Consider the following 917,879-nt stretch of genomic DNA (forward strand, 5'->3'; position numbering starts at 1 on the left):
CGTGCTCATCGGCGAGGCCCTCGAGGTGTCCCGGGCCAACGGCATGGTCGACCAGACCTTGTACACGCTGCGGGTCTCCGCCAAGCCGGCCGAGATCCCCGACGAGATCGAGGTCGACATCTCGGCGATGGAGCTCGGCGATTCGATCCACGTGAGCGACCTGCCCCTGCCGGCCGGCGTCACCACGCTGGTCGACCCGGAGGACTCCGTCGCCCACTCGATGGTCACCCGCTCGACGCGTGAGGCCATGGCCGAGGAAGAGGCCGCGGAAGCCGAGGCCGAGGCTGCCGAAGGCGAAGAGTCCGGCGACGGCGACGACGCGGGCGACGACGCCGGCGGCGACGACGGCGCCGAGGACTGATCGACGGACGTCGGCCGCCCATGGTCGGTCGTCGCAGGAAAGAACATCGCGGGACCCCCGCGGACCTGCTCGTGGTCGGGCTCGGCAACCCGGGCGAGGACTACGCCCAGACGCGTCACAACGCGGGGGTGTGGGTCGTCGACGAGCTGGTGCGTCGTCACGGCGGCAAGCTCACGCGGGGCAAGCGCGACCATGCTGCGTCCGACCTGCTCCGCGTCGGTGAGCACCGGCTCGCGGTGGCCGTTCCCAGCACCTACATGAACGAGTCGGGCCGCGCCGTGGCTCCGCTCGTGCGCCGGTTCGGCATCGAGGATCTGCGCCGATTGGTGATCGTCCACGACGAGCTCGATCTGCCGGTCGGTCGACTCCGGGTGAAGTCCGGCGGTGGCCTCGCCGGCAACAACGGCCTCAAGAGCGTCCGCGCCCACCTGCGCGCCGACGAGTTCAGCCGGATCCGCATCGGGGTCGGCAAGCCCCCGCCCGGCACCATGAAGGGAGCCGACTATCTGCTGCGCCGGCCGGCCCGCAGCGAGCGCCCGGAGCTGGATCGCATGGTGGGCGTCGCGGCCGATGCGGTCGAGTACCTCCTCGGTTCCGACATCGAAGCGACGATGAACCGCTTCAACGGCGCCTAGAGCGGCCACACTCGTCGCCTGATGTCCCCGTCGCTCACCGATCTCCGCACGCTGCTGCCCCGCCTGGGTGAGGAGCCGGCGCTCGAACGCGTCGTCGGTCGGCGGGAGTCGTCGCTCGCGATTCCGGACGCGGCGCGGGCCTTCGCCCTCGCCGGACTGGCTCAGGCGTCCGAGCGGCGGCCGATGCTCGTCGCCACCGCCACGCAGAACGAGGCCGAACGGCTGGCCCACGACATGGCCGCGCTGCTCGGTGACGACGAGGTCGCGATGTTCCCGGCCTGGGAGACGCTGCCGTTCGAGCGGGTCAGTCCCGCCGTGGAGACCATGGGCACCCGACTCCAGACGTTGCATCGGATGCGGGGCGGGGCGAACGCCCCGGCGGTGGTCGTCGCCAGTGCCCGCGCCCTCGTGCAGCGCCTCGACCCGGGCGCGGCGATCGACCCGATCCGGATCGGCAGCGGCGACGTCGTCGATCCGGTCGAGTTGGTGGAGGAGCTCGTCGGGCTCGGCTACCGCCGCGAGCACCAGGTCGAGCACCGCGGCGAGGTCGCGGTACGGGGCTCGATCGTGGACGTCTTCCCGAGCACCGCCGACGCACCGGTGCGCGTCGACCTGTGGGGTGACGAGGTCGACCGGCTCACCGAGTTCTCCGTTGCCGATCAGCGGGCGACCCTCGCGGTCGCCGAGGTCGAGATCTTTCCGTGTCGGGAGCTGCGGCCCGGTGACGAGGCGCGGGCGCGCGCCGCCGCGCTGGTGGCCGAGGAACCCTGGGGCCGTGAGCAGTGGGACCGCATCACCGACGGTCAGCTCTTCGACGGTATGGAGTCCTGGTTGCCGTGGCTGGTGGACGAGGAGGTCGTCCTGCCGGATCTGTTGCCCGCGGACGCGCTCGTCGTGTTGGTGGAGCCGCGCCGGATCCGTGATCGCGCGGCCGACATCGCGTCGGAGGAGGCCGATCTCGCGAGTTCGCTCGCGAAGACATGGGATGTCGACGCGGACGACGTGCACCGCCTGCATCTGCCGTTCGACCGTCTCCTCGCGAAGTCGGACGCGCCGGCGTGGACCGTGCTGCCCGTATCCGACGGGCCGGACACGCCGGCGGTGGCCGCGTCCGGCTGGGAGCCGGTGGTCGGCGACATGACGTCGACCGTCTCGCAGGTCCAGGGGCTGCTCGCCACCGGCTACACCGTCGTCGTCGCCGCGGATGGCGCGGCGAGCGCCGAACGGCTGGGTGCCCTCCTCCTCGACCACGGCGTCGAGCTCGCGCCGGCGACGCCCTCGACCGATCTCGGGGCCGGCGGCGGACACATCACGACGGTGCCGCTCGAGCGCGGCGCGGTCATGCCGGACATCAAGCTCGCGGTGCTCGCCGAGACGGATCTCACGGGCCGCCGCCGCACCCATCGTCGGGCGAAGACGCGCCGGCGCGACGCCCAGAAGTTCTTCGAGGACCTCCGCGAAGGTTCGTTCGTCGTGCACCAGCAGCACGGCGTCGCCCGATTCGGCGGCATGGTCACCCGCACGATCAACGGCAGCGAGCGTGACTACCTCCTGCTCGAGTACCGGGGCACGGATCGCCTCTACCTGCCGTCGGACCAGATCGAGTCCATCCGCCCCTACACGGGAGGGGAGACACCGACCCTGTCGAAGATGGGCGGCGCCGACTGGCACAGCGCGAAGGCGAAGGTGCGCTCGGCGGTGCAGGAGATCGCCCAGGAACTCGTGGTCCTGTACCAGACCCGGGTCACCTCGGAGGGCCACGCCTACGCGCCCGACACCCCGTGGCAGCGCGAGCTCGAGGACGGCTTCCCGTTCCAGGAGACACCCGATCAGCTGCACGCGATCGTCGACGTCAAGAACGACATGGAGCAGTCCGCACCCATGGACCGGCTCGTCGTCGGCGATGTGGGTTTCGGCAAGACCGAAGTGGCCCTGCGGGCCGCGTTCAAGGCGATCCAGGACGGCAAACAGGTGGCGGTGCTCGTGCCCACCACGCTGCTCGCCCAACAGCACCACGCCACGTTTCGGGAGCGCTACGCCCCCTACCCCGTGCGGGTGGAGGTGCTGAGCCGATTCCTGACGAATGCCCAGGCCAAGGCCGTCGTCGACGGGTTGAAGGACGGCGACGTCGACCTCGTCATCGGCACCCATCGCCTGCTGTCGCAGGACATCGCCTTCAAGGACCTCGGCCTGCTGATCGTGGACGAGGAGCAGCGCTTCGGTGTCTCCCACAAGGAACAGATCAAGCGGCTCCGCACCGACGTCGACGTGTTGACGCTCACGGCGACGCCGATCCCGCGCACGATGGAGATGTCGCTGACCGGCATCCGTGACATGTCCGTGCTCAACACGGCGCCCGCCGACCGGCAACCGATCCTGACCTACGTGGGGGAGTACGAGGAGCGGGCGGTCGCCGAGGCGATCCGGCGGGAGTTGCTGCGCGAGGGGCAGATGTTCTTCGTGCACAATCGCGTGCGCGACATCGAACACGTCGCCGAACGGCTGCGCGGTCTGGTCCCCGAGGCGCGGGTGGCCGTCGCCCACGGCCAGATGGACGAGGGCACGCTCGAACGCGTGGTCGTCGACTTCTGGGAAGGGGAGTTCGACGTGCTGGTGTGCACGACGATCATCGAATCCGGCATCGACATGCCGTCGGTGAACACGCTCGTCGTGGACCGGGCCGATCTGCTCGGGCTCGGGCAGCTCCACCAGTTGCGGGGCCGGGTCGGCCGCGCCGGTCAGCGCGCCTACGCCTATCTCTTCCACCCGGAGGACGTCGTCCTCAGCGAGGAGGCCTACGAGCGGCTCAAGACGATCGGTGAGGCGACCGAGCTCGGCTCGGGCTTCCGGATCGCGATGCGCGATCTGGAGATCCGTGGCGCCGGCAACTTGCTCGGCACCGGCCAGTCCGGCCACATCGCCGCGGTCGGCTACGACCTCTACTGCCAGATGGTCACCGAAGCCGTGGCCGAGCTGAAGGGCGAACGGCCCGAGGAACCGGTCGAGATCTCGATCGAGGTGCCCGGTGACTCCCATCTTCCTGACGACTACGTGACCAGAGAAGCCACGCGGTTGGAGGCGTACCGGCGGCTGGCGAACGTGGACACGGTGCAGGCGCTGGAGGACGTCCGGGCCGAGTGGCTCGACCGTTTCGGGCCGATCCCGGAGCCGGCCGAGGCGCTGTTGCAGGTCGCCCGACTGCGGGTCGAGTGCGTGCGGGCCGGGGTGCGGGAGGTCACGGTGACCAAGGGGCCGGGGTTCGGTGGACCCGACTGGGTCGCCCGGGTGTCGCCGGTCGTGCTGCCGGACAGCCGCCAGGTGCGGCTCGATCGCCTCTACTCGGGGAAGGGCACGGGCAACGCCGCGGTCTACAAGGAGGCCATCGGCGAACTGCAGCTGCCGTTGCGCAAGAAGGGCGGGCCGGTCGTCGAACAGCTGGTCGACATCTTCGCCGATCTCCTGCCGGAGGCCTGACCCGAGATTCGGGGTCGGGGCCGGATAGCCTGCACCCTCCGTGAAGCAGATTTCGCCCCTTCTCCGCCGTGCGTTCGTCGCCGCGGCATTCGTTCTCGTCGTGTCGGCCTGTGGGTCGGACAGTGACGACGCCCTCATCACCGTCAACGGCGTCGAGATGATGAGTGTCGACGAGCTCGGCTCGACCTTCGATCGGTCCCTCGTCGGGCCCGCGCTCGAGTACGGCATCACCACCGAGGTGCTCGTCGCCGAACTCAGCGATCGGGGCTACGAGGCGAGCGACGAGGTCAGGGCCGATGCCCAGACGGAGTTCGACCTCCTCGCCGCCCAGGACCCGACGTTCCCGGCGGCGGACTCGGCCGAAGCGATGTTCGTGCTTCGCCGCTTCGTCGCCCTCTACGCGGTGGCGGACCATCTCGCCGCCGAAGGCGTCGAGCCCTCGCTGCCGGCCGAGCTGTGCTCGTCGCACATCCTCGTCGACACGCTCGAGGAGGCGGAGGCCGTCGTCGTCCGCCTCGACGCCGGAGAGGACTTCGCCGCCGTGGCGATGGAAGTGTCGATCGGCCCGTCCAGCGAGGTCGGCGGCGACATCGGCTGCTACACGACCGACAGCCTCGACCCGGGCTACGTCGCCGGCGCCCGGGCGACCGACATCGGGGACGTCTCCGCCCCGGCTCAGAGCAGTTTCGGCTGGCACGTCATCCACGTCCGCTCGTTCGAGGCCCAGAGCATCGACGATCCGATCGCCGTGCGTGACGCCTATCTGAGCACCCCGGAGTTCGCCGAACTCGAAGCTGCCGCGTTCACCGATGTCGAGATCGAGATCCATCCGGACTTCGGCACCTACGACCCGGTCACGGGCGTCACCCCGGCCGGCTGATCGTCGCGATGGGCACGATCACGATCGTCGGGCTCGGGCCCGCCGACGGATCGCTCGTCACCGCGCAGACCACGGACGCGATCGCCGCGGCCGCCCGCTGCTTCGTCCGCACGACCCGCCACCCGGCGGCGGCCGTGCTGGCCCCCACTGCGGTGTCGTTCGACGACGTCTACGAGACGGCCGCCGACTTCGACGAGGTCTACGAGACCATCGCGGCCCGCCTGATCGACGAGGCGGCGGCCGGCGACCTGCTCTACGCGGTTCCCGGCTCGCCGCTCGTCCTCGAGCGCAGCGTGGCGATCCTGCGGGAGCGAGCCGGGGCCGCCGGGGTCGGACTCGTCGAACTCCCCGCGGTCTCCTTCCTCGATCTCGTCTGGCAGCGGATGGGCGACCCCGTCGAGTCCAACGTGACGCTGATCGACGGCCATCGCTTCGCCGAGCAGGCTGCTGGCCGGGCCGGCCCGTTCCTCGTCGCCCACTGTCACTCGAAGGCCGTGCTGTCGGACATCAAGTTGGCGATCGACGAGCCGCCGTCGGAGGTGATCGTCCTGCGCCACCTCGGGCTCGACAGCGAGACGGTGTCACCCGTCGCGTGGGCCGATCTCGACCGCGACGTCGCTGCCGACCACCTGACCTCGCTCTGGATCGGCCCGCTGACCGAACCCGTCGCCCCCGAGTTCGCCCGGTTCGAGGAGCTCGTGCGGGTGCTGCGCGAACAGTGCCCGTGGGACCGCAAGCAGACCCACGCCAGCCTCCGTCAGCACCTGCTCGAGGAGACGCACGAGACGCTGGAGGCGATCGACGCTCGGGCCGCCCTGGCCGACGACGAGTACGACGCCGATCTCGACGAGCACCTCGCCGAGGAGCTGGGGGACCTGCTCTACCAGATCTTCTTCCACGCCCGGCTGGCCTCCGAGCGCGGCGCCTTCACCGTCGCCGATGTCGCCCGCGGGGTGCACGACAAGCTGGTGGTGCGTCATCCCCACGTCTTCGGCGACGTCAGCGCCGACGACGCCGACACGGTCCTCTCCAACTGGGAGGCGATCAAGCGGGAGGAGAAGGGACGCGAGTCGGCGATGGACGGCATCCCGTCAGCCCTTCCGGCGCTGCTCTTCGCCCTGAAGTCGCAGAAGCGGGCCGCCGGTGTCGGTTTCGACTGGTCCGGTGGGCCGGAGGTCGCCTACGCCGACGTGGAGGACGAGCTCGCCGAAGTGCGTGAGGATCCGTCCGAGCACGAGGTCGGTGACCTGCTCTTCGCCGCCGTGCAGGTCGCCCGCCGGCTCGACATCGACCCCGAGTCCGCCCTGCGGGGCGCCGCCAACCGGTTCATCCGCCGGTTCCGTTCGGTCGAGGCGATGGCGGCGGACGACGGGCTGGACATCGCGGGGGCGTCGGTCCCGGAGTTGGAGTCCCTGTGGCAACGGGCGAAGGCGGCGGACTGAAGACGACTGGATTCCGGCCGGCGCGGACGCGAGACTGAACGGGATCCCGGCGGTCGGAGGATCCTTCGACCGTCGCGCGGATCGCGCGAATACCTCACGCTGCGCGCGATGGTCGGTAACATCCACCCGGGTTCCGACCCAGAACGACCGCACCACAGAGGAAACGCGCAGTGAGCATCATCGAGCGAGTCCACGGCCGAGAGGTCTTCGATTCCCGAGGCAACCCGACCGTCGAGGTCGAGATCGAACTCGACTCGGGCGCGCTCGGCCGCGCCATGGTCCCGTCCGGCGCATCGACCGGCGCCTTCGAGGCGGTCGAGTTGCGCGACGGTGGCGACCGGATGAACGGCAAGGGTGTGCTGACCGCCGTCGGCTTCGTGAACGGTGAGCTCGCCGACGCGGTCGCCGGCCTCGACGCCGTCGACCAGCGGGGCGTCGACGCCGCGATGATCGCGGTCGACGGCACGGACAACAAGGGCCGGGTCGGCGCCAACGCGATCCTCGGCATCAGCCTCGCCGCGGCCCACGCCGCGGCCACCGAACTCCAGATTCCCCTCTGGCGCCACGTGGGTGGCTCGAACGCCCACGTCCTCCCGGTGCCGATGATGAACGTGCTCAACGGCGGCGAGCACGCCGACAACAGTGTCGACTACCAGGAGTTCATGTTCATGCCGGTCGGCGCGGCGTCGTTCTCCGAGGCGATGCGCTGGGGCGTGGAGGCGTACCACGTGCTCAAGGGCGTGCTCCACGAGAAGGGTCTGTCCACCGCGGTCGGCGACGAGGGCGGGTTCGCGCCCGATCTCGGCAGCAACGAGGAAGCCGTCCAGCTGTTGATCGACGCGATCGAACGAACCGGATTGACGCCGGGTGACGACATGGCGATCGCGATGGACGTGGCGTCCACCGAGTTCTTCCGCGACGGGGTCTACGACCTCGCCAGCGAAGGGCGCCGGCTGACGCCCGACGAGATGGTCGCCGAGCTCGCGGGGCTGTGTGACCGCTACCCGATCGTGTCGATCGAGGACGGCATGGCCGAGGACGACTGGGACGGCTGGGCCGCGCTCACCGAAGCCGTCGGTTCGCGGATCCAGCTCGTGGGCGACGACCTGTTCGTCACCAACACCGAGCGGCTCGGTCGGGGCATCGAGTCCGGCACCGCCAACTCGATCCTCATCAAGGTCAACCAGATCGGTTCGCTCACCGAGACGCTCGACGCCGTCGAGATGGCGACCCGCAGCGGCTACACGTCGGTGATGTCGCATCGCTCCGGCGAGACCGAGGACAACACGATCGCCGACCTCGCCGTCGCCACGAACTGCGGTCAGATCAAGACGGGGGCGCCGGCTCGCTCGGACCGTGTCGCCAAGTACAACCAGCTCCTGCGCATCGAGGAGCAGCTCGGTGAAGCTGCCGCGTTCCGCGGGATGGCCGCCCTGGCCGGTGGATCGTGAGCGTCCGTCATGGCTGAAGCCGCCGCGCCGCGTTCCGGCCGCATCGTGCGGGCCGGCCTCGCCGCGATCACGCTGTCCGTCGGCGTCGGGCTCGCCGCGATCCCGGTCGGCAACTGGTTCGACCAGCGAGGTGAACTGGACGACGCCCGGGTCCGCCGCGCCGCGCTCCAGGCCGAGATCGACGCGATCGAGGGCGACATCGAGGGGATTCTCGGGCCCGACGGGTTCGACGTGGCGGCCCGCTGCCGGAGCTTCTACGTGGAACCCGGCGAGGAGCTCTACGCCGTTCCCGGCCTCCAGGGCTGTGTGACACATCCGACACCCTGAACGGCGTTCCAGAGTCGGGCGCGGCCGACGCGCGGCGCTACCGTGAGCCGACACGCGTGCAGGGGGCTCGATGACCGCGAAACCAGTCGAAGCAGTCGGTCTCGTCCGCACGTTCGGAGACCTGCGCGCCGTTGACGGCATCGATCTCTCGGTGGACGCCGGGGAGATCTTCGGCTTTCTCGGCCCGAACGGCGCCGGCAAGTCCACCACCGTGCGCATGCTCGTCACCCTCCTGCGACCGACCGCAGGCACGGCCCGGGTGGCCGGATTCGACGTGGTGAAGGACGCGAACGCGGTGCGGCGCTCGATCGGCGTCGCCCTTCAGGACGCGGCGATCGATCCGCTGATGACGGGCAACGAGTTGCTCCGGCTCCAGGCCGTCCTGCACGGCCTCGGCGGCAAGGTCGGCATCGCCCGTTCCGACGAGCTGCTCGAACGGGTCGGACTCACCGCGGCGGGTGATCGCCGCGTCGGCACCTACTCGGGCGGCATGCGGCGCCGGCTCGACCTCGCCCTGGCCCTCATCCACCGACCCACCGTGCTGTTCCTCGACGAGCCCACGACCGGCCTGGACCCGACGAGCCGCCTGGCCGTGTGGGAAGAGGTGCGCTCGCTGAACGACGAGGGCACGACGGTGTTCCTCACCACCCAGTACCTCGAGGAGGCCGACGAGCTCGCCGGCCGCATCGCGATCATCGACGGCGGCAAGATCGTGCGCGAGGGCGACCCGACCACGCTGAAGGAACAGGTCGGCGATCCCACGCTCCGGATCGAGGTGGGGGATGCCGTGATGATCGACATCGCCCGATCCGTGATGGCGACGTTCGGGGACGAACGTCCGGCCCGGGCCGGACGTGTCGCCATCGGGCTGAAGGACGGCGCGGCCCGACTCGCCGACGTCGTGCGCGCCCTCGACGAGCAGGGTGTGCCGGTCGCCCATGTCGAGCTGGACTCGCCGAGCCTCGACGACGTCTTCGCGGATGCGACCGGACGCCGGCTCGAGGGCGCCGAAACGACATGACGGCCGTCCTCGACGCCCCGCGATCGCGGCTCCTGGTCACGGTCGAACAGGTCTGGTCGCTCTCGGTGCGCGCCACGGTGGCGACGTTTCGGCGGCCGACGGACTTCATCCCGGGCCTCGTGTTCCCCCTGCTCATGGCGGCGGTCTACGCCTCACAGTTCTCGCGGGCCGTCGATCTGCCGGCCTTTCCCGAGGTCGATTCGTTCCTCCAGTTCATCCTGCCGTCGTCGATCCTCCAGGGGATCGCGTTCAACGCGTCCAACGCGGGGAGCGACATGGCGACCGACATCGAGACCGGCTTCTTCGACCGCCTGATCTCCAGCCCCGTCGCCCGCCAGAGCGTCCTGATCGGGCGGGTCGCCGGTGCGGCATCGGCCGCGGCGGTGCAGGCGATGTTCCTGATGGGCGTGTTCCTCGTCTTCGGCGCTCCGGTGAAGAGCGGGCTGGCCGGGGCCGTCGCCCTGGTCATCATCTCGGTCGCCCTCGGCGTCGCCCTGTCGGGCTTCGGGCTCGCGGTGGCGATCCGCACCGGCAGCACCGAGGCCACGCAGGCGATGTTCCCGCTGATCTTCGTCATGATCTTCATCAGCTCCGCCTTCTTCCCGACCGCGCTGATGAAGGGCTGGTACCAGTCGGTCGCCGAGGTCAATCCGTTCACCCTCATCATCAACCCCACCCGCAACCTGGTGATCTCCGGCTGGAGTTGGTCGGACTTCGGGCAGGCGCTGTCGATGACGGCGCTGGTCGCCGTCTTCTCGCTCGGTCTCGCGTATCGGGCCTATCTGCGGCGGTTGCGCGTCTCATGACCACGACCGCGCCGGTGCGCGCCACGACGACCGACGAGTACGTCCCGTTCGTCCCCACCATCGCGGGGATGGCCCGTCGCAACCTGACCCGGCTCGTTCGGCTTCCGTCGATCACGGTGCCGATGGTGGTGATGCCCATGTTCTTCGTCATCGCGTTCACCGGCAGCTTCGACGGCATCACGCGGGTGGAGGGCTACCCGACGCCGAAGATCGTCAACTGGGTCGCCGCCTTCGCGATGCTCCAGGGCGCGTCGTTCGCCGGTGTCGGCACCGCCGGTGCGATGGCGAACGATCTCGAGAGCGGGTTCGTCGACCGCTTGCTGGTCAGCCCGATCCGCCGTTCGGCGATCCTCGTCGCGCCGCTCGTCTACACGCTGGTGCGAGCCATGATGCCGATCACGGTCGTGCTGATCGTCGCCACGTTTCAGGATCTGTCCGCCCCCGGCGGCGTGCTGGGGGTGCTCATGGCGTATGTCGGCGGGATCGGCGGTGCCCTGCTCTTCGGCTCGTTCGCGCTGGCGGTCGTGCTGCGCATCGGCGACGTGAAGGCGATGGCCATCGTGCAGATGGTGTCGTTCTCGCTGATGTTCCCGTCGATCGGTCAGGTGCCGATCACGCTCCTGAGCGGCTGGATGCACGGCGTCGCCCGGGTCAACCCGATCACGAACCTCCTGCGCCTCACCCGGCAGGGCTTCATCGGTGACGTCACCTGGGCGCAGACCTGGCCCGGCCTGCTCGTGCTGGGGATCGGCATTCCGGTGATGTTGGCGTGGGCCCGGCTCGAGCTCGAGCGTCGCGCCCCCTGACACCGGGATTCACTCGAGCGGCACGTCCCGCAGCACCACCGGGGTCGTGGTCACCACGTTCGTGATCGTGTCGCCGTACTCCCAGAAGCGCTCGACCACCTCGTTGAGATGGGCGACGTCACGGACCCGCACCCGGATGACGTGGGACTCGCTGCCGGTCACGCGATGGCACTCGACGACCTCGGGCGTCTCCTGGGCGAGCCGGTCGACCTCGGCCGCGTTGGGGCCGGCCGAGTGCACCCGGACGACCACCAGCATGGGGTAGCCGAAGGCGTCGGGGTCGATGACGGTGCGGTAGCCGCGGATCACGCCGTCGCGCTCGAGGCGACGGACCCGCTCGGTCGTCGCCGGGGCGGAGAGGCCGACCCGCTCGCCGAGCTCACGCATGCTGACCCGACCGTCGGCGGCCAGTTCGCTCAGGATCCGGCGGTTGATCGGGTCGATCGGTTTCGGAGGCGTCCACGGCATGGTGCCGATGATAGCAAGGTGAGTATGACGATCCGGCTTCAAAATCTCAGGTCAGATATCGGTCAGGAGCGAGGATTCCACGGAATCGTCGGCGGCGGCTTCGGTATCATGGCGTCATGAACACCGATCCCCGTGACTTCGAGAACCAGTTCGCCGAGCTGACCTGCCGGTGGAACGCCCATCAGGACCTCCGTCGGAACCATGCGTCCGTCGCCGATCTCGCCGCCAGCCGGCGCGACCTCGACGCGGCACGCGCCCGGGTCCGCGGCCTGAACGTCGCCTGATCGACGCTCCAGCGGGCATGCTGGAGCCGTGAAGGAACTGTTCGCCGACATCGACCGCTGGCGCGCCGCCGGGCAACGAGTCGCCGTCGCGCGCGTCGTGGACCTCGAGGGCTCCGGCCCCCGGCTGCCGGGCGCCGCCATGGTCGTCTCGGAGGCCGGCGATGTCGCCGGTTCGGTCTCCGGCGGCTGTGTCGAGGGCGCCGTCGTCGTCGAGGCGCTCGACGTGCTCGACACCGGCGAGCGCCGGATGGTCACGTTCGGCTACAGCGACGACGAGGCCTTCGCCGTCGGGCTCACGTGCGGCGGCACGATCCATCTGTTCATCGAGCCACTGGACTGGTGACCTGATGGGCGCGGTGTACGACCATCTGCGTGACGCAGTGCAGGCCGAGGATCCCGTCGCGCTGGCGACGATCATCGAGGGCCCCGGTACCGGCGCGAAGCTGCTCGTGCGTCCGAGTGGCGATGCGGAAGGGTCACTGGGGAACGAGGACCTCGACCGGGTCGTGGCCCGAGACGCCATCGGCGAGCTGGCGGCCGGGCGGTCCGGCATCCGCCACTATGGCGAGCACGGCGAGGCCCGCGAGGGCGTGGTGTCCGTGTTCATCGAGAGCTTCGCGGCGCCGCCGAAGATGGTGATCTTCGGAGCGGTCGACTTCACCGCGGCGCTCGCCCGCGTCGGCAAGCTGCTCGGCTACCGGGTGACGGTCTGCGATGCCCGCGAGGTCTTCGCGACGCCGGCACGTTTCCCGATGGCCGACGACGTGGTCGTCGACTGGCCGGACCGGCTGCTCGCCGAGATCGGTGCCGACCTCGGCCCCCGCGACGCCGTCTGCATCCTCACCCACGATGCGAAGTTCGATGTCCCCGCCGTCACCGCCGCGCTCACGACCGACGTGGGCTACATCGGGGTGATGGGCAGCCGTCGGACCCACGACGACCGGACCGCGCGCCTCGTCGACGCCGGCGTGGACCAGGCCGGTCTCGACCGACTGCGGTCACCGATCGGGCTCGACATCGGCGCCCGCACGCCCGAGGAGACGGCGGTGTCGATCGTCGCCGAGATCATCGGCGAACGCACCGGACGCATCGCCCAGGCGCTCTCCGAGACCGAGGGCCCGATCCACGGCTGACGGGCCGGTCAAGCCTTGGGGATCGCGACGAACGCCACGCTCACGTAGTGAAGCGCGGCGCCGCCGATCACGAAGAGATGGAAGATCTCGTGGTAGCCGAAGTGGTGGGGCCACGGGTTGGGGCGTCGGAGGGCGTAGACGGCCGCGCCGAAGGTGTAGAGCAGGCCGCCCACGGCGACGAGGGTGAACCCGGCCACGCCGAGGCTCGACCACATGTCGAACATGACGAAGACCGCCACCCAGCCCACGGCGACGTAGGGCGCGGCGGCGAGGGGCTTGGGCGCGTCGGGCCAGAGGTTGCGCACGACGATGCCGACCAGCGCCCCGATCCACACGACCGGCAGCACGACCCGGGCCACGCCGGGAGACAGCGCGAAGACCGCGATCGGCGTGTAGGTGCCGGCGATCGCGATGAAGATCATCGAGTGGTCGAGCCGCTTCATGCGCGAGCGGGCCTTCGGCGCCCAGTCGACGCGGTGGTAGAGGGCGCTGATCCCGAACAGGCCGGTGATCGCGGCGACGTAGAGGGCGATCACCAGGCGCGGCCTGACGCCCGGGGCGGCGGCGATCATGATCGGCGCCAGCGTGAGCGCGACGAAGAAGGCGTACTCGTGGGAGCGGCCCCGCAGGAGCGGTTTCACGAGATCCGGATCAGTGGTGTCGAGCATCGCAGGATCCTCAATCTTCTCGAAAGACTCTTCGAACTGGTGGGAACTCATCGGGCGAAACCCGATCAGTTTTCACCAGTTCGGGGTTGGGGGGGGTCAGGGCGCAGGGGAGCGGCGGGGGACGCCGAAGCCCCACACGAGTATGGCGACGATCGCGCCGAACGCGGCGAGGATCAACGCACCGAGCGCGATCAGACGGGGACGAGCCCAGGTGTCGGCGGTGGACCAGCCGAGGTCGACACCCGGCCGATCTTCACCGCCGAGCGACCACTCCCAGATGTGGATTCCGTCCTCGACGATGTGGGCATCGGACGACGTGATGTCGCCCTCGACCTGCACGCGAGCTCGGAAGGTCATCGGGAAGAAGTCCGGAGACGTGGTGTCCACGTTCTCGAACGGGGAGCTCTCGAGTGCGAACAGCTCCTGGAGGAAGTGCTCGACCGACGAGCGGCTGTCGGCTCGGAGTCGCCAGTCGTCGCCGTCGTTCTCGAGGGTGAGGTCGGCGAACACCGTTCCTTCATCGACGGCCTGGGTGAGATACGTCGCCAACGAGATCGTGAAGTCGAACACGAGACGTCCGTCGTCCCGTCGGATGTCGAACGAGTCGGCGATCTCGTCCAGGAACGGCTCATTCCCGCGGAGAGCGAGGATCTCAACGATGAACCGACGCCCGTCCGCCCGGTCGTACGCATCCAGATCGACGTCCTCGAACGCCCCGACGATGTCGATCCCGAGGAAGCCCGGATCGTCGGGGTCGACGATCCACTCGACCGAGTAGGTGCCCGTCCCGTCCTCGCCGATGTGGAGCGTCTCCGTCACCTCGCACGCCGAGAGCGCCAGCGCACATCCGAGGACAACGAGGACACGCCGCATGGTCAGTCCAGGCCGGGGAGGCGTCCTGGGTCGTCGGGGTTCGCCTCGGGGGCGGGGGGCGGGCCGGCGGGGGACGCCGGCTTGCCGGCACGGACGTGGAAGCTCTGGCGCCAGTCGACGTGGGTACCGCCGTCGATCGAGAGTTGCCAGGTGTAGCTCTTTCCCGGGGTGACCGGAATCGCCGGGAAATTGATCGCGAGCGGCACCGCGAGCGGCGTGCCGGGTTTCAGGCCGGCTGGCCGTCCGGCTTCGAAGCGGCCGTGGACGACGAGCGGCTTGTCCCGCACGGTGAAGGGGTGGCCGTCCTCGTCGAGGAGATCGATACGCCACTGGTGGGGAACATTGGCCCGGTCCCACGGCACCTCGATGCGGATCGCCACGCCCATCGGCTGGGGGCGGGGGCCGATCGCGGTGATGCCACCACCGAGGATGAACAGCTTGCCGTCCGCCACCTGGGCCGAGTCGGCGAGGAGCATCGTGACGCGCACGGCCGGCGGCCGGTTGGTCGACACGGGCATGGTGGGATCGACGTTCGATTCCATCGGGGCACCCTACGCCGTGACGCTGCCGACGTCGCGGGCGGGCCGGGGCGAGGGAGCCGGGCCGGAAGGCGCCAGACTGTGCCCATGACGACCGACGAGGTGTACCCGGCCAGAGAAGTGGCCCCGACCAGCACGGCCGCCGTGATCCTCGCGGCCGGTGCGGGTACGCGTTTCGCCGGTCCGAAGCACAAGCTCCTGACGGTCGTGCGAGGGAAGCCGATCGTCCGCCACGCCGTCGACAACGCCCGGGCCGCCGGGTTCGACGAAGTGATCGTGGTCGGCGGTTGCGTCGATCTCGTCGACGTGATGCCGGACGACGTCACGATCCTCCACAACGAACGCTGGGAGGACGGTCAGTCCACATCGCTGCGAGCGGCGACGCTCTACGCCGATGCCCGGGGGCACGACGCCGTCGTCGTCGGCCTCGGTGACCAGCCGGGCGTCTCGCCGGACGCGTGGCGCGCGGTGGGCGACGCCACCGGCGACATCGCCGCCGCCGACTTCGGCAAGGGCCCGCGACCTCCGGTGCGCCTCGCGGCTTCGCAATGGGCGTCGTTGCCGGTCTCGGGTGACGAGGGCGCCCGCCGCCTGATGCGCGAGCGGCCGGAGATGGTCGAGGCCGTTCCGTGCGAAGGCGACGACGCCGACGTCGACACCCTCCAGGATCTGCGCCGGTGGACCTGAGCAACAGCTTCGAGGTCGGCCATCCGATCGACCACACCTGGGCGGTGTTGACCGACATCGAACAGATCGCCCGTTGTGTCCCGGGTGCCGAGCTGCGCGAGGTCGACGGCCGCGAGTTCCGTGGCGTCATCCACGTGAAGACGGGGCCGATCACGTCCGAGTACGCCGGTGAGGCGACCGTGGTGTCCCAGAGTCCGGCCGACTACAAGGTCGTGGTCCACGGGCAGGGTCTCGACGCCGATGGCGAGGGCAAGGCGGAGGCCACCCTCACGGCGCATCTCGAGGCCGTTTCGGACACGACGACGCAGGTCAACCTCGACACGGATCTGACGTTCACCGGCCGGGTCGCGGGGCTCGGCAAGGGGGTCATCGCCGACGTCGGGGAGACCCTCGTCGCCCAGTTCGCCGAGAACCTCGACGCGCTGATGGCGGCCGGCGTGGATCGGCCGACCGAGCGGCGGCCGCCCCGCCGCACCGTCGAGATGCCCGAGCCGGAGGCGATCGACCTGATGGACGCGGCGCGCACGCCCATCCTCAAGCGGGTGGTCGCGCTGGCGATCGCCGTGGCTGCCTCGTTCGTGCTGGTCGGCCGGATCCGCCGGCTGCGCCGGATGCGCCGATGAACGCGACTGCCGCGGACCGCGAGCGGGTCGAGGAGCTGCTCGGCCGTCCGCCCGGTGGCGCGTTCGAGGTGGTCGTGCGGGACGAGACCGGCGATCCCGTCGTGCTGCGCAACGCGCCGCTTCTCGACGACGGTCGTCCCATGCCGACGCGCTACTGGCTCGTCGGCGAGAGGGCACGGCGCGACGTGGGACGACTCGAGAGCGAGGGTGGCGTTCGCCGGGCTGAGGACGCCGTGGATCCGGCCGAGCTCGAGGCGGCGCATGCCCGCTACGCCGCCGAGCGCGAGGCCGCCATCCCCGAGGAGCACGAGGGCCCGCGCCCCTCGGCAGGCGTCGGCGGCACCCGCCGGGGCGTGAAGTGCCTGCATGCCCACTACGCCTGGTATCTCGCCGGGGGCGACGATCCGGTCGGCCGGTGGGTCGCCGATCAGCTGACGAACGCGGAGGACGACTGACATGGTGACCGTTGCAGCGATCGACTGCGGCACGAACTCCACCCGCCTGCTCGTCCACGACGGCACGTCCACGGTCGAGCGGTTGATGACCATCACCCGCATGGGTGACGGTGTGGACGCCACCGGTCGGCTCAACGAGGAAGCGATCGCCCGCACGCTGGCGTGCCTGACGGAGTACCGCGGGGTCATGGACCGCCACGGCGTCGAACGGGTGCGGATCACCGCCACCAGCGCCGCCCGTGACGCGGCGAACCGCGACGAGTTCTTCGACGCGGCCGAGGCCGTGGTGGGCGCCCGGCCCGAGCTGCTGAGCGGGCTCGAGGAGGGGCGGCTCTCGTTCCGGGGAGCCACCGCTGAGCTCGATCCGGCGGACGGGCCGTTCCTCGTGTTCGACATCGGTGGCGGCTCCACCGAGTTCGCCTACGGCCTCGAGGAGGCGACCGCCGCGATCTCGCTCGACATCGGCTGCGTGCGCCTCTCCGAGAAGTACATCGAGTCGGACCCGCCGGCGCCCGAGGAGTTGGTGGCCTGCCTCTCGATCACCGAGGCGCATCTCGACGATGTGGCGAGGGAGATCCCGCAGGCCTCCGCGGCACGCACCTTCATCGGGCTGGCGGGCACGGTCTCGTCCGCCGCGATGGTCGAGATCGGGCTTCCCGAATACGACCGCGACCGGGTGCACCACTTCCGGCTGACCAAGGACGCGGCCGAAGACGTCTACCGCACCGTCGCCGTGGAGAACCGGGAGGACCGGGCCCACAATCCCGGACTCGAACCGGGCCGGGTCGACACGATCGTCGCGGGCATGAGCATCCTCGTGCGGATCATGCGCCAGTTCGGGATCGAGGAGGTCCTCGTGAGCGAGGCCGACATCCTCGACGGGCTGGCGTTCTCCCTGTTCGACGACTGATTGCCCTACGATCACCGGCCGTGAGCACGCTGTTCGGTCGACGAGTCCTCCTGCGCCCCCTCGACGCGGCCGACTTCACGAAATGGCAGGAGGTGAGGCGCCGCAACAGCGACTGGCTGACCAAGTGGGAGCCGGCCCGGCTGCCCGGATCGCCGGACGTCGTCGAGGACGCGCAGGCGTTCTCCGTGCGGTGCTCGGCCCGTCAACGGGAACGCCAGCTCGGCACCGGTTACGGGTTCGGGATCTTCGTCGACGGCGTGTTCGGCGGCGAGATCAACCTCAATTCGATCCAGCGGGGACCGTTCCAGAGTTGCTACGTCGGCTACTGGATCGACGAAGCCCTCGCCGGCAACAGCTACACCCCGGAGGCCTTCGTCGTGGCCGCCCGGTTCGCGTTCGAGGAGCTGCACCTGCACCGCGTGCAGGCGGCGATCGTGCCCCGCAACGCCGCCAGCCGCCGGGTCGCCGAGAAGCTCAAGCTGCGCGACGAGGGCACCGCGGAGCGGTATCTGGAGATCAACGGCGTCTGGGAGGACCACATCCGCTACGCCATGACCGCCGAAGAGTGGGACGAACGCCGCGAGGACCTCATCGCCGAATGGATCGGCTTCTAGCCAGCGAAAAGGACCTTTTCCGCGTGAAGGACCTTCCGCGAGAAGGACCTTCCGCGAGAAGGATCTATGGTCATGAAAGGGTCGAAATCTGGGGCCCGAAGCCGTCCAGAACGACCCTTTCGTGACCATAGATCCCCTTAGGGGAGGTCGGTTTTGCGGATCTTGCCCATGGCGTTGCGGGGGAGGGCGGCGACGCGGGTGAAGGCGTCGGGGACCTTGTAGGCGGCGAGTGACGCAGCGCAATGGGCGCGGAGCTCGGCATCGTCCACGTCGGCGGACGTGACGATGGTGGCGTGGACCCGCTCGCCGAGACGGTCGTCGGCGACACCGTGCACCGCCGCCTCGGCCACGGCCGGATGCGCGAGCAGCACCGCTTCGACCTCGACGGGGTAGACGTTGGCGCCGCCCCGCAGGATCAGCTCGGAGCGACGGCCGCTGATGGTGAGCCGGCCGTTCTCGGCGAGCCAGCCGACGTCGCCGGTGTGGAGCACGTCGTCGGCCAACGCCGTCGCGGTGGCCTCCGGGCGCTTCCAGTAGCCGAGCATCGGCGTCCAGCAGCCGGCCCAGTCGCCGGTCGTCGTTGCCCCCACACAGATCTCGCCCTCGTCGCCGGTCGGCACCACAGCGCCCGACTCGTCGACGATCGAGATCTCGAACGGCTCCATCGGATAGCCCGCGGCAGTGTCGCTGATCGGCTCGTCCACCGACTCGCGCACGATGCCCGTGGGTGCCTCGCTGAGCCCGTAGCCGCCGATGGCTCGTGTGCCGAACCGGTCGGCGAAGCGGCGACGCACGTCACCGCTCACCGCGGCGCCGCCGATCACCACGAACTCGAGCGACTCGAGCAGGGCCGGGTCGACCTCGCGGGTGACGAGATCGTGGGCGATCGTCGGCACGATCGTCGAGCGGGTGATCCGGTGGCGAGCGACGTCGGCTGCGTAGTCCTCCGCCCGGGTCGAGTGGAGGACGACACCGGTGCCGCCCCGCACCAGCGCGGCGATGGGCCCGAGCACGAGCATGTTGAGGATCGTGTGGGCGAGGGGAGTGCCCTGGCGCTCGCCGGGGGCGAGCGGGTGGGTGATGAGGGTGACGAGCCCTGGCCACACGAGATTGTGCTGCGAGTGCACGGCGCCCTTCGGCCGGCCGGTCGTGCCGGACGTGTAGGCGAGCGCAGCCGGCCCATGGGGATCGATCTCCACCGCGGGTCGGTCGAGATCGGCCGTCGCAACCCGGTCGACCCACTCGGCCCGGCTGACCCGACGGGCGGCGCCGCTCACCTCCGCGAGGGCGTCGTCGGTCGCGATGTAGTGCGTGACCTCGGCGTCGTCGAGGATGAACTGCTTCTCCGGCCCGGCGAGCGGCGCGTTCACCCCGAGCCACAGGGCGCCGATCCGCTGCGTGGCGAGGAACCCGACGGGGAGCTCGGCGCAGTTCGGCAGCGTCCAGGCAACCCGGCTCCCGGGCCCGGCCCCGATCGCCACCAATGCCGCCGCGGTGCGTTCCACCTCGAGATCGAGCTCGGCGTAGGTCCACGTGCGTTCGTCGTCGATCAGCGCGACCTGGTCGGGAGTGTCGGCCAACGGACCGTCGAGCACCGACGCGATCGACGGCGGCCCGAAGGGATACGGCCGGGGCGGCGGTCGCTCGACCAGACCCGTCACCGGGTCGACCTCGACCGCCATCAGTTCTTCGAGCTGATGTTCTTCTGGAGACGTTCGACGAGGGCCCGGAAGTCGCCCTGCTCCATCGACCACAGCTGCGGCCAGAGCTCGTGGTCGACGGCTGCGTCGGACTCCGAGACCGTGTCGAGCGTGAGAATCGACGCCTTGGTGCGGGCGTTCAGCTCCTTGCCCTGCCCGGCCGCGACGGCGGCGATGGCAACGGCTTCGTCGAGCAGGTCGGCGTCGTCCACGACCTGCCACACCAGCCCGGCTTCGGCGGCCCGCTCGGCGGAGAGCACCTGACCGAAGAGCACCATCGCCATCGTGGTCTGGCGCCCGACGATCGAACGCAGGCGCCAGGTGTGGCCGCCGCCGGGGTGCAGGGCGATCTGCAGGAAGCGCGAGTCGAAGCGGGCCCGCTCACGGGCGGCGATCGCGATGTCGCAGGCGAGCAGCATGTTCATACCCGCACCGACCGCGGCGCCGTTGATCGCGCCCACGATGGGCAGCGAGCTGTGGGCGATGCGGATGAAGCCCTCGTAGATCTTCTTCATGCCCTCCGGCCCCTGATCGGCCAGGAGGTCGTCGAGGTCCGCGCCCGCGCAAAAGCCCTTGCCCGCGCCGGTCAACACGACGGCACCCACCCCATCGTCGGCCTCCCACGCATCGAGGACGGCGAGGATCTCGTCGTTCATCGCGAGTGTGATCGCGTTGCGCTTCTCGGGGTCGTTCAGCGTCAGGATCCCGACGCGGTCGCGGACTTCGGTCTCGATGAGGGCCATGGCGAGCATTCTGGCACCTTCCCCGTACGGTGAGAACGTGAGCGAGGGGCAGGGGAGCGAGGACGAGGGCACCGGCACGCCCGGCCCCTTCGCGGCGTTCGGCTTCGCCAACTTCCGAACGGTCTGGATCGGCGCGGTCATCTCCAACATCGGCCGCTGGTTCCAGTCGGTCGCGATCCCGCTCGTCATCTACGACCTGACGGACGGCAGCGCGGCCTGGGTCGGTCTGGCCGGCTTCGCCCAGCAGATCCCGACCGCCCTGCTCGGCCCGCTCGCCGGCGCGCTGGCGGACCGCTACGCCCGGCGCAACATCCTGATCGTCACCCAGTCGCTCCAGGCGGTCGCCGCGCTCGGCTTCGTCGTCATGTGGTCCGCCGGGATCCGGTCGCCCGGGGCCTACGTGCTGGCCGCGGTCGGCACCGGCGTGGCGGCCGGGCTGAACCTCCCGGCCTGGCAGGCGTTCATCAGCGAGCTCGTGCCCCGTGAGTACCTGATGAGTGCGATCACGCTCAACAGTGCGCAGTTCAACGTCGCCCGCCTCCTCGGTCCGCTGCTCGCCGGCATTGTCGTGCGCGAGTGGGGCGCCGGCTGGGCGTTCACGATCAACACGGTCACGTATCTCGCAGTGATCGTGTCGCTCGTGGCGATCACCATGCCGCGCATTCACGCGGAGCCGACCGATCGCATGCGCCCGATCCGGGAGTTCATCGCCACGATCGGCTACGTCCGTACCCGTCCGGGGATCGTGACCGCGATCGGCACCGTGACGATCATCGGCTTCTTCGGCCTCGCCGGGCAGACGATGTCGGTCACCCTCGCCGAGGACGTCTTCGGTCAGAACGACACCGGGTTCGGCATGATGCTCGCCGCCGCGGGTCTCGGCGCCGTGATCGCGTCGCCCGCGATCGCCTTCATGAGCCATCGCCTCAGTCGTTCGGTCATCCAGCAGAACGCGCTCGTCCTCTACGGCGCCGGCATCGTGCTCGCCGGCGCGGCCCCCTGGTTCGTGCTCTCGCTCGGCGGGATGTTCGTCATGGGCATGGCCCACATCGCCTCGGCCTCCACGCTCAACACGGCCATCCAGCTCCAGGTGGACGAGTCGGTGCGAGCCAAGGTGCTGTCGGTGTACATCACGTCCCTGCTGCTCGCGACGCCGCTCGGCCTACTCGTGCTCGGCCAGGCGATCGACCGCTTCGGGCCCCGGGAGACCTACATCGCGTCGGGCATCGTTCTGGTGCTGGTGGCGATCGGCCTCACGATCACCGGACGGCTCCAGGGCCTCGATGACGAGGTCGGCGTCTACGAGCCGGCGGTCAGTGCAGAGGTGCATCCGACGACGCCCGCGCCGCCCCGCTGACCCTCGGCGAGGCCGGCGGCGCTACCAGGTGTCGTCGTCCTCGGTGCGCAGGTGGCGCTGACCGTCGTCGCAGTCGTTCAGCACCGGGCACCAGCGGCACGCCGGGCCGGGCGCGGTGTTGGGGTCGCGCTGTCCGGTCGCGAGCACGAGCATGCGCTCGGTCGCGTCGACCACACGGGCGACGGTGGAGAACAGCAGGTCCTCGGTGACGTCCTCCACCTGGAAGCGGCCCTGGTCGAGGTAGTACGTCGCGAGCCGGCGGGGCGGGGTGCCGAGACGGATCGCGTCGAGGAGGGCGTAGAAGCGGAGGTCCTCACGGTGCAGGGGCGAGTAGTTGCCGGTCTTGAGATCGATGAGGACCTTGCCGGCGAGCGAGCCGTCGGCCACGCCGAGCGACAGGTCCACCCGGCCGCTCAGGATGAACCGGTCGTGCACCTCGACCCGCAGCGGTGTCTCGGTGCTCGGGTACCAGGCCGGCTTGAGGCGGGGGAAGCACTCGAGGAACTTCACGAGGAGGTCGTTGACGGAGCCCCGCAGCTCCGCCCGCTCCGTCTCGCTGACCGTCTGGAGCCAGTCGGCGAGCGGATCGATGCCCTCGGCTCGACGGCCCAGCGCCTCGTCCACGAGGGTGAGCGGCTCGATCTCGCGGCGCCAATGGATCGACAGCTCGATGGCCTTGTGGGCGATGGTGCCGCGGGCGATGGGCACCTTCCACTCGAACGGCTGGCGCTCCTCGAACTCGTACTTCCGTTCGCAGCCGAGCACTTGGCCGAGGGCGTACTTCGAGACGAACATGTTGTCGCCCGGCTTCGCGTCGGTGCGGGCGTCGAGCAGGGTCAGCATGGGCTCCAGGCCGTCCTCCAACGCCCGTTGCAGCTCGTGGCGCAGCACGGCGTCGAAGCGCGGACGCTCGTCCCGGGTCGCGCCGAGGAGGTCGAGCACCTCCTGCTGGGCCGGGTTCAGCTCGGCTGCGGACTCCGAGATCGACGCCATGGACGAAGAATGTCACACCCCATCGGCAGTATGGGACCCATGGAGGCCAGGAGTACGGGCGCCACGTCCGTCATGTTCGCGAACGCGGCCCGAAGTCTCGGGCAAGCCGCCCGACTTCGGGATCTCGTCGTGCCCGGGTTCCGGTCACCGCCGGGGGTCGAGGGCGTGCACCGCACGCTGCGGCGGCGTCGTGGGGTGCCGTCCGTAGCCGTGCGACTCAAGGGCCGGCCGTGGTCGGCCGTGGTGAGCGACATGATCGAAGGGATCGTGGTCGCCAACGGTCTCAGCGGTGCCCGTGCCGATCGGGTGCGGGCCGCGTTGTGGCTCGCCGTCGATGATCCGGGCGCTCAGACGATGGGTTCGCCGGCGAAGCGCCAGAGGAAGGTGGCCAGCTGACCGCGGGTGACCGCGCTGTCCGGTGAGAAGGTGGTCGGGCTGGTGCCGGTCGTGATCGACTCGGACACGAGATAGTCGACGGCCGCGGCGAAGAAGGCGGTGCGGGCGACGTCGGTGAACGACGCCTCGTCGGCCGCCTCGGGGCTGCCGGCGTAGCGGTGGAGGAAGGCGGCGAGCTGACCGCGGGTGACGGCGTCGTTCGGCGAGAACGTGTTCGGGCCGGTGCCGTTGGTGATGCCCTGTTCGACCATCCAGTTCACGCCGTCGGCGTAGTAGGCGGCCGGATCGGTGTCGGTGAAGGGGGCGGCCGGCGCACCCGTCGGCTCGCCGGCGAAGCGGTGCAGGAAGGTGGCCAGCTGGCCGCGGGTCACGTGGTCGTCCGGCGAGAAGGTGGTGCGGCTCGTGCCGGTCGTGATGCCGTCGGCGACCATCCAGGCCACGGCCTCTTCGTAGAAGGCGTCGCGCTCGACGTCGGTGAAGTCGGTCCGCGGTCCGTCGTCGGCAACCGCGGGGCTCGGGCCGTTCAGCAGCGTCGTCGCGCCGACCGCGCCGGTCTCGACCCAGTCGAGGTCGATGGTGGTGGACTCGAACGCCGACTCGATGGCACCCGGCGACATCGTGCCGTTGGCGTCGAGCAGGAGGGCGGCGGCGCCGGCCGTCCACGGGGTGGCGAAGCTGGTGCCGCAGACCACGCCGGTGCCGGAGGAGGTGACGCTGCGGGCACACCCGGGAGCGGCCATGTCGACCCAGGTGCCGTGGCTGCTCCAGGAGTAGCGGCCGTGGTTCTCGTCGTGGGCACCGACGGAGATGACGTCCTCGTAGGCGGCCGGGTAGATGGGGGAGTCGGTGCCGTAGTTGCCGGCAGCGGCGATCACGATCACGTCGCGGCTGAGGGCGTACTCGATCGCGCTGCGCATGACCGAGGCGTTGCTGGGCGAGCCGAAGCTGAGGTTCAGGATGTCGGCGCCCTGATCGACGGCCCAGACGATGCCCTCGGCCGCGGCGGACCAGGGCACGCTGCCGTTGGACAGCGCCACCTGCACGGGCAGGATGGTGCACTCGGAGCAGACACCGGCGCCGCCGATGTCGTTGTTCGCGGCCGCCGCGGCCACGCCGGCCACCGAGGTGCCGTGTCCGAGCGGGTCGTGGTGCGGGTCGTCGTCGATGAAGCTGACGCCGCCGAGGAGCCGGTCACCGAACTCCGGGCCGGGCACGACACCCGAATCGAGGACGGCGATCACGGTGTCCTCGCTGCCCCGGGTCGTGTCCCAGACGGTCTCGATGCCGGTGACGTGGTGCTCCCACTGGTCGACGTAGTGGGGATCGGTCGGCTCCCACATCAGGCGGGCGAACCCGTCGAGCTCGACCCCGGCGACGTCGGGCGCGGCCATCAGCCCGAGCGCGCCGTCCACGGTCGTCTCCACGACGTCGAAGCTCGGTGCCTCGCCCGGCGCCGTCTCGTGCTCGATGATCCACTGGTAGGTCGGCTCGGGCTCATCCGCCGCGGCCGCCGGAGCGACCGTGGTCGCCATCATCGCCATCCCGGCGACGATCATCGTGGCGAAGCTGCGCCGTGCTCGCGAAAGTCCCTGTCCGTTCGTCACATTCGCTGCAACGGAGGGGCAAACGCCGCTCCTGATGCGGTCGAACCGCCCGGATCACGAATAGGGGGAGGGTGCCGCGGACCCTAGGGCCGGAGGTCCCGACCGGCGCAGGGACCCCTTTCCCGCCGGTACCGTGCTGCCAGGCCCGGGTGGCGGAATCGGTAGACGCAGGGGGCTTAAACCCCCCGGCTCCCTCGGGAGCGTGTGAGTTCAAATCTCACCCCGGGCACTGTTCTGAGCAGGGAGTTCGTGTCGATTCCGGCTCCTGAAAATCGTCGGAGAGTTGCGCTGAAACGCAAATAGTCGCGAGAATAGTCGCGTACCTCACCGACGAAGGGCCGAGGCATGCGAGGGACGGTCGAGCGCTACGGCAAGGGCTGGCGCTATCGAGTCGAGCTGCCGCGAGCCGAGACGGGTCGGCGGCGCTACTCCACCAAGGCTGGCTTCAGCACCGAGGGCGACGCGCGACGCGCGCTCAACCGTGTGCTGGTCGACATCGACGATGGCGTCCACGTCGACCGCAACGACATCACCGTCGGCGAGTACCTCGTCGAGTGGCTCGACCGCGCGGCGGTCGACCTGCGGCCCACGACGATGGTCGGCTACCGGCGTTCGGCCGGACTGATCGCTGGCGAGATCGGGCGGGTGCGCCTGCAGCGTCTTACACCGATGGCAGTCGAGACGGCTTACGTCCGATTGATCGAAGAGGGCCGCGCTCGCAAGACTGTCCGCAACGTCCACGGTGTCCTGCGTCGGGCCCTCGGTGATGCCGAGCGTCTCGGCCTCGTGAACCGCAACGCCGCGGCTGCGGCGAAAGCCCCGGCCGATGAGAAGAAGGAGCGGCCGACGTGGACGCCGGACGAGCTTTCCGCCTTCCTCCGATCCACTGCCGATGATCCGCTATACGCGGCGATGGTGCTCTTCGCCACTACCGGTCTTCGGCGTGGCGAGGTGTGTGGCCTCCGGTGGGACAACGTCGACCTCGAGACCGGCGAGCTGTTCGTCGTGACCACCCGAACGACTGCCGGTCCGGTCGTGATCGATGGAACGACCAAGACGCCGAAGAGCCGTCGGCGGGTATCACTCGACAAGGGGACCGTCGGCGTGCTGCGAGCCCACAAGACCGAGCAGGCAAGGGTGCGCCTGGAACTCGGCCCCGTGTGGGTCGGGGAGGGCCACGTGTTCACGCTCGACGACGGACGGCCGCTGCACCCCGACCAGCTGAGCAAGACCTTCCGTCGCCTCGCCGATCGCTCCGACCTTCCCCGGATCCGGCTGCACGATCTGCGACACACGTACGCGACGCTCGGTCTTCGGGCCGGCGTTCACCCGAAGGTCATGTCCGAGCGACTCGGCCACGCAACCGTCGGCGTGACACTCGATCTCTATTCGCACGTCGCGCCAGCCCTCGATCGTGATGCAGCGGAGGAGGTCGCGTCCCTGCTCGACTACGCACCTATCGACTCGTCGGTCGAGGTGTCGCCAGTCGTCGAAGAGACAGATCGCCTTCGCAGAGATGGCGCAGCGCGGGCCGAGCGGCCTTCGTGATCCGACGACTGTCACCGCGTCCCACGCGAACGGCTGTCGTACAGCTCGCCGACTCGGTGGTTTAGCTCAGTAGAGAGGTATCGGCCGCCAAGGATGAGTGATGACGAGTTCACTGACTTCTTCGCAGACGCTGAGCCGCGGCTTCGGAGGGCGCTTGTCGCCGGGTACGGGCCCGAACGCGGGCGCGAGGCCGCTGCCGAGGCGCTTGCCTATGCGTGGCAGCACTGGGACACGGTCAGGGTCATGACCAATCCTGTCGGCTACCTGTACCGAGTGGGGCAGTCGAAGACCCGGCCGCGTCGCCGAACCGCCGCGTTCCCAACAGTCGTCAGCTCGGATGAGCCCTGGTTCGAGCCGGGCCTTCCCGACGCGCTCAACGGGCTCACCGATCGCGAACGGACTGCCGTCATCCTGATCGAGGGATACGGGTGGACGTATCGAGACGTGGCCGAGACAGCGGGGATCGCTCGTTCGTCCGTCCAGGTCTACTTCGAACGGGGACTGGCCAAGCTACGAACGGCGCTCGGCGTCCGTGAAGGTGAGGTGCGCCATGAGTGAGCTCGGAGATCGGCTCCGCCGGCACGTCGAAGGCAGCGCTCCCGCCATTGGCGCGCAAGAGGTCATGGCGTCGCGCCCCCGCTCCAACTCCTGGACTCGCCGTGTCGCTGTAGCCGCCGCGGTTCTTGCGATCGCGGGCACGGTCGTGGTGGCCGGCTCCCGCATCGGTGGCGACGACCCGCCTGCGGAGGTCGGCGCCGACAATCCGATCGTCCCGGACGGTCAGGCTGACCTGTGGGAGACCCTTGGTCATGGGCAAGAAGCGCCCGATCCAATTGTTCCGGAGGGATGGAAGACGCTGGAGCACGGGCGAAATCGGTTCAGCGTCCCGGCTGACTGGGCTACGCCTGCCGGGCCACACTGTCCGTCGTCTCCTGGTTTCGTGGTTATCGACGGTGTGGAGCCGATCTGCGAGCCGCCGGACACGCTTCCGTCGTCCGCGGTGCGTATTGGCGTCGCTGACGAGTTCTCTGCCACTGGCCCCGAGGCCCAACAGGTCGATGCCACGGTTACCGATTCCGGTCGAGTCCGAGTTCTCCAGGACGGGCCGGTCGCCGACACCGTCGACTGGCAGCAGGTGGACTACGGCGGCCTTGCGTTCCGCGTGCCGCCGTCGTGGCCCGTCGTCGACCTCCCGGCGAGCTTCAGGACGGAGACCCGAGACGATGGCAGCACTTCGGTCTCCGGGCACCTCAACCCCGGGAGCTGTGGAGGTGCGTGGTTCGGGTCAGGCGAGGTCGCGCTCGGCGTGACGCCGTATGCGCCGAGTTGCCCGAGGATCGGAGAATACGACCTGCGGCCAGGGCTGGGTGTCTGGGTCCGCGAGGTCGAGCCCTCGCACGATCTCCGGTCGGTCACGACCTTGAGCGGTACGGTCGACGGGTTGGCAGTGGAAGTCCTTGAAATGGATGTCGGCGGTATCGCCGACCCACTTCACGTTCTCGTTACCGACGGCGAACGCCGGGTCCTTCTTTCGCTGGGCGTCGGCCTCGACACGGTCGTCGCTCGCTCGATTCTTCACTCGATATCGGCGAGCCAGACCGCCGAACCGTCGCCGTCCTCGACACTCGCGACTGTCGCAGACTGCGATGCGTTCGACCGTTTCGCAGTGCCCACAGGCATTGTCTACGACTACGACCCCTCGAAGTCGCCAGAGCATCTGCGGGACTCGGCTGCCGCGGTGATTCGAGCGACTCTGGTGGGACTGCGTGAGGAATCCGAGGGTTCGACTTCGTACGCGGTATTCGCCGCTCGGGTTGATCGCGTCGAGAAGGGGGCCTTCCAGACTGGCGAAGAGATCGAGTTCTCCGTCGCCTTCGCGCCAGCATCTGTCCCGTTCGCTTCGATAGAGGGACAGTTCACTCGCGGTCTCGAGGTCGTCTTGTTTCTCGACGCGGGCCCCTGGCCGGGCGGATGGGGCTTGTTTCTCGAGGGCTTCTGGGCCGGCTGTGACGAAGGGCCTTCGAAGTCGGTGCTGGTAGAACCCGTCATCTGGTCTCATGAGGGAAGCCTCGACCATCTGCTCGAACGGACGAGTGGCCCGATCGAGAACGAGATCGGGATCGATGCTGCCTACCGTGCCGACGACGGGACGATCGTTGTCACCGTTACGGGCTATCGCTGGGGCTACGCCCGATGCCGAGGGGCTTACAGCGCCGCCGCGTCGACGACTGATGGCCAACTGACGATCTCTGCCACCGAGTACCTAACCGGCGACCGGAGCGGAGAGTGCGTCGAGGTGGGCTTCAGTCACGTGCTCGGCGTCACGGGAACGTCGGACACCGAGGCAAGGGAGTTGGTCGATGCCGCAACCGGCGATCTTCTAAGCATCACCGACGGCCTGGACGACGTTCGCCCCAGCTTCTATCGAGATCGGCCCCAGGTTCCCAATTGCGGGTTCCTCGACCGCAGCGGACCCGACGATGAGACCGCGGACATGTCACGGCAGTGCTTTCGTGACGCGTATGACCGTGACGATCCTGCCGAGCTGGCTGTCCTCGAGTTCGGGGACGAGGGAGAGTCAGCAGTTCGTATCTTCCGGGTTCTCGGCAACGGAGACTACGAGGTGCTCGTCGAGCAACGGCCGCCGGTCGACAACCGTGGGACGAGTGACGGAGTATGGCGTTGGCTCCGCCACGAGTGCGACTCGATCTACTTCCGTCAGCCTCCCGAGTCTCTGATCGCAAACCAGCCGGTGTTGAACTACGACGGGGAATGCCGCGAGGTCGAGGTTCGGTGAAGGCTCGACGCGACCCTCGGCTACTGATCCGTCGCGTCGTTCAGCAACGGACCAGCTGCCGGCGACAGCAGCTGATCGATCACCGACGCAGCAACCACAATCCGTGTCCGAACCGAAGACAAGGGATCTGAGTCCATCCGAAGGTGAGGTCCGAGCGCCTCGGTCGCTACTGTCGGCGTGACACTCGCCCTCTACTCCCACGTGGCCCCGTCGCTCGACCGTGATGCAGCCGACGCCGTAGCCTCGCTGATCGACTTCGAGCCCAACTCGTCGGCCGGCACGGTCGACGGGGCGGGAGCCGAGAGGAGCTGATCGATAACCGTGGCGGCGACGACGATCCGTCGGCCGAACCGCAGGCACGGGATCTCGCCGGTCCGGACGCATTCGTATGCGGTCGAGCGGGAGATGCCGAGCTGCTGTGCCGCTTCGGTGACGGTGTAGGTGCGCTTTCGTTGTGGGTCCATGCCGGCCCCAGGGACACCAGCCGGACTTGATCGCGACGACCGGACAGACCGCGGCTCCGATCCGGCGGAATCGGAGATGGAATAGGAGATGAAAGGGGAAATGGGCTGGCCCGCGACGCGGAGAAGGGTGGCTGATGTCGCGACTTGCGCTTGCCCACCTCGGCGGGCGAGCTTGCCACCGCCGAGCATCGTCGCGTTCGGGAGGGTGTCGGCGACCTTCAGAGCGTCGATGCAGCGAGGCTTTGGCACCGGGAGATGCATCTCCCGGAAGGGCAGGTCCCCCGGGACCTGCAGATGTGTCTCAGCTGTTTTCTGGACGGGAGGGAGATGGGAGATCGCTGCCGATTGGTCGACTGAGAGCGTAGGCGCCGACGCGGTTTGTCGGGGTCTATCCGACTCCTCCGCACCGGCGACGATCAGGTGGTGTTGCAGGGTGCGATTGAGTCGTTGTCGGCGCGGGGTGACGGCGCACGGTGGTAGTCGCGTGTGACGTCGATGGCCCCCGGCCAGCGCGGTTCATCCTGCGGCGGACAGGAGCGCACTCGGTTCTCTCGACCGGCCTGGAGCATTCAACTGATCCGGTAACTCCGTACTGCGAATCTTCGCACGGTCGAGGGTCGGGTCGTTATCACGTCCTCGCAATGGGTGAGGTGCTTGAGATTGCCGGATCTGCGAGGCCGCCTGCTTACCGCGTCTCCTTGTGATTCTGGAGCGCCCGTAACGGGCGTTTGGGCGGCAGTCCGACGCGGCATGTTCTGGAGCGACAGGTGGTGGCGCCTTCACCGCTTGAACACGCGCCTGTTGTCATCGGGTGGTGGCGGCTGGTTTCGTCGGCCGATCTTCTGAACGGCACGGTCGATATGTGGTGTCCCCGACCAGCCACTCTGCAACCGCGAGGCGGACCGCCGCGCTGCGTATACCATGGTTGTAGTTTCAGGTGTGGGATTTGGTGCGCTGGCGGGGGACAGCGGGCACGATCCCCAGGGACCGAGGAGAGGCCATGGCGACACTGCCGACCCAGTTCATGAAGGCGAAGAGCAACGTCGAACCCGACAAGGCCGACAAGGACAACGCCGCAGATGCCCACGCCGACGTGCGCGAGCACCTCGAGTCTGACCCGACGCTGAAGGAGTACGGCATCGACACCGTCCTGATCGGCAGCTACAAGCGGCAGGTGTCGATCAAGCGCGTAAAGGACGTCGACGTGCTCTCCAAACTCCCCGACCTACCCGACGGCGAGGATGTCGAAGACCTCATGGACCATCTCATCAGGGTGCTCCGTGCTGCCTACGACGAGGAGGGGGCCGATCCTCGAGTCGAGCCCCAGGACAGCTCCATCAAGGTGAACTTCCCGGACTTCGACATGCATGTCGATGTGGTCCCCGCCCGGCCCGCGGGGGACTGCCTCGAGATTCCGGATCGCGAAGGTGGCTGGATGGAGACCAACCCCGAGGAGCTGACCTCTCTCAGCTCGGAGATGAACGTCCGGTACAACGACGACTACGTTCCCGTCGTCAAGCTGGTCCGCCAGGCCCGGCGCGCTCACCTCGGGAAGCGGCCGGGCGGGCTCTTCTTCGAGATCCTCGCCTACCACGCTTTCGACGAGGGCCTCGACGACTCGAGCCTCGCTGCCCTGTTCACCGGCGCCGTACGCTCCATCGCCACGCAGCTCGCTGATGTGGTCGCCGGCGGGGACGTCGACGACCCCACCCGACCTGGCGAGGTCGTCTCCGTCCGCGTGACCGACGCCCAGATGCAGACCGCCGCTATCACCTTCGCGGAGCTGGCCCAGAAGGCCGAGGCTGCCCTGGCGGACCCGGAGAACTGCCCGGCGGCGAAGGCGTACCGCGAGATCCTCGGCAAGAACGACGACGGGGACTGGGTGTTCGAGATGCCGGCAACGTGCAACGACGACGGAACCCCGAAGCAGGTGGCGCTAATCACCAAGGGTGATCGGCACGTTCCCGCAGGCGACAGCCGGTTCGCATGAGCGCCCTGGGCCTGTCGTTCGCTGCGGCGCGAGAGGCCGTCATCGACGGGCTCTGTTCTGCCGGTTTCAGCCTCCACGACGACGGTGCGACGCTGACCGGGGATATCGACATCGCTGGCACCGACGTCGAACACGAGATCACGTTGCCCGACGACTTTCCCGTGGCCATGCCGAAGGTGAGGACGCCGCTCGGAGAGGGAGGCCTGTCCTGGCATCGGGAGCCTGACGGCCACTTCTGCCTCTGGTCCGAGGATGAGGCGGCGCACCTGCCCTGGCTCGAGGCCGACACCCTCATCGACCGGGTCAAGTCGTGGCACGCGATGGACGCCCAGGGCTGGCCGGACGACCCACCAGATCTCGATCTCGAGCGGTACTGGCCCCGGCAGCTCGTGCTGGTCACCTACCCTGACCTCGACGAGCTGGTCGACCGGCGCTGCAAGGTGGTGAAGGGTCACAATGGCAGCTTCCAGCTCGTACCCGGGAAGGCGGCCCGGAAGAAGCGGTCCCGCGTTCGCGACTGGGCCGCCACGATCGTCGACGTAGGGGAGATCGAACGGCCGATTCACAACTTCGACGAGTTGGCCAACCTGATGAGCGCGGACGAGGCGCTCGCCTTGCGGACCGGTATCGAGGACGGGACGGACAAGTTCGTCGTGGTGCGCTACCAGCGCCATGGACATGAAGCTGTCCTCGTCCTCATCGCCTTCGACCGGAATCCACACGATCTGCGAGCGGCGGAAGCAGCCCATGACGGCGAGTCGACTTTGATGCTGCGGGCCGGCCTCGACGCGTCCGTCCTGGCCGATAAGCGCATCGCGATCGTGGGGGTCGGTGCGGTGGGCTGCCAGGTGGCCGAGATGCTCGTCCGGTCCGGCGCCGGCGAGCTCACGCTCGTCGATGGGGACCTCATCCGCCCGGGCAACTGCATCCGACACGTCGCCACCCTCGGCGACGTCGGTCGCCCGAAGGCCGACGCCGTGCGAGACCACCTTGTTCGCACGAACTTGGTCGATCCGGGCTGCGTCACCACAGATACGAATCCATTGCGCTCAGCGACACGGACCGAGGAGCTACTGGCCAGAAATGACCTCGTCCTCGATTGCACCGCCAACGGGCCGGCGTCCGCACTGCTCCTTACCGCCAGCCGGGTATTGGGCCGCCCGGTGGTCTCCGTGTGCCTCCAACGGAACGGCACCGTGGCCCGGGTCGACCGTAGCCCCCTGCGGGAGGGCGAGAAGCACGACGCCGCTGTCGAGCCGGGGGGCCCGGAGACGGATCTGCGCGAGGGAGGTTGCGGCGACCCGGTGTCCCCCACGCCCCCGTGGGCGTGCTCAGCGGCCGCAGCCCGGGCGGTAGCCATGGCAGCCGACCTGCTCTCGGGCCGAAATGCCTTGCCGCCCAGCGTCGTCGACACCCTCATCGTCTTCCCTTCTGACGGATCGAACGAACGGTGAAGGCCGAGCCCCGGACCATCGACATGACCGACACTGCCTGGGCCGAGGTCGCCCAGTGCGCCGGCGCGGATCCGAGGCGGGAGACGGGCGGAATCTTGCTCGGATGGCGACACCCCGGCGGGATCCATGTCGAGCGGGTACTCGAGATTCCTGACCGACAGGCTGGCCACACGTGGTACCGGCGCCGGCACGCCCCGGCCGAAGCAGCGCTGACTGCAGCTCTCGACCAACTCCCCGAGGACTGCGACCTCGGGTACGTGGGCGAATGGCACAGCCATCCTGCCCCCGTTGGCCCCAGCTTCTGCGACCGGCACGAGCTGCGGCGCATCTCGGGCAAAACCGCCCGCGAGGTCGCGCTTCTCGTCGCTGCACTCGACCCCGGCATGTCGACATGGGTCCCATTCGGGCTGACAGCGTACCGACGGCGCATGCGAGAGGCCGTGGTCGACATCGCTGCTCAGGGACAGGACGCGAAGGTGGATTCATGAGCCAGATTCCCGGGCGCAGCTCAAGCGGGGTACGAATTGCGGGCGACGACTATCAGCATCTCGTCACTTGGAACGAGGTCCTGAACGCCCTCGGCCAGAACAGCGACGTCATGACGATCACCGTCGAGGCGCCGGACGCTGGCAACGTCGACGATGTCGTCATCCGCCGGCGGTCCGGTTCGCACCGGTACATCCAGGTCAAACACGCCGTTGACGCCACAACACCCGTCGGCACCGACTGGCTCATGCACGCTCCGGGCGACTCTCGAAGCCTGTTGCAGAAGTTCCACCGAAGCTGGGTCGCTCTGTCTGGTGACGGGCGGCAACCGGAGCTCGTCCTGGTGACCGACCGCGAGATAGACCCTGTCGACCCGGTTATGCGACTTCTCGACCGGCGCAGCAGCCTACTGGTTCCCGACATTGGACGACCGGCCGCACGTGCCGGCCGAGAAGCATGGGCTGAGCATCTTGCGATCGACGAGACAGAGCTCGTCGCGTTCCTCGGCAGCCTCGAATTCCTAACCGGGCGGTACGGGCAGCTCGAGCTCGAGCGGGCCAGCACGCTCATGTGGGCCCATGGGCTCAACGACGACCAGGCAGCGTTCGACCGGGCCATGGCCTTCGTTCGCGAATGGGTGATGGAACGAGACCGCGAAGTCGATGTCGAGATGCTCCAAGATCAGGTCACCGACCGCATCGGCAAGCGGTCCGATCCGGGCGCCATCGTCGTCATTGAGGCCATCGATGACGACTCGCATCCCGACGACGCAGATCTCCATATCCGGTTCGTCGAACGGTACGACGGCGACGTCGCCGACCGACGCCGCCAGCTCCTCGACCCGACCGAATGGGCTCACATCAGCGCCGAACTCGAGGGAGCGGGCGAGCGCGTCCGGGATCAGGGTCATCGCCGGGTGCTGGTCCGGGGTGCGATGCGGCTCCCGGTGTGGTTCGGCGCCGGGGCTGCCTTCCGGCATGTTCACGGCTTCGAAGTCGCCGGAGAACAGGGCGGGTCGCTGTGGGCGAGCGACGACCTCCAGGGCATCGAGCACCAGCTGAACACCGAAGTGACCGCTGTTGGGCGGGGCGACGAGTTGGCCGTTGCCATCGGGCTGGCCGCCGACCCAGGGCCGGCTGTCCGCCGCTACCTCGAAGAGTCGGCTCTTCCTGTCAGCCGGCTGGCTGTGATGTGCCCTACGGGCGGAGTCCGCCCGAACGCTGTCGAGGGCAGCGCCGCAGCGGCATCGCTCGCGCTCTCCGCCATCAACGAAACCAGAGCGCTGCTCGAATCGGAACCTGCAGGGCGGATCCACCTGTTCCTGGCGACACCGGGGGTGTTCGCGATGCTCCTGGGTCACCGGTGGAATGGGATGCGAGAGACTGTCGTCCATGAGCACCTGGGCATCGGCCGCGGTTACGCACCCTCGATCGCCGTCCACTCATGACAGCAGCCGACAGCGTCGTACCTGGGACCCTCAGAAGCGATGGGATTGTCGGAGGCGTCCGAGGCATCGGAGAACGCTGCTGCGCAGGCGGGGTCGGCCACTGCGAAGATGAACGACGTCCCCAACCATGGTTTCCCGCGTAGGGGATGTTCTGTTCGTCCGTGCCCCAGCGGACCTTCTGGAACGCACGCGCATCGGCAGCAGCTCTTGCAGCGAGCCATACGCGGATATGGACAGATGCGAGCGCCGCGCGCCGGGAACGCGGCTGCGATAGTCGCGCAATAGTCGCGAACGCCGCAGATCTTGACGGATCGCACGACACCAGCCCGACGCCGCAACGCTATGAACAGCACCAACGAGACGACGCCACACGCGCCGGACACCCGTCGGCCTGCTTAAACCCCCCGGCTCCCCAGGGAGCGTGTGAGTTCGAATCTCACCCCGGGCACCGCTCGCAGCGAGTCCCCGCCGAAGCGAGGTGCGACGATTCCCGGCCGAAGCGGTCGCGCCCTATGGTTCACCGAGACGTCGCGGCCGACACGGTGCGGCATGCGAATGGGGGGCGGATCGAACGTGAACGACGCTGAAGCGGTGGAGTGGATCAAGCAAGACGCAACGGAGATGGCGGCGCTGCTGCGAGCCGCCGACCCCACGGTGACCGTCCCCACGTGTCCCGAGTGGACGGCCGCCGACCTCGGTTCTCACATCGCCGGCGGATTCGCCGGGTGGTACTGCTACAACGCCTCGACCCCGGCCGCCGAGTGGAGCCTCGAGGGCCTCATGGATGCGTTCGCAAGCGCAGGTGCCAACGTCGACGACCATCTCGGAAACGTCGAGTTGCTCGAGTCGTCGGTCGAGCGGTTTCTCGAGATCGTCACCGGCCCGGGACGGGAGCTGCCGACCTGGTGCTTCGGCGGCCGCGAGCCGGCCCACTGGTGGCTCAGACGAGCCGGCAGCGAACTGACCGTGCACCTCACGGACGCGGCCGCCGTCCACGGGCGTTGGTCGTCGACGTCTCCTGCGGACAGCTGCGAGGCGATCGACGAGGTGACCGGCGAGATCTTCTCGCGATTCCCCGCCATCCTGGCGACGATGGGCGCGATGCGCGGCGAAGACCCGGCGGAGGCTCCGGCGCTTCCGGTGGATCCGGTGGCGCTGGTTGCCTCGGACGGCGATCGGGCCTGGACCCTGCGCCGGGGCGAGGACGGCAACGCGATCCAGGAGAGGGCGGCGGCGAACGACGCCGCCGCCGTGGCGACCGCCACCAGTGCGGACCTTCTCGCCTGGCTCCACGGTCGCCCGACGCGGGCACCGCTCGATGTCGAGGGACCTCGGGAGCTGGTCGAGCAGTGGAACCTGCACGCGCGGGTGGCGAGCGCCGCCTCGTGAACGGTCGCGCCGCGCTTCCCGCCGATCGATGAGCACCACGCAGTACACCCGTGTCGGCGATGGGCGCGAGATCGCCTACCGGACGATCGTCGTCGCCGACGGCCCGGACTTCGTCTTCGTGCCGAGCGGCACGATGCCGATCGAGGTTCTCGAAGAGGACCCGATGATGGCCCGGTTCCTCCGCACCCTCGGGCGCTACGGGACGGTCCACGCCATCGAGCGGCCGGGAATCGGCGCCTCCGACCCCCTCGACCCGGACGTCGACTACAGCGACCAACTGATCGACGCGTGCGTCGCGATACTCGATGACCTCGAGGTCGGCGCGGCCTGGTTCGTCGGGGGTGTCGGCCACGGTGTCTCCTTCGTGCGGCTCAACGCCCGCCGCGCCGACCGACTCGCCGGCGCCGCCCTGATCAACCCCGTGCGGCACGCGGTCGAACGACACCGAGTCGACGAGGTCCTCGGCAGAGACGAGCAGAGTTTCGGCGACGTGATGCGGGCGCTGGCCCCGAGCCGGTGGGACGATCCCACCTACCAGGCGTGGTACGACCGGGCCGGACGCCTCGGCGCCTCGGCCGCGGCGGCGCGGGCGTTCTACGCAGCGGTCACGGCGAGCGGTGACGCGTATCTCCGCGATCCGGATGTCATCACCGAGGAACGACGCGTGCTGGTGATCCACCGGCAGGACAATCGCCGGGTCAGCGTCGAGGACGCCCAATGGTGGGTCGACCAGTTCCCCGGCGGTGAGCTGCTCCGAGTCGAGGGCGACGACCTGACCATCGAGGCACCGGACAGTGGCGCGCTGGCCGACGCGATCGGCACGTTCGCGACCGGCACCCGGCTCGCCCCGACCGAGGATCGTCCCCTGGTCGGTGTGCTCTTCGCCGATCTCGTGGGATCCACCGTTCGGGCGTCCGAAGCCGGCGACGCGTCATGGCGCGCCGTGCTCGACCGGTTCGAGTCGCGGGCGGCCACAGCCGTGGAGGAGCAGGGCGGGACCGTCATCAAACACACGGGCGACGGCATGCTCGCCACGTGCTCGACGGCGTCCCGTGCGTTGGAGGCCGCGACACAGGTGCGACGCATGGCCGCAGACCTCGGGCTCGAGGTGCGCATCGGCGTCCACGTCGGCGAGGTCGAGGTGCGAGGTGACGACATCGGTGGGATCGCCGTTCATCTCGCCGCCCGCGTCATGGATCGAGCCGGTGCCGGACAGATCGTCATGACCTCGACCGTCGTCCAATCGACGATCGGTGGCCGCTGGCAGGTCCGAGCCATCGGCGCCGCCGACCTCAAGGGCATCCCCGATGTCTGGGAGCTCTACGAGCTCATCTGATCACCGGCCGACGTCGATCGGCTCGGAGATCGGGTCGAACGTCATCGTCTCGAGGTTGTACTCGACGAGGACGAGCTGATCGCGGGCGTCGACCTTGTCCGAGCTGAGCGACGCGAACTGGTAGCCGGGGATGTCGAGGTCGGACAGGTTGTCGAGCGCCGCGACCCACGACTCGTTGGTCAGGTCCGGCCCGGCCGCCGTGGCGATCTGCACGAACAGCGAGACGGTGCGGCACACGCCGACCGAGCCGGAGAAGTAGTTCGGCTCGCCCTCGGGCAGCTGGCTCGTGGCAAGCACCTCGACGTCGAGCGCCTCCTCGACCGCGGTGATGCAGTCGACGAGATCCGGATCGTCGAAGGCGCCCACATCGGGACCATTGTTGTTGGTGATGATCCGGGTTCCCGGCTGGAGCCCCTCCGGCGTGATGCTCTGCCAGTCGGTGATCGCATCGCCGTTGCCGAGGATGTAGGTGAAGTCGGGAGCCTGCATGAAGAACTCCTGGTTGCGGAACTCGCCCTCCCCGAGCAGCACGATGGTGGACAGGCCCGCGTTGCGGGCCTGCTCGATCCAGATCCCGACATTGTTGGCCGTCGCGAACCGGTCGCCGGTGGTGGTGACGAAGTCCGTGAACGGCACGTCGACGCCGACGTCACGCAGCGCATCGGCCATGACGTCCACGAGCGGCGCCTCGTCCTCGTTGGACCCGATCACCATGATCGAGCCGAGTTCGTCGAGCACGCCGGCGTCCGACATGAGTGTCGCGATCGCTTCGTTGCGCCGGTCGAGGCTCATGTCGGTCGACACCCACAGGCCGCCGGCCCGCTCGGCCTGGTCGGACCGCGGCGCCGCGCCGATGACGATCGTGTCGTGCAGTTCGGGGAAGCACTCGTTGACGTCCCCCGCGCCCGGGCCGGCGAAGCCGCCGAGCACGGCGAACACATCCACGTCCTCGGTGAGTTTCACGCACACCTCGTCGGCCGACGTCGGCCCGACCGGCAGATACGACTCGTGGATGAGCTCGATCTCGCGGCCGAGCACCCCGCCCCGCTCGTTGTACATGGCGACGATCGCATCGGCGATGGGCCCGTTGCCCACGAAGGCGAGGTCGAGGTTGAACGTGTTGTTCAGCAGCTCGAAGTCGATGGCGGTGTAGCCGAGGGTGATCGTGTCGGCAGTGACCCCGCGGAAGGAGTCGGTGAGCTCGATCTCGGGCTCGTCGGATGCGCCGCCCGGCGCGGCAGTCGTCGTGGTGCCGCTGCCGTCGACCGTGGTGGTCGACGTGTCGCCCTCGGTGGCATCGACATCACTGTCGTCGCCGCAGGCCGCGGCGAGGAGGCCGAGACAGGCGAACAGGGCGAGCAGACGTCGACCGATCGGCATTGCGCTCTCCTCCTCCACGCGTGGGGCGTGGAGGAAGCAGAGTGGGTGGCGGCCGATCTGTCAATCTGCCTCCAGCCGTTCAGCCGGCGGGCTCGGCCGCCGCGTGCTCGTCGAGAAAGGCGACGCGCGCCGCGTCGTCGGCGAAGCCGACCACCGCCCACGCCTCGGTCTCGCCGGCCTGGCGCAGGCTCTCGACCCGGTGGTTGCCGTCCTTCAGGACGAGCTGGGGCGGTTCGTACACGACGACGACCGGCGGCGGCTCCCAACCCTCCTCCACCTTGTCGCGCATGTCGTAGACGCTGTCGCGCCACTCGTCCTCGTCGACGGCGACGAGCGTCGGGGCGTCCTCGGGGCCGGCGAGCCGGTGGAGCTCGTCGAGCGGCAGTTGCACCGGGCCTCCCCACACCAGCCCCTCCTGCTCGAGCAGCTCGGCGAGGTCGGCGTTGTCGCTGCCGGGACTGGCGAGGAAGTCGCTCACCCACCGATCGAGGTCCTCGGCGCGGGCGGCCGCTCGGGCGGTCGCGAGGCTGTAGTCGTGCTCGTCAGTGGTCATGGATGCTCTCCGGGGGATCGGTCGCCGGGATCGCGTCGATCCCGTCGAGGTGGGTGGTTTCGTTGAAGCTGTGCAGGGTCCACGCCCCGGACGAGGGGTCGTGCTCCCAGCGGGTCAGCCCGGTGTTGCTCGGACGGAGCTGGGCGCCGGTGGCGGAGTGTGCGAACGGGAGCAGGACCCGCAGCGACGCCATGATCACGCCGGCGTGGCAGACGGCCACGACGCGCTCGTGCGGGTAGGTCGCCGCGAGGCGATCGAGGAGGCGGCGGACCCGGTCGTGGAAGCTGTTCCAGCTCTCGCCCTGCGGAGCGAAGAGGCGGTCCGGCTCGAGGGTCATGTCGACCGGGCCGTAGCGCTCGGTGTAGATCGCCCAGTCGAGGCCGTCGGCCTCGCCGGTGTGCACCTCGCAGAGCTCACAGTCGTGGTCGGCGACGTCGACGCCGAGGGCCGGCGCGATGATCTCGGCGGTCTCGATCGCCCGCGGCAGCACGCTGGCGAGGAGCACGTCGGCGGTGACATGTCCGCGGGCCTCGATGTCGTCGCGCAGGGCCGCGGCCTGGTGGCGACCGATCTCGGTCAGCCCCCGGCAGCCCTTGGGGCCGGCGATGATGCCGTGGAGCCCCGCGAAGGCATCGCCATGGCGGATCAGCGTGAGCTGCACGGGCGCCTCGCGGGATTGGACATGACGGGCGTGTACCCGTTTCGCGTCGGGGCGAAACCCCGGGGTCGGCGTTTCGTCCCTCGGCGGAGCGGGTACGTCCTCGACACTGCCGAAAAAAGGAGACGACGATGCCGACCGGACGCGCGGGGGTGCCGGCCTCGACCGATGGACCGGCGACCGCCGAGTCACACCCGTCGCGCATGTGGCCGGTCCCCGCCTGGCTTGCGCGGGCCGCCGGTTGGATCTGGCGCCTTCTCCTGCTCGCCGCCGCCCTCTACGTCCTGCTCTGGACGCTGGGGCGCCTTCGTGTCGTGCTCGTGCCGGTGCTCGTCGCCCTGCTCCTGGCGGCGTTGGCCTCGCCGGTCAGCGAATGGATCGCCCGGCGCGGCGTGCCCCGGATCGTCGGCGCCTGGATCGTCCTCGTCACGTTCGTCGCGCTGGTCGGTGCCGTGGTCTGGATGACGGTCGTCGGTGTCGGCAACCAACTCGGCGACGACGAACAGTGGGCCGATGTGCGAAGTGAGGTGCGCACCTGGTTGAGTGACGGTCCGCTCGGCCTCGACCGCGACGAGATCGACGACCTCGAGGACCGCGTCGTCGGCAGTGTCCGCGATGGGTTCACGACCCTCGACACCGGGCGAGTCCGCCTCGTCGTCGAGATGACCACCGGTGCCCTCCTGGCCGTCGTGCTGTTCTTCTTCTTCGTGAAGGACGGCCCCTCGATGTGGGGTTGGGTCGTCGGCCGGTTCCGCGACGACCGGCGGGGGGTGGTGGATCGTGCCGGACGGAAGGCGTTCAGCGCGTTGGCTGCGTACATGCGCGGTGTGGCGTTCACGGGCATCGTCGACGCCCTCGCCATCGGCCTGGCCCTCTGGATCATCGGCGTGCCGCTGGTGGTGCCGCTCGCGATCCTGACGTTCTTCGGCGCGTTCTTCCCGATCGTCGGGGCGACCGTCGTCGGTGCCCTCGCCACGCTCGTCGCCCTCGTCGTGAACGGACCCACCGATGCGCTACTGGTCGCCGGCGTGACACTCGCCGTCCAACAGATCGAGGGCGACGTCATCATGCCCCTGGTGATGCGGCGTCAGGTGAGCCTGCATCCCGCGGTGGTGCTCGTCGCCCTCGCGGCGGGCGGCGCGCTGGCCGGGATCATGGGTGCGTTCGTCGCCGTGCCGATCACGGCGATGGCCGTCGCCGGAGGCCGCGCCCTGCGCGAACCCCCGAGCGACGACCCCTGACCTCGGTTCAGGCGGCGACGGCCAGCAGCTGCTGACACGCCATCTCGCACCGGCGGCAGGCGTCGGCACAGACGAGGCAGTGCTTCATGCGATCGTGCGTCTCGCACTCGGTCGCGCAGGCGACGCAGGCGCGAACGCAGGTCTCCACGAGTCGCCGCCACACGTCGCCGTTCGGCGCGGGGCGGCTGAGGATCTGGGCCGTCGCGGTGCAGATCGTCGCACAGTCGAGATCCAGGCGGATGCACTGGCGCATCGCCGCGACGTCGTCCTCGGCGAGGCAGGCGTCAGCGCACATCGTGGCCACCGCGGCCGCTTCCAGACAGGCCTCGACGGCCCGGGCGAGCTCGACGGTGTCGAACGTGTCGAGGCTCGGATGGTTGGTGAGTTGATCGGTGATGACCGTCACGGGGGCTCCTTCGTTGCGCCCGCGACGAATTCACGGGACTGGGGAGAGCGTTCCCGATCGTGCGTTGCCCGAAACGTCGTGCGATTAGGGTCTGACGCCATGGCCGACTCCGGAGACCGTGAGGCGAAGCGCCGCGCCCGCCTCGAAACCCTGCTCGACCCCGCCGTGACGGCGGTGGTCACGATGGAGCTCCAGAACGGCGTGGTCGGCGAGCAGGCCCTGCTGCCCGCTCTTGTCGACGCCGTCCGCGACGGGGGCACGATCGAGGCGGCGGCCGCGGTGTGTCGCGCCGGTCGCGCGGTCGGGGCGCGGGTGGTCCACTGCACCGCGGAGCAACGGGCCGACGGCGCCGGGGCCACCGAGAACTGCACGATCTTCGCGATGAACGAGCGCAACCGGCGCCAGGGCGTGATGCCCCTCGAGGTCGGGACGATCGGCGCTCAGGTGGTGGACGAGCTCGGACCGGAGGAGACCGACATCGTCGTCTCCCGAATCCACGGCATGACGCCGTTCACGTCGACGTCGCTCGACCAGATCCTCCGCAACCTCGGCGTCACGACGATCGTTGCGGTCGGCGTCTCGGTCAACCTCGGCATCATCGGTCTGTGTCTCAACGCGGTCGACCTCGGCTACCAGGTCGTGCTGCCCCGCGACGCGGTGGCCGGCGTGCCTGCGGACTACGCCGACGCGATGATCGACAACTCGTTGGCGACGATCACCACGCTCACCACGTCCGCCGAGGTCGCGGCTAACTGGTCCTGAACGGCGGGTAGCGTCGCCGAATGACCGCGATCACCCGACGGACCTTCATCGCCGCTGCCGGAGCCGCTGCGCTCGCCGCTGCATGCAGCGACGACGGCGCGAGCGATGCGGCTCCGGACGCGACGTCGACGTCGACCTCGCCGGCGCCATCGTCCACCACCGCGACGGACTCCACGACGACGACCACCGCGGCGTCCGTGCCCGACCCTGCAGCGGCTGAGCCGACGGCACTCACCGTCGCGGACTTCGCAGGCCTCGGCACCTGCGTCCTGCTGCCCGCGGCCGGCGCTGGTCCGTTCGGGCTGGAGGAGCAGTTCGTCCGCCGTGACATCACGGAGGGCTACCCGGGTCACGCCCTGCGGCTCGGCATCCGGGTGCTCGATGCCGATTGTCTGGCCGTGCCCGGCGCCGCGGTGGAGATCTGGCACACCGACGCCAGCGGTGACTACTCCGCGTTCGAGGACAACGGCAACGGCAAGGACGAGGCGGCCGGCACCACGTTCCTGCGGGGCACCCAGATCGCCGACGAGGACGGCATCGTCGAGTTCCACACCATCTATCCGGGCTGGTACCCGGGGCGTACGGTCCACATCCATGTGCGGGTCCGGGTCGACGAGTCGCTCGTCCTGACCAGCCAGCTCTACCTCGACGACGCGTACACCGCGCAGGTGTTCACGGAGCCGGCCTACGCCGACAACGGGCAGCCTGACACGACGAACGCAACCGACGGCCTGGCCGGCGACGTCGCCACCGACGCGACGCTGGTCGCGCTGACCGCGGAGGGGGACGGCACCCTCGGGCTGATCAACGTCGCCGTCGCCGCGTGATGCCCGTGAAGCGCTGGACCCACGGCGACACGCTCGTCCGGCGGGAGGTCCTCGGCTACGAGCCGACCGGCACCGTGTCGACCGACCACTGGTGGTACGAGCGTTCGTGGCTCGACATGCCGGTGCGGGTGGTGGAGGACAGCGACGAGGCGCTGGCCCTGTACATCCCGCGGGGACAGTGGTTCGACTTTCCGGCCGGTGACTGGCCCGCGGTCGGCGGCGTTCACCCGTGGCACGGGCGGGGCGGCTGGGAGGGCAACGGGTGCCTCATGGTGCAGGTCCCTGGTGAGCACGTCGCGGTCTGGCACTTCTGGGAGGGCGCCGATCGCCGGTTCGCCGCCTGGTATCTCAACATCCAGACCGCGTTCCGGCGGACGCCGGAGGGCGTCGACACGCAGGATCTCGAACTCGACCTGATCGTGTTCGACGACACGACCTGGCAGATGAAGGACTGGGATCTGGTCGACGAGAAGGTCCGCTGGGAAATCCTCACCCCAGAGGCCGCGGCCTGGGTGCGCGACTACGGCACCGCGCTCGGCCGCCGTCTCGACGAGGAGGGGATCTGGTGGGACCGGTCGTGGGCCGACTGGGCGCCGCCGGCCGGCTGGGACGACGCGCCGTAGGGCGGTGCGGCCGCCCCGCCGCGGGCGCCTCGACTCAGACCCGCTCGATGATGATGGCGGGGGCCATGCCGCCGCCGGCGCACATCGTGATGAGGCCGACCTGCTTGTCGGTGCGCTGCGGGCACCGACGTAGCTCTGGACCACGTCCGTCCCGGCGGTGACTTCGAGGTCGTAGAGGAACGGATTGTCGGGCGTCCACCGCCGCAGGTCGGGGACGACGATCGCAAGGCGCGCCGTACCGTCGACGACAGTGCCTTGTCCGACGGCGCTCTCCCGGTCGCCGTCCTCCACGCGGACCGTGAGTGGCGTGGTCGGACCGGGCCCGGACACAGCGACCGAGAAGGTCAACGTCGAAGATGCGAGATCAGTGGTCGCGACGATCGACTCGACCGTGGTCGCCGGGACGGGCTCGAGCCACACGGTCTGCCACACGCCCGCGATCGCGGGGTACCAGATGGCCAGCGGCAGCAACGACTGCTTGCCGAGGGGCTGGGCGCCTTCGTCGGTCGGATCGAGGATGCCGAGCACGATCTCCTGCTCGCCGCTCTCGCTGAGCGCGTCGGTGATGTCGACCCACCACGGTTCATGGGCGCCCCGATGGCGGCCGACCTCGATCCCGTTGCACCAGACCGTGCAGTCCCAGTCGACGCGCCGAAGTGAAGGCGGAGTCGGTCGTCGCCGATCGCTGCAGGGTCGAGGGTGAATGTCCGTCGCATCCAGGCGCGTTCGGTCGGCTGGAGCGTGTGTTCCACGCCGCTCAGCTGGGAGCCGATCGGATAGGGGACGAGGATGGATTGGTCGTAGGTCGACGGCTTCGCTTCCTCTGCAGGACGGATCGCGAGGTCCCAACGGCCGTTGAGGTTCGTCCACGTGTCGCGCCGTAGCTGCGGGCGTGGGTACTCGGGCCACGGGGCGTTGGGGTCGACGTCGGCGGAGAAGCGGGAGCGGCGATCAGACACGCGGCGACGGTACTGGATCGCCGGGCCGAGCTCTCCGACCGGTGCACGCGCTCAACCGCGAACGTGCGCGACCGTTGCGTTCCAACCCGGAGACTTGCTGAGCCTCGACTCGATCTCGACAAACCGTTGGCGCAGCCTCCGCTCGCCCCACCAGCGCACGGGATGACGTAGAGGCCGCCAAGCCCAGAGCGCGGCGCGGATGCCAAGGCTCGTCGGTGGGCCGGATCCCTTCACCCGGATGTCGATGTGGGACGTGACTCGAACGTCCACCTTCACATCGAGGACGTGAAACGGCAGATCGGGACCGCGGAGGTCATCGAGCTCGACGATCAGCCGGCGGTCGCGGAAACGGACGGTCACTTGGTCGACCGTCTGCGGAAGGTTCGTCTCCGTGGTCTCGACGCGGAGGGCGCCGGTGACGGAGCGGGGTTCGACCGTGCCGATCCAGGCGCGGGATCCGTCCGGCGGGTGGGACACGGTCTGGATGTGCCAGGTGGGTGTCGTGAACGGTCCGTCGCGGAGCTCCGCGGTGAACGCACTTTCGGGTGTCGCCGGCGAGTCGCCGCTCGCGGGCTTCGCTGCGTTCGATGCCACCACGCCGGTCCAGGGATCGGCGATCGATCGCCGAGTGAAGGTGAGATGGCCGCCATCGTCGTCGATCCGCATCTCGCGAGGAGACACTTCCTCGACCTCGCCCCGCATCCCGGGAAGGCCGCGATCGATCATCTCGCGCAGCGACGGCTGCTCGGGACTCGTCGGACGGCTGGCTTCGTCCACCGCAGCGATCAGGCTCACCCACGCCGGCTCCGGCCCGCCCAGAATCCAGTCGATGAGATCCTGCGGTGCCGCTGGCGCCAGCGCGAAGAGCCACTCGGCGACGTCGCCGTACTCATCTGCCAGAGAGGTGGCCAGCCGGAGACGTGCCCGAAACCGGGCCACTGACCCGTCAGACCCGCTCGATGATGATGGCGGGGGCCATGCCGCCGCCGGCGCACATCGTGATGAGGCCGACCTGCTTGTCGGTGCGCTCGAGCTCGTCGAGCACGGTGCCGATCAGGATCGCCCCGGTCGCCCCGATCGGATGGCCGAGGGCCATGGCGCCACCGTTGACGTTGACCTTGTCGCGGTCGAGGTCGAGGTCACGCTGGAACTTCTCGGACACGACGGCGAACGCCTCGTTGACTTCGAACAGGTCGATGTCGTCGAGGGTCATGCCCGCGCGCTTGAGGACCTTGTGGGCCGCGGGGACCGGCGCGTTGAGCATCAGGGTCGGGTCGTCGCCCATGTTGGTGGTGGCGACGACGCGGGCCCGCGGCGTGAGGCCGTGGGCCTTGGCGTAGTCCTGACCCGCGATCAGGATCGCAGCCGCGCCGTCGACGACGCCCGACGAGTTGCCGGCGTGGTGCACGTGCTGGATGTCGAGGTCCGGGTACTTCTGGTTGATCAGCTCGCGGAACGTGGGGTTGTCCTCGTGGCGGTAGTCGGCCACCGCGGGGAAGCTCGGCGCCAGCTGGGCGAGCGTCTCCATGGTCGTTTCCGGGCGGGGGAACTCCTCGTGGTCGAGGGCGACGGAGCCGTCGAGGTTCAGCACCGGCACGAGGCTCTTGTCGAAGCGGCCCTCCTCGATCGCGATGTTGGCCCGGCGCTGGGTCTCGACCGCGAGCGCGTCGAGCGCCTCGCGGGGAATGCCTTCGAGCGTGGCGATGGCATCAGCGCACACGCCCTGGTGCGACTGCGGGTGGAGTTCGCGCAGGTGCATGTTGTTCGCGCCCATCGGCAGCAGGCCCTTCTTGGGCAGTGACATCATCTCGGTGCCGCCGGCGACCACGAGGTCCTCCATGCCCGCCATCACGGCATTGGCCGCGAAGTTCGTGGCGGTGATGCCGGAGCCGCAGAAGCGGTCGAGGGTGACGCCGGACGCGGTCACGTCGTAGCCGGCATCGAGCGCTGCCATCCGGCCGAGGTCGCCGGACTGCTCGCTCACCTGGGAGCTGGTGCCCCACACGACGTCGTCCACGTCGGCGGTGTCGAAGCCGTTGCGGTCACGCAGCGCTTCGAGCACGGTGCGCCCGAGGTGCTGCGGGTGGAGGTGGGCGAGGCCGCCCTTCCCCTGCTTGCCGACCCCACGGGGGGTCCGGCAGGCATCGATGATGTAGGCGTCGGGCATGGGTGCTCCTGGTTCTTCTGATCGAGTGGGTTGCGAGGTGAAGCGGGGGTCAGACCCCAGTTGAAGCGCGGGTTAGTCGATTCCTTCGAAATTCGGGGGGCGCTTCTCGGCGAAGGCGGTCATGGCTTCGATGTTGGCGGGGGCGCCCATGAGGACGGCGAACTCGGCGTTCTCGCGCTCGTGGGCCTCGTGCATGGCGGCGCGCATGGGTTCCACGATGGTGCGCTTCGTGGCGACGAGCGAACTGATCGGGCGGGACGCGAGCAGACGGGCGTGTTCCATCGTGACGTCCATCAGATCGTCCGGTTCGCAGACGGCGAAGGCCAGGCCCATGTCCTTGCACTGGTCGGCGCTCAGCCATTCGCTGCTCATCAGCGCCCAGGTGGCGTTCTGACGGCCGATCAGCGCGGGGAACGTGGCGGAGCTGGCCAGCTCGGGCGCCACGCCCAGTGTGGTGAACGGGCACTTGAGACGGGCCTCGGTCGACATGAAGACCAGGTCCGCGACGCCGAGGATCGTCGCCCCGAAACCGAGGCCCATCCCGTTGACCGCGAGGATCAACGGCTTGGGGAAGTCGATCAGGATGCGGGTGAGCCCGGCGAAGCCATGGGTCGACTCGATGGTCTCGCCCATGGCCAGGCGACCCATCTCGATCACGTCCTGGCCCGCGGAGAACGAGTCGCCTGAGCCGGTGAACACGACGACGGCGACCGACGGGTCCGACTCGGCGGCGAGCAGCGCTTCCGCGGCGCCGTCCCACATGGCGATGTTCATCGCGTTCTTGGCCTCGGGCCGCTGCAGGGTGATGGTGCGGACCCGGCCGTCGTTGCTCACGTCGATCATTGATCCGAGCCTACGAGAGTCGCCGCCGATCGCTGAATCCGGCCACGCCGCCGAAGGCGGTCAGCACCAGTCGGCCCGGCGGGGGCACGTCGCGACGACGGTGCAGCCGCAGTCGCTCATCTCGACGAGGAAGGCGATCATCTCGTCGAGCTCGGTCCGGCGCCGTTCGAGTTCGCCGATCTTGGCGTCGACGAGATCGCGCCACGAGCCGTCCGTGTCGTCGAGCATGCGGCGGATCTCGTCGAGCGCCAGCCCGGCCTCCTGACAGCGACGGATGAAGTTGACCCGGCCGACGGTGGCCGGATCGAAGCGGCGCTTGCCGCCCACCCGTTCGGCTGTCTCGATCAGGTCGATCTCGTCGTAGTAGCGGACTGCGGAGACGGCGAGCCCCGTGCGCGCCGCGACCGTGCCGATCGACAGGGTCGTGGTCACGTGATGCCGGACATCGCGCGGATGATCGCGAGCCCGTCGGGGTTGGACGTCGTCAGCTCGAGGGTGAGCACGTCGTCGAGACGGACCTCGATGTCGAGCCAGGAGCCGCAGCACGCCCGTTCGGCGGTGGCCAGCCGTTCGATGGGACCGGCCATGGCGAGCGGGTAGGTGGTGCGCACCCCGTTCTCGAGTTCGGTGCGATCGAGTGCCCGCGGGCCGAGGTCGCCCCACTCGAGCGTGCGCCCGGCGAGCTCCTTGGTCGTGAGGGTGCAGGTGACGGGCGGGGGTGGGGCGTCCATGCCCGCCACCGTACGACCTCAAGTCCACTTGATGTCAACCGATCCGCGCGCTCCCACGGCACGGGTCGGCGACGAACGGGACTGCCCGTTCTCGACAGCGCCGACTACGTTCTTCTCGGAGGCCCCGGTGATCGAACCCTCTGTACTGCGATTCCTGGTGAGCGCGAAGGCGCGGGCGGACCCGTACCCCCTCTACGCCCGGCTGCGGGCCGAGTCGCCGGTGCACCACTCCATCGTCGGCGCCACGCTCGTCACCCGCTACGACGATGTCGTCGACGTGTTCCGCCAGCCCGTCATGTCGAACGTCGACACCAACGCCGACATCCGGTTCCGCGAAGGACGTCATGGCCGCGGCATCGCCGCCGAGTTCCCGGGGCGTCTCGTCTTCCACATCGAGCGGGCCCGCTACCGGCGGGCGGCCGGTGACGGCGGCGTGCTTCCCACGCTCCTCGACCGGTTCCTGATCCTCCTCGACGCGCCGGACCACGGCCGGATCCGCCGTCTCGCGTCGCGTGCCTTCACCCCGAAGGTGGCGGACGCGGCCCGACCGATGATCGAGAAGATCGCCAATGACCTCCTCGACGGCATCGAGTTGCGAGGCGAGGCCGACCTGCTCGCCGAGTACTTCTACCAACTGCCGACCCGGGTCATCTGCGAGCTCCTCGGCGTGCCGCCGGGCGACGTCGCACCATTCCACGAATGGGTGCGCCAGATCGTGCGGGTTCTCGACGTCAACGAGCGCGGGGCGGGCAACATCGACGAGGTCGAGCAGGCGGCGCAGGCCCTCGACGGCTACTTCCGGGGCCTCATCGAGCGTCGGCGCGCGGAGCCGGCCGACGATCTCCTGACCAAGCTCGTGGTCGCCCGCGACGAGGGCGACAAGCTCAGCGAAGAGGAGCTCGTCTCGTTCGCCGTCCTCCTCTTCGCCGCCGGACACGAGACCACCGCGAACCTCATGGGCAACGGGCTCTGGCATCTCCACCGCCATCCCGACCAGCTCGCCCGATTCCGGAGCGAACCGGAGATCCGACCGAACGCCGTCGACGAGCTCCTGCGCTACGACAGTCCGATCCAGCTCACCCAGCGCACACCGCTGGAGGCGACCGAGGTGGCGGGCGTGCCGGTCAGCAGCGGGCGCCCGATCGTCAACATCATGGGGGCCGCGAACCGTGACCCCGATCGGTTCCCGGACCCCGACGTCCTCGACGTCGGCCGTCCGGACTGTCAGCCCCTGTCGTTCGGCTTCGGCGTCCACCACTGCATCGGGGCCGCGCTGGCACGGGTGGAAGCCGAGGTCGGTCTCGGCGCCCTGCTGGATCGTTTCCCCGACCTCCGCCTGGTCCGCGACACGCCGGAGTGGCGCAAGACGATCGTGTTCCGCGGCCTGGTGGACCTGCCGGCCGTGGTCCGATGAGGATCCGGGCGTTTCGCGAAACGGACCGTGGCGCGGTCATCGATCTCTGGGAGCGGTGCGATCTCACGCGACCGTGGAACGACCCGGATCTCGACATCGATCGCAAGGTCGCCCACGATCCGGGTGGCTTCCTCGTGCTCGAGGACGATGACGGCGGGATCGTCGCGTGCGCGATGTTCGGCTACGACGGCCACCGGGGGAGCGTCAACTATCTCGGCGTTGACCCGGATCAGCGCGGCGGCGGCCACGGCCGGCTCCTCATGGCCGAGATCGAGCAGCGGTTGGAATCACTCGGTTGCCCGAAGATCAACCTCATGGTGCGCGCCGGCAACCGCGACGTCGCGGCGTTCTACGAGCGGCTCGGCTACGGCACCGAGGACGTGGTCACGATGGGCAACCGCCTCATCGAGGACGCGCCGCGACCGTGAGTCGGGACTGGTTCGATCCGTTCGGTCTGCGGGGGAGCAAGCTCGACCCGTTCACCTATCTGACCGATGCGCTCATGGGGAAGGGGCTCGCGGCGAACTCGGCGGCCCGGATGTCCACCACGGTCGCGAAGCAGCTCGAGGGTCGACGTCTCGACATCGCGTCGCAGCCGCCGGTCAGCCTCACGGTCGCCCGCCTCGACGAGGTACGGCCCCCGGCCGGCGTCGGCGCGGTGCCCACGAGTGTGCTGGAGGTCCCGATGTTCACTGCGGTGAGCGGGGAACTGGAGGACGTGCACATCGGCGACGTTCGTCTCGAGCGGATCCACCTCGCGGCGCGGTCCATCCAGATGGCGACCAGCGGTGACCGCGTGCGGGTGGGCGGCGCCGACTACGAGGCCCGTGTCACCGGGGACGAAGTGTTGGCCCAGATCGCCGCGCACGCCGCCGACGCGCCGATGATCCGATTCGACCACGGGCGTATCGAAGCGAGCGAGGGCGTGTTCGCCCGGTGGTTCTGGATGGAACTGTCGATCCGGGCCGCGGACGAGCGGGTCGTCGTCGAGCCGGTGGCCCTGCGGTTCCGGGGCCGCCCGGTGCCGGTGCCCCGCCGGCTGCTCCAACGGATCGAGCGCGACCTGCCCGGCCTTCCGGCGCCGTTGACCGTCGACTCGGTCACGCTCGACGGTGACGACGTCATCGTGCAGGGGACCGTCCGCGAGGTCGTCATCCCGGTGGACATGACCCGTCTGATCACCGACCTCGGCACGAAGCGCACGCGCGAGGTGCTGCGGGTGATGGTCGGGGAGTGGTGACCGGGCTCAGCCGTCCGACTCGCTGCCTTCGGCCAGGAACGACTCGTAGACGCGGATCAGGACCTGCTTCTGGTCGGGCGTGAGGTCGGTCTGCGCCCGGATGGTCTCGATCAGGTTGCTCTCGCGGTCCTCGTCGAGGATGCCGGCCCGCACGTAGAGCGACTCCGCGGAGACCTCGAGGGCGCGGGCGAGCTGTTGGAGGATCTCGGCAGACGGGCGCTTGAGGCCCCGCTCGATCTGTGACAGGTACGGATTCGAGACGTTGGCGAGATCGGCGAGCTTGCGGACCGACAGCTCCATCTGACGCCGTTGCTCGCGGATGTACTCGCCCAGATCACCCCAGGCTTCTCGTGGATCCTTGTCGACCATACGACGCACTCCCGTTCAGGGGGTCAACTCTGGCACCCTCGGCGCCCGGACGCAGCGACCGGGCCGCCCCGGAGGGCAGCCCGGTCGCCGGGGGGATTTCATTTGGGGGAAGTGGTGAACCTCAGGGGTTCAGGACTTGGTGGCCTTGGCCTTGGGGGCCGTCTTCTTGGCGGTGCTCTTCTTGGCAGCCGGCTTCTTGGCGGCCGGGGTCTTGGGGGCCTCGATGCCGATGAAGTCCCACGCCTTCTCACGGTTGGTCGAGACGACGGTGGCGACCTGCTCCGGCAGACGGCCGATCAGCTCGGCGGCGCGGGGCTCGGTGCGGGCACGGAACTCGGTGAGCGCCTCGGTCGCCTGCTTGCGAGCGGTGGCGGCGTGCTCCTCGGCGAACTCGGGGGCGGGAACCTCACGGCCGACGATGGCGTCGGTGACGAGAAGGTTGATGCCCACGGAGGCGTAGGCGGCGGTCTTGACCTGATCGAGAACTGCGGTCATTGTTCGGACTCCTGAGAGGGTTGGGGGTGGATCCGACTGCACACTTCGGCGACCGGATGTGCTTACTATAGCTAGCAGTCAGCCCATGTCAACCACTTTTGCTAACAAAAGTACGCAGCCGTGTTGAGCGCCCTTCATGTGCTCGGCGAGTACTGGGAACCCGATGCCGACGAACCGACGGCGCTGGGCGTCCTCGTGGCCGCGGCCAAGGACCAGGCGAGCGTCGCCGCGCTGCGGGAGCTCGAGGGCCTGCTCTCGGTCTTCGTGCTCGGTCTCGACCTCCCGACCGGGCCGCTCGTCGCCGCGGTGCCGCCCGGACCGGGCCGGAGCGCCCACCCGGTGCCGTCGCTGGCCGCGTGTGTCGCCGAGGCCCTCGATGTCGACGCAGTGGGGTCGGTCCTCACCCGATCGGCGGCCACGCCACGATTGCGGGACACGCCGGTCGCCCGCCGTCGCGACGTGGTGGAAGCGGCCGGCTACGCGGTGAACGCGTCGGTCCGGGGCCGGTCGGTCGTGCTCGTGGACGACGTCGTGCTCACCGGCACCACACTCACCTATCTCGCCGAGCTCCTGCGCGAGGCCGGCGCGACCGATGTGGTGGGCGTGGTCGCTGCTCGCACGCGTCGAACCGGCGCCTAGCGAACGGGCCGGCGGTCAGGCGCCGCCGAGTCGACGATCGATGAGGCGCTCGATCCAGCGGCTGATCGTGTCGACCTCCTGGGCGCCCTGGACCGGCAGGACCTCGTCGATCACGAGGGTCGGTACCGCGGTGACGCCGGACTGGATGGCGGCGTTGTGCTCGTCGAGCACCTCTTCGACGAGGGTGCGTTCGCGCTCGGCGGTGAGCGTCATGAACTCGTCGCGGTCGACACCGACGTCACCGGCGAGCTCGGACAGCACTCCCCAGTCGGAGATTGTGCGGTTGTCGGTGAAGTACGCCTCGAGGAGCCGGTGGTGGAAGTCGTCGGCCGCGTCCGGTTCGATCAGGGCCAGGCTCTTCGCGGCCACGTGGGCGGGCACACTCGACACCGGCTGCGGGTTGTCGGTGGCCCACACGTTGAACGTCGCCGCGGGCTCGACCTCGGCCGGCCGGAGCCAGGACTTCGTGTAGGCGACGAACTTCTCCTGATCGGTCGCCTTGTTCTCTGTGCGGAGCAGGAACGCCCGCCACGAGACATCGATCTGATCGCCGAACCGGCGCTTCAACTCATCGAGACGGACCGTCCCGACGTAGCACCAGGGTCAAAGGAAGTCGCTCCAGGCGACGATCTGGACCGGATCGCTCATGCCCCGACAGTACCCCGTCATACTTTCTGGGGTCTGACCCCAGAAAGTATGGTCTCGGCCCTATGGCGAAGGCAGCGTTCATCGGATTGGGGGTCATGGGACACCCCATGGCCGGGCATCTCGTGGCGGCCGGTCACGAGGTGACCGTCTACAACCGCACGGCGGCGAAGGCCGAGCAGTGGGTCGCCGACCACGGGGGCACTGCGGCGCCGACCCCCGCGGGCGCCGCGGCCGATGCCGAGTTCGTGTTCCTGTGCGTGGGCGACGACCCGGACGTGCGCGAGGTCGCGACCGGCGAGGCCGGCGTCCTCGAGAGCATGGCGGCGGGCACCGTGCTCGTCGATCACACGACCGCGTCGGCCGACGTCGCCCGCGAGATCCACGCAGCCGCGGGGGAGCAGGGCGTCGGGTTCGTCGACGCGCCGATCTCCGGCGGTCAGGCGGGCGCGGAGAACGGCACCCTCACGGTCATGTGTGGCGGCGACCAGCCGGACTTCGATCGGGCGGCCCCGATCATCGACGCCTATGCCCGCGCCGTGACCCTGCTCGGTGGGCCGGGTTCGGGTCAGCTGTGCAAGATGGTCAACCAGATCTGCATCGCCGGGCTGCTCCAGGGGCTGGCCGAGGGCGTCGACTTCGCGACCCGGGCCGGGCTGGACATCGACACGGTCGTGGAGACGATCTCGAAGGGGGCGGCGGGCTCGTGGCAGATGGAGAACCGGGCGACGACGATGGCGGCCGACGAGTTCGACTTCGGCTTCGCGCTCGACTGGATGCGCAAGGACCTCGGCATCTGTCTCACCGAGGGCGACCGGGTCGGTGCCTCGCTTCCCGTGACCGCGTTGGTCGACCAGTTCTACGCCCGGCTCCAGCGCCAGGGGCACGGACGCTGGGACACCAGTTCGCTGATCTCGCTCCTGCGGGACTGACCTCGGGGTCGATCCGCAGCGGTCGCGCTAGTCGAGCAGCACCCAGGCGCCGGTCGCCGCGTCGAACTCCGCGAGCCGCAGACCGCGGGCGGCGCCGAGGTCGCCCTCGTGGAGCTCGGCGTCCCAGTAGCCGGCGAGGTCGATCTCGCCGATGGACTCGAGTCCGGCCTGGAACGACTCGTTCGTGAGGTCCGGTCCGGCGGCGAGGAGCCCGGCTTCGACGATGTCGGCGATGGCGCACGCATAGAGCGCGACGGCGAGATCGCTGATCTCGAGTCCGAGCTCGTAGGAGAGTTCCCGGCCGGCCCGGGTCTCGAGGTCGTCGATGCAGGCCGCAACGGCGGGGTCGTCGCCCATCAGCGGCTGCTGGTCGGTGGCCACCGGGCTGTTCACGATGGCGAGCGCGCCGTCGAGGTACTGGTGGTCGACGCCGGCGTCGTCGAGGCTGGAGCCGTTCATGACCACGGTCAGCAGCCACTGGCCGGCGTCGTAGCCCGCCTCCTGGGCGTTGAAGATCTCGAGCGCGACACCCGTCGTGGACACGGTGAAGTCCACGCCGGCATCGCGGAAGCGTTCGTAGGCGAGGGCCATGTCGCGGGCCGTCTCGTTGAGGTCGTCGTCGTTCGCGGCGGTGAGCCCCTCGACGACCTCGTATCCGGCGGCCCGGAACGCGGCGACGATGGTGTCGTACTCGACGACGCCGACATCGGCGGATCCACTGACGCCGATGGTCGCCCCTTCGAGCACGCCGGCCTGCTCGACGAGGGCGACGAGGTTCTCGGCCTGGCGCTCGAACGAGGCCCAGAGGGTCGCGTACGGTGCCCGGGCCCGATCGACGATCGGGTCGCCCATGCCGGCCACGGTGACCGCGGCGGTCTCGTTGAGGTCGATGGCGCAGAGGACGTGGTCCTCGAGGGCCTGACCGACGATGAGGAACACCTCTTCGTCCTGGGTCAGCTTGCTGCAGGCCTCGTCGTAGTCGGCGCTGCCGATGGGGAGGTACTCCTCGACGACGATCTCGAGCATGCGCCCGTGGATGCCACCGCGATCGTTGATCGCCTCGAGGGCGGCGGCCCAGAGATCACCGGAGCTGCTGCGGCCGAAGTGGACGCCGAAGTCCGCGAGGGTGTCCCAGTCGATCGCGGTGACGCCGACCTTGATCGTGTCGGCCGTGACGCCGCGGAAGCTCGCGGTCAACTCGACCGGTTCGGGGGCGTCCGGTTCGGGCGAGTCGGGTTCGGGAGTGTCCGGGGCGACAGCGTCGTCCGGGTCCACGACCCGCTCGGCCTGTTGGTCGGGTTCGGCGCCGCTGCACGCGGAGGCGAGCAGGCCGAGGGCGAGGAGGAGGGCGGTCAGCTGCAGAATGGCGCGACGGATCGTCATGCCCTACCCGTCGGCCGTACCCGGAGATTGCTGAGGGTGACCTTCGGCTCAGCCCGCGACGGGCTCCCAGATGCCGGTGGCGGCGTCGAACTGGATGAGGGTGAGCCCCTTGACCGCGCCATAGTCGCCAGGCCCGAGCGAAGCGTTGGTGTAGCCCGCGAGCTCGATCTCGCCGATCGCCTCGATGCCGGCGAGCAGCGACTCGTTGGTGAGGTCCTGGCCGGCGTTGGTCAGGGCCGCCTCGAGAATCCGGCTCGTCGCGCACACGATCAGCGCGGTGTTGATGTTGTTGACCTCGGCGTCGAGGTCGTAGGGGAGGGGATGGTCGGTCCGGGCCCGCAGGTCGTCGAGACACGCAGCCGCGTCGGGGTCGTCGGCGAGCAGGGGCTGGGCCGAGGTGCCCGTGGGTGAGTTGTTGGTCGAGTACGCCCCGTCGAGGTACTCGAGCGGCACACCGGCGTCGGTGAGGCCCCGGCCCGTCATCGTCGTGTAGAGGAGCCACTGCTCGGTCTCGTAGCCGGCGTCGAGGGCGTTCGCGATCTCGAGCGGCACGCCGGTCGTCGAGATGGTGCGATCGACGCCCGCCTCCTTCATGCGTTCGTAGACCAGCGCCTGCTCCCGTGCCGTCGCTGCGAGGTCGTCCGAGTTGCCGCCGATGAGACCCTGGACCGGGTCGTAGCCGGCATCGCGCAGGGCGCCGACCACCGCCAGGTATGCGGACTCGCTGACGTCCACGAACCCCATGACCCCGAGGGTGCCCTCGAGCAGGCCGGCGGCTTCCATCTGGGCGACCCACTCGGCCGCCCGAACCTCCTGGGCGGCGATCACCGCCGCATACGGCGCCTTCGCCCGGGCGAGACGCTCGTCGTTGAGCCCGCCGGCGACGATGGCGGCGGTCTCGTGGATCTCGGTGAAGCACAGGATCTGTTCGTTCAGGGTGGCACCGACGACGAGGAAGACCTCGTGATCCTCCGTCAACTCGATGCATGCTGCATCCGCCTCGTCCGAACCGACGGGCAGGAACTCGCTGATGTAGGGCTCCAGCGTCCGCCCGTGGATACCGCCCCGTTCGTTGATCTCGTCGAGGGCGGCGACCATCAGATCGCTGTTGTTGGACACGCCGAAGGTCACGCCGAGCGCGGCGAGACGGTCCCAGTCGAACGCGGCGATGCCGATGCGGATGGTGTCCTCGGTGACGCCGCGGTACGAGGCGGTGTTCGGTCCGAGGGTCGTGGTCGTCGTCGACTCCGCGCCGGCGTCGCCTTCGTCGGCGGTCGTCGTGGTCGTTGTACCGTCGTCCGGGTCCGCCACCGGATCGTCCGACGACGAGCCGCAGGCCGCGGCGATCAGGGCGAGAAGGACGACGACCGGTACGACGAGGTGGCGTTTCACCCCCCGATTCGTACCCACCCGGCCCGTTCGCTGTCGAATCGCTAGCTGGCGGCTTCGACCTCGGCGAGCTCCGTCCCGGCCCGGATGCCCTCGACGAAGAGGGCGACCAGATAGTCGAAGCTCGCATCGTGGCGGCCGCGACCGAGCGAGTCAGCGGCCTCCAGCGTGCTGAAGCCGTGGAGGGCGGCGCGCAGCGACCGGCCCGCGGCGGTGGCGTCCGCACCGGACAGCCCGTAGACGGCCAGCACCCGGTCCATGGTCTCGATGGCACCGAGGCCGGCGGTGCGCTTCTCGTCGCCCTCGACCTTGCGCAACGAGAGCTCGTAGCGGCCGGGCCGCTCGGTGGCCCAGCGGCGGTAGGCGCGGGCGAACGCGATGACTGCGTCGTCGCCGGCGACCCCGACCACGGAGTCGCGCAGGGTCTCGCCGAACTCGGCGGTGACGGCGATGGCGAGGGCATCGAGAAGGCCCCCGAGGCCGTCGACATGGCTGTAGAGGGAGGGGGACTGCACGGCCAGGGCATCGGCCACGGCCTTGAGGCTGAGCGCGTCGAGACCGTCGCGGTCCACGATCGCGAGCGCGGCGTCGAGCACGTCGTCTCGATCGAGTCCTCGTCGTCGGGCCATTTCCCCACACTAGCTGTTGAAGTGGGATAGGTCTATGTCTAAGATGGTTAGGTAACCGACCGAGGGACCCAGCATGAGCGAGCGCTACACGATCATCTCCGCCGACAGCCACGCCGGCGGCAACATGGCGATGTACGAGGAGTACCTCGCCGAGGAGTGGAAGGACGCCTTCGCCGAATGGCGAGGTGCCTACTCGAACCCGTATCGGGACCTCCAGGACGACGGCCGCACCCGCAACTGGGACAACGAACGCCGCGTGCAGGAGCAGTACGACGACGGCATCGTGGCCGAGATCACGTTCCCGAACACGGTGCCGCCCTTCTATCCGACCGGCATGCTCATCGCGTACCCGCCGAAGGACCAGGCGGACTACGAGCGGCGCAAGGCCGGCATCGATGCCCACAACCGTTGGTTGAAGGACTGGGCCGACGAATACCCGGCCCAGCGCTGCGGTCTGCCCCAGATCTTCCTCGAGGACATCGACGACGCGATCACCACGCTCGAGTGGGCCGCGGCCGAGGGCTTCCGCTCGTTCATGCTTCCCCACGTCGCCCCCGACGTCGACCTGCCCGGCCTCTGGTCCCCGCACTGGGACCGGCTGTGGGCGGCCGTCCAGGACCTCGATCTCGTGGCCACCCAACACGGCGGCAACGGCACGCCGAACTACGGCAGCGACCCGGCGTCCGGCCTCATCTTCTTGATGGAGGTGCCGTTCTTCGCCCACCGCAACCTGTCGCACCTGATCATGAGCGGTGTCTTCCACCGGTTCCCGAAGCTCAAGTACGTCATGACGGAGCAGGGCACGGCGTGGGCGATCGACGAGCTGCGGCGGATGGACATGTACCACATGCAGATCTCCTCGGGTCGCGTCGGCGAGCTCGGGTTCTCCGCCGACGTCGTGCTCCCGATGAAGCCCAGCGAGTACTTCGACCAGAACGTGTGGATCGGCGCGTCCTTCCCGTCGCCGGGTGAGGCCGAGGCGATCAAGACCCTCGGCGTGCACAAGGTGATGTGGGGTTCGGACTATCCGCACCACGAGGGCACCTACCCGTATTCGGTCGAGTCGCTGCAGCGCGCGTTCCACGAGTGGGACGAGGCGGACATGCGTCGGGTGCTCAGCGAGAACGCGGCCGAGCTGTACCGGTTTGACCTCGACGCGCTGGCGCCACTCGCCGCCGAACACGGCCCGACCGTCGAGCAGGTCGCGACCCCGCTGGCCGAGATCCCGAAGAAGGCGACCAGCCCGGCGTTCTTCAAGAAGTGACTTGACCGCGCAGTGCGGTAAGCTCACCACCGGTGTCCGATTGGGGGATCGGACGTCGATGGCGCTTCCCATGGGAGGCGCCATCGTCGTATCCGGGCCCGGGCCCCGAACCGAGCCCTCGCCGCGGTTGTGTCTCACGTAATGCGACATGCGACAAGACCGGTTGTCGCATGTCGCACTACGTGAGACGACTTTGGTCCGGGCGGGCCCGGCCTCGCGGTTCGTGCGACCGGTGGCGACCGGCTAGAACGGCGCGGTGACGAGCACGCAGGGCCCCGCCGATCCGACCGCGGCGTATGCCGGCTTCGAGGGGGAAGTGGGCCGCATCTTCTCCACGTCGAAGCCCTGGTGGCCGCAGCCGCCGACGGCTCCGGAGAAGGCACCGAACATCATCGTGATGCTGGCCGACGACCTCGGGTTCGCCGACCTCGGGTGCTACGGCAGCGAGATCGACACGCCCGAGCTCGACGGCCTCGCGGCGCACGGCGTGCGCTACACGAACTTCCACGTGAACCCGATGTGTTCGCCGACGAGGGCGTCGATGCTGACCGGCCTCAACCACCATCTCGCCGGCATGGGCCACGTCGCCCACAGCGACCCGGGCTTCCCCGGCTATGCCCACGAGATCCGCGACAACGCCATCACCATGGCCGAGCTCTACCGCGACAACGGGTGGGCGAGCCTGATGGTCGGCAAGTGGCATCTCTGCAAGGACGCCAACCTGAGCGAGGCGGGCCCCAAGCACAGCTGGCCGCTCCAGAAGGGCTTCGACCGCTACTACGGCATCCTCGACGGCTTCACGAACTTCCACCAGCCGCACCGGCTGTACGAGGACAACCACGCGATCACCGTGGACCAGTACCCGGACGACTACTACTTCACCGACGACCTGACCGATCAGGCGATCACGATGATCGACGAGGTCCGGTCGTCGCACCCGACGAAGCCCTTCTTCCTCTACTACGCCCACGGCGCGGTGCACGCCCCGCTCCAGGCGAAGCAGCAGGACATGGACAAGTACCGCGGCATGTACGACGCCGGGTGGGACGCGATCCGCCGTCAGCGCTACGAGCGTCAACTCGAGTTGGGGGTCATCCCCGACGGCACCGTCCTCCCGCCCCGCAACACGGAGGAGAACCACGAGGTCACCGCCTGGGACGATCTCACCGACGTGCAGCGCGAGACCTTCGCCCGCTACATGGAGATCTTCGCCGGCATGGTCGACTCGGTCGATCAGAGCGTCGGCCGGCTCCGTGAGCACCTCGAGGCCATGGGGGAGTGGGACAACACGATCATCGTGTTCACCTCCGACAACGGCGGCTCCCGCGAGGGCCAGTACGACGGCACCTCGCAGTACTTCCGGACGTTGCTGCTCCAGGCGCGTCGCGGCGGGTTCGAGGACATCGAGCTCGACCACTCCCGGCTCGACCTCATGGGCGGCCCCCAGACCCTGCCGCACTACCCGATGGGGTGGGCGATGGTGTCGAACACGCCGCTGCGGATGTACAAGATCAACACCCACCAGGGTGGCCACCAGGTGCCGTTCATCGTGCACTGGCCGGAGGGGCTCGAGGCCAAGGGCGAGATCCGCACCCAGTACCAGCACATCACCGACCTGCTCCCGACCCTGGCCGAGCTGACCGGCGTCACGATCCCGACGATGAAGGACGGCCAGCCGCTTCCCGAGCCGGCGGGCGCGAGCTTCGCCGACAGCCTCGGCGACGGCGCCGCGGTGTCGACCCACCCCGAGCAGTACTACGAGATGATCGGCAATCGCGGCTTCTATCGCGAGGGGTGGTCGGCGGTGACGCTGCGCCAGCCCCGCACCGCCTTCTCGGAGGAGGCGTGGGAGCTGCACAACCTCGCCGAGGATCCGTCCGAGTCGCGTGACCTCGCGGCCGAACACCCGGGGAAGCTCAACGAGCTGGTCGACGCGTGGGAGGACGCGGCGTGGGCGAACCAGGTGTTCCCGCTCGACGAGGGCAACGCCGTGAAGATGATCGAGAAGCCGCCGTGGGACGCCCAGCTCGCCGAGGACACCCGGATCCATCCCGGCACGCCGACGCTCGAACGATGGCGCGCGTTGCAGCTCATCTTCTCCCGGGACTGGGCCGTGGAGGTCGACCTCGACTACGCCGAGGGCGACGAGGGCATGCTGTTCGCCCACGGCGACCAGGGCGGCGGCTACGCCATGTACATCGAGCACGGTCGCCTCGTCTTCGCCTTCAACGGCTACGGGTCGATGACGGTGGTCGACGCCGGCGACGTCCCCGCGGGGACGCGTTCGGTCGGCCTGCGGATGGCGAACGTCGGCGACGGCCTCTGGCGCGCCGAGGTCGTGATCGGCGACGCGGTCGTCGCCACCGCGGACGAGCTGCCGGTGCTCATGGCGATGGCGCCGTTCGAGGGCATCGACGTCGGACTGGATCGTCGGTCGCCGGTCAGCTGGGAGATCTACGAACGGCACGGGCCGTTCCCCTACTCCGGCACGCTGCACGGGGTCACCTATCGCCCCGGCGAGCTCGCGGACGACGCCGGCGTGCGCTGGCTCGACTACCTCAAGGAAGCCGGAACCCGGTTCGAATAAGCGGGAGTTTGAACGGCGTTCATCAAAAAGAATTCGAACGGTAATGTTCGTTCACGCGACGTTTCCGCTGCTCCGGCGGAGGCGGGTTCGAGGCGCCGTTTCCGCTGGTGATGGGCTGATTTTCCGGTCGATGAACCCGCCCGCCTGTGGTCGCTCGTGATGACTTCTCCACCGTCCCCGGGGGTCGATCGTTCGCTGACCGTTCCAACTGGGACATTCCGGCGCTAACTTGCCGCCTCACCCAAGTGATTGAGACTTCGTCGTGCCGTGCCGAGTCAACCTCGTGGAGGTTGTCTGGAGGGGCTCAGCGCAGGAGTCGGAAGGAACAACATGACCAAGAAACTCGCCAGCCTGCTGGCGATCCTGTTGGCGTTCTCGCTCATTGCCGCTGCGTGCGGCGACGACGACACCGACGACGCTGATGTCACCGGTCAGGACGACGGTGGCGACGACAGTGGCGATGACGGTGGAGACGACGGTGACGACGGTGGCGATGACAGCACCGTGACCGACGACCCCACCTGCAACGGCACCGTCAGCTACGGCATCGTCGAGCCCAGCTGGATCGACTCGTTCAACACCCAGGACTCCGAGGGCTTCGAAGTCGCTCGTCTCCTGTTCGACGGTCTGACCGACTACGGCGAGGACCTCTCGCCGGTTCCCGCCGTGGCCACCGACTGGTCGTCCAACGACGACAAGACCGAGTGGACCTTCAACCTGCGTGACGACGTCACCTTCCACGACGGCACGCCCGTCACGGCACAGTCCTTCATCGACGGCTTCAACCGCGTGGCCAACCCGGACAACCTGTCCGACGTGAGCTACCACGGTTCCTACGTCGCCAAGGTCACCGGCTGGGACACCGTCGAGGCCGGCGAAGCGACCGAGATTGCCGGTCTGGCTGCTCCGGACGAGACGACGCTGGTCATCTCGCTCGACGCACCGAACCCGATCATCCCGAAGATCATGGCCCACCCGGTGTTCTCGCCGGTGAACATGGCCGCGGTCGAGGCGGGCGGCGACGGCTACACCGACGCTCCGGTGGGCAACGGCCCCTACCAGATGGACGGTTCGTGGCAGCACGACGTGTCGATCAAGCTCGTTCAGAACGAGGCCTATCACGGCACGCCGGGCAAGCCCTGTGGCGTGGACTTCAACATCTACGACTCGTCGGAGACGATGTACCTGGAGGCCCAGGCGGGCAACCTCGACATCTCCGAGGTGCCGCCGGAGAACATCACGACGGCGTCCGACGACTTCGGTGGCAACTACATCGACGTCGAGACCGGATCGTTCACCTACCTCGGTTTCCCGAACGACACCCCGCCGTTCGACAACGTCGACATCCGTCGCGCGCTGTCGCTGGCGATCGATCGTGAAACGATCATGGAAGAGATCTTCGCAGGGACCCGCGCCCCGGCGACCGGCTTCGTGCCGCCGCTGGCTCCGGGTGCGATCGGTGAGTGCGCCAACGCGACGTACGATCCCGAGCTTGCGAAGGAGCTCTTCGACGGTGCCGGTGGCATCGAGGGCAACAGCGTCACCATCTACTTCAACACCGGTGGTGGCCACGAGGAGTGGACCCAGGCCGTGGCGAACGGCTGGCTCCAGACGCTCGGCATCGAGGCCGAGTTCGTCGGCCAGGAGTTCTCGCCGTACCTCGACGTTCTGCAGAGCGACGAGGGCGTCGACGGTCCGTTCCGTCTCGGCTGGGGCTGGGACGCCCCGTCGGCCTCCAACTTCCTCGGCCCGCTCTACGGCAGCGAGTCGACGGACAACTACACCGGCTACGCCAACGACGCGTTCGACGCCGCGATGGTGGAGTTCAACTCCGCCCCCACGGAAGAGGACGGGTTCCCGGCACTGGCCACCGCGCAGGAGATCCTGTGCGAGGACGTTCCGGTCGCGCCGATCTACTTCGGTCGGGGCCAGAAGGTCTACACCGACAACGTGTCCAACGTGATCTACTCGGTGTTCGGCTTCACCCTGCTCGAGCAGGTGGAAGTCGCGAGCTGACGCTCGATGTGATGTGATTGGCAGCCGGGGCGGCGCGACCGCCCCGGCTGCTCTCACTTTTCCCACATGTTCCGATACTTCGTTCGCCGGGTGCTCCAGCTCATCCCGGTCTTCTTCATCACCACTGCGCTGATCTTCATCGTCGTCCGTCTTATTCCGGGCGACCCGATCCAGGCGCAGTTCGGTGAACGGCGCATCCCCGACACGCTGCGCGCCGCATACGAGGAGCGCTACCACTTCAACGAGCCCCTGTGGAAGCAGTACTTCCTCTACATGGGCGACGTCCTCACCTTCGATCTCGGCGACTCGATCGCCACCCAGCGCCCCATCAACGACATCTTCCGCGAGTCGCTGCCCCGCACCATGCGCCTCGCCGGGTTGGCCGTCGCCTTCCAGGCGATCATCGCGATCCCGCTCGGCATCTGGATGGCCCGCAAGAAGGACAGCTTCTTCGACAACGCATCGCTGGTCGTCACGCTGGTGATGCTGAGCATTCCCCCGTTCGTCCTCGGGTTGCTCGCCCAGATCTACCTCGGCGTGAAATGGAACCTGTTCCCCGTGTCCGGCGTGAACGACGGCTGGTACTCCTACGTGCTGCCCGCGCTGGTGATCGCGACGTCGATCACCGCGGTGACGGCCCGGCTCATGCGCACGACCCTGCTCGACGTGCACCGCGAGGACTACCTCCGCACCGCGCGGGCCAAGGGGCTCAGTGAACGGCGCGTGTTCACGGTCCACGGCCTGCGCAACGCGATGATCCCGGTCGTCACCGTGCTCGCCATCGACCTCGGCGCCCTGCTCGGCGGCACGATCGTCACCGAGTCGGTGTTCAACATTCCCGGGATCGGCTTCCGTATCACCCGCGCTGTGGTCCAGCGGGACAACACGATCATCACGGGCATCTCGATCTTCCTCGTGATGGCGTATCTCGTGATCAACCTGATCGTGGACATGATCTACGCCTGGCTCGATCCGAGGATCCGGTATGACTAGCCCGCTCGACGACCGCAACCTCACGGCCGCCGCGGCATCCATCGCCACCCCGGGTTTCGACGCGGAGGCGGTGGGCGATCCCCGCACGTTCTGGGGCGACGCGTGGCGGATCCTGCGCCGCAAGTGGCTCTTCTGGATCAGCCTGTTCTTCATCGTGGTCTTCGTGACGATGGCCATGTTCCCGGGTGCCTACGTGTGGCCCTCACCGGGACCCGACGACCCGAGCGGCCTCTACTGCTTCCTCAGCGACAACCGCATGCCGCCGTCCGGTGAGCACTGGTACGGCACCGACGTGCAGGGGTGCGACTACTACGCCCAGGTCACCCACGGCGCCCGCATCTCGCTGACCGTCGCCCTGTTCGCCACGATGATCACGGTCGGCGTCGGCATCCTGCTCGGCGGGCTCGCCGGCTACTACGGCGGATTCCTGGACAACCTCATCTCCCGGATGGCGGACGGGTTCTTCGCCCTTCCCTATCTGGTCGGCGCGATCATCGTCCTCAGCGCGCTCACGACCCAGACGGGCCGGCAGACGTGGCACGTCGCCGTGGCGATCGGGTTCCTCGGGTGGCCGGCGGTGGTCCGGCTGTACCGATCCACCGTGCTGCAGGTCAAGAACCTGGAGTACGTGCAGGCGGCACGCGCCCTGGGCGCGTCCGACTTCCGGATCCTGACCCGCCACATCCTCCCGAACGCCGTCGCGCCGACCCTCGTCTACGCCACCATCGGGATGGGCTCGGTCATCTCGGTCGAAGCGACCCTGTCCTTTCTCGGCGCCGGCCTGCCGATCGACTCGATCTCGTGGGGCATCATGATCAGCGAGGCTGGCACCCGCGTCCAGCAGTCGCCCCACCTGTTGCTGTTCCCCGGTGGTTATCTCGTCGTGGCGAGCCTCTCCTTCGTGCTGATGGGTGAGCAACTGCGGGAAGCCTTCGATCCGAGGTTCCGTTGATGACCGAGACCAACGTCGTGTTCGAGCCAGCGGTGCGCACCGGCGAGACCCTGCTCGAGGTCGACGATCTCACGGTCGTCTTCGACACCGAGGACGGCGTCGTCCAGGCCGTGTCGGACATGACGTGGTCGCTCGCGGCCGGCGAGACGTTGGCCATCCTCGGCGAGTCCGGGTCGGGGAAATCCGTGTCCGTCCAGACGCTGATGGGGCTCATCCCGCAACCGCCCGGCCGGGTGGTCAAGGGGAGTATCCGGTATCGGGGCGAGGAGATCATCGATGCGTCGCCGGCCGAGTATCGGCGGATCCGCGGCCCGGAGATCGCCATGATCTTCCAGGACCCGCTCAGCGCGCTGAATCCCGTCTACCGGGTCGGTTGGCAGATCGCCGAGATGTTCCGGGTCCATCGCGGCGCGAGTCGGGCCGACGCGAAACAGCAGGCGATCGCTCTGATGGAGCGCGTCGGCATCCCGAACGCGGCCCGGCGAGCTCGCCAGTACCCGCACGAGTTCTCCGGAGGTATGCGGCAACGGGCGATGATCGCGATGGCCCTCGCGCTCGACCCGAAGGTGCTGATCGCGGACGAACCCACGACCGCCCTCGATGTCACGGTGCAGGCCCAGATCATGGAGCTGCTCCAGGAGATCCAGCGCGACACGGGGATGGGCCTCGTGCTCATCACCCACGATCTGGGCGTGGTCGCGAGCGTGGCCGATCGGGTCGTCGTCATGTACGCCGGGCGGGCGGTCGAGAGCGGTCCCGCCGATCCGTTCTATGCCGCCCCCGCCCACCCCTACTCGCAGGGTCTGATGAACTCGGTGCCCCGATTGCTGGGTGAGCGCGCTCGCCTCGAGTCCATTCCGGGATCGCCGCCGAGTGCCATCGGCATTCCGACGGGCTGCGCCTTCCATCCACGGTGCCCACACGCCCAGGACCAATGCCACGAGACCCGCCCCGAGTTGGTGGAACTCGCTGATCGCCCGGGTTCGGCGGCATGTCTGCGGATCGGAGAGTTCTGATGACCGCGACCGCGCCGACCCCGCCTCCGGCCCCGGCCGCCCACGACCTTTCGGCCCTGTTGTCCGTGCGCGGCCTCGTCAAGGAGTTCCCCCAGCGCGGCGGGCTCCCTGGTCGCCCGTTGCCACCCGTTCAGGCGGTGTCGGGCGTCGACTTCGACGTGCGCCCCGGCGAGACCCACGGCCTGGTGGGTGAGTCGGGATGCGGCAAGTCGACGGTGGCGCGCACGGTGATCCAGCTCGAGAAGCCGACTGCGGGCGTCGCCATGTTCGACGGCACGAATCTGTTCGAGATGAAGGGTCAGGAGCTTCGCCGCGCCCGCCGCAACATCCAGATCGTGTTCCAGGACCCGTTCGCCTCGCTCAACCCCCGCATGACCGTGCAGACGATCATCGAGGAGCCGCTGGTCATCCACGGAATGGACTCCAAGTCGGATCGGGCGGAGCTCGTGGGTGACCTCCTCCAGCGCGTCGGCCTCAGCCCCGAGCACGCGAACCGCTACCCGCACCAGTTCTCGGGCGGTCAACGTCAGCGGGTCGGCATCGCCCGTGCCCTGGCCCTCGAGCCGAGGCTGATCATCGCCGACGAGCCCGTGTCGGCCCTCGACGTGAGCATCCAGGCCCAGGTGGTCAACCTCCTGCGCGACATCCAGGAGGAGAGCGGCGTCGGCTATCTCTTCATCGCCCACGATCTCGCGATCGTGCGCAACATCTCCGATCTCGTGTCGGTCATGTACCTCGGCAAGATCGTCGAGACCGGCACGCGCGACGAGATCTTCGATTCGGCGTCGCACCCCTACACGAAGGCCCTGCTCTCCGCGGTTCCCGAACCCAACCCGGTCACCGAGCGGGTCCGGCGGCGGATCGTGCTCGAAGGCGACGTGCCGTCTCCGGCCGATCCACCGTCGGGTTGCCGCTTCCGCACCCGCTGCTGGAAGGCGCAGGAGCAGTGCATCCACGAGGAGCCGGCGCTGATCGACCGGGGTGCCGGTCATCCGGTCGCCTGCCACTTCCCCGAGTGACGGCGGGCGGGCACGTCACCCGACGTTCTTGAGCGCCTCGCGTTTCGACAACCCGGAGAGTTCCTCGGCCCACCGGTCGACATAGCCCACGACCCACACGGGGTCGGTCTTGGCGTACTGGCGCAGCGCCCAGCCGATCGCCTTGCGCAGGAAGAACTCCGTCGAGTCCATCGACGCTTCGATCGCGTGGGTCAGTAGGTCGAGATCCGTGTCTTGCGCGAACTTCAGCTGGCAGAGGATCGAGGTCCGGCGCCGCCACATGTCTTCGTCCGTCGCCCACTCCCACATCACGGGGCCGACGACCGCGGAATCCCGCCGGAGCATGAGGCCCATGTGGTTCGCGGCGAGCTCGTCGACATGGTCCCACCAGGCGCCGGTGACGATCATCTCCTCGATGACGGGCAGCGCGTCGGCGTCGAGCCATCGCTTGTTCGGCGGGCGGATCGCGATCTCGGTCGCGGCATAGCGCTGCTCCCGATGGGTGGCGCCCCGCCAGATCTCCAGCACCCCCGCGGCCCAATCCTCCCGGTCGCCGAACGGGAACTCCCGGGCAACGGATCTCGCGATCGAGCGGACCTCCGGTGCCCGGACGCCGTGGAACGGCAGGTCCGACTTCATGTACGCCTGCTGTCCGGGAGCCCGCTCCGGGTCGCCGGCGGCGGTCAGTCGCGAGAGGAGCTCGTCGCGACGCCGGCTCACGCCTCGGTGCCGACCACCGTGAGACCGGCGAGCGAGCGCAGGAGGTCGACTTCCTCGAGATGGAGCTCGATGAGGTGCTCGAGGTCCGGCACGAGTTCGCGGCAGGCGACCAGGCCGAGGTCGAGCGTGTCGCAGTAGCTCTGCACCGTGATGTTGAGTCCCTGACCGTCGACGACGGTCGAGACGGGGACGTAGTGACGGACCACGGCGCCGCCCATGGTGAGCGGTTCACGCGGACCCGGCACGTTGGAGATCACGACGTTGGCCGGCTGGGGCGCGTTGTCGGCAACCCGGGGGTTGGTGGCGAGCCGGGCGGCCTGCATCGCGAGACGGCCCGGCGCGAGCGACGCGATGTCGACGAGCAGGTCGGCCGGCAGGAGGTCGTGGACCTTCTTTCCGTCGGCCATCGTGGTGCCGACGGCGGCGATGCGGGCGGCTGGGTCGTCCTCGTTCGTGGGGATCACGGCGAAGATGCTCGACACGCGGTTCGTCCACGGATCCTCTTCCTCACCGGTGCGGATCGAGACCGGCACCATGGCCACGAGAGGATCGTCGGGCAGGGCGTCGTGCTCGAGGAGGTAGCGACGCAGCGCACCGGCGCACATCGCCATCACGACGTCGTTCACGGTGCAGCCGAGCGCGGTCTTGATCGCCTTGATGTCCTCGAGGGGGATCGACCGCCAGGTGAACCGCCGATTGGCGGTGATCGTGTGGTTGAACGGGGTGCGGGGCACGCCGTGCAGTGCGGAGGCGAGCTTGCCCCGGTCCTCCGAACGGCCGGCCTGGATCGCGCTCTTGATGAAGGCGCGCTGCCAGCGCAACATGCGGGCAGGGCGGCGGGCCAGATCGACCATCGCCCGGGCCAGTACCTCGTTCGGCGGCGGGATCCGGTCACCCTTGGGGATCGGCGGCGCCTCCTCACGGAGATCCAGCAGCTCGCCTTCGGTGAACATCTGGTGGGTGAGCATCGCCCCCGCCGCGCCGTCGATGGTGGCGTGGTGCATCTTGGTGAACACGGCGAAGCGGTCGTGCTCGAGGCCCTCGATCACGTAGGCCTCCCACAAGGGCTTTCCCCGGTCGAGGGGGCGGCCGATCAGGCGCGAGACCAGGGCGTCGACCTCGGCCGGGCCGCCGGGGGCGGGGACGGCGACGTGGCGGATGTGGAAATCGAGGTCGAAATCGGGATCCTCGGCCCAGTACGGGTGGTCGATGCCGAACGGCACCTCCACCAGACGGCGGCGCAGCGGCACGAAGTCCACGACAGCCCGCTCCATCCGGGCCCGGTACTCCTCGTAGGCGTTGTACGTCGGATCGTCGGGCCGGTCGAAGATCAGGATGCTGCTGACGTGGCCGAAACTGCGACCCGTCTCCAGGTACAGGAAACTCGCATCGATCCCGGAGAGCTGTGTGAGTCCCATGTCGGCTCCTTGCCGTCGGTCGTCTCGGTTGTCTGATGCGGCGGGTCAGCCGGTGAACGCTGTTATCAGGTCGGTCCACCGTGCCACGTCGTCGTCGGTCTCCGCCACCACGAGCTCGGCGTTCGGTAGGGCATCGGCCACCCGCCGGGCCGTGTGGACCGGTCGGAGCGGATCACCCTTGGACGCCAGGATCAGTGTGGGGATGTCGAGCCGCGCCAGGTCCTCCGGATGGGGCAGATTGCTGCGAGCGGAGCCGACGAGGGCGGCGACATAGCGCTGGCGCGGTGTGTTGACGAGGCGGCGGAAATGGGCCGCGTGGTACGCGGCGAGCGTGCCGGAGCGGTACTGGGGCAGCGGGACGAATCGTCCGGCGGCGCGGATTGGCTCGGTGAGGCCGGTCACGGCGCTGACGCCGAGCAGACCGAGGAGGCCGGCGGCCGGCGCCCGCCACACCCAGCCGTTGGGGAGCCCGGCGAGCACCAGACGATCCACCCGCTCGGGGGCGAGGTGAGCGGCCCACAGCGCCGTCGCCGCGCCGGTCGAGAATCCGCCGAGGGTGGCCGACGCCAGTCCGACCCGCTCGCAGAGTTGGATCAGATCGTCGCCCCGTGACTCCCACGTGTGGTCGCCGGGATCGGCCACCCCGGCGGAGCGGCCATGGCCGACCGCGTCGTAGCGGATCAGGCGGTTGGTGTGGGAGATCTGCTTGAAGTCGACGACGGGGGTCGCGTCGTCGTCGTCGATGCTCGAGAACACGTCGTGGGCCCACACGATCGGATCGCCCCAGCCCTTGGAGACGATGCGGAGCCCGAAGCCGTGGACGAGCTCGACGCGGTCCTCGGCCAGTGCGTCGCCCGGCAGGGCGTGGAGCTCAGGCATCGACGGGGCCCCGGGCCACGACCGAACTCGCCCATCGCTCGACGGCGCGGATCACGTGGGTGGCGCGCACACCGCCGATCACGTCGAACGCGTGGTGGGCATGGGGCAGTTCGACGAAGTGGCTGTCCGGACTGATCTCGACGAGCGCCCGTCCGAAGTCCCGGCTCTCGGCGATCGGCACGAGCGTGTCGTAGGCGCAGCTCACGGCGAACATCGGCGGGCTGTCGGGGTGGAGGCGGGTGATGGGGGACAGGGCGTTCCACCCGACGGGGTCGTCCGCGTGGCGGGTGCTCATCACCATGCGGTCGAGGAAGGGCGTCATCCGGGAGCGGCCCCGATGACCGGCCGCGTCGGTCATGTCGAAGACCCCGTACATGGGCGCGGCCGCAGCCACGGAGCAGTCTGCGTCCTCGAACCCCGGCTGCAACGACCGATCACCGATCGTGAGGGCGGCGAGGGCGGTGAGGTGCCCGCCGGCACTGCCCCCGGTGACGAGGATCTGACCGGCGTCGCCGCCCCACGACGGTGCCTGCTCGCGGATCCAGGCGATCGCCCGTTTGACGTCGTGGACGGCGGCCGGGAGCCGGTGCTTGGGTCCCATGCGGTAGTTGATCGCCACGCCGATCCAGCCCTGCGCGGTGAAGTGCGAGAGAAGAGGCTGTCCCTGCTGCTCCTTCTTGCCGGCGACCCAGCCGCCGCCGTGGATCTGGAGCACGATGGGCGCACCGACGCGTTCGGCCGGCAGGTACACGTCGGCGTGGTTGCGGGCTTCGGGTCCGTAGGTCTCGTTGCGGCGGATCTCCACGCCCTCGAACGACGGACGCAGGGTCGCACGCAAGCGCACCGGCGAGCGATCGACATCGAGCGTGCGCAACACGGGGACCTGAGCGTCGAGCACGTCCGGCACCCGGCGGGATCGGCGGTCGGCGAGAACCAGCAGGAGCCATCCGGCCACGGTGAGACCGAGGCCGACGAACCCGATGGGCTCGTCGAGCGCCCCGACGGCGACCCACACCGCGGTCACGACCATCTGGACGGGAATGAGGGCGCGCCCCAACTCGGCCATGAAGAAGCCCGTGATGGTGCTCGGCAGGCCGATGATCACCGGTGGGCGGCCGTTGGCGACGAGTGCGCCGACGAGTCCGAAGCCCGCGAGGATCGTGAAGATCTCCGGAATCATCGGGCGGCGACCCTCGCCCGGACGTGATCGCGGAGATCGACGACCGCGGTGTCGGGCACGAGTTGTTCGGCCCGCTCGGCGACATCGGTGATGGCTTCGGCCACCAGAGCGCCGAAGCCGTCCTCGACACAGGCGATGTGGCCGCCGTCGTAGCGGTAGATCTTCGTGCCGGGGATCGCGGCGGCGAGCCCGTACTGCGCCTCTGGCGGCACGGCCCGATCCCGCTGGGTGATGACGACGGCGGTCGGCACGTCGATCGATCCGATCCACCCGGACGACGAGTAGGTGCCGATCGCGAATCCGGCCTCGCTCACCATGCGCCACGAGTGACGCTGCATCTCCGCGCGGGCCCACTTCGTGAGCGTCTGCGGTCGGTTGGCTCCGCGCACGTCACGCGTGACTTGGCGGGCGAGGGCGGAGGGGAAGGTCGTCGGCGCGGCACCGGCCCGCAGGCCGGCCGCGAGCATGGCCGCCGCCCCGCCCATGGCGAAGCGGGCGCCGCCGTGTTGCACGAGGTCGAAGCCGGTCGCGGCGAACACCAGGCCGGCGACGCGGTCGGGATGGCGATGCCACAGCTCCTGGCCGATCGGTCCGCCGAGCGAGTAGCCGACGACGATCGCCTCGTCGATGGCGAGGACGTCGAGCAGGGCGGCGAGATCGTCCGCGGCGTCGGCGATCGTGAAGCGCGAGCGGGTGCGTATGCCCCGCCCGTGACCCCGGTTGTCGGCGGCGAGGACGTGGAAGTCGTCCTCGAGTGGCGCGAAGGTCGTGAGCCAGTTCAGGCCGGCCGATGCCATCCAGCCGTGGACGAGCAGCACGGTGGGACCGTGGTCGCGCTGGTTGAGTTCGCGCACGAAGGTGGTGCCCCGCTCGGGCAGCAGCACCCGATGGCCCGCCGGAATCGGCAGTTGTCCGTCGCTCTCGAGCATCGATCTCACCTCGGCGCGCAGCGTACCGGCGCCCGCGGGGCCGGTCGATGGACCATTCGGGCTACTGCGCATCGAGCAGGTCCTGGACACGGTTGCGGCGGATCTTGCCCGTCGCGTTGCGGGGAATGTCGGAGACGACGAGGACCCGCTTGGGGGCCTTGAACGTGGCGAGCGAGGCTTTGACCGCCGTCCGGAGGGCGACGGGGTCGAGCGTGGTGCCCGGGCGGGGGACGACGACGGCGCCGACGACCTGACCGAACTCGTCGTCCGGGATGCCGACGGCGGCGGCATCGATCACGCCGGGGAGCCCGAGGAGGAAGTCCTCGATCTCGCCGGGGAACAGGTTCTCACCGCCGCTGACGATCATGTCGTCGGCCCGACCCGTGACATGGAGCAGCCCGTGTTCGTCGAGGTGGCCGATGTCGCCGGTCTCCATGTAGCCGTCCACGACGCGCTTGGTGCCGCCGCCGGTGTAGCCCTCGAAGTGGGCCCCGTTGCGGGCGACGATGCGGCCGGTCTCGCCATCGGCCACCTCGCGGCCCGCGTCGTCCAGCAGACGGATGTGGGCGCCGATGGGCGGGCGGCCGGCGCATCCCGGTGATCGGCGGAGATCGGCGGGGCCGGCGACGGCGACGTGGCCGACTTCGGTCGACCCGTAGAAGTTGTGCAGGGTGTCGCCGTAGGCGTCCATCCATCGCTGGGCGAGGGGGCCCGACAGGGCGGAACCACTCGTCGCGGTCAGCCGGAGGTTGCCGGCGATGAAGGCGTCGCCTTCGGGGAGCACGTCGAGGATGCGCTGGAGCATGACCGGGACGGCGAACAGCTCCTCGGTGCGTTGGTGGCCCATGTCGGCGATGGTGCGCTCGGCGTCGAAGACCCGGCGCATGCGGATCGCCTGGGCGAACGTCGCCCCCAGGGCCAACTGGCTCAGGCCCCACGCATGGAACAACGGGGCGGCGACATAGCTGCGGGCCCCGCGGTGACGAGGGAGGGCGAACAGGGCGCCGACCGCCGCCGCATCGACGGAGGTGCCCCGGCGGGCGCCCTTCGGCGTGCCGGTGGTGCCGGAGGTGAGCAGGACGCCCGTCGGTGGCGCAGACCGCAGGCGCGGGTTGAAGGCGATGCGGGGCGGCGAGAGGTCCGGCACGCTCCAGGCGGCGTCGCCTTCCGGCGCGACCACGTAGGAGCTGCAACCGACATCGTTCACGATGGACGTGAACTCGTCGTCGTGGAACACCACCACGGCCTTCTCGCGGGCGACGACCGCCTTGAGCTGGTCGACGCCGAAGCCGGTGTTGAGGTAGACGGGGACGGCGCCGATGCGGGCGAGGGCGGCGTTGAGCTCGACGAATCCCCGGTGGTTGCGACACAGAAGACCGACCCGATCGTCCGCCTCGATGCCGGCCGTGCGCAGGGCGACGGCCAGCTTCTCGATGCGCATCACCAGCTGGAGGTAGGTGAGCGAGCCGATGTCGTCGGTGATCGCGACCCGTCTCGGGAAGCGGAGCGCCGCCATCGTGTAGGGCATCGCCAGCGACGGCCCGGTCGCCAGGAAGGCGCCGGTGGCGGCGGCGGGCATGGTCGGGTCGAGTAGGCCGAGATGCCAGCTGCGGCGGGCGAGTTCCACCGGGGAGAGGTCGGTTGCCATCAGGACGAAGTCGCAGTCAGGAGTCGTGCCCGGGACGGCGGTCGTCCTCGGCATCGGGGTCGCCGGTGTAGCCCGGGGGATACGTGCGGGCAAGTTCGGCCGGCGTCGGGGTGTGGGCGAGTCGGGACGCGTCCGGGAGCAGATCGCTGATGGCCTGCATGATCCGCTTGGTGTCGGCGTCCTCACTGCGGTACTTCAGGTCGACGGGTGCGCCGACGGTCGCGGTCACGAGCGGTGGATCGGCGAGGTTGAGCTGGGGGAGCCGGGCACTGCGGGGCCAGACCTGCTCGGTGCCCCAGAGCCCGACCGGGATCACCGGCACGCGGGCTTCCCTGGCCATGCGGGCCGCGCCCCAGCGCCCCTTCAATTCGGGATCGAAGAAGGCGGGACCGCGGGGGATCGTGCCCTGGGGCATGACCATCACGATGTCGCCCGCCCGCAGGGCGCTGATCGCCGCGTCGAGCGGCTCGTCGGATCCGGTGCCCCGGTCGACGCGGATGCCGCCGGCGGCGACGGCGAGGTCGCCGAGCACCGGGACATCGAACACTTCCTTCTTGCCGAGGTAGCGGGCGTTGCGCCCGGCCCGCGCGATCACGAGCGACATCACGGTCGGGTCGAAGTAGCTGCGATGGTTGCCGACGATGATCGCACCGCCCTCGGTCGGGACGTGCTCGAGCCCCGAGAGTTCGATCCGGGCGTTCGGCACGAGTTCGGGTCGGACGAACGGCCGGGTGAGGTCCTGCAGCTCGCGCCCGGCGATCTTGACGACGCCGGGGGGCTTGTCGAAGTGGCGGATCTCCCAGCGTCGGACGGTGGCGAGGGCGGCGAGGCGGAGGTCGGGATTCACGGCGACCGGGTGGCCGACCGCCTGGAGCATCGAGGCGTCGAAGTAGGAGTCCGAGTAGGCGTAGGACTCGTCCAGGTCGAGGTTCTCGGCCTCGGCGAGCGCCCGGACGGCGCGTCCCTTGGCTCGTCCCCAGACCATGGGCCCGTCGGTCTCGCCGGTGAACACCTTGCCGGACACGCCCCACCCGGTGGCGAGGAGATGGTCGAACCCGAGGCGGGCCGCGAGCGGCTCCGCGAGGGGGCGCGGTGTCGCGGTGGCCATCACGATGGTGCGGCCCGCGGCACGATGGCCGGCGATGATCTCGTGGGCGTACGGGAGGATGGCCTCCTCGAGCTCCGCCGCGGCCTTGGCGGCGGCACGGGCGACGGCCTCGACGTTCCAGCCGCGGGCGGTGCGGGCGCCGAGCCGGCCGAACTGCACGAGGACGCCGCTCTCGCCGAGGAGGTCGTAGGACTTGTAGAAGAGGTCCGAGAGTGGCGACGGACGCCGGTCGCTGAGTCCCGCCTCGACGAGGTGGCGCTGGAACACCTGGATCGACGCGAACGGGACGAGCGTGCGATCCAGGTCGAAGATCGCGGCGGGGGTGGACGGGGCCATCGGAGCCTCCTCAGCCCGTCGCGGTGACGGCGTGGTCGGGCGAGTCGCTTCGGGTGGTCCCCGGGTAGGAGTCCACGTAGGCCTGCCCGCTGAGGAGCTGGATGCGGCGCATCAGGTCATCGGTGAGGTGCCGGTGCACGGTGTCCTGACCGAGCATGTCGATGTAGTCGTCGGGGTCGATGGGCTCGCCGAACCGGACGGTCGCCCGGCGGCGGGGCGTGGGCTTCGCCTGGTCGCAGGGCTGGATCCGGTCGGTGCCGATGATCCCCACCGGCACGATCGGGGCACCGGTACGCAGGGCGAGGCGGGCGGCGCCGGTCTTGCCGCGGTGCAGGAAGCCGTCGCGCGACCGCGTCCCCTCGGGATAGATGCCGAGCAGCTCGCCCCGGTCGAGGCGGATGGTGGCGGCGTCGAGCGCGTCCTGGGAGGCCCGACCGCCTCGGCGGTCGATCGGGATCATGCCGATCGCGGGCACGATCCAGCGGGTCGTGAGGTCGTCGAGGTATTCCGCCTTGCCGAGGAACGTGATCTGGCGCGGGAGGACGCCCATCAACAGTGGTGAGTCGAACTCCGAGAGATGGTTCGGCGCGATGATCGCGGGGCCGAGCTCGGGGAGGTGTTCGAGGCCCTCGATCCGGGTCGGCCACACGGAGCGCAACGACGGCGCCATCAGCGAGCGGACCAGCGGGCTCAGACGCCCGATGAGGCGCGGATTCACGGAGCGGGCCATGACGGTTCTCGTTCTGCGGGGGAGAGGGGGAACTCGGTTCGAAATCTAGCGAGCGGATAGATGCGTGCAGCAACCAACGATCCTTTTGTGAACGATTTCACATGGATGAGTATCGCGCCCCGGACGTGACAGGCGACTCGTTCCCATCCCGAGGCGTCGCTCCCCGGAATGCGTACAGTGCCCTGATGGACGCCCCCAGAGACGGCAAGGCCGGTCTCGACCCCCTCGAGGCCGAACTCGACGCCGATCTCTCGGTGAGCGAGATCCACATCCAGATCGGCCAGCTCTGGCGGGAGATCCGCCGCGGCGCCGCGGCCACCCGCCTGAGCGACTACATCTACCGGGAGGGGCCCGACGGCATGGACATCGGGCTGATCCGCGTGATCGAAGCCTGCGTCGCCCTCGGGCCGTGTCGCGTCGTCGACCTCGCCGGGTTCATGGACGTCACCCCGTCGACCGCCTCGCGTGCGATCGCCCGGCTCGAGGGGATGGGCTTCATCGAGCGCCGCGCCGTCGACGGCGACAAGCGCGCCGTCGAGGTCGAGGTCACCGCGGCCGGCCGGGCCCGCCACGAGATCTTCAACCGCCGGACCCAGTTCGCCCTCCAGGGCATCCTGGCCGACTTCGACGACGAGGACCTGCACGCGATGGCCGGTCACTTCCAGGCGCTCGTCGAACGGATCGAGACCTTCCTCGAGGAGCACGAGGGTCAGCGGCTTCCTGATTCCTGACCCTGCGTCCGGTTGCGATAGAACGACCCGCATGTACATCGGGTACGACGAGAAGCAAGAGGCCCTGCGCGCCGAGCTGCGGGCCTACTACACGGATCTGCTCACCGACGACGTGCGTGACGCGCTCGCCGAGGAGCAGGGCTGCGGGCCGGTCCACCGCGAGATCGTGGGCCGGATGGGCCGCGACGGCTGGCTGACCGTCGGCTGGCCCGAGGAGTACGGCGGGCGGGGCTACAGCGCGGTCGAGCAGTTCGTGATGTTCGACGAGTCCGTGGCGATCGGCGCGCCGATCCCGATGCTGACCATCAACACCGTCGGGCCGACGCTGATGCAGTACGGCACGGACGAACAGAAGCAGTTCTTCCTGCCAAAGATCTCGAAGGGCGAGATCACGTTCTGCATCGGCTACTCGGAGCCGGACGCGGGGACCGATCTGGCCGCGCTGACCACGAAGGCCGTCAAGGACGGCGACGAGTACATCATCAACGGCCAGAAGACCTGGACGTCCCTCGCCAAGGACGCCGACTACATCTGGCTCGCCGCCCGCACCAACACCGAGGTGAAGAAGCACAAGGGCATCTCGCTGTTCTGCATCCCGATGGACACGCCGGGCCTGTCCATCGAACCGCTGGACCTGCTGAGCAGCCACGACATCAACCACACGTTCTTCGACGACGTGCGGGTGCCCGCCTCGACGATGATCGGTGAGGAGAACGGTGGCTGGGGGCTGATCACGAGCCAGCTCAACCGCGAGCGGGTCACGATCTGCTCCTCGGGCATGGTGTCCAAGGCGCTCGAGGAGACCATCGACCACGCTCGGAACACGAAGCTGGCCGACGGCTCGCGGCTGATCGACAAGCCGTGGGTGCAGCGCAACCTCGCCGAGGTCACGGCCGGGCTCGAATACCTCCGGCTCGCGAACTGGAAGGTCGCCTGGACCGTCGCCACGAAGATCGACGGCCAGGAAGCGGACATGGACACGATGACCGGGTTCATCGCCGACTCGTCGGGCGTGAAGGTCTACGGCACCGAGTTCTACACCCGGGCCTACCGGCGGCTGATGGAGGTCTACGGACCGCAGGCCGCGATCAGCAAGGGCCAGATCGGCCATCTCACCCGCCTGGAGATGCAGTACCGGTCGACGGTGATCCTCACCTTCGGCGGGGGAACGAACGAGATGCAGCGGGACCTCGTCTCGCAATTCGGTCTCGGCTATCCGAAGGCCGACCGGTAGGAGGCGACATGGACTTTACCCTGAACGACGAAGAGCAGGCGATCCACGATCTCGCCGAGCAGATCCTCGGCGACAAGTCGACCCACGAACGGCTGCGGGCGCTGACCGCCGCGGACGACCGCGTCGACGCCGAAGCCTGGGCTGCGCTGGCCGAGGCCGGCGTGCTCGGCGCCGCCGTCCCGGAGGCGTTCGGCGGGATCGGCCTCGGCTATCTCGCGACGGCGATGGCGCTGCAGCAGGTGGGAGCCACGGCGTCGCCGGTGCCCCTGCTCTCCACCGCCGTGATGGGCGCGATGCCGATCGCCGAGTTCGGCACGGACGCGCAGAAGGCCGACGTCCTTCCCCGGATCGCCGACGGTTCGCTGATCGTGGGGGCCGGCCTCTACGAGGAGGGTACGGTGCCGAGCGAGCCCGAGACCGTCGCGGTCACCGAAGGCGACGGGTGGCGGCTCGACGGCGTGAAGCCGATGGTCGACGCCGGCCTCGACGCCGGACTGTTCCTCATGCCGGCGAAGCTGCCCGACGGCTCGTGTGGCGTCTTTCTCGTCCCGGCCGACGCACCCGGCGTCTCGCTCGAGCGGGTGGAGGTCACGACCCGCCGCCCGGTGGCCCGCGTCACCTTGAACGGCGTGGTGCTCGGCGCCGACGACCTGTTGGGCGACGGCGCCACTTCCGGCACCGACATCGTCCAATGGATCGAGCTGCGTACTCAGGCCGCCATGTGCATGATGATGGCCGGCGCGGCCCGCTCGTCGATCGAGCTCGCCGCCGCCTACACCAAGGAGCGTCAGCAGTTCGACCGACCGATCGCCACGTTCCAGGCGGTCAGCAATCGGGCCGGCGACAGCTACATCGATACCGACGCGATCACGCTGACGGCGTGGCAGGCCGCCTGGCGGATCGACCAGGAGTTGCCCGCCGAGGATGCGGTCAACATCGCCAAGTGGTGGGCCGCGGACGCGGGCTTCCGGGTCGTCCATGCCGCCGTGCACGTCCACGGCGGCGTCGGTGTCGACCGCGATTACCCGCTGCACCGCTACTTCCTCATGGCCCGCCAGATGGAGCTCACGCTCGGCAACGGCGAGGAACATCTCGAGGCGTTGGGCCGTTCCATCGCCGCCGGCTGACGCGAGTTCGGCGGTCGGGGAACCAGATCGGCCGCGGCAACGTCCTAGTCTCATCGCCGCTGGTGGGAAGGGCTGCTCGACCGTGCACAGGAAGATCACGTGGACACTGCTGATCCTGGCCTTGCTGGCCGGATCGTGCGCGGGCGATGACGGGGGAGCGTCCGACCCCGACGACCCCGACGAGCCGGACCCGGTGGACGACCCCGTGCCCACCCCGCCCGGCCGTGCCGATCGGTCGCCCGGTCCGTTGTCCGTGAAGCTCAGCGAGGGCGAGTCCGCAGGTCCCGCGCCGGCCGGGGAGATCACTGCCGTCGCGGGCGATCCGCTCGACCAGCAGGCGATCGCCGACGTCCTGGCTCGGCTTCCCGAATGGGTCGACGATCCTGCCGACCGTGTGGCGTTCAACCGACCGGCCGAGTCCATCCCCCCTCCGATCGTCGGCGACCAGCTCGACCGCCCCTTCCCGGCGGACGGCGGCGATCCGCCGCCACCAGTCGACTCGGGACCCCTGTCGGTGCTCCGGGTCCAGCCCTCGGAGAGCGTCGGACTCGCCCCGTTCGTGAGCCTGACCTTCGACCAGCCGATGATCGCGCTCGGCACCGTGGATCAAACCGACGCAGCCGACGTGCCCGTGCGCATCGAGCCCGCCATTCCCGGGAGCTGGCAGTGGATCGGCACGCGGACCGTGCGCTTCGAACACGACCGCGACATCTTCGACCGTCTCCCGATGGCGACGAACTACACCATCACGGTGCCGGCCGGCACGGAATCCGCGACCGGAGGCGTGCTGGCCGAGGACCATGTCGTCACCTTCGACACGCCGCCGCCCTCCGTACAGCGCCTCTGGCCGAGCCACGACTCGCTCGACCTCGACACGGTGTTTCTCGCCACGTTCGACCAGCGGGTCGATCCCGACGAGGTCCTGTCGGTGACCACCATGGAAGCGGACCAGCAGGCGGTCGAGCTGCGACTGGCGACCGACAACGAGATCGACGGTGACGAGGCGCTCACCCGACGCATCGACCAGGCGACCGAGGGCACGTGGGTCGCGTTCCGTGCCGTGGAGTCACTGCCCACCGACGCCCAGATCCAGATAGCGATCGGGCCGGACGTACCCTCCGCCGAGGGGCCCCGGACTGCCGACGAGGTGTTCCGGGAGTCGGCCCGCACGTACGCCCCGCTGCGGATCCGTGAACACTCCTGCACCGCGAGCGAGCCGTGTCGGCCCGAGCGTTCGGCGTCGATCGTCTTCAACAACTCCCTGGACGCCGGGTCGATCAGCGCCGCCGATGTGGTGATCGAGCCCACGCTCCCCGGGGCGTTCATCACGCTCTCCTCCTCCCGGATGCGCATCGAGGGGCCGTTCGTCGGCGACTCGACCTACGACGTGACGATTCCCGGTGCGCTCACCGACGTCTTCGGTCAGACCCTCGGCGAGGACGAGACGGTCACGCTGCACATCGACGAAGCGCCGCCCTACCTCCGCTCGGAGGGCGACTTCGTGGCGACGCTCGACCCGCTCGCCGACGGCCAGACGCTCCCCGTCCAACTCCGGGGCCACGACGAGGTCCGCGTGCGTGCCTACGCCGTCGATCCGGACGACTGGGATGCCGCTCGGGCGTTCTGGGCGCTCCGCTGGGAGACGGCGACGCTCGGCGACCCGGGGTTCCCCGAGCTCTACGACGAGGTCGTCTCGACCGGTGCCCCCGAAGGAGAGCGGTTCGAGGCCCGCATCGACCTGGAGCCGGTCTTCGGCGGCGAGCCGGGCATGGCGCTCGTCGTCGTCGAGTCCACGACCGTCTTCAGCCGCGACGAGAACTTCTGGGAGAACCGGCCGGTCGTGAACTGGGTGCAGTCCACGACGCTCGGCCCCGATCTGATCGCCGACAACGAGCGGGGCTTCGCCTGGGTCACGGACCTCGCGACCGGTCTGCCCCTCGGCGGCGTCGAGGTCGAGCTGGTCGGCGGGCAGGGCCCGATCCTGACGGGCGACGACGGGCTCGCCGAACTGGTCCTGCCCGGTCCGTCGCTCGAAGGCGGTCCGCTCGTCGCGCGGCACGACGGCGAGGTCGCCATCGCCGACGCCCGCGCGACCGCCTGGACGCGCGACGACCAGGCCGTCTGGTACGTCGTCGACGACCGCGGCATGTATCGCCCGGGTGAGACCGTCAGCGTGAAGGGCTGGGCCCGCACGCTCGACCTGTCCGACGACGCGACGCTCGCGTCGTGGCCCGACGGCGAGCGCATCACCTGGATCGCCCGCGACGCCTTCAACAACGAGATCGCCAGCGGCGAACAGGTGCTCAGCGAACTCGGCGGGTTCGACTTCACCTTCGAGATCCCGCTCGGCGCCAATCTCGGCCAGTCGTGGATCGAGCTGCGCCGACCGGCGACGCCGGGGCGCGACGGCACCCAGCACGCGTACCAGATCGAGGAGTTCCGTCGTCCGGAGTTCGAGGTGACAGCTCGCGCCGAGACGCCGGGACCGTACTTCGTCGACGAGCCCGCCACGGTGGCCGTCGACGCCGCCTACTTCTCGGGTGGGCCGTTGCCGGATGCCCCGGTCGAGTGGTGGGTCACCACCCGGCCGACCTCCTATTCGCCGCCCGGTTGGGACGACTTCACGTTCGGCCCGTGGATCCCGTGGTGGGGTGGACCCTACCGGGGCGGTCTCGACTCGTCCGTCTCGTTCGGGCGGGGGATATCGGCGCCGGTCCCGGGGTTCGGTGTCGAGACCAGCAGCGAGCAGTTCGCGGGGTCGACGAACGGCACCGGCACCCACTTCCTCCAGATGGACTTCGACGGTGACGGCGAGGGTCTGCCGACGACGGTCAGCGCCACGGCGTCGGTCACCGACGTGAACCGCCAGACCTGGTCGTCGACCACCGATGTGCTCGTCCACCCGAGCTCGCTCACGATCGGTCTGCGGGCGACGCGGCCCTTCGTCCGCCAGGGCGACGGTCTCGACGTGGAGTTCATCGTCACCGACATCGACGGCGATGCCGTGGCGGGTCGCGCCGCGACGATCGTCGCCGAGCGGCTGAAGACCCAGTGGGTCGACGGCGAGTGGACCGAGGTCGTGGTCGACGAGGAGACCTGTTCCCCGACATCCGCGGCGGATCCGGGCGTGTGTTCGTTCGTGCTCGAGCACGGCGGCCAGTGGCGGCTCACCGGCACCGTCGTCGACGATCGCGCTCGGGAGAGCCGCAGCGAACTCAGCGTGTGGGTGCAGGGGGGCGACGCGCTGCCCAGCCGGCGCCTCGAGCTCCAGGACGCGACGATCATCCCCGACAAGCAGGAGTACGCCCCGGGCGACACGGCGGAGATCTTCGTGGCCTCGCCGTTCGGTCCCGCCAACGGCCTGTTGACGATCTCCCGCAACGGCATCGAGGAGGTCCGGGCCTTCGAGATGACCGAGGCCGACACGATCCTCGAGGTCGCGATCCTCGACGAACACGTCCCGAATCTCGGGATCAGCGTGGATCTGGTCGGCGTTGCCGATCGCGCCGCGATCGACGGCACGGTGCTGCCCGACCTCCCCGCGCAACCCGCCTACGCATCGGGCTGGGTGCAGGTCCTGGTGCCGCCCGTGACGCGGACCCTGGATGTCGAGATCGCCCCCACGTTCGATGCGATCGAGCCGGGGGGATCGACCGATCTCACGGTGACGGTCACGGACGGGGACGGTGCGCCCGTCGTCGGCGCGGAGGTGCTCGTGGTCGCGGTCGACGAGGCGGTGCTGGCCCTCTCCGGCTACGAGCTGCTCGACCCGCTGGAGATCTTCTACCGACCGGTCGACGACCGCAACGGCCTCCAACGCTCGCGTGACTCGGTGCTGCTCGCCGACCCCGAGGATCTGGTCGAGCTCGCCGCCCGGCTCAACGAGGAGATCGCGACACGGCTCGAGGGAACGACCGATCGCTTCCCGGCGGTCGACACGGCCACCAAAGGTGGTGATGGCCTGCTGGAGGCCGCCGACGAGTCGGGCCGGTCCAGCCGCACATCGGCGAACGCCTACCGCGCCGAGCGGGAGAGCCTCGGCGCCCCTCCGATCGAGGTGCGGGAGAACTTCGATGCGCTCGCCCTCTGGGACCCGGACGTGGCCACGGGCGCCGACGGCACGGCCACGCTCGAGCTCGAACTGCCCGACAGCCTCACCCGCTACCGGCTCATGGCCGTCGCCGCCGACGGCGTCGACCGCTTCGGCTCCGGCGAGGCGAACATCACCGCCCGTTTGCCCCTGCAGGTCCGGCCCTCCGCGCCGCGGTTCCTGAACTTCGGGGACGACTTCGAGTTGCCGATCGTGGTGCAGAACCTGACCGACGCGGCGCTCGACGTCGACGTCGTGCTCCAGACCGCGAATCTGGCGATCGACGGTAGCGCCGGGCGGGCCGTCACGGTGCCGGCGAACGACCGGATCGAGGTGCGGTTCCCGGTCACCACCGAGTCCGCGGGCACGGCTCGGTTCCGGGCGGCGGTGGTCAGTGCGACGCATGCCGACGCGGCGACCGTCTCGCTCCCCATCTACACACCGGCGACCGCCGAGGCGTTCGCCACCTACGGCACGGTCGACGACGGCGCCGTGATCCAGCCGATCCTCGCGCCCGACGGCGTGATCGAGGAGTTCGGCGGGCTCGAGGTCAACACGTCGTCCACGGCCGTGCAGGCGCTGACCGACGCGGTGCTCTACCTGGCCGACTACGAGTACCGCAGCGCCGACGCCCACGCGTCGCGGGTGCTCGCCATCGCGGCCCTCCGCGACGTGCTCGAGGCCTTCGAGGCCGACGGGTTGCCGACGCCGGCGGAGTTCGACAACACGGTGGCGAACGACATCGCCGCCCTCGATGCGCTCCAGAACCGCCAGGGCGCGTGGGGGACGTGGCGGCTCGACGACGAGACGTCGCCGTACCGCACCGTCCACGTGATGCACGCGCTCTTCGAGGCGGCGGACAACGGCTACGACGTCCCGGCGCAGATGCTCACGGACGGGCGCTGGGCGCTGCGCAACATCGAGCAGTTCATCCCCGTGGAGTGGAGCCAGCAGAGTCGCGACACGCTGGTCGCCTACTCGCTCTTCGTGCGCGGACTCGACGGGGACGTGGACGCCGACAAGGCCGTCGCGATCTGGGATCGCCATGGCATCGACTTCGGCCTGGACGCCCTCGGTTGGCTCTGGCCGATCGTCGAGGACGACTCCATCCAGACGGAGATCGCCCGCCACGTCGAGAACCGAGCCGTCGAGACCCCGGGAGCGGCGACCTTCGCGACCGGCTACAGCGAGGACGCCCACCTGCTCCTTCACAGCGATCGGCGAACCGACGGCATCCTCCTCGACGCCCTGATCACGATGGACCCGACCAGCGATCTGATCCCGAAGGTCGTGCAGGGGCTCATCGGCAACCAGCGCAAGGGTCGGTGGAACAACGCCCAGGAGAACGCCTTCATCCTGGTTGCGCTCAATCGCTACTTCGACACGTTCGAGGCCGTCACACCCGACTTCGTGGCGCGGGTCTGGCTCGGCGACCTCTACGCCGCCGAACACGACTTCGCCGGTCGCAGCGTCGACACGCAGGAGACGATGGTGCCGATGGCCGACGTGGTCGGCGCGGGTGACACGGATCTCGTCGTCAGCAAGGAAGGCGACGGTCGCCTCTACTACCGCCTCGGCCTCCGCTACTCCCCGGCCGACTTCGACCTCGAGCCGCTCGACCGCGGGTTCGTCGTCGAGCGGACCTACGAGGCAATCGACGACGCGGGCGACGTGTGGCAGGACGCCGACGGCGCCTGGCACATCGCCGCCGGCGCGCAGGTGCGGGTCCGGCTCACGATGGTGAACGACGCCCGCCGCACGAACATGGCGCTCGTCGATCCGCTGCCCGCGGGACTCGAGGCGGAGAACCCGGCGCTCGCCACCACGTTCGAGGAGCCCGACGTGCACGAGGATCTCGAGCGTGACTCGTTCGGCGACGACTGGCTCTGGTGGCGGCGCCCGTGGTTCGACCACCAGAACCTGCGCGACGACCGGGTCGAGGCCTTCTCCGCCTGGCTGCGGGCCGGGACCCACGACTACTCCTACGTGACCCGGGCGACGACCCCCGGCACGTTCGTCGTGCCCCCCACCCGCGCGGAGGAGATCTACGCCCCCGAGGTCTTCGGCCGCTCGTCCTCCGACATCGTCATCATCGAGGACTGACCCCGCTTCACCTGGGGTCTGACCCCCGCTTCACCTGCCGTTGCGGCGGCGGAACGCGCGGTGGCGGCCGAGGTACTCGGCGGCCTGGTCGGGCGACCAGGCGACATGGCGGCCGCCCGGTCGATCGAGCGTGCGGGTCCGGTGCTCGGCGACCCGATCGGGGATGGGTCGGTCGTAGCCGAGGGCCACCAGGCCGGGCAGGCGGAGGTAGACCGGGACGGCGATCGCCTCGGCGAGGGTCGGCCGGTCGCCGGCGAGCCAGCTGTCATCGCCGAGCCACGCGTCGATCTCGGCGAACGCGTCAGCCAGCCGGGCGACGCCGCGGTCGATCGTGGCCCCGTCGGTGCCGTAGGCGATGGCGCCCATGGCCCGCATCAGGGTCGCGTCGAGGCGATCGACCCGCTCGCGGACCAGACCGTCGTCATCGGGGAGGAGGGCTGGGGCATCGACTCGCTCCTCGAGCCAGTAGAGCAGCGGGATCGAGTCGACCCGGAACTCGCCGCCGATCCGGATCATCGGCACCTCGAGAAGCGGCGAGTGGGCGACGAACTCCTCCGGCAGGACGAAGTCCGCGGGCCGCACCGCAGACGGCGGGACGGACACGAGGTCGTGGGCGATGCCCCGTTCGGCGAGCGCGAAGTCGACCCGGTTGACGAAGGGGCACGTCCAGTGGCCCCACAGCGTCACCGCGTCGGTCATGCGAAGAGGATCTCGCACCCGGTGCCGGCGAGCAGGTCGTCGACGGTGGCCCGGTCCCCGTCGTCGAGTGCGGCGTATTCGTCGCGCAGCCAGTGCAGGCACTTGTGCTGGTACTTGAACGGCGCCTGCGAGTAGGGGTTGCCGTCGATGGTGCACGACATCATCTCGTCGCCGTTCTCGAACGCCGCCGCGTTCGCGACCATGAACGGCGCGTAGGTGCGGCCGGCCTCGTCGAGGAGCGCCCGCGTGGTCGCGGGGATGGCGTCGCGGTCGAGCCAGCCGTCGTCGCCGTCGACCGGCCACCAGGACAGGTCGTCGTTGCGGTCCACCCAGACACAGGTCCGGGCGCTCGACTCGACGGCCACGGCCACGGCCTCCGGATCCCACCAGGTCAGCTGGGTCAGCTGACCGTGGAGCCCCATGTCGGCGCGGCTCGGGCGGGTGCCGAACAGGAAGTGGTGCTCGCGGAGATGGGCGTCCAGGAGCCCGAGGAGCCGCCGGTAGCTGTCCTCGATCGCCGGTCGGTTCTCCTCGGTCGAGCCGACGAGCGCCCGCCGTTCGATCTGGCGATTCGTGATGTAGGCGTTGCCGGCGTCCCACGCGTCGTCGGCGAGGGTGACGTCCGCCTGGAGCGGCAACATCTTGCCGGCCTTGTCGATCGCACCGTCGTAGTACCAGCGGTAGTGGTACATCATCTTCGTGACCCACTCGTCGGCGAAGTCCTCGATCAGGTAGTCGACGAACGCCACGACCGGGTCGGTCGGCACCAGCGAGCGGCCCGCGTACATTCCCTCGAGCCGCATGATCTGGGGACTCGAGTCCGTCATCACCTCCGTGTACGCACCGTCGTCGTCGGGGAACGCGAGGACCGGGATCACCGGGACCGTGGGCCGGGGCAGTTCGGCCGCCGCCGGGGAGTTCTGCGGGACCCACTCGAACGGGATGTGCCGGTAGCGCAGGACGGCGCGCATCTTGCGGGAGTAGGGCGAGGCGTAGGCGCCGATGATCTTGAGCGGGTGCGTCACGGGAACCTCCGGGGCGAAACTTCTGTCACCGTAACCGACACTTGTTCGGCCGTCAGCCTGCGCCCTTTCGGTCCCGGCGAACGCCGGTCGGTAGGTTCTGCGTCATGAGCGACTTCTTCACCGCCGTCCCCGAGCGGATCCCGTTCGAGGGGCCCGACAGCGACAACCCGCTCGCCTTCCGCTGGTACGACCGAGACCGCGTCGTCGGGGACAAGACGCTCGCGGAGCACCTCCGGCTCGCCGTCTGCTACTGGCACTCGTTCAACTGGCCGGGCAACGACGTGTTCGGTGAGGGCACGTTCGATCGGCCGTGGCTCGATCCGTCCCTCGATCCGATGGCGGCGGCGCGGACGAAGATGGCCGCAGCGTTCGAGTTCGTCGAGAAGCTCGGGGTGCCGTTCTTCTCGTTCCACGATCACGACATGGCGCCCTACGGCGGCTCGTTCGCCGAAGAACGGGCAGCCCTCGACACCATCACCGACGAGGCGCTCGGCCACATGGAGCGCACCGGCATCAAGCTGCTGTGGGGCACCGCCCGACTGTTCCATCACCCCCGCTACATGGCCGGCGCGGCGACGAACCCGGACCCCGACGTCTTCGCCCGCGCCGCAGCGCAGGTGGCGAACTGCCTCGACGTCACCCACAAGCTCGGCGGGGCGAACTATGTGATGTGGGGCGGTCGGGAAGGCTACGAGACGCTCCTCAACACCGACATGCCCCGCGAGCTCGACCAGCTCGGTCGCTTCATCCACATGGTCGTGGAGCACAAGCACAAGATCGGGTTCGAGGGCACGCTGCTCATCGAGCCCAAGCCGCAGGAGCCGACCAAGCACCAGTACGACTACGACTCGGCCACCATCTACGGCTTCCTCGAGCGTCACGACCTGGTCGACGAGGTGAAGGTCAACATCGAGGTCAACCACGCCACCCTCTCCGGGCACGACTTCGCCCACGAGATCGCCACCGCGGTGGGTCTGGGGATCTTCGGCTCGGTCGACGCGAATCGGGGCGACGACCGGCTCGGGTGGGACACCGACCAGTTCCCGAACTCCGTCGACGCGATGGCTCCGGCGGTCTACGAGATCATCCGCGGGGGTGGGTTCGACACCGGCGGGTTCATGTTCGACACCAAACTGCGGCGCATGTCGATCGACCGGACGGACCTGTTCCACGGCCACATCGGCGGTATCGACACCCTCGCCCGAGCGTTCCTCGTCGCCCACGCGATGTGGGAGGACCGGGCGCTCGAGTCGCTGCGGGACGACCGCTACGCCGGATGGTCGGGGGCGGAGGGTCAGGCGATCATGCGCGGGGAGCGCTCCCTCGACGACCTGCGCGACCGGGTGACGGCGGAGGACCTCGACCCGGCCCCGGTGTCCGGCGCCCAGGAGGCCCTGGAGACCCTGGTGAACCGCTACATCGAACGGGTGCGGTGATGCCCCTTGTCGCCGGGGTCGACTCGTCCACCCAGTCGACGAAGGTCGAGCTGCGGGATCTGGACTCCGGCGCGCTCGTGGCGTCCGGGAAGGCCGCCCACCCGGCCGCCGAGCCGCCCCGCTCCGAGCAGGACCCGCGAGCTTGGTGGACGGCGATGGTCGAGGCGTTCGCCGCCTGTGGCAAGCAGCGGGCCGATGTGGTGGCGATCGCCGTGGGCGGGCAGCAACACGGGCTGGTCGTGCTCGGCGCCGACGACGAGCCCCTGCGGCCCGCGAAGCTCTGGAACGACACCGAGTCGGCCCCGCAGGCGGCTGCCCTCGTCGACGCGCTCGGCGCCGATGCCTGGGCGAACGCCTGCGGGTCCGTCCCGGTCGCCTCCTTCACGATCACGAAGCTCGCCTGGCTGATCGCCAACGAGCCGGCGCTGGTCGACCGGATCGCGCGGGTGCTGTTGCCCCACGACTACCTGACCCTGCGGTTGACGGGTGAACACGTCACCGATCGCGGCGACGCCTCCGGTGGCGGCTGGTTCGATCGCGCCACGGGCGGCTATCGCGAGGACCTGCTGGCCCTGCTCGGCGGCCGCGACGACTGGGCGGCGCTGCTGCCCCGGATCGCCGGACCGTGGGAGACCGTGGGGACCGTCACCGATTCGGCAGCCGTCGAACTCGGCGTCCCCGCGGGGACGCCGGTCGGCCCCGGCACGGGCGACAACATGGCTGCGGCGCTGGGGCTCGGGCTCGCCCCCGGTGACATCGCGATGTCGCTGGGCACGTCCGGCACCGTCTACGCCGTGTCGCCAACACCCACCGCGGATCCGACCGGCGCCGTCGCCGGATTCTGCGATGCGGCCGGCGGCTACCTCCCGCTCGTGTGCACGCTCAACGCCACGAAGGTCACCGACACGGTCGCCGGATGGCTGGGCCACGACCACGCCGCGTTCGCGGAACTGGCGCTCGCCGCGCCGCCCGGCGCCGACGGGGTGATCCTCACGCCGTATTTCGACGGCGAGCGCACGCCGAACCTGCCGGATGCGACGGGCACGTTCGCGGGGCTGCGCAACTCGACGACGGCGGCCGATCTCGCCCGGGCGGCCCACGAGGGTGTCGTGCGCGGCCTCCTCCACGGCGTCGACGCGCTCCGTGAAGCCGGCGCATCGGTGGACGGCACGCTGCACCTCATCGGCGGCGGGGCCCGCAGCGCGGCCTATCGGGCGATCGTCGCCGACCTGCACGGTTCGGCGATCCGGGTTCCGGACGCGGACGAGACCGTCGCGCTCGGTGCTGCCGTGCAGGCCGCCCGCGTCGTCGGTGGTCCCGATGCGACGACCGACTGGCCGCTCGGCGTCGGCGAGGACGTCATCCCCGGCTGAGATCGGGACCGCCAGGCCCGCTCAGGCGAGCACCTGGTCGGCGATGCGCTCCTCGCACGTGGCGCTGTCCCACCAGTTGAGCTGGAGCTGCTTGGCCCGCCGGAAGTACAGCTGGATGTCGTAGTCCAGCGTGAACCCGACGCCGCCGAAGACCTGCTGGGCCATCGCCGTGATGTCCCGGTACACCTTGCCGGTGAACAGCTTCGCCATCGGCGAGAGGCGAGCGAGGTCGTGGCCCCGGCTGTGGGCCCACGCCGCCTCGTAGACGAGCATCTTGCCGCCGTCGAGCTCGGTCCGGGCGTCGGCGAGATAGTGGGAGATGGCCTGGAACTCGGCGAGCGCCTTGTCGAACTGCTCGCGGTCCTTGCTGTACTCGGCGGTGATGTCGAGCGCGTAGTCCGCGCCGCCCATCGCCTGGGCGGATGCGAGGATGACCGCCTCGAGCATGACCTCGTCCCAGGTGGCCCAGCCGGTCCCGGCCTCACCGAGCCGGTTGGCGACGGGGATTCGCACGCCGGCGAACTCGACGCGGAACTGGGTGTCCGACGCGATCGACATGCGCTGGTCGAGGGTGACCCCGGCGGTGTCGGTCGGCACGAGGAAGAGGTCGATGTCCGTGTCGGCCTCGCCGGTGCGGGCGAGCACGAGCAGCTGGTCGGCGGCCTGCGCGAAGGTGACGTGCATCTTGGTGCCGTCGAGGACGACGTCGTCGCCGTCGACGGTCGCCGTCAGCTGGACACCCTTCGGCGAGTAGCCGTTGCCGGGCTCGAGCCAGGCGGGCGTGATGATCGTGTCGCCGGACGCGATGCCGGGGAGCAGGTCAGCCTGCTGCTGGCCCGACCCCGCCCGGACCAGGGCGCCGGCTGCCAGCACGCAGCTCTCGAAGTGGGGAACCGGGGCCAGGGCCCGACCGAGCTCCTCGTAGATCACGACACCCTCGAGCATCGTCATGCCCGAGCCACCGTGTTCCTCGGGAACCATCAGCCCGTTGACACCGAGTTCGCCGAACTGCTGCCACAGCTCGCGGGCGACGCCGTCGGGATCGTCCTCCAGCTCCCGCACCTTCTCGAGGGGCGCAGCCTGCTGGCACACACCGCGCACCATGTCGCGGAGCATGTCCTGTTCTTCGGTGAAATCGAGGTTCAGCATCAGGGTGTCCAGTTCTGGCCCTTGCGGGCCCACGGGTTGTCGTTCTCGTCGGTCGGCACGGCGACCGAGGCCGTGCAGGTACAGCAGACGCGGTCGCCGGCATCGTCGTCCGGGACCGAGACCGTGATGTCGACGTCGGCCCAGCCGCAACCGGCGTCGTCGGTGCGCACGTCGGTGACCGTGCCGGTGAAGACCATGTGGTCGTCGGGGTACACGGAGTCCCGCATGCGGAACGTCATCCGGCCGATCCGACCCCGAGGGCCGGTCCAGTCGGTGATGAACCGCTCGAACCAGGCGGCCAGGTTCGGCGTGTTCAGGAAGATGTCCTGGGTGCCGTTGCGGACGGTCGCGAACTTGTAGTCGTGGTGCATCGGCCGCCAGTCGCGGCTGGCGAGCGCGCCGAGGACGACCGTGGTGGCGGTCACGTCGTAGCCGAGCTCGGGGAGCGCCTGTCCCGCGTCGATCTGGTCGAGGGTGAGGGTCATGACGCCTCCGTTCCGTCCGGCCGCCGGTAGCCGAAGCCGGTATAGCTCTCGATGCCGACGAGGTCGCCGCGCTGGTTGTGGTACTCGATGTCGATCACCCAGAAGCGGCCGGTGCCGAGCTTGGTGGTCTTCTCGTCGCTGATCGAGCGCAGCACCTGATGGTGTGAGATCACGTCGCCGGGCCGCACGGGCTCGTGCAGGATCAGCGTGTTGTCGCTCATGATCGCCTCGGGGAGGTCGAGCTTCTCCTTGAGGTCGAAGTGGACCTGGAGGGCGACCTGCTCCTCGGTGGCGCCCGGCTCCCAGCGGTGTGGTCGCATCCACAACGACAGGGTCGTCGGCGGGACGGTCATCCCGTCCGTCAACTCGTCGGCGACGGCCTGATCCCAGTACAGCGGATTGCCGTTCTCGGTGGCCGAGAGCGTGTTGTACGAGTAGCTGAGCTCCACGGGGAACGTCGCCGTCTTCGGATACTGGTTCTGTCCGATGAGGGCGGTGATGTCAGCGGGGAGATCGCTCATGCGATCACTCCTTCCTCGGCGAGGGCCGCGATGCGGGCGTCGTCGTAGCCGGCCGCGGCCAGCAGCTCGACGGTGTCGGTGACGCTTCCCTCCCGCACGGGGTAGGGCCCGTCGGGTCGCGTCGTGCCCGCCCAGACGGGCCCGGTCTGGCGGAAGCGACCCTCGGTTTCGTGGTCGGCTTCGACGACCATGCCGCGCGCCACGTACTGCTGGTCGTCGATCGCCTCGGCCACCGTGTTCACGGGGGCCACGCAGCAGTCGGCCGGGCCGAGCCGGGCCGCCCACTCGTCGCGGGTCCTCGTGGCGAGCACGGCCGCGATCGCGGCGCGGATCTCGTCCTGACGGTCGTCGTCCATCTGCGCGTCCACGAACTGCTCGAGGTCGAGCTCGCGGCACAGGTTGCGCCAGAAGGCCGGCTCGATCGCGCCGACCGACAGGTGCCGCCCGTCGGCGCAGGTGTAGATCTCGTAGCAGGCGTACCTGCCGGTGAGGATGTAGTGCCCCGGGCCGGGCTCGGTACCGGTGGCGAGGTACTCGTCGACGTACAACGACATCAGGCCGAACGTGCCGTCGGCGATCGACACGTCGAGATACTCGCCCTCACCGGTGCGCTCGCGGCGCAACAAACCGGCCATGATCGCCATCACCGCGTGCATCCCGCCGGCGGCGATGTCGGCCACCGTTGCGCCGGGGAGCGGCGGAGATCCGTCCGCCCGGCGGCCCGTGCAGTCGAGGTAGCCGGACACGGCCAGATAGTTGACGTCGTGGGCGGCCCAGGCGGACTGGGGTCCGCTCTGGCCGAAGCCGCTGGTCGAGCAGTAGACGATGCGGGGGTTGACGGCGCGCACGGCCTCGTAGCCGATGCCGAGCCGGTCGACGACGCCCGGGCGGAAGCTCTCGAGGACGACGTCGGCGTCGCGGGCGAGGGCGAGGAACGCCTCGCGGCCGTCGTCCGCCTTCAGGTCCAGCAGGGCCCGCTTCATGAGCCGATGCCCCGAGTAGGCGTAGTACGGCGGCGTGATCTGCACGCCCCCGTGCTTCGGTGTGGCGCCGAGCTTCACGACCTCCGCCCCGTAGTCCGACAGCATGCGCGACGCGCGCGCCCCGGGGCCGACCGAGGCGAAGTCGAGGACGCGGATGCCGTCGAGTGCTGGCGTCATGGACTCAGAAGTTCTTCGGAAGCCCCATCGCCCGGCGGGCGATGATGTTCTTCTGGATCTCCGACGAACCGCCGCCGATCGTGTCGATCACGGTGTAGCGGTAGGTCGACTCGGACCGGCCCTTCATCGGGGCGTCCTCGGTGTGGACCCGCAGCTGCGAGCCGGGGCCACCGATGTCCATCGCCGCATCAGCGAGCCGCTTCGACAGCTCGGTGGCGAAGAGCTTGTACTCGGACGCCTCCACGGTCGGCGGCTGGAAGCCCTCCTTGCCGGCCTTCACCGCGTGCTCCACCTTCACCGCCTCGGCCACGAACTTCAGTCCCATGACCCGGGCGACCTCGGCGTCGGTGTGGAGCTTGGCGAGACGGGCCCGGATCCGCGGGTCGTCCTTGAGCGGCACGCCGTCGCGGCTCTCGGTGTTCACATAGTCCGTGAGCACGTCGAGGCGCTGGAGGATCGGCGACATCGTGAACATCGTGAAGCGCTCGAGATCGAGGGCCTGGCTGATGTAGCGAAAGCCGTAGTTGACCTGTCCGACGACATAGTCGTCCGACACGAAGACGTCGTCGAACCACACCTCGTTGGTGCGCTCGTCGCCCATCGTCCAGATGCCGTTGATCGTGATGCCTTCCTGATCGAGGGGCACGAGCATGAGCGTGATGCCCATGTGCTTGTTGTCCGGATCGGTGCGGGCGCCGACCCAGTACCACTCGGCGAAGTGGGCGGAGGTGGTCCAGGTCTTCTGGCCGTTGAGGAGCCAGCCGTCCTCGCCGGCGTCGCTCGTGATGCGCTCGGCCTTGAGCCGCATGGACGCCGCGTCGGACCCGGCGTCGGGCTCCGAGTAGCCGACCGCGAACTCGACGTCGTTCTCGAGGATCTGGGGCAGGAACTCGGCCTTGAGCTTGTCGGAGCCGTGGGCGATCAGCGTCTTGCCGATGATGCCGACGCCCTTGCCGATCTGGGGACCGCCCCGGCCGGCGAGCTGCTCGTTGAGGATGTATTCGTAGACACCCTCGCCGTCGGATCCGCCGTACTCCTCGGGCCAGGTGATGCCGAGCCAGCCCTTGTGGCCCAGCGACTTCATGAACGCCCGTCGCTTCGGCGTGTCCACGATCTGCGCCATGTTCTCGCGGGTGACGTCGAAGACGTCGGGGTCGTCGTTGGCGTCGAGGAACTCCTTCACATCCACCGCGAACTGTTGTTGCTCCGGCGTGAACTCGAAGTCCATACGGCACCCTTCCCAAGAATCTGACGGTCCGTCAGATACTCGCACACCCCGCCCCCGGCTTCTTAACCGAGAAGTGGTTGTCTCACGACCATTTCTCGACGCGGAACGCGGGGCTAGGCGGTCACGCCGGCGGCGCGGAGGGCGGCGAGGCGGTCGGCGTCGAGACCGAGTTCGGCGGCGAGCACCTCGTCAGTGTGTTCGCCGAGCCAGGGGACGCGGGTCTCCGGGCCCTGGGGCGTGCGGCTCATCTTGACCGGGTTGCCGGGGACGAGGATCGGGTCACCACCGTCGGGGCGGGGGAGCTCGACCAGCATGTCGCGCACCGCGACGTGCTCGTCCTCGACGATCTCGCGACTCGAGTTGGATTCGCCGGCGGCGATGCCCTCGCCGGAGAGGATCGCGACGGCTTCGCGATGGGTCTTGTCGGCGGCCCAGGCCTCGATGCCGGGACGGATGATCGTCTCGAAGTGCTCCTGCCAGCCGGCACGGGTGGCGAACCGATCGTCGTCGAGCCACGCCGCGTTGCCGGTGATCTCGGCGACCTTCTCGAAGTGGTGCTCGCGCACGATCTGGAGGACGAAGTTCCCCTCACCCGCCGCGAACGTCTCCACGATGCCGACTCCCGAGCTCGCTTCGTCCGGGATGCCCATCGAGTAGAAGTTCGACACGATGTCCGTCATCGCCATGGTGGCATCGAGCATGGCGATGTCGATGTACTGGCCGAAGCCGGTCGTGTCCCGGTGACGAAGCGCCGCGAGGATGCCGACGACGCCGAAGAGCGCCGAGCTGATGTCGCCGAGGGCGCCGACCGGGTTCGCCATCGGGCGCCGCCCCGGACGCCGCTTGTACTCGTAGATGCCCGACATGCCTTCCACCACGGCGGCGTAGGCGGCGCGGTGCATGTAGGGCGAGGCGGGGTCGTTGCCGAAGCCGGAGACGGACAGGTACACGACGCCGGGGTGGCGGGCCGCCACGGCGTCGTAGCCGATCCCGAGGCGATCGGCGGTCCCGGCCTTGAAGTTCTCGCAGACGACGTCGAACCGTTCGGCGAGATCGAGGAAGAGCTCCACTCCCTCCGGTGCCTTGAGGTCGAGGGCGACACTGCGCTTGTTGAAGTTGTTCCGGAGGAACGTCGCGCCCACGGGACGTCCCTGTGGGTCGGGCATCGCCGGCACGGATCCGCGCCCGCTGTCGCCCATCGTCGGGTGCTCGACCTTCACGACCTCGGCCCCGAGCCGGGCCAGCAACTGGGTCGCGAACGGGAGCGCCGCCATCTGTTCGGCCGCGAGAATCCGCACGCCGGCGAGGGGCATCGGCTGGTCGGCGGGCTGGGGGTTGGCGACATCTCCGAGACGCATTCGCTCAGTGTGGTGCCCCGAGTCGACGTCGTGCACTTCGGGCATCGGGATCGTGCCGCGGGGGATGGCGATGATCCTCACCGGCCGTGGCCGATTCCACTACCCTGCGAAGCATATGGACATCGGGGGACCACAGTACGCGGCGGTCGGCGGTGTGCACGCGGTGCCGGTGGCGAACGTGGCCGGCACGCTCATTCTGTGTGGTCTCGACGCGATCGGGCCCGATCCCGCCGCGCTGGTCGCGGTCGTCGAGGCGACCGCCGTCGTGTGCCTCCAGACCGAGACCGAGATGGCGCGCCGCTATCCGACCTATCTCGACTGGCTGGCCACGCCGGGCTCGACGAGCGTCGTCCATCTCCCGACCGAGGATCACCTGGTCACCGACGACGATGCCGTGGCCGATCTCGTGCTGGACATCCACCGGCGGATGTCGGCGGGCGGTCGGGTGCTCGTGCACTGTGGTGCCGGTTGGGGCCGCGCCGGCGTGATCGCCGTCCTCGTGATGTGCGCAGCGGGCGCCGACATCGACACCGCCCTGCGCGACCTCCGGCTCGCTCGACCCGCGGCCGGGCCGCAGTCCGCGGCCCAGGATCTTCAGGTTGCCCGGATCGCGCCGCGAGTGCGCGAGTCGGTCACTCCTCGCCGTAACGCTTGATGTCGCCGACGATGGCGGTGAAGAGGTCGAGCACCTCGCCCGGCTCCGCGTGGCGACCGGTCTCGGCCTTCGAGTAGATCAGCTCGCCGTCGACCACCACGTCGTAGACGCCCGATCCACCGGTCCTCAGGGTGAGGGACTCGATGACGTGCTGATAGTTGGACAGCAGATCAGCGGTCGCGCTCACGGCGCGACTCGAATAATCTCAAGGGACGCAGTAGGTGATCTCGATCGTGTGGGCCATGGCGTCAGCGTATCCGGCTCACCAACCGGCAATGGGCGCGAATGTCGCGTCGAGCACGTCCGCCATCGCATCCGGCGCGACCGCGACCTCGAGTCCTCGACGACCGGCGCTGCAGTAGAGAACGTCGAGGGTCGTGGCCCACTCGTCGACGAAGGTCGGCACGGTCCGTTTCTGCCCGAACGGGCTGATGCCTCCGACCACATAGCCGGAGCGGCGCTCGGCGACGTCGGGCGCCGCCATGGTCGCCCGCTTGTGCCCGGCGGCCCTCGCGATCGCCTTCAGGTCGAGCATCGCCCCGACGGGAACGACGCCGATCGCGAAACTCGCGTCCTCGAACTCGACCATGAGCGTCTTGAAAACCGACTCGGGATCGACGCCCAGCGCCTCGACGGCCTCCTCGGCGTAGCTCGGGTGAGCGGGGTCGTGCTCGTAGTCGAACACCTCGTGGGCCACGCCGGCGGCCCGGAGCATCTCGATCGCCGGAGTCACCGTGTCATCCTGCCAAGCCGGTGCGCATGCCGGCTCGGGTTTCGTGTAGAAAGCTCCTCGTTCACCTTCCCGACGACAGGACCGCATGGCTGAGATCACCCTCGGAGGCAACCCCATCCACACCAACGGCGAGCTGCCGACGGTCGGATCGGCGGCGCCGGCGTTCACCCTGACGAAGGCCGACTTCAGCTCGGTCTCCAGTGCCGAACTCGCCGGCCAGGCGATCGTGCTGAACATCTTCCCGTCGATCGACACGGGGATCTGTGCCACCAGTGTGCGGACGTTCAACGAGCGCGCCGCTGACCTCGACGCCACCATCCTGTGCGTCTCGGCCGACCTGCCGACGGCGGCGGGTCGGTTCTGCGGGGCCGAGGGAATCGAGAACGTGGCGACGGCCTCCACCTTCAAGAACCCCGAGGTGCTCGACGACTACGGCGTGCGGATGACCGACGGCAAGCTGGAGGGCCTGGCCGCCCGGTCCGTCGTGGTCATCGGCGCGGACGGCTATGTCTCCCACGCCGAGCTCGTCCCCGAGATCGCCCAGGAGCCCGACTACGACGCCGCGATCGCCGCGCTCGGCTGATCCCCCGGGGCCATGACCGACTAACGTCCGGCGCCATGACGACGATTCCGCCGCTCGACGAGATCGACCTCTCCGGCATGGAGTTCTGGGAGCTCTCCCAGGCCGATCGCGCCGAGGTGTTCAAGCAGTTCCGGGCCCAGGACCCGTTCCCGTTCTTCGAGGAACCGGAGAACCCGCTGGGTCCGAACGGGCCCGGCTACTACGTGCTGACCCGCCACGCCGACGTGGTGACCGCCAGCAAGACGCCGGAGCTCTTCTGTTCGGGCCAGGGGGCGACGGGGCCGCTCGACCAGGGCGAGCAGGTGAACGAGTTCTTCGGCTCGATGATCAACATGGACGACCCGAAGCACAAGCGGCTGCGGGGCCTGGTGTCGGCGGGGTTCACGCCGCGTCAGCTGGAGCGGGCGATGGACGCGGTGGAGCAGGCCGGCATCGAGCTGGCATCCCGCCTGCGCGAGAAGGGCGAGTTCGATTTCGTGCAGGACTACGCGGCGCCGCTGCCGCTCAAGATCATCTGCGACATGATGGGCATTCCCGAGAGCCAGTACGGCTTCGTCCTGGAACAGTCGAACATCATCCTGGGGGCGAGCGATCCCGACTTCGCCCAGGAGGGCGACGACCTCCTCGGCATGGTCATGGGGGCCGGAATCGGCCTCGCCCAGCTGATGGGGGAGCTCGGCGCCCAGCGGCTCGAGAACCCAACCGACGACCTCACGACCGCACTCATGACCGCGGAGCTCGACGGCGAACGACTCACCGAGCAGGAGCTCGCCTCGTTCTTCATCCTGCTGCTCGTGGCCGGCAACGAGACCACCCGCAACGCGATCAGCTGGGGTCTGCACTTCCTGACCGAGAACCCCGACCAGCGGGCTCTCTGGGAGGACGACTTCGACGGCCTCGCCCCGACGGCGGTCGAGGAGATCGTGCGGCTCGCGTCGCCGGTGATCTCGATGCGCCGCACGGTGACGACCGATGGTGCCGAGCTCGGTGGCCGCACCTGGAACGCGGGCGACAAGTTGATCCTGAGCTACTGGGCGGCCAACCGTGACGAGGCCGTGTTCGCGGATCCGCTCCGGTTCGACCTCACCCGCAAGGACAACCCGCAGGTCGGCTTCGGCGCTCCCGGGCCTCACTTCTGCCTCGGCGCCCACCTCGCCCGTCGCGAGATCACCGTGGCGTTCCGTGAGCTGTTCAAGCAGGTGCCGACGATCCATGCCACGGGCGATCCCGCAGTGCTGCGCAGCAGCTTCATCAACGGCGTGAAGCGGCTCCCCGCCGCGGTCTAGAGCGAGCCGGCGGTCAGGATCTCGTCGGCCATCTGCACGAGGTTGTCGACGGACGCGCGGGCGTCGTTGTCGCCCGCGCCCTGCTGATCGCCCATCGCGCCGGCCGCGAACCGGACCCGCACGCCCTCGCTGATCGCGGCGAGGCGCCAGTGCTGGAACGCCACGTACCAGGGGAGGTCGGAGATGTCGCGTTCGGAGCTTCGGCCGTAGCGCTCGAGCATCTCGACGCGGCTGCCGAAGCCGTCGGCCTTCGTCGGTACGTCGCCGAGGCGGCCCTGGGCGCGGGGGTCGTCGCCCCACCACATCGCCATGCCGGCGACGTCGGCCAGCACGTCGCCGAGCGTGCACAACTCCCAGTCGAGAACGGCGGCGACGGAACCGTCGTGGCCCATCATGCAGTTGTCCATCCGGTAGTCGCCGTGGACGATGCCGGCGCCCTGCTGGGGAGGGATCGCGGCCGCGAACCGGTCGTGCAGTTCCTGGAACAGCGGCATGTCGCGATCGCTGCCCTCGTCGACCTGACGTTTCCAGCGGCGCAGTTGACGGGCCGAATAGTCCTCCTTGCGCCCGAGGTCGCCGAGACCGACCTCGTCGGGGTCGAGCGCGTGGAGGGCCGAGAGGGTGTCGGTCAGCGAGTTCGTCATCACCGGCCGCAGGGCGGGCTCGATCGCCTCGCCGTCGGCGAGGTCGAAGACGATCTTCCCTTCCACATAGCCCATGACGTAGAAGTCGGCGCCGTTGACGGCGTCGTCCTGACAGAGCCCGACTGCGGGCGGGACCGGCACCGGGGTGTCCTGGAGGGCCGCGATGATCCGGTGCTCGCGCGCCATGTCGTGGGCCGACGCGAGCACATGGCCCGTGGGTGGCCGCCGCAGCACGAGTGCGGTGCCGGATGCGTCGGTGACCCGATACGTCAGGTTGGAGGCGCCGCCGGTGATCAGCTCGAAGGTGAACGGGGCGGCGAGGTCGGGGCGGCGCTCGAGCAGCCACGCGCTCACAGGCCCCGGGTCGATGCCGGTCGGCGCGTCGCTCATGAGGCGTTCGGCGCGAGGGCCTCGAGGAGCGTCCAGTCGGGCTGGCTGCGGTCGGCCGGGTCGATCGGCTGGATGCAGACATGGCTGGCGCCGGCGTCGTAGTGCGCCTGGATCCGTTCGGCGATCGCCGCCTCGTCACCCCAGGCCATCACGGCGTCGAGGAAGCGGGGATCGCGCGACTCGATCTCCTCCTCGCTGAACCCGAGACGGATCCAGTTGTTGCGATAGTTCGGCAGGTCGGCGTACATGCTCAGCTGACTGCGCGTCGTCTCGTGGGCCACGTCGACGTCGGTCGTGAGGACGCACTTCTGTTCGACGCACAACAGCGCATCGGCGCCCATGATCTCGCGGGCCTGCGCCGTGTGCTCGGGCGTCGTCCAGTAGGGGTGGGCGCCCGCGGTCTTCTCGGCGGCCATGGCGAGCATCTTCGGCCCGAGGGCGGCGAGCACCGTCAAGGGCTCCTCGGCGGGGGGCACGCCCATGTACATCGAGGCGTTCATCGCGTCGACGTAGGTCCGCATGGTCGACAGGGGCTTGTCGTACGGGAGTTGGCGCAGCCCCTCCACCATCGGGGCGTGGGAGACGCCGAGCCCGAGCACGAAGCGGCCGCCCGACTGCTCGGCGAGGCTGAACGCGCCCTGCTTCATCATCCCGGGGTGACGCATGTGGATGTTGGCGATGCCGGTCGCGACGATCAGATCGGTGGTCGCATCGAGCAGGGTGGCGGCGTTGACGAACGGGTCGCGGCCCAACGTGTCGGGGATCCACAGCGCCGAGTAGCCCAGCGACTCGATGCGGGCGGCGGTCTCCCGACTCTGCTCGGTGGTGAGCATGTCGGTGAAGAACCACACGCCGGTGGTGGCGAGCGCGTCGGTGACGGAGTTGCGTGATCCGGGGTCGGGCATGGCGTGAGGATCGCAGGCATCCGTGTGAGGTGGCAACATCCCGCCGAAGCCTGCGATCCTGACCGCCATGAACTCCTCCTCCCCGGATCCCGACCCCGACGTCGACCTCGTGATCGTGGGGGCCGGGTTCGCCGGGCTCTACATGCTCCACGCGGCGCGCGGCATCGGCCTGTCCGCCCGGGTCATCGAAGCGGGGAGCGGGGTCGGCGGCACCTGGTACTGGAACCGCTACCCGGGCGCCCGCTGCGACGTCCCGTCCATGGAGTACAGCCTCGGGTTCGACGACGACCTGCAACGCGAGTGGGAGTGGACGGAGCGCTACCCGACCCAGCCCGAGATCCTCCGCTACATCGAACACGTGGCGGACCGCTTCGACCTTCGTGACGGCATCACCTTCGACACGCGGGTGCAGGCGGCCCACTTCGACGACGCGACGTCAACCTGGACGACCATCACCGACGGCGGCGAGTCGATCCGCAGCCGGTTCGTCGTCATGGCCACCGGATGTCTGTCGGCCGCCAACCTGCCGCAGATCCCCGGGCGCGACGACTTCGCCGGTCCGACGTATCACACCGGCCACTGGCCCCACGAGGGTGTTGACTTCACCGGGAAGCGGGTCGCGGTCGTCGGCACCGGATCGTCGGCGATCCAGTCGATCCCGCTGATCGCCGAGCAGGCCGCCCACGTGACGGTCTTCCAGCGGACCCCGGCCTATGCCGTGCCCGCGCACAATCGCCCGCTGGACCCCGACGAGGTCGCCCGGATCAAGGCGGACTATGTCGGGTGGCGGGCGGCGGCTCGCGACACCACGACCGGGTTCGGCGGCCATCTCCGGGCCGACCCCGAGGAGCTGCCCAGCGCCCTCGAGGTCGACGAGGAGACCCGGCGCCGCACGTACGAGGAGCGCTGGGAGGTCGGCGGGCTCACCTTCCTCGGCGCGTTCAACGACCTGCTCTTCTCGCCCGAGGCGAACGACACGGCGGCGGAGTTCGTGCGTTCGAAGATCCGCGACATCGTCGAGGACCCCGCGGTCGCCGACCGCCTGAGCCCCGACACCGTGATCGGCTGCAAGCGGATGTGCGTCGACACCGGCTACTACGCCACGTTCAACCGGGACAACGTCGACCTGGTCGACGTCGGCGCCACCCCGATCGAGCGGATCACGTCGACCGGCGTCGAGGTCGACGGCACCGTCCACGAGGTCGACGCCATCGTGTTCGCGACCGGGTTCGACGCGATGACCGGTGCCCTGGACCGCATCGACATCCGGGGCCGAGGTGGCGTCCCGTTGAAGGAGAAGTGGTCGGCCGGGCCGCTCACCTACCTCGGGTTGCAGGTCAACGGGTTCCCCAACCTGTTCACCATCACCGGCCCGGGCTCGCCGTCCGTGCTCACCAACATGGTCGTGTCGATCGAGCAGCACGTGGAGTGGATCCGCGATCTGCTCGCCCGCATGGACGCCGAGGGCACCACCACGGTGGAGGCCGACGCCGACGCCGAGGCCGAGTGGGTCGCCTACGTGAACGCCGTGGCCGAGCTGACCCTCTTCCACGGGTGCAGCTCGTGGTATCTCGGCGCCAACGTGCCCGGCAAGCCGCGGGTGTTCATGCCCCTGCCCGGCTTCCCCGACTACAAGGCGAAGTGCGACGAGGTGGCCGCCGCCGACTACGAGGGCTTCATCCTTGCTTGAAGCTCAGGCGGAGCTTGGTGCGGAACGCGATGACGGCACCGGCCTCGATGAGGACGTCCATCTCCACGACCTCGGCGACGCGGAGGTCGTCGTAGGTCTTGCTCGCCTCCCGCACCGCGTTCTCCGCGGCCTTCTCCCATGAATCACTGCTCGAGCCGATGAGCTCGATCACTTGGTAGACGCGATCGTCCATTCAGGTACCTCCTCGGAAACGGGTGGAAACGGCGAGCTCGGTGACGAACTCCACCGACTCGCCGCGAACGACGCAGCGCATCGCGCCGACCTGCCCCACGCGGGCGTCGTCGTAGCGGCTGCAGGCCTCGTCCACGGATCGACGGGCGGAGTCGGCGAACGATGCGCCGGCGCTGCGGTACCGGCGAACCATGTAGACGGACTCGGAGCCGCCGCGGATGAGGGGCGGCTCGCTGCTGGCGTACTCGTCCGAGCGATCCTGGGGCGTCATCGTGGCGATCGACGCCATGACGTCGTCGGTCATCTGCTGACGCCGACGCCGCTTGCCGCCGCCGAGGTAGGCGCGAGGGTCGATCGGCTCGCCGAAGCGCACCGTGATCTTGCCGCGGCGCCGGGGGACGTTGCGGCCGATCGGCTGCACTTCGTCGGTGCCGACGAGCCCGACCGGGATGATCGGCGCGCCGGTCTGCAACGCGAGGTGGGCGACGCCGGTGTGGCCCTTGTGGAGACAGCCGTCGCGGCTGCGGGTCCCCTCCGGGTAGATGCCGACGAGCTCACCGTCGTCGAGCAGGGCGGCCGCGGTGTCGAGCGCGGCCATCGACGCCCGGGCCTTCTCGCGCCGGATCGGCACCATGCCGACGGCGGGGAACAGGTACTTCGTCTTCCACGAGTCCATGTACTCGGCCTTGCCGAGGAAGAGCACCCGGCGGGGCGCGCTGAGCATCACCAAGGGCGTGTCGAAGAAGGAGAGGTGATTCGGCGAGATGATCGCCGGCCCGTCGGACGGGATGTGCTCGCTGCCGACGATCTCGGCCTCGTAGAGCCGGTCGATCAGCGGCCGGCCGACGCGGCGCAGCGGCTTCGCCAGCCACCCCACACCGCGCTTGTCGCTCACGGCGACATCATGGCATCAGCCGAACGCGCCGGCCTCCCGGAGTGCGGCGATGTCCTCGGCGGACATGCCCAGCACCTCGGCCATGACGTCGTCGTTGTGTTCGCCGACGGTCGGCGCCATGGTCGGCGTCGGCGGGAGCGAACCGTTCACGTAGACGGGCAACGGGAGCTGCTCGCAGCCGACGGCGTCGGTGGGGTAGAAGCCCATCCGGGCCTGGAACTGGGGGTCGTCGCCGATGTTGGCCGGTGTGTTGACCGGGGCGATGGTGGTGTTGAACTCGTTGGAGAAATCGAGCCACTCGCGGCAGGTCTTCGTCTTGAAGATCGCCTGGAGTTCGCGCTGGAGCTCGAGGTTGCCCTTGGCGTGGTCGGCGTACTTCGAGCCGGGCCATTTCTCGAACAGGTCCATCCGGCCCGCGCCCTCGCAGAAGTTCTTCCAGAACGCCTGCTCGCTCGCCATGAAGAGGACATGGCCGTCGCTGGCCTCGTACATCTGGTAGCGCACGCCCTCCCACATGCCGGCCAGGCCGGCGGGGCGACGTTCGTAGTCGTCGGACGGGTTGCCGGTGACTTCGTCCTCCGGGCGCAGGTAGGCCCGCTCCGACTCGATGCGGTACCAGTCCATGTAGGCGGCGGCGTCGGACTGCGCCATCTCCATCTCGCAACCCTCGCCCGTCTCGCGGGCCTTGATGATGCCGGCGAGGATCGCCATCGCCCCGACCATCGGGCCGACGTTGATACCCACGTTCGGCATCGTCGGCGGGATGCGGGCGAAGCCGTCGTCGTCCACGACCGGCTGCACGATGCCCGCCCACGTGTCGTACGCGATGCCGTGGCTGGGCATGTCCTTGTAGGGCCCGGTCGCCCCGTAGCCCGAGAGCGTGGCGAACACGATCTTCGGGTTGACCGCCTTGAGGTCCTCATAGCCGAGGCCGAGCTTGGCCAGCGCGCCGGGGCGCATCGCCTCCACGACCACGTCGGCGGTGGCGACGAGATCCTTGTAGACCTGCTTGCCCTGCTCCGTCTTCAGGTCGAGGGTGATGCCGCGCTTGCCGCGGTGGGTGTGGAGGTGGAGCAGGGAGACGCCCTGCACGATCGGCCAGGTCATCTCGCGGATGTAGTCACCGGCGGGGGACTCCACCTTGATGACGTCGGCGCCGAGATCGGCGAAGAAGGTGGCGACGTGACCCGGGCCGAGCAGGCTCGACTCGATCACCCGGACACCGGACAGCAGCTGGGAGTTGTCGGACACGTTGCACCTCGGACAGGACCTGACGGACCGTCAGAAACTAGCGGGCGGGAATCCGCGGTGACACATCCCGGTTGCACTGGTCGACGAGCGACAAACTTGTGGTCGTCCGGCCGATTCCGCGGCCCGCTGTGCGAGAATTGGCCAACGGCTGAGTTCGCTGAAGGGGAACGCCATGGAGATCTTCGATTCCGTCCTCGACATGGTCGGGGAGACGCCGCTGGTGCGGCTCCGCCAGGTCGCGGCGGACCTGCCCTGTCCGGTCGTGGTGAAGGCGGAGATGACCAATCCCGGTGGGAGTTCGAAGGACCGTCCCGCGATCGCCATGATCGACGCGGCCGAGCGTGACGGTCTCCTCCAGCCCGGCGGCACGATCGTGGAGCCCACGTCGGGCAACACGGGCGTCGGGCTCGCCATCGTCGCGGCCCAACGGGGGTACCGCTGCGTGTTCGTGATGACCGACAAGGTCGGCACCGAGAAGGTCGACCTGCTTCGGGCCTACGGCGCGGAGGTCGTGGTCTGCCCGGTCGCGGTGGCGCCGGAGGACCCGCAGTCCTACTACTCGACCGCCGAACGTCTGGTGAAGGAGATCCCGGGCGCCTTCCGGCCGAACCAGTACCACAACCAGACCAACCCGCTGGCCCACTACGAGACCACCGGCCCGGAGATCTGGCGCCAGACCGACGGCACCGTCACCCACTTCGTCGCGGGCGCGGGCACCGGCGGCACCCTCAGCGGCGTCGGCCGCTACCTGAAGGAGCAGAACGCGGCGGTGCAGATCATCGCCGCGGACCCCGAGGGGTCCGTCTATTCCGGCGGCTCCGGCCGGCCGTATCTGGTCGAGGGGGTCGGCGAGGACTTCTTCCCGGACACCTACCACGCCGATCTCGTGGACCTCACCATTCCGGTGACCGACCGGGAGTCGTTCCTGACCGCCCGGCGGGTCACCCGGGAGGAGGGCCTGCTCATCGGCGGCTCCGGCGGCACCGCGGTGAACGCGGCCCTGCAGGTCGCCGAGGGAGCGAGTGCCGACGACCTCGTCGTCGTGCTCGTCCCCGACAGCGGCCGGCTCTACCTCTCGACGCTGTTCGATGACGAGTGGATGGCGGGCTTCGGCTTCCTGCGCACGGACGGACCCGTGGTGGCCGACGTGTTGGAGAGTCGCCGCGAGGGCGTTCCCGAGCTCCTCTACGTCCAGCCCCACCAGTCGGTGCGGGAAGCCGCCCAGATGATGAGCGAACACGGGGTGTCCCAGCTGCCCGTCGCCAAGAACGAGATGCCGCTGGCCGCCGCCGAGGTCATGGGTTCGGTCAGTGAGCTGCGACTGATGGACCTCGCCTTCGACACCGATGCCGTGCTCGACAAGACCGTCGAGGACATCATGAGCCCGAAGCTCCGCACGATCGGCTCCGGCCAGCCGGTCGCCCTCGCCGTGGAGATGCTGGAGTCCTGCTCCGCGTTGCTGGTGCTGGACGGTGGCCGCCCGCGGGCCGTGATCTCGAGCAGCGACGTGCTGTCCTTCCTGTCCAAGGCGGCCAACCATGGCTGACGACGTGTTCGCCGACGCGGAGACGTGGGGCTTCGAGACCCGCGCCATCCGGGCCGGCCAACCCCACGACCCGTCGAGTGGTGCGGTCGTCACCCCGATCTCGCTCGCGACCACCTTCGTCCAGGAGGACGTCGGGGTGCACCGCGGCTACGAGTACGCCCGCACCGGCAACCCCACCCGTTCCGCACTCCAGGACTGCCTCGCGTCGTTGGAGGGCGCCGCCCACGGCCTCGCGTTCGGATCCGGCATGGCGGCCGAGGACACCCTGCTGCGCACCCTGTCGCCCGGTGACCACATCGTGCTCGGCAACGACGCCTACGGCGGCACGTTCCGGCTGATCTCCGCGGTCTTCGGTCCCATGGGCGTCGACTGGTCGGCTGCGGACCTCACCGATCCGGCGGCCCTCGCCGCGGCGATGCGGCCCGAGACGAAGGTCGTGTGGGCGGAGACGCCGACCAACCCGCTGCTCACGGTGATCGACCTCGAGGCGATCGCTGCGGTGGCGCACGCCGGCGACGCGCTGTTCGTCGTCGACAACACCTTCGCGACGCCCTACCTCCAGCAACCGTTGGCGCTCGGCGCGGACGTGGTCGTGCACTCGACCACCAAGTACTGCGGGGGACACTCCGACGTCGTCGGCGGTTTCCTCGCCCTCGACGACGACGACCTCGCGGCCCGTCTCGCCTACCTCCAGAACGCCATCGGCGCGGTCGGCTCACCCTTCGACAACTATCTCACCCTGCGGGGGCTCAAGACGTTGGCCGTGCGGATGGACCGGCACTGCGACAACGCCGAGGCGGTCGTGGAGTTCCTCCAGTCCCGCGACGAGGTGATCGAGGTCCGCTATCCCGGGCTCGCCGACCATCCCGGCCACGCCGCCGCCGTCAGGCAGATGAAGAAGTTCGGCGGCATGGTGTCCTTCCGGGTCGCCGGGGGGAAGGACGCGGCCACCCGGCTCGCCGCCAGCACCCAGGTGTTCTCCCTCGCCGAGTCGCTCGGTGCGGTGGAATCGCTCATCGAACATCCCGGCGCGATGACCCATGCGTCGGCTGCGGGGTCACCGCTGGAGGTGCCCGACGACCTGATTCGGCTCAGCGTCGGCATCGAGTCGATCGACGACCTGCTCGGCGACCTCGGCGCCGCATTCGACCGTCTCTGACGAGTCGTTCATGATTTGCTCACATCTGCCGCCGATAGTGCAGATGTGACCACCGACGGCTCCACCCCCCGAGACGAGATCGCCTGGCTGGCCCGCCGTGCCGGCTGGGGCCTGCGACCCGGACAGTTGGACGAACTGGTCGCCCTCGGCACCGATGCGGTCGTCGACCTCCTCGTGGACCCGGGCGGCAGCGGCGTGGCGGAGGAAGCCGGCCCCTGGGCCGATCTCGATCTCGAGTACTACATCGAGGACCCGGGCGACCGCCGCGAGCAGGCACTCGCCGTGCTCAGCAACTGGATGCAGCACCTCGTCGAGACCGAACGGCCCTACGAGAACACGATGGCGTGGTTCTGGCACGACCACTTCGCCGTGTCCTACGCCGTGGTCAACGCCCTGCCGGTCCTGACCGCGCACCTCGAACTGCTGCGGTCCCACGCCTTCGGCGACTTCCGGCAGCTGATCCGCGACGTCACGACGGACGCCGCCATGCTGATCTTCCTCGACGGCACCACCTCCACCGGCGAGTCGCCGAACGAGAACTACGGCCGCGAGCTGCTCGAGCTCTACACGCTCGGCATCGGCAACTACACCGAGGACGACGTGCGAGCCGCCGCCGTCGCCCTCACCGGTTGGATCGCCGCCCGCCGCTTCGAGTTCCGCGTGCTCTTCCGGCCCGAACGTCACGATCCGACCCCGCAGACGTTCCTCGGCCAGACGGGCATCTCCGGCGTCGACGCGGTGGTGGACACCGCCGTCGCCCACGACGCCGTGCCCGGCTTCATCGCCGGGAAGATGGCTCGCCACTTCCTCGGCGGGGTCGAGCAGTCGACGATCGACGGACTGGCGGACGAGTTCGCAACCAGCGGCCTCCAGAACGGCGTCCTCGCCCGTGCCGTTCTGGAGGCCGGACTCGACGGTGCCTCCACGCCGCAGGTGACGCCGCCGGTCCCGTGGGCGATCAGCGCCCTGAAGGCGACCGGAGCCGAGTTGCCCGCTCGTGTGGTGGTGGGCCTTCTCCGCCAGATGGGGCAGATGCCCGGCAACCCGCCGAACGTCGGTGGCTATCCGGGCGAAGCGACCTGGCTCGCCTCCTCGTCCACCGCCGGTCGCTTCACCATGGCCAACGCCATCGCCCGCCTGACCCCCGACGACGCCGAGGTGCTCGCCGCCGCGGCCGCCCGCGACTACGGACTCCTGGCGGACCTGCTCGTGCAGCCCGCGGGATTCTCCCAGCCCACGATCGACGCACTCGACGACCTCTCCCACGGCGCGGCGCCCCGTCCCGGCGAGGCCGTGCTCGCCGTCGCCCTCGCTTCCCCCGACCTGCTGATCCGCTGAGAGGCAGACCATGACCGACCACGACGACCCCCGCCCCCGGCCCCAGAGCGATCCGCCCGCGACGCCCGGCCCCGACGGTCGCATCGACGGCCCGCCCCCGCCGTCGCGTCTCGAGATGCCGGCGGCCCCGCCCACGCCCGGCGCCGCGGAGGTGCCGCCTCCACCGCCGGCGCCGGCCGCGCCGGGCTCGGATGGGGCGCGGCGACGTCCTCTCAGCCGACGCACGTTTCTCGGTGTCGCCGGTGGTGTCGCCGGCACCGCCGCCGTGGGTGGCGGCGTGTGGGCGGTCCTCATGCGCGACAGCGTGGAGAGCGCCGGCGTGGCGTCGACGACGACCACGGTGCCGACGACCACGACCACGCTCGCGGCGGGTGGTGGCGCGGTGCCCTACGGGGACCGCATCCTCGTGGTCCTCGAGATGGCCGGTGGCAACGATGCCCTGAACACGCTGGTCAGCAACGACGGCGCCTACCGATCGGCCCGCCCCCAGCTGGCCCTTCCGGAGAACGAGCTGCTCGCGCTCGCCGGCGCCGACTTCGGCCTGCATCCGTCGCTCGCCGGTCTGGTGCCCTACTGGGACGCCGGCACCATGGCGGCGGTGGCGGGCGCCGGCATGCCCGAGCAGTCACGTTCGCACTTCAAGGCGATGGACACCTGGTGGAGCGGCATCCCCGGGGCCGGTTCGCAGACCGGATGGCTCGGGCGCTGGCTCGACGCAACGCTCGAGGGGGCCAACGATCCACTTCGCGCAATCGCTCTCGGGGGCGGGAGCCCGGCCCTCGTCGGCATGAACACGCTGGCGACGGTCGTCCGTTCACCGGAGACGTTCACGTTGCGCACGATGGAGGGCGCCGACAACGACGCCCTGGTCGCCGCCTTCCTGGCGACCGCGGGACCGCTCTCGGCGAGCCCCGAGATGGCGGCCGCGCAGTATGCGATCCCGTCCACGCTCGATGCCGTCGAGATCCTCGCGTCGGTGTCCGGCGGCGGCGAGGAGTACGACATCAATCCGGCTCCGTCCACCGCGACGTCGCTGCTCCAGACCGCGGCGGGCATCATCGATCTCGGCATCGGCACCCAGGTGATCACCGTGGGCATCAACGGGTTCGACACCCACGCCAACCAGCTCGGCACCCACGCCGGCCTGCTTGCCGACGTCGGTGACGGGCTCGCCGCGTTCTTCGACCGGCTCGAGGCCGACGGACACGCCGACCGGGTGATGGTCGTGACGACGTCCGAGTTCGGCCGGCGCGTCGCCGAGAACGGGTCCGGAGGCACGGACCACGGCAGCGGCGGCTGCCAGTTCCTCATCGGCCCCGACGTCGCCGGTGCGCAGGTGATCGGTGGCTACGACTTCGGCGCCCTGACCCAGGGCGACATCCCTGCGGTCGTCGACACCCGCTCGATCTACTCAGCCGCGCTGGACTGGATGGGTGGCCCCACCGACGAGATCCTCGACGGTCCCCACGACCGTCTCGGGCTGCTCAGCGCCTAGGCGGGATCGCCGCTCTCGTCGACGAATCCGTCGTACTCGTGCCACGAACCGTCGTCCGGCAGGTCCGGGTACGGATCGTGGTCCGCGCCACGACGCATCCGGCTGATCGTGACCCCGGCGAGCGTGACGATCGGGATGACGAGGAGCAGGAACGTCCACGCGGTGACCGGGAGCGTGCGGTTCAGGCCGGTCCACCAGCCCGTGTCGATCAGCGCACCGTCCTCGTGGCGGATGCCGAACTCGCATCCGCAGTCGGAGGCGATCTGCGTCTCCCACTCGACGGCTTCACCGAAGGCGCGGTTCGCGGTCACCGCGTAGGTGGTGCCCTCATCGAGGAAGCGGGCCTTCTCCAGCACGAGGATCTCGACCGACCCGTCCGGCCCGGCGAACGTGGCGATGGAGTCGTCGAGCTCGAGAAGCTCGCCGACGAACTCGAGGGGGACGGCGTCCGTGAAGCAGGTGGTCGCGCACGTGCTGCAGCCCGCCGTCAGCGCCAGCGTGCCGGCGGCGAGGGCCAGGACGAGGGCGAGCCGGCGACGCATGGGACGACGCTAGGCGGTCAGGTCTGCAAGGGCAGCGCGACCTGGGCGAGCGCCTCGAGCTCGGCGGTCCAGTCCTCCGGCTCCGCCGCCGGGAAGAGCACGAACTTCGAGGCCCCGACGGACAGGTACTGGTCGACCAGATCCACGATGCGGGCCCGGCTCGTGGCGACGACGTCGCGGGGATCGGCGTCGGGCTTGCGCATTTTGACCACGGCCTTGATCTGCTCGGGCACCTCGGCCTCGCCGTCGCCCGGCACGTAGGGGATCAGCACGCCATAGTGCTCCGGGTCCATCGTGCGCCCGGCCTCGGCAGCGGCTTCCTCGATGACGGCGATGCTCTCCTGCACGATCTGCGGCGTCGTGAACGACGCGAGCCAGCCGTCGGCGAGCCTGCCGGTGCGCCGCAACTCGGACGGAGCCTGACCGCCCAACCACACCTCGAAGGGGTTTTGGAGCGGCTTGGGCAGCACCCGGGCACCGGTGATCGAGAAGCGGGGGCCCTCGTGGTCCACCTCGTCCTCGGCCCAGAGACGGCGCATGAGCGGCATCGCCTCGTTCAGCCATGGCGCCCGTTCCTTGCGGTCGACCTGGAACGCCTGGTGTTCGGCGGTGTTGGCGATGCCGAGCCCGAGAGCGGGGAGGCAGCGACCGCCGGAGACGACGTCGAGGCTCGCCAGCATCTTCGCCATGAGCACCGGGTTGCGGCCGGGCACGACGGAGACGGCGGGTCCGAACTTGAGGCGCGTGCTGCGGCCGGCCACGTAGGACATCGCGACGATCGGGTCGAGCTGCGGGCTGTTGATCCGCTCCGGGAACCACAGCGAGTCGTAGCGCAGCCGGTCCAGGTCGTCGATGACCCGACCGAACCCGTCGGGGGTGCCCATGAGCTTGGGCACTGCGCCGATGCCGTATCCGATGCGAACCTTCATCCGGTCAGCGTCGCACAACGGTGAGTGTCATACCCCTTCGCTACACTACGAACGTATGTTCGATGGCGATGCGGGTTTGGCACAACTGAACGAGACTCTCGACACTCTCGTCGATGGGGAGTGGGTGTTGGGTTCGGCGCGTGACGCGGCTGTGGTGTTGGCGGGGTTGGAGTCGGTGGCGCGGCGGGTGCGGGCGGTGCAGACGCGGGTGCTCGATGAGGTCGACCGGTCCGGTGTGTATGTGTCCGATGGGCATGGTTCGGCGAAGGTGATGGTGCGTCATTGCGGCCGGTTGTCGCCGGGGGCGGCGGCGGGTCGGGAGCGGGGGGTGCGGATGTCGCGGGCGTTGCCGGAGGTGTTCGACGCCTTGCGGTCGGGGTCGTTGGGGGTCGATCAGTTCGATTTGTTGGGTCGGGTGTGGGCGAACCCGCGGGTGCGTGAGGCGATGGTGGATGCCCAGCGGTGGTTCCTGCGTCTGGCGGGCCGGTTGTCGTATGCCGATTTCGAGGTCGAGGTGCGCACCTGGGAGCGCTACGCGGACGAGGACGGGCCCGAACCGGCCAACAGCCGATCGCACGAGTTGCGGGATTTCTCGTTGGTGCAGGACCCGATCGGGTTGGGGTGGACGTTCGCCGGCGGCTCCGGCGCGATGCAAGGCGCCCAGATCGACGAGATCTTCGAGCACTATGTCTCCGCGGAACGACTCACCGATTGGGAGAAGGCCCGCGCCGAGCATGGCGATGAGGCGAACCTGTCGCATCTGCCCCGCAACGAACGCCAACGCCGCGCCGATGCGTTCTGGCAGATGTGTCACGACGCCGCCGCGAACCCGCACTCGGTCGTGCCCGACATGGTCCACAACATCGTCTGGAACCAAGCCACGTTCGAACACGCCGCGGCCCGTCACGCCGGCACCAACCCGGCCCCGTTGGACCCCTCCGATGTCGAGTGCCGCACCCTCGACGGCGCACCGCTCGACCCGACCGAAGCGTTCGCGACCGTGTTCCTCGACCGGCTGCGCCGCGTCGTCATCGACGCCGCATCCGTCGTCATCGATCTCGGCCGGGCCCGCCGCTTCACCGGCGGCGCCCGCCTCGCCGCCCAACTCGGCGACACCCACTGCCCCTGGCCCGGCTGCACCGTCCCCACCACACAATGCGAAATCGACCACAGCATCGACCACGCCCACGGCGGCGACACCAACCCCACAAACGGCGGCCCCTACTGCGGCAAACACAACCGCTGGAAACAGAAAGGCTACGCCGTCTGGCGCGACCCCCAAGGGGTATGGCACACCTACCGACCCGACGGGACGGAAATCTGAAGGGCACACTGGTCGCCGTGCCTGGTGGGTTCGCGCTGCATGGAGTGACGGTGGACGGGGTCGACCGTCCGCGCCTGGACGATGTCGAGCTCGAGATCGCGGCGGACGGCATCACGGTGCTCGCCGGCGAGTCGGGGTCGGGGAAGTCGACACTGTTGCGGCTGCTGAATCGGCTCGATGTGCCGGACCGGGGCACGGTTACCTGGCAGGGCGAGAACCTCGACGACGTCGACGTGCTGCTGCATCGGCGTCAGGTCGGCATGGTGTTCCAGACGCCGGCGGTCGCGCCCGGCTCCGTGTTCGACAATCTGCGGATCGGAGCGATCGACCTCGACGAGGAGAGCGCCGCCGATCTGGTGCACCTCGTCCATCTCGACCCGGGCTATCTGGATCGCACGGCGAGTGAGCTCTCGGGCGGCGAGAAGCAGCGGGTCTGCCTGGCCCGCACCCTGGCGACCGGGCCGGACGTGATCCTGGCCGATGAACCCACGTCGTCGCTCGATCCGGAAGCGACTGCGGTCATCGAACAGCTCGCCCGTCGCCTGGCCGCCCCGGACAGTCCGCTGCGGGTCGGCTGGGTCTGGGTGTCGCACGATCCCGGCCAAATCGAGCGCATCGCCGACCGCGTCGTGCGAATGCGGGCCGGCCGCGTGGTGTCCTAGCCCCAGCGTTCGACCGCGCAGAGCGTTTTCGGTACCGTTTCCGGTCGTTGGCGAAACGGCGAGGGTGACATGGGGCGAGTACGGGCAGTACTGGTGGTTCTGGCGGTCGGAGCGGCCGGCATCTCGGTCGCGCCGGGTGGCACGTCGCGGGCCGGCGCGACCGAACCCGTGCCCCAGCCCCGACCCGAGTGCGGCGAGGACACCTACACGTGTCCGACCGACCATGCCGAGAACGAGGTCACGGTGTCAGGTCAGGTCATCGACGGTGCCCCTGTGAACGTGGTGATGGACCCGGTCGTGCCCGCCTGCAACCGCAATGTCGGTCCGGTGGCGGGCGGATGGGAGAACGCCCCGTGCTACTCGTCGATCTCGTTCGGCGGGTCGCCCTCGCTGTGCCTGACGATCGACACGTTCGACGACGACAGGATTCGCACCGGGTCGTGCAGCGCCCTGCTCTACGAGGACGGCACGACCGCCCGGTTCGAACTCGCGAGCGAGGATGCACGAAACCACGATTCGGAGACGCCGAGAGCGAGCTGTGGGTACAACTCCGCGTTCGGTGTCTATGTCGAGGGCGGCCCCTCGAACCGCGACTACGGGCCGTGGGCGGCCAAGGCCGCGACCATGCTCGATTGTCGCTACACGCTCACGTCCGGTCGACCGAACGGGCTCTACGGCCCGACCTGGGCGTACTTCCCGGCTTCCGTGTCCGTGCGGGACAACGGCGCGAGCTCGACCTACTCGGGCTACGCCGCCGCCGACGGTGGATGGGCCTATGTCATCGGCGATCTCCGAGACGGCGGTCTCGAAGCCGATCTGGAAGCGATCGAGAACGCCGTCCTCGGGGGCGCCGCCGAGTACACCCTGGACGCGTCCGGGTCGACAGAGCCGACCGACGACCCGATCGTCAGCTACGACTTCGAGGTCACGGCTCCGGACGGCAGCACCGACACGCGTTCCTCGGGTTCGGACACCTGGGACGTCCAACTCCTCCAGGACCCGGAGGGCGGATCGACGTACACCGCGTCCGTGACCGTCACGAGCGAATCCGGGGCGACCGACACGGAGACGGTCGAGATCGAGCTCCCCGCAGGGATCAACATCGAGGAGTTCGCTGCGGTCGTGCATCCCGAGCCCGACGGCGAGGATCCCGGAGGCGAGCACCCCGAACCGGAGGTCTCGACCAAGGTCGACATCAATCTGCTCGGTGTCGACCACGACATCTTCATGGAAGAGGGTGACTACACGATCGAGCTCGAATGGCTCGAACCCGTGCCCGGCGAGGGGCCGGGGATCTCGCTCGGGGCGCCGACGGAGATGTTCCGCACCGCGGAGGGCCCGTACGGCGACGAAGATCCCTTCGACGTCTTCTACATGTGGGAGCCGCCGACCGAAGCCGGCACCTACCGGGTCCGCGTCAACCTCGACCTGACCACCTCGGACGGCACGCATGCCCGGGCATCGCGCACGACGTCGCCGTTCGACGTGATCGGTGGCGAGATCGACGCCCAGCTGTCCGAGGAAGTGTCCGACAGCGACGAGCCTGCGTTCGGCATCGTCGACCAGCTGTTCGAGTTCGACCTGACGCTCCAGAACATCGGGTGGGACGACGCGACGATCGTGTCGGTCGAGTTGACGCGCGAGGTGGAAGGCGTCGACATCGACTTCGAGCCACCGGACGACGAGACGATCGTGCCGGAGGGGGAGACCGTCGTCCCGGTGACCGTGTCGTCCTCACAGCCGGGTGAGGCGGAGATCCCGTTCACGGTCACCTATCAGGACACGGCCGTCGGCGAGGACAGTGAGCGGAAGATCGAGCTCTCCGCCCACCTCAACTTCCTCGGCGACTTCGAATGGCGGGTGCCGGATCGCATCGTGCGTCCGACCGGTGGTGGGTCGCCGGACATCCCCGATTCGGCCGGCGATGTCGACGACGTGCAACACGACAGCTATCCCGTCGACATCACGATCGTCGCCGAGGATTGCCTGACCGACTACGACTGGACGGCGAACGGCGAGGAGATCGACGACCCGGAGCCGACGCCCGACCGGGAGGACCCCTGCCAGTTCCGCTTCGAGTTCGAGGACGAGGGCGAGTACGAGTTGATCGGTTCGGACGGAGCGGCCGAGGTGCTCAAGGGCACCGTGACGGTGGAGGACATCCTCTGGGTGGTCGTCGGCGACTCGGTCGCCTCGGGCGAAGGAAACCCCGACGGCGGGTCCGGCGGCGGGTGGATGGACGCGAAGTGCCACCGGTCGGCGAACTCCGGCGCCGTACAGGCGGCCTTCGACTACGAGGAGGAGTACGAGCTCTCGTCGGTCACCCTCGTCCATGTGGCGTGTTCCGGCGCGACGACGTTCAGTGGCGTCATCGGGCCCCAGCTGCACAACCCGTTCTACGGCGCCGACGCGTCGGCCCATCAACTGGCCGTCGTGGACTCGCTCGTCGGCGACCGGGAGATCGATGCCCTGGTGATGCACGTCGGCGGCAACGACATGTTGTTCGGGCCGGCCGCGAAGTTCTGCTTCGCCAATGGAGCGCCGGGCAATCCGTGCAACAAGATCGGGTTCGCCTCGGAGCTGAGCATCCAGTCGGGCAACGTGACCCAGGTACGGGGCATTCCGGTGCCCGAGGTGCTGGATCCCTTCGTCGGGTCGGTCTGTCGCGACGCGTCCGCCGGTGAGCGCGAGATCAATGCCGCCGGCGACGGAGATATCGAGGCGTCGACGGCGTCGGAGTGGCACATCATCATCAACGACGAGAACATCGACTGGACGGGACGTACCCCAGTCGACATCGATGAACCCGGCGCGCTGCCGACCGACTGGGAGCAGTCCGACATCGAGAGCATCGCGCCGAGGCTGTGTCCGGGGGACTGGGCCGAACGCGTGCTCTCCGGTGGGCACAGCGGAGCGTCCTCGCTCAACTTCGTTCTCGAGGATGAGCTGGAGGAGAACCACTTCTCCGGTTATCTCCCCACCCGGGCGCCGAACCCGCTCAGGGAACCGGAGCCGCTCACCGAGATCGTGAAGGCCACGGGACCCGACCTCGACGACGCGATCGACCGCCGGGTGGAGGCCTTCGAGCAGAATCTCGCCGCGCTCGACAGCCGCGTCGACCTGATGAACGTCGATCCCGCCAACGTCTTCATCGTCGAGTACTACAACCTCACCCGGGGCAGCGACGGGGAGACCTGCGACGCGATCCTGGGTGTCCCGCTCACCGGCCTCGGGATCGACGAGGCCGAGGCAATGTGGGCGGAGGCGAAGATCCTCGACCCGCTGAATCGCGAGATCGCGGCGACCCGGTCGCGCTTCGGATGGACGGTCGTCGGTGGAGTGGCCTCCGCCTTCACCACCCACGGTGCCTGTGCAGACGAGTCGTGGGTCATCGGCCTGGACGACGACACCGGTGCCGGCAACGCGGGACTCCTCCACCCGAACGCGGCGGGCCACGAGGCCATCAAGGACCTGGTGATGGCAGCCGTCGACGGCGTGGTCGAAGATCCGTCGGATGCGCGGGGATCGGACCCGACGGCCTCCGATCGTCTCGCCCAGGCGGCCGCGGAGGGAAGCAACGTGCTCCGGTTGGCCGGCGACGGCGATCTCGCTCCGGCGGCAGCCTCGGCGTCGTTGACCTTGACCGCGGCCGGCGATGAAGCCGAACTCGCAGTCGGCGACTGGCTGCTGGTCGGCGCGGGCAACGAGCGGACCGCCGACTACGCGTTCCCCCTGCCGGCGCCGCAACTCGTCGAAGTGACGGCCATCAACGGTCGGAGGATCACGTTCGAGCCCGCGCTCGACCAACGTCACGGAGCGAGCACGCTGGTGGTCCGGGTGCCGGACGTGAGTCGTCAGCATCTCGAGGATCCGTACGATCCGACGCAGGTGGCGGGGCCGACGAGCGAGCTGTTCTCGTGTGACCCGGATGCGACGGCGCCGTTCGTCGACCTCCCGGGCACGAAGTGGGGCGATCCGGCGATCATCTGTCTCTACGACATCGACGTCACGACCGGCACCTCGCCGACGATGTTCTCACCGGACGACGTGGTCACCCGGATGCAGATGGCCGCCTTCATGGCCCGCCTCTACGAGGTCATGGTGGGCGAGCCGTGTCCGGTCGCAGACACGCCGTTCACGGATCTCCTCGGTAGCCCCTGGGGTGACCCGGCGATCGGCTGCATCTACGGACTCGACGTCACGACGGGCACGTCGCCCACGACCTACTCGCCGAACGATGTCGTCACCCGCATGCAGGTCGCTGCGTTCCTGGACCGCCTGTGGCAGGCGATCCGGGGGGAGAAGGCCCCCAAGGTCCCGACGCCGTTCATCGACCTCCCGGGCAACTACGCCGACAGCTCGATCGCCCGCATCTTCGGTCTCGATCTCACGACCGGCACGTCGCCGACCATGTACTCGCCCTACGACGACGTCACCCGGGTCCAGATGGCGGCCCTGCTGGCCCGCTTCTACGAAGCCGATCCTCCGTAGGACCACGCACCCGGTCGCGAAGCGCGAGATGGTGGAGTCCGCATGAACGACCTCGCAGACATCGGCCTCGACGGCCTCGCCCTGTCGGGCATCCTGATCGCGGTCGCCTTGGTGCTGTCCTTCGTCCGTCGACTCGGGCTCGAGAGGGATCTGCTGATCGCGGCCGTCCGGGCGCTCGTCCAGCTGTTGATCGTCGGCTTCGCGCTCCGGATCGTGGTGGACGGCGACGACCCGCTGATCTTCACCTGGATCTGGGTGGCGGTGATGGTCGTCGTCGCCTCGTGGACGGTGCGACGCCGCGCCCCCGAGGTGCCGAACGTGATTCCACTCGCGTTGGCGTCGTTCGCGGCGGCGGCCGCCGTGACACTCGGCGTGCTGTTCGGGCTTCGCGTGTTCGAGCCGACCGGTCGGGCGATCGTGCCGATGGCGGGGGTGATGGTGGGCAACTCGATGACGGCGACGGTGGTCGTCTCCCGCCGTCTGGTGGCCGAGGCCCGCGATCACCGTGGCTTGATCGAAGCCCGCCTCGCCCTCGGCCTCTCGTCTCAGGACGCGTTCGCGCCACACCTCCGCGAGGCGCTGCGGACCGGCCTGGTTCCTCAGATCGAGACGACCAAGACGGTCGGCCTCATCGCCCTCCCCGGTGCGATGACCGGGCTGATCCTGGCGGGGGTCGAGCCGGTCGAGGCCGTGCGGGTGCAGGTGGCGGTGATGTATCTCGTGCTCGGGTCGGTCTCGACCACGGCCTCGGTGATGGCGCTGGGCCTCACCCGGAGAATGTTCACGAAGGACCACCGGCTCGCGGTGGCGGCTGTGGCACAGTCTCGCCCGTGATCGAAGCGATATTCGTCCCCGAAGGCGACGACCTCATCCCGCAACCGACGGCGTCCGGGCCGTGGTTCCCCGGCGTCCAGCACGGCGGCGCCATCACCGGCCTCATCGCCCGGGCTGTCGAGCAGGTGCCGAGTGCGACGCCGATGATGCTGACCCGGATGTCGGTGGACATGAGTCGGAAGGTGCCGATGGGGCGCACGCGGGTGACGGCGGAGGTGTTGCGCGACGGTCGCCGCGTCCAGTCGCTCGGCGTCCGCTACGAGGTCGACGGCGAGATTGTCGCCCGCTCGACCGCGATGCGGATCCGGATCGACGACTCGGTCGTCGCCGACGAGCAGGTGCCGGACCCGTGGCCGGAGGACGTGCCCCCGGAGGGTCCTGACGGGCTCGACGACCTCGACATCTCGGTGCAGGGAGCCGACTTCATCCACAACTTCACGATGCGGCGTCGCGAGGACGAAGCTCGGCCGGGCCGGACGATCAGCTGGGTCAGGCTGAACGTGCCGTTCGTGCTCGGTGAGGAGACCCGGCCGATGACCTTCGCGGCGGCGGCCGCCGACATGATCCCCAGCGCCGGGTCGATCATGGACTTCGACCGGTACCTCTCGGTCAACCCCGACCTGTCGATGCAGTTCCACCGGATACCCGAGGGTGCCTGGATCGCGAGCGAGGCGCTGGTGCGGGTCAATCGCGCCGGTTTCGGTTCGACCGACGCCCAGCTCTTCGACTCGACCGGCTCGATCGGTCGGTCGATGAAGAGCCTCCTGATCGACCCCCGCTGACCCGCGATCTCGTCAGCCGAGGAACTCGGCGGCGTCGTGGTCCTCGATCGCGGCCATGCAGCGGTTGAACAGGTCGACGACGAGTTGGCGGGCCCGCTCGTCGTCGACCACGAGCGCGCCTCCCGACTGGAGCGGGTAGCAGAGGCAGAACATGACGACCCGGCGGTAGTCCTCCATGAAGGCGTCGCGGTCGTCGGTGCCGCCGGCTGCCTCGAAGCCCTCGAACCAGGCGTCGATGATCGCGTCCTCGTGGGCGCGGCGGTCCTCGACGGTGAGGCTCTGGGAGACGAAGTAGCCGAGGTCGTAGGCGGGCGTGCCCTTGGCGCAGATCTGCCAGTCGATCGCGGTCACGTCGTCGCCGGCGAAGAACAGGTTGTCGAGCCGGTAGTCGCCGTGCATGAGCGTGATCGGACGGCCATCGGCGGGTGTCATCAGCGTGTGGATCGAGTCGAGGTAGCGGGGGACGAGATCGCGGATGCGGTCGTCGATCAGCTCGGGGAACCGCTGCTGGAAGGCTTCCCAGGATCCGCCGACGCCCTGGATCACGCCCTCGGGGAACGGCGTCTCGTGGCCGAACGGCAACCAGGCGAGGGCCGGCTCCTCGAAGGCCGGACTCTCGAGGAACGTCGCAGCGTGGCGCCCGAGGGCGCGAGCGGCGGTGAGGGCGACGTCCGGCGGGCAGCCTTCGGTCTGGGAGTAGACGACGCCGCGGTCGGCGATGTCCTCGAGCAGGAGCGCGAAGTCGTCGGAGTCCGCGTCGTGCTGTGCGGCGTAGACGGCGGGCGTGCCGAGCGACGAGCCCGCCGCGAGGTCGCGGTAGAACCCGACCTCCTTCTCGTAGAAGCGGAAGGTCTTCGCGACGTGGCGGGTCTCGGCGTGGGGAACGGGAAACTTGGCGATCGCGGTCGCCGGGCCCGGTGCGCCGTCGTAGTCGAGGGACAGCCGGTGGAGCAGACCCATCAGGCCGACGCCCACGCCGATCGGCTCGCTGTGGACCGCCCGGACGCGGGCGTCGGCCCCGAGGTCGCCCGAGGCGTGGAGCGCGTCCGTGACCCAGTCGATCGTGACGTCTTCGATAGCCGCCGGGAACGTCGCCATGCGCGGAGATTAGTCTCCTCGGATGTCTGACTGCCCGTGGCTCGGCGATGCGTGCTCCCTGATCGATGCGTTCCGGGCGGGTGAGCGGTCCCCACTCGAGGAGTTGGACGCCGTCATCGGGGCGATCGAAGGCAGCGATCTGAACGCGTTCGCCCACCTCGATCTCGAGGCCGCTCGGACGCTCGCCGCGGCGGCCGACGTGTCGTTGCCGTTCGGCGGGCTGCCCTTCGGGATCAAGGAGCTGGAGCAGGTTGCCGGCTGGCCCTACACGGAAGCGTCGCTGCTCTTCGAGGACCGCGTCGGTGCCTACGACACGACGCACGTGCAGCGCATCAAAGCCAGTGGCGCGGTGCCGGTCGGCGCGACGACGGCGAGCGAGTTCGGCGGGCTCAACGTGAGCGTCACGAAGATCAACGGGGTGACGGGCAATCCCTGGGACACGTCGCGCACGGCCGGCGGCTCGTCGAGCGGCAGCGCGGCGGCGGTCGCCGGCGGGCTCCTCCCACTGGCGAGTGGGGGCGACGGGGGCGGGTCCATCCGCATCCCCGCCGGCTACACCGGCCTGCTCGGCATGAAGGGGACGTACGGACGGATCCCCCGAGGCCCGCACACCGCGCTGAATCCCCACACGGTGGTGCTCGGCTGTCTGGCACGATCGGTGCGCGACGCGGCGCGGTACTACGACGTGTGTGCCGGTCCGGATCCGCGTGACCCGACGAGCCTGCCCGCGGTCGGCGGCTGGGAGGCCGCACTCGGCACCCACGATCTGCGCGGGCGTACCGTGATCATCGATCCGACCTTGGGTGGCGTGGCGATCGACGACGCGGCCCGGGCAGTCGTCGAGGCCGCGGCGGACGAGCTGGTCGCCGAGCTCGGGCTGCGTCGCCTCGATGTGCCGGTGGCGATTCCCCGCATGGGGGGCGAGTGGATGATGGGCAACATCGCGAGCCTCTACGGCGAGATCGAGGACCGGTGGCCGGCCGGAGCCGGCGACATGACGGACGAGATGCGGGTCGCCGTGCAGCTGTCGGAGAATCTGTTCAACTTGCGGGTCGCGGCGGCGGGGGAGATGCTGCGGCGCAGCGCCAACGAGGCGATGGCGGACCTGCTCGAGCAGGCCGACTTCGTCATCACGTCGACCAACCCCGGTCCGGCCTTCGACGCGACCGCCGGGATGAGCAGCGACGCCAAGACGTTCATCGACTACGCCCGGGGCAGCACGGTCGCGCAGCGCATTTTCTCCGGCGTGCTGAAGGCCGCCCGCGCGGTCAGCGGCGTCGCGCCCAAGACGCCGCAGCGACTGCTCGCGGCCGGCACGAAGGGATCGCCCGAGCTGCTCGACATGGGTGCCCTCACGATGCCGGCGAACCTCTGTGGCAATCCGGCCGTCTCGATCCCGGTCGGCGATGTCGGCGGCCTGCCGATCGGTATGCAGGTGATCGGTCGTCACCACGACGATGCGCTGCTGTTCGATGTCGCCGGGCATGTCGAGCGCGAACGGCCGTGGCCGCTCGTGGCACCGGGGGCGCCGATCTAGTGAAGCGGCCATCGGCGCGGGAGCTGGCCCTCGGGTCGGCCGCAGCCGTGGCGCTGTTCGTCGTCGCGGTCCTCGCCATCGTGTGGTGGGAGGAGGACGGCTCCTGGGACGCCCGGCCGGCATCGGGCTACGAGCTGGACGACGAGGGGACGAGGCTCGTCGTGCGGGCCGGCTGCCATCCCGAGATGCGAGCTGAGGTGGTCGCGGCGAACGACGACCGGGTCGAGGTCCTGCTGGAAACGCGCGGGGACGACGTCGGCGGCGATTGCAGCGGTGGGGCTGCGGTCGCGCTGTCATCTCCGCTGGGGACACGGCGGGTGGTCGACGCGGTGAGCGGTGACACCTTGGACCGGATCGGGTAGCGGATCCGGCTAGGGGTGGACGCCGTCCGACGAACTATCCTAAGGTTAGGATAGTTTGAGATCCGAGCAGATCGCCGAGGGGGACCGTCTGCATGCTGGAGGATTCTGTGAACCGGGGACGACGCCTGGAAGCGGTCGTGCCCGCCTACGTCCTCGAACACGATTCACCCGCGGCGCTGTTCACCCGCCTCCAGCGTGTGGTGATCTTCCTCGAGTTCCTGCAGCGCGAGGCCGTCCGCGACTACGACATCACGTTCGCCGACTTCGTTCTCCTCGCAACGCTGCGCAAGGAACCCGAACCCCACGAACTCCTGGTCGGGCGCATCGCCGAATACGTCCTGCGGCCCACGGGCTCCATCACCCACGCCGTGAACCGGGTCGAGCAACGCGGCCTGGTCCGACGGAGGCAGGGCGAGAACGACGGACGCGAAGTCGTCGTGTCGTTGACCCCGACCGGACGGCAGTTCGCCGACGAGGCGCTGGCGTCCTACGACGCCATCCGCGAGCGCATGTTCGGCCGCCTGAGCGGAGACGAACTCGACATGATCGATCGCTCGGTGATGCTGCTGCTCACCGCGCTCGAAGCCGACTACCGGGAGAACGTCGGCGCATGACGTGCTCCCGGTCGACCGCAAGCAACACAACCCAACCAACAGAAGACAACCGAAGGGGAACAACATGAGGCAACGGAGCTGGCTCCGATGGCTGGCCGTGCTCTGCATCGTGGTCGTAGTGGGCGCAGCCTGCTCCGACGACGACAGCGAGAGCTCGGACGGCACCAACGTGGGAGACGACGGGGGAGGTGACGACAGCAGCGGTGACGACGGAACCTCGGACGGCACCAGCGACGACGGCACGAGCGACGACGGCACCGGCGACGACGGCGGCGAGCCCGTCTCGGGGTCGTGTGACGCCACCGTCCCCGACACGCAGATCAACTACGGCACGTTCGCGCCGAGCAGCGTTCTCGATCCGACCCGCGCCAGTGGCGCCCTGGTCGGTGGTACCGAACTCGCTGCGGTCTACGACGTGCTGTTCATCTTCGACCACGAGACCGGCGACTATGTGCCGCACCTCGCCGAGTCGCTCGAGCCGAACGACGACTACACCGAGTGGACGTTGACGCTGCGCGACGACATCACCTACAGCGACGGCACGCCGCTCGACGCGCAGATGGTGTCCGACCACATGGATCGGTTCTTCGACGAGGGCGTTCGCAACACCTCGGCCGGCTTCCTCACACCGATCGTCGAGAAGACGGTCGTCGACGCCACGACGCTCGTCATGACGCTGGATGCCCCGTGGGTGGAGTTCCCGTTCGTCTTCGCCGACGAGCCCGGCATGGTGGTCAACCTGAACGCGATCGGCGACGACATCGACGCCTTCGGTGCCATGCCCTCTGATGCCGCGGGCGTGGGCCCGTACGTGGTGGAGCGCAACGCGCCGGGTGAAGAACTCGTGTTCGTCGCCCGCGACGACTACTGGGGTGGCCCGGTCTGCGTCGAGCGACTCCGCTTCGTGTTCAACCCGGGCACGACCTACGAGTCGTTCCAGGCCGGCGACCTCAACGTGGCCTTCCTGCGCAGCCCGGCGGAGATCTCGCTCGCCCGCGCCAACGGTGAAGAGGAGTTCTTCGCCAAGCAGGACGGCGGCTCCGTGCTGATCATCAACCAGCGTGAGGACCGACCTGGCAACGATCCGCGGGTGCGCGAGGCGATCATCCTCGCGATCGACACCGCAGTCGTGAGCGATCGGGCCTACGCCGGTGACCTCACCGAGGGCAAGTCGCTCATCATCGAGGGATCGCGCTTCTATTCGGACGCGATCGTCGAAGCCGAGACCGACGCGGCGCGAGCCAGCGAACTGCTCGCCGAGGCGATGGCCGACGGCTACGACGGCACCCTCGAGGTGTTGTGCTCGACCACGCCGCCGGCGCCGGACACCGCGCTCGCGGTCGAAGCGCTCCTCGAGGGAGCAGGCTTCGACGTGACCGTGGAGACGATCGGTCAGGGTGACCAGATCGGTGCCGTCGTGCAGGGCAACTACGACACCGCTTGCTGGGGCTTCAACGCCGGTCCGGCCACCGCGACGACGACGTTCGGGCGCAACCTGCGTTCGGACAGCGCGTCGAACCGGATGGGCTACGCCAGCGCCGAGATGGACGCCGCCCTGGACGCGATCCTGGGCGCCGAGAGCGGTCAGGCCCAGCTGGACGCGTTCGCGGAGATGAACCGCATCTTCGTGGAGGACCACGTTGCGGCCGGACTCGGCTCGATCGACGAGGGCATCGTCTTCGCGCCGGAGGTGGACGGCATCGTCCCCACCGTCGCAACGATCTTCCTCTTCCACGACGCCGTCATCGCCGGCTAGTCCCCGCTACGGTCGGTCCGGGCCACTGAGGCCCGGACCGACCGCCGGGTTCCGACCAACGCCGAAGGCACCAACCGCCGTGAACGGAGAACCGCCTCTCCTCGATGTCTCGTCGCTCTCGACGTCGTTTTCGACGCCGCGGGGGCTGTTGCGCGCCGTCGACGGGGTGTCGTTCTCGATCCGCGACGGGGAGACCCTCGGCATCGTGGGCGAATCGGGATCCGGAAAGTCCGTTCTGGTGCGCAGCGTGATGGGTCTGCTCGGACGCAGCGCGACGGTCGACCCCGCGTCACGGGCGTCCTTCGCGGGGCGGGATCTCCTCGCCCTCGATCCGATCAGTGCGACCCGCTTCTGGGGACGCGAGATGGCGATGGTGTTCCAGGACCCGCTCACATCGCTCAACCCCGTGCGCCGCATCGGTCACCAGATCGCCGAACCGCTGCGGCGACATCTCCGGCTCGGTCGAGCCGAGACGCGGCGGCGTTCGCTCGAACTGCTGGACATGGTGGGCATTCCCGACCCGCAGCGCCGCCTCGACGAGTACCCCCATCAGCTGTCCGGGGGCATGCGCCAACGGGTCACCATCGCCATCGCCATCTCGTGTCAGCCGCGGCTGCTCATCGCCGATGAGCCGACGACCGCCCTCGACGTCACGGTGCAGAAGCAGATCCTCGACCTGCTCGCGGACGTCCAGGCCGAACTCGGGATGGCGATGATCCTCATCACCCACGATCTCGGCGTCGTCGCGTCGTACGCCGATCGCGTGGCGGTGATGTATGCAGGGCGGATGGTCGAGGTGGCCGACACGATCCCGGTCTTCGACCGCACCGCCCACCCCTACACCGAAGCACTCCTCGGCTCGATCCCCCGCATGGACGGGCACCAGGGCGGCCGCCTGGATGCGATCTCGGGTCGACCGCCGGACATGACCGACCCGCCCCCCGGATGCTCGTTCGCCCCCCGGTGCCGCCTCGCCCAGCCGGACTGTCTGGAGACCGAACCGACCCTCGTCCCGCTGGGCGGCCTCGACCATTTTCATGCCTGCCACCACCCCGTCGGAACGGACGAGGGTGAACGGGCCCGCGTCCGCAATCGTGAGGCCGGGCGCACCGCCGCCGGCCTCGAACTCCACGAAGGATCGTCGCTCTGATGGCCGGCACCGGAACGAGCCATCTCCGTCCGGCGGACGACGCCCTCCTGCGGGTCGAGGACCTCGTGGTCGAGTTCCCCGTGTCGGGCGGTCGCACGGTGCACGCCGTCTCCGGGATCAGCTTCGACCTCCTGGAGGGCGAGACCCTCGGGCTGGTCGGAGAGTCCGGCTGCGGGAAGTCGTCGAGCGGGCGCGCCATCCTTCAGCTCCGTCCCCCGACATCCGGGTCGGTCCGGCTCGAGGGCGTCGAGCTCACCGACCTCGACCATCGTGAGCTGCGGCGGATGCGCACCCGCCTCCAGATGGTCTTCCAGGATCCGATCTCCTCGCTCAATCCTCGCCGCCGGGTGCGCGACATCGTCGCGGAGGGTCTCGACATCTGGGGTCGCCCCGACGACGCGGACCAGCGGATCGACGACACCCTCCGTGCCGTCGGCCTCGATCCGGACGTCGTCGGCGACCGTCGTCCCCACGAGTTCTCCGGAGGCCAGTGCCAGCGGATCTCGATCGCTCGGGCGCTGATCATGGATCCCCAGGTGCTCGTGTGCGACGAGCCCGTGTCCGCCCTCGACGTGTCGGTCCAGGCGCAGATCCTCAACGTGCTCCACGACATGCGGGGTCAGTTCGGCCTCACCATGATCTTCATCGCCCACGACCTGTCGGTGGTGAACCACATCGCCGACCGCGTCATGGTGATGTATCTCGGGAAAGTCTGCGAGGTGGCGGCCCCTGCGGACCTCTTCCGTAACCCGCATCATCCCTACACACAGCTGCTGATCTCCTCGATCCCGAAGCCCGATCCCCGGGTGGGACGCAGTGATCCGCTTCCCCCGGGCGAGATGCCCTCGCCGACGGACCCTCCCGCCGGTTGCCGCTTCCGCACACGCTGTCCCCGGGCCACCGACCGTTGCGCCGACGAGGAACCCGTGCTCGTCGAGATCTCGACGGGCCGCCATGTCGCGTGCCACCACCCGCTGCCATGACGTTCTTGGCCCGCCTCCGCTCGTCGCTCGTCGCCCGTCGCCTCGCCGCTCGGCTGATCGACGTGTTCACGGTCTTCTTCTGCACGTTCGCGCTCGCCGTCACCGTCCTCGTGCCGGTGACGGCCCCGCTCACCGATCTCCTCGATCGGGGACCCTGGGGAAGGGCGCTCGGTCCGGCGGTGCTCATCGCCGTCGTCGGCATCGTCTACGAGGCGGTGTTCACCGCAGCTCGGGGGCAGACGCCGGCCAAGGACCTGCTGTGCATCAAGGTCGTGGCCCGGTCGACGCCCGACACGCCGACGCCACTGCGGGCGGTTCTGCGGGCCGCCGTGCTGTGGAGCTGGGTCCTGCTCGTGCACCCCGCCCTGATCGCCCTGTTCGCGGTCGGGCTGGCATTTCGCGGGGGGCACGACCGCCTCTTCGACACCGAGGTGATCCCCTACGACGCCGATGCCGTCGAGGGTCCGATCGTCGCTGCGCCCCCGACCCGTGTGATCGAGGCCCGCTACGGCGCCCGTTCGTGGTGGCGCTCTCTGACCGGGACCGTCGGCCGATGATGCGCGTCGTCGGATCCCGGTTGCTCCGGCTCGCGCCGGTGCTGTTCCTCGTGTCCGCGGCCACGTTCCTGCTCGTCGAGTTCGTGCCCGGGGATCCGGCCATCAGGCTCCTCGGCCCCGAGGCGACGCCAGAGGAGATCGTCAGGGTCCGTACCGAGTTGGGCCTCGACCGCCCCTTGTTCGAGCGCTACGTCGACTGGCTGGGTGACGCGCTCCAAGGTGACTTCGGCCAGTCTCTGGTCCAGCCGGCGTTCAGCGTCAACGAGTTGCTCGTGCAGAGCCTGCCGATCACGCTCCAGCTCGCGGCGATGGGGATCGCCATCGCGCTGTTCGTCTCGATCCCGACGGCGTTGGTGGCTGCCTACCGGGAAGGCGGCGCCTTCGACCGGACCAGCAATGCGTTGACGTCGGCGCTCATCTCGGTCCCGAGCTTCGTCGCCGCCCTGCTCCTCGCGTTCTTGTTCGTCTTTCATCCCGACGTGCCCCGCTACTCCCTGCTCGCCGTGGGGCTCGCGACGGGCGCGTGGGCGCTGTGGACGGCGCGTCGAGCCCGCCAGCTCGGTCCTGCTCATGGCGTGCGGTGGGTCGGCATCGGCATCGCGATCGTCGCGCTCACCGTGTTCGCCGTCCTGAAGTTCCCGGACTTCCCCCGCACCGGGTTCTCCCGTCTCACCGCAGACGACGGCATCGCCGAGAACCTCCGGACCGCCTTCCTCCCGGCACTCGCGATCGCCCTCACCGAGATCGCGGTCTTCACCCGGCTCCTGCGCAGCGACCTCATCGCCACGCTGCAGGAGGACTACATCCTCTCGGCCCGGGCCAAGGGCATGTCGGCGGCCGAGATCCTCCGCAAGGAGGCGTTGCGACCGTCGTCGTTCTCGCTCATCACCCTCCTCGGGGTGAGCCTGGGCCGCGCGATCGGCGGCACAGTAATCGTGGAGACGGTCTTCGGCATCCAGGGCGTCGGCCGGCTGGTGGTCGCCGACGGCGTCACCCCGGGCGACTACCCGATCGTGCAGGGTGGCGTGCTCGTGATCGCGGTTTTCTACGTATTGATCAACCTGCTCGTCGACCTGTCCTATGTCTTCCTCGATCCGAGGGTACGAGATGACTGACACCGCGGTTCCCGTCCAACCGGCGACGAAGCCGTCGCTCGTCGCTGGGTTCCTGGCGCTGGTGGGCGGCGTCGCCCTCGTCGTGGTCGCCCTCGAGGTCGACACGTCGATGCTCGCCCGCATCGTCGCCGGGCTCGCCGGTGGGGGACTGGCGTATCGGGGGCTGGATCGTCTCGTCGCGCGACTGGTCGGCCGGCCGGTGGAGACCGATCTCTGGCTGGCGGCGGTGTGGGTCGGCCTCGTCGTCGGGGCGGCGATCTTCGCCGATCTGCTTCCGCTGTCCGAGGCGAGTGACACGTCCAAGACCCTGACCGAGCCGAGCCGGGCCACGCCCGATCTCTGGTCGTCGCACCCGTTCGGCACGGACACCCAGGCCCTCGATGTCCTCGGCGGCGTGATCTACGGCGCCCGGGTGTCGCTGCAGGTGAGCTTCTTCGCGGTGGCGATCGGCACGGTGGTCGGCGGCCTGATCGGCATCTCGGCCGGCTACTTCGGCGGCCGCCTCGACTCGATCATCGGGGTCCTCACCGACTCGATGCTGGCGTTCCCGCCGTTGATCCTGCTGCTGGCCGTGGTGACGGCCGTCGAGCCCAACGTCGTCTCCATCGGCCTCGCCCTGGCCCTGCTGGGCGTGCCGACGTACACCCGACTGGCGCGGGCCAACACCATCTCACTCGTCCACCGGGAGTTCGTCCTCGCCGCGCGGACCCTCGGGGCCGGCCACGGGCGGATCATCCTGCGCGAGCTCGTGCCGAACGTGATCCGACCGCTGCTCTCGTATTCGTTCATCATCGTGGCGGTGCTGATCGTGGCGGAGGCCTCGCTCAGTTTCCTCGGTGTCGGCATCTCCCGACCCACGCCGACGTGGGGCAACATGATCAGCGCCGGCCAGGGCGAGATCCGCACCTCACCGCATCTCGTGTTCATCCCGTCGCTGGTGATGTTCCTCACGGTGTTCGCGCTGAACCGGATCGGCGATGCGGCCCGGCGTCGGTGGGATCCGCGCGAGAGCGCGATCTGACCTAGGACGCCGATCGGCGCGTCTCGACGAGGCGGCCGAACTTCTTCAGCATCCGCTTCACCATGAAGCCCATGACCGGGTTCATCACCTTGCCGCGTAGCGACGACCCGTCATCGCCGCTGTCCATGGCCATCGTCCACTCGACGCGGCTTCGGCCGCCGCCGAGGTCGGTGACCCGGTAGTCCTCGGCGAACGCGTTCAGGCTGTCCTTCGTCGCCGAGTTGAACCGGAACGCCATCCGGGAGCCGTGCTCGTAGGCGAGGAACTCCTCGTCGCCCACGAGGTTGCCCTTCATGTACACCGTTCGCGTCGACCCTGCCTCGAGGGGGAAGTCGGACGTCCACTCGACGCGGGTGATCGGCATGGCCCACTCGGTCCACGCGTCGGCGTCGAGGAACGCCTCGAACACGTCGTCCGGCGTGGCGTCGATCTCGACGCTGGCCCGGTGGATCGTCGGCGCCGATTCGAAGAACGTCAGGTCGACCTTCTCGCACTCAAATGTCTGCTCGCTCACGCTGGGTCCCTCGTCTGGTCGGGATCGGACGCTACCGGAGCTTCACCGGGGTGGTCACCTCGGCGTAGAAGTCGTTGCCCTTGTCGTCGACCACGATGAAGGCGGGGAAGTCCTCCACCTCGATCTTCCACACCGCTTCCATGCCGAGCTCGGGGAACTCGAGCACCTCGACGTTGCGGATGGAGTCCTTGGCGAGGCGGGCGGCCGGGCCGCCGATCGAGCCGAGATAGAACCCGCCGTGGGCGGCACACGACTCGGTGACCTGGCGGGACCGGTTGCCCTTGGCGAGCATGACCATGGAGCCGCCGGCCGCCTGGAACTGTTCGACGTAGGAGTCCATCCGACCCGCCGTGGTGGGGCCGAACGAGCCGGACGCGTAGCCCTCCGGGGTCTTCGCCGGGCCGGCGTAGTAGATCGCGTGGTCGCGCAGGTACTGGGGCATGGGCTCGCCGGCGTCGAGACGCTCCTTGATCTTCGCGTGGGCGATGTCGCGGCCGACCACGAGGGTGCCGGTGAGGCTGAGGCGGGTCTTCACTGGGTACTGCCTGAGCTGGTTGCGGATCGCATCCATCGGCTGGTCGAGGTCCACCTCGATGACCTCGCTGGAGAGGTCGTCCTCGGACTCCTCGGGAAGGAAGCGGGCGGGATCGGTCTCGAGCTGTTCGAGGAACACACCCTCGGCGGTGATCTTGGCCCGGGCCTGCCGGTCCGCCGAGCACGACACCGCGATGCCGACCGGGTTCGAGGCGCCGTGACGGGGGAGGCGGATCACGCGGACGTCGTGACAGAAGTACTTGCCGCCGAACTGGGCGCCGATGCCGAACTCGCGGGTCTGCTCGAGGATCTTCTGTTCCCACTCGAGATCCCGGAAGCCGTGTCCGGTCGCGGCATCGCCGGCGGTGGGCAGGGCGTCGAGATAGTGGGCGGACGCGAGCTTCGCCGTCTTGAGGTTGAACTCGGCGGACGTGCCGCCCACGACGAGGGCGAGGTGGTACGGCGGACACGCCGACGTGCCGATCGCCCGAAGGGACTCGTCGAGGAAGTCGACGAGCGAGGATTCGTTGAGAAGGGCCTTCGTCTTCTGGAACAGGAACGACTTGTTGGCCGAGCCGCCGCCCTTCGCCATGAACAGGAAGTCGTAGGACTGCCCCGGCTTCGTGAACAGCTCGATCTGAGCCGGCAGGTTGTTGCCCGTGTTCTTCTCCTCGAACATCGAGAGCGGCGCCAGCTGCGAGTAGCGCAGGTTGGTCTCGGTGTAGGTGTCGAAGATGCCCTTCGAGATCCACTCGGCGTCGTCGGCGAGGGTGAGGACCTGGTCGCCCTTCTTGCCCATGACGATCGCGGTGCCGGTGTCCTGGCACATCGGGAGCACGCCGGCGGCCGCGATGTTCGCGTTGCGAAGCAGTTCGGTCGCCACGAACCGGTCGTTCGGACTCGCCTCCGGGTCCTCGAGGATCGAGGCGAGCTGGGTGAGATGCTCGGTCCGCAGATAATGCGAGATGTCCCGCATCGCTTCGGCCGTGAGCCGCTGGAGGGCCTCCGGCTCGACCTTCAACAGCGTTGCGCCGTCGATCTCGACGGTGGACACGCCCTCGGTGGTGAGGAGGCGGTACTCGGTGGTGTCGGGCCCGACGGGCAGCAGATCGGAGTAGGCGAACTCGGTCATGGGGGCACGCTACCGGTCGCTAGCCTGACGTCATGAGCCGGGACGTCGAGACGACGATCGAGCGTCTTGCCCACGCCTTCGACCCGTCCTCGTGGAAGCGGCGCTCGCTGCTGGTCGTGAGTGTGGTCTTCGCCCTCGTGGCCACCCTGACGGTCGTGCAGCGGGCTCTCGTCGCTGATTCCACCACGGGCTGGATCATCACCGCCGTCCACGGTGTCATCGTCGTGATCGCGGTGCCGCTGCTGGTGCGCCACGCGTGGCGCGAGTGGGCGAACGCCCAGGCCTAGAGCGGCGTGCCCCCGAACGGCACCGGATCACCGGCGGCCGGGACGACGGGGCGGCTCCAGCTGCTCATCTCGGCGACGGCCTCGGTGACGCCGCGCCACGTGTCGGGGTCCCACCCTTCCGCCTTGGCGGTGACCTGACCGTCCTGGCGCAGCAACAGGATGGCCGGCACCTGCTCGACGCCGAGCGAGGTCGAAATGGCCCGGTCCTCGTCGGCGAAGGTGAGGATCTCGTCGGCGTAGGGGCCGAGGAACCGCTTCGCGTCGTCGGCCGAACAGGTCAGGATCCAGCAGGTACGGCATCCGGCGTCGCGGAAGTGCTCCAGGATCCGCTTGGCGGTGTCGAGGAGCCAGGCGCTCTCGTGGGTGAACGGATCGAGGATCACGGGCACGAGCGGGAACGTCGTCAGCCATTCCCCGAGCGGACGGGCGTCGCCGTCGAGCGGCTGGAGATCGAGGTCGAGAGCAGCGGTCACCACGGGGGAGAAAGCTACCGCACGAGGCGCGTAACGGGTCACATCGGGGGCGATACAGTCGCCCCGTGCATCCGATCGAGCGGCTCCGGTACGTGGCGCGCGCCGGTGACGTGCCGACGGCGCCGCTCGTGCGCGAGGCGGCCATCGCCCTGGCGTCCTTCGCCCATGATCCCGTCGAGCTGCTCACCGCGTGTCGTCAGCTCGTCGAACGGCGCCCGACGAACGGCCCGTTGCTGTGGGTCGCGGCCCGGATGTTGACCGGCACCGACGCGGGCACCGAGGCCTGGGAGGCGGTCGAGGCGTTGGAGCGCGACACCACCGCACGCGAGCTGGCCCACGCATTGCCGCCCGAGAGCAGGGTCCTGGTCATCGGCGCGTCGGAGCTCTGCGGCGACGCCGTGCTGCGCCGACCCGACGTCGAGGTGCTCGTGGCCGACACCGTGGGGGAGGGGTTCGGCCTGGTCCGTCAACTCGATGCCCGGGACCATGTCGCGGTGGACGTGCCGTCCGCCGGCGTCGGTGCCGCCGCGGCGGACGTCGACCTCGTGCTCCTCGAGGCGGAGATCATGCACGAGGACGGTGCGCTGGCCCGCTCCGGTTCCCTCGCCGCCGCAGCCGTGGCCCACCATCACGCCACGCCGGTCTGGCTCGTCGCCGGCGTCGGTCGGGTGGTGCCCACCCGCATGTTCGCCTGGGTCGCCGATCGCGGCGACGACGTGGATCCGTGGGACGACGACGTCGAGCTCGTCCCGCTGTCGCTCGTCGACCGCGTGGTCGGTCCGACCGGGCCCCAGCCTGTGGCCGAGATCCGCTATCGGGTCGACTGTCCGATCGCCCCGGAGCTGTTCCGATGAGTCCGGCCCGGGTGCGGATGTTCGCCGTCGTCGTCCTCGCCGCGGTCTTCGTGGCGGGGATGTTGGTGGCATCGAGCACCGACGTCGGCGTGGACGACCCCGTGGCGTCCGACGGGGGCACCGCCGCGGACCCACCACGGTCCACCACGTCCACCACCAGCACGTCCACCACGACCACGACGACGCTGCCACCTCCGCGAACCGCGACGCTCGCGTTCACCGGCGACCTCCTCCCGCACTCCCCGGTGACGTCGGCGGCCGCCGCGAACGCCGAGACCGGCTGGGACTTCCGGCCGATGTTCGACGAGGTGCGTCCGGTGCTGTCGGCCGCCGACCTGGCGATCTGCCATCTCGAGTCGCCGGTGTCGGTCGACGACACCAACCTCTCCGGGTACCCCGTCTTCAACGCACCCCGGGCACTCGTCGAGGCGGCGGTCGACGCGGGCTACGACGGTTGCAGCACGGCGTCGAACCACTCGTTCGACCGGCGCAGCGACGGGGTGCGCTCGACGTTGCAGGTCTTCGAGGAGCTCGGGTTCCCGCAGGCGGGGATGGCGGCGGACGAAACGGCCGACCTCGCGCCGGTCCTGTACGAGGTGAACGACATCACGATCGCCCACATCTCCGCGACCTACTCGTTGAACGGGTTCGTCATGCCGGCCGACGAGCAGTACCTCGTCGACCTGATCGAGCCGGCGGAGATCGTGGCCGAGGCGGCCCTCGCCAAGGAGGCGGGCGCCGAGTTCGTGGTCGTCAGCCTGCACTGGGGCAACGAGTACCAGCACACGCCCTCGAGCGCCCAGGAGCAGTGGCTCACGGAGATCCTGCCCACCGACGAGGTCGATCTGGTCATCGGCCACCACGCCCATGTCGTGCAGCCCGTCGACCGCGTGGGCGACGAGTGGGTCGTGTACGGGCTCGGCAACTTCCTCTCGAACCAGTCCGCCAACTGCTGTGTGACCGCGTCCCAGGACGGCATGATCGCGACGGTGACCCTCCTCGAAAATGGCGCCGGCGAGATCGAGGCGGTCGGCGTGCACATCACGCCGACCTGGGTCGACCGCCAGAACGGCTACGTGATCCGGCGGGCCGACGAGATCGACCCGGAGGGGGGCCTCGTCGAGACGCTGACCAGCTCGGCGGCCCGCACCTACGAGGTCGTGTCCCGGCGGCTGGGCGACGACCCGGCGCTCACCCTGGGCTGACGCCCGCTCAGAACGACACGCCGCTGCGGGACCCGTCGAGGAAGGCGACCAGCTCGTCGTAGGGGAGCGGTGCCGACAGCAGGAATCCCTGGGCGTGGTCGCAGCCGAGCATCGACAGGCGGGTCAGGGCCGACGGCGTCTCGACGCCCTCCGCGACGACCCGGAGGCCGAGGTTGTGGCCGAGGGCCACGATCGACTTGACGATCGTGGCGGCCGCCTCGTCGCCGTCCCCCATGCCCTGCACGAACGACTTGTCGATCTTGATCTCCGACAGGGGGAGACTCTGGAGGTTGCTGAGGCTCGAGTGGCCCGTGCCGAAGTCGTCGACGGAACCGCGAACGCCGAGACCGCGGAGGCGGTCGAGTACCCCGTGGGCGAGGAGGGGGTCGTCCATCACCTGGGTCTCGGTCAGCTCGAGGATCACCCGGTCGCCGGGGAACTCGGTCCGCTCGAGGGCACCGCGGATGGCGTCGACGAAGGCCGGTTCGTACAGATTGCGCACGGACACGTTCACCGCGAGATCGAGGACATGGCCGGCCCCGCTCAGGCGCTGGGCGTCGCCGGCGGCCTGCTCGAAGACCCAGCGGGTCAGGGGCCGGATGACGCCGGACACCTCGGCGACGTCGACGAACTCCGCCGGACCGATCACGCCCCGCTCGGGATGGTCCCAGCGGACCAACGCCTCGATGCGCACCACCCGGGCGGTCGAGAGCTCCACCACCGGCTGGTAGTGGACGAGCAGCTGGCCGCTGTCGAGGGCGTGGCGGAGCTGGCCGACGAGGGTCAACCGGTCCAGGTTGGGACGATCTCGTTCGGGGTCGTAGACGGCCACGCCGCCGCCTCGGCGTTTCGCGGCGTACATGGCGATGTCGGCGTGCTTGCGCAACGCCTCGGCGTCGTCGCCGTGCTCGGGGTAGATGGCGACGCCCAGGCTGGCGCCGCACTGCAGCGACATGCCGTCGATGTCGTGGGGTTCGTCGAAGCAGGCGAGCACCCGCTCGGCGGCGCGCAGGGTGCGGCGGGGGGAGACGTCGTCGCTCAGCAGCACGGCGAACTCGTCGCCGCCGAGACGCGCCACGGTGTCGACGGCGCGCAGCGCCTCGCGGAGGCGAATGGCGACCATGCGCAGGAGACGATCGCCCTGGTCGTGGCCGAGGGTGTCGTTGACCTCCTTGAACTGGTTGAGATCGAGGAGCAACAGGGCGACCGCGCCATGATCCCGTCGGGCCGCGTCGATGCCGTGGCGGAGGCGATCCTCGAGCAGGGCCCGGTTGGGGAGCCCGGTCAGCTCGTCGTGAAGCGCCTGGTGCCGAAGTACCCGCGCCGTGATCACCCGGTCCGTGACGTCCATGACGTTCAGCCCGATCAGGCTGTCCGAGATCGGGAAGGCCTCGAGCGAGAGGATCCGCTCGCCGTCGCGGCGCAGATCGGCGGCTTCGCTGCGGCGCTGCGCCCGCCCGGTTTCCTGCACGTCGAGGAGGAGGCGGAGCAGCTCACCGGCCCCCGGACCGTCGAGCGGTCCGGTGATCGACGTGTTGACGAGCGAGGTCGCGGGGCGTTGGGTGATGTCCTCGTACGCCGGGTTGACGGTCACCGTCGTGAACTCGCCGCTGCGGGCGCTGCGGACCACGACGAGTCCGACGGGAACCCGCTCGACCAGCTCGGCGAGGTTGCGGTTGGACTCCCGGACCCGCACCTCGTCGGTGATGTCGACCACCACGCCGCGGGTGGTGACCGGTCGTCCGTCCGAGCCGACCTCGACGCGCACGCGATCGCGGACGTGGTGGAGGTCGCCGTTCGCGTCGGTCACCCGGTAGGTGAGTTCGTGGTCCTCGCCGGCCTCGATGTAGGCCTGTGACTCTCGCACGATCGCGGCACGATCGAAGGCGGGGACGTGCGAGAGCCATGCCCCCGGGCCGGACAGGCGGTCGCGGTCGTGGCCGAGCATCGCGCGGGTGTTGCCCGACACCGTCGCGTCGACGAACGGGTAGGGATGGGCCTCCCAGACGACGGCGTCGATGCCGTCGAGCAGCGATTGGTTGCTCCGGCGCCCGGCCCGCTCCGCGCTGGCGATGACCGCGACGAACACCGTCACGCCGATCGACACGGAGAGGTACGCGAGGAGCTGGGTGACGCCATCGGGGACGTCGTAGGTCACGATCGCGACGAAGAGGATCGGCGCGCCGGCGAGGGTGGCCGGGATCGTCGTGCGCCAGCCGGACGTCGCCGCCTGGCTGGTCGAGCCGAGCATCACCAGCAGGGCGATCGGCGCGACCGACGGTTGGATCGCGATCGCAACCGCGCACAGGGCCGCGTCGGCGATCGGCATCCACCACGGAACGAAGCGCCACCGCGTCACGAGCTCTCGCATGACGACGTTGGCCGGCACCGAGAAGCCGAGGATGAAGACCGCGATGACGGGCTCGACGCGGGCCGCGGGTACGAACGCGATCACCCCGAGCACTCCGAGCCCGACGATGCGGATCTCGAAGAACAGGCGCCACAGGCCGATGTCGAAATCGGCCAATCCGCGTTTCTCGGTCCCTGCGCTCACCAACTGCCTTTCCATCGGCCTCCCTCGAGTTGAGCATCGGCGGTTTCGGTGGTCGACCTGAGCGCGTCCTCGTACGATCGCCGGATGCCTCCGCAGTCGCTCGTCGCGACCCTCCTGACCTGGGCGGATGCCTCGCTCCGGGACCTGCCGTGGCGCCGCACGCGAGACCCCTGGGCCGTGTTGGTGGCCGAGACGATGCTCCAGCAGACCCAGGTGTCGCGAGCCGAGCCCAAATGGCGGGCGTTCCTGGACGCGTATGCGGACCCGGCGGCGTGCGCGGCCGCGCCCCGCGCGGACGTGATCCGGCTGTGGGCGGGACTGGGATACAACCGCCGAGCCGTCAACCTGCACCGCGCCGCCGAGGCGATCGTCGCCGACCACGGTGGGCGGGTGCCGCACACCCTCCCGTCGTTGCTCGGACTGCCCGGCGTCGGGCCCTACACGGCCCGCGCCGTGCTCGCCTTCGCCCACGAGCGGCCGGTCGCGCCGGTCGACACGAACATCGGGCGGGTGCTCGCTCGGTTCGCGGGGTCGTCGCTCACCGCCCGGGAGGTCCAGCAGCGCGCCGACGCGCTCGTCCCGCCGTCCGACCCGTGGCTGTGGAACCAGGGGATCATGGAGCTCGGTGCCCTCGTGTGCACCAAGCGGGTGCCCGACTGTGCTCGATGCCCGGTCGTGGACCACTGCGCGTGGCACGGTGAGGGCGACGACCCGGCGACGGGGTCCGCCGCGGTCAGCGCGCCCCAGGCCCGGTTCGAGGGCTCGGACCGTCAGCTCCGGGGCCGGCTGGTCGACGCCGTGCGGGCCGCCGACCTGGCCGTGGCCGACCTCATGACGGTGCTCGGAACCGACGATGCCGAGCGCGCCGAGCGGACCCTCGGCGGGCTCGTGCGTGACGGCTTGCTCGAGGTGGAGGCCGGGACGGTCAGGCTGGGCCGGTGAGGGCGGCGAGGAGGTCGTCGATCGCCTGATCGGCGATCGCGGTCATCTCCTCGTCGGTGCGATCCTGGATCGGGTGCGCGGTGAGGACGTGGGCGACGTCCAGACCGAGGGCCGCGGACTGGGTGGCGGCTGCGTCCTCGAACTCCACGGTGGCCACGAAGACCCCCGGGATGCCACGGCGTTCGAGATCGTTGATGTCGTGCACACTGCACGTCGTGCAGCTGCCTCAATCGGCGAGGGCTTCGATCACCGCATCACAGCTCGTGGCGATCTCGTGGCGGAGGTCGACCGGAGCCGGTTTCGTGAACGTCGGCTTGCTGTAGCGCTTCACCGACGCGCCGAGCGCCGAGAGCTTCTGCTCGACCCGGTCGAGGAACACGTTGCCGCGGGGCTTGGAGATGTCGAGCAGGCCGACGGTGAGCCCGTTCAGGGATTCGGGCCGAGCGACGCGCTCGCGCTGCTCGGGGCGCAGTTCGCCGGTGGGATCCAGGACGGTCGTGGTCATCGGGTGATCTCCTTGGTGACGGTGACACTACCCATCTCGCCGGTGACCCAGCCACCGATGGCCGAGGAGAACAGACCGGCGCCGCTGCCGCCGTGGACGACGTGGATGCCGCCCGGTGGGTACTTCGACAGCTCCATGTCGGCGATGAAGTCGGGCATGCCCTCCTCGATGCCGTCGGCACCGGAGATCACGTCGGCGCCCTTGACCGTGAGATGGCCGTTGAGTTCCTCCAGGAAGCGAGCCCGATCCCAGCCCGCATCGCGATAGCGGGCCATGTGCTCGGGGGAGATCACGACGATCGTTTCGAACTGCATGATCATCCGCGGGCTCGCGTAGGACATGAGCATCTGGGCGAAGTGCTTGGTCAACGACTCGGCCGACCGTGACTTCTGGTCGAACAGGAGCCGCGGCCCCTCGCCGGGGAACAGCGTGACCGTCGAGACGTCGGAGGCGAACCCGCGGGACTCGGCGAAGGTGTCCCACGGAGTTCCTTCCTCGTCCTCGGCGAAGCACAGGCCGTACTTCGACGGGTTGCCCTGGGTGGCGCGGTCGACGCCTCCCGGCTTGCCGCCGCCGACGTTGCGAATGGTGAGCTGCAGAGCCCGGCCGATGGTCGAGTTGGCCCGGTTGCCCTGACCGAGGAGATTCAGCCCGGCGTTCATGCCGATCTCGTTGCGGATCGGTCCGTTGACGATCATCACCGGGCCGACGGGCATCGTGGTGGCGAGCAGGCCGTGCATGTTGAACTCGTCGGTGCAGGCGGCCTCGACCGCGGCGAGCACGACCGGCAGGTACTCCGGCTTGCAACCCGCCATCACCGCGTTCACCGCGACCTTCTCCACGGTGCACTCGACGAGGTCGGGGGGCACGACGGCGACGATGTCGTCCGGCGCCCGGGTCGTGCCCTCGAGCATGCGCAGCACCCGCGCCTCGGTCGGGGGGACGACGGGGAGTCCGTCGCTCCACCCCCGATCCCACATCGCCTCCCACTCGTCCTCGAGGTCCGCGATCTCGATGCGGCGGCTGTGGAGCGTCGATCCGGAGAAGCGGACGGCGAGCTCGTCGGTGAGGGTCGGGTCGACGCTCAAGGACCCACAGCCGGGCCGCATGTCGGGCAGGTCGGCGCCCAGGCCGTCGACGCCGGTGAAGGCCTCCCACTGGTCGCGCGACCACCCGACGGTCGTCTCCACGGCCGAGCCGTCGGTGACCTTCAACAGGGTGGGCACGGTTTCGATGTCGTGGTGCCAGGAGAGCGCGAGGTCCGCGTCGTGGACGACCCAGGGCGCGTCGGCCGGGAACCCGGCGTCGTCCTGGGTGATCACCGTCAGGTCGGCGCGCGAGGCGAGATCCTCGAGCACCGGAGCGACGAGGACGCACGTCGGACAGTCCTTCTTCACGACGGCGACGAGTCCGTCCGGCAGGGGTGGTGCGGTCATGTCGCCATGTTACGTCCACCCGACTGGTGGCAGTCCAAGTGTCAGAAGGCAGAGATATCCGTCACACGCCTCTCGACGCTCGCGGCGCCAGGGTTTAGGTTCGCGATCGTCATGGGGGACAACTACACGTCGGTCGACGTCGCCTTTCACGGTGTCCGCGGGTCAACACCGTGTTCCTGCCCGACCGTCCAGCGCTACGGCGGCAACACGAGTTGCGTCACCATCGAGTCGGAGGGACAGGACCCGATCATCCTCGACCTCGGCACCGGGCTGCGGCCCTGGGGCTGCTCGATGGAAGCCGGGTTGCCGATCACGTTCCACGCCCTCGTCACCCACATGCACTGGGACCACGTCCAGGGATTGCCCTTCTTCACCCCGCTGCAGTGCGCGGGCACGGCGCTCAACATCCACGGGCCGGGCGATGGCGAACGCACGATGGCGTCGACGTTCGAGCGGTTCATGAGCCCGCCCTACTTCCCGATCCGGTCGTGTGACCTGCCGGCGACGGTGCGGTTCCACGACACCCACCACGACGAGTTCGACATCGGGGAGACCCGGGTCATGTCCCGGCCGGTGCCCCACACCGGCAAGACCAACGGGTACCGGATCACCCGCAACGGCGTGTCGGTGGCCTACGTACCGGATCACCAGGAGCCGATCGGTCGGCCGACCGATGTCGACGAGGCGGTGCTCGAACTCTGCGACGGTGTGGACCTGCTCATCCACGACGCCCAGCTGTGGCAGGACGAACTGGCCGCGAAGGCCACGTGGGGGCACTGCACGCCGGAATATGCGGTGGAGGTCGCGGCGCAGGCCGGCGTGCGCACGTTGGCGCTGTTCCACCACGACCCGTCCCACACGGACGAGGATCTCGACGAGATGACCGAGCGCATCGGCGAGCTGGCGGCGGCGCGCGGCGTGCAGACCGTCGTCTGTGCGACCGAGGGCCTGAAGCTCTCCGTCGCCGCCCGAGCCTGACCGGGCGCTACCGTGCGCTGAGCACGTCGGGCGAGTGCCCGGGTCAGGAGGAGACGTGTCCGATTCTGCAGCGATCGACGGCGCCGAGTTCCGTCGTGTTCTCGGTCATTTCCCGACCGGGGTCACGGTGGTCACGGGCGTCGATGCCGACGGCCCCACCGGGATGGCGATCGGGTCGTTCGCGAGCGTGTCGTTGGACCCGCCGCTCGTCATGTTCTGTCCCGGCAACACGTCCGCGACATGGCTGCGCATCAAGGAGACGGGATCGTTCTGCGTGAACGTGCTGGGCGAGGACCAGAAGGACACCTGCGGCATCTTCGCCGGGAAGTCCGACGACAAGTTCGCGGGAATCGAGTGGACGACCCACGCGACGGGGTCGCCGGCGATCCCCGGCTCGCTCGCGGTGATCGACTGTGCGGTCCACGCGATCCTCGACGGCGGCGACCACGACATCGTCGTCGGTCTCGTCAAGTCGCTGTGGACGGCCGACGACGCGGACACGCGTGGTCCGTTGCTCTTCTTCCAGGGCGGCTACGGGCGCTACGAGAGTCTCTGACATGGCGATCTACGCCCTGGGCGACCGGGTTCCCGAGATCCACGAGACGGCCTACGTCCACGAGCAGGCGACCGTCATCGGCAGTGTGACGCTCGGACCCGGCGCATCGGTGTGGCCCCAGGCCGTCATCCGCGCCGACGACAACGTCATCAGCATCGGCGAGGCGACGTCGATCCAGGACGGCGCCGTCCTGCACTGCACGCCGGTCCACGCGACCACGGTGGGCAACTTCGTCACCGTCGGTCACCTCGCCCATCTCGAGGGCTGCACCGTTCTCGATCACGCGCTCATCGGCACGGGATCGATCGTGTTGCACGACGCGCTGATCGGCGAGCACGCGCTCGTCGGTGCCGCCGCGATGGTGCCCGGCAAGGTCGAGGTACCGCCGCGGGCGATGGCGCTCGGCGTGCCGGTCAAGATCCGGGAGGACGCCCTCCCCGAGGGACACGCGCAGATGAACGTCGATGCGTATCTGCGCCGCGGCGAGCAGTTCGCCGCCGAGCTCCGCCGGATCGACTAGAGCCTGCATGGCCCCACCGTTTCGCTTGTTGGTGGTCTGCACCGCCAACATCTGCCGCTCGGTGATGGCCGAGCGGCTGCTGCGCCGGGCGGTGGCCGAGCGCGGTCTCGCCGTGGAGGTCTCGTCGTGCGGGCTCCTGTTCGACGGCGAGCCCGCGTCCGACACGGTCATCGCCGTGTTGGACGAACGGGGCATCGACGCACGGGACCATCGCTCGCGGCGGTTCACGCCCGCCCTGCTGGCGGACATCGATCTCGTCGTCACCATGGAACGGATGCACGCCCGCGAACTGGCCGTCGCCCTGGACGGTGCCTCGCCGCGTATCCACACACTCGGCTCGATCGTCGCGTGGCTCGATCAGCAGGAGGCGGACGATCGTTCACCGGCGGACCTCGTGGCCGCGTTCGCGGCCGAACGGAAGTCGAGCGACCTGCTCGGCGGTGGTCCCGACGAGGTCGATGATCCGCACGGCCGGTCCAAGCGGGTGCACCGCCGGACGGCCGAGCGACTGGAACAACTCACGGGATCACTCGTCGACGGTCTCTTCGGTGCAGCGCCGATGGTCGACTGAGTCGATCGGATCAGGCCCGGCGGCCTGGGTCGAAATGCCTACAGGTCACCCCCTGACCAGCCGAAACACCGGCCGTGGAGCCTCCTCTTCTGCCGCGGCATCGCCCCGCCGATCACGAGATCCCGGACGGGATGCGGTTGTTGTACGCCGACCTCCCCGATCGGCCGGAACCGGCGGCCGACCCGGACCGGGGCCGCGTCGAACTGATGGTCGGCGGGATGGTCGCCGCGGTCGGGGTCGCCGTGGTCGGCAGCGGGATCATCGGCGATCTCCTCGCCCGGTCGGAGCCGGAAGCAGCCGATGGACCGGCGCCGCCTCCGCCCCCGTCGACGGTGCCGGGGACGTTCACCGGGGTGGAGCGCACGGTCGGGCCGGTGGAGACCACGGAGGGGGCGGAAGTGGCGGTCGCCGAGGTCGTGACCGCGCCGGAGCTCGAGTTCGCGCCGCCGCCGGAACCCGTCGTCGATCCTGACGTGCTGTCCGCGCCCGGACCCGAACACCGCCTGGTCGCGCCGCGAACCGAGCCGGCTGTGCCCGCGCCCCCGGCCGCGACCACCACCACCACGGTCCCGCCCTCGACCACCACGGTGCCGCCGACCACCACCACGACGGTGCCCACCACCACGACCCGTCCATCCGACGACACACCGGAGGTCCGGGCCCTTGCGGCCACGACCGGGTTCGTGGCGACGGTGGCGATGCGCGAACAGGTCGCGGCGATCGGGATCGACGGTTGGATCGAGGCCCAGCTCCGTCCCGACGACGTTGCCGACCCCGACGTGACAGCGGCCCTCGAGGGTTTCGACCTCCTCGATGTCGACGCCGCGGCGCTGGCCGACGAAGCGATGACCGCTCGGGCCCACGCCCAGATCAGCTGGGCCGGGTTCACCCGCGCCTATGTGAGCGAGAAGCAGGTGCTGGAGGCGGCCACGGCGACCTGGCGCGAGCACTTCGCCCTCGCCCTCACGTCCGCCGAATCGATCGCGTTCGAGCAGACGATCCGTCGTCACGCGCTGGGCGACTATCGAGACCTGCTCGTCGCGGTCGCCCGCACGCCGGGGGTGCTGCGGGTCGGCCGTGCGGGTTCCGTGGACGGCACGGCGACGCGGCCCCTGTCGACGGCGTACGCCCGGCTGATCGCCGAAGACTTCGGACCGGGCACGCTCACGGTCGAAGAGATCCGGGCCGTCGCGACCGTGCTGAGCGGCTGGGGACTCGACGATCGTGGCCGATTCCGGTTCGACGCGGCGCGTCACGCCGCGGCTCCGGCGCGGGTCGGCGGCTGGATGACACCGGGCCGCGCCGGCGAGGCCGGGCTGGACGACGGGGTCTCGTTGATCCGCCATCTCGCCGCGATGCCGGGTACGGCGCAGCGGGTGGCGACGCTGCTCTGCCGTCGGCTGGCCGGTGACGGTGCCGACCAACGGGTGGTCGACCGTGCTGCGTCGGCGTACGGCGCGGAGCGCACGGGCATCGGCGCCGTGGTCCGGACCGCGCTGCTGCACGCGGGTGACGGGCGGGCGACGGATCGGACGGGCGACGAGTGGCTCCTTGCCGCCTTGCGGGCGCTCGGCGCATCGGTCGACATCGGGATCCCCTGGGACCGGCGGCAGGCCGGATCCGTGCCTCACGAACTCCGCCAGGTCGGGGCGGAGGCCGCGTCGGCCCGGCGCCGCCGCGAGCGGGGGCACCCCGGCGACTGGTGGACGTCGCCGAGCGCGGTGAGCGCCCGGTGGGCGTCGGCGCGGCGCCTCACCGAGGGCGCCGCGGGCGTGCAGGTCGATCTTGGCCGCTTCGCGCCCGGCACGGAGACGGCCGCCCACGCGTTCATCGACGCACTCGCCGCCGGGCTCGACGGCACGTCGCTCACCGTCGACGAACGGGATGCGCTCCTGGCCTACCTCGGGGTGGGGGCCGACGACCTCGTGGGTCCCGAGGACGACCTTCCGCTCGCCGATCTCGTGGCCCTCGTGCTGAGCTTCCCCTCGTTCATGCGCCGTGACCGGGGAGCGACGCGATGACGGGTCCGACCCGCCGCGGCTTCCTTCGTGGGGTCGTCGGGACGGGCGCGCTCGGTGTGGGCACGGCGGCTGCGGGGATTCCCGTGGCGGGCGCCGAGGGCCGGGGCGTCGCCGAGCCCGGCGGTACCGTGGTCGTGATCCATCTCGTGGGCGGGGTCGACGGCCTCAGCGTCCTGGTCCCGTACGGCGACGAGGGTTACCAGCGACGACGACCGTCCGTCGCCGTCGCCGCGCCGGGCGAGCGGTACGGGGCGATCGAGCTCGATCGCGGCCTGGGTCTGCACCCCGCGCTCGCTCCGCTGTGGAACCGGCTCGGACCGACGGACCGGCTGGCGGTGATCTGTGGCGTCGGGGTGCCGGACGGCGACGACGGGAACCGCAACCACCTCCCGTCCCGCGACTTCCTGTATCGGGGCGGGCGCCACGAGCCGGAGGGCTGGGCCGCCAGGCTGCTCCGCTTCGAAGGCCTCGACGGCGCCGCGGTCTGGTCGTTCGGGCCGGGTCCGCATCCGATGTTCGACGGCCTCGCCGGCGCCGTGGCGGCCCCTCGCCCGACGGTGTCGATCGGGCCCCATCGCGATCCGGCCGGGGCATTCTCCGCGGTCGGTCGGGCCCACGGCGGGGGCAGCGCCGTGGGTCGGGCCGGTCAGGCGGCACTCGCGGCATCGGGGCGGTGGTCCGACACGGCTTGGACCTCCGCCGCCGACCGTCTCGCCCGCGGGTATCCCGAGGGACGGCTCGGGCGGTCCCTCGCGGTCACGGCCGACATGATCCGCGAGGAGCGCGGCCTGCGGCTCGTGGCGATCGACCATGGCGGCTACGACACCCACGTCGACCAGGGCGACGGGAAGGGCGGCGTGCTGGCCCACCGGCTGGACCGGCTGGCGCGCGGCGTGTCCGCATTCTGGGACGACCTGGACGGGGTGGACGAGCGACCGCCCGTGACGGTCGTCGTCGTGAGCGAGTTCGGCCGGGCGATCGACGAGAACGGCAGTGGCGGCACCGAGCACGGTCGGGGCGGTGTCGCGCTGGCGCTGGGTGACCGTGTGGTCGGCGGCGTCCACGGCGATCTCCCCGATCTCGACCGCGACGACGTCTGGCCGGTGTCGGTCGATGTCCGGCGTGTGTGCGCCGATGCGGTGTCCAGCCACGGCTTCCGACCGTGGCGCGGTGGGGTGTTTCCGGGCCTCCCGCTGCCGAACCGGTCGCTGGGGTTGTTACTATCTCCATAGGAGAAAGGGCGTTGTCGTCGCTGCATCCGCAGACCGCACGCTCGGTTCGGAGCCTCACGTGACCACCGCAGAGAATCTCGACCTCGGCAAGTACCAACTCGGCTGGGCCGACGAGGAGGACTACGTCTTCAAGCCGAAGCGCGGCCTCAACGAGGAGATCCTGCGCGAGATGTCGTGGATGAAGGGCGAGCCCGACTGGATGCTCGACTTCCGCCTGAAGTCCTACCAGCGCTTCGGCCGCCGCCCGATGCCCAGCTGGGGCGGCGACATGTCGGACATCGACTTCGACAACATCTTCTATTACATCAAGCCCAAGGGTGAGCTGAGCGACGAGTGGGACGAGGTCCCGGAGTCGATCAAGAACACCTACGAGAAGCTCGGCATCCCCGAGGCCGAGCGCAAGTATCTGGCCGGCGTCACGGCCCAGTACGAGTGCCTCCGTGGTGACGTCCGCGTCTACACCGCCGGCAACGGACTCGTCCCGATCAAGAGCATCGTTCCCGGCGACGAGGTGTTCTCGCTCAACGAGGAGACCGGTGAGCTGGAGATCAATCCGGTCAAACATGCGGCCCAGACCGATGTGCGCCAGACCTACGAGGTCACTGTCGGTTCGCGGTTCGCGCGTACGATCGTGGCGACCGACAACCATCCGGTGCTCTGCCTGGTCGACTCCCGCCGCTCCGGCCGTGAGCGGGCGCGCTACGAGCGCCGCTGGAAGACCGTCGGCGAACTCGAGATCGGCGACATCGTGGCGGTCGCGCGCGATCTGCCGGACTACGGGGAGCCGCACGCGCTCATGTCGTGCGACTCCACGCCGCACCACTTTCCCGACGCGACCAGCGTCGACCTCATGTGGCTGCTCGGCCTGTGGCTCGGCGACGGGTCGACGCGGATCGACCCGAAGCACGGGATGTACCGGCTCGAGCTCGCGATTCCCGACACCGAGACCGAGCTGCAGGAGGAGCTGAAGCGAGTCGTCGGCGATCTGTTCGGTCTGACCTCCTGCCGCTCCGACCAGTGGCGGGTGACCTTCAACTCCCTGGCGCTCGTCGATTGGGTCGAGCTGAACGGCTTCCGCGGTTCGAGCCACACGAAGCGCATTCCCGAGTGGGTGTACTCCCTGCCGACGGCGCAGCGCCTGGCCTTCCTGGCGGGCTACGTCGATGCCGACGGGTATGTCTCCCCGGACCGACACGGCAACACCATGTCGATCACGTCGGCCAACGAGTCGCTGCTCGACGACACGGCTGAGCTGGCCCGGCTCTGCGGTCTCCGCCCGACGGCACCATGCCGTTTCGAGTCCGCACATCCGGTTGATCCCGACCGGACCATTGTCGGCTACCGCCTTGGTCTCGGCGGCGACGTCGAGCGTGTGCCGGTGCGCAACCCGCGCCGTCGCGAACGGCTCGGCTCGCGGGCCTACCGTCATTCCGACACGGGGATCCGTGGCACCACGGTCCGCGGCCACTGCACCGACACGCTCGGGTTCGCGCCGGTGACCGAGATCATCGAGGCCGACGTCGCCCCGGTCTACGACATCGAGATCGATGGCCACCACAACTTCGTCGCCGAGGGTGTCATCGTCCACAACTCCGAGGTCGTGTACCACAAGAACCGGGAGGACCTGGAGGCCCAGGGGGTCCTCTTCTCGGACATGGACACCGCACTGCGGGAGTACCCGGAGCTCGTCAAGGAGTACTTCGGCAAGATCATCCCGCCGAACGACAACAAGTTCTCGGCCCTGAACAGCTCGGCGTGGTCCGGCGGTTCGTTCATCTACGTCCCGCCCGGCGTCGAGGTCGAGATGCCGCTGCAGGCCTACTTCCGCATCAACGCGGAGAACATGGGCCAGTTCGAGCGCACCCTGATCATCGCCGACGAGGGCTCGAAGGTGCACTACATCGAGGGCTGCTCCGCCCCGACCTACACCTCGGATTCGCTGCACTCGGCCGTGGTCGAGATCGTCGTGAAGCCGTCTGCCCGGGTCACCTACACGACCATCCAGAACTGGTCCGACAACGTGTTCAACCTGGTCACGAAGCGGGCCTATGTCGAAGCCGAGGGCCACATGGAGTGGATCGACGGCAACATCGGTTCCAAGCTCACGATGAAGTACCCGGCTGTCGTCCTCGCCGGGCCGAAGGCATCCGGCGAGGTCCTCTCGGTCGCCTACGCGGGCCCGAACCAGCATCAGGACACCGGCGCCAAGATGATCCATGCCGCCCCGGAGACCACCTCCAAGATCGTCTCGAAGTCGATCTCGAAGGACGGCGGCCGCACGAGCTATCGCGGACTCGTGCGGGTCGAGGACGACGCCTACGGCTGCAAGAGCCACGTCCAGTGCGACGCGCTCATCCTCGACGAGGACTCCATCTCCGACACCTACCCCTACATGGAGGTCGGATCGGGTGACGCGGTCATCGGCCACGAGGCCACCGTCTCGCGCGTCGCCGACGAGCAGCTGTTCTACCTCCAGAGCCGCGGCCTCACCGAGGAGCAGGCGATGGGCATGATCGTCAACGGCTTCATCGAGCCCGTCACCCGCACGCTGCCGATGGAGTACGCCGTCGAGTGGTCGCGCCTGATCGAACTCCAGATGGAGGGAAGCGTCGGCTAGGGCAGTGTCGGGTAGAAGCGCCCTGGCGTAGTCTCGGCCCATGAGCGACGGCGAGGAATGGGTCGAGGTGATCGTCGAGATCCCCAAGGGCTCGCGGAACAAGTACGAGATCGATCACCACAGTGGTGATCTCTGGCTCGATCGGCATCTCTTCACCGCGACCGTCTACCCGGCGGACTACGGGTTCGTGCCCGACACGTTGGCCGAGGACGGCGACCCGCTCGACGTGCTGGTGCTCCTCGACGAACCCACCGTGCCGGGATGTCACATCAAGGCCCGCCCGATCGGCGTGTTCTGGATGACCGACGAGGCGGGCCCCGACGCCAAGGTGCTCGCGGTGCCGTCGGGTGACCCCCGTTGGGATCACCTCGGTGACCTGGGCGACGCCCCCGAGCACCTGTTGTCGGAGATCCGCCACTTCTTCGAGATCTACAAGGCGCTCGAGCCGGCCAAGGACACCGACGTGGGTCGCTGGTCCGGTCGCGACGAGGCCTGGGCCGAGATCGCGGCCGCGCGGGAACGGTTCGCCGGCGCCTGACCCGGCATGGATTCCGCACTCCGGTGCGGCACAATGGACGCCATGCCGATGCGTCAGGACTGCAAGTTCTTCGAGTCCCGCAGCTACCCGAACGGCGACACGGTTCGGAAGTGCGATCTCGACCTCGCCCCCGAGGCACCGTGGCGGTGCCCGGACGACTGTCCGAAGTACACCCGGCGCATGGCGGACGTGAACTGGGCCCATGGCTCGCTCGTCACCCCGGAGACCCCGGCCGAGCCGGAGAGCCTCGGCGACGACGACAGCATCGCCGCGCTCTTGGACGCAGCGGAGGACATCATCAACGAGGCGGCACCGAGCGTGCTGGCCGATCTCGACGCCGAGCGCCGCAAGCGGGGCGGGCGTCGAGCTCGCCGCGACGCCAAGCGAGCGAAGAAGGACGCGTCCAAGCCGTCGAAGCCGTCGAAGCGGTCCAAGCCGAGCGGCGAGAGCCTGGCCGACAGGCTGCGGCGTCGGTACCGCGAGGGCGGCCGCTGAGGGCGTTGGCGATTTCTCCTACCTCGGTAGGATTTATTCCGCTGTGACCGACTTTTCCCCTGCCTCCGCCCGCGCCCTCGCCGGTCCGTCCTGGCTCGTCGATCGACGAGTCGAGGCGGCCGAAGCCTTCGCGGCGGCGGCCATGCCCGTCGCGAGCGCCGAGGAGTGGCGCTACAGCCCGATCGGCGACCTCGACCTCGCTCGCTACCAGCCCGGCGCCGGGATCGGCGACGCACCCATGCCGCGGCTCGACATCGAGCCGGCGGCCCTGGTGCGCACGGTCAACGGTCGGGTGGTCGCCATCGACGTCGACGACGAACTCGCTGCGGCCGGCGTGCACGTCGGGCCGCTCGTCGACCATCCCGACGGCGCCGAGCGCCTCGGGTCGATCTCGACCGGTGCACCGGATCACTTCACCACCCTCAACGACGCGTTCGCCGGCGACCCGATCCTGGTCTCGGTCCCGCGCGGTGTGGTCGTGGATCGCCCGATCGTGGTCACCCACCACGCGGCGGGTGACGGCACGGCCGCATTCCCCCGCCTGGTCGTGGCGGTCGGCGAGAACGCCTCCGTGGAGGTGCTCGACCACCACACGTCCGACGACGAGGGCGCGATCCTCGTGTGCCCGGTCGTCGAACTCGATGTCGATGCGGCCGGACGGCTCGGCTATCTCAACGTGCAGGAACTCGGCCGGACGACCTGGCAGATCGGGTCGCAGCTCGCCCGCGCCGAGCGCGACGCGACGCTGACCGCGGCCACGGCGGCATTCGGCGGGAGCTACGCCCGCACCCGGGCCGACACCCGCCTCGTCGGCCGGGGCGCCCACGGCGACCTCCTCGCGCTGTACTTCGGCGAACAGGACCAGACGCTCGACTTCCGCACCTATCAGGACCATGTCGCCCCGGACACCACCAGCAACCTGCTCTACAAGGGGGTCGTCGCCGGCGCGTCGCGCAGCGTCTACACCGGCCTGATCCGGGTCCGGCCCGACGCCCGGGGCACCAACGCCTTCCAGACCAACCGCAACCTGAAGCTCGGCGACGACGCCTGGGCCGAATCCGTCCCGAACCTCGAGATCGAGAACAACGACGTGCGCTGCAGCCATGCGTCCACGGTGTCGCCCGTCGACGAGGACCAGCGTTTCTACCTGGAGAGTCGCGGTGTCCCGTCCGCCGAGGCCGAGCGGCTCATCGTCGCCGGTTTCTTCGCCGAGGTGCTGGAGGCGATGCCCGTCGCCGCCGCGGCCCACAAGATCCGCACCGGCATTGCCGCCAAGCTCGCCCGCCAGGTGGCCGCCGACGCCGAGGCCGAGGCGGCGTGATGCCCACCCATCCGCTCTTCGCACTCGACGAGATCGAGGCCGGCACGGCCCGCAAGGTCGTCATCGGGGACCGCGAGATCGCGCTCGTCCGCATCGACGACGACGTCTACGCCATCGGCGACACCTGCAGCCACGACGACGTCTCCCTCGCCGAGGGCTTCGTCGAAGCCGACGACTGCATGATCGAGTGCTTCCGCCACGGCGCCCTGTTCAATCTGAAGACGGGTGAGCCCGAGTCACTTCCGGCGGTCCGTCCGGTGCCCGTCTACGACGTCAGCGTGGTCGACGGCCAGGTCGTTCTCACGATCGACGAACCGGAGGACGACGCATGAGTGAGCTCGTGATCGAAGGGCTCCGGGCCGCCGTGGACGGCCAGGAGATCCTCAAGGGCGTCGACCTGACGGTGCGGTCGGGTGAGGTCCATGCGGTGATGGGCCCGAACGGCTCGGGCAAGTCGACGCTGTCCCACGTGCTCGCCGGTCGACCCGGCTACGAGGTCCTCGGCGGGTCGGCCCGCATCGACGACGTCGAGCTGCTGTCGCTTCCGGCCTGGAAGCGGGCAGAGGCCGGCCTGTTCCTCGCCATGCAGTATCCGACCGAGGTGCCGGGCGTGGCGCTGCGCGATCTGCTGCGGGCCTCGGCTCGCACGTCCGACGATGCCGAGGAGATCGAGGAGGCGATGCTGGCGGAAGCGGCCCGCATCGGTTTCGGGGCGAAGTTCCTCGAACGGCCGCTCAACGTCGATCTCTCGGGCGGCGAGAAGAAGCGCAACGAGACCCTGCAGATGGGTGTGTTGCGTCCCGCGTTCGCCGTGCTCGACGAGTTGGACTCCGGGCTCGACGTCGACGCGCTCCGACTCGTGAGCAGCCGGGTGGAGGAAGCCACCGAGGAGGATGGCCTCGGGGTGCTCGCGATCACCCACTACAGCCGCCTGTTCCAACAGCTGCAGCCCGACCGGGTCCACGTGTTCGCCGGTGGCCGGATCCAGGAGACGGGCGGCCCCGAGCTGGCCGCCGAGCTCGAGAAGACGGGCTACGAGCGCTGGGCCGAACCGGTGGCCGCCAAGGCATCGGCCGCCACGTTGCCGGACGACCCGTTCGCGGATCCGCTGGCGTAGCGACATGGCCGGCACCCTGCTCACGACCGCCGAGATCGACGACTTGCTCGCCGACCACCCGGACTGGCGACGCGACGGAGACGGGCTCGTCCGCTCGCTCGAGTTCGCGGACTTCCCCGCGGCCTTCGGCTTCATGACCAAGGTCGCGATCGTGTCCGAGAAGCTCTTCCATCACCCGGAGTGGAGCAACGTCTACAACCGGGTCGAGCTGCGGATCACGGACCACGACGCCGGCGGCATCTCCACGAACGACCGCGACTGGATCGCCCGCGTCGATCAGCTGGTCTGAACGTCGAGCTCGGGGTCGAGCGGCCCTTCCAGATACTCGTAGAGCGCCACGTTCGTCGCGATCTGGTAGGCGTAGATCGCGAAGGCCATGGCGATCACGACGAACAGACCGAGGATCGGCACCAGGGCGACGATGTTGCTCGCGAAGTTGAGTCCGAAGACGACGAGGTTCACGAGGAGGATGCGCCCGGCGATCCCGGGCCATCGCGGGGTGATGAGGGCCACCGTGCGGCGGAAGGGCCCGCGGTCGCGCGGGGAGAGGATGAGGGTGACACCCGCCATCGCGCCGAACGGCCATGCGTAGATGACCAGTCCGATGTCCACCGGGATCAGCAGGATCAGGAACGCCGGGCTCACCGCGACGAGGAGGATGTGGATGCCGGCGAGCGCGGCGAGCGCCAGTGAGGCGACGAGCGCCCAGAGCAGGGCGATGCCGACCCACCGGGGGACCCGGCGGATCGCGAAGGAGAAGCTCTCGCCGAGCGACCGCTCGGCGCCGCGGTTGTGGGCGCCGACGAAGACCGTGGCCACCGCGAAGCCGATCATCATCACGGCATAGGCGATGAGCGTGCCGACGATCATCAGCACGAGCGGGCCGATCTCCCAGTCGAAGGTGATCGAATCGAGGTAGGCCTGGTCCTCCGGGAAGCGGTCGGGGTCGAACCCGGGTTCCGTGATGCGTTCGAAGATGTCCAACGGATTCGGGTCGAGGCCGGTGACGAAGCCGGCAACGGCCATCGCCCCGCCGGTGACGATGCCGATCGCCGCCAACGCGGCGATGGCCAGCTGGCGGGTCCACGTCTCCTTCAGGAGATCGAAGCCGCGGGACACGACCGCCGTCGCGTCGGCGTTGGCCATGCTGGGCTTGATGGCCTTCGGCGCTCGGTGTTCGGTCCACACCGTGCCGTCCCAGTAGCGGAATTGTGTGGCGTTCTCCGGATCGTCGTACCAACCCGCGGGGATCTCGGTCATCGGCGTCGACCGTACCGCCTCGTAGCCTCAGGGCATGGTCACTGAGCGCTTCGAGGAGTTCGTCGATCCCGTCGACGGCACCCGCTGGACCGTCGATGTCGGCTTCCTCGGGTCCCGCTGGCGTTGCGTCTGGGGCGACGGCTGTCAGGGCATCCTCGACCATCCGGCCGAGGAGCTGAACCACGGCTGCTGCTCCGTCGGCACCGAGTTGCTCGACGAGGACGAGGCGATGGCGATCTCGGCCCACGCAGCCCTGCTCGACGCCGACCTCTTCCAACATCAGGCGTGGGCGCAGGAACACGGGATCTACGAGGACGAGCGGCGGGCCCGCACCGCGACGGTCGACGGGGCGTGCGTGTTCCTCAACCGGCCCGGGTTCGCCGGCGGCGCCGGTTGTGCGTTGCACCTCCAGGCGGTGCGCGACGGCGAGCGTCCGATCGACGTCAAGCCGTCGGTGTGCTGGCAGCTCCCGTTGATCACCGAACACGGGGACGACGGCACGGCCCGTCTGCGGCGGTGGGGCCGAGAGGACCGGGGACCCGACGGCGAGACGATGGCCTGGTGCTGCACCGAAGGCGACAACGCACAGGTCGGGTCGCAGACGACCGCCGACGAATTGGCCGACGAACTCCAGGCGTTGGTGGGTCCCGAGGTCGCGGTGGCGATCCGCGACCGGGTGCGAGATCAGCCGGGCTGAGCCTCGTCGAGCGCCTGGGCGAGGGTGTTCCAACCGAGGGTGGCGCACTTGATGCGCACGGGGAACTTCACAACACCCTTCAACGCCTCGAGATCGCCGAGGCTGACGTCGTCGGTGTTGTCGATGCTGAACGTGTCGTCCTCGAGGGAACGGTCGTCGATGCCCATCTCGGACTCGCTGCCGTCGCCACCGATGTCGCTCTCGTGGATCGACATGAGGCCCTTGAACGCCGCGATCAGGTGGCGGGCCTCGGCCACGGACTTGCCCTTGATCGCGGCGGACATCATGGAGGCCGACGACTGGCTGATCGAGCAGCCCTGACCGCCGATGGCGACGTCGCTGATGGTGCCGTCGTCGGCGACGTCGATGTAGACGATGATCTCGTCGCCGCACAACGGGTTGAAGCCGTCGGCGCGCACGGCCGGGGGCGTCTCGAGCTCGCCCCGGTTCCGGGGGGAGCGGTAGTGGTCGAGGATGATCTCTCGATAGAGGTCTTCGAGGCCGGGCATCTCAGGCTCCTCAGGCGGCTAGAACGAGAACAGGTCGTCGGCGGCGCCGAGGGCGTCCGTCAGCTGATCGATGTCGGCCTCGTCGTTGTAGACGTAGAGCGACACACGGGATGTGGCGTTGGCGCCCAGCACGGTCATCAGCGGCTTGGCGCAGTGGTGACCGGCGCGTACGCAGACGCCGGCCTGGTCGAGGACCTGGGCGATGTCGTGGGGGTGCACCTCGCCGGCTTCGCCCTCGAAGACGAACGACAACACGCCACCCCGCTCGGCGGGTTCGGTCGGTCCGTGGATCGTGATCTTGTCACCGTGGACCTCCTTCAGCTTGCGCATCGCGTAGGCCGTCAGCTCGACTTCGTGTTGGCGGACGTTGTCCATGCCGAGGTCGGTGAGATAGTCGATCGCGGCGCCGAGCCCGACGGCCTCGGCGACCATCGGTGTGCCCGCCTCGAACTTCCACGGGATCTCGGTGGTGGTGAAGCCCTCTTTGGTGACGTTGAGGATCATCTCGCCTCCGCCGAGGAAGGGCGGCATGGCCTCGAGGATCTCGGCGTGGGCCCACAGCACGCCGATGCCCATCGGCCCGAGCATCTTGTGGCCGGTGAACACCACGAAGTCGGCGCCCATCGCCTGCACATCGGTGGCCAGATGGGGCACGTACTGGCTGGCGTCCACCGCCAGCAGGGCGCCGGCGGCGTGGGCGGCCTCGGCGAGCCGGGGGATGTCGTTGAGGGTGCCGAGCACGTTCGACATCGCGGTGATCGACACGAGCTTGGCCCCGTCGAGCAGGCGATCGAGATCGGTGAGGTCGAGGTGGCCGTCGGCGCCGACGGGAATCCAGCGCAGCTCGATGCCCTTGTCCGCGACGAGCATGTGCCAGGGGACGATGTTCGCGTGGTGCTCCATCTCGGAGATGACGACCGCGTCGCCGGCCTGGAGGTTGGCACCGCCCCAGGCCCGGGCGATCAGGTTCATCGACTCCGTCGCATTCTTCGTGAAGACGACTTCGGAGACGGACGGGGCGTTGATGAAGCGGGCGACCTTGGCCCGCGCGCCCTCGAGCGCGTCGGTGGCCCGCACCGCGAGTTCGTAGCTCCCGCGGTGGACGTTGGCGTTCGTGGTCTCGTAGTAGTCCGCCATCGCGTCGATGACCGACTGCGGCTTCTGCGAGGTGTTGCCGGAATCGAGATAGACGAGCCGGGAGCCGTGGAACTCCTGGCGCAGGACGGGGAAGTCGTCCTTGATGTCGGCGGGGAGGGTCATCCGGCGTTCTCGAATCGCTCGTAGCCCTCCGACTCCAGCGTCTTCGCGAGCTCGGGGCCACCCGACTCGACGATGCGGCCGTCGACGATGACGTGGACCCGATCGGGTCGGAGTTCGTCGAGGAGGCGCTGGTAGTGGGTGATGGCGAGGACGCCCAGTTCGGGGCGGTCGGTGCGGACCTCCTGGACACCCGTGGCGACCACGCGCAGCGCGTCGATGTCGAGCCCGGAGTCGGTCTCGTCGAGGATCGCCATCTCGGGTTCGAGGATCGCCATCTGGAGGATCTCGTTGCGCTTCTTCTCGCCTCCGGAGAAGCCTTCGTTCACGTAGCGTTCGGCGAAGGACTCGTCCATGTCGAGGCGCTCCATCCACTCCATGATCGCGAGCCGGAGCTCGAGCACGGACATCTCGATGCCCTTGCGGGCCGAGAGCGACTGACGCAGGAAGTTCAACACCGAGACGCCGGGGATCTCCTGGGGGTACTGGAAGGCCAGGAAGATACCGGCCTTGCCCCGTACGTCGGCCGGCCATTCCGTGATGTCCTCACCACGGAACCGGATGGAACCGGCGGTGACCTCGTACTCCGGGCTGCCGAGCAGCACGTTCGCCAGCGTGCTCTTGCCGGATCCGTTGGGGCCCATGAGTGCGTGGACCTCGCCGGCGCCGACGACCAGGTCGACGCCCTTGAGGATCTCGTCGCCGCCTTCGACGGTGGCGGCGTGGAGTCCGCGGATCTCGAAGAGGGGAGCGGTCGACATGCGCGAAAGTCTACGACTCGCACGGGGTTTGCCCTACCGCCGTAGGAGAAAGGTGGAGCTTCCCCGGTCGCTCTTCATTCGGGCGTGCGTTCGGTGATCGTGCCGTCCGCGGTGCGGACCGCGACACGGATCTCGTTGCCCTGCTCGGCCAGCGCGTCGGCCGGGAGGAGGACCACGAAGTTGTCGGCGGTGTCGCCGCGCCGATACAGCGGCGAGACCCCCACGATCCGGTCGTCGACGGCGACGAGCACCGTGGCGTCGTCGGGTGCGCCCGGCGCGATGCCGGCGACCTCCGCGAACCAGAGCGCCGTTCCCGGGTCGCGGAGGCGGTCGAGTTCGGCGACGACGGCGCGGCCGTCCGCGGGACCGAAGTGGTCGGCGGGGTCGGCACCGAGCAGCTCGGCGCCGGGAAGGCCGACGTAGAGCGCGTCGATGCGGTCGTCCTCGGCGGTGACCGGATCGAAACGGCCCTCGAGGATGCGGGCGAACGCCTCGTCGCCGTCGAACTCCCGCTCACCGAGGAACGTGTAATCGAAGGCGTCGGTGTAGTCGTAGATGTACTTGGCGGTGCCTCTCGCCGCGATCTCCGGGGAACCGACCGGGTGGCCGTCGGCCTCCCAGGGCAGCTCCAGGCCGAGCATCCGGGCGATGGTCGGCGTGACATCCGTGATGTTGACGTTCTGGTCGTCGATGGCGCCGTCGAGTTGACCCGGTGCCTTGATCAGCAGCGGCGCGAGCGCGATGGAGGCCACGTTGTCGTCGGTGAGGGAGCGACTGGACTGGCCGGCCCGAAACGACGCCCCGTGGTCGCTGACCACCACGATCACCGACTCGTCGTAGAGATCGATCTCTTGGAGGCGGGCCAGCACGGCGCCGAGGAGCCGGTCGGCGTACTCCGCCTGGAGCAGGTGGCGCTGGCGGAACACGCGGACCGGCCACTCGTGTCCGGAGTCGTCGGCGTAGTCGGTGCGGCCGGCGGGGAACGCGTAGGGCGTGCCGTCCTCGCGCAGGGTCCACGGCTGGTGGGGCAGGATCAGATGCAGGTAGCCGAAGACGGGGTCGTCGGTGGGTTGGAGGGCATCGAGGAAGAGCTGGTGGCGGCCGGGCTGGCGGTTGACCTGCGTTGCGAAGAACCGTTCGTAGCGACGCTCCTCCTCGGTGAGGCCGTCGTCGACCCGGTCCGGGGGCACCGTGCTTGACGGGACCGAGGTGGTCGTGGACGAGGGAGGCGTCTCCGGCGCGGCCGGCGTCAGGTCCTCCGTGAAGTCGTCGAACGTCTCCGCCGGTTCGCCGGGGGCAGGGCGCACCCGCTCGATCCAGGTGTCCCACGTCGTCGAGAGCAGGTCGCCCCACCGTGGGCCCGTGTCCACGCGGGGCTGATCCGGACGCGGGGTCGTGGTGGTCGTAGGCGTGCCGTCACGCCCGCTCTCATCCAGCCCCGGGGGCGACGGCGGCTGCGGGTCACCGAGGCACGCCTCGAAGCCGCACATGCGGGTCAGCACCTCGGACACGACGAGCTGGTGGCTGCCCGCGAGCAGGCTGAACAGGTTGTCCGGGTGGTCCTGCCAGGTCGCGTCGCCGTAGGGGTTGCGGCCGTCGAGCAGCGCGGGCACGGCGCCCTGGGTGAACGGGTTCACCGTGGAGAACCGGCGGTACCAGGTGGCGTCGTCGGCGAACCCGGCCAGGTTCGGGAAGCGCACCGGGTCGATCTGCCCATCGGCGGTGAGGAGCGACTCGGTCGGCAGCTCGTCGAACACGAGCATGATCACCGACGGTTCGTCGAACTCGGGTCCGTCACCGCCCTCGGCCTCGTCGTCGGGCGTGAGGCGGACCGGCTCGAGTGCGACCGCCCCGGCGCTGCCGCTCGCCATCCAGTCCGCCGCGGGCGACGCGAAGGCGAAGAGGAACAGGAACAGGAGGTTCGCCGCGGCGAGGATCTGGATCCAGCTCCGCGCGCCCTCGAATCGCCGATACGCGGTCGCGGCGCCGATGCCGACGGCGGCGCCGATCAGCAGGTTGAGGGCGCCGGTGTCGGAGAGTTCGCGCGCGAGGAGGACACCGAAGAACACACCCAGGACGGCGATCGTCGCGAGATGGAGGCGATCGCCGATCGACTCGTCGACGCGGCGGACCGCTTCGCCGACCGACCAGAGCACGAGCGGCGGCACGACGACGAGGAGCACGGCGAAGAGCAGGATCGACCGGCCCTCGATCCGGTGCACACCGAACGTCGCCGCCGGCTCGTTGCCGAAGAGGTCGAGGATCGGCTGGGCGACGACCAGCGCGGTCAGGCCGGCAACGGCCAGGAATCGTCGGAGCATCTGGGGCCGGATGCTACTGAGGTCCGCTCAGCCGTCGGCCGCGGCTCGCCCCAACAGGTCCTGCTTCCACGCCCGAAAGCGGGAGTGGCGTGCGCCCGACGGCCCGGTGCCGGTGCCGGTGCCGTCGGCGAAGAGCCGGAACTCGTGGTGCGTCGAGAGGTCGTCGTGGCGGACGGCGACGTAGCGGGCATCGGCGCGCCGGGCCGGGCCCGCCCGCCAGAGCAGCCAGGGGCCGATGCGGCGCTTGTAGGCGACGCGGACGCCGCCGAGGTCGTCGCCGGCACGGCGGACGGACGGCGGCGCCTCGACCCATGCCTCGGCGGAGATGTTGCGGTCGCGCGTGGGGGTCGCCGGGAGGTCCGCGGTGTGGATCGGCGTGTCGTCGAAGGGGCGTTCGTCGGCGGGGAGCGGTGTCACCCGTCGGCCCACAACGCCCCGAAGTAGAGCGTCTCCCAGCGGTCGGCCCGGTACATCGAGACGGATTCCTCGGCGTCGCCGAGGCTCAGCTGCCAGACGATGTCGCCGCCCTCGTCACCACCGTTCTCGGCATCGGGGACGATCTCGACCACGTGCACGTGGCTGTTGAGGAAGTTGTTCGGATCGACGGCTGCGCCCCCGTGGGTGACGAGGATGTTCCCGTTGGCGAGCTCGTCGGCGTCGCTGATGAACGGCGCGTACAGCAGCTCGTCGGTGACGGGATCGATCATCCGGTGGTCCCACACCTGGGTTGCCGTCCACTCCGACGGGTCGTCGCTGCTGTCGTCGACGCGGACGCGGACCGCCCGGCTGTAGTTCGGGTCCGTGCCGCCGGCGGACAGGGTGCCGGGCCGGAAGTTGCCGTTGTCGTAGAAGAGGATGTCGCCGTTGCTCACGGTCTTCACCCCGTGCGTGTGATGGAACGATTCCCCGTCGTACGGCATCGTGGCGTCGTTGCCCAGGATCCAGCGAACGCCGGTCTGCGGGCCGGTCTCGTCCGTCATCGCCAAGGCGACGATCTGGTCGGTGTGGCGGGAGGAGACGAGGATCGCGTCGCGTTCGGCGTCGAACCACATGGCGTTGGCGTGGCTCCAGTCGCGACGTGTCGGGGTGACGCTGAGGCCCTGGACGTTGCACAGGAACTCACCGGGGTGATCGTCGAAGCTGAGGATGTCGTAGAGGTCCCAGGTGCGCAGAACGGTGCCGTCGGGCTCCACGTGCATGATCACATCGGAGAAGATGTTCCACTCCTCGTCGTCGCCGGGACACAGTTCGGCCCGGCGTTCGGCCGGCACCGGGTGTTCGGTCGTCGAGAGCCCGAGCAGCGTGCCGTCGGCCATCGGCACGAGGTCGTGATGGACGGCGCCGAGGTCGACCCAGTCGGCGTAGTACGGGAAGTACTCGACGCCGGCATCATCGGAGGAGGGTTCGTCGGCCCCGGTCGGGTCCGGGTAGTACTCCGCGATTCGGCGGCTCGTGATGTCGTTGACGCTGAAGGCGAAGGGGTCGTGCTGGAACGCCACCCCACCGGCCGGTGTCCGCTGGGCAGCACCGGAGAAGGTGCCCGAGTTGTAGTACCAGACGTATTCGCCGTCCTCGTCCACGCCCACGATCGGGGCACCGAGGCCGTCGAAGATCGACGAGACCGTGTTCAGCTCGAGGATCGTGATGCCCGGCGATGAACGTTCGGGGTCCGACACGATGTCGAGGACCGGCAACATGTCGGGCAGCGGGCCGGTGGTGGCGCTCGCGGTCACGGTGGTCTCGTTGCCCGCGACGTCGGTCAGGGTGAGCGCGAGGACATAGTCGCGATCCGCCCGCATGCCCACGAGCGGTAGGTCGTGGGTCGTCGCCGAGGCCGCGGTGACGGGCGTCGCGACCTCATGGTCGTCCGCGGTCGCGGTGATCTGCACGGTCACGGGCACCGTGCTCTCGATCGTCACCCGAGCCGCCAGCGGGCTCGTGTCGACGCTCTCGACGCCGACCGTCACCGTGATCGCGTCGTCGGGCGGCGTGGCATCGTCGCCCGACGCGGCGGTGGTGGTCGACGTGGTCGTGGATGTGGACGACGGTGGTTCGGTGGACGAGTCGTCGTCGGCACAGCTCGCGGCGACGAGCGCGGCGGCGAGGAGGACGGCGGAAAGGCGGCGGAGCATGCCCGACGTTCTAGCGCGCCAGCGGCGCGACGAGGTCGAATCCGAGCGCGGATGCGGCCGGGATCTGATGACGATCGAGGGTGAGGTAGCGCACCGGCCGGGGAAGTCGGTCGGCGGCGGCGAGGTGAATCGCGTCGACGGTCCGGAGTCCGAACTGCGATCCGAGCTCCGTCGCCCGGGCGATGCATCGGTCGTCGACGGGCACCGTGACGAACGCGTCGAGGTCGGCGCGCGCCGCCGCGCGCAGGTCGTTCGAGAGCACCTCGGCGCCGGCGATGCGGTGCAGCGCGAGCATCAACTCCGTGCGGGCGAGGTCGCTCGCACACCAGGTGTCCTCGGCCGCCATCGTGGTGTTCACCAGGGCGCGGTCGGGGCCGGGCACGTAGCGGGCGATGAGCGCCGACGGATCGATGGCGAGCGTCATCCCGCCTCGCCCCGGAGTTCGGCGATCACGGCGGGGAGACGCACGTCCACCGGCACGGCGAAGGGTTCGGGCGGCCCGGGGCGGTCGGTACGGCCCGGGAGGCGCACGAGACCCGCCGCCGCGAGGTCGTCGAGCGTCGGTTCGCCGGCCGGCTCCAAGGGCCCGAGTTGGGCGACGGGGACCCCGTCGACCGTGATGATCAGCCGTTCGCCGCTCCCGGCCCGCCGCACGACGGCCGCGACCTGGTTGCGGAGTTCCCGCACACCCACTCGATCCATCTCGCCGATCGTAGCAGGACGTGTAGCACACGTGTACACATCCCGAATTGGACGATCGCCACGATCTCGGTAGGTTCTCGGCCATGAACTTTGCATTCTCCGAAGAGCAGGAGCAGCTGCGGGAATTCGTTCGCAGCTTCCTCGAAGACAAGTCCGCTGAAGACGCCGTGCGCGAGCAGATGGACACCGAGCAGGGCTACGACGAAGCCGTCTGGAACCAGATGGCCGAGCAGATGGGCCTTCAGGCGCTGGCGATCCCCGAGGAGTTCGGCGGTCAGGGCTTCGGCTTCGTCGAGCAGGTCGTGGTGCTCGAGGAGATGGGCCGTGCCCTTCTCTGTGCCCCGTACTTCTCGAGCTGTGTGCTCGCCGCGAACGCGATCCTGCACTCCGGCGACGACGACGCGAAGAAGAACATCCTCCCGGGCATCGCGTCCGGTGAGACCCGCGCCGCGCTCGCCTTCACCGAGGAGAGCGGCCGCTGGGACGAGGGTGGCATCACCCTCCAGGCTTCCGGTGGCGGTGACTCCTGGACCCTCGACGGCACGAAGATGTACGTGCTCGACGGCCACACCGCGAACCTGATCATCGTGGCCGCCCGTACCGACGCCGGCGTGTCGCTCTTCAGCGTCGACGCCGATGCCGACGGCCTGACCCGCACCGCCCTGTCCACCATGGATCAGACCCGCAAGCAGGCGAAGCTGGAGTTCTCCGGTGTCTCGGCCTCGCTCATCGGTGACGACGGTGCCGGCTGGTCGACCATGGAGACCGTGCTCGACCTCGCGGCCGTGGCCCTCGCGGCCGAGCAGGTCGGCGGCGCCCAGATGTGCCTCGACATGTCGGTCGAGTACGCGAAGGTGCGCGTCCAGTTCGGGCGCCCGATCGGCTCGTTCCAGGCCATCAAGCACAAGTGCGCCGACATGCTGCTCGAGGTCGAGTCGGCCAAGTCCGCCGCCTACTACGCGGGCTGGTGTGCCGCCGAGATGAACGACGAGCTGCCCCAGGTGGCCTCGCTCGCCAAGAGCTACTGCTCGGAGGCGTACTTCCACGCCGCGGCGGAGAACATCCAGATCCACGGTGGCATCGGCTTCACCTGGGAGCACCCGGCCCACCTGTACTTCAAGCGGGCCAAGAGCTCCGAGCTGCTGTTCGGCGATCCCACCTACCACCGCGAGCTCCTCGCCCAGCGCATCGGCATCTGACTTCCCCACGAGGAATCTTCCCCACGAGGAATCTCTGGTCACGAAAGGGTCGCTTCGGCGGCCCTTTCGTCGCGTTTTGCGACCCTTTCGTGACCAGAGATTGCGGTGGGAGGGGGGAGGCGAAACGGGCGCATAGGGTTGGGGGATGACACTCGTCGTGTTCGTCGTCGGTGCGGTCGTCGTGGTCGCCATCGCGTTCATCGCGATCGGTCGGGTGGTCGGCGACCTTGCGGTCGAACGTCCGCCGGCGGTCTACGACCTGCACGACGCGGCCCACTGGATCGGCGATCGCCTGCCGGACGAGGTCACGGCCCGCCTCAGCTACGAGGACGTGGCGGAGGTGCTCGGGTGGCATCTCGACTGGTTCTCCGAGGTCGGCGCCGCGTCGCGCTACGGCGAGGAGCTCGCCACGGACGCCATTCGAACGGACGGCGCCGTCGCCCCGGACGAGGCGGCGGTCGACGCGGTCGTCGCCCGGTCGCTCGCCACGGGCGGGCCCGACGCCGTCGATGTCGTGTGCGTGCTCGACCTCCAGATGAAGTATCTCGTCGCCATCGGGGCGGTCGGCGAGCAAGCCGACTGAAACGGCTCCCACACCGTTCGCGAATGTGGTTCACTGGGTCCACCAAGGAAAGGAGGTGGTCAGACAGTGAGTAGTAGATCTGTGACCTTGGAGGTGGCTGGCCGCTAGCTACGGCCGCTGGACCACTGGCGCAAACCAAGCCAGCTCCACCCCTGGGACCCGTGGGACGGGACACGTCACGCCTGTCGGCGTGCGGATCGTGAGGTTCGTGCGCGACCACCCCCAGGATCCAGCAACTGTGTATCAACAGGGGTCGTCCCGGGGTCCGTCAGGGCCCCGGGACGGCTCGTTTTCCCGGCTATATTCCGAGGTCATGGAGCGACCCACCCGTTTCGAACACTTCCGGTTCCTCGGCGACAAGCGGACCCAGGTCGTCTACGACGTCGACGACGTGACCGACGAGTCGGTCATCGAGGAGTTGGCCGGCGGCGCCCACGCCCAGACCTTCGGGCCGGATTCGCTCGCCGAGGCGCGCAACCGGGGCTACCGCCTCCGGAAGATCTGACCGGGTGGACCGCCGCTTCACGGTCGACGGCGTGGAGCTCGCCGCGCATCTGGCCCGCCCCGCCCAGCTCCATCCGACCGCTCAACCGGCGCTCGTGATCGCCCACGGGTTCCCGGCCGAGGCCGGCGGTGGAATCAACTCCACCCGCAGTTTCCCCGAGCTCGCCGACCGCGTCGCCACCGAATCCGGGTGGGCGGCGCTCGCCTACGCGAGCCGCGGCGTCGCCGAGTCGGGTGGCAACTTCTCGCTCGGCGGCTGGCTGCGGGATCTGGCGGGCGCGGTCGCGCACCTGCGCGAGTCGGTCCCCTGCGACGGTGTGTGGATCGTCGGATTCGGCACCGGTGGCGCGTTGGCGATCGCCGCGGCGGCGGCCGACCCCGACATCGACGGCGTGGCCGCGGTCGGTTCGCCGGCCGACTTCAAGGACTGGGCGCGCAGCCCCCGCAAGCTGCTCGTGCTCGCCCGCGACATGGGCGTGATCCGCGACGAGACCTTCCCCCGTTCGATGGACGACTGGGCCGGCGAGCTGGGCGAGATCAGCGCCACCCGGGCGGCCGAGCAGATGGCGCCGCGCAGTCTCATGCTCGTGCATGGTTCCGACGACGAGGTGGTGCCGCCGCTCGACGCCCGCGTGGTCGCCGACGCCCACGGCGACGCGGAGTTGCGCATCATCGCCGGCGGGGGGCATCACCTCCGGCACGACCCCCGGGCGATCGCGGTGCTCGGTGGCTGGCTCGATCGCCAGCGCAACGCCCTGCTCGGGGTGGCCTGAGCGTTCAGTCGGTCTTCGTCTTCCCGGCTTCCTTCATGGCCCGCCGCTTGGCCCGCAGCGCGGCGAGCGCCTCGGTGGAGTCGAGGTCGGCCACCGAGCGGAGCTCGTCGTCGGCGAACGCACCTGCCACCGCCTGCCAGCCGGCGGGGCGACGACCGAAGCGCTTCGCCAACACCGCGGTCAGGATCCTGACCTTCTCGGGCCCGAAGCCGGGCACGGCCAGCAGCCGCGACTCGAGCACTTCCGCTCGGCGCACGCGGCGCCAGATCGCGCCGGCGTCGCCGTCGTAGGTGTCGACGATGTGCCGGCACATCTCCTGGATGCGCCCGCCCATGGCGGCCGGGAAGCGGTGCAGGGCGGGCTTGGTCCGGGCGATCTCCGCGAACGTGTCCGGGTCCATCGCCGCGATCGACCCGGCGTCGAGCTCGCCGCCCAGTCGCTCGGCGAGCCGCGCCGGGCCCATGAACGCGAGCTCGATCGCGATCTGCTGGTCGAGCAGCATCGCGATCATGAGCGCCAGCGGGTCGGTGTTGACCAGGTGGTCGGCCGTCGGGTCGCCGGTGACCACGAGGGTTCCCGGCACCGTCAGCTCCCGGTGTCGGGGTGGGCCGGATCCGGTCGGTAGGGGTCGATGCCGTAGGTGCGGATCGCGGCGGCGACCTCGGCCTTGTCGATGGCACCCTCGTCGGCCAGCGCCGACAGGACGGAGATCACCACGTGGAAGGCGTCCACCTCGAAGAACCCACGGAGGTTCTCGCGGGTGTCCGAGCGGCCGAATCCGTCGGTGCCGAGCACGTGCATCGTGCGCGGTGTCCACTTGCTCACCTGGCCGGGCACGAGCCCCATCCAGTCCGACACGGCGATGATGGGCCCCTGGCTGCCCTCGAGCAGGCGGGTGACCCGGGGGACCTCCGGCGTCGACTCCGGCTGCAACCGGTTGCGCCGCTCGATGTCGAGCGCGTCCGTTCGCAGGCGCTTGTAGGAGGTGGCGCTCCACAACTCGGCCGAGACGTCGTGGAACTCGGCGAGGATCTGCTGTGCCTCCCGGGCCGCGAGGTTGGACGGTCCGGAGAAGAGGATCGTGGCCCGATGCGTCTTGTCGTCGGGTCCGTCGTCCCACTTGTAGAGGCCGCCGGTGATGTCACGGTCCTCGACATGATCGGGCCGCGGGGGCTGCTCGTAGTTCTCGTTGTAGATCGCGAGGTAGTAGAAGACGTCCTCGCCGTCGATCGCACTGCCGTTCGGGTACATCCGGTGCAGGCCGTCCCGGACGATCGTGCTGAGCTCGTACGCGAAGGCCGGGTCGTACGCCTCACACGCCGGCACCGTCGCCGCGAGCAGCATGCTGTGGCCGTCCTGGTGCTGGAGCCCCTCGCCCATGAGCGTGGTGCGGCCCGCCGTTGCGCCCATCAGGAATCCACGGGTGCGGGCGTCGGCCGCGAGCCAGATCGAGTCACCGACCCGCTGGAATCCGAACATCGAATAGAACGTGTAGAACGGCACCATCGGCACGCCGTTGTTGGCGTAGGCGGTGCCCGCGGCGATCCACGACGCCGTCGAGCCGCACTCCGTGATGCCCTCCTCGAGGATCTGGCCGTCCTCGCTCTCGGTGTAGGAGAGCAACAGGTCGTGGTCCACCGGCTCGTAGAGCTGACCCATCGGGGCGTAGATGCCGAACTCCCGGAACAGCGAGTCCATGCCGAAGGTGCGGGCCTCGTCGGGGATGATCGGCACGACGCGCTCGCCGAACGCCTCGTCGCGCAGCAGGTCCCGCAGCAGCGAGGTGAAGGCCATCGTCGTCGACACCTCACGGCCCGACGACCCCTTCTGGAGGTCGAGGAACGGCGACTCGCCCGGGAGCTTGAGGGGACGACGGTCGCGAACGATGCGGCTCGGGAGCGGCCCGTCGAGGGCGCGGCGCCGCTCCATCAGGTACTCACGCTCCGGCGAGTCGGGTGATGGCCGGTAGTAGGGCGGGATGCCGTCGGCCAGTGACTCCTCGGGGATCTCGTCCTCCATGTGGAGCCGGGACCGGAGTTCGATGAGCTGCGTGCTCGTCATCTTCTTGATCTGGTGGGTGGCGTTGCGGCCCTCGAACCCCTCGCCGAGGGTCCAGCCCTTGATGGTCTTGGCGAGGATGACGGTGGGTTGATCCGTCGTCTCCGCCGCGGCCTTGAAGGCGGCGTAGACCTTTTGGTAGTCGTGCCCGCCGCGGGGGAGGTCGCGCAACTCGTCGTCGGTGAGGTGCTCCACGAGCTTGCGTAGCCGCGGGTCCGGTCCGAAGAAGTGTTCGCGGATGTAGGCGCCGGTCTCGGTCGCCGCTCGCTGGTACTCGCCGTCGACGGTCTCGCTCATCTTGTTGAGGAGGACGCCGTCCACGTCGCGGTGGAGCAGCTCGTCCCACTTGCTTCCCCAGATGACCTTGATGACGTTCCATCCGGCGCCGCGGAAGACGCCCTCGAGCTCCTGGATGATCTTCCCGTTGCCGCGGACGGGGCCGTCGAGGCGCTGGAGGTTGCAGTTGATGATCCACTTGAGGTTGCCGAGCCCGGACCGGCCGGCGAGCGAGATCGCGCCGAGCGTCTCGGGTTCGTCGCACTCGCCGTCGCCGAGGAAGCTCCACACGTTGCTCGCGGAGGTGTCGTCGATGCGGCGCTGGTGCAGGTACTTGTTGAACCGGGCCTGGTAGATCGAGTTGATCGGGCCGAGGCCCATCGAGACGGTCGGGTACTCCCAGAAGTCGGGCATGAGCCGGGGATGGGGATAGCTCGAGAGCCCCCCGCCGCCGACCTCCATGCGGAAGCGATCGAGCTGGCCTTCGTTCAGTCGCCCTTCGAGGTAGGCGCGGGCGTAGACGCCGGGTGCGGCGTGACCCTGGAAGTAGACGTGATCGCCGGGGAGCCCGTCCTCCTTGCCCTTGAAGAAGTGGTTGAACCCGACCTCGTAGAGCGCGGCGCTCGAGGCGAATGTGGACAGATGCCCGCCGATGCCGTCGGCGGCCTTGTTCGCCCGGATGACCATCGCCGCCGCGTTCCAGCGGATGAACGCGCGGATGCGTCGCTCGACGAGCTCGTCGCCGGGGAAGAACGGCTGCTCCTCGGCCGGGATGGTGTTGATGTAGGGCGTACTCGTGGTGGGCGGAACGCCGAGCTGGAGCTCGTTGGCCCGCTGGAGGAGCCGGGCCACGAGGTAGCGGGCCCGCGCCTGGCCCTGCGCGCCGTGGACGGCATCGAGCGAATCGATCCACTCCTTCGTCTCCACCGGATCGATGTCGGGAAGTTGCCGGCTGAAGTGGTCTGCTGCCATATCTTCCAATCATGGCAGGATCTCGGGTCATGGACGTCTACACCGACGGTGCGTGTCGCGGAAACCCCGGTCCCGGCGGCTGGGGATGGATCGTGCCGGATGGTCCGTGGGCGAACGGTGCGGATCCGGACACCACGAATCAGCGGATGGAGCTCCTGGCGGTGCTCGATGCCCTGCGCTCCCTCGAGGGCGCGGTCGAGGTCGTGTCGGACTCCACCTACGTCGTGAACTGCTTCAACGACGGATGGTGGAAGGGGTGGCTGAAGCGGGGCTGGAAGAATTCGAAGAAGGAGCCGGTCGCCAACCGCGATCTCTGGGAGCCGCTGATCGAGCTCTACCGGTCCCGCGAGGACGAGATCACCTTCCGCTGGGTCAAGGGCCACGCCGGCAACGAGTGGAACGACATCGCCGACCGGCTCGCCGTCGAGGCGTCCCACACCCAGGTCGGTCGAACGGGGACGGGAATCCCCGACGATCTCGGCCCGCCGGACGAGATCACCGCCGGATCGTCGACGGCCGCTCCCGCAGCCGCCGACGCGAACGGACGGTACGGGGCGACGTGGCGACCGTCCGGGCGGGCGGTCGCGGTGCTCGGTCTGCAGCCGCCCGGTCTCGGCGGTTACGACGACAACGCGATCGCGGACGATGCCCGCCGCCGGCTCGCCGAGGTGTTGGCCGCGAAGCGCGAACTCGATCCCGGGCTGGTGGTGCTGTCGGGCCTGCGCCTCGGGGCCGAGACCCTCGGGGCCGAAGCCGCACGCGAGGCGGGCGTGCCGTATGTCGCGGTGCTCCCGTATCCCGATCCCGACGCCAAATGGCCGGCGGAATCCCGGCGCCGCTTCGCCGACCTGGTCGAGGGGGCCGACGCGGTCGTGCAGCTCGAACGCAAGGTGCCCGACAACGCCCAGCGGGCCGGCCAGGCGCTCGACCGTCGCAACGGGTGGCTCCGCAAGGTCGCCGACGAGGCGGTCATCGTGTGGGACGGCCGGGAGCGACGGGTGGGGGAGGTTGTCCGCCGGTTCGAACAGGAGATGCCCGACGACGTCTGGGTCATCGCACCGCCGGAATGACCTCGGCGCGTCAGGCGGGGCGGTCGAGGATCGCCCGCAGCGCCGGCTCGAGCTCGGCGTGGATGAACCGGTAGCCGCCCTCCAGCAGTGCGGTGGGCTTCACCCGTTGGGACGCGAGCAGCACCTCGGCCGTCAGCTCCTTGCCGAGTTTGGCGTGGAGCGCCAGCTTCGGCACCGGGATCACCGTCGGTCGCCGCAGCACGCGTCCGAGGGTGGCGGTGAAGTCGGCGTTGGTCTGCGGGTTCGGTGCGGTCATGTTGACCGGGCCGTGCACCTCGTTCTCGAGGAGCCACACCAGCGCGCCCACCATGTCGTCGATGGAGATCCAGCTCCACCACTGCCGGCCCGAGCCGATGCGTCCGCCGAGTCCGAGTTTGAACAGGGGCAGCTGAGGGCCGAGCGCACCGCCCTTCGGGGCGAGCACGATCCCGGTGCGGAACAGCACCGTGCGGGTCGGCGGCTCGGGAACATCGGCGGCGCCCTCCCAGGCGGCGACGACGTCGGCGAGGAAGCCGTCGCCGCGCTCGCTGACCTCGGTGAGCACCTCGTCGCCGCGGTCGCCGTAGGCGCCGATGGCCGATCCGCTGAGGAACACGGCCGGTGGCGTCGTCGCCCGGGTGATCGCCGACGACAGCAGGGTCGTGCCGTTCACCCGGCTGTCGAGGATGCGTTGCTTCTGCGCGTCCGTCCAACGACGGTCGGCGACACCCTCCCCGGCGAGATGGATCACGGCGTCGATGCCGTCGAGGGCGTCGTCGTCGATCTCGCCGGTCGCCGGGTCCCACCGGCGCGACGGCAGGTCGCCGGGTTCACGACGACGGACCAGGCGTACCGGTTCGTGACCGGCCTCCGGGAGCGCGGCGACGAGCGCCGACCCGATGAGTCCGGTGGAGCCGCTGACGAGAACTCGCATGCCTCATCGTGCCACGCATTCGCGCGCCGTCGGGGTTCAGGACCCGGCGGCGTCGTCTAGAGTCGCGCCATGAGCGAGGAAACCGTATCCGAGGAGTCCAGCGAGTCGACGGGCCTGGCGACGGTGGTGTCGGCGGCCGTGGTGGCCATCGCCCTCATCGCCTTCATCGTGCAGAACCGCTCGGACACCGAAGTCTCCTGGCTCTTCATCGACGGCACATGGCCTTTGTGGGTCGTGATCGTCATCGCCGCGGTCGCCGGCGCGGTGCTCAGTGAAGTCGTCGGCTGGATGTTGCGCCGACGGCGCCGGAACAAGGGCTAGCGAACAGGGGCTAGCGGACCCGGGCGGGTACCGGGTCCGGATCCCGCCGCCGGCGGGCGAGCAGGACGACGAAGCCACCGATCGCCACGAGCGTCGCGCCGAGCTGGGCGGCCTGTTCGACGAAGGTCGCGCCGGTCACGGCGAGATCGGGCGTGTCCCCGCCGCTGCCGTCGCCGCCGGCACTGTTGTCCCCGGTGCCTCCGTTTCCGGAGCCGCCGGTGGTGCCACCGGGCACGGTCGTCGTCGTCGAGGTCGTGGTGGTCGTGGTCGCGTCCGGATCCTCGCCACCGAGCGTCGCCCCGTCGGGGCACTCGCCGTCGACGGGGAGGTCCCCGCCGTTGCACACCGCGGTGATGGTCGTGAAGTGCTCGACGCCGTTGCACGTCGCCCGCACCGTGTAGCCGTCGCCGGCCACGACGCCGTCGGGCAGCCCGACACCGGATCCCGAGTAGGTCGAGTCGTCCCCGGCCGTCGTGCTGTCGAGGGTGTCGGCGAAGCCGTCGATGGTGATCTCGACCGTCGAGCCACCGGCGCAGCCGCTGCCGAGATAGCTGAAGTCGCCGTCGATCTCGACCTCCACGGGGTTCACCGTCAGGTTCGCACCGCCGCCGTACTGGGCGCCGACCGGTGCAGCGAGCGCGAGGACGCCGCTCACCACGACGGTGATGGCGAGGCGCCTCGAGGAGCGCAGGGGGCGGGAATGTGCGGGTGTCATGGGGTCGGTGAAGACACGGGTTCACCCCCACGATCGGCAGCACCGGGTCGCTCTTGAGCCACGCGCGGACCGCGGGTCGGCGTGGGTCAGTCGGTGGTCGCCGTCAGCAGCAGGTCGCGGTCCTGCGTCAGCGGCGTTCCCAGGTCCAGGACCCGTCCGTCGACGGTCGCGCTGACCGAGACGAGGTCCTGGTTCACGAGCGGCTGGTGGGGGATGACCAGGCGGTAGCCGTCCGCATCGGCTGTCACCGTGCCGGCGACCTGCAGCTCGACGACCCGCGTCTCGCCGGCGGGTACCTCGACGATCACGGTGGCGACTTCGCCGCCGAAGGCCGGTTGCCGGTTGAACCCGACCTCGACGCCGTCCACCGACAGCGATCGGCTCGTCAGGCCGGTGTGGATGCCGAGACGCACGACATTCGTTCCTCGTGCGAAGGCCTGGTCGTTGCTCGCCACGATTGCATCCGGCAGGCTCAGATCCGTCAACCGGTTGTGGAGTGTCGCGGTGATGGTCGCCTCGGCCACGCCATCGGTGATCACCACGTCGTACGCGAGCTCTCGCTCGAGATGGGTGTCGAGCTTGTTCTGCCCGGCGTTCTGGTGGACGAGCCCCACGAAATCCGCGCCCACGGTGTCCGGCCAGGCGCCGTCGAGCCCGACGACGTCGATCAGCTCGGTGGGACCGCCACCGTCGCGCCACCACACGCCGAGCCGGTCCTGTTCGACGATCGGCCCGAACTCGCGGGTGACGGCGCGCGGGCCGGGGAGTGCGCCGCGGGTCAACGACTCGAAGGCGCCCTCGACGAGCTCGCCGAGCGCGAGCGCGCGGCCCGCCTCGTCGCCCGCGAACGCCACGTACTGCTCGGTGAGCAGGAACGGGATCAGCGTGTCGGCGGTGAGTCGGCGGTCGCCGGTCTGGACCGGACCACCGAGTTCGAGCACCGCCTGCAGGGCGTAGGGGTCGAGCACGATCACACCGTCGACCGTCTCGTCCATCGCCGCCGCGAACAGGTCAGCGGTCACCGTGGCGACCATCGGGAGATCGGGCGAGAGGGTCACGTCCTGGAAGAACTCGTTCGGTCGGAAGCTTCCCCAGCGCTCGACGTACTGCTCCGGTCCGCTCAGCGCGACGCCCGCGGCGCGCAGCTCGGCGTTCACGTCCTCGTTGCGGCCGTGGCGGACGATCTCGACGGCGCCGGCGTCGGCCCGCACGAGCACCCAGTTGCCGAGGAGGCCGCCGAGACCGCGCGCCTCGGCCGGGGTGGTGAGGGCGACGAGCCAGTGCACCGGACCGTCCGCACCCAGCATCTCGGGGAGATGGGTCACCGTGAGCGACGCGGCTTCGGCGGACGGGCGGGCGTCGTCGAGTTCCGTGAGGAGCCGATCCATCCGATCGGCAAGCGGTGCGACCAACCAGGGGCTCCTGGTCTCCGTGATCCGATCGTGGGCCCGGTCGAGCGCCCGTTCGGCCCGGTCGAGCACCGGCTGGAGGTCGTCGAGCAGCTCCAGGTCGAGGCGGCCGTCCACGAAGCGGACATCATCGGGGTCGACCGACAGGGCGGTGTCCGTTGCCGCCTCGGAGAGCGCGACGCCTTCTGCGGCGGTCACCTGGATGGCGCGCACCTGCTGGGCGACGACGGGCACGAGCCGGGCCGGGAGGGTCCAGAAGCCGCTGACCTTGCCCCGGGCCCGCTCGAATGCCGCGGTAGCGGCGTCGAACGACTGCCCGGCGTCCGTCTGGTTGCCGTCGGACGCATCGTCGAAGCCGCGGTTGGCGGCGTCGACGCCGTCGCCCACGTCGCTGATCGAGAGCAGCGCGGCGAGGCCGAACACCAGCGTCGCCAGCCCGGCGGCGGCGGTCGCGGTGCTCACCGCCAGGACCACCGGCCGCCGCCAGGCCGCCGGCATGCGCCGGGCGCCGCTGATCAGGATCGGGGCGGCGGCGACCGCGGCGTAGAGCATGGTCGCGCCGTGGAACGGTCCGGCGCCGAGATCGCCGAGCACGAGCGCCAGCGCCGCGCCGACCAACGCGCCGACCACCCGTCGCCGTTCGGTCGCCACCGCGTGGATCACGGCCACGATCGCGAGGATCGAGACGATGCGGCCGAGGGTCGACGGGGTGACCCACAGGGCGATGGTGGAGGAGAGGAGCCAGGCCAGTCGGCGCGAACGACCGCCGGCGAAGGCGAGCGCCGCACCGGCGCCCGCCGTGTACACGACATCGATCAGGAGAAGGCCGGTCGGGGAGGCTCCGCCGAGGGTCGCAAGCACGGCGGCCGCGGCCGCGAGGACCAGGATCGCCTGCCGCTCGTCTCGACCGGTTCGCCGAACGCGGGCGGACCGAGTGGTGCTCGCGTCGATGGTCCGGCTCCTTCGCAGCGACCGCGGAATCGCTCATCACCGTACAAATCGTGCCGACGGTGCGGGTGGAGGCTCGCACGGTCTCCGAGGGAGGAAGACGGACGATGTCCATCAACATGCGGGGTGGGGACCGTGAGCTTCGGCTCCGGGGACCCGGCATGGTGCTCATGGCGGTGGATGCACTTGCGTGGGGTGGTGGCGTCTTCGCGGCCATGGCCCTGCGATTCGACTTCGCGTTCGAGGCGTGGTCGCACGCGAACCTCGGCGTCGCGATCGCCCTCGCGGTCGTCTTCCAGATGCTCGGCGGCGTGATCTTCGGTCTGTATCGCGGCCGGTGGCGACGGGGCAGCCTCGACGAGGGCCTGGCCCTGGCCCAGACGATGATGGTCGCGTCGGCCGGACTCTTCGTGCTCAACAATGTCCTGCTCGACAGCCGGCTGGTGCCGACGAGCGTCGTGCTCGCCGCCGCGCCGGCGGCGTTCTGTGGTGCCGGTGCGGCTCGCTTCGTCGAGCGGCTCGTGCAGTTCCACCGCACCCGAGCCAGCCGTGGTGACGGGGTGCCGGTCCTGATCTTCGGCGCCGGTGACGGCGGCTCACGCGTCGTCACCTCGATGCACTCCGACGCCGCATGCCGTTACCGCCCGGTCGGGCTGGTCGACGACGACCCCGCCAAACGCAACCTGCGGGTGAGCGGCGTGCCGGTGCTGGGCAACCGGGACCGGTTGGCGACCATCGCCGCGGCGTCGAAGGCCGAGATGCTGATCGTCGCCGCCCCGTCCATCCCCTCCGACAGCCTGCGGGACCTGTCGACGCGGGCGCTCGCCGCCGACCTCGACATGCGAATCGTGCCCCACGTCTCGGAGCTCATTGACGGGAAGGTCGGCGCCGACGACGTGCGTCCGCTGACCGAGGCCGACCTCCTGGGTCGACACCAGATCGACACCGACATCGCGGCGATCGCCGACTACATCACCGGCCGACGCGTCCTCGTGACCGGTGCCGGCGGGTCGATCGGGTCGGAGCTGTGTCGTCAGCTCCACCGCTTCGGTCCCGACTCGCTGATCATGGTCGACCGCGACGAGTCCGCCCTGCACGCGGTGCAGATGGCGATCGAGGGCCGCGCCCTGCTCGATTCCGAGTGCCTGGTCGTGGCGGACATCCGCGACGGCGAGCGGATGAAGGAGGTGTTCGCCCGGCACCAGCCTGACGTCGTGTTCCACACGGCGGCGCTGAAGCACCTTCCCCTGCTCGAGCTGCACCCCGCCGAGGCGGTCAAGACGAACATCCAGGGCACGCTCAACGTGCTGGAAGCAGCCGCGCTGAGCCGGGTCAGCCGGTTCGTGAACATCTCGACGGACAAGGCCGCCGACCCGACGAGCGTGCTCGGGTACACGAAGCGCATCGCCGAACAGCTCACGTCCTGGTACGCGGCCCGTGAGGACGGTGTCTACCTGTCGGTCCGCTTCGGCAACGTGCTCGGGTCGCGCGGCTCGGTGCTCGGTGCGTTCGAACGACAGGTGCTCAACGGCGGTCCGATCACGGTGACCCACCCCGACGTGACGCGCTACTTCATGACGGTCACGGAGGCGGTCCAGCTCGTCGTGCAGGCCGGCGCCGTCGGACTCGACGGCGAGGCGCTCGTGCTCGACATGGGGGAGCCGGTGAAGATCGTGGATGTCGCCCGGCGGTTGGCCGCCCAGGCGGACCGACCGATCGACATCGTGTTCACGGGCCTCCGTCCCGGCGAGAAGCTCCACGAGGTGCTCCTCGGTCAGGCGGAGGCCGACGACCGGCATGCGCACCCGCTCATCTCGCACTGCCGGGTCCCCGCCCAGTCGCCCCTCGGCCTCAGCCCCCTCGACGTGGACGATGCCGACGAGCTGCGCGACGCCATGATCAGTCTCTGCCGGCCCGGCGTGACGGCCGAGTCCGTCACGCTCTGACCGGTCGCTCGCCCGTGCTCGGTCGACTGATTCCCGACGGTCCCCTCCATCCGGAGGACGCCGTTCTCGCCCTCGTCGCCGGCGTGGCGGTGGGCATCGCCTTCCGCCGTCGCTCGTTCGCGTGGATCGTCGGCGTGCTCGCCGCGGCCTGGTGGCTCCTGCGGTGGCGGTACGGGACGGTGCTCGCCGATGCGGTCGCGGCGCGCGGCCAGCCGTTGGGCGTGATCGCCCTGATCGTCGCTCCCGCGGCGCTGCTCGCGAGTCGCCCGCTGCGCCCGCGGACCGTCGCGGTCCTGACCGTGGGTGCTCTCGCAGGGATCTGGGCGATGGTGCCCGACACCGAGGCCCCGCTCATCGCCGGAGCGGCCGTCGCCGGGGCCACCGTCGTGGCGATGCGGCGCGGCGGCGAACTCCCGGCCCACCGAGCCGCGGGTGCACTCGTGCTCCTACCCCTGTGTGCCGCCCTCGTCGGGTCGGTCGGCCGCCCCGAGCGGCTCGGTCCGGCGCTCGTGGTGGGTCTGCTCGGTGCCGGCCTGGCGGCGAGTTCGATGGGGCTCTGGCGGGTGCTGCGTCAGCGGGCGGGCACGCCGACGACCGTCGCGCCGGCCGCGACGTCGTCCACGACCACCGCCCCGGCGCCGACCACGGCGCCCTGACCGATCCGCCGCCCCGGCAGCACGATCGCGCCGGTGCCGAGGAACGCATCGTCTTCGACGGTGACCGCCCCGTTGAGGAGAACGCCCGGCGACACACTCACGTAGTCGCCGATGCGGCAGTCGTGGCTCACGACGGCCCCACAGTTGAGGTGCGAGTGGCGGCCGATGCGGACGTTCGTCGTGCAGGTCACCCCCGGATGGATCATGACGCCGTCGTCGAGATGGACGTCGTCGCCGATCCACGCGTCGAGCGACACCAGCGGGATCGCCGGAGCATCGCCGTCGATCTCGGCATCGAGACGGCGACGGACGCCCGGATCGCCGATCGCGAGGACATGGTCGTCACCGTTCACCCGCAGTTCGGCGAGACCGCCGATCACCTCGGCGTCGACTCGGTCGAGAAGGTCGGCATCGGTCTCGCCGTCGTCGACGAAGAGGATCTCGTGCCAGTTGTCGGTGAGCCGGTTGATCTCGCGCGCGATGGCGAGGGCCTCGCGCCCGTGGCCACCGGCGCCGACGATCACGAGTCGGTCGCTCATGCCGCGACCTCCGCGAGGGGATCGTCGGCAGCCGTCGCCCCGGTGCCTTCGCCGCCGATCAGGACCGCGACGGTGCGGGCGATGATCGCGAGGTCCCGCCGCAGCGACTGGGTCCGCACGTACTCGAGGTCGAACTCGATCCGTTCGGCCCAACTCAGGTCGTTGCGTCCGTTCACCTGGGCGAGGCCCGTCAGGCCGGGACGCACCGCGAGTCGCCCCTTCTGGCGGTCGCTCCAGCGCTCGACCTGGTAGGCGAGCGTCGGTCGGGGGCCGACCACGCTCATCTCCCCGCGGGCCACGTTCACGAGCTGGGGGAGCTCGTCGAGCGACGTGCGGCGCAGGATGCGTCCGACCGCGGTGATGCGGTCATCGGTCGGGATGATGGGGTTCTCGCCATCGAGCATCGTCCGGAACTTCCAGACGACGAACGGGGTGCCGTCCATCCCGACGCGTTCCTGGAGGAACAGCACGGGCCCGCGGGAGGACAGTCGGACTGCCCCGGCACAGACGAGACCGATCAGGGCGGCCGGCACGGCGACGACCGCCAGGATCGCGAGATCGAGGAGCCGCTTGCCGCGATAGGGACCGGCGGGCGTCATGTCAGACGACCGTTCGCATCCAGTCGACCGTGGCCTTGAGCCCGATCTCGAGCGGCACCGGTTCGATGTCGGGGAACAGGGCGTTCACCCGGGTGTGGTCGGCCTGGGAGTGGGGCACGTCGCCGGCCCGAACGGGGCCGTGCTCGACGCGGAGATCACCGTCGATCAGGTCGCGGATCATGTCGATGACCGTCAGCAGGTCCGTGCGGGTTCCGTAGGCGAGGTTCACGGGGATGTCGCTCGTGACCCGGCGGTTCACCGCGTCCACGATCACCGAGGTGAGCGTGTCGATGTAGGTGAAGTCGCGGCTCTGGGTGCCGTCGCCGTTGACCGGCAGCGGCGCGCCCCGCAGGGCGGCGTCCACGAAGGCGGGGATCACTGCCGCGTAGGCGTGACCGGCGGCCTGGAGCGGACCGAACACGTTGAAGAAGCGGAACGCGAGCGTGGGGAGTCCGTAGGAGTGGGCGTAGGCGATCGTGTACGACTCGGTCGCGAGCTTGCTCGCCGCATAGGGACTCACCGGGCGGCAGGCGAGGCCCTCGTGCTTCGGGAGCTCCGGATTGGCGCCGTACACCGACGACGATCCCGCGCACATGACATGGCGCAGGCGATCCCGGCGGGCGGCCTCCAACACGTTGACCGTGCCGGTGGCGTTGACCAGGTGACTGGCGACGGGGTCCGTGATCGAACGGGGCACCGACGGTCGGGCGGCGAGATGGACGACGGCGTCGGCCGGTCCGACCACCGTGTCGAGCACGTCGGGATCGAGGATCGTGCCGACGACCAGCTCCGTGTCGGTGCCGTCGAGGTTGGCGGAGAAACCCGTGGACAGATCGTCGAGCGCGGTGACCGTGTGCCCGGCGAGTTCGAGCGAGCGGCAGAGGTTGGCGCCGATGAAGCCGGCGCCGCCGGTGACCAGGACGTGCATGAAAGCCCCTTCCAGAGAACGTCACCACTCCATCGGCGCCGTCATCGCGCTCATGAGGATCGTGCTCATGAGGAATGGGCCGAACGACTCATCGCGCCAGTGCGACGGCCGATGGATGCGGGTGACGACCACCTCGTTCCCGGCGCCGGACATCGACGGCCGCGCCGCGCCCGCCCGGCGGCTGCTCTTCGTCTCGTCGGTGACCACCGGAGGCTCGGGACGCAGTCAGCGTGAACTGGCGATGGCGGTGCGCGAGCAGGGACGCACGGTGCAGTTCCTCGTGGAGGATCCGAACGCCACCGGGGTGCGGCGTCGGGCGCTCTCGGAGCTGGCGGACGCGTCGGTGCGCTTCGAGGGCTCGCGGCTCGGTGCCCACGTGCAGTCGCTGCGCCGTCGGATCGGGTCGGGAACCGCCGCCCTCCACGTCGACGGGGTGGAGCATCACGCCGCCCCGGCGCCCGAGCACGCGTTCGAGCCGCTGGTGCGGAGCTGGCGGCCCGACGTGGTCGTGGTGTCGAGTATCAGTCGCGTCTCCTGGCGGGCGATCCGCAGTGTGTGCCGGCGGCGTGGCCTGCCGACCGCCCTGTACCTGCGTGAGGCGACTGCGATCGGCCATCTGCACGCCGGGCTCCAACCGGACCTCCTGCTCGCGAACTCGGGATCACTGGTCGAGGATGCGGAGCGTCTCGGGCATGTGGCCTCGCTCGTACCTTCCCTCGTCGAGGTCGCGCCGATGGCGCAGCCGCCGTCCGGGGAGGTCGTACTGCTCGTCAACCCGCTCCCGTCGCACGGGCTCGACGTCGTCGGTCCGTTGGCCGCGGCGCGACCCGACATCCCGTTCGTCCTCCAGGAGTCGTGGACGCTCGACCGTCCCGCCCGTGCCGCCGTGGACCGCCTCGTGCGCGATCACCCGAACGTGACCCTCCGGGCCTTCGAGCCCCGACCGGGGCGCCTTTTCCGCGATGCCCGGATCCTGCTCGCACCGCACCGCATCGACAACCGACCCCGCACCGCGCTCGAAGCGCAGGCGAACGGCGTGCCGGTGGTGGCCAGCGGACTCCCGGGTCTCGTCGAGGCGGTCGGCGACGGAGGCACGCTCGTCGATCCCGATGCGGGGCCGGATGCCTGGGTCCGCGCGATCAGCCGTCTGTGGGACGACGAACGGCAATGGATGGCGGCCGGCGACCGCGCCCGCATGCACGCCGGACGAGCCGACGTGCGGCCGGCCCGCGTGGCCGAGCGCTTCTGTGAGCTCGTCGACGACCTGGTGCGCGCCGACGCGGTCGATCAGAAGAGCTCGATGTCGCCGAGCGAGAACCGGAACTGATCGAGATCGGGCCCGGTCCCGGCGAGGTCGCGCACGGTCAGCCGCGGTCCGAGCCGGGGGAGGGTGGGCATCCACGGCGCCGGATGCGGAGGCGTCGCCAGCGTGAGGACGTGGTCGACCGGTAGTCGGCGCCGGACCGCTCGCAGGAGGGTGCGGCTGGCCGCGACGTCGGGGCTGAAGAGCTCAGCGAGAACGGCCTCGGTGGCCGCGCCCCGGCGGCGGACGCGCACGACGGCGGCCCCGTCGTCGGTGCGGACGACGCGATAGTGCAGCGGCTCGAAGCCGTAGCGCCACGCGAGATGATCGCGGGTGCGGTCGGTGGCGAGTCCCTCGACCGCCGGCATCGCGTCGGCCAGCGCGACAAGGTCGTCGAGGGCGAGGTCGACCGGCTCGCCGATGTCGATCGGCTCGGACCACTTGTGGGCTGCGGTGCGGGCCCGTGCGAGGCGCGGGATGGCCCGGACGCCGGTGACGGCGAACCGGGTGGGGACGCGGCCGACCTCCCGCCAGCCCATGCGGAGATAGCCGGGGCGGCTGTTGTCGTTGGGGGTGTTGAAGACGAACTCGATCCCCTCGCGCGTCAGCTCGTCGACTGCGGTCGTGGACAGGAGCCGGAAGATGCCGCGTCGCTGGTGGTCCGGGTGGGTCGCCGTGTCGACGGCGCGGACGGCGGCGCGCGGCCCGGCCGAGCCGACGAAGTTCCAACGCATCATCGTGCGGAAGCCGGCGATCTCCGCCCCGTCGAGGGCGAGCCACATGGGTGAGCGCCCCGCCGGGTTGTCGAGGTGTTTCCAGCGGAAGAACGCCTCGTTGGGATCGGCCGGATCCCAACCCAACGCGGCGGCAGCCACGTCGATGGCGTCGGGGATGTCGTCGTCGGTCGCCCGGCGTACGACGAGCTCGGCTCGGTCCACCGCCCGAGGCTACGTGTCCAAAACGCCGCGGTGGTGCCGATAGGGGTCCGTGGCGCTGTTCCCCACCATCGTGAAGACGACGGCCGCGGCCGTCGATGTCATCCGGCGACCGGCGACCGGTCTCGTCGTGCTCGTCTACCACCGCGTCGGCGGCCACACCGCGGTGACGGTGGATCTCCCGACCCCGACCTTCGATGCGCAGATGGCGCAGCTGGCGGCGTCCGGTGCCGTCCTGACGATCGACGACGCCGTCACCGCACTCGCCGCCGGGGAGGACCTGGCCGGCCGGGTCGTCGTGACGTTCGACGACGGCACGGCCGACTTCGTGGACGAGGCGCTCCCCGTGCTCGACCGCCACTCGGTGCCGGCGACGCTCTATGTCGCGACGGGGCACGTCGAGGACGGCATCGACTTCCCCGACGACGGCCGTCCGGCCAGCTGGGGAGGTCTGGCCGACTGCGTGGCCTCCGGGCTCGTCACCATCGGCTCACACACCCACGGCCACATCCTGCTCGATCGACTCGACGTGGCTTCCGTGGCGGACGACCTCGATCGGTCCATCGGGTTGATCGGCGAGCGGCTCGGCACGGTCGCCGAGCACTTCGCCTACCCCAAGGCGCTGTCCCCGACGGCGGAGGCCGAGCGCGAGGTTCGGGCCCGCTTCCGCAGCGCGGCGATCGCCGGCACACGTGCCAATCCGCCGGGTGGCGACGTGCACCGCCTCCACCGCACACCCATCCAGACCACGGACGGGGAGCGGTTCTTCGCCCGCAAGCTCGCGGGCGGTCTCGGGTGGGAGGACGACGTCCGGCGTCTGGTCAATCGGCGCCGCTACGCCGGAGCGACCACATGACCGGTGCCCGTCTGGTCCACGTCACGACGACGGACATGAGCCTCGACTGGCTCCTGCGCCCACAGCTCGAGGCCTTCGGGCGGGCCGGCTACGACGTCATCGGCGTGTCGGCGCCCGGCCCCCACGTGGCATCACTCGAGGCCGCCGGTATCCGCCACGTGGCCGTGCCGTCGCTGACGCGGGCGATGTCCCCGGCGCAGGATCTCCGCGCGCTCAACGACCTCCGGCGTGTGTTCCGCCGGCTCTCGCCCGACATCGTCCACACGCACAACCCGAAGCCGGGGGTCCTCGGTCGCGTCGCTGCGCGGGCGGCCGGCGTGCCCCACGTCGTCAACACCGTCCACGGCCTCTACGCCCTGCCCGAGGACCGGTTCGCCAAGCGGGCCCTGGTCTACGGACTCGAACGCCTGGCGACGACGTGCTCGGACGCCGAACTCCTCCAGAACGAGGAGGACGTGGATGCCCTCCGACACGCCGGCGTGCCCCATCGCAAGATGACGGTGCTCGGTAACGGTGTCGATCTCGCCCGCTTCGATCCGGCCGCCGTCGACCCCGGCACCCGCGACCGGCTTCGGTCCGCATGGGGGATCGGCCCGGACACCACGGTGATCGGCGTCGTCGGCCGCCTCGTGTGGGAGAAGGGCTACCGGACGGTCTTCGCCGCGGCGGAGCGGCTCCGCGATCGTGACTGCCGGTTCGTCGTCGTCGGCCCCGACGAACCGGACAAGGTCGGGGCGGTGGACGCCGAGGCCCGCGCCGCGGCGGAGGCCGCCGGCGTGGTGTTCCTCGGCCGGCGAGACGACATGGTGGACCTCTACGCGGCGTTCGACGTGTTCGCCCTCGCTTCGCACCGGGAGGGATTCCCCCGCTCGGCGATGGAGGCTTCGGCCATGGGACTGCCGGTTGTCGCGTCGGACGTCCGGGGGTGCCGCCAGGTGGTCGCCCACGGCCGCACCGGTGCGCTGTTCGCCGTCGGCGACGTGGACGCGTTCGCTCGCGCTCTCGTCCCGCTCATCGAAAACGACGATCGCCGTCGCCGGACGGGAGCGGCCGCCCGCGAGCGGGCGTGCCGGTACTTCGACGAGCGTGACGTGATCGCCACGACGCTGCGGACCTATGACTGGCTGCTGGCCCGTCAGCGGGCCGGCGTGGCCGTCGCCTCGGCGTAGACTGCCTCGATCTCGCCCACGGCGCGGTCGATGGAGAAATGGGCGGCCCGGGCCGACGCGGCCGCGCCCAGACGGGAGCGGAGTGTTTCGTCGCTCGCCAGCTGCACATGGTTGGCCGCGAGCGCGGCGGCATCGCCCACTGCGCAGATGAGGCCGGCGTCCCCGGCGCCGTCGGCCACGCCGCCGGCATCGGTGGCGGCGACCGGCAGGCCGAGCGCCATCGCTTCCATCATCGCGACGGGCAGACCTTCGTGGGTCGAGGAGAGTGTGAAGATGTCGGCCCCGCTCAGCACCCGCGGGGCGTCGGATCGGTAGCCGAGCGCCCGGAAGCGGTCACCGAGATCGGCCGCGGCGATCCATCCGTCCAGTTCGTCGGCGAGGGGACCCTGACCGATCAGGACGTAGCGCAAACGGTCGTCGTCGCGGCAGGCGAGGCGGGCGGCCTCGACGAGGACGTCGAGTGACTTCTCGCGGCGCAGGTTCGCGACGCAGGCGACGACGACGTCATCGGCGGCGAGGCCGAGCTCGGCGCGCACCCCGTTCCGGTCGGCCGCCGCCATGACCGCCCGCGTGTCGATCCCGTGCTCGATCACCCGGACCTGGCCGGACGACGCACCTCGGATGGTGGACGCGACGTCCGCGCTGACGGCGATGGTCGCGGCCTCGAAACGGATGGTGAGCCGGTTCGCCAGGCGGGTGAGGCGATGATGGCGCGGCCAGCGGTTGTGTTCCGTGCCCACCACCACGGGTCGAGCGGCCCTCGGCACCGTGCGCACCAGGAGCCGGCCGATCGCCGCGAGTGCCGGTGAATGGATGTGGAGCACGTCGACCGGGTCGGTCCGCAGGAGCCGTCGGAGCCGTCCCATCCACCCGAGGCGCGCCGCGCTCGCGGACTCGAGGCAGTCCACCCGCACGCCTGCGGCCTGCAGCTCGGGGACCAGATGGTCCTTGGCGGGCACGAGGTAGGCGACGCGCTGGCGGGTCGACGCCCCATTTGCCGTGGCCTGGGCGACGACCAGGCGTTCGGCCCCGCCGGGGCCCAGTCCTTTGAGCAGGTGGAGTACTCGGACGGGGGAGGTCACGGGAGCGCGGACAGCACGGCATCGACGACGCGATCCACGTCGGCGTCCGTCATCGAGGAACCGCTCGGGAGACACACGCCGGTCGCGAAGGCGGCTTCACACACCGCACCACCGAACATCGGCGCGCCGGTGAACACGGGCTGCAGGTGCATCGGCTTCCACGCCGGGCGCGCCTCGGCATCCACGGCCTCGACCGCGGCGATGACGTCGCCCGGCGTCGTGCCCGAGGTGGCGGCGAAGCAGGCGACGGTGAGCCAGTGGTTCGGCTGCCCGCGGGGGTCCAGCGGGTTGAGTCCCACGCCGGGACGCCCGTCGAGAGCGTCGGCGTAGCGGGTGCGGATCGCGGCTCGGCGAGCGATCATCTCGGGGAGTCGGGAAACCTGCCCCCGGCCGATCGCGGCGAGCACGTTCGAGAGTCGGTAGTTGTAGCCGACCTCGGTGTGCTCGTAGTGCAGGGCGGGCTGGCGGGCCTGCGTCGACAGATGGCGGATGCGGTCGACGACGGCCCGGTCGGGCGCGACGACCATGCCGCCGCCGCCGGTGGTCATCAGCTTGTTGCCGTTGAAGCTGAAGACACCGATGTCGCCGAACGAGCCGGCCGGATCGCCGCCGAAGGTCGCGCCCACCGCTTCAGCGGCGTCCTCGATCAGCGGGATCCCGTGACGGTCACAGAGGCTCCGGATGTCCGCATGGTCCGCGCACTGGCCGTAGAGGTCGACGGTCACGACGGCGCCCACCCGGCGGCCCGCCTCGTGGGCGGCGTCGACGGCCTCGGCGACGAGGGCCGGGTCGAGATTCCACGTCGCCGCCTCACTGTCCACGAACCAGGGCTCGGCGCCGACATAGCGCACGGCGTTGGCGGTGGCCGCGAAGGTGAACGAGGGCACGATCACGACATCGCCCGCCCGGACCTCGCTCACCACCAGGGCGAGATGGAGCCCGGCACTGCCGCTGCTGAGCGCCACGGCGTGGTCGTGGCCGAGCGCGGTGGCGAACTCCTCCTCGAATGCCGTGAGATCCGGACCCACCGGCGCGACCCAGTTCGCGTCGAACGCGCCGAGCAGCAGATCCCGCTCGACATCGGTCATGTGCGGGGGTGACAAATGGATGCGGCCCATTGGGTCCTTCGGCTCATGTAGGCGGATTACGTGCCGACAGGCAAAGCGTCGCACAAGCACAGCCCGTTCTCGCGTCTTCGAGGGAGACGAGAGAGGGGCCCGACGGGTGGGCGAGACCACGAACACATGGAACCCCAGCAGCTGATCCGCACGATTCGACGCCGTTGGCGTCCGCTCGTCCTGCTCGCCGTCGTCGGCGCCTCACTCGGGGCCGCCAGCGCCGCGGTGGCGGAGGACGCCGCCCCGGCACCGGTGCCCACGGTGTACTACGACGCGTGCCACACACTGCTCGTCGATTCGTCGTTGTCGCGGATCCACGAGGTCGTCGACCCGAACCTGGCCCAGACCGCCCAGCGCGTGACCCAGGGCGACATCCCCGCCCAGACGGCCGAGACGTTGGGCGTCGATGCCGGGACCCTCCAGACGCAGGTCCGGGTCGCGGTCCGCAACGACATCCAGAGCCTCACGGTCTGCACGGTCAATCCCACGCCGGCCGGCGCCGAGGCGGGCGCGGATGCGTTCGCCGCGAGCCTGATCGCGTTCCTCGAGGACGGCGCCGACACCATGCACGCGGAGCGGATCGAACGAGCCGCCGGCGAACTCGAGATCGCCACGGCGTGCTTCACCAGTGCCCAGGCCGCGATCGACGCCGCCCTCGCCGCCGGTGGCGACTACGACAGCACCACGAGCCTGCGGATCGATCGCCAGGTCTGCAACAGCGATCTCCAGCGGGCGACGTCGGACCTCACCTCCTACGAACTCGCGGGACCACCGCGCGTCCCGCTCGAGACGCTCGAGACCGGTTCGGCCGTGGAGATCAGCGAATCGCAGTACAACGCCCAGCTCCGCCGCGGCGCGGCAGGGGCCAACGTGGAGATGGGGATCGGCGACTCGATCGGCACGGCCGGCACGACCGCACCCGCCTCCACCGGCGGCATGGAGATTCCCGACGGCCCCGTCCCGCGAGCCGGGGTGGGCGCCCTGCTGGGGGCGGCGATCGGGTTCGGGTTCGTCGTCTTCACCGAACGCCTCGATTCGAGGCTGCGCAGCAAGTCCGACGTCGAGGCGACCCTCGATCTCCCGGTGCTGGCCGAGATCCCGCCGCTGGTCCGGCGGGACCGCAAGTCCACCCGGATCGTCTCGCTCGAGGAGCCGCGCTCGCGCACGGCCGAGTCGTTCCGGGCCCTGCGCAGCGCCCTCGACTACGCCGACCGCATCGACCACGACCACGGCCGCGCCGGTGACGGTGCCCAGGTCGTCCTCGTCACCAGCGCCGGACCGAGCGAGGGCAAGACCACGACCGTCGCCAACCTCGCGACCGTCCTCGCCGAGGGTGACCGGCGGGTCCTCGCCGTCAACTGCGACTTCCGCCGCCCCCGTCTGCACCGCTACCTGGGCGGCACCTCGAACCCCCAGCGCCTCAACGTGACCGACGTGCCCGGCGTGCAACTCGTCACCCAGGTGACCGACAACGACGGCGACGCCACGCCGAGCGACGTGGTCGGCGCCCAGCGGCGACTCGTGGAGCGGGCCCGCGAGCGCTTCGACGTCATCCTCCTGGACACGGCGCCGATCCTCACCACGAACGATGCCGCCGAACTGCTCGGCGTCGCGGACCATGTCGTGCTCGTCGTGAACGCGTCCGAGACGAAGGCCGAATCGGCGGCGCGCGCCTCGGAGTTGCTGGAGCGTCGCGGGCTCGCCCCGCTCGGCGTCGCCCTCGTCGGGGCCCGGGACGTGCCGAACGCGTCCGACTACTACTACAGCGACGGCGACCCGTACCTCGAGCCCTCCGCCCGTCGCCGTCGCCGCTCAACGTCCGACGACGTCGACGACGCCGTGGACGAGGAAGCCCTCAGTCGGTGATCCCGGTGGAACCGGCGATCCCGCGGCCCAGCGCCCGCCAACCGGTTCGTACGGGCAAACGACTCGCGTGGACGGTGCCGCTCGGCTGGGCGGCCTGCGGGTTCGCGCTCGTCGCCTTCGCGGCCGGTCCGGTGTTCGGTCGATCCTCGCTGCTGGGGACCCTCGTCGCCGCGCTCGCCGTGGCCGCACTGTCGCCGCTCTTCGGCCGGATCGGTCGCCGCTTCCCCGATCTGGAGATCGCCGGCCTGCTGCGGCTCTCCCTAGGGGTCAAGCTGCTCGCGACGCTGCCCCGCTTCGAGATGCGGGAGGACAGCGTCGACTACCACCGCATCGGACAGAGGCTCGCGGAGAGCTTCCGCCGCCTCGACTTCACGGTCGACACCGGGCGGGAGGTTCCGGGCACGGGCACGGTTCGCTACGTGACGGGCCTGGTGGAGGTGTTCACCTTCGGCGACGAGTTCTCGACCTTCGTGATCTTCTCGCTGCTCGGGTTCCTCGGGCTGATCGGCTTCCTGCTGGCGTTTCGCGCCGGTCTGCCCGAACTCGACGGGAAGCGGTACGCGATCCTGCTGCTGTTCTGGCCGTCCCTCGTGTACTGGCCGTCCAGCATCGGCAAGGAATCGCTGATGCTTCTCTCCCTCGGTGTCCTCGCCTACGGCGCGGCCCGGTTGATGCAGGGGGAGATGCGCGCCTTCGGCATGGTGGCCGTCGGCCTGCTCGGAGCGGGTCTGATCCGGCCCCACGTCGCGCTCATCGCGGTGACGGCTCTCATCATCGCGTTGGTCATCCGTGCGCCCGGCCGGGGGATGCTCGGCAACTTCGGCCGGTTCTCCCTCATCGGCCTGCTCCTCGTGGGTGGTTCGGTTGCGTCCGACGCCGTCGAATCCCTCCTCGACATCGACGGGCTCAACCCGTCCGGTCTGTCGGCCGCGCTCGATCTCGTGAACAGCCGATCGTCGCAGGGTGGGTCCTTCTTCACGGCCGCCCGCATCGACGGCCCGTCGGAGTACCCGTGGGGGTTCGTGACGGTCCTTTTCCGACCCCTGCCTCATGAGGCATCGTCGATGGCGATGATCGTGACGTCGCTGGAGGCGATGGTGCTGGCCGTGCTCGTGCTCGCGTCCGTGCCCCGACTAATTGCCGCGGCGCGCACCATCCGCGACGAGGCCTACATCGCCTACGCGGTCGGGTTCACGCTGGTCTTCGTCTATCTGTTCTCCGCCATCGGGAACTTCGGCATCCTCGTTCGTCAGCGGGTGATGACGGTGCCGCTCGTGTTGCTCGTCGTTGCGTTGCCGACGGCGAAGGAGCGTGTCCGTGAGCGTCGCCGTCCCGACCACGGGGTGGCGCCAGAGAACGCCCGTCGGCCGACCTCGGAGGTCGTGTCATGAGAGTCGTGTCATGAGAACTGCACCGGTTGCCGCCCCGCAGCCCCACCGTCGTGTCGTCGCGGCCCCGCTCGGTGACCATCTCGCCCTCTTCCACCTCGACACGCGTCGACTGCATCTGCTCAACGGGTCGGCCGCCGCCATCTGGCAGGCCCTCCCGGGGGTGGACACCGTCGGCGAGCTCACGGTGCGCCTCGGCGACGACTTCGGCGTCGATCCGCTCGCGATCCGGCGCGATGTCGAGCACTCGCTCGATCAGCTCCGCGCCGACGGGTTGCTCTGTGTGGACGACCGGTTCGCGCCGGCGCGTCCGACGGCGCCGTCGACGTTCGTGCCCGGCCGGGAAGCCGACGGCGCCCGCGGCTGCTTCGCGGCGCTGGATGCCCGCGTGCGCCTGTGCAGCGACGATGCCGAGATCGGGGCCGTCGTTGCCGCCGTACTCGCACCCCTCGCGTCCGACGACACCCCGACCCACGAGATCTCGATCCGGGCCGGGGAGAACGGTGCGTGGCTCCTGCGGGTCGACGACGGCGCCACGGCCTCGATGGCATCACCGCTGTCGATCGTGCTGCGGGCGGTGGCGGAGATCAACAATCTCGCGGTGGCGTCCGTGCCCGACCATCTGGTGTTCCACGCCGGCGCCGTCGCTCGCGACGGTGCGGCCGTACTGCTCCCCGCAGCCTCCAACCACGGGAAGTCCACGCTGACGACCGCCCTCGTGCGGGCCGGGATGGACTATCTGACCGACGAGGCGGCGGCCGTCGGCCCCGACGAGATGGTGCGACCGTACGCGAAGGCCATCGCCCTCGACCCCGGATCGTTCCCGTTGTTCTCGGACCTGGCCCCCGCGCCCGACAAGGTGGGCCTGGCCCGCGCCATCGCGTGTCGCGAGTGGCACATCGCCCCCGACCGGCTCGGATCGGTCGGGGAGTCGAGTCGGATCACGGCGATCGTCTGTCCCCACTGGCGCGCCGGTGCATCGACGCGGGTCACCGAGATCGCCGCCGACGAGGCGCTGCACCTCCTGCTCGGCGAGACGTTCGACTTCGCGCCCGGCGGACAAGCGGTCTTCGAACGGCTGGTTCGGCTGGTCGACGACGTGCCCGTCTACCGCTTGGGCTACGGCGAGCTCGCCGAGGCCGTCGTCGCGGTCGAGCGCATTCTCGCCGAGTAGGCGTTCAGTCGGCGCCCGGTTCGCGGCGGGTACGGCGTCGTTCGCTCTGCTGGGGGAGTTCCTCGAGCGGGGGCAGCCCCTTGCGCCGGCGCTTCTCCTCGTACTGCATCTCGTCGGCGGCCCGGAGGAGATCGCCGGGGGTCGCCATGTCGGCGGTGGCGAGCGCGATCCCGCACGACAACGATCGGTTGTGGCCGGTGCGGGCGAACAACTTGAGCGCGAGGTCCGTGATCGGCTGTGCACTCAGCATCCCGCCGCCGTCGAGGATCACGCAGAACTCGTCGCCACCGATGCGACACACGCTGGAGTTCTCGACCGTGGACGCGGCTTCCGACAGTGACCGCGCCGCGTCCACGAGGAGGGAGTCGCCGGCCGCGTGACCGTCGGTGTCGTTCACGACCTTGAGCCCGTCCACGTCGCACATGATGACCGCGACGTCCTGGCGGTCGACGGGCGGACGGGCGAAGACGTCGCGTAGACGCTCCTCGAGGACGCGCCGGTTGCCCAACCCCGTCAACGGATCCCGCAGGGCGAGCTCCTCGAACTCCGCGATCCGTTCGGCCTGGGTGACCGCCGCGGCGATGTGGGTGGCGACGAGTCGCAGGGTGGCGAGGTCGTCGTGGTCGAGGATGCCGCCACCGGCGGGGGTGCTCGCGATCACGATTCCCCAGATGGTCTCGCCGATCACGATCGGCCAGGCGGCCTCGGAGCGGAGCCCGCGCTGGTAGAGCGAGACCACGCCGGGATCGTCGGCGCGGCCGTCGTCCGTCGCCCGCACGTAGCCCTGCCCCTCGAAGATCGATTCGAGTCCCGGCAGCTCGTCGGCCCCGCGCCGCTCCTCGGCCGGGAAGCGCTCCTTGCCGTTCAGATCCCCGACGTTGAGCAGGGTCTCGTATTCGCCGGCCTCGTGGTCGAGTCGACCGATCGTCACGCCGCTCGCCTGGAGGGCACGTCGGGCCTGCTCGGCGATCACCAGGAGGACGTCGGGCATCGAGTCGGCGGCCCGGACCGCGGCGCCGATCGACACGAGGGCTTCGACCGGCGAGTCGCGCTCCGGCGGAACGAACCGCTCGAGGCTGTCGAGCACCTCGTCGAGCTCGATGTCGCTCTTGAGTCCCTCGCCCGACATGAGTTCGATGTTGGCGGCGGCGCCGAGATCCGGGTCGAGCGCGGTACCGAGCAGCTCGTCGACCCGACGCTGGCGCGCCGTCCAGTTCGGCGCCGCGCCCGGGTGCGGGTTGCCGACGAGGGTGGCCGCCAGCGCGAGGAGGCGGGCGGCGAGCGGGATGTCCGGGCCCCGCATGCCGTGGGGGCCGCCGCTGCCGTCCCAGCGTTCGTACTGGTGTCGGACGGTGCGGGCCGTGCCGCCGAGGCCCGGCAGACGGGTGAGGACGCTGGCCGACAGCACCGCGGACGCCGGGTCGGGAACGATGTCGACGGTGCCCACGGGGCGGACGTGGGTGAGCACGATGGAGATCTCGGCGACGAGAGCCCCGGTGACGGCGTCGACCCGGTCGGCGATGGGGCTGCCGGCCGCGACCGCGAGCCGGTCGACGAGGTAGGCGCGCAACGCGGCGCGGCGGGCGGCGGGCGGATCGAACACCTCGAGGGCGCGGCACAGCGAGGTGACCGCGGCCCGAGCCGGGCGGCTGAGCGGGCGCGAGCTCGCGTCGGAGGAGCGCTCGGTGGCGTCGGTGAACGACGGCTGCTCCATGTCTGCTCGCTTCGCCCCTTCCTTGCCCGCAGTCCTCATCGATCGGCCCGCAGCGGTTGCTCCCTGTTGTAGCAGAGGACCATGCCACCACGGTGCGTCCGACCGACAACCACTATACGTGGCATCTCGGAGGCGTGGGAACCCTGTCGCTACGCAGCGTCGGCGTCGGTTGCGGCCAACGCCGCGATCCGCTCCCGCAGGCCGGACTCGCCGAGGGCTGCGGTGATCTCCACGCTCCCGTCGTCGTCGATGAACGCGAAGCGGGGCTGGGTGCGGATCTCGTAACGGGCCCACACGTCGTTGCCGAGATCCTGGACGTGGGGGAACCCGCCGACGCCGGTGGTGGAGATGAACTCCTCCATGTGGGGTACGGAATCGCTGGCGCCGGCGACGCCGATGATGTCCACCTGTCCGGCGAACTCCTGCTGCACCGATGCGACCGCACCGGCTTCACGACGACAGGTCGTTCACCAGGGGGCCCAGAACCACAGGACCAGGTCCTGCCCCTCGTAGTCGCCGGCGTCGAAGGTGCCGCCGCCGATGAGCTCGGCCTGGAAGTCGTGGGGCCACGCGTCCGGGCTCGCGCTCGCGTCCTGGCTCTCGCTCCCGGATGCGGCACCGTCGGTGTCTCCACCGCCACAGGCGGCCGCGAGGACGGCAGCGCCGACAACGCCGACGATGGCGACGACCAGGCGGCGGAAGCGACGAGATTGCGGCACGGGGGTCAAGCTTACGCATCGGGGCCCCATACTGGAGTCGCCCCGTCGACGAGACCCGGAACACTGCCATGAGCACCCGCAAGCTGATCATCACTGCGCTCCTCACCGGCTTGCTCATCCTCGTCGCCGGGGCCGTCCAGCTCGTGATGATCATGCGATGATGTCGCCCAGCGAGCTCACCTCAGGAGGTTGGTCCCATCGACGCACAACATGACGTGATCGTGATCGGTGGTGGCCCGGGTGGCTACGCCGCGGCCCTCTACGGCGCCGGCATCGGCCTCGACGTCGGCCTCATCGAGAAGTCGAAGGTCGGCGGCACGTGTCTCCATGTCGGCTGCATCCCGGCGAAGGAGCTGCTCGAGACCGCCCACGTCTTCCGCACGGTGCGTGACGCGGCGGACTTCGGCGTGAACGCATCGGCGCCGACCGTCGACTGGTCGGTCACGATGGACCGCAAGCAGACGATCGTCGATCAGCTGGCCGGTGGGGTCACCAGCCTGCTCAAGGGACGCAAGGTCACCATCTACGACGGCGCCGGTTCCCTCGGCGCGTCGCACGAGGTCCGGGTGACCGGCGGCGAGAGCGGAGACCAGACCCTGACCGCGCCGGCCGTCATCCTCGCGACCGGTTCGCTTCCGCGGACGATCCCGGGCTTCGAGGTGGACGGTCGGTTCGTGCTGACCTCCGACGAGGTGCTCTCGATCGACGAACTGCCGGCGCGGGCCGCCGTGATCGGTGGCGGCGCCATCGGCTGCGAGTTCGCGTCGATGATGGGCGATCTCGGCGTGGACGTCACGATCCTCGAGGCGATGCCGCAGATCCTCACCGGCTGCGACGCCGACGCCACGAAGGTCGTGGAGCGGTCGTTCAAGAAGCGGGGCATCACCGTTCGCACCGGCGTGATGGTGTCGGGCCACACGCCCGACCCGTCCGGTACCCACACGACGGTCGCCTTCGGCGAGGGCGAGTCCGTCGATGTCGAAACGATCGTCATGTCCGTCGGACGCCGCCCCTTCGCCGACCTGCTCGGGCTCGACGGCACCGGCGTGGCCGTCGACGAGCGCGGGTTCGTGGAGGTCGACGACCGGTGTCGCACCGGGGAACCGGGGGTCTGGGCCGTCGGTGACCTGATCAACACCCCGCAGCTCGCCCACGTCGCGTTCGCCGAGGGGATGCTGGCCATCCGTGACATCCTCGGCGAGGCACCGGCTCCGTTGGACCACCACGGCACCCCCTGGTGCATCTACTGCCACCCGGAGGTCGCCTTCGCCGGTCACACCGAGGAGTCGGCGCGGGCCGCCGGGTTCGACGTGGTCACCTCCTCGCACCGGTTCATCGGCAACGGCCGGGCCAAGATCGTCGGCGACACGGACGGCATCGTGAAAGTGATCGCGGAGAAGCGGTCCGACGGCACCGCCGGGCGGATCCTCGGCGTCCACATGGTGGGGCCCTGGGTCACCGAGCAACTCGGGCAGGGCTATCTCGCCGTCAACTGGGAGGCGACGGTGGACGACGTCGCCGCCTTCATCCAGCCCCACCCGACCATGTCGGAGCTCTTCGGGGAGACGGTCCTGTCGCTGACCGGACGTTCACTCCACGGATGAGGTCCGGGCGCTCTACCCTACGAATCATGCTCATCGCGTCCGAACCCGCCGCGTCGCGACGCTCGAGAGAGAGGAACAAATGGCTGACGTGACGATGCCCCAGCTGGGCGAGACGGTCACCGAGGGAACGATCACCCGCTGGTTCAAGCAGGTCGGGGATGAGGTCGCACTCGACGAGATCCTGTTCGAGATCTCGACCGACAAGGTCGACAGCGAGGTGCCGTCTCCCGCCGCGGGCACGCTCACGGAGATCCTCGCCGTCGAGGGTGACCTGGTCGAGGTCGGCCAGGTACTCGCCCGCATCGGCGACGCCGATGCTGCGCCGGCCGCTCCCGCCGCGCCCGAACCAGCGGCCGCGGCGCCTCCGGCCGCCGCCGCGCCGCCGCCACCCCCGCCGCCCCCGCCGCCACCCGCCCCCGAACCGGCACCGGCCCCGGCCCCCGCGCCCGCCCCCGAGCCCGCGGCTGCTCCCGAGGCGGCTCCGGTCGCGTCCGCCGAACCCGGGCTGGTGCTCTCGCCCGTCGTCCGGCGCCTGATCAACGATCACGGGCTCGACCCCGCGGCGATCACCGGCACCGGGATCGGCGGCCGGATCACCCGAGCCGATGTCGAACAGGTCATACGGGACGGCTCGTCCGAGGCCCCCGCCGCGCCGGCTGCGCCCGCCGCGTCGCCGCCCCAACCGGACCCGCAAGCTGAACCCGAGCCGGCCCCCGCCGCGAGCAACGAGCCCGCCCCGGCACCGCCGGCCGAGACCGCGGCGCCGGTGCCCGCGGTGGCCGCGCGCGACGAGGTCGTGCCGCTGAACAACATTCGCACCCGCACCGCCGAGCACATGGTCATGTCGAAGCAGACATCGCCCCACGTGCTCACCGCCATGGAGGTGGACTACGAGCGGGTCGAGCACGTCCGTCGGGCCGTCAAGGCCGGCTGGAAGGCCGAGGAGGGGTTCAGCCTCACCTATCTGCCGTTCATTGCCCGTGCCGTGATCGACGCCCTGCGGGAGTATCCGCACCTCAACGCGAGCTTCGGCGGAGACCATCTGGTCGTGCACGACGACGTCAACCTCGCGATCGCGGTCGACATCGACTTCGAGGGCCTGCTCGCCCCCGTCATCAAGAGCGCCGACGGCAAACGCCTGCGCCAGATCGCCCGCGACATCGTCGATGTCGCGTCCCGCACCCGCACGAAGCAGCTGCGCCCGGACGATCTCTCCGGCGGCACCTTCACGCTGACCAACGCCGGCCAGTACGGCACGATGATGCAGTTCCCGATCATCAACCAGCCGCAGGTCGCGATCCTCTCGACCGACGGCGTGCAGCGCAAGCCGGTCGTCGTCACCGACGAGTACGGCAACGAGTCGATCGCGATCCACTCGGTCGGCGTGCTGGCGATGGCCTGGGATCACCGGGCGTTCGACGGCGCCTACGCGGCGGCCTTCATGCATCGCGTGAAGGAGATCATCGAGACGCGTGACTGGGAGGCGGAGGTCCGCTGACCGCCGCCGCCGTGGCCGAGCGGACCCTGCGGGTCCGGTGGCTCGGACGGGTCGCGTATCGAGATGCGCTGGCCCTGCAACGCGCCCTGTTCGCGGGTGACGGGGATCACCTGCTCCTGCTGGAGCACCCCCACACGATCACCACGAGCAAGCGCACCCCCGATGCCCATCTCCTGCTCGATCGTGACGAGATCGCGGCGCTCGGCGGCGATGTCGTGGCGACCGATCGTGGCGGCGACATCACGTACCACGGGCCGGGCCAGCTCGTCGGGTACCCGATCATCGACCTGCCGGGCCGACGCGGGGGCGGCATGGCCGACACCGCCGCCTACGTCGACGGGCTCGAACAGGTCCTGATCGACGTCCTCGCGGATCTCGGTCTCGCCACGGGCCGCCTGCCCCGGTGTACGGGTGTGTGGGTCGACGTCGACGGCCTGCGGCCGCGCAAGATCGCGGCCATCGGCGTGCGCATCGCCCGGGCCCGCACGATGCACGGCTTCGCCCTCAACGTCGACCCCGATCTGGCGTGGTTCGATCGCATCGTGCCCTGCGGGATCACGGACAAGGGGGTCACCTCGCTGGCCCGCGAGGGCATCGAGATCGACCCGGCCGAACTCGAGCACCGGATCGTCGCGGCGTTCGCGGCGCGGTTCACGCCGGACGCCGCCATCGACCGGGCGGGCGTCGCCCACCGCGTCGCCCCAGCCGACCTCGCGCCGTTCACCCGCGGGGAGGGAGCAGGCACGCCGGTCGGTCGTGACGGCGTCGGATTCGGCGCGGAGGCCGACGGCACCTCCCCCCGGCTGATTGCCCGGCTCGACGATGCCGGTGCCACCTCCCATTCGCCGGTGCGGCTCCGGGCCCGCAAGCCGGAGTGGATGCGGGTGCCGCTCGACACCGGCCCCGAGTACCGACGCATCAAGGCGACCATGCGGGAGCTCGACCTCGTGACGGTCTGTGAGGAAGCCGGCTGCCCCAACATCTCCGAGTGCTGGAACGACGGCACGGCGACCTTCATGGTGCTCGGCGAGCGCTGCACCCGGGCCTGCGGGTTCTGTGTGGTCGACACGAGCAAGCCGGCGCCCCCCGATCCCGGTGAGCCCGGCCGCCTCGCCGACGCCGTCGAACGCATGGGCCTGCGCCACGCGGTCGTCACCATGGTCGCCCGCGACGACCTCGAGGACGGCGGCGCCACTCACGTGGCCGCCGTCGTCGCCGCCATCCGCGACCGGGTGCCGGGCTGCCAGGTCGAGGTGTTGGTGTCCGACGTGAAGGGGGACGACGCCGCGCTGGCCACGCTGTTCGCCGCCGCGCCCGACGTGTTCAACCACAACATCGAGACGGTCGCCCGACTCCAGCGGGCGGTGCGCCCGTCGGCCGGTTACGCCCGGAGCCTCTCGGTGCTGGCGCGGGCCAAGGACGCGGGGTTGACCACGAAGTCGTCGATCATCGTCGGGATGGGGGAGTCGTACGACGAGGTCGTCCAGACGCTCGGCGACCTCGCCGCCGTCGGGGTCGACATCGTCACGATCGGCCAGTACCTGCGGCCGACCTCGCACCACCTGCCCGTCGCCCGCTGGTGGGAGCCGGCGGTGTTCGACGAATGGAAGGCGCTCGGTGAGGCGGTGGGCATCGCCCATGTGGAGTCGTCGCCGCTGACGCGATCCAGCTACCACGCCCGCGACGCGGCGGCCGCGATCTAGCCTCGTCCCCATGTTCGCTGAACGCCTCGACCGAGCCCGAGCCCGCATGGTCGCCGACGATGTCGACGTCATGTTGCTGTCCGTGGGCGCCGATCTTCCCTACTTCTCCGGGTACGAAGCGATGCCTCTGGAGCGGATCACCATGCTCGTGGTCCCCGCGACGGCGGCGCGACGCTGGTGGTTCCCGCCCTCGAGGCCCCACGTGTCGTCGAGCGCGACGGCGTGTTCTCGATCCGCCCGTGGGAGGAGATGCAGGACCCGATCGCGATCATCACGTCGCTGATGGGTTCGGCGTCCACGGCCGCGGTGGGCGACCACATGTGGTCGGGGTTCCTCGTGGACCTGTTGGCGGCGGCGCCGAACGTGTCGTTCCGACGGGCCAGCACGATCACGAGCCCGATCCGCTCCGTGAAGACCGACGAGGAGGTCGAGCGGCTGCGGGCCGCGAGCCAGGCCGTCGACCGGATCGCCGCCCGGCTCCAGGGCGGCGAGATCCCCCTGGTGGGCCGGACCGAGGCGTGGGTGTCGGCCGAGCTCGGTCGGCAGATCGTCGACGAGGGTCACGATCGGGTGAACTTCGCGATCGTGGCGGCGGGTGAGAACGCCGCGTCGCCCCACCACGAAGCCGGCCCACGCGTCATCCAGGAGGGCGAGGCGGTGCTGTGCGACTTCGGCGGCACCATGATCGGCGACGACGGCATCGGGTACTGCTCCGACATCACCCGCTGCGTGTGGGTGGGGGAGCGCCCCGAGCGCGAGTTCATCGAGGCCTACGCCGTGCTGCACGAGGCCCAGGCGGCCTCGGTGCGGGCCGCGACGGTGGGCACTGCGGCGCAGGACGTCGACCGGGCCGGACGCCAGAGAATCGTGGATGCGGGGTTCGGGAGCTATTTCATCCACCGCACCGGACACGGCATCGGCGTCGAGGCCCACGAGGATCCCTACATCGTCGAGGGCAACGCCGAGCCCCTGGTGGCCGGCAACGCGTTCTCGATCGAGCCGGGGATCTACATGCCGGGACGCTGGGGTATGCGCCTCGAGGACATCGTCGTCGCCGCGGACGCGGGTCCCGACTCGCTCAACACGGTGGACCACCATCTGGCGGTCGTGACCGCCTGACCAGGGGCCGTCGGCGTCAGTCGACCCACCCGGTCTGGTAGCGCATTCCCTTGCGGGTCAGGGTGCCGTCCTGGCACAGCAGGTATTGCGTCGGTGCGTTCGGGATCTTCTCGAAGGCGACCATGCCCTGATGGAAGGTCACGCTCGTCGTGGAGCGGGTGAAGTCGCCGGCCTCGATGTCGGGGGTGAAATCGGCGTTGAGTTCGTCGACCTTGCCCTTCGCGTACTCGATGAAGGTCCCGGGTTCGCCGACGCCGCCGGCGAACTCGTCCCAGTAGCTGGTGCAGGTGTCCTCGACGATGTAGACGCCGTTGTCGTTGAGCAGCGGGTACAGCACCTCGAACGAGGTGATCTGCTGGTGCATCTCGTGCCCGCCGTCGTCGATCACGATGTCGAACGGGCCCGATTCCTCCACCATGCGGCGCAGGAACTCGGGGTCGGCCTGGTCGCCGATGTGCACCGTGAAGTCCGGCGCGCTCGCCCTCGCCATCGGGGAGATGTCGGCGCCGACGATCGTCGCGTCGGGGCCGAGGTAGCGCTGCCAGATCTCGAGTGAGCCACCGGCGAGGACGCCGATCTCGAGCATGCGGGCGGCCGAGCCCTGGAACCGGCGCAGATGGTGGTGCTGGGCCGCCGGGAACGAATCGAGCTTCACGCATCCGCGGCCGCTCTGTGACTCCCACGTCTCCCACAGGTCCATTCGGGTGACGATACCGCCCGGCCTGAGGGCCGAACAGGGCCAAACGATACGTTGGCGCCGTGATCCGAATCGACGGTGCGACCGTTCTGCTCCAGTGGGCGGCCGGAGGCTGGCTGTTCCTCTGGGTCACGACCCGCCGTCGCGAGGTCGGGCTCGGCTACGGATGGCTCCAGCGGGCCACGTTCCTCGCCCTGGGGGCCGGGTCACTGGTCGCCGGGTTCGTCGCCGGGGCGACCTGGACCCGCGAGATCGCCACGATCGTGTTCGTGATCGCCGGGGTGGTGACCCTCGTCGTCTCCGTACTGCGCCGGCGCGCCGGGGTGGCGGGCCAGCGGGAGGTGGTCGAACGCCGGAGCGAACGGGTCGCGGCGATGACCGGCATCGATCGGGAGGAGCAGCGCTTCGACAAGGACGCGCCGGAGTTCCCGCCCGAGCTCGACCTCGTCACGGCGGTCATCGGTCTCGTCGCCGTGCTGTTCGGCGCCATCGCGGCCGGCGATCCGGTGCTGCTGTCGATCTTCCGGGGCCTCACCAGTGCGCTCTTCCTCGGCGCGGTCACCGACGCGATGCTCCTCGGCCACTGGTATCTGGTGCAGCCGGGTCTCGCCCGGGCCCCCATCCACGAGCTCGTGCGCTGGACCGGGATTCTCTGGGTGCCCGAGACGATCGCCATGCTGATTCCGACCGGCATGGTGTCCGTCTTCAATGGCACCATCGACGATGCCTACAACGGCCTTCTCGGCTGGTTCTGGGTGGCCTGTGTCGTCACCACCATCGGCCTCGTCTTCGTCACCCGCGCGGCCTTGCGGGAGCGCGAGTACAGCGCGGTCATGGCCGCGACCGGGCTGATGTACCTCGCGATCCTCACCGCGTTCGGGCAGGACCTCGTCGCCCGCATCCTGCTCGACACCGATCTGTGACGACGGCGATCCCGGAAGCGCCTCGGCGAGCGACCTCGTCGTCAGTTTTGCTTGACGCGGGGGACGACGTGTCAACCAAAACTGACGAGGCGGTCGACCTCATCGGCGATCGACCGGTCAAACAGTTGTTCGGTTGAAAAACCGTACCGAACGCGCGAGACTGTGATCTCGTCGACCAGGAGAACCCCGATGGAAGTGCAAGACGCCCTCACCGAGACCGTCTCGATCATGGACGGCCTCGTCGCCGGCCTCACCCCCGAGCACCGCGAGATGACCACGCCGTGCAAGAAGTTCACGGTCCACGACCTGATGAACCACACCGTGAACACGTGCAAGTTCGTGGGCGCGATCGTGTCGGGTCAGCCCGAGAAGATCCCGGCCGACGGCACCGATCATCTGGCCGAGGGCCCGGTGAAGGGATGGCACGACGGCAAGGCCGCGCTCCAGGCGGCGGCGACGGCGGAGAACCTCGGGCTCGTCCGGGAGACGCCGTTCGGCGAGGTGCCGGGCGCCGTCCCGATGTCGGTCGCGGTGTCCGACGTGCTCGTCCACGCCTGGGATCTCGCCCGGGCCACGGGGCAACCGATCACGGCGAGCGATGATCTCGCCGGCTTCGCCCAGGGCACCTGGGAGATGGTGATCCAGCCCGAGGCCCGCAACGGCGACGCCTTCGACGAGGTGCAGCCCTACCCGGAGGACGCGACGGCGCTCGACCGGGTCGCTGCTTTCACCGGACGGAGTGTGTCCTAAGCTCTGGGTCATGCCACGCGCGATATGGAGCGGATCGATCAGCTTCGGCCTGGTCAACATCCCCGTGAAGTTGTACAGCGCCGTCTCCCGCAAGACGGTGCGGTTCAACCAGATCGACTCGTCCACGGGATCTCGGGTCAAGCAGAAGCGCGTCTCCGCGGCCGACGGTGAGGAAGTGCCCTACGAGCGCATCGTGAAGGGCTACGAGCTCCCGAGCGGCGAGTACGTGATGATCTCCGACGAGGAGATGGCCGCGCTCGATCCGGACGCCGTGCGCACGATCGACATCGACGAGTTCGTGGATCTGGCCGACATCGACCCGATCTTCTACGACAACGCCTACCACCTGGTGCCCGACGAGCAGACGGCGAAGCCCTACAAGCTGCTGGCCAACGCGATGGAGGAGGCCGGCAAGGTCGGGATCTGCCACTTCGTGATGCGGTCCAAGCAATACCTGGCCGCCGTACGGCCCGTCGACGGTCGGCTCGTCCTGTCGACGATGGTGTTCCACGACGAGATCGTCGACCACACCGAGATCGGCGGCTTCGACTTCCTCGAGGACGTCGAGATCGACGAGAAGGAACAGGCGATGGCCGAGCAGCTGATCGCCACGCTCGACGCGACGTTCGACCCGTCGCGCCACAAGGACACCTATCGCGAGGCGGTGCTGGAGCTCATCGATCGCAAGGCGGCAGGGGAGAGCGGCGACGACCTGGTGCCCGCCCCGGCCCCGTCGTCGAACAAGGTGATCGACCTCATGGCGGCGCTCGAGGCGTCCGTCAAGGAAGCCAAGAAGGCCCGCGGGCGTCATCCGGCATCGAAGAAGGCGACGAAGAAGAAGGCCAAGAAGAGCACGAAGAAGGCGGCGAAGAAGGCCGCACGGGTCCGCAAGTCGGCCTGAGCGGGCGATGGCCGAGTCCGAACGGGTCCATGTCGAGGTCGACGGCCACAAGCTGGCCGTCAGCAACCTCGAGAAGGTGCTGTACCCCCTGGTCTCGTTCACGAAAGCCCAGGTCATCGACTACTACGTGCGGATTGCGCCGTACATGCTGCCCCACATCGAGGACCGGGGGATCACCCTGCGGCGGTGGCCCGACGGGGTGACGGAGAGCTCGTTCTTCGAGAAGCGGTGTCCGTCGCACCGACCCGGGTGGGTGGGCACCTGCCTCGGCCCCGGCGACCGTCGGGGGGGCATCGAGTACTGCCGCCTCGACTCGATCGCGGCGCTCGCGTGGACCGCGAACCTCGCCGCGCTCGAGATCCATTCGCCCATGGCCCGCTGCGGCCAGATCGACTCGCCGTCGATGCTCGTGTTCGACCTCGACCCGGGCGAACCGGCGACGATCATCGAGTGTTGTCAGATCGCGCTCGAGATCCAGGACGTGCTCGAAACGGTCGGTCTCCGGTCGTTCGGGAAGACCTCGGGCTCCAAGGGGATGCAGCTCTACGTGCCGCTCAACACGCCCCACGAGCACGAGCACGCGTCGGACTTCGCCCTGGCCGTCGCCCAGCTCCTGGAGAAGAAGCTGCCGAAACAGGTGCTGTCGAACATGACGAAGAAGCTCCGCAAGGGGAAGATCTTCATCGACTGGAGCCAGAACTCCCGCCACAAGACCACGATCGCCCCGTACTCGATGCGGGCCAAGGACCGTCCGACGGTGTCCACGCCGATCACCTGGGACGAGGTGGCCGACGGCGCCGACGGCGAACACCTGTCCTTCGAGGTCGCCGACGTGCTCGACCGCGTCGACGAGTTCGGTGACCTCTTCGCCGACACCCTCACCCTCGAACAGGAACTGCCCGTCGGCGGCTCCTGAGATGAGACGCCGGGGTCAGAGTCCCGTCCCTTCTCGACGGCCGCAGCTGCCGCGCCCGGCTGCGGATGTCGCCCGCTGGTAGGTTCGTGGCATGCGGTCGATCCTCGCCTCCATCCGTGGGTTCATCCGGGCCTTTCGGGCCGGCGAAGGCCTCGAACACACGCGTCGTGATCGTTCGAAGGACGACGCCCTCGCCCGCACGCTGAGGGACTCGTCGCACGCCGCGCCGTGGGGCGGTTTCGGGGCCTCCTACCACACCAGCGCCCAGACGATCGCCGAGAGCGGTGCTGATGCGTACGCCAAGTCGTTCGAGAAGCGGGAGCGGTCCCGCTGATGCGGCGCTTCTTCCGGCGGATGCGCCGCGCGTTCTCGAAGTGGTACGGCAGTGCGGCGCCGGGCTCGGCCGGTCCGGCGAACGCGGCCCGCGCCGAAGCCGACCATGCGGTCCACAGCAGCCACTATTGGACGGGGTAGTAGCCGGCGCGGGTTTCGCTGGCTGATGCAGCGGCCGGGCCCGCTGCGCTAGTCGCTCGGCGCGGCCGACGCGCGGCCCGGATCGAGGTGCTGGTGGGCGCCCGAACGGAGATGACAGGCCGCCGCGTGCACGGTGTCACCCTCGACCGCAGCAAGCTCGGGCACCTCGCTGTCACACACACCGGGGACGGCGATCGGGCACCGGGGATGGAAGCTGCAGCCGGACGGCGGGGCGAGGGGGCTCGGCACGTCGCCCTGGAGCACGACCCGCTCACGAGTGAGCGTGGGATCCGGGATCGGGATCGAGGACAGCAACGCCTGCGTGTAGGGGTGCTGGGGGTTCGCGTAGAGCGACTCCTGCTCGGTGATCTCCACGATCCTCCCGAGGTACATGACCGCGACCCGGTCGCTGATGTGCTCGACCACGGCGAGATTGTGGGCGATGAACAGCAGGGTGAGATCGAGCTCCCGCTGGAGCTCCCGCAGCAGGTTCAGCACCTGGGCCTGCACGGAGACATCGAGGGCGGAGACGGGCTCGTCGGCCACCACGAATTTGGGTTCGAGGATGAGGGCCCGGGCGATGCCGATGCGCTGGCGCTGGCCGCCCGAGAACTCGTGGGGGAAGCGATCGGCCTGGTCCCGACGGAGTCCGACCAGCTCCAGCATGTTGCCGACCCGCTCGTGTTGTTCGTCGCGATCGCCGATGCCGTGGATGCGCAGACCCTCGGCGATGCTGAGGCCGACGGGGGCCCGCGGGTCGAGCGACGAGTAGGGGTCCTGGAAGACCATCTGGACGTCGCGTCGGAGGTTCTTGAGGGTGGCTCCCTCGGCCTCGGCGATGTCGGTGCCGTCGACCAAGACCGAGCCCGAGCTGGGCTCGAGCAGGCGGACGAGCAGCCGACCCAGCGTGGACTTGCCGCAGCCGCTCTCGCCGACGAGGCCGACCGTCTCGCCCCGTTGGATCGTCAGGTTCACGTCGTCGACGGCCCGGACGTTGTCGACGGTGCGCCGGAGGATGCCGCCCTTCACCGGGAAGTCCTTGGTCAGACTGCGCACCTCGACGAGTGGCTCGCTCACGACGACACCTCGCTCGCCGCGGGGACGGGTTGGTGCAGCCAGCACCGAACGGCGTGGTCCGGGGTCGGCAGTGCCAGTTCCGGGTCGACTTGGGTGCAGATATCCAGTCCGGCCTCGATGCGGGCATCGCAGCGGCCGGCGAACCGACACCCGGGCTGCAGATCGATCAAGGGCGGCACGGTGCCCCGGATCGTCGTCAGCTCGGCCTGGTTGCGGCCGAGCACCGGGATCGAGCCGATCAGGCCCTGGGTGTAGGGGTGCTGCGGATCGGCGAAGAGCTGGGCGACGTCGGTCTCCTCGACGATCTGGCCGGCATACATCACTGCCACGCGGTCGGCCATCTCCGCGATGACTCCGAGGTCGTGGGTGATGAGCATCACCGCGGTGCCGAAGTCGCGCTGCAAGCCCCGCATCAGATCGAGGATCTGGGCCTGGATGGTGACGTCGAGCGCGGTGGTGGGCTCGTCGGCGATGAGCAGCGCCGGCTCGAGCGCGAGCGCCATGGCGATCATGACCCGTTGGGCCATGCCGCCGGAGAGTTCGTGGGGGTAGGCGTCGGCCCGCTTCTCCGGGTCCGGGATCCCGACCGTGGTGAGGGCCTCGATCGCCAGCTTCGCCGCGTCCTTCTTCGAGGTGCCGCGGTGGATGCGGTAGACCTCGGCGATCTGGTCGCCGGCCCGTTGCACCGGATTGAGCGACGACTGGGGCTGCTGGAAGATCATCGAGACCTCGGCCCCGCGGATCCGTTCGAGCTCCCGGCGAGACATCTCGCGCAGGTTCCGACCCTCGAAGAAGACCTGGCCGGACTCGATCACGCCCGGTTTCGGAACGAGTCCCATCACCGAGAGCGAGGTGACCGACTTGCCGCAGCCGGATTCGCCGACGATGCCCAGCACCTCGCCCCGCCGGATCGAGAAGCTCACGCCGTCGACCGCGTGGGCCACCCCGTCGCGGGTGTGGAAGTAGGTGCGCAGGTCGTCGACGACCAGGACGGCATCCTCGGCGGCCCGTGCGGCCTCGGTCGGTGCGGTGTCGGTCATTCGTTGAGTGACGGGTCGAGGGCGTCGCGCAGGCCATCACCGAGGAGGTTGAAGCCGAGCACGGTGATCATGATGGCGATGCCGGGGAAGAACACGAGGTGGGGCGCCGAGAAGATCTGCTGACGTTCGGCGGCGAGCATGCTTCCCCACTCGGCCGTGGGCGGCTGGGCGCCGAGGCCGAGGAAGCCGAAGGCTGCAGCGTCGAGGATCGCACTCGCCACGCCGAGGGTGCCGATCACCACGAGCGGGGTGAGGGTGTTCGGGACGACCCGCGTCATCAGGATGCGCCAGCCGCCGGCCCCGAGGGCCCGCGACGCCGCCACGAACTCCTCCTCCTTGACCGACAGTACGGACGCGCGCATGACGCGGGCGTACTGGGGGATCGACACGATGGCGATCGCGAGCAGGGTGTTGCGCAGACCCGGACCGAGGGCGGCGACGATGCCGATGGCGAGCAGCAGGGCCGGGAAGCCGAGGATGACGTCCATCACCCGCATGATGATGTTGTCGACCCAGCGGCCCCAGTAGCCGGCGATGGCGCCGAGGGTCGAACCGACGGTGAACGCGATCGCGACCGTCGACAGGCCGACCGACAGGCTCAACCGCGAGCCGTAGACGATGCGGCTGAACTGGTCCCGGGCGTTGCCGTCGAGCCCCATGATGTGCTCGGGCAGTTCCTCGTCGCAGCCGAAGAGGTGCACACACGGGGGGTCACGGCGGGTCGTGTTCGGCTCGCCGATGAAGTCCTCGGTCGGGCTGTAGGGCGCGATCAGCGGGGCGAAGATCGCCACGAGGATGATGAACCCGATGATGATGAGCCCGGCGACGCCGGACTTGCGGCGCAGCAGGCGCGAGAAGGCGCTGCGCCACAGCCCTTTCGAGGGGCCGACGGTGAGGAGCATCTCCTCGATCTCGGGCGGATCCGACGGCTGCGTCATTCGAGTCTGATCCGGGGGTCGAGGTAGGCGTAGAGGATGTCCACGATCAGGTTGATCACGACATAGAGCGTGGCGATCACGACGACGAAGCCCTGGATCACCGGGAAGTCACGGGCGGTGATCGCGTCGAAGATCATCGTGCCCGCGCCGGCGAGGCCGAAGATGGTCTCGGTCAGCACCGCGCCGGACAGCAGGGCGCCGAGCTGGAGACCGATGATCGTGGTGACCGGCAGCAGGGCGTTGCGCAGCCCGTGGCGGATGACGACGCGGCGCTCACGCGATCCCTTGGCCCGGGCGGTGCGGACATAGTCCTTCCCCATCACCTCGAGCAGGCTGGAGCGGGTGATCCGGGCGATGACCGCCATCGGGATCGTGGAGAGGGCGAAGGCGGGGAGGATCAGGTGCTTGAGCGCGTCGCGCAGCACCTCCCAGTCGCCGGTGATGATCGAGTTGAAGATGAAGTGGTTCGAGATGAACTCGACGGTCAGGAACGGGAACGAGCCCTCCTTGAAGTCCCAGCCCCACTTCTCGAAGAAGGGCTCGGACGAGAGGCCCGCCGTGAGGCGGCCGGAGGGAGGCAGCCACCCGAGGGTGGCCGCGAAGAGCCAGATGAGCATCAACCCCAACCAGAAAACGGGCATGGAGACGCCCACGTTGGCGACGACCATGGTGCCCACGTCGACGGCGCTGTTGTGGCGCATCGCCGAGATGACGCCGAGGGTCACGCCGACCACGACGGCGATGATGAGCGCGGCGGTGGCGAGCTCGATGGTCATCGGCAGCCGCTCGACGAGCATCTGCGACACCGGCCGCGAGAAGCGGATCGAGTCGCCGAGGTCGCCGGTGGCGATGTCGCGCATGTAGATGCCGAGCTGGACCGGCAACGGCTCGTCGAGGCCCTTGTTGCGGGCGAATCGTTCGCACGCTTCCTCGGTGGCCTTCTCGCCGAGGATGGATCGACAGGGGTCGCCCGGAATCGCCCGGGCGAGGAAGAACGTGACGAGGAGGATGCCGAAGATCACCGGGATCGCCAGCAGCAGTCGTCGAACGATGAACCTGAGCACGGTGTCCTCCCCCCTCGGTCAGTATCGCGAATGGCCAGTGTCGCAAACGGGGAGGGCCCGTGTGGACCCTCCCCGTGTGCACTCGGTACTGCTACCGGACTACTCGGCCGGCGGTGGGTTGATCAACGAATCCAGCAGGTAGCTGTAGTAGTCGAACGAACCCGTGTTGCCCACGTGCAGCGGGTCGGCGGCATCGAGGCCGACACCCCACGACACGACGACGTCGTTGGCGTCGAAGGACGAACCATCGTGGAACGTGACGCCCTCACGGAGCGAGCAGGTCCACACGGTGGCGTCCTCGTTGCCGACACAGTCGGTGGCGAGGCGGGCTTCCACGGCGCCGGAGTCGATCGCGTAGCCCAGGAGGGGCTCCACGACCTGCTGGCAGGCGGCGAGGGACTCACCGTCGGTCTCGTCGGCGCAGTAGAGGCTGATCGGTTCGGCGTTCTGCATGAACACGAACGTCTCATCGGACGGCGTGGTCCGATGGAACAGCGGCGCACCGAAGGGCCGGAAGTGGGCGTTGTCGACGGAGGCCAGCGCGGCCGACGCCGAAGCGCCGTGCACGATCGGCACCATCGGGACGAGTTCACGGATCGCGTTGTTGGCGTCCGTGTAGACGTCGACGGCGGCGTCGTCGCTCGCGATCTGCGAGCCCTCGACCAGCTTCTCGAAGATCTCCGGATGGGCATCACCAAACTGCGGGTTGCCTTCACCGAAGTGGAAGTCGAGGAAGTTGGTGACGTGCGGGTAGTCCGCACCCCAGCCGAGGAGGTGGAACCCGTCGAGGCGACCGCTGGTCGACTCGTCGATGAACTCACCGGACTCCATCACCACGACCTCGGCGTCGATGCCGAGGTTCTCCGACAGCTGCGTCTGGAACTCGACGGCGACCACACCCGGCTCGGGGAGGTAACCGCGGAAGACGTCGCGGTAGTAGATGCTCGTGCTGAAGCCGTCTTCGTAGCCGGCCTCGGCGAGGAGGGCGCGAGCGCCTTCCAGATCGAACTCGTACCACTCGTCACCGGTGCAGCCATTCGGGATGGAGCACGGCGTGAAGTGCGACGCGACCTCGGACCCCTCGGGGTAGAAGTTGTCGACGATGCGCTGACGGTCGATGCCCATGGCGATGGCCTGACGCACGCGCACGTCCGCGAACGGCTCGAACGTCGTGTTGGTCATGCCCAGGTACATCACGTTCGGGTTCGCGACCGGGATGAACGTCAGATCACCGTTGTTCTTCACGGTGTCGAAGTCGTCCGGGCTCAGGTTGGTGATCTGGTCCACGGTGCCGGACTGCAGCTCCAGCAGACGTGACGCACCCTCGGCGGCCCAGCGGATGATCAGCTGCTCGAACGGTGCCGGGTCGCCCCAGTAGTCGTCGAAGCGGCTGTAGTTCACGCTGTCGCCCCGGTTCCACTCGTCGAGCATGAACGGGCCGGTGCCGATCGGGTTGTCGAGCGGCGCGCCGCCCGTCGCCTCGAGGTGTTCCTCGGGCTGGATGCCGAACGGGGTGAAGGCCGCGATCTGGCGGAACGCCGGGACCGGGCTGCACATCGTGAACACGACCTCGTAGCGGTCGGTCGCCTCGATCGAGCTGACCTTGCCGCCATAGTCGCAGTCGGGGGCAGCGATGGACTTGCCCTCGAACTCACCCATGTCGCCGTCGTCACCGTCATCGCCGGTGCCGTCGTCGCCGGTGCCGTCTCCGGTGCCGTCGTCTCCGGTGCCGTCGTCGGCGCTGTCTGTGCCGCCGTCCGTGCTGCCTTCGTCATCGTCGCTGCACGCGGCAGCGAAGAGTGCGAAGGCGAGCAGCAGAACGAGCAACGTTCTCAGCTTCCTCATTTTTCCCTCCATGGTCGGTCCGACGCCGCCTGCGATCTGCGAGACGGGTCGGCTCAGATCCGCGACCCTAGCCACGTTCGCCACGGCGTGGAGGCGAACGTGCTCCCAAAGGCTCGAGGCCGGGAACGCCGAGTGTCGTCCCTGCGCAGCATCGCCGCGTAAGGTGCCCCGCTATGGCCCTCAGCTTTCACGCCGTCCGATCCGTCCCGAAGACCGCCAAGGCGGCGATCACGCTCGTCACCAGCGATGCCGTCGAGGCCGGTGACACCGGCGTCGACGCGGCGCAACTGAAGGCCGCCGGGTTCGAGGGCAAGGCCGGCCAGACCCACACCTGGCCCGACGGTGACCGTCAACGTGCGCTCGTCGGGGTGGGCGCCGAAGCGGACCTCACGACCGACGGCATCCGCCGAGCCGGGGCGACGATCGGGCGCGGCTTCGGCCGTCACTCCCGCATCGGCGTTGCCCTGCCCGACAGCGAACTGGCGGCGGACGCCGCCCGCCAGGCGTTGGCCGAGGGGGTGCGGCTCGGCTCCTACACCTTCCTCACCTACAAGTCCGAGGGGAAGGCACCGAAGCTCGCCCGGGTTGACGTGGCCGGCGGATCCGGCGCCCGCAACCAGGCCGCCCTCGACCGCGGCGCCGCCGTCGCGGAGGCGCAGGCGCTCGCCCGCGACCTCGTCAACGAACCGGGTGGCGCGCTCACGGCCCCCGAATTCGCGAAGCGGGCGGCGGCGATCGGCCGCAAGGCCGGTCTGACCGTCAAGGTGTGGGACGAGGCCGCGATCAAGAAGGGGAAGCTCGGCGGCATCCTCGGCGTCAACCGGGGATCGGATCTGCCGCCCCGGCTCGTGGAGCTGACCTACAACCCGAAGGGCAAGGCGAAGGGCACGCTCGCCCTCGTCGGCAAGGGCATCGTGTTCGATGCCGGCGGGCTCTCGATCAAGACCGGTCAGGGCATGATGACGATGAAGTGCGACATGGGCGGCGGCGCCGCCGTGATCGGCGCGATGTCCGTCATGCCCACGATCGCGCCGGCGTGCCGCGTCCGTGCGTTCGTGCCGATGACGGACAACATGCTCGGCGGCGACGCCACCCGCCCCGGCGACGTGCTCACGATCCGCAACGGCAAGACCATCGAAGTGCTGAACACCGATGCCGAGGGTCGGCTCATCCTCGCCGACGCGCTCTCCCTCGCCAGCGAGGCCAAACCCGACGCGATCGTGGATCTCGCGACCCTCACGGGTGCGTGCATGGTGGCGCTCGGACCCAAGATCGCGGGCGTGATGGGCAACAACGACGACTGGATCGACCAGATCGAGGCTGCGTCCGAGACCACCGGCGAGCGGGTCTGGCATCTGCCGCTCCCACCCGAGTACAAGAAGCAGGTCGAGTCGACGGTGGCCGACATGAAGAACATCGGCGCTCCCTACGGGGGCGCGCTCACCGCCGGCCTGATCCTCCAGGAGTTCGTCGCCGACGGCATCCCGTGGGCCCACATCGACATCGCGGGCCCGGCGTGGTCCGACGCGGACGACGCCGACATCACCAAGGGCGGCACCGGCTTCGGGGTACGCCTCCTCGCGGACCTCGCCGCCAACTTCTCGAAGCCGGCCTGACGGGCCTCGACCGCGGTCGCCCCAAAACGCCGAACGGCGGGCCCGAAGGCCCGCCGTCCGAACAGATTGTGGCTGGGATCAGCCGATCGCCGAGTCGACCTCGGAGAACTTGCTCGAAGCCGAGGAACCGAGCGCGGTCACGGCGGCGATGCAGACGACAGCGATCAGAGCGACGAGCAGCGCGTACTCGACGAGGCTGGCGCCACGATCGTCGTCGATGTGCGACGTGATCCAAGCGGAAAGGAACTGGTAAGCGGTGGTCATTTGGGTGGACTCCCCTGTGTAGATGTCACCACCACTTCGGCGGTGAACCGTCTCCATTCCTTCGGCACCACCGGCACCGTGCCTTATGCATCTTTTGACCCAATTTGCGGGGTCGTGCGGCTCAGTTGGCGCCGAATCTCCCGCTGCGGGGCGATTCCGGGGCCGATTCACACGCTTCGCGGTGCCGATTCCAGGCCCAGCGGACGGCTTCGGCGGCCACGGAGGGGTGGAATCGCCACTGGGACAGCTGGAGTTCGGCGTCGTCCACGCCATCGCCGCACTCCACGAGCCCGAGGGCAAGGCGTCGGGCTCGGCGGGCCATGACGGTCGGCTCGGTGCTCTGTTCGAGCTCCACGAAGCGCTCGTGGCGGCGCTGGACGAGGTCCGGTAAGCGGTGGAGCTGGCTACGGGTGAGCGGCGGGAGGCGGCGCCGCACCTCGAGTTCGCCGGGGCGGATCGGGCGGGCGGCCGAGAAGTGGCAGGCTCGGGCGATGGTGCGGGCCAGGGCACTGTTGCGGCCCCCGTTGTGGCCGAGGCCGAGTGCGCCGGCGGCGTCTTCGAGTTCGAGGACGAAGCCTCGGGGGGCCCGATCGAGTTCGTGGCTGCAATGGCGCAGGAACCAGATCGTGGACGGCCCGAGGACGCCGAGCCAGAACTGCTCGACATAGCCGGAGCGGGGGTCGTGGCCGATGCCGTCGACGACCGGGTCATCCCAGGCCGTGATGTAGAGCTGCTCGATCGGCCCGTCAGCGAGCGGTGAGGGTGGGGCAGAGGAGGGGAGGGACATGAGAACTTCCGCGTGAGGTGATCAACGGGGAAGTTCTCATGTCATCTCATCTCAACTCATGCTTCCGTGTCAACCTCGGTGCTCTCGTCGGCGGCTTCGTCGGCGGTCTCGTCGGCGGCATCGGCGCCCGGGAGTTCGGCGCCGTCGGTGACGACCGTCATCTCCTCCACGACCACGACCGTGTCCGGCGAGTCGGGGGCGTCGGGCGCGGGATCGGCCTCGGGCTCGGCGGCGGGCGGCGGACCCTTCGGTGCCTTCGCCGGGCCGAACAGGGACCAGGCCACGCTGATCACGAGCCCGATCCCGAAGAAGACGAACGGTCCGTTGGTGCCGATCGCCGCCCACTTCATGCCGACGGCGGTGATCGCCAGGCCGATGCCCATCAGGATGCCCCAGAGGATCCCCCGGATCGGATGGCGCTTGGTCGTCGTGGTGCTCATCAGACACCTCCCCAGGTCTTGGCCGGTCGAGCGTTGAACAACATGCCCACGGTCGCCAGGAAGACGATTGCGGCGCCGGGCGCCGCCAGCGGGAAGCCACCCTGGAAGTCGACGAAGCCGGAGCCGATGCAGAAGAACGGCAGCCCGTTGGGCACGGCGCCACTGGTGCCGTCGTCGGCGCCGGTGCCGCTGGACGGGGCGCTCATCTGACCGTTGATCGACACGAGCATGTTGAGCTTCGCCGGGCCGGGCAGGTCCTCGTTGAGGTTGACCGCACCGAGGTTGCGGTTCTCGCCGGATCGGTTCGGGTCGCCACCGGCGTCGATGTTGCTGCCCGTGCCGAGGAACTCGAGGCGGATGAACCAGTCGTGATCGAGGGGACCCTGGCCGGGGAGGGTGCCGCCGGCGACGCCGGTGTAGATCACGGCGCCGTTCACGTCTACCTCGAACGGGTTGTCCGAGGTGAACGCCTCCTCGACGGCGAGCTCGCCCTCGGGGACCTCGCCGTCCCGGAAGCCGACCGGCGGTCCGTCGAGGTCCCAGTCCCAGGCGATGTCGAGCGGCTGCCCGTCGCTGTCGAACGACCACGCCATGCCCATGCACGGGCCGGTGAGCTCGGAGGCGCTACCGCCGACCAGGCCCTGGTCCTCGCGGGCGAGCTGGATCTGGGTGAGCACCCGCTGGAGCGACTCATCCTCCGCGATGGCGATGAAGCTGCCGGGGTTCAGCGGATCCTCGAACTCGAAGTTGTTGATGTCCTCGTCCTCGAGGCCCTCCTGGTTGATCCGGTCGTCGAGCTCCTGGAGGAGGTCGTCCACGCCCGGCTCGCCCTGGATGTCGTCCAGATGGGTCCAATCGGGACCGGCGTCGGCGCCGTTCTCGATGAGGCGGCGGATGTTCGGCCACCCGTCGGGCTCCTCGCCGGGCTCGGTCACGTCGGGCATCTGGGCGAAGACCTCGCTCAGGATCACCGAGATCTGCTGGAGGGAGAGCTGGTCGGGCAGCCCGCCGCCCTCACCGACACACGGCGGCTCGTTCGCCTCGGGCGGACGCCCCGCCGCATCGGGAATCCCGTCCGGGGTGCCGGTGTTCTCGGCGTTGTCCTTGTCGTCCCATTGGCACGGCAGGTCGTCGTCGTTGTCCGGGAGACCGTCGCCGTCCCAGTCGTCGCGCTGGCCGTCACCATCGGTGTCGACCGGCTCGATCGGATCGTCCTGCGCGCTCGCGCTCGGAGCCAGGAACATCGTCACGAGAAGCGAAACCAGCCCCGCCGCGATCCAGGCTTTCGTCCGACCCTGCGAACCCTGTCGTGTCGGTCTCATTGACCACCCCTTTTTTCCCTGCCGCGACCTTACTTTCTCCGGCCGGGCCGTGGCGGTGACTCAAGCGATCCCGCGTCACCCGGGCGTCATCGCGCCTACAGTTCGGCGCCATGACCGAGACGGCCGTCGCCCTCGCCCGCCAACTCATCGACGATGCCGATGCCGTCGCCGTGCTCACCGGCGCCGGGATCTCGACGGACAGCGGCATCCCCGACTTCCGCGGCCCCAACGGCGTCTGGACGAAGAACCCGGCGGCCGAGAAGGCGTCGAACATCCAGTACTACGTCAACGATCCCGAGGTGCGGAAGGCGAACTGGGCGGCTCGGGCGTCCGGCGCCCTGTGGGCCAACGTGGAGCCCAACATCGGCCACCACGCTCTCGTCCACCTCGAGCAGCGGGGCAAGCTCCACACCCTCATCACCCAGAACGTCGACGAGCTCCACCAGCGGGCCGGCAACAGCCCCGAGCTGGTCGTCGAGGTGCACGGCACGACCCGCAAGGTCCAGTGCCTCGCATGCGAGTACCGCGACAACATGGAGGAGGCGCTCGAACGGGTGCGGGCGGGGGAGGCAGACCCCGACTGTCCGCGCTGCGGCGGCATGCTCAAGTCCGCCACCGTGTCCTTCGGCCAGTCGCTCGATCCCGACGACCTCCGGCGCTCCGAGGAGGCCGCCCTCGCGGCCGACGTCTTCCTCGCGATCGGCACGTCGCTCGCGGTCTACCCGATCAACGAGACCGTGGCCATCGCCAAGCACGCCGGCGCGAAGTTGATCATCGTCAACGCCGAGCCGACGGCCATGGACGGGTTCGCCGACGTGCTCCTGAACGAGCAGATCGGTGACGTCCTGCCCGCGATCGTGGGAATGCCGACCACCTGAGACCGGTTGGGGCTGTCAATTCCCGACTAACTAGGTAGGATTTCGGCCATGGCCAGTTTCCGTGAACTCCTTCAGCAGGCGAAGTCGTCGATCACCGAGGTCGACACCGCCGGTGGCGAAGCACTCCTCGCCGAGGGCTACACCCTCCTCGACGTCCGCGAACCCGACGAGTACGAGCAGGGGGCGATCCCGGGCTCGGTCCACATTCCCCGTGGACAGCTCGAGTCCAACATCGAGAACCGGGTGCCCGATCGTGACGCGAAGATCGTCGTGATGTGTGCCGGTGGTGTGCGCTCCGCGTTCGCCGTGCAGACGCTCGAACAGCTCGGCTACGCCAACACGGTCTCGATGGACGGTGGCTTCAACAAGTGGAAGGACGAGGGCCGCGACTGGAAGCGCCCCCAGACCCTCACGCCGGACCAGCGCAACCGCTACCAGCGGCATCTCCTCGTTCCCGAGATCGGGGAGGAGGGCCAGCTCAAGCTGCTGGAGTCCAAGGTGTTGCTGCTCGGGGCCGGTGGCCTCGGCTCGCCCGCCGCGCTCTATCTCGCGGCGGCCGGGGTCGGCACCCTCGGCATCATCGACATGGACGTGGTGGACGAGTCGAACCTCCAGCGTCAGATCCTCCACAATCTCGATCGCATCGGTGAGCGCAAAGTCGACTCGGCCAAGAAGACGCTCACCCGCCTGAACCCGGACGTCAACGTCGTCACCTACGACGCCCGGCTCGGGGCCGACAACATCATGGACATCATCGAGGGCTACGACGTCGTGATCGACGGCGCCGACAACTTCCCGAGCCGCTACCTCCTGAACGACGCCACGGTGAAGCTCGGCATCCCGGTCGTCCACGGCTCGATCTTCCGGTTCGAGGGTCAGATCACGGTGTTCGATCCGCGGCAGGGCCCGACCTATCGCGACATGCTCCCCGAAGCGCCCCCGGCGGAGTTCGCGCCGTCGTGCGCGGAAGCCGGCGTGCTCGGCGTGCTGCCCGGCATCGTCGGCAGCATCCAAGCGCTCGAAGCGCTCAAGCTCCTGCTCGGTGTGGGGGACCCGCTCCGGGGTCGGCTGATCGCGTTCGACGCGCTCGAGATGAGCATCCGCGAGTTCAAGCTCCGGGTCGACCCGGACAACCAGGTCACCTGGGAGAACCGGGACCGGATCGAGATCACCGAGCTCGACGGACTCTGCATGCCGTCGTTCACTCCGGCGTAGCCCGGGGTCGGCCGCTCCTGCGGGGTGCGCCGATACCCTCCCTGGGTCCCCTCGCGCCCGAGGGGCCCACATCTGGAGAACAGCATCCGCCGCCTTCTCGTCACTCTGCGCGACCGGAGTCCGCTGCCCGAAGGCACCGCCGCCATCGGGACGGGGCTCGTGGTCAACGGCATCACCACGTATGCCTTCCTGGTCGTCGCGCGGCGCGCCCTCGGTGACGAGGCCTACGGCGGGCTCGCGGTCCTGTGGGGGCTCATCTACATCCTCGGTCCCGGCCTGTTCCAGCCGCTCGAACAGGAGATCGCCCGCGCGACGGCGGCGCGTGCCGGGCAGGGTCAGGGCAGCGCCCCCGTCCTGACACAGGCGGCCCGGATCGGGTCGATCCAGCTGGGCGTCGTGATCGTGGGCGTCCTCGCCGCGTGGCGTCTCGGGCTCGACGAGCTCCTCGACCACCGCGTCGAGTTGATGGTCGCTCTCATCCTCGCCCTCGCCGCCTTCATGATCGCCGAGTGTGTGCGCGGCGTGCTCTCGGGTCGCCACGAGTTCGGTCGCTACAGCGCGTACTTCGCGGCGGAGGGTGTCGGGCGGCTCGTGATGGCGGGCATCCTCGCCGCGATCGGTATCCAGGTCGTCGGCTACTACGCGGTGAGTGTCGGCATCGCCTTCCTGATCGCCACGGGCTTCGCGATCGGAGGCCTCCGTCCCTTCGTCAAGCCGGGTCCGCCCGCGCCCCTGTCCGAGCTGACGCCGTCACTCGGCTGGCTCCTGATCGCCTCGCTCGGCGAAGCGTTCATGCTCAACGTCGGGCCGGTCGCCCTGGAGATCGTCGGGACGGATCTGGGCGAGGAGGCTCCGGGCATCTTCCTCAACGGCCTGATCATCTCCCGGGTGCCGCTGTTCTTCTTCCAGGCCGTGAAGGCCTCCCTGCTGCCCAATCTCGCGATCCAGGCCGCCCAGAACGACCTGACCGCGTTTCGCGACATCCAGCTGCGCCTCGTCGCCGCCGTGATCTCGGTCGCCGCCGTCTCGATCGTGGCGATGGCCGCAATCGGGCCGTGGTTGGTCGCGTCGCTGTTCGGCGACGAGATCGGCGCCCGTGACATGGCGCTGCTGTCCGCCAGCGGGGGCGGACTCATGGTGATGCTGTCGCTCTCGCTGGGTCTCGTCGCGCTCGATCACACCCGCCTCGCCGTGGTCGGCTACATCGTCGGGGTGGCCGCGTTCCCTGTCGCGCTGGCGTTCGCCGACGATCCGTTCCTGCGGGTCGAGTCCGCCTTGGTCGCCGCCGTGACCACCGGGTCGCTCGTGACCGCGGCGCTGCTGAAGTACGAGTACTCGGTGCACACACGAAGCGGGCGCCTCCCGACGGAGGCGCCCGCTTCGCGCAGCTGACGGCTGGGGGGTGGCGCCGTCGGGGTGGGGCTCAGCTGCTGTATTCGGTGACCTTCTCCTCGCGCACCGCGTGACCGTCGACGACGGTGTCGTGGCGGGACTCGACGCTCGTGTTGCGGCCGATGAGGGCGACGGCGAGGGTCACGAGTCCGAGGCCGATGCCGACCACGAACAAGATGACGCCGACCTCGTTCAGGTCGATGCCTTCGGCCTCGTGGGTGACGGCCCAGGCCAGGATCGCTCCGGCGGCGATGAGTACGGCACTGAAGCCGAGTCCGGTGGTACGCATGATGGGTCCTCCTTGGATTGGCTGTGGAGGGGTGATACCCGACGGGACCGGATCGAAACATCGGGGTTCGTCGGCAAGTAGGTCGTCCCGCCTAGAGACAGTCATTCGGCTGCTGGGTACCCTTGTGGGCCGTGAAGGGTCTCATTCTCAGCGGCGGTGCCGGAACCCGGCTCCGCCCGATCACCCACACCAGCGCGAAGCAGCTGGTCCCCATCGCCAACAAGCCGATCCTGTTCTACGGGATCGAGGACATGGCGGCCGCCGGCATCACCGAGATCGGGATCATCATCGCGCCCGCGACCGGCGACGAGATCCGCGAACACGTCGGTGACGGTTCCCGGTTCGGAGTCGAGATCACGTGGATCGTGCAGGACGAGCCGCTCGGGCTCGCCCACTGTGTGCTCATCGCCCGTGACTTCCTGGGCGACGACGACTTCGTCATGTACCTGGGCGACAACATGCTCGAGCAGGGCCTCACCGAGTTCGTCGAGCAGTTCGAGAGCGCCCGTGCCGCGGCGGACGCGCCCCAGCTCACGGAGGCCGCCGTCGCCCCCGCCGCCCAGATCCTGCTCGCCAAGGTCGACAACCCGACCGCCTTCGGCGTGGCCGAGATCGGTCCCGACGGCGAGGTTCTCCAGCTCGTCGAGAAGCCCGAGGTGCCACCGTCGGACCTCGCCCTCGTCGGCGTCTACCTGTTCGACCCGACGATTCACGAGGCGGTGGCCGCCATCGAGCCGTCGCCGCGGGGTGAGCTCGAGATCACGGACGCGATCCAGTGGCTCGTCACCAACGGTCACCGCGTCAACCACGAGGTGCTGGTCGGCTGGTGGATCGACACCGGCAAGAAGGACCCGCTGCTCGAGTGCAATCGCCTCGTGCTCGACACCCTCCGTCGATCCGTCGAAGGCGAAGTGGACGACACGTCGTCGATCGACGGCCGCGTCGTGATCGAGGCGGGCGCCAAGATCGTCAACTCGACCGTGCGGGGCCCGGCCATCATCGGCGCCGGCACGATCGTCGAGGACAGCTATGTCGGGCCCTACAGCTCCATCGCGATCGACTGCCGCATCACCCACAGCGAGATCGACAACTCGGTGCTGCTGCGGCGCAGCTCGGTCACCGACATCCCGCGGCTGACCGACTCCCTCGTCGGTCGTGACACCGAGATCAGCAAGGGCGACTCCCGGCCCCGGGCCACCCGGGTCATGCTGGGCGACCATTGCCACCTCGAGATCGAATAACCCGGACCCTCCTCACCTTCTGGAGCTTGCATGGCAACCGTCACGCCCTCTGACGTCATCGACGGCGTCTACATCGTGGAACCCGACATCCATCGGGACGAGCGGGGCTACTTCATCGAGACGTATCGCCGCTCCTGGTTCCCGGGTCAGCGCGAGATGATCCAGGGCAACCGGGGCGACCGCCAGGGCGGCGCCGTGGTGGGCCTCCACTACCACCTGCACCAGAGCGACTACTGGTATTGCCCCTACGGCAAGGTGCGTGTGGTCCTCCACGACCTGCGCGAGGGCGGCCCGACCGACGGCGCCACGATCGTCTACGACCTCGGCGGTGAGGACGCGGACTCCCACGTCCACCACGGCATCTACATCCCGCCGGGGGTCGCCCACGGGTTCGCGGCGCTCACGGACTGCACGCTGACCTATCTCGTCGACGGCTACTACAACCCGGCCGACGAGCTGGGCGTGCTGTGGAACGACCCGGCGATCGGCGCGGACTGGGGCCTCACCGATCCGATCCTGTCCGGGCGCGATCAGGCCAACCCCCTGCGCGACGACATTCCCGCCAACCGTCGTCCCTACCACTCGCTGCGCACCACCTGAGCACGAAAGGCTCTTCGCATGAAGCTGTTCGTCACCGGCGCTGCCGGATTCATCGGAAGCAACTACGTCCGCCACGTCCTCGAGACCAGCGACGACGAAGTGGTCATCTACGACGCGCTCACCTACGCGGGCAACATGGCGTCGATCGAGGACGTCCTCGGCTCGCGTGTCTCGTTCGTGCACGGCGACATCTGCGACCGTGATGATGTCGCCGCCGCGATGCGGGGCTGCGACCAGGTCGTCCACTTCGCGGCGGAGTCCCACGTCGACCGCTCGATCTCCGGGCCGGACGCGTTCGTGCACACGAACTGTGACGGCACGAACGTGATGTGCGACGTCGCCCGCCAGCTCGAGGTCGACCGGTTCCTCCACGTCTCCACCGACGAGGTCTACGGCTCGGTGGAGGAGGGGTCCTCGGTCGAGACCGATCCGCTGGACCCCCGGTCGCCCTACTCCGCGTCGAAGGCCGGGTCCGACCTCATCGCGCTGAGCTACCACACGACCTACGACATGCCCATCATCGTCACCCGGGCATCGAACAACTACGGGCCGTTCCAGTTTCCCGAGAAGGTCATCCCGCTGTTCACCACGAACCTGCTCGACGGGGGCACCGTGCCGCTCTACGGCGACGGCATGAACATCCGCGACTGGTTGTTCGTCGCCGACCACTGCTCCGGCGTGGACGTCGTGCTCCGCAACGCCGAGCCCGGCGAGATCTACAACATCGGCGGCGGCAACGAGATCACCAACCGTGAGCTCACCGACCGGCTGATCGAGTTGTGCGGCCGGGACGAGTCGGCGATCGACTATGTCGAGGACCGCCTCGGGCACGACCGCCGCTACTCGATCGACTGTTCGAAGCTGAAGGCGATCGGTTGGGCGCCGGCCCAGGACTTCGCCGAGGGACTCGAGAAGACGGTCGCCTGGTACCGCGAGAACCGGGCGTGGTGGGAGCCGCTGAAGGCGAACACCCAGGCGGTCCGATGAGGATCCTGCTGACGGGGGCCAACGGCCAGTTGGGCACGGAGATCCAGCCCCTGCTCGAACCCCATGAGGTCACCGCGGTCGACCTTCCCGAACTCGACATCACCGATCGGGCCCTCGTGCTCGGCGCCATGCACGAGCTGCGGCCGGATGTCGTCATCAACTGTGCGGCGATCACCGCGGTGGACGACTGCGAGACGAAGGTCGAACTCGCGTACAACGTCAACGCGATGGCCGTGCGTCATCTCGCTGAGGGCTGTCGTCAGACCGGTGCCCATCTCGCCAGCGTCTCGACGGACTATGTGTTCGACGGCACCAAGGACAGTCCCTACGTCGAGTGGGACACGCCGAATCCCGTGTCGGTCTACGGCCGATCCAAGCTCGCGGGCGAGATCGAGGCGGGCCCAGCGGCCACCGTCGTCCGCACCGCCTGGGTCTGCGGCGAGTACGGCCACAACATGGTGAAGACCATCCTGCGGCTGCTCGGCGAGCACGACCAGCTCACGTTCGTCGACGATCAGGTGGGGCACCCCACCTTCACCTCGGACCTGGCGCCGGTCCTGCGGGACCTGGCGCTGTCGAAGCGGCCGGGACTGTTCCACGTCACCAACCAGGGGGCGGTGAGCTGGTACGAGTTCGCCCGCGAGGTCGCCAAGGCGGCCGGCGCCGACCCCGAACGGGTCAATCCGTGTTCCACCGACGAACTGCCCGGTTCCTACCCGGCCCCTCGTCCGGCGAACTCGGTTCTCGACAACATGGCCCTGCGCCTCTCGGGCCTCCCCGAGACCCGCGACTTCCGCGACCCTCTCGCCGAACTCGTGTCCCGCCTCACCTGACCCGCGCACCGAAGACCCCACCCCCCCCTTCCTTCCGTTCTGGCGTGTGTATCGCCCGAACTCCGGGTGATGTGCACGCCACTTCGGGGGTTTGGGTTTGGGTTCTGGGAGTCAGGCGGTGCGGCGGGAGGCGGCGGCGACGCTGAGAGTGGCGGCGACGGCGAGGAACGTGAGCCAGACGACGCGGTCGAGTGATCCGAGCAACACGCCCGTGTCGAGCTCGAGGCCGATGATCGGCGCGAGGGCGGCGAGGAGCGCCTCGCGCACGCCGAGGCCGCCGGGGAAGAAGCCGATCGCGACGGTGATCGCGCCGGCGACCGAGAGGGCCACCGCCTGGAGCGGGTCGATCGACACGCCGAGGGCGCTGACGGCGAGTCCGAGCCGCAGGGCGCTGACCGCGAGCCAGCCCGCCTCGACGAGGACGATCACGAGCGCGAGGGCTATCCGCTGCTCGGCGGGCGCGGTGCGGGTGAACATGGTGGCCGCGACGATGGCGACGGCGAGGCCCGCGGCCGCGACGGCGAGTCCGAGCCACACGTTGCCCTCGACGGCGATGGCGCCGCCCCCGATCACGCCGGTGATCGAGAGCCACGTCAGGCCGGGAACCGCGCTCGCGTTCACGGCGGTGCCGTAGGTCGTGCCGTCCTCGGCCAGCGACTGCACGGTCACGAGGAGCGAACCGGGGAGCGGGAGCAGGTTCGCCGCCGAGGACAGCACCGCGACGTCGAGGCAACGGGTCAGGCCCGGTCGCTGGTCGGCGATCGCCGCCGCGGCGCGGAACTCGGCCGCCTTCAGCAGCAGGCTCAGCGGTGCCGCGACGGCGAAGAGGACGACGATGGGGAGCCACTCGAGGTCGCCGATCGCGAGCTCGGACGAGCGCCACGCCCAGATCGTCGCGCCGAGCACGCCGGCGGCAGTGATGGCGAGCAGCAGGCCACGCGTCCGGGGCGTGAGCGGTCGGGCGCGCTGGTCGAGGAGGCGGCGCAGCGCGGTCGGCATCCCGCGACGCTACCGTCACGGCCGAGATGAAGGTGTTGATCGACGCGGTGCATCCCGCCGACGTGTGGACGCTCGGCGCCGTCGAGGATCGCCTGCTCGCCGACGGCGCGGAGACGCTGTGGCTCTCGCGCCCCGGCAAGGATTCGGTGGTCGAGCTGATCGAGGCGCGGGACCGTCCGCACGTGCCTGCCTCGACCGCAGGGACGTCGATGCTCTCGTTGGCCCGTGAGCTCCTGGTGCGGGACTGGCGGGCGTGGCGCGAGGTCCGCCGGTTCCGGCCCGATGTGATCCTCACCCGGTCGCCGGCCGGCGTGCACGCGGGCCGCCTCACCCGCACGCCCGTGCTCTATGACACCGACGACGGCCATGTGGCGGGACTCCTGTACTACGTGGCCGGTCCGTTCGCGAACATCATCGCCAGCCCGACCGCCACCGAGAAGAGCTACGGCCGCAACCATCGGCGCTACCAGGGGTACAAGGAGCTCTTCTACCTCCACCCGTCACGGTTCACGCCGGATCCGGACATCCGCGGCGAGCTCGGGCTGGGACCCGACGAGCGGTTCCATGTCCTGCGGCTCACGGCGTTCACCGCCAGCCACGACGTGAGCGAGGCCGGGATGAGCCGCGACCAGATCGATCGTGTGATCGGGCGGTTGGAGACGACCGGCTCGGTGCTCATCTCCTCCGAGGAGCCCCTGCCGCCCGACCTCGCCGACCGCCGGGTGGCCGCCGCCCCCGAGCGCTTCCACCATGTGCTCGCGGCGGCCGACATCGTCGTGGGCGACAGCCAGACGGTCTGCTCGGAGGCGGGCGTGATCGGCACGCCGTCGATCCGGTTCAACACCTGGGCGGGCCGCCACCCGTATCAGGTCGAACTCGAGGAGCGGTGGGGGCTCACCCAGGCGTTCCTGCTCGAGGACGAGGCGGCGTTCTTCGCCGCCCTCGACGAACTGGTGGACGATCTGCCCGCCGCCCAGGCCCGTCACGACGATGGGCGCCGGCGGATGCTCGAGTGGTGTGGCGACCCCGTCGACGATCTGACGGCCTGGACCTGTGAACTCGCCGGCGTCGACGCGCCGACGAGCTGACCGACTCAGCTCACCCGCATGGCGGACGGCAGCTCGACCCCGTCGGCGAACGCCTCGGGCGTGCCCGCGAGTCGCCACAGGAACGTGGCGATCTCGCCCCGGGTGAGCACCTTGTCGGGTTCGAACGTTGTGGATGATGTGCCGGTCGTGATCCCGTGCTCCACCATCCAACGAACCGCCTCGGTGTAGAAGCGGTTGTCGGCCACGTCGACGAAGTCGTGGGGCTCGTCCGACGCCGGCTCGCCGGCGAGGCGCCAGAGGAACGTCGCCGCCTCGGCGCGGGTGACGATCGCGTGGGGCGAGAACGCCGCGTCCGAGGTCCCGGTCGTGATGCCGGTGTACGCCATCCAGGCGACCGCTCCCTCGTAGAACGACTTCGGTTCGACGTCCGCGAAGATCGACGGCTCCGGCGCCGGCGGCTCACCGGCGAAGCGCCACACGAAGGTCGCGATGTGGGCCCGGGTGTTGTCGTCGTGCGGGCCGAAGGTGTCATCGGAGAGGCCGGTCGTGAGTTTCTCGGTGACCATCCACTGCACCGGTTCGTAGAAGAACTCGCCCGGGTCGACGTCGACGAAGTTCACGATCTCGTCGATCTCCATGCGGGCGCCGGCGAAGCGACCCGAGCAATCCGGGTCACGCTTGCAGCCCTCGTTGAGCGCGTACCAGAAGCGGTAGCCGTACGGGGTGGTGCCCCCGGGCGACAGACCTTCGACCGTCACGGTCTTCAACGTGCCGACGATCGTCACTTCGGCGAAGTTGATCCAGCCGGACGCGGGAGCGTCGGTGATCTCGATGTCGCGCACCGTCCCCACGTGGAGCTGGTCGCCCTCCACCGGGTCGCTGTACTCGTTGAGATAGCGCGACACTCGTTCGACGGTCCAGGTGGTCTCCCGCCACCGGTTCGGGTTGCTCGGATGTGCATCGAAGGGATCCGCCTTCGAGGGCAGATAGGCGAGGTCGGTCCCGCCGTTCCAGACATCGCTCGGCTTGGCGGTGTGGCCTCCGTTGGACGACGAGTAGAACGCCTGGGCGATCTTTCCGTCGAAGACGAGGAGCTGATCGTCGGAGATGTCGACGCCGTCGCACCAGTTGCCACAGCCCTGGAGCATGCGGTCGTAGCCGGTGTAGTGCTGGTCCTTCGTCGAGTCGACGATGTCCCACGGGCGACCGAGGTGGGCGCGGTTGATGATCGCGGCGGCGGCGTAGCTCCGGCCCGCGACGGCCTGGGCGGCTTGGGCCTCCGCCGGCCACGACGTCGGGATCTCGGCCAGTCCGACGAGATAGTCCTGGAAGTCGAGGTCCCCGTGGATGACGCAGAACCGCGTGCCGGACCCGCAGTCCGAGTCGTGCTCGCCGGGCACGAGGATGATCCGACCGCCGGCATAGGCGCCGCTGCCGTTGCCGAGGTTCGGGTTCGTGTCCTCCCCGGGTTCGAGGACGACGTGGGTGCCGCCGACGAGCGCGAACTCGAGGGGCCCGGTGCAGGTCTCGTCGCACAGCTCGACCCGGGCGGTGTCCGGGTCGTCGTCGTCATCGATCGTCGCCGACCAGGCCGTTCCGTCGAACGACGCCTCGACGGATTCCGTCGAGGTGGTCAGGAGGTCGCCGCCGACGTGGACCTCGAGCTCCCACCCCTCCTGGTAGTCGCCGTTGATGTACGGCTGGGAGACGCTGACCTTTCCGCCGTGGGTGTTGCCGCCGGAGCCGTTCTCGATGAGGACGTCGAGTCCGTCGCCGTCGTCGAACTCGGGGAAGTCGGACAGCGAGCCGAGCGTTGCGCCCTCGTAGTAGAAGCCGAGGATGTCCTCGTGGCTGTGGCCGGCTTCGGCGCGGGCGAGGGCCCCGTACTGCGACATACCGACCCCGTGGCCGAAGCCGCCGTGGCGGAACGTGATGGTCGGCTCCGCCGGTCCCTCGTCCGCGCTCGCGGGCGCGGCGGTGGCTGCAAGAATCGACGCGACCATGACGGCGCTGAGTACTCGATGGAGAGGCAGACGGCTCATGGGTATCCCATCGGCGGACCGCCCGCTTCAGGACAGGGTTATGTTACGAGATTGTTGCGCTCGAAGGCCATCACCTCGGCCACAGACCGTCAGGTTCGCGCCGCCCCTGCCGATGGACGGAGAGAACCATTTCCCGGCGGGTACCCCTTTGCGACATCGACTTCTCCTCTGTTTCGCCTTCACGATCGCCCTGGTGGTGGGGTTCGGCGTGCCGGCGGGGGCCGACGAACCGGTGGCGAGCGAACCACCGGCGGCCGACGCGACGACGCCGGTGATCGTGGAGCTCGTCGACCTCGGCCTACCGGGCGACGCACCGACCATCGCCGGTCTGCTCGCACTCGACGTGGACGGGCTCGAGGCGACCGGCGCGCTCGACGACCTGGACATCCTCGCGGCGGAGGTGACGCCGGAGGCGTTCGCGGCGCTGGAGGCGTCAGCGATCGTCGAGTCCATCCGGCCGGCCCGGGAGGACCTGCGGCTGCTGCTCGACGTGTCGACCACCACGGTGGGGGCCACGGCCCTCCAGGCGGCGGGCACGACGGGCGACGGCAAGGTCGTCGCCGTGATCGATTCGGGTGTCGACGACGATCATCCCGGTCTGATCGGCTCGGTGATCGACACGGCGTGCTACCTCGACGGCGTGCCGACCTTCGCGTCCAATCCCGGCGTGAGTGTCACCGAACTCTGCAAGAACGGGACCCGCAGCGACACGTCGGCCGAACCCTGCTCGACGATTCCGGCGAGTTGCAGCCACGGCACGGCGGTCGCGGGGGTCATCTCCGGCGACGACGAGACCCTGGCCGGGGTCGCTCCGGACGCCGGCATCATGGCGCTGCGCGTCACCGCGGTGGTCGAAGGGCTCGCCGACGAGAGCGATCCGGAGTACCCATACAGCGCCTACATCCCCGAGGCGGGTGTGCTCGCCGCGCTCGAGCACGTGTACTCGATGCGCAGCACCTACGACATCGCCGCCGTCAACCTCAGCCTCGGCGGCGATCCCGGGTCGTGCACGGACGCCGCGTGGGAGGACGTCATCGGACGCCTCACCGACGCGGGCATCGCGGTCGTGGCCGCGTCGGGCAACTACGGCTGGGAGGACTCCATCACCTTCCCGGCGTGCCTCCCCGACGTGATCTCCGTGGGCGCCACCACCGTGGACGGCGAGGTGGCGTCCTTCACCAGCTCCAGCACCGAGCTCGACCTCCTCGCCCCCGGCAGTCCCGTCGAGACGACCGTGTTGGCCTCCTACGACGCCTCCGGGTTCGCGTCGCAGCAGGGCACGTCGTTCTCCGCGCCCCATGTCGCCGCCGCGTTCGCGCTCGTCGATGACGACCTCCCGGGCAGTTGGTCGGTCGAGCGCCGCCGCAGCCTCCTCCGCGTCGCCGGTGAGATGGTCGAGCGGGTCACCGCGAACCCGTTCGACCGTGATCCCCGGTTCCCGGAGCTGCGGGTCGAGTCGGTCGTCGATTTCGAACCGTTCGACGACGCCGGCTCCGGCTTCTGGGTCATCGCGTCGGACTGGGCGAAGTTCACCGGCGTGAGCACCGGACTCGGGGGCAACGACTTCGGGCCCGACGAGGCCCTCACCCGTGCCCAGGCCGTGACCTTCCTGTGGCGCTTCATGGGTTCGCCCGATCACGGCACCGAGACGTCGTTCGTCGATGTCGACCCCGAGGATTGGCATGCCGCCGCGGTGGCGTGGGCGGCCGACGTGTCGGTCACGACCGGCACGACACCGACGACCTTCGAGCCGGACCTTCCCGTCGACCGGGGCCAGCTCGCGACGTTCATGTGGCGCACGGCGGGCGAGCCGACGCCGTCGTACACCTCCGGGTTCGTCGACGTGGACGGCGGCGACTACTTCGCCGACGCCGTCGACTGGATGGCCGAGCACGACATCACGACGGGCACCACGCCCACGACCTTCTCGCCGCACGACACGGTCACCCGCGCCCAGATGGTGACCTTCGAGTACCGCCTGGCCTCGGCCGACAATGCGTGGGCCGGCAGCGTCGAGCCCCCGGAACTCGCCCTCTTCTGAGCGCGGTAGCGTCCTGCGGGTGACGGATCACCCACCTGCGATCGACGGCCCCCGGCTGCTGATCTGTGGTTGGGCCGGCGCCGGAAACATCGGCGACGAACTGCTCACGGCCGCGATCGTCGCGATGGTGCGGGGGGCCGGTGGTGTTCCCGTCGTGGCTTCGCGCGATCCGGGGACCACGGCTGCTGAGCACGAGGTCGAGTCGGTCCCGTGGGGCATGGGCGCCCGCGGCGCGGTGGCGACCGTCGACGGCGTGATCGTCGGACCCGGCGGGATCCTCCAGGACGGCAGCAGCCTCTGGAACCTGCCCGGCCACCTCGCCGCCGCGCTGGCCGCCCGGCGCCGCGGGGTGCCGGTCGCCGCGTTCGGGGTCGGCGCCGAGCCCCTGCGGCGGCGGTCGTCCGCCCGGCTGTTGCGCCGTGCACTCGCCGACGCGCCCGTCGTGACGCGCGACGAGGGCTCCTCCGACGCGCTCCGCGCCGCGGGACTGCATCCCACGACGGCCGCCGACCTCGCGTTCACGCTCGACCTCCCGGACGCGCCGGCGGAGCCGAACGACGAGATCATCGTGGCTGTCGGGCCGGGAGTGAAACCGGGTCTGGTGCGGCCCGCCGCTCGCCGGTTGGTGGCGCCGCCGGTGGCGCAGATCGCGGCCGCCGTCGAGCGTCTGGCGGTCGAGCAGGGATACCGGGTCGCGCTCGCCGGGTTCCGGGGTCGGCGGGATCGGGACGTCGCCGCCGAGCTCCGAGCCGCGTTGTCGGTGGACGCGCGGCTCGTCGACGACACCGTGGACGCCCACGTCGGCGCGGTCGCCGGCGCCCGGCTCGTGGTCGCCTCGCGCTATCACGCGGTCGTCCTGGCCGCCCGCGCCGGCGTGCCGGCCCATGTGGTGTCGACGGAGCCGAAACTGCGATCGCTGGCCGCCGATCTCGGCCCGGATCGGGCGACGCTCGGCTCCTGGGCGGACCTGGCCGCGCCGACCGGTCAGCCGCGTCCCGCCCCGCTCCGATCGGGCGAGTTCGCCGGCGCGGGGGAGGTGGCGGGGGCCATCGCGGCCTTCGTGGCCGACGTGGGTGCCCGCCGCGGTGACGGGGTCGGCGGTTAGCATCGTTTTCGGCCGCCACTGCGGCCGAGACGCCGATGCAGACTCAGCAACCCCTCCAGCAGCCCACGGTGGACAGCGGCGAGATCCCGGTGATCCGCTCGCTGCGTCGTCGCGGCTTCCGCTACCTCCACGTCATCGACGCCGTGACCATCTACGGGCTGATGGTGGCCATCACCGTCGCCCGCTTCGGGTTCTCGTGGCCCACCTACCCGGTGTCGCACTATCTGATCGGGTTCGCGATCGCGACTGCCGTCCACATGGTCATGTACTACTTCGGCGGGCTGTACGAGTACGAGCAGCGCCTCGGCCTCCCGCCCTGGTTGCCCCGCATCGTCGCGCTGACCGCCGTCTCGGTGCTGATCTCCGCGGCCATCGGGCTCGCCACGAACCGCTACCTGATGCCCCGACTCAACCTCGCCGTCCTCGCCGTGGCCGCGACGGTGTCCGTGGCCCTGGCCCGGGCGATCTCCCGACGGCTGCGGTCCCGCCGCTACGGACACTCACGGGTGCTCCTCGTCGGCACGCCGGACGACATCTCGCTGGCGCGCGCCCATCTCGCGGAGTCCGGGGGCGACACGGAGGTGGTCGGTCAGACCCCGAACGCCCACGCGCTGCTGAGTGAATGCAATCGGGTCGGCGCGACGGACGTGCTGCTGCTCAGCGGTGGCTCGCTCGACAAGATCTATCCCGACCCCCTGGACGACCTCGAGCGCCGTCGTGTCGGCGTCTTCTACCGGATCTCGCCGTCCGACACCCTCCTCGGGCTCCAGCGGAGCCGTCAGATCGCCGGTATGCCGTTCGTCGCCCTCCGCACCCGGGCCGTGCCGAACTATCGCCTGCGGTTGAAGCGGATCTTGGAGCTGGCGGTCATCGCCGTGCTGAGCCCGATCATCGTCCTGGTGGCACTCGGGGCGGCGCTCTACGTCCGCCTGCGGGTCGGCAAGGGGGTGCTCTACCGCCAGGAGCGGGTGGGTCGCGCCGGTACGACGTTCACGATGTTGAAGTTCCGCAGCATGCGTCACGATGCCGAGTCCGCCGGCGCGCCCGTGCTCGCCGACGAGGACGATCCCCGGGTCGTGCCCGGGATGCGCTGGATGCGCGAGAGCCGCCTCGACGAGCTGCCCCAGTTGATCAACGTGCTGCGCGGTGAGATGTCCCTCGTCGGCCCCCGCCCGGAGCGGCCCGAGTTCGTCGCCAACCTCGAGGAGCTGATCCCCGGCTACGGCCGACGCCACGACCTGCCGCCGGGGATCACCGGCCTCGCCCAGATCCGGGGTCACTATCAGACCGACCCGGGCTACAAGCTCGGCCACGACCTCCAGTACGTCGTCAACTGGTCGCCGATCCTCGACCTCCAGATCCTGGCCGAGACGCTGCTCGTGATGCTGCGGCGATCCGCCCGTTGAACCTCGCACCCGTGCCCGACATCGCGCCGGCGGTGGACGTGATCGTCCCCGCCCTCGATGCGGCGTCGACGCTCGACACGTGCCTCGACGCCGTCCTCGACCAGGACTACGCGGGCGCCATCAACGTCATCGTCGCGGTGGGCCCCGGACGCGATGCCACGTGGGAGATCGCCCAACGCCGTGCTGCCGACGACCGTCGGGTCACGGTCGTCGCGAACCCGACGGGGCGGACGCCGACGGGGCTCAACATCGCCACGCGGGCCGGTCGATCGCCCATCGTCGCCCGGGTGGACGCCCAGAGCGTGCTCCCGCCCCGCTATCTCCAGCGAGCGGTCGCCACCCTCCAGCGCACGGGCGCCGCCAATGTCGGCGGTATCCAGCGCCCGGTCGGCGACGACGGGCTGCAGCGGGTCATCGCCGTGGGCATGTGCTCGCCCTTCGGCGCCGGCCCCGCGCGCTTTCGCCGCGACGGCTACGAGGGTCCGACCGACACCGTCTACCTCGGCGTGTTCCGGCGCGACGCGTTGGTCGCGGTCGGAGGATTCGACGAAACGCTCGACCGCAACCAGGACTACGAGCTCAACACCCGCCTGCGGGAAGCCGGCGGCGAGGTCTGGCTCGACCCCGCCCTCGTGGTGACCTACCGGCCCCGTGCGACCTTCTCGCAGCTCGCCTCGCAGTACTTCCAGTACGGCGCGTGGAAGCGCCATGTCCTGCGGCGCAACCCCCGTTCGCTCAAGCCTCGCCAGACCGTGGCACCCCTGCTCGTGATCGGACTGATCGTGAGCGCGGTGGACCTGCTGCGGGGCCGGGCTCGTGGTTGGCTGCTGCCCGCGGCCTACACGGGATCCGCACTCCTCGTCGCCCGCGACAACCGTCCGGAGCTGCCCCGCAAGACGGATCGCTATCTGCTGATGGCGGTGTTCGCCACGATGCACGTCGCCTGGGGCACTGGCTTCCTGTTCGGTCGTCTCCGCCGGGGGAGGCCGTCGACGGGCCTCGTCGTGACGCCGGTCGACGACGAGCCGACCCGCTCCCGCTAGTCGCGGGTGGTCAGCCGGTTGCGGTTGCCGGTGTCGACCGCGGCCAGATAGTGCGCCACGACGTCCTCGGGTTCACCCACGTCCACCAGTCGGCCGTGGTCGAGCCACCCGAGCCGGTCGCAGAGATCCGACATCAGCGAGGTGTTGTGGCTCACCAGGACGATCGTCGTGCCCCGCTCGCGCAGCACGTTCATGTGGTTCATGCACCGGCGCTGGAACTCCTCGTCGCCCACCGCGATCACCTCGTCGACGAGGAGGATCTCCGGGTCGACGTTCACCGAGACCGCGAACCCGAGCCGCACGTACATGCCGCTGGAATAGATCTTCACGGGCTCGTCGATGAAGTCGCCGATGCCGCTGAAGTCGATGATCGAATCCATCGACGCGGCCATCTGCTTGCGGCTGAGGCCGAGCATCGCCCCGTTCAGGTAGACGTTCTCGCGGCCGGTGAGGTCGGGGTGGAACCCCGAACCGAGCTCGAGCAGGGCCGAGAGGCGGCCCTCGGACTCGATCGTGCCGGTGGTCGGCCGGTGGATGCCCGCCATCAGGCGCAGCAGCGTCGACTTGCCGCTCCCGTTGTGGCCGATGAGGCCGAAGAACGATCCGGGCGGGATGTCCAGGTTGATGTCGCGCAACACCCAGAAGTCGTCCGCTTCGGACTTCCGACCGATGCGCAGCATCGCCTCCTTGATGGAGCTCGGCCGGTTCCGTTCGAGCCGGAACTTCTTGGAGACGTCGCGGACGGTGATCGATCCGATGGTCATGGTTCCTCGCTGATGGCCATCGACTGATCGCGGAAGTAGACCCACCCGATCACGAACGTGATGATGCCCCACGCTGCGGCGGCCAGCAGGCGGTTCCACTGGGGCACCTCGAGGAAGTACACCGCATCGCGGGAGATCTCGACGAACAACGCCGGCGGGTTCCAGTCGAGGACCACCCGCAGGAAGCCGTCCACCCCGCCGTCGTCCAGCAGCTTCTGGGTGTAGACGATCGGCACCCCGAAGAACGCCACGTTCAACAGGATGCCGATCAGGTACTGGGTGTCGCGGTAGCGGGCGTTGAAGACGGACACGATGAACCCCACGCCGAGCCCGAACAGCATCGAGAACGCAAGGGCGAGGAACAGGAAGATCACCGTCCACGAGATGTTGGCCAGCACGAGCATGATCGCGATCAGTACGACGGCCTCGAGGAGCGTCTGCACCGCGTTGGCCGCCGCGCCGCCGAGCAGTGCCGTCTCGGTGGGGAAGTAGATCTTCTTGCGCAGATCGCTGACGCCGATCAACCAGCCCATCGACCCGTTGACCACGCCGGTGAACACGCTCCAGACGATGAGTCCGGTGAAGAGGTAGAGGCCGAAGTTCTCGGCGTTGCCGTTGCTCGTCGGGGGCGCCTCGGCCCCGTAGACCACGCCGAACACGAAGCCGTAGACCAGCACCGTGGTGAGGGGATTCATGAACGACCAGAACCAGCCGAGGAGGCTGCGCTTGTAGCGCGCCTTCGACTCGCGCTCGGCGAAGTGGTAGATCAGCGACGCGCTCTTGCGGACGGACGGCGACAGGGTGGGCATGACCGCTCGGATCCTACCGACTCACCGTCACTACGATGGGACGATGCAATCGTCGCGGTCGCGGATCGCCCTCGTCGCCCTCGGTCTGCTCGTGACGATGAACGGTCCTGGGTTCTTCGTCCAGTTCCGCGTGCTCGACCAGCCGTGGGACTGGGACGGCCCGGTCGTGCGCGACCTGTTCGTCGCCCTCTCGGTGGCGTCCGTCGTCACGGTGGTGCTGGCGCGGGCGGCGGGCACGCTCGGGCCGCTGCGCCGTGGTGGCGTCGTCGCGGTCGCGGGGTTCTCGGTGTGGGTCGCGGCGACGAGTCTGTGGAGCGTCGCGCCGGAGATCACCCGGGGCCGGTCACTGATCTACGTCGGACTCGCGTGCTTCGCGGTGGTCATCGCGCGAATGAACGCGGTCGACCGCACCCGGGCGCTCGCGGCGGCCGTCGCCGTGGCGCTCGTGGCGAGCCTCGCCGCGGTGCTGCTGAGCGATTCGATCAGCCTGGACCGCAACGACGACTGGCGGGGCATCTTCACCAACCGGAACTCGCTGGCCCCCGTGGCCGGGGTCGGCATCCTGCTCGGCGTGGGCCTCGCCGCCGAGCGGCGTGGTCGCGCCCGGCTCGCGCCGCTCGCGCTTGCCGGGCTCGGTGGCATCCTCATGCTCGGGAGTGGGAGCCGCACCGCCTGGCTCGCTGTCTTCGCCGCGGCCGGCGCCGCCGTGGTGGTCGTGGCGACCCGCGTCGGCCGCGAGCGCATCGGCGCCCGGGCGATCGCGCTCGGCACGGCAACGGCGGCCGCCGGATTCGCGGCGGTCGCCGTCGTCGTCGGCCTCATGTGGAACGAGGCGACGTTCGCCCAGCGGCGGACGATCTGGCGGCTCGTCTGGGACCAGATCGGCGAACGGCCGATCCACGGCCACGGCTGGTTCACCATGTGGACCCAACCCGAGTTCACGTCCACCCACGAGCTCCTCGGACGGGGGAGCGCCCACGACAGCGTCATGGATGCGTGGCTGGGTGCCGGCGTCATCGGCGCCGCCCTGTTCGTCGCGGTCGTGGTGCTCGCCGTGGGGAACACGGCGCGGGATGCCTGGCGGACCCCGAACGCGGCGACGGCGACATGGCTCGCCCTGATCGTGTTCCTCGTGATCGAGAACATCACGGAGAGCTTCGTGCTCTGGTACTCCTACAACTGGGTGCTGCTCATGGCCGCGGCGCTCTGCGTCGGGCCGCGACCGCGCCGCGGAGGCGACCGAGAAACGCACCGAGCCAGCGAACCGGCGACCGTGTGATCCGCGCGAGTTCGGCGCGGGTCTCCTCGAGCTCGCGTTCGTGGCGGCTGGCGCCACCGAGCTCGAAATGGGTGCGGGCCAGCCGGGCCGCGTCGCCCGCCGGGAGCAGCACGGGTGCGTCGGCGAGTCCGGCGATCACGCGGGCGTGGGTGCTCTCCCAGACGCCGACCGACTCGGCCGCGTCGGCGTTGGCCCCGTCGAGGCGCCGGTACAACGTCGTCACCGTCGGGATGGAGGTGACCCCGAGCAGCATCGCGGCGCGCATCAGGAGATCCCAGTCCTCGTAGACCGGCAGCGTCTCGTCGAACCAGAGGTCGTGGTCGAGCAGTGCCTGCCGGGGATACGCCACGGCGCAGATCGGGGTGAGGTTCACGCTCATGTGGGCGAGGAGATCGAACGTGTCGGGGAACGGATGCTCGACGTCACCCGTGGCCCGAACCGGCTCGTCGCCGCCGTCGGTGGTCCACGCCTGCGAGGCGGTGACCGAACGCACGATGGTGCCGGGCGCGCCGGCGGCTGCGTCCACGACCGCCGCGATCCAGCCCGGCTCGGCGAGATCGTCGTCGTCGAGGAAGGTGACATAGTCGCCCGCGGCCGCCCGCAGGCCCGCGTTGAGTGGCGCGGCCCGGCCTGGGTCGGTGGTCGAGACGACGGACATCTTCGGACGATCCCCGAGGTGTTCGCGCACGGATGCGGCGGCGTCCTCGCCGCCGTGGACGACGACGACGGCATCGACCGCCTCGTGGGTCTGCGCGGCGATCGAGTCGAGCGCCTCGGCGAGGGAGCCGGGGCGACGGCCCTGGGTCCGGACGATGACGCTGACACTCTGTGGGCGGGTGGGCGCGGGCAGGGGAGCGATCGCGTAGGCCTCGAGAAGTCGGTCGATCGGACGGGTCACGGGCGGGCCAACCGGCGTCGGACCGCGTGGACGACACGGGCCACCGGCGTGCGGGCCAGATCCTCGTGGAGTCGCCGGTTCGCCGCGTCGAGTTCCTCCTCGCGGGTCTCGAGTTCGGCGATCCGGTCGCGCAGGACCTCGGTGCGGCCGTTCGCCGCGAGGAGGCTCTCGCGGAGGCGCAGGATCTCCGCCCGCAGCTCGTCGGGATCGGCGCTCTCGACCGGGTCGGGGTCGGCGGCGACGGGAAGATCGTCGTAGGGCACGGGCCGACGATAGGTCAGTCGGGCGGCGAGGGGACGCGGGCGCGATGCACGCGGGACCGCAGCACGGGCTCCCGCAGCCGGAGGGCCGACGCGGGCGGCTCCTCGCCAGGATCGAGATGGTCGGCGTTGTGGTGCAGCGCGTGCGGGTCGTCGGGCCGCCGGAATCCGGGGTGGTACCACGGGTCCTCGATCTCGCCCCAGCGGTCGATCCACCGATCCCACTCCTCGGCGGCGATCACGGGTTCGCGGCTCAGGGTCTCGTGGTGCACGAAGCGTGCCGCCGGCTCGATCACGACCCGACCGACGCTGCGCTGGAGCCGGACGCAGAGGTCGACGTCGTTGAACGACAGCGGAAACCCGGTGGACAGGCCGCCGACCGCCAGGAGGTCCCGGCGCCGGGCGAGCAGGCACGCGCCGGTCACCGCGACGACTTCGCGGGCCAACAGACCCCCGTGCGGCGCCGTGTCCGCGACCTCCCACCCCACGAAGGGGTGGAGGGGACGGGCGTCGTCGATCACGATCCCGTCGTGCTGGACGGTGCCGTCCGGATAGGTGAGGAGGGCGCCGACCGCGGCCACGCCCGGATCCGCCAGCTGGGCGGCCATGCGCGGGATCGATCCGGCCGCCGCCTGCTCTGTGTCGTCGTTGAGCAAGAGCACCAGATCCGCCGACGCCCGCAGCAGCCCGATGTTGATCGCGGCCGAGAAGTTGAACGCGCCGGGCCCGCGCTCGAGGACGGTGACGTCGGGGCGGTCCAACACCGAGCGGTTCGCGGCGAACTCCTCGCCCACGACGAGGAGGAACCGGATGCCGTCGGTCGGCGGAAGGCTCTCCAGCATCGCCGTGACCGCGATCGTGCCGCCCGGAAGCGATTGCCCGGCGCTCGGCACGATGACGTCGACCCGGGGCCGAAGCCCCTCCGCGGCGGGGACGCCGATCCGTTCGCAGTGGGCGGCGACGGCGGCCGGGTCAGGGGCCGTGAGCGGGCCCGGGTGATGGGTGAGCACCGCCGGCAGGTGGGCGACGCGGGCGCCGTCCTCGGCCAGCGTGAACACGAGCGCCGGATCGATGCCGCCCCGGTTGCGGGCCCGCAGCCAGCCGGCCCGCACGGCGATCGGCGAGGCCGCGACCGGGTCGGATCGCAGTCGGGTCGGGCTCCAGGCCGGCCGCCGATGACGCTCGCCGGCGAGGACGACGTCGCCGAAGAACGCGTCGGCGGGGTGGCCGCTCGCGGCTTCCACGAGCGCCGCCGCGCCGGCCCCGTCGAGCGACGCGGCCGGGTCGAGCGCAATGACGAGATCGTCGTCGCGAATCGACGTCGGTAGGCCCGGCGAGCCGAGCGGTATCGTCCTGAGCGCAACCATCGGTGCCAGCGAAGCTAGCGTCCGCAGGCGATGGGTCCCGTCCACGCCTCCCGGCGCCTCCTGTCGGCCGTCGCCCTGGCCGTCGTGGTCTTTGCGTTCTGGCCCGCGTTGATCGGTGGGGGATCGTTGGTGTCCCACGACGTCGTCGCCACGGCTGCGCCGTTCGACAGCTACCAGCCCGACGACTTCTCGCTCGAGAACGGACCAGGCGACCCGATCAACATCCACGCCCACTGGGCGGCGGTCGGCGAGGACCTCCGCCGCGGCGATCTCGGCTGGTGGAACCCCGATCTGGCGGCGGGGCAGCCGACGTTCAAGGGCGGCGTCCCGATCTTCAACCTGCCGTACCTCGTGGCGCCCGACTGGTACTCGCCGGGGCTCGTTGCTGCGATCCGCACGCTGGCGGCCGTCGGCCTCGCGGTCGGCTTTCTCACCGCCGTCGGATCACACCGGGTGTCCGCGCTCGCCGGGGGCGTCGCGTTCGGCCTCTCCGGTTTCATGGTCGGCTGGATGAACTGGCCGCACAGCTCGGTGGCGGCGCTCGCCCCCGGTCTGTTGTGGGCGATCGAGCGGGCCCTCCGTGATCCGCGACCCTGGCGCGTCGCACCGCTCGCCGGTGTCGTGACCCTCATGGTGTGGGCGAACTTCCCGTCCGTGCTGATCTACGTGCTTCTCGGCAGCGGCGTCTACACGCTGGTGCGGGCGGTGTCGGAATGGCGGTCGGCCGCCGAACGGGGCCGCTGGGTCCGCAGCCGCGCCCTGGTGTTCGTCGGGGCGGCCGTGGTGGCCGCGTGCCTCGCCGGTCCCCACGTCATCGGGTTCAGCGAGTACGTGGACTGGGCCGACACGTCGCACCGGATCGGCAATCCCGACGACTCCTCGGCCGGGATGGCGTATCTGCTGACGGCCGTCGCGCCCGCGGTGTGGGGGAGTGATGCCGTCGGCGCGAGCTGGTTCGGCGAAGGGAACTGGGTGGAGTTCAACACCCACGTCGGCTCGTCGGTCGTGGTGCTCGCCCTGCTCGGACTCGTCGCCGGCCTCGTCGGCGGCGACCGGCGTCGCCGGTCGGTGGCCGCCGGGCTCGTCGCAATGGTGGCGATCGGTGTGCTCGTGGCCTACCTCGGCGGACCGCTCGCGGTGGCGCTCGGTGACCTGACGGGATCACGGGGTGGACTCATGACCCGCGCCAAGGTGCTGATCGGCGTCGGCATGGCGCTCGGGGCCGCGTTCGGCGTGGACTGGCTCCTCGGCCCGCAGCAGGACCGGCGTCGGGTGACCCGCGTGGCGGCCGTCGTCGCCGGACTGGCCCTGCTCGCCCTCGCGCCGTCGGCGAAGAACTGGCTCGACGCGGCGCGGGCGAACGGCGCGCTGCGACAGACCGTGGCCGTCTCGTCCACGTCGATCCTCGCCGCCGCCGCCACGATCGGCGTGGTGGCGGCCCGGCTCCGGGGTCGCCTCGGCGCGACGGCTGCCGGCTGGGGGCTGGTGGCCATCGTCGGGGCCGAGCTCCTCACGTTCGCGATGCCCGTACCCACGACCGTCAGCCGCAGTGAACGGCTGGAGGCGACGCCGGCCCACACGGTCGTGCAGGCGACGCTGGAGCCGGGGGAACGGCTGGCGGGCGAGGGCCGCACGTTCTTCCCGGCGACCACGCAGCACTACGACATCGCGGACGCCCGCGGCCAGCTTCTCAAGTCACCCGGCTACCAGGAGCTCCTCCGCGCCATCGATCCGGACATGCTTCGGCGCGACGGCGGCGGCACGCCCACGAATCCGAACATCGCCGACGGCACCGACGTGACGTCGCCGGTGTGGGACGTGATGGCGGTCGGGGTCTGGGCCCAGTTCCCCGACTCGCGTCCGCCGGGAACGGCCACGGCTCCGGCCGGGGTCACCGACGGTGCCGACCCGGCCGTGCAAGCGCTCGCCGGCGCGACCGTCGTACCCGAGGGCGGCCTGCGGGCGGTGCTGGTGGAGGTCGGTCCCGCCGTCGGCGGCTTCGTCGACGTCCGCGTCACGACCGATGACGGCTCGACGACGGAGCGGCGCTGGGTCGAGCCGGTGGAGGCGGGCGCGATGAGCTTCGCCGTGCTCGGCGAGCATCTCCGGGTGGGGTCCGCGGTGGACGTCGAGGTCACGGCACCGGCCCCGACCCTGTTGGTCGGCGTGGACGCTGCAGGTGCACTGGCCGTGGGCACGATCGCGGGCGACGACGATCTGGAGCTCCTGCGGGTCGGCGACGTGATCCTGCTCGAACGGCCCGTGGAGCCGGTCCGCGTCGACACGGCCGTCGTGGTCGAACCCGACCCGCAGGCCGCAGCGGCGCTGATCGCCGACGGCCTCCCGCCCGGCACGGCCGTCGTGGATCGTGACGTGGGGCTCCCATCCGAGCCGACTGGCGCCACGCCCGCCGTGCTGCGTGACGTCGAGTACGGCCGCGGCACGGTCACGGCGACGGTCGACGCGCCGACCGATGTGCTCCTGGTCGTGTCCGAGTCGCACTATCCGGGCTGGGACGTGACGATCGACGGTGCCGCCGCGGAGGTCGTCCTGGCCGATGCGGCCTTCCTCGGCGTGGTCGTGCCCTCGGGCACGCACGACGTCGCGTTCTCGTTCACGCCCGAACACCTCGGACGCAGCATCGTCCTCCTGGCGGTCGGCGGGCTCGGGCTGGCCCTCGTTCTCGGCCACGGCTGGCGGGCCGGTGACCTCCGCTCGCCGTTGCGCCCGCGCGGGTAGCGTCGCCGTCGTGCCCCAGCCATCCGAACCCCCGATCGCCGACGACCAGTTCGCGGCCCGGATCCAAGCCGAGATCGCGGCTGCAGCCGAGGAGCGGCGACGGGAGAGCCCGGAGCTCGCCCGGCTGGAGCGCGAGATCGAACGCCAGTGGGCCGACATCGCCCCGCCGGGCGCCGGCGGCGGGGAGGAACTGCTCCTCGACCGCGTCGAGCGCCTCGCGATGGTGGACGTCGACGCGCCGGTCGGATCCAAACCCGGCATCCGTCAGGTGAAGGGAGCGATCCGCAAGGGGACCTACTGGTACCTGCGTTACGTGACCGATCAGCTCAACGCGTTCCACAACGTCCAGGCGCGCCTGCTGCGGCGCATGGACGAGCGCCTGGCGCGGCTCGAGGACTCGGCCGGTCTGTCGCGCTCGGTGGACGCGCTCGTGGGTGATGCGCCCGTTGCCGGTGCCGGGTGCGGGGCGGCGCTGCTCGAGGCAGCGGGCGGCGACGGCCGCGTCCTGGTCGCGGCGGCCGGGGCCGGTGACAGCCTGGCGCCGTTCGTCGGTCATCGTGTCGCCTACGGTGTCGAGGCCGATGCCCAGGCGGCCCTCAGCGGCATCGACGCCGGCCTCGACCTGCGGGTCGGCGACCCCCTCGATCATCTGCACTCGCTCGAGACCGACACCCTCGGCGCCGTGCTGGCCGGCGGGTCGCTCCAGCGGTGCGCGCCGGCCGCCGCGTTGGCTCTCGTGCAGGCGATGGTCCGGGTGTGCGCGCCGGGAGGCGTGGCGGCGGTCGCCGTCGAGGACCGATCCGGGTGGACCACGGCCGAACGGGAGCTCCTGGCCGGACGCGGACTGGCCCCCGACACCTGGGCCACCCTGCTGGCGCCGCTCGCGGTCGGTGTCGAGTCCGTGGCGGTCGATGACCCGGGAATCGAGCGGTTGGTCATCGCCCGGTTGCCGTGAGCCGTCGACCGGTCGTCCATCAGTTCACCGCCGTCCTCGCCGACCGTGATGCGCTGGGCCAGCACACACTCGCGGTGGACGACCTGCTGCGCGACATGGGCGCCGACACGATGATCTACGCCGCCCACGTCCACCCGGAGGTGAAGGATCGCGGACGTGATTTCCGCCGCCACGAGGACGACCCGGCACCGGACCTCATCGTGTACCAGACATCGATCGGCTCGCCGGTCGCCGAGTACGTGCTGGGCCGCCGTGAACCGCTGGTGCTGAACTACCACAACATGACGCCGGCGTCGTTCTTCGACCCGTGGGAGCCCCACGTGGCCGCCGAGCTGGACGACGGCCGACGCCAGCTCGTGCGCCTCTGCCGCCGCGCCCGCGCCGCGATCGCGGTGAGCGAGTACAACGCGAACGAGCTCCGTGACCTGGGCCTGGATTCAGTGGCGGTGGCCCCGGTGCTGTTCTCTGCTCTTTCGGCGCACGGCGGCGCCGATCCGCACACCGTTGTTTCGGCGCGCGGCGGCGCCGATCCGCACACCGTTGTTTCGGGGCGCGGCGGCGCCGATCCGCACACCGTTGTTTCGGGGCGCGGCGGCGCCGATCCGCACACCGTGTCGGGGTCTGGTTCGGAGGTCGGTGACGGGTCGGGGTCTGGTTCGGAGGTCGGTGACGTGCCGGGGTCTGCGCATGCAGCAACAGCAACGCATGCAGCAACGATGCTGTTTGTGGGGCGGTTGGCGCCGAACAAGTGTCAGCAGGATCTGGTTGGGGTGTTGGCGGGGGTTGTGGCGTTGGGGGTTGATGCGCGTTTGGTGTTGGTGGGTGGGGTGTCGTCGTCGGGGTTTGTGGAGTCGGTGGTGGGGTTGGCGGATCGGTTGGGGGTTGGGGATCGGTTGGTGGTGGCGGGTTCGGTGTCGGAGGCGGAGTTGGTGGGTTGGTATTCGGTGGCGGATGTGTTCGTGTCGGTGTCGGAGCATGAGGGGTTTTGTGTTCCGGTGGTGGAGGCGATGGGGTTCGGGGTGCCGGTGGTGGCGTTCGGGGCGGCGGCGGTGCCGGAGACGGTTGGTGGTGCGGGTGTGGTGTTGGGGGAGAAGTCGGTGGGGGTTGTGGCGGAGGCGGTGGTGCGGGTGTTGTCCGATGGGGTGGTGCGTGAGGGGTTGGTCGAGCGGGGTCGGGTGCGGGCGGCGGCGTTGGGTCCGCCGGTTTCGACGGAGCGGATGCGTGCGGTGTTGCAACCCCTCCTCGACGAGGCCACGTCGTGAGTCGGGTCGATCTCGTACTGTCGGAGCTGCACGAGCGCGACGCGACGTCGACCCATGCGCGGCTGGTCCGCGACCTGCTGGTGCGGGATGGCCATCGGGTGCGGTTCGTCGCCGAGCGGTCGATGGTCGCCGGCGAGGACGTGGTGCGCCTCGACCGGTGGAAGGCCGATGCCGACCTGACGATCCTGCAGCACTCGATCGGCAGCGTGGCCGCGAGCGAGATCGCGAAGCGGGAGGTCCCGGTCGTGGTCAACTACCACAACGTCACGCCGGTGGATTTCGTCGAAGCGTGGGAACCCGAGCATGTCCGCGGATTGCAGTGGGGCCGTGAGCAGCTCTGGGAACTCCGTCCGGTCGCGTACCACGCGATCGCCGTGAGCGACTTCAACGCCCGGGAACTGCGCGAGATCGGCTACGGGTCGGTCGCGGTGGCTCCAGTGCTGTTTGAGCCGTTGTGGTCTGTTTCGGAGGTCGGTGACGGGTCGGGGTCTGGTTCGGAGGTCGGTGACGTGCCGGGGTCTGCGCATGCAGCAACAGCAACGCATGCAGCGACGATGTTGTTTGTGGGGCGGTTGGCGCCGAACAAGTGTCAGCAGGATCTGGTTGGGGTGTTGGCGGGGGTTGTGGCGTTGGGGGTTGATGCGCGTTTGGTGTTGGTGGGTGGGGTGTCGTCGTCGGGGTTTGTGGAGTCGGTGGTGGGGTTGGCGGATCGGTTGGGGGTTGGGGATCGGTTGGTGGTGGCGGGTTCGGTGTCGGAGGCGGAGTTGGTGGGTTGGTATTCGGTGGCGGATGTGTTCGTGTCGGTGTCGGAGCATGAGGGGTTTTGTGTTCCGGTGGTGGAGGCGATGGGGTTCGGGGTGCCGGTGGTGGCGTTCGGGGCGGCGGCGGTGCCGGAGACGGTTGGTGGTGCGGGTGTGGTGTTGGGGGAGAAGTCGGTGGGGGTTGTGGCGGAGGCGGTGGTGCGGGTGTTGTCCGATGGGGTGGTGCGTGAGGGGTTGGTTGAGCGGGGTCGGGTGCGGGCGGCGGCGTTGGGTCCGCCGGTGTCGACGGAGCGGATGCGTGCGGTGTTGCAACCCCTCCTCGACGAGGCCGGCGCCCGATGACCGGGATCACCTTCGTCACCCCGCGCTATGGCGCCGAGGTGTTCGCCGGGGCCGAGGCCGGGGCCCGGCAGTTGGCGATGCGGCTCGCGGCGGACGGGCGCCGGGTGCAGGTGCTCACGACCTGCGCCCTGTCGATGCACACCTGGGAGGACCACTATCCGCCCGGCGCCACGATCGAGGACGGCGTCACCGTGCAGCGGTTCGCGGTGGACCAGCCGCGCACGCCGGACTTCGACAGCCACAGCGACGACCTGCTGCCTCGGGCCGCCGACGCGACCCTCGAGGAGTGCGAGCGGTGGATCCGGGCCCAGGGTCCGACGAGTGCGGGGCTGATCGATGCGATCGGCGCGGTCGACGACGGCGTGATCGTGTTCTACCCCTACCTGTACCACCCGACGGTCGTGGGGCACCGCGCCGCCCGGGTGCCCACGGTCCTCTATCCGGCCGCGCACGACGAGGCGCCGTTGCGGCTGCCGGTCTTCGACGAGGTGTTCGCTGCCGTCGACGGATTCGCCTTCCACACGCGGGCCGAACAGGACCTCGTCCACCGTCGTTTCCCGTCCACGGTCACCGCACCCCAGACGATGCTCGGCCTGCCGGTGGAGATCGACGGGTCGCCTGATGCGGGCGCGGCGCGAGCGGCGCTCGGACTCGGCGACGAACCGTTCTTCCTCTGCCTGGGTCGGATCGACCGGGCCAAAGGGGTCCACGATCTGGTCGAGCGGTTCGGTCGCTATCGAGCCGATGGTGGTCACGGTCGACTCGTGCTCGCCGGCACGGTGGGCGAGAAGCCGCCGTCCGGTCCCGGCGTGGTCTGCCTCGGGCGCATCCCGGAGGAGCACAAGAACGGCCTGGTCGCCGCGGCTGACGTCCTGATCAACCCGAGCTTCTACGAGTCGTTCTCACTCGTGATCCTCGAGGCGTGGCTCGCGGGCACCCCGGTGCTCGTGAACGGGTGGTGCGCGCCGATGGCCGAACACGTCGTGCAGTCCGGCGGCGGGCTGTACTACACCGGCCGGGCCGACTTCGACCTCGCGCTCCGGCGTCTCGCCGGCGATCCCGAGGCCCGCGCGGCCATGGCGTCGGCCGGCCGGGACTATGTCGAGCGGCGCTACTCGTGGGCCGCCGTGCGGACCCGGCTCGACGGACTCCTCGCCGCCGTCAGCTGAGTTCTTCGACCAGATCGCCGGGTGGCACGCGGCGGGGCGGCTTGGTGACCCGTACGACGAGATCGGCCAGCAGCCCCACCACGAGGATCTGCAGCAGGGCGAAGCCGAGCAGCAGCGTGTTGGCCGCCGGGCGGAAGTCCTTGTCCAAGAGGTCGAAGCCGAGCTTGCCCACGAACACGAGTCCGAGCACCGTCGCGATCGGCAGCACGATGCGCAGCGGGTCGTAGCTGAGGATCATGCGGATCACCTGGAGGGCGTAGCGCCGCGTGTCGGCGAGCCAGTGGAACTTGGACTGTCCGGCCCGCGTGGCGTACTCGATCGGCGTGTACTCCACGGAGTAGCCGTTCATCAGGAACGCCATGGTGATCGTGGTGACGCAGGAGAAGCCGGGTGGGAGCTGGTGGGTGTACTGGAGGGCGACGTCGCGACGGAAGGCCCGGAAGCCGCTGTTGAGGTCGGGGATCCTGGTCTTCGTCAGGTAGGAGGCGAGCCGGCGGATGATCCACTTCGCGGGCACGCGGAGCATCTTCAACGTGCCTTCCTCGCTCGTGCGTGCCCCGACGATGTGGTCGCCGTTGCCGAGCTGCTCGACGAGCTCGGGAATGCGGTCGTTGGGGTAGGACATGTCGGCGTCGGACCACACCACGATCCGTCCGCGAGCGGCTTCGGTACCGAGTCGGCGGGCGGTGCCCGCGCCCTGATTGCGGGTGGATCGCAGGACGCGCACATGGGCTCGGCCGACGCCGATCTCGGCCGAGCCGTCGGTCGAGCCGTCGTCCACTAGGACCAACTCCCATGAGTAGGGTGAGGCCTCCATGGAGCTGGTGATGCGATCGATCTCGTCCGCGAGATGGCCGGCCTCGTTGTGAACGGGCAGCACGATGCTGACATCGAGCGTCGATTCGGGGAACGTCACGGCGCGAGCCTAGGCGTGCGACGGCTTCCGCTGTGGGTCCTGCTCGGGCTCGTTCTGCTCCAGCCGACACCGCACCGGGTGAGCCAGACGGTGGCCGGAGATCTCGGCGACTCGATGTTCCTGACCTGGACGTTGTCGTGGGGGGCCCGGGCGTTGCGCACGGATCCGTTCGGTGTGTTCGACGCCAACATCTTCCACCCCGAACCGCAGACCCTGGCGCTCTCGGACCCGATGCTGTCGCTGGCGCCGGTGTTCGGGCTGGTCGAGTGGCTCACGGGCGACTCGATCGTCGCGCTCAACGTGTTGATGTTCGTCCTCTTCGTCGGGGCGCTGGCGTCCGCCCACGCCCTCGCGATGCGCCTCTTCGGGCGGGGGGACGTGGCGCTCGTCGTCGCCGTCGTCGCGTGCTGCAACAGCTACGTGTTCGGCCAGCAGAACCATCCGCAGCTCCAGACGTTCGGGTTCGTGTCGCTGTGCTTCCTGCTCCTGCTCCGCGCGATCGAGCATCGTCGGGCGCGAGACGGTGTCTGGCTCGGCCTCGCCGTCACCGCGATGACCCTGGCCAACGTCTACTACGGGCTGTTCTGGGTCCTGTGCGCGCTCGTCGTCGTGGCGGTTCTGCGGCTGCGGGGCGCCCTCCCGTCGGTGCGCAGCCTCCTGCGCCCCGCGGGGGCGGCGCTCGGGGTGGCGCTCGTCCTGCTGGGTCCGGTCGTGCGCGTCTTCCTCGCGGTGGACGAACGCAACGGGCTGGCCCGCGGGTACGAGCCGGGCAACTCCCTGCTGCCGACGGATTTCCTCACGCCGCAGGTCGACAACTGGTTCTGGGGCTCGGCGCTCGACGGGGTGAGTTCGGCGGGCAAGGCCGGTGAACACCACTACTTCCCGGGGTTCGTCGCGATGATCCTCGGCCTGGTCGGCATCGTCGTGGGGTGGCGGCTGCTCCGCCGGGGGGCCTCGGTGGTCCGCTCGAGCGTGCGGACCGACGAGCTGTTCGCCCTGGTCGTCGCCGGTGTGGTCGCGATCGTCTTCGCGATCGGACCCTCGCCGAACGGGGCGCCGGGCCCGTTCCGGCTGCTGCATCGATTCGTGCCGGGCTTCGACGGTGTCCGGGTGACCGCCCGCTTCACGGTGGTGGCCTTCATCGCGCTCGCGGTCCTCGTCGGGCTCGCCTACCAGGCGATCGCCGACCGAGTGCCGGTCAACCGTCGCCCGTGGTTGGCGGCGACGATCGTCGCGGTCGTGCTGATCGAGGTCGCCGGGCCGATGACCAGGGTCGACGTCCCCGAGGGGGACCGCCTGCTCGTCTACGAGGCGCTCGCCGAGGCGCCCGGCGGACCGGTGGTCGAGCTGCCGATCCGTCAGCCGGACGACGGCGAGACATGGCCGTACGTGGAGGCGCCCCGGATGTACCACGCCACCACGGACTGGAATCCGCGGGTCAACGGCTACTCCGGCAGCGCGCCGCGGGGCTTCCCGACGATCGCCGACCGTCTGAACCAGTGGCCGTCGACGGACGCGGAAGCGCTCGCCGACGACCTCGGCCTTCGCTATGTCGTGCTCCACGGAGGCGTCGAGCAGGGGGTCCCGGCCCTCGACGCGATCGCGCAGGAGAAGATCGTCTCGGCGGCCACCGCGCTCGGCTACGAGGCGACGCCGTTCGGCGAGGACTGGCTGATCGTTCGCTGGTGACGGCCCGGCCGGGCACTTGTCCCTGAGTCGTCCGGCCTATTGTGGTCAGGCGCGGCTCACAGAAATCCGATCGATACCCCATGCTCCTCAAGTCGTTCGCCGCCTCGACCGCGCTCGCGCTCGTGGCTTCCGTGCTGCTCGCCACCGCCGCCACGGCCACCGCCGCCGCCGACCCGTACGAGAAGAACTGGGCGTTGCTCATCGACGGCTGGAACCGGTCCTCCTCCGTCGTGATCGCCGACATCGACGGTGACCCGCAGAACGAGATCGTCGTGGGCCACCAGGACGGTGTCCTGCGCGCCTACGAGGGCGACGGCACGCTGAAGTGGGCCACCGACGCCGTGCCCACGGTGAACACCGGCAACGGGTGCGCCGCCCAGTCCGGCTCGTCGGCGATCGACTCCAGCCCGGCCGTGGCGGACATCGACGAGGACGGCATCCCCGAAGTGATCGTCGGGGTGGGTTCGACCTGGTCGGAGAACGAGAACGGCGGCGTGATCGTCTTCAACGGCGCGACCGGGGACAAGGAGTGGGGGACGAGCCTCGGCCGCGACACCGGCGACGTCTGGGCCAACACGGGCAACCTCGACGGCTGGTGCGAAGGCGTGTTCTCGACCCCCGCGATCGGTGACGTGGACGGCGACGGCCATCTCGACATCGTGTTCGCCAGCTTCGACTTCTACATCTGGGCCGTCGACCGGACCGGCGCACCGCTCCCCGGCTTCCCGTTCAACAACGACGACTCCGTGTGGAGCTCCGCCGCCCTGTTCGACATCGACGGTGACGACGACATGGAGATCTTCATCGGCGGCGACACCACGCCCGGTGGCTACTACGACCATCTCGGCGGCGTGTTCCGGGCCCTCGACTGGACGCCCGGCGGCGTCGTGAACCTCTGGAACGCCGAGGCGAACGAGGTCTTCCATTCGTCGCCGGCGATCGGCGACATCAACGGCGACGGTCGTCCCGAAGCCGTGATCGGCACGGGCGACAACTGGCACACCGAATGCGGGAACGGGCATCACCAGTGTGGGCCCGGCGACGGCGACGACCACTCGAAGGTGTTCGCGTTCCACCTCCAAGACGGCTCGACCGTGCCGGGCTTCCCGGTGTCGGCCGGGGACACGATCATCGCCTCGCCGGCGCTCGGGGACGTCGACAACGACGGGCTGCTCGAGGTCGTGGTCGGCTCGGCGGATCACCACGTGTACGTGTGGAACGGCGACGGCTCCCTCGCCTGGAAGGTGAAGCCCGACTTCGCCCACCTCGGCACCGGCCGGATGAACGCGCCGCCGATCATCGCCGATCTCGACGGCGACGGCGATCAGGACATCGCCGTCGGTGGCGACGACGGACTCGCGCTGCTGAACGGCGCCAACGGCGCCAACCTCGAGGACGGTCTCATCTGGCAGCAGCGGATGGGGTTCTCCTGGTCGATGGAGTCGGCCCCGGCCGTGGGTGAGATCGACGGCAAGCGCCACATCGTGTTCACCGCGTTCGACACGCCGGGGGTGCGGACCCGCCTCGCGGCCTACGAGCTCCCGGGATCCAACGCCGACGACGCGTGGCCGATGTTCCGGCGCGACGCGCTCCGGCAGGGCTCCATCGAGTCGACCCTCTGCGGCTACTCCAACAGCGGCACGTTCTGCGATGTGGTCGACTCCGCCTACTACGCCGATGCCGTCACCTGGATGGTCTCGGCCGGGATCACGAACGGCGTGACCGACCTCCTCTACGGGCCGAACCAGAACCTCACCCGGGCCCAGATGGTCACGTTCCTGTGGCGTGAGGCGGGCGAGCCGACCGGCTACGCCCACCACGGCTTCGCCGACGTCCCGGGGAACGCCTACTACGCCGATGCGGTGTCGTGGGCGAAGGCGACCGGCATCACCACCGGCACCTCGCCGTCGACGTTCGCACCGAACCAGAACGTCACCCGCGGCCAGCTCGTCACCCTCCTGTGGCGCCGAGCCGGCGAACCGAGCGCCAGCGCGCCGCCGGAATTCGGGGACGTGCCGAACGGGCGCTACTACAGCGCCGCGGTGGGCTGGGCCAAGGACAACGGCATCACGAACGGCACCTCGCCGACCACCTTCGCGCCGGACGCGCCGGTCACCCGGGGACAGGCCGCGGCCTTCCTGCACCGCGCCGCGGGCGAGCCCGAGGCCTAGCGCCCGGCGGCTGCCTCGTAGACGGCGACCATCGCGTCAGCCGCACGCGTCCAGGTGAGTTCGGCGATCCGGGCGGTGACTGCCGCGGGCACGGTCGCGTCGTCGGTCACGAGCTGGGTGACGGCTCCGGTGAACGCGTCGTCGTCGCCCGGCGGCACCAGGGCGACCTGATCGCCGACGAGCTCGGGGAGCGCGCCGACGGCCGTCGCCACGATCGGTGTACCGACGCTCAACGCCTCCAGCGGGGGCAGGGCGAAGCCCTCGTAGCGCGACGGCCAGAGCAGGGCCGTGGCGTTGCGCAGGAGGCTGTTGCGGGTCCGGTCGTCGACGGCCGGCAGGCGGTGGATGCGCCGACGGTCGAGACCGTCCAGCGCGGCGTCGAGCTCGGGCTCGGCGTTGCCGGCCGGCCCCGAGATCACGAGATGGACGTCCTCGTCGACATCAGCCATGGCTCGTACCGCGGCGACCACGTTCTTGCGATGTTCGACCGTGCCGAGGACGAGCAGATAGCGATCCGCACCCACGAGCCCGTGGGCGACGGCGGGGTCGGCCTCCGCCACCGGTTCGACGGCGTGGTGCACGAGGTGCACCTGCGCCGGTGCGGCACCCAGCTGCTCGACCGCTTCGGCGCCGACCAGCGCGGAGGACACGTGCACCAGTGCGCCGGCTGCGATCGCGTGGCGGATGGCCGGGGCCTTGGCCGCGACCTCGGGTCGGCACCATTCGGGATGCAGGAGCGGCGTCGTGTCCTGCAGCGAGATCACACTGCGGGCGGTCGGTGGCGCGAGGAAGTTGGGGCCGTGGGCGACGTCCACCGGCCCCGTCACGATCCGGCCGAGCAGGGCCGAACGGGCCCAGACACGCTGGGCGAGCGCGGCCGGCACGCGGGACCGACGCACGGTCACGTCGATCGGTGGGCGGGCCCCGCGAGCGGACAGGAGCCAGCCCGACACGTCGACCCGTTCGTCGTCGGCCAGCGCCGCGATCAGGGATCGGGTCACGCGGTGCACGCCGGTCGGCGGGCCGAGCAGGGCGGTGACGTCGATGCCGACCCGCAGGCCGGTCATGGCACGTAGACGCCGTTGAGGGCGAGCGTCGTGATCGCCGTGAGGCCGACGGCGGAGGCGGCAGGGAGCCAGCGGTCCAGGAGCGGGTGTCGACTCACCATCCCGGCCGCGATGATGAGGGGGAACACGCTCAACGCGTAGCGCTCCATCGAGTTGAGGTTGTCGGCGCTGACCAGCAGCAGCGTGGACAGTGCGGTGTAGACGGCGAGGTCGGTTCGAAGCCGACGGACGACGACCACCGCGAGGCCGATGATGACGATCGCGGCGGCGGTGTGGAACAACTCGCCCTCGTCGCCGCGGAGACCGTCGCCGAGTCCGCGCACGAGGCGGCTGATCGGCTCGGTGATCTCGCCCCGCAGGTCACGTTGGGCGTCGATCGGTGCCCGCCAGCCGTCGTGGTTCCGCTCCGACCAGATGAGGAACGTGAGCGTGCCGAGCGGGGCGGATGCGACGGCGAGCCATGTCGTCGGCGAGCGCCGGTGCCGCCAGCCGTTGACGAGGGTCGGGAAGGCGAGGAGGCCGGCGACGGGGCGGGTCAGACCGGCGAGGAACCCGAGGGCGGCGGTCGTCGTCCACTTCCGGGCCCGGGCGCTGAGGACCATGCCGATCGCGAGGCTGAGATAGAGCGCCTCGCTGTAGCCGAGGATCAGGACGAACGCGGGCGGGAAGAGGGAGAAGAGACGCACGGTGCGACGCGCCAGCGTGTGGTCGTTGGTCTCCTGCACCGTGAGTCGGTACAGGAGCGTGCCGGCGACGAGCGCCAGGAGGTTGGCCAGCACGACGAGGGCGATGTCCGGCCGGTCGCCGATCCAGCCGAAGAAGCGGCCGAGGAGCGGCCACAGGGGAAAGAAGCGGATGCCGCCGCCGAGGCCCGGATCGTCGTAGCCGTTGGCGGCGAGGTCGCGGTACCAGGTGCCGTCCCACGGGATGAGTCCGTCGTCGATGGGCGAGAACGCCGGTGGCGGCTCGAGCCGGTCGATGATCGCCCAGGTGGTGAGATACGCGACCGCGACATAGATCCGGGCCTCGGTCCATGCCGCCAGCGAGGCGAGGAGATCCCGACGCCAGGCCCTCATCCGATCAGCTCGTAGCGGGTGAGGAGCATGCGTTCGAACGCCTCGGACGGGGCGATGAGATGGTTCGGGCGGTGCGTCTGTTCGAGCGCATCGATGAGTGCCTCGCAACGGGTGCCGAGGCTCTTGTATCCGAAGCCGGCGACGAGCCAGATGGTCTGGCGCCCGGCCAGGTTGTCGGCCACGAAGGTGGCGGGGTCCGTGGCTTCGATCACGTCGGCGTAGTCACGCCAGTCGACCAGGCGACCGTCGCCGCGGGGGTAGGCGATCGACTCGATGGTCGCTTCGAGGGAGCGGTGCGTCGCCGGACCCAGTTGGTCCGGGCAGAACACGACCAGGTCACCGATGCGCCCTTCGTTGCCGGCCACGATCGCAGCTGCGACGTCGCCCGCCTGGGTGCGGTCCCGACGACCCTCGTCGACCCCGATCGCGAGACCGAACAGCACGACGCCGGCCAACAGCACCGGTCCGACCGGCGAGGGGAGCACGATCAGACCGCGGGCGGCGAGGAGCAGGATGAACGGCACGGCCACTGCGGCATAGCGGCCTTCGAACGCGCCGGCCGTGAGGAGCGCGACACCGCCGCCGATTCCCAGGGTGACGACGGTCATGAGCGCGGCGGCGGTCAGCGGGCCGCGCCGGAACCGCAGCTCCACGACATCGGCGCGGCGGACCCCTATCGCGCCGAGGATCGCGAGGATCGCCAGCACCACGCCGAGGAGTTCGCCCTCGAAGCGGTTGTTGCCGCCGATCGCCTGCATCGTCTCGACGGCGATCTCGGCGGGGCGGGCTCGGTCGGCCCACGGCGTGCCGGTCGACCCGAGCTGATCCAGGAACACCCCGAGCCAGACGACGAACGTCGCGCCGCCGGCACCGATGGCCAGGATGATCCGGGTGGTGGTCGGCCGGTCCGGCGGCTCGCGGAGCCATCGCAGGCCGAGGAGCAGCAGCGCCGCACCGATCAGCCAGAAGGTCCAGTAGTGGGTGTGGACGAGCGCCGCGGTGGCCAGCGCCACGGCGACGAGCCGGCCGACACGGGGCTCGTCCAGCGCCCGCTCGACCGTCAGCCACGCGAGCGCCACGAACAGTGTGACCAGGGCATACATGCGGGCTTCGGTGCCGTACCGGAGAAGGTACGGCGCGCTGAGCCCGACGAGGCCGGCGGCGACACCGATGTCGACGGACCGGCGGCGCCCGATGCGCCACAGGGTCACCGCGGTGCCGAGGCTCGCCACCGCCGACAGCGAGCGCGCGGCCCAGTCGCTGTCGCCGAGCAGGTCGGTCCACCAGCCGAGCAGCAGGTAGTACAACGCCGGGTGGCCGTCCTGGCGCAGGGCGTCGACCATCGCCGAGAAGTCGCGCGAGGCGATCTCCACCGAGAGCGCCTCGTCGAGCCACATCGGCGACGGGGCGAAGAGGCGCAGCACGATGCCGCCCACGAGGGCGACGACGCCGAGTCCGAGAAGAGGACCCTGCCACCGCCATGGTGGGGTCTCGTCCGTGTGCCCGTCTGTGGGTGGAGCGGCGGTGGCCACGAGGGGCGAATCTAGCCGCGTGGTGGGAATGGACCTGCATGGCCGCACCGGCTGGCGGGTGCGGGTCACTACACTGCGCGCACTGTGCCGAAGCGAATCGTCATCATCGGAGGCGGCCCGGCGGGCAACTCCTGCGCCACCACGGCTGCCCGGTTGGGCGCCAACGTCGTCCTCATCGAGCGCGACGTGATCGGTGGGGCGGCCCATCTCCACGACTGCATCCCGTCCAAGGCGATGATCGCCACCGGCAACGCCCGACAGTTCCTGCGCCGCGCCATGCGCATGGGACTCGCCGAGGTCAGCTCGGACGTGGATCTCGAGAGCCTCGGCGAGCGGCTGCGCACCATCGAGGGCCGTCTCGAGGCGCAGACCCGCACCCTGCTCGCGAGCCAGCGGGTCGACCTCATCCACGGCGACGCCACGATCATCGACGCCAACACGGTCCGGTCGGAGTCCTCCCAGGGCTCGATCGACCATCAGGCGGACGTGATCGTTCTCGCCACCGGAAGTCGCCCGCGGATTCCGGAGTGGGCGGAGATCGACGGCGACCGGATCATGACCACGCGTGACGCGTACCCGCCGAACGAGGTGCCGTCCCACGCGATCGTGATCGGGTCGGGTGTCACCGGGGTGGAGTTCGTGCACCTCTTCGAGTCGATGGGCAGCGAGGTCACCCTCGTCGTCAGCCGCCAGCAGGTGCTGCCCGGCAAGGACGCCGAGGTCGCGGCCGCGCTGGAGGAGGACTTCCTGCGCCGCGGGGTGAAGCTGTTCAAGGGCGCCCGGGCCACGGCGGTCAGTCGCGAGGGCGACGAGGTCACCGTCGAGTGCAACGACGGGCGAATCGCCCGCGGTTCCCATGTCCTGCTCGCGATCGGGTCGATTCCGAACAGTGACGGTCTCGGACTCGAGAACGCGGGTGTGGAGACCGACAGTGGCTACGTGCCGGTCGATGTGAACCTGCGGTCCAACGTGCCCCACATCTACGCCGCGGGCGACCTCTCCGGTCGGCTCCCGCTCTCCTCGGTCGCCACCATGCAGGGCCGCAAGATCGCAGAGCACGCAATGGGCGGCCTGCGGCCCGGGCAGCACCGGCTCATGGACTACGACAAGGCGGCCTCGGCGATCTTCACCGAACCGGAGATCGCCGACGTGGGCCTGGCCGAGGCCGACGCGTTCTCGGAAGGACGCAAGGTCCGGGTCACCAAGGTGCCGTTCGCCGCCGCGGCGAAGGCACTGATCAACGACGACTCACGCGGGTTCGTGAAGATCGTGTCCGATCCGGCGACGGGCGTCGTGCTCGGCGGGTCGATCGTGGGTCGTCACGCCGCCGAGCTGATCTCCGTCCTCGCCATCGCCGTCACCAACGGTCTGACCGTGAGCGACATCCACGAGAGCCTGCTCGTGCACCCGACCCTCGCCGAAGCCCTCAGCGAAGCCGCCGAGTAGCCAGAAAGTACTGGTGAAGCAGGGGTCAGACCCCAGGTGAAGCGCGGTCAGACGGGGGGGACGCCGTGGCGGCGGTGGGAGAAGTGGCGGTCCTTGCTGGCGGCGAGGGCGAGGCGGGTGAGGAGCTCACGGCGGAGGTCCTCGGGTTCGACGATGTCGTCGATGACCAGGTCCGAGGCGAGACGGAGCAGGTCGACGTCCTCGTTGAACTCGTCGCGCTGCGCCTGGATGAACGCCTCGCGCTCGGCTTCGTCCTCGATGGCGGCGATCTGGTTGGCGTAGACGGCGTTCACGGCGGCCTCGGCGCCCATCACGGCGATCTCGGCCGAGGGGAGCGCCAGGCAGGCGTCCGGGCCGAACGCGGGTCCGCACATGGCGTAGAGGCCCGCGCCGTAGGCCTTGCGGAGGATGACGCTCACGGTCGGCACGGTGGCCTCTGCAACCGCGGTGATCATCTTGGCGCCGTGGCGGATGATGCCCTGGCGCTCGACATCGGAGCCGATCATGAAGCCCGGTACGTCGGCGAGATAGATGAGCGGCACGTTGAACGCGTCACACTGCCAGATGAAGCGGGCGGCCTTGTCCGCCGAGTCGACGAAGAGCACGCCGCCGTTCGCCGCGGGGTTGTTGGCGACGAGGCCGACGGTGTTGCCGCCCAGCCGACCGAATCCCACCACGAGCTCGGGGGCGAAGAGCGGCTTCACTTCGAAGAACGTGTCCGCGTCCACGAGACCGCGGATGACGGTGCGGACGTCGTACCCGGTCTTCTCGTCGCGGGGAAGGAGGTCTGCGGTGAACGGGTGGGCCGGCTCCGCCGCGGCGGCCGGTGGCGGCGGCTCGGTCCACGCGGTCGGCAGGTACGAGAAGTACTCGCGGGCCTGCTCGATCGCATCCTCGTCGTCGGCGCACAGGTTGTCGCCGCACCCCGAGACCGTCGCGTGCATGCGGGCCCCGCCCATCTCCTCGAGGGTCACGTGCTCGTTGATGACCTCCTCGGCCATGCGGGGGGAGCCGAGGTACATCGACGCATTGCCCTCGACCATGAAGACGATGTCGCAGAACGACGGGATGTAGGCCCCGCCGGCGGCCGACGGGCCGAAGAGGCAGCAGATCTGGGGGACCCGGCCCGACAGCGCCACCTGATTGTGGAAGATGCGGCCGGCCCCGCGGCGGCCGGGGAACATCTGGACCTGGTCGGTCAGCCGGGCGCCCGCAGAATCCACGAGCCAGAACAGCGGCAGGTCCGTGGACAGGGCTTTCTCCGTGATGCGCACCATCTTCTCGACGGTGCGGGCGCCCCACGAGCCGGCCTTGACGGTCGGGTCGTTCGCCATGACGAGCGCGGGGCGACCGTCGACGAGGCCCTGGCCGGTGACGACCCCGTCAGCCGGTAGGCCGGTGGCCTGGGCGTTCGCCAACGCGCCGTCCTCGACGAAGGTGCCGGGATCGAACAGCAGGTCGAGTCGGGCGCGGACGGGCAGCTTCGCGTCGCGGTCGAGCCGCGCCGCGGCCTTGTCGGTGACCTCCCGGGTCGCCGAGCGGGCGGCATCGAGGCGGTCGCGAAACGAGTTGTCAGGCACGACGCAAGTGTGGCGCACCCGGTGCGGCCGTGGCGACGATTCCTACTCGATCACGGCGACGACGTCGCCGCCGCCGACCGAGTCGCCCTCGCTCACGCGGATCTCGGAGACGGTGCCGGCCTTCTCGGCGTTGACGTTGTTCTCCATCTTCATCGCCTCGAGCACGACGATCGGATCGCCGACCTCGACCTCGTCGCCCACGGCCACGACGACCTTGACGATGGTTCCCTGCATCGGGACGGCGACGTCGCCCGAACCGGCACCACCGCCACCGGAGCCACCACCCGAGCGCCTCGGACGGGCGGGGCCACCGCCGCCCGCGGCCGGCGCGGACTCGGGGACCCACATGGAGACGGAGAAGCGCTTGCCGTTGACCTCCACGTCGAGGTCGCGCTTGACCTTCGGCGTGTCGTCCTCGTCCGCGGACCCGGTGGGCGCCGCGCCCACGCCGGTGAGGTCGAGTGTCTCCTCGACCCACTTCGTGCTGTGTTCATTGGCCGCGAAGTCGGGATGCTCGAGGATCGCGATGTCGGCCGGAATCGTGGTCGCCACGCCTTCGACCTCGAGTTCGCCGAGCGCGCGCAGCGCCCGGGCGATCGCGGTCGGGCGGTCCTTGCCCCACACGATGAGCTTGCCGACGAGATTGTCGTAGTACTGGCTGATCTCGTCGCCGGATTCGTAGCCGGTGTCGAACCGGGTGCCGAAGCCGTCCGGCGTCCGGAGCGAGGTGATGGGGCCGGGCGAGGGCAGGAACGCGCCGCCGGCGGGATCCTCGGCGTTGATCCGCACCTCGATCGCGTGGCCCCGGATCTCGATGTCGTCCTGGGTGAACGGCAGGGCTTCGCCGGATGCGATCCGGAGCTGCTGCTCGACGAGGTCGACGCCGGTGATGAGTTCGGAGGCCGGGTGCTCGACCTGGAGCCGGGTGTTCATCTCGAGATAGTGGAAGCCGCCGTCCTCGTAGAGGAACTCGACGGTGCCGGCGTTGACGTAGTCGCAGCCCTGGGCGACGGCGACCGCGGCCGCGCCCATCTGTTCGATGATGTCGTCGGGGATGCCGGCCGCCGGCGCCTCTTCGATGAGCTTCTGGTGCCGGCGCTGGGCCGAGCAGTCGCGGGTGCCGAGGTAGACGCAGTTGCCGTGGCTGTCGGCGAGGATCTGCACCTCCACGTGGCGCGGCTTGGTGAGATAGCGCTCCATGTAGCACTCGTCGCGGCCGAAGTAGGAGAGCGCCTCGCGCTGGGCCGACGCGAGCTGGTCGGCCGCCTCGTCGGCGTTCTTCACGACCTTCATGCCCCGTCCGCCACCGCCGTAGGCGGCCTTGATGGCGATGGGCCAGCCGTGTTCGTCGCCGAACGCGACGATCTGGGATGCGTCCGTCAGCAGGTCCGTGGTGCCGGGCACGCCCTGCACGCCGACCTTCTCCGCCGCCTCGCGGGCCGAGATCTTGTCGCCCATGACTTCGATGGCTTCGGGGCGCGGGCCGATGAACGCCACGCCGCGATCGGTGATCGCGCGGGCGAAGTCGGCGTTCTCGGAGAAGAACCCGTAGCCCGGGTGGACGGCGTCGGCCCCGCTCTTCTCGATGGCGTCCAGAATCGCTTCGGTGTCGAGGTACGACTCCGCCGCGGTCTGCCCGCCGAGGGCGTAGGCCTCGTCGGCGAGGCGCACGTGGAGCGCGTCTCGATCGAGGTCGGAGTAGACGGCGACCGTCGCAACGCCGAGTTCGCGGCAAGCACGAATGACGCGGACGGCGATTTCGCCGCGGTTGGCGATCAGGACCTTGGTGAACACGTGCTAATGGTTAGTCGAATGGACCCGACCCGTGCGACATGTGCTGACCGGTTTCTCCCGGAGAGCGCGGCCGTCGCGGCGGCGCTGGGGCCGGGTCCGCTGGGTCATGTCGAGGTGACGGGTTCGACCAACGCCGACCTCGCGGCGGAGGCCCGGGCCGGCGACGGGGGTGGGGCGGTGCTCGTGGCCGATCATCAGACCGCCGGTCGGGGTCGCCTCGACCGCACCTGGGTCGACGAACCGGGTTCGGCTCTGCTGGTCAGCCTCCGGGTGCCGACGACACCGGCGGCTGCTGCCGCGGTGGTCGCGGCCGTGGGAGCGGCCGCCCGCGCCGCGGCGGACGGACACTGCCCTGACGCGGTGCGGGCGAAGTGGCCCAACGACCTGGTCGTCGAGGACGGCGCCGCTCCCGGCAAGCTCGCCGGGGTCCTGGCGGAGTTCGTGGACGGTGACCGCCCCTGTGTGATCGTCGGCGTCGGGATCAACGTCGGCCCCGCCGCGCGTCCGCCCGGCGCGACGTCGATCGCCGCCTGCGGGGGCGCGGTCACCCGCGACGCCCTGCTCGCCGACCTCCTGCGGGAGCTGCCCGCGCGCCTGGCCGACCCGATGGCCGTCGCCGCCGAGATGCGGAGCAATTCGGCCACCCTCGGTTCCCGGGTCCGGGTGGAGCTCCCGGACGGCGCGGACCTGGTCGGGTCAGCGACGGACATCACCGCGGAGGGACATCTCGTGGTGCTCGGCGACGACGGCGCGTCCCACACCGTCGCCACGGGCGACGTCATCCATCTCCGACCGGCATAGCGCCGACCCGGCACAGCGAAGTCCGCTTCCCGTCCCGCTCCACTACATTCGGCCCGATGTCCGGAACCGGCACGGTGGTCCTTCGACGGACCTGGCCTCAGCGCATCGTCATCCTCGCCACGCTGGGTGTGATCGGTAGCGCCCTTGCCGCGGCCTGGTTCATCGACGACGTGTACCAATCCGTGTCCGAGATCGGGCGGGTGGAGATCTCCGGTGAGATCCTCCTCACCGACACGGATCCGGGCGAGCCGGTGAACTTCCTGCTGATCGGCACCGACAGCGCCCTCGGTCTCGACCCGGACGATCCGGTCCTGCAGTTCCGCGAGTTCGACGAGCAGGGTCGCTTCTTCGCGGACAGCATCACGATCCTGCGGGTCAACCCCGAGACCGGGCAGGCGTGGGTCGTCTCGCTTCCCCGTGACCTGCTCGTCGAACACAACGGTCAGCGCAAGATCAACTCGGTGTACCTCGTGGAGGGTCCGCCCGGGCTGGTCGAGGCGGTCTCGGACAATTTCGAGATCCCGATCAACCATTTCGTCTCGCTCGACTTCCTCGGGTTCCGCGAGGTGGTCGACCAACTCGACGGCATCCCGGTGTGGTTCGACAATCCCGCCCGGGACTGGAAGCCGGAGGGCGTCCCCGGTAGTGGGTTGAACATCCCCACGGCCGGCTGTCACATGCTCGACGGCGTGCAGGCGCTCCAGTACGTGCGCTCGCGCTGGTATCAGGAGCTGATCGACGGGGAGTGGACCTATCTCGGCAACGCCGACTTCGGGCGCATCGAGCGCCAGCAGGACTTCCTCGTGCTCGCCCTCGACCGGGCGATCGATCGCGGGGCGCGCGACCCGACGTCGCTCTCGGCGATGATCGAGGCGGGAGCGAACAGCATCGTTCTCGACGGCGAGTTGACGGTCGCCGAACTGATCGACCTGGGTGAGGCGTTCAGCGACTTCAACGCCGAGAACCTCGAACGCCTGACCGTCGACGTGGCGACGATCTTCAACGGTGACGTGTACGAGGGCGAGGTGCTCACCGGCGCTCGCAACGACGAGGTGTTCGCGATCTTCCGCGGCGCATCGGACCTCGTCCGGCCCCTCGATGTGATCTTCGATCTCTACGCGGCGACGCCCGAGCAGGCGCTCCAGCTGCAGGTCGAGCTCGAGGCGCAGGACTTCGCGATCGACGATCTGTTCGAACTGGATCCGTCCGAGGACGGGAACATCGTCGTGCACCCGCCCGGCCTGCGGGCCCACGCCGAGACGATCGCCCAGTACCTGCTGCCGATACCCCGGTTGGTCGAGGACCCGGATGCGACCGAGATCTCGGTGGTCATCGGCGCGCAGCACGAGCAGATCCTGTTTCTGTTCCCCCACCCGGCCGTGAAGGTGCAGTCCACCGTCGCGGCGCTGGGCGACGGCCCGATCCCGGACCTCGAGGCGGCATCGGCCGTCGCCGACACGACCTCCACGACCAGTGCGTCGACGACCTCCACGACGTCGACCACGACCACGACGAGCACGACGTCGACCACCACCACCACGACGCCGACGACCACGACGAGAGCCGGCGTGATCGGTCAGGCCCCCGAGGGCGAGTCCTGCGGCTGAACCCGCTACGCGCCGGGCTTCGCGGCCGCCTCGTACACTCATTCTGCGCCCGACGCGGCCGATTCGAGGTGCGTACTCGAAGGAGTGGTCAATGACGAGCAAAATCGCGGTGATCGGCACCGGCTACGTGGGTCTCACGACCGGGGCGTGTTTCGCCCATCTCGGACACGAGGTGATCTGTGCGGACATCGTGCCCGAGAAGGTCGAGATGCTGCGCGAGGGCGAGGTGCCCATCCACGAGGCGGGGCTGCCCGAGCTCGTGCGCGACGGGATCGACTCGGGTCGGCTGTCCTTCGTCCTCGGCGCCGAGCACGCCGTCGGCGACGCCGATTTCGTGTACCTGTGCGTGCCGACGCCCCAGTCCGCCGACGGGTCGGCGGATCTGTCCTATCTCCAGTCGGCCGCCGCCGAGATCAGCCCCCACCTCCAGGTGGGCACGGTCGTCGTGAACAAGTCCACCGTGCCGGTCGGCTCCACCCGTCTCGTCGAGCAGGCGATGCAACGCTCCGACATCCCGGTCGTCTCCAACCCCGAGTTCCTCCGTGAGGGCACGGCGGTGGACGACTTCCTCAACCCCGACCGCGTCGTCATCGGGGCCGACGACCAGGCCGCCGCCGGCCGCGTCGCCTCGCTCTACCTGGGCGTACGGGCGCCCGTGATGGTCACCGACCCCGCATCGGCGGAGACCTGCAAGTACGCCGCCAACGCCTTCCTCGCCACGAAGCTCTCGTTCACCAACGCCATCGCGGCGGTGTGTGAGGCCGTCGGCGCGGACGTCAACGACGTGCTCCTCGGCATGGGCTACGACCACCGGATCGGTCACGAGTTCCTGCGACCCGGGCCCGGCTGGGGCGGGTCGTGCTTCCCGAAGGACTCGCGGGCGATCATCTCGATCGCCGAGGATGCCGGCTACGACTTCGCCCTCATGCGCGGTGTGGTCACCGTCAACGAGGAGCAGTTCGAGCGGATCGTCCGCAAGGTGGGTTCGGTCACGCAGCTCGACGGCGCGACGGTCGCGATGCTCGGTCTGGCGTTCAAGGCCGGCACCGACGACATCCGCGAATCACCCGCCCTCGCGGTTGCCCGCCGGCTGATCGCCGCCGGCGCCACGGTTCGGGGCTACGACCCCGCGGTGAAGTCCGTGGACATCGACGGTCTCGACGTCGTCGACGATGCCTACGCCGCGTGTGAGGGCGCCAACGCGCTCGTCGTCGCCACCGAGTGGGACGACTTCAAGTGGCTCGACCTCGACAAGATCGCCGATTCGATGGCGGAGAAGCACGTGATCGATGCCCGCAACCTGCTCGACCGCGGTGCGGTCCGGCGGCGCGGCTTCACCTACCAGGGCGTCGGGCGCAACTGATGGCCCGAGTGGTCGTCACGGGTGGCGCCGGTTTCCTCGGTTCCCATCTGTGTGATCGCCTGCTCGACCGGGGTGACGAGGTCGTCTGCATCGACAACCTCGTCACCGGCGACCTCGCCAACGTCGCCCACCTTCGGGACAACGAGCGGTTCGGCTTCCGCGAGCACGACGTGTCCAACTACATCGACGTGGAAGGGCATGTGGACGCGGTCCTGCACTTCGCGAGCCCGGCCTCGCCGATCGATTATCTCGAGATGCCGATCCAGACCCTGAAGGTCGGCTCGCTCGGCACCCACAACACGCTCGGGCTCGCCAAGGCGAAGGGGGCGACCTTCTTCCTCGCCTCGACGTCGGAGGTCTACGGCGACCCGCATCAACATCCACAACAGGAGACGTACTGGGGCAACGTGAACCCGGTCGGCCCCCGCGGCGTGTACGACGAGGCGAAGCGGTTCGCCGAGGCGATGACGATGGCGTACCACCGCTACCACGGCCTCGACACGCGGATCGTGCGCATCTTCAACACCTACGGTCCGCGGATGCGTCCCAACGACGGCCGGGTGGTCTCGAACTTCATCGTCCAGGCCCTGCGGGGCGACGACCTCACCGTCTACGGCGACGGCAGCCAGTCCCGCAGCTTCTGCTATGTCGACGACGAGGTCCGTGGCCTGCTGGCCCTGTTGGACAGCGACGAGCACGACCCGGTCAACATCGGCAATCCCCACGAGTTCACCGTCGCCGAGCTCGCCGCCACCGTGGTCGACATCGTGGATTCGCCGTCAGCCATCGTGCACCGGCCGCTCCCGGTCGACGACCCCACGCAGCGGTGCCCCGACATCACGCGGGCCCGCGAGCTCCTCGGGTGGACGCCCGTGGTGCAGCTCCGTGAGGGCATCGAGCGCACGGCCGCCCACATCGAGGGCATCCTCGCCGCGTCCTGACCCGCGAACGCGACCGGCTCAGTTGCGACGGGCTTCGGCCTCGTCGCGGTTGGCCTCGAACCAGGCGATCGTGGCGGCCAACCCGTCGCGGAAGTCGGTGGCGGCCTCGAAGCCGAACAGGTCCCGGGCCCGGGTCGGATCGACGCAGCGGCGGGGCTGGCCGTCCGGGCGCGTCTCGTCCCAGCGGATGCGGCCCTCGAAGCCGCTGAGCTCGGCGATGATCTCGACCAATTCCTTGATGAGCATCTCCCGGTTGGCGCCGAGGTTGACCGGTTCCGCCCCGTCGTAGCGCTCCGCCGCGGTGACGATCCCCTCGGCGGCGTCCTCGACGTAGAGGAACTCGCGGCTGGCCCCGCCCGTACCCCACACTTCGATCTCCTCGGCACCTTCCTCGCGCGCCATGACGCACTTGCGGATCAGCGCCGGGATCACATGGCTCACGTCCGGGTGGAACTTGTCGCCCGGGCCGTAGAGGTTCGTGGGCATGAGGTAGATGCCCCGCTGGCCGTACTGCTCACGGTTCGCCTGCAGATGGGTGAGCTGGGCGAGCTTGGCGACGCCGTAGGGCGCGTTGGTCTCCTCGGGATAGCCCATCCAGAGTGAGGTCTCCTGGAACGGCACCGGCGTGTGTTTCGGGTAGCTGCAGATCGTGCCGACCACGACCGTCTTGTCGACATCGGCGGCGCGGGACGCCTCGATGACGTTGGTGCCGAGCATGAGGTTCTGGAGGTAGAGCGAACCGGGGTTCTCCATGTTGGCGCCGATGCCCCCGACTCGCGCGGCGAGATGGATGACACAATCCGGCGCGGCCTCGGCGATCGCAGCGTCGGCCGCGGCGCGGTCGAGGAGATCGACCTCGCGGCTCGACGGCGCCACCACGTCGGTCACACCCCGGGCGCGCAGCGAGCGTTGGACGGCTTGGCCGAGGAAGCCACCGCCTCCGGTCAGGAAGATGCGCTGGTTCGGGAAGTCGGCGGCCATGCGATGGAGCGTAGTGCGGGTATTGCCGCAGGACTTTCCGCCCGTGCCAGACTCCGGTCCGTGCCTCGCCGTGTCGCAGCCGTCGTCGAACAGAGTTGGCATCGCGTGCCCGGGGGCACCGCGATCTCGACCGTGCGAACGCTCGACGCGATCGCCCGCCGTCCGGACTGGGACGTGGTCGGGCTCGCCGCCTGGCATCGCGGTGCTCCGGACGCGGTGGCCGTGCCGACGGTCCCCGTGGTGCACCACCGGCTTCCCCGTCGTGCCCTCTACGAGGCCTGGCAGCGATGGCGACGGCCCTCCGTGCAGCGGCGGACCGGGCCGGTCGACGTCATCCACGCGACCGGCGGGGTTGTCCCGCCCGCCGGTGGGGCCGCCCTCGTCGTCACCCTCCACGATCTGGCCTTTCTTCGACGTCCCGAGCACTTCACCGCCCACGGCGTGGCGTTCATGATGCGGGCTTTCGCGCTCGCGAAAGCGGAGGCCGACCTGATCATCGTCCCCTCCGAATCGACCGCCGCCGAGTGCCGCGACCACGGCATCGACACCAATCGACTGCGGGTCGTGCCCTGGGGGGTGACGCCTGCGTCGGTCACCCCGATCGATCGGGAACGAGTCGCGGCCCGCCACGGGCTGCCCGAGGACTTCGTGCTGTGGGTCGGCTCGGCGGAGCCCCGCAAGAACCTGCACGGGCTCGTCGCGGCGGCCCGCGACGCCGACTTGGCGCTGCCGCTCGTGCTGGCCGGTCCGCAGGGGTGGGACGTCGACATCGGTGCGCTGCTGGCCGAATCGCCGCCCGGCACCCGCCACCTGGGCGTGGTCGATCCCGCCGACCTTCCCGCGCTCATGGAGATGGCCACGGCGTTCGTGTACCCGAGCTTCCAGGAAGGGTTCGGCATGCCGGTGCTCGAGGCCATGGCGCAGGGGACCGCGGTGATCACCAGCCGGGGGACGGCCACCGAGGAGGTCGCCGGCGACGCGGCGCTGCTCGTCGAACCCGAGGACCGGGCGGCGCTGGGGGACGCACTCCGCGCGATCTCCGAGGACAGTGAACTGCGCGGCCGCCTCGGTGGGGAGGGGCGGGCGCGGGCCGCGGCGTTCTCGTGGGACACCACGGCCGCGGTGACCGAGGCGGTCTACGACGAGGCGTCGACATGATCCGCGTCGTGGCGAATCTGTCGTGGCTCGTGCCCGGCCGCGTCGGCGGCAGCGAGCAGTACACGGTGCGCCTGCTGCGAGCGGTGCGCGACGTCGCGCCGGACGACATCAACCTCGGGGTTGTCGCCTCGTCGCCCTTGCTCGACGCCCACCCGGACCTGCGGGACGTCGCGGTCGCCGAGTTGGGTGGACCGATGCACATCCGCCCGGTCCGGATCCTCGCGGAGTCCACGACGGTTCGCCGGGCGACGGCCCATGCCGACGTGGTGCACCACTTCGGCGGTCGGGTGCCCGCCCGCCGGGCCCCGCGTGCCGCCCACGTCGTCACGGTGCACGACCTGCAACCGATCCACCTGCCCGAGAACTTCTCCGCCGCCAAGCGGGCGTACCTCCGTTGGGCACTGCCCCGCTCGGTCGACCGGGCGACGCTGGTGATGACGCCGTCGATGTGGGTCGCCCGCACGGTCGTGGACGAATACGGCGTGGACCCGGCGCGGGTGCGGGCCGTGTCGTCCACGTGGGACACGGCAACCGACGTCGACGACGGACTCGCCGCGGGACTCGGCGTCGGTCCTGTCGTGCTCTACCCGGCGGTCACCCACCCGCACAAGGAGCACGCGACGCTCATCGCCGCGGTGCGGGCCCTGGCCGAGCGGCGCCCCGATGTGCGCCTCGTCCTCACCGGCGGTGAAGGTCGGGCCGAGGCCGCCGTCACGGCTGCATCGCGCGGTGCGCCCGTGATCCGGCTCGGACGGGTCTCCGCCGCCCAGCTGCGGGCGCTGCTCGGGCGGGCCGATGTGCTGGCCTTTCCCTCGTGCTACGAAGGCTTCGGGCTCCCCGTCATCGAAGCGATGCGCGCCCGCACCCCGGTCGTCGCCCGGACGAACGGCGCCGTGGCCGAGGTGCTGGACGGCTGTGGCACGCTCGTGGAGACGGCCGATCCGGGGGCGTGGGCCGACGCACTCGACGTCGCGCTCGCCGCCGACGAGGCGACGCTGGACGCCGCGGCGACCCGGGCAGAGCACTATGCGCCGGCGGTCGCAGCCGCACGGCTCCTCGACGCGTGGCGCGTCGCCGCAGGGTCGTCGACCTCGCGCTGATCGGTGTGCGAGGCTGCCGCCCGTGCGCATCCTGGTCGTCTGCCCGCACTTCGAGCCCGATGTCGCGCCGACGGGCGTGGTGATCACCGAGATCGTGCACCAGCTCGCCGCGGCCGGCCACGAGCTCGACGTCGTCACGTCGCTGCCCTGGTACGAGTCGCACGCGATCGAGGACGGGTGGGGTGGGCGTCCGGTCCGGCGCGAATCGACGGCGTGGGGTCGCATCACGCGGGTCCACCCGTTTCCGACCGACAAGACGAGCATTCCCGCCCGCGCCGCGGGCTTCGCGGGGTTCACGGTGCTGGCCACGATCGTCGCCGTGCTGCGCCGTCGTCGCCCGGACGTGGTCCTGGCGATGTCGCCGCCACTCACGCTCGGGCTCACCGGCTGGGTCGCGGCCCGGCTTCGCCGCGTGCCCTACGTCTTCAACATCCAGGACGTGTTCCCCGACGTGGCCGTGGAGGTGGGCGCGATCACGAACCCGCGTCTGATCCGCTTCCTCCGGTGGCTCGAACGGTTCACCTACCGCCGCGCCGACGCGGTCACCGTGCTCAGCGACGACCTGCGGGCCAACGTCGAGGAGAAGCTCGCGGGCAGGGGCGGCACCGAGGTGCGGGTCATCCCGAATTTCGTGGACACCGACCGCATCACGCCGGGCCCGCGGGAGAACGGCTATCGCGACGAGTTCGGCCTCGGCGACAGAACCGTGGTCATGTACGCGGGCAACCTCGGGTTCAGCCAGCCGCTCGAACTCATGGTCGAGGCGGCCCGGTCGTTGCAGGAGCGCGACGACCTGGTGTTCGTCGTCAACGGTGGCGGCTCGACCCGACCGGCGCTCGAAGCGGCGGCGCGGGGGCTCACCAACATCCGCTTCGTGGATTTCCAACCCGCCGAACGGCTCCCGGAAGTGTTGGCCGCGGCGGACATCCACGTGATCGCGTTGCGGTCCGGCCTCGGGCGGTCGTCCGTGCCCTCCAAGATGTATTCGATCCTCGCCGCCGGACGCCCCGTGCTCGCCTCGATCGACGCGGGCACCGAGGTCCAGCGGGTGATCGACGCGACGGGCGCGGGCACGACGGTGCCGCCCGACGATGCGGCGGCGTTTCGCCAGGGAGTGCTCGATCTCGTCGATCGGGACCGCGCGACGATGGGGGAGCGGGGACGCGCCTTCGTGGAGGAATGGGTCTCGCCGGCCGGCGTCGCGACCGCCTACGCGGACCTCTTCGAGGAACTGCGGAGGTGAACGCAGGGAAGCGGGTGGCGACCGCTAGCGTGGTCGCTCGTGGGTAAGGCAAGTTCGTCCAAGAAGGTCCAGCGCGCGGCTCGTGCCGCGGCCTCGTCGCGTGGCACCGGCGAGCGCCGGGAACGCACGTTCCCGATGGTGATCGCCGTGATCGTGCTGCTCGGCATCGGTCTCGTCGTCGCGTCCCGAGCGTCACGCGACCCGATCATCGACCCGCTGGTCGGCGATCACTGGCACTCCGCCTACGAGTTCTACGACTGTGGCTCCCTGCTGCCGACGCTCGCCGACGAGTCGGGCCCCGACGGCATCCACAGCCACGGCGACGGCCTGTTCCACATCCACCCGCGCAACAGCTCGGCGACGGGTGTCGACGCCAACCTCGGCGTGTTCTTCGCCGCAGCCAGCCTCTCGGTCGGCACCGACCTCGTCGTGTCGAACAGCCCGGTCGACGTCGGTTTCGCGGGGCTCGATGCCAGTACCGGGTGCGGCGACGACGACAGCCAGATCGTCGTGGGTCGCTGGAACGTCGACGGGAACGAGCCGGAGCTCGAGACCGTGTACACCGACGACTTCGCGGAGATCCGCTTCCTGCACGAGCGGGAGGCGTTCACGATCGCCAAGGTCGTCGTGGGCGAGGACCCGCCGGCTCCGTCCGAGGCCGTCCTGGCCCAACTCGCCAGCACGACGGGCACGACGAACCTCTTCTCCGAGAACCCGATCCTTCCGCCGCTCGAGGGTGAGGACGACGGTACGACCGACGACGGCGCGACCGACGTCGGCGCCACCGATGGCGAGCCGACGGACGACGGCGCGACCGACGACGGCGCCACGACCGATGGCGAGCCGACCGACAGCACCGACGGGGCCGACGATTCGACCACGGACGAGGCACCGGCCACCGACGAGTAGTGGGGTCGCCGACGCCGCGCCGCGGTAGGTTCGCACCCGTCGGCCGGCGAGTCGACATCGTCTCGGAGGTGTCATGAAGGCTGTCGTTCTCGTCGGTGGATTCGGTACGCGTCTGCGGCCGCTCACCCTGACGACACCGAAGCAGATGCTCCCGGTGATCGATCGGCCCATGCTCGAGCACGTCGTCGCCGGCCTCGGCGCTCATGGCGTTGACGAGGTCACCCTGTCGCTCGGCTACAAGGAGGACGTCTTCCGTGACGCGTATCCCGCCGGCGAATGCGCGGGTGTAGCCCTGAACTACGCCGTGGAACCGGAGCCCCTCGACACGGCCGGGGCCGTGCGTTTCGCGGCGGAGGCCGCCGGTATCGACGAGACCTTCATCGTCATCAACGGCGACGTCTTCACGGACCTCGACGTGCGCTCGGTGTGGGACCGTCACCTCGAGGTCGGCGCCGAGGGCACGATCGCACTCACCCCCGTCGACGATCCGTCGCGCTACGGCGTGGTGCCGACCGATGACGATGGCCGCGTCCTCGGGTTCGTCGAGAAGCCGCCCCGTGACGAGGCACCGACCAACTGGATCAATGCCGGAACCTATGTGCTCGAGCCGTCCGTGCTCGCCCGTATCGACACCGGCCGCCGGGTTTCCATCGAGCGGGAGACGTTCCCCGCGATCGTCGCCGACGGCGGGCTGTGGGCCGTGCAGTCGGACGCCTACTGGGTCGACGCGGGCACGCCGGACACCTATCTCCAGATCCAGATGGACCTGCTCGACGGCGTGCGTGGCGATCCGGTCGACGGCATCTCCGCCGACGCGAGGATCGCCGACCACGCCACCGTCGAGCGGTCCGTGGTGATGGCCGGCGCATCGGTGGCCGACGGCGCCGTCGTGCGCGATGCGGTGGTCTCCGTCGGAGCGACGGTGGGCGCCGGCGCAACGGTGGAAGGCTCGGTCGTCGGCCCGAATGCGGTCGTCGGCGAACGGGCGAAGCTGACGGGTATGTCCATGATCGGCGAGGGAGCCGTCGTCGAGGCGGGCCTGGCGCTCGATGGTGCCCGGCTCCCGGCGAGCGACTGATGGCGACGCTGGTCACCGGTGGCGCCGGATACATCGGCTCGCACACGGCCGTGGCGCTCCACGACGCCGGCCGCGACGTCGTGATCGTCGACAACCTCTCGAACTCCTCACCGAAGGCCGTCGACGCCGTACGGGCGCTCACCACGGAGGACCTCGCCTTCGTCGAGGCCGACCTGCTGGACACCGACGCCCTCGTGCGGATCTTCGCGGACCACACGATCGACGAGGTCGTCCACTTCGCCGCCCACAAGGCGGTCGGGGAGTCCGTCGAGAAGCCGCTCACCTACTACCGCAACAACCTCGGGAGCACCATCGGGCTCGTGGAGGCCATGGCCGAACACGGTGTCTCCAAGCTGGTGTTCTCGTCGTCGTGCACCGTCTACGGGGAACCCGACGTCGTCCCGGTGACCGAGTCCGCCCCCACGGGCGCGCAGAGCCCCTACGGCTGGACCAAGTACATGAGCGAGCAGATCCTCCGCGATGCGGCGGGCGCCATGCCGCTCGACGTGGTGCTGCTCCGCTACTTCAACCCCGTCGGCGCCCACCCCAGCGGCACGATCGGCGAGGACCCGAACGGCATCCCGAACAATCTCGTCCCGTTCGTGATGCAGGTGGCGGTCGGCCGACTCGATCAGGTCCGGGTCTTCGGCGACGACTACGACACGCCGGACGGCACCGGGGTGCGTGACTACATCCACGTGATGGATCTCGCGGAGGCACACGTCGCCGCGCTCGAGGCGCTGGCCTCCGGCCGGCTCCGGGGCGCCCATCCCGTGAACGTCGGCACGGGGAACGGCTACAGCGTGCTCGAGGTCATCCGCGCGGCCAGCCAGGCGGTCGGTCGGGATCTTCCCTATGAAGTGGTCGGCCGGCGCCCCGGCGACATCGCCAAGACCTGGGCGGCCACCGACCATGCGGCCGACGTGCTCGACTGGCGGGCCCGCCGCGGCATCGACGAGATGCTCGCGGATCACTGGCGTTGGCAGTCGCAGAACCCCGACGGGTTCGCCCGCACCTAGCGGAAGAGGTCCTCGGCGGGATCCCGCACGATCTCGGCCACGACGCCGCTCGGTCGGAACCACGCGGCCGGGAGCCCGCGCACGATGGCGACGCAGATCCCCTCCGCCTTGCCCATGACGAGATCCGCGGCGGCGGCGATCTCGTCGACCGCGGCGACCTCGGTGACCATCAGCTCGCGACCGAGCGCGTCCGTGGTGCCCCGGAGGTCGACGACCGCGGCGATGCCGGCGCAGCCGATCGCGACGTCCGTGACCCCGCGTCGCCACGGACGGCCGAAGGTGTCGCTGACGACGATCCCGACGTCCAGGCCGGCCCGGGCCTGCAACCGGTCCTTGATGCCGCGGGCCGAGCGGTCGCTGTCGACGGGGAGGAGAGCGGCCTGCCCCCGCTCGACGTTCGACAGATCGATGCCCGCGTTGGCACACACGAACCCGTGTTCCGTCTCGGAGATGATCAGCTCGCCTCGGCGGCGCAGGATGCGCACGGACTCCCGCTCGACGAGCGGCTTGTGGGAGAGCGGGTCCGACGGGTCGATGTCGACCAGGCGGTTCTCGGCCTTCGACACGACCTTCTGGGTGATGACGAGACAGTCGCCGTCGCGGACGTCGGTGTCGGCGCCGATGATGAGATCGGCGAGGTCGTCGCCGGGGCGGACCTCGCCGATGCCGTGCACCGGGATGATCTCGAGTGCGCTCATCGTGGTCCTCCTGCGGCGTGGCACGCGCGGGCGAGTGCTGCCGCGATGCCTGGTTCGGACATGATCGTCGGCATCGCGATGGCGCGCATGCCGGCGTCCTCGATCTCCGGCACGAGATGGGCGTCGACGTCGTCGACGACGAGGGTGGCCGCCAGGTCGCGGTAGCGCCGGGCAACGCCGACGACCGTGGACTCCTCGCCGAGCTCGCGCAACATGCGGTCCGCCGGGCCCTTCAACGCCTTCCCGCCGATGATCGGCGAGACGGCGACGTTGCGGTCGCGGCGGGCCTGGACCCGCTCACGGACGCCGGGGATCGCCAGCACGGGCCCGATCGAGACGATCGGGTTGCTCGGCGCGATCACCAGGGTGTCGGCCTCGTCGATCGCCGCGAGGGTGGCCGCGGTCGGGGTGGCGGCCTCGGCGCCGACGAAGCGCACCGCAGAGACCGCGACGTCGTGCTGGCGTCCGACGAAGTACTCCTGGAAGCCGATCTCGCCGCCCTCGACGAGCGTCACCCGGGTCTCCACCGGGTCATCCGTGACGGGCAGGAGACGGCACCGGAGATCCCAGGCGGCGGTGATCTCCGCGGTGACCTCGGTGAGCGTCGCGCCCTCGGCGAGGCGGTCGGTGCGGTAGAGGTGGGTGCCGAGGTCGCGGTCGCCGAGGCTGAACCAGTTCTCCCCGCCGTAGCGTCCGAGCTCGGCCATCGCCTGCCAGCTCTCGTCGACGAGTCCCCAACCACGATCGGGATCGATCGCCCCGGCGAGGGTGTAGGTGCACGTGTCGAGGTCCGGGCACACCCGCAGCCCGTGCAGGGTGACGTCGTCACCGACGTTCACGATCGCGGTGACCGTCGCCGGGTCGAACGCCTCGAGAGCACCCCGCAGATAGCGGGCTGCGCCGACGCCGCCGGCGAGCACCGTGTGCATCAGGCCAGGCCGCGGAGGCGACCCTCGAGCAGATCGAGGTCGGCGTCGACCATCATCCGGACGAGGTCGGAGAACGGTGTCTGCGGCACCCAACCCAGCTCGTCGGCGGCCTTGCTGGCGTCACCGACCAGCAGATCGACCTCCGCGGGTCGCATGAAGGTCTCGTCGACGACCACGTACTTCTCCCAGTCGAGCCCGACATGGTCGAAGGCGAGTTCGCAGAACTCCCGCACCGAGTGGGTCTCGCCGGTACAGACCACATAGTCCTCCGGAGTGTCGCGTTGGAGCATGCGCCACATCGCGTCGACATAGTCGCCCGCGAATCCCCAGTCCCGTTTGGCGTCGAGGTTGCCGAGGCGGAGTTCGTCGATCTTGCCGAGCTTGATCTGGGCGACGGCGTGGCTGATCTTGCGGGTGACGAACTCGAGGCCACGGCGGGGCGACTCGTGGTTGAAGAGGATGCCGGACGTGCCGTGCAGTCCGTACGACTCGCGATAGTTGACGGTGATCCAGTGGCCGTAGACCTTGGCGACGCCGTAGGGGCTGCGGGGGTGGAACGGGGTGCTCTCGGTCTGGGGGACCTCCTGGACCTTCCCGAACATCTCCGAGGAGCTCGCCTGGTAGAAGCGGATCTCCGGATCGACCAGGCGGATGGCGTCGAGCAGCCGGGTGACCCCGAGGGCGGTGGTCTCGCCGGTGAGCACCGGTTGCCCGAACGAGGTCTGCACGAACGACTGGGCCGCGAGGTTGTAGACCTCGGCCGGTCGGTAGGTGCGCAGGATCTCGATCATGGAGACCTCGTCGAGGAGGTCGCCCGGCACGAACCGGACCTTGTCCTGGATGTGGGCGATGCGTTCGAAGTTCACCGTGCTGGATCGCCGAACCATGCCGATCACCTCGTAGCCCTTGTCGAGCAGCAGTTCGGCGAGGTACGAGCCGTCCTGCCCGGTGATCCCGGTGATGAGTGCGCGCTTGGCCACGGTGTCCTTCTCTCGAGAATTCAGACGATCTCGGGGCTGGTGACACCCTCGGGGTGAGTGCGCCAGTAGTCCAGCAGATCGTGCAGCGTAGTGGCGAGGTCGACCTGCGGCTCCCAGCCGGTCGCCTCGGTGATCTTCTTGTGGTCGCCCCGCAGCACCGGAAGGTCGACGGGGCGGTAGAGCTTGTCGTCGACCTCGAGCGTCATCTCGTGCTCGGCGAGCGAGATGAGCATGTCCGCGAGCTCCCTGATGGGCCGGTCCACGCCCGAGCAGATGTGGTACACCTCGCCGGCCTCGCCCTCGGTCACGAGAAGACGGTACGCCCTTGCCACGTCGCGGACGTCGGTGAAGTCCCGCCGGGCGTCCAGGTTGCCGACCCGCACCGTCGTGGCCCCGCTTCGTTCGTTCGCGACGATCCGGCTCGCGATGGCCGAAGCCACGAACTTGTCGTTCTGGCCCGGGCCGAGATGGTTGAACGCCCGCGCTCGCACGACCTCGAGTCCGTGGGCCAGGCCCGCCGTGACGCACATGATGTCCGCGGCCGCCTTGCTGGCGCCGTAGGGGCTCACCGGGCGCGCGGGCTGCGACTCGGTGAGCGGGAGATCGGCTGCCGTGACGGGGCCGTAGATGTCGGCACTCGTCACCGCGAGGACGCGTTGCACACCGGCGGCCAGCGCCGCGTCGAGCACGTTGACCGTGCCCTCCACGTTGACCCGCAGCGTCGGAATGGGCTGATCCCAGGAACCACCCACGTCGGCCTGGGCCGCGAGGTGGTACACGACGTCGGGAGCGGCGTCGACGAGGTGGGCGCGAAAACGGTCGCGGTCGGTGATGTCCACGGCCGACTCCAGGACCTCGTCGCCGCAGCTGCGGAGGTGCCTGACCAGGTGAATGCCGACGAACCCGTTGGCGCCGGTGACGAGAGCCCGCATGCGGCGATGACTCTACGGCTGCGATGCCGGGCGCTCAACCATGCGCTCCCCACGGTGGCCCCGCCGCCGCCGAGCGGAGCGGTAGCCTCGCACGATCGTGGCCGACCAGACCGACACCTCTCGCGACGCCACGCCGTCGGTACTCGCCGTCGTCGTGGCCCACGAGCCCGGAGCGTGGTTCGAGGAGACGCTCGACAGTCTCGCGACCCAGGACTACGCGCGTCTGTCCGTGGTCGTGATCGATTCCGCCGGCGATCCCACGCTCGGCAGTCGTGTGCACGCCGCCCTCCCGAGCGCGTCGGTCGTGGACGCACCGGACACGGTCGGGTTCTCCGAGGCCGCGAACGCCATTCTCGACACCGGCGTGGCGCCGGCGTTCATCGTCTTCTGCCATGACGACGTGGTGCTCGCCTCCGACGCGATCCGGCAGCTGGTCACCGAGGCGTTGCGCTCCAACGCCGGGATCGCCGGCGCCAAGCTCGTCGACTGGCACGACCCGATGCGGCTCCAGCACGTGTCCTACGTCGTGGATCGGTTCGGTGTCGCGGCGGACATCATCGAGCCCGCCGAGCTCGACCAGGAGCAGTTCGACGCCGTCGCGGACGTGTTCGCCGTGCCGTCGGCCTGCATGCTCGTCAACACCCAGCTGTTCGCCACGCTCGGCGGTTTCGACCCCGGCATCCCGTACCGCGGGGAGGACATCGACCTCTGCTGGCGGGCGCATCTCGCCGGAGCGCGGGTCATGATCGTGCCGGACGCCCGCGTCCGCCATCGCGACGATCTCTACGGCCGCACCGGCGTGGACGACATCCGCCGCACCCGCGCCCGACACCAGTTGCGCACCGTCCTCGTCACCGCGAGTCGGCCGAGTCTGCTCCTCACCCTGCCGTTGCTCGCCCTGCTGACGCTCGGCGAGGCGGCGGTGGCGCTGCTGGCGGGCCGCCTGTCCCACGTGCGTGACGTCTTCGGTGCCTGGTCCTGGAACCTGCGTCGTATCGGGGAGATACGGGCCCGACGCCGCCGGTTGCGGCCGCTCATCCGGGCGCGTCACGCGGACGTGCGAGCCCTCCAGGAGACGGGCAGCGTCCGGATCAACGCGTTCGTGCGGGGCCAGATCGGGCGTCGCCGCGACGATCCCCAGTTCGCTGCGCTCATCCGCACCGGTACGGCGCGGATCGCCGCGATCGTCGCGGCACTGGTCGCCCTTTTCGTCGTCTTCGGCAGCCGTACGCTCGTGACCGACGGGATCCCGGCGATCGGCGAGTTCCCGTCGTTCGGTGACACCGGTGCCCTCGTGGGGGAGTGGTGGGATGCGTGGCGGCACCGTGACCTGGGCAGCCCGGGCACGCCGCGCAGCGGCATCGCCGTGATCGGTGCGCTCTCGTGGCTGCTCGGCGGCGCGGACGGGTTCGTGCGCCTGCTCTGGGTGCTGGGCCCGGTCGTCGCCGGGCTGGCCGGGGCCTGGCGCTTGTTGGGCGTGACGGGTTCGCGCCGGGCGCAGATCGGCTCGCTGGTCACCTACGCGATCGTGCCGTTGCCGTGGGTGTCGATCGAGCTGGCGTCGATCAGCGGGCTCTACGCCTACGCCGCCGCGCCGTGGGTGCTCGGCGCGCTCCTGCACGCGCAGGCGGCATCGCCGTACCGCTCCACCGCCGGCCCCTGGCGGGGCGTGGTGCCGGTCGGGCTCGGGCTCGGGCTGACCCTGGCGCTGACGGCCCTGTTCGCCCCCGTGGCGATCACCATCGTCGTCCCCGTTCTCGGCGGTCTGCTCGTGGCCTCGCTCCTGACCGGCCAGATGCGGGGCACCCTCCGGCTCCTCGCCGTGCTCGGTCTGGGCGCCGCGACGCTGATCCTGCTCGCCCTGCCCGCGTTCCTCGACCAGGTCGCCGCCGGGCTCGCGTGGGCGCCGTTCGTCGGCGGCCGCACCGACGGGCCGACCGACCTCGCGCTGGTCGACATCGTGGGGTTCGGACTCGGCACCGACGGTGTCGCGATTCTGACCCTGGCCCTCGTGGTGCCCATGGCGCTGCCGTTGCTCGTCGGGCGCTCGTGGCGCTTCGCGCTCGCCGTCCGCGGATGGCTCGTCGCCCTCGTCTCCTGGGGGCTGGTGTGGGCGGCGTCGTGGGGCGCGCTGCCGTTCGCGCTGCCGCGACCGGCCGTGCTGCTCGCGCCGGCGGCGGCCGGGGTGGCCCTGCTCGCGGGCGCCGCGGTGGCGGTGGCCGAGAACGACATGCGAGCCGCCGGGTTCGGTTGGCGTCAGGCGCTGCTCCCGTTGGGCGTGGTCGCCGCGATCCTCGCGACGCTCCCGACCCTTGCCCTCGCCGAGTCCGGCCGCTGGGAGATGCCGCGTGGCGACTTCACCGACACGCTCCCCCTCGCCGATCCGGCGACGGACGGCAGCTATCGCGTGTTGTGGCTCGCCGCGCCGGACCATCTCCCGGCGGAGGGCCACGCCCTGGACGACTCCCTGGCCTGGGTGCTCACGCTCGACGGCCTGCCGCTCATCGGCGACGCCGGGCTGCCGGCCGACGAGGGGGCGGTCGATCTCGTCGACGGCGTGATCCGCACCGCGGTCAGCGGCGAGACGATGCGCCTCGGGCGCACGCTCGGCGCGTTCGGCATCCGCTACGTCGTCATCCTCGACCGGCTCGCCCCGGCCCCGTTCAGCGCCACCGGCACGCCGCCCGCGCCAGCCCTCGAGGAGGTGCTCAGTCGGCAACTGGATCTGCAACAGCTCGAGGGCATCAACTCGGCGGTGTCGCTCTACGTCAACACGGAGTGGACGAGCGTGCGGGCAGCTGGCGCTCCGGGCTTCGATGCCGGCCGCGACGATCTCTCGGATCTCGCCGTCGACCCCCTCCAGGGCACGCTCGGCGTCCTCGCTGGTCGCGCGACCGAACTCCAGGGCCGTCTGCCCGAGACCACCGAGCTGTACCTCGCCCAGAGCAACGACACGCGTTGGCGCCTCGTCGTGGACGGGGAGCGCACGGGCCGACGCCATGCGGTCGGCTTCGCCACCGTGTTCCTCGCCGACGTGGAGGGCGAGGGTGACGCCACGCTGTCCTACGACACGCCGCTGTGGCGCCAGGGCGCCGCGGTGGTGCAGGTGCTCGGATTCCTGGTGGCGTTCGGGGCGTTGGCCCGGCGCCGTATCGGTGGTCGCAGTGAGGTCTCGGCGTGAAGACCCTGCGCATCCTCATCGTCACCCTCGTCGTCGGCGCGCTCGCCGGCGCGTTCCTGGTGGATCAGGGAGATCGCCCGGACCCGGATCGGGTGGTGTCCGGCGCCGATCTCGCCGCGTCGGCCGACACGTCGGTGTGGTTCTGTCCCGGGGGATCGGCCCCCGGTGGCGTCGCCGAGGTCGGCATCGACCTCATCAACGTCGGTACGGACACCGCCCGGGCGCAGGTCTTCGGCCTCCGAAACGGAGACGGCGAACCGGGACGGGACCAGATCGACACCCTCGCCCCGGGGGAGCGTCGTCTCGTGCGGCTCGCCGACCTCGTGGACGACTCGGCGTGGATGGGAGCGGTCGTCGAGGTCACCGCGGGATCGATGGTCGTCGAGCAGGCCTACATCGGCGCCAACACCGACTCGGACCGTTCGCCCTGTCACACCCGGACGGGACGGTCCTGGGTGGTCGCGAGCGGTCGCACCCGTGCCGCCGAGCCGTTCGGTGAGTCCGAGACCATCCTCGTGCTCAACCCCTTCCTCGACGATGCGGTCCTCGACGTCCACTTCGACGCTGACGTGGGTCTCGACTCGCTGACCGGTGTCGTCGCCCCGGCCCGCCGGGTGACGGTCATCGAGGTCACCGAGGAGGTCACGGTCGCGAGCCGCGTGAGCGCGGTGATCGACGTCGTCGCCGGTCAGGTCGCGGTGTCTCGTGTCCAGACCATCGGCGGCGAGGAGCAGGTGGGGCTCGCGGTCACCCCCGCGTCGAACGGCCTCGCGCCGGTCTGGGTGCTGCCCGAGGTGAGTCGGGCGAACCGCAACGACATCATCAGCGTCGTGAATCCGTCGCCCGACCAGGAGGCGAAGGTCGACCTGGAGATCGTGGCCGACGGCACGCTCTCGTTCGATCCCATCGAGCTCACCCTGCGACCCGGTCGTACCGTCACGGTGGATCTCGCCGCGGAGACCCGACTCGACGGGGTCGAATCCATGGCGATCGTCGCCCGATCGCTCTCCGGTGTGCCGGTCGCGGTGATGAACGAGAGCCTGCTGCCGTTCGGCGACGGTCGGGTGTCGAACCTGTCCGCGATGGTGGGTACGGACCGCATCGCGACGCGCTGGATCGCACCGATCGAGAACGACGAGGGCGGGGTCATCCTCTACAACCCGACGGACGGCATCGTCACCGCCTCCGTCTACGAGTTGGTCGATGGCGAGCCGACGTTCGTCGTCGACGTCGAACTCGGCGAACTCCGGCGAACGGTCGTGGCCGCTTCGTCGTTCTCGACGGACCGTCCGGTCGTCGTCATCGAGTCCCCCACGCCGATCGCGGTCGGCCGCCTCCTGGCGGGGGTCTCCGTGCACGCCCAACTGATCGCCATCCCGACGGACGGCATCGAGCTGCTCGACTAGATCTCGCCGGTGTGGCAGTCGGGCGGCACCGAGCCCGGCTCCCGGACGTCGGCCATCGCGGCCCAGAGATCGGTGGCGGTCGTCGGGCCGAGGAAGGCTCGTCGCACGGCGCCGGTCTCGTCGGCGATGACGAGGGTCGGCACGCCGTCGATCCGGTACTTCTCGTGGACGTCCTTCGCCGCGCCGACCTCCAGTTCCACGACGGCGACATGGGGACTCTCGAGATGACGGGCCCGGTCCCAGACACCGGCGCAGGTGTTGCACGTGGCCGACGTGAAGACCGCCACGAGCCATGCCGCGTCGGGGCGGGGGAAGTCGGCCCGGTCGAGCTGGCTCGGGATGTGGTGGGTGTTCGCCGCGGGCGCAGCCGTGCGTCGGCCGACGAGTGCTGCCACCAACCCGGCGATCGCCACCCCGCCGAGGACGAGGAGGACGCGATCCATGATCAGGCGTCGTCGACTTCGGCGAGGTCGGCCGGCTCGGCGCTGGCGATCGGGCCGGAGCGGGCGACGTCGATCAGCCGCTTCACCTCGCTGCCGGTGATCGTCTCGTGCTCGAGCAACGCCCGGGCGACCAGGTCGAGACTGGTTCGGTACTCGGTCAGCAGATCGCGGCAGTGCTCCTCCGATTCGAGGAGGATGCGCCGGATCTCGTCGTCCACGAGCTTCTGGGTGGCGGGCGAGTGGTTGCGCGACTGCATCATGTCCTCGCCGAGGAACACCGGATTGTTGTCGGACAGCGACACCGGGCCGACGGCCTCGCTCATGCCCCATTCGGTGACCATGTGGCGGGCGAGATTGGTCGCCTGGCGGAGGTCGTCGGCGGCCCCCGACGAGAACTCGTCGAAGACGAGTGCTTCGGCGACGCGGCCGCCCATGGCCATGATCATGCGCGCTTCGAGCTCCGCCTTGTCCCACCCGTGGCGATCGCCGCTCGGGAGGGTCATCGTGACGCCGAGCGCCATGCCCGACGGGATGATCGTGACCTTGTGGACGGGGTCGTTCGCCTCCATCACGCTGGCGACGAGCGCATGCCCGGCCTCGTGGTAGGCGGTGCGCTCGAGCTCGTCGGGGGTGCGGACCATCGACTGACGCTCGATGCCGAGCAGGGCGCGGTCGCGGGCGAGGTCGAAGTCCTCGGCGGTGACGACGTCGCGCCCGTGGCGCACGGCGAAGAGGGCGGCCTCGTTGACGAGGTTGGCCAGGTCGGCGCCGCTCATGCCCGGGCTGCCCCGGGCGATGACGTTGACGTCGACGTCGTCGGCCGTGCGCTTGCCCTTGAGATGGACGCCGAGGATCTTCACCCGATCCTCGAGCTCGGGGAGCGGCACGATCACCTGGCGGTCGAAGCGACCCGGGCGAAGCAGAGCCGGATCGAGGATGTCCGGCCGGTTCGTGGCCGCCATCATCACGATGCCTTCGGTGGCTTCGAAGCCGTCCATCTCGGCGAGCATCTGGTTGAGGGTCTGCTCGCGTTCGTCGTGGCCACCGCCGAGGCCGGCACCACGTTTGCGACCGATGGAGTCGATCTCGTCGATGAAGATGATCGCCTTGCCCATCTTGCGGGCCGACTCGAACAGGTCGCGGACGCGGCTGGCGCCCACGCCGACGAACATCTCCATGAAGTCGGAGCCGGTGACGCTGAGGAACGGGACGCCGGCCTCGCCGGCGACCGCCTTCGCGATGAGGGTCTTGCCGGTGCCGGGTGGGCCGACGAGCAGGACGCCCTTGGGGATGCGGGCCCCGATCGCGGCGAAGCGGTCGGGGTTCTTCAGGAAATCGACGACCTCGGTGATCTCCTGCTTCACGCCCTCGTAGCCGGCGACGTCCTCGAACGTGGTGCCGGGGCGTTCGGTGGAGTACGTCTTCGCCTTGCTGCGACCGATGGACATGATGTTGCCCATCTGTCCCTGGGCGCGGCGCTGCATCCAGATGAAGAACAGGATGAGCAGGCTGACGGGGATCAGCAGGGGAAGGATCGACGCCCAGAAGCTCGGCTGGGGGGTCTTGAACTCGAGGGTGGTCTCCGCCCGGATGAGGGCGACGTCCTCCTCGGGGAGCGGGGTCGGGCCCACCGTCTTGAACTCACCGGTGATGGTGGTGAAGTCGATGCCACCGTTGGTGTTGTCGTAGGTGGCTTCCTGGACCTCGCCGCGGGTGACCCGCTGCAGGAAGTCGGAGTAGTCGACCGATTCGCGGTCGTCGCCGGGCAGGAACGCGGTGACCGCGAGCACGGCGAAGACCATGCCCAGGAGGATCCAGATGGCGTAGCGCGACCATCCCTGGTTCTCGGTACGCGCGGCTCCTCCCGGTTTCTCGCGGTCGCGAGGCGGCGGGGGAGGGGGAGGGGGAGGGTTTGACGCCATGAAGAGAGGGTAGACCTGCGCGGGGGCTGATCGGTCGCAGTGATCCCCGTGTCGTCCTCCATCGGCCGGTACGGTGCCGATCGTGAACCGTCGCTGTGCTCGTCCCGGCTGTGGCCGCCCGGCCACCACGACCCTCTCCTACGCCTACGCGCAACGCACCGTGTGGCTCGACGATCTCCATCCGGAGGATTCGCCCGCCAACCACGATCTGTGCGGTGACCACGCCGATCGCACCCAGCCCCCGAAGGGCTGGGACATGAGTGATCGACGGGTCGCCGAGCCGGTGCACCGCCTCCGCTACGCGGGCTAGTGGCCGCCTCGTCGGCGCCGCCGTCACCCGTCGCCGACCCCCGTTGGCGCATTGTCCTCGCGCTCGGCGCCCTGTTCGGCGGGATCGCCCTCACGATCCTCGTCGCCGGAACGATCATCGCGGCCGGTGGATGGGACCCCGACGTGTCGTCGAGTGCCGGCGCGGACTTCGGCCGGGTCGTGGGTCAGTGGGGGAGCGGGCTGGATCTCGACCACAACCGGGTGCCCCTCGTCGCGCTCGTTCTCGCCAACCTTCCGCTGTGGGCGACGTTCATCGGCGTGCCGCTGTGGGCGCGCCGCCGGGGCCTCGACTGGCGACGTGATCTCCGCTGGTCGATGCGGCCCGTCGACGTGCCGATCGGCATCGGCCTCGGCGTGCTGACCCAGCTCGTCCTCGTCCCCCTGCTCTACGTCCCGATCCTCCGATCGGTCGACCCCGACGAGCTCGAGCGCCCCGCCCGGGAGCTGATCGCCGGGGCGACCACGCCCATCGCCGTCGTCGCCCTCGTGCTCTTCACGGTGGTCGCCGCCCCCCTCTGCGAGGAGGTGCTCTTCCGGGGCCTGCTCTTCCGCGGGATCCTCGAGATGGAGGCGAACAACCGGTTCGCCCTCGTCCTGGCCGTGCTGGTCTCGTCGGCCATCTTCGCGATCTCGCACCTCCAGGTCCTCCAGTTCCCCGGGTTGCTGCTCATCGGTGCGGTGGCCGCGCTCGCGATGCACCGGACGGGTCGCCTGGCGACGGCCATCTGGACCCACGCCGCGTTCAACGCGACCACCGTCGTGCTCCTGCTGCCAGAGATCTACTGACCGCAGTCGTTTCGACCACTCATCGTGAGTTTTTCGCCCCCGACCCCTCAATCCACCACGCCGTGCGCCGAAGGAGCGGCAGACGACTACGTGGGGAACGAATCAGATGTCGACGTCGGAATGCCCAGCCTGCAGCTCACCGTTGGTGACCATCACGATCAACGTCGGCGCCGGCGAACGGACGCTGTGCAGCTGCGCGAAGTGCGATCGCCGCTGGTGGCAGGTCGACGGCCGGCTGACCACCCTCGACGGCGTGATCCACGAACTCGGCGAGCCCGAGGCGCCGCGCACGCGCTACCGCCGCTGACCCGGCGCCCGCCCCGCCGGGCGTCACCGCCAGCCCGTTGCCGGGTGGCAGCATGGAGGCCGTCATGATGCCGGACCTCCGTCGCCGACTGTTCGCCGATCGGCGACGGATCTTCACCGTCGCCATCGTCGGCCTGTCGACCCTCTTCGTCGTCTGGGTCATGTCGCCGTGGGCGTGGTTCGTCGACTCCACCCCGACCGGCGGCGACATGGGCGCCCACGTCTGGTCACCCAAGTTCCTCCGCGAGGAGCTGCTGCCGAACTTCCGGCTGACCGGCTGGTCGCCGGACTGGTACGCCGGCTTCCCCGCGTTCACCTTCTACATGATCATCCCGTCGCTCGCGATCGTGATGGTGAACATCGGGATCGAGATCGACGCGCTCGGCATCGACAGCGACTTCTACTCCTTCGTGGCGATGGTCCTGGTCGCCCACGAGCTGCCCCGTCGGCTCGGCTACGACGGCCGGATCCGCGCCATCACGATGGTCTTCGCCGCCGCGCTCAACCTGGCGATGTCGTGGCAGTGGTCCGGCCGCACGGTCGACTTCCGCGTGCTCTTCGAGCCGTTCACCTACAACGACGCGTCGGTGGACCTGGCGCTCTCGGCCATCGCGCTGCCGCTCGCGGTGGCGAGTCTCGTGTCCCATGTGGCCCGTCGGTTGCCCGCCCGCCATCGTGCGCTGGTGGTGACCGTCGCGGTCGTCGCGACGATCCTCGTGGTCCCTGTGCCCTACGGCGTGGCGATGAAGCTGATCGCCATCTCGGGGGTCATCACCCTCCCGCTCGCCGCCTTCGCCGCCGGTCGACTCGGGGGGCTCGCCTATCCGGGCCCCGCGCTCATGGCCGTGATGACCCTGCCGTTCCTGTTCGACCGGTCGTTCAACATCTACGGCGGCAACATCATGTCGACGATGGCGGGAGAGTTCGCCTACTCGATGGGCCTCTCGATCGCCGTGCTCTACATCGGCGTCGCCGCCCGCAGCATCGAGACCGGCCGACAGCGCATGCTCGCGGCGTCGCTGCTCGCCTTCGCCGGGCTCACCCACCTGTTCGCCGCGTTCTTCGCGCTGGTGGCGACGGTCGCCTTCGTCCTGCTGCGACCCGGCAAGCGCGAGATCAGCTGGCTCGCCGTGGTCGGTCCCGTCGCCGGCATGCTGGCGGCCTTCTGGGTCCTGCCGTTCTTCTGGAACCGCGCCTATCTCAACGACATGGGGTGGGGCAAGGAACGCGACTATGTCGGGGGTCTCTGGGACCGGGCCGACAACTTCGGCGGCCACCCGTTCCTCACGAACCAGCTGCCCCTCCAGGTGTTCGTCGTCCTGGCCGTGCTCGGCGCGGTGATCTGCGGCATCCGCCGGGTACGTCTCGGCATGGCGCTGGCCCTCACCGCGTCGATGTTCGCCGCCGCATTCATCCTGCTTCCCGAGACCCGCCTCTGGAACGTGCGGATCCTGCCCTTCTACTACCTGTGCGTGTACTTCCTCGCCGGCCTCGCGGTGTCGGAAACCGCTCGCATGGTGGCCGACTTCCTGCGTTCGCCGGACGACGTCCGAGACCGGCGACCGGCATGGACGGCCGGCATACCGGCCGTGGGCGCCACCCTCGTGCTGCTGATCGTCATCGCCTTCCCGGTCCGCTCGGTGCCCGGCGCCGACCTCTACATCACCGACGACGGCATCCAGGAGTACGGGTTCGAGGCGCTCGGCGAGCTCGGCACCTCGCAGCTCAACCTCGGTCCGGGGTGGATGCGCTACAACTTCACCGGCTACGAGGCCCGCACCGCGACGACCGACGGTGGCGGCTATGCCGAGTACAGCCGGCTCGTGGCCACGATGGATCGCATCGGCGAGCAGTTCGGCTGTGGGCAGTCGCTGTGGGAGTACGAGGGTGACCGGCTCAGCAGCTACGGCACGCCCATGGCGCCGATGCTCCTGCCCCACTGGACGGACGGCTGCATCGGGTCGATGGAGGGCCTCTACTTCGAGGCATCGGCCAGCACGCCCTACCACTTCCTGCTCCAATCGGAGTTGTCGCTGGGGCCGTCGCGGGCGATGCGGGACATGCCCTACTCGTCGCTCGACGTCGAGAAGGGGGTCGAGGGACTGCGGACGATGGGCGTGCGCTACTACATGGCGTCCACCGAGGCCGCGATCAGCCAGGCCCGGGAGGTCGACGGACTCACGGAGATCGCGAACAGCGGGCCCTGGGTCGTGTTCCTGGTCGCCGACCAGGCGTTGGTCGAGGGGCTCGACCATCTGCCGGTCGTCGTCGAGGGTGCCGACCTGGGTGGCGAGGAGTGGCTCGTCCCGACGGTCGCGTGGTGGGAGAGCGGCCACGACACACCGCTGGTCGCCGCCGACGGGCCGGATTCCTGGCCGCGGTCGTCCTACGAGGATCTCGTCGACGAGGATCCGGCGCTCGAGGCCGCGGTGATGCTCGACGACCGGGTCGGCGAGATGCGCCGACTCGCGGAGCTGAGCGATCAGTGGTTGGGCCGCGTCGACACCACCGCGGTGGCCCAGGTGACCAACGTCGACACCGACACCGCCCGCATCTCCTTCGACGTCGACCAGATCGGCCTGCCGGTCCTCGTGCGGGCGAGCTACTTCCCCAACTGGGAGGTCAGCGGGGCCGAGGGCCCCTACCGGGTCGCGCCGAACCTCATGGTCGTCGTGCCGACCGACACCTCGGTCGAGCTCACCTATGGGCGCTCGGGGGTCGAGATCGTGTCGATGGGGTTGACCCTCCTCGGCATCGTGATCGCCTTCTCGACGCGCCGGATCGGGCGCAGTCGCGCCTTCCTCGCCGTGCGGGGTCGCATCGGTGCCGTTGCCGGCGCGGTCGCCCGCCTGATCTCACCGCTGCGGGGCCGCGACGCCCTGTGGGACGCGCCCCGTGGGGTGGCATTGCCGGACCGAGACGACGTGCTCGACGACGTGCGCGCCGGGGTGATCGGCGCGAGTGCGATCGCGGAGCTGAGCGACGACGTGGCCGAGCACCGTCGGCGGGGCATCCGCTCGCTCGGTGTCGCGCTGGTCCTCGCCGGCATCGGACTCCTCTACTGGCTGTGGTCGCTGGGCAGCGACGACCGCATCCCGGGCGGCGACAAGCCGTTGGCGTCGCTCCTCCAGTTCACCCCGCTCGCCGTCGCCGTGGTCCTCGTCCTCTTCGGCGCCCTGCCGACCCTGTTCGAGGCGCTGCGCTTCGAGGGCTCCGTCCTGCGGCCTGCCCGGCTGCTGGCCGATGTCGTGAACGCCGACGAGCGCACCCGTCCGCTCTCCGACGAAACGCGGGCGTGAACCAGCAGCCGGCGCGGTTCGCGTTCGTCGGTGCGGTGGCCACCGTGGTCGACGTCGGCTTCGCGGTCAGCCTGACCGAACTGGGACTGGCCCGGGGGCTCGCCGATGTGCTCGCCCTCGCGATCGCGGCGCCGACGTCGTACCTGCTGCACCGGCGCGTCACCCTGCGCGGCGATCTGCTCGACCGCTGGATCCGCCAGCCTCCGGTGTTCGCCTTCATCGCCGTCGTCGCTGGTCTGGTCGACCTCGTCGTCTATGTCTCCCTCGGCGGCGTCTCGCCCCTCCCGGCGAAGGTGATCGCCGTCGTCGTGGCCGCCGTGATCCGATCCGCGGGCCATCGTCTGGTGTTGTTCCGGGCCGTGCGGCGAGAGCAGGACCTGCCGACGAATCGGCCACCGGCGAGCGGCCGACATCGGCTGTCCGTCGTCGTTCCCGCCTATCAGGAGGAGGGCCGCATCGCCGCCACGATCGAGCGGATCCGCCAGGAGCTCGCCGACCTGCACCGGGCCGGCGACCTGGAGATTGTCGTCGTCGACGACGGGTCGTCGGACGGCACGGCAGCCGCGGCCCGCGCCGCCGGGGCCGACCGGGTCGTCGAGCAGCCGGAGAACCGGGGCAAGGGGGCGGCCGTGCGGGCCGGTGTCGCCGTCGCCGACGGTCGCGTGGTCGCGTTCACCGACGCCGACCTCGCCTATGCGCCCCACCAGCTCCTGGCGCTGCTCGACGCCGTCGAGGGCGGCTACGACGTGGTCGTCGGGAATCGACACGACCACGACTCCGAGACGCTCGTCGGCACGTCGGCGCTGCGGTCGTTCGGCAGCCGGGTGGTGAACATGGCCACCTCGATCATGCTGCTCGGCAACTATCGGGACACCCAGTGCGGCTGCAAGGCCTTCCGCAGCGATGTCGCCCGGCTCGTGTTGGGGGCGGGGAGGATCGACGGCTTCGCCTTCGACATCGAGATCCTGCACCTCGTCGAGCGCTACGGACTGTCGCTCAAGGAGGTGCCGGTCGAGGTCGTGAACAGCGAGACCAGCACCGTGCGGGCGCTGCACGACGGCCTGGCGGTCGGTCGCGACATCCTGCGCATCCGCCGCATCGCCCGGCGGGGCGGCTATCCCTCCCTTTCCACCGATGCCCTGCCGACAGATCCCTGAGCAAGCAGATCCCTGAGCAAGCAGATCCTGACCGAGCAGCCCCGAGTACCCGAAAGTAGATTGCTGACGTGACGACCGACTTCGACGCGATTTTCAAGGCCTACGACGTTCGGGGCACCGTTCCCGACCAGTTCGACGTCGACGGCGCCCGAGCGATCGGAGGGGCCTTCGCCCGCTTCGTCGCCTCGAAGGGCGAGACCTCGATCGTCGTCGGTCACGACATGCGGCCGGAGGGCCCGGAGTTCTCCGCCGCGTTCGGCGACGGCGCGATCGACCACGGGGTGGACGTCGTGGACGTCGGTCTGTGCGCGACCGACATGATGTACTACGCGTCCGGTGTCCTCGAGATGCCCGGTGCGGTCTTCACGGCGTCGCACAATCCCGCCGGGTACAACGGCATCAAGATGTGTCTCGCCAAGGCGGCGCCGATCGGATCGGACACCGGCCTCGACACCATCAAGCAGATGGCCGCCGCCGGACCCGACCCCACCGGCACCACGGGGAGTCGCCGCGAACAGGACATGCTCGCGGGCTATGTCGAACACGTGCACGGCTTCGTCGACACGACCGCGCTGAAGCCGCTGAAGGTCGTGGCGGACACCGCGAACGGGATGGGCGGGCTCGTGCTCCCCGCGGTGATGGCCGATCTCCCGTTCACGATCGACCACCTCTACCCCGAGCTCGACGGCACGTTCCCCAACCATCCGGCCGACCCGATCCAACCGGAGAACCAGAAGGACCTGATGGAGCGGGTGCTCGCCACCGGGGCGGACATCGGGCTGGCGTTCGACGGCGACGCCGACCGTGTGTTCCTCGTCGACGAGACGGCCCGGGCCATCTCCGGCTCCCTCACCACCGCGATGGTCGCCCGCTCGATCCTCGAACGTGAGCCTGGCGCGACCGTGATCCACAACCTCATCTGCTCGAAGGCCGTGCCCGAGGTCATCGCCGAGAACGGCGGCACCGCCGTGCGCAGCCGCGTCGGCCACAGCTACATCAAGCAGCTCATGGCGGAGACCGGTGCGGTGTTCGGGGGCGAACACTCCGGCCACTACTACTTCCGCGAGAACTATCGGGCCGACAGCGGTCTGATCGCCGCCCTCGTGGTGCTCGAGGCGCTCAGCAACCACCCCGCCGGCCTCGCCGACCTGGTGTCGTCGCTGGACCGCTACGCGGCCTCGGGCGAGATCAACACGCGCGTCGACGACGCCGCCGCTGTGATCGACCGGGTGGCGTCCCGCTACCCCGACGCCGACCAGGACCGGTTGGACGGGCTCACCGTCGACTTCGGCGACTGGTGGTTCAATCTCCGCGCGTCCAACACCGAGCCGCTGCTGCGGCTGAATCTCGAAGCACCGACCGACGCGGACGTCGAACGACGGGTCGACGAGGTCCGTGGCCATTTCGGCTGAGGCCGCCGTGACGAGCGCGATCACCGCGCGTTCGGGCCCGTAGCTGATTGACTGTCTGGCAGCCGCCCGTCCTGGAGGACCGACATGACCCTCGATTCCCGACTGCTCGAGATCCTGGCCTGCCCGGTCGACAAGGGTCCGCTCTACTACCTCGAGGACGAGGCTGCGCTCTACAACCCCCGCCTGCAGAAGCGCTACCGGATCCACGAGGGCGACATCCCGGTGATGTTGCCCGACGAGGCCGATGACGTCACCGACGACGAGCACGACCGACTGATGGCGAAGATCGAGGCCGACGGCGTCAGCCCGACGTTCGAGGCGTAGCCGCCGGTCCGATGTCCGCCGAAGAGTTGCTCGAAGCGCTGCGCCACCTGCCCGATCTGGTGCGGGACGCGGCCGTGGCGGCGGCCGACGTGGACGACCTGCCCGAACGCGACGGCATCGCCCAGGTGGCGGTCTTCGGCGTGGGTGGCAGCCGGGTCGCCGGCGACGTCATCGAGGCGCTCGGCGAGGTGCGGGGCAGCGTGCCGATCATCGCGACCGGGGCCCGCTGTCCCTCCTGGGTGGGCGAGTCCACGCTCGCGATCGTGTTGTCGCCCTCCGGCGACGACGAAGCGATGCTCGGCGCAGCCAGGGCCGCTCGCGACGCGGGGGCGCGGCTGGTGGCGGTCACCGCCGGCGGCGCGTTGGGCGACATCTGCCGCGAGCGGGGCGTCGCCGTCGTGCCCGTCGACGCCGAAGCCGGTCCGGCGGCCGGGCTCGGCGTCTCGATCGTTCCGGTGCTCGTCCTGCTCGAGCGACTCGGGCTGGCCGCGGGCATGAGCCGGGCGATCTCCGGAGCGGCCGAGCAGCTCGCGATCCGCCACGCCGCGCTGGACGAGGACCTCGGAGCCGTCGAGGCGCTCGCCGCGACGCTCCCGGGCAAGATCGCGATCGTCACCGGCGCCGGCGCCATGGGCAAGCACGCGGCCCGCCGTTGGGTGCAGGAGATCGATCGGGTCGGTGGGGTCGCCGCGGTGCGGCGTCGTCTGCCGACGGGTCCGGTCGACGTGGACACGGGTGTCCGTCTCGCCGACGCCGCTGCCCGCGGTGCCGTGTTGATCGTGCTGCGCCACGATTTCGAGCCGCCTGGTCTCGACGGCGGCGTCGCCCTGCTCGAGGGCAAGTTCGACGAGATCCACACCTTCGTCGCCGGGGGCGACGGGGCGCTCGCCCAGCTCCTGGATCTGGTGCTGGTCGCCGATGCGGTCGCCGCCGCGCTGGTCCGTCAGACCGGAGACTGACATGGAGCTCCTCGAGGGCCGGCTGCGTGACTACGACTGGGGCTCGCCGACGTCGATCCCCGAGTTGTTGGGCCGCCCGGCGTCCGGTGAGCCGGTCGCCGAACTGTGGCTCGGCGCCCATCCCCGCGCGCCGGCCCTCGTGGGTTCCGACCATCGGCCTCTCGACCGCGTCGTCGCCGACGACCCGACTGCCGCCCTCGGGAGCGGCGTGGAGGAGCGCTTCGGTTCGCTTCCGTTCCTGTTGAAGGTGCTCGCCGCCGCGGCGCCGTTGTCGCTGCAGGCCCATCCCTCGATGGAGCAGGCCGAGGCCGGCTACGCCGCCGAGGACGCGGCCGGCATCCCGCTCGACGCCCCCGAACGTGCGTTTCGGGACCGCAGCCACAAGCCGGAGCTGATCTGTGCGCTCACGGAGTTCGATGCCCTGTGCGGTTTCCGGGATCCGGCCCGCACCCTCGAGGTCCTCGCGTCCATCGACGTCGCCGCCCTGGACACCGTGTGCACGATGCTGAGCGACGATCCGTCACCGGCGGGGCTCGCCCGGCTGCTGGAATGGCTGCTGACCCTCGACGCGGCGGATGCCGCCGCCCTCACCGAACCGGTGGTCGAGGCCTGTCGGACCGATCGCGGCGAGCCGTTCTCGCGTGAACGGGCCATGGCGGTGACCCTCGGCGATCGCTATCCGGGCGATGCCGGCGTGATCACCGCCCTGCTGCTCAACTTCGTCACCCTGCAGCCCGGTGAGGCGCTCTTCCTCGGGTCGGGCAACCTCCACGCCTACCTCCGGGGCACCGGCGTGGAGATCATGGCGAGCAGCGACAACGTGTTGCGGGGTGGGCTCACGTCCAAACATGTCGATGTGGCAGCCCTCGTCGAGATCGTCGAGGCGAAACCGATCGTCCCGGACGTGCAGCGTCCCCCGGTGATCGACGGTGTCGCCGCCTACGCCGCCCCGGTACCGGAGTTCTCGCTCCAGCGCATCGAGGTGGACGGCACGATCACGGTGGACGGCGGCCCGGCGATTCTGCTCTGCACGGCCGGTCGTGTGGACGCGGGTGGCCACGTGCTCGATCGCGGCGCTGCTGCGTGGGTACCGGCGTCCGACGGACCGGTCGAACTCAGCGGCCGCGCCACGGTTTTCCGGGCAGGTGTCGGCGGGCTCTGAGGCCCCGGCCGGCAGACGAACCGGTAGGGCCGTCGGCCCATGTGCCGTGTGTCGTCCACGCCGTACACTGCAACGCTGCGGGCTGTTCCGAGATGGCGTCAGTTGACCCCGGCCCCTCCAGAAGCATCAACCAATCTCGAACACAGGAGGGCCCCCGTGGCTCTGACAACTGACGACTACAAGGTCGCGGACATCGATCTGGCCGAGTTCGGCCGCAAGGAGATCCGTCTCGCGGAACACGAGATGCCCGGACTCATGGCACTGCGCGGCAAGTACGCCGACGAGCAGCCGCTCGCCGGGGCCCGCATCGCCGGCTCGCTGCACATGACCGTGCAGACGGCCGTGCTCATCGAGACGCTCGTCGCCCTCGGCGCCGACGTCCGTTGGGTGAGCTGCAACATCTTCTCCACCCAGGACCACGCCGCCGCCGCCGTGGCGGTCGGCCCGAACGGCACGACCGAGCACCCCGACGGCACTCCCGTCTTCGCCTGGAAGGGCGAGACCCTCGAGGAGTACTGGTGGGCCACCGAGCAGCTGTTCCACTGGCCCGACGGCGGCGGCCCCAACCTGATCCTCGACGATGGTGGCGACGCCACGATGCTCGTCCACAAGGGTCTGGAGTACGAGAAGGCCGGCGCCATCCCCGAGACCGAGGAGGACGCCTCCGAGGAGTGGGGCGTGTTCCTCGACCGGGTGCGCGTCATCGCGTCGCGTGACGCGGACTTCTTCAGCCGGATCGCTCCCGGCATCCGGGGCGTCTCCGAGGAGACCACCACCGGTGTCCACCGGCTGTACCAGATGATGGAGACCGGCGAGTTGCTGTTCCCCGCCATCAACGTCAACGACGCCGTCACGAAGTCGAAGTTCGACAACCTCTACGGCTGTCGCCACTCGCTCATCGACGGCATCAACCGCGCCACCGACGTCATGATCGGCGGCAAGGTCGCGGTCGTCTGCGGCTACGGCGATGTCGGCAAGGGCTGCGCCGAATCCCTCCGGGGCCAGGGCGCCCGGGTCATCGTCACCGAGGTCGACCCGATCTGCGCGCTGCAGGCCGCGATGTCGGGCTACGAGGTCAACACGCTCGAGGCCGTCCTCGACATCGCTGACATTTTCATCACCACCACCGGCAACAAGGACATCATCCTCGCCGGCCACATGGCGAAGATGAAGCATCAGGCGATCGTCGGCAACATCGGCCACTTCGACAACGAGCTCGACATGGCCGGTCTGCACCGCATGTCCGACGTGCGCCGGATCAACATCAAGCCGCAGGTCGACGAGTACGTCTTCCCCGACGGGCACTCGATCATCGTGCTGTCCGAGGGTCGTCTGCTGAACCTCGGCAACGCCACGGGTCACCCCAGCTTCGTGATGAGCTGCTCGTTCACGAACCAGGTGCTCGCCCAGATCGAGCTCCACGCCAACGCCGACTCGATCGAGATGGGCGTCCACGTGCTGCCGAAGGAGCTCGACGAGGAAGTGGCCCGTCTGCACCTCGACTCGCTGGGCGTGAAGCTCACCCAGATGAGCCAGGAACAGGCCGACTACCTCGGCGTCCCCGTCGACGGCCCGTACAAGCCGTCGCACTACCGCTACTGAGAAAGTATGGGGGTCTGACCCCTCATACTTTCTCGTCGGAAGTGAACGACCGATAGCGTCCCCTCTGTCGAAGCTGGCAGAGGGGACGTTCGCGTCATGGCAACGGTTGATCGTGGTGTGTGGTTGGCCCCGGAGGGGCTGACGGGGGAACAGGTCGGTGCGCTCGGGCCGCGGCTCGAAGGTCTCGGCTATTCGACGCTGTGGGTCGGTGAGACGATGGGGCGCGACCCGTTCGCCCTGCTGGCCCATGTCGGTGCGCGGACGTCCACCCTTCGCCTGGCCACCGGCATCGCCAACATCTACAACCGGCACCCCGGCGTCATGCTGCAGGGCGCCAACACGGTCGCCGAGCAGACCGGCGGCCGCATGATCCTCGGGCTCGGGGTGTCGAGCCCCGTCATCGTGAACAAGGTCCGCGGCATCGAGTACGACAAGCCGCTGTCGTTCCTGCGGACGTACCTCGACGGCATGGAGGCGTCGCGCTACACCTCCGTCCCGCCGGCCGATCCCGTGCCCGTCTACCTCGCCGCGCTCGGGCCGAAGATGCTCGAACTCGCCGCCGAGCGGGCCACGGGCGCGCATCCGTACAACACGACGCCGGAGCACACGGCGTTCGCCCGCGAGGTCATGGGCCCCGACGCCGGGCTCTGCGTCGAGCAGAAGGTCATGCTCACCACCGACGCGGCCCAGGCCCGGGCCACCGGCGCCGGCGTGCTGAAGTTCTATTCGCGGGCCCCCGGCTATCGGAACGCCTGGATCCGCATGGGCTTCACCGAGGAGGACATCGACGGCATGTCCGACCGGTTCGTCGATGCGCTCGTCGCCTGGGGGGATGTGGACGCCATCGAGGCGCGGCTCGCCGAGCACGCCGAGGCCGGCGCCACCCACGTCTGCATCCAGCCGCTCCACCCCGAGCACGGGGTCGGGGCGATCGACGACGCGGCGCTCGCCGCGCTGGCCCCCGGGGGTGCCGCATGAGCGAACCACGCGTGACCGTGGAGATCGACGACGGCGTGGCCGACGTCCGTCTCAACCGCGGCGACAAGATGAACGCGATGGACGGGCGGATGTTCGCTGCCCTGGTCGAGACGGCCGACGAACTCGCCGCGAACAACGCGGTTCGGGCGGTCGTGATCTCGGGCAACGGCCCTTCGTTCTGCGCCGGCCTCGATTTCTCCGGTTTCCAGGCCATGGCCGGCGGCGTCGGCGGCGACGAGAGCACCAGCACCGGCGCGATCGGCCGCGTCGAGAAGGAACGAGCACACGTGACCCATCACGCCCAGCAGGCGGTCTGGGGATGGCACGAACTGCCGATGCCGGTCATCGCCGCGGTGCACGGCGTGGCCTTCGGAGCCGGCTGCCAACTGGCCGTCGGCGCCGACATCCGCTTCGTGACCCCGGACGTGCGGATGTCGGTCCTCGAGATCCGCTGGGGCATCAGCCCGGACATGACGATCACCTCGCTGCTCCCGAGTCTGATCGGCGCGGACCGGGCGAAGGAGATGATCTGGACCGGCCGTGAGGTCAACGGGCCCGAGGCGGTCGAGATCGGCCTCGCGACCCACATGGCGGACGATCCCCATGTCGGGGCGCTCGAACTGGCCCGGCTGATCGCCACGAAGAGCCCCCACGCCATCCGGGCCGGGAAGCGCCTGATCAACCAGGTCGCCCCGGAGGACTACGACGCCCAGTTCGCCCGCGAGCGCGAGGAGATCGGGGCGCTCATCGGCACGCCGAACCAGGTCGAGTCCGTCGGCGCCTACTTCGAGAAGCGCACGCCCGACTACGCGGATCCGGAGTAGGCCCGTGCCCGAGCACGACACGCCGGACCCCGGCACGCCCGATCCGACCCTTGGCACCGTCAACGTGGCCGTCGTCGACGAGCACATCCTCACGATGGAGATCGACCGCCCGGCGAAGCTCAACGGCTTCACCCCCGAGATGATGGACGCCCTCGTCGACGCGTTCACCCGCCTCGACGAGGACGATGATCTCTGGTGCGGGGTCGTGACCGCCGCCGGCCCCCACTTCACCGCCGGGCTCGACCTGCCCCGGTTCCAGGAACGGATGCAGTCCGGCGAGCGCTCGATGGACCGGCAGGGCCTCGTCGACCCGACCGCGCTGGGCCGGAGCTGTCGAAAGCCCGTGGTGTACGCGGTCAAGGGGATCACCTACACGGTTGGGATCGAGCTGATGCTCGGCGGCGACATCGTGGTCGCGGCGGACGACTGCCGCTTCCGTCAGCACGAGCCGCTGCGGGGCATCCACGCCACCGGTGGCGCCACGATCCGCTTCGTCGAGCGGGGCGGCTGGGGCAACGCGATGTACCACCTGCTCACGAGCGACGAGTTCTCCTCTGACGAGGCGTACCGCATCGGCCTCGTGCAGGAGGTGGTGCCCGCCGGCGAGGAGAGCGACCGTGCGCTCGCGCTCGCCCGCCTCGTCTGTGAGGGTGCGCCGAAGGCCGTCCAGGCCACCAAGGCGTCCTCGCTGCGCTACGTACTGGAGGGTCACGAGGCCGCCCGGGCCCGGTTCAGCGACGTCCAGGCCGAACTCAGCGCGGGGGAGGACTTCCAGGAGGGCCTGCGGTCGTTCATCGAGAAGCGGCCGCCGAAGTTCACCGGTCGCTAGGCGGACCCGTCTCCCCGCGTCGCCGACGCAATCTAGAGTCGGTCCGATCGAGACCGTAAGGGGGAGCCGGTGCAGGACATCACGGGGAAGGTGGCGGTCGTCACGGGCGGCGCCAGCGGCATCGGGCGGGCGACGGCGATCGCCCTCGCGGCCGAGGGCGCACGCGTGGTCGTGGCCGACATCGAGCAGCCGCCCCTCGACGACGTCGTGGCGGAGATCCGGGCCGCAGGCGGTGACGCGATCGGGGTGGTCTGCGATGTCTCCGACTGGTCGTCGGTGGACGCCCTCCGCCAGGCCTGTGTCGAGTCGTTCGGCGACGCGGACATCGTGATGAACAATGCGGGCGTCGCCGGGGGCGGCCCGCTCTCGTCGATCGAGCTGTCGGCCTGGGAATGGACGCTCGGGGTCAACCTGTGGGGTGTCATCCACGGCGTGAAGGCGTTCCTCCCGGCGATGGTCGAACGGGGGAGTGGCCACATCGTGAACACGGCGTCGATCGCCGGGCATCTCACCTCCACCGGCATGGGCGCGTACAACACGACGAAGCACGCCGTCTCGGGTCTCACGGAGACCTTGCAGCAGGAGATGCTCGAAGCCGAGACCGGCGTCGGTGTGACGTGCCTGTGTCCGGGCTTCGTGGCGACGAACATCATCACCAGCGAACGGAACCGGCCCGAGCGCTTCCGTGAGGGCGGCCCGGATCTCGACGATGATCCCGACGCCACGACGCTGAGCGACGCCGGATCGGCGATCGCCGACGCCTACGCGGCCCAACTGAAGCCGGAGGTCGTGGCGGCGCAGGTGCTCGCCGCGATCCGGGAGAACCGCTTCTGGCTGTTCACCGACGATCTCGCCGACGACATGATCCGGGCGCGGCACGCCGACATCGAGGCCCACGGCACGCCGGGGCGGCGGGCTCATCTCGCCGAGCTGATGTTCCCCGGGAGCGCGACGTGAAGATCCTCGTCACCGGGGGCACCGGTTTCGTGGGGTCGCATGCGATCCGCCGCCTGCTGTCGGACGGCCACGAGATCCGGGCTCTCGCTCGCACGCCGGCGAAGGTCGTGCCGTTGATGGAGAAGATGGGTGTCGATCCCGCCGAACTCGAGGTCGTCGAGGGCGACATCACCGACGAGGCCGCCGTCGCCGCGGCGGTGGACGGCTGCGACGCCGTGGTACACGCGGCGGCGATCGTCGCCACGAGCCCCGACATGGAACCCGAGATGGAACGGGTCAACCTCGCGGGCGCCACCAACGTGCTCGGTGCCGCCGTCGAGCGCGGCTGCGACCCGATCATCCACGTGTCGTCCGTCTCGGCGATCTTCCCCAACGAGACCGACCCGATCACCGCCGACCATCCGGTGCGGGGCAAGGGTTCGTACGGGCGCACGAAGGCGGCCTGCGACCGTCTCGCCCGCGGCCTGCAGCGCGATGGGCACCCGGTCATCATCCTCTACCCGTCGGGCATCGTCGGACCGGACGACTGGAACGAGTCCATCAACCTCGCGTCGTACAAGGTCTGGCTGACCCAGGGGATCCCGACCGCGAAGGGCTTCGCCACGAGCTATGTCGACGTCCGCGACCTCGCCGAGATCATGGCCGCGTCCATGGCGCCGGGGGGCGGTCCCCACCGGTTCCTGGCCACGGGTACCCACATCGACGCGCCCGCGCTGGCCGCGCTTCTGGAAGAACTGATCGGCAAGGTGCGCAGGATCCCGCTCCCGAGGGCCGGGTTCTGGGTCTGGGGCAAGCTGGGCGACGTCGCCAAACGCTTCGGGCGTGATCTCGTCGTCACCAGCGAAGGCTACGAGTACATGTTCTTCTCGAACGCCGGCGACGATCGTCCGACGACCGAGACCACCGGGGTGCGGTTCCGGCGGCTCGAGGAGTCGTTCCGGGACACGTTCGTCTGGATGGGCGAGGCCGGGCACATCGAAGCGAAGCACCTCGGGAAGCTGGTCGACGACTGAATGTCGCGACCTTCGGTGTCACAGGGGCGTCGTAGTTTCCGAACATGCGGCGCCGCACCGATCCCTCCCTCGACCTCGACGACCCGCTCGACCGCATCGTGGCCGCCTGGCCCCACAGCGGCCGGCCCGCCGATCTGGTGCGGGAGCTGAAATACGGGCGGGCGACGTCGGTGATCACCGAACTCGCGACTGCGATGGCGGACCTCGCGCCCGCGGCGGATGTCGTCACCTGGATTCCCGCCTCGCCGTCGCGCCGCCGTCAGCGGGGCTTCGACCAGGGCGAGCTGCTCGCCCGTGCCATCGCCCGCCGCCGGCGGCTTCCGGTCAAGCGCCTGCTGCGCCGCACGGACGACACCGCCCAGACGGCGCGTCCACTGGAAGGCCGGCTGCGGGGCCCCGAGTTCGCCCCGGTCGGTCGACGGTTGCGGTTCAAGCCCGCCCTGCTACTCGTCGACGACGTGTACACCACGGGCTCGACACTTCGGGCCGCAGCCACACTGCTGCGCGAACGAGGCGCCGAGTCGGTGCACGGTCTCGTGGCGACGCGAGCCTCGATCCACAACCGGCCTGCGGCGGCTCCGCCCGGAGTCTACGATCTGGCCACCCCCCACAACCCCGGAGGTTGAGCATGGATGTCTCCATCAGTGCACGGCATGTGACCATCACGCCGAGACTGGAGGAGGTGATCCACGAGAAGATCGGCCAACTCGACCGGTACCTCGAAGGACTCGACTATGCGGGCGTCCACTTCGAGGAGGCGCAGAACCCCCGGATCGCGGACAAGGAGTTCTGCGAGGTGCACCTGAAGGGGAACGGGCACCATCTGCGCTGCAAGGTGCACGCCCCGGACCCGTTCACCGCGATCGACCTGGCGGAGGCGAAGCTCGAGCGCCAGATCCGCAAGCTCCGCACGAAGATCCAACGGCGTCAACACGGCACGGGTGAGAGCCTCCGCAACGGGGACGTGTCGCCCGCCGCGATGGCGGACGACGCGGGCGAGCCCGAGATCGACGCCGACGAGATGATGCCGGAGATCGTGCGCACGAAGCGGTTCCATCTCGCGCCGCTGACACCCGTGGAGGCCGTCGAGAAGATGGAGGAGCTCGGTCACGGGTTCTTCTTCTTCATCAACCGAGACACCAGCCGCAGCGCCGTCGTCTACAAGCGAGACGACGGCAATGTCGGCCTCATCGACGAAGCCGACTGAGCCCCCGACCTGACGGTCATCCTTCAGGCCGTGCCCGCGGCGGCCGATTGGAACAGGTGATCGGACCGTCCGACGATCTCCGGGTACTCGTGGTCGACGACCATGCGCTGTACCGACGCGGACTGGTGATGGAGCTCGACGAGGCCGATGACCTCGAGGTGATCGCCGAGGCGTCGGACGGCCCCGAGGCGGTCGACGTCGCGATCGCACTCGCGCCCGATGTCATCCTGATGGATGTCCGGATGCCGCAGATGACCGGCGTCGAGGCGTGCCGCAGGATCATCGAGGCGACACCCACGGCGCGCATCCTCATGTTGACGGTCTCCGACGACGGTGACGATCTCATCGACGCCGTGCGGGCCGGCGCCGCCGGTTACCTGCTGAAGGAGACGTCGATCAACGACATCGCCGAGTCGGTGCGACGCGTCGCGGTCGGTCACAGTTTCGTCTCGCCCTCGTTGGCCGGTCGGCTGCTTCAGGAGTTCGCCGCGATGGCGAACCGCCAGGCACCCGTGCTCGTCGACGGACCGCCCGGGATGCTGACGGATCGCGAGGTCGCCGTGCTCGAGGCGATGGCCGCCGGGCGCGACGACGAGGCCATCGCGGTGGTGACGGGTCTGGCCGCGCCGGCCGTGCGCAACCATGTCCGCAACATCCTGGAGAAACTCCAGCTCGCGACCCGCACGGAGGCCGTGATGTTCGCGGTGCGGGGCCGCATCGTCTCGTGACGGGAGCGCCCCCTGACGCCCCGCACGGCTCGGTAGAGTTGCGTGCGACATGAGCATCTTTGATCGAGTTCTGCGCAGCGGCGAAGGAAGGAAGCTGAAGGCCGTCGAGGCCCTCGTGCCCGACATCAACGCGCTCGAACCCGACATGCAGGCGCTGAGCGACGACGCACTGAAGGCGAAGACCGGCGAGTTCCGCTCCCGCCTGGACAACGGCGAGGAGCCCGACGATCTGCTGATCGAGTCGTTCGCCGTCGTCCGCGAAGCCGCTTCGCGTGTGCTCGGCCAGCGCCACTACGACGTCCAGCTGGTCGGCGGCGCCGCCCTGCACCTCGGCTGGGTCGCCGAGATGAAGACCGGGGAGGGCAAGACCCTCACCTCGACCCTGCCGATCTATCTGAACGGTGTGACCGGCAAGGGTGTCCACGTCGTCACGGTCAACGACTATCTCGCCTCGCGTGACGCCGAATGGATGGGGCAGGTCCATCGCTGGATGGGGCTCGACGTCGGCCTCGTGATTCCCGGCAATCGCGACTCGGCCTACAAGCGGGCCCAGTACGCGTGCGACATCACCTACGGCACGAACAACGAGTTCGGCTTCGACTATCTGCGCGACAACATGGCGATGTCCCGCGAGAAGCAGGTGCAGCGGGGTCACCACTACTGCATCGTCGACGAGATCGACTCGATCCTGATCGACGAGGCCCGCACGCCGCTGATCATCTCCGGTCGAGTGGCCGACGCGGCGAAGCTCTACGTGAAGTTCGCCTCGATCGCCCGTGGCCTCCAGCGCGACGTCCACTACGAGGTGGACGAGGAGAAGCGCACCGTCGCGCCGCTCGAAGAGGGTGTCCATGCCGTGGAGCGGTCGCTCGGCGTGGAGAACCTCTACGACCAGGTGTCCGCCAACCTCGTCCATCAGCTCCAGGCGGCCCTGCGGGCCAAGGAGCTGTACAAGAAGGACAAGGACTACATCATCGAGCAGGGGCAGGTGAAGATCGTCGACGAGTTCACCGGCCGTGTTCTCGACGGTCGTCGCTGGTCCGACGGCCTCCATCAGGCGGTGGAGGCGAAGGAGGGCGTGGCGATCAAGGAGGAGAACCAGACCCTCGCCACGATCACGCTCCAGAACTACTACCGCCTCTACGAGCGCCTCGCCGGCATGACCGGTACCGCGGAGACCGAGGCCGCCGAGTTCGTCAGCACCTACGGCCTCCACGTGATCCCGGTGCCCACCCACCGGCCGCTGGCCCGCCGCGACGAGGGCGACCTCATCTACAAGACCGAGGACGCGAAGTTCACCGCGACGATCGACGATCTCGAGGAACGCCACCGCTCCGGGCAACCGGTGCTGGTCGGCACGGTGTCGGTCGAGAAGTCCGAGAAGCTCTCCCGCGAGATGGAGAAGCGGGGCATCCCCCACGAGGTGCTCAACGCCAAGCAGCACACCCGGGAGGCGGAGGTCGTCGCCCAGGCGGGTCGTCTCGGGTCGATCACGGTCGCGACCAACATGGCCGGGCGTGGCGTCGACATCCTGCTCGGCGGCAATCCCGAGGGCCTCGCCGAGCGCGACGTGCGCGCCGAAGGGCTGGACCTCGACAGCGAGGAGGGCCAGAAGCGCTACGAGGAGCGACTCGCCGCCCACACGCTGACCACGGAGGCCGAGAAGCAGAAGGTCCTGGACCTCGGTGGGCTCTACGTCCTCGGCACCGAGCGTCACGAGAGCCGGCGGATCGACAACCAGCTCCGGGGTCGATCCGGCCGCCAGGGCGATCCCGGCGAGAGCCGGTTCTACCTGTCCCTCGAGGACGATCTCATGCGCCTGTTCGCCACCGGCGCCATGAACTGGGTCATGGACCGGGCGCTGCCCGATGACGTGCCGATCGAGGCGAAGATGGTCACCAAGGCCATCGAACGGGCCCAGAACACCGTCGAGGCACGCAACGCGGAGACCCGCAAGAACGTGCTCAAGTACGACGAGGTGATGAACGAGCAGCGCAAGGTGATCTACAAGCGCCGTTCGCAGATCCTCGACGGCGCCGACCTGCGCGACGAGGCGCTCGAGTACCTGTCCGACGCCATCGAAGGGGCCGTCGGCCGCTACTGCGTCAGCGACATCATCGAGGAATGGGATCTCGAGGGACTCGCCACCGAGGTCAGCACGCTCTGGCCCGGCGAGGTCTCGCCGCTCGAGCTCGGTTCGTGTCGCACGATCGACGAGCTGGAGGACCTCCTGTGGCAGGAGGGTGCCTCGCTCTACGAGGAGCGGGAGAAGGAGCTCGGCGAGGACGTCATGCGTCAGGTCGAGCGTCAGGTGATGTTGCGCATCATCGATCAGCGTTGGCGCGAGCACCTCAAGGAGATGGATCTCCTCCGCGAGGGCATCCACCTGCGCGCCATGGGCCAGCGCGACCCCGCCACCGAATGGCAGCGCGAGGGCTTCGACATGTTCGGTCAGATGATGACCGGCATCGCCCTGGACTTCGTGAAGTACGTCATGCACGTGCAGGTCGCCGTGAAGGACGCGCCGCTCCAGGACGAGCAGGCGCTCGACGGCGTCACCGAGCAGAAGCAGGACGCCGCGGCGGGCACCAAGGCGTCGGCGATTCCCGATGCCGGGGCACCGCCGGTCGTGAAGCCGACCGAGAAGGCGAGCAACACGCCGATCGTGAAGTCGGACCTCGAGAAGGTCGGCCGCAACGAGCCCTGCCCCTGCGGCTCCGGCAAGAAGTACAAGGCCTGTCACGGCCGCCCCGGCGCCGCCGGATAGGTTCCTTCCCGAGATGAGACGCCGGGGTCAGAGCCCCGTCCCATCTCCTTCCGACCATGCAGGATTTCACCGACCAGCTCGCCGCAATCCGTGCCCGTCTCGACGAGGCGGCGGGGTATCTCCGCATCGAGGAACTCGAGATGCGCCAGCCCCAGCTGGAGACCGAGGCGTCGCGCCCGGACCTGTGGGACGACCAGGACAAGGCCCGCGCCGTCACCAGTGAGCTCGCGGCGGTCAACGAGGATCTCGAGCTCTTCGGCCGGCTGACCACCGAGGTCGAGGACGTGGAGACCCTGCACGAGATGGCCCGCGAGGAGGGCGACGAGTCCCTCGAGCCCGAGATCGCCCAGGCGGCGGCGTCGCTCGAGACCCACCTCGACGAGCTGGAGATGCGTTCGCTGTTCACCGGCGAGTTCGACGAGCGCGACGCGGTCTGTCAGATCAAGTCCGGCGAGGGCGGCACCGACGCCCAGGACTGGGCCGAGATGCTGATGCGGATGTACAACCGCTGGGCGGACCGGCGGGGTTTCGCGGTCGAGATCACCGCCGTGTCCGAGGGCACCGAAGCGGGGCTCAGCAGCGTGGAGTTCATCCTCAAGGGGCGCCACGCCTACGGATTGATGCAGGCCGAACACGGCGTGCACCGCCTCGTGCGCATCTCCCCGTTCAACAACGAGGGCAAGCGCCAGACCGCCTTCGCCGCCGTGCAGGTCGCCCCGTTCTTCGAGGAGGTCTCGGATGAGATCGACATCGACGAGAAGGAGCTGCGCATCGACACCTACCGCTCGTCGGGCGCCGGCGGTCAGCACGTCAACGTGACCGACTCCGCCGTGCGGATCACCCATCTGCCCACCGGCCTCGTCACGAGCTGCCAGAACGAGCGCAGCCAGCACCAGAACAAGGACCGCGCCATGCAGATGATGGCCGCCAAACTCCTCGATCTGGAGCGCAAGAAGCGCGAGGACGAGATCGCCGGCATCACCGGTGAACAGCAGAACGTGGGCTTCGGCAGCCAGATCCGCAGCTATGTCATGCAGCCGTACCAGATGGTGAAGGATCTGCGCACCGAACACGAGACCGCCCAGGTCGAGCAGGTGCTCGGCGGCGAGGTCGAGCCCTTCATGGAGGCATGGCTGCGGTGGACCCGCGCCCAGGCCGAAGCCGCGTCCTGACGGTGGCCGCCGTCGCGGGGGGAGTGCCGCTGCATCACCGCCTCGCGCTGCTACCGTTCTGCCTTCGGGCGGCCCGTTTGTCTCAGGATCGTGGATGATCAAACTCGAGAACGTCACGAAGGTGTACAAGGGCGACGTCGTCGCGGTTCGTGATGCCACCGTCGACATCGGCAAGGGGGAGTTCGTCTTCCTCGTCGGTCAGTCCGGCTCCGGCAAGTCGACCTTCATTCGACTGCTGAACCGGGAGGAATCGCCCGAGCACGGCACGATCTTCGTCGCCGGCAAGGACATCAGCAGCCTCGGCGCCTGGAAGGTGCCGTATCTGCGTCGGAACATCGGCTACATCTTCCAGGACTTCAAACTCCTGCCGAAGAAGACCGTCGCCGAGAACGTGGCGTTCGCCCTCGAGGTGATCGGCAAGCCCCGCCACGTCATCCGCAAGCAGGTGCCGGCGATCCTCGAGCTCGTGGGTCTCGCGGCGAAGGTCGACAACTACCCCAGCGAGCTCTCCGGCGGCGAACAGCAGCGGGTGTCGATCGCCCGGGCGTTCGTCAACCGTCCGCTGATCCTCCTGGCCGACGAGCCCACCGGCAACCTCGATCCCCAGACCTCGGTCGGGATCATGAAGTTGCTGGACCGCATCAACCGCACCGGCACGACCGTGGTCATGGCGACTCACGACCGCGGCATCGTCGACACGATGCGCCGCCGTGTCATCGAACTGGACCGGGGTGCGATCGTTCGCGATCAGGCCCGCGGCGTCTACGAGTAGGGCAGCGGCATGGCGATCAGTCCCATCTACGCGCTGCGCGAGACCGGCCAGAACCTCTGGCGCAACTTCATGCTGTCCTTCGCGACGATCATCACGATCGGTGTGTCGCTCTGGCTCTTCGGCGGCTTCTTCCTCTTCAACTACGCGGTCGACAACGCCACCGCCCGCTGGGAGGGTGGCATCGAGTTCGTCGTGTGGATGGATCCCGAAGCGTCCGCGGATCAGGACGCCAACATCCGCAACAGCCTCGACAGTCCGGCGATCGCCAGCTGGACCTACATCGATCAGGAGGAGACGTTCGAGGAGTTCAAGGAGCTCTTCGCCGACACCCCCGAGATGATCGACGTGGTCACCCCCGAGATCCTGCCGCCGTCGTACCGCGTCGTGCCGTCCAATCCCGACGCCGATGTCGTACAGGAGCTGGTCACCCAGTTCGACGACAGACCGGGCGTGCGTGACGTGGTGTCGGCGGACAAGACGATCCGTCAGATCCAGCAACAGGCGGACGAGATCGGCCAGGTGTTCCTGGTCGGCTCGATCATCCTGCTCGTCGCGGCGACGCTGCTGATCCTCACGAACGTGGTGAGCGCGATCCGCAGCCGCGGCGCGGAGATCGAGATCATGAAGGTGGTCGGCGCGACCAACTGGTTCATCCGTATCCCGTTCATGTTGGAGGGATTGGCGCAGGCGGTGTTCGGCGCGCTCGGCGCGTGGGTCGGTCTCTACTTCCTGAACAACAACGTGATCGAAGGGCTCGGCGACGGTGATGCGCTCGAGTTGATGCAGGGGTTCCGCGTGAGCGACAACGAATTCCTGTCGACCAGTCTGCTCGTCCTCGGGATCGCAGTCGTCGTGTCGGGTATCGGCTCGATGGTCGCCGTGACCCGCTACCTCGACGCCTGAGTCCACCATGGACATCTCGATGACCCTTCCGACCATGGCGTCGGGACTCGACCGCGCCCTGACCAACGAGTGGTGCGCGGCCATCGACGAGGGACCGTTCCGCTCGCTGGCGATCGGGGAGCGCATCGCGTTCGACAACCTCGAGCTGCACACGACGCTGTCGTATGCCGCCGCTCGAACCGAACGGGTCCGCCTCGCGCCGACCCTCGTGATCCTGCCGATGCATCCCGTGGCGCTGATGGCGAAGAAGCTCGCGACGCTCGACGTGCTGTCCGGCGGCCGGGTGGATGTGGTGGTCGGGGTCGGAGGTCGCGACCAGGATTATCGGGCGGCCGAACGATCGTTCGCGAAGCGCCATCAACGCCTGGACGATCAGGTCGCCGAGCTCCGGCGGCTCTGGTCCGGCGGCGAGATAGGGGAAGGCGACCCGCCGATCGGGCCGGCGTGTGTCCAGCCGGGCGGGCCCCCGATCCATGCCGGCGCGCTCGGACCGTTGTCGATGGCCCGGGCCGCGCAGTGGGCGGCCGGCAACATGGGTTTCACGCTCGGGCCCAACACCGAGGACCACGCGGCGACCTTCGGCGCCGTGCGCGACGCGTGGACCGCCGCGGGACGCACAGAACCCCCGCGTCTGAGCACGAGCTTCTTCTACAGCCTCGATCCGAACGCCGAGCAGGTGCTGCACGACTACGCCTACCGATACCTGCAGGTCTTCGGCCACGAGGCCGCCGAGATGATGGCGGCGATGACCACGGCGGCCGGCCCGCGTGCCGTGGCGGACGCACTCGACCGGCTCGAAGCAGCCGGCTGCGACGAGGTCTACCTCGTCCCCACCACCACGAATCCGGCCCACGTCGAGCAGGTCGCGAGTCTTCGGGGATGACGGAGGACCGCCCGAACCCCGTCGACCCGAGCGTTGTCGACCCCGACGTCCTCGCCGGATGGATGGACGACCGCGGCCTGGGCGACGGGCCACTGGAGGACCTCACCCCGCTCGCCGGCGGAACCCAGAACCTGCTTCTGCGGTTCGTTCGCGCGGGGCGTACGTTCGTGCTGCGTCGTCCCCCCGAACACAAGCGCAAGAACAGTGACGAGACGATGCGGCGCGAGGCGCGGGTGCTCGCCGCGCTGGCCGGGTCCGACGTGCCGCACCCGGGTCTGATCGCGGCCGAGTCGGATGTCGACGTCCTCGGTGCCGCGTTCTACCTGATGGAGCCGGTGGACGGCTTCACGCCGACGGCCGGCCTGCCCCCGTATCACGCCGGCGATCCGGCGGTCCGGCGGGCGATGGGATTCTCCTTGGCCGACGCAGCCGCCGCGTTGGGGCGCGTCGACCATGCCGCGGTCGGCCTCGACGGGTTCGGCAAGCCCGAGGGCTACCTCGAGCGGCAGGTGCCTCGTTGGCGCTCCCAGCTCGACTCCTACGCCGAGCTGGGCGGCGCCTGGGTGCCCGACATCCCCGGCCTCGACGCGGTCGGGGAGTGGCTCGATGCCAACCGACCGGCGACGTTCGAGCCCGGCGTGATCCACGGCGACTACCACCTCGGCAACGTGATGTACCGCCACGACGCACCGGACCTGGCGGCGGTGGTGGATTGGGAGCTCGCGACGATCGGCGACCCCTTGATCGACCTCGGCCTGATCGTCGCCTTCTGGCCGGAGGAAGGGCGCCCGGCCACGGCGGTGAGCGTGACGCCGTGGGATGGCTTCCCCACCGTCGACGAGATGGTTGCCCGCTACGGGGAGGGATCGTCGCGCGATCTCTCCGCGGTGAACTGGTACGGCGTGCTCGCCTGCTACAAGACGGGCATCATCCTGGAGGGCACCCATGCCCGGGCGATGGCCGGAAAGGCACCTGAGGCCGTCGGCGACATGCTGCACGCGACGACGGTCGGTCTCTTCGAGAAGGCGCAGGTCATCATCGGCCGGAGCTGATCCGCCACGCGGCGCGCCCATGTGTCGCAGCCCGACGACCGCGCGCTAGTGTCGTCAGTGGTTCAGGAGGTGCGATGAGTCCTCGGCGGGAGGTCTCTGCAGCGGACGGAAGCCGAATCTCCTATGAAGTGGCGGGAGTCGGTCCGTATCTGCTGATAGTTCCGGCATTGCTCCAGTCCGCCGCGCTCTGGCGTGAGATGGGCTACGTCGACCGCTTGGCCACCGATCATCGCGTCATCGTCATGGACCCGCTCGGGCACGGCGAGAGCGACCGGCCACACGATCCCGCGGTGTACGGCGTCGAGCAGGCGGTCGGCCACGTCATCGCCGTACTCGAGAACGAGGGCATCGAGCGGGCCACCTTGTGGGGGTTCGGGGCCGGCGCCGAGACGGTCGTCGACACCGCCCGCCGGCGCCCGGATGTCGTCGATGCGGTCGTGATCGGTGGGACGTTTCTCGGCGACTTCGCCGAGGGAATGCGCGAGATCGGCGGCGACCTCACCGAATTGACCGACAAATGTGCGTCCGCACTCGAGGCCGGCGACTGGGATGCCTACTTCGCGCTCATGCAGGATCCGGTGCCCCTCGACGTGCGACGGGACCGTGCGGACGCGAACGACCCCGCCGCGATCGCCGCCGTTCTGCGGAGCGACCTGCGCCGGGCGCGGGGGTTTCTCAAGCCGTCCGTCCCCACGTTCGCCTACTGGGCCGAGGACGCGTTCATCCACCCTCACAACCGGGAGTTGGTCGAGCGCCTGCCGATCGAGTGGATGGTCGTGCCCGGCTTGGTCTCCGACGCACCGGAACTCGTGGACGCCGTGGTCACCCGCGTGCGTCGTTTCCTCGAGTCCGCCGTCAGGTCGTGACCCGCGCGGCGTCCGCCGCGACCACCGTTCCCGCGAAGAAGTCCGGATTGCCGGCGGTGAAGAGGCGGACCGGGTCGTCGAACACGAAGGCGCGGAAGTCGTCGGCGTCGAGAAGACCGTCCTCCACCAACTCGAACGCTTCGGGGAGGACGCCGGTGAAGTCGGGCACGTCCCAATGGCCGATGTCGCTCGCGAAGATCGCCCGCAGCCGAACCCCCGCGGGCACGAGGTGGCGCTGGTAGGCGAGTGCGTTCATCGGGTCGTCCGCCTCACACCCGAAGTAGAACCGGTCGCGGAACAGTTCGATGATGTCGTCCGGTGATCGGATCCCGCTCTCCGCCCACTCGTCGAGCGTGTCCTGGTCCTCGTCCGGATCGGAGAGCATCTGGAGCGCATAGTCCAGCCGCTCGATCCGGCTCGTGACCTCGTCGGCCCCGTGGGCGGCCAGGAGGCGCTCGAGATCCGTTCGGTCGAGGGCGGCGGGGTTGTAGTGCTGGATCGCCTCGCCGTTGCGCTTCTCGTAGTGCCCGAGCGCGTCACCGAGGAAGTTCGCGCCCCAGGCGACGCCACCTTCGAGAAACGCCCACCGCAGGTCCGGAAAGCGCATCGGGGCCCCGCCCAGGAGCAGTGAGCGCAGGGCGGCCTCGCCGGCGGCGGCGAAGTTGCCGATGTGGTTGTGGACGTAGTTGGTCCGTGACATACGAGAGCCCCAGCCCTGGCCGCCGGCGTGAAACGTCGGGCAGACACCGAGCTCCGCACACCGTTTCCACACGGGGTCGTAGTCGTACGCACTGTCGTGGCCGACGCCGTTCATGTAGCGCGCCCCGCGGATGTTCTCGGCTCCCGGCAGCGGGCGCGGGATGACGCCGGCGAGCATCACCGCCTTGAGTCCGAGCTCGCCGACCGCGTGGTCGAGTTCGTCGATGGCCTCCTCCGGGGTGAACATCGGGATCGCGGCGACCGGGATCAGCCGGTCGCCGACATCGGCGTGGGCCTGCGCCATGTAGATGTTGAACGCCCGCGCCATCGCTTGGCGCAGCTCGTCGTCCGCGAACGCCGTCACCGTGAGCCCGTAGGTGGGGTAGAGCACCGCGACGTCGATCCCGAGTTCGTCGAGTCGGGAGCGGAGCAACCGCGGCAGCATCGCCGTCGCCCGATCGAGGGTGTTGCGGGCGGGCACGGCCCACCAGGCGGTCCGGGTCACGCCGGCCTGTCGCCGCAGCTCGGTGGGGACCTGGCGAACGACCGGAGCGGAGCCGACCATCTGGTCGAACCGGCCGGCCACGTCCTCGCCCGCGATGTCGACGACGAGATCGCGGACCCACGGCAGGTACTCGATCACGTGGCCGTCGGTGTCGATGACGGGATGGTCGAGCTGGTCGCGGATCGCCTGCACGGCGTCGCCCGGCGAGGCGGTCATGTGAGCTCGCTCGTGAGGAGCGTGTGAACCCGGATCGGCTCGTCGAATCCCTTGAGCATCCGGCGGCCGGCGGCCTCGCTCGCGACGACCTGGGCGACCGCGTCGTCGACGAGCACCTCGCCCGGCACGGCCGCGTCGGTGAGTCGGGCGGCGAGGTTCACCACGGGGCCGAAGTAGTCGCCATGGATGTTGATCAGCTCGCCGAAGGCCAGGCCGCCACGGGGAACGACGCCGTCGTCGTCGAGTGACGCGATCATGCCGCTCACGAACCGCGCCGCGTCGGCGGGGTCGACGGCGACGATCATGACCTCGTCGCCGATCAGTTTCACGATCCGGGCGCGATGGTCATGGGCGAGCTCATGGGCGCGGGACTCGAATGCCTTCACGAATACGACCAGCTCCTCCACGTCGAGCTCCTGGCTGAGCGAGGTGAAGCCGACGAGGTCGAGGAACCCGACGGCGAGGGTGACCTGCTCTCGGTGCGTTGAGCTCTGGGTCCGCCGTTGGACCTGGGCGGTCTGGCGGAGGTGGTGGCGGAAGGCGGCGGCGAGGAGTTGACTCAGCTCGAGGCCGAGTTCGGCGATGTAGGCGTTGAGGCGGGCGTTCTCGACATAGTTCGCGGTACGCCGCTCCGGGCCCTGCACATGACCGGCAACCGAGGCTTCCGCGATGCTGGACAGCGCGGTACCCGCGACGTGGAGGATCTCGCGGCCTTCCGCTTCGTTGAACACGTCGGCGACTGCGGTCGCCAGGAATCGTGCGAGGTCGACGTCCTCCCTACAGAACATCACGGCGTCGGGGTCGTGGACGATGATGCCGAGGTGACGGAAGCCGTCGGCGACGTCGGCGACCTCCTGGCCGAGCTCGGTGGCGAGCTGGCGGAGGGAGAACTCGTCGTCGCGGGCGATCACGACGTCCGACGCCATCGCGGAGGCATCAGCGAGGCTCTCGGGCACCTCGGCCTCGGGTACGCCCAGCTCGCCGAGTACCTCGATCATCTCCCGGCGTTGGTCGGCCTCGCTCATCGGCACGACGGTACTCGTCCGCCCGGCGCCCCCGCGTACCGACGTTCCCTCAACCTCGCGCCGGGCGCGCCGATGGAGAGGGAACAACCCCTCCAGGTTGACTGCGCCGCCGGATCCGATCTCCTTCGGGCCGGCGGCGCAACGTCGTTCCGGGGACAGGGAACGAGCGCTTGCCCAGCAACCCGGACTCGCTCGGCGGCGACGCATCGGCTGTACTCGCGCCCATGACGTGGAACATCGAAGGCAAGCGGGTGCTGGTCACGGGCGGCACCACCGGCATCGGCCGGGCGACCGTGGCGGCGCTCGCCGCGGGCGGTGCCGAGGTCGTGTTCACCGCCCGCAAGCCCGCGGCCGGCGACGAGGTGGTCGCCGAGGTCGAGGCGGGCTCGCCGGACGCGGTCGTCAGCCATCGTCGGCTCGATCTCGACGATCTGGCCGCGGTCCGTGCCTTCGCCACGCAGTTCGCCGCCGACTTCGATCGGCTGGACGTGCTCATCAACAATGCGGGTGTCGTCCTGACCGAGCGTCGCCTCACCGCCGACGGCCACGAGTTCACGTTCGGGGTGAACCACCTCGGCCACTTCCAGCTCGTGCAGTCGCTGCTCCCGTTGCTGGAGGCCTCGGCGCCGGCGCGGATCGTGATCGTGGCGTCCGACGCGCATCAGTTCACCAAGGGGCTGGACTTCGACGACCTGATGGCTTCCTCGGGCCGGTTCGGTGCCGCCCGGGGGATGGCGGTCTACTCCCGCTCCAAGCTGGCCAACATGCTGCACACCCACGAGCTCGCGAAGCGGTTGCCTGCCGATCGGGTGACCGTGAACTGCGTGCACCCCGGCGCGGTGCGGACGAGGCTGGGACGCGACACCGAGGCATCACGGCTGAGCAATGTCGTGTGGCCGCTGGTGAACCGGTTCTTCCTGACGCCGGAGAAGGGCGCCCGCACGTCCGTCTGGGCGGCGACCGATCCCGAGCTCGAGGGCGTCACCGGCGAGTACTTCGTCAAGTCCCGGATCAAGAAGCCCCGCAAGACCGCGCGAGACGACGCGGCGGCCGCCCGCCTCTGGACGATCTCCGAAGACCTCGTCCGCGCTTCAACTGGGGTCTGACCCCCGCTTCTCCCGAGGCGCTCGGGCTAGTCCGCCGACTTCTGGGTGCCGACCTTCAGGTCCTTGAAGGGCACACCCTTGTCGACGCTGATGTCGCGGGGGAGACCCAGCACGCGGTCACCGATGATGTTCTTCTGGATCTCGTTGGTGCCGCCGGCGATGCCGCCCTGGAGGCCGGTGAGCGCGGCACGTTGCCAACCGCCGCCGTGGTCGCCTTCCCAGGCGACGCCGGATGCGCCGACGATCTCCATCGAGACGTCACGCACCTCGTTCATGATGAGCGTGCTGAAGAGCTTGCCGATCGAACCGCCGGGGCCGGGCGTCTTGCCTGCCTGCATCTCGGCGCGGGTCCGCATGGAGACCATGGAGTGGCAGGTCTCCTTGATGTAGATCTTCATCAGCTTCTGGCGGAGGGTGGGGTTGTCGATGAGGCCACGCTTCTTCGCCTCCTCGATGAGCGAGTCGGCCCGCTCGTGCTTGATGCCGGCGGTCGCGCCCGAGCCGATCGCGACCCGTTCGTACATGAGCATCGCGGTGGCCATGTTCCAGCCGTTGTTGAGATCGCCGAGGAGATTCTCGGCCGGAATGCTCACGTCGGTGAAGAAGATCTCGTTGAAGTGGCTGCCGCCGTCGATCTGGTGGATCGGACGGACCTCGACGCCCTCGGCGTCCATCGGCACGATGAACATCGAGATGCCGGCGTGCTTGGGAACCTCCGGGTCGGTCCGGGCGATGACGACGCCGTAGTCGCTGACGTGCGCGAGGGTGGTCCACACCTTCTGGCCGTTGAGGACCCACGTGTCGCCGTCGCGCACCGCTCTCGTCTGCAGGGAAGCGACGTCGGAGCCCGCGCCCGGCTCGGAGAACATCTGGCACCAGATCTTGTCGCCGGAAATGTTGTCGGCGAGGTAGGCGCGCTTCTGGTCGTCGGTTCCGTACTCGGCGAGCATCGGCAAACACATGCCGTGGGAGATCGTGAACTCGAACGTCATGTTCGGGTAGTTGGCGTATTCCTCACGCCACCAGCGCTCGTGGTCCTTCGTGAGCCCGGCGCCGCCGAACTCCTTCGGGTAGGTGAGGCCGGCGAGCCCGGCCTCGTAGAGCGCGGACTGGAACGCCTTGCCGGCTGCGAGCCGCTTGAGGCCGCCCGAATCGCCGTCGCCGTCGAGCTGGATCCCGGTGGCGTGCTCGTTCAGGAACTCCCGGCATCGGGCACGGAACTCCTCTTCGGTCAGGTCGGCAATGGCGGCGTCGGACATCTCGTCTCCACGGAAGTTAGCGATCGTTCACCACGCTATCCGCAGGTGTCGGAGCGGGGCGAGTCCGCGTCACGGGTGATCCCCGAGTGAAAGACTTCGGTCAGCGACGAAAGGGGATCTCATGGAGATCGTGCTACTACTCGGAAGAATTGTGTTCTCGGTCATCTTCATCGGCAGCGGGATCGGCCAGTTGGCCGACGAGGAGAGCACCACGGCGACAGCCGCGGGGGCCGGCCTCCCCAACGCCAAGCTGATGGGTCAGATCAGTGGGGTCTGCTTCGGGCTCGGCGGCATCGCCATCGCGCTCGGCATCTTCACCGATCTCGCCTTCCTCCTGACGGGCGTGCTGGTGATGATCGCGGCCTTCACGGTCCATCCGTTCTGGAAAATGGAGGGCGAGGCGCAGATGATGCAGATGCCGAACTTCATGAAGAACCTGACGATCTTCGGTGGCTGTCTGATGGGCTTCGCGTTCTACTCGACCTTCGGCGCCTACGAAGGGTTCGCCGACGGATACCAGATCGTCGGCTCGCTCTTCGAGTTCGACTTCAACGACGTCATCAAGGCGCCGTAGCCGGCTCAGCTCTCGGCGCCGTCGCCGCACTCGGTGCAGTGGACGTCGCCGGGGGCGCCACCCTCGACGAACTCGGTGAGCCAGTCGATGAACGCGACGCCTTCCACGGTCTCGGTGTAGACGTCCGGCCGTCCCAGAATCGTGTGGGAGTCGCCCGGCGCGACATAGACCTGGAGGTCGACCCCGTCGTCCTCGACGAGCGCCTCGTTGAAGTCGAGGACCTCCAGGAGGCCCCCTTCGAGTCCCGCCATCGCGGAGAAGCTGACCTGCACGTTGTCGAACGCGTTGTCGAAGCGGGCCATGCGTAGATCCGGATCGTGGACGCCGGCGAACCGGAAGAGATCGGGGATGCCCCACTCCTCGGGCGCGATGTCGGCGACGACCGGCCAGTCTGGGATGTTGTTCGTCGAGCCCCAGAGGTTGCCGATGAACTGATTCTGCAGCGGACTCGTGGCGTAGCCGCCCGACGCATCGGCGAGCACCGCGATGTCCGTCCCCTCACTCATGCGATCCGACGCGAGTCCGCCGAACAGGGGAGCGGGCACACCGCCGGCGCTCGAGCCGGTCACGAGGAGCTGCGACGCGTCGCCGTAGTTCTCGACGACGTGGTCGAGGCCGTGCATCGCATTCTCGAACCCGTTGTGCTCGATTGTGAGCTCGCCGTAGGTGGTGGTCGCGTCGCCCAGGAACACATCGCCCGAGCAGTAGGGCACGAACACGACCGTCCAATCGGCCAGCGGATTGAGGGGGTTGTCGTAGTCGAAGATGCCGTTGCCGTCGTCGCCCGGGTGATCGTCCTCACCGGTGGTCACCTTGTAGGTGCCGTTCTCGAAGTCACACATCTGCTCGGTGAAGCAGGCGCCGCCACCCTGGAAGTAGAGCATCACCTTGTCGGGGTCCGCCGCCCGGGTGTGGATGTAGTACTCGCTGCCGTCGGCACACATGCACTCCGGCCCGGCGAGGTGCGACACCCACTCCGGGGCCGGTGCCTCGGTCGTACTGGTCGTCGCCGGTGCCTCGGTGGTGCTCGTCGTTGCCGGTGCCTCGGTGGTGGTCGTCGTCGGGTCCGCGGCTTCGTTCGCGTCGTCACCGCACGCGGCGGCGAACAGGGCGAGGACTCCGAGCAGGGCAACGATGCGGCGACGGTTCATGGCAGGTCTCCCGGTTGACGGCCTGACCGTAGCGAGCGGCCGCGCGGCGCGTCACGCCGGGAAGACGGGCTCCGGGAACTGGTTCCACCAGTTGAGGACCTGACGCCGCGTGACGTAGCCGATCGGTTCGTAGGGGTTCGGCACGAGGCCGTCGTCGACGAGCACCTCGAGTTCGCCCCGGCTCGCCGTGAGGAGGTCCTGGTCGATCGCGCAGGTGATGCCCTCGGGATCGAGGCCGAACAGTCCGGCCGCGTTGAGTCCGAAGACCTTCGCCTTGAGCTCGTCCGTGAGCGCGGGGTAGTGGTGGGTCTCCTGGAACGCCTCGGTGATCTGGAACGCCCGGAACGCCTCGATCTGACGCTGCGGCGAGCCGAGCCAGATGGCGTCGGTGCCCCACATCACACGGTCGGCGCCGACCCGGGTGAGCAGCTTGCCCAGCAGGTGGGCCGCCTCGGTGGGGTCGCCCATCACCTCTCGCCACGCCGTGCCGAGCTCGCACCACACGTTCGTGTTGGGCTCGATGCCATGGTCGTCCATCGCCTTGACCAGCGAGTTCACCCCGGTGGTGGCCCGGTTCGGGTCATAGGCACGCTCCACCGTCTGGGTTTCGTAGGCCGAGTGGTAGATCACGAAGTTCATGTCCGGATACAGGGAGGCCGCGGCGCAGAGGTCGTCCGGCCCGTTGAACCGGCGATCGAACTCCTGGAGGGGCAGCCCCTTGTGGCCGCACAGGGTGGTGACGCCGAGGTCACGCATGTGATCGATGACCGGGAGCCCGATCTCGGGGTCGACCATCGAGTAGCCCTGGTTCTGCGGACCCCACGCGGTGTACACCTTGAACGCCGCGACCCGGCCGGTGTCGGCCGTGCGGGTCATGCCGTCCAGTCGGCTCGACAGGTCCCCGAAGTTCGGTGCGATCACGTCGTGGATGAGCACGCGGGACTGGCCGGCGACGGTGATGGCTTCCATGAGTTCCGCGGTGCCGACCTTGTCGTCGAAGGGGAGCGGCGCGTCGAGCGGCCCGGAGTTGGGGACGTCGGTGAGCAGGGCGAACGTGGTGTCGCTGCCCAGGAACATGTTCGTGATGTAGCTGACGCGGTTGAGGCATTCGTGGCCGTCGCCCTCACCACAGCCGGACGGCACGAGCCGGTTGATCATCAACTCGATGCGGTCGGCGTTGTCGCGCCACACGCCCTCGGGCATCACGTGGTGGGTGTGGACGTCGAAGATGAACTCGCCGCGATCGCCGAGCTCGATGGCGCAGGCCTCCTCGTCCTCCGGTTCGGGCACGACGTACTCGCCGCCCGGGTCGCCGAGGGTGGTCGGTGGTGCGGTGGTCGAGGTGCTCGTCGTGGACGTGGAGGTGGTGGACGTGGTCGTGGTCGGTCCGGCGGACGCGTCGTCGCCGCTCGCGCAGGCGTTCAGCACGGCGAGGGAGGCCGCCATGGCCCCGGTCGAGCGCAGGAACCGCCGCCGGTCGACGCCCGTGCGGTCCGCGGCCTGCTCGATGCGGCTCAGCATCTGTCGCGCGATGGCCTGCTGGCGCGGCGTGGTGGGCTCGGGGAGGAACTCGCCGTTGGAGAGCGAACCGGGCCAGACCGGGAGGGCGGGGGGCCGATCCGGTTGTCGATCCCGGGCCCGTCGCCACTGGCTCGTCATGGTCGGAGGCTAGGGCACCGGCGCGGTCGCACACCGGCAGCGATGGTCGGGGCCTACGCTGACGCCGTGGCGACCACGGTTCGGGGGCTTCTGGAGCGACGATGGGCTCCCGCGGTCGTGTTCGCGTCCGCGATCGCGGTGCTGCGGCTCCCGAGTTTCGTCAACCAGTTGTTCGACCCGGACGAAGCGGCGATCTCCGCCCAGGCGATCGGTCTGTGGCGGGGCGGCGAGCTGTACGTCGACGGGATCGACCGCAAGCCACCGATCGCCGCGTTCGTCTACGAGTGGAGCCATCGCGTCGTCGGCAGCACCGACCTTCGCCCGCTCCATGCTCTCGCCGCGATCCTGCTCCTCGTCGCTGCCCTCGTGATCGCCCGGGAGGCCCGTCGCCACGGTGGTCGTGAGGCGATGTGGTGGGGAGGCGCGCTGATGATCGGTGGCGCGCTGGCGATGGTGCCGGTCGACGCGCAGGCCGCCAACTACAGCCACCTCGCGATGCCGTTCGGCGCGGTGGCGATCGTCGCGGCCCGACGGGGCACGGACCGCGCCGCGCTCGTCGCGGGACTCGCCCTGGCGGTCGCGACCCTCACGCGACAGACGTGGGCGATCGGCGTGCTCCCCGCGACGGTCGCGATCTGGCGCTTCGGTTCGTGGCGCCGTCACCTGCCGATCGCGTTCGTGGGCGGACTGATCCCGATCGGCCTCGTCGCTCTCGCCGTGCCCTGGGACGACTTCACCTACTGGGCGTTCGAGAGCAACGGGAGCTTCGTGCTGGCCGGCGCCGAGCCGGGCCGGGTGGTCGGTCGCGCCCTGGTGAGCCTCGGCATTTTCGTGGCGTTCCATCTCGTTGCCGTGCTCGTGGCGGGGCGGGCGCCACGGCGGGAGAACGTCGACCTCTGGCTGTGGATCGCCACCGGCCTCGTCGCTGTCGCCGCCGGGTACCGGTTCTACGGGCACTACTGGCTCCAGGTGGTGCCGCCGCTCGCGCTGCTGGCCGCGATCGAGATGCGGACGCTGGCGCCGCGTCGGCAACGACACGCGGGCGTGGTCGTGGGCGCGACCGCGGTCGTCGCGCTCCTCCTCGCCTGGACGCCGTCGACCGTGCGCGACCTGCCCGACCCGGGCCCGCTGTCCGAGTTCGTGGTCGCCCACTCGGGGGAGAACGAGACCGTCCTCGTCTGGGGCAACTTCCCGGAGGTCTACTGGGACGCGGAACGACGGCCGGCCGGTGGCTTCGTGAGCATGGACTTCGTGACCGGTCGCTCCGGGGCGCGCGACAACGGCCCCCACACGATCGTCGACGCGCCCGATCGCGGGTACCCGCATCTCCTGGCCGCACTCGACGCCGAGTTGCCCGCCGTCATCATCGACACGCAGCCGTCGGCCTTTCGGGAGTACGGCGTCTATCCGATGGCGTTGTTCCCCGAACTCGCGGCCCTCGTCGACGACCACTACGACGACCCGGTCGAGGTCGACGGGTTCACCGTCTACGTGCGGCGCCCGTGAGCGGGCCCGTTCGTCAGCAGCAGGGCGCCGGCGTCAGGCGGGGTTGACGGCGCAGTGTCGGCATGAGCCGTCGCATCCTCCACCGGAGCGGCGCACGGCAGCGGGGACTTGCGAGCGCGGCCCGCTGGACACCGCGTTCGACACGGCGACGGTGCTCGTCGAGCACGAACCCGGGATCGTGGTGCGGGAGCATGGTCCCACGATCGCTCGACCGGCTGTACAGTACAAGCGACGAGTTCTGAACATATAACGTAAGCAGGACTTTACAATACATGCCGAAACGCCGTCGCCGAAGGGGGACCCGTGGAACTGACGCTCCAACACCTGCGACTCCTGCGCGAGGTCGCCCGCCGTTCCACCATCACGGCGGCCGCCGACTCGCTCGGGTACACGCGGTCCGCGGTCTCCCAGCAGCTGATGGGGCTGGAGAAGTCGACCGGTGTCGCCGTCCTCGAGCGGGTTGGACGCGGCGTGCGGCTCACCGACGCGGGCCGCGAACTGGTCCGACACGCCGACGAGGTCCTCGACGGTATGGAAGCGGCCCAGGCCGCGTTGGAGGCCGTGGCCACCTCGGTGCGGGGAACGCTCGTCATCGGGATCTACGAATCCGTTGCCGCGACTCTGCTCGCGCCGCTCGTCGAGCGCCTCGCGATCGACCACCCGGACCTGCGCGTGCGCAGCCGCGAGCTCGACCCGGACGACGCGTTCGACGCCGTCGGCCACGGCGACGTCGACCTCGCGTTCACGCTGGACTATCCGCACGACCCGGTCCCGCGCCCCGACGACATCGCGAAGACCAGCATCGCCGAGGAGTCGTTCCTCGCGGTCCTTCCGGCCTCGGTTCGCGCGAAAGACGTGATCGACCTGGCGACGCTCGCCGAATGCCAGTTCGTCGCGCCGAACCCGTCGTCCGCCTGCGGGCGGGCCGTCATGATCGCCTGTCGTGACGCCGGATTCGAACCCGACGTCGCCCACCAGGTCGATGGCTATCCCGCCACACTCGACCTCGTCGCGGCGGGGTGCGGCGTGGCGCTGGTCCCGGAACGGTCGGTCCTGCCTCGCCCGGGCACGCATGCGGCGCGGCTCGCCCGACCGGTCACGAGGACGATCGAGGTGTCGCATCGCGTGTCGAGCGCAGACCGGCCCATGATCCGCGCCGCGATCGACACGCTGCTCGACCTCACCCGCTGACCCCACCCGAACCGACCCCAAAATCCCGAACGGGTGGGAACCGATCGGGCTTGGCCCGATCAGTTCCCACCAGTTCGTCAGTGTGAAGGACGTTCCGCGGGGCGTGGAGCTGGAGGGAATCGAACCCTCGTCCGTCAGGTGGTTACCCGACGCGATACGACCGTTCCCGTGAACGTGGGTTGTGGCTCCCACCCTGCCGGGTCAGGCGGGCCACGAGGGCCCCGCCACCGAGTCTTTCCTCGGGGTCAGCGGTCTTTGCCGGCTGTCAGTGGTCTTTCCCTACCGTCCACCACTGCTTCTGGTGACAGGCTGCAGTGGTCAGGCCCCGCGTGCCATTGCTGGTCGCGATGACTCTCTACCTACTGACTGGGTCAGGCGGCGAGAGCGAGATCGTCCGAATCGGCGTCTCTGTTGGTGCCCCGTTTAGAGAGTCTGAGCAACTCTGGTCGCACGTCGTTGCATCCTGGTCCCAACGTCGAAACCGATCAGCCCCGTGGTGCTGTTCTGATTGTCAAGCAGCACACTCAGGCTACCGTCCCCGGCGGCCGGATGTTTCCCGCCCCGCGGTCGAGGGACGCGGTAACTTCGTCGGCATGGGTACGGCTGACGACGGCGTGGACATGCACAAGAAGGAGCGGATGGAGACGTCCGCGGAGATCTGGGCCCCGGGCGGCCCCGTCGAGGACTGGATGACGGACTACGACATCCGTGACCCGGCCTACGTCGAGGATCCGGTGCCGATCTGGGCCGAGATGCGCGAGAAGTGCCCGATCGCCCACACCGACCGACTCGGGGGCTCGTGGAATCCGACTCGGTTCGACGACGTACGGGCGATGGCGAAGATGGTGCCGGAGCTGTCGTCGCGGCAGATCCTCGTGATGCCGGGTGCGCCGGGCATGCCGGAGATGTCGCGCTACGAACAGCAGATCGCGGCGGCGCCGATCACCGCCGACCCGCCGATCCACGACTGGACGCGCCGCATGCTGCTGCCGGCGTTCGCGCCGAAGGCCGTGCTGAGTTACGAGGCGTACACCGAGGAATTGTGCCACGACCTGATCGACGGGTTCATCGAGCAGGGGCAGTGCGACGGCGCGGTCGACTACTCGCAGCAGATTCCGCCCCGCGTCATCGCCCACATGATCGGGATCGATCCGGGTATGGCCGACCAGTTCGTGATCTGGGTCAACGGCGTCCTCGGTGAGGGGCTGAACGATCCGGAGCTCCGCCTGCGCACCCGCGACGAGCTGCTCGGCTTCATCGGGGAGGAGGTCGCCAAGCGCCAGTCCGACCCGCAGGAGGACCTGCTCACCGAGTTGCTGTTCATGGAGATCGACCACCCCGACGCGAACATCACGCCCGAGGTCGTCGTCGGCATCACCAACCTCCTGATCGTTGCCGGGATCGACACCACGTGGAGCTCGATCGGGTCCGCCCTGTGGCACCTGGGGACGAACCCGAGCGATCTCGAGCGGCTCCGCGACGAGCCGGATCTCCTGCCGATCGCGGTCGAGGAGTTCCTGCGTTACTACGCGCCGGTCACGATGGCGCGGGTGGCGGACGTGGACGTGGAGATCGGCGACGTGTGCATCCACGCGGGCGACAAGGTGCTGATGAACTTCCCGGCGGCGAACCACGATCCGGAGCACTTCGAGAACCCCGACGAGTTCATCATCGACCGGGCCCGCAACCGGCACGTGGCGTTCGGTTCCGGCGTGCACCGGTGTGCCGGCTCGAACCTGGCTCGGCTCGAGATGACCACCGCGCTCGAGGTCTGGATCGAGCGGATTCCGTACTTCCACGTGAGCGACCGCGAGCCCATGAAGTGGGCCGGTGGTCAGGTCCGCGGTCCGCGCGTCATGCCGATGAGCTTCCCCGCCGGGAAGCGCCGGTAGGGCTCAGTACTTGCCGCTGCGGGACCGCGAGATCGCCCGCTGCGCCTCGCGGTCGGCGTCGCGCTTCGCGATGTCGTGGCGCCGGTCGGCCTGCGAGCGGCCCCGGCCCAGCGCGATCTCGAGCTTCGCCCGCCCGTCCTTGAAGTAGAGCGCCAGGGGGACGATCGTGAGCTTCTCGCGATCGACTCGGGCGGCCCAGCGGTCGATCTCGGCTCGGTGGGCGAGCAGCTTGCGTCGACGATCGGGCTCGTGGCCGAACGCGCCGGCGGAGTGGGAGTACGCGCCGATGTGGAGGCCGACCAGCCAGAGCTCGTGCTGGTAGACGATGGCGAACGATTCCGCGAGTTGGACCTTGCTCTCGCGCAGCGACTTCACCTCGCTGCCGCGGAGCTGGATGCCGACCTCGAGCGTGTCGAGGATGTCGTAGTCGCGGCGCGCCGCGCGGTTCGTCGCCACGGCGGTGGCGCCGGCGGGAATGTCGCGCTTCTTCTGTGACTTCGCCATGGTGCTCCTCGGAGACGCAACGGTACCGGTCGGCTGTGCTCGGGCAGCACGGATTGGTACGGTCCGCGGTGGGGGAGAACGACATGACGAAGCGTTTGGCCTGGATCGGAATGGTGCTGGCGTTGGTTGCCGGTGCGTGTGGTGACGACGGCACGGCCACGGCACCGGATGACTCGACGACCACCACGACCGTGCCGTCGACCACGAGCGCGGACGGCGGCGAGCCGGATCCGGCCACGACGGAACCTCCAGCCCTCACCGCGTCGTGGAAGGGCGTCACCGAGGACACCGTGAGCATCGCCGTGTCGGTCCTGGACTTCGACGTGCTGAAGGACCTGGGACTCCAGGACTTCGGCTGGGGCGATCAGCGGCTGATCTGGGAGTTCTACCTCGACCGGCTCAACGAGCGGGGCGGCGTCGCCGGCCGCCAGGTCGACTATGTGCTGGACTTCTACAACCCGGCACTGGCCATCGATGCCGAGGCTTCGTGCCTGCGGATGACCGAGGATCGAGACGTGTTCGCTGTGCTCGGCGCATTTCTCGGCCCCGCCGAGTCGGCGACTCCGTGCCTCACGAACCAGGAGGACCTGGTCGTCTTCGAGGGCACCATGACCGTCGAGCTCCTCGAGGGGGCGAAGTCGGTGTGGGTCATCAGCGGGTCGGCCGGACGCCGGCGCATCCCGATCTTCTTCGAGCTCCTCGATCAGGCCGGCTTCGTCGACGGGCAGCGGGTGGCTGTCGTCAGCGGCAACGAGAACGAGCGAGACAGCGTCGACGTGATCGAGCCGATCCTGCGGGATCTCGGGCTCGACATCGTCGTGACCTCGGTGAACACGTCGTCCACCGACGATGTCGTCGCCGAGGACCAGTACTGGGACCGGACGGCCGAGCTCATCCGAACCGAGAACGCCGACGTCATCGTCATCAACGGTGATACCACCGGCGCGATCCGCGGGATCCATCGCAACGACCTGCAACAGGAGCTCTGGGTGGTGACGGGCGACCAGCTGGCCAACCTGGGCACGACCGTCGACCGCTCCGACGCCGACGGAGCGATCACCCTTGCGGGTGTGAGCTCCGACGAAGCGTGGGAGGAGCCCGGCCGGGTTGCGTGTGCCAAGGAGTTCACCGACGCCTACCCGGATGCCGAGGTCCGCCTCCCGTCCGAAGTAGGGGAGGGGGACGAACGCTGGGACATCGCGATCGCGCAGGCGTGCACCTGGATCGCGGTGTTCGAGACCGTGATGAACGCGGCCGGTCCGGAGCTCACGCCGGACTCGGTGCAAGCCGCCTACGAGGGACTCGGTGACGTCGAACTGCCGGGCTTCACCTACGCGTCGTGGGGTCCGGGCAAGCCGGACGCAAACGACGGGTTCAGACTCTCGGAGTGGGACTCGACTGCCGGTGAGAACGGTTCGCTCGTGCCGATCACCGAGCTTCTCGACGCGACCCCCTGACGGGTCGGGCGGAACCGGTACCCTCGGCGTCGTGCTGGAGATCCCTGCGTCGATCCACGCCGAGATGATCGGCCACGCCATCCTCGGACTTCCCGATGAGGCGTGTGGCCTCTTCGCCGGCGAGTTCGGCGGCGACCGCATCGAGCGGTTCTTCCCGATGGCGAACGCGGCGAAGTCGAGCCAGATCTACGAGCTCGACGCCCAAGAGATGATGGACGTCGAACGCACCGCCGACGACGCCGGGCTGGCCGTCATCGGCGTGATGCACTCCCACACGCACACGACGAACTATCCGTCGCCCACCGATGTGGCTGACGCGGCCCGCTTCGACCCCTTCGGAGCGTGGCGTTTCATCATCGTCTCGCTCAAACACCCCGATCCCAGCCTGCGCAGCTACCGCATCCACGACGGCACCGTCACCGAAGAACCCGTCACCCTCACCTAGCCGTACTTTCCGGGGTCAGACCCCAGTACTTTCTCTAGAACCGGACCTCGCCGGCGGTGATGCGGGCGAACAGCGGGGGGTCGAGGGGGACGTAGGCCCGGTCGTCGGGATCGAAGAACCACAGGGGGTCGTCGATCGCCGTCGGATCGAAGCCCTCTTTGACGCTGTCGATCTTGCGGTGCTTGAACGTGCCGGTGATCTCGACCTCGGTCTGGATCCGGAGGAAGAGCGGCCGAGCGTAGGCGGGCAGGTTCTCGGCGGCGTGGGCCGCGAGCGCCTCGGTGGTGAACGAGTCGTCCACGACGAGCGTGGCCATGCCGGCCCGGCCGTCGGCGCCGGGCACGGTCACGCCGTACACGTTCGCCTCCAACACGCCGGTGGCCTGCCCGAGCACGGCGGCCACCTCCGCGGTCGACACGTTCTCACCCTTCCAACGGAAGGTGTCGCCGATGCGATCGACGAAGTAGTAGTAGCCGTCCTCGTCCTGGCTGAGCAGGTCGCCGGAGCGGAAGTAGGCGTCGCCGTCGCGGAAGGCGTCGCGAAGGATCTTCTTCTCCGTCGCCTCCTCGTCGTGGTAGCCCTCGAACGGGGTGACGTTGCTGATCCGGCTGATGAACTCGCCGGGCTCGTTCGGCTCGACGTCGATCACGTGACCGTTCGCGTCGCGCACGATCTCGTCCGCGTCAACGTCGTACTTCACGATGTGCATTCCGAGTCGCCGAGCGACCGACGGGCGCATGCGGCCGATGGCCCCGACCCGATTGTCGAGATTGATCAACGAGCCGGTGCCCTCGGTCGCACCGTAGAACTCGACGATGTCCGGGATACCGAAGCGCTCCTGGAACTCGGGCCACACGTCGGGGCGCAGCCCGTTGCCGAGGGCGACGCGCAGGCCGTGGGCACGCTCGAGCGGATGGCTCGGGGAGTTGACCAGATAGCGGCACAGCTCGCCGATGTACTGGAACGTCGTGGCGCGGTGTTGCACGCAATCGTCCCAGAAGCGGGAGGCGGAGAACTTGCGGACCGTGACCGCGGTCGCCCCGTTGAGCAGGGCGCCACCGAGCGCCATCACGCCACCGGCCGTGTGATACAGCGGCAGCGTGATGTAGGTGCGGTCGCTCGGGTCGATGTTCGTCATGGCGCCGGCGGCGAGGGACACCGTGAGGTACTTGCTGTGGCTGAAGCTCGCGGCCTTCGGCAGGCCGGTGGTGCCGCTCGTGTAGATGTAGAGCAGGCGGTCGCCGCAGGTCAGGCCGTCGCGCTCGCTCGCCTTGGGGCGCGATGTCGAGTGCTCCGCCATCTCCTCCCAGCCGGGCGCGAAGCCGAGTTCGACCGGATGCTCTGGCCCGCGCGACGTCTGCCACTGATCGGCGAGCTCCTCGTCGACCACGATGTGTCGCGCCCCGGACACCTCGATCGAGTGACGCAACGGTTCACCGGTGAGGTTGGTGTTGATGAGGGCGGACGTGATGCCGAGCTTCGCCAGGCCGAGCCACGTGGCGACGTACTCCGGGCGGTTCATCATCAGCAGGGCGACCACGTCGCCGCGGGCGAGCTCGTTCGCCTTGGCCCAGTGGGCGACCCGGTTCGCCATCTGATCGAGCTGGAGATAGGTGACGGCGCGGCCGTCGTCCGACGCGTCGATCATCGCGACCTTGTGCGGGTGCTTGTCGACCACCGCCTCCCACTTGTCGGGCACGGTGGTCGTGCTCGACGCCCGATGCTTTGCCGCGCCGGCGAGCTTGGTCGACGTGCGCAGCATCCGCAGGTCACTCTCGAGGCGTTCGCGAAGGCTCAGGCGTGGGGGCGACATCACGGCGACGTTACGCGCTGGCCCGATCAGCTGCCGGTTACGCAGCCGCGTCCCGCCCCCGTCCGCCGGGGAATCTCTGGTCACGAAAGGGTCGATCCTCGCCGGGTTTCGGGACCGCCGTCGGAATCTCTGGCCACCAAAGGGTCGTTCGCTACGGCTCGAACCCGACCCTTTCGTGACCAGAGATTGCTTGGGGAGGGGCGTGGGCGTGGGTTCGGCGACCCTTTCGTGACCAGAGATTCTTCGGGACGGGAGGGGAGGGGAGCGCGGGTTGGCAATCGGGGCGGGGGCACTACAATCCCGAGTGAAATGGTCGGAATTAGGGAAGTCCCGTGGTGATCCACAACTCGGTGCTCGACATGATCGGCAACACGCCGATGGTCGACGTCAGCCGCCTGAGCCCCAACCCCAACGTGCGCATCCTCGCCAAGATGGAGGGGCAGAACCCCGGCGGATCGGTGAAGGATCGCATCGCCCGAGCCATGATCCTCGCCGCCGAAGAGGACGGCACGCTCACGCCCGGCAGGACGATCATCGAGCCGAGCTCCGGCAACACCGGCATCGCCCTCGCCATGATCGCCAAGGAGCGCGGCTATCCGATCAAGATCGTGCTCCCGGAGAACGTGTCGATCGAGCGTCGCCAGATGCTGGAGGTGTTCGGCGCCGAGATCATCGACAGCCCCGGCGCGGAGGGCAGTAACGGCGCCGTGCGTCGGGCCCAGGCGCTGGCCGACGAGCATCCGGAGTGGGTGTTCCTCTACCAGTACGCCAACGAGGCCAACCCGCAAGCCCACTACGACACGACCGGCCCGGAGATCTGGGCGGACGTGCCCGAGATCACCCACTTCGTCGCCGGGCTCGGCACGAGCGGCACGCTCATGGGCGTCGGATCGTTCCTCAAGGAACAGAACCCGGACATCAAGATCCTCGCCGTCGAACCGCCGATCGGCGAGCAGGTCGAAGGCCTCCGCAATCTCGAGGAGGGCTACATCCCGCCCGTCTACGAGAAGTGGGGCGGCCCCGACCTGCTCGACGGCAAGCGCATCGTGCGTCCCCGCGAGAGCCTCGAGTGGACCCGCAAACTCGCCGAGATCGGGATCTTCTCCGGCATCAGCGCCGGGGCCGCCCTGGCCGGAGCCATCCGCACCGCGGAGAAGCTCGACGAGGGAACGATCGTGTTCATCCTCAGCGACGGCGGCTGGAAGTACCTGAGCACGGGCGCCTGGACCGACGACATCGACGACGTCGTCGAGCGGGCCAAGAAGATCATCTACTTCTAGGCGACCGCGATCTAGCCTGAGGCCTCGAGCGAAGGGGCGGCGCGGATGCGGCGAAGGTTGATGACGACGACCGTGGCGACGGTGCTGGTGCTGGTGGCATCGGCCTGCGGCGGTGACGAAGCGCCCGACGCGGCGCCCGAGTCCACCACGACCACCACCACGGCCCCCTCCGTTCCGGAGACCACCGCGGCACCGGACATGACCAGCACGACCACGGCGGCACCCACCACCGTCGCCGAGACGACGACGACCGCCGCACCCGTGCCCGACCCGCCGGCGATCGCCAACCCCGACCGACCGTGGCTCGTGGGCCTGCGTGACGACCTGATCGATCGGACGGGCCTCAACATCGAGGCGGCGAACTGCATCGTCGAGCGCTTCGAGCTCGAGGGGTACGACATGCGGCTGCTGCTCTGGACGGAGGGCGGTACGCCCTTCGAGCTCGGGATCGCGTTGGGATTCTGCGGCCCGACGATCACCGGGGCCTTCGACCTCCCGCCGGAGACCCGTTCGGGCGCCGAGGACTATGGCGACGACGCAGGCCTGGACCGGCTCTACGACTGGTGCGAGGCGGGCGACGATGCTGCCTGCGACCAGCTCTGGTGGGACTCGAACATCGACACGGCCTACGAGGCGATGGCGGAGTCGTGTGGTGGGCGCGGCGGGGGCGACGGCGATTGCGTCACCACGGCCGGCACCGCGGCGTATGGCGACAGTCCGCTCCTCGACCTCTACTTCGACTCCTGTGTCGACGGCTACGGGCTCTCCTGTGACTCCCTCCACGAGGTCGACGAGGCCGGCGCCGGGTACCGGGACTTCGGTCGCACCTGCGGTGAGCGGATTCCCGCGGTCGATGATCCCGACTGCACGGTCGAGATCGCCGCAATCGCCTGACCGCCGACGCGTCAGGGCAGGTCGGAGCCGAGAATCGTCGCGCTGCGGGTGCGGCGCAGCGTGACGGAATCCAGGTCGCCGACGGCCGGTGCCATCACGAGGTCCACCGTGAGCTCGAGCGTGACGCTGATGACCGTCCGTCCGTCGCCGTCGACGTCGACCCTCAGGTCGATGAGCTCGGCCTCCGGCAGCGGTCCCGCCGCTATCCCGGCCTCCGCGACGTCGACCGCCCGGTCGACATCGATGCGCACGCCGTCGCCCGACCGCAGCGCCACCACGTCGAGGCCGGCGAGGGCGTCGTTCGCCGCGGAACCGGCGACCGCTTCGAGTTCGTCGCCGCGGACATGGGTGAGGCTCACGTCGATCACGACCGCGCCGAGCACGAACATGATCAGGATCGCCGCGGGAAACAGCAGCAGGACCGTTCCGTGCTCGCGGCGTGAGTACCTCAGCACCGGGCCGGACCGTCCAGCCCGCTGCGGAACGGATCGACGACCTCGCTCGCCGTCGACTCGACGGCGCCGAGCCGGCCGAACCCCCCGATCCAGGGGATGGCGAGTATCGGTACGTCGTAGCTGACGGTGATCGCCACGCGAACGCAACGACCGAACGGAGCATCGAGGACCGGCGTGGACACTGTCGCCCGGTCTCCGTCGCGTCCGTAGGCAGTGAGGGTCTCGGTGGCCCGCTCGAGTGCGGCGACCTCTGCCGCGACGGCATCGCTCGCCTCGACGTACGCCCTGGTCGCCTCGCGCGAGGCAGAGGTTACGGCGAACTTGGCATCGATGATCCCCCACACGTTGAGGATCAACAGGGTGCCGCTGACGAACACGAGGAACCCGAAGGGCAGCACCTCCATGCCGCCCACCTGGCCGTCGTCCCCCCGCAGCCGTCTGGTCATCGGTCGTCCTCGACCCGGACGGTGATCGTGCGATCCATCTGCGAGAGTCCTGCGAGGCCGGCGAGTCGGGTCGGCAGGATGGAGGGGTGCTCCGCCGTGATTCGCACCGTCACGGTGTCGGGGTCCGTGCACGTCCAGTCGAGGGTGGCGTGGCCCGCTGCGCCGTACCGGCCGAGCTGCTCCACGAATGCCGCCTCGGCATCTCGGATCGCGCCGCACCGATCGCCGGCGGCCCGAAAGCCGGCAACGTCGCGCGCCGCGTCGTAGCCGGCCGACGTGACGAGCGACGTCGCGTAGAGATTGAACAGGATCTGGACCGCGGCGAACATGAGGAGCAGGAACACCAGCAGGCCCGCCGACGTCGCGAACAGCCCGGCCCCGCGCTCCCGCGAACCCCTGGCGTCGACCCGGCCGCGGTTCACGACCCGATGTCGTTGACCTGGTTCTGGATGTTGCCCTCGGTGTCGGACCAGATGGCGTTGAACCCGACCCACATGGCCGCGCCGAGGAAGGCGATGATCAGCACGGCGATGGCGGTGCTGATCACGCCCTCGCCGCGGTCGCCGTGGAGCCGGTTCGCGGGTGAGGCCGGTACCGGAGCCTGGATGATCGGTCGATTCATGGTGCTGTTTCCTCTCGTTGGGAACGGGGGACGTCGGTCTCACGACGTCGAGAACAGGGAGAGCGCGTCGACGAAGGGCACGCCCATGAGCAGCACGCCGGGGATGAGTGCCGCGACGGTGACCGGGATCCAGACCTGCTGGTTGCGCTTCTCGATCGCCTCGATGAGGTCTCGCTGGGCCTCGCGTCGCATCGAGCGGGCTTCCTCCGCGATGAGTCCGCCCAGATCCGCCGTCTCCCGGTTGAGCGCGAGAACGGCGACGAAACGGTCGAGCGGCTCGACATCGGCGACGTCGGCCCACTCGCGCAGGGCATCGACCTCGGCGAGCCCCTGACCGATGCGTTGGGCGACGCGACGCAGATCGGCGGAACAGTTGCCGTTGCCGCGACTCGCCACCCGGTCGATCGCGGCGTGCATCGACCAGCCCGCGGACAGCAGCATGCCCATCTGCTCGGCGATCACCGGGAGTTCGAGGACGAGGCGGCGCTGCCATGCATCGGACGCCGCGATCATCTGCTGCTCGAGCAGCAGAAACGCGAGGATCGGTGCGCCGACGACGATGAGGGCGGCAACGGCGGCCGGCGGCCCCGTGGCGACGGCGCCCAGCGCGCCACCGAGGAACGCGACGCCGGTCCAGCCCATCTGACGAACGCGAAACGCCGCGACATCCAGTGGCGAGTGCACCCGCCGTAAGCGGGTGCTGAGTTCCTCGCTCACGCCGAAGAGACGCGCGAGTCGTTCGCCGGTCAGTTGGGCGAGCGGAGCCAGTACGTCTCGAAACGACGCCACCGACAGCAGACCGTTGCGCGTCGACCGGCTCGTCGCCGGGGTGTAGGCCGCGAGCCGGTCGAACAGAGGCGGCCGCCGAAACCACCTGATCTCGGACAGGACGAGCGTGGACCCGGCGAACCCGCCGAGCGCGATGAGAAGGAGCGGGGCGGACATCAGGGGCCGAACACGCGTCGCGGGGGCGGAAGTCGCATCACGCGGCCGGCCCAGAACCAGCACGCCACCACCAGGGCGATCGCGACGAGAACGGTCAGCTGCCCGGCTGACGATCGATACGCGGCCCGGCCGTTGCCGATCGACATCCCGGCGAGGGCCATACCGGCCGGCACCACGAGCACGAAGATGCGGGCGAAGCGGGCGCCGGCCTGGCGACTGCGTGCGTCCTTTCGGCCCTGGACGTCATCTCGGCGGTCGACCGCGAGCGCTTCGAGGCGCCGGTCGAGATCGGTGCCGCCCAGCTCGTGCGCGATGAGCAGGGTCTCGCACGCCATGTCCGCGGTCGGGTCGGCGAGGCCGCGCTTCAGCACGGCGAACGTGCGCTCGAGGTCGGTGGTGAGGAGCCACTGGCGATGGGCCGCGGCGAACGAGGGCCGAAGCTCCTCGGGGCCGCGGCCACCGACCGCGAACAGCGCCTGGGGAATCGACCGCCCCAGCGATGCTGTCTGCAGGCGAATCTCCTCGATCATGCGTGGCCATGCCTCGAGCGCTCGTTCCCGCTGCGTCTGCCGTCGGTGGCGGTGAGCCGCGATCGGGAACGACGCGCTGAACGCGGCGAGCGCGGCAGCCACCGAGGGGGCGCCGAACACCGCGTAGCCGCCGAGAGCGCCCAGTCCGGACAGGACGACGATGACGGCCGCGAACTCGCTGCGGGGGACGTCCTGTAGGCCGATCCGGTGCAACCACCCGTCGAGGTCGGCGCGGGGACGCGAACGGCCGGCGAGCCGCGGCCCGATCCCGAGCCCGGTCCAGCCCATGGCGACGGCCGTGAACAGCCAGAAGGTGCCGAGCCCGGCGAGCAGGGCGACGACGAGCGGGATCACACCTGTACCTCCACGGTCGGCTCGAGGATCGCCCGAAGATCGAGCCCGGCGTCCGAGAAGGCGCGACCGAGGCGGACGGGCAGCGCACCGGACCGGCGCAGCTCGCAACCCGGCTCGCGGACGAAGACGTCCGTCGCGGTGAATGCGCTCCCGTCGGGCGTGGCGGTCATGTCTTCGACGGCGACGATGCCGCCGACGCGCGGCCCGTCTGCCGTGCGCACACAATGGACGACGACGTCCACGGCCTCGCTGACGAGGCTGTTGAGCGCGGTCATCGGCAGGTCGTTGCTGGTGTCCGACAACTGGCAGATGAACCGGAGACGGGTGAGCGCCTGGCGGGCCGAACCGGCGTGGATCGTGGTGAACCCCTTCACCCCCGAGGAGAGCGTCAGCAGCAGGGGGAGCGCCTCACGGTCGCGAACCTCGCCCACGATGGCGACGTCCGGCGCCATCCGCAGGAACCCCGAGACGAGGCGGCGCAGGTCGACCTCCGGCCGGTCGGTGCGGGCAGCCCGCGTCTGCATGCTCGCGACGTTGGGGAGGGGGATGTCGGCCTCGAAGACCTCCTCGGCCACGACGACGCGCAGCGACGGGTCGATAGCGGCCGCGCAACAGTTCATCATCGTGGTCTTCCCGGCCCCGGGAGCTCCGGCGACGACGATGGTCTGGCGCGCCCGCACGCATGCGAGCAGGAACCGCGCGGCGTCGTTGGTGAGCATGCGTCGTTCGACGAGTTCGCCGAGGCTGCGGAAGGCGACGCCGGTGAACTTCCGGATGTTCACCATGACGTGGCCGCCTCGGGAGATGTCGCCATGCACGATGTGGAGGCGGGCGCCGTCGTCGAGCTGGGCATCCTGGAGGCCCTCGCTCGGGTCGAGCTTGCGATGAGCGGTGGACGATTCGTCGAGCACCTTCGTCAACGTGCGGATGACGTGGGCGTCGTCGTGGAAGACTTCGTCGTGGTAGCCGGACGGGCCGCGGTGGCGCTTCACGAAGATGGCGTCCGGCGCGTTGACCATGATCTCCCACACGTCGTCGTCACCCAGCAGGGGACCCAGGGGCCCGTAGCCGGTCAGGTTGCGTACGGCGCGCTCGGCGACGCGCGCCGGATCGCCCAGCGCGAACGTCCGCAGGCCGCGACGGTGATCGTCATTCCAGGCGGTGACCTCGTGGTCGACCATGCGAGCAAGGGCCTCCGTCGAGTCCGTCGCCGCGAGGTCGAGCGCTTCGTGCTTGGCGCGCTCCTGGACGCGGGCCTCGATCTCGGCGAGCGGGCTCGGCTCCGCGAACGCGGTCATCCGACCTGCTCGGACCAGGCGCCGAGCGCACCGGGCGTGATCGCGACCGGGGGTGACACCGCGGTGTCGGGGCTCGCCGACGTGAGCTCCTGCAGCCGGCGGGTGAGCTCTCGGTGCAGCGGGCGGCCGAGCGAGGACGGAAGACGCACTCCATCGCGGATCGCGTCTTCGATGTCGGCCCGCGCCGCGAGGAACACCGGGTTGTCGATCTCGGACGGCGCGCCCTCGCGACCCAGCAGGCCGGCCAGTGCACCGACCGCTTCGGCCCGGCGACGAGGGCTCCGCGGTGCTCGGGCCAGGACGGGAGCGATCCGTTGGGCTTCGACCCCGAAGGCGAGCAGGCCCCGAATGGTGCGGGCGAGCGCGTGGATGCCCTTCGTCGACGGCGTGCCGACGACGACGGTGATGTCGGCTCGCGCGATCGTGGTACGGGCCATCACGTTGCGATCCTCGACGTCGAGCGATCCGGTGAGTGCCTCGCCTTCGACGTCGGCGTCCACATCGGCGACCACGATGCGGTACGCCCGCAGCATCCCGTCGAGGGCGGTGGCGAACGCCCGAGGGCGCAGCGCCGTCCAGTCGCGGTGGCGCCTCAGCCCGAGGAGGAGGTGATAACCGCGTTCGGGGGCGTCGAAGGTCGACCCGCGCACGTCGACGATCGGGAGGCGACCCGCTCGGTGCGCATCGGTCAGTTCCTGGACGCTCGGCACGATGTCGCGGGTGTCGTGGAGCATGGCCTGTTCGGCATCGAGCGCCAGATCGGCGAGGAGAACCATCGCCGCGTTGCTCGGCGCGGCGGCGAACGCCTGGGCAGTCGCGATCGCCGTCACGCTGCTGCCCGTGCCACCCGGTCCTGTGACCGCGATCAGTCGGCCCCGCCAGCCGGCCTCGACCTCCACTTGTTCGTTGGGGGCGGACGCGGACAGCCGAGCAACCGGCTCGGCGTGGTCGTCGAGCACGGTGAGGAGGTGCGCACGGTCGAAGTCGGGAGGGAGCAGGGCGGCGATGCCGAGATCGGCCCAGTCGCGGTCGGTTCGTGGGTCGACCACGACGACCGACACCTCGGCTGCGGTCGCCGCCGCGACGAGATCCCGGTCGAGTCCGCTGACGTCGCCACCGACGAGGAGCGCGGAGAACGTGCGGCCGCTGCGAAGGCGGGCCCGCACCTCGTTCGCCGAGACACACTTGACGAAGTCGACGGGGATGGCCGCGGACGTGGCCCAGCGTGCCACGGCGCTGAACCACGCGGCTCGCGGGTGGGCGAGACCGAGGACCACCCAGCGCTCGTCGGTCATCCGTCCACTGCTTCCTCGGTCCGTGGCTCGAGCTGGAAGCGGTCCGGATAGGTGTCGTCGAGCGCACCGCTCGTGAGCACCACGGTCAACTGGTCAGCGTCGTAGCTGAGCAGGGCCGCCCGGGTGACGAGGCCGCTGTCGGGAAGGGCGAGGGCAAGCACGCTGTCACCGCCGCCGACACCCGACGGGGCGGTGTCGTACGACAGGACGAGAGCGTCCTCGAGGGCGGTGATCAGGACGTCGTCGTCGACGTGGGCGAGGATCGTCACCCGGTCGCCGCGTTCGAGCCGCGTCGGCGTGCGGCTCTGGCGGACGGGGAACGTCAGTTCATGGACGTCCGTGACGGGCTCCCCGTCGACGAACGCCGCGCCGCGCAGCGAACGGGTGTCCACGAGTTCGCCGGCGCGGAGCCAGCGCAGGGCGGTCGCTCCTTCGAGTCCGCTCGTGCTGCGCAGCGCGTTGGCGGCGACGGCGGGGGAGAGCTCCATCGCCTCGAGGTGGACGTCGCCGATGTCGAGGGACTCGCCAGGCTCGACGTCGCGGCCCACGACGAGATATTCGGTGGTCGGTCCTTCGTCGCCGCTCGTGGCCAGTGCGAAGGCACCGACCGTGGCGACCGTGATCAACAGGCCGCCGACGACGGCTCGGCCCGTCGGGAGTCCGCGGCGGGGTCGAAACGACTGCCGGGGGGCGGTCACGTCGTCGGGCCGCTCGGCTCCCGCCTGACCATCGAAAGAACGTGAAACATAGTGAAAAACATTCATCTAGGTCAGAAAGGTATGCAGACGCGCCCGTCAGGCGCAAGCCGAATCCATGCAAATGGCGCGAAAGCATGCGAGAATGCGCCCTATGCCCCCTGACACCGCTCCCGACGAAGCCGACGACGACGTCGTCTGGCTCTCCACTCCTGCGGCCGCCGAACGCCTCGGCGTCACCGCCCGCACCCTCTACCGCTTCATCGACGAGGGCCAGCTCCCGGCCTACAAATTCGGTCGGGTCATCCGGCTCAAGAAGGACGACGTCGACACCTACATCGAGTCATGCCGCGTCGAGCCGGGCTCGATGAGCCACCTCTACCCGGAGACCACCGGTTCCAACGACTGACGCCGTTCAGGGCGCGATCGCGGCCCATGCGGCGGCGACGTCGTCCTCACCGCTGATGGTGACATGCCCGCGGCGGCCCCAGAGCCACAGCAGCAGGTCCTCGGCGTGGCCCTGCACGGTTGCGTCGGCGGACGTGCCGGCGTCGCCGTTGCGGCCCACGAGCAGGGTGCCGTCCATGGCCCGCAGGCGCCAGCGGTCGGTGCCGTCGGTGCGCTCGAGGAGCACGTCGCCGTCGGGATAGTCGAGCGGTGCGCCGTCGCCTCGATAGCGCAGCCCCACGTCCATCAGTTCGTTGACGCCGTCGGTCGCCACCTCGGCGTCGATGGGCGACGGCGTGCCGGCCGCGTCCTGCGCATCCCAGCGGTGCACGACGGTCTCGTGGAGCATGCGCCGGTGGTAGAAGCCGCCGTTCTTGCGGTCGGTCCACGTCCAGACGGACTCTTCCGGGCCGATGTCACGCAGCACGCCGACGACGAGGTCGAGCCCGGCCCGGCACCAGTCCCACGGCGCCGTCGCGTCCGGCGGTTCGTGATCCGGCCAGCGCTCCGGCTTCTGGAGTCGGCCCGCGCACCAGTGGGCGACGCGCCGGTGCACGCCCGTGGTGTGGATCGCCAGTTCGGTCGCGTTCCAGTCGGGACAGGCCCGCACCTGGGCCGTCGGATGGGTCTGCGCGGCGGCGATCAACGCCTCGCCTTCACGCTGGATCATCTGCAGCGTGGTGTCGAGGTCGAGGCTCATCCGGGCTCCTGGAACGTCAGCGGAAATGAGCCGAAGGCCCAGTGGCCCAGACGGTAGCGGCCCCGATACGTTCTGGAGTGCACGGGAGGGAGCGTCTGGTGGCCGACACCTCGAGTGATGAGTTCGCAGCTGATGCCGATCGCTTCGTCGATGACCTCAACGCGGGCATGCCGATCGCGCAGGCGCTCGAGGCCGCCAACGACGTGGTGCATCACCCCGACGTGATCCGGGCCGGCACGACGATGCTCGCGTGCACCGGCATGATCGACATGAAGCAGCTCGCGGCCGATGCCGGAATGAGTCGGGCCACCCTCTACCGCTACTACCCGGACAAGGTGAAGGTGGAAGCCGAGATCGCCGGCGTCTGCCTCGAAGGCATGGTGCACGCGGCCAGCGCCCACAACAGCCCGGCGGGCAAGTTCCGCGCCGCCGCGGAGTACCTGATCGATCATCCCGGCGAAGCCGCCGCGGTGGTGCCGTTCGCCGCGATGGTGTCGGTGCGGGTGCTCGGCGCGGCGGTCGCCACGATCATCGGCGACGAGGGGGCGGCGCCGCTGATCGTCGGCATCGCGGTGATGGCGGCGACCCCGGGACGCCAGGACGGCGACGTCGACGCGATCCGCGAATACGTCGCCCAGAGCGCGGCGCTGCTGCGCTGATCCGGCGTCGGGCCGGTCGGCCCATGTGGCGGGGGAGTGGCCCTCGCTACGGTGGGCAGGGTGCGTTGGCGAGCGGCGATGATCGTGGTCGCGCTGGGTCTCTACGGCCTGGCGACAGATGATGTCGCACCCTCGCGCGTCGCGATGACGATCAGTGCCGACGAGGGCGGCGTTCTCGATCCGTAGTCAGCGGTAGCGGCACTCGCGGCCGGTGGTGACCGACTCCGCGAGATGGATCGCCAGCTCCGGCTGGACCTCACCGATCTTGTTGATCGCGTCGCGCACCCGGGCGGACACGGCCTTGCGGGCCCGCTCGACGTCGTCGCCCATGCGCCGGGTGCGGCCACCGAGCCCGGAGGCGGTCCGTAGCTCGTCGAGCAATGCCGTTCGTTCCGCCTCCAGCCGCTCGCTCGCCGCGCCATCGCCGGCGTCGTCGGCCCGGTCGAGTTCGTCCTCGATCTCGCCGAGTCGCCGTCGGTAGGCGGTGACCGCATCGGGGTCGAGCACCTCGTCGCCACCCGAGCGGGGCGCGGCGTCGGGTCCGTCCATGAGGACGACCGCGGGCACGTCGGTGCCCCGTTGCTCGACGAGCATCGCCAGATCGCCGACCCCCTTCGAGTGACGCACGGCGGCGTCGGTGCCCCGAAACGACACGCGCCAGTTCTGGCCCTCGCGGGTGAAGGTGGGCGCATCGCCGGTCGCGGCGAGCGGTTCCACGTCGTACGACACGACGTCGGCGTCGATGCCCTTGAGCGCGGCGGCGCCGAGGTGGGTCGTGCGGAAGCCTCGGCCGGCGGCGAGATCGACGGCGGTGGAGGAGGCCCGGATCTGGCCCGCCGCCGCGAGGTCGCACAGGCGCGAGGCGATGACGACGGCCCGCCCGGTCACGTCGTCGCCCCGCAACTCCACCTCGCCGGTGTGGAGCCCGATGCGCAACGCCAGGCCGTGTTCGTGCGCGCGCTTACGCACGGCGATGGCCCAGTCGAATGCGTTGCTGGGCAGCTCGAAGGTGACGAGCGCGCCGTCGCCCGTTTCCTTCACCAGCTCGCCACCGCGGGCCGCGGCCTCCTCGGTGAGGAGGGCCGACAGGGCGTCGAGCCGGGCTCGCCAGCGATCGTCGCCGAGCTCGCTCATGGACGAGGTCGAGTCCACGATGTCGGTGAACGCGACGGTGGCGAGCTTGCGGGTGGTCGCACCGGCTGTGGCGCCGTCGGTGAGGAATCGCCGGATCGCCGCGGTGATCTCGTCGCCCTCGACCCACGGGAGGTGGGCGCGGCCCTCGAGTAGCTGGAGCTCGGCATCCGGCAACGCGGCGGCCAGATCCGCGCCGAGCTGGGAGGGGATCGTGCGGTCGCGCTCGCGGTGCAGGACGAGTGAGGGCTGGTGCACTCGCTCGACGCGGTCGGCCACGTCCATCTCGGATGTGAGGCACAGCAACCGGGCCGCGATCTCCGCGCTGGCGGTGTGGCGTTGGGCGGCGGCGACGCGCCGGACGGTCGACGCGTCCGCGTCCGGCACGAAGAGGTTCGACAGCGTCTGGCTGCCGAGGCCCCAGCTCGCCCGCACGAGGGACTCGAGGGCGGTGAGCGTCGCCGGGTCGGAGATGCGGGGCCCTTCGGCGTAGCTCCCGAAGAAGACGATGCGCCGTACCCGCGCCGGGTCATCGGTGGCCACGACGATCGCGGGCGGTCCGCCGCAGGAGATGGCGAGCACGTCGGCGGGGCCGTCGGTGCTCGCGGCGTCCATCACCGCCCGTAGGTAGGCAGCCTCGGTGTGGAGATCGAAGGGTCGGTCGTCGCGACCGCTCATGCCCACTCCGGGCCGGTCGTAGCGCACGACCCGATGGGTCTCGGCGAGATCTAGCACGAAGTCGCGGAACTCCGGGTCCTGCCAGTCCAGCTCGAGATGGCTCGTCCACCAGGCGGACAGCACGAGCACGGGGCCCTCGCCGACGGATGCGTAGGCGATCTCCTCGCCGTTCGGCCCGTGGCAGACCGACACCCGCTGTTCCATCCGGCCAACATAGTGGTCCCCGTGCTCGCCCTCACCAGCCATCATCCGGCCATGGTCGCCGTCACGTGGACGAGTTCGTTGGTGAGGCGGTAGCTCCCGTCGTCCGCCCGGAACGCCGCGATGCTCTCGAGGACCTGCGCCCGGAGCTCGTCCTCGCCGGTGTGGCGGAGCGACGGAACGACGAGCCCGGGTGACCGCAGGACGCGCCAGGCGTGGTCGTCGTCGGTGAACTCGAGGATCGCCTCGGTGACGCCGCGCTCGATGTCGACGAAGCCCGCGTCGGTCAGTACCCGCTCGGCCTCTCCCGGCGCGTTGATCGCGGCGAGGCTGATGATCTCCTCGGTGACACCGGGGCCGGTCTGGCCGACGGTCACGAAGTAGCCGAGGAGATCCATGCGATCGCTCGCCCCCCAGAAGGTGAGGCCGACCCGGCCGCTCGGCCGACAGACGCGGCCGAGCTCTGCGACGGCTTCGTCGCAGCCGCCCCAGATGCCGTTGAAGGCGAGGACGACGTCGAACGAATCGTCGTCCCACGGCAGGTCGAACATGGTGCCGTGCACGAGGTTCGCTCCGGGCGCGCGGCGAGCCGCGATCTCGAGCAGGCCGGCGGCCGCGTCGAGCCCGCTCACGCTGGCGCCGAGCCGCTCCGCCCGAGCGAGGGCGAGCCCCGCCCCGCAGGCGACATCGAGGACGTCGGTCCCAGGCCCGACCGCGGTCTTGGCGAGGACGGTCTCGATGCCGTCGCGGGCGTAGGGCTCGAAGCCGTAGGCCCAATCGGTGGCGGCATGGCTCCAGGCCTCGCCGGCGAGCTGCCAGTCGGGGGTGGTGTCGGTGGTGGTCATGGTTCCTCCTGGAATCGTTGTTCATCCAGGAGGCGCCAGATCGCATGCCAGATCCGCCAGATCCGCGTCTCGCGGGCCTGGGGGCCGGGGACTACTTTGTGGCGATGTCCGAGGCGCCCTTGACCAACGCGGCGGTCGAATGGTTGCGGCGCGCGTACGACGCCCTGAGTAGCATCGTCGAAGTTCCACCTGAGGGAGTTGCGTCGAAGATCGACGTGGAGGCGACGATCGCCGACGACTTCACGTGGGAAGACCGCCGTCGTTTCGTCAACTACGGCCGAGGTGACGATCCGGCCGACTGGTTCCGGCGCATCGAAACCGCGTGGGAATCGGCTGACCAACGCCCCCACTGGTCGATCTCGGAGGTCATCGCCGTGCGTGGCGAACGGATCGCCGCCACCACCATCGAAGTACGCCGGGCCGACTTCGTCACCGACTTCATCACCGTCGACCTCATCTCCGAGGACGCTCGACTGCGCCGCCACGTCGCGTTCGACGTCGAGGACCGCGAGGCCGCGATAGCCGAGGCGGAACGCCTTCACGCCAACGACGGCGAGTGAGAGCGCTCGTTCCCGTCCGCGGAGCACTCGACTGGGCGACGCCCGTCTCAACGCTCGGGACAACCTCCCCGCGATGCAGAGCTAGCGTTCTTCCATGTTGCGAGTCGTGGCGATGCTCCTGACCGTGCTGGCGGTCGCCGTCGGCTGCTCCGACGACGGGCCCGAACAGTCCGAGGCCCCACCGACGACAACACGGGCCGTCACGACGACCGCCGCGCCCACCACGACCGTCTCAACCACGACAGTGCCAGCCACGACAGTGCCGGACTCGGTGGCCACGACGGCTCCACCGTCCACGACGACCGCCGCGGTGGCGGTGACGACCGCGCCGCCGTCCACGACGGTCCTCGCGCCCACCACGACCGCCGCGACCACGACGACCACGACCGCCCCGACGGCTGCCGGTCTCGCCGAGGCCGCCGACCTCGTCGGCACGCTCTCACTCGATGCGGCGACCTTCGAGCCGGGAGCTGAGTTGACCGTCTCTCTCACCGTCACGAACGTGTCCGGCCATCCGGTCGCGCTCGAGGATCGGGGCGAGCTCCGCTTCCTCGCGGTACGGGCGTCGATCGACGGATCGGCTCTCGACACCAGCTACCTGTGGCTCGGAGACACGGACCTCGGCCCGGGCGACGAGCACACGATGTCCCGATCGTGGACCCCAGCGCTGTCGGCGGAGCCCGGCGAGGAGGTCGAGTTCCACGCAGTGATCGCCGAGTCGGTCGACTCCTTCAACCGAGCGCAGAACACCGTCGGTGTCGTGACCGCGGTGCCGAGCGTCGTGCTGGCTGCGAGCGGGTGACGAGAATCGAACTCGCATCATCAGCTTGGAAGGCTGAGGTTCTAGCCGTTGAACTACACCCGCGGGTGCCCGCAGGCTAGCGCCGCCGGAATGTCCCGACTAGCGTTCGTCCATGCGGAATCGATGGGCGCGACCGGCCGCCGCCATCCTGTTGGTCGCCGCCGCGTGCAGCGCCGACGATTCGCCGAGCGACGCGCAGCCGCCAACCGAGTCCGGCGGCATCTGCGCCATCGGGGTCGTCGGGTCGCGATCGCCGACGGGCGACGCCGAGTCGACCCCGGGGCTCCTGGAACGGGCGTTCGAGGGCGGGAGCGGCCTCGTCGACGCGACGTTGACCCTCCGCGAGCGCCTCGCGTCGCCCAGTAGCGACGACGTCCATCTGATCGTGTTCGAGCTGGAGGTGCACGCCGTCCTCGCGCCGCCTCCGGGCGCCGCGCCGTCGGTCGGCGAGCGGGTGGAGACCGTGGAGGTCGTGCCGGCCGACTGGTGCCCGAGCGACCTCGACGACGGCGCGGCGCGGCGATTCGTCACGCTCGCGGAACGCGTCGTCACCCGGCCCCCGGGCGTGCCGTGGCGGACGTTCGCGATCTTCCGCGACGAGGCGGACGGATCCGCAACATTCGATTCCTACCGCGCCCTCGCCCCGACCGAGATCGCCGAGGTGCTCGACGACCGTCGGGATGACGACCCGGCCGACCTGCCGATGTCCGAGCTCCTCCGTCGCCGGATCGCAGGCCGGTCCGGCTGAGATCTGGCTCGTCGCGGCCGGTCGAACCCGCGGACGGCGCCGTTAGGCTTTGCGGCAATGAGTTCCAGCGCAACATCTCCCAGCCGTGTCTCCAGCACGATCGAGACCCTCGACGACAACAAGGTCAAGCTCTCGGTCGAGGTCGACGAGGCCGAATTCGACGCCGCGATCGACGCCGCCTTCAAGCGCATCGCCAAAGAGGTGCGCATGCCCGGCTTCCGGCCCGGCAAGGCGCCCCGCAAGCTGCTCGAGGCCCAGTTCGGCTCCGCCGTCGGCCGCGAGGAGGCGCTGCGTGAGGCGCTGCCCGACTACTACGCCCGCGCCGTCGTCGACCACGACGTCGATGTCATCGCCCCGCCCGAGATCGACATCACCGGCGGCCAGGAGACCGGCGCCGTCACCTTCGACGCCGTCGTCGAGGTCCGGCCCGTCGTCGAAGTCGGCGGCTACAACGGCCTCCGGGTCGAGATCCCGAGCCCCACGCCGAGCGACGAGGAGATCGACGAGCAGATCGATCGCATGCGTCAGCAGTACGCCGAGTTCCAGGCCGTCGAGCGTGCCGCCGAGGACGGCGACCATGTCACGATCGACATCGAGGGGACCCACGACGGCGAGGCCGTCCCGGGGCTCACCACCTCCGACTACGACTACGAGGTCGGCACCGGTGCCGTCGTCGCCGAGATCGACGAGAACCTCCGCGGCGCGTCCGCCGGCGACGAGCTCGAGTTCGACGCCGAGCACCCCGATCCGGACGAAGAGGAGCCCCTCCACTTCAAGGTCACCGTCCAGGAAGTGAAGGAAGCGGTGCTTCCCGAGCTCGACGACGAGTGGGCGGCGGAGGCCTCCGAGTTCGAGACCCTCGACGAGCTCCGCGCCGACCTCGTGTCGCGCATGAGCTCCATGAAGATCGCCCAGGCCCGCATGGCCCTCCAGCAGAACACCGCGGAGGCGCTGGCCGAGCTGGTGACCGCCGACATCCCCGAGGCGATGATCGACAACGAGATCGACGCCCGCCTCCAGGACATGGTCGGCCGGCTCCAGCAGCAGGGCATCGATCCGGGTCAGTACCTCGCCCAGGTCGGCCAGACGCCGGACCAGCTCCGCGCCGAGTTCCGCGAGCCGTCCGAGCAGGCCGTCAAGGTCGACCTCGCGCTGCGCACCGTCGCCGAGGCCGAGGGCCTCGTACCCGACGACGAGTCGCTGCGGGCGTCCGTCGCCGAGATGGCCGAGCAGTCCGGACAGGACGCCGACGAGCTGTGGGAACGGCTCGCCGAGGTCGGACAGCTCAGCGCTCTACGCGCTGACCTGGGAAAACGTGACGCCCTCGAATGGCTCACAGACAATGTCGAGCTCGTGGACGACAATGGTGACCCTGTGGACCGGGACGCCCTGGAGTTCCCGGAAGAATCTGAGGACGAGGACGAGGTCGAGGGAGAAGAGGAATGAGCATCTTCACGAACATGGACGTTGCGCCCCAGAACTATCTGGTGCCGACCGTCGTCGAGCAGACGAACCGCGGCGAGCGGGCCTTCGATCTCTACAGCCGGTTGCTGAAGGAGAACATCATCTTCATCGGCACGCCGATCGACGACACGATCGCCAACCTGATCTGCGCCCAGCTGCTGCACCTCGAGTCGGAGAACCCCGACAAGGACATCAACCTCTACATCAACTCGCCGGGGGGCGACATCAACGCCCTCTTCGCGATCTACGACACGATGTCCTACATCAAGCCGGACATCACCACGATCTGCTTCGGTCAGGCCGCCTCGGCCGCCGCCGTGCTGCTGGCGGCGGGTGCGAAGGGCAAGCGTCTCGCGCTGCCCCACGCCCGCATCCTCATCCACCAGCCCTACGCCGGGGCCCAGGGTCAGGCGAGCGACATCGAGCTGATCGCGGCCGAGATCCAGCGCATGAAAACCTCGCTCGAAGAGGTGCTCGCCTTCCACACGGGTCAGCCCGTCGAGAAGATCTCCAAGGACACCGATCGCGACTTCGTAATGACCGCGCAGGAGGCCAAGGAGTACGGCATCATCGATGAGGTCATCGATACGCGTAATGTGGTGGACAACAGCGGCCCGATCACGGCCATCAGCTGAGGTCCTGAAGCGACCGTCAAGACGCAAGCAGACATCGACACAGACTGAAGGGGAAGCGTGGCCAAGTTCGGCGAAGGGGGAGAACTTCTGAAGTGCTCCTTCTGTGGCAAGTCCCAGAAGCAGGTCAAGAAGTTGATCGCCGGCCCCGGCGTCTACATCTGTGACGAGTGCATCGATCTGTGCAACGAGATCATCGAGGAGGAGCTCGCCGAGACCTCCGAGGTGAGCCTGGGCGAGCTGCCGTCGCCGCGGGAGATCTACCAGTTCCTCAACGACTACATCGTCGGCCAGGACACCGCCAAGCGGATCCTGGCCGTCGCCGTCTACAACCACTACAAGCGGGTGCAGCTCGGCACCACGCTCGACGGTGAGGTCGAGCTCTCGAAGAGCAACATCCTGCTGATCGGCCCGACCGGCTGCGGCAAGACCCTCATGGCGCAGACGCTCGCCCGCATGCTGAACGTGCCGTTCGCGATCGCCGACGCCACCGCGCTCACCGAGGCCGGCTATGTCGGTGAGGACGTCGAGAACATCCTCCTCAAGCTGATCCAGGCTGCGGACTACGACGTCAAGAAGGCCGAGACCGGCATCATCTACATCGACGAGATCGACAAGGTCGCCCGCAAGAGCGAGAACCCGTCGATCACCCGCGACGTCTCCGGTGAGGGTGTGCAGCAGGCGCTGCTCAAGATCCTCGAGGGCACGACCGCGGCGGTGCCGCCCCAGGGCGGGCGCAAGCATCCGCACCAGGAGTTCATCCAGATCGACACCACCAACGTGCTGTTCATCTGTGGTGGTGCCTTCGCCGGCATCGAGAAGATCGTGGAGAACCGCATCGGGGCCAAGGGCGTCGGCTTCGGAGCTGACATCCGTCGTCCGGAGGACAAGGACCTCGGCGCGATCTTCGATGCGGTCCTGCCGGAGGACCTCACCAAGTTCGGTCTCATCCCGGAGTTCATCGGCCGCCTGCCGGTGGTCGGCGCCGTGAGCCATCTGGATTCGGACGCGCTGATCGAGATCCTCACCGAGCCCCGCAACGCCCTGGTCAAGCAGTACCAGAAGATCTTCGAGTTCGAGAACGTCGAGTTGGAGTTCACCGAGGATGCGCTCGTCGCGATCGCCGAAGAGGCCATCAAGCGGGCCACCGGCGCCCGTGGCCTGCGGGCGATCCTCGAGGAATCGTTGCTCGACGTGATGTACGACCTGCCGGGTCGTGACGAGGTGATCAAGGTCATCGTCGACCGCGACACCGTCATCGACAAGGCCGAGCCCACGCTCGTTACCACCGAGGACGAACGCGCCGCGAGCTAGCGGCGCCGCGGCACACTGACCGCGTGGACGAACTCGAAGCGCTCGATCATCTCGATTCGCTGATCAACTACGAGGTGGTGCCGCGGGCCGGCGCGATCGAAGGTCTCTCGCTCGAGCCGATGCAGGCGTTCATGGGCGCCGTGGGTGATCCGCAGCATGCCTATCCGGTCATCCACATCACCGGCACGAACGGCAAGGGCTCCACGAGCCGGATGATCGAACGCATCCTGACCGTCATGGGGCTGCGGGTCGGTCTCTACACGAGCCCCCACCTGCACGACGTCACCGAGCGCATCCGGGTCGGTGGCGAGGACATCAGCGCCGAGGATTTCGGGTTGGCGATCGCCGATGTCGTGCGGGTCGAAGAGGTGCAGGGTCTCGGCCCCCGAACCTGGTTCGACACGGTCACCTCGGCCGCGCTCCTGCACTTCGCCAACGAGGCGGTCGACGTCGCGATCGTCGAGGTGGGCATGCTCGGCCGGTTCGACTCGACGAACGTCGTGCATGCCGACGTTGCCGTGATCACCAACGTCAGCCGGGATCACACGGATGGCGAGGCGGGCTGGCGGGACCGCGTCGCCGCCGAGAAGGCCGGGATCGTCGAAGCGGGCCGCCCGGTCGTGATCGGCGAGGCGGATCTGCGCCCGTTCGTCGAGGCCGAGGAGCCGGGCCCGGTCGTCGCGGTCGGGGAGGAGGTCCGCCTCCGGCGCAACGAGCTGGCGGTCGGCGGACGTCTGATCGAGGTCGAGACGCCGCGGGGAACCCACGAGGACGTGTTCGTCCGACTGCACGGGGAGCACCAGGGCACGAATGCGGCGCTCGCCATCGCTGCCGTCGAGGAGTTCTTCGACGCCGCGCTCGGGGAGGACATCGTGACCGAAGCCTTCGACACGATCGAGGTGCCCGGTCGCCTCCACGTGGTCCACACGGCCCCGACCGTGCTCGTCGATGCCGCACACAATGTCGCCGGCGCGGCCGCCCTCGCCACCGCGGTGCGCGAGGAGTTCGGCAGCGGGTCGCGCCGCGTTCTCGTCCTGGGCATGCAGGACGGCCGTGACCCGGTGCAGGTGTTGACGGCCCTCGATGCCGCGTCGTTCGACGTCGTCGTGGTCTGCACGGCCCCGACCGCGCGGGGCGTCGATGCGGACGCGCTGGCGGCCGCGGCCGACACGGTCGGGGCCCGGGCGGACGTCGTCGTCGACGTCGAGGCCGCGCTCGATCACGCCATGGGACTTGCCGCCGAGGACGACCTCGTGGTCGTGGCCGGCTCGACGACGGTGGTCGCCGCGGCCCTGAGGCTCGCCGACGACTGGTGAGCGCGGCTCACCCGCGGGTGGGGCGATCGGCTCACCCGTGAGGCCCTAGGTCCTGCGCGGAAGCGCCGAAAGCGCCATCAATCGGGGACCCCCGGCGAGCCGATCGTCACCGCATGCCTTTTCTCCGCCGACGTTCTCTCCGGTTCCGCGATGATCGCGGTGCGAGTGGTGTCGAGTACGCGTTGCTGCTCACCCTGATGTTCGCCGGCTCGACGACCACGTTCGAGATGCTCGAAGACAATGTCGGCGAGCACTACGAGGAGTCGGCCCAGGACATCGGGCGTAGCGACCTGGAGCACTTCGACGTCACGACCACGACCTGCGCCGAGTGCGAGCCGACCACGACCACCACCGAGGCGCCGACCACGACGACGACGGTGCCGCCGACGACTGCGCCGCCAACGACGACCACGACGACGACAACCACAACCACGACGACGACCACGACCACGTTGCCGCCCACCACCACGACGACCACGACCACGTTGCCGCCGACCACCACGACCGTTGCGGTGGGGTCGCTGGCCGACGTCACCTACCGCGACATGTCGTTCGAGACCCGTCGCGGCTGGAAGGCGAAGATCAAGGTCGGATTCGAGGACGAGGACGGGGAGGCGCTGAAGGGCGCCCGCGTCGTGGTGACCATGACGACGGCCGACGGCGCGACGAAGGAGTGGTCGTTCACCCTCGGCCGGAGCGGCGAGAAGACACTCACCTGGGGCAACCGGCCGGCGGAGATGTTCCCGATCGAGGTCCGGGTCACATCGATCACGCTGGACGGTGAGGAGCTCACGCCCGACCGAGAGAGCTACAAGCTGCGAGCTCGCTGAGCGAGGGGCTCCGGGTGGGTCGGGGGGCCCACCCACCTGAGTCGATCGGCCCATCCCGGCTGGGCCGACAGGCAGTACGGCCTGTGACGAACCGGTCGAACGGCCCATATCGTTCCTCGGCGCCAACGCCGAACCACCGAACGTGGGACGTATCACTGAGATTCTGAAGCGGCTTGTGAGCCGTGGGGACCGAGGCGCCAGCGGCGTCGAGTACGGACTCGTGCTCGGACTCGTGCTGGTCGGATCGACGGCATCGTTCGAGATGATGGACGAGCGGGTCGAGGCCCACTACTCCGAGTCCGCCGACGACATCGGCCGTGCCGACCTCAGCTACTTCGACGTGACGACGACCGCCTGCCAGGTCGACTGCGCGACGACCACGACGACCACCGAGGCGCCGACCACGACGACGACGCAGGCGCCGACCACGACGACGACCACGACGACCACCACCACGACGACCACGACCACAACCACGACGACGACCACCACGACGACGACCACGACGCTGCCGCCGACCACGACGACGACCGTCGCGGAGAACACGTTCTCGTCGTATCTGACGGACCAGTCGTTCGAGGCGTGGAACGGTTGGAAGGCGAAGACCAAGGTCGAGTTCGACCTGCCCAACGGTGATCCGATGGCCGGCGCAGAGTTCCAGGTGACCTGGACGACGGCCGAGGACAAGACCAAGACCAAGACGTTCACCACGAACGGCAACGGCAAGAAGTACCCGACGTGGTCCAAGCGCGACGAGGACGCCTTCCCGATCGTGATGACGATCGACTGGGTCACCTACGACGACGAGACCTGGATCCCGGACAACGACAGCATCACGCTCAACGCCTGGTGAGTCCTCGCCGACGGCTGGCCCGATCCCGGTAGCCTCCCGGCCATGGATCGCACTCTCGTCATCTGCAAGCCCGACGCCGTCGAACGCGGCCTGGTCGGGGAGATTCTGGGGCGCTTCGAGCGCAAGGGTCTGACCCTCGTGGCCGGCGAGTTGCGGACGCTCGACACCGACACCCTCGCTCGCCACTACGAGGAGCACGTCGGCAAGCCGTTCTACGACGGCCTCGTCGAGTTCATGAGCCGGGGGCCGGTGTTCGTCGCCGTGATCGAGGGTCCCGAGGGCACGGTCGCGAGCGTGCGGGCGATGATGGGGGCCACGAATCCGATGGCGTCCGATCCCGGCACCATCCGCGGCGACCTCGGCACCGAGTTCACGGAGAACCTGATCCACGGCAGCGATTCCGACGAATCCGCCACGCGCGAGATCGGGATCTTCTTCCCCGGAATCTGATGCCCGGCCGACCGTTGGGTCACGGAGAGTAGTTCTCCAGGCACAGTTCGTCTGCTCTGTTGCAATTCAGTGACAGGGCGCGCCTACACTCTCCGCAGCGGAGGAGCGCACCCCACGGGTCGTGTCCATTCGCGTGCTGTCACCCACCCCGTCTCGAGGCACCTGAGCATGGCCGCAGAAGCATTCCTCAACTCGTTCGGAAGCGGATTCCGCGCCGTGATCGGCCGGGACATGGCCGTCGACCTCGGGACCGCCAACACCCTCGTCTACGTGCGCGGTGAAGGCATCGTGCTCGATGAGCCGTCCGTCGTCGCGGTGAACACGCACGACGGCAAGCCCCTCGCCGTCGGCGCCGAGGCGAAGCGGATGATCGGGCGCACGCCCTCCAACATCCAGGCCATCCGCCCGCTCAAGGACGGGGTCATCGCGGACTTCGAGATCTGCGAGAAGATGCTCCGCTACTTCATCCACAAGGTGCATCAGCGCAAGTGGGCGAAGCCTCGCATGGTCATCGCCGTCCCATCGGGCATCACCGGTGTGGAGCAGCGCGCCGTGCAGGAGGCCGCCGAATTCGCCGGCGCCCAGAAGCCGGCCTACATCATCGAAGAGCCGATGGCCGCCGCGATCGGTGCCGGCCTCCCGGTGCAGGAGCCGACCGGCAACATGATCGTCGACATCGGCGGCGGCACCACCGAAGTCGCCGTCATCTCGCTCGGCGGTGTGGTCGCGAGTCAGTCGGCCCGCGTCGGTGGCGACGAGCTCGACGACGCGATCGTGCAGTTCGTCAAGAAGGAGTACAGCCTGGCCCTCGGTGAACGCACCGCCGAAGAGGTCAAGGTGCAGCTCGGCTCGGCCGCCCCGCTCGCGAAGGAGCTGCGCGCCGAGATCCGCGGTCGTGACCTGGTGACCGGCCTTCCCCGCACGATCGTTGTCGGCACCGAGGACATCCGCGAGGCGCTCGAAGAGCCCGTCGCCGCGATCTGCGACGCCGTGAAGTCCACCCTCGACAAGACCCCGCCCGAACTCGCCGCCGACATCATGGAGCGGGGCATCACCCTCGCCGGTGGTGGCGCGCTCCTCCAGGGCATCGATCAGCGCCTGGCCGACGAGACCGGCATGCCCATCCAGCTCGCCCCCGAGCCGCTCTACGCCGTGGCGATCGGGTCCGGTCAGGTCCTCGAGGAGTTCGAGGCGCTGCGTGGCGTCGTCTTCGGCTCCGGCGAGCTCTGAGCATCACGTAGCAGGGCATGGCACAGGCCCAGCGGACTGGGCGGTCCCGGCATCGACTGATCCTTCTCGCGCTGACGGCGATCACCCTGCTGACCGTCGACCTGAACGGCTTCGGTCCGGCCGAGTCGGTCCAACGGGGTGTGCGCGACGTGCTCAATCCGATCACCTCGCTCGCCACCACGGTCCTCTCGCCGATCGGCGACGCCTGGAACTCGGTGTTCAACTATGGCGACCTCGAAGCCGAGAACGAGGCCCTGCGGGCCGAGATCGAGGCGCTGAAGGGGTCGGCGATCCGGGGCGAAGCGGACACGGAGACACTGCGCCGCCTGCTCGCGGCCACGGACCTGCCGTATGTGGGAGACCTCGACACCGTCACGGCGCAGGTGGTGCGGGGCTCGGTCGGCAACTTCGACGACCATGTCGTCACGATCGACAAGGGATCGCGCCACGGGCTCGAAGTCGACATGGCCGTCGTCACCGCGGCCGGGATGGTCGGGCGCGTCTCACAGGTGGACAATTCGACCGCCCAGGTCCAACTCCTGAGCGACGACGACCTCTTCGTCGGCGTCCGCCTGGTCTCGACCGATCAGGTCGGCCTCGGCCACGCCATCGCCGGCCAGGAGGGCATGTTCGTCATCGACCAGGGCATGAACTATCCGGACAGCGATGACCCGACGCTGCTGCCCGAGGTCGGCTCGGCGGTCGTGACGGCCGGCGTGAGCAGCTATCCGGCCGACATCCCGATCGGCGTGATCACCGAGATCGGGCGGGCGGTGGACGAGGTCACGATGCGCGTCGAGGTCGAGCTGGCCAACGACGTGGACGATCTCCAGTTCGTGTCGGTGGTCCTCCAGGTCGCACCGGAGGAGTTCCCGCTCGATCCGACCGTGACCGTGCCGACCGACGGGCTCGCTCCGGACGCCGACGATCCCGACGCGACGGGGGAGGACGGGTGACGTTCCTCAAGCTCGGCATCGTGCTGCTCGTCTCGATCGTGCTCCAACTCTCGGTGTTCGTGGACGTGCGGGTGTTCGACGTGGCCCCCGAGTTGCTCGCGCTCGTCGCGGTGCTCGCCGGGTTCTTCGCCGGCCCGGAGCGGGGCGCCACCGTTGCCTTCGGCGCGGGATTGCTCTGGGACATCTGGCTGCCCACGCCGCTCGGCGTCGCCGCGATGTCCTTCGCCACCGTCGCCTTTGCCGTCGGCTCGCTCGAGGCGGGGCTGTTCCACGACTCGCGGGCCCAGTTGGCCGGGATCGCCTTCGTCGGAACGTTCACCGCGGTGATCGGCTACGCCCTGCTCGGCGAAGTCGTCGGCGCCCGCGGTCTCGTGGACGTCGAGCTCCTCCGTATCTCGATCATCGCCGGTGCGCTCAACGGGATCCTGGCTCCGGTCATGGCCCGTCCGATCCGCTGGGCCCTGCGCGGGCCGGTGCGGTTCCGCAACCCCGCGCTCGTTCGACCATGAGGAGGCACTAGATCTCATGGACGTGGACGACGACGCCGGCCCGTTCCGCCTCCGGATCTTCGCCTTCGTCGCGCTCGTGCTCTTCGGCGCGCTGTTCACCCGTCTCTGGTACCTCCAGGGCATCGAGGCGGAGGCGTTCCAGGCGGAAGCCGAGTCGCTCGTGTTGCGGCAGGTCTTCGAGGAGGCGCCGCGGGGACGGATCCTGGACCGCAACGGCCGGGTGATCGTCGACAACAAGGTGGTCGACGTGGTCACCATCGACAAGGCCGTCCTCGAGGAGATGACCGAGGACGAGCAGCTCGAGATGTTCCGCCGACTGGCCACGGCCATCAGCCGGTCGGGTCGACTCACCAAGCTCGAGTCGATCGTCGACGAGGTCACCCGGGCGCAATACGGCCGGTTCGATGTCGTGCCGGTCGCGGTCGACGTCGATCCCAGCCTGCTCGTGTATCTCGGCGAGCGGCCCGGGGCGTTCCCCGGGGTTGCGGTCGCCAGTCGGACGGTGCGCAGCTACCCGTTCGGCCCGCTCGCCGCCCATCTACTCGGCTACGTGGGGCCGGTGACGCTGGCCGAGCTCCAGTCCGCGAACGCCCGCATCGACGCCGACGACCCGGGTGCGAAGACGTATCAACTCTCCGACGAGATCGGGAAGACCGGCGTCGAACGGGTCTTCGAGGACGTGCTCCGCGGGGTGCCGGGGGTCCGCTATCTGGAGGTCGACAACCGCGGCGAGGTGATCCGTGAACGCTACGAGTACAACTCCGCCCCGATCCCGGGAGCGGACCTCTACCTGACCATCGACGTCGACCTCCAGGCCCTGACGGAGGAACGCCTCGCGGCCCAGCTCGCCACGGTTCGCGGTCGTTCCGCCGACGCCGGCGAGCCGGATTTCGTCGGCGCTGCCGGGTGTGCGATGGCCACCGACCCGCGCAATGGCGATCTGCTCGCCATGGCGAGCTTTCCGACGTATGACCCCCGGGACTTCGTCAACGGGATCTCCTTCGCCGAGTTCGAGTTGCTCACGTCGCCGGACAACAACGCGCCGATCCTCAACCGCTGCATCCAGGGCACCTACGCGCCCGGCTCCACCTTCAAGGTGATCACCGGGCTGGCGGCCGAGGAAGCGGGCCTGCTCGGCCCGGACAGCATCATCCCGGAGGCCGTGAACGCGGCGCCCGGACGTCTGGAGGACACCGGGACCTACTTCTTCTCACGCTGTCGCGACGACTTCGAGGCCGCCGACACGTGCGAGTTCGGCAGCACCTACCGCGGTCCGCCGCGGACGGTCGGACTCGCCGAGGCGATCAGCGTCTCCTCCGACGTGTTCTTCTACAAGCTCGCCGGTGAGGGTTTCTCGCAGTTGCCCCGCGGCCCCGAGGGCGACGAGTGGATCCAGGCGAAGGCCCGCGAGTTCGGGCTGGGCACCGGCACCGGCATCCAGTTGCCCTACGAACGCTCGGGCGCGATTCCCGATCGTGCCTACTTCGACCTCCTCGCCGAGCAGGGGGTCTTCCTGCGTGACGGCTCGCAGTGGTTCCCGGGCGACACGATCAACCTGTCGATCGGACAGGGTGAGCTCCTCGTCACGCCCGCCCAGCTGACCAATGCCTACGCCACCATCGGCAACGGCGGTTTTCTCCACCAGATCAACGTCGCCCACCGCATCGTCCATCCCATGGTCGACGGCGAACGGCCGCCCGACACGACCTTCGGGCCCCGGGTGCTCCGTGACCTGGAGATTCCCGCGGATGATCTCGCCCAGATCGAAGAAGGTCTCGAGGGCGTGCTCACCCACCCCGGCGGCACGGCCCGGACGGTGTTCGCCGGCTTCCCGAACGGCTTGTGGACGGTTGCCGGCAAGACAGGCACGGCGGAGGTCAACGGCAAGGCGGACACCAGCGTCTTCGCCGCGTACGGCCCGACCAATCGTGCCGAACCCGAGATCGCCGTCACCGCCGTGCTCGAGGAGTCGGGGTTCGGCGCGTCCGCCGCGGCGCCGTTGGTGCGCAGCATCCTCGAGCCGATCGCGCTCGACGAGGTGCCCCGGGCCCGGACCTTCGACGAGATCGACCGGCTGGCGTTCGAGCAGGTCTCGGAGACCGCGGAGACCGCGGAGACCGCGGCGGACGGTGGGGGCGACGAGTGACGACCGTGCACACCTTCGACGGCCCGACCGGGGCCCGCATCCGTCAGGACGACGACGAGCGCTGGTGGTTCGTGGTCGACCCGATCCTGATCGCGTGTGCGGCCTTCATCGCCGGCCTCGGCATCCTCCTCGTGTACTCCGCGACGCGCGGACCCGTCAGCCCGGCGCAGCCGGCGGACACCTCGTTCCTCGAGCGCCAGATCTTCTTCGCCGTCGTCGGTGTCGGTTGTGCCTTCGGCGCCGCCATGATCAACGTCCGCCGGCTGCGATCGTTCACCGCGCTCGGCTACGTGGGTCTGGTCGGACTGCTCGCCGGCGTGTTGCTGATCGGCGTCGACGTCAACGGTGCACAGGCCTGGTACTCGGTCGGCGGCTTCACGTTCCAGCCGTCGGAGCCCGGCAAGATCGTCATGATCATCTCGCTCGCGGCCGTTCTCGCCGCGCCTGCGGTCTCGCTGGGCCGGCTGCTCATCACCCTCGGGCTCGCGGCCGTCCCGGTCGGTCTCATCCTCTTGCAGCCGGACATGGGAACGGTGCTCGTCTACGCCGTCGTCGTCGCTGCCATGATCATGCTCAGCGAGATCCGGGGCCGGGTGATCGTCCTGCTGGGCATCGTGGCGCTCACCGCGATCGTGGGCGCGTTCCAGTCGGACGTCCTCGCCGAGTTCCAGCAGGACCGACTGACGGTCTTCCTGCTGAGCGAGGCCGAGATCGATGCGCTCGACAACCCGAACCTCGAACGGGTCGCCTACAACGCCGAACAGTCCCAGATCGCGATCGGCAACGGCGGTCTCGGCGGGCAGGGGCTGTTCCAGGGCACGCAGACCGGCAGCGACCTCGTGCCCTTCCAGGAGACCGACTGGATCTTCTCGGTCGCGGGGGAGGAGCTCGGGTTCCGCGGCGCCGGTCTGCTCCTCGGCGTCTATGCCGTGCTGCTCTTTCGCATGTGGCGCATCGCGTTGCGGGCGACCGACCGCTACGACCGTCTGATCGTGGTCGGCGTGATGGCGATGTTCCTGTTCCAGATCTTCCAGAGCGCCGGCATGGCCATGGGGATGATGCCCGTCACCGGCATCCCCTTGCCGATGGTGTCGTACGGCGGATCGTCGATGATCACCTCGCTCGTCGCCCTCGGCCTCGTCCTCGGCGTGCACCGCCGCCGCTACGACTTCACCGAACGCACCTGACGCCCCGTCCGCCCTCCCCCAAGAGGGATCTCTGGTCAGGAAAGGGTCGTCAGGGTGCCGCCGCAGGCTGTCTCAGCGACCCTTTCCTGACCAGAGATCGCGGGTGGGGGGTTCGGGGGGTTCGGGGCGGCGGGTAGCCTGCACGCATGACGTCTCTGTGGCCGCAGCTCGAACCGCTGTTGCCGCAGGTCCAGAAGCCGGCTCGATACATCGGCTGTGAGGACGGGATGCAGACGCCCGAGCACGGCCCGGGCATCGTCAGCTGGCTGCTGACCTACCCCGACACCTACGAGATCGGCCTGCCCAACCAGGGTCTCCAGATCCTCTACGAGATCATCAACGAACGCCCCGACGGCGCGGCCGAGCGCAGCTATGCGCCGTGGACCGACATGGAGGCGGCGATCCGGGGAAGCCGGATCCCGCTGTTCTCGGTCGACACCCACAAGCCGGCCGGCGAGTTCGACATCATCGCCTTCAACCTGAGCGCCGAGCTGACCTACACGAACCTCGTGAACTGTGTGGACCTGGCCGGCGTGCCGATCCACTCGGCCGCCCGCGCCGATCACGACCCGCTCATCGGCGTCGGCGGGCACTGCACGTACAACCCGGAGCCCATCGCGGACTTCGTGGACTTCGTCGTCCTCGGCGACGGTGAGGAGGCCGTGGGCGACATCACCGAGCTCGTGCGCGAGTGGAAGGTGGCCGGCAAGAACGCGGGCACCCGCGAAGGCATGCTGCGCGAGCTGGCCAAACTCCCGGGCGTCTATGTGCCGTCGATGTACGACGTGGAATACGACGGCGCCTTCCTCGCCGCGGTCACGCCCCGCTATCCGGACGTGCCCGAGACGGTCGAGAAGCGCACGATCGCCGACCTGGGCGACTGGCCGTATCCGAAGAACCAACTCGTCCCGATGACCGAGGTCGTCCACGACCGGCTGTCGGTCGAGGTCTTCCGTGGCTGCACGCGGGGTTGCCGCTTCTGCCAGGCCGGCATGATCACGCGCCCCGTGCGGGAACGCCCGGCCGAGCAGGTCAGCCGCATGATCTCCGAGGGACTCCAGCGCACCGGCTACGACGAGGTCGCGCTCACGAGCCTGAGCACGGCGGACTTCAGCGGCATCGAGCAGGTCATCGGGCAGGCGGTCGTCGACCAGGGCGCCGATCAGGTCAGCGTCGCCCTCCCCAGTCTGCGGGTCGACGCCTTCACCGTCGGGATCGCCGCGGAGATCCAGCGAGCGCGCCGCACGGGTCTCACCTTCGCCCCCGAAGCCGGCTCGTGGCGCATGCGCCAGGTCATCAACAAGCTGATCCGCGAGGAAGACCTCTACGGCGCCGTCGAGTCCGCGTTCTCGCAGGGCTGGCGGCGGATGAAGCTCTACTTCCTCACCGGGCTCCCCACCGAGACCGACGAGGACACGCTCGGGATCGCCGAGCTCGCCCGCAACTGCGTGAAGCTCGGCAAGACCCACAAGAGCAGCGCGTCCGTCACGGTCTCCGTCGGCGGATTCGTGCCCAAGCCGTTCACGCCGTTCCAGTGGTTCGGGCAGAACACCGTTACCGAGCTGAACCGCAAGATCGGCCTGCTGCGCGACGACACCCGCCGGTCCAAGGGCGTGCAGCTCAAGTGGCACGACCCGAAGGCGACGCTCGCCGAGGGCATCACCAGCCGCGGGGATCGCCGCCTCGGACCGGTCATCGAATACGTCTGGCGTCATGGCGGCACGTTCCAGGAGTGGTCCGAGCACTTCAGCTACGACTTGTGGCTCGAGGCGATGGCCGCCAACGACTGCGACGTCGACTGGTACGTCCATCGGCACCGCACCGAGGACGAGCTGCTCCCGTGGGATCACCTCAACGCCGGCCTCCACAAGGACTTCCTGTGGCAGGACTGGCGCGACGCGCTCGACGAGCTCGGGCTCGAGGACTGCCGGTGGACGCCCTGCTACGACTGTGGCGCGTGCACCGGCTACGGCATCGAACACGTCGTGGCCTCGGCCACGCCACCTGCGGGTGGCAGCCAGGGCACCGGCGTGGACCTCGCCTCCGGCGGGGCGGTGCCCGTGGTGCTGCAGCCGCGTGAGGCGACGGTCTCGTGAGCGAGAACCTGAACCGGCGCATACGTATCGCGTTCGACAAGCACGGCAAGATCCGTTTCACCTCGCATCGCGACGTGGCCCGGATCTGGGAGCGCACCCTGCGGCGCGCCTCGCTGCCTGTCGCCTACTCCGAGGGTTTCTCCCCCCGCCCGAAGCTCAGCTTCGGGCTCGCCCTCTCCACCGGACACGAGAGCGACGCCGAATATCTCGACGTCGAGCTCGACCCCGACCGTGTGCCGGAGGATCTCGACCTGGATGCGCTCGCCACTGACCTGAGCGAGCGGCTTCCGGTCGGCATGACCGTCTCCGCGGTGACGTTCATCGAACGGTCCACACCGTCGCTGCAGCAGGCCGTGACCAGCTGTACCTGGCAGATCGACGTGGTGGACGTCGATGCCGACACCGTGGCCGGGGCCGTGGCCCGTGCCCTCGCCGCGGAGGACCTCATCGTGACCCGGGAGCGCAAGGGCAAGGAGGTCACCGACGACCTCCGACCCCTCGTTCTCAGTCTCGACGTCATCGGGCCGACAGGAGATGCCAACGACGCCGATAGCGTTATCGGCGTACGGCTGCTCGCAGAACTCGGAACCCAACCCCGCGCGGTGCGGGTTTCGGAACTGCTCGCAGCCCTCGATCCACCGCTCACCGAGCGACGAGTAGTACGGCTTCACCAATGGATCCAGAGCGACGACACCGACGAGCGCAGCGACCCGCTGAGCGCCGCGGTGTCGCCCGCGCCGGCGGGGGCGTCATGAACGCCCACCGCTGCGGGCCCCGAACGAAGGAACGAACCCATGGCCGACCCGGCCGAGAACCCCACGCCCGCCCCCAAGCCGGAAGCGGGCTCACCTCCCGCTGACCCGCCGAAGATCGGCGACAGCCGGCCAGCCCCCCGCATCGGCGACACCCGTCCCGCTCCCGCCTCCGACAACGGTCGCGACGAACGCGGTGGCAACGGCCAGCAGAACGGTGAGGGCGGTCCCAAGAAGCGTCGTCGCCGGCGTGGTGGCCGGGGTCGTGGCCGCGGAGGCGGCGGTGGTGGCCAGGGTGGCCAGCAGAACCAGGGCCAGAACAAGCAGACCCAGAACAAGCAGGGCCAGAAGGGCGGCCGGGGCAACCGGCCCGTCCCGGTGGAGGCGATCGTCGACGACGCCGCCGTCGAACTCGACGAGGAGACCCTCGAGAAGCGGCGCGGTCGCACCCGCAACGGTCAGGCCATCGGGCGCTACATGATGTGCGTGTCGGTCGGGGAGAAGGCGACCCAGATCGCCACCCTCGAGGGCCGCAAGCTCGTCGAACACCAGGTCTCGCGGCCGGCCGACGACGTCAGCCAGATCCACGGCAACATCTACATCGGCCGGGTCCAGAACGTGCTCCCCGGCATGGAAGCGGCGTTCGTCGACATCGCGACGCCGAAGAACGCCGTCCTCTACGCGGGCGACGTGGCCTACGACCCCGATGACCTCGACAACGGCGGGGGCAAGGGCGGCAAAGGCGGCAAGGGTGGCAAAGGCAAGGGACGCAAACAGCAGCCCCGCATCGAGGACGTGCTGAAGGCCAAGCAGTCGATCCTGTGCCAGGTCACCAAAAACCCGATCGCCCACAAGGGCGCCCGGCTGACCCAGGAAGTGTCGTTGCCGGGCCGCTTCGTCGTGCTCGTGCCGAACAGCACGACCTACGGCATCTCCAAGCGCCTGCCCGACAGCGAGCGCAAGCGGCTGCGCAACATCCTCGACAAGGCGAAGCCGAAGCAGCACGGCGTGATCGTGCGCACCGCCGCCGAGAACGTCACTTCCGAGGAGATCGAGCGGGACGTCAAGCGTCTGCTCGCCCAGTGGGACGAGATCGAGAAGCTCGCGAAGTCCACCAAGGCCCCCGCCCTGCTCTACCGCGAGCCCGAGGCGGCGGTGCGCATCATCCGCGAGGAGTTCACGAAGGACTTCCGGGGTGTGATCATCGACGATCGCGAGCTCTACGAGGAGATCAAGGGATATGTCGGCTCGATCACCCCGGCGCTCGCCGATCGGGTCGAGTTCTACGATCCCGAGGTCGAGAAGCTGCCGCTGTTCGAGCGGCACCATGTCGACGAGCAGCTGCGCAAGGCGCTCGACCGGAAGGTGTGGCTGCCCTCCGGCGGTTCGCTGATCATCGAGTCGACCGAGGCGCTCACCGTCATCGACGTCAACACCGGCAAGAACGTCGGCAAGTCGTCGCTCGAGGAGACGGTGTTCCGCAACAATCTCGAAGCGGCCGAGGAGGTCGCCCACCAGCTGCGCCTGCGCGACATCGGCGGCATCATCGTGATCGACTTCGTCGACATGGAGGTCGCGAAGAACAAGGCCGAGGTCATCAAGACGTTCCGCCAGGCCCTGGCAAGGGACAAGACCCGCACCCAGGTGTTCGACATCTCCGACCTCGGATTGGTGGAGATGACGCGCAAACGCATCGGTGAAGGACTGCTCGAAACGGTCACGGATCTATGCCCGACGTGCGACGGTCGCGGCCATGTTCTGATCGACGGAATGATCGACTGAACCGCTACAATTGCCGACCTATGTACGCAGTAGTGAAGACCGGCGGTAAGCAGTACCGCGTCGAGGAAGGCCAGACCCTCGAGGTCGAGCGCCTCGGCGAGCCCGGCACCGACGTGAGCCTCGACCCCGTGCTGGTCGTCGACGGCGAAACCGTCCTCGCGACCCCTGATCAGCTGAAGGGCGCCTCCGTGTCCGCCACGGTCCTCGAAGAGGTCAAGGGCCCCAAGATCAACGGGTTCGTCTACAAGAACAAGTCGAACAACCGGAAGCGCTACGGCCATCGGCAGACGCTGGCTCGTATCGAGATCACCGGTATCACGAAGGGCTGATCGACCATGTCGAAGACCAAGGGCGGCGGGTCGACCCGCAACGGCCGCGATTCCAACAGCAAGCGCCTCGGCGTGAAGGTCTATGACGGCGGCCAGGTGCTCGCCGGCGCCATCATCGTCCGTCAGCGTGGCACCCGGATCCACCCGGGCGAGAACGTCATGAAGGGCGGCGACGACACCCTGTTCGCCACCGCCGACGGCAAGGTGAAGTTCGGGCAGCGGCGCGGCCGCAAGCTCGTCGACATCATCCCCGGCTGAGCCGGCGCGTCAGTCGACGCCGCGGGGAAGCCGTTCAACCGAGAGACCGAGCCATTCGCCGGCGGCCCGTCGCGCGTAGCGGTCGGTCATGCCCGCGACCCACTCGACGGACGCCCGGCGCCGTCCCGCCTCGCTGTCGTCGACGAGCAGCCGCGCGGGAATGCGGGTGGGATCGGCGGCCAGGAACTCGACGAGGCCCTGGAGCATGTCGACCACCAGGGCGGCCTGCTCGCGTGACTCCGGCCGCAGATAGATGCGCTCGTAGTTGAACGCCCGGAACGCGGCGAGTGCCTCGGCGAGATCGGGGGTCATCCCGATGCGGCCGGTCGCCTCGGTCGCGTCGATCATGGCGCCGATGAACGCGGCGAGCTGGGTGCGCCGACTCGCCCCACAGCGCTCGAGGACCAACTCGGGTAGCTCGTCGGTGCGCACGACGCCGGCCGTGGCCGCGTCCTCGAAATCGTGACAGACGTAGGCGATGCGGTCCGCCCAGCTCACGACCTCGGCTTCGGGCGTGGACGGCGCCGGGCGTGACCAGGAGTGGTTGCGAATCCCGTCGAGGGTCTCCACACAGAGGTTGAGGGGGGTGAGGGTGACGTCGGCCCCCCACACCGCGTGGTCGAAACCGGTGTCGAGGTAGGGCGCGAGGGCGTCCTCGCTGGCATGACCGCCCGGCCCGTGGCCACAGTCGTGGCCGATGGCGATCGCCTCGGTGAGCGGCACGTTGAGCCCGAGGGCCCGGCTCACGCTGCGGGCCACCTGGGCGACCTCGAGGGCATGGGTCAGGCGGGTGCGCTGGTGATCGTCGGGGAAGACGAAGACCTGCGTCTTGCCGGCGAGGCGCCGGAAGGCGGACGCATGGAGGATGCGGTCCCGGTCGCGTTCGAAACACGTGCGGGTGCGATCCGGCGCCTCCTCGATCGCGCGATCTCCGGCGCCACCACTCCGCGTGGCACCGGCGCGCAGCGACTGGTCCTCGATGGCCTCGCGCGCTTCCCGGTCCAGGCCCGGACCGCTCGCCACGACCGCGTGCGAATCGGCGTGCGCCACCTCGACACCATCTTCGTCGTGACCGCGCATCGTGGCGCCCCAGCCGTGTTGTCGCTCGGTGAGATCGTCGGTGGCAGCCATCGGCGGGAGCCTAACCGCCCACCCGGGTGGGTCGTTCGACTCAGTGACCCGGGCCTCTTCGGCCAGAAATTGGGGCCCGTTGGCTCAACCACACGCCGTGAGCTGCCGACACTCTGAAGAGATGGCACGAGCCATCTTTTCTAGTGGTCGAGTGGGAGAGCCGATGCGTTGCCGACGCGGGCGAGGAGAACGAGGAGCGACCCTGGTCGAATCGGCGTTGATCACGCCCGTGCTCCTGCTCTTCGTGTTCGGCATCTTCGAGTTCGGATTCGCCTTCCGCGACTATCTCGCCGTGTCCAACATCGTGCGTGACGCAGCCCGCGAGGCGAGCGTGGCCGGCAACGCCACCGATGCCGACTACCGGATCCTGCGCGCCGTGGATCGAGCTGCTTCGGCGCTGCCCGATGGTTCGATCGACCGCCTGATCGTCTTCGAGGCGACGAGCGCCGAGTCCACCCCGCACGCCGACTGCATCGCCGGCACCTCCCGGGGCCCGACGGGAAGTGAGCGGTGCAACGTCTACGACGCCTCGCACCTCTCGCTTGCGGAGGGCGAGTTCCTGTGCGCACCCCTGCCGGCGCCACCGGACCCGGACTACTACTTCTGCCCGACCGACCGTGACGTCATCGTCGGCAACCTCGACTATGTCGGCATCTGGGTGCAGGTGACGCACGAGTACATCACCGGACTGTTCGGCGACACCGTGACGTTCACCGATCAGATCATCCTCAAGCTCGAGCCCCAGGACCACTCATGATGCGACGGCTGATCAACCGGGCGCGGCAGCGCCGGCTCGACGGCGACAAGGGCGTGGCGATGGTCGAGATGGCCATCGTGGCCCCGTTCCTCGCCCTCATCGTGGCCGGCATCGTCGAGTACGGAACCCTGTGGCGCGACGACCTGACCGTGACGAGCGCGACCCGTTCGGCGGCGCGTGTGATCTCCAACGCCGGTGACACGGAGGGTGCCGACTACGAGGGCATCCAGTCGCTCCGAGCGGCGCTCGAGTCGATCGACGGCGTGACCATCGAGGGAATGCTCGTCTACAACGCCTCGGCGGTCGACGGCGAGCCGAACTCGTCGTGTTTCCTCGGCGACAACCCGGTGAGCAGCACGGGATGGTGCAACTACTACAGCGCCGCCCAGATCCAGTCGTTGACCCCCGCCGACTTCTCGGCGTGCACCGGCCCGGACGCCTCGTGGTGCCCGACCGGACGTGACGACAACCAGACCGGCGGCACCGACAAGGTCGGTGTCTGGGTGCGGATCAACCGCGAGTACTTCACCGGCCTGATCCCGGGCGACGGCGTCACCATCACCGACTTCTCGGTCATGAACATCGAACCGGAGCCATCGTGAACCGTTCCACCCGCACCCCCCGCGAGTTCGCCCGCGATGCCGGCTACGCCGTCGTCATGACGGCGCTCATCCTCGTTCCGTTGCTCGGCTTCGCCGGCTTCGCGGTGGACGTGGGTGCCTGGTACAGCCGGGCCGCGTCCCTCCAGCGTGCCGCGGACGCGGCGGCGCTCGCCGGCGTCGTCTGGCAGCCCGACTTCTCGACCGCCGAGACGGAGGCCCGGGCCGCCGCGGCGCGCAACGGGTTCACCCACGGGGTGGACAACATCGAGGTGCTCGTCACCAATGCCGGTACCCACCAGCTGAAGGTCGAGATCATCGACACCGACGCGGAGATGTTCTTCGCCAGCCTGTTCCTCGACAACGTGACGATCGGGCGCCATGCGATCGCCGAGTACGCGGAGCCCGTCCCCCTCGGATCGCCGGCCAATGTGATGGGGTTCGGGACGGAGTCGATCGGAGGGGAGGCGCCCTCGTACGCCTGGACGGCGATGATGGGTCACTGCACCCACTCCGCCTACGGCGACCTGCTGAGCCTCATCGCCGACGACGACTTCAGCAACAACAACAACGACTGCGGGACCCGGGGGACGAATCCGTACCACGAGGACGCGGGCTACGAATGGATCATCGAGATCCCGACGGCATCCAATGTCGACATCAACATCTGGGATGTCGGCAACTGCAAGAACTCGGATCGTCCGGTCAACGCGGCCCAGAACGACGACTACGACACCGCGATCCAGTTCCGATTGTTCGCCCCCGACAACACACCGTTGACCTTCGCCGACAATCCGCAGTACGGCTCGACCGTCATCGGCGCGGACCAGGTCGGGTGCGGTGTGTGGACGACGCTCTGGACCACGAACGGGACGCCGGGGCAGTGGGTCCTGCGCACGGCGATCCTCGACAGCGACGACGAGCAGCTGTTCGACGACGAGGGGGGACCCGACGAGGGTGGCCAGAACTACTTCTCGATCTGGGCCGACTCGCCGGTGACGACCAACTACTGCCTGACCTTCGCCGACGCGAACTGCCCGGGCGTCTACGCCAACCAGTGGATGCCGGTGCGAACCCAACCGCCGACCGACGGCAGTGCGCCGGCCGAGTTCTACCTGGCCGAGATCGAACCGCAGCACCAGAGCAAGACCCTGATCATCTCGCTGTGGGACCCGGGCGAGGGCATGGAGTCGATGGAGGTGCTGGATCCCAACGGTGATCCCGTGGACTTCACCTACTCGACCGCCTATTCGGTCAAGGGCACGCCGGTCGGCGTGTCGACCCCATCGCTCTGCGGAAACGGCGTCGACCCGTACTGCCTGTGGGTCACCGGCGCCGTCTGGGACGGCCAACTGGTGCGGATCGAAGTGCCACTCGCCGGTCTCGACTGGGGCAGCTACCCGAACGACTGGTTCAAGGTGCGCTACACGCTCATCACCGGGCAGACGTCGGCTGACTGGACCACCTGGGGTGTCGAGGTCGTCGGCGACCCCGTCCGCCTGCTCGAGTAGGCGCCGGAATTACCACGAGACGGCGGCGACATCCCCGTAGCCTTGCGGGGTGTCGTCGTTCGTCGATGAGTGCAACATCAACGTGAAGGCCGGAGACGGGGGCGCGGGTTGCGTCGCGTTCCGGCGCGAGGCCCACGTCGCCAAGGGCGGTCCCGACGGCGGCGACGGCGGCGACGGTGGTTCGATCTGGTTCGTGGCCGACCTCAATGTCGCGTCGCTGTTGGCCTTTCGTGACCACCCGCACCGCAAGGGTGAGAACGGCAAGCACGGGAGCGGTTCGAACCGCCACGGCGCCCGGGGCAAGGACCTCGAGGTGGCGGTGCCCGTGGGCACCGTGGTCCTGGACCACGACACGCGCGAGCCGCTCGCGGACCTCGTGAACCCGGGCGACCGGTGGCTCGCGGCCCGGGCCGGCGAGGGCGGTCGGGGCAACGCCCGCTTCCTGTCGAACAACCGCCGGGCTCCCTCGTTCGCCGAGCAGGGCGAGCACGGCGAGGAACGCTGGCTCCGGCTCGAGTTGAAGCTGCTCGCCGACGTGGCGATCGTCGGCTTCCCGAACGTCGGCAAGTCCACACTGATCAGCCGTCTGTCCGCGGCGAAGCCGAAGATCGCCGACTATCCGTTCACCACGCTCGAGCCGAATCTGGGCGTCGTGCGCACCGATGACGACTTCGAGATGGTCCTCGCTGACATTCCGGGGTTGATCGAAGGGGCGAGCGACGGCAAAGGGCTCGGTCACCGATTCCTGCGCCACGTCGAGCGCGCCCGCGTGCTGCTGCTGCTGTTGGACCTCGCGCCCTACGACGGCGTGTCGCCCGAGGAGCAGGAACGGGTCCTTCTCCAGGAGCTCGGGAACTACCGACCCGATCTGCTCGAGCGACCCCGTCTGGTGGTCGGCAGCCGCGTCGACATGGCTCCCGACCATTCCTTCGACGGACCGACGGTGTCGTCGATGACCGGTGAGGGGCTCCGGGAGCTCGTCGGCCGCCTCCGCCGGCTCGTGGAGGAGGCCCGTCAGGAGGTGCCCGTCGGCGAGGCGATCACGATCCATCATCCGGTGTCGAGCGAGATCGAGTTGACCCGCCACGACGACGGCTCGTGGGAGGTGCTCGGCCGCGCCGCCCGCCGGGCGGTGGCCCTCAGCGACCTCACCGACGACGAGGCACTGGCCTACGCGCAGACCCGACTCCAGCAACTCGGCGTCAACACGGCGTTGGCCCGCGCCGGAGTCCAGACCGGCGACGAGGTTCGCATCGGCGATTTCGCGTTCGAGTACGAAGAGGACGCATGAGCGAGCACCGCACGATCGTCGTCAAGGTGGGCACGTCCTCGATCACCGACGACGACGGGGTGATCGACCGCGCCGCGATCGCGAAGCTGTGTGACGAGGTCGCTGCCGTGCGGGAGGCCGGTCACCGCGTCGTCGTGGTGACCTCCGGGGCCATCGCCGCCGGCCTGCCGGAGATCGGCCTCGGTGGCCCGAACCGGCCGACCGACACGATCACGCTCCAGGCCGTCGCCACCATCGGCCAGGTGGCGCTCATGGGTGTGTACCGGGAGGCGCTCTCGGCCCACGGGCTGATCGCCGGTCAGGTGTTGCTCGTCCCGCTCGACTTCATCGTCCGGACCCAATACGTCCACGCCGGGCAGACGCTCGTACGGCTGCTCGAGTTGGGCGTCGTCCCGGTCGTGAACGAGAACGACGCGATCGCCGACGACGAGATCCGCTGGGGGGACAACGACCGCATCGCCGCCCTCGTGGCCAATCTCGTCGACGCGGATCAGCTGATTCTCCTCACCGACACGCCGGGGGTGTTGACCGCCGATCCGCGGGTCGATTCGACGGCCTCACTCATCGAGGAGATCGTCGAGATCGATCACCAGACCGAGGCACTCGCCGGCGGCGCCGGCTCGGCCCGGGGGAGCGGAGGCATGGCGTCGAAGCTCACCGCCGCGAAGATCGCGGCGTGGTCGGGGGTGTCGTCGGTGATCGCCCACGCAGACCGGGACGGGGTCGTGCAGGACGCCGTGGCCGGTGTCGCGGGTGTCGGTACGGTCGTCCGGGCCCGCGAGAACCGTTTGCCGGCTCGCAAACTGTGGATCGCCTTCGCCGTGATCGCGCGGGGTTCGGTCGTCGTCGACGCCGGGGCGCGGTCCGCGCTCGAGCGGGGCAAGTCCCTGCTGGCCGCCGGTGTGCGGGAGATCATCGGCGACTTCGACGCGGGGGCGCCCGTCGAGGTGATCGACACCGATGGAGAGATCTTCGCCAAGGGCCTCGTCCGCCACACGGCCACCGAGCTCCGTGCTGCCGCCGGTCGACGCAGCGACGACCTCCCGGCCGGCGCGCCGCACATCGTCGTGCACGCGGACGACCTCGTCGCGCTGCCCCGCTGATCCGCCCCGGCGGCGGTACCGGCCGCGGCCTGGCTACTCGGAGGCGGGTTCTTCGGCGGCCTCGGTGGCCGTCTCGCTGATCGCCTCGACCGGGGAGGCCGCGGACTCGATACCGAGCTCTTCCTTGATGCTGGCGAGCCGGCTGTGGGCCTCGACGTTGCGGGCGGCCTTCTCGATCTCGAGCATCTGGGTCTCGACGTTGCCCTCGGTCAGCTCGGCGTGCGCCTTCGCCTTCGCGTAGCGGGCCTCGATCTTCTCGCGGACCTCGTTGAAGGTCGGCACGTCCTCGCCGACGGCCTCGGACAGCGTGTTCATCGCCTGGTTGACGCTCTCCTGCATCTTGGCCTGGTCGAGCTGGCTGAGCAGGGCCTGCTTCTCGGTGAGCTTCTTCTGGAGGAGGTCACTGTTCTGATCGACGGCGTTCTTGGCCTGTTCGGCTGCCTCGGAGGCCTGGAAGTGGAGGCTCTTGAGGCTCTCGATCTCACCCTCGAGAGTGAGGAGGCGGTTGGCGAACTGTTCGGCGGCGTGGGTGTAGTTGTCGCCCTTCTCCTCGTTGCCCGACGAGTAGGCGTCGTCGGCCATCGTGACGGCCTGGCGGGCGTTGCCGTTGACCCGCTCGAGCTCCTCGATGGCCCGGTTGAGGCGAAGCTCGGTCTGCTTCTGGTTCGCGATGACGTTGGCCGCCTGCTGACGCAGCCGCTTGTGCTGGTCCTTCGCCTCCGTGATCGCCTGCTCCAACTGCACTTTCGGGTCGGCGTTCTCCTCGAAATTGCCCGAGAGCCTCGCGACGAGGTACTTCCAACGCTTTTTCAGATACTGGAGCATGGCGTCGATCGTAGTTCGTGAAGCGTAGGACGCACGGTCGTCAGCGCCAGATGAGCCGTCGGGCCGGTCGGAGCAGCAGGTCCGCGTCACGCACGCCCATCCGGAAGCACACGATCGCGTAGGTGGCGACGGCGATCGCCCCGCAGATCACCGCCTCGACGAGCAGCGGCAGCGGGTCGACGCCGAGCTTGACGGCTGCCGTCACGACGAACGCCACCGCGGCGGCGCGCGCCGGGCCGAGGAGCGACGCGCGGGGATCGCCGAGATCGGGAACGGTCCGCCGCACGAGGGTTGCCAGGAGTGTCAGCTCGACCCAGGCCCCGATCGCGGAACCGACCGCGAGGCCGACGGCGCCGAGACGGACCGGACCGCCGAGTGACCGGATGCCCTCGTCGAGCGGCGCGAAGCCGAAGCCATCGCCGACGAGGCCGTCCGGTCCGACCACCACATGGTCGAGCGGGAACATGAACAGGACGCCGATGACCGCGGCGATCGCGACGCGGACCGCGGCGATGCGGGCCGGGCCCCTGGTGTCGCCCACCGCGTAGCAGGTGTTCTGGAGCAGCCGGCTGGCCCCGATCGCGGGGAGTCCGAGGGCGTAGACGCCGAGGATGAACCACACGAGCACGCCGTCGGTGCCGTCGAACTCGCCGCCCTGGAACAGCACCCCGACGAGAAGATCACCGGCTGCGATCATCACGAAGCTCGCCAGCAGCATCCAGAAGGCGATGCGGTCGAGACTGCGTCGGGTGCGAGCGACGAGGGCGGTCGGATCGTCGACGAGCCGCGACATCTCCGGCAGCTCCGCCGCGGCGACGCTCATCGCGAACAGCGAGACCGGCAACGTGTAGAGCATCTGGGCCTTGAACAGGGCCGAGAGGGCGCCCGCCGCGAGGAACGTCGCGAGGATCAGATCGAGATACGCCGAGATCTGCACGACACCGCGGCCGAGAACGGCGGGCGTGAACCGTCGCCGGATCTCGCGGACGTTCGGATGCCAGTTGTCCGGGCGGAACCGCATCCCCCGGGCGAGTCGTTGCACCGTCGGGAGCTGCACGAGCAGCTGGAGCGCGCCGCCGACCGTCACCGCGATCGCCAGGCCTCGGGCCGCGTCCTCCAGCGCCCAGTCCCGCCACCAGATGAAGAGCAGGGCGACCACCTGGGCGAGGTTCCAGATCACCGGCGCGGCGTAGGGGAGGAAGAAGTGACGGTGACTGTTGAGGATGCCGAGGCACCACGCCGACATGACGAGGAAGCCGACGCCGACGGCCATGATCTGGGTGAAGTCGACGGCGAGCTCGAACCGTTCGCCCTGGAGGCCCAGGGCGAGGACCCGGGTGATCGGGCGGGCGGCGAGCACGAGCACGAGGACGGCGATGCCGGTCACGATCAGCAACAGGGCACCGACCGCGCCGGCCACCCGGTTGGCGTCCGCCTCGTCGTCGGCCTCCAGCATCTGGCTGTAGACGGGCACGAAGGATGCGGAGAGGACCCCCTCGCCGAGGAGGTTCTGCAGCAGGTTCGGGATCCGGGCGGCGGCGGCGAACGCATCGGCGGCCAGCGACAGGCCGAGGACCCTGCTCGTGACCATCTCCCGCAGCAGCCCGGCGATGCGGGACAGGCCGATGCCCGACGCGACGAGAAGCGACCCGCCCCGGGCCGATGGTGACTGGGGTTTGCGGTAGCGCCAGCGGGGCTCGCCCGTCATGTGTCGTTCCCGACCTCGTCGAGCGCGATGCGGAGGCTGTCGAGCTCGTCCACCATGCCGCCGACCTGGCCCGCGAGCTGTTCGATCTCGATGGTTCCGCCGGTGCGGGTGGCCAGTTCACCGACCCGGGTGATGGTCTCCTCGAGCCGCGCCGCGATCACTTCCAGGCGTTCACGGGTGTCGTCCTCGCGCCGGCGAAGCCGCTGGTAGGAGTCCTTCTGCGCCTGGGCGGCGCTGTGGCGCGGATCGCCGGAGTCGGTCGAGGCCAGGGTGCGGTCGAGTTTCGCGACCTTGACGCGGTTGCGGGCGTCGGTGAGCTGCTGTCCTCGCTGGGCCACGTCCCAGGTGACGTCGACGGCGTGGGTGAGCTGACCCTCGACGTCGAGTAGTCGGGTGCGCAGCGGCCCGTCCTCGGCCGCAGCGAGCGCGTCCGCGAACTGGCGCTGGGCGGAGAGGGCGTCGCGGACGAAGAAGCGCCAGGGCTCGCGCAGAGCGAACGGGTCGACGCGGGGGACGAGTCCGCCGATGCGGCGAGCGACGACGCGGGCAGCGGCGACCCGGCCGACCCAGGTCGCGACACCGAGCGCCGCGGCGACGACCCAACTCCCCGACAGCAGTCGTCCGCCGGCGACGGCCGCGACGACGAGCCCCACGGTGATCGGTGAGATCGTGGTGAGGAGCACGGTGGGCTCGAGCCGGCGCGACATCGTGGCGAGGCTAGTCCTGCGGGCCGGTAGCCTGGGGTCTCGTGACTGCCACACCGACCCCCATACCCGCCCTGGCGGCCCGGGCCCGGGCCGCATCTCGAGCGCTCGCCATCGCATCGACGGCGCAGAAGGACGCGGCGCTGCACGCGGCGGCGGACCTGCTGGTCGCCAACGCCGAGCCGATCATCGAGGCGAACCGCGTCGACGTCGAGCGGGCCGAGACGGACGGAATGGCCGCGCCGCTGGTCGACCGGCTGCGGTTGGATGTCGGCCGCATCGAGAACATGGCCGGCGGCCTGCGTCAGGTCGCCTCACTGGCGGACCCGGTGGGGGCGATCACCGACGGATGGGTGCGCCCCAACGGCCTGCGCATCGAGAAGGTGCGGGTGCCGCTCGGTGTCGTCGCGATCATCTACGAGAGCCGCCCCAACGTCACCAGCGACGCGTTCGGGCTCTGCCTGAAGTCGGGCAACGCGGCCTTCCTGCGCGGCTCGTCCTCCGCGATCGACTCGAACCTCGCGATCTCCGCCGTGCTGCGCGACGCCATCGCCAAGGCCGGTCTGCCCGAAGACGGCCTGATCGTGGTCGACGACACCCGCCGCGAGGCCGCCATCGAGTTCATGCAGCAGCGAGGGTTCGTCGACTGTCTGATCCCGCGCGGTGGCCCGGCGCTGATCCAGTCGATCCTCGACAACGCGACGGTGCCCTTCGTGATCGACGGTGCCGGCAACTGCCACGTCTACGTGGACGCCGCGGCCGACCTCGACATGGCGCGCGAGATCGTGTTCAACGCCAAGACCCACCGCACCGGCGTCTGCAACGCGGCGGAGTCACTCGTCGTCCACGCCGACGTTGCCGACGCCTTCCTGCCGATGGCGGTCGCCACGCTCGAAGGCGTGGAACTGGTCGGTGACGATGAGGCCCGCGCGATCGCGCTGTCGATCGGCGCGGCGACCGAAGCCGACTTCGCGGCCGAGTTCCTCGACATGAAGATGAGCGTCAAGGTGGTGGCGGATCTCGACGAGGCGATCGCGCATGTCAACGACACGTCGACCGGTCACAGCGAGGCGATCGTCACCGGCGACATCGCAGCCGCCGACCGATTCACCCGCGAGGTCGACGCCGCCGCGGTGTTGGTCAACGCCTCGACCCGCTTCGTCGACGGCGAAGAGTTCGGCTTCGGCGCCGAGATCGGGATCTCCACCCAGAAGCTCCACGCCCGCGGTCCCATGGGCCTCGAGCAGTTGACGACCGAGAAGTTTGTCGTCCGCGGCGACGGCCACGTGCGCGGCTGACCGACTTCGACCCTCGTCGGCCTACGGATCGTCGTCGATGATGCTGCCGATCCCGAGCCCGAAGAAGGTCGGGTCGATGGACGCATTGGCCGATGCGTTCGAGAACGAGACCACGATCCACTCGCCGAACAGCGCGGGTGGCTCGTCCAGGAGGTCCCCGAAGACCTCGATGGTCACGAACTCCTGGGTGTCTCCCGGCACGAAGGTCACCGTGCCCGATGCGGCGGCATAGTCGACTCCTGCGGTCGCAATGCCGTCTCCACCGTTGTCGAATGTCGTCCAATCAACCGTGATCGTCTCGGCCGACGGATTCGACAGCGTGACGGGGATGTCGACGAAGACGGAACCGGCGTCGCCTTCGAGCACGGAGCCGTACCCCGGGGTGATCGTCGGCGGGGGGTCGTCGTCGATGATGCTGGCGATACCCACGCCGAAGAAGCTCGGATCGATCGCCGCATTGGCGGACGGGTTCGAGAATGCGACCGGGATCCATTCGCCGAAGAGTGCGGGCGGTTCGTCGACCAGATCGCCGAAGATCGTGATCTCGACCGTCTCGCTGGTCGATCCCGGCAGGAATGTCACCGTTCCCGACGTGGCGGTGTAGTCGACGCCCGGCGTTGCGATGCCGGGACCGGCGCCGAAGGTGACGAAGTCGACCGTGACCGGCGTCGCCGCCTGATTGGAGAGCGTCACCGGGAGGCTCGCGATCGTGGACCCGGCGTCGCCCTCGGCGATCGTGACGATCCCGGGGGTGATGACCGGCGTCGCGAAGACGGTGACGACGGTCGAGTCGGTGGCGGTGCCGCCGTCGCCGTCGGTGACTCGGACGTTCACGGTGTTCGCCCCGTCGTCAGGGAACGAGCAGGGGCTGGTGTTGCCGGGCTGGGGTCCGACTTCGTAGGTGGCGTCGTTGTCGCAGTCGAATTCGTAGCTGAGGGTGTCGGCGGGGACGTCGGACGCGTTGACGGTGATCGTCGCGGAGGTGCCTTCGTCGACCGGTCCGTCGTTGGTGGTGGAGGAGATGATCGGGTCGAGGTTGGTGACGCTCACGACGGTCGAGTCGGTGGCGGTGCCGCCGTCGCCGTCGGTGACTCGGACGTTGACGGTGTGGCTGCCCTGGTCGGCGAACGAGCAGGGGCTGGTGTTGCCGGGTTGGGGTCCGACTTCGTAGGTGGCGTCGTTGTCGCAGTCGAATTCGTAGCTGAGGGTGTCGGCGGGGACGTCGGACGCGTTGACGGTGATCGTCGCGGAGGTGCCTTCGTCGACCGGTCCGTCGTTCGTCGTCGAGGAGATGATCGGGTCGAGGTTGTTCACCGTGACCACCGTGGTGTCCGTGGCGGTGCCGCCGTCGCCGTCGGTGACTCGGACGTTCACGGTGTTCGCCCCGTCGTCAGGGAACGAGCAGGGGCTGGTGTTGCCGGGCTGGGGTCCGACTTCGTAGGTGGCGTCGTTGTCGCAGTCGAATTCGTAGCTGAGGGTGTCGGCGGGGACGTCGGACGCGTTGACGGTGATCGTCGCGGAGGTGCCTTCGTCGACCGGTCCGTCGTTCGTCGTCGAGGAGATGATCGGGTCGAGGTTGTTCACCGTGACCACCGTGGTGTCCGTGGCGGTGCCGCCGTCGCCGTCGGTGACTCGGACGTTCACGGTGTTCGCCCCGTCGTCAGGGAACGAGCAGGGGCTGGTGTTGCCGGGCTGGGGTCCGACTTCGTAGGTGGCGTCGTTGTCGCAGTCGAATTCGTAGCTGAGGGTGTCGGCGGGGACGTCGGACGCGTTGACGGTGATCGTCGCGGAGGTGCCTTCGTCGACCGGTCCGTCGTTGGTGGTGGAGGAGATGATCGGGTCGAGGTTGGTGACGCTCACGACGGTCGAGTCGGTGGCGGTGCCGCCGTCGCCGTCGGTGACTCGGACGTTCACGGTGTTCGCCCCGTCGTCAGGGAACGAGCAGGGGCTGGTGTTGCCGGGTTGGGGTCCGACTTCGTAGGTGGCGTCGTTGTCGCAGTCGAATTCGTAGCTGAGGGTGTCGGCGGGGACGTCGGACGCGTTGACGGTGATCGTCGCGGAGGTGCCTTCGTCGACCGGTCCGTCGTTCGTCGTCGAGGAGATGATCGGGTCGAGGTTGTTCACCGTGACCACCGTGGTGTCCGTGGCGGTGCCGCCGTCGCCGTCGGTGACTCGGACGTTCACGGTGTTCGCCCCGTCGTCAGGGAACGAGCAGGGGCTGGTGTTGCCGGGCTGGGGTCCGACTTCGTAGGTGGCGTCGTTGTCGCAGTCGAATTCGTAGCTGAGGGTGTCGGCGGGGACGTCGGACGCGTTGACGGTGATCGTCGCGGAGGTGCCTTCGTCGACGGGTCCGTCGTTGGTGGTGGAGGAGATGATCGGGTCGAGGTTGGTGACCGTCACCGTGGAGACGGCGACACCCTCCTTTCCGAAGCTGTCCGTGACCGTGTAGGTCACCGTGTACGTGCCGTTGTCCGCCGGCGTGAACGAGAACGCCTGATTGGTGCCGTTCGGCACGGTGTCGCCGTTGTCGGGGTTCACTTCCCACAGGAAGGTGTGGGTGTCGCCGAAGGCCGCGATGTCGGGGTCGGTGAACGTGCCGGCATAGGAGACCAGGGTGCCCTCGTCCTGGGTCGGATCGCCCAGCGCGTCGGGCACCGGCCAGATCGTCAAGGTGTGGAGCGTGACGTCGACGCCCGGGTTGTACTGCACCTGCCAGGTGTGCGCCGCGCTGTCGATGCTGTGGGGCGGCACCGCGGTCGCCGGGCTGTTCTCCGTGGTGCCGGCGACCGCGTCGGCGAGGGTGGCGAAGTCGCCGCCGGCGACGCCCGCGGAGCTCACGATGACGAAGTCGGTCTGACTCGGCGGGACGTAGCTCCCCGTCGGAACGACGGTCAACGTGCCGGCGAGGCTGACCGTCCCGGTCACCTGACCATGGTCCACCCCGGCCCCGCCGGTACCGACGACTTCGACGCGGAGTTCGCCGGTCGCCGACTGCGTGAAGTTCGTCGCGGTCGTCACCGCGTCGCTGCCGATCGCGAGGGTCCCCTGGTTGACGGAGATGCCTTGGAACGTGACCGTGCCGGTCGTGTCGATGTCGACGGTGCCGTTGGGGCTGATCGTGAGGGTCGGATCGGTGCCGCCGAGGTCCTGGAGGAACGCGTCGAAGGTGATGTCGAGTGTGGTGGGGGTGGTGTCGCCGACGATGAGCTGGGCGCCGGTGCCCATCTGCATGGTTCCGGCGGTCCACGTCGCCGTGCCGCCGTCGAGCGTGAGGATCGCGCTGGACTCGAGTTGGGACGCGGCGCCGTCGAAGGTAACGGCGCCGTTCGCGGTGACAGGCAGGGTGAAGATCTCGCCTTGGGTGAACGTGAACGCCCCATCGAGGGCCAGCGAGCCGCTGCCGTAGAAGCCGGCACTCGTCGTGACGGCGGCGAGGGTGGTGCCCCCGGCGATCGTGGCGTCGTCATTGACGATGATCGCCGAGCCGCTGGTCCCCGTGTGGGAGAGATCGCCGGTGGCGGTGACGGTGCCGTTGAAGGTGAGGTCGCCGGTGCTGGTGACCGTGATGTCGTCGATGGTGATGTCGGCGGCGATCGTGGCGGCGCCCCCGGCGCCGGAGTGGAGGTCGCCGTTGAAGGTGAACTGGGCGGTGGGGGTGTCGATCGTGGTCAGGCCGTAGAACTCGATCGCGCCGGTGCCGGCGATCGTCGATGCCGCGGTGAAGGTGTGGTTTCCGTCGAGTAGGAGCGTCGATGTCGCGGGAATCGTGACGGCCGAGGTGGTGGTGCCGCCGCTCGTCCAGGAGAGGGTGTCGACGTCGGTGAGGGTCAGGGTGCCGTTGTGGTCGATGTCGGCCTGGACGAGGACGTCACCGGTCGTGTCGATGTCGACGGTGCCGTTGGGGCTGATCGTGAGGGTCGGATCGGTGCCGCCGAGGTCCTGGAGGAACGCGTCGAAGGTGATGTCGAGTGTGGTGGGGGTGGTGTCGCCGACGATGAGCTGGGCGCCGGTACGCATCTCGATGTCGCCCGACGTCCAGGTGGCAGTGCCGCCGTCGAGCGTGAGGATCGCGCTGGACTCGAGTTGCGACGAGGTGCCGTCGAAGGTCACCGCGGCATTGGCGGTGACGGGCAGGGTGAAGATCTCGCCTTGGGTGAAGACGAACGGCCCGTTGAGAGCCAGCGTGCCGGCGCCGTAGAAGCCGGCACTCGTGGTGGTCGCGGCGAGGGTGGTCGTGCCGGCGACGGTCGATGCGCCATTGAAGACGATCGACGCGCCGCTCGTGCCGGTGAGGGAGAGATCGCCGGTGGCGGCGACGGTGCCGTTGAAGGTGAGGTCGCCGGTGCTGGTGACCGTGATGTCGTCGATGGTGATGTCGGCGGCGATCGTGGCGGCGCCCCCGGCGCCGGAGTGGAGGTCGCCGTTGAAGGTGAACTGGGCGGTGGGGGTGTCGATCGTGGTCAGGCCGTAGAACTCGATCGCGCCGGTGCCGGCGATCGTCGATGCCGCGGTGAACGTGTGGTTTCCGTCGAGTAGGAGCGTCGATGTCGCGGGAATCGTGACGGCCGAGGTGGTGGTGCCGCCGCTCGTCCAGGAGAGGGTGTCGACGTCGGTGAGGGTCAGGGTGCCGTTGTGGTCGATGTCGGCCTGGACGAGGACGTCACCGGTCGTGTCGATGTCGACGGTGCCGTTGGGGCTGATCGTGAGGATCGGGTCCGTGCCGCCGAGGTCCTGGAGGAACGCGTCGAAGGTGATGTCGAGTGTGGTGGGCGTGGTGTCGCCGACGACGAGCTGCGACCCGGTGCCCATCTCGATGTCGCCGGCGGTCCAGGTGGCAGTGCCGCCGTCGAGCGTGAGGATCGCTCCCTGCTCGAACTGGGACGAGTTGCCGTCGAACGTGACGGTGTCATTGGCGGTGATCGCCAGCGAATGGATCTCCCCGCGCGAGTAGATGAAGGCGCCGTTGAGCGTCAGCGGGCCCGACCCGTAGAACCCCGCACCCGTGGTGGCCGCGGCCAGCGTGGTGGTGCCCGCGATGGTGGATGCGTCGCCGAAGACGATGGCGGCGCTGCTGGTCCCCGTGAGCGACACATCGCCCGTCACGGTGACGGCGCCGTTCAAGATGAGATCACCGTTGCTTGTGACCGTGATGTCGTCGACGGTGATGTCGGCGGCGATCGTTGCCGCGCCCCCGGCGCCGGAGTGGAGGTCACCGGTGAAGGTGAACTGGCCGGTAGGGGTGTCGATGGTGGTGGTTCCGAAGAACTCGATGGTGCCGGTGCCGGCGATCGTCGATGCCGCGGTGAAGGTGTGGGTTCCGTCCAACTCGAGCGTGGAGGTCGCGGGAACGGTGACGGTCGACGTGGTGGTGCCGCCGAGTTCCAAGGAGAGGGTGTCGACGTCGGTGAGCGTGAGGGTGCCGCTCTGATTGACGAAGGCCTGCATGACGACGTCACCGGTGGTGTCGATGTCGATGGTGCCGTTGGGGCTGATCGTGAGGATCGGGTCGGTGCCGCCGATGTCCTGGAGGAAGGCGTCGAAGGTGATGTCGAGGGTGGTGGGGGTGGTGTCGCCGACGATGAGCTGGGCGCCGGTGCCCATCTCGATGTCGCCCGACGTCCAGGTTGCGGTGCCGCCGTCGAGTGTGAGGATCGCGCCCTGCTCGAACTGGGACGAGTTGCCGTCGAAGGTGACGGTGTCGTTGGCGGTGATGGCTGTCGAGAAGATCTCTCCGCGGGAGTAGGTGAAGGGGCCGTTGAGCGTGAGGGGGCCCGGTCCGTAGAAACCGGCACCGGTGGTGGTGGCGGCCAGCGTGGTGGTGCCGGCGACCGATGACGTGTCGCCGAAGACGATGGCGGCGCTGCTGGAGCCCGTGAGCGATACGTCGCCCGTCGCGGTGAGGGCGCCGTTGAAGAAGACGTCGCCGCTTCCCGTGACCGATACGTCGTCGACGGTGATGTCGGCCGCGATGGTGGTGGCGCCGCTGTTTGCGGCGGAGTGAAGGTCGCCGGTGAAGGTGAACTGGGCGGTCGGGGTGTCGATGGTGGTGGTCCCGAAGAAGTCGATGGTGCCGGTGCCGGCGATCGTCGATGCCGCCGTGAAGGTGTGGGTTCCACTCAGCGCCAGGGTCGAGCTCGACGGGATGGTGACAGTGGAGGAGGTGGTGCCGCCGCGGTCCCAGGCGAGGGTGTCGACGTCGGTGAGCGTGAGGGTGCCGTTGTGGTTGACGGCGGCTTCGATGGTGACGTTGCCGGTGGTGTCGATGTCGATCGTGCCGTTGGGGGACGTCTCGAGGATGGGGTCGGTGCCGCCGAAGTCCTGCAGGAGGGCGTCGAAGGTGATGTCGAGGGTGGTGGGGGTGGTGTCGCCGACGATGATCTGCGACCCGCCGGACATGTCGATGGTGCCCGACGTCCACGCGGCGGTGCCGCCGTCGAGGGTCAGGTTTGCACCGGACTCGAGCTGCGACGAGCCGCCGTCGAAGGTCATCGTGTCGTTGGCGGTGATGGCTGTCGAGAAGATCTCTCCGCGGGAGTAGGTGAAGGGGCCGTTGAGCGTGAGGGGGCCCGGTCCGTAGAAACCGGCACCGGTGGTGGTGGCGGCCAGCGTGGTGGTGCCGGCGACCGATGACGTGTCGCCGAAGACGATGGCGGCGCTGCTGGAGCCCGTGAGCGATACGTCGCCCGTCGCGGTGAGGGCGCCGTTGAAGAAGACGTCGCCGCTTCCCGTGACCGATACGTCGTCGACGGTGATGTCGGCCGCGATGGTGGTGGCGCCGCTGTTTGCGGCGGAGTGAAGGTCGCCGGTGAAGGTGAACTGGGCGGTCGGGGTGTCGATGGTGGTGGTCCCGAAGAAGTCGATGGTGCCGGTGCCGGCGATCGTCGATGCCGCCGTGAAGGTGTGGGTTCCACTCAGCGCCAGGGTCGAGCTCGACGGGATGGTGACAGTGGAGGAGGTGGTGCCGCCGCGGTCCCAGGACAGCGTGTCGACGTCGGTGAGCGTGAGGGTGCCGTTGTGGTTGACCGCCGCCTGGATGCTGACATTGCCGGTGGTGTCGATGTCGATCGTGCCGTTGGGGGATGTCTCGAGGATGGGGTCGGTGCCGCCGAAGTCCTGCAGGAGGGCGTCGAAGGTGATGTCGAGGGTGGTGGGGGTGGTGTCGCCGACGATGATCTGCGACCCGCCGGACATGTCGATGGTGCCCGACGTCCACGCGGCGGTGCCGCCGTTGAGCGTGAGAATCGCGCCCTGCTCGAACTGCGACGAGCCGCCGTCGAACGTCACCGTGTCGTTGGCCGTGATCGTCAGGCCGAAGATCTCGCCCTGGGAATACGTGAACGGCACGTTCATCGTCAGCGAGCCGGACCCGTAGAAGCCGGCCCCGGTGCTCGAGGACGCCAACGTCACCGTGTTCGAACCCGAACTGTTCACCGTGGCCGTGTCGCTGAAGACGATCGAGGCACCGGCATTGCCGGTGAGCGACACGTCGCCGCTTGCCTCGACGGCGCCCGCGAAGTGCACGTCGGCGCTCAGCGTGACGACGAGGTCGCCCGCGAGCGTCGACAGATCGGTGGTGCTCGTGGTGGTGAGCGACCCGCCCGAGACGGCCAGGTCGCCGTCGGCGTTGGTCTGGAGACTCAGGATGGACGTGGTGCCGCTGCTGTAGGTGACCGTGACCGGCGCGCCTGGTTCGATGCAGACGTGATCCGCGGCGCCGGGTACCACGTTCGTGTCCCAGTTGTCCGCCGTGTGCCACGAGTCGTCGACGCCGCCGCCGTCCCAGTTGATGGTGCACGCGGCCGCCGATGCCGGCGTGTTCGCGAACGCGAGAACGACGGTGATGACAGCGGTGAGGACGACCGCAACCGCTGCGAACGGCCACCGACCTACCAGTCGAGGGTGAATTCCGCGCATTTCTGCCTCCTCTCGGAGACGAGATCCGTTCGCCGCGCCCGCCCCCGACCGATTTGAGCCGCACTTCGACCGTAGCGAAGGCGTTCCGGACCGGCAATTGCACTGCACCGCCGGTACGCCTTCGGAACAGGCCGCGGAAACGGTTACGGGACTGTGGTTAACGGCCGCTAACCTGGGTCCTCATGTCGTATCGCTTCGAAGACGTCGCCACCGTCAAGGACGACCTGGCCAAGGTCGACTACCTCTCCGACGAGGGGATCGCCGGTGTCGTGTACCTCGCCGACCGGCTCCAGAAGCCGATTCTCGTCGAAGGGCCGGCCGGCACGGGCAAGACCCAGCTCGCGAAGAGCGTCAGCGAGATCCTCGGCGCCCGTCTGATCCGCCTGCAGTGCTACGAGGGGCTCGACGAGGCGAAGGCGCTCTACGAGTGGAACTACAAGAAGCAGCTCCTGCGCATCCAGACCGAGCGCAACGAGGAGAACGCCGACTGGGCCGACATCTCCGACGACATCTTCTCCGACGAGTTCCTGCTCACCCGGCCGCTGCTCGAGGCGATCTCCGCCGATGAGCCCGTCGTGTTGCTGATCGACGAGGTCGACCGAGTGGAGGTGGAGACCGAGGCGCTCCTGCTCGAGATCCTGTCGGACTACCAGGTGTCGATCCCCGAGCTGGGCACGATCGAGGCGAAGCAGATCCCGCTCGTCTTCCTCACGTCCAACAACACCCGCGAGCTCTCCGAGGCGCTCAAGCGCCGGTGCCTCTACCTGCACGTCGACTATCCCGACATGGAGCGTGAGAAGGAGATCGTCCTCACCAAGGTGCCGGACATCACCGAGAACCTCGCCGATCAGGTCGCCCGCGTCGTGCGGTCGATCCGCCAGATCGAGCTGAAGAAGCACCCCTCGGTGTCCGAGACCCTCGACTGGGCCAAGACACTCGTCCTGCTCGGCGTCGAGAAGATCGACGAGCAGACGGCCACCGACACGATCAACATCCTCCTCAAGTACCAGAGCGACATCACCAAGGCCGTGAAGGAACTCTCCACGGCCGACGGCGTCACGGTCTGAGCAGGGAAGGGCCCGCGATGACGGTCACCGACGATTCCGGGGTCTCGCCGCCGCCGGAGCTGGGTGACCCGATCCTCGAGCTGCTCAACGGCTTCATCATCGAGTTGCGCAATGCCGGCCTGCCGGTGTCGCTCACCGAGAACCTCGACGCGATGGAGGCCGTGCGCCACATCCCGATCGGGGAGCGCGAGACGTTCAAGTACGCCCTCGCTGCCACGTTGGTGAAGCACTCGAACCACTGGAAGGCCTTCGAGACGGTCTTCGAGGTCTACTTCTCGTTGCGGGGCCAGGAGTACGCGATCGGCGAGGACGGCGACGAACTCGGCGACCTCGACGACATGGACGACATGGGCGACGCCGACGGCGCCGGCGAGCAGCAGGGCGGCGGCGGTGGGGAGAACCTCACCCCCGAGGAGCTCGCCGAGATGCTGTTCCAGGCGCTCATGCGGGGCGACCAGCAGATGATGCGCGGCGTCGCCCGCCAGGCGGTGCGGCGCTATGCCGGCATGGAGCCGGGCCGTCCCGTGGGCGGCACCTACTACCTGTACCGCACGCTGCGGAACCTCGATCTCGACGGCGTCCTCGAACGCCTGCTCGAACAACAGCAGAACGAGGACGGCGAGGCCTCCGAGTTCGATCAGCGGCTCCAGCGCGACGAGTACCAGACCCGCGTCGACCAGCTCCAGAAGGAGATCGAGGCCGAGATCCGCCGCCGGCTCGTCGCCGATCGCGGTGTCGAGGCGATGGCGAAGACGCTGCGCAAGCCGCTGCCGGAGGACGTCGACTTCATGCACGCCTCCCGCGAGGAGATGGCCTCGCTGCGCAAGGCGATCTATCCGCTCACCCGCAAGCTCGCGTCACGCCTGCAGCGCAAGCGGCGCCACGGCCGCAAGGGGCCGCTGGACTTCCGTCGCACCGTGCGAGCATCCCTGTCCTACGGCGGCGTGCCGGCCGAGCCGAAGTTCCGCAACCCGAAGCCGCACAAGCCGGAGATCTTCGTGATCGCCGATATCTCCGGGTCGGTGGCGGCGTTCGCCCGCTTCACGCTGCATCTCGTCTACGCCATCTCCGGCCAGTTCTCGAAGGTCCGTTCGTTCGTCTTCATCGACGGCCTCGACGAGGTCACCCAGTACTTCGAGGGCGTCGAGGACATCAACGAAGCCGTTCATCGGGTCAACACCGAGGCCGACGTGGTCTGGGTCGACGGCCATTCCGACTATGGCCACGCGCTCGGCGTCTTCTGGGAGAAGTTCGGCAAGGACATCGGGCCGCGGACGTCGATCATGATCCTCGGCGACGCCCGGAACAACTATCACGCGTCCGAGAGCTGGATCATCAAGGAGATGAAGGAGAAGGCCCGCCAGGTCCACTGGCTGAACCCGGAGCCGCAGAGCTACTGGGACACGGGCGACTCCATCGTCGGCGAGTACGCCCAACACGCCGACGGCGTCTTCGAGGTCCGCAACCTCCGCCAGCTCGAAGCCTTCGTCGAAAACCTCGCCTGACCCCCACCCCCTCTGCGTTCTGGGTGAACGGGGGCGCGGTTTTCAGCCCTCCGTTCACCCAGAACGCATGGAGGGGGAGGTCAGAGCTCGACGAGGGGGCCGCGGACGAGCGACATGCCGCTGTGGTCGGGGTCGCCGTCGTGGGGTTCGAGGCTGATGTCGACGGCGACGGCGTCGTAGGCCGAGCGGTCGAAGTCCGCGGGGATGGTGAACGTGCCGGGGGCGGACGGATCCTCGACCAGGCCGATCGGTTGCACGACCTGGATCTCGCCGCCGATGACGCCGATGACCCAGGCCTCGAGGTCGTTGCCCTCGCCGACGGTGGGCAGGTCGGCGGCGTCGAATCTCACGAGCTCGCGGTCACCGTCCTCGACGAGCGTGACGGTCGCGGTGCGGCCGATGCCCTCGTCGATGAATCCGTCGTCGTTCGGGATGTAGCTGAGCTCGGCGGCGGCCAGTTCGACCGGACCGTCGTCGCCGGTGAAGACCACGGCGAGGCCGGCGACGAGCACCAGCGCGGCGGCGACGGCTGCGGCCAGCAGGGCCGGGCGGCGCCGGGACGCGAGCGAGATCACGGGAGCGACCGGAGCCGTCCGGGCGAACTCGGCTTCGATGCCGGCCCAGACGTCGGCCGGCGGCGCCTCGAACTCGAGGTCGTCGATGGTCATGGAGCGCAGGATCCGGTCGACGCGGCTGTCGGCTTCGTCGAGATGGAGAGTGTCGTCAGACATGCTGTTGCTCCAGGTGTTGGCGGATGCGAGCAAGGCCGCGGCGGATATCGGACTTGACGGTGCCCAGCGGGAGGTTCGTCCGCTCGGCGATCTGTGGGTGGGTCAGGTCCTCGAAGTAGTGGAGAGTGAGGATCTGGCGGGGGCGTTCGGGAAGTGAGCGGAGGGCATCGGCGACCAGCATGCGGTCGCCCAGTGATTCGGTGTCGCTCTCGGTCGGGAGTTCGTCGCTCGATTCGGGTGCTCGGCGGTCGGCGTGGCGTTTCTCGGCCCGTATGGCGTCGATGATCCGGTTCTTCGCGATCCCCGTGAGCCAGGCAGCGAGGTTGCCCTTCGACGGATCGAACCGGTCACGAGCCCGCCAGGCGCTGAGGAACACCTCCTGCGTCGCATCGTTGGCCCGTTCGGGGCCGAGCGCTCGGGAGCACAGTGTGTAGACGAGGCTGCCGTGGGCGTCGTAGGCCCGGCGCAGCGCATCATCGCCACCTCTGGCGAAGGCGGCGTCGACCTCGTCGACGACCCTGGTCTCGGCGGGGCTCACGCTGGGAGCGTATCCATCCGGCGGACGGAGTCGAGGTTGGGGGGCGAGAAGGACGGCGGTCATGGTGCACAGGGAGTGAGCGACTGTGCGAGCGGACCGCTCCCGACACCCTGGAGGGGGTGGGGTCAGAGCGGTCCGCCCGCAGGGGAGTGAGCTCGGGCGGTCGAGCTCACTCGGGACGGCGTAGCCGCAGGGACTACGCCGGGGGGAGCAGGACGGCGTCGATGACGTGGATGATGCCGTTGGAGGCGGGCACGTCGGCGGCGATGACCGTGGCGGTGTCGTTGATCACGACGCTGCCGTCGACGACGGAGATGTTGATCTCGGCACCGTTGACGGTGGCGGCGGACTGGCCGTCGAGGCTGATCGCGGTGGCGGCGTCCACTTCACCGGCCACGACGTGGTAGGTGAGGATGGCGGCGAGGTCGTCGCTGGCGAGGAGTTCTTCGGCGGTGAGGCCGAGGTCGGCCAGGGCAGCGGCGAAGGCGTCGTCGGTGGGGGCGAAGACCGTGAACGGGCCCTCGCTGTTCAGGGTGTCGACGAGGTCGGCGGCCTGCACGGCGGCGACGAGGGTGGTGAAGTCGTTGGCGACTGCCACGTCCACGATCGTGCCGGGCATGTCTTCGTCCATGTCACCGTCGTCGTCGGCCGGAGCCTCGGTCGTGGTGGTGGAGCTGGTGTCCGTGTCATCGTCGCCACACGCGGCGGCGAGCAGCGTGAAAGCGAGAAGAGCGGACAGAATGCGCATGAGGCGCTTGGTCATGGTCTGGTTCCTTCCAGGGAGTGTTTGACACCCCTGCTACGGACCAGATGCGGCGTGCGGATGCAGAAAATTCGCGAAATTCCCGGAACTGGTGACCGGTCATCCGCGATGGGTGGGCTACGGTGCGAATCGCATCGGCGGAAGCGGACGACAGGGAGAACTGATGATGAAGATCTTGACGCGCATTCTGGGCATCCTCGCCCTCCTCGCCCTCGTGGCGGCCGGCTGTGGCGACGACAGCGGCGATGACGGAACGAGTGCCGGCGCGGACGACTCGTCCGCTGCTGACGACGGATCGAGCGACGATTCGAGTGCGGACGACAGCAGTGCGGACGACAGCAGCGGTGACGACTCGGGCTCCACCGACGGCAGCGGCGGAGGCGGCACCGGGGGCACGGTCGTGCTCGGCGACGAGACGATCACGCTCGACAGCGCCCGTTGCTTCCTGCAGGAGCAGGACGCAGCGGCCGGCGGCGGGAAGATCCTCTTCAACGCCCAGGGCTACGGCACGAACGCAGCCGGCGACGAACTCGTGGTCGACCTCACCCGGTGGGACGAGGACAGCCAGTTCACCGGCGACGACATCATCGTCGACATCGGTGATCCGTTCTCCGACGACGCCGTCAGCTATTCGGCGACGGGTGAGATCGGCATGATCACCGTCGACGGGTCCAACCTGAGCACCGGCGAGATCCTGTTCACCAACTTCGACCCGTTCGAGGAACTGCCGGGTTCGGTCCAGCTCAGCTGCTGACGGCTACGCCCGTTCGCGCAGGAGCTCGGCGACCCGGAAGGCGAGATCGACCGACTGGCGGCCGTTGAGCCGGGGGTCGCACATCGTCTCGTAGGCGTGCTCGAGGTCGCCGTCGACGAGGTCGTCGCTGCCCCCGAGGCACTCGGTGACGGCGTCGCCGGTGAGTTCGACGTGGACGCCGCCGGGCCAGGTGCCCTCCTGGGCATGGGCGGCGAAGAAGCCCGAGATCTCCTTGAGCACATCGTCGAAGTGGCGGGTCTTCACGCCCACTTCGGACGTGTACGTGTTGCCGTGCATCGGATCACACGCCCAGACGACGGGATGGCCCGAGTCGCGCACGGCCGCCAGCAGCGGCGGCAGGCCTTCGGTCACCACATCGGCGCCCTGGCGCACGATGAGGGTGAGGCGACCGGGGACCCGATCCGGGTTGAGCGCCTCGCACAAGCCGAGGACCTCGTCGGGCGTCGCGGTGGGCCCGACCTTGCAGCCGAGCGGATTCTCCACGCCCCGGAGGAATTCGACGTGGGCGCCGTCGAGCTGGCGGGTGCGTTCGCCGATCCAGAGCATGTGGGCCGAGCAGTCGTACCAGTCGCCGGTCAGCGAATCCTGGCGGGTGAGGGCCTCTTCGTAGTTGAGGAGCAGCGCCTCGTGGGACGTGAAGAAGTCGACCTCGTGCAGGGCCGGCACCGTCTCGCCGGTGACGCCGCAGGCCGCCATGAACGTGAGCGCGCGGTCGATCTCGTCGGCCATCTGGGAGTAACGCTCACCGGCGGGGGAGGAGGCGACGAACTCACGGTTCCAGGTGGACACCTGGCGGAGATCGGCGTAGCCGCCGTGGGTGAAGGCACGGAGAAGGTTGAGCGTGGACGCGGCACGGTTGTAGGCGCCGAGCAGGCGCTGCGGGTCGGGACGACGTTCGGCCGCGGTGAACCCGACGTCGTTGACGCTCTGACCGAGGAAGGACGGCAGCTCTTCGCCGCCCTTGGTCTCGGTCGGGCTCGACCGCGGCTTGGCGAACTGGCCGGCGATGCGACCGATCTTCACGAGGGGGATGCCGCCGGAGTAGGTGAGCACGATGGCCATCTGCAGGATGACCCGGAGGCGGTCACGGATCGAGTCCGCGGAACTCTCGAACGACTCCGCACAGTCGCCGGCCTGGAGCAGGAACGCTTCGCCCTGGGCGACCTTGCCCAGTTTGGCGGTGAGGTCGCGGGCCTCGCCGGCGAAGACGAGCGGCGGTTGGTCACCGAGGGTCTTCAACGCCTGGTCGAGCTCGGCCTGATCCGGCCAGACAGGCTGGTGCTTCGCCTCGAGCGTTCGCCAGCTGTCGGGAGTCCACGTGGTGCTCACCCGACAAGTCTGCTGCCGGAGAGGGGCTTGTTCCAACCAGTTTCCCAAAACGGCCGAAGCCCCCGCCCGGAGGCAGAGGCTTCGGTTCAGCGTTTCTGTTTGTTCTGTGAGTCTGAATCAGCACGAGGTGCTGATTCAGACTCACAGAACCGGAGAGTCAGGCGGCGTCGACGGTGTCGGCGATGCTGGCGGCGTGCTCGCGCACGGAGTTGATGGCTCGCTTGACGAGACGGCGGGCGGCTTCGGCGGTGACGCCGAGGTCTTCGCCGACCTCACGGTAGGAACGCTTGCGCCCGTCACCGAGGCCGAACCGCTGCTCGACGGCGTACTTGGCCCGCTCGTCGAGGATGTCGAGCAGGCCGGTGACCATCTCTTCCTCGGCCCGAGCCATGACCTCGACCTCGGGGCCGGGGTTGGAGTCGGGGAGGAGGTCGACGAGCTCGTTGGAGTCGTCGTCACCGATGGTGCGATCGAGGCTGGTGGGGGTGGTGAGACGGTGGAGGCGAGCATGCTCGTCGTCCAGTTCGTCGCCGTCGCCCGACACGGCCCGCAGCGCGGCCCGCAGCGAAGCGGAACGGTCGCCGGGGAGACGGACCAGCGAGGCCTTCTGATCGAGGGCACGACCGATGGCCTGGCGGATCCAGAAGGTGGCGTACGTGGAGAACTTGAAGCCCTTGCGCCAGTCGAACTTGTCGACCGCGTGCTCGAGGCCCAGGTTGCCTTCCTGGATCAGGTCCAGGAGTTCCATGCCGGGGGGAAGGGGGTAGCGGCGAGCAACGCTCACCACGAGGCGGAGGTTGGCCCGGATGAACCGGTCCTTGGCGGCCGCGGCATCGCGGATCGCCCGGTCGAGTTCACGACCCTTCTCGCCTGCTTCTTTGCGATCTCGGGCTTCGAAGCCCTTCTCGATGACCTGGGAGAGCTCGCGCTCCTCCTGGGCGTTGAGAAGTGCAACCGCACCGATCTCGTTCAGGTACTGTCCAACTGAATCGCTCATGACAACTCGCTCAACGGAAGTCGCAGACGCGATATTCCGAGTTTCGGTTTGGCATCCTCGCTTGTTCGTGAATGCCTTGGGTGGTTTTCGGGGGGAAGCAGGTACCGTGTGCTCGCGACTCAGCGAACGCGCGCCGCACTCCGGTCCAGCGGGAGTATTTAAGCATTGTTGACGCGCCCTTGTCAGCTCTGGCGTTGGTGACTTGTGTCACGTCGGTGACGCAGCGTGGTATTTCGGCCGACATACGCAGGGTTCGGGACGAGTTCTATGCTGCGAGCCGTGCAATCTGAGCGCATCGGGGTCTTCGGCGGCACCTTCGACCCACTCCACAACGGCCACCTCATGATCGCGCTCGAAGTGCGTGAGGCGCTCGACCTCGACCGCATGCTCCTCGTGGTGGCGAACGATCCGTGGCAGAAGACGGGCTCGACCGTCACGCCCGCCGCCATCAGACTCGAGATGGCGATCCACGCGGTGGCCGCGACGAACGACCTGTGCGGCGCCACCCTGCTCGAGGTGTCCGACGTGGAGGTCGCCCGCGGCGGCGAGACCTATTCCGCCGACACGCTGGAGCAGTTGCGGGCCGCTCATCCCTCCGCCGAGCTCTTCCTGGTCGTCGGGTCCGACGCGGCGGTCGGCCTCGACACCTGGAAGCGGCCCGACGACGTCCGTGAGCTCGCGTCCACCGTGGTGGTCGACCGTGGCGGGCGCGAGGGCGGTCGTCCGCCCGAAGGCTGGCCGCACGAGGTGGTGGACGTGCCCGTGATGGAGGTCTCGTCGAGCGACCTGCGGAACCGATTCGCCACGGGTCGCCCGGTTGCCGCGCTCGTTCCGCATACCGTCATCGGCGATGTTGCGATGCTTGGCCTCTACGGGACCGCCTGAATGACCGCGGTCGACGAGGCACCCACGGACGACGACGCGCCGCCGACCCGCCGGCCCCGCCGCCGACCGGCCCCGCCGGCGAACCCGTTCTTCCGCTTCGTCTTCCCCCTCCTGGTCGTGGGGGCCGGGCTCGTCGTCTTCCTGCTGTGGCGGGAGGGGACCAAGGCGGTCCTCGACACGACCGATGGTGAGGACGTCCCCGTCGTCACCGATCCGGATGCGCGTGGGTTCCTCGCGTTCGCCGTGCCCACGCCCACACTGTTGATCGCCCACACCGACGACGCCGACCGACTCGTCGGTGTCTCCGTGCTGGCCCGCACCGCCGGCGACGACGGCGGCAGCCTCAGCATTCTGTCGCCCGACCTGCTCATCGACATCGAGGAGGACGTGATCCTCGACGTCGCCTACGCCGAGGGCGGTGTCGAGAGGCTCGAGGCGGCGGTGGCCGAGTGGATGGGCATGGGTTTCACCGACGATCCGATGGTGATGACGGCGGAGCGACTCACCGGCTTCTTCGAGCTGGTCGAGCCGATCCCGTACGTGCTCGTCGACGACCTGGTGGTGGACGACGGGGCCGGGGGCATCGAGGTGGTCATCGAGTCGGGAGGCCGAGGGTTCGACGCCGCCGAGCTCGCCGCCGTCTACGGCTGGCGCAATCCGGGCGAGCCCGATGCGACGCGCTTCAACCGGCAGCTCGCCGTGTGGGACGCCTGGCTGGGAGAGATCCGGGCCGCGGAGGACCCGATCGCGGCGACCCTGTTCTTCACCGATGGTTTGCCGCCCCACCTGCGGGCGATGGGGACCGGCACGGCCGACATCGAGCTGGCCCCGATGGCGCCGTTCTGGATCGATCCCGACGAACCGATCTACGCGCTCCGCGCCGAGGACAGCACGTGGCCGACCGATCGTCGGGTCGAGACGGTGCCCTTGCCCGTCGGTCACGAGCCGGGAGCCCTGCCGACGGTGCAGCTGCTGGACGGCACCGGCGACGCCGCCAACCGCAACGCCGCCCTTCCCAGAGTCGTCGCGGCCGGCGGTGAGGTGTTCATCATCGGCAACGCCTGGGAGTCCGACGTCGCCGAGACCTTCGTCAGCTATCACCTCGTCGAGAACGAGCCGATCGCCACGGCCTTCGCTGAGCGGATGGGCGTGCCGGTCGTGTTCGACGAGAATCCCAACGAAGTCGTCGACCTGACCGTTACCATCGGCCTCGACGCATGACTGATTCTTCCCCTGCGGCCGAGCCCCTCGCCGCCGACGACATCGAGCGCTGGGCCCGTCTCGCGGCCGACGCGGCGGACGACAAGAAGGCCACCGATCCGCTTATCATCGACGTCGGCGACGTGTTCGCCGTGTCCGACTACTTCGTGATCACCAGCGGCTCGAACCCCCGTCTCGTCCACGCGATCGTGGACGGCATCGAGGAGAAGATCGCCGACGCCGGCGGCCCCAAGCCCGTGCGGGTCGAGGGCAAGGAAGAACGCGAGTGGGTGCTGATGGACTACGGCCCGTTCGTCGTCCACGTGTTCCTCCAGGAACAGCGCGACTTCTACCAACTCGAGAAGCTGTGGGGCGACCGCCCCCGCCTCGACTGGCACCCGAGCGCCCCCGCCACCGAAGCGGGCTGAGACAACGATTTCGTCCGGCAGCCGCCGGTCATGCGATGCTGCCGTCGCAACGGCATGGTGTCGGTGGACGGGGGAGTTGTCGTGAGGAAGTGGGAACGAGCGGCGGAGTCGCTCGACGTCGCCGGCATTGCGCTGGTGTTCGTGGGAACGATCGGCCTGATCTTCGCGGTGGTGGCGGGTATGTCGGTCCTGGCCAGAGCCGGCGAGGAAGGTGGCTTCGAGGGGTTCGCCGAGCACATCGTGCTTCTCAACGGCGGCGTCGGCGCGTTCGCGATCCTTGCCCTACTCGCGATCGGCGCGGGTCTCGCCGCTCGTGGGCTGGCACTCGTGGCCGAGCTCATGATGCTCGAGATCGAGGACGAGGCGTGACGAGGGTGGAGACGAAGGTGTGGAGACGTGTGGGTGTGGTCGCGCTGGTCGCGTTGCTCGCGGCAGGATGCGGCGGAGACGGCAGCGACGCGGAGGCGGGGCCTGACATTGCGCAGGACGATGTCGTCGTGCCAACGGATGCCCAGCGTGATGACGGCGACATCCCTGAGGGATCCTGCCCGTACCTCGAGGATGCAGAGGTCGCCGCCATTGTGGGCGTGTCGAGCTTCGATCGCTCCGACGCGATTCAACTGTCGTCGACGGACGAGTGCTACTGGTATCAGGGCTCCGGATACCTGATGTACTTCGTGGTCAAGCCGATGACACCGGCGGAGCGCCGGTCGGACATCGACGCTCTCACCGGGGGAATCTCGAACGAGGGCTCGACCGGCGGGCTCCAATGGGAAGAGGGCGAGGGCAGCGGCTTCCAGGTCGTCGGCGTGGACCTCGGCGACCGCTCCATGCTCATGGTCGCGGAGGGCCAGTTCCAGCTGCACGAACTCCGTCAACTCGCGCTGACCGCATCGGCGCGGTGGGGTGGGTCAGACGAGATCGCCACGCCGCCGGAGACGAGCGCGAGCGTCATCGTCGATGACGATGACGATGACGATGACAACGACGAAGGCGACGAATACACCGTCTGTGGCGACGGTGAGGCTACGGAGGCTCAGGTCGACGGAGGGCCCGCGCCGGCGACGTATCTCTACGACGGATTGTTCTTCTGCGTGCGGATACCGTCTGCCGGCACCTACACCGCGGTGGCAGAGGCGAGTTTCCCCTTCCTCGGCAAGATTCGATACGACAAGTCCAACGACGAATACTGGCCCGAGAACGACTCGACCTCTGACGAGTTCACCTTCCAGGTCGATGGGCCCCGCATCATCGAGATCAGCCTGAATGACTTCCAGGACATCGGCACCGGCTCGGGAACACTCACGGTCACATCCGGATGACACCCGGCCTCGCGCTCGCGGCTGGGAGATCGGGGTTGTGGAGCTAAGGGGAATTGAACCCCTGACCTCTTCCATGCCATGGAAGCGCTCTACCAACTGAGCTATAGCCCCGAGTTGTTCGGGGCAGAATCGTAGCACCGCGAGGTGAGGCTCCCACCCACGTTCGCGGCCGACGCCTAGCGTCGCAGCGATGTCTCCGACCGGCCGCCTCCTCGCTGCGTTCACGGTGCTCCACGCCGCCGTCGGCGCGTGGATCGCGACCTCCGTCGCGGGGCCGATGCTCGCCATCGACGACATCGCCTTCCTCTCGATGGGCCGCACGCTGGCGGGCGACGGGGCGGCCGCGATCGGGGCCCAACCGCCGTACGGCATCCTCTATCCGTTGCTCCTCGCCCCCGGCTGGTTTGTGGGGCTCGACGAGTCACAGATGGTCGTCTACGCCCAGGTCGGCAACGCGATCCTGGGCGCCCTGCTGATCCCGGTGCTCTACGCGCTGGTTCGCCGGTTGACGAGGGCCGCCCGGTCGACGGCGATCACCGGCGCCCTCGTCGGTGCGTCGTTGCCGGCGGCCCTGCTCACCGGATCGATCGTCTGGACCGAACGCCTCCTGCCCCTGCTGGTCGCGCTGGGCCTGCTCGGCGTGACGCTCCTCCACGAACGGGTGACGGGCGGACGGGTCGCGCTGGTCGTCGTCGTGGCCATCGCCCTGTTCGCCACTCATCCCCGCACCGGAGCCGCGGCGGTCGTCCTCATCGTCGCCGCCGTGGGGTTCGCCTTCCGAGCGGGCCAGATCCCGGCGAGCGTCACGGCCGCGGCGCTGGGGATATCGGGGCTGCGGCTGGCCGAGGTGGCGCGCGCGTGGGTGGCCGACGCCGCGTTCGACAGCACCGGCACGTACGACGCCGGCGATCTGGTGTCCCGTCGCGGGATCGACGACATCCCGCACATGGCGATCCACGCCGGCGGCACGGTCGCCTATCTGGTGCTCGCGACCGCGGGGCTGGCGATCCTCGGCGCGCTGGTGATCACCGCGAAACCCCAGGTGGCGAAGGTTGTCGCGGGGATCGGCGTCGGGATCGTGGTGGTCGCCGGATGGTTCCTCACGGGCGTCGATCGCAGCGACGCGTGGCTCCACGGTCGCTACATCGAGATCCTGGCGCCGCCGCTGGTCGCCCTCGGCATCGTCGGCGCGAAACAGCTGCCGTGGCGGATCAGCGCGACGGTGATCGCCGCCGGGGGAGTGGTCGCCGGGTTCTACGGAGCCTGGGCCGGTCCGGGCAACAACTGGCAGACCCCCCGGTCGCCGGTGATGATGCTCGGCACCGAGGTCAGCGGCGCTCCGTTCGGCGGGAACTTCTTCGAGCCGGGGGCTGCGGCGAGCGCCGGCATCGTCGTCGGGCTGCTCCTGCTCGCCGCCCTCCAGTGGCGGAATCGGGCCGCGTTGGCGGTCGCCGGTACCGCGATCACGCTCGCCGTGTTCTCCGGCCTGGCCGCGCTGGACGATCTCCAGCAGAACTCCGTCGTGGGCCAGGTGCAGGCGTCGCCGGTCGCCGACGCCGACATCGACCTGCTCGTGATCGACGTCGACCGGGTGCCGCGCAACCTCGCCGCAGCCGTGGCCTACGAGGTCGGCCTCGACCGGGCGCAGGCCGACGCCGACCCGACCGCGACCCATCTGCTCCTCGAAGCCGACACCGCACCGCCGCCGGGCGCGACGCTCCTCGCCGAGTTCGAGTTCGGCTCGGTCTGGACGCTCGGCTAGATCGCCCGGATCTCCTCGCCGACCGCGGCCCACTCCTCGTTGCCGCCGTCGTCGTAGGCGAACTGCACCCGGTCCACGAGACCGGCATAGCGCTCGGCCAGCTTCGGGGCGACGTCACCCGGCTCGCCGACGATCGAGAACGCGTCGAGGATCTCGTCGTCGATCACGTCGGCCATCTCGACCCACTTGCCCTCCTTGGACATGCGGTTGAGATCGGTGTGGGCGTCGCCCCAGCCGTGGTGGTCGAGCACCGGCTTGTAGGCCGGGGTCGACCCGTAGAACGCGATCTGCTGCTTGTTGCCCTGCTTGCGGCGCTCGAAGTCCTCCTCGTTGGTGCCGCTGGTGACGAACAGGGGCATCGAGATCTCGATGTCGCTCCGGCTGCGACCCCGCTCGGCGAGCCCCTCCTCGAGCGCGGGCATCGTCACGTCGCGGAAGTAGTCCGGCGTCTGGAACGCGTGGGAGATGAAGCCGTCGGCCACCCGGCCCGCGACCTTGGTCATGAGCGGGCCGACACCGGCGAGCGACACACGCGGGTTGCCGTAGGGGTTCGGGCCCGGGTCGAACATCGGGGTCATGAGCGTGTGGGTGTAGAACTCGCCGCGGTGCTGGAGCCGCTCCCCGTTGTTCCAGCTGTCCCAGATGGCGTGCATCGCCTCGATCATGTCCTGCATGCGGGCGGCCGGCTTCGACCACGGCATCGAGAACCGCTTTGTGATGTGGGGCTTGATCTGGGATCCGAGGCCCATCGTGAACCGGCCCTGGGAGTACGCCTGGAGGTCCCAGCCGATGTTGGCGAGCAGCATCGGGTTGCGCGCGAACGCCACGGCGATCCCGGTCGCGAGCTGGACCGTCTCGGTGCGTCCGGCGGCCGCCACGAGCGGGAAGAACGGATCGTGGTTGATCTCGACCGACAGCAGGCCGTCGTAGCCCACCGCCTCCATCTCGGCGGCGCGATCGCCGATCGTGTCGAGCGAGCCGATGAGCGCGGCGTCGAGTTTCATTCGTCGTCTCCTGATGGTTCGGGGTCGTCGTCCTGGGCCCGCAGGAAGTCCTCGACCTCGGCGGCGAGCTCGTCGGAGGTCGGCAGCGTCTCGCCGTCGTGGGCGAACTGGTCGTGCTGACGTTCGAGCTCGCCGAGCATGGCCTGGTGCGACTCCTCGTCGGACACGAGCTCGTCGAGCCGGTTGCGGGTGCTGAGCGCCTGCTCCCCGAGCGACCCGACACCCACGCTGACCTGGGCGGACTCCGCGAGACCCTCCAGCAGCGCCTGGCTCGCGGCGGGGTACGGGCCGGCCGGGATGTAGTGGGGGACCTGGGCCCACATCGTGAGCGCTTCCATGCCGGCGGCGTCGAACGCCTGCTCGAGCACGGCGGCCATGCCGGCCGGCACGTCGAGCGTGGCCCGCGGCTCGTTGCTACGGGCGAGGTCGACGGTGGGGGACGTGACGGTGAGCCGCGACGGTCGGGTGTGGGGTACCGCCGCCGGGTAGGCACCCAGGGCCACGACCCGACGGACTCCGAAGCCCTCGGCGAGCTCGACCACCGCGTCGACGAAGCTGCGCCAGTTGTGATCCGGCTCGGCGCCACTCAGGACGAGGACGTCGCGGTCGTTCGCATCGCGCCCGCTCGTGATCTCGATCGTCGGCCAGTCGACGCCGGCGTTCACACCGTCGACGATGTGCATGATCGGCCGACGGGCCCGATGGTCGAGCAGGAACTCCGTGTCGAACTCGACGAGCGGCTCCGCGCCGGTGGTTTCGATCAGGTGACGTACCGCCTGACCTGCGGACATGCCCGCGTCGATCCATCCGTCGAAGTGCACGATCAGCACCGGATCGATGAGATCCGGGGTGCGCAGGACGGTGTAGAGATCGCTGGGATCGGCGGGAACAGTCATCTGTTGCGCATCACATCACGTCCGGGGTGGAGGCGTCGACACGGCGGGGACGGGAATGCGGGGTCGGTCCGCTACGTTGCAACGCACGATGGCTGATGTAACCGACGCAACATTCGAGACCGCGGTCGTGGAGCGGTCGAAGACCGTCCCCGTCGTGGTCGACCTGTGGGCCGAGTGGTGCGGGCCGTGCAAGCAGCTCGGCCCGATCCTCGAGAAGGTGATCGCCGAGACGAACGGCCAGGTCGAGCTCGCGAAGGTCGACGTGGACGCCAACCCGGCCGTCTCCCAGGCCTTCAAGGTCCAGTCGATCCCGGCGGTCTACGCCATGAAGGACGGCCAGATCGTCGACGGCTTCATGGGGGCGCAGGGCGAAGCCCAGGTCCGCGAGTTCGTCGAGCGCCTCGTGCCCACCGCCGAACAGAGCGAGGTCGAGCGGCTGTTGGAGATCGGCGACGCCGAGTCGCTCAACGCCGCCTACGCCCTCGAACCGGACAACCCCGAGGTGCTCACCGCGCTCGCCGGCGCACTCATCGACGAGGGTCAGGTCGACGAGGGTCTGGCGTTGCTCGACAAGATCCCCGAGACCGCGGAGTCGCGGCGGCTCCGTGCCATCGCCCGCACCGGCGGCGACACGGACGATGTCGACGCGAAGCTCGCCGCGTTGCTTCCCACCGTGAAGACCGACGACGACGATCGTCAGAAGTTCGTCGACCTGCTCGAGGTGCTGGGTTCGGATGACCCTCGCACCGCCGAGTGGCGCCGCAAGCTCAGCGCCGCGCTCTTCTAGGGCTCCTCGGCTCTAGGGCTCCTCGGCCACATCGATCGACACCGCCCGGCCGAGCGCGTCGGCCAGCAAGGGTGACCGCTCGCGGGCGGCGTAGAGCTCGAGCTCCGCGTCCGCCCCTGGTTCGACGTCGAGCGTGATCCGCACTTGCTCGTCGTCGATGTCGGCGCGGGCAGCCGTGACCGCCCGGCGGTAGCTCCGATCGAGTCCGATTCCCACCCGCAGCAGTCCGGCGAGGACCTTCACCGTCCGCCGGTCGGGGGCCGAGAGTCGTGCGAACTCCGCGTGCGATGATCGAGGCGCCGACTTGCGGTGGTAGCGGGCGACGAGGGCCACCATCTCGAGCTCGTGTTCGGTGAACCCGAGCAGCTGCTCGCTGTGGCGGATCAGGTAGTAGCTGTGCTTGTGGTGCGCGGCGTGGGCGATGAAGCGGCCGACATTGTGGAGCAGGCCGGCCGCCTCCAACACCTGCCGCTCCGCCTCGCCGAGGTCGTGGATGACCGCGGTTCGGTCGAACAGCTGGAGCGCGAGGTCCGTCGCGTGCTCGGCATGGGTCAGGTCCTCCTCGTAGCGCTCGGCCACGCCCATCACACTGCGGTGCCGGAGGTCGCTGAGGTGGTGCAGGGCGCGGGTGTCACCCGCCCGGCGACTGACGTGGTCGAGCACGACGCCCTCGCGGAGCGCGTTGGGTGACACGATCATCTCCGAGATCTCCAGGGACTTGAACAGCTGGCGCAGGAGCACGGCGCCGGCCACGATCACGTCGGCCCGAGCCGGGTCGAGTCCCGGCACCGGCTCCCGGTCGGCGGGACGGTGGCGGCTGACGAGGTCGTCGACCACGGCCTCGAGCCCGTCGCGGGTCAGGACGAGGTTGTCGATCGTCCTGATCTTGTGACCGCCGAGCCGAGCGGCGATCGCGGCCACGTTCTCGATGGTGCCGGAGCAGCCGATCGCGGTGTCGTGGCCGATGGCCACGAACTCGGCCGCGGTGGGCGCGAGGAACGACTTCAGGTACTTGCGGAGCTTCTTGACGGCGCCGTCCTCGATCACGCCGCCCGGCAGGAAGCGGTCCGTGAGACGGACGTGACCGAGCTTCAGGGATCGGGTGAGGATCGGCTCGGTCCCGCTCCCGAGGATCAGCTCGGTCGAACCGCCGCCGATGTCGATGATCAGGTGATTCGTCGGGCCGGCAGGTACGGCGCTGATCGCGCCGAGGTGGATGAGGCGAGCTTCCTCGGCGCCGGGGATGACGTCGACGACGACCCCGGTCGCCTCCCGCACCGCGTCGAGGAACAGGCCCGGGTTCTCCGACTCCCGAACGGCGCTCGTCGCGACGGCCACCGTGTGCGCGCCGTACGCGGCGGCGATTCCCGCGAAGTAGCCGATCGCCTCGACCGCCCGTTCGACCGCGGCGGGGTCGAGTTGCTTCATGTCCGAGCCGCCGGACCCGAGGCGCACGCTCACCTTCTCCCGGGCGAGAATGTCGAGCGGCCCGTGGGGTGTGGGGCGGGCGACGACGAGGTGGACGCTGTTCGTCCCGACGTCGATCGCCGCGATGGTCTGCTCGTTCACGGTTCGGAACCTACCCGGGGGCGGATCACGACAGTGTCACGGCGCCCACTAGGGTCGCCCGGGGCGGGAATCGGATGAAGGACACGGGTTGAGACGATCTCGGCACCTCGTATGGCTGTTCTTCGGGCTGATGCTCGGGGCGGCCGCGTGCAGCGGGGGCGACGGTCTCGACGGGGAGCGGCTGGCCACCGACCCGGCGTCCCTGATCCCGGCCGTCGCCGAGTCGATGGGCGACGTCGAGAGCGTGCGCTTCGACCTCGAGCGCCGGGGCGCGCCGATCTACATCGATCCGGCGGAGAGCATCGCCGTCGATGCGGTCACGGGCACGGTCACCGTTCCCGACCAGGCCGAGGCACTGCTCACGGTCACGATCGACGGATCGATCACCACCCAACTCGGCGCGATCGCCGAGGGCGGCGAGACGCTGCTGAGCAACCCGGTGACCGGTGTCTTCGAGCCGCTGCCCGCCGGCTACGACCTGGATCCGCGGGAGTTCTTCGATCCCGTGGGCGGCTGGATGCCGCTGATCGAGGGGCTCCGGGACGTCACGTTCGTCGACGAGGTGAACCGGGGTGGGCCCCGCTATCTGCTTCGGGCCGTCGCGCCGGCCGCGCGGATCGGGGCCGTCACCGCCGGCCTGATCGACGACGAGGACGTGGCGGTCGATCTCTGGGTCCATCCGGTGTCGGCCCGGGTGACGGCCGTGGAGTTCGACACCGGCCCCGCGTCGGCGCGCACGACGTGGATCGTGGAGTTCAGCGAGTACGACGGCGAGGTCGCGGACACGGGGCGGTCGGCGTGGTCGGTCGCCGGATGGGCGGTTGTCGTCCTTCTCGGCGTCGGCCTGCTCGTCGTGATCGTCCGGCCCCTGATCGGTGCCCGGCCGGCACCATCGGTCGCGTCCCGCGGCCCGGAACCGGACGGGCCGCGGACAGACAACCGGGTTTCGCCTCGAGCCGTGCTGATCACGGTCGCCTTCAGCGTGTTCGTCGCCGCCGACGACCTGACCGTCGTCTCCACGATGCTGCGCCCGATCATCGGGGACCTCGGGCTCGTGCTGCCCGACGGCCTCGACGACGCCGCGTGGATCGTCAACGTCTATCTGATCGCCTTCGTCGCCGTGATGCCGATCGCCGGCCGACTCAGCGACGTGATCGGCCGGCGCAACACCTTCATCGGGGCGTACGCGATCTTCCTCTTGGGCACGACCCTGATCCCGCTGATGGACTCGCTGGGTCCGTTCCTGGCGGCCCGGGTGCTCACCGCGATCGGCGGCGGGGCGATGGTGCCGGTCGCGCTGGCCGTCGTGGGCGACGCGTATCCGGAAGCCAAACGGGCGCGGGCCCTCGGCACCCTTGCCGCGATCGAGACGCTGGGGTGGGTCTGGGGACCGATGTACGGGGCGATCCTCGTGCGGTTCCTGTCGTGGGAGTGGCAGTTCTGGCTCAACATCCCCCTCGCGCTCGGCGGCATGGCGGCGGTCTGGTGGGCGCTGTCCGGCCACGATCAGGGCCGTCGGGCGACGACCGTCGATTGGCGCGGTGCCGTGCTGCTCACGTCGGCCCTCGTGTCGCTCAACCTCGCCCTGCTCGGCGACGCCGAGGTGCAGTCGGTCACCGGGTTCGACCAGCTGACGGGCGGGGACGGTTTCGACTTCCGCTGGCTCTACGCACTCGCGTTGCTGACGGGCGGTCTGTTCGTCTGGCACCAGCGGGTGGTCGCCGATCCGCTCATCGATCGGTCGGTGTTCCGGGGCCGCAGTCTCCGCGTCGCCCTCGGCGTGAACTTCATCGTGGGCGCGGCGCTCGTGATCTCGATGGTCGACGTCCCCATCTTCATCAACGCGGTCGAGATCGACCTGGAGGACTCGGCCGTGGCGGCCGGCTGGGTGCTGTCCGCCCTCACCGCGGCGATGGCCCTGACCTCGTACCTGGGCGGTCGGCTGACCACGGCCTCCGGCTACCGGCTCCCGATCGTGCTGGGGATGGGCGCCGCGGTGCTCGCCTACCTCCTCATGGGGCTGACCTGGGAGGCGGACACGCCGTATTGGGTACTGGGCGCCCAGCTCGGCCTGCTCGGCGCCGGCCTCGGCCTCGTGAGTGCGCCCACGTCGGCTGCCGTGGTCGACACCGCGGCGCCGGACAAGAGAGGCGCGGCGGCGGCGACGTTGATGGTCGTGCGGCTGATGGGCCTCAGCGTCGGCCTGTCCCTGCTCACCGCGTGGGGCCTCGCCCGGTTCAACGCCCTGCGCGACGACATCGACCTTCCCCCCATCGACGACCCGGCGTTCGAGGACGCCGTGATCACCGCCCAGGGCGACCTCACGGCCACGGCCATCGCCGAGACGTTCCTGGCCGCGGCCGTCGTCGCCGCCGTCGGCCTCGGCCTCGCCTTCGTCATGCGCAACCGGGCCGAAACGCCCGACGACGACCCGACCGATCCACCCCCACCCCCAGAGAACACAGATTCCCCGGAGAACACGGAGACAGGAGTCCCCATGCCTGGACTGCAGCGTCATCTCGTCCCCCTCGTCGGTGCCCTCGGCGCCCTCGTGCTGCTCTGTCTCGTCCTGGTCGGCGTGGCCTACGCGCGCCTCGGCGACACGGCGGACGAACTCGCCCAGACCCGCGAAGATCTCGAGCGGGTCGAGGCCGGGGCGGCGCTCTACGCCTCCCAGGTGACCGGTTTCCAGGAGCAGCTCCTCGAACTCGAGCCCACGATCACCGGTGGGCTGGACGAGGCGATCGCCGGACTCGAGGAGTTCGCCGCCTCGTCCATCGACTTCGAGGTCACCATCGACGAGGTGGTGCAGATCGACACCGAGATCGTGCTGGACGAGCAGCTCGAGGTGCCGATCAACGAGTCCCTTCCCATCCAGGAGACGTTCGACACCAGGATCGAGGTGGAGACGCCGCTGGGGTTCAGCGTGCCGCTCGACGTCACAGTGCCGGTCGACATCGAGGTGCCGGTCGAGCTCGACCTCGACATCGACGTGAACCAGACGGTCCCTATCAGCGCGACGGTGCCGGTCCAGCTCGACATCCCGATCGTCATCGACGTGAGCGAGACCCAGCTCGCCGATCTGGCCGAGTCGCTGGCCGCCGGGCTGCGTTCGCTCGAGGGCGTGCTCGCGGGGCTCGGCGGGGAGTAGGGAGCCCGGACTGTCAGCGGCGTTCGGTAGGGTGAGCGCAGCCACCTCCCCGCTGCGCTTCCCCGCGACCCACTTCCCCGTGAGCGTGAGGCGAGAGGCGCGGACGTGGACGTGCGCAGAAGAGTTGGCGAGTGGTTCGACGCGCTCGCGGATCGGCTCGGGATCACCCCGTGGGCGATCGCGGTCGGCTTCGCGGCCGTCGTCGCGGCGGGGCTCGGCGCGTGGTGGGCCTTCGCCCCGCCGGCGCCACCACCGGCCGAGGAGGTCCTGCCCTCGGTCGGTGACATCGCCGTGGTGGTGCCCACCACCGCCTCCGCCGCGCCGACCACGATGCTCGTCCATGTCGACGGCGCGGTCATGCGGCCCGGGGTCCACGAGCTGGATCTCGACAGCCGGGTGGTGGACGCGGTCGACGCCGCCGGTGGGCTTCGGGCCGATGCCGACCGGGCCCGCCTCAATCTGGCCGCGATGCTCAGCGACGGCCAGCGGGTCTGGGTCCCCGTCATCGGCGAGTCCGAACCGGATGTGGTCGGGCCCACCGGCGGCGGTCCGGCCGGGACCGCCGACGGCGCCGGCCCGGCGGGTGGCGTGGTCAACCTCAACACGGCCGATGCCGCCGAGCTCGAGACGCTGCCGGGCGTCGGCCCGAGCATCGCGGCGGCGATCATCCGCCACCGCGAGACCGAGGGCGCGTTCCAACGGGTGGAGGACCTGCTCGAGGTGGCCGGGATCGGGCCGAGCCGGCTCGCCCAGATCGAGGGACTGGTCGCGGTGTGAGAACCCACGCCGCCTTGCTCGGCGCCGCCCTCGGGGCATGGTTCGCCCCGACCGTCGCGTGGCCGGTCGTCGTCCTGGCGCTCACGGTCCTGGCGGCCGGACGACGGCGCTCGCTCCTGGTCGCGGGCGCCGTGTTCCTCGTTGCGTCCGGGGCCGCCACCCACGCCACCCGGGCGATGGACTTTCCCGAGGCGGACACCTTCGACGGTTGGGTGACCCTCGTCGACGACCCGCGGGCGAGCGGGCCGGTCGGCGTGCGGGTCACCGTGCGCAGCGGGCGGCGGCGCCTGGTCGCGTCGGCCCACGGACCGGCGGCGGGCCGGCTGGACGATCGACTGGCGGGGGAGCAGGTACGGCTGCGGGGCACCATCCGGCCGGTGTCGCGGACGGACCGCCGGTCTCTCGACCGCCATGTGGTCGGCCGCATCACGGTGGAGGAGGTCGTCGACGGCCGCGGCGCCCCGCCCCTGCTGGCCGGCACCAACGAGATCCGCCGCCGACTCGCCTCCGGCGCGGAGTCCCTGTCACGCGCCGATCAGGCGCTCTTCCTCGGCATGGTGATCGGTGACGACCGGGACCAGACCGCGGCGACGGCCGACGACTTCCGGGCCGCCGGCCTCGGCCATCTGCTCGTCGTGTCGGGACAGAACGTCGCGTTCGTTCTCGCGATCGCGATGCCCGTGGCGGGCCGACTGCGGCCGGCCGGGCGCGCCGTCGTGCTGTTCGCGGTGCTCGGCGCCTTCGCGACCCTGACGCGCTTCGAGCCCTCGGTCCTGCGGGCGGTGGCGATGGCCGGGGTCGGCATCGGGTCGACAGCGCTCGGCCGGCCCGTCGAGGGGCGCCGCGGTCTGTCGCTCGCCCTCGCCGGGCTCCTGCTGGTCGACCCGTTCCTCATCCAGGTCGTGGCCTTCCAGCTCTCGGCATCGGCGACGGCCGGCATCGTCTGGCTCTCGGCGCCGTTGGGCGACCGGTTGCCGGGCCCGGGATGGTTGACCGTGCCCGTCGCGACGACGGTGTCGGCCCAGCTCGCCGTGGCGCCGGTGCTGGTGGGCATCTTCGGCCCGATGCCGTTGGCCGCGCTGCCCGCCAACGTCCTGGCCGGGCCGGCAAGCGGCGTCGTCATGATCTGGGGATGCACGGGCGGCCTCGTGGCGGGCGTGCTCGGCGGCACCGCGGCGCGGGTGTTGCACCTGCCGACCCGAGCCCTTCTGTGGTGGATCGGCGGCGTCGCCCGCGTGTCGGCCGCGGCACCGCCGGCGATGCTCGGCGCGGCCGCGCTCGCCGTGATCGGGTTCGCGGTGCTCGTCGCGGTCGTCCGGCGGGGGTGGGGAGCGGCGGCGGCGACGGTCGTTGCCCTCGTCTGCCTGCAGTCGGTGCGCTCGGCCGCGGTGCCTGCCCCCGGCATCACCTCGCTCGGCGACGGTGTGATCGTCGCCCACCACGACGGCTCGGTGGTCCTTCTCGACGATCCCGGGTCGCCCCGACGGGTGCTCGAACAGCTGCGCCTGGCCGGCGTGCGGCGACCGGTCCTCATCGTCGCCCGTGACGGTGACCGCGCCGACGCCGACGCGGTGCTGGCGCTGCACGATCGGTTCGGCCCCGTGCCCGTGGCCGCGCCACCGCTCCATCGAGTGCCGGGTGGGCGCACCGTGCAGCCCGAGCAGGCGATCGTGGCCGGTGGGCTCACGGTCATCGTCGTCGAGGTGGAGCCGCGCCTCGAGATCGCGTTCGGGGAGGCGGATCCGTGACGGTAGGGTCGGCGCCGATGTTCCTCGAGCTCGGCGACACCCGCTTCGACATCACCACCCGGGCGCTGGTCATGGGCATTCTCAATCGCACGCCGGACTCCTTCTACGACGGCGGGCAGTACTGGGCCTTCGACGAGTTCCTCCGCAAGGCCGAGCAACTGGTCGACGAAGGGGCCGACTTTCTCGACGTCGGCGGTTCGAAGGCGGGACCCGGCCCCGAGGTCACGCCGGCCGAGGAGATGGAGCGGGTCGTTCCCGCGATCGCGGCGCTGCACGAACGCTTCGACCTCCCGATCTCCGTCGACACGTTCCGGGCGTCGGTGCTCGACGAGGCGTGCAAGGCCGGCGCCTGCATCGGCAACGACATCAGCGGGTTCGCCGATCCGCAGTTCGTCCACGTCGCCGCTGCCCACGGCGCGTCCGTGGTGGCGACCCAGGTGCGCATCGGTCCGCGCATCGCGGACCCCGAGCCGATCTACGACGACGTCCGCACCGACGTCACGGAGTTCCTGCGGGTCCGGGCGGAGATGGCGCTCGCTGCCGGCATCCCCCGCGAACGGATCATGGTCGACGCCGGACTCGACCTCGGCAAGAACCAGGTGATGTCGACCGAACTGCTGCGCCACAGCGACGATCTCGTGGCCCTCGGCTTCCCGGTGTTCCTCTCGGCCAGCAACAAGGGGTTCCTCGGGGAGATCGCGGGCACCGAGGTCGACGACCGGCGCGACGCCACGTTCGGCGCCCACGCGCTCGGCATCGCCCTCGGATGCCGGATCCTGCGGGCCCATGACGTCAAGGGCAATCGCCGTCTCGCGGACACGATGAGCGCCGTCCTCCAGCATCGGCGAAGCTGACGGCGATGGGCATCCACCTCATTCTCGGCGACGATCCCGTACTCATCAGCGAGGCCGTCACCACGACCGTCGACGAACTCGTGGGAGACGGCGACCGCGGCCTGATGCTCGAGACCCTCAGTGAGGCCGAGTACCAGACCGACGATGGTCGCTACGACCCGCTCCGGCTGGTCGATGCTGCCCGGACGCCGCCCTTCCTCACCGACAAGCGGGTGGTCGTCGGCCGCCACGTCTCCCGATTCTCCCGCAAGGACGACTACGGGCCGCTCGTCGCGATGCTCGGCGAGTCCCTCGACACCACCGACCTCGTGCTCGTGTGGGAGAAGGGGGTCGACCCGAAGGTCGACAAGATGCCGACGCTGCCCAAGGCGCTCAAGGAGGCCATCGAGGTCGCCGGCGGCGTCATCGTGAAGACCGCCGCGGGTCGGGGCAAGGACGCCGGCGTGTGGCTGCGTGATCAGATCGGCGCCGCCGACCTCGAGTTCGACCGTGGCGCGGTGCTGGCGCTCGAGGACCTGATCGGTGACGACTCCGGCCGCGTCGTCGGCATCCTGCGCACGCTGGAAGGAGCGCTCGGCGCGGGGTCGCCCGTCACCGCGGATGACATCGCCACCTATGCCGGCTCGGAGAAGGGGGGTACCGTCCCGTGGGCGCTCGACGACGCGATCGACAAGGGCGACGTCGCCGGGAGCCTCGAGGTGCTGACGCGGCTGATTCCCTACGACGGCTCGCCCAACGATCGCAACGGGGCGGCGTTCCGACTCATGGGGTCACTGTCCAAGCGCTACGGCAACATGCTCCGCCTCGACGGGGCCGGCGTCGGTTCCGACAAGCAGGCGGCTGCGCTGCTCGGCATCAAGGGGTCCCCGTACCCCGCCAAGAAGGCGATGCAGCAGAGCCGGGCCCTGGGCACGGACAAGCTGGCCCGCGCGATCGAGCTGCTCGCGGATGCGGACATGCAGCTGCGGGGCACGGTGGACTGGCCACCGGAACTCGTGATGGAGGTGCTGGTCGCGAGACTGGCGAGCCTGAGCGGCCGCCGCTGACGCCAGCGTTCAGCCGGCGTTGAGCTTGCGCTGGAGGCGGCTCTTGCGCCGGGCGGCCGTGTTCTTCTTGATGACGCCCTTCTGGGCGGCCTTGTCGATCCGCTTGATGGCGGCGTCGACGGCCTCTTCGGCACTCTGGCCATCCGCACTGCCACCCTCGTCGAGCGCGGCGAGCGCGTTCCTCGTGCGGGTGTGGAGCTCCGACCGAACCTTGCGGTTGCGGAGATTGCGCTTCTCGGTCTGGCGGTTGCGCTTGATCTGCGACTTGATGTTTGCCACGGAAAACCTTCTCGGTGGTTCGTCGCCCCAGCTGGGGACGACGGGAAAGAACAGTCCACAAGCGTATCGGGAGCGCGGACGGGAACGCACCCACGCATCGGTATCGTCGCGGGTGAGATGGAGCTCGAGCGGATTCGCAACACGTCGATCATCGCCCACATCGATCACGGCAAGTCCACGCTCGCCGATCGCATGCTGGAGCTGACCGGGGCGGTCGACGCCCGGGACATGCGCGCCCAGTATCTCGACTCGATGGACCTCGAGCGCGAGCGGGGCATCACCATCAAGCTCCAGTCGGTCCGGCTCGAGTGGGACGACCACATCATCAACCTGATCGACACCCCCGGCCACGTCGACTTCGGCTACGAGGTCAGCCGCTCGCTGGCCGCGTGCGAGAGCGTGATCCTCGTGGTCGACGCGGCGCAGGGGATCGAGGCCCAGACCCTGGCCAACTGCTATCTCGCGATGGAGAACGAGCTCGAGATCGTCGCCTGTCTGAACAAGATCGACCTCCCGGCCGCCGAGCCGGACCGGTACGCGGCCGAGATCGAGAACGTCCTCGGCATCCCGGCCCAGGACATCCTGCGCATCTCGGCGAAGACCGGGGAGGGCGTCGGCGAACTCCTCGACGCGGTCGTCGCCACGACGCCGGCCCCCGTCGGTGACCCCGACGAGCCCCTCCAGGCGCTGATCTTCGATTCGCACTTCGACCAGTACCGCGGTGTCGTCTCGTCCATCCGGGTCGTCAACGGGGTGATGCGCAGCACCGACAAGCTGCGGTTCCTCCATGCCGGCACGGCCCACGACGTCGACGAGATCGGCGTGCGGACGCCCGACAACATGCCGGTCGACCAGCTCGGACCCGGCGAGACCGGCTACCTGATCGCCGGGATCAAGGACGTGGGCGAAGCCCGTTCCGGTGAGACCGTCACGGTCGACCGCAAGGGTGCGACCGAGCCGCTCGACGGCTACAAGGAACCCAAGCCGATGGTGTTCTCGGGGCTCTACCCGATCGACGGCGACGAGTTCACCGACCTGCGCGAGGCCCTCGAGAAGCTCCGGCTCAACGACTCGTCGTTCACCTTCGAGCCCGAGACCTCCGGCGCCCTCGGCTTCGGCTTCCGCTGCGGCTTCCTCGGGCTGCTGCACATGGAGATCGTGCGCGAGCGACTCGAGCGGGAATTCGACCTCACGCTCATCTCCACCGCCCCGTCGGTGGAGTACCACATCACCAAGGGCGACGGCTCCGAGCACGTCGTGTCGAACCCGTCCGACCTGCCGCCCGCCGCCGAGATCGTCAGCATCGCCGAGCCCTACCTGAAGGCGTCGATCCTGACGCCGACCGACTACACGGGCACGATCATGGATCTCTGCCAGACCCGGCGGGGCGAGATGATCAAGATGGAGTACCTGTCGCCCGAGCGGGTCGAGCTGCACTACCGGCTCCCGCTGGCCGAGGTCGTCATCGACTTCTTCGACCAGCTGAAGAGTCGGACCCAGGGCTACGCGAGCCTCGACTACGAGCCCGCCGACTACGCGGTCGACAGTCTCGTGCGGGTCGACATCCTGCTGCACGGCGATCCGGTCGATGCGTTCAGCGCGATCGTCCACAAGGACAAGGCCTACGACTACGGCAAGAAGATGGCCGACAAGCTGAAGGAACTGATTCCCCGTCAGCAGTTCGAGGTGCCGATCCAGGCTGCGATCGGCGGCAAGATCATCGCCCGCACCACGGTGCGGGCGTTCCGCAAGGACGTCACCGAGAAGCTCTACGGCGGCGACGTCACCCGGAAGAACAAGCTGTTGAAGAAGCAGAAGGAGGGCAAGAAGCGGATGAAGTCGATCGGCCGGGTCGACATCCCGCAGGAAGCCTTCATCTCCGCCCTCCAACTCGATTAATCGCACGGGGTCGGTCCGGATAGCCTGACCCCATGCTCGACGACCGGAAAGCTGCGATCCTCTCGGCTGTCGTCCGGGAGTACATCGAGACGGCCCAACCCGTCGGTTCGGGTCGGATCGCCGACTCACCCACGGTGGCCGTCTCGTCCGCGACCGTGCGCAACGAGATGGCGGCGCTCGAGGAGCTCGGCTATCTCGTGCAGCCCCACACGAGCGCGGGTCGCATACCCACTGACCAGGGCTATCGCTTCTTCGTGGATCGCATCCGCCAGCTCGAACCCGCCCTCGTGCCCCAGGACCGGGGCCGGGTGAAGGACTTCTTCGCGACGGCGAGCGGCGAGATGGAATCAACCCTGGCCCGCACCTCCGAGCTGCTGACCTCGCTCACCGACTGCGCCGCGGTCGTCGTCGGACCGTCCGGGTCGGCGGCGACGATCCGCTCGACCCAGCTCGTCGACCTGTCCACCCACGTCGCGATGGTCGTCGCCGTCATGAGCAACGGGGTGATCGAGAAGCGCACCGTGGAGGTCGCCACCGAGCTGACGCCGGAGATCGTGGCGGACGCCGGACGGCGGCTGGCGGCCGCGGTCGACGGCCGAACGCTCGCCGAGCTCGAGGTCGACATGGTCGGCGACACCGATCCGCTGCTCACGGCCGCGTTGGCGGCGCTCAGCGCGGCGGGCCGCGAAGCCGAGGTGTTCGTCGGGGGCGCCTCGCGGGTCGCTTCGGCGTTCGAGGCCGTCGAGCAGATCCGCGACATCCTGACGATCCTCGAACAGCAGATCGTGGTGGTCTCCCTGATCAGCGATGTCCTGGAGCGGGGCCAGCGGGTCGCGATCGGCGAGGAGACCGGCGTCGAACCGCTCGCGGAGTGCTCCCTGGTCGTGGCGCCGTACACGATCGAGGGGGAGCCGGCCGGCACGATCGGCGTGCTCGGGCCCACCCGCATGAACTACAGCCAGGCCCTCGCGGCTGTCGCGGTTGTGAGTCGACGCCTGGGTAACGTGCTCAGCGAGGGCTGATGGCTGATCATTACGAAACGTTGGGGGTCGAGCGGAACGCGACCCAGGAAGAGATCAAGCGCGCGTACAAGAAGCTCGCGCGCCAGAACCATCCCGACCTGAACCCCGATGATCCGACGGCCGAGAGCCGTTTCAAGGAGGTCACGAACGCCTACGAGGTGCTGTCGGACCCCCAGCGCCGCGACCGTTTCGACCGGTTCGGCACCGATCAGCCGCAGGGCGCCGACTTCGGTGCGGGCCTCGGCGACATCTTCGAGGCGTTCTTCGGCGGCAACATGGGTTTCGGCGGTGGCGGTGGCGGCCGGAGCGGCCCGCCCCGGGGCGAGGACCTCGAAGCCCAGGTCGACCTGGATCTCGAGGACGTCGTGTTCGGCGGCGAACGCGAGGTCACCATCCGCACCGCGGTGCGGTGCGAGCCGTGTGACGGGTCCGGGGCCGCCGTCGGCACCTCGCCGGCGACCTGCGATGAATGCGGGGGCGCCGGCCAGGTCCGCCGGGTCCGCCAGTCCGTGCTCGGCCAGATGGTCACCGCCAGCGCGTGCCCGAGCTGTGGCGGAATCGGGCAGACGATCGAGACGCCGTGCGGCATGTGCGACGGTCAGGGCCGCACGATCGAGAACCGCACGTACAGCGTCGAGGTCCCCGCCGGAGTCGACGATGGCTCCACCCTGCGGCTGACCGGGCGTGGCGCGGCCGGGCCCCGGGGCGGCAGCAACGGCGATCTCTACGTCCACGTCCGGGTGCGACCCCATCCGGTCTTCAAGCGCGACGGCGGCGACCTCGTGCACGACTTCCACATCCCGTTCGTGCAGGCTGCCCTCGGCGCCCACATCGAATACGAGACGCTCGACGGGGTCGAGGATCTGGTGATCCCCCGGGCGACGATGACCGGCACGGTCTTCCGCCTGCGCGGCCGCGGCATCCCCCACGTGCGGGGGAGGGGACGCGGTGACCTGCGGGTCCGTGTCCTGATCGACGTGCCCGACGATCTCACCGACGAGCAGGAGGAGGTCCTGCGCCGCTTCGCCGAGCTCCGGGGCACCGACGTCGCGGAGCCGGGGCAGGGACTGTTCTCCCGGATCAAGTCGGCCTTCTCGTGAGGTCGCGGTCGTGACCGCGACCGACCAGGCGCCCGATGGACGCCACGGCCCGCACGTGCTGGTCACCGACGTCGACACGCCCCGGCTCGCCGACGACGACCGTCACCATCTCGAACGCGTGCTGCGGCTCCGCGCCGGGGACCCGCTCACCGTGGGCGACGGCGCCGGGGCCTGGCGGCCGTGCCGGCTCGGGACCGAGCCGGAGCCGCTCGACCGCGTGCACCACGTCCCCCGGCCGCAACCGGCGATCGGTGTCGGCTTCGCCCTGATCAAGGGCGGACGCCCGGAACTCGTCGTGCAGAAGCTCACCGAGCTCGGGGTCGACCGGATCATGCCGTTCACCGCGGCCCGCTCCGTCGTGCGCTGGGATGCGGCCAAGGCGACGAAGAACGCCGAACGTCTCCGGCGGGTCGCTCGCGAGGCCGTCATGCAGTCCCGCCGGGCGTGGCTGCCGACGGTCGAGGAGATCGTCGACTTCGCGACCATCGCGGCCGGGCCTGTCGCTCTGGCCGAACGCGACGGTGGACAGGTGTCGCTCGCGCAGCCGGTCGTCCTCGTCGGGCCCGAGGGGGGCTGGGCCGACGAGGAACGCGACCGCGGGTTGCCGACGGTCCGTCTCGGGGACGGCGTGCTCCGGGCGGAAACCGCGGCGATCGCCGCCGGGACGCTGCTCGCGGATGCCCGGCTGCGGGCCGCCGCCCCGAACTGAATCCGGTTCGGGGGATGCACGGTTTCGTGCGAACTCACCGAGGATTGCGTGGCATGAGTCGGATGACCTAGTGTCCGAGCACGGTGCGTCACCGCGCGGTCTCTAGACGTGGGATCACCGTCCTTCGGGGAAGGCCTTGCGGGGAAGGGTTGAGGCGAGATGTCGGAATCGAACATGGCGCAGGAATACAGCAAGCGCGTCGGCGACCGCCTACGGGCGATACGTCGCCAGAAGCGGCTGAGCCTCCAGGAGGTCGAGGCGGCGTCGACCCAGGAGTTCAAGGCATCGGTTCTCGGTGCCTATGAACGCGGTGAGCGGGCGATCTCGGTTCCCCGCCTGCAGCGACTGGCGCGCTTCTACAACGTGCCGGTCGACCAGCTGTTGCCCGCCGACATCGGGCCGAGCTTCGGCCTCGCGCCGGCAACCGAGTCCGTCATCGATCTCACGGACCGGCCGACCCGCCGCGAGGGCGAGTCGATCACCATCGACCTCACCCGGCTCGAGAAGCTCTCCGGGCCCGAGGCCGAGATGCTGAACCGCTATCTCACGATGATCCAGGTGCAACGCCAGGACTTCAACGGCCGGGTGCTCACCATCCGGGCGAACGATCTCCAGGCGCTGGCCGCGATCCTCGGCACGGGCATCGACGGCGCCGGTCCCCGCCTCGACGACCTCGGTCTCAGCTACTCGTCCTGACCCGCCGCCGGCTCACGCCGGCAGCACCAGAACGAGCCCGGGATGGACGAGGTCCTCGTCCGCCCCGATCGCGGTGCGGTTCTCGTCGATGAGCCGTCGCCAGTAGCGCGCCACCGCGGAGGTGTCGGTCGTGGCGCCGCGGTCCCGCAGCGTCTGCTCGGCGATCGCCCAGAGATGATCGCCCGGCGCCACCGTCCACACCTCGGCGCCTGATTCGACCCGAGCCGGTGCGGGATCCGGCGCGGTCTCGATGTCGCGGGTCTCGATGTCGCGGGTCTCGATGTCGTGGGTCTCGGTGCCGGCGGGGTCGGCGGCGCCGAGATCGACGAGCGCGGGCGCGGTGTCCGTGGCTGTCGCGGGACCGAGGTCGACGAGGGCGGGACCTGACGGCCCGGTGTCCTGGGCACCGGCGGGCAACGCAGCGGACGCGGCGAGCCCGGCCGTGACACCGACGGCCATGAGGCGTTGCGCGACCCGTGGGGTGACCACGCGCCACAGCCGTCGCACCGGCGTCGATGTGGTGGAGGACGAGAGCAGCCCGAGCGCGGCGACGAATACGAGCGACGCCCCGGCAGTGAGGCCGACGAGGCGGAGCAGCGCCATGACCGCCGCGCCGGGACCGATTGTCTCCCACCAGGGGAGCACGGCGGCGGGATCGAGGGGCGGCGCGGCGACCGGCATCGCCAGGAGCGCAACGGTCGCGCCGGCGCCGACGGTCAGCAGACCGAGCGACGGCAGGGTGCGAGGGGTCGGGGCAGGTGGATTCACGAGTCCTCCGGGAAGAACGAGGATCCGGCGGACCGGATGATACGGAGACGGTCACAGGCGTCACCGTCGACCGACGCACCCGCGACCACCTCCAGGGCGATGGCGTCGGCGTCGGAGATGAGATCGTCGGCGAAGACGGATCCGCCCGGTGCGGGCCAGGAAGCGAAGCGGGCGATCTCGCCGGTGGCGCGTACGAGCACCGCGGGCGTGGGTTCGCCGTCGCAGTCCCAGTCGCCCATCACGACCTGGTCGTCCGCCGAGCCGAGGGCGAATCGGCGGCCGTCGTGCACCAGCACGGTCGGCTCCGCGGCGGGCACCGTGGGCGGGGTTGTCAGGGCGACGGTGGACGTCGTCGCGGGCACGGTGTCGACGGTCGTCGCCGTCGCGACCGGTGGAGGGGCCGCGCCGCTCGGCCACACGGCGACCGCGAGCGCGCCGAGGGCCACCGCGGCGACGCCGAGCCCGGCAGCCACGCGGGTGGTGATACGGGGGCGGCGCGCCAGCGCCCGGACGTTGCCGCCCGGGCGGAGACGATTCAGCTCCGCCGTGAGTCGACGGGCGGAGAGTCCGTTCTGGCGGGCCGCAGCTGCCGCCGCGGTGAGCCCGGACCGCAGCTCGTCCGGCGCCCCGGCGGCGACGGTGTCGATCAGGTCGCCGAGCGCCTCGAGGTCCTCCGACTGCGTGGCCGCGTCGGCCGGTGCGGCGTCGGCGAGCCCGCAGAGCACGGGCCGGCGGTCCGGTCCGACGATCACGTGGTCGGGGACAAGGGCGCGGTGGGCGGTGCCCATCTCGTGGAGGTCGGCGATCGTCGAGGCGAGGGCGGCGAGGCCTTCGACGATCGCATCCGCGGTGGTCGGTGGGGTGCGGGCCCACGTGTCGGTGCCGGCGTAGTCGAGGCGCAGCTCGATCTCCGGATCGTCGACGAGTTCCACGAACTGCACGACGCCCGGATGGTCGAGCCGTTCGAGCAGGGCTGCCTCGTTTCGTCGCCGGTCCTCGTCGCCGGGGGAGGCGCGCTTGACCGCGAGCAGCCGTTCGCCCACGCGCGTGACGGTGATCCCGCTCATGGCGGTCCGCCGGCGCCGGGCCCGGTCGCGTGGTTGCGGAAACAGTCCACAGAGAATGAATTAGCAGGAAAAGACGCGAAACTCAACCACAGACACGGCGAACGGGGGGAGGAAGGCGGACCGGTAGCCTGTGCCGATGTCGTCCCCCCGAATCGTCGCGGTCGAGCCGGGTTCCCCGGCGGCCCGGGCCGGCCTGCTCGCGGGCGACGAGATCCGGGCCATCGACGGGGAGGTCCCGCGGGACGTCATTCGCTGGCAGATCCTGACGAGTGACGCCGAGGTCCATCTCGCGATCGACCGTGACGGCGATCGCTTCGATGCCGTGGTCCACAAGGCCGACGGCGAGCCCCTCGGCGCGGATGTGCACGCCGCGGTCTTCGACAAGGTGCAGACCTGCGACAACCATTGCGAGTTCTGCTTCATCCATCAGCTGCCCAAGGGCATGCGCCGGTCGCTCTACCTGAAGGACGACGACTACCGGCTCTCGTTCCTCTACGGGAACTTCACCACCCTCACGCGGTTCACCGAGCTCGATCTGGAGCGGGTGATCACGGAGCGTCTGTCGCCCCTGCACGTGTCGATCCACGCCACCGACCCGGAGATCCGGGCGGACATCCTGCGCAACCGGCGCGGTGCGGTTTCGCTGCGCTGGCTGCGGGAACTGCTCGATGCCGACATCGAGATCCACGGCCAGGTCGTCGTCTGCCCCGGGCTGAACGACGGTGACGTGCTGGACGACACGCTCGCCGGCGTACTCGAACGCTTCCCGGAGCTCGCCTCCGTGTGCGTCGTCCCGCTCGGGATCTCGCAGTTCAACACCCAGGAGCGGATGCGAGCCCACACGCTGGACGAGGCGCGACGCGTCGTCGACATCGTCGACTCGTGGCAGGAGACCTTCCTGGCCACCGTCGGACACCGGATGGTGTTCGCGGCCGACGAGTACTACCTGCTCGCCGATCGCCCCTTTCCGCCGGCCGAGGTCTACGGCGACTTCCCGATGCACGAGGACGGCATCGGCATGGCCCGCACGCTCGAACTCGAATTCCACGATCCCGCCAGCGAGCCGACCGGCACGCAGTCGGGGTTCTTCGCCTGGGTCGACGGCGCGCCGGCCGACGGCTATCGCGCCCCCCGCCAGGACTCGCCGGCGATGGCGGTCGCCGGGGCCGCCGCGTCGACGCCGGTCTCGCTGTCGCCCCGCCGGAACGCGCCCGTCGGCATCCTGACGGGCACCCTCGGCGCCCCGATCCTCGAACCGCTGGTGGCCGCCTCCGGCAACCCCGACGCCCGGGTGATTCCGGTGCCGAACGACTTCTTCGGCGGCAACATCGGTGTGACCGGCCTGATGGTGGGGGAGGACCTCACCCGGGTGCTCGCCGCCGAGCCGGAGGGCCACCGCTATCTCCTCCCCGACGTGTGCCTCAGCCGAGGCGTGTTCCTGGACGGCACCCGTCCCGAAGACCTGCCTCGCGCCGTCGAGGTCGTTCCCACAGACGGTGCGGCCCTCCGTCGAGCCCTGGAGCCCGCGCGATGAGCCGTCCCACCGTGGCCATCGTCGGCCGGCCCAACGTCGGCAAGTCCACCCTGGTCAACCGCATCCTCGGCCGCCGCGAGGCGATCGTCGAGGAGCGACCCGGCGTCACCCGGGACCGCAAGGAGGTCGACGCCGAATGGCTCGGCCACCACTTCCGGTTGCTCGACACCGGCGGCTGGATGGCGGGCGGCGACGCGCTCGACGGCAAGGTGTCGGCCCAGTCCGAACAGGCGATGGCGGACAGTGACGTGATCCTGCTCGTCCTCGATGCCACGGTCGGGGTGACCCCTGACGACGAACAGGTCGCCCAGCTGCTCCGCCGGGGTGACACGCCGGTCCTCGTCGTCGCCAACAAGGTCGACGACGTCAGCCACGAGGCCGCCGTCTGGGAACTGCTCGGCCTCGGCATGGGCGACCCGTTCCCGGTGAGCGCCCTGCACGGCAAGGGCACGGGTGACCTGCTCGACGCGGTGGTGGCGCTGCTGCCCGAGGGTTCGGACGACCCGATCATCGACGACGAGGAGGCGGAGGACGACGGCATGTTCGCCGTCACCCTTGTCGGCCGCCCCAACGTCGGGAAGTCGACGCTCTTCAACCGGCTCATCGGGGAGGAGCGGGCCGTCGTCCACGACCGCCCGGGTACCACCCGCGACGCGATCGACACGATCGTCGAGACCGCCGACGGTCCGATCAAGTTCATCGACACCGCGGGGATGCGCCGCAAGGCCCGCATCGACGAGGACACCGAGTACTACTCGCTGGTTCGGGCGCTCAAGGCCGTCGACAAATCCGACGTTGCCCTCCTGGTGATCGACGCGACGATCGGCATCACCCATCAGGACCAGCGGCTGGCCGAGCGCGTGGACGGGGCCGGCTGCCCGATCGTCGTCCTGCTCAACAAGTGGGAGCTCCTCGACACCGACGCGCGGGAGAAGATCGGCGAGGACGTCGAACGCAAGCTGGCGTTCCTGGCCGACCCGCCGGTCCTGCGGATCAGCGCGTTGAGCGGCAAGGGCGTCAACCGCCTCTGGCCGGCACTGCAGGCCGCGGTCGGCGCCTATCGCACCCGGATCCCGACGCGTGAGGTGAACAAGGTGATCCGGGCCGCCCAGGCGTCACAACCCGCTCCGCACGGTGCTCGCGTGCTCTACGCGACCCAGGGAGCGACGGACCCGCCGACGTTCACCTTGTTTGCGAACCGTGAAGTGCCGACGACATACCTGCGATACCTCGAACGCTCACTCCGAGAGGCATTTTCGCTCGGATCCACCCCGATCAAGCTGCGCGTCCGGAAGCGCAGTGATTGACCGCTACCATTCTGTGACCCTTCCGTCGTCCCCCGAGGAGGCCCGATGAGCACGATCGTCTTGGGCGCTCTCGCCCTCATCGCACTCGTCACCGCCGCTGCCTACGCCCATTCGGCGCGTCTGCGACTCCGACTCGTCAATCTCGTCGACAACGACCCATCGGTCGACATCGAGGCGCACTCGCTCGCCTTCGCCGCGTTCCGCAAGGAGGCGCACACCTCGATCGTCTACGGCGTCATCGCGGTGGCGGCGGCGATCGTGGCGATCGTGGACACCCCCGACATCGCGGCCGCGTTCGGCGCGCTGGCCGTGCCGGCGATCACCGCGCTCTGGTGGTCCCGTTCCGCCAGCCGTGAGGCCCGGATGGCCCGCAACCGATACGACATCGAGCGCCGCGCCGGCGAGGCACTCGAGCAGGAGCAGCTCGCGCCGAAGGCCTGGGCCGCCCGTCTCGCGCCCGAGGAGGTGCCGGACTTCAGCGGCTTCGAGATCGGGCGCGTCTACCAGGCCGGTTCCGGTCTGATGGCCGGCGACTTCTTCGACGTCCACCGCGTCGGCCCCACCCGCGTCGCCGCGGTCATCGGCGACGTCGCCGGTCACGGTATCGAGTCCTCGATCACCGCGTTCCAGGCGAAGTACCTCCTCCGGGTGTTCCTGCGCCAGTTCCGGGACCCGGCCCAGGCGTTCGAGGAGCTCAACGCCCAGCTCGCGGCGGGCGACCGTCACGAAGAGTTCATCTCCGCCGCGGTCATCGTGTTCGACACCGAGGCCGGCACCCTGCGCTACGCATCCGCGGGTCACCCCGCCGTCTTCCTGTTCCAGGAGGACGGCACGGCGCCGCTGCGTTCGACGGGCCCGTTGCTGATGCTCGACCCGAAAGCGCAGTACTTCTCGCGGGAGATCCCGATGGAGTCGGGCGACCTCGTGGTGATGTACACCGACGGCCTCGCCGAGGCCCGGGCCGGCGTCGGACTGTTCGGTGAGGAACGCATCATCAAGACCGCGGAGCGCGAGCTCAACGCGCCGCCGGACGTGCTCTGCAAGGCGTTGCTCGACGCCGCCAAGGACCATGCCGGTGGGGTCATCGACGACGACACCGCGATCATGGCGATCCGCCGCGACTGACGGCTACACCGACCCCATACCCTCGAACCGATGCCCTGGTGTGACTCGTGCGCGAAGAACTGGACGCCGACGTCGGTCACCACTGACGGCACCTGTCCGGACTGTGGCGAACCGGTCGAGGGCACGCCCGGGGTCAGCCACGAGCCGCACAAGACACCGTGGCACTTCTGGGTCGGCGTCGGCGCCGCGGCCATCTATCTCGGCTGGCGCGCCTTCCAGGGCCTGATGCTGCTCTTCTGATGAAACCGGGTCGCTCGACCCACGCCTCGCGGCCGTGGCTCGCATATCCTCGTCACTCATGAACGCGGACATGCTCCAGAAGATCACGAACGAGAACGGCTTCATCGCCGCCCTCGACCAGAGCGGTGGCAGCAGCCCCAAGGCGCTGAAGCTCTACGGCATCGAGGAGGACGCCTACGACGGCGACGACGAGATGTTCGACCTGATCCATGCGATGCGCACCCGGATCGTCACCAGCCCGAGCTTCGACGGCGACCGCGTCCTCGGCGCGATCCTCTTCGAGATGACGATGGACCGTGAGTTCGCGGGCGTCGGTGCGGCCGAGTACCTGTGGAACGAGAAGCGCGTCGTGCCCTTCCTGAAGGTCGACAAGGGCCTGGCCGACGAGGAGAACGGCGTCCAGATCATGAAGCCGATGCCGGATCTCGACGCGCTGTGTGCGCGTGCGGTTGCCAAGGGCGTGTTCGGCACCAAGATGCGGTCGGTCATCAACGAGGCGAACCCGGCTGGTGTCGACGCCGTGGTGGATCAGCAGTTCGCCGTGGGCAAGCAGATCCTCGGGCATGGCCTCATGCCGATCATCGAGCCCGAGGTGAACATCAACTCCTCGAGCAAGGCCGAGGCAGAAGTGCTGTTGCGTGACTCGATCCTGCGCAATCTCGACGGGCTCCCCGACGGTCAGCAGGTGATGCTGAAGCTCACCCTCCCCGAGGAGGATGGCTTCTACGCCGATGTCATCGTCCACCCGAAGGTGCTGAAGGTCGTGGCCCTGTCCGGCGGCTACAGCCGCGAAGAGTCCAACGCCCGCCTGAGCCGTCAGCCCGGCATGATCGCCAGCTTCTCCCGAGCGCTCACCGAGGGCCTGTCCGCCCAGCAGAGCGACGACGAGTTCAACGCGATGCTGGACGGGGCCGTCGGCTCGATCGCCGCAGCCTCCGCCACCTGAGCCGCACCGCGTCGCGCGAGGTCTCGACCGCGAGGTAGAGCGGCGGGAACGAGACCAGCACGAGCACCGTCGAGCTCACCAGCCCGCCGATCAGCACGAAGCAGAGCGCCTCCCAGAACGGGTCGCTGAGCGCGAGCGGCAGCAGGCCGGCGACCGTCGTCGCCGTCGTCACCACGAGTGGCCGGAACCGCATCTCGATGGCCTGTCCGATCGCCTCGGCTCGCGAGGCGCCGGCCCGCCGGGCCTGGTTGGCCGCGTCGACGAGCAGGATCGTGTTGTTGACCGCCACGCCGACCAGGGCGATGAAGCCGACCATCACGAAGAAGCTCAGCGGGTTGTCGGTGCGTTCGAGGAGCGTGAACACGCCGAAGAACGAGAAGGGGACGGCGAGGAACACCAGCACCGGCTGTATCGCCGAGCGGAACTGGATGACGAGGAACGCGAGCATCAGCACGATCGCGAACAGCAGCGCCACGACCAGGCTGGCGAAGTCATCCTGGTTGTCCGACTCGAACCCGAAGTCGAACGACAACGCGTCGGCGCTGAGACCACGGGCCTCGAGATCGTCCGCCGGCCAGAGCGATGCGACCAGATCCTCGGCGGCCGCGAGGTTGGCGGACGTGTCGTCGTTGTCGAAGTTGGCCCGCACCTCCAGGATTCGCTCGCCGTCGGTGCGGCGCACCTGCCCGTCCGTCGCCACGAACGCGGTGACGAAATGCGTCGTGTCGCCCGTGCTCTTGTCGAGCTCCTGGCCCGGCAGCGTCGCCGCGACGTCGGAGGCGAGCGCCTGGGCCGCGTCCAGATCCTCGGGGGCGAACAACACCTGCACCTGGAACGGGAACTCGTCGGGCGGTGGCCCGATGTCGACCGGGTTGGCCGAGATCCGCGCTCCCGCCATGTCGGCGGTCGCGGCCTCGACCCGGTCGACATAGCCGGGCGAGGTGACCGACCGCCCGTCCATCGGCACGAGATCGATGATCGCGAACGAGCTGCGCTCCGTGCCGAAGACGACCTGGTAGAGGGTGGCGTCCTCGCCGAGGGTAGCGAGAACGATGCGGTCGATCTCGGCCTGGAGCTCCTGCGCCTCGGCGACGCTGGTCCCGGTGTCGAAGTCGACACTGATCTGCATGCCGTTCGAGTCCTTGGTCGGCGGGAAGATGTTGAAACCGACCCGCGCCGCGGTGCCGAACGACATGACCACGAAAACGAGGGCGATCATCCCGACGCCGGCGCCGGCGAGCCAGCCCCGCCACCCCTTGCCCGCGGGATAGGCGGCGAGCCGACCGAGCGCGGCCGCCAGGCGTCGTTGCCCCCGCACGACCGGGCTCCGTGACTCGCCGCCGCGCAGGATGAACACGCGGCCGAGCACGGGGATCAGCGTGACGGAGAGGAGGAACGAGAGCGCGAGCGTGATGATCACCGTGATCGGGATCGGGCGGATGAACTCGCCGAGCACCCCGCCGACGAAGGCCATCGGCGCGAAGACGGTCAGCGTGCTGAGCGTGCCGGCGAACGACGCGGCGCCGACCCGGTCGACGGCGCGGCGGATGATGCCGAGTTCCGAGCCGGCCGCCTCGGGATCGTCGCGGCTCGCATCGATCGATTCGCTGATGACGATCGCGTCGTCGACCAGGAGGCCGAGCGTGAGGATGAGTCCGAACAGGGTGATCGTGTTGAGCGAGTAGCCGATGAGCCACAGGCCCACGAGGGCGGTGAGCATGACGGTGCCCATGAAGACCGCGGTGAGGACGGCGGTTCGCCATCCGATGAGCACCAGGCTGACGACCGCGACGGCGATGAGGCCGAAGAGGAGGTTGCTCGTCAGCGAGCTGAGCTGCGATCGGATGTCGTCCGCGAAGTCGGCGCCGATCAAGGCGACCCAGCCGTCGGGGAGATCGAGGCCGTCGTCGATGCGGCTCTGGATCCGGTCGCTGAACTCGAGGAGGTCGGCGTCGGCGCCGTCGGTCCGAACGACGCCCACGCCGATGGAGCGGACCGATTCGGTGTCGCCGCCCCGGGCGAAACGGGTGAAGCTCGTCTGGCGGGTCTCGGGCTCGCCGGTCGCCGGATCGATCGCCTCGCTGAACAGATTGAGCGGGGCCGCCTCCTCGACTTCGTCCACCTGGGCGAACAGGTCGGCGATGCGGTCGGCCTCGGCCTGCAGTTCCTCGGCCGGGGTGTCGGCCGGCCCGGCGATCGTGACGATCAGGTCGTAGGTGTCGGCGAACTTCGTGAAGTCGACCGGCTCGAACGTGAGGTCGACGATGGCGGGCACGTCGGGCGGGGGAGCGGCCAGCAGAGCATCGAGACCGTCGGCGGAGCTGAACGACGACTCGAACTCGACGACGCCGAAGAAGAAGTTGTTCTGGGCGAAGGTGCGAATCTCCGCGACTCCGTCGAGGTCGGCATAGGCCTCTTGGAACGGGACGGCGACATCGCGGTCGACCACCTCCGGGTCGTCGACGAAGTACGTGGCCTCGCCGATCGCGATCGGCACGTTGACCGGAGGAAACCCTTCACGGGCGAGGGCCCCGGCGTAGGCGTAGATGCCGACCGCGAGCAGCACGCCCCACAGGGCGAGCGACCATCGGGGACGACCGGCGGCGAGGAGGGCAGGGCGGGTGATGAGGCCCGGGCGCGGGCCGGAGGTCGGGGGCTCTGCGGCGGGCACGGCGACGACCGTAGCGGACCGGGAATCAGCTGCCGCTGAGCGGTCGGTCGACGACGATCCAGTGCGTGCTCGACTCGTCATCGACACCGACGAGCACGCCCGGACGCGGTTCGACGATCCGGCCCGACCAGATGCCGGTCCGGAAGACGCCGGCCTCGAGGTCGACGACCACGACCACGCCGTCGGCCGAGTCGCCGTCGATCCGGGCGACGACCGCGAGGATCTTGCCGTCGTCGATCCCGAAGCCCCGGACGGTGTCGACCGCACCATCCGGATGGCGCCCCACCTCGACGCCGTCGAGACCGCTGGTGACCGAGTCGAGATAGCCGATGTCGGTGAGGACGAAGCCCGTGGCGTCGGCGGTCGGCGCCGGCTCGGTCCCGTCGCAGTCGGGGTCGGCCCCGTCGAACCGGCCGTCGAGATCGTCGTCGCGTTCGTCGAAGCAGCGGTCGCCGGCCGCGATCTCGACGTCGGCCGTCGAGGTCGCGCCGGATGAGTCCCTCACGGTCAGGGTGAGCCGGTAGGTGCCGGTGGCGTCGACGTCGAGCACCGGGCGCCACGGATCGGAGGGGTCGAGGGACCACGACGACCCCCGGGGCGCGCTCGTCATCGTCCACTCGGCCGAGAGCGCATCGCCGTCGGGGTCGCAGGACCCGGAGGCGTCGAGCACGAGCGCCGTGCCGAGTTCGGCGCGCTGGTAGCGGTGGACGAGGAGGGCGGACGGGCCGTTGTTTCCGGTCGCGGGACGGAGGCTCACCGTGCCGTTCGTGCCCGGTTCGAGCCGCCGGGTGCCCGCGCCGTCGTCGTCGCTCGCGCAGGCGCCGTCGGCGGTCCAGGCCGGGTCGACGTCGGCGACGACGATCGAGTGGGCAGGCCGGTCGGCCGCGACGGTGCGACGGTCGTCCTGCCCGTCGACGACCAGCTGGCGGGCGCCGGGCGCGCTGACGGATCCGTCGGCCAGCGCGTCGCCCGTGGTCCACGCCACGGCATCGTTGGGGTCCGCGTCGTCGGCGTCGACGAGTCGAAGCCCGTCGTCGTCCCAGACCACGGTGCCGACCCGGCCGGCGGCGGAGTCGTCGATCGTGGCGGTCAGGCCGTCCGGCCCCCAGCTGGTGGTCACCGCGGCCGGCGTCGCCCCGGTCGCCGTCGGCACCAGCACCTGGATGGCCCGCACCGGCTCGGCGGAGTCGACGGTGGCGTGGAGTGTCTCGTGGGTGAGCTCGTTGCGCCGACGGGTCGGGTCCTCGTGCTCCTGGATCTCGGTCGTGAACGCGGGAAGCCCCTGGTCGGTCACGATCGCCGCTTCGAGCGCGGCGTCGGCGCGGCTCCAGATTCCGCCGGTGGCGGTAGGGGTGAACGTTCCGCCGCTCGTGCCGCCGCCGTTGCCCTGCACGACCCACGTCAGGTCGACGGGATCGGCCGGTGTCGTGTCGGCCGGGGTCAGCGGCGTGATCTCGTCCGCGATCACCAGGTAGCGGTCGTCGACGAACAGGAAGCGCCGGTCCAGCTCGATGTCCGTACCCGACTCGTGGGCTCCGTAGCGGGTCGTGACGACCGCGGTGTCGAGCCGCTCGGTGTCGAGGGTCGAGTGGATGGTGGCGAACCCGTCCTGGGGTGGAGTGCCGTAGGGGTCGGTCGAGCCCCACTCAAAGCTCGTGGGCAGCGGCTCCCGCGGCCCTTCGCCGTCGACGAGCACGATGCTGTGGTCGCCCGGCGTGGCCACCCGGCTCCGCTCGAGGAAGCTGAGGTAGCCGGGGTCGAGCACGAGGGTCTCGCCGTGGGCGGCGAGGATGTAGGAGCCGGGTTCGGCGTGTTCGTGGGACTGGGGTGTGCGGCCCAGCCCGCTCGCGTCGCGACCGAACAGTGACGCGGTGGGGCCTTCGCCCTGGGCGATCACGACCATGGCCTCGGGGTCCCAGTCGGACCGGAAGATCGCGTTGCCACCCTCGTACCAGAACGACGTCGGCGACCCGTCGGGCGGTGCCGGCACGATCGCGTCGTCGTAGGCGACGATCGAGTCGAGGGCGAGGTCGGTCGACGACTCGTTGACGTAGGGCGTCGGGGCGTTGGCCCACCGCCACGCGTAGGCGGCCGCGTTGGGCAGCGGCGGGAGGGCGCCGAAGAAGTACGACTCGGCGGTGTTGGCATCGTCGACCGGTGCCTGCGAGCCGTCGGGCAGCGTCATGGCCAGCATCCAGTCGGCGCTGCGGGCGAAGAGTTCGGTGTGGTGCAGCGCCGGGATCTCCCGGCCCGCCGAGTTCGTCCAGGCACCGTCGCCGAGGAGCCGTTCCCACATGCCGACGTAGACGGCGACCGACTCCGTGGTGAACCGGTAGTAGTGGGTCCCCTCCGAGTAGGCCCCGTCGCCGGCGAGGAGCACATGGCGCAACGTGTCGTCCACCAGCGTGACGCCGAGGTCCCACCACTCGACGGGGTCACGGGAGCCGTCCGGGTCGTCGGCCGGGTCCGGCGCGTATTCGGCCAGGGTCGCGGCCGCCATGGCGAAGGCGATCCCCGACTTCGTGCGGTGATTGTTCTGGTGAAGATCGGTGAAGCCGTTGGCGGTCGCCGGGTCGGTGTAGTTGCGGTACAGCTCCGCCGTCAGCTCGGTCAGCCGAGCCGCGATCGTGGCGTCGCTCCCGTCGGCGAACTCGTAGCCGGCACCGAGCATCAGGTCGAAGGCGCTGGTCCACTGGACGATCTCGCCCGCCGTGTCGATGTCGCGGTCCCATCCCCCGAGTGGTGGCGGCACGGCGATACGGGAACGCTCATAGGCACCGAGCAGCAATTCCTCGACGATTGCGCCCGTCGCCTCACGAGCCTCGTCGTCGGGGAACGGCACGATCTCCCCGTCGATCACCGTGCGGTCGAGGGCGTATTCGAAGGCGAACCATCGCGCCGACCGGGCCATGTCCTTCTGGGCGTGCCGATCCGGGTCGCCCGGCGTGCGGGACAGCCGCCTGGCCTCGTGGAGGGCGTGGGCGTCGAGGAAGATCTGCCGGTACGGCTCACGGGTGAGCCGATCCACGAGCATCGCCTCCGTGCCGGGGGTGTACGACGTGCGAGGTCGCTCCACGCCGACCCAGGGCTGCTCCTCGGACGCTTCGGACGCGTCCGCAGTCGCGCTCGCCGCCCCGGTCATCACCGACGCCACGACCGCCAGCCCAACGATGATCACCCACACCCGACGCATCGCACCGATGGTGCCAGGCCCTCTCGGCGCCGTCGAAATCGCCTGGCCGATTCCCGGTGGCGCCGACGGCCACCCGCGGTATCGTCATGCCCTCACGGGCTGTGGCGCAGCTTGGTTAGCGCGTCGGTCTGGGGGACCGAAGGTCGGAGGTTCAAATCCTCTCAGCCCGACCAGACATGGTGAACGACTCCCGCACTCTGGTGCGGGAGTTCGCCGTCCGGCCGCTGCCTACCATGCAGCCATGTCCGTCACCCATCTCCGCCAGGTGGCCCTCCACGTCGACGACATGGAGCGCGCTGTCGCCTTCTACCGGGACGTCGTGGGTCTGGGGCTCATCGCCCGGTTCGATCCGCCCGGTCTCGCCTTCTTCGACATCGGGGGCACTCGGCTGCTTCTCGAGGCCGGCGCGCCCTCGTCCCTGATCTACCTCGGCGTCGACGATGTCGCAGCGACGACGGACCGCCTCCGTGGCGCCGGAGTCACGATCGAGTCGGAACCCCACGTCATCCTCGTGGACGAGGCTGGACAGTTCGGGCCCCCGGGCGAGGCCGAGGAGATGGCCTTCTTCCGAGACTCGGAAGGCAACCTGGTGGGCTTGGCCGGACGCCGGCAACCGAGTTCTGACGCGTGATCGCCAGCCCGATTTCCGTCGCGGCGCGTCGAGCTGATTAGCCTTGCGGGGATGAAGGCGGAGATCGACGGCGTCGACGTGTATCCGATGGAGACCCGACGCGACGAACGAGGGGCGCTCACCGAGGTGTTCCGGCAGACCTGGGCACCCGAGACGACGGCGGTGCAGTGGAACCATGTCGTCTCCGAGCCGAACGTGTTGCGCGGTGTCCACGCCCACCTCGTCCACGACGACATGCTGACCGTCGTCGCCGGCACCATGATCCTCGGCCTGGTCGACCTCCGACCGCACTCGCCGACGCACGGCGTGCGCGCGTGTCTGGAGCTGCGCCAGACCGAGTCGATGGTGCGCATTCCCGTCGGTGTCGGTCACGGCTTCTACTTCCCCGACCACGCCGCCATCCTCTACGCCGTGACGGCGTACTGGGACACGAATGACGAACTCGGCTGTCGATGGGACGATCCCGACCTCGGTATCGACTTCCCCTGCACCGATCCGCTGCTGTCGGACCGCGATGTCCACGCGGGCACCCTCGCCGAACTCCAGTCGGCCGTGGCCGCGCGGTTCGTCACTTTCTGAGGCAGCACTGTCTGACTCTCCAGCCTGGAGACTCAGCGCTGGTCGAGTTCGATCTCGGCCCGATTGCCCCGTTCCCGAGCCGCCGTGAAGATGGCGCGGCGGATCGCCTCCAGTTCGGCCGGGTCGCTGACCCGCCGCCACAGATCGGCGAGTTCGTCGCGGCGGGCGTCCATGGTCACCTCGGCGCGGGCAGTGGAGGGAAGGCGCAGCACCGTCGGCCAGTCGCCGTGCCCGCAGCGGCACCATGACTGCTCGAGGAACTGGAGGATCATGTACTGATCGGTGAAGAAGCCCTCCGGGGTCGTGCGCCAGCCGTGGGGGAGGCGCCGGTACGAGTCCGTGGTGTGACTCATCCCCGACAGGCTGAAGAGCGACGTGCCTTCGAGGGCCCGATCCCGCCAGTGGCGCTGCTCGAACGAATGCAGCAGACACCGGAACCCGCCGTTGCGGGTGATGACGGCCGGAGGCGGAAAGGCGAGATCGGCGTCGGCGAGCGCGGCGAGCATCCGATCGACATGGTCGGGCAGCATCAGGTCGTCGTCGCCGAGGTAGGTGACGATCTGCGCGTCGCTCGCGGAGACGATCGGGTGCCGGTGGGGCTCGCCGGTGCGCCCTGCCTTGGGCACGTCGTGAAACCGCACCCGAGGGTCGTCGTCGATGAGTTCCCGGACCACGCGGCGGGTGTCGTCGCCGACACCGTCGCCGATGATGTGGAGTCGGATGTCGGCCACGGTCTGGGCGAGAACACTGCGGGCGCTGATGGCGAGCAGCGGCGCGTGGTCGTGGGTCGGGATCACGACGTCGGCTCGGGTCATGTCGACGGCAATCCGGCCAGATCACGGGCGGCGGCGATGCAGCCGACGATCGCCGCGCCGGTCGCGGCGCTGCTCAGCGGCGGTGGCCCCCCGGCGAGGTGGTCGACGAAGGTCCGCAGCTCGGCCAGGAGCGGCAGCTCGCCGGCGGCGGGGATCGTGCGCACGTCCGCCTCCGCCCCGCTCGTGCGGGTCAGGACGATCTCCTCGTCCCACCCGCCACCGAGGACGAGCGATCCGTCATCGCCGACCACCTCGATCCGGCGATCGTGCTCCGGTGAGGTGATGCCGACCCGGAAGTGCATCCAGACGCCGTCCGGCAGCTCGGCGGCGCCCTCGAGCCCGAGCGGCCGGTCTGCGGGCCCGAAGGCCCGCGCCCAGACGGGCTCGGGAATCGACCCGAGCACCTCGTAGGCGATCGAGATGTCGTGGGGGAGCAGGATCCAGGTGCAGTCGACGTCGTCGTGCGGCGACCCCCACTGCACTCGCCGGGTGCGGATCGCCTGAGGCGTGCCGATGTCGCCGGCCGCCACCCGGTCGCGGATCGCGAGGACGCCCGCGTGGTAGCGCCACTTGTCCATCACGAAGAGCCGATCCGGGGCGCGGGCGGCGAGATCGGCGGCGCGGGCCGCGTCGCAGGTCATCGGCTTCTCGACGAAAACCGGCACGCCGAAGTCGACCACCGTGTCGAGCACGTCGGCATGGGTCACGGTCGGTGATGCCACCACGATCCCGTCGGCGGTCTGCAGCTCGTCGAGCTTCGTGACGACCCGACTGGCACCGGCGGCGAGCAGCTCCTCGCGATTGCGATCGGACGGCACCATCACGTCGACGCGGGCGCCCAGCGACCGCAGATCCCGCAGGATGAGCGAGCCCCAGCGGCCGCAGCCGACCAGGCCGATCGAGGGGGAGTCGGAGCGGTCGGTCATGGCCCGAAGGTAGTCGGGCGCCCTGTGGCCCACGGGGTATCAGGCCGCGTCGCGGTGGGTGTCCGCCGAAGGGTCGGGCCAGTGGGTGAGGTGATCGGGGACCGGGGAGCCGTCCGGTCGGGAGATGCGCCATTCGCCGGTGGGGGTGCGCCAGGCGTGGAAGCCCTGTTGCTTGATGCGATTGTGCGTGCCGCAAGCGGGTGCCCCGTTGCCGGGGTTGGTTTTCCCCAGGCCCTCCCACGGCACCAGATGGTCGACCTGGCACGAGGAGCTCGGGACCCAACAGCCCGTCCAGTAGCAGGCGAGCTCCGAGAGCAGAGCGGCGTCGCGAGCGTTGCCGGTGAAGAGGCGGGATCGGCGCCCGAGATCGATGACCACGCCCCCCGCGTCGAACACCACGCGTCGCACATTGCTCACCAACGACCGGGCGACGATCTCCGCCGGGTTCACATACGTGCCGTCGGCGGTGCGCGAGAACCGATGCCGGTCGGTCGGCTCTAGCGGCGGCGGCTCGGCCCCGACCAGGAGCGCTGCTTGCTGCTCGTAGGTGTCGCCGTCGATGCAGTAGTCGATCGTGATGTCGAGCTTCTCGCCGTCGGGGCCGACCATCGCGCCCCGGCGGACCAGCTCGACGAACGCGTCGTAGCGGAGCTGGGGAAGGGTGCGGGGAAGGTGTTGGCGCCAGTTGTCGCCGTGCTCGGCCTTCGCGACTTCGATGTCGCCGAGCCGCAGCGCGTCCACCAGTCGATCCAGGACCTCCTTCAGGTCGGCGCCGTCGGCCGACATCAGACGCCCATCGAGCGACCAGAAGCCGTTGAAGTCCGCGCTGAGTTGGATGCGCCGGCGCCGCCAGCGACGGTTGGCCTTCTCGTGGGCGCCTTCCATGTCGACCGCATTGACCCACTGGACGCAGAAGGCATCGAAGTCGACGTATTCCAGCTCACGGGCGGCCAGGAGGAACTCGTCCTCACAGACCGACAGGTACTCGCGGACCCGCGGGTTGGCCCACACTGCGGCGATCCGCCGCACCTGGTCGCTCCCGACGAGCCCGTCGCCGTAGCAGGCGGCCACCGCCGGAAGGTCTCGCAGGGCCTTCATGACCCGATCACGTTGGGCCGCCTCCGACCCGGACAGGTGGCCGTGGAGCCGCATCATGACCCGGGCCGAGAAGTGGCCGTCGGTGCGGAACACGCCGGACCAGTCGATCCGATCGAGCAGGGCGACCGCTTCGGCATCGAGCCGCCGACGCTCTCGTTCGACCCGCGCGATCTCCGCCGCTGCCTCGTCCGCCGTCAGTTGCTCGAACCTCGGATCGCCGTTCATGATCACCCCCACACTACGAAGGGGGTATGACAGCCACGGGCCGGTCGTCGACGGCCCATCGGGGCTTCACGTTTCGCTCACATTCACGCGCCAGGATGGATTCATGCGCGTGATTGCAGGCCTCCTCGTCGGTTCTCTCCTGGTGGCCGCCTGCGCCGACGACAGCACCACGTCGGACACCGCCCCGGTCGTGGACGAGACGACGACCGCCCCGACGACCACCGCCCCGCCGACCACCGCCGCGCCGACGACCACCGCCGCCCCGGCCACGCCGCTCACCCCGGCCCAGTCGGTCGTCGAGCTCGACGGCGAGATCGTCGACGACACCCGGGGCCGCTCCATCCCGTACCGCGCCTACGCCCCGGTCGGCGTGGAGGGCGCGGTTCCCGTCGTGCTCGTGAGCCACGGCGGCTTCGGTTCCGACACCGGCTACACCCGGGGAACCCATCTGGGCGGCACGTTCGCAGCCGACGGCTTCCTGGCGATCCATGTCGGCCACCGGCGTTCGGCGGCGGGGGACCGGCAGGTGTTCGACCGCCCGGCGGACGTGACCGCGCTGCTCGACGCGCTTGGCGCCGGGGAACTGGAGCTGCCACCGGCGTTCACGGGCACGCCGGACCTCGAGCGGGTCGGTCACGTCGGCCACTCGTACGGTGCCTACACGAGCCACGCCGTCGGTGGGGCGGTCTTCGACCGCGACCTGACCGATCCGCGGATCGACGCGATCGTGCCGATCTCGCCGGCCGGTCACGACCAGTTCGGCGCCTTCGACGACGGTGCCGGCAACACGACATGGTCGACGGTGACGATCCCGGCGTTCAACCTGATCGGCGGTGAGGAGATGGACATCAACGCCGTCGGCACGATCGAGCGGCCCGGCTGGCGGCGGGTGCCGTTCGACAACTATCCCGACGAGGGCGACAAGTATCTCGTCGTGATCGACGGCCAGACCCACTCCGACATGTGGCGCACCGGCGCGAGCGAGGTCGCCGGTTTCATCGCCGCTGAGATCAGCGACTTCCTCGCGGTGTACGTCGCCGGCGACACGAGCGTCGACGCGTGTGACATCGGGATCGGGGACCTCGGGTACACGACCCTCGAGCGCTCGCCCGCCGCGGACGCCGATTGCCGCGGTGCTGAATGACGACTGCCCCCGGTATGGTCGAAGGTCGACTCCGGAAGGAACCAATGAGCAGCGATTCCCCGACCGACCTGGGTGAGTACCTGGCCGCTCGAGAGCAGAACGCCGCCGCCGAGATCGACGATTCGCTCGTCGACATCGGCCGCCGCATGGCCGAAGCGCGGGTGAACGCCGGGCTGTCGCAGGCCGAGCTCGGCGCTCAGCTCGGGGTGCTCGAGGACACCGTGGCGGGTTGGGAGGACGGCACCCTCGCCGCCCGCAGCAACATGTTGACCCGCGCCGCCGGGGTGCTCGGCGTGAGCCTGAGCTGGCTCGTGATGAGCCACGGCGTCGGTCCCGCGACCGACGAGCCGTCCCGGCTGGAGGACCTCCGCCAGACGGTGCTCGACGTGCAGGCGCAGATCTCGATCCTGTCGCGTGGCCTCCAGCGGGTGGCCGCCGAGCTCGCGGAGATTGCCAGCTGAGCGAGGCGTTCTCCTAGTCTCCTCCGATGGCTGAGATCGGGCGTCGGGAGTTCATCGTCGGAGCAACGGGGCTGGTGGCGGCCGCGTGCAGCGGAGGCGGCGGTGGCGACGCGGCGCCGACTTCGACCACGACGACTACGACCGCTCCCGGGTCGTCGACGACGACGCTCGCGCCGACCACCGCCGCGCCCGGCGCCGTGGGCGGGCTTCCCGCGCCCGGCGCAACGGGCTTGGTGGACGAGGCGTTCTTCCAGGGCCAGATCGACGCGTACCTCGCCCACGCGGCGCCGAACCTCCGCGCCGGCAGTCCGTCCGGCGTGGCCGTGCAGCTCGCCGCGGCCCGCCGCGACCCCGACTACACGTGGGACATCGACGCGGTCACGGTGGACGCGTTCGAGAGCAGGTGGACCCAGCTCGACGAGTGGCGCGACACCCGCGACTTCGTGTTCATGTACTTCAACTGGATGCTCGCCCACGGCCAGGGCGACACGCCGATGACGGCGCTCGATCCGGGTGTGATCGAGGCGATCACCCAGCGGATGCTCGACAACCGTTACCGCTGGGACGACCCGCTGCCCGAGGGTCGGATCGACCATCTCTGGTACTGGTCGGAGAACCACCGCATCATCACGCTCCACAACGAGTACCTGGCGGGACAGTTCTTTCCCGACGAGACCTTCACGATCACGGGCCTCACCGGCGCCGAGCAGCGGGAGCGGGCCCGGCCCGAGATCCTCGAGTGGATCCACGAGCGGGCGGAGTTCGGCTTCTTCGAGTGGCACAGCAACGTCTACATGGCGAAGAACATCACGCCGCTGCTGTCGCTCGTCGAGCTCACCGAGGACGACGACGAGATCGTGCGGGCCGCCGCGATGGCCCTCGATCTCTGCCTCGTCGACATGGCGACCCACTACCACCAGGGCGCCTATGTCGCCCCCATGGGCCGGACGTACAAGAAGGACAAGATGTCCGCCCTCGACGAAGACGTCTACGACGTCGCCAAGTTCCTGTTCGACGAGACCCCCACGCCGCACCAGTCGGTCGACAGCACGACGACCACGTTCTTCTGCCTGGCCGAGCGGTACCGGCCGCCGGCGGTGATGCTGGAGATCGCCAGGGACGACTCGGTCACGGTCACCCGGGAACGCCACGGCATCCACATCAACACCCAGGAGCCGATCTCCGACTCGCCCGAGGCCCCGTTCGGCTACGACTTCAAGGACAAGAACAACCTCCCGTTCTGGTGGTCCGCCGGTGCGATCGGCGTTTGGCAGATCACCGAGGTCAGCGTGGCGGCCGGCAACGAGCACAACCTCTGGGACGGCGACGTGTTCACCCAGATCAAGCTGCTGGCCGACCTGCACGGGCGCGACGTCGGAGCGATCGAACAGTGGCTCGTCGACAACTGGATGATCCTCAACCTCGGCGGACTCGACGAGGCGAACACCTACGCGTGGCGGAGCCCGGAGGTGAGCCTGGCCAGCGTGCTCGACCACCGCAAGGGCGAGATGCGCGACCAGATCCACGCCTGGCAGGCGACGATCGACCCGTACTGCCGGGTGTTCACCCAGCACCCGATGACCGGGTTGCCGGAGTCGACCGACTGGAGCGACGACGACGCCCCGGGGTACTGGACCGGCGAGGCGTCGATCCCCCGGGCCGCCCAGCACGAGAAGACCGCGATCCTCGTCTACTCGCCGCTCTACGACGAGACGACCGATCCGATCCTGGCCAGCGTGTTCGGCTACCGCGACTACACCCACGCCTTCTTCCCCCAGGAGCACTTCGACGAGGTGCGCCAGGTCGGCAACTGGACGTTCGGGGCCCGCAACGGTGGCTACATCGCCCTGTGGTCCTGGCGGGCGCCCCGCTGGCGCGAGTACGACCCGGACGTCCACGCCACCAACGGCATGACCCAGCCGTTCGATCTCCTGGCCGAGGGCGGGCCGACCAACGTGTGGATCTGCGAGGTGGGTCGCGAAGCCGACGACGGGTCGTTCGACGAGTTCGTCGCGGCAGTCACCGCGAGCGAGCCGGTGGTCGCCGAGGGGAACGAGCTGGCGGTCACGTGGGACTCCCCGTCCTCGGGCGAGGTGGGCTTCGGCTTCGACTCGCCGTTCACGGTTGCGGGCGCCGAGGTCGCGATCGGCGACTTCCCCCGCCACGACTCGCCGTGGGGCACCGTCGACCGCCTGCAGACCCATCACCGCTTCGAGACCGGCGGTGCCGTGCTCGACCTCGACTTCGACAATCTGGAACGGTCCCTCGAGGCCTGATCCCGCGGCGCGCCGCGGCAGTGTCATGCTCTGCCCATGCGATTCGGCGGTACGTGGGTGCGGGGCTCGGCCCTCGTGGTCGGTCTGCTGGCCGCAGTGCCGGCGTCCGGCGGGTGTAGTGACGACGCGTGCGCGTTGAGCTGCGGCGCGCCGGTCAACGTGCAGTGGGAGGCGGGCGCCTTCGAGGAGCCCGACGGGTATCGCCTCTGCACCCAGGACGGGTGCACCGACGTGTCGCCGTACCCCGCGGGCGACGAGGGCCAGCAGGCGGTATCGAGGGGTGGAGCCGGCGAGGTGCGGGTGCGGCTCGATCTCCTCGATGCGAACGGCGAGGTCATCGACTTCTACTGGGGCTCGGGCACCGTCGAAGGGGAGTGCTGCGGCTTCGTGCTCTTCGAGGTGCAGGGCGATGCGCTCGTCGAGGTGGAGCGCTGACCGCCGTCAGCCGAACGTGTTGATCTCCGGCGCGGTCATGATCGCGTAGGTCTCGGCGAGGCCGGCGGTGCGATGGTGCGCGCCCGACTCCCATTGCGGGTCGGACGTGAGCACCTCGAACGCGGCGTGGCTGGGGAACCAGTTGATCCGCACCTCGTCCCACGTGTCGGCCGGTCCGATGATCGTCTGCTCGACCTCGAACCAGGCGAGCGCCCGCACGCCGAGCGGCAGTGCCACCGCGCCGGCGTTGTTCGAGTAGAGATCCACGGCGTCGCGCCCGGAACGGGTGTCGTCGGCGTTCTCGTCGCCGGCCGCGTAGACCGCGGTGTCGCGATAGTCGAGGACGTGGACGAACGCGAACGGGGCGTCGTCCTCGGTCGCCGGGTACGGGTAGGTCTCGAGAACCGGGAGGTCGGGGGCGACCAGGAGGTTCGTCGCCATGACGACGGTGTCGGCGACGCCGGCCTGCTTGTGGACATTCATCTCCTGGAAGTCCGCACTCGTGATCATCGCCTGGAAGGCCGTGCGACTCGGGTAGCGCACGACGCCGACCCGATCGAACTGGGTTCCGCCGATGAGGTCCTGTTCGACGACGGCCGAGTAGACGATCTCGGCGCCGATCTCGGGCAGCTTGGTGTTGCGCATGAACTCGCCGTAGATGGCGTCGGCCTCCTCACCCGTGAGGTCGGTCTCGCGCCCGTCGACGTACTCGGCGTGCTCGCGATAGCGGATGAGGTTCACCATGTAGAACGGCTCGTCCGCCGGTCCCGAGGCGAGGAACGCCTGGAGTGCCTCGACGTCGGCGTCGCCGGCCTCGCCGCCGACGATCGGCGGGGGCGTGGTCGTGCTCGTCGTGGTCTCGGGTGCGCTGGTGGTCGTCGTGGTCTCGGGCGTTGTGGACGTCGGTGATGCCTCGGTCTCGGTGTCGTCGCTGCAGGACGTGGCGATCAGGGCGAGCACGAGGGCGAGGAAGAGGGGTGAGCGGTGGAGCATGCGAGCATCCTCTCGGCGTGGAAATATTCTGTCAAGCGACCTATTATTGCCGGATGACGAATCGACGCCCGGGTCGGCCCCGCGGGGCCGGCGTGTTCGACGAGGAGCAGCTGCTCGACCTGGCGCTGGACGCCCTCGCGAGCGGGGGCTACCGCTCGTTGTCGATGCGAGGGGTCGCCCGCGAGCTGGGGGTGTCGCTCGCCAGTGTCCAGCACCGGCATCCGACGAAGGACCATCTGTGGCGGGCTGCGGTGGACCGCATCCTGGACGGCGCGGCGGTGTCCGTGATCGACGGTCCGTTCGCGGACGTCGTCCGGCGCCGTCTGGCGACGTCGGCCGACCGTCCGAGCCTGCTGTTCGCCCTGCTCACCGATGACGCGCCGGGCGCAGCGGAGCGGCTGGCGTACCTCGCGGACCGACTCCGGCCCGCGGTGGAGGAGGCGCGGTCGACGTTCTCGGACGCGCACGACGCCGGCATCATCCGTCCGATCGACATCGAGGTCTTCGTCGCCCTGATGATGGTGGGGGTCGGCGCGCTGGCCGCGATGCCGAAGGCGGTGACGGACGTGCTCGGGCTTGGCGCGGATCCGCACGGACGCCTCGCCGAGGGATTCGCGGACATCGTGCTCCAGGGCGTCGTGGCTCGCGCCGACTGGTGACGACGAGGCTCAGTGGGCGGGCGTCAGCGGTCCGTCGAGCCCGGGCCGGTCGGGCGCGAGCTCCGCGGGGTCCAACCCCGACTCGCGGAGATCGGCCGGCAACTCGTCGTGCAGCAGCAGACCGGCCGCGGCGCGGGCGAGCCCCGGGCTCATCTGGATCCCGTACCCGCCGTGGCCGGCGACCCAGAAGAAGCCGGGCTGGTCGGGCGCGGAGCCGACGACGGGATTGCGATCGGCCGCGAACGTGCGCAACCCCGCCCACGACCCGCGGACATGGCGTCCTGTCAGCGTCGTCCACGAGGTCAGGCCGTCGAGGGCGCGGGCGATGTCCAGCTCCTCGGGGCGGGCGTCGCACGGCTCGGACGGCGTTTCGTCCGCCGGGGACACCATGAGGCCCCCCGGTTCGGGCTTGCAGTAGGCGTCCATCCCGCCGTCGCCCCGCTCGAAGCCGACGAGGGGCCACTCCCGGGCATCGACGTCGTCCGGCACGCCGACGACCGCGATCGTGCGGCGGAGGGGATGGAGCCCGACGGGACCCACGCCGGCCATGTGCGCGACGTCGTCGGCCCAGGCCCCCGCCGCGTTCACGACGATGTCGGCCTCGTGACGGGTGCCGTCGGCGAGGGTGACGCGCCACGGAGGACCGGGCGTGAGGTCGACGACCGGCGCGGACGGGACGATCGTGCCTCCCGCGGCGCGGATCATGCGGACGTAGGCCTGGTGGATCGCAGCGACGTCGAGCTCCATGGCGGTCGGCTCGTGGAGCGCCGCCACCACGTCCTCCCGCATGACCGGCACCAGATCGCGGATGGCGGGGCCGTCGAGGAACTCGGTCTCGGGCGCGAGTCGTTGCCCCTTCAGGACGTCGGCTCGCAGCGTCGCCTCGTGGTCGGCCCGCCCGACGCGCAGGAACGCACGCGGTGACCACAGGTTCTCGCCTGCTTCGAAGAACGAGTGGCTCGCGGCGGTGAGGAGCCGGACGGGCGGGTCCCCGTAGTTGATCAGGTACTGGGCGGCCGACCGCCCGGTCGTGTGATAGGCGAGCGTCGGTTCGGCCTCGACGACGGTGACGTCGACACCGGCCGCGGCGAGCTCGCCGGCGACGGAGACCCCGGCGATCCCACCCCCGATGACCAGCACGTCGAACATCGCCGGAGACTATGGCGTGCGGCCTCGCGGCCGCAGACTCGGTACTGTGGAGGGCGAGCCGCAGGAGGAACCGCCATGGCCATCACCGAACCGATCGAGACCGACGCCAGCCCCGACAGCTTCCGCCGCATGGACGAGTCCACCGCCGAGCAGTGGGCCGTGATCGGCGAGCGCACCCGCGAGAACCAGGGCCGCGTCGCCGACCGCATGATCATGTTGCTCGAGTCGCTCGCCCACATCAGTGACGGGTTCATCACCGACCAGCTCACCCACTGCCTCCAGACGGCCACGATGGCCGAGCGGGCCGGGGCCGACGACGAGATGATCTTCGGCGCCCTCTGCCACGACATCGGCAAGGCGATCTCGGTGCCGAACCATGGCGCCATCTCCGCCGAGATGATCAAGCCGTACGTGCGAGACGACGTCTACCAGGCGATCCGGAACCACCAGGACTTCCAGGGCAAGCACTACTACCACCACTTCGGTGTGCCCACGGATCTGCGGGATCAGTTCAAGGACGAGTCGTGGTACGCCCTCTGCGAGGAGTTCACCGACGACTGGGACCAGCAGGCGTTCGACCCGGACTACGACACCCTGCCGCTCGAACACTTCGAGCCGCTGATCCGCGAGATCACCGCCGCCGCCAAGTTCTGAGCCGCCCGCGTCCGCGACGTACGGCGAGAAAGTATGGGGGTCTGACCCCAGAAGGTATGGGTCAGACGTTGCGGCGGAGGCGCCACTTGACGAGGGTCTTGACGGCCTGGATGCCGTCGCGCCAGCCGATCTTCTTGCCGTCGTCGTGGGTGCGGGCCTCGTAGGAGATCGGCATCTCGTGGATCTCGACGCCGCGGCGCAGGAGCCGGGCGGTGATCTCGGGCTCGATGTCGAACCGGTTGGCCTCGAGTTCGAGGCCGTCCAGCACCGACAGGCGGATCAGCTTGTAGCACGTCTCCATGTCGGTGATGCCGGTGCCGAAGAGGATCCGGGTCATCGCGGTGAGGCCCTTGTTCGCCCAGCGGTTCTGCCAGCGCATCCCGGCCGCATCCCCGAGGAACCGACTGCCGTAGACCACGTCGGCCTCGCCGGACAGGATCGGCTTCAGGAGGTCGGCCCACTGGGCGGGGTCGTACTCGAGGTCGGCGTCCTGGATGACGACGACCTCACCCTTCGCCGCGTCCAGGCCACTGCGGATCGCGGCGCCCTTGCCCCGGTTCTGCGGGTGGGCGACGACGCGCAGCCGGGGGTCGTCGATCGAGTGGAGGATGGCGACCGAGGTGTCGGCGGACCCGTCGTCGATCGCGATGAGGTCGATCTCGACGCCGAGATCGAGCGAGAGCACGCGGTCGATCACCTCGGCCAGCGTCCCCTCCTCGTTGTACACGGGCATGATCACCGACAGCACCTGGAGCGGGTCGGCAGCGGCGGGGTTCTGGTCGTTCATCGGCTTCTTGCGTCGAGGGATCGTCAGGCGGACCGGAGACGGATCCGACCAGCGCCGGGCACGACGGTACCGATTGCCGCGGCGTGATGGCCGGATGCCACGAGGTTGGCGACGACGGCGTCGGCCTGCGCGGCGTGGACCCCGAACAACAGACCACCGCTCGTCTGCGCATCCGCCAGCACGGTGATGTCGAGCTCGCTCACGCCGTCGCCGATGTCGAGGCGGTCGTGGACCCACCCGAGGTTGCGGCCGGTGCCTCCGGGGACGACTCCGGCCTCGGCCAGGTCACGGGCGCCCGCGATGACCGGCACGGCCGAGGTGACGATGTCGAGGTCGACCGACGACTCCTCGGCCATGCGGCCGCCGTGGCCGAGGAGACCGAACCCGGTGACGTCAGTTGCCCCCGTCGCGCCGGCGTCGACCGCCACGCGGGCTGCCTCGGCGTTGGTGGCGGTCATCGACGCGATCGCCGCGTCGACGGATGCCGCCGGCGACGCGTCGCGCTTGATGCCAGTGGTGATGATGCCGATACCCAGCGGCTTGGTGAGCACGAGGGTCTGGCCCGCCTGCAACCCGGCGTTGGTCAGCATCTTCGCGGGATCGACCTCGCCGACGACCGCCATGCCGTACTTCGGCTCGGGATCGTCCACCGTGTGTCCGCCGGCAACGACGAAACCGCCCTCGGTTGCGATGTCGTGGCCGCCGGCGAGGACCTCGCCGAGCAGCTCGTTGGTCAGCTCCTCGGTGTTCCAACAGACGAGGTTGAGCGCGAGCAGGGGTCGTCCGCCCATGGCGTAGACGTCGGACACGGCGTTCGCCGCCGCGACGCGGCCCCAGGTGCGCGCGTCGTCGACCACCGGCGTGATGAAATCCGCGGTGAAGACGAGGGCCCGATCGTCGTCGAGACGCCAGACGGCGGCGTCGTCGCCCGTGAGGGCACCGACGAGGAGATCGGGGCTGTCGGTGGGTGAGAGGCGGCGCACGACCTGCGCCAGTTCGCCGGGGGCGAGCTTGCAGCCTCAACCAGCGCCGTGGCTGAACTCCGTGAGTCGACGGGTCGTCATGTCTCGCCTCCCTTCCTCGCTGTCTTGGTGTCGAACACTAGGCCGTAGGGTTGGACGATGAGCACGTCCGAGACCGTCGACCGCCGACTCCAGACCAGAGCGACCGAGCTGTTCGGCGTCCGCTATCCGATCGTGCAGACGGGCATGGGATGGGTCGCCGGTCCGTCGCTGGTGAGCGGCACCGCCAACGCCGGGGGACTCGGGATCCTCGCCGCGGCGACGATGACCTACGACGAGATGGTCGCGGCCATCGCCGAGGTCCGCTCCCGCACCGACCAGCCCTTCGGTGTGAACCTCCGCACCGACGCGCCGGACGTCGAACGACGGGTCGACCATCTCATCGCCTCCGGCGTGCGCGTCGCCTCGTTCGCCCAGGCGCCCCGACCTGACATGGTGAAGAAGCTGAAGGACAACGGTCTGGTCGTCGTGCCGACCGTGGGCGCCCGTCGCCACGCCGAGAAGGTCGCCGAATGGGGAGTCGACGCCGTCCTTTGTCAGGGCGGTGAGGGCGGCGGCCACACCGGCACGGTGCCGACATCGCTGCTGCTCCCGGAGGTGATCGACGCCGTCGACATCCCCGTCATCGCGGCCGGCGGATTCCACGACGGTCGCGGCCTCGCCGCGGCGCTGGCGTGGGGGGCCGACGGCATCGCGATGGGGACCCGCTTCCTGCTGACCGCCGACAGCAAGGTGCCCGACGAGGTGAAGGCCGTCTATCTCGACACGCCGGTGACCGGCACGGTGGTCTCCACCGCGATCGACGGCGCGCCCCAGCGGGTCATCCGCACCGAGGTGATCGACAATCTCGAACGCACGGGCATCCTGAGCCTGCCCCGAGCCGGGATCAATGCGCTGAAGTTCCGCAAGCTGACCGACACCTCGCTGCGCGACCTCCTGCGCGAGGGCGTCAACATGAAGAAGAACCAGGACCTCAGCTGGTCGCAGGTCGCGATGGCCGCCAACGCCGCCATGCTCACCCGGGCGACCATGGTCGAGGGCAAGCTCGAGGTCGGCATCCTGCCGACGGGCCAGTGCGTGGGCGTCGTGGACGACCTGCCCACGTGCGAGGAGCTCATCTCCCGCATCGTGGACGAGGCGGTTGCTCGCTTCGACGCCGTTTGCTCCTAGACTCACTCTGTTCGTCAGAGCGAAGTCCGGTGTGATTCCGGCGCTGTCCCGCAACGGTGATGTCCCTCCGCCTCGGTAGGGGGAACAAGTCCGGTCGCCTCCGCCGAACGAACACGAACCGACCCTCGAGGAAGGGGACGGCTCGTGCGACCGGATCACCCTGTCGCTCGTGCCTGACCTCGAGCCACAAGGAGGAATCCGATGAAAAGACTGTTGGCCCTACTGCTGGTGTCCGCGTTGTTCGCGGTCGCCTGCGGCGAAGACGACGCGCCCGTCGAGAACACGACGAGCGAGGCTCCCGAGCGGATCGTCTCGCTCTCACCGACCGCGACGGAGATCCTCTTCGCGATCGGGGCCGGCGATCAGGTGGTCGCCGTGGACCAGTTCTCCAACTACCCCGAGAACGCGCCGTTCTCGGACCTGGACGGGTTCCAGGTGAACGTCGAGGCGGTTGCTGCGTACGACCCGCAGGTCGTCGTGATGCAGTCGACCGGCGGCGAGGAGGGGCTGGAGGCGCTGGGCATCACCGTGCTCGTGCAGGACTCACCCGCCGATCTCGAGGGCATCTACGCCCAGATCGAGGAGATCGGCGCGGCGACCGGGAACGAGGCGGGGGCCGCCGATCTCGTGGCGGAAATGCGTGACCGGATCGACGAACTCGTCGCCGACGCGCCCGACGCGTCCGGCCTGCGCTACTACCACGAGCTCGGTGAGGACTACTACAGCCTCAACAGCGACTCGTTCGTCGCCCAAGTCTACGGCCTGTTCGGTCTCGTGAGCATCGGCGACGACGCAGCCGGCGAGGCCTTCGACGGCTATCTGCCGCTGGCCGAGGAGTTCATCCTGGAGGCCGACCCGGACCTGATCTTCCTGGCCGACACGATCTGGGCCGGCCAGACGGCCGAGACCGTCGCCGCCCGGCCGGGATGGGCCGACCTCACCGCAGTGCAGACTGGCGCCGTCGTCGAACTGAACGACGACGTTGCCTCCCGCTGGGGCCCGCGCGTCGTGGAGTTCGTCGAAGCCATCGCGGCGGTGCTCGACGAGGTTTCCGTCCCGGCCTGACCCATGACCGACGCGCGACCCGTCGAGGCAGGCGCCGAGTCCCTGCGGGGCACTCGACTCGGCTTCGGCGCGGTCGCGGCGGGTCTGTTCGCCGTCGTCGTGGCGGCCTTCGCCGGACTCGTCATCGGCCCGTTCGACATCCCGGTCGGCGACGTCGTGGCGGAGCTGCTCGACGGCATCCCCGGGATCTCCGTCGACTCGGGGCTGTCCCGCACCGAGGAAGCCGTCATCGACGACCTCCGCCTGCCCCGGGTCGCCCTGGGCCTCATGGTCGGCGCAACGCTGTCGCTCAGCGGGGCGGCGTATCAGGGAGCGTTCCGCAATCCGCTGGCCGACCCGTACCTGCTCGGCATCGCCGCGGGGGCCGGTCTCGGCGCGACGATCGCGATCACCGAGGGGCTCGGCGACGGGTCCGGGCTGCTCGACCCGATACCGCTCGCCGCGTTCGCCGGCGGCCTCGGCGCGGTGTGGATCTCGTATCTCGCCGGGCACATCGGCGGCCGCTCGACGGTCACCCTGATCCTGGCCGGCGTCGCCGTCGCGAGCTTCCTGACGGCGTGCCAGACCTACGTGCTGCAGGCCAACAGCGACGTGATCCGGGAGGTCTTCAACTGGATCCTCGGCCGCCTCTCGACGTCTGGTTGGGACGAACCGAAACTGCTGGCTCCCTACTTCGTCATCACGGTCGTCGTCGTGCTGCGCTACGCCCGCGCCCTCGACGTGCTCGCGGTCGGCGACGAGGAGGCCGCATCGCTCGGCGTCAACCCCCAGCGCGTCCGGCTGATCGTGGTGGTCGCGGCATCGCTCGGTGCCGCCGCGGCCGTCTCCGTCTCCGGCCTGATCGGGTTCGTCGGCATCATCGTCCCCCACACCGTGCGGCTGGTCTTCGGAGCGAGCAATCGAGTGGTGCTGCCCCTGTCCGTCCTCTTCGGTGGCGCCTTCATGGTCGCCGCCGACCTCGTGGCGAGGAGCGTGCTCGACGGGGCGGAGCTCCCGATCGGCGTCGTGACGGCGTTCATCGGTGCGCCGTTCTTCGCGGTCGTGCTGCGTTCGAGCCGCCGGGAGGTCTGGTGACCGGTCGCCTGCGCATCCGCGAGGTGAGCGTCGAGTTCGGGGGCGCGCCCGTGCTGCGTGACGTGGACCTCTCGCTCGATCCGGGGTCCTGGGTCAACGTGATCGGACCGAACGGGGCCGGCAAGACCACCCTGCTCCGGGCCATCCTCGGTGCCGTCGAGCACACCGGTGAGATCGAGTTGGACGACGGCACGGATCGGCGGGATGCGATGAGTCGGGCCCGGGCCCTCGCGTATCTGCCCCAGACGCCGGTGATTCCTCCCGGCGTGCCGGTGATCGACTACGTGCTGCTCGGCCGCACGCCCCATCGCGGGATCTTCGCCGCCGATTCGCGCCGCGATCTGACCCTCGCGGCAGACGTGCTCGACCGACTCGACCTGGCGGGTTTCGCCGAGCGCGAGGTCGGCAGTCTCTCCGGGGGTGAGCGTCAGCGGGTCGTCCTCGCCCGCGCCCTCGTGCAGGAGTCGGCGATCCTGCTGCTCGACGAACCGACGACGGCGCTCGATCTCGGCCACCAACAGGACGTGCTCGATCTCGTGGACGAGCTGCGACTCGAGCGCGGGCTCACCGTCCTCGCCACGTTGCACGATCTCACGCTGGCGGCCCGTTATGGCGACCGTGTCGCCGCGCTGTCCGGCGGCCGTATCGTCGCCCACGGCCCGCCCCGTGAGGTGGTGACCGAGGAGTTGATCCTCACCCACTTCAACGCGAGCGTCAGGATCATCGATGATGTGGACGGTCCGGTGATCGTCCCCGTCGCCGGCCGTACCAACCAGGAGCCGACATGACCGAGTCCCAGGAGCCGCCCACGGACGACCCCCGCCCCGACGGACTCCGGGTCGCCAAGAGTCTCGTCCTCGTCCACACGGGCGACGGAAAGGGCAAGTCCTCGGCGGCGTTCGGCGTGGCGCTGCGGGCCCGCGCCCGCGACTGGCCGGTCGCGGTGGTGCAGTTCCTGAAGTCGGACGACTGGGTGACGGGGGAGCAGCTGATGGCCGAACCGCTCGGCATCGACTTCTGGTCCCTCGGCGAGGGGTTCACCTGGGACAGCGACGATCTTTCCAAGGACCAGGCAGAGGCGCAGGAGGCGTGGCGTCACGGGAAGGCGATCGTCGAGGCGGGGGAGCACCGGCTCGTGGTGTTCGACGAGATCACCTACCCGCTGAACTGGGGCTGGATCGACGCCGCGGAGGTGGAGGCGACGTTTCGGAACCGGCCCGCGTCGGTGTCGCTCGTGCTGACCGGTCGGGATGCGCCCCAGTGGATGATCGACATGGCGGACACCGTGACCGAGATGGTCAAGACGAAGCACGCCTACGACGACGGCATCGCCGCCAAGAAGGGCATCGACTTCTAGCCGCCGCTGACGAGCTGCTCCGCGCCCTTCGGCAGCGCCACCGCTCCGTCGCGGTCGTCGAGCCAACCCTCGGGGAGGTGGACGTCCTTCGGGGAGCCGTGGTGGCCCCGCACCATGCGCATGCCGCCTTCCGGGAACGGCAACGTGCGGTCGAGACCGGCGATGACCTCGCGCATCTCGGCGAGCGAGCCGACCCGGTTGAGCACGCGGCGAACCTCGTTGCCGGTCGGGAAGCCCTTCAGGTACCAGCCCGTGTGCTTGCGGAAGTCGCGGATGCCGTGCGGTTCGCCCATCCACTCGCACAACAGTTCGGCGTGTTCGACCATGCCGTCGAGGACCTCGCCGAGGTCCGGGCGCGGGGCGACCGGACGACCGTCGAAGACGTCCGCCAAGTCGCGGAAGATCCACGGGCGACCGAGACAGCCACGACCGACGACGACGCCGTCCGCGCCCGTCTCGCGCATCATCCGGAGCGCGTCGTCGGCCTCCCAGATGTCACCGTTGCCGAGGACGGGTATCGAGGTGACGGCGGCCTTCAGCTCACCGATGCGGCTCCAGTCGGCCGACCCGCTGTAGAGCTGGTTGGCGGTGCGGGCGTGGAGGGCGACGGCGCGGCAGCCCTCGTCCTCGGCGATGCGGCCGGCGTCGAGGAACGTGATGGCGTCGTCATCGATCCCGACGCGGAACTTCACGGTGACGGGCACGTCGCCGGCGGCGGCGACCGCGGCCTGCACGATCGACCGGTAGAGCGACCGCTTCCAGGGGAGTGCCGCCCCGCCGCCGTGGCGGGTGACCTTCTTCATCGGGCAGCCGAAGTTCATGTCGATGTGATCGACCCCCTGCCCGTCGACGAGACGCCGGGTGGCCTCCCCGATCGAGTAGGGCTCGGTGCCGTAGAGCTGGATGCTGCGGGGTGACTCGCCGGGCGCGAACGCCGCCAGCTCGAGGCTCTTGCGGTGGCCCTCGACGATCGCGCGCGCGGTGATCATCTGGTTGACGTAGAGCCCGGCGCCGTATCGGCGACACAGGGTGCGGAAGGGGGCGTTCGTGACGCCGGCCATCGGCGCGAGCACCACCGGCGGCCAGACCTCGAGCGGGCCGATGTCGACGGGTGCGAACTCGCCGGGGCGCGCCGGGGGCTGCGCAGCGGGGGCGAGGGTGTCGGTCACGTCCTCCAGGCTAGGAGGTCGACACCCACCTCCCGGCACAGTCGGTCGAGCAGCGGCAGGGGAAGCCCGATCACGTTGGTCACACTGCCCCGGACGTCGTCGGCGAAGACCGCGGCGGCGCCCTGGAGGCCGTAGCTCCCGGCCTTGTCGTCGGCCTCACCGGTGGCGAGGTACGCGGCGATGCGGTCCTCGGTCAGGTCGGCGAAGCGCACCTCCGTCCGCTCCACCGCCAGAGCCCGGCGAACGTCGTCGTCCCCGCGGTCGGCCGACACCCACACCGCGGTGATGGCCTGGTGGGTCCGCCCGGACAGCCGTCGCAGCATGTCGGCGGCGTCGGCCCGATCGCGTGGCTTGCCGAGAATCTCGTCGTCGAGCACGACGATCGTGTCAGCCGCGATCGTCACGGTGTCGGCCGCGGCCGCGGCGAGTCCCTTCGCGCTGGCGATCCGCTGGACGTAGTCGAGCGGATCCTCGCCCTCGTGCGGCGTCTCGTCGACGTCCTCTGGAACCCGCACCTCGAAGGCATCGGTGAGCCGGCCGAGCAGTTCGCGCCGCCGGGGAGACGAGGAAGCGAGCACGAGCGTCGGGGTGGACATGGCCGGAGTCTGGTGTGTGCGGCGAACCGCCACCAACCAGCGTTTCGATCGGCGTACCCTCTGCGAATCGACGATGACCTCCTGGCCGATGATGGCGACGCGTTCGAAGCGGTGAGTCTGCCTTCCGAGGACACCACGCTCGAGATCCGATCGGATCCGTTCGTGGTGACCTCCGGCTTCCTGCGCGCCGGTGACCAGGCGACGGTGCCGCCGATCGCCGAGGCGGGGCCACCGTGGACGTACGACGAGGCGGACGAGGAGGCGCATCGGTTCCTCGTCCACCTCGCCGGCGAGCGGACGATGCCGGAGTTCCACGACGACCCGGTCGAACACGCCCGGGCCAACGGACTCATGCTCCTCTTCAGCGAGGAGGTGCAGGACTCGTTCCAGACCTATCTCGCCCGGATGCCCGAGCCCCGCGCCGACGCGTGGCGGGATCTGATCGCCGGCGGGGCCAGCTCCGAGGCGTTCGGTCCGCTGACGCTGCAGGAGAAGCTGACGGAGGAACAGGTGGGGGAGGCGCTCGCGGTGGGCCGCCGCCAGCGGATCGTCAATCTGCTCGTCGGCACGGTCGTGATGGTGGTGCTCGTCGTCGGCGGGGTCCTGCTCTACAACACGTTCCTGGTCGAGGACGGCCGGACCGAGGGCTCGTTCCAGTTCGACGACGACAGTGAACCGCCCGCCGTGGCCGCGCTGTCGGGCGGCGCGCCGGTCGCGGCGCCGGAGCTCACCGCCGCGCTCACGGTGACCGTCGCCGTCGAGGCCGGTAGCGGGGCCGAGGCGGACCGCGTGACCGTGGCGCCCTTCTCGGTCTACCCGCATCCCCCCGGCTCGATCCGGGCCTCGCTGTTCCAGTACGCCGGCAGCGGGCACGTCGTGATCGTCGGACCGGACGGGTTCACCGAGGACAGCTGTCTGCGGGCCAGCGTGGTCACGGACCAGTTGCGTCCGCTCGACACCGTCACGTTCGGCCCGTGCGGCCAGCCGGTCGGGCGGATCCCGACGGTCGGCTGTCTCGGCCCGTCGGCCGTGCTGCTCGATCTCGACGTGCCGACCGGCGGCGTCGACCTGCCGGAGGGTGGCACGGGCTTCGCCGATGCCGTTCGCGTCCAGCTCGTCGGCGACGATCCGGCCTACGAGGTGCTCACGATCCGGGGCACCATCGAGGTCGCGGAGGACGACGCCGTCGCAGTTCCCCGCTTCGGCGGCGCCGAGGGGGACGAGCTCACCTTCGACCTCGGCGCCGATCGCATCGGCACGTGTACGTTGACCGGAGACCTGCCGGGAGGGAGCTGAGATGTGCGGACGATTCGCCTCGACGACGCCGCCGGACCAGCTCGCCAACTACTTCGGTGCCTCGCTCGCCGAGCATCTGATCGAGGACGAGGAGGGTCCAAACTTCAACGTGGCGCCGACCCAGGGCGTCTACACGGTGTTCGAGGACGGTGGGGTCCGCCGGCTCGACACGTTCCACTGGGGGCTCGTGCCGTTCTGGGCCAAGGATCCCAAGATCGGCAACCGCATGATCAACGCCCGCGCCGAGACCATCGCGGAGAAGAACTCCTTCAAGCGGCCGTTCGCCCGCAAGCGCTGCATCATCCCCGCCGACGGCTTCTACGAGTGGATGAAGGTCGAGGGCCAGAAGCGAAAGCAGCCGATGTACATGAGCCGTGCCGACGGTGAGCCCTTCGCCTTCGCCGGTCTCTGGGAGGTGTGGAAGGACAAGAACCACACCGACGACGACGGCGATCCGCTGGAGCTCTACAGCTGCACGATCATCACCGGGGAACCGAACGACAAGGTCGCCGAGGTCCACGACCGGATGCCGGTGATGCTTCCGCCCGACGTGTGGGACCAGTGGCTCGACCGCGACAACGACGACGTCGCGTCGCTCCAGACCCTCCTGGTGCCCGCCCCGTCGCAGCTCATCCGCCTCCATCCGGTCTCCACGGACGTCAACAACGTCCGCAACAACGGCCCCGAGCTGATCGAGGAAGCCGAGCCGATCAGCGCCGAGTGAGCTCCGCCTCGAGGTCAGCCTGGAGCTGATCGAGATCGGCCTGGTCGGGGTTCGTGTCGGCCTGACTGAAGTCGAGCGCCGCCATCGAGTTCATCGGTACGACATGGATGTGGACGTGAGGTACCTCGAAGCCGGCGATCATGAGCCCCACGCGGGCCGGCTGGAGCAGCGCCTTCTGCGCTCGACCGACCCGTTGGGCCACGCCCATCAGGTGCGTCGCGGTCTCGGCGGGGAGCTCGGTCCACTGGTCGACCTCGGCGCGCGGGACGACGAGCGCGTGACCGCGGGCGAGCGGTCGGATGTCGAGGAACGACACGCACACGTCGTCCTGCCAGATGAAACGGCCCGGGATGTCGCCGTCGATGATGCGGGTGTAGATGGTTGCCACGAAGCGGATGGTAGGCCGCGCCGGTCGTGGTTCGGTCGACGCCTCGTCGGTCCTATGGTGAACCCATGACCGATGAGGCGACCGCGGGTCGAGAGCGCCAGCTCGGGATCTTCGAGGACCGGATCCTCACCGTCCCGAACGTCATCTCGCTCGTGCGGCTCGGCTGCATCCCGGTGTTCCTCTGGTTGCTGTTCAGCCAGGACGACCGCTACGGCGCGGCGTGGCTGTGGGCCGTCGTCGGCGCGACGGACTGGGTCGACGGCTGGTGGGCCCGCCGGTTCGACGTCGTCAGCGAGTTCGGGAAGGTGATCGATCCCGTCACCGACCGGGCCGTGTTGATCGTGGGTGTCGTCGCCGTGGGTATCGACGGCTCGGTGCCGTGGTGGCTCGTCGGTCTCACCGCGGTGCGCGAGGTCCTGGTGTCCGCCGTCGTGGTCACCATCACCGCGCTGGGGGCGCGGCGCATGGACGTCACCTGGTGGGGCAAGTGCGCGACGTTCGGGCTGTACTTCGCCTTCCCGCTGCTGCTGGCCGGCGCGTCGGACACCGCCGGGGCCGACTGGTACCGATGGGCGGGTTGGGCCTGTGCCATCCCGTCGCTGGTCTACAGCTATCTGTCCGCCGCCCAGTACGTGCCGATGGGGGTGCGGGCGCTGCGCGAGGGGCGCCTGGACCGTCAGGACGCCGCGGCCGACGGCGCGCCGACCCGGTCGCGACGCGGCGAGCGAGAGGACTAGGTTCGCTGCCGTGAAAGCCGTGATCATGGCGGGCGGCGAGGGCACTCGACTCCGACCGCTCACCTCCAACGTCCCGAAACCGATGATGCCGTTGGCCAACCGGCCGATGATGGAGCACATCCTCGACCTGTTGAAGCGCCACGGCTTCGACGAGATCGTGGTCACCGTCGCCTTCATGGCGAACCACATCCGAGACTGGTTCGGCGACGGCTCCGAGTTCGGGGTGCGGATGGTCTACGCGGTGGAGGAGACGCCGCTCGGCACCGCCGGTTCGGTCCGCAACGCGATGGACGAGCTCACCGAGCCGTTCCTCGTGATCTCCGGCGACGTCCTGACCGACATCGACCTGACCAAGATCGTCGAGGAGCACCGGGCCAAGCAGGCGATGGCCACGATCGGGCTCATCCGCGTCGAGAACCCGCTCGAGTTCGGCATCGTGATCACCCGCGAGGACGGATCGGTCGAGCGGTTCCTCGAGAAGCCGGGATGGGGTCAGGTGTTCAGTGACACCGTCAACTCCGGCATCTTCGTGCTCGAACCCGAGATCTTCGACTACATCGACGCCGACGGGCCGGTCGACTTCTCGTCCGAGGTGTTCCCGGCCCTGCTGGCGGACGGCAAGCCGCTCTACGGCGCGGTGGCGGAGGGCTACTGGGAGGACGTCGGCACGCTCGAGAGCTATGTCGCCGCCCACGCCGACATCCTCGACGGCAAGGTGACGGTCGACATCGACGGCTTCGAGCAGGACGAGGGGCTCTTCGTCGGCGAGAACGTGTCGGTGCATCCCGAGGCGGTCCTGTCCGGCCCCGCGGTCATCGGTGACAACTGTCGCATCGAGGCCGGCGCCCACATCGGCCCCTACTCGGTGCTCGGCGCGAACGTGCGCGTGCGGTCGGAGGTGGACATCGAACGGTCGGTGATCGCCGAGAACACCTATCTCGGCGAGGGCGTGAACCTGCGCGGCGCGGTGATCGGTCGTTCGTGCGACCTCCGCGCCGGGGTCAAGGTGGACGAGGGCGCCGTCATCGGCGACGAGTGTTTCGTGGGGGAGTGGGCGACGGTCGGCGCCGACGTGAAGGTCTATCCCTTCAAGACCATCGAGGCCGGGGCGGCGGTCAACGCCTCGATCGTCTGGGAGACCCGCGGCGCCCGCAGCCTCTTCGGACGGGGCGGGGTGAGCGGTCTGGCGAACGTCGACATCACCCCCGAGCTCGTCACGCGGCTCGCCATGGCCTACGGCTCCACGCTCAAGCCGGGCGACGTCGTGATCACGGCCCGGGACTCCTCCCGTTCGGCGCGCATGCTCAAGCGGGCGGTCCACGCGGGGCTGAACGCCACCGGCGTCTCCGTGCAGGATCTCGAGGTGGTCCCGATGCCGGTCACCCGCTTCATCACCCGCCGCCCGGCGATCGTCGGCGCGGTCGACCTGCGCCTCGACGGAACCGATCCGAACCGGATCGTCATCAAGTTCATGGACACCGACGGTGCCGATCTGTCGGAGAACGGGCATCGCAAGATCGAGCGCCTCTTCAACCGGGAGGACTACCGCCGCGTCTTCCCCAGCGAGATCGGCGACATCGACTACGCCCCCCGCGCCCTCGAGCACTACGCGACGGCGATCGAGTCAACCGTCGACCTCGCCGCCGTCCGCGAGTTCGGTCCGAAGGTCGTCACGGACTACGGCCTCGGCGCCGTGTCGTTCATCATGCCGAACCTGCTCGCGAAGCTCGGCGCCGACGTGCTCTCGGTCAACCCGTATGCGTCCACGTCGGGCGCCGCCGCGTTCGACCGGGAACGCAACGCCGCGGTCGTCGCCGACTTCGTCCGTTCGTCGGGCGCGGGTCTCGGCGTGATCTTCAGCCCCGGTGGGCAACAGTTGAGCGTCGTGGACGACAGTGGCCGCCTGCTCGACCACGATCAGTTGCTGCTCGCCCTGATCGCGTTGCGGGGGCCGGCTCTCGACGGGGCGCCGGTGGCGCTGCCGGTGTCCGCCACGAGCCGTGCCGTCGAGCTCGTCGAGTCCCAGGGCGGGTCGGTCGTCCTGACCCCGGCCAGCGGCGCCGCGATCATGGCCGCCGCCTCCGACCCGTTCGTCTGTTTCGCGGCCGACACCGACGGTCGTTTCATCATCCCGGGGTTCATGCCGGCCTTCGACGCGACGGCCACGTTCGTCACGCTCCTCGAGATGCTGGTGACCAGCGGGCGGCCGCTCAGCGCCGTGGTCGACGACCTGCCCGCGGTCCACATGGTGACCCGCGACGTGATCACACCGTGGGAGCAGAAGGGTGCCGTCATGCGGGTGCTCGTCGAGCAGTCGAAGAACCGCGAGATCGATCTCGTCGACGGTGTCCGCATCCATCACGACGACAGCTGGGCCCTCGTCCTGCCCGATCCGGACGATCCGATCACCCGGGTCACGGCCGAGGGACCGGACAAGATGACCGCCGAACGGCTCGCCGACGAGTACGTCCGTCGGATCGAGCAGATGGTTCAGTCGTAGGGTCGCGACTGGTCCGAGGTGATCGGTTAGGTTCTCGCACATGAACGTGCCCGAAGGACTTCGCTACTCGTCGGATCATGAATGGGTCGCCGTGGACGGCGACACGGCCCGCGTCGGGATCACCGACTACGCCCAGGACGCCCTGGGCGACGTCGTCTACGTGGATCTGCCGGCGACCGGATCGTCGATCGGCGCCGCCGAGTCGTTCGGCGAGGTCGAGTCCACCAAGTCGGTCTCGGAGCTCTACGCCCCCGTCTCCGGCGAGATCGCCACCGTGAACGACGCCCTGGTCGACGCGCCGGAGAAGCTCAACGAGGACCCCTACGGCGAGGGTTGGATCATCACGATCACCATGGCCGATGCGGCCGAGCTCGACGGTCTGCTCGACGCCGAGGGCTATCGGGCGCTGATCGAAGGATGACGTCGTGAGTGATCTCGTCTGCCGTGAGTGCGGCCACGACAATCTCGGCAGCGCCAACTTCTGCTCGTCGTGTGGCGCCCCGCTCCCGAAGGACGACGTCACCACCGACCTGCCGGTCGTCGACCTCGAGTCCGACGGCACGGTCGAGATCGACCGGTCGGAGTTCGGGCCCCACGAGGGCCTCTTCGTCGTGCCGCAGGGACCGAAGGCGGGCGCCCGCTACGCCCTGGATGCCGACGTGGTGACCGTCGGGCGTCATCCGGACAGTGACATCTTCCTCGACGACATCACCGTTTCGCGTCGCCATGCGGAGGTGCGCCGTGAGGGTGCCCGGTATTGGGTGCGCGACGTCGGTTCGCTGAACGGCACGTACGTGAACCGCGAGCGCGCCGACGACCGGGAGCTGGCCGACGGCGACGAGTTGCAGGTGGGCAAGTTCAAGCTGGTGTTCGTGCACGGCACCGGAGCCGGCTGAGGAAGGGCACATGGCTGAAGCGTCAAGCGACACGAGTCACCACTCGATCGGTGAGGTGTTGGCGATGCTCAAGGAGGAGCACGCCGATGTCACCATCTCGAAGATCCGCTTCTTCGAGAGTCAGGGTCTGATCGATCCCGAGCGCACGCCGTCCGGGTACCGCAAGTTCTACGACGCGGACATCGAGCGCCTGCGCTGGATCCTGGTGCAGCAGCGCGACAACTTCCTGCCTCTCAAGGTGATCAAGCGTCGGCTCGAGGAGGCGGGGTTCGACCCCGCAGCGGCCGTGAGCGCGCCCGACACCCCGCTGCCCGAACCGACCCTCTTCACGCGGGGCGAGGAGGCCGCTGAGGCGCCCGAACCCGAGCCGGCCGCGGAGCCGGAGCCCGAACCGGCCGCTGCGGACGCGGCGCCCGAGCCGGAGCCGGAGCCCGAGCCGGAGCCCGAACCGGAGCCCGAACCGGAGCCCGAACCCGGTCCGGTGGCCGCGGAGGTGCCACCGCCGCCTCCGGTGGCCGAGGGCGACCCCCTCGACGTGGGGGCCGGATCCGTCAGCCTGTCGGCGCTCGAGCTGGCGGAGTCCGCCGGCGTGGATCTCGGGCTCGTCGCCGATCTCGAGCGGCTCGGGTTGATCGAGACCATCAACGGCGACGGTGCGGCCTACGACCACGAAGCGCTCGTCGTCACCCGGGCCGCCGGGGTGTTCATGGGTCGGGGCGTGGAGCCCCGACATCTGCGGATGTTCAAGGTCGCGGCCGAGCGGGAGGCCGGCGTCCTCGAACAGCTCGTCGGACCGAAGCTCAAGAAGGGCGGCGACGTCCGCGTCGCGGCGCGGGCCGAGCTGAACGAACTCGTGCATCTCGGCGAGACCATCCAACGGTCCATCCTGCGCCGGAGTTTCGGGTCACAGCTCGACTGATCCTGATGCCCGCCGAACGCCCGCCCGGCCTCGACGTCATTCTCGACGAGGCCGGCATCGATGACGTCGTCCGCCGGCTGGCGGCCGAGGTCAGCGCGTCGTGGCACGACGGTGTCGTGCTCGCCGGGGTGCTGCGGGGGAGTGTGCCGTTCCTCTCCGATCTGGCCCGCGCGATGACGGTACGTCCGCTGATCGACTTCATCGCCATCACGCCGTATGCACCGAACACGGGCCGGGTGCGTCTGCTCAAGGACCTCGACATCGACGTGGCCGATCGGGAGGTGCTGATCGTCGAGGACATCGTCGACACCGGCCTGACCACGGCGTTCATCCACGGGGAGCTGGCCCGGCGAAACCCCGCCCGCCTCGGTGTCTGCGCCCTCGTCGACCGCCCCGCCCGCCGGGTCGTGCCGGTGGCCCTGGACCATGTCGGCGTCGAGATCCCGGATCAGTTCGTGATCGGTTACGGGCTCGACCACGAGGGTCGCTACCGCAACGCACGCGTCCTGGCGACGGCGGACCCCGCGGTACTGGCGGCAGATCCGGACGCCTACGTGGAGACCCTCTACCCGGCCTAAGGTGAGGCCATGCAGGAGATGGAGCTCATCGGGGTCCGGGTGGAGATGCCCACCAACGCGCCGATGGTGTTGTTGCGCGAGCGCGACGGCGCCGGCCGCACCGTGCCGATCTACATCGGCGCGCCGGAGGCAACGGCGATCGCCCTCGCACTCGATGGGGTCGACACGCCCCGGCCGATGACCCACGATCTGTTGCGCGACGTGCTCGAGGAGCTCGCGGTGGACGTGGAGCGCATCGTCGTGAGCGATCTCCACGACAAGACGTTCTTCGCCGAGATCCACCTCCGGCGCGACGGCGTGAGCCATGTGGTGTCGAGTCGCCCGTCGGATGCGATCGCCCTCGCGGCCCGCACCGGCACGCCGATCTTCGCGGCCGACGAGGTCGTCGACGACGTGGGCTTCACCGAAGTCGACGACGATGCCGGCGAGGGCGACGACGGGGGCGACTCCGAAGAGGTCGTCGAGGAGTTCAAGGAGTTCCTCGACAACATCAGCCCGGAGGACTTCGAGAGCTGATCGCGGCCGGGCCCGGCGCCGTCCACAGGCCCCTGTGGACAACCCTGTGGATCACTGTCCTCGGTGTCCGGATTCGCGCCCAGCGCGCGCACTTTCGCGCGGGTCGTTGACCTCGGCGCGCGGGCGTCGTATGGTCATCCACACTCACAACGACGTAATTTCGTCCGTGTCGCTCGCGACCGGGGCGTCGTGACAGAATCGTGACCGGGGAGGCTCCATGGCCGAACAAGGATTCAGCGGGAAGCGCACCGCAGAGATCGTCGACATCACCTACCGCCAGCTCGACTACTGGGCTCGCACGGATCTGGTGCGGCCGTCGCTGGCGGACGCGAGCGGCTCCGGTAGTCGACGTCAGTACTCCTACCGGGACCTCCTCGAACTCAAGGTGATCAAGAGCCTGCTCGACTCCGGCATCCGCCTCGAGCAGGTCCGCAAGGTGTTCGCCTACATGCGCAATCACCTCGGCGAGGACGTGGCGTCGGCCAACCTCGTGATCGACGGCTCCAACTCCGTGCTGGTCAACACCGGCGAGGAACTCATCGACCTGCTCCAGAACGGTCAGGGTGTGCTCAACGTCCTGCCCCTCGCCGGGGTCAAGGACGAGGTCGACGCTCGCATCGTGTCGCTGTATCCCGAGATGGTCGACGAGGACGACGGCGTCCGTCGTGCCGCGGGTGACTCCTGAATCCGTGACGGACTTCGCCCACCCGTCCGAACGCGAACTCGCCGCCCTGTTCGACAGCTACGGCATCGAGTGGGAGTACGAGCCGACCACGTTCGTCCTCGACACCGACGACGCGGGAAATCCGACGAGCGCGTTCACGCCGGACTTCTACCTCCCGGCGTTCGACACCTACGTCGAGCTGACCACACTGCGCCAGCCGCTCGTCACCCCGAAACACCGCAAGCTGCGGCGACTGGCCGAGCTGCGGCCCGACGTCACCGTCAAGATCCTGTACCGCAAGGACCTCGAACGGCTCGGCGCGAAGTACGGTCTCGCTGACGCCGCCTGAGCGGCCGAATCGCTACCGCTTCCGGGAGATCCACGTGTCGGACGATCGTCGTTCACCGCTGCACAACGCCCATGTCGAGCTCGGCGCCAAGATGGTGCCGTTCGGCGGCTGGGAGATGCCGCTGAGCTATGGCGACGGCACCCTGGCCGAGCACCTGGCCTGCCGCCGCGACGCGGTCGTGTTCGACGTGTCGCACCTCGGCACCGTCCGGGTCACCGGCGACGGTGCCCTGCCGGCGCTGCAGTGGGCGTTCACCAACGATCTCGGCCGCATCGAGCCCGGCCGGGCCCAGTACACCCATCTCCTGGATCCGTCCGACGCGTCGGTCCTCGACGACATCATCGTGTGGTGGGTCGACGAGGACCGCTTCGACGTCATGCCCAACGCCTCGAACACGATCCGGGTGGAGAAAGCGCTCGCCGACGGACCCACCACGCCCCGGATCGAGGACGTCACCGCCACCCGCGCGGTACTCGCCGTGCAGGGCCCGAACGCGAAGGAACGGCTGGCGGCGGTCGCACCGGAGGCCGCCGCCATCGGTCGCTTCCGGGTGGCCGAGGTCGAAGTGGCCGGCCATCCCGTCGTCGTCGCCGGCACGGGTTACACCGGTGAGCCCGGACTCGAGATCGCCGTGCCGGTCGATGCGGCGCACGACGTGTGGGAGCTCGTGCTCTCCGCCGGCATCGCGCCCGCCGGCCTCGGCGCCCGTGACACGCTCCGGCTTGAAGCGGGTCTGCCGCTGCACGGCCACGAGCTCGGCCCCGGTATCACGCCCCTCCAGGCCGGCCTCGGCTGGGTCGTGCGCTTCGACAAGGACGACTTCCGCGGTCGCGAGCCACTCCTCGCGGAGCAGGAACGCGGCGTCGACCGGCTCCTCACCGGCCTCGTCGTCGACGGTCGCCGTCCGCCCCGCGAGGGCCAGACCGTGCGGCTCGGAAGCGACGAGATCGGCGTGATCTCGAGCGGCAACTTCTCGCCGGTGCTCGAGCAGGGCATCGCCCTGGCCTTCCTCCGCCCCGGTATCGAACCGGGGACGGCGGTCACCATCGACGTTCGCGGCACGGATGTGCCCGCCGTGGTGACCGCCCCGCCCTTCATCTGAGGGCCGTCACGGGGTCCAGCCCCACCGCCAGATGCCGCGGATCACCGGGGCGCCGTCCTCGAAGTCGAAGACGACGGTGTAGCGGCGCCAGTCGAGCGAGACGTCCGGGTTCGGTTCCGGGATGTGGATCGTGCCGGTGACGAAGCGGTCGAAGAACTCGGGGAACTGGCCGACCTCGAAGAAGAAGTTCTGCCAGTCGAGGTCCACGTCCGGTCCGGCGGTGTACTCGGCGAGCTCCCACTTGGCGGTGTCGAAACCGAGGAACTCCTCGACGGTGGCGGTGCACTCGGAGCAGCGATCCTCCGTGCCATCCGGGCTCCAGTCCCGGGGCACGTCGAAGTCGCTCGACGAGACGGTGGTCCACGGCGTCGGCCAGTCGGCGTAGACGCCGATGCCGCCGAACTCGACGACGTCGTCGAACAGCCGGGGGTCGAGCGTGCTCACGTCGTGGAGGATCTCGACGATCCGGTGATCGGCGGCATCGTCGGGCACCGCGACCAGGTATTGGCTGTTGACCCAACCGCGGGCGTCCTCGGTCTCCACCTCGACCCAGCGGGCCGAGCCGACCATCTCCTCGTTGCCGGTGAGGATGATGCCGGTGGCGTCCGGCGGGAAGGACGTGATGATGTCGTTCGACACGCCGGCGCCGCTGCGCACGTTCAGGACGTCGTCGTCGGCCACACCGAACACGCTGTAGGTGGCTGCGGTGGTGGGGATGACTGCGGGGTTGACGGAGTAGCTGGCGATCGACGGGACCGCGCCCTCGAAGCCGGTGGTGCCCTTCAGCGTGATCACACAGGGGCAGTGCTCCCCGATCGGGGCGACCGCGGTGAAGGGGGCGAGCTCGGTGGCGCCGACCGCCACGAGCGTCTGCATGCCCTGGGCTTCGAGGACCGCCGAGCCCTCGAACGCCACACCGCGACCGGTCACGCGGATGCCGCCGGGGACACCCACGGCGCTGTCGATCGCGAACTCGTCGGACAGGACGAAGCGGATCTGGGCCGTGCCGTTCTCGGGCGTGTGGGTCACGACCTTGAAGGCGAACGAGTCGAGCGTCTCGCCGTTCTCGCCGCGGCGGTGGACGCCGAACGCCTCGACACCGGCCGTCGGGATGCCGTCGGCGATGGCGACGGACGTCGGGGTGATCTCGAGGTCGGTCAGGTCGTGGACCTCGGCGAGGAAGGCGGCGACCGCCTGGTCGGCCGGAAGCCCGTCGGCGTTCGTCCAGAGACCGAAGCCGGTCGCCGGATCGATCTGGAGCGGCTCGCCCAGCGCCGTGGACTGCGGCCCGGTCGGCTCCGGGGTCGACGTGCTCGGCGGGGTGGACGTGGTGGACGGCCCGTCCGACGTGGTCGGTGGCGCGGTGCTGTCCGGCGGCACGGTGGTGGAGCCGCCGGCCACGTCGTTGTCGAGACCGCCGTTGTCGTCTCGGGGGCTTGTCAGCAGGGCGACACCGACGAGGAACACCACCACGATGGCGGCCACGGCGGCGTAGGCCGCGGGGCGGGCCCACGGACTGGTCGGTGAAGTGGAACGGATCTTGTCGAATGCGTTGGGGGACACATCGATCTCCTGTGCTCGGGCCGAGAGTGCTCGGCGGATCTGGTCTTCGGTCTGGGGGTCTCGGGGGTCGTTCATCGGACTTCCTCGAGTCGGGAGCGGACTGCCGCGAGGCCGCGGCTGGCATGGGTCTTCACGGAGCCGGGGCTGATGCCCAGCGTGGCGGCGATCTCCGCCTCGTCGAGGTCGGCCTGGTACCGCAGCAGCAGCACTTCGGACTGGCGACGGGGGAGCTCGCGGATGGCGGCGAGGATCTCCTGGTTCTCGACCCGCTGCACCGCGGCCACCTCGGCCGCCTCGGACAGGTCCGGCACGGCATGCAGGTGGCGGCGTCGGACCCGCCGCTTGCGGAGTTGGGAGCGGGCGCCGTTGAGTGCCGCCGAACGCAGATAGGCGGCCTCGCGGCCGGGCTTGGGACGTCGCTCGATTCGAGCGAGCGCCGCGAACGCGTCCTGCACCACCTCCTCGCACGTCTCGTTGTCGTCGAGGAGGCCGGAGACGAGGCGGACCAGGCCGGCGTAGTGCGCGAGGAAGAGCGTCTCCAGCCAGTCGTCGGCGACGGTGAGCGGTGGATCCTGCATGAGTGACGGTGGGGGGATCGGACGTGGATCAGCGCGCATGGCACCTCCTCGCCCCTTACAGACGCCCGAGGTGCCCGTCGCGTTGACACGCCTGGCCCGATTCTTTCGTCTCCCGGTGTCAGAATCGGGGACGTGCACGTCCGATGGGCCCGATTCAGCGTGGTGGCGCTCCTCGTGGCGGCGTGCGGAGAGGGGACGACGAGCGTGGCCGACGGGCAGGAGCCGGTGAGCGACACCACGGCAGAGGCCACGACGACGACGCAGCCGGTGCCGTCCACGACGGACGCGCCGACGCCGACCGCCCTTCCGGCCGAGCCGGCTGCCCCGGTCGCGTTCGTCGCGGTCACCCACACCCTGGACGAGGCCGAGCTGGGCGCCTCGTGGCAACCGGGCTGCCCGGTCGCCGTCGAGGATCTGCGACGAATCGAGATGCCCCATCACGACGACGTCGGTGACGTCGTGATCGGGTCACTCGTCGTGCACCGAGACCATGTGGACGCCGTCATCGACGTGTTCGAGCGCCTGTACGAGGCGGCGTTCCCGATCCACTCGATGGTGCCGATCAGCACGTTCGCGGCCGACGACAATGCGTCGATGGCGGCGAACAACACCTCGGCGTTCAACTGTCGCGAGATCGACGGCCGGCCCGGCGTGTGGAGTCAGCATTCCTTCGGTGGCGCGATCGACATCAATCCGCTGGTCAACCCGTGGGTGCGCAGCGACCGCGTCGACCCGCCGAGTGGCATCGACTATGTGGACCGCGACCAGGACGTCCCCGGCATCATCCGCGCCGGGGATGTCGTGACGGAGGCCTTTGCGGCCATCGGCTGGCAATGGGGTGGCGACTGGACGACGAGCAAGGACTACCAGCACTTCTCCCACGACGGAAACTGATCAATTCCCCACAACAAGGAATCTCTGGTCACGAAAGGGTCGCAAATGTCGACCCTTTCGTGACCACAGATCCCGGGACATGCGATCTGTGGGCACCAAGGGGTCGCAAATGTCGACCCTTTCGTGACCACAGATCCCGGGACATGCGATCTCTGGGCACCAAGGGGTCGCAAATGTCGACCCTTTCGTGACCAGAGATTGCGCCTCTTGAGGGGTTCCTGCTTTTCGGGTCAGGGGAGGTGGGGGATGACGGTTTCGCCGAACTCGTGGAGGGTTTCCGGATCGGCGAAGTCGGTCGTCCAGACATAGGTGCGTTCGATGCCGGACTCGGCGCGGGCGCTGAAGTGTTCGATGAGTTCCTCGGCGTTGCCGATGGCGTGTCCGGTGTCGCCGAACCGGCGTTGGGCGGTCTCGATCACCGCGCCCCGATCGGCGTCCTCGCGAACGAACGTCATCCGTTCCTGGAGCGACGGCTTCGCCGAGCCGGCCTTCTCGCGGAGCGCGTCGAACTGGTCGAGCTTGTGGATCGGCAGGTTCCACCAGTCCGCGAAGCGGGCCACCAGGCCGAGCGTGCGGGGCCCGGCCCCACCGATCACGATCGGGATCGGTGCCGACGGCGGCGGATTCTGGACGGCGTCGACGAGCGAGTGGTGCTGCCCTTCGTAGGACACCGACTCGCCGGACCACAGCGCCTGGATCACCTCGAGTGTCTCGGTGAGCCGATCGACCCGCGCCTTCGGGGCGGTGTCGCCCACGCCGAACGTGGGGAACTCGTCGGGCACGCTGCCCCAGCCGATGCCGAGCTCGAACCGTCCCTCGGTGGCGTGATCGAGCGAGACCGCCTGGCGGGCCAGCACGGCGGGGTGGCGGAACGAGTCGCACAGTACGAGGTGGCCGACGGTGCCCGTGGTCTTCGCCCCGAGCCAGGTGGCCGCCACCATCGCGTCCCACATCGGCTGTGTCTCCGCCATCGGTGGCGCAAGGTGATCCATCAGGGCCACGCCGCCGAAGCCGGCGTCGACCGCCGTCTGGACGCGCTCGGCCATCGTCGGGAGGGTCATCCGCATCTGCGGGAGGAAGAGTTGGAAGTCCATGCGGCGCCGAGTGTGACGCAGGTCAGGGGCGAACGTCGAATGGGGGCAACACGTCCACGGCCTGCTGGCGGAGCCAGTGGTCGGCGAGCGTGAGGAGCACCATCGCCTCGACCATCGGCACGGCGCGGGGGAGCACGCACGGATCGTGGCGCCCCTTCGCGGCCAGCGTGGTCGCGTCGCCCTCGCGGGTGACGGTCTTCTGCTCGCTGGCGATCGTGCCCGTCGGCTTGAACGCGACCCGGCAGGTGATGTTGGCCCCGTTCGAGATGCCGCCCTGGATACCGCCGGAGTGGTTGGTCGCGGTGACGGGACCGTCGTCACCGGGCTCGAAGGCGTCGTTGTGGGTGAGGCCCGTCATGCGCGTGCCCGCGAACCCGCTGCCGATCTCCACGCCCTTCGCGGCCGGGAGGGACATGAGGCCGCCGGCAAGGTCGGCATCGAGCTTGTCGAAGACGGGCTCGCCCAGTCCGGCCGGCACCCGGCGGGCGACACAGGACACGACGCCGCCGAGCGAGTCGCCGTCGCGTCGCGCCTGCTCGATCGCCTCGGTCATGCGTGCCGCGGCGACCGGGTCCGGACAGCGCGTCGGGTCAGCCTCGACATCGTCGAGGGTCACGCCGCCGCTGTCGACCGACGCCTCGATGTCCGCAACCCGTTCGACCCAGGCGAGCACCTCGATGTCCGCGACCGTCGTGAGCAGCTTGCGGGCCACGGCGGCGGCGGCCACCCGGCCGATGGTCTCGCGGGCACTGGCCCGCCCGCCCCCGGCCCAGTTCCGGAACCCGTACTTGGCGTCGTACGTGAAGTCGGCATGCGACGGCCGGTAGACGTCCTTGAGGTGGTCGTAGGCGCCGCTGTTGTGGTCCTTGTTGCGCACCAGCACCGCCAGCGGCGTGCCGGTCGTGTGGCCTTCGAACACGCCGGACAGGATCTCGGCCTGGTCCGCTTCGTCGCGCTGGGTGACGAGCCGGCTCTGGCCCGGGCGACGACGGTCGAGGTCGAACTGGAGGTCGTCCACCGACAGGGCGAGCCGGGGCGGGCAGCCGTCGACGACCACGCCGACGCCACCCCCGTGGGATTCCCCGAAGGTGGTGACGCGAAAGAGGGTGCCGAACGTGCTGGCCATCGTGGGAAGTGTACGAGCCGGGGGCCCTCCGACCGGGACCTTTCCGCCTGCGGGGCGGCGAAGGCGTCGTCGCTCAGGTGTCCTCGTCGTCGTCGACGAGGCCGCGGGCGTCGACGACCTGGCGGCGGATCGTGTCCGCCGCGGAGTCGTCCGGTGCGTCGTTCGCGGCGAGTTCGGCGTCCACGCGGCGCTGCCAGGCGCGGATCTCCGCCGCCGTGCGCCGATCGTCCCACCCCAGCTCGCGGGCCATCAGCGCAGCCGCTTCGTGGGCGATGGCCGTGCCCCGTTCCTCGACCTCGATGGAGATCCGCAGCCGCCGGGCGAGCACGTCCTCCAGGTGCAGGGCACCCTCGTGCCGACAGGCATGGACGATCTCTGCGGCGACATAGAGGCCACTGATGACCTCCCGCAGGGCGTCGTCCTCGTCGAACAGGTCGAAGACGTCGTTGATCCGCGTCCCGTGGCGCCAGAGGAGACGCTCGACGAGGTCGACCGGAAGGCCGTGGCGCGCTGCAAGGTCCGGGGCTTCGTCACTCCACTCGTCCCAGTGCTCGCTGCCGAGCACGGTGACCTCGTCGGTGCACGACGCGGGGACGGGTCGGTCGAGGCCTTCGACGACGGTGTCGATCGTGTCGGCGGCCATGACGCGGTAGGTCGTGTACTTCCCGCCGGCGATCGAGATCAGGCCCCGGACCGGCTCGGCGACCGCGTGCTCCCGGCTCAGCTTGGCGGTGTCCTCGTCCTCGGCGCCGCTCACGAGCGGCCGGAGGCCGGCGTAGACGCCGACGATGTCGTCTTCGGTGAGGGGCCGGGCCAGCGCCGCGTTGGCGTGTTCGAGGATGTAGTCGATGTCGGCCTGCGAGGCGGCCGGGTGGGCCCGATCGTGGGACCAGTCGGTGTCGGTCGTGCCGATGAGCCAGTGCACGCCCCACGGGATGATGAACAGCACGCTGCGCGGCGTGCGCAACACGACGCCGCTGTGGCTCTCGATCCGGTCGCGGGGTACGACGATGTGGACGCCCTTAGCCGCCCGCACCGTGAGCCCTGTCGGGCCGGCCATGTCCTGTATGTCGTCGATCCAGACGCCGGTGGCGTTCACGACCTTCTTCGCCCGACAGACGATCGTGCGATCGCCTTCGAGATCGCGGACCTCGGCGCCGACCACCACACGGTCCTCTGGAGGGGCCGTGTCGTCCTCGAAGACCAGGCCGGTGACCTGGGTGCTCGTGGCGACGGCCGCACCGTGGCGGGCCGCGGTGCGGGCGACGGCGAGCGTGTGACGGGCGTCGTCGATCTGGGCGTCGGAGTAGACGATGCCGCCGATGAGCGTGGACTGTTTGAGTCCGGGGACGAGCTCGAGCGCGGATGTGCGGGAGAGATGGCGGTGGCGGGGGAGCGGGTTCTTGCCCGTCCACGCCAGCAGGTCGTAGAGGAGCACACCGGCGCCGTAGTAGAGGCGCTGCCACACCCGATGGTTGAGCGGGATCAGGAAACGCACGGGCCGGACGAGGTGGGGACACACCGTGCGGGTCAGCAGGCCGCGCTCGTGCAGCGCCTCGCGCACGAGCGCGAAGTCGCGCTGTTCGAGGTAGCGCAGGCCGCCGTGGAGCAACTTCGAGGATCGGCTGGAGGTGCCGCTCGCGATGTCGCGCTGCTCGACCAGGGCGACGGAGAGGCCGCGGGTGGCGGCGTCGAGGGCGCAGCCGACACCGGTGATCCCGCCGCCGATGACGAGGACGTCGAACTCCTCGTCGGCGAGGCGATCGAGGTCACGTCGACGTTGGCGGGGGCCGAGTGATCCGGGCACCGAGGTCGACGTGGGGGCATTCACGTCCCACAGCCTACGCTGCGTTGCCATGGCCCCGAACGAGCTGCCCGTGAGCGACGACGCCGTCAACTTCGCCACGATCTGGGAGGGCGTCGCCGATGCCCTCCCGGACGTGATCGCTGCCGCCCACGGCACCGACACCCACGACTGGGCGACGTTCGAGGATCGTTCGGCTCGTCTCGCGGGCGGGTTGCACGCGGCGGGCGTCGGTGTCGATGACAAGGTGGCGCTGTTTCTCTACAACGGCTTCGAGTACGAGGAAGCCCAGTTCGCGGCCTTCAAGCAGCGGGCCGTGCCCTGCAACGTGAACTATCGCTACCTCGCCGACGAGCTCGCCTATCTGCTCGAGAATGCGGACGCGAACGTGCTGTTCTTCGACGAGACGCTCTCCGACCGCGTCGCCGAGGTGCAGGACCGCTGCCCGCTCGTCACCCTCTACGTGCAGGTCGGGGGCGGAGACCTGCTGGACGGCGCCGTCCACTACGAGGACCTGATCGCCGGTCATGGGCCAGCGGAACGGATGCCCCGATCGGGCGAAGATCTCTGGTTCCTCTACACCGGAGGCACGACCGGCAATCCGAAGGCCGTCATGTGGCCCCACGATCAGATGATCGCCAACATGACTGCCCACTATCGGGTGCTGGACCGCGACATCCCCACGACGGCGACCGAGGCGATCGAGGCAGCCATCGAGCTGAGCAGCCGCAACCGCACGACGAAGCTGCTCGCCGCGGCGCCGCTCATGCACGGCACCTCCGGGATCAACGCCCTCCACACCCTCACCCTCGGCGGAACCGTCGCCACCCTCGCATCGCGGTCGTTCGACGCCGACGAGCTGTGGACGACGGTCGCGCTCCATCGACTCACCATGCTCACCATCGTCGGCGACGCCTTCGCCCGACCGATGCTGGAGGCGTTGGACCGGGCCGAGGCCGCCGGGCGACCCCACGATCTGTCGAGCGTGTTCCAGATCATGTCGTCCGGCGTCATGTGGTCCCAGGAGTCGAAGCAGGCGTTCCTCGACCACAAGCCGATGACGCTGCTCGACAGCCTCGGGTCCAGCGAGTCGGTCGGCCAGGCGATGCAGTTGACCCGGCGCGACCAGAAGGTGGCGAACACCGGCCGCTTCGAGCTCGGTCCGACCACGCAGGTGATCACCGACGAGGGTGAGATGGTCGAGCCCGGGTCCGGCGAGATCGGCCGGCTGGCGAACCGGGGCGCGAACCCGCTCGGCTACTACAAGGACCCGGCGAAGACCGAGGAGACGTTCCCGACGATCAACGGCATCCGGTGGTCGATCCCAGGGGACTATGCAACCGTCGAGGCGGACGGCACCATCACGCTGCTCGGACGCGGCTCGGTGTGTATCAACTCGGGCGGCGAGAAGATCTATCCCGAGGAGGTCGAGGAGGCGGTCAAGACGCACCCGGCCGTGGCGGACTGCAATGTCGTCGGCCTGCCCGACGACCGCTGGGGACAGACCGTGAACGCGGTCGTGGCGATCCACGACGACGCCACCGTCGACGACGACGAGATCATCGCCCACACCCGCACCCAGATCGCGGCGTACAAGGCGCCCCGGCGGATCCTGCGGACCGACGCGTTCGTGCGGAGCCCCAACGGCAAGTCCGACTACCAGTGGGCCAAGGCCGAAGCGGAGCGTCTCGCCAGCCTCTGAGTGCTCACAACTCGAGCAGCGCTTGTTCGATGACTTCGGGCAGCGCGGGGTGGATGTAGTACTGGCCCGTCGCCATCTCGTCGACCGTCTGGCCGGCGTTCATCCCCTGGATCAGCTGCTGGATGAGCGTGGACGCCTGCGGCCCCATGATGTGGGCACCCACCAGCGTGCGCGTCGCATTGTCCATGATGAGCTTGCAGATGCTCTCGGTGTCCTCCATCGCCCAGCCGTAGGCCGCAGAGGCGTAGTCCTGGACGTGGGACGTGACGTCGAGGCCCTGCGCTGTGCACTCCTGCTCCGTGAGACCGACCGTGCCGATCTGGGGGTGGCTGAACACGGCAGAGGGGATCAGATGGTGATTCAGCGGTCGGAGGTCGTCGGTGTGGGCGATGTTGTGCGAGACGACCTTGGCCTCGTGGTTGGCGACGTGCTTCAGCTGCGCGGGGTTGCTGATGTCGCCGAGCGCCCAGATGCCGTCGACGTTCGTCCGGCCGAACTCGTCGGTCACCACATAACCGTCGTCGTCGACTCCGACGCCGGTCTCGGTCACGCCGAGCTGGTCGGCGTTGGGGACCCGCCCGGACGCGACGAGCACTTCGTCACCGCGGACCTCGGTGCCGTCCGCCAGCGAGAGGACGAGTTCGCCGTCGTCGCGACGGATCCCGGCGAAGGACGCGTTGGTGTGCATGGTGAACCGACGGCCGTAGATCTCGGTGATCCGGCGGCTGATGTCGTGGTCCTGGTCCCGCAGCATCCGGTCGCTGCGCAGGAGGAAGGTCACCTCACTGCCGAACGATCCGAACACGCTGCCCAGCTCGGCGGCGATGAAGCCACCGCCGATCACGAGCAGCCGCTCCGGCAGCTGGTCGACCCGCATGATCGAGTCCGACGTGTGGAGGCCGACCGTGTCGATCCCGGGAATCGACGGGATGAACGGGCGGGCCCCGGCGGCGAGCACGATCGTGTCGGCCGTGATCGTCTCGTCGCCGACCCGCAGCTCCTTCGGGCCGACGAAGCGGGCGTCGTGCTGGAACACCGTCACGTTCTCGAGGCCCTTGCGGTAGTCCTCGCCGCCCGCCGCGATCGGATCGATGCGGCCGAACACGCGATCACGGATCGCAGGCCAGTCCGCGCCGTCGAACCGGGTGTGCACGCCGAGCTCGGGACCGCGGCGGGCCAGCTCGGCGACCTCGGCCGCGTAGACGAACATCTTCGACGGGATGCAGCCGACATTGAGGCACGTGCCCCCGAAGAGGCCTCGTTCCACCATCGCGACATTCCAGTCGTCGTGTTCGGGGCCGATGATCGAGTTGCCGGACCCGGCACCGATGATGATCAGGTCGAATCGCTGCACCGCCGCAGGCTAGCTTCGCGCCACCTCTCGACCCCTCGACCGTGACCGGAAGGGATGTCCTCGTGACGATCTTCGAACATCGCGCCTTCATGTTGGACGTCAGCAGGGACCGGGTGCCGACCCGCGAGACGCTCGAGTGGCTGGTCGGCGTGCTCGCAGCGGCGGGGTTCAACGAACTCCAGCTCTACGTGGAGCACACGTTCACCTATACGGGCCACGACACGGTCTGGGCGGACGCGAGCCCGCTGACGCACGACGACATGCGATGGCTCGACAGCGTGGCCGGCGCCGCCGGTGTGGCGGTGGTCGCCAACATGAACGGGTTCGGTCACATGGGTCGATGGCTGGCCCACGACGCGTACCGCGATCTGGCCGAGTGCCCCGACGGCTTCGACAGTGTCTTCGGGCGGGGCCGCAGCGAGCCGACGTGTCTCGAACCGACGCCGGAGAACGCGGCGCTCGCCGTCGAGTTGGCGCGCGACATCGGCTCGACGGTCACCGAGCGGCGGATTCACATCGGCGGCGACGAGCCCTTCGAGCTCGGCGACGGGCGGTCCGCCGACCGGGTGGCGTCCGAGGGGCGTGACAACGTCTATCTCGAGCACCTCAACCGGATCATGGAGCCGCTCGTCGCGGAGGGCCGCGCCGTCATGTTCTGGGCAGATCTCTTCCGGCGTGATCCGGATCTGATCCCGCGCCTGCCGGCCGGTTCCGTGCCGGTCGTCTGGAACTATGAGGCGCCGAGCGACATGGGGTGGAGCGGGTTCCTGCCCGAGTCGATGCTCGAACGTCTCGGGATGCCCGACGATGCGAACCTCGGCTTCGTCGCCCACGCCCGGCTGTTCATCGACGCCGGCGTGCACTTCTGGGTGGCACCGGGCGCGGGCGGCTGGAACACGATCCTCGGCCGCAACGTCAACGCGGCGGCGAACATCGCCGACGCCGCGGCGGTCGGTGCGGCCCACGGCTCGCCGGGGCTGCTGCTCACGGAATGGGGGGACAACGGGCATCATCAGCCGCTCGCCGTCGCCTTGCCGTCGATCGTGCGGGCCGGTCACGCGGCCGTCCACGGATCGCTCCCTCCCGACGAGGATGTGTGGACCCGCGTCGACGAGATCGCCGACGTGCCCGGCGGTACCGGTCGCCTGCTGGACGAGCTCGGTGGTCTCGGAGAGTCGATCGGCGTGACGATGCCCAACGGATCAGCCGTGTTCGGTGCGGTGGCGGACGCCGGCTTCCCCGTCTTCGGCGAGCCGGACGCCCCGGGCATCGAGGCGGCACTGGCGCTCCTCGATCGCGCCGCCAACTGGTTTGCGGAGGCTCCGTTCACTGGCCGCGGCGAGATCATCGCGGAGGAGATGGCTGCGGCCGTCGGGCTCGCCCGGATCGGCCTGCGGCGCCTCGCGGCGGAGCACGGCATCGAGGCCGGGGGCGGTACGCCGACCAGCGCCGACCTCGACGCCGTGATCGCGGCCTACCGAGCGGCCTGGTTGCGCTCGAGCCGACCCGGCGGCCTGGACGACTCGGTCGCCACGATCCGTCGCTGACTACGCTGCCGCGATGACCAAACGGCCCGTGACCGGCAAGTGGCTCGAGGAACTGACCCCCGGGCTCGTCGTCCAGCACGCGATCCGGCGCACGATCACCGAGGCGGACAACGTCGGGTTCTCGACGATGACCATGAACCCGGCGGCGCTCCATCTCGACTTCGCCTATGCGGCCGAGACGGAGTTCGGGAAGCCGTTGGTCAACTCGCTGCTGACCCTCGGCATGGTCGTCGGCATCTCGGTCCACGAGACGACGATGGGCACGACGGTGGCGAACCTCGGCTTCGACACGGTCGACTTCCCGGCGCCGCTCTTCCACGGCGACACGATCCGGGTGGAGACAGAAGTGGTCGCCGCCCGGGAGTCGTCATCGCGACCCAACCAGGGTGTGGTCACGTTCGAGCATCGGGCCTACAACCAGGACGACACGCTCGTCTGCCGGGCCGTGCGCAACGCCCTGATGCTGAAGGCCCCGGCCTGACTACCGGTCAGTCGGCCAGCGTGAGGAGCCGGCGCGCCTGGCGGGCGACCGGTTCGTCGACCATCTGACCCTCGAAGTCGATCGCGGCGACGCCGTCGGCGGAGGCCTCCTCGTAGGCCGTGATGAGGCGGCGAGCATGTTCGATCTGCTCGGGCGACGGGGTGAACACGTCGTTGGCGATCGCGACCTGGCTCGGGTGGATGCAGAGCTTCCCCGCGAACCCCATCGCCCGGGCCTCCTCGCCTTCGCGGCGGCTGCGGTCGTCGTCGCGGAAGTCGGCGACGACCTGGTCCAGCGCCGGAACGTCGGCGAGTCGGGCGGCGAGCGCGACCGTGCTGCGGGCCATGTGGACCTCGTGGTTCGACGCCGTTCGCACGCCGCCCATGTCGGCGATGAAGTCTTCGGCGCCGAAGTAGGCGGCGCCGACACTCGGGTGGGCGAGCGTGAGCCGGGCATCGGCAACGCCGAGTGCGGTCTCGATGCCGGCGACGACGGGAAGCGCGGCCCGTCCGTTGGCCGAAAGGGTCTCGGCGACGAGCGCGATGCCGTCCTCCGTCTCGACCTTCGGGACCACGACGGCGGCGAGGCCGTCGGGCAGAGCGGCGATGTCGTCGGCGAACCAGGGCGTGGTCGGGTCGTTCACCCGCACCGACACGGCGATCTGTCCGGCCACGCCGGCCACGAGTTCCGCCAGCGCGGCTCGGGCCTCCGCCTTCGCGTTCACCGGCGTGGCGTCCTCCAGATCGATGGCGATCAGGTCGGCCCCGGTCGCCGGCATCTTGGCGACGAGGTCGGGGCGCACCGCGGGCGCGAACAGCAGTGAACGGAGCCGGGCGGGAAGGGTCACGGGTTGCCCAGCCGCTTGGCGACTTCTTCGAGCAGGACTTCGGTGGCGCCGCCGCCGATCGGGAGGATGCGGGCGTCGCGGCTCATCCGTTCGACGGCCGTCTCGCGCATGTAGCCCATCCCGCCGTGGAACTGCACGCAGTCGTACATGACCTCGTTGATCATCTCGCAGGCCCACGCCTTCAGGCCCGAGACCTCGCGGACCGGCTCGGTTCCCTGCTCGGCGAGCCAGGCGCAGTGGTACATCGAGGTGCGGGCGGCGTCGACCTGTGCCTGACGCATGGCGAGGCGCTGCCGGATGGCGCCGAGGTCGAACAGCCGACCGCCGAACGCCTCGCGCTGGCTCGTGTAGTCGACCGTGATGTCGAGCGCCCGTTGCGCGGCGCCGATGCCCATGCCGACGAGCACGAGGCGCTCGTTCTGGAAGTTGCGCATCGTCTCGTAGAAGCCCCGGTGCACGGTGCCGAGCAGTTGGGCGTCGTCCACCCAGACATCATCGAGATGCAGCTCGGCGGTGTCGGAGCTGCGCCAGCCCGTCTTGTCGAGCGCCTTGGCCACCGAGAATCCCTCGGTGCCCTTCTCGACGAGGAAGGTCGAGATGCCGTAGCGGTCGTCGGGATTGGTGCGCGCGGCGATGATCGTCATGTCGCCGTGGACCGCGTTGGTGATGAACATCTTCGACCCGTTGATGCGCCACCCGTCGCCGTCCTTCTCGGCGCGGGTGCGGATGCCGGCCACGTCGGAGCCGGCGTCGGGTTCCGTCACCCCGATCGACAGGATGCGCTCGCCGGCGAGGACGCTCGGGAGGTAGCGCTCGAGCTGCTCCGGTGAACCGGAGTTGAGCAGGTGGGGGAGCGCCATGTCGGTGTGGACGAGCACGGTCACGTCGAAGCCGGCGTAGGTGGACGAGCCGAGCGCCTCGGAGAAGGTGAGCGACGCGAGGGGGCCGAGGCCCAGCCCGCCGTGCTCGACGGGCGTGCGCAGGCCGAACATGCCGAGGGCGCCCATCTTGCGGAGCACGTCGCGGGGGACATGGCCGTCGAGCTCCCACTGGTCACCGTGGGGCACCACCTCGTTGGCGACGAAGTCGAGCGTCTGTTGGTGGAGGGCGAGAAGGTCGTCGTCGAGTTGGGCGACCGTGGGCGGCGAGGTCATGGGCTCAGCGTACGCGTGCCGTCACGTCGAGGTGAGGTCCGCGACCCGGGCCCGGAACCGTTCGACGTTCCCGAGCTTCACGTGCTCGTACCCCCGCACCAGGTCCGCCGCTTCGGCGACGGCCAGCGCCGTCTCTGCACCGTCCGAATCCCGGGCGTCACGGACCGCCGCCAGATACTCGGCCGGGAGTGCGCGCTCGACCCGGCGCACCTCCGCTCTGCCGAACGGGTCCAGCCAGCGGCCCCGCAGCACCTTGCCCCGCGCTAGCAGCCGCAGGGCCGGCCGCCAGCGGGTGGAGACGGAGATCTTCGAGCCGAGGCCGAGGGCCCGCAGGGTCGGTGGATGGAGCTTCCACGCGACCTTGTCGCCGGGCTGGGCGACGGCGCCGACGGCCGCGTGACCGTCGGGGTCGAGCATCAGTCGGGCGACCTCGTACTCGTCCTTGTAGGCGAGCAGGGTGAACCAGCCGTGGGCGACCGCATCGAGGAGCGCCGGGTCATCGGCGAACTCGGTGAGCCCCTCGAGCCAGCGGCGGGCGAGGGCGGCGTTCTGGTACGCCGTCAACTCCGTCGCGAAGCGGGTCAGGCGGGTCCGTCGGGCGTCGTTGCCGCCGGCGAGCTTCTCGATCGTCTCGGCGAGGTCGCCGGCGACCGCGACCACCGCGGTCGGGTTCGCCTCGGCCCGGGCTTCGGTCACGACCGACTCGTCCGCCACCTGCCAGCGGCCCCAGCGGAAGGCGGCGAGGTTGAGGTCCACAGCCACGCCGTTGAGCTCGATCGCCCGCTCGATCGACTCGGGGCGCACCGGGAGCAGGCCCGACTGCACAGCCATGCCCACGATGAAGATGTTGGCGCCGACGACGTCGCCGAGCAGGTCGGTGCAGACGGCGGCCGCGTCGGCCCAGTGGCGCCGATCCGGTCGGGTGCCCGCGTCGATGCGGGCGAGCAGATCGTCGGCCGACGGCATGTCGATGTCGGGGTGCGAGGTCTTCGCGCCCGGCGGCACGAGGTCGACCGATCCGACCACGGCGGTGCGATCGGGGTCGGTCGCGTCGAGACCCGTCCACGAGGAGGCGACCAGCAGGTCGAACGCCAGCAGGAGATCGGCCTGACCGGCGCCGACCCGGCTGCTGCCGGCCCGGGCGCCGTGGGCGATGCGCACGTCGCTCACGACCGGACCGGCCTTCTGGCTGAGCCCGATCTGATCGAGACCCTGCACGTCGGCCCCTTCGAGCATCGCGGCGGTGCCCATGAGCTGCGACACCGTGACCACCCCGGTGCCGCCGATGCCGGTGATGTGCACGCTCACGTCCTCCGACGGACGAGGCGCCGGCTCGGGGATGTCCGCAGGCACCGCCGGGAAGGCGGGCGCCTTCGTGCCGGCCGTTGCCGCCCGCCGCCACCAGCGCTTCGGCCGGTGGGTGATCTCGATGAAGGCCGGGCAGTCACCCTCCAGACACGAGAAGTCGAGGTTGCAGGTGTGCTGGTCGATGGTGGTCTTGCGGCCGAACTCCGTCTCGATCGGCTGGACGGACAGGCAGTTCGACACGCGCGCGCAGTCGCCGCATCCCTCGCAGACCCGATGGTTGATGACCACCCGGGTGTTCGGGGTGTCGACCCGCCCCCGCTTGCGATCGCGGCGCAGCTCGGCCGCGCAGCGCTGATCGTGGATGAGGACCGTGACGCCCTCGATGGCGGCGAGCTCGCGCTGGGCGTCGTCGAGGCGCCGCCGGTCCCACACATCGACCTCGGGCGGGAGCCGCAGGGCCCGCGCCCGGGCGGGCTCCTCGGTGGTGACGATGACCCGGCGCACTCCCTGGGCGAGGAGCTGCTGGCAGACCCGGTCGAGCGAGATGCCGCCGGACGGGTCCTGGCCGCCGGTCATCGCAACGGTGCCGTTCCACAGCAGCTTGTAGGTGATGTTCACGCCGGCCGCGATCGCGGCGGTGATGGCGAGCTGGCCCGAGTGGAAGAACGTGCCGTCGCCGAGGTTCTGCACCATGTGGGGCGTGTCGACGAACGGGGCCATGCCGATCCACTGGGTGCCCTCGTTGCCCATGCAGGTGATCCCGGCGATGTCGCCGTGACGGGCCGGGTCGCCCAGCAGGATCATGGTGTGGCAGCCGATGCCGGCGCCGACCACCGTGCCCTCCTCCACGACGGTGCTGCGATTGTGGGGGCAGCCGGAGCAGAAGTAGGGGGTGCGGCGAACGGACAGCGGGATCTTCTCGCGCGCCGGTTGCTCGGGCGTGAGCCGTTCGCCGAGGCGTCCGGTGAGCTGGCTGCGCAGGGCGGGAATGATGTCGTCGGCGTGGAGGGCGCCCGCCGCAGCGACGAGGGGGGCGTCGAATTCGTCGGTGCGGCCGACGACCGTCGGGTGGTGCGAGGCGTTGTAGAGGGCGTCCTTCACCAGCGACTCGACGTTCGGTGTCTTCTCCTCGATCACCAGGATGCGCTCGAGCCCGGCGGCGAAATCGCGGATCGTCGACGGGTTGAACGGGATCGGCATGCCGAGCTTGAGCAGCCGGATGCCGGCGCCGGCGATGGCCGTGTCGTCCTCGAGGCCGATGCGGCGCATGGCCTCGCGCATCTCCCGGTAGGTGATCCCGGAGGCGACGATCCCGATCCAGGCGTCGGCCGGGTCGACGGTGACGTGGTTGAGCCGGTTGGCGGCGGCGTATTCGAGGGCGAGCGGGGTGCGGACCTCCGCGATCTCGCGCTCGATGTCGAGCGAGGCCGGGGTGAGCAGCATCCCGTTCGGGCGGTGCTCGTAGGGCGCACCGTCGAGGAGGGGGATGACGGGTGCGGTGCGGTCCGGATCGAGCTCCACGGTGCCCGAGCCGTCGGCCACGTCGGCCACGATCTTCAGGCTGACCCAGAGGCCCGTGCTGCGGCTGAGGGCGATGGCGTGGCGCCCGAGATCGAGCGCTTCGGCTGGGTCGCCGGGGTAGAGGAGGGGCACGCCCATGGACGCGAAGACACCGGCCGAGGTGGACGGGATCGTGGACGACTTGGCGCCGGGATCGTCACCGGCGAGGGCGACCGCGCCGCCGTGGGGGTCCGAGCCGGCGAAGGTGGCGTGGCGCAGCGCATCGCTGGCCCGGTCGACACCGGGCGCCTTGCCGTACCAGAGCCCGACCACGCCGTCGTAGCGCGGATCAGGACGCGAGGTGGCGAGCTGGCTGCCCATCACGGCCGTGGCCGCGTACTCCTCGTTCACCGAGGGCCGCAGCGTGACCGGCAGATCCGGGGCCTCCCGCGCCGCGGCGGCGAGCGCGCCGTCGAGCCCGCCCAGGGGCGAACCGGGATAGCCGGCGGCGAACGCTGCCGTGCGCAGCCCGTTGCGTCGGTCGACCCGGAGCTGTTCGATCGGGAGACGGGCGAGCGCCTGGATGCCGGTCATGAAGACCGTGCCCTCGTCGCGCGTGTAGCGGTCGCTCAGACGGTAGGTCGACGCATCTGTCATCCGTGCTCCCGGCGTTTCGGCTCACTTCGAGTATCCCACTACGTTCGTCGGTATGGCCGCGACTCCTGAAGAACTCGTCGACATCGAGGCGATTCGTCAACTGAAGGCCCGCTACTTCCGGCTCATGGACCAGAAGCAGTGGGATGCCTGGCGTGACGTGTTCGTCGAGGACGTGGAGATCCTCACTCCCGACGACACCGGCGACCCGACCCCGATCGTCGGACGCGACGCCTTCGTCGACGGGCTCGTGCCGATGATCGATGCCGTGCCCACCGTGCATCACGGTCACATGTCCGAGATCGCGGTCGACGGCGACTCGGCGACGGGCGTGTGGGCGATGGAGGACAACCTGTGGTGGCCGCCGGAGAGCGGCCTCGGCCACATGTGGGGCACCGGCTGGTACGAGGAGACGTATCGGCGCTGCCCGGACGGGGCCTGGCGCATCGCGACGATGCACCTGCGGCGGATCCGCATCGAGGCGGACGGCAGCCAGATCTTCCCGAAGGTGGTGGCGTGACGATGCGCGAGCAGGGCGTGAACCGGGTCGTGATGCTCGTGCGGGACCTCGACGCGGGTCGGGCGTTCTACGAGAAGCTCCTCGGCTGCACCTTCCATTCGGTCAACGACGAGGAGGCTGCGGCGTTCGGCGTCCGCACGGTGTTCTCCTGGGACGGCGGCATCGAGCTGGTCGCACCCCTCGAAGGGAAGGACTCGCACCTCGAGAAGATCCTCGAGTCACGCGGCGAGGGACTGATCGGTGTGGTCTGGGCGGTCCCGGACGCCGATGCGGCGAAGGTCGCAGGTGAGGAGCTCGGCGTCGGCAGCTACTACACGCTCGACTACTCGCAGGACCAGATCGACCGGGATCTCCAGGGTCGCTTCACCCGCTACTACCAGCACTTCCTGAGCGGCCCCGAGACGCCGCTCGGGCCGGCCACCGTGCTCGTCGGGGAGTTCGACCGCGATGGCGACTGACCGACCGGCGCCCGTCCGCATCACCGATCTCGTCGCCCCGGAGTACCCGGAGGAGATCGCGGCGGCATTCGACATGGTCGCGCCGCTGGCCGACGCCCTCGACTGGTCGCCGGAGGCGATCCTCGGGCAGGCCGCGGCGGAGACCGGGCTCGACGACTTCGGCGACGATCTGCACGTGGAGCCGCTCAGCGTCCTCGCCGCGGCGATGATCGGGGAAGGGGAGTTGTCCACGCTCGGGCAGCTGTCGAACCACGGGACGCTCGTGGCCCACGCCAAGCAGAAGCTGTTGGCCGTCGACCTCCTGAAGCGTCACCCGGAGATCCACGAGATCGAGATCGATCGGCCCGTGGTGATCGCGGGCCAGGGTCGTACGGGCACGACCCACCTCCACAACCTGATGTCGTCGGACGCCGGCTTTCGCACGATGCCGTACTGGGAGAGCCTCGAGCCGGTCCCGCCGCGCGCCGAGCAGGGGACCCACCACGGCACCGACTTCCGCTCGGACCCCCGCTACCAGCGCTGCGCCGAGACCCTCGCCGGCCTCAACGGTGCGTTGCCCTACTTCACGCGCATGCACGACATGTACCCCGAACACGTCCACGAGGAGATCGCCCTCCTCGCGATCGTCTACGGCGGCATGGCCCCGGAGACCATGGCGGTCATGCCCACGTGGCGGGACTGGTACCTCGCCAGCGACCAGGTGCCGTACTACGCGTTCATGAAGACGATGCTCCAGATCATGACGTTCCTCGGTCGGGGGACCGAGCGGGAGGCCGATCGCTGGCTGCTCAAGTCGCCCCAACACGTCGAACGGCTCGGCGACCTGATCACCGTGTTCCCCGATGCGACCGTCGTCTGCACCCACCGCGACCCGGTGGCTGTCGCGAAGTCGATGTCCACCATGCTGACCTACACCTCACGCATGAGCCGTGACCCGGAGAAGCTGGTGGACGTGGGCCGCTACTGGATCGACCGGATGGCGCGCATGTTCCGGTCGATGGCCGAGGACCGGCATCTCGTGCCCGCCGGTCAGTCGGTCGACATCCGCTTCCACGAGTTCATGGCCGACGACATCGCCACGGTCGAGCGCATCTACGCACTCGCGGACCAGCGCTTCGACGAGTCGACGCGAGCGGCGATGGACGCCTACATGGCGGACCACCCGCGGGGCGTGCACGGAAGCGTGACGTACCACATCGAGGAGGACTTCGGCGTCGACACGGAGGCGCTCGCCGCCGACCTCGCGTTCTACGTCGACCGCTTCGGCGTGAAGGTCGAGGCCCCACGCTGATGGCTGCGATCGCGAATCCGGACTCGCTCACGGACGACGAACTGATCCGGGCGGTGAGCGAGGTGTTGTCGGTCGACCGCACGCTCGACAACTCGTTCGTGCTCCACTCGCCGCTCGAACTGCTGGCTCGGGCCGATCTGCTCAAGCGGGTGTCGCCGGCGGCGCGCGACGGCGCCCGGGCCCGGCTGGTCAGCCTCGCCGAGATCCACCACGGGAGCGGTGACCCGATCCCGCTCCCCGAGATGCCGGGGGACGGGGACGTCGACGTGCTGCTCGGTGCGATCGGGGCGGGAGACGTCGATCGCGCCGATGCCATCGCGATGGCGCTCCTGCCGGAAGCGGACGTCGCCGACGTCTGTCGGCTTCTGGCCCCCGCCACGGTGCGGGCCGCGGCCGCGGCGGCCCACGCGCCGATCCTGCTCGGCAACTGGCCCCGCACGACGGCGCACGCCTCGCTCGACCCCCGGTTCGTGCGGGGGATCGTGCGGCGGCTCACCCGCAGTCCGGACGTGCGCTTCGATCTACCCCATCCGAACGCGAGCCGGCAGCCGGGTTCCGCCGAGGATCTCGACGCGGCCCTGCGCTCGGTGCCTCGCCTCGGCAGTCCCGGTTGGGGCATCTACGCCCTCGTCCAGCAGGCGGAGTCATCCGGCCTGATGGCGGACATGCCGGCAATCGGGCCGGCCGGTGTCGACGTCGACGACGCCTTCCGGGTGCTCTTCCGCGTGGCGGCGACATCGATGGTGCTCGGTGACGAGGAGGCGGCGCCCTACGAGTGGACCCACTGCCTCTCGCTGCCGATCGGCGTCTGGCTCTCGGCCCGCGCCCACGCCGACCCCCACGAGGCGCTCGATGTGGCGGTCACCCACGTCGTCGGCTTCCGCGCCGCGTTCGGCGACGGCGCGCTGGGCCGGTACGAACCGGCCGCGCCCGAGTCACCGCTCGGGGAGGCGCTCGACGAGGGTCCCGCCGTGGCCGCGGCAGCTGCGTTCCACGCGCCGGATCACGCCGACGCGATGGCCCTGCTGATCGACGCGGTGGCGGGCGAGCACGACGCCCATCTCGTCAAGTACGTCCATGCTGCGCTGGACGCGACCGCGGCTGACCCCGCGAACGCGGCGCTCTATCGCGCCGCGGCCGCGCACCTCGCGGCGTGGTGGCGGCAGAACCCGCCGGACGACGACCCGCTGGCCTGAGCCGAGCGGTCGCCGAGGGTCAGATCGAGACGCTGAACGGCGGCGGCTCGGCCTCGTTCACGATCGGGTCCACGTCGTTGTTGAACATCGGGAACTTGCGCTCGGCCTTCTCCCGGAACCGGGTGGTCGAGTGCACCGGGTCCTTGTCGAACTCCGGGATCACGTGCTTGCCGAAGACCTCGATCATCTCGATGGTCTGCTCGTGGGTCAGGCCCTCGTCCGGTGTGCCGAAGACCACCTGGTCGCAACCGACGTTCTGGTAGGCCTCGACCTGCTGGCAGACCTCTTCGGGGTTGCCACACAGCATGTAGCCGGCCTCGATCGCCGCGTCGAGCATCTCGTCGTCGAGCTCGAACCGCTCCCGCTTCTTGGGCCAGATGATCGCATCGGGGCTCTTCGGCATGGAGTCGTGGTAGAGGTTCACCATCGTGACGCGGTAGCCACGCACGTTGCTCTTCGCAATGGCCCGGGCCTCCTCGCGGTCCTCGAGGCAGAGCACGGCGTTGGTCATCATCACGTTGTTGTTCTGGTACTGGCCGATCTGGTCGGTGACGTTCTCCGACGCCTCCTTGTAGGCCTCGACCCGTCCCTTGAGGTTGTGGATGGGCTCGAAGTTGAAGGCGATGGCGCCGATGCCGTGGGAGCCGGCCTTCGCGAAGGTCGCGGGGTTGCCGCACGCGACCCAGATGGGCGGGTGGCCCGTGCCGTACGGCTTCGGGAGGATGTTGTGGGGCGTGGGCACCGAGAAGTGCTCGCCGTGGTGCGAGTAGTCCTTCTGTTCCCACATGCGGGGGATCTCGTGGGCGACCTCGTCCCACATGGCCTTCGTCTGGCTCAGCTCCGTGCCGTTGAAGGTGGCGACCTCGTGGCTGCCCGCCCCACGGCCGGTGCCGAACTCGAATCGACCCTCGGTGAGGTGATCCATCATCGCGGCCCGCTCCGCGATGCGAGCCGGGTGGACCTTCGTGGTCGGGAACGAGGTGATCGCCGAGCCGATGTGGATCCGCTCGGTCTTGGCGGCGACATACCCCATGAACGGGTAGGGGGCCGACATGTGGCTGTACTCGGTCAGGGCGTGGTGCTCACCGAACCAGGTGTACTTCCAGTTGAACGAGTCGGCGTGGACCGCGTACTCGGCCTCTCGCATGAGCATGAGGTGCTCGCTGGCCGGGTCGTGGGCCGCGGGACCGGGCAGGTACCCGTTGAAGAAGAGGCCGAACTCCATTGAGGTGTCTCCTAGGAACTAGAACGCGTTCTGGTTTGAGAGTAGCGCAGGATCAGGTGCCCGTGAAGTCGGGCGTGCGCTTCTCCGCGAAGGCCTTCGGGCCCTCCTTTGCATCATTGCTCGCGAAGACGGCCTGCCCGTAGTCCCACTCGTGATGTAGGGCTTCGTCGAGGCCCATGCCGTCGGTCTCGTGCAGGGTGCGGGTGATCGCCGCCGTCGACAGGGGACCGTTCGCGGCGACGACGTGGGCGATCTCGAGCGCCTTGTCGAGCGCCTCGCCGTCGGGCACGACATGGCCGATCAAGCCGATGTCCTTGGCCTCGGGTGCGAGGATGTGCTTGCCGGTCAGGAGGATCTCGGCGGCCTGGGTGTAGGGGATCTGGCGGGGGAGACGCACCGCGGAACCACCCATGGGATACAGCGACCAGCGCGCCTCGCTGACACCGAAGCGAGCGCTCTCTCCGGCGACGCGGATCTCCATCGCCTGGAGCAGTTCGGTGCCGCCGGCGATGGCGACGCCCTCGACGGCCGCGACGATCGGCTTCGTGGGGCGGTAGTGACGGAACAGCGCCTTGTAGACGATGTCGGGGTCCTCGGCCATGCGGGCCGCGGTGTCCATCGGATCGCCGTCCTCCGCGTCGCCCGCCATGGCCCGGAGGTCGGCACCGGCACAGAAGTTCCCGCCGGCACCGGTCACGACGATGCAGCGGATGTCGGGATCGTTCGACGCCTCCTCGTAGGCATCGAACATGCGGATCAGCATCGCCCCCGAGAGCGCGTTGAATCGTGCGGGTCGGTTCATCGTGAGGATCAGGACGTGACCGTCCCGCTCGACGAGGAGGTCGTGGTTCTCGGTGTCGCCAGCCATGGTCGCGGAACCTATCCCCGGCACTGGGATCGGGCCAGACGGACGGTCAGGCCTCGGCCAGGTCCTCGAGCGGGGGGCAGCTGCAGATCAGGTTGCGGTCGCCGTGCACACCGTCGATGCGGCTGACCGGCGGCCAGTACTTGTTCTCGCGGTCCCACGCCTCGGGGAAGACGGCCTCGTCGCGGGTGTACGGATGGGTCCAGTCGTCGGCCGTCGCCTCCATCGCGGGGTGCGGTGCGTTGACGAGCGGGTTGTCGTCCGCCGGCCAGTCGCCGCCCTGCACCCGTTTGGCCTCGCTGTGGATGGCGATCATCGCGTCGCAGAACCGGTCGATCTCGGCGAGGCTCTCGGATTCCGTCGGCTCCACCATCAGCGTGCCCGCGACCGGGAACGACATCGTCGGCGCGTGGAAGCCGTAGTCGATGAGGCGCTTCGCGATGTCGTCGACCTCGATGCCCGCCTCCTGCTTGATCACGCGGGTGTCGAGGATGCACTCGTGTGCCACCCGGTCGGTGGCGCCGGTGTAGAGCACCGGGTAGTGGTCCTCCAGGCGCTTGGCGATGTAGTTGGCGTTGAGGATCGCCGTCTCCGTCGCCTCGCGCAGGCCGTCGCCGCCCATCATGCGGATGTACATCCAGGGAATCGCGAGGATGCCGGCTGACCCCCAAGGGGCTGCCGCGATCGGCCCGGCGCCCGTGGGCGGGCCGGCGACCGGGTTCAGCGGATGGTTGGGGAGGAACGGCACGAGATGCTCGCCGACCCCGATGGGGCCGACACCCGGTCCACCACCCCCGTGGGGGATGCAGAAGGTCTTGTGCAGGTTGAGATGGCTCACGTCCGCGCCGAACGCACCGGGCTGGGCGAGCCCGACCATGGCGTTCAGGTTGGCGCCGTCGAGATACACCTGACCGCCCGCTTCGTGGATCATGTCGCAGATGCGGCGGATCTCGACCTCGAACACGCCGTGGGTGGACGGGTAGGTGATCATCAGAGCGGCGAGCTGGTCGCGGTGTTCGCTGACGACCTTGTCGAGATGGGCGATGTCGACGTTGCCGAGGTCGTCGCACTCGACGACGGCGACCCGCATGCCCGCCATCACGGCGCTCGCTGCGTTGGTGCCGTGGGCCGACGACGGGATCACACAGATGTCACGCTCGTGATCGCCGCGGCTCTGGTGGTAGGCGCGGATCGCGAGGAGTCCGGCGAGCTCGCCCTGGGCACCCGAGTTCGGCTGGAGGGACACTGCCGCATAGCCGGTGATCTCCACGAGCCAACGTTCGAGCTGGTCGATCATGCGCTGGTAACCGACGGTCTGGTCCACCGGGGCGAACGGATGGATGCCGGCGAGCTCGGGCCAGCTGATCGGCTCCATCTCCGTCGCCGCGTTCAGCTTCATCGTGCACGAACCGAGGGGGATCATCGATCGATCCAGGGCGATGTCGCGGTTCACGAGCTTGCGCATGTAGCGCACGAGTTCGGTCTCGCTGCGGTAGGCGGAGAAGATCGGGTGGCTCAGCGCCGGCGTGGTGCGCCGCAGGGCCGCGGGGCGGGGGTCGGCGACCGTCGCGTCGAGCGCATCGAGGTCCGCCTCGACGCCGAAGGCGTGCCACACGGTCTCGATCACGTCGCGTCCGGTGGTCTCGTCGAGCGAGGCGGCGACGGTGTCGGCGTCGACCCGGCGGAGATTGATGCCCTCCGCCAGCGCGATGGCCATGACCTTGTCGGCTCGTCCGGGGACCCGGGCGCACACGGTGTCGAAGAACGCGTCGTGAACGACCTCGACGCCGCCGTCGCGCAGCCCCTGGGCGAGCACGGCGGCCAGGCGATTGATGCGTCGGGCGATGCGGCGCAGACCGACCGGGCCGTGGTGGAGGGCGAACATCGAGGCCATGACGGCCAACAACACCTGGGACGTGCAGATGTTGGACGTGGCCTTCTCGCGCCGGATGTGCTGCTCGCGGGTCTGGAGGGCGAGACGGAGGGCGGGGCGTCCGCCGGTGTCGACGGACACGCCGACCAGCCGTCCGGGCAGGGAGCGCTGATGGTCTTCGCGCACCGCGAAGTACGCCGCATGTGGGCCACCGAAGCCCATGGGCACACCGAAGCGCTGGGTGCTGCCGACGACCACGTCGGCGCCCAACTCGCCGGGGGGAGTGAGCACGGTGAGCGCCAGCGGATCGGCAGCGACGGCGACGAGCGTGCCGGCGGCCTGGCAGCGCTCGATGATCGCGGCGAGGTCGGGGATCGCGCCGGTGGTGCCGGGATACTGGACGAGGACGGCGTAGACGCCGTCGAGGTCCGCGGTCAGCGGATCGGCGACGGCGGTCTCCAGACCGATCGGCTCCGCTCGTGTCTCCACGACCGAGATGGTCTGGGGGTGGCACTCGGGGTCGATCACGAAGCGGTCGCCCTGCTTGCCCCGGCTCACCCGGTGCAGCATGGTCATCGCCTCGGCCGCCGCGGTGCCCTCGTCGAGCAGCGAGGCGTTGGCGAGATCCATTCCGGAGAGCTCGGACACCATCGTCTGGAAGTTCAGCAACGCCTCGAGCCGGCCCTGCGAGATCTCGGGTTGGTACGGCGTGTAGGCGGTGTACCAACCGGGATTCTCCATGATGTTGCGGCGGATGACCGGCGGCGTGTGGGTGTCGTGGTAGCCCATCCCGATCAGCGAGGTGAGCGGGCGGTTCGCCGACGCGATGGCCTTGAGCTCGTCCTGCGCGGCCTGCTGGCCGATCGGTTCGGGCAGGTCGAGCGGTGCCGTCATCCGGATGTCGTCCGGCACCGTCTGGTCGATGAGGGCGTCGATGTCGGGCAGGCCGAGCGCGGCGAGCATCTTCTCGCGGTCGCGCGTCGGCGGGCCGATGTGGCGACCCACGAACGCGTCGCGGCCTTCCAGCTCGATCAGGGTGGGCCGGTCGTCATTCGATGGCATGGGAACTCCGGGCGTCGTCGCTGAGGGTTCCCCGCTCGGTCCGGAGGCCTGAGAGCTTCACGTCGACGAGTCGGCGCTTTCCCCTTCGGCGGGTGGACGAGCCACCACTCTCCCGAGACGTCCACGTGACGGCGGTCAGGGTGCCTGAGAGGTTCCCGGGGAGGTTGCTCCTTCGGCGGCCGCCCGGGTCCGAGGACCCGACCGACGCTCTCCCGCCATCACAGACGACGTGGGGTCGACGGTAACAGGATCGTCGTCAGGACAGTTCGATCAGCAGGAAGATCATGCCGATCGCGTTCACGTAGATGTGGGCGAAGATGGACGCCCCGATCCGGCCGGTGGCGATGCGGCCGAGGCCGATGACGGCACCCAGCACGAAGAGGATCGGGGTGCGCCAGGGCTCGAAGTGGGCGACGGCGAACACCAGGCTCGTGATGGCGAGGGTGGACCACTGGTTGAACCCACGCTTCTCGAGTGCACTCCACCACAGGCCGCGGAAGACGACCTCCTCGATGACCGGGATCGCGGTCGCGCCGAGGAACGCCAACAGGTAGATCCACACGGACAGGCCGCTGCTCTCGCCATCGGAGTCCTCGATGAGGTCGGCGACCGCGGCGGACGGTTCCTCGCCGAAGAGTTCGACCATCGCGGCCGCGGTGATGCCGGCGAGGATCAACGCCGAGATGCAGAGTGCGGCGCCGACGGCCGCGTCGCTGAAGGTGATCCGGGCCCGGAGGTCGGCGACCAATCCCTCGCCCTTGGCGTTGGCGGCCCAGGCGACATAGATGAACTGGCAGGCGGCCGGGACCACGACGAGCAGTGGGAGCCACGGCCCGTCGAGCGTGGCGTCGACGCCCTCGACGATGGCGAACGCGAGGCCGAGGACGAGCGACGTGGTGAAGAAGATGACGAACGCCAGCACGGCGTCGGGCAGGCCCCAGCGGGAGCGTTCGTGGTCGTAGACGTGGGCTCCGAGCCCCGCCGCGAGCGATCCCCGTGGTGGGGGAGGTGGCGGGAGGCGCGGGGGCGGCGGCGGAGGTGGTGGGAGCGGCGCCATGGCGATCTACGGGTGGACGTCGCCCCGATCGGTGAGGTCCATCTTCTCGAACGGGCCGAAGAAGCCGTGCTCGTAGAGCCCGTAGCCGGTCCTGCCGTCGTAGGTGAACTCGCCGACCGAGTCGACGACGCCGTACTGGGCGAGGGCGCGGATCTCGTCGACCTGGTAGTGGAGGCCCTGGACCACCTCCTCGTCTCCCTGCCACATGCCGTGGCGCCAGTCCTCGTCCATGCCGTAGCCCGTGCCGAGGGAGATGAAGTTCGTGAGCAGCGGCTTGCACTCGACGGTGATGGGGCCCTCGGGCGCCTCGGGGAAGGTGATGCGGCTGCCGGACAGGAGCCGGGTGCCGGAGATCATGTCGTGGTCCCACACCGGATGGCCGAGCCACTCGGGCTCGCGGGCCGGGTCCTTCCAGACCCGCATCGCCTCCTCCAGCGGCCGGTCCTCCGACGGCTCCTCGTGGCACATGTAGATGATCGAGTGATCGCCGAAGTCCATCGGCATGTAGTTCCACATCCCGGCCATCACGTTGAGGTCCTGGCGGATGCCGTCTGGCTGCTTCTCGCCGACCGGGCGCACGCCCCACGAACGGTCCCGTGACCCGCCGCAGCGGTCGGGCGTGACCTCGAACGTCTCGTCGCCGATCGTGATCGACCCCTCCCACCGTCCGCACTGGGCGAAGCGCTGGGTGTCGAACACGACGGTGCCCTTCTTGCGGAGGTACTGACGGGGTTCCTCGAACGCCGGGTGGCTGCCGGTCCAGGTGACGTCCATCGAGATGTCGGCCGGGTTCTCGGGTTCGACGACGACGCGGAGCTTGTGGAGCGGCTCGATGATCTCGATCCGCAGCGGACCGACCGAGACGTCCATCCGATCGACCAGCGGCTTGGACGCCCGCATGACGCGCTGCTCGTTGCCGCGCGTGACCGCCAGGAATGCGTCCGTGGTACCCAGATTCGGGTACTGGCCGAGCCCGAAGATCGCGAAGTACTCGTCCGAACTCGGGTGGAGGTTGAAGTAGTAGCGGTCGTAGAAGTTGCGATCGCTCGTGGCGGCGTGGCGGATGTATTCGGAGGTCTGGTGGACCGGGTAGTCGTCCCAGCCGGAGATGCTCTGGTTGTGTTCGGACGGAGGTCCGGCGCTGGCGTTCATGACCGCGGACGCTACCCGGTACTCTGACGAGCGTCAGATCCCGAAGGGGGACCCGTGAAGACCCGAGTGCCGGTTGTCGAAGGCATGTTCACCATGGACGAGGAGCCGCATCTCATCGGCGGCAAGGTCCCCGGTCGAGACACCTATTTCTTCCCCAAGCATGTCGCCGGCGGTGATCCCGCCGCCGTCGGGGCCGAGCTGGAAGAGGTCGAGTTGAGCCGCACCGGCACGGTCTGGAGTTACACCACGTCGGACTACGCACCGCCCCCGCCGTTCGTGGCGAACACCGACCCCTACGAGCCGATCACCATCGCGGCGGTCGAGCTCGAGAAGGAGCAGATGGTGGTGCTCGGCCAGTGCGTGCAGGGGATCACCCCCGACGACCTGACCGTGGGCACGCCGGTGGAGCTGGTCGTCGACACGCTCTACGAGGACGACGAGAACGAGTACGTGGTGTGGAAGTGGAAGCCGCTGGAGGCGAGCAACTGATGGAAGAGATCGCAATCCTCGGTGTCGGCATGCACCCCTGGGGCAAGTGGGGCCGCAACTTCGTCGACTACGGCTCGGTGGCGGCGCGTGAGGCGCTCGACGACGCCGGTGTGGACTGGAACGACGTCGGGTTCGTCAGCGGCGCCATCACGGTGCGTTGTGGCTATCCCGGCTATGTCTCCGGATCCACCTTCGCCCGGGCGCTCGGGTTCAACGGCGCGCAGGTCGCGTCGTCCTACGCCGCCTGTGCGTCCGGCGCGACGGCTCTCCAGGTCGCCCGCGGGCAGATCCTCTCCGGCGCCACGGATGTGGCGTTGATCGTCGGCGCCGACACGACGCCGAAGGGGTTCCTGGCCCCCAACGAGGGCGACCGTCCCGACGACATGGACTGGCTGCGGTTCAAGCTGATCGGCGCCACCAACCCCGTCTACTTCGGACTCCAGGCCCGCCGGCGCATGGACCTGTACGGGGCGACGAGTGACGACTTCGCCCGGGTCAAGGTGAAGAACTCGCGCCACTCGGTGCACAACCCCCGGGCCCGGTTCACCAAGGAGTACGACATCGATGACGTGAAGAACTCGCCCGTCGTCTCCGATCCGCTGCGCCTGCTCGACATCTGCGCCACCTCCGACGGCGGCGCCGCGATCGTCGTGTCGTCGATGGAGTACGCCAAGGCCCACGGCCACGCGAACCCGGTCAAGGTCGCCGGTATCTCCACCGTCACGCCCACCTTCCCCGACACGGTCATCGACCTGCCCTACATCGCCACGGACTCCGCAGGGGCGACCAGTCGCCCCGAGCGCGGCTTCAAGCAGTCGATCGGCGACCGGGTCTACGCCGAGGCGGGGCTCGGACCGGACGACGTCGACGTCGCCGAGGTCTACGACCTGTCGTCGGCGCTCGAGCTCGACTGGTACGAGCAGCTCGGGTTCTGCGCCGAGGGCGACGCCGAGAAGCTGCTCAACGACGGGGTCACCACCGTCGGCGGCCGGCTGCCGGTCAACCCGTCCGGCGGTCTCGGCGCGTTCGGTGAAGCTGTGCCCGCCCAGGCGATCGCCCAGGTGTGCGAGCTCACCTGGCAGCTGCGGGGCCAGGCGGAGGGACGTCAGGTCGAGGGCGCGAAGGTCGGCATCACGGCGAACCAGGGACTGTTCGGCCACGGCTCGAGCGTGCTGGTGCGCACGTGACCATCCACGAGTCGCTCAGCGAGGACGGCGTCCTCGAGCTGGTGATGGACAATCCGAAGGTGAACGCGCTCCCGATCGCGGACACGCAGCGCATCGCCGAGGTGCTCGACGGGGTGAAGGCGCGGTCCGAGGTGCGGGCGGTCATCCTCACCGCGACGGGCAAGGGCTTCTGCGCGGGCGTCGACATCAAGGAGATGCAGACGCTGCCCGGCAACGAGGGCATCATCGGCGTCAACGCGGCCTGCTACGAGGCGTTCCGGGCCGTCTACGAGTGTGCGGTGCCCGTCGTGGTCGCCGTGAACGACTTCTGTCTCGGTACGGGCATCGGTCTCGCCGGTTCGGCCGACATCGTCGTGGCCGCCGAGGGTGTGCGTTTCGGGCTCCCCGAGATCGACAACGGCGCACTCGGCGCGGCAACCCATCTGGGCCGCCTCGTGCCGGAGAAGCACCTGCGGTGGATGCTCTACAGCTGCGAGCCCGTCGAGGCCGAGAAGCTCGAGGAGTGGGGCACCGTTCTGCGGGTCGTCCCCCTGGCCGAGCTCATGGACACGGCCCGCGAGGTCGCCCGGGTGATCGCGTCGAAGCATCCGACGGTGATGCGGGCGGCGAAGAAGTCGCTCATCGGGATCGACGACGACCCGACGCGCAGCTATCGCTACGAGCAGGGTTTCACGTTCGAGCTCAACCTCCACGGTCTGGGCGACGAGGCCCGCGAGGCGTTCGTGAAGGGCGAGCGGGAGAGCAACTCCGCTGCCGACTGAGTTCACCGTCGTCCGGGGTGACATCACCCGGCTCGAGGTCGACGCCGTCGTGAACGCGGCGAACGCCGAGCTGGCCGGCGGCGGCGGCGTCGACGGCGCGATCCACCGGGCCGGCGGCCCGGCGATCATGGCCGCCTGTCGTGCGATCGGCGGGTGTGCGCCTGGCGACGCGGTGGCGACCACCGCCGGCGACCTGCCGGCCCGCTGGGTGATCCACACGGTCGGACCGATCTGGGGACCGGCGCACGCCGCCGAGCACGACGCCACGCTGGCGTCGGCCTACCGGCGCTCGATCGAGGTCGCCGACGATCTCGGGGCGCGGACGGTGGCGTTTCCGAACATCAGCACGGGGATCTACGGGTTCCCCAAGGAGCGGGCTGCTCCGATCGCGGTGAACGCCGTGGCCGCGGCGGTCGCGTCGACGGCGATCGAACGGGTGGCGTTCGTCTGCTTCGACGACGAGAACGCCCGGCTGTACGAGGCGCTCCTCCCGCCGGCGGAGCCGCCTCAGGTCTGACGGCGATCTGCCGAAGGGAACTCGGTGTACGAGTCCACGAAACGCAGACTGACCAAACGGACCGCGTTCGGTCCGGTCGGCGTCGCGATCGTGGTGGTCGTCGCCCTCTGGTTCGTGGTCTCCAACATCACGGCGTCCAACGACGCCCAGCGGGCCGCTCGCGCCGCGACGTCGATGCGGGCGGATCTCGCTTCGCTCGCCGTCCTCGAGACGGAGGCCGTCGACCCGGCAAGCCTCGAACGCTCGATTAGCGAGATGGAAACCGAGCTGTGGGCTCGCCTCGAGGTCGCCGTGGCGGACGTGGGCGAGGCCGAGGCCGCGCTGCTCCGATCCCTGGTCGCCGAGCGATTGGAGGCGGCTCGCTCGGCCGACCCCACACCGGCCGCGGTCACCGACCTGATCGACCGGAAGTTCGCCGCGCTCGCGGCCGACGCCGAGGACCGCGCCGATGCCGCCGCGGACACGACGGTGCGGGCGGCATACCTCGCCGCGGGGCTCGCGCTCGTCGCGCTCATCGCGGCCGTCTCGTTGACGGGTCGACTCCGCGCACAGCGAGCCGACGCCGTCGCCCGCAGCGCCGCAGAGGATCGATTCCGGGCTCTCCTCGAGAACGCGCCGCTGCTCGTCTACGTGATCGGCGCCGACGGCACCCTCGAGTACGCCTCGCCCCGCGCCCAGGCCGTCTACGGGCGGACGACCGCCCGCGTCGAATCTCTCGCGGCCCAGCTGGCGCCGGAGCACGCGGACTTCGCCCGGTCGCTGATCGACCAGACCGTGGAATGCGACGTCCCCCATCTGGTGAAGGGTCTCAACGGCGGGTGGTTCGAGATCGTCGTGAGCGACCATCGCGGGCACGCGTCGATCGATGGACTCGTGGTCACCGCGCGTGACGTGTCCGAGCGTGTCGAGTTGGAAGCGCTCCTGCGCCGGGAGGCGGTCGAGGACTCGCTGACCGGCACGACCAATCGCCGCGGGCTCGACCGTGCGTTGAAGAACGCCGTGCGGTCGGCCGCGTCGGCTCGTCTGTCCCTCGCCGTCCTCCTCATCGACCTCGACGGCTTCAAGCAGATCAACGACCTCCTGGGGCACGTCGCCGGCGACGACGTCCTCGCCCAGGTCGGCGACCGTCTGCGCGGGCTCGTGCGGGGGACGGAACAGGTCGCCCGCTACGGCGGCGACGAGTTCGCCGTCATCGTCGAGGGAGTGCCGAGTCGCGACGAGGTCGAGGCGGTCGCCGCCCGGTTGCTCGACGCGCTCCGGGTTCCCTATGTCGTGGACGGCGAGATCATCACGCTCGGTGCGAGCATCGGTATCGCCATCGGTGGCGGCGACGACGGGGCGGACGATCTGCTCGGATCCGCCGACCGGGCGATGTACGCGGCGAAGGCGGCGGGCGGCGGCTGTTGGGTCTGGGCCGACGAGGCGCCTAGCTCGTCGCAGCCCCGACGTTGATCGCGTCGACCGCGCCACCCGGTACCGCCTTGCGGACCGCGGCGAACGCGGCCTGAGCACAGCGGGCCCGGCCGGCCGTGTCCGTCTCCGGGACGCCCCGCACCACGACATCGAGATCGCGGCGCCGGCGGAAGACGACCGCGTGGACGTCGCCGTCGACACCGGCCTGCTCGGCCACGGCCGCGACCGCATCGGTGGCCGCGGTGGAGAGCAGTGCGTGGGGCTGGGTGACCGCGGTTTCGACCACATCGGCGAGGGTGTCGTCGATGTCGTCGAGGACGACGTCCGCGTAGGACAGCAGGCTCACGGGCGTCGGCCCGCCGACGACGAGGGGCACCCGGTGGCGCACGGCACACGACACGCCCTCCTCGGGGCGGTGTTCGCATCGGGACAGCACGACCGCCGCGTCGACGCCCTCGTCGAGCGGACAGGTCGACTCCACGGCCACGCAGGGCCAACGGGACTCCGCCGCGCCCTCGTCGTGGCACCCGACCACCTCGTGACCCCGGCGGCGTAAGGGCACCGCCGCTTCGAGGAACTGGTCATCGTTCTGGGTCATGAGAAGGATGCGCATGTTTCGACCGTGTCGGCGGGCGATGACGCCGGGAAGGGCCGAAGGTCCCGACCGGCTCCGCGCCGCTCAGTCGCCGGTCGTGAGGTCGTTGCCGAAGCGCCGGAGCCGGTCGATCACGGCCGGGTCGACCTCCGGCAGACGCGACGCCAGCGCCGTCTTGATCTGCCGATACGTCTCGACCTCGAGCCCGCAGTCGCGGCACGCCTCGAGATGGGCGCTGATCTTCGCCGCGAAGTCGTCCTCGACGTCGCCGTCGAGATAGCTCTGGAGCACTCTGCCGACCTCGTGACAGTCGACCTCGGGCTTGTTGCGGCGAAAGAAGCTGCGCCGGATCATGCGGGACGTCCATTCACATAGGCACCACTGGCCTCGAGGTGCTTGCGGATTCGGGTTCGCGCCCGGTGGAGGCGGCTCATGATCGTGCCGGTCGGCACGGCGAGGATCTGGGCGGCCTCGGCGTAGGAGAGGCCCTGGATGTCGACGAGCTCGACCACGTCGCGGAACTTCTCCGGCAGCGCATCCACGGCGTTCTGCACCGCGGCGTCGTACTGGGACTCCACGACCTGCGCCTCCGGACCGAGGTCTTCGCTGTCCTCGTCCGCCAGGCGCTCCATGGTCGCATCGGGATCGCGGAGCAGCTCCGGGCGCTTGCGGCGGACCCGATTGATCTGGGCGTTGCGCATGATGGTCAGGAGCCAGGCGCGCGGATGGCGGCCGTCGAAGCGCAGGATCGCACGGTAGGCCCGCAGCATCGTGTCCTGCACCAGATCCTCGGCATCGGTGGGGTTGCGGGTGATGGACCGGGCGACGCGGTACAGCACCTCGATCTCCGGGACGACATAGCGGTCGAACGCCTCCTTCTGGGCCTCCGCGTCGACCGCCGGTTCGGACATATGTCGCGAAGCTAGCAATCCGCCGTCCCCAATCGAGCGCCGTGCCGGAATGGGAGGGGTGCGGCGCGGGTTTCGCCGCTGATGGGACGACTGCACCGTCTCCGCTGGGCCGCCGCCCTCGAGGCCCTGATCGACGACGAGCTCGACCCTCGTCGAGCCGAGCGCGTCCTCGTGCACCTCGAGAACTGTCCGGGCTGCCTGCGCGAGCTGGAGCAGCTGGCGCACCTGCAACGGGCGTTGGCCCGCCTGATGCCTCGGGCGACGCGGGTGATCGCATAGCGTCGGCGTCGTGAGCGACCCGCAGCAGCTGAGTGTCCATGACGTGGTCGGCAGCGACTTCTTCGCGGAGTTGGTCGAGCGGTTCTACGCCGGCGTGGAGACCGACGAGCTCCTGGCGCCGATGTACCCCGCCGATCTCGCCGGTCCGAAGGCGCGACTGGCGATGTTCCTGGTGCAGTACTGGGGCGGGCCCGGCACCTACAGCGAGCATCGGGGGCACCCTCGACTGCGGATGCGGCACGCCCCGTTCGCGGTGGACTCGGCGGCGCGCGACGCCTGGCTGCGCCACATGCTCGCGGCGCTGCGCGAAACCGCGGAATCACGCGAAACGCCTGCGATCGTCGTCGACGCCGTGCAGGATTACTTCGTCCGATCGGCCGATTTCCTCCGCAACACCGAGGACGGCTGACCGCGCTGGGCGTGTGATTTGCCACGCTGTGTCGACAATTCGGCCTGGTTCGGTGAAATTTCAGTACTTTCGGGGGGCGCGAGACCCATGAAATGCTTGACTCGCGGCGCGATTTCGACTCGCGTGTCATTTACAAGCCCGCGAAAGCCGTGGATTTCAACAGGAGTACTGGAGTACCAACATGAACAAGGGTGAACTCGTCGCCGCAGTGGCCGACAGTGCCGGTGTCAGCCAGAAGGACGCCGGAGCCGTCATCGACGCCATGTTCGAGACCATCGCCGCGCAGGTCAGCGCGGGCAATGAGGTCGCGATCACTGGCTGGCTCAAGGCCGAACGCGCCAACACGTCGGCCCGTACCGGCCGCAACCCGCAGACGGGCGAGGCGATCCACGTCCCGGCCGGCACGCGGACCAAGCTGAGCGTCGGCTCGAAGCTGAAGGCTGCGGGCAAGAGCTGATCTCGCTTCGGCGACACATCTCTCTGACCGGGGGTGGCCACGGCCACCCCCGGTTCGCGCCCGGGCTAGGTTTCGGCCATGTCGCTGCCGAACCCCGTCGATGTCCTGCCGCACCGCGACCCGTTCCTCTTCGTGGACGAGGTCACCGAGATCACGCCGGGTGTGTCCGCCTCGGGAATCTGGCGCCTGACCGGTGATGAGGCGTTCTTCGCCGGCCACTTCCCGGGACGCCCCACACTGCCGGGCGTACTCCAGTGCGAGGCGATCGCCCAGGTCGGCGCGTTCGCCGTGCTGAGCGACGAACGCTACGCCGGCAAGCTGCCCCTGTTCGGCGGGCTCGACAAGGCCCGTTTCCGCCGCCAGGTCGTGCCCGGCGACACGCTGGAGATCGCCGTCACGATGAGCCGCCTCTCCGCCCGAGCCGGCAAGGGCGAGGGCCGCGCCACCGTCAACGGCGAACTCGCCACCAGCTGCGAGCTGATGTTCGTCATCGTCGACGCCCAGTAGTCGGCCATCGCCCCGCCCCCCCCCCTCCTCACGAGGAATCTCTGGTCACCAAAGGGTCGTTTTCGGGGGCTTTCCGGCCGCGACTTCGACCCTTTGGTGACCAGAGATTCCCTCGCTCAGCCCGTGTAGGGGGCGAGGACCAGGGTGCCGTTGTGGCCGCCGAAGCCGAAGCTGTTGGACAGGCTCGGGCCGGGGGTCCAGGGGCGGGGGTCGCCGCTGACGATGTCGATCTCGGGCATGTCCGGATCGAGGGTCTCGTGGCCGGCGGTCGGGGGGATCACACCGTTCTGCATCGCCAGGAGCACCGCGACGGCCTCGAGTGCTCCGGCACCGCCGAGCGCGTGGCCGGTGACGCCCTTCGTGGACGTGATCGCCGGGCCGGGGGTGCCGAACACCTTGGCGACGGCGGCGGCCTCGGCGGCGTCGTTCTTGTCGGTCGAGGTGCCGTGAGCGTTGATGTGGACGACGTCGGCCGCGGTGATCCCGGCGTCCTCCATGGCGAGCTGCATGCAGTTGATCGCGCCCGTGCCGCCGGGGGCCGGTGCGGTGATGTGGTGAGCATCGGCCGTGGAGGCCGACCCGAGGACCTCGCCGAGGATGGTGGCGCCACGGGCGACGGCCCGGTCCCACTCCTCCAGCACGAGGATGCCGGCGCCTTCGGCCATGACGAAGCCGTCGCGGCCGACGTCGAAGGGCCGGCTCACGCCGCTATTCGACAGGGCGGTCATGTTGGCGAATCCGGCGACGGCGGTCTTGGTGAACGGCGCCTCGCTGCCGCCGGCGATCACGGCATCGCACCGACCGTCGGCGATGAGCCGGGCGGCGTTGCCGATGGCGTGGGTGCCGGCCGCGCAGGCGGTCACCGTGTTCTCACACGGCCCCTGCCAGCCGTATTTCATCGAGATGGCGGCGGCGGCGGCGTTGGCCATCATCATGGGCACGAGGAACGGGGAGACCCGGCGCTCGCCCTTGTCGAGCTGGACACCGATCTGGGCTTCGAGGGTCTGGATGCCGCCGACGCCCGTGCCGACGAACGTGCCCCGGCGAGCGGGGTCCGCGTCGATCTCGCCGGCCTGCTCGAGCGCCTCCATGGCCGCCACGAGCGCGAACTGGGTGAAGCGGTCGCTGCGGCGGGCTTCCTTCGGGTTGGCGAAGGCCGGTGCCGGGTCGAAGTCCTCGAGCGTGCGCGGCCCGACGGGCGCGGGCGAACACAGGCCCTCGAAGAAGGCCTCTCTGCCCACACCGCAGGGTGCGACGACGCCGATGCCGGTGACGGCGACCCGACGTCCTCGCATCAGAGCTTCGATTCGACCAACGAGAATGCGCCCTGGATGGTGGTCACACCCTCGAGCTCTTCCTCTTCGACGTTGACGTCGAACTCCTCCTCGAGCGCCATGACGAGCTCGACGAGGTCGAGACTGTCGGCGTCGAGGCTCTCGAACGTGGCGTCCGGGACGATCTGGGACTCTTCGACGGAAAGAACGTCGACGGCGCACTTCTTGAAGCGCTCGAAGTTGTCACTCACTTGGATTCTCCATTGCTGGTTGTCGGTCGAAGGCTAGTCAGGTTGGCCTGATCAGCCCATGGAAAGGCCGCCATCGACCGGCAGAACGGTACCGGTGATGTAGGCGGCCTCGTCGGATGCGAGGAAGGCGATGGCGGCGGCGATCTCCTCGGGAGCACCGAGGCGCCCCGTCGGAACCATGGCCAACATGGCTTCGCGCTGGTCGTCGGTGAGTGCCGCGAGCATGTCGGTCTCGATCGGCCCCGGCGCGACGACGTTGGCGGTGATGTTGCGGCTCGCGAACTCCTTCGCCAGCGAGCGGGCGAGCCCGATGAGACCCGCCTTCGACGCGGCGTAGTTGGCCTGCCCGGCCTGGCCACCGAGGCCGACGACGGAGGACACGAAGATCATGCGTCCCCAGCGGCCCCGCATCATGCCCTTGGCGACACGCTTGGCGACCCGGAATCCGCCGGTGAGATTGGCGTCGAGCACGTCGGTGAAGTCGTCGTCACCCATGCGCAGGACGAGGCCGTCCTTCGTGATGCCGGCGTTGCTGACGAGGACCTCGACGGCCCCGATCGACTCCTCGAGCTCGGTGATCGCCGCATCGACGGACGCGCTGTCGGTCACGTCGCATTTCACGACGGTGATCCCCTCGGCATCGACGGGGTCGCCGGAGCGGGACGTGACGGCCACGACATGACCGGCGGCCCGGAAGTGCTTGGCGGTCGCGAGGCCGATGCCGCGGTTGCCGCCGGTGACGAGCACGACGCGGCTCGTGGGGTCAGTCATGGATCGAACTCCTGTGGGGTTGCACCGACGACTTCACCAGCGCACGACGGCGGACGCCCACGCCATGCCGGCGCCGAAGCCGGCCATGAGAACGAGTTTGCCCGGCTCCAACAGGCCGTCATCGGCCGCCTTCGCCATGGCAAGCGGGATGGAGGCACCCGAGGTGTTCCCGGTGGTCTCGAGCACGGTGACGTTGCGGTCCATCGGGATGCCGATCCGCTGGGCCACCGCCTCGATGATGCGGATGTTGGCCTGATGGGGCAGAACGACGTCGATCTCGCCCGGCTCGAGCTCGGCCTTGCGGAGCACGTTCTCGACCGACTGGGTGACGGCGCGCACCGCCTTCTTGAAGACCTCCCGGCCTTCCATCGTGATGAAGCCGTCGTGGTCGCAGTAGAGGATCGGCTGGAGGTTGCCGTCGGCGCCGAAGTCGAACGCGAGGAGCTCGCCCTGCTCGTGCTTCTCCAACACGACGGCGGCGGCGCCGTCGCCGAAGAGGATCGCGGTGCCGCGGTCCGTCCAGTCCATGATAGGGGACAGGGCGTCCGCCCCGATGAGCAGAACACGATCCGGCCCGGTCGGCGCGGTCATCAGGCCGTAGGCGGTGACGTAGCCGTAGGTGAAACCGGCGCAGACGGCGTTGACGTCGAACGCCCCGCAGGTGAGACCGAGGTTCGCCTGCACCACGGCGGACGTGGCGGGGAGCCGCTGGTCCGGCGTGGAGGTGCACAGCACGATGAGGTCGATGTCGGCGGGGGAGAGGTCCGCGTCCTTCAACGCCGCCGCACCCGCTTCCGTCGCCATCTCCGAGGTGACGCCGCCGACGTGGCGGGCGCCGATGCCGGCCCGGGCCCGGATCCACTCGTCGCTCGTGTCCATCATCTCGGCGAGGTCGTCGTTGGTGAGGATCTTCGGCGGCAGCGAGGTGCCGTAGCCGATGGCGCGGACGGTCATCAGCGCGTCCTCAGCCAGGCGATCGGCTGGCGGGAGCTGACCCGTTCGCCTTCGAGCGCGAGCACGCCCATGACCTCGCCCTCGAAGGAGGACACGACCTCGTTCGAGCCGACGGTGCCGAGCACGTGGCCGACGTCGATGCGCAGCCCGGGTTCGATTCCCGGCGCGAGCGTGAAGACGCCGGTGGACGGCGACACCACGAGGCGTTCGGTCGCGAAGAGGTGTTCGCCTTCGAGGAGCGCCGCGTCGGCTTGCGGCTTGCCGGCCAGCTGCTCCAGCAGCCCGTCGAGATCCGCGGGCGTGGCGATGTTGATGCGGTTGCCCGTCTTCACCGTGCGCTTGACGAGGCCCGTCAGCACGGTGCCGGGACCGAGCTCGACGAACGTGTTGAAGCCGTCGATCTCGAGCGTCCGCAAGGTCTGGCGCCAGCGGACGGGCGAGCAGAGCTGGGCGCCGAGCAGGTCCGGCCAGTCCGCCGCGTCGGTGTGGGAGGTGGCGTCGACGTTCGCGTAGACCGGCTGCTCCGGGTCCCGGAACTCGACCTGGTCGATCGCCTTGCGGAGTCGATCACGGGCCGGGGCCATGAGCGGCGTGTGGAACGCACCGCCGACCGGGATCCGCATCGCCCGTTTCGCGCCGAGGTCCTTCGCGATCTCGCAGGCCCTGTCGAGATCGGCGGGCACGCCGGCGATGACGACCTGCCCGGGCGCGTTGTAGTTGGCGATCCAGACATCACCGGCCGCCCGCTGGCAGGCGATGTCGACCTGGTCGTCCTCGAGACCGAGGAGGGCCGCCATGGTGCCGTCCTGCTCCTCCGCCGCGGCCTGCATCGCGTCGCCCCGCTCGGTCACGAGGCGCACGGTGTCGCTGTAGTCGAGCGCGCCGGCGGCCGTGAGCGCCGAGTACTCGCCGAGGCTGTGACCCGCGTGGGCGACGGCCTCCGCGCCGAGCCGGCTCACGGCGTCCAGCACGACCATCGAGGTGACGAACGTCGCGAGCTGCGCGTTGCGGGTCATCGTCAGCTCGTCGGCGTCGGTCTCGAGCAGCAGCGCCGCAACGTCGCGATCGGCGGCGTCCGATGCTTCCTCCACCAGCTCCCAGGACGGGTGGTCAGCCCACGCGGCCCCCATGCCGGGAGCCTGCGACCCCTGGCCGGGATAGGTGAAGACGATCATGGTTGTGGGCCCTCCGACGACGACGACAGCACGGACGAACGCACCGCTTACTGCTTCTGACCTCTGATCGTGCCAGTTGGTTTCGTTACCCGCAGGTAATCCGGGTGAAGTTCGTCACCCTGCTCAGGTCGCGCCGTTGGCGGTCGGGTCACCGGGGCGGGGCCAGTCGTGGAGGTCGGCCTCGTGGCGGCGGATCGAGACCTCCCGAATCGCCGCGATGATCGCCACGAGAACGAGGAGGCGGAACAGGCGGGATCGGGTGCGGGGAGCCATGCCCGGAAGGCTACGCTGCGCGGACACGCACCCGCCCGGGTGGTGGAATTGGCAGACACGACGGACTCAAAATCCGTTGCTTTCACGAGCGTGCGGGTTCAAGTCCCGCCCCGGGCACCGTTGTTGGCGAGATCGCCGCGGCTCGAGGCCCGCGAAACCCGGACGGTGTTTCGAGGTTCCATGTCCCTGCGGCACCGGACGGACACCGCCGGGTGGACGTCTGCTGGTTGCGGCCGGTATTGGCGGTCCCTCCACAGGGCGACCGTCGTAACGTCGGAGTCGATGGCCAATAGCGAGAGCCGGCTTGGCCGGCGGTACCTCATCGACACCCACATCATCGATGCCGCCGACGCCGCATCTGAGCGGCTGTGGGAGCTGCATGACGGGGGGTGGATTCAGCTCTGTCGGTCGGACGCAATGGACACCGAACTTCTCGACCGTGCCGATGAACGCCACCGTGAGCTACTCCTGAACCGCTCCGCGGAGATCGTGGAGGTTCTGGGTGTGGGCGTTGTCGGCCACTCGCGAGTTGGTCACATGGTGGTCGGAAGCGACGAGGAGTCGAAGGACTGGGACGAGCTGTGGGAGCTGATGTGGCCGAATGCAGATCGATCCTCAACCTCTCGCACGAACCGCACCCGAATCCGCGACGCGATGCACGTGTTGACCGCCGCCCGGTACGCCTACGACGGGTTCGTCACCAAGGACCGAGGAGTACTCGCTGCCTCCTCAGCGGTGAGAGCTCGGTTCGGGCTCTGGGTGGTCAGCCCGTTCGACCTACTGCCACATCTCGAACGGCTGATCGGACGGTGGGATCAGCGAAGGTTCGAGGACGACCGGTGACCCTGCCCAGTCCACGGCGTGCCGGCTGCGGACAGCGGCGGACGAGCGGCTGTCGCGGCCCCGGAACCAGTGGTCGTTCTGGTTCGTCGTAGATGTTGATGCGTCATCCGACTCTCGTGTTCGCGGCAGTGCTACTCGTCGCCTCGTGCTCGGGTAGTGCGCCGACGGAGCCGATCGGCAAGCCGTCACCCGCGACACCGGACGATGAGCAGCTCAGGAGCGGGCCAAGCGCGGACGAGGTGGACGTAGTCGCGTTGACCGATTTCCTCGCCGCGGGCGCCTGGCGAGTCGTCGAAGTCGACGGTGCTCCGATCCTCGACGGCCCGGGCCTGGGTGGCGGTTCAGCGGGCGAGCTGCGCATTGGCGGGTGTCTACTCGGATCGGACTTCGGCGCCGCCGTGAATCCCGACGGCACGCTCGATGTGGATCCCGGTCGCCCCCTCGTCGACTATGAGTGTGATCCGAGTCCGACGCCGGTCGACACGCAGAGGCTTGTCGGCGACATCGTGTTCGGGAGCCCGGCGATCGTGGTCGATGCCGACGCCGCCCGCGTCGGACTCGTGTCCGAGGTCGGCACGCTGCACCTGCGTCAGTACGCCGACGTGGCGGACTTGCGTGGCGAGTGGGAGGTGCAGGCACTGAATGGTGAGTCGATCCAGAGCGATCTTCGGCTGGCGTTCGGTCAAGTCGGATCTGGCGACCGGGCCGGGGCGGTGGAGCTGCGGGCGTGCGGCGCTGTGGTTGCGACGTACCACTACGATCTGTCGGCCATCTTCGACGGTGGCGACGCCGTCCGTCCGCCCTCTTGCGAAAGTGCCGACTCCGACGAGGTCGAGGCCGTCAACGCGGTCCTCCGTCGCTTGGCCGTGCTGTTGGAGCTCGATGACGACCGCGCTGACTTCTTCGACGGCGGCGATCGCCTGCACCTGACGCGGAGTCTTGCACTTGGACCGGTTGCCCCTGGCGAGAAGGCGGAATCGATCGAGGAATAGCCCGAAAACACCGAGCCTGCGGTATGGCGTGCTGACCCATGCCGCGTGCCTCTCCGCCGACGAGGTGTGGTCGGTCACCCCGAGGCCACTCGAGGCGGCCGTGCCGGCTGTCAGCGGTTCCGCCGCCACCACCGTCGTCTGGTTCGCACGATCGGGGCTCCCCATCCAACATGGCTGCCACCGTGTCGCTCGGCGGCCTCGCGTACTCTTCCGACGATCTCGGAGATGCCGCCGGGAGGTGCCACTACGGGGTCATGTCGGGTGACTTGCACGAGGACGTGGCCTGGGTTGGTCGTGGAGTCGGTGAGCATGAATCCGTCGGCTCTGACTTCGTCGATGAACGCCTCAGCAGCACGGGACTCGGAGAACGACGCCTGGTGATCGACCGGCCGGGGCTCGCGTCCGTCGTCGCCCTGCTCGAACAACGTCGCCCAAACCTTCAGGTCGCCCTCGGACTGTGCCTCGGCCTCATCGGGGCGGAGGAACTCGTCGAGGAAGGACCACTCCGGGTCGTCGAAGAAGACGAGGTCGGTCCATCCCGCCTCCCACTCGTCGGCGCGAGCGGGCCTGACCGGCACGTACGCGATCGAGAGCAGTTCCACCGAGCTTCGGAGATGTCCGGCGTACGCCCCGCCCGCTGCCTCGATCTGGCTCACCAGGGCCTCCTCCAGCGCCACGATGCGGCTTGACGGCGGGTCGCCTTCGATTGCCAGCGATGCGATGACGGCAACGGGGCAGTCCCCGAGCGGCGCACGCTCCAGGAGCTCGGCAGACACCATCACGGTCCCGGGCACGTCGTAGCGCGTAATCGGATACAGCCTCCAGCCATCCTCCACGGTCGCGAGCATATGGCGGAACGCTCACGTGGGCCCGGGGTTCACTCCGGGAGCGACCGCCTCGGATCCGCGACGTGGACGTGCGGGACGGGAGTGGTCAGACTGACGACATGACCGAACGCGCCGTTTCCCGTTCCCGTGTGATCAAGGCCTCGCCGGAGGACATCTTCGCGATCGTCGCCAGCCCGGCCGGCCACGTCCAGATCGACGGCTCGGGGACGGTGCGCGAGAACATCGACGGGCCCGATCGACTCGAGCTCGGGTCGAAGTTCCGCATGGACATGAAGATGGGCGTCCCGTACAAGATGTGGTCGACGGTCGTGGAGTACGAGGAGAACCGTCTCATCGCCTGGGCGCACTTCGGCAAGCACCGCTGGCGCTTCGAGCTCGAGCCGACCGACGAGGGCACGAACGTGACCCACACCTTCGACTGGTCGACCGCCCGTTCCCCGAAGTTCATCGAGATCATGGGCTACCCGAAGAAGCACCCGGCCAATCTGGAGGCGACCCTCGAACGTCTCGCCGGCGTGGTCGAGGCCTGACTCAGTCGTCGCCGGGGGCATCCCCCGAACGGGCGGCGGCGAAGCTGACGATCCGCTCCACGTCGAGCGAGTTGCACGTGAGCTTCCAGGTCCAGGCGGTGGCAACGATCGGTGTCGACAGCTCTTCCCCGGGAGCGACGACGATGTCGACGTCGGTGCGCTCGGCGAGTGGATCGACCATGCCGGGATCGATCGACGCGTCGTACTGCACGAGGATGGAGCCCGACTCGAGGACGTTCACCTGAGCGGCCGGCGCGAGTGGCGATTCGAGGGCGCCGACGGGCGATGGGCCCGAGAGATGGGGGCCTGACGTGGGTTGGCCGCCGTCGAACTGGACCGCCTCGGGGTCGATCACGTGCTGGATACTCAGCGGGTCCTCGGGCTCGCGGACTTCGGTGCACGACGAGGATGCGTCGTCGCCGCAGCCCGTGATGACCATCGCGAGCAGGGCAAACGCGCCGATGAACCGCATCCCGACAGCGTAAGGTGGTCCGCATGGCTTCTGGTGGGGCGAACGCCCAGGTCGAGCGCAAACTGCGGAAGGTGAGCGAACAGCTGCGGTCGCTCCGCGACGATCTGCGGGTCAGCGAGGAGCAGCTCGTGCAGCTGTCCGACGAGGCCGAGGACGCTCGTATCCGTGCACTGGTGTCGGAAACGCCCGTTGCCGAGAAGGAGCACCGCAAGGCGACTCGCCATGCGGACCGGCTCCGGGCGTCGCGTGACGCCGCCGTCGCCCGGATCGCCGACCTGGAGCGTCAGCAGGACGAGCTGCTGGACCGGCTCACCGCATCCACGTGAGCGACACCGTCACCGTCGTGGTGGCCGAGGACGAGGCGATCATCCGGCTCGACCTCGTCGAGACCCTGCGAGGCGAGGGCTACGACGTCGTGGCCGACACCGGGCGGGGCGACGAGGCCGTCGATCTCGTGACCGCCCACCAGCCCGATGTCGCCGTCCTCGACGTGAAGATGCCCGGCCTCGACGGGATCGAAGCGGCCGGCCGGATCACGGAGCTCGGTGGCACGGCGGTCGTCCTGCTCACGGCGTTCAGTCAGCGTGAGCTCGTCGAACGGGCCGCGGCGGCCGGCGCCATGGCCTATCTCGTGAAGCCGTACCAGCGGGCCGATCTCGTCCCCGCGATCGAGACGGCGCTCGCCCGCTTCCGCGAGCATCACGAGCTCCAGGGCCAGGTCGGCGATCTCGCCGAGAAGCTCGAGGTGCGCAAGCTCGTGGACCGGGCCAAGGGGCGCCTGATCGACGATCACGGACTGTCGGAAGGTGCTGCGTTCCGGTTCCTCCAGACCACGGCGATGGCCAAGCGACGGACCATGGCCGCGGTCGCCGAGGACGTGCTGCGCGGCAACCTCGTTCCCTGACCACGGCGTCGGAGCGGCCGCGTTAGGGTCGGCGGCGATGGCCAAAGTGATGTTGATCGACGGGAACTCGCTGACCTATCGCGCGTTCTTCGCCCTCCCCACCGACATGGCCACGGCCAGCGGTCAGGTGACCAACGCGGTGTTCGGGTTCACCTCGATGCTGATCAACCTGATCAAGGACCACCAGCCCGATCACATCGGCGTGGCCTTCGACCGGCCGGAGCCGACGTTCCGCCACGAGATGACGCCGACGTACAAGGCCCAGCGGGAATCGGCGCCCGACATCCTGCGTCAACAGATGGGGCTGGTACGCGAGGTGCTCGAGGCGTTGAAGATCCCGTCGATCGAGGTCGTGGGGTTCGAGGCGGACGACATCATCGCGACGCTGGCCACCCAGGGGCGGGACCGCAAGGACGACGTGATCGTCGTGACCGGCGACCGCGACAGCTATCAGCTGGTCGAGGATCCGCACGTGAAGGTGCTCTACAACAAGCGTGGCGTCTCGGACTACGCCTTCTACGACGAGGCCGGGATCCTCGAGCGGACAGGGGTGAAGCCGAGCGACTACGTCCAGTACGCGGCACTCCGGGGTGACAACTCCGACAACCTGCCGGGCGTGCCGGGCGTCGGTGAGAAGACGGCGGCCAAGCTCATCAACGAGCGGGGCGGCATCGACGGGATCTACCAGGTGCTCGACGAGCTCACGCCGAAGCTGCGCGAGAATCTCGCCGCGAACGAGGCGAACGTCCGCAACAACGTCGAGATGATGGTGCTGGTCCGTGACGTCAAGCTCGACATCGGCATCGACGACTTGAACCGGGGTGACCACGACTCCGACGAGGTGCGGAAGCTGTTCGACTTCCTGGAGTTCCGCACGCTCCACGACCGGCTGGCCGAGGCGCTCGGCGGCGAGGTCGGGCCCGGCGCCGAGGTGCTGGAGGCCGAGCCGACGACCTTCGAGACGGCCGGCGACGCCGTTGCCGCGCTGGCCGCGGCCGGCAGCGGGAGCGGGGTGCTCGCGCTCGCGGTGCCGGATGCGGGCATCGACGACGGGCTGGCGTTCGTCATCGACGGCGCCGCCGCGGAGGTCGGGTTCGTGCCCGGCTCGCTGCTGAGTGACGAGAAGGTGATCGAGGCCCTGCGGGACCTGCTCGGCCCCGACGGCCGTCCGGTCGCGATGCACGGGGCGAAGGCCACCGCCCGGCGGCTGCTCGACCTCGGCGTCGACCTGCGGGACCTGCGGGTGGACACGCGGCTCGCTGCGTACCTGCTGGACCCGGCGGACAACCGCTATGACCTGGGAGAACTCCTCCTGCGCTACGTCGGCATGGAGCTGCCGGAGTCCGGCGCGCCCGACGGGCAGCTGGATCTCGACGGCGACCACGACGACGTAGCGGCCGAGCCGTGCCGGGCTGCGCTGGCGATCGACCGCCTCGTCGAGCCGCTGATCGAGGCGATGACGGCGCAAGGCCTGGTCGACCTCCACGACGACCTCGAAGTGCCGCTCGTGCGGGTGCTGGCCCGCATGGAAGCGCTCGGTATCGGCGTCGATCCGGCCGTCCTCACCCGCATCCGGGACGAACTGACCGCGGAGACCGAGGGGCTGCGGGAGGCCGTGATCAACGAGGCGGGGCACGACTTCAACGTGAACTCCACCAAGCAGCTGCGCGAGGTCCTCTTCGACGAGCTCGGGCTCACCCCGCAGAAGAAGACGAAGACCGGCTTCAGCACGGACGCCCAGTCGCTGGAGAAGATGCGCGACGAGCACCCCATCGTCGAGCACCTGCTGGCGTACCGCGAGATCGAGAAGCTCCGGTCCACCTACGGGGAGGGTCTGCTGGCCGAGGTCGGACCGGGCGACCGGATCCGGGCGACGTTCCAGCAGACCGTCGCCCGCACCGGGCGGCTGAGCTCGGACAAGCCGAATCTCCACAACATTCCCGTGCGATCCGATCGTGGGCGGGTGTTTCGCACCGCGTTCGTCGCCAAGCCCGGCCACAAGCTGCTGATCGCGGACTACGACCAGATCGAGCTTCGCTGCATCGCCCACCTGGCCGAGGATCCGGGTCTGCTGGAGGCGTTCCGGGCGGGCGACGACATCCACACCGCGACCGCCGCCCGCGTCTTCGACATCGCACCGGAGGACGTGCACGTCGAGGAGCGCAGCAAGGCGAAGATGGTGTCCTACGGCCTCGCCTACGGCATGGAGTCCTACGGGCTCGCCCAGCGGCTCAACATCCCCGTGTCCGAGGCGGCGGAGATCCTCGAGAGCTACTTCGAGGCGTTCCCGTCGGTGAAGCAGTACATGGACGACACGGTTGAGGAGGCCCGCGAGCGGGGCTACACGGAGACGTTGTTCGGGCGCCGGCGCCAGATCCCCGAGCTGTCATCGGGGAATCGCCAGGTCCGCATGGCGGGGGAGCGGCAGGCGATGAACGCCGGCATCCAGGGTCTCGCCGCCGACATCTTCAAGGTCGCCCTGGTCCGCCTCGACCAGCGAATCGAGGACGCCGGGCTCGAGAGCCGCATCGTCCTGCAGGTCCACGACGAGATCATCGTGGAGGCGCCCGACGCGGAAGTGGAGCAGGCGAGCGACCTCATGCGCGAGACGATGGAGAACGCGTTCGAGCTCGCCGTCCCGCTCGCCGTCGATCTCCAGGTCGCCACCACCTGGGCCGACGCCAAAGGCTGACCGCAACCCCTTCCGTTCTGGGTGAACGGGGGCGCGGTTTCCAGCCGTATGTTCACCCAGAACGAGATCGGGGCCGGCGCTGTCACACCTCGGCGCAAGTCTGTGCCCATGCACGACTACGACCGAACCATCGCCCTGATCGCCCTCGACCAGCACGGCGTGATGAGTCGCCGCCAACTGCGCAACGCGGGTTAACGACCGGGGTCATTTCCCGGCGGGTGGCCGCCGGGCGCCTCACGGCCGTCTCGGCGCGGGTGCTGCGCGTCGCCGGGGCGGCGCCGAGCGAGGCGTCGCAACTCATGGCGGCCGTTCTCGACGTGGACGACCACGCGTGCGTCTCGCATGCGTCGGCCGCCGGGCTCTGGGGGTTCACCGGGTTTCGCGCATTGCCGCCGACGATCACCGGAATCCGGCGGACCGGACGATCGGCCGCGACCCTGCCCCATGAGCTGCACCGTCCGCGCCGGCTCCTCCCGCACCACGTGGTGGAGCTGGACGGACTCCGGATCACGACGCCAACCCGGACACTGTTCGATCTCGCTGCGTTGCCGACCGTATGGCCGAAGCGTGTCGAACTGCTGCTGGACAGTGCCTGGTCGCGCGGTCTGGTCAGCCACGCGTCGCTCACCCGCATGCTGGGCGAGATCGGCCGGCGGGGGCGGGCGGGCACGGTCCTGATGCGGGAACTGCTCGCCGCCCGTCCCCCGGACCACCGACCACCCGAGTCGAACCTCGAGTCCCGATTCGACGAACTGGCCCGGCGAGCGGGCTTCACCGGCTTCGAGCGGCAGGTGGATGTCGGAGGCGAGGACGGTTGGATCGGCCGCGTCGACTTCCTCGACCCGCGCCGCAGGATCGTCGTCGAGGTCGACTCGGAGCGCTTCCACTCCTCGTTGACCGATCGGCATCGCGACGACAGCCGCCACGCTGCCCTACGGGACGCCGGGTATCTCGTGGAGTCCTTCACCGACCACGACCTGTTCCACGACGCCGACGGCGTGATCGACCGGCTGCATGCGCTCCACCGAGCGGCCACCCTCCGTTCCGGGTGAGCCGAGGCGCGGTTTCCAGCCGTATGTTCACCCAGAACGAGAAGGGCGGGGTTCTGGGTGAGCGGGGGCGCGGTTTTCAGCCGTATGTTCACCCAGAACGAGAGGGGGGAGAGCGCTCGATGGGGGAGTACGACCACTGGTTCGAGGGGTTGGCGGACCACATGGGGGCGGCGTATCTGCGGTACTCGTTCACGAAGGGGACCGTGCGGGAGATCGACGCGCTCGTCGAGCGGCTGGGGTTGCGGGCTCCGGCGAGGATCCTCGACGTCGGCTGTGGGCCGGGGCGCCATGCCAACGAGTTGGGGCGCCGCGGGTTCGAGGTGCACGGCGTGGACATCAGTGAGACGTTCCTGGAGGTCGCCCGGCGAGACGCCCCCGACGGGGTCACCTACGCCCGTGAGGATGCCCGTGACCTGCCCTTTCGCGAGGAGTTCGACCTCGCGATCTCGATCTGCCAGGGCGCGTTCGGTCTCGCCGGCGGTCCGGCGGCAGGGGAGCGCCTCGACCCCGATCTCGAGATACTGGCGGCCATGGCCCGCTCCCTTCGCCCGGGCGGAACGCTCGTGTTCACGGCGTTCAGCGCCTACCTCCAGGTGGCGAACCTGCTCGACGGGAACGACTTCGACGCCGACAGCGGTGTCCACCGCGAGACGACCGAGATCCGCGACGGGGACGGCACCGTCACGACGGCAGATCTCTGGACGACCTGCTTCACCCCGCGCGAACTCCGCCTCATGTGTGGCGCCGTCGGGCTCGAGGTCCGCTCGATCGATGCGGTCGAACCCGGCCGGTGGCAGCCCCGTCCTCCCGATGTCGACTCGCCCGAATTCCTGGTGATCGCCGAGGTGTCAGCCTGATCGCGATCGGAAGTACGGGAGGACGTGCTCGCCCAGGTTGCGCAGCGTCTCGAGCTGCGGTTCCTGGGGGATCGTGCCCATCTGGACGAGGAAGAGGATCTCGTCGGCCCCCGCATCGATGAGCCGCGACACGTAGCCGATGCAGTCGTCGACGGTGCCGTACGCGTGGTTCGGGTTGAGCATCGCCATCTTCGGATCCGAGAAATCGACCCGGACCTGCTCCGAGCCGATGGACGTCTCGATGACCGCCGTGCCGTCCCGCTCGGTGCGGCTGTCGTGGGGCCAGCTGTCGGGATCGGGCAGCGGCGTCTTGCCATCGCTCGACCAGTGCCCGATGGACTCGAGGAAGAAGCGCTGGCCCCGCACGCCGAGGCGGCGGGCCTCCTCGCCGTCCTCGAGCACGACGGCCGGGCAGAGCGCCGCCAGGTGCTCGGTCGGCCGCACGCCGACCTGCTCCTCCGGATCGCGGTTCGCGAAGGCCTCCCGGTAGACGCGGTTCTTCTCCGCGACCTGTTCGGGGCCGCCGAAGCCGAGCACGAGTGCGCCGATGCCCCGCGAACCGGCATCGACCAGCGTCGCGGTCTGCGTGCAGGCCTGGTAGAGCGGCGGGTGCGGCGTCTGGAGCGGCTTCGGATGGATCGGACGCGGCGGAACATCGACGAAGCGGCCGTGGTGCTCGACGACGTCCTCCACCCAGAACCGGGGCACGAGCCGCATCGCCTCGTCGACCATCGGGCCGAGCTCGGACTTCTCGTAGCCGAACGTGCCGGCCTCCTGCTCCGTGCCCCCCTTGCCGAAGCCGACGTGGAGTCGCCCGCCGGAGAGGATGTCGAGGGTGGCGCAGCGTTCGGCCACCTTGACCGGGTGGTTCATCTTCGGCGGTAGACAGATCACGCCGTGACCGATGCCGATACGGCTCGTCGCGCCCGCCAGGTAGGCCAGGAACGTCTCGGGCGCGCTCATGTGCGCGTACATCGTCAGGGCGGTGTGTTCGACGGCCCAGATCACGTCGAAGCCGAGCTCCTCGGCCAGCAGGGCCTGCTCCAGGGTCTCGGCGAACACCTGATGATCGCCCTCTCGGGTCGGGTTGGCCGTCTGGGCCTCGTAGATCAGCGAGAACTTCATGGGCGTGGGCCGGACAGTAGCCGCCACGGGAGTTTCTGGAGGACGCCAGGGCTAGCCTTGCAAGGCTGTCTTTCTGACAGGGCTCCCGGGTCCGATACCCGAGCGTCAACTCGATTGGACGAGAAGAAGCAATGACTGACACCGCAGCCGACGAGACCCAGTTCGGCACCTTCGATTCCGAAGGCAACTACACCCCCCGCCAGATCGTCGACGCCGACCTCGGTGGCGTCGACATCGAAGAGGCCTACACGAGCACGATGGTGCTCGTCGAAGACGGCCAGCTCGTCGAGGGCACCGTCGTCCGGGTCGACCAGGACGAGGTCCTGCTCGACATCGGCTACAAGTCCGAAGGCGTGATCCCGAGCCGCGAGCTCTCGATTCGCAACGACGTCGATCCCAACGAGGTCGTCTCGATGGGCGACTCGATCGAAGCCCTCGTGATCACCAAGGAAGACAAGGAAGGGCGTCTCGTCCTCTCCAAGAAGCGCGCCCAGTACGAGCGCGCCTGGGGCAAGATCGAAGAGATCAAGGAAGCCGAGGGCATGGTCAAGGGCCCGGTGATCGAGGTCGTCAAGGGCGGTCTGATCATCGACATCGGCCTGCGGGGCTTCCTGCCGGCGTCGCTGGTCGAGCTGCGCCGTGTGCGCGACCTCCAGCCCTACGTGGGCAAGGAGCTCGAGGCCAAGATCATCGAACTCGACAAGAATCGCAACAATGTCGTTCTCTCCCGTCGGGCCTGGCTCGAGGAGACGCAGAAGGAACAGCGCGAGGCGTTCCTCGACAACCTCAAGCCGGGCGAGAAGCGCACCGGTGTGGTGTCCTCCGTCGTCAACTTCGGCGCCTTCGTCGATCTCGGCGGCATGGACGGCCTTGTGCACGTCTCGGAGCTCTCGTGGAAGCACGTCGACCATCCGTCCTCCGTCGTCACCGTCGGCGACGAGATCGAGGTCGAGGTGCTCGAGGTCGATCTCGATCGTGAGCGCATCAGCCTGTCGCTGAAGGCGACGCAGCAGGATCCGTGGCAGGAGTTCGCCGGATCGCACCGCGTGGGCGAGCTGGTCTACGGCCGGGTCACCAAGCTCGTGCCGTTCGGTTCGTTCGTCCAGGTCGGCGACGGCATCGAGGGTCTCGTCCACATCTCCGAGATGTCGGCGCACCATGTCGACCTGCCCGAGCAGGTCGTCACGCCGGGCGAGGAGCTGTGGGTCAAGATCATCGATCTCGATCTCCAGCGCCGCCGGATCAGCCTGTCGATCAAGCAGGCCGCCGAGGGTGGCGAGGTCGCCGCCGAGTACCAGGAGCACTTCGGTGCCCACGCCTACGACAACGAGGGCAACTATCTCGGTGAGGACACCGCCTCCGAGGGTCAGCAGGCCTGGGAGGAGTACTACGCCGAGGCCGGCGAGGACGCTCCGGCGCCGGGGACGACCGAGGTGGCCGAGGACGGCACCGAGTACGAGTACGAGTACGTCGAGGAAGAGGTCGAGGTCGAGGTCGCCGAGGGCGAGGAGCCCGCGGCGGCAGTCGCCGACGAGCCTGCTGCGGCCGAGGCGCCCGCTGCCGACGAACCGGCGGCCGAAGCAGCCGACGAACCGGCGGCCGAAGCAGCCGACGAAGAGGCCTGATCCGGGCGGCCCACGGCCGCTCTGCAACCGAGTCCACGGACGGGCGCCCCACGGGGCGTCCGTTCCGCGTTTGCGTCAAGAACACACGGGAAAGCGCCGTTGAAGAGCACGTCCTCCGGACGTCTCACGCGTGTCGGGACCCAAGTCCCGAGCCAAAGCCTCAACAACGAGGCGGCGCTTCCGACAGGGGGACCGCAGAAGGTCACTCTCCCCAACGAGGTTCCCGTGAGTTCCCGTAAGACACTCATCTTGATCGCAGCGATTGCGGCCGGCGTCTTCGCCGGCGTGGCGTTGCTCAACTACGTCCGAGGCATCGAAAGCGATGTCTACGCAGACGCTCAGCCCGTCGACGTGCTGATCGCCACCGCGGACATCCCCGAGGGGACCCCGGTTGCGCAGGCGCTCGACTCGATCGAGCGTCAGCAGATCCCGTTGAACATCCGGCCGGCGACGTTCGTCTCTCCGGACAACCTGGACCCGATCACCGGCCTCGTCTCGCAGGGCGAGATCGTGCGCAACCAGATCATCGTCAAGGGCCTGTTCGTCGACCCATCGGTGGTGACGCTCTCGCTCAAGGACCAGATCCCGACCGGCAACGTGGCCTTCTCGATGGAACTCGACACGGTCCGGGCGGTTGGTGGCTACCTCCAGCCCGGTGACGAGGTCAACATGATGATCACGCACGGGTCGAACTGTGCCACCGAGGAGGATCCGACCGACGAGACGCTCGACTTCGACGAGCTCGGTTCGGTCGACAACGGTCAGGGGAACTCGTTCGGGGCGAACATCTCCGCCGAGAGTGAGTCCTACTGCACCTACACGCAGCCGGCCCGGTATCTCTACCAGCGGGTCGAGATCCTCGCGATCGGCGCCCGCCAGCAGATCCAGACCGGCGAGGTCGACAACCGGGCGCTGACCCCGCAGGGCGGCACCATCACCTTCCTGGTGCCGAACGAGGCCGCCCAGCTGCTCGCCTCGGTCGCTCCCGGCGACGTCTACCTCACGCTGCTTCCCGAGGACTACGAGGTCGAGGCGCTGCCGGCGCTCACGGCCGCCCTCATGTCGAACGCCACCCCCGCCGAGCTCTCGGACTGTGCGACCCCGTACGGCCCCGACGGCTTCATCGAGGGTGACGCCACCACCGTCAGCGAAGGCGTGGATCTGACCAGCAACTACGTGCTCGGTCACTGCGTCCCGATCTGGCTCGAAGAGGGAGAGTGAACCAGATGTCGAGCTTCTTCACCGACGACACCAGCGCCGAGGACATGGACCTCGGTGGTGAGGGCGAATCGTTGGTCCCTGACTCCGCTGCTCCGGCAGACGGCTTCTCGGGCTCGACTTCCGCTCCTTCCGTCAACCTGGTCGTCATCGACCCGGACGACGTCGCCCGCAACCGGCTGGTCGAACAGCTGGGGAACGACGTCAGCAGCTTCCCCGTCGTCGAGGATCTCGTTCCGTACCTGAACGGTGAGCCCATCGTGATCGTGCTCGGTCCGAGCTGTGCCGTCGACGGCACGCTCAACTCGGTCGAGCGCGTCATCCAGGCCCATCGTGAGCTCGGTGCGATCCTCGTCGCCGAGGAGCTGACCACCAACCTCCTCCAGCAGGCCCTGCGCTCCGGCGTCAAGGACGTGTTGGCATCGCCCGCCGACGTCACCCAGTTGCACGAGGCCATCGGCCGAGTCAGCTCCTCGATGTCGTCGTCGCCCTCGGCCCCCACCGCCGGTGAGGAACTCTTCGAGGACGACGGAGAACAGGGTCAGGTCATCACGGTCTTCTCGACCAAGGGTGGCGCCGGCAAGTCGATGATCGCGACGAACCTCGGCGTGACGCTCGCCCAGCGCAGCGACAAGCCGGTCTGCCTGGTCGACGCGGACCTCCAGTTCGGTGACATCGCCGTCATGCTGAAGCTCTCGCCCCAGCACACCATCGTGGACGCGGTCAGTTCGCTCGATCGCCTCGATGCGAGCCTGCTGCAGAACCTGCTCGTGACCCACGAGTCGTCCGGCCTGCTCATCCTCCCGGCCCCGCTCGAGCCCGCCTTCGCGGACCAGATCGGCGCCACCGAGATGATGCAGATCGTGGAGGTGCTCCGGCGCTTCTGCAGCCACGTCATCGTGGACACGCCGGCCTACTTCAACGACGTGGTGCTCGGCATGATCGAGATCAGCGACGAGGTCATGCTCGTCGCCGGCATGGACATCCCGAACATCAAGAACGTGAAGATCGGTCTGCAGACGCTGCGGCTGCTCAACACGCCGATGGAGAAGCTCCATCTGATCCTGAACCGGGCCAACTCGAAGGTGAAGCTCGACGTCACCGAGGTCGAACGGACGCTCCAGGTGAGTGCCGACATCCTCATCCCGAGCGACATCGTCGTGCCCCAGTCGGTCAACCGTGGTGTGCCCGTCGTCCAGAGCTCGCCCCGTTCCGGCGTGGCGAAGTCCCTCGAGGAGCTCGCCAGCATGTTCCTTCCCGCCAACGCGGGCAAGGGACGCAAGAAGTAGCCCGCCCGCCCTTTCCGAAGTCCAGAGCCAACCACCGAATGCCGGGACCTGATCCCGGGAGGAATCGACGAACATGAGTCTCTACAAGCGTCTCCATGAGGTCCAGCAGGGGGCCGAAGAAGACAACGCCGCTTCCGGCGGTTCGGGTGGCGGCATCGCCGCTGCGGCCAAGGCCGCGCAGGCCGGCGGCACCGCCGCTCGGCGAGACCCCGTGCTCGACGAACTCCGGCAGCGGATCCACCACAGCCTCATCGAAGAGCTGGGCCCGATCCTCTACGACAGTCGGCTCTCGGAAGAGGACCTCCGCAAGAAGGTCCACGAGCAGCTCCACCATGCCCTCGCCCTTGAGCGGGCGCCCCTGTCGGCGTCCGACAAGGCGCAGCTGATCCAGGACGTCTCGGACGACATCCTCGGCTACGGCCCGATCGACCCGCTCCTGCGGGACGACGACGTGTCGGAAATCATGGTGAACGGCCCCGACTCGGTCTACGTCGAGCGCAGCGGCAAGCTGTCGAAGGATCCGGTGACCTTCGTCGACGAGGCGCATCTGCGTCGCATCATCGACAAGATCGTGGGTCAGGTCGGCCGTCGCATCGACGAGTCCACCCCGATGTGTGACGCCCGTCTGCCCGACGGTTCCCGTGTGAACGCGATCATCTCGCCGCTCACCATCGGCGGACCGTTCCTCACCATCCGTAAGTTCAAGGCCGATCCGCTTCAGGTCGACGACCTGATCCGCTTCGGCACGATGGACGCCAACGCCGCCCGCTTCCTGCAGGCCTGCGTGGTCGGTCGACTGAACATGATCGTCTCCGGTGGTACCGGTACCGGTAAGACGACGACCCTCAACGTCATGTCGTCGTTCATTCCGGAGGGCGAGCGCATCGTCACGGTGGAGGACGCCAAGGAGCTCCAGCTCCACCAGGATCACGTGCTCTGCCTCGAGACCCGCCCGCCGAACATCGAAGGCCGGGGCGCCGTCTCCATCCGCGATCTCGTGAAGAACTCCCTGCGTATGCGGCCCGACCGCATCGTCGTCGGTGAGTGTCGTGCCGGTGAGGCGTTGGACATGCTCCAGGCCATGAACACGGGCCACGACGGCTCGCTGACCACGGTCCACGCCAACACCCCGCGAGACACGCTCAGCCGTCTCGAGACCCTGACCCTCATGGCCGGCTTCGACCTGCCGGTGCGGGCGATCCGTGAACAGATGGCCTCGGCCATCGACGTGATCGTGCAGATCGCCCGTCTGCGTGACGGCTCGCGTCGCATCACCCACATCACCGAGGTCCAGGGCATGGAGGGTGACGTGATCACGCTCCAGGACATCTTCCTGTTCGACTTCAGCGCCGGTGTCGACGACAACGGCCGCTACCGCGGTGTGCTCAAGCCCACCGGTATCCGCCCCAAGTTCGCGGAGAAGCTCACCGCCGAAGGCATCCGCCTCGGTCCGGAGACCTTCCAGCCGAACGGCGGGGGCATGGGGGCACAGTGACCTTCCGTTCCGCCTTCCGACTCCGCGGGAGCCGCGTCGCCGGGGTGTTCGCCGCGATCTTGATGATCATGGGCGGACTCCAGGTGTCGATCGCCGCGGCCCAGGACGACACCGAGGCCGAGGAAGCGGTCGCGCCGCCCGTCCTCATGCTCGTCGACACGGTCGACGACCCCTACGTGCTCGTCCGCTACGCCGTCGAGCCGACGACCGCGACCGTCACCATCTCGGGGACGGACGCCGAGACCGGTTCGCCCGTGGCCATCGCCGACTCCGATCTGGCGGTCCAGACCGCCATCGTGATCGACAACAGTGCGGCCTCGGCCGAGCACCTCGACGCGTTCATCGACGCGGCCGAGGCCTACATCGCCGGCGCCGGGGAGAACGAGGAGATCTCGATCTGGACCACGGGCGGCGTCGCTCGGGTCCGTGTCGGCCTCAACGACGACCACGCCCGGACGGACGCGATCGTCGAGGGCATCGTGTCCGCCGCCGGCGGCAACATGCTCTTCGACGGCATCCGCAGCGCGGCTCTCGAACTCGGTTCGACCGGTGCCGGAGCGACCAACCTCCTGGTCCTCGCCGGTTCGATCGACGGCGGCTCGGTCGCCGACGCATCCGCCGCCCGTGGCGCGGCCCAGGCGGCCGACGCGTCGGGCTTCGCGGTCGCGGCCGACGAGTCCGTCGTCGGCTCCATGCGGGGCTTCGTGTCCTCCACCTACGGCGGCGCCTTCGCCGCCACCGAGGTCGCCGAGGAGATCGCCGGCTACGGCGGATCCGTTTCCCAGGTCGTCAACAACACCTGGCAGATTCCCTTCGAATCCGAGCAGATGGCCGATGCCAACCAGCTCACCGTCACCGTCGACGACACGTCGATCCGCGCCTCCTTCACGGCCGGTTCCACGACGTCGGGTGTGGCCCTCGCCCCGTTCGCGGAGCAGGGTGACAGCAATCTGCCCGGGCTCGGCTTCCTGCAGAGCGACACCGGCCGGATGCTCGGCGTGCTCTTCGGTGCCATCGCGGCGGGACTGGGTGCCTACGCGGTCGTCATGCTCACGCAGAAGGACGAGTCCGGACTCAAGAACGTGCTGCGGGCCTACGACGATCCGTACGGCCAGACCGTGGTCGAGGACGACGGCGAGTCGGCCATGGCCCGGAGCGCGCTGCTCAAGCGTGCCGTCGAGATCACCGAGGGCCTGGCCGAGCGTCGAGGCATGCTCGCCCGCCTCGAGCAGACACTCGAGCAGGCGGACCTTCCCCTTCGCGCCGGTGAGGCACTCACCGCCGGCGCCGGTATCGCCGCCGCCTTCTTCGTGGTCGGCCTCCTGCTGACCGGCTCGTGGCCGGGCATGCTCGTCCTGGGCATCCTCGGCATCCTGGTGCCGGGTTTCCTGGTTCGCTTCAAGGCATCCAAGCGCCAGAAGGCGTTCATGTCGCAGCTCCCGGACACCCTCCAGCTGCTGTCGTCGACCCTCAAGGCCGGCTACTCGTTCATGCAGGGTGTGGAAGCCGTCTCCCAGGAGGTCGAGGACCCGATGGGTGGCGAACTCCGCCGCATCGTGACCGAGGCCCAGCTGGGCCGCCCGCTCGAAGAGGCCATGGACGCCTCCGCCGAGCGCATGGACTCGCCGGACTTCGCCTGGGCCGTCATGGCCGTGAAGATCCAGCGGGAGGTCGGCGGCAACCTGTCGGAGCTCCTCCTCACCGTCGCCGAGACGATGACGGAACGCGAGCGCCTCCGTCGAGACGTCGCCACGCTGACCGCCGAAGGAAAGATGAGCGCCATCGTTCTCGGCGCCCTCCCGATCCTGCTCGGTCTCGCCATGTGGGGCATCAACCCCACCTACATCAACACCCTCTTCACCGACGGCTTCGGCAAGGTGCTGCTGGGCATGTCCATCGTTGCGGCTCTCGCCGGCTTCGCATGGATGAAGAAGATCATCAACATCGACATCTGAGGCATCGTGTTCGATCTGTCACCCCAAATCGCAACGGCCCTGTTCGGCGGCGGCATCGCCCTCGCCATCTGGGCAATCGCCTCGCAGGCGCACGAGAAGTCGGTCGTTCGCGACTCGCTTCGGGCGCTCGAGGACTATGAGGTCGAGTCGGTCCGCGATCAGGAGCTCCTGAACCCGCTCGCCCAGCGGGCGCTGCTCCCGATCCTCGGTGCGCTCACGTCACTCGGTCGGCGCCTGACGCCGGTCGGCTACATCGACGGTGTCCGTCACAAGTTCGTCCTCTCGGGGCGTCCGCAGACGGAGGTCATCGATCGCTTCCTCGCGATGCGCGTGGTCACCGTCGTGATGGTGCCCGTCGCGTTCTACGTCTTCTACATCTGGAACCCGATCGGCCTCGGCGGCACGACCCAGCTCGGCGTGACCGCGCTGGCGTGTCTGCTCCTGATCGTCGGCCCCGATGCCCAGCTCAACCGGGCGGTCGAGGATCGCCAGAAGCAGATCCTTCGAGGACTGCCGGACATCATCGACCTCCTGGTGATCTCCGTGGAGGCCGGACTCGGTTTCGAGCAGGCCCTCCAGCGCACGATCGTCAGTGTCCCGGGCTCGCTCAGCGACGAGTTCGCCCGCATGCTCGGTGAGGTCCGCGCCGGTTCGACCCGGGCCGAGGCGATGCGGGCCATGGACGCCCGCATCGAGGTCTCCGAGGTCCGCAGCTTCGTGCTGGCGATCCTCCAGGCCGACACGTTCGGTGTCTCCATCGGTCGTGTGCTTCGCGGCCAGGCCGAGGAGATGCGTATCAAGCGTCGTCAGATCGCGCAGGAAAAGGCGCAGAAGGCGCCCGTCAAGATGCTGATCCCGATGGTGTTCTGCATCTTCCCGGCGCTCTTCACGATCGTGCTGGGTCCGGCCGTGATCCGGATCATGAACAACTTCTGACGTTTCCGTCGAGTCGATCATGACCTCCACCGAGCCGACGCAGGAGTCGCCGGCTCCCCGGTTCCCGTTGAACCTGGGCGTGCTCTTCGGCTTCGCCATGGCCCTCGTGGGCATGGGCTTCGGGGCGACCCGCATCTCGGACAACAGCTTCCTGACGCACCTGGCCACCGGCCGGGAGATGTTCGACGGCGGCTCGTTGCGCATCGTGCGCGAGGACGTCTTCACCTGGACGTCCGGCGGCGACAGCGTCGTCGTCCAGTCCTGGCTCGCGTCGCTCGTCTACGGGCTGGTCGACGAGATCGCCGGCTTCCACGGGCTCCGCCTGCTCACCGCGGTGCTCGCGGCCGCGCTCGCGGCGATCGCCTGGCGCCTCACGGCCGCCCAGCCCAGCATCGTCACCCGGCTCGCGATCATGGTGCCGCTGCTCGCCATCGGTTTCGTCAACTGGTCCGAGCGGCCGTTGCTCATCGCCTTCGTGCTCTTCGGGGCCACGATGCTCGTGGCCGAGGGCGACGGTCGCCCGCGATGGCTCGCGGTCATCGGTGCGTTGTGGATCAACGTCCACGGCAGCTGGCCGCTGGGCATCGTCTATCTCGTCGCCCGCGGCTTCGGCGCGTTCGCCGACCGCGAGGACTGGCGCCGCGAGCGCGACGGCGTGGTCGCGCTCGGGGCCGGAATGCTCGTCGGCGGGGTGGTCAATCCCTACGGCCCGGCACTGCTGTTCTTCCCGCTCGAGCTCCTCGGCCGCCAGGAGGTCCTGGCCCACGTCGTCGAATGGCAGTCGCCCGAGTTCGATCGACTCTGGACCCGGGCGTTCCTGGTGATGGTGGCAGCCGTCGTCGTGGCGCTCATGCGGCGGCCGCGCTGGCGTGACGCCGTGCCCGCGCTCGTCTTTCTCGCCGCGGCGCTCGTGGGGCGACGCAACATCGCCCTCGCGTCGCTGGTCATGCTGCCCGTCCTGGCCCGGGGTCTCCCCGCGATCGGTCGCCTGGGCGCGGCGTACACCACCGATGCCGTGCGTCGTGCCGTGCCGCTCCTGGCGGTGCTGCTCGTCGCGGTTCCCCTGCTCGCGATGGACCGGCCCCATGTCGACGTCTCCCGCTTCCCCGAGGATGCCGTCACCGCCATGGAGGACGAGCTCGACCTCGTCCCGGGCGAGACCCGGATCATCCACCAGGACTTCGTCGGGAACTATCTGGGGGCGCGCTACGGCGATGCCCGCGCCGCGTGGATCGACGACCGCTTCGAGCTCCACGACCCCTCCTTGGTGGAGGACTACATCACGCTGCTCGACGGCGACCCCGCCTGGTCGACGGTCCTCGACCGCTACGAGGCCGAGGCGATCCTCTGGCCGTCCGACGGGGTCCTCGTGGAGCTCGCCACCGGCATCGGCGGATGGACGCCGGTGTGGTCCGACGACGACTGGACGGTGCTCTGCAACCCGGCCCGGAGGCTCTGTTGACTTGCGGGGCGCAACTCCTTTCTCCGGCCCTTCCGCTGCCGATGGGAACAGCCCCACAGGCGTGGACCGACTTCCCGGGGTGAGACGTGGACATCATGAGTGATCTCAAGACGCCGAACGAGGCGTCTCCGGCCGACGCAGAGCGCCTGCGTAAGCCGTCGAGTCACCGGGCCAACTCCTGGCTGCGTCCTCTTGCCCGCATCGGCCGGGCCAGCGACGGCTACGAGGGCCCGACGCCGGGACCGGCCATGGTCGACCGCGTCGACCGGCTGGCCAGCTTCGCGCCGGCGATCCTCGCGATCCGTTGGGGTATGACGGCGGTCTCGCTCGCCCTCTCGGGGACCGCCTTCGTCAACTCGGACTGGGAGGTCGTGCTGTGGTGCATGGGCCTCGTGAGCTACACGGTGATCCGCACGATCACCCCGCTGCGCTACAACGGCGACGTCCGCTCGCTCATCCAGGTCTTCTTCGAGATCGCCCTCCACGTCGCGGCGGTCGCCTCCACCGACTACTGGGAGTCGCCGTTCGTCTTCTCGCTGATGACGGCGATCATCGTCGCCGGCTTCGCCCGCGGCTTCGGCTTCGGCCTGCGGATCGCGATCGGTGCCGCGCTCGCGCTGGCGCTGGGTGACGCCGCCCGGGCGGGCTACGAGCTCCAGGACCTCCGCGTCTCGCTCCAGTGGTCGGCCGTCCTCCTCCTCGTGGGCGTGGTCGCCGGCTACGCCCGGCGGATCAGCGGCGAAGCCGATCTCCAGCACTCGCTCGCCCTCGATCGCCTCGACCGGCTCTCCGATGCGAATGCGCTGCTCTTCTCGCTGCACCGCGTCGCCCAGACGCTGCCGGCGTCGCTCGACCTCGGTGACGTGCTCGACACCACCGTCGCCCGCCTTCGCGGCCTCGTCGACTTCGACGCCGTCGCCGTGCTCGTCTTCGACGACACCGATGCCAGCTGGCAGGTCATCCGCCGGGAGGGGGCGGCCTTGCCGAGTCGTCTCGGCCCGACCGAGCTGCCGCGACCACTCATGGACGCGATGTCGTCCAACCGCATGGTCGAGGAGCCCGACCTGAGCCAGCCCCGCGGCCCGGGCATCTCGCCGATGTCGTCCTCGGGCATCTACACGGTACTCCCGGCTCGCGGCTCGATCATCGGGCTGCTGGCCGTCGAGTCCCGGCAGCCCAACGCCTTCGGTCGACGTGACATCGAACTCCTGAACGGCTTCGTCGAGCCGGTCGCGCTCGCGATCGACAACGCCCGCTGGTTCGCCCGTCTGCGGACGGTCGGCGCCGACGAGGAGCGCACCCGCATCGCCCGCGATCTCCACGACAACATCGGTCAGTCGCTCGCCTATCTGGCGTTCGAACTCGATCGTCTGGTCAGCAAGAACGCGAAGGAAGAGGACCTGGGCGGCTCGCTCGAGCAGCTGCGCAGCGATCTCCGCGGTGTCATCGGCGAGGTCCGCGACACGCTCTACGACCTGCGCACCGATGTGTCCGACCAGCTCGAGATCGGCGAGGTGCTCGAACAGTTCGGGGCCCGGGTCATGGAACGCACGGACCTCGACATCCGCGTCTACGCCGATCGGAGCGGGCCCCGTCTGCCGCTGCTCCAGGAGCGGGAGATGTGGCGGATCGCCCAGGAGGCGATCGTCAACGTCGAACGCCACGCCGAAGCCAACGGCGTCGCCATCCGCTGGCGCTGCGACGGCGAAGCCGCCGCCCTCGAGATCGCCGACGACGGCAAGGGATTCCCGGTCGGGAAGGCCGGCCGGATCGACTCCTACGGGATCATGGGGATGCGCGAACGAGCGTCCTCCATCGGCGCCACGCTCGAGCTGCACACCGAGGAAGGACGCGGCACCGTCGTGCGCTGCTTCCTCGCCGCCGACCGCAACGCAGGACGGCGTTCGTGACGCGGCGCGACCACGCCGTGCCCGGATTGCCTAATGAAGTGGTCCGGACGACCGATGGATTCTCGGGCCGGAGAGGGCCCACTGACACATGGCGGCCACCCTGGTCGCCGACGTATCGAGGAAATCAGGCACGATGACCATTCGATTGATGCTCGCTGATGACCACCGGATGCTCCGGGAGGGACTCAGCCGTTCGATGTCCGAACATGGTTTCGACGTCGTCGGGGAGGCCCGCGACGGTGTGGAAGCCGTCAACATGGCGTACTCCCTCACGCCGGACGTCGTGCTGATGGATGTCTCGATGCCGGAGATGGACGGCGTGGAGGCATGCCGCCAGGTCCGCATGGCCGTCCCCGGCACCAAGGTCGTGATGCTGACGATGCACGCCGATCAGGACGTGCTGGCCAACGCCATTCGTGCCGGCGCCTGCGGCTATCTCGTCAAGGACTGCTCGACCGAGGAGATCGCCGACGCCGTCCGCATGGCTTCCAACGGCGACACCGCCCTCTCACCCCAACTCGCCGCCTCGATGCTCGACGAAGTCCGCAAGCTCGACCAGGCCCCCACCCGCGAGGACCGTGTGGTCACGAAGCGCGAAGAGGAAGTGCTCCAGCTCATCGCCGACGGCTGCTCCACGTCCGAGGTCGCCGAACAGATGTACATCAGCCAGAAGACGGTGAAGAACCACCTCGCCTCGATCTACCAGAAGCTGGATGCCCGGGACCGCACGCAGGCCGTGCTCCAGGCGGTGCGGATGGGCATCGTCTCCCTCGAGTAGTCGACCTCGGCCGGAGACTCTCCTCTCCACGAACGTGATGCGGGACCGCCCTCCGGGGCGGTTTCGCCGTTTTCGGCCCACCTGGGCCGTTCGGCCGGGGTCATGGGCCGTGGGTCCCATGCGATGGGTCGAACGGGCCATCTAGGCCGTTTGCCCCAGTGACGAAAACAACGGTGACAGAGACCGACCAGTTTCGAGCGGGAGTCCGACCCTCATGAACCGTCACAGCCACCAGGATCCCGGGACCGAGCGCGGTGCCTCGCTGGTCGAATACGTGCTGATGATCTCCCTGATCCTGCTCGTGGCGCTCGCCGGTGTCTCCGCATTCGGCGAGACGCTCACCGGCAACGTCAACGACTCGGCGAGCCGCGTCGTGTCCGCCCAGGGCGGCAACTTCGGCCCCTGACCGGCTACCGTCCCCGCCGTGATCGAGATCGGATTGACGGGCGGGATCGGAAGCGGCAAGTCGACGGTGGCCGATGCACTCGTCGAGCGGGGAGCGGTCCTCATCGACGCCGATCGCATCGTCCGGGAGCTCCAGGAACCCGGCCGACCGGTGTTCGACGCCATGGTCGAGCGGTGGGGGAAGAAGATCGTCGCGAAGGACGGCACGCTCGACCGGGCAAAGGTCGCCGAGATCGCGTTCAGTGACGAGGACGAACTGAAGGCGCTCAACGACATCGTGCATCCCGCCGTCGGCCGGGAGATGGTGGCGCGGCGCAAGGCGGTGGAAGGCACCGACGCCGTCGTCATCCTCGACATTCCGCTGCTGGTGCGGGCGGACGGCACGTCCATCGCCGACCAGTACAGCAACCTCGCCGGCATCATCGTGGTGGACATCGATCCGGACCTCGCCGTCAAGCGACTGGTGAAGCACCGGGGGTTCACCCGGGCGGACGCCCGGGCCCGGATCGCCAATCAGGCCAGCCGCGAGGCCCGTCGGGCGGTGGCGGACCGTGTGATCGACAACTCGGGAACGCTCGAGGAGCTCGAGCCGCAGATCCGCTTCGTCTGGTCCTGGATCAAGACGCTCCCGCACCCCGCCTGACCGGCGCCCCGCCGGCAGGTGAAGCGGGGGTCAGACCCCTGCTTCATTCGCAGATGTCGAAGGCCCGGTAGCCGACATAGTCCATCGGGGCGTCGACGTTGTCGGCTCCCGCTCGATAGTCGCCCTCGCCGTCGTGGCTGACGAACACCAGGGGGAACTCGGGTGCGATCTGAGTCGTTCCGTCGACCGCGGCGGCGACGACACCGATCGTCTGGTTCCAGGCGACACCGTCGTCCATCACGATGTCGTCCGGCGTCGGCCCCTCGGGATCGAAGAATCCCGCAGCGCCGCGCTGGTAGGCCCACCCGGCCAGGACGTCGCCGTCGGCGTCACGGAAGAAGCGGATCCGGAGATTGCCCCACGAGATACGGCGTTCGTCGTCCTCGGTGCCCCCGTCGAGCGGGCAGCCGACGTTCCAGCCGGTGTCGGCGTCGGGCGCGCCATAGATGGCCGTCATGGCGTCGATCACGGTGTCGGCGGTCGTGCCGAGCGGGAGACCGAGGATCTCGCCGTTCACCGCGTTGGCCACCGGCGCCGGGGGAGGGGGCTCCGTGGTCGTGGTGGTCGTGGTCGTCGTGGAGGTGGTGGTGGTCGAGGTGGTGGTGGACGACGTCGTGGTCGTCGACTCCGATGTCGTCGGGGCTTCGGTCGTGGTGGTCGATGTGGTCGAGGTCGTGCCGTCGCCGGTCTCGGTGTCGTCGCCGTCGTCACCGCCGAAGGAGGCGAACAGGAGACCGAGGAGGATGCCGATCAACAGGACCACGATCGCCGCGAGGATCTGTTCACGTCGTGACATCTACGCAGCCTGTCACACCCCCTCGGTAGGTTGTCGGGATGGCACCGGTGACCGTCCCCTCCGACCGCATCCCGCTCAAGGTGGTCTCCGACTTCACCCCGGCGGGTGATCAGCCGGCCGCGATCGAGGCGCTCGCGGCGGGAATCGAGGACGGTGAGCGCTTCCAGACCCTGCTCGGCATCACCGGCTCCGGCAAGAGCGCCACGATCGCGTGGACGATCGAGAAGGTGCAGCGGCCCACCCTGGTGCTCGCGCCCAACAAGTCGCTCGCGGCCCAGCTCGCCAACGAACTGAAGGAGTTCTTCCCCGACAACCGGGTCGAGTACTTCGTGTCGTACTACGACTACTACCAGCCCGAGGCCTACATGCCTTCGAGCGACACCTACATCGAGAAGGACTCGTCGGTGAACGACGAGATCGACCGCCTGCGTCACTCGGCCACCTCGTCGCTGCTCACCCGCCGCGACACCATCGTCGTGGCGTCGGTGTCCTGCATCTACGGCCTCGGTTCGCCGGAGGAGTACGAGACCCAGCTCCTCGTGGTCCACAAGGGCGAGGAGCACGACCAGCGGTCGATCCTGCGCCGTTTGGTGGACCTCCAGTACGAGCGCAACGACATGAACCTCGTCCGGGGCAAGTTCCGGGTACGGGGCGACACGATCGAGATCCACCCCGCCTACGACGAGACCGCCGTGCGTATCGAGCTGTTCGGCGACGAGGTGGAGCAGATCACGGTCGTCGATCCGCTCACCGGCGAACGCATCGAGACGTTGGACGACCTGGTGATCTTCCCGGCAACCCACTACGCCACCAGTGAGGAGCGGATGCAGGCCGCGGTGAAGCGGATCGAGGCCGAGCTGGCGGATCAGCTCCAGCACTTCGAGAAGGAGGGCAAGCTCCTCGAGGCCCAACGTCTGCGCATGCGCACCGAATACGACCTCGAGATGATGCAGGAGCTCGGCTACTGCAACGGCATCGAGAACTACTCGGGCCCGATCGACGGTCGCAGCCCGGGCGAGGCGCCCTACACCCTGCTCGACTACTTCCCCGACGACTGGCTGATGGTGATCGACGAGAGCCATGTCGCCGTTCCCCAGCTCCACGGCCAGTACGAGGGCGACCGGAGTCGCAAGCAGACCCTCATCGAACACGGGTTCCGGCTGCCCTCGGCGGCGGACAACCGGCCCCTGCGGTTCGAGGAGGTCATGGAGCGGCTCAATCAGGTCGTGTTCCTGTCGGCCACCCCGGGCGCCTACGAGCTGGAGCGGTCGAGTCAGGTCGTCGAGCAGATCGTCCGCCCCACGGGTCTCATCGACCCGGAGGTGATCGTGAAGCCCACCAAGGGCCAGATCGACGACCTCCAGGAGCTGATCCAGGGGCGGGTCGACAAGAACGAGCGGGTGCTGGTCACCACCCTCACCAAGAAGATGGCGGAGGACCTCACCGACTACCTGCTCGAGCTCGGCGTGCGGGTCCGCTACCTCCACAGCGAGGTCGACACGATCCAACGGATCGAGATCCTGCGGGATCTGCGACTCGGCGAGTTCGACGTGCTCGTGGGCATCAACCTGCTCCGTGAGGGCCTCGACCTCCCCGAGGTGTCGCTCGTCGCGATCCTCGACGCCGACAAGGAGGGGTTCCTCCGCAGCGAGACCTCGCTCATCCAGATGATCGGTCGTGCCGCCCGAAACGTGGCGGGCCAGGTCGTGATGTACGCCGACCAGATGACCGATTCGATGCAGCGGGCCATCTCCGAGACGATGCGGCGCCGGGGGGTGCAGGAGCGCTACAACGAGGAGCACGGGATCGACCCCACGTCGATCCGCAAGGAGATCACCGACATCCTGTCGATGATCCGCCCCGCGGAGGACCGCGCCCCCGTGCCCGAAGCGCTCAGCGAGCTCGGCGCGAAACGGCGGGCCACCGAGGATCTCAGCGACCTCCCCGAGGACGAGCTGGAGCGGCTCATCCGCACCCTCGAACAGGAGATGCGCGACGCCGCGGTCGATCTGCGTTTCGAGTACGCGGCCCGCCTGCGCGACGAGATCAAGGACCTGAAGCGCGAACTGCGCGAGATGCGCTGACCGTCCTCCACTGGGGTCGATCGCGGCCGATAGGGGTTCGTGGCGACCACGACGAGACTCGCGCCTGCCCCCGCGCTCGAACCGACCCATTGGTACGAGCGCCCCCATCTCGCGGTGCCCGGGCTCGCCGCCCTGTTGATAGCCCTGCTCCTGCTGACCGACCCGATGGGATTCCTGTCGACCGATGTGGGCGGCAAGCTCGCCACCCTCGAAGCCATGGACCGCAACGGCGGCGTCTCACCGGATCTCGGTTACTGGGCGGCCGACGTCGATCCGGACGGATCGCTGTACCCCATGTTCCGCACGTCGCGGGTCGGCGACGCCTGGGTCAACGTCACCACGGTGCCGATGCTCCTGTTGGCCCTTCCCCTCTATCTGATGGGCGGCGCCCTCGCGGCCGGGCTCATCCCGGTGGCCGGCACGGTTCTCGCCGCGCTCGGCGCCCGGGCGCTCGCCCGTCGACTGGGCGCGGACGGCACGGCCGCCTTCTGGATCGTCGGCGCGGCATCGCCGCTGACCATCTACGCGCTCGACTTTTGGGAACACTCCCTCGGCGTCGCCTTGATGGTGTGGGCGGTCGCGCTCGCGCTCGACGCCTCGCAGCCCGACGGGCGAGCCCGCGGTGCGGTCGTCGTCGGCGTCCTCTTCGGGCTCGCTGCGGCGATGCGCCAGGAGGCGCTCGTCTACGGCTTCGTGACCGGGGCCGCGCTGGGCATCCGTCTCCTCGCGGGTGGCCGCCTCCTCCACGCCCTCGCGCGGGGCGGGGCGCTCCTGGCCGGTTTCGCCGCTGCGTTCGCCGCCAACTCCGTGGTCGAGGATCTCGTGATCGGCGACAGCCGGCGGGCCGGACGTTCGGCCGGCACCGCCTCGCGCGTCGGTGGCGACCTCGCCCTGCGGGCGGAGGAGGCCGTCATGACGCTGGCCTCGCCGTTCGCCCGCAGCCAGACCGTCTACCTCGTACTCGCGCTCGTGCTGCTGGGCGGTCTCGTCGAACTCGGACGTCGGGCCGATCTCGACACCGACGCCGTGCGGCCGATCGCGCTTTTGGTCGGCGCCATCGGCGCCCTCCTGGTCGTCGACATCGCGGCGAGCGGCATGGCCTTCGTGCCGGGACTCGCCGCGACCACGCCCGTCGCCGCGCTCGCGATCGGTCGCGGTTGGGGCAACGGCGACCAGCGCCTCGTGGCCGCGATCGCCCTCGTCTCGCTCCCGCTCGTCTGGGCCGTGCAGTACACCGGCGGCGCCGGCCCCCAGTGGGGCGGTCGCTACATCCTGTTGACCGGCACCCTCCTGACCGTGCTCGCGACCGTGGTGCTGCGAAGCGACCGGGCGCGTGTCGTGCTCCGTCGCGTCGCCCTGGCCGGTGCCGCGGTCACCCTCATCGGTGTGGCGTGGACGGTGCAGCGCACCCATGGCTTCGCCGACGCGGTGCAGAGCCTGGCCGACCGCGACGAACCGGTGCTCGTCTTCCACGATCCGCACCTGGCCCGCGAGGGCGGGGTGCTGGTGCTCGACGAGCAGTGGCTCGCGGCGACCGGCGACGAGGCGCGGGCCGAAGCGGCCGGCGTGCTCGCTGCGCTCGGCGTCGAGGAGATCGGGTTCGTCCAGCACGATCGGGGCGACGAACCGATCGTCCTTCCCGGCTGGGAGGTCGTCGCCGAGGAGCAGATCCCGCTCGTGAGCGGGCTGTACCTCCTCGTCTCCACCCAGGTACCCGCGAGCACCTGAAAACGAACACGTGTTCGGCGTGTGTATCCCGCTAGAGTGCCGCCGTGGCCGATCGACTCGTCATTCAAGGCGCCCGTGAACACAATCTTCGAGACGTCGATCTCGAGCTCCCGCGCGACCGGCTCATCGTGTTCACCGGCCTGTCGGGGAGCGGCAAGTCATCCCTCGCGTTCGACACGATCTACGCCGAGGGCCAACGGCGTTATGTGGAGTCGCTGAGCGCCTACGCCCGTCAGTTCCTCGGTCAGATGGACAAGCCCGATGTCGACTTCATCGAAGGCCTGTCGCCCGCGATCTCGATCGACCAGAAGAGCGCGTCGCGCAACCCGCGGTCCACGGTCGGCACCGTCACCGAGGTCTACGACTACCTGCGGCTGCTGTTCGCCCGGATCGGCGTTCCCCACGACCCGGAGACGGGTGAGGAACTCGTCCGCCAGACCCCCCAGCAGATCGTCGACAAGATCCTCGCGATGGACGAGGGCACCCGCTTCCAGGTGCTCGCACCGGTCGTCCGGGGCCGGAAGGGCACCTACGACACCCTCCTGCAGGATCTCGCCGGGCAGGGGTTCGCCCGGGCGATCGTGGACGGCGAGCCGCTCGAGCTCGCGGAAGAGCTCGAGCTGGAGTTGGAACGCTACGAGACCCACGACGTCTCGGTCGTGGTCGACCGTCTCGTCCTGCGTGAGGGCATCGAGCGGCGCCTCACCGACTCGATCGAGACCGCGCTCACCCTCACGGGCGGCGTCGCCGAGATGCAGATCGTGCCGAAGGAGGGCGACGGTGACCCGGAGACGATCGTCTTCAGCCAGCACCTCTCACGGCCCTCCGACGGCAAGTCGTTCGAGGAGCTCGCGCCCCGCAACTTCTCGTTCAACTCGCCCTACGGCGCATGCACCCACTGTGACGGGCTCGGCACCGTCTTCGAGGTCGACCCCCAGCTCGTGGTGCCCGATCCCGACGCCACGGTCGAAGGCGGCGCGATCAGTCCGTGGGCGGGCGGCCGGAGTCGCTACTTCTCGCGTCTCGTCGAGTCGATCTGCGACGAATACGACATCCCGATGGACAAGCCGTGGGAGAAGCTGACCAAGAAGCAGCGTGACCTGCTGCTCTACGCCAAGGGCGTGAAGGGCCGGCTCCAGGTCCGCTACAAGAACCGCTACGGCCGCACCCGCACCTATCAGGCCAAGTACGAGGGCGTCGTTCCCTATCTGATGCGCCGCCACACCGAGTCGGAGAGCGACGCGGCCCGAGAGGCCATCGAGGGCTACATGCGCCTGGTGCACTGCACCGAATGCGGGGGCTCGAGGCTGAACCCGCTGTCCATGGCGGTCACGATCGACGGCCACACGATCCACGACCTGTGCTCGATGTCGATCGCCGAGGCCGCGAAGACCCTCGGCGAGATGCAGCTCAACGACCGCGACACGATCATCGCCGAGCAGGTGTTGAAGGAGATCAACGCCCGTCTCGGCTTCCTGCTCGACGTGGGCCTCGACTATCTGAGCATGTCGCGCAACGCGGCAACGCTCGCCGGCGGCGAGGCGCAGCGCATCCGCCTGGCCTCGCAGGTGGGCTCCGGGCTGGTCGGCGTGCTCTACGTGCTCGACGAACCGTCGATCGGGCTGCACCAGCGGGACAACCAGCGGCTGATCGAGACCCTGCTGCGCATGCGCGATCTCGGCAACACGGTCCTCGTCGTCGAGCACGACGAGGACACGATGAAGGTCGCCGACCATGTGGTCGACATCGGGCCGGGCGCGGGGGAGCACGGCGGTCGGATCGTCCACTCCGGTACCTACAAACAGCTCCTGAAGAACAAGGACTCCATCACCGGGCAGTACCTGACCGGCAAGCGGGAGATCGCGGTTCCCGCCGTACGGCGGATCGGCGACGGCAGCAAGGTGGTCGTGCGCGGCGCCCGGGAGAACAACCTCAAGAACATCGACGTCGAGTTCCCGCTCGGCATGTTCGTCTGTGTGTCCGGGGTCTCCGGCTCGGGCAAGAGCTCCCTCGTGAACGAGATCCTCCATCGGGCCCTGATGCAACGGATCTACTCGTCGAAGGTGCCTCCCGGTCTCCACACCCGAGTCGAAGGCATCGACAACCTGGACAAGGTGATCGGCATCGACCAGTCGCCGATCGGGCGGACCCCCCGGTCCAACCCGGCCACCTACACCGGCGTGTTCGACCACGTCCGCAAGCTCTTCGCCCAGACCCAGGAGGCGAAGGTCCGCGGCTACCTCCCCGGCCGCTTCTCGTTCAACGTGAAGGGCGGCCGCTGCGAGGCATGCCAGGGTGACGGCACGATCAAGATCGAGATGCACTTCCTGCCGGACGTCTACGTCCCTTGTGAGGTGTGCAAGGGCGAGCGCTACAACCGCGACACGCTCGAGATCACCTTCAAGGGCAAGAACATCTCCGAGGTCCTGCAGATGCCGTGTGAGGAGGCGCTCGAGTTCTTCCAGAACCAGCCGGTGATCGCCCGGCACATGCAGACGCTCGTCGATGTCGGACTCGGGTATGTGCGCCTCGGACAGCCTGCGCCCACCCTCTCGGGTGGCGAAGCGCAGCGGGTCAAGCTCGCCAGCGAACTCGCGAAGCGATCCACCGGCCACACCTGCTACATCCTCGACGAGCCCACCACGGGCCTCCACTTCGAGGACATCCGCAAGCTGCTCGGCGTGCTCGGTCGTCTCGTCGATCAGGGCAACTCGGTGCTGGTGATCGAGCACAACCTCGACGTGCTGAAGACGGCGGACTGGCTGATCGATCTCGGTCCGGAGGGTGGCTCGGGCGGCGGCCAGCTGGTCGGCTGCGGCACCCCGGAGGAGATCGCCGAACTCCCCGAGAGCCACACCGGCCGTTTCCTCGCCCCATTGTTGGGCTGAGCAGGGGGTTCGCCGGCCGTCGGGCCCGTTCGACCGGGACGGTCACCGACTGATTTGGCCCCGTCTGGGCCTTGAGAACCATGGGCCTGTGCCGATGGGACTGCATGGAGAGGTTCCGAACGGCCCATGAGGCCGCGGCGACGGGCGCAGGCACATGCTGACCCGCCGGTTCCCCTTCGTTCTCGCGTACGGCGGCATCGCCGCGGTGATCCTCGGCTCGTCCAAGGCGCACGCCGCCTGGATCGCCGAGCACCCCTACGACTTCACCTCCAGTTTCCGGCTGCCGTGGGCGATCGCCTTCATCGCCCTCGTCGCCATGGCCACCTACTCGGTCGGGCTGCCCGACGTGCCCCGCCGGCCCCGCCAGATCGCCGCGGCGGCGATCGCCGCGGTGGTGGGTGGCGTCGTTGCCGTGTCGGCCCTGCAGCTGATGGTCGGCGCCGTGTCGATGCCCCGGTTCGTCATCGTCGCGTCGGCCCTCACGCTGATGCCGTGGCTGGCGCTCACCGCGGTGGTTGCGGCCCGCAGTCACACGCGGGCCCGCGGGCAGGACCGGGCGGTCGTCATCGGCGCCCAGGAGGACAGCCGAACGCTCATCCACGAGCTCGACGAGCGGTCCGAGCGGCCCGGCCATGTCGTCGCGGTGCTTCATCCCGACGAGGCTCGACCGACGGCGCAAGACCGCATGCCGATCCGTTCGTTGGTCGACGCGGAGGACGCGACCGTGGTGGTGCTCGACCGCGACGCCCAGTCCTGCCAACCGATCGTGGACCAGGTCGCCCTGCTCCACGAGCAGGGCACCCGCGTGCGGACGCTCTCGCTCTTCTACGAGCAGTGGCTCGGCAAGTTCCCGATCGGGGAACTCGAGCGGGTGTCGCTCATGTTCGACATCGGCGAGATCCACCGGTTGCGGTACGGCCGCCTCAAGCGGTTGATGGACCTGTCCGTGGCCGTGTTGCTCCTCCCGGCCCTCGCGCTCGCCATCCCCCTCGTCGCGCTCGGGAACCTCCTCGGCAACCGGGGACCGCTGTTCTTCCACCAGGACCGGGTCGGCAAGGGGGGCCGGGTCTTTCGCATCCACAAGTTCCGCACGATGGTGCCGGAGCTCGATCCGCCGGACGACTGGTCGCCGTGGACCGACGTCGAGGACAGTCGGGTGACACCGTTCGGGGCGTTCCTGCGGTCGACCCACGTCGACGAGCTCCCCCAGCTGTTGAACATCCTCAAGGGCGAGCTGTCGCTGGTCGGGCCCCGTCCGGAGCAGCCCCACTATGTCGATCAGCTTGCGGCGAAGCTGCCCTACTACCAGCTCCGCCACCTCGTGCAGCCGGGCCTGACCGGCTGGGCGCAGGTGAAGTTCCGCTACGCCCGCTCCGAGGCCGATGCCCTCGAGAAGCTCCAGTACGAGTTCTACTACCTGAGGCGCCAGTCGCTGGCCGTCGACCTCAGGATCCTCGCCCGCACCGCGCGGACGATCGTCCCGATGGGAGACCGCTGATGGCCGTGACCGCGCTCGCACTCGACGCATCCTCCGACCCCCGCCCGGCCCAGCCGGTGGTGTCGATCGCGGTCCCGATGCTGAACGAGGCCCGCTACATCCTGGCGTGCCTCGACAGCTTCGCCGCCCAGGACTACCCGCTCGACCACCTCGACATGATGGTGATCGACGGCGGCTCCGACGACGGGAGTCGCATCGTCGTCGAGGCCTATGCCAAGGAGCATCCGTGGGTGCGGGTGGTCGACAACCCGGTCGGCACCGCGGCCGCGGCGTTCAACGTCGGCATGTACGAAGCCCACGGTCAGGTGGTCTGCCTCTTCTCCTCGCACGGGGTCGCCGATCCGACATTCGTTTCGGCCAGCGTCGACGCCCTGCACCGCTCCGGCGCGGCCGGCGTGGGCGGCGAGTACCGCCACGAAGGGACCGACCCCCGCTCGGCGTCGATCGGCGCGGCGATGGTCTCACCCGTCGGCATGGCGTCCCCCCACCGCTTCGCCTCCGAAGCGCGGGACGTGGACACGATCTCGCATCCCGTCTACTGGCGCGACGCGATGCTCGCGACGGGGCCGTTCGACGAAGCGCTGAAGCGCAACTCCGACTACGAGTTCAACTATCGCGTCCGGGCCGGCGGGGAGCGCCTGCACTTCGACCCGGCGATCGGTTCGGTCTACCGCCCCCGTCCGACGCTCAACGCGTTGTTCCGCCAGTTCTGGTTCTACGGCAAGTGGAAGGCCCGGGTCGCGGAGCGCTACCCGGCCACACTGCGGCCTCGCCACCTCGTCGCTCCGGCCGCGGTGGTCGGTGCGGTCGCGGCGCCGTTCGCGCTGCTGGTTCGCCCGCTGCGGGTCCCGGTGGCCGTGGTCGCGGGGCTCTACGCGTCCCTGGTCGCCCTGGGTACCGCGAAGGCGTCGCGGGGCCGCGACGACCTCCACGTTCCGACCCTGGCGGCCGCGTTCCCGGTGATGCACAGCGCGTGGGGTGCGGGCTTCCTCGCATCGACCCTTCGCCGCCTCTTCGGCGGCCCTCGACTCTCCTCCGAGCAGGTGTCCGTCTCCGGACCCACTTCGGACTCTGAAAGGAACCCGACATGAGCATCGGAGTGGCCGTCATCGGCTACGGATACTGGGGGGTCAACCTGGCCCGCAACGTCGCTGCGGTTGCGGCGACCGACGTCATCGGCGTGGCCGATCCGAGCGCCGACCGCCGCGCGTTGGCCGCCGCCAACCTTCCCGGGATCGAGACCTGGGACACGCTCGAGGACGCGTTGGACGACCCGCGGGTCGACGCCGTCGTGCTCGCCACTCCTGCGTCGACTCACACGTCCATGGCGCTCGCCTCGCTCGAGGCGGGGCGCGATGTGCTGGTCGAGAAGCCGCTCGCCGAGACCTCGGCCGACGCCGAGAAGCTCCTCGACGTCGCCCGGGACCGCGGCCGCATGCTCATGGTCGGGCACACGTTCCTGTACTCGCCGACCGTGCTGGCCCTCGGTGACATGATCGACGCCGGTGAACTCGGCGCGATCCAGTACCTGTACTCGCAGCGCCTGAGCCTCGGCCGCATCCGCCGCGACTGCAACGCTCTGTGGAACTTCGCGCCCCACGACATCTCGATCATGCTCCACCTCCTGGACGACACGGTCACCGAGGTCACGGCCAAGGGCTTCTCGTTCATCGAGCCCGGGATCGACGACGTCTGCTTCGCCAGCCTCACGTTCGCGTCGGGGATCGGCGCCAACCTCCATGTGAGCTGGATCGATCCCCGCAAGACCCGCCTCATGACGGTGGTCGGCGACGAGAAGATGGCGATCTACAACGACGTCTCGGTGGACCAGCCCCTGTGGGTCGTGGACTCGGGTGTGGCCAAGGACCAGGACCTCGGCGAGTACGAGAGCATGGGCGACTTCCAGTGGCGGACCCGCTCGGGTGACATCGTCATCCCCCGCATCGAGATGTCCGAGCCGCTCCGCAACGAGATCTCGGCGTTCGCCGACGCCTGCGAGACCCGCGTGCCTCCCCGCACCGACGGACAGCACGGCCTGGAGGTCGTCCGGGTGCTGGAGGCGATCGACCGATCCGCCGGTGCGGCCGGCCGACCCGTGGAGCTCGACCGATGACCTCGACGCAACCGACCACGACGCCGGTTCCGTTCCAGGATCTCACCCGGCTCCACCGCAGCATCGCCGCCGAGATCGACGCCGCGATCGCCGATGTGATCGCTCGCTCCGCCTTCGTCGGGGCGGCATCGTCTGCACGTTTCGAGCAGGCCTTCGCCGCGGCCCACGGCGTGGACCACGCCCTCGGCGTCGGCTCCGGCACGGACGCGCTCGCGCTCGCGCTGCGGGCCCTCGGTGTCGGCCCCGGCGACGAGGTGATCGTGCCGGCCATGACGTTCGTCGCCACCGCCGAGGCGGTCGTCCACGCCGGCGCCGTCCCGGTGATCGCCGACGTCGACCCGACAACGCTCCTGCTCGACGAGCCGAGCGTCGCCGCCGTCCGCACCGATCGGACCGCGGCCGTCATGCCCGTCGACCTCTTCGGACACGTCGTGCCGTTCGCCACGATCGACAGCTGGCAGGCGGACGGACTCGCCGTCGTCGAGGATGCCGCCCAGGCGCATCTCGCCACATGGGAAGGCCGATCCGTCGGCGCGGTCGCCGACGCCGCGTGTTTCAGCTTCTACCCGGGAAAGAACCTGGGAGGCTTCGGTGACGGCGGCGCCGTCATCACGAACCGGGCCGACGTCGCCACGGGAGTCGCGAAGTTGCGGGACCACGGCCGCGAATCGAAGTACCTCCACGACGAGATCGGGTTCTGCAGCCGGCTCGACGGCCTCCAGGCCGCGGTCCTCGAGGTCAAACTCCGTCATCTGCCGACATGGACCGAGCAGCGGCGGACACTGGCCGATCGCTACCAGGAGCGCCTCGGCAGCCGTCTGGTGCCCTGGGAGGCGGGGGCGGTGCACCACCTGCTGGTGATGCGGGCCGACCCGGCCGGACGGGACCGCCTGCTCGACGCGCTGCGGGCCGAGGGGCTCGGCGTCGGTGTGCACTATCCGGTCGCGCTGACCCAGCAACCCTCGCTCGCTCCCTACCTGACCGCCCCGTGCCCGCACGCCGAGGCGGCGGCTGCGTCGGTGCTCTCGCTTCCGATGGACCCGCTCATGACGCTGACGCAGGTCGAGTACGTCTGTGACCTCGTGGAGGAGCTCAGCTGATGCCGACGGCCGACACGCTCCAGCGGGGCGAGGCCCCGCTCGCCGACGACGCGCGGGGGTTCGTGCACGAGACGTCGCGGGTCGATGCCGGCGCGACGGTCGGCGACCGGACGCGGATCTGGCACTTCAGCCATGTCCTGCGCGACGCTCGCATCGGCGCCGGCTGCAACATCGGCCAGAACGTCATGATCGGTGCGGCCGTGGTGGTCGGTGATCACTGCAAGATCCAGAACAACGTGAGCGTGTACGAGGGCGTCACCCTGGAGGACGGTGTGTTCTGTGGCCCCAGCTGCGTCTTCACCAATGTGGTGAATCCGCGCGCGGAGATCGAGCGCAAGGACGAGTTGCGGGAGACCCGGGTCGGCCGGGGCGCGACGATCGGCGCCAACGCGACCATCGTCTGCGGGCACGACGTCGGCGCCTACGCCTTCATCGCCGCCGGTGCTGTCGTGACGGCCCCGGTGCCGGCGCACGCACTCGTGGTCGGTGTTCCGGGCCGACAGATCGGGTGGGTGAGCCGCGGTGGCCACCGGCTCGCCGACGACCTCGTCTGTCCCGAGACGGGTGAGCGCTACGTCGAGACGGCCGACGGCCTTCAGCTCGTCAGCTGAGCGGCGCTCGGCGAGAACCGCTCCGGCACCAGGTGCCCGGGTCGACGCCGATCGACTCCCGTCGCCCGCTCCACAGCCGCGGCGACGCTCTCGAGCACGGACTGCGGAGCCGTCACCAGCGTCTCGTAGTCGGTGTCGACCCATGTGACCTGGGGAAACGCCTCGTGGGCAGCGTCGAGGGCCAAACGCACGCCGTGGATCTGCCCGCGGACCTGCTCCTCGGGTGAGCGGGCTCGGAGCGCCTCGACGTCGCGGGGTTCGACGGACCACCAGTTGTCGACGGAACCGGTCTCGCTCGCTCGAGCGCGGAGGATGCTCGCCGCCGTGTCGCCGGCATCGCGCCGGACGTCGATGACGATCGCCTCGGGGACGGCCGCCAGGATCGGCTCGAGCCGGACGCTGTTGACGACGTTCTTCCACACGACCGGCCGGTCGGCGCGCTGGATGAGCGCGCTCATGGAGCGGCGGAGGGCGAGGCGCGACCGCGGGGCGACGTCGTCGGCGGCGACCGCCTGCGGGGAGCGGGGAAAGAATCGATACCACCAGGTCGCCCCTTCGTGGGGTTCGCGGAGTGATCGGCCTCGTCCGTGGTCCGACCGGAAGTGTGTCGCGATCCCGGACTGCAGCCGGGTCGACACGAGGGCCGCCGGCGCGCCGGCGGCCACGTTGTGCCAGCCGGAGAACCACCCGATGTCGAGGCCGGCGATCAGCACCTGCTGGAGCAGCGACGTGCCCGAACGGGGCGCGCCGACGACGAGCAGGGGCGGGTGGAGGAGGGGGTCCGGCGCACGGTGGGCACGCTCGAGAACCGAGACGAGCGCCACCGTGCCGTGATGGGCGCGGCGAGCCGGAGCACGAAGGGGTCGCACCCCCTCCCATCGGCGGGCCCGGCCCGACAATTAGCGGGGATTGGCTCATCGCCGTGCGGCGAATTGCCGATGGAAGAACGTGGAAAACGTGAGGGATGCGGGCCGCCGCGGTTGGATTCGTGATGTCGGCGTCCTGATGGGGGGCAGCGCCGGTGGCCAGGTCCTCGCCGTCGCCGTCCTTCCGGTGACGAGCCGGCTCTTCGATCCGTCCGAGCTCGGCACCTTTGCGGTGTTCCTCGCGGCGGTGACGATCCTCTACGCGATGGCCGCACTGCGCTTCGACGCGGCAATCCCGGTTCCCGAGCGGGAGGACGTCGCGTCGTCGCTGACGACGATCGCCCTTCGCACCGCAGCCGCGATCGGCCTGGTCGTGGCGCTGGTCGGCGCCGTGTTCGGCCCGGTCCTCGGCGACGCGATGGGTATCGGCGGCGTGGCGTCCTGGGTCTGGCTGATCGGGCCCACGGTCTTCGTGGCCAGTGCCTTCCAGACCCTCGTCACCTGGAACACCCGCATCGGTTCGTTCGGTGTCATCTCGGTCGCCCGGCTCCTCCAGGGCGTCGGACTCGCCGGTGGCCAGATCGTGGCCGGCCTCATGGGGGCCGGCGCCGTCGGTCTGCTCTTCGTCCCGATCATCGCCTGGAGCGTCGCGAGCGCCTTTCTGCTCTTCCGCCTGATCCGAACCGGTGGCCTCCCGCCCGGGACGCCGTCGCTGGGCGAGGTCGTGTCCCGCTACCGCCGCTTCCCGCTGATCATGTCGTGGTCGGTCGTCGCGAACCGGATCTCGACGGAGATCGCGCCGGCGGCGATCGCGGCGATCCACGACCCGAAGATCGCCGGCCTCTTCCTCCTCGCCTCGCGGATCACGTATCGCCCGGTCAGCGTCATCACCCAGAGCATGAGCCAGGTCTACGTGCACCGGGCGGCCCGGGTGTGGGCCACCGAACCCGCCGCGCTGCGGCGCATCATCGCGGGGCTGTCCCGCAATCTGCTGCTCGTGGCCGCGCTGCCGGCCCTGATCGGCGTCCTGTTCGCGCCGCAGATCTTCGCCGTCGCCCTCGGCGAGTCCTGGCGTGAGGCCGGCCGCTACGCGACCTACCTCGTGCCGATGGCGATCGCCGGCCTCGTGTCGACGTCGTTCACCCCCACCTTCGCCGTCACCGAGCGTCAGGACCTCCAGCTCTACCGCGAGCTCATGCGCCTGGTCGTCGTGCTCGGTTCCTTCGGCTTTGCGCTGGTCGTGGACGCGTCACCGGGCGCGACGGTGGCGCTCTACAGCGGCGCCGCGACCGTCGGCTACCTGCTCCTGCTCGCGATGGTCTGGCGAGCGGCCGACCCGGACGAGGCGCGGACGCCGGGGCATGTGCGGGAGGCCCCCACCGCCCCGGATGCGGCACAGGGGGCGCTCGCATGAACGCGCCCTTCGTCTTCATCGTCGGGTGCGGTCGGTCCGGCACGACCATGCTGCGGTCGATGCTGGACAGCCATCCGGAGGTCGCGATCCCTCGCGAGTCCTACTTCATCGACACCATGCGGCGCCGCCGGGACGGCTACGTCGGCGCGACGGGCTTCGACGTCGAGCGATTCCTCGACGATCTGCTCCCCGATGTGCGTTTCCGCCGCTGGGAGCTCGATCCCGAGATGGTCGCGGACGCGGTGCGGGCGGCGGAACCGGCCGACCTGGGCGCCGCCTGTCGCGCCGTCTACGACGTCTTTGCCCGGGAGCAGGGGGCGACGCGGCCGTTCGACAAGACGCCGATGTACGCCCTGTGCGTGCCCGAGCTGCATCAGCTCTTCCCGGACGCCCGCTTCGTGCACCTCGTGCGCGACGGTCGCGACGTCGCCGCGAGCTACGCAGAGACGGACTTCGGTCCCCGCGGCCTCGCCGCGGCGGCGTCCTACTGGCGGCGGGTGATCCGTGCGGTCGACGCCGCGAGTGCCGTCGTCGGGCCGGAGCAGCTCCGGACATTCCGCTACGAGGACCTCGCCGCCGACCCGGCCGGGACCCTCCAGGCGATCAGCGCGTTCGTCGAGCTGGACTACGACGAGCGCATGCTCGACTTCGCCACCCACATGAAGACGCGACCCCGCCGTCAGCCGGCCGCGACGAAGCAGAAGCTCGCCGGCCCTGCGGCGGCCGGAGTGCGCAACTGGACCCAGATGGCGCCCGCGGACGTGCGTCTCGTCGAGTCCGTCGCCGGCGCCGAACTCCGGGGCGCCGGCTATGCCCTGTCCGACTACCCGGTGTCCGCGGTTCAGCGGCGCGCGGCGCGGGCTCGGGCGGTGTCGGCCGGGGCCGTCCACCGGGCCGAGCTCGGCCTCCGGCGCACCCGGATGTTCAACCGGCTGCGACCGGCGAAGGGTGTGTGGGCGGGGGCGTGACCCGTTCCGTGTCGGCCGCGAGGCCGCACGCGGCGAGTCGGCCGCGAACCGCGGTCTCGATCTCGGCCAGGGTCACCCAGTCGTGGCGGTCGGGATCGTGGAGTTCCCAGTAGAGGTCTGCGAAGCGGCGGGGGAGTTGGAAGCCCTGCAACACGGGGTCGTGCCAGAGCACGGACACGCCGCCGAGCCCGTGCTCGTCGACGGCGTCCAGCACCGCCTCGCACTCCTCGCGCCACGCCGGGCAGGTCGTGCTGCGGTCGGCGACGGCCACGTCCATGATCGGAGTGGGGATCTCGATCACCGGGCTCACGGTGTCGCGGTCGAGGTCGTAGAGCGGATGCGGGTGGGCGATGCCCGTGCGGAAGCCGATGCGGTCCGAGAAGCCGGCCGAGGCGTCGTAACGAGCGCCGGCATCCTCGAGGGCCCCGATGAGCTCGGTGGTGGACCCATAACGCAGCCAGTGCTGACGGCTGCCGCAGAGGTCGGGGACGGTCGAGCGCAGCCGGTCGTATTCCTCGGCCAAACGCCCGCGGGCCTCCAGGGAGGTGTAGCTGCCGTGCACGGCGTGTTCGTGACCGAAGGCGGCGATGCGGTTCAGCCGCCCGGTGAACGCCGGGCCGGCCGCGACGTAGCGGGCATCGCGGGGGTGCTCGTCGCGGACCAGCCAGGTGTAGGTGGCCCGGATCCCGCGGTCGTGTTCGCGGCGGGCGACCCGTTCGATCCCGCGATCGAGTCGGCCGCTCGCGGCGCGTGCGGCGCCGGCGGTGAGGAGCCGGGCCGCATGGCCCGGCGCGCGAAAGCGCGTCGTGGCCGCAGCCGCCCACACCGCGAGGCGGCGCGCCGTGTCGCGTCGCGATGTCGGGAGGAAGTCGACGTCGTGCGACGCACCGATGAGCCGGCGGCCGCCGCCGAGGGTGGACGGGGCGGAGACGATCCCGAGCGCATCGGCGAGCTGCCGTTGCAGCGCGTCGACGAGGCGAGACCCCCAGGGGACGACCGGGGAGAGGGCCGCACGAACCGCGAGAGTGTCCGCGGACGGGACGCGGCCGACGTCGTCGCCTCGCTCGGTCGCCGCCTCGTGGGCCGACGATGCCCACTCGAAGATCTCGGCGAGCAGATCGGGACCGTGCGCCGTCTGCGGGTGGTGGAGGGGGAGTCCGTCCCACATCGTCGGCTGGGGGGCGGGCACGGCGAGGGGGCGCCAGCGCGGCGTCGCCGGCAGGAGCGGCGAGCCGTAGGTCAGGACGTGGTCGGCCCCAGTCGGCGCGACGATCTCGTGCCCGTGGGCGAGCGCCCAGATCCCGGCCGCGAACCGCACGCGCGGCGCGACGGTCGCGTACTCGTCGGGGACGACGAGCGCGACGCGGCTCACCGGCCCGCCAGGTGTCGGGCGGCCTCGACGGCGCGGTAGCCGGCGCCGGCCACTCGGCCGAAGTGGAGGTACTGGAACCAGATCTGCTGGTGGGCGCCGAATCCGCGGAAGAACCGCTCGATGCCGGGAACCATGGATCCTTCGAAGTCGAAGACCCGGCTCGTCGTGGCCGCGTGCTTGATCGCCTCCCACAGCAGGAGGCTCTGGGCGCCGGAGGAGCGCAGGTCCGGGTCGGCGCCGCCGCCGAGGTAGTAGGTCCGGTCGTCGTCCCAGGCGAGGAGGACGGAGGCATGCAGCCGCCCGTCGTCGTCGAGCGCGCTGAGCGTCATGCCCTGGCCCCGCTCGGTGCTTTCGCGCACGACGCGGTGGAGCAGGGCTTCGTCGACCGGGGCGCGGCGGTCCTGGCGCTCGAACGTCGCGCTCATCATCCGATGCAGTTCACCGGCATCGCCGCGGCTCACGACGGTGAGGCGCTTCTCGGCCTTGCGGATGGCCCGGCGGGTGGACTCGCTGCAGTCCTTCCAGCGGGCCTCCTGGTCGTGCAGCTCCCGGAGCTCGTAGGTCACGCGGGGCCGGACGTCGAAGCCGGCCCAGCCGAAGGGAAGATGGTTGAGATCGTCGGGCGGTGACCCGAAGAGCAGCATGTCGTGGCGGGGGAGTGCGGCGATCAGCTCCTGCTTGAGGTCGTGATCCCGGCTCAGCAGCTTGGTGCGCTTCCCCTCGCCGGGCGCGATCTCGGGACCGAGGTAGGGCGTGAGCGGCGGGGCGCCGAGTTGGGTGAGACCGAAGCGTCGCCGCCGGGCGAAGCGCCAACGGCCGACGGGCCCCTGGTCGCCGTCGACGGTGACCTCGTCCCAGGAGTCGGGGGCGACGGCGTCGAGCCACCACGATTCGTGGAACACGGTGCGAGGCGTCAGGTCGGCCATCTCAGACCCCTGCGGACGCGCCGGCCCGCTTCGTGATGCGCCGCATCGCCGCCCGGCGATCGTCGCGGGCGGCATCGTCGGAGCGCAGCATGACTCGGACCCGTTCTCGGGCATAGGTCGTCGTGTCGACGACGCGTTCGAGGGGCCGCAGCGGACGGCGCACGCCGTCCGCGAAGGCGGGTCGGTAGCCGAGCCGGAGCAGCATGTCGCCGGCCCGGCGCTCGAATCGTTCGACATCGGCCTCGGCCGCTTCGTGGCGCCACTTCTCGCTGTTGTCGGCGTTCACGGGCTTGTCGAGGTTGCGCCACATCTCGAGCCGGGTGGCGTCCTCGCGCGCCCGGGCACTCTGCTCGGGCGCGGTCATCGCGTCCTGGAAGGGAAGGTCGATCGCCGCGCAGGCGGCCCGCAGCGTGCCCTCCGGATCCGCGGTGAGTGCCTCGTAGGCGATCGTCGTCGTGGGCACGGCGCCCGTGAGCCGCTCCATGGTGTCGAGGCACGCCTCCTGCTCGGCCCGCCACTTGTCGGCGAGACGGGGCCAGGTGTGGGCGACGCGACCGCTCTTGCGGTAGCTGAGGGCGGCGTCGCGTCCGTCACGATGGAGATGGATGACCCGAGCGCCGGGAATCTCGGCGAGCTCGTCGGCGAAGCGCCAGAGTTCGTTCTCCTTGCAGAACCAGTCGTGGGCGCCATCGGCTGCCGCTTCGGCCGCGTACGTCGCTGCGACCAGGCCGGGGATGGTGCGCCCGTGGGCCGAGGCCACGATCCGGGCCTCGTCGTGGGGTCGGGTCCACGGTCCGGTGTTCGTCCGGCACAGTTCGAGCACGTCGCGCACGACGGCCCGGGCCCGCTCGTCGTCGGTCAGGTCGCCGTAGGCCGCGGCGAGCGGGGTGAGCGTCCGCAGCAGGTGCGGCGCGGGCGGTCCGGACACGTCCGAGTGGCGGTCGAACATCACCCGCAGGAGGTTCGTGCCCGACCGTTCGGACGCGAGAAGGAGGATCGGAGCCATGATGGCGTTCCCATCGGCCTCGGCGGCAGGCGACTGAGGCTTTTGGCCCAGTCCGGGCCGATACACCCGCGCCCCTAGAGTGGCCGCATGGTGCAGCGCCCGCCGGCCGGGTCGATCCCCGACACGCCCGGCTCGTATCAGTTCAAGGACGCCGAAGGCCGCGTGATCTACGTCGGCAAGGCGAAGAGCCTGCGGTCGCGCCTGTCCAACTACTTCCAGAACCCGCGGAACCTCCCCACCCGCACCCGGCAGATGGTGGAGACCGCCGAGTCGGTCGAGTGGATCCAGGTGGCCAACGAGGTCGAGGCGCTGATGCTCGAGTTCTCCTTGATCCAGCGCCACAAGCCGCGTTTCAACGTGCGCTACACCGACGACAAGTCCTACCCGTTCCTGTGCCTGACGACGGTCGACGAGTGGCCGCGGGCGATGGTGATGCGGGGCAAGCGCAAGAAGGGGAACCGCTACTTCGGGCCCTACGGGCAGGCGTACGCGATCCGCGACACGCTCGATCTGCTGCTGCGGACCTTCCCGATCCGCACGTGCACGGACAACAAGTTCCGGCACCACGAGAAGCTCGGCAAGCCGTGCCTGCTGTTCCACATCGAGAAGTGCGCCGGGCCCTGCGTGGGGGAGATCGAGAAGCCGGCCTACGACGAGATGGTCGAGGAGCTGATCTCGTTCCTCGAGGGTGACACCGACGAGATCGTCGCCAAGCTCGAAGCGCAGATGCAGACGGCCTCGGAGGATCTCGAGTTCGAACTCGCGGCGCATCTGCGGGATCGGCTCACGGCGGTGCGCAAGGCGATCGAGAAGCAGCAGATGGTCTTCGCCCGCAACGAGGACGTCGACGTGATCGGGCTCCACGGCGACGAGCTGGAGACGGCCGTCCAGGTGTTCTACGTGCGCAAGGGCCGGGTGATGGGACGGCGCGGCTTCGTGGTCGACAAGGCCGAGGAGCTCGACGGGCCGGAGCTGGTGAGCCGGGTGCTCGAGCGCCTCTACTTCGAGGACAATCCGGTCGGGTCGCCGAAGGAGGTGCTCGTCCCGGAGCTTCCGAGCGATCCGGCGTTGTACGAGGAGTGGCTGACCGAGGCGCGCGAGTCGAAGGTGCAGATCCGGGTGCCCCAGCGGGGCGACAAGCGCAAGCTCCAGGAGACGGTCACCCAGAACGCCCAGGAGTCCTTCAATCGGCACCGCCTCAAGCGGACCAACGACCACAACAGCCGGGCGCGGGCGCTCAACGAACTCCAGGAGCACCTGGATCTGCCGCTCGCGCCCCTGCGGATCGAGTGCTACGACATGAGCCACATCCAGGGGTCGGACTATGTCGGCTCGATGGTGGTGATGGAGGACGGCCTGCCGAAGAAGTCCGACTACCGCCGCTTCAAGATCCAGACGGTGCCGGGCAACGACGACTTCGCGGCCATGGAGGAGGTGCTCACCCGCCGGTTCACCGCCTACCTGCGGGAGCGCAAGGTGCCGGTGGAGGAGCGCGAGGGTCGGTTCTCGTATCCGCCGCAGCTGCTCGTCGTGGACGGCGGCAAGGGGCAGCTGAGCGTCGCCACCCGCGTGCTGGACGAGCTCGGGCTGCGCGACGAGATCCCCGTCGTCTCGCTCGCGAAGCAGTTCGAGGAGGTGTTCGTGCCCGGGCGCAGCGAGTCGATCCGCCTTCCCCGACAGTCCGAGGCGCTCTACCTCCTCCAGCGCATCCGCGACGAGAGCCACCGCTTCGCCATCACGTTCCACCGCCAGCTGCGGGACAAACGGATGACGAAATCCGCACTCGACGGCATCGAAGGGCTGGGCCCGGCCCGCAAGAAGCGGCTCGCCAAGGAGCTGGGCGGCGTCAACGCGGTCAAGCGTGCCGAACTCGAGGACCTCAAGAAGCTGTCCTGGTTGCCCGACGAGGTAGCAGAGAACGTTTTTCGCGCACTGCACCGGGTGGGTTCATCCGGGACGGACACGCGACGTCGGCTCCCACCGCCCGTGGAGGGTGCCGAGTAGGTTGAGATCTCGCGGGTCGAGGAGTCTGGCATGAGCGACACACCGAACACCGGCGACACGAACGAGGCCAACGAGGGCGTTCTGCGCCCGTTCGAGGCACCGGCGTCGGAGCCACTTCCGCCGGTCGAGCCGTCACGCGTCGTTCCCGAAGCGCCCACCATCACCGAAGAGCTCGAGCCGATCGACGCACTCGCCGACGAGCCGTTCAGTGTGGACGCGAGTGACGTGGACGACGTCTGGTCGCCGAGCGCGATCGACGCACCGGTGGTGCCTGCGCCACCCCAGAACGAGATCAACGCGGACGACCTCAGCGACCCGTTGATCGCCCCCGAGATCGACGAACCGGCCGACGACGGCGCGGCGCCCGCCACCGTCGAGGCCCACCCCGTGGCCACAGGCGGTTCGAACACCGTCACGTTGCCCCGCAAAGTCTTCCTGGCCGGGCTCGGCGCGGCCGGCCTCGTCATCCTCCTTCTCCTCGTGCTCTGGCAGTCCGCCGGCGGTGACGACGCCCCGCTGGCGGTGACCGCTGACGACGGCGGCGGCGACGGAACGGTCGATCCCGACCCCGTCGACGGCACGGAGACGCCGGTCGACGGCGCGGCCGCCGGACTCGAGGCGGAGCTCGCCGACGCCAACGCGACGGTCGCCAGTCTCGAGGCGGTCGTGGAAGATCTCGAGACGCGTCCGCCGCCGGCCCTGCCCGGCGACGCCATGCGGCGGATCGTGGTCGGTGCCGATGCGAACTTCATCAGCGCCCGCAACGACAGCATCGCCGTGGTCGGTGGCTTCGGCGGCCTGTCGCTGATCGACCCGGACCGCAACCAGGTCACCGCCAACGGCAACATCGCCGATTCGGCGAACCGGGTGATGCGCACCCAGTCCTCGGTGTGGATCACGAACTACCAGGACAACCAGATCATCCAGGTCGACCCGGGCACGAACACCGTGCAGGCGACCTTCCCGTTCCCCGGCCCCGACGGCATCGCCAAGGTCGGCGACTTCATCGTGGTCGCCTCGTTCGACGAGGGCTTCGTGGCGAAGATCGACCCGGTCACCGGCGAGATCGTCACGCAGGTCGACGTCGGTGGCAGCCCCACCGCGGTCTACAACGGCCCGCACGGGCTGTGGGTCACCATCTTCGACACCGGCGAGCTGGTTCGCCTGACCCGCAGCAGCCTCGACACCAACGAGCGCATCGTGGTCGGGGCCGGCCCGGTGGGTATCGGCGGCGACGCCACGCATCTGTGGGTCACCAACAACGACGAGGGCACCGTGGCCAAGGTCGACCCCGAGACCGCTGAGGTCGTCATGACCGTCGCGGTCGGCGAGGGACCCGCCGAGGTCGTCTCCGTCCAGGGCTCGGCCTGGGTGACGGTGAGCGACGACGGCACGCTCGTGCAGATCGACGCGGCCAGCGGGCGGATCCAGTCCGTGACGCCGCTCGGCGGCGCCATCGCCGGCGGCGGCCCGACCGGCATCGACTTCGCCGCCGGCGCGCTCTGGATCGCCATGCAAGGCGAACAGTCCGTCGTCCGCATCGACCTCTGACCTGACGCCTTCCGTCACGGATCGGTGAGACATCCGGGCATGCTGGGCGGGTGACGGAGCCGCGCTGGGACGAGCACGCCGACTGGTGGCAACGGGAGTTCACCGACGGCGTGGACCCCGAATACGTCGAGCAGATCATCCCGCTCGCTCGCGAGCACCTGCACGCCCGGGCCCGGGTCCTCGACATCGGCACCGGGGAAGGCCAGATCGCCCGCGCCCTGGCCGCCGACGGGGCCGAGGTGGTCGGACTGGACCCCACGCCTTCACAGATCGACGTCGCGGTCGGCCGTGGCGGTGGGCCGGTCTACGGGCTGGCCGGGTCGGACGCGCTCCCGATCGCAGACGCTTCCATGGACGCCGTCGTCGTCTGCCTCGTCTTCGAGCACGTCGACGCGATCGACGAATCCCTGGCCGAGGTCGCCCGGGTGCTGCGGCCCGGCGGTCGCTTCGTCCTCTTCCTGAACCATCCGCTCCTCCAGACCCCCGACAGCGGGATGATCATCGATCACATGATCGATCCGCCCGAGACGTATTGGCGGATCGGGCCGTACCTGCGTGAGGCCGTGACGGTCGAGGAGGTGCAGAAGGGCGTGTTCGTGCGCTTCGTGCACCGACCGCTGAGCCGCTATGTGAACGGCATGATCGACGCCGGGATCGACATCGTGCGGCTGCTCGAACCGGCGCCGCCACCGGGCTTTCTCGCCAAGGCGCCGGAGTACGAGGAGGACGTGGTCGTCACGACCCCTCGATTGCTGTGCGTGGTGGGTGACCGCCGTTCCTCAGACGGCTGACCGAGCGGCCGACTGGCGAGAAGTACGATCGGAGACGCGTGAGTGAACTGGTGGTGATCGCAGGGATGTCGGGAGCGGGGCGAACCGTCGCGGCCGACAATCTCGAGGACCTCGGCTGGTTCGTCATGGACAATCTCCCGCCGGCGCTGATCCCCAAGGTCGCGGAGCTGGCCGACGGCTCGTCCAGCGCGGGGGACCGGATGGCTCTGGTGGTCGGCTCCGGCCGGTACCACGAGGAGATGGCGCCGCTCGTCGCCGTGCTGCGCTCCAAGTTCAGCCGCGTGCAGCTCGTGTTCCTCGACTGTTCCACCGAGGTGTTGGTGCGTCGCTACGAGTCGAGCCGACGGGTGCATCCCTTCGGCGCCCACGAGAGCGGCACCCTGGTCGAGATGATCGAAGCCGAGCGGATCGCGCTCGAACCCCTCCGGGCCGGGGCCGACCTCGTGCTGGACACGACCGACCTCAACGTCCACCAGCTGCGTGACCGGATGGTCGACGCGTTCAGCGACGGCGGGACGGGGCACGCGATGCAGACCACCGTCACGTCGTTCGGCTACAAGCACGGCCTGCCCCTCGATGTCGACATGGTGTTCGACTGCCGCTTCCTGCCGAACCCGCACTGGGTCGAGGAGCTGCGCCCGCTCACCGGCATGGACGAGCCGGTGGCGGCCTACGTGCTCGAGCAGCCGGTGACGGGCGCGTTCCTGGCCCGGCTCGAACGCCTCCTGGCCCTCGTGATGCCGTTCTACGTGCAGGAGGGCAAGTCCTACCTGACTATCGCCTTCGGGTGCACCGGCGGCCGTCACCGTTCGGTCGCGATCGCCGAGCGGATGGCGAAGGTCCTCGAGGGTCTGGGCCACGCCCCGGCGGTCGTGCATCGGGATGTGGGCAAATGAGTGCGCCCCGGATCGTCGCGATCGGTGGCGGGCACGGTCTCGCGATGTCGCTCGAAGCCATGCGGGACCTCGCCGGCGAGCTCACCGCCGTGGTGTCCGTGGCCGACGACGGCGGGTCCAGCGGCCGGCTCCGTCGCGAACTCGGCATCATGGCGCCCGGCGACATGCGCCGGTGTCTCGCCGCGCTGACACCGCCCGGCCTCGTCCGAGACGCACTGGACCATCGGTTCGACGAGGGTGCGCTCACCGGGCACCCCGCCGGCAACCTGCTCCTCGCCGCACTGCTGGAGAACTGTGACGATCCCGTCGTGGCGATGGACGCCGCGGTGGAGATGGTCGGCGCCCGGGGCCGGATCCTGCCGGCGTCGCGCTCGCGAGTGGATCTGCTCGCCGACACCGGGCGAGGTGTCGTGCGGGGCCAGGTGGCCGTGTCGCGCAGCCGGGACATCCAACGGCTCCACGTGTCGCCGGCGGACCCGCCGGTCCCCCTCGAGGTCCAAGCCGCGATCGGTGCCGCCGACGTCATCCTCCTCGGCCCTGGATCGCTCTACACGTCGGTGCTCGCCGCCGCGCTCCCCGGCGTCCGCCACGCCATCGACGCCTCGGACGCACTGGTCATCTATGTCGCCAACCTCGGCCCCGAGCCCGGGGAGACGGACGGCTACACGCTGGCGGACCACATCGAGGCGGTGCGGGCCCATGGCGTGCAGCCGGACGTCGTGCTGGCGGACGCCGGCCTGGACGTGGATCCGGCGCACCGCGACCTCGTCGTCCAGCGGGGGCTGCGCCTTCCCGACACGCTGGCCCACGAGCCGTCATTGCTGGCCGCGGGTGTCTCCGAGTTGGTAACCGGCGTCCGTTCCTGATCGTCTGGTGTCGGCTTCGTTCCCGGACCCGTGATTCGTCGCGGCCGATCGTCGCTTTCTGCAGCCCGATGTGATTCCATCTGGCATGGCCGACAGGCCGAGTACTCAACCCTGGGAGATCCCAACATGACCGTACGCGTCGGTATCAACGGCTTCGGCCGGATCGGCCGCAACTTCTTCCGCGCTGCCAAGGCGTCGGGCGCCGACATCGACTTCGTCGCCGTCAACGATCTCGGCTCACGGGAGACGATGGCCCATCTGCTGGCCAACGACTCCGTGCACGGCAGCTTCGGCGGCAAGATCAAGGCGACCCGCCAGGGCATCAACGTGGACGGCGACGTCCTCCAGGTGCTCTCCGAGCGGAACCCGGAGGACCTTCCGTGGGGGGACCTCGGCGTCGACGTGGTCATCGAGTCCACCGGCTTCTTCACGAAGAAGGAAGCCGCCTCGGGCCATCGCAAGGCCGGCGCGCCGAAGGTGATCATCTCCGCCCCGTCGGGCGACTGTGACGCGACGTTCGTGGTGGGTGTGAACGAGCACATCTACAACCCGGCCCGTCACCACATCATCTCCAACGCCTCGTGCACCACCAACTGCTTCGTGCCGATGATCAAGGTCCTCGACGACGCGTTCGGCGTGAAGCAGGGCCTGATGACCACGGTCCACGCCTACACGGGCGACCAGGCCCTCGTCGACGGTCCCCACAGCGATCTCCGCCGGGCTCGCGCCGCGGCCGTCAACATCGTGCCCACGTCCACCGGTGCCGCTCGTGCGACCGGGCTCGTGATGAAGAAGATGCAGGGCAAGCTGGACGGCACCTCGATGCGCGTCCCGATCCCGGACGGTTCGATCACGGACTTCACCGGCATCCTCAAGAAGGACGTCACCGTCGAGCAGATCAACGCCGCGTTCAAGAAGGCCGCGTCGTCCGGCCCGCTGCGCAACGTCCTCGTCTACTCGGAGGACCCGCTGGTTTCGTCCGACATCGTCGGCTCGCCGGCGAGCTGCACGTTCGACTCCGGTCTGACCATGGCCCAGGGGAGCCTCGTCAAGATCTTCGGCTGGTACGACAACGAGATGGGCTACTCGAACCGCCTCGTCGACCTCGCCGTGCTCGTCGGCAAGAAGAAGGCCCCCGCGAAGAAGCGGGCCCCGAAGAAGGCCGCCCCGGCCAAGAAGCCGGCCGCCAAGAAGAAGGCTGCGGCGAAGAAGAAGTGAGCTCCGTCCCCCGGCTCGAGGACCTGGGTGATCTGAACGGGAAGTCTGTCCTGCTTCGGGCCGACTTCAACGTGCCGATCGCCGACGGTGTGATCACCGATGACCTGCGCATTCGCGCCGCGCTGCCGACCATCCGGTGGCTGCTCGACCAGGGGGCGTCGGTCACCGCGTGCACTCATCTCGGGCGTCCGAAGGGCGTTCCGGACCCGGCCTTCTCGGTCGAACCGGTACGGGCCCGTCTGGCCGAGCTCGTGCCGGAGGTCGAGCTGCTCGACAACCTCCGGTTCGACCCGGGGGAGACCGCCAACGACGAGGCGTTCGTCGCCCGGCTCATCGGAGGCCACGACGCCTACGTGAACGACGCCTTCGGCGCGTCGCACCGGGCCCATGCGTCCATCGTCGGCCCGCCGAAGCATCTGCCGTCGGCCGCCGGCCGGCTGCTGCAGCGCGAGGTGGAGGTGCTCGGTGGACTGCGGGAGGGGCCCCGCAAGCCGTTCGTGGCGGTCATGGGCGGCTCGAAGGTGAGCGACAAGCTCGCCGTGATCGAGGCGCTGCTGGAGTCGGTCGACTCGCTGATCGTCGGCGGCGGCATGTGCTTCACGTTCCTCAAGGCACAGGGCCACTCCATCGGGGCGTCGCTGTGTGAGGACGACATGGTCGACACCTGTGCCCGGCTGCTCGAAGGACCCAAGACGATCCATCTGCCCTACGACATCACGGCGATGGGACCGGGCGGCAAGCTGTTCGAGCCCGAGGCCGGCGGCGAGGTGCGCCAGATGGGGGCGAACCTGCCCGACGGCTGGATGGGCGTCGACATCGGCCCCGGCTCCGCGGCCCAGTTCGGCGACGTCATCCACGAGGCCGGCACCGTGCTGTGGAACGGACCGATGGGCGTTTTCGAGGATCCCCGCTTCGGCGGTGGCACCGGCGCGGTCGCCCACGCGATGGCGCAGACCCGAGCGTTCACCGTGGTGGGTGGCGGCGACAGTGCCGCGGCGGCCAAGGTGTTCGGAGTCGAGAAGGACATGGACCACGTCTCCACCGGTGGGGGAGCCTCGCTCGAGTTGATCGAGAAGGGTGACCTGCCGGGGCTGGAGGCCCTACGAGGAGCTCCGAACAATGGCTGAGACGAACAATGGCTGATCGCAAGCCGCTCATCAGCGGCAACTGGAAGATGCACCACAACCACTTCGAGGCGATCCAGACCGTCCAGAAGCTGGCCTACGCGTTGTCGTCCGAGGACTACGAGCACGTCGACGTGTCGGTGCATCCGCCGTTCACCGATCTGCGCTCCGTGCAGACGGTGCTCCAGTCCGACGACGTCCCCATCGCGCTCGGGGCTCAGAACGTGCACCAGGAGGAGAAGGGTGCCTTCACCGGCGAGGTGTCGCCGGGGATGCTCCAGAAGCTCGACGTCACCTACGTGATCGTCGGCCACTCCGAGCGGCGGGAGCTGTTCGGCGAGACCGACGAGATCGTCAACGCGAAGGCGATCGCCGTCCTGAAGGAAGGCATGACGCCGATCGTGTGCTGCGGCGAGACGCTCGACGAACGCCAGGCCGGTCAGGCCGAGTCCAGGGTCGCGTCACAGATCGCCGGCTCGCTCGCGAACCTGACCGCGGAGGTCGTCGGGGAGCTCGTGATCGCGTACGAGCCGATCTGGGCGATCGGCACCGGGGAGACGGCATCGTCCGATGACGCCCAGCAGATGTGCGCCCACATCCGTTCGCTCGTGAAGGACCAGTGGGGCGCCGACGCGGCGTCGACGGTGCGGATCCAGTACGGCGGCTCCGTCAAGCCCGGCAATGCGCCCGAGCTGATGGCCCAGCCCGATATCGACGGCGCGCTCGTCGGCGGCGCCTCCCTCGACCCCGACGACTTCTCCCGCATCGTCAACTTCCGCCTCTACCAGACCTGACCCGCGAGGAGCCCTCCCCCGAGAGCAAGCCCGCCCCCGAGAGCAATCTCTGGTCAGGAAAGGGTCGTGCGCTGGGGGTGACGGCGCCCCACCCGCGCAATCTCTGGTCAGGAAAGGGTCGTTCGACGTGGGGTGGACGCGAACCTTTCCTGACCAGAGATTGCTCGTAGTGGGGGTTTTCGGGGGGTTTTCCGACCCTTTCGTGACCAGAAAAGCCGGTGGGGGGCGCTAGCCTTCGCGGCGTGATTTGGATCGTCGGCTCTCTGCACGTCATCTCGGCCCTGACGTTGGTCTTCCTCGTGCTGCTCCACAGCGGCAAGGGCGGCGGCCTCTCCGACATGTTCGGCGGCGGCGCCGGCGCGGCGGCTGCGGGCTCGACGGTCGTCGAGCGCAACCTGGACCGCATCACGGTGATCGCGGCGTTGGTCTTCGGCTTCGCCTCGGTCTCGTACGCCCTGATCTTCTGACCCAAGGCTGAATCGGCCGTCGGGCCGGCCGATGGAGGCAGATGCGCCGTGCCTGGCTCTCCCTCCTCGCGATCCTGCTGTTCGCCGCTGCATGCGCAGGGGAGCGGCCGTCCTTCGAAGACGGCGCCGCCCGGGAGGTACCCAGCGACGCCGACGGTGAGGTAGCTGCCGCCGATCCGATCCGCGTCCGTCTCGCCGTGCCCGACGGCTGGTCGCTGGATCCTGCGGAGGCGAGTCCCGCCTCGGTGACGAACCGTGTCCTTGCGGACCTGCTCTACGAGGGTCTGCCGATCCTCGCCGACAACTGGTTCGTGAGCGACGACCGGACGGTGTGGACGTTCGTGCTGCCCGCGGGCCTCGTCGACGGCGAGGGCGTCGTGGTCACCGCCCGCGACGTCAAGCACTCCCTCGAACGCGTCGCCGCCCGTGGGCCGGCCGACCAGTCGGCGCTGTCGCTCATGGCGATCACCGGGTGGCACGAACGCATGACGGGCGCCGCCGGCGGCGTCGCCGGCATCTCGGCACCGGATGCGTCGACCCTGGTCATCCGGCTGGACGCGCCCTTCGAGCCGCTCATCGACGTGCTCGCGTCGCCCGCGTTCGGGGTGACCGGGACGGGCGACAACGGTCTGCTGCGCACCACCGGCGCCTACCGCCGTACCGACGATCCGGCGCTCCTGGTGGCTCGGGATGACGGCGCCGCCGTCGCCGAGATCGAACTCGTGACCCATCCGGACGGGCCCGGCGGTGCGCTCGGCGCCGGCGACGCCGACTGGGCAGTGCTGGCCGACGGGACGTCCAGCGTCGGGCTCGACGCCGACATCGTCCGTCAGCCGCTCTGGCTCCAACTGGCGCTCGTGGCACGCCACGCCGACCGTGCGGAGCGGCTCGGGGTCCTCGGCGCACTCGAACCCCTCCTTCTCGCCGGTGAGGTCCCGGGCCTCACCGCCCGGCTCGCACCGGCTGCCTCCGAGTCCGGCACGGAGTCGACCTCGGTGGCGATCGATGTGCCGAGGGGCGAGCTGCAAGCCCTGGCCCGCTTGGCTGCGGACCAGTTCGAGGCCGCAGGGGCGACGGTCGAGATCGTGGCGTCGGATCCGACGGTGTTCGCCGCCCGCGTGTCGACGGGCGAGGCGACGCTGTTCCCCATCGTGCTCGCCAGCGGAGCCGACGGCTCACTCGGTGTCCTCCAGTTGGCGACACCGGGGGGAGCGGACGATGCGTTCGGACCGGAGTCTGAGGCTCGGGCCGCGCTCGCGGCGGCCATCGCGGCCGAGTCCGACCCGGCGCAGCGAGCCCTGTTCATCGAAGCACTCGAGCAGGCCCTGATCGAGGACGGACTACTGCTCCCGATCGGCCGCTACGAGGTGCGGGTGGCGATCGGACGACGATTGGACGGACTCCGGCACCGCGCCGACGGGACGCTCGACCTCAGCCGGGTCGCGCTGACAGCGGAAGGCTGATACCGGGGTGTGGCGGCTGGGCCACGCCGCTACGATTGCGCTTCGCATCCACCTCGGTGGGTGGCCACGTCGGAGTGGCGGAATTGGCAGACGCGCTAGCTTGAGGGGCTAGTGCCCGATAAGGGCGTGGGGGTTCAAGTCCCCCCTCCGACACGTTTGGCATAAGCCCTGGTCAGAGCGTTTTCAACGCTGTGACTGGGGCATTGTTGTGTCGGAGCAGATGCAGTTGCAGGCCTGTGACCTGCGGTTTTGTGGGGTGTCGGAGGGGTGGACCGTCAGGATTCCGCCCATTGCTCGACCACCATGAAATCCCTGGTCAGGGAGGGTTCTCGGCGGTAGGGGTGTCGTTTGCAAATGGATTTGCAAATGACAGGGTCCGAGATCCTCGTCGATCCAGCCGGTCCTGCTCGGCTCACGCGGGGGTCGTCGGACAACCCGCGATCGCTGCGAGGGTTTCGCGGAACCGGCTTTCGGTGGTCGGGTCGGCCGTTAGGTGCTGTGCGGTGGTGTGGAGGAGGTAGCCGTCGACGATGACGTCGAGGCGTTGCGCCAGCTCGATCGGATCGGACACGGAGGGGAGCTCCTCGGCGTTGATTGCTTGGGTGAGGAGTGCGGCGATGCCATGGATCGACTCGGACACGATGCGCCGCTGGATCGGTCCGACGATGGGATCTCGGGCGGCGGCTGCGGCGAGTGCAACCCACGCGATCGCTTCTTGTCGGCTGTCTTCGTCGTGTGGCAGCAGCGTCAAGAGTCGTTCGGTCAGTGTGTCGAACAGGGTCGTCGAGCGCGGAACGCCCATCGCTCGGGCTTGTTGACGTCGTGCTGTGCGTTCGAGTGTGGCGACGACGAGGTCGGCGCGGGTCGGATAGTGGTGTTGCACGGTTCCGATCGCGACGCCGGCCTCGGAGGCGACGCGGCGGATGCTGAGCGCATCGAGGCCGTCGCGGGCGATGACCGTGATCGCAGCGTCTGCGATGCGCCGTCTGGCGTTGTCTTGGGCGTCGTCGGCCATACGATCGTATGGTAGCGTTCGGTGCCGGACCGGGTTCGGCAGCCTGAGATTGAGAGGTGACTGAGGTGGATGAGATCAAGGGGATTGCTCGGGTGGTGTTCAAGGCCGGCAAGCTCGATGAGTGGAAGCGTTTGACGGAGCAGGCGATGGAGATCGTGCGCTCCCGGGATCCGGGGACGTTGCAGTACGAGGTGTTCTTCAACGCCGATGAGTCCGAAGCGATCGTTTTCGAGCGCTATCGAGATGCCGAGTCGGCGTTGGCGCACTTCGAGAACATCGGACACTTGATGGAGCCGTTGATGGACACCGCGACGGTGACCGGAGAGCTGCTCGGCACACCGAACGAGGAGATGCGCGGAAATCTCGACCCGAACGGTCAGCCGAAGCTGTTCACCCCGTGGATGGCGGCGGGCCCGCCACGCGAGCGGTGATCGCGTCGGGTGAGCTGGCTCGACGGATGTTTGAGCTGACTGAGCCGATTGCGGTCGTCACCTACATGGAAGACGAGCCGACTGCGGCGGTGATGGCGCTCGGCTTGGACGATTCGTGGGACGCATACTTCGCCGGTCGAGCAGCATCGGCGGAGTTGGTGGATGCGTTGTTCTACAACTTCGCCGATGGCGAGGTCGCCCGCCACATTCCTGGCGTCTGGGACAAGGTGCTACCTGAGGCAGCGAACCTCGCTCGACAGGACGGCTCGGTGGCGGCGCTTCGGCGCCTCCTCGGCGACACGTACGACTCGCCGTCCATCGAACGAGCCGGCGACACCCTGATCGAAGCAGCCCGCATGGCGTCACACGCCGGGCGGGCACTCTTCGCTGCGGTGCGGACGTTGCCGGTCCCGGTCGAGCCGGTCGCACGGTTGTGGTTCGGCGCGAACCTGCTTCGTGAGCATCGCGGCGATGGCCACGTCGCAGCCCTCGTCACCCTCGGAAAATCCGGGACCGAGTCCCACGTATTGCACACACTGGCCGACGGTGTCCCGGCCGAGCAGTTCGGTCGGCTCTGGCACTTGGACTCCGGATATCTCGATCGGGTGATCGGCAGAATGCGCGAGCGTGGTCTCGTCGGCGGCGATGGGTGGCTCACCGCCGATGGTGCCCAACTCAAGGAGCGCCTCGAGGCGCTGACCGACGAGTTGGCAGCACCCGCCTATACGTCGCTCAGCGAGGAGCAACTCGTCCCGCTGATGGCTGACCTGCGACCGCTCGCCGACCGACTCACCCTGAATGGGTCGTCGACGTAGCGGCTGCTTCGGCGCCGTCGAGGTAGAGGTCGAGTTGGCGGTGCGCCAGCTTCGACTCGGTGTCCGAGTCGAGTCCGATCGCTAACGGTCGGGCGAACCGGATCGACGTGTAGGTGATGTCCGCTTCGGTGAAGGCCGGGCCGACGGTCGACGCCTCGCGTGCGTGGTGGAGGAGTCGTCGGGTCATCTTGGCGGCACGTTCGGTCAGGTCGGGCCAGTCGGTGTCGTCGAGCAACGGGTGGATGATGTTGACGACCCCGACCCCGTTGTCGATCGCCGCATGCAGATAGCGACGCAACGCTGTGCCGTCACCCGCCGCCTCGGCGAGGGCGACCTCGCCGGCCGTGATGGTGCGGTCGAGCACGTCGACCACGACCGCGCGCAACAGGGCCTGTTGATCGGGGAAGTGACGATAGAGGGTGCCGATCCCGACCCCAGCCCGCTGCGCGATCGCATCACGCGACGGCTCGCCACCGATCTCCAAGGCCAACTCGACGGCCGCCGCCAGCAGCCGTTCGCGGTTTCGACGCGCATCAGCCCGCATGACGATGGCCCCTTCGTTGTGGGTATGGTTCTCGCATTAAACGGAGTATATTCCTCCGCTATGAACGAGGGTGTCAGTCAGCCAGACTCCGCCGATGAGTGGGTGCCGGTGACGTTCGATCACTACGAGCACGTCAAGGGTCCGTTCTTCCACGGCACCAAGCACCACTTCGCGCCCGGTGACCTCCTCGTTGCCGGTCGCCAGTCGAACTATCAGCACGGGCGGATCTCGAACAACGTCTACTTCGCTGCTCTCATCGAGCCGGCGATCTGGGGAGCCGAACTCGCTGTCGCCCAGGCCGCCGATGATGAAGACGCCCGCGCGCACATCTATGTGGTTGAGCCGACCGGACCGTACGAGGACGACCCGAACCTGACGAACAAGAAGTTCCCGGGCAACGTCACCCAGTCCTACCGGACCCGTCACCCGCTGCGCGTCGTGCGCGAAGTCACCGACTGGGAACCACACCCACCCGACGTACTGCAACAGATGCTCGACGGGCTCGCCGACCTGCGAGCCCGAGGCCTCGACGTGATCGAAGACTGACCACCACCCAACGACAGGAGGACTCACCGATGAGCAATCAACCCGAACCGATACGCATCGACAACCTGCCCCTGCCGCCCGTCGTCGAACGCGACACCTGGCTCGCCGAGATCGAACAACTCCGCATCCGAGAGAAGGCCCACACCCGAGAAGGCGACGCCATCGCCGCAGCCCGCCGTCGGCTCCCCGTCGTCGAGGTCGATGCTTCGATCGAAGTGATCGGTGCTGACGGAGCGGTCACGCTCCTCGACGCATTCGACGGCCGAACCCAGCTGATCGTCTACTTCCACGCCTGGTGGCCCGGACGCCCCGCCGCCGAGCAGTGCGAGGGCTGCACCCTCTTCAACAGCCAGATCCCCGAACCCAGCTACCTCAACTCCCGCGACATCACCTACGCCGTGTTCTGCAAAGGCCCCTACGACCAGAGCATCCGCTACCGCAACTTCCTTGGCCTCACCATGCCCTGGTACTCCGCCGAACACACCGCACCACAACTCCTCGAAGGACGCGACTGGCAACGTCACTACCTCGTCGTCTACCTCCGCCAGCACAACCGCGTCTTCGAGACCTACTTCACCGGCGGACGCGGCGTCGAGCTCATGTCACCCACCCACAGCCTGTGGGACATCACCCCCTACGGGCGCCAAGAAGCCTGGGAAGACTCACCCGACCGATGGCCCAAACCATGGGCCCACGCCGAACGCGACTGGAGCACGAACGGCCGCCCCCTCAACCACTGGCCCCGACTCGCCGCCGGCCACGACGACACACTCGACCACCCCTGACCGACGACAGGGACACGGTCTGGCCACACATCAGGCACCGACGCGCCCGGTGCGGCGCTCGAGAATGCTCGAACCGATCGGGAGATCCGAACCCGATGTCGGAGATGGGTATTGTGAGCCAGTGGCTCGCTACGTGACCGATGCACCAACGCTTTTGCGTCTCGTTGCTGACGACTTCGACGTCCATCGCGCACATCAACTCGTCGCTCCGAACCGCATTCGGTCTGAGGCGCTGTCACTGCTATTGACGGCAGTGAATCAAGGCGACATCACCGAGGACGTAGCGCTCCAGCGACACGAGCGCCTGACCGAGATCAAGATGCGACTACTCGGCGACCGCGTGTCGCGTCGTACCGCGTGGAGGATTGCTCGTGATCACGGCTGGGCGACGATCCTCGACGCCGAGTACCTCGCCGTCTGTCAGCTGCAGGCCGACGCTCTGATCACGATCGATCCGGAACTCGCCGTGAAGGCCGACGGGATCGTTCCGCTCGCACCGCTCGACGCCCTGTCCGTCGAGTGATCTCGTCCTGCTCCCGCCGTCCGCAAGGGACCATCTCGACGCACCTCAACAGCATCCGCTTCTGAAATCGCCGCCGCCGTCGGCGGAGCCTGGGCTAGGCGTTTCACGTCATGCGGCGGCGTAGGAGCCGGTCCAAGGAATGTATGTACTTGGGGTTTGTGTCGCCCCTCCGACACGTACGGAACTTCGCACCTCTGGATTCGGCCAGGCACGTCGTTCGTAGCCTGCCCGAACGGTCCACACGAGCGCGAGGTGCCCGGTCCAGTCCGATGAGATCGAGCCGGCCGACGCCTCAGGTCGGTAGTGGGACCCAGGGGTCGTGGTCGCCGGGAACGGTCGGGAAGGCCTGGCGTGTCCAGTCGTGTTTCGCCTGTTCGATCCGCTCGGCATCGGAATGGACGAAGTTCCACCAGATGTTTCTCGGGCCGACGGGTTCGCCGGCGATGACCATCGCTCGGCCCCGGCCCCCGACCACGGCGGGGGCGCCTGGCTCGAGGACCGCGAGCGTGGCCTCGGGAAGGGGAGTGTCGTTGAGGGTGATGCCGTCGTCGATGGCGAGGAGGCCACGTTCGGCGAAGGTGGCGTCGACCGGCACGGAGGAACCGTCCGCGACATCGAGCTCGGCGAGGAGTAGCGGCGAGGAGGGCGACACCGGTGACTCGTGCCCGAAGCCGTTTCCCACGGCGACGCGGACGGTCGATGCACCATGGCGCTCGGTCGGGATCTCTTCGGCGGCGGTGTGCTCGAAGCGGGCCGGGCCGTCCTCCGCCTCGTCGGGCAGCGCCACCCAGGTCTGCAGTCCGTGCAGGAGACGATCGGTGGCCCGGTCGTCGGGGTGGCTCCGTTCGGTGTGGGTGGCTCCGGCCCCGGCGGTCATCCAGTTGACCGCCCCGGGTTCGATGGCCGCGACGGCGCCCGTCGAATCTCGATGGACCAGGCGTCCTGCGAAGAGGTAGGTGACCGCGGCCAGTCCGATGTGCGGGTGGGCGTCGACATCGGTGCCGGTGCCCGCGGCGAGCTGCACAGGACCCATCAGATCGACGAAGATGAACGGGCCGATCATGCGCCGTTTCCGGTAGGGGAGGAGGCGCCGGACCTGCCCGGTTCCCACCGGCCGTATCCGGGGTTCGATCAACATGGTGGCCGTCGCGTCGGAATCAGTCGCCATACCGTCGATTGTCTCAGACGGTCGAGGCGCTGCGATAGGCGGCCGGGGCCCCGGCGTCAGTTGAGATCGAGCTCGGAGCGCTGGTCAAGCGTCAGATCAGCGGTCAGTCGGCCGAGCGAAAGCTGCGACCCGACCGGTGCCAGGCGACGGCGCCCGCAGTCGCTCCGAGAAGAAGGTTGACCGGCACGAAGCCGATGTCGCCGTTGACGACGTTGGTCAGGATGGCGCCCGCCATGACGGCGGCGATCACCAGTCCGCCGATCGGGCGGGTACGGCGCCACAGCAGCGCCAAGCCGCCGCCGACCTCGGCGAATCCCACGGCGAAGTAGGTCCAGCGGGGCCAGCCGAACTCGGCGAAGGGCTCGTAGAGGCGGGCGTTGTCGGCCAACTTCGGGGCGCCGGCCAGGATCATGATCCCGCCGACGAGAAGGCTCGGAACGAGCTATCGAAGGGAGCTGCGCTGGGTGGTCGTGGGCGTATCGAGTGCGGTCATCGGACGTGGTCCTGTGGTGAGTTCGAGTGTTGCTTCTGCTTCCCATCTTCTGACGGCGGCGAGCACTCGGGAAGGTAGGACTGCGACACCTACCGGTCAGTTCGGGACACGTCGCGGGTTTCAGGCAACGCCCGCAGCGGTGCGGACCTTGTCGGCGATGAACTCGGCGTCGAGACCGCTGCCGTAGATCAGCCCCGATGACTGCTGCCGCAACCACGAGAACCCGACGAAGTACAGGCCGTCGACCGCGGAGACGCCGTCGTCGTGGATCGGTACGCCGGCCTCGTCGAACTCGAGGTCGAGATCGAGGTAGGAGAAGTCGCCACCGAAGCCGGTCGCCCAGATCACCGTGGAGATGCCCTGCTCGACGACGTCGATCTCGCGGATCGCGGCCGTCTCCGCGAGTTGCGCATCCGGCTCGAGCGCGCCGTCGGCGGTCGCCGACGGGGCCTCGATGCCGTGCTCGGCGATGTAGGTGTCGATGTTCTCCCGCACCTGGGCGAGCGAGGCGAGACCCATCTCAGCCGCTTCGCCGAGGTTGTCGCCGATCTGGAGGCGAGTGCCCTCGGCGCCGACCAGACGGCCGACCACGGTGACGCCCCGGCGGGCGAGGCTGTGGAGCGAGATGGAGTGCCCGCCATCGTTGCCCGAGAGCATCGGTTGGGCCGCATAGCGGGCGCGGGGGTCCTCGAGCGCCCCGACCGGTGTGTGCGCCACTCCCATGTCCATCATCCAGGCCACGACGTCGCGCCCGCGATGGCGGCGGGGAACGCTGGCCACGTTGCTGGCGCACAGGATCGTGGTGCGCCCGACGTCGGCCAGTTCCTCCGCGATCTGACACCCGCTCTGCGCGCTCCCGACCACGAGCACCGCCCCGTCTTCGAGTTGGTGGGGGTTGCGATACTCGGCGGCGTGAAGTTGTGCGACCCCTGACAGGTCATGGGCGAGATCGGGCAGCTTCGGCACGTTCTGCGAGCCCGAACACACGATGACGTTCTCGGCCACCCACTCCTCGCCGTCGGCCGCCTCGACCACGAAGTCGGCGCCCGACCGCGTGACGCGGTGGACGTCGGTGTTCTCCCGGATCGGCAGGCCGAAGTGCTCCACGAAGCTCTGCATCATCTCGCACAGCTGACGCACGTCCATGAAACCGTCGGGATCGCCCGGCACCTGGTCGAAGTCGACGAGCGCGCTGGACCACGACGGCGTGTTGAGCCGGAACGACTCCCACCGCTGGGTCCGCCAGGTCTCACCGACCCGGCCGCGCTCGAGGACGACATGGTCGATCCCGGCCCGCTGCAGGGCCCGACTCGTGTTGAGACCGGCGTGGCCTCCACCGATCACGACCGTGTGGATCCTCGTCCCCATCTGTCCTCTCCTTCGTCACGCTCCGGCGGGAGCTCCTGGGGCCAAGTGTGACGATGCCGTCGGGGCGTGGCTTGGACAAACGTGCTGCATGTCATGGCGCCGGCATGCTGAGGCACACCTCGATCGTGATGTCGGGGTGCGCCGCGAAATCAGTCGGCCGGAGCCCCAGGTACTGCTGGACGGAACGGTTGAGGTGCGGAGCATCGAAGAACCCGGCTGCTGCCGCCGCGTCGGTGACGCTCTCGCCGTCCGCGACGCGCCGCAGGGCGTCGGTGAGCCGCAGCCACTGAAGATGAGGGCGCAAGGGGGTGCCCATCTGCTCGGTGAAGAGATGCAGGAAGCGACTCGTCGACAACGCCACGCGCGAGGCGAGCTCCTTGGCCGAGATCGCGAACTGGGGCTGCGCATCGATGATCTCCATCGCGTCGCGGATCGCGGGATGAAGATCGGCCGAGTTCGACCACGGCTCGTCCACCATCGCGCCCAGGAATCGATCGCAGACGGGCGAGATCTCGCGCCCGGTCCAGCCTTCTTCGATCGCCGGCCCCAACTCGGCCACGGGCAGGCCGGCCACGACATCGTCGGGGATCACGCCGAAGCCCTCGTCGTCGAGGTACGTCGAGCCGAGGTGATGTCCCAGCGTGCTCTCGGGCGCGATCCAGATCAGCACCTGCTTCCCGGAACAGCTGTTCAGCGTGTGAGGCTTGTTGGGGCCGGTGAGATGTCCCAGGGCACGACGACGTGCGTCCTTGTGAGGCCCGACCTCGTGGGCGCAACCGTCGACGGAGACCGACAGCTGATAGGCGCCGTGCTTGTGCACATCGGCGTCGAGTCCGTCGACCAGCTGGGCGATGTAGTTGTCGAAGACGTACACGTTGGTCTTGCTCGCGTCCACGCCGCCTCCCGTCGGCACCCCTCGGCAGCCGAACCTAACGCACGCGCGGGCCACCGGGTCGGGCTCGGTCGACTCGGCGAGCCACGGTCGGACCCTTGGCGCGATCGATCAAGTCCGCTCGGGAGAAGCACCGTACGGTGTTGGGATGTCACGTCGGCCCGAGGGCCTCCTGTCGGTGCTCTCCGGGATGGTCGAGAGCGAGCAGCCCGTCCCGTTGGCCGCTGCCGCCCGCCGAGCGGCCCTGTCCCCATCTCATTTCCGGCGGGAGTTCGAGGCGTTCGCCGGGGAGAGTCCCGCGCGCTTTCAACGGCGTCTTCGGCTCGAACGGGGCGCGGCCCTGTTGGCGGCGGGCGAGCAGCGGATCATCGACGTCGCCATCGACACCGGCTTCGGGAGCCACGAGGCGTTCACGCGGGCGTTCCGGTCCCACTTCGGGTCGACCCCGAGCGAGTACCGGCGTCGGGCCGTCGCGGGGACTCCCGACGCCTTGCGGTGGGTGACCTCGATCGGGCCGTGTACCGGCCTCTACCAGATCCCTCTGACCCCGAGCATCAAGGAGCCATTCGTGGCCTACACAATCCAGGTCGAGACGCTCGACGAGATGCCGGTGGTGTTCGGCCGACGCCGCGTCGACCGCGACGACATGACCGAGGCACTGGCGGAGCTCATCCCGGCGGCCTACGGCTACGCGGTCGAATCCGGACTCACGCTGGCCGGCCCGCCGTACGTCCGCTACGTCGACCAGTCGGCGGCCTTCTTCCACATCGAGGCGGGCGTGCCGGTTCTCGAATCGGCCGTCGTGCCGGAGTCCCGTCCGGACATCCTGGCGGGGGCGCTCCCCGCCGGTGCGGCGGCGACCACCGTCCACGTGGGCCCCTACGACACGCTCGGCGACGCGCACGTCGCGCTGGACCGGTGGATCCACGAGTCCGGCGCCACCCCCACCGGGGGAGCGTGGGAGGTCTACCTCACCGATCCCGGTGAGGTCCCGAACCCGGCCGATTGGCGCACGAAGGTCATCTGGCCCATCCGCGAACCGTAGGTCCCGCGCCGGCGGATGCTCAGAGCGAATAGAGATTGGCGACGTTGGTGCGGGTGATCTTGTCGCGCGTCTCGGCCGAATAGTCCTCGAACATCTCGTCGAGCACCTCGGTCGAACACGGCCACGTCGAGTCCGTGTGCGGATAGTCCGAGCCCCACAGCAGTGTCTCCTCGCCGATCAGGTCGCGCGTGCGGAGCGCGGCCGTGTCGTCCTCGATCGTGGCGAAGAACTGGCGCTTCCAGATCTCGAGCACGTCGGAGGGTGGCGTGCTCGTGGTGTCACGCGCGTGCTCCCGGGCCCAGCCCTGTTGCACCTTGTCGAGCCAGTGGGCGACCCAGCCGGCGTTGAACTCGGCGAGCACGAACTTGAGCCCGGGGAAGTCGGCGCACACACCGCGCACCATCAACTCGACCAGCGTGTCGTGGATGAGCGCCGGTGAGCCGGCGTACTGGACGATCGGATCGCGGCCGTTCATCGCCTTCAGCCAGTCGGGCACGTGGGACATGCACGCCACGTGGAACGCCACCGGCAGGCCGGCCTCCTCGGCCCGGGCCCACATCGGGGCGTAGTCCGCGTCGCTGTAGCGCCGGCCCCGAGGCGCATTGCTGGGCAGCACGATCCCCTTGAACCCGAGATCGATGACCCGCTCGAGTTCCGCCGTGGCGACCTCAGGCAACTGGACCGGCAGGGCGGCGAGTCCGATCAGGCGGCCCCTCGACGCCACGAACTGCTCGTGCATCCAGTCGTTGTAGTTGCGCTGCAAGGCGACCATGAGGTCGAGGTCGGCGAGGCTGAACATGGGGAACCAGCCCGGGTAGAGGATCTCGGCCGCCACGCCGTCGAGGTCCTGGTCGTCGGGCCGCCGGGCACCGTCGGTCAGACCGGGCCGCATCGCGGCGTAGCCGCCCGTGAAGTACGCCTGGATCTCCGGATCGTCGATCGAGCCGGTGCCGGGCTTCGACGCGTGCTCGCGGGGGAGCGGCGTCTCGTAGTCGAGCCGGGTGCCGGCCAGGGCCATCACGGCGACGTTGCGGGACCGCCCGGGACTGTTGGGGATGGTGATGAAGTCGCCCTCGCCGTCCTTGTGGACGACGCGCGGCGCATCGTCGCCGAACCGCTCGGCCAGGCCCTCGAACACCTCGGGGCCCTCGAGTGCGTGCGAGTCGGCCGAGATCGGGCGGGGATCGTCGAGCAGTGTCACGGGGAGTCTCCTGTGGTGATGGATCGGATCAGGGCATCGATCATCTCGGTGGAGATGGTCCTGCCGTCGGTGAGTTCGTAGGTGTCGATGTTGATCGGGAGGGCAAGGGCGCCGTGCACGCCGGACCACAACACCTGGGCCAGCGTGCGGGCGTCGCCGTCGCGAATCGTTCCGGCGGCTTGGCCGGCCTCGACCGCGCGGCGAAGGGAGGCGAAGAGGGCCAGCCCGTCGGGGTCGTCGTGGCGGTCGGTGGTCGAGTCGGGAGCGCGGACGAAGAGGAGGAGCCCGCGGTGCGTCTCGACGTCCGTCTCCGCGAAGTCGACATACGCCAGCAGCAGGCGACGGATGCGCTCGATCGGGTCGGCTTCCGCCTCCTCGATGGCGGTGAGGACGCGACCCAGTTTGGCGATGGGAGCCATCCAGAGCGAGCGCATCAGGTCCGAGAGGTTGGCGAAGTAGCTGTAGAGCAGGCCGGTCGACACGCCCGCTCGCTTGGCGACGGCGCGGACGGTCACCGCTGCCGCGCCGCCCTCCTTATGGAGCTCAGAAGCGGCGCGCCGGAGCCGGCGACGCTGTTCGTCCCGTTCTTCCTCGCTGGCGGCGGCGCGGGGCATGCCGGCGACGGTAGCAGGGAACGCTGAACACGTTCAATAAATTGCGACACGGCACCCGCGTCGACTCCCGCGGGTCTCGGTGGGCGGCGGCGGGTCGTTCGTGCCAATCTCGTGCGGCAACGGATGGACGAGTTGCCATCACGCCCGAGCACCGAGGGAGCTTCATGACCGCCAATCGAATCGAGGTGTCGCGAAACATCGCCGCGGAGCCCGCCGTGATCTTCGAGATCCTCCGGAGCCCGGACGGACATGTGCAGATCGACGCGTCGGGGATGCTGATGTGGGCCGAGGGCGAGCCGGCCACGGCCGCGGGAGACCGCTTCCGGATGCACATGGACCGCGACGCGCTGCGCGACTTCGACATCGGGGAGTACGAACTCGATGTCGTGTTCACCCGCGTCGAGTCGGATCGGGCCATCGAGTGGGGTGTCGAGAGTCCGCTCTTCGATCCGCCGATCGGGCACGTCTACGGCTACGAACTCGAGCCGATCGATGGCGGCACTCGGGTGACGCAGTACTACGACTGGTCGAACCTCCACCCCAACTACCAGGACACACTCGGCGCCTCGTTCCCGATCGTGCCCGAGCGCGCGTTGCTGGGGACCCTGGGCATCCTCGCCCGCACCGTGGCGCCGGGGAAGTCGCGCCCCGGGGCCTGAGGCGCCGCGGCAAGTTCTGACCCCGCGCCACAGTTCTCCGAGCTGCGCGAAACTGGGACGAGCCACTTGGGGGATTCGATGACCGATCGAGTGCACGACTATCACGAGGGGAACCGGTACTTCCACGACCGGTTCGACACGCGGCGGCTTGCCGATCGAGCGGTCGAGGTGCGCAACTCGGACCGGTTCGAGGACTGGGCGGTCGAGGTGATCGCGGATGCGAACATGTTCTTCCTGGCCACGTGTGATCATCGAGGGCTGCCGACGTGTTCGTACAAGGGCGGTGAGCGGGGTTTCGTGCGCATCCTCGACGATCGAGAGCTGGCGTTCCCGAACTATGACGGCAACGGCCGGTATCTCTCGATGGGAAACCTCCGGGTGAACCCGAACGTCGGGATGCTGTTCATCGACTTCGAGGACCGACGGCGGGTCCGGGTGCAGGGCACGGCGTCGATCGACGAGTCCGACGACCTGCTGGACGGCTATCCGGGTGCACAGTTCATCGTTCGGGTGCAGGCGACCGAGGTGTTCCGCAACTGCCCCCGGTACATCCATCACTACCGCTTCGAGGAGACGTCGGAGTACGTGCCGGCCGTCGACCACGAGCCGCCGATCCCGGAGTGGAAGTTCCTCCCGGAGCTGAACGCTTACCTGCCGGCCGACGACCCGGCCCGGGGCAAGCCTCGGTGAACGCGGGCGTCGAGCGGCAGCCGGGAGGGCAGCGTGCCTAATCGTAGGTGCGGAGCTCGATTCGGTTCCCGGATGGGTCGTCGAGGTAGACGCCGCGGCCGCGACCGCGTGCTCCGCCCAATTCGGCGGGGCCCATTCTGATGTCGTCGGTGTGGGTCCTGATGAAGGCTTCGAAGCTGTCCGGGTCGGTGGTGAAAGCAACGTGGTCGATGTTCCTGCCGTCGAGGGAGCTGGCGAACAGATCCAGGATCAGGGTCTCCGAGACCCGGATCCAGGGGAATGGGGCGTTGCCGGCGCGCCAGTCATCGAGTCGCTCCGCCTCGAGGCCGAACCGGTCGCGCCACCACTCGACGGTGAGTTCGATGTCGTCGACGTTGAACACGATGTGATCGACGTGGGTGAGCGGGACGACGGTGGGGGAGGAGAAGGCATTCGTTCGGGAAGTGGACTGGGGCATGGGTTTCCTTCGTAGCTGGGGTTCTGGTGGTCGTGTGAGATCGCGGGATCGACAGCCGAGCGGGCCAGGCCGAGGAATCGCGGGTGGGTGGCGCCGGACGGGGGTCGACGGTGCTGTCTCGTCATCATCACCACGCTTCTCGTCCCGTGGTGATGATGACCTTGCCGCGGGCTGGCGCCGACTCGATGTCGGTAATGGCGTCGACGGCACGGGCGAGGTCGAAGGTGCGGTCGACGACGGGCCGGATCGTGCCGGCGTCGACCATCTCGACCAGGAGTGCGAGGTCGTCGGGGTCCGGTTTGGAGAAGAGCGGAACCAGACGCTGAGACACGAACGGTGACCGCAGTGCGGCAGCGACGAAACGACTCATGCCGGTGAGCGACCGGGGGTTGTTTCCGCCGACGATGACCAGGGTGCCATCGGGCGAAAGGGCCCGGCGGACGTCGCTGAGCGGCTGATTGCCGACGAGGTCGATGATGACCTCGTAGCGGCCGGCGTGCCGGGTGAAATCCTCCTGTGTGTAATCGATCGCCGCCTCGGCGCCGAGGCCGCGGACGAGTCCGGTGTTGCGACCGCTGGCGACCCCGGTGACCCGGGCGCCCAGGTGGGCGGCGGCGATCTGGACGGCGAAACTCCCGACCCCGCCCGAAGCGCCGACGACGAGCACCTCCATGCCCGAGGCGACCCGCCCGGCATCGCGTACGGCTTGCAACGCCGCCACACCCGCCGTCGGTATCGCTGACGCCATGTCGAACGCGAGCGAGTCGGGCTTGGGGACCACCAACGTCGCATCGGCGGTCGCGTACTGGGCGAACGCACCGCTCGCAGCCCATCCGACGACGTGGTCGCCGACTCCGAGGCCGTCGACGCCTGGGCCGATGGCGATGACACGGCCGGCCACATCGGTGCCGGGTACGGCGCGGCGGGGATGGGTGGGCCCGTAGCTGAGCCGGGCGACGTAGGGCCAGCCACGCATGGCCAGCGCATCGCCCCGGTTGACGCCGGCAGCGCCGACCTCGATCAGGACTTCGCCGTATGCGGCCGCCGGCATCGCCGCGGTCTCGAGCGCCAACGCGTCGGGTGCGCCGTAGCGCCGCTGGATGACCGCGTCCATTGTCGAGGGCAGGCCGGATGTTGCCAGGTTCAGGGGAGCAGGTGTGGTCGGGCTCATGCCGGAACGCTGATCCGACGGGCTGTGGACGGGACAGCAGCGGGGGAGTCCGGGGTTGCTCCGGAGTCGGCGAGGCGGTGGGCCCGGGTTAGCAGCCACAGTGCGAACCAGGCCTCTGAGATGACGGCGGGCGCGAGCACGATGGGCGAGGCCGATCCGTCATAGCCGGGAATCATGAAGAACATGGCCGAGTCGATGACGTAGCCGGCACCGGCGAGCCCCAGGACCAGCCCGAGTGCGGTGGGCATACGCCGGGACGTAGTCGCCACGTAGCCGATGATCATGGTTGCCACGCCGAAGAAGGTCAGGCCGAGGATGTAGCCGTACTTGTGGGTGTCGAGGGTCAGCAGGGCGAGAGCCTCGACGCCTTCGGCTCCAAAGGAGTCGAGGTACTCGGCGTCGTCGAGGATGCGCACGGCGTTGAACATGTTCAACAGGTTCATGCCGATGATGGCGGTCTGGGTCAGGCGGAACGCGGCGGCCGCCATCGACAGGATGCGGCTCAGCGGTTTGAGGAGCTCGTAGAGCACCACCGCGAGGGCCACATCAGCCAGGAACACCACCAGGTCCGCGGCGAAACCGGCCCGGAACAGCCACGCCGACTCCATGATGTTCGAGGCGGTCGTGGCGGGATCGCCGGCCTCGACGAGCCGCGCTCGGACACCGACTTCGGCGAACAGCCCGAAGACGACGATGATCACGTACAACAGCCCGGCAACGCGGGCGGTGGCATAGGGGTGGCGCGAGGCGCCCGGGTCGACCGTGATGGTCGTGGGTGGTTGGTGCTTGGTGTTCACGGTGATTCTCCTTCTCCGTTTGGGGGTTGGTGGGGTCAGCGGCTGCCGGTGCGAGCGGCCGGTTCGTCAGGCGCGGGTCGCTGGCCGATCCAGATGGCGGTCAACACCAGCGCTCCTCCGACGAGCTGAGCGGGCGTGAGGGTCTGGCCCAACACGGCGAACCCGGCGAATGTCGCGACGGTCGGGCTGGCCAGTCCCAACAGTGAGACCTGGGCGACCGGTAGGCGGGCGATACCGCGGAACCACACCAGATAGGCGACGGCGGTCCCGCCGGTGGCGAGCCAGGCATAGCCGATTGCGTTGGCCGCCGTGAGTGCCGGTGGGCCGCCCTCGGTCGCCAGGGCGACGGGGGCCAGCAGGAGTCCGCCGGCGATGAGCTGCCAGGCCGTGAAGGCGGGCAGCGAGACCGGTCGCCCCCAGCGCTTGGTCAACACAACGCCGGTGGCCATCGACACCGCTCCGGTGAGACCGGCCAGAACGCCGACCGGGTCCAGCGCGGCGTTCGACCGCAGGACCAACAGGGCCACTCCGACGATCCCGAGTATCCCGGCGACGGCGGTGGCGGTCCGGAATCGCTCGCGCAAGAGGACGGCCGCCAGTCCGGCGGCGACCAGGGGTTGGATGCTGCCCAAGGTGGCCGCGACGCCGCCGGGGAGCCGGTAGGCGGCGACGAACAACAGGGCGAAGAACGCTCCGATGTTCAACGCGCCGAGAACGGCGGCCTTCCACCACCAGGGTCCGGTCGGTCGCTGCCGCGTAATCGCGGCGAGTGCCATCCCGGCCGGCAGAGCGCGTAGCACGGCGGTCAACATCGGGCGGTCGGGCGGCAACAGCTCGGTGGTGACGATGTAGGTCGTGCCCCACGCCGCCGGCGCGAAGGCGGTGATCAACAGATCAGCCCGGCTCGCGGAGGCGAGTGAACGCACGGAGGCGCCCGAGGCTTTGACCTCCACAGCCAGCGACGTAGCTGCCCTCATCTCCGAACCTCCTGGCGTAGTTGATCGCCAGAAAGTGTCTCGCTGGCGTGATACTTCCGAGTATCACCATGAGGAGACTTGCTGTCAAGAGTCTCGCTGGTAAGATTCTCTCGTGGAGCCAGACAAGACGACTGACGCGATCGACGAGATCATCGACGACCTGCACGAGCACTACCCCGAGCTCGACGCGGTCGGCCTGCCGGTCGCCGGGCGGATCCTCCGCCTTGCTCGGTACCTGGAAGCACGCCGCGAGGACCAGCTCGACGACTACGACCTCACCCCGGCTGACTTCGACGTGCTGGCGACCCTGCGACGCAAGGCAAGCCAATCCGCCATCAATGTCCGAGAGCTCCAGCACTCCTTGATGCTGTCCTCCGGTGGGATGACGAAGCGGTTGGACCGGCTCGAGGTCGCCGACTTGTTGGAACGACGACGCGATCCCGATGACCGACGCGGTGTGCTCATCGCCATCACCGACGCGGGCCGCGACCTGATCGACCGGGTCCTGCCAGCGGTCACGAACGCTGAGAGCGACCTCATCGCCGCCGCGATCCCCACCGCCGAGCGACGAGCCCAGGTCGCCGCTGAGCTACGCCACCTCTTGATCGCCCAAGAGGCGGACTGAACGGCCGCCAGCGCAGTCCCGCGGGGAGTGGCGCCTGGGAGCGGCTCCGCTGCCTGGGCGACTGCCCGCACATTCGCTTGAACTCCCGCCTGGAGTGCGAGGGGCGTGCGTATCCCACCCCCACCGCTGCTTCGGTGCCGATCGTCTAGAAGGGCAATTCGGTCTCGAGCAGCGGATGGGTGGCGGCGGCGCGCCGCGACACGATTCGGCAGAACTCGACGGCGTCGAGTTCGAGCGTCAACCCGCGGCGGGCGGTTCAGTCGGCGGTGAGCTCGGCGGCAATCTGCTCGATGTCGTCCTCGTGGTTGTAGAAGTGGATCGCGAGACGCAGGTTGCCGTCGCGGGCCGAGCACACGATCCCTCGTCGCTTCAGCGACTCCAGGAATCCGGCCGGGTCGATGTCACCGAGCGGCACCGACACGATCGTGCTGCGGTTCGTTGCCGGAAGGTCCACGGGTGCTCGGCCGATGTCGGCCAGCGTCGAGCGGAGCAGGTCGGCCAGTTCTCCGTTGCGGCCGAAGATCGCGTCGGCACCGAAGGTGTCGAAGACCGACAGCGCGGCCTCGTCACCGATCGCCGCGAGCCAGCTGATCGAGTTGTCGAACCGCGACGCGGTGGGGGAGAGGTCCATGGCCGGCCCGAAGAAGCTGGCGAACGGTGTGCGTCCGGCCTTCCAGCCGGCGCTGACCGGGACGAAGCGGTCCTGCATGTCCGGCGAGAGGTAGCAGTACCCGACGCCGCGACCGGCGTTCATCAGGAACTTGTGATCGGACGTGGCGAGCTCTTCGATGTGGGGGAGGAGACCGGCCACGGGAACCGCGCCGACCATCTGTGAGCCGTCGACGAACACCACGGCACCCACGTTGCGAGCGGCCGCGCTGATCCTGGCGATGTCGGAGCGGTGCCCGGACGCGGTCTGAACGCCGCTGAAGGCGACCAGTTGTGTGCCGCCATCGAGGTGGCGTGCGACGTCATCGGGCTCGAGGCCGCCGTTGCGAAACGGCACCTGGCGCACCTCGTAGCCCTTGCCGGCGAGCAAGCGCCAGGGGAAGTGGTTCGAGCTGTACTCGCGTTCGCCGATCACGACGTTGTGCCCGCTGCGGGCGGGTCCGAACTGCGCGGCAACGAGACCCGCGGCCGCAGACACGGACGCGATCAACGCGACGTTGGCCGGGTCGGTACCGATGAGCGACGCGACCGCCGTCCGTGCCGCTTCTGCCGCGGCTTCACGCGGACGTAGTCGAGCCCGGAACGGGACCATTCGTCGATGTAGCGGTGATACGCCGAGGTCGTAGCAAGGCTCGACAGTCCCACGGCTGCGGTGTTGAAGTACGCGCAGTCCCCCGTGGCCGGGAAGAGATGCCGGGCATTGCGCACGTCGACAATCGAATCGGGCGCGGTGTCGTTGCTCACCGGCGAACCGTAGCCGTCGACATCACTCCGCGGGCGAACGAATGCCGCGGTCGCGGGCGTCAAACGCTGCGTCAAACGGAACCAGGGTTCGATGCGGTTCCACGACAGACAGGATCCGACATGCCGCTCTTCATGGACGTACACAACATCGAAGGAGGGGTCTCGGCGAGCGACGTCGCCGGCGCCCACGAGGCCGACCTCGCCCACCAAGGCGCCCACGGTGTCAACTACCTCCGGTACTGGGTCGACGAGGAGGCCGGCAAGATCTTCTGCCTGGTCGAGGCACCTGACGCCGAAGCGGCGCACGCGGTACACCGTGAGGCGCACGGTCTCGTCGCCGACGAGATCTACCCGGTGAGCGAGCACACGTGAGCACCGCCCCGACGAACGTGCTCGACGCACTGATCGTGCAGGCGGAGGCCGAGTGGCTCCAACGCTTCGCCGAAGGCCCGACCGAGCCGGAGGGCACGGGGCTGCGGGGCGGGACACCGGCTCCGGATCTCGTACTTGCCGACCACACGGGAGCGAGCCGGTCGCTGTCGGAGTTCTGGGCCGTCGGTCCGGCGCTGCTCATGTTCTGGCGTCACTTCGGCTGCGGGTGTGGTGTCGATCGGGCCGCGCTCCTCCTCGAGGAATACGCCGCGTACGAAGAGGCGGGCCTCACGCCGGTGATCGTCGCCCAGGGCGAGCCGGCACGCGCTTCCGCCTACCGCGATCAGCTCGGCTTGCCGTGCCCTGTGCTGTGTGACCCGGATCAGGAGGCGTACCGCGCCTACGGCGTCGGCCATTGGTCGGTCGAACGCATCCTGTTCGACGCACCCGCCGAATACTGGGCGCATCCCCACGACCTCGGAGCAAGCTTTCAGGACGAGCGCCGGAAGGGTGGCCGCCCGCTCGTCGACGATCCCTGGCGGGCGACCGCAGAGTTCGTGATCGGCACCGACGGCGCGGTGCGGCTGGCGCACCTCTACCAGCATTGCGAGGATTTCCCGGAACCCCGGGTGCTGACGGCCGCCGCCCATCTCGCGGAAGGCGGAAGTTCGACCGGCGCGTGAGAGTATTCGATCGCCCATGACCCTGACCCTTCACTTCCTCGGTCGTCCGCGGATCGAGAACTCGTCGAAGGACGCCTACCAGTTCCGGAGCCGCAAGAGCTGGGCTCTCCTCGCGTTCCTCGTTCTCGGGGAACGCCCGCCGTCGAGACGACAGCTCGCGGAGCTGTTGTTCTCCGAGGCGAACGACCCGCTGCGGGCGTTGCGGTGGAGTCTGTCGGAAGTGCGTCGGGGCCTCGGCGACGGAGGATCGCTCGAGGGTGACCCGGTCGTGCTCGAACTCCCACCTGACTCGGTCGTCGACATCGTCCTGCTGGCGAAGGGAGCGTGGATCGACGCCATCGGTCTCCCTGGGTTGGGATCGGACCTCCTCGACGGGATCACGCTGCACGGAGCGCCGGCCTTCGAATCCTGGTTGTTGTCCGAACAGCGGCACGTGGCGGCTGCATCAGAGGCGATTCTGCACGAGGCGGCGCTCGGTTCGATGTCCCGTGGTGATGTGCACGCAGCCCTGGCGTACGCGATGCGGGCGGCGATGATGAGTCCGCTCGACGAGAACCATCAAGCCTTGCTGATCCGGCTGTATCGGCTCACCGGGGACGACGACGCGGCCGAGCGTCAGTTCGAGGCGTGTCGGGTGTTGCTCGAGAGCGAGCTCGGCGTTGCGCCGGGACCCGTCGTGCACGCCGCACTGCACGCAACCCGCGGTGATGAGGGGACCGCGGCCGACCAGGCGTCGATCGACGCGATCGTCGAGGCCGGCGCGGCGGCCGTGGCGGCCGGGGCGGTCGACGCAGGTGTGCAGTCGCTGCGGGTCGCCGCCACGTTGGCGGACGCCGCTGGTCGGGACGACCTTCGCGTCAGTGCGCGGCTGGTGCTGGCCGAAGCGCTCGTGCACTCACTTCGGGGCTTCGACGAAGAAGGGGTCGCCGCGCTCTACGAGGCCGACGAGATCGCCCTGATGCGCGATGACCGTGCGTCCGTCGCCCAGGCGAGGGCGGAGGTCGGCTACGTCGACTTCTTGCGTGGCCGATACGACCGAGCCGAGGTCTGGCTGAGCGATGCGCTCGCGTTCGCCGATGACTCGGCGGCGATGCTGGCCAAGGCGACGACGTACCTCGGCGCGGTCGAGAGCGACCGGGCGAACTACCCAAAGGCGGTCGAACTGCTCGACCAGGCTCTCCGACTGTCGCGCGACGCCGGCGAACCACGTCGGGAGGCGTTCGGCCTCTCCATGCTCGGCCGCATCGACCTGCTCCGCGGCGATGTGGACTCGGCGGCCGAGCACCTCGATGCCTCCATCGAGCTGGCGCAGCGTGAACACTGGTTGGCCCTGCTTCCGTGGCCGCAGGCGCTGCGCGGTGAGGTGCAGTTGGCACGCGGTGACGTCGCGGGAGCGGAGCGGCTCCTGCATCAGGCCTTTGCCCGAGCCTGTCAGCTCGGGGATCCGTGCTGGGAGGGGATGTCGGCACGCGGGCTCGCGATGCTCGCGGCGGCGAAGGGCGAGGCGACGCAAGCCTTCGCACAACTCGCCGACGCGCGTCGTCGATGCAACCGACTTGCTGATCCCTACGTGTGGCTCGACGCCCACATCCTCGATGCTCAGTGCGGTCTCGGCGTGCACCACGGCCACCCCGACACCGAGCGATGGGTCGAGACACTGCGAGACCTTGCGTCGCGGACGGGTATGAGGGAACTCACTGTCCGGTCGCTCCTCCACGGGGCGGCGAGGGAGGACGCCGGTGGCGCAGGTGCCGCCGGCCTGCTCGGCGCCGAGATCGACAACCCCGTCGTCGGCGACCTGCTCAAACGCTGCCGATCCTCAGTCGGTCGGCTCGCCCTGCTCGACCAGACGCTCGATGGCAAAGACCGGGTCGAGTGACGCGGCAACCCACACGCAGGTGATGAAGACCTGTCCCTGGGCCGTGTCGCCCGTCCGGTTCTCGATGGATTCCCCGGCCCAGTGAGCGGTGAGAATCGCACCGGACATGATCGCGGTCTCCGGTGTACTCCCCGTGAAAATGCCCGCAGCCTCGAAGTCGAGCGGCGTCTCGCTGAACAGGTCCCACTCCTCGCCGGTGTTTCGGCTGGACGTGGCTCCGCCAGACCGTGACAGTCCGCCGAACGCGTTCTCTCCGTTGTCGGCCAGGGTCAGGAAGTCCGTCTGGGTCAAGCGGAACGACGCGTTGAAAACAGGCTCCCCGACCGGAGCGGCACGGAGTCCGTACCCGTTGACAGTCAGGACGATCGGTTGGTTCACGAGGCAGCCTCCGTCGTCGACCGCGACCGCGTCGTCCAATGCGTCCTCGACACTAGGGGCGGCCCGAACGACGCAGTCGTCGTCGACGCGGACGACATCGAAGCGTGAGTCTTCCCACAACCGCCGTACGGACTCGTCCGGGAAGTGGACGAAATGGGCGCCTCCGCCGATGCCCGTCACCCGTCCCTCAGCAAAGAGCAAGACGAGTTGGTCCGGATGGACGCCGCGCTCCTCGGTGCTGCTGTCCGGTGGTTCGTTGCACGTGTCGTCGACGACGAGCGCCTCCGGCTCGCGGGCCTCCTCGTCGTCGACGTCGACCGACTCTGCCGGGAGGGCCTCGCCGTTCCCCTCGGTAGCCCCGTTGTCGCCGGCATCCGAGCCGCTGTCGCCCTCCGGCGGCGCGGCGAGTTCGGGAAGGGCCGGCGGCGGGCCGTCGTCTCGCAGTAGAACGCCGCCGACGATCAGTCCGGCAGCGATCGCCCCGCCGATCCCCAGTGCCAAGGCCCCGATCTTCCACATCGCGACTCCTTCCTGAGTCCTCTGAGTCTTCCATGCCGGTGGGATCCTGGCGCCGTTCGTGCTTTAGCGTGCTGGAATACTCGGCCTACGGCAGCGGTTGTCGAATTGTCCGTACATTTACACCCGCCGGCGAGGTCGGCGTGACGAGAGGAATCAGACATGAGCCTGCACCTGGGCGACACCGCCCCCGACTTCACCGCCGACACGACCGACGGCGAGATCTCGTTCCACGACTGGAAGAAGGGGTCGTGGGCCGTCTTCTTCAGCCACCCGGCCGATTTCACGCCGGTGTGCACCACCGAGCTCGGCCGCACCGCGGCGCTGGAGAGCGAGTTCGCCAAGCGCAACACGAAGGCGATGGCGTTGTCGGTCGATCCGATCGAGGACCACAACAAGTGGGCGCCGGACATCGGCGAGGTGGGCGGCACGGCACTCAACTTCCCGATCGTCGCCGACCCCGACCGCACGGTCGCCGAGCTGTACGACATGATCCACCCCGGCGAAGGCGACACGTCGACGGTGCGGTCGGTGTTCATCATCGATCCCGACGACAAGCTGCGCCTGAGCTTGACCTACCCGAAGTCGGTGGGCCGCAACTTCGACGAGATCGTGCGCGTGATCGACGCCCTCCAGGCCACTGATCGCGCGGCCATCGCGACGCCGGCCGACTGGACCCCCGGCGACCGGGTGATCGTGTCTCCCGGCATGTCGACGGAGGACGCCAAGGCCACCTTCCAGAACGTGGAAGAGGTCAAGCCCTACCTCCGCTACGCCGACGCGCCGGCGTCCTGAGGGCGTCGCGGTCAGAACCCGATGTCGTTGTCGCCGGGGCTCGTGAGGCCGCTCTCGTAGGCGAAGACGACGGCCTGGGCGCGATCTCGAAGTCCCAGTTTGGTGAGGATGCTCGAGACGTGGCTCTTGACGGTGGCACCGCCGATGTAGAGCGCCTCGGAGATCTCCGCGTTGGTAGATCCCTTCGCGAGCTCGCCGAGCACTTCGCGTTCGCGGTCGGTCAGGGTTTCGAGCCGGCCGGCGGTGGCGGTGTCGGACGCGAGCGTCCGTGCGAAACGGCTGATAAGGCGTCGGGTGATCGTGGGATCGAGGAGGGCGCCTCCGTCGGCGACGGTTCGTATGGCGGGAGCGAGATTCTCCGGAGGGATGTCCTTGAGGACGAATCCGGAGGCGCCGGCCTGAAGCGCCTGAAACACGTACTCGTCGGGGTCGAAGGTGGTCAGGATGATCACCTTCAGCGGCCAGTCGGCTTCACCGAGAATCGTGGCGGTGGCGGCGAGACCGTCCATCTCAGGCATGCGAATGTCCATCAGGACGACGTCGGGGCGGTGCCGGCGGGTTTCGTCGATCGCCTCGATTCCGTTTCCGGCCTCGACGACGACTTCGATGTCGGGCTGGCGGTCGAGGACCATGGCAAAGCCGCGACGTACGAGCGCCTGGTCGTCGACGACGGCGACGCGGATCGTCATGCCCGCTCCGGTTCGAGGGGCAGGCGGGCGCGGACCCGGTAGAGGTCGGGTGGTTGCCGCTCTGCGGTGAGCGTCCCCCCGAGCAGCGTCGCTCGTTCACGCATCCCGACGATTCCGAACCCGGATGCGGGCAGGCGCGATGTGCGCGATCACCATCTGATTCTCGCGCCGCCCGGAAACGGTCCCGAGTAGCGATCCCCGAAGCGGCGGCAGCTTCGGTCAGAATGGGGGAGTGGAGCACCGGACACCGCCGCCGTCCCCGGCGGTCGCCGATTGGCTGGCCGACGTCCCCGACGACGTGCGCGAATGTGTCGACCGACTGCGCTCGGTCGTCCACCGGGTGGCGTGGGAGGAAGGCGCCTGGCCGCTCGTCGAGGAGATCAAGTGGGGGCAGCCGAGCTATCGGTCGCCCCACGCGAGGGAGTCGACCCCGCTACGGCTCGGCTGGACAGACACGGGGGACGCCGCACTTCTCGCGCACTGTCAGTCTCGCGTCATCCCCGACTTCCGCGACGCGTTCGGCGACCGCTTCCGATTCGAGGGCAATCGAGCGGTGCTCTTCGGCTCGGTCGCGGACGTGCATGAGGCCGAGCTCGCCGAACTGATCCGGCACGCCCTCACGTACCGCCGTCGACGCACGCGATGATCTCCGTCGGCCGGGCGATCTGCGAGGATGTCGCACATGGCTGACTTTCTGACCGACGTCGAGACGCTCCGGCAACGGGCGAGAGCAAACATCGAACAGGGACCGATCACCTCTGCGTACGGGGCCGACCGGGACCGAGTCATCGCGGTGTTGAACGAGGCTCTCGCGACCGAGCTGGTGTGCATCCTGCGCTACAAGCGCCACTACTACACGGCCACGGGCCTCAACGCGGCCCCGGTCGCGGCCGAGTTCCTCCAACACGCCAACGAAGAGCAGTTGCATGCCGACCAGATCGCGCTGCGGATCACCCAGCTCCAGGGCGAACCGAACTTCGATCCCGAGGGCCTCGCCACCCGTTCACACGCCGAGTACGACGCCAGCCTCAACCTCCTCGACATGGTGAAGGAGGATCTGATCGCCGAACGGGTCGCCATCGAGAGCTACAGCGAGATCATCGCCTGGCTCGGCGCCAACGACCCCACGACGCGCCGCATGCTCGAAGACATCCTCGCGATGGAGGAAGAACATGCCGACGACCTCCTCAGCATCCTTCAGACCATGGCCACGTAGCGCCTAGCGCCGGTCGCGGGCGCGCCACTCGTCGAGACGAGTGTCGAAGTCCGCAGGCGGCTCGTCGAGACGGAGGGTCTTCGTGCGGCCCTTGTGGCCGGCGGTGATCGACAGTTGGCGCTTTCGGACCCGCAACGCTGCCGCGAGCACCTGAATCGTGGCCTTGTTGGCGGCGCCGTCGACGGCGGGCTTCGACACCCAGACGTTGAGTGGGCCATCGGCACCCTCGCCCCAGGTGCCCCCGACGTGGTCGCGTTTGGCGCCGGGCCGAACCCGCACCCGGAAGGTGACCGACCGATCAGCCATGTCGTGATCGTACCCATCGGCTCGCCACCGCTGGATAGGGTCGGCGCATGAAGGGACTGGAGGGACGCCGCGTCGTGGTCACCGGGGGAGCTTCGGGCATCGGCCTGGCGACAGTGCGCCTCCTCGAAGAGGAAGGCGCGTCGGTTGCGATCATCGATCGCGATGCCGAGGGCGCCGAGGCAACAGGCGTCCCCTGGGTGCGGGCCGACCTGGCGGACCACGATGCCTGGCGGGCTGCGGTGGTGGATGCGGCAGGGAAGCTCGGTGGCATCGACGGGCTGGTGAACAACGCGGTCTCGGTCGTCGGAGGACCTGCGCCGCTGGCCGAACAGAGCCTCGATGACTTCTCGGCGACCCTCGCCAGGAACGGCACCAGCGTGCTCGCCGGCACCCAGGCTGCGGCCGACCTGATGGGCGGCCCCGGAGCCGTCGTCAACGTTGCGTCGCTCCAAGGAACGAATGCCTCGCCCGGCCTCTATCAGTACGGCACCGCCAAGGCGGCCGTGATCCATCTCACCAAGTCCCTCGCCCTCGAGCTCGCCCCCCGCCACATCCGGGTGAACGCCGTCGCCCCCGCAATGACCCTGACCCCGGCGGTCGTGCGCGGCGTGAGCAGCGAGCGTCGGGCAGCCAGTATCGAGGCCATCCCGCTCGGCTACGCCGGCGAACCCGAGGACATCGCCGGCACGATCGGCTTCCTCCTCAGTGATCTCGCCCGTTTCATCACCGGACAGCTGATCATCGCCGACGGCGGCCTCAGCCTCACGACGGCCCGCCCGCATCGAGGCCAGCTGCCGTAACATCCCCGCTCGTCATACCCGAAGGAGGACCTCCATGTTGACCGACGGCATCGACCATGTCGCCACCATCACCAACGACGGTGACCGCTTCATCGACTTCTACACCGAGGTGTTCGAAGCGACCGTGGAAGCCGACGGCCCCGAGTATCCCGGCGGCCCGCGGATGATCATCCTCAACCTCGGACCCAACACCGAGCTCAACGTCTTCGAGGTCGAGGGGAACACGCAGGCCGACCACCAGCGCCCCATGTTCGGGCGCGGTCGGCTCGACCACATCGGGTTCCACGCCGCCGACCTCGAAGGATTCGGAGAGATCCGCCGCCGCCTGATGGCCAAGGGAGCCACCGACGGGGTGGTGACCGAGTTCGGCAGGAAGATCAGCCTCTTCTTCCGCGACCCGGACCTGCTCGAGTGCGAGGTCCTGTACGCCAATCCCGACGCCGACCCCGCGGCGCTGCAGTTCGGTGAGGCGTCCGACCGGTTCCCCGACCGCACCGAGATCGGGCCGGAGTTCGTCCCGCTCGACGAACGCTGACCTCCCTCGCGCGATCGGCCGGCACCGGCTTCGGTGCCGTAGGCTCGGACGATGCCGCCTGAGACGGACGACGCGTCAGCTGAGCCTGCTGTGACGGCCCGGATCGAAGCGATCCTGGCCGAGCTCGAGGATGCCGACTTCGAACGGCTCGACCCGCCACCGGTCGTCTGGGAGGGAATCGAAGCGGCGATCGGCTCCGGCGCGGAGCGTTCGCCCAAGATCCCGCCGTCCCGCGACCTCTCGTCCCGCACGGTGGTCGAGTACTCGATCGACGCCGACGATGTCGTGATCGACGTGGGGGCGACCTGGACGCAGTTCGCCGAGGACAACGATGCCCCTGAGCTGGGAGTTCTATCCCCGGATCGCACCCTCTGGAGCTACTTCGAGGGCGACGACGTGACGGAATTGTGGCGCCTTCTGGTGGCGCGGGTCAGAACCCTGCAGCAGCCGGCCCAGGTGCCACTGCGATGCGACGCTCCGCATGCCCGACGGTGGTTCGACATGGCGGTCACGCCGGCGCCCGACGGCGCGGTGCGCTTCCGATGCGACATGGTCTTCGAGGAAGCGCGGCCGGCGGTGTCGCTTCTCGACACCCACGCGGAACGCGACAGCGAGATGGCGGCCGTTGCGCTCTGCAGCTGGTGTGCACGAGCCCAGGACGGCGTTCGCTGGCTCGACATCGAGACGTTGGTCCGGGAGTTGCGCCTGTTGGAGCGCACGGCCGTGCCCTCGATCGCCCACGGGATCTGCGCGTCCTGTCGGGAGGAGATGGCGGCAGAGCTACTCGTTCCCGCCAACCACCGCGACGCTTCGAACTGACCCGGGGCTCCGGCAACCGTGTCGTCCGCTGTCGAACCCGTCACCGCGGAGCCGTTGTCGTACGACCGTCGCAGTGTGCTGCAACAGCAGTGGAGCGAGCTCGCGTTCTTCCACTGGGCGTACGACCCCGAGGTCGTTCAGCGGCAGCTTCCGGCCGGGCTCACGATCGACACGTTCGACGGGAGCGCGTGGATCGGCTTGATCCCGTTCGAGATGCGCGACGTCCGGTTGGGATGGACACCCCCCGTGCCGTGGCTCGGCACGTTCGTCGAGATCAACGTCCGGACCTATGTCGTGGATCCGTCGGGGCGCCGAGCGGTCTGGTTCTTCTCCCTCGATGTACCCCGCTCGGCGATCGTCGCGGTCGCCCGGTCGGTCTTCGCCCTTCCGTACTGCTGGGCCGAGGCCTCCCACCTGCACGACGCAGGCAACCATCGATACGAAATGAGGCGACGGTGGCCCCGACCATCGGGCGCGTCGGCCGCGATGAGCTTCGCCGTCGGAGACGCGATTCTCGACGAGGACGTCAGCGACCTCGATCACTTCCTGACGGCCCGGTGGGCCCTGCTCACGCAACGCCGCGGCCGGCTCCTGTACGGCCAGGTGCACCATCCGCGGTGGCCGCTGCATCGAGTCGAGGACGTTCACATCGATCAGTCGGTGATCGAGGCCGCGGGGCTTCCGCGCCCGGTCGGCGCGCCCCGGGCGCTCTATTCACCCGGCGTCGAGGTCGAGGTCGCCTGGCTCGAGGGCGTATCCACCGCCGTCACCGGGAGCAGAGGTCGATCCACGCGATCTCGAGTCGGAACGCACCGTCGACCGCGTCGCTGACGAGCACACCGGTGCGGGTTGCCAACTCCTTACGGAACGGCAGGTCGTCGATGGGTCGACCGAAGATCACCGGCACCAGGTCGTCGAACGAGATCGAGACGGTTTGCCACTCCCCGGGAGTGCCGAACTCGATCGGCGCGCGGTGTGACACCCGGCGATCGCCGGATGCGCTCCCGTCGTCGAAGGTCAGCAGGTAGGCCCGGTCGTCGGGTCGCGCTCGCAGCTCGATCCGGTCGAAGGGGCTGAGCGTGCCCGGCTCCATCGGGAGACGCACCGAGGAGAATCCGCCGCCGTCGGTGTCGGTCACCCCCGCGAAGGTCAGGACCCCGGCAGCGAAGGACAGCTCACCGCGTGACCGGCCACCCATCACGTCGTCGTCCACCACGGACCACCGTCGGTCGCCCGCGTCGGACTCGAAGTCGGCCAGGCGCTGACGGGGGGCTTGGTCCTCGATGGGCATCGGGATCACCAGCCCGCCGTGTCGGGCTCGCCCTTGAACGGGCCGACGACGTCGTCGGTGATCCATCCGCCGTAGAAGCCTCCGGCCTGGGGTCGTGCCTTTTCGCCGTCCACGGTGCAGCGGACCCGGCCCGGGTAGAACGAGATCCAACCGGCGTAGTCGCCGAACTCCGGGTAGGGATCGGGATAGCGCCAGCCCACGGGATGGGTGGTACCGGCGAGCGCCAGATACTCGGCCGCACCTTTCCACTCGCAGTGCGATGTGCCGGCCACGGGTACCAATCGCCCCGCGACCACGGACTCCGGTGGGAGGTAGAACGCCGGCGGGTGCGATGTCTCGAGGACGCGCACGGAGCGGTCGGTGGAGGCCACGAGATCTCCATCCGCGCCCACCTCCACGACTCGCCCGTCCGGTACGACCACGGGAGGCCGTGGATAGTCCCACACCGACTCCTGGCCAGGACCGGGAACGTCGGCGAACGGCGGCCGTTGGTCGCCCCGGTGCTTCCAGCCGTCGCGGGCGTGCTGGAGCCACGTCGGAGGGTCGTTGCGCACGCGCGCCACGCTACCCATGGCGCCCCGCCTTCGTTGGTCGCTCAGGCGGTCGCGATCAGGGCCGGCGCGGCGAAGCTGACCTGTCCGTCGCCATCGGTGAAGGCCGCGAGCTCGCTTCGGGCGGCGGCGAGGAGTTCGGCGTACTGGTCGTCGTCGATCATGTCGGCGAGCGTCCACCCGCGGATATCGGTGTGGACCCAAGCGCCGAGCGAGGCGAACCGGGCGACGCCTTCGTGGCGGGTGATGGTGGCGTGCGGGAAGACGCCTCGCAGCACGCCCATCAAGCGCTCCTCGGTACCGAGGGTGAAGGGCGCCTCCAGTGCAGCGGCGGCCTCGGGGCCGAAGAGTCGCCGGAGGAGCGCGATCATGGCCGCGTAGCCGGGGGACTGGTCGATGCCCGCCCAGGTGGCGATCGTCACGGTGCCCTCGGGTCGCGCCACCCGCGCCATCTCGGCGAGCGCACCCGCCTGGTCGGTGAAGAACATGAGGGCGAACTGGCTGACCACGCGGTCGAAGGAGTCGTCGGGGAACGGGATCTGTTCGGCCGGGGCGTGGCGCCAGACGACCGGCTCGGGCGACCGGTGGGCCACGGCCAGCATGCCCTCGTTCACGTCGACGCCGGTGACCGAACCGGACCCCTCGAGACGCCGGGCGGCGGCGCGGGCGACGATGCCCGTTCCACAGCCCACGTCGAGCACGTCATCTCCTGCAGAGAGACCCGCGACGTCCAACACCTGATCGGGCCACTGACCGAACAGGGCCGGGACGAAGAACGTGTCGTAGGTCTCGGCCGCCGTCGCCGTGACCTGTCCGGTTGTCGTTGCATCGGTGTCGCTCATGGCCCGACGGTGACGGTCCTTCGAGGACGGATCCAGCGCGAAAAAAGAACTCGACCATCGTCGACCGACCGGTCAGGCTGGGGGCCATGGCGACGTATCGGCAGTACTGCCCCATTGCCCGAGCGACGGAGATCCTGGCGGAGCGGTGGAGTCTGCTCATCGTCCGCAACCTGATGTTCGGCGCGACGACGTTTTCGGCGATCGCCCAGGGCGTACCCACGATGTCGCGCTCGATGCTCACGAAACGTTTGCGGGAGCTCGAACGGGCCGGGGTGATCACCGCCACCGCGAAGCCGAACGGGCAGGGTTCGCTCTACGCGCTCACCGACGCCGGTGCGGACCTGGCCGATGTGATCGGGAGCCTGGGTCGCTGGGCCGAAACCTGGGTCGACGTGCTCCCCGAACACGCCGATCCGGGGTTCGCGCTCTGGGCGTGGTGCATGGTGCAGCTCGACAGCGACGCGGTACCGGAGACGCGAGTGGTCGTGGCCTTCGAGTTCCCCGAGGAGCGAGCCGGCAACCGGTTCTTCTGGTTGCTCATCCAGGACGGCCGAGCGGAGGTCTGTACGACCGATCCCGGCGGGGAGGCGGACGTGCATGTCGTGGCCCGCTCGGCGGCGTTCGTCGATTGGCATCGGGGGGCCCGGTCCTGGGCGCAGGCGGTGCGCAGCGGCGACATCGCCATCACCGGTGAGCGCTCACTCGTGCGGGCGTTCCCTGACTGGAACACCCGGGTCCCTGTCGTGGCCTGACGCTCAGTGACTGCGTCGAGCCATGTTTCGCGCATCACGATAGCGTCGGCCGGGACGGCGAACCCGAGAAGCGCACCCCGGTCCCCGCCGACGCTCTTGGTGCGCGGGGCCACGGCAGGAGGCTTTGAATGAGTTTCGTCCACGGCTCCGGCACATGACACCGACTGGCACGGCCGTCGTCCCGCTCGACGACCTGTCGGCTGCCTACATGGTGACGGATCTGCGCGGGCGGATCCGCGCGGCGAACGCACGGCTCCGCGAATGGGTCGGCGGGGGGGAGCAACGTCGAGTCGATGACGATCCAGGGGCTGCTCACCGCGTCGAGCGTGGCCTCCTACGAGTCCGTGGTCGTCCCGTCGTTGACTGCGAATGGCGAGCTCTCCGACGTGGCATTCGAGCTCGATCTCGAACAGGGCGTGCGGCACACGGTCTGGGCCGCGACGGTCGCGCGGGAAGACGAGGTCCACTGGATCGGTATCGACATCACGGACCGGCGGCGCCAGGACCTCGAGCTCATCGCGGTCGAGCGACGTCTGGCGCGGCTGGAGCGACTGTCGTCGCACCTCCTTTCCGCCGGATCGGTCGAGTCGATCGGCGAAGTGCTCCTCAGCCACGTCGTCGACGGTGTCAAGGCCGATCGCGGGATCGTGGCGATCGGCGACGGGACCGGCGAATTGGAGGTCGTCGCCGGGCAGTCGCTCAGCGTCACGCTGCCTCTGCCACCGTCGCCCGGGGACGACGCGCTCGTCGCCGCGTCGATGGCACGCGGTGTCCCGCTGTTCGACACCCTCCCGACCACCGGGGCCGACGATGGGGATCTACAGGCGGCGGCCATCCCGCTCATGAGCGAGGACGGTGTGGTGGGCGTCGTGTCGCTCCGACTCGCTCGCGCCACGCCGCACTCGGCCGAAGAGCAGGATCTCCTGGTTGCGGCCGCTGACATCACGAGCGCTTCGATCGCTCGTGCTCGCCTCCATGCTCGGCTTCAGCTGGCCGCACAGCGCGACGCGAGCCTCTCCGCCCTCCTGCACGCGATGGAAGCGGAGACGACCGTTCGGGATCGTGCCCAGTGCATGGCCGACCGACTCGTACCCGAATACGGGTGTATGGCGGCGGTCGATCTGAGCGAGCTGGCGCCCGACCTGGCCGGGTTGCGTCATGTCGACCGGTCCCTGGAGCCCACGGTTCGACGAGCCCATGATCATCTCCGCGCAAGCAGCGCGACTCCCGTTCGCCCGGGCCTCGACGCCGATGACCGATTGCGGGTGGCGTACGCCGAGGTGGTCGTCGCTGAACTCGCCCCCGACGTGGCCAAGGCGGTCGACGAGCTGGGCCTTCAGTCTCTGATCCGGGTCCCTCTCGTCGCCCGGGCGCGCCGGATCGGCACGCTCACCCTCGGTTCGGCGACGCTCGAGGGTGTCTCGCAGGACGTGCGTGAGTTCTACGGTCGACTGGCTGACGCCTGCGCGTTGTCACTCGACAACGCGCGGCTCTACGAAGAGGAGCGGGGGATCGCTCGCCAGCTGCAGGAGGTTCTGCTCCCTGACCGCCTGCCTGCGGATCCCCGTTTCCGGTTGCACCACTTCTACGAGTCGGGTCGAGATGCGTTTCAGGTGGGCGGGGACTGGTACGACGCGTTCCTGATCGGCCGCGACCGCTTGGGGGTGACCGTCGGCGATGTGGTCGGCGGGGGGATCACCGCGGCCCGCACCATGGGAAAACTCCGCACCGTGGCCCGAGCGTTCGCAGTCGACGGACGCGGTGTTGCGGAGACGCTCGCCGGCGTGCATCGTTTCGCGAGCACCGAGGACGACGCCGTCGCGTCGAGCATGATCTACGCCGAGGTCGATCTGACGCAGCGAACGATCGAGTATGCGAGCGCCGGGCATCTCCCTCCTGTCCTCGTGGCGCCGGGAGCGGACCCGGAGCTGCTGTCGGGTGGGCGGGGAATACTGCTCGGGTTGAACCGGGAGCGGACGCTGCAGGTCGCCACGGCCGCGATCCCCGAGGGCTCGACCATCGTGATGTACACCGACGGCCTGGTCGAGCGACCGAGCCGTGTGATCGACGACAGCATCCGCGACCTCCAGCGCATCCTTCGAGACGACCCGACCCTGGCGACCAGGCCGGATGCGCTGGCTTGCGCGACCGCGAGCGTCGAACGTACCGACGACACCTGCGTGCTCTCGCTCACGCTGACCTGATCGCAGGAGCGTGAGCGAGAGCGAACGCGGGCGCAGAACGGTGATCAGCTGACGGCTTCGCGGAGGCTGCGGACGTCGTCGTGGGCCGCCCTGATCTCGGTGAGCTGGCGCTGAACGACCTCTCGGAGCTCGGGCGAGATGTCCTGCTCCAACGCGTGCACGTACTCCTTGACCGCATGGTCCTCGCCCTGCTCGGCAACGTCGAACACGGCGGAGGGGTCGGAGCCGGTCAGGGCGTCCTTCATGCTCATCCAGACGCGGTGCGCCCCGGCTACCAGCGAGCCGTTCTCGTCGATGTCGTCGCCGTAGTGGGCGGCGAGGGCTTCGAGCTGCTGCGAGAATCGGGCCCGCTGCTGGGCGTAGTCACGCATCTTGGCGGCGAGGTCCGAGTGACCGGAGTCGGACAGCTGCGCAGCTGCGTGCGTGAATCCGTCCTTGCCGTCCTCGAGTGTCTCGATGAGGTCCTTCGTGACCGACTTGTCCTGGGACATGGGGGCTCTCCTTGGGTTGGGGGAGCGGCGCGGGCGCCGCAACCCCGGCATGCCCGACTCGATCCGACGTCAAACGTGATCGAGTCGGCGGGTCCGGGGAGCCCCCGGCCTAGCGGTCGCGCAGTCCCCGACCCTCGAGGATGCGCGGCACCACCTTGTCGATGCGTCGATCGCGGGTAGCGGACTGTTTCGCGTCGGAGATGTGGAGGTTGTACTCCCGCTGGCGCCCGGGGGTGAGGCTGTGAAAGGCGTCGGCGAGCTCCGGGTCGATCGCCAGGCGCTCCTGGAGCTCGACCGCCAGCTCCTCGTCGGGCCGCGGCGGCAGCTCCGTGCCGGCCCGGGCGTGCTGGATCGCCTCGTTCACGTACGCCGTGATCACCTCGGCGAGGGATTCGATCTCGCCGACCGACGTGAACTCCATGCGTCTGGGCCCGTGGGTGTTCGGCCCCTGGGCCCGCAGGACCCGCTCGGGGTCCTCGAGCAGCACGCCCTGGAAGAACAGCAGGGCGAGATGCTTCGTGAACTCCTGGAGCAGGACGACGTTCGTGTCGCCGCCGTCGATGCCGTAGCAGGGCTTGCCCCACTTGATCGACTCGTCCAGACCGCAGGAGAGCAGGATCGGGCGAATCGCGGCGAGCTCCTCGGGCCACTGGTCGCTGTCGGCGACATAGCTGTCGACATCCGGATAGTCCTTCATGCGCTCCTCCTCCGGCGGGCGTGCGGGTCCAGAATACTCCCCGAAGTTGCATGCCTCGCAAGGCATATGTAGGGTACGGGCGATGACCGCCGTCGACCGAGTCCTGGATGCCGTGGGGGAGCCGAACCGACGGCGGCTGCTCGAGCTGTTGCACCAGCACGAGGAGTCCACGGTGTCCGAGCTCGTGCGGGCCTCCGGCATGAATCAGCCGCAGGTGTCCAAGCACCTCAAGGTGCTCGCCACTGCGACGCTGGTCTCGGTTCGCGCCGACGGTCGCCATCGCCACTACCGACTCGACGGCACCGGCCTGCGGGTGGCCCACGACTGGTTCGCGTCCTTCGACGACGTCTGGCAGTCGCGGTTCGACGCGCTCGACGAGCTCGTCTCGACCGATCCGAATCCCACCCCACCACCGGAGCCCCAGACGTGAACGAATCCACCCCTCGAATCGACGCCTCGACCCTGGATGGGAGGCGAGGGTCGACTCGCATCGAGCTGAGCGACGACGGTCTGTCGTACCAGTGCGTGCGGACCTTCGGCGCCCCGCCGAGCCGGGTCTTTCGCGCCTTCACCGACCCGGCGGACCTGCGGATCTGGTTCCCCTCGGGCGCGCCGGCCGGGTCCGACCTCACCGTGTGCGAATCCGACCCTGTCGAGGGCGGTCGCTACCACTACGAAATGGTCATCCCCGAGTACGGCCGGATGGCCTGGCACGGTGTCTACACCGGCGTCGACCGGCCGAGTCGACTGGCGGCCGACGAATGGTTCGTCATGGGCGACGGGGAGCCCACCGGCCCGCCGACCGCCCAGACGCTGACGTTCGAGCCCATCGGCGACGGGTTCACGGTGATGACGATGCAGGTGAACCTGCCCGAACCCGAGGATCCCGACACGTTCATGGAGCAGTCCGCCGCGGGCCTCACGAACTCGCTGAACACCATGGACGAACTGGTGTCGGGATGACCTCGTCCTCGACCTGACGATCGTCGAATCGTCGCCTCCGGCCCGGTCGGACGAGAATGAGACGATGAACGACGACGTGATCGAGGAGCAACTCGAGCTCGAGGCCATGGGACGCCGCGTGCCGGGGATCCTGTGGCGACCGGCACAGCCGGCCGAGCGCACCCCGCTCGTGCTGGCCGGGCACGGTGGCGGCTTCGGCACCGCCGGCCACAAACGCATGGATTCGATCGTGGACCTCGCGACGCACCTCGCCGTGACCCACGGCATCGCCACCGCCGCGATCGACCAGCCGGGGTGCGGGGACCGCGACGGCGCGGAGGAGGAGCAGGCCCGACGCCGACAGATGTCGGTCGAGGAAGCCGTCGCCTCGCTGTGGACGCGCGAACTGGTCGAAGAGTTGATCGGAGACTGGCAGACGACGCTCGACCATCTCGCGTCGACTTACGAGCTCGGCCGGGACGGGATCGGCTACTGGGGCCTCTCCGGCGGCACGACGTTCGGGCTCCCGCTCGTCGCGTCGGAGAATCGGATCACCGCGGCGGTGCTCGGTCTCAACGGTGATGTGCCGCTGATGCGCGCCTTCGCACCGGACGTGACGTGCCCGGTGCTCTACATGATGAACCTCGACGATCGATTCATGACTCGCGACTCGTGTCTGGCGCTCTTCGACGCGCTCGCGTCGGACGACAAACACGTCCTCGCCTTTCCCGGCGACCATGGCGCGAACCTGCACCGGGCGCTCCCCGAGTGGGGCCGGTTCTTCGCCGACCGACTGGGTTCGTGACACCGGACCGGCTCACCCTGATCGAGGCGATCGTCGAACGGGCGACGCGCTACCTCACTGATCCGCCCGGGAGCGATGATCCGGTGATCTCGCTCGCGTCGCCGGCCCGCCTCGAAGCGCTCTTCGCGGACAGTGTCGGGTTGGCACTCGCCGACACCACGGCCGCGGCGACCGACGCCGATCTGCTCGCCGCGGTCGAACAGGTCATCGAGTACTCGATGCACACGAGCCATCCCCGGTTCGTGAACCAGAACTTCGCCGGCGCCGATCCGATCGCGGTCGTGGGGGACTGGCTCGGCGCCGCGCTCAACACGACGGGTGCGACGTTCGAGGTCGCGCCCGTGTTCACGATGATGGAGAGCGCGGTGCTGACGAAGCTCGGGCGCCTCGCGGGGTATCTGGCGGCCGGAGCCGAATCGCTCCCGTCGATCCCCCCGGGTCTGTTCTGCGCGGGCGGTTCCATGGGGACCCTGTTCGCGCTCCAGCTCGCGCGGCATCGCCATCAGCCCGACATGACGACCGCCGGCGCGAACGGTGACCGGCTCGCGATCTTCGTCTCCGAGGCCGGCCACTACGCGGCCGCCAAGTCCGCGTCGCTGATGGGCATCGGCACCGACGCCGTGATCGAAGTCGACAGCGATGGCGACGGAGCGATCATCCCCGCGGAGCTGGACGTGGCCATCGCACGGGCCGAAGCCGACGGCCGGATGCCCCTCGCGGTCATCGGAACGGCCGGAACCACGGTGACCGCGGCATTCGACGATCTCGAGGCCCTCGCCGACATCTGTGAGCGGCGGGGGCTGTGGTTCCACGTCGATGGTTGCTACGGCGGTTCCGCGCTCTTCGCGCCGGAGCAGGCGTGGCGGCTGCGAGGCGTCGAGCGGTCCGACTCGATGGTGTGGAACCTCCACAAGATGATGGGCATGACCCAGCAGTGCAGCGCCCTGCTGGTCAAGGAGCCGGCTCGGCTCGCGGCCTGCTTCTCAGCCGGGGCCGACTACCTCTTCCAGTCCGACAAGCTGCACGCCGAGTGGGACTCGGGCGACCGGACGTTCCAGTGCGCTCGTCGCATCGACGTGCTCAAGCTGTGGCTCACCTGGAAGGCTCGCGGGGACGACGGGTTCGCCCAGCGTGTCCACCACGCCGTCGAGATGGCCGACCACACCCGGCGCCGGATTGCCGGAAGCGACGGCGCCTTCGTGCCGGTCGTGAGCGGCGACTTCACGAACGTGGTGTTCGCGTGGGTACCCGGCCATCTGCGGCCGTTAGGCCTCGATGATCCTCGGGCCCTGCCGGCGGCTGTCCACGCCGAACTCCATGCCCTCGCGCCCCGGATCAAGGCCCGGATGCAAGCCGAGGGGTCCGGCATGATCGGGTATCAACCGGTACACGGGCTCAACACGTTCCGCATGATCTGCATGAGCCCGACCCTGCTGGCCGCGGATGTCGACGCTCTCCTCGCGGCGATCGACGCAGGCGGCCGAGCCCTCACCAACTCCTGAGGGACGATTCGCCGCGCGGTCGGCGCAGGTGCGTATCGTCATCGGCGATGGCGAACGAAGCGGGTATCCGGACGCGGGACGAAGCGTGGAGCGGCAGCGACAGCCGCCTCGCGCAGTCGGTGGCCCGCCCGCTCATCCGGTTCCTCGCCCAGTCCACGTCCTCGGGCGTGATCCTCATCATCGCGACGGCCGTCGCCCTGATCTGGGCGAACAGCCCGTGGGACGCGTCCTACACCTCGTTCTGGGACACCGAGATCGAACTGCGCCTCGGGGACTGGCAACCGTTCGTGAGCCACGACCACCCGCTGACGCTTCGCGACTGGGTCAACGACGGCCTGATGGTGCTCTTCTTCTTCGTGGTCGGCATGGAGATCACCGCGGAGCTCGTCGTCGGCGAGCTGCGCAACCCGAGAGCGGCCGCCCTCCCCGCCATCGCCGCGTTCGGCGGCATGGTGGCGCCGGCGCTGATCTATCTGGCGATCAACGCGGGGGAGGCCTCGGCGAACGGCTGGGGCGTGCCGATGGCGACCGACATCGCCTTCGCGGTCGGTGTGCTCGCCCTCCTCGGCGACCGCGTGCCGTCGTCGTTGAAGGTCTTTCTCCTGATGCTCGCCATCGTGGACGACATCGGCGCCATCCTGGTGATCGCCGTCTTCTACACCGACGAACTCGCCATGGACTGGCTCCTCCTCTCGTTTGCCGGGCTCGCCCTCATCGGCCTCCTGCGCAGCTCACGCGTCTGGTACACGCCCGTGTACCTGGTCGTCGGTGTCGTCGTCTGGTTCGCCATGTTGCGCTCCGGCGTGCACGCCACCATCGCGGGCGTCGCGATCGGGCTGCTCACGCCGGTGCGTCCCCTCCTCGGGGCGCGCCGCCTCGAGGCGGTCGAGGACGTCCTCAGCGGCGACCGTGTCGAGCCGACCGCGATGCGCGACGTCTCGTGGAAGCTCCGAGAGTCCGTCAGCGTGGCCGGCCGACTGACGGCATTGCTCAGCCCGTGGACCGTGTTCGTCGTGGTACCCCTGTTCGCGATGGCGAACGCCGGGATTCCGCTCTCGGGATCCGTGCTCGGTGATGCGGCGTCGTCGCCGGCAACGCTCGGGGTCGTGGCGGGCCTGGTCGTCGGCAAGCCGCTCGGTATCGCCGTCGCCACCTGGATCGCCCGATCGACGGGTGTGGCCACACTGCCCGAGGGCGTCACCATGCGCCACATCGTCGGGACGGGCTTCGTGGCCGGCGTCGGCTTCACCGTGGCGCTCTTCATCGCCCGGCTGGCCTTCGAGGATCCGTTGATCGCCGACGAGGCCGTCATCGGTGTGCTGACCGCCTCGCTCATCTCCGCCGTCGTCGGCGCCGTGGTCCTCGCGAGAACACCCCGCACCGCGGACCGGCCCTGATCGGGCCCGTGTGCGACACTCCACCCGATGAGCTTCGATGTGGCGGGCGAGGCGTACGACCGATTCATGGGTCGGTACTCCCAGCCACTCGCGTGCCTCTTCGTGGACTTCGCCGCGCCCGGCTCTGCCGGGCCGGTACTCGACGTCGGGTGTGGGACCGGGGCGCTGACGGCGGAGCTGGTCCATCGGCTGGGGGCTGACGAGGTCCGGGCGGTCGATCCGTCGCCGTCGTTCGTCGGTGTCATGGGGGAGCGGTTCCCGGCGGTCGAGGTCGTCGAGGCGAACGCAGCCGCGCTGCCATTCGAGTCGGGGACGTTCGCCGCAGCCCTTTCACAGCTCGTCGTGCACTTCATGGACGATCCCGTCGCCGGGATCAGCGAGATGGCCCGAGTCACCCGATCCGGCGGCGTCGTCGGCGCATGTGTGTGGGATCACGCGGAGGGCGGCGGGCCACTCGAGGCCTTCTGGCAGGCGACCCGCGCCCTCGACCCCGGCGCGACCACCGAGGATCTCCTGCCGGGCACCCGCCACGGTGACCTCACGGAGATCTTCCGGCAGGCGGGACTCGCCCAGATCGAGGAGCGCGCCTTGACCGTACGCGTGTCACACCCGACGTTCGACGAGTGGTGGCAGCCGTTCACGCTGGGGGTCGGGCCCGCCGGGGCCCATGTCGCCGCCCTCGGGGGCGAGGCCGCCGACGCCCTTCGGCGGGAGTGTCTGGAACGCCTCGGAGGGGGCCCGTTCGATGTCGACGCCCGGGTGTGGGCGGCCCGGGCCACGAGCTAGCGAGCGACCATGGAATCGACGCTCCGAGACGCCACGTTCCGGTTCGTGGAGACGAACGGCATTCGCATGCGACTCGCCGAGATGGGCGACGGTCCCCTCGTGATCCTCGCCCACGGCTGGCCGGACAGCTGGCTCTCCTGGCGACACCAGATGCGGGCGCTCGCCGACGCGGGATATCGGGCCGTCGCCCCCCAGATGCGCGGCTACGGCGAAACCGACGCTCCGGACGGCGTGGATGCCTACGACAGCGAGCACCTGGCGGGTGATCTCGTGGGCCTCGTGCAGGCGCTCGGTGCGTCGTCGTGTCATCTCGTGGGTCACGACTGGGGCTCGATGGTCGCCGCCGCCACCGCCCAGTTCCATCCCGAGGCGCTCACCAGCCTGACGCTCATGAGTGTGCCCCACACCCCGCGCTCGCCGGCGCCGCCGCTGGCGATCTTCCGTGAGGTGTTCGGCGACGACTTCTTCTACGTCACCTACCACACCGAGCCCGGCGGGATCGCCGAGGCCGAGTACGACGCCGACCCGGCCGGTCTGCTGCGCCGCCTCTTCGCTTCACCCGATCAGCCGCGGGCCGAGCCGGCGGTCACCGACCCGAAGCGCCGCGCCGGGGGCTGGATCCCGCGGCTCGGTCTGCCTCACGAGCTTCCGCCCTGGCTCACCCCGGCGGAGTTCGACGAGATGGTCGCGGCGTTCGAGCACAGCGGGTTCCGGGGCGGCGTCAACTACTACCGGAACTTCGATCGGAACTGGGAGCTGTCGGAGCCGTTCGCCGAAGCGAGACTCCCGATGCCGGCGATGTTCGTCGCCGGCGCCGAGGACATGGTGATCGGCGGCCAGACGGAAGCCGACCTCCGGGCGACGATGACCCAGACGTGCGCTGACCTGCGCGGTGTCCACCTGATCCCGGGTTCCGGTCACTGGGTCCAGCAGGAGGCGCCGGACGCGGTCAGTCGACTCCTGCTCGACTTCCTGCGCGACCTCTAGCCCGCGGCGTTGGCCCGGGCGGTCTCGAGGTCCTCCCGCAGCGCCGCGACGCTGGCCTCCCAGACCGCAACGGGCACTGCGTCGTCATGGGTGGCCGCAGCCTCAGCGGTCGCGTCGGCGATCTGAGCACTCCAGCGATCGAGCACCTCGTCGGTCCGTTCGACCGAGAACGGTCCGGCCAGGAACTCGTCGAGCACGGCGCGATATTCGTCGGTGTAGCTCGCGAGGGCCCCGATGATGGGGTCGCACGCCGCGGAACGTTGGGGTGAGCCGAGGTAGTCGAACGGCGCGCAGTCACCGGAGATCTCGCCGAAATCGTCGGCGACCTCCAGGATGCCGTTGAAGCCGGACGTGCGGAGCACCTGGAAAGCGTTGTCGAGGTCCCACGCGATCACGTGGAACCGTTCGTTCGTCGGGTCTTCGTAGAGGAAGAAGTTGTGGGTGACGCACGGACCGAAGCAGCGCCAGTGGGAGAGCCCGTCGTCGTGGCGAATGGTGCGTTCGACCGCGAAGTACGCCAGCGACTCCTCCACGTCCATCCACTCGGCGACGACCGCCGCGGTGTCCGCGCCGGGGGCGGTGATCGCGGCGGCGAACTCCTCGACGAGCGCAAAGGACGGATTCTCGTTCTCGTTGGTCTTGAGACCCGCCTCGTACGCACCGACCGGGACCGGACGACCGCTCCCGTCGAGGGGCCACACCTCCTTGTAGAGGTTGCCGGTGCCGTCGTCGAAGTTGTGCCGGGTGAAGCGACCGTCGATCTGCTCGACCAATGAGAACAGCCCGAGGAACGCCCCGTTGAGAACGATCCGCGCGTGGGTGGCCCGAGGCGCGGGCACGCCCATCTCCCGGAAGAGCCAATAGCCCAGACGGTCGTGCATCTGGGTCGGGTCCAGGTTCATCGAGTGGAACTGGAACTTGCGCTGGCCGTGCCACTCGTCGTTCGAGTTCTGCCAGTTGATCTTGACCTTGATGGAGAGCTTCGTGCAGGCCTTCGCGCCGGACGGATTGAAGATCCCCTGGAAGCCGTCGCTGATGCGGGTCCCCTCGAGACAGTTCACCCACGCGCCGATGCTGCCCTTGTAGCGGATGCCCACCGTGCGGGTCTCGCCGCCGAACGTCACTTCCCCCTCGACGTACTCCTCGGCCGACGGGTCGGCATCGATCAGCGCCAGGTTCTCCTCGGACAGGTTGATCTCGAACGTGTGCAGCTCGCCGTCGTCGAACAGGAAGGAGCCGTCGGGCACGCCGGACTCGACACCGACGTTTCGGCTGTCCTCACTGGTCTCGGGTTCGTCGGCCGGTGGTTCGTCACCCTCGAACGGATGCGTCGTCGAGGGGGTGTCCGTTGGATCGGACGCCGCGGGATCGCCGTCGTCGCCGGACGAGCAGGCCACCGCGGACAGGGCAAACGCGAGGAGCAGGGCGAGGCATCGTCGGGTGTTCATGCGGGAGAGACCCTAGAGGGCACGCCTTGCCCCGGTCGCTCACGGCCACCAAGATTCGCCCATGACCGACACCCCGAACGGCGCCCAGGCCCTCATTCGCACACTCGTGGATTCGGGCGTGGACGTCTGCTTCACCAACCCGGGCACCTCCGAGATGCACTTCGTGGCCGCCCTCGACGACGTACCCGAGATGCGGGGAATCCTCGGGCTCTTCGAGGGAGTGGTGACCGGCGCGGCCGACGGCTACGCCCGCATGGCCGGCCGTCCCGCCGCGACGCTCCTGCACCTCGGCCCGGGGCTCGGGAACGGTCTCGCCAACCTCCACAACGCCTCGCGGGCACGCACCCCGATGGTGAACATCGTCGGTGACCACGCGACCTACCACAAGCAGTACGACGCCCCGCTCGAGAGCGACATCGACTCGATCGCCGCCGGCGCACCCGGGTGGTTTCGGCGCTCGATGTCACCCGACGCGGTGGCGACCGACACGGCCGAAGCCGTCGCCGCGGCCATGTCGCCGCCCGGCCAGGTCGCGACGCTCGTGCTCCCGGCCGACACGTGCTGGCTCCCCGCTCCGGGCGGTGCCGTCGCCCCGATCCCGCCGGCCCCCGCGGTGGAGGTCGATCAGGCCGACATCGAGGCCACCGCGAAGCTCCTCCGCTCGGGCGCCAACTGCACGCTCATGCTCGGGGGGCGGGTCATGGGGGAACGCGGGCTCCGGGCGGCGGCCCGGATCGCGGAGGCGACGGGCGCCAAGATCCTCGCCGAGACGTTCCCGGCCCGGCACCGTCGGGGGGCCGGCCTCCCCGTGGTCGAACGGACGATCTATCTCGCCGAGTTCGCCCAGATGCAATACGCCGGTACCGAGCACCTGATCCTGGTGGACACGGTGGCGCCCGTTTCGTTCTTCGCCTATCCCGGACAGGCGTCGGTGCTGTCACCCGAGGGCTGCGACATCGTCACCCTGGCGGACGGACCGCACGACCCCAACGCAGCCCTGGAGGCCCTCGCCGAGGCGCTCGGCACGCCGACCGACGTCACGGTGGCGGACCATGCCGTGCCCGACCGGCCGACCGGGCCGCTCGACGCGATGTCGATGGCGGCCGCAGTCGCGGCGACGCTTCCGGAGGACGCAGTCGTCGTCGACGAGGGCAACACCGCGGGCATCGGGCTCGGGGGAGCGACGCAGGGCTGTGCGCCCCACGACTGGCTGTGCCTGACCGGTGGCGCGATCGGGATCGGCCTCCCACTCGCGACCGGTGCCGCGATCGGTGCGCCCGGTCGGCGGGTCGTGAACATCCAGGCGGACGGCTCCGCGATGTACACCCTCCAGGCGCTCTGGACGATGGCCCGCGAGAACCTCGACGTGACGGTCGTCATCGCCGACAACGGCCGCTACGCGGTGCTGGACATGGAGCTCGACCGCGTCGGGGCGGAGGCCGGTGGGCCGATCGCGCGGGCGATGTTCGACCTGTCGGGTCCCGACATCGACTTCGTCAAGCTCGCCGCGGGCATGGGCGTCGAGGGGGTGCGGGTGGACACCGCCGAGGACCTCACGACCCACCTCGAACGGGCGAACCGCACCCCGGGTCCCCAGCTCATCGACGCGGTGATTCCGCCGCTGCAGGCCTGACACGACCGCCGCTCAGCGGGCGAAGACCTGCCCGTCGTCGGCGAAGGACTTGAACTCGAGCGCGTTCCCGGCCGGATCGAGGAAGAACATCGTGGCCTGTTCGCCGGGCTCACCGGCGAAGCGCACCCGCGGTTCGATGATGAACGCCGTTCCCGCGGCGCGGAGCCGATCGGCGAGGGCATCCCAGTCGGCCCGCTCCAGCAGCACGCCGAAGTGCGGCACCGGCACGTCGTCGCCGTCCACCGCATTCGTCGGCAACGCGTCGCCGCGCCGGGTGACCCGATGGATCACCAACTGGTGGCCGTAGCAGTCGAAGTCGACCCAGTCGTCGTCCGACCGTCCTTCGGCCAGCCCGAGTACCTCGCCGTAGAACGAACGACAGGCGGCGAGGTCGTCGACCGGAATGGCGAGATGGAAACGGGGACGACGGGAGTCGGACATCGGGCCCAGCGTACGCAGGACCGGCCCGTCTCGGTTTGTGGCGACGCGGCCGCAGGTGTGATCGTTTCGGGGTGACGACCCCGCTGACCGACGCCGAACGAGCCGCCATCCACGCCCGCTACGCGGCCGAGCGCGACAAGCGCCTGCGGGCGGACGGCAACGACCAGTACGTCGAGGTCACCGGCGAGTTCGCCCGCCATGTCGAGGACCCCTACACCGAGGTGGCGGAGCGCGCGCCGCTCACCGACGAGGTGACGTTCGCCTTCGTCGGCGGCGGCTTCGCCGGTCTCTGCACGGCCGCGGCGCTCAAGAAGGCGGGTGTCGGCGATGTCCGCGTCATCGAGAAGGGCGGCGACTTCGGCGGCACCTGGTACTGGAACCGCTATCCCGGTGCTCAGTGCGACACGGCCGCGATGATCTATCTCCCGCTGCTCGAGGAGACCGGCCACGTCCCGAGCGAGAAGTACACCCACGCGCCGGAGATCCTGGCCCACTGTCAGGGCATCGGGCGCCACTTCGACCTGTACGACGACGCCGTCTTCTCGACCGAGGTGACCGACCTGTCGTGGGACGAGGACACCTCGCGCTGGATCATCTGCACCAACCGGGGCGACGAGATGCGGGCGAAGTACGTCGCGGTCGGCACCGGCCCGCTCCATCGCCCCAAGCTGCCCGGCATTCCCGGCATCGGCACGTTCGCCGGGCACACGTTCCACACCACCCGTTGGGACTACGACTACACCGGTGGTGATCCGGCGGGGGCGCCGATGACGAAGCTGGCGGACAAGCGCGTCGGGATCATCGGTACCGGGGCGACGGCCGTGCAGTGCGTTCCCCACCTGGCCCGCGACGCGGGCGAGCTCTACGTGTTCCAGCGGACGCCGTCGTCGATCGACGTGCGCAACAACCACGAGATCGACCCGGACTGGTTCGCCGATCTCGAGCCCGGCTGGCAGAAGCGGTGGCGCGAGAACTTCACGATCCTGCAGACCGGGGGGTTCGCCGACGAGGACCTCGTGAAGGACGGCTGGACCGACATCTCCCAGCGCATCCGCGACCGGGTCCTCGCCAATCTGGAGGACTTCAGCCCGGAGACGATGCTGAAGGCGTACCACGACAGCGACGACGAGAAGATGGAGGAGATCCGGGCCCGCGTCGACGCCCTGATCGAGGATCGCGCCACCGCGGAGGCCCTGAAGCCGTGGTACCGCCAGCTCTGCAAGCGGCCCTGTTTCCACGATGAATACCTGGATGCGTACAACCGTCCGACCGCCCACCTGATCGACACGGACGGACAGGGCGTCGAGGCGATCACCGAGCGGGGCGTTGTCGTCGCCGGGACCGAGTACGAGCTGGACTGCATCATCTACGCCTCCGGGTTCGAGGTCGGCACCGAACAGACCCGACGATCCGGCTTCGACGTGCACGGCCGCGACGGTGTCGCCCTGTTCAGCGAGTACTGGAGTGAGGGCATGCGGAGCCTGCACGGACTGCACTCGGTCGGGTTCCCCAACTTCTTCGTCGTGAGCCCGTCGCAGGCCGCGAACCTCATCTCCAACGTGCCCCACAATCTCGTCGAGGCCGGGGAGACGATCGCGGCCATCGTCGCCCACGCCGAGCGGATCGGAGCCGAGCAGGTCGAGGTGACGGTCGACGCGGAGCAGGCCTGGGTCGACCACCTGCTGGCCGGCATGCGCACCTTCGGTGGTGCGGCGGACTGCACGCCCGGCTACTACAACAACGAGGGCCGACCGGACGAGGGACGCATCCTCGACCGCCTCGGCTACCCCGAGGGCCCCGTCGCCTACTTCGAGTTCATCGAGGGCTGGCGCACGTCGGGGGACTTCGAGGGACTCGAGTTCCGCGGCGCAGAGAGTACGGTTGACCCATGACCGACGTGCAGAGCCGCAAGAACCCGGGCGGATTCGAGCCCGAGTACAACGATGTGTCGTTCCCGTTCCCGGAGATCCCCGAGACGATCGAGGCCGAACGACTCCACCGCAAACAGCGGCTCGCCGCCGGGCTCCGGGTGCTCGGACGCCTCCGGCTCGCCGAGGGCGTCGCCGGCCACGTGACCGTGCGCGACCCCGAGCACGAGGATCACTTCTGGGTGAACCCGTTCGGCAAGAACTTCAAGTACATGACCGTGTCGGACCTGATCTGTGTGGACCACGAGGGCCGGGTCGTGATCGGCGATCGACCGGTCAACACCGCCGCGTTCGCCATCCATTCCGGGCTCCACAAGGCCCGCCCCGACGTGATCGCCGCCGCCCACTGCCATTCCATGTACGGCCGCACGTTCTCGACCCTCGGTCAGCCGCTCAAGATGCTGACCCAGGACGACACGATGTTCTACAACGACATCGCGCTGCACCGGGACGGCGGTGGCGCCGTGGTGCTCGATCCGGCGGACGGCGAGAAGATGGCGGCGTCGCTGGGCGACAAGAAGGCGCTCATCCACCAGAACCACGGACTCATCACCGTCGGCGGTTCGGTGGATGCGGCGATCTGGTGGTTCGTCGCGCTCGAGCGGGCGTGCCAGACCCAACTCGTCGCGCTTGCGGCGGGTGACCCCATCGAGGTACCCGACGATCTCGCCGCGGCGGGACACGCGCAGCAGGGGAGCGACCTCTCCGGCTGGTTCCAGTTCCAGCCGTGGATGGAAGAACTCATGCGCGACGAGCCCGACTTCCTGGACTGACGCTCCGTGGAGTGGGCGACCCTCGAGGTACGGCGCGAGGGTTCCGTCGGCTGGATCATCTTCGATCGCCCGGACGCCGGCAACGCCATCGACGCGTCGATGTTCACCGAACTCGAACGGGCCTGGTCGACGATGGAGGCCGACGACGAGGTCAAGGTGATCGTCAACACCGGCAACGGGCGGGCGTTCCAGACCGGTCTGGACGTCGTCCAGCTGGCGCAGGACCGGGAGGCGTTGCGGGAGAGCAGTCGCCGAACCCGGAATTTCACGCTGCGGATGACCGGCTGGCACTGCGGCGTCACCAAGCCCGTCATCGCGGCCGTCAACGGCACCTGCGCCGGGGGAGGACTGCACTTCGTCGCCGATGCCGACCTCGTCATCGCGGCGGAGGGTGCCACATTCCTCGATCCCCACGTCAGCGTCGGGCAGGTGTCCGCGTTCGAGACGACCGGTCTCCTGAAGAAGGCGCCGGCCGAGGCGGTGCTGCGGATGGCAGTGCTGGGACGGGAGGAGCGCATGAGCGCCCCGCGCGCCCACCAGCTCGGCATCGTCGGCGAGGTCGTCCCCGACGCCGAACTCCGGGCCCGAGCCGGATCGATGGCCGAGGCACTCGCGGCGGAGCCGGCCGACGCTCTCGCCGCGGTCAAGGCGGCGGCGTGGGCACGGCTCGAGTCCCCCTGACGGTCAGGTGGGGATGTCCTTCCACGCGACGTCCTTGTCGACGCGTGGCTCGCCGGGTAGCCCCAGCACCCGTTCGCCGAGGATGTTGCGCATGATGTCGGAGGTGCCGCCTTCGATGGTGTTCGCCTGCGACCGCAGGAACGACTTCGAGAGCGTCGACGCGGAGCTGCCCTCGTTGCGGCTCAGCGGGTAGCCAGGTTCGTGGATCATCGCCTCGCTGCCGAGAAGGTCCATCGCCGTGTTCCAGATCCGCTGGTTGAGCTCGGCGGAGGCCAGCTTGCCGACGGAGCCCTCGGGGCCGGGATTGCCGATGGTGGCGTTCGAGCGGGCTCGCAGCGTGGTCAACCTGCCGACCTCCGCCTCGATCCACAGCTGCGTGATGCGGTCACGCATGATCGTCGCGTCCGTCCCGGGGAGGGACTCGGCCCGCTCGCCCCAGAGATTCACGAGCATGCCGATGTTGCCCGAGCCCCGCGGCTGGGTGGACCCGCCGAGCGCCACCCGTTCGTTCATCAGCGTCGTGGTGGCGACCCGCCAGCCGTCGCCGACCTCACCGAGGAGGTTCTCGTGCGGGATGCGCACGTCGTTGAAGAAGACCTCGTTGAACTCGGCGTCGCCGGTGATCTGGTAGAGCGGCCGGATCTCGACGCCGGGTGACTCCATGTCGAGGATGAAGTAGCTGAGGCCCTTGTGCTTGGGCGCGTCCGGGTCGGTACGGGCCAGCAGCATGCCGTAGCGCGAGATGTGGGCGACGCTGGTCCACACCTTCTGCCCGTTCACGATCCACTCGTCGCCATCACGAACGGCGCGGGTCGACAGGCCGGCGACGTCGGAGCCGTGACTCGGCTCGCTGAACATCTGGCACCACCAGTCCTCACCCGTGAAGATTCGTCTGAGGTGCTTCTCGTGGTGTTCCTCGGACCCGTAGGTGAGGACCGTCGGCAGCCCCATGCCGATCCCGATGGTGTTGGTGGCCAACGGATGGAAGAACCGGCCCGCGTCGCGGATGGTCTCCTCGACGACACCCTGGAGGCTGGGAGAGACGGCGAGTCCGCCCTTGCCCTCGGGGTACTGCACGAACGCGAGGCCGGCGTCCCACAGAGCGGATCGGAACGCGGTCTCGTCGGCATCGATCCCGACGTCGTCGATCACGGCCCGGGTGCGGTCGCGGATGTCCTGCTCGGTCAACGTCATGCGCGGACGATACCCGCCTCCGCCACGGCGGCCCTGGTCGCGTCGTCGATGTCGGGCGTCGTGAACGTGAAGCCTTCGTCGAGGAGGCGGGTCGGCACGCCGGCGCGGCCGGTGAGGATCAGGTTCGGGTCGGATCCGAGGAGACGGGCACCGATTCGGGTCACCCACGCGGGGCTGGGCAGGCCGAAGCGGCGGCCGAGAGCCCGCCGGTAGGCGGCCATCAGCTCGCGGTTCGTCACGGGGGTGGGCGCGGTCACGTTGTAGATCCCGCCCATCGAGTCGTGATCGAGGGCTCGCAGCAAGACGGCGAAGAGATCCTCGGCCGCGATCCACGACACCCATTGGCTGCCGGAGCCCACCGTGCCGCCGAGTCCGAGGCGCACGAGGCGGATGAGTTGGGCGGTCGCCGGGTCGTCCGGTCCACCGATCGCGATGCCGGGCCGGAGCAGCACCCGCCGGTGAACCTCGGCCGTGACGTCGCGATAGGCCGCCTCCCAGCGCCGACACACCTCGACGTGTTGGGGGATGCCGTCGAGGGGAAGCCGGGTCGACTCGTCCACCGTGCCCTCGGGGACGTCGCCGTAGCGGGCGAGCGACGAGAGCTGCACCCAGACGTCCGGCACCACGCCGATCTCGGCGAACCCGGCACCGGCGAGGCGGACGGTGTCCTCGCGTGAGCGGATGAGCTCGGCCAGGTTCGACGCGGTCGGTCGACAGTCGACCCGCTTGCCGGCCAGGTGGACGACGTGGGTCACGTCGCCGAGCGCCTCCGTCCACGGGCCCAGCGTGCGCCCGTCCCACGCCGCGAAGTCGACCGACGGCATCCCTGGGTCGGTTCGGCTGACCACGAGGGGCCGGTGCCCGCGGGCCACCAACCGGGTCGCGATGCCGCGGCCGAGGAACCCGGACCCGCCGAAAAGGGCAACTCGCATGGCGCGCACCTCCAGGGTCAGCGGGGCATCGGGGGATTACCGGAGCACGAGGGCCTGCGCTAGGTTGACCCGCGGCTCGTGGTCACCACGGTGCCACGACCGAGGGGGAGAATCGAATGCGTCGTTCGCTGCTGTTGTGGTTGTCGATCCTGTTGTGCTTCACGCTCGTGGCGGCCGCGTGCGGCGATGACGGCGACAGCGCCGGCGGCGACGACTCGGGCGACGACGGAGACAACGGCTCCGGCGATGACGGGGACGACGACTCGACCGACGGTGCCGGCGACGATCTCGAGACCGGCGAGGGCACGTTCGACGGCGAACAGATCACCTCCGAGGGCGAGGGCAGCGGCAGTGCGGACCTCGATCCGGTCTACGGCGGCGACCTGCGATGGGGCCTCAACCGCGACGGCACCGGCTTCGACCTGACCGGCGCGGTCGCCCCCGGCACGCTCCGGATTCTCAGCGCGATCGCGGACCCGCTCGTGCGGCTCGACGCCGACGGCAACTGGGCGCCGTTCCTCGCCGAGAGCTTCGTCCCCAACGACGACTACACGGTCTGGACCGTCACGATGCGTGACGGTGTGGTCTTCCACGACGGATCGCCCCTCGACGCCGAAACCGTGGTGGCCAACCTCCAGGCGTTCAAGGACTCCGCCCTCGTCGGTTTCGTGGTCGGGCAGGTCGAGTCCTATGTGGTGACCGGCGATCTCACCTTCGAAGCGCGCATGACCGACCCATGGGCCACCTTCCCCTTCGTGCTCACCGGCCAGGCCGGCTTCGTCGTGCCGACCGACCAGATCGGCGTGAACGACTGGTACACGGGCACCGGCCCGTTCAAGCTCGACTCGTGGACGCTCGGCGAGGGCGCCCGCCTCGTGCGCAACGACGACTACTGGCAGGAAGGGCTGCCCTACCTCGATTCGATCGAGTTCACCTTCGCCCCCGAGCAGGACACCCGCCGGCTGGCGTTCGAGCAGGGCCAGTTCGACGGCTACCTGTCACCGGGCGACGCCGACATCCTCGACTTCCTCGAGGACGACAGCATCGACGTGTGGATCGGCACCGGCAGCGCCAACGAGATGGCCTACCTCCTCAACGTCACCGTGCCGCCACTCGACGACGTGCGCGTGCGCCGGGCGCTCGCCCACGCGACGCCTCGTCAGGACGTCATCGACCTCTACCGGTCGGGACTCTCGACGCCCGCGAACGGCCCGATCCACCCGGGGTCACAGTGGTACGTGGAGACGGACTATCCGGACTATGACCTCGACGAGGCCCGGCGCCTCATCGAGGAGTACGAGGCCGAGGTCGGTCCCGTCGAGTTCACGATGTCGAGCGAGCAGGGGGCCTCGTTCCGCGAGGTCACCGATCTCGTGCTCGATGACTGGCGTTCCGTCGGCGTGGACGTCGAGTACGTCGACATCGCGCTCGGCCAGTCCGCCATCACCGGCATCACCGACAACTTCGAGGCGATCGCCTGGATCCAGTTCAGCGACAGCGACCCGGACGGGTTCTACATCTGGTTCCACTCGAGCCAGGTCACGACGAACTGGTCGAACCACAACTTCCCCGAGATCGACGAGCCCCTCGCCCGTGGTCGGGCCACGGCCGATCTCGAGGAACGCAAGGCCGCCTACGCCGACTTCCAGCACGCGCTCGCCGACCTCGTGCCCGTCGTGTGGCTCGACCACTTCAACGGGCTCGAGGGCGAAGTCGCCTGGCCCTACGTCCACGGCGTGATGGAGTCCTACCTGCCCGACGGCACGGATGCGCTCCCCATGACCGGGGGCAGCTTCCATCGCTGGGAGCAGATCTGGATGGAGCCGCAGGGCTGATCTGAGGCGCTCCCGTGGTCTACCTGAGGCGTCTCGGCCGGCTGATCCTGGTCGTCTTCGTCGTCACCTTCGTCACCTTCCTCCTCCTCGACCTCACGCCGGGTGACCCGGCCGAGCTCAAGGCCGGCTTCGGGGCGACGCCGGAGGCCATCGAGGAGACCCGCGAGGAGCTCGGCCTGAACGGGCCGCTGGTGGTTCGCTACGGACGCTGGGCCGGCAACTTCGTGCAGGGTGACCTCGGCGACTCGCTGATCAGCCCCGGCGTGTCGGCGTGGGAGCAGATCCGGCGGGCCCTGCCGAAGACGCTCGAGACGATGGTGCTCGCCGAGCTGATGGCCTTCGCCATCGCCATCCCGCTGGCGATCCGCTCGGCCCAGCGACCCGGCGGTTGGGTCGACCGCTGGGCGTCGACGGTGTCGTTCGGGCTGTTGGCGCTGCCGTCGTTCGTGCTCGGCATCTATCTCATCTTCATCTTCGCGGTCTGGCTCGACTGGTTCGACGTCCTGTCGAACGATCTCCCCGGCTTTCAGGACGACCCGATCGGGAATCTCAAGGGCTACTTCCTTCCGTCGTTGACCCTGGCCCTCAACCTCGTCGCGGTCTACGTGCGCCTCCTGCGCACGGACCTGATCGAGACGCTCCAGCAGGACTATGTGATGCTCGCCCAGGCCCGCGGCCTGAGCACCCGCCGCGTCATGTGGCGTCATGTGCTGCGCCCGTCGTCGCTCAACACCCTCACCGCGGCGGGCCTGAACGTCGGCGGACTCATCGGTGGCGCCTTCATCGTCGAGGCGCTCTTCGCGTACCAGGCCATGGGGCGACTGCTGATCCAGTCGATCTTCGGTCAGGACTACTTCATCGTCGCGGCGATCGTCGCGATCCTGTCCATCGGCTATGTCGTGGTGAACTTCCTCGTCGACATCCTCTACACCGTGCTCGACCCCCGGATTCGGAGCGTCGATGCGTAGGCGGCTGGGTGTGGTCTTCTGGCTCTCGGTGGTGTGGATCGCCATCGTGGTGTTCTTCGCGGTGTTCCGCGACGTCCTGCCCATCGCCGACCCGGAGGAGCGGCTGGCCCGCACGGGGGAGTGCGAGCGGTTCGAGGATCCGGGCTGGAACGCCTGGTTCGGATGCGACGGTGCCGGCCGTGACGTCTTCGCCCGAGTCGTGGAGGGCGCCCGGCCCGCGCTGCTCCTCGGCTTCGTGGTGACCCTGGTCGCGGGAACGATCGGCACGCTCATCGGCGTCGTCTCGGGCTACGTCCGGGGCTGGTTCGACAGCCTGTCAACGACACTGATCGACATCAGCTTGGCGTTTCCCGCCCTCGTCCTGTTGATCGCCGTGCGGTCCGCGTTCGAGCCGAGCGTGCAGGTCTTCATCGTGGTCTTCAGCATCCTGGGCATCCCCGGCTACGCCCGCATCGTGCGGGGCGCGTCGCTCGCCCTGTCGGAGCGGGAGTTCGTCGACGCCGCCTCGTCGATGGGGGCGACGCGGACCCGCATCATCCGGCGCGAACTGCTGCCCAACGTCGCCCTGCCCGTGCTGTCGTTCGCCTTCATCGGGTTCGCCCTGGTCATCATCGCGGAGGGCGGCCTGGCCTTCCTCGGTCTCTCCCTCGACGGGATCACCTGGGGCGAGGAGATCAACGAGGGTCGGCGCCAGATCCGCGACCACCCCCACCTGGCCCTCCTCCCATCGACGGTGATGTTCGCCACCATCCTCGCCTTCAACCTCATCGGCGACGGCCTCCGCTCGCTCGTCGCACCGAGGGAGGTGGCGACGGCGCGGCGGCTCCACGCTGCGGGCGAGCCGACACCGGCCGCATCGGACGACTCCGCCGTGCTGCGCATCGTCGATCTGTCGACTGCGCTTCAGACCGCGGGCGGCGTCGTCGAACCCGTCGACCGGGTGTCCCTGTCCGTCGATCCGGGTGAATCCCTCGGCATCGTCGGGGAATCCGGTTCGGGCAAGACGATGATCCTGCGCTCGATCGTCGGCGCGTTTCCGCTCGCCGACGTGACCCGGACCGGCACCGTGGAGGTCGCCGGGGTCGACATGCTGCGGGCCGACGAGGCGACGATCCGTCGCACGCTCGGCACCCGCATCGGCATGGTCTCGCAGAACCCGCTGACCGCACTCAACCCGGTGCGCCGCATCGGCGACCAGATCGTCGAGCCGATGCTCGTCCACGGGGAGCGGACCAAGCGCGAGGCCCGGGCCCGGGCGGTCGAGCTCCTCCGGCAGGTCGGCGTGCCGGCCGCCGAACAACGGGTGCGGGAGTATCCCCACCAGCTGTCGGGAGGCATGCGCCAGCGGGCGACCATCGCCATCGCCCTGGCCAACGAGCCGGATCTGCTGCTGGCCGACGAGCCGACCACCGCGCTCGATGTGACGGTCCAGGACCAGATCCTGCGCCTGCTCGACTCACTCCGCCGCGAACGGGGGATGGGGATGGTGTTGGTCACCCACGACCTGGCGGTCGTGAAGGGCTTCACCGATCGGGTGGCCATCGTCTACGCCGGCCAGGTGGTCGAGACCGGTCCGACCGCCGAGATCTTCGCCAACCCCCAGCACCGCTACACCGTGGCGTTGATGCAGTCGATGCCGGATCTCAGCCTGCCGAGCCACAGCGAGCTGACCACCATCGAAGGTGCTCCTCCGTCGCTCATCGATCCGCCGTCGGGGTGCCGGTTCGCGGCGCGGTGCCCCGCCGCCGAGGACAGGTGCCGATCGGAGGCACCACCGACCGGCGGCACGGACGAACACGCCTACCGCTGCTGGTTCCCGATGAGTGAACAGACCGTGGAGATGCGCTGATGGCCGGGACCGGTGACGCCCACCTGCGAGACGACGCGCATCTGAGCGTGCGCGACCTCGTCGTCGAATTTCCCGGCCCGAGGAAGTCGGTCGTCCACGCCGTCTCGGGCGTGAGCTTCGACCTCGTCATCGGCGAGACCCTCGGCGTGGTGGGGGAGTCGGGTTGCGGCAAGACGACCAGCGGTCGGGCCGTGATGCAGCTCGAGGAAGTGACGGCAGGAGAGGTCGTTCTTCGTGGTGAGCGGCTGACCGACCTCCGGGGCGCCGAGCTGCGCCGGGCGCGGCGGGCGATGCAGATGATCTTCCAGGACCCGATCTCCTCGCTGAACCCGAGTCGCCGGGTGCACGACATCGTCCGGGAGGGTCTCGAGATCTGGGGCGACGCGGACGGGACGTTCACCTCGGGTCGCATCGACGAGATCATGGAGGCGGTCGGGCTCGCGGGGGCGGACGTGGGTGAGCGGCGGCCGCACGAGTTCTCCGGCGGCCAGTGTCAGCGGATCTGTATCGCCCGGGCCCTCGTGATGGATCCCGAGGTCCTCATCCTCGACGAGCCGGTCTCCGCCCTCGACGTGTCCGTCCAGGCCCAGATCCTGAACCTCCTCGACAAGCTCAAGGACCAGTTCCAGCTCACGATGATGTTCATCAGCCACGACCTGGCCGTCGTGAAGAACGTCAGCGACCGCGTGATGGTCATGTATCTGGGGAAGGTCTGCGAGGTCGCAGGCACGGACGCCCTGTACGACAAGCCGACCCATCCCTACAGCCGCGCCCTCCTCGCGTCGATCCCGGGCCACGAACTCGATCTCCCGCCCGCCTCCGAGCTGATCTCGGGCGAGCTGCCCTCACCGATCGACCCGCCGAGCGGCTGCCGGTTCCGGACCCGGTGCCCGCTGGCCACCGAACGGTGTGCGGCGGAGGAACCCGTGCTGCGGGCCGTCGCCGAGGACCACTTCGTGGCCTGCCACCACCCCGTCGGCGTCTGAACCCGCCACCGGTTCTCGGCCTACGCGTCGTCGAGGTCCGTCGCCCACGACGGTGGCCGCTTCTCGCGGAACGCGGCCATGCCCTCGGCGGCCTCAGGTTCCCGGAAGAGGCCTGCGGAGAGCTCGGCCGTCCAGGCGAACGCCTCGTCGACGGACATGCCCGGCACGGTCGTGAGAAGCGACTTGGTCGCGGCCAGCGCGTTGGGACCGGCGAGTCGCAGGTCGTCCACGATCGCGCCGACGGCGTCGTCGAGCGCCTCGGGGGGCACCGCTTCGTTGATGAGGCCGAGCCGGACGGCCTCGGGCGCCAGGAAGCGGTTGCCGCGCAGGAAGGCCGCCGCGGCGTCGGCGGGCCGCATCTTGGGCAGGCAGAGCACGGAGATCATCGCCGGCGCAACGCCGATCCGGACCTCGGTGAAGCCGAACTTCGCGGTGTCGATCGCCACCGCGATGTCCATGGCTGCGGCGAGACCCATACCGCCGGCCACGCAGTGACCGTCGATACGGCCGACGAACGGCTTCGGGGAGCGGCGGAACCGACTGAAGAGGTCCAGGCCCGTCGGGGCGCCGGCGCGGCCGGCGTTGGCGGTCTTCAGGTTCGCGCCGGCACAGAAGACCGAGCCGTTGTTGGTGAGGACCACGGCGCGTACGCCCGGGTCGGCGTCCGCCCGGTCGATCGCGTCCATCAGCCCCTCGATGAGGTCGGGGCCGAGCGCATTGCGGTTGGCGTCGTCGTTCAGGGTGATCGTGGTGATGCCCCGTTCGGTCGAGGTCAGGACGAGGTCGGTCATGAGGATCTCCCGGCAGCGGGGCCATCGGTGGGTGGACCGGCGAAGGCCTGCGCCTTGCGCAACCAGTCGACGGCGATGTCGCCGCGAACGTCGAGCGACACATCGGCGAGGTTGCGCCGTTGCGTCACGACGAGACAGAAGTCCTCGGCCGGGCCCGCCACCGAAGCGGCTGCGTCGTCGGGCCCCCACGTCCACACCGCACCCGACGGGGCCTCGAGGGCGAGACGGACCTCGCCGGCGGGCATCTCGAGTCCCCGGTTCGCGTAGGTCCAGCCGCGAGTGATGAAGCCGAGCTGGGCGATATGGCGCAGTCGATCGGTCGGGGCGCGATCGGCGCCCACCGCATCGACGATGTCCTGACCGTGTGCCCAGCACTCCATGAGACGGGCGGTGAGGAACGACTTGGCTCCCATCGACGGCCCGTACCAGGGGACTCGGGTGTCGTCGCCGAGGGTGGACGCCGCCGTTGCGAGCGCGGCGCGCCCCTCGACCCAGGCGCCGTGACGCTCTGCCGGCGGGAGACCGCGCACCGGGTCGAGGGTCAACGCATCCGCACCGTCTTCGCCCTCGCCGACCGCCCCGAACAGCCGCGCCGTCTCCTCGTCCCACCGATCGGGATGCTCGATGGCGAACGCGGCCGCATGGTCGAAGTAGGTGAGGTGGGCGACCTGTTCGGTGACCGTCCAGCGAGGACTCGCGGTGGGGGTGGACCAGTCGGCGGGGGCCAGGACCCGCACGATTTGATCGAGCGCCTCCTGCTCGGCGAGCAGGTCGGCGAGGAGGTCGGTGACGTTCATGAGGGCTCCTGATCTGGCGTGGGTGACGTTTCGGGTGGCGCGGTCAGTCCCCGCAGGATCAGCGACGCGATGTGGTCGGAGGCTTGCTTCGGCGTACCCGCGAGGGTGTCGATCACATCCGGGTGGGTGAAGACGTTGGAGATACCCGCCAGCGCATGGGCCACGACCAGCGTGTCGACATCGGCTATCTGTCCCGCCTCGACGGCCGCATCGAGCAGCTCCTTCGTGATGGCGACGAGATAGCGAGAATGGGCCGACCGCAGGTCGGCGCCACCCGGAACGTCGACCAGATCGGCCATGAATGCCGGCGTCGTCGCGCTGACCGCACGCGTCGCGGCCCGGAGGTAGGCACCGATCGCCGCCAGGGGATCGAGCTCTCCCGACGTCGCGGCGGCACTGCGGGCGGTCCGGCCGGTGCGCCACAGGGCGGTGTCACAGGCGACGAGCACGAGCTGGTCCCGGCTCGAGGCGATGCCGTAGAGCGTGCGCAGCGAGCACCCGAGCCGCGCCGCGAGGTCGGCCATCGTGAGGTGGCTGAAACCGTCGACGATCAGATCGGTGAGCTCGTCGAGGATCTCCCGCTGGCGGCGGGTGAGCGTCGCGTGGTCGTCGCGGCTCATCAGCGGCACCGGACGGGGCACGGAGCGAAGCCGCTCCTCCAACGCCGTCAGGGTGGCGGTCTCGCTCATCGGGTGCGGGTCTCCTTCCAGGTCAGCCCCTTCTCGACGTTCGGTTCGCGGGGGAGGCCGAGCACCATCTCCGCGACGATGTTGCGCTGCACCGCGAACGTCCCACCCCCCAGGGTCAGCGCGGGCGAGAAGAGGAACCCGTAGTGCCAGATACGGTCCACGTCCGGCATCTCGTCCGTGGCGTTCACCTCGGTCGCGCCGCTGCGCATCGAGTCGGGCACCGTTCCGGTCGGGCCCGACCCGGACAGCATCCCGGCGGTGCCGGCCACGTCCTTCGCCAACTCCATCACGTGCTGGCCGTGCTCATCCGCCATGATCTTCTGGATCGACGCCTCTGGCCCCGGCGTCTTCCCGTTGAGCCGCGCACTCAGCGTGCGAAGACGGTTCAACCGGAGCACCTCGGCCTCGATGTGGAGACCGGCGACACGGTCGCGCAGGATCGGATCGGTCGTGGCGCCGCCGTCGCGGATCAGATCCACGAGCAGCTCCGCGGACGGACCCGCACCCCACAGCGACCCGGCCGAACTCAACGAGACCCGCTCGTTGGCCAGGGTCACCTTGGCCAGCCGCCAGCCGTCGTTCTCGTCGCCGATCAGGTACTCCGCCGGGAGCCGCACGTCATCGAAGAACGTCTGGTTGAACGAGTGGGCGGTGGTCATGTCGACGATCGGCGACATGGTGAGACCGGGCAGGTCGGTCGGGCAGATGAAGTAGCTGATGCCCTTGTGTTTGGGGACGTCCGGGTCGGTGCGGGCGATCAGGATCCCGTATTTCGAGTAGTGCCCGCCGCTCGTCCAGATCTTCGAGCCGTTGATCACGTACTCGTCGCCGTCGCGCTCGGCCCGGGTCGCGAGGGCGGCCAAGTCCGAGCCGGCGTCCGGCTCGCTGAACATCTGACAATAGATGTCCTCGCCCTTCAGCAACCCGGGGAGGAATCGGGCCTTCTGCTCCTCGGTGCCGGCCTGGAGAATGGTGGGACCGGCCCACCCGATGCCGATCGGGTTGGGCGGTCGGCGCACGCCGGCGCGGCCGAGCTCCTCGTCGATGATGATCTGGTGCATCGGGTCGGCGCTGAGTCCGTAGGGGGCCGGCCAGTGGGGCACGATCAGTCCCCGCTCGAGGAGGTCGTTCGGCGTCGGCTGGGGGTGGTCGGCGAGCCACGTCCGGATCTCCAGGCGGCGGGGATCGTCATCGGGCGGGAAGTCGAAGTCCATGTCAGCTCGGGGTGGGATCGCGATCGGGGAGCAGGGCGGTCGGGATGTCGACGTGACGGGCCCGCAGCCACTCGCCGAGACCCTTGGCCTGCCCGTCCTGGCGGGTCGAGGATGCGACGCCGTCCTGGAGGATGCCGTGGATGAGAAAGTTGATCGACAAGATGTTGGGGAGGGGGAAGCGCTCGATCTCCAGCGTCGTCGCCTCCGGCAGGAGTGACCGCAACATGTCGGTGCTGAGCATCGCGTCGAGCCAGGCGTAGGCCTCGGCGGACCGCACGAAGACGCCGAGGTTGGCGTTGCCGCCCTTGTCGCCGGACCGGGCCCCGGCCACGAGCCCGAGTGGGGCACGAACCGTCGGGCCGGCCGGCGCGGCGGCGGAGGCCGGCAGGAGGGGAGTGGGCGGCTCACGATCGGCCGGGGCATCACTGTCGATCACCGTGCGGTCGCCGCCCAGGAGCACCACGTGCTGGGGAACCAGATCGCGGGGCACGAGGCCGGCGGTGTGGACGCCGAAGGGCTTCGCGACGCCGCCTCCGGGCAGGCCGAAGAAGCCGGGGATGCTGGCCAGGGCGAGATCGTTCATCCCGGTGGCGACCGCCCGGGTCTTGCGCTCGTCGCGGTCCTTGACCGTGATGCGCCAGGCGGCGACGGCCTCCTCGTTGGTGGCCGGATCCGGCTTGTCCGTCCGCACGACGGCGGTCGTCACACTCTCGAAGTCGTCGCGGGGGACGGGGCAGGCCCGCCAGAACGCCTGCTCGATCAGTGCCGCCTTCGCCTCGATGTCGATGCCGGTGAGGGCGATGGCCATGTCGCTGCGATAGCCGCCCCAGCTGTTCATGCTGACCTTGAGGGTGTCGGGCGGTACCTCGCCCCTGGTGCCGCTGATCCGCACCCGATCCCGCGCGACCGGTTCCAGCTGGATCGTGTCGAAGCGGGCCGTCACGTCGGGACCGAGATAGCCCGGCCCGCCGATCTCGTAGAGGAGCTGGGAGGTCACCGTGCCGACCGTGACACCCCCGCCGGTGCCGTCGTGCTTGCCGATCACCGCACTGCCGTCGGCCGCGATCTCGGCCCAGGGGAATCCGGGCCGGTCGAGACCGTCGATCTCGGTGAAGAACGAGTAGTTGCCGCCGGTGGCCTGGGTGCCGCACTCGATCACATGGCCGGCCACCACTGCGCCGGCCATCTCGTCGAGCTGATCGCGGGTCCAGCCGTGGTGCCACGCGGCGGGTCCGCAGACGATGGCCGCGTCGGTGGTGCGCCCGGTCACGACGATGTCGGCGCCGCGCGCCAGCGCGTCGACGATGCCCCATGCCCCGAGATAGGCATTCGCCGAGATGTACTCCACGTCGGCCACCGGGGCGCCGGTCTCGAAGTCGATGAGGTCCACGCCCGCGTTGCGCAGCTCGTCGAGCCGGGGGAGGAGGTTGTCGCCGCCGACGTAGGCGATCGTGGGGCTCAGGCCGAGCTTGTCGGCGACCTCCTGCACCGCCTCCGCGCAATGATCGGGATCGAGGCCACCGGCGTTCGAAACGACCTTGATGCCCCGATCGAGGCACGTACCCATGACCTCCTCCATCTGCTGGACGAAGGTCCGGGCGTACCCGCCCCCGGGGCGCTTGGCCTGGGTGCGGGCGAGGATGAGCATCGTCAACTCGGCGAGCCAGTCGCCGGTGAGGGCGTCGATCGGGCCGTCCTCGACCATCTCCCGTGCGGCACTGCGGCGGTCGCCGTAGAAGCCCGAGCAGTTGGCGATGCGGATCGGCTCAGTCATCGTCGGCCCCGGTCCCGTCGTCGATCACCATGAGCAGCGCATCCTTCTCGACCTGGTCACCGACACCGGCGAGGATCTCGGTGACCGTGCCCGCCTCCGCGGCCCGCAGATGGTTCTCCATCTTCATCGCCTCGAGGACCACCACGACCTGCCCGGCCTCCACCGTGTCGCCGGCCGCGACCCGCAGCTCGATGACGCGACCGGGCATGGGTGCAGCGACGGCCCCGCCCGGGATCTCCGGTTCGGGCACCGAGAAGCGGGGGACGACCGTCAGACTCGCTCCGCCGCCGCCCCCGGTGAGGTGGATGGCGGCGCCGTCCCGGGTCACCCGCAGGGTGCGGCGACGACCCTGGTACTCGAGATCGACGGCCTCGGCCGACCAGCGGTGCACGATCGCGACCCCGCGCGTCTCGACGTCACCGATGCGGAACGAGTTGTCGCGGTTCGCCCGGTAGTGCACCACGTGCTCGTCGTCGCCGAGCGCGAGTTGGACGCGCTCCGGCGCCAGGCGGCCGACGCGGAACGCGCCGGGCAGGGCCGCGAGCGTCGTCGCCTCCGCTCGGTTGCACCCCTGGAGCCACATCGCCGCGGCGACGAGCAGCCAGTCCTGCTCCTCGTCGGACAGCGGCCGACGGCGGGGCGGGTCGATCCGCTCGATGAAGTCGGTCGTGGTGTCACCGGCGAGGAACGCCGGCTCCCGCAGGACGGCGGCCAGGAAGTCCCGATTCGTCGTCGTCCCTCCCATGTGCAGACGTTCGAGGGCGAGGGCGAGCCTCCCAGCGGCCTCTCCTCGCGTCGGAGCGACGGCGATCGCCTTGGCGATCATCGGGTCGAAGTCGACCGTGATCTCGCTGCCGGGGCCGACGCCGGCATCCCAGCGGACCGCCGGTTCCGGCGCAGGCTCGAAGGCTTCCACCGTGCCGGTCGCCGGCAGGAAGTCGTTCGAAGGATCCTCCGCGTAGAGCCGCGCCTCGATCGCATGGCCGTGCCACGCGACGTCGTCCTGGGTGTAGCCGAGCGGTTCGAGCTGAGCGATGCGAAGTTGCTCGCGCACCAGATCGATGCCGGTGACCTCCTCGGTGACCGGGTGCTCGACCTGGAGGCGGGTGTTCACCTCGAGGAAGAAGAACTCGCCTGTCTCGTCGTCCACCAGGAACTCGACCGTGGCGGCCGACTCGTAGTCGAGGGCGCCGGCGAGCCGCAGGGCGGCCTCGCCCATGGCGGTCCGCATCGCCTCCGAGACGAAGGGCGACGGTGACTCCTCGATGATCTTCTGGTGGCGACGCTGGATCGAGCACTCCCGCTCACCGAGATGGATGAGGTTCCCGTGGGCATCGCCGAGAATCTGGATCTCGATGTGGCGGGCCCGGGGGACATAGCGCTCCGCGAACACTCGGTCGTCGCCGAAGCTGCTGCCCGCCTCCCGTCGCGCCGCGGCAACGGCATCATCGAGGTCGGACGCCTCGTCGACCACCCGCATCCCCTTGCCGCCACCGCCCGCCGCTGCCTTGACGAGCAGGGGGAAGCCGACGGAGGCGAAGTCGTCGGGATCCTCACTCGACGGCAGCACCGGCACGTCGGCCGCGACGGCGCGGCGCTTCGCCTCGATCTTGTCGCCCATCGCGGCGATCGCGTCGGCCGCGGGCCCGACCCACACGAGTTCGGCGTCGATCACCGCCTGCGCGAAGCCGGCGTTCTCGGCGAGGAAGCCATAGCCCGGGTGGACGGCGCTCCCGCCGGTCGAGGCCGCAGCACGGATGATCGCGTCACCGTCGAGATAGGAGTCCACCCGGACCGCCTCGTCCGCCTCGCCGACGAAGGGGGCGTCGGCGTCCGCATCGACGAAGACGGCGACCGTCCGCAGTCCCATGGCACGCGCGGACCGAAAGATCCGGCGCGCGATCTCGCCCCGGTTGGCGACGAGCAGTGAGTGGAACCGGGGAGCGTTCACAGGCGGAACACCCCGTAGCCGTCGGCGCCCTCGATGGGCGCGGTCCGCACGACCGACAGGCACATCCCGAGCACGTCGCGGGTGTCGCGCGGGTCGATGATCCCGTCGTCGGAGATCGCCCCGGTGGCGCGCAGGGCGAGCGATCCACTCTCCTGTATGGCCTCGACGGCGGCGACCGTGGCCGCGTCCTCTTCCTCGTCGAAGGGGACCCCGGCCCGCTCGGCCTGGCCGCGGCGCACCTGGCTCATCACGCCGGCGATCTGCTTGGGGCCCATGACGGCGATCTTGGCCGTCGGCCAGAGGAAGGTGAAGCGGTTGCCGAAGGCTCGGCCCGACATGCCGTACGTGCCGGCGCCGTAGGACGAGCCGAGGATCACGGTGAGGTGGGGCACGGTCGAATTGGTGACCGCGTTCAGCATCTGCGAGCCCTTCTTGATGATGCCGTCGGCCTCGAAGTCCTTGCCCACCATGTAGCCGGTGATGTTCTGGAGGAACACCAACGGCACGTCGATCTGGTTGTTGAGCTGGATGAAGTGGGCCGCTTTCTGGGCGGAGTCCGGATGCAACGGCCCGTTGTTGCTCAGGATCCCGATGGGGTACCCGTGGATCGAGGCCCACCCGGCCACGAGTGTCGGCCCCCAGCGCGGCTTGAACTCCTCGAAGCGCGAACCGTCGACCACCCGGGCGATCACGTCCCGGGAGTCGACCGGCTTGACGAGGTCCCGGCTGACGATGCCGAGCAGCTCCTCCGGGTCGTACACCGGCGGCTCCGGGGCGAAGCGGGGTTCGGGACCGGCCTTGCGCCAGTTGAGATGGGAGACGACCTCCCGGCACATCCGCAGGGCGTCCATCTCGTCCTCGGCGAAGTAGTCGCCGCCGCCGGAGACGGTGGTGTGCATCTCTGCGCCGCCCATCGTCTCGTCGTCGGTCTCCTCGCCGGTCGCCATCTTCACGAGGGGAGGCCCGCCGAGGAACATCTTCGACTGCTCCTTCACCATGATCGTGTAGTCGCTCAAGCCCGGCTGGTACGCCCCGCCGGCGGTCGAGGACCCGAAGACCACACACACGGTCGGGATGCGCAGCTTCGACAGCTCGATCATCTCGTAGAAGAAGCGTCCGGATTCGGCGAAATGGTCGGTCTGGACGCGGCGACGGCCGTCGTCCCCGCCCGTCTCGACCCGCAGGTCGCCGCCGGCGGACTCCACGAAGCTGACGTAGGGGATCTGGTTGTCGCGGGCGATCTCGAGCGCCCGCATCCACTTCTTGCCGGCGTAGGGCGTCAACGCGCCGGCGAGCACCGTGGGGTCGTTGCCCATGATCACGCACTCCACCCCGGCGATGACCCCGATGCCGACGACCATGCCGCCACCCATCACGTAGTCGCTCTTGTACGCCGCCAGCGGGCTGATCTCCAGAAAGGGCGAGTCGGGGTCGAGCACGTTGGCGATGCGCTCGCGGATCGGCAGCTTGCCCCGGCCCCGGAGGCGGGCCATCCGTTCCGGGCCGCCGCCGGCCTCCGCCTCGTCGAGGAGGTCCTCGATCACCGCGAGTTGCTCGAGCATGTCGTCGCGGTTCTGGAAGTACTGGGCGTCGGTCGTGTCGAGCATCGACCGGATGACGGGAGCGAGGAGAGTGGTGACCATCGGCCCCGACCGTACGCCGGTAACGACATACCGGCAATTGTTACCGGCCGCGAACGCGAAGATGGGACGGGGCTCAGAGCCCCGTCCCATCTCTGCCGGTCTCAGATCCGGGTCAGATCAGAATTCGAATTCGCTGGCGAAGTCGGACTCGTAGCCGGTGACGATCGCCTCGACACCGTTCGGGACGGCCGGGTTCACCTTGAAGATGGTGTTCTCCGTCGGCGGCACCCGGTCGGCGGGCGGGCCGTAGAAGTAGTCACCGCTCAGCCCATCGAACGACGTTTCGCCGAGTCCGTTGAGCGCCTCGATGATTCCCTCGCGGCTGAGGTCACCGTTGGCGACCGCCTGCTCGAGCACCTTCACCACGGCGATCGCCTGGAGATAGCCGAAGACGAAGTAGTAGTCGGGCGCCTGCTCGGGGGCGAAGGCCTCGAGGTTCGCGACCATCTCGGCCATGCCGGGAATGCTGTCGTCGCCCCAGGTGGCTCCCTCGCCCACGATGACGAGATACGCCTCGAGGTACGGAGCCAGCGGGCTCTCGGCCAGGGCGTTGATCCAGGCCGGGGACTGGGCGATCCACTGGGGGGTGAACTCCGCGCTGGCCGCGGCGCCCAGCGCCTCACCGGTGGTGGAGGGCAGCGCCGTCAGGAACACGACCTCGCATCCGCTTGCGGCCAGCTGCTGGATCTGCGCGCTGTAGTCGGGGGCGCCGGAGACATAGGTGGCTGTGTCCGCGATCGTGATGCCGAGACGTTCCGCTGCGAACTCCGCGCCGGCCTGTCCGGCCTCGCCGTAGGGGTCGTCCTGCACGAAGGTGCAGTAGACCTGATCGGTGGAACCGCCACCCTCGTTGATCCACCAGTCGAGGCCGTTGATGACCTGGATCTGGTAGGGAGCGCCGAGTGGCAACAGGTTCTGCTCGGGCACCCAGAACGCGTCGAGCGACGCCGGCGAGGCCACGACGTTGTCGGCCTTCAACGACTCGAGCACGGCGTTGGTGATCGGCGTGCCCAGGAGTTGGCCCACGATGGCGACATCGTCCTTCATGTCGTTGTAGACCTGCACCGCGGTGGTCGGGTTGTACGCATGGTCGGCTTCGGCCGTCTCGATCATGTATTGGCCGGCAACGCCTCCCTGGCTGTTGATGTAGTCGTAGTAGACCTGACCTCCAGCCGTGAGCGGCGCGCCGATCAGCGCGGCGGGGCCCGACAGATCCGAGATCACGCCGACACGAATGGTCGACCCGTCGAAGCCCGGCGCGGGCTCGGGAGCCGTGGCCGCGCCACCGTCGTCGGCCATGTCGTCGTCCGACGTGCCATCATCCGATGTGCCGTCCCCTGACGCCCCGTCATCGCCGTCGTCGTCACCGCATGCCACGGCGACGAGCGAGAACGACAACAGCACGGCGAGCAGCCGAAGCAGTGTCCTCGATTGACGTTTGCTTGTTTTCATGGATCCCCTCCAAGGGTGTTTCATGACCGACTCAGTAGGAGAACGGCCAGGACGAGAAGTAGTTGCGAATGCGGTGCCAGATGCCGGCCAGTCCGCGTTGCTCGACCAGGAGGAAGAGCGCGATGAGGAAACCGTAGACGATCACGTTCAACGACGACGTGGTGACGAGTCCTGGGTCCGAGTTCTTGACCGCGACCCCGGGCAGCCCGTCGGGGAAGATCGTGTCGACCACAGGGATGCCGCCTTCGATGAAGCGAGGCATCGCGGTGAGGATGAGGGCGCCGATGATGGACCCGTAGATCGTGCCCATGCCGCCGAGGATGATCATGGCGATGAACTGGATCGACACGAGCAACCCGAAGTCGCCGGGACTGATGAAGAGCTGGAGCGGGGCGAACAGCGCGCCGGCCAACGCGGCGATCGCGGCCGACCACGCGAAGGCCTGGGTCTTGTACCCGGTGATGCCGACGTCGATGCCGATGATCTCGGCCGCGATGTCGCGGTCACGCACCGCTTGGAGCGCCCGCCCGGGCCGGGTGCGCACGACGTTCTTCACGAGCCACGCGACGAGGGCAACCATCAGCCAGATCAGCCAGAAGAAGGCCCATTCCTCGTCGAACTCCTTGCCGAACAGCTCGAGGTCGCGCACGTCCAGAGGACCGAGCTCGAGCGGCACCGCCGCGGCCGAGGTGCCGGTATTGCCCCCGGTCACGCTCTCCCAGTTGCGGAACACGTGCTCACCGATGAACACGAGCCCGAGGGTGACGACGACCAGATAGTTTCCCCGCAACCGGAGGGCGAAGGGACCGACGGCGGCGCCGAGGATCCATCCGACGGCCGGAGCGAGCACGACCCACTGCCAGAACGGCATGTCCCAGGTGTTGCCGGCGTAGGCGGCGAAGTAGGCGCCGGCGGCCAGGAACACCGAGTGGCCGAGGGACACCTGGCCGGTGTAGCCGGTGAGCAGGTTGAGCCCGATGGCCGCGATCGCGAAGACGCCCGCGTAGGCCAGCGTGTTGAGACTGACGCCTCGGCTGCTGAGGATCGAGAAGGGCCACGTGTCCCACAACGTCGGGATGAACACCCACACCAACACGAGCGCGAGCAGCCACGCCTTTCGGGCCCGAGTGGGAAACAGACGGAGGTCCTCGTCGTAGGAGACGATCATCCGCTCGTTGGCCCGGCCGAAAAGACGCCGGCGAAGGGAAAGGCGATCGCTCATACCCGACGGACCTCCTCCGTGCCGAACAGGCCGTAGGGCCGCACCATCAAGATGACGATCATCAGGATGAAGATCGCAACCCGGTCGAAGCCTGCGCCCAACCAGGTCAGGTCGTCGGCCGGGAACCACGACGGAGGGCTCGCCACATAGGTCTTGACGATGTTCTGGAACCACCCGAGCAACACGCCACCGGCGACGGCACCGCCCGGCGAATCGAAGCCACCGAGGATCATCGCCGGGAACGCGAGGAAGACGATCAGGTCGAGGTTGGGGGTGATCAGGTTGGCCCCCGACGCTTCGGCGGTGCCCGCGAACGCGGCGGCGACTCCGGCCAGTCCGAACGCCGTGGCGAACACCCACTTGGTGGGGATCCCCTGGGCGATCGCAGCCTCGTGGTCGAAGTGGGTGGCCCGCATCGCGACCCCGATCCGCGTGTAACGGTCGACCAGGAAGAACAGACCGAGACCGATCATCGCCAGCACGATGGTGGCGACCCGAGCGTGCTGGATGATCACGTCGCCGACCTTCCAGGTGCTGGTCTCCCACGGGTCGTTCACGCTGAGCTCGCCGAACCCCCAGATAGAGGCGACGACCTGCCGGACCACGAACAGGACGCCGATCGTGACCATGATGGCGCCGAAGAGGGGCAGCTCCGATGGCCCTCCGGTCCCGAGCCGGCGTTCGAGCAGACCGACGACCTGCCACGTGAGCAGCCCGGCCGCGATGCCGACGAGCACGCCGACGGTGTGGGACCCACCGTTGTACACGACCGATGCCCACACGATGAGACCGAGACAGACGCCGGCGACTTCGCGGAAGACCCGCTGGAGCATCGCCCGCTGGAGCAGGACCGAGAAGACCACGACGACCGCCGCCGAGATGACGACCGCCACGTAGAAGTTCCAGCCCCATGTGTTGGCCACGTTGTAGGTCATGTAGGCCCCGAGGAGCAGGGCCCCTCCCTGGGCGAAGTTGATGATGCCGGTGGCGCGGTAGATCACCACGAAGCCGAGCACGATCAGCGCGTACTGCGCACCGAGCGACACCCCGTCGAACGAGGCCTGGAGGAACTGCGTCACGCGTACATCTCCCCGATGACCGCGGCGAACTGGTCGGCGATGGCGCTGCGCTTCACCTTCTGGGTCGCGGTGAGCTGGCCGTCCTCGTGGTCGAGCTCCACCGGGATGAGCGCGAAGCGCTTCACCGTCTCGACCTGGGCGAACTCGACATTCGTTTCGTCGACCACGCGCTGTATGAGCTCCCGTACCTCCGGCTTGGCGGAGAGGTCCTCGTAGGTGGTGTAGGGGATGCCCTCGCGCGTCGCCCAGTCACCCACGGTGTCCGATTCGATGCCGATCAGTGCGGTGAGATACTTCCGGCGGTCGCCGATGACCACGGCTTCACGCACGTAGGGCGAGACTTTCAGCCGGTTCTCGATCTCTGACGGGGAGATGTTCTTTCCACCGGCGGTGATGATGATGTCCTTCTTGCGATCCGTGATCGTGAGGAATCCGTCGTCGCCGAGCTCCCCGATATCGCCGGTGTGGAGCCACCCGTCGTCGGTGATCGTCTCCGCGGTGGCCTCTGGATTCTTGAGGTAGCCCACGAAGGTGCCACCGCCGCGCGTCAGGATCTCGCCGTCGTCGGCGATGCGGACCTCGGCCCCGGCGGTGGCCACCCCGACGGTGCCGATCCGAACGTCGCCATCGGGGTTCACCGTCGCCTGGCCGGTGTTCTCGGTCTGGCCGTAGCCCTCCCGCACGGGCACCCCGATGCTCCAGAAGAACTCCAGGACCTGGGGCGCGATCGGCGCCGCGCCGGACAGCGCCTTGTCGCAGCGGGCCAGCCCGAGGCGTTCCTTGAGCGCCCGGTAGAGCATCAACCATCCGAGGGCGTACACGATCCGCGCGCCGAACCCCAGTCCGCCCCTCATCCGGGAACGAGCGAGCCGCCGGCCGCGCGCGATCCAGAACTCGTAGTTGCGGCGCTTCATCCAGCTCGCATCGGCCATCCGGACCTGGATTCCCGCCAGCATCTTCTCCCAGACCCTCGGCACGCCGAGGAAGAAGGTCGGTTGGACCTCGCGCATGTCGTTGGTGAAGGTCTCACCGCCTTCACCGAAGTTGGCCACATAGCCGTGGCTCACTCCGTTGACGACGGTCACGAGACGTTCGGCGATGTGACACAACGGCAGGTAGGACAGCACCTCGTCGCCCTCGCTCGTACCGAACACCTCGCGATACGACTCGCTCGAGGTGTGGAGGTTGCGGTGGCTGATCATCGCGCCCTTCGGCGGCCCGGTCGTGCCGGACGTGTAGACGATCACCGCGACGTGGTCGAGCGACAGAGAAGCGACAGAATGGTCGAACGCGTCGCTCCCCGCGTGTCGTCCCCGGGAGAGGAGTTCGTCGAAGGTCAGCACCCGGGGATCGTCCAGCACCCGCACGCCGCGGGGGTCGATCACGACCGCGTAATCGAGGTCGGGGAGCTGATCCCACACGGCGAATGTCTTGTCGAGCTGCTCCTCGTCCTCGGCGATGACCACCTTCGATTCGCTGTGGGCGAGCAGGTACTCGACTTCGGCCGCCGGGCTCGTCGGGTAGACGCCGACCGCCACCGCGCCGAGCCCCTGCGTGCCGAGATCGGCGAACACCCACTCGGGACGGTTCTCCGAGTGGATCGCCACCGTGTCGCCGGCACCGACACCCAGCGACGCGAGCCCCGCGCCCACCGCTGCGGCCCGATCGGCATAGTCGGCCCAGGTGTACTCCTGCCAGCGACCCATCTGCTTGTGGCGCAGCGCCACCGTGTCGGGAGTCGTCGCGGCCCGGGCCAGGAGCTTGGCGGGCAGTGTGTGCTCGTTGCCCGCTCCCGCCGTCGGCGGGACGGTGCGGTCGATGGTCGCGGTCACGAGACCTCCCCGAGGTAGGCAGCGATCACATGTGGGTCGTCTTGGACCTCCTGCGGCGATCCGGTGGCGAGCGGCTCGCCGAAGTTCAACGCCATGACCCGATCGGCGAGGTCCATGACCATGTGCATGTCGTGTTCGACGAGGATCATCGCGATGCCGAGGTCGTTGCGGATCTCCAGGATGTACCGCGCCATGTCCTCGGTCTCTTCGAGGTTCATGCCGGCCACCGGCTCGTCGAGGAGCAGCAACTTCGGCTCCATCGACAGGGCTCGGCCGAGCTCGATCCGCTTCTGGATGCCATAGGGCAACATCCCGACCGGCTGGTACCGGTAGGCCTGCAACTCGAGGAAGTCGATGATCTCCTCGACCGCGGCGCGATGGTGGATCTCTTCGCGGCGGGCCCGACCGAACCAGAGCGCACCGCTGATGAAGCCGCTCTTCATCAGCAGGTGGCGGCCGAGCATCAGGTTGTCGATGACGTTCAGGTTCGCGAACAAGCCGAGGTTCTGGAACGTGCGGGCCACGCCCATACGGGCGACCTCCGTCGGCTTCGCTCCGATGACCGGCCTCCCGTCGAACGTGATCGTGCCGTGACTCGGGCGGTACACCGCATTGAGGCAGTTGAAGATCGATGTCTTGCCGGCTCCGTTCGGACCGATGACCGCGAACAGCTCGCCCGGCTCGACCTCGAAGCTGACCTCGTGGAGCGCGGTCACGCCGCCGAAGCGCAACGTCACGTCCTGGAACTGCAGCAGAGCGTCCGTGCTCATGCCGACCACCGCTTCCGACGCCGGTAGGACTTGACGTCTCGGAACGACTTGCGGCCGGCGTCGCCCACCCCGAGATAGAACTCACGGATGTCGTCGTCGGCGAGAAGCTCCTCGCCCGTGCCGTCCTTCACGACACGCCCGTTCTCGAGCACATAGGCCCGGTCGGCGATCGACAGCGCCATGTGGGCGTTCTGCTCCACCAACAGCACGCTGGTGCCCTGCTCGTTGACCGTCGTGATGATCTGGCTGATCTGCTCGACGATGAGCGGGGCCAGGCCGAGGCTGGGCTCGTCGAGCAGGAGGAGCTGTGGGGACGCCATCAGCGCCCGGCCGATCGCGAGCATCTGCTGTTCGCCGCCCGACATGTATCCGGCCGTGTCACCCCGCCGGGGCCGAAGGGCCGGGAACAGCTCCATCACGCGCTCGTAGCCGGCGGCGACCTTCGCCTTGTCCCGCACGGTGTAGGCCCCGGCCTTGAGGTTCTCGTCCACCGTGAGTTCGGCGAAGATGCGGCGGCCCTCCATCACCTGGGACACCCCGGCCCGCACGAGCTTCGACGGGTCCTCGTGGTCGACGGCCTCGCCCTCGAAGTTGACGGTGCCCTTCGTGATCTGGCCGCGGTGGACCTCCAGCAGGCCGGTGATCGCCCGCAGCAGGGTCGTCTTGCCCGCTCCGTTCGCCCCGAGCAGGGCCACGATCTCGCCGCGGTCGACGCGCAGGCTCACGCCTCGGAGGACGAGGATCACGTCGTTGTAGACGACCTCGACGTTGCGCACGTCGAGCAAGGCATCAGCCCGTTCCCCCATCAGGGGGGACCCTAGGCTGAGGGCGCGGTCGGGGCAATGGATGCCCAGCCGCTCACCCCAGCTCGAGGCCGGCGAGATCGCCGGCGTCACGCCACTCGTCGAGCAGGGCGAAGAACTTCAGGTTCCCCTTGCCGTAGGCCCCGTTCTGGGCCGCCGCCGGGCCGAGCGGCTGGCCCTCGTTGTTGTAGTAGCCGGGGGTGCAGCTCGCCTGGAACTCCGCGGTATCGCGGGCGCTCGCGATGACCGTCTCGACCCACGCCTGCTCCGCCTCCTCGGAGACCTCGACCCGGGTGGCATCGCGTTCGCGCGACTCCCGCAGGACGTACGCGATGTGGGTGCTCACCTCGTCGAGCATGTGCGGGTAGTTGGCGGTGAATCCACCCTGGATGTGGCTGACGATGAACAGATTCGGGAAGCTGCGGCTGAACATGCCGTGCATCGTGCGCACGCCGTCGGACCACCGATCGCCGAGGCTGACGCCGTCCACCCCGACGGGGTCCATGCCGGTACGGCGCGTATAGCTCGTCCCCACCTCGAAGCCGGTCGCGAAGATCAGGCAGTCCAGCTCGTACTCCGTGCCGTCGACGACGATGCCCCGTTCGGTGATCCGGTCGACGCCGCGACCGTCGGTGTCGACCAGATGCACATTCGGTCGGTTGAACGCGTCGAGGTACTCGTCGTGGAAGCAGGGCCGCTTGCAGAACTGGCGGTACCAGGGTTTGAGCGCCTCGGCCGTGTCCGCGTCGCGTACCACCGCATCGACGCGGGCCCGGATCTCGTTCATCTTCGTGAAGTCCGCGAGCTCCATCGTGTCGGCCAGGTTGTCCATGCTGAAGCGGTCGCCCTGGCGCTTGGCGATCTCGATGAACTTGCCGATGATCGACGTCCAACCGTCCATCACCAGGTCCTGGTCGGTGAACCCGCCGCTCACGAGCGTGTTGAAGTTCTCCATGCGCTCGCGGTGCCAACCCGGTTGCAACGACGAGACCCACTGGGGATCCGTCGGCGCGTTGGCGCGCACGTCGATCGAGGACGGGGTGCGCTGGAAGACGTGCAGCGATGCCGCGGCGGCGCCGACGTGGGGGACGCACTGCACCGCGGTCGCCCCGGTGCCGATGATGCCGACCCGCTTGCCCTCGAGCCCGGTCAGGTTCCCGTCTGGATCGCCGCCCGTGTAGCCGTAGTCCCAGCGGCTGGTGTGGAACGAGTGGCCGGCGTACGTGTCGATGCCCTCGATGCCGGGAAGCTTCGGTCGGTGCAGGGGGCCACTCGACATGATGACGAACCGGGCCCGGATCGCATCGTCGTGGTTCGTGCGGACGATCCACCGGCGGTCCTGCTCGGCCCACTCGGCCCCGGTGACCTCGGTCTGGAACAGGGCGTCGTCGTAGAGCCCATAGTGCTCACCGATGGTGCGGCTGTGGGCGAGGATCTCCTTCGCCTTGGTGTACTTCTCCGCGGGCATGAAGCCCGTCTCCTCGAGGAGGGGCAGGTAAATGTAGGACTCGATGTCGCACATGGCGCCCGGGTAGCGGTTCCAGTACCAGGTGCCGCCGAAATCCCCGCCCTTCTCGATGATGCGCACGTCCGTGATGCCCGCCTCGACCAGTCGGGCTCCCGCGAGGAGGCCGCCGAAACCGCCCCCGATGACAACCACCTCCACCTCGTCCGTCAGCGCCGCCCGTTCGATCGGCTCGTCGACGTAGGGGTCGTCCACGAAGTAGGCGAAGTCGCCGGCGACCTCCACGTATTGGTCGTTGCCGTCCGGGCGCAGCCGCTTGTCCCGTTCGATGCGGTACTTCTCGCGTAGGGCGTCGGGGTCGAAGCCGAGGTCGTCGGCCGGAGACTCGATCGTCGTCATCGGGGCAAGACAACCAAGTCAGGCCCGGGAGTTCAATTCGAGCCGTGGGCGCGGGCGGCCTTCGCGAGCGCCCGGAGCTCGGCCCGTTCGTCGTCGGAGAGGAACGCGAGGTCGCGGGCGTGGAGCTGATCGGTGTGGGCTTCGATCTCCTCGCGGACGTCGCCGAGATGGCCGACGTCGGGGTACGGCTCGGGGTGGCCGAACATCGTCGCCGAGAACGCCGCCGGGCCGGCGAGGATCGCTTCGAGCGGCGTGATGCCCGCGGCCTGCACCGCGACACAGTGCCGGGAGAAGCGCAGCTCCCGCATCGCCTGGGCGAGTTGGAACGTGCGGCCCGGGCCGGGAGGGGCGGTCACGAGATCGCGCCACCCGACGAAGAGGGGGGCGTTGAACGGATCGGCGTCGGTGACGACCCGATCGAGCAGCTCGCCGAGCCGCGCCGCGCCGTCGAAGTCCGCGAGGTGATCCTCACCCCACTGGGCGCAGATGTCGGACCAGATCCGGGCGCCCTCGATCGGCGCGATGACCGAGCGGCCCTCCGCGACGAGGGTGCGCACCAGGTCCGGCTCCCAGAAGAACGCGGCACCGACGACCGTGTCGACCGGACAATCGCCGAGCGCACCCCAGCGCCCGACCGCATAGCTCGCCAGCCCGTCCGGCATGCCCCGCTCGACGCCGGCGGCGATCGTGGACGGAGCCATCAGCCAGTCCATGGCGAGCATGCCCAGCGAGCCGCGGAAACTTCGGGCGAGGGCGAGCGCATCCATGGTGTCGCTCAGTCGAAGTCCAGGTCGAGGAGCTTGATGGCGTTGCCGCGGGCGATCTTGTGCACCGTCTCGGCGTCCAGGTGCCCGAACAGTTCGTGGGCCACCTCCCGGGAGCGGGGGAACGTGCCGTCGCTGTGGGGGTAGTCGGTCTCGAACAGCACGTTGTCCACGCCGACCTCGTCGAGCAGCTTCATACCGGCCGTGTCCTTGAAGAAGCAGCTGAAGATCTGGCGGTGGTAGTAGAACGACGGCGGCTCCGGGAGCCGTTCCTCGCCCTGGGCCCAGCGGTGGGTTGCGTAGTTGTCGTCCGCTCGTTCGAGATAGTACGGGATCCAGCCGATCTGGCTCTCCGCGTACATCAGCTTCAGGTTCGGATGGCGCACGAGGACGCCGCTGAACAGGAAGTCAATCATCGAGGCCGCGCTGTTGGCCGAGATGAGCGCGGCGGTGACGAGGGTCGGGGCGTCGTCCGCGGGCTTCACGGTGCGGGTGCCCGAGCCGATGTGCATCGCGATCACCGTCCCCGTCTCCTCGCAGGCCCGGAAGAACGGATCCCAGTAGCCGGAGTGGATCGACGGCAGGCCGAGCCAGGCGGGCAGTTCGGACCAGGCGACGACCTTGACGCCGCGCGCCGCGTTGCGACGGATCTCGGCCGCGGCGAGGTCTGCGTCCCAGAGCGGAACCAGGCACAGGGGGAGGAGGCGGCCGCCGGAGTCGCCACACCACTCGTCCACCATCCAGTCGTTGTAGGCCTCGACGCAGAGCTGGGCGAGTTCACGGTCCTGCCTCTCGGCGAAGAGCTGGCCGCAGAAGCGGGGATAGTTCGGGAAACACAGCGACGCTTCGACATGGTTCGCGTCCATGTCGGCGAGGCGGGCCTTCGGGTCGAAGCAACCGGGACGGATGTCGTCGTAGGTCACGCCCTGCATCGTGACTTCCTCCGGCGGCGTGCCCGCGCAGGCGATCATCTCCTTGATCTGGTAGCGGTGGTCCTCGTAGTGCCACCAGGCGGCCATCTTGTCGCCGTCACCCGGCGTCTCGACCCACGCGCCGTCCACGAGCGCCATCTCGCCCTGGGGCGCGATCACGATTCGGGGACCGACGTCCCTGTACCGCTCGGGAAGGCGGTCCTGCCAGAGATGCGCCGGCTCGACGACATGGTCGTCGACGGAGATGATCTTCGGGAAATCGGCGAGATCGACCATGGGGCGACAGTATCTGACGGTGCATCAGATCTCGGCACCGGCACCGGCTGACATCGCCTAGGGCAACTCGTACTTGAGGTGGTGGGAGAGGTCGCCGACCTGGTCGACGAACATGATCCGGGTGTCGAACCACCACTTTCCGTCGATCTTGTGGAACGTGTCGTGGTAGTGGCCGGTGATGATCGGCTGCAGCGGGAGGTCGTCGGTCGCCTGGGTGACGCAGTAGTAGGCCCGCCCGCTCGCGCGGAGGCCGTCGTCGGCGATCTCGAGCTGCACATTGCTCGTGGTGTGGTGGGTCTTCGGGGTGCCGTCGTCGTAGATCCGGGTCGACATGTCGTACAACCGGCGCACACCGTCTCGCCCCTCGAACACGGCCTCGGGAGGGGGATCGTCCATCCCCCAGATCCGTCCGTGGGTGAACATCTCGGCCACGCCGTCGAGGTCGCCCGCGTCGATGCGATCGGCATAGGTGTAGAGGAGCTTCTCGATCAGACGGGCGTCATCCATGGCGAAACGATAGACAGCCGCCCGACGTGGTAGCCAAAGGCCCCATGACCGGCCGCTTCGATCTGGACGCCATCCGGCGCGACGCCCGAGCGGTCGACGGCCTGGACGACTTCGGCCCGGGACCGTTCGAGGAGCCGCTCGGGGTGCTCCTGGAGAGCTACGCGGCGGCACCGCTGAACGAGCTCGGCGTGCACATCCTGCGATCGGGGGTCGTCCACAGCCTCGCCATGCGACTACGGACGACGGAATGGTTCCGGCGGCATCCGGAGATCGCCGAGGAGCGGATCACCGACCCGATCGTGGTGGTCGGCATGATGCGCTCGGGGACAACGCTGATGCAGCGCATCCTGGCCGCCGATCCCCGCATCACCTGCGCCTACGGATGGGAGGTCGGGGAGGTCGCTGCGCCGTTGGACGTCGACTGGACCACCACCGACCCGCGCATCGCCGCGGCGCGCGCCCGCGAGGCGCAGAGCCGCGAGTTCGTCCCGGAGCTCTTCGCCATCCATCCCATGTACGCCGAGGAGGCCGAGGAGGAGATCATGTTCCTCGCCGACGCGTTCCTGTCCCATGTGCCCGAGGCATCGGCCGACGTCCCGGCGTACCGGCGCTGGCTCGACGACCAGGACTTCACGCCGGCCTACGACCATCTCCATCGGCTGCTCCAGCTCCTCCAGTGGCAGAAGCGGCAGCGGGGGGCGCTCGGCGAGCGGTGGGTCCTGAAGACGCCGGCGCACCTCGGCTATCTGGATGCGCTGGTGGCCCGCTTTCCCGAGGCCCATCTCGTCCACCTCCATCGGGATCCGGTCGAGACGATCCCGTCGGGGGCCAGCCTCAACACCACGCTGTGGCGCATGCACAGCGACACGGTCGACCCCGCTCGAGTGGGCGCGCAATGGATCGAGCGGATGGGGTTCACCAACGATCGCGCCATGGCGACTCGTGACCGGTGGGGGACCGAGCGGGGCGTCACCGACCTCCTGTTCGAGGAAGTGGTGGCCGATCCCGTGGGCGCGGTGGCTCGCGTCTACGAGGACACGGGGCTCGAACTGACGCTCGACGCCGAGGGAGCGATGCGCTCCTGGTTCGACGACCGCCCCCGCGAAACGGCGGGCCGGCCCGCGTACGCCGCCGAGGATTTCGGGCTCTCGGCGGCCGCCATCCGCGACCGCTTCCGGGCCTACACCGCCCGCTACCGCCCGATCTGACGACCGGACCGGCCGGGAATAGGGTCGCCCCCGTCGTCCAACCGGAGAAGCGATGTCCGACCACCCCGTGGCCACCCCGATACAGCACGAGCACGAGCTCGCGGCCCTCGAACTGATCGACCACCCGCTCGTCATGGCGGCCTACCGCGAGGTCGGCAACGCCTGGCTCGAGCGGGCGAACCCCTCGGACACGCAACGGGCGTGGTTCGACCGTGCGTTCGAGGAGGTCATGTTCTCCGCCGCGATCTGGTCCTCCAACCAGGATCCGCTGCGGCCGAAGGTCACCTGCATCACGCGGCTCGAACACGAGCTCGACGGGCAGCGGGTCCCGGGCTCGCGATGGGGGATCGACAATCCGGACTCGATCTATCGCGTCATCCCGATCAGCGGCGACGAACGCTACGAGATCCGCGGCCGGGTCGGCACCAATCGCATGACGGAGAACTACTTCACCCTCTGGGACGAGAACATGGGCACCGTCGACGTGCTCAACGGACGCACGATGGAGGTTGACAGCGACGGCTCCTTCGTCATCACCGTCGACGCGGAACCGGCCGGGGACCGGCCGAACCACGTCCGATCCGGACCGTCCGCCCACGAGTTCTACATCCGCGACGTGATGCTCGACTGGGGAGTCGACGATCCGAACCATCTCGAGATCGTCCGTCTGGGCGACGACCCGCCCGCCACGGCCGCCCGCACGATCGATGAGCAGGCCCAGCTGACGGTGCAGTTCATGGAGCACTACGCCGACTTCACGGGGCGGATGTCCCACGGCACGATGAAGCGGCCACCCAATGAGTTCGCGCTCGCCTGGTCGGCGGATCACACCGGCGGACTGCGCCACCAGGTCTATGTGGGTGGGCGCTACGAGATCACCGACGACGAGGCGTTCGTCGTCGACGTGAGCGACGGGGGCGCCGAGTACTTCACGGTCCCGATCGCCACCATGTGGGGCACGACGCTGGACATCGTCGACCGCACGGCGAGCCTCAACAAGTCGCAGGCGGCCCCGAATCCGGATGGCACCTACACGTTCGTGATCGCGGGGCGCGACCCCGGCGTGCACAACTGGATCGACACGTGCGGCCTCTCCGACGGGCACCTCACGCTGCGCATGGCGGAGTTCCCCGAAGGGGGAGCACGCGAGGACCTGTCGGCGCGCGGCCGCGTCGTGAAGCTCGACGATCTCGACCACGAGCTGCCCGACGCACCGCGCGTTGATGCCGCCGGCCGGGCCGCCCAGCTGGCCGAGCGTCGAGCCGGCTACCTGCGGCGTCTGCCCGAGGTGGCGGTCTGATGGCCCGCTGGCTTATCACCGGCTGCTCGACCGGGATCGGGCGCGAGATCGCACGGGCCGCCCTCGAGGCCGGCCACTCGGTCATGGCGACGGCCCGGCGACCCGAGACCCTCGACGCACTCCTGACCGAGCATCCCGACCATGCCCGTGCGACGGCGCTCGACGTCACCGACGAACGCCAGATCGCCGCCGCGGTGCAGGCGACCGTGGACGCGTTCGGCAGCATCGACGTGCTCGTCAACAACGCCGGATACGGCTACATGGCGGCGGTGGAGGAGGGCGAGGACGAGGAGATCCGGCGACTGTTCGACACCAACTTCTTCGGTGTCGTCGACACCCTCCGTTTCGTCCTCCCGATCATGCGCGAACAGGGCCACGGACGGATCATCAACATCTCGTCGATGACCGGTCTCGTCGCCAACCCACCCAACGTGTTCTACAGCTGCACCAAGTTCGCCATGGAAGCGCTCGGCGAGGGGCTCGCCAAGGAGGTCGAACCGTTCGGGATCCGGGTGACGAACATCGAGCCCGGGGCGTTCCGCACGGACTGGGCGTCGCGGTCGATGGCCGAGAGCGAGTCTGCGATCAGCGACTACGCCGACGTCCAGGGCCGCAAGGACCTGATCAAGCAGTTCGCCGATCACCTGCCGGGCGATCCCCGCAAGGTCGGCGACGCCGCTGTGATGATCGCCGAACTCGATGACCCGCCGTTGCGTCTGCTGTTGGGCAAGGACGTGCTCGCGGCGACGCGGGAGAAGCTCGCCGCCATGTCGACGTCGATCGACGAATGGGAGCACGTCACGGTCGACGTGGACTTCCCCGCCTGAGGTGACTCAGGCGTCCATCAGGGTCGCCGCCAGGGTGGCGGCCAGCTCCCAGGTCTGATCGGACAGGGCCTCGTCCACGGGACCGATCAGGCCCAGCGGCGGCTGGACGGCACGCCACTGGAGTCCGGTCGTGATCTTCTCGATGGCCGCAACGGCGCCGGTGGTGTCGGACTCTCCGTGGACCCAACAGCCGTAGGGTCGCCGGGCGGTGCGATCGACGGACGGGTTGTAGACGACGTCGAACCAGTGCTTGAGCGCCCCACTCATGTACCCGAGGTTGGCCGGCGTACCGAGCAGATACCCGTCCGACGCGGCGACCAGTTCGGGGTCCGGATCGAGGGCCTCGGCGACGACCACCTCGACGCCCTCGATACCGGGAGCGGCGGTACCCGCGACGGCGGCGTCGAGCAGGGCGCGCAGGCCGGGGGTCGGGGAGTGGTGCACGATCAGCAGGCGGGCCACCAGCCGAGCCTGCCAGACGGGCGCGCTGCGTCGCCTCATGCTCGTCGCCCGCTCGACATGGCATCATCGGCTGATGCTGACGCTGTACTACAACGCCAATTGAAGCAAGGCCCGCGGAGCGGTCGCTCTGCTGGACGAACGTGGGGTCGACTACACGATCCACAACTATCTCGAGGATCCGCTCGACGCCGCCCAGCTCACCGAGCTCGTGGCCATGGTCGGTGGTGATCCGGCGGACATGGTCCGCACGTCGCTCGACGACACGAGCGCGGCCGCCGTCGTCGCCCATCTCGTCGACCACCCGGCCGACATGCAGCGCCCGATCGCCGTCCTCGACGGCCGCGCCGTGATCGGCCGCCCCTCCGAACGCGTCCTCGAGATCCTCCCCTGACCCCGACACCCGTCCGGACCCTCGTCCCCCGAGTCCTCGCCCCCGGACCCTCGTCCCCCGAGCCGGACCCTCGTCCCCCGAGTGGAATCTCTGGTCAGGAAAGGGTCGAAATCGGCCGCGCTCGGCGACCCTTTCCTGACCAGAGATTCCAGGGGTTGCGTGGGGGCTCGGGCGGCTAGACGAGGGTGTCGAGGGCGGTGTCGAGGCGGGCGACGGCGCCGTCGACGTCGGTGAGCTTGTCGAGACCGAACAGGCCGAGCCGGAAGGTGGAGAAGTCGTCGCCCTCATCGCACATGAGCGGCACGCCGCCCGCGATCTGGAGGCCGGCCGCGGCGAAGGCGGCGCCGCTCTTCACCGCCGGGTCGTCCGTGTAGGACACGACGACGCCGGGGGCCCCGAACCCGTCGGCCGCGACGCTGCGGATGCCGCGATCGGCGAGGAGGGCGCGTACCCGGTCGCCCAGTTCCTGTTGCGCGGCGCGGACCGTGTCGAACCCGATCGCGGCGGTCTCGGCCATGACGTCGCGAAACGCCGTGATCGCGTCCGTCGGCATCGTCGCGTGATAGGCGTGGCCGCCCGCTTCGTAGGCCGCCATGATCGAGCGCCACTTGCCGAGGTCGCAGGCGAAACTGGTGCTCTGCGTCTCGGCCAACCGTGCGTCGGCCCGTTCGTTCAACATGACGAGGGCGCCGAACGGTGACCCGGACCACCCCTTCTGCGGCGCGCTGATGAGCACGTCGACGCCGATGTCCGCCATGCCGACCCAGATCGTGCCGGACGCGATGCAGTCGAGCACGAAGAGCCCGCCGGCCGCGTGCGTCGCGTCGGCCACGGCTCGCAGGTAGTCGTCCGGCAGGATCATGCCCGAGGCGGTCTCGACGTGGGGCGCGCACACCACCGCCGGCTTCTCGGACTCGATCGCGGCGACCACCTCGTCGATCGGCGCGGGGGCGAACGGCTCGGTGGGCCCCTCCGCCGCGCGCCGCGCCGCGAGCACGGTGTGCGAACTCGGGATCGAACCCGTGTCGAAGATCTGGGTCCAGCGGTACGAGAAGAAGCCGTTGCGGATCACCAGGCAGTGCTGGTCCGTCGCGAACTGGCGGGCGACCGCCTCCATCCCGTACGTGCCGCTTCCCGGAACGATGGTGACGGAGTGGGCGTTGTAGACCGACGCCAGGGTGGTGCTGATGTCGTTCATCACGTCCTGGAAGGTCCGGCTCATGTGGTTGAGCGCCCGGTCGGTGTAGACGACCGAGTACTCGAGGAGACCATCGGGATCGACATCGGGGCGCAGGCCGGGCATCGGAGCTCGCTTCGTTCGGGAACGGACGGCCACACGCTCGCAGATCGCGCCGGGCCGTGCCATCACGTGTGGACGCCGCATCGCGCCTACACTCGATTTGTCCGTACATTTCCGCGAAGGATCGTCGTGACCAGACTCGGGTTCCTCCTCGACAGCGATTCGTGCATCGGGTGCCACGCCTGCACGGTGGCCTGCAAGAGCGAGCACGACGTCCCCCTCGGCGTCAACCGCACCTGGGTCAAGTACATCGAGACCGGCTCGTTCCCCAACGTCAGCCGTCATTTCTCGGTGATGCGCTGCAACCACTGCGACGACGCGCCCTGCATGACGATCTGCCCGACGAACGCGCTCTACCGCGCTCCGAACGGTGTCGTCGACTTCGACGACGACAACTGCATCGGGTGCAAGGGCTGCATGAACGCGTGCCCCTACGACGCGATCTACATCAACCCCGAGACCAACACCGCCAACAAGTGCAACTTCTGCAATCACCGCATCGAGCTGGACCTCGAACCGTCGTGCGTCGTCGTCTGCCCGACGCACGCGATCAAGGTCGCCGATCTGGACGATCCGCTGAACGCGGCGACGAAGATCATCGCCCGGGAGGACGTCGCGGTGCGCTCGCCCGAGCAGGGCACGAACCCGAAGGTGTACTACCGCGGCGCCGACCAGGCCTCGCTGAATCCGCTCCGCACCGCGATCGCCGACGATGGTCTGATCTGGGCGGACACCACGCCGGCCCATCCGACCGTGCCACCGGCCACGCACGGGGTGGTCGCCCGGACCACCTACACCACCCCGCACCAGATGACCTGGAAGGGCAAGGTCTCGGGGTATCTGGTGACGAAGGCGATCGCGGCGGGTGTGATGCTCGTCGCCGCGCTGCTCGTCCTGCTCGGTCACCGCGCCGAGCAGGCGGCCGTCGGGGTCGTCCCGCCGATGGTCGCGGGCGCGTTCCTGGCGCTCACCGGCGTGTTGCTGGTGGCGGACCTCAAGCAGCCGGGCCGGTTCCACTACCTCATCACCCGGGGCAGCTGGGACTCCTGGCTCGTGCGCGGCGCCTACGTCCTCGCCGGGTTCGCCGTCTGCCTCGCCGCCTGGTGGGCCGCGGGGCTCGCCGACACGCCGACGGCCATCGCCGTGCTGGCGATCCCGACGGCGGTGTTCGCCGCGGGCACGGCCGGCTACACGGCGTTCCTCTTCGCCCAGTGCGAAGGCCGCGACCTGTGGCAGACGCCGCTGCTGCTCCCGACGCTGTTGGCCCAGGCGATCACCGCCGGGGGAGCCACCTACGCGATCCTCGACCTCGGCATGGACCTGCCCTCGGTCGATGCCGTGCACTGGGCGTTCCTCGGCGGCGCCGTCGCCACGCTCGCGCTGCTCTGGATCGAGACGGCATCTCGCAGCACACCGCACGTCGAGGCGGCGATGCACGTGCTCACCAGAGGTGGACAGGCGCGGAAGTACCGGCTCGGGGTGGGCGGACTCGTCCTGGCCGCCGTCCTCGTCGTCGTGAACCTGGCTGCCGCCGAGCCCGAGCCGGCCCTGGGTGCGGCCGCCGGCATCGTCGCCCTCGCCGCGCTGTGGGCCTACGAAGACGCCTTTGTCCGTGCCGGCCAGTCCGTCCCGCTGTCGTAGGAGACCCTGATGACCGATCTGCGCCAGTACCCACCGCACGAGGACTGGCACGACGTCACCTCACTGAACGCCAAGGCGTGGCCCGACCGGGTCGAGGAGCACCACTCGCTCGTGCCCACGACCTGCTTCAACTGCGAGGCCGCGTGCGGCTTGCTCGCCCACGTCAACCACGAGACCGGCGAGATCGACAAGATCGAGGGCAACCCGCTGCACCCGGCGTCGCGGGGCAGGAACTGCGCGAAGGGTCCGGCGACGCTGAACCAGGTGCACGACACCGAGCGGATCCTCCATCCGATGCGCCGCGTCGGCGAACGGGGCTCGGGCCGGTGGGAGCGGGTCACCTGGGACGAGGCGCTCGCGGACATCGGTGCCCGGATCGCGACGGCGATGGACGAGGACCGACGCGACGGGATCATGTACCACGTCGGCCGACCCGGGGAGGACGGCTACGCCGACCGCGTGCTGAAGGCCTGGGGCGTCGACGGCCACAACAGCCACACCAACATCTGCTCGTCCAACGCCCGGATCGGGTACCAGAGTTGGATGGGCCACGACCGGCCCTCGTCGGACTTCGCCAACGCCGAGGTGATCTTCCTCATCTCGAGCCATCTCGAGGCCGGCCACTACTTCAACCCCCACGCCCAGCGCATCATCGAGGCCCAGCAGAAGGGGGCGACGATCATCTGTGTGGACCCGCGCCTGTCCAACACGGGGTCGAAGGCCGATCACTGGCTGCCGGCGTGGCCCGGCACCGAGCCCTTCCTGCTGCTGACGATCGCCCGGCTGCTGCTCGAGAACGGCACCTGGGAGCGCGACTTCGTCCGCCGCTGGACGAACTGGGAGACCTACCTCCGCGAGACCAGGCCGGACCTGCCGGTGGAGTTCGCCTCCGTGGAGTCGGCCCTGCTCGATGCCTACGCCGAGTACACGCCGGAGGCCGCCGAGGAGATGTGTGGCGTCGACGGCGACGAGCTCCGGGAGATCGCTGCGATCATCGGCGCCCACCCCACGAAGTTCGCGTCGCACAACTGGCGCGCCGCCGGCGCGGGCAATCTCGGCGGCTGGCAGACCGCTCGCTGCCTGTTCTTCCTCAACGTGCTGACCGGGTCGGTGGCCACCGTCGGCGGCACGAGCGGCAACGGCTGGAACAAGTTCAAGCCGGCCCAGCCGAAGGGCGCGCCCGCGCTGCACCAGTGGAACGAACTCTCGTGGCCCCGCGAGTACCCGCTCTCGTACCACGAGATGTCCATCCTGCTCCCGCACTTCCTCAACGAGGGCCGAGGCACGCTCGACGTCTACTTCAGCCGGGTCTACAACCCGATCTGGACCAACCCCGACGGCTTCTCCTGGATGGAGGCGCTCACCGACGAGTCGAAGGTCAAGTGCCACGTCGCCCTCACCCCGACCTGGTCGGAGACGTCGTGGTTCGCCGACTACGTCCTCCCGATGGGGGTCGGCACCGAGCGCCACGACGTCGCCAGCTTCGAGACGCACAACGGTCGCTGGATCGGCTTCCGCCAGCCCGTGTACCGGCGCTACGCCGAGATCCGGGGCGAGGAGCTCGACCACGAGACGCGCACCCACGAGTTCAACCCCGGGGAGGTCTGGGAGGAGAACGAGTTCTGGATCGACCTCTCGTGGCGCATCGATCCCGACGGATCCCGGGGAATCCGGAAGTGGTTCGAATCGGACGAGCGCCCGGGTACGCCGATCACGGTCGACGAGTACTACGGCACGATGTTCGCCGAGTCCGTGCCGGGTCTCGCCGACGATGCCGCCGCGGCGGGGAAGACACCGCTCGAGTACATGCGCGACGTCGGGTCGTACGCGGTGCCCGGCGACATGATCACGCCCTACGCGCGGCTCGTCGGCGACGCCGAGGTCGCCGACTGCGACAAGGGTGACGACGGGGTGTTCCGCAAGCCCGGCACGATCAGCAACTGGGACGGAACGCCCGCCGGGCTCGAGGAGATCAGCCTCGCCGATCTCGGGGAGGGATCGCCGGCCGTCGAGGTCGACGGCGAGGTGAAGGCGGGGTTCCCGACGCCCTCGAAGAAGCTGGAGCTGTTCTCCACCACGCTGAAGGACTGGGGGTGGCCCGAGTACGCGGCGCCGACGTGGATCCCGTCCCATGTCCACCACCAGGACCTCGACATGGACGCAGGGGAGCGGATCCTGCTGCCCACGTTCCGGATCCCGACCCTCATCCACACGCGCTCCGCGAACTCGAAGTGGCTCAACGAGATCAGCCATCGCCATCCGCTCTGGATCCACCCGAGCGACGCCGAAAAGCTGGGGATCGAGGAGAACGGACTCGTCCGGATCACCACCCGCATCGGCCACTTCGTCATCCAGGCCTGGCGGACCGAGGGAATCCGACCCGGCGTCGTCGCCGCCTCGCACCACATGGGCCGCTGGCGCATCGAAGAGGACCAGGCCCGCTCGTGGGGAGCCGGGAAGGCCACGATCGACAAGCAGCCCGACGGCACATGGAAGCTGTCGCGCACCGACGGCATCCGCCGTTGGGACAGCGACGACCCCGACACGAACCGGATCTGGTGGAACGACACCGGCGTCCATCAGAACCTCACCTTCTCCGTGCAGCCCGACCCGGTCTCCGGCATGCAGTGCTGGCACCAGCGGGTCACCGTGGGGCCGGCTGAGTCCGGCGACCAGTACGGCGACGCGGTCGTCGACACCGCCAAGTCCCGCGAGGCCTACCTCGACTGGCTCGCCAAGACCCGCCCCGCCCCAGGCCCCGGCGGGTTGCGCCGACCCCTGTGGTACGCCCGCCCCCTCAAGCCCGCCGCCCCCATGTACCACCTCGGCGAACCCACGCGTTCTTAACCGAGTTGTGGTCGTGAGACGACCACAACTCAACGCGGATCGGGAAAGATCGGGGAGAATGGGGCCCATGACCGATCCCGTCCTCGACGCACTCGCAGATCTGGAGCACGAGGTCGTGCCGTGTGATCCGGACCTCGCGGACACCGCCGCATTCTGCGAGGCCTACGGCTACGCACCGGACGACTCGGCCAACGCCATCCTCGTCGTCGGCAAGTCCGACGAACGGCCGATGGCCTGCTGCGTCGTGCTCGCGACGACCCGCCTCGACGTGAACGGCGCAGTCCGCAAGAGACTCGGCACCCGCAAGGCGTCGTTCGCGGCAGCGGAGGAGACGATCGAGCGGTCCGGCGGTATGCAGATCGGCGGCGTCACACCGTTCGGCCTCCCCGCGGACATTCCGGTCTGGATCGACGCCGCCGTGATGGCACGCGATCGCGTGATCGTCGGAGGCGGGACGCGGGACCGAAAGATCCTCTGTCCTCCGACGACGCTCGCGGCCCTGGCGGACGCCGAGGTCGTCGACGGCCTCGCGAAGCCCGTCGACTGACGATCAGCCTCCCACGACCGTCGTATCTCTCGTACCGTGGGCGGATGCGCATCGGATGCCCCACGGAAATCAAGACCGCAGAGCGCCGTGTCGGCCTGACCCCGACCAGCGTCCGCGAGCTCGTGACCCACGGTCACGAGGTCGTGGTGCAGAAGGGCGCCGGGGAAGGCATCGGCGCGACCGATCTCGACTACACCACCGCGGGCGCCTCGATCGAGCCGGACGTGGCCAGGGTCTGGGCGGGCACCGACATGGTCGTGAAGGTCAAGGAACCTCAGGCCGAGGAGCGGGCGATGCTGCGCGACGGGCAGACCCTGTTCACCTATCTCCATCTCGCCCCCGATCCGGCCCAGACGGCGGATCTCCTCGCTAGCGGCGGCACGGCGATCGCCTACGAGACCGTCACCGACCCCCACGGGGGACTCCCACTGCTCGCCCCGATGTCGCAGGTCGCAGGGCGGATGTCTATCCAGGCCGGCGCGTCCTCGCTCGAAGCGCCCCACGGCGGTGCCGGTCTGCTGCTCGGTGGGGTGCCCGGGGTCCCGTCGGCCCGCGTCGTGGTGATCGGGGGCGGCGTCGTCGGCGAGAACGCGATCGAGATGGCGATCGGCCTCGGCGCGCAGGTCACCGTGCTCGACCGCGATCTGGACGTCCTCGGCCGACTGTCCCGCCGGTTCGGCGCCGAGCTCGAGACCGTCTACTCGACCACCGCCGCGCTCGAACACCTCGTCGTCAACGCCGACCTCGTGATCGGCGCGGTCCTGGTGCGTGGCGCCCGGGCGCCCAAGCTGGTCACCGCCGAGATGATCCGGGCGATGCGCGACGGTTCCGTCGTCGTCGACGTGGCGATCGACCAGGGCGGGTCCATCGAGACGGCTCGCCCCACCACCCACGCGGAACCGACTTATGTCGTCGACGGGGTCGTGCACTATTGCGTCGCCAACATGCCCGGTGCGGTGCCGAAAACGTCGACCTACGCGCTCAACAACGCCACGTTGCCGTTCACGCTCGCCCTCGCCGACAAGGGCGTCGCCCGCGCGCTGCGCGACGACGAACATCTCCGCAACGGTCTCAACGTGTGCGCCGGGATGCTCACCGAGCAACACGTCGCCGAGGCCCAGAGCCTCGAATTCGTGGAGCCCAGCGACGCGATCGACCGCGCCCTCGGCTGACCCCGGTACGAGGCTTCTCTGGTCACGAAAGGCGCGAAAACGGCGCTATTGCGCGTCCGGAGTCGACACTTTCCTGACCAGAGATCGCCTGCGGAGGGGGACCTACTCGGTGATGCCGAAGCGCTGGAGGCCGTAGGCCTCGATGGCGTTGCCGCGGAGCACCTTGTAGCACTCCTCGGCGTTCATGCCGACGGCGGCGAACATCGAGTGGGCGACCTTGCGCGAGTGGGGGAACGTGCCGTCGGAGTGCGGGTAGTCGGTCTCGAACAGGATCTGTTCGATGCCCACGTCCTCGCGCTGCTTGAGGCCGACGAGGTCGTCGAAGATACAGCCGAAGATCCGCCCCTTGGCGATCTCGCTCGGCAGGGGACCGGAGCCACCGACGCCGCCCCGCCCCTCGCGGAAGACGGAATCCATGCGTTCCATCTGGAACGGCATCCATCCGACCTGACTCTCGGCGTAGGCGATCTTGATCTCGGGGAACCGCTCGAGCGTGCCGGAGAAGACCCAGTCGACGAACGAACCCTCGGCGTTCTGCGCATAGAGGGACATCGACGTGGCAAGCGGCGCGTCAGGCGAGGTCGACGGCATCGACGACGAGGAGCCGATGTGCATCGACACCGTGACGTCGGCTTCCTCGCAGGCCTGCCACAGGACGTCCCACTCGCCGCTGTACATCGTTGCGCAGCCGAGCTTGGAGGGGTTCTCCGAGAACGCGATGGCGTACGAGCCCTTCGCCGCGCACCGGCGAACCTCCTCGGCCGCGAGCGCCGGGTCCCACAGCGGGACGAGGGTGAGCGGGATCAGGCGACCCTTGCCGGCGCCGCCGCCCCAGTCATCGATGATCCAGTCGTTGTAGATCTTCAGGCACTCGAGCGCGAACTCCTTGTCCTCGCGCTCGAGGAACCCCTGCCCGCAGAAGCGGGGAAAGATGTTCGGGTAGTTGATGGCGGCCTCGACATGGTTCATGTCCATGTCGGCGAGACGAGCGGCCTGGTCGTAGGTGCCGGGCCGGAGATCCTCGTAGACGGCGGCGACGTTGCGCTGCTCCTCACGGGGCACGCCGGCCGGGCCGTGCAGGAAGCCGGTCGGCACGACGAGGTCGTCGTAGAGCCACACATCGCAGAGCTGACCGTCGGGGTCGTTGCGCTCGAAGCCGTAGTGGCCACCCTCGAACTTCAGCCGGATCTTCTCCTGGACGACACGCGGACCGCGGTCACGCTTGCTCGCCGGCAGTTGCTGCTGCCAGAGATCCTTCGGCTCCATGACGTGATCGTCGACGGAGATCATCAGCGGGAGATCTTCCTCCGCCGGGGTGACATCGCTCGCGGTGCTCATGCGCCCAATCTACCGAGACGCGAGCGATGAGGAAGAATGCGGGCATGAACGATTCGACCGCACCCATCCGCCGGGCCGGCGACCCCGACACGATCACCGTGTCCGGCCTCGTCGCCAACCAGATCACCGTCGCCCGCCGGTCCGGGCCGCTGGCGACGCTGCTCGGCGACGCCCGGCCGACGGGCGATCACGGCACCGTGCACTCGGGCGACGGCCTGTTCCTCGCCTCGATACCGCTCGACGTGCTGCGCCATGCGCTCATCTCGGACGAAGGACGCCTGGTTCTCGACGACGCGCCCACCAAGTGCTGGCTGGTCAAGGACGTGCGCCGGGTCGACGTGACCGCCGGCCGCCAACCCGACAGCCTCCCGGACGAGGAGCGGGCGAAGACGTGAGCCGCGGTCTCGTCTACGTGGCCGGTCCGCTCTTCGACGAGGGCGAACGCTGGTGGATCACCGAGGTGGACCGAGTGGTGGCGGCGGCGGGCTACGCCACCTTCCTGCCCCATCGCGACAACCCGGACAAGACAGCGGACAACGTGCGGGACATCTACGAGAACAACGTCAGCGCCATCGACCGGTGCGACCTCGTGGTCGCGAGCCTCAACGGCCTGTCCACGGACGACGGCACCGCGTGGGAGGTCGGCTACGCCGCCGCGAAGGGTGTCCGCGTCGTCGGCATCCACACCGACTGGCGCCGTCGCTTCGACGACGAGATCGTCAACCTGATGATCGAGTGCTCGCTGGAGCGCATCGTCCACTCGCTCGAGGACCTCGCCGAAGCGCTCGACGCCCGGTGAGCGCTCGAAGGTGAAGCGGGGGTCAGACCCCAGTTGAAGCGGGTCAGGCGGTGGCGCGGGTGCGGCGCAGGATGGGGTCGGCGAGGGCGAGCGTGCGGTCGGCGACGCGGAGCACGCGGCCGGCCGCCCCCGGGGTGTCGGTGTCCACGAGGTTGCCCATGACCTGGAGGGTCATGTTGGCGATCGACTGGGTGCCGACCGCGAACCGGAGCCCGGTGCGGAGAATCCACGGATGGCCGATCAGGAAACTGAAGCGCCGGCCGGTGCGCAGGAACGAATCGAAGCGTTCGCCGACCTGCTGGTCGTAGGCCGCGGCGGCGGACCCGGGGTCGGCGAGGAACAGGTCGGCGGCGAGCATCCCGGATTCGAGGCCGTAGTCGATGCCCTCACCGTTCATCGGGTTGATGAGGCCGGCTGCGTCCCCGATCGCGACCCAACCCGGGCCGTGGCGACGTTGCACGCTCATCGGGAGGCGCCATGCCCGCGGTCGCTCCAGATACTCACCGAGCTCCCACTCGTCGTTCACGAGATCGCGATACGAGTCGAGCAGGGTGTTGAGGTTCAGCTTCTTGAACCCCTTCATCGTCGAGAGCGCGCCGACGCCGATGTTCACGGTGCCGTCGCCGGCGGGGAACATCCAGCCGTAGCCCGGCACCGGCGTGCCCTTGTCGTCGCGCAGGGTCAGACACGCCTCGAGGTGGCGGTCGGCGTGGCGAGGGGTCTCGGCGTAGGTGCGGATCGCGAGACCGAACGGCTCGTCCTCCACGCGCTGGGCACCGAGCATCCGGGCGACACTGCCGGGGGCGCCGGTGGCGACGATGGTGAGCCCCGCTTCCCAGCGGTGGCCGCCGGCCTCCACTCCGATGACGCGGTCACCGTCGAGGATCGGCAGGGCCTCGGTGTTCCACTCGATCTCCGCGCCGGCCTCGATCGCCGCCTTGACGAGATGGGCGTCGAGGTGGCGACGGGGCCACACGGCGCCGTGGGCGGCGAACCGTCCGGTCGCCGGCCACGGCAGTTCCCGTCGGGTCGCGTTGGCGATCATGCGCAGCCCGTCGATGCGATGGGACCCGGCCATGTCGATGTCGAGCTCGTTGAGCGCATGGACCGCCCGGGGAGTGAGCCCGTCGCCGCACACCTTGTCGCGGCCCTGACCGGCTTTCTCGAACACCCGGACGGTGGCGCCACCCCGTGCGGCGCGGATCGCCGCGGCCGCGCCCGCCGGGCCGGCTCCGATCACGACGACGTCACGGCGCTCCATGGGCGACAGTCTCGCCGATCCCGGATGGGTTTCCCTCTACGGGAGCTGACAAACGTGGGCGAGTGCGAGCCGCAGCAGCCGGTCGTGTCCGCCGGTCATCTCGTTGCGGACCTCGGGACTGTTCGCCTCCTCCGGTGTGACCCACGTCAGGTCGAGCGCGTCCTCGGACGGCTGGGGTTCACCGGCGATCGGCACGACGTAGGCGAGGCTCACGGCGTGCTGGCGCGGGTCGTGGTAGCCGGACACGCCGGGATCCGGGAAGTATTCGGCGATCGTGAACGGCGTCGGATTCGCCGGGATCCGGGGGAGCGCCATCGGTCCGAGATCCTTCTCGAGATGGCGGAGCAGCGCCGCCCGGATCCGTTCGCCGAAGAGGATGCGACCGGTGACGAGGGCGCGGCTGACGGTGCCATCTGCCATCGCCCGCAGCAGCAGCCCGATGTGGGTCACCTCGCCGAGCGCATCGACCCGCACGGGCACGGCATCGACATAGACCATGGGGACGCGGCCCCGCACGGTCTCGAGATCCTCGTCGCTCAGCCAGGTGTTCGCGGTCTCGGTGATGTCGGTCACGCCGCCGATTCTCGCGCCCCGGCCGCCTCGATTCGGGGACTACGCGAAGAACTCCTTGGTCTCGTCGGCGCGGAAGCGGATCGAGGCGAGCGCACTCGCCACCAGCGCGATCGCGAGCAGGATGGCACACGGCCCGAGCACGTCGTCGACGCCGCCGCGTTCGAGGAACACCGAGCGGAAGGCGTCCATGGCCCAGTACTGCGGCGAGACGGGCGCGATCGTCTCGGCCCAGCCGGGGAGCTGCTCGACGGGGACCAGTGCGCCACCGAGCCCGCCGAAGACGAGAGCACCGAGATTCACGAGCGCCTGGAGCTGGTTCACGGTGCGAAACGTCGCCGCGGCGAGGATCACGATGGCCACGACACACGCGGCGAACGCGACGACCGTGAGCACCAGGGCGACCGGCGACCCACCGTTGAGCCGGAGATCGAAGAAGAGCGCACCGGACCCGAGCATCACCAGTTGGAACAGGACGTGGATGAGCACCCACGGCGCACCGAAACCCGCCAGGATCTGACGCGGCGACGCCGGCGACGCCCGCAACCGATCCCATGTCCGCCACCCGTGCTCGCGGAACAACGCGAACGCGGCCGAACCCGCGACCATGAACCCGAAGAGCACCGTCTGACCGGGGACCAGCTGCTCGGCGCCGTTCGCATCCGGGAATCCGGACGCCACGAGCGAGAGGGCGATGGTCTCCTTCATCAGCGGCATGATCGCCAGCGGCATGCCGAACATGACCACGAGGAACGCCGGGTCACGGCGCAGCACCCGCAGTTGCAGCCGGCTGACGGCGACGAATCCGGTCATCGGTCGACCTCGTCCTCCAACCCGCGCCCGGTGATCTCGAGGAACACCCGTTCGAGGTCCGGCCGTGACGCCTCGATCGCCACGATGTCGGGGGCGTGGTCGTCGAGGCGCCGGACGATGTCAGCCACGTCCGTCTGCCCGCGAAGGTGCCAGCGGCGCGGGCCGACCACCGTCGGTTCGAGGCCATCGAGGCGGGGGAGTGCCGCGAGGTCCAACCCGGTCGCCATCTCCAACTCGACACCGGCGGCGAAGTACGTCGCGACGAGCTCGGCTCTCGTGCCCCGGGCGAGGAGCGCGCCCTCGTCGATCACCACGATGTCGGCGTCGAGCGCCTCGACCTCGGGCAGGTAGTGGGTGGTGTAGACGACCGCGGCGCCATCGGCCGCGAGAGCCCGAACGGAGGCGATCAGCTGGTTGCGGGTTGCGACATCGGCGCCGACCGTCGGTTCGTCGAGGAGCAGCAGGGGAGGAGCATGGACGAGCGCGCACGCGGTGTGGAGCCGCCGCGCCTCACCGCCCGACAGGGTCGTGGCCGTGCGGTCGAGGAGGGCGGACAACCCGAGCGCCTCGCCGACCTCCTCGGCGCGCGCCCGACGCGTGGCACGGTCCAGGCCGGCGATCTCTCCGAAGAACTCGAGGTTCTCGCGCACGGTGAGCACGCGATAGATGCCGGTCTCCTGGGGCGCGATGCCGATGCGGGTGGCCGCGGCCGAGCGGTGCCGACGCACATCCACGCCGTCGACCAGGATCTCGCCGGCGTCGGGTTCGAGCAACCCGGCGATGATCGAGAGCATGGTGGTCTTCCCCGCGCCGTTGCGCCCGAGGAGGGCGACGACCGAACCGGCGTCGACCGCGAAGTCGACGCCCCGCAGGGCCACGACGTCGCCGTACCTCTTCGTGAGCCCCGTCGCCCGCAGCATGGAGTCAGACTCGCCGTGAAGCGAGGGAGGGGCAAGCGAATACGGTCCCGGCCGGGATCCGTCGTTGACCGCCGGTCGATATACAGCGTATATTCACACCGATGACCACCGCGACACGGGACACCGGACTGACCCCCGAACACGTCGTCGACGTTGCCCGCCGGCTGATCTCCGAACACGGCCTCGAGTGGTTCTCCATGCGCAAACTCGCGGCGGAGCTCGACGTCAACCCGATGACCGTCTACCTCCGTTTCGAGAACAAGGACGACCTCCTCGACGCCGTCGCCCGGCACGCGCTGAGCGACGTGCGGCTTCCCGACCTTCCCGACGGTCCCTGGGAGGAACGCGCTGCTGCGCTGTGCATCGCCCTGCGCAGCCACCTCCTCGCCGACCGCAACCTGCTCGAGCTGTTCGCCACCGCGGATCGGCTCTCGGGCGCCGTGGCCCAGGCGGTCGAACACGGACTGACCCTGATGGAGGAGCTCGGCCTCGCGGACGACGACGCCGTGCAGGGGTTCCGCACGCTTTTCTGGCACACGGTCGGTTTCACGCTCGTCGATCACCGCTTCGATTCGTTCCCGGCCGACTCTCCGGGTGGCCTGCAAGCCAGCATCGGCGCTATCGACGCCGAAACCCATCCGACCTTCGCTCGCCATCTGCCGTCGTTCACGTCCGTCGACGGCGACGCGCTCTTCGCCCACACCACCCGACTGCTCGTCGCCGGCATGCACGCCGCGGCAACGTCTCTCCAAGGAGCACCATGACCACCACCGAATCCACCGAACGGGCCGGCACGAGCGACCCCGCGGGCGCCGTCGCCCCCGGGCGGGTGTACATCGACCGCTTCGACATGTCGATCGGCCCGTGGCTGCACCTCGCCGACGAACGCCAACGACTCGCCAATCCGCGATTCGACCACATCACCGTGACCCCGCGCGGCGTCACCCTCGGCGCGGAGATCAGCGGCGTCGACCTCGCCACCGAGCTGGGCGACGAGGTGATCGACGAGATCGCCCGGGCGCTCGCCGACTACAAGGTCGTCTTCTTCCGCGATCAGCCGGTCACCTCGGCGCAGCACGTGGCGTTCGCCCGGCGTTTCGGCGCCCTGGAGATCCATCCGTTCATCACCGGCAACGAGGAACACCCCGAGCTCGTCCGTTTCGAGAAGGGGGCGGACACCGGCGGTTTCGAGAACGGCTGGCACCACGACGTGACCTGGCGGGAGGTGCCGTCGATGGGGGCGATCCTCCACGCGATCCAGGTGCCGCCGACCGGCGGCGACACGCTGTTCGCCGACATGGCCGCGGCCTACGACGGGCTCACCGACGAGTGGAAGGAGCGCATCGACGGACTGCACGCGATCCACGACTACACGCTCGCCTTCGCCCACCAGGTGCCCGAGGACCGGAAGGCCGAGATGCGCGAGAAGTACCCGCTGGTGCGCCATCCGGTCGTGCGCACCCACCCGGTCACCGGCCGCATGCTCCTCTACGTCAACGGCTACTTCACGTCACACATCGACGGCATGGACGCCGACGAGAGCCGCGAGATCATCATGCACCTCATCGCCCAGGCGGCGGTCGTCGAGTACCAGTACCGCCTGACCTGGGAGAACGACACGATCGTGTTCTGGGACAACGCGTCCGTGCAGCACTACGCCGCCAGTGACTATTACCCGGACATCCGCATCATGGAACGGGCCAGCATCGTCGGGACGCGCCCCGCCTAATGTCGCGAGGGTGACGCCGACCACCGACTGGAATCCCGTCCTCCGCGGCGAGTTCGAGAAGCCGTACTGGGCCTCCCTCATGGCGTTCGTCCGCGAGGAGCGGGCCATCTACGAGGTGTTCCCGCCCCACGACGAAGTGTTCGCCGCCCTGCACCTGACCCCCCTCGCGGCCGTCAAGGTGCTGATCCTCGGCCAGGACCCGTACCACGGCCCGGGGCAGGCCCACGGGCTCTGCTTCTCGGTGCGACACGGCGTGCGGGTGCCACCGTCTCTTCAGAACATCCACAAGGAGCTGCACGACGACCTGGGCGTCGCCATCCCGGACCACGGGAACCTCGAGGCCTGGGCCCGCCAGGGCGTCCTGTTGTTGAACACCACGCTCACGGTGCGGGCCCACGAGGCGGCGAGCCATCAGCGCCAGGGGTGGGAGGACTTCACCGACGCGGTCATCGATGTGGTCAACGCCAAGGACGAACGGGTGGTCTTCGTCCTGTGGGGCGCGGCGGCTCGCAAGAAGCGGTCGATCATCGACCGCCACCGCCACGCGGTGATCGAGTCGCCCCACCCGTCGCCGCTGTCCGCCCACAAGGGATTCTTCGGTACGAAACCGTTCAGCCGCGCGAACGCCGCCCTCGTCGACGCGGGCCGGACGCCCGTGGACTGGAGCCTTCCGCCTCGTTGAGCGAGGCCCGCAGCGCGTCGACCTCCTCCGGGGCGAGCACGTCCCACGCGCCCGGCACGAGGCCGACGAGATCGATCGGACCGATGCGCTCGCGCACGAGTCGCAGCGTCGGGAAGCCGACCGCCGCGGTCATGCGCCGGACCTGCCGGTTGCGGCCCTCGGTCAACGTGAGGCGGATCCACGAGTCCGGGACGGACTTCCGCACGCGGATCGGGACCCGGCGCTCCGGCAGGTCGGGCGGGCTCGGAAGCGGTTCGACGGTCGCCGGCCGGGTGCGCCCGTCCTTGAGGTCGACGCCCTGCTCCAGCGCCCGGCACGCCGCCGCGTCCGGCACGCCCTCGACCTGGACGAGGTAGGTGCGCGGGTGCCCGATGTCCGGGCGCATCAGCTGGGTCCGCAGGCTCTTCCCCCTGGTGAGGAGCAACAGTCCCTCGGAGTCGCGGTCCAGCCGGCCTGCGGCGTAGACGCGGGGAACGTCGATGTGGTCGGCGAGCGTCTCACGGCCCTCGCGGTCGGTGAACGCGGTCATGACACCGTGCGGTTTCCAGAACCGCAGCACGAGGTCCGGGTCGTCCACGGACGTCAGAAGTACCAGGGGAACGCGGACCAGTCCGGGGTCCGCTTCTCGAGGAACGCGTCACGGCCCTCGGTGGCCTCGTCGGTCATGTAGGCCAGCCGGGTGGCCTCGCCGGCGAACACCTGCTGGCCCACCAGCCCGTCGTCGATCAGGTTCATCGCGAACTTCGCCATGCGCTGACCGGTGGGACTCTTGGCGTTGATCTCGGCGCCCCACTCGAGCGCCGTCGCCTCCAGTTCGTCGTGGGGGATCGCGGCGTTGCACATGCCCATGGCGACTGCTTCGTCGGCGGAGTACTCGCGCCCGAGGAAGAAGATCTCCCGGGCTCGTTTCTGGCCGATCTGACGGGCGAGGTAGGCCGAGCCGAAGCCCCCGTCGAAGCTGGCGACGTCGGTGTCGGTCTGCTTGAAGATCGCGTGCTCGCTGCTCGCGAGCGTGAGGTCGGCCGTGACGTGCAGGCTGTGGCCGCCGCCGACCGCCCAACCGGGCACGACGGCGATCACGATCTTGGGCATCGTGCGGATCAGCCGCTGCACCTCGAGGATGTGGAGGCGGGCGGCCTTCGCGGGGTCGACCGTGTCGGCGGTCTCGCCCTCGGCGTACTGGTAGCCGGCCTTGCCGCGGATCCGTTGATCGCCGCCCGAGCAGAACGCCCAACCGCCGTCGCGCGGGGACGGGCCGTTGCCGGTGACGAGCACGCAGCCGACGTCGCTGGTCATCCGGGCGTGGTCGAGACACCGGTAGAGCTCGTCCACGGTGTGGGGCCGGAACGCGTTGCGCACCTCGGGCCGGTCGAAGGCGATGCGAACGGTGCCCTGGTCGACGGCCCGGTGGTACGTGATGTCGGTCAGGTCATCGAACCCGGCGATGTCGCGCCACCTGCTCGCATCGAAGATGTCCGAAACCATGCCGTACCTCCTCAGGCGGGCGCAGGTTATCCCGTCAGGCCGGGACCCTCGTGAGGCGGGCGTCGAGACGCGTCACCATCGACTCGACCAGGGCCAGACCCCGATCGTCGCCCATGTCGAGCTGTTCGACCGCGGTGAGTCCGCCCAACACGCTCAGGAGGCCGTCCTCGTAGTCGGCGAACAGCCGCTCGAGCGGATAGTCCGTCACCCCGTGTTCGACGAGGCCGGCGTGGTAGCGGGTCAGGAGGCCGGTGATGACGTCCTCGTCGACCTCGGATCCGAGCGAACCGGCGATGAAGTAGGCCACGTCGACCACCCCCGGACCGGTGCGGGTGAGCTGCCAGTCGATGAGCGCCCGCACGTCGTCACCCGCGAAGAAGATGTTGTCGAGGCGGAGGTCGCCGTGGACGAGGCACTGGGGCAGGTCGGTGTGGATGCGACGACCGCGCTCGAGGCCGTCACGACGCAAGCGGTCGAGCATCGCCCGCATGTGGGCACTCACGCGCCGGCCCGCGCCCTTGAGGAAGGCCTTGCGCATCCCGAGGTAACTCGCCTGGAAGAGCTTGGGGGCGAGACCGCCCGATTGCAGCCACGGTCCCGCCTCGGGGACCCGTTCCCCCCAGGTGCGGGCGTGCATCCGCGCCGCCACGTCGAGGACGGCACCGACGCGCTCGAGCGAGGCTCCCGACACCTGGTCACCGATCTCCGCCCCGTCCAGATCCTCGAGGATCAACACACTGGCGCGGGGCTCCGGCTTCACGAAGCGGCGCAGGACCCAGGCGAGGAAGCGCAGGAGCCAGATCGGAAGCTTCTCCGCCCGCCGGATCGCCTCCATCTGCTTCTCCCAGTCCGGATTCGGGTCGACGTCGGCGTAGTAGAGCTGGGGCACCGGCAGATCCAGTTCCGGCAGGAGCTCCTGGTACATGCGGATCTCGCGCTCGTAGACACCGAGCATCTCCGAACCTCGGCGGTTGTCGTCGATCGACGTGGGGATCTTCGCGACCATGGTCGCCGGACCGGTGCCGTGACCGTAGGTCACCGTCAATCGGGCGAGGTCGCCGGCGAACCCCTCACCGGTACCCAGCACGACGGCGGACACCGTGTCGATCTCGGCGTCCTCCCCGATCACACCGGAGGCGCGTAGGGCCCCGGTCAGCCAATCGGGAGTGATGTCGTCGAGCGACGACGGAATCGTGGCAGCCATGGCGAGACCGTAGCGCCCACCCGTTCCACGGGAAGCAACGGTGCGAGGGCGATGCCGAGCAGGTGGTACGGGAACAGGATCGCCATGAAGGCGAGGATCGCCACGTGGAAGCCGAAGGCGAGCGCGCACCACCCCCGGGCGATGCGGGCCCGGAGCAACGCCAGCGGGGCGGCGATCTCCACCACCATTGCGAGCATCGCCGCGGGCGCGAGCAGCCAGTCCCGACGGAGCAGCCATCCGGCGAACGGGGACGACACGTCCCCGAGGAGTTCCTTGCGGGCGTTGTCGAAGGCGACCTGATGACGGAGCACGTCGCCGTCGAGCCAGGCCGTGCCGCTGATGCGCAGCTTCGCGATGCCGGCGACGAGGTACGTGCCCACGGTGAGGACGGCGAGCGCGTCGATCGCCCAGCGCCGATCTCCCCGCGCCCGGACCACGACCGCCAGCACGACGAGGTGGAGGGCGGCCAGGTTCTCGGTGTGGAACAACTGACCCCACGAGTTCCGGTAGGTCGTGACGAAAAGGAACCCGAGCGCGGCCAGCGGCCCGGTCCAGCTCGAACCACGGTCGAACGCGAACGCGATCGCCGCGACCGGGGTGGCCACGATCACCGCGACCAGGACCAGCGCGGGGACGGGCGCGCCCAGGAAGGCGAGCGGCCCGACGGGATCGAACCGTCGCTCCGCGAAGTCGAGCGCGTCGAGCAGGTGCGGGGTACGCACGATCGTCCACACCGCGGCATACAGGGCGACGAGGATCCGCAACACCCGCAGGCGCGCGTCCACGGTCGCCGGGTCGTCGAGCGCCGGATCACCCCACACAGGTCGCCTCGACCTCCACGTGGAGTGGGGAGGCGTCGTCCGCGACGACCGCCACCACATCGACCGTCTCCCGCCGGACCTCGACGGCGCGACCCGCACCGAGCCGCGCCGCGATCTCCGCGCACAGGTCGTCGGCCTCACCGCGGGCCAGCGCCCGCTGCACCGTCGCGGCCGCGAGGATCACCTCGTCGGTGCCGGCGATCAGATCGGGCGACAGCCGGGCCACGTCGCCGCCCGGCAATCGCTCGACCGCCGTCGCGATCTGGTGCACCGCGCCACGGTCACCGGCGAACATCGGGTACGTCGACAGTGGGTAGGTGTCGCTCGTCGGCTCGCGCAACAACGGCGACAACACCACGACGGCCGCGATGGCCGACGCGAGGAGTCGGGTCCGAGGTCGCACGAGCGCATCGTAGGACTGGCGCTATCTTTCCGCGGTGCGTGCGGTCGCTCCCCGTGTCATGCGGGCTCTCGTGGGATGGATCCTGGTCGTCGGCCTGACCGCCATCGCGGTCCATCCGGAGCGATGCGGTCGGCCGACCGACGCCGCCGTACGGACCGCCGCCGAGCAGGCCGTGGCCTGGTTCGCGGCGAACATCGACGACGAGGGCGACTTCCTCTACCGCTGGGACCGTGGCCGCGAGACCGAGGAGGGCGGCTACAACGACACCCGCCATGCCGGCGTGTTGTGGTCGCTCTGGCAGGCCGAACGCCTCGGCGTGGACGGCGCCGGAGCGGTCGCCGAGGCCGGGTTCGCGCGGGTGGAACGGCTCCTCGTCGACACCGTCGTCGGGCCGGCGGTCGGCGTCGGTTCACGGCTGGGCTCCGGCACCGTCGGTCTGCTCGTCGCCGCGCTCGACGAACGACGTCTCGCCACCGGCCGGACCGATCTCGACGGGCTGCTGATCGATTTCGGCCACACCCTGACGGCAGTCGTCAACGAGGACGGCAGCGTCAGCGCCAACATCCATGTGGACGACGGGCCCGACGACAGCCGCTCGCCGTTCTTCACCGGCGAGGTCATGTGGGCGCTGGCCCGTCTGCACCTGACCTTCCCCGACGAGGGCTTCGACGCGCCGGCCCTGCGCATCCGTCGCTACCTCGTCCACGATCGCGACGACGTCGAGCGTCCCTGGCCGCCCGTGTCCGATCACTGGGGCGCCTACGCGTTCGAGACGATGAGTCGGTGGCCCGACCCGCCGGCGATGACCGAGGCCGACCGCACGTGGCGTCGGCGCCAGCTCGGGCTGTTCAGTCTCCAGGTGCGCTACGAGTCCCAGCGGGTGGGTGGCCTGACGACACTGACCCGCGGCGAGACCGCCCTCGCCGCCGGTGTCGGCACGCTCGGGGAGGGGCTCGGCAACCACCTCCTCCACGCCCTCGCGACCGGCGACCTCGAGTCCGATCTCGGCACGCTCGTGACCCGCGCCGACTGCGCGGCCCACCTCCTCGTGTCCCGACAGATCACGACCGACGACGCGGCGCACGAGGCCGAGCCCGAGCGCTCGGTGGGCGCCTGGTTCCGACTCGGCGACACCCAGATGGACGATCAACAGCACGCCCTCAGCGCGCTCCTCCTCGTCGAGGAAGTGCGGCGCGAGCTGCGGGCGAGAGAGGCTGCACCATGACCGTGACCCTGTTGATGCTCGCGTTCGTGGCGGCCGCGATGCCGCCGCGCGCCGCGTCCGCATCGCCGGCCACCGACCGTCGAGCCGTCGCCGTCGTGGCCGTCACCGTCACCTTCGTCGCCATCGCAGCGTTCGCCGTGCTCAGCGGACCGTTGCTCGAGCTGCTCGGTGTCACCGGCGCCACGAGTCGGATCGCGGCGGGCATCGCGGTGCTCGCCGTCGCGATCAAGGACATCGTCGTGCAACCGCCGTCGGCCGAGCCGTCGCTGCCCGGTCGCCGGGCCGGGGTGATCCCGCTGGCGTTCCCGGTGTTGTTCACGCCCGCGGTGGCGATGCTGGCCGTGGCGGGAGCCTCCGACCGAGGCGTCGTCGTCGCCACCGGGGCGGCGGTGCCCGCCCTCGTGCTCGTCACCGGCGCCATCGTGGCGGGTCCGGCTCTGGGCCGGCGGTCCTTGGTCGTGCTCGGTGGCTGCGCTGCGGCCGCCGTCGCCGCGCTGGTGACCCTCGACGGCGTGTACGCGATCTGAGTTCGGTCCGTCGTCAGGCGAACTCGGCGATGAGCGGCGCGGCTGCCGCCTCGTCGAGCAGGAGCACATCGGCGCCCGCGTCGGTGATGAAGCGGGTCGTCGGCAGGGTCGCGGTGGTGGGCTCCGCACCGCGGAGCGTCAGACCGAGGGACAGGACCGTTCGGAACCCGAGACCGTCGTCGACGCGCACGTTGGCCGCCACCCCGCGCAGAGCGGCGAGGAGCGTCGTCGGGTTGCGGGTCGCGCCGAGCTCGGCGAACACCGCGCTCAGGAACCGCTGCTGCCGTTCGACACGACCGAGATCGCTACGCGGGTCGCGGACCTCCCGGCCGTCGATCGTCTCGACATAGTTCCGTGACCGCACGTAGGCGAGAGCGCCGGCCGAATCGAGTTCGGTGGGTCCTGCGGTCGGGATCGAGAGCCCGGAGTTGGTGTCGTGGGCCGGGTGCGGGAAGTCGATCGTGACACCGCCGAGCGCGTCGACGAGGGACAGGAAACCGGCGAAGTCGACCTCCAGATAGTGGTCGATCCCGATTCCCACCTGCTCCTGCACGGTGCGCACGAGCAGCTCCGGCCCCCCGAACGCGAACGCCGCATTGATCCGGTTGTTCGAACCGTTGACCGGGACGTAGAGGTCACGAGGGATCGCCAGGAGCCGGACGTCTTCACCGTCGACGCGAAGGATCGCAATGGTGTCGGTGCGTTCGCCGTCCGCACCGAAGATCACGCCCGCGTTCTCGACGTCCTCGTCGACGCCGGCTCGGGAGTCCGTGCCCACGACGAGATAGTTGGTCGCACCCGTCGCCCCCGCGAGCACGTGATCCAGCTCGATCCGCTCGACGTCGGACCAGGATCGCCAGGCGGAGACGGCGAGGTACAGCGGGAACAGCGACACGACGACGAGGACGGCAAGCACCCATCGCCACCAGCGACGACGCGGCCGATCGGGCCGGGGTAGGGGCGGTTCGACCGTCGGCGTGGGTTCGGGCGACGGGGTCGTCGCGGGTACGTGAAACGACCGGGGATCGGTCTCGGGAGGGCACACGCCCACAGTCCACCACCGAACGCGCCCAGTTCCGCCGCGATCGAGTGCCACGTCTGTCACACCGGCGACCGGTACCCTGCAACGACGCGGTCCCGTGGGCGGGGGCCGCCCACCTGTCATGCCGTTTCCGCGCACCCACCGAATCGCTCCCCGCCTGCTCCTGGCGCTCGCCGTCGCCGCGGCCCTGCTCGCCGGCCCCGTGGCGGCGCAGGACGACGACTCGATCGGCGACATCCGGCAGAAACGCGAGGATGCCCGCGACGCGGAGGCCGAAGCCCTCGAGGCGCTCGAACTGCTCGAACTCGAGGACGAGCGCATCGCCGAGGTGCTCGCCCAGATCCAGGCCGCCGTGGACAACCAGACGGTCCAGGTGGCCGCCGCCCGCCAGCAGCTCGAGGCGGCCGAGGCCGAAGTCGAATCCCGCGAACGGGCCGCGGACGCCGCGGCGGGCGCCATCCTCCGCACCGAAGCGGAGATCCAGCAGCGAGCAGTCGACGCTTTCGTCGGAACGAACCGGGAGTTCGAGCCGTGGTTGACGTCGGAGGATCTCAACCAGACCGCGATCCGCCTGTCGCTACTCGACTTCGCAGCCGGGTCGGACCGAGACCTCCTCGACGAGCTGCGCGTCGTGCAGGTCGAGCGGGACCTCCATCTCCTCGCCGGCGAGGAGGCGCGAGCCGAGGCCGATGCGCTCCAGCACCAACTCGCGGACGAGCTGGCGGAGCTGGAGGAGCGGCGCAAGACCCAAGCCCGCATCCAGGCCGAGCTCCAGGACCGGATCGAGGAGTGGGAACGCGAGGCGGACCAACGAGCCCGCGAGGCCCAGGAGTTCACCGATCTCATCAAGGAGAAGCAGGCCGAGGAGCTGGGGTTCGCTCCCGGCGACCCCGGTGCGGCGTCGGTCGAGGGGTTCATCCTCCCGACCCAGGGTCAGGTCGGATCGCGATTCGGACCGCGCATCCACCCGATCTTCGGTTCGACCCGCGTCCACTCCGGTGTCGACATCGGCGCCCCGCAGGGTCAGGCGATCTGGGCCGCGAAGGAGGGCCGAGTCATCTTCGCCGGATGGAAGGGCGGCTACGGCAACGCCGTCATCATCCAGCACGAGGGCAACGTCGCGACCCTCTACGCGCACATGAGCGAGATCCGCACGAGCGACGGCGAGTGGGTCGATCAGGCCGAGGTGATCGGGCTGATCGGATCGACCGGATGGAGCACGGGCCCCCACCTCCACTTCGAGACCCGCGTCGACGGCGAACCGAAGGACCCGGAACTTTTCCTTCCGGGGTGATATCCGGTTAGGTTCTCACGCTGCGTCACGAAGTCGACGCACCGTGGCGAGATGGCATGTCATCGCCACGCACGGAGGGGTATGGGTATGGGCGCTGGAGACCGACGGTTCGCGCTGGACGTGTCGAGCTTCGTGCGGGAGTTCGATCGGGTGCGACGGGGCTACGACCCCGCCGCCGTGGATCATCATCTCGCCCTGATCAAGTCGCAGGTGGGGACCTATCTCGAGCGCGAGACGCACGATCCCGATGAGTCGCTGGACCTCGTGCTCCGGGCGACGAAACGGTCGGTCGACGAAGCGCTGCAGGACGCGCGGGAACGAGCCGACGCGATCCTGGCCGAGGCCCACGCCGAGGCGGCCGAGATCCGTCAGGAGGCGCGCACCGAGGCAACCCGCCTCACGGCCGACGCCGAGGAGCGCGTCCGCGCCCTCGACGGCGAAGGACGGGAGCGCTACGCGGAGATGGGCCGACTCACCGAAGCCCGGGGTCGGGAGATGCGGCGCATCGACGCGGAGCTGCGGGCCCGCACCGACTCGCTGCGGTCCGCGGCCGAGGATCTCGCCCGCATCGCCGCGTCCATCGAAGTCGCCGACACCGGCCCGGCCCCGTCGGTTCCGTCGCCCATCGCCGCGATGACCGAACGCCAGGGGGAGATCGTCCTGCCGGCCGATCCTGGGAGCGACGCCTGAGCCCGCACTAGGTTGCCCCCGTGCTCGTGTGCGTGGGAGACCTGGTGGAAGAGGTACTGGTACAGCTGCGCACCGACCCCCGACGCGGCGGGGACATCCCGGTGCGGGCGGCGAGGGTGCGCGGCGGTTCGGCCGCCAACGTGGCCGCGATCACGGCGGAGCAGGGGAGTGACGTGCGCTTCGTGGGACAGGTGGGCGACGACCACGTCGGCCGCACGCTGACGGAGGATCTGGAGCGCCGCGGGGTCGACCTCCGGGTCGCGTTCGCCGGGGGCACGGGCGTGATCATCACCATGATCGGACGCGGGGGGCGGAGCCGCATGATCGACCGCGGCGCATCGCGGCGGCTGAGCCGGCTGGACCCCGCATGTCTCGACGGCGCGGAACAGCTCTACCTCGCGGCCTCCGCCGTCACCGACGACCCCCTCGCCACCGCGGTCGACCGACTGCTCGGCGAGGCGACGGAGCGCCGGGTACCGGTGACGCTCAGTGGACCGACGCTCGCCGAGCTCGAGAGTTTCGGGACCGATCCCTTCCTGGAGCTGTGTCGCACGCTCGAGCCCGCCCATGTGATCCTCAACCGCGCCGAACACCATGCGCTCGACCTCCGGGCCCGCAGTGGCATCGACGGTGCGGCCACCACGGTCGTGACCAACGGTCGTCGACCGACGTTGGTGATCGACCGCAGCGGCACCACCTCCGTCGAGGTGCCCCCACTCGACGACGTGCTCGACCGCACCGGCGTGGGCGACGGGTTCATCGCCGGCTTCCTCCGGTCGCGCCGATCGGGCGCCGATCCAGCGTCCGCCGCCCACGCGGGTCATCGCGTGGCCGCGAGCGTGCTGCGGAACTTCGGCCCGACCGCAACGGCGCCATGAGCACCGCCCCGACTCCCCGCGAAGCCATCAGCGACGTGCTGGCCACGTACTGCCGCGGCATCGACCGGCGGGACCGTCACCTCGTCACGGCGTGCTTCCACCCCGACGCGACGGATGACCACGGCACCGGACCGCGCGGCATGGACGACTTCCTGACCTGGTGTTTCGAACTCCTGGCCGGCTACGACTCGACGTTTCACTTCCTCGGTCAGTCGACGTTCGAGTTCGAGTCGGACGACGTGGCCCGGGTCGAGACATACGGAATCGCCGCTCACCGGACGCCGGGCGGCCCCGACCACCGCAACCTGACGACGGGGTTTCGCTATCTCGACCGGTTCGAGGAGCGCGGCGACGGGTGGCGGATCGCGACGCGCCTGGCGATCACCGACTGGTCGCGCGTGGACCGCGAAGGCGATTGGTGGTCCGTCCCCGACACGCTCGCCCGGGGGAGCGCCGGACCTGACGACCCGAGTCACCGGCACTAGCTTGCGCGCATGCGCGCCGCCCTGCTGACCGAAGCCAACGCCCCGCTCGAGATCGTCGACGATCTCGAGATCGAGGAACCCCGCACCGGCGAGGTGCTGGTCGACGTGCGATTCTGCGGCATCTGTCACTCCGACGTGACGGTGCAGGAGAGCGGCCACGCCATGCCCGCAGTTCTCGGTCACGAGGCGGCCGGCGTCGTCGAGGCCGTGGGTCCCGGCGTGACCCACCTCGCCGTCGGCGATCACGTCATGCTCACCCCGTTGGCACCCTGCGGTCATTGCCCGGCCTGTGCCCGTCACGAGGCGACGGCGTGCCCCGATGCCCTCTCCTTCGCGATGAACGCCCGACCGGACGGGAGCACGCCGTTCTCCCGCGCCGGCGCGCCGGTCTACCGGGGCCTGGGCGTGGGTGGCTGGGCGGAGAAGACCGTCGTGTCCGCCACCGGCGCCGTGAAGCTCGCCGAGGACATCCCCCTGGAGATCGCGTGCGTGATCGGCTGCGCGATGCAGACGGGCGTCGGCGCGGTGTTCAACAGTGCCGACGTGCAGCGGGGCTCGAGCGTCCTGGTGATGGGTCTGGGCGGCATCGGCCAGGCGATCGTCCAGGGGGCCGTCGTGGCCGGCGCGACCGAGATCATCGTGTCGGACCCGGTCGAGGCGCGCCGTGAGGTCGCGTCGTCGTTCGGGGCAACGGTGCTGGTGGACCCGACGAGCGACGACCTGAACGCTGCGGTCGCGGACGCCACCGGGGGCATGGGTGTCGACTACGCGTTCGACGCAGCCGGCCGCGTCGCCCTGGTCGAACAGGGCATCGAGAACACCCGCGTCGGCGGCACCACGGTCATGGTCGGTGCCTCACCGTTCGAGGAGAACGTGACGATCAACGCGGCCGTCCTCTTCATGACCATGCAGAAGCGCCTCATCGGCAGCCTGCTCGGTCACTGCTGGCCGGACCGCGACATCCCGCTGCTTCTCGATCTGTGGCGCAACGGCCGGCTCGACCTCGAGGGCATGGTGAGCCACCGCCTCGGCCTGAGCGACGTCAACGAGGGCATCGCCCGTCTCCACGCGGCCGACGGGATCCGAACGGTCCTCGACCTCAGCGCCTGAGCGCATCCATGAGCGCGGCGACGACGTCGCCGATCGGCGGGGCGGGCGTGACGCCGAGCGGTTCGAGCGTGAACGAGACGGGCGTCCCGTCGAGACCGGGCGCGCCCACCATCACGGCGAGCTGGCCGACCGCGGGTGCCTGACCGACCACGATCTCGAGCAGGCCGACATGGGGATCGACGAACACGACCTCGCCAACGCCGTGGCCCGCCTCGGCGAGGCGCGCCAGGAGATCATCGGCCGGGTCATCGACGACGAAGACCCGGTCGGCGTCCTCGAGATCCGTCGGGATGGGGGCAGGGGTCGCGGTCGCGCGCGCAGGCTCGGCCGGGGGAGCGGCGGCCGGGGGATCGAGGAGGAGGGCGAGCGCCTCATTGAGTTCGGCCGCGGCCCCGTCGCTGCCCCCGGCGTCGGGGTGGGCGCGACGAATGCGGGAGCGATGGGCCGCGCGCAGGACGACCTCGTCCGCGGCTGCCGTCACGCCCAACAAGGCGCGGGCTCGTCCGATGTCCACCGGGCCAGTGTGGCCCAGCAAGGGGTCGGGGTCAGCCTCGGCTCTTGGCTCGACGGGCCAGCGCGGTGTCGAGGGCGGCGTCGGCGCGAGCGGCCGCAGCCGGAAGGCCGCCGCTGCGCCGGCGGACGCTGTACGCCACGTCGATGTCCAGACCGCATTCCCGCAGGTCACGATGGAGCTCGCGAGCTCGGCGGGACAACGTCAGGGCACCGTCGATCGGCACGGTGACGACACCGAGGCGACCGGGGGCGATCAACTCGGCGCGATCCGTCCAGCCGAGGTGTCGGTCGATGATCGCAAGCACGGCTGCCTCGGTCACGGCTCGCGTGTCCTCGTCGGCGTGGCGAAGGAGTTCGCCGCCGTAGTGGATCACGAGCACGCCCGCGCCGAAGCCCTGCTTCGCGACATGGCGCTCCTCGGCGTCGAGGAGCTCTGCCCACCCGCCGCTCGCGACGGGAGTGGTCTGCGCTGATCGTCCGATCGAAAGCATCTGCAATCTCCCTACGTGTGTCTCCGTCCCTCCCATCGACCGTCTGGTTCCCGGCGATCAGGGCTGTCGACCCTTCGTTACGGAACCGTCACCGGAGTTCGACGGCGGGTAGCCAAAGTCACCACCCTCCGTGGGTTTGCGCGATCGCAGGGCATGCCTGACCTAGTGTCGCCCGTCGTGCCGGAGACCATTCGTTTCGTCGGAAGTGGGGGCCACGAGCTCGCCGCAGTGGTTCGCCGCCCCGAGGGGGCTGCGCGGGGCAGCGTCCTGATGGCGCACTGCTTCACCTGTTCGAAGGACCTCCACACGATGACCCGGCTCGCTGACGCCCTCGCGGCCGCAGGTTGGGTGAGCTTCGCCTTCGACTTCACCGGCCTCGGCGAGAGCGGAGGAGACTTCGCAGGCACGACCGTGAGCACCAATGTCGGTGACCTCCGCCGGGCGGCGCTCACCATGCTCGCGCAGCGAATCGGTCCGTGTCTGCTGCTCGGCCACAGCCTCGGCGGCGCCGCCGCCGTGCTCGCAGCCGCGTCCCTCAAGACGGTCGACCGGGTGATCTGCGTCGCCTCGCCGTCCGATGTCGGGCACATACGCGCCCTGCTCCCGTCCGACGCCGACGAGCGTGACGACCGTTTCACCATCACGGTTGGCGGCCGACCGTTCGCCCTCGATCCGGGCTTCCTCGACGACCTGGACGATCACTCGGTGCTGGACGCCGCGGCCGGCCTCGGGCGGCCCATGCTCGTGGTCGAGGCCGGAGCCGACGCCATCGTCGACCGGAGCCAGACCCGGGCGCTCGCCGCCGCCGGCGGAGCCGACATCGCGGTCGTCGAGGGTGCCGACCATCTTTTCTCCGGAATCGACCACGCGCGCCAACTCGCGGACATCGTCGTCGAGTGGGCGTCGCGGGACACGAGTCGGTAGCGTGTCCCGGTCTTTGACGCGGTTGTTCACACCCGGATGACCGCACCACGAGGCGACGAACAGGAGTATTCGTGAGCGCCGTTCCCTATCTGGCCCTGATCTCGGCGATAGCCGGGCTCGCCTTGGCCGGCTTCTATTACAAGGCCGTCGAGGCCGCCCCGCCGGGCAACGACCGCATGGTCTTCCTCATGACCGAGATCCAGAAGGGGGCCAAGGCATTCCTCAAGCAGGAATACACCTGGGTCTCCGCCTTCGTCGTCGTGATGCTGGTCCTGATCGCGATCGTGATCACCCCGTTCGCCTCTGTCGCCTACGTGATCGGCGCGGTGCTGTCCGCGGGCGCCGGCTACGCCGGCATGACCGTCGCCACCATGGCCAATGCCCGCACGACCGAGGCGGCCAAGGACGGGCCGGGCAAGGCCCTTCCCATCGCGTTCCGCGGCGGTGCGGTCATGGGCTTCGCCGTGGCCGGACTGGCCCTGGCGGGCCTGATGGCTGTCTACATCGTGTTCGTCGAGATCATCGAGCACGGTGAGGCGTTCGAGATCGTCACGGCCTACGGCCTCGGCGCCAGCTCGATCGCCCTGTTCTCCCGTGTCGGCGGCGGCATCTACACCAAGGCCGCCGACGTCGGTGCCGACCTCGTCGGCAAGGTCGAGGCCGGCATTCCCGAGGACGACCCCCGCAACCCGGCGACCATCGCCGACAATGTGGGCGACAACGTCGGTGACGTCGCCGGTATGGGCGCCGACCTCTTCGAGTCCTACGCCGGTTCGATCATCGCGCCGATCTCGGTGACCGCCTTCTCCCTGGCCCTGGTGGCGAAGGAGACCGAGGCGCTCGAGCCCACCAACTGGGCCGGTGGCGACTTCGCCCTTCCGCTCCTCGTGTTCCCGATGGCGATCGCCTTCGTCGGCATGATCGCGTCGATCATCGGTTCCTTCCTCGTCAAGGGCGGCGACAGCACCGATTCCAAGTCGCTCAGCCGGGCGCTGCACATGGGCACCAACGTCGCCATGGGAATCACCCTCGTGGCGACCCTGGGCGTGGCCTACTGGCTGTTCGGCGACACCGATGTCGTCAACCCCGGCGGGGGGCAGGCGTTCGACAAGCCGTACGGCATCGCCATCTCCGTCATCGGCGGCCTGCTCGTCGGTTGGGCGCTCGGCAAGACCGCCGAGTACTACACCTCCGACCACTTCGGCCCGGTCAAGAAGATCGCGGCCCAGTCCGAGACCGGCCCGGCGACCACCGTGCTGTCCGGCATCTCGGCCGGCATGATCTCCGTCGCGGCGTCGGTTCTCCTCATTCTCGTCGGCGTGTTCATCGCGGAGTGGGGCGGGGAGCAGACGTTCGGCGAGCAGGGATTCGGCGGCATCTACGGCATCGCCGTGGCCGCCATCGGCATGCTCGCCACCACGGGCGTGGTCGTCTCGGTCGACGCCTACGGCCCGATCGCCGACAACGCCGGCGGCATCGCCGAGATGGCCGAGCTCGACCCGGAGGTCCGCGAGGTCACGGACGCGCTCGACTCGCTCGGCAACACCACGGCGGCCATCGCCAAGGGCTTCGCCGTCGGCTCGGCGGCGCTCACCGCGCTGGCCCTGTTCAAGAGCTTCGAGTTCGCGATCGCCGACGCGGTGACCGAGAAGGTCCTCGCCGGCGAGCTCGCCGTCGAAGACGCGGCCGGCAAGCTGCTCAGCCTCAACGTGGGCGAGGTCGACGTGTTCATCGGCCTCTTCATCGGTGCGGGTCTTCCGTTCCTCTTCGCCGCGCTCACCATCGACGCCGTCGGCCGTGCGGCCAACGCGATGATCGAGGAAGTGCGTCGCCAGTTCCGCGACATCCCGGGCCTGCGTGAAGGCAAGGAGGGCGTCGTGCCCGACTCCGCTCGTTGCGTGGCGATCTCCACCGAGGCCAGCCTCAAGGAGATGATCATCCCCGGCGCCCTCGCCGTGGTGGTGCCCCTCGTGGTCGGCTTCATCAGCATCAACGCTCTCGGCGGCCTGCTCGCCGGTGCGCTCGTGACCGGCTTCGCCCTCGCCATCTTCATGGCGAACGCGGGCGGTGCATGGGACAACGCCAAGAAGTACATCGAGGCCGGTGCGCACGGCGGCAAGGGCGGCGACCCGCACAAGGCCGCGGTCGTCGGTGACACGGTCGGTGACCCCTTCAAGGACACCTCGGGTCCGGCGATGAACATCCTGCTCAAGGTGATGACGATCGTCTCGCTCGTCTTCGCCAGCGCCTTCGTCTGAGCAAAGCGCTCGCCGAGAGAATGGACAGGGGTCTGACCCCTGTCCATTCTCCGTTTTCGGGGCGATCGGCTCATTCGACGAACCCGCCCGGCCCGATACCGTTTCCGCGATGAGCGATGCGGACGCGTCAGAGCGGCGGAGAGCACTGCGCGCCACCATGCGCGGGCGACGCGCCGCGCTGGACCCCGATGACCAGGCTGCCGCGTCGATGGCCGTCATGGCCCGCCTGGCCCGCATCCCGGTGCTGCGCCACGCGTTCACGATCTCGGGCTACCGCGCCGTGCGCGGCGAACTCGACATCGACGCCGCACTCATCCTGCTCGCCGAACGCGGTGCCGTGGTGACCGTGCCGCGGGTTGTGGGGGAGCATCTGGAGTTCGTCCGCTGGTCAGAGGGACAGGCAACGGCACCGGGCTCGTTCGGTATCGCCGAACCGACGGACGGCGAGGTGGTCGCGCTCCGTCTCCACGACGTCATCCTGGCGCCCCTGGTCGCCTTCGACGCGGCCGGCAACCGCCTCGGCCAGGGTGCCGGCTTCTACGACCGTGCCCTCGCCGGCTGCGGCGCCGACCGCCCGGTGGTCATCGGGATCGCCCACGGTTTCCAGCAGGTGGACGCCATCCCGAGCGAAGCGTGGGACCAGCCGCTGGACGCCGTCGTCACGGAGGACGAGGTCGTCGAGTTCCGGCCCGGGGTGCTCGACCCCGCCATCTGACCCGTTCGCGGTTTCAGCGGGTAGAAAAGGGCGGTGCACGTGATCGTGGTCGGAGCCGGCGAGGTCGGTTCCTATGTCGCCGACCGGTTGAGTCGCGAAGGACATGACGTGGCCATCGTCGACATGGACGTGTCGCGGCTGCGCCAACTCGCCGACGACCTCGACGTCCTCACCGTGGCCGGCAGCGGAACCCACCCGCAGACGCTCGAACGCGCGGGCGTGGCCAACGCAGCGTTGCTGGTGGCCGTCACGAGCGACGACGAGGTCAACCTCATCTCCTCGCTGCTCGCCAAGTCGATCGGCGTCGAGCGCACGATCGTTCGCATCGAGGCCGCCGAACTCCGGGGTCCGGAGGCCGAGAGCCTCCGGAAGGCGTCGGGCGCCGACCTGGTCATCGATCCCGATGCGGAGACGGCCGAGGAGGTCCTCGAACTCCTGGACTATCCGGGTGCCGACGAAGTGGCCCACATGGCCAACGGCGAGGTCATCGTGATCGGGGCCCGACTCCCCGAGCACGCGCCTCTCGTCGGCCGCACCCTCAAGGAGATCGGCGAGGAGTTCGAACCGGACTGGGACTTCGTCGTCGGATCGATCGGTCGGGGCGACGAAACCATCATTCCCCGCCGCGATCATCGACTCGAGGCCGGCGACCACCTCCGCGTCGCGGTGAAGAAGCGGGCCCGACGACTCGTCATCGAACTCCTGGGACTGGACCGCGGGAGTCTCAACCGCCTCATGCTCCTCGGCGGTGGGCGCACCGCGGAGATTCTCGCCGACCGGCTCACCAACCGCGGCGTGCACGTCGTCATCGTCGAGCGCAACCCCGAACGGGCCCGCCAACTCGCCGAACGACTGGACGACACGCTGGTCCTCCACGGCGACATCGCCGATGCCGACCTCCTCATGGAGGCCGATGTCGGCCGCTACGACATGGTCGTCGCGCTGACCGGCGAGGACGACGCGAACATCCTCGCCTGTCTCTACGCGAAGTCGGCCGGGGCGGGCGAGACCGTCGCCACCGTGCACCGTCTCGCCCTGCTGTCGCTGCTCGGCGAGGCGGGCATCGACGTCGCCCTCTCGCCCCGCACCGCCACCGCGAACGGCGTCCTGCGCTTCGTGCGCGGTGACGTCGCCGCCGTCGCCACATTCCTCCAGGGCAACGCCGAGGTCCTCCAGCTCGAAGTGGCGCCGAACAGCCCTGCGGACGGTGCGCTCGTGAAGGACCTCGGGCTACCCAAGGACGTGCTCATCGGCGCCCTCGTGCGGGACGGGAAGGCGCAGATCGCCCGGGGTCGCAGCCGACTCCGAGGTCGAGACCACATCGTGGCGTTCGCGATGCCCGAAGCGGTCGACGAGGTCCACCGAGTCCTGGGGTGACCACGCTGCGCCGGCCGCGGATGCGCGACCCCCTGGAGCTGCAGGGCGGCCGAGCGAGCAGCTACTCGCGGCTCGCGGCGGCCGACGCCGGTCTCGCCCTCGGCACCGTGAGCGTGGCGTGCGGCGCGGCCGGATTGTTCGACGACGGGGGCGACGGCCTCCTGCTGATCGGTGTCGGCCTCGCCGCGATGAGCGTCGGGATCCTCGCCCGTCGGTCGCTCGTACGTCGGCACCGATCCTCACCCAGCCGGCTCCTCACCGGCCTCGCGATCTCGTGGGTCCTCCTCGTGCTGATCGGGGCGACGATCTATCTGGTGACCGGGACAATCGACCGGGTCGACGATGCCCTCGTCGAGTCGGCCGCGGGCTTCAGCACCACCTCGCTCACGACCCTCGACCCGAGCACGCTGTCGGTCCCGATGCAGCTCTGGCGGGCCTCGACCCAGTGGGTCGGCGGGCTGCTCGGCATCATCGTCGGCGTCGTCACCCTGCCCCTGATCCTGCGCGGCGCGATGCCGGGGAGCCAGGGGGCACGTCATGTCGCCGAGCAGATCGCGCCGACCCCGCTGATCGGACGCCGGCGCATCATCCTCATCTATCTCACCGTGACCACGCTGATCGCCGTGGGCTACGCGGCCACCGGCCTCGGCGCGACCGACAGCATCGCCCACGCCTTCAGCACCGCGTCCACCGGCGGTTTCTCGACGCGGGCCGACTCCTTCGTCGGTTTCGGCTCCGGTCCGCGGACCGTGGCCGTGTTGGGGATGCTCGTCGGCGGGGCGAGCTACGCCCTCATGTGGTGGGCGGTCCGGGGGCGCCGGACGACGGTGTGGCGCAGCACCGAGCTGCGTCTCTACCTCGGCCTCCTGGCCGGGGCGAGCGTCGTCGTCGCCCTCGGCAGCGAGGCGTCGGCGGGCGAGGCGGTGTTCACCACCGTGTCCGCCTTGTCGACGACCGGCTTCGCGGTCGGGGAGTGGACCCTGCTGCCCGACTCGGTACTCATGGTGCTGCTGGTCCTGATCGGGACGGGCGCGATGTCCGGCAGTGCCGGCGGCGGACTCCGCCTCATCCGGGCGTGGACCCTCGTCGGGTTCGCGCGACGGGAGATGCGGCGCCAACTGGACCCGAACTCGGTCGTCGTGGTCAAGCAGGCCGGCGAGCCGATCCAGGAACGCACCCTCGATCGCACCACCGGTTACCAGATCGGCCACCTGGGCGTCTGTGGTGCCGCGGCAACCCTGCTCGCGTTCACCGGCCAGGACGTGTTGCCGGCCGTCTACACCGGCATCTCCGTGGTCTCGACCCACGGTCCGGGGATCGGCCCGGGCGCCTTCGGCGACCTGTCGAGTTTCTCGCCGGCCGCGCGGATCGTGCTGCTGCCGTTCATGCTCGCCGGCCGTCTCACCATCCTGCCGCTCCTGCTCGCCGTCTCGTATGCCTTCCGGATCGAGAACGATGCGGTGCGCCGATTGCGCCGAGGCTTTCGACGAATGGTGCGGCGATGATCTCCCGGGCGCGCCTACGCGATCCCGTCGAGCTCGCGGCTCCCGCCCGAGGCCGGCCGAACACCGCGCTGCACGTCACGGGCATCGCGCTCACGTTCGTCTCCGTCGGCATGGCGATCGCGACCGTGATCGAGCTCGCGTCGACCAACGTCGACACCGGCGCGCTTCTCGTCTCCACCCTGATCTGCGGTGGCCTCGGCATCGGGCTCTGGTCGGGCACCCGCGCGGGACCCGTGCGCACCCGCGACGTGTTCGCCGCCGTCGGCTGGACGTGGTTGAGCATGACGCTGGTCGGCGCCCTGCCGTTCCTGTTCGCCGGCACGTTCGCGCCCGGTGGCGCCGACTTCTGGGAGCAGGTCGTCAACTCGGTCTTCGAGGCCGCGTCCGGGTTCAGCTGCACCGGTTCCACGGCACTGACGGACTTCGACAGCCCCGGCCGCGGCCTGATGATGTACCGCCAGGCGACCCAGTGGTACGGCGGCATGGGGATCGTCGTGCTCGCCGTCACCGTCCTGCCCTTCCTCGGCGTCGGCGGACTGGATCTGATCGCCGCCGAGGCCCCCGGACCCTCGTCCGACCGGCTCGCGCCGCGGGTTTCGGAGACGGCGCGCCAGCTGTGGGTCATCTACGTGCTGTTCACCCTGACCGTCGGACTGGTGCTCTTCATCATTCCCGGCCCGGGCCTCTACGACAGCGTCGCCCACGCCCTCACCACCACCTCGACGGGCGGGTTCTCCCCGAACGCCGCGTCGATCGGCCACTACGACTCGCTCGCCGTCGAGATCGCGATCATGGCCGGCATGCTCTACGGCGGCATCAACTTCGCCCTGCACTGGCGAGCGGCCCGCGGCGGCCTGTCCTTCTACGCGCGCGACTCCGAACTGCGCGCGTATCTGTCGATCCTTTTCGTCGCCTGCGCCGTGATCGTCGCGGTCCTGTGGCTGGACGAGGCCGACAATGTCGTCGGCGTCGCCGACTCGCTGCGCTACGGCGTCTTCAACGCCCTCTCGCTCGGCACCAGCACCGGGTTCGGCAACGCCACGGAAGCCGGCTCGCCGGGCGATTTCGTGCATTGGGCAGCGGGGGCGCAGATCGTCATCCTCTTCCTGTTCGTGATGGGCGGTTCGACAGGGTCCACCTCCGGCGGCATCAAGGTCATGCGGGTACAGGTCCTGTTCAGTCACACGATCCGTTCGATCCGGCGCACCCAACTCCCGCGGGCGGTGTTGCCGGTCAAGCACGGCAAGATCGCGGTGGCGGAGGACATCGTGAGCCGCATGGCCGGGTTCTTCCTGCTGTACATACTCCTGATCTCGGTCGGCGTCGCACTCCTGACCGGGCTCGGTGGAGGATTCGAGGAGTCGATCGGCGCGATCATCGGCGCCCTCGGCAACATGGGCCCGGCCCTCGGCGAGGCGGGGCCCACCGCCAGCTTCTCCGACGCGTTCCCGCAACCCGCGCGGCTGGTGCTGTCCGCGTTCATGCTGATCGGTCGGCTCGAGATCTTCCCGATGCTGTTGATGTTCGCGGCGCCCTACCGGGCGATCAGCGACTCCCTCACGCGCTGAGGAGTTCGGTCAGGGCCGCGAGGAACCAGCCCGGATCGTGGCTGCCGGACATCTCCCGGGCCGCGTGCATGGCGAGTTGGGCGCAGCCCGCGTCCACCACCGCTATGCCGAGTTGCCCGGCCGAGACGGGTCCGATGGTCGAACCACACGCCAGGTCGGTCCGCGTGACGAAGCGTTGCAGCGGCACCTCGGCCCGTTCGCAGGCGAGGGTGAACGCCGCGGCGGACTCCGCGTCCGTCGCGTAGCGCTGGTTCGCGTTGATCTTCAGCACCGGCCCGGCGTTGACCGCGACTCGGTGGTCCGGCTCGTGGCGGTCCGCGAAGTTCGGATGCGTGGCATGGGCGCCGTCGGCCGACACGACGAGACTCGCGGCGCGGCTCGTGGCGCGACTCTCGAGGTCACCACCGAGGGCCGCCCCGATGCGGTCCAGAACGTCGCTGAGCAGGGGCGATGCCGCGCCCGAGCTCGACACACTGCCCACCTCCTCGTGGTCGAAGAGGCAGAGCATGGGGATGCTCTCTCCGGCATCGGCGGCCGCGGCGACGAGAGCATCCAGTCCGACGAAACACGAGAGCAGGTTGTCGATGCGCGCCGATGCGAGGAACTGCTCGTCGAGTCCGGTCAGCGCCGCCGGAGTGACGTCGTGGGCCATCATGTCCCACGCGACGACATCGGCTTCGTCGACATCGGCGAGCGTGGCCAGATAGGCGGCGAACGTCGGTGCGTCGCCGGTTGCCCACACGGGCGCCATGTGGTGCTGCGGGTTGAGCAGCAGGCCCTTTTCCCGGATGTCGCGGTCGAGATGGATCGCAAGCTGTGGCACCCGCAGCAGGGGGCGGTCGTCGCGGACCAGCCGCGTGGTGGTCCCGTTACCGTCGCGCACCGCGATCCGGCCGGCGAGGCCCAGGTCACGGTCGAGCCAGGAGTTGAGCAGGACGCCGCCGTAGATCTCGACACCGAGCTGACGCCAACCGGCGGTTCCCGTGTCGGGTTGGGGCTTGATCCGCAGGTTGGGACTGTCCGTGTGGGCCCCGACGATGCGCACCGGCGACGCCGCAGCGTGGTGTTCGCCGACGCTCCAGGCCACCAGCGCGCCGCCGCGACGGGTGTAGTGCGACCCCCGTGCGGGCAGGGCATCGCCCGGCGCGATCTCCCGGAATCCCGCCGCGTCCAGCGCCGCGGCGGCTGTGGCCACCGCGTGGTACGGCGTGGGTGACGCGTCGATCAGGGAGGCGACTCGACGGGAAACGGACAGGTCAGGGGCGCGCATGGGCCTATGATGACCCAGTGACGACCCGAGTTGGTCGTCCACAGGCGAGAATCGGTAGCGTTTCTCGTTCTGGCAGCCGGGCCAATGTCGTCCCAGCTCCGCACCGTGCAGGCCGCTCCCTGCACATCTGGAGACCCCGAGGAGACACCATGGCCGGCGATCTGCCGCCCCAACAGGGCCTGTACGACCCCCGTAACGAACACGACAGCTGCGGCGTCAGCTTCGTGTGCGACATCCACGGCCGCGCCACGCACGACACGGTCATGAAGGGCATCAACGCCCTGTGCAACATGGAACACCGCGGCGCCCAGGGCGCCGACATCAACACCGGAGACGGTGCCGGCATCCTCATCCAGGTCCCGGATCGCTTCTACCGCGACGTCCTGCCGTTCGAACTTCCGCCGAAGGGGGAGTACGCCACCGGTATCGCGTTCCTCCCGCAGGACGACGACGTGGCCATGGTCGCGGCCGAGGCCGTCGAGCGGATCATGGACGAAGAGGGCCTCGAGGTCATCGGTTGGCGCGACGTCGGGATCGACGAGTCGATGCTCGGGTCGGCATCGCTCATGACGATGCCCACGTTCCGCCAGATCTTCCTGAAGGGAACCGACGCCGACGGACATCCGCTGTCCGGCATCGCCCTCGACCGGCGCGCCTTCATCGCCCGCAAGCGGATCGAGCACGAGATCTCCGTCCCCGCCGGACCGGACGAGACCAACGAGGCCATGGGCGGTGCCTCCGAAGCCCACGACGGCGTGTACTTCCCGTCCCTCGGCGCATCGACCATCGTGTACAAGGGGATGCTCACCACCCCCCAGTTGGCTGCGTTCTACCCCGAACTCACCGACGAGCGGGTCGAGAGCGCCCTGGCACTGGTGCACTCCCGCTTCTCCACGAACACCTTCCCCTCGTGGCCGCTCGCTCACCCGTACCGCTACGTCGCCCACAACGGCGAGATCAACACCATCCAGGGCAACCGCAACTGGATGCGGGCCCGCGAGGCGCTGCTCGACTCACCCCACCTCCCCGGGCTCGAACGGGCCTTCCCGATCTGCACCCCCGGGGCCTCCGACACCGCCGGTTTCGACGAGGCACTCGAACTGCTGGTCCTCGGCGGCTATCCGCTCGAGGAAGCCGTGCTCATGATGATCCCCGAGCCGTGGGAGCACCACGAGGAGATGGCCCCGGACACGACCGCGTTCTATCGCTACAACGCCGCCCGCATGGAGCCCTGGGACGGCCCGGCCTCGATCGCGTTCACCGATGGCACCGTCATCGGGGCGGTCCTCGACCGCAACGGCCTGCGCCCGTCGCGCTACTGGGTGACCGACGACGGATTCGTCGTGATGGCCTCCGAGGTCGGCGTGGTCGAGATCCCGCAGGACTCGATCGTGGAGAAGGGCCGCCTCCAGCCGGGCCGCATGTTCCTCATCGACACCGCCGAGGGGCGGATCGTGCGCGACACCGAGATCAAGGAGCGCCTCGCCGCCGCCCGGCCCTACGGCGAATGGCTCGACGAGCATCTCGTCACCCTGGCCGACCTTCCGGAGGGGGCACCGCGCGACGGTGAGGAAGGCACGCTCGTGCAGCGTCAGCAGACCTTCGGCTACACGATCGAGGAGAAGAAGCTCCTCATCTCGCCGATGGCACGAAGCGGCAAGGAGGCCATCGGCTCGATGGGCACCGACACGCCGATCGCGGTGCTGTCGAGTCGGTCCCGCCAGCTGAGCGACTACTTCCAACAGCTCTTCGCCCAGGTCACGAACCCGCCGCTCGACGCCATGCGCGAGCAACTCATCACCTCGACGTTCGCCCGCGTCGGGCCCGAGAGCAATCTCTTCGACCCGACGCCCGATGCCTGTCGGACGATCCATCTCGACAACCCGGTGATCGTCGACCGCGATCTCGCCCGGCTCGTCGCCCTGGACGGCGTCGACGGTCCCGACGGCTTCCGCACCGAGGTGATCTCCACGCTCTACCCCGTCGCGGACGGCGCGGAGGGACTCGCGGCCGGACTCGAACGGATCCGCACCGAGGCGAGCCAGGCCATCGAGGGTGGCGCCACGGTGCTCGTCCTCTCGGACCGCGGCACCAACGAGGTGGAGGCGGCCATCCCGTCCCTCCTCGCCACCAGCGCCGTCCATCACCATCTGGTACGCGAGAAGTCGCGCACGCGGGCCGGTCTCGTCGTCGAGAGCGGCGACGTGCGTGAGTGCCACCACATCTGCCTCCTCCTCGGCTTCGGCGCCAACGCCATCAACCCGTATCTCGTGTTCGAGACGATCGACGACATGATCGCCAACGGCGACCACGATCTGGCCCGCACAATGGATCCGGAGCAGGCCCACGCCAACTACGTGAAGGCGGCGGGTCTCGGCATCCTCAAGGTGATGTCCAAGATGGGCATCTCCACCGTGGCGTCCTACACCGGCGCCCAGATCTTCGAGGCGATCGGCCTCGATGCCGGTCTGGTCGACGAGTACTTCACCGGCACCGTCAGCCGACTCGGCGGCGTCGGACTCGACGTGCTGGCCGAGGAGGTCGCGGCGCGACACCGGCTCGCGTTCCCGGCGAACCCCACCCAGCGGGCCCACCGCACCCTCGAGGTCGGCGGCGAGTACCAGTGGCGCCGGGAAGGGGAGTACCACCTCTTCAACCCCGAGACCGTCTTCAAGCTCCAGCACGCCACCCGTGACCGCCGCTACGACATCTTCAAGGAGTACACCGGCCGCGTGGACGACCAGGCGAAGCAGCTGGGGACCCTGCGCGGCCTGTTCCGGTTCCGCTCGGCCGAGCGGCCCTCCGTGCCGCTCGAGGAGGTCGAGTCCGTCGCCTCGATCGTCCGCCGCTTCTCCACCGGGGCCATGAGCTACGGGTCCATCTCGGCCGAGGCCCACGAGACCCTCGCGATCGCGATGAACCGGCTCGGCGCGAAGTCGAACACGGGTGAGGGGGGTGAGGACGCCGACCGGTTCACGCCGGACGCGAACGGCGACCTCCGGCGCTCTGCGATCAAGCAGGCCGCGAGCGGTCGCTTCGGGGTCACCAGCGAGTACCTCGTGAACGCCGACGACATCCAGATCAAGATGGCCCAGGGCGCGAAGCCCGGCGAGGGCGGTCAACTCCCGGGGCACAAGGTGTACCCGTGGATCGCCAAGACCCGACATTCCACGCCGGGCGTCGGCCTGATCTCGCCGCCTCCGCACCACGACATCTACTCGATCGAGGATCTCGCCCAGCTGATCCACGACCTGAAGAACGCCAACCCCAAGGCGCGCGTCCACGTGAAGCTCGTGGCCGAGGTGGGCGTGGGCACTGTCGCCGCCGGCGTGTCGAAGGCGCACGCCGACGTCGTCCTGATCTCCGGTCACGACGGCGGAACGGGTGCTTCGCCCCAGACGTCGATCAAGCACGCCGGTGCGCCCTGGGAGCTCGGCCTGGCCGAGACCCAGCAGACGCTGTTGCTCAACGATCTACGCGACCGGATCGTCGTGCAATGCGACGGACAGTTGAAGACCGGCCGTGACGTGATGATCGCCGCCCTGCTGGGTGCCGAGGAGTTCGGCTTCGCGACGGCGCCCCTCGTGGTCATGGGTTGCGTGATGATGCGGGTCTGTCACCTCGACACCTGCCCGGTCGGGGTCGCGACCCAGAACCCCGAGTTGCGAGAGAAGTTCAGCGGCGAGCCGGAGTTCGTCGTCAACTTCTTCGAGTACATCGCCGAGGAGGTCCGCGAGCTGCTCGCCGAGCTCGGCTTCCGGAACCTCGACGAGGCCATCGGCCAGGTCGAGGCGCTCGATGTCAGCGATGCCGTCGACCACTGGAAGGCCGAGGGGCTCGACCTCTCGCCGATTCTGCACCTGCCGGAGATCGCCCGCGAATCACGTCGCCATCAGTGGAAGGAACAGGACCACGGCCTCGAACGGGCCCTCGACCAGACGTTGATCCAGCTGGCGGAAGGGGCCTTGGAGGACGGCCGGCCCGTCACCATCGACATCCCGATCCGCAACGTCAACCGAACCGTCGGCACGCTCCTCGGGTTCGAGGTCACCCGCAAGTACGGCGGCGAGGGGTTGCCCGACGACACGATCGTCGTGAATTTCACGGGCTCCGCCGGCAACAGCTTCGGCGCCTTCGTCTCGAAGGGCATCACGCTGCGGTTGTCCGGTGACGCCAACGACTATGTCGGCAAGGGCCTCTCGGGCGGCCGCATCGTCGTCCGTCCACCGGACGACGCCACGTTCGTCGCCGAGGAGAACGTCATCGCCGGCAACGTCATCCTGTACGGAGCCACCGGCGGCGAGGTCTTCCTGCGCGGCGCAGTGGGGGAGCGCTTCTGCGTCCGCAACTCGGGCGCGACGGCGGTCGTCGAAGCCATCGGCGACCACGGCTGCGAGTACATGACCGGCGGCCGGGCCGTGATCCTCGGACCGACGGGTCGCAACTTCGCGGCCGGCATGAGCGGCGGGATCGCCTACGTGCACGATCCTGACGGCGTGTTCCCGAAGCGGGTGAACACCGAGATGGTCGAGCTCGAGCCGCTCGACGACGACGACCTCGAGTGGTTGCGCGACCGCGTCGAGAAGCACCGCCACGAGACGGGCAGCGAGGTCGCCGCCCGGATCCTCGCCGACTGGGGCACCACCGCCGGCGAGTTCGTCAAGGTCATGCCCACCGACTACCGCCGGGTGCTCGAAGCAGCAGCCGCCGCCCGCGACGCGGGCGAGGACGAGACCGAGGCGATCATGGCCGCCTCGCGAGGCTGAGGAGCGACGATGGCTGATCCCCGCGGATTCATGAAGCACGACCGGGAGCTGCCCACGCGGCGCCCGGTGCCGGTCCGGCTCAAGGACTGGAAGGAGGTCTACGACGACTTTCCCGAGGACGCGCTGCGCACGCAGGCGAGCCGGTGCATGGACTGCGGCATCCCGTTCTGCAACTACGGGTGTCCCCTCGGCAACATCATCCCGGACTGGAACGACCTGACGTACCGGGGTCACTGGCACGACGCCATCGATCGACTGCACGCCACGAACAACTTCCCGGAGTTCACCGGCCGCCTCTGCCCCGCCCCCTGCGAGACGGCGTGCGTGCTCGGCATCCACGAGCCCCCCGTCACGATCAAGCGGATCGAGGTGGAGATCGTCGACCGGGCGTGGGCCGAGGGCTGGATCACCCCGGAGATCCCCGTCGTCTCCACCGGGAAGTCCGTCGCCGTCGTCGGCTCCGGGCCCGCCGGGCTTGCCGCGGCTCAGCAGCTCACCCGAGCCGGCCATCGGGTCGTCGTGTACGAACGGGCGGACCGTCCCGGCGGCCTCCTGCGCTACGGCATCCCGGAATTCAAGATGGAGAAGCGCCACCTCGATCAGCGCCTCACCCAGATGGAAGCCGAGGGCACCGAGTTCCGCTGCAACGTCGCGGTCGGCACCGATGTCACCGCGGACGAGCTGCGAGCCGGGTACGACGCGGTGGTGCTCGCCTGCGGGGCCACCCAGGCGCGGGACCTTCCCATTCCGGGGCGCGAGTGCAAGGGCATCCACCAGGCGATGGAGTTCCTGCCGATCGCCAACCGCGTGCAGGAGGGCGATCTCGACGAACCGACGCTCACCGCCGAGGGCAAGAACGTCATCATCATCGGTGGCGGCGACACCGGTGCCGACTGTCTGGGCACGTCGCTGCGCCAGAGTGCCGCCTCGATCCACCAGTTCGAGATCATGCCCCGCCCACCCGACGAGCGTCCGGCGGAGAACCCCTGGCCGACCTGGCCGATGATCTATCGGGTGAGCTCCGCCCACGAGGAGGGTGGCGAGCGCGAGTACGCCATCAACACCGTGGAATTCGTCGGTGACGACGAGGGCAACCTCACGCTCCTGCGCACGGTCCGCGTCGAGCAGGTCGTCGAGGACGGCCGCATGAGTTTCGAGCCGATCGCCGGGAGCGAAGAGGACTTCCCGGCCGAGTTGGTCCTCCTCGCGATGGGATTCACGGGCCCCGAACAGGGCGCGTTGACCGAACAGTTCGGTGTCGAGCTCGACGGCCGGGGCAACGTCGTTCGCGACGACCGCTGGTCCACGAACGTCGACGGCGTCTTCGTGTGCGGTGACATGGGCCGGGGCCAGAGTCTCATCGTCTGGGCGATCGCGGAGGGTCGCTCGGCCGCGGCATCCGTCGACGAGTGGCTGATGGCGACGGCCACCCAGCTCCCGTCACCGATCACCCCGACCGCAGCACCGCTTCGGTGAACGCCGTCGCGATCCGGCCCGGATCTGGGCCGAACGGGTCATTCTGGGCAGGAAGGATTGCCCGGAGCCCTTAATTCCTCTGGGCAACGGCCGAATTGAGCGGGGGGCACCCGCCGTGGGTGCCGTGACGCTCAGAGGCCCGCATGCTCAAGAGGATCAAGGTACGAGGAAAGCTCCTCCTCCTACTCGCCACCCCGCTCGTCGCCGTCATGGTGTTCGCGTACGCCGGGATCATCGACCGGACCGAAGCCACGACGCATCAGGAACGAGAAGCTCGGATCGCCGAGTTCGCCAATGCGGGTGCGGATCTCTCTCTGTCCATCCAGGTCGAGCGCATCCGGTTGCTCGAGGTCGAGCGCCTCTCGCTCGTGGGTGCGGACCTCCTGAGCGAGGAGCGCCTCAACACCGATGCCCAGCTCGAGCGCTGGGTCGAGTCCTACACCCGTGTCCGCGGTGAACTCGAGAACCCCGACCTGGTGGCCTCCCTGGACGACATCACCAGTCGGCTCCCCGAGACGATCGGTCCGGACCGCGGGACCGACTCGGTCACCGGGACGCTTCTGGCCGGCGCCAGCCGCTCGATCGACGACAACACGATGCTGCTCGCCGGTGAGGCTGCGGATCTCGAGCTGTTCCGAGCCCTCACGAACCTCAACGAGCTGCTGACGATCCAGTCGTCGTACGCGTCGATCACCTCGGTCGGCGCCGACGCCATCTTCCAGGGCGAGTGGGATGCCGTCGGTCTGACCCGCGTCAGCGAGGCCGAGCAGGACGCAGAGCGTGCCATCGCATCCTTCAACGCGACCGCCGACGCCGAGTACGTGACCCAGTTCGTCGCGCTCCAGGAGTCGGGTCAGATTCCGAGCCCGGTGCCCGGCCGTGTCGACGTGTTGGCCGACATCCAGTCGTACATGGATGACCCCGGCGTCGGTGGCGTGCTCACCTGGCTCGAGCAGGGCAAGGAGCAGCTCACCGCCCTCAACGGCCTCATCGACCAGTCGGTGACCGCCACCGTGGCCGACGCCCAGCTCGCGGCCACCACTGCCAACGAGGAGGCGCAGTCGTTCCTCATCCTGGCCGGCTCGGTCGCCCTCCTCACCCTCGTCATGGCCGTGGCGGTCGGCCGTTCGATCAGCCGCCCGCTCATCCGTCTGACCCGCAACGCCGAACAGCTGTCCACCGAGGAGCTTCCGGCTCTCGTGGAGTCGCTGCGTTCGGCCGGTCGCGCCGAGGCGCCAGTCCTCACGCCGATCGAGGCCAAGGGCCGCGACGAGGTCGCCCAGCTCGCCCACGCGATCTCGGAGATCCAGCAGGTGACGATGGACGTCGCCGAGGAGCAGAGCGATCTGCTCCGGCGCGGCATCTCCGACATCTTCGTGAACCTGGCCCGCCGCAACCAGAGCCTCCTCGATCGACAGATCGACTTCATCGACCAGCTCGAGTCCCGCGAGGAGAACCCGGACCAGCTGGAGAACCTCTTCCGCCTCGATCACCTCGCCACCCGCATGCGGCGCAACGCAGAGTCGCTCCTCGTGCTGGCCGGTGCCGAGCCGACCCGCCGCCGCGGCCGCCCCGTCGAAGTCGTCGACGTGCTCCGTGTCGCCATGGGTGAGATCGAGGACTTCGGTCGGATCCAGCTCATGTCCGTCGATCCGTCGACGGTCGCCGGCTCCGTCGCGGTCGACCTCGCCCACCTGATGTCGGAGCTGATGGAGAACGCGACCCAGTTCTCCCCGCCGGACGTCGACGTCGAGGTCATCGGCTACCGCATCGCCGACGGCAGCTACCAGCTGACCCTCGCCGACAAGGGCATCGGCATGAGCGCCGAGCAGATCGCCGCGGCGAACAAGACCCTGGCCGAGCCGCCGCTCGTCGGCCTGGACCTCAGCCGCTCGTTGGGCTTCACCGTGGTCTCGCGCCTGTCGCATCGCCTCGGCGTGGGCGTGCAGCTCACCGCCGGCGCAGAAGGTGGCGTCACCGCGGTCATCACGATCCCCGCCGAGATGGTCGGTTCCACCGAACTCGACCAGACGCCGGCGATCACCGAGACCGAGGCCGTCGAAGAGGAGCCGGTCGACGAGACCCCGGCACCCCCGATGCTCGACCCGTTGGCCCCGGCCGACCTGTCCGAAAACCCCTTCGGCGACAGCACGCCGCAGTATGTGGAGCCCACCCCGGAGCCGGAGCCTTCGCCGGAACCCACGATCGAGCCCTCGCCGGAACCGACGTCCGAGCCGGCACCGGTCGCCGAGGCGCCGACTCCGCCCCTGGGGGCCGACGAGCTCGGAAAGCTGCCGATGCGGCGTCCGACCACCCCCGAACCGACCTCGGCGTCGGCCGAGCCGATCGCCGGCGTCGAACCGGAGCCGGAGGCGCCCGCCGCCGCACTCCCGACCCGTGTGCCCGCGTCGGCCCCGGAGCCCGCCCCCGAGCCCGCCGCCGACCAGGGGGCCGACCTCTTCGCCGCCTTCGGGTCACCGAGCAGCCCGCCGGCCGACACCGACGCCGACCTCTTCGCGCCGATCGACGGTGGTGCCCCGGCCGAACCGGTCGCACCGACCCCGCCCGCGGCCGATCCGGCGCCGACGCAGCAGCTGCCCGTCACCCCGGCGCCGGACGCACCGGCACCCCTCCCGACGCGCGACCCGGCCGCCGTCGGCGCCGTGCCCCAGGCCGTCACGAGTGCGGGCCTCATCCGCCGCACGCCGAAGCAGATCGACGTCCCCGAGGAGTCCCGCTACGCGCCGGGCGCCACGCCGACCCCGACGGGACCGGCCGCTCCGGAGGCGGTCGCACCCACGGCCAACCGTTCCCCCGAAGAGGTCCGGCAGATGCTTTCGCGATATCGAGCCGGCCTCCGCAAGGGACGCGGACCCGAATCCGATCCTGACCAGTCGAACCGACGGAGCTGAGGAGCCCCGATATGACCATGAGCAGTGCAGCAACGAACGTCAACTGGCTCGTTGCGAACTTCGTCGAGCGGGTACCCGGCGTGAGCGAGGCGGTTGTCGTCTCCTCCGACGGTCTCCCGATGGCGCTCTCGGGCGGCCTCGACCGTGACGCCGCCGACCGCTTCGCCGCCGTCGCCTCCGGCCTGATCGGACTCGCCTACGGCGCCGCCGGTCGATTCGGTGGCGGTCGGGTGAACGAGATCATCATCGAGATGGAGCATGCGTTCCTCTTCGTGACGGGCGTGAGCGATGGCTCGTGCCTCGCCGTCGTCGCCGACTCCGACTGTGATGTCGGGCTGGTCGGCTACGAAATGGCCGTCCTCGTCGAGAAGACCGGCCCCTTCCTCACGCCCGAGCTCCGAGCTGAACTGCAGAGCGCTCTCCCGCGATGACCGATCAGCCCCGTGACAACCGGCTGCGTGTGCGTCCGTACGCGTTGACCGGCGGACGAGTTCGATCGTCGACCGAGCTCGCGCTCGAGACGATCGTGCGCGTCACCCCGCGGGGCGAAGAGGGCGCGAAGGATCTCCCGACCGAACGGCGGGCGATCCTCGAGCTCTGTGCCACCCCGACGTCCATTGCCGAGGTGTCCGCACACCTCAGCCTTCCCCTTGGTGTCGCCCGCGTTCTCGTGGGTGACCTGGTCACCGACGGCCACCTCGACTCCCATGCCAACCCGGCAGGGGACGAAGAGGGGTCTCGCCCCGACCTCCGACTCCTCGAAAGGGTCCTCGATGGTCTTCAAGCGCTCTGAGAAGAACGAAGCTGCCAGCAGCAGCAGCGTTCCCATCCCGGTCAAGATCGTCGTGGCCGGCGGCTATGCCGTCGGCAAGACGACCTTCGTCGGGTCGATCTCCGAGATCGAACCGCTCACAACCGAGGCCTCCCTGACCTCCCACAGCCAGGGCGTGGACATCGCCGGTGAGGCGGCCAAGACGTCGACGACCGTGGCGATGGACTTCGGTCGCATCAGTCTCGGTGACGATCTGATCCTCTACCTGTTCGGCACGCCGGGCCAGGACCGCTTCCACTTCATGTGGGACGATCTCGTGCGCGGCGCCATCGGTGCGGTCGTCGTGGTCGACACGTCCCGTCTCGAGGACTGCTTCGCGGCGGTCGACTACTTCGAGTCCGCCGGCATCCCGTTCGTCGTGGCCGTGAACGCCTTCTTCGGACGCATCCACCACTCGCTCGAGGACGTGCGGGAGGCCTTGGCGATCTCGCCGGACGTGCCGATGATGATCACGGACGCCCGTGATCGCGCCGCGACGAAGGGCACGCTGCTCGAACTCGTCCAGCACGCGCTCGCCCGCGCGACCACCCCCGCCTAGTCGTCGTCGCGACGAACGGCCGCGACCAGATAGTCGGCCGCGAGGAACAGGAACGCGAGCACGCCCCACACGTGGAGGTGGGCGAACTGCTGGGGCCATCCGAAGTCCGGGCCGTAGCGTTCGGCCCGCTGTTCGAGCATCAGCGCGACCACGGTCACGCCAAGTGTGCCGGCCGCGAACAACGCCGGCCGTACGCGACGGTTGCCCCACGCAAGGAGGGCGGCGACCGCGACGCCGACCAGCACCGCCAAGCCCGGCAGCCGCGGCAGGTTCAACCAGGCGAAGACCGCCGCACCGGTTCCCGCGGCCGTCGCGACGGCGACCGTCACCGGCCCCCGCGGACCCGGAGGGTCGAGCCACGGCAGGGCGAGCACAGCCGGCGGTGGCGCGGTGGCGCGCGCCGCCGGCATGGTCCTGCGGCGGCGCAGCGCGAGGGCCAGGACGATCACGAGCGCGACGATCGACACCGCCATGGCGCGGCCGACGAGGCGCTGCGGCGTCCACTCGAGATCGACGGTCACCGCGTCCCCGGCGGGGAGCAGCCAACCGTTGGCAAAACCGTCGATGAGTACGGGCTCACCCAGCGACGCGCCGTCGACCGTGGCCTCCCACCCGAGGTTGTGACTCTGCCCGAGCACGAGCCACCGATCCTCCTCCGAGGCGGGCACGCGCACCCGATACGACGTGTCGTCGTGTGATTCCACGGCCACGACGGGCCCGGCGACGGGCGGCTCGACCGGTCGGGGGCTCGAGAGCACCAGTTGATCGATGTCGAACCCGTGCGGACGTCCGCTGGTCTCGATCTCGATCCGGCTGTCGGCCGAAACCGGTTCGCAGCCGACGAGCGTGAGTTCGTCGCGGTCGAGCGCTTCGTCGACCGACGCCTCGATACGGGCGTGGGCGGTCACCCCGTCGAGCGTCGCGAGAGGCAGGCAGGGGGTGGCGATCGGCTGGAGGGGACCGAAGGCGCGGCCCACGCCGAGGTCGACTTCGGCGAAGGAGGTGGGGAGCCCAATGAAGTCGTTGGAGTACCAGTCCCGCGTGGTGTTCTCGTCCACCGCGGTCGACTGGAGCCGCACGACTCGTCCCGTACCGACGGCCGGGAGCGAGACCCGCGTGACGGTCCCGCGTTCGGCATCGCCGGCGCGGAGCCCGGTCGGGTAGGCCCCGATGACCGTCCCGTCGACCGACACCTCGATCTCGGTGGGCACCGAGTGCAGGGCATCGTTCACCACAAGGACCTCGATGCCGTCGAAGGAAACCGGCGCGTCGTGCTCGACCTCCACCCAGCGCCACAGCTGACCGCCGAACTCGCCGGTCCACGCCGTGGTCGGATCACCGTCGAACGCCATCGACGCGATGCTGCGGAGGTCACCCTGGAGCGATTCCTCGGCCCGGGCCCACATGGCGTCGCCGAGGGTGTCGGTCGTGCGGCCGAGAAGGGCGTCGACCACGGAGTCGTCGACCGCGGCGGAGACCCGCGCCGACCCCCCGAGCACGAACTCGCGGTCGTGGGCGGTGACGACGATGCGACGGATCTCCCGCTCGGGGTCCTCCCGCACGGGTTCCTGGGGATTCGAGCGCTCCCGGGTGACTACGACGGCGAGGTCGTGCTCGGCCAGGTCGTCACCCAGCTGCTCGACGAGCGCCACGGGCGTGCGGAGGAACTCGGTGACCGGCTCGGCCCCGGCCATCACGATCTCGGCGAACCCCACCGGAGAGACGCCGGCATAGTTCGCCTGCGGAGCCACGTCGAGGTCGGTCAGGTGCACGGTGAACGTCGAGGCTGCCTCGTGGGTCGGAAGGTCGATCGTCTGGCCGGGGGACGTGTGTGAGGCATCGGTGAGGGCGACCCGGCGCAGAAGCTCACCATCGGCGCGGATCTCGATCTCGGTGATGCGACGGTTGACGTCGCCACCGGGCTGCACGACCCGGATCGACGGCACGACGGTGGGCGTCGTGTAGGCGAACTCGAGCCATTCGCCTCGGGCCTCGGCGAAGGCTCCCACAACCCAGGCGGTGGTGGCGTCACCGTCGATCGCGAGCACCGGGCGGTCGTCGTTCGTGTAGGTCACCGGGTTGCCGTAGTCAGAGGCCCGCAACCGGAACGGCGCCTCCTGCACACTGACCGTGCGGGTGTCGTCCGGGTCCAACCCGGCGTCGGCCACGCCCGCGAAGAGCTCGAGCCGGTTGTCGGTCGGATCGTCGACGAGCGGTTCCTGACCCGGCCACTCGGTGTAGCCCTGGTTCTCGCGCAGTGTCCCCCAACGGTTGGCCTCGCGGCGGTTGCTGTCGGTGATGACGATCGTCGCCGGCTCGGCGAGAACGGTGTCGGCGAGTGTGGGGTCGGCGACCAGGTCCGCGGCGAACCACAACGGACGCTCGACGTCGAGCAGCCCGGCGGCCGCGGTGTCGACCAGGCCCTCCGCGTCGCCGACCACGACGATTCCGCCCGTGACGGGACGCGTCCGCACGATGTCGAGTGCGCCGTCGACGGGGTAGGCGGTGACGGGGGCGGGGTCGGGCAGCGCGGGGTCGATCGCGAGATGGACCTCGTCGATCATCGTCTGCTCCGGCCCGGCGATGTTCGGCGCGGGCGGACCGAATCCGATCCCGTCGCCGAGCCCGTCGACCTCGTCGAGGAGGGCGGCCGTCGGCACCGGCCGGGGCGTACGGAACCGCTCGAAGGTGAGATCGGCGCGATGGACGATGTCGTCGATCGAGAGCAGGCGGGCGATCGGCGCGATGGCGTCCGCGTCGACCGTGTCCTCCTGGAATCGCTGGTCGAACGCGATCAACAGGTCGGCCGACGGGGCGGACCCGAAGGGCACCAACTCCCGCGCCACATAGCCCCGGTCGAGAAATCCCGGCGTGATCGGATCCACGGTGTTTCCCCAGCGGTACGACGCGAAGTCACTGCCGGGGAGCTCCATCACCCGACCGTCCCGGCCGGACGCGTCGAGATGGTCGATCGCCTCGAGCCAGTACTCCGGGACGTCCTCGTCCCGATGGAGGTGTTCCTCGATCATCCGCACCCGCCAGATCGCCGGATTGTTGAGCACGACGGCGAGGACGACGAGAGCGGCGAACCCGCGGGCGAACCCCGGCCATCGCTCGTGCAGGGCCCGGACCACGACCGCGAGCAGGACCGAGGTCGCCAGCACGAGCATCGGGAGCGCCCGTGGCGTCGACCGCAGGGCGAGCCCGGCATCGGTGCCCGTGAAGTCCTTGAAAAGCGCCCCCAACGGTGAGGGCGCGTCGAACGGATGGCTGCCGACGGCGATGAGTCCGCCCATCACGATCAGCAGCACGAAGTAGCTGCGGTGCCGCCACCGCACGAGGGCCGCGCCGAGCAGGCTGAGGACGACCAAGCCGAACGAGAGGAAGAGCAGCCAGACCCCCTGCGTGTACTCGATGCTCGGCTGGATCCACGGGCCGAACTTGTCGTTGCCGTAGAAGAACCAGTAGCCGAGCCCACGGAACACCTCCGGGGCGGTCGACGCGGACGCGACCGTCTGGTACGTCTCCGTGTAGCGGGTGACGGGCAGGCTGTAGCCGCCCTGGAGCACGAGGCCGGCGATCCACCAGATGGACACACCGAGGCTCAGCACACCGATCCGCAGGGCGGCGCCGACCGCCGCCCGGGTGCTCACCGTCCGCTCCACCAGGCGGGCGTGAACGAGCCAGGCGACCGGAGCGAGACCGACGAGGAGCAGCGACGTCGCGTTGACCGAGCCAACGGTGAGCACGACCAGCGCGAACCGGGCCGGGTCGCGCCAACCTCCGTTGCGGGCGGCCCGGATCGTGAGGGCGATCATCCAGGGGAGTCCGGCCCAGGGGAGCAGCACCGCCGAGATGCGAGCCGAGTAGTCGAGCACGTACGGGCTGATCTCGTAGGCGAGCACCGCGATCAGCAGACCCGGACCCTGCCAGTCGAGCGTCTTGAGCAGGTAGCGGACGCCGGCGCCGGCCGCGAAGAGGAGGGTGCCGAGCCAGAGTCGTTGGGCGAGCCAGTCGGGGCTCCCGATCGTCTCGAAGAACCAGTACCAGGGACCCATCGGCCAGAGGTAGCCGATGTTCTGATGGGTGACGGTGCCCAGGGCGACGTCGCTGTCCCAGAGGCTCGACGCGTTGGCGAGGACGCGGCCCGGATCGAGATAGAGGTAGGTCTTGGTGTCGGCCCCGACCGTGCCGGGGCGGGAGAGCACGATCGGCACATAGGCAACGAACGCAGCCGTGAGCAGCACCGCGTGGCGTCGCACGCGATCCACCAGGCCGCGGATCGTCATCGCGTGCCGATCAGCGGCCGCTGGCGGTCGCGGCGAGGACGGCCAGCGTGTCGTACGCCGTGCGATCCCAGGTGAGCTCGGCAGCCGACCGACGGGCGCCATCCGACAGACGGGCCCGGAGATCGTGATCCGTGAGCACGGCCCGTAGCGCCCCGACGAACTCGTCGTCGGTGTCGACCAACAGTCCGCCGACACCGTCGCGTACGGCATCGAGGTGGCCCGGAATCCGCGTCGCCACGGCGGGCGTTGCGCAGGCGGCCGCCTCGGTGAGCGTCATGCCCCAGCCCTCGCTGCTCGACGTGCTGGCCACCACCCACGCCTCCTGGTAGCGGCGCACGAGCTCGTCGTCGTCGACGTAGCCGGCCAGGTCGCACCACTCCTCGGCGTCGAGGGAGGACACAAGCCGCTCGAGCTGGTCGCGCTCGTAGCCCTCGCCGATGATCGTGAGCCGGGCGGGCACGTGCTCGCGCACGGCGTGGACCGCTCGAATGAGTCGATCGAACGACTTCGCCGGCATGAGGCGGCCGACCGCGAGCACGGTCGGCTCGGGCGCCTTGTCCGCGCCGGGCCGGTAGCGGGCGTCGATGCCGGGGGGCACGACGTGCACGTTCTGGGCGGGCAGGCGCAGACGGTCGAGGAGATGCTGACGGCTGCTGTCGCTCAGCGTGATCACCTGCGTGCGGCGGTAGAACGGCGGCGCCACTCGGCGCTCGAGCAACTGACCCATCCGGGCCAGGCCGGGCGGGAGCACCATCGGCCACATGTCCTCGTGCACGTGATGGAGCCACGTGACACGCGGCCCACGGGCCCAGAGGGGGGAGAAGAACGGGACGCCGTTCCAGATCTCGACGAGACCGTCACGACGACCGTGGCGACCGGCGAGCTCGGCGGCCACCGCTCGGGGGAAGACGAGATAGCGCCCGGCACGGCGCACGACCTTGTAGCCGTCGCGGATCGTTTCCGGCGGTGCACCCTGGGCGTAGGACGTGCGCATCGTGACATCGATGCCGGCGTGGGCCCACCGCGAGGCCACCATCGACGCGTGCAACTCCGAGCCGCCGGCCTCGACGTCGGCGAGGTCCCGCCACGCGAGCATGTGGATGCGCTTGAGGCCGGACTCGGCGGCGAGGTCACCGATCTTCAACGCGGATTGCACCGGTGCATGTTAGCGGCCGGGTTGTCGACTGATCACGACGGTGTGCACACTGCGGCTCCCATGACCGCTGCGCCGGTGACGGCCGTCATCATCCATCGTGACCGACCCGACGCGGTGGGCCGAACGGTCGCCGCGTTCCGCGAGCAGACCGTGCCGACCCGGGTGATCGTCGTCGACAACGGGTCACGGTCCGACACGCAGGATGCCCTGGCCGGTCTCGTCGGCGACGCCGAGGTCATCCTCACCGGCGAGAACCTCGGGTTCGGCCCCGGCGGCAACGTCGGGCTGCGCACCTTCCTCGCCGGGGCGGGGGAGTGGGTCGCCGTCGCCCCCCACGATGCCCTCCCGGATCCGGACACGATCGAGAAGATGCTGGCGGCGGTCGAGGACCGTCCCCGGGTCGGCCTGATGAGCGCCGACGTCGGCGACGGCATGCGGCCGATCATCCAGCCCTACCTCGGCACCATCGACGCGCCACCGACGGTCGAGGAGGGGTTCGACCCGGCGGACTATCCCCACGGCACCCTGATGATGTGCCGACGGGCCTGCCTGGACGAGGTCGGCCTGTTCGACGAGCGCTACTTCGCGTACTGCGAGGAGAGTGAGCTCGCGATCCGGGCGGCCGACCGGGGGTGGGACTGCGGCGTGATCCGCGGCGCAATGGTCCGCAACCCGGGCATGAGCGCATCGATCGAGCGGGTCGCCTACCTCCAGCTGCGCAACACGCTGCTGATGCTGCGCGAGCACTACGGCCGCAGGAACGCGTGGTTTCGCATCGCCGTCGCGCTCGTCCAGATCCCGGTCGGCATGGTGCACGTCCCGTCCCGCGGTCTGCACTGGTCGCCGCGGGGCCGCCTTCTCGGCATCCGCGACTATCTCCGGGGCCGTTTCGGCCCACCTCCGGCCGACGTCGGCGGCGGTTGAGTCTCAGTCGGCCCGCACGGGCGTCGTCTGGCGGAGCTTCGGCAACACGATCGCGGCGCTCTGCTCGGGCGTCGGGTCCGCGATCATGCTCGGCGCGGGAAGCACCGGATCCTCGGCGGTCGGCTCGGTGACCGGCTGGACGCCGTTGATCTGCCGCTGGAGCAGACTCTCGATGATCGTCGGCGGTTGCGGTTCCGAGAAGAAGTACCCCTGCCCGAGCTCACAACCGATGTCCAACAGGCGTTCGACCTGGTCCGCGCTCTGGACCCCCTCGGCGAGCGTTGCGATGCCGAGCGCCCGGGCGAGGGACACGACGTGGCGCACGATCGCCTCGTCCGACTCCCGCTCACCGAGCCCGGAGATGTAGGAACCGTCGAGCTTCAGGAGTTCGAGATCGAAGTTGCGCAGATGGCTGAGCGACGAGTAGCCCGTGCCGAAGTCATCGAGGGCGAGACCCACACCGAGTTCGCGCGCCGCGGACAGGGCGGTCCACGCCGCCCGCGGATCGGCGATGAGTCCGGACTCCGTCAGTTCGAGATAGAGCAACGACGGATCGATGCCGGAGGCGAGCAGTGCCCCGCGGAGGTCGTCCACGAAATCCGACTGACCGATCTGACGGGGCGACACGTTGGTGGTGACCCGCAACGGCGGTTGGCCCTCGGGCACGAGAGACGCCCAGCGAGCGGCCTGACGACAGGCCTCCTCGATGACCCAGCGACCGACCGGCACGATGAGTCCGGTGTCCTCGAGCGAGCCGAGGAAGTCGCCGGGCGGGATGAGGCCCCGGTCGGGATCGTCCCAGCGCAGCAGGGCCTCGCACCCGACGATGCGGTTGGCCCGTAGGGCGAGGATCGGCTGAAAAAGGAGGCGGAACTCCCCGTCGGCGAGCGCTCTTTGGAGGCGACGCTCCGCGGTGGCCGGCGTGAGACGGGCGCGCATCGACTCGGAGAACACGGCGGCGCGGTTCTCGCTGTGCTTGGCGTCGTACATCGCGGTGTCCGCGTCGTGCAGGACCTCCTCCGGCTCATCGGTGACGTCGCCGAACGCGACGCCGATGCTCGCCGAGATGCCGATCTGGTCGGCCCCGAGCTCGAACGGTGTCTCGATGACACCTACGAGATCCTTGGAGAAGCGAACCGCGTGCTCGGCCGTCTGCGGCGCCGGATCGATGATGACGAACTCGTCGCCCGCATAACGGGCGACCCAGCGATCGTCGCCGGCGGTACGACGGAGACGCTCGCCGACGGCCGCCATCAGGCGGTCGCCGACCTCGTGACCGTAGGTGTCGTTGACCGCCTTGAACCCGTCGAGGTCGATGAAGATCACCGCGGCCTTGGTGTGGTGGCGGCGGGCGACGCGGAATGCCTCCGGGAGGACCTCGCGCAGGTGCCGGCGGTTCGGGAGGCCGGTCAGCGCGTCGTGCAGGGAGAGGTGGGTGAGCTCACGCTGGGCACCGACGGCATCGCGATAGCGACGGAAGGCGAACACGGACGCGCCGAGCGGCACGACCGTCGTGAGGGCGATGATCCCGTTGGCGTTGATGCCACTGCGATCCGCGACGCGGTCGAGCACGGCGTCCGGCACTGCGAACGCGATCGCCAGGACGCACAGGATGGTGCCGAACACCACGATCCAGGCGAGGTCGGTGCCGGCCTTGTGTTCCGTCTCGACGAGATGGTCGACGCGTAGGGCGTTCGGCGACGAGTCACGTTGTCGACCCACGTCCTACCTCCTCGGTCGGCTCGCGCCCGGATGGCGAGGGCTCCTCCTTCCCGTCGGCCGTAGGCACGCGGGTCTTGAGCCTCCTGGTCTTGCGGGATGATGACCTCGCCACGCCCGGTTCGGCGCCGGCCGTACCAAAATCAGCGGTGTGAGGGGCTGGCCCGTCGGGGTGAACCGAGCAGGGCCACGAGCAGACGGGCGTAGTGGTAGGCCAGCCGGAACGGTCGCTGCGAGGGAACCCCGCCGGCCCGCTCCCGCATCGCCGTCGGTACCTCGACCACACGATGACCGGCGCGGCAGGCGTTCACCAGGGTCTCCACGCTGTCCATGTACTCCACCGGGTACTCCGTCGCGAAGACGGTGAGGAGCGGGCCCTGCACGGCACGAAAGCCCGACGACGTGTCCGTGAAGCGCTGGCCCGTGAGGGCGCGCACGCCGAGCCGGAGCAGCCCCATCGCCGCCCCGCGGCTCCGGCCGACGTCATAGCCGCCGGCCGCGAAGCGACTGCCCACCGCCATGTCGGCGCCGTTGTCGAGGGCGGCGAGGAGGACCGAGATCTGGTCCGCCCGGTGTTGACCGTCGGCGTCGAACTGGACCGCCCGCTTGAACCCGTTGTCCGCCGCGTACCGATAGCCGGCCCGCAGCGCGCCACCGATGCCGAGGTTGAAGGGGAGCGCGACGCAGGGAACGCCGGCGCCACGGGCGACCGAGGCGGTCCGATCGTCGCTGCCGTCGTCGACGACGACCACCGCGAGGTCCGGCACGACGTCGGCCAGCTCGGCGAGGACTGCCGGCAGCGTTTCCTCCTCGTTGAACGCGGGGATGACGACGATCGCGTCGGCGCCGGCCCCGTGGCTCATCCCGCGGACTCGCTGATCTCCTCGTGGTACTCCGCTTCGACGTTGACCTCCCACACGTCGTGGGTCGTACCCGACACGATGTTCTCCACGGTCAGCATCGCGGTGTACATCGAGTGGTCCTGGTTGTTGTACCGATGCATGCCGTTGCGTCCCACCGGATGGACATTCGTGGCGTGTTCCTCCAACCAGCGGCGAAGGATCTCCACGTTCTCCTTGTAGGTGGCGTCGTACATCGGATACGCCTTGGGCATCCGGACCACGTAGCCCTTCTCGACCCGGTCCTCGGCCAGCAACCCGAGCTCGATCATCTCGCGGGTGCCCCGTTCGACGAGCGCGGCGTCGTCGCTCACCCACAGGTCGTCGCCCTCGTTCACGAAGTACTCGAGGCCGAGGCAGGTCTTGCCCGGTTCGGGGATCATCTCGGGCGACCAGGAACCGAAGTTCTGGATTCGGCCGACGGACACCTCGGGGGCGTGGATGTAGATCCAGTTGTCGGGGAAGCCGTCCTCCTCCGGGACCACGAGCGCGACCGTGAGGAAGTCCCGGAAGTCGAGGGACTTCGCCGCGAGCTGGATGTCCTCCGGCGCGGGCGGATCCATCGCCTGCACGAGCCGAGGGATCGGCATCGACGAGACGACCTCGGTGCAGGCGTGCTCGACCGGTCCGTCTGGGCCCTCGGTGACCACGTGGGTCGCGCGGCCGTCGCGATGGCGGATCCTGGTGACCGGCTGACGGAAGTGAACGTCGCTGCCCTGGGCGACCACGAGCTCGTGACAGCGCTCCCACATCATGCCGGGACCGTGGCGGGGGTACTCGAACTCCTCGATCAGGCTCGTGATGTCCTTCTGGTTGCGGCTCGGCGTGATCGCGTTCCAGATGGCGCCGAAGAGGCTGAGGTTCTTGATCCGCTGGGCGGCCCAATCGGCCTCCAGTTCGTCGGCCGGCACGCCCCACACCTTCTCGGTGTAGGTCTTGAAGAAGGTGCGGTACAACCGCCAGCCGAAGCGGGCCGCCACGTAGCCCTCGAACGTCGACTGGTCCTCCGGCGGCCGGAAGCGGACCCACACGTAGGACAGCACGCAGCGCAGCGCTTCGATGATGCCGAGGTTTCCCAGCGCATTGAACGCCTTCAGCGGATAGTCGTAGAACTTCCCCTGGTAGTAGATGCGGCTCATCCGGGGCCGGAGCAGGAAGTCCTCGTCCGGCAGGATCTCGTGCCAGAGGTTCTGGACGGGCTTCACCTTCGTGAAGAAGCGGTGGCCGCCGATGTCGAAACGCCAACCGTCTCGCTCCGCGGTCTGCGAGATGCCCCCCACGACGTCGGTGGCTTCGAGAACCGTCGCGGTGCGACCGGCCTTGCCCAGTTGGTAGGCCGCGGTGAGTCCGGCCGGACCCGCGCCGATGACCACGGTCCGAGCCGCCGTGTCGTTCCTCGTGTCGTCGCCCATGCGCAGCGCCCCCTCCCCGGGGCCGCCGGATCTTACCCGTATTCGCGGTTCGGCCCATTCCCCGCGCGACACTCGGCCGATGCAGATCACGTGCCCCCGCTGTGCCACGCCGACCGACGTCGACTTCTACGGTCCGTGCAACTCCTGTCGGGACGAACTGCGGGCGACGATGGGGGCCGACGGCAGCGCGGCCGCGGCGGTGGAGTACGAGCCGAAGATGAACGTCACGCCCAACGCCGTCGCCCTGAAGGACGACTGAGCCTCGAGACCGGGACGAGAAAAGGAGAGAAAAGGAAGAGACCCCGAGTAGCCTCCCGGCTTTCACCGGTCAACTCCTCGGGGCCTCGTGTCGGCTCCTTCACCTGGCGTGTGGCCACTCCCGTCGGTGTGTCCTGCCATATGGGGCCCTCCCTTGCGGGGATTGCCCTGAATCCCGGGTCCGAACGTCTCGGTCCCGTGAACCTGAATCAACCGTCGTACCTGGCGGTACCGGTCCGCTCCGACCCGCTGCCACCCCCGTCGGAGTGACCTCGTCTCGATGCGACCCTGACACGTACCTGCCTTCGGGTGTGTTCCCCCTCCCGGCCTCGCACCCCACGGTGCGCTCCTGACGGTGGCGGACCCTCCGGCCGGCGCTGCCTCCCCGTCGCTCCCGGTGCCCCCGTCAGGACGCTCCGTTCGCTCCGGCTCGACACCTCCGTGCCTCCGGTCGACCCGCCGGCTCCCTCTCGGGCTCCGGCCTGATCTTGCCGTGTCTCTGCGCTCGCTCCGCCCCCGAGGAACCCGACCCGACCCTCCGGGCTTGCGCCCTTCCTGTCGTCTCGGCGTCCCGGAGACCTTGCTCCTGCGTCGACAAGAGGCATCCTGGGGCGGCCGGGGGCGGCGGTCAAGGGGTCCGGGCGAAATCCCCAGGGATCGGTGGGTAACCCACCGGATATCCCCAAGTCAGTCGGCGTTCTCCACAGTTCCGACCACAGCCGAGCTCGGGGCAGGGGGGTCCGGGAGGGTGAAATCGGCGTATCGATCGGCGTGCCCGATGACGTCGTCGACGTACGCGCTCGAGTTGTTGTAGCCGAAGTAGGCGCGGCGCAGGTTGGCCCGACTCGACAGGTCCCCACCGATCGCACAGAGGTATCGGCCGGCGCTGTACGCGGCGTCGTACATGTTCTGCGGGTCCGCCCAGCCGTCGCCGCTACCGTCGCGGCCCCGGAGCAGCCACGTCTCGGGGATGAACTGGAGGGGGCCGACGGCGCGGTCCCAGACGTCGTCGCCGTCGAACTCGCCGTCGTCGGTGTCGTGGATCGCCCGCACCCCGGGGCCACCGTCGAGGGGGATGCCGATGATCGGGCGGTCGACGCGGCCGTCCGCGCGCAGCGTCCGCCCGCCGTAGCGGCCGTGACGACTCTCGATCCGGGCCACCCCGGCGATCATCCACCAGCGCGCGTTGCAGCTCGGCCAGACGTCGGCCAGCAGGTCCTCGGCGTTGAGGTAGGCGTCGAGGGCGACGACGGAGAGGTCGAGTCCGGGGATCCCGGCGGTCCAGCGCGCGCTGCGCACCGCCACTGCGGCGGCATCGACCTCGGCGAGCAGGGCGGGGACGGCGGTCTCGCGATCGCCGATCACCTGCGACGTCGACTCGATCTCGGCGGCGAGCTCGACCTGGCGGGCCAGGAGGTCGAGCTGCTCGCGCTCCGTCGAGCTCTGCCGGGCGAGGAGCTCGTCGCGGGTGGAGAACTGCACCTCGTCGACCCGTTGGCTCAACTCGGTCGACCGAGCCGCATCGGTGGCGAGGCTCGGGTCGTCCAGCCCGACCAGATCGTCGGTGCCGAAATTGAGGAAGCGGTCGAGGGCGCGGGCCCGCAGGATCACCTCGACGTCGGCGATGCGATCGTCGAGGGCGGCGACCTCGGCCGAGATGGCGGTGTAGTCCGTCTCGACACCGTCACGTTCCTCGGTCAGGGCGACGAGACGCTCCTGGGCCGACCGCAGGCGGCGGGTGTTGTCGTTGACGGCGAACAGGGCGGCGTCGAAGCGGTCCACCGCCGCCTGCCAGGTCAGACCCGTGAGTTCGAGCGCGATGATGCGGGGATCCAGGCGGTCGTCGGGGATGAGCAGGGCGACCGACGCCACCGCGTCCTCGGACGCCGCGGCAGCCGGTGCGGGGCCGTCATCGCGCAACGAGATCGCGGCCGCGACGATGGCGACCACCAGACCGATCGCGCACGCGAGCATGGCGGTGGACGCATAGTCGCCCCGCCGCCTCGGGCCATCGCTTCGGTTCGGAATCACGGGATCGCCACCTCATGGACCCGTTGGTCCAGGATCGCCCGCGTGACCCGGAGGACACTCTACCCAGTCGGCGTGGCGTCCGGCGGACCCCACCACTCGCCCCGTTCGACCAGTACGGCACGCAGATCCTCGGGCCGATCGGTCATGATGCCGTCGACGCCGAGATCCAGCAGTCGGTGCATTTCCGTGGGGTCGTTGATCGTCCACACGTGCACATGCGTGCCCAGCTTGTGGGCGTGGCGCACGAGTCGCTCGGTGACGACCGGGACACCCCGCACGGACACCGGCACCTGGAGGGCGTCGAACCAGCGGGCCGGCGTCGGCACCCCGCGACTGCGCAGCACGATCGCCGCGGTCTGGCGGGGCCCGGCGCTCACCGCGAGTCGCTCGCCCACGAGGGCGCGCACCGCGTCGATGCGACGGTCGCTGAACGACCCGACCATCACCCGGTCGACGGCGTCGGCCCGCAGGATGGTGTCGGCGAGCGGTTGCACCGCGGCGCCCGCCTTCGGGTCGAGATTCAACCGGGCCTCCGGAAACGCCTCGAACAACTCCTCGAGCCGCATGATCGGTTCGCTACCGTCCACCCGCGCCCGCCGCACGTCGGCCCAGTCCATCTCGGCGATCACCCCGGTTCGATCGGTGACGCGGTCCAGGCGGTCGTCGTGGAACGCGATGGCGACGCCGTCGCGGGTGACATGGACGTCCGATTCCAGATGGGTGAAGCCGAGATCGAGCGCATGCCGGAACGCCCGCTCGGTGTTCTCCGGATGCCGCTCCGCACCGCCGCGGTGGGCGAAGGCGATCGGATGGCCGACATCGAGATACGGATGGATCCTCGGCACGGGGTCACCGTAGTTGGCTACGGTCGCCTCGTGAGCCCCGCTGACCGACTGGCCGATCTGTTGTCGAGCGGCGCGGACGTCCCCCTGGCCGAGGCCCTGTTCCTGCTGGCCGAGGCCCGGCCCAGCGGCGGGCCGCCCGCCGCGGTCGGCATGGATGCGCTCGACGCGATCGCGCTCGCGTGCCCCGATGCCACGGTCGAGGGCCTGATCCGGCATGTCTTCGTGGATCAGGGATTCGCGGGGGATCGCACGGACTACCACGACCCGCGCAACAGCTATCTCGACGAGGTCGTCCGCCGGCGGGTCGGCATGCCCATCACGCTCGCGGTCGTGCTCGTGGAAGTCGGCCGGCGTCTCGGGATCGAGCTCGTCGGCGTCGGCCTGCCCGGCCACTTCCTGGTGCGCGAGCGCGACGACCCGGAGGGGTTCATCGACCCGTACCACTCAGGCGCGCGGATCGGGAGCGACGCCTGCATCGCCCGCTTCCGTTCGATCCACGGCGACGGCGTCCGGTTCCACGAGAGCTATCTCGACCCGGTGCCGAGTCGGTCGATCGTGCACCGCGTGCTCAACAACCTCACGGTCACGTTCCGCAGTCGGAGTCCCCGCGATCTCGACTGGCTCCTCGACCTGCGGCTGCGGATTCCCGCCGATCCACCGGACCTGCGGGCCCTCGCCGACCTCTGCGAACTCCGGGGGCGCTACGACGACGCCGCCCTGCTCCTGGACCGCGTCGGCGCGACCGTGGCCGAAGAGGCGGCGCGAGACCGGATCAGCGATCGGGCGCTGCGCCTCAGAGCCCGGCTCAACTGAACCGGTCGCCCGCCCGAAGTGGTCGGGCCGGCACCCTGCGAGGGGGTAGATTCGGGCCCATGCACCGACGGACGAAGATCGTCGCGACGATCGGCCCAGCCTCCGAGGACGAAACGACGCTGCGCGAGATGATGCGAGCCGGCATGGACGTCGCCCGTATCGGGCTCGCGCACGGCACCATCGACGACGGCCTCGAACGCTTCCATCGGATTCGCTCCGTCGCCCGGGACGAGGGTCACCGGGTCGGCATCCTCGTCGATCTGCCCGGCCCCAAGGTCCGCGCCGCGAGCTTCGGCGAGGACGGCGTCGATGTGCCCACCGGCCACACCGTCGAACTGCGCACCGGCACCGACGCGTCGACGGCCGAGGTGATCGAGGTCGACTACGAGGGCCTCCACGCGGACATGCAGATCGGCGACCGGTTGACGGTCGGCGACGGTGGCGCGGTGCTCGAGATCGCCGAGAAGTCCGTCGACAAGCTGCTCGCCACGGTGGCGTTCGGCGGCCGCCTGCGGGGCCGCCCCGGCATCCATGTGCCCTCGGACCGGTTGCAGATGGCCACGCCCACGGCCGACGACTTCGTCGCGCTCGACGCCTTCGTCGACGCCGGTGTCGACATGATCGCCATCAGTTTCGTCCGCTCGGCGCACGACATCCGCCGCGTCGGCACCGAACCGCACCCGCGCGGCCCCTTGCTGATCGCGAAGATCGAGACCCGCGCCGCGGTCGACAACCTACGCGGCATCATCGAGGCGGCAGGGGCGATCATGGTTGCTCGCGGCGACCTCGGCAACGAGTGCAGCCTCGAGGATCTCCCGCATCTCCAGAAGCAGATCATCCGGGACTGCATCGCCGGGGGTCGACCGGTCATCACCGCCACCCAGATGCTCGAGTCGATGGTGTCCAGCCCGGCGCCCACCCGCGCCGAGGCGTCCGACGTCGCCAATGCCGTCTTCGACGGCTCCTCTGCGGTCATGCTCTCCGGCGAGACCGCGATCGGCACGGACCCCGTGAACGTCGTGCGCACGATGAGTCGGATCGCCCGTCGGGCCGACGAGGAGATGGACCACGACTCATGGGCCAAGAACCTGGCCGACCTGCGCATGACCGACGAGACCGCCGGTGCCGCGTCGGTCACCGATGCCATGACCATGGCGACCTGGCGGGCCACCCAGGAGCTCGGCATCGAGCACGTGTTGTGCATCTCCGGTTCGGGCTTCACCGTCCGGTCGATCGCCCGCTTCCGACCCGAGGCCCAGATCCTCGGCTTCTCGGTCAACGAAGCCACGGTGCAGCAACTGACGCTCAGTTGGGGCACCACACCCATGCTGATCGCCGAGCGCGAGAGCAACGAGGACATGGTGCGCGAGGCCATCCGCCACGCGAAGGCCGAAGGACACATCCGGTCGGGCGAGTCGGTCGCCGTGCTCGCCGGCTCGGACAGCCGCAGCCGGTCGACCAACGTCCTGCGTATCGAGCGAGTCCCGTAGACGCGGCGGGCTACGCCTCGACCTCGAGCGAATCCCGACAGCCGACATCCCCGTCGGCCAGCCGGACGCGTACGTCCTCCGGGAGTTGCTCCCACGGAACCTCGACGTCCTGGCCGTAGAGCGAGCACGCACAGGTGCGGGCGCAGTCGTCGAGATCAGCGCGCTGCACCCACAGCGACAGCCCGATTCCCGCGAGCAGCAGGAACAGGGCGACCTTCAGCACCACCCGCTGGACGAAGCGGACGACGACGTACATCAGGTAGAGCAGCACCGCCAGCACGACCAGGATGATCCACTGGAGCAGTTCCGGATCGAGCCAGTCGGGGAGCGCGGCGAGAAGCACCCAGCGATGGTAGAGCGCCGTGCTCATCGCCTGGTGGCGCCTCGGTAGGCTCGGGCCATGACCGACGTGAACCTCTACCGCTCCGGCCCGCCCGACACCGTGCTGTCGCCCGAACCCGCGGAGGCGGAGGCGGCCCTGGAGGCCGCCTTGGTCGCCGAGGATCGGATCGCCGCGATCGGCGCCGTCTGTGCCCAGTGGCCGACCTTCCTCGCCGCCTGGGCGTCGCTGGGCGACGCCGTCGACGAGCCCGCCCTCGCCTACGCCGCGTACCGCACCGGCTACCACCGCGGTCTGGATCGTCTCCGGGCCAGCGGCTGGCGGGGGAGTGGCTTCGTCCGTTGGGGCCACGAGACCAACCGGGGATTCCTCCGGGCCCTCAGCGGCCTCCAGCAGACCGCCGCGGCCATCGGCGAGACCGACGAGGACGAGCGCTGCGCCCTGTTCCTCAAGCAACTCGATCCCGACTGGCCGCCCGCCGCGTGACCCGACCGTCGCTCGGGGGCGCCGTTCTGGCCGGTGGCACGTCGTCGCGGATGGGCACCGACAAGGCGCTCATCGAGATCGACGGACGCGCCCTCGTCACCACGGCGGTCGCCGCGCTGACCGCGGCCGGTGCATCCCCCGTCGTCGTGGTGGGCGGCGACCGACCCGCGCTCGAAGCGCTCGGCGTGACCTATGTGGGCGATCGCTGGCCGGGCGAGGGACCCCTGGGTGGGATCATCACCGCGCTCACCGCGATGAGCACGGACCTCGTGGCCGTGCTCTCGTGCGACCTCACCGACGCCTCCAGCATCGCCGTGCGGTCCGTCGTGGGCGCCCTGGGCGACGCGGACGTGGCCGTGCCGGTGGTGGACGGCCACGCCGAATGGCTCCATGCGGTGTGGCGCCGATCCGCGCGGCCAGCGCTCGAGTCGATGTTCGCGTCCGGCGTGCGGGCCCCCCGCCATGCGGTCGACGGCCTGCGGGTGGCCCAGCTGCTCGACGGTGATCCCTGCTGGTTCCACGACGCCGACCGGCCCGAGGATCTCCCGTCCGGCTCCCGGTGAGCGTCCCCGGGGGCGCGGATGGGTACCATCGCCCGATGGAGATCCCGGAGATCAACGTGGACGAACTCGAGCGACATCTGGCCGGTGGCGCGTCCGTCGTCGATGTCCGCGAGGACGACGAATGGGCGACGGCGCACATCCAGGGCGCGACGCTCGTGCCCCTCGGGACCGTGCCCGACGAGCTCGAGGCGTTCCCGACGGACGCCACCGTCTACGTCATCTGCGCGAAGGGCGGTCGCAGTGCCCGGGCCGTGGAGTTCCTCCGGTCCCACGCGGTCGACGCCGTGAACGTGGCCGGCGGCATGGGGGCGTGGTTGGACGCCGGGAAGCCCGCCATCAGCGGCGCCGGCGGCTGATCGCCGGTGGCCGACTATCGCATCGTCGACACCGACGCCGGTCTGGCGGAGGTCGTCGATGCCCTGCTCGCCGAGCCTCGGTATGCCCTCGACACCGAGTTCCATCGCGAACGCACGTACTGGCCGAAGGTCGCACTGGTGCAGATCGCCTGGCCCGGCGATCTCGTCCTGATCGACCCGCTGGAGGTCGATCTGGCGCCGCTGCGAGCGGTGATGGAGTCGGACGCGGTCGCCGTGCTCCACGCGGCGTCCCAGGATCTCGAAGTGCTCGAACTGGAGTGCGGCGCGGTGCCGAGGATCCTTTTCGACACGCAGATCGCCGCCGGTTTCCTCGGCATGTCCACGCCGTCGCTCGCGTCGCTGCACGAACGGGAGTTGGGCTTCTCGCTTCCGAAGGGCAGTCGGCTGACGGATTGGCTCGAACGACCGCTCGCCACGAGCCAGCTCGACTACGCAGCCGCCGACGTCGAACGGCTGCTCGACATCCACGATCAGCTCATGGCCCAGCTCGAGGAGCGGGGCCGGGTCGGCTGGGCGGCCGACGAGTGCGAGATCATGCGGACGCGGTGGCGGGGCCCGCGGGACCCCGACGAGGCCTGGCGCAAGATCAAGGAGGCACGGCACCTCAAAGGCAGGCCGCTCACCGTGGCCCGCTCCATCGCGGCCTGGCGTGAGCGCCGCGCCGCGGAGATCGATCAACCCGTGCGGTTCGTGCTCAGCGACATCGCCGTCGTCGGGATCGCCCAGGCCGCGCCGAGCGATCTCGATGCACTCGCCAAGATCCGTGGCGTCGACAAGGGACTCGCCAAGGGCTCGCTGGGGCCGGCGATCCTCGAAGCGGTGGCGCACGGCCTCGCGTCGGACTGGCGTCCGCCCCGGGCGCCGAAGCGTTCCTCCGACACCCGGGACCTGCGGCCCGCCGTGGCCCTGGTCGCTGCGTGGGTGAACCAGCTGGCCCGTGACCGTGAGCTGGATCCCACCCTCCTCGCGACGCGAGCCGATGTCGAAGCCCTGGTCAGAGGGGATGACGACGCTCGACTCGCCACCGGGTGGCGGGCGGAGCTGGCCGGCGGCCCGATCCGCCGCCTCGTGGCGGGCGATGCGGCCCTCGCGTTCGAGGACGGTGCGGTCGTTCTCGAAGAACGATCCGGACGACCCGTCTCCTGACGTGGGTCCCCGGCGGGATCGGGGCTACAATCGAGGGTCTTGACGTTGTCGAACGGGAGCTCATCAGGTGAAAAAGGGGCGGCACCGGCGTTATGAAGAGGCCCGTGAGCTGAAGCGCTCACACGACGGCGACTTCGACGCCCTCCTGGAGAGCCTGTCGGACGACGACGACGAAGAGGTCAAGCCCGAGCACTTGGCGTGGGCCGACGAGTTCGACGAGCCGGCCGGGGACGATCCCGCCGACCGCGACTGATCCGCTGATCAGCCCCCCGTCTCGTCGAGGATCTCGTCGAGCTTGAGGATCTCGTCCTCGGTGACGACACCGATGAAGTTGCCGTCGCCGTCGGTGACGGCGAGCACGTCCATCTGGACCGAGTCCATCGCGGCCACGGCGTCGCGCAGCGTCCACGAAGGCAGCGCCGTCGGCAGGTCCGAGGCCATGGCGTCGCCGACGGTGGTCGTTTCCCATTCGTCGCGTTCCAGCTCCGAGATGTCCTCCAGGCGCGCCATCCCCATGAACTGTCCGCCGTCCACGACGGGCACGATGCGTTCGCGTCGACCGAGCACGTGCACGTACACGAACTCCGAGACCGACGCGTCGCTGGGCACCGTGAACACATCGGTCGACAGGATCGAGGTCAGGGGCAGTTCGAACCGCCGCTCGAGATGACCGAGGCGCTTGGCCCGTTGGTAGTCGGCCACCGATGTCGGGCCGGCGACGACCTGACTCACCGCCGCGGCGACGAGCGCGGGCACGACGAACGCGCCCACTCCACCCGTGGACTCGGCGACGAACATCACCGCGGCGATCGGCGCCCGATAGCCCGCACCGAGGAAGGCGGCGAGGCCGAGGATCGGGTAGAGCGCGGTGTCGTCCTCGCCGATGGCGGACCCGACGAATTCACCGAGGATGACGCCGAGAACCGCGAGCGGGATGAACATGCCGCCGACGCCACCCGCGTAGACGGTGGCCATCGTGGCCGCGATGCGGAGCCCGAAGAGGAGCGCGATCAAGCCGAGTCCCTGGTCGTCGACGACCCACCCCATCGCCTCGGTACCGGGGCCGAGGGTGAGGGGCTCGTCGAACGCCTGGAAGCCGACGAACGCCAGCACGGCGATGGCCCCGCCGCCGATGGCGAGCCGACGCCCGACCGGCGTGGTCTTGGCCCCGGACTTGGCGAGGCGGATGAGGTAGGCGAAGCCGCGACCACCGAGACCGGCGGCGATGCCGAGCAGCAGGGCGCCGGCGAGATCCGCGAGATCGACACCCAGGACGGAGACACCACCTTCCTCCTCGAGCAGGACCGACCCCTCCGCGAAGAACGGGATGACGGGCTCCGTGCCGACGAGCGACACGAACGTGGCGTAGCTGGCGGCCGACGCCAGCAACGACGGCAACAGGGCCTGAGGGGTGACATCGTCGCGGTAAGGCGCCTCCATCGCGAAAATCACGCCGGTCGCCGGCGCCTTGAACACCGCCGCAACCCCCGCCGCCGCTCCCGCGGTCAGCAGCAGCCTGGCCTCGTCCCGGCGGAGCAGGCCACCGGTCTTCTCGTGGATCCAGAGGCCCAGCGACGAGCCGGCGTAGATCGACGGGCCCTCCAATCCGGCCGCACCGCCCAGACCGATCGTCGAGACACCGGCGAGCAGCTTGCCCGGGAGTTCCACGATGGGCAGGCGCGGATGGCGGTCGTGGAACACCCGGATGTACTCGTCCGACGTGGATCCGCTGGTTCCCCGCCCGATGAAACGGAGGATGAGTTGGGCCAGGGTGATACCGACGAGGGGCGCGGCCATCAACACCCACAGGTCCTGCTCCAGCAACCACTCGAGCAGGACCGGCTGCGTGACCGCCTCGAACATCGCGACCACGACCGCGACGACGACACCCGTCGCCACGGAGGCCGCCAGCAGTCTGAGGTCGTATCCGCCGGTGACGGCGGCGAGGTACTTCTTCACGTGCCCCCTTTCCTACACGCCGGAGCGGGGCGTGACACCCATCCCGACCAGGGGCGATGCCGGTGCTACCCGCGAGCGGCGCGCACGGCGGTGTCGACCGCGGGGATGATGTCGTCGACCGAGGTGATCGGCACGACCTCCCGACCGTTGGCCCGGGTCTCGAGATCGAGCCGCAACTCGGCCGGATCACTGCGCTTCAGTCGCTGGGGCACGTCGACGAGCACATGGCCGAGCACGATGCCGTGGAGCCGACTGTTGTCACCGCGTCGGCGCGGATGGATGTATTCCACCGGGCCGGCGAACAGCGACCCGCTCTCGGCCCGCACCGCGGGCACCCGCATCCCGCGCGCCTCCAGTTCCTCGATGATGGCGAGGAGGACGCCGTGCTGGACCCGGGTGCGCCGGTCGCAGTAGGGCGACAGTTCGTCCAACGACAGCGGCTCGTTGACCCGATCGAGCATCTCGAGAGCGGGACGGTAGGCCGCGGACGTCTTCCCCGAGCGGGTGCGCTTGATGGCACGGGCGGTCGGGCGACCGCTCACCCGGATCGCTTCGAGCGAACGATGGTCGAGATAGCGGCGCGCGACCTTGGCGTTGGCGCGGGCCCGGCGCAGGCCCTCGTCCTCGTAGCTGTCGTCTCCCACCATGTCGACGCTCGCGCCCGCCGCAGCGATCGACTGGAGGGCGCCGACGAGCACCTGGTTCTCGTCGATGTCGTAGGCCCGCCGCGTGGAGGAGCACACGTACACGTCGCGATTGCCCAGGCTCGACGCCTGAGCGGCGAACGTCTCGCTCCACTGCACCGGGCCGCGCAGTTCACCCACACAGCGTTCGTTGTGCGTGCCGACGGAGGTCTTCAGCGTGCGCAGCGTCTTCGGCATGCGGTACAGCAGGGTCTCCGCCTCGTCACACGTGGCGACAAGGACGCCCACCAGCTGCTCGACGACGTCGGTCGACAGGCCGAGCAGCGCATCCACGGTCTCGGCCGTGTCGAACGGCCGCGCCAGCCGGTTCCAGAGCTCCGCCGTGGCCTCCTGGGTGGCCGCGAAGGGGTCGATGCGCGGCGTCGTCACACAACCAGCTCGACGCCGAGGATGTCGCTGATCGTGCGCTGGGCCTCGAGCTGCTCGGGGGCATCGAGGTGCTCGGCGACCGTGCGGTACAGCGTCATGGCCCGGCGCTCCTCCATGCCCTCGAACTGGGGGAGGAAGTAGGCGTAGAAGACCTCGTAGAGCAGCCGCGACTCGGTGATCCCGTCGCGGGACCGCCGGGCGGCGTACTTGGCGGCGTCGAGGTAGACGGCCGGTCCGAGATCGGTGAACTCGCGTAGCGGGAGCAGGCGTTGCACGACCTCGCCCTTGCCCTGGAGGAGCTGGCGGTACGCACCCTCCGGCGGCGTGCCGACCTCGATGAAGGCGAACCGGCGCATCAGGGCGTAGGACATCTCGAAGAGCAGGTTCTTGTCGAACACGTTCATCGTGGCGAGGATCCGCCAGTTGGCCGAGACGCGGATGACCTCGGTGTCCTCGGGGGCCTCCACGCCGCTCGGAACCAGCGACAGCGGGTGGGGCTGACCCTTGCGCTTGAAGGGCAGAACGACGGCGGAGCCCGACAGCACCGTGAAGAGCTGGCCGAACGCGCGGTCGAAGTTGGATCGGTTGAGTTCGTCGATGACGAGCCAGCGGCCGGACTCGATCGCCTCGACGAAGAGACCGGGTCGGAAGATGAGTCCCTCGGCGGTCGGCTGCAGACCACCGATCGTCTCGAAGGTCGTCCATTCCGTCGTCGCCGTCGTCGGCAGGTAGCCGGTGCAGAACATCGACTTCCGGGCGACCTCCGAGGCGATGTAGGCGAGGGTGGTCTTCCCGGTTCCCGGAGGTCCCGTCAGGATGACGTGTTTGCCGGAGTCGATCGCCGCGACGAGCTGGTCGATCACATAGGCGGGGAACAGCATTCCCGCCTCTTCGGCGGCGGCGTTCAGGTCATCGCTGGTGAAGGCAGTCACGACGCTCCTTTCGGCCGGAACGCCGTGGATCTGAGCGGTCAGGCGTCCGGATCTGCTCGTCGTCGCACCTGCGGGTGGGGGAGGAACACCGACGCGGTCGGGTGGGTGGCCTCTCGGTGGACCAGATAGTCGACGAGCCGTTCGTACGCGTCGTCGCCGACCAGCTCCACGATCTCGTCGCGCAGACTCCGCCACACCGGTCGGTCCTCGCCGAACGCCAGGGGGTCGTCGGTGCACCACCAGGCGAACTCGGCCCCACCCTCGCCCCAGTCACGGCGTTTCCACTCCCGAAGCAGGTGGGTTGTGTGGCCGTTGTCGTCGGTCCATTCGTCGTAGCGCAGGGGGAGCTGCCAGCAGACCTGCGGCTTCCAGTCGAGCGGTCGTTCGCCCCGCCGCGTCGCCGCCTGGTGGAACGCACAGCCGGCCCCCGCCGGAAAGCCCGGGCGGTTCAGGAAGATGCACGCATCGTCGACCGTCCGGGTCACCCAGTCGCCGTCCTCGTTCGTCGTGAGTGCGCCGCCCATCTCGTCGGCACGGTCGCGCAGCTCCCACTCGTCGTCGTCGAGCTCGGCGGCGCGGGCGAGGGTGCTCTCACGGTCGGCGTCGTCGACGAAGTGGGCGCCGTAGGTACAACAGCCGTGCTCGTACTCCGGGGCGGGCTCGGTGAAGACCCCGGGACAACCGCGGCCGTAGATGCAGCCGTAGTTGCTGGTGAGGAACGTCACGTCGAACTGCCACGCGTTCCCCGCGTCGTCCGTGAAGGCGACCCATTCGTGGAGCTCGTCGGCGTGGAGATCCTCATCGTGCATTGCGGCGACGGTAGCCGGGCGACGAACGGATACCGTCTCCGTCGTGGCAGGAGAGTTCGACGAGATCCGAGGGCGACTGGAAGTCATCGCCGAAGAACTGGCGGACCTCGCGATTCTCCAGCTCCGCGAGTCGATCGACGCCGGCGGTCAGGAGCTCCCGGTCGACGAGAAGCGCCTCACCCGAGCGCGTCGCGCGGTCGAGAAGGCCATCCACCTGCTCGACGAGCCGGACGACCCCTTCGCCTGACCGGTCTCGGCGGACCGACCCCTCAGCTGACGGGCGTCGCGTCGTTCAGGGCGTCGATCATGCGGCGCACGCCGGCCCAGCTGCGACGATCGAAGCGGAATGCGATGCGATGCAGCTCGAGATGGTCGTCGTCTCGCTGCTCGGCCTCGGTCGCCTCGATCCGTTCGATCTCACCCCGGGCGAGGACGTAACCGAAATCGGCGTTGAGCCGGGCCAACTCGTCGTCGCCGACGGGCCGATTCAGCCGCAGCACGAGACGGTTCCCGACGAAGCGGATCGAGTGATAGGTGCGATAGAAGCGGCACACCTCCTCGACGGCCTCGTCGATGGAGTCCGTGACCATCACGAGGGCCAGGTCGTCGGGGGAGATCAGTCCCGGCTCGCGCAACTCGATCTCGACGAACCGCCGCCACAGGGCCCAGTAGGTGCCTCCGGGCGGATCGAGCAGGACGATCGGAGCCGGATCGGACTTGCCGGTCTGGATGAGGGTCAGCAGCTCGAACGCCTCGTCCATGGTGCCGAACCCGCCAGGCAGCATGACGAAGGCGTGTGACTCCTTCATGAACATGACCTTGCGGGTGAAGAAGTACTTGAAGTTGATGAGCTTCGGATCGTCGGCGATCACGGGGTTCGCATCGGATTCGAACGGCAGCACGATGTTCACGCCGAAGCTGTTCTCGGCACCGGCTCCCTCGTGGCCGGCCTCCATGATCCCGGGACCCGCACCGGTGATGATCATCCAGTCCCGCGCCGCGATCGCGGCGGCGAAATCGTGGGCGCACGTGTAGGCCGGATCGCCGACCTTCGTGCGCGCACTCCCGAAGACGGTGCACTTGCGAATTCCCTCGTAGGGAGCGAAGACGCCGAACGAGTACCGGAACTCCTTGACGGCGGCCGCGACCATCTTCAGTTCACCGCGGTCGACGTCCTCTCGGGAGAGGCGGACGGCGGACACCATGAGCTCGAAGACGAACTCGCGGTCACGCTCGTCGAGGTCGGCGATCAGGGCGACGATGGCATCATCGAGCGCAGGATCGCCGGTGCGATAGGTGGAGGGATAGTCGGGCACGGGCGAGAACGATACCGCTCAGCGGTCGCGCAGCTCGCGGCGCACCATCAGCTTGAGCCCGGACCAGTCGTCGTCGACCGCGCACACCTTGATGTCGACCAGCCCTCCGGGCAGGACGACCTCCCTGACCTGGTCTTCGGTCAGGTCCGCGAACATGGGGCTCGACTTCTTCGGCCAGCAGATCCAGATCGAGCGATCCGGGAAGGCGAGCTTCCAGAGCTGCCCGGCACGGCGGTCGAGATCGCGACGGGTCCGACAGAACACGAGGCTCACGTCGGGCTTTCCCCGGGCACCCCTGCGGATCTCGACATCGGCCGGCATCGGGTCGAGCAGGTCGTCGATGTGTTCCGGCGCATCGACGAGCGCCACGATGTGGCCGTCCTTGATCCCGAGCTTCTTCGGGAGCGGCGTACCGCTGTAGCCGGCGGGCATCAGATCGTCATCTCCGGCACCGGGTGCTTCCCGTCGAGTGAGCCCGATGCGGCGAGCGGCCGGAACCGGACGAAGGCCGACTCGTGGTGGAAGTCCTTCTCGGCCTGACGGGCCATGGCATCGGCATGGCCACCGGGGCCTCGCACGGTCATCGCCATCGCCGCGAAGTCGTGCCACCACGACAGCGTCATCAGGGTGCGGCGCTCCGGCGCGGCCGCCCCGAACCCCCATGACAGCCCGGGAGAGGCGATCACGTGCTTCTCGGCCATTGCACCGGCGACGAAGAAGCGCCGGGCCTGGAGGAGCCGGAGACGGGCGATGGTGAGCACGAACGACGGACCGTCGTGCACAGGGTCGGCGGCGGTCGGAAGGTCGGCGGGAAGGCCGGGCCAGCTCCCGATCGCCCGCACCGGCGCCGCGTCGATGCGCACCCCGGTGAACGTGTCCGGGCCCCACGGCGTGTCGGCGAAGGCCGCCTCGGCGTCGTCGGCGTCGTCCCAGAAACCGAGATGGACCACGTGGCCGAGCATGGGGCGGGTGCCGCCCGAGCCCAGCGGCGCCGGCACCGCAGCCGCCGCGTAGCGCAGGCCGGGCGTGTCCTTCGCCGGTCGGGAGCGACGCAGCGCGGGAACGCCGCGGAGACCGGGCTCGGCGAGATGGACGGTCAGGTGCATGCGTTCATGCTCCCGCGACCGGGATGACCGTGCGCACGCGGCGGGTCGTCGTGAGGGGCAGCGCGTCGAGGTCCGGGCGTCCGTAGAGCGTGGTGCGCTGCACCAGCCGGCGCCCGAGGGGCTCGACGACGGCGCGGAAGTCCTCAGGGGTGACGCCCGTGCCGTGGTCCGCGCCGGCGGCGCGGGAGATGTTCTCGTCGATGAGCGTGCCCCCGAGGTCGTTCGCGCCCGACTGCAGGAGTTGGGCGATCGAGCCGAAGCCGAGCTTCACCCAGGATCCCTGGATGTTGTCGATCCGGCCGCGGTAGGCGATCCGGGCGACGGCGTGCATGAGGAGCACCTCGCGCCAGGTGGGCCCGCGGCGAGCCATCTTGCGCAGGTAGATCGGCGAGGCCATGTGCACGAAGGGCAGGCCGACGAATTCGGTGAATCCGCCGGTCTCCTCCTGCAACGCCCGCGTGCGCAGGATGTGGTGGACCCAGTGCTCCGGTCGCTCCATGGACCCGAACATGATCGTGACGTTCGAGCCGAGGCCGACGGAGTGGGCGACACGATGTGCCTCGAGCCACTCCTCGGTGTCGATCTTGTCGGGACAGAGCGTTTCGCGCACCTCGTCGTGGAGGATCTCGGCGGCCGTTCCGGGCAGCGACCGCTGGCCCGCGTCCTTCAACCGCGTGAGGTAGTCGGCGAGCGGCTCGTCGTTGCGCTTCGCGCCCTCCGTCACCTCCAGCGCCGTGAACCCGTGGATGTGGATGTCCGGCACGGCAGCGTGCACCGCCTTGGCGACGTCGATGTAGTACTCGCCGTCGAAGTCGGGGTGGATGCCGCCCTGGAGGCAGACCTCCGTGGCACCGAGCGCCGCTGCCTCGATCGTGCGGTCGGCGATGTCGTCGAGCGTGAGGAGGTACGGCGTGCCCCGCAGGTTCAACGAGAGCGGCCCCTTGGAGAAGCCACAGAACCGGCACTTGAAGGTGCAGACGTTCGTGTAGTTGATGTTGCGGTTGGCGACCCAGGTGACGTCATCGCCGACGATGTCGCGGCGCAGGTCGTCCGCCACCTCGGCGACCGCCGCGACCTCGGGGCCCCGCGCCCGGAACAGGGCGAGGATCTCGTCGAAGCCGACGTCCTGGCCGTCGCGCACGCCCTGGAGCACCTCACCGACCGCGCCGCCGGCTCCGGCCCGGCCGGGCACGAGCACCTGGGGATCGCCGCCGGCACCCACGTACCACTGGGTCGACAGGTCGCCGACGAGGTCGAACTCGGCGCCGTCGTCGACCTTGCTGCGTTCCATGGTGCGCTCCGGCCACACCGAGCCCGGATCGTCACGGGCGAAGCCGTCGCTGTCGGAGCGGTCCATGACCGGGAAGTGGAGCGCCTCGTCGATCCAGGTGTCCGGGTCGCACGCGTAGCGGGGATGGACCGTGAGCCGGGGTGCGAGGGTGAGCCCCTTGGCCTCGGTCACCTCCCGCAGGCGGTCGAGGTCGGGCCACGGGCGCTCGGGGTTCACATGATCGGCGGTGACGGGGCTCACGCCGCCCCAGTCGCTGACGCCGGCGTCGAGGAGGTCACCGAAGTCGTCCGACAGGTTGGGCGGCGCCTGGACCGCGACCTCCGGGGGAAGGATGATCCGGGCGAGGGCGATCGCCTCGAGGTGGTCCGGACGGGGGCAGGGCGGCGCGTTGTGCATCGCGGTGCCGTCCTTGGGCAGGAAGTTCTGGACGATCACCTCCTGCACATGCCCGTGGCGTTCGTGGGCCGCCGCGATCGCTTCGAGCGCGGCGACACGGTCCTCGCGGTCCTCGCCGATGCCGACGAGGATCCCGGTCGTGTAGGGGATCTTCTGCTCGCCGGCCCATTCGAGCGTGTCGAGGCGGCGCTGGGGCACCTTGTCGGGGGCGCCGCGATGGCAATCGAGGTCGTCACGCAGCGTCTCCACCATCATCCCCTGGCTGGGGGACACGGCGCGAAGCCTCGCGAGCTCGTCGGCATACATCGCGCCGGTGTTGGCGTGGGGAAGCAGGCCCGTCTCGTCGAGCACGAGCCTCGCCATTGCGATCACATAGTCGACGGTGGACGAGTAGCCGTGGCGCTGGAGCCAGTCCGTCGCGACGGGATAGCGCTTCTCCGGGCGTTCGCCCAGCGTGAAGAGCGCCTCGTGGCATCCCATCTCCGCCCCCCGGCGGGCGATCGCGAGGACCTCGTCGGGCGACAGGTACGGCGAGTCGAGTCGGGCCGGCGGCTGGGCGAAGGTGCAATAGCCGCACTTGTCCCGGCACAACATCGTCAACGGGATGAACACCTTGGGGGAATAGGTGACGACGGAGCCCGTCGCGTCGTCGCGGATCGCCCGCGCCCGGGCGGCGAGTTCGTCGAGCCCGAGGGCCAACAGGTCAGGTCGCGGCATGCGCGGTCTCCTGGTCGGGAAGGCGACCGGGACCCGGTCGCGACGAGATGGATGTGGGGGCGACGGGTTCGTTGCAGACGACGCACCACGGCTGGAGTTCGAGGCGGGTGTCACACGGTGTGTGCACGAGTTCGGTAGGGGCATCGCCGTCGCCGCACCATTCGTCGCCCCAGCGCATGAGGGCGACGAGGGCGGGGGAGAGGGCCCGCCCCTTGTCCGTGAGCCGGTACTCGTGGCGGACCGGTCGATCCTGGTACGGGACCTTCTCGACGACGCCCGCCTCGACGAGGGCGGCCAGGCGGTCGGTCAGGAGGTTCTTCGCAATACCGAGGTCCGACTGGATCTGCGAGAACCGGCGGACGCCACGGAACACATCACGCAGGATCAGCAGCGTCCAGCGGTCACCGATCACGTCCAGGGTGCGCTGGATCGAACAGTCGTCCTGCCCCGGGTCTCGCGTCGCCGTCATCGGGTTGGCACTCTAGGAGGAGTCGGTTGCGATTCGCAACCGACTCCGGGGCTCAGAAACTGAAGACGTGCGTGGCGTGCCAACCGCCGTCGTCGGACTGCCAGAAACCCACGCCGATCAGCTCGTAGTCGGCGCGCGTCATGTTCGCGTAGTGCCCGGGGCTGTTCGTCCACAGCTCGTGCATCTTCTCCGCGGCAGCCTCGGGCGTGGCGTAGCCGGCGCTCCACCAGGCGATGTTCTCGCCGTAGGGCAGGTTGCTGTGCTGGAAGTTGCCGGTGTCGTCCATGGTGAAGGACCACTCGCGGGCCGCCGCGTCCATGGCCCCGTTGCGGGTCAGGGGGTCGAGGCCCAGACCGGTCCGCAACTGGTTCAGGAGCTGGAACGAGCGCGCTTCCGCTGCGGCCAGCTGACCGTCCGCGGAGTCGCAGTACCCGTCGCCCGTCAGCGCGACCGACGGCTCGCCGGCAACGCGGTAGAGGAACGTGGCGACCTCACCGCGGGTGACGTTGCGATGCGGCGAGAAGGTCGACGACGATGTGCCCGTCGTGATGCCGTTGGCGACCATCCAACCGACGGCCGCCGCGAAGAAGTCGTCCGGATCGACGTCGACGAAGTTCTCCTCGCCGCCGGGCGGTTCGCCGGCGACGCGGTGCAGGAACGTCGCGACCTCACCCCGGGTCACCGGCCGATCGGGGGAGAAGGTGTTCGGCGTGGTGCCGGTCGTGATGTCGTTCTGGGCCATCCAGCCGACCGCGTCCGCGTAGAACGCGTTGGAGGCGACGTCGGCGAAGTCGGCTTCGCCCCCCGCCGGCTCGCCCTCGGCGCGGTGGATGAACGTGGCGAGCTGGGCCCGGGTCGTGTCGGCATCCGGCGAGAAGCACCCCTCGGAGGTGCCGGACGTGATGTCGTTGTCGACCATCCACTGCACGGCGTCGGAGTAGAAGCGGTCGTCGGGAACTCCACCGAACCCCGCGATCGCGCCGGCGGGGCCGACGGCGGCCACGAAGACCGCGAGCGCGACGACGGCCCGTACTGCGGTTCGCTGACTCCGTCGCATGGCTCACCCCTCTGGACGCGCGTCGTTCCATGAGTGTTCGGCCCGTGCAACACCAAGCTTTATCAGATTCGGGAGGCCGACCCGCGGCGCCCGGTCAGTCCGCCGGCTCGTCGTCCGCGTCGAGATCGCCCGCCGCGGCCAGGGCACCGGCGAGGAAGGCGGCACGCTCGTAGACCATGCTGAACCAGTGTTCGGCCGCGGTCTCGTTGCCCGTCAGCGGTGGCCGGCCGAGCGAGGTGAGCACGGCCCGCACGTCCGGACTGTGACGCAGCCCGTCGATGCGTTCGGGAAGGGCATCGCTGTCCCCCCAGAACTCCACCGGATCGACCTTCGGCTGCGCCTTCTTCGCCTGGTTGCGATTGGTGTTCTTCGCGCCACCCGAGTTGGAGGCGTTGCCGCCCCGCTTGCGGGACCGGCTGCGCTTGCGACGAGGTGCGGGCTGGTTCATGCGTCGACCTCCTCGACATCCGCGTCGAGGGACTCGCCCTCGACGTCGAGCAGGGCGCCCGCATCGATCCCGAGCGCCTGCTGGAGTTGCGCCGCGTCGAGATCACCGATCGAGCTCGACTTGGGCAGCGTGATGTCGGCGATCTGACGCTTGCCGGCGACGACCTCCTCGACCCGCTCGTCGATCGTGCCGGGGCAGACGAGGCGATGACAGATGACCGTGCTCTCCTGACCGATCCGCCACACGCGGTCGCGGGCCTGATCCTCGACCGCCGGATTCCACCAGCGGTCGTAGAGCACGACATGGTTCGCGGCCGTGAGGTTGAGGCCCGTGCCGCCGGCCTTCAGCGAGAGCACCATCGCACCCGCTCCGGGCGACTTCTGGAACTCGTCGACCATGCGGTCACGCGCGCCTCGTCCGAGACCACCGTGGTAGCAGTCGATCTTCTTGCCGGTCCGCTCGGTGAGATACCCCGCCAGTGTCTCGCCCCAGGTGGCGAAGTGGGTGAACACGAGGACCTTCTCGTCCGCCGCGAACACATTGTCGATGATCTCGTTGAGCCTGACCAGCTTGCCGGATCGCCCCTCGATGCCGTTGTCGTCCGCCCGGTAGTTCACCGGATGGTTGCAGATCTGCTTGAGGGCGGTGATCGCCGCCAGCACGGCACCCTTGCGCTCGGGCGTGCCGGGCTCCTTCTGCTCGGACTCGGCGATGAGGGAGTCGACGACCGCCTGGTAGAGGCCGATCTGTTCGGGCGTCATCGCACAATGATCGAGCTCGTCGATGCGGTCGGGGAGTTCGGCCGCGATCGCCGGTTCGGCCTTGGTCCGTCGGTAGACGAGGATGCCGTTCAGCGCCCGCAGCGCCTGCTCGCCGTCGTTCGACGCCAGCGAGTTCTGCTTCTCCGGGGTGAGCTGGGAGATGAACGCGGCGCGGGGCCCGAGCAGGCCCGGGTTCGCCCAGTCGAGGATCGCCCACAGATCGCCGAGACCGTTCTCGATCGGCGTGCCGGTGAGCGCCACCCGGGTCTTTGCGTCCAGCCGCCGGAGCTCCTTGCTGGTCTCGGCCGCCGGGTTCTTGATCGCCTGCGCCTCGTCGATCACGACCTTGCCCCAGGCGTACTCGGACAACTGGTCCATGTCGCGCACCGCCGTGCCGTAGGTGGTGATCACGAGATCCGCGCCGCGGACCGCCCGGCCCAGCGCAGGCCCCTTGGCCCGGGAGGCCCCATGGTGGACGACGACCTTCAGGTCGGGCACGAAGTTCTTCGCCTCGGATGCCCAGTTGCCGACGACCGCCGGGGGAGCGATGACGAGGCTGGTGCCCTGGTCACGACCGGCGTAGAGACTCGCCAGCGCGGTGGGGGTCTTGCCGAGGCCCATGTCGAGCGCCAGACATCCGCCCAGGCCGGCGCTGTCGAGGAAGTCGAGCCAGGCGAGGGCGTCGGCCTGGTAGCTCCGCAGCTCGCCCGAGAACCCCTCAGGGGTGGTGGTCGGCGCCTCGGGGAGCGACTCGACGCTGCGGAGCAGGTCGGCGGCCCAACCGGCGCCCATGATGCTGACGCCGCCGGCGAGCGGCGAGCCCTCGAGCCCGAGCGCATGCCGCAGCATCTCCGCGCCGGTGAGGCGGGTCTGATCGGCCCGTTCGGCGAGCGCGGCGGCGGCCTCCGCGAGGTCGGCCTTGTCCAGCTCCACCCACTGTCCGCGGGACTTCACGAGCGGGCGGGCCTCCGCCGCGAGCTTGGCGATCTCGGCCGCGGTCAACTCGACCTCGTCGAACACCGCCGACCAGCGCACGTCGGCCAGCTGTTGGGCGCCCACGGCACTGTCGTCCGCCTCCGAGGTGAGACGCAGCGATGCGACGGCCTTCTGGCGACGAAGATCCGGCACCCGCACGTCGAATCCGGCGGCGGTCAACACGTCGCCCGAATCGGTCATGAGGTTCCAGGCTTCGTCCTGGCTCAGCATCACCTCGCCGCGGCGGCGGCCGCCGAGCCGCAGGAGCTCGGGGAACAGGCGTTCGAGACGAGCCAGCTGGGCCGCCATCTGCTTCGCCCGGGTCTTGCTTCCCGTCGTGACGGCGACCTCGACGGGTTCGAGTCCACCGTCCTCCGCCGGCGCCAGCACCGAGACGTGCCATGCACCCATCTCGTCGGGCGGGTCGAGCTGCACGACGAGCCGCTGTCCGGTTGCGCCGACGACCGGCTGGGCCCACTGGGTCATCCGCCGGACGAGCTCGCCGCCCGCCTTGGCCGGTGCGACGAACGCCTCGCCGGCGAGCAGGCAGAGGGCCGTCTCCGCGACATCCTGCTTGGTGCGGATCTCGGGTGGCGCGGCCGGACTCTCGATCTGGCCGGCCGCGAACCCGACGATCGCGTCCACCAGGTCGGTCAGTGCCGCCATGGCGAACTTGGCCTTGTCCTGCTCCCGACTGCCGAGCATCGCCGCGCCCGGCACGCTCGAGGCGAGGCCGTCGAGGACGTCGTCGTCCACCAGGGCAGGCAACCAACGCATGCGGAACGTGCCCTGATCCGGCGCGGCCGGGTCCTTCCGCCGTCGCTTCTGCTGGATCAGCTGGGGGGCGTAGCGGCCCTGCATGACCAGCTCGATCGCCACGGCCGTGGCGAGACCCATCCAGGTGACGCTCGCGCCGACCCGGTCGTCATCGGCCGTACCACCCAGCGGGGCCAGCCAGCCCAGCACCTTCTCGATCGGCGCCGACACCGTCGCGACCCGCCCGTTGCCGGGGATCTTCACGGTGGCGCGCTCGTCCCAGTCGTCCACGACGCCGCCGAGATCCCGGATCCGTTGGAGCACCTGATCGTCGGTCTCCGGCCGCTGTCCCGCGCCGCTCGCCCACGCGACGATGCGCCCGTCCGAACGGGACAGATGCAACTGCACGTCGCCCACGAACGCCGGCGCCGGGCCGCCGCCCCGACCCTCCTGGACCGGCTGGAGCTCTGCCTCCGCCGCGGCCCCCACGACCTCGGTGAGGACCTCGTCGATGCGCCAGCAGTCGGCGTCGAGGTCGGCCAGCACGACCGCCCGCTCGGCGCCACGGAGGTCGCGACGCGCGGACGCGAGCCGGGCCTCCGCCTCGTCGAGGAGGCGGTACAGGCTCGCGGCCCACGCGCTGTCGCGTTGTTTCAGATAGTCGATTTGTTCGTCGGTCGCCTGACCGTCGAGATGGATCTGCACCAGTCGGTCGAGCTCACTCGACGTCAGGACGACCCCGTCGTTGTTGGTAACGGTTCTCTCCTACGGGAAACGGGGAGCAGGACTGCCCCCTGGCGGAAAGCATCGCCGTCGGTCATCCGCGCGGGATGGCGCCTGACGGTGCCGCCGATGCCGGACCCGTCGTCCCCATCGGCTCCCGTGATGCCAATCGGCGTCACCGGGTTCGACATCAAGTGTAGGAGGAGTCGGGCGGACTCCCTCCTACGCCTGCTCTCCGCTACTGGGGAGCCTTCGGCTCTCCGCTACTGGGGAGCCTTCGGCTCCTTGGGCAGGCCGAGCACCATCTCGCCGAGGATGTTGCGCTGGATCTGCGACGTCCCCGCGTAGATCGTGCCCGCCCGGGCGTTGTAGAACGCGCCGACCCAGCTCGCGGAGTTGTTGCCCGAGCCGGCCTGGTCGCCCCAGAACGCCGTCGACGGCCGCTTCCCCTCGGGCGTCATCGCCGCCGCGCCGAGGATGTCCACCGCCAGTTCGGTGATCCGCTGGTGGTACTCGCTCCAGTAGATCTTGAACATCGACTCCGTCGGCCCCGGCACGCCTCCGGCCAGGAAGTTCGTCAGGGACCGCTTGCCGAGATAACCCATGATCTCGACCTCGACATGGATCCGGGCGAGTCGGTCACGCAGGACGGGATCCGCGGAGGCCCCCGTCTCCTTCGCGAACGCCAGGAGCTTCTCCGCCTCGGCCTTGAACATGATCGGCATCGTGGCCGCGGCCTCGCCGCGTTCGTAGCCGAGCAGGGTCATCGCCACGGCCCATCCGCCGTTGACCTCACCGACGACATTGTCCTTGTGGGTGCGGGCATCGTCGAAGAACGTCTCGTTGAAGTCCGAGTCGCCCGAGAGCATCTCGATCGGCCGCACCTCCACACCCTCCTGCTCCATCGGGCACAGCACGAAGCTGATGCCGCGATGCTTCGGCGCGTCGGGATCGGTCCGGCAGAGCACGAAGATCCAGTTCGCGGTCATGCCGGCGGACGTCCAGATCTTCTGGCCGTTGATCACCCATTCGTCGCCGTCGAGCTGCGCCCGACAGCCGAGCCCGCCGAGATCGGAACCGGCGTCCGGCTCGGAGTAGCCCTGACACCACACGTCCTCGCCGCTGATGATCCGGGGGAGGAAGTGCGTCTTCTGCTCGGGCGTTCCCCACTGGAGGATCGTGTTGCCCACCATCTGGATGCTGAACGAGTCGTTCAGACCACCCGTCGGCACGCCGGCGCGCTGGAACTCCTCGGCCAGCACGACCTGTTCGAGCTCGCTGAGTCCACCGCCGCCGTACTCCGTGGGCCAGGCGGGCGCGAGATACCGGTTGTCGGCCAGTGTGCGCCGCCACTCCTGGGTGAACGCCTCGGCCTCCTCGGCCTCGAGGGCGCCGATACCGGCCCAGCTCGACGGAAGCTTCTCCGCCAGGAACGCCTGGATCTTCTCGCGGAAGGTCTCGGCATCGGCGCTGTACGACGGGTCCATCAGCTCTCTCCCGACGTCATCGCCTCGGCCTTCGTGCCGAGCGCACTGAGCAGCTCGTCGAAGCTCTTCTCGAAGGCGGCGACCCCCTCGTCCTCGAGCTGCTGCGTGACGTCGTCGATGTCGATGCCCACCGCCGCCAGGTCCGCCATCACCGCGCGAGAGGCGTCCACGTCCGCGTCGATCGTGCGGGCGATCGTGCCGTGGTCCTCGAACGCCTCGATGGTGCTGTCGGGCAGGGTGTTCACCGTGTCCGGACCGATCAGCTCGTCGACATAGAGCGTGTCGGGATAGTCGGGGTTCTTCGTGGACGTCGATGCCCACAACGGGCGCTGCACCCGCGCTCCTCGCGCGACCAGCGCGTCCCAACGGTCACCGGTGAAGGTCTCGAGGAACAGGGCGTAGGCGAGCTTGCCGTTCGCCACCGCCGCCTTGCCCTGCAACGCCAACGCCTCGGGCGTGCCGATCTCCTCCAGGCGACGGTCCACCTCGACGTCGAGACGACTGATGAAGAAGGAGGCGACGCTCGAGATGTCGGCGAGGTCACCCTCGGCCTGCTCGAGCCCTGCGATGTACGCCTCCATGACCTCGGCGTAGCGGGCGAGCGAGAAGATGAGCGTCACGTTGATCGACCGCTTCTCGGCGATCATCTGCTGGATCGGCGCCAGGCCCTCGGCCGTGCCGGGGATCTTCACGTAGAGGTTCGGCGCCGACAGCTGCTCGTGGAGCGCCCGCGCCGCGGCCTCGGTTCCGGGGGTGTCGCGGGCGAGTCCCGGGTCCACCTCGACGGACACATAGCCGTCGAGCCCGTCGGACTCGTCGTAGACGGGTCGAAGGATGTCGAGGGCGGCGCGGATGTCGCTGGTCACGAGGCGCCAATACGACGCCTCGACGTCGAGGCCGTTCGAGATCGCCGTCGAGAACTCCTCGTCGTACTCGGCCGAACCCTGGATCGCCTTCTGGAAGATCGAGGGGTTGCTGGTGAGGCCGCGCACACCGCGCCCGACCCACGCCTCGAGTTCGCCGCTGGTGATCCAGCCGCGTCGGATGTTGTCGAGCCAGGGACTCTGACCCTGCTCGGCGTAGAGATCGTGCAAGCGGGTCATGGATTCTCCAGCGTCAGGAATCGATCAGGGCTCGGGCCCGGGCGACGACGTTGTCGGCGTTGATCCCGAGCTTCTCCAGCACGGTATCGCCCGGAGCGGACGCACCGAAGCGCTCGATGCCGACGACGTCGTCGACCCATCGATGCCAGCCCATGGTGGCACCGGCCTCGACGGCGAGCGACGGCGTCGCGGCGGGGATGACGGCGTCACGGGTGTCGGCGTCGGCCGCGGCGAAGAGTTCCCAACACGGCATCGACACGACGCGGGCGGCGACGCCCGACGCGGCCAACGCGTCGGCCGCGTCCACGCAGACCGCCACCTCGCTGCCGGTGCCGACGAGGGTGATCGCCGCATCCGGCGCGTCCCGCAGGACGTAGGCGCCCTGCGCCACGCCGTCGGCCGAGGTGCCCTCGAGCACCGGCACGTTCTGGCGGGTCAGGATCAGGGCGGTCGGACCGCCGGACTCGATGGCGATCCGCCACGCCGCGACGGTCTCGTTCGCGTCGGCCGGTCGGATCACCCGCAGGTCGGGAATCGCCCGCAGCGACGCGATCTGCTCGACCGGCTGGTGGGTGGGGCCGTCCTCCCCGACACCGACGGAGTCATGACTCCAGACGAAGATCGCCCGGGCTTCGGACAGCGCCGCGAGCCTGACTGCGGCGCGCATGTAGTCGGCGAAGACCAGGAACGTGCCGACGACGGGGATCGCCCCGCCGTGCAGAGCCATGCCATTCGCGATCGCGCCCATGGCGTGCTCGCGCACACCGAAGTAGATCTGGCGCCCACCCGGGTTCGCGGCCGAGAACACGCCTTCGTCCTTGATGACCGTGCCGGTGTTGCCGGTGAGGTCCGCGCCACCGCCGGTCAGGCCCGGCACGACCGGCACCAGCGCCTGCAGCACACCGTTGGACGCCTTGCGGGTGGCGACGGACTCGCCGACCGCGAACGAGGGGAGCGCGTCCTCCCAACCGGGGAGGCCGTTGCCGCTGAGCTGGGCCTCGAGCATCGTGCGGTCGCCGCTGAAGGCGGCCACGCGCCCCTCCCACGCCGAACGGGCCTCCGCGCCGCGCAGACCGAGTTTGCGGTACTCGTCGAGGACATCGTCGGGCACGTGGAAGGTCTCGTCCGCGGGCATGCCCATGATCGACTTGGTGGCCGCGATCTCCTCATCGAAGATCGCGTAGCCGTGAGCGTCGGCGGTGTTCGCCGACTCGGGCGCGGGGGTGCCGATGATCGTGCGCACGACCACGAGGCTCGGCCGGTCGGTGACGGCCATGGCCCGACGGACGCCCGCCTCGAGCGCGTCCAGATCGTCGCCGACCTCGCCCAACTCCTCCACGTGCCAGCCGTAGGCGCGAAAGCGGGTCGCCGCATCGTCGGTGAGCGCGAGCTCCGTCTCGCCGTCGATGGTGATGTGGTTGTCGTCGTAGCAGAGTACGATCTTGCCGAGGCCGAGATGGCCGGCGAGCGACGCGGCCTCGTGGCTGATGCCCTCGGACAGGTCGCCGTCGCCGCAGATGCCGAAGACGTGGTGATCGAAGATCTCCGCGCCGTAGCGGGCCCGGAGCTGGGCTTCGGCGATCGCCATGCCGACGATGTTCGCCACGCCCTGCCCCAGCGGGCCGGTGGTGACCTCGACGCCGGCGGTGTGGCCCACCTCCGGATGACCCGGCGTGGCCGAACCCCACTGGCGGAAGTCCTTCAGGTCGTCGAGCGACAACCCGAACCCGGCGAGGTGGAGCAGGGAGTACTGGAGAATCGACGCGTGGCCGGCGGAGAGCACGAAACGGTCGCGGTCGATCCAGTCCGGCCGGGCCGCGTCATAGGTCATGACCCGGCTGTAGAGCACGTGGGCGAGGGGAGCGAGGGCCATCGCCGTCCCCTGATGGCCGGAACGGGCGGCGTGGGGCGCGTCCATGGCGAGGCCGCGGATCGTGCTCACGGCACGCGCGTCGAAATCGGTCATCGGTCCTCCCGGTCCTGCCAACGGGTCGGACCCTATCCGCGTGGCGCCGCGACGGTTCGGATGTTCGGCACCTCGAAACCGCCCTTTCGTCCTCATTGGCAGGGTTTCGCTCGCGAGCGACGCTCGTCAGTTTTGCTTGACAAGGCGTCGCCGTTGTCAACCAATACTGACGACCGACGCATCTCCTCGTCCGAGAGTCGCCGGTTGCGTCAAGCCTCGACAGCGGGATTTCACCCGTAGAAGAGGAGGACGGACGCCGTGAATCCGTGGACGTGGTTCTCGCCGCGGATCGGGCCGATCTCCCCGGCGCAGAACATGCCGGCGAGCGCACCGCGGTTGACCGCCTCGCTCACCAGTTCGGCGTCGTGATCCGGCTCGCCGAACATCGCCGTGCCCCGTCCGTTGCAGGTGAAGACCAGCGCAGCATCGGCGTCGACGCCGCCCAGCAATCCGACCAGATCCGCGTCCGCACTGCCCGCGTCGCGCACGTGGAACTGGAGCGTCGTGCCGACCGGCGCGTGATCGCCGATGCGCACACCCTGGCGATCGGCGTCGCTGCCGAGCACCGCCCGGATGAGGAAGTCCCCGGGCCCGAAGTCCGCCGCGGACTCGTCGACGACGAGCCCGACGTGGAGACCCCGTGACAACAGCATCCGGTCGTGGTCGTCGGCGTCGTCGATCAGCTCCCGCAGCCGATCGAGCGCAGGCCGGAAGCCGAGCCCGGTGACCAGATTGCCGTCGGACGCGGTGACGATGAGCGGTTCGCCGACCGGCCGACAGCCCTGCGAGACGACGGTCGGGGTGTCGAAGCCCTCGGGGAGCAGCAGCCCGACGGCACCGTCGTCGTGGATCTCGCCCTGGACCAGGAGGCGGTTCATGCCGGGGCCACCAGAACTCGCCATTCCGCCGACGACCGTGAGATTCGGGTACTGGTCGTTGCTCGCCCGCACGAAGGCCTCGGTGGGGAAGGAATGGGGATCCGTGAGCAGCACGAGCGTGCGCTGTCCGACCGCCGCCTCGTCGGGCATCCCGACCACCGCCGTGCCGTCCGGGGATCGAACGGTCTCCAGCCGTACAGCCTCCGCATCCCCGACGTGGCCGGCCCACACCGAGACGGCCCCGACCTCCTCCACCTCCGTCGCTCCGCCGATGACACCACCCGCCGACGTGCCGCAGAAGGCGACCGGACGCAGGATCGCGTGCACGGCCGCGGCGATGTCGTCGATCGCGGCGACATGCGGACCGGTGACGAACAGGAACGCCACATCGACACCGGGCCCGACGGCGTCCAGCACCGCGCCGGCGGCCTCGGCGACCGCGTGGGCGGGATCCGGATGCTCGGACACCGCGGCGCCGAAGGTGGCGGTGCCCGCCGGGGTCACACTCAGTCCTCGGTGGGCGGCAGGAGGGTGTACGGGACCGTCGTGTGCGGCCCCTGCCCGATCCGACAGCGAGCCTCGATCGACCCGTACTCGGTGAACTCGAGCTCGGCCCGCACCAGGCGGTAGGTGAACTTGCCGGGCTCCACGTCGAAGGGTTGCACGTTGCGGGCGATCTGCTCCTCGCCGCGGTGGAAGGTCACCTCGAGCACACCCTGGCCCGCGGCCTCCTCCGGACACCGGACGATCACACACAGGTGTGGCGCCCACGTGAGCGGGACCGGGGTGGGCGCGGCGGCACTGAACTGGATGCCCTTCAGGTCGATACGGGTCGAGGGCCCGGCGACGGGGCGGAGATCGATCTCGTCGATGAACAACGCCGAGACGATCTCCATGTCGGTGGACGGCGCGGGGGTCATGCGCGCACGCTATCGGGGCCCGCCCCGTGCATCCCACTACGCTGCGGCCCGTGAGCAGCGCGGCCGAGTCGACCTCGGACCTCTCGACCCGGGACACCATCGTGGTCGAAGCGCGCCGTCTCTTCGCCGAACGCGGCTTCGACGGCACCTCTCTCAACGACATCGCCGCGGCGGTCGGGGTGCGTCGGCAGAGTCTGCTGCACCACTTCCCGTCGAAGGAGGCGATGTACCGCGAGGTCTTCGAGCGGGCCCTCGGCGAGTGGTACGAGCGGGTGGAGTCGGCCGTGAGCCTGTCGACCGCCAGCGGATGGGAACAGGTCGACTTCGTGCTCACCGCCGGCTTCGACTTCTTCATGAGCAATCCGGACTTCGTGCGCATCGTACGCCGCGAGGCACTCGCCGAAGAGGGGACCGGCCACATCGAGTTGGGGGTCGCCCTCCAGCCGCTTTTCGCCCGCGCCGTCGAGTACTTCGAACGGGAGATGGCGGGCGGCCGCTTCCGCCGCCACGATCCCGAACAGCTCCTCCTCACCGGCTACGGCGCCCTGCTGTCCTACTTCTCCGACGTTCCCTTCATCGCCGATCTGCTCCTGCGCGACCCGCTGAGTCCCGATGCGCTCGACGCCCGGCTGACCCATGTTCGTGACCTGTTCCGTGCCGCGCTGGAGCCCACGGCGCGCTGATCCCGGCCCGCGGCGCAACCCGCGGGCATTCGCCGCCTAACCTGCCCCCAACATGCGTCGGCTCTTCCTTCCCGCCTTGGTGCTCGCCGTGGTCATCGCCGCATCGATCCTCGCGGGTCGGGCGAACAACGCGGCCGACCCGGGCAACGGCAGCGGTGCCGCCACCGAGCCCGCGCTCAACACCCCACTGTTCAGCGCGCGGCGGGCACCGGAGTGGCTCCGCCAGCCGACGACCGACGGCCTGCTGGAGCGGGGAGTCAGCAACGCGCTCTCGTCACTCGCCGCCGACTCGGTCCACTGTCTGTCCGTGCATCGCGACGGCGAGCCGATCGCGGAGATCAACTCGACGGACGCGCTGATCCCCGGGGATCTGCTGCGGCTCGTCACGGTCGCAGCCCTCGACACGATCTCGCCGAACGGCGGTGGCTTCACCACGGAGATCGTCCGCGACGCCGACGCCGCGGTCGTGGACGGCGTGCTCGACGGCGACCTCTATCTGATCGGCGGCGCGGACCCGGTCCTGTCCACGGCTGCCTTCGTCGACCGGTTCGACGACGACCGGGCATCGACGTCGGTGGCCGAACTGGCGGTCGCGGCCGTGGAGGCCCTCGGCCGGGACGGGATCACGGCCGTCGACGGCGCGATCGTCGGCGTCGATCAGAAGTACGACAGCGACCGGGCGTCGAACACGCTCTCCACCGGCGAGAACGTGTGGACCGCGGCCGAGATCGCGTCGAACACCGTGGGCCGGACGGACGGCCTCCTGCTCGACAACGGATTCGAGAGCTTCGATCCCGAGACCCCCGACCCGGGCGCCCGGGTCCGCACGTCCGACCCCGAGGCGCACGCCGCCGACGCGCTCACGGCCTGGATCGAGTTCGGCGGAATCGACGTGACCGGATCAGCGCGCAGCGGCGGGGCGCCCGACATCGCCCAGCGCGCCGCGGTCGCATCGATCGAGTCACCCCCGCTCGTGGACATCGCGCGACGCGCCCTCGTCGACGCGACCACGGCCGAGATGCTCTACCGCGAGCTCGCGGTACGCGCCGGTTGGCCGGGCGACCTTCCGCTCGGTGCCGCGATCAACGTCAGCGGCGCGCTCGTCGAGGCCGGGCTGATCCCGGAGGACGAGGTCGGCAATTTCCCCACGTGGGACGGCTCGGGTCTGTCGCTGCGCAGCGCCTCCCAGTGCCGGGCGCTGGCCGACATCCTCGATGGTGACGCCGGGCCGCTCTCCACCGGGGCCCTCACCGGCGTCGTCAGTGACGGCATCTCGGCCTGCGTCCCCAGCACGATCGCGTCCCTCGACGTCATGGCGTCCGCCCGACCCGAGGTCACCGCGGTGGCCGGTCGAGCCACCGCCTCCAACGGCGACGAGCTCACGTTCTCGCTGCTGGTGAACTGGTCACCGGGCGAGGACGGGTCGCTCGCCGAGCGCACGGTGTGCGACGACGTCGTGGCGGCGCTGCTCGACGCGATCGGCGAACACCCGGGCGGCCCGGACCTCGCCGAGATCGCGCCGCTCCCGGTCACCGACGAGGAGTAGCCGTGTACGAGCTGCCGATGTTCCCGCTGGAACAGACGGTGCTGCCGACCGCGGTCGTCCCCCTGCACCTCTTCGAACCGCGGTACCGCCAGTTCGCCCGCGACGTCACCGCTCGTGACGAGCCGGACTTCGGCACGGCCCCGATCGAACGGGGACGCGAGGTCGGCGGCGACGACGTGCGCGCCGATGTGGGCGTCGTCGCCCGGATCATCCAGCACGAGGAGTTCGACGACGGCCGATGGGGTCTCGTCGCTTCGGCGACCCGCCGCATCCGGGTGGTCGAATGGTTGCCGGACGATCCGTATCCGCGGGCCCTGGTCGAGGACTGGCCCGACGCCGACGCCGACGCCTACCGCGACGCGATCGACGTCGCGGACCGGGCCGGGCTCGAGGCCGGCGTCGAACGGATCCGGGCCGCCGCCGGCCGTCTCCAACCAGGTCGGGCCATTCCGGAGATCGTCCTGGCGGAGGACCACGCCCAGGCGATCTGGCAGGCGGCGGTCGTTGCCCAGCTCGGCCCACTCGACGGCAGCGACCTGCTCGCGGTGCCGGGCGTGGCCGCTCGACTCGAGCGGGCGGTCGCGCTGATCGGCGAACGGGCCGAGATGCTGGAGGCTCTGGCCGACGAGCGCGGATAGGGTGGCGCCCCGATGGCTGAACGAACGAACGAACGCCAGGGACTCGCCGACGTCCTCGATCTGGTCAAGGCCTACGCGCGCCAGGAGACGGTCGAACCGCTCCAGGGCATGGGCCGATGGGTCGGCATGGGGATCGCCGGCAGCGTGCTGCTGATGCTGGGCGGGATCTCGCTCACGCTGGCCATGCTCCGGGTGCTCCAGGAGGAGACCGGTTCCAACTTCACGGGCAACCTCTCGTGGGCGCCCTACCTTCTCACCCTCGTCGCCGCGCTGTTCATCGTCGGATTGCTGGTGTGGCGGATCACGAAGCGGAGTCTCTGATGGCCCAGCAGACCACCCCCATCACCCGGGACGAGATCCACGAGAGCGTCCGCTCCGTCGTGGGCGAGGTCCAGGACCAGGCCGAGGCGACGGCGCGCAAGCTGCTCCCCGTCGCCATCGGAGGCGCAGTGATCGTGCTCTATCTGGCGTACCGGATCGGACGCCGCGTGGGCACGACCAAGTCCACGGTCGTGGAGATCCGGAGAATCTGATGGCCGGCCGCGGTTTCGGCCCCACCTACGTGAAGCGGACCATCCGCATGAACGGGATCCGCAAGGGGCTGCTCGGCGGATCGCCGCTCTGGTTGACGATCTTCGGGCTCGGTTATCTCGCCCGCTGGTCCGGGAAGGTCACCAAGCGGGGCGAGATGCCCGTCCGCTACAGCGAGCCGCTGAAGCCCGGCGAGGAGCTGGTGATCCGCCACACGACCGACCAGCGGGGGTCGAGCTGAGTGCGGGTGCTGCTGCGCAACCCGTCGCGCGAGGTCGAGATCGAGGGACCGGTCCAGGTCTCCGTGCTGCTGCGTGATCTCGACCTGAACCGCGAGTCGCACCTGGTGATCGAGGACGGCGAGCTCGTGCCCGGCGACAAGATGCTCGGCACGCACGCCACGGTCGAAGTCCGTTCCGTCATCTCCGGCGGCGCGTGATGAAGTGCCAGGTGTGCCGCGGGCCCGCCGTCATCGACGTGCGGCGCCACAACGCCAACTTCTGTGCCGAACACTTCGTGCGCCTGTGTCGCGATCAGACCCGCAAGAGCATCGACCAGTTCGCCATGCTCGACCCGGGCGACCGGGTGCTCGTGGCCGTGAGCGGCGGCAAGGACTCATTGGCTGTGTGGGACATCCTGACCGAGCTCGGCTTCGAGGCCGACGGCTTCTACATCGGGCTCGGGATCGGCGAGTACAGCGACGAGTCGCGGCGCTACGCCGAGCGGTTCGCCGAGTCGCGGGGCCTCTCGCTGGAGGTCGACGACCTCCTGCGTGACCACGGATTCGACGTGCCGAACGGCAGCCGGGCGGCCAAGCGGGCGCCCTGCTCCGCCTGCGGCCTCTCCAAGCGACACCTCTTCGACGACGCGGCGCGCCGGGGCGGCTACGACGCCATCGTCACCGGCCACAATCTCGACGACGAGGCGGCCGTCCTGATGGGCAACACGCTGCACTGGCAGGTCGACTATCTCGGACGCCAGATGCCCCACCTCCCGGCAGCCAACGGCTTTCCGAAGAAGGTCAAGCCGCTGGTGCGCCTGACCGAACGCGACACCGCGGCCTACTGCCTGCTCCGCGGCATCGACTATCTGGTCGACGAGTGCCCGATGGCCGCCGGCAACAAGCACCTGTCCTACAAGGCCGCGCTCAACGACATCGAGGTCGACTCACCGGGCGCCAAACACGCCTTCTACTTCGGGTTCCTCGATCGTGCCGCCGAGCGCTTCGCCGTACCCACGACCGACGAGTCGGGCCCACCCGTCACCCCGTGCGAACGGTGCCAGGCACCCTCGTCCAACGGCGTGTGCGCGTTCTGCCGACTCACGGAACGGGCGACCGCGGCCGTGCCGATCGAGATGGGACGCACCCGCCGCCGGGCGAAGGTGGCCTCATGAGCGCCCGCGGACCCCTGACGGCCGGCGAGCCCGTCCTGCTGATCGACCGCAAGCGCCGGCGCTACCTCATCGACCTGGCGGTCGGCGGCGAGTTCCACTCCCACTCCGGGGTGCTCCCGCACGACGACCTCATCGGCGCCGAGGAGGGAACCCTCTTCCGTTCGACCCGCGGCATGGTCTTCACCGTCCTGCGGCCCACCATCACCGACTTCGTCCTGAAGATGCCCCGGGGCGCCCAGGTCATCTACCCGAAGGACATCGGCCCGATCCTCGTCATGGCCGACATCTTCCCCGGGGCCCGCGTGCTCGAGTCCGGGCTCGGGAGCGGCGCCCTGTCGACGGGGATGTTGCGCGCCGGCGCGGAGATCATCGGCTACGAGATCCGCGACGACTTCGAAGCGAAGGCCCGCGAGAACGTCGAACGCTTCCTGGGAACGGGCGTCCGCGACCGCTACGCCACGCAGGTGCGGGACGTCTACCAGGGCATCGACGAGCAGGATCTCGACCGAGTCGTGCTCGACTTGCCCGAGCCGTGGCAGGTGGTGCCCCACGCCGAGAAGGCGTTGCGCAAGGGCGGCATCCTCCTCGCCTACACGCCGAGCATCATCCAGGCCTCCCAACTTCACGACGCGCTCGAGGAATCCCACTTCGGCTTCGCGGAGACGACCGAGGTCCTGCAACGGAGCTGGCACGTCCAGGGCAATGCCGTGCGCCCCGACCATCGCATGGTCGCCCACACCGGCTTCCTGACCCACGCGCGGCTCCTCGAGGAATGACCGGGCGTCGAGGCGATCGGCGCGCGAGCCGGCGTCTCGTCGCGACGATCGTCGGGGCGGCGCTGGTCCTGGCCGCCTGCGGAGACGCGGCATCCAGCACGGACTCGACCCTGTCGACCCCGGTCGACGCGGTCGGCGTACCGACCGACCACGGCCTGTCCGAGACCCGCCTGGCCGAGGTGATCGCGTCGACCGTCGGCATCGAGGGTGTCGCGTGTGGGCGACTGGCCCATGGGAGCGGCTTTGCCCTCACCGCCGAGCTGATCGTGACGAACGCGCACGTCATCCTCGGGATGGACGAGATCCGGGTGTTCGTCTTCGACGGCCGCGAGCTGCGGGGCGTGCCGGTGTCGTTCGATCCGGATGCGGACCTGGCGATCCTCGAAGTCGCCGACGCCGATCTCGTCCCGCTACCGCTGGCCGCGGACGCCGAGTCCGGGAGCATCGGTGCGGTGTTCGGGTGGGAGGACGGCCCCTTCCCCGACCCCACGCCCTACCGGATCGAGCGACCCGTGACCGTGCGGATCGAACGCGTGGGCGGCACCGAACGGATCGAGCGCAGGAGCTGGCTCCTCGCGGCCGAGATCGACCTGGGCGACTCCGGCGCCGCGATGGTCGATCCATCCGGCGAGGTCGTCGGCGTGACGTTCGCGACGTCCACGGCGACCCGCAGCGTGGGCTATGCGGTCCGGTCGTCGGAGATCGAGGCACTCATGGCCCGCGGCATGGACGCCAACCTGACCGTGCCGGACTGCTGACGCGCAGAAGGCGGCCCGAAGGCCGCCTTCTCACACACGAACGGGGTGGGTCAGACCTCGATGAAGATGCATTCGCCGGGGCATTCCTCGGCGGACTCGATCGTGGCTTCTTCCTGGCCTTCCTTGACCACGGCGAGGCCCTCGGGGCCGCCCGGGTCGGAGAACACCTTGTCGCCTTCCTTGACGTAGGCGAGACCATCGTCGAGAAGGGTGAACACGTCGGGAGCGATTTCCTCACAGAGACCGTCGCCGGTGCAGAGATCCTGGTCGATCCAAACCTTCATGCTTGGTGTGTTCCTTACGTCGATCGGGCGGGCGAATGGATGCCGCGCGTTCTTCAATCGTCCCGGGCACGGGACACCTTCTAGGTCGGCAGCTTAACGCCCGGCTTGAACGACCGTGGTACCCGGCCGGTGTGAAATCACTCACGCCGTCGACGGCACCGTGGGAGGCTTGCCACGGAGCGTGAGAACGCTTGGGGACGGCCCGGGGCGTCCGACGAGAGAGACACACCCGGGTCTAGGGTGGCCCCCGACCCGGACCCAACCGCCGAGCACGGGAGGACCAGTGGAGGACCAGGACGCCAAGGCCGAGATCAATCGGCTTCGCATGGTCGCTGCCGAGCTGGAGGACGAGGTCACCGCGCTGCGCCGTCGTCTCCAGGACTCCCCGAAGCGGGTGCGCACGCTCGAGGAACGGCTGCTCGAGACGAAAGGCCAGCTCAGCAAGGCCGTCTCCCAGAACGAGAAGCTCACCTACACCCTGCGCGAGGCGCGCGAACACATCTCGACCCTGCGCGACGAGGTGGACAAGCTCACCCAGCCGCCCTCCGGCTACGGCACGGTCCTCGGGGCCAACGAGGACGGCACCGTGGACGTCCACGCCGGCGGCCGCAAGATGCGCGTCGCCGTCCAGCCCGAGCTCGCCGGCGAGCTGTCCCTCGGCCAGGAAGTGGTGTTGAACGAGTCGTTCAACGTCGTCCTGGCCCGCACCCCGGACCGCACCGGCGAGGTCGCGACCCTCAAGGAGGTGCTCGCCGACGGTGAACGCGCCCTGATCGTCGGTCGCGCCGACGAGGAGCGGGTCGTCGAGATCGGCGAGGAGGTCAGGAGCGGTCCGATGCGCAGCGGCGACACCCTGCTGATCGATCCCCGGGCCGGGGTCGTCCTCGAGCGGTTGCCGCGCCCCGAGGTCGAGGATCTCGTGCTCGAGGAGGTCCCCGACGTCAGCTACGCCGACGTGGGCGGACTCGACACCCAGATCGAGGAGATCACCGACGCGGTCGAGCTCCCGTTCGTCCACAGCGCCCTCTTCCAGGACTACGACCTGCCCGCGCCGAAGGGGGTCCTGCTCTACGGTCCGCCCGGTTGCGGGAAGACCCTGATCGCCAAGGCCGTGGCGAACTCCCTGGCCAAGAAGGTCGCCGAGGTCTCCGGCGACAAGCAGGCCCGCAGCTTCTTCCTGAACATCAAGGGCCCCGAGCTGCTCAACAAGTATGTCGGCGAGACCGAACGTCAGATCCGGCTCGTGTTCCAGCGGGCCCGGGAGAAGAGCGAGGAGGGATGGCCGGTCATCGTCTTCTTCGACGAGATGGAGTCCCTGTTCCGCACGCGGGGGAGTGGCATCAGCTCCGACATCGAGTCGACCATCGTGCCCCAGCTGCTCGCCGAGATCGACGGCGTCGAGACCCTCCGCAACGTCATCGTGATCGGTGCCTCGAACCGCGAGGACCTGATCGATCCCGCCATCCTGCGTCCGGGCCGCCTCGACGTGAAGATCAAGATCGAGCGGCCCGACGAGGACGCTGCGGCCTCCATCTTCGGCCGTTATCTCACGCCCGACCTCCCGATCGACGAGGACCTCGTCGAGACCGCGGGCGGCGGCGATCCCGGCAAGGCCGTGCAGGCCATGATCGAGGACACCGTCCGCGAGATGTACCGGTCCGACGAGGCCAACCGGTTCCTCGAGGTGACCTATCAGAACGGCGACAAGGAGGTCATGTACTTCAAGGACTTCTCGTCCGGCGCCATGATCGAGAACATCGTGCGCCGCTCCAAGAAGCTCGCGATCAAGCGGGAGATCGCCGGGGGACCCCGCGGCATCCGCACCGACGACCTCCTGGCCTCGATCCGTCAGGAGTTCAAGGAGCAGGAGGATCTCCCGAACACCACGAACCCGGACGACTGGGCGAAGGTGTCGGGCAAGAAGGGCGAGCGGATCGTCTACGTCCGAACGCTCATCCACACCGACGACGACGAGTCGGGCGGCAAGTCCATCGACTCCGTGGCCACCGGGCAGTACCTCTAGGTCCGGCGACCGCGGCCGATCGGACTCAGCATGAGTGACGCCACCTCGACCGCACGCCTCTACGAGGAGGCCGCGGCCAATGTCGAACAGGCCGCCGCGGCGATCGACATGGACCCGAAGGTGCGTCAGATCCTGTCGCGCCCGATGAACGAGCTCATCATCAACTTCCCCGTCCAGCGCGACAGTGGCGACTACGACATGATCCAGGGCTACCGCATCCAGCACAACAACGTGCTCGGGCCCTACAAGGGCGGCGTGCGCTTCCACCCCGGCGTGGATCTGGACGAGGTGCGCGCCCTCGCCACCTGGATGACCTTCAAGTGCGCCCTGCTCCAGATCCCGTTCGGCGGCGCGAAGGGCGGCGTGGCGGTCGATCCCCGGGACTTCACCGATGCCGAGATGGAGCGGGTCGTGCGCCGGTTCACCCACGCCCTCGGCGAGAACATCGGCCCCGAGTTCGACATCCCCGCCCCGGACATGGGCACGGATGCCCGGACCATGGGTTGGATGATGGACACCTATCTCAACAGTCGCGGACCGGGCGAACGCCAGAACGCCCGTCGGGTGGTCACCGGCAAGCCCGTGGAGCTCGGCGGGAGTCTGGGGCGCGACTCCGCCACCGGCCGGGGCGCGTGCTACGCCCTGCGCCACCTCTACGGCGAGCTCGACAAGACCCTGGCGGGGGAGACCGCGGCGATCCAGGGCTACGGCAACGTCGGTTCCCACGCGGCGTTCGCCCTCGACGAACTCGGGGTGTGCGTCGTGGCGGTCGCCGATCGCAGCGGCGCCGTCTACGACCCGACCGGGCTGGACGTCGAGAAGCTGAAACGTCACGAGATCGACCATCAGGGCGTGGCCGGTTTCCCGAGCGCGGACATGCTCACCAACGAGGAGTTCTTCGCCCTCGACGTCGATGTGCTCGTGCCGGCCGCCCTCGAAGCCCAGATCACCGCCGGCAACGTCGACCGTGTCCGGGCCCGCACCGTGCTCGAGGCGGCCAACGGCCCCGTCACCGCCGAGGCCGCGGCGGTGCTCGAACACGGAGGCGTCAACGTCGTCCCGGACATCCTCGCCAACGCCGGCGGTGTCGTCGTGTCGTACTACGAGTGGGTGCAGAACAAGACGAGCGACAAGTGGACGGCCGCCGATGTGGACGCCCGCCTGCGCGACGCGATGTGGAACGCGGCCGACCGCGTCGCACTCACCCGCGCCCAGCGGGGGTGTTCGCGCCGCCAGGCCGCCTACATCGAAGCGGCAACGCTCCTGCAGACCGTCTATGGCCTGCGGGGCATCTTTCCCTGACCTGACCGGGACGAACACCGTTCAGTGCGCGGCCGTCCTCCGCCGGCCCACGTTTCCAGGTCCTTGCCTCCTGCTGACGGATCGGTCGGGACCACTGACAAGCACGGCGGCGGTGTGTAGTGTCGTCGCGACCCAATCAGGGACCCAATGGAGGGAATCAAATGCGCAAGCACTGGCTGCTGCGGCTCACCGCCGTACTTCTCGGCCTCACACTCATCGCCACCGCATGCGGCGATGACGGCGACACCGTCGAACTCACCCAGGACGGCGGTGTCCTCGCGAAGGTCGTCGATGCCGGCACGCTCGAATGCGGCGGCAACGACACCCTGCCCGGCTTCGGCATCGTCGACGCCGACAGTGGCGCCTTCAGCGGATTCGACATCGACTTCTGCCGCGTGGTCGCGGCGGCCGTCCTCGGCGACGCCGACGCCATCAACGTCACCCCGCTCGTCGCCGCCCAGCGGTTCCCGACACTGCAGTCCGGCGAGATCGACGTCCTGATCCGCAACACCACCTGGACCGCCAGCCGTGACGGCAACGAGCAGGCCACCTTCCTGCACACGACCTTCTACGACGGTCAGGGCTTCATGGCCCGCGCCGACGGTGGCATCGCCACCCTCGACGACGTCGCCGATGCGTCGATCTGCGTGCTCCAGGGCACGACGACCCTGCTCAACCTCAACGCCGTGATGGGCGACCTCGGTATCCCGTTCACCGCCGTCGAGTTCGAGTCGAACGACGAGCTGAACCCGGCCTTCCAGGCCGGCCAGTGCGAGGTCTGGACCTCGGACGCCAGCCAGCTCGCGTCGTTCGCCGCCAACATGGACATCGACACGGTCATCCTCCCCGAGATCATCTCGAAGGAGCCGCTGGGCCCGGTCGTCGCCGACGGCGACACCGAGTGGGCACAGGTCGTGAACTGGGCGACGATGGCCACCGTGCAGGCCTGGGAGTTCGGCATCACGTCGGACAACCTGGACACCTTCACCGACAGCGAGGACTCCGGCATCCGCCGCTTCCTCGGTCTGCCCATCGAGGATGACGACGGCAACGAGGCAGTCGCCGAGGTCGGTCTCGGCCTCCCGACGGACTTCGCCTGGAACATCATCGAGCAGGTGGGCAACTACGAGGAGATCTTCAACCGCAACCTCGGACCGATCGGCCTGACCCTCGACGGCAGCCCGAACGATCTGTGGACCAACGGTGGTCTCCAGTACGTCCCGCCGTTCCGCTAGGCACGGTCGAAGCAATCTGATGGCGTGACCGGTGCGGGCCGGGGATTCCCCGGCCCGCACCGCCCGCCGTCTCCGTATTCGAACACCAGGGGGAGATCGGCTCGTGAGCCGACGCAGTGATCACGCCGGGGGAACGGCGTGAATCGACGCACCGTCAACACATGGGGCCAGACGCTGGGCCTCGCCGCGGTCGTCATGACCGTGATCATCCTCATGGGCACGTTCAACGTGGTCACCATGGCGCTCGCGCTGCTGGTCGCCGCGGTCGTGTTCTTCGTCCTACGCGCCGCCCTCGACCTGACCGGACGGGACCGGTCCGACCGGCCACCGGCCTATCGCGACGTCAAGGTCATCGCGCTCGGCGCGCAGATCTTCGCCGTCGCCGCGCTCCACACGTTCCTCGCCTACCTGTGGCAGAACTTCAAGGACCGCACGGACGACATCGGGCTGAACCTCAGCTTCGACTTCCTCGACCAGCCGGGCGGCATCACGATCGCCGACAACCCGCTCTCGGCGAACGACCAGGTCAACGAGGCCATCCGGGCCGGCTTCGAGAACACGATCCGGATCATCATCCTGGGCATTCCGCTCGCCCTCGTGGTGGGCACCCTCGTCGGCATCGCCCGCCTGTCGAGCAACTGGCTGCTGCAGAAGATCGCCACGCTCTACGTCGAGGCCTTCCGCAACATCCCGGTGCTCGTCGTCATCCTGATCGCGTGGTCCGTCTACCTCAACGCCCTGCCCCCGGCGAACGAGGGCAGCCGCAAACCACTGGGCGGGTGGTTCATCTTCAACAATTCGCGGTTCTCGTTCCCCTCAATCAAGGGGCTGGACAACTGGGAGGCCTACCGGGGCCTGATGCTGGTGGCCCTGCTGATCGCGATCGGCGTGTGGATCTGGCGCACCTACGTCTTCAACGAGACCGGCACACCCCATCGACGCACGCTCTGGTCGATCGGGACGTTCGTGGGGATCGGCGCCGTTCTCTTCGTCGCCTTCGGGGGCCCGTTCGAGGTGTCGAAGCCGTTCGTGGACGAGTCGGGCCGCATCTACACGGACGGCCTCCGCATGCAGATGCCCTTCGCGGCGATCTTCACGGGCCTCGTGGTCTACACCGCGACCCACATCTCCGAGATCGTCCGCGGCAGCATCCTCGCGGTCCACAAGGGGCAGGACGAGGCCGCCAACGCGCTGGCGTTGTCGGGGATCCAGCGCTACCGCTTCGTGATCCTGCCCCAGGCGCTGCGGATCGCGTTCCCGCCGCTGATCAACCAGTTCCTGAACTTCACGAAGAACAGCTCGCTGGCGATCGCCATCGGGTTCGCCGAGGTCACCGCGGTGATCAACAACCTCTTCGGGCAGAGCCAACCCGCACCGCAGCTCATCCTCATCCTGATGCTCAGCTATCTGGTGCTCTCGCTGATCCTCTCGGTGATCGGCAACCTCATCAACCGTCGACTCCAGCTGGTGGGGAGGTGATCTGAGATGAACCGCATCGATCACTCTGCCGACGCCGTTTCCGCGATGATCACGGCCGGCGTGGACAAGGGCGCACCTTCGACGAAGCTGCCGCCCGGCCAGTGGATGAAGAAGAACCTCTTCAACAACTGGTACAACTCGGCGATCACCGTCGTGATGGGCGCGCTCATCGTCGCGCTCCTCGTCGGGGTGGTGCAGTGGATCGCCAACACCGACTTCGCCATCATCCGCAAGTCACTGCGGCTGTTCATGATCGGCCAGTACCCACGTGACGAGCTGACTCGACTCTGGGTGTCGTTCCTGCTCATGGCGGCCACGCTCGGCTTCACGTCCGGGGCGACGGCGCACAACGCCTACGAGGACGCGCTCGAGAAGGAACTGCCGGCGGAGCGGCCGACCTGGCTGGGTCTGCTCCGACGCTTCTGGGCGATCGTGGCGATCCTGGTGTTCTTCGTGTCGTTCGCCCGCACCCTTCCCCCGTACCTGGGACTCGCCGCGGTGTTCGTCACCCTGGTGGTCACCCGTGAACTCGGCTGGCGCCTCCCACGCGCCGTGCGGGACCGCGCCCCGTTCATCGGCACGGGGCTCGGCATCACGTCGTTCCTCGCGATCGCCGGTACCGGGGGCCTCGGCCGCTGGGCCATCGGCATCCTGTTCGCGGCCTGGACCGTCTTCGAGATCGGGCGCCGCGACGTGCCGTCCGACCATCGCGGCACCGCGATCCGGGCCGGCGCCGCGCTGGTCGTGGGCGGCATCGCCTTCTTCATCGTCCACGCCCTCGGGATCGAGGGCTACGGCTGGGACGACTGGGGTGGCCTGCACCTCAACATCTTCGTCACCGTCGTGGGCCTCGGTCTGGGTCTCCCGTTCGGCATCCTGCTGGCCCTGGGTCGCCGGTCCGAACTGCCGATCATCAAGGCGGCGTCGGTGCTGTTCATCGAGTTCGTGCGGGGCGTCCCGCTGATCTCGCTGCTGCTCTTCTCCAACCTGATGCTCGGCCTCTTCTTCCCGCTGGGCAGCGAACTGCCGAGCGAGCTGACCCTGGCGATGATCGTCATCATGGGGTTCTCGGCGGCCTACATCGCCGAGATCGTCCGCGGCGGCCTTCAGTCGGTCCCCAAGGGCCAGATCGAGGCGGCCCAGGCGTCCGGTCTCTCGCCCGGCGCCGTCCAGCGCCTCGTGGTGCTGCCCCAGGCCCTGCGCAACGTGATCCCGGCGATGGTCGGGCAGTTCATCTCGCTGTTCAAGGACACCTCGCTGTTGAGCATCATCGGTGTCATCGAGATCCTCAATGTCTCTGCGATCGCCAACGCCCAGACCGAGTTCATCGGCAAGGGCCTGGCCGTCGTAACGTATCCGTTCGTGGCCTTGGCCTTCTGGGCCTTCGCGTACACGATGTCGAAAGAGTCTCGTCGCCTCGAGACCAAGCTGGGAGTTGGCACCCGATGAGTGACACAACCATCAACACCGATGCCACCGCGATCGCGGGCGACCGCGAGACGATCATCGAGCTGGAGGGCGTCGACAAGTTCTTCGGCGACTTCCAGGCGCTGACCAACATCAACATGCGCGTCGGTCTCCAGGAGGTCGTCGTCGTGATCGGACCCTCGGGTTCGGGCAAGTCCACGCTGATCCGGTGCATCAACCGCCTGGAAGAGCACAATCGGGGACGCATCGTCGTGGACGGTGTGGAGCTGACGGACGACATCCGCAACATCCAGGAGATCCGCCGCGAGACCGGCATGGTCTTCCAGAGCTTCAACCTCTTTCCCCACCTGACCGTGCTGGACAACATCACGCTGGCGCCCCGCAACGTGCGCAACATCCCGAAGTCCGAGGCCGAAGCCGACGCGATGGAACTCCTCGAGCGGGTGAAGATCCCCGAGCAGGCCCGCAAGTACCCGGGCCAGCTGTCCGGCGGCCAGCAGCAGCGGGTGGCCATCGCCCGTTCGCTCGCCATGAAGCCGAAGGTGATCCTCTTCGACGAGCCGACGTCGGCCCTCGACCCCGAGATGATCAAGGAGGTCCTCGACACGATGAAGGACCTCGCCGACGAGGGCATGACGATGATCTGCGTCACCCACGAGATGGGCTTCGCCCGCGAGGTCGCCGACCGCGTCGTGTTCATGGCCGACGGCGAGATCGTGGAGGTCGGCACCCCCGAGCACTTCTTCACGAATCCCCAGGAGGAGCGGACCAAGCTCTTCCTGAGCCAGATCCTCTGAGTTGAGACACGGGGTCAGAGTCCCGTCCCTTCTCCGTGACCGGGACTGGCTAGGGTCGCGCTGATGGCCATCCCCAAGACGCTCGGCATCGAGACCGAGTACGCGATCGTCCACAAGGGCACGGAGGAACCGAACCCGATCGCGGCCTCGTCCGTGCTGATCAACGCCTATCTCTTCGCGGCCGGCTACCGCGCCGATCCCAACGCCGACACCGTGCACTGGGACTTCATCGACGAGTCGCCGAGCGCCGACGTGCGCGGCTTCGCACCGATCGGGGCGATGCCGCCCGACGTCGAGACCCATCTCGTCAACGCCGTGCTCACGAACGGCGCCCGCTACTACGTCGACCACGCCCACCCGGAGCTCTCCACCCCGGAGTGCGCGGACGCGCTGTCGGTCGTTCTCTACGACCGCGCGGCCGAGCTGATCGCGGCGGAGTCGATGGTCGCCGCGGTCGACCTGCTCCCGCAGGGCGAGGAGATCGTCCTCTACAAGAACAACAGCGACGGCAAGGGCAACAGCTACGGCTGCCACGAGAACTATCTGGTCGACCGGTCGACGCCGTTCGGCCGCATCGTCAACTACGGCACCGCCCACTTCATCACCCGGCAGATCTTCACCGGCGCGGGCAAGGTGGGCGCCGAGGCCCCGGGCATGCGGGTGGACGACGTCGACTTCCAGCTCACCCAGCGAGCCGACTTCTTCGAAGAGGAAGTGGGCCTCGAGACGACACTCAAGCGCCCGATCATCAACACGCGTGACGAACCCCACGCCGATGCCCGCAAGTACCGCCGGCTCCACGTGATCGTCGGCGACGCCAACCCGTCGCAGATCTCGACCTACCTGAAGGTCGGCACGACAGCGCTGGTGCTCGCCCTGTGCGAGGACGATGCCCTCACCCGCGAGTTCACCTTCGCCAAGCCCGTCCCGACGCTGCGTCAGGTGTCCCACGACATGACACTGCGGGCCCCGCTCGAGCTCGACGACGGAACGACGATCACCGCCCTCGAGGTGCAGTGGGAGCTGTTGGACCACTCGAAGAAGTTCGTGGAGGCGAACGGCACGGAGAACGTCGGCGGCGACGTGGCGCTCGACGTGCTCCAACGTTGGGAACACGTGCTCACCGCGCTGGAGGACGACCCGATGCAGCTGGCCGACCAGCTCGACTGGGTGGCGAAGTACCGCCTGATCGACGGCTACCGCGAACGTCATGACCTCTCGTGGAGCGACGCCCGCCTCCGGGCCCTCGACATCCAGTACAGCGACATGCGGCCCGAACGCTCGCTGTCGGCGAAAGTCGGGCTGCAGACCATCGTGAGCGACGAGGACGCCCGCCGGGCGGCCACCGAGCCGCCGGACGACACCCGGGCCTACTTCCGGGGACGTTGCCTGCAGAAGTTCCCCGACGCGGTGGTGGCGGCGAACTGGGATTCGCTGGTCTTCGACATCGGCACCGATGCGCTCCGGCGTGTCCCGATGATGGAACCATTGCGCGGTACGAAGGCCCACGTGGGTACCTTGATGGACGAGTGCGACTCAGCGGCGGAGCTCCTCCGCCGACTGGGTACCTGAGCGACAACGGAGAGACGCCATGGCCGAGCGTGAACAGATCCGAAAGCCCGCCCCCGAAGAGCGGGAGAGCGACACCGCAGAGGCGCCCGCCGCGTCCGAGCGGGGCGACGAACTCAAAGCCGAACTCGACGACCTCCTCGACGAGATCGACGAGGTCCTCGAGACCAACGCCGAGGACTTCGTGAAGAGCTACATCCAGAAGGGCGGCCAGTAACTCCGTGAACCTTCCGCTCTTCCGGCCCCATGACGATCCCGGGCCAAGCTTCGCGGAGCTGCTGCGACGCAGCGGCTTCGAGGAAGCCGTCACCGTCAACGGGTCGGTTCCCGTCGGCGACTACCGCCACGGGACCACCTGCGTCGCGGTGCGCTACGCCGACGGCGTCCTGCTCGCCGGCGACCGGCGCGCCACCTCGGGCAACCTGATCAGCCACCGCACCCTGGAGAAGGTGTTCCCGGCCGATCGCCACAGTGGTGTCGCGATCGCGGGTGCCGCCGGCCCGGCGATCGAGATGGTCCGCCTGTTCCAACTCCAACTCGAGCACTACGAGAAGGTCGAGGGCGGCCCGCTCAGTCTCGAGGGCAAGGCGAACCAGCTCAGCCAGATGATCCGCAGCAATCTCCCCGCCGCGATGCAGGGCATGGCCGTCGTGCCGATCTTCGCCGGTTTCGACCTCGGACGGGGCGACGGACGATTGTTCGAGTACGACGTCACCGGCGGCCGCTACGAGGAGACCCAGCACGCATCGACCGGCTCCGGCAGCCTCCACGCCGGCACCGTCGTCAAGCTCGGCTACCGCGACGGCATGGATGCGGGCAGCGTCACCGACCTGGCGCTCGACGCCCTGTTCGAGGCGGCCGACGAGGACTCCGCCACCGGCGGTCCCGACCCGATCCGCGGGATCTATCCGGTCGTCGCCGTCATCACGGCCGACGGCTACACCCGACTCGACGACGACGAACTCGCCGACCGCACCCAGGCGCTGCTCGAGCGGCGCCGGGCCCAGTAAGGAGATCGACGCATGAACATGCCGTTCTACGTCGCACCCGAGCAGGTGATGAAGGACCGGGCCGACTACGCGCGCAAGGGCATCGCCCGGGGCCGCAGCCTGATCGCCTTCCGCTTCGACGAGGGGATCGCGATCTGTGCGGAGAACACGTCGTCCACTCTGCGCAAGGTCAGCGAGATCTACGACCGCATCGCCTTCGCCGGCGTCGGCAAGTACAACGAGTTCGACCAACTCCGCATCGCCGGCGTGCGTCACGCGGACCTGAAGGGCTACTCGTTCAGCCGTGAGGACGTGGACGCCCGCAGCCTCGCCAACCAGTACGCCCAGAGCCTCGGCCAGGTCTTCACCCACGAGATGAAGCCGATGGAGGTCGAGATCCTCGTCGCGGAGATCGGCGAGGACGAGAGCGGCGCCGGCGACCAGCTGTTCCACATCCTCTACGACGGCACCGTGATGGACGAGGACATGTCGGTCGTGCTCGGCGGCGAGACCGACACGATCTCCGGACGCCTCGGCGCGTTCGACACCCCACCCGCGCTGGCCGACGGGATCCGCCAGGCCGTGTCCGCCCTCGCCGGCGAGGACCGCACCCTCACCGCGGCTGACCTCGAAGTTGCCGTCCTCCAGCGCGGCATCGGCCGTCGGGCGTTCCGCCGCCTCGGCGACGACGAACTCGCCGCCGCCCTCACCCCCTGACCCGCCCGCCCGCTACCCGCAATCTCTGGTCACGAAAGGGTCGCAATTCGGCCCGGTTTTGCGACCATTTCGTGACCATAGATCCCTCGGTGGGGGAGTGCCGTTAGGTTGTCGGCGTGCAGCGTCGGATCTTCGGGATCGAGAACGAGTACGGGGTCACCTGCACGTTGCGCGGCCAGCGGCGCCTCAGCCCCGACGAGGTGGCCCGCTATCTGTTCCGCCGGGTCGTGTCCTGGGGGCGCAGCAGCAACGTCTTCCTGGGCAACGGCGCCCGTCTGTACCTCGACGTCGGCAGCCATCCCGAATACGCCACGCCGGAGTGTGATTCGGTCCACGACCTCGTCGTGCACGACAAGGCGGGGGAGCGGATCCTCGAGCAGTTGCTGACCTCGGCGGAGGAGCGCCTCGGCGACGAGGGCATCCACGGCGACATCTACCTGTTCAAGAACAACACGGACTCGGCCGGCAACAGCTACGGCTGCCATGAGAACTACTGCACCAGCCGCCGCGACGACTTCAGCTCCTACAGCGAGGTGCTCATCCCGTTCCTCGTGAGCCGCCAGATCTACGCCGGTGCCGGGAAGGTGCTCCAGACGGCGCGGGGCGCGATGTACTGCGTGTCGCAGCGGGCCGAGCACATCTGGGAGGGCGTCTCCTCCGCCACCACGCGGTCGCGCCCGATCATCAACACGCGTGACGAACCCCATGCCGACGCCGAGCGCTACCGCCGCCTCCACGTCATCGTGGGCGACTCCAACATGAGCGAGTACACCAACTTCCTCAAGGTCGGGGCCTGCGCACTGATGCTGCGGATGCTCGAGGAGCCGCAGGTCGTCCTGCGCGACATGACCCTCGAGAACCCGATCCGGGCGATCCGCGAGATCAGCCACGACATGACCTGCACCCGCCGGGTCCGGCTCGCCAACGGACGCGAGGTGTCCGCCCTCGACATCCAGAGCGAGTACCTCACCCGGGCACTGCGGTTCGCGGAGCACCACGAGCTCTCCGAACAGGAGCAGCTCGCGCTGGAGATGTGGGAGTACTGCCTCACGAACCTCGCCAACGACCCGATGAAGCTCGACCGCGAGATCGACTGGGTCATCAAGTACAAGCTCATCGAGAGCTATCGCGAGCGCCACGGCATCGAGCTCAACGATGCGAAGGTCGCCCTGGTCGACCTCCAGTACCACGACGTCAACCGTGACCGCGGGCTGTTCTACCGGATGCAGAAGCGCGGCATGGTCGAGCGCATGGTGACCGACGAAGAGATCTCCCACGCCGTCGAGCACCCACCGGAGACCACCCGGGCGCGCCTTCGCGGCGAGTTCATCCGGCGCGCCAAGGAGCAGAAGCGCGACTACACGGTCGACTGGGTACACCTGAAGCTCAACGACCAGGCGCAGCGCACCGTCCTGTGCAAGGACCCGTTCAAGGCGCACGACGAACGGGTCGAGAAGCTCATCGCCAGCCTCTGATGGACAAGCTCGAACGCCTGTTGAACCTGGCGGCCGCGCTCCTCGACGCCGACCGTCCGCTCACCGCCGACGAGCTGCGCGACCGCATCGGTGGCTACCCGGACGGGAAGGCGACGTTTCGGCGGGCCTTCGAGCGGGACAAGGACGATCTCCGGGCGATGGGGCTGCCGATCGCCGTCGAGCCGGTCCCGGGCTCGGATCCGCCGATCGACGGCTACCGGATGCGGCGGGCGGACTATTCCGGCGCGGAGATCCGGCTCGAGCCCGACGAGCTCGCGGCGCTGCACCTCGCCACCAACCTCGTGCGCCTCGACGGCACCGAGTCGGGACTGATCAAGCTGGGGGCGGGTGGCGAATCGGACGCGGATCAGGTGGGGTACGTCCCGTTCGACGACTCCCTGGCCGTCCTCATCGCCGCCGCGGCCGATCGCAAGGCCGTGACGTTCACGTACAACGACACCGTCCGCACCGTCGAGCCCTGGCAGCTGTCGTTCAGTCGGGGCCACTGGTACCTCGCCGGGTGGGATCGGATCCGTGAGGACGAGCGGCTCTACCGTGTCGACCGCATCGACGGTGAGGTCGAACCCGGCGACGACGCTACCCACGAGGTCGGCAGCGTCGACGATCCCCGGGACCTGCGGGGCTGGGAGCTCGGCGACGGCGACGCCATCCGGGCGCGGGTGCAGATCGACGCCGTGCAGGCCGCCCACGCCCGCCACCTCCTCGGCACCGTCGAGGAGCAGGCCGACGGGAGCGTCATCGCGGAGATGGACGTGCGCAATCCCGAGGCGTTCCGCTCGTTCGTCCTGAGCTTCCTCGACCGCGCGGAGGTGCTCGAGCCGCCGGAGCTGCGCCGGGGCATGATCGACTGGCTGGAGTCGTTCGCATGAGCGCGAAGCTGACCGCGCGGGACCGCATGACGCGGTTGCTCGCGGTGATTCCCTGGGTCGTCGAGCAGGACGGCGCCCTCCTCGACGACATCGCCACACGCTTCGACTACCCGCGTGACCGGCTCGTCGCGGATCTCACCGAGGTCGTGCTCTTCGTCGGCGTCCACCCGTTCACCCCGGACTCGCTCATCGAGGTCGACATCACCGATGACCGGGTCCAGATCCGTTACGCGGACTGGTTCTCCCAGCCCTTGCGGCTGACCCCGGAGGAGGGCGCCCGTCTCCTCACCGCCGGCCGCAGTGTCCTGTCGCTCGACACGGACGCCAACGACGACGGCGGTGACCCCGAACGGGCCAGCCCGCTGTTGCGGGCGCTCACCAAGCTCGGCATGGCGCTCGGCGAGTCCGCCGAACGGGCGGTGGACGTGCGCCTCGGCGACGCCCCGGAGGCGACCCTCGACACGCTGCGCCAGGCCGTGGCCGCCGGCACGCAGGTGGAGCTCGACTACTACACCTACGGACGCGACGAACTCACGACCCGTGTCGTGGACCCCGCCCGGGTCTTCAGCGACCACGGCAACTGGTATCTCCACGGCTACTGCCACCGCGCCGCCGACGAGCGCGTCTTCAGGGTCGACCGTGTGCGAGACGTCCGTCGGCTCGACACCCCGGTCGCGCACGAACTCGAGGGCGGCGGGGGATCGTTCACGCCGGACGGCGACGACCCCCGGGTGCAGCTGCACCTCCCGGCCGATGCCGGCTGGGTCGTCGAGCAGTACCCAACGGAGGCAGTGGAGACGAGACCGGACGGCTCGATCGACGTGGTCATGGCGGTCACGGCGACCCCCTGGCTCGAACGTCTGCTCCTGCGCCTCGGCCCGGGAGCCCGGATCGTCGAGGCCACCGGGACGATCCCCGAGGACCTCGTCCCGCAGGCGGCCGCTCGGGTCCTGGCGCGCTACCGGAGCTGACATCGGCCGCACCGGGAAGGGTGACCGGCGTCGGTCGCACAGGCGGGTACCCTCGTCACTCGTGACCGACAGTGGCTCCCCGGGTTCGGGTTCCGACGAACCTCTCTTCACATCCGTCGGCCCGCGGCCCCGGGGCGGCGCCCCCACCCCGTCGGGGCCGACAGCCGCCGGCGACGGAGACGGCGGCGGATCCGACGATGCGTTCTGGCTCGACGAGACCGCCGAGCCGGAGCCGGAGTCGTCCGGGAAGCTCAACGGCCAGATCCGCACGCTCACCGAGTGGGTCGTCGTGGCCATCGGCGCCCTCGCCGTGGCGCTGTTGATCAAGGCGTTCCTGCTCCAGGCGTTCTACATCCCGTCCCCCTCGATGGATCCGACGCTGCGCAACGACGACCGTGTGCTCGTCAACAAGTTGAGCTACCGCCTCGGCGACGTCGAGCGGGGCGACATCATCGTGTTCGAGCGCCCCGAGGACGTGCCGAGCGACACCGACGACTTCATCAAACGGGCCATCGGGCTCCCCGGCGAGGTGGTCACGTTCAGCGACGGGGCGGTCTTCATCGACGGCCGCGCGCTCAGCGAGGACTATGTGGGCGAACACCTCACCACCAACGATCGGCTGATCCCGGGGTGCGACAACGCGCCGGCCGTGGCCGACAGCTGTCTGGTTCCCGAGGGACACGTTTTCGTCATGGGCGACAATCGCGACGCGAGCCTCGACAGTCGCAGCTTCGGCCCCATCGACGAGGACACGATCGTCGGCCGCGCCTTCCTCAAGGTCTGGCCACTCGGCGACATCGGCTTCCTGTAGCCGGTTCTCAGGCGAAGGTGGCGGCGACCGCCACGAGCCGTTCGACATGGTCGCCGGAGACCGCATCGATGCCCATGTCGATCACGCGGGCGATCTGACGCTCGTAGTGCGCGCCATCCGCGAACGCCAGCACCTCGAAACGGTGGAAGAGCGTCACGTGGCCGCCGGTCCACTCCGCCTCCGGCAGCGCGACCGCGTCCACGCGGCCGGCCGCGAGCTCGGCCGCGCGTCGCTCGGGGCCGAAGGGAAGCGACTTCACACTCGTTGCGTTGACGAGATGGATCACCGGTGAGAGGTCCCGCCATTCGGCGAGCGTCTCGAGCTCGGGATGCGCCAGCCACAGTCGCTCGGCTGCGTCGGCGCGCCGGGCGCGTTCGAGAATCACCCGTGCTGCGTCCGTGTCCGCCACGCGCAGCCGGATGGGCGAGTCCGTCGGGAGTGCGAGCAGTTCGTCGAGGGTGAGCCATCCCGCGACGTCGGATCGGTTCACGTCCGCCGCCCGCCGCCGGGGCAGCCGGCGCACGAGGCCCGTACGGTCCAACACGACCTCCCCGTCGGCGGTGAGCCAGGCATCGGCCTGGAGTCCCGTGGCGCCGAGCTGGAGCGCTCGCTCGAAGGCCTCCCGGGCCTGCTCCACGCCGGTGGTCCGGGCCCCGCGGTGCGCGAACAGGATCGCGTCGTCGAGCAGCGATGGCAGGCGGGTCGGCACCGTCCCATCGTCGCACCTCGATCGCGCGCGGGCACAGGTGGCCGGAGCCGGTGGCGAACTGATCCGAACGGACCACCGAAACCGGGCCCGGGGGCCCTTTACCGGGTCACGCGGCATGCCGATGGAATTCGGCACAGGGGCATCACGAACGGGACTGACAGCGCGACCATGGCAACGATTCGAGCGAGTTGTGAAGAATGCGGCGACGTGGAACTGACCACGGCTGACGTTCGCGTCAGGGTCTGCATCAACGACAACCGCGGTGAGTACAGCTTCCGGTGCCCGACGTGCACCATGACCGTCGTGAAGGCCGCCGAGCCCCGCACGATCGATCTGCTCGTCGCATCCGGCGTCGCGATGGACACCTGGTCCCTCCCCGCCGAGCTCGACGAGACGAAGAACGGCAAGCCCATCACCCACGACGATCTGCTGGAGTTCCACGACAAGCTCCACGACACGTCGTCGTGGAACGAGGCGCTCTCCCACCTCCTCGACGGGTAGGACCCCGCCATCACCGAACGCTCCCGAAGCGGTCGGTAGGTTCGTCCTGTGCCTCTCGCATTGCTCGCCCCCGCGGCGGCGACGGTTCTCTGTCTCGTGGTGCTGGCCTGGTCCATGGCCCGGCTGGACATCGAGCTGCGCGCCCTGCGCTCGTCACTACGGCGCAGCCGGGCGGCCGCGGTGGCCACCGATGACCTCCAGCGGGCGACGCGCACGGTCGTCGAGGAGGCGCACCGCATCGACCATGGTGCCCGCAGCCGCGCCCACGCGCGGCGCAGCCGTCGCTCCTCGACCGCTCGGTAGGATCACGCCATGTTCTCGAACATCGGAGGAATGGAAGTTCTCTTCGTGATGGTGGTCGCGCTCATCGTGCTCGGACCCAGCAAGCTGCCCGATGCGGCGCGCCATGCCGGCAAGTGGGTCACCGAGATCCGCCGCATCTCCGCCGGGTTCCAGCGTGAGTTCCGCGAGGCGATCCAGGAGCCGATCATCGAGGCCGACGCCCGCGCCCGCGGCGCGATCGAGAGCACCAAGAAGGCCGTCGCCGACCCGTTCGTGAACCCCGACCTGGGCGCCGCCACCGGCACCGACGCCACCACGCCGTCCGACGAGACCGACTCACCCGCCGACGATGAGTGACACGGAGACCCGCAACGACGCTCGGATGAGCCTGCTCGAGCACCTCACAGAGCTCCGACGGCGACTCATCATCAGCTTCCTCGCGGTCGCCGCCGGTGCCGTCATCGGCTGGATCTTCTACCAGAACATCATCGACGTGCTGGTCGAGCCCTACTGCCAGGCCGTCGAGGACCGCGAGTCCATCGTTCCCGTCGAGGAGCAGTGCCAGCTCTACGCCCGGAACCCGCTCGAGTTCTTCAACATCAAGCTCGCCGTGGCCGGCTACACGGGTCTCATCCTCGCCATGCCGGTGATCCTCTGGCAGGCGTGGCGCTTCGTCGCCCCGGGCCTGTACAGCCACGAGAAGAAGTACGCCTACCCCTTCATCGCGTCGGCGGTCACCCTGTTCGGGCTCGGCGCCGGCCTGGCCTACTGGAGTGTGCCGAAGGCGCTGGCGTGGCTCATCGATCAGGGCGGCGACAACTTCGAGGAGTTGTTCGCCCCGAGCGAGTACTTCGGGTTCATCATCAAGATGATGATCGCGTTCGGCATCGGCTTCGAGTTCCCGATCGCGCTCATCTTCCTCCAGATCCTCGGCCTGGTGGACAACAAGACGCTGCGCTCCGGGCGCCAGTACGCGATCGTCGGCATCGTCGCGCTCGTGGCGATCATCACGCCGAGCGGTGATCCCTTCACCCTGGCGGTCCTCTCGGTGCCGATGTACCTCTTCTACGAGATCGCGATCCTCTTCGGCCGCCTGCGGATCCGCCGAGCCAAGAAGACGGCCCCGGCCGCGTGAGCGACGCCGACGGTCGCGGCTTTCGTCTCGACCCGTTCCAGGTCGAAGCGATCGGTCATGTCGACGACGGGCGTTCCGTGCTGGTCTGCGCGCCCACGGGAAGCGGCAAGACCGTAGTGGCCGAGCACGCCATCGATCGTGCGCTGGGCGAACGCAAGCGGGCGTTCTACACCACACCGATCAAGGCGCTCTCCAACCAGAAGTACCGCGATCTGGCCGATCGGATCGGGGCGAGCCGGGTCGGGCTCCTCACCGGCGACAACGCGATCAACCCCGATGCCGACGTGATCGTGATGACCACCGAGGTGCTGCGCAACATGCTCTACGAGGGGCGGGACCTGGCCGACCTCGCCACCGTGGTGCTCGACGAGGTCCACTATCTCGAGGACAGCTTCCGCGGCCCGGTGTGGGAGGAGGTCATCCTCCACCTCCCGCTGCACGTCTCACTCGTCTGCCTGTCCGCGACCGTGTCCAACAGTGACGAGGTCGGCGGCTGGCTCGAGTCGGTGCGGGGGCCGACCGCCGTGATCGTCGAGACGACGCGCCCGGTGGAGCTGACGAACCTCTACGCGGTGGGGGACCGGCGGGGAGAGCGGCTGCACGTCGTGCCGACCCTGGTCGACGGTCGGCCGAACCCGGAGGGCGATCGCTTCGACCCCGATCTGCGCCGCTCGCGCGCCGAGCGTCGCAAACACAAGCGACCGCCGTGGCGAACGCCGAACCGGCTGGAGCTCCTCGACTTCCTCGAGGACGGTGACCTCCTTCCCGTCATCTGGTTCATCTTCAGCCGAAAGGGTTGCGACGAGGCGGCCACGGGCCTCGTCCGCAGCGGCGCCCGTTTCACCGACCGGGAGCAGGGCGCGCGCATCCGAGCCATCGCCGAGGAACGACTCGCCGGACTGGACGCAGGGGATCTCGCCCTGCTCGACACCACCGCGTGGCTCGAACGGCTCGAGCGCGGCGTCGCCAGCCATCACGCCGGCCTGGTTCCGGCGTTCAAGGAGGCCGTCGAGGTCTGTTTCGCGGAAGGGCTCGTGAAGGTCGTGTTCGCCACCGAGACCCTGGCGTTGGGGGTCAATCTCCCCGCCCGCAGTGTGGTGATCGACCGGCTGACCAAGTTCACCGGCGAGCATCACGAACTGTTGACCCCCGCCCAGTTCACCCAGCTCACCGGGCGGGCCGGTCGGCGCGGGATCGACGAACGAGGCCATGCGATCGTGCCCTGGTCGCCGTTCACCCAGTTCGACCAGGTCTCGTCCCTCGCCGGAAGCCGGGCGTTCCGCCTGCGCTCCGCCTTCCGACCGACCTACAACATGGCCGTGAACCTGCTCCAGCGACAGTCGCCGGACGACGCGCGGGCCCTGCTGGCCCGGAGCTTCGCGCAGTACCAGGCCGACGCCGGCGTCGCCCGCCTCGAGAACCGCCTCGCCCGCGAGCGGGCCCGGTTGGCCGAACTCCGGGCCGAGGTCGACGACCTGCCCGACGAAGCGGAAACCGAGGTCGCGGCGCCACCGGATGCCGAGGCGATCGCCGACGCCGTCTCCCGCCTCCGACCCGGCGACGTCGTACTGGACGAGGACGGGGAGCGCCTCGCGGTCCTCGGCGTGAGTTGGCGCAAGGGGGGACGAGCCCGGATGCGGCTCGTCAGCCAGCGCAGCCAGGAGCTCCGTTGGGACCTGAGCGAGCTCACCGAAGCTCCCGTCACCGTCGGGCGCATCGACCTGCCGCAGCCGATGGCACCCGAGCGCATCGACTATCGCCACGACGTCGCCGCCCGCCTCCGCCGGGCACGCGGCGGAGGCACCACCCGGGCGCGCAAACGATCGAAGGCCCGCAACGACCCGCGAGCGACGCTCGAACGCCTCGAGCAGGAGGTGAAACATCTCGAACGCAAGGCCCGGCGGGACAAGGGGAGTGTCGCCCGCCGGTTCGACGCGATCTGCGAGGTCCTGCGCGACCGTGGGCATCTCGACGGCTGGGAGGTCTCCGCCTCCGGCCGGATGCTCGGGCGGATCTACCACGAGTCGGATCTGCTCATCGCGGAGGCGCTCGACGCCGGCCTGCTCGACGATCTCGACCCGCCGGCGCTCGCCTCGTTGGTCTCCTGCTTCACCTACGAGCATCGACGCCCGGGGCCGCCTCCCGAACCCTGGTTCCCGGCGAAGGTCGCCAAGCAGCGCTACCGGGACCTCGTCCACCTCGCCGGCGGCCTCGCGGGTGTCGAACGACAGCACGGTGTGCCCGAGACCCGACCGCCCGAGGCCGGGTTCGCGCCCGCCGCCCACGCCTGGGCCGCGGGGGAGGAGTTGGGCGTCCTGCTCGACGACGACGAGGACATGACGGCGGGCGATTTCGTCCGCAACGTCAAGCAGCTGATCGATCTGTTGCGTCAGCTGGGCGAGGTCGCTCCCACGCCCGCCACCGCCCGCGCCGCCCGCCAGGCGGCAGAGGCGATCCATCGTGGCGTCGTGGCGATCTCCGGGTCGGTGGAGGCCGTGTGAGCATCGAGAAGGGCCAGGACTGGGGGAGCCCCGGGGTGATCCCCGATGACGCCGTGGTCGCGGCAACGGACCACGAGGCATCGGAGATCGTCGCCGCGGCGCGGCGGCGCAACGATCCGCTGCCACCGGTGGTCCTGACCGGCGGAGACCTCGCCCGCACCCTCGGCGGCGCGTCGCCCCGCCGAGCCGGCGACGAGGCGACGCTCGTGCCGGTCGATCTCGGCGCCGCGCTGATCGACGGGAAGCTCCACTGGTTCCTGGCCCACCTGGTCGCCCGCCACGGGTGGTGGCGGGGTCGCATCGTGGTCGCGGCCAATGCGGCGTTCCTCGGTTCGTGGAACGTCGCACCCCGTGCCCACCCCGGTGACGGGCTGCTGGACGTCCTCGACGGTGAGCTGTCGTTGCGTGACCGCCTCCGGGCCCGCCGCCGACTGCCGACGGGCACCCACGTCCCTCACCCCGCCATCTCGGTCCGGCGCCGCGACGCATTCCAGCTCGAGTTCCGCCGTCCGACGCCGATCCGCCTGGACGGCGAGCTGGTCGGCAACGCCACCAAGCTGAGCCTGCGGATCGAACCGGCCGCGGTCGAGGTGTGGATCTGAGCCCCACTCGGCCCCCCGCGGGCCGCGTCGGTAGCATGGCCCCATGGACGTGATCGAAGCCAAGCAGCAGGTACGCGCGGAGATCGAACGTCTGACCCCGACACTGTTGGAGATCAGCCACGAAGTCCACGCCAACCCCGAGCTGAACTTCGAGGAACACTTCGCCCACGAGATGCTCAGCGGCGTGCTCGAGGACGAGGGGCTGGACGTGGAGCGGGGCGCCTACGACCTCTCGACCGCCTTCGATGCCCGCGTCGGCACCTCCGGTCCCACGATCGCCGTCTGCTGCGAGTACGACGCACTGCCGGGCATCGGCCACGCCTGCGGCCACAACATCATCGCGGCCGCCGGCATCGGCGCCGGCCTCGCCGCGGCCACGGTCGCGGAGGCGCTCGGTGGCCGCCTGGCGATTCTCGGCACGCCGGCCGAAGAGGGGGGCGGTGGCAAGGAGTTCATGATCCGCGGTGGCGCCTTCGACGACGTGGACGCCGCGATGATGGTGCATCCGGCCGACCACGACCTGCGATCGATGCACACGATCGCGTTCCACACGATGGACGTGGAGTACGAGGGCCAGGCCGCGCATGCCGCGGCCGCGCCCCACAAGGGCCGCAACGCGCTCGACGCAGCCGTACTCGGCTACACCAACGTCGCCGCGCTCCGCCAACACATCCGGCCCGAGGAGCGGATCCACGGGGTGTTCACCGAGGCCGGCGACAAGCCGAACATCGTGCCGGCCCGAGCGGCGGCCGAGTGGTACGTCCGCAGCGCCACCATGGAGTCGCTCGAGCCGCTCAAACAACGCGTCCTCGCGTGTCTCGAAGCCGGCGCGTCCGCCACCGGCTGCACGATGACGCACCGGTGGAACGACCCGCCCTTCTACGACATGATCGACAACACCCCGCTGCTCGATCTGTACTGCGCGAACGCCGAGCAGGTCGGCCGGGTGGTCCATGCGCCGGACCCCATGTCGGTCGTGTCCGGCAGCACCGACATGGGCAATGTCAGCTACGCCGTGCCCGCCATCCACCCCATGATCAAGGTCGCACCGGCGGGATGCGCGATCCACACGCCGGAGTTCGCCACGCACGCCCGCTCCGAGGAGGGCGACCGCGCCGTGATCGACGGTGCGCTGTCGATGGCGCTCACGATCGTGGACCTCTGGGCCGACGCCGAAACCCTCGGGTCGGTCCGCGGCGCGTTCGAAGAGACCCAATAGGCTCACGGTCCGATGACGGTCTACATCGCCGAGGATTTCACCGCCGAAGAGGCCGACATCCTGCGCCGCTACTTCACGAACCTCGACCAACCCGTGTTCGCGCTGGTCAACCTCCCCGAGGTCGTCAAGGGCGCACTGTTCGCCCGCTACTCCCGGTCCCCGCTGAGTCTGCGGCGGCTGTTCCTCCAGGAGTTCGTCGGCGACCTCGACATCGAGGGCGACCAGACCATCGACGCCACGGTCGGCCTGCGGCGGGCCGAGGAACTCTACGACCGGGTGTTCTTCGAGTACGGCGACGATTCCGTGGCCCAGCTGGGCGGCGTGCACCTCGCGTGTGAGCAGGCCAGCAACCTGCTCACCAAGGTGCTCGAGTGGGGGCGGCTCATGGCCTACCTCGAGCAGTCCACCCGCTACATCGCCTACGACCAGCGTCTCGGTGGCCGCTATCGCTACTACCGGGACCCCGAGATCCTCAGCAGCTCGCTCGGCACCCGCTACATCGCCGACATGGACCGGATCTTCGACAGCTACTCGGGTCTCGTGCCGCAGATGCAGGAGTTCTTCCGGGCGACGACGCCGAAGGACGCGTCGGACAGCGACTTCGCGTACCGCACCGCCATCAAGGCCCGGGCCCTCGATGCCATCCGCGGCATGCTCCCCGCGTCCTCACTGTCCAACCTGGGCATCTACGGCACCGGGCAGGCCTACGAGGCGCTCCTGCTGCGCATGCGCTCGCACCCGCTGCCGGAGAGCCGGGCCTACGCCGACCTGATGCTCACCGAGCTGCGCAAGGTCGTGCCGTCGTTCCTCAAGCGGGTGGACCTGCCCGACCGCGGCGAACGCACCAGCGCCTACCTGGCGGACACCCGCGACTCCATGGAGGCCATGGTCGACAGCCTGTTCGGCGACGAGACCGGCGGGGTCGTGGACGACGATGTGGTCGACCTCGTCGATTTCGATCCGGACGGCGAGGTCAAGGCCGTCGCCGCGATGCTCTACCCGCACACCTCCCTGTCGGAGACGACGATCGAGGCGCGGGTGCGGGCCATGTCGGTGCAGGACCGCCTCGACGTGATCACCGCCTACGTCGGCCACCGCGAGAACCGGCGCCAGCGCCCGGGGCGGGCGTTCGAACGCACCGACTATCGCTTCGACATCCTCTCCGACTATGGCGCGTTCCGCGATCTGCAACGCCACCGGATGCTCACGATCGACTGGCAGCCGCTCTCGCCCCGCCACGGCTACGTGATGCCCGACGCGGTTCGGGCCGCGGGCGTGGAGGAGGAGTTCCGCGGGGCCATGGAGCGCTCCTCGGCGTTGCACGGCGCGCTGATGGGGGAGCTGCCGGAGCAGGCGCCCTACGCCGTGGCGTTGGCGTATCGGGTGCGCTACTCGATGCAGTTCAACGCCCGCGAGGCGATGCACATGCTCGAGCTGCGCACCACGCCGCAGGGCCACGAGGCGTACCGCCGCGTGTGTCAGCGGATGCACACGGCGATCGCCGAGCAGGCCGGCCATCACGCGATCGCCGAAGCCATGCGATTCGTGGATCATTCCGGGGAACCGGCACTCGGACGCCTGGACGCGGAGCGCCGGGCCGAGGAGCGTCGCCGCAGCCGCGATCTCGGCTGATATATTGCTGCCTCGGAAGCGGGTGGAGCCGTCCGGAGGCTCCCCGTGCACCCCCATCAGATCTGGCGACCGATCGGCGCAATGATCGTTCTCGTCGCCGCCACGATGCTCGCGACCACCACGGTGGTCATCGAACCGGGCGACACCCTGTCGGCGATCGCCCGCCGCCATGACGTGACCGTGGCCGAGCTGGTCGCCTGGAACGACCTCGAGGACCCGGACCGCATCGTCGCCGGAGCGACGCTCATCGTGTCCGCCCCCGACGCGTCGTCGCCGTCGGCCGTCGGTGACGGCGCCGGCGTGCATGTCGTGACCGCCGGCGACACGCTGTCGGCGATCGCCCGGCGGTTCGGCGTGTCGATCGCCCGCCTCGTGGAGGCCAACGACCTCGACGACCCGGACCGCATCGTCGAAGGCCAGACCATCCGGGTCAACGCGCCCGTGGCGACGACCACGACGACCACACCGGCTCGCACCTACACCGTGGTGGCGGGGGACACGCTCTGGACCATCGCGTCCCGACTCGGTGTCACGATCGCCGACCTCGCGGCCGCGAACGACATCGCGGACATCGACCGGATCCGCGAGGGCGTCGAGCTGACGATCGACGGTGACGCGCCGGCCCCCTCGACCCCGACCACCACGACGACCGTGCCGCCCACCACCGTGCCGCCCACCACCGTGCCGCCCACCACCGTGCCGACCACCACCGTGCCGGCGGGAACCGCGGACCGCGACGCGGACGAGGTCCTGCTCGTCCCCATGTTCGCCCACTGGGCCGACACCTACGACGTCCCCCAGGATCTCCTGGAGGCGATCGCGTGGAAGGAGTCGAGCTGGCAACCCGACGCCGTCGGCCCCACGGGCAACCTCGGCGTCATGCAGCTGAGCCCGGCGACCGTCGAGCTGATCGAGGGCGGACTCCTGGGTCGCGATCTCGACCCGCTCGACGCCGACGAGGCCATCCAGATGGGTGCTCGGTTCCTGCGCTACCTCCTCGATCGCACCCACACCGAGGACGAGGCCGTCGCGGCCTGGGCCCAGGGTCTCGCCAGCGTGCAGGAGGAGGGCATCGGCACCCGCGGCGCGACATATGTCGCCGCGGTGACCGAAATCCGCCAACAACGGGCCTGAACAGGGCACAATCCCGTGTGATCGAGCATCAGAAAAGCGAGTCGTTCGGCGTTGCGCTTCCCGTCGCAGTGTCTATGATCCGCCGCAACCTCTGAGACGCAGGAACCATGGCTGACGTAGATCCACCCGAAGACGAGAGCGACGACGACGAACTCGACGACGACGAGATCGACGCCGACGACGAGTTCGACGGCGAGGAGGACGACTTCGAGGACGCCGACGATGTCGTTGCCGAGGGTGACGACGACGACGACGAAGACGAAGACGATGTCGCGACACCAGCGCGCCCGGGGACCGATGACGACGACGAAGACGATGACGACGACGTCGAGGCGGATCTCGACGCGATCCTGAAGGACCGCATCGCGGCCGGCGACGACGAGGACGAGGACGACGACGAGGACGAAGGCAAGCCGCCCCGCCCCGCGCCGACCCCACCGGGCGAGGCTGAGCCGGTCGTCGCCCGCCAGGAGCACGAGTTCTCCTGCCCGAACTGCTTCCTGCTGGTCAACAGCGCGGCCGTGATCGACGGTGAATGCCCTCACTGCGGAGGGCCGGTCGACGTCCCATGAGCGACGACGATCCGATCGCTGAGCAACTGCTCGATCTGTTCGTCTACGCCCCCATCGGTCTCGCGCTCGAAGCCAAGGAGCTCATCCCGAAGCTCGCCGACCGCGGTCGCGGCCAGGTGGCGCTCACGCGGCTCGCCGGCAAGGTGGCATCGGATCGCGGCGAGAACGAGATGCGGCGCATCATCGAACAGATCGCGTCGGTCGTCGGCGTCGTCCTGACCGGCGATCCCGGCTCCACGGCTCGTCCCGACGAGGCCGGATCCCGGCTCCCGATCGACGACTACGACGACCTGACCGCGCCGGAGCTGCTGCCGTATCTCCCGCCGCTCGACGAGTCCCAACTCGCGGACGTGTTGGCGTACGAGGAGTCCCACCGGGGCCGCGCGACCGTCATCAACCGCATTCGTCAGCTCCAGGGCTGACGATGGAGGTCGACGCGGCGACCGCGGGTCCCGGCGACGTCGCGGACATCGGCGCCCTCGCGGAGGCTGCTGCCGAGGAGCTCACACCCCACCGCGGGGGTGAGATGTGGCGACGCCGGGAAGCCCGTCCCGGTCCCCACGCCGAAGCGATCGCGTCGATGTTGGACGATCCGGCCCGCCACGCCGTCATCGCCGGCCGCATCGACGGCGTGGTGGTCGGCTACGCGATCGCCTCCGTGGAACCTCTGCACGACGGGGAGACCGTCGCGGATCTCACCGATCTCTACGTGCTGCCCGAGGGCAGGGGAGTGGGCGTGGGTGAGGCGATGATGATCGCGGTGACCGAATGGGCCGGGTCGGTCGGCTGCATCGGGATCGATTCGATCGCGCTCCCGGGTGATCGCGAGACGAAGAACTTCTTCGAATCGTTCGGTCTGGTGGCGCGTGCGCTACGCGTCCACCGATCGATCTCCTAACGGCCCTTCCAGACCGGGTCCCGCTTCTCGATGAAGGCCCGCGGCCCCTCGGCGAAGTCCTCGGTGGTGCCGAGTTCGGCCATCGCCGCCGCCGCGGCCTTCATGCCTTCGCGGTCGGTCTGACCCGGCGCATCGAGGATCAGCTGCCGACTGGCCCGCACGGCGAGCGGCGCGTTCGCGCAGATCTGCGCGGCGAGCTCCTTCGCCGCGGTCACGGCTTCCCCCGGCTCGCACAGTCTGTTGATCAGCCCGAAGTGAAAGGCGCGCTCGGCGTCGAGTTCGTCGCCGGTGACGGCCAGCTCCATCGCGATGGCCGGTGGGAGCACCCGCGGCAGCCGGACGAGGCCGCCGGCCGCGGCGACGAGTGACCGCTTGACCTCCGGAATGCCGAACCGGGAGGCGTCGGAGGCCACCCGCAGGTCGCACGCGAGGGCGATCTCGGTGCCGCCGGCGACGGCATGGCCGTCGACCGCGGCGATCAGCGGCTTGGTCCGTTCCCGTAGGACGATGCCACCGAACCCGCCCCGCTTCGTCCCCAGCGAGCCGCCCCGCCCGGCGGCGATCTCCTTGAGATCCGCGCCGGCACAGAACACCGGGCCGTTGTGGGTCAGGATGCCGACCCAGAGATCGTCATCCGCCTCGAGGCGGTCGATGGCGCCCTCGATCGCCTCGGCCATCTCCCCGTTGATCGCATTGCGCGCCTCGACCCGGTCGAGCGAGATGATCGCGACGTTGCCTTCGACGTCGAAGGTGATCACTCGGCGACCTCGGGCGCGGCCTCCGGAGCGGGCGCGACCTCTGGAGCGGGCGCCGGCGGGGGCGGCACCTGCGCCTTCGGAGGAGGAGGCGGCGTGCGACGCCCGCCGCGCTTGCGGGGGGCCGGCGCCTCGACACCGAACGAAGCGGCGATCGCCGGCACCTTCGACGCGTGCTTGCGCACGGCGGCCAGGAGCTGGTCGTTCGGCTTCTCGGGCTGACCCTCGGGCACGACCTGGCCCCGCACGGGCGAGAACGCCACGGCATCCAGCACCGTGGCCCAGCGATCCTGCGTGACCTCGCTCGTCAGCGACGCCGAGGCGGCCGCCGCGAGGCGCTCGGCCATGTCGGGCGGCAGGGGAGCGCCGGCCTTCGGCGGCCGCGAGCTGTCCCGCAGCGCCCGAACGGTGCGGCCCTGGGCGATGTTCTCCGCGAGTTCGTCCAGCCACTTGCGATGCTCGGCGTCCACGCGAGCCGTCAGTCCCTCGCGGAGTTGGTCGGCGAGGGCCCGGGACTCGTCGTCACGGGCGCCGGAGTCGGCAGCCACGACGACGCTGCGGATGTCCTTCACGTCGATCTCGGTGATGCCGGCGAGCGCGGCCTCGGCCCGGTCGCGCCACTCGGCGGCCTTGAGCGACGGCGCGAGCTTCTCGGCGAGCGCGACGAGCGGCTCGGTCTTGATCTTCGGCATGCCTTCGGCGGCCGCCTTCTCGTTCATACGGTCCACGGCCTGTCGCACACCCGGCACGCCGCCTCGCAGCACCTCGTCGGCCAGCTTGTGCTGAAGCGGCGGCAGGGCCTTGAGGGCGGCCTGACGGTGGGTACGACCCGGCCGCAGGCGGGGCGCCTTCGGTCGCGCCGGGGCCTTCGGCCGCTCCCGCCGTTCGCCACGCTCGCCCCGATTGTCGCGGCCGTCACGCCCACCGCGTCCCTTGCGGTCGCCATCGCGTCCGCCCCGGCCGCGTCCACGCTCACCGTCGCGGCCCCGACCGCGTCCCTTGCCCTTCGGGGCGAGGACCTGCGTGACCAGGGGTTCGTCGCGTCCCGAGCCGAGCAGCTCGAGCGTCTCGGGCTGCTTGCGGGCGGTCTTGGGCGGGAAGACCGTCGTGATCTCGAGGCCTTCCATGTAGGCCTCGGCCTCGACCTTCACCACATCGCCGATGCCGACGCCGTCCGGGATCAGCGATCCGTCGAGAACCCCCTTGGGCTTCTTCGCTCCCGCGGCGCGCCACGTCCAGGTGCCGTCGTCGCGTGAAGAGGTGAGTTCGATGTCCAGCCTGCGTGCCACGGGGAGCAACGGTATCGGCCACCGCGCGCCGCGGCGACTCGTTGCGGGGACATGATCGGCGACTCACGAAACCGACGGGCCGGGACCTAGGTCCCTTCTCCTGTCGACCGGCAGGCCGCAAGGTGCAGCGGATGGGCGCGACGGGCGCGCCCGTGATCGGAGAAACGACGTGTCTGTCGCACGAAGAGGAGCGCTCCTCGCCCTCGTCCTGGTTGTCGTCCTGGCCGGATGCGCACCCGACGACGAACTGCTCGGCGAGGTCCAACTCGATGACGTCCCCACGGACGCCGTGGTGCCCCTCGTGGATCTGTCCGAGTTCGCCATCCGGGGCGACCTCACCGTTCCGGCCGGCCATGTCGTGTTGGACGTGCTCAACACCGGCGCGGCGCCCCACAACGTGCAGCTCGCGAACGGCCCTCAGACGGCTGACCTCCAGTCCGGCGAGCACACGCTCCTCGATCTCGGCAACCTCGCACCGGGGACCTATGAGCTCTTCTGCGACATTCCCGGCCACCGCGAGTCGGGCATGACGACGACCTTCACCGTGGTTCCCGAAGCCGACGCGGCGCCGACTCTCATCTCGACCGAGCGCAGCGACGAGCCCGACTGGGCCCATCTCGATGCGGCCATGCTGGACTCGATCCGGGCGTTCCCTGCCGAGACCGAAGGCCTCGGCAACGTGCCGCTCGCGCCCACCATCCTTCCGGACGGGACCAAGGAGTTCGATCTCACGGTCGCCATCACGCCGTGGGAGGTCGAACCGGGCCGAATCGTCGACGCCTGGACCTACAACGGGATCGTGCCCGGCCCCGAGATCCGGGTCGATGTCGGGGACAAGGTGCGGGTGAACGTCCAGAACGACCTGCCCCTCGGCACCGACATCCACTGGCACGGCATCCCGACGCCCAACGACCAGGACGGCGTGGCCCCGATCACCCAGGATCTGATCGAGTCCGGGTCGGACTACACCTACGAGTTCGTGGCCGAGCGAGCCTTGATCGGCATGTACCACGCCCATCACCACGGCCAGATGGCCATCCCCAACGGTCTCTTCGGGGTCTTCACGGTCGGCGAGATCCCGGTGCCCCGCGGCCAGACGGTCAGCGGCATCGAGATTCCCGAGGACCTCGTCATCGACCACGAGATCCCCATGGTGCTCAACGACGCCGGCGTGATCGGCTACTCGTTGAACGGCAAGTCCTTCCCCGCGACCGAGCCCTACGTCATCGAGTCCGGCGAGTGGGCCGCGGTCACCTATTACAACGAGGGACTCCAGATCCACCCGATGCACCTGCACCAGTTCCCCCAGATCGTCGTGGCCAAGGACGGCTTCCCGCTCGACAATCCGTATGTCGCCGACACCGTCAATGTCGCACCGGGGGAGCGTTACACCGTGCTGATCAACCCGAACCTCGAAGGCACGTGGGTGTGGCACTGCCACATCCTCACCCACGTCGAGCGGGACGAGGGGATGTTCGGCATGGTCACCGCCATCGTGGTGACCTAGCGGCGCCGTCCGCCCCTAGCTCGCCGCGCTGACCAGTTGGATCACGAGCACCGCCGCCATGGCCCCGAACGCGACATGGTGGTCGGTGCGGATCGTGCGGATCGCACGGGATGCGGCGTCGGGCTCGGGGAACTCTCCCGCGCCGAGGCGAACCGCGGTGGGCACGGTGCGAGCGATTGCCGTCACGATGCCGATCAGCGCGAGCGGCAACGAGGCGATCGCCACCCATGGCGGGTCGTGTCCGGCCACGATCTGGGTGACGAGTGCGGCCAGCAAGCCCACCATGGCCAGGCCCACGAGGCGGCTCATCGGCGACGCCCCTCGCGTGACCTGGGCGTAGTAGCGGGTCACGCCCTCGATGACGGGATCGGGGAGGGCATCGCCGTCGTGGCCCCGTGCCATCTCGTCGTGCATCAGGTCGAACCACAACACCGCGAGCAGAAAACCTGCGCCCGCGGCGGCGAAGGCCTCCATCAGTGGGCGAGGCGGCGCGGCGAGAAGGCCATGCTGTGGGTGTCCGTCGGCTTCTCGCCCAGTGGCCGGGCCACCTCTTCGACCGACGGGCCGACCGGGATCTCTTCGAGCGGGCCCAGGTCGAAGCCGTAGACGTCCGCCGCGTTGCCGGCCAGCAACGTCCGCAGATCGTCCTCCGACCAGTCGTGGAACGAGTACTGGAGCGACTCGAGCGTGTACGGGTACGTGCCTTCGCGGTGGGGGTAGTCGCTGCCCCACATGACCTTGTCGACCCCGAGGCGTTTGATCGCGTCCGCCTCGTCCGGCGAGGGCATGCTCGCGCCCATCCAACAGTTGCGCTGGAAGTAGGTGGAGGGTGCCTCGGGGATGAGATCGGCGTCCGCGGGCATCTCCCCGACTCGACCCGCACTGGTCATCAGACCCCAGTAGGTGTCCATCCGGGCGAGGACGTCGGGAACCCAGCCGACGGCCTGTTCCGTCATGACGAAGCGAAGGTCCGGAAAGCGTTCGAAGACCCCGCCGATGATGAGATGCCACAGACTCCGGTTGGCGAAGAACGGCACCTCCATCAGCATCAGGAAGTTGCGGCCCGTGGCGCCCTCGATGTCGGGGATCCCTGCGCCGCCGTGCTGGTTGACCGGCAGGCCCGTCTCCGCGGCCGCGGCCCAGACCGGGTCGTAGATCGGATCCCAGAGTGCGGGCACGCCGGCGTCCGGCGGGATGGCCGAGAACAGGATTCCCCTGAGGCCGTTCTCCTTCGCCCAGTGGATGTCCGCCACTGCCGTGTCGACGTCGTTCGGGAAGATCTGGGCGAGCCCGGCCCGACGATGAGGGAGTTCGGCGCACCAGTCCGCGAGCCAACGATTGTGGGCGTGGAGCCCGGCCTGACGGAGTTCGTGTTCGCGTCCACTCGCCGGTGGCCGGACGACGAGCTGGCCGGTGGGGAAGAAGGGCGGCACGGTGTTCGGGAAGATCACCTCGGCGACCTGATGATCGGCCTCGAGCTCGCGCTGGCGGTACTCGGTGTCCCAGTTGCGCACCCGGGTCGGATCGCTCAGGTCACTGAACGGGTTGACGTAGCTCGCGGCCCACTCCTCGAACTCCTCGTGGTGCGAGGACTCGAGATAGTCCTTGTACGCCGCGATGTCGGCACCGGCGTGGCAGTCGGCCGAGATGATCGTGTAGCGGTCCTGCGCCATGACGCGGTTCTAGTGGGAGCAGACGGTGGCCGCACATCGCCGGAAGGCGCGTCGGGTCACGTCGTGGTGACCTCGGCGACGAACATGAACCCACGACCGTGGACGGTCTTGATGACCTCCTGGCGTTTGCCGTCGTCGCCGACGGCCCTGCGGGCGTGGGCGATCCGCGAGGACAACGCCGCCTCGGACACGAACCGGTCGCCCCACACCTCGTCCATCAGCTCGTGCTTGGTCACGACGCGCCCGGCGTTCTCGACCAGATGGAGCAGCACGTCGTGGACCTGCGGTTCGATGTGCACGGCAACGCCTCCCACCCGTAGCTCGACCCGTCCCACGTCCAGTTCGTTGTCGCCGAAGCGATACACGACGCCGGACGCCGGGGAGGTGCCCGCCGGCGACGGGGAGTCACCCTCCAGAAGGGCACGGGCTCGACCGGAGAGCGACACCAGATCCGTACCCGCCGGTCGGCCGAGTTCGTCCTGGAGCGCCATCTCCAGATCATGGGTGGGGGAGCGCAGCACCGGAATTCCCTGGGTGAGGGGGATGGTCGACCAGAGCGACCGCGCCACTTCGGTGTTGCCGGTGAACGCCGCGGAGCCCGCGGCGGATCGCAACGTCATCGCCATGCCCTCCATGTCGCCGCCCGCAACGGTCACGTCGAGCGACTGACGGAAGAAGGGGAGTGCGCGGTCCCACCCGTGAGCAACGGCGGCGACCGACCCGGCGATCCGCGCCGCCGTGCTCGCCGCCCACGGAACGCCCGAGCGGTCCGCCGCCGCTCGGGCCTCGTCCGCCGCCCGCTCGGCCGCGGCGAGATCGCCAGCGGCGATCCGGTGGACCGCCATCGTGCTCGCCGCCCACACGATCGTGATCGCCTCGTCGGAGGCGCGCGCCTCGGACAGCAACCCCTCGAGCTGGGCGATCACCCCGGCGCGGTCCTCGGCGTCGAGGGCGACCGCGGCCCAGGAGATCCTGAGTTCCCGGGCGAATGCCACGATGTCGGCGCCGATGGCGAGGCCTTCCTCGAAGAGACGCTTCGCCTCCGCGAGGTCCTGCTCCGTCGCGGCGATCATCCCGAGCGTCCGGTAGCCGATGAGCCGGGCGAGGTCGGACGCGTCGGGATGCTCGATCGCGGCGGTCGCGAAGCGGGAGCCGTTCTCGTAGTCCGCCGCCACGAAGTTCACCGTGCCCATCACGGCCATCGCCTCGGCCTTCAGCGGTGCGTCGCCGTCCCATCTTGCGGCGACGCGCCGAGCAAGGCCGGCCACCTCGGAGCGGGCGCCGGTGGGACCGTAGAACGGGAGGATCAAGCGGTAGGCCCGGCCGGCGGTCTCGTCGTGGTCGAGCGTCCAGTTGAGCGCGGCGACCAGCAGCGAGAAGCGGTCACGGATGCGGGCGAGGACCTCGGTGGAGAACTCGCGCATGCCGGCCGCGAGAATGGCGTCGGCCACCTCCACCATGGAGTCCACGAACGCCTCGTTGACGCCGGCCAGATCGCCGGACGCCTCCAGTTGCTCGTGGGCGTAGGCCCGGATGCTGTCGAGCAGGCGATATCGCGTGACGCCGTTCGCACCGGGGCGAGCGTCGACCAGAGAACTGTCGACGAGCGCCGTGAGACCGTCGAGGGTGTCGAGTTCGGTCTCGCCGGCCGGGGCCACCCGATGGGCGAGGGCGAGGTCGAACGGACCGGGGACCGCGGCCAGGCGGCGCAACTGTTCCTGGCGAGCCTCGTCCATGGGCGCGTAGCTCGACTCGATCGCGCGGCGCAGCGACGAGTGGCGTCCGTCGTCGCCGGGCCGGGCGAGAACGTCGAGCTGTCGATCGAGATGCGTCACCAGCTCGGGTGGCGTGAGCACACGACTGCGCGCTGCCGCGAGCTCGATGGCGAGCGGGAGTCCGTCCAGGCGATGCACGACGCGGCCGACCGCGGCCAGGTTCGCCTCGTCCTCCTCCCACGTCGCACCGTGCTCGCGTGAGCGCTCGATGAACAGCCGGGCCGCGGGGGCTTGCGGGACCTCGCGGGGCGGACCGACGCCGGGGAGGGGGAGCGGGTCGAGCACGTACACCCGTTCGCCATCGAGGCGGAGGGGGCGCCGACTGGTGGCCAGCACCCGGATGTCGCCGCTGCTCGTGAGCGCGGCGGCCGAAGCCGCCGCGCCGGCGATGGCGGACTCACAGTTGTCCAACACGATCAGCGTGCGCCGCCCGGCGACGCGCAGGTGCAGCGACTCCATGGTGTCGATGTCGAGCTGCCGGGCGACGGCGTGGGCCACGTCGTCGCCGGCGGCGAGCCCGGCGAGCTCGACGACATGGGACCCGCCCGGGTGGTCGTCCGCGAGGTCTGCGGCGAGCGCGATCGCCAACGAAGTCTTGCCGAGGCCACCGGGCCCGACGATCGTGACGAGCGCATGCTCGGCGAGGAGTTCCGCGACGGCGTTCGCGTCCTCGTCGCGCCCGATGAGTCGTTCGATACCCCGCACGGGTCCAGTCTCGCCCATGGGGCGGGGCGGCGGGAAAACCCTGGAGCGCAGCCCACTCAGTGCGCCACGCAACGCCGGAAATCATCGTTATGTAAAGTCCTGGAGGTCCGAGGCGTCAAGCCCCGGCGCGCGATGGCCGATGAGGTGGCGTGGGGTGTACGTTCGTGTCGCTGCGGGCGGGAGGACTCATGTCGCTTCCGCACTCTGTTCGATCTGTTCGATCGTCCGGCCTTCGCCGACTCCGGCTCCGCTGGATGCTCGGCCTGGCCGCCCTCGCCTCGGTCTTCGGCTTCGCCGACCTCGCCGCGGCCGACAACTCGTTCGACTTCGCGCCGATCCACGCACCCTTCGAGTGCGGCTCCGAATGGCACGGCGGCACCCGACCGGGCCACGGGCTGAACGACTGGAACCTCGATCTCAACCGCACCTCGCGGACCTACAGCGACCCGCAACACGATCTCGGACAGCCGCTGATCGCCCAGGCCGACGGCACGATCGTCTGGATCGGCTGGCACGTCTCCGCCGGCACCTATGTCGAGATCGACTATGGCGAGATCACCGTGCGCTACATCCATCTCGTCGACGGTTCGGTGCCGGACGGACTCGCCATCGACTCCCCCGTGGTCGAGGGGCAGCTCTTCGGCCTGCTGGGCGACACGGGCAACGCCACCCACGCGCACCTGCACCTCGAGTACTTCGACAGCCGGGACTACGACGACGCCCGCGCCTGGATCCTTCCCGATGCCAACCAGATCCAGATCCGGATGGCCGGCGAGATCATCGACCCGTGGGAGGTCTTCGTCTCGACCAACTGTGGCGGCGATCCCCTCCCGACCACGACCACCACGACGACGACCACCACCGAACCGCCCCATCCGTTCGGGGACGTCCCCGTGGAGTCCTACGCCTACCTCGACGTGGCGCTCCTCTGGGAGCTCGGCATCACCACCGGTACGTCCGAAACCACCTTCTCCCCAGACGACCTCGTCACCCGCGAACAGATGGCGGCGTTCCTGGCCCGGACGTGGACCGACCTCGCCCCCGCCGACCCGGAGCCCGAACCGGACCCGGCCATCCCCGCCGAGCCGTACCCGTTCGACGACATCGACCCGACGTCCTACGCCTACGAGCCGGCGGCCCTCCTCTTCGACCTCGGCGTCACGACGGGCACCGGTGCGCGCTCCTACGACCCGTTCGCCACCGTGGACCGGGAACAGATGGCGGCGTTCCTCGCCCGCGTCCACCGCCTCTTCGCCGATCCACCGGTGCCCAGCGAGGACGATCCCCCGTTCCCGCTCCTCGACGTCGACCCGGCCTCGTATGCCGCGGCCGACATCGAGCTCCTCTGGCGGCTGGGCATCACCACCGGCACGTCGCCGACCACCTACTCCCCCGCCGACCCGGTGGATCGGAAGCAGATGGCGGCGTTCCTGGCCCGTCTGTGGCGCCTGCTCGACGACGCGCAAGATGACGGAGGCGACGGGAGCTGACAGGCTCGGGGCATGCCCCTGCGCCGATTCGTCAGCCGTCTCGCCCTCCTGCTCGCCCTCGCGATGGCGGCCGGCGCATGCACGCACGTCCACGTCCTGGTCCTGGCCGGTGAGTCCTTCGGCGGCCGGGTTCCGGGAACCGCCGGACACGACAATGCGGCGAACTACATCATCCAGTACCTACGAGCCCATGGCGTCGAGGCGATGGACGGCACCACGAACGTGGCGTCCTACGAGGACGCCTTCGCCTCCGGCACGAACATCATCGGCCGCGTGCCCGGCGCGACGACGCCCGACGAGTACGTGATCGTCGGCGCCCACTACGACCATCTCGCGAGCTGCGACAACACCGGCGGCACGGCGACCTGCAACGGCGCCACGGACAACGCCGCCGGCGTCGCGATTGTGTTGGAGATCGCGGCGGCGATCTTCGACGACGGCCCGGCGCCCGAGCGCACCGTGATCTTCGCCCTGTGGGACCGCGAGGAGGCCGGGCTGCTCGGCAGCAACGCCTGGGTCGCCACCAACGCGACGCTCCTCGAGGACGCCGTCGCCTACGTCAACTACGACATCCAGGGCGCCAACCTGCTCCGGAGTCTGCGCAACGACACGCTCGCGGTCGGCGCGGAGACAGGCGGCGCGGCACTGACCGGCGCGGTGACCGCGGCCGGCGCCGGGTCGACGCTCGATCTCTTCCAGTTGAGCCTCATCTTCGGTCTCGGCCGCTCCGACCACGCGAACTTCGCCGCCGCGGACGTGCCGACGGTCTTCTTCACGGACGCGACCGGCTCCTGCTACCACACGACCGAGGACACCTACGATGTCCTCGACCAGGGGAAACTCCAGGAGCAGCGCGACATCGGCGTCGCCCTGGTCAACGAGCTCGCCGCCGGTGTCACCACGCCGACGTTCACCGCCGCACCCGCCGGCACCTTCGCCGACGCCGTCGTCATCAAGACCCTCGTCGATGCCGGACTCGCCGACCTCGGCCTCTTCTCGGCGTCCGACCAGGCGACGCTGACGTCGATCTCCGCCGACATCGATGCCATCGTCGCGGCCGGCGCCGGGGCGTTCGACGCGGCCGCACTCAACTCGCTCTTCACCAACTCGCTCTCGCTCGTGAACCTGCTCGAGGACGGCACGGACTGCGACGGCTTTCTCACGCCCTGAGAGCAATTCCCTCACGCTCCGTGGCGCTTGCGAACCCGGGACATGCATGTGATGATGGTCACATGCATGTTACTAGACGGTCACTTACCCTCCCCCTGGTCCTGCTCCTGGCGCTCGTCGCCGCCGCCTGCACCGTGCAGGTCGGCGCCACCGAGCTGACGGTCGTCCAGGCCCAGGAGGACGGATTCCTCCAGAACGGCGACGAGCCCTACGTCGCCGTCATCAAGTGGCGGGTCATCCCCGGCACTGCGGGCTCCGCGTCGGCGCAGTTCATCGGCAACCTCCAGGAGCTCGGCAGCGGCATGGACGACGGCGACAGCGCCTCGATCCCCGCCGCGATGGGCACCGTCGACTTCCCGGGCATCCAGCACTCCACATTCCAGCAGTTGCTGGCCGAGGGCCGGGTTCCCGAGCTCGTCGGCACGGTGATGGTCGTCATGGAGAGCGATCTCACGCCGTGGGGCACGATCAACAACCTCATGAACGATGTCGAGGCAGCCCTCGAGACCGAGCTCGTCAACCAGGTGGAGCCGCTCACCATCGCCCAGCTGACCGACCCGCAGGCGGTGGCCGACGCCCTCGCGACAGCCGCGGCCAACGTCGAAGCGGCGGTGACCCCCGGCGTGTGGGACTCGATCCTTCTGTTCCTCGGTTCGCTCGGCAACCCGGACGATCCGATCGCGGTCGGCTTCACGGTGTGGGTCGCGTCCTACGGCGCTCTCGGCGACCTGGTCGAGTCGAGCCTGGTCGGCGCCCTCCCCGCCAACGCCACCGGCGGCGTGTGGTGGAAGGACGTCGCCGCCAAGACCGAGACGATGACGTTCAGCGGTGACGGTGCCATCTACGAGGTCGACATCACGGCCACGATCTCATAGCGCCTCGTTGCCGCGGAAGCCGGCTCGCCGCCATGCTCTAGCCTCGGATCCATGGCGGTCGACGACCTCACCCGGTTCCCGGACATCAGCCCCACCGCGTGGGAGCACCCGACCGATCGGGCCGCGCTCAACGCGCTACGGCGGATCCCGGGGTTCGACCTCGTGCTGCGCAAGCTCGTCGGGATGTTCGGCGAGAAGGCGGTCCGGCTGACCTTCAAGGCGAACGCGGTGAAGGTGGGCCCGCAGCAGTACCCGTGGATCCACGAGCGGGTGCTGCGGGTGTGTGACACCTTCGACCTCGCCGAAGTGCCGGAGGTCTACGTCTCGCAGACACCGCTCGTGAACGCGGGCGCGGTGGGCTTCGACAAGCCGTTCATCGTGCTCAACTCGTCGACGATCGAGATCCTCGACCGCGACCAGGTCGAGGCGGTGATCGGCCACGAGGTCGCCCACATCATGAGTGGTCACGCCGTGTACCGCACGATGCTGTTCCTCCTCATGCGGTTCGCCCTCACCCGCTATCCCCTCGCCGGCGTGGCCGTGCGCCCGGTGCTCTACGGGCTGCTCGAATGGCATCGCCGCTCGGAGCTGTCGTGTGATCGGGCGGCGCTGCTCGCGGTGCAGGATCCCGACGTCGTCATGACCGTGCTCATGCGGATGGCCGGCGGCTCGCGAGGTGAGGAACTCGACCTCGAATCGTTCATCGCCCAGAGCGACGAGTACCGCGAGGACAAGGACACCATCGCCGGGATCTACAAGGTCCTCGCCGCGCTCGGCACGACCCACCCGTTCGCCGTCGTCCGGGTCGCCGAGTTGCGCGACTGGATCGACAGCGGCGAGTACCAGGCGATCCTCGACGGCGACTATCGGACACCGACGGACGACGAGGCCACGCCCTACACCGACGACGTCGGCGACGCCGCCGCGGGCTATGCGGCGAGCGCCCGCAAGCTGGCCGACGAGGTGGGGTCGAGGGTCAGCAGCGTCGCCGGCAAGGTGTCCGCCGCCTGGGCCAACGAGCGCGACGGCACTGGATCGGACAGCACGCGGTCGGACAGCACGGAGTAGACGCCGCTAGACGCCGTCCTCGAACGAACGCCACGGGCCGTCCGGCCGCTGGGTCGACAGGTCGACCGCGTAGAGGTGCCCACCGAAGGGTTGATCGTGCTCGCGGGCGATCGGTCGACCGGCGAGACGGCACCACAGCAGGGTGCCGACGCCGCCGTGGCCGACCACGACGACGGTCTCGTCGCCGGCGAAGATGTCCCCGAGACCCGCAACCACGCGGGCTTGGGCGTCGACGGCCCGTTCCCAGCCGTTGGCGCTCGCCTCCGGTTGGGCGAAGAGACGGTTCGCCTGGGCCTCGTGTTCGTCGTGCGGGAGGTAGCCGGTGGCCGAGCGGTCGATCTCGTCGGTCGACGGACGCCGTTCGACCTCGAGCCCGAGCCGGGCGGCGAGGATCTCACCGGTCTCGATCGCCTTGCGTTCGCCGCTCGTCACGATCCGCTCCACGGCCGGGAGCCAGGTCGCCCGATCGGCGAGGTCCGCGGTGCGCCGGCGACCGACATCGCTGAGCCCCCACTCGGGCACCGGCACCGCCGGATCGATCACCACCTCCGGGTGGCTGAGGTAGCGCAGCGTCGCCACAGGACTCAGGCCGGAGGGACGAACGAGCCGCTCTCCAGCACCGACTCGACCACCCGCCGGCCGTAGGCGACCTGGGCGCCGAAGAGCGAACCCCCGAGGCTGATCCGACGAGCGCCCGCTGCCGCGACCTCCGGCAGGGTGAGCTCGGATCCGATCGCGACCAGGACGTTCGTCGGGCCGGGAGCGTTCGCGGTCACGGTCCGGATGCTGTCGAGGTCCCAGGTGCCGGGCGCGTAGAGACAGTGGGCACCGACGCCGGCAAAGCCTTCGAGCCGGGCCAGGGCCTCGTCCAGGCCGCCGTCGAGGCCGTAGAGAAGCACCTCGGTGCGGCCGGTGATCACGAAGGGTCGGTCGAGGGCGTTCGCGGCCTCGACCGCGGCTTCGATCCGTGCGACCGCGAGCGCCCGGTCGTACAACCCGCGCTCGCCGTCGCCGGACCAGTCCTCGATCCCCATGCCCGCCGCACCGGTTGCCGCGAAGGCCTGCACCGCCGCGGCCATGTCCTCCGGTTCGTGGCCGTAGCCGTTCTCCGCATCGACGTTGCACGGCACCTCCGCCGCGGCGACGAGATACGCCGTGTGTTCGGCGTGCTCGGCCATCGTCACGTCGCCCGCCGCGTCATCTCGCCCGATCTGGTTGGCGTGGGCGGAACTGGAGGTGGCGATGGCGTCGACCCCCGCCCCGCTCAGCGCTCGGGCGGTCGCCGCGTCGCCCACGTTGGCGAGCAGGAAGCAACCCTCCCGGTGGAGTTCGGCGAAACGGGCGCCGAGGCGGGCGTGGCGCTCATCGGTGGTGCTCATCACCACGGTCTACACCCTCTCCCCGGCGCCGGTCAGCGGGAACGGGACCGGAAGGTGGGTTCGTGCTCTAGCGTCACGGCGTGACCGTCGATCTCGCCGCACTCCCCTCCCCCGGCGAGAAACGGCTGGCGGTGCGGATCACCAAGGACGCGCTGCGTCATCTGCGGCGTGGCCACCCCTGGGTGTTCGACGGCTCGATCACCTCCGTCTCCCACGACGGCGAGCCGGGCGATCTGGCCGTGGTCTTCGACGACACGCGGGCCTTTGCCGGCATCGGCTTGTGGGACCCGGCGTCGCCCATGCGGATCAAGGTGCTGCACGCGGGCTCCCCACGGACGATCGACGGGGCGTTCTGGTCGGAGCGGGTCGAGACGGCACGGGCGATCCGCCAGCCGCTCATCGACGACGACCGGACCGACGCCTACCGCCTGATCCACGGCGAGAACGACGGCCTGCCCGGTGTCGTCCTCGACTGGTACGCCGGCACGGCCGTGCTGAAGGTCTACACCGCCGCCTGGCTCCCCCACCTCCGCCCACTGATCGAGGCGATCGTCGACTCGGCCGAGCCGACGACGCTCATCGTGCGCTTCGCCCGTTCGGTGGCCGAACGGGCCGACCTCGGGCTCGTCGAGGGTGCGGTCGTGCACGGCCCGCCCGTCGAGGAGCCGGTCATGTTCCTCGAGAACGGTCTGCGGTTCGAGGCGCATCCGACGACCGGGCAGAAGACCGGCCACTTCCTCGACCAGCGGGTCAACCGGGCACGGGTCCGCGAGCTCGCCGCCGGTCGGCGGGTGCTCGACGTGTTCAGCTGCACCGGCGGCTTCTCGGTCCACGCCGCTGCGGGCGGCGCCACCGAGGTGCACAGCGTCGACCTGTCCGGCCCGGCGATCGAGGCCGCGATCCGCAACATGGGCCACAACGCCGAGCTGCCCGCCGTCGCCGCCTGTCGCCACGAAGGCCACCACGGTGATGCGTTCGAGGTGATGCGGGCAATGGCCGAACGGGGCGAGCAGTTCGACCTGGTCGTGATCGACCCACCGTCGTTCGCTCAACGTCAGGCCAGCGTCGACCGGGCGCTCGCCGCCTACGCCCGGCTGACCCGCCTGGGCCTGGCGCTGACCGAGACCGGCGGCACCTACGTCCAGGCGTCCTGCTCGAGCCGCGTCGATGCGGACACCTTCTTCTCGACCGTGCGGGCCACCGCCGCCGACGAGGGCGTGGTTCTCGACGAGTTCGAGCGCACCACGCATCCCCTCGACCACCCGATCGGCTTCGCCGAGGGCGGCTACCTGAAGGCGCTCTACGCCACCATCCGCCGCTGAGAGGGCCCGCGAGTACCGTGGAGGGGTGGACGAGTCCGCCCGCATCGAGCTCACGCTGCGTCTCTGGGGCACCGGCGCGCCGGAATCCTTCGACGACTATGTCGAGCGGCTCATCGGCCTGCTCCCCCGCAACCGGGGTCGACTCGAGCGTCGCGCCGCCGAAGTCGACGCCGGCCCCGGCGCGCCCGACGCCCTCCTCGTGATGTCCTTCCCGGACTCCGCCTCGGTCGACGGGTTCCTGCGGGACCCACTGCGGGTCGACATGGAGGACCTCGCCTCGGCCGCCGTCAGCCGATCGCTGATCACCGACAGCCGGCACCGCGACGGTCCCGATGACGACACCGACGCCGAGGTCGTGCCGCTGCGCGCCGACGAGGCCGATGACTGATCGCGTCGAGTCCCGACCGTCATCGATCCACGGGCGGGGCGTCTTCGCGACCGCGCCGATCGCAGAGGGCGACCTGGTCGGCAGCTACGAGGGCGACCCGGCGGACGACGATGGCACCTACGTGCTGTGGGTCGAGGCCGATGACGGCGAGTGGGACGGCATCGAGGGCACCGGCGTCCTGCGCTTCCTGAACCACAGCCGCACGCCCAACGTCGAGTTCGACGGCCCGGACCTCTACGCCCTTCGCGACATCGCCGCCGGCGAGGAGCTGCTCTTCGACTACGGCGACGCGTGGGCTGACGTGCCCTAGCCCTGCCCACCGAGGTGACGATGGGCGACCGGACCCACCGAACCCGGCGGACCGAGCTGCCACGCGGCGCTGTCGCGGAGTCGATCGGTGACGAAGTCCTTCGCCTCGATGACGGCATCACGAACGTCCCGGCCGAGGGCGAGCCCCGCGGTCACCGCGGCAGCGAAGGTGCAACCGCTCCCCCGCACGTTGCGGGTGTCGATCCACTCACCGGGAAGCGTCGTAGAGGAGCCGGAGGGGTCGATCAGCAGGTCGGTGGCGTCGCGGCGGCCGCCGGTCACGACCACGAGCGGGGCGCCGAGGGCCGCCAATGCGGCGGCGTCCGGGCCGAGCAAGGCCGCCTCGGCCTGATTCGGGGTGAGCACCGCGGCCCGGGGATACAGCAGGGCGCGGGCGGCCGTCTCGACGTCATCCGCCACGAAGCGCTCACCCGTGCCGGTCACCATCACCGGGTCGACCACCGGGGCCGGCAGCAGGCCCGGGCCGATCCGGTCGGCGATGATCTCCACATGCGCGGCCGATGACAGCAGGCCGACCTTCAGGGCACTGACGGTCACGTCGGCGAGGATCTGGTCCAACTGGGCGGCGAGGAGCTCCGGGTCCGTGGGGCTGACCCGCTCGACCGAGCCGAACCGCTGGGCCGTCACCGCGGTGACGGCCACCATCCCGTGTACCCCGAAGGCGGCGAACGTCGTCAGATCGGCCGCGACGCCGGCTCCACCGAGCGGATCGTGCGCAGCGATGGCGAGGGCGATCGGTGGTTGCACACCGCCGATCGTGCCACACCGCGGTCGGAGCCTCCGCACACGCGAGACTGCGGATGATGCACGAATCGACCCGTGGCCGGCTGCTGGTGGCGACACCATCGCTTCTCGACCCCAATTTCGTGCGCACGGTCATCTTCATGCTCGAACACAACGAGGAGGGCGCCATCGGTGTCGTCCTCAACCGGCCGAGCGAGTTGCCGGTCGCGACCACCATCGAGCCCTGGGCCGGTCGCACGGTTCCGCCCAGCGTGATCTTCCTCGGCGGACCGGTCTCCCCGTCCTCCGTGATCGCGCTGGCCTCCGTCTCGCTCGACGACGCGGGCGCCAACTGGAACCAGATCCTCGGCCGCATCGGCACGGTGGATCTCGACGTCGACCCGACCGAGGTGCCCGGTCTCGACGAGGTCCGCATGTTCGCCGGTTACGCCGGCTGGTCGGGGGGCCAGCTCGAGGCGGAGCTGCACGACGACGGATGGTTCGTGGTCGACGCCGAGCTCACCGACGTGCACACCGATGACCCGTTCGAACTCTGGTGGGAGGTCGTCGGCCGCCAGCCCGGGCCCATCGGGCGCCTCGCCCACTACCCGCGGGATCCGAGGGACAACTGACTAGCGGAAGTCCCAGAGCTCGATCATCGCGTCGAACACCAGGTCGGCCACCCACGACGCCGCGCTGCGGGTGAGGTGCACCCCGTCGTCGATCCGGGCGCGGATCTGGTCACCATCGGGGCCGACGATGCGTTGGGCGTAGCCGCCGTCACCGCCGAACAGCGGCCAGATGTCGATGGCGCTCACGAAATCACGCTCGGCGATGACCACGGCCGCGAGGGCGTTGATCTGCTCGATGCCGTCATCGAGACCGCCGTCGCGCATCGGCGGCTGGGTCACCCAGAAGACGTGACGGCCGTCCTTCTCGAGCAGGTCGAAGGTGATCCCCAGGCGGCGACTCCACTCGGCCTGCCACTCCGGTGAGCCCTCCACGAGTCGGTTGCCGTCGGCGTCGGTCATGTCCTGGTGGTCGTTGGCGCCGATGAACAGCACGACGGCTTCGGGATTCGAGTCGGCGTCCACCTCGCGCAGCCGCGCCGGCCAGTTGAAGTAGTCGGGACGGGCGAGGCTCGTCGAGATCTCGTGTTGGACCTCGACGTCGAGGGCCAGGTCCGACTCGGTCGTGATCGCATCCGCGAGGTACTCCGCCTGGCTGTCACCGCCGACGAAGACCGTGAGTGGCGCCGAGTCGTCGACCACCCGGATCGGGCCGTCCGGAACGGTCGTCGTCGTGGTCGAGGACGTCGACGACGTGACCGGGTCGTCGCCGGGTTCGACCATCGGATCGTCGTCGGTCGGGTCGTCGTCGAGTCCGGCGTCGGCTGCGACCTCGTCGATCGAGTCGATGCGCTCGGCCGCGTCCTCCCCCGCGCCGCGCACGTCGCGAATCCAGTCGTAGGGGCGGTTGAGGGAGAGGAAGTTGGCCACCCGGTCGATGCCTTCGGCCACTGCGACCTGCCGGTCCCGGGTCGGGCCGAACTCCTGGCGCTCGGCGATCTCGACGATCTTGCCCGAGGTCAGCAGGGTGGCGAGGAGTAGGCAGGAGACGGCGGCGATCACGGCCGACCGCACGTCGGAGGTGTGCTGAGAGAGATCCTTCTCGCGGGCGTCCTGGAACTGCTCGTCGTCCCACGTGTGGCCCCGCTCACGCGGCGTCGTCGCTCGCTGCAGGGGGTCCGAATGCTTCATGTGCTCACACCCCTCTCCTCAGAACTGGAAGTAGATGAACTCGGAAATGCCCTCGGGACCGAGAGCGACGACGACCATGATCCATGCCGCGAACGCCACAGAGACCGCGACCGGCGGCACGTGGGAGAACAGGGCGGACCACTGACGGGCCAACAGTGGCGGGACGTACTGGGCGGCGATCGAACCGACGATCACCAGGACGACCAACGGATTGACGAGCTCGGGCGTGACGGTCCACCCGGAGAAGAGGGCACCGAGCACGTCGCCGGCGCGCCCGAGCGAGTCGCTGTTGAAGATCACCCAGCCGATGCACACGAAGTGGAAGGTGACCAACCGGCCGAGCCAGAGAGACCGCACCTCGAGCGGCGTGAACGGCACCGGCGACGACGGATCCTCTCGCCAGGCATCGACGGCCGCGCCGGAGTGGAGCCGCGCGATCTCCTTGATCCGGACGTCGCGGGAGTCGAGTGGCGTGTCCAGTTCGCCGCGGAGATCGGACAGCAGCCGCTCCCCCGCCATGCCGAACCCCTGGTAGAGCCCCCACACGACGAACGTCCCCGCGGCGCCGTGCCACAGCCCGCCGAGACCCATCGTGATCAGCAGGTTCCGATAGGTGGTCAACCGGCCCTTCCGGTTGCCGCCGAGCGGGAAGTAGAGATAGTCCCGCAGCCACCGCGACAGCGTCATGTGCCAACGCCGCCAGAAGTCCTGGACCGACACGGCCGCGTAGGGCCGATCGAAGTTCTGCGGGAACCGGAACCCGAGGAGCAGGGCGATCCCGATCGCCATGTCGGTGTAGCCGCTGAAGTCGGCGTACAGCTGGATCGCGTAGCCGTAGATCCCGAACAGGATGTCGACGGCGCCGTACTCGCCGGGCGTCCCGAACGCGTCGTCGACGATCGCCCGGCCCAGGAAGTCGGCGATCACGACCTTCTTCAGCAGGCCGCGCCCGATCAGCACCACCGCACGACCGGCCTCGACCTGGTCCGGCACCCGTTCGGACCGGAGCTCCGGCAGGAACTCGGTGGCCCGAACGATCGGGCCGGCGACGAGCTGCGGGAAGAACGACAGGTACACGGCGAAGTCGAGCAGCGGGGCCGGCGGCGTGTCCTTGCGGTACACGTCCACGACATAGCTGATGCCCTGGAACGTGAAGAACGAGATCCCGATCGGCAACACGATGTCGAGCGCCGGGCTGGACAGGCCGAGGTTGCGATCCAGCGAGTCGGTGAAGAAGTCGTAGTACTTGAAGAAGGCGAGCACGCCGAGATCGAGCACCACCGCGACGCTGAGCGCGAGCTTGCGGGCCGCGTCGTTCGGGCCGCGGTGGATGGCGATCGCCGCGATCTCGTTGCCCACCGTCATCAGCGCGAGGAGGGCCAGGAAGCGGACGTCCCAATAGCCGTAGAAGTAGTACGACGCGGCGAGCACGAAGAGCTTCCAGGCGGTCACGTGCCGGCGCAACATCCAGCTCACGGGGAGCACCACGGCGAAAAACGCCGCGAAGGTGAATGTCGGGAACAGCACGGAAAGCTCGACCTCCTGTCCGCCCCGGCCGAAGAGTATCCCCGCGATGTCGACCGCCGATGGAGGGTAGGTTCGCGCCCCTATGTCTGACGGAGCGGACCCCGCCGGGACCCACCCCGACCATGCCACCGAGCAGGCCTACCTCCGCCGCGCCCGCGCCGCACTGGAGGCGATGGCGGTCCGTTCGGCGCGGGCGCTCGAGTTCAGCGAGCAACGCGTCCGCGACGAGGACTCGGTCGACGCCAAGATCGCCCGGGCCCACATGGCGGACCGCCGCGCCGCGGTCGATGTCGGTGCGGTCACCCTGTGCTTCGGCCGAATCGACGAAGACCCGGTGACGACCGACGGCGACCGGTGGTACGTCGGCCGGCGCCACATCGAGGACGAGGCGGGCACGCCGGTGATCGTCGACTGGCGGGCTCCGGTGGCGATCCCGTTCTACCGGGCGACCGCGGTCGACGCCTTCGGCCTCGCCCGTCGCCGGCGGTTCTCGTGCGACGTCGACGAGCTCGTGGCCATCTTCGACGAGCAACTGGACGACCCGGACTCCATCACCGCCGCCGGGATCCCCGATCCGGTCCTCGCCGAGATCGAACGGGGCCGCAGCGGCGAGATGTCCGACATCGTGGCCACCATCGCCGCCGAGCAGGACGAGATCATCCGGGCTCCGCTCGACGAGTGCCTGCTGGTGCAGGGTGGGCCGGGCACCGGCAAGACGGCGGTCGGGCTGCACCGGGCCGCGTACCTGCTGTTCGAACACCGCGAGGCGCTCTCCCAGAGCCATGTCCTCGTCATCGGACCGAACCCGGTGTTCCTGCGCTATGTGGCGAACGTGCTGCCGTCGCTCGGTGAGACGGCGGTGAGTCAGGCGACGGTCACCTCCCTGCTCAGCTCACGCGTGCGGGTGCGAGCCGACGAGCCACCGGACGTCGTCGAGGTGAAGGGCCGGGCGGTGATGGCCGACGTGCTCCGCCGGCTCGCGACCGCTCGGATCAAGGCGCCGACGGAGGAGCAGTCGGTGCCGATCGGGCTTCGGTCACTGCGCTTCCCGCCCGATGTCGTCGCCGCCGCGATCACGACCGCCCGCGACAACGATCTCCCGCTCAACGACGCGAAGGGCGTCTTCACCGAGGTGTTGCTGCGCGACGCCCGTCGCCAGCTCATCGATCGCGACGTAGCTCAGGAGGACCTCGCTCGCATCCTTCCCGAGCTGCGCAAGAGCGACGGATTCAGGAAGCTGGTGGACAGGGTCTGGCCGAGCCTGAGCGGCGCCCAGGTCGTCCGCTCCCTGCTCGGCAGCCCGACCAACCGACGTCGGGCGGTCGACGGTCTGCTCTCCGCCGAGGACGCGGACCTGCTCCAGCGTGCGAACGCCAAGAAGATCGCCGACGAGCCCTGGACGGCTGCCGACCTGGCGCTGCTGGACGAGGCGAACGCGCTCACCGCGGGCGGCGGCCGCCGGTACGGCCACGTCGTGGTCGACGAAGCCCAGGACCTCTCGGCCATGGCGCTGCGGGCGGCCGGGCGCCGCGCCGCCGGCGGCTCGATGACGATCCTCGGCGACATCGCCCAGGCGACCGGCGTCGGCGCCCAGACGTCCTGGGACGCCGTGACGACCGGGCTCGGAGTCGACGCGGACATCGTGCGGCGACGCGAGCTGACGATCGGCTACCGCGTGCCCGGCCCCATCCTCGACTACGCGAACCAGCTCCTCACCGTCACGGCGCCCGACATCACCCCGAGCTCCTCGATCCGCGACCGTGGCGCCGGCGCTGAGCACCACGAGGTCGCCGACGCCGCACTGGCCGGCACCGTGGCCGAACTGGCAGCCGCCGTCGGCGAGGACTGGGCGACGATCGGCGTGGTGGCGATGCCGGACCGCATGGACGAGATCCTGGTGGCGCTCGACGCAGCCGGTCTCGCCGCCGGCGACACCCGCCGGGCCCTCGCGCTGGATCAGCCGATCTCGGTCGTCGACCCGCCGACGGCGAAGGGGCTCGAGTTCGATGTCACGATCGTCGTCGAACCGGACGCGTTCACGTCGCTGCCGAACGGACTGCGGCTGCTCTACGTCGCGCTGACCCGCTCGGTCCAGCGACTGCTGGTCGTGCGCAGCCGGCCGATGCCCGCCCCGCTCTGAGTCACGCCCGGTCGCCGTGGCGGCCCGCCCCTTCGGCGAACCGGGTGGCCCCCTCCAACGACTCGCCACTGAAGAGGGTGCCGCGTCCGATCTCGGTCTCGTTCAGCAGGGCGTCGTCGAGCGACATGCCCCATTGCTGCTTGGACGACAGGAGGTCGCCCCGCATGCAGATCGGCGGCAGTTCGGCCAGCTCGTGGGCGAGCGCGAGCGCCGTCGCCCGCGCCTCGCCGGGGGCACACGAGCGGTTGACGAGCCCCATGCGCACGGCCTCGTCGCCGCTGACCCCCCGTCCGGTGAGGATCAGGTCGTTGGCGTGGGACGCCCCGATCAGGCGGGGCAGGCGGATCGTGCCGCCGTCGACCAGGGGCACGCCCCAGCGCCGGCAGTAGACGCCGAACACCGCATCGGACGCCGCCACCCGCAGGTCGCACCACGCGGCGAGCTCGATCCCACCGGCGACCGCGAACCCCTCGACCGCCGCGATCACCGGCTTGTCCAACGTGAGGCGGGTGGGTCCCATCGGGCCCGGGCCGTCGAGTTCGACCCGATTGCCGCCGCCCTCCGCGACCGCTTTCAGGTCCGCCCCCGCGCAGAACGTGCCGTTGGCCCCGGTGAGCACCGCCGCCCGTTGCTCGTCGTTCGCCGCGAACGCCTCGAACGCCGCGAGCAGCTCCCCGGCCGTCTCCCGATCCACGGCGTTGCGGCGTTCGGGTCGATCGATCGTGACGATCAGGACGGGGCCATCGGTTTCGACGTGGACTGCCATGCCTGCACGGTAGGCCGCGTCGATGCGCAGGGCGCAAGGTTGTGCACGAACACCTGTTCGGATAGCGTGTCTCGCCATGGCGGTGCTCGGCACGTACCAGACCACCCTGTTCGCCCAAGGCGATCCGGCCGTGGTCGCCGACACCGCCGTCCAACGCATCACCCTCGACGAGTGCAGTTGGGTCGACCTCAGCCGCAACTGGCTGACGGGCGCCGACGCCCTCCTCGATCGCCTCGCCCACGAGATCCCGTGGCGAGGCGGCCGCCGGCCCATGTACGGGCGCCTCGTCGAGGAACCCCGGCTCCACGGGCGCATCGACACCGAGATCCCCGAACACCGGGATCTGCTCGAGACGATGCAGGACTGGCTCGAGTCCCGCTACGGCGGGGAGATCAGCCCCAACTTCGTGAACTACTACCGCGACGGTTCCGACTCCGTCGCCTGGCACGCGGACCGGATCGGCACCCACCAGATCGACCCGATCGTCGCCATCGTCTCGCTCGGCGGACCGCGCCGGTTCGGGTTGCGGCCCATGGGCGGCGGCGAGTCCGTCCGTCTCACCCTCGGCTCCGGCGACCTCCTCGTGATGGGCGGCGCCTGCCAGCACAGTTGGGAGCACTGTGTGCCGAAGATGGCGGACGCGGCGCCCCGGATGAGCATCACGATGCGCCATGTCGCCGACGGGCCCGGCACCGGCTCCGGGGACGACTGGTGGTACCGGGAGAGCTCAGGCCGTGACCACGACCCGCACGCGGGCCAGATTGACGATGCGGCGCTGCGGTGATCCGACGTCGCCGTCACGGTGCGCCGTGACCCGCACACACGGGAAGTACACGCCTGGCGTGTCGTAGCTCGTGGCGCGGGTCACTCGCACCTCGGCACGCGATCCGTCGATGCCGTCCTCCCGGACCGGGAAGGCGCCCGTACCGTCGAAGTCCCAGTCGACGTCCACGATCGTTCCGCAGCCGGGAGGCGTCGCCGCCTCGGCCTCGATCTCCACGGTCTCCCCCACCCGCACATCGGCTCGCGCGCCGCCGTCGACCGCGGCGGAGACGACGGGCTGGATCCCATGACGGTGCGCCGCCTCGGCCGGGAGCCGCACGGCGCCGTCGGGCGAACGGCTGACCGCGGTGTCGCGCGGCGGCTCGACGCCGTGCTCCACCCACGAGATCGTGTCCCGCATGGCCTGGTGCACGTGCCCCCGGTAGTCGACGAACCGGGTGCTGCGGACGGGCACCGGCCCCTCGACGACCTGCGGCCCGGTCACGTGCATGGCGTTCTCGTTGAACCACACCCGCAGGCCCGCGTCGGTGCCGCGCTGTTCGATCATCAACCGACGCAGATGATCCGGCGCACAGGGCCAGCACTGGGCGTCGTGGGTGTTCTGGACCACGATCACCTTCTGGTCGACCGCTCCGGTGTAGGGCGCGACGAAGTACAACTCCTCGGACCCGGTCACCCGCGGTCGCTGCGGGTAGATGGGTTCGCCGTCGATCCGGAACACGGAGAACTCCGGGATGTCCTCGTTCTGGTGCCGGGTCAGGTTGGCGTAGGCGAGGAAGTCGCTGTTGTCGACGAGCACCTCGTCGCCCGCCACGACCTGCTCGAACCCGATGCTCATGTTCCGCCGTCCACCGCCGGCGACGATCACCCCAGCGCCGCCACCGAGGCTGAGCAGCACCCGATCGGCCGCCGCGCCGGTGCGGATCGTGAGTTCGGCGCCGACCGCCTCGCTCGGCGACAGTCCGTCGAGCTCCACGCCGATCACGGCATCCGGCCGGTCCCGGGCGATCTTGACCACCGCCAGGTACTGGTAGACGTCCATCGCGACGGTGATCTCGGGGCTCGCGGCGATCTCGCCCGCCGTGAGGGTGCGCACGACGGGGAAGGTGCGCTGGACCCGGCCGGCGCGAACGCTGCCGTCGGCCCCCGCATATCCCGGTTCGGTCCAGAAGTCCTCGAAGTACGTCGGGTCGAAGTCACGCAGGCCCGGGATGACACCGTTGGACGCAGTGGTCACCGGATGGATCTGATCCTCGGCCCCGCGGGGGAAGCCGAGTCGGTAGAGCGTGGCCAGCGTTTCGCGCTGCTCCGCGTCGAGACCGGCGAAGGGCTCGCCGGACCCGCCGGGCGCGGTGGCATCGACGACGCCGGCGAGATCGTCACCGAGCGCCCTGGTGGTCTCGGCGACATGGGCACAGAGCACCTGCTGGGCGACGTGCGGGAGGATGAAGACCACCGCGCCGTCGTAGAGGCCCTCCGGCGCGTTCTCGAGACACACGAGGGTCCGCGCCGCTCCGCCGCTGCCGCCGTAGATGTAGCCGTGTTCGGGTGGCTCGCCGTAGACCGATGCCGCGACGACCCGGGAATGGTCCGCCACCGCCACGTTGGCGCCGTAGTGATGGATCCAGCGGTCGATGTGGCTCGCGTCGGGGCCGTCGTGCCCCTGGTTCGAAACAACGAAGTACGCCCCCGCCGCCAGGGCGTTCGCCAGATCGCTGGTCAGCGGCGCGGCCGGCGGCCACTGGGCCTCGCTCGTCCCGCCGCCTCCCCCTTCGATGTGGTGGATCATGCGCCCGCCGTACTGCTCCTCCGGCGGGAAGTAGTAGGAGAAGCGGGTCTCGGTCCCCTCGAACCCTCCCTGCACGAGACGGTGGCGAACCGGTTCGTCGCGCCACTCGTCGACCTCGGTGAAGGGCCGGGCGAAGGGATCCTCGTTCATCACGATGACCCTACGATCACCGCGACGCGGGCGTAGTGTTCGCCCATGAAGATCGGATTCATCGGCCTCGGCAACGTCGGCGGCAAGCTCGCCGGTTCACTTCTGCGCAACGGCGCCGAGCTGTACGTACGCGATCTCGACGAGGCCCTCATGGCCTCGTTCGTCGCCCTCGGCGCCACGGCCACGGCATCACCGAAGGACCTCGCCGAGCACGCCGACATCGTGGTCACGTGTCTCCCCTCCCCGACGATCTGTGCGGAGGTGATGGAGGCGGATGACGGCGTCATCGCCGGGCTCGGGCCCGGCAAGATCTGGATGGAGATGTCCACGACCGACGAAGCGGAGATCCGCCGGCTCGCTCCCCTGGTCGAGGCGACCGGCGCGACCCCGGTCGAGTGCCCGGTCTCCGGCGGCTGTCACCGCGCCGCCACCGGCAACATCGCGATCTTCTGCGGCGGCCCTCGTGAGGCCTTCGAGAAGGCGTTGCCGATCCTCACGATGATGGGCCGTCGCATCCTCCACACCGGGCCACTCGGCTCGGCATCGGTGCTCAAGGTCGTCACCAACTATCTGGCGTCGATCAACCTCGTCGGCCTCGGTGAGGCCTTCGCCGTGGCCGGCGCGGCGGGGATGGACATGACCACGACCTACGAGGCGATCCGCATCTCGTCGGGCAACTCGTTCGTCCACGAGACCGAGAGCCAGGTCATCCTCAACGGCAGCTACGACATCAACTTCACGATGGACCTCGTCCAGAAGGACATGGGCCTCTTCCTCGAGGTCGCCGAGCGGTCCGGACTCGGGCTCGAGGTCGGGCCCGTCCTGCTCGACATCTTCGACGATGCGGCCGAACGCTACGGGAGCCGCGCCCTCAGCCCGATGGTCGTGCGGCGCCACGAAGAGCAACTCGGCACGGAGTTCCGCGCCCCCGGGTTCCCCCCGGAGATGCTCGACGACGAGGCCGAAGCGCCCGGCTACGAGATCGTCGTCGGCCACGGCCCCGGGCGCGACTAGGCCCGCGGACTCCCCGGACCGCGACCGTCACCGGGCAGCTGATCCGTGCGGATGAAGATCCCCTCGGCCTCGGCGCAGAGCGTCTCGCCCACGTGGATCGTGCCCCTCGCGAAGATCTTGCGACCCTCGGTGCGGTCGTGCCAGGCCCGCAGGGTCAGCGGGGTGTCGAGCGGTGTGGGCGTGCGGTAGACGACGGTGAGGGTCCCGGTGAATCCGCCGAGGCCCTTGGTGACGCACATGCAGCCGAGCATCTCGTCGAACACCTCGGCGATCACGCCGCCGTGGACACAGTCCGGTGGGCCGTTGTATGCCGCGCCGAGCGTGACCTCGCCGTGGAGCTCGCCGCCGGTCTCGCCCAACGCCCGCCAGAGCCGCACCGGCGGGGCCAGCGGATGCAGCCGGCCGACCACCGGGCTGTAGGGGAAGATCTCATCGGGTTGGGGCCGCTCCGCGGCGACGTACTCCTCGCCGGTGAGGTCCTGCACGTCCACCATCCGCGCCCCCGAGTCGTCCGCCAACTGCTCGAAGCGCAGCGCCGCCTGCATGCGCACGTCGTCGACGATGTGGGGGCGCAGGGCATCCGTCGCCGCCCGCACGGCGCTCGTCTGCGCCTCGACGAGCGATGCCCCGGCTCGCGCCAGGTCGGCGGTGCGCACGACCTCGATCAGATCTCGCAGCGCGGCGTTGAGGGCTTCAGGCGGGGACGACATCCGGCGACCGTAGGCGCGGGTTCGGTGCGTCATGCAAACCACCGGTACGCTCCGCGCCGTGCAACGCTTCGAAGGAAAGATCGCGCTTCTCACCGGGGTGGCCTCCGGTGTCGGTCGCGCCACGGCCATCCGTCTCGCGTCGGAGGGCGCGAGCGTCTACGGACTCGACGTCAACGCCGACGGCATGGCCGAGACGCAGGCCACCGTCGAGGCCGACGGGGGCACCCTCACGACCCGGGTCACCGACGTGCGCAGCGTCGACGAGTGCCACGCTGCGGTCGCCGACTGTGTCGCCGCGTTCGGCGGTCTGGACGTGCTCGGCAACATCGCCGGCATCGCCGCCCAGCGCCACGTACACCAGGTCACGGAGTCCGAGTGGGACACCATGAACGACGTCAACCAGAAGGCCGTCTTCTTCCTCTGCCAGGCCGCCATCCCCCACCTGCTCGAGCGCAACGGCAACATCGTCAACATCGCATCCAACGCCGGGCTGATGGGCCAGGCCTACACGGTGCCGTACTGCGCGACCAAGGGCGCGGTGGTCAACATGACCAAGGCCCTCGCGATGGAGTTCGTGAAGCAGCCGATCCGCATCAACGCGATCGCCCCGGGCGGCATCGACACCGCCCTCGTGCACAACTTCGAGCTGCAGGACGACATCGACTTCGCGCTGATGCAGCCCTACACCGGGCACCGCCAGATGAGCACCGCCGAACAGATCGCCGGGCTCTTCGCGTTCGTGGCGTCCGACGAGGCGGCGAACATCCACGGCTCGATCATCAGCGCCGACGGCGGACTCACCGCCGGGTGACAGCCGGGTCTCGGCGAGCCACGTGAACGAGTCGTTCGTCCTCGGTGTCGACCTCGACGGCGTGTGCGCCGAGCACACGCTGGCGTTCCGCCGCATCGTGGCCGAACGCCTCGGGGTCGCCGAGGAATCGCTTCCCCTCGAGCGGGGCTGGGACTTCGCCGAGTGGGGGTTCGAGGCCGGCGACTTCGAGGACCATCACCGGTATGCCGCGGTGGAGAAGCGGATGTTCCGCCACCTGGAACCGATCGAGGGCGCCGCGGAGACGCTGTGGCGCCTGTCCGATGCCGGTGTGTGGATCCGGATCCTCACCCATCGGCTGTACGTGAACTGGGGCCATCAGGCCGCCGTCGCCGACACGGTCGGGTGGCTCGACGACGCCCGGATCCCCTACCGCGATCTCTGCTTCCTGGGCGCGAAACCCCAGGTCGAGGCGGACCTGTACATCGACGACTCGCCCCACAACATCTCTGCGCTGCGCAAGGCCGGCAACGAGGTGATCGTCTTCGATCAGCCGTACAACCGCGACCAACGCGACCCGCGCGCCACCACCTGGGCGGAGGTCGAGGAGATCGTGATGGAACGGTTCGCCGAACGGCAGGGGGTCCACGGCGTCCAGCCGCAGCTTCCCGGCGTCGACGGCACCCTGGGTCGCCGCCTCGGCAGCGAGTAGCTACTTGCGCTGGAAGTTCGGCGTGCGCTTCTCGGCGAACGCCTTCGGGCCTTCCTTCGAGTCCTCCGAGGCCATGACGACCCCGGTGTAGGTGTCCTCGTGGGCGAAGGCCTCGGCCTCGGTCATCCCCGGCGTGTCGTGCAGCGTCTTGAGCACGGCCTCCACGGCGAGCGGACCGTTGGCCGCCACCGTCGCGGCGACCTCCATCGCGTGCTCGAGCGCGGTGCCGTCCGGCACGACCCGGCTGATCAGCCCCATCGCCTTCGCCTCCGCGGCCGTGATGTGCTTGCCGGTGAGGAGGATGTCGGCCGCCTCGGCGTAGCCGATCTGGCGAGCGAGGCGGACGGCCGAGCCACCCATCGGGTACAGCGACCACTTCACCTCGCTGACGCCGAAGGTCGCGCCTTCTGCCGCGATGCGGATGTCGGTGCCCTGGAGGATCTCGGTACCCCCGGCGATGGCAACGCCTTCGACGGCCGCGATGATCGGCTTGGTCGGCCGCGAGGTCTTCAGCAGGCCCTCCCAGATGAAGTTGGCGCCCTCGCTGGCCATGGCCCCTTCGACGTCCCAGTCGTCGGACTCGGCCTTGTCCCCGGAGAGACCCCGCAGATCCATGCCGGCACAGAAGTCGCCGCCCGTGCCGGTGAGCACGATGCAGCGGATGTCGTCGTCCTCTGACGCCTCCTTCCAGGCGTCACGCATCCGACCGAACATCTGCAGCGTCATCGCGTTCTTGCGCTCGGGACGGTTCATCGTGGCGACCATCACGGCGCCCTGGCGTTCGACGAGAAGATCAGGCATGGCCGCAGACCGTATGACGAAGGTCCGGGCGTCGGCCAGTTCGCCGCCGGATCACTTCATGTACCGCCCGTTGCCGCCGATGGATGGGTGTGCGCAGCAAGGTCGAGATCGTCCAGATCCGGGTGAGCGACATCGAGAGTGGCGATGTCGTCAACAAGCGCGGTCCCGAGAAGTCCGGGTGGATCGAGGTCGAACGCCTCGAGGTGCTCGAGTCCGGTGACTTCGTCGTGCACGACTCGAGCGACACCGACAGCTTCACCGCGACCGGATACGACCTCGTGTGGCTCCAGACCGTGCTCTCGCTGGGCGCGAACTCACACTTCGCCCTGCCCCACTAGCGCGACTCGTCCGACGCCGCGGGGCGAGCGGTTCGGCCCTCCACCTCGCCGAAGAACTGGGCGGCGGCCTTCTGGATGCCGTACGACCAGGTGGGATACGCGTGCACGGTCTGGGCGAGCCGGCCGGTGAACGCGTTCGTCCGCATCGCCAGGGCGATCTCGTGGATCATCTCGCCGGCCCGGGGCGCGACGATCGTGGCGCCGATCATGCGCCCGCCGGCGACCCGGCGGGTGAGCCGCTTCGGACCGGCGATCAGCTTGATGTAGCCCTCGGTGTGTCCGTCGGTCAGGGCGCGGTCCATCTCCGCGAGCGGGAGCTCGGCCACCCGACCCCCGTGCCGCGACGCCTCGGCTTCGGTCATGCCGATGCGGGCGACCTCCGGCTGGGTGAACGTGACCCAGGGGATCCACGACGTGCGGAATCGGCCCCGCACGCCCCTGCGCAGGGCGTTTCCGGCCGCCAGGCGACCCATCTCGTCGGCCGCGTGCGTGAAGGAGAGCTTGCCGGTGACGTCGCCGACCGCGTAGACGCCCCGGACATCGGTGGCGAGCCGATCGTCGGTGACGACGTGCCCTTGCGGATCGAGCTCGACGCCGAGCTCCTCGAGCCCCAGCCCGCCGGAGTTCGGCGCGCGGCCGACCGCGAGCAGGAGCCGCTCGACCACCACCTCTGCTCCGCCACTGACGACCGCCACCCCGTCGGGGCGGGTCTCCACCGCGTCGATCATCGTGCCTGAGCGGACGTCGACCCCCGCTGCGGCGAGAGCGCGGGCGACCGCGGCGCCGGCTTCGGGTTCCTCGCGCGACAGCAGCCGCGGGAGGCCCTCGAACAACGTGACCTCGACACCCAGCCAGGCGAACGCCTGGGCGAGCTCACACCCGATCGGTCCACCGCCGACGATGCCGAGGGTCGCCGGCGCGTCGGCGAGCGAGAACACGCTCTCGTTGGTGAGGACGCGGTCGGGGTCGACCTCGTCGAGACCGGGAATGGCGGGCACCACGGGCCGCGAACCCGTCGCCACGATGATGCGCGGGGCGGTGATCCGATCCGCGTCGACGACCACGGTGTCGTGGGTCGCGAGGCGACCGCGACCCTCCCGGACGCCGATCCCTTCGGCCCGCAGGACGTCGGCCGTCTCGGTCGCCGCGATCCGTTCGACGGTCGAGCCGACACGCGCCATCGCCGCGCCGAACTCGAGGTCCTGGGCCGCCGCGGCGAGCAGGGTCTTCGACGGCACGCACCCGGTGAACGTGCAGTCGCCACCGATGGGGCCCTCGTTCACGAGGAGGACGTCGGCGCCGGCCCAACGAGCGGCTCGCGCCGCACCAAGTCCCCCGGCCCCACCGCCGACGATGATGAGGTCGTGGTTCACGAGGCGGGAAACCGCATCGGTGGGCGTGCCATTCCCCCATCGTCGCTCGGGGCGGCCGTCGATGCACGGTCAGTGCCGAGCCGTGGCCGGCTGCGGACGTAGCGCGCCGAACCAGACCAGCAGGACGAGACCGGAACCGATGACCACAGTCGGGGCCGACCCGAGACCCCAGATCTTCACGCCGATGCTCACCAGAGCGGCGACGCCGAGCATCGACCCCTCACTCCCCCGCCACGGCTGTCGCGGCGCCAGCAGAGCCCGCCGCTCCACGCCGCTCACGAGGGCGACGATGAGCGTCAACACGACGGCCGCCGCGAACATCATGGGGAGTTTCTGGAGCCACCAGGCAGCCGAGGCAACCGATGCCGTCGGCAGCCAGCCGAGGGCGTAGAAGCCGGCCGCGGCCACGACGAAGGCCGTGAAGTGCCACAGGTAGACCGTCAGCGACACGGCGTTGCCGGCCACGACCGCGGCCCAGGCCTTCGGCGACCGGGCGAGGCGGCCGGAGAGCCACGGGGCGAGTGCCACGGCGGTCGTCGAGTAGGCGCCGCCGAAGAGCAGCAACGCGATCGACGGCGGGTGGGTCGGCGAGTGGGTGAGGCCCTCGTGGTGGACCATGGCGACCGGCCAGGGCCCGAAGGCCACCGCGGCGACGGCACCCGTCCACAGGGCCGCCGCCACCGTGACGAGGCGGCGGCCGGTCGGCAGCAGACCGTCGCGCCACGCGAACCCGGCGACCTGGAAGAGCAACCACCCGAGGACCCAGTTGACATGGCCGATGAGCGGGACGCCGCTCACGTGCAGTGCCTCGACCGCGGCAAAGACCGCCAGCGCGCCGACCACGAAGCGGCCGGGGCGGCGACGGAAGGCAGGCAGGACCATCGGGGCGATCGCCGTGTCGATGGTGTAGTTGGCGAGGAACCACAGGGGAATGGCGGCCGCGATCGCACCGGCGACGACGATGCCCCCGGCCCCGAGCAGCGAACCGACGACGAGCAGCGCGAGCCAGGTCCCGCCGAGCACCACGGCTGGCGCGAGCATGCGGCGTAGGCGGGCGACAACCCAGTCGGCCCCCCGTCCGCCGCCGCGGGCGTGGGCGTCGAGCGACATCGCCGACGAGAACCCGCCGACCACGAAGAAGAGGGGCATCACCTGGAAGATCCAGGTGATCCAGGCCAGCTGGGGCGCTTCGGCGAGTGCGTTTCCGGCCCGCAGCGCGCCGTCGTCGTCGAGGGCCACCGAGATGGCGGCCCAGTGACCGATCGCCACCGCCAACATGGCGAGGGCGCGATAGGCGTCGATCGCGCGATTGCGGTCGGGCCGCGCTTCGGCGGCGAGATCGGCGAGCTTCGGAGCGGTCTGCGTGGGCATGACCTCCACGAAACCGGATGTACGGGCCTGCTGGCCCCGGGGGAATCCCCCAAAACCCCCTAGGGGGTGTCCAACGCGGCCCGGAACTCGGCCACGAGCGCAGCGACGCCCTCCGGGCCACCGCCGTCGAGCATGCGCTGTACGACCGCGGATCCCACCACGACGCCGTCGGCGACCTCACAGGCCTGTACCGCCTGCTCCGGTGTGCCGATACCCACGCCGACGAGCACGGGCTTGTCGGTCACCGCCTTGACCCGGCGGGCGATCACCTTGGCGCTGTCGGCCAGCTCGGCCCGCACGCCGGTGATGCCGAGGAGCCCGACCGCGTAGACGAAACCGTGGGATCGTTCACAGATGCGCGGGAGCCGCTCGTCGGGGGCCGTGGGGGCCGCGAGCATGACGGTCTCGACACCGGCCGCATCGGCCGCCGCCGCCCACTCGCCCGCCTCCTCCAAAGGGATGTCCGGCAGGATGCAGCCGCTGACGCCGCCGTCGGCCAGCGTGTTGGCGAAGCGTTCCCAGCCCATCCGGTAGGCGATGTTGCCGTAGGTCATGACGGCGGTGGGCACACCGATGTCGGCCCCCCGCAACCGATCGAGGATCGACTGGGGCGTCGCCCCGGCGGCGAGGGCCTTGTCGTTGGCGAGCTGGATGGTTGGACCGTCCATGACGGGGTCGGAGAACGGCACGCCGATCTCGATGGCGTCCGCGCCGGCGTCGGCGACCGCCTGGATCGTCTCGAGCCAGTCGTCGCCGAGGCCACCGGTGAGATACGGGACGAGGCACTTGCCGCCACCCTCGCGGCGAGCGCGCAGGGCGGCTTCGAGGGCGCCGGTCACCCGAGGATGTCCATCATCTGGGCGACGTCCTTGTCACCGCGGCCGCTGAGGTTGAGCAGGACGGTCTTGCCCGCCAACTCCTCGCGGGCCCGGCTCATCCAGGCGAGGCCGTGGGCCGACTCGAGCGCGGGGATGATCCCTTCGGTGCGTGACAGCAGCTGGAAGGCCTCGATGACCTCGGCATCGCTCACCGGCTCGTAGCGGGCCCGGCCGATGGCCGCGAGATGGGCGTGTTCGGGCCCGATCCCGGGATAGTCGAGCCCCGCGGAGATCGACTCGGCCTCGAGCACCTGGCCCCACTCGTCCTGCATGAGATACGAGAACGAGCCGTGCACGATGCCGGGCACGGCACGACCGACGGCGGCGCCCCCGGCCGGTTCGGCACCGACCAGCATCGCGTCCGTGTCGGCGAAGCCCGCAAAGATCCCGGCGGCGTTGGACCCACCACCCACACAGGCGACGACGACGTCCGGCGCACCGCCGATGAGCCGCTGGCACTGCTCGCGGGCCTCGTCGCCGATGACGCGATGGAACTCGCGGACCATCCAGGGATACGGGTGCGGGCCCATGACGGAACCGAGGCAGTAGTGGGTGGACTCCACGACGGCGACCCAGTGGCGCATGGCCTCGTTCACCGCGTCCTTCAGGGTGCGGCTGCCGGATTCGGCCGCCCGCACCTCGGTGCCGAGCAGCTTCATGCGAAAGACGTTGAGCTCCTGGCGCTCGATGTCGACCGAGCCCATGTAGACGACACAGTCCATGTCGAACAGCGCCGCCGCGGTCGCGGTCGCCACACCGTGCTGGCCGGCACCGGTCTCCGCCACGAGGCTGGTCTTGCCCATCCGCTTGGCGAGCAGCGCCTGACCGAGCACGTTGTTGATCTTGTGGCTGCCGGTGTGGTTCAGGTCCTCACGCTTGAGAAGCACCTGACAGCCGAGCTCCTCGCTGAGGTTCGCGCAGACCGTGACCGGCGAAGGACGCCCGGCGTAGTCGGTGAGCAGGCGGTGGAGTTCGTCGCGAAACCCCTGGTCAGCCCATGCCTCGCGGAACGCGGCGTCGAGCTCCTGGCACGCGGGAACGAGCGTCTCGGGCACGTACATGCCGCCGAACTCGCCGAAGCGGCCGCCGTCGGTCGGGTCGGTCATCGCCATGTCAGAAGTCCAACTGCCAGTCGTAGAGCCCGCTGTCGTCGGGATCGGCGGGATCAGCCGGGCGGATCTCCTCGAAGGCGGCCCGGGCGTTGTCGATGAACTCGCGCATCTTGACGGGGTCCTTGCGCCCCGGCTCGCGCTCGACGCCACTCGAGACGTCGACGCCCCAGGGCTTCACCTGGCGGATGCCGTCGGCGACGTTGCCGGGATGCAGACCGCCCGCGAGCATCACGCGGTGTCCGGCCCGAGGGGCGTCCTCGGCGAGCCGCCAGTCGAACAGCTCGCCGCTGCCCGGCTTGTCACCCTCGATGTGGATGACATCGGCGCCGTAGTCCGGGATGCGTGAGAGACCCGGATGGCCTGCGGGAAACGCCTTGATGACGATGCCCGTGCGTTGACGAACGTCCCGGGTCTGCTCGGCCGACTCGTTGCCGTGCAACTGCGCGGCCCGCAGCCCGGCCCGCTGCACGATCTCCACGACGCGATCGGGAAGCTCGTCGCGGAACACGCCGACGGTCATCACCTCGGCGGGGATCCGGCGGGCGATGTCGCGCGCCCGATCGACCGCGATCTGGCGCGGCGACGGTGCGAACATGAAGCCCAGCGCGTCCGCACCCAGCGCAACGGCGAGAAGCGCGTCCTCCTCGCTGGTGATGCCGCAGATCTTGACGAACACGACGTGGACGCTACCCGGCGTTTGCCGTCGACAAGACGTGTTTCCGCCACATCAGGCGCTGAAGCCGGCCCGCAGTTCGCGCACGCCGTCCGCCGGATCACCGTGCTTCACGAGCGTCTCCCCCACGAGCACGGCGTGGTAGCCGGCCGCGCCGAGGACCTGTACGTCCTGCGGGCCCCGGATCCCCGACTCGGCCACCCGCACGACACCGGCCGGCATCTGCTCGGCCATTCGCACGGCCCGCTCCGTGTCGACCTCGAACGTCACCAGATCCCGCTGGTTGACGCCGATGAGCGTCGCGTCGACGGCGAGCGCCCGTTCCAGTTCCGCCTCGTCGTGGATCTCCACCAGCGCGTCCAACCCCACGTCGCGGGCGAGGCCGTGGAAGTCGGCCAGCTCCCCATCGTCGAGCGCGGCGGCGATCAGGAGCACACAGTCGGCGCCCATGATGCGGGCGTCGAGCACGTCGTGTCGGTGCACCGTGAAGTCCTTGCGCAGCACGGGCAGGTCCACGGCGTCCCGCGCGGCGCGGAGGTCGTCCACGGACCCGCCGAACCAGTCCTCGTCGGTGAGCACGGACAGACACGCCGCGCCACCGGCGGCGTACTGAGCAGCCAGAACAGCGGGATCGAGGTCCGGGAACAGGTCGCCCTTGGACGGCGAACGCCGCTTCACCTCGCTGATCACGGCCATCCCTGCGGCCGCATCCAGTGTGGCGCGAAACCCGCGGGCCGGGGCGGCCGCGAGGGCGTGCGCGGTCAGCGTGTCGGTGTCGCGTTCATCCTTCGCCGCGGCGTCGCGATGGGCCGCGAGGATCCGGTCCAGATAGGTGACGGGCAGCGTGCCGCCCCGTCCTAGAGGCCCTTGCCCGCGACCGGGGTGGCCATGATCAGCTCCGGCGCCCCGTCGAGCAGGTCACCGATCGAGGCGAACAGCGCCGCCATCGCGTCGGATCCGCCGTGGAGACCCATCGCGTCCGCGTCGGTGTACAGCTCGTAGACCCAGGCGACGTTCTCGTCGCCATTGTCGAGGTTGAGGATGTAGATCTCGGTCCCCGCCTCTTCGTTGACGGCCGCCATCATCGGACCGAACGCGGCGACGAGTTCATCGCGCTTGCCGGGCTTCGTGGGGAGCTTTGCGATCAGGGAAACTTTTGCCATCCCGGGACTCTAGGGGGGCGAGGGCCCACGCCGGAAACCGGAATCAGGGCCGGCGGTCCTGCGATCGACTCATCGACAACGCGACGAGCGGCGCGGCGAGGAAGATGCCGATCGAGAGCAGGACGAGGTACAACCCGATGAGTGCCAGTCCCCGGAACCCCACGAGGGCTCCCGAGATCAGCGCGGCGAGGCCGAAGAGGATCCCCAGCGCCGGAATGGTCTTCATCCAGGAGGGCAGCGTGCTGTCGGTGATCGGCCGGTCGTCGCGATCGTCGAACCCGAGGGGGTCGCCTTCGTCGAAGGGCCGCCACGGGTCCGCCCCGTCGACCGTGCCGTGCGACGCCGCGTGGAAGGTCGGGCGGGGCGTGCCCCGCAACCGGGCCCGGTCGTAGTCGGCCCGGGCATCGACGTCGCCGAGCACCGCCCACGCCTCGTTGATGCGCCGCATGCGTTCTTCCGCCCGCCGCCGGCCGCTCTCGGTGCCCGTGTGGAAGTCCGGATGCGCCTCCCGGGCGAGGCGCAGGTACGCCCGCCGGATCTCGGCCGCGGGGGCGGACGGGTCCACCCCCAACTCCCGATAGTGCGCGTCCCCGGCCACGCCCGGATCCTACGCCCGCTCCCCCACCCCACCCCCTTCGTTCTGGGTGAACGGGGGCGCGGATTCCAGCTCTATGTTCACCCAGAACGAGGGGGTGGGGTGGGTTTTCACACTTTCCTCACAGTTGTGATCCACAGTCCGGAGGAGCCGAGCGGGAAGACTGCCGGTGGGTCCGTCGACGACGAGAGGAGCGAACGTGAGCGAGGAGACCGTCGTGGTCATCGTCGAGGACGACCCGAACATCGCCGATCTCGTGGAGCTCTACCTCCGCCGCGACGGGTTCCGGCCGTACCAGGCGAGCACCGGCGAGCGGGCGCTGGAGGTCATCGCCGAACGCCGGCCCAAGCTCGTCCTGCTCGACATCGGGCTGCCGGGCGAACTCGACGGCATCGACGTGTGTCGTCTGGTGCGCGGCGAATCCGACGTCCCCATCATCTTCCTCACCGCTCGCGACGACGAGGTCGACCGGGTGCTCGGGCTCGAGCTCGGCGCGGACGACTACGTGACGAAGCCCTTCTCGCCCCGCGAGGTCGTCGCCCGGGTCAAGGCGATCCTGCGGCGGGCCGAGGCCCGTGACACCGCGGACCGTCCGCCCGTCATCGACGTCGGCGAGCACATCGTGATCGACGCCGGACGACGCGAGGTGACCGTGCGGGGTGAACCGGTCGCCCTCGCCACCCGCGAGTTCGATCTCGTCCACCATCTCGCCGAGCGGCGCGGGCTCGCCCTCTCCCGTCGCCAGCTGCTCGACGGCGTCTGGGGCGCCGACTGGGTCGGCGACGACCGCACGGTGGATGTCCACGTGCGCCAGCTCCGCAAGAAGCTCGGTGACGACCTCGCGCTCGAAACGGTGTGGGGCGTGGGATACCGGCTCGACTGATGCGGCGCCGCATCGGCATCTCCCTGATCGGCATGGTGGTCGCCTCGCTCGTGCTCGCCGGGCTGGGGACGATCGTCCTGGCGTCGGTCACCGACCGGGCGAACGACGAGGAGGACCTGCGCGAACAGACCGATGCGATGCGCGACCTCTTCGCGGAGATCACGCTCGCGACCTCGCCGAACGCCGAGGAGAGCCGCACCCAGCAACTCATCCGCCTGAGCCGGACCATGAGCCTCGAGGGCATCGGCGTCCTCGTCTTCCCGCAGAACGCCGCGGAGCCGCTCGGATCGTTCCCGCCGGGGGTCGAGGCCGCCGATCTCGACAGCGACCTGCTCCGCTCCGGCGCGATCGACAGCGGCCAGAAGGACGGGCTCATCTGGGCAGCCGGCGGCACGAACAACCGCTCCGGCGGACAGACGCTGGTCGTGCTGACCCGTGAGCCCGATCCGATCGTCCAGCCGGCGTTTCGCTGGTTCCTCCTCGCCGGTGCAGCGACGGTCATCGTGGCGGTCGGGGTCACCGTGCGGCTCAGCCGCCGCCTCGTCGATCCTGTGCGGGGGGCGAGCGCCGCCGCGAAGCAGATCGCCGGAGGCGACATGTCCGCCCGCATCGACGAACGCCATGCCGCCGCCGGCGCCGAGCTGGCAGACCTCGTCGGGTCGGTGAACAGCATGGCCGGCAGCCTCGAGCGCAGCCGCGCCCTCGAACGCCAGTTCCTCCTGTCCGTCAGCCACGACCTGCGCACACCGCTGACCAACATCCGCGGCTACGCGGAGGCCCTCACCGACGGCGCCGCCGACGATCCGGTAGCGGTCGGCGGGATCATCGAGAGCGAGTCCCGCCGCCTCGAGCGCCTGGTGGGCGACCTGCTCCTGCTGGCCCGCCTGGAAGGCACCGGGTTCGCCTACAACATCGCGACGCACGACCTCACCCGCATCGTCGAACACACGGTGGACGGGCTTCGCCAGGAAGCCGCCGAGCGCGAGATCGACGTGACCATCCGTATGCCCGACCCGCCGGTCCAGGCCGACGTCGACCACGACCGTTACAGCCAGGTCGTCGCCAACCTGGTCGGCAACGCCCTGAAGTTCGCGGACGCCCATGTGGACATCACGCTCTGGTTCGCCGAGGAGATGATCCATCTCGCCGTGAGCGACGACGGCCCCGGGATCAGCGAGGCGGATCTGCCCCACGTCTTCGAACGGCTCTACGTCGCCCAGCAGAATCCGAAGGTCAAGGAGTCCGGCAGCGGACTCGGGCTCGCCATCGTGCGGGAGCTGGTCGAAGGCATGGGCGGCTCGGTGGCGGCCCGCACCGCGACCGGCGGCGGTGCCGAGTTCGTGGTCAGCGTGAAGCCGTCGGCGCGATGACCCGGGCGGCGACACCGCCGACCGTCACCTCGCTGTCGATCCCGGCCTTGCGGAGGATGCGCCCGAGCCCCACGGGTCCGGACGCAGACGTGAGCAGGCCCACGTCCTGCCCGTCGAAGGCCACGCCCGCGCCGACCGCCAACTCGGCCTCGGCCTCGATCACGCGGAGGGGCCGGGGCACGTTGCCCCCGCGACTGTCAATGCGGGCCACCAACTCCTGGCCCGTGTAGCAGCCCTTGGTGAAGCTGACCGAGAGGTCGATCAGCGGCTGGCCGCCCTCGCCGGGGATCGTCTCGTCATCGATGTCGACGCCCAGGCGGGGGCACGCGGCACGGATGCGAGCCTCCTCATAGGCCGGATCGAGCTCGGGTGTGAGGTCGTCGGTGGTGAGGCGTTCGTGGCAACCGAAGCCGGGCCAGTCGAACCACGCAGTCAGCGGGGTGTCGGGCACCCCGGTCGCGCCGCGCGTCTCGAGGGTCGATTCGAGCATCCATCCCCCCTCGACGACGAAGGAGGCGTCGGTGCGCAGCTTGAAGCGTTCGAGACGAGCCACCAGCGCGTCGACGGCCGCCGGTTCGGTATCGAGGAGGAAGCCGTCCTCTTGCGCCCACAGTCGGAACCACGCCACGAGCTTGCCCGCCGGGTCCAGCACCAGCGACCACGCCGAATCGCCCGGGGCGAGCCGGTCGACGTCCTGGGAGATCTGCCCCTGGAGGTAGGACGCGGCCTCGTCGCCGGTGACCCGGACCACGCCCCGCGCCGCTCGCCGTACGCTCATGAGCTGGCTCCGGTCTGCATCGCCCGCCGGGCCGCGGTCATGCGGCGCGCCGCCGGAACCGCCGCAAGCAGGGCTTTTGCCTTGTTCTCGCATTCGAGATGCTCGTCCTCGGCCACCGAATCGGCGACGACGCCGGCCCCGGCCTGGATCGAGGCCCGGTTGCCGCTCACGAGCATCGTGCGGATCGCGATCGCGGTGTCGATGTTGCCGGAGAAGTCCAGATATCCGACGACGCCGCCGTACGGCCCCCGTTTGACCGGCTCGAGCTCGTCGATGATCTCCATGGCCCGCACCTTCGGGGCGCCGGACAGCGTCCCTGCCGGGAGGGTGGCCCGCAGCACGTCGATCGGCGTCTTGTCGGACCGGAGGTCACCCGACACCTGCGAGGTGAGATGCATGACGTGGCTGTAGCGCTCGAGGGTCATCATCTCGTCGATCCGCAGTGAGCCGAACTCGACGACGCGGCCGACGTCGTTGCGGGCGAGGTCGACGAGCATCACGTGTTCGGCGAGCTCCTTCGGATGCTCCTGCAGCTCCGCCGCGAGCCGCTTGTCGTGCTCCTCGGTCGTCCCCCGCTTGCGGGTGCCGGCGATCGGGCGGGAGATCACACGATCCTCGAGCAGCTGCACCATCGGCTCGGGCGAGCCACCGACGATCTCCAGATCACCGTGACGCAGGAAGTACATGTAGGGACTCGGGTTGACCTGCCGCAGCACGCGATAGAGGTCGAACGCGTCCGCGTCGAGATCGAGATCGAAGCGCTGGGCGAGCACCACCTGGAAGATGTCGCCGGCGAAGATGTACTCCCGGGCCGCCTCGACGGCTCGGCAGTAGTCGGCCTTCCCCATGGTGGATGTGACCGCGGGGATGTCGTCGCCGTCGCGTTCGGCCGGGTCCATGAGGGGCTCGTCGATCGACCGCGCACCGTCGACCGCAAGTGTCTCGAGCCGGGTCAGTGCGTCGTCGTAGGCGGCCTCGATCTCGGCCGGGCCCGCCCCGTCGGGGATCAGGGCGTTGGCGATGAGGACGACGCGCTGGCGCCAGTGGTCGTAGACGGCCAGCTCGCCGATCATCGAGATGACCGCGTCCGGATATCCGAGATCGTCCTCGGGCACGTCGGGAAGGCGCTCGACCTCACGCACCACGTCGTAGCCGAGATAGCCGATCAGGCCGCCGTGCAGGGGCGGTAGGCCCTCGATCTCGGGCGCCTGATAGTGATCGAGCAGCAACTCCAGTGCCGCGAGTATTCCCTGGTCAGTGGGTATGTCGACGCCGAGATCACCGATGACCGACAACGCGCCGCCCGTGGAGACGAGGGTGCCGTGGGGCCGGCGTCCGATGAAGGACCAGCGACTCCAACGCTCGCCGCCCTCGACCGACTCGAGCAGGAACCCGTCGCCGTCGCCGACCACCCGGGCGAACGCGCTCACCGGGGTCGTCAGATCCGCGAGGATCTCCCGCCAGACGGGAACCACCCGGTGACCGGCGGCGAGCCGGCGGAACTCCTCGAGTGCGGGTTGGGCGGTCATCAGCCGGCGTCCTCAGCCGAAGGTGAGCGAGTCGGGATCGGTGACCGTGCGGTAGTAGCACGTCTGGCGGGTGGCACCGTGCTCGTCCTTCGTGTGACAGACGCCCTGGCCGGCCTTGCGGACCCGGTAGAGAAGGCTGTTCTGCTCACAGTTGACCCGCACGTCGACCAGCTCGAGCGTGTCGCCGCTGGTGGCGCCCTTGTGCCAGATCTCCTCACGCGATGTCGAGTAGAGGACGGCGGACCGCCGCTCGAGCGTGAGCCGGTACGCCTCCTCGTTGGCGTAGCCGATGAACAGCACGTCACCGGAGTCCGCATCCTGGAGCACGACCGGCACGACCTGATGACCGGCCCGCCCGATCGTGGCGACCTTGTCGAAGTCGAGCTGTTGGACGAGGCCCTCTTCGAGAGCGGCGTGATCGGTCGACGAACCCATGGCCGCCGATTCTACGGTGAGGCCGGCTCGTCCCATCTCCGGTTTCGCCGACGTCGCCGGCGAACGTGTCCGAACCTGTCCGAACGGAGCAGGCAGAGTCGAGACATGACGACCAACACCTTCACCCTCGAACCCATCTCCGCCGACGAGGCTGACCGTCATCGGGCCGCGGGCGGCGCGGTGCACGTCGCCGACGAGCACCCGGGCTTTCCCTGTCGCCGCTGCCTCGAGGACGCCCGGGTGGGCGACGAGCTGATCCTCGTGTCACACGACCCGTTCGACGGCACGACGCCGTACCGCTCGGCCAGCCCGATCTTCCTGCACCGCGCCCCGTGTGCCCCTCCCGCAGACCTCGGCGCGATTCCGAAACAGCTGAGGCGGCGCCGGCTCTCCGTACGGGCCTTCGACGAGACGGAACAGATGATCGACGCGGTCCTCGTGGACGGCGAGGACCTGGATGGCATCGTCGAGCGCTTCCTGGGCGACGACCGGACCGAACGGATCCATGTCCACAACGCCGAGCGAGGCTGCTGGGCGGTGACGATCTCCCGCCCCGGGGACTGCTGATCTACATTCGCCTGATGGCCTCCGAACTCGCCCGCCATGATGCGGTCGCTCTCGCCGAGTTGATCCGCACGGGCGATCTCTCCCCCGTCGAACTGATCGACGACACCATCGCCCGGATCGAGGCCTTGAATCCGCAGGTCAACGCCATCATCCACCCGGCATTCGAGAAAGCCCGGGCCGCGGCCGCAGGAGACCTCCCCGACGGTCCGTTCCGGGGCGTGCCGATGCTGATGAAGGACCTCTGGCCGGCCGAGAAGGGCGAGCCGTTGCACCAGGGCGTGCAGGGTTTGAAGAACGCGGGCTATGTCGCCGACGTCGACGCCAACATCGTCACGGCGTACAAGCGGGCCGGCTTCGTGATGGCGGGACGGACCAACACGCCCGAGATGGGACTCGCCGCCACGACGGAGCCCGTGGCCTACGGCCCCACCCGCAATCCGTGGGACCTCGAACGGGGCGCCGGTGGCTCCTCGGGTGGCGCGGCCGCGGCAGTGGCCGCAGGCATGCTCCCGGCCGCGAACGCGAGCGACGGTGGGGGCTCGATCCGCATCCCCGCAGCCATGTGTGGACTCGTGGGGCTCAAGCCGAGTCGGGGTCGGATCTCGATGGGCCCTCAGCGTGACGAGTGGGGCAACTCGGTCCAGCACGTCGTGTGCCACACCGTGCGCGACAGCGCGGCCATCCTCGATGCCACGGCGACCCCGTTCCCGGGTGATGGCGTGATCGCGCCGTTCCCGGACCGGCCATTCCTCGACGTCGTCGCCGACGATCCCCGTCCGCTGCGCATCGGCGTGCTCGACCGGTCGATCCGTGACGGCATCCCCATCGATCCGGAGGTCGCCGCCGCCGTTCGCGATGTCGCTGACCAGCTCGAACGCCTCGGGCACGAGGTCGTGCACGACTCACCGTCCGCCCTCGACGATCAGGAGCTGATCGCCTCCTACGGGGCCCAGTGGTCGGCGGCGGTGGCCGCATCGCTCGACACCTTCGGCGAGTGGATCGGACGGGAGCTGACCGCCGACGATGTCGAGCCCATGACCTGGGCCTTGGCCGAACGGGGCCGTCGATTGGGCGCCGTCGAGGCCACGCGGGCCGGTGACGCGGCCATGGTGTTCCGCCACCGGATGGCCGACTGGTGGGCGAACGGGGCCGACCTGCTGCTGGCCCCGACCTGCCTACGTCCGGCGCCGCTGATCGGCGAGTCGTCGGGCACCGACGAGAACCCGTTCGCCAACATCCACGTCACCCTCGCCTACGCGACCCTGACGGCGCCGTTCAACACCACCGGCCAACCGGCGATCTCGTTGCCGCTGGCGCGGTCGTCGGCCGGACTCCCCATCGGAATCCAGTTCGTCGGCGCCTACGGCCGTGAGGACCTGCTGCTCCAGCTGGCCGGTCAGCTGGAACGGGCGACGCCGTGGGCCGACGACCGGGCACCCATCCACCCGTAGCCGTCAGAGGTAGAGCCCGGTACTGCCCTCGTCGAGCCGCTCGGCCGCGACGGCGTGGATGTCGCGCTCGCGCAGGATGATGTAGTCCCGGCCCCGCACTTCGACCTCGTAGCGGTCCTCGGGATTGAAGAGCACCTGGTCGCCCTCCTCCATGCTGCGCACGTTGGGCCCCACGGCCACGACCTCGGCCCAGGTGAGCCGCTTGCCCATCTGCGCGGTGGCCGGAATCAGGATGCCGCCGGACGAGCGGCGCTCGCCTTCCGCATCACCCAGGTGCACGAGGATGCGATCGTTGAGCATCTTGACGGGGACACCGTCATCGGCGGAGAGCGTCTCTTTGGTCGGCACGATTGGTCACGCTACCGGTAGCGTCGCCACATGGAACCCGTCGACGTCTCGGTCGTGCACTTCGAGGCGGAGGACGGAACCCGACTCGAGGGCGACCTGCTCGCCCCGGCCGAGGCGAGCGGGACGGCCGTGGTCTGCCATCCCCATCCGCTCTACGGCGGTTCCCGGCAGGACGCCGTCGTCGCCGCCCTGACCCGGGCGTTCGTCGGGTGCGGCCGGCGGGTGCTGCGCTTCGACTTCCGGGGCACGGGAGGCTCGCAGGGCACCCACGACGGAGGCGGTGCCGAACGGTCGGACCTCCTCGCCGCCATCGAGGCCGTCGACCCGGGAACCGGCCCGCTGACCATCGCCGGCTACAGCTTCGGCGCCGACATCGCCCTGTCGGTCGTGCACCCGGCGGCGGCGGGCTGGATCGTGGTCGCTCCGCCGCTGGCGATCATCACGCCCGAAGACATGCCCGCCTCGACCGACGGTCGCCCCGTCACCGTCATCACCGGCGAACACGATCAGTTCAATTCGCCGCCGCAACTCCGCTCCCGGCTCGACGGATGGGCCAATGCGGAACTGCACGTGATCGACACCGCCGATCACTTCTTCGCCGGGAGCCACCAGGCGCTGAGCGAGATCGCGACAGCGGCGATCGGCGCCTGACCTTTCGACGGTGTTCAGCCCGCGTCGCGCTCGGGCGGTCGCACGGTGACACCGGCGTCCATGAGCACCCGCTTCGCCTCGGCCACGGTGTGCTCGCCGAAGTGGAAGATGCTCGCCGCCAGCACGGCATCGGCGCCCCCGTCGACCACGCCGTCCACCATGTGCGCCAACGTGCCGACGCCGCCGGAGGCGATGACCGGGATGTCGACCGCCGCGGAGATGGCGCGGGTGAGGGGGATGTCGTAGCCGTCCTTCGTGCCGTCGCGGTTCATGGAGGTCAGGAGGATCTCCCCCGCGCCGAGGCGTTGCGCCTCCCGGGCCCATACGACGGCGTCGATACCCGTGCGGGTGCGACCGCCGTGGGTGTAGACCTCGAAACCACTGTCCGTGTCGTCACTGGATCGGGCGTCGATGGCGACCACGCAGCACTGGGCGCCGAACTCCCGGCTGATCTCGGCCACGAGCTCGGGCCGCTTCACCGCGGCGGTGTTGACGCTCACCTTGTCGGCGCCGGCCCGCAGCAGCCGACGGGCGTCGTCGACCGTGCGGATGCCGCCGCCGATCGTGAAGGGGATGAAGACCTGCTCGGCCACGGCACGGGCCATCTCCGCCGTCGTGTCGCGCTGATCGGACGACGCCGTGATGTCGAGGAACACGAGCTCGTCGGCTCCCTGCTCGTCGTAGCGCGCCGCCAGTTCGACCGGATCGCCGGCGTCGCGGATGTCCACGAAGTTCACGCCCTTCACGACGCGGCCGGCGTCGACGTCGAGGCACGGGATGATGCGGATCGCCCGGACGGTCATCGGGCGCCTCCGAGCAGCCGCACCGCGGCCGCCACGTCCACATGGCCCTCGTAGACGGCCTTGCCGGTGATGACGCCGGACAGTCGGCGTCCGTCGACCTCCACGGCGTCCAGCGCCTCGAGATCGGCCATCGAGCCGACCCCGCCACTCGCGATCACGTCGACGGGGGTCGCCCCGAGGACCTCGGTCAGTCCGGCGATGTCCGGTCCTTCCAGCGTGCCGTCCCGGGAGATGTCCGTGACCACGAAGGCGTCGACGCCGACATCGGCGAACGAGCGGGCGACGTCGAGCACAGACCGACCCGATCCCACGAGCCAACCGTCCGTTGCGACCTCCCCGGCCTTCGCGTCGAGCCCGACTGCGACGCGATGGTCACGGGCGAGCGTGCGGACGAGGTCCGGATCGGTCAGCGCCGCGGTGCCGATCACGACGCGTTCGACACCGGCCGAGAACAGCGCATCGGCCGCCTCGACACTGCGAACGCCGCCGCCCGTCTGGACGGGCACCGAGACCGCCTCGGCGATGGCCGCGACCACATCTCGGTTCTCGGGCACACCGGAACGGGCGGCGTCGAGGTCCACCACATGGATCCACCCGGCGCCGGCATCGGCGAACGCGACCGCCTGGGCGACCGGGTCGTCGCCGTAGACGGTCTCCCGGCCGTAGTCGCCCTGGTGCAGGCGCACACACTTGCCGTCTCGGAGGTCGATGGCGGGATAGACGTCCATGGTCACGCCGCCTCGCTCGCGGCGACGAAGTTCCGGAGGATACGGATCCCCAGGTCACCGGACTTCTCGGGGTGGAACTGGCAGGCCCACACATTGTCGCGGGCGACCGCGGCGACGAGGTCGGCGCCGTAGTCGCAGGTGGCGATGACGTCGTCACCGTCCTCGGCGGCGTACGAGTGGACGAAGTACATCCAGCTCTCGTCGGGCAGGTCGACGAACATCGGATGGTCACCGCGTCGGTTCAGCACGTTCCACTGCATCTGCGGCCGCTTGACGGAGTCGGGGATCCCCACCACGGGGCGATCGAAGACCCCCAGACCGTTCACGCCGGGAGCCTCCTCCGACGAGGTGAACAGCAGCTGCATGCCGATGCAGATGCCGAAGAACGGCACGCCGGCATCGATGCGTTCGACGGCCACCTCGGCGAGCCCGACCCGTTCGAGCGCGGCCATGCACGGCCCGTAGGCCCCGACGCCGGGAAGGACCACACCGTCGGCGTCGCGGATCTCGGCGACGTCGGCGGTGAGGCGCGCATCCGCGCCCGCGTGCTCGAATCCCTTGTGGGCCGAGTGCAGGTTGCCGATGCCGTAGTCCAGCACCGCGATGACCGGTCGCCGCGTCGCGGCCGTCACGTCAGAGCGTCCCCTTGGTCGACGGCACCGCGTCGCCCTCCACCCGCACGGCGTCGCGCAGCGAGCGGGCAACACCCTTGAACGTGGCCTCGATGATGTGGTGCGTGTTGCGGCCGCGGCGCCCGACGATGTGCAGCGTGATGCCCGACGCCATCACGAACGCACGCCAGAACTCCTCCACCAGCTGGGGGTCGAACGGTGGATCGCCGAGGATCTTCTCGCCGGGGAAGTCGACCTCGTAGTGCAGGTACGGGCGGCCCGACAGGTCGAGCACGACCTCCACCGCGGCCTCGTCGAGCGGCACCACGATCGACGCGAAGCGCCGCACGCCCCGCTTGTCGCCGAGGGCCGAGCGGAACGTCTCACCGAGGGCGATGCCGACGTCCTCGACGGTGTGGTGCGCGTCGATCTCCAGATCGCCCTTCGCCTGCACGCTCAGATCGAAGGAGCCATGCCGACCCAGCTGGTCGAGCATGTGGTCGAAGAACGGCAGACCCGTGCCGACGCTCGTGGTGCCGGATCCGTCGAGCTCGATCGTGATGTCGATCGAGGTCTCCTTCGTGGCACGGGATGTGGTTGCGGTACGGCTCACGTGAGGATCTCCCTGAGAGCGTTGAGGAATCGGTCGTCCTCGTCGGGGGTGCCGACGGTGACACGGAGGCAGCCGTCGAGGCGGGGCCACGAGGAACAGTCTCGTACGAGGACGGAGGCATCGGTGAGCCGGCGCCACACGTCGGCGCCGTCGAGCTCCCGGGGCCGGAAGAGCACGAAGTTGGCGCCGGAGGGCCAGACGTCGACGGGCAGGTCGACGAGCGCGTCACACAGGCGGCCCCGCTCCTCCACGAGCGTCGCCACCCGGGCGTTCATCGCGTCGAGGTGGTCGAGCGCGACCCGCCCGGCGATCTGGGTCATCGCATCGAGGTGGTACGGCAGCACGACCTTCTCGAGCTCGTCCACGACCCACGACGGGCCGACGAGATAGCCGAGACGGGCCGCGGCCATCGCCCAGGTCTTGGAGTAGGTGCGGCTCACGACCAGGGGCACCTCGGGGCCGAGGAGATCGAGCGCCGAGTGGGCCGCGAACTGTCCGTAGGCCTCGTCGACACAGAGCAGTCCGCCGACCTCGCGGACGAGGTCGAGCACCGCCGCGATCTCCTCGAGCGGGTCGACCACGCCGGTGGGGTTGTTCGGCGAGCACAGGAACGTGATCGCGGGGGTCGACGCCCGTAGCACCCGCTCGACCTCGGCGAGGTCGAGCCCGAAGTCCGGCCGGCGCTCGCCCTGGGCGACCCCGGTGCCGGTGATGCGGCTGAGATGCGAGTGCAGGGCGTAGGTCGGCTCGAACATCGCGGCCGTCCGCCCCGGGCCGCCATAGGTGAGCAGCAGGGTCTGGAGGACCTCGTTCGATCCGTTGGCGGCGAAGACCTGTCCGGGCCCCACCCCGTGCAGTTCGCCGATCCGCGTCCGCAACGCCGTCGCGCTCCGATCCGGATAGCGATGCCAGTCGACGCGCTCGATCTCGGCCGCGACCGCAGCCGAGAACGCCGCGGGCGGCGACTCCGGACTCTCGTTGGTGTTGAGTCGCACGTCGACGTCGATCTGGGGCGAGTGGTACCCGTCCATCAACGCGATCGAGTCGCGTGGCGTGGGCCGGGTCACGACGGCGCTCCCCGTCGGATGCGGATCGAGGCCGCATGGGCATCGAGCCCCTCGGCGCCGGCGAGCGCTTCGACATGGTCGGCCATCGACGCGAACCCGCGCTCGTCGACCGTGACCACGTGGACGTCCTTCATGAAGTCGCGCACCGTCAGAGCGCTCGCGAACCGGGCGGTGCCGTTGGTCGGGAGCACATGGCTCGGGCCGGCGACATAGTCCCCCAACGACGCCGGCGACCACGGCCCGCAGAAGACCGCACCGGCATGGCGAACCAGCGGGAGCAACGCGGCGGGGTCCTCGGTCTGCAGTTCGAGGTGTTCGGGCGCGATGTGGTTGCTCACCGCGATGGCCTGCTCGGGCGAATCACACACCACCGCATAGCCGGACGATGCAAGGGTGGCCGAGATGTCAGCCTGGCGGGGCGCGTCGGCGACCAGACGGGAGATCGCCTCGGTGACCGCATCGGCGAACGACTCGTTCCACGTGACGAGCCACGCGAGGCCGTCCGGGCCGTGTTCGGCCTGCAGGATCACATCGATGGCCGCGAACTCGGCCGGGGCGCTGCCGTCGGCGACGACCACGACCTCGGACGGGCCCGCGAACGACGAGGGAACGCCGACCGTGCCCGCAACCTCCTGTTTCGCGACCGCGACGTAGACGTTGCCGGGGCCGACGATCACATCGACCGCCCGCACGCTCTGCGTGCCGTAGGCGAGTGCGCCGATGGCCTGGGCGCCGCCGACCGCGACGACCTCGTCGACGCCGGCGATCGCCGCCGCGGCGAGGGTGACGTCCGGAACCCGGCCGTCCGGCCCGGGCGGGACGGCCAGCACGACCTCGGCCACACCGGCCACGCGGGCGGGCACGGCGGTCATCAGGACGGTCGAGGGATACACGGCCCGGCCCCCCGGGACGTAGCACCCGGCCCGTTCGACCGCCCGGTGGAGCCCGACGATCGAGACGCCGGGGCGCTCGTGGTCGACGTCCGCGGGCATCTGCGCTTCGTGGTACGCCGCGATGGAGGCGGCGGCCGCCACCAGCGCGTCGCGGACATCGGCCGGGATCCGGTCCAGCGCCGCGGCGATCTCCGCCGGCGGCACCACGATCGACGAAAGCTCCACCCCGTCGAACCGGCGGGTGTACTCGACCAACGCTGCGTCGCCTTCGGCCCGCACCGTGCGCAGGATCTCCCGCACCGCGTCGACCGGTCCGTCCTCCGGCGCGGCGGGGCGCGGGAGCAGGTCGGCCAGGGCGCCGGTGGAGCCCCGGAGATCGATGCGGGTGAGCACCCGACCACGCTACCGGCGCAGACGGATCCCTCCCGCGCCTTTACCCGAGCCGCCCGGATGCTCCAGACTGCCGCCCATGGACTCCGACGCCGCCGAGATCTCATCGCTCACGACCGTCGTCGCGGACGTGGCGTCGCGGGTCGGGCTGATCGCCGAACGGCGAGGTGCCGATCCGGACGATCCCCTCGTCAGCCGCCTCCACGAGATCGAGCGGGCGCTCATCACCGCCGAGCGGCGGCTGCGGTCGACCGCCCGCGAACTCGACTAGGTGCCGCCGATCTCCGGGCCCGCCGACCGTCGTCGCCGGTGGACGCCACGCGAGCAGATCCTCGCCATCGGGCCACTGCTGTTCTTCTGGACCCTCACCGCGACCCTGCTCTGGGTGAGCGCCGAGCAGGACGTGGTCCCCACCGAACGTCTCTTCCTCGACGCGGCCTCCGTCGCCGACGAGCCCTGGTACACCGGGCTTCTCCACGAAATCGGCGTGCTCGGCTGGACCGTGGCCGCGACCGCCGCGCTGGCTGGCGCGTTCGTGGCCTCGCTCGCCTCCCGTCGACGAGCGGCGTGGTTCCTCGGCTCGGGCGCCCTGCTGACGATCGTCCTGCTCACCGATGACCTGACGGGGTTCCACTCCGAGGTCGGGCCCCGCATCGGGCTCCCCAAGTTCACCACGATCGGCGCCATCCTCGGTGGCAGTGTCGTGTGGGTCCTCCTCAACTGGCGGGAGATCAGCCGGACGAGATGGCTCATCCTGCTCTCGTCGCTCGGCGCACTTGCCCTCTCGGTGCTCGTCGACGTCGAACGACGGACGAGCGACGTCCACATCTTCTTCGAGGACGCGCCGAAGCTGTTCGGGATCGTCGGCTGGGCGACCTATTTCGTCTTCACGAGCATCGACCTCACGCGATCGGCTGTGGGGCGGCGCGTCGGCGGCGAAGCCGCCTGATCACCCCGAACCCGACGAGCGCGATGATCGCGACCCAGCGCACCCGGCGGTCGGCCAGCAGATCCACGCCGGCGCTGCCGATCGTCGTCGCGAGGATGATGCCGGGGATGATCCCGAGGCCGGTGCCGATGAGGAACGTCCGGAACCGCACGGTGCTGACGCCGAGGAGCCAGTCGGCGGGTGTCAGCTGGCCGGTCACGATGCGCAGGAGGAAGACCTGGACGAATCCCCCGTTCGCCAGCCGCTCGTCCCAGCCGCGGAGACGGGTCGGCATGTGGTTCTGGGCCCAGTCGCGGGCGAGGTAGCGAGCCATCGCGAACGCGATCGTCGATGCGCCCATGTTCCCCACCCACGACAGCGCGATCGCCGTCGGCAAGGGCCAGACGACCGCGGCGGGGACCATGAAGACCAGCCCGGGAACCCCCGCGGGTTGCAGCGCCCACATGATGAGGAGGAACACGACCGGGCCGAGCGCGCCACGCTCCGTGAAGAACGCCTCGACTCGGTCGCCGTCGCTGACGAAGTCCCACCCGCCGAGGAGCACGAACGCGAGCAACGCCGCGCCCACTCCCGCGACGACGAGGATCCGAGTTCGCACGGCGACGAGTGTGGCCGCTGCGATGGCGGAACGAAAGACGGCGGCGGGACTACCAGCGGGAAAAGAACGGCGGCCGCTCTCGTGCACGAGAGCGGCCGCCAGACGACACAGGGCGGCGGATCCCTCATGTCGTCGATTGTGGCCGAGCGGCGGGTGCTCAGCCAGTACGGAAATATACCCCGCGACCGGACGCCATTGTGTCATTCAGTGGTCAGATTCTCCGGCGAGTCGATCTCAGACGGCGCTCGAGGGGCAGAAGTCGTTGAGGACGCAGTCCTCGCACCGGGGTCGGCGGGCGATGCACACGCGCCGACCGTGGAGGATCATCCGCAGGCTGAACAGCCCGCGCTCCATGGCTGGCACCATCGGGTTGAGTTCGAGTTCCACCTTCACCGGATCGGTCTCCGTGGTGATGCCGAGGAGGCCGGACAACCGCAGTACATGCGTGTCCACGGGGAGCCCCGGTTGTCCGAGGGCGACGCTGCGGACGACGTTCGCCGTTTTGCGACCGACGCCGGGCAGTCGCACGAGGTCCTTCATCGCGCTCGGCACTTCCCCGTCGTAGTCCTCGACGAGCATCCGGGCCATCCCGACGAGGCTCTTCGACTTCTGGCGGAATAGGCCGATCGTGTCGACGTAGGGCTCCACCTGCTCGGGCTCGACCTCCGCCAGTGTCCACGGATCCGGGAAGCGGGCGAACAGCCCCGGCGTCGCCTTGTTCACCCCGACATCGGTCGCCTGGGCGGAGAGGATCGTCGCCGCCAACAGCTCGAAGGCGTTGCGATGATCGAGCTCGCACTCGGCGTCGGGATACTCGTCCGCGAGTCGCTCGTGGGTGCGTCGAGCGCGTCCCTTGGGAGTCCGTGGCTTGGCCATCCGGTGACACTAGCTACGCTGACAGGCGTGGACGTGCGTGTGGACGGACCTCTCGACGGCACGACCCGTTGGGTGCTCGAGGTGGATGCGCCGCGCGCCGACGGCGGCGCCGACGACCAGCTCGAGTCCGCCCTGCGGTCCGCCCTCGACACGCACGTCGACGGTGCGGTCGAACTCTGGATCCGCGAAGTCGACGACGCGTCCGACGCCGCGGCGCGCCGGCTCGGATTCGTGCAGTACCGCGACCTCTGGCAACTCCGCTGCCGCCTGCCCAACGCCCCGAGTGGTCTCCTCACCCGTGCGTTCACCCTCGCCGACCTCGACGACTTCATCGGCGTGAACAACCGAGCGTTTCACTGGCACCCCGAACAGGGCGGCCTCACCCGCGAGCAGGTGCTCGCGACGATGCAGGAACCGTGGTTCGACGCCGACGGCTTCCGCCTGCTCCACGACCACGACGGCGCCGGCGAACTGATCGGCTTCTGCTGGACGAAGATCCACCCGGACGAGACGCCTCCACTCGGGGAGATCTACGTCATCGCGATCGACCCGAGCGCCCACGGACGCGGCCTGGGCAAGCCGATGACCCTCGCCGGGCTGGAGTGGCTCACCGCCGCCGGGCTCGAGCACGGGATGCTCTACGTCGAGTCGGACAACGATCCGGCCAACGCCACCTATGCGGGTATCGGGTTCACCCGTCACCACACGAACCGCGCCTATCGGCTCGACCGATGACCGACACCCTCGATGCCGCCGGCCGGGCTCGGCGGGATGGTCCCACCCTGCGCTACGACGTCAGCCGCGACGAACTCGCCACCGTGCTCGACGGCGAGCCCGCCTACCGACTGGACCAGATCTGGGACGGCATCCACCGACGGGGCGGCGAGCTCGACGACCTCAGCAACGTCCCCAAGGCCCTGCGGGCCCGCCTGGGCGAACTCCTGCCCATGGGGCTCACCCCCGAGACCGAATCCGTCAGCGACGACGGCGAGACCGTCAAGTGGCTCTGGAAACTCCACGACGGGCACCACATCGAGACGGTCCTGATGCACTACGAGGATCGCACGACGGTGTGCGTGTCCTCCCAGGCCGGGTGCGCGATGGCGTGCGGGTTCTGCGCCACCGGGCAGAGCGGGTTCGACCGCCACCTGTCGGTCGGCGAGATCGTCGAGCAGGTCATCCGGGCCCGGCGCACGTCCGCCCCGCGCCGCGTCTCCAACATCGTGTTCATGGGCATGGGCGAGCCCTTCGCCAACTACGACCGCACCTGGGCCGCCGTCGAGCGGATCCACGGCGACCTCGGGATCGGGGCCCGCCACATCACCCTGTCGACCGTTGGCGTCGTGCCGGGGATCGAGCGCCTCGCGACCGAGGCGCTGCCGGTGAACCTCGCGGTGTCGCTCCACGCGGCGAACGACGACCTCCGCGACGAGCTGGTCCCGATCAACCGGCAGTACCCGTTGAACCATCTCGCCGACGCCTGCGAGCGCTATCTGGCCGCCAAGAACCGACGGTTGTCGTTCGAGTGGGCCCTGATCGACGGTGTCAACGACCAGCCGATCGACGCCCGCGAGCTCGCGGCGCTGTGCCACCGGCTCCATGCCCACGTGAACCTGATCCCGCTGAACCCGACGCCCGGCTACCTCACCCGCGGCACCCCGACCGCCCGGGTGCGGGCGTTCCGGGACGAGCTGGTCGATCTCGGCGTGAACACCACGATCCGCCGCACCCGCGGCACCGAGATCGACGCCGCGTGCGGGCAGCTCCGGGCCTCACGCCAGCTCGTCGACCCGCCTCGGCGCCGCTGACCGGTCCGGGACCTCCATAATGGTCCCGTGAGCCAAAAGGTCTGGATCAACAACCGGGTTCCCCAAACCCTCTACATCGCCCAGGTGATGCTCTACATCCGCGGCGCGTTCGGGGTGCTGAGCCTCGGGTCGATCGGGCGCTACGAGCTGTTCGGGTCCGAAGCCATCTTCAACATCGTCATCCTGCTGGCCTCCTTCGGTGCGCTCGCGGGCGCCTTCGGCATCGCCAACTCCTACAAGTGGGGCTGGCGGCTCGGTGTGGCGGCCGCGCTCACGCCCTTCGTACTGCGGCTCAACGTCGCCGTCATCCTCGGTCTGGGCGACGCGCTGCGCTACGACCTCCTCGGCCTGGTGTTCGACGTCGGTGTGCTCGCCGCCCTCCTGCACCAGCAGAGCGCGCAGCACCAGCGGCTCTACTTCCGGTGACCGAACCGGCCGACGCCACGATCCGAACGGACGGCGTCACCCTCGATCCCGATGTGCTCCCGGAGGGCGAGGACAAGCGCGAGGCCGTGCGGTCGCTGTTCGACACCATCGCGCCCCGCTACGACCTCGTGAACCGGATCATGACCTTCGGGCTCGACGTCCGCTGGCGCAAGAAGGCCCTCACGAAGCTGGCGTTGCCCCCGGGATCCCGGATCCTCGACCTCGCCTGCGGCACCGGCGACTTCTGCCGCGAGGCCGCCAAGGCCGGGCTCGAGCCGATCGGCATCGACCTGTCGATGGGCATGCTCGTGGCCGCCCGCACCGATGCGCCGCTGGTGCACGGCGACATCCTCGCCCTCCCCCTCGCCGACGAATCGGCCGACGGCGCCACCTGCGGCTTCTCCCTGCGCAATCTCGTGGAACTGCCCGGCTTCTTCGACGAACTCGCCCGGGTGATCCGCCCCGGTGGCCGGATCTCGCTGCTCGACGCGGCGGAGCCGGAGAACCGGCTGCTCCGCTGGGGACACGGGATCTACTTCGGCCGGATCGTTCCCCGGATCGGCGCGCTGTTCTCCGACCGCACCGCCTACGAGTACCTTCCCAAGTCGCTCGCCTACATGCCGCCCTGGCCCGAGCTGCACGAACGGATCGCGGCCGCCGGCTTCGTCGACGTCGAACGCAAGGTCTTCGTCGGCGCCCACCTGATCACGGCAACCCGCGCCCGGTAACCTCCGCCCATGGCCCCATCCGCACTGTTCACCCAGGGCGTCCACCACGTTTCCGTCAATGTGGACGACGTCGCCGCCTGCCGCGACTTCTACGTCGACACCCTCGGCTTCGAGCAGATCGATCGACCCGACCTCGGGATCGGCGGCGTGTGGCTCCAGATGGGCCCCCAGGAGCTCCACCTCGTGGAGCTGCCGCTCGTCGAAGGCTTCGGTCCCCACTTCGCCATCGCGGTGGACGACATCGATGAGGCGCGGGCCGTGCTGATCGAGCGGGGCGTCGATGTCAGCGAGCCGAGCCCGATCGAGGGCGTGTGCCTCCAGGCGTTCTTCCACGATCCGGCGGGCAACCAGATCGAGCTGAACCAGCGCCTCTAGGCGGTCAGCGCCAGCGACAGGGTCAGGCCGAGGCCGCCGAGCATCTGGGCCCGAGCCGTCATCCCGAGCACGGGTATCAGCGCGGGCCCTCGGGCCCCGCGCCGTACCGCCACAATCGCCATGAGGGCGAAGGGAAGCGCCGCCAGCGCGCCGAGAGTGATGCGTCCGGTGACCGGCGTGGCCGCCACCGCGACCGCCAGCGCCACCACGTGGGTCCCGAGATACACGAGCCGGGTGCGGGCGTCTCCGAGCCGCACGGCGATGGTCTGCTTGCCGGCTTCGGTGTCACCCGGGATGTCACGCAGGTTGTTGGTGAGCATGAGGGCGACGGCCCACAGTCCGACCGTCACACTGCACCAGACCGCGGTGGCGTCCACCCGTTCGAGCAGGACGTAGGTGGTGCCGACCGTGGCGACGAGCCCGAAGAACACGAACACGAACACCTCGCCGAGCCCGAGGTAGCCGTAGGGCCGCGGGCCGCCGGTGTAGGTCCATCCGGCGGCGAGGCAGAGCAGTCCGACGACGAACAGCTCCGGGCCGACCGCCACGGCGAGGGTCGCGCCGGCCAGACCGGCCACGGCGAAGGCGAGGGTCGCGGCCCGCTTCACCGTCGCGGCCGGCACGAGACCGGACCCGACGAGGCGCAGCGGACCGACGCGGGCCTCGCCGTCCGTGCCCCGCACGCCGTCGGAGTAGTCGTTGGCGTAGTTCACGCCGACCTGGAGCGCGAGAGCCACGAGCAGCGCGACCGCGGCGCGCCACCAGGCGGTGTCGCTCCCCTGCCCCACGACGACCGCGGTGCCGACCGCCACGGGCACGATCGCGGCCGGCAGCGTGCGCAGACGCGCCCCGGCGAGCCAGAGCTGTGGGCCCGACGGTGGCGCGTTCACGATGCCCCGATGAGCGACGCCACGGCCTCGACGAGCAGGCGGTGCTCCACCTCGTGGATCCGCTCCTCGAGCGTCTCGCGGGTGTCATCGTCGCGGATCGGCACCACCTCCGAGAGCAGAACCGGCCCGTCGTCCACGCCCTCGTCGGGGACGAGATGGATCATCACGCCGGTGTGGTCGAGGCCGGCGCGCACCTTCGCCTCCCACGCGTCGTCGATCGCGTGGGCGCCCGGAAAGGTGCCGGGCAGCGCCGGATGGAGGTTGACCACCCGGCCGGGGAACCGCCCGAGAAAGGTGTCGGTGAACAGGTGCATCCAGCCGGCGAGCACGATCGCGTCGGGCGCGTGGGCGGCGACCCGTTCGGCCAGGTCGGCGTCGTACGCCTCGCGGGCGGCGCGTGGGTCCTCGTGGCGGTCGCGGTACGGACCGAGCGGGACGAAGTCCTGGGCGATCCCGTGCTGGTCGGCGCGCTCGCGCGCGAAGGCCGTCCGTCGGTTGACGTAGACGGCCTCGATGGTCGCGTCGAGCCGTCCGTCGATGGTGGCGTCGATCAACGCCTGCAGATTGGAACCCGAGCCGGAGGCGAGGACGACGAGGCGCCCTGTCACCGCCAGTCCCCGACCAGGGCGACGCGCTCGTCACCCGACGCCGCGACGAGCTCGCCCACGACGGCGAGCCCGGCGTCGTGCACGAGCGCTCGCTGGGCCGCCGGGACGACGATGACGAGACCGAGCCCCATGTTCCAGACCCGAAACGCCTCCTCGTCCGCGATGGCGCCCCACTCGACCAGGGTGCGGAAGTGCTCGGGCACGTCCCAGCTCCCGAGCTCGAACCGGGCGGAGAGATGGGCGGGCAGCACCCGGGGAACGTTCTCGAAGAGCCCCCCACCCGTGATGTGGGCCAGCGCCAGCGGTTCGACGCCGGCGGCCCGGATCTCGTCCACGGCGCCGAGATACGGCTGGTGGGGCGTCAGGAGCCAGTCGAGCATCTCCGCGGTGGGTTCGTGGTCCTCCAGCAGCAGCCGGATCAACGAGTAGCCGTTCGTGTGCGGACTGCGGCTCGCCAACCCGACGAGCAGGTCGCCCTCGGCGAGGTCGTCGGTGCGGGGCCACAACGTCGCCCGGTCGGCGACGCCGACGATGGTGCCGGCGATGTCGACCGCCCCCGGCATGTAGACGCCGGGCATCTCCGCCGTCTCGCCGCCGAGCAGTGCGCACCCGACAGCCTGGCAGGCCTCGGCCATGCCGGTGACGATCTCGGCGACGATCTCCGGCACGAGCGACGCCGTCGCGATGTAGTCGAGGAAGAAGAGCGGCCGAGCCCCCTGCACGAGAATGTCGTCGACACAATGGTTCACGAGGTCGGCGCCCACGCCCCGCCACGCGCCGTGCCGAGCCGCGAGCTCGACCTTCGTGCCGACACCGTCGGTTGACGCGACGAGCACCTTGCCCGGGCCGAGGTCGTCCGCCGCGAAGAGCCCGCCGAAGGCCCCGAGCTCGGACAGCACCGCCGGCGTGTTCGTCGCCTTGACGACCTCACCGAGCATCTGGACGGTGCGGTTGCCGGCATCGATGTCGACGCCCGCTTCGCGATAGGTGGTCATCGGGGTACCTCTGCCGTCGCCCGGGCGATGTCGGCGCGGTGTTGGGCGCCGTCGAAGTCGATCGCGGCCACCCCCGCGTGGGCGGCGTCGGCGGCGTCGCCGAGATCGTCGCGCACGGCCGTGACCGTCAGCACCCGGCCGCCGGCCGTGTGCACGACGCCGTCGATCAGGCGGGTGCCGGCGTGGAAGACGACCCGATCGTCGCCCCCCGCGGCATCGAGGCCGGCGATGGGGACCGGGTCACTGCTCCGCACCGGGTAGCCGGCGCTCGCCATCACCACGGTGACCGCAGCCCGGTCGGCCCAGGTGATGTCGAGATCGGCGAGTGTGCCGGCGATGCAGGCGTCCATCACGTCGACGAGGTCGCTGGTGAGCAGGGGCAGGACGACCTGGGTCTCCGGGTCACCGAAGCGGCAGTTGAACTCGATCACCTTCGGGCCGTCGACCGTGAGCATCATCCCGGCGTAGAGCACGCCACGGTACGGACGCCCCTCGTCGATCATCGCCTGAAGGGTGGGCGCGATGACCTCCTTGCCGATCCGTTCGAGCAGGGCCTCGTCGGCGATCGGCGACGGATGGAATGCCCCCATGCCACCGGTGTTGGGACCGACATCGCCCTCGCCGACACGCTTGTGGTCCTGGGCGGCCGGCATCACGCGGAAGTCGGCGCCGTCGCAGAACGCGAGGATCGACACCTCCGGGCCGTGGAGTCGCTCTTCGAGGAGGACCTCGTCGCCGGCCGACCCGAACCGCCCCGCCACGAGGATGTCACGGACCGCGGCGGCCGCCTCGTCGCGGCTCTCGGCGACGATGACGCCCTTGCCGGCGGCCAGGCCGCTCGCCTTGACGACGGGCACGTCGTCGAGCGACGCGAGATGGGCGAGCGCGTCATCCACGTCGGTGAATGTGGCGGCCGCGCCGGTCGGAATGCCGTGGCGCACGAGGAAGTCCTTGCAATGGGCCTTCGACCCCTCGAGCTGGGCCGCCGCCGCGCTCGGACCGAACGCCGCGATCTCGCGCTCGGCCAGCCGGTCGACCAGACCCGCGACCAGCGGATCCTCCGGGCCGACGACCACGAGGTCGATCGCTTCGTCGACGGCGAGGGCCACGAGCCCGTCGAGATCGGTCGCCGATGTCGCCACGTTGCGGCACTTCGCCTCGACCGCGGTGCCGGCGTTGCCGGGGGCGACGAGGATCTCCGCGACCTGCGGCGACCGGGCGAGCGTCCACGCGAGCGCGTGCTCGCGGCCGCCACCGCCGACGACCAGGATCCGGCGCCCCATGTCAGTCGCCCCAGACCTTCGCGAACTGCTCCTTGGTCTTCAGCTGGAGCTGGACGAACTGCTCCGCCTCGAACGGGTACGAGCCCGTGAAGCAGGCGTTGCAGTAGCCGTCCTCCGCGTCGAGCCCGCGCATCAGCGCGTCGATCGAGAGGAAGGCGAGCGAGTCGGCGCCGATGTGGGCGCAGATCTCCTCGACGCTCTTCTGGGCGGCGATCAGCTCGTCGCGCGACGCCATGTCCACACCCATGTAGCACGGGTCGGTGATCGCCGGGCAGGCCACCCGCACGTGCACCTCCGCGGCGCCGGCGTCGCGCAGCATCTGCACGAGGGGACCCGACGTCGTACCCCGCACGATCGAGTCGTCCACCATCACGACCCGCTTGCCGAAGAGGTTGTCGCCCAGCGGGTTGAACTTCATCGCCACGCCGGCCGACCGGAGCTGCTGCGTGGGCTCGATGAAGGTGCGGCCGACATAGCGGTTCTTGATCAGACCCTCGGTGTAGGGAATGCCCGACTCCTGGGCGAACCCGACGGCGTGGGGTGTGCCGGAGTCGGGCACGGGACACACGAGATCGGCTTCGACCGGCGCCTCGCGGGCGAGCTCGCGCCCGAGCCGCTGACGGGTGGAGTGCACCAACCGACCGCCGTGCATGGAGTCGGGGCGGGAGAAGTAGATCTGCTCGAACGTGCAGAACGCCTTCTGCTTCGGCACCGCGCCCTGCTCGATGTGCAGACCGTTGTCGTCGATGCGGACGATCTCGCCCGGCTCGACCTCGCGCACCAGCTCCGCGCCGATGGCCGAGAAAGCGCAGGTCTCGGAGGCCAGGACGTAGCCGTTCTCGATCTTGCCGATCACCAGCGGGCGGAACCCCCAGGGATCGCGCACGCCGTAGATCGCGTCGCGGGTGAGGATCGTGAGGGCGAAGGCGCCCTCGGCCCGGCTCATCAGCACCTTGATGCGGCTCATCCAGTCGCCGCCCGCACCGGTCAGGAGGTGGACCATCACCTCGGTATCGCTCGACGTCTGGAGCCCGACGCCGCGTTCGAGCAGCTCCCGCCGCAGGACGTGGGCGTTGACGAGGTTGCCGTTGTGGGCCACCCCCAGCGGACCGTCGATCGTCTCGATCACCTGCGGCTGGGCATTGCGGATGCCGCTGCCACCGGTCGTGGAGTAGCGATTGTGGCCGATGGCGAGTCCGCCCGGCAGGGTGGACAGGTTCTCCTCGTTGAACACGCTGGCGACGAGGCCCTGACCCTTGTGGACGTGGGCCACCCCCTCGTTGGCGGTGACGATGCCCGCGGCCTCCTGGCCGCGGTGCTGGAGGGTGTAGAGGGCGAAGAACGTGAGCCGCGCCGCGTCCTGGCCGGGCGCATGCACCCCGACCACGCCGCACTCCTCGTGGAGATCGTCACCTGCTGGGAACACGGGAATCACCGTCCGGAGAGCGCATGGCGCGCGTCGAGGGCCTTTTGTAGTGCGTCGGTGGGCGTGTCGCCCACACAGGTCAGATGCCCCATTTTCCGGCCCGGCCGCGCGTCGGCCTTGCCGTACAGATGGAGGTGCACGCCGGGATCGGCGAGCGCGGCCGGCCAGGCGGGCGGGCCGTCCGACCACAGATCGCCGAGAAGCTGCACCATTGCGGCGGGGCGACAGGCGCCGTCGCCGAGCGGGAGCGCGCAGGCGGCGCGGAGCTGCTGTTCGAACTGGGAGGCGGGCGCGGCCTCGATCGTGCAATGGCCCGAGTTGTGGGGCCGCGGCGCGACCTCGTTGACCAGCAGGGCCGTGTCGGTGTCGAAGATCTCGACGCACAGCACGCCCACGAGGTCCCAAGCCTCCGCTATCCGATGCGCCAGCCCGCGGGCTTCGTCAGCGCGCGACGACGGGATCGAGGCGGGCACCATCGTGGTGTCGAGGATGTGGTCGACGTGGTCGTTCTCCATCACGCCGTGGTCCACGATCTGGCCGTCGACGCCGCGGGCGACAATGACCGAGAGCTCGCGTACGAAGGGCACGACGGTCTCGACGACCAGGCGGGCACCCTCGAGCTGCTCCCACGCAGCTGCGACGGTGTCGAGCGAGTCGATACGCACCTGGCCCTTGCCGTCGTATCCGAACCGGGCCGCCTTGGCGATCACGGGCCCGTCGAGCGCCTCGACGGCCTCGCGCAGCTCGCCGAGCGTGCGGGCCGGGCGCCAGGGTGCCACGACGACGCCGGCGGCTTCGAGCGCCCGCTTCTCCTTCTCACGGTCCTGAGCCGCGGCGATGACCGAACCGGACGGCCGCACGGGCAGACCTGCGTCGAGCGCCGCGTCGGCCAACCCGGGGTCGACGTTCTCGAACTCCCAGGTGACGACATCGGCTTCGGTAAGGAAGCGGGCGCGGGCCGTCTCGTCGTCGAACGGCGCGGCGATCTCGATCTCGGCGACGCTCCCGGCCGGGCTGTCCTTCTCCCCGCCGGTGAAGACGACGACGCGATAGCCGTGCTGGTGCGCGACCTGCGTCAACATCCGGCCGAGCTGCCCGCCGCCGACGATGCCGATCGTGGAACCGGGGAGCAGCGGGTCGGCCATCGTCAGCGGTCCAGCTCGATGGCCCGGACCTGCGCATTGCGCTGGGCCCGGTAGGCGTGCAGGGCGTCGGCCAGCGCGTCGTCGTGGCGGGCCAGCATCGCGACCGCGAGCAACGCCGCGTTCGTGGCGCCGGCCGGGCCGATGGCCATCGTCGCGACGGGCACGCCCCCGGGCATCTGCACGATGGACAACAGCGAGTCGAGGCCGTTGAGAGCGCGGCTCTTGATGGGGACGCCGATCACCGGGACGATCGTGTGCCCCGCGACCATCCCGGGCAGATGGGCGGCACCGCCGGCACCGGCGATGACGACCTGGAGGCCGCGGGTCTCGGCCGATTCCGCGTAGTCGACCATCAGGTCGGGGGTGCGATGGGCCGACACGACGCGGGCCTCGTGGGCGACGCCGAATTCTCCGAGGGTGTCGGCGGCGAGGCGCATCGTCTCCCAGTCGGAGTCGCTGCCCATGATCACGCCGACGAGCGGATCGTCACTCACGCGGTCGTCCCTCCCGAGTCCCCGACCAGTCTGCATCCTCGCGCGGGCGACGCCACGCGCGTGGGATGAGTTTCGGTCATGTCGCCGCGCCTCGGATCGCGTCGACGACGCGTGGTGCGGCCGGGTAGCTCGCCGGCACCAACGGCGCACCGGTCAGCGCCGCGAAGGCTTCCTGATAGACCCCGGCGGCGAGTTCGGCGAGCGGCCGGTCGAGGGCCGGTGGGTCGCCGTCGCCCCGATAGCCCCGCTCCGCGTAGACGAGACGCACGGCCTCCTTGTCGAGGTTCTCCGGCTCGAGCCCGGCGGCCAGACGGGCGTCGACGGTGGAGGCCCGCCAGTAGCGGGAACTGTCGGGCGTGTGGACCTCGTCGATGATCGTCAGGCGATCGTCGTCGTCGAGCCCGAATTCGTACTTCGTGTCCACGAGCACCAGCCCGGCCGCAGCCGCGAGTTCCTGCCCCCGGGCGAACACGTCGAGGGCGACCGTGCGCACCTCGTCCCAGCGCGCCGCGTCGACCAGGCCGGTCGCCACGATCTCGCGTTCGGTGATCGGCTCGTCGTGGGCGCCCTGCTCGGCCTTGGTCGTCGGCGTGATGACCGGCTGCGGCAGCGCGTCGTTCTTCTGCATGCCGTCCGGGAAGGCCAGGCCGTAGATCTCCCGCTCCCCCGCCGCGTACTTCGTCCACAGGGCGGTGGAGGTCGACCCGGAGAGCCGGCCGCGGACCACGACCTCCACCGGCAGGGTGCGACACCGGCGGCCGATGGTGACGTTGGCGTCGGGGACGGAGACCACGTGGGAGGGCACGATGTCGGCGATCCGTTCGAACCACCACGCGGCGAGCTCGTTCAGGACCTGGCCTCGGTACGGGACGGTGCCGAGGACATGGTCGAACGCACTGATCCGGTCGGTCGCGATCAGCGCGAGGGTGTCGCCCAGGTCCACGATGTCGCGCACCTTGCCCCGGATGACCGGGCCGAGATCCGCGACGGCGGCCGCGTCGATACCGTCGAACGGATCGGCCCACGCGGGGCCGAGATCAATGCTCATCGGGCGGCCCCGACGAACGCCTCGAACACGGGAAGGCCCGAGCCCTCGTCCGGGCCCGACGGCCGCTGCCAGGCGAACACGTGGTCCTCCGGGTGGGGCATGAGGCCGACCACGGCTCCCGACGGATCGCACAGCCCGGCGATGTCGCCGACGCTGCCGTTGGGGTTGGCCGGGTAGGCGCCGTCGGCGGGCTTCAGCGGCTCCTCGATGGGAGCGGCACCCGTGTGCATGTAGCGGAAGGCGATCTGCCCGCCGTCCTCGAGTCCCTGTGTGACACCGGGGTCGGTGACCGCGATCCGTCCCTCACCGTGGGCGATCGGGCAGCGGATCACCGCGCCCTCGGCGGCGGAGAGCCAACTCGTGGTGCGGACGTCCACCCGCAACGTGACCCACCGGCACTCGAACCGGCCCCGGGCGTTCTCGGTGAGCGTGACCGCCCGCGGCGACGACATCGGCCCGGGCAGGAGGCCGGCCTTCACCAGTACCTGGAATCCGTTGCAGATGCCGAGAACGGGCCGGCCCGCGGCCACCAGGGCCGCGAGCTCCTCGGCGAACCAGGTGCGCAGCTCGAGCGCGAGCCGGCCACCCGCGCCCAGCGCGTCGCCGTAGCTGAACCCGCCGGGCAGGAGCACCCCGGCGTGGTCGGCGAACGCGACCCGGCCGTCGCGCAGTTCGTTCACGTGGACGATGCGGGGATCACCGCCGGCGAGCTCGACCGCCTGGGCCGCCTCGCCGTCGCGGTTCGTGCCGGACGCGTGGGGAATGAGGATCGGCGGCTCGCTCATCGCCCAGCTCCCGTGAAGGCCGCGACGGCATCGTCGATGCTCACCTCGACGATGGTGTGGCTCGCCTGCTCCAGGCCTTCGGCGTCGTCGGGTGCGTCCGACACGCGGATCACGATGCGGTCGTCGGCCATCACCTCGCCGATGCGGCGGGCGTGCCCGCCGAGCGTCTCCGCGACCGCGTCACGGTGTTCCGGCGAGGCGGCCAGGACGAGCCGGCCCGGCGCTTCGTTGGTGAGCGCGGCGAGCGGATCGAGCCCGTCGGTCGGCACCGTGACGTGGACGCCCGCACGGGCCCCGAGCGCCATCTCGGCGATGGCGACCAGCAGCCCGCCGTCGCTCGCATCGTGGGCGGCGGCGATCAGTCCGCCGGCAATGGCGGCGTGGACGGCCCGGTAGCGGGGCAACGGATCGTCGAGCGGCTGCGGCACCTCGGTGGCGCCGAGTTCGAGGACGGCGTCCACCAGCGAGCCCCCGAGACGGGCGGTGCCCTCCCCCACCAGCCAGAGATCGTGGCCGGGCTGCATCGCCGCACTGTTGATCGCGTGCGCGATGTCGGGCACGAGGCCGACGGCGGAGATGAGCAGCGTGCCCGGGATCGCCTGTCCGTCGAACTCGTTGAAGAGGCTGTCCTTCCCCGAGATGAACGGCATCCGATAGCGGCGGGCACCGTCGGTGCAGCCCTGTACGGCGCGAACGAGTCCGCCGAGGCGATCCGGCTTGGTCGGGTCACCCCAACAGAAGTTGTCGAGCACGGCGACGCGGTCCGGGTCGCCGCCGACGGCGACCAGGTTGCGCACCGCCTCGTCCATCGCGAGCAACGCCATCGCCCACGGGTCGTGCAGGCCGACGCGGGGACAGATCCCGTTGCTGAGCACCGCGGCGATCGGGTGGTGGCCGGTGCCGAGCGGCTTGAGCACGGCGGCATCGGCGGGGCCGTCGGCGTGCGGGCCCATGAACGGGCGCACGACGGTGCCGCCCCGCACCTCGTGATCGTAGCGGCGGACGATGTCCTCCTTCGAGGCCACGTCGGGGTGCGCGAGCAGGGCGAGCAACAGCTTTGCGTCAGGTGTCGCCGCGAGCGGTGGGGCGGGCGCGGGGTCGGTCCAGGCGCCGACCATCTCGCGGCGAGGAAGCCCGTCGTGCAGGAACGCCATCGGCATGTCGACGACACCGAGGTCACCCTGACGCACGACGAGCCGTCGGTCACCGGTGAAGTGGCCGAGATCGGTGAGTTCGACGTCCCAGTCGTCGCAGAGCGCCCGCAGGGCATCGAGCCTGCCCGGTGGGACCGCCATCACGATGCGCTCCTGGGCCTCGGACAGCCAGATCTCCCACGGCTGCAGCCCGGGGTACTTCAGCGGCACTCCGGCGAGATCGACCTCGACGCCGAGGTCCTCGCCCATCTCGCCCACCGCGCTCGAGAAGCCACCGGCGCCACAGTCGGTGATCGCCGTGTAGAGCTGAGCGTCGCGCGCCCGTTCGACGACCTCGATGCACCCCTTCTCGGTGATCGGGTCGCCGATCTGCACCGCCGACCCGACGGAGTCCACGGTGGAAGCATCCATCCCGGCCGACGAGAAGGTCGCCCCGTGGATGCCGTCGCGCCCGACCCGACCGCCGATGGAGATGATGCGATCGCCCCGCTGGGCTTCGGTCGGGTGCGAGCCGTGGGGCAGGAGCCCGAGGGCGCCGCAGTACACGAGCGGGTTGCCCACGTACCCCTCGTGGTAGAGGACCGCCCCGTTGACGGTGGGCAGGCCGAGCTTGTTGCCGTAGTCGCCGATCCCGGCCACGACGCCGTCACGGATGCGACGGGGATGGAGCACGCCGGTGGGCAACCGGTCGTCGGGCAGGTCGCTGGGCCCGAAGCAGAGCACGTCGGTGCACGCGATCGGCCGGGCGGACACGCCGAGGATGTCGCGCACCACACCGCCGACGCCGGTGTTCGCGCCACCGAACGGCTCCAACGCGGACGGATGGTTGTGGGTCTCCACCTTGAACGCGAGGTCCAGATCGTCGTCGAAGGCGATGATGCCGGCGTCGTCCACGAAGGCGCTGCGGAGCCACCACGGATCGAGCTCCTCGGTGACCTCGCGCAACGCGGGCAGGAGGCCGTCGAGCTCGGTCACGGTGACCGTGCCGTCGGCGGCGGTGTGGGTGAGTTCGATCCGCGCCCGGAAGGTCTTGTGCACACAGTGCTCGGACCAGGTCTGGGCGAGCGTCTCGAGTTCCGCGTCGGTCGGGGCGCGCCCCTCGGCCTCGAAGTGGGCCTGGATGACGCGCATCTCGTTGACGTCGAGCGAGAGCACCCGCTCGCGGCTGAGCGCGGCGAGCGCGTCGTCGGAGAGCCCGGCCAGCGGCACGTCGTCGACCCGGGCGTCGACGCTCGCCTCCCCCGCGAAGACGGGCTCGAGCGCGCCGGTGGTCGACCGCTCGATCGTGTCGTTCGCGAGGAGGCGACGGGTGATCGTGGCGACCGCCGTCGCATCGAGATCGCCGACCAGGTCGTAGCGACGCGCCGTCGACACCTGGATCGCCGGGAGTCCCAACTGAGCCGCGGCCCGCTCCAGCTCACGGGCGTCCGCATCCGTCACGCCGGCCATCGGGGCGACTTCCACCGCCTGACCCACCGGGGCTGGCGGCTCGCCGATCGTGTGGCGGTCGACGACCGGGTCGACCAGCACCTCGGTGCACAGCCGGTCCAGATCGCCGGACTCGATCGCGCCGGCGACGTGGTACACCCGGCTGACCCGGCAGTCGTCGAGTCCGTCGACGCCGATGAGCGGCGCCGAGCTCACGATCTGGGCGCCCTCCGGGTCGTCGGTGGCGATCACGTCGATGCGTAGCGTCACCGCGCCGAACCTAGACGCGCCACCCCGGACCCGCGCGCATCGCGCGGTGCCCGTTTTCCCGGGGTGGGACCAGCGCCTACGGAAGCCGGATCGCGTCGAGTGTCACGGTCTCGAGCGCATCGAGCCGAACCGCCATGATGTCCACGACGGTGCGCCACTTCCCCCAGGGCGATCGCAGCTCGATCCGACCCTCGAGCGCATGCACGAGCGCCGTTGCCGCGCCCCTCGGGAGCGCGACGCGGCTGGTCCGTCGTTCGCCCACGATCAGCTCGTTGCGCGGCCAACACCCGACACCCAGCTGGGTGTCGACGACGTCTCGGATCTCCCGCAGATCGTCGGGACCAGCCACCACGGCACCCGCCGGTACGGGCAGGGACCCGTCCGCGAACGGTCGCAGGTCAGCGGCGCCGGCGGCGAGCCATGCCACCGCCGGATCGTCGTCGACCAGCAGCCGCTCGTACGCGCGGCGGTGCCGGTCGCTCAGAGGCCGGACTTCTCCATGACGTGCACGCCGCAGGCCGACCCGAGGCCGATCACGTGCGCGAGACCGACCTTGGCGCCCTTGATCTGACGATCACCAGCTTCGCCCCGCAGGTGGGTGGCGACCTCGAACACGTTGGCGACGCCGGTCGCCCCGATCGGGTGACCCTTCGAGATCAGGCCACCGGACACGTTGACCGGCGTGGTGCCGTCACGGAACGGCGCGCCCGAGTCGATGAAGTCGCCCGCACCGCCCTTCTCGCAGAGCCCGAGGTTGTCGTAGTGGATGAGCTCGGCCGTCGCGAAGCAGTCGTGGAGCTCGACGAGGTCGAGATCCTTCGGGTCGACACCGGCCGTTTCGTAGGCCTGTACCGACGCGTTGCGGGTCAGCGTGTTGACGTCGGGCTGGACCTGGGCCGACTCCGTGTACGGGTCGGAGGTCAGCACCGAGGCGGAGATCTTCACGGCCCGCTTCTGCACCTTCTTGGGCATGCTCTTGAGCCGCGAGCCGGAGACCAGGACCGCAGCCGCGGCACCGTCGCCCGTGGGGCAGCACATGAGGAGCGTGTTGGGGTAGCTCATCGTGGGCGCCCCCATGATCTCCTCCATGGAGAACTCCTTGCGGTACTGCGCCAGCGGGTTGAGCGTGGAGTGCAGGTGGTTCTTGTACGCCACCTTGGCGAACTGCTCGAAGCCGACGCCGTCGTAGTCGTTCGCGTACTCCATGCCCGCTTGGGCGAAAACGCCCGGCATGCCCTCGGTGCCGATGTAGCCGTCGACCCCGGTGACCGCGCCATAGCGACCATCGGGTTCGTAGACGTGCTTCTCCTTCTTGGAGCCCGCCCCGCCGAGGAGCCCCATCTTGCCCATCTGCTCGGCACCGACGGCGAGTCCCATGTCGGCCTCGCCGGCCTTGATCGACAGGTAGACGGTGCGCAACGCGGTGGCGCCGGTGGCGCACGCGTTGGCCACGTTGAACACCGGAACGCCGGTCTGCCCGATCTGCTTCTGGAGACGCTGGCCGTAGCCCGTGCTCGCCTGGAACAGCGTGCCCGCGCCGATGACGTCCATGTCCTGGATCGTGACGCCACCGTCGGCCATCGCGTTCATCGCCACCTCCGCGCCGAGGTCCACGAGATCCTTGTCGGGATAGCGCCCGAACGCGGTCATGTCGGTGCCGATCAGCCAGACGCTGTCGTCCTCGATCTTCGCGGCGGCGGTCTTCTTCTTCGCCGCCGGCTTCTTCTTGGCGGGGGACTTCTTGGTGCTCTTCGTAGCCATGTTCACGGTGCCTTTCGTGCGTTCAGACGGGTTCGTAGCCGAACGCGACGGCCTCGGTGCCCTCGTCGTCCTTGCCGATCGGATAGGTGGTCAGCTTCAACTTCATGCCGAGCTCGACCGTCTCGGGGGTCGGGTCACAGTTCACCACGTTGGAGCGAACCGTGGTGCCATCGTCGGTCTCGACGATCGCCGAGACGTAGGGCGCCGGAATGCCGGGCGCTGCACGGTGCACGATGGTGAACGCCTTCAGCTTGGCGCCGTTGCGCACCCGCGCCTTCTTGAACTCCTGCTTGCCACAGTTGGCGCACGCATTGCGACGGTCGAAGAAGCGGGCCCCGCAGTTCTTGCACTCGTTGGCCGAGAGATAGGGCCGTTCACCGAGCCGGAGGTAGTCGACGAGCGGAACCTGCTTCTTGGATCGCTTCGTCGCGCGCTTCTTCGCGGGCTTTTTCGCTGCCTTTTTGGCGGCCATCGGTCCTCCGGGTCGGACGAGTCGGAACGCTGCCGAGCGTAACGGCACCACCCCCCAACCCACCAACCCCACCCGAACTGGCGTGTGCATGACCACAGAATCGGGCGGGGTGCACGCCAGTTCGGGAAAGGGAACCGGGCGGGAGCGCTACCAGTGGGTGCGGTGGATGACCTCGTCGAGGGGTGGGCGGGGTCGGGTGGCGGATGCGGACGGACGATCGGGGGCGCGATGGCCGATGGCGACCGTACCGACGGCGCGGCGGCCGGCGGGGACGCCGAAGCGGGCGCGGACGGCGTCCTCGTGGTCGAAGAGTCCGAAGAAGAGTGCGCCCAGGTCACGAGCCTCGGCCTCGAGCAGGAGCGCCATCACGACCGCTCCCCCGTCGACGAACCAGTACGGCACCGGCCAGTCCGCCGGATCTGCGCCGAGTCCGGTGTGGGCCTTGTCGTCCTCGGCGTAGCGGGCCGCGTACGCGTCGGGGTCCACCCACGGGACGATCAACACCGGCGCGGCGAGCAGGCTCGGCCACGGGAACGTCGCCCGGCTGCCGGCCGGAAGCGTCGTGTCCCAGTAGGCGGCGGTCGCCGCGGCACCCTCCAGGACCAGGAACTCGGTCCCGCCGGTGTTGCCCGCCGACGGCGCCCGCCGAGCGCGGTCGACCATCGCGTCCACGACGTCGGCGGCGATTGCGGTGTCGACGAACGCCCGCGTCATGCGCCGCCGCCGAACGACCTCGGCGAACGACGGCGGGGTGTCGCTCAGAGCAGCTTCTCGAGATCCTCGGCCATGGCCCAGCCGAACGCGATCAGCGTGTCGCCGGCCTCCACGTCGAGACCGTCGAGCTGGGCGGCCACATCGGCCGGGATCTTCTCGGGCTTGGCACTCGAGTGATCGAGGACGACGGGCTGGCTTCCGCCACCCCGCACGGTGAACTCGCGGTCCTCGTAGCTGCCGGCGTCGATACCGAAGCGCTTCACGAGGCGACGACCCCACGCTCGCTCCTCACCGGACGCCTTGTGGCCCGGGCGGGGAACGATGTCGTCGAGCGCCTTGTAGGCCTCGAAGGCACCGGCGTCGTTGATCTGGGTGCCCACGAGCACGTCCTCGTCGGGGAACGCCAACACGCTGCGCCGCAGCTGGTCGGTCATGATGGCCCGCAGGACGGTGTCGCGCTTGGTGGTGCGGCAGATGTGGCCGGCACCGATGAGCAGGCTGGGCGTGCCGCCGATGCGCTCGAGCGTGCAGAAGGAGTAGCCGCGGATCTTGCCGCCCTCGCTGGCGACGGTGACGAGCACCCACTCCTCACATTGCTTGGACAGCAGGCCGACCTCGAATGCGTTGGGGGACTCGGCGCACAGATCCGCCATCTCCGCCAGCTCCGCATCGCTGACCGCCGTGCAGTCCTTCGTCTCGACTTCGATCGCCATCGGCTGCCGGCCCCCACTCACGTGAATCGCTTCCCCGACCGCTCGACCGGGCTCATACAGTTTTCAGGGTCCGGGGCCGAATCGCAACCTCACGCCGCGTGAACGCGGCGCGACGGCGCGTGGATCAGACGAGGATGGAGTCCGGCCCGAGCAGCACGCGGAGCTCCGCGACCACGCCGTTCGCGTTGTTGACGGCATAGTCGTCGGGCAGCCGGATCACCCGTCGATCGCTGAGGTGCAGCTCCACCGGCGAGTCGCCGGGGTGGGCGGCGAGAATGCCCTTGAGGTCGATGATCTTCGATTCGTCCTCGCTGATGGAGTCGAGCCTCACCCGCACCGGTTGGTTGTCGGACAGGTCCTCGACGACCTCGATGTCCTGGGCGAACAGCTTCGGCAGGTCGTCGCCGTTCTCGGTGCGGCCGCGGACGAGCACGATCGTGTCGTCCTCCAGCTTGGGCCCGTGTTCCTGCATCGTGCGGGGGAACACCATCACCTCCACCGACCCTTCGAGGTCCTCGAGCTCGAACACGGCCATGAGGTCGCCCTTGCGCGTCCACTTGCGTTGGAGGTTGGTGATCACGCCACCCACCTTCTTGATCGCGCCGTCCTCCGCGTCGGCCAGCTCGCCGACCGAGCAATCCGCCTTGCGTCGCACCTGTTGCTCGAAACCGAGCAGCGGGTGATCCGAGATGTAGAGCCCGAGCATCTCCTTCTCGTGGCTCAACTTCGGCATCTTCTCGAACTCGATGTCGGGGATCGGCGGCCGCTCGTCGAACGTCGGGCCGTCGTCGAGTTCGCCGAACAACGACATGACCCCCATGTCGTGTTCCTTCCGCCGCTGCACGGTGAGATCGATGATCTGCTCGTGGACCTGGAGCAGGCCCTTGCGGGGGTGTCCGAGGGAGTCGAACGCGCCACCCTTGATCAGCGACTCGATCGTGCGCTTGTTGAGCGCCTCCAGATCGACCCGTTCGACGAAGTCGACGAACGACGCGAACGGACCGTTGGCGTTGCGTTCCTCGAGCACCTTCTCCACGAACCCCACGCCGACGTTGCGGATGGCCGAGAGCCCGAACACGATGTGGCCCGGCGCGACGGAGGCGTCGGCTCCGGTCGACCAGTCCAGGTTCGGCACGGGTGTGAAGTCGGACTCGGACCGATTGATGTCGGGAACCTCGACCTCGATGCCCATCAGGCGGCACTCGTTCAGGTAGACGGCCGCCGATTCGAGCTTCGTCTTGACGCTCGTGAGCAGGGCCGACAGGTACTCGACCGGATAGTTCGCCTTGAGATAGGCGATCTGGTAGGCGACATAGCCATAGCCGTACGAGTGCGACTTGTTGAACGCGTAATCGGCGAACTGGGCGATGATGTCGAACATCTCCGTCGCCAGGCTCTGCTCGTAGCCGTTGGCCACGACGCCGGAGACGAACTTCTCCCGCTCCTTCTCCATCGCCTCACGGATCTTCTTGCCCATCGCCTTGCGCAGGGAGTCCGCTTCGGCCAGCGAGTAGCCCGCGAACTTCTGCGCCATCCGCATGACGCTCTCCTGATAGATCATCAGGCCGTAGGTGTCACCCAGGATCTCGCGGGCGTCGTCGTGGATGAAGGTGATGTCCTGCCGACCGTTCTTGCGGTCGGCGTAGTCGTTGTGCATGTTCGCCGCCATCGGACCGGGCCGATAGAGGGCGACGAGCGCGGCGACGTCGTCGAAAGAGTCGGGCGCGAGCGAGCGGATGAGGGCCCGCATCGGACCGGACTCGAGCTGGAACACGCCGATCGTGTTGCCCTGCTTGAGCAGATCGAACGTCGGCCCGTCGTCGAGGTCCACGGCGTCGATGTCGAGCTCGACGCCCTGCGTCTCCTGGATGAGCTCGAGGCAGTCGGAGATCACATCGAGGTTGCGCAGACCGAGGAAGTCCATCTTGAGCAGCCCGAGATCCTCGACCCCGTGCATCTCGTACTGGGTGACGACGGGCGCTTCCTCGATGGTCTTCCCCGCCTCCGGCTTGCGCTGGATCGGCAGGTATTCCGTCAGCCGCTCGTTGGTGATCACCACCGCCGCGGCGTGGATGCCGTCCTGGCGACGAAGCCCCTCGAGCCCCTTCGCGACCTCGACCACGCGGGCGATGTCGGCGTCGGAGCTCACCATGTCGCGCAGCTCACCGGCGGCCTTGTAGCCGTCGTTGTACTTCGGGTGCTCCTCGAAGCAGTACTTCAGCGGCGTGTCGCGGCCCATGATCAACGGCGGCATCGCCTTGGCGACCTTGTCGCCGACGGCGTAGGGGTAGCCGAGCACGCGGGCGGCGTCGCGCACCGCGGCACGGGCCTTGATCTGGGAGAAGGTGACGATCTGGGCGACATTGTCGCGGCCGTACTTGTCGGCCGCGTAGCGGATCATGTTGTCCCGGTAGCGGGTGTCGAAGTCCATGTCGATGTCCGGCATCGACACCCGCGACGGGTTGAGGAAGCGCTCGAACAGCAGGTCGTACTTGATCGGGTCGAGATCCGTGATCCAGAGCGTGTAGGCCACCGCACAACCCGCCGCCGAACCACGGCCCGGGCCCACCCGGATGTCGTTGTCCCGGGCGAACCGGATCAGGTCCCAGGTGATCAAGAAGTAGGCGGAGAACCCCATGCTGTCGATGACGCCGAGCTCGTAGTCGAGCCGCTCGGTGACCTCGGGCGACAGGGTCTGCCCCCACCGCTTGCGGGCCCCCTCGTAGGTGAGGTGGCGGAGATAGTCCGTGTCGGTCGCGAAGCCCTCCGGCAGGGGGAACTCCGGCAGCTGGGGCTGACCGAACTCGATGGTGACGTCGGCTCGCTCCGCGATCCACAGCGAGTTGTCGCACGCCGACGGCACCTCCTCGAACAGACGTCGCATCTCGCCCGCGGTCTTCAGATAGTGCTGGTCGCCGTGGAACTTGAACCGGTCGGTGTCGGCCAGCAGCGAGCCGGTCTGCACGCACAACAGCGCGTCGTGGGCCTCCGCGTCGTGCTGGTGGGTGTAGTGGCTGTCGTTGGTCGCGAGGAGCGGCGCACCGATCTTCTTCGCGATCTCGAGCAGCATCGGATTGGTCCGACGCTGCTCGGGGATGCCGTGGTCCTGCATCTCGATGAAGAAGTTGTCGCGTCCGAAGATGTCCTGGAAGCGCGCCGCCTGCTCGAGCGCGACCTGCTCCTGGCCCTGCATGAGCGACTGGAGGACGTGACCACCGAGACATCCCGACGTGATGATGAGGCCCTCGTGGTACTGCTCCAGGAGGTCCCAGTCCGCCCGTGGCTTGTAGTGGTAGCCCTCCAGGAACGCCTTCGACGAGAGCTGGATGAGGTTCTTGTAGCCCACGTCGCTCTCGGCAAGGAGGATCGCGTGGTAGTAGAGCTTCCTCCCTCCACCGGTGTCGCCGCCGGAATCGTCGGCCTTGCCCCGGCGACTCGGGCGCTCGTCACGTGATTCGTGGGCGAGGTACACCTCGGTGCCGATGATCGGCTTGATCCCCTGATCACGACAGCCGCGATAGAAGTCGAGAACGCCGTACATGTTGCCGTGGTCGGTGATCCCCAGGGCCGGTTGACCGTCGACGGCCGCGGCGTGGATCACGTCGTCGAGACGCGACGCCCCGTCCAACATCGAGTACTCGGTGTGGACGTGGAGGTGGGTGAACGAATCGCCCATGGGCTCCCCTGGAATCGATGCTGTGGACCGGCCTGTGGACGCGGTGTGGACAAATCACAACCGTGTCATTCGACCATACCGGGGTCGTCCCCCGACCGCCAGCGCGGCGAGAACGCGATGTTCAGAGGAACGCGATGTTCAGAGGTAGGTGCCCGGACGTTCCTCGCCCGGGTCCACACCATCGGCTCGGCCCGAGGGCAGCTGTCCCCGCATCGTCTGGAGTTGCTGCTGCGCCGCCATCTGCTGGGCGAAAAGCATCGCCTGCATCCCCTGCACGAGCCCCTCCAGCCAGCCGACGAGCTGCGCCTTGGCGATCTGCAGTTCGGCGCTGCTCGGCGTCGCGTCGCGGTCGAACGGCAGGGCGAGCCGGCTCAACTCGCTCTGGAGATCGGGGGAAAGGGCCCCACCCAGCTCCTCGACGGAGGTGGCGTAGATCTCGCGCAACCGATCCCGGCTGGCCTCGTCGAGGGTCGCCGAGCGGACCTCCTCGAGGAGCTGTTTCATCATCGTTCCGATCCGCATCACCTTGGCCGGGTGATCGACGGTCTCGTCGACGCCGTCCTTCTCCGCGTCGGTGTCGTCGGTTGCGTCGAGCACCTCGGGATTGTCGAGGAGTTCGGGGGGCGTCGAGTCGGACACGGCAGATTCCTTTCGGGTCAGCTGGCGAACGTGAGCAGCGGAACGTACATCTCGTCGGCCGTCAGTGAACCATGACGGCCGGCCAATTCGTGACGTGGGGCATCGGCGGAGTCCAGGAAGTACCACTGCTCCTTCGCCACGACGGCGACATCGCCCAGCCTCCCCCGCGCCGCATCGGTGACCTCGGGGCCGAACCAGCCGTCGTCGACGACCTGGTCCACGGTGCGAACCCAGGCGGTGTCTCCGTGGCAGTCCTCGGCGGCCGTGGCCAGGTCCCGCGCGTGACCGGGCACCGCATGCAACCAGCGGAACCGCGCCTCACCGGACTGGCGGTCGATGTGGCGGGCGAGCGTGTCGTCGAGCGCGACGCCGCGACCCGTGCAGTCGACGATGCCGTGATCGGCGGTGATCACGAGGGCGGTGCCGCGGGGCAGCGACATCATCAGGTCCGCGACCATCCGGTCACAGGCCGCGAGCTCGGCGTCGTAGTGCTCGCCGAACCCGTACACGTGCGCGGTCTTGTCGATGCCGTCGTAGTACGCATAGACGAACGGCTCACCGGCGGCGACGGCCTGGCGCACGTTCACCGCGATTCCCGGGAGGGTGTGCCATCCGTCGTGGCGGACGTCGGCGAGATGCGCCATCGTGAAGCCGGTGCCCTCGAAGCCCGCCATGGTCACCACCAGCGGCCGCTGGCCGAGGAACGCCGGTTCGGGCTGGAACCGGCCCGGAACGATCCGCTCCCGGGCGTCGCCGCGCGGGGTGGTCCACCGCAGGGCGTTGAGCACCTCGCCCTCCACGTCGATCCGGTAGCCGACCACGCCGTGGACGCCCGGCGGGGCGCCGGTACAGATCGAGGTGAGCGCCGTGGCGGTCGTGGAGGGCGCCACCGTCGTGATCGGACCGCCGGCCATCGCCGCGAGCGTGGGCGCCACCGCAGGCCGTTCCCGGAGCTGATTCCACCCGAGACCGTCGAGCACGAGGACGACGACCGCCGCCGCGTCTGCGATCTCCGGGCCGACGATGGCATCCTCGCCCGGCTCGTCCGCCCCGAGAATCGTCGGTACGAGCTCGGTGACGCAGCCCCGGCCGTAGGCCGGGAGCACGAGTTCGTCGGTGGTCATGAGGGACATCCTGCTCCAGTGCCGCACCGTGCGTGCGTCGCAAACGTGATGGACGATCTAGGCTCGCACCGATGCGCGTATCGACCCGAGGAGATTATGCAGCCCGAGCGCTGCTCTCCCTCGCACTCCACACCGAAGAGGCTCCCACCTCCGTGCGGGAGATCGCCGAGCGCACGGGCCTCCCCCAGCCCTACCTGGAGCAGATCCTGCTCGCGCTGAAGGGGGCCGGCCTCGTCCGGTCCAAGCGCGGGGTCGGCGGTGGCTATGTGCTCGCCCGCGAGCCGGCCACCATCAAGCTGTCCGAGATCGTCCGGGCCGTCGACGGTCCGATCACCGCCGGCGACTTCGGCGAACCCCACACCGATGGCGCCTGCGATCACGAGGGACAGTGCGTGCTGCTCACGATCTGGGGCGCGGCCGGCACCCACATGCGCGCCTTCCTCGACTCCTTCACCCTGGCCGACATCGCCGAGATGGCGGGCGGTCGACTCGCCTGGCCGTCGCTCGACGAGGACTGAACGCACCCTACGAGCACGTCGCGAGACAGGCCTCGAGCTCGGCCGGGAGCGACGCGACCACACTGATCTGCTCGCCGGTCACCGGATGGGCGAAGCGCAGCTCGCGGGCGTGCAGGAACGGTCGTCCGGGATCGAGCCCGGGTCGACCACCGTCATAGTCGCGGTCGCCGACGACCGGGTGGCCGATGGCGCGCAGGTGCACGCGGATCTGGTGGGTTCGTCCGGTCTCGAGTCGGCAGGTCAGCAAGGCGGTCGGGCGGGGAAGATCGAACCGACGGTCGACGGCATAGTGGGTGACGGCCGGGCGCCCCTGCTGGCTCACGGCCATACGCGTCGGGTGGCGGGGCGAGCGCCCGATCGGTGCGTCGATCACGCCGGCATCGTTGTCCGGGTGACCCCACACGAGCGCGACATAGATGCGTTCGGGCTCATGGGCCGACATCTGGCGCACGAGCTCCGTGTAGGCCGCCTCGGTCCGGGCGACGACGAGGAGGCCGGACGTACCCCGGTCCAGGCGGTGCACGATGCCGGGCCGATGGGGCTCGCCGACCCCCGCGATCTCGGGAAACCGAGCGACGAGGCCGTTCACCAGGGTGCCGTCCTCGTTGCCGGCCCCGGGGTGGACGACGAGTCCGGCCGGCTTCTCCACGACGAGCACGTGCTCGTCCTCGTGGCGGACGGCGAACGCCACGTCGGCATCGGGCGTCGGACGCGGATCGACCGGCTCCGGGAGCTCGACGGCCAGGTGTTGCCCCGCAGCGACGCGCGTCGCCGCCGCGGTCACCCTCCGCTGGTCCAGCCGGACGGCGCCCTCGTCGATGAGTTTCGCCGCCACGGACCGGCTGAGGTCGCAGATGATGGCGACCACGCGGTCGATCCGCTCGTCGGCCAACGCCTCGGGAATCGTCTCGTCGAGTCGCGGACGCATGGGTGCGAGACCGCGCGCTCGGGCTAGAGGCGCCCGAGCCCTCCGACCTTGTACTCGACGCGTTCGGCCGCCCAGGGAATCGCCCGCAACCGTTCCTGGGGAATCGACAGACCGGACTTGACGCAGACGCCGTAGGTGCCGGCCTGGATGCGGTCGAGGGCCGCGTCGATCTGCTCGACGGCGGCCCGGGCCTGCGCGGACAGCGCCAGACCCCGTTCGCGTTCGACCGCGAGCGTGTCGCCCTCGCCCGATTCCTCGTCGAACTGGACGTCGCCCGGCTCGCGCGCCTCGATGAGCGCGTCCGCTTCCGCTCGGTACTCCTCGGCGGAATGGAGGTACTTCGCCCGTTCGGCGAGGAGCCGTTCCTTCATCTCGCCGATGAACTTCGCGCCGAACGGTGATTTCGCGGCCTTCTTGGTCACCTTTTTCTTCGCCGCTTTCGTCGTGGTCTTCTTCGTGGACTTCGTCGTGGTCTTCTTGGCGGCCTTGGCCGGCGCCTTCGTGGTGGCTTTGCTGGCCGAGGCCTTCTTCGCGGCCTTGGCCGGCGATTTCCGGGCCGCGGCCTTCTTCGCCGGCGCCTTGCCCGCCGTCTTCTTGGTGGATTTCTTGGCGGCGCGCTTCTTGGCGGCCTTCTTGGTTGCTTTCTTCGCCGTCGCCATGATCTCGGCTCCTTGCCCACGAGCCGACGCCGTCGCCCCGGTTCGAAGCGATGAGTTTAGGTGGCGGCGCAACAAATCCGACGGATGGTATTTCCCACCACCCCGCGGGGCCGTGGGATCAGCGGCGGCGTCCGAACCAGGAACGCCCGCCGTCGTCGTCTTCCTGGTCGAAGAACGCCGTCAGCGCATCGTCGTCGGTGACCGCAACGACCTCACCCTCCATGGCATCGCGCAACTGGGCGAGGAAGGGATCCTCCTCGGTCGATTCAGGGGTCTCGGCGAACAGCGACGCCTCCTCGGCGATCGGCGCCGCGTCGATCAGATCACCCACCGAGGGCACGGGAGCCGTTGCCGGGCCTCCGTCGTCGAATGCGAGGGTGGAACCGGTGTTCACCGAGTCCAGGTCGGCCGCCGTGACGAAACGGGGCGGGCTCGCCTCCGGCGCCTCGAGGCGGGACTCGAGTCGGCCCGCATAGGCGACCGGCTCGTCGGCCCATGCCGGTTCGTCGTCCCAGCTTCCCGCCCCACCGTCGTCATCGGGCGCGTCCAGGTCGATCGACTCCAGGAGCGGTTCTTCGACGAGCGCCGGCTCGTCGGGCTCGGGGTCGACGAGGTCGATCGTGGCCGGCTCGTCCTCGGTGTCCGCGGCCGCGGTCACATCGGTGAACACGACCTCGTCCTCCTCCTCGATCGGCTCGACGATCTCGGCCTCGACCGGCGCTTCGGCGACCGGCTCCGCGACCTCGGCCTCGACGGGCTCGTCCGGCTCTTCGGTGACCGGCTCCGGTTCCTCGACCGGGACTGCAGCCGCCTCGACCGGGACGGCGGCCACCTCGGAGTCGGCGATCTCGGGGTCGGCGATCTCGGGGAAGGTGGCGCCGATGGCCTCGAGCCGGTCGGCGTCGACCTCGACGCCACTCGTTTCGGGCGGGCGCGACGAGCGGAAGGCGTCGGGCGACTCCAGCAGGTCGGTCAGGGCGGACAACGACGCCGTGAGCTGATGGCGTTCGTCGGCCAGATGGCGTTCGAGGATCTCGATGTCGTCGGCGAGGAAGGCGCGGTAGTCCTGCAGCTCGGCGACCTCGGCGGCGAGACGGTCGCGCTCCCCGGATGCGGCCTCGAGGGCGGTGACCTCGGCCTCGGCCAGGATGGTTCGGCGATCCGTCTCGGCTTCGGCGAGGGTCAGGCTGGCTCGGTCCTCGGCGTCGCGGATCGTCGCCGCGGCTTCGGCTTGCGCCTCGCGCAGGGTGACCTGGGCGTCCGCTTCGGCTGCGCTGACGATCGCCTGGGCGCTGGTGGCGGCGTCCGCGGTCATGCGGTCGGCTTCCTCACGAGCCTCCGCGATCGCCGCGTCGGCGGTGCGTTGGGCGAGCACGAGCGTGCGGGTCAGGGTCTCCTCGGCCTCGGTGCCCCCGATCGACGGGCCGCCGTGGGAGCGCGACTCCGCCGCGTCCACGCGCTCCTGCAGTTCGATGAGTCGTCCGCGCAGCACCGCCGCCGCGCGGGCGACCCGGTCGACGTAGGCGTCGACCTCATCGGGGTCGTATCCGCGAAGTCGCTCGTGGAACTCGATCTCCTGGAACAAGGGTGAGAGTTCGTCCATGCGGCGATCGTAGACCCCGGACCGGACCGGATCGGGGAGCCTCGTCGCAGCCGATCAGCAGATGATGCTGAGCAGGATCTGGAGCCCGATGATCACGACGATGAACGACAGGTCGAGCGCCACCGAACCGATCCGCAACGGCGGCAACGTGCGTCGCAGCGGGGCCAGAACCGGGTCGGTCACCATGAACAGGAAACCGGCGACCGCCGCCATCCCGCCGTCGGGATCGATGGGGAACCAGGTGAGCACCGCACGCGCGACGAGCACGACCATGTAGAGGATGATCAGGGTGCAGACGATGCCCATGGCGCGCTCCGGTCAGTCGAGGACGCGCCGGGCCTCGTCAGAGGACACCTCGACGTCGGCCGGGCTGAGCAGGTACACCTGATCCGCCACACGGTCCATCTTGCCGCCGAGCGCATAACAGAGGCCGCTGGCGAAATCGACGAGGCGCCGCCGCAGGTCGCGCTCGACCCCCTGGAGGTTGACGATCACGGGTTGGCCCGACTTGAACCGGTCGCCGATCCCCTGCGCCTCGTTGAACGACGTGGGCGTCACGGCGTGGGGCTTGCTCGGCGCGGTGTCGACGATGCGGATGGCGGACGGGGTCTCGTTGGCCGAGGCCCGTGCGGGTGTCGCCGGCGCGGGCTTCGGGGTGACCGCGGGCGCCGCGTCCGCACCGCTGCCGCCGTCGGCGGGGACGACCCGCACGGTGTTGACCGAGGGGGTCGCGGGGATGGCGCGCACCGTCGAACTCCCCGGCCGGGCCGGGGGCTCGCTCACCGCGCGCACGACCGGACGTTGCTCCTCCGCCGCCGGGCCGCCGGCGGGCGCGAATTCGTCGTACTGCTCGTATTCCTCGTCGGGGCCGAGCCCGAGATAGATCAGCGCCTTCTTGAACATGCTCATCTCTCCTGTCTCCCGAAGGCTAGCTCCCCGACCACCGCGAATTCCGGCATCCCCCCAGGTCATCACCGGCGCAGCGGCCGTGGACCGAACAGGCCCGTGCCGACCCGGACCATCGTCGTCCCCTCCTCGACGGCCACGTCGATGTCCGCACTCATCCCCATCGAACACTCGGCGAGTCCGAGCGAGTCGACGAGCGACCGCAGGCGCGCGAATCCGGGCCGCGCGTCCTCCGGCGGGCCGATCGGGCCGACGCCCATCAGCCCCACCACGTCGAGGCCGTTGTCGACGGCCCGGGCGACGAGCTCGCCGGTCGTCTCCGGTGCGCAACCGCCCTTCTGCGGCTCGCCGGAGATGTCGACCTGCACCATGACGCGCGCCCCCGGGGCCCGCTTCGCCAGCTCGTCGACGAGGCTGGGCCGATCGATGCTCTGCCAGACGTCGACCACCGGCGCGAGCCGCCGCACCTTGTTGCGCTGGAGGTTGCCGATGAAGTGCACGTTGGCGCCGGTGTCGGGCCCGTCGAGTTTCGCCACGCACTCCTGGGCGTAGCTCTCCCCGACGTCGGCCACACCGGCGGCGACCGCCGCTTCCACCGCGTCGCGTCCGAACGCCTTGGTGACGGCGACGACGGTGATGGCGTCGGCGCGCGGACCGAATCGCTCGCGCAGCTCGGCGAGTCGGGCGGCGACCGCGGCGGGCTCGATCACGGGATCTGCTCCAGGGTCACGGTGGTGACCTGTCGTCCGGCGTCACCGCGGACGCGATGGGAGAACCAGTCATCGTCCGCGGTGTCGAGACCGAGATCGAGCAGATCCTCCACACCGGCGGCGCCCAATGATGCGGCGACCGCGGCGGCGACATCGAGCGCGGGACGGCCGGTTGCGGTACGGGCCCGGACCTCCGGCCCGACGAGGGCGGCGACCGTTGCGAGGTCGTCCTCGCCGAACTCGTAGGCGTGGGGCCGCACCACCGGCCCCAGCACGGCCCGGACTGGACCGTGGGAGCGGGCTCGGAGCGCATCCACGGTGTTCGGGATCACGCCCGCGACGATTCCCCGCCAGCCGGCGTGGGCCACCGCCACCGCACCCTCGGCGACGAGAACCACCGGCGCACAGTCGGCGGTCTGCACGGCGAGCACTGCGCCCGGTTGGTCGGTCACGCTCGCGTCGGCGGCAGAGCCGGCGCCCGCACCGGCGACATCGACCGCGACCACGTCGCAGCCGTGCACCTGGCGGAGCCACGTCCACGGTCCGGCCATGAAGCCCTGGCGGCGGGCCGCGAGCTCGGCCGCGTCGAGATCGACGTGGAAGTCGCCCTCGGCGCGCGTCGAGACCCGCACCCGCGCGTGATGGGCCGGCCCCGCAGGGAGGAGCCGCTCGAACACGGGGCTACTTCAGGAAGGACGGGACGTCGAAGTCGTCGTCGCCGAGGTCGAGGTCGTCGTCGTCACCGTCGTCGTGGGCGAACACGTCCGCGATCGGGACCTCACCGGTGGGCTCGCCGCCGTCCGACGCCGTGCCCATGGCCGGGGCCGCCGAGCGGGGACTGTCGTCCCACCGATCGAAGCCGGCCGCGATCACGGTGACGCGGACGTCATCGCCCATCTCGTCGTCGATCACGGCACCGAAGATGATGTTGGCGTCCTGGTGGGCGACGGCGTGGATGATCTCCGCCGCCTCGTTGACCTCCAGCAGGCCGAGGTCGGGCCCGCCGCTGATGTTGAGCAGGATGCCGCGGGCGTTCTCGATGGAGGCTTCGAGCAACGGGCTCGAGATCGCGGCACGGGCGGCCGCGACCGAACGCCCCTCACCGGTGCCCTGGCCGATGCCCATGAGGGCACTGCCTGCATCGGTCATCACGGTGCGCACGTCCGCGAAGTCGGTGTTGATGAGTCCGGGCGTGGTGATGAGGGTGGTGATGCCCTGCACGCCCTGGAGCAGCACCTCGTCGGCCATCTTGAAGGCGTTGAGGACGGAGGTGTTGTTGTCGGCCACGGTCAGCAGGCGATCGTTGGGGATGACGATCAGCGTGTCGACCTTCTCCTTCAACTTCTGGATGCCCTGTTCGGCCTGGACCGAACGACGGCGGCCCTCGAACGCGAACGGCCGCGTGACGACACCGATCGTGAGTGCACCTTCGGACTTGGCGATCTCGGCGATCACGGGCGCCGCGCCGGTGCCGGTGCCGCCCCCCTTGCCGGCGGTGATGAACACCATGTCGGCGCCCCGCAGGGCTTCGCGGATCTCGTCGAGGTGCTCCTCGGCGGCCTGACGTCCGACTTCGGGGTCGCTGCCGGCACCGAGCCCGCGGGTGAGATCGCGACCGATGTCGAGCTTCTCGTCGGCGTCGCTCATCAGCAGCGCCTGCGCGTCGGTGTTGGCGGCGATGAACTCGACGCCCTTCAACCCGGCGTCGATCATGCGGTTGACGGCGTTCACGCCACCACCGCCGACGCCGACGACCTTGATGACGGCCAGATAGTTCTGCGGATCAGACATCGGTGGAGAGACCTCGGGGTGAGAGAGACCGCCGCACGAGTCCTGCATCAACCACAGAACACATGCGAATCAACGGTCGACGGTATCCGAGGCTACGCCTCGTTTGGCGGACGGTGGGTGCGTCAGGGCGTGTCATCGGTGGGCTCCCCGCCGTTGTCGGCGTTGCAGACCTCGTCGCGCAGCGCGGTGGTCAGATCGGCGGCGGTCACGTCGATGAAGTCGAGACAGTCGAGCTCGACGTTCTGGAGGACCGATCGCACGGCGCTGAGCTTGTCCTCCATCAGACCACCGTCGCCGAGCCGGACGGTGGCGCTGCCGATGAGATCCAGGCCCAGGCCGCCCTCGTCCACGGTCACGGCCTCGACCCAGGGGTGCAGATCGTCCGGAATGGCGCGGGCGACGGCGATGGCGGGCAACGCCTCCCGCTCGGCCTCGCCCGGTGCCGCGACGGTCGTCCAGCGCACGACGGGAAGGTCGGATTCGGGACCGGCCGGGCCGATGACCACGCTGTCCTCGTCGACGATGAACGCGCTCGTGGCGTCCGCGAGCACGGCCACGCCGGTCCGGGCGACAACCGTGAGGCGGACGGATCCCGGCCACTCACGCTGCGCCCGCACGGACTTGATCCAGGCCAGTTCGGCGACCGCCGCCTCGGCCGCGCCGAGGTCGAGATCGAACATCGCCGTCCCGGTGACGAGCGCGGCGCGATCGAGCACGACCTCGGCGTCCGCGCCCTCGGCGCCGTCCACGCGGACATGGTCGAGATCGAGCAGTGGCGTGCGGGTGAGCCCCCACGCGCCGACCGCCACGGCGACCAGGCCGAGCGCCACCGCGAGAAAGCGCAGCCGGCGCCGTCCCTCGGCGCGGTGGACCTGCACCCGCCGGGCGCGGATCCGGGGATCGATGGCCATGGCTCAGTCGGCTCCCCGGTCGAAGCCGACGAGATGCGTCTCGGCGACGAGCTCGACGCCGTGCGCGTCGGCGACCCGGCGGCGGACCTCGGCCATCACCGCGAGCACGTCTGCGGCGCGGCCATCGGCATCGGCCTGGATGAAGTTCGCGTGCTTGTCCGACACCGCGGCGGTGCCGACGCGGAACCCCTTGAGCCCCGCCGCGTCGATGAGGCGACCGGCACTGTCGCCGGGCGGGTTGGTGAAGACCGACCCGGCGTTCTGGCCGCCCGGCTGGTTGTCGCGGCGCCACTGGATGATCTCCTGGATCACGGCCCGGCCCGCCTCGACGGGGCCGGGAGTGAGCCCCAGGCGGGCCGCGAGCACGAGCTCGGACGCGGTGAGGGCCGACGACCGGTACGCCAGCGCCAGGTCGGCCGCGGCGACCTCGCGCCGTACGCCCGCCTGCAGGTCGAGGATGGTCGCGCCGCGCAGGCTGTCGGCCATGTCCGCCCCGTGGCCACCGGCGTTCATCCGTACGGCACCGCCGACCGACCCGGGCACGCCGACCGCCCACTCGAAGCCGGTCAGCCCGGCACCGACCGTCGCGCGGGCGACCACGGGGAGCTTCGCGGAGGCGCCCGCGACGACATCGTGGGCGTCCACGTCGATCGTCGCGAAGCCGTCGCCCAGCATCACCGCCAGCCCGTCGAAGCCCGCGTCGCTGACGAGCATGTTGCTCCCCCGCCCGACCACCACGATGTCGAGTCCGAGCCCACCGGTGGCCGCGGCGAGCAGGTCGGCCTCGGCATCGCCGTCGATCCGCACGAACGCCGCCGCGGGGCCGCCGACGCGGTAGGTCGTGCGCGCGCCGAGGGGCGCGTCACGTTCGACCTTCGGGCCGAGGGGGGTCGACGCGAGCCGATCCAGCGCGGCTGCGAGCGCGTCGTTCATGTCACGCCGCGGCCCGGAGCCGGGCGATGACGGGATCGGCGATGCCGGTGAGGTCGCCGGCGCCGAGCGTGAGGCACAGGTCCCCCGGACGGAGGCGGTTCACCAGCCAGGACTGCACGTCCACGAGACGGGGCATGTAGGCGACTTGGGCCCACGGATGCCGGTCGAGCACCGCATCGACGATCAGCTTGCCGCTCACCCCCGGCCGCGGGGTCTCCCCGGCCGAGTAGACGTCGGTCAGCACCAGGTCGTCGACGCCGACGAACGCATCCCCGAAGTCCTGCCACAACGCCGCCGTGCGGGAGTAGCGGTGGGGTTGGAAGACACACACCACGCGACCCCAGCCGCCCTCGCGGACGGCGTGGACCATCGCCGCGACCTCCGATGGCAGGTGGGCGTAGTCGTCGATGAACGTGATGCCGTTCGCCTCGCCCCGGAACTCGAAGCGCCGGGCCACGCCGCCGAAGCGGGCGAGGGCGCGCACCGCCGCATCGAAGGGCGCGCCGATCTCGATGGCGGTGACCGCAGCGGCGGCCGCGTTGCGGGCGTTGTGTTCGCCGGGCGTCGGCAGAGAGATGCGTCCGAGCTCGGCCCCGTCGTGGACGATCGTGAACGCGATCGAGCTGCGGCCGGGCTCGACGTCGGTCATGCGGTAGTCGGCGCGATCGTCGGTCCCGTAGGTGGTGGCGCCGGTCCGCTCGGCGAGCAGGGCCGCCCCGGGATCGTCGATGCACATGACGCGGGTGGCGGCGGCCGACGCGAACTCGACGAACGCCGCCTCCAGCACCGCGGGATCGTTGTCGTAGGTCTCGAGATGGTCGGGTTCGACGTTCGTCACCACGGCGACCTCGGCCCCGAGGGACAGGAACGTCTTGTCGCTCTCGTCCGCCTCGATCACGAGCCAGTCGCCGTCGTCCCAGACCGCGCCGGATCCGATCTCGTTGACGTCCCCGCCGATGATGAAGGACGGCGCCATGCCTGCTTCGACCAGGACGAGCGCGAGCATCGAGCTGGTCGTCGTCTTGCCGTGGGTGCCGGCGACCGCGATCGTGCGGCGGGCCGCGCAGATCGCGGGGAGCAGGTCCGATCGCCGCAGGATCTCGAGTCCCTGCTCGCGGGCGAGCTTCACCTCCGGATTGTGCGCCGGGATCGCGGTACTGATCGCGACGAGCTCGGCGTCGCCGACGTTCGCGGCGTCGTGGCCGATCGCGATGGTCATGCCGTCGGCCCGGAGCCGCTCGGCGACCGGCCCGTCCTTGAGGTCGGACCCGGTGACGCGATGACCCATCCGGTGCAGCACGGTGGCGATCGCGCCCATGCCCGCGCCACCGGCGCCCACGACATGGATCCGGCGGGGACGGCTGAGATCAGGTGTCATCGGGACCTCCGGGCTGGGGTCGAGCAGCGTGCGTCTCGAGGAGTGCGGCGATCGCGGCGGGGGCGTCGGACCGCCCGACCGACGCGGCCGCGGCGGCCATCGCCGCCCGACGTTCGGGGACGGCCACGAGCGCGTCGATCTCCGACCGGAGTCGGGCGCCGTCCAGATCCGCGTCGGCGACGACGATCGCACCGCCCGGCGCCGCGAGCGCGGCGGCGTTGTGGGTCTGGTGGTCGGCCGGCGCACCGGGCAGCGGCACGAGCACCGAGGGCAACCCGACGACGGCGATCTCGGCGACCGAGTTGCCACCGGCGCGACAGAGGACGAGATCGGTGGCGGCATAGACCGAGGCCATGTCGTCTTCGTAGCGGATCAGTCGATGGTCGAGGGGGTCACCCGCGTCGAGCGGCCGGCGCGTCACCAGATCGGCGTGGTCGCGGGCGCCGGCGATGTGGTGGACGACGAGATCGGTGCGGCCCGCCCACGCCGGCAACGCGTCGTACAGGGCGTCGTTGATGCGCCGGGCGCCGAGCGAGCCCCCCATGACGAGCACCATGGTCTGCTCCGGTCCGACGCCGAGTCGACGGCGGGCGTCGTCGCGATCGCGTGTCCGGTCCACGGCGACGATCGCCGGCCGCACCGGGTTGCCGGTCCAGACGGCGTTCGGCATCGGACCGTCGGGAAAGGGCATCGCGCAGGCTTTCGCGAAGCGTGCGGCGAGACGGTTCGCGGCGGAGGGCACCGCGTTCTGCTCCGTGATCACGATCGGCACACGCCACACGATCGCCGCCACGACGCCGGGCACGGAGGCATAGCCGCCGAGCGCGAGGACGACGGCAGGGCGGCGCCGGGCGAAGGCCACGACCGTCCGCGCGATCGCGTACAGCAGTCCGCCGACGGCGGCGATGTTCGCCGGGGCGAGGCGGCGCTGGATGCCCCGACCGGGCAGGGCGATCAGCTCGATTCCGGCGTCGGGCACGAGGGTGGTCTCGAGACCACGGCGACTACCGATCCAGAGGATCGCGTCGCGAGGCACGCCGCGATCGACGAGCGCGTCCGCCACGGCGAGTCCCGGCGAGACATGGCCGGCCGTACCACCTCCGGCGATGACGGCCCACGGTCGTGCCATCGTCTACCGCCCCTGTCGGGCGACGTTGAGCAGCACGCCGACGGCAGCCATCGTCACGACGAGGGACGTGCCACCGAAGGACAGGAAGGGCAGCGTGACGCCCACGACCGGCACGATGTTGATCACGGAGCCGATGTTGAGGAACGCCTGCGCCACGATCCACGTCGTGATGCCGAGCGCGAGCAGCAGACCGAACCGGTCCGGCGCCCGCAGGGCGGCGACGAACCCGGCGCCGGCGAAGATCACGAAGGCCAGCACCACGAACGCGGCCCCGAGCAGTCCGAGCTCCTCGGCGATGATCGCGAAGATGAAATCGGAGTGGGCGAACGGCAGGAAGCCCCACTTCGCCTTGCTCGCGCCCAGCCCGACGCCGGTGAGCCCCCCGACCGTGATGGCGTGCAGCGCCTGGAGCGGCTGGTAGCCGAGTCCCTCGGGATCGACCCACGGGTCCAGGAAGACCCGGAAGCGCTGTCGTCGCCAGCTCGTGCCGATCACGGTCATCGCCGTGCCGAGGGCACCCACGAGCCCGACGGCGGCGAGGTTCACCAGCGGCGCGCCGGCGATGAACAGCATCGTGCACACGGCGACCGCCATGATCAGCGCATTGCCGAGGTGGGGCTGGAGCATCAGCAGACCGATGAAGAAGGCGGTGACCGCGACGACGGGACGGAAGGTGACCGCGGTGTTCTTCATATCCCGCGACGGTCGACTCAGGATGTCCGCGGCGAAGAGCACGAGGCCGAGCTTGGCGATCTCGGACGGCTGGAACGAGAGGGGGCCGACCCGGATCCAGCGGGTGGCGCCGTTGACGTCGACGCCGACGCCGGGAATCAGGACCACCACGAGCAGCACCGCGGAGCCGACCGCCGCAGGCAGGGCGAGCACGCGCAGCCGTCGATAGTCGAAACGCATCGCGGCGAACAGCGCCACCGTGCCGAATCCCGTCCACATCAACTGGCGCCGGAACAGGCTCCACGCCGAGTCGGAGGTGTTGATGCTCACGACCGCACTGGCCGAGAGCGTCATGACCACGCCGAGCAGGACGAGGGCCGCGGTCGCGAGGAAGATGATGAGGAACGGACCGGTGCGGCGACCGACGGGACGGCGCGGACCCCGGCCGTCCGGTGCGACCCGCGAGGCCGGGTGTCGGCCTCTCGATGCGGCTTTGCGCTCCTTGCGCGGCCCCCGCTCGACGGCGGTCATGCGTCCATCTCCGTGACCGCGCGGATGAAGTCGTCACCGCGTTCGGCGTAGTTGCGATACCAGTCGAAGGAGGCGCACGCCGGGCTCAGGAGCACGGGGTGGCCCCCCGCAGCCAGGAGCCGGGCCGTCGCCACCGCACGGTCCATGTCGGTCGCGATCTCGACGGGCCGGACCCCCGAGAACGCGGCGGCCACCTCGGCGGCGGCGTCACCGATCGCGACGACGGCATGGATGTGGTCCCGTCCGTCGGCCAGTTCGGCCAGATCGATGCCCTTGTTGCGGCCTCCGGCGATGAGCACGACCGAGTCGAAGCCACGCAACGCCGCGAGCGTGGCGTGCGGGGTGGTGGACTTGGAGTCGTCGTAGTAGGTCGAGCCGTCGATCTCGCCGACCGGCGCGACGCGGTGGGGCAGCCCAGGGAACGATGCCGCGGCGGCTGCGACCGCCTCCGGCGCCACGCCGAGGGGCGCGAGGGTGGCGGCGACAGCGAGGACGTCCTCGATGTCGTGGGGCAGGGCGCGCCACAGCCGATCGACCGTGGTGAAGGCGCCATCGGGTCCGGTGAGCTTCTCGCCGTCCAGATGCCAGTCCGCCCCCGGCGACCCGAAGGTGACGACGGTGCGGTTCGCCGGCACGTGCCGCATCACCACGGGATCGAGGGCGTTCGCGACGGCGGTGCCCCCGGGGCGGATCGACGAGAACACACGCGCCTTCGCCTGCTCGTAGGTCTCGAGATCGAGATGCACGTCGAGATGGTCGGGGGCGAAGTTCAACCAGGTGGCCACGTCGGGCGCGAACTCGATCACACGGGCGAGTCGAAACGACGATGCCTCCACGACGAAGGCGTCGATGCCGGGCTGGTCGATCGCGCTGACGAGAGGGACGTCGGTGTTGCCGGCCGCGATCGCCCGGCGGCCCGCTCGCTGGAGAGCGGCGACGCACAGCTCGACCACCGTGGTCTTGCCGTTGGTGCCGGTGATGGCCACCACCGGCCGGTCGTCCCACACCGCGGCGAGGTCGAGCTCCGAGACCGCCGGCGGCCCGAGCGAGAAGGCGGGATGTGTCTCGGGGAGTCCGGGCGCGGGCACGACGAAGTCGACACCGACGGCGAGGGCGGCCAGGTCGGCGTCCGTCGGCGACTCGACCAGGTCGACACCGAGATCGCGCGCCGCTTCCCGCAGGGCGTCGTCGGGACGATCGTCGACGGCGGTGACGGCGTGGCCCCGGCGCAGGAGGGCACCGACCACGGCGCGGTTGGTCACCCCCATCCCGACGACGAGCGCACGGACGGGCGCCGCGAGCCTCGCCCGCAGGTCGATGGTCATGCCGTGAACCCCGCGCTGATCGCGTCGGCGTAGAAGAGACCGAGGCCGACCGCGGTGCACAGCCCGGACACGATCCACAGACGGATGATGACCGTCGTCTCGGGCCATCCCCGCAGCTCGAAGTGGTGGTGCACGGGCGCCATCCGGAAGAGGCGCCGACCGGCCATCGTCCGGAAGACGAAGACCTGCAGGATCACCGACACGGTCTCGATGACGAACAGGCCGCCGATGATCGGCAGGAGGAGATGGGTGTTCGTCGCGAGGGCGAGCGCGGCGAGGCCGCTGCCGATCGCGAGGGAGCCGGTGTCACCCATGAAGATCTGTGCGGGCGCGGCGTTCCACCACAGGAACCCCACGATGCCGCCGACCATCGCGGCGGCGACCACCGCGAGGTCCAGCGCCGCGGTGAGGCCGTAGAGGTTCACCGGCTCGCCGTCGATGATCTCGATCTGGCGGAACTGCCAGAACCCGATGAACGTGAACGCGGCGAAGGCGAGCGCCCCCGCGCCTGCCGCGAGCCCGTCCAGACCGTCGGTCAGGTTCACCGCGTTGGTGGTGCCGACGATCAGCAGCACGGCCCACGCCATCCAACCGATGCGCCCGATCTCCCAACCCGGGTTGTCGAACCGGGTGAACGCGATCGTGTGGTGTACCTCGGTGAACTGGGTCATCACGAAGGCGAATCCCACCGCGACCGTGAGGAGTCCGATCATCTTGGCCCGCTTGTTCAGACCGAGGTTGCGGGCCGCCTTGACCTTGATCCAGTCGTCCATCAGACCGACGACGCCACCGCCGATGATCGCGAGCATGACGAAGATGCCGCGTCGCGTATAGGTCGCGCCGGCGAGCTCGGACACGATGTAGCCGCTGGTGACCCCGGCGACGATCGCGAGTCCGCCCATCGTCGGCGTGCCGGCCTTGATGTGGTGTCCCTCGGGGCCGTCGTCACGGATCGGCTGGCCGATCCGGTGGCGCGTGAGCAGGTTGATGAGCGCCTTCGTGCCGAACAGCGACACCACCATGGAGATCGCCGCGGCGACGAGGAGGCGGGTCACGAGGCGCGCCCCTCGAGTCGTCGGAGTTCGGCGCGGGCGACGTCGCGGTCGTCGAAGTCCACGACTTCGTCACCGATGGTCTGGGTGGCCTCGTGGCCCTTTCCGGCGATCAGCACGACATCACCCTTGCGTGCGCCGGCCAGTGCGTGGCGGATCGCGGCGCGACGATCGGGTTCGACGAGGTCCGGTGCGCGGTCCATGCCGGACACGATTCCGGCGATGATCGCCTCCGGTCGCTCCCCTCGCGGGTTGTCGCTGGTGACCACGACATGGTCGGCGAGACGGCGGGCGACCGCCCCCATCTGCGGTCGCTTGGACCGATCGCGATCGCCACCGGCGCCGAACACGACCGTCAGCCGCCGTTCGGTGACCTCGCGAGCGGCCGTCAGGACCGCCTCGAGTCCATCCGGCGTGTGCGCGTAGTCCACCACGACCGAGAACGCCTGGCCCTCGTCGATCAGCTCGAACCGGCCGGGCACCGTCGGCGCCCATGCCAGGGCGTCGGCGATCGCGGCCGGGGCGTACCCGAGGGCCCGGACCAGCTCGGCCGCCAGGAGCGCGTTGGCCACGTTGAACATGCCCCCCAGGGGCAACTCGATGCGATGGCCGGCCCACGTGAAGCGGCTGACCCGGGGCCCGGTCTCGACATCGGCGAGTGCGCCGGCGTCGATGCGCACGACCGGAATGGTCGTCGCCGCCGCGAGATCCTCGCCCCACGACTGACGGGTGTCGACGACCGCCCGGGCGGCGTGCTCCTCGGTGAACAGCCGGCGCTTCGCCGCGAAGTAGTCCCCCATCGTGCCGTGGTGGTCGAGATGGTCCACACCGAGGTTGGTGAACCCGACCACGGAGAAGTGGGTGCCGTCGACGCGATGCTGGTCCAGCGCGTGCGACGAGACCTCCATGGCCACCACGCGGGCGCCCTCGGCGCGGGCGCCGGACAGGAGCCGCTGGAGCTCGGGGGCTTCGGGCGTCGTCCGCACGCCGGTCAACGTCCCGACCTCGCGCGCCGCCACGCCGAGTTCGGCGAGGATCCCCGCGACCAGGCGGACCGTCGTCGTCTTCCCGTTCGTGCCGGTGACGCCGACGACGGAGATGGTGCGGCTCGGATCACCGTGGACCACTGCCGCGGCCGGCCCCATGGCCCGACGCACGGACGCGACCAGGAGCTCCGGCACGCCGAGGTCGAGCGGGCGCTCCACGAGCAGGGCGGAGGCGCCGGCCGCGACGGCGGCGGCGGCGAAGTCGTGGCCGTCGGCGTTGGCACCGGGCACACAGCAGAAGAGCGTGCCCTTCTGCACACGCCGCGAATCGTGCTCGACGTCGGTGACCGAGACGGACGCGGCGTGGGGAGGGAGCGTGAGTCCGAGCCGCTCCCCGACTGCGTCGAGGCGCGCGCTCATCGGTCCTCGGTCTCGAGCGACGCGTCGGTGGGCGGCGGCACCGCCGCCGCGGCCCGCACCCGGTCCGTGGTCGGGGCGACGTCGGTGTGCGGCGGGATGCGCAACTGATGGACCGCGGTGCGCATGATCTCCGCGAAGACGGGGGCGGCGAGTCCACCACCGGTCGCGTGCTGGCTCTCGGGGTTGTCCAGCACGACGATCGCCGACAGCTGGGCGCCCTCGTCGTTGCCCACGACGCCGGCGAAGCTGGTGGTGAGGTGACGGGTTCCCTCGCCGTCGCAGTCGTAGCCGACGCCACACGGCTGCCACGCGGTGCCGGTCTTCCCGCTGACGGTGTAGCCGTTGAGCGCCGCCCGGGTGCCGGTGCCTCCCTCGAGCACGACGTGACGCAGCATGCCCATGACGGTGTCGGCGGCTTCCTCGCTCACGACCCGCGTGGCGGTGCCGGTGCCGACCTCGTCCTTCACGACGACGGGATCCACCCGCAACCCGCCGGCGGCCAGGGTGTTGTAGGCCTGCAGCATCTGCACCGCGGTGACCGCGACCGATTGGCCGATCGCGACCGACGGCAGTTCGAGTCGGTTCGCATCCAACGAGCCGAGGATGCCGCTCGCCTCGCCCTTCAGGTCGAGCGCCGTGGGCTCGCCGAGACCGAAGTCGCGCAGTGTCTGCTCGAACCGTTCGGCGCCGAGTTCCTCCGCCATGATGATCGTGCCGTTGTTGGACGACTTGCGCAGGATCCACAGCGGAGGATGGTTCTCCTCCTCCGACTGGATCGACCGATCCTCGTAGACCTTTCCTTCGACGTCGGCCCCGAGAGCGATCGTGCGGGACCGGGGAATGTCGACGCCGTAGAACTCGGGCCAGGCGTCGTGCTCGAACACGGCCGCGAACGTGAGCGCCTTGTTGATCGAGCCGGGCTCGAACGCCCACGTGACCGCGAGGTTCGTGCTGGTGCAGAACGCCTCACCGGTCTCCGGATCGCGGATGACGTTCGCCATCGCGAGGATCTCGCCGGTGTGGGGATCGGAGACGATCGCCGTGCCGTGGTCGCTTCCCGACTCCTCCACGGCGTCGATCAGGAGCTGCTCGGTGTCGAACTGGATGTTGCGGTCGAGCGTGAGCACGAGGTCCTCGCCCGGCGTCATGGGCTCGACGACCTGGAATCCGCCGGGAATACGCACCGCGCCGCCACCCTGCGTCTGGCGGACGACCCGGCCGGGTTCGCCGGTCAGGTGTTCGTCGTAGTCGCGTTCGAGGCCGCTGATGCCGATCTGGTCGACATCGACCCGGCCGACCACCGCCAGCCCGGAACAGTCGCCGTTCGGGTGCTCGCGTCGCTGTTCCTCCTCGAGATACACGCCGGGAATACCGAGGGCCAGCACGGCCTCGCCGACCGCCGGGTCGACCTGGCGTTCGAGGTTGACGAAGAACTTCTCGCGGCTGAGACGGTCGCGGAGGGTGTCGGCGTCGGTGGACAGCACCCCGGAAAGTTCGCGCACGGCGTCGCCCAGGAGGTCGCGGTCCGTGTCCTTCGCGTCCTCCGCCTGCAGCAGACGGGGATTCGCGACCACGGACGGCCGGGGCAGCGACATCGCGATCGTGCGCCCGTAGCGGTCGACGATGTCACCCCGCGGGGCCGACACCGTCTCGTAGCGGACCTGGCTCCCGATGTCCTCGGCGAGGGCGGCGTCGGGGGTCAGTTGGAGATCGGCGAGGCGCCAACCGAACGTGGTGGCGAGCAGGGCGAGGACGAGGAAAAGCGTCACGACCCGCCCTCGACTGACGGCGGGTCGGGCGGGTACGACACGGCGGGGTCGGCTCCGGCGGCGGGGCAGCGGCATCGAGCCGCCGAGGTTTCGAATCGAGAGTCCTCGCCGCCGGGCCCGACTCACTTCGTCGCGGTCCCATCGGGCTCGGGCGCGCCGGGGAGCGGCGCCGTGGTGAACGGCGCACTCCCGGGGCGGAAGGGGTCGATGGTCGCCGGCGGGGTGAGTTGTCCCGGCGGCACGAGGGTGATGTTCACCGGATCCGCGGCGGGCACGTAGCCGGCCGCGGCCGCCGCCTCGGCGAGACCGGCGGCGGACTCGGCCCAGGCGAGCTGGGCGAGCGAGTCCACGCGGGCGTCCTCGAGTTCGGCGATCTCGGCGTTGACGGCATCGAGGTCGGCCTGGGTCTGCACGACGACGGCGTGCAGGCCGGCGAGCGCGAACAGCACCGCGAAGAAGAAGCCCGCGACCATCGTGGAGATCGTGCCGACGGTGCGGGCCCGCTCGTCGGGGCGGACGACGCGCAGGCGCGCCCGGTTCGGCGTGGCGGCCGGGCGCGGCTGCGCCTTTCGGGCGCGGACGGGGCGTGACGTCGCAGCCATCAGGCAGCCTGCGCGATCGGCAGCTTCTCGACGGCCCGGAAGCGTGCGGCCTCGGCCCGCGGGTTGCGGGCGATCTCATCGGTCGACGGCTTGCGGGCGCCGCGCCACAGCAGGCGCACCGTGGCCTCGTAGCCGGGGGGAGGCGGCAGATCGGGCCGGGGCGGCGGCGCCTCACCGGCGGCATCGCGGAAGTGCCGCTTGACGATCCGGTCCTCACCGGAGTGGTAGGCGAGCACCGCACAGCGCCCGGCGGGGGCGAGCATGTCCAACGCCTGACCGAGCGCATCGTCGAGGATCTCGAGCTCCTGGTTCACCTCGATGCGCAACGCCTGGAAGGTGCGCCGCGCCGGATGGCCACCCGAGCGGCGGGCGGCGGCGGGAACTGCGTCGCGCACGATGTCGGCGAGGCGAGCGGTCGAGTCGATGGGGCGGGCCGCCACGATCGCCCGCGCGATGCGGCGGGCGTGGGTCTCGTCGCCGTTGCGCCGGAGCAGGACGAAGAGGTCACGTTCGTCGAGCTCGTTCACCAGGTCGGCGGCCGTGCGCCCGCGGCGGCGGTCCATGCGCATGTCGAGCGGCCCGTCGAAGCGGTAGCTGAAGCCCCGATCGGCCCGGTCGAGCTGGGGGGAGCTCACACCCAGGTCGAAGAGGACGCCGGACAGCTGGGTGATGCCGAGCGAGTGGAGCTCGTCGGCGAGACCGTCGAAACGACGGTGGCGGAGGGTGACCCGGTCGCCATGGGGAGCGAGCCGGGCACCGGCGGCGTCGAGCGCCATCTCGTCCTGGTCGAGACCGACAAGCGAGATGCGGTCGTTGGCCGCGAGAAGGGCATCGGCGTGGCCGGCCCCGCCGAGCGTGGCGTCGACGACACAGCCGTCGGGCACGGCCGCCAGGACCTCGGTGACCTCGTCCAACATGACCGAGTCGTGTGCGAAGTCCGCCTCACGGCCGTCATCGGTGTCCAGGTCCCCCATGTCGTCTCGCCGGACCGTTGACGGTCGGATCGAAGCGTTTCCGCATCGGTCATCTGCAGTCTCCCGACCAACGGCGTCCGCCGGGATTTCTCCCCGGTCGGACTAATGGCAAGCGGGCGGAGTACGGGTCTTCCATTTGTCGGTCGGAAGACTGCAGATGATCGAGTCGTTCACTTCGGACCGTCAGGTCCGGCGGGCTCCCTTCTCGTGCTCGGTGTGCTGATCAGGTGTCGGGACGCTCACGATCGAGCTCCCAGTCCGTGCCCACGCTCGATGGCGTCGGCCAACTTCTCGGTGCCGGCCGGGGACACGGTCGCCCAACGGGCGGGGTCCCAGACCTCGATGCGGCGCAGCGCGCCCGTCACGACGACGGCGCGTTCCAGGCCGACGATCTCGCGCAGGTGCGGCAGGAGCCGCACCCGTCCCTGGGAGTCCGGCACGACCTCGTCGGCCTGGCTCGCAAAGGCACGCAGGGCGTTCACGTCGACGTCGCCGGCCGCCACCTGCTCCTCGAGCGCATCGGCCATCCGGTCGAACTCCGCAGCCGGAAGGATCGCGAGGCAGTGATCGAGCGGCGTCACGAACGCCCCCTCGGCCAGTTTGGCGCGAAACGACGCCGGGAGGATGAGGCGCCCCTTGTCGTCGATTGTGTGTTCGTAGTTGCCAACGAAGCGTGCGTTGCCGCTGATCGCCATGGTGCACCCCCTCTCTCCTGAGCTCTCCCCAACCCTCCATATCGAGCCACTCTACTCCCCTTCTCCCCACCAAGGCAAGGCTTCGCCCCCCGTTTCTCCCAATTTCTTCGACGGAGCGCGCGAACGAACGCGCGTTCGGTGAACACGCGTTCGGTGGAGACGCGTTCGATGGAGACGTGTTCGACCGGGCTCTGTTCAGCCGGCGGTGAGCACGTCCAAGAACGCGGATTCCACGTCCGCGTCCGCGGCCACGGCGACGCGGTCGCGCCATGCCAATCCGGCCTCGGCCGCGCCCTCGTGGGCCAGCAGCCCGAAGGTCAGCGCGGCATCCCAGCGTCGATGCACGACCGACTGCAGACGGGTCCAGCGACGCGTGCGGCGCTGGCTCACGCCGACCAGCTTGCGCGCCCCGGCGAAGACCTCGCCCGGCCCCGCCCCGGCGAAGCAGACCGACTCGGCCCAGCCGTCGCGGGTCGCGTTGGTGCGGTGCACCGCCAGGTCGGTCGCCCCCCACCGGGCGGCCGCCGAACACCAGACATCGCCGAACCAGTCCGCGGCGCGGATGACGTCGTCGTCCCACCGACGGTCACCGGCCGGTACCCAGACATCGATCCAGACATGGTCATCGGGGACGAGCAGCACCGCCCCTCCCCCGCTGCGCCGGCGAGCGACGACCACCCCGGCGGCCTTCGCCCGCTCGTGGTCGACGGCCGCAGTCGACTGGCTGCTGCCGAGCACGAAGCTGGGCTGGTCGACGGTCAGGACGTCCACCGTCGGCACGGCGCGGTCCGGCTCGGTGGGGTCGTGGAGACTCGCCGCCAAGCCCTCACGCCGCCGGAGCACCCAGCCGCCGTCGAGGTTCACGCCGACCGGCGGCCGGGCGTGAGGTACGGCGTCCACGCCGTCGGCACGGTGCCGGCGGCGACCTCGATCCACGTGCTGGGAGGTGGTGGGCCCGGAGGACGCGCCAGCCGCATCGTCGTCTCGCCGAGCAGGCGGTCGCGCTTGCCGCCGTTGCACCGCCGACACGCCGCGACGACATTGTCCCAGGTGTGGCGGCCGCCCCGGCTGCGGGGCACGACATGGTCCACGGTCTCCGCGCCCGCGCCGCAGTACTGACACCGATGGCCGTCCCGGGTGAGCACGCCTCGGCGGTTCGGTGAACGGTGCTTCGGGTAGGGCACGTTGACGTAGCGGTTCAGGCGCACGACCGACGGCTCGTCGAGCGCGAGACGTTCACTCCGTACCCGACGCCCCGATGCGTGGAGCAGTTCGACCTTCTCGGCGAGCATGAGACAGATCGCCCGACGGGTCGGCACCACAGCGAGGGGCTCGAAGGTCGCGTTGAGAACGAGCACCCCGGCCATGGCACGAAAACCTATACAACCCGTCGGCGCCGGTTCTCGGCTTTGCACCATCGCAGCCACGCGAGGAGGTCGTCCCGCTCGAGTGCGTGCGCCGGGTCGCCGTACTGTGTCGTCGCCCGGAAGGCCAGCATCGCGGGGTCCGGCACCGGCAGCCGGGGCGCCGTCGCCCACCACCGGTCCGGGACCAGGCGGACGTACTGGCGCAGCGCCGTGGCCCACAGCCCCGGCCGGACCGCCACCGCCAGCGCGGCCCGGGCGACCTCACCGGAAGCGCTCACGACGCCGCCCCCAGCAACTCGTGACCCAGACCGGCGAACCCCACGGCGGCCGCGCCCACGATCGGCCCGTCCGATCCGAGACCGGCGGGAATGATCCGCGTGCCGACGGAATGTTGCAGCACGGCGACCCGGTCGATCTCCGCCTGGGCCGCAGCGAAGAACTCGTCGCCGAAGCCGAGCGCCACCGAGCCGGCGACGACGGCCAGTTGGAGATCGAGGAGGTTCGCCACCGAACCGACGGCCCGTCCGACCATCGTGCCGGCACGACGCCGTTCCTCGCGGTCCGCGTGGCGGGCGTCGGCGCCGGTCCGGAAGGCGATGGCGGTGCCGCTCGCCTCGGCCTCGAGCACGCCCCGAAGGTGGCCCGGGAGCTCGGTGCCCCCGGGTTCGACCACGACATGGCCGATGTGGCCGGCGTTGCCGTCGTCGCCGTCGAGCAGACGACCGTCGAGCACGATGCCGCCGCCGACGCCGGTCGAGACCACCATGCCGATGTAGTTGGCCACCCCGCGGGCCGCGCCGAGCCAACCCTCGGCGAGGGCGAGCGCCTTGGCGTCGTTGTCCACGAACGTGGTGAGGCCCGTGGCCGCAGCCACCCGCTCACGCAGCGCAAAGTCGCGCCACACGCCGATGTTGAGCGGCGAGACAGCCACGCCGCCGCGGCGCATCGGGCCGCCCGAACCGACGCCGCAGACGTCGAGCGCGGCGAGATCCACACCGTCGATCAGACCGACCAGCCGGTCGAACAGCTCCTCGCCGTCGGCAGCACCCTTCGAGGAGACGCGGGCCCGCTCGGTGACGCTCCCCGCGCCGTCCACGACCGCGACCTCGAACTTGGTGCCGCCGATGTCGATGGCGAGGGCGCGGGTGCCGAACATGGCGGACAACCTATGCGCCGGGGCCCCGGTCGTGTGACCCGCTGTCCACAGGCCGCCGACGTGTCGTACCATTCACGGCCGTACCGATGGCGTCGGAGGATCCGTGACCACAACTGATGACCAGTCGGCCTCGGTGGACCAGCACGGGGCCTGCGCCGGCTTCGCCGAACGGTTCACGTCGATCCGACACAATGTCGAACGGGTGATCCGGGGAAAGACCGACGTCATCCACCTCCTGGTGCTCGCCCTCGTCTGCGACGGACACGTGCTCGTCGAGGACGTGCCCGGCGTCGGCAAGACGAGCCTCGGCAAGGCGCTCGCCCGCAGTGTGGACGGACGGTTCGGCCGGGTGCAGTTCACGCCGGACCTCCTGCCGACCGATGTCACCGGCATGTCCGTGTGGAATCGAAGGGACGAGAGCTTCGAGTTCCGACCCGGACCGATCTTCTCCGACGTCCTGCTCGCCGACGAGATCAACCGCGCCTCACCGAAGACCCAGTCGGCCCTGCTCGAAGCCATGGCCGAGCGACAGGTCACCTCCGACGGCGTCACCCATCAGCTCGGCTCGCCGTTCATGGTGATCGCCACCCAGAACCCGATCGAGCACGAAGGCACCTACGCCCTCCCGGAGGCCCAACTCGACCGGTTCCTCATGCGCCTCAGCATCGGCTACCCGGCCCGGGAGGCCGAGCAGATCATCCTCGAGCGCCAGGGCGGCAACTCCCAGGCGGTCGACGCGCTTCCCCCGGTGGTCAGCGCGGCCGAGGTCCGGGAGATGTCCGACTCCATCGAGAACGTCTATGTCGCCCCGGCCCTGCGCTCCTACCTGCTCGACCTCGCCGAGGCGACGCGGCGCCACGGGTCGCTCAGCCTCGGCCTCTCGCCCCGCGGCATCCTCGCCCTCCAGCGGGTCGCTCGGGCCCAGGCCGCCTCGCAGGGCCGTACCTACGCCACACCCGATGACGTGAAAGCACTCGGTCGGGTCGTGATGCCGCACCGTCTGCTCGTCACCCCCGAGGTTCGGATGCGCGGCGTCACGCCCATCGACGTGGTCACCGAGATCCTGGACGGCGTACCGGTCCCCAGGCCGGAACGAGACTGACATGCCCACCCGCGCCGGCTGGGGAGTTCTGGTCGGCGGCGTACTCCTCGTCGCGGCCGGGCGCCTCGTGGGGGGCGTGGAGTTCCTCGTGCCCGGCGCCGCCGCCATCGCCGCGGTGGTGGGCGCGGTGCTCGTGCGGCGGTTCCGGCCGTCACGCATCGCCATCGCCAAGCAACTGACCCCGCCGCGCGTTCCGGCCGGCGATCCGGCCCGGGTGGACCTCGAGGTCGCCAACCGGGGCCGGGCCCGCTCCCCCCTGCTGCGCCTGCACGATCAGGTCACCGGCACCCGGGGCGTGCACCTGTCCATCGCCGCCCTCGAACCCAACGGATCCACCCGCGGCGCGTACCGAATACCCACGACGCGGCGGGGCATCCTCCAACTCGGCCCGACCACGATCGAGGACGTCGATCCGCTCGGGCTGGCGCGGCGCAGCCACCGTCTCGACTCCACCGTGCGCCTGATCGTCCACCCGCCGATCGAGGCGATCCCCGTCCGGCGGGTGCCGTCGGGGGACGACCCCCTGCTCGGCGAGGAGCTCCGTCGGTCGCTCGGCCTCTCCGACGAGGAGTTCGACGGCCTCCGGCCCTACGCCCCCGGCGACGACCTGCGCCGGATCCACTGGCCCTCGTCGGCCCGCCAGGGCGACCTCCAGGTTCGCCAGTTCCGGCCGCCCCGCCACGGCCGACTGACCGTCGCGATCGACACCCGCCCGCCCGGCGACACCAGCGAGGCGCTGGACATCACCACCTCGATCACCGCGTCGATCGCGGCGTCCGTCCTCGATGCCGGGGATGCAACCCGCATCGAGACCACCGACGGACGCAGCACGCCGCTCGTCCACGGCAACGCGCAGCTGGACCCGCTACTCGAGTTCCTCGCCCTGCTCGAGGGAGGCAGCCCGGTGATCCACCCGGCGGTCCCGACCGAGGCGGGCACCGTGGTGGTCGTCACCACCGACCCGCAGATCGCGGCTGATCGGACCGCCCGCGGCACGCTCGCCCAGCGGCTCCGGGCCCGCATCGTCATCACCTGCGACGCCCGCCAGTGGGGCGCGGCCGGCGGCCACCACTCGACGGGCGAGTGGATCCACCTCACCGGTCCGGGCCAACTCGCCGACCTGTGGACGCTCGACAGCCATCGCGGCGCCGTGGTCGTCTGATGATCGAACGCCAGAAGGTCCTGCTCGGCGCCGAGATCGCCCTCGCCGCCCTCACGGTCGTCGTCACGATCTCGCTGGAGCGGCTCTTCACCGATCTCGGTTTCCTGCGCGAACTCGTGATCCTCGCCCTCGGTTCCCACCTGGTCGCGGCACTGTGTCGCCGCGCCGACCTCTCGATGGCGCTCAGCACCCCGATCAGCGGTCTCGCCCTGATCGTCCTCGGCACCGCGGTGTTCTATCCCGACGCCGCGGCGCTGATCGTTCCGACGGGCGAGACGGTGTCCGTCCTCGGCGACGACCTGCGGGAGGCATGGCGGATCTTCGGCGAGGACGCCGCACCCGTGATCCCCCACCGTGGCTTTCTCGTCACCACGGCCGTCCTCCTCTGGTACGGCGTGTTCCTCGCGGACTGGGCGGCGTTCCGTCTGCGCTCCCCGCTCGAGGCGGTCGCCCCCGCCACGGCGGTCTTCGTCTTCGCCTCCCTCCTCGGCGTCGACCGGAACTCGATCGCCCACGGCCTGCTGTACGCCGTCGGACTGCTCGGCGTCCTGCTCACCATGCGCGCCGAACGCCAGGTGCGCGAGGAGGTGTGGGTCGCCGGAGGCGCCCGCGACGGCATCACCACCACCCTGCGCGTCGGCGCCGTCGCCGGCGCGTGTGCCGTGCTCGTCGGCGCCCTCGTCGCCCCGCGGCTCCCGGGCGCCAGTGCCGAACCGATCGTCGACATCGCCGAGATCGGAAATCCCTCCCAGGTCCGTTCGGTGGTGAGTCCGTTGGTCGAGATCTCGACATCGTTGGTCGAACAGACGAACACCGAGCTCTTCTCGGTACGGGTCGATCCGGACGAAGCCGACTACTGGCGGCTGATGGCGCTGACCACCTTCGAGAAGGAGATCTGGCGGCGAAGCTCCAACTTCGACGACGCCCGCGGCCCGGTCGGCAGCGACATCGACGCCCGCGTGGCCACCACCACCGTGCGTCAGGAGATCACCATCGCCGGGCTCGGCAACATCTACCTCCCGGCCGCCTACGAGGTCTCGAACATCATCGACGACGACGGCGTCGACCTCGAATACGAAGTCGCGACCGGCGCCCTCGTCGTCGAACGGGGGCTCGAAGAGATCCCCGCCGGGATGACCTACACCATCGAGTCGCAGGTCCCCGACTATGACCCGGCCGACCTCCCCACCGACGCCGCCCAGGGCCTCGACGACGAGTTCGTGCGCCACCACACCCAGCTTCCCGACGACTGCGCCATCGACGAGGCCCCGGCCGAAACCAATTGCTGGCCCACCGAGGTCACCGACCTCGCCCAACGGATCATCGCCGATGCCGGCGCCACCACCGACCACCAGCGCGTCATCGCCCTGCAGAACTTCTTCCTCGACCCCGACCGGTTCACCTACGACATCGATGTCGCCCTCGAACACGACATCGGCGACATGACCACGTTCCTCGACGTCGGCCGCGGCTATTGCGAGCAGTTCGCCTCCACGTTCGCGGCGATGGCCCGCAGCCTCGGCATCCCCGCCCGCGTCGCGGTCGGATTCACCTGGGGTGACTGGGACGAGGCCCGCGGCGAATTCGTCGTCTCCGGACGCCACGCCCATGCCTGGCCCGAGGTCTACTTCGCCGATGTCGGCTGGATCATCTTCGACCCGACCCCCGGCCGCAGCCGCGGCCACGACGGCGACATCACGCAGCTCCCGACCCCACAACAGTTCCCCGCCAACGAGCAGGGCGACGAGATCCTTCCGCCGCCGACGGACCTCCCGCCCGAGCCCTCGGTCGCGCCGGGGCCGGGCGACCCGACGCCCCAGAACCCGTCGCCGAACTCACAGGACGACATCCCCGCCGAGGACGAGGAGGTCGTCGTCGGTGCGCCGACGGACGATGGCGGCGGCCCCTGGTCGCAGGTGCTCATCGGCCTCGTGGTCGTCGCGGCCGTCCTCGCCTTCGTGCCCGCCGCCCAGGCGCTGCGCCGCCGCCGCCGTCTCGCCGCCGTCGCCGCCGACCCGGTCGGTCGCGGCGAGATGGCCTGGGACGACGCCGTGGTCGCCCTTCGGCTCATCGGGCTCGAGCCGAGGCCCCATCAGACGCCGCACGAGTTCGCCTCGACCGTCGCCCGTAGCACGCGTGACGTCGGGCCGCTACGCGACCTCGCAGACCAGGTGACGACGCTGCGCTACGCCGACGGCGACGACGCGGTCCCCCACGCCCTCGCCGCCCAGGATGCCGCGGCCGTCATCGTGCAGCGGTGCCGCACCATCGTCGGCACGCCCCGCGTGGTGCGTGAAGCCCTGGATCCGCGCAGCCTGCTGGGCCCGCCACCACCGAGCGCCCTCGCCCGCTAGGTCCGCCCGAAGCGAGAGGCCTCAGACGTCGGGTTCGTCAGGCCGTTGGAAGCGCTCGCGCATCTTGTTGCCGGCGCCACCCATCGCGTCGCGCAGCCCCGCGCCGCGGAAGTTCTCGGTCATCTGCTCGAGCCCGGCCCGGCCGAGCTTGCGGGCGTTGTTCTCGAACCACAGCAGGCTGGCGAGCATCAGCAGGAACCCGCCGAACGCGAGCACGAACGATGTGGAGAGCAGGACGACCATCAGCACGGCACCGGCCACGAAGCCGACCGTCGCCCACTTCAGGTTGCGGAACGCGTGCGTGTAGATGGTGGTCTGCGCCACTTCGCGCGCGAGCGCGGGGTCGGATTCGTAGAGATGGTCCTCGATCTCGCTGAGGATTCTCTGTTCGTCCTCGGAAAGCGGCACCGATCTCCTCCAGCCCGGGTGTCGTGCCCTCCAGTCTCGCACAGCGCCCATCACTCGACAACGCGCCCGGCGTCGAATCGCGCGCCGGTTTCAGCCCTCGTCCGGACCCCACTGCTGTTGGCCGACCTCGAACCGGCGGATGCCGTCGCCCGGGCGGGAGAGCGCGGCCGGTCCGATGGCGCTCGAGCCGAAACGATCACGGATGTCGTCGATCACGGCATCGGCGTCGCTCCAGGCGGGTCCACTCACCTCGTCGAGGGTGAGCTGACGCACGGAGCCATCGACGAGCTGCGACACGGACACGCCGAACAAGCGCACGCCCGGCGTCGGATCCAACTTCGCCAGCATCGCCTCGGCCTCCGCGGCGATGGCTCGGGCGCCGTCGACCGGCTCGGGGACCGTGATCGATCGGGTGATGGTGGTGAAATCGGCGAAGCGCACCTTGATCGTCACGGTCCGACCGAGGAACGAACGCTTGCGGAGCCGCGCCGCGACGGCGTCCGCCATGCGCACGAGGTGGGGCCGCAGATCCTCGAAGGTCACCAGGTCCCGGGCGAAGGTCTCCTCGTGGCCGATGGACTTGAGTTCCTGATCGATCTCGACCGGCCGGTCATCGCGTCCGTTGGACAGCGAATGGAGATGCAGCCCGACCGCTTTTCCGAGTGCGGACTCGAGCCGGGTGAGCGGCTGGGCCGCGAGGTCGCCGATCGTCTCGATGCCCATTCCCGAGAGCTTGCGGGCCGTGGCCGGCCCCACGCCCCAGAGCTCCCGCACGGGCTTCGGATGCAGGAACGCGAGCTCGCGGCCCGCGGCGACGACATGGACCCCCGACCCGAAGACCGGACCCCGCTCGGACGGCGACGGCTTCGCCTCCTCGGTCGCGAGCTTGGCGAGGAACTTGTTCGTCGCCACGCCGACGGAACACGTGAGCCGCTGGTCGCGCAGGATCCGCGCCCGGACGTCGGCGGCGATCTCGGGAGCGCGGTCGGTGCCGTGGAGCGCCCCGCGCACGTCGAGGAACGCCTCGTCGAACGAGAGCGGCTCCACCCAGGGCGTGACGTCCTTCAGGATCGCCATGATCTCCGCACTGACTTCGCCGTAATGGGCGTGGTCGCCGGGCAGGAACACCGCATGGGGACAGAGCCGACGGGCGCGGGTGGACGGCATGGCCGATCGGATTCCGTACAGCCGGGCCTCGTAGCTGGCCGCGGCGACGACACCGCGATCACCGGTGCCACCGACGACCACGGGCTGACCCCGCAGCTCGGGACGACGTCGCAGCTCCACGGACGCGAAGAACGCGTCCATGTCGACGTGCAGGAACCCGAGGGTGCCGTCCGGGGGACGACCCGAGGTGCTCATTCGAGGATGCGGTGAGCGGCCATCTCCGCCGGGTTACGCCCCGTCGCCCGATAGCCGTAGTGGCGGACATCCGGCCAGGGCCCCGCGAGCCAGTCCCGCATCGGTTCCGCCACCCACACCGGCGCCGTGTGGAGCCGTTCGTCGATCGCGGCCGAGTCGAGGAAGTGGGCCTCCACCACGATGCCGTCGGGGTCATCGACGGCAAGCGTGCCCTCGAATCCCTCGGCGAGGTGGACCTCCACCTCGAGATGCATCTCCAGGTCGACGAACGCGACGGTGGTTGTCCAGCACAGTCGCTGCCAGGTCGCGACGTCGAGTCCCGTCTCCTCCTGCACCTCCCGGGTCAGCGCGTAGAGGCAGGTCTCGCCATCGTCGACGACGCCGCCCGGCGTGCTCCAGTCGACTCGTCCGTCGCGTCGACGGTTCGCCACCAGCAGGGTGTCGTGCCCGTGCGTGATCAGCCCTCCGGCGACCTTCCAATGACGCATGCGGCCAGCATGCCAGCCGGGTCGGGCGTCGTCAGCTACTCGGGTTCTCCAGCACGGCGCCACCGTTGCCGATGTCCGGAGTCACCCCCGTCGATTCCTCGATCGCGGCAGTCCCGATGTCGGTCCCCTGCTGGGTCGGGTCGGCCGGCGGCTCGCCCTCCGCGACGAGCACGAGGGTGCCGACGGCTGTGGCGGCGATGACGACGCCGACGAGGGGCAGGAGCAGTTGCCGGCGGATCCGGCGCTGATCCTGTTCGATCGTGGCCTCGTCACCGATGAGGCGATGCAGGCGCGTCTCGACGTCCTCCGCCTCGAGTTCGAGCGCGGTCGCCAGGACCTCGAGATCGACGTCGCGCAGGGGCAACGATGCCCCGATCCGGAGCCCTCGAAGCCGATAGACGAGCGCGAGATAGCGGGCGAGGACGGCATCGGGCCCCGATAGCGGATCGACATCGAGATCCGTGTGGTTGACCCCGATGCGACCTTCGTCGAGATCGATCACCAGTTGGGAGCGGGCGGGCACCAGGTCGGCGTCCTGCACTCCATAGATGTGCACCAGCGTGTGCAGCATGCCCTCGTCGAGGTCACGGCGGCCGTGTTCGATGTCGTCCAGCTCCACGACCGACAGCGCGGTGCCCTCGATCAGGTCGTCCAGTTCGAGGCCGGCGGCGACGCGGGCCTCACGCAGGAGGCCGCCGAGACGGCGCGGCGGAACGAGCGATGTGGTCGAGGACATACCCCGACCCATCGGCATTCAGCGACGGAACCTGAGCACCCGGTCGCGCAGCCCCCACCACGTCACCAGCACCAACGCTTCGGCGACGATACGGCTCGACATCTTCGACTCGCCCCGCTCCCGATCACCGAACTTGATGGGTACCTCGGCGATCGAACCCCCGCTCAGCAGGACGCGATGTGCCATCTCGATCTGGAAGCCGTAGCCGTCGGCCCGCACGGTCTGGAAGTCGATCTCCGCGAGGGCGGGCGCGGCGTAGGCGCGATAGCCGCTCGTGGCGTCGCGGACCTCGAAGCCCAGGACGCGAGCCGCATACCGGTTGCCCCACTTCGACAGCGCCCGGCGATGCCACGTCCAGTCGGGGATCGATCCACCCGGCACGTAGCGGCTGCCGATGACGAGATCGGCGCCGGCATCGACCCCGGCGAGCAACGACGGCAACGCAGCGGGATCGTGTTGCAGGTCGCTGTCCATCTCGACGAGCACGTCGAAACCGTTGATCAGGCCGTGGCGGAAGCCGTCGCGGTAGGCGGACCCGAGCCCGGACTTGGCCGGGCGCCGCATCACCTCGACATCACCGAGCTCCGCCCCGACCGACTCCGCGAGATCGGCGGTGCCGTCGGGCGACCCGTCGTCGACGACCAGCACGTTCGCCTTCGGGCACGCGTCGCGGAGGCGACGAAGCACCTCTTCGATGTTCGTCGCCTCGTTGTAGGTCGGAATCACCACGAGAGCACGCACTGGCGGGCCACTCTAGGGGCAAGCCCGGCACGCCCACGTCCTTCCCCGATCGGTAGAGTCGCGTCCGTGATGTCCGACGCCCCCGGCTCCCCGACGGGCGGTCCGCCGAACGCGGCACCGCCCCTGCTCGCCCGCATCCTCGCCGTGCTGGCGATCGTCGTCGGCGGCCTGTGCGGCGGCCTGATCGGCTTCGCCGTCACAGACATCTCATGCACCGACGGATGCACCGGTGCGGCGAGCGTCGTGGGTCTCGCCAGCGCGATCGGGTGTGCGGTCGGCGTCGCCATCGTGGCGGTCCTCGCCCTGCGGGCCATGGCCGAGTGGAACGCGAAAGAGGCCATCGAACGCGCTCACCACGACCCCGGCGACGCATGAGTCCGGCGCTGCCGAAGCTGCTCGCGATCGCGGATGCTGCGATCGACGCCGTCCTGCCCCGCCTGCGTGCCGCCCGACGCGAGCTCGATCTCGGCGTGGAGACGAAGTCGACGGCCACGGACCTCGTGACGGCGTTCGATCGCTGGAGCGAGGAGACCATCGTCGCCCGCATCACCGCGGCGCGCCCCGACGACGGGTTCGTCGGCGAGGAAGGAGCCACGGTCGAGGGGCGCACAGGCGTGGTCTGGCTCATCGACCCGATCGACGGCACGACGAACTTCGTCTACGACCTGCCCGGCAGCTCGGTGTCGATCGGAGCCTCGGTCGACGGCACGCCCGCGGTCGGCGTGGTCCACGACCTGGTGCGCGACGAACGCTTCCGGGCGACGCGGGGCGCAGGGGCGACGCTCGACGGCGAGCCCATCAGCGTGAGCGCCAAGCGCGACCTCCCGACCGCGCTCCTGGCCACCGGCTTCGCCTACGACGCCGACCGGCGGCGGGCCCAGGCGACGGCGCTGGTCGACGTGCTCCCGGCCGTTCGCGACATCCGCCGCCTGGGCGGCGCCGCGGTTGACCTCTGCTCGCTCGCCTGCGGACGCGTCGACGGCTACTACGAACGGGGTCTGAGCCCGTGGGACTCTGCGGCCGGGGCCCTCATCGCGGCCGAGGCAGGGGCGGTGTTCGACGACCGCACCTCGGCGGGAGGGGCGCTGGCGGGCGCCACGCCGGGCATCGCGGCCGAGCTTTTCACCCTCCTGGCGGACGCCGGCGTACACGACGCCTGAGCCGGATTGTCCGGGTGGTCCCCGCGACCGGCCGGAATCTGGCAGCATCCCTCCGTGGGAAGTCGCATTCTGACCGTTGAGGACGACGAACGGATCCGGACCTCGGTTCGTCTCGCCCTGGAGGATGAGGGCTACGACGTCGTCGAGGCCGAGTCCGGCGAGGACGCGCTGCTCGCGTTCGGACAGGATCCGGCCGATGTCGTGCTCATCGACATCATGCTCCCGGGCATGGACGGCTTCGAGGTCTGCCGGGCCATCCGCAAGATCAGCGACGTGCCGATCGTGATGGTCACCGCCCGCGCCGACACCCACGACGTGGTCGCCGGGCTCGAGGCCGGCGCGGACGACTATCTCACCAAGCCCCACGCGCCCAAGGAACTGTCGGCCCGCATCCGGGCCCTGCTGCGCCGGGTCCGCTCCTCTGACCCGGGCAGCCGGCAGATGGTGTTCGGCGAACTGGAGATCATCCCCGACGAGGGCGTGGTCCGCGTCGGCGACGACGAGGTCCACCTCACCAAGACCGAGTTCCGTCTCCTGGTCGAGCTCGCCTCCAACGCCGGCCGCGTGTTCAGTCGCGAGGTCCTCCTCGAGCGGGTCTGGGGCTACGGCTACTTCGGCGACGGCCGTCTCGTCGACGTCCACATCCGGCGCCTGCGCACGAAGATCGAGCCCGACCCGGCGAACCCCCGTCACGTCGTCACGGTTCGGGGCCTGGGCTACAAGCTCCAGGCCTGACCGCCGTGCGGTCGAGATGGGAACGCCTCGGCCTGCGGGCCCGAGTCACCTTCATCTTCGCGTTGGGCGGGCTGCTGTTGTCGATCGTCCTGAGCCTCGTGACCCTCACCTTCACCCGCCAGAACCTCATCGACCAGCGCGAGAGCAGCGCGTTCGCCTCGTTCTCGCGCAACAGCCTCGCCGTGCAGAACCAGCTCACCGAGGAGACCGACCAGGCCGCGATCGACACCATCCTGAGCTCCCTCGCGACGTCGCGCGGCGTGTTCCCCCTGCTGCGCGTGGACGACGCCTGGACCGGACGCAACAGCACGAGGTTCAGCACCGACGGCATCCCGTCGAGCCTTCTCTCCGTCATCGAGGCGAACAACGCGGCGACGATGCGGACCACCATCGCGGGCACCCCCGCGATCGTCTCCGGTATCCGACTGACCAACGCCAGCCGCGATGCCGACTACTACGAGGCGCTCTTCCTCGACGACGTCGAGGACACGCTCTCGTCCATCGGCGTGGTGTTGGTGGCGGCGAGCGTCGCCACCACGGTCCTGGCCGCCGCCCTCGGCGCGTGGGCCGCCGGCCGGGCGCTCTCCCCGGTCGGCCACGTACGCCGGGCGGCCGAATCGCTCGCCGCGGGCGAACTCGACACCCGCCTGGACAAACCCGCGGACGCCGACCTCGCGTCACTCGCCTCGTCGTTCAACGGCATGGCGCAGTCGCTCGAGGACCGCATCGAACGTGATGCACGCTTCGCCAGCGAGGTGAGCCACGAGTTGCGCTCGCCGCTGATGACCCTGAGCGCGTCGATCGAGGTCCTGAACAACAGCCGCGACTCGCTTCCCGAGCGGAGCCAGCAGGCGCTCGGCCTCCTCAACGACGACGTGCGCCGGTTCACCCAACTCGTGGAGGACCTCCTCGAGATGAGCCGCTTCGACGTGGGCACGGCATCGTTGCAGCGCGACGAGCTCCTCGTCGTCGAGTTCGTCCGCCAGGCCGTGAGCCATTCCACCCGACCCGACGCGCTGGTCGTCGCCACGCCCGACGTCGAGGACCTGATCGTCTCGGCCGACAAGCGCCGGCTCGCCCAGGTGATCTCCAACCTGCTCGAGAACGCCGACAAGTACGGCGCCGGTGGCGTGGAGATCCAGATCAGCCGCTACGAGGACGCCCTCGTGCTGGCCGTCGAGGACGAGGGTCCGGGTGTCCCCGAGGCCGAACGCGCCGTCATCTTCGACCGCTTCAGTCGCGGCTCGGCCGGTGGCCGCCGGGGCTACGACACCGGAAGTGGACTCGGCCTCTCCCTCGTCGCCGAACACGTCGGACTCCACGGTGGCCGGGTCTGGGTCGAGGACCGCCTCGACGGCCGGCCGGGGGCCCGCTTCGTGGTCGCCCTCCCGATGGGCGAACACGACGAGGAGGAGCACGAATGAGCCCGACCGTCCGCCGCCTCCTCGCCGTCTCCCTCGCCGTGGCGCTGCTCGTCGTCGGGTGTTCGCTCCCGACCGACGAGAGCGCCCAGGTCATCGCGCAGGACCGCCTCGACGAGTCACTCCGACGGGTCACCACGACCACGACGACGACCGTGCCGCCGGTGCGCACCCGCGACTTCGCCTACTTCCTGCTCACCACCCCCGAGGACAACGACGTCATCCGCAAGGTGCGCCAGGTGCCGGTGCCGGTGGCGCTCGGCACGCCGCTGTTCGACCTGATCGACCCGATGGGGGCGGAGGACTTCGCCGCGAGCCTGAACACCGATGAGGGTCTGATCAACCAGGTCCGCGAGTACGACGTGATCGACATCACGATCGACGACAGCCGCGGCGGCGGGGTCGGCGTCGCCACCGTCTTCCTCGAGACGATCGGCGAGGATCCGCCGAACGCCGTCGTCCTACGCGACGTCGCCGCCCAGCTCGTGTGGACGCTCACTGGCGAACCCGACATCGGCCAGATCCTGATCAGCATCGACGGGGAACTCCAGGAGCTCCCCACGACCAACGACGACCAGAATCTCACCAGCGAGCCCGTCGACACCGACGACTACGCCGACTACAACCCGGAGCTCGTCGACGATCCGCCGGACGACACGACCACCACCACGACCTCGACGACGGTCCCGCCCGACGAATAGGCCTCGCCGGTCAGGAGAAGCCGTTCAGGAGAAGAACGTCCGCATCGCGTCGAGGAGATCCGGGTGGGTGTACTTCAGCTCGGCGATGCACTCGGCGAGCGGTGCCCGCACGACCTCACCGTTGCGCAGGGCCACCATCGTGCCGAAGTCACGGTCGTGCGCCGCCTCCATGGCGGTCACCCCGTACCAGGTGGACAGCACCCGATCGAACGCGGTGGGCGTGCCCCCGCGTTGGACGTGACCGAGCACGGTGACGCGGGTCTCGAAGCCCGTCCGCGCCTCGATCTCGGATGCGACCACGTTGACGATCCCCCCGAGGCGTTGATGGCCGTACTCGTCGAGGGTCGGTTCGGGTACGACGATCGTCCCCTCCGCCGGCACGGCGCCCTCGGCGACGACGACGATGGAGGCGAACCGGCCCCGCTCGTGGCGACGCACCAACGAGTCGCACACGGCCTGGATGTCGAACGGTTCCTCGGGCACGAGGGTGACGGTCGCCCCGCCGGCGATCCCCGCCCAGGTGGCGATGTGTCCGACATGGCGGCCCATGACCTCGACGACCATGACGCGATTGTGCGACTCCGCCGTCGTGTGGAGACGGTCGATCGCGTCGGTCGCGATCTGCACGGCGGTGTCGAAGCCGAACGTCATCTCCGTGCCGCCGATGTCGTTGTCGATCGTCTTCGGGATGCCGATGATCGGGACGCCGTCCTCGTGCAGGCGATTCGCACATGACAGCGTGCCCTCGCCGCCGATCACGACCAGCGCCTCGATGTCGTGGCGGGCCAGCGTCTCCTTCACGATCTCGACGCCGCCCTCGACCATGTACGGCGTGTGGCGCGTCGTGCCGATGATGGTGCCGCCCCGGGGCAGGATGCCCCGGCACGCCTCGACGTCGAGGGCCATCCAGCGATCCTCGAGCAGTCCGAGGTAGCCGTCGAGAAAGCCGATCACATCGTCGCCGTACTCCCGTTCGGCCTTGCGCACGAGCCCGCGGATCACCGCGTTGAGGCCCGGGCAATCGCCCCCACCGGTCAGCACTCCGACACGCATCGACTCTCCCTGGTTGTTCGCGCCGGATCGTAGCGCCGGTAAGGTCGCCGCCCATGGGAGTCGTCATCGCCATCGACGCCGGCACCACGGGTGTGCGGTCGTTCGCCATCGACGAGCGGGGCGCTCCCCTCGGCTTCACCTACCGCGAGTTCGAGCAGCACTTCCCCCGTCCGGGTTGGGTCGAGCACGACGCGGAGGAGATCTGGGATGCGGTCGTGTCCACCCTCGCCGAACTGGTCGACACGCTCGACCAGCCGATCGCCGCGATCGGCATCACCGATCAACGCGAGACCGTGGTGCTCTGGGACCGGCGCACCGGCACCCCCCGGCATCGCGCCATCGTCTGGCAGGACCGGCGGACGGCGACGCGCTGCGAGCAGCTGGAGGCCGATGGCGCCCGGGACCTGGTCCGCTCGACCACCGGCCTCGTGCTCGATCCGTACTTCTCCGGCACCAAGGTCGAGTGGCTCCTCACCGAGGGCGGGGTCGAGGCCGACGACGATCTGCTCTTCGGGACGATCGACTCCTGGCTGGTGTGGAAGCTGACCGGGGGCACCCACGTGACCGACGGCTCGAACGCGAGCCGCACCATGCTCTTCGACATCCGGACCGGCGACTGGTCGCCCGAGATGTGCGACCTGCTCGGCGTGCCGATGGGCATCCTCCCCGAGGTCCGGCCGTCATCGGGCCGCTTCGGGGTGACCACCGCCGACATCCCGACCGGCGCGGGCATCCCGATCAGCGGCATTGCCGGCGACCAGCAGGCCGCCCTGTTCGGCCAGGCGTGCTTCTCGCCCGGACAGGCGAAGAACACCTACGGCACGGGCTCGTTCGTGCTGATGAACGTCGGCACCGCCTGTCCCGAGCCGGTCGAAGGCCTGCTCACCACCGTCGCCTGGACGCTCGACGGCCCGAACGGAGCGGAGACCACCTACGCCTACGAGGGCGCGATCTTCGCGACCGGCGCGGCGATCCAGTGGCTGCGCGACGGTCTCGGCATCATCGACGACGCCGCCGAGACCGGCCCGCTCGCCGAGTCGGTCGACGACACCGGGGGCGTCGTCTTCGTCCCCGCCCTCGCCGGACTCGGCTCGCCCCACTGGGATCCCCGGGCCCGGGGCACGATCGTCGGACTCACGCGCGGCACCGGCCGCGCCGAGCTCGTCCGGGCGACGATGGAGTCGATGGCGTACCAGTCCCGCGACGTCGTCGACGCCATGAGCGCCGCATCGGGCACGCCGGTCACCGAACTGCGCGTCGACGGTGGCGCCTCGGTGATGGACGTGCTCCTCCAGTTCCAGGCCGATCAGCTCGGGGTGCCCGTGGTGCGGGCGTCCGTGCCCGAGACCACGGCGCTCGGCGCCGCCTATCTCGCCGGGATCGCCGAGGGCGTGTGGTCCGGCACCGGCGACGTCGCCGCCAACTGGACCGCGGATCGCACGTTCACGCCGAACGATGACCGCACGGCCGCCGACGCCGCGTACGCCCGGTGGACCCGGGCCGTGGAACGCAGCCGCGGGTGGGACCTGGACTAGCCGAGCTTCGTGAGCGCCCGGCCGAGGTTGCGGGTGGCCTGGTTGATCCGCTGCTCGTTCTCGATCAGCGCGAAGCGCACGTGGCCCTCGCCGCCCGGGCCGAATCCGACACCCGGCGACAGCGCCACGTCGGCTTCCCGCACGAGCATCGAAGCGAACTCGACGCTCCCCATCTCCTCGTAGGGCTCGGGGATCTTCGCCCAGGTGAACATGGTGCCGCGCGGGGCGGGGACGTCCCAGCCGATCCGGGCGAGCCCGTCGATCAACGTGTTGCGCCGGCTCTCGTAGACCGCCCGGGCCTGATCGGGGTACTCCGGCGCCTCGTTCATCGTGACCGTGGCCGCGATCTGCACCGGCTGGAAGGTGCCGTAGTCGAGATAGCTCTTGAGCTTCTGGAGGGCGGCGACGATCTTCGGGTTGCCCACCATGAACGCCACGCGCCAGCCCGCCATCGAGTAGCTCTTGGTCATCGAATACAGCTCGACGGCGACGTCCTTCGCTCCCTCGGCCTCGAGGATCGACGGCGGCATGTACCCGTCGTAGCCGAGGTCGGCGTAGGCGAAGTCGTGGACGAGGATGACGTCCTTCTCGCGGGCGAAGTCCACGACCCGCTGCATGAAGTCGAGGTCGACGCAGGTGGTGGTGGGGTTGTGCGGGAACGAGAGCACGATCACCCGCGGCCTCGGCCACGAGTACTCGAAGCGATCCTGCAGCGTCTCCAGGAAGGTCTCCTGGTCGTTGCTGAGCGGCATCTCCCGCACATTGGCCCCGGCGAACAGCGGGGCGAACAGGTGGATCGGATACGACGGGGCCGGCACGAGCACCGAATCGCCCGCTTGCAGCAGCACCCACATCAGGTGGCTGAACCCCTCCTTCGCGCCGATCGTGTTGATGACCTCGGACTCGGGGTCGAGGGTGACGCCGAAGCGGCGCTCGTAGAGCGTGGCGACCGCCTCGCGCAGCTTCGGGATGCCCCGGCTCGACGAATAGCGGTGGTTGCGGGAGTTCCGCGCGGCCTCCACGAGCTTCTCGACGGCGATGTCGGGCGACGGCAGGTCCGGATTGCCGAAGCCGAGGTCGATGACGTCTTCGCCGGCTCGACGTGCTTCGATCTTGAGCGAATCGATGATCGTGAACACGTAGGGCGGTAGGCCGTTGATGCGACGGAACTCCATCGCCTCAGGCTAGCGAGCCGACCCCGGGCCTAGACGAGAGTTCCGACCTCGACCACCGAGGCGACGTCCGAGCCGACCTCGGCGATCCACTCGTCGGCCCCGTGCCCGTCGCCGATGACGAGGATCTGCACGTCGTCGGGCAGGACGGCGAGCCGGTCGAGCGTGCTGGCCGGCGCATCGCCCATGACCACCACGACGGGGATCGGACCGGCGACACCGCGGGGAACCCGATCGGCAAGGGCGGCGACGGCGTCGGCCGACGCGCGGCCCTGGAGCCGGCGGCGGGCGAGGTCGACCAGCACCTGGGCGCTCTCCCGCTGGACGAGCCGGTCGTCGTGCTCTTCGGCGAGGTTGAGTTCGGTCGCGGCGAGCACGTGCAGCTGCAGTCGGGCCTGCACGACCTCGCCGAGGGCGGCGCGGCTGGCGGCCACGTCCTTCTCGGCTTCGCGCACGGCGGCCCGTTCGCCGTCGAGGCGATCGACCCTGCTGCCGTCGCCGAGCGATTCGAGTGCATCCAGTTCCTCGGCGGCCCGCTCCCGATCGCGGAGGATGCGCACGGCCAGATCGTCGGCCGCGACGAGCACGCCGAGCCACGATTCGGCCAGGGCGACCACGGCCTGGTCGCTGGTGAGCGCCTCGTGGCCGACCACACCCGCTTCCGCCATGGCGACCTGGAGGTGCCGCATCCCGGCGTCACGATCGACGCCGACCGAATCGGCATCGACGACGAAGGCCTGGAGCGCTTCGGTGAGGAGGTCCGGCGAGGCGTCGTCTCCGCCGGCGAGGGGATCCTCGCCCAGCAGCGAGACGGCGTGCTCCTGCGCCTTCTCGATCGCGGTGAGGACGTCCTGCAGCTCGGTGTCGCGCTCGAGGCGGGCCATCAGCTCGGCCCATTCGAGTTCGGCCGCCTCCAGCTCGTGCTGGGCGACCTCGTACTCGATGAGGGCTTCGGGCGGAACGGCGGCCATGCCGTTGCCCATGCGGAACGCCGCCCAGGTCGGATAGCCGAGGGGCTCGAGTGCGTCCTGGAGCGCTTTCTCCGCTGCATCGAACGCCGCTCGGGTGGTGGCGCGTCGCACGCCCCTCCCGACGCGACCCTCGGCGTCGATCATGGTTTCGTGCAGGACCTCGAGTTCGGCGACCTCGGCCTCGGTGACCTTGCGGGGAACGGCGGCGTCCTCCGCGGCGCGGGCCGCCCGCCGGGCATCGTCGAGGCGGGCGGCGACGAGCTCGGTGCCGCCGCCGGCGGCCTCCATGCGGGACTCGAGCCCGAGCAGCCGTTGATGGAGGCTGATCCATGCCTGGGCCAACGCCGCGGCTTCGGGGCTCGGTGCGGTCGCACCGGAACCTCTCGCGATGGCCGACCGTGCCGTGGCCGCCGCAGCGGCGAGCGCGGGACGGTCACCGGTCGGTAGGCCGGCCAGCGTCTCGTCGAGTTCGGTGATCGTCGCGGTGAGTTCCTCGATCCGGGCGGGGATGTCCTTCATCCCCGTCCACGGATCCGGCCGGTCGGCGCGGCGAGAGGAGCGCACGAGCTGCCCGTCCGCCTGGTCGAGTCGCGTGCTCGCCTCCGGATCGACCTGCCCCTTCGACGAGCGCAGGTGCGCGACCATCTGCGAGCGGACGTTGCCGCTGGCGGCGAGTTCCTCGGCGATCTCGGTGATCCGGCTGTCGAGTTCGTCGAGCTTCTGTTGTGCCTCGTCGAGGCCCGTCCGCTGTTCGGACGGCGCGGTCGGGCCCTCGCCGGGCTCGGGCAGGCTCGCCGCGTCGATGATCAGGGCGCTGTCGGCCGTCTCACCGAGGCGGGGAATCGCTTCGGTGAGCGAGACGTTCCCGCCGTCCATCTCGACGATGCCCGTCCAATCGGGCATCTCGCCGAGGGCGACGTCGTGGACCAGGCCGACGATGGCGACGCGCGCCGCGGGATCCAATCCCCGCAACCACGTGATCCGCGGATGGAGGCGAAAGGACCCACGGTCGGGAGCAGGCCGTAGTTCGACGAAGCGCATCGGATCCCCATCGGCACGCAGCGTGGCGGATCAAGCCGGATGACTCAGGATTCTGTGGGACCCTGGTCACCTTCGGCGGTCGCCCCGTCCGGGTCGGCCTGGGACGCGAACCCGCCGAGAAACGCCTCAACCACGGATCGTCCGCTCTCCACCGCGCCGGCGAACGCACCGGGTTGCTCGATCACCCGCTCCGTCGCTTCGATCAGGCGTTTGAGGGAGTCGACGACCGCCCCGGCGGCCTCCCGCAGCTCGTCGAACTGGTCGTCGCCGGGCTCGCCGTGCGGATCGTCGTTCACGACCCTCGGGACTCGACGTAGGCCGTGAACGACTCCAGGGCCGACCGAACGATGCGAGCCTCGGCCCGGCGCTTCACGAAGCCGGGAAGCGGCACCGAGAGGTCCACGGCCAGGTGGTACACGACCTCGGTGGCGTTGGGGTCCGACGCGACCGGCAGGAACTCGTATTCGCCGTCGAGCCGGCGGGTGACGTCGCCCCGCTGGAGCCGCCACGCCAACCGTCGGGGGTTGGAGCCGTAGAAGTAGCGCAGCGTGTAGGTGGTGCTGCGACCCATGGCCGCGGCCCGGAATTCCACGTCCACCGCGCGGCCGTCGTCGTCGCGCGACAGGATCCGTGCCATCTTGATGTCGGTTGCCCAGTCCGGGTAGCTCTCGAAGTCGATCGCCGCCTCGTAACAGGCATCCGGCGACGCCATGATCGTGGTGCGTTCCGTTGTCTGATCGACCACACGGCCTCCCTCGTCGGTGCGGACGCGACCCTACCGGCCTCAGCCGCCGCGGGGCGCGAAGGTGCCGTGCCGCGCACACCACAGCCCCGCCATTCCCAATCCCCAGACCGGCACGAGGATGCCGAACGCGAGAGCGGTGAAGATCCGGATCGACGCCGTGGTGAACGCGATCACGAGCTGGAGCGCCAGCGAGCCCATGAGATGCGCCTGGACCCGCCGGGGCGCCGACCCGGCACCGAAGTACAAGCCACCGATCCCGATCGCCTCCTCGGTGCTGCGGGCCACGGCGATGAGGAACGCCCAGAACATCGCGATCGCCCCGGCCCCGAAGAGCACCAGTGAGACGATCACCACCGGCGCCCCGAGCGAGTCCGGATCGATCGTCGAGACGCCGGCCGCGATCGCGAACACGGCCGTGCCCGTCCACGAGGCGGCGATGATGCGGCCCCCGGGCTCGATCATGGATCCATCATCGCCGCGATCGCCTCGTGCAAGCGATCGGCGAGCCGGTCGTAGTCGAACTCGGTCTCCACCCGCGCCCGGCTCGCCACGGCCATCGCCGCCCGCCGCGCCGGATCGTCGAGGAGGGTGCTGATCGCGTCCGCGACCGCCCGCTCGTCGGTCGGGTCGTCGACGATGAGGCCCGTCTCCCCGTGGGCGACGGCTTCGTGCGCTCCCCCACTTCGTCCGGCTACCTGGGGGACCCCCGCCGCGGCCGCCTCCACGAAGATGATGCCGAAGCCCTCCTGCTCGAGCCCGCCCCAGCGGGTGCGGCACAGCACGGAGAAGACATCGCCACAGGCGTAGAGGTCCGGCATCGAGGCGTCGGGGAGGCGCCCGAGCATCGTGACCGGCGCATCGAGTTCGTCGACGATGCCCTGGAGTCGCTTGGTGTCGCGCCCGCTGCCGGAGATGGCGACGTGGACGTCCGGGTGGCGCTCGCGGACGTGAACGCTCGCCCGGATCAGCACGTCCATGCCCTTGCGGGGCACGAGGCGACTGGCCGACGTGACGAGGGGCCCCTCGGTCGGCAGGCCCAACCGGGCGCGCGCCGCGGTGCGTCCGGCCGCATCGAGCGGCGTGATCCGGGAGGTGTCGACGCCGGGCGGGACGATCGCGATCGGCAGGTCGCGGCCGACGGCTCGTTCGGCCTCCGCCGCGGCGTAGCCACCGGCGGAAATCACGCCCACGGCGCCCTTGAGCACGCGATTCATGAGCTGCTGGGTGACCGGCAGACGGCCGGGGATGGTGACCTCGGCACCGTGGAGCACGACCCCGTAGGGCACGTCCAGATGGGGTCCGATCAGGCCGACCGGCACGGCCGGGTCGAGTATGACGAGGTCGATGTCGTGCTCCGCGATGAGCTGGTTGACGCGCCGCACGAGCACGGGCTGGGGCAGCAACCACGGCTCCGGGCTGCGGATCACCGTGAACGGTTGGGCGGCGTCGAACTCGTCGGTGCCCTCGTAGGGCGTGGTGTGGACGACGAACTCGTCGGGCGGCAGCCGGCGCCAGAGCTCCCACAGGTAGCTCTGGATCCCACCCACCTTCGGCGGGAAGTCGTTGGTCACGAGGAGGTGACGCGGCACAGCGGCGGACCCTACGCCCGATCGAGCTCGAGACGCACCGCGGGATCGCGATCGTCGGCCACATCGTCGAGGAGGGCGTCGAGCCCGAGCCGCCGCGCCGCCCAGACCGCGTGGGACCGCACGAGCGGCCGGTCGTCGGCCAGCGCGTCCGCCAACCGCTCGGCAGTGCGGGAATCGGCGGCGTCGCCGGTGTTGCCCAGCACGACGAGCAGGTTGCGCCGCAGGTAGGCGGGGTCACGGTCGGGGATGTACCACCGGCCGAGTCGCGCCAGCAGGGTGTCGTCGTCGCTCGCGAGGGCATCGAGCACGGGGACCCAGGCACCGTCGTCGCCGGCATCGGAGGGGCGGCGGCGACGGATCTGGTTGGGCGGACAGACATCCTGACAGTCGTCGCAGCCGTAGAGACGGTCGCCGAGCGCCTCGCGGAACTCCACGGGGAACGGGCCCTCCGCCTGCAGCAGCCAGGCGAGACACTTCCGCGCGTCGATCACCCCGGGGGCGACGATCGCACCCGTCGGGCAGCCGTCGAGACACTGCCGGCAGGTGCGACAGCCGTCCTCGACCGGCGCGGCCGGCTCGAAGGCGATCGGGGCATCGGTGAGGACCGAACCGAGCACCACGAGGCTGCCGACGCCGGGCACCAGGACGTTGCTGCTCTTGCCCCACCAGCCGATGCCAGCCCGGTGGGCGGCGGCCCGATCGACGAGATGGTTCTGGTCGGCGAGCACGATCGCCCGGTGACCGGCGTCGCGCAGCGGCTCGGCGACCGCCTCCAGCGCGGCCCGCAGCACCGCGTAGTGGTCCTCCCACGAGTAAGCGGCCACCCGCCCGTTGGGCTGGGACGGATCCGGCGCCGGTGCTTCCCGCTGGTAGTCGTAGGCGCCGACCAGCAGGGTCCCGGCGCCGGGCAGGCTGCGGGCCGGATCCGTCGAACGGGCCGGATTGCGGTAGGTGAACTGCATCCCCCCGTGGAGACCGTCCGCCTTGCGCGCCGTCAGCGACTCGAGGACGTCGTCGAAGGGGTCCGCCGTCGCCGCCCCGAACGCGCAGAGGCCGTGCTGTCGGCCGATCGCCTCGAGCTCGGGGAGCGTGATCACCGCGCCATGGTGACACGCCCTGCGTGCGCTCAGGCGACGCCGGGCCGCGGGCTGAACCGGCTCGCCGGCACCAGGCCCGCCTCGGCGAGCAGATCCACGGCCCGCCGCTCCTCGGGGTCGAGCACGACCGGCGTGCCGACCTCGTGACCGACCAGACAGGTCACGACACAGTCGTCGCACGCAGCGGTGTCGAGCGCGACACACACCGCACAGTCGATCGTGAGCGTGTCGTCGGGAGCGATCTGCCCCGAGAACGCAGGACCGGGATGGTCCGGCACGAGGCGGAGGTGGGGATGTGCTGACATGGAACGCACCCTACGAAGGGGGTATGACACCGCTAGGTTGCGAAGCCGTGTCCGACGCCACCAGCCGCCGTGCGGTCCTGAAGATCGGAGGCGGCGGTGCGCTCGCTCTCCTCATCGGCGGCGCGGCCGGTTGGCTCGATCGACGCGACGACGACGCGACGGCGCCGGGGCCCGCCGGTTCGACCACGACCACACCGGACGACTGCGACGGGCCGGAGCTCATCGAGGGCATCGGCGCCGTCGGCTCCGGGATCCTCACCCTGGGCGCCGCGGCAATCGCGACCCACGGCTGGGACGACCTGGACGAGCTGCTCGCCGACGTCCCGGACCCCACGGCCGACCCGCTGGCCCAGGCCGCGGCGATCACCGCGGCGGAGTTCCGCGCCGGCGACACGGTCCAGGTGGACGGGTGGGTCCTCGGCCGATCCGAGGCCCGAGCGGCGGCGGCGCTGGCGCTGATGGACGGTGGCGCGCCGTGCTGATCGATGCCCGGACGACCCCGGGTGGCGAGTCCTTCGCGGCCGACGTCTGCATCATCGGCGCGGGAGCCGCCGGCATCGTCTTGTCGCTCGAACTCGCGGCCGCCGGCCACGAGGTGCTGCTCGTCGAGTCCGGCGGTCACGACGAGGACCCGGCGACCCAGGACCTCGCCGCCGGAGAGAGCATCGGGCAACCCGCGACGACGCTCGACAGCCCCGTCCGGTTGGACCAGATGCGGCTTCGTTACATCGGCGGGACCACGAACCACTGGGCCGGCTTCTGCCGCCCCTTCTCCCCCGTGGACTTCGAGGTCCGGGACCATCTCGCCGTGTCGGGCTGGCCGTTCGGCCGCGAGGAAATCGATCCCTTCATGGACCGCGCTGCGGAGTGGGTTCGGATCACGGACGCGGACTTCGCCGTCGACCGGTGGGAGTCGAAGCTCGGTCTCCCCGCCCCGCCCATCCGGTCCGATCGGGTCGAGCCGCTCGTCTACCAGCTCACGTTCCCCACCAAGTTCGGCCGCGTCTACGCAGCCGAACTCGCCGACACCGCGAACCTGCGGGTGCTCTTCAACGCCAACGTCGTGAACCTCGCGACGCTCGATGGCGGCGCCGTGCAGCGGCTCGACCTCCGCACCCTCGACGGCACCGCGCTGACGGCAACGGCACGGGCGTACGTGCTCGCCGCCGGCGGCATCGAGAACCCGCGCCTCCTCCTCGCTTCGCAGGACGCGGACCCGGCCGGCCTCGGGAACGCCGACGACCTCGTCGGCCGCCACTTCACCGAGCATCTCCAGGTCTACGCAGGGTTCGGCCTGCTCGACGCCGATCCGACCGACATGGTCGGCCTCAACGGAGCCGACGTCACGATCGAGACGGGTCGCCACGCCGGCGCGACGCACGGGGCCAAGTTCGCGATCGGGCTCACGGACCAGCACCTCCGCGACGCCGAGACCACCGGTCTCGAGATCCAGCTGCTGCCGGGCACGTTCCCGATCGGCCAGCCCCTGCAGGAATCGGGCGTCGACATGGACGACGTCGCCGAGCTGCTCGGCCACACCGGCCCGGTACCGCCGACGGCCGTCTACCTCCAGGGACTCGCGGAACAGGAACTCGATCCCGAGAGCCGGGTGGTGCTCGGGTCCGCCACAGATGCCCTCGGCATGGCACGGGTGCAGCTCGACTGGCAGTACAGCGCAGCCGATCGCCGGCGCGCCCTCGACGGCTATCGGGTCGTCGCCGAAGCGTTCGGGGCGTTGGGGATCGGCCGGGTGCAACTCGTACCCGGTGGTGTTCACGCCGACGCGCTCGACAACCTCGTGCCGGGCGAGTTCCTGACGGTGTACCGCTCGATCCCCGACGAGATCGACGAGGACGACTTCCCCGTGGGCATGGGCTTCCACCACATGTGCACGACCCGCATGGCCGCGTCGGCCTCGGACGGAGTGGTCGACGAGAACTGCCGGATGCACGGCGTCGACAATCTCTGGGTTGCCGGGAGCAGCGTCTTCGCCACCGGCGGCACCGCGACACCGACCTACACGATCGTCGCCCTCGCCGTGCGCCTCGCCGAGCATCTCGACGACGTGCTGCGCTGACCGGCGGACGACGCCCTTGACGACGAACAGACGTTCGTCCAAGATGATCAGCCCATGTCCGAACAGATGTTCGACACCGGAGTCGCCGACCAGCGCTCGCTGGACGACCTCGGCACCGCCCTCCACGACGTCACCTTCGTCGTGATCGACCTCGAGACCACCGGCGGCTCGGCCAAAAACTGTGCGATCACCGAGGTCGGCGCGGTGAAGCTCAAGGGCGGCGAGTGCCTCGGCACCTACCAGACCCTGGTCGACCCGGGCTGTGCGATCCCGCCCGAGATCACCATGATCACGGGCATCACCGAGGCGATGGTGATGCGGGCGCCGCGCATCGAGGCGGTGATGCCGTCACTGCTGGAGTTCGTCGGCACCGGCACCGTCATCGTCGGCCACAACATCCGCTTCGACATCGGCTTCCTCAACGAGGCCCTTCGCCAGCAGGGCCGCGACCGTCTCCCCCATCGTTCGATCGACACGCTCGCCCTGGCCCGGCGCCTGCTGCGCGACGAGGTGCCGAACTGCAAGCTCGGCACCCTGGCCGACCGGCTGCGCCTCTCCCACACGCCGAGCCATCGGGCCCTCGACGACGCGCTCGCCACCGGCGACCTCCTGCATCTCCTGCTCGAGCGGGCGGGCTCGCTCGGCGTCACCGGGCTCGACGACCTGCTCATCCTCCCGAAGCTGGCCGGCAGCGCCCAGGCGAAGAAGCTCCCGCTCACCGACGGCCTGCCGCGCGAGCCGGGCGTCTACCTCTTCCGCGACGCACGCGACGAGGTGCTCTACGTGGGCAAGGCCGCGAACCTGCGCTCGCGGGTGCGCAGCTACTTCTCCACCGACGAGCGCCGCAAGATCGGCAACCTGCTCCGGGAGACGAAGAAGATCGACCACCACGTCTGTCGCAACGGGCTCGAGGCCGCGGTCCTCGAGGTGCGGCTGATCCATCGCCACCTCCCCCGCTACAACCGACAACACACCCGCTCGTCGAAGTACCCCTACGTGAAGCTCACGCTGGACGAGCGCTTCCCCCGCCTCTCCGTCGCCCGGGCCGTCAAGGACGACGGGGCGTTCTATCTCGGTCCGATCTCGTCGGCGAAGCGGGCGAAGCGGATCATCGAGGCCATCGAGACCGCGGCACCGATCCGACGATGCACGGCCCGTTCCACCGGCACCATGTCGAAGCCGGTGTGCGCGGCCGCCCAGATCGGCGTGGCCGCGTGCCCCTGCTCGGGGGCCACCAGCGAGGCCGACTACCGGCGGCTGATCGACGATCTCGTCGACACGCTCTCGCGCGAACCCGATCGCCTCCTGCGCCCCCTCGAAGAACGGATCGAATCACTGGCCCGCGACGAACGCTTCGAGGAAGCGGCCGACGTGCGCGATCGGGCCGACGCGTTGAGCGGTGCCCTGCGGCGGGGCCGGCGCTTCGACCTCCTCCGGCGAGCCGGACGGGTGCGGGTGTCGATCGGGGCCGCGTGGGTCGAGTTCGACCGCGGCCTGCTCGTGGCGTGTGGCGCGACGGACGACGATGCCCTCTGGCACGAGGGCCTTCCCGTCGAAGCGCCGACCCTCCCCGCCCCGGGCGAGCCGCTGGGCGTCCCCCGTCGCGACGAGGCCGACGAGTTGCTCACGATCGTCGCGTGGCTCGAGAAGAACGCGGCAAAGGTGCGCGTCGAGTCGCTCTCCGGCGTTCTCGTCGAGCCGCTCCCCCGAATCCCCACGTTCGCACCGCAGGGGAAGAGCCCCGCGAGCCGTTCCGCCGAACGCACCGGCGTCGGTGCCGAGCGGCTCGCCCGGCGCACCCGTATCCCGATACCGCGCGTGTTGTGACCGGCGATCAGACGCCGGCGAACAGCGGATCGTGTCGATCCGCCGCGGCGGCCGTCTGCGCGGCGTCGTAGAACACCTTCGTCAGCCGCTCCGCCTCGACGCCGTGGCAGTAGAGGAAGCCCTGATGGTGGTTGATGCCGAGCGCGAGGAGATAGTCGGCCTGTTCCACGGTCTCCACACCCTCCGCCACCACGGTCAGGTTGGCTGCACCGGCGATGCGGGACACCGCCTCCACCACCGCCTGGTCGATGGCGTCGTGGGGAAGCTCGGTCACGAAGGCTCGATCGATCTTCAACTGGTGTACGACATCGTTCAGCCGCTTGAGGTGCGACATCGTGGTCCGGCCGGTGCCGAAATCGTCGAGCGACAACCGCACGCCCTGTCCGGCGATGCCCTCGAGCACGGGCAACGAGCCGCTGAGGTGCTCGGTCACGAGGTCCTCACTGATCTCGAGACACAGCTGGTCGGCCGGCAGGCCCGACCATTCGAGGGTCTCGGCGACCCGCATCGGGAACGCCGCGTCGAGAAGCTGGTGTTCCGAGACGTTGACGTTGATCCGCAGATCCCGGCACCTCGGATTGATCATGTTCCACTGGGCGGCCTGGGCGCAGGCTTCACGCAGGACGACCTCGCCGATACGACCCATGAGTCCCGCTTCCTCCGCGACCGGGAGGAACTCGCTCGGGAAGAGAAGGCCGTGGTCGGGGTGGTTCCAGCGCACGAGCGCCTCGGTGGAGTACATCGCCCGGCGACGGGCGTCGACCACCGGCTGGTAGTGCACGACCAGTTCGGAGTCGAACGACACGGAGAGCGACTGTTCGATCTTCAGTCGGGCGAGCAGGTTGTGCCGCACCCCCGTGTCGAAGACCGAGATCCGGCACTTGGTGCGCTTGGCTTCGTACATGGCGGCGTCGGCATCGCGCACGAGGTCCTCGGCGGTCACCACGGCCTCACTCGACGGATCCCAGATCGCGACGCCGATGCTCGGCTGGATGACGAGCTCGCCCCCGTCGACCGCGAACGGCTCGGCGAACGCCTGGAAGACGACCTCGGCAACGCGCGAGATCGAGCCGGGTTGCACCAGCCCGTGGCAGATGACCACGAACTCGTCGCCGCCGAATCGGGCGACGACGTCGGCGGTACGAACCGCGTCGCTGAGGCGGTTCGCCACCCCGACGAGCAGTTCGTCACCGGCGCCGTGGCCCAGGCTGTCGTTCACCAGCTTGAAGCGATCCAGATCCGAGAACAGCAGGCCGACGCAGGTGCCGGAGGCGTCCCCGCGGGCAATGGCCGCCGACAGTGCCTCCATCAGGCCCGACCGATTGAGGAGTCCGGTCAGCGGGTCGTGGTTCGCCCGACGCTCCGACTCCTCCAGGTGCGTGACCGTGCTGCGGCCGAGTGTGCGCTGCATGAGCGAGACACCCCCGGCGAGGATCGCGGCGACGCCGGCCCCGATCACGACGCCGGCGGCGTGCGACTCGAACACGTACAGCGCGGCGAGCAGGCCACCCAGCATGGCCGTCAGCGAAACGACCGTCGGAGAGAGCAGAAGCCACCGAGTCACTTCTACCCATCGGCTGAACGGGCTTCAGGGTGAGGAGGCTGCCAGAGCGGCGACCTTCGCCGCTGCCCGGCCGTCGTCGATCGCCGCCGCCGCCTGTTCGATTCCGGCGGCGAGATCCGCCGCGATCCCGGCCGCGACGAGGCCGGCCGCCGCGTTGAGCACGACGATGTCGCGCTTCGGACCGGGCTCGCCGGCGAACATCGCGGTCGCGATCTCGGCGTTCGCCGCGGCGTCACCTCCCGCGAGGTCGGCAGCCGTCGCCGGCGCGAGACCGAGGGCCGCGGCGTCGACGGCGATCTCGCGGATCTCGCCGTTCTCCAACGAGAGCATCTGCGACGGACCGGTGGTCGACAGCTCGTCGAGGCCGCCGTCGCCGTGCACGACGAGGGCGCGGGTCGAGCCGGTCGCCTCGAGGACCCGGATCATCCGCTCCGCGATCGTCCAGTCCGCCACGCCGATCACCTGCCGGGTGAGCCGGCCGGGGTGGCTCAGCGGGCCGAGGATGTTGAACACGGTCGGGATGCCGAGCTCGGCTCGCACCGGGCCGACGTGACGCATCGCCGGGTGGAACGTGCGGGCGAACGCGAAGCCGACACCGTGGTCACGCACCTGTGCCTCCAGGGCGTCGGGTGAGATCTCCACGTCGATCCCCATCGCCTCGAGCAGGTCGAAGCTGCCGGACGTGGACGAGGCCTTGCGGTTGCCGTGCTTGCAGACCGTGGCTCCCGCGGCCGCGGCGACGAACGCCGCCATCGTCGACACGTTGAGCGCCGCGTCACGCCGGCTCGGGGCCCCGCCCACGCCCACGATGTCGATCGTGGCGTCCGGCACCGACAGCGGCGTCGCCGCGTCGAGCATCGCCCCCTGGAGGCCCGCCAGCTCCTCGACGGACTCCCCCTTGATGCGCAGGCCGACGATGAAGGCGGCGATCTGCGCATCCGTGGCGTCGCCCGAGAGGATCGTGCCGAGCACCGCCCGGGTCGTGTCGGCGTCGAGATCGGTGCCGTCGGCCAGGGCACCGAGGATGCCGGGCCAGCCGCCGTGTGCGTCGAGCGTGCTCATATGGGGCGGCACCGTAGCGCGCTGGTAGCGTCCGCCGAGTGCTGCATTCGCTGAACCGCTCCGCGGTCCTCGTCGGCGCCGCGTGGTGCCTGGCCATCGCGGTCCCCGCCGCCATCGTCACCGCGGTGCTGGCCGACGACGACGCCGGCACGAACCAGTCGAACTGGGTCCTCGTCGCCCTCCTCGCCATCGTCGTCGCCTACCTGCTCGGCGGCGCCCAGGCCGGCCGGCGTGTCCCCGACGTCGCCTTCCTCAACGGCGCCGCCGCCACCCTGCTGGCCTTCGCCGTGGTGCAGACCATCGGCATCGTGCGTCGCCTGATCGCCGACGAGGGCATCAGCTGGAGCGGCCTCGTGTTCAACGCGCTCCTCGCCCCGTCCATCGGCATCGTCGGCGCCTGGTTCGGCGCCCGCCGCGCGCTGCGCGACTCCGCCGAATCCTGATCAGGGAATCACTGCCTCGATTTCGACGAACCGCTCATCGGCCGCGATCGCCATGGATTCGAGCCCGGCCGCGAACACGGCACCGGCAACCGCGACACGGTTCGCCTCGTCGGCCGTCAGCGACGCCCGGAACTCGTCGAGATCGGCGGGCGACACACCCCAGAGCGCCTGCGACATGCACAGAGGGGACGCACCCGCGTCGACCCACCGCCTCCCGACGCCGCTCGTGAGCCGGTCGACCTCGGCCTCGGGCAGCTCGTGGACTTCGTCCAACTCGAGCGCGATCAGCCACGTGAACGCCGGCTCCAGCCGGAAGAGGCAGTCGATCGAGATCGCCACCGCGTCGGGACCGGCGACCGCGACGTCGCACTCGTCGCGGGGCACCGGCGGATGACCGGGACCGAACAGCGTGTTCCCGAGGAAGCCCTCGACCCAGCGGGACACCACGGCATCGTCGACAGCCTCGAAGTCCCAGTTCGCGGCGGTCAGCGACTCGACCGCCGCCTGATAGTCGACCAGGGGCATCCCGACGGCGAGCGAATCGGCGCTGATGTGAACCGACTCGAGCCAGCGCTCGACGGCCACGGATTGCACGGCGAGCGACGCACCGGCCGCGAGTGAGCGGAGCGCCGCGTCCCAGTGCTCGCAGGGCGACAGGTCGTCCTCCACGATCCGGGCCGCGCTCGTCGACGGCGCGGTCGTCACCGACGGCGTCGGGAGCGTGTCGGCGACCGGAGTGTCCTCGGGGGCCGAGGTGCCACAGGCCGCGGCGAGGAGTGAGAACACCACGATCGAGCAGATGGTTGCGATGCGAGCCATGGCGCAGCCATCGGCCGCGGACATCAACTCGTGAAGGGTGACGTCCAGCGCGTCGTACACTCAGTCACGGTGGCGGGGAGCCGGCTGGATGACCGCGGTCCACTTCGGTGGGCTGAGGAAAGTCGGGGCTCCGCAGGGAAGGGTGCTGGCTTGCGCCAGTCGAGGCGACTCGCAGGAAAGTGCCACAGAGAACAGACCGCCGGTTCGGCCTCGTGTCGAGCCGGTAAGGGTGAAACGGTGCGGTAAGAGCGCACCAGCACCCCGGGCGACCGGGGTGGCTAGGCAAACCCCACCCGGAGCAAGGCCAGACAGGGAGAGGGCGTCCCGCCCGCAGACACTCCCGGGTAGGCCGCACAGATGGATGGTCATCCACGGAGGTATTCCCACCTCCAGGACAGAACCCCGCTTACAGGCCGACTCCCCGCCACCACCACATCAAGACGTCAGGTTCCGGATCTCACACCCGGCTTCGATCCCCCGCCCGCTGCCTGGCGCTTCCGTGCCGCGTCGCGTTTGATGCCGGCGACTCGGACCACGGGCGCGACTCGGCGCGAGAAGATGTCCGCCGTCTGTCCGAAGGACAGGTCAGTCGATGACGCGGCCGGTCCAGTCCTCGCCGTCCCAGTAGCGACTCTCGTGTTGTCCCGTCGGGTCCGGAAACCAACCTGGAGTCGGAGACACCGGTCCCACGGCAAGCAGTTCGATGTCCGAGCGAGTTCGCCGCCGTATCACCGCCAAGTACGCGATGGCAGCCAGCGTGCCGATCGGGAATGCGATGAATCCGACGCAGATGCTGGTCGCCCATCCACCTCGTCGGTCGAGCATCGCCGTGACGAATCCCCAGATCGGGATGACAGCCACCACGACGAACATCCCAACGATGAATAGTCCGAGCGGGAACGTCACACTCAGGAGGCTAGATCGCTGCACTTGCGCGCAGCGACACGACAGTGAAGTGCCGAACCTTGCCGACACCCGAGGCGCGTCAGAGTCGCCGCCCCACTGATCTGGCAAGTACCTCGCTGAGCACGTCGCGGGCGTTGTCCGCCTCGGACGGCCACCATCCCGCATAGGTGTCCATCGTTTCGGTGAGGTTCGAGTGTCCGGCGAACTGGCGCACGTAGTCGGGGTTGACTCCGGCACCGATCAGGCGGGTGATCGCGTAGTGCCGGAGACAGTGCCAGCCTCGCAGCTCGTCGGGTAGCCCGATCTTCTCGGCGGCGGTCGTCCAGATCCAGCCGAGTCCGTTGCGTCGGATCGGTCGGCCGTCGTTGTTGCTGAAGATCAGGTGCGCGGGTCCGCCGTGCGGGTCCGTGTCGGGTGCTTCGATAGCGGGGTGGGCCTCGAGGTGGGCGGCGAGTCGTTCGGTGAGCTCGCGGGGCACCGGTACTTCACGAGACGGCATGCGGCGGGTCTTGAGCGGCGCGAGGCGCGGGCCTCCCTTCACGGTGACCATCTGTCGGTCGATCCTGGCGGAGCCGCGGAGGAAGTCGACGCGTTCGACGGTGAGCCCGATGGCTTCGGCGGGGCGGAGTCCGAGCGTGGCGATCGTCCACACGATCGGCCGGTACCGGTCCGACATCGCGGCGGCGAGCTGGCCGACCTGCTCCGCGGTCGGGACGTGGACGCGGCCGGCCCTTGGCCGTTCGGGTAGCACGATGGTCGAGAGGGGTTGTCGTGCGATCACTCCGTCAGCGTGTGCGGCCCGCATGATGGTCACGAGCCGGCGGTACAGCGCTTCCACGGTGGAGGGTGCGAGGTCCTGGGCGAGTTTGTTGACCCAACCCTGCGCGTCGGTCGGGCGGACAGCGACGAGCGGAACGTCGCCCCATCGCGGTTCGAGGTGGGCGCGCCAGTGGGAGTCGAACGCTTCACGAGTCGAGGGTCGCCACGGACGGGACTCGAGCCAGCCACCATCGCGGGTGACGTAGCGGCCGATGGTGAGTTTCCGATCAGCAGCGGTGACCGACACCCCGGCGCGAGGTCGGATTCGATCCGGCGGCGTTCCGCGTTGGCGTCGGCTTTCGCGGCGAATGTCTGCGATGACTGCCACTTGCCGTCGATGCCGCGCCACTTCACCCGGTAGCGGCCGCTGGGGAGCTTCTCGATCGAGGCCATCTATCGCTCCCCCTGTCGGACGAGCAAGACAGCTCCTACGACGGCGCCGGCCGTGACCGCGACGAGATAGACGTTCGCAGCGGCCTCGCTGTCGTGGAGTCCCCAGAGTCCGTAGTACCCCGTGATCAGGAGAGGAAAGGCGACCACGGTGAGCCCGGCGAGCGCGCCGAGCACTGCGAGGACGATTCGTCTAGCGGCCATCCCGACCTCCGCGTCGACGCGCCGACACGAGTCTGGGTAGCCCGACTCCGCCGACGATCGCGCCAACGATGTCGCCGATGGTGTCGGCTGTGCTGTCTCTCACTCTGTCGAGGTCGTCCGTGCCCATATCACCGCGGACTATCTCGGGCACGAGCATGACGCCCCACACCACGTAGTTGGCGATGAGCATGCCGAGGAAGGCGCCCACAAGGACGAGCCCGGCGATCTTCAGCGTTCGGGTTATCTGCATACAGAGGCTCCCACGTGGAACAAACGTGGAACACCACTAGCGCAGTATGGGGTAGTTGTGGGTCCACTGTAGGTGGAGTGACCTGCGGTTTTCTGCGGTTCTTGCTCAGGTACAGGTCAGTCGACCTATCTCCTGCTTACAGGTCGACTCCACCGTCACCACCACTGAAACCAAAGGGAATCAGCCCACGAAACGGCCACCGTGTGCGCCAGATGTGCACGGAGGTGCCACTGCCATGACTGCCCCGACTCCCGCCGACGTGATCGCGGACCTCTCAGGCCGAGCACACCCATCTCGTCCAGTTCGCCCGCAAGTGGGGAGCCGCCGACAGAGCCGAGGAGCTCGTCCAGGAGTCCCTCGCACGCTCCCTTTCAATGTGGAGATCGAGAGGAGTCCGCGATAAGCCGGACACGTACGTCTTCGCCGGGGTTCGCAGCGCGTGTCCAAACCGGGCGCGCCAGAGGTCCGTCCGCCACCGTGCGATGCAGAGGCTCATCAATGAGTGGATCGTGGGCCAGTCTGAGTCTGATGTCGATCTGGGACCCATTGCGGACGCGCTCAAAGATCTACCCGCGCAACAGAGAGCGTGTATCGATGCGCGGTTCGCCAAGATCTTGGGTGTCCGGAGATTGCCACGGAACTCGGCATCGCCGAATCGACTGTGCGATCTCACGTCGGCTTGGCGCTGACCCGCTTGCGGTCGGCGACCGGGGGAGAGATCGGAGATGATCGTCAGGGCGCTCGGAGATCCCCGCCGTACGACGGTCGCTAGGGTTCGTGCATGGCGGAAAGTTCGGGCGGTCCAGGCAGGGCCAGCGAAGAGAGGTACAGCGGGACAAGCTGGTGGGCAGGAACGATGATGGGCTGGCTTGGCGGCGAGCCACCCGATTTCAGCATCGCGACCATTCCACTGGCCGGAATGACGGTTCCACCGAGCTGGCGAGAGTCGATCGTTGACCGGGACCTCTCCGCCGGCGTCCGCATCGTGATGGAGCGATCGGGATTCGTCCGATACTTCTTTCGGGGCTGGGCACCCGGTGAACGCCGAGAGGAGCCTGAGGACGAATACTCGTTCGAAGACGATGCAGCGGCAGTGAACGCTCAGCTGGCGCTCATGAACGCACATCGTCTCCTCGTTCACTCCTCGGTTGTACGGCTCCAAGCCAAGTCCCTGGGTCCAGGTCGTGTCGGTCATGCTGACCTCGTCCACGGACGCGGGCACGACTTTCAGGCAGGCGGCCCGGGTCTCTTTGACTCACCGTTCCTAGTCAGCAACCGCGACTCTGCGAGGTTCCTCTCGACGTCGACCGCTGCGCTTGATGCCGCCGCTGGGGAACTCGAGCGCGTCTTGAACCACGCCGACGGCGAGCGTGTTGTCGGGCGCCTGGACATACTCAACCGAGCGATGGCGGCATTCTCGAATCACGAGTCCGCGCATGCACTCATCGATGCGTGGACCATCTGCGAGCAGCTGATCCAGCAGTACTGGACCGACTATGTCGAGCGCGCCGGTGGGACTCTGACGATGTCGGACGGTCTGGTTGTGGAACGAATGAACGCCAGGCGTCGTCAGCTGCTGGAGGGCACCGCGTATCCGGTCTCCGTAGTCCTTCAGGTTCTGGAGCTGGCCGGCGAGATCAGTCACGAGAGGTTCAGGACGCTGAATGCCATTCGCTCAGGACGGAACGGATGGATGCACGACATGCGCGCCGTGGACGCAGATCTCGCGCGCCGAGCACTTCTCGAGGCGGCCGGAATGCTCGATGACCGATATGGCTTCCAGATTCGCCTCGCCCCGACTCGAGGGCTCTCGGGGTAGCAACGGCGAGGACTGACAGCGCTGTGACAGCACGGCGCCCACTCCAGCGGGGCTCATGTCGGGTCCTTGCTGCCTTGTCCGAGTGTCCAAGTTGGATGTTTCTGTCTCCGATTCAGACTCGGACACTCCCGATGTCCCTGGACAGGACTCTCTCGACTCTGCGAACGATCCACCAGACACGGAGTCGGGGGAGTCCGGCGGCGCGAGCGATGTCTCGAAGCTCGAGGTCGCGGTGGCGGTAGATCCCGCGGATCACGAAGTCGCGTCTTTCGACCGCAGCCGCCACGCGTTGGCGGTGATGGTCGAGCAGTCGACGCGGTCCCCGAAGGCGGCTCTCGGGAATTGGCATGGCACTTCCTCTCGATGACGATCGGGGAAGTGGGTTCACGCCGAGGTTAGCCCCTTGCCGGCGATCTCTACTGCGGAACCCGGGCGGGAGTGCGAGTCGTCGGCGGGTCACGATGCTCGACGCCGTCGGTCATGGTCCGCATCGTCCAGGCCTCACCGTCCCAGTAGCGGCCCTTGAACCGGCCGGACGGGTCCGGCTTCCAGTCCTCACTGGTGTCGTCGGGATCCGGGAGCGGCTCCACCTCACGCCGCAGGATCGCGACGATCGAGTTCATCCCGAGCGTCTGGTCGTTGTTGGTGATCGACACCAGTTCCCAGCCGCGAGCCCCGGCGTCGTTGAGGTTCCCGACCAGTCCACGCAGACCGTTCGAGTGACCCTGCAGCCCGATGTACTCCCATTGTGTGCGCGCCATGTTCAGATCCTCTCACGCCGTCGGACCGTCGCCCCGATCACGAACGTGAACCCATTCCCGCCTCCACGTCATCGGCCGAGGGAACGGCGCAGCGTCGCCGCACCAACGCGTAGGAGGAGCCCGATCGAGGCGAGAACGATTGCCGCGAATGCGCCGTTGAGCAGGACGGCGAGCCGGGGGATCTCGTCGTCGAAGAGGACCACGAGAACGGTGATGACCGCCACGACGATCGCGAGGGTCGTCCACAGATGCCCGAAGACCTCGGCCGTGGAGGCGAGCCGCGAGTCCTCGCGGTGCGTCCGCGCCGGTCTCGGCCGGGGCGGCGCGGCCACGGTCTCGCTCGCTGCCGTCGGCACGCGGGCGTCCGAGAACCGTGCCCGTGCCTCGTCGAACGACAGGCCGCTGATCGACCGGTCGGGGAAGGTCGGCGACGTACCGACGACGGTCAGTTCGTTGGTGTCCACCGCGAAGATGGGCTCCTCAGCCTCCGTGAGGAGGCGGTCGACGGCAGTACGGCGCATCACCGAGCGGAACGGGCGCAGCTGCCCGTCGAGATCCACGCGGAACAGTTCGAACGGCATCCGCCGAGTGTCGATCATGGATGCCGAGCTGTCGAGAAGGCCTCGCCGGTGAGTGTCACACCCCCTTCGTAGTGTGGGGTCATGTTCGGTGATGGTGTTGCGGAGCTCGATGATCTGGGTGAGGCGGTCGATCTGGCGTTGAAGGTCGATTTCCATGCGCTGTACGCGGATGAGCGTGATGCGGCGGTGGTCGAGATCGCCCGGCTCGAAGCGAAGCTGGCGGCGTTGCGTTCGAATGCGGTGCAGGCCTATGACGCCCATCTCGACTGGGGCCGCGAAGGCCACCGATCCGCCGCCGCGGGGATACGCCACCGGTGCCGGATGTACGGCGGCGAAGCCGCCGGCAAAGTCAAACTCGCCCGGGCGCTGGTGCGGATGCCGGCCACCGCGGCGGCGCTGGAGCGGGGCGACATCACCGAAGCGCATGCCCGCCGGCTGATGCGGTCGGCCACGCGGCCCGAGTTCGCCGGTGCGGAAGCGATGCTGATCGACAAGGCCATGGACCGCTCCTACGCCAGCTGGCACCGACGCGTCACCTATTGGGAACAACAGGTCGACGAGGCCCGCCGCGACGAACGCGACCCCGAACCACCCGACGACCGCGAAACACGCCGCGAAGCCCACGCCTCCAAGACCGTGTTCGACCTGACCCGTATCGACGCGTGGCTCGACCCCATCGGCGGCGAAGCCTTCCGCGAAGCCCTGCGCCGAATCGAACAAGAACTCTTCGACGCCGACTGGCAACTGGCCAAAGCCGACCACGGCGATTCGGTCACCGTCGACAAGCTCTGGCGCACCCCCGCCCAACGCCGCGCCGACGCCCTCGTCGAAATGGCCCAACGGGCCATGACCGCACCCGCCAACGGCAAACGACCACTCCCCCTCGTCATCATCCACACCGACCTCGACACCTTCGAACACGCCCTCGCCCGCGTCATCGGCACCCAAGCCCCCGCCCCGCTCGGCACCGACAGGCTCTGCGAAACCGACGACGGCACCGTCATCGGTCCCACCCAGATGATCGAACAAGCACTCCTCGGCCACGTTCGCCGTCTCGTCTACGAGGCCCCGGGCGTCATCCTCGACTACGGCCGCAAACAACGCCTCTTCAAAGGCGAACTCCGCCAAGCCATCCAAGCCCGCGACCGCCACTGCGACCACCCCGGCTGCGACATCCCCGCCCGCCACTGCGACATCGACCACCTCACCGACTGGGACCACGGCGGCCACACCGCCCACACCAACGGCAAAGCCCGCTGCAGCTACCACCACCGCAACCACAAACCCCGACCCGGCTAGGCCGGCGAGTGGTCGCCTCGGCACCGTGCGTGAGATCACTGAACACGGTTTCGCCAGGTTGGCTAGCGTCGCGAGACGAGGAGGGGGGCGCGCATGAGCGAGATCACCGACGCCGGCGGAAGCAGCGGGCGAGGGCCGGCTCCCCTGTCGCACGACGCGTTGCGTTGGCTCGAGCATGTGGCCGTCCTCGAGCTCTACACGGATCGCCTTCCCCGTCGTACCGGTCAGGTCGCCACCGCGCTCGCCTTCCTCGATCGTGACCTGCCGATGAGCTCGCGCGACATCGCCGGGTTCGCTCGCACGGGACACGAGACCGTTCGCCGGTCAGCGGACGCGCTGGAGGCCGAGCGCCTGATCGATCGCCATCGGCGGCCGATCTATCACGCCCGCGCTCCCCTCGGCTGACGGCCACCCCCGCGCGGCGGGTCAGTCGTCGGCGGACGGTCTGCGGCGCCCCTTCTTGACGTCGCCGCGGCGCCGTTTCGAGTCGAGCCGGCGGCGCTGACTGCCCTTCGTCGGCTTCGTCTTGCGCCGGGGGCGGTCGACCGTCGCCGCCCGGTCGACCCGGTCCTGGATGCGCTCCAGGGCGATCTGACGGTTGCGGTACTGCGAGCGTTCGTCGTCGACCGTGACCCGGATCGTGTCGCCGAGCTTCCCGGTGACCCGCTCCTTCAGCCACGCCGGCATGGAGACGCTCCCCTGCACGTCGAAGGTCGCCTCGACCTTCGTGTTCGACCGGTTGGCGTGCTGCCCACCCGGCCCACCGGAAGCGACGAAGCGGAATGTCACCTCGTCCTCGGACACCGTCCACCGTGACGCCATGTCAGACCCGCCCACCCGACCTGGGCCGACCGGCCCGGTTGGTCCCGGGGCCGGGGCCGGGACCTGTGACCCGAGCGACTGGTTCATCGGAAGCCATTGGGTTCAGCATCGCACTCCCGGCCCCGTTGACACGGATACCGCTCCGAGCACACGGAGCACCAAGGCACCAGGGGTACGGACACCATGAACGAAGAAGCACGGACTTTCCGGATCGCGCCGGCGTACAACCTCGACCTGTTCACCCAGACACACCGGGTGCGGGGCACGGCGGCGGTGCTGCGGGACGAACGTCTCCAGCTGACCGCCTCGCCGTCCGGCGAGCTCCAGGCCCGCCCGGTACGCGGCGACTGAATCTCCACCCAGAGAACCCCACCCACCGGAACCGGCCACCACTGCGGTGGCCGGTTTCGCGTGCGGACACGGATCTCAGCCGACCTCCATCTCAGAGGTGGGCCACCTCGTTGAAGCTGTGGAGCGCCGGCGTCGATCCTCGTGACGCGATGCGCGAGATCGAGGCCTGCTGCACGAAACACCGCCATTGCGTCTCGATGCCCACGCCGAGGCTCCAGGCGACGGCCGCCTTGATGGGCGACACGTGGCTCACCACCACGATGTCGCGGTCGGCGGATTCGGCGAGGAGGCCGTCGAGCGCCGCGAAGACCCGAGCGGCGAGCTCGTCGAGGCTCTCACCGCCGGGCGGACGCCAGCCGGTGTCCGCCCGCCACGAACGCCAGGTCTCCGCCGACACGTCGGCCACCGGCGTGCCTTCGAGGTCGCCGTAGTCGAGCTCGATGACGCGTTCGTCGATCTCGACCGGCGGACCGATCGCCGCCGCCGTCTCCCGGCAGCGGGCCAGCGGGCTGGAGATCACCCGGTCCGCGCCGGCGAGCGCCCGACCGATCGCGGCGGCCTGGCGGCGCCCGACCTCGTCGAGGGACGGGTCGCGCCGACCGAGGAGCTCGCCGGAGGCGTTGGCGGCGGTCCGGCCGTGACGGGCGATGATCAGCACACTGTCTCCAAACGAATCGGCTCCCTAGGCGAGATGGGTACGGGGCAGGCGGCCCGTGCGCACGAGCTGGGTGCGATGGTCGGGCCGGGTGAGCTCGAAGCGTCGCACGAGCCAGACGAGCGCGCCGATGCCGAGGAGTTCGAGCACCACCAGCACCGCCGGGGCGCGGTCGAACTCGGGCAGCGGCGCCTCGGCGAGACCGTCGAGTCCTTGCGCCGGCCACCAGAACAGCTGCGAGCGCGTCCAGGTGCCGGCGGCGACGAGGAAGACGAAGGTGCCGATCGGGATACCGAGCAGTCGTCGGCGCAGCACCCGACGTCCGACGGTGGCCGCCATCACGAGCGTCATCAGCGCGACCGACCCGAGCAGCGTGTGCAGGATCAGCGGTCGTCCGGTCAGCGCTTCGACCAGCGGGAGCACACCGCCGAGGGCGACGAACCGATAGTCGATCGCGGGGCTGTCGAACACGAACAGGACCGCCAGGACCGCAGCGGCGACGAAGAAGAAGAACACGGCGCGGCTCCGGCCCCGTCAGGTGAGGACGATCCGACCGCACTCGTTGCAGTTCAGGGTGCTCCCGGCCGGCTCGTGCTTCATGCGGTCCAGTTCCATCGCCGGCATGGTCGACGGACAGCCGACGCAGTTCCCGCCGTCGAAGCGCACGACCGTGGCGACACCCATGCCGGGGCGAAGCCGTTCGTACTGCGCCAGATCCTCGGGGGACACGACCGCCTCCGCCGCCGCCCGCTCGGAGGCGACCCGCGCCAGCTCACCGTCGATCTCGGCCTCGGCTGCCGCGATCTCGGCCTCGGTGGTCGTGATCCGGGCCCGGATCTCCTCGAGTTCCGCCTCGCGGTCGGCCAGGCGCGTCGCCAGGGCCTCGCCCTCCTCCATCGCCTCGAGTGCCCGGTCCTCGATGTCGGCCTGGCGGGCCCGGAGCCCCTTGATCTCCTCCTGGAGGGCCTCCAGGTCCTTGACGCCCACGTCGCCGCCGTAGAGCCGGGCGTCGTCCTCGTCCGCCTTGTCGGAGAAGACCTGCGCTTCGTCCTCCAGCCGCTTCTGCCGCGTACTCACCTCGACACGACTCACCCCGATCGCCTCGATCTCGACCTGCACCTTCGCCTGCGCCTCCTGCGCCTCGACGAGGGCGGTCCGGGCCGGGAGGGTTTCACGGCGGTGGCGAAGCTGCTCGGCCTCCGTGTCGAGGTGCTGGATGTCGAGAAGGGCGTGGTCGGTCATCGGTTGGTGTGCGCTCGCTCAGGGTTCGGTGGTGGTCGTCGTCGGCGGATCCGTGGTGGTGGTCGTCGGCGGCTCGGTCGTGGTCGTGGTGGTGGTCGTCGTCGGCGGATCCGAAGTGGTGGTGTCGGGAACGGTGGTGGTCGTCGTGGTCGTCGTCGTCGTGGTGGTCGGCGGGATGCAGGCGTCGATCTTGCCGTCTTCGTCGGTGTCGACCGGTTCGAGCAGGCCCGGACACAAACCGATCGCCGGGTCGTACTCGAAGTCTGGATCCTCGCAGAAATCGACGATGCCGTCCTCGTCCTCGTCCACCTCGGCGTCTTCGTCGCCACACAGACTGTCGAGGAGATCGTTGTAGCGGTCCTCCTCCTGGTCGGTACGGATCCGCCGGCCCGATCGCGTCGGTGCCGGATCGTCGAAGTCGATCCGATCGAGATCGGCGTGCATGAACTCCATGTACGCCTGCCAGATCGCGGCGGGAGCGAAACCGCCGGTGACGTTACGCCGACCCAGCTCGGGGATCGACACGCCCCGCATCTCCTCGATCGGGTCGGTCGGGTCGCCCATCCACACCGCGGTGGACAGGTACGGCGTGTAGCCGACGAACCAGGCGTTGAGGAACTCCTGGCCGGTGCCCGTCTTGCCGGCTGCCGGTTGGTCGGTGAGCCGGGCCCGGGTGCCGGTGCCACCCACGACATTGGCCTCGAGCACCGACGTCACGAGACGGGCGGACTGGGTCGAGATCGCCCGCTGGGGCGCCGGTTCGTTGCTGAAGATCACGTTGCCGGAGCGGTCCTCGACCCGTTCGATGAAGATCGGGTCCACCTGGAGTCCGTCGTTGGCGAACGACGCGTAGGCGACGGCCATGTCGAGTGGCGTGACGTCGAGCGGGCCGAGGGGCATCGACAGGGGAAGTGACGAGAGGTCAGACGTGATGCCGAGCGCCCGAGCGACGTCGGCGACGTTGGAGAGCCCCACGATCTGACCCAACCGGAGATAGGCGCAGTTCGACGACGACGTCGTCTGGCTCCGGATCGATCGCACGGATCCGGTGTTCGGTCCGTTGAAGTTGTTCGCCGAGTACGGGTCCGGGAAACCGCCGGGGTTGTCGAAATAGCAGGTCGCCGAGCCGTTGATCTGGTCGGCCGGGACCAGGCCCTTCTCCATGGCGGCGGCCAGCACGAAGGACTTGAACGAGCTGCCGGTGGGTCGCCCCTTCTGGGTCGCGATGTTGAACTCGCCGAATCCCTCGACCTCGAATCCGGGGCCGCCGATCAACGCGCGGACCCGACCGGTGCCGGGCTCCACCGACGCCAGCGCACCGACGAAGCCGCGTGGGTCGTCGGTGGGAGTGAAGCGATCGACGGCGGCGCGGGCCGCGGCCTGCGCCGCCGGGTCGTACGTCGTGTAGATGCGCAGCCCGCCGCCGAACAACGCCTCGGCCCGTTCCTCCTCGGTCACCCCGAGTCGAGGGTCGTCGAGAAGCTGGCGCCGCACCTCCTCGATGAAGTAATTCGTCGGCTCCCAACCGGCCGGCACGACACGGGTCGTCGGCACGGGGACGGCGCGGTACTCGGTGGCCTCCTCCTCGGTGATGAAGCCGGCCGCGACCATCCGGCCGAGGGCGACATCACGACGGTCCTGGGCATCGAGCGGGTTGAGCGTGGGGTCATACGTCGACGGGTTGGCGATGAGTCCGGCCAACATTGCCGATTGGGGCACATCGAGCTTGTCGGGGGTCGTGCCGAAGTAGATCTCGGCCGCGGCGCGGATCCCGTAGGCACCACCGCCGAAGTAGACGGTGTTGAGGTAGGCCTCGAGGATCTCGTCCTTGTCGAGCTGGCGCTCGAGGCGCCACGCCAACGCCGCCTCCGGGATCTTCCGATCGATGTCGATCGCGTTGCCCACGACGCCGTTCTTGATCAGCTGCTGGGTGATCGTCGAGCCACCCTCCTCGATACGTCCGGCACTGACGTTGCGGACCAGGGCCCGCAGGATGGCGGCCGCATCGATGCCGTTGTGCTCGTAGAACCCCTCGTCCTCCACGGCGATGATCGCGTCGATCACGGCCTGGCTCACGTCTTCGAGCTCCACGAGCTCGCGGTTCTCGACGTCGTAGAGCTTGTCGAACTCGTCACCGTTGGCGTCGTAGACGATCGAACGGAGCGCCAACTCGTTGAGGTTGATCTCGGCGACGGTCGATTCGTTGGCCGCGTAGATCTCCCCGATCCGGGGTCCGAGCGCGGCAAGGGTGAAGGCCACCACGATTCCGCCGCCGACGAGTACCGTCGCCAGCCGGACCAGTCCGACGATCCCACGCACGGTGCAACGCTAACGGCTCCCCGTCGGCGACCGCGGTCGCCTCGCCTGCGCCCCACCAACCTGGGACACTGCACCGGTGACACGGATCGGCATCATCGGCGGCGGGCGCGGCGCCACGCTGCACGCCGAGGCCGTGCGAGCCACGCGAGGGGCCACGCTGAGCGGCGTCGGCGGGCGGCCGAGCTCCGAACACGGCGGCACCGCAGCGATGTTGGCCGACGCGGTGGGCGTGGCGGAGATGACGCTCGACGAGCTGGTCGCCGCGAGCGACGGGCTCGTGGTCGCGGTGCCGCCGGCCGCGGTGGGCGACGTCGTCGCGCGGGTACCGACCGAGATGGCCCTGGTCGTCGAGTGCCCCGCTGCCGACCTCGGCGATCGGCCGCAGGCGATGACGGCCGCCAACCTGCTGCACGCCCCGGCCGTGACACGCGGTCTGCGGGCGATCGAGGACCTCGGACACGTGCACCATCTCGTCCTGCGGGGTCGGGGCCCGCGGCCCACGTGGGGGGCCCACGGCACGGCGGCGTGGGGCGGCGGCGTCATGCTCGACCCACACGCGACCACGCTCCCCGTCCTCCTCGCCGCCGCCGGATCCGGGGTCTCGGCGATGACGGGAACCGTCGACGGACCGGCCGGGCTCGAGTCCGCCGTGCGCCTCCGCTTCTCGCTCGCGGACGGCCGGGAGGCCGCAGCCGAGCTGGCATGGAGCGACGACGACCTCCTCGTCGAGTTGGAGGCCGCGAGTGATCGGGGCGTCGTGACCATTCGCCTCATGCCCTCGCCCGCGGTCGAGCTCGACGGGCGGCCGGTCGCCGCCGATCCGGACCCGCCCTTGGTGGCCCTCGGGTTCGTCGCGCAGATGGACCGCTTCGCCGGAGTCGTGCGCGGCGAACGCACAGCATGGCCACCGTTGGGGGTCGGCGCCGCGCTGCGTGGTCTCGCCGCGTCACTGCCCGACGTGCGGTCCGGCTGAGCACCGGATTTTGTCACTCCGAGCGCCACCACTACGGTTTGGCGCTGATCTTGGGGGAGAGCATGGTCGTGCGTGCCGGAGTTCGAATCAGTACCGCGCTCGTCGCCATTGCCCTGTTCGCCACGGCCTGCGGTGGGGGCGATTCCGACGCCGAAGCCGGCGGGCAGGGCGTGCTCGACGACTTCGTGATCCAGGGCGACGAATCGCTCGACCCCGATGCGATCACGACGACGACCGAGCCGCCGGCCGAAGGCGGCGGTGGCGCGTCGGAGACCGACGACAGCGGAGACGAGGGCGACCAGCAGTTCGACGAGACGGAGGACACCATCCCGGACGGCGAGGAGGAGACGCCCGAGGGCGAGTTCTTCGATTCGGTCGGCGTGTTCATGTCCTGCCTCGACTCCGAGGGCTACGGCTTCATCGGCATACCCAATGGCGGCGACGTCAGCGAGCCCGTCAACGATCCCGGCTACACGTCCGCCCTGAGCACCTGTGCGGCCCAGTCCCAGATCGTGTCGAAGATGGAGGCGGCGCAGGACACCAGCCGGTTCAGCGCCGAGGAGATCGAGGAGCGCAATCGGGGCTTCGTTGCATTCGTCGACTGCCTTCGCGGTCGCGGGTGGATCATCCCCGAGCTGACCCCGGACGAGAACGGCTCCCTGCAGCCGCCCTACATCGACATGGCGAGGCTGTGGGAAGGACCGGACGGCAGCGGTCTCATCGACGGAGAAGTGAACGACGACTTCGCGAACTGCGGAGCGACCCCCGAGCAGATTCGTGGGGACGAAGAGGGAGAGAACGACGAATGAATGTAGGGCTCACGAGAATCGCAACGATCGTCGTGTCGATCGCCCTCCTCGGGGCCGCCTGCGGTGGCGGATCCGACGACGCGGCCGGCGACGAGGATCCGCTCGACGACTTCGTCATCCAGGGCGACGAGACACTCGACGCCGACGCCATCACGACGACGACGACAGCACCGGCCGAAGGCGGCGGTGGCGCGTCGGAGACCGACGACGGCGGCGGCGACACCACCTTCGACACCACGACCGACACCGTCCCGACCGACGGCGACGAGGACGAGTTCGGCGTCGGCGGCCTCTTCGCGGCACTCGGATCGTTCACCTCGTGCCTCGAGGTCGAGGGCTACGCGTTCATCGGCCGGCCGAATCCGGACCTCGAGCCGACCGACCCGGTCAACGATCCGGGCTACGGCGAGGCACTCGGCACCTGCGCGGCGACGAGCAACATCGGTCAGGCGTTCTCCGATTTCCAGAACGCGTCGGAGAACCTGTCCACCGACCAGATCGAGACCCGCAACCGCACCCTTGTCTTCTGGGTCGACTGCATGGAGGGCCGCGGCTGGGAGATCGGCGAGCCGGCCACCGATGCCAACGGGCTCCAGCAGCCCAACGACCTCACCCCACCGGAGGGCGAGAGCATCTTCGGCAGCGATGACCTCGCCGAGTGCAGTGTGATCGCCCAGCGGGAGTACGAGGCCGCGGGCGAGGCGGATTCGTGACCCTGAGCCGCAAGCAGATCCTCGGCGTCGCCGCAGTCTTCATCCTGTTCGCCGGCATCTTCGTGGCCTGGCAGGTCACGGGTGACGATGCGAGTGAGGAGACGCAGGATCCGCCGTTGGTCAACCGGGTCACCCGCCGCACGCTGCGCGACGAGCTGACCATCAGCGGCGAGCTCCGCCGCGACGAGCTCTCCACCATCAACTCCCCCTTCGACGGCCGCGTGAGCCAGCTCTCGGTGGAGGACGGCGACACCATCACCGCCGGCGACGTGCTGCTCGCTCTCGACGGTCGACCCGCGGTGGCCGTCAACGGCGACTTCTCGTTCTACCGTCAGCTCGACGTCGGCACCGACGGCCCCGACGTGCTCCAGCTCGAACGCATCCTCTTCGAGTCCGGCTACGACCCGGGCGCCGTCGACACCCTGTTCACCGAGGCGACCCGGTCGGCGCTGCGCCAGTGGCAGATCGCCTACGGCTACGGCGGCGCGACCCCGGAGCCGGAGGAGACCATCGTCGTGACGCTCGCCGACGGCAACGGCTACACGATCGCCGACAAGGACACGACCGCCGTCATCATCGGTCCCTCCGTGCCGGGCCAGACGACCGCCGACCAGCCCACCCTCGTGCCGACGCTCGGCGCCGGTCTGGTCCCCTTCCAGGAGCCCGTCGTTCCCCGCATCGGCATGGACGTCGCCACCGCGACCGTCACCGAGGGCGACACCCTTCTCATCGTGTTGAACGCGGATCCCGCGCCGACGGCCGACACCGAGATCGAAGTCGAGTTCGCGAGCACGGCCACCGGCGGCAACCAGGAGGACATCGACGATCCGGACACCGACGTCGACTATGTCGACGAGCCGCTGGAGGATCTGCCGTTCATCTGGCCGGCCGGCGAGACGACGGTGACGCTCGAGCTCGAGACGCTGGCGGATGATCTCGACGAGGACGACGAGGAGTGGTCCATCACGCTGATCGCCGAGCAGGTCGTCGTCGGTGCGAACTACGGCATCGGCCCGATCAAGTCCACGACGGTCGACATCCTCGACGCCAACACGCCGAAGATCCCCACGCTCGAACTGTCGGTCGACGAGGACGACACCGAGGTCGACGAGGGTGGCGCGGCGACGTTCACCATCGAGTCCGACATCGAGCTCGACAACGCCCTGGAGGTCCGGTACGAGGTCATCGGCGGCACCGCGGTGGAGGACGACGACTACGACGAGCAGGACGAGCGCGCCACGTTCGACTTCGGCGCCAACGACACCATCGACACCTTCGGCATCGGTACGACCCAGGACGACGACATCGAGCCGGACGAGACGATCACGGTGCGCCTTCTACCCGCCGACGATCCCGACGAGCAGTACCTCCTCGGCCCCAACATCACGGGCACCGTGACCATCGAGGACGACGACGAGCCCGAGCTGACGATGGTCACCCGGGAGCAGACCATCCCCGAGGGGTCGCTGATCGAGCTGATCGTGGAGGCCGACCAGGCCCCGAACGAGGACATCTCCGTCGACTACGACATCCAGGGTTCCGCCACCATGGGCGTGGACTACGAGGTGATGACCGGCCAGTTCACGTTCCCCCGGGGACGAACCCGGGTCGCGCTCACGATCCAGACGATCGACGACGACGTGATCTTCGTGCCGTCCGACATGATCGTCGCCGACTGGCCGGCCCGTATCGGCACCGTCTTCGTCGACGAGGGCGAGACCGTCCAGCTCGGCCGCGAGCTGCTCACCCTCACCGAGCCGGACTTCACGATCCGTCTCTTCGCCAATCCGACGGACCGCTCCGAGCTCGCCGTCGGACAGGTCGTGCAGGTCGAGATCGAGGCCGGCGACCAGGACTCGAGCGGCATCATCACGCAGCTCGACGACGCCGCGACCATCTCCGACAGCGGCGGCGAATCCTACGAGGGCGTGGTGGAGGTGGACGACGACCTCGCCGCGGTCGACGGCGCCAACGTGCGCATCGAGGTGATCCTGGAGGAACGGGTCGACGCCATCACGGTACCGATCGCCGCCATCAGCCTGGACGGCACCGGCAACGAGGTCGTGTCGGTCGTCGACGAGGAGACCCGGGCGATCACGCTCACCCAGATCGTGACCGGTCTCCAGGAGGGAAGCTTCACGGAAGTCGTGTCGGGTCTCGAGGGTGACGAGCTCGTCATCGTCAACGTCGACAACTGACTCGAGACATGCCCGACGGCTCGCTGCTCCAGCTCGAGGAGGTCTCCCGGATCTACGGCGACGAGGTGAAGGTGCACGCGCTCGACCGCGTGTCCATGACCATCGAAGCCGGGGAGTTCGTCTCGATCGTCGGACCATCGGGTTCGGGCAAGTCCACCATGCTCGGCCTCCTCGGGCTGCTCGACCTCCCCACGCTCGGCACGATGTGGGTGACCGGCACCTCGGTGCGTGACCTGAGCGACTACGAGCGATCCCGCCTCCGCGGCGACGTCGTCGGCTTCATCTTCCAGCAGTTCCACCTCATCCCCCATCTCGACGCCCGTCGCAATGTCGAGACGGCGCTGCTCTACCGCAACCTCTCCCCCACCGAACGGCGTCGCCGGGCGATGGAGGCACTCGACATCGTCGGGCTCGCCCCCCGGTCCGATCACCGGCCCGTCCAGCTGTCCGGCGGCGAGCAGCAGCGGGTCGCGATCGCCCGGGCCATCGTCACCGAACCGAAGCTCCTGCTGGCGGACGAACCGACGGGCGCGCTCGACTCGACCAATGCCGCGAACGTGATGGAGATCTTCCAGGAGCTGCACTCCCCGCTCCGGGCGATCGCGATCGTCACCCACGACCCCGCCGTCGCGGCAACGGCTCAGCGCCGCATCTCCATGCGGGACGGACAGATCGTCGCGGACGAGATGCTCCGCGCCGACAGCCGACCCACGAGCTACGGCGGGACGATGGGCTGATGCGCAGCGTGCTCGACCTCATCGGCGTGGCCATGAGCGGCCTCACCGCGCGCTTCAGCCGCACGCTGCTGATCATGCTCGGACCGATCATCGGGGTGAGCGCGATCGTGGCCGCGGTCGGGCTCACCGAGTCCGCCAAGGGCGACCTCCAGGCCGACCTGGCCGAGCTGGGCACCAACCTGATCACGGCGGATGCCGCCGGATCCTTCGGCGCCCAGAACCCCACGTTCCCCGAGGACGTCATCGAACGGGTCGAGGCCCTCGACGGGGTGCAGAGCGTCACCGGCACGCTGGCGATCGAGGGGGTCATCACCGCGCCCTACGACGCGGCGGCGACCTACTACACGGCGTTCCCGACGCCGGTGTTGACGGCCGACGAGGACTTCCTCGACGTGATGCAGATCGAGCTGCGCAGCGGGCGCTGGCTCAACTCCCGCGACTACGAGGTCGGCGCCCGCGTGGCCGTCATCGGCATCGACATCGCCAACGAGTTCAACTATCGGTCCCGCGAGAACCGCACCCTCCTGCTGAACGGGCTCGAGTACGCCATCATCGGCGTCTACGACAACGTGCGCCTCGCCGACTCGTTCAACACGTCGGTGCTGATCCCACCGCTCACCGCCGACAACGACTTCGACACCGGGCTCGAGACCAACACCCTGTACGTACGGGCCGATCCCGCGCGCGTGGTGGAGGTCGAAGAGAATCTGCCGATCGCGATCAACCTCGGCGGTTCGGAGGAGGTCAACACCTCCATCCCGTCCGACGCGCTGGAGGCCTCGGCCAAGGCGGACTCGACCCTGCAGGTGATCGTCGCGTCGATGGGGATCCTCGCCCTGGTGGTCGGCGGCGTCGGCATCGCCAACGTCATGTCGATCTCGGTCATCCAGCGCTCGGCGGAGATCGGCATCCGTCGCGCCCTCGGGCACGGGCGCGGGCTGATCGCCTGGCAGTTCCTGCTCGAAGCGGTGGCCGTCGGCTTCTTCGGCGGGCTCGCCGGTGTCGGCTTCGGCATCTTCATCGTGGTGTTCGCCTCACGGATCTTCGATTGGACGCACGTCCTCGATCCGATCCTCGTCATCGGCAGCACCGAGTTCCCGAGCCACACGATGGGGCTCCCGACCGTCTACTTGCTCGGCATGGGCGCCGCGCTGATCACCTCGATCATCGCCGGGCTGTATCCGTCGGTGAAGGCCGCTCGGCTCGAGCCACTCGAGACCCTCCGCCTCGGTTGACCCCTAAGGAGCGAGACGCTCCCGGCGGCCCAACCGGTCGCCCATGATCTGCGCGGTCCCGCCGAGTCCGATCAACAGGGCGGCGAGACCGAAGAGGCCGTACATCGTGCGACCGGTGATGGCCAGCTGGGTCGCCGTGTTCACCTCCGGCGACGACAGAACCACGGTGGGGATGACGAAGCCGACGTCCGCGGTCAGGTCGCGCTCGCCGGAGCGGAGAACCAACGGCGCCGTCCGGCCGGACGACACCTGCATGCCGGTCGGGGTCACGGGCTCGACGCGGTACCGGCCGGGCGCGAGACCGTCGAAGACGTACGCACCGCCCTGATCCGTCGTCGCCGAGGCGATCACTTCGCCGTCGGCGTCGACGAGCCGGACCACGACCCCGTCGATGTCCGATTCGTCGTCGGTGCGAATGCCGTCGGCGTCGGCATCGAGCCACACCCGACCGCCGAGCGATGCCGGCTGGAGGAGGCCGGCCGCCCAGCTGGTGTCGTCCTCACCGGGATCGAGCGTCGTGAGCGGCGTCTGCCCCTCCCCGGAGACATCGGAGTCCACGGTGTCGTCCGCGCCACGATCGGCCGGCGACACGTCCCACCCGTCAGGCACGTGGACCGCCAGCTGATAGCGCCCGGGCCCGAGCCCGTCGAAGATGAACGCGCCGGCGTCGTCGGTCGTCGCACGTGTCACGACGACTTCGTCGGCGTCGAGCAGGTCGACCTCGACCTCGCCCACGCCCGGCTCGTCGGCGTCCTGCACGCCGTCGCCGTCGATGTCGTGCCAGACGCGATCACCGATCGACGCGGGTTCGGTCGGTGGCGTCGGGGCCGGCTCGGCCGATTCCGAGATCCGCGCGGTGGTCGAGTCCTGCTTGGACACGTCGGACAGCCCGATCCCGGACCCATCCGGCTCCACGGGCGTGGCCAACACGGTCACGGTGTTCGTCAGGGGGCCGAGCGGGTCCACCACGGCGACGCACCGGAACTGCCACACCTCTCGGGCGAGCGAGTCGTCGAAGTCCACGGCGTCGGCTTCGACGTCGAGGATGCCGTCGGCGTCGAGGTCGCCGACGTTGTACGGCGAGCCCGCCGTCGGATGGAACGCCGCGTCGACGATCGTGTCGCACGTGTCGTCGGCGAGCCGCGCCTGGTCCCCGAGGTCGAGGTCGACGTCACCCGTGTTGACGACCTCGTACGTGTAGGTGACCTCCACCCCGTCGCCGCGCCGCGGGCTCGCGACCACCGACGCGTCGACACCGACACCCGGAGAAACGATGCGCACGCCGGCGTCGTAGCTGTCCTCGATCGTCACGGCCCGGCCGAACGCCGGTCCGTACGGGGGCTCCCACCGACCCGACGCCCGGACCACATTGTCCTGGCCGGCGACCCCGTGGGGCGGATCCGACCGACACGACCATCGTTGGGTCTCGCCGGCGGCGAGGTCGAAGGGGCCCCCGGCGCACGCCGGCGTGGCCGGGTCGTCGACGATCACGTCCGTCAGGGCGCCCGGACCTTCGTTCGTGACGGTCACGGTGTACTCGATCGGTGACGTCGCGTCGTACCAGGCGACCGCGGTGCCGTCCGTCCCGGTGACCAGCTTCTCGACCTCGAGCACGGGGGCGTCCGGCACGGCCACGAAGCCGGCGTCGAGCGAGTGGTCGGACTCCCCGGCGCGGCGTGACGACACCGCGATGTCCGCCGCGGGGTCGAGGTCGCTGTCGAGGCGGTCGTCGCCCACGGTCGGGGTGGTCACCTCCAGTTCGGCGGGGGCGATGTCGTGCGGCAGGCCGGTGGCCGTCGCGGTGTCGAAGCGCACCGTGTACGCCGTCTCGGCGTCGATCGCGAACTGCCATCCGCCGGCCGAGGTGCCCTCGCCCGCGGTTTCGGTCGTCTCGACGACGGCGCCGTCCGCGTCGAGCAGCTGGACGGTGACACCGTTGATGCCGGGCTCGTCCGCGTCCTGGACGCCGTTGCCGTTCCGATCGAGCCAGACCCGGTTGCCGATGAAGACGGGAGCCCCGGGGTCCGGCTCGGAGAGCCGCAGCGACACGTCGGTGGCGTTCGCGTCGACGAACTGGACGGATGACCCGTTGCCCGGTCCCAGTGGCGTTTCGTGCAGGGCGTCCGGCCATCCGGCGAACTCCACCCGGTAGGGGCCGGCACCGAGCGGCTCACCGACGGCGGCGCCCAGGTCGATGGCGTACGTGCCGTCGGACCCCGTGGCCACGGGCGCGGTGCGGTTTCCCGCCGCATCGACCGCCACGACCTCGACCCCGCTCAGCCCCGGTTCGTCGGCATCGACGAAGACGGCACCCGTCACGGTCCCGCTCGCCGCGCCGGCGAGTTGGAGTCCGGCGGCGAGCCCGAGGCCCGAGGCGAGGAGCGCCACGGCGGTGATGCCGCTGGCCGCGCGCCGCTGGATCGGCGTGTGGTAGGGCGCGGCGGCGGCCCGCTTCACGGCCATCCGAGCACTCAGAGGTTCGCCGTCTCGTGGCGCCCGAGGGCGACGAGACGGCGATCGATGGTCAGGAACTCGACGACGGGGTCGAGCGGCGCATCCGTGGGATCGTCGAACGTGAGTCCGAGCCGGGTCCCACCGTCGGGATCCGGTGTCCGGTGGGCGACGTGGACGAGCGCGGAGACGTTCTTCCAGGCGCCATCGGCGTCCGGGATCCGGAAGGAAACGGTGGTCACCTCACCGACCTCGAGGGTCTCCTCGATCGGAGCGGCGACCACGACACCGGCGCCGCCGGTCGAGAGGTCGACCAGCTGCCCGTCGTGTTCCTCGACCCGGCAGGTCACGAGCCCGAGGCGGACCCGGTGGCCGGCGCGCCGCTGGCGACGGGCCAAGGCGTCGAGGAGCACCTCCATCGCAACGCCCAGGAAGCCGGCCGTCAACACGAACGCGAGAGCGGCAACCGAACCCGGGAGCCGGTTCGGCCAATCCCGCCACATCGAGAGCGCCGCGACCACGACCGCGACATCGAGCGCGACGACCGCGACCACGATGGCGGTGAGTCCGTTCCGGTTCGCCTCGGCCCGAACCCGCCCGAACGGCAACAGGTCGACCCCGAGCGAACGGAGCTCGCTGCGCAGGATGGAGAACGGCCCGAGTCGACCGCGGCCGATGAGCAGGTGGCTGTTCCAGCGCAGGAGGTAGCTCGGAGCGGCGAGCAGCACGACGTCGAACAGGGCCGCATCCATCGGCACCTGGGCGAAGCCCAGGACACAGACGGCCGCGGCGACGAGCAGCACCCGCTGGATCGCGGCGAGGGGCGAGACGAGGGCCAGCAGGTGGGCATTGCGGGTCTTGCGGTCGACCCCTCGCAGGTTCCCCGGTGTCAACGCCCGGATGGCCTGGCGCGCTCGCTGATGGCGGCGCACGAGGCTCTCGCCGAGGCCGTGGGGGCCCCGCACGCGGGCGAGGGTCAGCGGCAGGTGGGTCACCGTCATGCCGGCCCGGACGATGTCGAGACCGACCCGCCGGCTGTCGTCGAGCATGTGGTCGCCGCGAGCGGGCCGCTCAGGGGAGGGCCCGACGGCGGAGCGACGGACGAGCGCGGGCCCGTCGCCGTACCAGGGGATGCTGCCGCGACGGGCCAGCGACGGGCGCACCACCTGCTGGTCGAACGGCTCCAGCGACCAGTGGCCGTCGGGGTCGTGTTCGAACGACGTCGGGTCGGCCTCCTCCACCCCGACCTGCACAACGGCGACATCGGGCGACGAACAACGCGATGCGCTGACCGAGACGAGGTCCGGCATCGGCAGATCGCCGGATCGCAGCAGGAGGACCCAGCTCGTCCCAGCCGCCTGGACCGCCTCGTCGAACGTGACGGACTGCTCCATGACCACGGCATCGAAGCGTTCGGCGATCGTGCGCAACCACCGCGACCCTTCCCGGTCGACGACGATCACCCGCTCGACACCGCTCACCCGGCGAAGCGACACGAGGGTCGTCCGGAGTTCGTCGATCGAGGTCCCCGTGGCGTCGACGACCGCTGCGGTGTCGGGATGCGGGGCGTCGGGCGTGGCCACGACGGCGATCGGCTCGGTTCGCGCCGAGCGAACCCGGGCGGCGAAGACGACGACCGCGAGGATCTCGGCGGCCAGGAGCAGCGCGCCGGCCGGATGATCGGCGCCCACCGTCGTGAAGACCGCGCGCCAGGCGAGATAGATCAGCGAGGCGGCCAACGCAGCACGCGTCGAGAGCGTGATGACCCGCTCACTGGTGCGCTGCGTTCGGGCAAAGGGATCGACCCCCGGCGAGTCCGCCGACATCTGAGCCTCCTGAAGGATCGCGATGGGTGTTCCCGTCGTCCACAGTCCTCAGAAGTGAAGTCCTCAGAAGTGAAGTGCTCGGAAGTGAAGGATCTGCCGACACGCCAAAACGGACAACGGCGCCCCGTGCGGGGGCGCCGTGTTCCGAATTACGTGAATTGTGGAGCGTTCGCTCAGACGACCTTCACGCCGAGGGCTTCGTCACCCTTGCGGCCGGGACCGATCTCGAACTCGACCCGCTGGCCTTCTTCGAGGGTCCGGAAACCGGAGCCGTCGATGTTGGAGAAGTGGACGAAGACGTCGTCGCCGTCTTCGCGGGAGATGAATCCGTACCCCTTCTCGTTGTTGAAGAACTTCACTGTGCCCGTCGGCATTTGGGCATTCCTTTCGATTACGCGGGTCCCAATGTGGTACCCGCACCGACAAGCCTAAACATGTCCGAGACCAAATCGTTGTCGCGTCGGGTTGGAGCCGCCGCGCCGGCTCCGCGAAACTCCGCCGATGGCCCCCGCGAAGCTCGTCGTTCCTTCGAATTGCACGGTTGTCGCCGTTCCCGTGGCCACGGGGCAGGAAGTCGCGGCGGGCACCGTCGTCGCGATCGTCGAGGTGATGAAGATCGAACAGCTGATCACCGCGCCCGAGGACGGCGTGGTCACGAGCCTCGACGCGGCGGTCGGCGACGTGCTCGAAAAAGGAGCGGTCATCGCCGAGGTCACACCCGCGACGATCACCGCCGCGGCCCCGGTGGAGGATGCCGGGGCGAGGGGCGGGATCCGACCCGACCTCGCCGAGGTGCTGGAGCGCCGCCGCTTGCTCGAGGACGGGGCCCGGCCCGATGCGGTCGCCAAGGTGCACGGACGCGGTCGCCGTACCGCGCGCGAGAACCTCGCCGACCTGGTCGACGACGGGAGTTTCGAGGAGTACGGCTCGTTCATGTACGCCGCACAGACCCTGCGTCGCTCGCGTGAGGACCTCATCGCCAACACGCCCGGCGACGGCATCGTCGGCGGCATCGGCCGGATCAACGGTGACCGCTTCGACGACGACCACAGTCGCTGCGCCGTCATGTCCTACGACTACACGGTGCTGGCCGGCACGCAGGGTCTACGGGGCCATCAGAAGAAGGACCGCCTGTTCGACGTGTGCGAACGGCTCGAACTCCCCCTCGTCCTGTTCGCCGAAGGGGGCGGCGGGCGTCCCGGCGACACCGACGGCTCCTCGCTCGCCGGGCTGAACGTGCCATCGTTCGCGGCGATCAGCCGCCTCAGCGGCCTGGTCCCGACCGTCGCCGTGGTCTCGGGGCGTTGCTTCGCGGGCAACGCCGCCCTCGCCGGCGTCTGCGACGTCATCATCGCCACGCCCGATGCGAACCTCGGCATGGCGGGACCCGCGATGATCGAGGGCGGCGGGCTCGGCGTCTTCGCCCCGGAGGACATCGGCCCGGTCGACGTCCAGACCGCCAACGGCGTCATCGACATCCTCGTCGAGGACGACGCCGCCGCGGTGGCGGCCGTGAAGCGCTACCTGGCGTACTTCCAGGGCCCGGTCGACGAATGGGATGCCGCCGACCAGACCGCCCTGCGCGATGTCGTGCCGGAGAATCGCAAGCGGGCCTACAACGTGCGCGACGCGATCTCCCTGCTGGCCGACACGGGCTCGGTCCAGGAACTTCGGCCCACCTATGCCGAGGGCATGATCACGAGCCTCGTCCGCCTCGAGGGGCGCCCCGTCGGCATCATCGCGAACAATCCGCTCCACCTCGGCGGCGCCATCGACGCCCCCGGCTCGGACAAGGCCGCCCGGTTCATGCAGCTGTGCGACGGCCACGGCATCCCCATCCTGTTCCTCTGCGACACCCCCGGGTTCATGGTCGGTCCCGAGGCGGAGAAGGACGCCCAGGTCCGTCGCTTCGGCCGGATGTTCGTCGTGGGCGCGAGCCTCACCGTGCCCTTCGCCACCGTGGTCCTGCGCAAGGCCGTCGGCCTCGGCGCCCAGGCGATGGCCGGCGGCAGCTTCCACGCCCCGCTGCTGACGATCTCGTGGCCCACCGGCGAGGTCAGCGGCATGGGCATCGAGGGCGCGGTGACGCTCGGGGCCCGGCGGGAGTTGGAGGCGATCGAGGACCCCGACGAGCGGGCCGAGGCCTACGAGGCCCGGGTTGCCACCATGTACGAACGGTCGAAGGCCCTGAACGCGGCCGCCCACCACGAGTTCGACGACGTCATCGACCCGGCCGAGACGCGGCGGCGCATCGTCAACCTCCTGCGCGCCGCGCCGACCGGCCGGCCCCACCGGCGGCGGCCCCACATCGATACCTGGTGAGCTGATACCTGGTGAGCTGGGCCGCTACTGATCGCGACCGACGGCGTCTCGGAAGACGCCGACCATCTCGGCGATGCGCTCCTGTGCGTCGGGCGCGTCGTTCGCGAGGCGCAGCATCGCCCGGAAGTCGGACGCCCCGGCCTCGACGAGTGGCGGCACCGTCGCCATGGTGGCCTCGAGGTCGACGGCGCCGTCGGCGTCCATCGCCATGGGGAGGTTCGCGACGACCTCGATGTCGGCTGGATCCCGATCGTGGGCCTCGACCGCGGCTCGCATCCTGGGAATGGCGTCGGCGAGATCAGCCGCGTCCGGACCCCACGGGATCCAACCCGAGCCGAACCGGGCGAGGCGGCGCATCGACCGCTTGTTGACTGTGCCGCTCACCCAGATCGGGATGCCGCCGGGCTGCACCGGCTTCGGCATCTGGTGGATCCCGTCGAAGGACAATCGGTCGCTCTCGTAGGTCGCCCGTTCGTCGCGCCAGAGGGTCTGGAGCACCTCGAGGGTGTGGTCGAGCTGGGCGCCCCGGTCGTCGTAGTCGAGGCCACACGCCTCGTACTCCTCACGCTGCCAACCGACGCCGACACCGAGGTCGATCCGGCCGCCGCTCAGCACGTCGATCGTGGAAAGGGTCTTGGCGAGAACGGCCGGCCGCCGGAGCGCCGCGATCAGGATGTTCGTCGCGAACCGGAGATTGGTCGTGACCGCGGTGAGGTGGGCAATGGTCGCGAGCGGGTCGAGCCAGTGCCCGTCGGGTCCGGTCGGCTGACGCCCGCCGGCCGTACCGCCCGCTTTCGGGTCACCGTAGGCCTCCAGGTTCTCGCCGAACGCGACATGGTCCGACAGCGCCACCCGGTCGAGTCCGGCGAGATCCGCGGCCTGCACGCGTTCGACGAGATGCTCCCAGCTGCCGGGGTCCTCGGCGGCGAAGGTGATCAGCGTGAGCGAGAGCCGGGGGGTCATGACGCCGACCCTACGCGGCGAACATGGCGCCACACGAGAGCAGCGAAGAGGAGTTGGAACGGGAGGCGGACGAGGTTCCGGGTGCGGACGCCGTCGGCCTGTTCGACCCGCACCATCCGACCGTCCTCTCCGGGTCGGACGTCGACGTCGTGCAGGTACATGTCGACGTTCGCGGGGAACACACCGGCGAGGATGGCCAGCAGCCCGATCGCCGCCGGCCGGCGCGTCCGCCGCGAGAACATGCCGAGACCGCACACGATCTCGGCGGCACCGGACGCCTGGTTGGCGAACCGGGCGTTCGGGAACCAGCGGGGCACGATGGCCTCGAAGAAGTCCGGCCGGGCGAAGTGCATCACCCCGGCTCCGGCGAACATCGCGCCCACGACGCGCCGATGCGTCACTCGGTGTCGGCTTCTCGTCGCTCATCGACCGCGCCCCATCGCCGCGAAGGCACCGCCTTCGAGCAGGCCATCGCGCACGGGCTTGAGGAGGTCGATCAGGCGACGCGTGTCGTCGGCGCCGACCGCGTCGACCATCGCCACGCAGGCCTCGTTGGTTCGCCGCTCGATGTCCTCGCGAAAGGCCCGCCCGGCATCGGTGAACTGCTCGTCGGGTTGCAGCAGGCCTCGGCTCACGAGCCGGTCCACGCCGGCCTGCCACGCGTCCTCCGGCCACTGACGGGTGGCGACCAACGCCGACTTCGGCACCTGATCGGTCGCGGCGTGCAGGATCAGCGCCTCGACCGCGTCCACCGGTGCGGCGACGAGGGCGGCGACGTGGGCATCGCCGCGCCACTCGCGCAGCACGGTGATCCGTTGCCAGAGCAACTCCCAGGCATCGTCGGGTTCGGGCACCGCCCGGTTGGCCGCCGCGAGGGCGCGGCCTTCGTCGCCGAGACCGTCCATCATCGCCTTGGCGATCGCCGACGCCGCCGCGATGTCTTCGTCGCTCACAGCTCCACAGCTGGCGGCGAGAACCCGGCCGGCGGCCCGCATCCGTGCCGTCTGGATGGCCGCGGGATCAGCAAGCGTCCACGCGTCCGGGATGACCGCGTGGACGAGCGCGGGGTTGAAGTTGAAGAACGTCGCCACGATGACGCCGGCCGGCACCGGGCCGAAGCAGGCGCCCCGACTCGCGAAGTACTGGTGCTCGGCGGGCAGGCCGACCGCGGCGTACTCCTCCGCGGCCTCGGGCGCGAAATAGATGAACCCGTGGGTCAGGTTGGTGATGCCGCCGAGCTTGGCGGCGAGCGTCACGGCGTCGTCCATGCGGGCACCGTAGGACGAAATGGACGGCGAGCCCGATCTCACACCTGTCACCATGGTGACCATGCCCGATGCCCCGCCCCCGGATTCCCCACCTCCGGATGACAAGGACTGGACGTGGGTCCTCGAGCGGCCCTGCCCCGAATGCGGGTTCGACCCGGCCGACGTCGACGCCACCGGCGTGGCCGACCTGCTCCGGCGCAACACCACCGAATGGGAACGCATTCTCGCCGGACCGCCCGACGAGGTGCGCCGCCGCCCCGCCCCGACCATCTGGTCGCCGCTGGAGTACGCGTGCCATGTGCGCGACGTGCACGTGCTCTACCTCGAACGGCTGGAGCTGATGCTGAACGAGGACGGGCCCCACTACCCGAACTGGGATCAGGACGAGACCGCGATCGCCGAGCGCTACCACGAGGCCGACCCCGCCACGGTGGCGGTCGAGCTACGCGCTGCGGCCGACGCCCTCGCCGCCCGATTCGATGGCGTGGCCGACGACGAGTGGGATCGCACCGGCTATCGAAGCGACGGGGCGGCGTTCACCGTCACGACGTTCGCCACCTACTTCATCCACGATCCCATCCACCACGTGCACGACAGCACGCGCTGAGTCGTCCGGTCAGCTACGGCGGCGGCGGCCGCGGCGCGGCGCACCGTCGGTGGCCCCCCGGTCGGGCGCCTCGTGAACCTCGACGTCGGGCACCGGCAGGGTGCCGTCGAGCACTCCTCGGATCGCGGCGACATGGGCCGGCGAGTTGCCACAGCAGCCGCCGACGATCTGCACGCCGGCCGCCCGCATGCGATGCGCGTGGGCACCCATGATGTCGGGCGACCCGCTGTAGGAGAGCTCCGCGCCGTGCCATTCGGGGATGCCGGCGTTCGCCTTCGAGATGACCGGCAGGTGCGTGTTGGCCCGGATCTCTGCGAGCGCCGCCTCGGTCTCCGGGAGGTTGTTGCCGCAGTTGGCGCCGATCGCGGCGACGCCGAGCGCCGTGAGCCGTTCGGCGGCCTGGGCGCCCGTGACGCCCATCATCGTGCGTCCGGCGGTGTCGAAGCTCAGCGTGACGGTGATGGGCAGGTCGCTGGCCCGCCGTGCGCCCTCGATCGCGGCTTCGATCTCTTCGAGCGAGCTCATCGTCTCGATCCACAGGAGGTCGGCACCACCCTCGGTGAGGCCCTGCGCCTGCTCGGCGAACGAGTCGGCCGCGACCGCGGGCTCGAGGTCACCGAGCGGCACGATCAGCTCACCGGTGGGGCCCATCGAGCCGGCGACGAGCACGCCGCGGTCGGACGCGTCGGCCACGGCTCGGGCGTTGCGGGCCGCGGCGGCGTTGATCTCGACGACCCGGTCGTCCAGCTTGTGGAGGGCGAGCCGGTGGCGGGTGCCACCGAAGCTGTTGGTCAGGATGATGTCGGAACCGGCGTCCACGTAGGCCCGGTGCATGTCCTGCACGGCATCGGCCATGTCGATGTTCATGCGCTCGGGGGCATCGCCGGCGGGCAGACCGCGGGCGAACAGCTCGGTGCCGGTGGCCCCGTCGACCACGAGATGACCGCGTTCCGCGATCAATCGGTCGAGCACGGTGGCGCGGAAGTCGGTCTCGGTCGTCACGCTAGGTGAGGATAGTCCGTCGGCGTGGGGAACGGCATTGGCTATTCGACCCATGGCTATTCGGCCCATGGGCCCACGGATCTGACCTACGCCCGGCGAGCGTGCAAAAGTGTCCGCCGTGCACGCCCACCCCTGGAACACCGCGTTTTCGTGGCGGCGACCCTCCGTGTCGCCTCGGCGACTCTGCGAGGCCGAACTCGACCAGTTCCACGACCAGGGCTGGCTGGTGGTGGAGGACCTCATCGATGCGGCCACGGTCGCCGCGGTGCGCGCCGAGCTGGACGAGATCGAGGCGGACGTCGATGCCCTGCTGAAGGGTCTCCCCGACGAGCGGATGTTCATCGCCGAGGCCGGCGCGATCACGTTCGCCCCCCACGCCGTGAACCAGTCCGCCGCCGCTCGGGCCGTCAGCCGGCATCCGGCCATCGCCGACCTCTGCCACGACCTCGTCGGCCCCGACGTGCGGCTCTACTGGGACCAGGTCGTCTACAAGAAGCCCGAGAAACCGCGGGCGTTCCCCTGGCACCAGGACAACGGCTACACCTACGTCGAGCCCCAGCAGTACCTGACCGTGTGGTTGTCGCTCACCGACGCGCCCGTGGAAGCCGGCTGTCCGTGGGTCGTCCCCGGAGTCCACCTCGGTGGCACCCTGGCCCACGAGTACGTCGACCCCCTCGGGTACCGATGCTTCGCCGAGCACCCGGACGCGGTCGCCGCGCCGGTCCGGGCCGGCGGCGCCGTGGTGTTCTCGTCGCTCACGCCCCACATGACGGGACCGAACACCACCGGCGACATCCGCAAGACCTACATCCTCCAGTACGCCCCGGACGGCGCCGAGGTGCTCCAGGGCGAGGCCCCCGGGCCGCCGACCGGACGCACACCGCAGAACGACGCCGATCGCCAGTACCTCGTGGTCTCGGGCGGCGAGCGAGTCGAGAACGCATGACCGACCGGATGAACGTCACGCCGCCGGCCTGGACGGACCGGCTGAACTGGCTCGCGTGGCCGGTGGTGATCCTGCTCGTGCAGTTGATCCTGTTCCCGGCTCCCGTCGGGGTGATCCTCGACGGCCTCATCCTCGGCCTGATCACGTCGCTCGTCGCGCTCGGTATGTGGCTCATCTACCGGGCGAACCGCGTGATCAACTTCGCCACCGCGGAGTTCGGCTTCCTCCCCGGCGTGGTCGCCATGCTGCTCATCGTCGAGACCGGCTGGGCGTGGTGGCAGGGCTTCACGGTGGGCATCCTCCTGGCGGCCTGCCTCGGACTCTTCACGGAGTTCGTCATCATCCGACGGTTCTTCGATGCGCCCCGGTTGGTCCTCACGGTCGCAACGATCGGCGTCGCGAACCTCTTCGGCGTGATCGCCATCTTCATCCCGGCATGGTGGGACACGCGGCTGGAGAACCAGCGTCTCGAACCACCGGTCGACTGGGTGCTGGACGTCGGCGCCGTGCGCTTCAACGGCAACGACCTGATGGTCGTCATCATCGCCCCGATCGCGATCATCGCGGTGGGGGTCCTGCTGCGGTTCACCCGCCTCGGCGTCGCGATCCGCGCCGCGTCCGAGCTCCCCCGCCGCGCCATGCTGCTCGGCATTCCCGTGAAGGGCCTCCAGTCGGTCGTGTGGACGATCTTCGGCGTCCTCGCGTTCCTTGCCCTGTTCCTGCGGATCGGCGTGTTCGGCACGCCGGTCGCCGGTGACCTCGGCCTGATCTTCCTGCTCCGGGGGCTCGCCGCGCTCACGATCGGCCGCTTCGTGCACCTGCCGACGATCATGGCGTCGTCGATGGCGATCGGCATCCTCCAACAGGGTGTGGCCTGGAACACCGACGGCCAGGAGGCCCAGCAGGTCATCGGCGCGGTGATCGGCATCATCGTCGTGCTGTCACTCCTGCTGCGGCGGGACCGCGGCCTGCGTTCGGACCGGGACGGCGCGTCGTGGCAGAACGTCGGCGAATCACGCCCGGTCCACGCCGCGTTCCGTCGACTCCCGCTCGTTCGGGTCACCCGGGTCGTCGCCGTCCTCGGTGCGGCGTACTTCCTGCTGTGGTGGGTCCCCTACGGAAACGTCATCAAGATCCAGGACGTGCACCGCATCGCGATCATCTTCATCTTCACGATGCTCTTTCTCTCGCTCGGAGTGCTCACCGGCTGGGCCGGCCAGCTCTCGCTCGGGCAACTGGGCTTCTTCGCCGTCGGCGGCGTCGTCGCCGGGAAACTCTCGATCGACTACAACGTCGACTACACGCTCGCCCTCCTCGCCGGGGGCATCGCCGGCGCCGCATCGTCGCTGATCGTCGGTGTGCCGGCGATCCGGTTGCGGGGCGCCTATCTCGCGGTGGCGACGCTCGTGTTCTCCATCGCGATCTCGGGCTACTTCCTGAACCCGCAGTTCTTCGACTGGGTCCTGCGTCCGACCGACCGCATCCCCCGCAACCCGGTCCTCGGCATCGTGGACTGGAACAGCACCCGGGCGTCCTACTTCGTCGCCCTCATCGTCACCGCCGTCGTGATCATCGGCGTCGAGGCGATCCGCCGTTCCCGGACCGGGCGCATCCTCGTCGCCCTGCGCGACAACGAGGACGGCACCGAGGCCTACGGCATCAGCGCGGTACGCGCCCGACTGACGGCGTTCGCCATCTCCGGCTTCATCGCCGCCGTCGCCGGTGGCGTCTCGGTGCACCACAACCAGTTCTTCGAGCCGGACAACCCGGGCTTCAACCTCGGCATCTTCATCGGCGCCGTACTCGGCGGCCTCGGCACCGCCGCCGGCGCCGCGCTCGGCGCCCTCTACTTCAACGGCACGTTCTTCTGGTTCCGCGAGGACTGGGTGCTGTGGACGAGTGCGGCTGGGATCCTCATCATCCTGTGGCTTGCTCCGGCCGGGCTGCACGGCCTCTGGCAGACGATGCGCGACATGTTCCTGCGCTGGTACGGGGCCCGGCGGGGGCTGAGTGACGCCGACCTGGCCGAGGATCTGCTCGAGCCGGCCGAGGAGGTCGCACCATGACCGCGGTTGACGAAACCGTCGGCGAGAAGCCCCACTTCATGCGGCGCATCGTCGGCACCGGGCCGATCCTGCCGATCGGCGTGCTGTTCGGACTCAACGCGGTGGACGAACTCGACCGCTCGGCGGCGGCGATCCTGGCGCCGGAGATCCGCGACGAGTTCGGAATCTCCACCGGCTCGTACTTCCTCATCATCGCGATCGTTCTCTTCTTCGTGCTGATCGCCCAGCCGCTGGTCGCCGGGTTCGCGGACCGGACGAACCGGGTCCGCCTCGCCCTCATCGGCGCGACGATGTGGGCCGTCTTCAGCTTCTCCACCGGCCTCGCTGTGGGTCTCGTGATGTTTATCGTCGTGCGGATCGGATCCGGGGTCGGCAAGGCCGTCAACGATCCGACCCACGGCTCGCTCATCGCCGACTGGTACGAGCCGAACGATCGGCCGAAGGTCTACAGCTTCCACGGCGCGGCGAACGCCGTCGGTCTCGGCATCGGGCCACTGATCGCCGGCATGCTCGCCTACTCGTTCGGCTGGCGGGCCCCGTTCCTGCTCTACGCCTTCCCGACCCTGATCGTCGTCCTGATCGGGCTGCGCCTCCGGGAACCGATCCGCGGCGCCCTCGAACGAGCGGCGGCCGGCGGCGACGAGGAGGCGATCAACACGGCGGAGGAGCCGCCGACCTTCGCCGAGGCGTGGCGCATGTGCTGGAAGATCGAAGCGCTACGCCGTATCTGGTTCGCGACGCCGTTCCTGTCGGCCTCGATCCTCGGGTTCGGCCTCCTCACGACCTTCCTCTACGAGGAGGTCTACGGGCTGGACGAGCGGGCGCGCGGGGTCATCGCCGCGGCGGGTCAACCGGCGCGGATCCTCGGCCTCGTCATCGGCGGCATCGTCGGCGCCCGGCTCATCAAGCGGGACCCGGGCCTGATCCTGCGCTTCCTCGCCCTCGCCTCGTTCATCACCGCGGGACTCTCGCTCGTGTTCGCCCTCGTCCCGAACCTGGCCGTCGCCGTGATCGCCGACATGGGAATCGGCCTCTGTCTCGCCATCGTCGGGCCGGGCATCATCGCCTCGCTGTCGCTCGCGATCCCGCCGCGGGCGCGCGCCATGGGCTTCTCGATCGGCAACCTGTTCGTCATTCCGGGTCTCGTCAATCTGTGGCTCATCGGCGAGGTGGCGGACGCCTGGGGCATCCGCGCCGGCATGGCGATGATGACGCCCATCTTCCTCATCGGCGGTCTCGTCATCTCCAGTGGCGGCAACGTCATCGGGCGCGACATCGAGGACGTGCGCCACGCCGCGCTCACCCGGTCGCAGGTCTTGTCGGCTCGTCGCCGCGGCGAGGTCAAGATGCTCTACATCCGGGGGCTCAACGCGGGCTACAACGGGGTGCGCGTGCTCCACGACGTCGACTTCGAGGTCGACGCGGGAGAGGTCGTCGCCCTGCTCGGCACGAACGGCGCCGGGAAGTCGACCCTGCTCAAGACCATCTCCGGCGTCGTACAGGCCGACTCGGGCGCCATCATGCTCGACGGGAGGGACACCACCCATCCCCCGCCGAACGAGATCACCGCGCTCGGGATCGTCCAGATCCCGGGTGGCGCCGGCGTGTTCCCCGGACTGACCGTTCGCGAGAACCTCGAAGCGGCCGGCTGGCTCCAACGCAACGACCCGGCCGCGCTCGCGGCGGCCCATCAGGAAGTCCTCGACGCCTTCCCGGAGCTGGAGTCCCGGCTCGAGGATCCGGCCGGCGACCTCTCCGGTGGCCAGCAGCAGATGCTCGCCCTCGGGATGACGTTCCTGCTGCGGCCCAAGCTCCTGATGATCGACGAGCTGTCCCTCGGGCTCGCACCGATCGTCGTCGAGCGCCTCCTGGAGATGGTCCGGCGGATCGCGGCGACCGGGGTGACGATCATCCTCGTCGAGCAGTCGGTCAACGTCGCGCTGGAGCTCGCCGACTTCGCCTACTTCATGGAACGGGGCCGGATCCGGTTCCACGGGCGGACCGAGGAGTTGCTCGAGCGCCGTGACCTGCTGCGCTCCGTGTTCCTCGGCGAGAACGACTTCACGTCGACCGCGCGGATCGCGAAGCCGGCCGCTCCCGTCGGCGATCTCGCCCTGCGGGTCGAAGGCGTGACCCGCAGTTTCGGTGGCATCCAGGCCGTCTCGGACGTGTCCTTCGAGGTGTACGACAACGAGATCGTCGGGTTCATCGGTCCGAACGGCGCCGGCAAGACCACCCTCTTCGACGTGATCGGCGGATCGACCCCGGCCGACGCCGGCACCATCGACCTCCGCGGCGTCGCCCTGCATCGTCGCTCGCCGAGCGCGCGCGCCCGCGCCGGCCTCGGGCGGTCGTTCCAGGACGCACGGCTCTTCCCCGCGCTCACCGTCGAGGAGACGATCGCCGTCTCGCTCGAGCGGTGGATCCGGTGGGGCGGTCCCGTCACCGCCGCACTTCATCTCCCGATGGCCTTCGACAGCGAGGCATCGGTCGCGAAGCGGGTCGACGAACTCATCGAGCTGATGAGTCTCGAGCGCTACCGCCACAAGCGCATCCGGGAGTTGTCGACGGGCACGAGACGGATCGTCGACATCGCGTGTGTGATCGCCCATCGGCCCACGGTCATCCTCCTCGACGAACCGTCGAGCGGGATCGCCCAGCGCGAGGTCGAGGCCCTGGCGCCAGTCCTCGAGCGCCTGCGATCCGAGATGGGCGCCTCGCTGCTCGTCATCGAACACGACATGAACCTGCTCGCATCGATCGCCGACCGGGTGATCGCGCTGGACCAGGGGGCTGTGATCGCGACGGGCGTGCCCGACGACGTACTCAACGACCCGCGGGTGATCGCCGCCTACCTTGGCACGGACGAGGCCGCGATCAGCCGTTCGGGACTGAAACCGGACAACTGAGTCGATGATCGGGGCGCTCGCCCCGTGACCGAACCAAGGGGGACAACATGCAACCAGCATCGGCAGAAGGGGGCGGGGGCGACCTCGGCCGTCAACTGAAACGCTACGGACCGCTCGCACTGATCGCGATCGTCGTGATCGTCGTGATCGTCGTCGTGGCGTCGAGCGGCGGGGACGACGACCCCACCGCGGACGACAACGGCGACGCCGAGATCAGCGATCCGAACGATCCGGCCGACCCCGACGACCCGAGCGACCCCGGCGACCCGGCGGATCCGGCCGATCCCGCCGGACCCCGGCTCGACGTGAACGGTCGCGAACTCAACGACGGCGTGGTCCCGCTCAGCTGGGCCCGCGAGCAGGGCGTGGAGGACGACTACGAATGGGGCGACCGTTGCGACCTCGAGCGGGGCAGCATCGCCGTCCCCGACGTGTTCGCGGTCGAGTGCGTCGCCGTGTTCGACGGTGACAACGGCGGGGCCACCGCCCAGGGCGTCACCGAGGACACGATCGTCATCGCGTGGTACCAGGCCCAGGAGCAGGACCCGATCCTCAACTACATCACGTCCGCGATCATCAACGACGACACGAACGCCCAGGAGGAGGCCACCGTCCGGGGCCTGATGGAGTACTTCGAGACGTACTACGAGACGTACGGTCGCTCCGTGGAGCTGGTCGTCGTTCCGGCCAGTGGCAACGTCGCGGACGTGGGTGCCGCGGTGGCGGACGCCAAGTTCATCGTCGAACAGGTCAAGCCCTTCATGGTGTGGGGTGGACCGAACCTCACGAACGCGTTCGCCCAGGAGCTCCATGCCAACGGCATTCCGTGCTTCGGCTGCACCGTCGGCGTGAACTTCGACTACTACGAGGAGCGCCCGGGCCTGGCCTATGTGGTCGGCAAGGGCGGCGAGCAGCTCGACCTGCTCGTCGCGGAGTATGTCGCCAAGCGACTCGCCGGTGACCCGGCGATCCACGCGGGCGATGAGTCGATGCACGACACCGAGCGGGTCTTCGGGCGGGTGTGGACCACCACGGGCGAGGGCTCCGAGCTCGCCAACGAGCGCTTCGAGGCGAACCTGCGCGATCTCGGCGTGGAGATCACCGAGTCGCAGAGCTATGTGCTCGACCCAGCGTCGCTGCAGGAATCGGTGACCACCATCATCACCAAGCTCAAGGAGGCCGGCGTCACCTCGGTGATCGTGAGCACGGACCCGATCGGTCCGCGCGATCTCACCTTCGAGGCGACGGCGCAGAACTACTTCCCGGAGTGGATCGTGACGGGTTCGGTGCTCGTGGACACCACCGCGTTCGCCCGCTCGTACGACCAGACCCAGTGGCAGAACGCGTTCGGCATCTCGAACCTGTCGGCCCGGGTCGCCCAGAGCGCCGGAGGGATCTTCTCGATCTACGAGTGGTTCCACGGCGAGCGGCCGCCGGCCGACGACACGATCGGTGTCCTCTCGCCCAACCCGCAGACGTTCTACTCGTTCCTCCAGTCCACCGGTCCCGAGCTCACCGTGGAGAACTTCAACCACGCGGTGTTCGCGGGGGTCCCCACGGCGCGGGCGGTGACGTCGCCGTCGTTGTCCTGGGGAACCGAGAACATCTGGCCGGCCGACCTCGAGCCCGACTATCGGGGCGTCGACGACATCAGCGAGATCTGGTGGGACCTCGACCAGGAGGGCGTCAACGAGATCGAGGACGAGGGCGTCGGCATGTGGCGGTGGGTCGACGGTGGCCTGCGGTTCCAGCCCGGCGAGATCCTCGAGGGGCCACCGAAGGCCTTCGTGATGGAGGGCTCGGTGGACATCTACGAGCAGCGCCCCGCCGATGAGCAGTTTCCGGGCACCTACGAGCCGCTGCCCGCCGGCTGACCCCCGACCCAGGTCCGATCGACGGTCAGGCCCGGGGACAACGCAACGAGATCGGCGCGACGGCCGGGGGTGATCGACCCCCGGTCGTCGAGGCCGACGACGGCCGCGGGGTTGGCGGACGCCGCCCGGAGCGCATGTTCGAGGTCGATCCCCGCCTCGTGCACGCAGAACCGGACCGCCCCGTCCATCGTGAGCGCGCTGCCCGCCAGCGTGCCGTCGGGCAGCCGCGGCGCGCCGTCCACGAGAGCGATGTCGGCTTCGCCGAGGCGACCGCTGCGCCACCCGACCGCGTCGGAGACGAGGACCACCTTCCCGGCCGGCTTCGCGCGGAAGACGAGGTCGACGATCCGGGCGTCGAGATGGTGACCGTCGGCGATGAGCGAGACGGCCAGCCGGTCGTCGGTGAGGGCGGCCCCGATGGCGCCGGGTTCACGTTGATGAAGGGCGCCGCTGGCGTTGAAGACGTGGGTGAAGAGCGTCGCCCCGGCGTCGACCGCGGCCTCCACCTGCTCGGCGGTGGCCGCGGTGTGGCCGAGCGCGGCCACGACGCCCCGGCTGCCGAGCAGCGCGATCGCCGCGCCGGCACCCTCGCACTCGGGCCCGAGGGTGACGATCGCCACGGTCTCCGGCAGGCCGGCCAGCCACCCGAGGTCGACCGGACCGGCGGCGACATTCGTGTGGGCACCGTGCTGCGTTCCCAGAAACGGCCCTTCGAGATGCACGCCGACGACGTCGGCGCCGGACGCGGCGTGGTCCGCGACGCGGGCGAGCCGCCGATCGAGCACATCCAGGGGTGCGGAGACCAACGTCGGGCACCAGGAGGTCACGCCCTGGGCGGTGAGGAGTTCTCCGAGCCGGCGCCAGCCCGCCGCGTCCGCCGTGGCCACGTCGACGTCGTCGTGCCCGTTGACCTGGAGGTCGACGAACCCGGGGGCCACGATCTCGAACTCGGGGTCGGCGCAGGGCCGAACGTCGGTGATCACGCCGCGCTCGACGACGACCTCGTGGTCGACGAGGAAGCCGTCCGGCGTCAGGACGCGACGGCCGGCGATGGCGCCGATCGCTACTCCCGGTCGCGCAGCTCGCGGCGCAGGATCTTGCCGGACGCCGACTTGGGAATGGCGTCGATCTCCTCGAGCAGACGGATCTGCTTGTAGCTGACCAGGTGTTCGCCCACGAACTCCTGCACTTCTTCGAGGGTCACGGAGGCACCGGGAGCGACCTGGATGAACGCCTTCGGCAGTTCCCCGGCGGCTTCGTCGGGCACGCCGATGACGGCCACGTCGACGATCGCGGGATGGGTGATCAGCAGCGCTTCGAGCTCTGCGGGCGGCACCTGGAAGCCGTTGTACTTGATGAGTTCCTTGATGCGATCGACGATCGAATAGTGGCCGGCCTCGTCGATGACGGCGACGTCACCGGTGTGGAGCCAGCCGTCGGCGTCGATGGTGTCGGCGGTCGCCTGCTCGTTGTTGAGATACCCCTTCATCACCATCGGACCGCGGACCCAGAGCTCGCCGCGCTCCCCGACCGGCTGATCCTCGCCGGTCTCGGGATCGACGACGCGGCATTCGACATTCGAGATCGCGACACCGCTCGTGCCGGGGCGGCCGTGACCCTCGACGGTGGAATGCGAGACGGGGCTCAACTCGGTCATGCCGTAGCCCTGCACGACCTCCACGCCGATGCGGGCGCCCGCCTCGTTCGCGAGCTCGGCACCGAGCGGCGCGGCGCCGGAGAACACCTGCTTCAGCGACGACAGGTCGTAGGAATCGACCTGGGGCGACTTGGCGAGACCGAGCACCATCGGCGGGACCGCGAAGAAGCGCGTGATCTTCTCGCTCTGCACGAGCGCCAGCGCGGCGTCGAGATCGAAGCGGGGCATCGTGACGACCTTCACCCCGTTGGCGATCAGCCCGTTCATCAGCACCTGCATGCCGTAGATGTGGAAGAACGGCAGCGCGGCCAGCGCCGCCTCGTCGCCCTCGTAGGTGAGGACGTGTTCCATCTGGCAGATGTTGGCCACGAGGTTGGTGTGGGTGAGCATGACCCCCTTCGGCAGCCCGGTCGTGCCGGAGGAGTACGGCAGGACGACGACGTGATCGTGCACATCGACGGCCACCTGCTCGATCGGATCGCCGAACAGCGACGCCATCGGCGTCGCGCCGTCGGCCTCGCCCATGACGAACAGCTCCGTGACGTCGGTGCCCTCCATCGCCTCCGCCGCGACCGGTAGGAACATCGGCACCGTCAGGAGCAGGGTCGCTCCCGCGTCCTGGAGCTGGAAGCGAACCTCGCCGGCACCGTAGGTGGGGTTGATCGTGGTGATGGTGCCCCCGGCGACCGCGACCGCGTGGAACACGATCGCGTACTCCGGCACGTTGGGCGCCATGATCCCGAGCGTGGAGCCCGGGCCGAAGCCGCGGGCCTGAAGGCCGCCCGCCATGCGATGCACGGCGTCGCTGAGCTCGGCGTAGGTGTAGCTCGACGACGCGCCATCGGTGATCGCCACTGCGTCGGGCGTCTCGGCCGCCTTCTGCAGTACGAACGAACTGACGGCGACCTCGGGGATGTCGACCTCGGGGAGCGGACTCTTGTGGATGATCACGTCCATACCTCTCTTCCAGCGCCGCGCAGCGTAGCAAACCGGCTGGAGAGGGCTGATCGGACCTTTCTCATGGGTCGAACGACTCATCCGACTTCCCCAACCATGCCGAGGCGCCGTACCGTGAGAACATGCCTACTGGAGCGAGATACATCGACCGGCTGCTCCCCCGCCACGAGCCGCCGGGCGACCTGGAATTGGACTGGCACGTCCACGTCGAACGGGTCGGATTCCTCAAGAAGGAAGAGCTGCATCACCGCGGCGTCGTGTGCGACCTCTCGCTGGAGGGCGCGCTCGTCCGCGTCGACGATGCCGACAAGCACCAGGTCGGCGACGAGATCGCGGTCCGCTTCCGCGGACTCGACGGCACCGCGACGATCCGCCACATCCAGCGCACCGAGGACGACGAAGTGCACTTCGGCGTGCGCTTCGAGCCGGCACCGGCCTTTCGCGACGCGATCGATCTCGCGGTCGGGGAACTACGCGGTCACTCGTCCGAACTCTCCACAGCCTGGAACCGCGCGAACTGACGGCCGGCGCAGCTCAGGCTGCGGCTTCGAACTCCGCGAGCACCCGTGCGGGCTCGGCGTGTTCGGCGATGCGGTCGTGCAGGACCTTCCGCTGTTCCACGGCGGCGAGCTTCGGCTGCTGGACCGTGGCCCATTCCACGAGCCCCGACCAGAACCGGTCGATGAGTTCGGCGCCGCTGACCGTGCCGCCGTCGAGCGTGCGGAACGACACCGAGCGCATCTCGCCGAGATAGATGTTCAGCGAACGCACGTGGATCGCCTCGTCGATGCGGATCCGCTCGACGATCTCCGCCGCGAGCTCGGCGTCCGCCCGGCGATCGGTGAAGACGTCGGGCGTCCGGAGGATCTGCTGGGTGTCGGCGAAGCCCAGTTCGGCGCGAAATTCGATGATCAGCAGGTTGGCGAGGAACGACACCATGCCCTCGATCTCGGGCGGCACCTCGGGCACGTGGCGGGTGCCGGCGTCCTCGCGACCGATGTTCTCCGGCGGCTCCACGTCGGGGAACGCGTCCGGCCCGAAGGCGAGGTCACGGGCCGCGAACCACATGGCGTCGTGACCGCCGATCCCCTCGGCCGGAAGGCCGCCCTCGTCGAGCCCGTGGGCGAGCAGCAACCCCGTGTTCAGATGACCGATCGCCATCTCGGAGATGTCGTCGACGATCACGGATTGGAGATCCGGGAAGGTCATCTCCGCCAGCAGCCGACCGCGGGCCTCGATCTTGCCGATGATGGTGAGCGAGTTCCAGAACGACTGGCCCAGACCGTTGCGCAGCAACACGAGTTGCTGTTCGGCCGTGGGCAGGCGCAACCCGTCGAGCAGCTCGGCCGTCGCGCCGAAGGGCGCGCCGCCGCGCTCGCGCAACGCGGCTTCCCAGGCGTCGAGGGCCACTTCGCGAACGAGGGCCCGGGGCGGCTGATACGAGCCGTCGGCGAGGAACCCGCCGTGGAGCCGTTCGCCGAGGACCACGTGCTCCGCCGCGTAGTCGTGGTCGGCAAGCAGCTCGGCTTCGGTGTAGGTCAGTCGCGCCATGCCGATCACTGTACGCGGACGGTGAACTCGTCGAGACCCCGCAGATTGATCCGACCGTTCCACACGGGGTCGCCACTGGGCTCGGCGTTCGGGAAGCGACGCAGGAAGCGACCGATCGCCACCTGCCCCTCCAGCTTCGCGAGCGACGCGCCCAGGCAGTAGTGGATGCCGCTGCCGAACGACACGTGTTGGCCGGCGTCGGGCCGGGTGATGTCCAGCTGCTCGGCCGTGGGGCCGAACTTCGCGGGGTCGTGGTTGGCCGAGCCGAGCGACGTCTGCACGAACGACTTCGCCGGGATCGTCACGCCGTCGATCTCGGTGTCGTGCAGCGTGATCCGCCGGGAGAACTGCACCGGGGACACCCAGCGCAGCATCTCGTCGACCGCGTTCGCGTCGAGTGATGGGTCCTTGCGCCAGCGGTCGGCCTGCTCCGGATGGGCGAGCAGCTCCTTGATACCCGTGCCGATCAGGTTGACGGTGGTCTCGTGGCCGGCCACGAACAGCAGGTTCACCTGATCCCGCAGCTCCTTCGGGGTCATGCGGTCGCCGGCCTCCTCGACCTCGATCATCGCGGTCAGGATGTCGTCGGCCGGGTTCGCCCGTTTCCATTCGATCACTGTGTCGAGATAGCCCTCGAGGTTGCGGTTGGCCTCGACCGCCTCGCGCATCTCGTCCTCCGTGATGATCGGATCGAGGGTCTTGACGATCGCGCCGGACCAGTCCCGGATCTGCACCTTGTCGGCATCGGGAAGGCCGAGCATCTCGGAGATCACGTCGAACGGGAGCGGGAACGCGAGCTCGCCGACGACATCGGCCGTACCGGCCTCCTCCATCGTGTCGAGCATGGCGTCGACCATCTGCTCGATGCGGGGGCGGAGTGCCTCGATGGTGCG

General features: G+C 69.6%; 876 protein-coding genes, 6 tRNA genes, 2 other RNA genes, 3 pseudogenes and 2 riboswitches (2 of these 889 running past the window's edge). Of the genes and pseudogenes, 495 read left to right on the plus strand and 392 right to left on the minus strand.

Going from position 1 to position 917,879, the window contains the following annotated elements; all coding sequences use genetic code 11:
• The 10 genes from R8F63_03820 to R8F63_03865 form a co-directional block, all read left to right on the plus strand.
• Positions 1-361, plus strand: the 3' portion of a protein-coding gene (locus R8F63_03820; protein ID MDW3217719.1) for a 50S ribosomal protein L25. Its footprint begins 326 nt before the window's first position; only the last 361 of its 687 coding nucleotides appear in the window; its start codon lies off the left edge, out of view; it ends in the stop codon at positions 359-361.
• Positions 362-381: 20 nt separating this feature from the next.
• Positions 382-996 (plus strand): aminoacyl-tRNA hydrolase, encoded by a 615-nt coding sequence (gene pth, locus R8F63_03825; GenBank protein MDW3217720.1) that lies wholly within the window; start codon positions 382-384, stop codon positions 994-996.
• Between the two features lie 21 nt (positions 997-1,017).
• On the plus strand, positions 1,018-4,470 hold the full coding sequence (gene mfd, locus R8F63_03830) for a transcription-repair coupling factor (GenBank protein ID MDW3217721.1): 3,453 nt from the start codon (positions 1,018-1,020) through the stop codon (positions 4,468-4,470).
• A gap of 40 nt (positions 4,471-4,510) precedes the next feature.
• Positions 4,511-5,350 carry a peptidylprolyl isomerase gene (locus R8F63_03835; GenBank protein MDW3217722.1) on the plus strand — a complete coding sequence of 280 codons (840 nt, stop codon included), beginning with the start codon at positions 4,511-4,513 and terminating at the stop codon, positions 5,348-5,350.
• An 8-nt stretch (positions 5,351-5,358) separates the two neighbouring features.
• Positions 5,359-6,792, plus strand: a complete 1,434-nt coding sequence (gene mazG, locus R8F63_03840) for a nucleoside triphosphate pyrophosphohydrolase (GenBank protein ID MDW3217723.1) — start codon at positions 5,359-5,361, stop codon at positions 6,790-6,792.
• 170 nt (positions 6,793-6,962) lie between these two features.
• Positions 6,963-8,243: a phosphopyruvate hydratase gene (gene eno / locus R8F63_03845; protein ID MDW3217724.1), complete on the plus strand. Its 1,281-nt coding sequence runs from the start codon at positions 6,963-6,965 to the stop codon at positions 8,241-8,243.
• A 9-nt stretch (positions 8,244-8,252) separates the two neighbouring features.
• Complete coding sequence (locus R8F63_03850) at positions 8,253-8,570, plus strand: hypothetical protein (GenBank protein ID MDW3217725.1); 318 nt, start codon at positions 8,253-8,255, stop codon at positions 8,568-8,570.
• Between the two features lie 70 nt (positions 8,571-8,640).
• Positions 8,641-9,591 (plus strand): ATP-binding cassette domain-containing protein, encoded by a 951-nt coding sequence (locus R8F63_03855; GenBank protein ID MDW3217726.1) that lies wholly within the window; start codon positions 8,641-8,643, stop codon positions 9,589-9,591.
• Positions 9,588-10,397 carry an ABC transporter permease gene (locus R8F63_03860; GenBank protein ID MDW3217727.1) on the plus strand — a complete coding sequence of 270 codons (810 nt, stop codon included), beginning with the start codon at positions 9,588-9,590 and terminating at the stop codon, positions 10,395-10,397. Before R8F63_03855 ends, R8F63_03860 begins: the two co-directional genes overlap by 4 nt.
• Positions 10,394-11,203 (plus strand): ABC transporter permease, encoded by an 810-nt coding sequence (locus tag R8F63_03865; protein MDW3217728.1) that lies wholly within the window; start codon positions 10,394-10,396, stop codon positions 11,201-11,203. Before R8F63_03860 ends, R8F63_03865 begins: the two co-directional genes overlap by 4 nt.
• A 9-nt stretch (positions 11,204-11,212) precedes the next feature.
• Here the strand turns inward: R8F63_03865 and R8F63_03870 are convergent, their stop codons facing one another.
• On the minus strand, positions 11,213-11,671 hold the full coding sequence (locus R8F63_03870; protein ID MDW3217729.1) for an Lrp/AsnC family transcriptional regulator: 459 nt from the start codon (positions 11,669-11,671) through the stop codon (positions 11,213-11,215).
• A gap of 116 nt (positions 11,672-11,787) precedes the next feature.
• Between R8F63_03870 and R8F63_03875 the strand changes: the two genes are divergently transcribed.
• Genes R8F63_03875 through R8F63_03885 form a run of 3 tightly spaced genes read left to right on the plus strand, consistent with a single transcriptional unit; the run spans position 11,788 to position 13,088 of the window.
• Positions 11,788-11,955, plus strand: a complete 168-nt coding sequence (locus R8F63_03875; GenBank protein MDW3217730.1) for a hypothetical protein — start codon at positions 11,788-11,790, stop codon at positions 11,953-11,955.
• Between the two features lie 28 nt (positions 11,956-11,983).
• The gene (locus R8F63_03880; protein MDW3217731.1) at positions 11,984-12,298 is read left to right on the plus strand and encodes an XdhC family protein; all 315 of its coding nucleotides are present in this window, start codon (positions 11,984-11,986) and stop codon (positions 12,296-12,298) included.
• A 4-nt stretch (positions 12,299-12,302) separates the two neighbouring features.
• The gene (locus tag R8F63_03885) at positions 12,303-13,088 is read left to right on the plus strand and encodes an XdhC/CoxI family protein (GenBank protein ID MDW3217732.1); all 786 of its coding nucleotides are present in this window, start codon (positions 12,303-12,305) and stop codon (positions 13,086-13,088) included.
• 8 nt (positions 13,089-13,096) lie between these two features.
• Here R8F63_03885 and R8F63_03890 read toward each other — a convergent pair whose 3' ends face one another.
• From R8F63_03890 to R8F63_03900, 3 genes are all read right to left on the minus strand, one after another.
• The gene (locus tag R8F63_03890) at positions 13,097-13,756 is read right to left on the minus strand and encodes a hemolysin III family protein (GenBank protein ID MDW3217733.1); all 660 of its coding nucleotides are present in this window, start codon (positions 13,754-13,756) and stop codon (positions 13,097-13,099) included.
• Between the two features lie 96 nt (positions 13,757-13,852).
• Positions 13,853-14,629 (minus strand): hypothetical protein, encoded by a 777-nt coding sequence (locus R8F63_03895; protein MDW3217734.1) that lies wholly within the window; start codon positions 14,627-14,629, stop codon positions 13,853-13,855.
• 2 nt (positions 14,630-14,631) lie between these two features.
• Positions 14,632-15,171 carry a hypothetical protein gene (locus R8F63_03900; GenBank protein ID MDW3217735.1) on the minus strand — a complete coding sequence of 180 codons (540 nt, stop codon included), beginning with the start codon at positions 15,169-15,171 and terminating at the stop codon, positions 14,632-14,634.
• An 84-nt stretch (positions 15,172-15,255) separates the two neighbouring features.
• Here R8F63_03900 and R8F63_03905 point away from each other — a divergent pair, with 84 nt between their 5' ends.
• Genes R8F63_03905 through R8F63_03925 form a run of 5 tightly spaced genes read left to right on the plus strand, consistent with a single transcriptional unit; the run spans position 15,256 to position 18,457 of the window.
• Positions 15,256-15,855 (plus strand): nucleotidyltransferase family protein, encoded by a 600-nt coding sequence (locus tag R8F63_03905; protein ID MDW3217736.1) that lies wholly within the window; start codon positions 15,256-15,258, stop codon positions 15,853-15,855.
• A complete protein-coding gene (locus R8F63_03910) occupies positions 15,846-16,478 on the plus strand; it encodes an SRPBCC family protein (GenBank protein ID MDW3217737.1) in 633 nt (210 codons plus the stop codon). The genes R8F63_03905 and R8F63_03910 overlap by 10 nt, the downstream gene beginning before the upstream one ends.
• Entirely contained in the window at positions 16,475-16,933 is a 459-nt protein-coding gene (locus R8F63_03915) for a DUF501 domain-containing protein (GenBank protein MDW3217738.1), read from the plus strand. Before R8F63_03910 ends, R8F63_03915 begins: the two co-directional genes overlap by 4 nt.
• Before the next feature lies 1 nt (position 16,934).
• Positions 16,935-17,843 carry a Ppx/GppA phosphatase family protein gene (locus tag R8F63_03920; protein ID MDW3217739.1) on the plus strand — a complete coding sequence of 303 codons (909 nt, stop codon included), beginning with the start codon at positions 16,935-16,937 and terminating at the stop codon, positions 17,841-17,843.
• Between the two features lie 20 nt (positions 17,844-17,863).
• Positions 17,864-18,457, plus strand: a complete 594-nt coding sequence (locus tag R8F63_03925) for a GNAT family protein (GenBank protein MDW3217740.1) — start codon at positions 17,864-17,866, stop codon at positions 18,455-18,457.
• A gap of 137 nt (positions 18,458-18,594) precedes the next feature.
• Here R8F63_03925 and R8F63_03930 read toward each other — a convergent pair whose 3' ends face one another.
• Together R8F63_03930 and R8F63_03935 are read right to left on the minus strand one after the other, a co-directional pair.
• Positions 18,595-20,139, minus strand: a complete 1,545-nt coding sequence (locus R8F63_03930) for an AMP-binding protein (GenBank protein MDW3217741.1) — start codon at positions 20,137-20,139, stop codon at positions 18,595-18,597.
• On the minus strand, positions 20,139-20,900 hold the full coding sequence (locus R8F63_03935; protein ID MDW3217742.1) for an enoyl-CoA hydratase-related protein: 762 nt from the start codon (positions 20,898-20,900) through the stop codon (positions 20,139-20,141). The genes R8F63_03930 and R8F63_03935 overlap by 1 nt, the downstream gene beginning before the upstream one ends.
• Before the next feature lie 37 nt (positions 20,901-20,937).
• On the opposite strand from R8F63_03935, the gene R8F63_03940 reads away from it, so the two are divergent.
• Complete coding sequence (locus R8F63_03940; GenBank protein ID MDW3217743.1) at positions 20,938-22,257, plus strand: MFS transporter; 1,320 nt, start codon at positions 20,938-20,940, stop codon at positions 22,255-22,257.
• 21 nt (positions 22,258-22,278) lie between these two features.
• Here R8F63_03940 and R8F63_03945 read toward each other — a convergent pair whose 3' ends face one another.
• Positions 22,279-23,250, minus strand: a complete 972-nt coding sequence (locus R8F63_03945; protein MDW3217744.1) for a PD-(D/E)XK nuclease family protein — start codon at positions 23,248-23,250, stop codon at positions 22,279-22,281.
• 39 nt (positions 23,251-23,289) lie between these two features.
• On the opposite strand from R8F63_03945, the gene R8F63_03950 reads away from it, so the two are divergent.
• Positions 23,290-23,646 carry a hypothetical protein gene (locus tag R8F63_03950; GenBank protein ID MDW3217745.1) on the plus strand — a complete coding sequence of 119 codons (357 nt, stop codon included), beginning with the start codon at positions 23,290-23,292 and terminating at the stop codon, positions 23,644-23,646.
• On the opposite strand, the gene R8F63_03955 is transcribed toward R8F63_03950, so the two are convergent.
• Complete coding sequence (locus R8F63_03955; protein MDW3217746.1) at positions 23,598-25,202, minus strand: S8 family serine peptidase; 1,605 nt, start codon at positions 25,200-25,202, stop codon at positions 23,598-23,600. The two genes, R8F63_03950 and R8F63_03955, sit on opposite strands and share 49 nt — an antisense overlap.
• 191 nt (positions 25,203-25,393) lie before the next feature.
• Here R8F63_03955 and R8F63_03960 point away from each other — a divergent pair.
• The 4 genes from R8F63_03960 (at position 25,394) to R8F63_03975 (ending at position 29,595) form a co-directional block, all read left to right on the plus strand.
• Positions 25,394-25,479 (plus strand) — tRNA-Leu (locus R8F63_03960).
• A gap of 116 nt (positions 25,480-25,595) precedes the next feature.
• Positions 25,596-26,798: a site-specific integrase gene (locus R8F63_03965; GenBank protein ID MDW3217747.1), complete on the plus strand. Its 1,203-nt coding sequence runs from the start codon at positions 25,596-25,598 to the stop codon at positions 26,796-26,798.
• Between the two features lie 243 nt (positions 26,799-27,041).
• Positions 27,042-27,356, plus strand: coding sequence for a sigma factor-like helix-turn-helix DNA-binding protein (locus tag R8F63_03970; GenBank protein MDW3217748.1), 315 nt, complete (start codon positions 27,042-27,044; stop codon positions 27,354-27,356).
• Positions 27,349-29,595, plus strand: a complete 2,247-nt coding sequence (locus R8F63_03975; protein ID MDW3217749.1) for a hypothetical protein — start codon at positions 27,349-27,351, stop codon at positions 29,593-29,595. Before R8F63_03970 ends, R8F63_03975 begins: the two co-directional genes overlap by 8 nt.
• Before the next feature lie 191 nt (positions 29,596-29,786).
• On the opposite strand, the gene R8F63_03980 is transcribed toward R8F63_03975, so the two are convergent.
• Positions 29,787-30,059, minus strand: coding sequence for a helix-turn-helix domain-containing protein (locus R8F63_03980; protein ID MDW3217750.1), 273 nt, complete (start codon positions 30,057-30,059; stop codon positions 29,787-29,789).
• Positions 30,060-31,059: 1,000 nt separating this feature from the next.
• Between R8F63_03980 and R8F63_03985 the strand changes: the two genes are divergently transcribed.
• From R8F63_03985 to R8F63_04010, 6 genes are all read left to right on the plus strand, one after another.
• Positions 31,060-32,049, plus strand: coding sequence for a hypothetical protein (locus tag R8F63_03985; GenBank protein ID MDW3217751.1), 990 nt, complete (start codon positions 31,060-31,062; stop codon positions 32,047-32,049).
• Complete coding sequence (locus R8F63_03990; GenBank protein ID MDW3217752.1) at positions 32,046-33,503, plus strand: ThiF family adenylyltransferase; 1,458 nt, start codon at positions 32,046-32,048, stop codon at positions 33,501-33,503. Before R8F63_03985 ends, R8F63_03990 begins: the two co-directional genes overlap by 4 nt.
• Positions 33,500-33,991, plus strand: coding sequence for a Mov34/MPN/PAD-1 family protein (locus R8F63_03995; GenBank protein ID MDW3217753.1), 492 nt, complete (start codon positions 33,500-33,502; stop codon positions 33,989-33,991). The genes R8F63_03990 and R8F63_03995 overlap by 4 nt, the downstream gene beginning before the upstream one ends.
• Positions 33,988-35,436 carry an SAVED domain-containing protein gene (locus R8F63_04000; protein ID MDW3217754.1) on the plus strand — a complete coding sequence of 483 codons (1,449 nt, stop codon included), beginning with the start codon at positions 33,988-33,990 and terminating at the stop codon, positions 35,434-35,436. Before R8F63_03995 ends, R8F63_04000 begins: the two co-directional genes overlap by 4 nt.
• A gap of 573 nt (positions 35,437-36,009) precedes the next feature.
• Positions 36,010-36,825 (plus strand): maleylpyruvate isomerase N-terminal domain-containing protein, encoded by an 816-nt coding sequence (locus R8F63_04005; GenBank protein ID MDW3217755.1) that lies wholly within the window; start codon positions 36,010-36,012, stop codon positions 36,823-36,825.
• 28 nt (positions 36,826-36,853) lie between these two features.
• Entirely contained in the window at positions 36,854-38,161 is a 1,308-nt protein-coding gene (locus R8F63_04010) for an adenylate/guanylate cyclase domain-containing protein (GenBank protein ID MDW3217756.1), read from the plus strand.
• Here R8F63_04010 and R8F63_04015 read toward each other — a convergent pair whose 3' ends face one another.
• From R8F63_04015 to R8F63_04025, 3 genes are all read right to left on the minus strand, one after another.
• The gene (locus R8F63_04015; protein MDW3217757.1) at positions 38,162-39,541 is read right to left on the minus strand and encodes a hypothetical protein; all 1,380 of its coding nucleotides are present in this window, start codon (positions 39,539-39,541) and stop codon (positions 38,162-38,164) included.
• Between the two features lie 79 nt (positions 39,542-39,620).
• A complete protein-coding gene (locus R8F63_04020) occupies positions 39,621-40,094 on the minus strand; it encodes a hypothetical protein (GenBank protein ID MDW3217758.1) in 474 nt (157 codons plus the stop codon).
• The gene (locus tag R8F63_04025) at positions 40,084-40,755 is read right to left on the minus strand and encodes a histidine phosphatase family protein (protein MDW3217759.1); all 672 of its coding nucleotides are present in this window, start codon (positions 40,753-40,755) and stop codon (positions 40,084-40,086) included. Before R8F63_04025 ends, R8F63_04020 begins: the two co-directional genes overlap by 11 nt.
• Positions 40,756-40,883: 128 nt before the next feature.
• Between R8F63_04025 and R8F63_04030 the strand changes: the two genes are divergently transcribed.
• Complete coding sequence (locus tag R8F63_04030) at positions 40,884-41,993, plus strand: AI-2E family transporter (GenBank protein MDW3217760.1); 1,110 nt, start codon at positions 40,884-40,886, stop codon at positions 41,991-41,993.
• A gap of 7 nt (positions 41,994-42,000) precedes the next feature.
• On the opposite strand, the gene R8F63_04035 is transcribed toward R8F63_04030, so the two are convergent.
• Positions 42,001-42,399: a four-helix bundle copper-binding protein gene (locus R8F63_04035; protein MDW3217761.1), complete on the minus strand. Its 399-nt coding sequence runs from the start codon at positions 42,397-42,399 to the stop codon at positions 42,001-42,003.
• Positions 42,400-42,498: 99 nt separating this feature from the next.
• On the opposite strand from R8F63_04035, the gene R8F63_04040 reads away from it, so the two are divergent.
• Genes R8F63_04040 through R8F63_04050 form a run of 3 tightly spaced genes read left to right on the plus strand, consistent with a single transcriptional unit; the run spans position 42,499 to position 44,611 of the window.
• Positions 42,499-43,161, plus strand: a complete 663-nt coding sequence (locus R8F63_04040; GenBank protein MDW3217762.1) for a cysteine hydrolase — start codon at positions 42,499-42,501, stop codon at positions 43,159-43,161.
• Positions 43,162-43,181: 20 nt separating this feature from the next.
• Complete coding sequence (locus R8F63_04045) at positions 43,182-43,988, plus strand: hypothetical protein (protein ID MDW3217763.1); 807 nt, start codon at positions 43,182-43,184, stop codon at positions 43,986-43,988.
• 5 nt (positions 43,989-43,993) lie between these two features.
• Positions 43,994-44,611, plus strand: coding sequence for a DUF402 domain-containing protein (locus R8F63_04050; GenBank protein MDW3217764.1), 618 nt, complete (start codon positions 43,994-43,996; stop codon positions 44,609-44,611).
• A 1,010-nt stretch (positions 44,612-45,621) separates the two neighbouring features.
• Here the strand turns inward: R8F63_04050 and R8F63_04055 are convergent.
• The 5 genes from R8F63_04055 to R8F63_04075 all read right to left on the minus strand — a co-directional run bounded on the left by R8F63_04055 (position 45,622) and on the right by R8F63_04075 (position 49,311).
• A complete protein-coding gene (locus R8F63_04055; GenBank protein MDW3217765.1) occupies positions 45,622-46,509 on the minus strand; it encodes a hypothetical protein in 888 nt (295 codons plus the stop codon).
• A gap of 7 nt (positions 46,510-46,516) precedes the next feature.
• Positions 46,517-47,737 (minus strand): acetyl-CoA C-acetyltransferase, encoded by a 1,221-nt coding sequence (locus R8F63_04060; protein ID MDW3217766.1) that lies wholly within the window; start codon positions 47,735-47,737, stop codon positions 46,517-46,519.
• A gap of 72 nt (positions 47,738-47,809) precedes the next feature.
• Positions 47,810-48,580 carry an enoyl-CoA hydratase-related protein gene (locus tag R8F63_04065; GenBank protein MDW3217767.1) on the minus strand — a complete coding sequence of 257 codons (771 nt, stop codon included), beginning with the start codon at positions 48,578-48,580 and terminating at the stop codon, positions 47,810-47,812.
• Between the two features lie 60 nt (positions 48,581-48,640).
• Positions 48,641-49,012, minus strand: coding sequence for a MerR family DNA-binding protein (locus R8F63_04070; GenBank protein MDW3217768.1), 372 nt, complete (start codon positions 49,010-49,012; stop codon positions 48,641-48,643).
• Entirely contained in the window at positions 49,009-49,311 is a 303-nt protein-coding gene (locus R8F63_04075) for a hypothetical protein (protein ID MDW3217769.1), read from the minus strand. Before R8F63_04075 ends, R8F63_04070 begins: the two co-directional genes overlap by 4 nt.
• A 127-nt stretch (positions 49,312-49,438) precedes the next feature.
• On the opposite strand from R8F63_04075, the gene R8F63_04080 reads away from it, so the two are divergent.
• The 3 genes from R8F63_04080 to R8F63_04090 are packed head-to-tail and all read left to right on the plus strand — an operon-like array spanning position 49,439 to position 51,965.
• Positions 49,439-50,725, plus strand: a complete 1,287-nt coding sequence (locus R8F63_04080; protein MDW3217770.1) for a cytochrome P450 — start codon at positions 49,439-49,441, stop codon at positions 50,723-50,725.
• Positions 50,722-51,153: a GNAT family acetyltransferase gene (locus R8F63_04085; protein ID MDW3217771.1), complete on the plus strand. Its 432-nt coding sequence runs from the start codon at positions 50,722-50,724 to the stop codon at positions 51,151-51,153. The genes R8F63_04080 and R8F63_04085 overlap by 4 nt, the downstream gene beginning before the upstream one ends.
• Positions 51,150-51,965 (plus strand): LmeA family phospholipid-binding protein, encoded by an 816-nt coding sequence (locus R8F63_04090; GenBank protein ID MDW3217772.1) that lies wholly within the window; start codon positions 51,150-51,152, stop codon positions 51,963-51,965. Before R8F63_04085 ends, R8F63_04090 begins: the two co-directional genes overlap by 4 nt.
• Positions 51,966-51,971: 6 nt before the next feature.
• Here the strand turns inward: R8F63_04090 and R8F63_04095 are convergent, their stop codons facing one another.
• Positions 51,972-52,334, minus strand: a complete 363-nt coding sequence (locus R8F63_04095; GenBank protein MDW3217773.1) for a helix-turn-helix transcriptional regulator — start codon at positions 52,332-52,334, stop codon at positions 51,972-51,974.
• A 129-nt stretch (positions 52,335-52,463) separates the two neighbouring features.
• Positions 52,464-52,829, minus strand: coding sequence for a hypothetical protein (locus R8F63_04100; protein MDW3217774.1), 366 nt, complete (start codon positions 52,827-52,829; stop codon positions 52,464-52,466).
• Positions 52,830-52,952: 123 nt separating this feature from the next.
• On the opposite strand from R8F63_04100, the gene R8F63_04105 reads away from it, so the two are divergent.
• Complete coding sequence (locus tag R8F63_04105; GenBank protein ID MDW3217775.1) at positions 52,953-53,468, plus strand: phosphoribosyltransferase family protein; 516 nt, start codon at positions 52,953-52,955, stop codon at positions 53,466-53,468.
• Between the two features lie 15 nt (positions 53,469-53,483).
• Here R8F63_04105 and R8F63_04110 read toward each other — a convergent pair.
• Positions 53,484-54,059: pseudogene (locus tag R8F63_04110) on the minus strand (DsbA family protein).
• Between the two features lie 119 nt (positions 54,060-54,178).
• On the opposite strand from R8F63_04110, the gene R8F63_04115 reads away from it, so the two are divergent.
• Positions 54,179-55,045 carry an NAD(P)-dependent oxidoreductase gene (locus tag R8F63_04115; protein ID MDW3217776.1) on the plus strand — a complete coding sequence of 289 codons (867 nt, stop codon included), beginning with the start codon at positions 54,179-54,181 and terminating at the stop codon, positions 55,043-55,045.
• Between the two features lie 27 nt (positions 55,046-55,072).
• Here R8F63_04115 and R8F63_04120 read toward each other — a convergent pair whose 3' ends face one another.
• The 3 genes from R8F63_04120 to R8F63_04130 are packed head-to-tail and all read right to left on the minus strand — an operon-like array spanning position 55,073 to position 58,446.
• The gene (locus tag R8F63_04120) at positions 55,073-56,428 is read right to left on the minus strand and encodes an ABC transporter substrate-binding protein (protein MDW3217777.1); all 1,356 of its coding nucleotides are present in this window, start codon (positions 56,426-56,428) and stop codon (positions 55,073-55,075) included.
• 48 nt (positions 56,429-56,476) lie between these two features.
• Positions 56,477-57,820 (minus strand): hypothetical protein, encoded by a 1,344-nt coding sequence (locus R8F63_04125; GenBank protein ID MDW3217778.1) that lies wholly within the window; start codon positions 57,818-57,820, stop codon positions 56,477-56,479.
• A 41-nt stretch (positions 57,821-57,861) separates the two neighbouring features.
• The gene (locus R8F63_04130) at positions 57,862-58,446 is read right to left on the minus strand and encodes a WHG domain-containing protein (protein MDW3217779.1); all 585 of its coding nucleotides are present in this window, start codon (positions 58,444-58,446) and stop codon (positions 57,862-57,864) included.
• 73 nt (positions 58,447-58,519) lie between these two features.
• On the opposite strand from R8F63_04130, the gene R8F63_04135 reads away from it, so the two are divergent.
• The 7 genes from R8F63_04135 to R8F63_04165 all read left to right on the plus strand — a co-directional run bounded on the left by R8F63_04135 (position 58,520) and on the right by R8F63_04165 (position 68,293).
• Positions 58,520-59,710, plus strand: coding sequence for an amidohydrolase family protein (locus R8F63_04135; GenBank protein MDW3217780.1), 1,191 nt, complete (start codon positions 58,520-58,522; stop codon positions 59,708-59,710).
• A gap of 256 nt (positions 59,711-59,966) precedes the next feature.
• Positions 59,967-62,297 (plus strand): arylsulfatase, encoded by a 2,331-nt coding sequence (locus R8F63_04140; protein ID MDW3217781.1) that lies wholly within the window; start codon positions 59,967-59,969, stop codon positions 62,295-62,297.
• 330 nt (positions 62,298-62,627) lie between these two features.
• Positions 62,628-64,313 (plus strand): ABC transporter substrate-binding protein, encoded by a 1,686-nt coding sequence (locus R8F63_04145; GenBank protein MDW3217782.1) that lies wholly within the window; start codon positions 62,628-62,630, stop codon positions 64,311-64,313.
• Between the two features lie 66 nt (positions 64,314-64,379).
• A complete protein-coding gene (locus R8F63_04150) occupies positions 64,380-65,306 on the plus strand; it encodes an ABC transporter permease (protein MDW3217783.1) in 927 nt (308 codons plus the stop codon).
• The gene (locus R8F63_04155) at positions 65,299-66,258 is read left to right on the plus strand and encodes an ABC transporter permease (GenBank protein ID MDW3217784.1); all 960 of its coding nucleotides are present in this window, start codon (positions 65,299-65,301) and stop codon (positions 66,256-66,258) included. The genes R8F63_04150 and R8F63_04155 overlap by 8 nt, the downstream gene beginning before the upstream one ends.
• Entirely contained in the window at positions 66,258-67,274 is a 1,017-nt protein-coding gene (locus R8F63_04160; protein MDW3217785.1) for an ABC transporter ATP-binding protein, read from the plus strand. Before R8F63_04155 ends, R8F63_04160 begins: the two co-directional genes overlap by 1 nt.
• A complete protein-coding gene (locus R8F63_04165; protein ID MDW3217786.1) occupies positions 67,274-68,293 on the plus strand; it encodes an ATP-binding cassette domain-containing protein in 1,020 nt (339 codons plus the stop codon). The genes R8F63_04160 and R8F63_04165 overlap by 1 nt, the downstream gene beginning before the upstream one ends.
• Before the next feature lie 15 nt (positions 68,294-68,308).
• On the opposite strand, the gene R8F63_04170 is transcribed toward R8F63_04165, so the two are convergent.
• The 8 genes from R8F63_04170 to R8F63_04205 all read right to left on the minus strand — a co-directional run bounded on the left by R8F63_04170 (position 68,309) and on the right by R8F63_04205 (position 77,220).
• A complete protein-coding gene (locus R8F63_04170) occupies positions 68,309-68,992 on the minus strand; it encodes a DNA alkylation repair protein (protein MDW3217787.1) in 684 nt (227 codons plus the stop codon).
• Complete coding sequence (locus tag R8F63_04175; protein MDW3217788.1) at positions 68,989-70,410, minus strand: wax ester/triacylglycerol synthase family O-acyltransferase; 1,422 nt, start codon at positions 70,408-70,410, stop codon at positions 68,989-68,991. The genes R8F63_04170 and R8F63_04175 overlap by 4 nt, the downstream gene beginning before the upstream one ends.
• A 45-nt stretch (positions 70,411-70,455) precedes the next feature.
• Positions 70,456-71,289 (minus strand): alpha/beta fold hydrolase, encoded by an 834-nt coding sequence (locus R8F63_04180; protein ID MDW3217789.1) that lies wholly within the window; start codon positions 71,287-71,289, stop codon positions 70,456-70,458.
• The gene (locus tag R8F63_04185; protein MDW3217790.1) at positions 71,282-72,469 is read right to left on the minus strand and encodes an alpha/beta hydrolase; all 1,188 of its coding nucleotides are present in this window, start codon (positions 72,467-72,469) and stop codon (positions 71,282-71,284) included. Before R8F63_04185 ends, R8F63_04180 begins: the two co-directional genes overlap by 8 nt.
• Positions 72,466-73,398 (minus strand): alpha/beta fold hydrolase, encoded by a 933-nt coding sequence (locus tag R8F63_04190; protein MDW3217791.1) that lies wholly within the window; start codon positions 73,396-73,398, stop codon positions 72,466-72,468. The genes R8F63_04185 and R8F63_04190 overlap by 4 nt, the downstream gene beginning before the upstream one ends.
• A gap of 61 nt (positions 73,399-73,459) precedes the next feature.
• Positions 73,460-75,046, minus strand: a complete 1,587-nt coding sequence (locus R8F63_04195; protein ID MDW3217792.1) for an AMP-binding protein — start codon at positions 75,044-75,046, stop codon at positions 73,460-73,462.
• Positions 75,047-75,062: 16 nt separating this feature from the next.
• Positions 75,063-76,490 (minus strand): HAD-IB family hydrolase, encoded by a 1,428-nt coding sequence (locus R8F63_04200; GenBank protein MDW3217793.1) that lies wholly within the window; start codon positions 76,488-76,490, stop codon positions 75,063-75,065.
• A 10-nt stretch (positions 76,491-76,500) separates the two neighbouring features.
• Complete coding sequence (locus R8F63_04205) at positions 76,501-77,220, minus strand: lysophospholipid acyltransferase family protein (GenBank protein MDW3217794.1); 720 nt, start codon at positions 77,218-77,220, stop codon at positions 76,501-76,503.
• A 185-nt stretch (positions 77,221-77,405) separates the two neighbouring features.
• Between R8F63_04205 and R8F63_04210 the strand changes: the two genes are divergently transcribed.
• The 4 genes from R8F63_04210 (at position 77,406) to R8F63_04225 (ending at position 86,505) form a co-directional block, all read left to right on the plus strand.
• Positions 77,406-77,951 (plus strand): MarR family transcriptional regulator, encoded by a 546-nt coding sequence (locus R8F63_04210; protein ID MDW3217795.1) that lies wholly within the window; start codon positions 77,406-77,408, stop codon positions 77,949-77,951.
• Positions 77,952-77,982: 31 nt separating this feature from the next.
• Positions 77,983-79,185, plus strand: a complete 1,203-nt coding sequence (locus R8F63_04215) for an acyl-CoA dehydrogenase family protein (protein MDW3217796.1) — start codon at positions 77,983-77,985, stop codon at positions 79,183-79,185.
• 8 nt (positions 79,186-79,193) lie between these two features.
• Positions 79,194-80,312, plus strand: a complete 1,119-nt coding sequence (locus R8F63_04220; GenBank protein ID MDW3217797.1) for an acyl-CoA dehydrogenase family protein — start codon at positions 79,194-79,196, stop codon at positions 80,310-80,312.
• 82 nt (positions 80,313-80,394) lie between these two features.
• On the plus strand, positions 80,395-86,505 hold the full coding sequence (locus R8F63_04225) for an alpha-2-macroglobulin family protein (GenBank protein ID MDW3217798.1): 6,111 nt from the start codon (positions 80,395-80,397) through the stop codon (positions 86,503-86,505).
• A gap of 30 nt (positions 86,506-86,535) precedes the next feature.
• Here the strand turns inward: R8F63_04225 and R8F63_04230 are convergent, their stop codons facing one another.
• The gene (locus R8F63_04230; protein MDW3217799.1) at positions 86,536-87,204 is read right to left on the minus strand and encodes a glutathione S-transferase family protein; all 669 of its coding nucleotides are present in this window, start codon (positions 87,202-87,204) and stop codon (positions 86,536-86,538) included.
• Positions 87,201-88,229 (minus strand): glutathione S-transferase, encoded by a 1,029-nt coding sequence (locus R8F63_04235; GenBank protein MDW3217800.1) that lies wholly within the window; start codon positions 88,227-88,229, stop codon positions 87,201-87,203. Before R8F63_04235 ends, R8F63_04230 begins: the two co-directional genes overlap by 4 nt.
• A 104-nt stretch (positions 88,230-88,333) precedes the next feature.
• Here R8F63_04235 and xylA point away from each other — a divergent pair, with 104 nt between their 5' ends.
• A complete protein-coding gene (gene xylA / locus R8F63_04240) occupies positions 88,334-89,665 on the plus strand; it encodes a xylose isomerase (protein MDW3217801.1) in 1,332 nt (443 codons plus the stop codon).
• Positions 89,665-91,038, plus strand: a complete 1,374-nt coding sequence (gene xylB / locus R8F63_04245) for a xylulokinase (protein MDW3217802.1) — start codon at positions 89,665-89,667, stop codon at positions 91,036-91,038. The genes xylA and xylB overlap by 1 nt, the downstream gene beginning before the upstream one ends.
• Before the next feature lie 21 nt (positions 91,039-91,059).
• Here the strand turns inward: xylB and R8F63_04250 are convergent, their stop codons facing one another.
• From R8F63_04250 to R8F63_04275, 6 genes are all read right to left on the minus strand, one after another.
• Positions 91,060-92,187: an acyl-CoA dehydrogenase family protein gene (locus R8F63_04250; protein ID MDW3217803.1), complete on the minus strand. Its 1,128-nt coding sequence runs from the start codon at positions 92,185-92,187 to the stop codon at positions 91,060-91,062.
• A complete protein-coding gene (locus R8F63_04255; protein MDW3217804.1) occupies positions 92,187-92,672 on the minus strand; it encodes a hypothetical protein in 486 nt (161 codons plus the stop codon). Before R8F63_04255 ends, R8F63_04250 begins: the two co-directional genes overlap by 1 nt.
• Complete coding sequence (locus R8F63_04260) at positions 92,669-93,193, minus strand: MaoC family dehydratase N-terminal domain-containing protein (protein MDW3217805.1); 525 nt, start codon at positions 93,191-93,193, stop codon at positions 92,669-92,671. The genes R8F63_04255 and R8F63_04260 overlap by 4 nt, the downstream gene beginning before the upstream one ends.
• Positions 93,190-94,353: a CaiB/BaiF CoA-transferase family protein gene (locus R8F63_04265; protein MDW3217806.1), complete on the minus strand. Its 1,164-nt coding sequence runs from the start codon at positions 94,351-94,353 to the stop codon at positions 93,190-93,192. The genes R8F63_04260 and R8F63_04265 overlap by 4 nt, the downstream gene beginning before the upstream one ends.
• Before the next feature lie 4 nt (positions 94,354-94,357).
• A complete protein-coding gene (locus tag R8F63_04270; protein ID MDW3217807.1) occupies positions 94,358-95,581 on the minus strand; it encodes an acyl-CoA dehydrogenase family protein in 1,224 nt (407 codons plus the stop codon).
• A 113-nt stretch (positions 95,582-95,694) separates the two neighbouring features.
• Positions 95,695-96,939 (minus strand): CoA transferase, encoded by a 1,245-nt coding sequence (locus R8F63_04275; GenBank protein ID MDW3217808.1) that lies wholly within the window; start codon positions 96,937-96,939, stop codon positions 95,695-95,697.
• 115 nt (positions 96,940-97,054) lie between these two features.
• On the opposite strand from R8F63_04275, the gene R8F63_04280 reads away from it, so the two are divergent.
• Complete coding sequence (locus R8F63_04280; GenBank protein MDW3217809.1) at positions 97,055-97,594, plus strand: tyrosine-protein phosphatase; 540 nt, start codon at positions 97,055-97,057, stop codon at positions 97,592-97,594.
• Here the strand turns inward: R8F63_04280 and R8F63_04285 are convergent.
• A pseudogene (locus R8F63_04285) lies at positions 97,572-97,784 on the minus strand (Rdx family protein). The gene R8F63_04280 and the pseudogene R8F63_04285 sit on opposite strands and share 23 nt — an antisense overlap.
• Before the next feature lie 72 nt (positions 97,785-97,856).
• Positions 97,857-98,327, minus strand: a complete 471-nt coding sequence (ybaK, locus tag R8F63_04290; GenBank protein MDW3217810.1) for a Cys-tRNA(Pro) deacylase — start codon at positions 98,325-98,327, stop codon at positions 97,857-97,859.
• Positions 98,328-98,412: 85 nt separating this feature from the next.
• Here ybaK and tpx point away from each other — a divergent pair, with 85 nt between their 5' ends.
• Together tpx and R8F63_04300 are read left to right on the plus strand one after the other, a co-directional pair.
• Positions 98,413-98,910, plus strand: a complete 498-nt coding sequence (gene tpx / locus R8F63_04295) for a thiol peroxidase (GenBank protein ID MDW3217811.1) — start codon at positions 98,413-98,415, stop codon at positions 98,908-98,910.
• A 35-nt stretch (positions 98,911-98,945) separates the two neighbouring features.
• Complete coding sequence (locus tag R8F63_04300) at positions 98,946-100,196, plus strand: cytochrome P450 (GenBank protein MDW3217812.1); 1,251 nt, start codon at positions 98,946-98,948, stop codon at positions 100,194-100,196.
• Here the strand turns inward: R8F63_04300 and R8F63_04305 are convergent.
• Positions 100,193-101,230 (minus strand): phosphotransferase family protein, encoded by a 1,038-nt coding sequence (locus R8F63_04305; GenBank protein MDW3217813.1) that lies wholly within the window; start codon positions 101,228-101,230, stop codon positions 100,193-100,195. The two genes, R8F63_04300 and R8F63_04305, sit on opposite strands and share 4 nt — an antisense overlap.
• Positions 101,227-102,135 (minus strand): TIGR03620 family F420-dependent LLM class oxidoreductase, encoded by a 909-nt coding sequence (locus R8F63_04310; GenBank protein ID MDW3217814.1) that lies wholly within the window; start codon positions 102,133-102,135, stop codon positions 101,227-101,229. The genes R8F63_04305 and R8F63_04310 overlap by 4 nt, the downstream gene beginning before the upstream one ends.
• Positions 102,136-102,202: 67 nt before the next feature.
• Here R8F63_04310 and R8F63_04315 point away from each other — a divergent pair, with 67 nt between their 5' ends.
• Entirely contained in the window at positions 102,203-103,825 is a 1,623-nt protein-coding gene (locus tag R8F63_04315; protein ID MDW3217815.1) for an NAD(P)/FAD-dependent oxidoreductase, read from the plus strand.
• Here the strand turns inward: R8F63_04315 and R8F63_04320 are convergent.
• Genes R8F63_04320 through R8F63_04330 form a run of 3 tightly spaced genes read right to left on the minus strand, consistent with a single transcriptional unit; the run spans position 103,812 to position 106,163 of the window.
• Positions 103,812-104,018, minus strand: a complete 207-nt coding sequence (locus R8F63_04320) for a dodecin family protein (protein ID MDW3217816.1) — start codon at positions 104,016-104,018, stop codon at positions 103,812-103,814. The genes R8F63_04315 and R8F63_04320 overlap by 14 nt on opposite strands.
• Positions 104,019-104,912 carry a lysophospholipid acyltransferase family protein gene (locus R8F63_04325; GenBank protein MDW3217817.1) on the minus strand — a complete coding sequence of 298 codons (894 nt, stop codon included), beginning with the start codon at positions 104,910-104,912 and terminating at the stop codon, positions 104,019-104,021. It abuts the gene before it with no gap.
• Between the two features lie 15 nt (positions 104,913-104,927).
• Complete coding sequence (locus R8F63_04330; GenBank protein MDW3217818.1) at positions 104,928-106,163, minus strand: CaiB/BaiF CoA-transferase family protein; 1,236 nt, start codon at positions 106,161-106,163, stop codon at positions 104,928-104,930.
• A 172-nt stretch (positions 106,164-106,335) separates the two neighbouring features.
• Between R8F63_04330 and R8F63_04335 the strand changes: the two genes are divergently transcribed.
• The 4 genes from R8F63_04335 to R8F63_04350 are packed head-to-tail and all read left to right on the plus strand — an operon-like array spanning position 106,336 to position 111,701.
• Entirely contained in the window at positions 106,336-107,709 is a 1,374-nt protein-coding gene (locus tag R8F63_04335; GenBank protein ID MDW3217819.1) for a cystathionine beta-synthase, read from the plus strand.
• Positions 107,702-108,868, plus strand: a complete 1,167-nt coding sequence (locus R8F63_04340) for a cystathionine gamma-synthase (GenBank protein ID MDW3217820.1) — start codon at positions 107,702-107,704, stop codon at positions 108,866-108,868. Before R8F63_04335 ends, R8F63_04340 begins: the two co-directional genes overlap by 8 nt.
• 45 nt (positions 108,869-108,913) lie before the next feature.
• Complete coding sequence (locus R8F63_04345) at positions 108,914-110,206, plus strand: DUF1800 domain-containing protein (GenBank protein MDW3217821.1); 1,293 nt, start codon at positions 108,914-108,916, stop codon at positions 110,204-110,206.
• 10 nt (positions 110,207-110,216) lie between these two features.
• Complete coding sequence (locus tag R8F63_04350) at positions 110,217-111,701, plus strand: DUF1501 domain-containing protein (protein MDW3217822.1); 1,485 nt, start codon at positions 110,217-110,219, stop codon at positions 111,699-111,701.
• On the opposite strand, the gene R8F63_04355 is transcribed toward R8F63_04350, so the two are convergent.
• A complete protein-coding gene (locus R8F63_04355) occupies positions 111,698-112,243 on the minus strand; it encodes a hypothetical protein (GenBank protein MDW3217823.1) in 546 nt (181 codons plus the stop codon). The two genes, R8F63_04350 and R8F63_04355, sit on opposite strands and share 4 nt — an antisense overlap.
• A 17-nt stretch (positions 112,244-112,260) precedes the next feature.
• Positions 112,261-113,172, minus strand: a complete 912-nt coding sequence (locus R8F63_04360; protein ID MDW3217824.1) for an LLM class flavin-dependent oxidoreductase — start codon at positions 113,170-113,172, stop codon at positions 112,261-112,263.
• A gap of 55 nt (positions 113,173-113,227) precedes the next feature.
• On the opposite strand from R8F63_04360, the gene R8F63_04365 reads away from it, so the two are divergent.
• The 5 genes from R8F63_04365 (at position 113,228) to R8F63_04385 (ending at position 121,265) form a co-directional block, all read left to right on the plus strand.
• The gene (locus tag R8F63_04365; GenBank protein MDW3217825.1) at positions 113,228-114,496 is read left to right on the plus strand and encodes a DUF222 domain-containing protein; all 1,269 of its coding nucleotides are present in this window, start codon (positions 113,228-113,230) and stop codon (positions 114,494-114,496) included.
• Positions 114,497-114,513: 17 nt separating this feature from the next.
• On the plus strand, positions 114,514-115,158 hold the full coding sequence (locus tag R8F63_04370; protein MDW3217826.1) for an ATP-binding cassette domain-containing protein: 645 nt from the start codon (positions 114,514-114,516) through the stop codon (positions 115,156-115,158).
• Positions 115,159-115,251: 93 nt separating this feature from the next.
• Positions 115,252-119,649, plus strand: coding sequence for an S-layer homology domain-containing protein (locus tag R8F63_04375; GenBank protein MDW3217827.1), 4,398 nt, complete (start codon positions 115,252-115,254; stop codon positions 119,647-119,649).
• Positions 119,650-119,691: 42 nt separating this feature from the next.
• Complete coding sequence (fetB, locus tag R8F63_04380) at positions 119,692-120,483, plus strand: iron export ABC transporter permease subunit FetB (protein MDW3217828.1); 792 nt, start codon at positions 119,692-119,694, stop codon at positions 120,481-120,483.
• Complete coding sequence (locus R8F63_04385; GenBank protein MDW3217829.1) at positions 120,480-121,265, plus strand: thioesterase family protein; 786 nt, start codon at positions 120,480-120,482, stop codon at positions 121,263-121,265. The genes fetB and R8F63_04385 overlap by 4 nt, the downstream gene beginning before the upstream one ends.
• A 12-nt stretch (positions 121,266-121,277) precedes the next feature.
• On the opposite strand, the gene R8F63_04390 is transcribed toward R8F63_04385, so the two are convergent.
• Positions 121,278-122,363 (minus strand): phosphotransferase, encoded by a 1,086-nt coding sequence (locus tag R8F63_04390; GenBank protein MDW3217830.1) that lies wholly within the window; start codon positions 122,361-122,363, stop codon positions 121,278-121,280.
• A gap of 22 nt (positions 122,364-122,385) precedes the next feature.
• Here R8F63_04390 and R8F63_04395 point away from each other — a divergent pair, with 22 nt between their 5' ends.
• The 9 genes from R8F63_04395 (at position 122,386) to R8F63_04435 (ending at position 131,458) form a co-directional block, all read left to right on the plus strand.
• Positions 122,386-123,900: an amidase gene (locus tag R8F63_04395; protein ID MDW3217831.1), complete on the plus strand. Its 1,515-nt coding sequence runs from the start codon at positions 122,386-122,388 to the stop codon at positions 123,898-123,900.
• The gene (locus R8F63_04400; GenBank protein ID MDW3217832.1) at positions 123,900-124,262 is read left to right on the plus strand and encodes a hypothetical protein; all 363 of its coding nucleotides are present in this window, start codon (positions 123,900-123,902) and stop codon (positions 124,260-124,262) included. Before R8F63_04395 ends, R8F63_04400 begins: the two co-directional genes overlap by 1 nt.
• A 107-nt stretch (positions 124,263-124,369) precedes the next feature.
• Positions 124,370-124,876 (plus strand): MarR family transcriptional regulator, encoded by a 507-nt coding sequence (locus R8F63_04405; protein MDW3217833.1) that lies wholly within the window; start codon positions 124,370-124,372, stop codon positions 124,874-124,876.
• Positions 124,877-124,940: 64 nt separating this feature from the next.
• The gene (locus R8F63_04410; GenBank protein MDW3217834.1) at positions 124,941-126,632 is read left to right on the plus strand and encodes an ABC transporter substrate-binding protein; all 1,692 of its coding nucleotides are present in this window, start codon (positions 124,941-124,943) and stop codon (positions 126,630-126,632) included.
• A 79-nt stretch (positions 126,633-126,711) separates the two neighbouring features.
• On the plus strand, positions 126,712-127,782 hold the full coding sequence (locus R8F63_04415; GenBank protein ID MDW3217835.1) for an ABC transporter ATP-binding protein: 1,071 nt from the start codon (positions 126,712-126,714) through the stop codon (positions 127,780-127,782).
• A complete protein-coding gene (locus R8F63_04420; protein MDW3217836.1) occupies positions 127,782-128,765 on the plus strand; it encodes an ATP-binding cassette domain-containing protein in 984 nt (327 codons plus the stop codon). Before R8F63_04415 ends, R8F63_04420 begins: the two co-directional genes overlap by 1 nt.
• A complete protein-coding gene (locus R8F63_04425; GenBank protein MDW3217837.1) occupies positions 128,762-129,322 on the plus strand; it encodes an RDD family protein in 561 nt (186 codons plus the stop codon). The genes R8F63_04420 and R8F63_04425 overlap by 4 nt, the downstream gene beginning before the upstream one ends.
• Positions 129,319-130,437, plus strand: coding sequence for an ABC transporter permease (locus R8F63_04430; protein ID MDW3217838.1), 1,119 nt, complete (start codon positions 129,319-129,321; stop codon positions 130,435-130,437). Before R8F63_04425 ends, R8F63_04430 begins: the two co-directional genes overlap by 4 nt.
• Positions 130,430-131,458, plus strand: coding sequence for an ABC transporter permease (locus R8F63_04435; protein MDW3217839.1), 1,029 nt, complete (start codon positions 130,430-130,432; stop codon positions 131,456-131,458). The genes R8F63_04430 and R8F63_04435 overlap by 8 nt, the downstream gene beginning before the upstream one ends.
• A gap of 1 nt (position 131,459) precedes the next feature.
• Here R8F63_04435 and R8F63_04440 read toward each other — a convergent pair whose 3' ends face one another.
• Complete coding sequence (locus R8F63_04440) at positions 131,460-131,972, minus strand: SRPBCC family protein (GenBank protein MDW3217840.1); 513 nt, start codon at positions 131,970-131,972, stop codon at positions 131,460-131,462.
• A 31-nt stretch (positions 131,973-132,003) separates the two neighbouring features.
• On the minus strand, positions 132,004-133,638 hold the full coding sequence (locus tag R8F63_04445) for a fumarate hydratase (GenBank protein MDW3217841.1): 1,635 nt from the start codon (positions 133,636-133,638) through the stop codon (positions 132,004-132,006).
• Between the two features lie 32 nt (positions 133,639-133,670).
• Here R8F63_04445 and R8F63_04450 point away from each other — a divergent pair, with 32 nt between their 5' ends.
• Complete coding sequence (locus R8F63_04450) at positions 133,671-133,925, plus strand: hypothetical protein (protein MDW3217842.1); 255 nt, start codon at positions 133,671-133,673, stop codon at positions 133,923-133,925.
• Here the strand turns inward: R8F63_04450 and R8F63_04455 are convergent.
• On the minus strand, positions 133,922-134,401 hold the full coding sequence (locus tag R8F63_04455; protein MDW3217843.1) for a hypothetical protein: 480 nt from the start codon (positions 134,399-134,401) through the stop codon (positions 133,922-133,924). The genes R8F63_04450 and R8F63_04455 overlap by 4 nt on opposite strands.
• 62 nt (positions 134,402-134,463) lie before the next feature.
• On the opposite strand from R8F63_04455, the gene R8F63_04460 reads away from it, so the two are divergent.
• Together R8F63_04460 and R8F63_04465 are read left to right on the plus strand one after the other, a co-directional pair.
• Positions 134,464-135,252 (plus strand): hypothetical protein, encoded by a 789-nt coding sequence (locus R8F63_04460; GenBank protein MDW3217844.1) that lies wholly within the window; start codon positions 134,464-134,466, stop codon positions 135,250-135,252.
• Positions 135,249-136,457 carry a CapA family protein gene (locus R8F63_04465; GenBank protein ID MDW3217845.1) on the plus strand — a complete coding sequence of 403 codons (1,209 nt, stop codon included), beginning with the start codon at positions 135,249-135,251 and terminating at the stop codon, positions 136,455-136,457. Before R8F63_04460 ends, R8F63_04465 begins: the two co-directional genes overlap by 4 nt.
• 7 nt (positions 136,458-136,464) lie before the next feature.
• Here the strand turns inward: R8F63_04465 and R8F63_04470 are convergent, their stop codons facing one another.
• Positions 136,465-138,984 carry an EAL domain-containing protein gene (locus tag R8F63_04470; protein MDW3217846.1) on the minus strand — a complete coding sequence of 840 codons (2,520 nt, stop codon included), beginning with the start codon at positions 138,982-138,984 and terminating at the stop codon, positions 136,465-136,467.
• Positions 138,985-139,095: 111 nt separating this feature from the next.
• Here R8F63_04470 and R8F63_04475 point away from each other — a divergent pair, with 111 nt between their 5' ends.
• Complete coding sequence (locus R8F63_04475) at positions 139,096-139,953, plus strand: A/G-specific adenine glycosylase (GenBank protein ID MDW3217847.1); 858 nt, start codon at positions 139,096-139,098, stop codon at positions 139,951-139,953.
• Here R8F63_04475 and R8F63_04480 read toward each other — a convergent pair.
• Together R8F63_04480 and R8F63_04485 are read right to left on the minus strand one after the other, a co-directional pair.
• Positions 139,937-140,458 (minus strand): UGSC family (seleno)protein, encoded by a 522-nt coding sequence (locus R8F63_04480; GenBank protein MDW3217848.1) that lies wholly within the window; start codon positions 140,456-140,458, stop codon positions 139,937-139,939. The two genes, R8F63_04475 and R8F63_04480, sit on opposite strands and share 17 nt — an antisense overlap.
• Positions 140,455-141,894: a thioredoxin family protein gene (locus R8F63_04485; protein ID MDW3217849.1), complete on the minus strand. Its 1,440-nt coding sequence runs from the start codon at positions 141,892-141,894 to the stop codon at positions 140,455-140,457. Before R8F63_04485 ends, R8F63_04480 begins: the two co-directional genes overlap by 4 nt.
• Before the next feature lie 111 nt (positions 141,895-142,005).
• Between R8F63_04485 and R8F63_04490 the strand changes: the two genes are divergently transcribed.
• The 13 genes from R8F63_04490 (at position 142,006) to R8F63_04550 (ending at position 154,149) form a co-directional block, all read left to right on the plus strand.
• The gene (locus R8F63_04490) at positions 142,006-142,872 is read left to right on the plus strand and encodes an MBL fold metallo-hydrolase (protein MDW3217850.1); all 867 of its coding nucleotides are present in this window, start codon (positions 142,006-142,008) and stop codon (positions 142,870-142,872) included.
• A 55-nt stretch (positions 142,873-142,927) separates the two neighbouring features.
• A complete protein-coding gene (locus tag R8F63_04495; GenBank protein ID MDW3217851.1) occupies positions 142,928-143,428 on the plus strand; it encodes a flavin reductase family protein in 501 nt (166 codons plus the stop codon).
• Between the two features lies 1 nt (position 143,429).
• Complete coding sequence (locus R8F63_04500) at positions 143,430-143,948, plus strand: gamma carbonic anhydrase family protein (protein MDW3217852.1); 519 nt, start codon at positions 143,430-143,432, stop codon at positions 143,946-143,948.
• 7 nt (positions 143,949-143,955) lie between these two features.
• Positions 143,956-144,519 (plus strand): hypothetical protein, encoded by a 564-nt coding sequence (locus R8F63_04505; protein ID MDW3217853.1) that lies wholly within the window; start codon positions 143,956-143,958, stop codon positions 144,517-144,519.
• Positions 144,520-144,593: 74 nt separating this feature from the next.
• Positions 144,594-146,540, plus strand: a complete 1,947-nt coding sequence (locus R8F63_04510) for a DUF1800 family protein (protein ID MDW3217854.1) — start codon at positions 144,594-144,596, stop codon at positions 146,538-146,540.
• Positions 146,537-147,772 (plus strand): DUF1501 domain-containing protein, encoded by a 1,236-nt coding sequence (locus R8F63_04515; GenBank protein ID MDW3217855.1) that lies wholly within the window; start codon positions 146,537-146,539, stop codon positions 147,770-147,772. The genes R8F63_04510 and R8F63_04515 overlap by 4 nt, the downstream gene beginning before the upstream one ends.
• A 58-nt stretch (positions 147,773-147,830) precedes the next feature.
• A complete protein-coding gene (sufB, locus tag R8F63_04520; protein ID MDW3217856.1) occupies positions 147,831-150,389 on the plus strand; it encodes a Fe-S cluster assembly protein SufB in 2,559 nt (852 codons plus the stop codon).
• 40 nt (positions 150,390-150,429) lie between these two features.
• Positions 150,430-150,927, plus strand: a complete 498-nt coding sequence (locus tag R8F63_04525; protein ID MDW3217857.1) for an inorganic diphosphatase — start codon at positions 150,430-150,432, stop codon at positions 150,925-150,927.
• A 42-nt stretch (positions 150,928-150,969) separates the two neighbouring features.
• Positions 150,970-151,422 (plus strand): hypothetical protein, encoded by a 453-nt coding sequence (locus R8F63_04530; GenBank protein MDW3217858.1) that lies wholly within the window; start codon positions 150,970-150,972, stop codon positions 151,420-151,422.
• 43 nt (positions 151,423-151,465) lie between these two features.
• A complete protein-coding gene (gene sufD / locus R8F63_04535; GenBank protein ID MDW3217859.1) occupies positions 151,466-152,743 on the plus strand; it encodes a Fe-S cluster assembly protein SufD in 1,278 nt (425 codons plus the stop codon).
• Positions 152,743-153,075, plus strand: a complete 333-nt coding sequence (locus R8F63_04540; GenBank protein MDW3217860.1) for a non-heme iron oxygenase ferredoxin subunit — start codon at positions 152,743-152,745, stop codon at positions 153,073-153,075. The genes sufD and R8F63_04540 overlap by 1 nt, the downstream gene beginning before the upstream one ends.
• The gene (gene sufC / locus R8F63_04545; GenBank protein MDW3217861.1) at positions 153,072-153,860 is read left to right on the plus strand and encodes a Fe-S cluster assembly ATPase SufC; all 789 of its coding nucleotides are present in this window, start codon (positions 153,072-153,074) and stop codon (positions 153,858-153,860) included. Before R8F63_04540 ends, sufC (R8F63_04545) begins: the two co-directional genes overlap by 4 nt.
• A gap of 4 nt (positions 153,861-153,864) precedes the next feature.
• Complete coding sequence (locus R8F63_04550; GenBank protein MDW3217862.1) at positions 153,865-154,149, plus strand: 4a-hydroxytetrahydrobiopterin dehydratase; 285 nt, start codon at positions 153,865-153,867, stop codon at positions 154,147-154,149.
• Here the strand turns inward: R8F63_04550 and R8F63_04555 are convergent.
• On the minus strand, positions 154,137-155,120 hold the full coding sequence (locus tag R8F63_04555; GenBank protein MDW3217863.1) for a DUF2510 domain-containing protein: 984 nt from the start codon (positions 155,118-155,120) through the stop codon (positions 154,137-154,139). The two genes, R8F63_04550 and R8F63_04555, sit on opposite strands and share 13 nt — an antisense overlap.
• A gap of 34 nt (positions 155,121-155,154) precedes the next feature.
• Here R8F63_04555 and R8F63_04560 point away from each other — a divergent pair, with 34 nt between their 5' ends.
• A complete protein-coding gene (locus R8F63_04560; GenBank protein ID MDW3217864.1) occupies positions 155,155-155,817 on the plus strand; it encodes a hypothetical protein in 663 nt (220 codons plus the stop codon).
• Here R8F63_04560 and R8F63_04565 read toward each other — a convergent pair.
• The 8 genes from R8F63_04565 to R8F63_04600 form a co-directional block, all read right to left on the minus strand.
• The gene (locus R8F63_04565; protein ID MDW3217865.1) at positions 155,805-156,326 is read right to left on the minus strand and encodes an SUF system NifU family Fe-S cluster assembly protein; all 522 of its coding nucleotides are present in this window, start codon (positions 156,324-156,326) and stop codon (positions 155,805-155,807) included. The two genes, R8F63_04560 and R8F63_04565, sit on opposite strands and share 13 nt — an antisense overlap.
• An 18-nt stretch (positions 156,327-156,344) precedes the next feature.
• The gene (locus R8F63_04570) at positions 156,345-157,586 is read right to left on the minus strand and encodes a SufS family cysteine desulfurase (protein MDW3217866.1); all 1,242 of its coding nucleotides are present in this window, start codon (positions 157,584-157,586) and stop codon (positions 156,345-156,347) included.
• Complete coding sequence (gene sufC / locus R8F63_04575; GenBank protein MDW3217867.1) at positions 157,583-158,344, minus strand: Fe-S cluster assembly ATPase SufC; 762 nt, start codon at positions 158,342-158,344, stop codon at positions 157,583-157,585. Before sufC (R8F63_04575) ends, R8F63_04570 begins: the two co-directional genes overlap by 4 nt.
• A 74-nt stretch (positions 158,345-158,418) precedes the next feature.
• Positions 158,419-160,665, minus strand: a complete 2,247-nt coding sequence (locus R8F63_04580; GenBank protein ID MDW3217868.1) for a sulfatase-like hydrolase/transferase — start codon at positions 160,663-160,665, stop codon at positions 158,419-158,421.
• 27 nt (positions 160,666-160,692) lie between these two features.
• Complete coding sequence (locus R8F63_04585; GenBank protein MDW3217869.1) at positions 160,693-161,082, minus strand: hypothetical protein; 390 nt, start codon at positions 161,080-161,082, stop codon at positions 160,693-160,695.
• Entirely contained in the window at positions 161,079-162,797 is a 1,719-nt protein-coding gene (locus R8F63_04590; protein MDW3217870.1) for an aryl-sulfate sulfotransferase, read from the minus strand. Before R8F63_04590 ends, R8F63_04585 begins: the two co-directional genes overlap by 4 nt.
• A 10-nt stretch (positions 162,798-162,807) precedes the next feature.
• On the minus strand, positions 162,808-163,221 hold the full coding sequence (locus R8F63_04595) for a type II toxin-antitoxin system VapC family toxin (protein MDW3217871.1): 414 nt from the start codon (positions 163,219-163,221) through the stop codon (positions 162,808-162,810).
• Positions 163,218-163,499: a type II toxin-antitoxin system prevent-host-death family antitoxin gene (locus R8F63_04600; protein MDW3217872.1), complete on the minus strand. Its 282-nt coding sequence runs from the start codon at positions 163,497-163,499 to the stop codon at positions 163,218-163,220. The genes R8F63_04595 and R8F63_04600 overlap by 4 nt, the downstream gene beginning before the upstream one ends.
• A gap of 83 nt (positions 163,500-163,582) precedes the next feature.
• Here R8F63_04600 and R8F63_04605 point away from each other — a divergent pair, with 83 nt between their 5' ends.
• The 4 genes from R8F63_04605 (at position 163,583) to R8F63_04620 (ending at position 166,558) form a co-directional block, all read left to right on the plus strand.
• On the plus strand, positions 163,583-164,698 hold the full coding sequence (locus tag R8F63_04605; protein MDW3217873.1) for an acyl-CoA dehydrogenase family protein: 1,116 nt from the start codon (positions 163,583-163,585) through the stop codon (positions 164,696-164,698).
• A 145-nt stretch (positions 164,699-164,843) separates the two neighbouring features.
• Complete coding sequence (locus R8F63_04610) at positions 164,844-165,281, plus strand: hypothetical protein (protein MDW3217874.1); 438 nt, start codon at positions 164,844-164,846, stop codon at positions 165,279-165,281.
• Between the two features lie 313 nt (positions 165,282-165,594).
• A complete protein-coding gene (locus tag R8F63_04615) occupies positions 165,595-165,786 on the plus strand; it encodes a hypothetical protein (protein ID MDW3217875.1) in 192 nt (63 codons plus the stop codon).
• A gap of 4 nt (positions 165,787-165,790) precedes the next feature.
• Positions 165,791-166,558, plus strand: coding sequence for an alpha/beta fold hydrolase (locus tag R8F63_04620; GenBank protein ID MDW3217876.1), 768 nt, complete (start codon positions 165,791-165,793; stop codon positions 166,556-166,558).
• 4 nt (positions 166,559-166,562) lie between these two features.
• Here R8F63_04620 and R8F63_04625 read toward each other — a convergent pair whose 3' ends face one another.
• A complete protein-coding gene (locus tag R8F63_04625) occupies positions 166,563-167,141 on the minus strand; it encodes an HhH-GPD-type base excision DNA repair protein (protein MDW3217877.1) in 579 nt (192 codons plus the stop codon).
• A 2-nt stretch (positions 167,142-167,143) separates the two neighbouring features.
• Positions 167,144-169,864: a pyruvate dehydrogenase (acetyl-transferring), homodimeric type gene (gene aceE / locus R8F63_04630; protein ID MDW3217878.1), complete on the minus strand. Its 2,721-nt coding sequence runs from the start codon at positions 169,862-169,864 to the stop codon at positions 167,144-167,146.
• A gap of 11 nt (positions 169,865-169,875) precedes the next feature.
• Here aceE and R8F63_04635 point away from each other — a divergent pair, with 11 nt between their 5' ends.
• Positions 169,876-170,934, plus strand: coding sequence for a ribonuclease H (locus R8F63_04635; protein MDW3217879.1), 1,059 nt, complete (start codon positions 169,876-169,878; stop codon positions 170,932-170,934).
• 10 nt (positions 170,935-170,944) lie between these two features.
• On the opposite strand, the gene R8F63_04640 is transcribed toward R8F63_04635, so the two are convergent.
• Positions 170,945-171,847, minus strand: a complete 903-nt coding sequence (locus R8F63_04640) for a TIGR01777 family oxidoreductase (GenBank protein ID MDW3217880.1) — start codon at positions 171,845-171,847, stop codon at positions 170,945-170,947.
• A gap of 69 nt (positions 171,848-171,916) precedes the next feature.
• Here R8F63_04640 and R8F63_04645 point away from each other — a divergent pair, with 69 nt between their 5' ends.
• Positions 171,917-172,168, plus strand: coding sequence for a LapA family protein (locus R8F63_04645; protein ID MDW3217881.1), 252 nt, complete (start codon positions 171,917-171,919; stop codon positions 172,166-172,168).
• A 10-nt stretch (positions 172,169-172,178) separates the two neighbouring features.
• Here R8F63_04645 and R8F63_04650 read toward each other — a convergent pair whose 3' ends face one another.
• Positions 172,179-172,883, minus strand: a complete 705-nt coding sequence (locus R8F63_04650) for a hypothetical protein (GenBank protein ID MDW3217882.1) — start codon at positions 172,881-172,883, stop codon at positions 172,179-172,181.
• Between the two features lie 86 nt (positions 172,884-172,969).
• A complete protein-coding gene (locus tag R8F63_04655) occupies positions 172,970-175,153 on the minus strand; it encodes a DUF4012 domain-containing protein (protein ID MDW3217883.1) in 2,184 nt (727 codons plus the stop codon).
• Between the two features lie 194 nt (positions 175,154-175,347).
• On the opposite strand from R8F63_04655, the gene R8F63_04660 reads away from it, so the two are divergent.
• Positions 175,348-177,186, plus strand: coding sequence for a nucleoside-diphosphate sugar epimerase/dehydratase (locus tag R8F63_04660; GenBank protein ID MDW3217884.1), 1,839 nt, complete (start codon positions 175,348-175,350; stop codon positions 177,184-177,186).
• Between the two features lie 14 nt (positions 177,187-177,200).
• Positions 177,201-177,842 carry a hypothetical protein gene (locus tag R8F63_04665; GenBank protein ID MDW3217885.1) on the plus strand — a complete coding sequence of 214 codons (642 nt, stop codon included), beginning with the start codon at positions 177,201-177,203 and terminating at the stop codon, positions 177,840-177,842.
• Here R8F63_04665 and R8F63_04670 read toward each other — a convergent pair.
• Genes R8F63_04670 through R8F63_04680 form a run of 3 tightly spaced genes read right to left on the minus strand, consistent with a single transcriptional unit; the run spans position 177,758 to position 179,908 of the window.
• A complete protein-coding gene (locus R8F63_04670) occupies positions 177,758-178,381 on the minus strand; it encodes an acetyltransferase (GenBank protein ID MDW3217886.1) in 624 nt (207 codons plus the stop codon). The two genes, R8F63_04665 and R8F63_04670, sit on opposite strands and share 85 nt — an antisense overlap.
• Positions 178,378-178,980: a sugar transferase gene (locus tag R8F63_04675; GenBank protein ID MDW3217887.1), complete on the minus strand. Its 603-nt coding sequence runs from the start codon at positions 178,978-178,980 to the stop codon at positions 178,378-178,380. The genes R8F63_04670 and R8F63_04675 overlap by 4 nt, the downstream gene beginning before the upstream one ends.
• A 1-nt stretch (position 178,981) precedes the next feature.
• Positions 178,982-179,908, minus strand: a complete 927-nt coding sequence (locus R8F63_04680) for an NAD-dependent epimerase/dehydratase family protein (GenBank protein ID MDW3217888.1) — start codon at positions 179,906-179,908, stop codon at positions 178,982-178,984.
• Between the two features lie 67 nt (positions 179,909-179,975).
• Here R8F63_04680 and R8F63_04685 point away from each other — a divergent pair, with 67 nt between their 5' ends.
• Positions 179,976-181,235, plus strand: coding sequence for a glycosyltransferase (locus R8F63_04685; protein MDW3217889.1), 1,260 nt, complete (start codon positions 179,976-179,978; stop codon positions 181,233-181,235).
• Here the strand turns inward: R8F63_04685 and R8F63_04690 are convergent.
• On the minus strand, positions 181,196-182,149 hold the full coding sequence (locus R8F63_04690; GenBank protein ID MDW3217890.1) for a GNAT family N-acetyltransferase: 954 nt from the start codon (positions 182,147-182,149) through the stop codon (positions 181,196-181,198). The genes R8F63_04685 and R8F63_04690 overlap by 40 nt on opposite strands.
• Before the next feature lie 49 nt (positions 182,150-182,198).
• Here R8F63_04690 and R8F63_04695 point away from each other — a divergent pair, with 49 nt between their 5' ends.
• Both R8F63_04695 and R8F63_04700 read left to right on the plus strand, forming a co-directional pair.
• Positions 182,199-183,002, plus strand: coding sequence for a polysaccharide deacetylase family protein (locus R8F63_04695; GenBank protein ID MDW3217891.1), 804 nt, complete (start codon positions 182,199-182,201; stop codon positions 183,000-183,002).
• Positions 182,999-184,171 carry a glycosyltransferase family 4 protein gene (locus R8F63_04700; protein MDW3217892.1) on the plus strand — a complete coding sequence of 391 codons (1,173 nt, stop codon included), beginning with the start codon at positions 182,999-183,001 and terminating at the stop codon, positions 184,169-184,171. Before R8F63_04695 ends, R8F63_04700 begins: the two co-directional genes overlap by 4 nt.
• Here R8F63_04700 and R8F63_04705 read toward each other — a convergent pair.
• Both R8F63_04705 and R8F63_04710 read right to left on the minus strand, forming a co-directional pair.
• Positions 184,138-185,253 carry a glycosyltransferase gene (locus R8F63_04705; GenBank protein MDW3217893.1) on the minus strand — a complete coding sequence of 372 codons (1,116 nt, stop codon included), beginning with the start codon at positions 185,251-185,253 and terminating at the stop codon, positions 184,138-184,140. The genes R8F63_04700 and R8F63_04705 overlap by 34 nt on opposite strands.
• Complete coding sequence (locus R8F63_04710) at positions 185,250-186,341, minus strand: aminotransferase class I/II-fold pyridoxal phosphate-dependent enzyme (GenBank protein MDW3217894.1); 1,092 nt, start codon at positions 186,339-186,341, stop codon at positions 185,250-185,252. The genes R8F63_04705 and R8F63_04710 overlap by 4 nt, the downstream gene beginning before the upstream one ends.
• 156 nt (positions 186,342-186,497) lie before the next feature.
• Between R8F63_04710 and R8F63_04715 the strand changes: the two genes are divergently transcribed.
• From R8F63_04715 to R8F63_04725, 3 genes are read left to right on the plus strand one after another with little or no spacing between them, the layout of a single operon-like run.
• Positions 186,498-188,237: a division plane positioning ATPase MipZ gene (locus tag R8F63_04715; GenBank protein ID MDW3217895.1), complete on the plus strand. Its 1,740-nt coding sequence runs from the start codon at positions 186,498-186,500 to the stop codon at positions 188,235-188,237.
• A complete protein-coding gene (locus tag R8F63_04720) occupies positions 188,234-189,628 on the plus strand; it encodes a hypothetical protein (protein ID MDW3217896.1) in 1,395 nt (464 codons plus the stop codon). The genes R8F63_04715 and R8F63_04720 overlap by 4 nt, the downstream gene beginning before the upstream one ends.
• A 10-nt stretch (positions 189,629-189,638) precedes the next feature.
• Positions 189,639-190,799 carry a PqqD family protein gene (locus tag R8F63_04725; GenBank protein ID MDW3217897.1) on the plus strand — a complete coding sequence of 387 codons (1,161 nt, stop codon included), beginning with the start codon at positions 189,639-189,641 and terminating at the stop codon, positions 190,797-190,799.
• A gap of 4 nt (positions 190,800-190,803) precedes the next feature.
• On the opposite strand, the gene R8F63_04730 is transcribed toward R8F63_04725, so the two are convergent.
• The 3 genes from R8F63_04730 to R8F63_04740 all read right to left on the minus strand — a co-directional run bounded on the left by R8F63_04730 (position 190,804) and on the right by R8F63_04740 (position 193,232).
• A complete protein-coding gene (locus R8F63_04730) occupies positions 190,804-192,513 on the minus strand; it encodes a diguanylate cyclase (GenBank protein MDW3217898.1) in 1,710 nt (569 codons plus the stop codon).
• A 149-nt stretch (positions 192,514-192,662) separates the two neighbouring features.
• On the minus strand, positions 192,663-192,944 hold the full coding sequence (locus R8F63_04735; GenBank protein MDW3217899.1) for a hypothetical protein: 282 nt from the start codon (positions 192,942-192,944) through the stop codon (positions 192,663-192,665).
• A 36-nt stretch (positions 192,945-192,980) separates the two neighbouring features.
• Positions 192,981-193,232 (minus strand): hypothetical protein, encoded by a 252-nt coding sequence (locus R8F63_04740; GenBank protein MDW3217900.1) that lies wholly within the window; start codon positions 193,230-193,232, stop codon positions 192,981-192,983.
• Positions 193,233-193,447: 215 nt separating this feature from the next.
• Here R8F63_04740 and lpdA point away from each other — a divergent pair, with 215 nt between their 5' ends.
• From lpdA to R8F63_04760, 4 genes are all read left to right on the plus strand, one after another.
• The gene (gene lpdA / locus R8F63_04745; protein ID MDW3217901.1) at positions 193,448-194,836 is read left to right on the plus strand and encodes a dihydrolipoyl dehydrogenase; all 1,389 of its coding nucleotides are present in this window, start codon (positions 193,448-193,450) and stop codon (positions 194,834-194,836) included.
• Between the two features lie 79 nt (positions 194,837-194,915).
• Complete coding sequence (gene sucB / locus R8F63_04750) at positions 194,916-196,334, plus strand: 2-oxoglutarate dehydrogenase, E2 component, dihydrolipoamide succinyltransferase (protein ID MDW3217902.1); 1,419 nt, start codon at positions 194,916-194,918, stop codon at positions 196,332-196,334.
• An 11-nt stretch (positions 196,335-196,345) separates the two neighbouring features.
• Positions 196,346-198,037, plus strand: a complete 1,692-nt coding sequence (lipA, locus tag R8F63_04755) for a lipoyl synthase (GenBank protein ID MDW3217903.1) — start codon at positions 196,346-196,348, stop codon at positions 198,035-198,037.
• A 177-nt stretch (positions 198,038-198,214) separates the two neighbouring features.
• Positions 198,215-199,156, plus strand: a complete 942-nt coding sequence (locus tag R8F63_04760) for a M24 family metallopeptidase (GenBank protein ID MDW3217904.1) — start codon at positions 198,215-198,217, stop codon at positions 199,154-199,156.
• 16 nt (positions 199,157-199,172) lie between these two features.
• Here R8F63_04760 and R8F63_04765 read toward each other — a convergent pair whose 3' ends face one another.
• Positions 199,173-199,856: a class I SAM-dependent methyltransferase gene (locus R8F63_04765; GenBank protein MDW3217905.1), complete on the minus strand. Its 684-nt coding sequence runs from the start codon at positions 199,854-199,856 to the stop codon at positions 199,173-199,175.
• Positions 199,857-199,915: 59 nt separating this feature from the next.
• Here R8F63_04765 and R8F63_04770 point away from each other — a divergent pair, with 59 nt between their 5' ends.
• From R8F63_04770 to R8F63_04795, 6 genes are all read left to right on the plus strand, one after another.
• Entirely contained in the window at positions 199,916-200,776 is an 861-nt protein-coding gene (locus R8F63_04770; protein MDW3217906.1) for a hypothetical protein, read from the plus strand.
• 189 nt (positions 200,777-200,965) lie between these two features.
• Positions 200,966-201,526: a TIGR03086 family metal-binding protein gene (locus R8F63_04775; GenBank protein MDW3217907.1), complete on the plus strand. Its 561-nt coding sequence runs from the start codon at positions 200,966-200,968 to the stop codon at positions 201,524-201,526.
• A 10-nt stretch (positions 201,527-201,536) separates the two neighbouring features.
• Entirely contained in the window at positions 201,537-202,427 is an 891-nt protein-coding gene (locus R8F63_04780) for a Ku protein (protein MDW3217908.1), read from the plus strand.
• 7 nt (positions 202,428-202,434) lie between these two features.
• Entirely contained in the window at positions 202,435-203,343 is a 909-nt protein-coding gene (gene ligD, locus R8F63_04785) for a non-homologous end-joining DNA ligase (GenBank protein MDW3217909.1), read from the plus strand.
• 91 nt (positions 203,344-203,434) lie between these two features.
• The gene (locus tag R8F63_04790) at positions 203,435-203,677 is read left to right on the plus strand and encodes a hypothetical protein (protein MDW3217910.1); all 243 of its coding nucleotides are present in this window, start codon (positions 203,435-203,437) and stop codon (positions 203,675-203,677) included.
• Entirely contained in the window at positions 203,677-203,817 is a 141-nt protein-coding gene (locus R8F63_04795) for a hypothetical protein (protein ID MDW3217911.1), read from the plus strand. Before R8F63_04790 ends, R8F63_04795 begins: the two co-directional genes overlap by 1 nt.
• A 48-nt stretch (positions 203,818-203,865) precedes the next feature.
• Here R8F63_04795 and R8F63_04800 read toward each other — a convergent pair whose 3' ends face one another.
• From R8F63_04800 to R8F63_04820, 5 genes are all read right to left on the minus strand, one after another.
• Positions 203,866-204,894, minus strand: coding sequence for a dipeptide ABC transporter ATP-binding protein (locus R8F63_04800; GenBank protein ID MDW3217912.1), 1,029 nt, complete (start codon positions 204,892-204,894; stop codon positions 203,866-203,868).
• Positions 204,891-205,934 (minus strand): ABC transporter ATP-binding protein, encoded by a 1,044-nt coding sequence (locus R8F63_04805; GenBank protein ID MDW3217913.1) that lies wholly within the window; start codon positions 205,932-205,934, stop codon positions 204,891-204,893. The genes R8F63_04800 and R8F63_04805 overlap by 4 nt, the downstream gene beginning before the upstream one ends.
• Positions 205,931-206,872, minus strand: coding sequence for an ABC transporter permease (locus tag R8F63_04810; GenBank protein MDW3217914.1), 942 nt, complete (start codon positions 206,870-206,872; stop codon positions 205,931-205,933). The genes R8F63_04805 and R8F63_04810 overlap by 4 nt, the downstream gene beginning before the upstream one ends.
• Positions 206,869-207,936 (minus strand): ABC transporter permease, encoded by a 1,068-nt coding sequence (locus tag R8F63_04815; GenBank protein MDW3217915.1) that lies wholly within the window; start codon positions 207,934-207,936, stop codon positions 206,869-206,871. The genes R8F63_04810 and R8F63_04815 overlap by 4 nt, the downstream gene beginning before the upstream one ends.
• 99 nt (positions 207,937-208,035) lie before the next feature.
• Positions 208,036-209,781, minus strand: a complete 1,746-nt coding sequence (locus tag R8F63_04820; protein MDW3217916.1) for an ABC transporter substrate-binding protein — start codon at positions 209,779-209,781, stop codon at positions 208,036-208,038.
• Positions 209,782-209,954: 173 nt separating this feature from the next.
• Between R8F63_04820 and R8F63_04825 the strand changes: the two genes are divergently transcribed.
• A complete protein-coding gene (locus R8F63_04825) occupies positions 209,955-211,397 on the plus strand; it encodes a leucyl aminopeptidase (GenBank protein MDW3217917.1) in 1,443 nt (480 codons plus the stop codon).
• Between the two features lie 78 nt (positions 211,398-211,475).
• On the opposite strand, the gene R8F63_04830 is transcribed toward R8F63_04825, so the two are convergent.
• From R8F63_04830 to R8F63_04845, 4 genes are all read right to left on the minus strand, one after another.
• Positions 211,476-211,661 carry a Flp family type IVb pilin gene (locus tag R8F63_04830; GenBank protein ID MDW3217918.1) on the minus strand — a complete coding sequence of 62 codons (186 nt, stop codon included), beginning with the start codon at positions 211,659-211,661 and terminating at the stop codon, positions 211,476-211,478.
• Positions 211,662-211,782: 121 nt separating this feature from the next.
• On the minus strand, positions 211,783-212,448 hold the full coding sequence (locus R8F63_04835) for a hypothetical protein (GenBank protein ID MDW3217919.1): 666 nt from the start codon (positions 212,446-212,448) through the stop codon (positions 211,783-211,785).
• Positions 212,449-212,504: 56 nt separating this feature from the next.
• Positions 212,505-212,888: a hypothetical protein gene (locus R8F63_04840; protein MDW3217920.1), complete on the minus strand. Its 384-nt coding sequence runs from the start codon at positions 212,886-212,888 to the stop codon at positions 212,505-212,507.
• Entirely contained in the window at positions 212,888-214,210 is a 1,323-nt protein-coding gene (locus R8F63_04845) for a hypothetical protein (protein MDW3217921.1), read from the minus strand. The genes R8F63_04840 and R8F63_04845 overlap by 1 nt, the downstream gene beginning before the upstream one ends.
• A 110-nt stretch (positions 214,211-214,320) precedes the next feature.
• Here R8F63_04845 and R8F63_04850 point away from each other — a divergent pair, with 110 nt between their 5' ends.
• The 3 genes from R8F63_04850 (at position 214,321) to R8F63_04860 (ending at position 217,695) form a co-directional block, all read left to right on the plus strand.
• On the plus strand, positions 214,321-215,088 hold the full coding sequence (locus tag R8F63_04850; GenBank protein MDW3217922.1) for a Sir2 family NAD-dependent protein deacetylase: 768 nt from the start codon (positions 214,321-214,323) through the stop codon (positions 215,086-215,088).
• Positions 215,089-215,136: 48 nt separating this feature from the next.
• On the plus strand, positions 215,137-216,303 hold the full coding sequence (gene moeB, locus R8F63_04855) for a molybdopterin-synthase adenylyltransferase MoeB (GenBank protein ID MDW3217923.1): 1,167 nt from the start codon (positions 215,137-215,139) through the stop codon (positions 216,301-216,303).
• A 159-nt stretch (positions 216,304-216,462) separates the two neighbouring features.
• A complete protein-coding gene (locus R8F63_04860) occupies positions 216,463-217,695 on the plus strand; it encodes a hypothetical protein (protein MDW3217924.1) in 1,233 nt (410 codons plus the stop codon).
• A gap of 31 nt (positions 217,696-217,726) precedes the next feature.
• Here the strand turns inward: R8F63_04860 and R8F63_04865 are convergent, their stop codons facing one another.
• Positions 217,727-217,984 carry a DUF6458 family protein gene (locus tag R8F63_04865; GenBank protein ID MDW3217925.1) on the minus strand — a complete coding sequence of 86 codons (258 nt, stop codon included), beginning with the start codon at positions 217,982-217,984 and terminating at the stop codon, positions 217,727-217,729.
• 131 nt (positions 217,985-218,115) lie between these two features.
• On the opposite strand from R8F63_04865, the gene R8F63_04870 reads away from it, so the two are divergent.
• From R8F63_04870 to rfbD, 4 genes are read left to right on the plus strand one after another with little or no spacing between them, the layout of a single operon-like run.
• A complete protein-coding gene (locus R8F63_04870) occupies positions 218,116-219,225 on the plus strand; it encodes a glucose-1-phosphate thymidylyltransferase (GenBank protein MDW3217926.1) in 1,110 nt (369 codons plus the stop codon).
• Between the two features lie 30 nt (positions 219,226-219,255).
• The gene (locus R8F63_04875; GenBank protein MDW3217927.1) at positions 219,256-219,825 is read left to right on the plus strand and encodes a dTDP-4-dehydrorhamnose 3,5-epimerase family protein; all 570 of its coding nucleotides are present in this window, start codon (positions 219,256-219,258) and stop codon (positions 219,823-219,825) included.
• Positions 219,826-219,843: 18 nt separating this feature from the next.
• Complete coding sequence (gene rfbB / locus R8F63_04880) at positions 219,844-220,812, plus strand: dTDP-glucose 4,6-dehydratase (GenBank protein ID MDW3217928.1); 969 nt, start codon at positions 219,844-219,846, stop codon at positions 220,810-220,812.
• Positions 220,809-221,645, plus strand: coding sequence for a dTDP-4-dehydrorhamnose reductase (gene rfbD, locus R8F63_04885; GenBank protein ID MDW3217929.1), 837 nt, complete (start codon positions 220,809-220,811; stop codon positions 221,643-221,645). The genes rfbB and rfbD overlap by 4 nt, the downstream gene beginning before the upstream one ends.
• Before the next feature lie 111 nt (positions 221,646-221,756).
• Here rfbD and R8F63_04890 read toward each other — a convergent pair whose 3' ends face one another.
• Complete coding sequence (locus tag R8F63_04890; GenBank protein MDW3217930.1) at positions 221,757-222,644, minus strand: hypothetical protein; 888 nt, start codon at positions 222,642-222,644, stop codon at positions 221,757-221,759.
• 26 nt (positions 222,645-222,670) lie between these two features.
• Between R8F63_04890 and R8F63_04895 the strand changes: the two genes are divergently transcribed.
• Positions 222,671-223,732: a hypothetical protein gene (locus tag R8F63_04895; protein MDW3217931.1), complete on the plus strand. Its 1,062-nt coding sequence runs from the start codon at positions 222,671-222,673 to the stop codon at positions 223,730-223,732.
• Positions 223,733-223,737: 5 nt separating this feature from the next.
• On the opposite strand, the gene R8F63_04900 is transcribed toward R8F63_04895, so the two are convergent.
• The gene (locus tag R8F63_04900; GenBank protein MDW3217932.1) at positions 223,738-225,735 is read right to left on the minus strand and encodes a SpoIID/LytB domain-containing protein; all 1,998 of its coding nucleotides are present in this window, start codon (positions 225,733-225,735) and stop codon (positions 223,738-223,740) included.
• Between the two features lie 148 nt (positions 225,736-225,883).
• Here R8F63_04900 and R8F63_04905 point away from each other — a divergent pair, with 148 nt between their 5' ends.
• The 4 genes from R8F63_04905 to R8F63_04920 are packed head-to-tail and all read left to right on the plus strand — an operon-like array spanning position 225,884 to position 231,330.
• On the plus strand, positions 225,884-227,776 hold the full coding sequence (locus R8F63_04905; GenBank protein MDW3217933.1) for a S8 family serine peptidase: 1,893 nt from the start codon (positions 225,884-225,886) through the stop codon (positions 227,774-227,776).
• Between the two features lie 19 nt (positions 227,777-227,795).
• On the plus strand, positions 227,796-228,881 hold the full coding sequence (locus R8F63_04910; protein MDW3217934.1) for a polysaccharide pyruvyl transferase family protein: 1,086 nt from the start codon (positions 227,796-227,798) through the stop codon (positions 228,879-228,881).
• Positions 228,882-228,916: 35 nt separating this feature from the next.
• Positions 228,917-230,287 carry an exopolysaccharide biosynthesis polyprenyl glycosylphosphotransferase gene (locus R8F63_04915; GenBank protein MDW3217935.1) on the plus strand — a complete coding sequence of 457 codons (1,371 nt, stop codon included), beginning with the start codon at positions 228,917-228,919 and terminating at the stop codon, positions 230,285-230,287.
• 11 nt (positions 230,288-230,298) lie between these two features.
• Positions 230,299-231,330, plus strand: a complete 1,032-nt coding sequence (locus tag R8F63_04920; GenBank protein MDW3217936.1) for a glycosyltransferase family 2 protein — start codon at positions 230,299-230,301, stop codon at positions 231,328-231,330.
• Here R8F63_04920 and R8F63_04925 read toward each other — a convergent pair.
• Together R8F63_04925 and R8F63_04930 are read right to left on the minus strand one after the other, a co-directional pair.
• The gene (locus tag R8F63_04925; protein MDW3217937.1) at positions 231,327-232,094 is read right to left on the minus strand and encodes an ABC transporter ATP-binding protein; all 768 of its coding nucleotides are present in this window, start codon (positions 232,092-232,094) and stop codon (positions 231,327-231,329) included. The genes R8F63_04920 and R8F63_04925 overlap by 4 nt on opposite strands.
• The gene (locus R8F63_04930; protein MDW3217938.1) at positions 232,091-232,903 is read right to left on the minus strand and encodes an ABC transporter permease; all 813 of its coding nucleotides are present in this window, start codon (positions 232,901-232,903) and stop codon (positions 232,091-232,093) included. The genes R8F63_04925 and R8F63_04930 overlap by 4 nt, the downstream gene beginning before the upstream one ends.
• Positions 232,904-232,946: 43 nt before the next feature.
• Between R8F63_04930 and R8F63_04935 the strand changes: the two genes are divergently transcribed.
• Positions 232,947-234,182 carry an O-antigen ligase family protein gene (locus tag R8F63_04935; GenBank protein ID MDW3217939.1) on the plus strand — a complete coding sequence of 412 codons (1,236 nt, stop codon included), beginning with the start codon at positions 232,947-232,949 and terminating at the stop codon, positions 234,180-234,182.
• Here the strand turns inward: R8F63_04935 and R8F63_04940 are convergent.
• From R8F63_04940 to R8F63_04950, 3 genes are read right to left on the minus strand one after another with little or no spacing between them, the layout of a single operon-like run.
• Positions 234,094-235,080 (minus strand): glycosyltransferase family A protein, encoded by a 987-nt coding sequence (locus tag R8F63_04940; protein ID MDW3217940.1) that lies wholly within the window; start codon positions 235,078-235,080, stop codon positions 234,094-234,096. The genes R8F63_04935 and R8F63_04940 overlap by 89 nt on opposite strands.
• Complete coding sequence (locus R8F63_04945) at positions 235,077-235,343, minus strand: hypothetical protein (protein MDW3217941.1); 267 nt, start codon at positions 235,341-235,343, stop codon at positions 235,077-235,079. Before R8F63_04945 ends, R8F63_04940 begins: the two co-directional genes overlap by 4 nt.
• 14 nt (positions 235,344-235,357) lie before the next feature.
• On the minus strand, positions 235,358-236,707 hold the full coding sequence (locus R8F63_04950) for a hypothetical protein (GenBank protein MDW3217942.1): 1,350 nt from the start codon (positions 236,705-236,707) through the stop codon (positions 235,358-235,360).
• 30 nt (positions 236,708-236,737) lie between these two features.
• On the opposite strand from R8F63_04950, the gene R8F63_04955 reads away from it, so the two are divergent.
• From R8F63_04955 to R8F63_04975, 5 genes are read left to right on the plus strand one after another with little or no spacing between them, the layout of a single operon-like run.
• A complete protein-coding gene (locus tag R8F63_04955; protein MDW3217943.1) occupies positions 236,738-239,446 on the plus strand; it encodes a hypothetical protein in 2,709 nt (902 codons plus the stop codon).
• 10 nt (positions 239,447-239,456) lie between these two features.
• A complete protein-coding gene (locus tag R8F63_04960; protein MDW3217944.1) occupies positions 239,457-240,401 on the plus strand; it encodes a class I SAM-dependent methyltransferase in 945 nt (314 codons plus the stop codon).
• Positions 240,398-241,663: a glycosyltransferase gene (locus R8F63_04965; GenBank protein ID MDW3217945.1), complete on the plus strand. Its 1,266-nt coding sequence runs from the start codon at positions 240,398-240,400 to the stop codon at positions 241,661-241,663. The genes R8F63_04960 and R8F63_04965 overlap by 4 nt, the downstream gene beginning before the upstream one ends.
• Complete coding sequence (locus tag R8F63_04970; protein ID MDW3217946.1) at positions 241,660-242,766, plus strand: glycosyltransferase; 1,107 nt, start codon at positions 241,660-241,662, stop codon at positions 242,764-242,766. The genes R8F63_04965 and R8F63_04970 overlap by 4 nt, the downstream gene beginning before the upstream one ends.
• Positions 242,763-243,935, plus strand: coding sequence for a glycosyltransferase family 4 protein (locus R8F63_04975; protein ID MDW3217947.1), 1,173 nt, complete (start codon positions 242,763-242,765; stop codon positions 243,933-243,935). The genes R8F63_04970 and R8F63_04975 overlap by 4 nt, the downstream gene beginning before the upstream one ends.
• Here the strand turns inward: R8F63_04975 and R8F63_04980 are convergent.
• Complete coding sequence (locus R8F63_04980) at positions 243,928-244,851, minus strand: glycosyltransferase family 2 protein (GenBank protein MDW3217948.1); 924 nt, start codon at positions 244,849-244,851, stop codon at positions 243,928-243,930. The two genes, R8F63_04975 and R8F63_04980, sit on opposite strands and share 8 nt — an antisense overlap.
• Positions 244,852-244,866: 15 nt before the next feature.
• Here R8F63_04980 and R8F63_04985 point away from each other — a divergent pair, with 15 nt between their 5' ends.
• Positions 244,867-246,540: a hypothetical protein gene (locus tag R8F63_04985; protein ID MDW3217949.1), complete on the plus strand. Its 1,674-nt coding sequence runs from the start codon at positions 244,867-244,869 to the stop codon at positions 246,538-246,540.
• A gap of 80 nt (positions 246,541-246,620) precedes the next feature.
• Complete coding sequence (locus R8F63_04990; protein MDW3217950.1) at positions 246,621-248,711, plus strand: S-layer homology domain-containing protein; 2,091 nt, start codon at positions 246,621-246,623, stop codon at positions 248,709-248,711.
• Here R8F63_04990 and R8F63_04995 read toward each other — a convergent pair.
• The 3 genes from R8F63_04995 to R8F63_05005 are packed head-to-tail and all read right to left on the minus strand — an operon-like array spanning position 248,708 to position 252,386.
• Entirely contained in the window at positions 248,708-249,778 is a 1,071-nt protein-coding gene (locus R8F63_04995; protein MDW3217951.1) for a glycosyltransferase family 1 protein, read from the minus strand. The two genes, R8F63_04990 and R8F63_04995, sit on opposite strands and share 4 nt — an antisense overlap.
• On the minus strand, positions 249,775-250,854 hold the full coding sequence (locus R8F63_05000) for a mannosyltransferase family protein (protein MDW3217952.1): 1,080 nt from the start codon (positions 250,852-250,854) through the stop codon (positions 249,775-249,777). The genes R8F63_04995 and R8F63_05000 overlap by 4 nt, the downstream gene beginning before the upstream one ends.
• Positions 250,851-252,386: a glycosyltransferase family 39 protein gene (locus R8F63_05005; GenBank protein ID MDW3217953.1), complete on the minus strand. Its 1,536-nt coding sequence runs from the start codon at positions 252,384-252,386 to the stop codon at positions 250,851-250,853. The genes R8F63_05000 and R8F63_05005 overlap by 4 nt, the downstream gene beginning before the upstream one ends.
• Positions 252,387-252,470: 84 nt before the next feature.
• Here R8F63_05005 and R8F63_05010 point away from each other — a divergent pair, with 84 nt between their 5' ends.
• Entirely contained in the window at positions 252,471-253,832 is a 1,362-nt protein-coding gene (locus R8F63_05010) for an FAD-dependent oxidoreductase (GenBank protein MDW3217954.1), read from the plus strand.
• Positions 253,833-253,879: 47 nt separating this feature from the next.
• Here R8F63_05010 and R8F63_05015 read toward each other — a convergent pair whose 3' ends face one another.
• Entirely contained in the window at positions 253,880-255,412 is a 1,533-nt protein-coding gene (locus tag R8F63_05015; protein ID MDW3217955.1) for an acyl-CoA carboxylase subunit beta, read from the minus strand.
• 42 nt (positions 255,413-255,454) lie between these two features.
• The gene (locus tag R8F63_05020; GenBank protein MDW3217956.1) at positions 255,455-257,206 is read right to left on the minus strand and encodes an acetyl-CoA carboxylase biotin carboxylase subunit; all 1,752 of its coding nucleotides are present in this window, start codon (positions 257,204-257,206) and stop codon (positions 255,455-255,457) included.
• Between the two features lie 18 nt (positions 257,207-257,224).
• Here R8F63_05020 and R8F63_05025 point away from each other — a divergent pair, with 18 nt between their 5' ends.
• The 4 genes from R8F63_05025 (at position 257,225) to R8F63_05040 (ending at position 261,918) form a co-directional block, all read left to right on the plus strand.
• A complete protein-coding gene (locus R8F63_05025; GenBank protein ID MDW3217957.1) occupies positions 257,225-258,007 on the plus strand; it encodes a biotin--[acetyl-CoA-carboxylase] ligase in 783 nt (260 codons plus the stop codon).
• A 56-nt stretch (positions 258,008-258,063) separates the two neighbouring features.
• Positions 258,064-259,614, plus strand: a complete 1,551-nt coding sequence (locus tag R8F63_05030) for an LCP family protein (GenBank protein ID MDW3217958.1) — start codon at positions 258,064-258,066, stop codon at positions 259,612-259,614.
• A gap of 91 nt (positions 259,615-259,705) precedes the next feature.
• Positions 259,706-260,977, plus strand: a complete 1,272-nt coding sequence (locus R8F63_05035; GenBank protein MDW3217959.1) for a UDP-glucose/GDP-mannose dehydrogenase family protein — start codon at positions 259,706-259,708, stop codon at positions 260,975-260,977.
• Positions 260,977-261,918, plus strand: a complete 942-nt coding sequence (locus tag R8F63_05040; protein MDW3217960.1) for a UDP-glucuronic acid decarboxylase family protein — start codon at positions 260,977-260,979, stop codon at positions 261,916-261,918. Before R8F63_05035 ends, R8F63_05040 begins: the two co-directional genes overlap by 1 nt.
• 18 nt (positions 261,919-261,936) lie before the next feature.
• On the opposite strand, the gene R8F63_05045 is transcribed toward R8F63_05040, so the two are convergent.
• Positions 261,937-262,899: a GDP-L-fucose synthase gene (locus R8F63_05045; protein MDW3217961.1), complete on the minus strand. Its 963-nt coding sequence runs from the start codon at positions 262,897-262,899 to the stop codon at positions 261,937-261,939.
• Between the two features lie 60 nt (positions 262,900-262,959).
• Here R8F63_05045 and R8F63_05050 point away from each other — a divergent pair, with 60 nt between their 5' ends.
• The 6 genes from R8F63_05050 (at position 262,960) to galE (ending at position 269,406) form a co-directional block, all read left to right on the plus strand.
• A complete protein-coding gene (locus tag R8F63_05050; protein ID MDW3217962.1) occupies positions 262,960-264,057 on the plus strand; it encodes a glycosyltransferase family 1 protein in 1,098 nt (365 codons plus the stop codon).
• The gene (locus R8F63_05055) at positions 264,054-265,157 is read left to right on the plus strand and encodes a glycosyltransferase family 1 protein (GenBank protein ID MDW3217963.1); all 1,104 of its coding nucleotides are present in this window, start codon (positions 264,054-264,056) and stop codon (positions 265,155-265,157) included. The genes R8F63_05050 and R8F63_05055 overlap by 4 nt, the downstream gene beginning before the upstream one ends.
• A 22-nt stretch (positions 265,158-265,179) precedes the next feature.
• Entirely contained in the window at positions 265,180-266,400 is a 1,221-nt protein-coding gene (locus R8F63_05060; protein MDW3217964.1) for a glycosyltransferase family 4 protein, read from the plus strand.
• 39 nt (positions 266,401-266,439) lie between these two features.
• A complete protein-coding gene (locus tag R8F63_05065) occupies positions 266,440-267,309 on the plus strand; it encodes a hypothetical protein (GenBank protein MDW3217965.1) in 870 nt (289 codons plus the stop codon).
• Positions 267,310-267,382: 73 nt separating this feature from the next.
• On the plus strand, positions 267,383-268,387 hold the full coding sequence (locus R8F63_05070; GenBank protein ID MDW3217966.1) for an NDP-sugar synthase: 1,005 nt from the start codon (positions 267,383-267,385) through the stop codon (positions 268,385-268,387).
• Positions 268,387-269,406, plus strand: coding sequence for a UDP-glucose 4-epimerase GalE (galE, locus tag R8F63_05075; GenBank protein MDW3217967.1), 1,020 nt, complete (start codon positions 268,387-268,389; stop codon positions 269,404-269,406). The genes R8F63_05070 and galE overlap by 1 nt, the downstream gene beginning before the upstream one ends.
• On the opposite strand, the gene cofE is transcribed toward galE, so the two are convergent.
• The 4 genes from cofE to R8F63_05095 are packed head-to-tail and all read right to left on the minus strand — an operon-like array spanning position 269,403 to position 272,945.
• Positions 269,403-270,104, minus strand: coding sequence for a coenzyme F420-0:L-glutamate ligase (gene cofE, locus R8F63_05080; GenBank protein MDW3217968.1), 702 nt, complete (start codon positions 270,102-270,104; stop codon positions 269,403-269,405). The two genes, galE and cofE, sit on opposite strands and share 4 nt — an antisense overlap.
• Entirely contained in the window at positions 270,101-271,033 is a 933-nt protein-coding gene (cofD, locus tag R8F63_05085; protein ID MDW3217969.1) for a 2-phospho-L-lactate transferase, read from the minus strand. Before cofD ends, cofE begins: the two co-directional genes overlap by 4 nt.
• Positions 271,033-272,013 (minus strand): GDP-mannose 4,6-dehydratase, encoded by a 981-nt coding sequence (gene gmd, locus R8F63_05090; protein ID MDW3217970.1) that lies wholly within the window; start codon positions 272,011-272,013, stop codon positions 271,033-271,035. The genes cofD and gmd overlap by 1 nt, the downstream gene beginning before the upstream one ends.
• A 20-nt stretch (positions 272,014-272,033) precedes the next feature.
• A complete protein-coding gene (locus tag R8F63_05095; GenBank protein MDW3217971.1) occupies positions 272,034-272,945 on the minus strand; it encodes a GDP-mannose 4,6-dehydratase in 912 nt (303 codons plus the stop codon).
• A 97-nt stretch (positions 272,946-273,042) separates the two neighbouring features.
• Here R8F63_05095 and R8F63_05100 point away from each other — a divergent pair, with 97 nt between their 5' ends.
• Together R8F63_05100 and R8F63_05105 are read left to right on the plus strand one after the other, a co-directional pair.
• Complete coding sequence (locus tag R8F63_05100; GenBank protein MDW3217972.1) at positions 273,043-276,126, plus strand: glycosyltransferase family 2 protein; 3,084 nt, start codon at positions 273,043-273,045, stop codon at positions 276,124-276,126.
• A complete protein-coding gene (locus tag R8F63_05105; protein MDW3217973.1) occupies positions 276,123-277,532 on the plus strand; it encodes a hypothetical protein in 1,410 nt (469 codons plus the stop codon). The genes R8F63_05100 and R8F63_05105 overlap by 4 nt, the downstream gene beginning before the upstream one ends.
• Here the strand turns inward: R8F63_05105 and R8F63_05110 are convergent.
• On the minus strand, positions 277,529-277,975 hold the full coding sequence (locus R8F63_05110) for a thioredoxin domain-containing protein (protein MDW3217974.1): 447 nt from the start codon (positions 277,973-277,975) through the stop codon (positions 277,529-277,531). The genes R8F63_05105 and R8F63_05110 overlap by 4 nt on opposite strands.
• A gap of 2 nt (positions 277,976-277,977) precedes the next feature.
• Positions 277,978-279,777 carry an ATP-dependent zinc metalloprotease FtsH gene (gene ftsH / locus R8F63_05115; GenBank protein MDW3217975.1) on the minus strand — a complete coding sequence of 600 codons (1,800 nt, stop codon included), beginning with the start codon at positions 279,775-279,777 and terminating at the stop codon, positions 277,978-277,980.
• A gap of 202 nt (positions 279,778-279,979) precedes the next feature.
• Here ftsH and R8F63_05120 point away from each other — a divergent pair, with 202 nt between their 5' ends.
• From R8F63_05120 to R8F63_05240, 25 genes are all read left to right on the plus strand, one after another.
• Positions 279,980-280,207 carry a DUF3499 family protein gene (locus R8F63_05120; GenBank protein MDW3217976.1) on the plus strand — a complete coding sequence of 76 codons (228 nt, stop codon included), beginning with the start codon at positions 279,980-279,982 and terminating at the stop codon, positions 280,205-280,207.
• On the plus strand, positions 280,207-281,013 hold the full coding sequence (locus R8F63_05125; GenBank protein ID MDW3217977.1) for a CPBP family intramembrane glutamic endopeptidase: 807 nt from the start codon (positions 280,207-280,209) through the stop codon (positions 281,011-281,013). The genes R8F63_05120 and R8F63_05125 overlap by 1 nt, the downstream gene beginning before the upstream one ends.
• Before the next feature lie 145 nt (positions 281,014-281,158).
• Positions 281,159-281,320 carry a hypothetical protein gene (locus R8F63_05130; protein ID MDW3217978.1) on the plus strand — a complete coding sequence of 54 codons (162 nt, stop codon included), beginning with the start codon at positions 281,159-281,161 and terminating at the stop codon, positions 281,318-281,320.
• Between the two features lie 52 nt (positions 281,321-281,372).
• Positions 281,373-284,618, plus strand: coding sequence for a hypothetical protein (locus tag R8F63_05135; GenBank protein MDW3217979.1), 3,246 nt, complete (start codon positions 281,373-281,375; stop codon positions 284,616-284,618).
• Positions 284,615-285,775, plus strand: coding sequence for a glycosyltransferase (locus tag R8F63_05140; GenBank protein ID MDW3217980.1), 1,161 nt, complete (start codon positions 284,615-284,617; stop codon positions 285,773-285,775). The genes R8F63_05135 and R8F63_05140 overlap by 4 nt, the downstream gene beginning before the upstream one ends.
• Positions 285,776-285,843: 68 nt before the next feature.
• Positions 285,844-287,187: a phosphomannomutase/phosphoglucomutase gene (gene manB, locus R8F63_05145; protein MDW3217981.1), complete on the plus strand. Its 1,344-nt coding sequence runs from the start codon at positions 285,844-285,846 to the stop codon at positions 287,185-287,187.
• An 84-nt stretch (positions 287,188-287,271) separates the two neighbouring features.
• Positions 287,272-287,511 carry a Trm112 family protein gene (locus tag R8F63_05150; GenBank protein MDW3217982.1) on the plus strand — a complete coding sequence of 80 codons (240 nt, stop codon included), beginning with the start codon at positions 287,272-287,274 and terminating at the stop codon, positions 287,509-287,511.
• 11 nt (positions 287,512-287,522) lie between these two features.
• Positions 287,523-288,470 carry an SIS domain-containing protein gene (locus tag R8F63_05155; protein MDW3217983.1) on the plus strand — a complete coding sequence of 316 codons (948 nt, stop codon included), beginning with the start codon at positions 287,523-287,525 and terminating at the stop codon, positions 288,468-288,470.
• A 1-nt stretch (position 288,471) separates the two neighbouring features.
• Entirely contained in the window at positions 288,472-289,632 is a 1,161-nt protein-coding gene (gene manA / locus R8F63_05160; GenBank protein MDW3217984.1) for a mannose-6-phosphate isomerase, class I, read from the plus strand.
• A gap of 156 nt (positions 289,633-289,788) precedes the next feature.
• Positions 289,789-291,234, plus strand: coding sequence for an adenosylhomocysteinase (ahcY, locus tag R8F63_05165; GenBank protein MDW3217985.1), 1,446 nt, complete (start codon positions 289,789-289,791; stop codon positions 291,232-291,234).
• A 96-nt stretch (positions 291,235-291,330) separates the two neighbouring features.
• The gene (locus R8F63_05170) at positions 291,331-292,212 is read left to right on the plus strand and encodes a TIGR03620 family F420-dependent LLM class oxidoreductase (GenBank protein ID MDW3217986.1); all 882 of its coding nucleotides are present in this window, start codon (positions 291,331-291,333) and stop codon (positions 292,210-292,212) included.
• On the plus strand, positions 292,209-293,036 hold the full coding sequence (locus tag R8F63_05175) for a crotonase/enoyl-CoA hydratase family protein (protein MDW3217987.1): 828 nt from the start codon (positions 292,209-292,211) through the stop codon (positions 293,034-293,036). Before R8F63_05170 ends, R8F63_05175 begins: the two co-directional genes overlap by 4 nt.
• Positions 293,037-293,040: 4 nt before the next feature.
• Positions 293,041-293,865 (plus strand): crotonase/enoyl-CoA hydratase family protein, encoded by an 825-nt coding sequence (locus R8F63_05180; GenBank protein MDW3217988.1) that lies wholly within the window; start codon positions 293,041-293,043, stop codon positions 293,863-293,865.
• 69 nt (positions 293,866-293,934) lie between these two features.
• Positions 293,935-294,822: an SDR family NAD(P)-dependent oxidoreductase gene (locus tag R8F63_05185; protein MDW3217989.1), complete on the plus strand. Its 888-nt coding sequence runs from the start codon at positions 293,935-293,937 to the stop codon at positions 294,820-294,822.
• The gene (locus R8F63_05190) at positions 294,819-295,835 is read left to right on the plus strand and encodes an SDR family NAD(P)-dependent oxidoreductase (GenBank protein ID MDW3217990.1); all 1,017 of its coding nucleotides are present in this window, start codon (positions 294,819-294,821) and stop codon (positions 295,833-295,835) included. Before R8F63_05185 ends, R8F63_05190 begins: the two co-directional genes overlap by 4 nt.
• Positions 295,836-295,879: 44 nt before the next feature.
• Positions 295,880-296,461, plus strand: a complete 582-nt coding sequence (locus R8F63_05195; protein MDW3217991.1) for a phosphoribosyltransferase family protein — start codon at positions 295,880-295,882, stop codon at positions 296,459-296,461.
• Positions 296,462-296,463: 2 nt separating this feature from the next.
• Positions 296,464-297,042: a ribosome-associated translation inhibitor RaiA gene (raiA, locus tag R8F63_05200; protein ID MDW3217992.1), complete on the plus strand. Its 579-nt coding sequence runs from the start codon at positions 296,464-296,466 to the stop codon at positions 297,040-297,042.
• A gap of 56 nt (positions 297,043-297,098) precedes the next feature.
• On the plus strand, positions 297,099-297,770 hold the full coding sequence (locus R8F63_05205; protein MDW3217993.1) for a response regulator transcription factor: 672 nt from the start codon (positions 297,099-297,101) through the stop codon (positions 297,768-297,770).
• 49 nt (positions 297,771-297,819) lie between these two features.
• Positions 297,820-300,537 (plus strand): preprotein translocase subunit SecA, encoded by a 2,718-nt coding sequence (gene secA / locus R8F63_05210; protein MDW3217994.1) that lies wholly within the window; start codon positions 297,820-297,822, stop codon positions 300,535-300,537.
• A gap of 56 nt (positions 300,538-300,593) precedes the next feature.
• Positions 300,594-301,709: a peptide chain release factor 2 gene (gene prfB / locus R8F63_05215; protein MDW3217995.1), complete on the plus strand. Its 1,116-nt coding sequence runs from the start codon at positions 300,594-300,596 to the stop codon at positions 301,707-301,709.
• Positions 301,710-301,803: 94 nt separating this feature from the next.
• Complete coding sequence (ftsE, locus tag R8F63_05220; protein MDW3217996.1) at positions 301,804-302,481, plus strand: cell division ATP-binding protein FtsE; 678 nt, start codon at positions 301,804-301,806, stop codon at positions 302,479-302,481.
• A 9-nt stretch (positions 302,482-302,490) separates the two neighbouring features.
• Positions 302,491-303,384 carry a permease-like cell division protein FtsX gene (locus tag R8F63_05225; protein MDW3217997.1) on the plus strand — a complete coding sequence of 298 codons (894 nt, stop codon included), beginning with the start codon at positions 302,491-302,493 and terminating at the stop codon, positions 303,382-303,384.
• A gap of 19 nt (positions 303,385-303,403) precedes the next feature.
• Positions 303,404-304,267 (plus strand): LLM class flavin-dependent oxidoreductase, encoded by an 864-nt coding sequence (locus R8F63_05230; GenBank protein MDW3217998.1) that lies wholly within the window; start codon positions 303,404-303,406, stop codon positions 304,265-304,267.
• Entirely contained in the window at positions 304,264-305,319 is a 1,056-nt protein-coding gene (locus R8F63_05235) for a phosphotransferase family protein (protein ID MDW3217999.1), read from the plus strand. Before R8F63_05230 ends, R8F63_05235 begins: the two co-directional genes overlap by 4 nt.
• 74 nt (positions 305,320-305,393) lie before the next feature.
• Positions 305,394-306,185 carry an alpha/beta fold hydrolase gene (locus R8F63_05240; protein MDW3218000.1) on the plus strand — a complete coding sequence of 264 codons (792 nt, stop codon included), beginning with the start codon at positions 305,394-305,396 and terminating at the stop codon, positions 306,183-306,185.
• On the opposite strand, the gene R8F63_05245 is transcribed toward R8F63_05240, so the two are convergent.
• A complete protein-coding gene (locus tag R8F63_05245) occupies positions 306,175-307,605 on the minus strand; it encodes an amidohydrolase family protein (GenBank protein MDW3218001.1) in 1,431 nt (476 codons plus the stop codon). The two genes, R8F63_05240 and R8F63_05245, sit on opposite strands and share 11 nt — an antisense overlap.
• On the minus strand, positions 307,602-308,630 hold the full coding sequence (locus R8F63_05250; GenBank protein MDW3218002.1) for an adenylate/guanylate cyclase domain-containing protein: 1,029 nt from the start codon (positions 308,628-308,630) through the stop codon (positions 307,602-307,604). The genes R8F63_05245 and R8F63_05250 overlap by 4 nt, the downstream gene beginning before the upstream one ends.
• A 224-nt stretch (positions 308,631-308,854) precedes the next feature.
• Between R8F63_05250 and R8F63_05255 the strand changes: the two genes are divergently transcribed.
• Positions 308,855-309,736 (plus strand): SDR family oxidoreductase, encoded by an 882-nt coding sequence (locus R8F63_05255; protein ID MDW3218003.1) that lies wholly within the window; start codon positions 308,855-308,857, stop codon positions 309,734-309,736.
• Between the two features lie 26 nt (positions 309,737-309,762).
• Here the strand turns inward: R8F63_05255 and R8F63_05260 are convergent, their stop codons facing one another.
• Positions 309,763-310,995 (minus strand): acyl-CoA dehydrogenase family protein, encoded by a 1,233-nt coding sequence (locus R8F63_05260; GenBank protein ID MDW3218004.1) that lies wholly within the window; start codon positions 310,993-310,995, stop codon positions 309,763-309,765.
• A gap of 121 nt (positions 310,996-311,116) precedes the next feature.
• Here R8F63_05260 and R8F63_05265 point away from each other — a divergent pair, with 121 nt between their 5' ends.
• Positions 311,117-311,569 (plus strand): DoxX family protein, encoded by a 453-nt coding sequence (locus tag R8F63_05265; GenBank protein ID MDW3218005.1) that lies wholly within the window; start codon positions 311,117-311,119, stop codon positions 311,567-311,569.
• A gap of 5 nt (positions 311,570-311,574) precedes the next feature.
• Here the strand turns inward: R8F63_05265 and R8F63_05270 are convergent, their stop codons facing one another.
• A complete protein-coding gene (locus R8F63_05270) occupies positions 311,575-312,720 on the minus strand; it encodes a pectin acetylesterase-family hydrolase (GenBank protein ID MDW3218006.1) in 1,146 nt (381 codons plus the stop codon).
• A gap of 51 nt (positions 312,721-312,771) precedes the next feature.
• Positions 312,772-314,379 carry an amidohydrolase family protein gene (locus R8F63_05275; protein MDW3218007.1) on the minus strand — a complete coding sequence of 536 codons (1,608 nt, stop codon included), beginning with the start codon at positions 314,377-314,379 and terminating at the stop codon, positions 312,772-312,774.
• Positions 314,380-314,445: 66 nt separating this feature from the next.
• Here R8F63_05275 and R8F63_05280 point away from each other — a divergent pair, with 66 nt between their 5' ends.
• Both R8F63_05280 and R8F63_05285 read left to right on the plus strand, forming a co-directional pair.
• Complete coding sequence (locus tag R8F63_05280; GenBank protein MDW3218008.1) at positions 314,446-315,885, plus strand: hypothetical protein; 1,440 nt, start codon at positions 314,446-314,448, stop codon at positions 315,883-315,885.
• Positions 315,886-316,188: 303 nt separating this feature from the next.
• Positions 316,189-317,076 (plus strand): LysR family transcriptional regulator, encoded by an 888-nt coding sequence (locus R8F63_05285; GenBank protein MDW3218009.1) that lies wholly within the window; start codon positions 316,189-316,191, stop codon positions 317,074-317,076.
• Between the two features lie 101 nt (positions 317,077-317,177).
• On the opposite strand, the gene ssrA is transcribed toward R8F63_05285, so the two are convergent.
• Positions 317,178-317,569: a transfer-messenger RNA gene (gene ssrA / locus R8F63_05290) on the minus strand.
• A gap of 100 nt (positions 317,570-317,669) precedes the next feature.
• Here ssrA and R8F63_05295 point away from each other — a divergent pair.
• On the plus strand, positions 317,670-318,968 hold the full coding sequence (locus R8F63_05295; protein ID MDW3218010.1) for a cytochrome P450: 1,299 nt from the start codon (positions 317,670-317,672) through the stop codon (positions 318,966-318,968).
• 3 nt (positions 318,969-318,971) lie between these two features.
• On the opposite strand, the gene smpB is transcribed toward R8F63_05295, so the two are convergent.
• Positions 318,972-319,472, minus strand: coding sequence for an SsrA-binding protein SmpB (smpB, locus tag R8F63_05300; protein MDW3218011.1), 501 nt, complete (start codon positions 319,470-319,472; stop codon positions 318,972-318,974).
• A gap of 83 nt (positions 319,473-319,555) precedes the next feature.
• Here smpB and R8F63_05305 point away from each other — a divergent pair, with 83 nt between their 5' ends.
• Together R8F63_05305 and R8F63_05310 are read left to right on the plus strand one after the other, a co-directional pair.
• The gene (locus tag R8F63_05305; protein ID MDW3218012.1) at positions 319,556-320,929 is read left to right on the plus strand and encodes an ABC transporter substrate-binding protein; all 1,374 of its coding nucleotides are present in this window, start codon (positions 319,556-319,558) and stop codon (positions 320,927-320,929) included.
• A 31-nt stretch (positions 320,930-320,960) separates the two neighbouring features.
• Complete coding sequence (locus tag R8F63_05310) at positions 320,961-321,374, plus strand: M67 family metallopeptidase (GenBank protein MDW3218013.1); 414 nt, start codon at positions 320,961-320,963, stop codon at positions 321,372-321,374.
• A 34-nt stretch (positions 321,375-321,408) separates the two neighbouring features.
• Here R8F63_05310 and R8F63_05315 read toward each other — a convergent pair whose 3' ends face one another.
• Positions 321,409-323,187, minus strand: a complete 1,779-nt coding sequence (locus tag R8F63_05315) for a long-chain-acyl-CoA synthetase (GenBank protein ID MDW3218014.1) — start codon at positions 323,185-323,187, stop codon at positions 321,409-321,411.
• A gap of 332 nt (positions 323,188-323,519) precedes the next feature.
• Between R8F63_05315 and R8F63_05320 the strand changes: the two genes are divergently transcribed.
• A complete protein-coding gene (locus tag R8F63_05320) occupies positions 323,520-324,467 on the plus strand; it encodes a cysteine synthase family protein (protein ID MDW3218015.1) in 948 nt (315 codons plus the stop codon).
• Between the two features lie 60 nt (positions 324,468-324,527).
• A complete protein-coding gene (locus tag R8F63_05325; GenBank protein MDW3218016.1) occupies positions 324,528-325,361 on the plus strand; it encodes a hypothetical protein in 834 nt (277 codons plus the stop codon).
• Positions 325,362-325,372: 11 nt separating this feature from the next.
• Here the strand turns inward: R8F63_05325 and R8F63_05330 are convergent, their stop codons facing one another.
• From R8F63_05330 to R8F63_05370, 9 genes are read right to left on the minus strand one after another with little or no spacing between them, the layout of a single operon-like run.
• Positions 325,373-325,816 carry a hypothetical protein gene (locus R8F63_05330; protein MDW3218017.1) on the minus strand — a complete coding sequence of 148 codons (444 nt, stop codon included), beginning with the start codon at positions 325,814-325,816 and terminating at the stop codon, positions 325,373-325,375.
• On the minus strand, positions 325,810-326,262 hold the full coding sequence (locus R8F63_05335; GenBank protein ID MDW3218018.1) for a hypothetical protein: 453 nt from the start codon (positions 326,260-326,262) through the stop codon (positions 325,810-325,812). Before R8F63_05335 ends, R8F63_05330 begins: the two co-directional genes overlap by 7 nt.
• The gene (locus R8F63_05340; GenBank protein ID MDW3218019.1) at positions 326,259-326,684 is read right to left on the minus strand and encodes a hypothetical protein; all 426 of its coding nucleotides are present in this window, start codon (positions 326,682-326,684) and stop codon (positions 326,259-326,261) included. Before R8F63_05340 ends, R8F63_05335 begins: the two co-directional genes overlap by 4 nt.
• Positions 326,681-326,884 (minus strand): hypothetical protein, encoded by a 204-nt coding sequence (locus R8F63_05345; GenBank protein ID MDW3218020.1) that lies wholly within the window; start codon positions 326,882-326,884, stop codon positions 326,681-326,683. The genes R8F63_05340 and R8F63_05345 overlap by 4 nt, the downstream gene beginning before the upstream one ends.
• A gap of 39 nt (positions 326,885-326,923) precedes the next feature.
• The gene (locus R8F63_05350) at positions 326,924-327,829 is read right to left on the minus strand and encodes a type II secretion system F family protein (GenBank protein ID MDW3218021.1); all 906 of its coding nucleotides are present in this window, start codon (positions 327,827-327,829) and stop codon (positions 326,924-326,926) included.
• On the minus strand, positions 327,829-328,713 hold the full coding sequence (locus R8F63_05355) for a hypothetical protein (GenBank protein ID MDW3218022.1): 885 nt from the start codon (positions 328,711-328,713) through the stop codon (positions 327,829-327,831). Before R8F63_05355 ends, R8F63_05350 begins: the two co-directional genes overlap by 1 nt.
• Positions 328,710-330,011 carry an ATPase, T2SS/T4P/T4SS family gene (locus tag R8F63_05360; GenBank protein MDW3218023.1) on the minus strand — a complete coding sequence of 434 codons (1,302 nt, stop codon included), beginning with the start codon at positions 330,009-330,011 and terminating at the stop codon, positions 328,710-328,712. The genes R8F63_05355 and R8F63_05360 overlap by 4 nt, the downstream gene beginning before the upstream one ends.
• The gene (locus tag R8F63_05365) at positions 330,008-331,306 is read right to left on the minus strand and encodes a hypothetical protein (GenBank protein MDW3218024.1); all 1,299 of its coding nucleotides are present in this window, start codon (positions 331,304-331,306) and stop codon (positions 330,008-330,010) included. Before R8F63_05365 ends, R8F63_05360 begins: the two co-directional genes overlap by 4 nt.
• On the minus strand, positions 331,303-332,004 hold the full coding sequence (locus R8F63_05370; GenBank protein ID MDW3218025.1) for a hypothetical protein: 702 nt from the start codon (positions 332,002-332,004) through the stop codon (positions 331,303-331,305). The genes R8F63_05365 and R8F63_05370 overlap by 4 nt, the downstream gene beginning before the upstream one ends.
• A 151-nt stretch (positions 332,005-332,155) precedes the next feature.
• Here R8F63_05370 and R8F63_05375 point away from each other — a divergent pair, with 151 nt between their 5' ends.
• Complete coding sequence (locus R8F63_05375; GenBank protein ID MDW3218026.1) at positions 332,156-332,410, plus strand: helix-turn-helix domain-containing protein; 255 nt, start codon at positions 332,156-332,158, stop codon at positions 332,408-332,410.
• Between the two features lie 6 nt (positions 332,411-332,416).
• Here R8F63_05375 and R8F63_05380 read toward each other — a convergent pair whose 3' ends face one another.
• Complete coding sequence (locus tag R8F63_05380) at positions 332,417-333,148, minus strand: maleylpyruvate isomerase family mycothiol-dependent enzyme (GenBank protein MDW3218027.1); 732 nt, start codon at positions 333,146-333,148, stop codon at positions 332,417-332,419.
• 98 nt (positions 333,149-333,246) lie between these two features.
• Here R8F63_05380 and R8F63_05385 point away from each other — a divergent pair, with 98 nt between their 5' ends.
• Complete coding sequence (locus R8F63_05385) at positions 333,247-333,807, plus strand: hypothetical protein (GenBank protein MDW3218028.1); 561 nt, start codon at positions 333,247-333,249, stop codon at positions 333,805-333,807.
• 60 nt (positions 333,808-333,867) lie between these two features.
• Positions 333,868-333,993 (plus strand): hypothetical protein, encoded by a 126-nt coding sequence (locus R8F63_05390; GenBank protein MDW3218029.1) that lies wholly within the window; start codon positions 333,868-333,870, stop codon positions 333,991-333,993.
• Here R8F63_05390 and R8F63_05395 read toward each other — a convergent pair whose 3' ends face one another.
• Entirely contained in the window at positions 333,994-335,820 is a 1,827-nt protein-coding gene (locus tag R8F63_05395; GenBank protein MDW3218030.1) for an adenylate/guanylate cyclase domain-containing protein, read from the minus strand.
• Between the two features lie 41 nt (positions 335,821-335,861).
• On the minus strand, positions 335,862-336,662 hold the full coding sequence (locus R8F63_05400) for a class I SAM-dependent methyltransferase (GenBank protein ID MDW3218031.1): 801 nt from the start codon (positions 336,660-336,662) through the stop codon (positions 335,862-335,864).
• A gap of 104 nt (positions 336,663-336,766) precedes the next feature.
• Here R8F63_05400 and R8F63_05405 point away from each other — a divergent pair, with 104 nt between their 5' ends.
• Both R8F63_05405 and R8F63_05410 read left to right on the plus strand, forming a co-directional pair.
• On the plus strand, positions 336,767-337,222 hold the full coding sequence (locus tag R8F63_05405; GenBank protein MDW3218032.1) for a hypothetical protein: 456 nt from the start codon (positions 336,767-336,769) through the stop codon (positions 337,220-337,222).
• Between the two features lie 94 nt (positions 337,223-337,316).
• Positions 337,317-338,024 carry a hypothetical protein gene (locus R8F63_05410; protein ID MDW3218033.1) on the plus strand — a complete coding sequence of 236 codons (708 nt, stop codon included), beginning with the start codon at positions 337,317-337,319 and terminating at the stop codon, positions 338,022-338,024.
• Here the strand turns inward: R8F63_05410 and R8F63_05415 are convergent.
• Positions 338,016-338,087: transfer RNA gene (locus R8F63_05415), tRNA-Gly, on the minus strand. The genes R8F63_05410 and R8F63_05415 overlap by 9 nt on opposite strands.
• Positions 338,088-338,136: 49 nt before the next feature.
• Here R8F63_05415 and R8F63_05420 point away from each other — a divergent pair.
• The 18 genes from R8F63_05420 to rpmA all read left to right on the plus strand — a co-directional run bounded on the left by R8F63_05420 (position 338,137) and on the right by rpmA (position 356,876).
• Complete coding sequence (locus R8F63_05420) at positions 338,137-338,772, plus strand: hypothetical protein (GenBank protein MDW3218034.1); 636 nt, start codon at positions 338,137-338,139, stop codon at positions 338,770-338,772.
• Between the two features lie 57 nt (positions 338,773-338,829).
• Positions 338,830-340,218, plus strand: a complete 1,389-nt coding sequence (gene tig / locus R8F63_05425) for a trigger factor (GenBank protein MDW3218035.1) — start codon at positions 338,830-338,832, stop codon at positions 340,216-340,218.
• On the plus strand, positions 340,215-340,871 hold the full coding sequence (locus R8F63_05430; GenBank protein MDW3218036.1) for an ATP-dependent Clp protease proteolytic subunit: 657 nt from the start codon (positions 340,215-340,217) through the stop codon (positions 340,869-340,871). Before tig ends, R8F63_05430 begins: the two co-directional genes overlap by 4 nt.
• Before the next feature lie 57 nt (positions 340,872-340,928).
• Positions 340,929-342,182: an ATP-dependent Clp protease ATP-binding subunit ClpX gene (clpX, locus tag R8F63_05435; GenBank protein ID MDW3218037.1), complete on the plus strand. Its 1,254-nt coding sequence runs from the start codon at positions 340,929-340,931 to the stop codon at positions 342,180-342,182.
• A 23-nt stretch (positions 342,183-342,205) separates the two neighbouring features.
• Positions 342,206-343,498: a Mur ligase family protein gene (locus R8F63_05440; protein MDW3218038.1), complete on the plus strand. Its 1,293-nt coding sequence runs from the start codon at positions 342,206-342,208 to the stop codon at positions 343,496-343,498.
• A 113-nt stretch (positions 343,499-343,611) separates the two neighbouring features.
• Positions 343,612-344,328, plus strand: a complete 717-nt coding sequence (locus tag R8F63_05445) for a hypothetical protein (GenBank protein MDW3218039.1) — start codon at positions 343,612-343,614, stop codon at positions 344,326-344,328.
• A gap of 175 nt (positions 344,329-344,503) precedes the next feature.
• Complete coding sequence (locus tag R8F63_05450) at positions 344,504-345,181, plus strand: hypothetical protein (protein ID MDW3218040.1); 678 nt, start codon at positions 344,504-344,506, stop codon at positions 345,179-345,181.
• 42 nt (positions 345,182-345,223) lie between these two features.
• Positions 345,224-345,631, plus strand: coding sequence for a nucleoside-diphosphate kinase (gene ndk, locus R8F63_05455; GenBank protein ID MDW3218041.1), 408 nt, complete (start codon positions 345,224-345,226; stop codon positions 345,629-345,631).
• Between the two features lie 168 nt (positions 345,632-345,799).
• The gene (locus R8F63_05460) at positions 345,800-346,861 is read left to right on the plus strand and encodes a rod shape-determining protein (GenBank protein ID MDW3218042.1); all 1,062 of its coding nucleotides are present in this window, start codon (positions 345,800-345,802) and stop codon (positions 346,859-346,861) included.
• Positions 346,862-346,878: 17 nt separating this feature from the next.
• Positions 346,879-347,817, plus strand: a complete 939-nt coding sequence (mreC, locus tag R8F63_05465) for a rod shape-determining protein MreC (GenBank protein MDW3218043.1) — start codon at positions 346,879-346,881, stop codon at positions 347,815-347,817.
• A complete protein-coding gene (gene mreD / locus R8F63_05470) occupies positions 347,814-348,326 on the plus strand; it encodes a rod shape-determining protein MreD (protein ID MDW3218044.1) in 513 nt (170 codons plus the stop codon). Before mreC ends, mreD begins: the two co-directional genes overlap by 4 nt.
• Positions 348,327-348,342: 16 nt before the next feature.
• The gene (locus tag R8F63_05475; protein MDW3218045.1) at positions 348,343-350,472 is read left to right on the plus strand and encodes a penicillin-binding transpeptidase domain-containing protein; all 2,130 of its coding nucleotides are present in this window, start codon (positions 348,343-348,345) and stop codon (positions 350,470-350,472) included.
• Positions 350,469-351,659 (plus strand): FtsW/RodA/SpoVE family cell cycle protein, encoded by a 1,191-nt coding sequence (locus R8F63_05480; GenBank protein MDW3218046.1) that lies wholly within the window; start codon positions 350,469-350,471, stop codon positions 351,657-351,659. The genes R8F63_05475 and R8F63_05480 overlap by 4 nt, the downstream gene beginning before the upstream one ends.
• Before the next feature lie 146 nt (positions 351,660-351,805).
• On the plus strand, positions 351,806-353,755 hold the full coding sequence (locus R8F63_05485; protein MDW3218047.1) for a TIGR03960 family B12-binding radical SAM protein: 1,950 nt from the start codon (positions 351,806-351,808) through the stop codon (positions 353,753-353,755).
• The gene (locus R8F63_05490) at positions 353,752-354,510 is read left to right on the plus strand and encodes a TIGR03936 family radical SAM-associated protein (protein MDW3218048.1); all 759 of its coding nucleotides are present in this window, start codon (positions 353,752-353,754) and stop codon (positions 354,508-354,510) included. Before R8F63_05485 ends, R8F63_05490 begins: the two co-directional genes overlap by 4 nt.
• Positions 354,511-354,549: 39 nt before the next feature.
• Positions 354,550-356,289, plus strand: a complete 1,740-nt coding sequence (locus R8F63_05495) for an Rne/Rng family ribonuclease (protein MDW3218049.1) — start codon at positions 354,550-354,552, stop codon at positions 356,287-356,289.
• Between the two features lie 20 nt (positions 356,290-356,309).
• Positions 356,310-356,618 (plus strand): 50S ribosomal protein L21, encoded by a 309-nt coding sequence (rplU, locus tag R8F63_05500; GenBank protein MDW3218050.1) that lies wholly within the window; start codon positions 356,310-356,312, stop codon positions 356,616-356,618.
• 6 nt (positions 356,619-356,624) lie between these two features.
• The gene (gene rpmA, locus R8F63_05505) at positions 356,625-356,876 is read left to right on the plus strand and encodes a 50S ribosomal protein L27 (protein ID MDW3218051.1); all 252 of its coding nucleotides are present in this window, start codon (positions 356,625-356,627) and stop codon (positions 356,874-356,876) included.
• Between the two features lie 9 nt (positions 356,877-356,885).
• Here the strand turns inward: rpmA and R8F63_05510 are convergent, their stop codons facing one another.
• Positions 356,886-358,007: an HD domain-containing protein gene (locus tag R8F63_05510; protein ID MDW3218052.1), complete on the minus strand. Its 1,122-nt coding sequence runs from the start codon at positions 358,005-358,007 to the stop codon at positions 356,886-356,888.
• Between the two features lie 163 nt (positions 358,008-358,170).
• On the opposite strand from R8F63_05510, the gene R8F63_05515 reads away from it, so the two are divergent.
• The 5 genes from R8F63_05515 to proB are packed head-to-tail and all read left to right on the plus strand — an operon-like array spanning position 358,171 to position 363,268.
• The gene (locus R8F63_05515; GenBank protein ID MDW3218053.1) at positions 358,171-358,764 is read left to right on the plus strand and encodes a pilus assembly protein; all 594 of its coding nucleotides are present in this window, start codon (positions 358,171-358,173) and stop codon (positions 358,762-358,764) included.
• Positions 358,761-359,366, plus strand: a complete 606-nt coding sequence (locus tag R8F63_05520; protein ID MDW3218054.1) for a TadE/TadG family type IV pilus assembly protein — start codon at positions 358,761-358,763, stop codon at positions 359,364-359,366. Before R8F63_05515 ends, R8F63_05520 begins: the two co-directional genes overlap by 4 nt.
• A complete protein-coding gene (locus tag R8F63_05525) occupies positions 359,363-360,874 on the plus strand; it encodes a Tad domain-containing protein (protein ID MDW3218055.1) in 1,512 nt (503 codons plus the stop codon). Before R8F63_05520 ends, R8F63_05525 begins: the two co-directional genes overlap by 4 nt.
• A gap of 49 nt (positions 360,875-360,923) precedes the next feature.
• Positions 360,924-362,165: a GTPase ObgE gene (gene obgE, locus R8F63_05530; GenBank protein ID MDW3218056.1), complete on the plus strand. Its 1,242-nt coding sequence runs from the start codon at positions 360,924-360,926 to the stop codon at positions 362,163-362,165.
• Complete coding sequence (gene proB, locus R8F63_05535; GenBank protein ID MDW3218057.1) at positions 362,162-363,268, plus strand: glutamate 5-kinase; 1,107 nt, start codon at positions 362,162-362,164, stop codon at positions 363,266-363,268. The genes obgE and proB overlap by 4 nt, the downstream gene beginning before the upstream one ends.
• 33 nt (positions 363,269-363,301) lie before the next feature.
• Here proB and R8F63_05540 read toward each other — a convergent pair whose 3' ends face one another.
• From R8F63_05540 to R8F63_05550, 3 genes are read right to left on the minus strand one after another with little or no spacing between them, the layout of a single operon-like run.
• Entirely contained in the window at positions 363,302-364,093 is a 792-nt protein-coding gene (locus R8F63_05540) for a PspA/IM30 family protein (protein ID MDW3218058.1), read from the minus strand.
• A 40-nt stretch (positions 364,094-364,133) separates the two neighbouring features.
• Entirely contained in the window at positions 364,134-365,801 is a 1,668-nt protein-coding gene (gene murJ, locus R8F63_05545; protein ID MDW3218059.1) for a murein biosynthesis integral membrane protein MurJ, read from the minus strand.
• Complete coding sequence (locus R8F63_05550) at positions 365,798-366,508, minus strand: hypothetical protein (protein MDW3218060.1); 711 nt, start codon at positions 366,506-366,508, stop codon at positions 365,798-365,800. The genes murJ and R8F63_05550 overlap by 4 nt, the downstream gene beginning before the upstream one ends.
• Positions 366,509-366,549: 41 nt before the next feature.
• Between R8F63_05550 and R8F63_05555 the strand changes: the two genes are divergently transcribed.
• The gene (locus tag R8F63_05555) at positions 366,550-367,803 is read left to right on the plus strand and encodes a glutamate-5-semialdehyde dehydrogenase (protein ID MDW3218061.1); all 1,254 of its coding nucleotides are present in this window, start codon (positions 366,550-366,552) and stop codon (positions 367,801-367,803) included.
• Between the two features lie 21 nt (positions 367,804-367,824).
• Here R8F63_05555 and R8F63_05560 read toward each other — a convergent pair whose 3' ends face one another.
• Positions 367,825-375,717: a Calx-beta domain-containing protein gene (locus R8F63_05560; GenBank protein ID MDW3218062.1), complete on the minus strand. Its 7,893-nt coding sequence runs from the start codon at positions 375,715-375,717 to the stop codon at positions 367,825-367,827.
• A gap of 182 nt (positions 375,718-375,899) precedes the next feature.
• On the opposite strand from R8F63_05560, the gene R8F63_05565 reads away from it, so the two are divergent.
• Complete coding sequence (locus R8F63_05565) at positions 375,900-376,784, plus strand: MoxR family ATPase (GenBank protein ID MDW3218063.1); 885 nt, start codon at positions 375,900-375,902, stop codon at positions 376,782-376,784.
• Between the two features lie 17 nt (positions 376,785-376,801).
• On the plus strand, positions 376,802-378,289 hold the full coding sequence (locus R8F63_05570) for a VWA domain-containing protein (GenBank protein ID MDW3218064.1): 1,488 nt from the start codon (positions 376,802-376,804) through the stop codon (positions 378,287-378,289).
• 80 nt (positions 378,290-378,369) lie between these two features.
• Here R8F63_05570 and R8F63_05575 read toward each other — a convergent pair whose 3' ends face one another.
• From R8F63_05575 to R8F63_05585, 3 genes are all read right to left on the minus strand, one after another.
• Positions 378,370-379,020, minus strand: a complete 651-nt coding sequence (locus R8F63_05575; protein ID MDW3218065.1) for an anti-sigma factor — start codon at positions 379,018-379,020, stop codon at positions 378,370-378,372.
• On the minus strand, positions 379,013-379,558 hold the full coding sequence (locus tag R8F63_05580) for a sigma-70 family RNA polymerase sigma factor (protein MDW3218066.1): 546 nt from the start codon (positions 379,556-379,558) through the stop codon (positions 379,013-379,015). The genes R8F63_05575 and R8F63_05580 overlap by 8 nt, the downstream gene beginning before the upstream one ends.
• 196 nt (positions 379,559-379,754) lie before the next feature.
• Positions 379,755-380,321 (minus strand): fasciclin domain-containing protein, encoded by a 567-nt coding sequence (locus tag R8F63_05585; GenBank protein ID MDW3218067.1) that lies wholly within the window; start codon positions 380,319-380,321, stop codon positions 379,755-379,757.
• Positions 380,322-380,484: 163 nt separating this feature from the next.
• On the opposite strand from R8F63_05585, the gene R8F63_05590 reads away from it, so the two are divergent.
• Positions 380,485-381,075, plus strand: coding sequence for a hypothetical protein (locus R8F63_05590; GenBank protein MDW3218068.1), 591 nt, complete (start codon positions 380,485-380,487; stop codon positions 381,073-381,075).
• A gap of 3 nt (positions 381,076-381,078) precedes the next feature.
• Here the strand turns inward: R8F63_05590 and R8F63_05595 are convergent, their stop codons facing one another.
• Together R8F63_05595 and R8F63_05600 are read right to left on the minus strand one after the other, a co-directional pair.
• Positions 381,079-382,425 carry a 3-deoxy-7-phosphoheptulonate synthase class II gene (locus R8F63_05595; GenBank protein MDW3218069.1) on the minus strand — a complete coding sequence of 449 codons (1,347 nt, stop codon included), beginning with the start codon at positions 382,423-382,425 and terminating at the stop codon, positions 381,079-381,081.
• A 157-nt stretch (positions 382,426-382,582) separates the two neighbouring features.
• On the minus strand, positions 382,583-383,422 hold the full coding sequence (locus R8F63_05600; protein ID MDW3218070.1) for a sigma-70 family RNA polymerase sigma factor: 840 nt from the start codon (positions 383,420-383,422) through the stop codon (positions 382,583-382,585).
• A gap of 279 nt (positions 383,423-383,701) precedes the next feature.
• On the opposite strand from R8F63_05600, the gene nadD reads away from it, so the two are divergent.
• The 5 genes from nadD (at position 383,702) to R8F63_05625 (ending at position 387,257) form a co-directional block, all read left to right on the plus strand.
• Positions 383,702-384,307 (plus strand): nicotinate-nucleotide adenylyltransferase, encoded by a 606-nt coding sequence (nadD, locus tag R8F63_05605; GenBank protein ID MDW3218071.1) that lies wholly within the window; start codon positions 383,702-383,704, stop codon positions 384,305-384,307.
• Positions 384,308-385,528, plus strand: coding sequence for a hypothetical protein (locus tag R8F63_05610; protein ID MDW3218072.1), 1,221 nt, complete (start codon positions 384,308-384,310; stop codon positions 385,526-385,528).
• Complete coding sequence (rsfS, locus tag R8F63_05615) at positions 385,525-385,935, plus strand: ribosome silencing factor (GenBank protein ID MDW3218073.1); 411 nt, start codon at positions 385,525-385,527, stop codon at positions 385,933-385,935. The genes R8F63_05610 and rsfS overlap by 4 nt, the downstream gene beginning before the upstream one ends.
• A 30-nt stretch (positions 385,936-385,965) precedes the next feature.
• The gene (locus tag R8F63_05620) at positions 385,966-386,304 is read left to right on the plus strand and encodes a hypothetical protein (GenBank protein MDW3218074.1); all 339 of its coding nucleotides are present in this window, start codon (positions 385,966-385,968) and stop codon (positions 386,302-386,304) included.
• Positions 386,305-386,432: 128 nt separating this feature from the next.
• Positions 386,433-387,257 (plus strand): hypothetical protein, encoded by an 825-nt coding sequence (locus R8F63_05625; protein MDW3218075.1) that lies wholly within the window; start codon positions 386,433-386,435, stop codon positions 387,255-387,257.
• Positions 387,258-387,295: 38 nt separating this feature from the next.
• Here R8F63_05625 and R8F63_05630 read toward each other — a convergent pair.
• Positions 387,296-387,368, minus strand: a tRNA-Ala gene (locus R8F63_05630).
• A gap of 79 nt (positions 387,369-387,447) precedes the next feature.
• Here R8F63_05630 and R8F63_05635 point away from each other — a divergent pair.
• Entirely contained in the window at positions 387,448-389,019 is a 1,572-nt protein-coding gene (locus tag R8F63_05635; GenBank protein ID MDW3218076.1) for a hypothetical protein, read from the plus strand.
• On the opposite strand, the gene R8F63_05640 is transcribed toward R8F63_05635, so the two are convergent.
• Entirely contained in the window at positions 389,016-390,023 is a 1,008-nt protein-coding gene (locus R8F63_05640; GenBank protein MDW3218077.1) for a TIGR03617 family F420-dependent LLM class oxidoreductase, read from the minus strand. The genes R8F63_05635 and R8F63_05640 overlap by 4 nt on opposite strands.
• Positions 390,020-390,919 carry a PAC2 family protein gene (locus tag R8F63_05645; GenBank protein ID MDW3218078.1) on the minus strand — a complete coding sequence of 300 codons (900 nt, stop codon included), beginning with the start codon at positions 390,917-390,919 and terminating at the stop codon, positions 390,020-390,022. Before R8F63_05645 ends, R8F63_05640 begins: the two co-directional genes overlap by 4 nt.
• 88 nt (positions 390,920-391,007) lie before the next feature.
• Here R8F63_05645 and trxA point away from each other — a divergent pair, with 88 nt between their 5' ends.
• Entirely contained in the window at positions 391,008-391,706 is a 699-nt protein-coding gene (trxA, locus tag R8F63_05650; protein ID MDW3218079.1) for a thioredoxin, read from the plus strand.
• Positions 391,707-391,718: 12 nt separating this feature from the next.
• On the opposite strand, the gene R8F63_05655 is transcribed toward trxA, so the two are convergent.
• Positions 391,719-393,275, minus strand: coding sequence for a Ppx/GppA phosphatase family protein (locus tag R8F63_05655; protein MDW3218080.1), 1,557 nt, complete (start codon positions 393,273-393,275; stop codon positions 391,719-391,721).
• Positions 393,276-393,363: 88 nt separating this feature from the next.
• Here R8F63_05655 and R8F63_05660 point away from each other — a divergent pair, with 88 nt between their 5' ends.
• From R8F63_05660 to R8F63_05680, 5 genes are all read left to right on the plus strand, one after another.
• On the plus strand, positions 393,364-396,426 hold the full coding sequence (locus R8F63_05660; GenBank protein MDW3218081.1) for an MFS transporter: 3,063 nt from the start codon (positions 393,364-393,366) through the stop codon (positions 396,424-396,426).
• Positions 396,427-396,537: 111 nt separating this feature from the next.
• Positions 396,538-397,203 (plus strand): ComEA family DNA-binding protein, encoded by a 666-nt coding sequence (locus R8F63_05665; protein MDW3218082.1) that lies wholly within the window; start codon positions 396,538-396,540, stop codon positions 397,201-397,203.
• Positions 397,200-398,951, plus strand: coding sequence for a ComEC/Rec2 family competence protein (locus R8F63_05670; GenBank protein ID MDW3218083.1), 1,752 nt, complete (start codon positions 397,200-397,202; stop codon positions 398,949-398,951). The genes R8F63_05665 and R8F63_05670 overlap by 4 nt, the downstream gene beginning before the upstream one ends.
• A 17-nt stretch (positions 398,952-398,968) precedes the next feature.
• On the plus strand, positions 398,969-399,805 hold the full coding sequence (gene folP / locus R8F63_05675; GenBank protein ID MDW3218084.1) for a dihydropteroate synthase: 837 nt from the start codon (positions 398,969-398,971) through the stop codon (positions 399,803-399,805).
• A gap of 5 nt (positions 399,806-399,810) precedes the next feature.
• Positions 399,811-400,851: a hypothetical protein gene (locus R8F63_05680; protein ID MDW3218085.1), complete on the plus strand. Its 1,041-nt coding sequence runs from the start codon at positions 399,811-399,813 to the stop codon at positions 400,849-400,851.
• A 9-nt stretch (positions 400,852-400,860) separates the two neighbouring features.
• Here R8F63_05680 and rpsT read toward each other — a convergent pair whose 3' ends face one another.
• A complete protein-coding gene (gene rpsT, locus R8F63_05685) occupies positions 400,861-401,130 on the minus strand; it encodes a 30S ribosomal protein S20 (GenBank protein MDW3218086.1) in 270 nt (89 codons plus the stop codon).
• Between the two features lie 117 nt (positions 401,131-401,247).
• On the opposite strand from rpsT, the gene lepA reads away from it, so the two are divergent.
• From lepA to R8F63_05710, 5 genes are all read left to right on the plus strand, one after another.
• Complete coding sequence (lepA, locus tag R8F63_05690) at positions 401,248-403,029, plus strand: translation elongation factor 4 (protein MDW3218087.1); 1,782 nt, start codon at positions 401,248-401,250, stop codon at positions 403,027-403,029.
• A gap of 32 nt (positions 403,030-403,061) precedes the next feature.
• Complete coding sequence (gene hrcA, locus R8F63_05695) at positions 403,062-404,051, plus strand: heat-inducible transcriptional repressor HrcA (GenBank protein MDW3218088.1); 990 nt, start codon at positions 403,062-403,064, stop codon at positions 404,049-404,051.
• Positions 404,051-405,151: a molecular chaperone DnaJ gene (dnaJ, locus tag R8F63_05700; GenBank protein MDW3218089.1), complete on the plus strand. Its 1,101-nt coding sequence runs from the start codon at positions 404,051-404,053 to the stop codon at positions 405,149-405,151. Before hrcA ends, dnaJ begins: the two co-directional genes overlap by 1 nt.
• A 10-nt stretch (positions 405,152-405,161) precedes the next feature.
• Entirely contained in the window at positions 405,162-405,860 is a 699-nt protein-coding gene (locus tag R8F63_05705; protein MDW3218090.1) for an RsmE family RNA methyltransferase, read from the plus strand.
• A 159-nt stretch (positions 405,861-406,019) separates the two neighbouring features.
• Positions 406,020-406,556, plus strand: a complete 537-nt coding sequence (locus R8F63_05710) for a transcriptional regulator (protein ID MDW3218091.1) — start codon at positions 406,020-406,022, stop codon at positions 406,554-406,556.
• 12 nt (positions 406,557-406,568) lie between these two features.
• Here R8F63_05710 and R8F63_05715 read toward each other — a convergent pair whose 3' ends face one another.
• Both R8F63_05715 and R8F63_05720 read right to left on the minus strand, forming a co-directional pair.
• Positions 406,569-407,324, minus strand: a complete 756-nt coding sequence (locus R8F63_05715; protein ID MDW3218092.1) for a hypothetical protein — start codon at positions 407,322-407,324, stop codon at positions 406,569-406,571.
• Positions 407,321-408,391, minus strand: coding sequence for a hypothetical protein (locus R8F63_05720; protein MDW3218093.1), 1,071 nt, complete (start codon positions 408,389-408,391; stop codon positions 407,321-407,323). Before R8F63_05720 ends, R8F63_05715 begins: the two co-directional genes overlap by 4 nt.
• Positions 408,392-408,527: 136 nt before the next feature.
• Between R8F63_05720 and R8F63_05725 the strand changes: the two genes are divergently transcribed.
• Genes R8F63_05725 through R8F63_05745 form a run of 5 tightly spaced genes read left to right on the plus strand, consistent with a single transcriptional unit; the run spans position 408,528 to position 413,543 of the window.
• A complete protein-coding gene (locus R8F63_05725) occupies positions 408,528-409,925 on the plus strand; it encodes a DUF512 domain-containing protein (protein ID MDW3218094.1) in 1,398 nt (465 codons plus the stop codon).
• A complete protein-coding gene (der, locus tag R8F63_05730; protein MDW3218095.1) occupies positions 409,922-411,232 on the plus strand; it encodes a ribosome biogenesis GTPase Der in 1,311 nt (436 codons plus the stop codon). The genes R8F63_05725 and der overlap by 4 nt, the downstream gene beginning before the upstream one ends.
• Positions 411,233-411,277: 45 nt before the next feature.
• Positions 411,278-412,357 (plus strand): PP2C family protein-serine/threonine phosphatase, encoded by a 1,080-nt coding sequence (locus tag R8F63_05735; GenBank protein MDW3218096.1) that lies wholly within the window; start codon positions 411,278-411,280, stop codon positions 412,355-412,357.
• 30 nt (positions 412,358-412,387) lie between these two features.
• Complete coding sequence (locus R8F63_05740; GenBank protein MDW3218097.1) at positions 412,388-412,597, plus strand: hypothetical protein; 210 nt, start codon at positions 412,388-412,390, stop codon at positions 412,595-412,597.
• A 58-nt stretch (positions 412,598-412,655) separates the two neighbouring features.
• Positions 412,656-413,543 (plus strand): fructose bisphosphate aldolase, encoded by an 888-nt coding sequence (locus R8F63_05745; GenBank protein ID MDW3218098.1) that lies wholly within the window; start codon positions 412,656-412,658, stop codon positions 413,541-413,543.
• Here R8F63_05745 and R8F63_05750 read toward each other — a convergent pair.
• On the minus strand, positions 413,488-416,214 hold the full coding sequence (locus R8F63_05750) for an efflux RND transporter permease subunit (protein ID MDW3218099.1): 2,727 nt from the start codon (positions 416,212-416,214) through the stop codon (positions 413,488-413,490). The two genes, R8F63_05745 and R8F63_05750, sit on opposite strands and share 56 nt — an antisense overlap.
• 25 nt (positions 416,215-416,239) lie before the next feature.
• On the minus strand, positions 416,240-419,407 hold the full coding sequence (locus R8F63_05755) for a heparinase II/III family protein (protein MDW3218100.1): 3,168 nt from the start codon (positions 419,405-419,407) through the stop codon (positions 416,240-416,242).
• Positions 419,408-419,502: 95 nt separating this feature from the next.
• On the opposite strand from R8F63_05755, the gene R8F63_05760 reads away from it, so the two are divergent.
• From R8F63_05760 to R8F63_05770, 3 genes are all read left to right on the plus strand, one after another.
• Positions 419,503-419,580 (plus strand) — tRNA-Pro (locus R8F63_05760).
• 68 nt (positions 419,581-419,648) lie between these two features.
• Positions 419,649-420,038 carry a VOC family protein gene (locus R8F63_05765; GenBank protein MDW3218101.1) on the plus strand — a complete coding sequence of 130 codons (390 nt, stop codon included), beginning with the start codon at positions 419,649-419,651 and terminating at the stop codon, positions 420,036-420,038.
• 51 nt (positions 420,039-420,089) lie between these two features.
• The gene (locus R8F63_05770) at positions 420,090-420,617 is read left to right on the plus strand and encodes a dTDP-4-dehydrorhamnose 3,5-epimerase family protein (protein MDW3218102.1); all 528 of its coding nucleotides are present in this window, start codon (positions 420,090-420,092) and stop codon (positions 420,615-420,617) included.
• A 32-nt stretch (positions 420,618-420,649) separates the two neighbouring features.
• Here the strand turns inward: R8F63_05770 and R8F63_05775 are convergent, their stop codons facing one another.
• From R8F63_05775 to R8F63_05785, 3 genes are read right to left on the minus strand one after another with little or no spacing between them, the layout of a single operon-like run.
• Positions 420,650-421,432, minus strand: coding sequence for a glycosyltransferase family A protein (locus tag R8F63_05775; GenBank protein MDW3218103.1), 783 nt, complete (start codon positions 421,430-421,432; stop codon positions 420,650-420,652).
• A complete protein-coding gene (locus R8F63_05780) occupies positions 421,429-422,358 on the minus strand; it encodes a Gfo/Idh/MocA family oxidoreductase (GenBank protein MDW3218104.1) in 930 nt (309 codons plus the stop codon). Before R8F63_05780 ends, R8F63_05775 begins: the two co-directional genes overlap by 4 nt.
• A 39-nt stretch (positions 422,359-422,397) precedes the next feature.
• Complete coding sequence (locus R8F63_05785) at positions 422,398-423,681, minus strand: DUF222 domain-containing protein (protein MDW3218105.1); 1,284 nt, start codon at positions 423,679-423,681, stop codon at positions 422,398-422,400.
• A 103-nt stretch (positions 423,682-423,784) separates the two neighbouring features.
• Between R8F63_05785 and R8F63_05790 the strand changes: the two genes are divergently transcribed.
• From R8F63_05790 to R8F63_05805, 4 genes are read left to right on the plus strand one after another with little or no spacing between them, the layout of a single operon-like run.
• Complete coding sequence (locus tag R8F63_05790) at positions 423,785-424,825, plus strand: hypothetical protein (protein MDW3218106.1); 1,041 nt, start codon at positions 423,785-423,787, stop codon at positions 424,823-424,825.
• Positions 424,826-424,869: 44 nt separating this feature from the next.
• The gene (locus tag R8F63_05795; GenBank protein ID MDW3218107.1) at positions 424,870-425,286 is read left to right on the plus strand and encodes a helix-turn-helix transcriptional regulator; all 417 of its coding nucleotides are present in this window, start codon (positions 424,870-424,872) and stop codon (positions 425,284-425,286) included.
• 26 nt (positions 425,287-425,312) lie between these two features.
• Positions 425,313-427,562 carry a hypothetical protein gene (locus tag R8F63_05800; protein ID MDW3218108.1) on the plus strand — a complete coding sequence of 750 codons (2,250 nt, stop codon included), beginning with the start codon at positions 425,313-425,315 and terminating at the stop codon, positions 427,560-427,562.
• Between the two features lie 36 nt (positions 427,563-427,598).
• The gene (locus R8F63_05805) at positions 427,599-427,997 is read left to right on the plus strand and encodes a hypothetical protein (protein ID MDW3218109.1); all 399 of its coding nucleotides are present in this window, start codon (positions 427,599-427,601) and stop codon (positions 427,995-427,997) included.
• 6 nt (positions 427,998-428,003) lie between these two features.
• Here the strand turns inward: R8F63_05805 and R8F63_05810 are convergent, their stop codons facing one another.
• Complete coding sequence (locus R8F63_05810) at positions 428,004-428,990, minus strand: hypothetical protein (protein MDW3218110.1); 987 nt, start codon at positions 428,988-428,990, stop codon at positions 428,004-428,006.
• 53 nt (positions 428,991-429,043) lie between these two features.
• On the opposite strand from R8F63_05810, the gene R8F63_05815 reads away from it, so the two are divergent.
• Entirely contained in the window at positions 429,044-429,649 is a 606-nt protein-coding gene (locus tag R8F63_05815; protein ID MDW3218111.1) for a TetR/AcrR family transcriptional regulator, read from the plus strand.
• Between the two features lie 9 nt (positions 429,650-429,658).
• On the opposite strand, the gene R8F63_05820 is transcribed toward R8F63_05815, so the two are convergent.
• The gene (locus R8F63_05820; protein MDW3218112.1) at positions 429,659-430,798 is read right to left on the minus strand and encodes an FAD-binding oxidoreductase; all 1,140 of its coding nucleotides are present in this window, start codon (positions 430,796-430,798) and stop codon (positions 429,659-429,661) included.
• A 75-nt stretch (positions 430,799-430,873) separates the two neighbouring features.
• On the opposite strand from R8F63_05820, the gene R8F63_05825 reads away from it, so the two are divergent.
• A complete protein-coding gene (locus R8F63_05825) occupies positions 430,874-431,452 on the plus strand; it encodes an HD domain-containing protein (GenBank protein ID MDW3218113.1) in 579 nt (192 codons plus the stop codon).
• A gap of 61 nt (positions 431,453-431,513) precedes the next feature.
• On the opposite strand, the gene R8F63_05830 is transcribed toward R8F63_05825, so the two are convergent.
• Positions 431,514-432,239 (minus strand): glycosyltransferase family 2 protein, encoded by a 726-nt coding sequence (locus tag R8F63_05830; GenBank protein ID MDW3218114.1) that lies wholly within the window; start codon positions 432,237-432,239, stop codon positions 431,514-431,516.
• A gap of 23 nt (positions 432,240-432,262) precedes the next feature.
• Positions 432,263-433,303: a selenide, water dikinase SelD gene (selD, locus tag R8F63_05835; GenBank protein ID MDW3218115.1), complete on the minus strand. Its 1,041-nt coding sequence runs from the start codon at positions 433,301-433,303 to the stop codon at positions 432,263-432,265.
• A gap of 57 nt (positions 433,304-433,360) precedes the next feature.
• On the opposite strand from selD, the gene R8F63_05840 reads away from it, so the two are divergent.
• The 5 genes from R8F63_05840 to cobO all read left to right on the plus strand — a co-directional run bounded on the left by R8F63_05840 (position 433,361) and on the right by cobO (position 437,927).
• The gene (locus tag R8F63_05840; GenBank protein ID MDW3218116.1) at positions 433,361-434,431 is read left to right on the plus strand and encodes a nitronate monooxygenase; all 1,071 of its coding nucleotides are present in this window, start codon (positions 433,361-433,363) and stop codon (positions 434,429-434,431) included.
• Positions 434,428-434,580, plus strand: a riboswitch (adenosylcobalamin (AdoCbl) riboswitch). It overlaps the preceding gene by 4 nt.
• A 52-nt stretch (positions 434,581-434,632) precedes the next feature.
• A complete protein-coding gene (locus tag R8F63_05845) occupies positions 434,633-435,496 on the plus strand; it encodes an ABC transporter substrate-binding protein (GenBank protein MDW3218117.1) in 864 nt (287 codons plus the stop codon).
• Positions 435,497-435,499: 3 nt separating this feature from the next.
• Positions 435,500-436,570, plus strand: coding sequence for an iron ABC transporter permease (locus tag R8F63_05850; GenBank protein MDW3218118.1), 1,071 nt, complete (start codon positions 435,500-435,502; stop codon positions 436,568-436,570).
• The gene (locus R8F63_05855) at positions 436,567-437,358 is read left to right on the plus strand and encodes an ABC transporter ATP-binding protein (protein MDW3218119.1); all 792 of its coding nucleotides are present in this window, start codon (positions 436,567-436,569) and stop codon (positions 437,356-437,358) included. Before R8F63_05850 ends, R8F63_05855 begins: the two co-directional genes overlap by 4 nt.
• Positions 437,355-437,927 (plus strand): cob(I)yrinic acid a,c-diamide adenosyltransferase, encoded by a 573-nt coding sequence (gene cobO, locus R8F63_05860; protein ID MDW3218120.1) that lies wholly within the window; start codon positions 437,355-437,357, stop codon positions 437,925-437,927. Before R8F63_05855 ends, cobO begins: the two co-directional genes overlap by 4 nt.
• On the opposite strand, the gene dusB is transcribed toward cobO, so the two are convergent.
• On the minus strand, positions 437,924-439,096 hold the full coding sequence (dusB, locus tag R8F63_05865) for a tRNA dihydrouridine synthase DusB (protein ID MDW3218121.1): 1,173 nt from the start codon (positions 439,094-439,096) through the stop codon (positions 437,924-437,926). The two genes, cobO and dusB, sit on opposite strands and share 4 nt — an antisense overlap.
• The gene (locus R8F63_05870) at positions 439,093-439,692 is read right to left on the minus strand and encodes a Maf family protein (protein ID MDW3218122.1); all 600 of its coding nucleotides are present in this window, start codon (positions 439,690-439,692) and stop codon (positions 439,093-439,095) included. Before R8F63_05870 ends, dusB begins: the two co-directional genes overlap by 4 nt.
• A 111-nt stretch (positions 439,693-439,803) precedes the next feature.
• On the opposite strand from R8F63_05870, the gene R8F63_05875 reads away from it, so the two are divergent.
• Together R8F63_05875 and R8F63_05880 are read left to right on the plus strand one after the other, a co-directional pair.
• On the plus strand, positions 439,804-440,988 hold the full coding sequence (locus R8F63_05875) for a hypothetical protein (GenBank protein ID MDW3218123.1): 1,185 nt from the start codon (positions 439,804-439,806) through the stop codon (positions 440,986-440,988).
• A 1-nt stretch (position 440,989) separates the two neighbouring features.
• Positions 440,990-441,712: an SOS response-associated peptidase gene (locus R8F63_05880; GenBank protein ID MDW3218124.1), complete on the plus strand. Its 723-nt coding sequence runs from the start codon at positions 440,990-440,992 to the stop codon at positions 441,710-441,712.
• Here the strand turns inward: R8F63_05880 and R8F63_05885 are convergent.
• On the minus strand, positions 441,699-442,100 hold the full coding sequence (locus tag R8F63_05885; protein MDW3218125.1) for an HIT family protein: 402 nt from the start codon (positions 442,098-442,100) through the stop codon (positions 441,699-441,701). The two genes, R8F63_05880 and R8F63_05885, sit on opposite strands and share 14 nt — an antisense overlap.
• 65 nt (positions 442,101-442,165) lie before the next feature.
• On the opposite strand from R8F63_05885, the gene R8F63_05890 reads away from it, so the two are divergent.
• The 10 genes from R8F63_05890 (at position 442,166) to gcvT (ending at position 450,361) form a co-directional block, all read left to right on the plus strand.
• Positions 442,166-442,837: a CDP-alcohol phosphatidyltransferase family protein gene (locus tag R8F63_05890; GenBank protein ID MDW3218126.1), complete on the plus strand. Its 672-nt coding sequence runs from the start codon at positions 442,166-442,168 to the stop codon at positions 442,835-442,837.
• A gap of 10 nt (positions 442,838-442,847) precedes the next feature.
• The gene (locus R8F63_05895; protein ID MDW3218127.1) at positions 442,848-445,337 is read left to right on the plus strand and encodes a sugar phosphate nucleotidyltransferase; all 2,490 of its coding nucleotides are present in this window, start codon (positions 442,848-442,850) and stop codon (positions 445,335-445,337) included.
• 40 nt (positions 445,338-445,377) lie between these two features.
• A complete protein-coding gene (gene gcvH, locus R8F63_05900) occupies positions 445,378-445,758 on the plus strand; it encodes a glycine cleavage system protein GcvH (GenBank protein MDW3218128.1) in 381 nt (126 codons plus the stop codon).
• A gap of 4 nt (positions 445,759-445,762) precedes the next feature.
• Positions 445,763-446,233: an FHA domain-containing protein gene (locus tag R8F63_05905; GenBank protein MDW3218129.1), complete on the plus strand. Its 471-nt coding sequence runs from the start codon at positions 445,763-445,765 to the stop codon at positions 446,231-446,233.
• A gap of 10 nt (positions 446,234-446,243) precedes the next feature.
• Positions 446,244-447,152 (plus strand): MerR family transcriptional regulator, encoded by a 909-nt coding sequence (locus tag R8F63_05910; GenBank protein MDW3218130.1) that lies wholly within the window; start codon positions 446,244-446,246, stop codon positions 447,150-447,152.
• A 5-nt stretch (positions 447,153-447,157) separates the two neighbouring features.
• Positions 447,158-447,730, plus strand: a complete 573-nt coding sequence (locus tag R8F63_05915) for a phosphoribosyltransferase family protein (GenBank protein MDW3218131.1) — start codon at positions 447,158-447,160, stop codon at positions 447,728-447,730.
• A 9-nt stretch (positions 447,731-447,739) separates the two neighbouring features.
• Positions 447,740-448,246: a bifunctional nuclease family protein gene (locus tag R8F63_05920; GenBank protein MDW3218132.1), complete on the plus strand. Its 507-nt coding sequence runs from the start codon at positions 447,740-447,742 to the stop codon at positions 448,244-448,246.
• A gap of 217 nt (positions 448,247-448,463) precedes the next feature.
• Complete coding sequence (locus R8F63_05925; protein ID MDW3218133.1) at positions 448,464-448,931, plus strand: MerR family transcriptional regulator; 468 nt, start codon at positions 448,464-448,466, stop codon at positions 448,929-448,931.
• A 4-nt stretch (positions 448,932-448,935) separates the two neighbouring features.
• Positions 448,936-449,259, plus strand: coding sequence for a hypothetical protein (locus tag R8F63_05930; protein MDW3218134.1), 324 nt, complete (start codon positions 448,936-448,938; stop codon positions 449,257-449,259).
• A 34-nt stretch (positions 449,260-449,293) separates the two neighbouring features.
• Complete coding sequence (gene gcvT / locus R8F63_05935) at positions 449,294-450,361, plus strand: glycine cleavage system aminomethyltransferase GcvT (GenBank protein ID MDW3218135.1); 1,068 nt, start codon at positions 449,294-449,296, stop codon at positions 450,359-450,361.
• A 6-nt stretch (positions 450,362-450,367) separates the two neighbouring features.
• Here gcvT and R8F63_05940 read toward each other — a convergent pair whose 3' ends face one another.
• Complete coding sequence (locus R8F63_05940) at positions 450,368-451,999, minus strand: SH3 domain-containing protein (protein MDW3218136.1); 1,632 nt, start codon at positions 451,997-451,999, stop codon at positions 450,368-450,370.
• Positions 451,996-452,541: a sigma-70 family RNA polymerase sigma factor gene (locus R8F63_05945; protein MDW3218137.1), complete on the minus strand. Its 546-nt coding sequence runs from the start codon at positions 452,539-452,541 to the stop codon at positions 451,996-451,998. The genes R8F63_05940 and R8F63_05945 overlap by 4 nt, the downstream gene beginning before the upstream one ends.
• A 93-nt stretch (positions 452,542-452,634) precedes the next feature.
• Here R8F63_05945 and R8F63_05950 point away from each other — a divergent pair, with 93 nt between their 5' ends.
• Positions 452,635-453,396 carry a M15 family metallopeptidase gene (locus R8F63_05950; protein MDW3218138.1) on the plus strand — a complete coding sequence of 254 codons (762 nt, stop codon included), beginning with the start codon at positions 452,635-452,637 and terminating at the stop codon, positions 453,394-453,396.
• A gap of 230 nt (positions 453,397-453,626) precedes the next feature.
• Here the strand turns inward: R8F63_05950 and R8F63_05955 are convergent, their stop codons facing one another.
• The 3 genes from R8F63_05955 to R8F63_05965 all read right to left on the minus strand — a co-directional run bounded on the left by R8F63_05955 (position 453,627) and on the right by R8F63_05965 (position 457,447).
• The gene (locus R8F63_05955) at positions 453,627-454,490 is read right to left on the minus strand and encodes an LLM class flavin-dependent oxidoreductase (protein MDW3218139.1); all 864 of its coding nucleotides are present in this window, start codon (positions 454,488-454,490) and stop codon (positions 453,627-453,629) included.
• A gap of 22 nt (positions 454,491-454,512) precedes the next feature.
• The gene (gene aroC / locus R8F63_05960) at positions 454,513-455,616 is read right to left on the minus strand and encodes a chorismate synthase (protein MDW3218140.1); all 1,104 of its coding nucleotides are present in this window, start codon (positions 455,614-455,616) and stop codon (positions 454,513-454,515) included.
• 73 nt (positions 455,617-455,689) lie between these two features.
• Positions 455,690-457,447 (minus strand): glycerol-3-phosphate dehydrogenase/oxidase, encoded by a 1,758-nt coding sequence (locus R8F63_05965; protein ID MDW3218141.1) that lies wholly within the window; start codon positions 457,445-457,447, stop codon positions 455,690-455,692.
• Between the two features lie 25 nt (positions 457,448-457,472).
• Between R8F63_05965 and R8F63_05970 the strand changes: the two genes are divergently transcribed.
• A complete protein-coding gene (locus tag R8F63_05970; GenBank protein ID MDW3218142.1) occupies positions 457,473-459,122 on the plus strand; it encodes an acyl-CoA synthetase in 1,650 nt (549 codons plus the stop codon).
• Positions 459,123-459,126: 4 nt separating this feature from the next.
• On the opposite strand, the gene R8F63_05975 is transcribed toward R8F63_05970, so the two are convergent.
• On the minus strand, positions 459,127-460,476 hold the full coding sequence (locus tag R8F63_05975) for a mycothione reductase (GenBank protein ID MDW3218143.1): 1,350 nt from the start codon (positions 460,474-460,476) through the stop codon (positions 459,127-459,129).
• A gap of 62 nt (positions 460,477-460,538) precedes the next feature.
• Here R8F63_05975 and R8F63_05980 point away from each other — a divergent pair, with 62 nt between their 5' ends.
• Both R8F63_05980 and R8F63_05985 read left to right on the plus strand, forming a co-directional pair.
• Positions 460,539-462,023, plus strand: coding sequence for a family 20 glycosylhydrolase (locus R8F63_05980; GenBank protein MDW3218144.1), 1,485 nt, complete (start codon positions 460,539-460,541; stop codon positions 462,021-462,023).
• A gap of 13 nt (positions 462,024-462,036) precedes the next feature.
• Entirely contained in the window at positions 462,037-462,504 is a 468-nt protein-coding gene (locus tag R8F63_05985; protein ID MDW3218145.1) for a MaoC family dehydratase, read from the plus strand.
• A gap of 7 nt (positions 462,505-462,511) precedes the next feature.
• On the opposite strand, the gene R8F63_05990 is transcribed toward R8F63_05985, so the two are convergent.
• The 3 genes from R8F63_05990 to R8F63_06000 are packed head-to-tail and all read right to left on the minus strand — an operon-like array spanning position 462,512 to position 467,970.
• On the minus strand, positions 462,512-463,351 hold the full coding sequence (locus R8F63_05990; protein ID MDW3218146.1) for a CoA ester lyase: 840 nt from the start codon (positions 463,349-463,351) through the stop codon (positions 462,512-462,514).
• The gene (locus R8F63_05995) at positions 463,348-464,505 is read right to left on the minus strand and encodes an acyl-CoA dehydrogenase family protein (GenBank protein ID MDW3218147.1); all 1,158 of its coding nucleotides are present in this window, start codon (positions 464,503-464,505) and stop codon (positions 463,348-463,350) included. Before R8F63_05995 ends, R8F63_05990 begins: the two co-directional genes overlap by 4 nt.
• Positions 464,506-464,526: 21 nt before the next feature.
• Positions 464,527-467,970, minus strand: a complete 3,444-nt coding sequence (locus R8F63_06000; GenBank protein MDW3218148.1) for an indolepyruvate ferredoxin oxidoreductase family protein — start codon at positions 467,968-467,970, stop codon at positions 464,527-464,529.
• Between the two features lie 52 nt (positions 467,971-468,022).
• Between R8F63_06000 and R8F63_06005 the strand changes: the two genes are divergently transcribed.
• Genes R8F63_06005 through R8F63_06020 form a run of 4 tightly spaced genes read left to right on the plus strand, consistent with a single transcriptional unit; the run spans position 468,023 to position 471,432 of the window.
• Positions 468,023-468,487, plus strand: a complete 465-nt coding sequence (locus R8F63_06005) for a nuclear transport factor 2 family protein (GenBank protein ID MDW3218149.1) — start codon at positions 468,023-468,025, stop codon at positions 468,485-468,487.
• 2 nt (positions 468,488-468,489) lie between these two features.
• Complete coding sequence (locus R8F63_06010) at positions 468,490-468,945, plus strand: VOC family protein (GenBank protein ID MDW3218150.1); 456 nt, start codon at positions 468,490-468,492, stop codon at positions 468,943-468,945.
• Positions 468,935-470,236, plus strand: coding sequence for a sulfotransferase (locus R8F63_06015; GenBank protein MDW3218151.1), 1,302 nt, complete (start codon positions 468,935-468,937; stop codon positions 470,234-470,236). Before R8F63_06010 ends, R8F63_06015 begins: the two co-directional genes overlap by 11 nt.
• A complete protein-coding gene (locus tag R8F63_06020) occupies positions 470,236-471,432 on the plus strand; it encodes a hypothetical protein (protein ID MDW3218152.1) in 1,197 nt (398 codons plus the stop codon). Before R8F63_06015 ends, R8F63_06020 begins: the two co-directional genes overlap by 1 nt.
• A gap of 19 nt (positions 471,433-471,451) precedes the next feature.
• Here R8F63_06020 and R8F63_06025 read toward each other — a convergent pair whose 3' ends face one another.
• The 5 genes from R8F63_06025 to R8F63_06045 form a co-directional block, all read right to left on the minus strand.
• Positions 471,452-472,657: an LLM class flavin-dependent oxidoreductase gene (locus tag R8F63_06025; protein MDW3218153.1), complete on the minus strand. Its 1,206-nt coding sequence runs from the start codon at positions 472,655-472,657 to the stop codon at positions 471,452-471,454.
• A gap of 52 nt (positions 472,658-472,709) precedes the next feature.
• Positions 472,710-473,525, minus strand: a complete 816-nt coding sequence (locus R8F63_06030; GenBank protein ID MDW3218154.1) for a crotonase/enoyl-CoA hydratase family protein — start codon at positions 473,523-473,525, stop codon at positions 472,710-472,712.
• A 46-nt stretch (positions 473,526-473,571) separates the two neighbouring features.
• The gene (gene gcvP / locus R8F63_06035) at positions 473,572-476,457 is read right to left on the minus strand and encodes an aminomethyl-transferring glycine dehydrogenase (protein MDW3218155.1); all 2,886 of its coding nucleotides are present in this window, start codon (positions 476,455-476,457) and stop codon (positions 473,572-473,574) included.
• Positions 476,458-476,579: 122 nt separating this feature from the next.
• Positions 476,580-476,682: riboswitch (glycine riboswitch) on the minus strand.
• Positions 476,683-476,713: 31 nt separating this feature from the next.
• Positions 476,714-477,514, minus strand: coding sequence for a CPBP family intramembrane glutamic endopeptidase (locus tag R8F63_06040; GenBank protein MDW3218156.1), 801 nt, complete (start codon positions 477,512-477,514; stop codon positions 476,714-476,716).
• Between the two features lie 6 nt (positions 477,515-477,520).
• Positions 477,521-478,666 (minus strand): hypothetical protein, encoded by a 1,146-nt coding sequence (locus R8F63_06045; GenBank protein MDW3218157.1) that lies wholly within the window; start codon positions 478,664-478,666, stop codon positions 477,521-477,523.
• A gap of 54 nt (positions 478,667-478,720) precedes the next feature.
• Between R8F63_06045 and R8F63_06050 the strand changes: the two genes are divergently transcribed.
• The 5 genes from R8F63_06050 to R8F63_06070 are packed head-to-tail and all read left to right on the plus strand — an operon-like array spanning position 478,721 to position 483,072.
• The gene (locus R8F63_06050; GenBank protein ID MDW3218158.1) at positions 478,721-479,155 is read left to right on the plus strand and encodes an OB-fold domain-containing protein; all 435 of its coding nucleotides are present in this window, start codon (positions 478,721-478,723) and stop codon (positions 479,153-479,155) included.
• Positions 479,155-480,342: a lipid-transfer protein gene (locus R8F63_06055; GenBank protein MDW3218159.1), complete on the plus strand. Its 1,188-nt coding sequence runs from the start codon at positions 479,155-479,157 to the stop codon at positions 480,340-480,342. The genes R8F63_06050 and R8F63_06055 overlap by 1 nt, the downstream gene beginning before the upstream one ends.
• Positions 480,339-481,103, plus strand: a complete 765-nt coding sequence (locus R8F63_06060; GenBank protein MDW3218160.1) for an enoyl-CoA hydratase family protein — start codon at positions 480,339-480,341, stop codon at positions 481,101-481,103. Before R8F63_06055 ends, R8F63_06060 begins: the two co-directional genes overlap by 4 nt.
• Positions 481,093-481,620, plus strand: coding sequence for an O-acetyl-ADP-ribose deacetylase (locus tag R8F63_06065; protein MDW3218161.1), 528 nt, complete (start codon positions 481,093-481,095; stop codon positions 481,618-481,620). Before R8F63_06060 ends, R8F63_06065 begins: the two co-directional genes overlap by 11 nt.
• Before the next feature lie 24 nt (positions 481,621-481,644).
• Complete coding sequence (locus R8F63_06070; protein ID MDW3218162.1) at positions 481,645-483,072, plus strand: diguanylate cyclase; 1,428 nt, start codon at positions 481,645-481,647, stop codon at positions 483,070-483,072.
• Here the strand turns inward: R8F63_06070 and R8F63_06075 are convergent.
• The 3 genes from R8F63_06075 to R8F63_06085 all read right to left on the minus strand — a co-directional run bounded on the left by R8F63_06075 (position 483,047) and on the right by R8F63_06085 (position 484,539).
• A complete protein-coding gene (locus tag R8F63_06075) occupies positions 483,047-483,646 on the minus strand; it encodes a hypothetical protein (GenBank protein MDW3218163.1) in 600 nt (199 codons plus the stop codon). The genes R8F63_06070 and R8F63_06075 overlap by 26 nt on opposite strands.
• 66 nt (positions 483,647-483,712) lie before the next feature.
• Positions 483,713-483,982: a zf-HC2 domain-containing protein gene (locus tag R8F63_06080; GenBank protein MDW3218164.1), complete on the minus strand. Its 270-nt coding sequence runs from the start codon at positions 483,980-483,982 to the stop codon at positions 483,713-483,715.
• Entirely contained in the window at positions 483,979-484,539 is a 561-nt protein-coding gene (locus tag R8F63_06085) for a sigma-70 family RNA polymerase sigma factor (GenBank protein ID MDW3218165.1), read from the minus strand. The genes R8F63_06080 and R8F63_06085 overlap by 4 nt, the downstream gene beginning before the upstream one ends.
• Positions 484,540-484,620: 81 nt before the next feature.
• On the opposite strand from R8F63_06085, the gene R8F63_06090 reads away from it, so the two are divergent.
• The 4 genes from R8F63_06090 (at position 484,621) to fabZ (ending at position 486,191) form a co-directional block, all read left to right on the plus strand.
• Complete coding sequence (locus R8F63_06090; protein MDW3218166.1) at positions 484,621-484,818, plus strand: zf-HC2 domain-containing protein; 198 nt, start codon at positions 484,621-484,623, stop codon at positions 484,816-484,818.
• 10 nt (positions 484,819-484,828) lie between these two features.
• A complete protein-coding gene (locus R8F63_06095; GenBank protein ID MDW3218167.1) occupies positions 484,829-485,227 on the plus strand; it encodes a globin in 399 nt (132 codons plus the stop codon).
• A gap of 181 nt (positions 485,228-485,408) precedes the next feature.
• Positions 485,409-485,684, plus strand: a complete 276-nt coding sequence (locus R8F63_06100) for an HU family DNA-binding protein (protein MDW3218168.1) — start codon at positions 485,409-485,411, stop codon at positions 485,682-485,684.
• Positions 485,685-485,762: 78 nt separating this feature from the next.
• Positions 485,763-486,191 carry a 3-hydroxyacyl-ACP dehydratase FabZ gene (fabZ, locus tag R8F63_06105; protein ID MDW3218169.1) on the plus strand — a complete coding sequence of 143 codons (429 nt, stop codon included), beginning with the start codon at positions 485,763-485,765 and terminating at the stop codon, positions 486,189-486,191.
• Between the two features lie 116 nt (positions 486,192-486,307).
• Here fabZ and R8F63_06110 read toward each other — a convergent pair whose 3' ends face one another.
• The 6 genes from R8F63_06110 to R8F63_06135 all read right to left on the minus strand — a co-directional run bounded on the left by R8F63_06110 (position 486,308) and on the right by R8F63_06135 (position 490,889).
• Complete coding sequence (locus R8F63_06110) at positions 486,308-487,486, minus strand: beta-ketoacyl-ACP synthase II (GenBank protein MDW3218170.1); 1,179 nt, start codon at positions 487,484-487,486, stop codon at positions 486,308-486,310.
• Positions 487,486-487,716, minus strand: coding sequence for an acyl carrier protein (locus R8F63_06115; GenBank protein MDW3218171.1), 231 nt, complete (start codon positions 487,714-487,716; stop codon positions 487,486-487,488). Before R8F63_06115 ends, R8F63_06110 begins: the two co-directional genes overlap by 1 nt.
• 51 nt (positions 487,717-487,767) lie before the next feature.
• On the minus strand, positions 487,768-488,487 hold the full coding sequence (gene fabG / locus R8F63_06120; GenBank protein ID MDW3218172.1) for a 3-oxoacyl-ACP reductase FabG: 720 nt from the start codon (positions 488,485-488,487) through the stop codon (positions 487,768-487,770).
• A gap of 33 nt (positions 488,488-488,520) precedes the next feature.
• Positions 488,521-489,441 carry a beta-ketoacyl-ACP synthase III gene (locus tag R8F63_06125; GenBank protein MDW3218173.1) on the minus strand — a complete coding sequence of 307 codons (921 nt, stop codon included), beginning with the start codon at positions 489,439-489,441 and terminating at the stop codon, positions 488,521-488,523.
• Positions 489,441-490,616: an ACP S-malonyltransferase gene (gene fabD / locus R8F63_06130; GenBank protein ID MDW3218174.1), complete on the minus strand. Its 1,176-nt coding sequence runs from the start codon at positions 490,614-490,616 to the stop codon at positions 489,441-489,443. Before fabD ends, R8F63_06125 begins: the two co-directional genes overlap by 1 nt.
• A 123-nt stretch (positions 490,617-490,739) precedes the next feature.
• Complete coding sequence (locus R8F63_06135) at positions 490,740-490,889, minus strand: hypothetical protein (protein MDW3218175.1); 150 nt, start codon at positions 490,887-490,889, stop codon at positions 490,740-490,742.
• A gap of 33 nt (positions 490,890-490,922) precedes the next feature.
• Between R8F63_06135 and R8F63_06140 the strand changes: the two genes are divergently transcribed.
• The 3 genes from R8F63_06140 to R8F63_06150 all read left to right on the plus strand — a co-directional run bounded on the left by R8F63_06140 (position 490,923) and on the right by R8F63_06150 (position 492,724).
• Positions 490,923-491,006, plus strand: a tRNA-Leu gene (locus R8F63_06140).
• Between the two features lie 165 nt (positions 491,007-491,171).
• On the plus strand, positions 491,172-491,732 hold the full coding sequence (locus R8F63_06145; GenBank protein MDW3218176.1) for a hypothetical protein: 561 nt from the start codon (positions 491,172-491,174) through the stop codon (positions 491,730-491,732).
• Positions 491,733-491,986: 254 nt separating this feature from the next.
• Positions 491,987-492,724 carry a hypothetical protein gene (locus tag R8F63_06150; GenBank protein MDW3218177.1) on the plus strand — a complete coding sequence of 246 codons (738 nt, stop codon included), beginning with the start codon at positions 491,987-491,989 and terminating at the stop codon, positions 492,722-492,724.
• 110 nt (positions 492,725-492,834) lie between these two features.
• On the opposite strand, the gene R8F63_06155 is transcribed toward R8F63_06150, so the two are convergent.
• The gene (locus R8F63_06155; protein MDW3218178.1) at positions 492,835-493,572 is read right to left on the minus strand and encodes a ribonuclease E inhibitor RraB; all 738 of its coding nucleotides are present in this window, start codon (positions 493,570-493,572) and stop codon (positions 492,835-492,837) included.
• 98 nt (positions 493,573-493,670) lie between these two features.
• Between R8F63_06155 and R8F63_06160 the strand changes: the two genes are divergently transcribed.
• Positions 493,671-494,102: an SRPBCC family protein gene (locus tag R8F63_06160; protein ID MDW3218179.1), complete on the plus strand. Its 432-nt coding sequence runs from the start codon at positions 493,671-493,673 to the stop codon at positions 494,100-494,102.
• Between the two features lies 1 nt (position 494,103).
• Here R8F63_06160 and R8F63_06165 read toward each other — a convergent pair whose 3' ends face one another.
• Positions 494,104-494,574 (minus strand): DUF3105 domain-containing protein, encoded by a 471-nt coding sequence (locus R8F63_06165; GenBank protein ID MDW3218180.1) that lies wholly within the window; start codon positions 494,572-494,574, stop codon positions 494,104-494,106.
• Positions 494,575-494,597: 23 nt separating this feature from the next.
• Here R8F63_06165 and R8F63_06170 point away from each other — a divergent pair, with 23 nt between their 5' ends.
• From R8F63_06170 to R8F63_06190, 5 genes are all read left to right on the plus strand, one after another.
• A complete protein-coding gene (locus tag R8F63_06170) occupies positions 494,598-494,900 on the plus strand; it encodes a hypothetical protein (GenBank protein ID MDW3218181.1) in 303 nt (100 codons plus the stop codon).
• A complete protein-coding gene (locus R8F63_06175) occupies positions 494,897-495,478 on the plus strand; it encodes a response regulator (protein ID MDW3218182.1) in 582 nt (193 codons plus the stop codon). The genes R8F63_06170 and R8F63_06175 overlap by 4 nt, the downstream gene beginning before the upstream one ends.
• 37 nt (positions 495,479-495,515) lie before the next feature.
• Positions 495,516-498,170 (plus strand): DNA polymerase I, encoded by a 2,655-nt coding sequence (gene polA, locus R8F63_06180; GenBank protein MDW3218183.1) that lies wholly within the window; start codon positions 495,516-495,518, stop codon positions 498,168-498,170.
• Positions 498,171-498,388: 218 nt separating this feature from the next.
• Positions 498,389-499,222, plus strand: a complete 834-nt coding sequence (locus R8F63_06185) for a DUF559 domain-containing protein (protein MDW3218184.1) — start codon at positions 498,389-498,391, stop codon at positions 499,220-499,222.
• 119 nt (positions 499,223-499,341) lie between these two features.
• On the plus strand, positions 499,342-500,079 hold the full coding sequence (locus R8F63_06190) for a class I SAM-dependent methyltransferase (protein MDW3218185.1): 738 nt from the start codon (positions 499,342-499,344) through the stop codon (positions 500,077-500,079).
• Here the strand turns inward: R8F63_06190 and R8F63_06195 are convergent.
• Entirely contained in the window at positions 500,071-501,204 is a 1,134-nt protein-coding gene (locus R8F63_06195) for an LLM class flavin-dependent oxidoreductase (protein MDW3218186.1), read from the minus strand. The two genes, R8F63_06190 and R8F63_06195, sit on opposite strands and share 9 nt — an antisense overlap.
• A gap of 131 nt (positions 501,205-501,335) precedes the next feature.
• Here R8F63_06195 and rpsA point away from each other — a divergent pair, with 131 nt between their 5' ends.
• From rpsA to coaE, 11 genes are all read left to right on the plus strand, one after another.
• Complete coding sequence (gene rpsA, locus R8F63_06200) at positions 501,336-502,829, plus strand: 30S ribosomal protein S1 (protein MDW3218187.1); 1,494 nt, start codon at positions 501,336-501,338, stop codon at positions 502,827-502,829.
• A gap of 225 nt (positions 502,830-503,054) precedes the next feature.
• Positions 503,055-504,050: a hypothetical protein gene (locus R8F63_06205; GenBank protein MDW3218188.1), complete on the plus strand. Its 996-nt coding sequence runs from the start codon at positions 503,055-503,057 to the stop codon at positions 504,048-504,050.
• 5 nt (positions 504,051-504,055) lie between these two features.
• On the plus strand, positions 504,056-505,336 hold the full coding sequence (locus R8F63_06210) for a P-loop NTPase (GenBank protein MDW3218189.1): 1,281 nt from the start codon (positions 504,056-504,058) through the stop codon (positions 505,334-505,336).
• A 73-nt stretch (positions 505,337-505,409) separates the two neighbouring features.
• A complete protein-coding gene (locus R8F63_06215) occupies positions 505,410-506,831 on the plus strand; it encodes a CpaF family protein (protein MDW3218190.1) in 1,422 nt (473 codons plus the stop codon).
• Positions 506,828-508,786, plus strand: coding sequence for a type II secretion system F family protein (locus R8F63_06220; GenBank protein ID MDW3218191.1), 1,959 nt, complete (start codon positions 506,828-506,830; stop codon positions 508,784-508,786). Before R8F63_06215 ends, R8F63_06220 begins: the two co-directional genes overlap by 4 nt.
• Before the next feature lie 6 nt (positions 508,787-508,792).
• Positions 508,793-509,722, plus strand: coding sequence for a type II secretion system F family protein (locus R8F63_06225; GenBank protein ID MDW3218192.1), 930 nt, complete (start codon positions 508,793-508,795; stop codon positions 509,720-509,722).
• A 19-nt stretch (positions 509,723-509,741) separates the two neighbouring features.
• Positions 509,742-511,184, plus strand: a complete 1,443-nt coding sequence (locus R8F63_06230) for a hypothetical protein (protein MDW3218193.1) — start codon at positions 509,742-509,744, stop codon at positions 511,182-511,184.
• Positions 511,185-511,279: 95 nt separating this feature from the next.
• Entirely contained in the window at positions 511,280-513,094 is a 1,815-nt protein-coding gene (locus tag R8F63_06235) for a GAF domain-containing sensor histidine kinase (GenBank protein MDW3218194.1), read from the plus strand.
• 148 nt (positions 513,095-513,242) lie between these two features.
• Complete coding sequence (locus tag R8F63_06240) at positions 513,243-513,872, plus strand: response regulator transcription factor (protein MDW3218195.1); 630 nt, start codon at positions 513,243-513,245, stop codon at positions 513,870-513,872.
• Positions 513,873-514,086: 214 nt separating this feature from the next.
• Positions 514,087-514,278 carry a hypothetical protein gene (locus R8F63_06245; GenBank protein ID MDW3218196.1) on the plus strand — a complete coding sequence of 64 codons (192 nt, stop codon included), beginning with the start codon at positions 514,087-514,089 and terminating at the stop codon, positions 514,276-514,278.
• 18 nt (positions 514,279-514,296) lie between these two features.
• Positions 514,297-514,920, plus strand: a complete 624-nt coding sequence (gene coaE / locus R8F63_06250; protein MDW3218197.1) for a dephospho-CoA kinase — start codon at positions 514,297-514,299, stop codon at positions 514,918-514,920.
• A 43-nt stretch (positions 514,921-514,963) separates the two neighbouring features.
• Here coaE and R8F63_06255 read toward each other — a convergent pair whose 3' ends face one another.
• The gene (locus R8F63_06255; protein ID MDW3218198.1) at positions 514,964-515,716 is read right to left on the minus strand and encodes a hypothetical protein; all 753 of its coding nucleotides are present in this window, start codon (positions 515,714-515,716) and stop codon (positions 514,964-514,966) included.
• A 38-nt stretch (positions 515,717-515,754) separates the two neighbouring features.
• Here R8F63_06255 and uvrB point away from each other — a divergent pair, with 38 nt between their 5' ends.
• The 8 genes from uvrB (at position 515,755) to R8F63_06295 (ending at position 527,738) form a co-directional block, all read left to right on the plus strand.
• A complete protein-coding gene (uvrB, locus tag R8F63_06260) occupies positions 515,755-517,800 on the plus strand; it encodes an excinuclease ABC subunit UvrB (protein MDW3218199.1) in 2,046 nt (681 codons plus the stop codon).
• A 39-nt stretch (positions 517,801-517,839) separates the two neighbouring features.
• The gene (locus tag R8F63_06265; GenBank protein ID MDW3218200.1) at positions 517,840-519,528 is read left to right on the plus strand and encodes a hypothetical protein; all 1,689 of its coding nucleotides are present in this window, start codon (positions 517,840-517,842) and stop codon (positions 519,526-519,528) included.
• 44 nt (positions 519,529-519,572) lie between these two features.
• Entirely contained in the window at positions 519,573-522,416 is a 2,844-nt protein-coding gene (uvrA, locus tag R8F63_06270; protein ID MDW3218201.1) for an excinuclease ABC subunit UvrA, read from the plus strand.
• A gap of 154 nt (positions 522,417-522,570) precedes the next feature.
• Positions 522,571-523,914, plus strand: a complete 1,344-nt coding sequence (locus R8F63_06275; GenBank protein ID MDW3218202.1) for a sugar transferase — start codon at positions 522,571-522,573, stop codon at positions 523,912-523,914.
• Positions 523,914-525,005 carry a glycosyltransferase family 2 protein gene (locus R8F63_06280; GenBank protein MDW3218203.1) on the plus strand — a complete coding sequence of 364 codons (1,092 nt, stop codon included), beginning with the start codon at positions 523,914-523,916 and terminating at the stop codon, positions 525,003-525,005. The genes R8F63_06275 and R8F63_06280 overlap by 1 nt, the downstream gene beginning before the upstream one ends.
• Positions 525,002-526,027: a Gfo/Idh/MocA family oxidoreductase gene (locus R8F63_06285; GenBank protein MDW3218204.1), complete on the plus strand. Its 1,026-nt coding sequence runs from the start codon at positions 525,002-525,004 to the stop codon at positions 526,025-526,027. The genes R8F63_06280 and R8F63_06285 overlap by 4 nt, the downstream gene beginning before the upstream one ends.
• Positions 526,024-527,127 carry a DegT/DnrJ/EryC1/StrS family aminotransferase gene (locus tag R8F63_06290; GenBank protein MDW3218205.1) on the plus strand — a complete coding sequence of 368 codons (1,104 nt, stop codon included), beginning with the start codon at positions 526,024-526,026 and terminating at the stop codon, positions 527,125-527,127. Before R8F63_06285 ends, R8F63_06290 begins: the two co-directional genes overlap by 4 nt.
• Positions 527,127-527,738, plus strand: a complete 612-nt coding sequence (locus R8F63_06295; protein ID MDW3218206.1) for an acyltransferase — start codon at positions 527,127-527,129, stop codon at positions 527,736-527,738. The genes R8F63_06290 and R8F63_06295 overlap by 1 nt, the downstream gene beginning before the upstream one ends.
• Here R8F63_06295 and R8F63_06300 read toward each other — a convergent pair.
• On the minus strand, positions 527,723-528,607 hold the full coding sequence (locus R8F63_06300; protein ID MDW3218207.1) for a sulfotransferase: 885 nt from the start codon (positions 528,605-528,607) through the stop codon (positions 527,723-527,725). The two genes, R8F63_06295 and R8F63_06300, sit on opposite strands and share 16 nt — an antisense overlap.
• Positions 528,608-528,686: 79 nt before the next feature.
• Here R8F63_06300 and R8F63_06305 point away from each other — a divergent pair, with 79 nt between their 5' ends.
• Both R8F63_06305 and R8F63_06310 read left to right on the plus strand, forming a co-directional pair.
• Positions 528,687-530,018 carry a lipopolysaccharide biosynthesis protein gene (locus tag R8F63_06305; protein ID MDW3218208.1) on the plus strand — a complete coding sequence of 444 codons (1,332 nt, stop codon included), beginning with the start codon at positions 528,687-528,689 and terminating at the stop codon, positions 530,016-530,018.
• On the plus strand, positions 530,015-530,986 hold the full coding sequence (locus R8F63_06310) for a sulfotransferase (protein MDW3218209.1): 972 nt from the start codon (positions 530,015-530,017) through the stop codon (positions 530,984-530,986). The genes R8F63_06305 and R8F63_06310 overlap by 4 nt, the downstream gene beginning before the upstream one ends.
• Here R8F63_06310 and R8F63_06315 read toward each other — a convergent pair.
• The 3 genes from R8F63_06315 to R8F63_06325 are packed head-to-tail and all read right to left on the minus strand — an operon-like array spanning position 530,943 to position 534,290.
• Positions 530,943-532,358, minus strand: coding sequence for a hypothetical protein (locus tag R8F63_06315; GenBank protein ID MDW3218210.1), 1,416 nt, complete (start codon positions 532,356-532,358; stop codon positions 530,943-530,945). The genes R8F63_06310 and R8F63_06315 overlap by 44 nt on opposite strands.
• Positions 532,355-533,284 (minus strand): GNAT family N-acetyltransferase, encoded by a 930-nt coding sequence (locus R8F63_06320; protein MDW3218211.1) that lies wholly within the window; start codon positions 533,282-533,284, stop codon positions 532,355-532,357. Before R8F63_06320 ends, R8F63_06315 begins: the two co-directional genes overlap by 4 nt.
• A gap of 1 nt (position 533,285) precedes the next feature.
• Entirely contained in the window at positions 533,286-534,290 is a 1,005-nt protein-coding gene (locus tag R8F63_06325; GenBank protein ID MDW3218212.1) for a sulfotransferase, read from the minus strand.
• 87 nt (positions 534,291-534,377) lie between these two features.
• Between R8F63_06325 and uvrC the strand changes: the two genes are divergently transcribed.
• From uvrC to R8F63_06380, 11 genes are all read left to right on the plus strand, one after another.
• Complete coding sequence (gene uvrC / locus R8F63_06330) at positions 534,378-536,294, plus strand: excinuclease ABC subunit UvrC (protein MDW3218213.1); 1,917 nt, start codon at positions 534,378-534,380, stop codon at positions 536,292-536,294.
• A gap of 30 nt (positions 536,295-536,324) precedes the next feature.
• Positions 536,325-537,845: a hypothetical protein gene (locus R8F63_06335; protein ID MDW3218214.1), complete on the plus strand. Its 1,521-nt coding sequence runs from the start codon at positions 536,325-536,327 to the stop codon at positions 537,843-537,845.
• A 50-nt stretch (positions 537,846-537,895) separates the two neighbouring features.
• Positions 537,896-538,636, plus strand: a complete 741-nt coding sequence (locus R8F63_06340) for a class I SAM-dependent methyltransferase (GenBank protein ID MDW3218215.1) — start codon at positions 537,896-537,898, stop codon at positions 538,634-538,636.
• Positions 538,637-538,674: 38 nt separating this feature from the next.
• On the plus strand, positions 538,675-539,532 hold the full coding sequence (gene rapZ / locus R8F63_06345) for an RNase adapter RapZ (GenBank protein MDW3218216.1): 858 nt from the start codon (positions 538,675-538,677) through the stop codon (positions 539,530-539,532).
• Positions 539,529-540,398, plus strand: a complete 870-nt coding sequence (gene yvcK / locus R8F63_06350; protein MDW3218217.1) for a uridine diphosphate-N-acetylglucosamine-binding protein YvcK — start codon at positions 539,529-539,531, stop codon at positions 540,396-540,398. The genes rapZ and yvcK overlap by 4 nt, the downstream gene beginning before the upstream one ends.
• Before the next feature lie 126 nt (positions 540,399-540,524).
• Positions 540,525-541,616, plus strand: a complete 1,092-nt coding sequence (gene gap, locus R8F63_06355) for a type I glyceraldehyde-3-phosphate dehydrogenase (GenBank protein MDW3218218.1) — start codon at positions 540,525-540,527, stop codon at positions 541,614-541,616.
• Positions 541,613-542,743: a phosphoglycerate kinase gene (locus tag R8F63_06360; protein MDW3218219.1), complete on the plus strand. Its 1,131-nt coding sequence runs from the start codon at positions 541,613-541,615 to the stop codon at positions 542,741-542,743. Before gap ends, R8F63_06360 begins: the two co-directional genes overlap by 4 nt.
• An 8-nt stretch (positions 542,744-542,751) precedes the next feature.
• A complete protein-coding gene (tpiA, locus tag R8F63_06365) occupies positions 542,752-543,534 on the plus strand; it encodes a triose-phosphate isomerase (GenBank protein MDW3218220.1) in 783 nt (260 codons plus the stop codon).
• A gap of 242 nt (positions 543,535-543,776) precedes the next feature.
• The gene (secG, locus tag R8F63_06370) at positions 543,777-544,001 is read left to right on the plus strand and encodes a preprotein translocase subunit SecG (GenBank protein ID MDW3218221.1); all 225 of its coding nucleotides are present in this window, start codon (positions 543,777-543,779) and stop codon (positions 543,999-544,001) included.
• A gap of 41 nt (positions 544,002-544,042) precedes the next feature.
• Positions 544,043-545,464 carry an ABC transporter substrate-binding protein gene (locus tag R8F63_06375; protein MDW3218222.1) on the plus strand — a complete coding sequence of 474 codons (1,422 nt, stop codon included), beginning with the start codon at positions 544,043-544,045 and terminating at the stop codon, positions 545,462-545,464.
• A gap of 68 nt (positions 545,465-545,532) precedes the next feature.
• Positions 545,533-545,617 (plus strand) — tRNA-Leu (locus R8F63_06380).
• Between the two features lie 259 nt (positions 545,618-545,876).
• On the opposite strand, the gene R8F63_06385 is transcribed toward R8F63_06380, so the two are convergent.
• Positions 545,877-546,479: a TetR/AcrR family transcriptional regulator gene (locus tag R8F63_06385; protein MDW3218223.1), complete on the minus strand. Its 603-nt coding sequence runs from the start codon at positions 546,477-546,479 to the stop codon at positions 545,877-545,879.
• A gap of 56 nt (positions 546,480-546,535) precedes the next feature.
• On the opposite strand from R8F63_06385, the gene R8F63_06390 reads away from it, so the two are divergent.
• Positions 546,536-546,910 (plus strand): antibiotic biosynthesis monooxygenase, encoded by a 375-nt coding sequence (locus tag R8F63_06390; protein ID MDW3218224.1) that lies wholly within the window; start codon positions 546,536-546,538, stop codon positions 546,908-546,910.
• Positions 546,911-546,936: 26 nt separating this feature from the next.
• Positions 546,937-547,725: a hypothetical protein gene (locus R8F63_06395; GenBank protein ID MDW3218225.1), complete on the plus strand. Its 789-nt coding sequence runs from the start codon at positions 546,937-546,939 to the stop codon at positions 547,723-547,725.
• Here the strand turns inward: R8F63_06395 and R8F63_06400 are convergent.
• The gene (locus R8F63_06400; GenBank protein MDW3218226.1) at positions 547,700-548,269 is read right to left on the minus strand and encodes a helix-turn-helix domain-containing protein; all 570 of its coding nucleotides are present in this window, start codon (positions 548,267-548,269) and stop codon (positions 547,700-547,702) included. The genes R8F63_06395 and R8F63_06400 overlap by 26 nt on opposite strands.
• A 60-nt stretch (positions 548,270-548,329) precedes the next feature.
• On the opposite strand from R8F63_06400, the gene arr reads away from it, so the two are divergent.
• The 3 genes from arr to R8F63_06415 all read left to right on the plus strand — a co-directional run bounded on the left by arr (position 548,330) and on the right by R8F63_06415 (position 550,123).
• Positions 548,330-548,815 (plus strand): NAD(+)--rifampin ADP-ribosyltransferase, encoded by a 486-nt coding sequence (arr, locus tag R8F63_06405; GenBank protein ID MDW3218227.1) that lies wholly within the window; start codon positions 548,330-548,332, stop codon positions 548,813-548,815.
• A 29-nt stretch (positions 548,816-548,844) separates the two neighbouring features.
• Positions 548,845-549,600 (plus strand): DUF899 family protein, encoded by a 756-nt coding sequence (locus R8F63_06410; protein MDW3218228.1) that lies wholly within the window; start codon positions 548,845-548,847, stop codon positions 549,598-549,600.
• 121 nt (positions 549,601-549,721) lie between these two features.
• On the plus strand, positions 549,722-550,123 hold the full coding sequence (locus tag R8F63_06415) for a hypothetical protein (GenBank protein MDW3218229.1): 402 nt from the start codon (positions 549,722-549,724) through the stop codon (positions 550,121-550,123).
• 292 nt (positions 550,124-550,415) lie between these two features.
• Here R8F63_06415 and R8F63_06420 read toward each other — a convergent pair whose 3' ends face one another.
• The 4 genes and pseudogenes from R8F63_06420 to R8F63_06435 form a co-directional block, all read right to left on the minus strand.
• Complete coding sequence (locus R8F63_06420) at positions 550,416-551,291, minus strand: pirin family protein (GenBank protein MDW3218230.1); 876 nt, start codon at positions 551,289-551,291, stop codon at positions 550,416-550,418.
• 103 nt (positions 551,292-551,394) lie between these two features.
• Positions 551,395-551,712 (minus strand): annotated as a pseudogene (locus R8F63_06425) (DoxX family protein).
• A 192-nt stretch (positions 551,713-551,904) separates the two neighbouring features.
• The gene (locus tag R8F63_06430) at positions 551,905-553,152 is read right to left on the minus strand and encodes an NAD(P)/FAD-dependent oxidoreductase (GenBank protein ID MDW3218231.1); all 1,248 of its coding nucleotides are present in this window, start codon (positions 553,150-553,152) and stop codon (positions 551,905-551,907) included.
• Between the two features lie 91 nt (positions 553,153-553,243).
• A complete protein-coding gene (locus tag R8F63_06435) occupies positions 553,244-554,047 on the minus strand; it encodes an AraC family transcriptional regulator (GenBank protein MDW3218232.1) in 804 nt (267 codons plus the stop codon).
• Between the two features lie 145 nt (positions 554,048-554,192).
• Here R8F63_06435 and R8F63_06440 point away from each other — a divergent pair, with 145 nt between their 5' ends.
• Complete coding sequence (locus tag R8F63_06440; GenBank protein MDW3218233.1) at positions 554,193-555,089, plus strand: helix-turn-helix domain-containing protein; 897 nt, start codon at positions 554,193-554,195, stop codon at positions 555,087-555,089.
• A 19-nt stretch (positions 555,090-555,108) separates the two neighbouring features.
• Here the strand turns inward: R8F63_06440 and R8F63_06445 are convergent, their stop codons facing one another.
• On the minus strand, positions 555,109-556,290 hold the full coding sequence (locus tag R8F63_06445; protein MDW3218234.1) for an amidohydrolase family protein: 1,182 nt from the start codon (positions 556,288-556,290) through the stop codon (positions 555,109-555,111).
• Positions 556,287-556,904, minus strand: a complete 618-nt coding sequence (locus R8F63_06450; protein MDW3218235.1) for a TetR/AcrR family transcriptional regulator — start codon at positions 556,902-556,904, stop codon at positions 556,287-556,289. Before R8F63_06450 ends, R8F63_06445 begins: the two co-directional genes overlap by 4 nt.
• A 164-nt stretch (positions 556,905-557,068) precedes the next feature.
• Between R8F63_06450 and R8F63_06455 the strand changes: the two genes are divergently transcribed.
• Complete coding sequence (locus R8F63_06455; GenBank protein MDW3218236.1) at positions 557,069-557,563, plus strand: hypothetical protein; 495 nt, start codon at positions 557,069-557,071, stop codon at positions 557,561-557,563.
• 78 nt (positions 557,564-557,641) lie between these two features.
• Entirely contained in the window at positions 557,642-558,253 is a 612-nt protein-coding gene (locus R8F63_06460) for a pyridoxamine 5'-phosphate oxidase family protein (GenBank protein ID MDW3218237.1), read from the plus strand.
• Positions 558,254-558,290: 37 nt separating this feature from the next.
• Here the strand turns inward: R8F63_06460 and R8F63_06465 are convergent, their stop codons facing one another.
• The 4 genes from R8F63_06465 to R8F63_06480 form a co-directional block, all read right to left on the minus strand.
• The gene (locus tag R8F63_06465) at positions 558,291-558,710 is read right to left on the minus strand and encodes a hypothetical protein (protein MDW3218238.1); all 420 of its coding nucleotides are present in this window, start codon (positions 558,708-558,710) and stop codon (positions 558,291-558,293) included.
• Positions 558,711-558,837: 127 nt separating this feature from the next.
• Positions 558,838-559,881 carry an NAD(P)-dependent alcohol dehydrogenase gene (locus tag R8F63_06470; GenBank protein ID MDW3218239.1) on the minus strand — a complete coding sequence of 348 codons (1,044 nt, stop codon included), beginning with the start codon at positions 559,879-559,881 and terminating at the stop codon, positions 558,838-558,840.
• Positions 559,878-560,678 (minus strand): DUF4386 domain-containing protein, encoded by an 801-nt coding sequence (locus R8F63_06475; GenBank protein ID MDW3218240.1) that lies wholly within the window; start codon positions 560,676-560,678, stop codon positions 559,878-559,880. Before R8F63_06475 ends, R8F63_06470 begins: the two co-directional genes overlap by 4 nt.
• Positions 560,679-560,713: 35 nt before the next feature.
• Positions 560,714-561,604 (minus strand): EamA family transporter, encoded by an 891-nt coding sequence (locus R8F63_06480; GenBank protein MDW3218241.1) that lies wholly within the window; start codon positions 561,602-561,604, stop codon positions 560,714-560,716.
• A 163-nt stretch (positions 561,605-561,767) separates the two neighbouring features.
• Here R8F63_06480 and R8F63_06485 point away from each other — a divergent pair, with 163 nt between their 5' ends.
• Positions 561,768-562,280: a MarR family transcriptional regulator gene (locus R8F63_06485; protein ID MDW3218242.1), complete on the plus strand. Its 513-nt coding sequence runs from the start codon at positions 561,768-561,770 to the stop codon at positions 562,278-562,280.
• Between the two features lie 256 nt (positions 562,281-562,536).
• Here the strand turns inward: R8F63_06485 and R8F63_06490 are convergent, their stop codons facing one another.
• Positions 562,537-563,541, minus strand: coding sequence for an aminotransferase class V-fold PLP-dependent enzyme (locus R8F63_06490; protein ID MDW3218243.1), 1,005 nt, complete (start codon positions 563,539-563,541; stop codon positions 562,537-562,539).
• Entirely contained in the window at positions 563,436-563,693 is a 258-nt protein-coding gene (locus tag R8F63_06495) for a hypothetical protein (GenBank protein ID MDW3218244.1), read from the minus strand. Before R8F63_06495 ends, R8F63_06490 begins: the two co-directional genes overlap by 106 nt.
• A 120-nt stretch (positions 563,694-563,813) precedes the next feature.
• On the opposite strand from R8F63_06495, the gene R8F63_06500 reads away from it, so the two are divergent.
• The 3 genes from R8F63_06500 to R8F63_06510 are packed head-to-tail and all read left to right on the plus strand — an operon-like array spanning position 563,814 to position 566,627.
• Positions 563,814-564,065 carry a DUF4242 domain-containing protein gene (locus tag R8F63_06500; protein ID MDW3218245.1) on the plus strand — a complete coding sequence of 84 codons (252 nt, stop codon included), beginning with the start codon at positions 563,814-563,816 and terminating at the stop codon, positions 564,063-564,065.
• Positions 564,062-564,748 carry a peroxiredoxin-like family protein gene (locus tag R8F63_06505; GenBank protein ID MDW3218246.1) on the plus strand — a complete coding sequence of 229 codons (687 nt, stop codon included), beginning with the start codon at positions 564,062-564,064 and terminating at the stop codon, positions 564,746-564,748. Before R8F63_06500 ends, R8F63_06505 begins: the two co-directional genes overlap by 4 nt.
• Positions 564,749-564,764: 16 nt before the next feature.
• The gene (locus R8F63_06510) at positions 564,765-566,627 is read left to right on the plus strand and encodes a BTAD domain-containing putative transcriptional regulator (protein ID MDW3218247.1); all 1,863 of its coding nucleotides are present in this window, start codon (positions 564,765-564,767) and stop codon (positions 566,625-566,627) included.
• Here R8F63_06510 and R8F63_06515 read toward each other — a convergent pair.
• Positions 566,568-567,524, minus strand: a complete 957-nt coding sequence (locus tag R8F63_06515; GenBank protein ID MDW3218248.1) for a hypothetical protein — start codon at positions 567,522-567,524, stop codon at positions 566,568-566,570. The two genes, R8F63_06510 and R8F63_06515, sit on opposite strands and share 60 nt — an antisense overlap.
• A gap of 159 nt (positions 567,525-567,683) precedes the next feature.
• Here R8F63_06515 and R8F63_06520 point away from each other — a divergent pair, with 159 nt between their 5' ends.
• Positions 567,684-568,316, plus strand: coding sequence for a peroxiredoxin (locus R8F63_06520; GenBank protein MDW3218249.1), 633 nt, complete (start codon positions 567,684-567,686; stop codon positions 568,314-568,316).
• Positions 568,317-568,327: 11 nt separating this feature from the next.
• Here the strand turns inward: R8F63_06520 and R8F63_06525 are convergent, their stop codons facing one another.
• Complete coding sequence (locus R8F63_06525; GenBank protein ID MDW3218250.1) at positions 568,328-569,005, minus strand: response regulator transcription factor; 678 nt, start codon at positions 569,003-569,005, stop codon at positions 568,328-568,330.
• A 232-nt stretch (positions 569,006-569,237) separates the two neighbouring features.
• Here R8F63_06525 and R8F63_06530 point away from each other — a divergent pair, with 232 nt between their 5' ends.
• Both R8F63_06530 and R8F63_06535 read left to right on the plus strand, forming a co-directional pair.
• Positions 569,238-569,651 (plus strand): DUF1801 domain-containing protein, encoded by a 414-nt coding sequence (locus R8F63_06530; protein ID MDW3218251.1) that lies wholly within the window; start codon positions 569,238-569,240, stop codon positions 569,649-569,651.
• Between the two features lie 36 nt (positions 569,652-569,687).
• Entirely contained in the window at positions 569,688-570,221 is a 534-nt protein-coding gene (locus R8F63_06535; GenBank protein MDW3218252.1) for a ferritin-like domain-containing protein, read from the plus strand.
• A 3-nt stretch (positions 570,222-570,224) separates the two neighbouring features.
• On the opposite strand, the gene R8F63_06540 is transcribed toward R8F63_06535, so the two are convergent.
• The gene (locus tag R8F63_06540; GenBank protein MDW3218253.1) at positions 570,225-570,527 is read right to left on the minus strand and encodes a DUF167 domain-containing protein; all 303 of its coding nucleotides are present in this window, start codon (positions 570,525-570,527) and stop codon (positions 570,225-570,227) included.
• A 47-nt stretch (positions 570,528-570,574) separates the two neighbouring features.
• Between R8F63_06540 and R8F63_06545 the strand changes: the two genes are divergently transcribed.
• The 4 genes from R8F63_06545 to R8F63_06560 all read left to right on the plus strand — a co-directional run bounded on the left by R8F63_06545 (position 570,575) and on the right by R8F63_06560 (position 573,512).
• Complete coding sequence (locus R8F63_06545) at positions 570,575-571,327, plus strand: SDR family oxidoreductase (protein ID MDW3218254.1); 753 nt, start codon at positions 570,575-570,577, stop codon at positions 571,325-571,327.
• A 34-nt stretch (positions 571,328-571,361) separates the two neighbouring features.
• On the plus strand, positions 571,362-571,862 hold the full coding sequence (locus R8F63_06550; GenBank protein MDW3218255.1) for a VOC family protein: 501 nt from the start codon (positions 571,362-571,364) through the stop codon (positions 571,860-571,862).
• 51 nt (positions 571,863-571,913) lie between these two features.
• The gene (locus R8F63_06555; protein MDW3218256.1) at positions 571,914-572,681 is read left to right on the plus strand and encodes a hypothetical protein; all 768 of its coding nucleotides are present in this window, start codon (positions 571,914-571,916) and stop codon (positions 572,679-572,681) included.
• Between the two features lie 75 nt (positions 572,682-572,756).
• Positions 572,757-573,512, plus strand: a complete 756-nt coding sequence (locus tag R8F63_06560) for a DUF2071 domain-containing protein (protein MDW3218257.1) — start codon at positions 572,757-572,759, stop codon at positions 573,510-573,512.
• On the opposite strand, the gene R8F63_06565 is transcribed toward R8F63_06560, so the two are convergent.
• From R8F63_06565 to R8F63_06575, 3 genes are read right to left on the minus strand one after another with little or no spacing between them, the layout of a single operon-like run.
• Positions 573,448-573,972, minus strand: coding sequence for a CIA30 family protein (locus tag R8F63_06565; GenBank protein ID MDW3218258.1), 525 nt, complete (start codon positions 573,970-573,972; stop codon positions 573,448-573,450). The genes R8F63_06560 and R8F63_06565 overlap by 65 nt on opposite strands.
• Positions 573,973-573,977: 5 nt before the next feature.
• Complete coding sequence (locus R8F63_06570) at positions 573,978-574,526, minus strand: DUF427 domain-containing protein (protein ID MDW3218259.1); 549 nt, start codon at positions 574,524-574,526, stop codon at positions 573,978-573,980.
• A 41-nt stretch (positions 574,527-574,567) separates the two neighbouring features.
• Positions 574,568-575,365, minus strand: coding sequence for a methyltransferase domain-containing protein (locus R8F63_06575; GenBank protein MDW3218260.1), 798 nt, complete (start codon positions 575,363-575,365; stop codon positions 574,568-574,570).
• A gap of 86 nt (positions 575,366-575,451) precedes the next feature.
• Here R8F63_06575 and R8F63_06580 point away from each other — a divergent pair, with 86 nt between their 5' ends.
• A complete protein-coding gene (locus R8F63_06580) occupies positions 575,452-576,117 on the plus strand; it encodes a helix-turn-helix domain-containing protein (GenBank protein MDW3218261.1) in 666 nt (221 codons plus the stop codon).
• Positions 576,118-576,410: 293 nt separating this feature from the next.
• Positions 576,411-578,321: a SpoIIE family protein phosphatase gene (locus R8F63_06585; GenBank protein MDW3218262.1), complete on the plus strand. Its 1,911-nt coding sequence runs from the start codon at positions 576,411-576,413 to the stop codon at positions 578,319-578,321.
• A 44-nt stretch (positions 578,322-578,365) separates the two neighbouring features.
• Here the strand turns inward: R8F63_06585 and R8F63_06590 are convergent, their stop codons facing one another.
• Both R8F63_06590 and R8F63_06595 read right to left on the minus strand, forming a co-directional pair.
• The gene (locus tag R8F63_06590; GenBank protein ID MDW3218263.1) at positions 578,366-578,812 is read right to left on the minus strand and encodes a PA2169 family four-helix-bundle protein; all 447 of its coding nucleotides are present in this window, start codon (positions 578,810-578,812) and stop codon (positions 578,366-578,368) included.
• Positions 578,813-578,921: 109 nt separating this feature from the next.
• The gene (locus tag R8F63_06595; protein MDW3218264.1) at positions 578,922-579,509 is read right to left on the minus strand and encodes a YdeI/OmpD-associated family protein; all 588 of its coding nucleotides are present in this window, start codon (positions 579,507-579,509) and stop codon (positions 578,922-578,924) included.
• A gap of 82 nt (positions 579,510-579,591) precedes the next feature.
• Here R8F63_06595 and R8F63_06600 point away from each other — a divergent pair, with 82 nt between their 5' ends.
• The 7 genes from R8F63_06600 (at position 579,592) to R8F63_06630 (ending at position 585,928) form a co-directional block, all read left to right on the plus strand.
• Positions 579,592-579,939 carry a metalloregulator ArsR/SmtB family transcription factor gene (locus tag R8F63_06600; protein MDW3218265.1) on the plus strand — a complete coding sequence of 116 codons (348 nt, stop codon included), beginning with the start codon at positions 579,592-579,594 and terminating at the stop codon, positions 579,937-579,939.
• Positions 579,936-580,472, plus strand: coding sequence for an SRPBCC domain-containing protein (locus tag R8F63_06605; GenBank protein ID MDW3218266.1), 537 nt, complete (start codon positions 579,936-579,938; stop codon positions 580,470-580,472). The genes R8F63_06600 and R8F63_06605 overlap by 4 nt, the downstream gene beginning before the upstream one ends.
• A gap of 64 nt (positions 580,473-580,536) precedes the next feature.
• Positions 580,537-581,256 carry a hypothetical protein gene (locus R8F63_06610; protein ID MDW3218267.1) on the plus strand — a complete coding sequence of 240 codons (720 nt, stop codon included), beginning with the start codon at positions 580,537-580,539 and terminating at the stop codon, positions 581,254-581,256.
• On the plus strand, positions 581,253-582,758 hold the full coding sequence (locus R8F63_06615) for a pyridoxal-dependent decarboxylase (GenBank protein MDW3218268.1): 1,506 nt from the start codon (positions 581,253-581,255) through the stop codon (positions 582,756-582,758). Before R8F63_06610 ends, R8F63_06615 begins: the two co-directional genes overlap by 4 nt.
• A gap of 47 nt (positions 582,759-582,805) precedes the next feature.
• The gene (gene nhaA / locus R8F63_06620) at positions 582,806-584,155 is read left to right on the plus strand and encodes a Na+/H+ antiporter NhaA (GenBank protein ID MDW3218269.1); all 1,350 of its coding nucleotides are present in this window, start codon (positions 582,806-582,808) and stop codon (positions 584,153-584,155) included.
• Positions 584,156-584,182: 27 nt separating this feature from the next.
• Complete coding sequence (locus R8F63_06625; protein MDW3218270.1) at positions 584,183-584,941, plus strand: class I SAM-dependent methyltransferase; 759 nt, start codon at positions 584,183-584,185, stop codon at positions 584,939-584,941.
• Between the two features lie 9 nt (positions 584,942-584,950).
• Positions 584,951-585,928, plus strand: a complete 978-nt coding sequence (locus R8F63_06630) for an alpha/beta hydrolase (protein ID MDW3218271.1) — start codon at positions 584,951-584,953, stop codon at positions 585,926-585,928.
• Here the strand turns inward: R8F63_06630 and R8F63_06635 are convergent.
• Complete coding sequence (locus R8F63_06635; GenBank protein MDW3218272.1) at positions 585,925-587,376, minus strand: CotH kinase family protein; 1,452 nt, start codon at positions 587,374-587,376, stop codon at positions 585,925-585,927. The genes R8F63_06630 and R8F63_06635 overlap by 4 nt on opposite strands.
• 61 nt (positions 587,377-587,437) lie before the next feature.
• Between R8F63_06635 and R8F63_06640 the strand changes: the two genes are divergently transcribed.
• Positions 587,438-589,009: an acetolactate synthase large subunit gene (locus R8F63_06640; GenBank protein MDW3218273.1), complete on the plus strand. Its 1,572-nt coding sequence runs from the start codon at positions 587,438-587,440 to the stop codon at positions 589,007-589,009.
• 12 nt (positions 589,010-589,021) lie between these two features.
• Here the strand turns inward: R8F63_06640 and R8F63_06645 are convergent, their stop codons facing one another.
• The gene (locus R8F63_06645) at positions 589,022-589,450 is read right to left on the minus strand and encodes a VOC family protein (protein ID MDW3218274.1); all 429 of its coding nucleotides are present in this window, start codon (positions 589,448-589,450) and stop codon (positions 589,022-589,024) included.
• Positions 589,451-589,521: 71 nt separating this feature from the next.
• Here R8F63_06645 and R8F63_06650 point away from each other — a divergent pair, with 71 nt between their 5' ends.
• From R8F63_06650 to R8F63_06660, 3 genes are read left to right on the plus strand one after another with little or no spacing between them, the layout of a single operon-like run.
• On the plus strand, positions 589,522-591,342 hold the full coding sequence (locus tag R8F63_06650) for an NAD(P)/FAD-dependent oxidoreductase (protein ID MDW3218275.1): 1,821 nt from the start codon (positions 589,522-589,524) through the stop codon (positions 591,340-591,342).
• Entirely contained in the window at positions 591,339-592,151 is an 813-nt protein-coding gene (locus R8F63_06655; GenBank protein MDW3218276.1) for a class II aldolase/adducin family protein, read from the plus strand. Before R8F63_06650 ends, R8F63_06655 begins: the two co-directional genes overlap by 4 nt.
• A gap of 6 nt (positions 592,152-592,157) precedes the next feature.
• The gene (locus R8F63_06660) at positions 592,158-592,832 is read left to right on the plus strand and encodes an enoyl-CoA hydratase/isomerase family protein (protein ID MDW3218277.1); all 675 of its coding nucleotides are present in this window, start codon (positions 592,158-592,160) and stop codon (positions 592,830-592,832) included.
• 3 nt (positions 592,833-592,835) lie between these two features.
• Here R8F63_06660 and R8F63_06665 read toward each other — a convergent pair whose 3' ends face one another.
• Together R8F63_06665 and R8F63_06670 are read right to left on the minus strand one after the other, a co-directional pair.
• Entirely contained in the window at positions 592,836-594,026 is a 1,191-nt protein-coding gene (locus R8F63_06665) for an acyl-CoA dehydrogenase family protein (GenBank protein ID MDW3218278.1), read from the minus strand.
• The gene (locus R8F63_06670) at positions 594,023-594,958 is read right to left on the minus strand and encodes a DUF1731 domain-containing protein (GenBank protein ID MDW3218279.1); all 936 of its coding nucleotides are present in this window, start codon (positions 594,956-594,958) and stop codon (positions 594,023-594,025) included. Before R8F63_06670 ends, R8F63_06665 begins: the two co-directional genes overlap by 4 nt.
• A gap of 116 nt (positions 594,959-595,074) precedes the next feature.
• Between R8F63_06670 and R8F63_06675 the strand changes: the two genes are divergently transcribed.
• Genes R8F63_06675 through R8F63_06690 form a run of 4 tightly spaced genes read left to right on the plus strand, consistent with a single transcriptional unit; the run spans position 595,075 to position 600,596 of the window.
• Entirely contained in the window at positions 595,075-596,793 is a 1,719-nt protein-coding gene (locus R8F63_06675) for an ABC transporter substrate-binding protein (GenBank protein MDW3218280.1), read from the plus strand.
• Between the two features lie 14 nt (positions 596,794-596,807).
• Positions 596,808-597,761 (plus strand): ABC transporter permease, encoded by a 954-nt coding sequence (locus R8F63_06680; GenBank protein MDW3218281.1) that lies wholly within the window; start codon positions 596,808-596,810, stop codon positions 597,759-597,761.
• Positions 597,754-599,610 carry a dipeptide/oligopeptide/nickel ABC transporter permease/ATP-binding protein gene (locus tag R8F63_06685; protein ID MDW3218282.1) on the plus strand — a complete coding sequence of 619 codons (1,857 nt, stop codon included), beginning with the start codon at positions 597,754-597,756 and terminating at the stop codon, positions 599,608-599,610. The genes R8F63_06680 and R8F63_06685 overlap by 8 nt, the downstream gene beginning before the upstream one ends.
• A complete protein-coding gene (locus R8F63_06690; GenBank protein MDW3218283.1) occupies positions 599,610-600,596 on the plus strand; it encodes an ATP-binding cassette domain-containing protein in 987 nt (328 codons plus the stop codon). The genes R8F63_06685 and R8F63_06690 overlap by 1 nt, the downstream gene beginning before the upstream one ends.
• Positions 600,597-600,616: 20 nt before the next feature.
• Here R8F63_06690 and R8F63_06695 read toward each other — a convergent pair whose 3' ends face one another.
• From R8F63_06695 to R8F63_06775, 17 genes are all read right to left on the minus strand, one after another.
• Positions 600,617-601,387, minus strand: a complete 771-nt coding sequence (locus R8F63_06695; GenBank protein ID MDW3218284.1) for an enoyl-CoA hydratase-related protein — start codon at positions 601,385-601,387, stop codon at positions 600,617-600,619.
• A complete protein-coding gene (locus R8F63_06700) occupies positions 601,384-602,184 on the minus strand; it encodes a TIGR03084 family metal-binding protein (GenBank protein MDW3218285.1) in 801 nt (266 codons plus the stop codon). Before R8F63_06700 ends, R8F63_06695 begins: the two co-directional genes overlap by 4 nt.
• The gene (locus tag R8F63_06705; GenBank protein ID MDW3218286.1) at positions 602,181-602,873 is read right to left on the minus strand and encodes a hypothetical protein; all 693 of its coding nucleotides are present in this window, start codon (positions 602,871-602,873) and stop codon (positions 602,181-602,183) included. Before R8F63_06705 ends, R8F63_06700 begins: the two co-directional genes overlap by 4 nt.
• Positions 602,870-604,087 (minus strand): acyl-CoA dehydrogenase family protein, encoded by a 1,218-nt coding sequence (locus tag R8F63_06710; GenBank protein MDW3218287.1) that lies wholly within the window; start codon positions 604,085-604,087, stop codon positions 602,870-602,872. The genes R8F63_06705 and R8F63_06710 overlap by 4 nt, the downstream gene beginning before the upstream one ends.
• A gap of 1 nt (position 604,088) precedes the next feature.
• Positions 604,089-605,861 (minus strand): acyclic terpene utilization AtuA family protein, encoded by a 1,773-nt coding sequence (locus tag R8F63_06715; protein MDW3218288.1) that lies wholly within the window; start codon positions 605,859-605,861, stop codon positions 604,089-604,091.
• The gene (locus tag R8F63_06720; GenBank protein MDW3218289.1) at positions 605,854-607,875 is read right to left on the minus strand and encodes a biotin carboxylase N-terminal domain-containing protein; all 2,022 of its coding nucleotides are present in this window, start codon (positions 607,873-607,875) and stop codon (positions 605,854-605,856) included. Before R8F63_06720 ends, R8F63_06715 begins: the two co-directional genes overlap by 8 nt.
• The gene (locus R8F63_06725) at positions 607,809-609,455 is read right to left on the minus strand and encodes a carboxyl transferase domain-containing protein (protein MDW3218290.1); all 1,647 of its coding nucleotides are present in this window, start codon (positions 609,453-609,455) and stop codon (positions 607,809-607,811) included. The genes R8F63_06720 and R8F63_06725 overlap by 67 nt, the downstream gene beginning before the upstream one ends.
• 117 nt (positions 609,456-609,572) lie before the next feature.
• Positions 609,573-610,907 carry an ABC transporter substrate-binding protein gene (locus R8F63_06730; GenBank protein MDW3218291.1) on the minus strand — a complete coding sequence of 445 codons (1,335 nt, stop codon included), beginning with the start codon at positions 610,905-610,907 and terminating at the stop codon, positions 609,573-609,575.
• Positions 610,908-610,938: 31 nt separating this feature from the next.
• Entirely contained in the window at positions 610,939-612,129 is a 1,191-nt protein-coding gene (locus R8F63_06735) for a branched-chain amino acid ABC transporter permease (protein MDW3218292.1), read from the minus strand.
• Positions 612,126-613,208: a branched-chain amino acid ABC transporter permease gene (locus R8F63_06740; protein ID MDW3218293.1), complete on the minus strand. Its 1,083-nt coding sequence runs from the start codon at positions 613,206-613,208 to the stop codon at positions 612,126-612,128. Before R8F63_06740 ends, R8F63_06735 begins: the two co-directional genes overlap by 4 nt.
• Positions 613,205-615,040, minus strand: a complete 1,836-nt coding sequence (locus R8F63_06745; protein MDW3218294.1) for an AMP-binding protein — start codon at positions 615,038-615,040, stop codon at positions 613,205-613,207. The genes R8F63_06740 and R8F63_06745 overlap by 4 nt, the downstream gene beginning before the upstream one ends.
• Positions 615,037-615,810, minus strand: a complete 774-nt coding sequence (locus R8F63_06750) for an ABC transporter ATP-binding protein (protein ID MDW3218295.1) — start codon at positions 615,808-615,810, stop codon at positions 615,037-615,039. The genes R8F63_06745 and R8F63_06750 overlap by 4 nt, the downstream gene beginning before the upstream one ends.
• The gene (locus R8F63_06755) at positions 615,807-616,616 is read right to left on the minus strand and encodes an ABC transporter ATP-binding protein (protein MDW3218296.1); all 810 of its coding nucleotides are present in this window, start codon (positions 616,614-616,616) and stop codon (positions 615,807-615,809) included. Before R8F63_06755 ends, R8F63_06750 begins: the two co-directional genes overlap by 4 nt.
• Positions 616,617-616,668: 52 nt before the next feature.
• Positions 616,669-618,477, minus strand: a complete 1,809-nt coding sequence (locus R8F63_06760; protein MDW3218297.1) for an NAD(P)/FAD-dependent oxidoreductase — start codon at positions 618,475-618,477, stop codon at positions 616,669-616,671.
• Positions 618,478-618,509: 32 nt separating this feature from the next.
• Complete coding sequence (locus R8F63_06765) at positions 618,510-619,244, minus strand: hypothetical protein (GenBank protein ID MDW3218298.1); 735 nt, start codon at positions 619,242-619,244, stop codon at positions 618,510-618,512.
• 8 nt (positions 619,245-619,252) lie between these two features.
• On the minus strand, positions 619,253-620,449 hold the full coding sequence (locus R8F63_06770) for an amidohydrolase family protein (GenBank protein ID MDW3218299.1): 1,197 nt from the start codon (positions 620,447-620,449) through the stop codon (positions 619,253-619,255).
• A gap of 57 nt (positions 620,450-620,506) precedes the next feature.
• Positions 620,507-620,956 (minus strand): nuclear transport factor 2 family protein, encoded by a 450-nt coding sequence (locus R8F63_06775; GenBank protein ID MDW3218300.1) that lies wholly within the window; start codon positions 620,954-620,956, stop codon positions 620,507-620,509.
• 44 nt (positions 620,957-621,000) lie between these two features.
• Here R8F63_06775 and R8F63_06780 point away from each other — a divergent pair, with 44 nt between their 5' ends.
• The 3 genes from R8F63_06780 to R8F63_06790 are packed head-to-tail and all read left to right on the plus strand — an operon-like array spanning position 621,001 to position 624,291.
• The gene (locus R8F63_06780) at positions 621,001-622,164 is read left to right on the plus strand and encodes a sulfotransferase (protein MDW3218301.1); all 1,164 of its coding nucleotides are present in this window, start codon (positions 621,001-621,003) and stop codon (positions 622,162-622,164) included.
• A 52-nt stretch (positions 622,165-622,216) separates the two neighbouring features.
• Positions 622,217-623,464: a hypothetical protein gene (locus R8F63_06785; GenBank protein ID MDW3218302.1), complete on the plus strand. Its 1,248-nt coding sequence runs from the start codon at positions 622,217-622,219 to the stop codon at positions 623,462-623,464.
• The gene (locus R8F63_06790) at positions 623,464-624,291 is read left to right on the plus strand and encodes an oxidoreductase (protein MDW3218303.1); all 828 of its coding nucleotides are present in this window, start codon (positions 623,464-623,466) and stop codon (positions 624,289-624,291) included. Before R8F63_06785 ends, R8F63_06790 begins: the two co-directional genes overlap by 1 nt.
• 6 nt (positions 624,292-624,297) lie before the next feature.
• Here the strand turns inward: R8F63_06790 and R8F63_06795 are convergent, their stop codons facing one another.
• Positions 624,298-624,792: a flavodoxin gene (locus R8F63_06795; GenBank protein MDW3218304.1), complete on the minus strand. Its 495-nt coding sequence runs from the start codon at positions 624,790-624,792 to the stop codon at positions 624,298-624,300.
• Between the two features lie 175 nt (positions 624,793-624,967).
• Between R8F63_06795 and R8F63_06800 the strand changes: the two genes are divergently transcribed.
• Positions 624,968-625,144: an ArsC/Spx/MgsR family protein gene (locus tag R8F63_06800; GenBank protein ID MDW3218305.1), complete on the plus strand. Its 177-nt coding sequence runs from the start codon at positions 624,968-624,970 to the stop codon at positions 625,142-625,144.
• 175 nt (positions 625,145-625,319) lie between these two features.
• Here R8F63_06800 and R8F63_06805 read toward each other — a convergent pair whose 3' ends face one another.
• Complete coding sequence (locus tag R8F63_06805; GenBank protein ID MDW3218306.1) at positions 625,320-626,447, minus strand: aminotransferase class V-fold PLP-dependent enzyme; 1,128 nt, start codon at positions 626,445-626,447, stop codon at positions 625,320-625,322.
• A gap of 126 nt (positions 626,448-626,573) precedes the next feature.
• Between R8F63_06805 and R8F63_06810 the strand changes: the two genes are divergently transcribed.
• From R8F63_06810 to ald, 4 genes are all read left to right on the plus strand, one after another.
• Positions 626,574-628,085, plus strand: a complete 1,512-nt coding sequence (locus R8F63_06810; protein MDW3218307.1) for a 4Fe-4S dicluster domain-containing protein — start codon at positions 626,574-626,576, stop codon at positions 628,083-628,085.
• Positions 628,086-628,094: 9 nt separating this feature from the next.
• The gene (locus R8F63_06815; protein ID MDW3218308.1) at positions 628,095-630,932 is read left to right on the plus strand and encodes a molybdopterin-dependent oxidoreductase; all 2,838 of its coding nucleotides are present in this window, start codon (positions 628,095-628,097) and stop codon (positions 630,930-630,932) included.
• A 67-nt stretch (positions 630,933-630,999) separates the two neighbouring features.
• Positions 631,000-631,479, plus strand: a complete 480-nt coding sequence (locus tag R8F63_06820; protein ID MDW3218309.1) for a YbaK/EbsC family protein — start codon at positions 631,000-631,002, stop codon at positions 631,477-631,479.
• Between the two features lie 44 nt (positions 631,480-631,523).
• Complete coding sequence (gene ald, locus R8F63_06825) at positions 631,524-632,651, plus strand: alanine dehydrogenase (protein ID MDW3218310.1); 1,128 nt, start codon at positions 631,524-631,526, stop codon at positions 632,649-632,651.
• 102 nt (positions 632,652-632,753) lie between these two features.
• Here ald and R8F63_06830 read toward each other — a convergent pair whose 3' ends face one another.
• On the minus strand, positions 632,754-633,989 hold the full coding sequence (locus R8F63_06830; GenBank protein MDW3218311.1) for an amidohydrolase family protein: 1,236 nt from the start codon (positions 633,987-633,989) through the stop codon (positions 632,754-632,756).
• A 44-nt stretch (positions 633,990-634,033) separates the two neighbouring features.
• Here R8F63_06830 and R8F63_06835 point away from each other — a divergent pair, with 44 nt between their 5' ends.
• Together R8F63_06835 and R8F63_06840 are read left to right on the plus strand one after the other, a co-directional pair.
• The gene (locus tag R8F63_06835; protein MDW3218312.1) at positions 634,034-634,384 is read left to right on the plus strand and encodes a hypothetical protein; all 351 of its coding nucleotides are present in this window, start codon (positions 634,034-634,036) and stop codon (positions 634,382-634,384) included.
• Positions 634,381-634,788, plus strand: a complete 408-nt coding sequence (locus R8F63_06840; protein MDW3218313.1) for a nucleoside 2-deoxyribosyltransferase — start codon at positions 634,381-634,383, stop codon at positions 634,786-634,788. Before R8F63_06835 ends, R8F63_06840 begins: the two co-directional genes overlap by 4 nt.
• Positions 634,789-634,831: 43 nt before the next feature.
• On the opposite strand, the gene R8F63_06845 is transcribed toward R8F63_06840, so the two are convergent.
• From R8F63_06845 to R8F63_06860, 4 genes are read right to left on the minus strand one after another with little or no spacing between them, the layout of a single operon-like run.
• A complete protein-coding gene (locus R8F63_06845; protein MDW3218314.1) occupies positions 634,832-636,049 on the minus strand; it encodes a geranylgeranyl reductase family protein in 1,218 nt (405 codons plus the stop codon).
• Positions 636,050-636,085: 36 nt separating this feature from the next.
• On the minus strand, positions 636,086-636,622 hold the full coding sequence (locus R8F63_06850; GenBank protein ID MDW3218315.1) for an NUDIX hydrolase family protein: 537 nt from the start codon (positions 636,620-636,622) through the stop codon (positions 636,086-636,088).
• 39 nt (positions 636,623-636,661) lie between these two features.
• Positions 636,662-637,432, minus strand: a complete 771-nt coding sequence (locus R8F63_06855) for an ABC transporter permease (GenBank protein ID MDW3218316.1) — start codon at positions 637,430-637,432, stop codon at positions 636,662-636,664.
• Positions 637,429-638,352, minus strand: coding sequence for an ABC transporter ATP-binding protein (locus tag R8F63_06860; GenBank protein ID MDW3218317.1), 924 nt, complete (start codon positions 638,350-638,352; stop codon positions 637,429-637,431). Before R8F63_06860 ends, R8F63_06855 begins: the two co-directional genes overlap by 4 nt.
• A 101-nt stretch (positions 638,353-638,453) precedes the next feature.
• Between R8F63_06860 and R8F63_06865 the strand changes: the two genes are divergently transcribed.
• From R8F63_06865 to ung, 3 genes are read left to right on the plus strand one after another with little or no spacing between them, the layout of a single operon-like run.
• Entirely contained in the window at positions 638,454-639,116 is a 663-nt protein-coding gene (locus R8F63_06865) for a TetR/AcrR family transcriptional regulator (GenBank protein ID MDW3218318.1), read from the plus strand.
• A complete protein-coding gene (locus R8F63_06870) occupies positions 639,113-640,081 on the plus strand; it encodes a TauD/TfdA family dioxygenase (protein ID MDW3218319.1) in 969 nt (322 codons plus the stop codon). Before R8F63_06865 ends, R8F63_06870 begins: the two co-directional genes overlap by 4 nt.
• 10 nt (positions 640,082-640,091) lie before the next feature.
• Positions 640,092-640,763: a uracil-DNA glycosylase gene (ung, locus tag R8F63_06875; protein MDW3218320.1), complete on the plus strand. Its 672-nt coding sequence runs from the start codon at positions 640,092-640,094 to the stop codon at positions 640,761-640,763.
• Here ung and R8F63_06880 read toward each other — a convergent pair.
• The 5 genes from R8F63_06880 to R8F63_06900 are packed head-to-tail and all read right to left on the minus strand — an operon-like array spanning position 640,693 to position 644,676.
• On the minus strand, positions 640,693-641,340 hold the full coding sequence (locus R8F63_06880; protein MDW3218321.1) for a pseudouridine synthase: 648 nt from the start codon (positions 641,338-641,340) through the stop codon (positions 640,693-640,695). The genes ung and R8F63_06880 overlap by 71 nt on opposite strands.
• A 5-nt stretch (positions 641,341-641,345) precedes the next feature.
• Positions 641,346-642,248, minus strand: coding sequence for a 1,4-dihydroxy-2-naphthoyl-CoA synthase (locus R8F63_06885; protein MDW3218322.1), 903 nt, complete (start codon positions 642,246-642,248; stop codon positions 641,346-641,348).
• Between the two features lie 34 nt (positions 642,249-642,282).
• The gene (locus R8F63_06890) at positions 642,283-643,452 is read right to left on the minus strand and encodes a phosphotransferase (protein ID MDW3218323.1); all 1,170 of its coding nucleotides are present in this window, start codon (positions 643,450-643,452) and stop codon (positions 642,283-642,285) included.
• Positions 643,401-644,273 carry a hypothetical protein gene (locus R8F63_06895; GenBank protein MDW3218324.1) on the minus strand — a complete coding sequence of 291 codons (873 nt, stop codon included), beginning with the start codon at positions 644,271-644,273 and terminating at the stop codon, positions 643,401-643,403. The genes R8F63_06890 and R8F63_06895 overlap by 52 nt, the downstream gene beginning before the upstream one ends.
• On the minus strand, positions 644,263-644,676 hold the full coding sequence (locus R8F63_06900; protein MDW3218325.1) for a hypothetical protein: 414 nt from the start codon (positions 644,674-644,676) through the stop codon (positions 644,263-644,265). The genes R8F63_06895 and R8F63_06900 overlap by 11 nt, the downstream gene beginning before the upstream one ends.
• A 34-nt stretch (positions 644,677-644,710) precedes the next feature.
• Here R8F63_06900 and R8F63_06905 point away from each other — a divergent pair, with 34 nt between their 5' ends.
• Both R8F63_06905 and R8F63_06910 read left to right on the plus strand, forming a co-directional pair.
• A complete protein-coding gene (locus tag R8F63_06905) occupies positions 644,711-645,901 on the plus strand; it encodes a hypothetical protein (protein MDW3218326.1) in 1,191 nt (396 codons plus the stop codon).
• A complete protein-coding gene (locus R8F63_06910; protein MDW3218327.1) occupies positions 645,898-646,428 on the plus strand; it encodes a hypothetical protein in 531 nt (176 codons plus the stop codon). The genes R8F63_06905 and R8F63_06910 overlap by 4 nt, the downstream gene beginning before the upstream one ends.
• Before the next feature lie 13 nt (positions 646,429-646,441).
• On the opposite strand, the gene R8F63_06915 is transcribed toward R8F63_06910, so the two are convergent.
• Positions 646,442-647,344, minus strand: coding sequence for an LCP family protein (locus tag R8F63_06915; protein MDW3218328.1), 903 nt, complete (start codon positions 647,342-647,344; stop codon positions 646,442-646,444).
• 247 nt (positions 647,345-647,591) lie between these two features.
• On the opposite strand from R8F63_06915, the gene R8F63_06920 reads away from it, so the two are divergent.
• From R8F63_06920 to R8F63_06940, 5 genes are all read left to right on the plus strand, one after another.
• Positions 647,592-648,764, plus strand: a complete 1,173-nt coding sequence (locus R8F63_06920; protein ID MDW3218329.1) for a peptidoglycan DD-metalloendopeptidase family protein — start codon at positions 647,592-647,594, stop codon at positions 648,762-648,764.
• Positions 648,765-648,851: 87 nt separating this feature from the next.
• A complete protein-coding gene (locus R8F63_06925; protein ID MDW3218330.1) occupies positions 648,852-649,454 on the plus strand; it encodes a DivIVA domain-containing protein in 603 nt (200 codons plus the stop codon).
• Between the two features lie 20 nt (positions 649,455-649,474).
• Positions 649,475-650,332: a carbohydrate kinase family protein gene (locus R8F63_06930; GenBank protein MDW3218331.1), complete on the plus strand. Its 858-nt coding sequence runs from the start codon at positions 649,475-649,477 to the stop codon at positions 650,330-650,332.
• Positions 650,329-650,817 carry a nuclear transport factor 2 family protein gene (locus tag R8F63_06935; protein MDW3218332.1) on the plus strand — a complete coding sequence of 163 codons (489 nt, stop codon included), beginning with the start codon at positions 650,329-650,331 and terminating at the stop codon, positions 650,815-650,817. The genes R8F63_06930 and R8F63_06935 overlap by 4 nt, the downstream gene beginning before the upstream one ends.
• A gap of 9 nt (positions 650,818-650,826) precedes the next feature.
• Positions 650,827-651,927 carry a Zn-dependent alcohol dehydrogenase gene (locus tag R8F63_06940; protein MDW3218333.1) on the plus strand — a complete coding sequence of 367 codons (1,101 nt, stop codon included), beginning with the start codon at positions 650,827-650,829 and terminating at the stop codon, positions 651,925-651,927.
• Here the strand turns inward: R8F63_06940 and R8F63_06945 are convergent.
• Positions 651,917-652,441 carry a hypothetical protein gene (locus tag R8F63_06945; GenBank protein MDW3218334.1) on the minus strand — a complete coding sequence of 175 codons (525 nt, stop codon included), beginning with the start codon at positions 652,439-652,441 and terminating at the stop codon, positions 651,917-651,919. The genes R8F63_06940 and R8F63_06945 overlap by 11 nt on opposite strands.
• 31 nt (positions 652,442-652,472) lie before the next feature.
• Positions 652,473-652,931 (minus strand): hypothetical protein, encoded by a 459-nt coding sequence (locus R8F63_06950; protein ID MDW3218335.1) that lies wholly within the window; start codon positions 652,929-652,931, stop codon positions 652,473-652,475.
• 177 nt (positions 652,932-653,108) lie between these two features.
• Here R8F63_06950 and R8F63_06955 point away from each other — a divergent pair, with 177 nt between their 5' ends.
• The 6 genes from R8F63_06955 (at position 653,109) to R8F63_06980 (ending at position 661,278) form a co-directional block, all read left to right on the plus strand.
• Positions 653,109-653,855: an alpha/beta hydrolase gene (locus tag R8F63_06955; GenBank protein MDW3218336.1), complete on the plus strand. Its 747-nt coding sequence runs from the start codon at positions 653,109-653,111 to the stop codon at positions 653,853-653,855.
• A 71-nt stretch (positions 653,856-653,926) separates the two neighbouring features.
• Positions 653,927-656,113, plus strand: coding sequence for a sodium-translocating pyrophosphatase (locus tag R8F63_06960; GenBank protein ID MDW3218337.1), 2,187 nt, complete (start codon positions 653,927-653,929; stop codon positions 656,111-656,113).
• A 109-nt stretch (positions 656,114-656,222) separates the two neighbouring features.
• Positions 656,223-656,828: a 5-formyltetrahydrofolate cyclo-ligase gene (locus tag R8F63_06965; protein MDW3218338.1), complete on the plus strand. Its 606-nt coding sequence runs from the start codon at positions 656,223-656,225 to the stop codon at positions 656,826-656,828.
• 33 nt (positions 656,829-656,861) lie between these two features.
• Entirely contained in the window at positions 656,862-658,205 is a 1,344-nt protein-coding gene (gene trkA, locus R8F63_06970) for a Trk system potassium transporter TrkA (GenBank protein ID MDW3218339.1), read from the plus strand.
• Between the two features lie 20 nt (positions 658,206-658,225).
• Positions 658,226-659,710, plus strand: coding sequence for a potassium transporter TrkG (locus tag R8F63_06975; protein ID MDW3218340.1), 1,485 nt, complete (start codon positions 658,226-658,228; stop codon positions 659,708-659,710).
• Entirely contained in the window at positions 659,707-661,278 is a 1,572-nt protein-coding gene (locus tag R8F63_06980; GenBank protein MDW3218341.1) for a TrkH family potassium uptake protein, read from the plus strand. The genes R8F63_06975 and R8F63_06980 overlap by 4 nt, the downstream gene beginning before the upstream one ends.
• Here R8F63_06980 and R8F63_06985 read toward each other — a convergent pair.
• The gene (locus R8F63_06985; protein MDW3218342.1) at positions 661,268-662,548 is read right to left on the minus strand and encodes a M18 family aminopeptidase; all 1,281 of its coding nucleotides are present in this window, start codon (positions 662,546-662,548) and stop codon (positions 661,268-661,270) included. The genes R8F63_06980 and R8F63_06985 overlap by 11 nt on opposite strands.
• A gap of 149 nt (positions 662,549-662,697) precedes the next feature.
• Between R8F63_06985 and gltB the strand changes: the two genes are divergently transcribed.
• From gltB to R8F63_07015, 6 genes are all read left to right on the plus strand, one after another.
• Positions 662,698-667,314 carry a glutamate synthase large subunit gene (gene gltB, locus R8F63_06990; protein ID MDW3218343.1) on the plus strand — a complete coding sequence of 1,539 codons (4,617 nt, stop codon included), beginning with the start codon at positions 662,698-662,700 and terminating at the stop codon, positions 667,312-667,314.
• A 9-nt stretch (positions 667,315-667,323) separates the two neighbouring features.
• Positions 667,324-668,790: a glutamate synthase subunit beta gene (locus tag R8F63_06995; protein ID MDW3218344.1), complete on the plus strand. Its 1,467-nt coding sequence runs from the start codon at positions 667,324-667,326 to the stop codon at positions 668,788-668,790.
• A 143-nt stretch (positions 668,791-668,933) separates the two neighbouring features.
• Complete coding sequence (locus R8F63_07000; GenBank protein ID MDW3218345.1) at positions 668,934-671,702, plus strand: hypothetical protein; 2,769 nt, start codon at positions 668,934-668,936, stop codon at positions 671,700-671,702.
• Positions 671,703-671,719: 17 nt separating this feature from the next.
• Positions 671,720-672,133: a roadblock/LC7 domain-containing protein gene (locus R8F63_07005; protein MDW3218346.1), complete on the plus strand. Its 414-nt coding sequence runs from the start codon at positions 671,720-671,722 to the stop codon at positions 672,131-672,133.
• A complete protein-coding gene (locus R8F63_07010) occupies positions 672,130-672,495 on the plus strand; it encodes a DUF742 domain-containing protein (GenBank protein MDW3218347.1) in 366 nt (121 codons plus the stop codon). The genes R8F63_07005 and R8F63_07010 overlap by 4 nt, the downstream gene beginning before the upstream one ends.
• On the plus strand, positions 672,476-673,072 hold the full coding sequence (locus tag R8F63_07015; protein MDW3218348.1) for an ATP/GTP-binding protein: 597 nt from the start codon (positions 672,476-672,478) through the stop codon (positions 673,070-673,072). Before R8F63_07010 ends, R8F63_07015 begins: the two co-directional genes overlap by 20 nt.
• On the opposite strand, the gene R8F63_07020 is transcribed toward R8F63_07015, so the two are convergent.
• Positions 673,069-677,361 (minus strand): alpha-(1->3)-arabinofuranosyltransferase family protein, encoded by a 4,293-nt coding sequence (locus R8F63_07020; GenBank protein MDW3218349.1) that lies wholly within the window; start codon positions 677,359-677,361, stop codon positions 673,069-673,071. The two genes, R8F63_07015 and R8F63_07020, sit on opposite strands and share 4 nt — an antisense overlap.
• Positions 677,362-677,371: 10 nt before the next feature.
• Positions 677,372-678,517: a glycosyltransferase family 4 protein gene (locus R8F63_07025; protein ID MDW3218350.1), complete on the minus strand. Its 1,146-nt coding sequence runs from the start codon at positions 678,515-678,517 to the stop codon at positions 677,372-677,374.
• 60 nt (positions 678,518-678,577) lie between these two features.
• Here R8F63_07025 and R8F63_07030 point away from each other — a divergent pair, with 60 nt between their 5' ends.
• The gene (locus R8F63_07030) at positions 678,578-679,441 is read left to right on the plus strand and encodes a glycosyltransferase (GenBank protein MDW3218351.1); all 864 of its coding nucleotides are present in this window, start codon (positions 678,578-678,580) and stop codon (positions 679,439-679,441) included.
• Positions 679,442-679,444: 3 nt separating this feature from the next.
• Here R8F63_07030 and R8F63_07035 read toward each other — a convergent pair whose 3' ends face one another.
• The 3 genes from R8F63_07035 to R8F63_07045 form a co-directional block, all read right to left on the minus strand.
• Positions 679,445-681,163 carry an EAL domain-containing protein gene (locus tag R8F63_07035; protein ID MDW3218352.1) on the minus strand — a complete coding sequence of 573 codons (1,719 nt, stop codon included), beginning with the start codon at positions 681,161-681,163 and terminating at the stop codon, positions 679,445-679,447.
• Positions 681,164-681,303: 140 nt separating this feature from the next.
• Positions 681,304-682,023: a glycosyltransferase family 2 protein gene (locus tag R8F63_07040; protein ID MDW3218353.1), complete on the minus strand. Its 720-nt coding sequence runs from the start codon at positions 682,021-682,023 to the stop codon at positions 681,304-681,306.
• Positions 682,020-683,471 (minus strand): NAD(P)/FAD-dependent oxidoreductase, encoded by a 1,452-nt coding sequence (locus R8F63_07045; GenBank protein ID MDW3218354.1) that lies wholly within the window; start codon positions 683,469-683,471, stop codon positions 682,020-682,022. Before R8F63_07045 ends, R8F63_07040 begins: the two co-directional genes overlap by 4 nt.
• Before the next feature lie 79 nt (positions 683,472-683,550).
• Between R8F63_07045 and R8F63_07050 the strand changes: the two genes are divergently transcribed.
• Positions 683,551-683,730, plus strand: coding sequence for a hypothetical protein (locus tag R8F63_07050; protein MDW3218355.1), 180 nt, complete (start codon positions 683,551-683,553; stop codon positions 683,728-683,730).
• A 686-nt stretch (positions 683,731-684,416) separates the two neighbouring features.
• Here R8F63_07050 and R8F63_07055 read toward each other — a convergent pair.
• Together R8F63_07055 and R8F63_07060 are read right to left on the minus strand one after the other, a co-directional pair.
• Entirely contained in the window at positions 684,417-685,760 is a 1,344-nt protein-coding gene (locus R8F63_07055; protein MDW3218356.1) for a lytic transglycosylase domain-containing protein, read from the minus strand.
• Between the two features lie 59 nt (positions 685,761-685,819).
• Positions 685,820-686,605, minus strand: a complete 786-nt coding sequence (locus R8F63_07060; protein ID MDW3218357.1) for a glycerophosphodiester phosphodiesterase — start codon at positions 686,603-686,605, stop codon at positions 685,820-685,822.
• 30 nt (positions 686,606-686,635) lie between these two features.
• Between R8F63_07060 and R8F63_07065 the strand changes: the two genes are divergently transcribed.
• Together R8F63_07065 and pyk are read left to right on the plus strand one after the other, a co-directional pair.
• A complete protein-coding gene (locus R8F63_07065) occupies positions 686,636-687,418 on the plus strand; it encodes a transglutaminase-like domain-containing protein (GenBank protein ID MDW3218358.1) in 783 nt (260 codons plus the stop codon).
• A gap of 59 nt (positions 687,419-687,477) precedes the next feature.
• Complete coding sequence (gene pyk, locus R8F63_07070) at positions 687,478-688,908, plus strand: pyruvate kinase (GenBank protein ID MDW3218359.1); 1,431 nt, start codon at positions 687,478-687,480, stop codon at positions 688,906-688,908.
• Positions 688,909-688,918: 10 nt separating this feature from the next.
• On the opposite strand, the gene R8F63_07075 is transcribed toward pyk, so the two are convergent.
• On the minus strand, positions 688,919-689,251 hold the full coding sequence (locus R8F63_07075) for a hypothetical protein (GenBank protein MDW3218360.1): 333 nt from the start codon (positions 689,249-689,251) through the stop codon (positions 688,919-688,921).
• 57 nt (positions 689,252-689,308) lie between these two features.
• Here R8F63_07075 and R8F63_07080 point away from each other — a divergent pair, with 57 nt between their 5' ends.
• From R8F63_07080 to R8F63_07100, 5 genes are all read left to right on the plus strand, one after another.
• Positions 689,309-689,734 carry a DUF3151 family protein gene (locus tag R8F63_07080; protein MDW3218361.1) on the plus strand — a complete coding sequence of 142 codons (426 nt, stop codon included), beginning with the start codon at positions 689,309-689,311 and terminating at the stop codon, positions 689,732-689,734.
• Positions 689,731-690,297 carry a molybdenum cofactor guanylyltransferase gene (locus tag R8F63_07085; GenBank protein MDW3218362.1) on the plus strand — a complete coding sequence of 189 codons (567 nt, stop codon included), beginning with the start codon at positions 689,731-689,733 and terminating at the stop codon, positions 690,295-690,297. Before R8F63_07080 ends, R8F63_07085 begins: the two co-directional genes overlap by 4 nt.
• Positions 690,298-690,332: 35 nt before the next feature.
• Entirely contained in the window at positions 690,333-690,653 is a 321-nt protein-coding gene (locus R8F63_07090) for a rhodanese-like domain-containing protein (protein ID MDW3218363.1), read from the plus strand.
• Between the two features lie 6 nt (positions 690,654-690,659).
• Complete coding sequence (locus R8F63_07095; GenBank protein ID MDW3218364.1) at positions 690,660-691,820, plus strand: ribonuclease D; 1,161 nt, start codon at positions 690,660-690,662, stop codon at positions 691,818-691,820.
• A 67-nt stretch (positions 691,821-691,887) separates the two neighbouring features.
• Positions 691,888-692,073, plus strand: coding sequence for a hypothetical protein (locus tag R8F63_07100; protein MDW3218365.1), 186 nt, complete (start codon positions 691,888-691,890; stop codon positions 692,071-692,073).
• An 8-nt stretch (positions 692,074-692,081) separates the two neighbouring features.
• On the opposite strand, the gene R8F63_07105 is transcribed toward R8F63_07100, so the two are convergent.
• The 4 genes from R8F63_07105 to R8F63_07120 form a co-directional block, all read right to left on the minus strand.
• Complete coding sequence (locus R8F63_07105) at positions 692,082-693,779, minus strand: chloride channel protein (GenBank protein ID MDW3218366.1); 1,698 nt, start codon at positions 693,777-693,779, stop codon at positions 692,082-692,084.
• 65 nt (positions 693,780-693,844) lie between these two features.
• Positions 693,845-694,852: a hypothetical protein gene (locus R8F63_07110; GenBank protein ID MDW3218367.1), complete on the minus strand. Its 1,008-nt coding sequence runs from the start codon at positions 694,850-694,852 to the stop codon at positions 693,845-693,847.
• Positions 694,849-695,784, minus strand: coding sequence for an AAA family ATPase (locus R8F63_07115; GenBank protein MDW3218368.1), 936 nt, complete (start codon positions 695,782-695,784; stop codon positions 694,849-694,851). The genes R8F63_07110 and R8F63_07115 overlap by 4 nt, the downstream gene beginning before the upstream one ends.
• Before the next feature lie 38 nt (positions 695,785-695,822).
• Positions 695,823-696,593 carry a hypothetical protein gene (locus R8F63_07120; protein MDW3218369.1) on the minus strand — a complete coding sequence of 257 codons (771 nt, stop codon included), beginning with the start codon at positions 696,591-696,593 and terminating at the stop codon, positions 695,823-695,825.
• Between the two features lie 43 nt (positions 696,594-696,636).
• Between R8F63_07120 and R8F63_07125 the strand changes: the two genes are divergently transcribed.
• On the plus strand, positions 696,637-696,840 hold the full coding sequence (locus R8F63_07125) for a hypothetical protein (protein ID MDW3218370.1): 204 nt from the start codon (positions 696,637-696,639) through the stop codon (positions 696,838-696,840).
• Positions 696,841-696,862: 22 nt separating this feature from the next.
• Here the strand turns inward: R8F63_07125 and R8F63_07130 are convergent, their stop codons facing one another.
• The 13 genes from R8F63_07130 to R8F63_07190 all read right to left on the minus strand — a co-directional run bounded on the left by R8F63_07130 (position 696,863) and on the right by R8F63_07190 (position 712,962).
• Positions 696,863-697,909, minus strand: coding sequence for a TIGR00730 family Rossman fold protein (locus tag R8F63_07130; GenBank protein MDW3218371.1), 1,047 nt, complete (start codon positions 697,907-697,909; stop codon positions 696,863-696,865).
• 18 nt (positions 697,910-697,927) lie between these two features.
• Positions 697,928-698,341: a DUF3052 domain-containing protein gene (locus R8F63_07135; protein MDW3218372.1), complete on the minus strand. Its 414-nt coding sequence runs from the start codon at positions 698,339-698,341 to the stop codon at positions 697,928-697,930.
• Complete coding sequence (locus tag R8F63_07140) at positions 698,341-699,015, minus strand: hypothetical protein (protein ID MDW3218373.1); 675 nt, start codon at positions 699,013-699,015, stop codon at positions 698,341-698,343. The genes R8F63_07135 and R8F63_07140 overlap by 1 nt, the downstream gene beginning before the upstream one ends.
• Positions 699,016-699,019: 4 nt before the next feature.
• The gene (gene cofH / locus R8F63_07145; protein ID MDW3218374.1) at positions 699,020-701,419 is read right to left on the minus strand and encodes a 5-amino-6-(D-ribitylamino)uracil--L-tyrosine 4-hydroxyphenyl transferase CofH; all 2,400 of its coding nucleotides are present in this window, start codon (positions 701,417-701,419) and stop codon (positions 699,020-699,022) included.
• The gene (locus R8F63_07150; protein MDW3218375.1) at positions 701,406-701,888 is read right to left on the minus strand and encodes a helix-turn-helix domain-containing protein; all 483 of its coding nucleotides are present in this window, start codon (positions 701,886-701,888) and stop codon (positions 701,406-701,408) included. The genes cofH and R8F63_07150 overlap by 14 nt, the downstream gene beginning before the upstream one ends.
• 52 nt (positions 701,889-701,940) lie before the next feature.
• Positions 701,941-702,945, minus strand: a complete 1,005-nt coding sequence (locus tag R8F63_07155; protein MDW3218376.1) for an S-layer homology domain-containing protein — start codon at positions 702,943-702,945, stop codon at positions 701,941-701,943.
• Positions 702,946-703,039: 94 nt separating this feature from the next.
• Positions 703,040-703,393, minus strand: coding sequence for a hypothetical protein (locus R8F63_07160; GenBank protein ID MDW3218377.1), 354 nt, complete (start codon positions 703,391-703,393; stop codon positions 703,040-703,042).
• Positions 703,390-706,590, minus strand: coding sequence for a DEAD/DEAH box helicase (locus R8F63_07165; protein MDW3218378.1), 3,201 nt, complete (start codon positions 706,588-706,590; stop codon positions 703,390-703,392). The genes R8F63_07160 and R8F63_07165 overlap by 4 nt, the downstream gene beginning before the upstream one ends.
• Positions 706,591-706,871: 281 nt before the next feature.
• Positions 706,872-708,095: an acyl-CoA dehydrogenase family protein gene (locus tag R8F63_07170; protein ID MDW3218379.1), complete on the minus strand. Its 1,224-nt coding sequence runs from the start codon at positions 708,093-708,095 to the stop codon at positions 706,872-706,874.
• Positions 708,095-709,198, minus strand: a complete 1,104-nt coding sequence (tal, locus tag R8F63_07175; protein ID MDW3218380.1) for a transaldolase — start codon at positions 709,196-709,198, stop codon at positions 708,095-708,097. The genes R8F63_07170 and tal overlap by 1 nt, the downstream gene beginning before the upstream one ends.
• 13 nt (positions 709,199-709,211) lie before the next feature.
• Positions 709,212-711,164, minus strand: coding sequence for a transketolase (gene tkt, locus R8F63_07180; GenBank protein ID MDW3218381.1), 1,953 nt, complete (start codon positions 711,162-711,164; stop codon positions 709,212-709,214).
• 230 nt (positions 711,165-711,394) lie between these two features.
• Complete coding sequence (locus R8F63_07185; GenBank protein MDW3218382.1) at positions 711,395-712,546, minus strand: FIST N-terminal domain-containing protein; 1,152 nt, start codon at positions 712,544-712,546, stop codon at positions 711,395-711,397.
• 2 nt (positions 712,547-712,548) lie between these two features.
• The gene (locus R8F63_07190; protein ID MDW3218383.1) at positions 712,549-712,962 is read right to left on the minus strand and encodes a hypothetical protein; all 414 of its coding nucleotides are present in this window, start codon (positions 712,960-712,962) and stop codon (positions 712,549-712,551) included.
• A 50-nt stretch (positions 712,963-713,012) separates the two neighbouring features.
• Here R8F63_07190 and R8F63_07195 point away from each other — a divergent pair, with 50 nt between their 5' ends.
• From R8F63_07195 to R8F63_07240, 10 genes are read left to right on the plus strand one after another with little or no spacing between them, the layout of a single operon-like run.
• Positions 713,013-713,645: a TetR/AcrR family transcriptional regulator gene (locus R8F63_07195; protein ID MDW3218384.1), complete on the plus strand. Its 633-nt coding sequence runs from the start codon at positions 713,013-713,015 to the stop codon at positions 713,643-713,645.
• 52 nt (positions 713,646-713,697) lie between these two features.
• Positions 713,698-715,191 (plus strand): D-alanyl-D-alanine carboxypeptidase, encoded by a 1,494-nt coding sequence (locus tag R8F63_07200; GenBank protein MDW3218385.1) that lies wholly within the window; start codon positions 713,698-713,700, stop codon positions 715,189-715,191.
• Positions 715,192-715,193: 2 nt separating this feature from the next.
• The gene (locus R8F63_07205; protein MDW3218386.1) at positions 715,194-715,829 is read left to right on the plus strand and encodes an LON peptidase substrate-binding domain-containing protein; all 636 of its coding nucleotides are present in this window, start codon (positions 715,194-715,196) and stop codon (positions 715,827-715,829) included.
• A gap of 12 nt (positions 715,830-715,841) precedes the next feature.
• Complete coding sequence (locus R8F63_07210) at positions 715,842-716,150, plus strand: phage holin family protein (protein MDW3218387.1); 309 nt, start codon at positions 715,842-715,844, stop codon at positions 716,148-716,150.
• A complete protein-coding gene (locus R8F63_07215) occupies positions 716,150-716,362 on the plus strand; it encodes a hypothetical protein (GenBank protein MDW3218388.1) in 213 nt (70 codons plus the stop codon). Before R8F63_07210 ends, R8F63_07215 begins: the two co-directional genes overlap by 1 nt.
• Entirely contained in the window at positions 716,362-716,601 is a 240-nt protein-coding gene (locus R8F63_07220) for a hypothetical protein (GenBank protein ID MDW3218389.1), read from the plus strand. The genes R8F63_07215 and R8F63_07220 overlap by 1 nt, the downstream gene beginning before the upstream one ends.
• Positions 716,602-716,799, plus strand: coding sequence for a thiamine biosynthesis protein ThiS (locus R8F63_07225; GenBank protein ID MDW3218390.1), 198 nt, complete (start codon positions 716,602-716,604; stop codon positions 716,797-716,799).
• 11 nt (positions 716,800-716,810) lie between these two features.
• Positions 716,811-717,755: an ATP-binding protein gene (locus R8F63_07230; protein MDW3218391.1), complete on the plus strand. Its 945-nt coding sequence runs from the start codon at positions 716,811-716,813 to the stop codon at positions 717,753-717,755.
• Complete coding sequence (locus R8F63_07235; protein ID MDW3218392.1) at positions 717,752-718,531, plus strand: tRNA (adenine-N1)-methyltransferase; 780 nt, start codon at positions 717,752-717,754, stop codon at positions 718,529-718,531. Before R8F63_07230 ends, R8F63_07235 begins: the two co-directional genes overlap by 4 nt.
• Entirely contained in the window at positions 718,528-719,289 is a 762-nt protein-coding gene (locus tag R8F63_07240) for a trypsin-like peptidase domain-containing protein (GenBank protein ID MDW3218393.1), read from the plus strand. The genes R8F63_07235 and R8F63_07240 overlap by 4 nt, the downstream gene beginning before the upstream one ends.
• 50 nt (positions 719,290-719,339) lie before the next feature.
• Here R8F63_07240 and R8F63_07245 read toward each other — a convergent pair whose 3' ends face one another.
• Positions 719,340-719,573 carry a ferredoxin gene (locus tag R8F63_07245; protein ID MDW3218394.1) on the minus strand — a complete coding sequence of 78 codons (234 nt, stop codon included), beginning with the start codon at positions 719,571-719,573 and terminating at the stop codon, positions 719,340-719,342.
• A 283-nt stretch (positions 719,574-719,856) separates the two neighbouring features.
• Between R8F63_07245 and arc the strand changes: the two genes are divergently transcribed.
• From arc to lepB, 14 genes are all read left to right on the plus strand, one after another.
• Entirely contained in the window at positions 719,857-721,596 is a 1,740-nt protein-coding gene (arc, locus tag R8F63_07250) for a proteasome ATPase (GenBank protein MDW3218395.1), read from the plus strand.
• 30 nt (positions 721,597-721,626) lie between these two features.
• Entirely contained in the window at positions 721,627-722,898 is a 1,272-nt protein-coding gene (locus R8F63_07255; GenBank protein ID MDW3218396.1) for a Glu/Leu/Phe/Val dehydrogenase, read from the plus strand.
• Positions 722,899-723,059: 161 nt separating this feature from the next.
• A complete protein-coding gene (locus R8F63_07260) occupies positions 723,060-724,133 on the plus strand; it encodes an amino acid ABC transporter substrate-binding protein (protein MDW3218397.1) in 1,074 nt (357 codons plus the stop codon).
• Between the two features lie 138 nt (positions 724,134-724,271).
• The gene (locus tag R8F63_07265; GenBank protein ID MDW3218398.1) at positions 724,272-725,612 is read left to right on the plus strand and encodes an ABC transporter permease subunit; all 1,341 of its coding nucleotides are present in this window, start codon (positions 724,272-724,274) and stop codon (positions 725,610-725,612) included.
• Between the two features lie 6 nt (positions 725,613-725,618).
• Positions 725,619-727,061 (plus strand): amino acid ABC transporter permease, encoded by a 1,443-nt coding sequence (locus R8F63_07270; protein MDW3218399.1) that lies wholly within the window; start codon positions 725,619-725,621, stop codon positions 727,059-727,061.
• On the plus strand, positions 727,058-727,837 hold the full coding sequence (locus tag R8F63_07275; protein MDW3218400.1) for an amino acid ABC transporter ATP-binding protein: 780 nt from the start codon (positions 727,058-727,060) through the stop codon (positions 727,835-727,837). Before R8F63_07270 ends, R8F63_07275 begins: the two co-directional genes overlap by 4 nt.
• A 63-nt stretch (positions 727,838-727,900) precedes the next feature.
• Entirely contained in the window at positions 727,901-729,409 is a 1,509-nt protein-coding gene (gene dop / locus R8F63_07280; protein ID MDW3218401.1) for a depupylase/deamidase Dop, read from the plus strand.
• A gap of 19 nt (positions 729,410-729,428) precedes the next feature.
• The gene (locus R8F63_07285; protein ID MDW3218402.1) at positions 729,429-729,623 is read left to right on the plus strand and encodes a ubiquitin-like protein Pup; all 195 of its coding nucleotides are present in this window, start codon (positions 729,429-729,431) and stop codon (positions 729,621-729,623) included.
• Positions 729,624-729,627: 4 nt separating this feature from the next.
• Positions 729,628-730,416: a proteasome subunit beta gene (gene prcB, locus R8F63_07290; GenBank protein ID MDW3218403.1), complete on the plus strand. Its 789-nt coding sequence runs from the start codon at positions 729,628-729,630 to the stop codon at positions 730,414-730,416.
• Between the two features lie 12 nt (positions 730,417-730,428).
• Entirely contained in the window at positions 730,429-731,112 is a 684-nt protein-coding gene (gene prcA, locus R8F63_07295) for a proteasome subunit alpha (GenBank protein MDW3218404.1), read from the plus strand.
• Between the two features lie 116 nt (positions 731,113-731,228).
• Entirely contained in the window at positions 731,229-732,587 is a 1,359-nt protein-coding gene (pafA, locus tag R8F63_07300; GenBank protein MDW3218405.1) for a Pup--protein ligase, read from the plus strand.
• Positions 732,587-733,477 (plus strand): WYL domain-containing protein, encoded by an 891-nt coding sequence (locus R8F63_07305; GenBank protein MDW3218406.1) that lies wholly within the window; start codon positions 732,587-732,589, stop codon positions 733,475-733,477. The genes pafA and R8F63_07305 overlap by 1 nt, the downstream gene beginning before the upstream one ends.
• Entirely contained in the window at positions 733,474-734,448 is a 975-nt protein-coding gene (locus R8F63_07310; GenBank protein MDW3218407.1) for a WYL domain-containing protein, read from the plus strand. The genes R8F63_07305 and R8F63_07310 overlap by 4 nt, the downstream gene beginning before the upstream one ends.
• 61 nt (positions 734,449-734,509) lie before the next feature.
• Positions 734,510-735,259 (plus strand): signal peptidase I, encoded by a 750-nt coding sequence (gene lepB, locus R8F63_07315; GenBank protein ID MDW3218408.1) that lies wholly within the window; start codon positions 734,510-734,512, stop codon positions 735,257-735,259.
• A gap of 7 nt (positions 735,260-735,266) precedes the next feature.
• Here lepB and R8F63_07320 read toward each other — a convergent pair whose 3' ends face one another.
• Complete coding sequence (locus R8F63_07320) at positions 735,267-735,968, minus strand: hypothetical protein (GenBank protein ID MDW3218409.1); 702 nt, start codon at positions 735,966-735,968, stop codon at positions 735,267-735,269.
• A 207-nt stretch (positions 735,969-736,175) separates the two neighbouring features.
• On the opposite strand from R8F63_07320, the gene R8F63_07325 reads away from it, so the two are divergent.
• The 12 genes from R8F63_07325 (at position 736,176) to R8F63_07380 (ending at position 746,444) form a co-directional block, all read left to right on the plus strand.
• Positions 736,176-736,469, plus strand: coding sequence for a hypothetical protein (locus tag R8F63_07325; protein ID MDW3218410.1), 294 nt, complete (start codon positions 736,176-736,178; stop codon positions 736,467-736,469).
• Between the two features lie 48 nt (positions 736,470-736,517).
• Positions 736,518-736,772, plus strand: coding sequence for a hypothetical protein (locus R8F63_07330; protein MDW3218411.1), 255 nt, complete (start codon positions 736,518-736,520; stop codon positions 736,770-736,772).
• Positions 736,773-736,781: 9 nt separating this feature from the next.
• Positions 736,782-737,108, plus strand: coding sequence for a Sec-independent protein translocase protein TatB (gene tatB, locus R8F63_07335; GenBank protein MDW3218412.1), 327 nt, complete (start codon positions 736,782-736,784; stop codon positions 737,106-737,108).
• Positions 737,101-737,886 (plus strand): twin-arginine translocase subunit TatC, encoded by a 786-nt coding sequence (gene tatC, locus R8F63_07340; protein MDW3218413.1) that lies wholly within the window; start codon positions 737,101-737,103, stop codon positions 737,884-737,886. Before tatB ends, tatC begins: the two co-directional genes overlap by 8 nt.
• Positions 737,883-740,387 (plus strand): DEAD/DEAH box helicase, encoded by a 2,505-nt coding sequence (locus R8F63_07345; GenBank protein ID MDW3218414.1) that lies wholly within the window; start codon positions 737,883-737,885, stop codon positions 740,385-740,387. Before tatC ends, R8F63_07345 begins: the two co-directional genes overlap by 4 nt.
• On the plus strand, positions 740,384-740,989 hold the full coding sequence (locus tag R8F63_07350; GenBank protein MDW3218415.1) for a hypothetical protein: 606 nt from the start codon (positions 740,384-740,386) through the stop codon (positions 740,987-740,989). Before R8F63_07345 ends, R8F63_07350 begins: the two co-directional genes overlap by 4 nt.
• Positions 740,990-741,032: 43 nt before the next feature.
• Complete coding sequence (locus R8F63_07355) at positions 741,033-742,208, plus strand: M20 family metallopeptidase (GenBank protein MDW3218416.1); 1,176 nt, start codon at positions 741,033-741,035, stop codon at positions 742,206-742,208.
• Positions 742,209-742,220: 12 nt separating this feature from the next.
• Positions 742,221-743,840, plus strand: a complete 1,620-nt coding sequence (locus tag R8F63_07360; protein ID MDW3218417.1) for an FAD-dependent thymidylate synthase — start codon at positions 742,221-742,223, stop codon at positions 743,838-743,840.
• Between the two features lie 45 nt (positions 743,841-743,885).
• Positions 743,886-744,974 carry a LysM peptidoglycan-binding domain-containing protein gene (locus tag R8F63_07365; protein ID MDW3218418.1) on the plus strand — a complete coding sequence of 363 codons (1,089 nt, stop codon included), beginning with the start codon at positions 743,886-743,888 and terminating at the stop codon, positions 744,972-744,974.
• 107 nt (positions 744,975-745,081) lie between these two features.
• Positions 745,082-745,546 carry a hypothetical protein gene (locus tag R8F63_07370; GenBank protein MDW3218419.1) on the plus strand — a complete coding sequence of 155 codons (465 nt, stop codon included), beginning with the start codon at positions 745,082-745,084 and terminating at the stop codon, positions 745,544-745,546.
• The gene (locus tag R8F63_07375; protein MDW3218420.1) at positions 745,543-745,968 is read left to right on the plus strand and encodes a hypothetical protein; all 426 of its coding nucleotides are present in this window, start codon (positions 745,543-745,545) and stop codon (positions 745,966-745,968) included. Before R8F63_07370 ends, R8F63_07375 begins: the two co-directional genes overlap by 4 nt.
• Positions 745,969-745,970: 2 nt before the next feature.
• Positions 745,971-746,444 (plus strand): GNAT family N-acetyltransferase, encoded by a 474-nt coding sequence (locus tag R8F63_07380; GenBank protein ID MDW3218421.1) that lies wholly within the window; start codon positions 745,971-745,973, stop codon positions 746,442-746,444.
• Here R8F63_07380 and R8F63_07385 read toward each other — a convergent pair.
• Entirely contained in the window at positions 746,441-747,202 is a 762-nt protein-coding gene (locus R8F63_07385) for a crotonase/enoyl-CoA hydratase family protein (GenBank protein ID MDW3218422.1), read from the minus strand. The genes R8F63_07380 and R8F63_07385 overlap by 4 nt on opposite strands.
• Positions 747,199-748,488, minus strand: coding sequence for a hypothetical protein (locus R8F63_07390; protein ID MDW3218423.1), 1,290 nt, complete (start codon positions 748,486-748,488; stop codon positions 747,199-747,201). Before R8F63_07390 ends, R8F63_07385 begins: the two co-directional genes overlap by 4 nt.
• Positions 748,489-748,657: 169 nt before the next feature.
• Here R8F63_07390 and R8F63_07395 point away from each other — a divergent pair, with 169 nt between their 5' ends.
• A complete protein-coding gene (locus tag R8F63_07395) occupies positions 748,658-749,995 on the plus strand; it encodes a multicopper oxidase domain-containing protein (protein ID MDW3218424.1) in 1,338 nt (445 codons plus the stop codon).
• A 15-nt stretch (positions 749,996-750,010) separates the two neighbouring features.
• Here R8F63_07395 and R8F63_07400 read toward each other — a convergent pair whose 3' ends face one another.
• The 3 genes from R8F63_07400 to R8F63_07410 are packed head-to-tail and all read right to left on the minus strand — an operon-like array spanning position 750,011 to position 754,148.
• Positions 750,011-750,469 carry a hypothetical protein gene (locus R8F63_07400; GenBank protein ID MDW3218425.1) on the minus strand — a complete coding sequence of 153 codons (459 nt, stop codon included), beginning with the start codon at positions 750,467-750,469 and terminating at the stop codon, positions 750,011-750,013.
• Positions 750,469-751,668 carry an amidohydrolase family protein gene (locus tag R8F63_07405; protein ID MDW3218426.1) on the minus strand — a complete coding sequence of 400 codons (1,200 nt, stop codon included), beginning with the start codon at positions 751,666-751,668 and terminating at the stop codon, positions 750,469-750,471. Before R8F63_07405 ends, R8F63_07400 begins: the two co-directional genes overlap by 1 nt.
• Positions 751,669-751,724: 56 nt before the next feature.
• Entirely contained in the window at positions 751,725-754,148 is a 2,424-nt protein-coding gene (locus R8F63_07410) for a winged helix-turn-helix domain-containing protein (GenBank protein MDW3218427.1), read from the minus strand.
• Positions 754,149-754,402: 254 nt separating this feature from the next.
• Here R8F63_07410 and R8F63_07415 point away from each other — a divergent pair, with 254 nt between their 5' ends.
• From R8F63_07415 to R8F63_07430, 4 genes are all read left to right on the plus strand, one after another.
• On the plus strand, positions 754,403-755,638 hold the full coding sequence (locus tag R8F63_07415; protein MDW3218428.1) for an S-layer homology domain-containing protein: 1,236 nt from the start codon (positions 754,403-754,405) through the stop codon (positions 755,636-755,638).
• Between the two features lie 12 nt (positions 755,639-755,650).
• On the plus strand, positions 755,651-756,808 hold the full coding sequence (locus tag R8F63_07420; GenBank protein ID MDW3218429.1) for a M20/M25/M40 family metallo-hydrolase: 1,158 nt from the start codon (positions 755,651-755,653) through the stop codon (positions 756,806-756,808).
• Between the two features lie 62 nt (positions 756,809-756,870).
• Entirely contained in the window at positions 756,871-757,683 is an 813-nt protein-coding gene (locus R8F63_07425) for a hypothetical protein (GenBank protein MDW3218430.1), read from the plus strand.
• Positions 757,684-757,734: 51 nt separating this feature from the next.
• Positions 757,735-758,751 (plus strand): M48 family metallopeptidase, encoded by a 1,017-nt coding sequence (locus R8F63_07430; protein MDW3218431.1) that lies wholly within the window; start codon positions 757,735-757,737, stop codon positions 758,749-758,751.
• A 6-nt stretch (positions 758,752-758,757) separates the two neighbouring features.
• Here the strand turns inward: R8F63_07430 and R8F63_07435 are convergent, their stop codons facing one another.
• The gene (locus tag R8F63_07435; GenBank protein MDW3218432.1) at positions 758,758-759,330 is read right to left on the minus strand and encodes a histidine phosphatase family protein; all 573 of its coding nucleotides are present in this window, start codon (positions 759,328-759,330) and stop codon (positions 758,758-758,760) included.
• 5 nt (positions 759,331-759,335) lie between these two features.
• A complete protein-coding gene (locus tag R8F63_07440) occupies positions 759,336-760,130 on the minus strand; it encodes an isocitrate lyase/phosphoenolpyruvate mutase family protein (protein ID MDW3218433.1) in 795 nt (264 codons plus the stop codon).
• 80 nt (positions 760,131-760,210) lie between these two features.
• Between R8F63_07440 and R8F63_07445 the strand changes: the two genes are divergently transcribed.
• Genes R8F63_07445 through R8F63_07455 form a run of 3 tightly spaced genes read left to right on the plus strand, consistent with a single transcriptional unit; the run spans position 760,211 to position 762,150 of the window.
• Positions 760,211-761,452, plus strand: a complete 1,242-nt coding sequence (locus R8F63_07445) for a class I SAM-dependent rRNA methyltransferase (protein MDW3218434.1) — start codon at positions 760,211-760,213, stop codon at positions 761,450-761,452.
• A 25-nt stretch (positions 761,453-761,477) separates the two neighbouring features.
• Positions 761,478-761,840: a hypothetical protein gene (locus tag R8F63_07450; protein MDW3218435.1), complete on the plus strand. Its 363-nt coding sequence runs from the start codon at positions 761,478-761,480 to the stop codon at positions 761,838-761,840.
• Positions 761,833-762,150 carry an SET domain-containing protein gene (locus R8F63_07455; GenBank protein MDW3218436.1) on the plus strand — a complete coding sequence of 106 codons (318 nt, stop codon included), beginning with the start codon at positions 761,833-761,835 and terminating at the stop codon, positions 762,148-762,150. Before R8F63_07450 ends, R8F63_07455 begins: the two co-directional genes overlap by 8 nt.
• On the opposite strand, the gene R8F63_07460 is transcribed toward R8F63_07455, so the two are convergent.
• Entirely contained in the window at positions 762,147-762,917 is a 771-nt protein-coding gene (locus R8F63_07460) for a hydroxymethylpyrimidine/phosphomethylpyrimidine kinase (protein ID MDW3218437.1), read from the minus strand. The two genes, R8F63_07455 and R8F63_07460, sit on opposite strands and share 4 nt — an antisense overlap.
• A 56-nt stretch (positions 762,918-762,973) precedes the next feature.
• Between R8F63_07460 and R8F63_07465 the strand changes: the two genes are divergently transcribed.
• Positions 762,974-763,525, plus strand: coding sequence for a YqgE/AlgH family protein (locus R8F63_07465; protein ID MDW3218438.1), 552 nt, complete (start codon positions 762,974-762,976; stop codon positions 763,523-763,525).
• Here R8F63_07465 and R8F63_07470 read toward each other — a convergent pair whose 3' ends face one another.
• Together R8F63_07470 and R8F63_07475 are read right to left on the minus strand one after the other, a co-directional pair.
• The gene (locus R8F63_07470; GenBank protein MDW3218439.1) at positions 763,526-764,653 is read right to left on the minus strand and encodes a DUF459 domain-containing protein; all 1,128 of its coding nucleotides are present in this window, start codon (positions 764,651-764,653) and stop codon (positions 763,526-763,528) included.
• Positions 764,654-764,671: 18 nt separating this feature from the next.
• Entirely contained in the window at positions 764,672-766,180 is a 1,509-nt protein-coding gene (locus tag R8F63_07475; protein MDW3218440.1) for an MBOAT family protein, read from the minus strand.
• 82 nt (positions 766,181-766,262) lie between these two features.
• On the opposite strand from R8F63_07475, the gene R8F63_07480 reads away from it, so the two are divergent.
• Positions 766,263-768,320: an AAA family ATPase gene (locus tag R8F63_07480; GenBank protein MDW3218441.1), complete on the plus strand. Its 2,058-nt coding sequence runs from the start codon at positions 766,263-766,265 to the stop codon at positions 768,318-768,320.
• A 1-nt stretch (position 768,321) separates the two neighbouring features.
• Here R8F63_07480 and R8F63_07485 read toward each other — a convergent pair whose 3' ends face one another.
• Positions 768,322-769,086, minus strand: coding sequence for a crotonase/enoyl-CoA hydratase family protein (locus R8F63_07485; GenBank protein MDW3218442.1), 765 nt, complete (start codon positions 769,084-769,086; stop codon positions 768,322-768,324).
• A 76-nt stretch (positions 769,087-769,162) separates the two neighbouring features.
• Here R8F63_07485 and R8F63_07490 point away from each other — a divergent pair, with 76 nt between their 5' ends.
• Positions 769,163-769,870 carry an alpha-ketoglutarate-dependent dioxygenase AlkB gene (locus tag R8F63_07490; protein ID MDW3218443.1) on the plus strand — a complete coding sequence of 236 codons (708 nt, stop codon included), beginning with the start codon at positions 769,163-769,165 and terminating at the stop codon, positions 769,868-769,870.
• Here R8F63_07490 and R8F63_07495 read toward each other — a convergent pair.
• Positions 769,814-771,808 carry a hypothetical protein gene (locus R8F63_07495; protein ID MDW3218444.1) on the minus strand — a complete coding sequence of 665 codons (1,995 nt, stop codon included), beginning with the start codon at positions 771,806-771,808 and terminating at the stop codon, positions 769,814-769,816. The two genes, R8F63_07490 and R8F63_07495, sit on opposite strands and share 57 nt — an antisense overlap.
• 45 nt (positions 771,809-771,853) lie before the next feature.
• Between R8F63_07495 and R8F63_07500 the strand changes: the two genes are divergently transcribed.
• The gene (locus R8F63_07500) at positions 771,854-772,822 is read left to right on the plus strand and encodes an NAD(P)-dependent oxidoreductase (protein ID MDW3218445.1); all 969 of its coding nucleotides are present in this window, start codon (positions 771,854-771,856) and stop codon (positions 772,820-772,822) included.
• Here the strand turns inward: R8F63_07500 and R8F63_07505 are convergent.
• Positions 772,819-773,532, minus strand: coding sequence for a PaaI family thioesterase (locus R8F63_07505; protein ID MDW3218446.1), 714 nt, complete (start codon positions 773,530-773,532; stop codon positions 772,819-772,821). The genes R8F63_07500 and R8F63_07505 overlap by 4 nt on opposite strands.
• Before the next feature lie 58 nt (positions 773,533-773,590).
• On the opposite strand from R8F63_07505, the gene R8F63_07510 reads away from it, so the two are divergent.
• Positions 773,591-774,343, plus strand: coding sequence for an SDR family oxidoreductase (locus tag R8F63_07510; GenBank protein ID MDW3218447.1), 753 nt, complete (start codon positions 773,591-773,593; stop codon positions 774,341-774,343).
• A gap of 22 nt (positions 774,344-774,365) precedes the next feature.
• Positions 774,366-775,013 (plus strand): hypothetical protein, encoded by a 648-nt coding sequence (locus R8F63_07515; protein ID MDW3218448.1) that lies wholly within the window; start codon positions 774,366-774,368, stop codon positions 775,011-775,013.
• On the opposite strand, the gene R8F63_07520 is transcribed toward R8F63_07515, so the two are convergent.
• Positions 775,014-775,814 (minus strand): crotonase/enoyl-CoA hydratase family protein, encoded by an 801-nt coding sequence (locus R8F63_07520; GenBank protein ID MDW3218449.1) that lies wholly within the window; start codon positions 775,812-775,814, stop codon positions 775,014-775,016.
• An 89-nt stretch (positions 775,815-775,903) separates the two neighbouring features.
• On the opposite strand from R8F63_07520, the gene R8F63_07525 reads away from it, so the two are divergent.
• Positions 775,904-776,152, plus strand: a complete 249-nt coding sequence (locus tag R8F63_07525; GenBank protein ID MDW3218450.1) for a hypothetical protein — start codon at positions 775,904-775,906, stop codon at positions 776,150-776,152.
• Here the strand turns inward: R8F63_07525 and R8F63_07530 are convergent.
• The 8 genes from R8F63_07530 to R8F63_07565 form a co-directional block, all read right to left on the minus strand.
• Positions 776,149-777,525, minus strand: coding sequence for an FAD-dependent oxidoreductase (locus R8F63_07530; GenBank protein ID MDW3218451.1), 1,377 nt, complete (start codon positions 777,523-777,525; stop codon positions 776,149-776,151). The two genes, R8F63_07525 and R8F63_07530, sit on opposite strands and share 4 nt — an antisense overlap.
• 69 nt (positions 777,526-777,594) lie before the next feature.
• Positions 777,595-778,896 carry an acyltransferase gene (locus tag R8F63_07535; protein MDW3218452.1) on the minus strand — a complete coding sequence of 434 codons (1,302 nt, stop codon included), beginning with the start codon at positions 778,894-778,896 and terminating at the stop codon, positions 777,595-777,597.
• A 59-nt stretch (positions 778,897-778,955) separates the two neighbouring features.
• Complete coding sequence (trpA, locus tag R8F63_07540) at positions 778,956-779,735, minus strand: tryptophan synthase subunit alpha (protein ID MDW3218453.1); 780 nt, start codon at positions 779,733-779,735, stop codon at positions 778,956-778,958.
• Complete coding sequence (gene trpB, locus R8F63_07545; GenBank protein MDW3218454.1) at positions 779,732-780,886, minus strand: tryptophan synthase subunit beta; 1,155 nt, start codon at positions 780,884-780,886, stop codon at positions 779,732-779,734. The genes trpA and trpB overlap by 4 nt, the downstream gene beginning before the upstream one ends.
• A gap of 1 nt (position 780,887) precedes the next feature.
• A complete protein-coding gene (locus R8F63_07550; protein MDW3218455.1) occupies positions 780,888-781,562 on the minus strand; it encodes a phosphoribosylanthranilate isomerase in 675 nt (224 codons plus the stop codon).
• A 51-nt stretch (positions 781,563-781,613) separates the two neighbouring features.
• On the minus strand, positions 781,614-782,402 hold the full coding sequence (gene trpC / locus R8F63_07555) for an indole-3-glycerol phosphate synthase TrpC (protein MDW3218456.1): 789 nt from the start codon (positions 782,400-782,402) through the stop codon (positions 781,614-781,616).
• A 14-nt stretch (positions 782,403-782,416) separates the two neighbouring features.
• The gene (locus R8F63_07560; GenBank protein ID MDW3218457.1) at positions 782,417-782,722 is read right to left on the minus strand and encodes a putative quinol monooxygenase; all 306 of its coding nucleotides are present in this window, start codon (positions 782,720-782,722) and stop codon (positions 782,417-782,419) included.
• Between the two features lie 43 nt (positions 782,723-782,765).
• The gene (locus R8F63_07565) at positions 782,766-783,320 is read right to left on the minus strand and encodes a J domain-containing protein (GenBank protein MDW3218458.1); all 555 of its coding nucleotides are present in this window, start codon (positions 783,318-783,320) and stop codon (positions 782,766-782,768) included.
• A gap of 196 nt (positions 783,321-783,516) precedes the next feature.
• Here R8F63_07565 and R8F63_07570 point away from each other — a divergent pair, with 196 nt between their 5' ends.
• Entirely contained in the window at positions 783,517-784,200 is a 684-nt protein-coding gene (locus R8F63_07570) for a response regulator transcription factor (GenBank protein MDW3218459.1), read from the plus strand.
• Positions 784,200-785,570, plus strand: a complete 1,371-nt coding sequence (locus R8F63_07575; GenBank protein MDW3218460.1) for a HAMP domain-containing sensor histidine kinase — start codon at positions 784,200-784,202, stop codon at positions 785,568-785,570. Before R8F63_07570 ends, R8F63_07575 begins: the two co-directional genes overlap by 1 nt.
• Here R8F63_07575 and R8F63_07580 read toward each other — a convergent pair.
• The 3 genes from R8F63_07580 to R8F63_07590 are packed head-to-tail and all read right to left on the minus strand — an operon-like array spanning position 785,545 to position 788,312.
• The gene (locus R8F63_07580; GenBank protein MDW3218461.1) at positions 785,545-786,348 is read right to left on the minus strand and encodes a hypothetical protein; all 804 of its coding nucleotides are present in this window, start codon (positions 786,346-786,348) and stop codon (positions 785,545-785,547) included. The genes R8F63_07575 and R8F63_07580 overlap by 26 nt on opposite strands.
• A complete protein-coding gene (gene trpE / locus R8F63_07585) occupies positions 786,345-787,877 on the minus strand; it encodes an anthranilate synthase component I (protein MDW3218462.1) in 1,533 nt (510 codons plus the stop codon). Before trpE ends, R8F63_07580 begins: the two co-directional genes overlap by 4 nt.
• Positions 787,878-787,889: 12 nt before the next feature.
• Positions 787,890-788,312 carry a phosphoribosyl-AMP cyclohydrolase gene (locus R8F63_07590; protein MDW3218463.1) on the minus strand — a complete coding sequence of 141 codons (423 nt, stop codon included), beginning with the start codon at positions 788,310-788,312 and terminating at the stop codon, positions 787,890-787,892.
• Between the two features lie 105 nt (positions 788,313-788,417).
• Here R8F63_07590 and R8F63_07595 point away from each other — a divergent pair, with 105 nt between their 5' ends.
• Positions 788,418-788,879, plus strand: coding sequence for a DUF1203 domain-containing protein (locus R8F63_07595; protein ID MDW3218464.1), 462 nt, complete (start codon positions 788,418-788,420; stop codon positions 788,877-788,879).
• A gap of 14 nt (positions 788,880-788,893) precedes the next feature.
• Positions 788,894-790,330, plus strand: coding sequence for an amidase (locus R8F63_07600; GenBank protein MDW3218465.1), 1,437 nt, complete (start codon positions 788,894-788,896; stop codon positions 790,328-790,330).
• Between the two features lie 3 nt (positions 790,331-790,333).
• Here the strand turns inward: R8F63_07600 and R8F63_07605 are convergent, their stop codons facing one another.
• Entirely contained in the window at positions 790,334-790,678 is a 345-nt protein-coding gene (locus R8F63_07605; protein MDW3218466.1) for a co-chaperone GroES, read from the minus strand.
• 30 nt (positions 790,679-790,708) lie between these two features.
• On the opposite strand from R8F63_07605, the gene R8F63_07610 reads away from it, so the two are divergent.
• Positions 790,709-791,329: an alpha/beta family hydrolase gene (locus tag R8F63_07610; protein MDW3218467.1), complete on the plus strand. Its 621-nt coding sequence runs from the start codon at positions 790,709-790,711 to the stop codon at positions 791,327-791,329.
• A gap of 14 nt (positions 791,330-791,343) precedes the next feature.
• On the opposite strand, the gene hisF is transcribed toward R8F63_07610, so the two are convergent.
• Genes hisF through hisD form a run of 6 tightly spaced genes read right to left on the minus strand, consistent with a single transcriptional unit; the run spans position 791,344 to position 796,437 of the window.
• On the minus strand, positions 791,344-792,132 hold the full coding sequence (gene hisF, locus R8F63_07615) for an imidazole glycerol phosphate synthase subunit HisF (protein MDW3218468.1): 789 nt from the start codon (positions 792,130-792,132) through the stop codon (positions 791,344-791,346).
• On the minus strand, positions 792,129-792,860 hold the full coding sequence (hisA, locus tag R8F63_07620; protein MDW3218469.1) for a 1-(5-phosphoribosyl)-5-[(5-phosphoribosylamino)methylideneamino]imidazole-4-carboxamide isomerase: 732 nt from the start codon (positions 792,858-792,860) through the stop codon (positions 792,129-792,131). The genes hisF and hisA overlap by 4 nt, the downstream gene beginning before the upstream one ends.
• A gap of 2 nt (positions 792,861-792,862) precedes the next feature.
• Positions 792,863-793,492, minus strand: coding sequence for an imidazole glycerol phosphate synthase subunit HisH (hisH, locus tag R8F63_07625; protein ID MDW3218470.1), 630 nt, complete (start codon positions 793,490-793,492; stop codon positions 792,863-792,865).
• A gap of 1 nt (position 793,493) precedes the next feature.
• Positions 793,494-794,084, minus strand: coding sequence for an imidazoleglycerol-phosphate dehydratase HisB (gene hisB / locus R8F63_07630; GenBank protein MDW3218471.1), 591 nt, complete (start codon positions 794,082-794,084; stop codon positions 793,494-793,496).
• Positions 794,081-795,151, minus strand: coding sequence for a histidinol-phosphate transaminase (gene hisC, locus R8F63_07635; GenBank protein MDW3218472.1), 1,071 nt, complete (start codon positions 795,149-795,151; stop codon positions 794,081-794,083). The genes hisB and hisC overlap by 4 nt, the downstream gene beginning before the upstream one ends.
• Entirely contained in the window at positions 795,148-796,437 is a 1,290-nt protein-coding gene (gene hisD, locus R8F63_07640) for a histidinol dehydrogenase (protein MDW3218473.1), read from the minus strand. Before hisD ends, hisC begins: the two co-directional genes overlap by 4 nt.
• A 76-nt stretch (positions 796,438-796,513) precedes the next feature.
• Between hisD and R8F63_07645 the strand changes: the two genes are divergently transcribed.
• Both R8F63_07645 and R8F63_07650 read left to right on the plus strand, forming a co-directional pair.
• Complete coding sequence (locus tag R8F63_07645) at positions 796,514-796,705, plus strand: hypothetical protein (GenBank protein MDW3218474.1); 192 nt, start codon at positions 796,514-796,516, stop codon at positions 796,703-796,705.
• Positions 796,706-797,383: a hypothetical protein gene (locus R8F63_07650; GenBank protein ID MDW3218475.1), complete on the plus strand. Its 678-nt coding sequence runs from the start codon at positions 796,706-796,708 to the stop codon at positions 797,381-797,383.
• Here R8F63_07650 and R8F63_07655 read toward each other — a convergent pair.
• Complete coding sequence (locus R8F63_07655; protein MDW3218476.1) at positions 797,337-797,981, minus strand: VTT domain-containing protein; 645 nt, start codon at positions 797,979-797,981, stop codon at positions 797,337-797,339. The two genes, R8F63_07650 and R8F63_07655, sit on opposite strands and share 47 nt — an antisense overlap.
• A gap of 234 nt (positions 797,982-798,215) precedes the next feature.
• Positions 798,216-798,857: an endonuclease III gene (gene nth / locus R8F63_07660; protein MDW3218477.1), complete on the minus strand. Its 642-nt coding sequence runs from the start codon at positions 798,855-798,857 to the stop codon at positions 798,216-798,218.
• A 27-nt stretch (positions 798,858-798,884) separates the two neighbouring features.
• Here nth and mshD point away from each other — a divergent pair, with 27 nt between their 5' ends.
• Genes mshD through R8F63_07685 form a run of 5 tightly spaced genes read left to right on the plus strand, consistent with a single transcriptional unit; the run spans position 798,885 to position 802,194 of the window.
• The gene (gene mshD / locus R8F63_07665) at positions 798,885-799,592 is read left to right on the plus strand and encodes a mycothiol synthase (protein MDW3218478.1); all 708 of its coding nucleotides are present in this window, start codon (positions 798,885-798,887) and stop codon (positions 799,590-799,592) included.
• Complete coding sequence (rlmN, locus tag R8F63_07670) at positions 799,589-800,665, plus strand: 23S rRNA (adenine(2503)-C(2))-methyltransferase RlmN (GenBank protein ID MDW3218479.1); 1,077 nt, start codon at positions 799,589-799,591, stop codon at positions 800,663-800,665. The genes mshD and rlmN overlap by 4 nt, the downstream gene beginning before the upstream one ends.
• 27 nt (positions 800,666-800,692) lie before the next feature.
• The gene (locus R8F63_07675) at positions 800,693-801,091 is read left to right on the plus strand and encodes a hypothetical protein (protein MDW3218480.1); all 399 of its coding nucleotides are present in this window, start codon (positions 800,693-800,695) and stop codon (positions 801,089-801,091) included.
• On the plus strand, positions 801,088-801,819 hold the full coding sequence (locus R8F63_07680) for a ubiquinone/menaquinone biosynthesis methyltransferase (GenBank protein MDW3218481.1): 732 nt from the start codon (positions 801,088-801,090) through the stop codon (positions 801,817-801,819). The genes R8F63_07675 and R8F63_07680 overlap by 4 nt, the downstream gene beginning before the upstream one ends.
• Positions 801,820-801,828: 9 nt before the next feature.
• Positions 801,829-802,194, plus strand: a complete 366-nt coding sequence (locus tag R8F63_07685; GenBank protein ID MDW3218482.1) for a VOC family protein — start codon at positions 801,829-801,831, stop codon at positions 802,192-802,194.
• On the opposite strand, the gene R8F63_07690 is transcribed toward R8F63_07685, so the two are convergent.
• The 18 genes from R8F63_07690 to R8F63_07775 form a co-directional block, all read right to left on the minus strand.
• On the minus strand, positions 802,191-803,084 hold the full coding sequence (locus tag R8F63_07690; protein MDW3218483.1) for a 1,4-dihydroxy-2-naphthoate polyprenyltransferase: 894 nt from the start codon (positions 803,082-803,084) through the stop codon (positions 802,191-802,193). The two genes, R8F63_07685 and R8F63_07690, sit on opposite strands and share 4 nt — an antisense overlap.
• Entirely contained in the window at positions 803,081-803,692 is a 612-nt protein-coding gene (purN, locus tag R8F63_07695; GenBank protein ID MDW3218484.1) for a phosphoribosylglycinamide formyltransferase, read from the minus strand. Before purN ends, R8F63_07690 begins: the two co-directional genes overlap by 4 nt.
• A complete protein-coding gene (gene purM, locus R8F63_07700) occupies positions 803,689-804,687 on the minus strand; it encodes a phosphoribosylformylglycinamidine cyclo-ligase (GenBank protein MDW3218485.1) in 999 nt (332 codons plus the stop codon). Before purM ends, purN begins: the two co-directional genes overlap by 4 nt.
• Positions 804,684-805,970 carry a phosphoribosylamine--glycine ligase gene (gene purD, locus R8F63_07705; GenBank protein MDW3218486.1) on the minus strand — a complete coding sequence of 429 codons (1,287 nt, stop codon included), beginning with the start codon at positions 805,968-805,970 and terminating at the stop codon, positions 804,684-804,686. Before purD ends, purM begins: the two co-directional genes overlap by 4 nt.
• Position 805,971: 1 nt before the next feature.
• Positions 805,972-807,396: an amidophosphoribosyltransferase gene (gene purF / locus R8F63_07710; protein MDW3218487.1), complete on the minus strand. Its 1,425-nt coding sequence runs from the start codon at positions 807,394-807,396 to the stop codon at positions 805,972-805,974.
• A gap of 5 nt (positions 807,397-807,401) precedes the next feature.
• Complete coding sequence (locus tag R8F63_07715) at positions 807,402-808,541, minus strand: 5-(carboxyamino)imidazole ribonucleotide synthase (protein ID MDW3218488.1); 1,140 nt, start codon at positions 808,539-808,541, stop codon at positions 807,402-807,404.
• A 2-nt stretch (positions 808,542-808,543) separates the two neighbouring features.
• Positions 808,544-809,035, minus strand: coding sequence for a 5-(carboxyamino)imidazole ribonucleotide mutase (gene purE / locus R8F63_07720; GenBank protein MDW3218489.1), 492 nt, complete (start codon positions 809,033-809,035; stop codon positions 808,544-808,546).
• Between the two features lie 76 nt (positions 809,036-809,111).
• Positions 809,112-810,083 carry a phosphoribosylaminoimidazolesuccinocarboxamide synthase gene (locus R8F63_07725; protein MDW3218490.1) on the minus strand — a complete coding sequence of 324 codons (972 nt, stop codon included), beginning with the start codon at positions 810,081-810,083 and terminating at the stop codon, positions 809,112-809,114.
• Positions 810,080-810,868 carry a phosphoribosylformylglycinamidine synthase I gene (gene purQ / locus R8F63_07730; GenBank protein MDW3218491.1) on the minus strand — a complete coding sequence of 263 codons (789 nt, stop codon included), beginning with the start codon at positions 810,866-810,868 and terminating at the stop codon, positions 810,080-810,082. The genes R8F63_07725 and purQ overlap by 4 nt, the downstream gene beginning before the upstream one ends.
• Positions 810,865-813,720: a phosphoribosylformylglycinamidine synthase subunit PurL gene (purL, locus tag R8F63_07735; GenBank protein MDW3218492.1), complete on the minus strand. Its 2,856-nt coding sequence runs from the start codon at positions 813,718-813,720 to the stop codon at positions 810,865-810,867. Before purL ends, purQ begins: the two co-directional genes overlap by 4 nt.
• 76 nt (positions 813,721-813,796) lie before the next feature.
• The gene (locus R8F63_07740; protein MDW3218493.1) at positions 813,797-814,147 is read right to left on the minus strand and encodes a hypothetical protein; all 351 of its coding nucleotides are present in this window, start codon (positions 814,145-814,147) and stop codon (positions 813,797-813,799) included.
• A gap of 53 nt (positions 814,148-814,200) precedes the next feature.
• Positions 814,201-815,481, minus strand: coding sequence for a thiolase family protein (locus tag R8F63_07745; GenBank protein MDW3218494.1), 1,281 nt, complete (start codon positions 815,479-815,481; stop codon positions 814,201-814,203).
• A 22-nt stretch (positions 815,482-815,503) separates the two neighbouring features.
• The gene (locus R8F63_07750; protein ID MDW3218495.1) at positions 815,504-815,953 is read right to left on the minus strand and encodes an OB-fold domain-containing protein; all 450 of its coding nucleotides are present in this window, start codon (positions 815,951-815,953) and stop codon (positions 815,504-815,506) included.
• Positions 815,954-816,100: 147 nt separating this feature from the next.
• Positions 816,101-816,748, minus strand: a complete 648-nt coding sequence (locus R8F63_07755; protein ID MDW3218496.1) for a nitroreductase family protein — start codon at positions 816,746-816,748, stop codon at positions 816,101-816,103.
• Positions 816,712-817,401 (minus strand): hypothetical protein, encoded by a 690-nt coding sequence (locus R8F63_07760; GenBank protein ID MDW3218497.1) that lies wholly within the window; start codon positions 817,399-817,401, stop codon positions 816,712-816,714. Before R8F63_07760 ends, R8F63_07755 begins: the two co-directional genes overlap by 37 nt.
• Before the next feature lie 103 nt (positions 817,402-817,504).
• A complete protein-coding gene (gene dnaE, locus R8F63_07765) occupies positions 817,505-821,056 on the minus strand; it encodes a DNA polymerase III subunit alpha (GenBank protein ID MDW3218498.1) in 3,552 nt (1,183 codons plus the stop codon).
• Between the two features lie 138 nt (positions 821,057-821,194).
• On the minus strand, positions 821,195-821,695 hold the full coding sequence (locus R8F63_07770; protein MDW3218499.1) for a proteasome activator: 501 nt from the start codon (positions 821,693-821,695) through the stop codon (positions 821,195-821,197).
• Between the two features lie 17 nt (positions 821,696-821,712).
• Entirely contained in the window at positions 821,713-822,819 is a 1,107-nt protein-coding gene (locus tag R8F63_07775; GenBank protein MDW3218500.1) for an alkaline phosphatase family protein, read from the minus strand.
• 71 nt (positions 822,820-822,890) lie between these two features.
• On the opposite strand from R8F63_07775, the gene R8F63_07780 reads away from it, so the two are divergent.
• The gene (locus R8F63_07780) at positions 822,891-823,337 is read left to right on the plus strand and encodes an Rrf2 family transcriptional regulator (GenBank protein ID MDW3218501.1); all 447 of its coding nucleotides are present in this window, start codon (positions 822,891-822,893) and stop codon (positions 823,335-823,337) included.
• Between the two features lie 7 nt (positions 823,338-823,344).
• Here the strand turns inward: R8F63_07780 and R8F63_07785 are convergent, their stop codons facing one another.
• From R8F63_07785 to R8F63_07900, 24 genes are all read right to left on the minus strand, one after another.
• Positions 823,345-824,265 (minus strand): RluA family pseudouridine synthase, encoded by a 921-nt coding sequence (locus tag R8F63_07785; GenBank protein MDW3218502.1) that lies wholly within the window; start codon positions 824,263-824,265, stop codon positions 823,345-823,347.
• 23 nt (positions 824,266-824,288) lie between these two features.
• The gene (locus R8F63_07790; GenBank protein MDW3218503.1) at positions 824,289-824,924 is read right to left on the minus strand and encodes a hypothetical protein; all 636 of its coding nucleotides are present in this window, start codon (positions 824,922-824,924) and stop codon (positions 824,289-824,291) included.
• Positions 824,925-825,042: 118 nt separating this feature from the next.
• Positions 825,043-826,527 carry a DivIVA domain-containing protein gene (locus R8F63_07795; protein ID MDW3218504.1) on the minus strand — a complete coding sequence of 495 codons (1,485 nt, stop codon included), beginning with the start codon at positions 826,525-826,527 and terminating at the stop codon, positions 825,043-825,045.
• 54 nt (positions 826,528-826,581) lie between these two features.
• The gene (locus tag R8F63_07800; GenBank protein ID MDW3218505.1) at positions 826,582-826,833 is read right to left on the minus strand and encodes a YggT family protein; all 252 of its coding nucleotides are present in this window, start codon (positions 826,831-826,833) and stop codon (positions 826,582-826,584) included.
• 12 nt (positions 826,834-826,845) lie between these two features.
• Entirely contained in the window at positions 826,846-827,436 is a 591-nt protein-coding gene (gene sepF, locus R8F63_07805) for a cell division protein SepF (GenBank protein MDW3218506.1), read from the minus strand.
• Between the two features lie 62 nt (positions 827,437-827,498).
• Positions 827,499-828,143 carry a YggS family pyridoxal phosphate enzyme gene (locus tag R8F63_07810; protein ID MDW3218507.1) on the minus strand — a complete coding sequence of 215 codons (645 nt, stop codon included), beginning with the start codon at positions 828,141-828,143 and terminating at the stop codon, positions 827,499-827,501.
• Positions 828,140-828,820: a laccase domain-containing protein gene (locus R8F63_07815; GenBank protein MDW3218508.1), complete on the minus strand. Its 681-nt coding sequence runs from the start codon at positions 828,818-828,820 to the stop codon at positions 828,140-828,142. Before R8F63_07815 ends, R8F63_07810 begins: the two co-directional genes overlap by 4 nt.
• Positions 828,821-828,824: 4 nt before the next feature.
• Positions 828,825-829,934: a cell division protein FtsZ gene (gene ftsZ / locus R8F63_07820; GenBank protein MDW3218509.1), complete on the minus strand. Its 1,110-nt coding sequence runs from the start codon at positions 829,932-829,934 to the stop codon at positions 828,825-828,827.
• A 122-nt stretch (positions 829,935-830,056) separates the two neighbouring features.
• Positions 830,057-830,845, minus strand: a complete 789-nt coding sequence (locus R8F63_07825) for an FtsQ-type POTRA domain-containing protein (GenBank protein ID MDW3218510.1) — start codon at positions 830,843-830,845, stop codon at positions 830,057-830,059.
• 3 nt (positions 830,846-830,848) lie between these two features.
• Entirely contained in the window at positions 830,849-831,778 is a 930-nt protein-coding gene (murB, locus tag R8F63_07830) for a UDP-N-acetylmuramate dehydrogenase (protein ID MDW3218511.1), read from the minus strand.
• A 1-nt stretch (position 831,779) separates the two neighbouring features.
• Positions 831,780-833,156: a UDP-N-acetylmuramate--L-alanine ligase gene (murC, locus tag R8F63_07835; GenBank protein MDW3218512.1), complete on the minus strand. Its 1,377-nt coding sequence runs from the start codon at positions 833,154-833,156 to the stop codon at positions 831,780-831,782.
• Positions 833,146-834,285 (minus strand): undecaprenyldiphospho-muramoylpentapeptide beta-N-acetylglucosaminyltransferase, encoded by a 1,140-nt coding sequence (gene murG, locus R8F63_07840; protein ID MDW3218513.1) that lies wholly within the window; start codon positions 834,283-834,285, stop codon positions 833,146-833,148. Before murG ends, murC begins: the two co-directional genes overlap by 11 nt.
• 3 nt (positions 834,286-834,288) lie before the next feature.
• Complete coding sequence (gene ftsW / locus R8F63_07845; GenBank protein MDW3218514.1) at positions 834,289-835,488, minus strand: putative lipid II flippase FtsW; 1,200 nt, start codon at positions 835,486-835,488, stop codon at positions 834,289-834,291.
• The gene (murD, locus tag R8F63_07850) at positions 835,485-836,813 is read right to left on the minus strand and encodes a UDP-N-acetylmuramoyl-L-alanine--D-glutamate ligase (protein ID MDW3218515.1); all 1,329 of its coding nucleotides are present in this window, start codon (positions 836,811-836,813) and stop codon (positions 835,485-835,487) included. The genes ftsW and murD overlap by 4 nt, the downstream gene beginning before the upstream one ends.
• Positions 836,810-837,868, minus strand: coding sequence for a phospho-N-acetylmuramoyl-pentapeptide-transferase (gene mraY / locus R8F63_07855; protein ID MDW3218516.1), 1,059 nt, complete (start codon positions 837,866-837,868; stop codon positions 836,810-836,812). The genes murD and mraY overlap by 4 nt, the downstream gene beginning before the upstream one ends.
• A complete protein-coding gene (locus R8F63_07860) occupies positions 837,865-839,271 on the minus strand; it encodes a UDP-N-acetylmuramoyl-L-alanyl-D-glutamate--2,6-diaminopimelate ligase (GenBank protein ID MDW3218517.1) in 1,407 nt (468 codons plus the stop codon). The genes mraY and R8F63_07860 overlap by 4 nt, the downstream gene beginning before the upstream one ends.
• Positions 839,268-841,040: a penicillin-binding protein 2 gene (locus tag R8F63_07865; GenBank protein ID MDW3218518.1), complete on the minus strand. Its 1,773-nt coding sequence runs from the start codon at positions 841,038-841,040 to the stop codon at positions 839,268-839,270. Before R8F63_07865 ends, R8F63_07860 begins: the two co-directional genes overlap by 4 nt.
• A 122-nt stretch (positions 841,041-841,162) precedes the next feature.
• A complete protein-coding gene (locus R8F63_07870; GenBank protein MDW3218519.1) occupies positions 841,163-841,642 on the minus strand; it encodes a hypothetical protein in 480 nt (159 codons plus the stop codon).
• Complete coding sequence (rsmH, locus tag R8F63_07875; GenBank protein ID MDW3218520.1) at positions 841,642-842,616, minus strand: 16S rRNA (cytosine(1402)-N(4))-methyltransferase RsmH; 975 nt, start codon at positions 842,614-842,616, stop codon at positions 841,642-841,644. The genes R8F63_07870 and rsmH overlap by 1 nt, the downstream gene beginning before the upstream one ends.
• Before the next feature lie 239 nt (positions 842,617-842,855).
• A complete protein-coding gene (locus R8F63_07880) occupies positions 842,856-843,311 on the minus strand; it encodes a division/cell wall cluster transcriptional repressor MraZ (protein MDW3218521.1) in 456 nt (151 codons plus the stop codon).
• A gap of 195 nt (positions 843,312-843,506) precedes the next feature.
• Entirely contained in the window at positions 843,507-844,211 is a 705-nt protein-coding gene (locus tag R8F63_07885; protein MDW3218522.1) for a hypothetical protein, read from the minus strand.
• Complete coding sequence (locus R8F63_07890; GenBank protein ID MDW3218523.1) at positions 844,172-844,678, minus strand: HNH endonuclease; 507 nt, start codon at positions 844,676-844,678, stop codon at positions 844,172-844,174. Before R8F63_07890 ends, R8F63_07885 begins: the two co-directional genes overlap by 40 nt.
• Before the next feature lie 11 nt (positions 844,679-844,689).
• A complete protein-coding gene (locus tag R8F63_07895; protein ID MDW3218524.1) occupies positions 844,690-844,956 on the minus strand; it encodes a hypothetical protein in 267 nt (88 codons plus the stop codon).
• Positions 844,953-845,834 carry an ROK family protein gene (locus R8F63_07900; GenBank protein ID MDW3218525.1) on the minus strand — a complete coding sequence of 294 codons (882 nt, stop codon included), beginning with the start codon at positions 845,832-845,834 and terminating at the stop codon, positions 844,953-844,955. Before R8F63_07900 ends, R8F63_07895 begins: the two co-directional genes overlap by 4 nt.
• Positions 845,835-845,937: 103 nt before the next feature.
• Between R8F63_07900 and R8F63_07905 the strand changes: the two genes are divergently transcribed.
• Genes R8F63_07905 through R8F63_07915 form a run of 3 tightly spaced genes read left to right on the plus strand, consistent with a single transcriptional unit; the run spans position 845,938 to position 850,452 of the window.
• Positions 845,938-846,936 carry a MoxR family ATPase gene (locus R8F63_07905; protein ID MDW3218526.1) on the plus strand — a complete coding sequence of 333 codons (999 nt, stop codon included), beginning with the start codon at positions 845,938-845,940 and terminating at the stop codon, positions 846,934-846,936.
• Between the two features lies 1 nt (position 846,937).
• Positions 846,938-848,098, plus strand: a complete 1,161-nt coding sequence (locus R8F63_07910; protein ID MDW3218527.1) for a DUF58 domain-containing protein — start codon at positions 846,938-846,940, stop codon at positions 848,096-848,098.
• Entirely contained in the window at positions 848,098-850,452 is a 2,355-nt protein-coding gene (locus R8F63_07915) for a DUF3488 and transglutaminase-like domain-containing protein (GenBank protein MDW3218528.1), read from the plus strand. The genes R8F63_07910 and R8F63_07915 overlap by 1 nt, the downstream gene beginning before the upstream one ends.
• 21 nt (positions 850,453-850,473) lie before the next feature.
• On the opposite strand, the gene R8F63_07920 is transcribed toward R8F63_07915, so the two are convergent.
• From R8F63_07920 to R8F63_07940, 5 genes are all read right to left on the minus strand, one after another.
• A complete protein-coding gene (locus tag R8F63_07920; protein ID MDW3218529.1) occupies positions 850,474-850,860 on the minus strand; it encodes a DUF3040 domain-containing protein in 387 nt (128 codons plus the stop codon).
• Positions 850,861-850,950: 90 nt separating this feature from the next.
• Positions 850,951-852,222, minus strand: a complete 1,272-nt coding sequence (locus R8F63_07925; protein MDW3218530.1) for a DNA polymerase IV — start codon at positions 852,220-852,222, stop codon at positions 850,951-850,953.
• Positions 852,219-852,710: an NUDIX hydrolase gene (locus R8F63_07930; protein ID MDW3218531.1), complete on the minus strand. Its 492-nt coding sequence runs from the start codon at positions 852,708-852,710 to the stop codon at positions 852,219-852,221. Before R8F63_07930 ends, R8F63_07925 begins: the two co-directional genes overlap by 4 nt.
• A 31-nt stretch (positions 852,711-852,741) precedes the next feature.
• On the minus strand, positions 852,742-853,446 hold the full coding sequence (locus R8F63_07935) for a helix-turn-helix domain-containing protein (GenBank protein MDW3218532.1): 705 nt from the start codon (positions 853,444-853,446) through the stop codon (positions 852,742-852,744).
• An 18-nt stretch (positions 853,447-853,464) separates the two neighbouring features.
• Positions 853,465-854,187, minus strand: coding sequence for a polyprenol monophosphomannose synthase (locus tag R8F63_07940; GenBank protein MDW3218533.1), 723 nt, complete (start codon positions 854,185-854,187; stop codon positions 853,465-853,467).
• Between the two features lie 69 nt (positions 854,188-854,256).
• Here R8F63_07940 and R8F63_07945 point away from each other — a divergent pair, with 69 nt between their 5' ends.
• From R8F63_07945 to R8F63_07965, 5 genes are read left to right on the plus strand one after another with little or no spacing between them, the layout of a single operon-like run.
• On the plus strand, positions 854,257-854,562 hold the full coding sequence (locus R8F63_07945) for a hypothetical protein (protein MDW3218534.1): 306 nt from the start codon (positions 854,257-854,259) through the stop codon (positions 854,560-854,562).
• Positions 854,559-855,347, plus strand: coding sequence for an inositol monophosphatase family protein (locus R8F63_07950; GenBank protein ID MDW3218535.1), 789 nt, complete (start codon positions 854,559-854,561; stop codon positions 855,345-855,347). The genes R8F63_07945 and R8F63_07950 overlap by 4 nt, the downstream gene beginning before the upstream one ends.
• A gap of 54 nt (positions 855,348-855,401) precedes the next feature.
• A complete protein-coding gene (locus R8F63_07955; protein MDW3218536.1) occupies positions 855,402-856,082 on the plus strand; it encodes a response regulator transcription factor in 681 nt (226 codons plus the stop codon).
• Between the two features lie 5 nt (positions 856,083-856,087).
• Positions 856,088-857,506, plus strand: coding sequence for a HAMP domain-containing sensor histidine kinase (locus R8F63_07960; GenBank protein MDW3218537.1), 1,419 nt, complete (start codon positions 856,088-856,090; stop codon positions 857,504-857,506).
• The gene (locus tag R8F63_07965) at positions 857,503-858,204 is read left to right on the plus strand and encodes a hypothetical protein (GenBank protein MDW3218538.1); all 702 of its coding nucleotides are present in this window, start codon (positions 857,503-857,505) and stop codon (positions 858,202-858,204) included. The genes R8F63_07960 and R8F63_07965 overlap by 4 nt, the downstream gene beginning before the upstream one ends.
• 24 nt (positions 858,205-858,228) lie before the next feature.
• On the opposite strand, the gene R8F63_07970 is transcribed toward R8F63_07965, so the two are convergent.
• On the minus strand, positions 858,229-859,257 hold the full coding sequence (locus tag R8F63_07970) for an ATP-dependent 6-phosphofructokinase (protein ID MDW3218539.1): 1,029 nt from the start codon (positions 859,255-859,257) through the stop codon (positions 858,229-858,231).
• A 53-nt stretch (positions 859,258-859,310) separates the two neighbouring features.
• On the opposite strand from R8F63_07970, the gene glpK reads away from it, so the two are divergent.
• Positions 859,311-860,792, plus strand: coding sequence for a glycerol kinase GlpK (gene glpK, locus R8F63_07975; protein MDW3218540.1), 1,482 nt, complete (start codon positions 859,311-859,313; stop codon positions 860,790-860,792).
• Here glpK and R8F63_07980 read toward each other — a convergent pair.
• From R8F63_07980 to R8F63_08015, 8 genes are read right to left on the minus strand one after another with little or no spacing between them, the layout of a single operon-like run.
• Positions 860,789-861,967, minus strand: coding sequence for an aminotransferase class I/II-fold pyridoxal phosphate-dependent enzyme (locus tag R8F63_07980; protein MDW3218541.1), 1,179 nt, complete (start codon positions 861,965-861,967; stop codon positions 860,789-860,791). The genes glpK and R8F63_07980 overlap by 4 nt on opposite strands.
• A 29-nt stretch (positions 861,968-861,996) precedes the next feature.
• A complete protein-coding gene (locus tag R8F63_07985) occupies positions 861,997-863,976 on the minus strand; it encodes a hypothetical protein (GenBank protein MDW3218542.1) in 1,980 nt (659 codons plus the stop codon).
• Between the two features lie 44 nt (positions 863,977-864,020).
• Positions 864,021-864,272: a hypothetical protein gene (locus tag R8F63_07990; protein ID MDW3218543.1), complete on the minus strand. Its 252-nt coding sequence runs from the start codon at positions 864,270-864,272 to the stop codon at positions 864,021-864,023.
• On the minus strand, positions 864,269-864,721 hold the full coding sequence (locus tag R8F63_07995) for an SRPBCC family protein (GenBank protein MDW3218544.1): 453 nt from the start codon (positions 864,719-864,721) through the stop codon (positions 864,269-864,271). The genes R8F63_07990 and R8F63_07995 overlap by 4 nt, the downstream gene beginning before the upstream one ends.
• A gap of 39 nt (positions 864,722-864,760) precedes the next feature.
• On the minus strand, positions 864,761-865,183 hold the full coding sequence (locus R8F63_08000) for a hypothetical protein (GenBank protein ID MDW3218545.1): 423 nt from the start codon (positions 865,181-865,183) through the stop codon (positions 864,761-864,763).
• Positions 865,180-866,310, minus strand: a complete 1,131-nt coding sequence (locus R8F63_08005; GenBank protein MDW3218546.1) for a glycosyltransferase family 4 protein — start codon at positions 866,308-866,310, stop codon at positions 865,180-865,182. Before R8F63_08005 ends, R8F63_08000 begins: the two co-directional genes overlap by 4 nt.
• A gap of 11 nt (positions 866,311-866,321) precedes the next feature.
• Positions 866,322-867,407, minus strand: coding sequence for a tRNA epoxyqueuosine(34) reductase QueG (gene queG / locus R8F63_08010; protein ID MDW3218547.1), 1,086 nt, complete (start codon positions 867,405-867,407; stop codon positions 866,322-866,324).
• A gap of 29 nt (positions 867,408-867,436) precedes the next feature.
• Positions 867,437-867,712, minus strand: coding sequence for a hypothetical protein (locus tag R8F63_08015; GenBank protein ID MDW3218548.1), 276 nt, complete (start codon positions 867,710-867,712; stop codon positions 867,437-867,439).
• Positions 867,713-867,759: 47 nt separating this feature from the next.
• On the opposite strand from R8F63_08015, the gene R8F63_08020 reads away from it, so the two are divergent.
• From R8F63_08020 to R8F63_08030, 3 genes are read left to right on the plus strand one after another with little or no spacing between them, the layout of a single operon-like run.
• Complete coding sequence (locus tag R8F63_08020; protein MDW3218549.1) at positions 867,760-868,194, plus strand: hypothetical protein; 435 nt, start codon at positions 867,760-867,762, stop codon at positions 868,192-868,194.
• Positions 868,188-869,789: a GMC family oxidoreductase gene (locus tag R8F63_08025; GenBank protein MDW3218550.1), complete on the plus strand. Its 1,602-nt coding sequence runs from the start codon at positions 868,188-868,190 to the stop codon at positions 869,787-869,789. The genes R8F63_08020 and R8F63_08025 overlap by 7 nt, the downstream gene beginning before the upstream one ends.
• Positions 869,790-869,843: 54 nt before the next feature.
• Positions 869,844-871,616 carry a DEDD exonuclease domain-containing protein gene (locus R8F63_08030; protein ID MDW3218551.1) on the plus strand — a complete coding sequence of 591 codons (1,773 nt, stop codon included), beginning with the start codon at positions 869,844-869,846 and terminating at the stop codon, positions 871,614-871,616.
• A 7-nt stretch (positions 871,617-871,623) separates the two neighbouring features.
• Here the strand turns inward: R8F63_08030 and R8F63_08035 are convergent, their stop codons facing one another.
• Positions 871,624-873,132: an EAL domain-containing protein gene (locus R8F63_08035; protein ID MDW3218552.1), complete on the minus strand. Its 1,509-nt coding sequence runs from the start codon at positions 873,130-873,132 to the stop codon at positions 871,624-871,626.
• A gap of 72 nt (positions 873,133-873,204) precedes the next feature.
• The gene (gene trpD / locus R8F63_08040; protein MDW3218553.1) at positions 873,205-874,242 is read right to left on the minus strand and encodes an anthranilate phosphoribosyltransferase; all 1,038 of its coding nucleotides are present in this window, start codon (positions 874,240-874,242) and stop codon (positions 873,205-873,207) included.
• A gap of 38 nt (positions 874,243-874,280) precedes the next feature.
• On the opposite strand from trpD, the gene R8F63_08045 reads away from it, so the two are divergent.
• Positions 874,281-874,685 carry a hypothetical protein gene (locus R8F63_08045; protein MDW3218554.1) on the plus strand — a complete coding sequence of 135 codons (405 nt, stop codon included), beginning with the start codon at positions 874,281-874,283 and terminating at the stop codon, positions 874,683-874,685.
• Here R8F63_08045 and R8F63_08050 read toward each other — a convergent pair whose 3' ends face one another.
• On the minus strand, positions 874,686-875,564 hold the full coding sequence (locus R8F63_08050) for a hypothetical protein (protein MDW3218555.1): 879 nt from the start codon (positions 875,562-875,564) through the stop codon (positions 874,686-874,688).
• Positions 875,565-875,580: 16 nt separating this feature from the next.
• On the opposite strand from R8F63_08050, the gene rnpB reads away from it, so the two are divergent.
• Positions 875,581-875,929: RNase P RNA component class A (gene rnpB / locus R8F63_08055), an RNA gene on the plus strand.
• Between the two features lie 160 nt (positions 875,930-876,089).
• On the opposite strand, the gene R8F63_08060 is transcribed toward rnpB, so the two are convergent.
• The 4 genes from R8F63_08060 to R8F63_08075 form a co-directional block, all read right to left on the minus strand.
• Positions 876,090-876,410 carry a DUF2510 domain-containing protein gene (locus R8F63_08060; protein MDW3218556.1) on the minus strand — a complete coding sequence of 107 codons (321 nt, stop codon included), beginning with the start codon at positions 876,408-876,410 and terminating at the stop codon, positions 876,090-876,092.
• 79 nt (positions 876,411-876,489) lie between these two features.
• Positions 876,490-877,476, minus strand: a complete 987-nt coding sequence (locus R8F63_08065; GenBank protein MDW3218557.1) for a site-specific integrase — start codon at positions 877,474-877,476, stop codon at positions 876,490-876,492.
• Between the two features lie 146 nt (positions 877,477-877,622).
• The gene (locus R8F63_08070; protein ID MDW3218558.1) at positions 877,623-877,823 is read right to left on the minus strand and encodes a hypothetical protein; all 201 of its coding nucleotides are present in this window, start codon (positions 877,821-877,823) and stop codon (positions 877,623-877,625) included.
• Entirely contained in the window at positions 877,813-878,073 is a 261-nt protein-coding gene (locus R8F63_08075; protein ID MDW3218559.1) for a hypothetical protein, read from the minus strand. Before R8F63_08075 ends, R8F63_08070 begins: the two co-directional genes overlap by 11 nt.
• A gap of 781 nt (positions 878,074-878,854) precedes the next feature.
• Between R8F63_08075 and R8F63_08080 the strand changes: the two genes are divergently transcribed.
• Positions 878,855-879,892, plus strand: coding sequence for a hypothetical protein (locus tag R8F63_08080; protein MDW3218560.1), 1,038 nt, complete (start codon positions 878,855-878,857; stop codon positions 879,890-879,892).
• A 416-nt stretch (positions 879,893-880,308) separates the two neighbouring features.
• Here R8F63_08080 and R8F63_08085 read toward each other — a convergent pair whose 3' ends face one another.
• Positions 880,309-880,653, minus strand: a complete 345-nt coding sequence (locus R8F63_08085) for a hypothetical protein (GenBank protein MDW3218561.1) — start codon at positions 880,651-880,653, stop codon at positions 880,309-880,311.
• A gap of 68 nt (positions 880,654-880,721) precedes the next feature.
• Entirely contained in the window at positions 880,722-881,234 is a 513-nt protein-coding gene (locus R8F63_08090) for a hypothetical protein (protein MDW3218562.1), read from the minus strand.
• Between the two features lie 81 nt (positions 881,235-881,315).
• Between R8F63_08090 and R8F63_08095 the strand changes: the two genes are divergently transcribed.
• Positions 881,316-882,533: a DUF222 domain-containing protein gene (locus tag R8F63_08095; protein ID MDW3218563.1), complete on the plus strand. Its 1,218-nt coding sequence runs from the start codon at positions 881,316-881,318 to the stop codon at positions 882,531-882,533.
• A 93-nt stretch (positions 882,534-882,626) separates the two neighbouring features.
• Positions 882,627-882,938 (plus strand): hypothetical protein, encoded by a 312-nt coding sequence (locus tag R8F63_08100; protein ID MDW3218564.1) that lies wholly within the window; start codon positions 882,627-882,629, stop codon positions 882,936-882,938.
• Positions 882,939-882,959: 21 nt separating this feature from the next.
• Here the strand turns inward: R8F63_08100 and arfB are convergent, their stop codons facing one another.
• Positions 882,960-883,355 carry an alternative ribosome rescue aminoacyl-tRNA hydrolase ArfB gene (arfB, locus tag R8F63_08105; protein ID MDW3218565.1) on the minus strand — a complete coding sequence of 132 codons (396 nt, stop codon included), beginning with the start codon at positions 883,353-883,355 and terminating at the stop codon, positions 882,960-882,962.
• A gap of 183 nt (positions 883,356-883,538) precedes the next feature.
• Here arfB and R8F63_08110 point away from each other — a divergent pair, with 183 nt between their 5' ends.
• Entirely contained in the window at positions 883,539-883,706 is a 168-nt protein-coding gene (locus R8F63_08110; GenBank protein ID MDW3218566.1) for a hypothetical protein, read from the plus strand.
• A gap of 91 nt (positions 883,707-883,797) precedes the next feature.
• On the opposite strand, the gene R8F63_08115 is transcribed toward R8F63_08110, so the two are convergent.
• From R8F63_08115 to R8F63_08130, 4 genes are read right to left on the minus strand one after another with little or no spacing between them, the layout of a single operon-like run.
• The gene (locus R8F63_08115; GenBank protein MDW3218567.1) at positions 883,798-884,364 is read right to left on the minus strand and encodes a histidine phosphatase family protein; all 567 of its coding nucleotides are present in this window, start codon (positions 884,362-884,364) and stop codon (positions 883,798-883,800) included.
• Between the two features lie 24 nt (positions 884,365-884,388).
• Positions 884,389-884,877, minus strand: coding sequence for a hypothetical protein (locus R8F63_08120; protein ID MDW3218568.1), 489 nt, complete (start codon positions 884,875-884,877; stop codon positions 884,389-884,391).
• 18 nt (positions 884,878-884,895) lie between these two features.
• Complete coding sequence (locus R8F63_08125) at positions 884,896-885,603, minus strand: hypothetical protein (GenBank protein MDW3218569.1); 708 nt, start codon at positions 885,601-885,603, stop codon at positions 884,896-884,898.
• A gap of 18 nt (positions 885,604-885,621) precedes the next feature.
• Positions 885,622-887,922 carry a transglycosylase domain-containing protein gene (locus R8F63_08130; GenBank protein ID MDW3218570.1) on the minus strand — a complete coding sequence of 767 codons (2,301 nt, stop codon included), beginning with the start codon at positions 887,920-887,922 and terminating at the stop codon, positions 885,622-885,624.
• A 76-nt stretch (positions 887,923-887,998) separates the two neighbouring features.
• On the opposite strand from R8F63_08130, the gene R8F63_08135 reads away from it, so the two are divergent.
• The 6 genes from R8F63_08135 (at position 887,999) to R8F63_08160 (ending at position 894,587) form a co-directional block, all read left to right on the plus strand.
• Entirely contained in the window at positions 887,999-888,895 is an 897-nt protein-coding gene (locus R8F63_08135) for a hypothetical protein (protein MDW3218571.1), read from the plus strand.
• A gap of 68 nt (positions 888,896-888,963) precedes the next feature.
• Positions 888,964-889,704: a hypothetical protein gene (locus R8F63_08140; protein MDW3218572.1), complete on the plus strand. Its 741-nt coding sequence runs from the start codon at positions 888,964-888,966 to the stop codon at positions 889,702-889,704.
• Positions 889,705-889,736: 32 nt separating this feature from the next.
• On the plus strand, positions 889,737-890,417 hold the full coding sequence (locus R8F63_08145; GenBank protein MDW3218573.1) for a hypothetical protein: 681 nt from the start codon (positions 889,737-889,739) through the stop codon (positions 890,415-890,417).
• Positions 890,414-892,615, plus strand: a complete 2,202-nt coding sequence (locus tag R8F63_08150) for a Calx-beta domain-containing protein (GenBank protein MDW3218574.1) — start codon at positions 890,414-890,416, stop codon at positions 892,613-892,615. The genes R8F63_08145 and R8F63_08150 overlap by 4 nt, the downstream gene beginning before the upstream one ends.
• Positions 892,616-892,623: 8 nt before the next feature.
• Positions 892,624-893,352 (plus strand): ABC transporter ATP-binding protein, encoded by a 729-nt coding sequence (locus R8F63_08155; GenBank protein MDW3218575.1) that lies wholly within the window; start codon positions 892,624-892,626, stop codon positions 893,350-893,352.
• Positions 893,352-894,587, plus strand: a complete 1,236-nt coding sequence (locus tag R8F63_08160; protein MDW3218576.1) for an ABC transporter permease — start codon at positions 893,352-893,354, stop codon at positions 894,585-894,587. The genes R8F63_08155 and R8F63_08160 overlap by 1 nt, the downstream gene beginning before the upstream one ends.
• A gap of 3 nt (positions 894,588-894,590) precedes the next feature.
• Here R8F63_08160 and R8F63_08165 read toward each other — a convergent pair whose 3' ends face one another.
• The 3 genes from R8F63_08165 to R8F63_08175 form a co-directional block, all read right to left on the minus strand.
• On the minus strand, positions 894,591-897,050 hold the full coding sequence (locus tag R8F63_08165; GenBank protein ID MDW3218577.1) for an SdrD B-like domain-containing protein: 2,460 nt from the start codon (positions 897,048-897,050) through the stop codon (positions 894,591-894,593).
• An 8-nt stretch (positions 897,051-897,058) separates the two neighbouring features.
• Complete coding sequence (locus R8F63_08170) at positions 897,059-898,864, minus strand: PilZ domain-containing protein (protein MDW3218578.1); 1,806 nt, start codon at positions 898,862-898,864, stop codon at positions 897,059-897,061.
• 173 nt (positions 898,865-899,037) lie between these two features.
• The gene (locus tag R8F63_08175) at positions 899,038-899,238 is read right to left on the minus strand and encodes a cold-shock protein (protein ID MDW3218579.1); all 201 of its coding nucleotides are present in this window, start codon (positions 899,236-899,238) and stop codon (positions 899,038-899,040) included.
• A gap of 127 nt (positions 899,239-899,365) precedes the next feature.
• Between R8F63_08175 and R8F63_08180 the strand changes: the two genes are divergently transcribed.
• Positions 899,366-901,186 (plus strand): carboxyl transferase domain-containing protein, encoded by a 1,821-nt coding sequence (locus tag R8F63_08180; GenBank protein MDW3218580.1) that lies wholly within the window; start codon positions 899,366-899,368, stop codon positions 901,184-901,186.
• A gap of 24 nt (positions 901,187-901,210) precedes the next feature.
• On the opposite strand, the gene R8F63_08185 is transcribed toward R8F63_08180, so the two are convergent.
• The 3 genes from R8F63_08185 to R8F63_08195 are packed head-to-tail and all read right to left on the minus strand — an operon-like array spanning position 901,211 to position 903,417.
• Positions 901,211-902,149, minus strand: a complete 939-nt coding sequence (locus R8F63_08185) for a TIGR03619 family F420-dependent LLM class oxidoreductase (protein ID MDW3218581.1) — start codon at positions 902,147-902,149, stop codon at positions 901,211-901,213.
• Entirely contained in the window at positions 902,146-902,550 is a 405-nt protein-coding gene (locus tag R8F63_08190; GenBank protein ID MDW3218582.1) for a hypothetical protein, read from the minus strand. Before R8F63_08190 ends, R8F63_08185 begins: the two co-directional genes overlap by 4 nt.
• Before the next feature lie 21 nt (positions 902,551-902,571).
• On the minus strand, positions 902,572-903,417 hold the full coding sequence (locus R8F63_08195; protein ID MDW3218583.1) for a hypothetical protein: 846 nt from the start codon (positions 903,415-903,417) through the stop codon (positions 902,572-902,574).
• Between the two features lie 61 nt (positions 903,418-903,478).
• Here R8F63_08195 and R8F63_08200 point away from each other — a divergent pair, with 61 nt between their 5' ends.
• A complete protein-coding gene (locus R8F63_08200) occupies positions 903,479-904,024 on the plus strand; it encodes a DinB family protein (GenBank protein ID MDW3218584.1) in 546 nt (181 codons plus the stop codon).
• A gap of 9 nt (positions 904,025-904,033) precedes the next feature.
• Here R8F63_08200 and bmt read toward each other — a convergent pair whose 3' ends face one another.
• Positions 904,034-905,026, minus strand: coding sequence for a betaine--homocysteine S-methyltransferase (bmt, locus tag R8F63_08205; GenBank protein MDW3218585.1), 993 nt, complete (start codon positions 905,024-905,026; stop codon positions 904,034-904,036).
• A 109-nt stretch (positions 905,027-905,135) separates the two neighbouring features.
• Here bmt and R8F63_08210 point away from each other — a divergent pair, with 109 nt between their 5' ends.
• Genes R8F63_08210 through R8F63_08225 form a run of 4 tightly spaced genes read left to right on the plus strand, consistent with a single transcriptional unit; the run spans position 905,136 to position 912,821 of the window.
• Complete coding sequence (locus R8F63_08210) at positions 905,136-905,972, plus strand: phytanoyl-CoA dioxygenase family protein (protein ID MDW3218586.1); 837 nt, start codon at positions 905,136-905,138, stop codon at positions 905,970-905,972.
• Positions 905,969-908,038 carry an ABC transporter permease gene (locus tag R8F63_08215; protein MDW3218587.1) on the plus strand — a complete coding sequence of 690 codons (2,070 nt, stop codon included), beginning with the start codon at positions 905,969-905,971 and terminating at the stop codon, positions 908,036-908,038. The genes R8F63_08210 and R8F63_08215 overlap by 4 nt, the downstream gene beginning before the upstream one ends.
• Positions 908,035-910,947 carry an MFS transporter gene (locus R8F63_08220; protein ID MDW3218588.1) on the plus strand — a complete coding sequence of 971 codons (2,913 nt, stop codon included), beginning with the start codon at positions 908,035-908,037 and terminating at the stop codon, positions 910,945-910,947. The genes R8F63_08215 and R8F63_08220 overlap by 4 nt, the downstream gene beginning before the upstream one ends.
• 47 nt (positions 910,948-910,994) lie before the next feature.
• Complete coding sequence (locus R8F63_08225; protein MDW3218589.1) at positions 910,995-912,821, plus strand: hypothetical protein; 1,827 nt, start codon at positions 910,995-910,997, stop codon at positions 912,819-912,821.
• On the opposite strand, the gene R8F63_08230 is transcribed toward R8F63_08225, so the two are convergent.
• Both R8F63_08230 and R8F63_08235 read right to left on the minus strand, forming a co-directional pair.
• Entirely contained in the window at positions 912,797-913,804 is a 1,008-nt protein-coding gene (locus tag R8F63_08230) for an amidohydrolase family protein (protein ID MDW3218590.1), read from the minus strand. The two genes, R8F63_08225 and R8F63_08230, sit on opposite strands and share 25 nt — an antisense overlap.
• 80 nt (positions 913,805-913,884) lie before the next feature.
• Entirely contained in the window at positions 913,885-915,435 is a 1,551-nt protein-coding gene (locus R8F63_08235; protein ID MDW3218591.1) for an AMP-binding protein, read from the minus strand.
• Between the two features lie 122 nt (positions 915,436-915,557).
• On the opposite strand from R8F63_08235, the gene R8F63_08240 reads away from it, so the two are divergent.
• Positions 915,558-915,956 carry a PilZ domain-containing protein gene (locus R8F63_08240; GenBank protein ID MDW3218592.1) on the plus strand — a complete coding sequence of 133 codons (399 nt, stop codon included), beginning with the start codon at positions 915,558-915,560 and terminating at the stop codon, positions 915,954-915,956.
• A gap of 13 nt (positions 915,957-915,969) precedes the next feature.
• Here the strand turns inward: R8F63_08240 and R8F63_08245 are convergent, their stop codons facing one another.
• On the minus strand, positions 915,970-916,986 hold the full coding sequence (locus tag R8F63_08245) for a hypothetical protein (GenBank protein MDW3218593.1): 1,017 nt from the start codon (positions 916,984-916,986) through the stop codon (positions 915,970-915,972).
• Between the two features lie 5 nt (positions 916,987-916,991).
• Positions 916,992-917,879 carry the 3' portion of a cytochrome P450 gene (locus R8F63_08250; protein MDW3218594.1) on the minus strand. The gene runs 318 nt beyond the window's last position, so 888 of the gene's 1,206 nt are visible here — the last part of the coding sequence; its start codon lies off the right edge, out of view; its stop codon occupies positions 916,992-916,994.

Source organism: Acidimicrobiales bacterium (genome assembly GCA_033344915.1).
GTDB lineage: Bacteria > Actinomycetota > Acidimicrobiia > Acidimicrobiales > Aldehydirespiratoraceae > JAJRXC01.

What these genes read in the sequence shown, in the direction of transcription:
- pth (MDW3217720.1), top strand. Translation starts at nt 382, where the DNA reads ATGGTCGGTCGTCGCAGGAAAGAACATCGCGGGACCCCCGCGGACCTG.
- mfd (MDW3217721.1), top strand. Translation starts at nt 1,018, where the DNA reads ATGTCCCCGTCGCTCACCGATCTCCGCACGCTGCTGCCCCGCCTGGGT.
- mazG (MDW3217723.1), top strand. Translation starts at nt 5,359, where the DNA reads ATGGGCACGATCACGATCGTCGGGCTCGGGCCCGCCGACGGATCGCTC.
- R8F63_03850 (MDW3217725.1), top strand. Translation starts at nt 8,253, where the DNA reads ATGGCTGAAGCCGCCGCGCCGCGTTCCGGCCGCATCGTGCGGGCCGGC.
- R8F63_03855 (MDW3217726.1), top strand. Translation starts at nt 8,641, where the DNA reads ATGACCGCGAAACCAGTCGAAGCAGTCGGTCTCGTCCGCACGTTCGGA.
- R8F63_03860 (MDW3217727.1), top strand. Translation starts at nt 9,588, where the DNA reads ATGACGGCCGTCCTCGACGCCCCGCGATCGCGGCTCCTGGTCACGGTC.
- R8F63_03865 (MDW3217728.1), top strand. Translation starts at nt 10,394, where the DNA reads ATGACCACGACCGCGCCGGTGCGCGCCACGACGACCGACGAGTACGTC.
- R8F63_03870 (MDW3217729.1), bottom strand. Translation starts at nt 11,671, where the DNA reads ATGCCGTGGACGCCTCCGAAACCGATCGACCCGATCAACCGCCGGATC.
- R8F63_03875 (MDW3217730.1), top strand. Translation starts at nt 11,788, where the DNA reads ATGAACACCGATCCCCGTGACTTCGAGAACCAGTTCGCCGAGCTGACC.
- R8F63_03885 (MDW3217732.1), top strand. Translation starts at nt 12,303, where the DNA reads ATGGGCGCGGTGTACGACCATCTGCGTGACGCAGTGCAGGCCGAGGAT.
- R8F63_03890 (MDW3217733.1), bottom strand. Translation starts at nt 13,756, where the DNA reads ATGCTCGACACCACTGATCCGGATCTCGTGAAACCGCTCCTGCGGGGC.
- R8F63_03895 (MDW3217734.1), bottom strand. Translation starts at nt 14,629, where the DNA reads ATGCGGCGTGTCCTCGTTGTCCTCGGATGTGCGCTGGCGCTCTCGGCG.
- R8F63_03900 (MDW3217735.1), bottom strand. Translation starts at nt 15,171, where the DNA reads ATGGAATCGAACGTCGATCCCACCATGCCCGTGTCGACCAACCGGCCG.
- R8F63_03905 (MDW3217736.1), top strand. Translation starts at nt 15,256, where the DNA reads ATGACGACCGACGAGGTGTACCCGGCCAGAGAAGTGGCCCCGACCAGC.
- R8F63_03915 (MDW3217738.1), top strand. Translation starts at nt 16,475, where the DNA reads ATGAACGCGACTGCCGCGGACCGCGAGCGGGTCGAGGAGCTGCTCGGC.
- R8F63_03920 (MDW3217739.1), top strand. Translation starts at nt 16,935, where the DNA reads ATGGTGACCGTTGCAGCGATCGACTGCGGCACGAACTCCACCCGCCTG.
- R8F63_03930 (MDW3217741.1), bottom strand. Translation starts at nt 20,139, where the DNA reads ATGGCGGTCGAGGTCGACCCGGTGACGGGTCTGGTCGAGCGACCGCCG.
- R8F63_03935 (MDW3217742.1), bottom strand. Translation starts at nt 20,900, where the DNA reads ATGGCCCTCATCGAGACCGAAGTCCGCGACCGCGTCGGGATCCTGACG.
- R8F63_03945 (MDW3217744.1), bottom strand. Translation starts at nt 23,250, where the DNA reads ATGGCGTCGATCTCGGAGTCCGCAGCCGAGCTGAACCCGGCCCAGCAG.
- R8F63_03950 (MDW3217745.1), top strand. Translation starts at nt 23,290, where the DNA reads ATGGAGGCCAGGAGTACGGGCGCCACGTCCGTCATGTTCGCGAACGCG.
- R8F63_03955 (MDW3217746.1), bottom strand. Translation starts at nt 25,202, where the DNA reads ATGATCGTCGCCGGGATGGCGATGATGGCGACCACGGTCGCTCCGGCG.
- R8F63_03965 (MDW3217747.1), top strand. Translation starts at nt 25,596, where the DNA reads ATGCGAGGGACGGTCGAGCGCTACGGCAAGGGCTGGCGCTATCGAGTC.
- R8F63_03970 (MDW3217748.1), top strand. Translation starts at nt 27,042, where the DNA reads ATGACCAATCCTGTCGGCTACCTGTACCGAGTGGGGCAGTCGAAGACC.
- R8F63_03975 (MDW3217749.1), top strand. Translation starts at nt 27,349, where the DNA reads ATGAGTGAGCTCGGAGATCGGCTCCGCCGGCACGTCGAAGGCAGCGCT.
- R8F63_03980 (MDW3217750.1), bottom strand. Translation starts at nt 30,059, where the DNA reads ATGGACCCACAACGAAAGCGCACCTACACCGTCACCGAAGCGGCACAG.
- R8F63_03985 (MDW3217751.1), top strand. Translation starts at nt 31,060, where the DNA reads ATGGCGACACTGCCGACCCAGTTCATGAAGGCGAAGAGCAACGTCGAA.
- R8F63_03990 (MDW3217752.1), top strand. Translation starts at nt 32,046, where the DNA reads ATGAGCGCCCTGGGCCTGTCGTTCGCTGCGGCGCGAGAGGCCGTCATC.
- R8F63_04000 (MDW3217754.1), top strand. Translation starts at nt 33,988, where the DNA reads ATGAGCCAGATTCCCGGGCGCAGCTCAAGCGGGGTACGAATTGCGGGC.
- R8F63_04010 (MDW3217756.1), top strand. Translation starts at nt 36,854, where the DNA reads ATGAGCACCACGCAGTACACCCGTGTCGGCGATGGGCGCGAGATCGCC.
- R8F63_04015 (MDW3217757.1), bottom strand. Translation starts at nt 39,541, where the DNA reads ATGCCGATCGGTCGACGTCTGCTCGCCCTGTTCGCCTGTCTCGGCCTC.
- R8F63_04020 (MDW3217758.1), bottom strand. Translation starts at nt 40,094, where the DNA reads ATGACCACTGACGAGCACGACTACAGCCTCGCGACCGCCCGAGCGGCC.
- R8F63_04030 (MDW3217760.1), top strand. Translation starts at nt 40,884, where the DNA reads ATGCCGACCGGACGCGCGGGGGTGCCGGCCTCGACCGATGGACCGGCG.
- R8F63_04040 (MDW3217762.1), top strand. Translation starts at nt 42,499, where the DNA reads ATGGCCGACTCCGGAGACCGTGAGGCGAAGCGCCGCGCCCGCCTCGAA.
- R8F63_04045 (MDW3217763.1), top strand. Translation starts at nt 43,182, where the DNA reads ATGACCGCGATCACCCGACGGACCTTCATCGCCGCTGCCGGAGCCGCT.
- R8F63_04060 (MDW3217766.1), bottom strand. Translation starts at nt 47,737, where the DNA reads ATGCCCGACGCCTACATCATCGATGCCTGCCGGACCCCCCGTGGGGTC.
- R8F63_04065 (MDW3217767.1), bottom strand. Translation starts at nt 48,580, where the DNA reads ATGATCGACGTGAGCAACGACGGCCGGGTCCGCACCATCACCCTGCAG.
- R8F63_04075 (MDW3217769.1), bottom strand. Translation starts at nt 49,311, where the DNA reads ATGGACGCCCCACCCCCGCCCGTCACCTGCACCCTCACGACCAAGGAG.
- R8F63_04085 (MDW3217771.1), top strand. Translation starts at nt 50,722, where the DNA reads ATGAGGATCCGGGCGTTTCGCGAAACGGACCGTGGCGCGGTCATCGAT.
- R8F63_04095 (MDW3217773.1), bottom strand. Translation starts at nt 52,334, where the DNA reads ATGGTCGACAAGGATCCACGAGAAGCCTGGGGTGATCTGGGCGAGTAC.
- R8F63_04100 (MDW3217774.1), bottom strand. Translation starts at nt 52,829, where the DNA reads ATGACCGCAGTTCTCGATCAGGTCAAGACCGCCGCCTACGCCTCCGTG.
- R8F63_04115 (MDW3217776.1), top strand. Translation starts at nt 54,179, where the DNA reads ATGGCGAAGGCAGCGTTCATCGGATTGGGGGTCATGGGACACCCCATG.
- R8F63_04120 (MDW3217777.1), bottom strand. Translation starts at nt 56,428, where the DNA reads ATGACGATCCGTCGCGCCATTCTGCAGCTGACCGCCCTCCTCCTCGCC.
- R8F63_04130 (MDW3217779.1), bottom strand. Translation starts at nt 58,446, where the DNA reads ATGGCCCGACGACGAGGACTCGATCGAGACGACGTGCTCGACGCCGCG.
- R8F63_04135 (MDW3217780.1), top strand. Translation starts at nt 58,520, where the DNA reads ATGAGCGAGCGCTACACGATCATCTCCGCCGACAGCCACGCCGGCGGC.
- R8F63_04145 (MDW3217782.1), top strand. Translation starts at nt 62,628, where the DNA reads ATGACCAAGAAACTCGCCAGCCTGCTGGCGATCCTGTTGGCGTTCTCG.
- R8F63_04150 (MDW3217783.1), top strand. Translation starts at nt 64,380, where the DNA reads ATGTTCCGATACTTCGTTCGCCGGGTGCTCCAGCTCATCCCGGTCTTC.
- R8F63_04155 (MDW3217784.1), top strand. Translation starts at nt 65,299, where the DNA reads ATGACTAGCCCGCTCGACGACCGCAACCTCACGGCCGCCGCGGCATCC.
- R8F63_04160 (MDW3217785.1), top strand. Translation starts at nt 66,258, where the DNA reads ATGACCGAGACCAACGTCGTGTTCGAGCCAGCGGTGCGCACCGGCGAG.
- R8F63_04165 (MDW3217786.1), top strand. Translation starts at nt 67,274, where the DNA reads ATGACCGCGACCGCGCCGACCCCGCCTCCGGCCCCGGCCGCCCACGAC.
- R8F63_04175 (MDW3217788.1), bottom strand. Translation starts at nt 70,410, where the DNA reads ATGGGACTCACACAGCTCTCCGGGATCGATGCGAGTTTCCTGTACCTG.
- R8F63_04180 (MDW3217789.1), bottom strand. Translation starts at nt 71,289, where the DNA reads ATGCCTGAGCTCCACGCCCTGCCGGGCGACGCACTGGCCGAGGACCGC.
- R8F63_04185 (MDW3217790.1), bottom strand. Translation starts at nt 72,469, where the DNA reads ATGATTCCGGAGATCTTCACGATCCTCGCGGGCTTCGGACTCGTCGGC.
- R8F63_04190 (MDW3217791.1), bottom strand. Translation starts at nt 73,398, where the DNA reads ATGCTCGAGAGCGACGGACAACTGCCGATTCCGGCGGGCCATCGGGTG.
- R8F63_04195 (MDW3217792.1), bottom strand. Translation starts at nt 75,046, where the DNA reads ATGGCAACCGACCTCTCCCCGGTGGAACTCGCCCGCCGCAGCTGGCAT.
- R8F63_04200 (MDW3217793.1), bottom strand. Translation starts at nt 76,490, where the DNA reads ATGGCCCCGTCCACCCCCGCCGCGATCTTCGACCTGGATCGCACGCTC.
- R8F63_04205 (MDW3217794.1), bottom strand. Translation starts at nt 77,220, where the DNA reads ATGGCCCGCTCCGTGAATCCGCGCCTCATCGGGCGTCTGAGCCCGCTG.
- R8F63_04210 (MDW3217795.1), top strand. Translation starts at nt 77,406, where the DNA reads ATGGACGCCCCCAGAGACGGCAAGGCCGGTCTCGACCCCCTCGAGGCC.
- R8F63_04215 (MDW3217796.1), top strand. Translation starts at nt 77,983, where the DNA reads ATGTACATCGGGTACGACGAGAAGCAAGAGGCCCTGCGCGCCGAGCTG.
- R8F63_04220 (MDW3217797.1), top strand. Translation starts at nt 79,194, where the DNA reads ATGGACTTTACCCTGAACGACGAAGAGCAGGCGATCCACGATCTCGCC.
- R8F63_04230 (MDW3217799.1), bottom strand. Translation starts at nt 87,204, where the DNA reads ATGACCGACGCGGTGACGCTGTGGGGCCACTGGACGTGCCCCTTCGTC.
- xylA (MDW3217801.1), top strand. Translation starts at nt 88,334, where the DNA reads ATGAGCGACTTCTTCACCGCCGTCCCCGAGCGGATCCCGTTCGAGGGG.
- xylB (MDW3217802.1), top strand. Translation starts at nt 89,665, where the DNA reads ATGCCCCTTGTCGCCGGGGTCGACTCGTCCACCCAGTCGACGAAGGTC.
- R8F63_04250 (MDW3217803.1), bottom strand. Translation starts at nt 92,187, where the DNA reads ATGCTGAACCTCGATTTCACCGAAGAACAGGACATGCTCCGCGACATG.
- R8F63_04255 (MDW3217804.1), bottom strand. Translation starts at nt 92,672, where the DNA reads ATGACCCTCACCCTCGACCAGATCGACGCGGGACAGGCGCTCCCCGAG.
- R8F63_04260 (MDW3217805.1), bottom strand. Translation starts at nt 93,193, where the DNA reads ATGAGCGATCTCCCCGCTGACATCACCGCCCTCATCGGACAGAACCAG.
- R8F63_04265 (MDW3217806.1), bottom strand. Translation starts at nt 94,353, where the DNA reads ATGACGCCAGCACTCGACGGCATCCGCGTCCTCGACTTCGCCTCGGTC.
- R8F63_04270 (MDW3217807.1), bottom strand. Translation starts at nt 95,581, where the DNA reads ATGGACTTCGAGTTCACGCCGGAGCAACAACAGTTCGCGGTGGATGTG.
- R8F63_04275 (MDW3217808.1), bottom strand. Translation starts at nt 96,939, where the DNA reads ATGCGTCTCGGAGATGTCGCCAACCCCCAGCCCGCCGACCAGCCGATG.
- R8F63_04280 (MDW3217809.1), top strand. Translation starts at nt 97,055, where the DNA reads ATGGACATCGGGGGACCACAGTACGCGGCGGTCGGCGGTGTGCACGCG.
- tpx (MDW3217811.1), top strand. Translation starts at nt 98,413, where the DNA reads ATGGCTGAGATCACCCTCGGAGGCAACCCCATCCACACCAACGGCGAG.
- R8F63_04300 (MDW3217812.1), top strand. Translation starts at nt 98,946, where the DNA reads ATGACGACGATTCCGCCGCTCGACGAGATCGACCTCTCCGGCATGGAG.
- R8F63_04305 (MDW3217813.1), bottom strand. Translation starts at nt 101,230, where the DNA reads ATGAGCGACGCGCCGACCGGCATCGACCCGGGGCCTGTGAGCGCGTGG.
- R8F63_04310 (MDW3217814.1), bottom strand. Translation starts at nt 102,135, where the DNA reads ATGCCCGACCCCGGATCACGCAACTCCGTCACCGACGCGCTCGCCACC.
- R8F63_04315 (MDW3217815.1), top strand. Translation starts at nt 102,203, where the DNA reads ATGAACTCCTCCTCCCCGGATCCCGACCCCGACGTCGACCTCGTGATC.
- R8F63_04320 (MDW3217816.1), bottom strand. Translation starts at nt 104,018, where the DNA reads ATGGACGATCGCGTCTACCAAGTGATCGAGCTCATCGGCTCGAGCAGT.
- R8F63_04335 (MDW3217819.1), top strand. Translation starts at nt 106,336, where the DNA reads ATGGAGATCTTCGATTCCGTCCTCGACATGGTCGGGGAGACGCCGCTG.
- R8F63_04340 (MDW3217820.1), top strand. Translation starts at nt 107,702, where the DNA reads ATGGCTGACGACGTGTTCGCCGACGCGGAGACGTGGGGCTTCGAGACC.
- R8F63_04350 (MDW3217822.1), top strand. Translation starts at nt 110,217, where the DNA reads ATGACCGACCACGACGACCCCCGCCCCCGGCCCCAGAGCGATCCGCCC.
- R8F63_04355 (MDW3217823.1), bottom strand. Translation starts at nt 112,243, where the DNA reads ATGCGTCGCCGGCTCGCCCTCGTCCTGGCCCTCGCCGCCGGCACGCTG.
- R8F63_04360 (MDW3217824.1), bottom strand. Translation starts at nt 113,172, where the DNA reads ATGAAGGTTCGCATCGGATACGGCATCGGCGCAGTGCCCAAGCTCATG.
- R8F63_04365 (MDW3217825.1), top strand. Translation starts at nt 113,228, where the DNA reads ATGTTCGATGGCGATGCGGGTTTGGCACAACTGAACGAGACTCTCGAC.
- fetB (MDW3217828.1), top strand. Translation starts at nt 119,692, where the DNA reads ATGAACGACCTCGCAGACATCGGCCTCGACGGCCTCGCCCTGTCGGGC.
- R8F63_04390 (MDW3217830.1), bottom strand. Translation starts at nt 122,363, where the DNA reads ATGGCGACGTTCCCGGCGGCTATCGAAGACGTCACGATCGACTGGGTC.
- R8F63_04395 (MDW3217831.1), top strand. Translation starts at nt 122,386, where the DNA reads ATGTCTGACTGCCCGTGGCTCGGCGATGCGTGCTCCCTGATCGATGCG.
- R8F63_04410 (MDW3217834.1), top strand. Translation starts at nt 124,941, where the DNA reads ATGAGGCAACGGAGCTGGCTCCGATGGCTGGCCGTGCTCTGCATCGTG.
- R8F63_04420 (MDW3217836.1), top strand. Translation starts at nt 127,782, where the DNA reads ATGGCCGGCACCGGAACGAGCCATCTCCGTCCGGCGGACGACGCCCTC.
- R8F63_04425 (MDW3217837.1), top strand. Translation starts at nt 128,762, where the DNA reads ATGACGTTCTTGGCCCGCCTCCGCTCGTCGCTCGTCGCCCGTCGCCTC.
- R8F63_04430 (MDW3217838.1), top strand. Translation starts at nt 129,319, where the DNA reads ATGATGCGCGTCGTCGGATCCCGGTTGCTCCGGCTCGCGCCGGTGCTG.
- R8F63_04435 (MDW3217839.1), top strand. Translation starts at nt 130,430, where the DNA reads ATGACTGACACCGCGGTTCCCGTCCAACCGGCGACGAAGCCGTCGCTC.
- R8F63_04445 (MDW3217841.1), bottom strand. Translation starts at nt 133,638, where the DNA reads ATGACCGAGTTCGCCTACTCCGATCTGCTGCCCGTCGGGCCCGACACC.
- R8F63_04450 (MDW3217842.1), top strand. Translation starts at nt 133,671, where the DNA reads ATGAGCCGGGACGTCGAGACGACGATCGAGCGTCTTGCCCACGCCTTC.
- R8F63_04465 (MDW3217845.1), top strand. Translation starts at nt 135,249, where the DNA reads ATGAGTCCGGCCCGGGTGCGGATGTTCGCCGTCGTCGTCCTCGCCGCG.
- R8F63_04475 (MDW3217847.1), top strand. Translation starts at nt 139,096, where the DNA reads ATGCCTCCGCAGTCGCTCGTCGCGACCCTCCTGACCTGGGCGGATGCC.
- R8F63_04485 (MDW3217849.1), bottom strand. Translation starts at nt 141,894, where the DNA reads ATGACCGCACCACCCCTGCCGGACGGACTCGTCGCCGTCGTGAAGAAG.
- R8F63_04490 (MDW3217850.1), top strand. Translation starts at nt 142,006, where the DNA reads ATGGGGGACAACTACACGTCGGTCGACGTCGCCTTTCACGGTGTCCGC.
- R8F63_04500 (MDW3217852.1), top strand. Translation starts at nt 143,430, where the DNA reads ATGGCGATCTACGCCCTGGGCGACCGGGTTCCCGAGATCCACGAGACG.
- R8F63_04505 (MDW3217853.1), top strand. Translation starts at nt 143,956, where the DNA reads ATGGCCCCACCGTTTCGCTTGTTGGTGGTCTGCACCGCCAACATCTGC.
- R8F63_04515 (MDW3217855.1), top strand. Translation starts at nt 146,537, where the DNA reads ATGACGGGTCCGACCCGCCGCGGCTTCCTTCGTGGGGTCGTCGGGACG.
- R8F63_04525 (MDW3217857.1), top strand. Translation starts at nt 150,430, where the DNA reads ATGAGCGACGGCGAGGAATGGGTCGAGGTGATCGTCGAGATCCCCAAG.
- R8F63_04530 (MDW3217858.1), top strand. Translation starts at nt 150,970, where the DNA reads ATGCCGATGCGTCAGGACTGCAAGTTCTTCGAGTCCCGCAGCTACCCG.
- R8F63_04540 (MDW3217860.1), top strand. Translation starts at nt 152,743, where the DNA reads ATGCCCACCCATCCGCTCTTCGCACTCGACGAGATCGAGGCCGGCACG.
- sufC (MDW3217861.1), top strand. Translation starts at nt 153,072, where the DNA reads ATGAGTGAGCTCGTGATCGAAGGGCTCCGGGCCGCCGTGGACGGCCAG.
- R8F63_04550 (MDW3217862.1), top strand. Translation starts at nt 153,865, where the DNA reads ATGGCCGGCACCCTGCTCACGACCGCCGAGATCGACGACTTGCTCGCC.
- R8F63_04555 (MDW3217863.1), bottom strand. Translation starts at nt 155,120, where the DNA reads ATGACCGAGATCCCCGCGGGTTGGTACGACGATCCGGAGAACGCCACA.
- R8F63_04560 (MDW3217864.1), top strand. Translation starts at nt 155,155, where the DNA reads ATGGTCACTGAGCGCTTCGAGGAGTTCGTCGATCCCGTCGACGGCACC.
- R8F63_04565 (MDW3217865.1), bottom strand. Translation starts at nt 156,326, where the DNA reads ATGCCCGGCCTCGAAGACCTCTATCGAGAGATCATCCTCGACCACTAC.
- R8F63_04570 (MDW3217866.1), bottom strand. Translation starts at nt 157,586, where the DNA reads ATGACCCTCCCCGCCGACATCAAGGACGACTTCCCCGTCCTGCGCCAG.
- sufC (MDW3217867.1), bottom strand. Translation starts at nt 158,344, where the DNA reads ATGTCGACCGCTCCCCTCTTCGAGATCCGCGGACTCCACGCCGCCACC.
- R8F63_04580 (MDW3217868.1), bottom strand. Translation starts at nt 160,665, where the DNA reads ATGCTCCGACGATTCCTGGCCGTTGCCGGCCTGACCGCGCTGGTCGTC.
- R8F63_04590 (MDW3217870.1), bottom strand. Translation starts at nt 162,797, where the DNA reads ATGCTCCGCCGCCTTTCCGCCGTCCTCCTCGCCGCCGCGCTCGTCGCC.
- R8F63_04595 (MDW3217871.1), bottom strand. Translation starts at nt 163,221, where the DNA reads ATGACGCTCGCCATCGATCCGTCGGCGCTCATCGCCCGCTACGTGCCC.
- R8F63_04600 (MDW3217872.1), bottom strand. Translation starts at nt 163,499, where the DNA reads ATGGATCGAGTGGGTGTGCGGGAACTCCGCAACCAGGTCGCGGCCGTC.
- R8F63_04605 (MDW3217873.1), top strand. Translation starts at nt 163,583, where the DNA reads ATGAACTTTGCATTCTCCGAAGAGCAGGAGCAGCTGCGGGAATTCGTT.
- R8F63_04610 (MDW3217874.1), top strand. Translation starts at nt 164,844, where the DNA reads ATGACACTCGTCGTGTTCGTCGTCGGTGCGGTCGTCGTGGTCGCCATC.
- R8F63_04615 (MDW3217875.1), top strand. Translation starts at nt 165,595, where the DNA reads ATGGAGCGACCCACCCGTTTCGAACACTTCCGGTTCCTCGGCGACAAG.
- aceE (MDW3217878.1), bottom strand. Translation starts at nt 169,864, where the DNA reads ATGGCAGCAGACCACTTCAGCCGGCAACTTCCCGACATCGATCCGGTG.
- R8F63_04635 (MDW3217879.1), top strand. Translation starts at nt 169,876, where the DNA reads ATGGCAGGATCTCGGGTCATGGACGTCTACACCGACGGTGCGTGTCGC.
- R8F63_04640 (MDW3217880.1), bottom strand. Translation starts at nt 171,847, where the DNA reads ATGCGAGTTCTCGTCAGCGGCTCCACCGGACTCATCGGGTCGGCGCTC.
- R8F63_04645 (MDW3217881.1), top strand. Translation starts at nt 171,917, where the DNA reads ATGAGCGAGGAAACCGTATCCGAGGAGTCCAGCGAGTCGACGGGCCTG.
- R8F63_04650 (MDW3217882.1), bottom strand. Translation starts at nt 172,883, where the DNA reads ATGACACCCGCACATTCCCGCCCCCTGCGCTCCTCGAGGCGCCTCGCC.
- R8F63_04660 (MDW3217884.1), top strand. Translation starts at nt 175,348, where the DNA reads ATGTCCATCAACATGCGGGGTGGGGACCGTGAGCTTCGGCTCCGGGGA.
- R8F63_04670 (MDW3217886.1), bottom strand. Translation starts at nt 178,381, where the DNA reads ATGAGCGACCGACTCGTGATCGTCGGCGCCGGTGGCCACGGGCGCGAG.
- R8F63_04675 (MDW3217887.1), bottom strand. Translation starts at nt 178,980, where the DNA reads ATGACGCCCGCCGGTCCCTATCGCGGCAAGCGGCTCCTCGATCTCGCG.
- R8F63_04680 (MDW3217888.1), bottom strand. Translation starts at nt 179,908, where the DNA reads ATGCACGTCCTGGTCACCGGCGGCGCCGGCTTCATCGGCGCCAACCTC.
- R8F63_04685 (MDW3217889.1), top strand. Translation starts at nt 179,976, where the DNA reads ATGAGGAATGGGCCGAACGACTCATCGCGCCAGTGCGACGGCCGATGG.
- R8F63_04700 (MDW3217892.1), top strand. Translation starts at nt 182,999, where the DNA reads ATGACCGGTGCCCGTCTGGTCCACGTCACGACGACGGACATGAGCCTC.
- R8F63_04710 (MDW3217894.1), bottom strand. Translation starts at nt 186,341, where the DNA reads ATGACCGATGTCGAGCGGGATCTGCTGCTCGGCGCGTTCGACGCGAAC.
- R8F63_04715 (MDW3217895.1), top strand. Translation starts at nt 186,498, where the DNA reads ATGGAACCCCAGCAGCTGATCCGCACGATTCGACGCCGTTGGCGTCCG.
- R8F63_04725 (MDW3217897.1), top strand. Translation starts at nt 189,639, where the DNA reads ATGAGAACTGCACCGGTTGCCGCCCCGCAGCCCCACCGTCGTGTCGTC.
- R8F63_04730 (MDW3217898.1), bottom strand. Translation starts at nt 192,513, where the DNA reads ATGGAGCAGCCGTCGTTCACCGACGCCACCGAGCGCTCCTCCGACGCG.
- sucB (MDW3217902.1), top strand. Translation starts at nt 194,916, where the DNA reads ATGGCTGACGTGACGATGCCCCAGCTGGGCGAGACGGTCACCGAGGGA.
- R8F63_04765 (MDW3217905.1), bottom strand. Translation starts at nt 199,856, where the DNA reads ATGGACCTGTGGGAGACGTGGGAGTCACAGAGCGGCCGCGGATGCGTG.
- R8F63_04775 (MDW3217907.1), top strand. Translation starts at nt 200,966, where the DNA reads ATGGAAGTGCAAGACGCCCTCACCGAGACCGTCTCGATCATGGACGGC.
- R8F63_04780 (MDW3217908.1), top strand. Translation starts at nt 201,537, where the DNA reads ATGCCACGCGCGATATGGAGCGGATCGATCAGCTTCGGCCTGGTCAAC.
- ligD (MDW3217909.1), top strand. Translation starts at nt 202,435, where the DNA reads ATGGCCGAGTCCGAACGGGTCCATGTCGAGGTCGACGGCCACAAGCTG.
- R8F63_04790 (MDW3217910.1), top strand. Translation starts at nt 203,435, where the DNA reads ATGCGGTCGATCCTCGCCTCCATCCGTGGGTTCATCCGGGCCTTTCGG.
- R8F63_04795 (MDW3217911.1), top strand. Translation starts at nt 203,677, where the DNA reads ATGCGGCGCTTCTTCCGGCGGATGCGCCGCGCGTTCTCGAAGTGGTAC.
- R8F63_04805 (MDW3217913.1), bottom strand. Translation starts at nt 205,934, where the DNA reads ATGACCGACACCGCACCGACCGAGGCCGCACGGGCCGCCGAGGATGCC.
- R8F63_04810 (MDW3217914.1), bottom strand. Translation starts at nt 206,872, where the DNA reads ATGACGCAGCCGTCGGATCCGCCCGAGATCGAGGAGATGCTCCTCACC.
- R8F63_04820 (MDW3217916.1), bottom strand. Translation starts at nt 209,781, where the DNA reads ATGAGGAAGCTGAGAACGTTGCTCGTTCTGCTGCTCGCCTTCGCACTC.
- R8F63_04825 (MDW3217917.1), top strand. Translation starts at nt 209,955, where the DNA reads ATGGCCCTCAGCTTTCACGCCGTCCGATCCGTCCCGAAGACCGCCAAG.
- R8F63_04830 (MDW3217918.1), bottom strand. Translation starts at nt 211,661, where the DNA reads ATGACCACCGCTTACCAGTTCCTTTCCGCTTGGATCACGTCGCACATC.
- R8F63_04835 (MDW3217919.1), bottom strand. Translation starts at nt 212,448, where the DNA reads ATGTCCCTCCCCTCCTCTGCCCCACCCTCACCGCTCGCTGACGGGCCG.
- R8F63_04840 (MDW3217920.1), bottom strand. Translation starts at nt 212,888, where the DNA reads ATGAGCACCACGACGACCAAGCGCCATCCGATCCGGGGGATCCTCTGG.
- R8F63_04845 (MDW3217921.1), bottom strand. Translation starts at nt 214,210, where the DNA reads ATGAGACCGACACGACAGGGTTCGCAGGGTCGGACGAAAGCCTGGATC.
- R8F63_04850 (MDW3217922.1), top strand. Translation starts at nt 214,321, where the DNA reads ATGACCGAGACGGCCGTCGCCCTCGCCCGCCAACTCATCGACGATGCC.
- moeB (MDW3217923.1), top strand. Translation starts at nt 215,137, where the DNA reads ATGGCCAGTTTCCGTGAACTCCTTCAGCAGGCGAAGTCGTCGATCACC.
- R8F63_04865 (MDW3217925.1), bottom strand. Translation starts at nt 217,984, where the DNA reads ATGCGTACCACCGGACTCGGCTTCAGTGCCGTACTCATCGCCGCCGGA.
- R8F63_04875 (MDW3217927.1), top strand. Translation starts at nt 219,256, where the DNA reads ATGGCAACCGTCACGCCCTCTGACGTCATCGACGGCGTCTACATCGTG.
- rfbB (MDW3217928.1), top strand. Translation starts at nt 219,844, where the DNA reads ATGAAGCTGTTCGTCACCGGCGCTGCCGGATTCATCGGAAGCAACTAC.
- rfbD (MDW3217929.1), top strand. Translation starts at nt 220,809, where the DNA reads ATGAGGATCCTGCTGACGGGGGCCAACGGCCAGTTGGGCACGGAGATC.
- R8F63_04890 (MDW3217930.1), bottom strand. Translation starts at nt 222,644, where the DNA reads ATGCCGACCGCGCTGCGCCGCCTCCTCGACCAGCGCGCCCGACCGCTC.
- R8F63_04895 (MDW3217931.1), top strand. Translation starts at nt 222,671, where the DNA reads ATGAAGGTGTTGATCGACGCGGTGCATCCCGCCGACGTGTGGACGCTC.
- R8F63_04900 (MDW3217932.1), bottom strand. Translation starts at nt 225,735, where the DNA reads ATGAGCCGTCTGCCTCTCCATCGAGTACTCAGCGCCGTCATGGTCGCG.
- R8F63_04915 (MDW3217935.1), top strand. Translation starts at nt 228,917, where the DNA reads ATGCAGACTCAGCAACCCCTCCAGCAGCCCACGGTGGACAGCGGCGAG.
- R8F63_04925 (MDW3217937.1), bottom strand. Translation starts at nt 232,094, where the DNA reads ATGACCATCGGATCGATCACCGTCCGCGACGTCTCCAAGAAGTTCCGG.
- R8F63_04930 (MDW3217938.1), bottom strand. Translation starts at nt 232,903, where the DNA reads ATGCCCACCCTGTCGCCGTCCGTCCGCAAGAGCGCGTCGCTGATCTAC.
- R8F63_04935 (MDW3217939.1), top strand. Translation starts at nt 232,947, where the DNA reads ATGCAATCGTCGCGGTCGCGGATCGCCCTCGTCGCCCTCGGTCTGCTC.
- R8F63_04950 (MDW3217942.1), bottom strand. Translation starts at nt 236,707, where the DNA reads ATGGTTGCGCTCAGGACGATACCGCTCGGCTCGCCGGGCCTACCGACG.
- R8F63_04955 (MDW3217943.1), top strand. Translation starts at nt 236,738, where the DNA reads ATGGGTCCCGTCCACGCCTCCCGGCGCCTCCTGTCGGCCGTCGCCCTG.
- R8F63_04975 (MDW3217947.1), top strand. Translation starts at nt 242,763, where the DNA reads ATGACCGGGATCACCTTCGTCACCCCGCGCTATGGCGCCGAGGTGTTC.
- R8F63_04990 (MDW3217950.1), top strand. Translation starts at nt 246,621, where the DNA reads ATGCTCCTCAAGTCGTTCGCCGCCTCGACCGCGCTCGCGCTCGTGGCT.
- R8F63_04995 (MDW3217951.1), bottom strand. Translation starts at nt 249,778, where the DNA reads ATGACCGGCCTGCGGGTCGGCATCGACGTCACCGCCCTGCTCGGCCCG.
- R8F63_05000 (MDW3217952.1), bottom strand. Translation starts at nt 250,854, where the DNA reads ATGAGGGCCTGGCGTCGGGATCTCCTCGCCTCGCTGGCGGCATGGACC.
- R8F63_05025 (MDW3217957.1), top strand. Translation starts at nt 257,225, where the DNA reads ATGGACCCGACCCGTGCGACATGTGCTGACCGGTTTCTCCCGGAGAGC.
- R8F63_05030 (MDW3217958.1), top strand. Translation starts at nt 258,064, where the DNA reads ATGTCCGGAACCGGCACGGTGGTCCTTCGACGGACCTGGCCTCAGCGC.
- R8F63_05035 (MDW3217959.1), top strand. Translation starts at nt 259,706, where the DNA reads ATGACGAGCAAAATCGCGGTGATCGGCACCGGCTACGTGGGTCTCACG.
- R8F63_05040 (MDW3217960.1), top strand. Translation starts at nt 260,977, where the DNA reads ATGGCCCGAGTGGTCGTCACGGGTGGCGCCGGTTTCCTCGGTTCCCAT.
- R8F63_05045 (MDW3217961.1), bottom strand. Translation starts at nt 262,899, where the DNA reads ATGGCCGCCGACTTCCCGAACCAGCGCATCTTCCTGACCGGAGGCGGT.
- R8F63_05055 (MDW3217963.1), top strand. Translation starts at nt 264,054, where the DNA reads ATGATCCGCGTCGTGGCGAATCTGTCGTGGCTCGTGCCCGGCCGCGTC.
- R8F63_05070 (MDW3217966.1), top strand. Translation starts at nt 267,383, where the DNA reads ATGAAGGCTGTCGTTCTCGTCGGTGGATTCGGTACGCGTCTGCGGCCG.
- galE (MDW3217967.1), top strand. Translation starts at nt 268,387, where the DNA reads ATGGCGACGCTGGTCACCGGTGGCGCCGGATACATCGGCTCGCACACG.
- cofE (MDW3217968.1), bottom strand. Translation starts at nt 270,104, where the DNA reads ATGAGCGCACTCGAGATCATCCCGGTGCACGGCATCGGCGAGGTCCGC.
- cofD (MDW3217969.1), bottom strand. Translation starts at nt 271,033, where the DNA reads ATGCACACGGTGCTCGCCGGCGGCGTCGGCGCAGCCCGCTATCTGCGG.
- R8F63_05095 (MDW3217971.1), bottom strand. Translation starts at nt 272,945, where the DNA reads ATGCGGGCTCTCGTCACCGGCGCCAACGGGTTCGTCGGCATTCACCTG.
- R8F63_05110 (MDW3217974.1), bottom strand. Translation starts at nt 277,975, where the DNA reads ATGGATCGCGTCCTCCTCGTCCTCGGCGGGGTGGCGATCGCCGGGTTG.
- ftsH (MDW3217975.1), bottom strand. Translation starts at nt 279,777, where the DNA reads ATGGTCTTCGCCGTGCTCGCGGTCACCGCGTTCCTGCCCGGCGACGAC.
- R8F63_05135 (MDW3217979.1), top strand. Translation starts at nt 281,373, where the DNA reads ATGGAGGCCGTCATGATGCCGGACCTCCGTCGCCGACTGTTCGCCGAT.
- R8F63_05150 (MDW3217982.1), top strand. Translation starts at nt 287,272, where the DNA reads ATGACCCTCGATTCCCGACTGCTCGAGATCCTGGCCTGCCCGGTCGAC.
- R8F63_05155 (MDW3217983.1), top strand. Translation starts at nt 287,523, where the DNA reads ATGTCCGCCGAAGAGTTGCTCGAAGCGCTGCGCCACCTGCCCGATCTG.
- manA (MDW3217984.1), top strand. Translation starts at nt 288,472, where the DNA reads ATGGAGCTCCTCGAGGGCCGGCTGCGTGACTACGACTGGGGCTCGCCG.
- R8F63_05170 (MDW3217986.1), top strand. Translation starts at nt 291,331, where the DNA reads ATGGCAACGGTTGATCGTGGTGTGTGGTTGGCCCCGGAGGGGCTGACG.
- R8F63_05175 (MDW3217987.1), top strand. Translation starts at nt 292,209, where the DNA reads ATGAGCGAACCACGCGTGACCGTGGAGATCGACGACGGCGTGGCCGAC.
- R8F63_05195 (MDW3217991.1), top strand. Translation starts at nt 295,880, where the DNA reads ATGCGGCGCCGCACCGATCCCTCCCTCGACCTCGACGACCCGCTCGAC.
- raiA (MDW3217992.1), top strand. Translation starts at nt 296,464, where the DNA reads ATGGATGTCTCCATCAGTGCACGGCATGTGACCATCACGCCGAGACTG.
- secA (MDW3217994.1), top strand. Translation starts at nt 297,820, where the DNA reads ATGAGCATCTTTGATCGAGTTCTGCGCAGCGGCGAAGGAAGGAAGCTG.
- prfB (MDW3217995.1), top strand. Translation starts at nt 300,594, where the DNA reads ATGCAGGATTTCACCGACCAGCTCGCCGCAATCCGTGCCCGTCTCGAC.
- ftsE (MDW3217996.1), top strand. Translation starts at nt 301,804, where the DNA reads ATGATCAAACTCGAGAACGTCACGAAGGTGTACAAGGGCGACGTCGTC.
- R8F63_05225 (MDW3217997.1), top strand. Translation starts at nt 302,491, where the DNA reads ATGGCGATCAGTCCCATCTACGCGCTGCGCGAGACCGGCCAGAACCTC.
- R8F63_05230 (MDW3217998.1), top strand. Translation starts at nt 303,404, where the DNA reads ATGACCCTTCCGACCATGGCGTCGGGACTCGACCGCGCCCTGACCAAC.
- R8F63_05235 (MDW3217999.1), top strand. Translation starts at nt 304,264, where the DNA reads ATGACGGAGGACCGCCCGAACCCCGTCGACCCGAGCGTTGTCGACCCC.
- R8F63_05240 (MDW3218000.1), top strand. Translation starts at nt 305,394, where the DNA reads ATGAGTCCTCGGCGGGAGGTCTCTGCAGCGGACGGAAGCCGAATCTCC.
- R8F63_05245 (MDW3218001.1), bottom strand. Translation starts at nt 307,605, where the DNA reads ATGACCGCCTCGCCGGGCGACGCCGTGCAGGCGATCCGCGACCAGCTC.
- R8F63_05250 (MDW3218002.1), bottom strand. Translation starts at nt 308,630, where the DNA reads ATGAGCGAGGCCGACCAACGCCGGGAGATGATCGAGGTACTCGGCGAG.
- R8F63_05255 (MDW3218003.1), top strand. Translation starts at nt 308,855, where the DNA reads ATGACGTGGAACATCGAAGGCAAGCGGGTGCTGGTCACGGGCGGCACC.
- R8F63_05260 (MDW3218004.1), bottom strand. Translation starts at nt 310,995, where the DNA reads ATGTCCGACGCCGCCATTGCCGACCTGACCGAAGAGGAGTTCCGTGCC.
- R8F63_05265 (MDW3218005.1), top strand. Translation starts at nt 311,117, where the DNA reads ATGGAGATCGTGCTACTACTCGGAAGAATTGTGTTCTCGGTCATCTTC.
- R8F63_05270 (MDW3218006.1), bottom strand. Translation starts at nt 312,720, where the DNA reads ATGAACCGTCGCCGCATCGTTGCCCTGCTCGGAGTCCTCGCCCTGTTC.
- R8F63_05275 (MDW3218007.1), bottom strand. Translation starts at nt 314,379, where the DNA reads ATGACGAGCCAGTGGCGACGGGCCCGGGATCGACAACCGGATCGGCCC.
- R8F63_05295 (MDW3218010.1), top strand. Translation starts at nt 317,670, where the DNA reads ATGGGTACGGCTGACGACGGCGTGGACATGCACAAGAAGGAGCGGATG.
- smpB (MDW3218011.1), bottom strand. Translation starts at nt 319,472, where the DNA reads ATGGCGAAGTCACAGAAGAAGCGCGACATTCCCGCCGGCGCCACCGCC.
- R8F63_05305 (MDW3218012.1), top strand. Translation starts at nt 319,556, where the DNA reads ATGACGAAGCGTTTGGCCTGGATCGGAATGGTGCTGGCGTTGGTTGCC.
- R8F63_05315 (MDW3218014.1), bottom strand. Translation starts at nt 323,187, where the DNA reads ATGTCGCCCCCACGCCTGAGCCTTCGCGAACGCCTCGAGAGTGACCTG.
- R8F63_05325 (MDW3218016.1), top strand. Translation starts at nt 324,528, where the DNA reads ATGACGACGACCGTGGCGACGGTGCTGGTGCTGGTGGCATCGGCCTGC.
- R8F63_05335 (MDW3218018.1), bottom strand. Translation starts at nt 326,262, where the DNA reads ATGACCAGACGGCTGCGGGGGGACGACGGCCAGGTGGGCGGCATGGAG.
- R8F63_05345 (MDW3218020.1), bottom strand. Translation starts at nt 326,884, where the DNA reads ATGAATCGACCGATCATCCAGGCTCCGGTACCGGCCTCACCCGCGAAC.
- R8F63_05350 (MDW3218021.1), bottom strand. Translation starts at nt 327,829, where the DNA reads ATGTCCGCCCCGCTCCTTCTCATCGCGCTCGGCGGGTTCGCCGGGTCC.
- R8F63_05360 (MDW3218023.1), bottom strand. Translation starts at nt 330,011, where the DNA reads ATGACCGCGTTCGCGGAGCCGAGCCCGCTCGCCGAGATCGAGGCCCGC.
- R8F63_05365 (MDW3218024.1), bottom strand. Translation starts at nt 331,306, where the DNA reads ATGACCGACGAGCGCTGGGTGGTCCTCGGTCTCGCCCACCCGCGAGCC.
- R8F63_05375 (MDW3218026.1), top strand. Translation starts at nt 332,156, where the DNA reads ATGCCCCCTGACACCGCTCCCGACGAAGCCGACGACGACGTCGTCTGG.
- R8F63_05380 (MDW3218027.1), bottom strand. Translation starts at nt 333,148, where the DNA reads ATGAGCCTCGACCTCGACACCACGCTGCAGATGATCCAGCGTGAAGGC.
- R8F63_05395 (MDW3218030.1), bottom strand. Translation starts at nt 335,820, where the DNA reads ATGGAACAGCGGGTGTCGGTCTGCCACGGGCCGAACGGCGAGGAGATC.
- R8F63_05400 (MDW3218031.1), bottom strand. Translation starts at nt 336,662, where the DNA reads ATGACCACCACCGACACCACCCCCGACTGGCAGCTCGCCGGCGAGGCC.
- R8F63_05405 (MDW3218032.1), top strand. Translation starts at nt 336,767, where the DNA reads ATGTCCGAGGCGCCCTTGACCAACGCGGCGGTCGAATGGTTGCGGCGC.
- R8F63_05410 (MDW3218033.1), top strand. Translation starts at nt 337,317, where the DNA reads ATGTTGCGAGTCGTGGCGATGCTCCTGACCGTGCTGGCGGTCGCCGTC.
- R8F63_05420 (MDW3218034.1), top strand. Translation starts at nt 338,137, where the DNA reads ATGCGGAATCGATGGGCGCGACCGGCCGCCGCCATCCTGTTGGTCGCC.
- tig (MDW3218035.1), top strand. Translation starts at nt 338,830, where the DNA reads ATGAGTTCCAGCGCAACATCTCCCAGCCGTGTCTCCAGCACGATCGAG.
- R8F63_05430 (MDW3218036.1), top strand. Translation starts at nt 340,215, where the DNA reads ATGAGCATCTTCACGAACATGGACGTTGCGCCCCAGAACTATCTGGTG.
- R8F63_05445 (MDW3218039.1), top strand. Translation starts at nt 343,612, where the DNA reads ATGCCTTTTCTCCGCCGACGTTCTCTCCGGTTCCGCGATGATCGCGGT.
- ndk (MDW3218041.1), top strand. Translation starts at nt 345,224, where the DNA reads ATGGATCGCACTCTCGTCATCTGCAAGCCCGACGCCGTCGAACGCGGC.
- R8F63_05460 (MDW3218042.1), top strand. Translation starts at nt 345,800, where the DNA reads ATGGCCGCAGAAGCATTCCTCAACTCGTTCGGAAGCGGATTCCGCGCC.
- mreC (MDW3218043.1), top strand. Translation starts at nt 346,879, where the DNA reads ATGGCACAGGCCCAGCGGACTGGGCGGTCCCGGCATCGACTGATCCTT.
- R8F63_05475 (MDW3218045.1), top strand. Translation starts at nt 348,343, where the DNA reads ATGGACGTGGACGACGACGCCGGCCCGTTCCGCCTCCGGATCTTCGCC.
- R8F63_05485 (MDW3218047.1), top strand. Translation starts at nt 351,806, where the DNA reads ATGACGTCTCTGTGGCCGCAGCTCGAACCGCTGTTGCCGCAGGTCCAG.
- R8F63_05495 (MDW3218049.1), top strand. Translation starts at nt 354,550, where the DNA reads ATGGCCGACCCGGCCGAGAACCCCACGCCCGCCCCCAAGCCGGAAGCG.
- rplU (MDW3218050.1), top strand. Translation starts at nt 356,310, where the DNA reads ATGTACGCAGTAGTGAAGACCGGCGGTAAGCAGTACCGCGTCGAGGAA.
- rpmA (MDW3218051.1), top strand. Translation starts at nt 356,625, where the DNA reads ATGTCGAAGACCAAGGGCGGCGGGTCGACCCGCAACGGCCGCGATTCC.
- R8F63_05510 (MDW3218052.1), bottom strand. Translation starts at nt 358,007, where the DNA reads ATGGCTGCCACCGACGATCTCACCGAGCGACAACACGGCTGGGGCGCC.
- R8F63_05515 (MDW3218053.1), top strand. Translation starts at nt 358,171, where the DNA reads ATGCGTTGCCGACGCGGGCGAGGAGAACGAGGAGCGACCCTGGTCGAA.
- R8F63_05520 (MDW3218054.1), top strand. Translation starts at nt 358,761, where the DNA reads ATGATGCGACGGCTGATCAACCGGGCGCGGCAGCGCCGGCTCGACGGC.
- proB (MDW3218057.1), top strand. Translation starts at nt 362,162, where the DNA reads ATGAGCGAGCACCGCACGATCGTCGTCAAGGTGGGCACGTCCTCGATC.
- R8F63_05540 (MDW3218058.1), bottom strand. Translation starts at nt 364,093, where the DNA reads ATGCTCCAGTATCTGAAAAAGCGTTGGAAGTACCTCGTCGCGAGGCTC.
- murJ (MDW3218059.1), bottom strand. Translation starts at nt 365,801, where the DNA reads ATGACGGGCGAGCCCCGCTGGCGCTACCGCAAACCCCAGTCACCATCG.
- R8F63_05550 (MDW3218060.1), bottom strand. Translation starts at nt 366,508, where the DNA reads ATGTCGCGCCGGCTCGAGCCCACCGTGCTCCTCACCACGATCTCACCG.
- R8F63_05560 (MDW3218062.1), bottom strand. Translation starts at nt 375,717, where the DNA reads ATGCGCGGAATTCACCCTCGACTGGTAGGTCGGTGGCCGTTCGCAGCG.
- R8F63_05565 (MDW3218063.1), top strand. Translation starts at nt 375,900, where the DNA reads ATGTCGTATCGCTTCGAAGACGTCGCCACCGTCAAGGACGACCTGGCC.
- R8F63_05570 (MDW3218064.1), top strand. Translation starts at nt 376,802, where the DNA reads ATGACGGTCACCGACGATTCCGGGGTCTCGCCGCCGCCGGAGCTGGGT.
- R8F63_05575 (MDW3218065.1), bottom strand. Translation starts at nt 379,020, where the DNA reads ATGTCTGACGACACTCTCCATCTCGACGAAGCCGACAGCCGCGTCGAC.
- R8F63_05585 (MDW3218067.1), bottom strand. Translation starts at nt 380,321, where the DNA reads ATGACCAAGCGCCTCATGCGCATTCTGTCCGCTCTTCTCGCTTTCACG.
- R8F63_05590 (MDW3218068.1), top strand. Translation starts at nt 380,485, where the DNA reads ATGATGAAGATCTTGACGCGCATTCTGGGCATCCTCGCCCTCCTCGCC.
- R8F63_05600 (MDW3218070.1), bottom strand. Translation starts at nt 383,422, where the DNA reads ATGAGCGATTCAGTTGGACAGTACCTGAACGAGATCGGTGCGGTTGCA.
- R8F63_05610 (MDW3218072.1), top strand. Translation starts at nt 384,308, where the DNA reads ATGACCGCGGTCGACGAGGCACCCACGGACGACGACGCGCCGCCGACC.
- rsfS (MDW3218073.1), top strand. Translation starts at nt 385,525, where the DNA reads ATGACTGATTCTTCCCCTGCGGCCGAGCCCCTCGCCGCCGACGACATC.
- R8F63_05620 (MDW3218074.1), top strand. Translation starts at nt 385,966, where the DNA reads ATGCGATGCTGCCGTCGCAACGGCATGGTGTCGGTGGACGGGGGAGTT.
- R8F63_05635 (MDW3218076.1), top strand. Translation starts at nt 387,448, where the DNA reads ATGTCTCCGACCGGCCGCCTCCTCGCTGCGTTCACGGTGCTCCACGCC.
- R8F63_05640 (MDW3218077.1), bottom strand. Translation starts at nt 390,023, where the DNA reads ATGAAACTCGACGCCGCGCTCATCGGCTCGCTCGACACGATCGGCGAT.
- R8F63_05645 (MDW3218078.1), bottom strand. Translation starts at nt 390,919, where the DNA reads ATGACTGTTCCCGCCGATCCCAGCGATCTCTACACCGTCCTGCGCACC.
- trxA (MDW3218079.1), top strand. Translation starts at nt 391,008, where the DNA reads ATGGCTGATGTAACCGACGCAACATTCGAGACCGCGGTCGTGGAGCGG.
- folP (MDW3218084.1), top strand. Translation starts at nt 398,969, where the DNA reads ATGTTCCTCGAGCTCGGCGACACCCGCTTCGACATCACCACCCGGGCG.
- R8F63_05680 (MDW3218085.1), top strand. Translation starts at nt 399,811, where the DNA reads ATGGGCATCCACCTCATTCTCGGCGACGATCCCGTACTCATCAGCGAG.
- lepA (MDW3218087.1), top strand. Translation starts at nt 401,248, where the DNA reads ATGGAGCTCGAGCGGATTCGCAACACGTCGATCATCGCCCACATCGAT.
- hrcA (MDW3218088.1), top strand. Translation starts at nt 403,062, where the DNA reads ATGCTCGACGACCGGAAAGCTGCGATCCTCTCGGCTGTCGTCCGGGAG.
- dnaJ (MDW3218089.1), top strand. Translation starts at nt 404,051, where the DNA reads ATGGCTGATCATTACGAAACGTTGGGGGTCGAGCGGAACGCGACCCAG.
- R8F63_05710 (MDW3218091.1), top strand. Translation starts at nt 406,020, where the DNA reads ATGTCGGAATCGAACATGGCGCAGGAATACAGCAAGCGCGTCGGCGAC.
- R8F63_05720 (MDW3218093.1), bottom strand. Translation starts at nt 408,391, where the DNA reads ATGAGCGGGATCACCGTCACGCGCGTGGGCGAACGGCTGCTCGCGGTC.
- R8F63_05725 (MDW3218094.1), top strand. Translation starts at nt 408,528, where the DNA reads ATGTCGTCCCCCCGAATCGTCGCGGTCGAGCCGGGTTCCCCGGCGGCC.
- der (MDW3218095.1), top strand. Translation starts at nt 409,922, where the DNA reads ATGAGCCGTCCCACCGTGGCCATCGTCGGCCGGCCCAACGTCGGCAAG.
- R8F63_05735 (MDW3218096.1), top strand. Translation starts at nt 411,278, where the DNA reads ATGAGCACGATCGTCTTGGGCGCTCTCGCCCTCATCGCACTCGTCACC.
- R8F63_05740 (MDW3218097.1), top strand. Translation starts at nt 412,388, where the DNA reads ATGCCCTGGTGTGACTCGTGCGCGAAGAACTGGACGCCGACGTCGGTC.
- R8F63_05745 (MDW3218098.1), top strand. Translation starts at nt 412,656, where the DNA reads ATGAACGCGGACATGCTCCAGAAGATCACGAACGAGAACGGCTTCATC.
- R8F63_05755 (MDW3218100.1), bottom strand. Translation starts at nt 419,407, where the DNA reads ATGCGTCGGGTGTGGGTGATCATCGTTGGGCTGGCGGTCGTGGCGTCG.
- R8F63_05765 (MDW3218101.1), top strand. Translation starts at nt 419,649, where the DNA reads ATGTCCGTCACCCATCTCCGCCAGGTGGCCCTCCACGTCGACGACATG.
- R8F63_05770 (MDW3218102.1), top strand. Translation starts at nt 420,090, where the DNA reads ATGAAGGCGGAGATCGACGGCGTCGACGTGTATCCGATGGAGACCCGA.
- R8F63_05775 (MDW3218103.1), bottom strand. Translation starts at nt 421,432, where the DNA reads ATGACCCGAGCCGACGTCGTGATCCCGACCCACGACCACGCGCCGCTG.
- R8F63_05780 (MDW3218104.1), bottom strand. Translation starts at nt 422,358, where the DNA reads ATGACCGACCGCTCCGACTCCCCCTCGATCGGCCTGGTCGGCTGCGGC.
- R8F63_05785 (MDW3218105.1), bottom strand. Translation starts at nt 423,681, where the DNA reads ATGAACGGCGATCCGAGGTTCGAGCAACTGACGGCGGACGAGGCAGCG.
- R8F63_05790 (MDW3218106.1), top strand. Translation starts at nt 423,785, where the DNA reads ATGCGCGTGATTGCAGGCCTCCTCGTCGGTTCTCTCCTGGTGGCCGCC.
- R8F63_05795 (MDW3218107.1), top strand. Translation starts at nt 424,870, where the DNA reads ATGAGCAGCGATTCCCCGACCGACCTGGGTGAGTACCTGGCCGCTCGA.
- R8F63_05800 (MDW3218108.1), top strand. Translation starts at nt 425,313, where the DNA reads ATGGCTGAGATCGGGCGTCGGGAGTTCATCGTCGGAGCAACGGGGCTG.
- R8F63_05805 (MDW3218109.1), top strand. Translation starts at nt 427,599, where the DNA reads ATGCGATTCGGCGGTACGTGGGTGCGGGGCTCGGCCCTCGTGGTCGGT.
- R8F63_05810 (MDW3218110.1), bottom strand. Translation starts at nt 428,990, where the DNA reads ATGCTCCACCGCTCACCCCTCTTCCTCGCCCTCGTGCTCGCCCTGATC.
- R8F63_05815 (MDW3218111.1), top strand. Translation starts at nt 429,044, where the DNA reads ATGACGAATCGACGCCCGGGTCGGCCCCGCGGGGCCGGCGTGTTCGAC.
- R8F63_05820 (MDW3218112.1), bottom strand. Translation starts at nt 430,798, where the DNA reads ATGTTCGACGTGCTGGTCATCGGGGGTGGGATCGCCGGGGTCTCCGTC.
- R8F63_05825 (MDW3218113.1), top strand. Translation starts at nt 430,874, where the DNA reads ATGGCCATCACCGAACCGATCGAGACCGACGCCAGCCCCGACAGCTTC.
- R8F63_05830 (MDW3218114.1), bottom strand. Translation starts at nt 432,239, where the DNA reads ATGAACGACCAGAACCCCGCCGCTGCCGACCCGCTCCAGGTGCTGTCG.
- R8F63_05840 (MDW3218116.1), top strand. Translation starts at nt 433,361, where the DNA reads ATGAGCACGTCCGAGACCGTCGACCGCCGACTCCAGACCAGAGCGACC.
- R8F63_05845 (MDW3218117.1), top strand. Translation starts at nt 434,633, where the DNA reads ATGAAAAGACTGTTGGCCCTACTGCTGGTGTCCGCGTTGTTCGCGGTC.
- R8F63_05850 (MDW3218118.1), top strand. Translation starts at nt 435,500, where the DNA reads ATGACCGACGCGCGACCCGTCGAGGCAGGCGCCGAGTCCCTGCGGGGC.
- cobO (MDW3218120.1), top strand. Translation starts at nt 437,355, where the DNA reads ATGACCGAGTCCCAGGAGCCGCCCACGGACGACCCCCGCCCCGACGGA.
- R8F63_05870 (MDW3218122.1), bottom strand. Translation starts at nt 439,692, where the DNA reads ATGTCCACCCCGACGCTCGTGCTCGCTTCCTCGTCTCCCCGGCGGCGC.
- R8F63_05880 (MDW3218124.1), top strand. Translation starts at nt 440,990, where the DNA reads ATGTGCGGACGATTCGCCTCGACGACGCCGCCGGACCAGCTCGCCAAC.
- R8F63_05890 (MDW3218126.1), top strand. Translation starts at nt 442,166, where the DNA reads ATGACCGATGAGGCGACCGCGGGTCGAGAGCGCCAGCTCGGGATCTTC.
- gcvH (MDW3218128.1), top strand. Translation starts at nt 445,378, where the DNA reads ATGAACGTGCCCGAAGGACTTCGCTACTCGTCGGATCATGAATGGGTC.
- R8F63_05910 (MDW3218130.1), top strand. Translation starts at nt 446,244, where the DNA reads ATGGCTGAAGCGTCAAGCGACACGAGTCACCACTCGATCGGTGAGGTG.
- R8F63_05915 (MDW3218131.1), top strand. Translation starts at nt 447,158, where the DNA reads ATGCCCGCCGAACGCCCGCCCGGCCTCGACGTCATTCTCGACGAGGCC.
- R8F63_05920 (MDW3218132.1), top strand. Translation starts at nt 447,740, where the DNA reads ATGCAGGAGATGGAGCTCATCGGGGTCCGGGTGGAGATGCCCACCAAC.
- R8F63_05925 (MDW3218133.1), top strand. Translation starts at nt 448,464, where the DNA reads ATGGCCGAACAAGGATTCAGCGGGAAGCGCACCGCAGAGATCGTCGAC.
- R8F63_05940 (MDW3218136.1), bottom strand. Translation starts at nt 451,999, where the DNA reads ATGAACGACCCCCGAGACCCCCAGACCGAAGACCAGATCCGCCGAGCA.
- R8F63_05945 (MDW3218137.1), bottom strand. Translation starts at nt 452,541, where the DNA reads ATGCGCGCTGATCCACGTCCGATCCCCCCACCGTCACTCATGCAGGAT.
- R8F63_05955 (MDW3218139.1), bottom strand. Translation starts at nt 454,490, where the DNA reads ATGGACTTCCAACTCTTCCTCCCGCAGATGCGGATGACCCTCCCGACG.
- aroC (MDW3218140.1), bottom strand. Translation starts at nt 455,616, where the DNA reads ATGGCCAGCACGTTCGGCACCCTCTTTCGCGTCACCACCTTCGGGGAA.
- R8F63_05970 (MDW3218142.1), top strand. Translation starts at nt 457,473, where the DNA reads ATGGCCCCGAACGAGCTGCCCGTGAGCGACGACGCCGTCAACTTCGCC.
- R8F63_05985 (MDW3218145.1), top strand. Translation starts at nt 462,037, where the DNA reads ATGACCAAACGGCCCGTGACCGGCAAGTGGCTCGAGGAACTGACCCCC.
- R8F63_05995 (MDW3218147.1), bottom strand. Translation starts at nt 464,505, where the DNA reads ATGACCTCGCCGCCCACGGTCGCCCAACTCGACGACGACCTTCTCGCC.
- R8F63_06000 (MDW3218148.1), bottom strand. Translation starts at nt 467,970, where the DNA reads ATGACAGATGCGTCGACCTACCGTCTGAGCGACCGCTACACGCGCGAC.
- R8F63_06005 (MDW3218149.1), top strand. Translation starts at nt 468,023, where the DNA reads ATGGCCGCGACTCCTGAAGAACTCGTCGACATCGAGGCGATTCGTCAA.
- R8F63_06010 (MDW3218150.1), top strand. Translation starts at nt 468,490, where the DNA reads ATGCGCGAGCAGGGCGTGAACCGGGTCGTGATGCTCGTGCGGGACCTC.
- R8F63_06015 (MDW3218151.1), top strand. Translation starts at nt 468,935, where the DNA reads ATGGCGACTGACCGACCGGCGCCCGTCCGCATCACCGATCTCGTCGCC.
- R8F63_06020 (MDW3218152.1), top strand. Translation starts at nt 470,236, where the DNA reads ATGGCTGCGATCGCGAATCCGGACTCGCTCACGGACGACGAACTGATC.
- R8F63_06025 (MDW3218153.1), bottom strand. Translation starts at nt 472,657, where the DNA reads ATGGAGTTCGGCCTCTTCTTCAACGGGTACCTGCCCGGTCCCGCGGCC.
- R8F63_06030 (MDW3218154.1), bottom strand. Translation starts at nt 473,525, where the DNA reads ATGGCTGGCGACACCGAGAACCACGACCTCCTCGTCGAGCGGGACGGT.
- gcvP (MDW3218155.1), bottom strand. Translation starts at nt 476,457, where the DNA reads ATGCCATCGAATGACGACCGGCCCACCCTGATCGAGCTGGAAGGCCGC.
- R8F63_06040 (MDW3218156.1), bottom strand. Translation starts at nt 477,514, where the DNA reads ATGGCGCCGCTCCCACCACCTCCGCCGCCGCCCCCGCGCCTCCCGCCA.
- R8F63_06045 (MDW3218157.1), bottom strand. Translation starts at nt 478,666, where the DNA reads ATGAACGCCAGCGCCGGACCTCCGTCCGAACACAACCAGAGCATCTCC.
- R8F63_06055 (MDW3218159.1), top strand. Translation starts at nt 479,155, where the DNA reads ATGGAAGAGATCGCAATCCTCGGTGTCGGCATGCACCCCTGGGGCAAG.
- R8F63_06075 (MDW3218163.1), bottom strand. Translation starts at nt 483,646, where the DNA reads ATGCGCATCCTTCTCATGACCCAGAACGATGACCAGTTCCTCGAAGCG.
- R8F63_06080 (MDW3218164.1), bottom strand. Translation starts at nt 483,982, where the DNA reads ATGATCCGGCGCAGCTTCTTTCGCCGCAACAAGCCCGAGGTCGACTGT.
- R8F63_06085 (MDW3218165.1), bottom strand. Translation starts at nt 484,539, where the DNA reads ATGTCCGAACCGGCGGTCGACGCGGAGGCCCAGAAGGAGGCGTTCGAC.
- R8F63_06090 (MDW3218166.1), top strand. Translation starts at nt 484,621, where the DNA reads ATGGGACGACTGCACCGTCTCCGCTGGGCCGCCGCCCTCGAGGCCCTG.
- R8F63_06100 (MDW3218168.1), top strand. Translation starts at nt 485,409, where the DNA reads ATGAACAAGGGTGAACTCGTCGCCGCAGTGGCCGACAGTGCCGGTGTC.
- fabZ (MDW3218169.1), top strand. Translation starts at nt 485,763, where the DNA reads ATGTCGCTGCCGAACCCCGTCGATGTCCTGCCGCACCGCGACCCGTTC.
- R8F63_06110 (MDW3218170.1), bottom strand. Translation starts at nt 487,486, where the DNA reads ATGCGAGGACGTCGGGTCGCCGTCACCGGCATCGGCGTCGTCGCACCC.
- fabG (MDW3218172.1), bottom strand. Translation starts at nt 488,487, where the DNA reads ATGACTGACCCCACGAGCCGCGTCGTGCTCGTCACCGGCGGCAACCGC.
- R8F63_06125 (MDW3218173.1), bottom strand. Translation starts at nt 489,441, where the DNA reads ATGACCGTCCGCGCCATCGGCTACGGCACCTCGCTGCCGCCGAAGATC.
- fabD (MDW3218174.1), bottom strand. Translation starts at nt 490,616, where the DNA reads ATGATCGTCTTCACCTATCCCGGCCAGGGGTCGCAGGCTCCCGGCATG.
- R8F63_06135 (MDW3218175.1), bottom strand. Translation starts at nt 490,889, where the DNA reads ATGGCTCCCCGCACCCGATCCCGCCTGTTCCGCCTCCTCGTTCTCGTG.
- R8F63_06145 (MDW3218176.1), top strand. Translation starts at nt 491,172, where the DNA reads ATGGCCAATAGCGAGAGCCGGCTTGGCCGGCGGTACCTCATCGACACC.
- R8F63_06155 (MDW3218178.1), bottom strand. Translation starts at nt 493,572, where the DNA reads ATGCTCGCGACCGTGGAGGATGGCTGGAGGCTGTATCCGATTACGCGC.
- R8F63_06160 (MDW3218179.1), top strand. Translation starts at nt 493,671, where the DNA reads ATGACCGAACGCGCCGTTTCCCGTTCCCGTGTGATCAAGGCCTCGCCG.
- R8F63_06165 (MDW3218180.1), bottom strand. Translation starts at nt 494,574, where the DNA reads ATGCGGTTCATCGGCGCGTTTGCCCTGCTCGCGATGGTCATCACGGGC.
- R8F63_06170 (MDW3218181.1), top strand. Translation starts at nt 494,598, where the DNA reads ATGGCTTCTGGTGGGGCGAACGCCCAGGTCGAGCGCAAACTGCGGAAG.
- polA (MDW3218183.1), top strand. Translation starts at nt 495,516, where the DNA reads ATGGCCAAAGTGATGTTGATCGACGGGAACTCGCTGACCTATCGCGCG.
- R8F63_06190 (MDW3218185.1), top strand. Translation starts at nt 499,342, where the DNA reads ATGGGGGAGTACGACCACTGGTTCGAGGGGTTGGCGGACCACATGGGG.
- R8F63_06195 (MDW3218186.1), bottom strand. Translation starts at nt 501,204, where the DNA reads ATGAAGTTCTCGCTGATCTACGAGGCCCAGACGGCCAACCCGACCCGA.
- rpsA (MDW3218187.1), top strand. Translation starts at nt 501,336, where the DNA reads ATGACTGACACCGCAGCCGACGAGACCCAGTTCGGCACCTTCGATTCC.
- R8F63_06210 (MDW3218189.1), top strand. Translation starts at nt 504,056, where the DNA reads ATGTCGAGCTTCTTCACCGACGACACCAGCGCCGAGGACATGGACCTC.
- R8F63_06215 (MDW3218190.1), top strand. Translation starts at nt 505,410, where the DNA reads ATGAGTCTCTACAAGCGTCTCCATGAGGTCCAGCAGGGGGCCGAAGAA.
- R8F63_06230 (MDW3218193.1), top strand. Translation starts at nt 509,742, where the DNA reads ATGACCTCCACCGAGCCGACGCAGGAGTCGCCGGCTCCCCGGTTCCCG.
- R8F63_06235 (MDW3218194.1), top strand. Translation starts at nt 511,280, where the DNA reads ATGAGTGATCTCAAGACGCCGAACGAGGCGTCTCCGGCCGACGCAGAG.
- R8F63_06240 (MDW3218195.1), top strand. Translation starts at nt 513,243, where the DNA reads ATGCTCGCTGATGACCACCGGATGCTCCGGGAGGGACTCAGCCGTTCG.
- R8F63_06245 (MDW3218196.1), top strand. Translation starts at nt 514,087, where the DNA reads ATGAACCGTCACAGCCACCAGGATCCCGGGACCGAGCGCGGTGCCTCG.
- R8F63_06255 (MDW3218198.1), bottom strand. Translation starts at nt 515,716, where the DNA reads ATGTCACGACGTGAACAGATCCTCGCGGCGATCGTGGTCCTGTTGATC.
- uvrB (MDW3218199.1), top strand. Translation starts at nt 515,755, where the DNA reads ATGGCACCGGTGACCGTCCCCTCCGACCGCATCCCGCTCAAGGTGGTC.
- R8F63_06275 (MDW3218202.1), top strand. Translation starts at nt 522,571, where the DNA reads ATGCTGACCCGCCGGTTCCCCTTCGTTCTCGCGTACGGCGGCATCGCC.
- R8F63_06280 (MDW3218203.1), top strand. Translation starts at nt 523,914, where the DNA reads ATGGCCGTGACCGCGCTCGCACTCGACGCATCCTCCGACCCCCGCCCG.
- R8F63_06285 (MDW3218204.1), top strand. Translation starts at nt 525,002, where the DNA reads ATGAGCATCGGAGTGGCCGTCATCGGCTACGGATACTGGGGGGTCAAC.
- R8F63_06290 (MDW3218205.1), top strand. Translation starts at nt 526,024, where the DNA reads ATGACCTCGACGCAACCGACCACGACGCCGGTTCCGTTCCAGGATCTC.
- R8F63_06295 (MDW3218206.1), top strand. Translation starts at nt 527,127, where the DNA reads ATGCCGACGGCCGACACGCTCCAGCGGGGCGAGGCCCCGCTCGCCGAC.
- R8F63_06310 (MDW3218209.1), top strand. Translation starts at nt 530,015, where the DNA reads ATGAACGCGCCCTTCGTCTTCATCGTCGGGTGCGGTCGGTCCGGCACG.
- R8F63_06320 (MDW3218211.1), bottom strand. Translation starts at nt 533,284, where the DNA reads ATGGCCGACCTGACGCCTCGCACCGTGTTCCACGAATCGTGGTGGCTC.
- R8F63_06325 (MDW3218212.1), bottom strand. Translation starts at nt 534,290, where the DNA reads ATGGCTCCGATCCTCCTTCTCGCGTCCGAACGGTCGGGCACGAACCTC.
- uvrC (MDW3218213.1), top strand. Translation starts at nt 534,378, where the DNA reads ATGGTGCAGCGCCCGCCGGCCGGGTCGATCCCCGACACGCCCGGCTCG.
- R8F63_06335 (MDW3218214.1), top strand. Translation starts at nt 536,325, where the DNA reads ATGAGCGACACACCGAACACCGGCGACACGAACGAGGCCAACGAGGGC.
- yvcK (MDW3218217.1), top strand. Translation starts at nt 539,529, where the DNA reads ATGAGTGCGCCCCGGATCGTCGCGATCGGTGGCGGGCACGGTCTCGCG.
- gap (MDW3218218.1), top strand. Translation starts at nt 540,525, where the DNA reads ATGACCGTACGCGTCGGTATCAACGGCTTCGGCCGGATCGGCCGCAAC.
- tpiA (MDW3218220.1), top strand. Translation starts at nt 542,752, where the DNA reads ATGGCTGATCGCAAGCCGCTCATCAGCGGCAACTGGAAGATGCACCAC.
- R8F63_06375 (MDW3218222.1), top strand. Translation starts at nt 544,043, where the DNA reads ATGCGCCGTGCCTGGCTCTCCCTCCTCGCGATCCTGCTGTTCGCCGCT.
- R8F63_06385 (MDW3218223.1), bottom strand. Translation starts at nt 546,479, where the DNA reads ATGGCCGACGACGCCCAAGACAACGCCAGACGGCGCATCGCAGACGCT.
- R8F63_06395 (MDW3218225.1), top strand. Translation starts at nt 546,937, where the DNA reads ATGTTTGAGCTGACTGAGCCGATTGCGGTCGTCACCTACATGGAAGAC.
- R8F63_06400 (MDW3218226.1), bottom strand. Translation starts at nt 548,269, where the DNA reads ATGCGGGCTGATGCGCGTCGAAACCGCGAACGGCTGCTGGCGGCGGCC.
- arr (MDW3218227.1), top strand. Translation starts at nt 548,330, where the DNA reads ATGAACGAGGGTGTCAGTCAGCCAGACTCCGCCGATGAGTGGGTGCCG.
- R8F63_06410 (MDW3218228.1), top strand. Translation starts at nt 548,845, where the DNA reads ATGAGCAATCAACCCGAACCGATACGCATCGACAACCTGCCCCTGCCG.
- R8F63_06420 (MDW3218230.1), bottom strand. Translation starts at nt 551,291, where the DNA reads ATGGCGACTGATTCCGACGCGACGGCCACCATGTTGATCGAACCCCGG.
- R8F63_06430 (MDW3218231.1), bottom strand. Translation starts at nt 553,152, where the DNA reads ATGGGGACGAGGATCCACACGGTCGTGATCGGTGGAGGCCACGCCGGT.
- R8F63_06440 (MDW3218233.1), top strand. Translation starts at nt 554,193, where the DNA reads ATGTCACGTCGGCCCGAGGGCCTCCTGTCGGTGCTCTCCGGGATGGTC.
- R8F63_06450 (MDW3218235.1), bottom strand. Translation starts at nt 556,904, where the DNA reads ATGCCCCGCGCCGCCGCCAGCGAGGAAGAACGGGACGAACAGCGTCGC.
- R8F63_06455 (MDW3218236.1), top strand. Translation starts at nt 557,069, where the DNA reads ATGACCGCCAATCGAATCGAGGTGTCGCGAAACATCGCCGCGGAGCCC.
- R8F63_06460 (MDW3218237.1), top strand. Translation starts at nt 557,642, where the DNA reads ATGACCGATCGAGTGCACGACTATCACGAGGGGAACCGGTACTTCCAC.
- R8F63_06465 (MDW3218238.1), bottom strand. Translation starts at nt 558,710, where the DNA reads ATGCCCCAGTCCACTTCCCGAACGAATGCCTTCTCCTCCCCCACCGTC.
- R8F63_06470 (MDW3218239.1), bottom strand. Translation starts at nt 559,881, where the DNA reads ATGAGCCCGACCACACCTGCTCCCCTGAACCTGGCAACATCCGGCCTG.
- R8F63_06490 (MDW3218243.1), bottom strand. Translation starts at nt 563,541, where the DNA reads ATGGTCCCGTTCCGGGCTCGACTACGTCCGCGTGAAGCCGCGGCAGAA.
- R8F63_06500 (MDW3218245.1), top strand. Translation starts at nt 563,814, where the DNA reads ATGCCGCTCTTCATGGACGTACACAACATCGAAGGAGGGGTCTCGGCG.
- R8F63_06510 (MDW3218247.1), top strand. Translation starts at nt 564,765, where the DNA reads ATGACCCTGACCCTTCACTTCCTCGGTCGTCCGCGGATCGAGAACTCG.
- R8F63_06515 (MDW3218248.1), bottom strand. Translation starts at nt 567,524, where the DNA reads ATGTGGAAGATCGGGGCCTTGGCACTGGGGATCGGCGGGGCGATCGCT.
- R8F63_06520 (MDW3218249.1), top strand. Translation starts at nt 567,684, where the DNA reads ATGAGCCTGCACCTGGGCGACACCGCCCCCGACTTCACCGCCGACACG.
- R8F63_06525 (MDW3218250.1), bottom strand. Translation starts at nt 569,005, where the DNA reads ATGACGATCCGCGTCGCCGTCGTCGACGACCAGGCGCTCGTACGTCGC.
- R8F63_06535 (MDW3218252.1), top strand. Translation starts at nt 569,688, where the DNA reads ATGGCTGACTTTCTGACCGACGTCGAGACGCTCCGGCAACGGGCGAGA.
- R8F63_06540 (MDW3218253.1), bottom strand. Translation starts at nt 570,527, where the DNA reads ATGGCTGATCGGTCGGTCACCTTCCGGGTGCGGGTTCGGCCCGGCGCC.
- R8F63_06545 (MDW3218254.1), top strand. Translation starts at nt 570,575, where the DNA reads ATGAAGGGACTGGAGGGACGCCGCGTCGTGGTCACCGGGGGAGCTTCG.
- R8F63_06550 (MDW3218255.1), top strand. Translation starts at nt 571,362, where the DNA reads ATGTTGACCGACGGCATCGACCATGTCGCCACCATCACCAACGACGGT.
- R8F63_06555 (MDW3218256.1), top strand. Translation starts at nt 571,914, where the DNA reads ATGCCGCCTGAGACGGACGACGCGTCAGCTGAGCCTGCTGTGACGGCC.
- R8F63_06565 (MDW3218258.1), bottom strand. Translation starts at nt 573,972, where the DNA reads ATGCCCATCGAGGACCAAGCCCCCCGTCAGCGCCTGGCCGACTTCGAG.
- R8F63_06575 (MDW3218260.1), bottom strand. Translation starts at nt 575,365, where the DNA reads ATGAGCGACACCGATGCAACGACAACCGGACAGGTCACGGCGACGGCG.
- R8F63_06580 (MDW3218261.1), top strand. Translation starts at nt 575,452, where the DNA reads ATGGCGACGTATCGGCAGTACTGCCCCATTGCCCGAGCGACGGAGATC.
- R8F63_06585 (MDW3218262.1), top strand. Translation starts at nt 576,411, where the DNA reads ATGACGATCCAGGGGCTGCTCACCGCGTCGAGCGTGGCCTCCTACGAG.
- R8F63_06590 (MDW3218263.1), bottom strand. Translation starts at nt 578,812, where the DNA reads ATGTCCCAGGACAAGTCGGTCACGAAGGACCTCATCGAGACACTCGAG.
- R8F63_06595 (MDW3218264.1), bottom strand. Translation starts at nt 579,509, where the DNA reads ATGAAGGACTATCCGGATGTCGACAGCTATGTCGCCGACAGCGACCAG.
- R8F63_06600 (MDW3218265.1), top strand. Translation starts at nt 579,592, where the DNA reads ATGACCGCCGTCGACCGAGTCCTGGATGCCGTGGGGGAGCCGAACCGA.
- R8F63_06610 (MDW3218267.1), top strand. Translation starts at nt 580,537, where the DNA reads ATGAACGACGACGTGATCGAGGAGCAACTCGAGCTCGAGGCCATGGGA.
- nhaA (MDW3218269.1), top strand. Translation starts at nt 582,806, where the DNA reads ATGGCGAACGAAGCGGGTATCCGGACGCGGGACGAAGCGTGGAGCGGC.
- R8F63_06625 (MDW3218270.1), top strand. Translation starts at nt 584,183, where the DNA reads ATGAGCTTCGATGTGGCGGGCGAGGCGTACGACCGATTCATGGGTCGG.
- R8F63_06630 (MDW3218271.1), top strand. Translation starts at nt 584,951, where the DNA reads ATGGAATCGACGCTCCGAGACGCCACGTTCCGGTTCGTGGAGACGAAC.
- R8F63_06635 (MDW3218272.1), bottom strand. Translation starts at nt 587,376, where the DNA reads ATGAACACCCGACGATGCCTCGCCCTGCTCCTCGCGTTTGCCCTGTCC.
- R8F63_06640 (MDW3218273.1), top strand. Translation starts at nt 587,438, where the DNA reads ATGACCGACACCCCGAACGGCGCCCAGGCCCTCATTCGCACACTCGTG.
- R8F63_06645 (MDW3218274.1), bottom strand. Translation starts at nt 589,450, where the DNA reads ATGTCCGACTCCCGTCGTCCCCGTTTCCATCTCGCCATTCCGGTCGAC.
- R8F63_06655 (MDW3218276.1), top strand. Translation starts at nt 591,339, where the DNA reads ATGACCGACGTGCAGAGCCGCAAGAACCCGGGCGGATTCGAGCCCGAG.
- R8F63_06665 (MDW3218278.1), bottom strand. Translation starts at nt 594,026, where the DNA reads ATGACGTTGACCGAGCAGGACATCCGCGACCGCACCCGGGCCGTGATC.
- R8F63_06670 (MDW3218279.1), bottom strand. Translation starts at nt 594,958, where the DNA reads ATGCGAGTTGCCCTTTTCGGCGGGTCCGGGTTCCTCGGCCGCGGCATC.
- R8F63_06675 (MDW3218280.1), top strand. Translation starts at nt 595,075, where the DNA reads ATGCGTCGTTCGCTGCTGTTGTGGTTGTCGATCCTGTTGTGCTTCACG.
- R8F63_06685 (MDW3218282.1), top strand. Translation starts at nt 597,754, where the DNA reads ATGCGTAGGCGGCTGGGTGTGGTCTTCTGGCTCTCGGTGGTGTGGATC.
- R8F63_06690 (MDW3218283.1), top strand. Translation starts at nt 599,610, where the DNA reads ATGGCCGGGACCGGTGACGCCCACCTGCGAGACGACGCGCATCTGAGC.
- R8F63_06695 (MDW3218284.1), bottom strand. Translation starts at nt 601,387, where the DNA reads ATGACCGACCTCGTCCTGACCTCGACCGAACGGGGCATCACCACGATC.
- R8F63_06700 (MDW3218285.1), bottom strand. Translation starts at nt 602,184, where the DNA reads ATGAACGTCACCGACCTCCTCGCCGACCTGCTCGCCGAGCAGGAGGCG.
- R8F63_06705 (MDW3218286.1), bottom strand. Translation starts at nt 602,873, where the DNA reads ATGAGCGAGACCGCCACCCTGACGGCGTTGGAGGAGCGGCTTCGCTCC.
- R8F63_06710 (MDW3218287.1), bottom strand. Translation starts at nt 604,087, where the DNA reads ATGGACTTCGACTTCCCGCCCGATGACGATCCCCGCCGCCTGGAGATC.
- R8F63_06715 (MDW3218288.1), bottom strand. Translation starts at nt 605,861, where the DNA reads ATGACTGAGCCGATCCGCATCGCCAACTGCTCGGGCTTCTACGGCGAC.
- R8F63_06725 (MDW3218290.1), bottom strand. Translation starts at nt 609,455, where the DNA reads ATGGTCACCACTCTCCTCGCTCCCGTCATCCGGTCGATGCTCGACACG.
- R8F63_06730 (MDW3218291.1), bottom strand. Translation starts at nt 610,907, where the DNA reads ATGAAAACAAGCAAACGTCAATCGAGGACACTGCTTCGGCTGCTCGCC.
- R8F63_06735 (MDW3218292.1), bottom strand. Translation starts at nt 612,129, where the DNA reads ATGAGCGATCGCCTTTCCCTTCGCCGGCGTCTTTTCGGCCGGGCCAAC.
- R8F63_06750 (MDW3218295.1), bottom strand. Translation starts at nt 615,810, where the DNA reads ATGAGCACGGACGCTCTGCTGCAGTTCCAGGACGTGACGTTGCGCTTC.
- R8F63_06755 (MDW3218296.1), bottom strand. Translation starts at nt 616,616, where the DNA reads ATGGGGGAACGGGCTGATGCCTTGCTCGACGTGCGCAACGTCGAGGTC.
- R8F63_06760 (MDW3218297.1), bottom strand. Translation starts at nt 618,477, where the DNA reads ATGACGACGATCGAGTCTCCGGCCGACGACCTCGGCTTCGACCCCGAC.
- R8F63_06765 (MDW3218298.1), bottom strand. Translation starts at nt 619,244, where the DNA reads ATGGATGCGCTCGCCCTCGCCCGAAGTTTCCGCGGCTCGCTGGGCATG.
- R8F63_06770 (MDW3218299.1), bottom strand. Translation starts at nt 620,449, where the DNA reads ATGGTCGATCTCGCCGATTTCCCGAAGATCATCTCCGTCGACGACCAT.
- R8F63_06775 (MDW3218300.1), bottom strand. Translation starts at nt 620,956, where the DNA reads ATGGATGACGCCCGTCTGATCGAGAAGCTCCTCTACACCTATGCCGAT.
- R8F63_06780 (MDW3218301.1), top strand. Translation starts at nt 621,001, where the DNA reads ATGACCGGCCGCTTCGATCTGGACGCCATCCGGCGCGACGCCCGAGCG.
- R8F63_06785 (MDW3218302.1), top strand. Translation starts at nt 622,217, where the DNA reads ATGTCCGACCACCCCGTGGCCACCCCGATACAGCACGAGCACGAGCTC.
- R8F63_06790 (MDW3218303.1), top strand. Translation starts at nt 623,464, where the DNA reads ATGGCCCGCTGGCTTATCACCGGCTGCTCGACCGGGATCGGGCGCGAG.
- R8F63_06795 (MDW3218304.1), bottom strand. Translation starts at nt 624,792, where the DNA reads ATGAGGCGACGCAGCGCGCCCGTCTGGCAGGCTCGGCTGGTGGCCCGC.
- R8F63_06800 (MDW3218305.1), top strand. Translation starts at nt 624,968, where the DNA reads ATGGTCGGTGGTGATCCGGCGGACATGGTCCGCACGTCGCTCGACGAC.
- R8F63_06805 (MDW3218306.1), bottom strand. Translation starts at nt 626,447, where the DNA reads ATGCCCGGCCTGCGCCCCGATGTCGATCCCGATGGTCTCCTCGAGTAC.
- R8F63_06815 (MDW3218308.1), top strand. Translation starts at nt 628,095, where the DNA reads ATGACCGATCTGCGCCAGTACCCACCGCACGAGGACTGGCACGACGTC.
- R8F63_06820 (MDW3218309.1), top strand. Translation starts at nt 631,000, where the DNA reads ATGACCGATCCCGTCCTCGACGCACTCGCAGATCTGGAGCACGAGGTC.
- ald (MDW3218310.1), top strand. Translation starts at nt 631,524, where the DNA reads ATGCGCATCGGATGCCCCACGGAAATCAAGACCGCAGAGCGCCGTGTC.
- R8F63_06830 (MDW3218311.1), bottom strand. Translation starts at nt 633,989, where the DNA reads ATGAGCACCGCGAGCGATGTCACCCCGGCGGAGGAAGATCTCCCGCTG.
- R8F63_06835 (MDW3218312.1), top strand. Translation starts at nt 634,034, where the DNA reads ATGAACGATTCGACCGCACCCATCCGCCGGGCCGGCGACCCCGACACG.
- R8F63_06845 (MDW3218314.1), bottom strand. Translation starts at nt 636,049, where the DNA reads ATGGAGCGCCGTGACGTCGTCGTGATCGGAGCCGGCCCGGCGGGCGCG.
- R8F63_06855 (MDW3218316.1), bottom strand. Translation starts at nt 637,432, where the DNA reads ATGACCGGATTCGTCGCCGTCAGCCGGCTGCAACTGCGGGTGCTGCGC.
- R8F63_06860 (MDW3218317.1), bottom strand. Translation starts at nt 638,352, where the DNA reads ATGCTGCGGGCGACGGGGCTCACGAAGAGGTACGGCGACGTCGTGGCC.
- R8F63_06865 (MDW3218318.1), top strand. Translation starts at nt 638,454, where the DNA reads ATGACCACCGCGACACGGGACACCGGACTGACCCCCGAACACGTCGTC.
- R8F63_06870 (MDW3218319.1), top strand. Translation starts at nt 639,113, where the DNA reads ATGACCACCACCGAATCCACCGAACGGGCCGGCACGAGCGACCCCGCG.
- R8F63_06885 (MDW3218322.1), bottom strand. Translation starts at nt 642,248, where the DNA reads ATGGTTTCGGACATCTTCGATGCGAGCAGGTGGCGCGACATCGCCGGG.
- R8F63_06890 (MDW3218323.1), bottom strand. Translation starts at nt 643,452, where the DNA reads ATGGCTGCCACGATTCCGTCGTCGCTCGACGACATCACTCCCGATTGG.
- R8F63_06910 (MDW3218327.1), top strand. Translation starts at nt 645,898, where the DNA reads ATGACCGTGACCCTGTTGATGCTCGCGTTCGTGGCGGCCGCGATGCCG.
- R8F63_06920 (MDW3218329.1), top strand. Translation starts at nt 647,592, where the DNA reads ATGCCGTTTCCGCGCACCCACCGAATCGCTCCCCGCCTGCTCCTGGCG.
- R8F63_06925 (MDW3218330.1), top strand. Translation starts at nt 648,852, where the DNA reads ATGGGCGCTGGAGACCGACGGTTCGCGCTGGACGTGTCGAGCTTCGTG.
- R8F63_06935 (MDW3218332.1), top strand. Translation starts at nt 650,329, where the DNA reads ATGAGCACCGCCCCGACTCCCCGCGAAGCCATCAGCGACGTGCTGGCC.
- R8F63_06940 (MDW3218333.1), top strand. Translation starts at nt 650,827, where the DNA reads ATGCGCGCCGCCCTGCTGACCGAAGCCAACGCCCCGCTCGAGATCGTC.
- R8F63_06950 (MDW3218335.1), bottom strand. Translation starts at nt 652,931, where the DNA reads ATGCTTTCGATCGGACGATCAGCGCAGACCACTCCCGTCGCGAGCGGC.
- R8F63_06965 (MDW3218338.1), top strand. Translation starts at nt 656,223, where the DNA reads ATGAGCGATGCGGACGCGTCAGAGCGGCGGAGAGCACTGCGCGCCACC.
- R8F63_06975 (MDW3218340.1), top strand. Translation starts at nt 658,226, where the DNA reads ATGCGCGACCCCCTGGAGCTGCAGGGCGGCCGAGCGAGCAGCTACTCG.
- R8F63_06980 (MDW3218341.1), top strand. Translation starts at nt 659,707, where the DNA reads ATGATCTCCCGGGCGCGCCTACGCGATCCCGTCGAGCTCGCGGCTCCC.
- R8F63_06985 (MDW3218342.1), bottom strand. Translation starts at nt 662,548, where the DNA reads ATGCGCGCCCCTGACCTGTCCGTTTCCCGTCGAGTCGCCTCCCTGATC.
- gltB (MDW3218343.1), top strand. Translation starts at nt 662,698, where the DNA reads ATGGCCGGCGATCTGCCGCCCCAACAGGGCCTGTACGACCCCCGTAAC.
- R8F63_06995 (MDW3218344.1), top strand. Translation starts at nt 667,324, where the DNA reads ATGGCTGATCCCCGCGGATTCATGAAGCACGACCGGGAGCTGCCCACG.
- R8F63_07000 (MDW3218345.1), top strand. Translation starts at nt 668,934, where the DNA reads ATGCTCAAGAGGATCAAGGTACGAGGAAAGCTCCTCCTCCTACTCGCC.
- R8F63_07005 (MDW3218346.1), top strand. Translation starts at nt 671,720, where the DNA reads ATGAGCAGTGCAGCAACGAACGTCAACTGGCTCGTTGCGAACTTCGTC.
- R8F63_07010 (MDW3218347.1), top strand. Translation starts at nt 672,130, where the DNA reads ATGACCGATCAGCCCCGTGACAACCGGCTGCGTGTGCGTCCGTACGCG.
- R8F63_07015 (MDW3218348.1), top strand. Translation starts at nt 672,476, where the DNA reads ATGGTCTTCAAGCGCTCTGAGAAGAACGAAGCTGCCAGCAGCAGCAGC.
- R8F63_07020 (MDW3218349.1), bottom strand. Translation starts at nt 677,361, where the DNA reads ATGACGATCCGCGGCCTGGTGGATCGCGTGCGACGCCACGCGGTGCTG.
- R8F63_07030 (MDW3218351.1), top strand. Translation starts at nt 678,578, where the DNA reads ATGACCGCTGCGCCGGTGACGGCCGTCATCATCCATCGTGACCGACCC.
- R8F63_07040 (MDW3218353.1), bottom strand. Translation starts at nt 682,023, where the DNA reads ATGAGCCACGGGGCCGGCGCCGACGCGATCGTCGTCATCCCCGCGTTC.
- R8F63_07045 (MDW3218354.1), bottom strand. Translation starts at nt 683,471, where the DNA reads ATGGGCGACGACACGAGGAACGACACGGCGGCTCGGACCGTGGTCATC.
- R8F63_07050 (MDW3218355.1), top strand. Translation starts at nt 683,551, where the DNA reads ATGCAGATCACGTGCCCCCGCTGTGCCACGCCGACCGACGTCGACTTC.
- pyk (MDW3218359.1), top strand. Translation starts at nt 687,478, where the DNA reads ATGCACCGACGGACGAAGATCGTCGCGACGATCGGCCCAGCCTCCGAG.
- R8F63_07080 (MDW3218361.1), top strand. Translation starts at nt 689,309, where the DNA reads ATGACCGACGTGAACCTCTACCGCTCCGGCCCGCCCGACACCGTGCTG.
- R8F63_07090 (MDW3218363.1), top strand. Translation starts at nt 690,333, where the DNA reads ATGGAGATCCCGGAGATCAACGTGGACGAACTCGAGCGACATCTGGCC.
- R8F63_07120 (MDW3218369.1), bottom strand. Translation starts at nt 696,593, where the DNA reads ATGCACGATGAGGATCTCCACGCCGACGAGCTCCACGAATGGGTCGCC.
- R8F63_07135 (MDW3218372.1), bottom strand. Translation starts at nt 698,341, where the DNA reads ATGCCCGCCGGCTACAGCGGTACGCCGCTCCCGAAGAAGCTCGGGATC.
- R8F63_07140 (MDW3218373.1), bottom strand. Translation starts at nt 699,015, where the DNA reads ATGCACCTGACCGTCCATCTCGCCGAGCCCGGTCTCCGCGGCGTTCCC.
- cofH (MDW3218374.1), bottom strand. Translation starts at nt 701,419, where the DNA reads ATGCCGCGACCTGACCTGTTGGCCCTCGGGCTCGACGAACTCGCCGCC.
- R8F63_07150 (MDW3218375.1), bottom strand. Translation starts at nt 701,888, where the DNA reads ATGACGGCGACGCGAGACCCGGGGCAGGACGACTGTTCGATCCAGCGC.
- R8F63_07155 (MDW3218376.1), bottom strand. Translation starts at nt 702,945, where the DNA reads ATGCGACGGAGTCAGCGAACCGCAGTACGGGCCGTCGTCGCGCTCGCG.
- R8F63_07160 (MDW3218377.1), bottom strand. Translation starts at nt 703,393, where the DNA reads ATGAACCAGCCCGCACCTCGTCGCAAGCGCAGCCGGTCCCGCAAGCGG.
- R8F63_07170 (MDW3218379.1), bottom strand. Translation starts at nt 708,095, where the DNA reads ATGGACCCGTCGTACAGCGCCGATGCCGAGACCTTCCGCGAGAAGATC.
- tal (MDW3218380.1), bottom strand. Translation starts at nt 709,198, where the DNA reads ATGACCCGCTTGCACGATCTCTACGCCGAGCAGGGTCAGAGTCCCTGG.
- tkt (MDW3218381.1), bottom strand. Translation starts at nt 711,164, where the DNA reads ATGACCGATTTCGACGCGCGTGCCGTGAGCACGATCCGCGGCCTCGCC.
- R8F63_07190 (MDW3218383.1), bottom strand. Translation starts at nt 712,962, where the DNA reads ATGACCCCCGCGCCGTCCACCGACATGGAGATCGTCTCGGCGTTGTTC.
- R8F63_07200 (MDW3218385.1), top strand. Translation starts at nt 713,698, where the DNA reads ATGCGTCGGCTCTTCCTTCCCGCCTTGGTGCTCGCCGTGGTCATCGCC.
- R8F63_07210 (MDW3218387.1), top strand. Translation starts at nt 715,842, where the DNA reads ATGGCTGAACGAACGAACGAACGCCAGGGACTCGCCGACGTCCTCGAT.
- R8F63_07215 (MDW3218388.1), top strand. Translation starts at nt 716,150, where the DNA reads ATGGCCCAGCAGACCACCCCCATCACCCGGGACGAGATCCACGAGAGC.
- R8F63_07220 (MDW3218389.1), top strand. Translation starts at nt 716,362, where the DNA reads ATGGCCGGCCGCGGTTTCGGCCCCACCTACGTGAAGCGGACCATCCGC.
- R8F63_07235 (MDW3218392.1), top strand. Translation starts at nt 717,752, where the DNA reads ATGAGCGCCCGCGGACCCCTGACGGCCGGCGAGCCCGTCCTGCTGATC.
- R8F63_07240 (MDW3218393.1), top strand. Translation starts at nt 718,528, where the DNA reads ATGACCGGGCGTCGAGGCGATCGGCGCGCGAGCCGGCGTCTCGTCGCG.
- R8F63_07245 (MDW3218394.1), bottom strand. Translation starts at nt 719,573, where the DNA reads ATGAAGGTTTGGATCGACCAGGATCTCTGCACCGGCGACGGTCTCTGT.
- R8F63_07255 (MDW3218396.1), top strand. Translation starts at nt 721,627, where the DNA reads ATGAGTGACGCCACCTCGACCGCACGCCTCTACGAGGAGGCCGCGGCC.
- R8F63_07260 (MDW3218397.1), top strand. Translation starts at nt 723,060, where the DNA reads ATGCGCAAGCACTGGCTGCTGCGGCTCACCGCCGTACTTCTCGGCCTC.
- R8F63_07270 (MDW3218399.1), top strand. Translation starts at nt 725,619, where the DNA reads ATGAACCGCATCGATCACTCTGCCGACGCCGTTTCCGCGATGATCACG.
- R8F63_07275 (MDW3218400.1), top strand. Translation starts at nt 727,058, where the DNA reads ATGAGTGACACAACCATCAACACCGATGCCACCGCGATCGCGGGCGAC.
- dop (MDW3218401.1), top strand. Translation starts at nt 727,901, where the DNA reads ATGGCCATCCCCAAGACGCTCGGCATCGAGACCGAGTACGCGATCGTC.
- R8F63_07285 (MDW3218402.1), top strand. Translation starts at nt 729,429, where the DNA reads ATGGCCGAGCGTGAACAGATCCGAAAGCCCGCCCCCGAAGAGCGGGAG.
- prcA (MDW3218404.1), top strand. Translation starts at nt 730,429, where the DNA reads ATGAACATGCCGTTCTACGTCGCACCCGAGCAGGTGATGAAGGACCGG.
- R8F63_07305 (MDW3218406.1), top strand. Translation starts at nt 732,587, where the DNA reads ATGGACAAGCTCGAACGCCTGTTGAACCTGGCGGCCGCGCTCCTCGAC.
- R8F63_07310 (MDW3218407.1), top strand. Translation starts at nt 733,474, where the DNA reads ATGAGCGCGAAGCTGACCGCGCGGGACCGCATGACGCGGTTGCTCGCG.
- tatB (MDW3218412.1), top strand. Translation starts at nt 736,782, where the DNA reads ATGTTCTCGAACATCGGAGGAATGGAAGTTCTCTTCGTGATGGTGGTC.
- tatC (MDW3218413.1), top strand. Translation starts at nt 737,101, where the DNA reads ATGAGTGACACGGAGACCCGCAACGACGCTCGGATGAGCCTGCTCGAG.
- R8F63_07355 (MDW3218416.1), top strand. Translation starts at nt 741,033, where the DNA reads ATGGACGTGATCGAAGCCAAGCAGCAGGTACGCGCGGAGATCGAACGT.
- R8F63_07360 (MDW3218417.1), top strand. Translation starts at nt 742,221, where the DNA reads ATGACGGTCTACATCGCCGAGGATTTCACCGCCGAAGAGGCCGACATC.
- R8F63_07370 (MDW3218419.1), top strand. Translation starts at nt 745,082, where the DNA reads ATGGCTGACGTAGATCCACCCGAAGACGAGAGCGACGACGACGAACTC.
- R8F63_07375 (MDW3218420.1), top strand. Translation starts at nt 745,543, where the DNA reads ATGAGCGACGACGATCCGATCGCTGAGCAACTGCTCGATCTGTTCGTC.
- R8F63_07380 (MDW3218421.1), top strand. Translation starts at nt 745,971, where the DNA reads ATGGAGGTCGACGCGGCGACCGCGGGTCCCGGCGACGTCGCGGACATC.
- R8F63_07400 (MDW3218425.1), bottom strand. Translation starts at nt 750,469, where the DNA reads ATGGAGGCCTTCGCCGCCGCGGGCGCAGGTTTTCTGCTCGCGGTGTTG.
- R8F63_07405 (MDW3218426.1), bottom strand. Translation starts at nt 751,668, where the DNA reads ATGGCGCAGGACCGCTACACGATCATCTCGGCCGACTGCCACGCCGGT.
- R8F63_07415 (MDW3218428.1), top strand. Translation starts at nt 754,403, where the DNA reads ATGCTCGGCCTGGCCGCCCTCGCCTCGGTCTTCGGCTTCGCCGACCTC.
- R8F63_07420 (MDW3218429.1), top strand. Translation starts at nt 755,651, where the DNA reads ATGCCCCTGCGCCGATTCGTCAGCCGTCTCGCCCTCCTGCTCGCCCTC.
- R8F63_07425 (MDW3218430.1), top strand. Translation starts at nt 756,871, where the DNA reads ATGCATGTTACTAGACGGTCACTTACCCTCCCCCTGGTCCTGCTCCTG.
- R8F63_07430 (MDW3218431.1), top strand. Translation starts at nt 757,735, where the DNA reads ATGGCGGTCGACGACCTCACCCGGTTCCCGGACATCAGCCCCACCGCG.
- R8F63_07440 (MDW3218433.1), bottom strand. Translation starts at nt 760,130, where the DNA reads ATGAGCACCACCGATGAGCGCCACGCCCGCCTCGGCGCCCGTTTCGCC.
- R8F63_07455 (MDW3218436.1), top strand. Translation starts at nt 761,833, where the DNA reads ATGACTGATCGCGTCGAGTCCCGACCGTCATCGATCCACGGGCGGGGC.
- R8F63_07465 (MDW3218438.1), top strand. Translation starts at nt 762,974, where the DNA reads ATGCACGAATCGACCCGTGGCCGGCTGCTGGTGGCGACACCATCGCTT.
- R8F63_07470 (MDW3218439.1), bottom strand. Translation starts at nt 764,653, where the DNA reads ATGAAGCATTCGGACCCCCTGCAGCGAGCGACGACGCCGCGTGAGCGG.
- R8F63_07480 (MDW3218441.1), top strand. Translation starts at nt 766,263, where the DNA reads ATGTCTGACGGAGCGGACCCCGCCGGGACCCACCCCGACCATGCCACC.
- R8F63_07485 (MDW3218442.1), bottom strand. Translation starts at nt 769,086, where the DNA reads ATGGCAGTCCACGTCGAAACCGATGGCCCCGTCCTGATCGTCACGATC.
- R8F63_07490 (MDW3218443.1), top strand. Translation starts at nt 769,163, where the DNA reads ATGGCGGTGCTCGGCACGTACCAGACCACCCTGTTCGCCCAAGGCGAT.
- R8F63_07495 (MDW3218444.1), bottom strand. Translation starts at nt 771,808, where the DNA reads ATGAACGAGGATCCCTTCGCCCGGCCCTTCACCGAGGTCGACGAGTGG.
- R8F63_07500 (MDW3218445.1), top strand. Translation starts at nt 771,854, where the DNA reads ATGAAGATCGGATTCATCGGCCTCGGCAACGTCGGCGGCAAGCTCGCC.
- R8F63_07505 (MDW3218446.1), bottom strand. Translation starts at nt 773,532, where the DNA reads ATGTCGTCCCCGCCTGAAGCCCTCAACGCCGCGCTGCGAGATCTGATC.
- R8F63_07520 (MDW3218449.1), bottom strand. Translation starts at nt 775,814, where the DNA reads ATGCCTGATCTTCTCGTCGAACGCCAGGGCGCCGTGATGGTCGCCACG.
- R8F63_07535 (MDW3218452.1), bottom strand. Translation starts at nt 778,896, where the DNA reads ATGCCCACGCAGACCGCTCCGAAGCTCGCCGATCTCGCCGCCGAAGCG.
- trpB (MDW3218454.1), bottom strand. Translation starts at nt 780,886, where the DNA reads ATGGCGATGACCGACCCGACCGACGGCGGCCGCTTCGGCGAGTTCGGC.
- R8F63_07560 (MDW3218457.1), bottom strand. Translation starts at nt 782,722, where the DNA reads ATGGCAAAAGTTTCCCTGATCGCAAAGCTCCCCACGAAGCCCGGCAAG.
- R8F63_07575 (MDW3218460.1), top strand. Translation starts at nt 784,200, where the DNA reads ATGCGGCGCCGCATCGGCATCTCCCTGATCGGCATGGTGGTCGCCTCG.
- R8F63_07580 (MDW3218461.1), bottom strand. Translation starts at nt 786,348, where the DNA reads ATGAGCGTACGGCGAGCGGCGCGGGGCGTGGTCCGGGTCACCGGCGAC.
- trpE (MDW3218462.1), bottom strand. Translation starts at nt 787,877, where the DNA reads ATGACCGCCCAACCCGCACTCGAGGAGTTCCGCCGGCTCGCCGCCGGT.
- R8F63_07590 (MDW3218463.1), bottom strand. Translation starts at nt 788,312, where the DNA reads ATGGGTTCGTCGACCGATCACGCCGCTCTCGAAGAGGGCCTCGTCCAA.
- R8F63_07595 (MDW3218464.1), top strand. Translation starts at nt 788,418, where the DNA reads ATGACGACCAACACCTTCACCCTCGAACCCATCTCCGCCGACGAGGCT.
- R8F63_07600 (MDW3218465.1), top strand. Translation starts at nt 788,894, where the DNA reads ATGGCCTCCGAACTCGCCCGCCATGATGCGGTCGCTCTCGCCGAGTTG.
- R8F63_07610 (MDW3218467.1), top strand. Translation starts at nt 790,709, where the DNA reads ATGGAACCCGTCGACGTCTCGGTCGTGCACTTCGAGGCGGAGGACGGA.
- hisF (MDW3218468.1), bottom strand. Translation starts at nt 792,132, where the DNA reads ATGACCGTCCGGGCGATCCGCATCATCCCGTGCCTCGACGTCGACGCC.
- hisA (MDW3218469.1), bottom strand. Translation starts at nt 792,860, where the DNA reads ATGGACGTCTATCCCGCCATCGACCTCCGAGACGGCAAGTGTGTGCGC.
- R8F63_07645 (MDW3218474.1), top strand. Translation starts at nt 796,514, where the DNA reads ATGGACTCCGACGCCGCCGAGATCTCATCGCTCACGACCGTCGTCGCG.
- nth (MDW3218477.1), bottom strand. Translation starts at nt 798,857, where the DNA reads ATGGCCAAGCCACGGACTCCCAAGGGACGCGCTCGACGCACCCACGAG.
- rlmN (MDW3218479.1), top strand. Translation starts at nt 799,589, where the DNA reads ATGACCGACACCCTCGATGCCGCCGGCCGGGCTCGGCGGGATGGTCCC.
- R8F63_07685 (MDW3218482.1), top strand. Translation starts at nt 801,829, where the DNA reads ATGGCCCCATCCGCACTGTTCACCCAGGGCGTCCACCACGTTTCCGTC.
- purM (MDW3218485.1), bottom strand. Translation starts at nt 804,687, where the DNA reads ATGACCACCTATCGCGAAGCGGGCGTCGACATCGATGCCGGCAACCGC.
- purD (MDW3218486.1), bottom strand. Translation starts at nt 805,970, where the DNA reads ATGGGGCGCCGGATCCTGGTCGTCGGCGGTGGCGGCCGCGAGCACGCG.
- R8F63_07715 (MDW3218488.1), bottom strand. Translation starts at nt 808,541, where the DNA reads ATGGCCGACCCGCTGCTCCCCGGTTCCACGATCGGCATCGTCGGCGGC.
- R8F63_07725 (MDW3218490.1), bottom strand. Translation starts at nt 810,083, where the DNA reads ATGAGCATTGATCTCGGCCCCGCGTGGGCCGATCCGTTCGACGGTATC.
- purQ (MDW3218491.1), bottom strand. Translation starts at nt 810,868, where the DNA reads ATGAGCGAGCCGCCGATCCTCATTCCCCACGCGTCCGGCACGAACCGC.
- R8F63_07745 (MDW3218494.1), bottom strand. Translation starts at nt 815,481, where the DNA reads ATGGCTACGAAGAGCACCAAGAAGTCCCCCGCCAAGAAGAAGCCGGCG.
- R8F63_07750 (MDW3218495.1), bottom strand. Translation starts at nt 815,953, where the DNA reads ATGGCCGCCAAAAAGGCAGCGAAAAAGCCCGCGAAGAAGCGCGCGACG.
- dnaE (MDW3218498.1), bottom strand. Translation starts at nt 821,056, where the DNA reads ATGGGCGATTCGTTCACCCACCTCCACGTCCACACCGAGTACTCGATG.
- R8F63_07775 (MDW3218500.1), bottom strand. Translation starts at nt 822,819, where the DNA reads ATGACCACCGACGAACTCGTGCTCCCGGCCTACGGCCGGGGCTGCGTC.
- R8F63_07780 (MDW3218501.1), top strand. Translation starts at nt 822,891, where the DNA reads ATGCGCGTATCGACCCGAGGAGATTATGCAGCCCGAGCGCTGCTCTCC.
- R8F63_07785 (MDW3218502.1), bottom strand. Translation starts at nt 824,265, where the DNA reads ATGCGTCCGCGACTCGACGAGACGATTCCCGAGGCGTTGGCCGACGAG.
- R8F63_07790 (MDW3218503.1), bottom strand. Translation starts at nt 824,924, where the DNA reads ATGGCGACGGCGAAGAAAGCAACCAAGAAGGCCGCCAAGAAGCGCGCC.
- R8F63_07795 (MDW3218504.1), bottom strand. Translation starts at nt 826,527, where the DNA reads ATGGACGAACTCTCACCCTTGTTCCAGGAGATCGAGTTCCACGAGCGA.
- R8F63_07800 (MDW3218505.1), bottom strand. Translation starts at nt 826,833, where the DNA reads ATGGGCATCGTCTGCACCCTGATCATCCTCTACATGGTCGTGCTCGTC.
- sepF (MDW3218506.1), bottom strand. Translation starts at nt 827,436, where the DNA reads ATGAGCATGTTCAAGAAGGCGCTGATCTATCTCGGGCTCGGCCCCGAC.
- ftsZ (MDW3218509.1), bottom strand. Translation starts at nt 829,934, where the DNA reads ATGTCTGATCCGCAGAACTATCTGGCCGTCATCAAGGTCGTCGGCGTC.
- R8F63_07825 (MDW3218510.1), bottom strand. Translation starts at nt 830,845, where the DNA reads ATGGCCATCGATCCCCGGATCCGCGCCCGGCGGGTGCAGGTCCACCGC.
- murB (MDW3218511.1), bottom strand. Translation starts at nt 831,778, where the DNA reads ATGAACGACGCGCTCGCAGCCGCGCTGGATCGGCTCGCGTCGACCCCC.
- murC (MDW3218512.1), bottom strand. Translation starts at nt 833,156, where the DNA reads ATGACACCTGATCTCAGCCGTCCCCGCCGGATCCATGTCGTGGGCGCC.
- murG (MDW3218513.1), bottom strand. Translation starts at nt 834,285, where the DNA reads ATGGCACGACCGTGGGCCGTCATCGCCGGAGGTGGTACGGCCGGCCAT.
- ftsW (MDW3218514.1), bottom strand. Translation starts at nt 835,488, where the DNA reads ATGACCGCCGTCGAGCGGGGGCCGCGCAAGGAGCGCAAAGCCGCATCG.
- murD (MDW3218515.1), bottom strand. Translation starts at nt 836,813, where the DNA reads ATGACCATCGACCTGCGGGCGAGGCTCGCGGCGCCCGTCCGTGCGCTC.
- R8F63_07860 (MDW3218517.1), bottom strand. Translation starts at nt 839,271, where the DNA reads ATGAGCGCGCGCCTCGACGCAGTCGGGGAGCGGCTCGGACTCACGCTC.
- R8F63_07870 (MDW3218519.1), bottom strand. Translation starts at nt 841,642, where the DNA reads ATGGCTGCGACGTCACGCCCCGTCCGCGCCCGAAAGGCGCAGCCGCGC.
- rsmH (MDW3218520.1), bottom strand. Translation starts at nt 842,616, where the DNA reads ATGGGGGACCTGGACACCGATGACGGCCGTGAGGCGGACTTCGCACAC.
- R8F63_07880 (MDW3218521.1), bottom strand. Translation starts at nt 843,311, where the DNA reads ATGGCGATCAGCGGCAACGCACGCTTCGTTGGCAACTACGAACACACA.
- R8F63_07890 (MDW3218523.1), bottom strand. Translation starts at nt 844,678, where the DNA reads ATGGCCGGGGTGCTCGTTCTCAACGCGACCTTCGAGCCCCTCGCTGTG.
- R8F63_07900 (MDW3218525.1), bottom strand. Translation starts at nt 845,834, where the DNA reads ATGTTCGGCACCCGCGCCCTCGCCATCGACATCGGCGGCACCAAGTTC.
- R8F63_07910 (MDW3218527.1), top strand. Translation starts at nt 846,938, where the DNA reads ATGCCCACCCGCGCCGGCTGGGGAGTTCTGGTCGGCGGCGTACTCCTC.
- R8F63_07915 (MDW3218528.1), top strand. Translation starts at nt 848,098, where the DNA reads ATGATCGAACGCCAGAAGGTCCTGCTCGGCGCCGAGATCGCCCTCGCC.
- R8F63_07925 (MDW3218530.1), bottom strand. Translation starts at nt 852,222, where the DNA reads ATGAGCACCTCGGGTCGTCCCCCGGACGGCACCCTCGGGTTCCTGCAC.
- R8F63_07930 (MDW3218531.1), bottom strand. Translation starts at nt 852,710, where the DNA reads ATGCGTCATTGGAAGGTCGCCGGAGGGCTGATCACGCACGGGCACGAC.
- R8F63_07935 (MDW3218532.1), bottom strand. Translation starts at nt 853,446, where the DNA reads ATGTCCTCGACCACATCGCTCGTTCCGCCGCGCCGTCTCGGCGGCCTC.
- R8F63_07945 (MDW3218534.1), top strand. Translation starts at nt 854,257, where the DNA reads ATGTCCGACGCCCCCGGCTCCCCGACGGGCGGTCCGCCGAACGCGGCA.
- R8F63_07950 (MDW3218535.1), top strand. Translation starts at nt 854,559, where the DNA reads ATGAGTCCGGCGCTGCCGAAGCTGCTCGCGATCGCGGATGCTGCGATC.
- R8F63_07965 (MDW3218538.1), top strand. Translation starts at nt 857,503, where the DNA reads ATGAGCCCGACCGTCCGCCGCCTCCTCGCCGTCTCCCTCGCCGTGGCG.
- R8F63_07970 (MDW3218539.1), bottom strand. Translation starts at nt 859,257, where the DNA reads ATGCGTGTCGGAGTGCTGACCGGTGGGGGCGATTGCCCGGGCCTCAAC.
- glpK (MDW3218540.1), top strand. Translation starts at nt 859,311, where the DNA reads ATGGGAGTCGTCATCGCCATCGACGCCGGCACCACGGGTGTGCGGTCG.
- R8F63_07980 (MDW3218541.1), bottom strand. Translation starts at nt 861,967, where the DNA reads ATGGAGTTCCGTCGCATCAACGGCCTACCGCCCTACGTGTTCACGATC.
- R8F63_07985 (MDW3218542.1), bottom strand. Translation starts at nt 863,976, where the DNA reads ATGCGCTTCGTCGAACTACGGCCTGCTCCCGACCGTGGGTCCTTTCGC.
- R8F63_08000 (MDW3218545.1), bottom strand. Translation starts at nt 865,183, where the DNA reads ATGATCGAGCCCGGGGGCCGCATCATCGCCGCCTCGTGGACGGGCACG.
- R8F63_08015 (MDW3218548.1), bottom strand. Translation starts at nt 867,712, where the DNA reads ATGTCAGCACATCCCCACCTCCGCCTCGTGCCGGACCATCCCGGTCCT.
- R8F63_08030 (MDW3218551.1), top strand. Translation starts at nt 869,844, where the DNA reads ATGTCCGAACAGATGTTCGACACCGGAGTCGCCGACCAGCGCTCGCTG.
- R8F63_08035 (MDW3218552.1), bottom strand. Translation starts at nt 873,132, where the DNA reads ATGCTGGGTGGCCTGCTCGCCGCGCTGTACGTGTTCGAGTCGCACGCC.
- trpD (MDW3218553.1), bottom strand. Translation starts at nt 874,242, where the DNA reads ATGAGCACGCTCGACGCACACGGCGGCTGGCCCGGCATCCTCGGTGCC.
- R8F63_08070 (MDW3218558.1), bottom strand. Translation starts at nt 877,823, where the DNA reads ATGGCCGCTAGACGAATCGTCCTCGCAGTGCTCGGCGCGCTCGCCGGG.
- R8F63_08075 (MDW3218559.1), bottom strand. Translation starts at nt 878,073, where the DNA reads ATGCAGATAACCCGAACGCTGAAGATCGCCGGGCTCGTCCTTGTGGGC.
- R8F63_08080 (MDW3218560.1), top strand. Translation starts at nt 878,855, where the DNA reads ATGGCGGAAAGTTCGGGCGGTCCAGGCAGGGCCAGCGAAGAGAGGTAC.
- R8F63_08085 (MDW3218561.1), bottom strand. Translation starts at nt 880,653, where the DNA reads ATGGCGCGCACACAATGGGAGTACATCGGGCTGCAGGGTCACTCGAAC.
- R8F63_08090 (MDW3218562.1), bottom strand. Translation starts at nt 881,234, where the DNA reads ATGCCGTTCGAACTGTTCCGCGTGGATCTCGACGGGCAGCTGCGCCCG.
- R8F63_08095 (MDW3218563.1), top strand. Translation starts at nt 881,316, where the DNA reads ATGTTCGGTGATGGTGTTGCGGAGCTCGATGATCTGGGTGAGGCGGTC.
- R8F63_08100 (MDW3218564.1), top strand. Translation starts at nt 882,627, where the DNA reads ATGAGCGAGATCACCGACGCCGGCGGAAGCAGCGGGCGAGGGCCGGCT.
- arfB (MDW3218565.1), bottom strand. Translation starts at nt 883,355, where the DNA reads ATGGCGTCACGGTGGACGGTGTCCGAGGACGAGGTGACATTCCGCTTC.
- R8F63_08110 (MDW3218566.1), top strand. Translation starts at nt 883,539, where the DNA reads ATGAACGAAGAAGCACGGACTTTCCGGATCGCGCCGGCGTACAACCTC.
- R8F63_08125 (MDW3218569.1), bottom strand. Translation starts at nt 885,603, where the DNA reads ATGACCGACCACGCCCTTCTCGACATCCAGCACCTCGACACGGAGGCC.
- R8F63_08155 (MDW3218575.1), top strand. Translation starts at nt 892,624, where the DNA reads ATGCCCGACGGCTCGCTGCTCCAGCTCGAGGAGGTCTCCCGGATCTAC.
- R8F63_08160 (MDW3218576.1), top strand. Translation starts at nt 893,352, where the DNA reads ATGCGCAGCGTGCTCGACCTCATCGGCGTGGCCATGAGCGGCCTCACC.
- R8F63_08165 (MDW3218577.1), bottom strand. Translation starts at nt 897,050, where the DNA reads ATGGCCGTGAAGCGGGCCGCCGCCGCGCCCTACCACACGCCGATCCAG.
- R8F63_08170 (MDW3218578.1), bottom strand. Translation starts at nt 898,864, where the DNA reads ATGTCGGCGGACTCGCCGGGGGTCGATCCCTTTGCCCGAACGCAGCGC.
- R8F63_08175 (MDW3218579.1), bottom strand. Translation starts at nt 899,238, where the DNA reads ATGCCGACGGGCACAGTGAAGTTCTTCAACAACGAGAAGGGGTACGGA.
- R8F63_08180 (MDW3218580.1), top strand. Translation starts at nt 899,366, where the DNA reads ATGGCCCCCGCGAAGCTCGTCGTTCCTTCGAATTGCACGGTTGTCGCC.
- R8F63_08185 (MDW3218581.1), bottom strand. Translation starts at nt 902,149, where the DNA reads ATGACCCCCCGGCTCTCGCTCACGCTGATCACCTTCGCCGCCGAGGAC.
- R8F63_08195 (MDW3218583.1), bottom strand. Translation starts at nt 903,417, where the DNA reads ATGGACGACGCCGTGACGCTCGCCGCCAAGCTCGGCGGCATCACCAAC.
- R8F63_08200 (MDW3218584.1), top strand. Translation starts at nt 903,479, where the DNA reads ATGCCCGATGCCCCGCCCCCGGATTCCCCACCTCCGGATGACAAGGAC.
- R8F63_08215 (MDW3218587.1), top strand. Translation starts at nt 905,969, where the DNA reads ATGACCGACCGGATGAACGTCACGCCGCCGGCCTGGACGGACCGGCTG.
- R8F63_08220 (MDW3218588.1), top strand. Translation starts at nt 908,035, where the DNA reads ATGACCGCGGTTGACGAAACCGTCGGCGAGAAGCCCCACTTCATGCGG.
- R8F63_08225 (MDW3218589.1), top strand. Translation starts at nt 910,995, where the DNA reads ATGCAACCAGCATCGGCAGAAGGGGGCGGGGGCGACCTCGGCCGTCAA.
- R8F63_08235 (MDW3218591.1), bottom strand. Translation starts at nt 915,435, where the DNA reads ATGGACGTGATCATCCACAAGAGTCCGCTCCCCGAGGTCGACATCCCC.
- R8F63_08240 (MDW3218592.1), top strand. Translation starts at nt 915,558, where the DNA reads ATGCCTACTGGAGCGAGATACATCGACCGGCTGCTCCCCCGCCACGAG.
- R8F63_08245 (MDW3218593.1), bottom strand. Translation starts at nt 916,986, where the DNA reads ATGGCGCGACTGACCTACACCGAAGCCGAGCTGCTTGCCGACCACGAC.